Here is a 922,746-nt window from a genome sequence, read left to right as displayed (position 1 = left end):
CGAAAAGTTTTCGATTTCTGATTGCGGACTTTTGATTCCACCGTCACGGATAAGTTCCCGCATTCGGGCGCCATCAAAAGTACAAAATCAAATATCAAACTCTCTTCACCATTCGCACTATCGTCCCCCCCTCGGGCCGGCTCACCCACTCGACTTCATCCATGAAGCTGCGCATCAGGAAGTTACCGCGGCCCGAAGTCTTCATCAGATTTTCGGCGGCCGTGGGGTCGGGCACTGCGACCGGATCGAACCCGGCGCCCTGATCGCTGACTTCGATTTCAACTGCCTGCGACGAGCAGTTGAGGGTCATTTCCACCTGTTTCGTATCGTCTTCCTTGTTGCCGTGAACGATCGCGTTGGTGATGGCTTCGCGCACAGCCATGTCGATGCCAAAAGCTGCTTCGTCCGCGAGCCCACAATTGCGCGCGAAGTCAGCCGCCGCGGCAGCAGCGTCAGCAACAGCCTCAATGTGGCTGGGCAAAACGAGTCGAGTCGTTTGATCGGTCACAAAAGGCACAGGCCTCCAGCCATGGGAATCGCGTTCTGGCTGCTGACGATTCAAAAGCAAACGGAAGACGGACGTGTAACATGCGGGCTGGGCGCGTGTCAATGTCCGCGCAAGTTTGGCGTGGTACGCACGCCTCCGGCATGCACTTGATTCAAAAGCAGCACGCCAGCGGCGTGCGTACCTTGAGCCTGTTTCGGGGTCGCGATACGACGCGCTAAGATTCCTTCGTGATCATTCATCCCGCCAAAAGAATCGTTGGCAAGCTTGAGATGCCGGGCGATAAATCGATTTCCCATCGCGCGGCGATGATTGCCGCTTTAGCCAACGGCACTTCGCTCATCCGGAACTTTTCGACGAGTGAAGATTGCGCGGCGACATTGCGCTGTCTTGAGCAACTGGGCGTTTCAATTGCTCGCAAAAGCGACGGGTTGGTTATTAAGGGCGTTGGGGCGCGGGGATTACGTGCGCCGAAAGAGCCCCTGGATTGCGGGAACAGCGGCACGACGATGCGCCTGCTGGCTGGCGTTCTCGCGGGACAGGATTTCGAGACGACTTTGACCGGAGATGAATCGCTGCGCTCGCGGCCGATGCAGCGAATCATTGAGCCGCTGGGGATGATGGGCGCAGAGATTCATTCGAACGATGGCCGCCCGCCGCTTACCATCCGCGGCCGCAATCCTTTGCGACCGATCGATTACGAACTACTAGTTTCGAGCGCGCAGGTTAAGTCGGCGATTCTGCTGGCGGGTCTTAACGCCAGGGGTCAAACGAAAGTCACCGAGCAGACGCCGACCCGTGATCACACCGAACGAATGCTGCGCTGGTTTGGTGTTACTGTCGAAGAGGGAGATGCGTTTAAAGAAGGCCAGACATTCGCCGCGGTAACGGGTCCTGCGAGTCTGACGGCGCGCGAAGTGCTTGTTCCGGGCGACATTTCCTCGGCGGCGTATTTCATTGCCGCCGCGGCGTTGCTCGAGGGTTCGTTGCTCGAGACTGCAAACGTCGGACTTAATCCCAGTCGCGTCGCATTTCTTAGCGTCGTTAAGTTATCAGGCTTGACGGTCAACTTTCAGGATATGCGCGAACAATGCAACGAGCCGGTTGGAATCGTTCGCGTCGAAGGCCCGCTTACGACCAAAGAATCGACGGACACGCCATTGATGATTAATGGCGAGCGCATTGCTGGATTGATTGATGAGTTGCCGCTGCTCGCCGTCATCGGTTCCCAACTCGTTGGCGGTATCGAGATACGCGATGCCCGCGAGTTGCGCGTGAAGGAATCAGATCGCATCGCCGCGACAGTGGCGGGACTGCGAGCTATGAACGCGGAGGTGGAAGAATTCGAGGACGGACTGCGTGTCGCTGGGCGAACGCGCTTGCGCGGGGCGCGCATTGACTCGCGCGGCGATCACCGAATCGCGATGTCGTTCGCGGTTGCTGGACTGCTCGCTGAGGGCGAGACAGAAATCGAAGATGCTGAGTGCGTCAGCGTCTCTTTTCCCGAATTCTTTGAGTTACTCGAGTCTGTAGTTGAGTGAATTGTCTTGCGCGGTACGCACGCCTCTGGCGTGCTTTAATCGGAACACGCGAGACGCGTGCGTACCTGAACAAGTATGAACACACGGCGCATCGTTATACTCGGGTTCATGGCCTCCGGCAAGACGACCGTCGGCGAGGAACTCGCGCGGCAACTAAACTGCGGGTTTGTCGATCTCGATTCATTTATTGGCAGCCGCGAAGGCCGCTCGCCCGCCGAAATCATCACGCAAGACGGTCAGGCAGCATTCCGAGAGTTGGAGACCCTCGCGCTTCGAGACGTCCTTCAGGATCGGGAGGCGCATGTGATTGCTTTAGGCGGCGGCACGTGGTTGAAGGCTGCCAACCGCACTATGGTGGCGCTGTTTGATTGCATTACCGTTTGGCTGGATACGCCGTTTGAGACTTGTTGGGAACGGATCTCGAACTCGGCGACGGTTCGGCCGCTGGCGCCGAATCTCGAAACGGCGCGCAAACGTTTTGATGAGCGGCGCGCCTTTTATGCGCTGGCCGCGCGGCGGATCGCAGTGGAGTCCGCGGACAACGCAGAACGCGTCGTTGAAAAACTCTTTAGAGAAACGTAACAGCTTTGGCCGCCGGCTGTGTAAAGAAGTATTTAGCATCGCGGCAGTGCCGAAAAACTCTTGCGAGGCAAAGCAGCAGTAGTGAGCAAATCCATTTCACCGCCTGATCAGAAGACGCTGGCCGACGCGCATCGTTGGAAACAGCAAGCGCGCTGGCACGTTGACGGGTACTACGCTTTCCAGACCGCAGACACTGGGGATGTGCCGGTGCGTCTGTTTCTTACCAGCGAACTCCTCACACTCGCGGAAGACAATCTCTATCGGCAAATCGTTAACGCGACGCGCTTCCCGGGCGTGAAGATGGTCGTGATCACGCCCGATGTGCATTACGGCTACGGCGTCCCGGTCGGCTGCGTGCTGATTACCGACTACGACAGCGGCGCGATTGCGATGGGGCCGGTCGGTTACGACATTGGCTGCGGGATGATGAGCGCTAAATCCAACGTGACTGACGACGCAGCGACGCCGGAAAAGCGTCTGCAATTTAATCGAGCAGTGATGTCGCGCGTGGCGATGGGCGCCGGCGGCAAGAGCCGTCGCTTCCCAAATCTTTCCGAGCTTGAATTCGCGGACCTCGTGCGCGGCGGCGCCGAACACTACGTCGAGAAGCATGGCGCGACTTTCGATCGCAGCCGCGCTGAACGCCACCGCATTCCGGTCGATGACGATTGGCAGATTCCCTGGGGCGGCAAAGGCCGGCCTGAACGAGGTCTGCATCAGCTCGGCAGTCTCGGCGGCGGCAACCACTTCATCGAGCTTCAGCGCGAAGTGAACTCAAATGAACTGTTCGTGCAGGTGCACACCGGCAGCCGCGGCTTCGGTCACGGCCTGGCCACAAACTATTTCGAGTTGGCGAAGACAGAAAAGCCTCATGAAATTCGCGACATCGATCTCGGCTACTTCACTCCTGATTCAAGACACTATCGGGATTATCTGAATGCGGTGGCGGCCGGCGGGAACTATGCGATTCTCAATCGGCTGATCATCTTCGAGCAGGTTGCCGAAGCTTTCCGCGAAACCTTCAATTCCGATCTCGAATTGATTTACGAGATCAGTCACAACCTCGTGCAGAAGGAATGGCATCCGGAATTCGACGACGTCTGGGTGCATCGCAAAGGCGCGACGCGCGCGTTCCCTGCCGGCTATCCGCTGTTGAAGGGAACACTGTGGGAAGACTCCGGTCATCCGGTTTTGATCCCCGGCAGCAACAAAGATTTCAGTTACATCCTGCGGCCGCTGCCGGGCGCCGTTAAGAGCGGCTACTCAGTCAATCATGGCGCAGGCCGGCGGTTGTCGCGTTCGCAAGCCGCAAAGACTCTGTCGCAGCGAGCGATTGACGATGAATATGCTGAAGCAGGCATCCTCGTAAACGTTGACGGCCGCGTGCCGATCGACGAATCGTCGGAGTGCTACAAATCATCCGAAGAAGTAATCAAGGCGGTCGTCGATGCCGGTCTCGCGGAAATTCAATATCAGTTGTGGCCGGTCGCGTCGCTGAAAGGTGTCGAGGAAGGATCGCGTTGGCGGAAGAAGAAGCGCGGCCGTTCGCCGCAATCGTCGAGCGCACATTTCTAGTTCTGGGAGCGCGGGCATCTTGCCCGCATTGGCGGGCGGTAGCCCGCCTCAAAACATCTCTGGTGGTTCTTGTCACCCAAAAGAAGACGCTTTCACCGCAACACCTTTTCAGCTAATCTTCCGTCGTGGAAAAGTTTCGCATTCGCGGTGGCAATCCTTTGAAAGGTCGCGTCTCGATCAGTGGCGCGAAAAACTCGGCGCTGCCTTGCATGGCGGCGGCGATTCTCACCGCCGACACGATCACGCTGCACAACATTCCCTATGTGCGCGACATCATCACCATGCGGCGTTTGTTGGAAGACATCGGCGGACAGGTGCTCACGCCCGAACTGCGCACGCACAAGATTTCCGCCGCGAATGTTGAAGTGATGACCGCGCCGTACGAATTGGTAAAGACAATGCGCGCATCGGTGCTCGCACTGGGGCCTTTGCTGGCGCGTTTCGGGAAAGCGCGGGTGTCGCTGCCGGGCGGATGCGCGATCGGCGCGCGGCCGATAGATTTGCATCTCGCCGCCTTTACGAAGATGGGCGCGGAAGTTTTTCTCGAGGCGGGCGACGTCGTGGCGCGTGCGCCCGAGGGCGGTTTGACTGGGGGAGCAATTGAATTCGAAAAAATTTCGGTCACCGCCACGGAAAACGTGATGATGGCGGCGGCCCTCGCCCGCGGCAAGACGGTGCTTCACAACGCGGCGCGCGAACCGGAGGTGCGCGATCTCGCCGAGTTACTAAATAAGATGGGCGGTCGCGTGCGCGGCGCGGGTACGCCAAAAATCGAAATTGAAGGCGTCGAACGTTTAAGTGGCGCGCAACACACGATCATTCCCGATCGAATTGAAACCGGCACCTTCATTGTTGCCGGCGCGATCACGAAAGGCGATTTGGAAATCAGGGATTGCAATCCGGAGCATTGCAATCGAATCATCGGCAAGCTGCGTGACGTGGGCGTAGAGATTGAAGAGATCAATCAAAGCACCCTGCGCGTCACCGCCGGGAAAACAATCCGCGCCGGCGATCTCAAAACTGAGGAGTACCCCGGGTTCGCCACCGATATGCAGGCCCAGTACATGACGCTGATGACGCAGGCGAACGGCCGTTCGGAAATCACCGAAACGATCTTCGAAAATCGTTTTATGCACGCTTCCGAGTTGCAGCGCATGGGTGCGCGCATTCAGGTCAGCCACGACAAGGCGGTCGTTGAAGGGCCGGCAAAACTAATCGGCGCGCGCGTGCAAGCTTCAGATTTGCGCGCGTCAGCCTCGCTCGTACTGGCGGGATTGATCGCGGACGGCGAAACCACCATCGATCGCGTCTATCACATCGATCGCGGCTACGAAAAGATCGAAACTAAATTGAAAGCGCTCGGCGCGGACATTGAGCGCGTGCGTGAATCGGTCACCTCACCTTTGACGCCCGAGGAAGGTGTTGTGGCCGCCTGAGCCGCGCCGGCTGTGGTACCATTGCGCCCTGAATGGAACTGAAATCAGCCCAACTGGAAAAGTAACCCCGACGATAACATGAGTGAACAAGATTGCCTTTTCTGCAAAATCATAAACGGAACCGCCGCCGCGGACGTGGTGTTTCAGGACGCCCGTTGCGTGGTCATTCGCGACCTTAGTCCTCAGGCTCCGACGCACGTGCTGGTCATGCCGCGCGAGCACCTCGAGTCGCTAGACGATGCTTCACAAAAGGATGAGCTGCTACTTGGTCATCTGCTGCGCGTCGCCGCGAAAGTAGCATACGAGCACGGCTTGAGTGACAGCGGCGGATATCGCACTGTTATCAACACGGGAAGCGGCGCCGGCCAATCAGTCTTCCACCTTCATATTCACGTGCTGGGCGGGCGCGAGATGACCTGGCCGCCGGGCTGAGTAACGAGTTACGAGAAATGAAAAGCGCGCGCCTTGTCTGGCGCGCGCTTTTTTGTCGGACGGCACGCAGGCCGCCGGCCTGCTTGCACGCCAGAGGCGTGCGTACCCTACTCGCGCATGTTGCGACGCGTCGATGGCGGAACACCAGTTAATCTCACCGGCAGAGTCATGCGTCGGGCGCCGCGGTAAATCTCGACGTTGACCGTCTCACCAATCTTATGTTTGTTTAAGACTTTGTAGAGGTCGTCGTTATTACCAACGCGCTCGCCGCCAATACCGACAATGATATCGCCCAGTTCGAGATCGCCTTCCTCGGTCTGAACCATACCTCTCAAGCCCGCGTTCGCCGCCGGACCGCCCGGCTGTACATTCCAAATTAGGACTCCGTGGTTAACCGGCAACTGCACCTGCGCGCTGAGCGCCTCAACATCACGCGGCTGGATGCCAAGTTTTGGCCGCTGAATTGATCCGGTGCGAATCAACTCAGGCACAATGCGTTTCGCAATATTGACCGGAATCGCAAAGCCCACGCCCGCTGACGAGCCGGACGTTGACTGAATTTGCGAGTTAATGCCGATCATGCGACCACGCGAATCCAGCAATGGTCCGCCTGAATTGCCGGGATTGATCGACGCATCCGTCTGGATCGCGCCTTCGATGGGGCGATTGTTTGCGCGAATTGGTCGCTGCAAACCGCTGATGACTCCCGTGGTCAACGTTCGATCCAAGCCAAACGGATTTCCGATCGCCAGGACCTTCTGCCCAACGATCAATCTGTCCGAATCACCGAAGGGCACAATCGTGATCGCTTCTTTCGGTTTTTCGTCCAGCTTAATTACCGCCAAGTCCGTATCCGGATCGCGGCCCACGACGGAGGCGGGATAGTTTCGGCCGCCACCAAAATGGACTGATAACCGCTCCGCGTTTTCAATCACGTGAAAGTTGGTCAGGATATGACCCTGCTCATCGATCACTGAACCCGAGCCGGCGCCCTCTCGCTCCTCACTGAAGCCGAAGAAGTCGCGCACCATTGTGGTTGATTGAATGTAGACGACGCCGGGCGCGACGGCTTTATAAACTTCAATATTGTTCTGTTCGTCGGTAACCGTCGCCGGATCAGAGATGTTTTCGGGATTGGCCAGCGAAAGCTCGGCACTGGCCGGGGAAAACCGTTGCGCCAGCTTCTGGAATCCGAGCACCGCGACTGAAGCGAAAAGCGCCGAACCCAAAGCAATCACCAGGATCTGGCGGGCCGTTATTCTGTACATACTTGAATCTCCTCCACTTCAAAAACGCATTGATGAGATGCTTTTTCGGAAGTTTACGTTTGCGCAATTGGTAATAGCAAAACGCGCGAACGGGTTCAAGAGTTCCGTTAACCGCCGGAATTCACTTCGCTTAACAGATTGTGAAGATTACGAAAAGATTGAAAGGACGGTGAAAGGCAGTTCGCTTACCAGCGAGACCATGGCCAGCGGCTCAGCCCAGCCCATCGCCGAGAGGCCGGTTGCGGCATGCACGAGCATGAGGGCGCCGTAAACGGTGAGCGCCAGCTTCATTCCGCGTCGCGCGATCGTCAGGTGTGCACAGCGATACAACACATAGGCTGAGAATGCGCCGATGGCGAGCTTCGTCAGCAGGAAAGGCGCATCGCCGATGTTGAGCAGTTGCGCCATTAAATTGTTTGCTTCGGTTGCGATCTCAGAGCGGACCCAGATCAAGGTGAGTTGCGCGTCGAGCCAGTTCAGAAGAAAGAGCGTGATGCTTTTGGCCAAGGCTCCCATGATGTCGTGCCACCTGCGCGTCGAAAATTGTTAAAGCTCAACCTTTCGGATAGCGAAATCCCGATCCAAGATCGGGATTCCGCCGTCCGTACGGGAAGAAACGAGACTCGCTTCGTGCTACCGGAAGTAAAGTTACAATCTCGCCCGAGTTCCGATACCAAGATCACACTGCAAGAATCTCTCCACGCCCGGCGGCCGTTAAATTTGGGCCAGATTAATATACGATTGTCCTGGTCTGCAACATGACTGAACGAAAACACGACCTGGTTTCGATCTCGATCATTCAGGCGCAGGCGACCGGCGCCGAGTCGTTACGGGCAGCCGGCGTAATAGATCCGAGGCTGGAAGCCGGATCGCTGTTGGCGCATGCGCTGCGCCACAACCGCACGTACGTCATCACGCATGGTAACGACCTGTTGACCGGCGAGCAGTTTGAACGATTTCGGGTATTGATCGCGCGACGAGCCGCCGGTGAGCCGTTGCAATACATCGTCGGCTTTCAGGAGTTCTTCAAGCTGAGCTTTGAAGTGACGCCTGACGTTTTGATTCCGAGACCCGAGACAGAACTGGTCGTTGAAGCCGCGCTCGAACTTGCGGACCGTGAAAGATCTCTTTCAATCCTCGACGTCGGCACCGGTTCGGGTTGCATCGCGATCTCGTTGTTGCATGAATTGAACCAGGCGAGCGCGGTGGCTACGGAAATCTCGCCGAACGCACTGGAAGTTGCGCGCAGAAACGCGGAACGACACAACGTCGGTGATCGAGTGACGTTTATTAAGGCTGATTCCCTTGCGCTGTTGGATCAGCGCGCGGCTTTTTCACTTGTCGTGTCGAATCCGCCGTACATCCCCGCGGGCGACATCGCGACTTTGCAGCGCGAAGTTCGCGAGCACGAACCTCTAACGGCGTTAGTGTCTGGCGCCGATGGACTTGATCACATCCGCGTGCTGTTGCGCGAGACGCCGCCGGTGCTGCATCACTCTGGCTATTTTATTTTTGAGATTGGGTTCGGCCAGAGTGACGCCGTCGAACAACTAGTCGATCACGAAATCTGGCATTTAATTGAAGTGAAGAAAGACCTGCAGGGCATTCCGCGCACCGTAGTGCTGCAAAAACGATGACGCGGTGCGATAGTGACTGGGAGCGTAAGCGTCTCGCTTGCTAACGTCGCCGCGTGGGAACTTAAAGCAAGCAAGCGGGACGCTTGCGCTCCAGTCGGGGCCCGTACGTCAGCTTTCAGTTATGGGAACCCCGGCAGGCACCTGCGTTGAGCGTTCCACTGGTCGCTTGCCAAAGAGCCCTTCACGACCCAGGGAATAGATCAGCCCCCGATTTGCGAACAACAGTTTCACCCACGCGCGTTTGCCCATTTGCGGGAAATAGATGCCGCGAAAAATCAATCGCGTGACCAGGTGCATGATTCGATAGCCAATCGGCCTGTCTTTGATCGATTCAACTGCACTCGCATTTCTCTCAGGGCTATAGGACTTGACCCAGGCTTTATTTAATTCCGAGTGCACTTCCTCAATGCTCATCTTTAACGGCGTGTGCGCCATGTGAAAGGGCGCGAAATCGAGCCAATGTTTCGGCCGCGTGAGCCGGTCGCCCTTTAACAGCCGCTGATAGAGTGGCGTTGAAGGAAACGGTGTGAGCTGGCCAAAGATCGGCAAGCCCGGCGGCCATGATTCGATCGCTTGCAACGTTCGATCGGCGACGCCCAGCGTGTCGTTATCCAGACCAAAGATGAAAGAGGTGATGGCATAGATGCCGCGATCGGCGAGCCGGTTCAGCACCGCTTCGTATTCGGCCGGCTTGTTGAAGCTCTTGTTCACATCGGCCAGATTAGCGGAATCGATTGATTCCATGCCGATGAAGATCCACTTGCCGTCCGAGGCCGCAATCAGATCAACCAATTCTTCGTCACGCAAAAGGTTCGCGCTGATCTGCGCGATCCACGGTAGTTGCGCGTTGGCCGCAATGATGTCACGTAACAGCGATTTCGTGCGCTTGATACTGATCGCAAAATTGTCGTCAATAAAAAACACCATGGCCTGCTGGCGGTTTTCTCGCGCGTGCCGCTTTAACCGCAGCAGTTCGTTGACAACGCTTTCGTTACTTCGAAATCGAATCGAATCCCCGAAGAACCCCGTCACCGTGCAGAACTCGCAGCCGTAGGGACAGCCGCGGCCGGACTCGATCGGAATCATATGTACCGATCCCCAGCCCGACCCCTGGCGTTTGAGTAGCGCTCGGAGGGGTTTCGGGATCAGATCGAACTGATCCAAATCCATCTTGTCCCACGGAATCTCCGGATAGGGCTGCAAACTTGGTTTTCGTTCCTTACCCGTCTCGTCGAGTGGCGCGTATATGTCTTTCAATTGTCCACGCTCAGCGTCCATGACGATCTGCGGCCAGGTTTCATCCGCTTCACCCAACGCAACCGCGTCAGCATGCCGCGGACCGCCGTCACGACCGAGGGCCTCATCCGGCACCTCAGTAACATGCGGACCGCCCATGACCACCGGCACCCCCGCCGCGCGAATCGCATCAGCCATCTTGTAGGCGCGGGCGATCATCCGCGTCATCGCGCCAATTCCGACGAGGCCAATATTTTCCGTGCGGATGAACTCGACGAGTTGATTCTCGTCCATGGGGCGGGCGTTGCCATCAATCAGGAGGACCTCGTGTTCCGCCGGAGTCAATGTCTTCAGCAGAAACATCCACAGGTGTGGCATGAAATTGTGAGTGACCCCGTTATCGGGGTTGTACAGTAATATTCGCATTCAGTCTCCGACCGCGCTCGGCTTAACAACCAAGCCAGCATCGGCAGGGGTCCGTGAAAGCTGGCAGGACAGCAGAAGGCGTTAATTTCTTAAAACGCCGGAAGGCCTTCTATTGAACCCTTCTCCGCAGCGTATGGCGCGGACTATAGCACAAGCCTCGGAATCGCGCACGGATTCCGGCCGGACGGCGGTTTCTCCGCGAAAAAACGCATCTTGGCAGGCTGTGGCGCAGGTGCTAGAATCCGCGCCGTCAGCGTAATTAACAACACGTGCACGAACAAACAAGCGTGCGACTGTCGGATAATAACCCTCAGGGTTCAAGGGCGTTCGAGAGCATGGGATTGAATAGATGGAGGTCAGTCAGCTTGAACTCACCGTGAGAGCAGAGGCCACGTCATCAACGGGTCCATAGCTCGTCAGGTTAAACCCGAAGCGCGAAGCGTTTGCCGGACGGCGCGATCCAACGACTCGAGCACCTCATAACAACTGTAGTTCAGCTTTGCCGCCTCATCGGTTGAGCGACCGTTTGGCGCCGGGAGAGTCTCACCGTCGGCCGGCGTCTCAGCAGACTTAAACATTCATCAAGCCAGGAGAAGAACTAAAAGATGGGGTCTGAAACTCTGTTGAAGCCGGACGGCAGCGTGGCGAATTCGGAAAGGAGCGTTGAGGTCGCATGTCGAGCCGCGAAGGAGTTGCAAAACATCGGCGAGTACGAGGCGGCCTTTGATGCGATTGCCGCGTTCTGGCCCGGCATCGGTGAACGGCCGCACACAGCGGGCCTGCCGAAAGCAGAAGGGGCGGAACTGGTGCTGCGCGCCGGCGCGCTGGCGGGTTGGCTCGGTAGTTCGCGTCAAGTTCCCGGCGCGCAACAATTCGCGAAGGACTTAATCAGCGAGAGCATAAAAAGTTTCGAAGAACTTGAACTGAGTGAAAAGGTCGCGGAGGCACAGACGAACCTGGCGGTTTGCTGTTGGCGCGAGGGCGCGATGGACGAAGCCCGCGTTTTGTTTCAGGCGGCGCTGTCGAAAGCGGAGAATCCAGTCAATACCCTTCGCATTCTGGTCAACAGCACGATCGTCGAGGTCTCGACAAATCATCTGAATGACGCGCTGACGTTGCTCGATCGCGCCGCCGCTATTTTGGATAACGTAAAAGACGACGCAGCGCTCGGGTGTTACTACATGCAGCGTGGCATCGTGATGAGACGGAGGGGCGGAATCGAAAACCTCGACCGCGCCTTGCTTGATCATGCAGCCGCGCGCGTACATTTTGAGAAGGCAAACCATCGTCGCTACTTCGCGCGCGCGCAAAACAACCTCGGCGTCATCATGCTTGAGTTAGGCCGGTACGATGAAGCGCTTGAGACTCTTGAAGATGCACGGCGCACTTTTGCCGATCTCGACGACGTGGGCACCGCCGCGCAAGTGGATGAAACGCGCGCCCGGGTCTACGTGGCCCAGCAGCGATACGCGGAAGCGGAGAAACTCGCGCGGGCATCTGTGTCGGTGCTTGAACGCGGCGGAGAGCAATCACTGCTGGTCGAAAGCTTGCAGACGCTGGGAGTAGCGCAAGCCCGGCAACAAAGGCATCAAGCGGCGATGGCGACTCTTCGCCGCGCCGTCGAGGTGGCCGAGACCGCCGGTGATCCGGAATCGGCGGGACGCGCGCTCTTAACGTTGGTCGAAGAACTCCACGAGTATCTTCCCGCCGACGAAATCAGCCGCGCATATTCTGAAGCCGATCGGAAGCTGGGTGAAGACATCGGGCGCGAAACTCTAACTCGCTTGCGGGCGTGTGCTCGATTTATCGGGTCCGAACCGTCTCTCCTCGCGCAACCAGCCCGGACCCTCGCTACCTTTGAAGAAGAAGTGCGTCAGTTTGAGAGCACGCTGATTCGCCAGGCGTTGGAAGAAGCCAACGGCAGCGTCACGCGCGCGGCTCGCACCCTCGGGTTAACGCACCAGGGCCTGTGCTACATCATCAATCATCGGCACCGGAGTCTGCTCAGCGCGAGGGCGCCCATTCGCGTGCGGCGCAAGACGGTAATCAAGAAGCACAAATGAAAGACGAGCACGCGGTCAGTGGCGGCCGCATTGTCTCCTGCTAAATCGTGCATCTTCTTGTGCTACGCGGGATTTCCCTATTGACAGCGAAGCTTGCATAGCTTAAAGTCCGCCGCGTTAGTCCTCACCCTTCGAACCGGGGAGCCGGCGGCACAAGCCGCCAAACAGCAGTCGCTGATGTCTCCGTAGGCACCCACACGGCGGCGGGCTCAAAAGTCCCGCCGCATTTTTTTGTCCAATTGACTTCAACGGATCTGCCAAGGCAACATTCTCCGCAAGTGAACTACCGAATTAACTATCGTGAAAGTTCGAGCCCGCTGCGTTTTCTCACGACACTCTTGGCTGTGTTGATTTCGTTAGCTGCGATGGCGTGTAGTACAAGTCTTTATAAAGTTAAGCCCCCGGCGGCCCTCGCGCGCATGCCTGCGACCGCGGCTACGGCAGACGTCGGTTCGGTTACTTTCCGCGCGGCTCCGCTGCTTACCGACGAAGAAACCCAGGAGCTGTTCGAAGCGAATCTGCAACTGGCGGGATTGCTGCCGGTGCGTCTGGAGGCCAGGCACAATGGGGGCGAGGATTTGGTCCTGAAGAAACTGAAGTTCAAGTTGCACGACGCGTCAGGTAACGAATGGAAGTTGATTTCGGGAAAACAAGCCGTCTCGCACATCCTGAAAGCGAATGCAGTTTTCGCTTACAATCCGAATTCACGAAAGACATTCGAAAAAGAGTTTCGCGCCTATGATTTCGATTTGAAAGCTCCGCTCACCCATTCAGAGCGCCAGCGACAGGGATTAATAATCTTTCGCTCTCCGCAGAAAGAACCAGTCGCGTCCCCACAGGGCGTAACGCTTTCGATCGAGGGACTTGGCCAACCGGTTTCGCTGAAACTGAATTAATCCACAGTCCAACGTCCAAGGTCCAACCTCCAAAGTCCAAAGTCCAAAGTCCAAGGTCCAAGGTCCAACGTCTGAGTTCTGATTCCAGCCGGGGACTTTGGACGTTGGACATTGGACTTTGGACTTAGTAGGCTTTCGCCCTTCATTTCCATCGAAAGGGTAAATCAATGGCCCCAGAAGCACAGGCAGGAAAGCAACCAACACCGGCATTACTATTCGACACGCTTAACGCGTACCAGCGAACACAGGCGCTGAAAGCCGGCATCGATCTCGAAGTCTTCACCGCTATCGCTGAAGGCAAAACCACCGCGAAGGAAATTGCCGATCGCTGCGCCGCATCCGAAAAGGGCACGCGTGTCCTGTGCGACTATCTGACGATCATGGGATTCCTGACGAAGGAGGATGGGCGCTATGGATTGACGCTTGACTCCGCGGTTTTTCTCGACCAGCGCTCGCCCGCGTACATGGGCACGGTCAGTGATTTCATGCTGTCGCCTCACATCAAAGGCAATTTCGACAACCTAACTGAATCAGTGCGGAAAGGCGGCTCGACCGGCTCAGCAGAATCGCTCGAGCCTGAGCATCCGGTGTGGGTTGAATTTGCGCGCGCGATGGCGCCGATGATGGCCATGCCCGCAGAGTTGTTGGCGCAACTTGTCGATCCAGCGAAAGACCAGAACTTGCGCGTGCTGGATATTGCCGCGGGCCATGGTTTGTACGGCATCGCTTTCGCAAAACAAAATCCGCAGATTGAAGTCACCGCGGTTGATTGGCCGAACGTGCTGGAACTTGCGAAACAGAATGCGGAAGCTGCCGGTGTGGCTGAACGTTTCCAGACGAACCCGGGCAGCGCGTTCGATGTTGATTATGGAACTGATTACGACGTCGTACTGCTGACGAATTTTCTGCATCACTTCGACGCGGCGACCTGCGAGATACTGCTCCGGAAGGTAAACGGGGCGCTGAAAGACGGTGGACGCGCAGTGACACTGGAATTCATACCCAACGCCGACCGGGTTACTCCGCCGCAAGCCGCGGCCTTTGCCATGCAAATGCTTGGCGGCACGCCTTCAGGTGATGCTTACACTTTCGCAGAACTTGATCAGATGTTTCGCAACACCGGCTTCGCGCGCAGCGAAATGCACGAACTGCCGCCGTCGATTCAGCGAGTCGTGATTAGTTGGAAGTGATCTGTGGAGCGCTAGCCCGTCGAGCCAAACCCACCGCTGCCGCGTATCGTGTTTGGAAGATCGTCAACCAAAACTGGGGTTGGCGTGATTATCTTTTCAATTATTAGCTGGCAGATTCTTGTCTGGGCCGGCAGCTCTACCAGGTCGTCACCAGTGTTATAGAGCAAACATTTGATCTCGCCGCGGTAGTCAGCGTCGATGACGCCGGATAGAACGTCCAATCCCATTTTTGTCGCTAACCCGGAACGTGGCGCAATTCTGCCGTAGCATCCTTCAGGAATCGCCACGGCCAGACCGGTTCTCACCAATGAACGTTGCTTCGGGTGCAAACAGACTGCTTCGATCGAATAGAGGTCCAAGCCGGCCGCGGCCGAACTACCACGGGTTGGCAGGATCGCATTCGCATCGAGTTTCTTGAATCTTAGTGACTGTCCAACATCCATACTAGTTTAAGCGTGGCATCGAGTGTCTTTCGGACGCCTGTGACAAGAGCACGATCGAGTGATGTCCAGATTCTGGTTTCCTCTGTGCATTCTCCATGGTTCTCAGTGTCTCGGTGGTGGTTTTGGCTTAAGACAATTTCACCACGGAGACACGGAGGTCCACAGAGTTTCACAGACAGGCTTAAATTAGGATCCTGCCGGGACCTCGCGCCGATCATCGCCGAATCATAACCTTGGCGGCGTAACGCCGTGCTGCCCTTGATACTTTCCGCCGCGATCCTTGTATGACACTTCACATACTTCATCGGCTTCGAAAAAGATCACCTGGGCGACTCCTTCGTTGGCGTAGATCTTGGCGGGCATGGGAGTTGTGTTTGAGAATTCCAGCGTCACATAACCCTCCCACTCAGGTTCGAACGGAGTGACATTTACAATTATTCCGCACCGCGCGTACGTGCTTTTTCCCAGGCAGACGGTCATCACATTTCGAGGGATGCGAAAGTATTCCACTGTGCGAGCGAGGGCAAAACTATTCGGTGGAATAATCACGTGATCGGCCTGCATATCGACGAAACTCTTAGCGTCGAACTTCTTGGGATCGACAATCGCGCTATACACATTCGTAAAAAGTTTGAACTCATCTGCGCAGCGCACGTCATAGCCATAGCTGGAAGTGCCATAAGAAACAACCTTACGACCATCGACCTCTTTGACCTGACCGGGCTCGAAGGGCTCAATCATTTTGTACTCTTCCGCCATGCGACGGATCCAGCGATCGGATTTAACTGACATAAGAATTAAAGTCTGGAGTCTTTACGTCTGGGTTCTGAAGTATTAAGAGTGCGCCAGAATACATCACGATTAGCGCCGTTGGCGAGGATGAGTTTGATTATCGCGCCGTTAGGCGAGGAATGTTTATAGTCGCGCGTTCGTTATCCATTCATTAGCTCCTTTAGGAGCGGAACAACATCTCGGTCCTACGGAGCTCCGACGACACTGACGACCGCCGTCTATAAACATTTCGCTCCTACGGAGCGAAGATATCCGTCGCTCTTAGCTCTTAGCTCTTTGCTCTTTGCAATTTTTAGTTTTCAACTCTAGGTTTTAGTAATGCTCCTCGTGGTTCTCGGTTCCGGCACCTCCGTTCCCCATTCGCAGCGAGCGTCGGCCGCATTCTGGTTGGAGAGCGACGGCGGCTCGATGCTGCTCGATTGCAGTGCGGACGCAATGCATCGCGTGGCGCAGGAAAATCTCGACTGGCCGAACCTTGACGCGATTTGGATCAGCCATCTGCACCTCGATCATTGTGGCGGATTGGCGTCTTTGCTGTTTGCCATGAAGCACTCGCCGCAAACGCAATCGCGCCGGAAGCCGCTCGGGATCTTTTCGTGTAGCGGCGTCCAGCGTCTGCTGAAGGCCATCGACGAGTCGAACGATTACGGGCTTTTTAAGCAGCCTTTTCCCCTCAAGCTCCACGAGTTCACCGATTCCGGTGAGGATTTCAACCCGTACGAGGGGATCCGGTGCGAAACGTTCAAGACGCCACACACGCGTGAGAGTCTTGCGATACGGCTGACGAATTCTGAGAAGCAAACTGTGGTTTACTCTGCGGATACCGGTGTCTCGGAAGAGTTGGCGACGTTTGCACGCGGCGCGGATCTGTTCGTCCTGGAATGTTCGTTCTTTGAGGACAAGCCTGTGCAGACGCACCTGAACCTCGCTGAGGCGATGCGGATCGCGCAACTGGCTGAGCCCCGCAGGCTCTTGCTGACGCATCTGTATCCGGAATGGGACGCAGTCGACTTGCCGGCGAAGGCGCGTGAACTTTGGCCGGGTGAAACTATCGCCGCGCATGACGGCCTGCGAATTGAAATCTAAATTTACCAATGACAATCCTTTCAACTTTCTTGCTAACTCTGGCCGTGATGGTGCTGACCTCAACCTTGGCGGCCGCGCAAACCAACGGCGCAAATGGCACGAATGGCGCAGCCGGAGCTCACCTGCTTGAATCAGGGAAGGCACCAAGGTTAGCTGAACCGCCGCGCGCAAACGACCTCAAGATTGTTTCGTACAACATCCGCTGGCGCAGCGGCAAAGAGCTTCAGGAGATCGTTCGCTGGTTGAAAGAGGCGGGATCTGTGCGACCTTCGATCATTGGCTTGCAGGAGGTTGATCGCGCACGGAAGCGCAGCGGCAAGGCGAACCACGCGAAAGGACTCGCGGATGAACTGGGGATGTACTACGCCTGGACGGCGCCGCATGAGACTAAGTCGGAAGGGCAGGAAGAAGAGACTGGCGTTGCGATTCTCAGTCCGTATCCACTCACTGATGTGACGCGAATAGTTTTGCCGAACCCCGGGCCGGGCGGGCGCTTGCGCGTCGCGATCGGCGCGACGGTGCAAATGGGAAAGACCTCCGTTCGGGTGTACTCAGTGCACGGCGAAACGCGATTGGCGGAACGCAAGAAGGTGGAACAGCAGCAGGCCGTACTAGCTGACTTGCAGAAATTTCCAAAAGGGATGCCGGTAATCATCCTTGGCGATTTCAACACCTGGGAGGCGCCGGCGATCAAAAACACTCGCAAGCTGTTCACGGCCGAAGGCTTCGAGACGCCTTTCCCGGACGATGAATCAACGTTCCGCCAGAAGATCGTGTTGTTCGATTTGAAACTAAAACTGGACTGGATTTGGGTGCGCGGTCTGACGCCGACAAGCTACGGCATCGACCGTAACTTGAAGGTTTCAGATCACTTTCCTTTGTGGACGATCGTTAAGCTTCCTAACTCAGTGGAGCCTTAGGCGGAGGTACACAACGTGGCGGCGTTTCTCTTGATGCCACCGCCGCTTCCCGAGGCGGGATCCAGCCCGACAGTTTGGGACGTGGGACTTTAGACGTAAGACTTTGAACCGTGGTGCGGTCGGCTCCTCGCATAAATCCTTTCACCTTCTGAGGCATCAGAAAGCGCGATAAATAACGCGGTCAGAACCGTGTTTTTAGGCAATCGGTCGAGACGCTGCGGGCTAATTTCTCAGGAATCCCGAGGTGATCAGCTATTAGTCGCGTGCCTGGCGGGGTTGTATGACGCGCGAGTTTGAAATAGGTTGGCGGCTTCCCCTCCCCGCGCGCGGGGAGGGGCTAAGGGGAGTAAGATTCTGCTACTTCAAATTCACATTGTTCGCCGTCAATGAATTCCCGGTAGCACGCTGGAGCTCAGCGATGGCTTTGTTCAAGTCAGTCTGCGCCCGCAGTTCGTTGCCGCGAGCAATCGTCAGAGCGGTTTGCCGTTCGAGCACGAGGAAGACGGTTGATTGACCAACGTCGAGCTTGCGCTTCTCGCTGGCGTATTGCTGTTCGGCGTTCTCACGCGCGACCGCGGCGGAACGCAGCCGAGCTTCCGCCGTGGTGACGGACTGCAAGGCGTTGCGAACTTCTACTTGAATCAGTTGCTCGAGCTGCTGGCGTTGCGTCGCGATGCGCTTGCCTTCGATCATTGAGTGCGCGAGTTGGCCTTCCGCCGTGCGGTTGCGCAGAGGAAAGCTGAACGTCACGCCCACGCGGAAGTTGTTGAAGTCGTTTGTCCCGAGATTGCCGATCGAGCGTGGATAGCCTCCAATCAAATCAGGCGGGATAGTCGCCGTCGGCGGTGGCGGCAAAGGCTGCAAACCGTTAATCGTGGAGAGCTCATTCACCCGCGCACGCAACGCGTCGTTGCTTGAAGTGAACGGATTCGAGGCCGAGGTCAGTGCGCCCGCATTGCCAACCATTCCGTAGCTGCTGACGAAATCGATCTGCGGCTTCGTCAAATCGCGATGCAGCTTTTGATCAAGTTGATTAATCTCTCTCGCAAGGTCTGACTGTCTCAGCTCAGGCCGGTTCTCAATCGCAGCTTTCAGCGCATCAGTCAGCACGACACGCGGCACGGTGAGGTCAACGTCGTCAGTCGGCACGAGCGAAGCATTCCAAATCGGCGCCGACTGGTTCTCGGCAATTAGATTCTTCAGATTGTTCTCGGCGCGATTGACGTCTTCCAGCGCCGAGAATTCCGCTTGCTCAAGATTGGCGACCTGCGTCTGCGTGGCGATGATATCGATCGGCGCGAGGGTCCCTTCACCGACCATGCGCCGGTTGTGATCCAACTGCGTGCGCGCGTCGTTCAAAGATTCGCGCTGGATTTGCAGGTTCCGCAAAGTGAATACCAGGTCCCAGTACGAGCGCTGCACCAGCGTGATCACTTCGATAGAACGCTGGCGAAACTGCGCGTCGGTGAGCGAAAGGTTTTTCTTCGCAACTGCGATATTTCGGCGCGGCAAATCAAAGCTGCGGCCCCGCAACAGCGGCTGCGTGAAACTAAACGTCAGCGCGGTCGGATAACTTGGGTTAAGCACGGTGAACTGGTTATTTGTCGTTTGGCGAATCGCCGCAAAATCGACGCGATAGTTACCACCGAATTTCGAGGCCAGGCCTTCGAAGCGCGCGGTGTTCGCAAACGCAGAACTTTCGACGGTCTCACTGGTGCCGCTTAAAAAACTTACGGCCGGAGTCTTGATGCTTTCGTAGTAACTCTGCGCCGTGAACCTTGGATCGTAGGCGCCCCGTACTGTCAGCAAGTCAGCTTCCGCGAGTTGCACGTTGTCGCGCGCAAGCTCGATGTCTTTGTTATTGCTGAGCGCCATGACGATTGCTTCACGCAGCGTGATCGGCTTCTGCTGATCGACGTCCACACCTATGCGGGTGAGCGCCGGCAGCGGCTTCGTCGCATCAGCGCGATAGTCGATGGCAATGATGGGCAGCTTCAGTGTTTGTTGCGCCGAGATCTTCGGCGAAGGCGCGGGCGATGCAACGGGTTCCTGGGCAAGTCCCTGAGGCGCGGCCAGGAGCATGAGAGCAGATGTGATAATGAGTGTCTTAAACATTGGACCTACCAAAGAAGCTGCCGCGGTCGCAGCACGTTTGCGCACGCGGCCGAACACCCCGCCTACGCCTGCACCGATCCGCCCCCAGACGCGACTGCGCGCGAGATCGTCGAACAGTGAGTAAAACACCGGCACGGCGAGCAGCGTGAGCAACAAACACAGGGACTGACCGCCGACTACCAGCACGCCAATCGATCTGTTTGTGCCTGAGCCGGGGCCGCTGGAGATCGTCAGCGGCAACATGCCTGCGACCAACGCAATCGTGGTCATCAGAATTGGACGCAAGCGATCGCGATTCGCCTGGATGATCGCTTCGTGACGCTCCATGCCCTGGCGTCGCAAACCATTTGTGTGATCAATCTGTAAGATCGCGTTCTTTTTCACCACACCAAAAAGCAGCAGCAGTCCTAAACCGGAAAAGATGTTTACGGTTTGCCCCGTTACCAACAGTGAGAGAATGCCGAATGGAATTGCGAGCGGCAGCGTCAAAAGGATCGTGATGGGGTGAATAAACGATTCGAACTGCGCAGCCAAAACCATGTACATGAAGATGAACGAAAGCACGATAGCCAAAAGGAAGTAGTAGCCCGTGCGGGTCAGTTCTTTCGAGCGCCCCGCCAGCGACGTTTGATACGTGCTCTCCATCCTTTCTTCCTCGGCAAACTGTTCGAGCTTTGCAATGACTGCTGTCTGCGAGCCGCCCGGTTTCGTATTGGCGGTGAGCATCACCTGCCGCTGCCGGTTGTAACGTTCGATTGACGATGGACCCGTGCCTTCCTCGACACGCACGAGATTATCGAGACTGACCCAACCGAGCTTTTGCGAAGCGACGATCATCCGCTGCAAGCCTTCGGCATTCGCGCGATACTGTCCCATCGCACGCACCCGAATATCGTACTGATCAACGCCCGCATTGAATGTCGAAACCTTCTGGCCGGCGACCAGCGTATTCAGCGACTGGGCAATATCGCCGATGCGCACGCCGAGATCACCGGCGCGCGCGCGATCGATCACGACGCGCAGCTCCGGCTTGCCGGCAATCAAGCTCGAATCGGCATCGACCACATCAGGCACTGTCTTCAGCTTGGCCAGCATGCCTTCGGAATATTTTGTCAGCTTGTCTAAATCCGGACCGCCGATGACGTACTGAATGTCGGCATTGCGGAATCCGCCGCCGGAGATCGCTGCCACCGAATTGATGCTGGTGCGCAATTGATCGGGAAACTCCTTCGCATACTTCGCGACGATTTCATCGCGCGCGCGCGCCATCAGATCGTTCTGGGTGACGCTGCGCTCTTCGATCGGCGTCAGTTTTACGTAGATGTTCGCGATGTTCACGATTTGCTGTTGGCCGCTACCGATGGTTACCAGGGTGTCGGTCACGCCCGGCAGCTTGCGAAGATCGGCAGCCATGCGTTCCGCCAGGCCAGACGTGGACGATAGCGTCGAGCCTTCCGACACGCGCACGTTAACTTCGAATTGCGACTGATCGTCAACCGGCAGGAAGTTCTTACCGACGAACATGAACAGCGGGATCGTGCTGATGATTACGAAGACGGAGAGTCCGACAATCGCCCAGCGATGCGCCATCGACCATTCGAGCATTCTTGTGTAGGCGCGATCGATCGGCCGGTAGAAGCGCCCCTCTTTCGAATGCGCCTGACCGTACTTCTCTTTGAATTCCGCGAGTGAATAGTCGCGTTTCGTGTTTTCGGGTAAATCGCCGACCCGGTCGCTGCCGCTCTCGGTACCGACATGAACCCGTTCGCTCTCCCGATTCGTCGGCGTACTGACACGCTGCTTCCGCTTGATCATGCGGGCCGCCAGCATCGGCGTGAGCGTAAACGAGACCAAAAGCGACACGGCGATCGCAAACGAAGCCGTGAAGCCGAAGGACGACATGAAGCGTCCGACCATGCCCGCCATGAAGCCGACCGGCAAAAATACAGCGAGCAGCGAAAGCGTCGTGGCCGTAACGGCGAGACCAATTTCTTTCGTCCCTTCGATGGCCGCTTGGAACGGCGGCGCGCCTTTCTCTTCCACATAGCGAAAGATGTTTTCGAGGACCACGACCGCGTCGTCGATCACAATGCCGACCATCAGCGTCAGCGCCAGCATCGTGATTTGGTTCATGGTGAACCCCATCGCAGCCATCAATCCAAACGTCGCGATGATCGACGTCGGAATCGCAATCGCCGCAATTAAGGTCGAGCGGAAGCTCCAGAGAAAAACGAAAACAACGATGGCCGCGAGAATGCTGCCTTCGATCAAGTGCAACTGAATCGCGTCCAGCGACGCTTTAATGAAGATCGTCTGGTCACCGACGAGTTGTACCTTCGCGTCGGACGGCAAGGTCTTCTTCAGCTCTTCCAGCCGTTCTTTGACTGCATCCGCGACCGCAACCGTGTTCTGACCAGATTGTTTCGAGATAACCAGCGTCACCGCCGGCTGGCCATTCAGGCGAGCTTCGGTGCGCTGCTCTTCGGCGCCGTCTTCGACATAGCCAATGTCGCTGAGCTTCACCGCGTACGGGCCGCGGCTCCCGATGACGATATTGTTTAATTCCGCGGCGTCGGTTACGCGCCCCATAGTCCGCACGGTCATCTCGCGCTTGCCTTCTTCCACGCGGCCGCCGGGCAGTTCCATGTTCTGCATGCGCACCGCGTTGGCGACATCCGCCGCCGAAACGTTGTACGCGCGCATCTTGTCGGTATCGAGCCAAACCTGAATCTCGCGTTGCCGGCCGCCGACGATCTGAACGTTGCCGACGCCGCTGATCGGCTCGATCTGACGTTTGATTTGCTTGTCGGCAATGTCAGTGACTTCACGCAAAGAGCGCGGCGCCGACAGAGCGATGCGCAACACGGGGGTCGCGTCGGTGTCGAGTTTCTGGACGATCGGAGTCTCAGCCGTTTCCGGCAGATCGTTTTGAATCAGCTCAATCTTGTTGCGCACTTCCTGCGCCGCCACGTCCGCGTTCTTCTCGAGCACAAAGCTGATGAAGACCTGCGAGACGCCTTCGACTGAAGTCGAGCGCAGCTCATCGATACCGCTGATCGTGTTGACGGCGCCTTCGACCTTGTCCGTGATTTCGGTTTCAATTTCCTGCGGCGAGGCGCCGGGATTAATCACACTGACGGTGATCGTCGGAAGATCGATCTTCGGAAACAGATCGACGCCCAGCGACTTGTAAGAAAACGCGCCCACGACCGTGAGGCTCAGGATGAGCATCGTCGCGAACACCGGACGGCGAACACAGATTTCAGCTAACTTTTGCATCGCTAAGAAAGTTTCGAGTTTCGAGTTTCGAGTTTCGAGTTCGCTTCAACACTGGTCTCATTGTCTCGAGCCGAGTTCGAGGCCGAGGGCTCAACTCGAAACTCGAAACTGGTCATTGCTTCACGCTCGCGCCATCACTCAACTGCTCGACATTAGTCGTCGCCACGATCTCGTCCGCGGCAACACCGCTATTAATCTCAACCAGATCACCTTCGACCTGTCCGGTTTGTACCAGACGTTGTTCGGCGCGTCCGTTCTTGATCACGAACAGGTAAGTCGCGCCTGAAACCTGGCGCAAAGCACGCTGCGGCACGAGCACGGCCGGTTCGCTTTGCGGCTGAAGAATGCGCACGGTCGCAAATTGTCCGGGCTTCAATTCGCCGCTGGGATTTTGGACTTCAGCCTCGACGGTCAGGGTGCGCGAGGTCGCACTGACGTTCGGAGAAACGCGCGCGATGTGTCCCGCAAAGTTTCGATCGGGATACGCCGAGACGCGCACCGAAACGCTTTCGCCGACACGCACACGAGGTATCGCCTGCTCGGGAATGTCGATGCGCACGCGCACGGGATTCATGTTGACGACCGTCGCGACCTTCTGCGAGGGCGAAACGTATTCACCGAGATTCACGGTGCGTTCCGAAACAACACCGGAGATCGGCGAGATCACAATCGCGTAATCCAAACTTCGCTTGGCGAGGCCGACCTGGGATTGCGCAGCATCAACCGCGGCTTTCGCGTTGGCTACTGCCGCGTAGTTCTGCTGCGCCTGATGGATTGCGACCTGGTACTGTTCACGCAATTGATCGCGTTGCGAACGCTGCTGATCGTACTGGGCGCGCGAAACATCGCCTGACTCAATCAACTTTTCGTAACGTTGGAGGTTCTTCTCGGCGAGATTCAGCGCTGCGCGCGCCGAGGCGACTTCCGGCACATTCTCGGGAGTGAACTTCTGTCCCGGCCGCAAACCAATCTTCGCTTCGTTCTGCCGCTGCGTGGCCTTCGCCTGATCGAGTTGCGCCTGCGCCTGCTCAAGCCGAAGCCGCAGGTCGTTTGAGTCCAGCCGAACCACCATCTGCCCGCGCCGGACATAGCTGCCCATGTCCACACCCAGCGCGACGACTTTACCGGTCGTCGAAGGCATCACGTCGCTTTCCTCGTTCGCCGCAAGACTGCCGGTTGCTTCAAAAAAGCGCGGCAACTGGCGCAGCACGGCCGCCGATGTCGAAACTTCGATTATCACCGGCCCAGTCGCGGCCGCGTTTGTGTTTGGCGCTCCCTTAGAACGATTGCACGCGGTGCTAATCGCCCCCGCGGCGACTAGCAAAACGATTCCGATGAAGCTGAGAGATTTCCGAAAACTCATTTCTCTTTTCTCTTGTTCTTTTGGCTGGGGCCCAAATCTTTTTCGATCCCGTTAAGCAGAATGTTGGTGAACTCCCGCGCGGCCTTCTGGTTAGAGATGTGCAGCAGGCGATGTTGCCGATCCCAGAGGTTGTTGACCAGCGAGTGGTGCACGATCATGCCGATGAAAGCGCGCACGACGACTCTTGGGTCTATTTCAATAAAGGCCCCATCGCGTTGACGCTCGCGGATATACCCCCCGAGAAACTTGTAAACGCGCAGCACAAACTTTTCCCAGAACATTTGCGCCAGTTGGTGTTCTTCGAGCGCTGAATGCAGCAGCAGACGTTGAAACTCGGGATCGCATTCGTGCTGTTCCAAAGCATGCAACGCGAGGCCCTCGAAGACTGCGCGGTCGTCTTTTCGAGCGACGGCTTCGGCGGCGATCTGGCTGGGATCCATTTCGTCGTGCAGACAGGCCTTGTGATCGAGAATCGCGCTGTAGAGCTCCTGCTTGGTCGCGAAGTGTTTAAAGAGCATCGCCTCTGAGACGCCTGCCGCAGACGCGATTTCCTTCGTGGTTGTGCCTTGAAAGCCGCGCTGCGAAAACAGGCTCATCGCCTCGCGCAGAATTTGCAGCTTCCGGTTTACGCCGGTCATCCGGCCCCCATTCGCAGCGGCGTCAGAGGTCGGGGTTTTGGTTGCGATTGATTTCAGGGGATTACCTCAAGCGACAAGTGAGTGCTTACTTACCACCAGTCAGAAGGTGAAGTCAAGCGGCGGCTGGTCAACCCTCTGTGTCTCAGTGGTCCTCGGTGCCTCCGTGGTGAAAGTCTTCGGCGAGATCTCACCACAGAGGCACAAAGATCCACTGAGGCACAGACGAAAATCGGTCAGTAACGCGGCAGGAGGCTGAAAATGTTCAGCGCAATGGCGAGTTGAGCTTGAATCTCGTGAGGCTGAAAGCGGTAACCGGCGCGAAACACGAAGAGCTGATTGTTGCCGCCATCGACGCAGGTGCCGGCATAGCTCTCGAAAAATGACAACAACCTGTCGTTGAACGCCTGGCGAATCGCGGGCTCGTCCTGGCCGCGTAGCAGGTATTGTTTTGAAAATTCAGGCCGCTGGCCAAAGTCGATGTCCTGGTAGCCGAACGCCTGCATGATCTTCGTGAAGAACCCTTCCGGCCGCAGCGAGAAGTACGGGACACGCAGATTGGCAGGCTCAAGGTATGTAACGCTTTGATTGTGAATGTGCCGGTGCTTCCCTGACCCGGTGACGAACGTGTAATCAAAGACGGCTGCCTTAACGCCGTTAGCTTCGCCGTACATGAAGTTTTTGATTTGCTTGCTGTGCCCCTGGTTGAACAGCGCGAACTGTTCCAATCCCTGGATCATGGTAAGCGGGGATTCTTCAGCGAATTTCCAGGCGAGCTGTGCGGCGACGGCGCGAAACTGCTCAGTTCTCTCTCGTTCTTTCTTTCGGTTGTAGAAGTAGAGGAGAACGCCGAGCGCGATGATGGCGCCAACGAAAACGATCGGCGCAAGGACGGGGAGAAATTCCATCTTCTTAGACCGTCACCGCTTCCCGATATTCGCCCCAGACGCCACGCAGGCGATGGCTGATTTCACCGACGGTCGCAAATGACTCGACGCCTTCAAGGATTCGGGGTAGGACGTTTTCGGTTCCGCGCGCCGCTTCTTCCAGTCTCGCGAGCGCATTCTCGGTGGCGGGCGCATCGCGTCGGTCCCGCAAAGCCTTCAGACGTTCGATCTGATCGTGTTCGATGGACGGATCAATCCGCATAGTTTTGATGGGCTTATCGGCTTCGCTTTGATAGCGATTCACGCCGACGACGATTGCGTCGCGCGTCTCGACCGCGCGCTGATACTCGTAAGCGGAGTTCTGAATCTCACGCTGAATGTAGCCCGATTCGATCGCGTGCAGCGTCCCGCCGAGCGCGTCAATCTTGTCGAGATAATCAACGACACGCCCTTCGATTTCCGTGGTCAGCTCTTCAATCGCGTACGACCCGGCCACCGGATCGACCGTGTCCGCGACGCCTGATTCGTAAGCGATCACCTGCTGTGTTCGCAAAGCCAATCTCGCGGCATCCTCGGTCGGCAATGCCAGCGCTTCATCCATCGCGTTTGTGTGCAACGACTGTGTGCCGCCGAGAACTGCGGCCAGTGCCTGTATCGCCGTCCGCACGATGTTTATTTCGGGTTGCTGCGCGGTGAGCGTCGAACCCGCCGTCTGCGTGTGAAAGCGCATCATCAGACTACGTTCGTCGCGCGCGTGAAAGCGCTCGCGCATGAGGCGCGCCCAAAGCCTGCGCGCCGCGCGGAACTTCGCAATCTCTTCCAAAAGGTTGTTGTGGGAATTGAAGAAGAACGAGATGCGGGGCGCGAACTCGTCTATGTCTAACCCGGCCTTCAGCGCGGCTTCGACATAGGCAATGGCGTCAGCGAAGGTGAAGGCGACTTCCTGTACCGCCGTCGCGCCGGCTTCGCGAATGTGATAGCCGCTGATCGAAATGGTGTTCCAATTCGGCACTTCGCGCGCGCAAAACGCGAACGTGTCGGTAATCAGCCGCAGCGAAGGCTCGGGCGGAAAGATGTACGTGCCACGCGCAATGTACTCTTTCAAAATATCGTTCTGAATCGTGCCTTCGACTTTGTTGAATGCGACGCCTTGCTTCCGCGCCACGGCAAGATAAAGGGAAAGGAGAATCGCTGCCGTCGCGTTGATAGTCATCGACGTGGAAACATCGCTGAGCGGGATGCCGTCAAACAGCGTGAGCATGTCCTCGAGCGAGTCGATCGCGACGCCGACTTTTCCAACTTCTCCCGCCGCGAGCGGATCGTCGGAATCCAATCCGATTTGCGTCGGCAGATCGAAGGCGACTGACAAGCCCGTCGTGCCCTGGCTCAGCAGATATTTGTAACGCGCGTTTGATTCCGCCGCGTTCGCATAGCCCGCGTATTGACGCATCGTCCACAACCGGCCGCGATACATGTTCGGCCGGATGCCACGCGTGTATGGGAACTCGCCGGGATCGGCGAGGTCTCGATCATATTGGACGGGTTCAGTGTTCGACGGATTGAAATCGACGGGCAGTTCGATGCCGGAAGAAGTCTCGAAGTGCTCGCGTCGTTCGGTTTTTTCCTTGGCGACCATCGGTGTGCAGCGGTAATCGCAGGCTAGCACAGCAAAAGGTGAATAGTGAATCGCGAATGGTAAATAAAGAGAAGGGTCAATCGTAAATCGTAAATCGTGAATGGATTTTTCCGACCGAAACGTTCGGGTACATGTCGGCTGAGCGTCGAATCGAAGTTCTATTCACGATTTACCATTTACGATTTACGGTCTTGCGTCTATTTACGATTTACCATTTACCATTTACCTTCTTTCAATGCGCGCGCTTCGCGACATTCGTGTCGGTCCCGCCGGCTGGTCGTATGCAGACTGGCGCGGACGCGTCTATCCCGAAGGCGCCGGTACGACGTTCGACACGCTCTCACTGGTGGCGAAGTATTTCGACACCGCCGAAATCAACAGCAGCTTTTATCATCCGCCTGCGCCTGAGACGGCCCGTTCATGGCTACGCCGCATCGAGCACAATCCGGATTTCGTTTTCACGGCCAAGCTCTTTCGCGCGTTCACGCACGATCGCGGCAAAGGGACTGTGGAAGACGAAAGGCTTTTCCGCGAAGGAATGGATCCGCTGATGGAAGCGGGCAAGCTCGGCGCGGTGCTGGTTCAGTTTCCATGGTCGTTCAAAAACGAAATGGATGAGCGCAATTACCTGAACGAACTTGTCACTAAATTCAATGACTATCCGCTGGTCGTTGAGTTGCGGCACGAATCATGGAACAACGCGCGCGTGCTGCAAACGCTTGAAGACCTCGGCGTCGGATTGTGTGATATCGATCAGCCTTTGTTTCACAACTCGATCAAGCCTTCCGCGGAAGTAACGTCAGACATCGGTTACGTGCGTCTGCACGGCCGCAATTATCAAAACTGGTTTCGTGAAGAAGCAAATGTGCTTGAGCGTTACGACTATCTGTATGGACCGGAGGAACTCGAGCCCTGGGTGAATCGCATAAAAGAGGTGGCGCAGAAAGCCAAACAAACCTTTGTCATTACGAACAATCACGCGCGCGGGCAAAGTTTGGTGAATGCCTTCGAAATTCTCGCGGAGCTGGAAGAAGAAAAAGTCCCCGGTCCGGCGAAGTTGATCGAGACATATCCGCGGCTGGCGGAATCGGTTGAGCCGGATGATGAGGACCCGCAGGGATCGTTGTTCTGATTTTGGAGTGCGCCGGCTTGACGGCGCTTTCACACTCCGGCGCAAAGAAAAGCGGCGTCAAGCCGCCGCACTCCAAATCACCGCGCCAGCGGATAGATCGGCTCGATGTCGACCGGCACGTTCTTCAGCTTGTCGAGTGCGCCCTTCATCGGCGGACGAATGTTGGCGTACTTGTCGATAATCGCCGTGGCCTTTCCGTAGGAGCCGAGGGCTTCGATCATCAGCAGCTCGTTGGCCAGCTTATTCACGGCGCCGCGGATTTTTGATTCATCGATGCTGAACCTGCCCGTGCGCTCGTTGAATTTGATCGCGCCTTCGTCGGTGAAGTAGTTGAATTGCAGCGCCACCCCACGGCCGTGCGATTCGGTGATGCCGAAGCGAACTGAGCGAAACATGCTCGCCAGATACGTCGTGTAAAGCGTTCGCTGCATCCGGGGATCGATCACGCCTTTATCGATCAGATACTGCAGAGCCCACAAACCAGCAACGTCCGCCTTCGCTTCTTCGATGGTTGAGTATTTGTCCTTGAGCTGCAGACGCACCGTGGTAACCCCATCGATCGGAAGCCCATCGGCCACCGAAATATTGTGTGGGCCGAGACCGTGAACGACTTCGTGCATCAGAATGTGCGTGAAGAATGAATCGAATGCGACGTTGCGTTGCTGCGCCGGCTCGAGCACCACGCGTGAAATCGGCAGCAGCACCTTGTTGAATTTCGCGTCCTGAGTGTTCTTCAACATCACGCGTTTCGAGCCTTTTGCTTTCACCACGCGTTCGTCGTTTGGCAGATTGAACGCCGCCGTCTGCACGCCACTGTTACCTTCGCCGGAACTGTAGACCACATTGACGACGCGAAGCGGTGATGACGCGCCCACCTTCGGATTGCGGTATTTCGGCTCGATCGGCAGATTGTTCTCCAGCTCCTGCATGTAGGCGCTGAATTTCTTCAGCTTCTCGGTTTCCGCGTCGTCGCGCAGCGTCACATAAGCTTCAAACGCGGCTTTATACCCGAACAATTCATCTTCGTAAGTCTCGTACGGCCCGATCGTCACATCGATCGGCGAATCCAGATCCATCCACGCGACGTCGCTGTCGTAATAGTCGTTGGAAGCGAACGCGGCCGCCCGCTTGTTCAAATAGTCGCGCAGGGTCGCATTCGTCGTGAGGGCGGCTGCTTCCCGCAGAAGCTTCGCCGCCGGGTCGAGAAACTCGCGGTACTCTTCGCTGTAGGGCACGACTTTGAGTTGGCCGCTCGCATCGCGGCGAATCGCATAGAAGTAACCGGTCGCCTTCTCTTTCTCAGCCGGCGCCAGAGTATTTAACCAAGCGTTGAACTGGTCCTTCGACATGTCCTCGGGATAGTGATTGGCGCCGGCGAGTTTCGACGGAATGTCATCGATGAACGGCTGCTTTTCATCGAGGCGCGACCAGGGACCGTCGTTGATCAAGAAATAATGAAGCAGCATGCGACCCATCGGCGTGCGGTCGGCTTCCAGCTTTCGCTTCAAAGCCTCGTTTCCCGACCACACCTGCCGCAGGAACAACGGATCGAAAAGCTTCGCGGCCGCAATAATCTTCCGCAGCGCCAGACGATCTTTCGGTGTCAATCGCGCGGTGCTGGCGGTCAGCACGGTGGGCGAAAAGCGACGAATCTTTGCCGGCAGCTCAACCGGATCTGAAGCGCGCGGACGTTCCGGAACCTGAGACTGCGCCAGCGCCAGTGCTGATACCAACGTCGATAGGACAACCAGCGAGATGATGCGTTTGAATGACGACATGTTCTTTACTTCCTTGAACTGAAAGCTTCCTATTAGTTAGTGTGTCTACTATGCTGCGACATCGGAGCAGTAGCCCGACCGTCAGGGAGGGCGTAATCGTCGCATCCGAAACGCCCTCCCTGACGGTCGGGCACTGCCCCGCTTTGATTACAATGCCGAGCGGTTCTTCAGAATTTTCACAAACGATCCAGAACGTAGCTCGTCGTCGGTGAGGCTCGACAACTTCAAAGCTTCTTCTTCGGTGATGGCGCCGGAATTCACTGCGCGGAGGAAGTAATTCAGCAGGCCCTGCCCCGTGGCCGCATCGTCGAAAACGTCGCCAACCAAAGTTGCTTTGGCAGCCTTATCGACAAAATTGCGCAGCCGTTCTGAAGCGGCGTCCAGGCTTTGCAGGAAAAACGCGTACACCGCCGCGTACCGCGTCGGCAGTTGCGCGGGATGCAGGTCCCAACCCTGATAAAACCCGCCCACCAGTGAATGCTGAATGTGATCGTAGTGCAGTTTCCACGCGCGATGAATGACCGCGCGATTCTCTTCAATTTGTTCTGGGGTGAGCGGCATACCCTCGGTTGCGCGATGCGGGCCGACCGGCATGATGTTCGTTGCGCCATCCGAGAGCCAGATGCCTGTACCGGCAAACGAAACCTGCATCATGTGCTTCGCAAAGTCACACGAGGGATGCATCATGTGCTGATGCGCGGCAGTAATACTGCAACTGGCGGTGTAGTCGTAAGTCCCGAAGTGCGCCGCGACGCAACGGCCGCGCGCGGCCTGCAAAAGCAACGGCAGGTTGATCCGGCCTTCAGAGTTGATGATCGATTGCGTCGTCTCAATCATCATCTCCATCTTCAGAGAACCGGCTGCTAGTCCGGTCTTCTTTTCGAGCAAGTCGAAAATGTCCGCCAGCGCCGTGACTTGTTCCGGGGCGGTAATTTTCGGCAGCGTGACCACGAAATTCTGCGGCAGCTTCCCACCGGCCTTTTCCAGCAGAGTCGAAACAAAGATGTCGAGCGTGCGCATGCTTCTCGCACGCAACTCTTCATTGAAAGGCTTAATGCGAATGCCGATGAAGGGCGGGAGCGTGCCGGCTTCTATTCCTTTCGCGACTTCGGCGGCGGCCGTTTCGGCGTGACCGTCCTCCTCCTCGTCGGGGCGGTTACCATAGCCGTCTTCGAAATCGATGCGAAAGTCTTCAACCGGTTCGCGCTTCAGCTTCTCCTGCACACGCGTGAAAATCGTGTACGCCAGCCAGGCGGGCTTGTTCCCCTCCCTGACCGCTCCGGAATCAGCTTCGAGACGGTTCTTCAAACCAGTTGCGTAGTCCAGAACGTCGGGCAAGCCGCCGGACAACGGCAGTCCCAGCGCGCGCGCAAACACGACGAAGTCCCCCGCATTTTCGGCGAGCGCGCGTTCCGCCACCTGGCCCAACCGCCTGGCCGTGTCGGCGCGAAACAGATGCGCGCCACCGTAAACCGTGTGCACCGGCTGCCGATGACCGGTTTCGCCGGGATACGAAACGGCCGCTGCCTGATTGGCCTTACTCAGGCTCTCAACTATGGGTTTGAGAAGATCGTCAGAGAGAGATGCTGCCATCTAAAGTTAGTCTCCACCCTGGGGCTCGTGAAAATAGTTGCGCCAGGTCATTTCATTATTAAAGCAAGATTAGCCGCGGCGACTTGCGTGCGAATCTCGACTTCATTTGTGCGTGCATTGATGGTTAGATTCGCCACCGCGCTCTGCGCCAACGCGCGTCTGTCCGCATTCATGCTCATGACGAGAAGACCCGCGAGTTGCTTCAGGCCCGTCAGAGTGTCACCCAGGTTTTTTGCAGACGCCGGCGTATCCGTACGCGCCACGACAGTCAACGCCACGTCTGTGGCCGTCGTTCCGATTGAGCCATAAGCTTGCCGGATAGAACCAACGTCCTTTGCAATCGCGTCGGTTCCGAGATTCAGGTTCGACCATAGCGCTGGCGTTACGTTTGCGCCAAAGCCGATCACGGCCTGCGGATCGCGCGTCGCCATTGATACCAGTTCGACACTGTCGCGACGCGGAGTTCTACCCGCGTCGATAACTGCGCGCACGGTGGCGGGCGTGCCCAGGGCAACGGTGTTAGCGTTCAGCGCCGTGATCGCCAGATCGCGGACGCGCATGTCCCACAGGCCGAACAACTTCATCTGATCGTTTACGGTGAGCACCACAATAGTGGCGCCTCGATACTTTTCTTCACGAACCTTTCCTTTGCCGGACAATCGAGCGGCGAGGGTAACGGCCCGCGCGTCGAATTTACCCTGCGCGATCGCCACCGGATCGAGCTTCGTCACAGTCGGTGAAGGGTGCACGTAACGAGCGCTGACGACGACTCGCTCAAACGCACGGGCGTCGATCCCCGTGTCTGTTTTGAACTTGTCCAGTTCGGAATTGATGTGCGCGAGCTTCGCAGCATCGCCGGCAAAAACGCGCGGCAGCGTCTCGGTCAGCAAACGTTTAGCGTCAACTACGACGACACCATCCGAAGCCGGAACGAACGAGAAAATGTCCGCCGTTTTCGCGCGCGTTGTCGGCTGAGCATTCGCGACTGACTGCCCAAGCATGACGCTGAAAGCAAAAATGACGAGCGCGCTGATGCGAATAAATGAGTTTTGTTTCACAGTTTGTCTCCTGCGGTCGGTTTCGGAAGAGTTGTTAATCCGATGCCTGCCGTGGTCTAAAGCGTTGCAGCGAAAGACAGCCACAAAAATGCACCAAAAGCACAGAGGCAGATCCAATCGTTTTCAATTTGTGCTTTTCTGCGCCTTTCGTGGCAATAGTTAATCGCCATTACTCTCGCTCCAGCAGCAGCGAAATTCCCATTCCGCCGCTAATGCAAAGGGTCGCCAGGCCGCGCTTTGCGTTTCGTTTCTTCATTTCGTGCAAAAGCGTAGTCGTGATTCGCACGCCGGTGCAGCCTATCGGGTGCCCCAAAGCAATCGCGCCACCATTTACGTTCAGCTTCTCCGAATCGAATTGTAAGTCGCGATCGCAGGCGATAACTTGCGCGGCAAATGCTTCGTTTAATTCGACCAGATCAATGTCGTTGAGCGTGAGCTTCTGTCTTTCGAGCAATGCGCGCGTCGCCGGTACCGGGCCAATGCCCATGATCTCGGGGGCCACACCACTAATTTCGTAATCAACGATCCGCGCCAGGGGTTCGGCGTCTGATTCTTTCAAAGCTTCTTCACTCATCACCACGACTGCCGCCGCGCCGTCCGTGATGCCTGACGAATTCCCCGCCGTGATGGTTCCTTGTTTCGAAAACACTGGAGCAAGTTTGCCCAGGCTTTCGATCGAAGTGTCGGCGCGCGCATGTTCGTCGCGAGCGAAAGGAGTAACGTTCCCTTTTCGATCTTTAAGTTCCAGCGGAACGATTTCGGTGTCGAATCTTCCGGCGTCGGTCGCCGCCGCCGCGCGCTGCTGTGAACGGAGAGCGTATTCATCCTGCTCGTCACGCGCGATCTCGTAACGCTTCGCCAACTCTTCCGCAGTTTCACCCATCACCATTTTCGAAAGCGGATCGTTGAAGCCGTCGCGATACATCCCGTCAACTAGATCAACGTGCCCCATACGCATACCCCAACGCGCGCCCTCGGCGAAGTAAGGCACACGAGACATGCTTTCAGTTCCACCGGCCAGCACGATGCCGGCCCGACCCAGCATTATCTTTTCCGCCGCGAGAATGATTGCGCGCAAGCCTGAACCGCAAGCTTGATTCACGGTAAAAGCAGGCACTTGCTCAGGCACGCCCGCACGAAAAGTAATTTGCCGCGCCACGTTCGGTCCGCCGCCGGCCTGTCGCGCACAACCCCAGATCGAATCGTTAATCTGATCTGGCTGAATACTGGCGCGGCGCAAGCTTTCTTTCGCCACTGCCACACCCATATCAGCGGCGGTCAAGTCCTTCAGCGAGCCTCCAAAGCGGCCGATCGGAGTGCGCACTGCGGCTGTCAGAAAAACTGGTTTCATCGAAAAACTTTTGGAAATGTTAAGCTCTGCCGCGATGTTAGCATAGCGGCCGATGCCTCCCGCAATTGCCACCAAAGGCGTGAACTCCCGCGACGCTGAAGGCGACGAAAGATCGATCCGTCAAATCATCAAAGCGCATCACGATTGGTTCATGTCGATCGATGGCCGATCGCCGATTAATCTCACTACTGACGAGTTTGAATTCTCGGCTTCACCTGGCCGGCTAATCTTTTCATGCTGGACCCAAACCGGCTCGCGGGTCTGGCGGGTTAAGAGTTGGCAGTGGAGCGGCAACAAGCTGGTCTTGCAGGCATCACGACGCATGGGCGCCGAGGCAGTAACTATCGAGTTGATTCCTCGAGCGTCAGCTAAAGCCATCGTCGCGCGCATCGCGGCCGCGCGCCAGGAGCGATGTGAGAAGTTAGCTGCACTAGTGGCACAGACTTTAGTCTGTGAATCGGTGGCAGAGACTTCAGTCTGTGATTCGGACGCCGGTAATCACAGACTGAAGTCTGTGCCACTGCCAAAGATTGAGCGCGCACAGCTCAGTCCCGGCATGCGACGAGATCAGCCCGGCCGTTACGCGCGCATCATTCTGCGGCTACCGCACGAACGCATAGCCGTGACAGGTACAGTCGCGGAAAGCGACGTACGTAATGTTGATGCTCTCTTTTCATCAACACTGCTGTGGTTTCAGCGCATCCTGCAAACACCCAAGCGTCCTCCCCTGCAAAGGCTTCTGCTGGTCGTCGAACGCGACATACTCGAGGCTGCACGACAGCGCCATGTTTTGCTTACCCCTTCGTTACGTGAACGGATTGAACTGCTTGAAATCAACGACGGTTGGACTGAAATCACGCCCGTTAGAAGTTTTGAGCGCAAGCATCTCTGGCGAAAACGACTGGCACGCTTTCCGCCCGTAAACGAACCCGAGCCAATGAAGCAGACAAACGAAATTCTCGCGCAGTTGCCACTCGCCATCGACATCGTGGCGTCGCGGCACGGGCAGACGCTTCGGTATCACGGGCTGCCGTTCGCGCGTTTGCGGCGGGTGATGGAACAAGAGCGAATTTGGTTTGGGATTGAAGGTTCGCGCCGGCGACAACTCGACGTTTTTCATCAGCGGGACTGGGCAAAGTTGCTTGACGATCTCGAGATGTATCGCAATGAAAGCTGCCGCGATCGCCGTCATTGGTTATACCGCGCGTCGGGCGAGGCCTGGCTTGAGTCGATGTTGCGTCGCGATATCACGAAGCTTGATCCCGGACTGATCATCGCGCCGCTGCATGCGCAGTTTCGCACGTCACACGGCGGTGCTTTTGGATACGGGGGCGGGGCACGGCCGATCGACTTGCTCGCGCTGCGGCACGACGGCCGGTTGGTAGTTATCGAACTGAAGGTCACGGAAGATCGCGAACACGTCTTTCAGGGAGTCGATTACTGGCGACGCGTCGAAGCTCATCGCCGGCGCGGGCACATCAGCTCGGCAAGGCTTTTTGGCGACCGCGAAATCGGTGATGAGTCACCGCTGGTTTATCTGGTCGCGCCGGCGCTTCACTTTCACCCATCGTTTCGCACCCTGGCAAAGACCATCGCTCCGGACATCGAGATCTATCGGTTCGACATTAACGAAGACTGGCGAAGTGGCGTGCGCGTGGTGCGGCGTGAACGAGTCAACTGACTAGCTCGCGTTTGCTCGCCGCGTGCTTTTTTGCCAAGATGCACGTTCATCCTTAATCCGAAAATAGGCAGTAATAGTTGGGCGTTCAGAGAAGCGCCTCATCTGGAGGAATTGTGAAGTTAATTATTTTGGCCGCCGGTTACGCGACGCGGCTCTACCCGCTGACACTCAACGCGCCGAAGCCTCTGCTGCCGGTGGCCGGCAAACCGATGATCGAGCATGTGCTTGATTGTCTGACACCGGTAAAAGAGATCGATCACGTCTACGTCGTCACCAACGAGAAGTTTTCAGGCCATTTTGAAAAGTGGGCAAGTCAGTACGAAGTGAGCAGTGCGGGGCCGCCCATCTCCGTGGTCAATGATCACTCAACCGACGACACGAACAAGCTTGGCGCGATCGGCGACATGCATCTGGTGATCACGCAAGCAGGCATTGATGATGACATCGTCGTCGTGGCCGGCGACAATCTTTTCAGCCACGCCTTGGAAGGGTTCAGTGAGTTTTGCCGGGCGCATAACGCTCCGGTCCTGGGCGTGTACGATGTCGGCAATCTGGAAGAGATTAAGAAGTACAACGCGATCGACACCAATGCTGAAGGTCAAATCACTTTCTTCGAGGAAAAACCGAAGGAGCCAAAGAGCACGATCACGGGCATCGCTTTGTACTATTATCCGCAGTGGTCCCTGGAGCTGGTCAAGCAATACATCGCGGATGGAAACAATCCGGATCAGCCCGGGCGGCTGATTCAATGGCTTTACCCGCGCACGCCGGTTTACGTGTGGCGCGTGCCGGGAATCTGGTTCGATATCGGCTCGAAGGAAACTTTGGAAGAAGCGAACGAAATCTTCTCGCGCGCGGACGTTCGCGAACTGACAAGAGAACAATTGAATGCTTGATCTGAATTATGTAAGAGAGAACCTCGACGCGGTGCGCGCGGCGTTGGCGAAGCGCGAGATGGCGACGGCCGCGCTCGACGATTTCGCCGCGGCTGATGCGGGTCGCCGTCGTGTGATTTCTGAGTCAGACCAGTTGAACGCTGAGCGCAACACGGCCAGCCGCGAGATCGGCGCGATGATGAAGGACGGCAAGCGGGACGAAGCGCATGCGCGCCGCAAACAGGTCAATGAACTGAAAGAGCGGATCGCGAAACTTGATGACGCCCGCGATCAAGCCGAAGCGCGAATGCGCGAGCTGCTCTCGACGCTGCCGAACATCCCGCACGAATCCGTGCCGGTCGGTAAAGATGAATCAGCAAATGTCGAGATTCGCCGCTGGGGCACTAAACCTGAATTCGATTTTGAGCCGAAGGACCACGTCGATTTGGGGACGGCGCTCGGCATCCTCGACCTGGAGCGCGCGACTAAGATTGCCGGCGCGCGGTTCGCGATCCTGAACGGCGCCGGCGCGCGCCTGGAACGCGCGCTGATCGATTTCATGCTCGACCTGCACACGACTGAGCATGGCTATAGGGAAACCCTGCCGCCGTTCATCGTCAACCGCGACGCGCTGTTCGGCACCGGTCAGCTGCCGAAGTTCGAACAGGACCTTTTCAAGCTGGAAGACGAACGCGGTTTCTATCTGGTGCCGACGGCGGAAGTGCCGGTCACGAATTATCACCGAGAAGAGATTCTCGACGCGTCAGATTTGCCGAAGAAGTGGGCCGCATACACGCCCTGCTTTCGATCGGAGGCCGGCAGCTATGGCAAAGATACACGCGGAATCATCCGCCAGCATCAATTCGAGAAAGTTGAGCTAGTGAAGTATTCGCTGCCTGAGAATTCCTACGATGAGCTCGAATCGCTGACGCATGACGCTGAGGTCATTTTGCAGAAGCTTGGCATTCACTATCGTGTCGTGGCGCTCGCGTCCGGCGACCTCGGCTTTGGCAGCGCGAAGACGTACGACATCGAGGTGTGGCTGCCTTCACAGAATGCCTTCCGTGAAATCTCTTCCTGTTCGAATTACGAAGCGTTTCAGGCACGGCGCGCGAACATACGGTTTCGGCGCGCAGGTGGGGCCAAACCGGAATTTGTGCACACGCTCAACGGCTCGGGATTGGCAGTGGGACGAACGTGGATTGCGATATTGGAGAATTATCAGCACAAAGATGGCTCAATCCTGATCCCTGAAGCTCTGCGCAAGTATTTTGCTACCGACCGGATAGCCTCATCCTAAGTAGACTTTTCGATTGACACGTGGCCACAAAGGGCATAAAGTGCGCGCGTCCAAACAGCCCAACCCAAAACTATTCAGGGCTAAACCTTACTTGGAGGTGTAACTCCTGTGGTAACGAAAGCTTCAACAATTAAGATCGGTGACTTGGCGAAAGCCATCGACCGGGCCATCGAGGCCGCGGATTTCCGCAAGGTTCCCGGCGGCATCATCATGGGTCGCCTGGTTCCGCCCGGAAAAGATTTTGACGCCAACGCCGCGGCGCGCCGCATTACAAAGGAAGTGCAAACTCGCTTCCCAACTCTAAAGCTGACGCCGAAAGTCTACGACGGAACGATGGGTTTCATTATCAGAAATCCGCCGATCGAGTTCTAGAGTAGCCATGAGCCAAGCGGAAGATCATTCCGCTGATCCTCCCCGGTTGATGTGTCCGAGTGCGCAGCCGGAAATGGAGGACAGTCTTGTGCTGGGCGTGTTAGAAAACACGCCCGAAGGACAGAGGCTTGCCTGGATCGAGAAACCTCAACCGGTCACGCCTGAGTTGCTGTCTTTAACGCGAGAGACTGATCCGCGACTCGTTTTTCGTTTCGCGGCGCGATGCGAAGAGAACCGGTGTGCTCACTTCGACGGTAAGGACTGCAACCTCGCGACGCGCATCGTGCAGATTCTGCCGCGCGCCGTCGAAAGTTTGCCGCCTTGTAGTATTCGGCCAGAGTGTCGTTGGTACCAGCAGGAAGGTAAGGCGGCGTGCCTGCGTTGCCCGGAAGTCGTGACTCAGCTCGACAATCCTTCGCCTGACATGCTGCGGGCGGCGATGCCCCCGCAGTGAAGAGCGCTCCTTCATGAGATTACTTGCTGACGCAGTAACAGGAATGCTAAGCCAGCCGGTGTGAACTTCGAACTATCGAATCCGCAAACTGTACGGCAGAAGATAAGCCGAATGCCCACCCTTCACGCGGTCCATCATTTGAATGTAGCGAAACGTACGGCGGACATCTTCCGGCATTGCGGCGAGTAGCGACGCCTGCTGTTGCATTTCAGTTGTCACGCGCGTATCGGCCTCACCCGAATCGGTGAACAATTCTTGCAGCCAGTTCGGCGGAACCGGTCGAATTACTCGCTGAATACTTTTGTCGGCGGGAATATTGGCGAGCTGCTTCGCGATCTCAATTGCCTTATCGAGACCGCCATACTCATCGACCAGCCCGTTTTCTTTGCCCTGCCGGCCGGTCCAGACACGGCCCTGACCGATCGAGTCGATGTAGGTCTGGTCCTTGCTGCGACCCTTCGCCACTTTATCCGTGAAGTCGTCGTAGGTCGTTTTCAGAAACTCCTGGAACTTTGCGCGCTCGCTGTCGGTGAATTTTTCAGACTCGCGAAAGATGCCCGCATTTGTGCCGCGCAGCACGTACTCGTTGCTGACGCCGATCCAGTCGTAAAAGCCTTTGATGACCGGCTTGCCGCCGACCACACCGATCGAGCCGGTAATCGTCGAAGGTTGCGCAACGATCTTGTTTGCGTTGCAGGCGATGTAATAACCGCCGGACGCCGCTACGTCACCCATTGACACCACGACGGGCTTCTTCGCTTTGAGCGATTCGATCCCGCGCCAAATAATGTCTGAAGCGAGACCTTCGCCGCCCGGACTGTCGATGCGCAGCACGACTGCTTTGATCGTTTTATCGTCGCGCACTTCATTTAAGAGTTTGACCAGTGACTCTGAACCGATCACTTCCTGTCCGTCAGAGCCGAACTGCGAACTGCCGGACATGATGTCGCCCGCGGCGTAAACGATGGCAATCTTTTCGCCCTTGTTCAGGCCCAGCGACTCTTGCGAAATCTTTCGGTAGTCCGAAGCTTTGACCAGGCGCAGTTCATCCTTCTCTGCATATCCGAGCCGCTGCTTGAGTTCTTTTTCAATTTCCTCGCGATACAGGGCGCCATCAATCAGGCCGGCGTCCTTCGCTTGTCGCGCATTGTAAGGAGCGTTGTCGATCAGCTTCTTCACATCATCTGCAGACTTGCCGCGCGCCTTGGCAATAGAGTCGACCAGGCGTCCGTACATATCATCGAGCAGCGAGTTGACGACATCGCGATGATCTTTCGTCATCTCTTTCTGCGTGAACATGTCGCCGGCGCTTTTGTATTTGCCAATCTGGTAGATGTCGGGATAGATGCCCAGCTTGTCGAGCGACCCGCGGAAAAACATCACGTCGGCGGCGAGGCCGGTGACGAAGAGTTCGCCGGGCGGCGGCATGTAAATCTTGTCGCACGCCGACGCGACGTAATAGTCCTTGTTGAAACCCATCTCCATGTAGGCATAGACAGGTTTGCCGGACGAGCGAAAGTCCTCGATGGCGGCGCGTAACTCTTCAGCCTTGCCCCATCCCGTTTCCGACGCGTCGACGTCGAGGATGATTGCGCGGATTCGTTTGTCGGTTTTCGCTTTGCGAAACTGCGTGAGCAGGCTGCTGAGCGACTGCGGCGGCGTCGCGAAGATGCGATTGAGCGGATTGTCCGGGACGTAATCCGGCAGCGGCCCTGAGACTCTCAGCGTCAGCACGCTGTTTTCACGGACGGATGGCTGCTCGCCGCGTATTGCCGCCACCAGAATCGCGACGACGACGAAGCCGATGAGAACCACGCCCAGCACGATCCCGGTGATCGCGAGCACGACTTTACGAGTTGTTGACATTGCCATAGTGATAGTTCCAGAGTTTGTCGAGGTTTAGTCGATGATACGTGTGAGGGCTGGAAAAGGTTTACCGCCGCTCAGTAAGCAGTAAGCAGTGAAGATTAGCCCCCGGCGCCCTTTTCTGCTCACGGCTCACTGCTCACTGTGCTTAACGATCCACCCGCCGCCCAGCACTTCATCGCCGCGATAGAACACGGTCGCCTGACCCGGCGTGATGGCGCGTTGTGACTCGTCAAACTTAACCGAAGCCCGATTGTCTGTGAGCGGAGTGATCGTCGCGGGCGCGGCCGTGTGCCGGTAACGCACGCGCACTTCTGAGCGCACTCGCTCAGTTGGATTATCAAAAGCGATCCAGTTAACGCCCGCGGCGGTGAACTCGTCGCCCAACAATTCATCATCATAGCCGACGGTCACGCGGTTCGTCTGCGAATCGACATTCAGCACGTACAGGGGCCGCGCGTCAGAGATGCCAATTCCACGCCGCTGGCCAATCGTGTACCGATGAATACCCGCATGAGTACCCAGCACCTCGCCGCCCGCAGTCACAATTTCACCCGCGCCGGGAAGCCGATCGGTTTGCTGTTCCGCTTCCAGATATCGATCGATGAAGCCGGCGTAATTGCCATCAGGCACAAAACAAATCTCCTGCGACTCTTTCTTTTCCGCGACGGCGAGATCGCTATCACGCGCGGCCTGGCGCGCCTCACTCTTTGAAAGCTCGCCGAGGGGAAACAACGAGCGCGAAAGCTGATCCTGGGTCAGCTCCCAAAGAAAGTAGGACTGGTCCTTCAGCGGATCGCGTCCCCGCAAAAGCCGATAACGATTCGTTCCCTCATCAAACTCAACGCGCGCATAATGCCCGGTGGCCACCTTCTCGCAACCGAGGCTCGCCGCCAGCTTATCGAGCGACGCAAACTTCAAACGGCTATTGCAGGCCACGCACGGAATTGGCGTCTCGCCGTTCAGGTAACTGTTGACGAACGGCTGCACGACGTCGCGCTCGAATTCCTTCTCCAGATTCAGCACGTAAAACGGGAAGCCTAGTTCTTCCGCTACCCGGCGCGCATCGTAGACATCGTCAAGCGAGCAGCAACGCGAAGGCAGCGGCTCGCCGTTTTCATCGACGCTGATGCCGCGGCGCTGGTTCCACAACTGCATCGTAAAGCCGACCAGCTCATGGCCCTGCTCCTTCAAAATAGCGGCGGCCGCGGAAGAATCCACGCCACCTGACATTGCTACTGCAATCTTCATTGGTAAATCGTCAATCGTAAATAGTGAATAGACTCACGCTTCGCGCGATCCAACATGGTAGCACTCGCAGAGAAGGTCAACCAAAAGCACGGTGCTCGACTATTCACCATTTACGATTTACGATTTACACGCCCATGCCTGAACGCGCCATAGAAGAATATCGCATCGCTGACGAGCCTTATTACCTGCCCGTCGACAACGAAGTTGGTTTGTTTGAAGCCGCACACGCGGCAAAGCTGCCGGTGATTCTGAAAGGGCCGACGGGCTGTGGCAAGACCCGCTTTGTCGAGCACATGGCGTGGCGTCTGGAGCGCCCGCTGATCACCGTCGCCTGCCACGAAGATCTTTCCTCAACTGATCTCGTCGGCCGTTTCTTGATCGAAGGGGAAGAGACAGTCTGGCACGACGGGCCACTGACGTCGGCTGTTCGTCATGGAGCGATCTGTTACCTCGACGAAGTTGTTGAAGCGCGCAAAGACACGGTCGTAATCATCCATCCGCTCACCGATCATCGACGGCGTCTGCCGATTGAAAAGCGCGGCACGGTCCTCGACGCGCCGACGGATTTCATGCTCGTCGTTTCTTACAATCCGGGATATCAATCGATTCTTAAAGACCTGAAGCAATCAACCCGGCAACGCTTCATCGCGATCGATTTCGATTACCCTTCACCGGAACTGGAAGCGGCGATCGTCGCCCATGAAGGGGGCATCGACGAAGGTACGGCGCGCGATCTCGTTTTGATCGGTCAGAAGGTGCGCAACCTGCGCGGCCATGGATTGGAAGAAGGCGTCTCGACCCGTCTGTTGATTTATGCGGGGCAATTGATCGCCAACGGCATCGCGCCGACCCGCGCTGCCGAAGTCGCGATGTGCTCACCGATTACTGACGATCGCGATCTGCAGCGCAGCATTCGAGAGATCGTGACGACGGTGATCTAAGGCGAACCGATTTCCGTCTTGGAAAAATCTTCCATGTACTCGCGGACATTTCGCGGAAGGTCTGATTCGCTGCCCTTTGAACTAAACCACTTCGCGTTCTCATCGATGGCCATCCGCACATAGACGACTCCCGTGGTGAGATTGATCGCGAATGCTGCCTGCTCGGGACACAGGTGCGGCCGGCAAACTTTGACGGTGAGATAATCTCCCGCCCTCATGATTGGCGTCTCGACGGAATACTCTTTAGTTAGTAACGCGAAGTCGCCGCGACTCAAAAGCTTGCTGAGCGAGCTCCGTAACGTCGCGTCGTTGAAGAAGCGCCGCGTCACTTTCCCTTTCTTCTCAGTTGGGTACTTCCCTTCCCAGGCTTTTAAATGCGCAAGATTCGTTTGCGCAATCGCCGAAGTAAAACAAAACACCAAAGTAAACCAAAGGGATAGACCCGCTGCTAGTCCGATGTGTATTCGTCGCTTCATTCTTACGGCTCCTTCTTAAGGTCAGCGACGTGATGCTAACACGAGTCGCAATTGGATTGGGTCACGGCTGGTTCTATACTTGGCTCACGACGTAACGCGTTTCTTTTTGAATCTTCCAAGTGTCTGAACACACCACAACCGGCGAAGAGCCGAACCTTGCAGGCCAGATCGAGGAGCACCTGCGTTCAGTCAAGAACCCGCAGGAGCGGCGCACGGTGGCCGAACTGCTTCGCGCAGCGAGTCACCTGCCGCTGGAACATATGCGCGCTGCGATTGAAACCAGCGCTTCGGTAGCAGGAGTTTCTCTGCGCGCCAGCATTGAGTTTCTCCGCGCGACGCCGGACGCGGCGCGTGTTTTGGAGCCGGCGGAACTAAGAGCGTGGGGCGAGTTGGGACGGCGGCTGACCACAAACGACGTCGAGAGCGGCATAAGTTTCTTTTCCGCCGGCACCACCGATTTCGCGCGCGTACCGGCGCCGGTGCGGCCTTTTGTGTTCCAGGTTTGTTCGCGGCAGATGATTCTGTCGGCAGCGATTGCGGCGGAGACATTTCGCGACGCGCCCGCCCTGGCTGACCGAGTATCTGATGCAGACCTGCTTCGCTCGATCTATGAAATCGCGGCCAGCATCTCGCGTCGTTCAGCGAAACACAGCGCGGAGTTTTTGAGCGCGACACCGGCGGTTGTTGAGGGTGTTGGGGGACCCGACACCCGACACCCTGATTTCCGACACCCGACACCCGACACCCAACACCCTGTTCTTTTTGCGGCCGTCGATCTCGCGAAATCCTTTGCCGAACACGCCGGCGGGATCGCGGCTGATGCTTGGGTTTCGCTCCCGGCGGCAACCGCGCGACTCGATCCGGACCACGCGCTCAAATTAATTCGGCGCACGCGCAGTTTTCTCGAACGCGGCGGGGGCGCGGCGCTGCAAGTCTTGATTGCCGGCGGCGACATCCTGCGAACAGTTCCGGAATGCTTCGATGAGTGGATCGAACTTCTCTGGGCGGTGGCGGCGCACGGCAATGCGGGACTGGTGGCGTTCACGCGAACTTGTCCGGGCGTCTTTCAATCGATTGCGACTGAAACTCGGCACGACCGCGGGATCGATCTCGTACGCCGGGTAATCAGCCTTACGCGCGATGTGGCGCGGACGGACGGCGAGAGCGCGTTGGCCTGTTTGCGTTCCAGCGCAAAGGCGCTCCGCACCGTTTCGATCGATCAATTCGAAGCGTGGGCGCGCGCCGGGCTGATTACCAGCGACACGCGCACGCGTCGAAGTTATTACGCGCTTGAGACGCGCACCAGCAACGACGCGCTCCGCGCCAGTGATCACGGCGGCGTGACACTCGAATCGATCCAGCACTTGCTGCGGCTGTACGTCGAAGGGTTAACCGGACGCGCGGTTGAGATTGCTTCGGTTGCCGCCGTGCCGGTTGAAGCACGCATCGGCGATGGCAGCACGATTTACCTGCCCGCGGCAGTCTCTGATTTCGGCGACGATGAACTCGACTTTCGGCTTTACAAAGTGCTGGCGGCGCATGCTGCGGGACAAATTGAATTCGGCACATACGACCAAGCGACGGATGATTTGCGCGCCGCTTATGTTTCGCTCGCGGCTCGTTTCGATCCGGCCAATCAGGACGAGCGCGCCGCGTTCGCGGACGATGGATACGTGCCCGACATAGCTGCCGCCGAACACGGGCAACGCCCCTCTCCGCAGGCGGAGAGGAGTGGGGGAGAGGTTGGCACGCGCGCTAACCCCACCCTATCCCTCCCCGCACGCGGTGAGGGCGCAAGAGCCCGTTACTCCGACGTCCTCCAATTATTTCCAATTCCCGCTCTGGCGCGACGCATTTTCGGCACGCTCGAGAATGGCCGCATCGATCGCCGGCTGCGAAACCAGTATCGAGGGCTCAATCGCGACCTTGATCTGATTCGGGCACACCTAAGAAGCCGCCGGCCGAAGATAATCGATCTACCGGCAACGCTGGTTCCCTTCGAGTTGTTGTTTCAGATCACGATGCTCGGCGGCGCACTGGACGACGCGCGCGATTTCTACGGGCAGATCGTATCCGAGTTAGAGACAGTGGTCGCGGATTACCTCAGCGACTCAAACACGAGCGTGGCCGACACGCTGATGGCGACAAGTCGCGTGTACGACCTCTTCCAATCGATCTCGATGGAAGACGCCGAGAAGCAGATCGAAGTTCCCGATGAACAGGATCAGGAGGACGCGAGCAAACTTGCCGAAGAGATGATGTCGCAGCGCGAGCGCGATCGGCAGCCGCAGCGGCGCGACGCGCGCGAACTTTTCAACGCGTGGAACACCGAGGCGGAAGGCGAATTTGACGAACTGGAAGGCAGCGAAGCGTGGAGTGAAGGCGAGACGCCTGAGCACGGACTGGAAGAAGGCGAGGTCGCGTTCAATTACGACGAATGGGACCGCGAGCTGACTGACCACCGCGTCGGCTGGTGCCGCGTCGTGGAAAAGAAAGTGAAGCGCGGCAGTCGCGCGTTCGTCGATGACACTCGCGAGCGCTACAAAGGCGTCATGTCATCAATCCGTCATCAGTTTCAGCTGCTGAAGCCTGAGAACCTGACGCGCATCATGAACGAGTTGGACGGCGAAGACTACGATCTGAACGCTGTCGTCGATTACTTCATCGATCGGCGCGCCGACGGTCAACAGTCTGAGCGCATCTACACGAAACGGTTGCGCCGGCGTCGCGATGTCGCAGTTTCTTTCCTGCTCGATCAGTCTTCATCGACCGCGCGCACCATTGGCCGCCATCCGCTTCAGCCTTACACCCACCCGGGCCGCCGCATTATCGAGATTGAAAAAGAAGGCCTGGTGCTGATGAGTGAGGCGCTCGAAGCCGTCGGAGATGTGTATTCGATCAACGGCTTCACCTCCGAAGGCCGGCGCAATGTGAAGTTTTATGTGCTGAAAGACTTTGACGAGCATTACTCGGACGAGGTGATGCGCCGCATCGGCGGCATCACTTATCAGAACAACACCCGCCTGGGCGCGGCGATTCGGCACGCCACTGCAAAACTCGAACAGCAGGAAGCGCGCACGCGTCTGCTGATCGTTCTGTCGGACGGCCGGCCTTACGATCACGATTACGGCGACGCGCGTTACGCGCGGGAAGACACGCGCGAAGCGCTCGTGAATGCGAAGGTGCGCGGCATCACGCCGTTCTGCATCACAATCGACCGCGAATCTGAAGCCGAGCTGCGCGATCTCTACGGAGAAGTCGGCTATACGATCATTGACGATGTGCTGTCACTGCCTGAGCGGCTGCCGGGAATTTATCGAAGATTGACGACGTGAAGTACAATCTGCCCTCTGTGTTTCTCCGTGTGATCTCCGTGTCTCTGTGGTGAGGTGCCTTAGCAGAATTCCACCACAGGCCACCGAGATCGCACAGAGTGACACGGAGAGTTCTGCAAGTATCCGCACATAATACCCGTCGAGGTGAAAACTTGAGCGACAAACAATTTTCCGGCAAATCAGCCATCGTCACCGGCGCCACGCGGGGCATCGGCCGTGCGATCGCGCTTGAACTCGCGCGGCGCGGCACGGATATCGCGTTCAATTATGCAAAGAGCGCCGAAGCTGCCGAGACTTTGAAATCTGAAATTGAGGCGCTCGGCGTGCGCGCGCTCGCGACTCAGAGCGACGTCGCGAACACCGATGAAGCCGCTGAGATGGTGAAGCAAACGAAAGACACTTTCGGCCGGATCGATTTTCTCGTGAACAATGCCGGCATCGTGCGTGACACCCTGATTCTGCGCATGAAAGAAGAAGATTGGGACGCGGTGATCGACACGAACTTAAAAGGCGCATGGAATTTTTCCAAAGCCGCCGTGCGCGTAATGCTGCGTCAGGATGGCGGCGGCTCGATCCTCAACATCACTTCAATCAGCGGCGTTGTCGGTATGGCCGGGCAATCAAACTATTCGGCTTCGAAAGCCGGAATGATCGGATTGACGAAAGCGCTGGCTCGCGAAGTTGCCAGCCGCAAAGTTACCGTCAACGCCCTCGCGCTCGGCATGGTGGCGACGGACATGGCCAGCGGTCTCGACGAAAGTTATCAAGCGAAAATTATTGAGCAGATACCGCTCGGACGTTTCGCCGAAGCCGACGAAGTCGCCCGCATCGCCTGCTTCCTTCTTTCAGACGACGCGAAGTACATCACCGGACAGGTGGTGCAGGTTGATGGAGGCCTGGCGATGTGAGGAGGTAGTCCGCAGATTACGCGGATGAAGCAGTACCATCCGCGTAGGTGGATGGGTGAAGGCTCAACGAAATTGACGCGGGACCCACCCGCTCACGCAGGTGGTACTGACCTCGTCTGCGTAATCCGCGGAGTATTCAGTTCTGTCCCAAAAACTCATCCGGCTCAACAATTTTTCCCGCAATCGCCGAAGCCGCCACTACATAAGGCGAAGCGAGGTAGAGTTTTCCGGGACCGCTGCGGCCGGGGAAGTTTCGGTTCTGCGCGCTGACGGTGACTGTTTCCGCCGAAGGTGAAGCGCCGGGTCCGGCGTTGATGCAAGCCCCACAAGAGGGATCGATCATCTCAGCACCGGCCTTTTCAAAGATTTCTATATATCCCTTGCTTCGCGCGTACTGCTTGATCTTCTGCGATCCGAATTGCAGGTAGAGGTGAACACCCGGCGCGACTTGTTTGCCCTGCTCAAGCGCGTGCTGCAAAACGGTCGCGTACATGTCCATGTCAGCCATCTTGCCGCCGGTGCAGCTCCCACCGTACGCGGCGTCGATGCGCACTTCTTCCGACAGTTCGTCAATCGGAATTCCGTTGCGCGGATCGCCGGGCAAAGCCACCATCGGCCTGATCTCGTCTAAATCGATCTCAAACACGGCCGCATATTCAGCATCAGCGTCGCTATAAACAAAGCCTTCGCGCACGGTTTCAGCATCCAGGCCGCGCGTGGTGACGATGTAAGCGAGCGTCGCTTCGTCGGGTTCAATGATGCCGGTAAAGCCGCCGGCTTCGACTGACATATTCGTCAGCGTCGCGCGTTCATCCATCGGCCAGTTCATCAAATCATCGCCGGCGAATTCCAGCACCTTGCCGATGCCCTGACTGGTCTTCATGTAGTCGGTCGCGAGAATGTAAAGCATCACGTCTTTCGCGGTGACGTCAGCGCGCTTCTTCCCCGTCAAAACGTACTTGACGGTTTCGGGGACGCGGATGCGAATGTCTTTCGTGTACCAGGCGTTCGCCATGTCCGTTGAGCCGACGCCGAACGCGAAGCAGCCAAGCACGCCCGCCATGCACGTGTGCGAGTCAGTGCCAATCACGATCTGTCCCGGCAAAGCGAGATCCTCAACCACCGCGTTGTGACAGATTGCTTCCGATCCGCCGTCGGGGTTCTCGCCGTAAAGTTTAATTCCCTGCTTCTCAGCGAAACTCTCTTGCGTCGTCGCCAGGCCGTCGGCCTTTTCGAGCAAGCCCATCTCGCGATGCTTCGGCGACATGACTTTGTTGAGGAACGTCAGGTGATCGCGAAACGCGAAGACTGATTCAGGTTCGGTCACACGCGCATCCGGTCCCAGCGCCTGGGTCAAAAGCGACGCGGCCATCGGCGTCACGTATTCATGCGAGAAGCGCACGTCGGCCACCGCGAACAAAGCATCGCCGGGTTTGACTGACTCAACCCCAACGGTTCCGGCTTTAACGAACGCGTGACGTGCGATGATCTTTTCGACGATGTTCATCGGCCGTCGCTTTAACCCACCCGCTGACGCAGGTGGTACTGACTCCATGGCATCGGACGCGCCTGTTACCGCACCCTGCACGACGTTCTGGAACAGTTCTCGTTCATGTTCAGCGATCTGACCGACGTCAACCAGTTGCTGCATGAGCTGCTGACTCTCAACGGGCGGCGGTGAAACTTCGCCCGCCAAACGCGCCTTGTTGTAATTAAAGAGCCCGCCATACTCGACGATGTTTTTTGAAATTGGATCGAGTCCTTTGGTGAATTCCGCCAGCTGGATCTTTTCGCCGCGACGAACGCGATCAATCAGTCCGAAGTCAGTCGAAGTCAGCAAACCGATATTTTGCGAGTTCTGGCCGTAGATCTTCTCAATGCTCTGGGCGATGACGAGCTGAATGCCGGCCCATTTCTCAGCGTACGGCGCGGTTTCGCGTGAAGAGCCGCAGCCTTTCGACAGACCCGAAACGACCACAGCGAATCCGCCGTTCTTCACTTCATCCTTCCGGACTGCGGCGTCGCGCATCCCGACGTATACGTATTCGCCCAGAGTCTCGTCGTAATGAAAACAAACCCAACCCGGCGTGATCTCGTCGGTCGAAATATTGTTCATCAGCGGCAGATTGTCGTTTGCGAGTCGCGCCGCTAACTCGTCTTCAATGCTCCGGGCTTCATCACCGGTGGCTTCAAGTTGCTTTCGAATCAGCGCCGTATCTTCCGTCAAAAACAGAATGCGGCCGTTGAACGTGATTTGGTCAGAGCGTTTTTCGGATCGATTAGCTGACATTCTTACTCCGCGAGAAATTTACGAAAGAATTGCAAACCGGAATTATAAACCGCGGCAGCGGATTTGTCGGAATGGCCGGTGTTTATGGCGCGGGAGTCGTCAACATGTACACCGCAAACGAGGCGAGCCAATGTTCGCCTTCATAGCTGCCGCTGGCGACGTGCGGCAGGGCGGCTTGCGCGTGGGCGGACGCCGAACGGGCGAGGACGGCGCGCGACGGATCGGTACGCGGCAAAGCAGTTGCGATGCTGCGCATGCACCAGGCGCGACTGAGATTCAAGCCGTCGAGATGCACAAGCTTCGGATCAGTGCGGTCGGTGACAATCGCCGGTACGAGCAAGGCTCTCGGTTGATTCCGTGCGACGCCGGGAAGAAAGCGATGAAACCACACGGCGAATTCTCTGCCCTTCATTACGCGTCGCATTAAGTCAGCTTCCATCAGCGCCGCGGAAAAGAAGTCTTCACCGCCCGGCTCCCAGGCGCCGGGATAATTTACGTCGCGTCCAAAGTATGTGCGGCTGCGCTCAACGATCAGCGTTTCCAACTTTTGATTTCCCACCGCGCGCGCATAGTCGAGCGCGAACGCCAGACCGAACGCCGTGTTCGGATGCACGCCGGTGCGAATTGGATAATTTTGTTTCGGCAGAAACGCGACGTATCTATCGGCAAAGGCATCGGCCAACGGCTGAAGATTGCGTGACCACTTGCGCCCGTCTTCATCGTTCCAGCCGTGCAACTCCTCCGCCAGCTTTAGCAGCCAGGCCCACCCGTAAGTGCGTTCGAACGACGCGCGGCTCTTTTGATTTAGATAAGCAACTTCGCCGGCGATGTTCTTCGCACTCAGATTGTCGTCCAGAGCCTCGCGAATCTGGGGCCCTTCCGGAAGGGCCGGAAACGTCTTCAGCAAATGTACGAGCATCCAGTGGCCGTGCACCGTTGAATGCCAGTCAAAGCAACCATAGAACGCCGGGTGCAGTTGCTTTGGACTACGAACCTCTGACGCGTCGTTCATGGTGTGATCGAGCTTTTGCGGAAATTCTTTCCGGACACATTTCAAAGCGAGGCGGGCGAAATGCGAAGCCTGTGTCTGGTTTAGGGAAAGGTCAGCCGGCCCCGTTGGTTGTGCGGAGACATTTGCGGCAAGCAGCAGGCCGAGGAAAGCAATCCACTGAATGGCTCGAAACGTGATGGTCATCAGAGATTAACGGTCAGTGCATGATCGCCAACACATCGACCAAACGACCGACTACACCAAGCAAACTTTTCCCGGCCTGATCGTAGCGGCCGGCGGCCGCCTGCTCTTCACCTGCCGCGGCACCTGCTGCCGCACCTGCGAGTTTCACATAATAACCCTGCAGTCCTGGAGTGGTGCGAAAGTAAATCTCGAGTTGATCCAAACCCACACGGAAGTCTTCGAAGCTTGTTTTGAGTTGCGCTTTGTTGCGGTCGGTGGTTGGCGATGCTTGGCCGGACGTTGTCATGACTTCCAGATCTTTGGAGATCCTTCCATATAAATAAAGGAAGGCGGTTAAGTTCTTTATCTGAATCGCAATTCTGCTAGCGCCTTCAGTCTTCGCTTGTGCGGCAGTATCTAAAGTCGTTGATGCGGTGGCCGGAGCCCGACGACGTTGCGGTGTGGACCTGCGTGTGCGCGTTTGCGCGACCGCGGCGGTCGCCAGCAAGACAATGCAGAGAACGATTCCTAACTTTCTCATTTTTTGACTCCTTCAAACTGTTTGGAAGAATCCAAGAGTCCATCAAGCCTGCGGCAATCGGTTAATTCGAGTCAAGTCGCGGTGGCGCCAGCGGCGAACAGATCGACTTGAAGTGAAATCAGTCTCATGAAGCGTTGCGCCGTCCCCCGCAAATCCACGCTACGCCGCTTCGCGGTGGCTCTCCAAGTTTACAGAAGCCGATGCACGCAACTAAAGTTAGTATTCCAAACTCGGATGAAACAAAGAAATCTGAAAGTTGAACGCCTCGGTCGCGTCGAATACGGCGCGGCGCTGGATATTCAGAAGCAAACCGAAGCGTTAGTGTTGGCCGGCGAACAGCCTGACACGCTGCTTTTACTCGAGCATCCGCATGTGCTGACGATGGGACGACGTTCGGCGCCGGGTGCCATCATCGCTGCCGATGAAGTGCTGCAAGCGCGCGGCGTGACCGTCTTTGAAACAAACCGCGGCGGTAAAGCGACTTATCACGGGTTGGGCCAGGTGGTGGGATATCCGATTATCAACCTGAGTCCGGATCGCAAAGACGTGCATCGCTTTGTGCGCGATTTGGAAGAGGTGCTGATTCGCGCGATGGGCGACTTCGGCATCGAAACGTTTCGGATTGCGGGTTTGACGGGAGTGCATACCCCGCGCGGGAAAGTCGCGGCCATCGGCGTGCACATCGCCCGTTGGGTGACGACGCACGGCTTCGCCCTGAATGTGAACACTGATTTGAGTTACTTCGATCTGATCGTCGCCTGCGAAGGCGAACCGGTGACCTCAATGAAAGAGTTGCTGGGACGGGAATTTGATTTGAGCGAAGTCGAAGATCGAATCGTCGAGCGGTTTGCTGATGTCTTTGAGATGAATGACGTCAGTATTCCGACAAATCGGGATAGCGATCGGGTCTTGGCTTTATCCACATGACTGTACTCCGGTCGCTACCGCTCCCGGTACTGACCTCATATCGCCCATGTTGACACTCGACACCATCAACCAAGCCGCCGAACGAATCGCCGGCCGTGTGCATCGCACGCCGGTCGCAACTTCGCGCGCTTTTAACGAAGTCGCCGGTTGCGAAGTTTTCTTCAAATGCGAAAACCTGCAACGCGCGGGCGCATTCAAAGCGCGCGGCGCCGCCAATAGAATTCTTTCGCTCACTGATGAAGAGAAAAAGCGGGGCGTGCTCGCCGTGTCTTCCGGAAATCACGCGCAGGCGGTGGCGCTCGCGGCGCGCGAAGCCGGAGTGCGGGCGGTCGTCTGCATTCCCGATGACGCGCCAAAGATGAAGGTTGCCGGCATGCGAACATACGGCGCCGACATTCGCGTCTTCGATCGGCACAAAGACGACCGCGACGCCTTTGGCCGCGAGATCGCTGAACGCGAAGGCTTAGTCCAGGTTCCGGCGTACGACGACTATTTGATCATGGCTGGCCAGGGAACTTGCGGGCTGGAGCTGGTGGAAGAAGTTCCGGATCTGGATTGCATCCTAACGCCTTGCAGTGGCGGTGGATTGTTCGCCGGAGTCAGCACGGCAGCAAAGGGATTAAATCCTTCCATCAGATGCTTTGCGGTTGAGCCCGACACGGCGAACGACACGCAGCAATCAATCGCCAGGGGTGAGCGCGTCAAGATCTCTCCGCCGACGACCATCGCTGATGGGATGCGAGCACAAACACCGGGTGAACTGACTTTCCCAATCACGCGCCAAAATGCCGAGTCAGTTTTGAGCGTCACCGATGAACAAATCTCCGCCACGATGAAATTTATTTTGTTCCGGATGAAGCTAGTGGTTGAGCCCTCCGGTGCGGCCGCAGCCGCAGCCGTGTTGGTCAAGAGACTTCCGCACGGCTGTGACCGGGTGGGCGTCGTCCTATCCGGCGGCAACGTCGATCCCGACATCTTGAGAGGGGTTTGTCTTGCCTCATGAACCCGCTTGACCGTGGGGACTTGAAGTTGTATAGGATAGCCAGAAATCGAACTTAAATTGATTCTCCCGATGACCAACGACAAAGAGAATGGCATTTTTGATCAGCTTAGCGATTTGCTAAAGTCGAAGGGCATTGATTTTCGCGTTTTAACTCACGCTCCGGCTTATACAAGTGCACAATCGGCCGCTGCACGCGGTGTGAGTCTCCATGCAGGTGCCAAAGCGCTCGTCGTTAAAGCTAACGACAACTTTCTAATGATCGTTGTTCCGGCTGATTTCTCATTAGATAACAAGGCCACAAAACGCGAGCTACACGCAAAAAGCTTCCGCTTCGCTAACGAACCTGAGGTGTTCTCCTTAACGTCGCTCAAACCTGGCGCGATCCCGCCCTTTGGCAGTCTGTTCAATTTACAAACTTTCTGTGATCGCAGGCTAGAGGACAATGAAACCATATACTTCAATGCTGGTTCGCATTCCCGCTCAATCGCTATGGGATTCGCTGATTATTTGACGGTGGAGCACCCAAGCTTGGGTTTTTTCGGAAAGGCTCAACCGATACAGGAGGGATAGACATGAGTAGTACTGCTGTCGCGGCTACCGCAAGATTTGAATATACGCTGAACGAGTTAGAGCGCAGTGTCCTCGCCGATGCCTGCTCTGCATTCACCCGCGCTAAGACACAGGACGCGCTCGTAACAGCTACTCAAGGCGCCGCTCCTAACCTAGCAAAAGATCTGCCGAGCCTTGTCCAGAGACTGCAGGGTTGTGTCGACGAGAGCTCATCGCCAGGTCTGGTTTTGCTACAGAATGTCCCCGAAGTAGCTGATCCTCGATCACTCGGTTTGCTAATAGGCTGGTTGCTTGGCGACGTCACGAAATATGCTGGCGAGGGTGATTACGTGATTGAGATCAGGGACCAAGGGACAAAGGCGGGCGAACGGCCGTCCTTCAAGAACGCACGCGACTTCTTCCTGCATACAGATCTCTCTTACGTACCGGAACCGCCAAGATTCTTTTTGCTGCACAGCATTGCGAATGATACGGCCAGCGGTGGTATTTCTGAATTCTGCAGAATCTCAGAGGCGCTTGATGAAATGGACAACTTGGCGATCAAGCAACTTGAGAAATCCGATTATGAGTTTCCTGCCCCGCCTCATTACAAGGACGGCGCGCGTGTTGTTAGGTTTCCGATCTTAACAAGAGAGACGGACGCCACGCCGCTGCGTATACGATTTCGACGCGACAACCTCAGGACTGTTTATCGTGATGGTATCGACGCTGTGATGAGTCTCGTTAGCGCGTTGCGAACGAGCGTGTTTGAAGTAGGGCTACCCCCAAATTCAGTGGCAGTGATCGACAATTGGTTTCTCCTCCACGGTCGCACGGCTTTTGCTCCACAAACTACGCCGCGCCATATTAATAGGATCTACGTAAACCCTCGTAAGGAGCCTCACAATGGGCGAGTTTATTGATCTGTCGCATCCTATTCTTGATCAACCACCATGTACTTTCAGCATCAACAATCCTTTGCCAGAAGTGCGTTTTACTGAAGGCGAATCGCATGGTGTTTTCTTTGTCACGTCGGTAGTTAATAATCTTTACTCGAATACCTGCACACACATCGACTTCCCGGGCCACATTTCAGAGTATGCAAGTCGGTTTTACGAAACGGTGGGGAAATATCCGATCGAGCGATTTATAGGATCGGTAGCGATATTGGACTTTTCATCTAAGTTGTTGCAACTAAGCGAAGACTTCAATGAGCGCGGCGAGTTTATTGTCAATATCGACGACAAGGACAAGGTTTTAGAGTTTCTCCAATCGCTCGACAAACTCTCGATAACAGCCTCCGACCTGACAGGGTCTTTAGACCACATGAACGTCAGAATTGAAGATCTAAGAGGGATACTAATTTACACAGGCCTATCGCGATTCTGGAAGTATGAGATTGTAGAATCGTGGAATTATGCGTATTTTTTTAACCCTTTTCTGGCCGAAGATGCATGTGACCTAATCGTTAACAAAAAGCTTTCGTTTGTAGGCATTGACTGTTTACAGGTGGAGCATCCCATTATAGACTACAGTGGGGATGAGCTTCCGCTGGTTCGACATCCCGAGTGCCGACAATATGTTAAGGAAAAACTGAAGGTATTGAAAGGACCGATGAACCACAGAAAGCTTCTCGGTCACGACGTTTTGATTTACGAGAACATGCGGATACCAAAAGGTCTCGTAGGTCAGAAAATGTGGTTCAGCGGCGTCCCGCTTAACCTGCAAATCCCCGAACTCGACGACAACGCACTCGCGCGTCCGTACGTCGTATCTGCCCGCCAAGAGACAGGCAGTTCATGATAGGAGGAGGCCGTCATGGTGGAAATACCGGTGGAGACCGATGTCCAAACAGACGCAGTACAAAACGGAATAAATGGCAACGGCTCGTCGCAGATTGCTTTTCTTACAACCGGGGGATCGATTGACAAGACGTATTCGCCATTCACGAGTTCGTTCGAAATTGAAGATCCACGCCCACTCATTAGAGGCATCCTGCGTGATGGACTAGTGCGATTCAAATACTTCATCAAACCCATTCTCAAGAAAGATAGTCTTGAGATGACGGATGTTGATCGGAAAGCGATTCGTGACGAGGTCGAGGCGTGTACTCAGAAAAGGATCATTATTACGCACGGCACAGACACGATAGTGGAGACCGGCCAATTCCTTTCCGGCATTCCGAAGAAAACCATCGTCCTCACTGGTGCGTTTAGACCAGCGAGATCTAAAGGCACTGATGCCATCTTGAATCTCGGAATGGCGATAGCTGCCGTCCAAATACTGCCGGCGGGCACATACGTAGCAATTAATGGAAAGATCTCACCTGTGTGTGCTGTTAGAAAAGACCGCGAGAGACAAGTGTTTCGGTTTTCGAATGGAAACGGTCACGCTAAGGCGCACGCCGCAGTTCCTAGTCGTCATAAATAGGGTCTCCCATTGTTGCCGTTTCGAGCGCATAGGGCGCGTCTAGCGGCAGTTGTATTCCCTCCAAAGTGTCGGCCGATTACGGCTATTTACTAGGACGGCAATCCAAACCAGCTGCAAGCTCGCCAAGGGCGAGCGCGTAAAGATCTCTCCACCACCGACAATCGCGGACGGGTTGCGCGTGCAAAAGCCCGGCGAACTCACTTTTCCAATCACGCGTCAAAACGTCGAAGCAGTTCTGACCGTGACGGACGATGAGATCATCGCCACGATGAAATTCATCTTGTTTAGAATGAAGATGGTCGTCGAGCCGTCAGGAGCCGCCGCGGCGGCCGCGATTTTTGCGAAGAAGCTTCCGCAAAATTGCCGGCGCGTGGGCGTCGTACTATCCGGCGGTAACGTTGACAGCGATGTGCTCGCCGGAGTTCTGAGGGATTAGCGAATGATGAGTCATATCTTATTGCTCGATGCAGCGCCCGAGCCGGTCTCTGTCGGCATCGGTATCGCCGGTTTGATCCTGGTTGCCGTCGTTGTGCTGATGCTGACGGCGGCCGTGTTGGTCGGATTCGTTTTCCTTTTTAAGCGATTAAGACGAAATGCCGGCGGAGGTACGCGCGTGGTCGTGGGCGACGTCTGTTTGAATCTGGGTAACGCGGCTTCTCAATCTGGTGCTCAGCCTCAGAGCAGTCCAAACCAGCCGTAAGCATTCAAAACTTCACCGGCCCCAAACGACGCGAGATTCGCGACGACGATGGCGGCGAAGTCTCGCCACATCGAACTCTTTCCTAGTTCCGTCGCCGTGCCGTAAGCCAGCCAAAACAAAATGCATTCCGCGACCGGCGCGAATGTTTCGGCGACGACGAGGTACGCCGCGCGCGATCTACTTTCAAACAATAGCGGCAGAACGAGCACGACGACGGGGTAAGTACACGCCGTCAGCCACAGTCCCGCCAACAGTCTTCGCTTAATCGGATGCCGCTTTGAGAGAGCGACGAGCAGAATCGGCGTCTCGATCAGAATTGTGAGGAGATAACCAAGCGGCAGGAAGCGCCAAAGAGCGGAAGAAGACATCACAGCATTCTTAAAAGGAACGGCGCTTCGGCGAGCACGTGGGCAATCGCCACCGTGAAGTAAATGTCTCGGGTGGCGTTGTAGTCCATCGAAAACCCCACCCACAGTACGGCGACGATAAACAGGCTGAAGATGAGTAACCCCGCGATCAGTTTCGGAAAACCACGCGAGTGACCTGCGACTGGAATAGTCTTCACTTTCCAAATCGCGCCGGTTGCGCCAATCAACGGCAAGGCCACAATCCAGACACCGTAGTGCAGTATCTCGAGAAACACGTGCGTGGAAACAAGCATGTGACTCGAGACATTCGGCAGAAGCTCTGCACCGGCGTGTTGCGTGATACGCCAGAACAAGCCGTTGTCTTCAGCCAGCGACGGAGTGCGTGAAAGCTGCCAGAGCATGCCGGCCAATAATACCGGCAGCAGCATCAGACAGCGGCGATACGTCTTCAGCCATTCCGGCTTTGTGCGGCGCAGGTGCCGATCAAGAAACCAGAGCGCGACGAGTGGATGTAGATAGACGATCCCAAGACTGAACAAATCAGGTACCAGCCAGTTGACCGCGCACAGGCCAAAAGCGACCGGGAATGCCCATGACCAATCTCGTCGCGACGTTTGTTTCCCACGCATCGCGACCAGCACTGCTATCCATAACAAGAGCGCCGTATTCCACGCGGCAATCGCAGTGGGCCAGTTCTGACCCGACCAGAGGTTTGCGTAATAAAGCGCCGGGAGCGAGACGTAGGCTAGAGTGAGCGCGAAAATTCCGCTGAATGCGACGATGAAGAAGTTTCGTGAGCGGCCAAACCGCACCGGCAAACGCGTGAGGAAGTAACGCAGCTCAAACCAGTTGTGCGGACCCGCAAAAAGGAACACGGTCGCAATTGACGCCGTCAACGGCACCCAACTGGCAAACGCCGCCGATAAAAGCGCGCTGCCAATTAGAATCGCCGCGAACGTTTTTGCAGACACGCGCGCTCGCTCGTGCGCTGTTGCGCGCGACCATGTCGCAACCGAAATGTTTTCAGCTCGTTCCATTTTGAGCTTTGTACTTTGTTCTTTGTACTCTGTACTTTGATTTCTCAGTCAGGACGACTCACTTCGAACAGACATCAAAGCTCAAAGTACTAAGTCCGAAGCACAGTCACCGAGCGCGCCTGCTCTGAGCTTATTCCCCAGGTCTATTCGTGTTGCGCAACGGAATGATCAGTCTAATCTGACCATCGCCGGGAACGATCTCGATATCAACACCGGCGGTCGTTGCTTTGCCGTCCTTCAAAGCTTGCGGCAGATTCTGCCAGCGAATGTATCCCGGCGGTCCCGCGTTTGCGCGCACAATGACCGTCGCCACCCCGAAAACGAACGCAATCACCACGACCGCGGCGATGGCTTTCACGTTCCGCCGCTGATTTGAACGCGCGAGCCAAACACCCGCGAACGAAACGGCGAGAAACATGAACAGCCCGGCCATCATCGTCCGCGTCGAGCTGTGCTTGATGTTTTGCATCAGCGAGGCCGAGCCGTCTTTACGCTCCAAAGACTCGTTAATCGCCTTCAAAGTTTCTGCCGAGATTTGCAGTCGCGCATCGTAAGTTTTGCTGTCCGACGTAATGGTCAGCCCGCTGTGCAGGACTATTTGTCCGTGCGGTTCAGTCGGCGTCGTCGGCCTCGGCCGAGCAATATCACCGAAGGCAAACACAAAGGTCGTGAGCAAAGCTCCAATCGCCGCTGTCGAAATGTGAATTCGTTTCATAATGTCCTCCTAAATTCGGCGCAGTATAACCGAGGAGAAGTGGAGCGCAATGCATCCTTGCGTGCGGACCACCGGCACCTTGCCGGTTCTGCTCTCGCGAGTTCAACCCACCCGCTATGCTTCGCACCCTCCCCCAACCTCTCCCAAAGGGAGAGGAGCAGCAGGTGGTACTGACATTAATTCCGCACCGGGAGGATCACTTTAATGTCTCCATCGCCCGGAACGATCTCGATACCAACATCGGCGCTGGTCTCTTTGCCGTCCTTTAAATTCTGCGGTAGGTTGCGCCACCGAACGTATCCCGGCGGGCCTGCATTCGCGCGCACAATCACCGTCGCCAATCCAAAGACAAATGCGATCACCATCACGGCAGCGACAGCTTTCACATTCCTTCGCTGATTCGAACGCGCCAGCCAAACACCGGCGAACGAGACGGCGAGAAACATGAACAGGCCGGCCATCATCGTGCGTGTCGAGCTGTGCTTAATGCTTTGCACCAGCAAAGCTGAATCGTCTCCTCTTTGCACCGCCTCATTGAGCTCTTTCAGCGTCTCTGCCGGGATTTGTATTGTCGCGTCGTAGGCTTTTCTGTCAGACGTGATCGTCAGTGAGCTGTTTACCGTTATCGGTCTCACCGGTTCGGTTGGTTTCGTTGGTTTTGGCCGGGGAACATCGCCAAACGCAAAAACGAAAGTCGCAAGCAGAGCCACGAGTGCTGTTATCGAAATCAAGATTCGTTTCATGGATCCTCCCAAATTTCGCATCTTTGGTCTGCGCCTCGGGTCTTTGGTCTTAGGACTTAGGACTTAGGACTTTGGTTTAGATCGGACCTGCGTGGCGTGGTTCAATCAGGCCGTGACGACGACCCAAGACCCAAACCTAAGACCTAAGGCCTGGGACCTAAGACCCAAAGCCCTTGGATGCTGATTCCGAGACGCGGATGCTAGAATGTTTTTGCTAAAACCATAGGAACAAAACTTGGCCCGCGAACTTCGAGTCCTAAACACCAAACCTCGTCAGCCTAAACCTGATTGGCTGCGGATCCGTCTGGGTGATCCGACGAATCAGAACCATGTGCTGAAGCTGATCGAAGGGTTGAACCTGCATACGGTCTGTCAGGAGGCGAAGTGTCCAAACATCTTTGAATGCTGGACTAACAGGACCGCCACATTCATGTTAGGAGGCGATGTCTGCACGCGGCATTGCGGTTTCTGCGCGGTCGGCAAAGGCGCGCCCAACGCTTTAGACACCGAAGAGCCACGTCACGTAGCCGAAGCCGTGCGCCACTTGAATCTTGCGCACACAGTGATCACTTCGGTGAATCGCGACGATTTGCCCGATGGCGGCGCCGCGCACTGGGCTGAGACGATTCGCGAAGTGCGCGCGCTCAATCCTGAGTGCAAAGTCGAAGTCCTGATTCCCGATTTCAACGGCGATGAAGATGCGCTGAACACTGTACTCGACGCCGAACCCGACGTGTTGAATCACAACACTGAGACGATTGCGCGGCTCTACCGTCGTGTTCGCCCGGATGCGGTTTACGAACAGTCGATGACGTTACTGCAACGCGCGGGCGCGCGCCGCGATCGTGAACAGCATTCCATGTTGACGAAGAGCGGCATCATGGTCGGTCTCGGCGAGGAATTCGATGAAGTGGTCGAGCTGATGAAAGACTTGCGCGCCGCGTCATGCGACATCATGACCATCGGCCAATACCTGCAACCGCACGCGCGCCGCTTGCCGGTCGAACGTTACGTCACTCCCGAAGAATTCGATCGCTGGCGCGACATCGGGATGTCGATGGGATTCAAACACGTCCAGTCCAGCCCGCTAACGCGATCCTCTTATCACGCGCGTGAGCAAGCGAATGGTAATGGGAGATAGGCTTTTTTTGTAGCCCAGGCGCTTACGCCTTGGTTCAGAGATGCGAATCACGGTTAAAGCCCCATTAATGGGGCTTCGAAAATGAATCAATCCTCCCAGGCGTTAACGCCTGGCTACAGAAACGAATCATTACCGCTTTTTCCCCACCGCAAACAAACTCTGCGCGGACCGCACGTACATTACGCCTTCGGACAATGCCGGAGTGGCCATGAGAAGTTCGCCCATCGAATTGGTGGCGATGTGAGTGAACTTATCTCCCGCGCCAACGATTACAATTTCACCGTCTTCATTCGTCAGATAAATCTTGCCATCTGCCGCCACGGGTGACGCGCTGTAGCCACTGCCGATTGACGGCAGGCGCTGGCGATAAATCTCTTCACCGGTCTTCAAATTATAGGCGTCGAAGGTGCCGTTATTCGCCAGCACGTATAGCCGCCCCTGATAGATGAGCGGCGTCGGCATGTAAGATCCACGGCCCGTGCGGCTCCAGGCGATCGTCTCGCTGGCGGTCTTGCCTTCGGCCAGCGTGATGTCCCCGCGAGCGTTTGGTCGCACGACGAAAATCGGCCGTTCCGGACCACGTCCGCTGGCGACTACGATCAGGTCATCGCCGACGAGGGGTGTGGGCGCGGTGATCTTTGAGCTGCGCCCAAGCCGCCACAACTCTTTTCCGCTGCGCGGGTCGTAAGCGCGAATGAAGTTTGAAGCGTTCGTTAGCAGCTGGCTTCCCGCTGAAGTGTCGGCAACCGTCGGCGTGCCCCACGAAGGCAGTTCCTCACGGTCAGTTTTCCAGATGGTCTTTCCCGTGGCCACATCAAGTGCGATCAGAAAGGAATCGGTCTGCGTGTCGCACTGGATGATGACCAGATCATTCCAGATAATCGGTGAACTGGCCGGGCCCCATTCGTAGGTGGGGATGTCATAAGCGCCCATGTCCACGCGGCCCAGATCGACTTTCCAAAGAGACTTGCCGTTGACGTCGTAGGCATGAACACCCTGCGATCCGAACCACGCCACCACGATGCGGCCATCGGTGGCGGGCGTCGCATTAGCATAAGTCGCCTTGATGTGTCGTTTTTCGAGGGGCGGGCCCTGGTGGGCCACACGTTCCCAGACGATCTTTCCGCTGCGTTTGTCGATCGCATAGATCATCCATTTGTGAACTGAGCGATCCTTTGACGCGTCACCATCACCGTACAAGCCGGGACGAAACGTCGCTTTTGGATCAGTGCTAATCGCTGTGGTGACAAACACCCTGTCCCCCCAAACGATCGGGCTTGAGTGCGAGAGCCCGGGGATCGGCGTCCGCCACAAAATATTCTCGCCGGTCCTGGCATTCCATTGATCGGGTAGGCTTTGACCTTCAGCGACGCCCAATGCGCGATGTCCTCGAAACGACGGCCAGCTTCCCGCGGCTGAGCGTGGACGGGGGAGTGAGGCCCGGCCCGCATTTGTCACTGTGATTTTGCGTGAAAGGATGACTTTCGCTTCGTCGGCAGGACCCCAGTCACTGCCGTCGAGAATCATTCGACGTACGCGACAGTCGTCTGAGAGGACGGTGAACTTAACGTGCTTTCCCTCCATCCGGAATTGATAACGCCCGGGCCCATCGCAACCGCCGGGTCCACCAGACATCATCAACTCAACCTCCGCGGAGCCGCCGCTCTTCCAATTGCCATTCAAAGCCGGCCAGCCCTGGCCTTGCAGAGTGAAAGTGCCGCCGGGATCGAACCGCGCGGTGAAGGCGCCAAATTTAAGTTGGTAAGAAGGCAGCGAGGTAGCTTGCGACGCTGAGGTTTGAGCCACCACGTCAGTGAATCTAAACAACAAGCTCACCGTAAGCGCGGCCAGGGAAATCTTGACGGCGTCAACAACTCTCATCGGGCCCACTCCATTCGAACCTTTATTAACTTCCCGCGCACGCATTCTAGCACCGCGTCGTATTCGTCCTGTGAGGTTTTTCCGCGGTCGTCACTGAGGATTACGCGCTTCTTATCGTAAAGCTTCTGGCACATTATCGTCGCGGTCGTTACCATGCAATCCGATGTTACTCAGAAGTAAGCGGTGCATAGTCGGCGGGTTAACGCTCGTGATGCTGGCCACTTGCACACCGAGAGATCAAAACAGGAACCGCCTGGATGAGAGTTACTTTCCGCGCGTAGTTCTGTGGGCGTGGGAACGGCCGGAAAATTTGAAGACAGTAGATCCGCACCATTTTTCGGTCGCGTACCTGGCGCAAACACTTGCGCTGAAGAATGATGACGTCCTTTTGAAGCCGCGTCATCAGCCACTCGATGTCTCGCCTGAGATGAAGTTAATTGCCGTCACGCGCATCGAATCGCAGAAAACAACGGGAGAATACGCTTCATTGAGCGACGCGCAACGACACAAAGCCGTCGAACTCATTCTGCGAACGATGCGACTCCGCAATGTCTCAGCGATCCAGATCGATTTCGATGCGACTAGTTCGGAACGCGACTTCTATCGCGCGCTGCTCCACGACGTGCGCGCGAAGTTGCCGGACAACCTGGCGCTATCGATGACGGCGCTCGCTTCGTTTTGTGTTGGGGATCGGTGGCTCAGCGATTTGCCCGTGGACGAAGCCGTGCCAATGATCTTTCGCATGGGAGCCGACGACCGATCGATCAAGAACCTCTTGTCCTCTGGCGAAGACTTTCGCGAACCGCTTTGCCAAAAGAGCTATGGCATCGCGGTGGACGAGCCCCTCGACATTAAGTTCAAACCTAATCGTCGCGTGTATGTCTTCAATCATCGTTCATGGAAAGCCAGCGACCTCACTGCCCTCAACGAAAGACTGGCGAAGTGAACTAATGAGGGGCACCCAGACCGGCGCCTCGCGCATCTCATGGGCAACCCTGGACCTCAACACACGAATTGAGGTTTCGCATGAAAAAACTCTCCTTAGCCACTCTGGCGATTGCAGTCGGGGCAGCGTTTGCCGCCGCCGCGCTCGCCGGTAACGACAACGAGACGCAGGTTCTCGATCAAATTTCCGGATATCGACAGTGGACGAAAGTAAATGCCGATCCGGTGAAGGTCGAAGTCCCAATCACCCCAACAGATTCTGCCATTCCAGTCGGCGCAGCATTGGTTTGAAGCGTTAGCTTCAGCGCCGTGCGCGCTGCTCGCCCCGCATCGACCCTCAACTTTCCGCAGCGTACTGTGATGGACGGGCTGCCGAATGTCATCACCACCGGAAACTCGACCAGAGTTGGGTTTCCGCGCTCTGAACCGCCGCCTGATCGTTCGACGAAAGACGACGGCAGGCATGAAACGAGCTTTGGTTTCGGTTATGTGAACGAGGTCGGACGCCGTGGATTCGAACGTGAGCCGTTTAGTTTTCCGGTCGGCACGGTCATCGTGCGCGAGCGACGCTGGTCGCCATCATCAGATCCCGATCGGCTGGTCGTGATGATCAAACGAGAGAAGAGCTTTAATCGTAAAGCAAACGGTTGGGAATTTCTGACGCTAAGCGGAACCGGAACAAAGATTCTGAACCGCGAGAAGAACGGCAAATGCCTGAAGTGTCACGCGTCGGCAGCGCAGAACGATTTTGTTTTTCCAATGGATAAGCGCTGAAGAATGGTGGCACAGACTTTAGTCTGTGGTTTGTACTCAGCCGCGTTCAATGTCAGTTGAATTCACAGACTGAAGTCTGTGCCACGGGGTTTCAGGTGAGTGTGGTCACCGCGAAATCGATCAGCCGGTTCTGCCAATTCAACCAACGAAGGTCGAACGCACTGGCCTGACAATCGACCGCGACGCTGTTCGCCACGTCGGGCAGCATCACCCGTTGACGAAAGTCGGAAATCAACGCCTGGTCGGTGAAGACGCCCAGGATTTCCTGATACAGCCGGTAACTCAAGTAATCAAAATTTGAAGAGCCGGCAATCAGAACTTCTTCATCGATCAGCATCGCTTTTAAGTGACTCATTCCCCGTTGGGACAATCTCAGATCGATTTTTGATCGTGCCGATTCACACCGCGCGTAGTTCGCGAAGTAACTCCAGTTGTTTTGTCCGGGCGTCACAACTTTCACATTAACGCCGCGATCCGCCGCCACGCGCAAACGCTCGTAAAACGGAAACGTGATGTAAGGACTCTCGACGAAGACGCTGCGGCGAGCGCCATCAATCAGATTAAGTACGCGCTGGAACGCGCGCCGGTTGTCGCGACCGTCAAGCGTGAACAGTTCGAGATCGGGAAAGTCACCGTGCGCGAAGTGATCCCCGCCGTCCCAGGTCGAAAGAAAATCTTTTCGCAGGAACGCCACCGCAGCCCGATCGTCAATCCGCAGCATCATGTCGTGCCACGCTGCGTTGTGCTCACTGAAATTGATGCCGCCGATGTACGCCGTCGATGCGTCGATCACGATCAGCTTCTTGTGATTGCGGCTCAGCAAAGTCCGCGGCGTGGGGCGGTACGCGTTCGTAAACCTGATCCTGGTTCCCGCCGCCTCTAACTTTTTTCGCATCGCCACGGTTTCTCGCGCTTCGTGCTGCAGTCCGCGGTCAAGCAGGTTGGCCGGCGAATAACGAAAACGATCGCTCAAAACAATCCGCGTAAACGAATCAGCCAGTACTCGCTTGTCAGACGCGGGCGAGAGCAGCAGGGTTTCAGCCAATTGTTTGCCGACTGAATCACCTTCAAACGCAAAGGTCTGAACAAACACCGACTCATGCGCGCGCTCAATGTCTCCGCGCAAGCGCGACCAGAATTCGTGGAAATTGACGAGAAGTTCTATCGACATTCGGTTCAGAACCGCCTGCGCTAGCGGGTGGTTAAGAGTAGCAAGATGCCTGCGCTCCCAGGATGCGCTCCCAGAGGCGCCATGATTGTATTCGATTCGCCGCCAGAACCCGAACGATTTCGGCTTCATGCGCCGGCATTGGTCACCGTGCTGAGTACTTGTGCTTTGTTCTTTGTGCTTTGTACTTGGACCTCTCCATCAAGGTGACTAGCTCTGAATAGGCATCAAAGCCCGAAGTACAAAGTACTAAGCACAAGCCCCAAGTACAGAGCACGAAGCACAGTAGCCTCAGAATGGGTTTGCCTAATTCCAAGACTCGCCGCTATGATGCTGTCCGCAAAACCGAAAGCCTGGTCCGAAACGCTCTGTGAGGTGAACTATGAAACGGATTCTCATCGCATTGACCCTGATTACTGCTGTGTTCGCGTCGGCGACCTGCACGCGCCGCGGCGGTAACTGCGCCGACCCCGGCGGCACGATCAAGATTGGTGTATATGGCGATCTGACTGGACAAACGTCCAGCTTCGGCCAATCAACCAAGAACGGCTCGCAGATGGCGGCCGATGAGATCAATGCGTCGGGCGGCATCAACGGTCGTCAGGTGCAACTCATTCATGAAGACGATCAGGGCGAACCGGGCAAAGCCGCCACCGTCGTGACCAAACTGATCAATCAGGATCAGGTCCGGGCGTTAATCGGCGAAGTGGCATCTTCTAATAGCCTCGCGGCTGCGCCGCATGCTCAGGAAGGCAAGGTGCCGATGATTTCGCCGTCTTCGACGAATCCGAAAGTCACGCAGGTTGGTGATTACATCTTCCGTGTATGTTTCATCGATCCGTTTCAGGGTGAAGTCATGGCCAAGTTCGCGGCGAACAGTTTGAAAGCGAAGAAGGCCGCGATTCTTTTCGATTCAAACTCTGACTACAGCAAGGGCCTGGTTCAGTTCTTCAAAGCGGCCTTCACTAAACTCGGCGGCGAGATCGTCACTGAGAAAGCCTACGCGCAACGCGACCGCGATTTCACCGGCCAGTTGACGGCCATTCGCGATCTGAAACCAGATGTGATTTATGTTCCCGGCTACTATCAGGAAGTCGGCGTCATCGCCAAGCAGACGAAACAATTGGGAATCACCGCGCCGCTGCTCGGCGGTGATGGTTGGGACTCGCCACAGCTTTGGGACCTCGGCGGCGACTCTTTGAACGGTAGTTTCATCTCGAACCATTACTCGGTTGACGATCCTAAACCGGAGATTCAGGACTTCGTCAGACGCTTCAAGGCGAAATACAACGGCACGGCGCCCGATGCGCTGGCCGCACTCGGCTACGACGCCATGATGGTCCTGGCTGATGCGATCAAGCGCGCCAATGGCACTGAGTGCGCGGCGTTGCGCAATGCGATCGCCACGACCAAAGACTACAAGGGCATCACCGGAATCATCAGTCTCAACGAAGAGCGTAACGCCGTGAAATCGGCCGTCGTGCTCGAATTGAAGAACAAACAGTTCGTTTACAAAGAAACGATCGCACCGTAAGAACGTCAGAGGATCTCTTCTTAGATTAAGAGTCTTAAGATGGACACTTTCGTTCAGCAGCTCATCAACGGCCTAAACATCGGAGCCATCTATGCGCTGATTGCGCTCGGCTACACGATGGTTTACGGCATCCTTCGTCTGATCAATTTCGCGCACGGCGACATTTACATGGTCGGCGCGTTTGCCGGTTACTTCATTGCGCTGAAACTAGGATTGGGGCCGTCGTGGGGCGGCCTTCTTTTTGTGCTGATCGGGTCGATGGTGGTTGCAGCAATCTTCGGGATGGTGATCGAGCGCTTCGCTTACCGGCCGGTCAGAAAGTACGCGCGGATGACGACGCTGATTACTGCGATCGGAGTTTCGCTCTTATTAGAAAACCTGTTCGTCGCGCTGTTCGGCGGACAAGGACGCGGCTTTCCGCAACTGATCAATGACACTACGTTCCCTTTGTTCGGGAACGCCGCCATCTCAAAATCGCAGATTCTGATTTTCGCCGTTTCGATCGCGCTGATGGTGATCCTGCAATGGATTATTTTTAAGACGAAAGTCGGCACCGCGATGCGCGCCGTTTCGTTCAACCTGAATTCAGCCAAGCTGATGGGCATCAATACCGATGCGATCATCATGTTTACGTTCGCGCTGGGTTCGGCGCTGGCAGCGGCGGGCGGCGTCCTGACCGCGCAATACAGCCCGACGATCGATCCGTTGATGGGCATCACGACCGGATTGAAAGCCTTCGTGGCGGCGGTGCTCGGCGGCATTGGCAATATTCCGGGCGCGGTACTCGGCGGGCTGCTCATCGGCGTGGCTGAGACGATGGTCGTCGGCTACGGCAGCAACATCGGGATTCAATCAACTTATCGCGATGCAGTCGCTTTCGCCATTCTGATTCTGGTTCTGTTAATTCGTCCGTCAGGCATTCTGGGCACGACCGTGCAGGAGAAAGTTTAGTGGATCGCTGAACAACTCCGAATCTTTTTGTTTACCTGAAAACATGATTTCGTTCGTCAAACGCTTCCTCATCGCGCTGATCATCATCGCCGTGCTCTACGCGCTGAACCTGGCGATGAGCAAGGAAGGTCTGTTTGGTTTCGGCGTTCCGCTCTACCAGGTCGATCTCTGGAAGATGGCGGGTATCAACATCATCCTCGCCGTCTCTCTCAATCTCATTAACGGCTTCACCGGTCAATTCTCGATCGGACATATCGGCTTCATGGCCGTCGGCGCGTATTCGTCGACGTTCATGACTGTCTATTACACGCAGGGACTTGAGCAGTGGCTGGCCGGAATTCTGGGCGCCTCAGTCGCGGCCGCGATCGTCTTCGCGTTAGTAATCATCATTGGCGCGCTGGCCGCCGCCGTAGCGGGATTGATTGTCGGCATTCCGACTCTGCGCTTGCGCGGAGATTACCTGGCGATTGCGACCCTCGGTTTTGCGGAGATTATCCGCATCGTGATCACCAACATGAACAAAATCGGCGGCGCCACCGGTTTCCGGGGCTGCGTCGATCCGATCACGAATATCACGTGTTCCGATCCCTCACTGGGGCGGCTAACGATTCCGGCATACACCAATTTCTTTTGGATAGGCTTCCTCGCGGTGATCACGATTGTCGTCATCTACAACATCGTGAATTCGGACATGGGCCGCGCGTTGATTTCGATTCGCGAAGACGAGCTGGCGGCGCAGGCCATGGGCGTTAACACGACGCGATACAAGGTAACGTCGTTTGTGATCAGCTCAGCGTTCGCCGGCGTGGCGGGCGCGCTCTACGGCCACTGGCGGCTGCCGCATCCAAACGACTTCACGTTTGTCCGCTCGTTCGAAATCATCATCATGATTGTGCTCGGGGGGATGGGCTCGATCACCGGCGCCGTGCTGGGCGCGCTGGTGATCACATTTGTGCCCGAGGTCCTGCGCATGCTGCCCGGCGGCGTTTACAACTATCGTCTCGTCATTTATGCGTTGCTGCTGATCATCATCATGATTACGCGTCCCCAGGGCATCCTGGGCAACTATGAAATCGCGTCATGGCTCAAGCGCGCGCGCAAACGTCCGGAAGGTGGCGGTGCCATAGGCGGATCCACCGGCGCGCCAATCGCAGAGCAGAGCGATTCAACTAAGAAGAGTGAGAAGGAATTAGAGAACCGATGAGTGCGGCTAATCCAAAAGCCAGCGGCGAACATCCGCTGCGCGCGGCGAAATGCACAATTCGCTTCGGCGGACTGGTGGCCGTCAACGAACTGGACATGCAGGTCAAGCGCGGCGAGATCTACGGCCTCATCGGACCGAACGGCGCGGGCAAGACAACGATCTTCAATCTGCTGACCGGCGTTTATGAACCAACTTCCGGCGAGATTCATTTCGAGGGCGAGCGCATCGACGGCCTGCGTCCCTATCAGATTTCGCGACGCGGTGTCTCGCGGACTTTTCAAAATATTCGCTTGTTCCCCGGCATGTCCGTGTTGGAAAACGTCATGACCGCATGCCACATTCACGCGCGGCAGAGCCTGATGGACGCGGTGCTGCGGCTGCCACGGTACTATCGCGACGAAGAGGAACATCGGAAGTTCGCGATGGAACTGCTCGAAATTTTCGATCTGGCCGACGTAAAGGATGAAGGCGGTACGAGCTTGCCCTACGGCAAGCAGCGCCGTTTAGAGATCGTGCGCGCGCTCGCCACGCGACCGAAACTTCTGCTGCTGGATGAGCCGGCCGCCGGTTTGAATCCTTCGGAGCAGGGGGATTTGATGAATCTGATTCAGCAGATTCGCGATCGATTCGGGCTGACAATCCTTCTGGTCGAGCACAACATGAAAGTGGTCATGGGTGTTTGCGAGCGCATTCAGGTAGTCGATTATGGAAAATCAATCGCGCTTGGCTTGCCGGAAGAAATTCGCAACGATCCGAAAGTGATTGAAGCGTATCTCGGGGATTAGTCCGTTGTCAGTAGTCCGTGGTCAGTTGTTCGCTTTTACGACTGACTACTGACGACTGACCACTGACAGTTTTTATGCTGACTTTAGAAAATGTCTCAGTGAATTACGGCGCCATCGAAGCGCTGCGCGGCATCTCGATGCATGTCGAGAAAGGCGAGGTCGTAACGCTCATTGGCGCGAACGGCGCCGGCAAGACCACCACGCTGCGCACGATCACCGGCTTGCTGTCGCCGCGTGCCGGCAAGGTCACTTTCGAGGGCGAGGACATCGGCGGCACGGCGACTCACAAACTCGTAGCCCGCGGAATTTCGATGTCGCCCGAGGGGCGCGGCGTGTTCGCGAATTTGTCCGTACGCGAAAACCTGAATATGGGTGCGTATCTGCAAAAGAACCGCGCCCAGATAAACGGCGACCTGGCGAAAGTTTTCGAGATGTTTTCGCGTCTGAAAGAGCGCGAAAATCAGAAGGCCGGCACCTTGTCCGGCGGCGAGCAGCAAATGCTGGCCATGGGACGAGCACTGATGTCTCGTCCGCGTTTGCTTCTGCTTGATGAGCCTTCGTTGGGTCTGGCGCCCCTGGTGGTGCACACAATCTTCGAAGCGATCGATTCAATTCGCAGCGAAGGCACTACGATTCTGCTCGTCGAACAGAACGCCCACGCTGCCCTGCACCATTCCGATCGCGCTTACGTTTTGGAAACCGGCGAGATCACGATGGAAGGTAATTCCAAAGACCTCGCCAACGATCCGCGAATTAAAGAAGCCTACCTCGGGGAATAAACTCCCTGTCGCAAGGTTTCGGCCGAAACCCCCTAACCCTTAGCCCGAATCATTATGATAGGCGCTTGTTGCGTCCATGCAACAGCCTCTGTACTATCAGCTGCGAATCGCGTTACGAACTTTGAATCAAATGTCGGCAGTTGCACGCTCATTCTTACCAACCTTGTTTGAAGCGGAACCTCCTGCTGCAAGAGCTCGTCCACCACTCAAGTGGGCTGGCGGCAAACGATGGCAGATTCCTTACCTCGTTCCTTACTGGCAGCCTAAGCAATATAGGAGGCTAGTGGAACCCTTTTGCGGCGGTCTTGCAGTAGCACTCGGACTTCTGCCTGAGAACGCGTTGCTAAATGACATCAATCCCCATCTGATCAATTTTTATAGACAGCTAAAGCGAGGGTTTGTGTCGGACTTAGTCGCAAAGAATAACGAATCGTTTTTCTATGCGCGGCGTCGTGACTTCAACAGACTATTAAAAGAGGGAAAAAGCGATACGCGAGAAGCTGCAGGCCTCTTCTACTATCTCAATAGAACCGGCTTCAACGGGCTTTGCCGATTCAATCGGAGTGGCGAATTTAATGTGCCGTTTGGTCGTTACGAAAAGATCAGCTACAAAGTGGATTTTCGGGAATATCGGGCGCTGTTTGCCAATTGGGAATTCACCAATCTGCACTTCAAAGAGCTTGACCTACACGAACACGACTTCATTTATGCGGATCCTCCGTACGACGTGGAGTTTCGCCAGTATTCACAAGGGGGATTTGGCTGGCATGAGCAAGAAACAACCGCAGTGTGGTTATCTAAGCATCCGGGACCGGTTATTCTAGTTAATCAGGCGACGAAACGAATAATCGATCTCTACCGAAGACTAGGCTTTGACCTCAAGTTTATGAAGGCTCCCCGCCGAATAAGCTGCAATGGCGATAGAACCCCAGCCCCAGAAGTCATGGCGATCCGAAATTTGCCGTAGTATGATTCGCGCAGCTGAAATCTGACGAAGCCGGCCGCCAGGATCCCGAAGACCAACCAACCCGCGCGGCTCGTGAAGGCACAGGAAAAAAGAAATGGGGAAAGACAACACCCAGCGCGCTGCCCACACCTTCCTATTAGAGCATCTTCAGACTCAGGAACCTTTTACACTCGCCGAATTCGTCGACGCGGTTGGGTGGGATAAAAAGAAGCCTAGAACTTACGAAACATATCTCAGTAAGCTGTATAAGGGCTTAATAGAAAATGTAGGTGGTGGGTTCAAAATATCCCCGAGCGAAAGGTTTCACGTAACTGAATCATTCCGGAAACTCGTCGACTGGCGACGGTTCAAACAACATGTCACTCAAGTACGTAGAGTCGTCACTGACTATGAGCCGATCAAGCGAGAGGTTTTGATTTATGACTTCTTGATGCCATTGACGAACGAGGCTTACCTTCGCACAACCCTTGACGCATTGTTTTACAAAGACACCTTACTCGCAAAGCTGCGAACCATTTCCTCGTCGGATTTAAGTGGCCTCTTTCCGCGTTTAGCAGGTATCTCTGATGACCTGTACCTTTTAGAAATCTTAAACTTCATCGAAGATCACTTCGTAGGTTATTCGATCAGCCATGTAGACGGCCGATTCCGCTCCGGTAAGGTGCTTACGCAAGACGAAGTTGCTGCCTTCCAAAAGATTGGCCGAAGATATTTAGTAGATGAGACTACGGCTGTCACGCGCTTTATTTTTCCCTACCAAGATGATGACGAACTTGCCAAAATTCGCTTACTGTTTAAGAAGCTCTTTGTTAGAAGCATCATTCAGCTCGTGAATGGTGAAGAACAAATCTGGATGATTGAGAGCGGTCCCGAAAGCAAAGTGCATATCTGGCAATCGGCAGACGAGAGCGACGCATGAACTGGCGACAGTGGCTGAATCAGAATAACTATGATGACGTGGTCAGTCAGATCGACGAAGCTATGGAGAAGATAGCGGCACGCGGTAGCAAGCAAAGAAGAGACTGGTGGAAAACTCTCGCGGGGGGGGCTAACGGAAAACCATTGCTTGTTGAAGGCATCGAGTTTCCTGTACTTCAGGCTGCTCAAGAACGTGAGGGGAAACCGATCACCCCAAATGCAATACGCCGCAACCCGAATGAGCGAGCGCCGGCTGTGGTTCAAAGCGGACGGTGGCCACAGAAAAAGAAGGGTGGGCGAAAACGCAAGACGTAACTAGCGGTTCAAAAATCCACAAAAGAAAACTTCAAATTAGATAGCGAAAAGTTTTGTTTGCCTCTCTTCGGTTTATCAGCAGAAGTTATTACAGTAATAACTTCTTTTTCGGTTGCAAAGAGGGTGTTTCGGGCATACCCTAATACCCAGTTTCAGACACAACGCAAAGAAAATGGAGTAATGCGTATGTCTGAACAACTTGCACCTAAACCCGCCAAATCGAGTCCAACAATTCTTCCTGTAAGCAGGTCCCAACATCCGTCAATCGACTACTACTTCGATGTGGCCATACATACTGTGCGGAGAGGTAAGGAATTAGCCTGGGAATCTAAGGAGCTGATCGTAACAATCCTTATTCTGATTCTGCTGATTCAGCACTCTTGGCTTGTCTTAACGAAGTAGATGGTTGTCACTGGGAACTTGGTAGAAGATGTTCGGAGAGTCGAGGTCGAGTTTGTCGTTTATGGCGGTCGGAGACATGAAGTCGATGGATCGTCGCGAAAATCTAGCGGAGGTTTTTGAGGAGTTTGCAGTTCTTGGATAAGAATTCTGACTGCATACTTGAAGGCTTACGCGGGTCTAGATATTTGAATTCGGGAAAGCGATTTAGCTGTATTTTTTGGTGCCGGAGGAGAGACTCGAACTCTCATGAGGAGTGAACCTCGCCAGATTTTGAGTCTGGTGCGTATACCAATTTCGCCACTCCGGCTCTTGCGGGACCGCCTTTCGACGGCGTCAGGCCATATTAGAGAGACCGGCGCTTAGCGTCAACTTGAACCGGCCGCAAACGGCTGCTCACCCCGGATCCTACTGAATCGGCCAATTTTAGGCCTTTTAGTAATGAAAAAACTTGTTGGCCACGCGGCAGGCGGTATTGTACAATCGTTCGGCCAGTCATTCGACTGGAGATATTCCGCTAACGAGCTTCGGAGTCCATCCCGAGCCGGCAGGCCCCCAAATCAGAAGTTTGCCCCACATAGCGTAGTCGCCCGTCACTTCAACCGAATTCATGTCGCAGGAACAGACTAAGCCCCGCCTATTAATCGTGGATGACGAACCCGTCGTTCGCGGCGTCTTGCACGATTTGCTTGAAGGCTCATACGACTGCGCCGAAGCCTCTTCAGCCGAAGAAGCTTTGGACCAACTCCTGCTTGGCACCTTTGACCTGGTGATCAGCGACATCACGATGAGCGGCATGAGTGGCCTGGAAATGATTCCGCACATCAAAGACATTTCGCCGGACACCGTCATCGTGATGATTAGCGGCATGCAGACGATGGAGAGCGCGATCAACGCGCTGCGTCTGGGCGCGTTCGATTATTTGATGAAGCCGTTCGACCTGCGGCAGGTTGAAGCCGCCATCCAGCGCGCGCAGGAGCATCATGAATTAATCGTCGGCAAGCAGCGCTACGAGAATCACCTCGAAGAACTGGTCGTCCAGCGCACCGCGGAATTAGACGACGCACTGGCCTCAGTCGAAAGCGCTTACCGATCAACTTTGCAGGCCCTGACCGCGGCGCTGGAAGCCCGCGACGCAGAAACGCATGGCCATTCGGAGCGCGTAGTTACCTTCAGTCTGCGGCTCGGCCGCGAATATGGTTTGAACGCGGCTGAGATGAAAGCGCTCGAGTTCGGCTCGCTGCTTCACGACATTGGAAAGATCGGCGTGCCCGATGCAATCCTCCGCAAGCCGGCGAAACTCACTGATGAAGAGTGGGTGCGGATGCGCGAACATCCGACGCACGGCCAACAGATTTTGCGTGGTATCAAATTTTTGGAAGGCGCCGCCCGCGTGGTCGCGCAGCATCACGAGCAGTGGGACGGCTCCGGTTATCCGTTGGGATTAAAAGGTGAAGACATAGATATCTGCGCGCGCATCTTTTCCGTCGCCGACGCATTCGACGCGATTACCAGCGACCGGGTGTACCGCAAGGGCCGGCCTTACGAAGCTGCGCTCGCTGAATTGGATGAATGGGCCGATCGCCAATTCGATCCAAAAGTAGTCGCCGCTTTTCATCGCGTGCCGCCGGAAGATTGGGAAGAACTGCGCCGCCGCTCGCTCATGCGAAAACCGAACGACGCTGAATGGAAGCCGGTTGGCACTTCCATCGAATCACGACTTACCGCTTAAGTCTCTCTCAAAACTTTCTGACTAATACGCATCTTCACCGCGCCACATCACGGGCAGCGTCTGCAGAATAATTTTCACATCCAATAACAACGACCAGTTTTCGATGTAGTAAAGATCCATGCGCACCATCTCGTCGAATGGCAGACGGTTGCGTCCCGAGACCTGCCAAAGGCCCGTAATCCCCGGTTTCATGTCGAGACGCTTGCGATGCCACAGTTCGTAGCTTTCCACTTCGTAAGGAATCGGCGGACGCGGGCCGACGATGCTCATGTCGCCGCGCAGTACGTTGAAAAGCTGAGGCAGCTCGTCGAGACTGGTCTTCCGCAAAACATGTCCCAGTCGGGTGACGCGCTCGTCACCGAGAAGCTTGTAAGCCGGCCGCTCGTCGTCGCCGAGATTTGATTCGGCTTCGCCCTTGATGTACTTGCGCTGGAACTCGCGATGGCGCTCGTCGTCAGATCCCTTCTGCATCGAACGAAACTTGTAAAAGAGAAAAACGCGGCCATCCATGCCGACACGTTCCTGCTTGTAGAACACCGGTCCGCGCGAATCTAGCTTGATCAGCAGGGCTACGAGTAACCAGAGCGGCGCCAGCAGCACCGCCGCGGTGATCGCGATTACCAAATCGGAAGCGCGCTTCAGAAACCGCGCTGCGTTCGATAGAGGAGAGCGGAACAGCGTCACCATCGGGAGCGAGCCCACTTGATCGATTTCCGTTTTGCTCGGCAGGCAATTCAGCAGCGTGGGCGCGATGCGAAACTCAACGCCCCGACGCCGGCCGGTCTTGATCATCACGTCAAACAGATCTTCGCCGGGCACGTTTGGATCGGAAATGATTACTTCGTTTGCGTGCGAGTCCCGAATCGCCTGTGGCAATGACTTCAGATCACCGACGATGGGCACACCTTCAAACGTCGCGCCGGGCGCGCCGACGTGTCCGTTTTCGACGATTCCGATGACGCGATAGCCAAGCTCCGGGCGGGCGCGCATCTCGCGAATGCACAGCGCGGCTTCGGGCCCGCGACCCACAATCAGCGTTGGAATCAGATTCACGCCGCGGCGGCGAATTGCGATTTGCGCAGCGCGCACGATCACGCGCAGCAGACCAATACTCGCGAACGCCAACAGAAAGTCGAGCGCAAAGATTGCGCGCGAATACGAGAACGTGCGGTAGGCCACTCCGCCGCGATACATGAACGCGGCGGCCACGATCAGCAGTGAGCCGATGGCAGTGGCTTTGAAGACGCGCGCGGCATCATCAACAAACGAGAATTCGCCGCGCAGCCGATACAAATCGTAGTAACGCAACAGGAGCAGACGGATCGGAATGACCAGCGGCAAAAGGACTGCGTACGGCGCGAATTGGCTTGACCATGCAAGCGCGCCTTCCGCAGTGCGGATCAAAACCGGTTCGCTGTGGCGCAAAGAAAATGCGGCGGCAAACGAGAGCGTGGTGAGAATGATGTCGCTAACAACCAGAAGCGCCTTGACGAGGGGCACGACCCAGCGCGGCGCGCGCGCCGGAGCGCGAATGGCTTGTGCGGTGGTTCCAGTCTTGGCGAGTTCAGGCTTCATCAAGGATGAGTTTGGCGACTTCAGCACGCGTTGTTTTGTTGGCTCGCGGCGCCGTGCTCGTTTTCTTCTGCACGACTAATGAATCGATGTCCTCGCGTGAGGCGATCTTGTTCAGGCGTCCTTCCGCGACCAATTGCTCATCAATCGCCGCCCACTTGCCGGCGTAAATACTTGCGGCCGGGACACCCAACGCCGCCGCTTCGCGATTCATCGTGCCCCCGGCGCTGACAATCAGGTCAGCGGCGGCCACAAGGTTAGCACCGTCCAACGCTTCACGGGGCATGATTGTGTTCGGCAGTTTTCGCGCTTCGTAGTCAGCGCGTTGGGTTTCCGTTCGCGGCAACAAAACGGTTCTGACACTCGGCTGCAAACTCAAATGGGCCAGCAGCTCGTCAAATAACTCGTTTTCGAATCGATGATACAAGGCTTCATGCGCCGGGGGGCGCGCAACGATGAGCACATCTTCGCCGGCGACGCCGAGTTCGTGCAGCACCTCCGCGAACTTTGGATCAGGAGTGAACTCGGCGAGATAGACATCTTCCTTCAGCCCGTCGTAACGCGCGACTTTGCGCAGCGACGCGCCATATTTCTTCAGTTCAGCGGAGGGAAACGCGCGCGGCACGATCACTTTCGACGCCAGCCGAAAAGCGAGATGATTTGCGGGCTGATGCTCGTAATCCATCAACGTCACGCTTCGTATGCCCAACGACGCAGCTGCGGAGATTTGGGCGTACGAATTGTGACTGACGGCGAGATCGAATCCCCGATCACGAGCCCACTTGCGCAGCGCCGCCGCGCGGCCAACCAGGTTCCCGGCTTTGCGCGTGAGCTTGCCGCCGCCATGACCGCCGATCACGTGCGGCAGCATCCCGGCCTTCGTCGCGAGCTCGACCGTTTGCGCGAAGTCACGCGCGCTAATTTCGACTTGATGACCGCGCGCAACAAACTCCGGAATCAACGCGCGAAAAAACGGCACGTGCGGAGAGTTGGCGAGATCAATCCAGAGTCGCATAACGCAACAGTGTAATGAGGTCAGTACCGGGGGCGGTAGCGACCGGTGAGCAAACGTTGATCGAGACCCGGTCGCTACCGCTCCCGGTACTGACTTCCTTCCAGCAGTCGCGAGATCGCGTACGCCATCCACGCTTGCGACCAGCGCATGTAAGGAATTCGGTTTGTGTGAAATCGATGGCGCTGATAGTAAAAGTATCCATTCGGGCTGCGCATGTTCTCGATCGACCAACTGGCGATCCGTTCGGCCAGTTCCAACGTCCCAGGAAAGCGGCCGCGCAGCTCGACCAGTGTCACGATGGCGGCGGCGGTTGAATGTACATCCGCCGGATAAAGCCGCGTGGGGTAATACTTGGGCCAACCGTTGCTGAGAAAGAAGCGTTCTTTCCACAGCTCATATCCATGTACCAAAGCCGGCTCGAGCTCATCGCCCGCTTCGCATCCCCTTATGATTCGCGACAGGCTCGTAAGAATGAAACCCGTATGAAAATTATCGCTCCACGTTTGATATCCATCAGCGCCGTACGCCCACGACCCATCCGCAAGCTGGCGACGAACAACGTAACGCGTCGCACGCATCGCCGCATCGCACAGGCTTTGTTCGGCCAGCATCCCACCGACCGTCGCGAGCACTTCCGCCGCCATTAGACTGGCATTGAAAACACGCGTCTGGTCGAGCGGCGAATAGCTGAAACAAACCTCCTCGCTTGTCTCGTCCGACTGATTCAGATCGTTGAGAATGAAATCGCAGATGGTGCGCGCAAACGGCAGGTACTCATCGCGGTCGATCACTTCGGCCGCTTCACACAGCGCGCGCGCGGCAAAAGCCGTGGGGATGATCGTCGGCGTACCCCGCGGCGCGAAGAACGAACGCGACTGCCAATCAAAGTTGTAGCCCCAACACGCGCCCCGGAAGCCTTTCAAGCTCATGCCGATTAGATCGTCAAGCAACTCGCGCGCGGTGACTTCAGCTTCTTTTGTTTGCAGCCGCCGGTAATCGGCAAGCGCCGCCAATGCAAACAGCGCAATTCCCTTCGCGTTCCGCTCTGCGGGAACGCCGGCGATTTTACGAAGGTTAAATGGTGAGCGTTTAAGAAACTGCGTCCAGGCCAGACGCGCGGCGCGTGAATGCCGAAGCGGTGTGGCTTGAAATAACGAGCTGTTCAGACCGTCGAAAGGATCATAGCCGGCCAAGCCCTGACTGCGGCACCACTTCCATAAATCTCGATGAGCGGTATTGAGATCAACTGCCATTTAACGGTGCGGCGACAGACACGCAAGTCATTTTTCGTTGTCGTCGACGTTCGGCGGCCTCACCAGCTTCCATGAGAGCACGCAATTGTCCCACGATTGAAGACTCTCAACCCTGAACATCGCGTAGATAACTTTCTTTCCGTGGAGGAGCCGCATCAGGTACATGTGGCCCGGCTTGACCACGATGACCTGGCGATAAGGCGATACTTCTTTGGATCCGGCAGAAACGTCAATCACGATCGGGCGTTTTGCAAGTGATAACGGCGGAAGTGGCTTTTTGGGCTGAGGGAACGGCGGCGTCTGCTTGATGTCCTCCCACTTTTTCGCCCCCAACTCGACAATCATTGATCGGGAATCGGCAACGCTTAACCAGTCGGGAAAGACCTTGCCATCCTTTTCAATGCGCAGGCCGCCATACTTCAAATCAAATTCGTCGGGCAGCTCACCGCGCAAGGGGCCTCGCTTACCCGTCTCAAAGTTCACGTGAGATCTGGTGGTCTCGTGTCGCGGATAAGAAAAGTAATGGAGCGTGACCTGCTGGAGTTCGGTGCTCGTCTGGGCGGCAATTGACCCGCAAACTGAAATCACCATTACGAGCGAAAACAGTATTGTTTTCATTTGCCCGGGACCTTCCTTACGAGAACGCTGCTAAACGGCAGAAACCGATGTTTCGATCCGGCGCGGCGTCTCAACAAAACTCTCGCGCCACAACTCGAACGACAAAAGCGTCCAAAGCAGCTTGCGGTGATTGGCTACGCCACGTTCGTGCTCGTCCTGAAGCCGCGCGACATATTCCGGGTTGAATAAACCACCGCGGCGCAAACGGTCAGGCGAAAGAAGGTCGCGCGCCAGTGGACGCAACTCGCCTTTCAACCATTTGGCGAACGGCACGCCGAAACCTTTCTTGCCGCGGCGGCCAACAAAGGAAGGCACCAAGCCTTTCGCCGCGCGCTTCAGAATATACTTCGACGTGTAGCCGTGCAGTTTGTAATGCGACGGCAGCGAGGCGGCGAATTCAGCCACGCGCGGATCGAGATACGGCGCGCGCACTTCCAAACTCACTGCCATGCTCGCCCGATCGACTTTCGTCAGAATGTCCTCGGCGAGATAGAACTGCGTGTCGAGGCTTTGCATGCACTCGGTCAAATCGTTTGAGTCGCACTCAGCAAACATACGACGCGCGTCCCGATAAATGTCGCCGTCACTGGCCGCCCGCACTTCTTCACTGAGCAGCAAATCCTGATCGCGCGGCGTGAACGAGCCGAACCAAACGTGATGGCGCGCGACTTCGTCGTAATGCGCGGCGGCCACGAACCGGCGCGCGCGGTAATCGAACGACAGGTTCTTCGTTTTCACGGGCAGCCCGTTCACGATGCGTTCAATGAGTCCCACTCGGAGCGGTCGGGGAATCATTTGGTACGCGTGGGCCATCCGGTGACCAAAATACATCGGGTAGCCGGCGAACAATTCATCACCCCCGTCACCGCCGAGCGCCACCGTCACGTGTTTACGCGTGAACCGCGAAAGCAGAAACGTCGGCATGAGCGAAGGATCGCTCATCGGCTCGTCCATCCACGCGCCAATTTCACTGACGAGATTTGCCGCAAGGCTCGCACTGAATCGCTCTTCGTGATGATCTGTGCCGAGATAGGCCGCGACGCGACGCGCGTATTCGGACTCGTCGAACGAGCTTTCAGCGAACGAGATCGAGAAGGTCTTGACCGTTTCTGAAGACGCCCGCACCGCGAGCGCCGTCACCAGCGACGAATCGATGCCGCCCGAAAGCAACACGCCGAGCGGCACGTCCGAGACAAGGCGCATGCGCACTGAATCCTGCAACAAATCCTGGAGCTGCGAAGCAGCTTCGGCCACGGTGGGCGCCGGTTCTTTCGTTTTGTAACTCAGTTGCCAGTAGCGGCGGACTTCGACTCGGCCGTCTTCGAGCGTCAGATGGTGCGCCGCCGGCAGCTTGCTGATGCCGTCATAAATCGAAAGCGGCGCCGGAACATAGTCGAACGAAAGATACTGTCGCAGCGCATTGAGATTAAGATCCGGGCGCACTGACGGATGCGCGAGCAGCACTTTCGGTTCGGACGCGAACAACAGAGTGCCCGCAAACACGCCCCAGTAAAGCGGCTTCTCGCCGAATCGATCACGCGCGAGGAACAAACGGCGGCGGCGATCGTCCCACAACGCGAACGCGAACATGCCGTTAATGTGCTCGACCATGTCGCGGCCGTATTCTTCGTAAAGGTGAGGCAGGACTTCAGTGTCAGATGCGCTGCGAAAGGTATGTCCGCGCGCTTCCAGATCCGCGCGCAGCTCGCGATAGTTGTAAATCTCACCGTTGAGGATCACCGCGACGCTGTGGTCCTCGCTGAAGGTGGGCTGCTCGCCAGTGATCAGATCGATAATCGCGAGCCGGCGCATGCCCAGGGCGACACCGTCATCGATTACATAGCCTTCTGAATCGGGCCCGCGATGCACCATGCGGTCGCACATCGAGCGCAATAATTCTTCCGCGCCGTTAGGTGGCGGCGTGCGTGGATTGAGATTGGCCCAGCCGGCAATTCCGCACATAACTTCAGTGAGCAGTGAGCAGTGGGCAGTGAGCAGTTGAAGACATCATTGAGTTAGTCGCCGTCGAAACCAATCCTCTCCCGGACGGCATAAATCCTTTTAGCCTGGGACTCGTGATAAGTCCGTACCAGCATCTCGGCGAGTAGTCCCATTAAGAAAAACTGCACGCCGAGCACCAGCAGCACCATGGTCAGCACCGGCAAAGGCGTCTCGACAAAATCCGCGTGATGCGGCCAGTTTAGGAATTTCATCACGAACGCGAGCACGGCGCATATCACCGAAACGGCGAAGGTCAACAACCCGGCCCAGCCGAAAACGTAAAGCGGCTTTGTCTGATACGACGCCATGAACTTGATCGTCATCAGATCGAACACGACTTTTATTGTGCGGGACAGACCGTACTTGGATTTACCCATCGTGCGCGGATGATGCTCGACGGGGATTTCCGCGACGCGCGCGCCGGACCACGACGCGTAGATCGGAATGAAGCGATGCATCTCGCCATAAAGCTGTACGTCCTGGAGCGATTCGCGCCGATAAGCTTTTAAAGAACAGCCGTAATCGTGCAGCGGCACGCCGCCAATCTTTGAGATCAACCAGTTCGCCATTTGGGAAGGAATCTTCCGCGTGATCAGCGGATCTTTGCGGTTCTTTCGCCAACCTGAGACAACATCAAAACCCTCGTCTAATTTTTCCAGCAGCCGAATGATGTCCGCCGGATCGTTTTGCAGATCAGCATCCATCGGAATCAGGACTTCGCCGCGCGCCGCATCGATGCCGGCGGCCATGGCGGGCGTCTGGCCATAGTTTCGTCGCAGCGCAATCACGCGCACGCGGCTGTCGCGCGCCGCGATCTCGCGAAGCACCGACAGACTGCCGTCTGAGGATCCATCGTCCACGTAGATAATCTCAGCGCTGCGTCCAAGTTGCGCGAGCGACTGATCCAGCTTCTCGTGAAGCGGTCTCAAGTTCGGCTCTTCGTTAAATACCGGCAGAAAAACAGAAATTTCCGGCGCGTCGCCATCCCGCGAGGATTCGGCCAAACGTGGCGGCGCTTTGAATTCAGTCGTGATCAAATGCAACTCCTTCTGAACCGTCGCATTTTAAACTGAATGGCGCGGGATTGCAGTATCAGGCAGACTCCAACGCGAGAATTGCCGTTTTCTCTGTGTCTCAGTGGAACTCGGTGTCTCTGTGGTGAGAAATCCTTACCAAATGCTTACCACAGAGACACCGAGCCTTCACAGAGGCACAGAGAGATGAGGATTGGAAGCAACGAGCCGAAATTCACGGCGTGTTAACGTGCGACTGCGGCTGACGCGTGTTTCGCCGGAACCATTGAACAAACCTTTGAATACCATCTTCGATTTGCGTCTGCGGGTCGTACCGGAGCAGCTGGCGCGCCTTGGAAATGTCCGCGAATGTTTGCGGTACGTCGCCGGGCTGCGGTGGTTGCCAATCAATCTGCGCGCGTGTGCCAAGCTCCGTCTCGATCAACGAAATCAGTTCGCGCAATTCCACCGTGCGCGATTCGCCGAGATTAATGACTTCGTAATTCGTCTGGTCGTAATCAATCGCCGCGCGAACGCCGGCAATGATGTCATCAACGTATGTGTAATCGCGGCGTGTGGTGCCGTCGCCGAAAACGGGAATTGGTTTCCCTTCGCTAATCAGCTTCGCGAATTTGTGAATCGCCAGATCAGGGCGCTGGCGCGCACCATACACGGTGAAGAATCGCAGGCAGACGATTCGCATGTCGTAAAGATGCGAATACGAGTGGCAGATTAACTCGCCCGCGGCTTTCGTCGCGGCGTACGGCGAGATGGGATTGAATATCGGATCGTCTTCGCTGAACGGAACTTTCGGGTTCACGCCGTAAACGGAGGACGACGACCCGAACACAAACTGCTTCACCCCGTGAGCGCGCGCTAACTCCAGAAGGTTCACGGTGCCATTAACATTTGTCTCGACGTACAAACGTGGTTCTTTCAAAGACGGCCTGACGCCGGCACGCGCGGCCAGATGCACAAGGCAATCGAACTTTGTGTCGTCGAAGGCCGACGCAAGCGCTTCCGCATCGCGAATGTCGGCTTCAATCAACCTGAAGTTCGGACTCGAAAGATGCGGCCCAACGTTCTCGCGTTTGATTGCCGGCGAGTAGAAGTCGTTGAAGTCGTCGACGACTGTGATGCGCCAATCGCCCTCGCCGAGCAAACGCTCAACCAGGTGCGATCCAATGAAGCCCGCGCCGCCAGTGATTAAGATGCTTCGCATTTGGAGTGCGGCGGCTTGACGCCGCTTTGTTTTAGTTTCGTAAGCCTAATGTTTTGCAGGAGCTAAAGCGCCGTCAAGCCGGCGCACTCCAAATCATTTCTTCGCATAGATCCAAAGATGCCAACCCCAGCGCGACGCCAGCGCTGACTCAAACGAACGCGGCAGCAAGTTGCCGATAATCGGAATGAATCTCTTGTTCAGAAAATAGGCACGCAACTCGACCGCTGAGAAGTCTTTGAACAATTCGCGGGCTTCGCGTCGCGAATAGACCCGGGCGAGCGGGTTGCCGGCGCCATCGGTGCTCTGGCTGAGAAAATCATCTGCTGAAGAGTTGCCGTTCTTTGCCAGTTGCGCGTGCTCTCTGAGCGAGTCGATTGGTTCGCGCGTGAGCAGGTTGATCAGTTTGATTCCGGCTTCGCTGGTCAGCAGCCCCGCTCCGGCGCGCCGCAAAACCCGAATGCCAACGCGATAGTTGTAGCTACCGCGATGATACAACATCACCATCGCCCGGCCGCCCGGCTTCAACACCCGATGAATTTCGCGCACGGCCGCCTCGATGTCGGGCGTGTGATGCAGAACGCCGTGCGAGTAAACCAAATCAAACGACGCATCGGGAAAGTCGAGACGCTCGGCATCAGCGACCCGAAATTCACCTTTCAAGCCTGACACCTGGAAACGTTTGCGCGCCAACTCGACGGCGGCGTCAGTCAGATCAATGCCCGTATAATTCGCACCCGCCTTCGCGAACTGCGCGCCGTCGGTGCCCATGCCGCAGCCAATCTCCAGCACGCGCAGACCGCGCGCATTCGTGAAGTCCGCGGCCGCCGGAATGTGCCACTCTTTGTCGTAACGATGCGCTTCGACGCGTTCGAAGAATTCCGGCGTGCCGATCTCTGCGTCGCTGAACTTTGTGCCGCACGGGTGCGCCTGCCAGAAAACGCGGACGCGCTCTTTCAATTCTTCCCCGCCCGGTTTTTGACTCGGAGTGGACATTCAAGGTAGAAGGTGCGGTGTCAGTATAGACTGAACCACGGAGCGCAGGCATCTTGCCTTCCGCGAGCATCTTGCTCGGGCACCGCGATAGATGATCACTTTTCAGATCACAGGCCATCTGACCGACTTCACTGGCGGCAACGCCGAAATAAAGGTCGATGCGCAGCCGGCGACGGTACGCGAAGCTTTGCACGAGCTTTGGAACCGGCACGGCGGATTGCGCGATCGGGTTCTGACTGAGCAAGGCGAGGTTCGCCAGCACGTGAATATTTTTGTGAACAGCAGCGTCGTCCGGCGCGACGAAGTGCTGGATGCGTCGCTCGACGGCACGGCCGATATTTGCATCATGCCCGCGGTCAGCGGCGGCTAAACCCGGCGCTTTTAGTTGAACGTTCGCAAATCGCGGCCGTATAACTCTTCAACATGTTCTGTCCAACTTGCGGATCCGAGGAACGTCAGGCTAGCCAATACTGCCGCGCCTGCGGCGTCGACCTGCGCGCCGTCCGTGTCAGTATTGAGTGGCCCGACTCAATCACCGCCTCGGCCGTATCAGCGCGCGAAGAAATTGGCCGCGCTATCGGCGACCGGATACGTTCCGTAAAAGACGCCGCCGAATTGAAGATCGTGACCGACAGCGTCCTGCCGCAGGTGGAAAAGTTTCTCGAGTCGCCGGAGGAAAAACGGCTGCGTCGAATTCGCGCGGGGACGATCATCGCCGCATGCGGTTTAGGCGCCGGCATCCTCGGATTGATAATGTCAGAAGCGCTAAATGGTCCGGACTATGAAGCGGCCCTTTGGGTTGGCGGCCTGGGTCTAACCGCTTTCACGCTTGGACTTGGTTTTATCTTAAATGGATTGCTCTTCACCAAAACGCGTAGCGCCTTGGATGATCGTTTGCCGGACGCAAAGCTCCAGAATTTGCTCGATTCAGCCTACACGCCACCGCCAGTTCGATCCGGTGAATCACCGATGCTACGGTCGCCCACGACTTCCAATCTCGCTTCGGAAAAAGGCGCCTCGGTTACCGAACACACCACGCTAAACTTGAAACAGGATTAAGTCAGAACTGCCGACGGATCGGGTAAGCAACCCGGAGGGTTGCAAGAAAGTAGCCGGGGGTCGCAGCGAAGCGTAGACCCCCGGAAAGCGGAGGCGTCGAATTCGCACCCTGAAAGGGTGCAAGACTAGTTCTGTGACCCTTTCAGGGTCAGAAACTATGGACACTCGATCCGGGGGTATCGCGCTTCGCGCCCAACCCCCGGCTACTCTCTTTCAGCCCTTCGGGCTGACTGATATTCCTAAACAACGTTTAATTAGGCGAATCGGGTGTGTAAAACTCCACAAGAATTCGTTCTGAACGCTATCGCATACGCAGCCATTCGCGCCCGGCCGAACAAAAGCTCAAAAAATTACATATCCGGCAGTGCGAATTGGCAATCGGCGGGAAATGCTCCATCTCCAACGTGCCGTCAAGCGAAGCGATCTCTGACATCGCATCGTCGATGGCGCGCGCGCACGTTTCGTATTCGAGGAGTTCGTTGGGCACGATCGCTTCAACATTCGGATGGATGAAATGCAGCGTCGCCCGGAGCGAGTTGATGGGCGCGTCTTCCGGCAGCAGCTCTCGCAACGCGAGCGCGTAGCCTTGCATCTGCAAACGGTAATCGCGCGCCGCGTTGTCGATTTGATCTTCGAATGATGACGCAGGTTGTGCGGCGGAGACTTCGACCGCGACGGCTTGCGCGGCGGCTTCGAAATCGAAGGCCGCCTGGCCGGGCTGGGCGATTCGCGTGGACCCATCAGGTTGCGCGGTTCGCGTCGAATCTCCCCTCCCCGCGCGCGGGGAGGGGATGGGGGTGGGGTTAAGCGGCGCCGCAACCTCTCCCCCTAACCCCCTCTCCGCGTGCGGAGAGGGGGAAAAATCTCTTTCTCTAAAACGGTTCGTCTTGAAATCGATTATCTCCACGTCCAAACCGTTGGCGGCGGGCGTGATCAGCAGCTTGTCGATTGTGCCAGTCAGAATTCCCAGGCGACGGCGCAGACGAAAACGCAATTCGCTCCAAAGGCCCGCAGACGATTTCGGAATGCGGATTTCGGATTTCGGATTGTCAGAAAACTGCAATCGCGATGCGTCCCCGACGCGGCGGAAGACATCGCTCGCCAGATAGTTTTGGGCCAGCGGCAGCAAATCAGCCACCGCCGTCGCGTCGTCGATGCCCAGTTCCCTGCCGGCCAATTGGGCGCGCCGCATCAACCTCACGTGCTCGAAACTTTCGCGCAAGCGAACCTCAGCGTTGTCACCTTCGCAAAACGTTTCGCAGAAACGGTGGATGACGGCGCCTTTCAGAGTCGCCGTTAAGTTCGCCGGCGGTTCAGGCGCTTCGGCATCGTTCCACACCGCGAGTTCTTCAGCGCCCGGTGTCCGCAAAAGCCGCTCGAAGTAATACTGCCGCGGGCAACGCTGAAAATTGATGAGTTGAGTTACGGTGAAGCGTCGCAACGTGGTTCCGCGTTCGGCCTCGACGGGTCTCAACAGCGGGAATATTTTAGCAAGCGGCTGAGATGAATCGATCGTGGATGAAACCGTCGATGTTGCGGGCAGTATGCCCGCGCTCCCAGCCGGTTCGCGACTCACGCGCAAATCGATCTGGACGCCATCTTCAAACTTCAGCACTCCGGTTTGCGGATGCTCATCGAGTTCCAAAGCTTGCCATACCCAGGCGAGCCACTGCTCGCGTTTCGTCTCTTTTAAGTTCTTCAACTCTTTCTCAGTGGCCGCACCGGAGAAAATCAGACGATCTTCCGCGCGCGTCGCGGCGACATACAAAAGCCGCATGCTCTCAAATTCTTCGCGCCAACCCGCGCGCTGTCGCAGTTCTTTGAAAGTCGCGCCGCGCACGACACCGCCGCGGCCGTCAGGCACGGCCACACTGAATCCTCGGTGCCGGTCCAGGACAAACAATGAATTGTCGCGCTGCGAAGCTGCGTAACGCTGGAGATCAGGGAGGATGACCACGGGAAACTCGAGACCCTTTGCCTGATGAATGGTCATCAACCGCACCACGTTCGCCGTTTTGTCGATCTGCCCTTCAGTCTCACGCCCACCGATCTCTTCAAACTTCTCGACGTAGTGCACAAAGTCGCGGATCAGCTCGCCTGATTTTTCAAACGCTTCCGCGAGGCGAAAAAGCTTTTCGACGTTCGCGATGCGATGCGCGCCGTCGAAGTTTGCGGCGATTACGGCCATGAAATCAGCCGCCGCGACCGCATGACGCAGTAAGTCGGCGATCGAGTATCGGCTGCGTCGCTCAATTATGTCGCCGAGGAAGGCTGTGACGCGATCGAGTTCCGCATGTTCTTCTTCATCGATGAACTGAATCTCCCGATGCTGTCGCACTGCGCGCCATAGGTTTCTGCGCGGCAACTTTTTGCCGTCGGTGGTCTCGCCCACCAGGGGCGCCGAACGCAGCGCGAACAGCGCGTTGTCGGAAATGCCGCCAAGGGGCGAGCGCAACACGGCCGCCAAAGCGATTTCATCCGTCGTGTTATCGAGAAACCGCAGCAGCTGAATCAGATCGGTGATCTCTTCGCGTTGATAAAAACCCTTGCCCTGTACAGTCAGGTACGGAATGCCGCCGCGACGCAGGGCACTTTCGTAAATGCCCACGCCGGTGAGCGCGCGAAACAGCACGGCAATGTCGCCGTAATTGATGGGTACGCACGCGTCCCGCGTGCTCTCGGAAGCGGACGAGACGTCCGCGAACCGAACTAATTCCTGAATTCTCGCGACCAGTTGGGCGGCGTCACGTTCGCGAGCATCGCGGCTTTCGTAGCGACTCTGCACTTCATCTTCGGAATAATCTGCTGATTGCCGGTCGGGCAAGATGTTGAAGAGAAACTCAACCAAAGGCGGCGCGTCGCGCGCTTCGCGTTCGGCAATGCTGGCTTCGTGTTCCACGTAACCGAGCTCCGGCAGCTGTTCGGGCGGGACGTCGGCGCGCGGCTGGAAAGTCTTCGCGAAAACGAAGTTGAGACAATCGATCAGCGGGCGCTGACTGCGAAAGTTCAAATGTAACGGCTGTTTGAGGCCCCCTGCGGCTTTGATCGCATCGGTCATTTCGCCGAACACGTCAACATCGGCGCCGCGGAATCCATAAATTGACTGCTTCCGATCGCCCACGATGAAAAGGTTCGCGCCGCGACGCAGTCCGAGCTTCATCATCAAATCGCGCTGCAGGCCGTTCGTGTCCTGGAATTCATCGACGAGGAAAAAGCGGTAACGTTCCGAAATCCGATTCATCAACTGCGGATGCTCGTTCAGCAACTTCAGCGTCCGGAGCTGCAAGTCATCGAAATCGACCACGGAGAGTTTTTGCTTCTCGTCATTAAGACGGCTTTCGATTTCCTGCATCAGGTTCAGTACGGCCAGGGCGTGATCCTTCGCCAGCAGATCGAACCCGATACAGGGAACTCTCCCGTCGAAACACTCCTCAGGCGTTGATTTTTCTCCCCACAACAATGGATCGACAAAGTCGATTTTCTTGATGACACTTTTGTAGGGACGAACGTCGCGCAGGTCTTCGATTGCCTGGCAGTACTTAGCGATGGTTTGTTGGGACGGCGGTTGCGACAACAGCGCGCGCACCCGTGGCCACTCGTTGGCAAGTTTCGCCTGCTTATCGCGCGCGGCCGGTGTCTTGACGCGATCACTAAGCAACTCTGACATGCGCAGGTCGAGGGCGCGAAAGGCTGCTGCGTAGTCTTCGGAGGTTAAGTGATTAGCCATCGCGCGCCGTCTTATCTCGCCGAGTGCGAGTCCTTCGCCACGATAATTCTTGTAGAGATCTGCCAGCACTGCGGACAAAACGCCGCGACCGCCGACGCCCTGCGCGAGCTTCACGATCTTTTCATTACCGTGATGGATGGCATTGCTCAAAGCCTCGTCGACGACGGCTTCGAGCATCATCGTCGCTTGTTGTTCATCGAGCAGCACGAACTGCGGGTCGATGTTCGCTTCGACGGGAAACTCATGCAGGATGCGCGAGCAGAAACCGTGGATGGTCGTGATGACGGCGCCTTCAAGCGTCCGCTTATGTCGGAGCCAGCCCTGGCGCTCAGCCGGTGCCGCGCGGCGCAGCAAAGCATCAATCGCGCCCCGGACACGCTCGCGCATTTCATTCGCGGCACGATTGGTGAAAGTGATAGCCACGATGTTATCGACCGAGGCGTTTTGGGTGCGCAGAATTTCCAGGTAGCGTTCGACCAGAACTCTGGTCTTTCCCGCGCCCGGACCGGCAGTCACGGAAAGGTGACGATCGAGTGTGTACGCGGCGACGGCTTGTTCAGGTTTGAGTTCGGGTGACGTTCCGGGTGATGTGTGAGCCATCGAACATTATGGAGTGCGCAAAAAAGCGACACCGTTTTGGATGGGCAATGCTATCAAACATCCAAACCGGTGTCGCCCCTGCGGCTTGCTGCCGCGCTCTCAATCACTCGCTCCCAGGCGCGGCTTGGACTGTTTCCGCGGGAGTCTTCGGATCGAACGGAGTTTCAATGAATTTCTTGGCAGCGGCTTGGGCGTTATCGTAGTTGCTGCCGGTTTGCAGGGCCTTGTTGTATTCGAACACTGCCTTGTTGCGATCGCCCTTCGCATCGTACGCATTGCCGCGCCTGATGTGCGCCCACGCGTCGATCCAGGTCGGCTTGCTGCTGGTCGAATCGATGGCCGCCTGAAAATTGTCCAGCGCCAGTTGCCAGTTTTTCTGTTCGAAGTAAATTAACGCGAGGTTGTAATAAACCCAGGCGTTGTTTCGATCCAGCTTCAGCGCTGATTCCATTTGCTGCTGCGCTTCGGCGTACTGGCCTTCCTTGAACAACTCGATGCCGCGACGCGCGACGATGGACACTTTCAAATCGTCCGACATGCGCAGAATTTTGTTGTTTGGATCGACTTCGGCCGCGATCGGCTGGCCGCCTGATTCAAAGTCGAAGTCTTCACTGCGACCCGCGAAAACCAATTTCTTAGTCTGCGCGTCGCCGCCTTCGGAACGCAGCGTCAGTTCAACCGGCATGTTGAGATTTTCAAAGTTCTGCCGGACCGTGCCGCGCGTGCGGAACTTGCCGCTGCGCGTGCGGATAATTTGATAATCCACACTGAACTCAGGAACGCCGGTGCCTTCCAGCCACTGCGCGAAAAAGTAGCGCATGTTGCGCCCCGCGACCTGAGACGTGAGCCGCTCAAAATCGTCGACCGAAGCGTTCTTGTTGCGGAACTGTTCCACAAATCGCGCCAGCAGCTCTTCAAACTTGGCGGGGCCCAGGGTCTCACGCAACATGCTGAAGACCATTGCGCCTTTGTAAAAGACGATCGACTGGTAAGCCGCCGACTGATCGTCGAGCGAAGCCGGCGCGCGCGCGATCGATGACGTCTGTTCAAAAGTCAGCGCGCGTTCCTGTTCTTCCCGCTGCGCCGCGTCCAGTTGCGCCCCGGTCAATATTGATTGGCGGAACGCGAACGCGCTCCACTCGGCGAGGCCCTGCGAAACCCAGGCGTCGTCAAACGATTTCAATCCGACGGTCTGTCCCCACCATTGATAGGCTATCTCTCGTTGTAAACGATCTTCGGGAGTCGTGCGGCCTTCGAAAAACTTCGACGCGAGGAACAGCAAGCCGAGTCCCGAATACGCTTCGAACGCTTCATCGTCGGTCTGCGCGACGATCATGCGCGTCCCGAACGCGGGCGTGCCGTACTGCTTTGTGTAGAAGTCGAGCGCGCGCCCCATCAACTCGCCGAACGGCGTGATGCGATTTTCACTGCCGGGCTTAACAAAGAATTGCACCTCGTACCGCCCGAAACGGAGACTCTTGGTGATGAATTGTCCGGCGACAAAGTTACCAACTAACTGCGGCGTCTTCTGCACGAAACGAAACCTGGTTGTGCCGCTCTTATCAACTTGCGGATTCACCGGCTCGTCGCTGATACCGCCCACCTGCACTCCGGTCGGGACGATTACGGTGATGTCTGAGGTCGCGCGGTCAGCCATGTAGTCGTGAAACGGGAACCAACGGGCCGCGTACATCAGATACGAGCCTTCCGTGCCGACATACGCGAGCCGCTTGCTCGCCAGCGGGCCACCTTCCGGCGAAATTAACGCGCCACTCCAGCGAATTCGCAGGGTCACCGGTTGTCCCGCGGGAACCACTTCCCCTAAATCGATTCGGACGTTAGGTCCGAGAGCGCCCGCCCCTACCGGATCCTGGACGACGCCCGGCAGAACCCGGCCATCCTTCTCCACCGCGTTCACTTTTAATGAGCCGTTCAGCTCAAAAACAACGGAACGCGTGGCCTCGAGCGGCGTTAAAGTAACGTCAGCCCCGGCGCGAAGTGTGTGGTCATCCGGCTGAAGCTGCACTTCAATCCGGTAATTCGTGATGTCAAAGCGGGTGCCGGCAACGGCTGGTTGTTGAGCATTTGCAGCACTCGCAAAAGCGACGACGGCGAGCGCGGAGCCAATCAGGGAAAGTAGTTTTGTTCTAAACATAGCTGACGAGTCAGGTCTTGCGTGCATTATTGCACGGTTTAATGAGCCGTTAAATTAGAGGCACCTTGGGCCCCGATTTGATGGCTGGGACGGTGCGGCGGTTGCCGAACTACCTCGACAAACTGTCAGCATCGCGTCTCTTGGCGTGCGTCCTTGACACTGCAGTGGGGCGCGATTAGATTCTCATATCGTTTTCGGTTTTGAAAAACGGCGTCGGCTCACGGGCGCCACAACGTCCACCAATTGAACAATTCAGGAGTTTTTCAGTCATGAAGCTGCATAGGAGATTTCTCAGTTTCGCCGTTTTGTCGGCGCTTGTTTGCGCGGCGTTGCCAATCGCCGCTCTCGCCCAGGGCGGAAAATCAGCGCCCGCCACCAAGTCGAGCCGAATTCCGGTCCGCGAATTCAAACTCAAGAATGGCCTGCGAGTAATCATGTCCGAAGATCACTCGGCGCCGACTTACGCGATCGCGATCACGTATAACGTGGGGTCGCGCGATGAGCGCCAGGGTCGCACCGGCTTTGCCCACCTCTTCGAGCACATGATGTTTCAGGGTTCAGAGAATGTCGGCAAAGGCGAGCACTTCATTCTGGTTGACATGAATGGCGGCCAAATGAACGGCACGACCAACCAGGACCGCACGAATTATTTCCAGGCGCTACCGGCGAACCAGCTCGACCTCGGCCTGTGGCTCGAAGCCGATCGCATGAAGAGTCTGGTAATTAACCAGGCCAACCTGGACAACCAGCGCAATGCGGTCCAGGAAGAGCGACGCCTCGGCGTCGACAATGTGCCCTACGGCAAGACTTTCGAAACGATTATCGGCACGGCGTACGACAACTTCGCTTACAAGCATTCGACGATCGGATCGATGGAAGATTTGAATGCCGCGGACGTGAAGGACGTGGCTGATTTCTTTCGCATCTATTACGCGCCCAACAACGCGGTGCTGACTTTGGTTGGCGACTTCAAAACCGACGAAGCGCTCGCCAAGGTGAAGAAGTATTTCGAAGCGATCCCATCGCAGCCGCAACCGCCGGCCCCGGACATGACTGAACCGGAGCAAAAGGCCGAGCGCCGGGTGGCGCTTGACGACGGTTTCGCGCGTACGCCGCGCATTGATGTGGCGTACAAGATTCCGCAAGGCAACACCGCGGACTACTACGCGCTGAGCTTGCTCGGACAGATTTTATCCAGCGGTCAGTCTTCACGGCTGTACCAGAAGCTGGTCAAGGAGCGCGAACTGGTGGCGCAAGTCGGCGCCGGCGCGCAAGAACGTCGCGGACCCTCGCTCTTCACCGTGACCGCGATCCTGCCTCCCGGCAAGCAACTCGCGGACGTCGAGAAAGCGATTTACGAAGAAATCGAGCGCGTAAAGAACGAACCGGTCGCAGATTGGGAAATCGAGAAGGTCCGCATGGGTATTCGCCGGCAACGGGCGCAGCAGTTACAAGGCACTTTGAGCCGCGCCGTAAGCCTGGGAATTACCGCGGTGTATTACGGCGATCCCAATCTCATCAACGAGATCGAAGCCAAATACAATAGCGTCACCAAGGAAGACATTCAGCGCGTGGCGCGCACTTACTTTAAAGAAACGAACCGCACGGTGATCACCACGACGCCGAAACCGCGCGCGACCGCGCCGGCCGCCGGTTCTAACTAACGAAATCATACCCCGCCCGATTCGTCGGCGGCGTTAACCTGATTAGGTAGATTTGTCAGGAGGAGAAATGAAGTACCTGAATCCATTGAAGCTTAAAACAATTACCGCGACCCTCCTCGGGTTCGCTTTTATCGCCTCAGTTGTCGCGCCTTTGCGTGCACAACAACCGGGACAAGACAAAGGGAGTTCGCGCAAAGCGGTCGAACGAAAGAACCGCGCGCCGGTGTCGAAGGAAGTGCTGCGCGTTAAGTTACCGAAGGCCGTCGAAGCGACACTCGACAACGGCTTAACGGTAATGATTCTGGAAGACCACCGCTTTCCAGTCGTCAACGTGAATTTGCAAATGAGCGGCGCCGGTCCAATTTTCGATCCGGCCGACAAGCCCGGTCTCGCCAATCTGACGGCGCAAATGCTGCGCGAAGGAACGAAGACGCGCAACAGTCGCCAGATTTCTGAAGAAGTAGACAAGCTCGGAGCCACGCTTACCGCCAATTCGGGTTTCGGCTCGACCGCCGCGTCGATCAGCGCTTCAGGTTTGTCCGACAACTTCGATCAGTGGTTCGGGCTGATGGCTGACATGCTGATGAATCCAACTTTTCCGGCAGACGAGTTCGGAAAGCTGAAGGCGCGTCAAAAGACGGGTCTGATGCAACAGCGCACGCAGCCTGGTTTTCTTTCCGAGGAAAGGTTTCGCCGCGTGGTCTACGGGAATCACCCGGCGGCCGTTTATTCGACGACTCCGGCCGTGCTCGATGCGTTGACGCCGGAGCTGCTCGCGGCGTGGCATCGCGATCGTTATGTTCCGCAGAACGCGATTCTCGGCATCGCGGGCGACGTGAAGGCTTCTGAAGTTATTGCGAAGCTGAAAACTGCGCTCGCCGGCTGGAAGCGCACGGACTACAAAGAGAGCTTGCCGGCAAACCCGAAACCGGTAGCCGATGCGAAGATTTACCTGATTGACCGGCCAAATTCAGTGCAGTCGACGATCACAATGGGCAATATCGCCATCGATCGCCGTCACCCTGACTACATTCCTGTTGTCGTCATGAACAGCATTGTCGGCGGCGGTGCCTCGGCGCGGCTGTTTCTCAATCTGCGCGAAGAGAAGGGCTACACGTACGGGGTCTACAGCAACTTCACCGCGGTGAAATATTCCGGCCCATGGTCAGCCGGCGGCGACGTGCGTACCGAAGTTACCGAAGGCGCGATGACTGAGTTCATGAAAGAGCTAAATCGCATTCGGGATGAAAAGGTTCCCGCCGAGGAACTCGAAGAGCAAAAGCGCTCGATCGTTGCCGGCTTCGCGCTTTCGCTCGAGAGCCCGCAGCAGCTGTTGAACTATTCGATCACTCGCAAGATTTACGGTTTGCCGGATGATTATTGGGAGACCTACCCCTCGAAAGTCATGGCCGTTTCGGCGGATGAAGTGCAGCGCGTCGCGCGCCAGTACGTAAATCCGCAGACACAGCAAATCGTCGTTGTCGGCGACGCGAAAAAGATCAAAACGATCCTGGAGAAGTTTGGAACGGTGGTGGTCTTCGACGCTGACGGCAAGCCGCAAGGCACCGGCAAGTAAACAGTCCGGCACTTTCTTAAATCGGAGCAGCTCGGTTCAACCCGGGCTGCTCTTTTTCTTTTTACTTTTTATTTTTACCAGGGACTCGGAGAAGGCGTGGGCGTGGGTCCGGCTGAAGAAGACCGCCCGCCGATCTTGTCATCCAGCCCGTCAAGCGTGCCGTTTATCTTCTTATAAAGATTCTCGATCACCGAACGGCGCGCGATGTCCGGGCCGGCCACATAACTCTTGATGTAGAAGAGCAGCGCTTGATCGCCCTTCCCGTCGGCTTCGAGGGCCGCGCCCAGGTGCCACAGCGACGAGCGCCACAGCGGCGTTCCTTCCGGCGCAGTGCTGACGGCGCGCCGGAAACGTAGAACGGCCTCGTCGGGTTTGTTGAGATTGAAAAGCGCCAGCCCGGCATTGTCTTCCATTTTTCCTCGAAGCAACCCGGACAACGCTGTGCGCGGAGCATCCGGGACAGACGGCGTGCCGCCTTGCGACAGCGCGCGGGCGCGCATATCGGCAAGCTCTTCAGCCTGCACGGCGACCGTCGCGCCCGGCACATTGAGCGCTGCTTCAACACCGGTGGTTGCGCTCTCCATCAAATCCAATACCGTCGAAAGGGCCACGCCCTTCTTCAGAAATTTAGACGCCACGTAAACCTGACGGTAGGTGCGCATCGGATCTTCACCTGAGATGAATTCCTGCGCGAGTGTTGCCAGCTCATCTTCCGGCGGCGAACGACGTTCCGCGTTGAGCGCGCTGGTAAACGTCAGCAGGGCCTTCAGCATCTTCGCGTTCGCGTCAGAATCGGCCGTCTTGTTCTGAAAGATTGCCGCGCGCCGTTCGGGCGCCAACAATTCGGAAAAGTTTGCGGCCTTGACCGGCAATCGACCGGCAAGCTTCGTTTCGATCTGACCGTCTTTCAGCGAAAAAGACTTAGCCAATTGCGCGGCGGCTTCGTCATACAACCCGACCGACGCGAGCACGTTTGCCAGCTCGTAATCGAGTGTGGGAAAGCGGCTATAATTTTGCGCGAACCGCAGCACGCGTTCCGCATCCAGCGGTCGCTTGTCCGCCACCAGCGCGCGCGCGTACGCAATCTGCGCCCAGGAATATCGCGGCTCAAGCGCGACTGCCCGTTGGGCTAGATCGAGCGCCCGGCCCGGGTTGCCGCGCGCCATGAACCAGTAAGCTGCGCCCACCAGCAGCGGCAAGTTTCTTGCTTTTTCCGGATCCTGAAGCGTGGCGTTTAACTCCAGCACCGCTTCTTCCTGCTTCCCGGACTCCAACAAAGACACGACGGCGCCGGCCCGCGCCGGATTATTTTTCGGATCAGCCTCCAGCACTTCGCGATAAAGCACCAGTGCTTCTTCGCTTTTTGCCGAGGCACGCTTCAAATCCGCCAGCGACAGCTTGGCCGATGCCAGCTTCGGATTCAGCGCCAGCGCTTTCGCGTATTCAGCTTCCGCGTCTTCAAGCCGCAGCGCGATGTGACGCGCCGCGCCCAGCGCCTGATGCGCCGACGCCACTTCAGGAGCGTTCTGAACGGTTAGCTCCGCAAGCCGATTGGCCTCCTTCACGTCCTCAATGCCCAAATAGAACTGTGTTACCGCGAGCAATCGCGTGGGATTAAGTTTCGCCAGGGCTTCGACGCGCCGCGCGGCTTCGTAGGCAGCTTCACGCTGGCCACGAAGAAACAGGTTCATCGGAATGCGTGCGATAACTTCCGTAAAGAGGCGATCGCTCATGTCCGTCGGAGCTTCCGACATTGCGAGCTGAAACTGCTGAAGGCCTCCCCGAACGTCACCGGCCTGAAGCTTTTGATCGCCAAGTGACGCCCGCGCAGAAACGATCAGTTCATTAGCGCGACGGACAGCAACGGACTTGGGGTGCGTTGCTATAAACGTTTTCAAAAGCTCGATGCGTTCGGCCAAAGGCTTCGTCAACGTCAGTTCTACTTCTTCTAATTCGTCTTCAGGATCCGCAGGAGGGACGGGCGAACGCGTCGGCCGCGCGGGTCGGGTGGGTGTGTTCTTTGCGACGGAGCTCGGCGACGGCGATTCAGATGGCGGAGGCGAAGCCGCTGGTGTTTCCGCCGGCGATTCAATTGGCGACGCAGCCGGCATCGCGCTGGGTTCAGCCACCGGTGTCTCAGTCATCGCTGGGGATGGCGTCGGACTCTCCGCCGGGGTCGCGGTGGCTTGAGGTGTCGGCGTAGCCTCGGGCACTGGAGTGCCGGAAGGCGTTTCAGTTGGCGTTGCGGTCGGCGTCGGACTGGGGACGTTTTCCGGCGACGGCAATCCGCTGGGCTGCGGCGCCGGTGTGTCAGCCGGCGGCGGACTCTCGACAGTTCGCGGCCGCGTCTGCGCGACGGCCACATCGTCGGCCGGTACATCTAACTGTGCAAAAGTGAAGTTGTGCTGCTCGCCAAGGCCGTTAACAAACGCTTGCACGCCGGTGACCAGCCCGCCGCTGAAATCGCGCGCTTCGAATTTAGGACGCATCCGCCGTCCCATCTCGCCCACCAGACCGTCTGGAAGAGTTGTCTGCGCCGCGCGGCTGAATTGCGTGAAGAACTGGCCGGTGTCCGCCGCGATAACCATTAGCAGCGTCTTGCGCGTTGAAGCTCGCGTGCCCACCTGCCAGTCGTTCGCAATTCGCAGTGAGTAGTCGTACATGTCCGCCGACCCGGCTGTCTTAACCACGGCAACTATAAGGTCCACGTCAGTTCGGGTCTTTAAGCTTTGTAGCACCGTGTCGAGACGTTGCTTAGTTGCCGGATCGAGCACTTCGGCAAAGTCGTTGATGTTTCCGGACGGCGCCGGCAGTTTGTCCTGGGCGGACGCACTGACAAAGACATGCGCCACGCAAACCAAAGCCAGCAGGGCTGAGAGGATCAATGCCCGGTAATTCTTTTTGGAAACTCTGTTTGAAAGATTAGTCATTAGGACGGCAAAGAAGTCGGGAAAGATTGAAACGGTGGGGCATGATAACATCACGCCGAAGGCAAAAGGAAAAAGGCAGTCAGAACCGCCTGTAGTAGCGGGGTCCCCACGCGGGCATCCCGCGTGGAGTGTAGGATGCGGGCGGTTGAATGTTGTTGGCTAACGTTACTCGATCATAAGGTTCAACCGACCGCTATCCCGCGGTCGGGATTCTGACAAGATGTCCGATGAGCGAACTCGAAGACGCCTGGGAACTTGCTTTGGCTGAAGCCCAATCGCGTGCACACGCGACCGGGCAAGCAGACGTTGCCGAATTTCTGACCGTGCGCCGGCGCAATGACCTGCTGCGGCGTACCGCGATCGATTGGCTGCTCAACGAAGTCATTCTACTTGCCGGTCAGGCCAATCGCGGCGGCGCGGGAATTCAGATCGAGCAGAAAGAGCCGCACAGATTTTCGCGTCGCAACGCCACCATGGTCGGCCGGCAAGTGACGCTTCGCCGCGGCGTTCGCGAACTCACCATTGAGTGTGGCTGGCCGCGCACCCCACGCGACGGCATTGTGCGCGGGGGAGGCTTGGCCTGCGCGAACATCAAACACTTTGGACGGCGCGGCGCGAACTCCGAGCTATTGCTGACGCCGTTGTCGAAAGACAAGCCGCATTGGTTGGTCGCCGACGATGATACCGATCGCACAGTGTTCGCTGAAGAGACACTGCGTTCGCACTTCGTTACTTTCCTGCGCGACGATTAGCCAGGTACGCACGCCTCTGGCGTGCAGCATGCCCGAGGCCTGCGTACCCACCAAGCCTCTCTTAACGATTTCCGCCCTCGTTTGCACGGTATGCCGCGCATTGCGCGTTCGGGACGCCCTTTCCTCGGGTCTGCCCAGCCTTCGCGCTGGATCCATCGGAACGGCACGGTCATTGCCAACCATAAATGCAGTTCGGGCGCGGAGCGTCACATGAACACTTGGTAAGGAGAATTGAAATGAAAACGCAACTGATTAGATTGAGTTTGGTGGTCGGTTTATTGGCGCTGTTAATTCCCACTGTGGCTTCGGCGCAAAGCTGGCCGGATTATCGGCGTGACCGCGATAACGGTCGTTACGACAATCGCTATTTGCGCGACAGCGTTCATCGGCTGGATCGGCTCGCAAAAGATTTCGAGAGAGACCTCGATCGTAATTTGGATCGCAGCCGGGCCGATGGCACGCGCCGCGAAGACAGGTTGAACGGCGAGGCGCGTCAGTTTCGCAATGCAGCCGGCAATCTCAAGTCCAGTTTTGGAAACGGGCGTGACCTCAGCCGCAGCCGCGACGAAGCGCAGCGGGTGCTGAGCGAAGCCAGCCGGCTGGATCGCGTCATGGGCCGGATGAACACGCAGGCGAGCTATCGCTGGTCTGAAATCCGCCGCGAGCTGAACATAATCTCGAATGCCTACGGCATCGGATACAACGGCTCAAACGACGATTGGCGTCGTGGCCGGCAGGACAACCGCAACAACGTTCCGTGGTGGGAGCGAATCATCCGACCATAACTGACTGACGGAACAAGTCGTCACCGTTCGAGAGCCTTGCGCGATTCGTCGAGCAGGGCTTTCGCCTTTTCAGCGCGCGATGACAGAATAGCCCGCGTGCCCGGAGAACTGTTCATCGTCGCGACGCCCATCGGCAACCTCGAAGACATTACCCAACGCGCCCTCCGCCTGCTCCGCGAAGTTGATCTCATCGCTTGCGAAGACACACGCCACACGCTAAAGCTCCTGAGCCATTTCGGCATCGCCAGGAAAACGATTAGTTATCACGAGCACAACGAGCGTGAACGCGCTGCAGAACTTTGTGCACTGCTGGAATCGGGAAAGAACATCGCGCTGGTTTCGGACGCCGGCACGCCTTTAATTAACGACCCGGGCTATCGAATTGTGGCCGCGGCGATCGAACGCGGTATTCGCGTGATACCGGTGCCCGGCGCCGTCGCGTTAATCGCGGCGTTGGCGGCTTCCGGACTGCCCACCGATGAGTTTTTCTTCGGCGGTTTTTTACCGGCTCGGGCGAATCCGCGACGGGCCAGGTTGGAAGAATTGCGCGCGGTGCGCGCGACGCTGGCTTTTTACGAAGCCCCACATCGAATCGCGGCGGCGCTGAAAGATGCGGCCGAAGCTCTCGGTAATCGCCGTGCCGTCGTCGCGCGCGAACTAACGAAGCTTCACGAAGAATTCGTCCGCGGAACTTTGAATGAATTGGTCGAACAGTTTTCGAAAGTGGGTACGGCGCGCGGCGAGATGGTGCTGCTCATTTCCGGCGAAGCTGTCGAGAGTTCACCGGCGAATACCGAACAGACAACCACTGAACGAGTGATCGAGCGCGTGCAGGAACTCGAGCGCGAAGGTTTAAATTCGAAGGAGGCTTTGAAAAGCGCCGCGCGTGAGCTGGGCATCAAACGCGCTGAAGCTTATCGGATAATGACGGCTCAGAAGAACCGCCGCCCGAAATAGAACAACAGATAATCTCTAGTTGGTCGTTTAGAGGCGGGCTACCTCTAAACTAAAAACTTCGGTCTTAAAACTGACCTACCCCGCCAGATTTCCAATGGGCCCATCAGGCTTCACGATCGGCTTCACCGCCGAATACGGAACTAAGACGTGCTGCGGGCCGGCCGCGTATGCCGCAACCTGATACGGATCGAACGTAATCCAAAGACCCTTCCGCGTGATCGTCCACGCTCGGTAATTGTCCGCGCGCGCGGCGGCTCCATCTTGTATCTGGTCGTCCATGAGCATGTCGTTGCTCTTACGCTGCTCCTTCAGATCTTTAATCGCATACACCGAGATCACGCTGAGATAGTTCGATTTCGGATTGAATAGATCCGCCAGCTCGATTCGTTTGCCGTTTTTCACGTCGAAGTTCAGCACGGCCGTGATGCTGTTGCCATGCGCCGCGCCGCGCGAGTATTGCCCTTCGGTAAACTCGACACTGATCAAATCGTCAGTTGCCAGTCGCACCTGGTATCCAATGTCGAGGGAAGAGGTCTGTGTTTCTTCCGGAAGATCTCCCTCTTCTTCGAGCGCCGCGGTCTCAGCAGTTTTAAAAGCCGCCACGTCTTTGGTGATCATCGCGCGCGATTCGCGATTGAACTTATCGAACCGCGCATCGCCTTCTATCTGAGGATACTCAGCGTCCACCGAATACTTTGCTTCTTTGTTGTTTTCGCGAATCACTTTCGGCACGATTCGGACCGCGGCGGTGAATTCAATTGGTTGCTGAGAGATAAAAAAGTCAGTCTCTTTCGAGCCGTCAGGTCGTGACCATTTGCCTTCAATGTCGGCCAAACCGGTTGCATTGGATTTCCATTTGCCTTTGAAGACGCCGGTTTCCTTTCCCGTTTCATCGGACTCGCGGAGAGTGACGTTGCCGTCCTTGTCGATCTCGCCTTTCAAATCAATGTTCTTGGCGATTCGAGGATAAAAATAGGTGCCAGTTAGAAGCTCGCCTTCGCGCACCAGATTCATTTCGATCGACAAACTCGCGATCGAGCCGCGGAAATTGACTTTCTCGCCGGCCGGCGCTGCGCCGCCGCCCAAAGTGTCCTGCGCTGAAGACGTCGTGTTGGTATTCGCGATTTGCTTCGTCGTTGATTTGCGGCACGCGCCGAAAAGCATGACCGCGGTCGCGATGAAAAGGATTAGTTGGGTTTTGCTTCGCATGTCTTATAAGCCCTCCCTTACGGTCGGACTACTGCCTCGTTGGAGTTGGCGGATTGCGTCTTCACCCATCCGCGTTTTTGCGCTTCCTTTCGAATATCTTCAAACGTGAGCTCGCACAATTTGCCGCCGGAAAAAATCTCGCTGTTCGTAACGTCAGCGATGGCAAACGGCGGCAATGCAAACGCAGCCATCTCTTCATCTGTTGCGAAACCCGTTTCCGCCAGCGTCAGCCCCAACAAATCGCCGAGAAACATATCGACCGAAAATCGCCGGCCCTCAAAGTCGAAATAGTACCGGTTCTTCCGAATCTCGTTCGCTGCGAATACCGACAGGGTCTCAGCTTCGAGGGCGTTCAAGTAAATGTTTGTGATGATGGTGCGCGAAAGATTTTCAGGTTCCGGGGCAAACTTCTGCGTGAATTTCACAATCCATTTATTCGTCTTCGGATCGCGCACTTTTCGAATCCGCAGCCGTGTGCCGGTGATGTAGCTATCGGTGATTTGCAGGTGGTGATCGGTCCGGATCAAGCCCTCCGGCAGGTCGTTCAACAGAAAACGCCGCTCGCGCTCGACGCGCGCGTATTTGCTTTCGGGAACGACAGTATTTTGATCGGTTAACTTGGCAACGCCCATGGTGGAGTCAGGGCTTTACTTTAGCCGCAGCCAATGCGAACGGCCAAGCGAAGTTTAGTAGGACGCTGGCGATACTGGTTACTCAGGCCAAACCGCAAAGAAAAACCGAAGTAAGGAAACCACTGCGGATTACAATTAGTTTTTTTGGAAGCGGGAGGGCGCTAATTGGCGGTATGATGCGCCGTTAATGAGGAACCGTTTAATTCTCAACTTCGCGCTGACGCCGTTCTTTGTTTTGGTGCTTTGCTTGGGCTTTGCCCAACCGGCTCTTGCTCAAGGTGGAAAAGCCGAGCCACTCCGCGTGCAATTTCCCCGCGGGACAAACAGTGCAACTTTGAAGGGTACGATACGCGGCGATCAACAATTCGAGTACGCGGTGGAAGCCCGGGCGGGCCAATGGATGCTGATAGAGGTCACATCCGCCCCGCAGGACTCAGCAATATTCCTCGTTAAAGACCCTGACGGTAAGGACGAGTCGTATCACTACTACTGGTCCGGCACGCTAAAACAGACCGGGGACTATGTGGTCTTCGTGACGAAGCCGGCAGATTACCGGGTCGCACGTTTTTCGCTCACCATTACAATTGATAATGCGCCCAGCAACCGCACCTCGGCCCCGCCAGCCGCACTTGCGGCGGCGATGAGAAAACTTATCCGCGCAATGCGCACTCGTAACACGTCTTTATTTCTTTCTCTGTTTTCGCGCACGCGCCCGTTTTTTCACTTGAATCCGATGAACGTGGGATCAAAGAAATATTTTCGCAACTCGATTAGCTACGCGCAATTAACCAGGGATGTGAAGAAGAAAGGCGATCTTTATTGGCTATTGATCGAGCGCGCCGATAACGGGGACTTCGATGCCTTTGTGGATAACTTTCCCGACAACAAAATGTGGACTAGCTTTAGGGGAAATAAGTTTGTGCCTCGCGGCGAGCACCTTACCAGCCACACCTATGTTCGTTGGCGCCGCGAAGGCGACCGCTGGGTCATCGCTGAAATAAGTTACGCGACGGCGTGATGAGCGACCTGCGCCCGGCCGATCGGGCAAATTGGTTATGGCAGCCGGCTGTTGCGGCGCGTATAATCGGCCTCGGCCCCTCAGAATTCGAAAGGACAACCTAAACCCCAGACTCGTCTCCCGGGTTGTCTTAATCAACTTCAGCTGCCCTTCGTCAAAGATGCAGCAGTGCGCCCGGATGGCCGCGTGCGCGCCAGGAATAACACGAAGGAATGAGCGAACAGTCTTTTGGAAACAGATTGATGATGCAAAGCAGCATCGCCCGTCGATGGGCGATCCATTTGTCGGCGCTGCTTTTTTGCCTGAGTGCGTTCACATCTGCGGGCGCGGCAACGCTGCCTGCCGGTTTCACGGAAACTCAAATCAGCGGACTCTCTAATCCGACCGCAATGGCCATCGCTCCCGACGGCCGCATCTTTGTTTGTCTGCAGACGGGGCAACTGCGAGTAATTAAGAACGGCGCCTTGCTGCCGACGCCGTTTGTCACGCTAACGGTGGATCCCCAGGGCGAGCGTGGACTACTGGGCGTTGCTTTCGACCCGGACTACGCAACCAATCGCTTTGTTTACGTCTACTACACCGCCACTACGCCCGCAACGCACAATCGCGTAAGCCGTTTCACTGCCGACATCGCCAATCAAGACGTCGCCGCAGCGGGCAGCGAAGTGGTCCTTCTCGACCTGGAAACGCTCAGTGCAACTAACCATAACGGCGGCGCCATCCATTTTGGGCCGGACGGGAAGCTCTATATTGCGACTGGGGAGAATGCGGTTCCTTCATTTTCGCAGTCGCTGGCCAACCGGCTGGGAAAGATTCTGCGAATCAACTCTGATGGAACGATTCCGGCAGATAACCCAACCTCATTTCCAAACATTGCCGGATCTCCCTCAGGCGTCAATCGCGCGATCTGGGCCGTTGGCTTGCGCAATCCATTCACGTTTGCGTTCCAGCCCGGCACAAGCCGCATGTTCATCAACGACGTCGGCCAAAGCTCCACGGAAGAGATTAACGACGGGATTGCCGGGTCGAATTACGGTTGGCCGACTTGCGAAGGCGGCTGTTCAATTTTGCACCCTAACTTTCGTGACCCCCTGTTCCAATACGGTCACGGATTCGGCCCAACGACCGGCTGCGCGATTGCCGGCGGCGCGTTCTACAACCCTGGCACGCTCCAATTCCCAGCCAAATACGTGGGCAGATACTTTTTTGCGGATCTTTGCAGCGGCTGGATTCGCTTGATGGATCCATCGAACAACACGGCCGAGGGCTTTGCCTCAGGAATCTCGCAACCAGTCGATCTGGCAGTCGGATCAGACGGGAGTCTGTATTATCTGGCCCGCGGATCCAGCGCCGTGTTTCGCGTGCAGTATTCCGGTGGATCCACCCTCGCGATTAACAATCTCACGATTACCGAGGGCAACAGCGGGACGTCCGTAGCGACCTTCAACGTACTTCTGTCGCCGGCGAGCGCGCAGACAGTGACGGTGAATTACACCACTGCCAACAACACGGCATCGGCCAGCACTGACTATGTCGCCACTGGTGGCACCTTAACTTTCCCTTCCGGGCAACAGTCACAACCGATCAGCGTCACCATTAACGGCGATACGACTTTCGAACCTAACGAGACTTTCAACGTCAATCTTTCGAGCCCGGTTAACGCGACGATAGATGACAATCAAGGCGTCGGCACGATCACAGACGACGATGGTCCGCCCGTGATTTCGATAAACGATGTCAGCGTGACAGAGGGAGCGAGCGGAACGACCACCGCGACATTCACAGTTTCGCTCTCACATACGAGCGGTCAAACGGTGACAGCAAACTACGCTACGGCCGGCAATACCGCGACTTCCGGCACCGACTTTGTGGCTGCCAGTGGAACGGCATCTATAGCTTCGGGTCAGCTTTCTACTACCATCAACGTCACCGTCAACTCAGACATAACGTTTGAACCGGCCGAGACTTTCTTCGTCAATCTCACCAATCCGAATAACGGCACGCTCGGCGACAGTCAGGCAATCGGCACCATCAACAACGACGATGCGGAACCAACGATCTCTATCAACAACGTGTCCGTAGCTGAGGGAAACACCGGTACGTGTAACGCCGGCTTTACTGTGTCGTTGTCGAATCCAAGCTTCCAAACCATCACCGTGAATTATGCGACGGCGAACGACACGGCGATAGCCGGCACTCACTATGTGAGCACGAGCGGCACTCTGACGTTCACTCCGGGAACGACTACACAGCCCGTCAATGTTCAGGTAAACGGCGATCTCTTCAACGAAGCGGCAACGCTTACTTTTAATCTCAATCTATCAGCAGCGACGAACGCAACCATTTCCGACAGTCAGGGCGTGGGCACGATTCTGGACGATGATAATCCGGTGCTTGCGACTGAAGAGAACTCGCAACGCGCGATTGCCCTCAACTCATTCTTGTTCTTGCGCGATCCGTTCTCGATAACTAATCCCGGGTTCCTGAACACGGACCCACGAACGCGCGTTGCGCTCTTCGCGACAAACCTTACCGTAACTCAGGGGCTCGTGGTGACTGCCCAGGCAGTAGACTCACAACAAACAGTCCATCAACTTTCGGTCGAGTTCGTGGGCAGCTTATCTACTTTCGCGGGCTTTACGCAGGTGAATGTGAAGCTTCCCGACGGAATAACTGTCGCAGGCGATCTGCAGGTGAGCATTACCGTTAATGGTAGGACGAGTAACGTGGTGCTCGTGGGAGTCACGCCGTAAGCGACAATAGTGCGATCCGGTTTTCCAAAGTCCCTTTCGCTCAACTCAAATCTCAACTAGAATGCCGCCCGCTAGTGGCTAGTCCGTTTACGTCAACCTAAAAACAGATACGCGAGGAGTTCACTGTGAAGAGCTTCAGAGCATTTCTCATCCTAATGATGGTGGCAAGCCTCGGGATTTCCGCGCGGCCGCAGAATCAGCCGCGCCCCGGAATCACGACGCAGCCAACCGAAGGCCAGGGCGTGGTCGTTCTAAAGGCCGCTCGATTGATTGATGGCACGGGCGCGCCCGCCATCAACAACGCGATCGTCATCGTCACCGATAACAAGATTACGGCGGTCGGCGACGCGCGATCCCTGCGTGTACCGTCCGGCGCAAAGGTAATCGATCTCGGTAACGCGACTTTGTTGCCGGGATTTATCGATGCGCACACCCATCTGATTGGCCGAGTGCTCGGCGATCCGGATGGCGAAAACGCCGCGGTGAGAGACTACTCCGCGTTTGGAGCAATCCTTGGCGTCAATCACGCGCGCGAAACGTTGATGGCCGGTTTCACTTCGGTTCGGAATGTCGGAGCTTCGGGACCTTTTAACGACATCGCTCTGCGTAAAGCGATCGAGGAGGGCTGGGTTCCCGGTCCACGCATGCAGACCGCGGGTCACTCGCTCGGAATCACGGGCGGCCATTGCGATACCAATGGCTACCGACCGGGCATTTTTGACAAGGGAATCGAAGATGGAATCGCAAACGGCCCGGACGAAATTCGCGCCGCTGTGCGTTATCAAATCAAGTATGGCGCTGGGGTGATCAAGACTTGTGCGACTGGCGGCGTCTTGTCTGAAGTCGCGGCTGTCGGCACGACGCAATATAGCTTTGAAGAAATGAAAGCCCTCGTCGATGAAGCTGCGCAGCACGAACGCAAGGTGGCCGCGCATGCGCACGGGACTGAAGGAATCAAGGTCGCCACCCGCGCGGGCGTCGCTTCAATCGAACACGGATCGTTTATCGACGAAGAAGGCGCGCGGCTAATGAAAGAGCGTGGGACTTATCTCGTGCCGACCTTGATGGCTGCCGAAGCAGTTGAACGCGCCGCGAAGAACGGAGTCTTGAAAGGCTTGCGTGCGCAGAAAGCCCTGGCGGCAGCGGCCGCAATGCGTCGTGGCATCAAGATGGCTGTCGCCACCGGGGTGCCGATAGCTTTCGGCACAGACTCGGGCGTCATTCCGCATGGCACCAACGCGCGCGAATTCTTCCTGCTGATGGATTGGGGCGGCATGTCGAACATGGACGCGATTTCTACGACGCTGAACTCTGCGAAGCTGCTCGGCTGGGACAAAAACCTCGGCTCGCTGACGGTGGGTAAATGGGCCGACATCGTCGCCGTCTCAGGCGATCCGTTGAAAGATATTCACGCGATGGGAAAGGTTACGTTCGTGATGAAGAATGGCGTGGTTTATCGGAAAGATTGATCCCGAAGGCAATGAGATGCGCCATGAAGTCAGTACGGGAGCGGACCGGGGTTCCCGAGCGGGCAGCCCGCGTGGGGTGGTGGATGCGACCGGATCTACAGGTACCTTACTCCGTCGCTACCGCTCCGGGTACTGACCTCACCGCCTCCGGGTTCTCACTTCAGGCTTCAGATTCGTCCTAAACAACTTCAGAATCCTCTTGTACTCGTCCGCCCAACTCTCTTCCCTTTCAAACCCGTGGTCTTCGACCGGGTAAGGTGCGACTTCCCAATTCTCTTTGCGCAGTTCGATCAATTTCTCGACCAGCCGCACTGTATCCTGAAAATTCACGTTGACGTCAACGACGCCGTGGCAGATCAGCAGCGGGCCTTTCAACCCGTTCGCGAAATAAATCGGTGAGCTGCGTTTGTAAGCCTCCGGATCGGTCTGCGGCAGATTCAAAATGTTGCTGGTGTAAGGATGATTGTAGTGCGCCCAGTCCGTCACGGGTCGCAAGGCCGCACCCGCGGCAAACACATCGGCTTCCGTGAACATCGCCATCAACGTGATGAAGCCCCCGTAGCTGCCACCATACAGTCCGATCCGTTTCGGATCGACACCGTGTTCCTTCACCAGGTAATTCACCGCATCGACATGATCGATCAGATCCTTGCCGCCCATGTGCCGATAAATCCCGGTACGCCAGTCGCGGCCGTATCCCGCGCTGCCGCGATAGTCGATGTCGAGCACCACGAAACCCATTTCCATCAGCAAGTGATGAAACATGTACTCGCGATAGTAGGAACTCCACCACCGATGCACGTTTTGCAGATAGCCGGCGCCATGCACAAACAGTACCGCCGGCCCGCCACCTTTGTAATTCGAAGGCATATACATGCGGCCCCAAACCGTTGCGCCGTCGCGCGCTTTGAAGCTCACCAGCCGCGGATCGATCCAATCATGGGTAAAGAACTCCAGAATCGGCGAAGTGGTCAGCGGCTTCAGTCGGGCGCTGGCGTACTCATCCATCGGTATATTCGGAATGAGATAGAGTTCCGGCGGCAGGTTGCTGTAAGACCGCACGTCCGCCAGCATCGTTTCGTCGGGCGAGACCGTCGCCTGATTGTGTCCCGGCATGCCGGTGATCTGAGTTCGCGGACCTCCCGTAAGCGCCATCGAAAACAAGTGTCGTTGAAAGACACTGCCTTCGCTCGACGTGAAATAGAATTTGGTCTTGTCTGCCGACAGGCGCACATCTGAAACTTCAAACGGCCCGGAAGTCAGTTGTACGGCCGCGCCACCATCCTTCGAAACGGAATAAAGGTGTGCCCAGCCATCACGCTCTGATTCAAAATAGACAGTCGTGTTGTCGGGCAGCCAGCCGAGTGTGTTAGCGCCCGGCCCATCTACCCACGCATCGTCATGGACGGACGCGAGAACTTTAGTTTTGCCCGTAGCCGGATCGAGGAGCAGCACCCAACGATCTTTGTTGTCGGCCGCGCGCGCCAGCAGCGCCGCGCTCTTTCCATCTTCGGACCATTGGACCGGCGCTAGTTGTACGTCGCGATCTTTCGGTGGAGTCGGTTTTGCTTGCGAATCGACCCGGTCGCTACCGCTCCCGGTACTGACCTCACCGCGATCACGTTGCGCTTGCTCGGTCGTGTTCATTTCAGTCCGCTGAACGGCGGGAGTCGCCGGCTGCTTCTGCCCATGATCGACGTTCTTCGTCTCGCCTGATTCGACATCGATGATCAAAAGGCGCGTACGGCCCTGCATGTCGCCAACTTTGCTGCGGCCCGGAATATCTTCGGTGTAGGCCGATTCGGTCACGTAGTTCGGCACGATGATGTTCTTCGCGCCCGATGCCGGTTCGCTGATGGTGGCAATCACATACTTGCCGTCGGGTGACAGGTTCAGATTGAGAACATTCTGACCAATAGGAATGCTGAACGGTTTGCGCTTCTCGCGTTCTTTGCGTTTCTTCTCCTGCTCTTCGCGCTGTTCGGCGCGCTCGCGGACGGCATCGATTAGCGCGCGCTCTTCCTTCTTCAAGTATTCCTGACTGTCGGTTCCTCTCGGCGTCGAGCTCGGCGATGCCAGTGCGCCAATGCGAATGTCGGTGAGCTGCTCGAGCAGCCCGCTTTCCAAAGACATCACGTACAGGTTGTTCGTTCGCGTGAAGTAGATGCGTTTCTGATCGAACGTGAAGCGCGCGTTCGTTTCGGACTCGACGGTGCGAGTGATTTGGCGGCGCGCCTGTTTGGCGTGGTCGTAGATGAAGATGTCGCCCTCGTCCGTGAAGACGGTCATCGTCTTGTCTTTCGATAAGTCGCCGGACGCGGGCGGCGCCTGCTTCGCTTCTTCATCCGTCAGACGACGCAGGCCCGTGCCGTCACGATTGATGACGTAGAGACTCATCTCTTTCAGGCGCGGCTCGTTCGCCTGCTTCCAACGAAAGTAAACGCGCTGGCTGTCCTGCGACCAGTAGACGCCGCTGGGCTGATGGCCCACCAAACGCGGCCCGCGCATGATGCTGTCAACGGTGAGCTCGAATGGTTTCACCGGCGGCTTGGCGGGTGTTTGCGCGAGCGCGAATTGCGCGAGAAGACAAATCGCGGAAAGGGAGGCAGTCAGTTTTTGCAGAAGTCTGGTTTTCATGGTTATCCTGCGAGTCCTAACAACAGGTCGCCCAGTTTATATCAATGCTCAGTATTGAAAAACCGACACGTTTGCGGTTAACCTTGGGCTCCATGAGTTTCAACGAAGTCATAGCCGAACTTCCACGTCTTACGTTTGAAGAGCGCCAGATTCTGATTCGACGGGTGGTGGAGTTAGATGACCCGCCTTTGTCAGCAAGCGATGAGGCATTCGTGGAAGAACGACTGGCAGCGCATCATGCAGATCCCGCGTCTTCTATGTCCCTGGATGAGCTGAAGAACCGCTTGCGCTCACGGTAGAACCACATGAAATGGACAGTCGTTGCGCGACCTCAGGCGGAGAACGACGTTCTTGAAGCGGCCGATTGGTATGACCGGCAACAACCGGGCCTCGGCGATGAATTCATCGAAGAAGTCGTGACCGTAGTCGATGCGATCGCCGAAAATCCTCTTCAAAATTGCCGCCGTCATCCAATTAAGAACATTCGCTGGCGCTATCCAAAACGATTTCCGTATCGCGTCATTTTCGAGGTGATAGAGGAAGAGCGGCTTGTCGTAATTGCAGCAGTAATTCACGCAGCGCGACATGATCGCGTCTGGCGGCAACGTTTTTGAGGTTCGGAAGAATATGAAACGTACGACTCTTGCGACGACTCTCGTCATAGTTTTGGTCGGTTATGGCTCAATTCTCCGAGTCAATTCTCCGACATCCTTCGCATCGGCTCAGTCTGTCGGGACGCTGCACCAATCGAAACCCACATCCGTTCCCGCACGCTGGCGCGGACTGATCGGTGAGTATGGTCCCGACAAACTTGTACCACTACCCGACGATGACATTCTGATCATTTTTGAAGAGGGCGGCCTAAGAGCTCTGTTCAAGCGAGGCGGCGACTACTATCCGCTTAACGAGGAGTCAGGGAACGTCTTCGAGCTCACTGACAGCGGACCACGCGTTGGTCAAACACTCATCTTTACTCGTGACCGCCGAGGACGCGCAACCCAGGTCGCCCTCGATGCGATCGTTCTCAAACGCCGCAACATCGAACCGGAATCCGGGAATCAACTCCGCATCAAACCCGTCCGGCCGATCGCGGAGTTGATGAAAGAAGCGCTCGCTTCGCAACCACCGCTGGAGAACGGCGACTTTCTGAACACCGACCTGGTGGAATTGCGAAAACTTGATCCGACAATTCGTCTCGAGGTTCGTTACGCGACGACAAACAACTTTCTCGGCACGAAGTTCTACACGCAAGCACGGGCGTTCATGCAAAGACCCGCGGCTGAGGCCCTCGTGCGCGTCCATCGCAACTTAAAACGTCAGGGTTACGGCTTGCTGATTCACGATGCGTACCGGCCGTGGTATGTGACAAAAGTTTTCTGGGATGCCGTGCCTGAGGACAAGAAGCTTTTTGTCGCGGATCCCGCACGCGGCTCGCGTCACAATCGCGGCTGCGCGGTTGACCTAACGCTCTATCATTTGAAAACCGGCAAACCGGTCGAGATGGTCGCGACCTATGACGAGACGACCGAGCGGGCCCATTCGGATTATCCCGGCGGCACTTCTTTGCAACGCTGGCATCGCGAGCTGCTGCGCAAAGCGATGGAGGCCGAAGATTTCGCCATCTTCGCGCCTGAGTGGTGGCACTTCGACTACAAGGACTGGCAGAAGTATCGGATCGGAAACCAAAGGTTTGAGGAGATTGGCAGACGATCGCGGCGATAAGGGAAGTTCCGCGCGCGCCTTTAGCGCAGGATCATTTCTCGTCGTTTGTGGTCTTGCTGATGATTTGCGGCACAAACCGTTCTGAGAAACCGGCGATGAATGACCAGAAGATCAATTTCGCCAGGTCAGGACCCGTGGTCGGATAGGTCGATGTGAACAGGTTTTTCATGTCCTGGCTCGAAGGGGGAACGGCGAACTCAGGCACCGAGAATCGAGGGAACATCGCGCCTTCGATAATGCCACCGAGAAACGCGAGATAAAGAACAATGGCAAACACGCCGCCATAAACAGGAATCAGCAGAATCTGAAACCACGACCGCGAGAGCAGTTCCAGCTCCTCATCGGGAATTTGTTTCAATCGCTGCTGGATGCTGACAAAGCCGCCCACTAAACCACAGCCAAAACACGCCCACGAAACCATGAACCTCTTGCCGAAAATCAGAGTCACGCCGAACACGAGCCCGATCACGAGCAGGCCGCAAAGCGTCATCAGAATCAGACGTTTGGTTACTTTGAGTAGTCGTAAGTAACGAGAGTTTCGGACCGGCTCGCGTCTTTCTGGATCTTTCGATGAGGGCATAAGGTGACCTTCCCAAAGCTGAGAGCTTCTTTCGGACGTGCGGCGCTAAGGTCTCGAAATGCGCGGCAATCTTAGCTGAACAGCGAGGTCGTTACCAGCAATTTCAGGAGGCATTACTCGTCGGCAGGGAGTTAGGTTTTGTGAGGTGCCGCTAGGGAAGGTAATCCACCAACCACCCGCCAAAGTCATACTTCGTCTCCAGTGCAAACGGGTGCACACTGATCACCGGCACAGTCGATTCGGCCGGATCGACCGCACCGGGACGAGTGTATCCATGCCGCTCAAACTGCGGGCTGCGGATGGCGCTCAGGTACCGAAACGAAACTCGATCGCCCGGCTGTAAAATAATCAAACTTGTCATGTAGCTATTGCCGCTGGTCGACGAAACGTACTCCTGCCCGTTGTGCCCCATCGTATAACCTCGGACCTCTTCGCGTCCGGCAATCAACGTGAGCGGGGTACTGCGATCCACCACGATGATCGGAATGCTGCCGGGAGGAGTCTGGTCTGCCGGTCCCCGATAAACCGACGAACCGACAAGCAGGTTAAACTTTCCCGGTTTCACCGCTTCAAAGTCAGCGAATAACTGAAGCGTATAACCCGGTTTTCGGTGCAGCATTTTGTGCACGCGGCGACCGACGTATCGCAAACTCTCCGATGGATTTGTTACCGGCGTTTTGTTCAAATTGCCATCGCCAAAGTCCGGATACTTTTCTGCAAATGTCTTCCAGTCTTCGTCCGCTGCCGGGGCTTGTTTCGTTAACTTGAACTCATGACCGCTCACTCCCGAGACTAATACCGGCACGATGATCGTGTCGCCCATGCAGAATCTGGGATAGACGCCTGACGACGGTGGCCCGCGGCGACACCCTTTCGGCGCGACTGCGATACGTATTTCACGCTCCTCGTGCGAATAGTGCTTGTCGTCACGTTTAAAGCTGTACTGCAGAGTGAAATAGCCCGGTTGCCGGGCGTGGACATAAGCCAGCCAGTACATCCCGCCGCCTTGTTCGTTTGTGCGCGGAGTGATCCCGTCCTTCACGAGCTCAAAATCATTCCCGAAAGTGGCCAGGAAACTCGCCCGCAGCAAAGCTGAGTCCGGTACTGCCGAACGCTTTTGCGCACTGGTTGAAGCGAAGCAGATCAACAAAGAAGCTGTAACCAGAATAATTCGAAGTCTCATTTTAAGGTTGAACGGAGGACCGAGCCCTCTCTTGCAGGTATGGGCTGACCTCACTTCCTGCTTCGTTGCAGTTCCTTTCGGATATTCATGAGGATCTCAAAGTAGCGCCAGGCCGCCGGTGCGTTGGGCTCTTGATGATGATCAGGCCTGAGGACTAACTCGCCGGTTGTGAGCAGCACCTTCTTCACCTCAGGATTCTGCAAAACCTTGGCCCGCGTGGCGGCAACGATAAGCCGATAATGTCGTCCGGCTTGTTTGGGCCGGTAAGCGAAACGTCTTCCCTCAAAACTGACCCAACCGATTTTCATTATCCGCATGTTCTCTTCCGCCAGATCGCCGGCACGCTTGGCTTCGAACGCCGTCATCTGCGCCACCTGATCGCGCGTGTATTTCCACTCGAAGCCTGGAGACTGCGCGCGCGGATCCGTTGGGCCCTCTGGATACAACATGGCCTGCCAGAAGCCTTCTAAGCTCGCGTAGCGTTTGCCGTGAAAGAGAAACGGAGTCGGTGCGAAATTAGACAGCAACCCGAGTTCGTGGCGCTTTGAGAGAATGACTTCGCCGGGTTTAGCTTCCTGCGGCAGAATTTCCCAAATGGGTTTCCTGGGATCTTCGACCGGCGTCCACCAATGCGCCGGATAACGCGCGTCGCGAGTGATCCCCTGGCCCACAGCCTCGGACCGCACAGCGAAACCGCCGGCAAGCAAAACCCCAAAGACTGCCAAGATGAAGAGATGTCGAGTCATTCTAATCGTGCTGGTCAGAGCAAAGGTGTGCGAAGGCGATCAAACCCGCAGCAATAAGGCTCCACTTGATTCCTTTTTTTCGTACTCACGATCTTTCTGAATCTTCTCAGCGGCAAAGACTGTCGTAATTCCATCAACGAACTAACGGCACAAGCGTTGCTCAACCAGGTTCAGCTTTGAAACACGACGCGAAGAGGCGTCATTCTAAACTGAAGGGGTGCGAAGATGAACAAGAGAATCTTGAGAATGGTTTTCGCGTTGAGCTTGCTGCCGGCCGCGATAGGAGTCGCCGCGGCCCAAACCACAACTCAGAATATTAACGTTACCGTCCAGCCGGCGGGCACCGTCGAAGAGCGCGTGGCGAACGAAATGAAGGAAAAGGAACTGCGGAAAGCGGCTGAAGAAAAGCTTGCCGCCGCGGAATCCGCAAGAATCGCGGCGACAAATCCCAAAACAGTACTGGCCCGCGCGCGCACGCTCTTCATCTCTTCGGACACCAAATTCTTTGAAGAGGTGCAGTTGCAGAATGCGCTGCGTAGTCACGCCGACATGGAGACGTTGCAACTGGCGATTGTCGACGGTTGGGCCAAGCGGGACGTCGCCGACATCTTCATTGAAATCGATCGCCCGCTCTTTACCTACACCTTTACCTACGAGATGCTCGATCGGAGCACGGGGATCATTTTGGCGACGGGAAAAGTGACTGCCTTTGACAGCAACGAAGCGGCGCCGATGCTCGCCGAAAAGATCCTCGAGGTGATTAAAAAAGCAAAAGGCCGAAGCTAATGCGAAGAGATAGCTACTCGAACCGGAGCGCCTCGATCGGGTTCAGCCGCGCGGCTTTCCACGCGGGCCACAATCCGAATCCGACGCCGAGACCGACGGAAACAACAAAGCCGACGATCGGCGCCCAGACCGGAATATAAGTCGGCATGATCGTCTTGATTAGCAGCGCGATGCCCGAGCCGAACAGAATTCCGATCAAGCCACCGAGGCCGGTCAGAGTCGCTGCCTCGATCAAAAATTGAACGATGATGTCGCGGCGGCGCGCGCCGATCGCTTTGCGCACACCGATTTCCCGGGTGCGCTCAGTCACGCTTACCAGCATGATGTTCATCACCCCGATGCCGCCAATGAGCAAGCCCACGCTGGAAATCGCGACCATCAACGCGAACACTCCGCCGGTGATCGCCTTGAATTGCGTGATGATCTGTTCGGAAGTCGAGATACCAAAGTTGTCCGGCGCCCCGAAGGCGACCTTTCGGCGCCGGCGCAACAGATCGCGGACCTCTTCCACAGCTTCTTTCATCATGCCCGGGCGCGCCTGCGCCATCACAAAGTTGTCGTTAACGTCGGGATAGAGTTTTCGCAACGTTAGGTAAGGCATGTAAACGGCTTTGTTTTCGTTGTTCGGATCTTCACCGCCGGTGAGAAACACGTCGCGCGCCGTCAGCACGCCGATCACACGATACAACCGGCCGTTGATGGTGACGCTTTGATCAACCGCATTGGAAAAAGGAAACAGAGTATTCGCGACGTCAGGACCGATCACGACGACGCTCGCGTGCCGCGCATTGTCTTCCTCCGTGAAGTAGCGGCCTTCGGCGATGTTGGTGACGCCCATATTGAAATATGCCGGCGACGCGCCCTGGACGGACGCATTCGTCATTTCGATGTCGCGGTAGCGCACATGCACACGCGGAGTAAAGCTTCCGCCAAAGAAATCAACCGGTGACATGAACGCAGCGGCGTAGGTGACTGAAGGACACTCGGCCTGAATTGCCATGGTGTCTTCGTACGATATCGGCTTGCGCTGCCGCTCTTCCTGCGTCGGATTAAAGTTGAAGCCGGGATCGAATCGATAGATGTAAATCGAATTGGTGCCGAACCCTTCGATCTCTTTGGACACGCGCGTATCGATGCCCGAGACGAATGCCGCGATCACAATTACGGTCATCGTGCCGATGACCACGCCAAGAATCGTCAGCAGCGAGCGCAGCTTGTGCTGACGCAGCGTGTCGAGCGCCATCCAAAGATTTTCCCAGATGTCGGAATTGAACAGCTTCACGTCAGTGGTCAGTGGTCAGTGGTCAGTCAGTCAGTTAGTCAGTTAGTTAGTCAGTCAGTTTGTCGATTAGTAGCAACTAACAACGGACTACTGACAACTGACCGTTTTACGTTTCTGCGCGGAGCGCTTCAATCGGATCAAGCCGCGCCGCGCGCCACGCCGGATAAACTCCCGACGCCAATCCGACGCTTGCGGAAACGAACAATGCGGCGGTCACTGCCGGCAGCGGTAAAGACGTCGGCACCGGCGTGACCACCGCTACCAGTTTCGCCAGGGCATACGCGATGCTGATGCCGATCGCGCCGCCGAACAGCGAGAGCATCGTCGATTCGGCCAGGAACTGCTTCAAAATGTCGCCGCGGCGCGCGCCAATGCTCTTCCGCAAACCGATTTCTTTGGTGCGTTCGGTGACGCTCACCAGCATGATGTTCATGATGACGATGCCGCCCACGACCAGCGAAATGGACGTGACCCCGATAGCTGCGACTTGAATCGTCCCGAAGATTTTGTCGCGCAGCTCATTGATCGCCGAAGGTGTGATGATGCCGAAGTTGTCCTTTTCGTTTGGTCCCAAGCGCCGGCGAATGCGCATCACCGTGCGCGCTTCGTCGATCGCGTGCTGATACGTCTCTTCACTGGTGGCCGTCGCGATGATGCCCAGCGAGCGGCGCGAACCGTAGAGCGAAAGAAAAGTCGAGAGCGGAACGGCCACATACATGTCGCGCGGCTGGCCAAAAACTGAGCCGAGAGCTTTGCCCACGCCGATTACCTGGAAGGCGTGCCCATCCATGCGAATGGTTTGGCCCAGCGGCTCAGATCGCGGAAATAATTTCTCGGCCACATCGGCGCCGATAAAGCACACTCTCTTGCGCGTATCGTCTTCACCTTTGTTGAAGTAGCGGCCGGTGCCGGCGTCGATTCGTTCGATGTCGGCAATGTTCGCGGTGGTGGCGCTGATCCGCACGCGTGACAGCGTGGTCGAGGCGTATTTGATGTCTCCGAGCACCTCGGCTTTCGCACCCACATCGCCAATCGCCCCACCGCGAGCGCGCAGTGCTTCAACATCTTCCAGGCGGATGTCTTTGTTGCGACGGCGGGCGGCGTTTAGCGCGGCCACACTTGAGAAGTCATCAATCGAAAACTTTCGCACGGCGAAGGCGTTCGTCCCGATATCGGCGATCTTCTCATCGACATAGTGATTGAAGCCTTCGACCAGCGACACGACCACAATCACCGTCGCCACGCCGAAAATCACCCCGAGCAGCGTGAGAAACGACCGCATTTTGTGGCCCAGAATCGCGGCGAGCGCCAGTCTAAGTGCTTCAAGAAAAGGCATAAAAAATCGCCCAAAGAATACCGTTTTTTACGGATGGAGTGAGATTGAAGTTTCAGGCGTTCAACTAAATCTTGCTAAACACAGGGACGCTGCCTGACTAATTCTTGAGTGGCAAGTCTTCAACGCCAGGTCGAACTTTTTTGCGACGGGCAATCCATTGTTTCAGCTCGAGGCACGCGCCCTGCAACGTTGGCTGCTCCCACACTGAATCGTCAGTGAACAGCAGGCAGCGTATTCTCGCGCGGTGAATGAAGGGTGAGCGCTTGTCCTTTTCCAACCCAACGACGGTTACGATACTGGGCGGCGCAGCTTGCGTAGTGAACCGGAGTATCTTCTTTTCCTCTGTGCCTATCTTTTGAACGTTTGCCATCGATTGCTGCTTCAACTCGGTGTGGTTTGCAGCATCGGCAAAGATGAAGTCCCAGGCCAGCGCTTTGATTGGTTTAGGTCCGTTGTTAGTCAACTCCATCGAATACACGTACAACTGAGTCCTGACGACCATCTTGCCAGTGCTTTGGGTTGGCAAAGGTAATCGATTCACATTCGTGTCGGGCGAGGCTCCCAAAGGAGCACTTGCGGCGGTGCCGACATGAGTGTAAGTCTCCCATTTGACTTTGAGAATAGTAATACCCGGCGGACCCGTCGATTGCGAAACCTCTTGAGAAACAACGGGGTTGCTGATTAGCAAGCAAGCGCTCCCGATCAGCAGCCCCGTGAGAATCTTCATAAAAATTGAGTGTGCGAGCCGGGCGGTTGACTTACAACTTGCCGGCCTTCATATCAGCGACGCGCTTTTCAAAGGCGGTGGTGTTTGCCTTGTCAGCTTTGCCTTTGGCGATCGCAGCGTCGGCAACCTTAATCGCTTCGTCCTTTCTACCGGCGGCCCAAAGAATGTTGGCTTTGGAAGAGAGGTTTTGAAAGGTCTCTTTGACTTTGATCGACTGATCGATGAACTTCAGCGCCTCGTCGTAATTCTTGTCACCCAGGTAGGTCAATGCCACCTGTCGCGTCAATAGCTCATTAGTCGGGTTCGCTGCGATCACCGCGTCGGCCTTCGCGCGCCAGAGCGCCTTCGCGTCCTTCACCGCCACGGTGAAAGGCACGGTCAGCTTTTCCCAGCGGATGTTGACGCGCGCAGAACTAGCGTCAACCGGATCGATTGTGTACTGCAACCATTCCTGGTTGTCGGCTGCTGCCTCCGGCTTGGTCTTGACGCGCAGCGTATCTTTCTTACTGTCGTAATTGAAGCTGCCCCATTGCCCGGGATCACTATTGAAAATGATCGTCCATTCGTCCTTACCGGGAATCGTATGCAGACTGTACGAGCCGGCCTTCAACGGTTGGCCGTTGATCAAGACATCGTCAGTGACCTGAAACAGCGTCGCTTCGTTCGCGCCGGCGCGCCAGACGTGGTTATACGGAACGATTGGTTCGCCGGGCTTGCGCTCGTTCTGATTGTCCAGTGTCGCCTCACCCGGAGCGCGGGCCTCCATTCCGGCGGGCGGGTCGCCCCAAATCTTCCGCCCTTTGACGCCCGGGCGACTGTAAGTGATCGTCACGTCCGTCGTCCCAAACGTCTGCATGACGCTGGCCTTTTGGCTCGGCCGAATCGGCTTAACCGTCACCGGTGGCTGTTGCGCGAGGGCGCACACGGCGGAGGTTAGCGTGAACGCAGCCGTGGCCAGAAGAAGAGAGAATCGTTTACGAGAAATCATCGCGGGCACTCCTTAGAAGGTGAAATTTGTGCGCGCATTATCCACCGCGGCGCACGACTCGGCAAGACTGGCAACGAATTTGGCCCTGCAATTCACAACTTTTTACAAACCATGGCGGGGGCGCGGGCTAGTGACTAGTAAACTTCTCACCTGCGTCGATCCTAACGGGCAGAATATTCTGCTGTGGCGGTAGTGGGCAGGTCGCAAAGTTAGTGAATGCACAGGGCGGACTGTAAGCCTTGTTGAAATCGATCACGATCCGATTGTTTGCATCGGGCGGATCGATGTAGAGATACCGGCCGGCGCCATACGTCTCTTTGCCGCGCGTGTGATCTGCGAAGATCATGAAGAACTGCGGATTGCCTTTTTCGGTAATTGCGTCCAGTCGATAGGTCTTCCCGTTGACCTCGAACGCAACGGCGCCGGGCGACGGCTCATCCGTCTCCATGTTAAGTACGTTTAGAATCGGAACCGCCTTGGGTGGGTTGTAAGGTTCGAACCGCGCTTCGATGCGCCACTTGGGCTCAGTGGGAAAGTACTCGAGTCCGCGAAAGTTCACCCGATCGGGATTGTGTGGATCTTTAACTCGCAACGCTAACTTATCGTTGCGTTTAATGATCTGAAAACTGATAGGCCCGATCCGCAGGATCGTTGGGTTGCTATCGGCATCGGACTTTAGCTCCATGTTGGTAACCGGTTGTCCGTCGACCGTGAAGCCGGCCGATGCCGGTGCTTGCAAGCGCACGACGCCGCTCTTAACCACGAACGCGCCTCCGGAGCCCCCGGGAATTATGCGAGGCCAAACGATCGCATTTCCCGGATCGTTTCCGAACCGGTTCTCGCCTTCATCAAGCCAATACAATCCAATCAACGTCAGCCAACCGCTGTCTCCCGTCAGACTAGCAAGTCGTTTCTCCCGCCATTGTTCAATCTCTTTCGCGTAAGCCTGTCGATCGATTTGCCTGGGCGCCCGTGCACACGAGGACACAAAGCACAGGGCTACGGTCGCGGCGATCGCGAGTTTCCGACTGCCTATAGTTTTCACGTTTCGAATCTTGCCTGAAGTTTAAGACGGGCAGCAAACAGAAAAGCGCCCCGCCAATCTTGCGAACTGGCAGGGCGCCGACTTCCGGGTAGGTTCGGGTATATAAAGGGGTGACAAAGCAAAAGACTTGAGAATCGTCACTCACGTCCGATCCTGTACTACGAGGTGCATTGACGGGCGAGATAAGTCCACGGCGCGGTAAGAATAAGAAACCGCCGCTCTTCGCTTTGCCTCAGCACACGATCGCGCTTCGTTGCGTTATCACACTGTCAAATACCTGAACTTGACTCGGCTTAAAGCGCAATCTATACCCATTCCGAACCGCAGTCAAGCTAAATCCACAAAAATGTGACAGGTCTGTGACAGGCTGTCACGGCCGCTTACTTCCCCGCCCGGGTTTGAACCAGGCGATAAGCCTGCCGGCGAACGCCTTCGGAAATATTCCGATTCTCCGAAAGCGCCTTAAGATCCTTCATCTGAATGCGCGGCAGAATTTGGATAGCCGTGGCCATCGGCGTTCGCGGATTGCGTGCCAGGTTATGAATGATGGGATACGAGCGCGTCCACGCGCGGTTCATGCCAATCAGACGCAGCACCTCATCGGAAACAGTTCGCATGCTGGCAATGTTCTCGATCTCTTTGTCGCTGATGCGCGGGTTGTGAATGACCGCCGTCGCGACGACCCGGTTGGAGTCACGAATGAGAATGCCGCGCGCTTCGCGATCACCCTTTAACGCAAACTTCACGCGGTCCTTCACGGTCATGAACATGAGCCGTCGAATCAGCGAGATGCGTTCCGGCGCGATTTCGCCGGTTTCAAGACGCTCCGCATTCAGCACTGCCTGGGCGTTTGCAGTTGTCTGTTCGGCAGCTTCGACCAGTAACTCTTCGAGCCGTTCGCGCGCGAGCCAACTATCGTCGATGTCGTCGTCCGAAACCTCAAGGTGCTGCGCCAGAAGCCACGCGTCATCGGCTGACAACTCACCATCCAACGGAGCCAGCTCTGCCGACTCGAAGAATTCCGCGGCGGCGTTATTTCCCCGGGCCCGCAGCTCTTCGGCGATTTGGCGAGCACCGCGTTCTTTCTCAAAGAATTCACGTTGCGTTTCTCGCGCGCGCCGTTCCGCCTCCGGAGTGCGGGCAGCATTCTGAAGGACCGCATCAATGATTTCCGGGGCGCGAATGAGACGCTGTTGATTGATGGTAATCAGTTCGATTACGGACGCGTGCGTGGTGGAGCCCGCGAGCAACGCGATGGCGGCGTCAGGGGTGTTCGCATGCGTCGCGATAGATTCGTGCAATTCGCGATCGGCATTGGTTTTTCCCGCCAGGTAACCGAGGACCGACGCGGGCGCGTCAGAGGATTTCGCGACGGCCAAAATGTCTGCGGCGGATTGTTCGTCCAGCGTTCTTTCCGCGGCCTGGGCCACCGCGGCGTCGGAATCATTACGCAGGTGTACCAGGGCCTCGAGCAAATCCGTCTGCGTCAGGGGCAGCAGACCGCGGGCGGCGGCCATCCGCGCCGCCGGCGGCGCCGAATCGGAAATGATCGATTGCACTATGGGATTGTCTGAGGTTTGGTCTGCGGACACTCAAAACAGTGTAGCGTAACTGCGATTCGTTGCGGCAAGTTTTATCTACTCGGGAGAAGCCGCGGGCGGTTAAGCCGGCGACTCAATTCCGAGATTACTGCCGCTGACGTTATACTCGACCCACAATCAAAATATCGGAGTGAACTATGTTTACCAGAGTAGCCGCGCTTCTCATCGTTACCAGCCTGTTTGTGATTACGCCATCTCAACCGCGACCGGGAAGAAAAACGCAGACGCCGTGGCCGGCCGGATACTGGCCGCTTGAAAAAAGCCAACCGATCATTGAAAAGACGCAGACGATTCGGCTGGCGCCGGACCTTTCGCGCTTGTCCGCGGGTGAAAAACTGGCGGTCCGGAAGTTACTCGCAGTGGGCGAAATTTTTCAGAAGCTTTACGAGGATCAGCGCCACGCGCAGGCGTTAAGCGCGTATGAAAAGCTTTTCGAACTGCACATGCGCGTCGGCAATCCTGCGCCCACGGAAAATCTCTTGACGCTCTATCGATTGGCTCAGGGGCCAATCGCCACCACGCTCGAAAACAAGCGTGAGCCGTTCCTGCCGGTCGAACCAACCACCCCTGGAAAGAACGTGTATCCCTGGGGCGTGAAGAAAGAGGAAATTGAAAGCTCGTTTTCCCGAGGCACGTCGAATCGTGATGAGATCATGGATCTGCGATCGGTCGTGCGCCGAGCGACGGCCGAGAATCTGCGAAGCGATCTCGCGAAGCTGGCGAAGTATCCGGTCCTCGATACCCTGCACCCGGGTTTGAAGAGCCGGCTAACGGAGATGTCCACAACGCGAAACCAACTTCGCAAAGCGGAATTCTACGCGGTCCCCTATTCCGTGGCGTATGCGGACCAGTTAATGAAAGCCCACGGCCTGCTCAACGAGGCGGCAGAACTTCTTGAAAAAGAGGACGAAGAGTTTGCCAGGTTCCTGCGGAATCGCGCGCGCGATCTTCTCTCCGACGATTATGAATCAGGCGACGCGGCGTGGGTCACCGGTCGTTTCAAGAACATCAACGCGCAAATCGGATCATACGAGACATACGACGACGAACTGTACGGGGTGAAGACTTTTTTTGGCCTCAGTTTGCTGGCGACCCGGCCGCCGGAGACGACGGCGCTCCGGCAGGCAATGAAAGGTTTGCAGGCGCTCGAAGATTCGTTGCCGTACGAACATCACAAGAAGGTTCGTGAAGACATTCCGGTCGGCGTTTACGACGTGATAGCGGATTTCGGCCAGACGCGGGGCGGCAACACGGCAACGATTCTGCCGAACGAAAGTTATCTCGCGCGGCGCTACGGCCGCACGATCCTTCTGCGCGCCAACATCATGCGCGACCCGAATATCTTCGAGAGCACGAACCGAACTCTCGCGGCGGCGATCGGTGAAGAACAAGCCAAGGCGCTGACTAACGACGGTAATTTCTATCGCACTCTGTGGCACGAAGTCGGCCATTATCTCGGCGTCGATCGCACCAAAGACAATCGCGATCTCGACGAAGCTTTGCAGGACAACGGCAACACGATGGAAGAGATGAAGGCGGATCTGGTTTCGCTGTTCGTCGCCGAAGCTTTGCGCAAGCAGGGTTACTACACCGAGGCGCAACTGCGCAGCGTTTACGCCGGCGGCATCCTGCGGGTGCTACAAAACAACAAACCGCGGCGTGACCAGCCTTACCAGACGATGCAGTTGATGCAATGGAATTTCTTTCTCGAGAACGGGCTGCTGAGTTTTGATGCGCGCACGGGACTGATGCGGATCCACTACGACAAGTACCATGACGTGGTGGGCAAGCTGCTGCAGAAAGTTCTGGACGTGCAGTATCAGGGCGACAAAGCGGGCAGTGATCGATTCATCGATCAATACGCTGTCTGGAGAGACGATCTGCACGGCGTGGTGGCCAAGAACATTCGTGACACGCAGACGTATCGGTTCAGACTGTTCAAGTACGCCGCGCTGGGCGAGTAAGATCCCAGGGTTTAGGAGCGGGCTACCGCCCGCTCAGTCGGGCAGTAGCCCGACTCTAAACCGATTGATTTTGATGAAACGTAACGCCCACACCATCCTCACAACACTATCGCGTTGTCTCAAACTGCAATGCCCGGTGTGCGGCCGTGCCTCGCTCGTGCAGCGGCCTTTCCACGTAAAACATCGATGCGACGTATGCGGCGCGCTCTTCAAACGCGAGGAGGGTTTTTTTGTCGGCGCGATCATGGCCAATGTGGTCGCCACCGAGGTGTTTATTCTCGTGACGTATTTCGTCCTACTGCTGGCCAGGGTTGGTGATCAAATAATGCTGACGATTCTATTTGTGATGGCCGTCGGCTTTCCCCTCGCGTTTTACCATCACGCTTGGGCCCTTTGGCTGGGGATGGATCATCTGATCGAGGGGCTTCCGATGCCGGAGAGTGATCGGTCCCACCCACGGTAGCGGGTAGGTTTGAGTGACGCGCGCTTACGCACGCGGTTCTGACGTGTAGGGCTCGAGCGCGCGACGCAGCTCGTCCGGAACGGGGAGGGGTTTCAGGTTCTCGCGATCGGTTGAGACAAGCACAAAATGCGCGGTAGCCATCAGCTTCTCTTCGATTGCGCCGGCTTCATTCCTCTTCCGCACTTCGAAATTCAAACGCAGCGAACTCTTGCCTATCCGGGCCACGTAAACGCTGACTTCGAGCAGGTCATCCATCTGCGCCGCGCGATGAAAGTCGCACTCTAAATGCACGCGCGGCAGCCAAATGTTTAGTTCTTCGAAAACTTTGCCGTAGGGAAGGCCGACGGCGCGAAATAATTCCGTCTCGGCTATTTCAAAGAAACGAATGTACGAGCCGTAGAAAATAATTCCCGCGGCATCAACGTCACCCCACCGGACGCGTTCCTCGATCGTGAATTTCGTAAATTGATTCATTGAGTCCATGACATGAGGTCAGTACCGGAAGCGGACCGGGGTCCCCGCGCGGGCAGCCCGCGGGAGGTGGTGGTTGCGACCGGGGTACAGTTGCGGCCAGCTCGATCTCGACTTAGTTGAGACCTGGTCGCTACCGCTCCCGGTACTGACTTCATTACGTCAATTCCTTCAAAAACGTCAGTAACGCCTCATCGAAAACCTCCGGTTGTTCCATGTTCGTCATGTGTGCTGCGTCTTCGATGATTTCGAGACGCGAGTTGCGAATGCCCCGATGCATTAATTCCGCGTCCGCGATTGGCCGGATCGAGTCTTCACGGCCGACGATGATTAGCGTCGGCACATTAATCTTCCCCAGGTCGTCCGTGTAATCGCGTCGCGCAGCCATCCCTCTTTGGGCCGCGGCGGCGCCTTTTGGATCAGATGTCGTGATCATTGCGCGAACACGCTTAACGACGTCCGGCTTCTCGGCGAGTGTCCGCGGCGCGAGCAGTTTCGGTAATGTAGCAATACTAATCGGCACCATCCCCGAGCGCAGCATCGTCTGCACCTGCTGCTCGCGTCCCGCTTTCTCCTGATCGTTGTCGGCTGGGGCGCGTGTTCCGGCGAGGACTAAGCCAAGGACGCGCGCCGGAAACAGTTGCATGAATTCGAACGCAACGTAGCCGCCCATCGAAAGTCCGCAGATGACGGCTTGCTCCACCTCCAGCTGATTGAGCAACGCCGCAACATCGCGCGCCATGTCATCCATCGAAGCGACTTCACCGGATGATTTGTTCTCCCCTAGTCCTCGTAGATCAGGTGCAATCGCGCGAAAGCCTGCGTCTGCGATCGCGTGAAGCTGCGCGCTCCACATCGATTTGTCGAACGGATAGCCATGCAGCAAAACTACCGCGATGCCTTTGCCGCTCTCTGTGAATGGGATCTCTGTTTCGGGCACGCGTCGATTATGCCTCAGACTCTCCTGTTTTCCTTTGCGTGGCTTTGGGGAGGCGGGCGGTAGCCCGCCTCTAAACAGCGGGTAATTTTCCAGTCTTTAGCATCGATGACGGACAAAGCCTTTCCACGACACACTCTTCACACAGCGGCCGCCGTGCCTTGCAAACTCTGCGTCCGTGAAAAATCAGCAGGTGCGAAAAGATAATCCAATCCTTCTTCGGCACCAGCTCCATCAGGTCCTTTTCGATCTTGACCGGATCGTTTTGACGAGTGAGTTTTAGCCGTTGCGATAGCCGGCTCACGTGCGTATCAACTACGACTCCTTCCGCGATCCCGTAAGCGACGCCCAGGACTACGTTCGAGGTTTTACGCGCCGCCCCCGGAACGCGTAACAACTCTTCCATAGTTCGCGGCACTTCGCCGCCGAACTCTTCGATCAGCACTTTGCACGCGCCCTGAATGGACTTGGTCTTGTTCCGAAAGAACCCCGTGGTCCTGATGTCCTGTTGCAGCTCAGTGTCGCGGACTTTCAGATAGTCTTCCGGCTTTCGGTACTTGCGAAACAGGTCGGCGGTAACAATGTTGACGCGTTCGTCGGTGCACTGGGCGGAAAGAATCGTCGCGATCAAAAGTTCGAATGCGTTCGAGTGATTGAGCGCGCACTTCGCGTCAGGATGCGCGCGTTTTAAAAGTTTGATGATTTCCTGCGTGCGAGCCTGGCGTTGGGATTTGGATTCTCGCATACGTCCCATTCGTCCCATGTGTCCTATTTGTCCTATGTGACCCTATAGGACGAATGCGACCCATCAACTTATTTCAATCTCCCGGTGAGCATCAACGCCAGCATTTTCCAATCACCCATGAACGACCAAAGCGGATACGTGAAGGTCGCGGGCCGGTTCTTTTCAACAAAGAAGTGTCCGATCCAGGCGAAACCATAGCCCGGTACGAACGCCAACGGAAACAGCCACCACTTGCCAATCACAATGAACAGAATCAGCAGGGCGATGCCGGCGAACGACCCAACGGCATGCAGCACGCGCGTCACCGGTTTGCTGTGCTCGTTGAGGTAGTATGGCCAGAATTCCGAGAACGATTGAAATCTTTTCACGACCATCAGATGGGTCGCAATTCTAGCAGAAACTTCAAGCTGCCTGAGTAAGACGTTTCCATCCTGGGCAACACCCATTCCCAAAGCGAGGTGTGAATAAGCCCGCGCCACGCACTTGACCGTTCGTACATCCAAAGGCAAGATCAGGCGCTATGTTTTTCCACCCGGTGTTTTCTCCCGGCTTTTTGCGAAAGCTTTTCCACTGCATCTTTGTAGTCGTTATCGCCTCGACGCTGCTGTTTCCTGCGGTTCAGCCGGCCCACGCCCAGACCTACGAGAAGGAACTCAACATTGGCGCCAAATCGACGCTGACAATCACGAACCGCAACGGCCGCGTTTCCGTCATCGCTTCAGACGACGAAGACCTGAAGCCTCTGCTGCAAGCAACCTCGCCTGGCGCCCCAATCGAGCCTCGCGACGTCAGTGTCTCAGGCGGCGAAATTACAGTGCGCGAACGGCCGGCGAAGGATCGCATCGACCTGACGGTGCGCGTCCCGGCGCGCACTCGCGTGAAAATCGAAAGCGAAAGCGGAATGGTGGACGTCATCGGCAATCTTGCCCTGGCCGAAGTGATCACGAACACCGGCACAATTCACGCTGACGTGCCGCTCGATGACGTGAGGTTTAAGTTCCTGTGGCAGGCAAGCCGGCCGCGTTTTCTGAGCGACGTCGAACTACCGAAAGTTAAAGAAGGTCGGGCGGGATCGTATTCGATCTCCGGCAAACTCGGAGCGGGTGCGAAGAAAAGCAAAGACAAAAAGAAAGAACTCCCCACGGCGGAAGCTGACGGCGATAGCACGCAACCCCCGGACGATTCGGAGGACGGGAACGGAAAAAAACCGGACGACGAAAAGAAGGCTGCGAAGGAAAAGCTCGTGCAGCTAAACCTGACGACGCAGCGCGGCGTGATCCTGCTCAACGTCGATCCGAGCATGGCACCCAACGATCTGCGCGAGCGTCCCTTAACCGAAGCCGCGCGAGCCATCGTGCGCAGCGGTGACGGCCCTTTGATCGACGCCATTCGCAAAGTCAGCCCGCGCCTGTTCGGCGATTACGCCAGCACGTTACCGCCGCCGCGCGAAGAACCAGCGCTGGTCACCATGCGTCCGCCCGGCGACGTCGCGACCCGCGTAGCGCCGCAACTCGTGCGGGTAACTGCAAGCGTCACGGATCGGAACGGACGCGCGATCGCCGGCCTGCGCACAAGTGACTTTACGATTACGGAAGGCGGTGCGGAACGAAAAGTCGTCGACGTCACGCCGGCGACTGAGCCCTTCAACCTGATCCTTCTGCTGGATGTTTCCGGCAGCGTCGAAGAACGGATCGATTTCATTCGCAAAGCCGCGCGCGACTTTCTGCACACCGCCAGTCCCCAGGATCGGATCGCGATCATCGGCTTCCGCGACGATATCCAGATAATTTCGGATTTCACGACGGACCGGAGCCTGCTGTCGAAGAAGCTCGACGATTTCGATGCCGGCGGGGCAACCTCGCTTTACGACGCGCTTGGGTATTCGCTGGTTCACACGCTGAAACCTCTGCGCGGCGAGCGTACCGCGATCGTCATTCTCTCCGACGGCGATGACAACAGATCTTTCGTGCCCTTCCCTGCGATCCTCGAAGCGACGATTGAATCGGGCGCGCTGATCTATCCGCTCTACGTGCCGTCGGGTCTGATCCCGGAAGGGAGCGTGCCGAAACCGACCATCACCGTCGATCCGATGCGAACGCGTTATTTAACGATTACCACGCGCGCCGCGGAGGAAGGACAGAAGCTCGCGGACGTTTCGGGCGGTGTGTTCTACTCGATCAAGCGTCTCGAAGAATTGCAGAAAGCGTATGACGACGTGGTTGCCCAGCTGCGCACAGCCTACACGATCACATATTCGTCGGAAGCGAGCGCGACTAACCGGCGTTTACGTGTGCGGACGAACCGCGAAGGCGCATCGGTGAGATTGAGTCCGGCTATTTCAGCGCCAAAGCAATAAGACCGGGGTCCCAGTCCTTGCACGCCCAGCCATCAGAGATTTCCGACAACGAACTGCTCGGCGCAATCTCACGCGGCGATGAACAAGCGTTGGCGGTGATTTATGATCGTTACAGGCTAATCCTCTTTGGCCTAATCCTACGTATAGTACATGACCGCCAAGAGGCGGAGGACGTGCTTCAAGAGACGTTTTTGCAGGTTTGGCGGCGGGCTGCGGACTTTGACGCCGGGCGCGGACGGGTCTTTACCTGGCTGGTGACCATCGCGCGCAGTCGCGCCCTGGATCGTCTGCGTGCTCTGAGTAGCCGGGCCCGAACAGCTGAAGAAGTCATAGCGCATTCGGCACATGACCAGGCTGGTGACGCTGCCGAAGAAGCAGTCAAATCAGAGCAAGGGAAGATTGTGCGGCAAGCTCTGTCGGAATTACCTGAAGAGCAAAAACGAACGCTTTTTCTGGCTTACTTTGAGGGTCTCACTCAAAGTGAAATTGCCGCCCGGCTCGGCGATCCTTTGGGCACCGTAAAGACCCGGATGCGGGCCGGACTAATGAAATTACGGGAAGTTCTGCGGCAGGATTCGCGCGGACTTTAAGAGATGGCACATCAGGAATACGAAGAGTTGCTGACCGTGTATGCGCTGGATGCGTTGGACGCTCCGGACCGGCGCCAGCTCGAAGAACACCTCGAGGCTTGTTCCGAATGTCGCGCCGAGTTGGCGGAGATGCGCGACGCGGCGGGTTTGCTGGCGCACGCGACGACGGGCGCCGAGCCGCGGGCTCAAGTTCGTGAGCGTATTCTGAACCAAGTGCGCAGCGAGGGCCGCAGTCGCCAGTCTTCCAATGAACCTTCCGCATCGGTAGTAGAGTTTAGACCACGCGTACCGTCGAGTCCCTGGCCAAATCTTTTAAGGCTGGCGGCGGTGATTGCTTTCGTGGCTTTGCTGATCGGCGTTGGCGTGCTCTGGCGGCGCGATACTCAATCGCGGCAGGAAGTCGCGCGGCTTGCGCAGCAACTCAATCAGCAGAACAGTGACCTTAGTCGTGAACGCGAAGCACTTGCGCGTCAGCGGGAAGCGCTCGAGTTCCTTCGTTCCCCCGGCATGAAGACGATGGATTTGGCGGGAACGCCAACCGCACAAGCCGCGCGCGCAACTTTTATTTACGATCAGAAAACTGGCCGCGGCATGCTTCTGACTGAGGGACTGCCGATGGCCCCGGCGGGGATGGCCTATGAAGTTTGGTTCATTCCCAAAGGTCAGTCACCAATGCCCGGCAAGACTTTCACCGTCGATGCCGCGGGCAAGGCGATGATGATGGATCAAATGCCCGCAGAAGCAATGGAGAATGCGGTCGTAGCAATCACCCTCGAGCCCGAGAAGGGATCAGCCAGTCCCACCGGCCCAATTTATCTCGCCAGCCCCGCTTCATAAACGTTATGAGGTCGGTACCGGGAGAGGACCGGGGTCCCCGCGCGGGCAGCCCGCGGGAGGTGGTGGTTGCGACCGGGTGCGCGAGTAGCCTCAGCCCACGTTGATCAGATCTGCTACCCGGTCGCTACCGCTCCCGGTACTGACCTCATCCCTAGAATTGATGCGGCCTCTAAATCCGATCCGTCCCGCACTCCCGTATAGCCTTCAGAAGTTTCAAATTCGAAGTCAAAAATGAGGAGACCAAAAAAATGAAAAGGCTTTACGCCATTCTGTTTGCAGTTGCGGGAATTGCGCTGGTGAGCGCAAACGCTTCCGCGCAGATGATGAAAGAGAACCCAATGGTGGGCGGTGCGGCAATGTATCCGAGCAAGACAATCGTTGCCAACGCCGTAAATTCCGCAGATCATACCACCCTGGTCGCCGCCGTGAAGGCCGCGGGACTGGTCGATACGCTTAATAGCGCGGGACCATTCACGGTCTTTGCGCCAACCAACGCAGCTTTTGATCAGCTACCCGCCGGAACAGTGGACACGCTGCTCAAGCCTGAGAACAAGTCGATGCTGACCAAAGTTCTGACGTACCACGTGCTGGCCGGCAAGTACGATTCGAAAGCTTTGGCAAAGCTCATCAAGAAGGGTGGCGGCAAGGCGTCGTTAAAAACTGTGAGCGGTGGCACTCTCTGGGCGATGATGGATGGTGATAACATCGTCCTGCGTGATGCAAAAGGCGGCACATCGACCGTCACCACCGCGAACGTCTATCAGTCCAACGGGGTGATACACGTGGTCAACGCAGTGCTGCTGACGAATTAACGTTCCGAACATCCGGTTTGAAAACTATCAAGGCGGCAAGGCCAAACGGTCTGGCCGCCTTCTTATTTTCCTGGCACAGACTTTAGTCTGTTAATCCTGACACGGTAATCGCATCACCGACTGAAGTCTGTGCCACAACTCAGAAAACACGAGGTGAGAATCATGACGAAGAGAATTGCCCTAACGTTATGTTTGTTAGTTGCCCTGGCGACAGTCGCCGGCGCGCAGGCGCTCCAAACATCGACCCCTGCGTCAGTGGCTGCTACCCATGGTGCACAGGAAAAGAAGTCTTTGTACGCGCGAGTTGGTGGCTATGACGCGCTGGCGCTGGTAGTCGACGATTTCATTAAGCGTTTGGCCACCGATCCTAAATTTGCGAAGTTCTTTTCCGGTTTCAGCGTCGATTCGCAAAAGCGTCTGCGTCAGCACATCCTGGATCAGTTTTGTAAGGCAGCCGGTGGCCCATGCGAGTACATTGGCCGCGACATGAAGACCACCCATACTGGCTTGGGAATTACGGAAGCCGAGTGGGACGCGGCTGCTAAACACCTGGTCGCCGCGATGGACAAGTACAAAGTTCCGCAGGCGGAAAAGGACGAGTTGATGGCGTTTGTGGGGACGCAGAAGAAGGACATTGTCGAGAAGCCGTAGCCGAACGCCACTTTCAAAAGTCAGTTTCGCTTCTCGGTTTCCCCTCCCCGTACGCGGGGAGGGGTTAGGGGTGGGGTTTGACGCGGCCAACTCTCCCCCGGCCCCTCTCCGCAAGCGGAGAGGGGAGAACGAAAACATGCCACCGCCTAAATGTCGATCCGCGTTAATCCGCGGGACTTGCCCTACATCCGGCCACTGCTTCCAATCGAGTAGACACCGGTGAGAAACGGATTGGTCCGTCGTTCTGCTCCGATCGTCGTCACCGGCCCGTGACCCGAATGAACTTCGACGTCGTCGCCGAGCGGCAGGATTTTGTTGAAGAGCGAATCCATCAGTTGCTCGCTCGAGCCGCCGGGCAAATCTGTTCTGCCGATTGAGCCCGCAAACAAACAGTCGCCGACAAAGACCTTTTGCTCGTTCGCCTCAAATAGAACAACGTGCCCCGGGGTATGGCCGGGACAATGAATGATCTGGAAACTCAGCTCGCCAACTTCATAAATCTGGCCATCGCTAAAGTATTCATCAACGTGCGGCGGTTGTTCGAAATCAAATCCGTACGCAGCGTACTGTGATTCCGGAATGCCGATCCAGGCCGGTTGCTGCGGCAGTGCATCGTAGATGAACTCATCCGCCGCGTGAATGATTACCTTCGCGTTTGGCTTTCTTTTCTTCAGCCCGGCCACGCCGCCGATGTGATCAAGATGGGCGTGCGTGCAGGCGATCGCCTGCAGCTCAAAGCCGTGTCTGTCGATCGCTTCGACAATCGCGTCTGAGTCGTCACCCGGATCGATGCAGATTGCGCGCCTGGTTTTCTCGCAACCGAGAACGCGCGTGTGTTGTTGGAAAGCGGTGACGGTAATTTGTTCGATAATCATTATCAGTTTTCAAGTTGTATGAACTCACCCGGTGACACTATTTGGACAGCCTCTTCGATACGCGGCACCAACTCAATCACTGATGGCAGGTCGTTGGATGGAAGGATAATTACTGACACTTGCCGCTTCTTTAGGTTCTGTTGGAACGGGAGATTCTTGTCGGTGGTGATCAGAATTGAGAACTGCTGAGCCATCAAATCAAGCACAGCACCATTCTTAACACCGCGCCAATTCATTTGGCTGACGGTGGAAATTGGGAAATTTGTGAGGCGGGTCTGGATAATGTCCGGAACGCTTTCATCCAGCAGAATTCTCACGAGGAGAGTCCCAGCTTACGCAGAGTGTCGTGCGAAAATCGAAGTACTGCCACAGCTTGTTCACGGGTTACCGTTGGGAAGTTCTTCAGGAATTCGTCGAGCGAGACGCCTGCCTCGAGATTGTTCAGCAGAGCATCGACGGGTACACGAGTTCCTTCAAAAACGGGAGTTCCGCTCATGATCTCCGGGTCCACGTTGATCGGCAAATGATCTACTTCTTTTTCTTCAATTACCAGGCTCATCGATTTACCCCTCGCGGGCAAAGTTTACAGCAAATCGCAGCGTGCCGGAATGTTGACCATCAAAAGAGTATAATTTCAAAGAACTTCCCGGAAACAGAGTAGTTTCAAGCAATGCCACTCACACCTGCACAAGCTTCGCTTGCCGAAGTTTTAGATGAGCTAACCGGCGAAGGCGCGCCTGAGTTGACGGAGCATCTCGATCGGGATGCGCTGAAGTGCTACGCGTGCGGCCATCGCTGTTTGATCAAGGAAGGTAAGCGCGGCATCTGTAAAGTTCGCTTCAACGAAGCCGGTCAGCTGCGGGTGCCGATGAATTATGTTGCTGCCCTCGCCTGCGATCCGACAGAAAAGAAGCCTTTCTTTCATTGCTTGCCTGGCTCTGACACGCTCACCTTCGGAATGCTGGGGTGCGATCTGCACTGCGCCTATTGTCAGAACTGGCTGACGTCGCAGGCGCTTCGTGATGATTCAGCCGTGTCGATGCCGAATGCGGTTACCGCGGATCGGTTGGTGACAATGGCAAAAGCCTATGGCGCGTCAATGGTCGGATCGAGTTACAACGAGCCGCTAATCACGGCCGAATGGGCGGTCGAGGTTTTCAAGAAAGCCCGGCCCGAAGGGTTCCGCACCGCATTCATTTCAAACGGCAATGCGACCCCGCAGGCGCTTGATTACCTCCGGCCCTGGACTGACTGTTACAAGATTGATCTTAAGTCGATGAGCGATCGGAGCTACCGTAGTCTCGGTGGCGTCGTGGACAACATTCTCGATACCGTGAAAATGGTGCACGACCGGGGATTCTGGGAAGAGATCGTGACGCTGGTCATTCCCGGATTCAATGATTCCGAAGATGAGCTGCGGCGCGCGGCGGATTTCATCGCGTCGGTTTCGCCGGATATTCCATGGCATGTGACGGCCTTTCATCAGGACTATCACATGCAAGAGAATGCGAACACGACGGCGGAACAATTGGTGCGCGCGTGTGAGGTTGGCCGTGAGGCCGGCCTGCGTTACATCTACGCCGGCAATCTGCCCGGCAGAGTCGGACGGTGGGAAAATACCTACTGCCCCGATTGCGACAAGCTTTTAGTAGAACGGTACGGCTACTTGATTCGCCAGATGAACGTCACGCCAAACGGGCAATGCCCTTCCTGTGCAGCAATAATTCCTGGCATCTGGGCTTGAGCTCCGACAAAAAAAAAGAGGGCGCCGGTAGAACGCCCTCCGAAAAACTCGTACGTTTCTCACTTACATATTCTTTTTTACATCTTCTTTCGACGGTGAAGGCGAAGGCGAAGCGCCAGACGCCGGGGCGGCCGGTGTTCCCTGATGATGGAACCCGAGCCACTTACCATCACGCTTGGCCCAGATGGTCGCATGATAGTCTTTCTGCGGCTTCGCACCTTTCATCGTCAGGGTGTAGGTCACCAGCGCCGAGTCCGCGCCCAACTTAACGGCTTTCCAATCACTCTGCTCAAATTGCGTCGCGTCCATCTCCGATATGGCTTTGACGCTACCGGCCCTGTCGTAAACACCAGTCGGTTCAATTTCCAAAAACTCGGGCGCCAGCAGCGTCTGGAATGCGTCAAAGTTTTTGGTCCTGAATAACTCCCAAACGAGTTTCTCATTGGCGATGACATCGTCGCTGGTCTCAACTTTAACCGGAGAAGCTGCCGGTGATGCTGTAGCTGCTGTCGGCTTGGAAGCTGGTGGAGGTGGAGGCGGAACCTTGGGAACCGGCGTCTCCTGGAAGTAGATCGCTAACCATTCACCGTTGCGATTGATCCACGCGGCGCCGTGACGATTTGTCCCATCAAAAGCCTGGCCCTTGTAGAGGCCCTTCTGAGTGGTCGTGTACGTCAAGAGCACCAGATCTTTGTCGATCTGCGTCATCTTCCAATCGGCAAAAGTCAGGTCCGAGATTTCCACGTCTTTCATTGCCGCGAGCGTCGCGGCTGTATCACCTGCTCCGTTTGGAGTGATCTCGACATATTCCGGCGCCAGCGCCTTCTTAAAGGCGTCCGCGTCTTTCCGCTTGAATGCGTCCCAGGCCGCTTTCTCCTTCGCAATCATGTCGGCTTCAGACGGCGGGGCAACGTCCTTTGTCTCGGGTGTCTTGTTGACGTTCGCCGTGTTCTCGTTCGCCACGGGTTGGCAAGCGGCAAACAGCGCGAGAAAGCACACGCCCGCGAGCAGTTTCTTCATAAGCTTTACCTCCGGAATGGGTTAAGAGCGTGAAGCTTCTATAACAAAACTGAGGGCGCGTCAACGCAAACGGGCCGTGTCCAAATGAACACGACCCGCGAACGCGACTTTGGTAAATCTTACGGAGTACTGACAGGTGGCGGTGGCGGTCTCCGCGTCGGTGAAACTCTCGGCGCGGGTGAAGCTTTCGTTGCCCGCGAGGCGGTAGCCCCCGGTGACGCTTGAGGTGAAGCTGACGCGGCGGCGGCGGCCGCTGCGGCAGGACTCAAAGGAGTTATGCCCGAGGCCACAAGTTGCCACTGGCCGTTGCGCCGGACGAACGTGTCAATGACGCGATACTTGCCGCTGATATTTTGCGTTGCTTTGCCGTCCGGTGACTTGATCTTTCCATTAGCGACGGTGATTAGAAAAGTTGCGACTGCAGTGTCGCTGTCGATTACGTTAACTTTCATATTCGACAGATCCCACGAATCGAAAGTCATCAGGCCAGCCTCGATGTCTTTGACGTCCTGTTCCTTGTTTCCTGCGTTACCGTCTGGATAGACGCTCATCAAGTCGTCAGCTTCCAAACGCCGCAGGGCTGCCCCGTCCTTTTCGCGAATTATGCGGGGAAAGTCGTTCTCAAGCTTCGTTATTTCCGCGACAATCGCATTAGTGTCGGGCGTGGGTGAGGGCGTGGCGGTGACCGTGGTGGTCGTTGTCGTGTTCGTATTCTCGCTCGGCGTACAGCTTACAGCCCCCATGGCGACCAGCGCCGAAACCAGCGCCATTTGCGTCAAATTAAGTTTTTTCATCGACCGAAACTCCTTCAACTAGGTACTGCGAAACCAGCTTGAATTCGAGAATACCTTATTGCCTGCTGAGCCCAAAACCTGCGGTAGTAATTGGCCGAAGTGCCAGGCGGCGCGGTGTCGAAAACCAGTTGACTTAGCGTTCGACGGTGGCAATAATGGCAGGCACAAACGCACGGTCGGTCAGCCCACCGAACCCTGAAGGCTACGACCGTTGATTACTTTCCGCCGCGTTTTCCAGCACGGCAACCAGCGTAAGGAGGAGCAAAGATGTTTCGCGTATCCCTCGGGCTCTTTTCAAGTCAGTTTAAGAGTGTGGTTCTCTTCAGTTGTGGGGTAATCGTCTTGCTGATGACGGCGTCAACTGCCGCGGCGCAAGGTTCGAAAGGCACTGTCGCCACGCCGGACGAAAATGGTTTTCAGTTTCGCGGCGTCAAGATCGGTATGGCGACCGAGGAGGCGCGCAAGAAGCTTGGCTCGCCAAAGGAGAAAAGCGCAGATCAGGACTTCTACCTGTTCAATGATAACGAAGCCGTGCAGATCTATTACGAGAAGGGCACCGTCAGCGCCATCGCGATTGACTACATGACCGGCGCTAATGGGATTCCGACAGCGAAGGCTGTGCTCGGCGCTGAGGCTGACGCAAAAGCTGACGGTTCAATTCACAAAGTTGTGAGATATCCGAAAGCGGGTTATTGGGTTTCGTACAGCCGCACTGCCGGCGCCGAACCAACCATCACCATCACCATGCAAAAAATTCAATAACCTTTTCGCGACTGTCCAAGAAAACCGCGGCGAGATTTTCTCGGCCGCGGTTTTTGTTTTGGATACTTCACCGGGCAGACTGATTTTAGTTTGATCGTATAGTATTGTTAATCAAGATTATGCTTCGTGCGGGAATGGTCGGACTGCCCAACGTGGGTAAGACAACGCTCTTCAATGCGGTGACGGCCCAGTCGTCTGCCTTGATTGCCAATTATGCTTTTTCCACCAGTAAACCCAACGTCGGCGTAGTCGCCGTGCCCGACGAACGCCTCGCGCCTCTGGCCAAACTGGTGAAGACCGAAGTGATCGTGCCGGCCAGTGTTGAGTTCGTTGATATTGCCGGGCTGGTGCGCGGCTCATCACAGGGCGAAGGCATGGGCAATCAATTCCTTCACGCGATCCGTGAAACGGACACCATGATCCATGTCGTGCGCTGTTTTGAAGACGAAACGGTGGTACACGTTGAGGACTCGATCAATGCCAGGCGCGACATTGAGACAATCCAAATCGAGCTTGCCCTGGCCGATCTCTCCACCGTTGAGCGTCGCCGAGAGCGCGTACAGAAAACGGTTAAGGGCGGTGACAAGACCGCCAAAGCCGAACTTGAGGTCCTCGATAAACTGCAGCCGGTGCTGGAAGAATTTAAGCCGGCCCGAAGCGTCTCTCTCAGCGAGGAAGAACGCGTCATCGCTCGAAATTTTTTCCTGCTGACGATGAAGCCGACGATCTACGCGGCGAATGTGGCCGAGGCAACCCTGCACGCGCCCGACGAGAACGAACATGTAAAGGCCATGCGCAAGATAGCTCTCGATGAAGGATCCGAGTGCGTTGTCATTTGCGCGCAACTCGAAGCTGACCTCGTCGATCTATCGCCTTCAGAACGAGTCGAGTATCTCGAATCGCTTGGCGTCAAAAGCAGCGGGGTCGATCAGCTGATCAAGAGCGCGTATCGCGTGCTGGGTTTGATGTCTTTCCTGACGGCCGGAGAAAAAGAGGCGCGCGCGTGGACGATTGCGCAGGGCTCGCGCGCTCAGGATGCTGCCGGAGCGATTCATTCCGACATCGCGCGCGGCTTTATCCGCGCCGAGATCGTCGGCTACGAGGATCTGATGCGTGCCGGATCTTACCCAGCGGCCAAGGAAAAGGGATTAACCAGGTTGGAAGGGAAAGACTACATCATGCAGGAGGGGGATGTAGTGAATTTCAGGTTCAACGTCTAGCAGCTCACTTCAAGACCGCGCGAATGCCCACGATGATCAGATAGATAATCGCCACTACGACAGCGATCTTAATCAGCGCCACTGCGAGGCCAACCAGGAATCCGAGAACGCCAAGGGCCACACCGGCAGCCGCTAGAACGAGGGGCACACCCACGGCCAGCACAAACAGCGCCAGCAAAATCATTCCCACAATCTTTAATACGTCCGTCGCTTCTTTCATCTCAACACTTTTGAGACCTTTCTACTTTAAGCCTTTTTTCGCCGTCTTTTTGGCTTGCGTCACTTATACGAAGCGCCAGCGGCGAGTGTTCCGTCGATGTAGCCGGGGTTGTTGACGCGGCTTCCCACAGCGCAAGCTAACCACCTATGCGTTACAAAAAAAAGGCCGCCATGCGGCGGCCGAAAGGTCTGCAAATGTGGTTTGGTTAAGGAATGATCTCAATGAAACCAACCCGGCTACCGGCTGGCTTGATGATCGTCTTGAGGTCCGCGGCGACGGGTTCGGTTGTTATGAACAGGCCGAAATCCGCATAGGCCACCGCTGAATTAATTTCTGCTTCGTGTTTGTCTTTCAGGTTCACGATCGACCCGAGATTCTGGAATTGTCCGTCAGGAGAAACAGCCCAAAGAATGTAAGCCTGTCCCGCCGGCGCTTCTTTCAGATCGTGAAAACGAACCTTGATCTGGGTCGTGTCGTTCTTCCTCGGTTCGATGAAGATGTTTGCCCGCGCACCCGCCATCGTGTCGGTAAAGTTCACCTTCAGTTTAGTGTCATCGCCTTTCTTGAACGTCGGAATGCCGAGCATCGGCACCGCGTAGTCAGTAGTCGGCGCGACGGTCGCGGCAACTTTCTCGCCCACCGGCGCACTCAGCGGGATCACCGACAGGCCTGTGGGTACGCTGCTGCGGAAAAGGACTTGAGTGTTCGCGTCATAAGCGGCCAGCGCTGCTTCAGACGAACTAATTAACATGAAGCGCGACAGCGGAGTCGTAGTTGTAAACGTGCCGGCACCGCTTGCTACTTCAATCGGTCCGAGTAGGGTGACCGCGCCGGTTGGCTCGACCGCGTAAAGATTAAGCGCGGCTACCTCAGTCGGCAGGCCGGTCAGATTAACTTTGATTGTGGTTCCATCCGCGGCGCGCAAAATGGTCGCCGTTCCGGTTGCGCCTTTTACGCTCACCGGTGTCAGCGTGACTACCGTTTCTTTGCCCACCGGATATTCGACGATGGTGAATGTTCCATCGGGATTCTGAACTGTTTCGACTTTATTGGTTGTGGTGGTTGTGGTTGTCGTTGGGACCTGGCCGAAGCTTGTGACGGCCAGCGAGAGTAAGAGCAGAGCTCCCCCGAGCACTGCAATCAGACGTTTGCTCATAAATACTCCTCCTTAAAAAACCATGGTTTACGTTGTGTCGGGATAGAGGTCCGTGTGTTTGCACGCTAAACCGTCGCAATCAACGTGCCGACACAATCTCGCTTTCAGACCCGAAAAAGCAGCGATTTTTGGAAGTGCGAGGGAGTGAAGCGTACAGATTTACTGTTCGCTTCTGTTCGGAAGGGGTTCAGCGCTGAACGCGGTATGAAAGCATTATGCAGCTGTTCTTCAGTCGTTTCACTTTAAACAGTTCGAGGTTGATTTGGCGCTCGATTTTGGAAAATAGCGGGACGCCTGAGCCGAGAATTACCGGATGCACGTTCAGCACAACTTCGTCGATCAGATCCGCATTGAACAAAATACTCGCGAGCTCGCCGCCACCGAAGACGACTATATCCTTGCCCGATGTGCTTTTCAGTTGCCCGATGAACGCGGCCGCGTCGTCTGACACTATCTTCAGATTCGTTTTCTTGCCGGCTCGCTTTCGCAACGCCGCAGCTTTTTTCGCGGAGCGCGTAAAAACGTAATTGGTCGCGCCGGGGTAAGACGTTTCACCAGCGGCCAGCATCACCTCATAAGTCTTCCGGCCCATCACGAGCACATCGACAGTCTTCATGAACGCGGCGCTAATCTCAGCGACTTCGCTACTCCAGTGAAGCCAGTCTGAACCCCCGTCCTGGCGGGCGATGAAATTGTCGAGACTATTGGCCAGGCCAAGGGTGACTTTACGCATGTGTCATAGCATCCTTTTTCCCTGGGCCGAGATTTCAATCAGCTTTGCGAGTCGCTTCAGTCGTGTCTCTTCCTGCTTCGCGCTGACGATCCACCACGTGAGAGTCTTTCGATAATAGGGAGGCTGGGCTTCAAAGAATTTCCACGCGGCTTTGTTCCGACGGAATTGTGTGGCGTATGGCTCGACAAGTTCTGCCGGCCGTTGTTCGTACGCGTAGATGCCCGAACGGTTCTCCTTGCGAGCCGCGAACGCTTTCAATCCGGCAGGCTGCATTCGCTTTTCTGCTGTGAGCCGCTCGACGTTGCGAATGTTGACGGCGCTCCAGATGCTTTCCGGTTTCCGCGGCGAGAATCTAATCATGTAACTATCGTCATCGATTCTCTTGCGCACGCCGTCAATCCATCCGAAGCACAGGGCTTCATCGACAGATTCAGGCCAGGTGATGCTCGGTTTGCCGGAACCTTTCTTGTAGAACCCCACGATGAGTTCTTTGGCTTTGTCGTGATTGGCCGCCAGCCACTTGCGGAAGGCGGAAGGAGTTTTGAAAAAGCGAGGTGTCATTGCGTCGGTGGTTGCTTCGTTAGGAGCGGCGAGATGTTTATAGTACCAGGCTATCTAGGGCAAGTCTTCGCTCCGTTAGGAGCGTAATGTCTATAGCACTGGACCATCTAAAAACAACCTCTCGCTCCGATAGGAGCGAAATATTCTCAGCTGCCGCTCCTAAAGGAGATTTGAAGATTGAGGTCGGCTCGGTGCTATAAACATTTCACCCCTAGCGGGGTGAAAGCAAGCGGCGTACTCTCAGGGTCGTTCTCTGAGGTTTTCGTGAAAGACTAATAGCCGTGCACGTCCGTAATCGCCTTCAGCACGTCCGCCGCCTGCGGCAGGATCGCGTCTTCCAATTGCGGTGCGTAGGCGACGAACGTGTCGAGCGCGCCCACGCGGTGGGCAGGAGCGTCGAGGTATTCGAAGAGCTCTTTGGAAATTCGCGCTGCGATCTCTGCGCCGTAACCCCACGAAATAGAATCTTCATGCGCGACGATCACACGCGAAGTCTTCTTCACGGATTCGGCAATCGCGTTCCAGTCGTACGGACTCAAACTGCGCAGGTCGATTATCTCGACGCTGATTCCCTGCTTCTCGGCTTCCTTGGCGGCCACCACCGAACGCTGCACGAGGGCTCCGTAGGTGATAATCGAAACATCGGATCCCTCGCGCACGGTCTTCGCCTTCCCGAACGGGACCATAAAGTCTTCGCCGGGATAAGGCGACTTGTTGTAGGCCTGCCGATAAAGATGCTTGTGCTCGAGAAAGATGACCGGGTCGTCGCAACGGATCGACGTGCGCAACAATCCGTTCGCGTCCAGCGCGTTCGAAGGATAAACGACGCGCAAGCCCGGGATTTGCGTGAACAAAGACACGCCCGACTGCGAGTGATAAATCGCGCCGCCTTTTAAATAACCACCGACAGGAACGCGAATGACCATCGGCGACGAGAAATCGTTGGCCGAACGCCAGCGCATCACGGCCAATTCGTTGCGAATCTGGTGAAACGCCGGCCAGATGTAATCGAAGAACTGGATCTCGACAACCGGCTTCAAACCACGAGTCGCCATCCCGATCGCGCGCCCGACGATGTTGGCTTCGGCAAGCGGCGAATTGAAGACGCGCGCACTGCCAAACTCGCGCTGCAAGTTCGCCGTGACTTTGAAGACGCCGCCTTTACCTTTCACCTTGTCCAGGGACTGTTCGCGCGAGCAGTCGGCCACGTCTTCGCCGAACACGACGATGCGCGGGTCGCGCTTCATCTCAGTGTGCAGGCAACGGTTGATGAGATCGACCATGGTGCCGGGATTGCCGCTGAGTTCGACTTTGTCTTCGGTGTCGAACCGCGCAGAAGTCGGATCGACATCGGGCGAGTAAACGTAAAGGGTCGCGGTCTCAGGCGCAGGCTGCGGACTGGCAAGCGCTGCGTCGGCGGCCTCAGTCACCTCGCGATCGATTTCATCCTTGATCGTTTGCAGGCTGTCCTGATCGATGATGCCTTCGTCGACGATCCGCGCGCCGAACTTCTTGATCGGATCGCGCTCGGCGTCTGAGGTGCGCTCTTCATCGGCGCGATAGAGTTTTTCGTCATCGGACAGCGAATGCGAATACGGCCGAATGACCTTCGCATGAACAAAGGAAGGGCCGCGGTTCTTCCGGCAATTATCCACGGCGCGCCACATGGCGGCGTAGGACTCGACCGGATCAGTGCCATCGACTTTCTGCCGGTAAAGATTCGGAAAACCTGAAACCAATTTCGAAATATCGCCACCCGCGGTTTGCACTTCCACGGGAACGCTGATCGCATAGCCGTTGTCTTCGAGCAGGAACACAACCGGCAGCTTCAAGTTGCACGCCGTGTTGAGCGCTTCCCAGAACTCGCCTTCGCTCGAAGTGCCGTCGCCCAGCGAGACATAGGCAACTTCATCGTTGCGGAAATTCTTAACCGCCTTTTTCAGGTCCTTGATCAGCCTGACCCGGTAAGCAGCTTCCGCACAGCCAACTGCCTGCAAGAGTTGCGTGCCCGTGGGCGAGGACTGTGACACGATGTTGAGTTTCTTGTGTCCCCAGTGCGAAGGCATCTGGCGCCCGTGCGAATTAGGATCGGCTTCGGCGCCGACGCCCTCCAGAAGCATTTCCACAGGCGTCATCCCCAAACCCAAACACAGGGCGCGATCGCGATAGTAGGGATAGAACCAGTCGTAGCTGGGCTTTAGACACATCGCCGCTGCCGTCAGGATCGCTTCATGACCCGCGCCGCTGATTTGAAAGAAGATCTTGTTCTGCCCTTTCAACTGGATTTCTTTGTCATCCAGCTTCCGCGACAAGTACATCGTGCGAAAGATCTCAACCATCTGCTCGGAGTTAAGCTGTGGCACTTCGCGCGGCCGCTCGCGATCACGATCACGCCGGTGGCGTCGCCGTCCGCGAGCGGGTTTCGGCTCAGGCGCGGGAACGGGGCGCGGCTCGGGACGGGCCACAGCCTTCGCGGTGAAAACGCCTTCGGGCAATTTGCCGTCGGATTTTTTTACTAGTCTTAGAACTTTCGTGTCGCTCATGATTTTTGTGGCACAGACTTCAGTCTGTGGTATCTCGTAATGAAGTCACAGACTGAAGTCTTTGCCACTAAAACTCGCTTTCTAACAACTCGCGGTATTCTTCGGCCATACCTGGGTGACCGTGGCGCGTCGCGGCGTCGACTCCACGTTGATAGGACTCGCGTGCTTTATCCGTCTGTTTGCTGCGTTCGTACGCGCGGGCCAGCATACCGTACGCGTTCCCCTCGTCATCGGCCGCAGTGAGATACCGCTCGAGCGTTTCGATCACCTTCGGGTCATCGCCGCCTTTTTCGTATTCCTTCGCCAGGCCAAACAACACCATCGTGTTGTTCGGATCGCTCGAAAGCATCTGTTCGAAGACTTCGATTCGTGATTGCATGGTCGTTGGTGTCAGAACCGCGAGCGGTCCGACCGGATCATTACGCAAGTTGAGTGTTCGATCCCGTCGCATCCACAACCCCACGCGGGCTGCCCGCGCGGGGACCCCGGTCCGCTCCGGGTTCTGACACGGCCTACTTCCCTATCATCAATTTCGCGATCGTTTGCAATTGCATATTCGAGGTGCCCTCGTAAATCGCGCCGATCTTTGAATCGCGCCAGTACTTCTCAACGGGATAGTCCTTCACATAGCCGTAGCCACCATACAGCTCGATCGCTTTCGACGTGATTTGTTCCGCGGCGCGCGAGGAAAACAGCTTGGCCATTGCCGCCTCTTTGACGAAATTCTGGCCGGCGTCTTTCATGCGCGCGGCGTTGTAAACCATCAAGCGCGCCGCTTCCAGTTCCGTGGCCATGTCGGCCAGTTGAAACTGGACACCCTGAAATTCGCTGATGCTCTTCCCGAATTGCTGCCGCTCTTTCGTGTAAGCCAGCGCCGCCTCGAGCGCGCCGCGCGCCAACCCAATCATCTGCGCGCCAATGCCAATGCGCCCTTCGTTGAGGGTCTCGATTGAAACTTTGTAGCCCTTGCCGATTTCGCCGAGCACGTTTTCCTTCGGCACCTTGCAGTCTTCCAGAATCAGTTCGGTGGTGGAGGAAGCGCGAATGCCGAGTTTGTTTTCTTTCTTGCCGACTGAGAATCCTTCGGTGGTCTTCTCAACGATGAAAGCGGTGATGCCGCGGTAACCAGCCTCAGGATTCACGTTAGCGAACAGCACGAAAATCCCGGCCTCTTTGCCGTTGGTAATCCAAAGCTTGCGGCCGTTCACGACGAAGTGATCGCCGGCATCGACTGCGCGCGTCTGCATCGCGAAGGCGTCGGACCCGGATCCGGCCTCGCTCAACGCGTAGGCGCCAACTTTTTCCGCCGCCAACTGCGATAGATATTTTTTCTTCTGCTCCCCGTTCCCCCAGCGAACGAAGGCGTTATTCACGAGGGTGTTCTGCACGTCGACCAGCACGCCGACCGAGGCATCGACCCGTGACAACTCCTCGACCGCGAGAATCGCCTGAAAGAAAGTTCCGCCCGCGCCGCCAAACTCCTCAGGGGTCTCAATGCCCATCAAGCCGAGGTCGAAACATTGCTGGATCAGGTCGGCATCCATCTGGCCCGCCTCGTCCATTCTTTCGACCCGCTTGCGGATTTCGCCTTCCGCGAACTCGCGCACGCTGTCGCGGAACATCTGTTCGTCTTCCGACAACGTGGTCAGCGGACGCGCAAAGGACTCTTCGATTGCAGTTTGGGTTTTAGTCATAACGATCGGGTCGCGGAAAAGGAATGACGATCTTGAATCGACATGATAATCAACGGCTCACTCAAAACGCAAAATCGCAAGTGGCATAGACTTGCCTCAAACTTCCGAAAAGGCAGCTTTCATTCACACCGGGCTTTAGCCCGGTGACAAGCAGAGCAAGGAACTAGCGAACCGTTTGAACGGTTTACGGTCTTCTCAAGCCACTCACGCGATGGCTACAAGGGACTCGCCCAGCAAAGGACACTGATAAACCGTTGAAACGGTTTCTCGAATATCCCGGTCTTTCATCACCGGGCTAAAGCCCGGTGTGAATGAGATTAAGGCTCTCAGACTTTCGCGGCAAAGCTATGAGACACCTTTCAATTGTCTGATTTTTCCGACGATCCGCGGCGCGCGACGCTCACTTATTCGTTTTACAAGGCTTCCTATTGGCGGAATGCCGTTTGTTTGGACATACCTTTCGCAATCATCTATTTTGTGATTAGGCAGCTCAAATCAATGACGAAAGATTCGGTCAAAAGACCCGGCAAGAAAGGGCTCACTCCGTTTGGCATCATCGCCTTCTTAGCCGGAATTGCCCTGTTTGCTTATTTCGTGCGCAAGGCGGGCGTGGGTCAGATACTCGAGGGAATCTCGAGACTCGGCGCCGGTTTCGTGCTGGTGATCGCCATCTCTTCGATTCGCCAAATCGTGCGCTCAATCGCGTGGACGCTTTGCATGGAACCACCATATCGTCTGCGGTTTCGCGATGCCATCCGCGCGCGCATCATGGGCGACGCAATGGGCAACGTCATTCCCTTCGCGGGATTTTTAGTTTCTGAGCCCGCCAAGCCCGCCTTGATTCGCGATCGCGTGCCTTTGACCGCCGGCATCTCAGCGCTGGCAATCGAAAATACTTTTTACGCACTGTCGGTGGCGCTATTCATCTTCTCAGGCATGACGGCGCTGCTTTTGAGTTTCAACGTGACGAAGGGCTTGCGAATTATCAGCATCGTCACGCTGGTCGTAATTGTAATTGTCATTGGCCTGGGAGCCTCACTCATTTTTAAACGCCTGAAGTTCATTAGCGGAACCGCTGGGTTCCTGCACCGGCGTGGCCTGGATGCCAAATGGATTGAGAAGACCCGGTCGATCGAAGAACGCATCTACGGATTCTATAGTCGAAACCAATCGCGATTTCTGCCGATCGTTTTGCTCGAAGCGTGTTTCCACCTGGCCGGCGCCACCGAAATTTATGTAGTACTTAGCTTCATTAGTCCTGATCAGCCCCCAACTTTTTTGACGGCGTTCATTCTCGAATCGGTAAATCGCGTGATCACCGTCGCGTTCAAATTCATCCCCCTGCGCATGGGTGTCGACGAAGCGGGCACTGGCCGAGTTTCAAAGGTGCTGCAATTTGCCGAGGTAACCGGCGTCACGCTCGCGATCGTGCGCAAAGCGCGTGATGTATTTTGGGCGGCAACGGGTATGATACTCCTGCTGCAACGCGGTTTGTCGCTGCGCGCCATCGCTCGGGATGCTGAACAGGCGCTGGCCAAGGAAGCCAAACTTGCGGTTTCCGCAAACCCTGCAAGCCAATCCAGCTAACTCAATGTCAGTTGCCGGTGTAAATTCAGCCAAAGGTGACGCGCTGTCTTCGTCGCGGGCGATCGGTTCAGTGCACAGCGGTGGCTTTGCCGTGTCGTGGCAAAAAACGGCGGTCATCGCGTTAGCCCTGATGATTCTCATCGGCGCGGGACTGCGTTTGAAAGGGCTGGGTGCGGTCGGGTTTGCCGAGGATGAAATAAACAAAGTCGAGGCCGCGCGCGCGTACGATCGCGGCGACTTTTCCGCCAATGCCGAGCATCCGATGCTGATGAAGCTGCTGATCTATGTGGCGCTTCGCGGCGCTCGCGCGTGGAATTCGCTGACCAGCCAGGCCGTTTCGGACGAAGCCGCGTTGCGATTGCCGAACGCCCTGTTCGGCGCGCTTACTGCGATTCCTTTATTGCTTTTGACGGCGGCCCTGTTCGATCTCAGCACGGGATTATGGGCGGCGGCTTTGTGGTCATTCGGCGTTACCGCCATCACCTACAACCGGATCGGCAAAGAAGACACGCTGATGGTCTTCTTCATGCTGTTCGCGTTCTATCTTTTCATCCAGGCGAAAAAAGTTGATCGGACTAACAACAAACTGGTGGCGCGCTTGCTGAACCTGAGCGCAGTCAGCTTCGGCCTGATGATGGCGTCAAAATATTTCCCGCATTATCTCGGGCTGAACATGCTGTATCACCATAATTACAGTGTGCGGCAGCCAAGACCGGAAGAGCCGCGCTGGAAAACGCCGCTCAGCTTTTTCATCATCATGGGCGTCGCGTTTGTGATCGCGAACCCGGCGATCCTTTTGCCAAAGGTGTGGAACTATTTGAACGCGTACTCCGGAGAACGGCTGCTGACGCACACCGGCTACCTGATGGGCGATAGCCTGTACAGGAACAACATTTCGCGATCGCCGTTCTGGGCCACTCCGGTTTACTTCTATCTTTTGTTTCTCGCGCTCAAGGTTCCGTTGGCGGTGTTGGCGACATCGATAATTGGGTTCTTCGTGAGCCTCCGACATTGGCGCAAGGCGAACTACGGTTTTGTCTTGTTCATGATCCTGTTTTGGATCGTTCCCTACTCGTTGATGGGCGCAAAGTGGCCGCGCTATTTGCTCTCGCTGGCGCCTTTCCTTTACATGGCTGCCGCCGTGGGGATTGTGTTTCTGATTCGCTGGGCGTCGTCCGCGTTCCGCAAATGGAATGCGAAAGGCGGAGTGACCGTAGCGGCGACCGGCTTGCTGTTGCTCCTGGTGGTGGTGGTGCCGGCCATTACGGCATACGCCAGCGCGCCGCACTACGCGCTTTACTCAAATGTGATTGGCGATCGCTACACGGCTTACTTCTTTCCGCACGATGAGTTTTACGACGACGGCTTGAGAGAGGCGATTCAGTTCACATGCGCGAGCGCGCCCACCGGCGCCGCGATCGTTACTGAAACGCCTGGTGTCGTCCGTTACTACTCGGAAAAATTCGGCCGGAGCGATTTACAGTCGCGTGTCATTTCGGATCCTGAGTTCACTGTTCCCGATCAAGCGCCCGCATATTTCATTCTGCAACGCGGCCGCACCTACTTTGAGAATCAGGAAAAGTTGAAGCAGGTGCGCGAGCGCTTTCCCCTCGTTTATGCGAGCTGCGTGCGCGGCTACACGGCGGCGGAAGTCTATTCGGCGCAAACGGGGGCCAGCGCCATTACGCATCCGTGCACTGACGCGAAACGATGAGAAAAGGTTCCCCGTTCACACCTCGCAACCGAGTCTGTCAGACTAATTGCAGTTGGGAAGGGTGGCTTGCCCCCGCTGTTGCGATTCGCTCAGTTAAGGATGCAGAAGCTTCTTGTAACCAGTAGTCAGTCATCCAACTTGCGGGGGCAAGCCACCCTTCCCAACTGCAGCTATTCCACCACGATACCTCGCTGAGGCGAGGTGTGAATGAAAGGGATTCGTGAAATGAAGAGATTTTTTGCGCTGGCGGTCTTGTTTCTCTTACCGGCTGTCGGGTGGATTGCTGATGGGCAACAGGCCCCACCGCGCGCGCACGTCGTCATCCTCAGTACCACAGACATGCACGGACGCATTTTTCCGATCGACTACTACACGAATAAGTACGACAACGTCGGGATCGCGAAGGTGGGGACGCTGGTCAAGGACGCGCGCAAGAGTAACCCGGATCTTTTGTTGATTGATTCGGGCGACACGATTCAGGGAACGCCCCTCGCTTACCTTCATAACCGGCGCAACAACAAGCCGCCCGATCCGATGATGCTCACCATGAGCGCGCTGAAATATGACGCCATGGCCGTTGGCAATCACGAGTACAACTTCGGATTGAGAGTCCAGGAGAAGGCCCGTAGTGAAGCAAGTTTTCCGTGGCTGTCGGCCAACACCTATGACACCCGTGTCAAAGGAGATCCGTCGAATTACCACAAGCCTTACATCATCAAAGAAGTCCAGGGCGTGCGCGTTGCGATTCTCGGTCTGACGACGCCGGGGATTCCGAATTGGGAGAACGTGCCTAATTACGAAGGCCTCGAGTTTCGCGAAACTGTCAGTGAAGCGAAGAAGTGGGTGCCGCTCCTGCGCAATGAAGGAAAGGCCGATGTCGTCGTGGTCGCAATGCACATGGGTGTTGAAGAAGACTTGCGCACGGGCACGCGCAGCCCTTCGCAGATGCCTAACGAAAATGCCGCACTCGCGATTGCGCGTGAGGTGCCCGGCGTTGATGTAATCCTGATGGGTCACACGCATCGCGACGTGCCGTCGCTCCTGGTGAACAACAACGTCATCAAAACTTACATGGACATTCCGAATCAGCGCACCTCGGGCTACTTCAACGAGGGCGTCTTACTGACGCAAGCCAATCGTTGGGCGAGTCACCTGGCGCGCGTCGATTTGTATCTGGAAAAAGGCGGCGACAATCGCTGGCACGTGATGGCTAAGTCATCGCGAACGATTCCGGTTACGGAAAAGACCGAGGTCGATCCGGAGATGGCGAAACTCGGTCAGCCTTATCACGACGAAACCCAGGCGTGGCTCGGTAAGACGATTGGCGAATCAGACAAGGAACTGACGGCCCAGGGCTGCCGGGCCAGGGACACAGCCATCATCGACTTGATTCATAAAGTGCAGCTTGACGCCGGCAAAGCTGACGTTTCAATGGCCGCCTGTTTCAATACGGAAGCGCGCATCTCGAGCGGCGCCGTGACGGTCCGTGAGATTGCGAGCCTCTACGAATACGAGAACACGCTGGTGACTTTAGAGCTGACGGGGCAACAGTTGAAAGACGCGCTGGAACATTCGGCGCGGTATTTTAAAGAGTATCAGGCGGGCAAGAGCCTGACTGAACTGGTTGATACGCGCATCCCGGGATACAACTTTGACATGGCTGAGGGAGTGACCTATGACCTCGATCTTACGAAGCCGTTCGGCCAGCGCATTCAGAATCTGAAGTTCAAAGGACAACCGTTGTCGCTGACACAGAAACTGCGCGTGGTCACGAACAACTATCGCGTGAACGGCGGCGGTGGCTTCACGATGTTCAAGAACGCGCCCGTGGTTTATCGCTCGAGCGAAGAAGTGCGCGAGCTCATCATCGATTGGGTCGAACGTAACAAGCGAATTCCCACCGAACCATCAAACAACTGGCGCATTGTAGGAGCGCAATAAGAACGCCCAATTCAAGCGTGAGCCTGCGCCCGCACAGCAGCCGATGTCAACAACGGTGAAACTCTGTCGCGTCTAAGAAAAAGCGGCGGCCCTCGCTATCTTGAGGGCCGCCGGCGATCGACTTATTCCGCAGACTAAGGCTGGCCGAACCGGCTGCGGTATTCCGTCGCGAGGAGGAAGGACCGGACCATCTCGGCGCGTTGCGCACGGCGGCGCGCCACCTCTTCAATCCTCACATCCTCGCCCGGAAAGCTGAAGCTGTTCATCTTGGTGAGCCAGAAGTCGAAGCCTACATAATTGGTGTCCGGGTGATCATTTGGATTGCGCCGGAGATAGCCAATGTACTGCATCAGGACGAAGGCGGGGTTGTATTGTTTGTTGTAGACCGAGCCAGAGTCGGCCACGCTCCGGAGGGCCGCTGCGCGTCCTTCGACCCCGCCGGCGCCGAACGCCGCTATCGCTCCGTTGCGCTCGGCAGTCGTGGGTGCAACTTCAGACTGCAGGAACAGCTTGTCGACGAAAGCTTGCGCAGTCATATCGGAAGGGAAGGCCGCAAGAAACTCTGCACGCTGCACCCACGCACGGGCGAAGTTTTGCTGGTTCTCAAGGAGCTTCTGTTCCCAGTTTCCCTGGCCCACTATCACACCCTCGCCCACGGTGCGTGTATCAGCCAGGAACTCGGTCATTCGCGGCATTCCGCGCGGGCGCGCAATCGAATCAAGGAAGCTAGATTTGTAGAAACGAAAGACCAGATAACCGGTTTGCTGAAATTCTATGGAAAAGAAGAATGCCTGCGAAACGTTGGTGCGCTTATTATCAATACAGCCAGCGTTTCCGCCACACGAAGTGATCTCTGACGTCCAGAATGCCAGCCCCGGCGCGTCGGCCTCGCGGTTGAGGAAGTCAAAGTAGTGGACGAAGGTGAAGGTCTGCGCGTCGTCAATTGGGTTTTGGGCACCTGTAGTTGTGTTCTGCGACACGGCGGCGCGCAGGATGCCCAGACCGGCGTGCGCATTGCTGTAGCCGATTAAATTCATTCTGCCGTTCGGACGTACGAGGATTTGCCCGGCCACGATCGGGTTCACAGCTCCGTTGTAATTTGTCACTGAAACGCTCAGCCTGCCGCGCCCGCCGCCCGCGCCGTCCATCCCCAGGTTGCCGAAAGATTGATCGGGTGTACCGTCCGGGTTGAAGCGAACGATATTTCCGCCTGTAAGGTTGTCGACGCCGAGTATCTTGCCGTCCGGCTGAATCGCTCTGATGCTCAGGCGTCCGCCGGAATTGAAGCCGCAAGTACCTCCCACGCACCCATTGTTCTGACGGATGCCGCCCGTGCCGAAAGTCGTGTCAAGCGATAAATCGTTCAACTTAAAGCGGGCCATTGTCGGTTGGTGTTGGGAACCAGCGGCTAGATTTTTATAAGCGCCGGACACAAGAATTTTGCTCGCGTCTCTGGTGAGAAGAACCGCGCTTGCGCCCTGGTCCTGAAAGTTGAAAGTCGTCTCGCTGTCGAGATGGCGCACCGTTTCAAGCTGGCCTGCAGCAGTCCAGCGCGTTACGACGAACCGATTTCCCGGCGCTTGTGAGCCGCTGCAAGTGGACACGCTATTAAATCCGACGGCGACAATTCGCCCGTCCGGCTGTAGCAGCACACCGTGGAAACTTCTCGGCGGAAAACAATTCGCGGGACCTTCGGGCGCAGTCCATCTGGCGATCCCGTTGGTTCCGAACGTTGAGTCGAGCGAACCGTTTGGATTTAAACGAACAACGATCGCGCCGTAACCTTGTGCGACATTGAAGCTGGCCCAATTGCGCGTCTCACCAACGAGGATGATTTTGCCGTCGGGCTGAATCGCCATATCGTAATAAATACCGCTGGTGCCAAACGTCTGCCCGTTACTTACGACTCCGGTTTGGAAAATCACTTTACCCGGGTCGAGTTGCGCATTTTGGGTGGAGCCGGGCCAATTGTAAGTAAGTGTTCCGCCGCCGAACGTCGAGTCGAGTGTGCCGTTCGGGTTGTAGCGCATTACGCAGGCGTCAACTCCAAACGCCTGAGAAGTCGAAGTGGGCTCGACCATGGTGCATTGCCCGGCAAAGACGATTTTGCCGTCCGGCTGAACTTTCAAAACAGACGGGGTATCGCTTCCGGTTGCGCTGTTGAATCCGGTGTGAAAATTGGTGCGGACATATCCGCCCGTTCCGAAAGAAGTGTCCACCGCGCCCGACGCGGTAAATTTTCTCAAATAAAAATCTCCTTTCGGAGCGTTGTCAACGTGTCGCCCGCCAGCGATGATTGAGCCATCCAGCAGCAATTCGCCCGTGTGGAAATACGTTTGAAATGTGTCCGTTGCCGGAGGAACCGGAGTTTCGGGGTCAACGTAATAGCCCCGCGGAGTGGCAAAGCTGGTGTCGTAGTCACCGACCAAAGGCGATTGCGCCCAAACGGCCGGTCCGCGCGCGCTCGATGCGTAGAGCACACAGCCCGTGACCAACAGCGCAGCGATGCCGATTAGGCGGAGACGAAGACTAGTTCTTTGCCTGGTAAATTTTGCCGATTTAAGTGCTTTCATGTTTCCGGATCTCCTTATGAGGTTTGGATTCACATACACACGCGGCGCGCGGCGGAGGAAACTGACACGAGTAAAGAAATAATTTTTGAGGCAAAGACTTTCGCGTTAATATCCCGAATATCTCGGCGAACCCGGGGAGGGTTGAAGATCGGATGAGCGGCGATGCGCAACACGACGTCACGCAAATTCTGAACGACTGGAGCGGTGGCGACCAAAAAGCACAGGAGCGCCTGATGCCCTTCGTCTATGACGAGTTGCGGCGCCTGGCGCGCTCGTTCCTGGTAAAAGAGCGCGGCGATCACACCCTGCAGCCGACGGCCCTGGTCCACGAGGCTTATGTCCGTCTGGTTGACCAAACCCGCGTCAACTGGCAGAACCGCGCGCACTTCTACGGCATTGCAGCGAGAATGATGCGCCGCGTGCTTGTTGACCATGCGCGCGCCCACGCTGCCGAGAAACGCGGCGGCGGCGCGATTCGGCTTTCAATCGACGACGTGCAAGTCCCGCTCGAACAGCGCGCGGCTGATTTCGTCGCGCTCGACGAAGCGTTGGAGAAGCTGTCGCAATTCGACAAACGCAAAGGCAAGGTTGTCGAGATGCGTTTTTTCGGCGGGCTGAACGATGAGGAGATCGCCGAAGTCCTCGGCGTCACCACCCGCACCGTGCTGCGAGACTGGAAGAAAGCACGACTCTGGCTCTACCGCGAACTCTCAACGTCAGAACCGCCTGCGTCAGCGGGCGGGTAAGGGTTTAAGTCAGAAGCGGGCGGGTAATAGTCAGGTTAGGGCAAAACAATTGATAATACCGACCCGCTTCTGAAGATACCCGCCCCTGACGCAGGCGGTTCTGACCTGTGTCACTTTTCACTCACGAATCACGCGTTTGTGTGCAGTAATGCGAAGCGAGGAATGGAGCAAGATCGAAGAACTGCTGGACGCCGCGTTGGAGCTTGAATCCGACGAGCGTCAAGAGTTTCTCGACGGGTTAGACTCGCCGGATTTACGGCGCGAGGTCGAATCCCTGCTCGCCTGCGAGAAGAACACAAACGGCTTTCTCGATGCCCCGGCCCTGGCCCTTTCGGCGGATTTTTTCGACCAGGACCGGGACGAGCGGGTGGGGCAGACGGTTGGTAACTATCGCATCATTCACGAGATCGGTCGCGGCGGCATGGGCACGGTTTTCCTGGCCGAGCGTGCTGACGGCGAGTTCGAGCACAAGGTGGCGCTCAAGGTCGTTCGCCGCAGCTTCGCTGACACTGAACTCAAGCGACGCTTCCGCCGCGAGCGCCAAATACTTGCTTCGCTCAATCATCCGAACATCGCGCGCTTGATGGACGGCGGCGTTTCCGATGACGGCGAGCCCTATCTGGTGATGGAATATGTCGAAGGCGCACGCATTGACAACTACTGTCAAGAAGGCAAACTCTCAACCCGCGAAGAGCTGAGATTATTTCTCGAAGTCTGCCGCGGCGTCTCATACGCGCACCAGCACCTCGTCGTCCATCGTGACATCAAGCCTTCTAACATTCTGGTCACAAAGGACAGCGTACCGAAGCTTTTAGACTTCGGTATCGCCAAGCTGATTGACGAGGAGCAAACGGGCGAGCACACGCGCACCGAAATGCGCGCCTTCACTCTTGAATATGCCTCACCGGAACAGGTCAGTGGCGCGCCAGTCACTACGGCCTCGGATGTGTACTCCCTGGGCGTTCTGCTCCGCGACCTCTTGCACGGAACAAAGCGCTCGCCGGACAAAAAAATCGCAAGCGTCGAGTTGGAAAATATCGTCGCGATGGCGCGGCGTGAAGATCCTGCACGCCGCTACGCTTCAGCGGTCCAGTTGGCCGAAGACGTGCAGCGGTATCTGGATGGTTTGCCGGTTCGCGCTCAGAAAGACTCGTTCTCTTACCGCGCGGGAAAGTTCATAAAGCGAAATAAGATTGGCGTGGCGGCGGCGGCCATCGTATTGGCTACGCTCATCGGCGGGATCATCGCCACTGTCTGGCAGGCGAGGCGAGCCACTCATCAGGCGCGAATCGCCGCCGAGCAACGCGACCGTGCGCGCCTCGAAGCGGCCAAAGCCGCGCGCATCAACCAATTTCTGCAGTCTATTTTCGCGTCGGCCAATCCGCATTGGTATTCGTCGGGCTTCGGACAGCGCGGCGAGATCAAAGTAGTTGACGTGCTCGAGCAGGCGGGCCGAAGGATTGATGCCGAGTTGAAAAACGAGCCGGAGATTCGCGCCGAGCTGCATCACACCGTCGGGACGACTTACCTCTCACTCGGCCGGCATGAGCCGGCCCAGACGCACTTTCGCGCCGCGTTGGACGCTTATCGCGGACTCTACGGCGAGCAACACCCGGAAGTCGCGGAGGCTCTGTATTACCTGGCTGCGTCAGTGCACGCCAGCAGCGATTTCCCCGCCGCCATCGCGCTTTTTCGTCAAGCGCTCGAAATGTTCCGCGCGGTTGATCCGAACAATACCAACGTCCCTTATCTTCTGGCAGACTTTTCAAGTTCTTTGAATCGCGTGGGCGAGAGGGTGGCGGCGGAACAGGCGGCGCGTGAGGGCTTGGATTTGGCGCGGCAGAGATACGGCGACGAGCACGTACTGACCAATGGCCTGGTCGCCACGCTGGGTTTCCTTTACATGGCGCGGGGGGATCTCAGTCAGGCCGAAACTTACTTCCAGACTGCGCTCGCTAACTTGAATCGGACGCCGAACGGGAAAATGTCATCACCACAGACACTGGAGGGTCTCGGAAACCTCGCGATGTACAAGGGCGAGTTCGGGCGAGCCGAAAAGTACTTGGGCGAAGCGCTCGACATTTCCCGCCAGACCCACAATGAAACGCACCCGACGCACATTAATATCCTGCTCTGGCTCGCGGAGATTCATTACGTTCAGGGCGCATACGCGGACGCCGAACGAGAGGCCGCGTCGGCGCTCGACCTGCTGCGTCGCAGCGCCTTCCGCAAATCCCAGTACCAGTTAAGAGGGCTGATCCTGTTGAGCCTGACTCACGCCAGAACCAACCGCCCCGCACGCGCCGCCGCCTATCTGCGAGACGCGCTCGCGCTGCTTGATGACGTCCCCTACGGAGAGAAATTCGCGAGCGGGATTCTGTTAGCCGAAGCTCTCGTGTTGATGAAACGCGAGGACGAAGCCAAGACGCGGCTTACGCAAAACTATGAGTATCTCGCTCGCACCCACAGTGAACAGCACCCGGAAGCCGTCCGCGCGCGTAAATTGCTCGAGAAACTTGGCGCACCTGGAGCTTCTGCTTTTACACAGGAGAGGTAAGATGGGCCGTCAACCGCTGAAGGGTGAGCTGATCCATCGAACAACGGCCCTACGAACTTATTTTATGCGGCCGTTACGGGCCGAAGCGCTGCCGGTATTCGGTGGAGAGAAGAAAGCGTTCACCATCTCCGCCTGTATGAAGTTGCCGTTGTGGCTGTTCAGGCTCGTGAGAAAGAAAAACGAACTGAGCGATCAACACTGGCGAAATTGTAGGCGCGCAGTAACACGCGCGGACAGTTCGTCAGCTTACTGCGTAAAACGATTCCGGTATTCGGTCGAGGTGATGAAAGCCTTCACCATCTCTGCCTCGACGAAATTCCCGTTGAATGAATTCAGCTTGTTCAACCAGAACTCGTATCCCGAATAGTCGCTGTCGCGACCTTCGTTCGGATTGCGACGAAAGTATCCAAAGTACTGCATGAGCACAAAGGCCCGGTTCAACTCGGCCTGGTAGAGGTCGCGATCTTCAGCCACCTGCCGGAGCGCCTCAGCCCGGGCAGTCGTGTTGGCGGTATTGTTCGCGCCGCCGAACAACGCGACCGCAGTGGCGATTTCCGCGGGCGACAGAACGCGTCCGCCATTCTGATCTAGTTTGTCCACGAATTCCGCAGGCGTCATCGAGGTGGGAAAGGCGGCGGCGAACCGCGCACGCTGCACGAATTGCTTCACAAAGTTCTGCTTGTTGTTTTCGAGGACCGCGGGCCAGCCCGTTTCGCGCACGATAACGCCTTCAGCAATCTGCTGCGCGTCAACCGACAGCTCGTGCCAGCGCACGATGGGGACTGTCAACTGATGCGGACCACCATTCGTTGAAGATCCAGTGGCATCTCCGTAAGCAGCTTTATAAAGCCGCTCAACCAGGAAAGCGGTCTCCTGATGTTCAATGGACAGATAGAATGCCGCGGAAACGTTGACGCGCTTTACCTCTATGCACGGCTGGTTGCCGGCGCAGCCGGCGATTTCGTTGCTCCAAAAATTGAAGCCATCCGCGTCCGGCTCGCGCGCCAGGAAATCCACATATTGTTGGTGCACAAAGTAACTGGTGTCGTCGAGATTGCCGGGCGTCACGTTCACCAGCGCCACGGTTAGCTGGCTGTTCACGTTGGCGGCCAGATCGACGCGGGTGTCGCCATTAAGGTCCGCGACCACCACGGAAATGCTGCTGCTGCCCTGGACCTGATCGCCGGCGTCCTGGAAGGTACCGTCACCAACTCCCAGCATGATTTGCAGCGCCTGAGCGCTGAAGACGCCGGAGGCCACGAGATCGAGCTTTCCGTCCCCGTTCAGGTCTCCGATTTTTACATCAGGAGCCGTGTTGCGAAAGCGAAAACTGAAACTGGGTGCGCCGAACGTTCCGTCCCCGTTTCCCTTCATGATCTTCAGCAGCTCATCAACTAAAGCCAGATCAAGTTTTCCGTCTCGATCAAAATCCCCAGTGATGATTGAATACGGGCCGGTGCCGGGATCACTCGACGCACTGCTGGAACTTAAAGGCGGGTGAAAAGTGCCATCTCCTTTCCCGCGCAGCACCATGACCTTTTTCTCGCTGCGGAGTTGCGGAATCAGATCAGCGTTGCCATCGCCGTTCACATCGGCCACGGTGAGGGTGCCGGTAAGATGTACCAGCGCATAGCTCACCGGGTTCTGAAACGTACCGTTCTTGTTATTGATTAAGACGGCTACGTTATTGTTGCCGTCCAGCAGCGCCAAGTCCGGCCAACCGTCCCGATTGAAGTCGGCTGCGCGAACATTAGTCGGGTACCTGCCGATGGAATAATTCACCGCGTCCACAAACGAACCATCACCCTTGCCGGCAAACATACTGATGGTAGCGGCGTTTGGATTTGTAGTTACCAGATCAAGCTTGCCATCGCGATTAAAATCCCCCGTCGCCAGATAATACGGAGCGGCTGTTTGGTGGTACTTCATCGGTGCGCTAAAGGCGCCGGCGCCATCTCCCAACAGCATCACCACGTCGTTGTTCTGAACGTCGCCCGCAACTAAATCCATCTTGCCGTCGCCGTTGAAATCACCCGAAGTGATTACGTAAGGAGCACCCGCGGGGTAAGTGGCCGGCGAAGTGAACTTCACGGGTTGAGCCGATGCCGTTGACGCCGAAGTCGCTGTCAGACAGATCAGCAACACCAACTTAAATCTATTCATGAGTATTTCTCCTGAGGTTGCTTTGGGCTGCAACCGGTAGCGTTGCCCGGGGGCCCTAATTTACACCAAGTTGGGTTTGGATGAGGAGCGAAATCCCGCCGGATCCACGAATTTTCCTGCCCTAGTTCAAAAAGTTCAGGCCGTCGCTTTAGCGCGGTGATCGATCCGTGAAACGTTTTAACCGTTTCTGGTTGTTGATGCGAAGCGTGATACCGGGCTAAAGCCTCGGTGTGAATGAGAACGGTTAGTGCCTGGCGTCAGAAGACTTTTGAGGTAAAGCCTGTGAACAACGTAAGAAAGTTTCGCGGCGGCGCATAGATTAACCACCCGCTACCGCAGATGGCTCTGACAGCGCCGTGAGCAGCTTCTCGTGAATTCCACCGAACCCGCCATTCGACATGACCGCGATCACATCGCCTGAGCGAGCCTCTTTACGCAACTGCGCGACGATGTCATCGACTTCAGTGATGGCGTGGGATGGTTTGCCCGTCGCCGCGATGTCTTCAATCAGTCTTTCAATGTCGAGCACTCCACCCATTTCAGCCGCGCGCTGCGCATCGTAAACGCGCGAGACAATCACGTAATCAGCCGGCGCGAAGGCATCAACATAAAGGTCCTGAAAGGTGGCGTGACAGGACGTGCGCGAACGCGGTTCGAACACGGCCACCAGCCGGCGGCCGGCGTACTTCGTGCGCAGCGCCGCAAGAGTCTCGCGCACCGCCGTGGGATGGTGGGCAAAATCGTCGATGATAGTTACGCCGCTTACTTCCCCGCGCACTTCACAGCGGCGACGGACGCTTTGGAAGCTCGCGAGGGCGTCAGAGATCGATTTGCGGTCTGCGCCCCAGGCGTCAGCGGCGATGATCACCGCCAGACAATTTCTTACGTTGAACTCACCGATTATCGGCGTCTGAAACTCGGCCCACGGCGCTCCTTCACGGAGAACCCTAAAGTGTGTCATGCCGCCGGCGTAACGAATGTCGCGCGCCTGCCACTTCGCATCTTCGCAGGTGCCAAACGTTTCCAGTTGGGTGAAAAGCTTCTCACCAAAAGACCCGACGACGTCACGCACGTGCGGACTGTCCCAGCCGGCAATCAACTTTCCGTTGCCGGGGACCAGATTCATTAACCGCCGGAATGCCAGTTTCACCGCATCGAGATCTTTGTAAATGTCCGCGTGATCGAATTCGATATTGTTGACCACGGCGATTTCGGGCAGGTAGTGCATGAACTTCGGACCTTTGTCGAAGTAGGCCGTGTCGTATTCATCGCCTTCGATGATGAAGTAGTCGCTTTCGCGCACGCGAAAGCTGACGCCGAAATTCTGCACCACGCCCCCGACCAGAAACGACGGATTCAGGCCGCACTGATCGATTACCCAGGCGGCCAGACTTGTCGTAGTTGTCTTGCCATGCGTGCCGGCGATTACCAGAGACCGGCGGCCGCGAATGAACTCTTCTTTGACGACTTCAGCTTGAGATCGATAAACAAGCCGCCGGTTCAATGTCTCTTCAACTTCGGGATTGCCACGCGGGATCGCATTCCCTACGATGACGCAATCAGGTATTCCCCTCACCGCAAGCGGGGAGGGGTTAGGGGTGGGGTTAACGGAGTTGTCGACCTCTCCCCCAACCCCTCTCCGCTCGCGGAGAGGGGAGAAATACAGATGCGCCGGTTTGTAGCCACGCATGATCGGAATGCCCAGACTCTCGAGCATCGTGGACATCGGCGGATAGACGTGCTCATCGGAGCCAGTCACGTGATGGCCGCGCGCTTGCAGCATTCCCGCAAGCGAAGCCATCGCAGTTCCGCAGATGCCGATTAAGTGGTAGTGCATGCTTTAGGTAGTTAATGCTCGGCGAGATGTGACGAATTACGCCGTGACAGCAGCTGCTGAATTGGAAACCGTAGCGATGTCGTGACTAACCATGTCTTTCACAAGTGCCTCGAAATCATGTTCCGGCGCCCAGCCCAAAACGGTGCGCGCCTTCGTTGCGTCGCCAATCAACGATTCGACTTCCGCGGGGCGATAGAAGCGATCGTCCTGCACCACATAGTCGCGGTAATCAAGGCCCGCCTGCCCGAACGCTAATTCACAAAACTGCCGTACGGTGTGCGATGCGCCACTGGCAACCACAAAATCGTCAGGCGTGTCCTGCTGCAACATCAGGTACATTGCGCGCACGTAATCCTTTGCGTGTCCCCAGTCGCGCCGCGCTTCAAGGTTACCAAGACTGAGATCCTTCTGCTGGCCGGCTTTGATGCGCGCCACCGCCGCGGTGATTTTCCGGGTTACAAATTCGAATCCGCGACGCGGGCTTTCGTGATTGAACGATATGCCGCTGACGCAGAACATGTCGTAGGCTTCGCGGTAATTACGCGTGAGATCGAAACCGGCAACTTTGCTGATGCCGTACGGCGAGCGCGGATGAAACGGCGTGGTTTCTTTCTGGGGTACTTCGCGCACCTTGCCGAACATTTCTGACGAACCGGCGAAATAAAAGCGGCAGCGTGGTTGAAGCTCACGCAGCGCTGCCAGAATGTAGTGCGTGCCGTTGATGTTTGTGTTCATTGTCGAAAAACCGTCGGCAAAGCTTTCGGCAACGAACGATTGCGCGGCCAGATGGTAACACTCGTCGAATTGGTTGCGGCTGACGACGTTGAATATGCTTGGATAACTTTCCAGGCTCGCGGGGTGCAACATCACTTTGTCGAGCAAGTGTGAGATTCGCGTGAAGCGGCGCTGGGGATCTTCCATCGCCACGCGCCGAACCAAGCCGTGCACCTCGTAACCGAGGTCGAGCAGGTGCTCAGCGAGATAACTTCCGTCCTGGCCCGTTATCCCAGTAATCAAGGCTTTCATTTTAGTTTTATTAAGGAATCAGGTTCCGCTCCGCGTTTGCCGGAGGCCGGCGAGATATATGTCCAGCAATAGCTGAATCTCCTCACGAGGCCGGCTGCGACTGGTCCGCCAGATCTTATGAAAAAACATCACCAGACTGCCAGCGGCAAGGTTCCCGATGGCGTGAATTCGCGATAAGCATCGTCGTTGAAAATCCAGGCTGGATTCAGTTTGTGCGCGCAGCTTGCCAAGAGTTCCCCAGCGTTGCAGAGAAAATGGACTGCCTTGATGGACGATTTCGGCGTCAGGCTCGAACACTACCCGCCAACCGCCGCGTCTCATGCGCAGGCACCACTCATTATCCTCAGCGTACATGTGGAAACGTTCATCAAGCGAGCCCACATCGTCAATCATTTCGCGTCGCGCCAGCAGCGCCGCGCCAAAGAGCATCGGGACATCCCGCCGCCGCGCGTGATCCCAATGTCCGCCCAGCAGCAGTTCACCACGTAACCTCTTTGGCAGCAACCGCCAAAGACCCAGACCCGCAGTCAGAATCTCCCATGGCGTGGGCGGATTACGCCACACGCTGTGCTGCAAACTGCCATCCGGATTCAACAAACGCGGTCCGCAGGCGCCGATGCGCTCGTCGAGATGCAAAGTGTTTATGAGAGTGTCGATGGCGCCTTCGGTCACCTGAGTGTCCGGATTGAGCAGGAACAACATGTCGGACTTGCTCTCGGCAATGGCCTGATTGTTCGCCCGGCTGAACCCGACGTTTTCAGAATTCTCGATTAGGTGCAGTTTAGCTGGGACGTGCGCAGCCAGCCCCTCAGATTTCAGCCACTTCACGCTGTCGTCAGACGAGGCGTTATCGACAACGAAAATATCGAAAGGTACGCTGGGCGGAAACCGGGCCACGCTTTCGATACATTGGCGCAGCAATTCGCCGCCATTCCAATTAACGATAATGAAAGATAATTGGGTTGTCATTGGCCCAAAACGCTGAGGGATGTTTACGCTCCGGATGACGTGGCATCCTGATGGTCTGATTGAATCATTCCCGAGTCATGATTGTTGCAGAAAGAGCTTTTGAAGTAAATTAACCGTTCTTCGCAGCCGGCTCTCTGATTTCAATTGGCATTCAAGAGGTAAGTCGCCGTTCGTACCTGTAGCCCATGAGCTCAAAACCCGTCGAAATCCTGAAGGCAATGGCCCGAAGAATTGTTCCCGAGCCGCTCAAGCGGGGCCTTTTCAGAAGCGGCTACGCCCTGATGTCGGATCGTCAGCGCGATGAAACCCGAAGGGCCTTCCAAATCGCGTCGATTGAATCAAGCTTGCGAAACATGCGGGCGCTCGGATTCTGTCCCGCGCAAATCGTTGACGTGGGCGCATACGTTGGCGGCTGGACGAAGATGGTGAAATCAATCTTTCCCGAAGCGAAGGTGTTGATGATCGAGGCGCAAACTCTCAGGGAAAATGATCTGCGGCAAGTTTGCGCGCAATTTCAGGGCGACGTGGCGTACCGAATAAGCTTGCTGGGAGCTGAGTCCCGCGACCGCGTTCAGTTTTATGAACTTGAAACCGGCTCGTCTGTCATGTTCGAACAAAGCAGCATTCCGCGATCGACCGCCGAATATCCTATGCGGCCTTTGGATAGCGTTTCCCGGGAAGCCGGCTTTGAAAAAGTGGATTTTCTGAAGCTTGACGTCCAGGGTTATGAGCTCGAAGTTCTGAAGGGCGCACACTCCACGCTGCAAAATGCGCAAGCGGTTTTGATGGAAGTCTCGCTGATGGGAGTAAACAAGGGGGCGCCGCTGGTGAATGAGGTGCTCCAGTTCATGGCGGAGCGCAACTTTCGTGTCTATGACATCTGTTCGTTTATCAGAAGGCCTCTTGATAATGCATTGTGGCAGTCGGACCTGATTTTTTTGCGCGCTGATTCTACGCTTTTGAGCAACGAATCTTTCAACTAGAGATGGGACGAGATGGGTCGCGTTCCAGTCAGAAACCGACGCGACTGGAAAACCAAATTCCCTTGTCAGCTTGTGACGAGACTTCGAACTCGCGTGCGGCCGCCGGTCTCATCTAATTCCAGCTTGCCAAGTTCAATGTGACGGTCGTATTGGTGAAGGACGTTCGCCACGCTGCCGTCGTTATTAAGGACGCGGCCTTCATCGTCGATAGGTGTGGGGAGATCGACTGTCTTGCCCATGGTCAACACCGGAGCAGCGCCGTTGGGAAACACGTGAGCGCCGTTTAGCTTGCCCATATAGAGCAGATAGTTGTGCACGCCCTGATCCATTCCGGCCGGATGAGATTTGAGCTGCACCATCTCGTCGACCATCAGCTCAAGATAGCGCATGATCGCGTCATAACTTCCGACGGTGACTCCGGAACAGGAAACCAGTTTACCGCCAAAGGCCCGCAAGGTCTCTTCACCAAAACCGCTTCGCAACCAGTTTGAGTTGTAAGGACAGTCGGCAATCACCTGACGATCATCTTCAAGAAAACAATTGAGCTCGGCCGGTGAGTCAAAATCAAATGGGTCGCGCTGGAAGATGACGTCTCGCACATCGGCGAGCATTACCTTGTCGTACTTGCCGCGATTCTGTGAGAGAAAAAGGTAATAGAGCGGATAGCGCACGCAATAAACGTTGAAGGTTGCGGCAGCCAGCCGGCATTTGGCGAGCGCGGGATCGGGTTTTCGATCAGACAGCCAGCCGACCATGCGGGCATAAAGTCGATAAATCGGATAAACGCGATTCAAAGGGCTCTGGGAAATCTTACTGAGCAGAGTACAAAAATGTACCCGCCTGAAACCCAGATTTATGCGGCCCATCGTAAACGGAGTTAGGATCACGTCATATTGGCGCAGAGCATCCAGACTGTCTTGATCGATGTCCGAATGCATCAGGCAGATGTCGCCGTCGTATCCCGTCGAGCGGAGAGAGGCCACAAAGGGGCGGATCTGCTCGAAGCTATAATTCTTTACCAATCCCAGCACTAAATTCTTCACGGTCGTTCACTCCTTGAACTGCGTTCGTTCTCGGACAGATTGCAATGTTGGCGAGGAAGCGTGGCATGCCTGACCAATATTGCTCCAAATTCTATCGCAGGCTGGCGGCGATGTAGAGCAACGATAAGCACCCGACGCCAGGCATGTTAAAGTGATGCCACTCAAGCTGGTTGTGAAACCCGCAGGATCCCGAGCAAAAGTCATGGGAATGCGACAGTTGAACGCCTCTGATCCAATCCTGAAGCCGCAAATGGTCTCGCGCCGGCTTCCGCTGAATTTCGACGAAAACGATCGGCAACTGTTCGCACACGAACTGGAAAAAGTTATCCCAGAGACGTCTCTTCTGGAATTGCACGACGTCCGAATCAGCTCTGACGGGTTGTTGTTCAAAGACGGAAAGATTCTTAAAGAATCCTTTGCTTTCCCTTTTCTGCTTGACGAGTGGAAGAAACGCAGCAGAGTTAAGTTTATCGCCAGCAACTATCTTTTAAGAAAAACTCGAAAGCTCGATAAGACGGCCTTCTGGATCGTTGATCAGTGGAGCAGTGGTTATTTCCATTGGCTTTCGGACGCGCTCAGCCGGCTCACGCTGATTCGCGCGAATTTGCAGGATGAGATCTTACTTTTGCCTCATCACTATGCCCAATTTGATTACGTGCAAGCTTCTTTAAAGAGTTTTGACGTGCAAAACGTAGAGTTCATTGCACCTCATGAAGTAGTCAGATGCAAACGGCTCCTGCTCCCGACGCCCATCGCTCCTTCAGGACATTTTCGCGAAGAGATAATTCGCGGCGTTCGCAAGCAATTACTCGATTACTTTACTGAACCCTCCGCACTTGCCAGGAGAGTTTATATTAGTCGCGCGCACGCGCCGAAAAGACGGATCGTGAATGAAGCTGAAGTCAGCGCAGCTTTGCGCAAATTTGATTTTGAGATAATTCACGCCGAAGACTTAGGCTTCGCTGAGCAAGTAAGATTGTTTTCACAAACCCGCTATCTAGTCTCAAATCACGGGGCGGGTTTGACTAACATGCTCTTCCTGCAATCGGGAGGTAGCGTGCTGGAGCTTCGTCACAAGACCGACCGGGTTAATAATTGTTATTTCACTCTGGCTTCCGCCCTCAACCTGAAATATTTTTACCAGACGTGCGATCCCTTGCCAGATGGTGAAGACGCACACACGGCAGATCTGTTTGTTAACGTCGAACAGCTTGCGCGCAACCTTGATCAAATAATCGGTAAGTAGTCCGGCCGCCTACGCTTTCAGCTTTAGGCTTTGATTAGCGCCGCGGTCGCCTCTAACCAGATCTTTAGAGGCGCTGGCAAAGCCATTTGAGTAACGATGGTAGCGCCCCGAAGTTAGCTCTTTCAACACCACCGCGAATCTGCCCGTAAGCGTGGCCGGGAGCTCACTGCGCGCACGTAAATGCCTGCGCCGGCTTTCGAGATCGGCCAGCGTCTCTCTCGGGACCATTAAATTATCTGCCCGACCCAGTCTTTGGCTCACCACGTCGATAATTGCCGTTAGTTCGGAATAGGAATTCTGTTGGTTTGCGGCACGTTGGATAACCTCAACCAGAGGCACTCCCGTTTTTTCGTTGACGCGTCCGACCGGGGCGCCGATTTGCTGCTCGCTATGCTGGCGGTAGAGGATCAGCGGTTCATCGATGAACTCCACTTCGGCAACCGCGGCCACCATCAACGCAATCCATCCATCGTGAATCATGGGAAGACTCGTCGGGATGGGAAGGATAAGATCGCGGAACTTCGAGCGGAAAGCCATGGTTGCGCCGGTCACGCTCCACCCGGGCAACAACACATCAAGCGCGCGACCTTCCCTGATTAATTGTCTTTGCTTTTCGCTAAAGCCCACCTGGTTCCACATTCGCTGGCCGACTGGGTGCAATTTCTCGTCAACGATTTCGGCATCGCTAAAAACCAGTCCAACGTCCGGACGCTTTGCGAATTCGACTTCGAGCAAACGAAGTTTCTCAGGCTTCCACACGTCATCCTGATCGGCGAACACGATCAGTTCGCCGCTACAGAGCCCGGTGGCCTTTTCAAAATTTCTGGTCGAACCGAGATTCCGATCATTAAGGTGCAGATGGACGGGGAATGAAGAGTGACGGGCGAAGTTCTCGATGATCGTTATCGTCTCGTCGGACGAGCAATCATCGCAGATCACCAGCTCGTCAGGCGGCCGTGTTTGTGAAGCAATGCTGTCCAGTTGCGCCTGGAGGTAGCGGGCACCATTAAAAGTGCACATGGCCACCGACAACCTGTTCACAACTTGGTTCAAGAAACTTTCCCTGCTTTGTTAAGGTGATGGCCGGCCCAAATCCGGGTGAGCAACATCTCATTCCTCGAAAAAATTTATTTTCGCGCCCCTGACTAATATCCTGAGCCAGTCATCTCCCGCTTTGCGCGGAATAATCCCGCGCCGATTTTACGATGGGTTTAAAGAGCGTGTTTGCTAATCGCCCCGGTGAGATAAAAGGCGCGATCAGGGCCCCGGCAAACAACTTTGCTTTCCACCTTAGCCTCGGCGCAAACCAGGTGGCTCTCATCAGGTGTACTGTGGCGCTCAACGAATTTGGCGGATGTGGCTGGCTGACTGCAAACTCGGCTTCTTCCTGCGCGCGAAGCTCCTGATTAAGCCCGCGGATCTCCTTGCTTTCGATGGAGCCGGCGAGTTTCTTTCGGATCCGCTGTCCAGCCTTATGCATTCGCCGGCGATTCTGGCTGGAACTGGTCGAGTGAATTCGGATCAGCACACCAGTGTCTTTCAATTCAGCAAATTGAAAACGAGCGCCGGCAAGCGCACACCGCAGCCAATAATCCCAATCCTCCGCCGGTGGCAGTCCTTCGTCGAACAGGCCAACTTTTTCGCTCAGGCTGCGCCTCATCAGCGGCGCGCTGATGACCATGGTATTTTTGCGCACCAGCGATTCCAATAAAGCGCTGCCACTGCCGGAAATCTGGGGCCACGAATGATTGTCGGGCATTGTCCAGCTTAGGTGTTCATTTTTTTGCGTCGTGAAATAGTTTGCGCTTCCGTAAACGAGGTCAACGTCGGGATGGCTGTCCAGATAGCTCACCTGTCGTTCCAATTTATGCGATTCCAGTAGATCGTCAGCATCGAGGAACTGAATGTGCCGGCCTGCACTCTTTTGCAGGCCAACATTCTTTGCGGCAGCTTGAAGCCGGGTTTGCTGCTGAGGAAAATATTTGATTCGTGAATCACGTTCGCAATAAGCTTTTACAACCTCGGCCGTGTTGTCAGTTGAGCCGTCATCGACAATGATGCACTCCCAATCGGTGAGCGTTTGCGCCCGCAGGCTGTCCAGTGTTTCACCAATTAGCCCGCCGTAGTTGTGCGTCGGAATGATGACGCTGACGAGCGGACGTCTACCTTCTTCGGACTCGGCAGCGTTCACTGTGGATTTGAGCGGCATGCGCGCAATTCGGACTAAACTGGTTTTTGGTTATTCACTGGCCAGCCGATCGTAAAACGCAGTCACTCGCGTGCGCACTTCATCACGATTGGCAATGCGATTGACCAGTTCCAGATTACGTTGCGCGGCAGCGTCAACCAGTGTGTCATCCGTCATCGCCCTTACGAGTGCGCCGGCAATTTCTTCAGGATACAGGTTGCGCGCGAAAAGTACGTTCTGTTCTTCCTCAACCACCCCCAGGATCGTCTCCAAAGGCGAGACAATAGGCAGGGCGCCTGCGGCCATCGCCTCGAACATGGAATTTGGCGTTCCGTCCACGAGCGACGGAGCAAGCATTACGCGGGCACGGGTCATCGCCCGAAGCGCCTCAACCCTCGGAACCCGGTCGCGAAGGCGACACGACCGGCGCATGTGTTCGGGGAGCGTCCAGTAATACATTTTTGTATCGGGCGTCGTCGCCAGCATTTCCACCTCGCACGGTTGTATTCGATCCCAGCATAGCTTGAGGGCCTCGAAGATCGGCATCGCCTTGGACCACGGCCACTCGTAAACCTTAGGCCAGAGGATCACGCGACGCGTCGAAGGCGGACCCTCCCACCTGCTCGATAAGTCTTTGATGTCGATGCCGCCCGTGCCGGGGACCGTCCCGATGCTCGAAAGTTGATCCTCGCGGACTCCCAGTTCGCGCGCGATCCGAAAGTTCTGAGTGTTGTCGCTCAACAGCTGGTCGCACGCACGCAGGACTTCGCCAATCTTTCCGCGCAGCGCGGGGTCGAAATGAGTCCAGGCGAGATCGGCCCCACCCCGGGCCTGCAACACCCACTTGGACTCGCGCCCGACTGGATAAGTGCGTCGGACTGCGAAATAAAACTCAGCCGCTTCGAGCGAGAAAGTGTGGACGATGTTAGGTTGCCAACTACGAATTATCCGGGCCAGCCATTCTTCGGCATACCGGATGCTGTTCCACGTCCGCCGCCTGGCGCGCGCCCAGCTCCTGTCAATCAGGCGCTTAACCTTTCCTTCATCTACCAGACGAATCCGCGTCGCATGGTTGAGAGGTCCGTTCTCGTAGGCGGTGATGTAGGTTCTTACATGCCAGGAATCCGGCGGGGACATCATGCGGGGCGGGACAAAAAGCCGGACGTTGAAAGGCGCGTTCTCTAAGAGGTCGACCCAAGCGTGTGTGTGTGTGCTGTCACCAGGCCCGATAAAAAGAATTCTCGGCCGGCCGGGGTATGTGTCTGTTTCAAAAGAGGAGGTCATCTTCGCCGGTTTGTCTGGAGCTAGCCCCCTCAATCAGAACCAGTTGTCTAGCTAAAACTGACGTGTGGGTTCTGTCCAAGCCAAATGCCGAGCACGAGCAGGAGCCAGAGGGCATTTGAGTTGTCACGTTCCTCGCTGTGTATGCCCAATTGCGCGCGCACCTCGTTCGGGTTGAAGAATTCGTGGAGCCGACTGCCGCGGTCGAGTAACACCGACTCAAGCATTTCGCGGGCAGGCTGTCCGGGCTGGAACCAGAGGTCTCGTGGAATCGCAAAGCCCTGTTTCTTGCGGTTTACGAAGTCAGAAGGAAAAGTCCGGCCCAGGATCTTCTTCAGAAGGTACTTAGGTATGCGCTCTGACGAGCCGTTGCGTCCCAGCCGCTGGTCGAGCGGCAAACGCGCGGCCAATCCCATCACGCGCACGTCTATGAGCGGTGTTCTCACTTCCAGACCGTGATACATACTAGCCACGTCAACCTTGGTCAAGATGTCACACGGAAGATAGGTATGGTGGTCGAGATACTGTGCGTAGGCCACGCGATCGTGGCGACGTGCGCGCCGATCAGCTTCTTCAAAGGCTTCGCAACCACGAGCGATCAGGCCGTGGTGGTCGTCGCGCCACAGTGCGCGGCGGCTCGCTTCGTTCACGTAAAGGAGTATGTCCTCCCACGCGGCCAAGTCATGCCACGAACCGGTGGTCAGTCGTGTCCGCACCGCCTGTCGCGCCCAATAGAACGAGGCCCGCAGTCCGCGCCGCGAAAAATCCTCACGCGCGAGGCGCAGTGGGTCGGTTTTCATCCAATGGTCGTACGTGCCGTAGCCCGCGAAGCCTTCGTCTCCGCCGTCGCCTGAAAGAACCATCGGGACGTGCTCGCGCGCGAGTTTCGAGACGTGCCAGGTAGGAATTGCCGAGCTATCGCCGAAGGGCTCGCCGTAGTGCGCGATCAGTTCAGGCAGGAAGTCTAACGAATCGTCTTCAACCACTTTCGTGTGAAGCTCGATTCCGCAACGCTCGGCGACCTGTCGCGCGTAAGCGAGTTCCGAATACTCCTTTTCTCTGAAACCGATAGCGAAGGCCTGAACGGGGCGGTCAAGGATCCGGCTCATCTTCATCGCCACGAGCGAAGAATCTATTCCGCCTGAAAGAAACACTCCGAAAGGAACGTCGGCGACGAGGTGGGCTTTCACCGAATCGGTGATGACCGCATCAGCCTCTTCTTCCCACTCCTGGTCCGACCTTCCGGCTTCGGCACGGAAGTTTATGTCCCAATATTTGATCGGTGCGCCGCAGGGGCCGTCAAAGTCCAGCAGCAGATAGCTGGCCGTTGGCAGTTTGTAAACGTCCTGGTAAACGGTGTGCGGCGTCGGTATGTACTGATAACGAAGGTAGAGTTCCAACGCCCAGAGGTTTCCGCCAGGGACCTGATCGTCCACTTCGCGCAAGGCGGCGAGTTCCGAAGCGAACGCCAAATAGCCTGCGCCAACCCGATAGTAAAGAGGCTTGATGCCGAAGTGATCGCGCGCGAGAAACAGTTTGCGGTTGCGGAAGTCGGCGAGGGCGAAGGCGAACATGCCGCGGAACTTCTTCAGACAGTCAGCGCCCCATTCCTGATAAGCATGGATGACTACCTCAGTGTCGGAATTCGTGGTGAAGCGATGACCTCTGCTCACGAGCTCTTGCTTCAGCTCGCGATAGTTGTACATCTCGCCGTTGTAGGTGAGCCAAAGCGTCTCGTCCTGGTTGGACATGGGCTGATGGCCCAATTCAGGATCAATGATGGCCAGCCGGCGATGACCCAACGCGACATTGTCGCGCCGCAGTATTCCCACCCCATCGGGTCCGCGGTGTGCGATGGCCGCAGTCATCCGATCGATCTCGGACTGGTCTGGACTTGTTCCATTCCAGCGCACGATGCCAGCGATTCCACACATAGTTCTAAAGTCCGGATCCGGCCACAGCGGAGGCGGGCATCTTAGCCCGAGCCTCGACCCCGTTACCCCCGTAACTAACTTCCAGTTCAACCAGCCCACATGATCGCAAACAAGCTTCGATCTGTTCACGAGTGCGAAGGTGTTTATAGTAATCAGTCAACGCGTCGTGTGTGTCAAGCACCGACCATTCGCCCATCAGTTGATCGCCGAGTTCCGGGAAAAGCTCGAGATAATCAAGGAAGGGTGAATGTTTCAGGAGCGCAGCCCGCAAGCGCCACAGGCCACGCTTTGGTACCCATTTCAAAGACAGACGGTGAAGGGGAAGCAGCGCACGGGCCAATCCCAACGTCAACGGTTTAGCCAGCGGTGCGGGTAACCGGATGAGAATACGCCGCAGATTTCTCTGCAGGAAGTTCTGAACGTAATAGGGCGAGTAATGGTCGATGACCAGCGTTCCGCCCGGCTTAATGTAGCCCGCGAGGGCCGCGATGGTCTCTTCGGGCGATGGTGTGTGCTGGATGACTCCGATGCAGAGGACGAAATCGAACGACCGCGGCAACACCGGGACGCGAAGCGCGTTGGCCTGGCAAACGAAGTAGTCAGGCCATTGATGACAGTTTTCGTAGTTGGCTTCGACCGCGCGCGACAGGTCGCAGGCAAACACGTTCGCGCCGGCGTCGAGCAGCAACTCGGTGAAACGACCGGCGCCGCAACCAACTTCGAGCACGCTCTTGCCGCGCACTACCTCGAGCGAACCGCCGAAGCAACGCGTGAGTCGGTCTTTGGAAATAGTGGTGCCGGTGTAGGAGTCGAGTTGCGTCTTTTTGAATTTTTTCCACTGCAGCCCGAACGCCGAGGCATAGTTTGTAGAGTCAACGAAACGCGGAATGCCGTTCACCACCGGCACGCGGCAACCGCTCGCGCAGGTGAGGACGGATGCGTCTTCGATTTGGCCGCCGCCAGTGGTTAGCGGCTGCGCATGATCAAGACAGCGCAATTCATCAGGCACATGCATGTTGCGTTCAGACAAACTCCGGAGAATTCAGGCCAGGCGTCGCCGTGATATTAAGCTCGGGATGCACGTGCCACCAACCGACCCTCAGCGCGCTTCATTACTTCCCGCCAGCAAGGTTGCGTCGGGAGAGACGCGCGGTGCCGGCAACTTCTTCGTCAGTCCCTTGCTAATCAGAGACAATATCTTCTGATACATCAGGCTTGGGCCAAACTCTGCGTCGATGCGCAAGCGGTTGGCGGCCCCTATTGCGCCTCGCGCTTCGGGATCTAAAGCCATCGCTACAATTCGTTCCGCGAGTGCTTCAGCGTCGGCCGGAGGCGCGAGCAGCTCATAGTTTTGCGGGCCCACCGCTTCACGTATTCCCGGATAATCCGTACCGACTACTGCCAATCCGGCGAACATGCACTCCAGCACGCCATTGGGACAGCCTTCGTAAACGGAGCTGTGCACGCCGAGGTCAGTCGCGGCCAGCAATCCGGCCAGGTCCTTCACCGGTCCCAAAAACCGGACCTCTCGACCCAGTTCCAGGTCATAAGCCAGCGCCTTCAAACTGAGATGTGTTTCGTCAAAGCGTCCTGCCAAAAGCAGCACGGCCTCTCGATTCATCGCGCGCAACCGGTCGACAACGATTCGCCAGGCTTTCAAGAGCGTTACGTGGTCCTTGAATTGCTGCAGGTTCGCCACCATGCAAGCCACAAAACATTCGTCGCTCACGTCGAGTTGCTTGCGCCACGTAGCGCGGTCCTGGGTTGCCGGCGGAAGCTGCACACCGTTGTGCACCACGTCCAGGAGTTCCCGATTAACACCGAGGTGCTGCACAAGGAAGTCTGCGCCGTGCTCTGAGTTGGCGATGAAGTGTGGTGTTAAGCGCACGGCCAACTTTTCCGTCCACGACCCCAAACGATCGCGCCCCTCGCAGCGTTGATTCCAAAGACAAACGCGCGCGCCGGTCCATCGCCATACCAAACCGCACGCCACGCTTTGAAAGAACATGAAGGGCAGAATGACGTCGGGCCGGGCGCGTCGCAGCGCGTACGCGAACGCGGCGAGCCGTCTGGCCTGCTGGCGCCGGCTCGGCGACCAGGGCAAAGGCACCGGCATACTGCGCCAGGTCACGCCGTACTCCTCGCAAAGTTCCGCCGCCCGTCCCGGCTCTCCATATCCCCACACTTCAACCTCGGCTCCTTGTTCGTGGGCAAGGTGGCGGGCCAGAAGGAGCGCCTGCCGCTCGGCCCCGCCGAGTTCAAGCGGACCGATGACGATGATTACGCGAGTACCGCGCGGAAGTGCGGCGTCGACGCTTTGGTCTTTCTTGGGCATTGATACCGGCGCGCAACAAATCTTCAGGCGGGCAGCGAGAACAGGTAAATGTTATTGCCACCTTCGGGATTCTCTTTGACCCTTTCGAGGACGAAGCCCCGCGTGCCACAGAAGTCCACGACTTCTTCTTTACTGGCGACCTCGTAGGGCAGACCGCCCAGCCAGTCGATGATGTCGTGATAAACGTCCATGCCGCGGCCGTCTTTCTCGTTCCATTTAAGCGGATTGAGGCCCGCTCTCCGTCGATCGCGCATCACGCCGGCGATGTACTTCCACACCATGATCTTCTTTTCGAGCCTTGATGCGCGGTTGTACTTTTGCTTGAGCGCGAGGTGCTCCGCGTACTTCGGCCCCTTAACGTAAAGGGCAATCCAGAACAGGCCGCCTCTTGCAACTCGCGACGAGGCGTTTGCTATGGCTTCCCACATCGCTCCCGTGTGATGAAGCACGCCCCACGAATAGACAATGTCGTGCTGGCCGAGACCGCCGATAAAGTCAGGATCCAAAACCGAGCCATGCGTGATTCTCCAATTCTCGGGCCGCCCCGCCCTCTCCCACATGACGCGGGTAGCTTCGACGCTTTTCGGGTCGACATCCATTGAAACAATGTTCTTTGCGCCCAGCTGATAATAGCAGAGCGAGTGGATGCCGGAACCGCATCCGATGTCGAGAATATTCTTACCGGCCACGGTGCTTGCCCCAAGCCACTCTTCGATGTCAGATCGGGCGCTTCGGATCGCATCCTCAGAGACATTCGCGACGTAATCACTCCAATTCTCACCGAACGAGAAGGTAATCTCGTCGCTGATGGCAGAGTCTATGGCTGGCTTAACTGACGACATATCAATTGTATTGGGATTCACCTTCGAGATAACGGTATAGGAGATCCAGGGACTGCGCCGGTGGGCCTACCCCACGGTCAACAACGCTACCAAGTGCCTGAATCGATGTGAAAAACTATCACAACGCGCGATTTAATCCCAAGCGGTAACGAATCGAACTCTGAATACGTCGTAGCAGTTTCCGCGGAAAGGCGCCGAGGGACGCGGGCAGTATTCGCCATCCCCAAATACCGGACGCTACCAGGGACATCGAATGCCGCAGGGCCTGATCATACATATGCTCGTCGCCGAGTCTCTCAAACAGCAACGTGTATTGCAAAAGCAGGTGCTGGTCGAACTGGCGCCGCCGCTGGCGGTCGTTTGCATGGCGGGGGCGCGTCTTTCGCAGGGCATAAATTGCCTTTTCGTGCATCCGGATTTCATTACGCGAAAAATTAGCATCGTGGACCAGATATTCGACCAGAGGCTCGTTTATGAAACCGAGTTTGATTTCCGGCAGACAGCGAATCCACATTTCGTAGTCGTCGACCGGCGCCGCCTCGCTATCGAATAGACCAAACCTCTCGAACAGTGACCTGCGAATCATAACCGAACAAGTGCACATGAAATTCAGTTTGAGCATCAAGCCAAAAACGTCGATGCTTGGATCAGTGACGCTGCGCGCCGCTTGTTCCACGATTTCCGGGAAGTCAGCGCTGTGCGGAAAGCGTTGCTCGTTGTGAACGATGAATCCGTTGGTGCCCACCAGATCGCAACGGTGCTCAAGCGCGAACCGGATTTGCTTCTCGAGTTTCTCTGGCAGCCAGCGGTCGTCGTGATCGAGCAGGCATATCCATTCTCCGGTTGCCGCCAGAATCCCGGTGTTTCGCGCGCCGGCAATTCCCTGATTCTTCTGTGAAACGTACCGGAACCGCGGATCCGTCAAATAAGGCTCGACTACGCGCGCGGTGTCGTCCGAGGAGCCATCGTCAACCAGGATTGATTCCCAATTCTGATAGGTTTGACCGATGATACTCTCGAGTGTCGGTCTCACAATAAGGGCAGAGTTATAGAGCGGCGTAATGATCGAAACCTTTGGTTGTGGCAAAAGCTCACTCATGCGGATTTGTCTCGCCTTAGGTTACCGACTTACGGCGCGCGCGGGAAAGGTGCGGGCAGCTTGCGTAGTTTCTAACCGGGTCAGTCGTGGCCCAGTAACTTCCTGGCCGGCCAGGTCAAGGCGCGGCCAATCCGGTAGGCCCGCGATTGGATCACGGCGTTTTCACCGTTCTGCCGGGCGCTGTCGAGGGCCGCTTCGAAGACTTGCCAGCCGGCATAGAGACTAACCGGCAGGGCCGGCAACGGAGCATCCGACGCCACACACAAGTTGTAAATTGGTCGCTGCAACTCTGCGAAAGCAGTTAAATCTTCGAAGCCGCCTTCGTAATGCGTGAAACCGCGCGCATCATCCTCGGGGGCGATCAGCGAGCCGTAAAAGATCTTCTGCGAAAGACCCTCGACATTGGCGAAATATTTCCTGACCAGCACATGAAATTCTTCCCGGTAAAGTTCTTTCACGTGGAAAGGATTATTGATTTGCGGATCTTCTGAGTAGTTCAGCTTGTCAGGTGAGGAAATGATGAGCATCCCGTCCGAAGAGAGAACGCGCTTGATTTCACCCATCATCTCGTCATGGCGATCGTGATGTTCAATTGTTTCAAAGCTGACAACAACGTCGCAGGACGCCTCCGGCAATGGAATTGAATCAGCCGCCCCCTGCAGAAACTTGAGATTGGGGCGACGGTACTTCTCACGTGCGTGCGCCACGGTCTCGTCAGAAATGTCCACGCCGGTAACACTTTCGGCGACGTGCGCGAGCAGGCCCGAGCCGTACCCCTCTCCGGAGGCAATGTCGAGGACCCGTTTGCCGGAGCAGAACTGCAGAGCCAGGCCGTATCGGTGCAGATGTTCGAGACTGTTGTCGCCGTAGCCGGTTGTTAGCAACCGTTCGCCGGTCGCCGACAGATCTGATCCAGTGGGTACTTTATCTGACATGCGCGCACCTTTAACCGTCAACGCGCCGGGTGGTCCAGTCGAAAATCGGTCTTACGGCGCCCGGCATTACGCCGGCAAAATCACCGCGGGCGGAATCACCCTCGAGGCTGTCGGCGACGCGGAAGCTAACGGCATCGCGCTCGAACGCGTGGACCACCATTGGATAATATGTGCTGATGGCGGCCGTGATGACTTGCCGGCCTTCGGCCAGAAAGTTTCCCGGGATCCAGATCGTGCTCCTGTAGCAACCACGTTCGCGCGGAGTCTCGCGCGCTTCCTTGCTCAAATCCTGAACCACAAACAGACAGACGCCTTCGTCGTTATAAAAATGATAGTTCGGCACGAGCACCGAACCCGGTTCGAGAACTTCATATGTCATTTCGACGCCTACCGGCCGGCGAATGTCCACGGTGCTGGACGTGCTTTCATTCTCATCGACGACTCTCACCCGCAATAAGCGAACAACCTCGTCGCCCGGGGCCTTCACGCCGTTAGTCCAGGCGCGTTCGGCGCCGGTGCCGCGACGCGAACCCAGGTAGTCTTCGATCACCGGGTGCGAAGGACCGTCATTGACGACGCTGCCATCTGAGAGAAGAATGACGCGTTGGCAGAGCCGTGATACTGCGGCCATGTTGTGTGACACGAAGAGCACCGTTCGTCCTTGCGCGCCAACGTCCTGCATCTTGTTCAAGCACTTCTGCTGGAACCCCATGTCGCCCACCGCCAGCACTTCATCTACCACCAGAATTTCAGGTTCGAGGTGAGCGGCAACTGCAAATGCCAGCCGCACGTACATGCCGCTGGAATAGAACTTGACTGGTGTGTCGATGAATCTGCTGATCTCGGCAAAGGCAACGATCTCGTCAAATTTTCGCTTCATCTCAGCCCTTTTCATGCCGAGGATGGCGCCGTTGAGATAAATGTTTTCGCGCCCGGACAACTCCGGATGAAAACCTGTGCCGACTTCCAGCAAACTGGAGACGCGACCATACAAATCGATGCGGCCAGTGGTGGGTTCGGTAATCCGTGAAAGGATTTTGAGCAGAGTGCTCTTGCCGGCGCCGTTGCGGCCAATGATGCCGACAACTTCTCCGGGGGCAATATCGAACTCGACATCTTTGAGGGCCCAGAAAGTTTCCTGGGCCTGACTGCGGCCATTCCGCGCCCAGCGCAAGGGGGCTTGCAGGGCACCTGCGAGGGCCTCGCGCAAGGTTGGGTAATTCGTCGTGGGCCCCCCGATGCGGTATTGCTTACTGACGCCGCGGGCCTTGATGATCGGTTTCATGAGAGTATTCCCTGCGCCACTAGATCACGTCCGCAAACTGCCGCTCCATCCGGCGGAAAACAAAAATCGCACAGGCGAGCAGCAGCAGAGCGACGGCCGCTGAGATACCGAGCGATTGCCAGTCGAACGTGTTTCGGTACAAGGCCGAGCGAAAACCTTCGGCGATGCCGGTGATCGGATTCAGCGCCATCGCCCAGCGCCACTTGGCCGGAATCATCTGGAGGGGATAAATGATTGGCGAGAGGAAAAACCAGATCTGTAACGCGAAGGGAAGCACAATCCGGATGTCGCGGTATTTCACGTTGAGTGCCGACATCAGCGTGCCCAACCCCAGCGCTAGGATGGTTATCAGTCCAATCAGCGCCGGCAGCATGATCAGGCCCGTTTGAAGTCCGATTCGCCAGTACACCATCAACCCGGCAAGCACTATCAGGGAAATTGCCAGATCAATCAGGACCGCGCCCACCGCGGCGATCGGAACGATCAGCCTCGGGAAGTAAATCTTGGTAACTAATCCCGAACTATTGACGAGGCTGTTAGCGCCGAGGCCGACCGCGGTCGAAAAAAAAGTCCAGGGCAACAGGCCGGCATAAGCGAAAAGAGCGTACGGAATCCCTTCGTCCGAACCGATGCCCGCGAGCCTCCCAAAAAACAAACTGAAAATCATCATCATCAGGAGCGGCTGTAATATCACCCATAGAACGCCGACCGCCGTTTGCTTGTACCGCACCTTTACGTCCCGCCACATCAGGAAATAAAGGAGCTCCCGGTATTGCCAGATCTCGCGTAGGTTGATCCACCGAAACTGGCTTTTGGGCTCGATCACCACATGCGGTAGCTCGGCATCCTCGGCTGGATGTGGGCCAGGCAGTGGCGCGGGGGATGGTGGCCGTTCAGATTTTTCCGGCAGAAATGATTTCAAGATTTCACTGCTATCGTTGGTTGACATTCGTGGTTGGCGCGAAGGATGGCAGTCTAGTCAGACAACCGGAATAAGGTCAAGCGGCCCGCCCGAAGCCATGCGCGTCGAGACAGGAAAAAACCCCTGCCCGCCAGTGCGGCAGGCAGGGGTGAAAAAACGACGAGATGTACTCGTTGTTATATCTTAATCGGAGCAGGAACATTGGTCACGGCGCCGCCATTCTGGTCGGTACCGTTACCCTTGACCTTGTTGTCACCGAACGATTGTACGGCGCCACCGGTAAAGCTGATCCCGTTGCCGTTGCCAGTAATGCGGCAGTTGGCAATGCGGGCCGTCGAGGCTGCGGACACAATCCCGCTGGTGTTCGACGCAAGGACGCAGTTATCAATATCCACCTCTAACGAGCCCGTGGCGATTTCGATGCCGGACGTGGTGTTCAGAGTGGCGGACGAGTTGGTGATAGTCGCGCGGCAGTTGGTCGAGGAAAGGAATCCCCTCGCGTTGCCGTCGAAGCTCGAGTTATCGACCGTCACGAGTACGCCGCCGCCCACGGCGGTGTTCGACGCCCGGATGCCATTGCCCGTGTTGCGGGTGATGGTTGTGTTCGTCACCCTCACGTTCTGGTTGCCTGTAGCCAAGCCCGTCAAGGCGATGTCGATGCCGTCGCTGTTGGTGCCGTTGCCACGGAAGCCTGAGATGACGCAGCCCTCCACGTGCAGCGCCTTACCGGCGACGAAGCGGATGCCGTCAAAGCCCGTGCCCGCTCCCTGAATCGACAGATTGCGCAGATTGACGATGATTGTGTTCGGGGTAGCGGTCGCGCCATCATTGACGTTAACGCCGTTGGTTCCGGCAGCGAGAATTGAGCCGAAGCCGGCCCCGTGTGTGCCGTCAATGGTAATGCTCTTGGTGATGGTCACCGCACCGAAACCACCTGGATCGAGCGCGTCAATCTCGCCGTTATTGGCGGTCTTGGAAATAGCACCTGCGAACGTCTTACAGGGCGCAGTGCGGCTGCAGGGATTGACGTCGTCGCCGACGCCTGATACCCAGGTGCGGGTTGCCTGCGCCTGGGCCATGGACGCAAACGCGCACAAAAATGTCGCGATTACGAATAACCTAAAAGTGAACCGAAACTTGTTCATTTGGAGTCTCCTTTTTCTGTTGAAGTTTGGGGATGGCCGCCAGTAGAACACGGACCTGTTCCGGCCACTGTTGCGCCGCGTTTACCGAGATGTCGACCAAATTTCTCTTTCATGATGAAAGCCTGTTAATAAGCCGAGCTGGAGCGCCGCACTTGGCGGCGCCCAGCCATGTTTCTACTTGAATTTGAAGAGCGCCGTGTGAGTACTGCCGTCATTCAGCTTGACTACCAACACACGACACGTTCCTGCCCACGAACTTTCAGTCTTCCAGCTGTAGTGATACTGGTCTGGGCTGTAAGTCAGCGTGCTGCCGCCAGAGGTTACCGTTCCCTCAACGTCAGAGAGCGGAGCCGAAGTATCACAGGCAATCTGCTGCGATAACGGATATCCGGAAGCAAATATACTCAGGCCCTTGTTGCCACTCAGGCTGAACTTGAGCGGTATGGCCCGTCCCGCGTTGACGCTGTTTAGCGTCGGCGGATTGTTCACCGGACTGAAGAAACCGGTGAAGTTGTAGAGCACCGTGATCGTAAACGTGCACGATGCCGTATTGCTGTGCGTATCCGTGGCGGTGGCGGTTACCGTCGTCTCGCCTACCGAGAAGGTAGAGCCGGACGCGATGCTGTAACCGATTGTCGTCCCGCCGCAGTTGTCACTGGCTGTCGCGGCTGGATAGGTCACCGGCATGCTGGTCGCTGTCGAGTTAAGCGGCAGGTAGACGGTGATATTAGCCGGGCAACTAATTGCCGGTGGCGTCTTGTCGTTGACGGTAATCACCTGGGTATCAGTCGCCGTTTGGCCAGTGCGATCCGTCGCCGTGTAAGTAACGGTTGTGGGTCCGACCGGGAAAATATTTCCGGCGGGCACACCCGAACGCGTTACGGTGACGCCTGGGCAATTGTCCGCGGCGACCGCGGAACCCAGGGTTGCGTCACCAATGTACGTGCCACATGAGGCATCCGTAGCCAACGTGTCCATGGTCACATCGTTGGGCGCCGTTATGGTCGGCGGCGTCGCCGGACTCTCAGCGATAGTGACATGCTGAACCAGCGTGGTTGAGTTACCCGCAGCGTCCGTCGCCGTGTAGGTAATGTTCGTAGTGCCGGTCGGGAAGTAGAAACTGTCGCAGGTCCGACCCGGATTGCCCGGGATAGGACAAGCAATCTGCGGCAGACCTGTACGCGAGATCGTTACCGCGTTCGTACAGTCGTCGTCAGCAGTTGCGACTCCCAATTCATCGTCCAGCAGAACGGCGCATTCAGATGTCGAGAGACTGATGTCCGCCGGGATGTTCAAGGTGGGGGCAGTCACGTCCGTCCCACCAGTGGTGTTGATGGTGATGATTTGGACGCAGGACGCATTGCCCAGCGAGTTCGTGGCCGTCCAGGTAATCGCTGTCTGGCCGGCTGGGAATGGATCCGTGAGCGCCAAATGATCACTGCGCACGCCCTCATAGGTCGTGCCCACGCCACCCACGGTCGGCGTGCCAATCTCGGCCGAACTGAGCGTTCGCTCACAACCCGCGGTAGCTGTGTAAGTCTTGTTGGCGGGACAAGAGATCGTCGCCGCGTCTGCTGAGGTAACAATGACGCGCTGTGTGCAGGTCGCCATCGTCCCGTATTGATCGGTTGCGGTCCATGTGATTTCTGTGGTGCCCACCGGATATGGATCGCCGATGGCTCCCTGGTCGCTGCGCGAACTACTCAGGATGGCCCCGCTGCCGGTGAACGACGGCGGAGTTACGGAAACCGAAGCGCTTGACTGGCCGCTTGCCGCTGCCGCTGTTTGATCCGCCGCACACGAAATTGTTGGCTGCGGCGTATTCACAACCGTCACGTTAAAGTTGCAGCTTGCGCCCGATCCCGTGGTAGTTGTTACTGGAGTTGTGCCGACTGGGAAGAAAGTGCCGGACGCCGGGGCAGAGGTCATGCCACTGCCGCAGGTGCCGAACGCCTCAGGCGCGAAACTTACAGTCGCGCCTGGATTGTTTCCACCATCAACCGCATTCGTCCCAACCGTAATGTTGTCCGGGCAGGTGAGCGTGCACGCCGGCGGATTCGGATTCGACGTTACCACTGTCGTCGCACTTTCCGCGGGATGGGTGTTGCTTGACGGGAACTGATCGCCCGTGTCGCTTCCGACGTTGACGCTGTCCTGGTCGCTAAGCTCAAATCCGTTGGGAACGTTTGTATTGATACGGTAGACGACCGTGAAGGTCGCCGTCTCGCCCGGCGCCAACTCACCGCTCGCTGAGCAGTTGGTGGTGCCCGCTGCTCCTTCTGACGGAGAAACGCAATTAAACGTCAGCGGAGTGTCCTCAAAGGCTATCGGCGAGTAGGATCGGTCGAACGCTCCCTCGATCGTGTCCAGGTTTCTCATGGACTTATTGAATCCTGAACTCATGAACGAATTGTATCCGCCAAACAAGAACTCCTGATTGGGCAACTCGTTGGACGCAAGCACCGTGTTTCTGGTGAAAGATCTAAAAGTGGTATTGGCCAGCGTTAAGTCCGCCAGCGTCGGATTCGTTGCCGGGTTCGGCCCTGCGTTGAAAATAATGACTTGGAAGGTTATGTCACTTCCGGCGGTTGGCGGATTAATTTCCGGTAAGAAGGATTTCACCACCTGAAGATCTGCGAACCGGTCTGCCAGCAAGTTGCTCTTACTAACGGAAATCGCCAATCGCTTAACTATGTTGGCGTCCGGGTCGATCAGCGAGACCGCCCAGGTCCCGATATTATTGACCGTTACCCCACCAATCGATTGGGTTAGACCCGCCGGCAGCGTATAGCTGAGCTGCACCGAGTTATCAGTAACGTCCAAACGCTCGACGGCAAAGCCATCCGGTGTTGACAGTTGAACGCGTCGCAGCGGAAATTCGTCGCCCGAAAGGCCCGACACTTTAATACAAACTCCTTCGCCCAGATTGAAGGAACTCTTCGCGGTCGTACAGTTCGAAGCGTAGGTCGCAAGAGTAACCCCGGCATCAATGACTTCGAATTCGGTCGGGATTATCGAGCTATCCGAGGGATCGGCGATCGTAGCTTTCCAGCCACCGGTAACCGTAGGCGTGTACAAATAATTATGGGTCTGATTGTCGGGAATAGTCGGGCTGCTAAACGCCACGGTAGAGCCCGGGGGCTGAAGCCAATTAACAAAACGGTTGTTCTCCGTCACAAAGCTAACCTTGGCACACACTACTTCGCCCAACACGAAAGTAGTTTTGGGATTTGCGCACTCCGCGTCGTAAGTCTGAATTATTTCCGGCGACGTCGTCGGAGCCGGTAAGGGCAAATTAGCCCTTCGTCCCGCAACTACAGATGCTTCGGTGCCGGTTACTTTCCTGAGTCCTTCCGTCGCTCGACTTACTGAGGCTGACCCGACGGAATACAGGGGTAGAGCGAAAGCCGTAACGGCGAGAAGGAAAGTGCCGATCAAAAGCGCAAAATTAGGGCGCGGGGCAGGCTGGCGGCCAGCTTCGATTTTCATGCGTGGGTCTCCTTACAGCTACGTTTGTTGAAAATTCAGCTCCCTGCGGGGAAATGCGCGAGGTTAAATCAACGTCGAGCGATCTGTGGCAAAGGCTGAAATCACAGGAGTCCTTGCTGGACTAGAACTGAGGCCGCGTACTGTAGCCGCAGTTGCATTTGTCCGTCAAGAGTTTTTTTAGCGTTTAGTGCGTCAACTTGACGAGTTACATTCTCCTGCTAAATCTTTTAATAGCGGCGCAGTTCTGGGACGAGAGTGAGAAGTTTTTTTGCGAACGAAGGGCTCTGAACTAACGCTTCGACTTCTGCAGTACTGCACGAAACTCAGCATCAAGCCGATCGATGCATTGATTGCGCTCGAGGTTCACGATGGCTAATTGTTTGACCACTTCGTCTTTTTGATCCATCGGAACTTGCTCGAATTCGTAAACCTTTTCCTGTACGTGCCATAGCCGGCAGTTGACCGCCGCGAGCTGCGCGAACAGCTCCCCGATCGTCCCCTGAAATTCCGGAACCGGATTGCCATCCTTTTTGTAAACCTTATTCGCAGCGAAGGTCAGCTTATTGATGGGAATCTCGCCCGCCAGTGCGGCGGCGACAAATTCATTCATCTCGTCCTGAAGTTGCTTCTGCTGTTCTTCAAGACTACGCGTGCGCTCAGGATCGTCGGTGTGCCACAACTTCAGTTTGACTGTGGTCAGCTTGTCCGCGAGTGTTCCGAGGGTCTCTGCCATTTTTAGTTTTTTTTACGATTAGGTGGTCGGCGAGTGGATTAGGCGCCTTCCGCGCGCAACATCTGAGGCGCATCCAGCTTCCCTATCAGCGATTCGCGAAAGTACGAGACGGTGCGCTTCAACCCTTCCGCCAACTGCACATTCGGCGACCACTCGAGCAACTCTTTGGCGCGCGTCAGGTCCGGACGCCGTTGCTGTGGATCGTCAGCCGGCAGCGGGCAGTAACGCACCCGTGCTGCTACTCCGGTAGCGCGCCCCACCTCGTCCGCAAGTTCACGCATGGTGAATTCGTTGGCGTTGCCGATATTTACCGGATCGTGAACGTCGATAGATGAGTGCGAACCTTGTTCGACATTCATTAGCCGGACGATGCCTTCGATTAGGTCATCGACGTAGCAGAAAGAGCGCGTCTGCGTGCCATCGCCATAAATGGTCAGTTCTTCGCCACGCATCGCCTGCACAATAAAATTCGAGACGACGCGACCGTCGTTCTCCAACATACGTGGTCCATAGGTGTTGAAGATTCGCACGATGCGGGTGTCGACGTGGTTCTGGCGGTGATAGTCCATCATCAACGTTTCCGCCAGACGCTTTCCTTCGTCGTAACAACTGCGAATCCCGATCGGGTTCACGTTCCCCCAGTAGCTTTCGGGTTGCGGATGGACTTCCGGATCTCCGTAAACCTCCGACGTTGAGGCTTGCAGGATTCGAGCGCGCACTCGCTTAGCCAAACCCAGCATGTTTATGGTGCCCATCACATTCGTCTTCACGGTCTTCACCGGATTGTATTGATAATGGACCGGGGAAGCCGGGCAAGCGAGGTTATAAATCTGATCCACTTCCAGGAGGATTGGCTCAGTCACATCATGCCTCACCAGTTCGAAGCTATGATGATCGAGCAAGTGCATAATATTTTCACGACGCCCGGTGAAAAAATTATCCAGACACAGAACTTCGCGACCGTCTCGAATAAGGCGATCGCACAAATGCGAGCCGAGAAAACCTGCACCGCCCGTGACCAGGACCCTCATGGCACGTCAAATTACCGTGCTGTTGCTGAAATTGCAAAGCACTTAGATCGGGCAAAGACTCAAGTGTTGGCGGACGAACCGGGAAAAAGCAGGCGGGTCGATTCCCCGCCGGCAAGCGCCGGCAGTGCTGTCAATGTTACTATCGCGCACGACCTCAATCCTTCGATGCTCTGGGAGGTATTCGAAAATAACTACCCAAAACGGTTTGAAGAAGCTTTTTGTTACCGGAGGCGCCGGCTTCATTGGTTCGGCATTCGTGCGGCTGGTGCTTGCAGAGCTGCCGTCGTGCCAAATCATCAATTTCGACGCGCTAACCTACGCCGGAAATCTCGAGAACCTGGACGGCCTGGACGACTCAAGACAGAAGTTCGTTAAGGGAGACATCTGCGATCGCGCGGTCGTGCTCACGGCTCTCAAAGAGGACGTTGACGCGATCGTAAATTTCGCCGCAGAGTCGCACGTCGATCGCAGTATTCATTCAGCGCATGAGTTTATTAAGACCAATGTCGCCGGGACTCAGGTTTTGCTCGATGCTGCGCGCGAACGCGGAGTTAGACGCTTTGTGCAGGTGTCCACTGACGAAGTCATGGGCAGCTTGCCCGAAGACGAGAGCGCTTTTTTCACCGAAGCCTCGCCGTTTGAGCCGAACAGTCCCTACGCAGCTTCGAAAGCGGCCGCCGAACATCTGGTGCGCGCGGCGAATCACACATTTGGCCTGGACACCGTCATCACGCGATGCGGGAACAACTATGGCCCGCGGCAGTTTCCGGAGAAGTTCCTGCCGCTGATGCTGGCGAACGCTTTCAATGATGAACCGATTCCCGTTTACGGTGACGGTCTCAATGTGCGCGATTGGATTTACGTTGACGATCACTGCCGCGCAATTCTTCAGTTGCTACAGCGAGGTCGTTCCGGGGCGATCTACAACATTGGCGCGCGCAACGAAAGACGCAACCTCGACGTCGTGAACAGCGTTTTGGACTTGCTCGGCAAACCGCGTTCGCTGATTCAATTTGTGAAGGATCGTCCGGGGCATGATCGCCGCTACGCCATCGATCCTTCCTTGATCGAAAGTGAAGTGGGCTGGCGTCCGCGTGAGACATGGGATAGCGGCCTGCGCAAAACGATCAAGTGGTATCGCGATAACACGGCCTGGATTGAACGAGTGCGGAGCGGCGCGTACCGCGAGTATTACGAACGCCAGTATGGACTGGAGGCAGCCGCACGTTGAAGGTCGCGATTACGGGTGCTGGAGGACTTTTGGGCCGCGCGGTCAAGACTCATTGCGCCGCACAAGCCGACGACGCGCACGCCTTCGATCACAAAGCGCTGGACATCGCCGACGCCTCGGCGGTGAAAAGCCGGCTGGGAGACCTCAAGCCTGACGTTGTCTTCAACTGCGCCGCCTGGACCGACGTGGATGGATGCGAGTCCGATCCCGACCGGGCTGTGAGCGCGAACGCGCTCGGGCCTGAACTCCTCGCTGCGACCTGCCGCGAGATTGACGCGCTGCTGATCACCATTTCAACTGACTACGTTTTTGATGGCAGCAAGGACGGCTTTTACACGCAACGCGATCAAGCCAATCCGATCAGCGTGTACGGGCGCTCCAAGCTCGAAGGTGAACGTCGCGCGCAAACTGCTTACGCGCGAACGATCGTCGTGCGCAGCGGATATATTTTCGGTGCTGGCGGAACTAACTTTCTCAGCACGGTTTTAGATCGCGCTCGCCGGAAAGAACCTTTGAAAGCGATTTCGGACATGACCGGCACCCCGACTTACGCACCTGACCTCGCCGTCAGGCTTCGCGAACTCGCCGCACTCGACTTGCCCGGCACTTATCACGTCGTGAACGCGGGTGACGGGACCAGCTTTGCCACGTTCGCGCGCACGGCACTCGAACTGGGCGGGATCGATCCTGCTCTGTTGCAATCCAGCACGCTGGCGGAACTAAAAAGGCCGGCCCCAAGGCCCCGTAACTCACGACTGAGATGCTTGCTCTCGGAAGCCATTGGGCTGAAGCCGCTGCGGGGCTGGGAAGCAGCCTTGGAAGACTTTGTTACATCTCAACCGGTTACCGACGAACCACCGACGGCCGCCGCCACACCGGCAAGTTAAGGCCTTTAAGAGCGAAGTGTCCCAGGCTGGCGCCCGCCGCCCTTTTCGGCTTGCCTCGGTGAAACGGTCTGTTATTATGATCGTTCGGTTTTCGAGGCCAAAAGCTTAAAGAAGTAGGATTTAGCACTATGACCCAAGACGAACGCCTGCTCCCGGTACGGCCGGGGCGTGACGCAGACACCTCACTCGCGGAGATTGCCCACGGCCGCGGGTATGGAAAATATAGCCGCTACGGCAATCAGATTGCTGAGACAAACGTCCGCGAATATCTTCACATCGTCCTCAAGCGGAAATGGCTGATCTTGAGTTTGGTGCTGGTAATCACTTCGCTGGTGACCATCCAGGCGTATCGCGAACCCTCAATCTATCAGGGAAGCAGTACGATTCGGATTGAGGCAAAGCAGGGGAGTATTCTGCAAACTGGTGGCGGACTCGTCATTAACCCAACCGATCCCAACTTCTGGGGCACACAACTGAGGCTGTTGCAGAGTCCCGTGCTCGCACGCCAGGTAGTACTGACGCTTGACCTGCCAAACAACCCGGATTTTCTGGGTGGCCAGGCGAACGGCGGAGTGTTCTCTTCCCTCAACCGGCTGCTCGGACGCGAACGAACCAAGCCCGGAAAGGCCCAGGGTCAAAACACGGACGCTGATCCCGTGGGCGAGAACGAAATGCAGCTACGGCAACTGACCGCAGAGCAACTCGCGGCGCTGGAACCGTACGAAGACGCAATCGTCGCCGGCCAGGTAATCACGCCGATCGAGAAGACTAATCTCGTCGTCATTAATTACACGCATACGAATCCTCAGCTGGCCAAACAAATCGCCGACACGCTCGCCGAGGTGTTTGTACACAACAATCTTGAGCGCCAGGAACTCGGCATGAGCAAAGCTGAGCTCGCGCTCGCCCAGCAGATCGCAACTTTTCAAGAGAAGGTGAAGACCGAGCGCGACCAACGTTTCAACTTCGCGAAGAGCAACAATCTTCCGCTCGGGCCGACGTCAATAGATTTGGAGAAGGAGCGCGAGCGAGGTTACAGCCAGCAATTGCTGGATGCAGAAAACCGGCGCCGTAATCTGGAGGCAGCCTACAACGCAGCGAAGACCGCCGACGATCCCTTCACGAATCCAGCTGTCCAGCAGGACGAATACATCCGAAAGCTTCGCGATAAATTGAGCGACCTGAAAGAAAAGCGCGAAGCGCTCCTTCAGATCTATACGCCTGAATGGCCGGAAGTGAGAAAGATTGACGCGCAGATCAAATCCACTGAAGCCGATCTGAAAAAAGCGCCGGTGCAGGTCCTGGCCTCGATGAAAAGGAATTTTGAAGCCGCGCAGGCCCAGGAAAGGAGCTTAATCAGAGCTTATGAGGGCCAGCACGGCAAAACAACCACGCGAACCAAGGCCGAGATCGACCTGGCGGCGATGACGCAACAGTTGGCCACTGACGAGCAGTATCTGAATACACTGCTGCAAAAGCAGCGTGAGCTGAATGCGACATCGGGCGACGGCGGCACGAACGTCTCGATCGCACAGATGAGTCGCGTGCCCCAGGCGCCAGTCGGCCCGGCGCGCCTGCGCACCATCATTATCGCTTTTCTACTTTCGCTGATGGCCGGCGTGGGCCTGGCATTCCTCCTCGACTTCCTCGATGACACGGTGAAGTCGTTGGACGACATCGACCGTTACGTTCACTTGCCTGCGCTGGCGCTCATCCCGGCGGCGCGCAGTGAAAAAGGACGATTGACTGCGGCTGAAGCAGCCGCGCAGTCTCCAAATGCTTCGACCGCTTTGGCGATGGTTAATGATGTCCGCTCGCCGATGGCCGAAGCGTACCGGCACTTGCGCACGTCGCTGTTGCTGTCCTCCGCCGGCACTCCGCCCAAGACAATTCTCGTAACGTCGAGTCAGCCGTCGGAAGGTAAGACGACGACCGCGGTGAATACTGCGTTCATGCTGGCCCAGACGGGCGCCCAGGTTTTGATTATCGACTGTGATTTGCGCCGGCCACGGCTGCACGCGAATTTCAACCTGTCGAATGCCCGCGGGCTCACTAATTTTCTTTCCGGCGAATGTCCAATTGATGACGTTCTGCAAAGCTATGAGGGCATTGCGAACTTAAAGCTGTTAACTTCCGGCCCAGTCCCGCCGAATCCGGCTGAACTTCTGGGCTCGGAAGAAATGCGCAAGTTGCTGAGCAGCCTGACGGAAAGATTCGCGCACGTCATCGTCGATTCGCCGCCGGCGATTTCATTTACCGATGCGTCAATTCTTTCGACTTTTGTTGATGGCGTGATTCTGGTCGTGCATGGCGGACGCAGTTCGCGTGCGGTCGTGCGGCGCGCCAAGCAACAGTTGCTGGACGTGGGCGCGAATATCTTCGGTGTCGTGCTGAACAACGTGAAGGCAGACTCGCATGAGTACTACGGCGCGGGGTATTCGGCCTATTATCAAAGCGAGTACTACACCTCTGAAGACGAGGGTGACGAGAGCGCGGCTGCTTCCGCCCGCTGATACTCTAGTTTCATGCCGGGACAGTTCTGCGTAATCGCGCCTGACGTAAAGTTCGGCCGCGACGTCAAAATCCATCACTTCGTTAATCTCTATGGCTGCGAGATCGGCGATGGCTCGAGCATCGGCTCGTTCGTCGAGATTCAGAAGGGTGCGCGCGTAGGCCGCAACTGCAAGGTTTCCTCGCACAGCTTTATCTGTGAAGGCGTCACGGTCGAGGACGAAGTCTTCATCGGCCATGGCGTCGTTTTCATCAACGACAGATACCCGCGCGCGACCACTGAAAGCGGCGCCCTGCAAACTGACCGTGATTGGAAAGTAGTTCCGACGATCGTGCGCGCCAAAGCCAGCGTCGGCAGCCACGCCACCATCTTGTGCGGAGTCACAATTGGCCAGGGCGCGATCGTCGGCGCCGGGGCTGTCGTTACCAAAGACGTTCCCGCGGGCGCAACCGTGGCCGGGAATCCCGCAAGAGTAATTGCGAATTGAAAATTGGGGATTGAAACTCTTTTATCACTTATCAGCTTATGTCCAAACCATTCGCGCCTGACACAAATCAAATCTCGGTTCCTTATCTCGATCTCAAAGCTCAGTACCAAACGATCAAACCGGAAATCGACGCGGCCATCGCCAGCGTCATTGAAAACACGAATTTCATCCTGGGCCCACAGGTCGACACGTTCGAGAAAACGTTCGCTGAGTATGTCGGCAGCGCGATCTGCGTGGGAGTGAACAGCGGTACTGCCGCGCTGCAACTGGCGCTCATGGCGTGCGGTATCGGCCCGGGGGATGAAGTAATCGTTCCTTCGTTTACATTTTTCGCGACGGCCGAAACGGTTTCCGTCCTCGGCGCGGTCCCAGTCTTTGTTGACGTCGATCCGGCTTCCTACACGATCACCGCCGCCGAGATTGAAAAAGCAATCACGCCACGTACGCGCGCCATCATCCCCGTGCATCTTTACGGGCAGGCCGTCGATCTCGATCCAATCCGCGCGCTTGCGGATAAACATAACTTGCATGTCATCGAAGACGCGGCCCAGGCACATGGGGCGGAATACAAAGGCCGCCGTGTCGGCGGACTCGGCACCGCTGGCTGCTTCAGTTTTTATCCGAGCAAGAACCTCGGCTCGTACGGCGAAGCCGGAGCCGTCGTTACTAATGATGAAGATCTGGCGCGCCAACTGCGGCTGTTGCGCCAACACGGTCAGACCAGCAAATACGCGCATGCGATCGTTGGCTACAACTTTCGTCTGGAAGAGCTACAGGCCGCGGTCTTGAACGTGAAGCTGGCCCACCTGGACAAATGGAACAACGGGCGACGCGCGCGTGCCGCCCGGTATAACGAGCTTCTCAGCGACACCGAATTAGTATTGCCGCGCGAAATGGAATACTCGCGCCACGTCTATCATGTTTACGCTGTTCAGTGTGACAACCGCGACGAATTGCAGAATCGTCTGGCCGCCAAAGGCATTCAGAGCGGAGTCCATTACCCCATTCCAATCCACTTGCAACCGGCTTACGCATCCCTCGGCTACAAAACGGGCGACCTGCCTGTGACCGAGCGCCTGTGTGAACGCGTGCTATCACTACCGCTGTTCGCTGAGTTGACTGACGCACAGCAACAAGCGGTGGTGGACGCGATCCGATAAATCGACGGCGCGAGCGATGGACGCAGACCTACAATCCCTGAAGTCGCCGCTCACCTTTCTCGACCACCTAATCGATCCCGACCATACGCGCGTCTTGAAAGACTACGAATCGTGGTGGCTGGCCGAAGGCGTCGCGATCTCTGAAGCCGTCGATCGCGCGGGCACGCCGTGGCTGCGCCTGTTCGACCAGTTTGGCCAACGGACGGACGAAATCCTGTTTGCACCCGACTACTGGAAGATGCTCAGGCGCGGCTACGAGGCGGGCGCAATTTGGCGTGCGTTTGAGGGCGACTCGCTCAGGATGCATTACTTGATCGATTACGTGACCTGCTTTTTCGACGCAGGCCTTGGCTGCCCTTACATCGTTTCGTTGTCGACAACCGTTCCCCTCAGAAAGTATGGGACGCCGCAGTTGCAGCAAAAGTTTCTCGCCCCATTGCTGCGTCGCGAAGGCAACAACTGGCAGGGCGCGACGTGGATGACGGAAGTAAAGGGCGGCTCGGACCTCGGCGCCAACGTCGAGACAGTGGCGCGCAGAAGCCCGACCGACAGCGAAGGTGCAAACTCATGGCTACTCACGGGCGATAAATATTTCGCAAGCAACGTCGGTGCGGAGCTCGCGATTGTTGCCGCGCGTCCGGAAGGTGCGCCAAAGACCGTGCAGGGAGTGGCGCTGTTTCTGGTGCCGAGGTATTGCGACGACGGCCGGCTCAACTATTTCATCCGCAGATTGAAACCAAAGATTGGCACGCGCTCAGTTCCGACGGGCGAAGTCGAACTTCGTGACAGCGAAGCGTATCTGCTGGGCCAGCAGGAATCGGGCATCTACCTGATTCTCGAATCGCTAAACCTGTCCCGAGTCGGGAACATCGTGGGCAGTGTCGCGCTGGCGCAGCGAGCGCTGGCCGACGCCGTCACGTTCGCCGAACGGCGCACCGCCTTCGGCAAACCGATCATTCATCATCCCCTTCTGCGCCGTCAGATCGAAGAGCGCGTCGCGCAGCTACTTCACGCGCGCGCGTTAATGTGGGAAACGATGCGACTGCTCGACGAAGTGTGGCAAGAGACGCCGCGTTACTCGGATCGCTATCACCTGTTTCGCCTCGTGACGCACCTCGCGAAATACTGGACGGCTGAACTGGCGGTGCAGTTTGCAAAGTGGAACATGGAAGTGCACGGCGGCATGGGCGTGCTGTCTGAGTATTCAGCCGAGCGCTGGCTGCGCGAAGCGATGATCCTGCCGATTTGGGAAGGCACGCCGCACCGGCAGATGCTCGACGGTCTGGAAGTGATGGAACGCAAGCGCGCACACGAAATGCTGTTCGCGCATCTCGCTCCTTACGCCGACGAGGCTGAGCTACAAGAGATTTCTGCGCGGGTCGATCTGCACTTGCGTCTGCCTGCAGAAGAAAAAGAAGCGGGCATCGAACCGATCTTTCACGAGCTCGCGGAGTTCACCGCGAGGACACTGGCTACTAAGGAGTGAACCAACCTTCAAGCCAGCGGCTGTTACTTTTTTTTCCAGGCGTGGTTTGAAAACCAATTTGCTTGCGCGTGGCGGGGGCAGGTGTCATGAGTTCGCGGATGGCGTCGAACACAATCCTGAACTGGCGGTCGTAATTACTTTCGAGTTCGTCCAGCCGGCGCGAGAGTTCGGAATTCGACGCCAGCATCTGACGCAGTCTGACAAACGCGCGCATGATTTCAATGTTGACTTGGACGGCGCGGGCGCTGCTTAGAACGCTCGATAACATCAAGATCCCATGTTCCGTGAACGCCATCGGTGGATAACGAAGTCCCATTTGGTCTGATTTGGAGGTCACAAATTGTGACCTCCAATCATCGAGTTCCAACGCCGTGAGAACAAACATGAAATCCCCAGGGAAACGGTCGGTATTACGCCTCACTGCTTGCTTAAGTGCTTTTGTAGGGACTCCGTAAAGCCTCGCCAGATCGCGATCCAGCATCACTTTCTCGCCGCGAATCGATAAATCGTGCGTTCAATTCTTTCGGCGGGGATCAGGGACTTTCCTGTCATGTGAGTTTCCGCGACCATGATAGTGGACGCGGTTGATGAGAAGCCATGCAATGATCTTTTACTAGGTTAATCTGACTCCGATTTTGGGACATCACAAAGTGTGATTTCCTCGCGTGGCACGTCGGCGTTTGGGAATAAGAATTGGCGGGCCAATTTGCCACCTCCAGGAAGCACGCCAATTCCCTTTTAGATCAATGACCGTTATCCTCTCTACTCGTGACTGCCACCACCATCGGCGTTATCGGCTGCGGCTATTGGGGGCCGAATCTGCTGCGCAATTTTGCCGAGAACGAGGCGGCGCACTTGCGATGGATTTGTGACCCCGACGAGGCGCGCCTCAACGCCATGGGCCGCCGTTACCCGGCCGCGCGCACCACTACCGACTATCAAAAACTGCTGGCCGATCGGGAGCTTGATGCGGTTGCTGTGGTCACGCCAGTCGGCACTCACTATCCAATAACGAAAGCAGCGTTGCTGGCCGGCAAGCACGTGCTGGTGGAAAAGCCGTTAACTTCGACTGCTCGCGAAGCGGAGGAGTTGATCGCACTCGCTGAGCAAAATCGCCTCACGCTGATGGTCGATCACACTTTTGTTTACACGGGCGCCGTGCGCAAGATGAAGGAGATCCTAAAGAGCGGCGAACTCGGCGACTTGCTGTATTTCGATTCGGTGCGCATCAACCTCGGTTTGTTTCAGCGCGACATCAACGTGCTTTGGGATCTGGCGCCACACGACCTTTCGATCATGGATTATTTGATCGAGCGGCAACCGATCGGCGTCAGCGCGCTGGGCAGTTGCCACATCGAGCCGGGCATCGAAAATATCGCGTATCTCGTGATGAAGTTTGCAGACGACTTCATCGCGCACTTTCATTTTAACTGGCTGGCGCCGGTGAAGATTCGCCGCACCCTGATCGCCGGCGCGCGCAAAATGATTCTTTATGACGACATCGAACCGACTGAGAAGGTGCGCGTTTACGACAAAGGCGTGACGGCGAATCGTGTCGGCGATCGCGAAGCTGATTATCAAACGCTGGTGAGTTATCGCACCGGCGATGTGTGGGCGCCGAAGCTCGACGCCACCGAAGCTCTGCATCACGTCGTCGCTGAGTTCCTCGATTCAATTCACAGCGCGCGCAGGCCTCTAACTGATGGCGAAGCCGGCTTACGCGTCGTCAGAATTCTCGAAGCGGCACAGGAATCAATTAAGCAGGACGGGCATTTTCAGTTTCTGAGCGCCGCCGCCTCAGTTCCCGCGTAGCTCTTCAAAGAATGAACGACGGCAAACCGGTAGGTGTCCCGAAAATCAGCGTGATCGTGCCCGTTCGCAACGAGGCGACTTCCGTCTCCACTCTTATCGAAGGCTTACTCAACCAAACGCTGCGGCCCAGCGAAATTGTCATTACGGACGGCGGATCGACCGACAAAACGCCTGACATCATCGAGCAGTTCGTGTCTAACGGCGCCCCGGTGCGGCTGTTGCGCGAAGAGTTTTCTTTGCCCGGCCGGGCGCGCAATATCGGCGCGGCAAATGCGCGCGAAGAATGGCTCGCGTTCACCGATGCGGGCACCCGTCCGGAACCCGACTGGCTGGAGCGGCTGGCCGCGGCCGCCGTCTTTGATTCGCAGATCGATGTCATTTATGGTTCCTTTGAGCCGAAGGTCGATAGCTTCTTCGAAGAGTGCGCGGCGATCGCCTATGTGCCGGCGCGGGACGAACAAGGCGCCCGGCCGTGGTCCATCGTTTCGGCATTGATGCGACGAAAAGTTTGGGAGAGCGTGGGCGGATTCCCGGAAGACCTGCGTTCGGCCGAAGACTTGCTGTTCATCCGTAAAGTCGAGACTGCCGGTTTTCGCGTCGCTTCCGCGCCGGATGCAATCGTCCACTGGAACCTGCAACCAAATCTGTGGCGCACATTCAGGCGATTTACCACGTATGCGCGCCACAACATTCGCGCGGGGCTGTGGCGAGAGTGGCAATTGGCGATCTTCAAGCGCTACGCTTTCCTGCTTCTCTTTGCAGCGCCGGCGATCTTCGCAGGCTGGTGGTGGCTGGTGGTTCCGGCAGGTTTATGGCTCGGGATGATGATGGCCCGGGCCGCGAAATCTATCCTGCGCAACCGCACAACCTATCCGGCGAACCCGGCGCGCAACCTGGCACGATTGGTGATGCTAATGCCGATCCTGACTGTCATCGATTTATCGGTCGCGATTGGATCGATCGCGTGGTTAGTGCATGACGCGCGGCGCGATTGGGCACCAAGTAAACAAATCCAATGAGGATCAACGGTCCAGGGAAAGAAAGTAACCGTCACATAAGCACTTTGTACGTGTGTTACTTCGGTCTCCGCGAGCCGCTGGTCCAGACTCAGGTGCTCCCGTACCTGCGGGCTTTGGTCGCCGGCGGCATCCGCGTAAGTCTGCTGACTTTCGAACCTCAATTAGAAAAGCGCTGGAGCGCTGAAGAGTTACATCAACAGACGCAGACTTTGGCGGCACAAGGGATCAGTTGGCATTGGTTGAAGTATCACAAGCGGCCGACATTGCCCGCGACCCTCTTTGACATCGCGGCGGGCACATTGCGGATAGCGCGACTGATGAAAAGTGAGCGGATCAATGTCCTGCATGCACGGAATCATGTGCCGGCGTTGATGTGCGCGATGGCCAGACGAATTCGCCGCGGGCGATTGATTTTTGACATTCGCGGGTTCATGCCCGAAGAGTACACGGATGCTGGTGTCTGGCCGGCCAATGGGTACTTGTATCGAGGCTTGAAACGGGTCGAACGTCATTTGTTCAAGACTGCCGACGCTTTCGTCGTGCTGACCAGTAAAGCGCGTGAGATTCTGTTCCCCGGCCGGACCGACACGGATGAAAGCGGCCGCCCCATTGAATTGATTCCCTGCTGTGTGGACTTCGCCAGGTTCGAAGCCGCCGGCCGCGACGCACGGAGCGCAATCCGTGAGGAGCTTAATCTGCACGGGCGGCGGGTCATTGCTTACGTCGGCTCGTTCGGAGGCTGGTACCTCACTGACGAAATGGCGGCGTTCCTCGGCGCAGCTCATCGCCGCGACGCCAGAACCTTTTCGCTGATTCTGACGCAGAGTCCGCGCGAACAGGTGACTGAACAATTGCGCGCGCGCGGAATTGCTGAGGCGGATTTTTTTGTCGGCACCGTCGCGCCCGCCGATGTCCCGCGACATCTTTCAGCGGCCGACGCCGCCATTTCGTTTATCAAGGCGTGTTATTCCAAGCAGTCCTCGTCGCCGACCAAGATCGCGGAATACCTGGCCGCGGGCCTGCCCGTGATTGCCAATACCGGCGTCGGCGACGTTGACGAGTTGCTTACAAAGCATGGCGTTGGCATATTGATCAGCGAATTCAACGAGGCAAGTTATGGCCGCGCTTTGGCCCAGTTGGATGCGCTGCTCGCCAATGAAACAATCCGCGCGCGTTGCCGCGCCACGGCCCACAGTGAATTTGATTTAGAAACTGTTGGCAGCGTGCGCTATCGGCGTTTGTACGAGCGATTGTTCCACGACCGCGCCGCAGCGCGGGCTGGATCCGCCCCAATTTGACGCATGGAAGTTCTAACGTTAGTCCCTAATCGCGCCGGTTTTGCTCCTGGTCAGCGAGGCAGCATTGAGCTTTGGGAGGATGTTCTCAAGCCCGCGGGGATAAATCTGCATTGGGCGCCGTTTGAGACTGAGCGTCTGCACGAGATTCTGTACACACCCGGGCATCAGTTTGAAAAAGCCGCCGAGATGGTCAAGGCCTATCGCGATCGAATGGATTTGATCGATCACCTCGACGACTATGACGCGGTTTTTGTCTATCGCGAAGCAGCCTTGCTGGGCCCCGCATTCTTCGAAAAGAAAATCGCGCGGCGCGGTCTTCCAATAATTTATCAGTTGGATGACCCGCTGTTTGTGCCTTATCGCAGTCCCTCAAACGGATTGTGGTCCTACCTGAAATTCTTTGGAAAGATTGCCGACATCTGCCGCCTGGCAAAGGTCGTGATGGTCAACTCTACGCAGATTCGCAACTACGTTTCGCAATTCAATAAGAACATTTGGCAGGTGCCCAGCGTGGTCGACACGCGACAATATGTCTATCGGCCCGAGTCGGTTGAGCAAACAAACAGCGATGTTTGCATCGGCTGGAGTGGAAGTCCGACGACCATGAAGAACATTCAGGTTATCTCGGGAGCGCTGCGCCGCCTGGCTGATCAAGTAACGCATCGCGTGCATCTAATCGGCGGCACCGAATTCAATCTGCCGGGAGTAAACTACACGGCGCAACCGTGGAGTGCCGAAACTGAAGTTGAGGACCTGCGAAAGATGCACGTGGGGATGGTGCCTTTACCCCTCAATGAATGGAACAAGTGGAAGTTCTACATGAAGACGGCGCAATACCTGGCGTTGGGAATTCCCACCGTCGCCACACCTCTCGGTTCAAACCCCGAAGTGATTCAGCACGGCGTGACCGGATTTCTTGCCGGTTCCGAAGATGAATGGGTCGAATACCTGAGAATGCTGATTGAAGATTCCCAGTTGCGCCGTCGCATGTCGCGGGCGGCGGCTGAATCTGCTTACCAATACACCCTTGCCGGGAATACCGAAAAAATTATTGCGGCTTTCAAAGCGGCAGTAGCCTAACGTGAGACAAACGCCTCAGTTCGAGCTTCGCGAAATGCCGTGCGGTGCCTGCGGCGGCACTACGCACACACATTTGGGCTGGCGCGGCGGCGCGGCGCACCGCAACCGGCTCGGCGTTCGGATTGAGATAGTGCGTTGCGACTCATGCACGCACCTCTATCCGCATCCGATGCCGTTTCCCAAAGAGGGCGTGGAGGAAATCTACGCCGATACCGAATCCTATTTCAGCGCTCACGATCTCGAACAAAAGAAAGAGAGCAGCCGGCAATTGATAAGCGAGATCGAATCCCGGCTGGGGCGGCGCGGAAATATTCTGGATATCGGCTGCGGTCGCGGCGAGTTGCTGTGGGCGGCGCGCGAAGCCGGTTGGGAATGCGTCGGACTTGATCCTTCGCCCGAGTACGTCGAATGGGCGCGCAAGAATTTCGGCGTCGAGGCCCGACTTGGCACCTTAGAGCAGATGAAGTTCGCCGACGCTTCATTCGATGCGGTGATCATGAACGGTGTGATCGAACATTTGTACGAGCCGTTCAATACGTTGACTGAAGTATTGCGCGTGCTCAAGCCCAACGGCGTCTTCTATTTTGATGCGCCTAACGAGGATGGTCTCTACATGCAAGCGGGCAATGTATACATGCGAGCGCGCGGCCGCGACTGGGTGCTGAATCTGGCGCCGACTTTCCCCCCATACCACGTCCAGGGCTTTAACCCGAAATCTTTGAGGCATTTGTTAACCCGGGTCGGATTTGATTTAATCGAGCTTTCAATGGGTGGCTCGGTGACCGTGCCGGCCGAGGACATGAGCCTGGCGAAGCGACTTGAATTCAACGCTGGACGGGCCATTAACTGGCTCGGCAAACATCGCGGCGCCGGCGTGTATATGGCAATTTGGGCCAAAAAGCCTGCTCTGACTCGTACTGCTACCGAGGTTTGATCCAAATCTTTCCGCGAGATAAGCATTGGAAAAGTTGAACATCCTGGTTACCGGGGGCGCCGGCTTTATCGGGTCGCATCTTACCGACGCACTCATCGAGCGGGGCCACCGGGTGCGCGTCCTTGATTTGCTGGTTCCGCAGGTCCACGGCAACGGCTTGCCGCAACACGTGAATCCGGAAGCCGAGTTTATTCACGGCGATGTGTGCGATCAGCAAACCGTCGATCGCGCCCTGAAAGGCGTGGATGCGGTCTTTCATCAGGCGGCCGAAGTCGGTGTCGGTCAGTCGATGTATGAAATTGATCGATACGTGCGCGCGAACGACCTGGGCACCGGAGTCCTTTTACAGCGTCTCCTCGGCTACAAGGATCGAATTAGGAAACTGGTCGTAGCTTCTTCGATGTCAATCTACGGCGAGGGTGCTTACACCTGTGCCAAGTGCGGCACTGTCTATCCTCAAGTGCGCCCGCTAACGCAGTTGTTGGAACGCCGCTGGGAGATGGAATGTGACAATTGCAGCTCGCAGCTTATGCCGGCGCCGACTCGCGAGGACAAGCCGTTAAATCCGACTTCGATATATGCAATCACTAAACAGGATCAAGAGCAGTTTTGCCTCGTCGTAGGACGGGCATACCGAATTCCCACGGTGGCACTTCGTTATTTTAATGTGTACGGCCCGCGGCAGGCCTTGTCGAATCCTTACACGGGTGTCTGCGCGATTTTCTCAGCGCGACTGCTGAACGATCAGCCGCCGGTGATCTTTGAGGATGGCGAACAGACGCGGGACTTTGTGCACATCAGCGATATCGTGCAGGCCAACCTGCTCGCCCTTGAAGCTGACGGCGCGGATTACCAGATCGTGAACATCGGTACCGGCGTACCGACTTCGGTGCGGCAGATTGCCGGCCTTCTGGCGGAAGGACTAGGCAAAAACATCTCGCCCGAAATTGTGTCGCGCTATCGCGAGGGTGACATTCGCCATTGCGTGGCGGACATCTCGCGGGCTCGGCAGCAGATCGGCTATGCGCCGCGAGTCACACTCGAAATGGGAATTCCGGAGTTGCTAAAGTGGGTGCGCGAGCAAACACCTGAGGATCAGGTGAGTAAGGCCACCGCCGAACTGGAAACGCGTCAACTTGTTCGATAAACAGTTTTCCGATTAGGAACCTCTAAGCCGACATGCACCGTCCAGGAAAATTCCGTTTGTTCGTCCTCGGACTACTCGCCGTGCTTCCGTCGTTTTTAAAGCGGCCGTGCTACCGGCTTTTCTTTGGCTACCGGATCGGCAAGCGAGTGCGCATCGGGTTAAGCATTGTCGAAGCGGGTGAGTGCGAAATTGGTGACGACACAATAATCGGGCATCTCAACCTGATAATAGGCGTGCAGAAACTAACGATGGGCGACCACGTGCGCATCGGGCACCTGAATATCATTCGCGGTGGAGAAGAAGTAACCCTCGGAAGGTATGCCGAACTACTGCGGCTGAATGAAATAAACTCGATCCCTGAGCCTGAGGTGGTGAACGCAATTGACCCGCGGTTTTCGCTCGGGCCCGGGAGCATTATTACCACCGGCCACAAGATTGACTTTACCGATCGGGTTACGATTGGACGGCGTACGATCATCGGCGGGCGCAACTCTTCACTCTGGACCCATAACCGCCAGCGCACACTGCCGATCAGCGTCGGCGATTTTGCTTACGTCGGCTCAGAGATTCGCATGGCCCCCGGCAGTGGCATTCCTTCACGATGCATTGTCGGGATAGGCGCGGTAGTAACCACGACGGTGAATGGTGAAGGCTGGTTAATCGCAGGCGTGCCGGCCAAGCTCATAAAAGAGCTCAATGCTGATGACAAGTTCCTGATCGAAAGGAAGACCAGGCCGGATTTGCCCGATGATATCTAGGCGTCTTATCCTAATCACATGAATGGCGTTATCGCATTCCTCGCTTTCGTGCTTTCGGTGGCGATCCTGCTGTTTGTGCCGACTTTGGCCGCTCCCTATTCGTCTCAGTATGGACCAGTGACAGTGTTTTACTGCGGCGCCGCTCTGCTGGTGTGTGGCCTCTTTGCCGCAATTGTCGGGGCAATTATCCGGCGCGAGCCGTCCCACGGTGCCTATCTCTTAAAGTTGTTTCTGCTGGCGCTCCTGATCCGAGTCTTGATCGGGTCCGCGATATTTGCCTTAAACGCGCAGGACTTTTTCGGTGGTGATGCCTGGACTTACGATTTTAACGGCCAGCAGCAATTGCTCGCCTGGGGGGGCGATAAGTTTGCTCAACTGGAAGTTGATCGCTTCGTGGGCAAGAGTTACCGCTCAGGGTGGGGAATGGTGTCCATGGTTGCGGTTATCTATGCCATGCTGGGACGAAACATGCTCGCGGTTCAGTTCGTGAATGCAGTGCTGGGCGCGGCCACGGCCCCCGTGATCTTTTTGACCGCCAAACAGGTCTTTAACAATCGCCGAGTCGCCGAGGTGGCAGGTTTTGCAGTCGGCTTTTATCCCTCGCTCGTTTTATGGTCTTCGCAGGGACTAAAGGACGGACCGATCGTGCTGTTTTTGGCGCTCACCATCCTGGCGACAATTAAGCTCGGACATAAACTTAGCGTGCCCTGGGGAGCGGTACTCGTTGGCTCGCTGCTTGGTGTGCTGGCTTTTCGCTTTTATGTTTTCTACATGCTATTGCTGGCCGTTGTGGCCGCATTCGTAATTGGCATGCGCGAAGTGACCATGCAAAGCATGGCGCGTCAATTGGTAGTGGTGGTTCTGCTCGCTTTGTCGCTGACATATTTGGGAGTTACCAGATACGCCAACATTCAAGTCGAATCGTACGCCGACTTTGAACAGCTTCAGCGCACCCGTCATGATGCGGCGAGATCGGCCCAATCGGGTTTTGGCAGAGACGTGGACGTTTCGACCGCCTCCGGGGCCCTGACTACAATTCCGGTGGGAATGGTCTATCTGCTGTTCGCGCCGTTTCCGTGGCAATTGGGTTCGTTGCGCCAAAGCTTGACGCTGCCGGAAATGGTGATTTGGTGGGCCGCGTTTCCACTTTTAATCCTGGGGATCTGGTTTTCGATAAAACATCGTCTGCGACAGATGTCCCCCATTTTGATTTTCACTGCAATGCTGACTCTGGCTTACTCAGTTTTCCAGGGAAACGTCGGTACGGCGTATCGGCAGCGCGCGCAAGTTCTGGTTTTCTATTTCATCTTTGTGGCGGTCGGCGCTGTGCTGATGAAAGAAAAACGTGAAGAGAGACGGAAGCGCAACGCAGAAGAGTTGCGGGCCGCTTCTGTCCGTATTCCGCGGCGCCTGATAAAAGAGCCATCCGGCAGTGGATGAGACAAATCGCGCAAGTACTCCCGTCTAAGGTTGAAAGCAAGTAAGGCAAGTGAGCAAATAACGTGTGTGGCATAGCAGGAATGGTTCGCGGGGACGGGCAGCCGGTCGACCGGCAGTTGCTCGAGCGCATGAATGATGCAATCCGCCATCGCGGGCCGGACGAGGATGGCTTTTACGTACACAACCATGTCGGAATGGCGATGCGTCGCCTTTCGATTATCGATCTGAAATCCGGCCAGCAACCGATCCCCAATCAGGAACGCACCGCCTGGATCGTATTTAACGGCGAAATCTACAACTATAAAGAAGTCCGCGCGCAGCTCGAGAACCTCGGCCACCACTTCCAAACGAATTCAGATACCGAAGTTGTCGTTCATGCCTACTCAAGGTACGGCGACGATTGCGCGAAGCATTTGCGCGGCATGTTTGCGTTCGCGATCTGGGATGAAGCAAAGCAGGAATTGTTTCTGGCGCGCGATCGAGTGGGGAAGAAGCCGCTGCTCTACGCGCAGACCGCCAACGGCGGCCTGGTGTTTGCTTCCGAGTTCATGACCCTGCTGCTGCATCCGGAAGTAAGTCGCGATATCGATCGCGAAGCGCTGCATTATTACCTCACGTTCATGTGCGTGCCCGCGCCGCTCACCGCCTATCGCCAAATCAGAAAACTTGAACCGGGCCACACCCTGCGTTGGCGTAAGGGCGAGATCGAACTTAAGCGTTACTGGCTGCCGGACTTCAGCAAAAAGCTGGACATCACGGAAGAAGAAGCCGGCGAACGGCTCATCGAGATTTTGCGCGACGCCGTGCGTGTCCGGCTGATGTCGGAAGTGCCGCTCGGAGCGTTTCTCTCCGGCGGCATTGATTCGAGCACCGTCGTGGCATTGATGAGCGAAGTCAGCTCGACGCCGGTAAAGACCTTCTCAATTGGATTTGAAGAACAGGATTTCAGCGAGCTGCATCACGCGCGTCGCGTGGCAGAACACGTCGGCGCCGATCACCACGAATTCATCGTCCGGCCTGATGCACTCGAAGTCCTGCCGACACTGGTCGAACACTACGGCGAGCCTTACGCCGATTCTTCGGCCATTCCGACGTACTACGTCGCGCGCGAGACTCGCCGTCACGTAACTGTGGCTTTGAATGGCGACGGTGGTGACGAATCGTTCGCCGGCTATGATCGCTACTCTGCGATGCTGCTTGCGCAGCGATATCACCGCCTGCCGAATGTGCTACGCGGCGGTCTTATCGAACGCGCGGTCCAGCTTCTGCCAGGCTCGGACGAGCGGCGCACGCTCGCCGCCCGCACTAAGCGTTTTATGCGCGCGGTTTCGTTGCCGAACGTCGAACGGTACATGCACTGGATCAGCGTTTTCGACAGTCCGCGGCAGCACGATCTGTATTCAGAAGAGTTTGCCCGGGAAACCAAAGCTGAACGTGCGGCGAGGTTCATCGAGCCATGGTTCGTCAACGCGAACGGCGCGGGTCTGCTGGATGCGGCGCTGCTGGCGGACACCATGACTTACCTGCCCAACGATCTGCTGGTGAAAGTCGATATTGCGACGATGGCGGTGTCGTTGGAAGCGCGTTCGCCGTTTCTCGATCATCACGTCATCGAGTTCGCCGCGAGTCTGCCCGAGCATTTCAAGCTGCGCGGCCTCACGAAAAAATATCTTTTGAAGCGTGTACTGCGTCAATTGCTGCCCGCTGAGAATCTCGATCGGCGCAAGATGGGGTTCGGCGTACCGATCGGACATTGGTTCCGCGGTTCACTCCAGGGCTTTTTGCGTGAAGCCTTGTTGTCTGAAAAAGCCCTCAATCGTGGATTGTTCAAACCCGAAGCGGTTCGGCGTCTGGTTGAACAACACGTCAGCGGCGCGCAGAATCACGAGCACCGCCTGTGGACCCTGTTGATGCTCGAACTTTGGTTCCAACGGTTTATTGATTAGATTTTGGAGGTGATGGTACTTGAAAGGTATCGTTCTGGCAGGAGGATTAGGTAGCCGGTTGCGGCCGCTGACGTCGGTCACAAACAAGCACCTGCTACCGGTCTATGACCAACCGATGATCTATTTTCCGATCCAAACGTTGGTCAACGCAGGTATTACGGACATTATGATTGTCACCGGCGGTAATTCCGCCGGCGATTTTTTGAAGTTGCTCGGCAACGGCAAGGCGTTCGGATTGAAGCACCTGAACTACACTTATCAGGAGGGCGAAGGCGGCATTGCCGCGGCCCTCTCGCTGGTCGAGCACTTCGCCGCCGGAGATTCGATCTGCGTGGTTCTCGGCGACAACATTATCCAGGGAAATATTCGCGAGGCTGCCGACGCGTATCGCGAACAGGGCGGCGGTGCGAAGATTCTCCTGAAACAGGTTAGCGATCCGGAACGCTTCGGGGTACCTGAGCTTGACGGGCAGCGGGTCCTGCGAATTGACGAAAAACCGAAGCAGCCAAAATCAGAGTACGCAGTAATTGGGATTTACATGTACGACAGCGCAGTCTTTAACATCATTCGGACACTTAAGCCCTCCGGCCGCGGCGAGTTGGAAATAACCGACGTTAACAACGCCTACATCTCGCGCGGAGAAATGACCTGGGATAAATTAGACGGCTGGTGGACTGACGCTGGAACCTTTGAAAGTCTTTTACACGCCTCGAATCTGGTCGCCGAAACCGGCGCCAACAACATGGAACTTACACATGCAGCAGAAGCCGGCACTAACTCCTAAACCTTTCCACTCGGGCGATATTAACGACGTCATCGTTCGCCCGCTGCGAAAGTTCGACGATCGTCGCGGTTGGCTGACCGAACTCTTCCGGCACGACGAATTGCCGGCTGAGTTCTTTCCCGTGATGTCTTACATTTCTTCCACCAAGCCGGGCGTGGCGCGCGGACCTCATGAGCATATCGACCAGGCAGATTTGTTTTGCTTTATCGGACCGTCCAATTTCAAGATGCGCATGTGGGACAATCGTCCGGATTCTTCTACGTATCAGGCCGTGATGACTCTGGTGGTGGGCCAGGACAATCCTCAAGCCGTCGTCGTTCCGAAAGGAGTCGTCCATGCGTATCAAAACGTCGGCGAGACGGACGGCATAGTCATCAATTGCCCGAACCGTCTGTACATGGGCGACCGCCGTCAGGAAGCGATTGACGAGATCAGACATGAGGATGATCCGGATACAATCTTCCGCATGGATGATTAGCAGTGAGCGGTACCGACGTAACGCGAGGCCGGGCTTGCAACTCGCAGCTCGGCCTCTTACGTTGTTATCGATCGCCAGACACTATCACCGCAGAATACTCGTCATGCCGATTGCCACTCATTGCTCACTGCTCACTGCCTTCTGCACACTGCTTTGAAGATCCTCCGAATCATTGCCCGTTTGAACGTGGGTGGGCCGGCGCGGCACGTTGTGTGGTTGACTGACGGCCTGCGCGCAAACGGCTACGACACGGTTCTCGTGACCGGGGTGGTCCCGCCCGGTGAAGACGACATGACCTACTTCGCGCAGTCCGCCGGCGTGACTCCGCAGGTAATTCCGCAAATGAGTCGCGAGATTTCTCTGCGCGACGCGCTCGCGAGCTGGAAAATTTTCCGACTGATGCTGCGCGAGCGACCCGACCTTGTTCACACGCACACCGCCAAAGCCGGAACTGTCGGCCGCGTCGCGGGACTGCTTTATCGTTGGCTCACACCCGCAACGCTGATTGGCAAGCCGCGGGCTTGCCGCTTTGTCCACACGTATCACGGGCACGTTTTTCATAGCTACTATGGGCCGAAGAAGACAAAACTTTTCTTAACGATTGAGCGCGCGCTGGCGCGGCTGGTCACTGATCGAATCATCGTCGTGAGCGAGCAGCAGCGACGCGAAATAAACGAAGACTTCAGGGTCGGAACGCCCGAGCAGTACGCCGTAGTTCCGTTGGGCCTCGACCTAGGTCAATTCTCAGACTGGCAGGCGAAGCGCAGCCGTTTGCGGCAAGAACTAAACGCGGATGACGAACTACTCGTCGGAATCGTAGGCCGGCTGACCGAAATCAAGAACCACGCGATGTTCTTGCGCGCGGCGGCGCGGGCAAAGGAACTCAATCGATCTGCAAAAGATCAGCGGCCGATGCGCTTCGTCATTGTCGGAGATGGCAGCCTGCGCGGAACTCTCGAAGATCAAGCGCGCGAACTCGGGCTGGCGGACGATGTCGTCTTCGTGGGCACGCGTGAAGATCCGGAGTTTTTCTATCCGGCGCTGGACGTTGTTGCGCTCACCAGCCACAACGAAGGAACACCTCTCACACTGATTGAAGCGATGGCTAACGAACGCCCCGTGGTTTCGACGGCGGTGGGCGGCGTGGTCGATTTGCTTGGCGCCAGACTCGCTGACGAAACCGGCTACTCTGTGTGTGAACGCGGAATTTCCGTGAAAAGTGGCGACGTGGAGGGCTTCGCCGCAGGCCTCACCAGATTGGTCCAGGATGAGGGTTTACGAAAGGAGCTCGGCCGGCGGGGCGGCGAATTTGTGGCTCGTAATTATGCGAAAGAGCGCCTCATTAACGATATATCAAACTTGTACGATCAGCTTCTGAAAGCAAAAGCGGCATAGCCGGCGCATTCAGGAGACCGGCAGCGGCCAGCGGCCATGTTAGACTGGCACGAATTGAAGGGAGCAATTATTTGCGAATTCTGATCACAGGCGGGGCCGGTTTCATCGGCTCACATTTGTCCGACGCATATCTGGAACGTGGCGATGAAGTCTATGTTATTGACGACCTCTCGACCGGCAGTATTGAAAACATCCGCCATCTTAAAGACCATCCGCGTTTTCACTACACGATCGACAACGTGGCCAACCAGCCGGTCACCGCTGAGCTGGTCGATCAATGTGATGTGATCTTTCATCTCGCCGCCGCTGTAGGCGTGAAACTCATTGTCGAAAGTCCCGTGCGCACCATCGAGACCAACGTGCACGGCACTGAAGTCGTGCTCTCGCTGGCAAATAAGAAAAAGAAGAAAGTCCTGATCGCTTCCACGTCAGAAGTTTACGGTTTAAGCGCAGAGATTCCTTTTCGCGAAGACGGCAATCTGGTGATGGGCGCGACCACGAAAGGCCGCTGGAGCTACGCGTGCTCGAAAGCGATCGACGAGTTTCTGGCGCTGGCTTATTGGCGCGAAAAGAAATTGCCGACCACCGTCGTACGTCTATTCAATACAGTCGGCCCGCGACAGACTGGTCAGTACGGCATGGTGATTCCCACCTTCGTAAAGCAGGCGCTGGCCAGCCGCCCGATCACGGTTTACGGCAGCGGCAAGCAATCGCGCTGCTTCTGCCACGTGGGTGACGTGGTCGGCGGCCTCATGAAGCTCATGGACACTGACGCCGCGGTAGGCGAAGTTTTCAACGTCGGTTCGAACCAGGAGATTTCGATTGTCGACCTCGCCAAGCGCGTAAAAGCATTGGCCAAGTCGGAATCTGAGATTGTGTTCGTCCCATACGATGAGGCTTACGAAGAGGGCTTCGAAGACATGCCGCGGCGCATCCCGGACATCTCAAAGGTGAACAAGCTGGTCGGCTTCAAGCCGGCGATGGATCTCGACGGCATTCTAAAGTCGGTGATCGATTTTCATAGCGGGAAACAGCCACCCAGGCAAACCTCTGCGATCGCCTGAACGTGGACGTTTTACAACCTCCCCCGCCACCGGAAACCCGAATCGTTTCCGGGATCGGCATAAACACCCTCGAAGTTATCTGCAAACACATCGCTACGGAGTTTGTTGATAGCGCGGCCAGATTTCAGCGATATTAGGACCACTATTATCAACGACAATCGCCCCGAGCCGTAATACAGACTTGTGGTAGTGCTTACCGACTTGTGACTTGCCTTTGCTGGCCCAATCGAATAGCTTCTAATATCGACGAGTCCAAATCCGGAATAACCGCCTTTTTTCTCTGATTTGAAGTGAATTCGCTGAAAGTCTCAACCCTCGTTCCGTCCGTGATTTCCTTTGCGCTCGCCCTGGCGCTGACGCCGGTCGTGCGCCTGGCGGCGCGTCGTTTCGGGCTGGTGGCCAAACCCAAAACTGACCGGTGGCACAAGCAGCCCACTGCGATGATGGGCGGAGTAGCGATCTGGCTGAGCGTGCTGATCACCTACATCTTCTTTCTGCCGCACATACCGCACACGTGGGTAATTATCACCACCAGCAGCTTTCTGTTTTTTGTCGGCCTGGTCGATGATCTGATCCATACAAAGCCTTATCAAAAGTTGATCGGCCAGATTGTCGGCGCGGCTGCGGTCGTGAATTACGGTCTGACCCTCCCGTGGACGCGATCCGCATCCGTGAACATCGCGATCACGATTTTCTGGCTCATCGGCATCACCAACGCCATCAACCTGCTCGACAACATGGACGGGTTGGCCACGGGAATTGCCGCGATTGCTTCGGGCTTTCTCACGTTGAACTTCATCGCCAGCGCGCAGCCGGTGGAAGCGAGCATGATGGCGGTATTCACCGCGGCGCTGCTCGGGTTTCTGGTTTTCAACTCGACGCCCGCGTCGATCTTCATGGGCGACTGCGGCTCGATGTTCATTGGTTTCTTCCTCGCCAGTACCGCACTGATAAATCTTTCCGGCGGACGGTCGCGAAGTTTTCTGCCCGTGCTCGCGGTTCCGATCCTGGTTCTGTTCATTCCGATTTTTGATACGACGTTCGTCACCATCTTGCGCAAGCTTTCGGGACGCGCGGCTTCGCAGGGTGGGCGCGATCACACTTCACATCGGCTGGTCGCTTTGGGCATGTCCGAGCGGCGCGCGGTGTGGATGCTTTACGGATTGGCGGCGGTTTCGGGGCTGCTCGCGGTGGCCGTGCGCGCCCTGAGGCCGGACGTCAGCATTGCGCTTTTGTTCGGCTTCACGATTGTGCTGACGCTGCTGGGCGTGTATCTCGCCGGCGTCAAAGCTTATGACGAAGAAGAGCAAGTCGCGGCCGCGCGTGAAAAACCACGGTTCAGTTTTCTGGTCGACTTTTCTTATAAGCGGCGCATCTTTGAAGTGCTGATGGATGTCGGTCTAATCATTCTGGCGTACTGGTCCGCCTACGCTTTGACGATTCAGGGATTCTCAGACAGCCCCGCCCGCACGCTTTTCCTGCGCACGCTGCCGATAGTTGTAGTGGTGCGGCTGGCGGCATTTTTGTTCTTTGGCGTTTATCGCGGCATCTGGCGGTACACCGGGATCGATGACCTGGTGGTGTTCGCGAAGGCCGTCGCGGCCGGCTCAGTCATCAGCATGATCATCATCCTCTTCAAGTTTCGTTTTGAAGGATTCTCGCGCGCCGTCTTTCTCGTCGAAGCGATGATGATGTTGATGTTGCTGGCGGGCAGCCGCATGGCCTTTCGTTTGTTCCGACAACTGCTGCCGGCCGGCGCCGCAATCCAGGGCCGCCGCGCCCTGATCTACGGTGCCGGCGACGCTGGCGAATTGCTTTTGCGCGAGTTACTTAATAATCGCGAACTGCAATGCAAGCCGGTGGGATTCATGGACGACGATCCGAAAAAGCGTGGCAAGGTGATTCATGGCTTGCCAGTGTTTGGCGGCAATGGCCTGCTCCACCGGATTGTCACCCACCAAAGAATCGAGCAGATCGTAATTTCGAGTCCCAGCATCACGGAGGAACGTATCAACGAAATTCTGCGCGAGTGCGAAGCCCAAAACATCGAACTAAAACGCATGGCGATTCGCATTGAAAGCATTGGCGAGCAAGGCCTGCCCACCACCCCGTTTGCGACGCGAAACGGCGATGCACGCGACTGAAAGACCGCATGTCCCTCTCAAGTTCCCCGGCCAGCATTGAAGTCCGCTTACCTGGATCCGCCAGACTGCTGATGCTTATTCCGGCACTGCTGGCAATTCTCGTCGGCGGGTTTTGTCTGCGTTGGCAGGTCGGCGCCACGGTTTCTGAAGTCGCAACCACCGGCGAAACTCCGAACCTGGAACTCGCCCGCGTGGCCGCGCGCTGGGCGCCGGACGACCCCTTCGTTCATTGGCGGTTGGGCTCAGTGACGCGCCGCGAGTTTAGCGCGAGCAGCATTCAAGAGACGGTGCGCGAGTTCGAAGTCGCGGTGCGCCTTTCCCCAAATGATTTTCGCTACTGGGAAGAGCTGGGACGCGCACTGGAAATGGCCGGCGATCGCGCGGCGGCTGAGAAGGCGTTGCGGCGCGCAACTTTTCTGGCTCCGAACTACTATCACCCGCACTGGCGACTAGGCAATTTGCTGCTGCGGTTGAACCGATACGAAGAGGCTTTCCAGCATCTCTTTCGCGCGGCCGATGCACGCGGCGAACTTTGGCCGCAGGTTATCAACCTGGCCTGGCAGGCTTTCGATGGCGACGTGGATCGCATCGCCAACGAAGCGGGCAAGAACCCGACCGTGCGCGTGCTCTTTGCGTGGTATCTCGTGGGCATGAAGCATTACGACGATGCTTTGCGATTGTGGGAGACTCTGACTCCCGACGTTCAATCGAAACTCCAAGGCCAGGGTCGAAACCTGCGCAAGGCGCTGCTCGATGCGAAACAGTTCCGCGCGGCGCTCGAAGTACACCGCGACATCGAACCACGCGACGCTGTTCCGGATCCGGAAGTCTTCTTGAACGGGGGCTTTGAAGAGTTGATCACGGTGCCGGTAACCAAACCTTTCGGCTGGACCATTGCCTCAAACGTTCAGGCGCAAGTTTCAATTAATAATGAAGGCCACGGCGGCCGGCGCAGCGTGCAAATTGTTCTCAGTGCGGCGAACGGGCTCGAGCGCATCAACGCAACCCAAACCATCGTCGTCCAGCCTCACGCGAAATACCGCTTGGAATTTTATGCGCGTACCGACAAGCTTAATAGCGCAAGCACGCCGGTGGTCAACATCTTCGACCCCAAATACGACAAGGGGATTGCGAGTTCGGCGTCGCTGCCGACCGGCACGAACGGCTGGCAAAAATACTCAATTGATTTCACGATGAGCGATGGGGACGGCATCGTTATCACGATCGGCTGCCCTCCCTGTCCGGTCGGCAATGTCTGTCCAATTTTTGGAACTATCTGGTATGACGACTTCATTCTCCAACGCACCAGTGGCGGTCCGGGAAGAGCCGCGGCAAGTGCAAATCAGGAAGCCCGCGCCCCCGCCCGTTAGGCGCCGGCACACGCTCGCCAGCCGGTTGGCATTCGTGACCATCTGCACGGCGATCGTGGTGGCGACCCTGGCTTACGGCACGGTCCACAACTGGGCGCTCGCCCTCTTTACGTTAAGTGCGCTCGTAATGGTCCTGCTTTGGGCAGTGGACGCGGTGGTTTTGCGCTCAGTCTTGTTGCCAGTTAATCCGCTGCAGTGGCCGCTGGTTGGGATGGTGCTGCTTGGATTGTTTCAGCTCTTGCCGTTGCGGACACACGACCCGGCAGGGCTGCCACTCTCGCCCGTGCGATCGCTCTCACTGGATCCGTACTCCACACGTTTGGTTGTTGTCCAGGTCGCCGCGTTGCTGATTTATTTTGGCGCCACTTCTCTGTTTGTGGACGGTCCGCGCCGATTGAGGGCGCTCGTCAGGACCATCACTATCTTCGGATTTGTTCTGGCCATCTTTGGACTGACGCAGTCGTTCACCAGCGACGGCACGCGCGTTTATTGGTACCGTCAAATTGGGCAGAGCACCGCTTTCGGACCGTTCATCAATCGCCATCATTTCGCCGGGTTTATGTTGATGGCCGTTTCCATCCCCTTTGCGCTGCTGCTTTCGGGCGCGATTGAAAATTACAAGCGCCCGCTGTATGCGTTCGCGGCGGTGGTGATGGCCATGTCACTGATCGCGACGAATTCGCGCGGCGCCACAATCGCTCTCGGCGCTCAGATCTTCGTTTTGGTCGTGACGGCGAGCTTTGGCTGGGGCAAGAAAAAGGAACAGTCGCGCACCAGGAGACTTCGCGCCGCGGCGCTGCGCGGTGGAATTGCAGTGGCTGTCGTGGTGCTGCTAATCGGCGGCGCCCTGTTGTTGAGCGGTCCGGAAGTTTTCACGCGTTTCCTCGGCACGCCGATCGCCGACGATCCGACGACGGGCCGCGCGCATTTTTGGCGAGTCACGCTCGACGTTATCAAAGCATACCCGCTGATCGGCTCAGGCCTGGGTTCGTTCGGCGCGATCTACACGCGCTATGACACGCGCAACGGTCTCTACCGCCTTGAGCAGGCGCACAACGATTATTTGCAGACGATTTCCGACGCCGGAATCATCGGCGCTATCCTCGGGCTCGCGTTCATCTTTATCCTGTTTCGCCGCGGGTTCGCGCGCCGCGAGACGCACGACCGGTTCCGGCGCGCAGTGACCACCGGCGCGCTGGCGGGCTGTTTTGCGGCGCTGGTACACAGCTTTTTCGATTTTCCGCTGCACACGACGGCGAACGCTCTCCTGTTTTTAATCCTCGCCGCGATCGCGACCCAGGACACGCGCATCAACACGACCTACCAGCCGGCCCGCAAACGAAGGCGGCGCTCGTCACGTCGCGCCGAGTCTGAATCACCACCCGGCGACGGCCGGGCGAGCGAGCCGGCTACGGCGGAATTGTAACTTCGACGATAGACGTTGTAGTCTTTTGTCGCTCTTTCCCTCCACAAACCAGAGGTCAGAAGTTAGAGGTCAGAGATCAGACGTCAGATGTCAGCGGCGACACTCCGGAAAACAGAGGTCGGTGGGCAAACGTCGGAACCCAAAGTGGACACGTTGCCGAGTCTCTGTCTTGAAGCCATCACGCGCCATAACAAGCCGAATACCGTCAGCGAGAAACGGGGCGGCGGTTGGATGCGCGTATCTTCGGACGAGTTTGTGCGGCGCGTGCAACATATCGCGCTCGGGCTCGCTGATTTAGGGATTCAGCCCGGCGATCGTGTGGGCCTGATTTCTGAGAATCGGCCTGAGTGGTCGATCGCGGATCTGGCAGTGCTCAGCGCCGGCGCCGTCGTCGTACCGATCTATACCACGCAAGCTCCCGATCAAATTCGCTTCATCCTCGAAGACTCAGGCGCCCGCGCGCTTTTAATTTCAGGCGGGCGAATTCTGAAACATGCGCGCGAGGGATTCGAGGGCGTGGATACTCTGAAAGACATCGTGATCTTTGATCCGAAGTCAGTCGCCGGCGTCAGTGGCGGTGTCGCCCTCGAGTCAGTCGAAGGCCGCGGGGCTAAAATTGATCGCCAGGACCCCGACGCTTTCGACAAACTGATCGGGCGTGGACGGCCCGACGATCTCGCGACCATCATTTACACCTCCGGCACTACCGGCGAGCCGAAAGGCGTGATGCTGACGCACGACAACTTCATCGCCAACGTGCGTTCGATCACGACGGGTCTGCCGATCTCTGCCAGCGACGTCTCGCTCTCAGTCCTGCCGCTTTCGCACATTTTCGAGCGCACGGTTTTTTACGTTTTCGCGTACATGGGCGTCGCGGTGCATTACGCTGCTTCTTTCGATCAAGTCGGCGAATTTCTGCGCGAAGTTCGCCCCACGATCATGACCGCGGTGCCGCGCCTGTTTGAGAAGGTCTACCACCGCATCATCAAGAAAGGCACGTCGGCGGGCGGGACGAAAGCAAAAATCTTCGAATGGTCGCTCGCCGTGGGCCAGCGCGTCGCCGAACTCGAAGACAAGCGGCAGCGCGTGCCGCTCTCTCTGCGCGCGAAACACGCACTGGCCGATCGTTTGGTGTTCACCAAGTGGCGTGAAGGCATTGGCGGACGTCTGCGCTACTTCGTTTCAGGCGGCGCGCCTTTGTCGCCGACGCTTTCGTATTCCTTTCTCGGCGCCGGCATCAAGATTCTTCAGGGCTATGGCATGACCGAAACCTGCATCGTTTGCGCTAATCGCCCCGAAGACAACCGCGTCGGCTCGATCGGCAAACCTTTCAAAGGGATCGAGGTCGAGCTGGCCGAAGACGGCGAAATTCTGGTGCGCGGACCGAACGTGATGCGCGGCTACTATGGCCGGCCCGAAGCCACGCTGGCGGTGATGCAGGACGAATGGTTCGCGACCGGCGACGTGGGTCACATCGATGACGCCGGGCACATCTTCATCACCGATCGCAAAAAAGATCTATTCAAGCTTTCCAACGGCAAGTACATCGCACCGCAACAGCTCGAAAGTCTTCTGAAGCAGAGCGAGTTTGTGAATCAGGTTGTGGTCGTCGGCTCGAGCCGCAAGTTTCCGGCGGCTTTGATCGTGCCGGATTGGGAAGACTTGAAAGGTGCCTTGCGTGACGCGGGCGTGACGCTCGCGGCCACCAACGAAGAGATCGCGAAGCAACCGGAAGCCGTAAAGATGGTGCAGCAAGACGTGACAAAGATCACCGCGCACCTGGCGGATTACGAACGCGTGCGTCGCGTCGCGCTTCTGCCTCACGAGTTTTCCATCGACAACGGCGAAATGACGCCCACGCTCAAAGTGAAGCGCAACGTAATCGACGACCGCTACGCGGATTTGATCGAGGGACTCTACGGCGGCGCGTAAACGCCGTGATGAGTGATGAGTGATGAGATAACCCCTACATCAACCCCTTAATCCCAAAAGGAGGAAACATGTCTAGGAAAATCGAAAAGTTCGAGGACTTCATCGCCTGGCAGAAAGCACGACAACTGAGCCGCAAGATTTATCAAGCAACCAATCTTCCAGGTTTCTCACGAGATTTTGGACTAAAGGACCAAATACGACGGTCTGCTGTCTCAATAATGTCGAACATCGCGGAAGGTTTTGAACGCGGGCGTGCCGCTGAATTTCATCAGTTCCTCTCGATCGCCAAAGCTTCCTGCGCCGAGTTGCGTTCTCAACTTTACGTTGCCTTCGATGCTAGTTATCTTTCGGAGTCTCAATTCTCGGAATTGATGTCTACTGCGACGGAAGTTGGTCAAGTCATCGGTGGCTTACGAGTGGCTGTCGAAAAGAGAAAGGCTTCGGCCTAATCGCATTCCACTCATTACTCATTACTCATTACTCATTACTCATTACTCATCACTGATTTGAAATGGAAACTCTCTGGCAAGAACTCACCCACGGCCTTCAGGACCGGCAGCATCTTCTGCGTGTCGCGATTCGTCTGCTCGCGGCGATGATCCTGGGCGGGATCATCGGAATTCAGCGGGAACGCTCCGGCAAGGCAGCCGGCTTCCGCACACACATGATGGTTTGCCTGGGCACGGCGGTCTTCGTGATTACCTGTTCCAGTGTGGGAATGCAATTCGACGCCGTCTCGCGCGTGATCCAGGGCCTCGTAACGGGCATAGGTTTCATCGGCGCCGGCACGATTCTGAAGCTTGAAGGCGAAGAGGAAATTAAAGGACTGACGACCGCCGCCGGCATCTGGATGACTGCCGCGATCGGGATAACGGTGGGCCTCGGCGCGGTCGGCGTCGGTTTGATTAGCACCGTCCTCGCTCTGGTCATTCTCGCTCTCGCGCAACCACTCGAAGACTTCATCCAGAAGCGACGCGGCGGCAAGAAGAAAAAGAAAAGTTAGCTGCGTATCAGGGTGAAGGCGTAATAGGATATCTGGCTTAATTCCAAGGGAGATGAATATGGGGAATGACAAGGACGTCGAAAAAACCTACTCGAACAAAGAGATAGTCGCCAAATTGCGGCGCCTGGCCGACGCCCTCGAAGAGGGGACGACTTTTGAGATACAGATCGCTGGGCAGCGCATCTCGGTTCCGCCTGATGCAACTATCGAATTCGAGTATGAGCGCCGCGGCGAAGAGGAAGAGATTGAGATCGAATTAAGTTGGAAGCGTGAGTGAGTGTCAGAGGAATGGGGGACAATCTCTGTGTATCTCTGTGAATCCTCTGTGCCTCTGTGGGTAAGTGACCTTTCGGAAGTTAACCACAGAGACACGGAGCTCCACGGAGACGCACAGAGCAAGTGAGCGACGTTCGCACGCTTCGTCAGATCAACCGCTCGAAGACGACCGTCGTCCGCGAAGCATGATGAATGCCGTGAGCGAGCTTGCCAGCGCCAGGCCGACGCCGATCAGCATCACACGTCGAAATCCGTAAACAAAACAATCGTTCACGGTTTGCTTGAAGGCGGTCCGGGTTTCCTCGCTCACGCTCGCCGGTAACTCCAGCGCCGCCAGCTTGATTCTTTCCGTGTCGATCATCCGCCGCACTTCCGAAGAAATCGGCATCTTCGCGAGATGTTCATCCAAACAAGCATTGAAACTTAGAAACATCACCACGCCCAGCACGGCGATCGACAGCAGGCCGGCAGTTCGTGAGACCGCATTGTTAATTCCTGAGGCGATGCCTGCGCGACTTTCGCTCACCGAATTCATGACCGTAGTAGTGAGCGGCGCGACGCTCACCGCCATGCCGAGTCCGAGTACAACCACGGCCGGGAAGAAAGTCGTCCAGTAACTTCCGCCCACACCGGGTCTGAGGAAGAGGGCGAATCCGATCGCCACGATCAGCGGGCCCGTCACTAGCGGCAGACGCGACCCATAACGCTTAATCAATCCGCCCGACCAGCGCGACAGCAGAAACATGAGCAGAATGAACGGCAGTATTGCCGCCCCCGCCGCGGTGGCGCTGTAGCCCTGGACCTGAATCAGATTTAACGGCAGAAAGAAAAGCGTCCCCGAGAGGGCTGCATAAAGAAATAACGTCAGCAGGTTTGCGCCGGCAAACTCTCGCGCACGGAAGAGCGAGAGCGGCATCATCGGATAACGGCGACGCGCCTCGACAACGACGAAGGCGACCAGAACAACTGCGCCGCCGATTAAGGCGATGAGCACGAAAGGATTGCCAAAACCCAGACCGGCGGACTCAATCAACCCAAAGACGAGCGCGCCAAGACCAATCGTCGCGAGCGCGGCTCCCAGCAAATCCAACTTGCCTGCGTTCTCTTCGTCGCGGCTCTCGGGAACAAAACGGAAGACCAACAACAGCACAACCAGCGCCAGCGGCAGGTTCAAAAAGAAAATTGCGCGCCACGAAACCTGTTCGATCAGCCAGCCGCCCAGGACGGGACCGAGTGCGGTCGTGATCGCCGTCGCGCCGGACCAGGTGCCGATCGCTTGTCCGCGATCCTTTTCCGGAAACGACGCGCTGATAATTGCGAGACTTCCGGGAACCAGCAGCGCGCCGCCGACGCCCTGAATCGCCCGCGCGATTATCAATTGCTGAACGTTCGGCGCCACGCCGCACCAAATCGACGCGAGCGCGAAAACCGCAACTCCGATCGCATAAATCAGACGGCGACCGAAGAGATCTCCGAGAGAACCTCCCAGCAATAACAACGCAGCCAGAAAAAGCGCGTAGGCTTCTACAACCCACTGCACGTCAGTCGCCGACGCATTGAGTTCTCGCTGCAAGGCCGGCAAAGCCACATTCACGACTGTGCCGTCGATGAAGCTCATGCTTGAGCCGAGGATCGTCGCCGCCAGAATCCACCGGCGACGGTTTTTTTGACACTCAGAGACGGCTTTACCAGAGGCAATGACGCCTTCGTCACAGGGTGGCTTAAGAATGTTCATTCACGTTTAGGACAGTTCAGTGACACTAGTCTATGGTTTCGGCGAAGCATAACAGCTTCGGCACGCGCTTCGAATCCAAAACAAAATTTGTTGCCAAACCATGGGGTTGATGATACAAGCCGCCGCAAATCCCAAGGGAAGGTCTCAACTATGCCTCACGTCCCAATGAAATCGCAGCAGTCCGTGCGCATAAGAAACGTTGGACGTGAGCAGCGGAAGAAGCTGTGAGCTGATAGCTAGCAGATTTCATAGTCGCGGCCAGCCCGCTCAACTCAAAGGAGATCGAATGCGGGAAAGAATTTTTCGTCAGAGACGCGTAAGGGAAGGCCCTGGTAGAAAAGGGATCCTCGAGCGAGTTGCTATCTATCAACAAACGGCTTTCCTTGTTGCCGGGTTGATGTATGCATTGGGGTACCTGCCGAGGGCCATAAACGCGTGGGACAACAACTTGGGCGCGCTTCCCGGGGTTCGGTTCGACTACCTGGTTGCAGGAGCACTTCTCCTCATCCCGCCAGTTGCACTTTGCCTTGCCATCTGGGGAGTCTGGTTATCAGCGAAGCGCCTCGCTGCGTCGGCGGCAGACGATCCCCAGCGGAAAACCCGCATTCAAAACTTGCTAACTGGGGGAATGTTGCTCGGGATGGGGATGGTCATCTTCTTTCCTGACCGCGTCAAAACTGTCGGGAGTTTTTTAATGGTGGTTAGCTTTCTCTATTTGTTGATCTACTTGTACGCAGCCGACAAATTCAGCTCAACGTCGGAGACACCAACAGAATCCGGCAAACTACCCTCAACGTCGGAGACACCAACAGAATCCGGCAAACTAACCCCAACGTCAAAAACACCAAAGAGTTCGAGCGTAGGACGGTGGCAAAAAGTGTTGAATGGGGTGGGAAAAGCTGCCGCTTGGGCCTGGACTGGTCTCACCGCGGCCTGGGTTGGCCTTCTGCTCATCCTGGTCTTCGCCTTTGTTGTCTTATTTGGTGTCTTCGCTATCAAATACGTCCCGCAGGAATTAGGAGGAATAAGTCCAAAGTGCGGACTGCTGGACCTGTCACCAGAACAACTCTCCTCTGAAGTTCGGAGCCTAATCGTTGACCCGGGTGACCCTATCGACCCGTCCGCAAAGGTGATTCGCTCTAAACCGCTCGAAGTATTCAGCACGAGTGATCCCTGGCTTATTCGTGTGCCCAACCCTAAGGGCGTTGGACCCGCCCGCTCGCTACGCCTCGATGGGAAAGCTGTGCTGTCAGTTGAATGGTGCCGTTAGCGACACTCATTATTTCGGCGAAGCATATGAGCTTCGGCGCAACACGAAAGATTTGAGAGAAATACCACGGCTTACTGAATGGCTTAGATACGCCGGCATATTTTTGCATGAAAAGACTCTTAACGTCCTCTATTAAGTGATGTGCGTTGCGCGAATTGCTAGCGGCATGAGTGTCGATTAAGCTGCGAAGCTTAAAACATGACCCCGTTGACTGTCGCCATTCTCGCCGTCCTCATTTTCGCCGGTGCGCTTTTATATTCCTCTGTCGGTCACGCCGGCGCATCCGGTTATCTTGCGGCGATGGCGCTTCTCGGCGTGTCGGCCGTCGTGATGAAGCCAACGGCCCTGACGCTCAATATTCTGGTTGCCAGCATTGCTACGGTGAAGTTTTACCGAGCCGGCTGCTTCAAGTTTCGGTTGCTTTGGCCTTTCGCTCTAACCTCTATTCCCTTCGCATTTTTAGGTGGTTACATAACTCTTCCCGGCCACTGGTATAAAGCCCTCGTTGGATTGATTTTGCTCTTCGCTGCCTACAAGTTGTTTCGCATTGCGAGGAAGGCGGCAGATCAGAAAGAAGTTAGGCAGGTTCCCCTTTGGGCCGCGCTGCTTTGCGGGGCCGTCATCGGACTGTTAGCAGGCCTGACCGGCACCGGAGGCGGTATCTTTCTTTCTCCCTTACTGCTCTTAATGGGATGGGCTGAAACCAGACAAACGTCTGGGGTGTCCGCAGCCTTTATTCTCGCCAACTCCATTGCTGGCTTGCTTGGTAACGTCTCAAGTATCGGATCACTTCCCAGTTTTATCTTTGTGCTTGCTCCGGCGGCTGTCCTCGGTGGATTTATCGGGGCTGAGTTTGGGAGTAAACGTCTCGCCAGCGCGAACGTTCGCAGACTGCTTGCCTTGGTTCTCATCGTTGCCGGCCTCAAGTTGATTCTGACTTAAGATCATTTGGTTAGGTTGAATGGCCCGAAGGAAGTCGTCCAAAATTACGAATCCAAACCGGTCCGAGGAGCGTTAACTAGACATCCGGTCTTTTAAGGAGCCCATATGTATCGTCCGAGCAACTCTTTCAAGCTGACATTACTAACGCTGGCTTTCACGTTCGCTTCTGCGTCCATAGGTTTGCACGCAGCGCGAGCCCAGAAACTGCCGACGCAAACTTTCGCGGAAACTCTCGCGCTGGCGGAATCGAAGATGCAGGCGCAACAGTGGGCCGAAGCCGCCGCCTTGTGGGAGCAAGTCGTTAAAGCCAATCCCGTTCAGGGTCGTTTTTGGGAACGGATGGGCACGGCTTATTACAACGCCAAAGACTACCGCAAATCCATTTCGGCTTACGAAAAGCAAATCGAACTCGGGGCGGGCCAACCTGCGAATGCTGCTTACAACATTGCCTGTAATTACGCGCTGCTCGGCGAAAAGGAGTTGGCGATCAAATGGCTCGAAAAAGCACTGGCGATGAAATTCCCGAGCCTTCAGCATGCGCAGACCGACACCGACTTGCAGTCTTTGCACGGCGACCTGCGTTTCCAAAAGCTCGTCGGACTGATTGATACCAAGGGAATGACGCGCGACGAAGGCTGGCGAACGGACCTGCAGTTTCTCGTCCGCGAAATAAAACGGCGAGGTTGGAATCTGTTTCCGCGGATCGGCACGGAACCTGAATTCGACGCGCAGGTAAAGAAAATTCATGACGGAATCCCCAAACTCACCGACGCGCAGGTTGCCATCGAAATGATGCGCCTGATGCGAAAGGTCGGCGACGGCCATTCGGGCTTGCTCGGTCCGACGACCGCGCGTGCGGAATGGGCCGAAACCGTTCCGGTGCTCTTTTATCTTTTCGAAGAGGGTTTGTTTATCGTCGCCGCTGATCCGAAACATAAAGACCTACTCGGTGCGCAGGTTATGAAATTCGGCGGCCGGACGGTGAACGAGATTGTCGAAACACTGCACGCTGCTTCGAGTGAGGACAACAAAATCTGGATCAAGCAAATTGCGCCTTACCGGATGCGGCATCTGCCTTTGCTGCACGCCGCCGGCGCGATTCCCCATCCCGATAAAGTCGAGCTCGTGTTGCGCGGACTGGACGGCAAAGACCGCACCGTCGTCCTCACCACCGACATGACTCAGCCGAACATCTGGAACGTGAAACCGAATCCGCCCTCGTGGGTGAACTTGTCGCAGAGCCTGGCGACGCCGGTCCCGCTCTATCTAAAAAATGCGGCCACGCCTTACTGGTTTGAGTACCTTCCCGAAAACAAGACAGTCTATTTTCAATTCAACAGCGTCCGAAACGATCCCAAGGAATCGCTCGCCGCATTCTCGGAGAGGCTTTTCAAATTCATCAACGAAAAGGAAGTGGAAAAGCTGGTGGTCGACATGCGTTGGAATAACGGCGGCAACACCGGGCTTCTGCCGCCGCTCTTACAAGGCGTGATTAAGAACGAAAAGATTAATAAACGCGGAAAATTGTTCGTCATCATCGGACGACGTACCTATTCAGCCGCGCAAAACGCCGCCACTTACTTTGACCGCGACACGAACGCGATCTTCGTCGGCGAACCAACCGGCTCAAGTCCCAACTTCGTCGGTGAAGAAGATCCGTTCGTGTTGCCTTACAGCAAGATCCTGGCGAACGTCTCGCACTTGTACTGGCAAAGCTCGTATCCGCAGGATCAACGCACCTGGATTGCGCCACAGCTTTATGTGCCGCCGACGTTCGCCGCGTATCGGAGAAACGGCGACGCCGCGTTGGAAGCGATCTTGAGCTACCGGTAATCCGCGATGTCTGTGAATTTCCGGGTTCGTAAGGCTGCCTCGACAACTTTCGTTTCATGGTGCGCGCCTTAGGAGACAAACGGATGACTCTCAGTCGATTACTGCTAATTGCTCTTGTCTTGGTGGCGCTGTCCGTCTTGATCAGCGGCCAGACAAAACCGCGGCCGGACGTTTGGGGGCCCGTTAGGGTTTTGATCGGCAAGTGGGAAGGAACGGGCAACGGCAAGCCGGGTATTTCAAGTATGCAACGCGAGTACCGGTTGGTGATGAACGACAAGTTCATCCACGTGCAGAACCGGTCAGTTTACGAGCCGCAGCCCAAGAACCCGAAAGGCGAGATTCATGAGGACTGGGGAATGATCAGCTTCGACAAGAGCCGGAAGCAACTAGTGCTGCGGCAATTCCACGTCGAAAGCTTTGTGGTTCAGTATGTTCACACCAGCACCAGCGCTGACGGTAAGACGCTCGTCTTCACTTCGGAAAGCATAGAGAACATACCGGCGGGATACAGAGCGCGCGAAACATACAAGATTAACGGGCCGGATGCTTTCTCAGAGGTTTTTGAAATCGCCGAACCGGGCAAGGATTTTGAGGTCTACAGTGAAGCCCACTTTAAGCGCAAGAAGTAATGTCACCGGTTCTGATGAAACAAATGTTTAGATAAAGTTGCTCTCTTTACTTCTCATCGCAGTCTCCCAGTCCGCTTCGGCCTGCGAAGTGGTTCGCGGCTGTACCCGTCTGCGGTTGTCGCGTGCACGACGCAGAGAGAGTCGCCACAAAGATCAGTCCCGGCAGAAGGACGCCCCAGAGACTGCCGATGGTTCCAACGTGATCGAGACGGTTAAGTTTGAAGTGTAAGTAAGGAGGAGGCATGAGTTCTGCGTTTCGCCTCTCGGAAGTTCACGACGTGGGAAACGTCGCAATCATCACATTAAAGCAGAAGGGCTATCGCGTCTGGTGGGAGGCCTCCGAACGGCCCAGCGCAGATGACTGGTGGGCCGAGAAGGAAGGGCGCAAGTTTGTCGCGAGAAGCCCACTGTCGCTGCTTGGCCTGGTAGCGTTGTGGGAAAGCCGCGGGGACGAGTGGCAAAAGAAACCGAGCGAGCCAGACTTGCTGACGCAGCTAAAGCGGGAAGCATTGGCCGGCTTCACGCCAGCCACAGAGTGAACAAAGCAGTGAACGGTAAACGTGATAGGTTTAGAGTTTGAACAAAGAACTTTCCGCCTTCACCGATGGTCCCACCAACGCAGGCGGTTCTTACAGTGTGCTTTAAGCCCCGCCGGTCAACTCTGACGTGGGGCGGCCTGTTGTTGTCGCGATAGTGGAGGTGCGATGCGAACAGTGTTGAGTCGAACGCCAAGTGTGCCTATCCTCCTGGGCCTTGTGCTGATGGGCCTCGTGGCGGGCGTCCAGCCGCAGAAGGGACGAGACGTCAACTCCTTGTCGTCCGCCCCGGCGCGACACGTGGCCCGCGCCGGCTATGTGCTCGCGGCCAGTGACGGCGAGGTGATCAGACGGAAGGGGAACACAGTAACCGTTAAGGTGGACCCAAAGACCGGCTCGCCGGGGATGGCGATGGGCACGCAGGCGTTGGAACCTGGAGTCGGCATTCCCGTCCACATGCACGAGCATGAGGATGAGGTGCTGTTCATACACGGCGGGCGCGGCGTAGCCGTCCTCGGCGAGAAGAAGAAGGAAGTTGGGCAGGGAGATACCGTCTTCATCCCGCACGGGGTCTGGCACGGCGTCGAATCCCGTGGCGAAGCCATAGACCTACTTTGGATCGTCACGCCTCCCGGCCTCGAAGGGTTTTTCCGCGAGACGGGCGTGCCCCCGGGCGCGCCGCCGAAAGTTCTCACCCCGGCCCAACTCGAGGACATAGGGCGAAAGCACGGTGTGCGCTTCAAGCATTGATTCCTTGCGCATGAAGAGTTCCTCATTAGATAGGTGCACATGCTAATTCGAGCTGAAGAACAAAGGGATCGCGCTGCTGTTCATGCTCTGAACGTAGCAGCCTTCGAAACATCAGCCGAGGCTAATCTTGTTGACGCTTTGCGCGACCGGGCGCAGCCGCTCGTCTCACTTGTCGCCGATTCCCACGGTGAAATCGTGGGGCACATTATGTTTTCGCCGGTTTCGCTCTCGGGCCATCCCGCATTAAGGATCATGGGCCTCGCCCCGATGGCCGTTGCTCCGGAGCATCAGCGTCAGGGTGTCGGTTCTGCCCTTGTTCGCGCCGGCCTCGACCAGTGCAAGCTACTCGGCTTCGGTGGAGTAGTTGTCCTGGGTCACTCCACCTACTACCCTCGTTTTGGCTTCGCGCCGGCTGCGCGCTTTGGCATCGGCTGCGAATATGACGTGCCGGAAGAAGTATTCATGATTGTCGAGCTCAAAGCGGGTTATTTGAATGGTGCTTCCGGCCAGATCAAATACCACGCGGCGTTCAGCGACCTTTAACAACCCCGGAATGAGTTCAAAAGGGCGGGACACTCGCATCTACATCGATGCAACCGATAAACTAAAAACCGCCTTGCAACGGACGCGGCCGAAGTCGCTCATAACTTATGGTTGATAGTCTAAAAAGTGGACTCGGCGCACAGGAGCAGAATCTTCATCACCGCTTCGGCGTGGACCTGGCGCATGATTTCGGCGGCGCGATTCTCTTCTCCTTCCCGCTGCTGATGACGATGGAAATGTGGTGGCTGGGGTTCTACATGGATCGCTTCCGACTGGCGCTCTTCCTTACGCTGGTTTTCGTGATGGTGTTGGGACTCTCGTACTTCGAAGGCGGCGAAGAAACTTTTCAGATCGAGGTGCTTGACGCGCTCGTCGCCTGCGCCGTCGGGTATACGGTTGCCACCGTGATGCTTCTTCTGTTCGGGATCATCAAGCCGGGAATGTCCGCTGATGAAATTGTCGGCAAGATTTCTTTACATGCAGTCCCGCCGACCATCGGCGCAATATTGGCGCGCAGGCAGCTTGATATAAAACAGACCCGTAAGGAGCGGAGGCGGCGAAGCGGATACGGGGCCAAACTATTTCTCATGGGCGTGGGAGCTATCTTCCTCGCCTTCCAGCTTGCCCCCACGGAAGAAATGGTGCGGATCGGGCACATGATGACCGGATGGCACGCAGCGGCTCTGGCGATAGTCTCTCTGTGCATCATGCAGGCCTTCATCTGTTCAATCGAGCGCGGACGGCGTGCGTCAATCTTCTCCGCCGCCTTCTTTTGGAGCGTGTTCGTACGCTTCACGATCGTCGGCTACGCCCTCGCGCTTCTCATTAGCCTTTATGTACTTTGGACGTTCGGGCGGTTGGACGGTGCGCCGGCCACAGAAATCATCATGGCGACGCTCGTACTTGGATTTCCTGCCGCCATTGGCACGTCTGCGGCCAGATTAATTTTGTAATTGTCGAATTCGAAGTAGCCCGAGAAACAAGACCAGGGAAGGACGTTGGCACCACAAGACGCCGGAAAGGATCAGGGAAAACTCAGCGCGGCTCCACTCTGGATGTGGGGCATCGCCGTGCTGGGTTTGGTGCTGGTGCTGGGATCAATTGGTTTCATGCTTTATGAGGCGGCGGCGGGTGATTCATCGCCGCCCGATGTGACGGTGCGTGTGGATTCGATCCGTCCCACGCAGAACGGTTTTCTGATCGAGTTTCGCGCCATCAACCTGGGCGGCACGACCGCCCAGGGACTAACGGTGGAAGGAGAGTTGAGAAACGGAACTGACAGCGTAGAAACCAGTAACACCACCATCGAATATGTTCCGTCACACTCTGAAAGGGCGGGCGGGCTTTTCTTCAAGTCCGACCCACGGCAATACGAGTTGCTGCTTCGCGCCAAAGGATACGAGAAGCCTTAGAAGCAACGCCTTCGTCTGCGCTGGTGCAGGCCCAGGCTAGGATAAACAGCAAGTGTCTAGGATGAATCACCCACATGCGGGACCCCTACGGTTTGCTAATGCGCAACTCACGACCGGTGTGAGCCTCAATTATGCGGAGCAAGGTGACTCGGCAGGCCATCCGATGATCTTACTTCACGGTTATACGGATTCGTGGTTCTCGTACAGCCGCGTGCTGCCATTCATACCTCCGACCTACCATACCTACGCCCTCAGCCAGCGGGGTCATGGAGACTCTGAGCGGCCGGCTCGTGGCTATGCCATGACAGACTTCGCCGCCGATGTGATCGCGTTCATGGATGCGCTGGGGCTGCCGCAGGTAATCCTGGTCGGACATTCGATGGGAAGTCTCGTGGCGCAGGAGGCTGCTCTCAACGCGCCCGAGCGCGTGACGCGGCTCATCCTCATCGGTTCAGCCACCAACATGCGCTCTGCGGATGTGCTCCAGCTACAGCATGAAGTCAATGCCCTCGACGATCCGGTGCCCGCTGAGTTTGCGCGGGAGTTCCAGGTCAGTACGATTTACCACCCTGTACCTGAGGACTTTCTCGACCGGGCGGTTGCGGAGAGCCTGAAACTGCCGGCGCGCGTGTGGCGAGACGCTCTCGCAGGGCAGCTGGCCGTAGACTATACCGCTCGAATCAGTCGCATCTGTATGCCGACACTTGTTCTTCGGGGCGATCACGACACCATCTTCTCAAGGCCCGCACAAAACGCCCTGGCCGCGGGTATTGTGAATGCTAGCTTGAAGGTGTATCCCGAAACGGGTCACGCGCTCCACTGGGAACGCCCGAGTGAATTCGTTAGCGACCTGGAAGAATTCATCCGCAAAGTTGCAGTCGGAGAATAGAAGAACAACGAACAATTTCTAATTCAGTGAGTAATCTCTTCACGATGCTATTAGTATACGCAGTCGTTACTTATCCCGTTCAACTCTCCAACCGACAATGGGATTTAGTATGAAAAGAATCTTAACCTTGGCTCTGCTTTTGATCTCGTTAGCTTTGCCTACCGCGTCGTCACAACAGAAGCCCCAGCAAAGTGTCCTCGCGCTATCAGAGGTGACAGTGATTGATGCTACCGGTGCGCCAGCGCGGCCCGACATGACCGTGATCATCACCGGGGATCGCATCACGAACATTGCCAAAACCGGAGAAGTTGCCATACCGAGGAAGGCGCGGGTCATCGATGGCAAGGGCAAGTTTGTGATTCCCGGCTTATGGGACATGCACGTCCACACGGCAGTGAAAAGCCTGCCTGAAAGATTCTTCCCAATGTTCATTGCCAATGGCGTCACTGGTGTTCGTGACATGGCTGCGGACCTTGGGTTTTTAAAGCAGCTGCAAAAAGATATTAACGATGGCAAGCTGATCGGCCCGCGGGTTATTGGAGGTCCAATCGTAGATGGACCGATGCCAGTTTGGCCCGAGCGTTCCATGTCGATTTCTGATGAGGCTGGTGCCAGACAAACAGTGGCGTCCGTCAAAGATGCAGGCGCGGATTTTATTAAGGTCTACTCATTAGTTCCACGCCCCGCCTATTTTGCCCTCGCGGATGAAGCAAAGAAACGTGGGATTCCATTTGCCGGACACGTACCCATCTCAGTAACCGCATCAGAGGCTTCGGATGCGGGCCAGAAAAGCATTGAACACATGGAAGGGATCTTGCTCGGCTGTTCAGCGGAGGAATTAGAGCTGAAGAAGATCATTGAAGCATCGATAAAAGATGCAAAAGACACCGACCAGATGAGAGCTTCTCTGGTGCGTGCACTTACCGAAACATACTCGAGGGCCCTGGAAACCTACAGCCAGGAAAAGGCCGCGGCGCTGTTTGCGCGCTTTGCTAAGAATGGCACATGGCAAGCGCCAACTCTGGTTGTGGCTCGGGTGGGAGCATTTTTAGATGACAGCAACTTCACTAATGACCCCCGCCTCAAGTATGTGCGTCGCGAACTAAGAGACTCCTGGAAGAACAACGATGATTTTCGGTTGAAGAATAGACCAGCTAACGCTGCGGCGCTCGGCAAGATGCTGTTTCAAAAGCGGCTGGAGTTAATAGGGGCGATGCACCGAGCCGGGGTGAAGATGTTGGCCGCGTCAGATGCATTGGTCATGTATGTGGTTCCCGGCTTCAGCCTTCATGATGAGTTGGAGCTTTTTGTGCAGGCCGGTCTCAGCCCGATGGAGGCGCTGCAAACTGCCACCCGCAATCCGGCAACATACCTTGGTTTGATCGACACGGTTGGCACAGTAGAGCAAGGGAAGAAGGCCGATCTGGTGCTACTGGAAGCAAACCCTTTGGAAAACATCAGCCACACCAAGAGAATTAATGCGGTCATCGTAAACGGCCGGCTTCTCCCCAGAGTCTCTCTCGATAAAATGCTGAAGGATGCGGAAGCGGCCGCGAACAAGGGCTAGTTTTTCCATTTGCGAGAGTCGGCAACGCGCGCAACAATGGATGAAAAGCAAGGACGAAGGGGCTTCTCATCGCATTCTCTCAGCCCTCTTCAGTTCGATGATCACTTCGCTGCCGTTGTCGTCCTGGAGCTTGAAGTCAACCTTGTCACCGACGCTCACAGACTTCAGCATCGAGCCGCGCTTGACCCGCCACTGCATACGCATCGCCGCCATGTAGCCCGCGATCTCCTCATGGTCAATCTCGAACCAAGCCTCTTTGAGATTGATGAGGCGGATGACTCCGGTGCCGTGGAAGGTTCTGATTGGCAAACGCTTCGCCTGCGCGTTTGACGTGCCGGTCGGCGCCTGTGTGGGCGGCTGTATCGTCGCCCACGGAATGGGTGATGCGGCGGCCTGCGGGGTCTGGTTCGCGGCTGCACCCGTCTGCGGTTGTCGCGTGCACGACGCAGAAAGGGTAGCCACCAAGACGAGTCCCGGCAGAAGGACGCCCAGGAGACCGCCGACGGTGCCAAAGTGATCGAGAAGTTTCAGGTTCGCCATACCCTGAGGCGTCAGCCGAAAATTTTTTGAAAGCGCTGGTGGGCGGGCATTATACTCTCGCGGAGTGAGAGAGGGCGAAGCATCAAGCCGAGTCGCGGCGCCCGGATGAATTTATGAAGACCGGATTGAATTGATGAATAAACGAGCGATCAATTTTTGGCTTCTAAGCCCGTTATCAACCTGCTTCGTCCTGGTGTGCTTTTTCTGCCCGCCGGTTTTTTGTAATGATGCTCACTTCAGTTCCGGAAAAACCGCCGTCGCCGTTCCTTTTGAGCTCGACGATAACCTTATCTATGTTCGGGTGAGCGTAAACGGCTCTCGTCCGCTCTCGCTTATCCTGGATACGGGCGCTCACTCAATCATCCATGCCAGACACGCGCGGACAATAGGGTTGAAACTCAAGATGATTGGGAAGGCGGGAGGAGCCGGCGCTAACCAGCCAGATGTTTATCTGGTGACGGACAAAGTATCTTTCAGCTTGCCAGGTGTTGCGCTTTCCCCGCCCCTGCTTTTGGCCATGTCGCTCGACGCAGCGGAGTCTTGCGTCAATGAGTTCAACATCGATGAAGAGGGTCGAGATATCGCTTCTGACAAGAGCAAGCAAAGCGGAGCTAAACGAGACGTAGATGGCATACTCGGCAAACAGTTCTTTGATCAATTTGTGGTCGAAATAGATTATGCCCGGCGACTGCTCAACGTGTATGACCGATCAAGCTACAAGTATGCAGGGAGCGGCAAAGACATCCCCCTTGAGATAGGCGAGCAACACATTTTCGCGCGCGCTCAGATCAAAGCGCGAGGGCGGGCATTGCTGACGGGGCGTTTTCTGCTCGATACGGGAAGCGTGCAGGCCGTAAGCCTAATGAAGCCGTTTATGAATGAGCATCGACTCTTACCCTCGACCGAAGGGATGACGTCATTTCCGGCATGCGGACTTGGCGGTCATGAGAAGGAGAGATCCTGGATTGGCACGTTAGAAGCGTTGCAGCTTGGTGAGTTTAAGATTGACGCTCCAGTGACAGAGTTTCGTTTGGCGGATCCCAACACTGATGCTGATGGGATTATTGGCGGGGCGGCGTTCCGCCGCTTCAAGGTGATCTTCGACTACTCGCGGCGCCGGATGATTTTAGAGCCGAGAAGTGATCTGACTAAGTGATACCTTCGCCTTGAAAGCAGTGGTGCTACTGGAAGCAAACCGGAAAACATCAGCAACACCCAGGCGCCGGGTGCGTCGCATAAATGACTGTTGAAAGGAGCAAGACGATGCGAAGGAAGTTGTGGATTCTGGGCGCAACGTTGAGCCTGCTGGCAGCAACTCCCGCGGGCGCGATCAAAGTGTACAAGACAACCAGCCAAGGGCTGGCGGACGTTAAGGTCTACGTGACCAAAAGTGAAGGACTGGCCGATTGCATCATCTACGTGGAAAGCAGCAGGGGCCTGGCCGACGGTAACGCGAAGTGGTACTTCGAGAATAGTGCGGGGTTGGCTGACGTGAAAGTGTATTTCACAGAGAGCGAGGGACTGGCCGACAAGAAAATCTACTTCACAAACAGTCGCGGACTGGCCAAATGTGACGTGGATTGGAAGAGCTACAAGAAATAATGCCCGAAACAATTATGCCGCCCGGTCACTTCTGAACGCTGCTCAGCTAACGCGTAGCGGTTACAGATGATAGCCCGGGTTATCCCGACGCTTTAGGGGGCTCTCACAAGCACCCCACGCGAGATGCTCGCTTGGGGACCCTGCTCGGGGCTACACTCCAATCGTCGCTTCGCGACTCTTTTACGCCAACAACCACGTTGGCTTATCCGGATCAAGGCGGGGTCGGAATAGAAAGGAGTCAACATGGCAAGTCCTGCAAGCATTGGTGGACATCCTGTTCATCCGATGATCATTCCATTTCCAATCGCTCTCTGGGTCTTCTCATTGGTTGCGGACGTGATCTATCTATGGCGCGGCAATCTGGTGTGGAAAGACTACATCGCCTTCTACACTTTGTTGGCCGGCATCATTGGAGGCGCCGCGGCAGCAGTACCAGGACTTATTGACTGGCTGTCGCTCACAGATAAGACAGTGGTGAAGCTCGCCAACTGGCACGCGCGGCTGAATGTAATTGCGCTGCTTGTCTTCGCGGGCAGCTTCTATCTGCGCACGTCGAGCGGCTCAAGCATGGTCAGCGGCAGCCATACAATTCCGTTCGCGCTCTCAGTTCTGGGCGTAATCCTGATCAGCATCTCCGGATGGCTGGGCGGTGAGATGGTTTTCAAACACGGCGTCGCTGTTGAGGCACCGTCTGCGGATCGAACAGCCGGCGAGTAAAAAACACGTTCGAGCAGGCGTGATAGGTTGGGCACCGATGGGTGATGAGTACAAGAAGTTTCGGCCTCATCCTCATCGTTCATCCTTGCTGTAGAGCCGCCGGGCGCTTCTGACCTTCGGTTGCTTATGACTGCAAAGGATCCAATTCCCGGCATAATTGTTGGACTAGGCAGTGGTGTCGGTGTCGGTGCGGTGACCTTAGTCATAACCTTCTTCCTGACGTTCTCGATTTGTTCTGATTCCAGTATTGCGGAAAAGGTGTTTCCCTTTGCACTCATCGCCGATCCCTCGCTCTTTGAGCGACCTTTCATCGCCCTCGTCCTCGCAGCTCTACAGTTTCCCTTTTATGGGATCGTTCTTGGATTCATTTGGGCAAAGGCCGGGGAGACGAAAGTGATGTTTGGGATGTCCATTATTCTTCTACTCGTTGCTCATCTAGCGGTAGGCACTATTGCGTCACGTCGAGTTGAAAAAATGTGGCAACAGAAATTTGCTGAGCAGCGCAATTAATCAGTTGGCCGCAATCGAACAACTCGTCAGTTCTCGTTAGACGCTTTCCGTTTTCCTCGCATCATACGCACTACATAACCTGACCCGTAAGGGGAAAAACCGGTGAGACGTCTGTTCATCACAATGCTGTTAATCTTTGCCGCGGGCGGCGGTGGTGTCGCTCAGTCCAGGTCCATTAGCGAATTACGCCAGATGTTCGCTTACGACCGAGCTCTTTCACTTGAGGTGAAAGAAATTCACGTGGAAGAGAAAGACGGCGTTCGCATTCACGATATTTCTTATCAGAGTCCCAAAGGCGGCCGAATAACGGCTTACCTGGTCGTGCCGGGTGGCCCGCGACGAAAATTCGCCGCGGTTATTTTCATGCATGCACGTCCGGGAAGCCGGAACAATTTTCTCGACGAAGCGGTGGCACTAGCTAAAGCAGGCGCCGTGTCGTTGTTGATAGACGCTCCGTTCTCGCGCGGCGGAGACTCGAAACGAGATTTTGATTCTACGGTGACTAAACCTGAAGTTGACCGCGACATTTACATTCAGACGGTAATTGATTTGCGGCGCGGCGTGGATTTGCTTCGGTCACGCCCGGACGTTGATCCGAAGCGTATCGGTTTTGTCGGACACAGTTACGGCGCGCACACGGGCGCGATCCTGGCTGGGGTTGAGAACCGCATCAAAGCCTACGTGATTATGGCCGGCGCACCGAGTCTGACTGAGTTTTTACGGACCAGCACTGTTCCGGCAATTGTTGAAACACGAAAATCGTTGACTAAGGAACAACAGGAAAACTATTTCAAGACTATGGTGGTTGTTGACCCGATAAACTACATTAGTCACGTCGCACCTGCGGCGCTATTCCTTCAGTTCGGCAAGACGGACCACTATCCGACAGAAGAAAATGCCAGGCTCTATTCGGAGCAGGCAAGCAAACCGAAACTCATCACCTTTTATGAAGCGGGTCACGCTTTGAACGATGAAGCAAAGCGTGACCGCGCGTCATGGCTACGCCGGCAACTAGGTCTTCGGTAAGAGCAAGCTGTACGTGGTTTGAGGCTAGATTAAATACAAAGAAGCAGCGGCTCCGCGCCGGCAGCTAATGACGTAGCTGTCTCTCCGGCCAACACTGTCGCGCCAAATAAGGAATGCATTGATGTCGCTTGCTCTTTTTCTGTTTTAGGCGGGGGAGTTAGCCTGATACGGGCGATGCGCCGCTTCTCAACTCGTTCGATTTCAAAAATGGCGCCCTCATGTTCCACCCTATCGCCGCTCTGCAAAACGCGCCCGGCGCGCTCCATCAGGAAACCTGCGATCGTCGTGTAACCGGAGCCTTCAGGCAAATTCAGTTTCAAGTGCTGATTGGCGTCGCGTACGGCTAACATTCCATCCAGAACGTACGCATCACCATCTTTTCTGATCTGCTCACGTACCTCTTCATCGTACTCGTCGTTAATTTCTCCGACTATTTCCTCCAGCAGATCTTCGAGCGTGAGTATCCCCTCAACGCCGCCGTGTTCGTCGACCACAAACATGAAATGAACACGCGCAGTTTGCATCTGCTTAAGCGCTTCGCCGAGGGAAGCGGTCACCGGTATGTAAGCCGGATGCCGAACCAGTGATCTCACGTCGAAACTCTCATGAGGAATTCTCCCCATGTCCACGTCCTTTCGGAACAACAAGCCTACGATGTCATCAAGCTGCTCGCCATAAACAGGAAGCCGCGAATAGCCGGTGGACACGAACGCTGTTCTTACTTCTTCCAGAGTAGCCTTCACCGGGACCGCCTCAAGCTGATTGCGCGGGACCATCGCTTCACGCACCTCGGCGTCCGAGAACTCAAAAACTCCCTGAATCAGCTGCTGCTCCTGAAGTTCGAGATGACCGCTCTTGCGGGAGATGTCTATCAGTTGGCGCAACTCTGCTTCAGTGTAAACAGATGCGTGCTCCTGGGTCGGATGCAGACCAAATAGCCGCACCGTACGCGTTCCGGCCCAGTCAAGCAGCCGAATGGGCCATTGAAAGATTTTGTAGAACGCTCGCATGGGCCATGAAATAGCCAAGGCGACTTTTTCCGCTCTTTCCAACGCGAGGGTCTTGGGCGCAAGTTCACCGAGTACGATGTGCAGAAAGGTGATAATGGCGAAGGCGATCGCGAAAGAAATGGTGTGTAACGTCAGGTCCGAAACTCTGCCCTTGAGCGGAGCCTCGAGTAAGTGAGCGAAAACCGGCTCTCCAATCCAACCGAGAGCCAACGACGCCATCGTAATTCCCAGTTGGGTAGCAGAAATGTAGGCGTTTAAGTTATCAAGCAGCCCGAGCAACCGGCGCGCTTTCAGACTTCCGCCGGCGGCCAGCGTCTCAATCCGCGAACGCCGCACGCCCACCAGAGCAAATTCTGAGGCTACAAAAAAGCCGTTCGCGAAAACCAGGAAGAACACGACGATGATGTAAACAGCGCTAATCACGAATCTCATTCTATGGCTTCGCTAGCGTGATGTGAACTTTCGGTGGAATGGCTAACGCTAAAACTCAAGACCGGTGAACACCCCATGGTTGAAATCACCATCAGTCAGATGTAAACTCTTCGCATTCGAAAAGGGGAGTAGGTCACCTGCCCTAATGGTCCGATGAGGCCGTCAACACGGCGCCCGACAGTAGGCGCCCGGCACATCGGGTAGAGCAAACGCAGCTCAACGACCAAGACCTTTTGCGGCTTTACGGCGCGCAGAAGGTTTTTTCTTTTGGCGCACCGGGAATCGTTTGGATTGGCGCGCGAAAGGACGGGCGATGGGCGAGCTTCTATATATTCCAACCACCCAAGCCAGGTCTCTAGCCGCCGCCAGGAGGTGAGAGATTGAAAAAGATTTCCAGGCTGCTAATCGCATACGACGGGTCGGAGTGTTCCGACGCGATGTTGCAGGACTTGCGGCGCGCCGGCTTGCCGGCGGCCGTGGAAGCAGTCGTCGCTACGATCGCGTATGTCTTCATTCCCGATAATGAGGTCAACGAGACAATTTCCGGCCCCGCTGCCGCGATGGTCCGGCCTTCGCAGTTGCGCGCGACCGAAGCTGTCAAAAGCGCATTGGCGATGGCGCAGGAGGCCGCGGTTCGCATCAGTCAGGATTTTCCCGGGTGGTCTGTCAGAGCTGAGGCCGAGGGCGGCACGCCGGCGTGGGAACTGCTCCAGATGGCCAACCGCCTTGATGTTGATCTGATCACGATCGGATCACACGGCCACTCAACCGTAGGCGGAAGACTAATCCTTGGCAGCGTTTCGCAAGCAGTGCTTTACGACGCCTCGTGCCCCGTGCGGGTAGCGCGATGTGGTGAGCGGCGCAGCGACGGACCAATTCGGATCCTGGTTGGGTTTGACGGCTCGGCCCACGCGGAGCCCGCACTAAACGCCGTCACTTTACGCACATGGCCGCCGGGCACTGAGGTGCGTTCAATCAGCGTCGGAAAAATGGCCGGTCAAAGCATCGGGGTTGCCGAAGAGAGGTTAAGGGCCGCCGGCCTGGTCGCCAGTGAAGTAAACCTTGACGGAGACGCCGCAACGGTCCTTGTGCAAGAGGCGGAAAAATGGCGCGCCGACACTATTTTTGTCGGGGCCAGACACGTGCACGGCTTCCAGCACCTCCTGCATGGCAGTGTCTCTGCCGCTGTGGCGGCGCGGGCGCATTGTTCGGTTGAAGTGGTGCGATTCGGCGGGGGCGCGACGGGCAAGTGACCCATCGCGCCGCTTGATCAGGGGTCGGCGCCGCCGATCTCCAAGGCGACGACGCGCGTCGAAGCACCTTTAAGAATAGAGATTGTATGGATCAAATTTGGCTTTGGGTGGGGTTCAACGTTTTCGTGCTGGTGATGCTGGCGGTCGACCTCGGTATCTTTCACCGCAAGGCGCACGAGGTTTCGCTCCGGGAGGCCGCCGGCTGGAGCGCCGTCTGGGTGACGCTCGCGCTGTTGTTCAATTACGGCGTCTATCACTTTCTCGGCGCGCAGGCTGGGAAGGAGTTTCTGACGGGCTACCTCATTGAGAAGGCGCTCTCGGTAGACAACATCTTCGTCTTCGTCCTGATCTTTGCCTACTTCAAAGTCCCATCAAAGCATCAGCACCGGGTCCTTTTCTGGGGCGTGATCGGAGCCCTGCTGATGAGGGGTGCGATGATCGGCGCGGGCGCCTACCTCATCAAGCAGTTCCACTGGATCATTTACGTCTTCGGCGCGTTCCTCGTTGTCACCGGGATCAGGATGGCGACGCATGACGAGCAAGATATCGAGCCGGCCGCGAACCCCGTCCTAAGGCTCTTGCACCGCTTCATTCCGGTCACGAAAACTTACCGCGGCCAGAGCTTCTTTGTGCGCGAGCCGGCCAGCGTGGGCGGAGCGATGCAGCGCATGGCCACACCGCTTTTCGTCGTGCTCGTGCTGGTGGAGACAACGGACCTGATCTTCGCGTTGGATTCGATTCCGGCCATCTTCGCCATCACGCAGGACGCATACCTGGTCTACACGTCGAACGTCTTCGCGATCCTGGGTCTGCGCGCGCTCTACTTTCTGCTGGCGGGAGTGATCCACAAGTTCCACTTCCTAAAGCTGGGACTGTCGGTGGTGCTGGCCTTCGTCGGAGTGAAGATGTTGCTGAGCGACGTTTACAAAATTCCCGTCGAGGCGTCGCTGGGGGTGGTAGCGCTGGTCTTAGGCGTGGCCGTGGCCGCATCGTTGCTGTTCCCGAAGGAATCGGAGGACCACTCGCCTCTTGAGCACGACCAGGTACGCCCGAAGGGGTTTTCCAAGAAAGAAGGCGGCAAGCGCGGTACTTCTTGAGGAGCCAATGGGCACACCAGCACATTGATTGCTCAACGGTCCTCACTCACTTAATTGGTTATCGAGTAGGAGCCGCGGGCGACTTCAGCAATCGATATCCCACGTTAATAACCGTGTCGATTTGGAGTCGGTAGGGAGCGAGCTTCGAGCGGAGACGATGAATGTAAACGTGCAGGCTGGCGGAATTCAAAGGTTTGCTGTTTTCCCATACTGCGCGCCAGAGTTCTTCAGACCGCACGACGCGGTTTATAGAACGAGACAGGCGCGACATCAGCAGAAATTCCACACGCGGCAAATACAGCGGCTCTCCGCCGCAGGCGAGGTAAAAGTTTTCGTGCTCAACGCGGAGATAGCCATCGTCATAAACCTCGTCTTCAGCTGAGGGTTCGACGACGTGAAGCGGAAATACTCGGCCTGAGTTCGATTTACTCATTCTGAGTTCATTCGAAATCTAAACGCGCGACGGAGGAGTCCCATTTTAATCGGTACGCATGCCTCTGCATGCTGCACGCCGGAGGCGTGCGTACCATTGGGACTCCCCGGTCACGGGTTGTACGCGGCGACCACGTTCGGTCACGACGCTGGCAATTAAGGAGTCTCCTTAAAACTTCAATTTCGCGCGAAACTGCATCACACGCGGACCGCCCACGCTGTTGGTGATGCGGCCGAAGTCGGGACTGCCCAATTCCGAATCCGGCGCGGCGAAGTTCACCCGGTTGAAGACGTTGAAAATGTCCCAGCCAAATTCGGCGACCACGCGCTCGCTTATCCTGGTGCGCTTGACGATCCCAAGATCCAGACGCGATTGCGATGGCGCGCGCAAAGCGTTTCGCGATAAGTTCCCGTTCTGCCCAAAGGCCGTGCACAACGCGCCGCGGTTGAAAGCAGCTTCAGTAATGTCGGCGCCCTGCTGGGTCACATCACCACAAAGATTGGGCCGCCCAAAGCCGAGCCGGTACAGGCCGCCTGAGCCGCGCACAAGATCCGCGTACTGTGGAGCCGTTTGCAGTTCCGGCTCGGGCGCGAAGATGCTGTACGGCGTGCCGGTCTGTGCCTGGAAGAATCCTGACAACTGCCAGCCCGAGAGAAACCTGCTCTTTGAGCCGAACGGCAAATCATAAACAAAGTTCAGGCTGAACCGATGCGTGCGATCAAAATCTGAAACCGCGCGGTTCGCTTCCAGGTTGCGCTGATCGCCCTGCACGACGAATCCGGTGTTCGGCACGTCGGGCTTGCCCGATCCGGCAGTGCTGCCCGGATCGGTTGAGCTGGTGTCTTCCGATCTCGAAAACGTGTAGGCCGCGTTGAAGTGCAAACCTTTCGAGAGCCGGTGCGTCACGGTGAATTGCGCGCCGTGATAATCCGACTCGCCGTTCGAACGCAGTTGGAGCGCTTCCGGCACGTTGAAGCCTAGCACCGGCACGCGCGCTTCGAAGTTAATGATTTGACCGCCACCGAGCGTGCTGCCTGAGCACGTGATCGGATTAGCCAGATTCAGATCTATCGAAGCGCCGGCTACGCCACCAAGGACACCGCCTGCGCAGGTCGCCGTTCCACCGCCCAGGTACGGATTCGCAAACCCGAACGCGCGGCCAAGTCCTCTCGCCCGCGCAGTCGCGCCTCCATTTAGCGGCCCGTTCGGAGCTCCGGCGGCGACGTAGGCCTGATTGAACCGTTCATAAATATGATCGGGCGTCGTCGAATCATTCAGGTCGAAGCCCTGATTGAACGCGACCGCTTGCAGCAAATTACGGCCGCGCGTGCCGACGTAACGCGCTTCGACAACCAGGTTCTTCGTCAGTTCGAATTGCGCACCCAAATTCCATTGCTGGACCAAAGGCGTCTTCAAGTTGCGATCGACCGCACGAAACTCAAACGTCTCAGCGATGTTGCCGAGATTTGCTCCCACGGTCGCGTTGCCGCGCGCGTCCGCAGTGACGCCAGTGTTGTCGCGGATCACATATGTGCCGGCACTTCCCGATCCGCGCACAATACGGAACGGCAACCAGTTATTCAGACCAAGCGTAGTCGGCTGCGCCGCGAACGCATTGGCGATAGGCACATTGCCCGAGGGCACCGTGATTTCAATTTCCCGCAGGAATGGATAGTTGCTGAAGACAGTGTTGATGAATGCTGCCGACGGCCGGTCATAGAAGACTCCGAAACCGCCGCGAATAACCATGCGATTTGAATCAAGCGGCGAATAGGCAAACCCGACACGCGGCGCGAAGTTGTTCGTGTCCTGCCCGTTGAGCGTGTGATTGTTGGCGGCTTTCGCAGTGGCGTTGATTGCGGCATCGACGTTGGCTAAACCGGTGGTCTGCACATTCGACGGCACCAGGAACCCTGACGATGGATTGTCACAAAGCGCGTTGGTCGCTCCCGCGGCCGTGAAGCACGGTTCGAATGCAGTAAAGTCAAAGTTACCAATTCGTCCTTGTTTCTCAGTGGGCCACATAAACAGTTCGTATCGCATGCCGGCGTTGAGCGTTAGCTTTCTCGACAGCCGCCAATCGTCAGTGATGAATACGCTGTAGTCCCGGAATCGGAAACTCTTTTCGGTAGTACCGAATTGCGTGTCAGCTTCCGTCGCGTTACCGGTCAGCAGTTGCGTGAAGCTGTCGAACTTTTCGAATTCAGTCGCCTGCTCTTCCGGCAGATTCGAATCGTACCGATGACTCTTGAAGTCGCCGCCGAACCGCAGCGTGTGTTTGCCCGAAATCCAGGTAATGGTGTCGGAGAAGCTGAAGGTTTGCTGCTTGCGCCGGTTGAACGAATCGTTTGGCCCGCCGAATGAAAACTGCGACATGTTCGTGCCGGGCCGGCCAATGAAGTGGCCCAGGCGTCGCGTGCCGGGGCTGTCATCGAATAAGAGCGCCGGATTTGCGATGCCCAGCGCCGCGCTGGTAAAGCCCTGGGCCAGGAACGGTTCATCGAGACTCCGAGTGTTGTTGAGATAGAAATAGCCGAAGCGCGCTTCATTGATTAGCGTTGGGCCGAATACGTGCTGGTCTGAGATTGCGAGGGTGCGATTCTGATCAGCCCGCTGAAGGGTGAAAGGCGAAGCCAGGCTCGACGGGTCGGGGAATGAGTCGAGGCCCGGAAACTTGCTGTAGAAAAACGTGCCGCTCAAAGTGTTCGCCCTGGTTAGACGGCCGTCCAGCCTCGTGCTGAACTGATGTTGCGTGAACTGTGAAGGAAACACGTTGAGTTGTTGCACCAAGCGATTATTTTCCTGACGCGTGCGCGACACGATGCCGGGCGCCAACCCAAACTGAAAGGCTCGCGCTCCTGCGCGATCGACGCCAATCAGGCGTGCGCCGGCACGCGGCGACGGAATCACAAAATCGCCAGTCACCGGGTTGATCAAATTGAACAAGGTCACCGCGACCGGAGAAATGTCCGCGGCGGTGAGGCAGTTCACGCCTACCGTGCATCCATTTTCCAGATTGAAAGCGGCCGCGAGATTGTCAGCCGTACGCGCTCCGGTAATGTGTCTCAGCGCCGCCGGCAACACCGTTACGCTTCGTGCGGTAGGGACGAAACCGGTAGCGGCGTCTGTGTATTGATAGCTGCCAAAGAAGAAGAACCGATCCTTGACGACGGGTCCACCGAGCGTGAACCCGGCTTCATTGCGTCGCGCTTTGGGCCGCGCGATGCCTTCCTTGTTGAAGAAAAAATCGTTCGCATTGAACTTTTCGTTTTGGAGATAGTAGTAAGCGCTGCCGTTGAAAGTGTTTCCGCCCTGCTTGGTAATGAGCTGGAAGTTGCCGCCGCCGGATCGTCCCGTCGATGCATCGTAAAGCGAAGTTTGCAGCTTTACCTCCTGCAAAGTCTCAGGCGCGGGCGCGATGTTATCGTTCAGCGAGCCTTCATTCGTCGTGATGTTCGTCGCGTCAATGCCGTTGAAGAAGAGACTGGTGCTGGTAGTGCGCGTGCCGTTCACGGAGGGTGATTGGTTTCCGTTGCCATTAGTCAGCACTGGCGACAGGTCGGTGCTGACGCCCGCTTCAGCCGACAACAACTGTGTGAAGCTGCGCGTGGATGTTGGCACCTGCACCAACTGCTCCGAAGAGAGCTGTCGAGCCACCGTAGAAGTTTCGGCGGAAATCAGCGACGCACCCTCCATCACGTTGATGACCGCGCCGATTTCGCCAATCTCGAGTTTGTCTTCCAAAGTTCTAGGCACGCTGGCTTCTACTTCGACGCCGGCGCGCACCAATTTTTTGAAACCCGTCATTTCGTAAGTTACTTCGTATGCGCCCACTGTGAGTCCGGGCAAACTCCATCGGCCGTCATCCGAAGTGGTCGTGGTGCGCGTTGCGCCGGTCGCGATGTTTTTTGCGGTGACAGTCACGCCGCTGATGTGAGCGCCGTTGGGATCCTGTACCACGCCCGTGAGCGTGCCGTTCGAACCTGACTGGGCAAAGGCAAAGACTGTGGTTAGAAGAAGTATCGTGATGATGACGAGACCTGACTTCATTGATCTAAATACACGTTGAGTGCGCGGCATTGAAATCTCCTTGTTCATTCTGAGGGCAGTTGGCTCAGCAGGCCGGTGTAGAACGACTGAAGCTGGTCGAGTCCTTGTAAAGCAACGGCCACTAAGTAAACGAACTCCTGAAGTAAGGGGAGACGTTAGACCGTCGCGGTTACACTGGCGTAAACGGCGGGTTAAATCAGGCTGAATTTTTCGAAGATGGAGAGGGAGGCAGGTTATGAACTAGCCGAAGATTACTTAGCCGGCGAAATTTTTCCAGTCGCCCCGGATTGCCAGAGTCACGCCTGCTTGTTGGATGTTGACGAACAAAGTCTGTCCATCCGGACTGAAAGTCACGCCCGCGAATTCGGCGGCTTCAAAGCCGGGCGCGATGTTCTTGGCGAAGTCGGCGATCTTGCCACTGGGCGTGAGGATGCGAACATGGTTATCCGCCGGGCCGAGTTGCCCGTAGTTCCCGTCCTCGCAGATAAACAACAGATTGTTTTTGGGATGCAGGGAAATATTGTCCGGCATGTCGAGCAATTCCCGACTGGGCGATTCAAACAGCAGCGTCAGACGGCCTTCATCACGCGTCGTTGCTTCGTAAACCCAAATCTGCCCGCCTTCGGCATCGCCGCCGTTTGACGAAACAATATAGATTCGGCCATTCGCCGCAAAGACGCCTTCCAGTTTCGAAAAATGGGCTGCTCCTTTTGCCGCGCCTTGTTTGAACACTGCTTGTTCGTCCGTATCGGCCAATTCCGTATCGGGGTTGTCGATCGTCACCCAATTGGCGGCGAAGGTCGCACCGGTTCTTTGTCCAAATCGCGTGTTGTAGTTTGGCTTGTCTTTGATCGCCAGCATTTCGAGTTTGCCGCCGTCGGCCAGATGAGCGCGCCGGTTCGGCAGGAAGCGATAGAAACCGCTGAACGGGCTGGAGTCCTCGACCTGATAGACGATACCGCTACGCTGATCGACGGCCACGGCCTCATGCGAGAATCTGCCCATCGCTTTCAGAGGCACGGGCGGCAAGTTCGTGTTCGCCGCCGCGGAAACTTCAAAACAATAACCATGCGGTTGGCTGAAGCCGCCGGCTCGGGCCCCGACTTTGTCGATGTGGAGAGTCTTTCCGCGCGTCGTCTCCTCGCACGAAATCCAACTGCCCCAGGGCGTCGCGCCACCGGCACAGTTGGTTAAGGTCCCGCTCAAACTAACGAAATCGGTGATGAGTTCGTTCGTCTTCGGATCGATGACCAAAGTCGTTGTGCCGCCCGCCGCCTGAGGGTCGTAATGATTACTGCTCCCGATCCCCGCATTGTCGAGCGGTGTCCGGTTGTTGACTTCGTGATTGCGCACCAGGCGAAGCTCGTCGCCCACGCGAAATGCTGCCATGCCGTCGTGCAGCCTGGGCGTTTTGCGGCCGTCTTTCATCATTTCTCCCGCCCGCCCGAGCACCGTGTACTCAAAACCTTTAGGCAAGAGCAGAAGTTTTTCCCCAGTATTTTTTGCCGCTACCTCGACGAGGTCGCCATAGCCTGCGGCTTTCCATTTAGCGAAGCTGCCTTCCGACAGCAACGCTTCGCCACGGCGCAGAAATCCGCCGAATGCAAGCGCTACCCCGCCGGCCGCTGCGCTGATTAAGAAGTTTCGTCTGTGCATTTCTTGAAGGCTATTCCGAAGTCATATAGATCATATGGATTAACCAATCAAGTTATGAATTGCGCGCACTATCCAGAAAGATAACGCGGCGATGAAGGCGGCGGCCGGAATCGTCAGGATCCAGGCCCACACGATGCGGCCGGCGACGCCCCACTTCACAGCAGACAGGCGTCGCGTCGCGCCGACTCCGACGATGGCACCGGTGATGGTGTGCGTCGTCGAAACGGGAACGCCGGTCAAGGTCACGTAAGCGAGCGTCATGGCGGCGCCCGTTTCCGCGCAAAAGCCGCCGACCGGTTTCAGCTTAGTTATCTTCGAACCCATCGTATGCACGATGCGCCAGCCGCCGGAAAGCGTGCCCAGTCCGATGGCGGCATGCGCTGAGAGCACCACCCACAAGGGAATCTCCGGCAACGCTCCGGTCGGGCCATACGCCAGCCCGCCGACTCCGCCCGCGGTAAGAACGGCCGTGATGATGCCCATCGTCTTCTGCGCATCGTTGCCGCCGTGGCCCAACGAAAACGCGGCCGCTGAAAACAATTGTCCCTTACGGAAGATGCCATCGACACGTGATGGACTGAAGCGCCTGAAGATCCAATGAACGATGACCATCATCGTAAAGCCGAGCAGCATTCCAATCAGCGGCGACAAGACAATGAACGTCAGTACGCGCACCCAGACTTCGGTTTTCAACAAGCCGATCACACCGCCATAAGCCGCAATCCCCGCGCCCGCGTAGCCGCCAAGCAACGCGTGCGAACTGGAGGTGGGCAGCCCGAGGTACCAGGTGATCAAGTTCCAGGCGATTGCCCCGATCAGCGCCGCCAGCAGCACATATAGCCGCCACTCAGCGGTAATCAAATCGAGACGTACGCCGTCGCCGATCGCTTTTGCGACGCGCGTTCCGAACACCGCAAAGGCAATGAAATTAAAGAACGCCGCCCACATGACCGCCATGCCGGGCGACAGCACCCGCGTCGAAACAATCGTCGCAATTGAGTTCGCCGCATCGTGGAAGCCGTTGATGTAATCAAAGATCAACGCAAAGATGACCAGGATTACAACGAAAGCAAGAGTGGCTGTCATAGGCTAAGTGATGAGTAATGAGTGATGAGTAATGAGTTGGCTGAATGAATATGAGCGTTCGCTCATCACCCATCACTCATTACTCATCACTGTTTTCTTTACGTATGCTTGATAATTACGCTTTCGATGATGTTGGCGACGTTCTCACAACGATCGATGGCGGCTTCCATCTTTTCGTAGATCTCTTTCCACTTTAAAACCGTTAGCGGATCTTTTTCCTCGTGAAACAGCTCAGCGATGGCGGCGTGATAAATATCGTCGCCGTCATTCTCAAGCCGGTGGACCTCTACCAAACGTTGCGTAATGTTCTTGGGCTTTTCCAGCGTCGCAACGATCTCGCGAAGCTGTTCGGTCATTTTTTCCAGCACGCCGGCAAAGTCGTGTGCGTAGTCGCGAATTTCCGTGACATCGAAAATGATGATCGCGCGCGCGGCATCGTCGATCAGGTCAACGATGTCGTCCAGCGCGCTGGACATCAGATAAATGTCTTCACGATCGAATGGGGTAATGAAAGACTTGTTCAGCTTGGTTGAGATGGTGTGCGTCAGCTCGTCGCAGGCATGCTCGAGCCGCTTGATGCGCTGTGAATATTCGTTGAAGCTGGGCTGCTTGTCCGCAAGCATCTGCTTGAGCTCGCGCGCCGCATCCACGATGTACAGCGTCATCTGCTTGAAAAGGTCGAAATACTGCTCTTCTCTCGGAAGGAGATTTAGGAGTCCCATCCAGTTTTGACCCTCGTCTGTGGAATTGAAATTCGGACTATAGCTGAGGCTTTCCGCATTGTCCAAGCCTGATTGTTCACCTCGAATTCACGTCCAGTTAAGTCGGATGTAACACCAACTCTCCAAAATCGAGCCTTCCGTAACTGATTCGCAGGAGGTCTCAATGTTTCTCTCTGGCCAATTACTGCGCGGTCTGGTGTTCGTACTAGTCGCGGCGATTGCTTTGACTGGTGTCGCTTGCAACGGCGGGGGCGGCGGGGGCGACCTTAAGCTGCAAGGCGCGGGCGCAACTTTTCCGAATCCGCTCTACCAAAAATGGATTAGCGAATACGGCAAGCTGCATACGAACGTGAAGATCGATTACCAATCGATCGGATCCGGCGGCGGCATCAAACAGCTTCAGGCGCAGACGGTGGATTTTGGGGCCTCGGACGCGCCGATGGTCGAAGAAGAAATAAAGGGCGCGCCCGGGCCCGTCGTCCACATTCCCACCGTGCTGGGCGCCGTGGTGTTGACCTACAACCTGGCGGAAGCGACAAAGCCGCTGCGGTTCTCGCCCGACGTCATCGCCGACATCTTCCTTGGCAAGATCACCAAATGGAACGACGCGCGGATCAAGGCCGACAACGCTGATCTAAATTTGCCGGCGGCTGACATTTCCACCGTGCACCGGTCAGACGGCAGCGGCACTTCGTTCGTCTTCACGGATTATCTTTCGAAAGTCAGCGCCGAGTGGAAAGGCAAAGTCGGCGCTAACAAATCTCCAAAATGGATCGGCGGCATCGGCGCGAAGGGCAACGAAGGCGTGACGGGCCAGGTTAAGCAAACGCCGAACACAATCGGCTACGTGGAGTTGGCCTATGCGGTGCAGAACAAGCTGCCGGTGGCGCTAATCAAGAACAAGTCCGGCAACTTTGTCGAACCCAGCATCGACGCAGTGACGTCGGCCGCCGCCGGCACAGTCGCGCAAACGCCGGACGACTTACGGGTTTCGATCACCGACGCTGAAGGGGCGACCGCCTATCCGATTTCCAGCTACACGTACATCCTCGTGTATCAGGAGCAGAAGGACGCGACCAAAGGAAAAGTTCTGGTCGATTTTCTGTGGTGGGGAGTTCACGACGGCGAGAACTTTGCGAAGGAACTTCTCTACGCACCTTTGCCCGCCGAAATTGTGAAACGTGTCGAGGTGAAGATTAATTCGATTACCGCGGGCGGAAAGCCGCTGCGGTAGATCAGACTCTGAATCGTTTATGGGGCGTATGGATCTCATAGGTCGTATGGGACCTATATGTCCTATTTAGAGGCGGGCATCGCCCGCCGTCACACGATATGGAACAGGTCAGCGGGCGACGCCCGCCTTTAAGCAAGCTGGTGCGCAAAGCGCTGTCGCCGACCGGCAACGTCGGCGACAGTATCTTTCGGCTGCTCATGTTGGCGGTGGCGGCGTTGGTGTTGGTAATCGTCGTTGGGATGATCCTGGCGCTCGCGTCGCATTCCACGCTTTCCATGCGGCAATTCGGGCTTGGCTTCTTAACCGGCCGCGATTGGAATCCTCCGCAGCAAATATTCGGCGCGCTGCCTTTCATCTACGGAACGCTGGCCTCTTCGCTGATAGCGCTCGTGATTAGCGTGCCCTTGTCACTGGGCGTGGCGATCTTTCTGGTCGAGCAAGCCCCACCGATACTCGCCCGGCCGGTGACATTTCTGGTTGAACTGCTGGCGGCCATCCCTTCAGTTGTTTACGGGCTTTGGGGGATCTTCGTGCTCGCGCCGTTTCTGCGCGTATATGTCGAGCCGCCACTCGAGCGGTGGTTTGGATCGGTGCCGCTGTTTCGCGGGCCGATTACCGGAATCGGATTGCTGACCGGCGGAGTCATTCTCGCGATCATGATCACGCCAATCATTTCGGCGGTGGTGCGCGATGTGCTTGCCGCAGTTCCCAATACGCAGCGCGAAGCGGCCCTGGCGCTGGGCGCGACGAAATGGGAAACGACGCAGGTGGTTTTGGTTAACGGCGCGCCGGGAATCGCGGGCGCGATCATCCTCGGCCTGGGCCGCGCCATTGGCGAGACGATGGCCGTCACGATGGTCATCGGCAATCGGCCAGAGATAAGTTTCTCGCTATTTCATCCTTCGTACACGTTGGCGTCAGTCATCGCCAACGAGTTCACGGAAGCAACAGCGGATATTTACTTGAGTTCTTTAATTGAGCTCGGATTAATTCTGTTTCTCGTAACGTTTGTGGTTAACGCGGTCGCACGTGTGCTGGTGTGGCGCGTAACGAGAGCGAACGCGGGAGCGGGGTTGGCGGCATAGGTTTGAAACGGGCGGGCGGTAGCCCGCCCGATGTGACACGATGAGACTTTCGCGATCCGATAGAACACGTCGCACGGCCAGCGCGATAATGACCGGACTGACGTCGTTGTGCACGATTCTCGCTGTGGGCGTGCTCGCGATCATTCTTTGGTACATCGCGCGGCGCGGAGTCAGTTCTCTGACGCTTGCGTTTCTTGTCGAATCACCGAAACCCGTCGGCGAAGGCGGCGGCATCGGCAACGCGATTGTAGGTTCGGCTGTTTTGTTATCGCTGGCGTGCCTGGCCGGTATCCCACTCGGGATTGCGACGGGTGTTTACCTGTCTGAAGTTGGCCGCGGCTGGTTTTCGTCAGTGGTGCGATTTTTCGTTGATACGCTCACTGGTATTCCGTCGATTGTTACCGGCGTTTTCGTCTATGCCGTCATCGTCCTGCGCGCCAAACACTTTTCAGCGTATGCGGGCGGCATCGCGCTCGCCATGATCATGATTCCGATCGTCGCGCGCACCACGGAAGAAATGATTAGATTAGTCCCGCACAGTTTGCGCGAGGGCGCTCTGGCGCTGGGCGCGCCACAATGGCGCGTCACCATGGGCATCGTGATTCCAGCCGCGGCGTCTGGAATCGCCACCGGCGCAATGCTGGCGATCGCGCGCATCTCAGGAGAGACAGCGCCGCTTTTGTTCACCGCGTTTGGCAGCCGATTCTTCCCCAGCGGGCTTGATGAACCAATCGCGTCTTTGACCGTCCAGATTTACAACTACGCCATTTCACCATACGACGAATGGCACGCGCAGGCATGGGCGGCGACGCTCGTTCTGATGACCCTGATTCTGGTCATCAACATCACCGTGAGGTTTTTCACGCGCAAGAAGTTTTAGGACAGGCATTTTGGCAGCAACACTCATGACCACGCCTCAATTCGACATTCGGAACCCCGCCGCTTCTGCGCCTTCCGCGCCGAAAATCGTCGTCAAGGATCTGAATTTCCATTACGGCCGCAACCAGGCGCTCCATAACATTTCGATGGATTTGCCGGAACGAATGGTAACCGCGTTCATCGGTCCCTCAGGCTGTGGCAAGACAACTTTCCTGCGCACATTGAATCGCATGAACGATGTCATTCCGGGCACGCGCGTCGACGGTGAGGTCCTGATCGATGGCGAGAATATCTATGCGCCCGGCGCCGACGTGGTTGACCTGCGCCGCAAGGTCGGCATGGTGTTTCAGAAATCAAATCCGTTTCCGAAGTCGATTTTCGACAATGTCGCCTATGGCTTACGCATTAACCGTTTGACGCCGAGCCGCAGACAATTGGAAGAACGCGTCGAACAAGCATTGACGGACGCGGCGCTTTGGTCGGAAGTGAAGGATCGTCTAAAGTCGTCGGCACTCGGTCTTTCCGGAGGCCAGCAGCAGCGGCTTTGTATCGCGCGGGCGCTGGCGATTCGGCCGGAAGTGATCCTGATGGACGAGCCGGCCTCAGCCCTTGATCCGATCGCCACTTCAAAGATCGAAGAGCTGATTTTCGTTTTGAAGAAGCAATACACAATCGCCATCGTCACGCACAACATGCAGCAGGCGGCGCGCGTATCGGATTTCACCGCCTTCTTCCTGCTCGGCAAGCTGATTGAGTTGAATACGACAGAAAAGATGTTCACCAACCCCGATGAAAAAACTACCGAGGATTACATCACCGGACGCTTTGGTTAAAGAATGAAAGTTCACAGACATCTCGACGAGGAACTGGAAAGACTGCGCGACACGATGCTGCGGCTGGGCGGCGAATCTGAGGCCGCTCTACGGCGCGCGATGCACGCGCTTTCTGAACGTAATCCAGCCGCGGCCCGCGAAGTGTTGGCGCATGACGATGTCGTCGATGAGCTGGAAGTCGAAGTCGATCGGCAGTGCATCGACATTTTCGTGCTGCGCCAACCCGCCGCGCGCGACCTCAGGTTCGTGATGTCGGTGACGAAGATCGCGCCGTTGCTCGAGCGTATCGCCGACCACGCCTGTAACATTGCCCGCACGGCAATCGATTTAGCCGATGAGCCGGAAATTAAGAACGCTGAGCGCCTCACGCGGATGGGCGAGATTGCTTCATCAATGTTGGCCGCGGCCCTCGACGCGTTCACGAAATCCGACGCCGCGGCTGCGCGCGAGATCATTCTGCGAGATGCCGAGATCAACAATCTCTACAACGAGATCTTTAGCGAACTCATCGGGATGATGGTGACCTCGCCCAATACCGCCACGCGCAGCGCGCGACTGTTGCTGGTGGCAAAGCACCTGGAACGAATCGGCGATTATGTAACCGACATCAGCGAGCTGACGGTTTACATGGCCGAGGCCGCCATCATCAAACACCAACGCGACAAGCTGGAAACCGCTTGAACCAATGTCAAAACGGGCTCTAATTATTGAAGACGACCCGGACATCGCCGAGACTGTTCGTTACAACCTTGCCTCCGAAGGTTTTGCCACGCGAATAGCAGTGACGGGCGAAGAAGGCCTTTCACTCGCGCTTGATCCGCACAGCGCACCTTCCGTGATCATCCTCGATCTGATGCTGCCCGGAATGAACGGCATGGATCTATGCCGTCGTCTGCGCCGCGAGGATCAGACGCGCCGTACGCCGATTATCATGCTGACGGCGAAGGCGTCTGAGACTGATCGCATCGCCGGTCTCGATCTCGGCGCCGATGACTACATCGCCAAGCCATTTTCCGTCCGGGAGCTTTTAGCGCGCGTGCGGGCCGTGCTGCGACGCGCGGATGAGGGCCCGGCAGAGATTTACGATGACGGAAGGCTGATGATCGATTTTGACGACGTGCGGGCCTCGTGCGATCAGGTCGTGATCAAGCTTACGAACAAAGAGTTCTCGTTGCTATGCGCACTCGCCAAGAAGCGCAGCCGCGTAGTTACCCGCCAGCAACTGCTTGATCAGGTTTGGGGTTACAGTTACTACGGCGATGCGCGCACTCTGGACGTCCACATCCGACGCCTCAGACAAAAACTCGGTGGCTGCGGTGATTGTATCGAGACGGTCGTCGGTGTCGGCTACCGGTTTGTCGGTTGTGCCCAGAGTTCACCAATGCCTCCAGGATAATTCGATGACGCGATGGCCGGTTCTGATTTTGGCGGCGATCGCCGCGGCGTTGTTACTCGGCGCGGTCGTTTTTGCTTTGCCTCTCTGGGTCACGGTTGCGGGCCTGACGCTTGTCATCGCCGCTTTGATCGGCCTCGCCACGCGGGGCGATTCGCACTCACATAACTTAAGACGTGAATCGAGTGAAAGCGCCGCGGAGCTCGCGCCCAAACTGCTTGATGTCGCGCTCGACGAAATGCGCGAAGGGCTGCTGGTGATCGACACGGACATGCGCGTGGTGGCTTCAAACAAAGCCGCGCGTGACGTGCTTTCTGAGACGGAGCCAATCGAAGCCCGGCGGCTCACGGAACTGACCCGCAACCCGGCCATCTACGATGCCTTCCTCGATGCGCTCAAAGGCCAGCATCGCGAAGGAGTCAAAGTCGAAACCTATGACAGCGGCCGCCGCGTGTTTGATCTGCGCGTGGTTCCTTTTCACACGAGCGGCAACGGCAGCATCGCCGGTGCTGTCGGCGTGCTTTTCGATGTCACACGGCTGGATCGCCTGGAAATTGTGCGGCAGGAGTTTCTTACCAATGTCTCGCACGAATTGCGCACGCCCCTCACTTCGATTTTGGCCTCGGCGGAAACGCTGGAAGCCGGCGCGGTCGAGAATGCCGAGAACAGCCGGCGCTTTCTCTCGATCATTCAAAAGAACGCCACGCGAATGGAGCGCCTGATTCACGATCTGTTGGAACTAGGCGCGATCGAGGGCGGCAGCGTGAGCGTCAACCTGGAGACCGTGCAGCTCAAATCACTGGTCGATGACGTAATGAGCACGCTCGCGATGGCTGCCGCCGAGCGATCTGTCGCGCTGCGTAATCTTGTGCCGACGAATGCACAGGTCACTGCCGATCCTCATCGTCTGGTGCAGATGCTTACGAACCTCATCGATAACGCGATCAAATTCAATCGCGAAGGCGGCACTGTCACCATCGAGCATGAGCGAAATGGCAGTGATCGAATTTCCGTGACGGATACGGGCGAAGGAATCTCGCCGCAACACCTGGATCGGTTATTCGAACGTTTCTATCGCGTTGACCGTGCGCGTTCACGGGATTTAGGCGGCACCGGACTCGGCCTGGCAATCGTGAAGCATTTAGCGAAAGCACACGGCGGCGAAGTCAGCGTCACTTCAAACATTGGTGAAGGAACCCAGTTCACTATCGAGCTGCCCCGACCACCCGTGACTCCCTAGCGGCCGAGTAAGCTCCCTCGCGCACTGCTGAATCGTCGAGGAAAAGCGTACTCAGTCCAATAGACAAGGTATAATCCGCTCCGACATGCTTATGCCCAACGTTGGGCATAATACTTGGTTCGCGCGCATCGCTGTGTCAGAACGGCGAGCGGTAGCGACCCGATCAAGACTCAGCTTGCGTGATGATCCCATCGCTAGCGCTCCGGGTTCTGACACGCCGCGTTCCCGCGTCTCCCTTAACGACAAACGGTAGCGCGTTACAATCAGGGGCGCTCAAACAACTCGTTGGACCTGAACGGCGGAAAGAAAGGATGAAGGCGGAAGGATGACGGATGAAATGAAGTAGGACGAGCCTTGATCAGTTTCGCTTTCCGCCTCCATCCTTCATCCTTTAAGATCGCCGCGTTTGGTGTTTTTATCCTGGGAGGTTTAGACATTGAAAAAATGGTTTGTATCTACACTCTTTCTGTTTGTTTTTCTGTGGCAAGCATCCAGTAACTGTCTGGCGCAAAAGTCGCCGGACGAAGGTTTCATCACCACACCGGACGGCGTCCGTTTGTTTTACAAAGTCGTCGGAAGCGGGGCTGAAACTTTGGTCGCCGTCCACGGCGGACCCGGCAATTCTTTAACTTCCATTCTGCCCGACCTTGAGCCGCTGGCGAAAAATCGCCGCGTGATCTATTACGACCAACGTGGCAACGGACGTTCCGATTTAATGGACGAAGACGACAAGAAGCTCTCAATTACCAAACACGTTCAAGATTTGGAAGCGGTGAGAGTGCACTTCAAACTGGACAAAATGACGCTTCTCGGAAATTCGTGGGGCGGGATCCTGATCGGTTACTACGCCGCCGCGCATCCCGATCGCGTGGAGCGATTGGTTTTTCACAGTCCGGGTTCGCCGACAAAAGCCTTATTGTCTGAAATGGATGCTGAAGTTCAGCGGCGACTGAAACGACATTACACTGACGAGCAGTTGAAGCGTCTCGCCGTGATAGCCCGTTGGGACTATTGGCTGAAAGCATCGGACCCGCGAGCCGTCTGCAATGAAATGTATCGAATGATTTTATCCGTGTATGGTTTCAACCTCGAAAGTATAAAGGTAATCAAAGGCGATGTGTGTTCGGGCCCGATAGAGTCTGTCAGAAGGCAGCGATTTGTCACGGCTCAAATCTGGCAAGAGCTCGGTAATTACAACTTGTTACCATCACTTGGTGTGGTGAAGGCTCCGGCTTTAGTAATTCACGGCACGGCGGACGTGATTCCGGTCAAGTCATCGGAAGCGTGGGCGCGTGCGCTCCCCAACGCACGATTGTTCCTGATCGAAAGATCGGGACATATGCCCCAATTCGAACAGCCGGAGATATTTTTCAAAGCAGTCGAAACTTTTTTGAAAGGCGATTTTCCGACTGAAGCAAAGAAATTTCAAACTTCTAAGGGATGAGTGCTGTCATCCTTCCGCCTTCATCCTTCATCCTTTAAGATCGCGCCGCCCGGTCAACTCTGACCTTGTGCGGCGCTACCGTTTCACAATGACGAACATCACGGGAAAAGGAGCGAGGTGGTGCATAACCTGGAACATCTCTTTCTGGTCGGCGAGTTCCCCGAGCGAGCCCACCTGCTGTCCGAGCTAACGCTCGAGCAAGTCACGCTATGCCCAGACGGCGCGTCGCACTCGATCTACGAGGAGCTGTGGCACGTTGTAGGGTACCAGCAGAGTGTCATCGCGCCGGGCCACCCGGTCGGCGACTTTTACCCGAGCGCGGCGCCGGAACACGAGCACGAATGGGACGACCTGGTGCGAGTGTTCCTGGAGGGCGCTCGCGCTGCGGCAGCCCTGGGGCAGACGCCTGAGCGGTTGGCGATCGAGGTCGAGCCGGGCGTGACACTGGCCGACGAGTTGAACAGTGTGGCGGTACATAACGCATATCATCTTGGCAAAATCGTTGCGTTGCGGCAGCGGATCGGCGCGTGGCCGCCCCCGGGAGCGTCGCCCGAGTCGTAATCGCAGGCGCTGTGCGACGCCGCCGATCAACTCGTTGGACGCGCGCGGCGGAAAGAAAGGATGAAGGCGGAAGGATGAGAGATGAAACGAAGTAAGACGAGTCTTGAAGACGTTTCGCTTTCATCCTTCCGGCTTCATCCTTCATCCTTTAAGATCGGCGCCCGGGGGTGCCATATGTCTCGAACCAACCATGCAGTCCTTCCGCCGGCAGCACGCAGACCAGGTTTGCTGCTTTGCATCTTTCTGCTTTGCCTGACTCAGCTCACGGCCCAACCAGTGAGGGAACGACTCCCGATCCGTGAACTCAGCTACGTCGTCGAACCGATCATCCAGGGGGAGAGTTCGCGGCTCCGCATTAGTTTGGCTTTTCGGGGCGATTCGTCCGGGACGACCCGGCTCTTGTTGCCTTTAGAGTGGGCGAAAGGAGTTGAGCTTTACAAAGGAATCAGAGACATAAAACCGTTGTCCGCAGATACCAGGGTTGAGGACACTAAGGAACCACACATCAAAACTGTGCACCACCGCCCCAACCAGCGCGTTTCGCTGACTTATGAGGTCGTAAGCCAGCCGCCCGGCACACCGCTGACGAGAGCTGTATACCATCATCCGGTCTTGCGTCCCCGCTACTTCTACGTAATGGGCCAGGCGTTGTGGGTCTACCCGGACATGCCTGAGAGTACTCCATTACGACTAAGCCTTCACTGGAAGAATATCCCTGAAGGCTGGGCGCTCATCAACAGTTTCGGAGCAGGCCAGCCGCGACAAAAGGTTAACGTCACTCTGAATGACTTCCGCCGTGGTACGTTCCTGGCCGGCGAGTACCGGATCAAACGGTTTATGGTGAACAGGCAACCTGTCTACGCAGTCACCCGCGGCAGCTTTGGTTTTTCTGACGAGGAGTTCAACGATACCGTCGAGCAGCTTATGCAATTCACACGAGACTTGTGGAGCTCCCATGATTTTCCTCATTACTATGTGGTTTTGTTGCCGACAGATGAGTCGGTACGTATCCACGCGGGGGAAGGCAGAACCAACAGTTTCTCTCTCTATCTGTCTAAGGATTTGACTACCCTGTCCGAACACCGGCGCACGCTTGCGCACGAGCTATTCCACGCCTGGAATCCTCAGCGACTCGGCGACTTCGAGGTAATCGGCGGCGTCGAAGACGAGCGTTTGTATTGGTTCAGCGAAGGCTTCACTGACTACTACGCTTCCGTGATCTTGCTACGTGCCGGTTTAATCTCGCTCGAGGATTATTTAGCCGGATACAACACTCTGACAAAAGAGTATTACACCTCTCCCATCCGTTTGCTCACCGCGGCAGAAATGGTTCGAAAGCGACAGACCAGCTATGAAGTGGACCGCCTCTTCTACAAGCGGGGCGCACTGCTGGCGCATTACTGGGATAACGCCATTCGCTCGAGAACAAATAACAAGCGTTCATTGGACGACGTGATGCGCAGTCTGCTGAAGTCGGCCAAAGCAAGAGACGTCAGCCTCTCTCATAAAAGGATTGCCGATGCCTTGCGCCCTTACCTGGGCGAAAAAGGAGCCAGTGACATAGAAAAGTATATAGACCGCGGCGAACTCCTGCCCGCAGAAAATTTCTTTGGCACGTGCGCCATTGCGGAAGTCATTAATTATCATCCATGGGATATGGGATTCGACGTCGAGACATTCGCTAAGAGTCGTGTCATATCGGGGGTTGTACCAAACAGCAATGCTTACCGAGCTGGGTTGCGTGATGGACAGAAATGGGTGAGCGGTGGCTTTGTCTGGGGCGATCCGACCAGACTAACAAAGCTTACCGTGATCGAAGGTGACACGCAGAAGGTCGTGCAATTCTATCCCGCGGCCATCGAAGCCATCCGCCTGCCGCAGTACAAGCTGAAGCAGGGTCTTTCGGCTGAAGAGCGCGCGCAATGTCTCTCGCAACTTGGTGTGCCATCAGTTCCTCGGAGATCCGCCAAGACGCCATAATGTCGCGTGTTTGGAGTTCGAAACCTTCGTGGCACGGCGAAAGGAGAACAAGATGCCAGACGTGGTTCCGTTTTTGACCTACGAGGACGGCATTAGAGCCCTGGAATGGCTGGCGGAAGTGTTTGGATTCACGGAGACAGCTCGCTTCACGTCTTCCGATGGAAGGCTTTCTCACGGAGAAATGTCGATCGGGGATGGACTAATCTTGTTGGCCAGTCCGTCGGCGGACTATGAAGGCCCCAAGCGACATCGCGGCAACTGCGAGATTGCCGCCTCTTGGTCGGCTCTGCCATGGATCATTGATGGTGTTCTCGTCCATGTTGAGGACGTCGATGAGCACTATGCTCGGGCTAAGGCCGCGGGAGCCGTTATTTTGTCTGAACCCGAGGATGGGCCGCCCGCGCGACGATATCGAGTTGAGGATCTAGAAGGACATCGATGGATGTTCATGGCGCGAGACTAGCCAGCACTAGCTGAAGACTGCATCAAACCAAAGCTATCGCAAGAGAACAAGTAGCTTCGACTAACAAATCCTTGGACCGGAGCGGCGGATCAGAGCTGACAGCTGGCAGCTGATAGCTCTCAGCCAGGGGTGATAATGCGTGGCAAGAAAATATCGGTGATCATCATCGCGCTGATGTTGCTGCTTGCCTGTATCGTCGCGCTGAGACTGCAAAGGGACAAGCCCGTCGGCCCGCACGTGTCAGAAACATCGCGATTAACTGGAGCCCCGGCCTTCGAGGTTCAGGTCGAGATGCCTGCATTGAATTCCGGCCGCGCACCCTGGGAGATCCCCGGCGTCATCCTGGGTTACGATCGTGGACCTCGGTTCGATCAGGCAAGTCCTGGCGCGCAAGTCGGCAAGATCGCACCGGATCATATCGAACTTAGCGCCGAAGGCGGCTGGGACCTCTTGATCGAGACCGACAGCGCTGGACGGCTCGCGGAAACAACACACGTAGCATTCCCGGTAAAACTCGGGGGCAGACCGTTGAAATTCGACTGTCGACCGGCAGACCCGACCGTTGGCTATCTTCACATCACCACACGTCCGGGCTCGGAGCAACTCGAAGGTAGCTTCCAACTGGAAGTCGCCACCTGCAAGAACGCTGTCTCAGGAAAAACTGCCGCGTGGCCCTACCAACCGCTCAGGGTTCGTGGGAACTTTGCCGGGTTGAAAAAGCAAGGATGATGAATTAAGGCGCCGTGACCCGCGCGATGGTGCCGGTTACCTGATCGAAATCGAAAGGCTTGCCGATGATGCCGGCGACGAGATCCAATTCGCCGCCCGGCGGTTGCGCCGTCGCTCCATAGCCGGTGACCAAGACGACGGGCAGTTCAGGCTTGTGTTTGTGAATCGCGCGCGCGGTCTCCCAGCCATCCATTTCCGGCATCGCCAGATCCGTAAACACTAAATCGAAATCGTCGTGAGTCATCTTTTCCAAAGCATCGCGGCCGCAATCGGCGGTGACAACCTTGTGATCAAGCTCCGTCAGCATCTCAGCCAGTGTCTCGCGCACGACTTGTTCGTCGTCAATGACCAGCACGGACAACGAAGTCTGGGTGACGGCGTTTACTTTTTCGGAAAGCGCCTTCGGTTCGGAAGTTTCATCAAAGGGCAGATCGATGTGGAACGTCGTTCCCTCGCCTAATTTTGAAGACACGCTGATCGTGCCGTAGTGACGTTCGATAATTCCGTAGCTCACCGCCAGCCCGAGACCCGTTCCGTGCACACCCTTCGTCGTGTAAAAGGGTTCAAAGACTCGCTCGCGCACTTCTTCTTCCATGCCGAGGCCGGTGTCCGCGAATCGAAGTTTTAAGCGCTCGCCATCTCGCTTGCAGCAGAGCGTCAGGGTGCCGCCGTTCGGCATGGCATCGACTGCATTCACAATTAGATTTACGAACACTTCACGCAGCTCAGACGCGTTACCCCGCGTGAAAAACCGTTCGTCGGCATTCATTACGACCTCGATAATGCGGCCCGCGGCTCGTGCTTCGTTCTGCCAACGCGTGCGCGTGATTTCAACCGCATCACGCAGCAGGCTGCTGATATCCAGCAGTGCCATTTCAGCGTCCGAGGACTTTCGCGCAAAAGTCTGAATACGGCGGACCGTGGCGGCGGCATCTTCGGCGGCCGTCATGATCACGCCGAGACTGCGAATCAATTCCTCGTCGTGCGCGCGCCGCAGAATCAATTGCGCGCGTCCCAGGATCGCGGCGAGCGAATTGTTGAAGTCGTGCGCGACCCCTGAGGCAAGCTGGCCCAGGGCCCGCAATTTGTCCGCGCGGCCGGCCCGCTCGCGTTCCTGCTTCTGCTCAGTAATGTCGTGCGCGATGCCCAACACTCCGGTGGTCTCTCCGTCAACGACGATCGGCGCGGTGTTAACCAGCGCATGTCGAACCGTGCCGTCTTTGGTAACGTAGCGCGATTCGAAACTCTGCGGCTCGCCATTCCACACGGCTGCGAATCGGGCGCGCCGCATGTCGCGATCTGCTTCGTGAATGTTTTCGAGGAAATAAGAGCCAATCAGCTCACGCATCTCGCACCCGGTCAGATCGAGCATGGCCGTATTACACCACTGGTAATTCCCGTTGCGGTCGAGCGCGTAGATGGCTTCGCGCGCGCTCTCCAGAATGTTCTTCAACAGCGACTGGCGTTCGCGGGCGACGGCCTCGACATTTCGCAGTTCCGAAAGGTCGCGCGCGGTACAAACAGCGGCCAGGACTTCCTGGTCGGAATCGAAAACGGGTTCGACGGTGACCAGCACGGGACGCTTTAATTTGTGGGGCACAATCTCCAGGTTGACGCTTTGCGCCTCACGTAATGAACGTTCGACGATGCATTCCAGCTCGTCGGAATCTGCGCGCAGAATCTCACAACACTTTCGTCCCAGGATTGCCTGGGGCGCTTCCGCGTCCATCGCAGCGCCCGCCTTGTTAACGCGAATCAATCTACCGGCGGGATCAAAAATGAACACGCCGTCAGACATCGCGTCGAATGTGGTTTCCCATTCGTTCTTAGCACGCGCAATGGCCTGGAACAGCTCGCCCTGCGCGATGACGGTCGCAAGTTCATCGCCCACAGATTGAACGAGCAGCACTTCGTCTTCGCTCCAATAACGGACCTTGTCTGTTTGTTCGATGCAGATGACGCCGCGAAACTTGTTGTTCACCGTCAGCGGCGAGACCAGCATTGATTGCAGGCCTTGCTCGCGCGCGTGAAAAGCAATGCCATCGGCAAGCTTGGCGTTGTCACTGCTAAATTCCTGGAGATTCGGGATGACGAGGGATTGGGTCGAGTCGCGGAAGTAATCCCGCAGCAACTCGTCGTAGTAGCCGTCGAACTTGCCTTCGCTTTGGCGGCCATCCGCCGTGTATTCCGTCTTTACGAATAGTTCGTGATTCGCTCCGTCACACAGCCGCACTTGAACACGCGAAGCCGACAAGGCTTTGCCCAGTTCGCGCGCGGTTGTCTCACGCACGTCCGGCAGACTCAGCGATGAACGAATCGCCCCACCCAGTTTGTTGACCAGCGCTTCCCGTGCGGAAGTGGCTTCCGCTTTCTCATACAGCCACGCCTGTCGAATCGCGATGCCGGTCTGGTCGGCCACGGACCTGGCGATTTCAATGTCGGTTTCACTCCACGGCCGCGTCTGGCGGGTGGTTGAGAGCGCAAAGGCGCCGAGTAAGTCGTTGCCGATCGTCACGCCCACATACATGATCGATTTGACGTTGAACTGCTTCAGCATGCGCTCGTACAAATCCCGAATGCGCTCGTCTTCGGCGACGTTGTCAAAAGCCAACACGCCGAACTTCTCCATGGCTGCAGTCAATCCATTCACCTGCGACAGATCGAAATCGTGCGCTGCCGGGCCGACCTCCGGGAGATGAAATTCGGCGACATTTGTCCCGCGGCCGGCGCGGGCGTCCTTCATGAACAACGAGCAGCGATCCACACTCAAGTGGCTGCCCAACTCGCGCACCGCCGTGGCAAAAACTTCCGAAACGTCGAGCGTGCAACGCACCGCTTGTGAAATCCTGTTTGTCAGCGCGACGCGATCGGCGTGGTGCTTCATCTCCGCATACAGTCGCGCATTTTCCACCACGATGGCCCCGTGCGAAGCGATCGTACGCAGCAGATCGAGGTGCTCCTGGTCGTAGGCCTCGGGCCGTTCGTAATCCTGGATGGTGATTACGCCGACGACTTTCTCACCCACAAGCATCGGCACAGCCAGCCAGCATTGGGCGCTGCGACCACTCAACTGCAAACCAAGTTTCCGCAGCGTCCCTTCAAGGTCCCGCGAAATGTGCAATGGCTCTTTCGTGTTAATCACGTACTCAGTCAGGCCCAGGCCGAGCTTGCGCGTGGGCGCGTGATAAGGCTGACCGTCGATCGTATAAGCCGGGAACGAGACTTCGCCTTTTTGTGAGTCGTACAACGCGACGTACAGATTGCGATTGTCGAGCACCTTGCCGATCAGCGCGTGAATCTTCTGCGCAATTTCAGTGGGCTCGCCCAGCTTGCTGAGTTCGTGCGAGATCTCGTTGAGTGTTGCCAGTTCCTGGTTGCGCCGCATCAGTTCCGCCTGGGCGCGTTTTCGCTCAGTGACGTCACGTCCGATTCCCTGCACGCCCACGGCCTTACCGTCGCGATATATCAACCGCGTGCTTAATTCGAGGGTCATGCGCCGGCCGTCTTTGGAGGTGATGTCGAGTTCATAAACGGTCGCCGCGTCATGGCTGCGCAGCTTCTGTCCCAACATCTGGCGCGCAAGATCAACCTGTTCAGCCACCACGACCTGCGCGAAGTTCATGCTCAAGGCTTCGGCTGTCGAGTAACCGGTGAGTTGTTCGCCCGTCTCGTTAAGTGAAGTGAAGTTACCTTGCAGATCGTGCGTGTAAATCAGGTCGTTCGCGTTGTCGAAAATTTCGCGATAGCGCTCCTCGCTTTCGCGCAGAGCTGTCTCGGACTTTTTCTTTTCCGTGATGTCGTTTACGAGCACGAGAAACGAAGGATGGCCGCTGAATTCGACCCGGTGCCAGGTGACATCGACATCGATGAGCGTGCCGTCTTTCTTGCGGTGCTGCCAAACTCCGGCGCTTTGGTGCAGTGCCTGGCTGGTCGTTACGTGCTCAATCAAAGCCGGCACGTCCGCAGACGGGCGAATGTCTTTAGCCGTCATCGACAGAAACTCTGCGCGGCTGTAGCCATAGTGCGCAATGGCCGCATCGTTGACGGCCAGGAACTGCAGCGTCTTCTGATCGCACAACCACATCGGACAAGGATTGCCCTTGAACAAAAGACGATATTCTTCTTCCGATTTCTTTAGCGCCTGTTGCGCGCGCTGTCGTTCGATCAGCCGCGCCACTTTGATTAACAGCTCTTCATTGCGAAATGGAATCTCGACGTAGTCGTCCGCGCCCGCCGTGTAACCCTCCAGGCGTGCTGCTTCCTCCTTGCGGACAGCGCTAACCATCATCACCGGTATCGATGACGTCTGCGGATCGGACTTCAGCCGGTGGCACAGTTCCAGGCCATTCATCTCAGGCATGACCACATCGCACAGAATCAGGTCCGCGCGCACACTGGCCGTCACCTCGAGCGCACGTTTCGCCGTGGTCGCGGAAAGAACTTGATAGCCCTCCGCCTCGAGCAGCTCCACGAGCAGATCAAGCACCGGCTGATCGTCTTTGACGACAAGAATGGTCGGGCAATTTTCCAGGGGTGTTGGCATGACTGCGAGGCCAGGTTGACTGACGAGATTGCGCGAAATGAATCGGGACTGTGAGGCGAGGCCAGGACGGAAAGGCCAAGGCCAAACTAGTATAGCAAGGCTAAAACAAGTTTGTCACTAGCGACATTTGGGGGACTTTAAGGCCTTTGTGAGCTTTTTGGCGAAGCAGTCGTGGGTGATTTGGCGAAATATCCCGGGCGGTAGGTGAGTTTCAGTGCCTGTCTTTGCAGTTCCGGGTTGGTAATTTCGATGGTTACACGGCGATAAGCCCCGTCGCGACCCTTGTTCGAAGAAGAGTATGCAATCAAATACTGTTCGCGCAGATCCCGCTGAATCTGGGCGAAAGCATCGCGAAGTTCGCGTTCGTTACGCGGAAAATACGCGCGCCCCCCAGTGGCCTCAGTGATCTTCTTTAACGAGCCTTCGTCGATCCCGTAAGAATAACGGTCGCCGATTCCAATCGCATAGACCAACGCGTCAACTTTGACGGCGCTGTCGATCGCGTCGCGCAAATGCACCTGACTGGTAGTGTCCTGGCCGTCGGTCAGCAAAATGATCGCACGCCGGGTATGTTCGGCTGAATCGCGGAGAATTTCATTCGAAGTGGTCCACACCGCGTCCCAAATAGCCGTTGAGCCCGCCAGCATTTGCTGTGTATCGGAAATCGGCGGCGTGCCTCCAACGACGACTCCGCCGCCAATCAAACCTGATGGTGGCACATATTCGACACGATCAATGGCGCGTCTCAACCGGGAGACGTTGCCGGTCAACCCTTGTTCGAGGGTCGGTTCGCCGGTAAAGGACACCACCGCGGCTTCGTCCTTATTGGCGCGCATCACGGCTTCGAGAAACAACTGTGCTGCCGACTTCAATTCCGGCAACACGCGCTCTTCCGAGCGGCTGGTGTCGATCAGGATCGCCAGCGACAAAGGCAACTCAAGACTCTGCTGGAAGGTGAAGATCTCCTGCGCGACGCCGTCTTCCAGCACGCGCACGTCCTCGCGTTTGAGATTTGAGATAAAACGTTTGTGCTTGTCGGCGGCGGTGAAGAAGACGTTCGTCAAATTGGTTTCGACGCGCAGCACGTCGTCTGAAGTAATCGTTTCCTCTTCCTTAGGTGGCGTCGGACTTGGCAGAGCAGATGGAATAGCCGGCGGTGGTTGGCGAGGAACGTCGTTCGCGCTTTCTGCGGTCAACCCGCTCGTGCACAAGGCGATCGCGAAAATCGCCGCTGCGATCAGAAATAATAAGCGGTTAAGACGATACAACTTCATTTAGCCACCTGTTCTGACTGCATCAGCAACTGCTTTGTAGCCCTTCTTCGTACGCAGCTTTAGTCCGTCGCGGTTCGTCAGCTTTACCTCGACGCGGCGATAGGTGCCGTCGTACTTGTCGTTCGTCGAACGGTAAGTGATTAGGTACTGGGCGCGGAGCTCTTTGGCGACCGCGGTCAGTGATCGCTCGAGCGAGAGCATGTCCCCGGTGAAAAACGCGGTGCCGCCCGTCTCTTCAGCCAACCGATCCAGATCCTTATCAGACTTGCCCTTTACGGTTCCTGCTTCGACGCCCACGACCGTACTGAGCATGCCGGCCTTGGTTGAGATGGCGAAGATCGTCGTCTCGGTGCGTTGCGCGATATCGATCGCATCATTGAGATCCGCGCGGCTGTAAGTATCTGTGCCGTCGGTGATGACGACAATCACGCGCCGGCCCGGCACTGAGCGCATTTTCTGATCAGAGAACTGCCAAATGGCGTCCCACAGTGAGGTCTTCTCGCCGGTCTTCTTTACCGCGTAAACGGCTTTGTCCAGCAATTCCAACCGGTCGGTGAAATCCTGTCGCAGCGTCACTTCATGATCGAAAGTCGCAAACAGCACGCGATCACGACGCGGCCTGACGACGGTTTGGATAAAGTTCATCGCCGCTTCCTGTTGAAACTTCATCTTCGCGGCGGTCGAAGGGGACGTATCCATCAGCACCGCGACGTAAAGCGGCAAATTATTGTTCTCTTCACTGGTGAACGAATCGATTGTCTGGGGAATCTTGTCTTCCAAAATCACAAAGTCGCTCTGCGTCAGGCCGGAAACAAACTGTTTCTTCTTGTCCTGGACAGTAATGGGCAGCCGTACGCGCCGGACATTTACGACCTCGGGCCGGTCGTCAGGCGTCGGCGTGGGCGCGGGGCGGTTTTGCGGGGTTTGGGGGTTCTGGGCTGACGAGACAAAAGCCAGGGACAGGCCCAACAAAACTATCGAAAGACTCGCAAACAATCTGTGCATGATTATTTCAGAACCAGGTTTGGGGTGATCGCAACCGGGATTTCGATGCCCGTGCGACGTTCGCCAGTTGCCCTCCGCGCAAGTGCCACAGACTTCAGTCTGTGTTTTCCACTACAAATCGCAGGACTGAGCTAAGAAAATCACAGACTAGAGTCTGCGCTACTTAAGTTATCAATCTTCGCGGCCAGAATGAAGTCGCTTTCAGTCAGGCCATCGATTTTGTGCGTCCAGATCGTGATCTCAGCCTTGCCCCAGCCAAAGCAGATGTCCGGATGATGTCCCTGCTCTTCCGCCAGTTCGCCCACCCGATTCACAAAGTCGAGCGTCTCGCGAAAGTTCTTGAACCTGTATTCTTTGCGCAGGTGATGCTCGCCAACGACATCCCACCCTGACAGCTCCCCAAGCAGCTTGCGAATCTCCTCGCCTTGCATTGGCGGAACGCCGCCGCGGCACGGCACACAGTCGCGCGCTGATAGTCCACTCATGCCTGCCGTTTTCTCCTCAAAGTAGGTTCACAGTATCACAGTTGGCGCATCGCTTTCGAAGGCCTGCAATCCGTGCTGACTTCCGTCATTCCGTCTGCGATAATGATTTCCTGTTGTCATTAATCTAACCTGTCGAAAGCTCATATGAGTGAGGCCCTGGACAAAGTGCGCGGTGTGCGCGAGCTGCCGCTGTTTCCGCTGCCGGTCGTGCTGTTTCCCGGCATGCCGATGCCGCTCCACATTTTCGAGCCGCGCTATCGCAGGATGCTCACGGACATTCGTGCCGGCGACAATCTGTTCGGTCTTTCGTATTTCGACGCCGCATCATCTTCCAGCCGGGACATTCCGCCGGCCGGCCACATCGGTTGCGTGGCCGAAGTGACCGAAACGCAAAACCTGCCTGACGGCCGATCGAATGTACTGACCGTCGGAGTGATCCGTTATCAGGTTGAGGATTACGTTGAACGCGACGATCCGTATCTCGTCGTGCGCGTGAATTTTTTTGAAGATGAAGAAGAAGCCAGTCAGAAGGTGCTCGCCAGTTCGCGTGACGTGGCGGCCATGTTCATGCGGGTGGCGAATTCCATCCGCGTCATCAACGATGAACGGGGCAACCTGCCGGACATCACAGACACAGAACCGCAGCGACTCTCTTTTCTCGTGGCGGCGGCGATGGAACTTGAAGCCGAGACGAAGCAGGAGTTGCTTGAGCTGCGCTCAACCTCTGAGCGGCTCGATCGGCTGCGGGATTTTCTGGCGCGCGTCGTGAAGAATTACGAAGAACGCGCGCGGCTGCATTCGGTCGCCAAAGGAAACGGGCACGGCGGCAAGCATGTCGATCTTGAAGAGTAGCCGTGGCACAGACTTCAGTCTGTGATTAGTGGCACAGACTTCAGTCTGTGATTTTTCTGCTCGAATTGGATTCACAGACTGAAGTCTGTGCCACCTGAAAAATGATTAAGGTTCGGGTACTTTTCTTTGGCGCTGCTCGCGATGCCGTCGGAAAGGAGCAGATCGAGGTCGAGCTTGAATCGCCGAGCAACGCCGGCGAAGCGCGCGCGCAACTGCTTTCCCTGCATCCCTCGCTGCAACGTTTTGGACAGTCGCTCTTGTTGGCGGTAAATCAGCAATACGCACAAAGCGATCGTGAGATTTCTGAGGGAGATGAACTCGCCGTCTTTCCGCCAGTCAGCGGCGGGAGCTCTGGGAGCGAGAGCATCCTGCCCGCCTCTTCTTCCGCGCCCCCGGACTTCTTCGAATTAACCACGGATCCGATCGATGTGGGCGCGGTCGCGCGTCGAGTTGTGCTTCCGCAGTGCGGCGCCACGGTCACACTCGACGGCTATGCACGCGAGTGGACGAAAGGCCGCCGCACGCTTCACCTCGTGTACGAAGCTTATGAACCGATGGCTTTAAGCGAGATGGAACGTCTGGGCAAGCAAGTGCACGAGAAATTCGACATCGCGCACATCGGCATCGTGCATCGCACCGGCCGGCTGGAAATCGGCGAGACCAGTGTCGTCATCAGCGTCAGCGCGCCTCATCGCCGCGCCGCGTTCGAAGCCTGCGATTGGGCGATTCGCGAACTCAAACGCACCGTCCCCATCTGGAAGAAGGAAGTTTTTGCAGATGGTGAAGTTTGGGTGGAAGGCGAAGGCGCCCCTTGTGGATAAATTTGGTGATTCAGCAGAGCAACTCCGCATCTTGAACTCAGTTCAATTTCTACCTTTCCCTAAAGCTTCCTGGCAGTGTGCTCCTTGAAATGCTTCCGCGCCCGTGGACATACCTGATAGGAGGCACACATGAACACAAGACCCACTTCTATTGTTCTCAACCTTGTACGCAGTTTCGCAGCTTTCACCGTTTTAGGCTTTTTCGCAGGGATAGCTCCCGCGCAGACCAAACTGGTCACGGCAGTGCGCGACGGCAGCGGCGACTTAAAACTTATCAGTTGGACCGAAGCGGGCGTCCGCCTCAACGGCCCGGGCGCTTCAGCCGGCTCTGTAAGCCAGGTCTCGGCCGTTCGCGTTGGCCTTTCCAACCGGATGGTCACGGCGGTGCGCGATGGCGGCGGTAATCTCAAGGTGATCGCGTGGCGCGTTCCCTTCAACGGCCAGATCGCCCGTCTTCAGGACGGCCAGGCTGGCGCAGTCAGTAGCATCTCAGCAGTCTCTGTGCCCACCGGCGACCGGATCGTTACAGCCGTACGGGATGGCGGCGGCGATCTCAAGGTGATCGTTTGGAACGTGTCGCCAGCGGGTGTAGTTAACCGAATGCCGGGTGAAGGCCAAGCGGGCGCCGTGAGCGTCATCTCCAGCGCCTTCATTGGAACCTCGGGGACGATCCTGGCGACGGCGGTGCGCGACGGCAGCGGCAACCTCAAAATCATTACCTGGAGACTCGGTGTAACCGGTGTCATAGCTCGGCTGCAAGAGGCGTCGGCTGGAGCCGTTAGTGAAATCTCGGCGATCGCGCAAGGCTTTAATGTCCTGGTCACTGCGGTGCGCGATGGCGGCGGCAACCTCAAACTAATCGGCTGGACTGTTGCCGCAAACGGCGCCATCACTCGCACAGGAGAGACGCAGGCCGGCGACGCGACCCGCATTTCCGCATTCCATTTGGTGGACGCCCGCCTGGCTACGGCAGTGCGCGATGGCGGCGGCAATCTCAAAGTAATAACTTGGAACCGGACACCGACTCAGTTCACCCGAACCGGTGAAGCAGTCGCGGGTGCGGTTAGCGCGATCTCCGGCTGCACGACGAGTACCCTGGTTGGCGCACCTTTTATCGCCAATTTCCAAACGTCGGTGCGCGACGGCAGCGGCGACCTCAAGATCATCCCGTGGAGAAGCTCAACGCAGGGCCTCACGCGCCTTTCGCCCGGGGCGTCCGCCGGCGCAGTGAGCGTGATATCGACGGCCTGCTTTAGGTAAGCGCATCGCGTGTTCTCAGGCTCTCTCTCATGATCCAAAGGGCGGCGCGCACGGCGTTGCCCCTGAGTGCGAGCTGCTGCGCTTTCAGGAAGGCTTGGCGAACTCCTGATGCCTTAGCTTATTCCTCTTCTTCTTCAGCGGCCGCCTCAACCAGTGAAGCGCTGGTCACCTTATCGCCTTCGTCGGTCTTAATCAGGCGCACGCCTTGCGCGCTGCGGCCGGTCTTGCGAATCGCGCCCGCTTCCAGGCGAATGAGTTTCGCCTGCTGCGTGATGATCATGATTTCTGAATCAGCGTCGACCGGAAACACGGCAACCACCTTGCCGGTCTTGTCGGTCGTTTTCATGTTGATGACGCCTTTACCGCCACGCGACTGCAAACGATAGGTCGAAATCGGAGTTTGCTTGCCATAGCCCTGCTCAGAAACGGAAAGCATTTTTTCCGAATCATCCGACGAGACGGCGCACAGCGAAACCACGAAATCATCTTTCCGCAAATCGATGCCGCGGGTGCCGCGAGTGGCGCGTCCCATGGGCCGCGCGTTCTTTTCGTCGAAGCGAATCGCGAAGCCGTTGTTCGTCGCGATAAAGATGCGCTTAGTGCCGTCAGTCAGCACCACGTCGAGCAGCTCATCGTTATCGTCAATGTTGATGGCGATGATGCCGTTCGAGCGGATGTTCTGAAAATCCGACAGGGCCGTCTTCTTGATCACGCCCTTGCGCGTAACCATCAGGACATAGCGGCCTTCTGAGAATTCCCGGACGGGCACGACGCCCGCGAGTTTCCGATCCGACGGAATCTGAATCAGGTTCACGATCGCCTTGCCGCGTGAGGCGGCCGCCGCATCCGGAACTTCGTGCACTTTCATTTTGTAAACCAGACCGTCGTCGGTGAAGACCATCAGGTAAGCATGCGTCGATGCGGTGAATAGATGCTCGACGTAGTCTTCGTTCTTGGCCATCGCTCCGAAGCGGCCTTTGCCGCCACGGCCCTGACGTTGATACGTCGTGATCGGAGTGCGCTTAACGTAGCCGTTCTTCGTGACTGTGATCGCGACTTCTTCGTCGGCAATCAGATCCTCGATCGAGTAGTCGGTGCCGGCTTCAGTGATCTCCGTGCGGCGCGCATCGCCAAATTCTTTCTTAACGTCTTCCAGCTCGTTAACGATGACCCGGCGCAGGGACTTTTCGTTGCCCAGAATCTCTTCAAGTTCGGCGATCAGCTTGATGATCGATTCGTACTCTTCAACGATCTTGTGACGTTCGAGCCCCGACAGCCGCCGCAGCTGCAAATCCAAAATCGCCTGCGCCTGAATCTCTGAAAACGAGAGGCGCTCCATTGCCTTCTTAAGCTTCGGCAGGTATTTCGCCGGCGGCTCATTTGACGGGATGCCTTTCCACGTCTTCACTTCCCCGGTCGTTTTCAGGTTTCCGGTCAGCCACTGCTTGGCTTCATCAACCGACCGCGAGTTGCGAATCAACGTCACGATGTAATCGAGTGCGTCAATCGCTTTGGTCAAACCTTCCAGCACGTGGGCGCGTGCGCGGGCTTTGCGCAGCTCGTATTCAGTGCGACGGCGCACCACTTCGCGACGAAAGTCGATGAAGTGCTCCAGAATCGCTTTTAGATTGAGCACCCGCGGCTGGCCGTTAACGATGGCCAGATAGATGACGCCGAACGATGATTGCATCGGCGTGAGCTTGAACAGTTTGTTTTGTACGACTTGTGGCACCGCGTCGCGTTTCAGCTCGACAACGATGCGCATGCCGTGGCGATCGGATTCGTCGCGGACTTCGGCAATGCCTTCCAGCTTCTTTTCATTTGCCAGTTCCGCGATACGCTCGATCAATTTGGCTTTATTAACCTGAAATGGAAGCTCAGTGATGATCACAGCGTCTCGCTCCTGCGAGCCGCGACCGATGCGATCGATTGCCGCCCGGGCGCGCATCTGCAGGATGCCGCGACCGGTGCGATATGATTCTTTGATTTCTTCGCGCCCACAGATAAAGCCGCTTGTGGGAAAGTCCGGGCCTTTCACGATCTTGAGCAGGTCTTCAATGTCGATCTCCGGATCTTTCAGGACCGCGATCGTGGCGTCCACAACTTCGTTGAGATTATGAGGCGGAATCTTGGTGGCCATGCCGACGGCGATCCCTTCTGATCCGTTGAGCAACAGATTGGGAAGCCGCGTCGGCAGCACGGTGGGCTCGCTTAAACTCTCGTCATAGTTCGGCTGAAAATTAACTGTCTCTTTTTCGATATCGGCCAACACTTCGTTGGTCAACTTGGCCATGCGTACTTCCGTGTAACGCATCGCCGCCGGCGCGTCGCCATCGACTGAGCCAAAGTTTCCCTGGCCGTCGATGAGCGGATAGCGCATCGAAAAATCCTGCGCCATGCGCACGATCGTGTCGTAAACCGCGGTGTCGCCGTGCGGATGATATTTACCAATGACGTCACCAACCACACGAGCGCTTTTCTTGTATGGCTTGTTGTAAACGTTGCCGAGCTCGTGCATGGCCCACAGCACGCGACGATGGACGGGCTTCATTCCGTCCCGCACATCCGGCAGGGCGCGGCCAATGATCACCGACATCGCATAGTCCAGATAGGACCGGCGCATCTCGTCTTCGATCGTTATGTGGTGGCGTTCAAGCGTTTCCATTCATCAGACCTTTCCGTTAGAATCCGCGGGCGCGGCGCGTGACCCAGCCGTCGCCACCGCAGTAGCTCTCTTTTTTTCCGGCACTAACGTGTGAGTTTTTGAAGACGTCAGGGTTTCGCGGAAGCAGCAATTCATGCGGTTAATTGCGAGCGTTATTTTACCCTAAGCCGAGGGCTTTTCAAAGCACTGAAAGGCCGGTAATTATTGAAGAATTCGACTTTCCTGTCGGCTGGTTAAGGGGCGCGAAACGCGCTCAGCATTTTGGCGAAAGAAGTCACCAAATTCGACCAAGAATCGCGGCGCCTGCGCGAGCGAGTTCGGCTCGGGTTGCCGGCTCGTATCTATGGACGCGAAAGTGGAAATCGCGAGTGGACCGAGATGACGCACCTTGTCGACGTCACTCCATTCGGCGCGCGGTTCAGACTGATGCGGCCGTTTGATATTGGCAGGCTGCTGCAACTGACATTAGCCATGCCGCGCACGTTGCGCGTGTTCGATCACGCCGAAGATCAGTATCGCGTCTGGGCAATTGTACGAAACGCGCGCCTGCTTGAGCAGAAGACACCAAAAGACAGTTTGCTGGAGGTCGGGGTGGCCTTCCTCGGGAAACGTCCGCCGAAAAGTTACGAGGAGAATCCGGGGCGGCGGTACGAGATTGCCCAGACCAAGCTGGAGAGCCGGTTGTGGGCCGCTCAGGAGGATTCGGTTGAGCAACTCACCGAAATCGTGATCGACGACAACCGCAGGGAGAGCCGGCAACTGATTCCGGTCGACGTGCTGATCGAAGCTTATGACGCCGACAAAATCGTCAATACCGAACAGTCCGTTACTGAGAATATTAGTCGCGGAGGTGCGACTGTTTTCACAGAGCTCGATCTCCAACCCGGGGCTTTCGTAAGGATGAGCAACGAACGATACAACGCCGTCGTGTTGGGAGTCGTGCGCGGGCGGCATGCAGGGGCCGATGGCATCACGCGCCTTCACCTCGAATTTATCGGCAGCGAATGGCCGCTGTGATTAACTTTTCCTCGTTCAGAGTCGGCCTACCGGCCGACCGGCGGGCGGTACCCGCCTCTAAACGTTGAGGGAAAGAGACAGAAGCGTAACAGCCTATGCCACTTAATTTTCCTCGCGAAGTCCTGCTCGTTGAAATCGAGCGGTATTGTTCTTTCCGCGACTGTGCGGCGCGAAATCTGATTGGTTTGACGAAGGCGGAAGCGATTGAGTACCGTGGCTTCGACTGCAGCAAATGCCATCGCTGGAATGATGACACAATCGGCATCGATGCTGTCCCCGACTCCTGGACTGACGCGATCCCGCTGAAAGACAGCGAGCGCGCAAACTAACTTGAACGAAACAACCACGCTTGGACGTTCGCGGACAGCGAACGGAGTGCGTCCGTATCCGCCCATGCTCCCGCAATGGGCGCTCGAAATCATCCGACCAATTACCCTACTCCTTAGCCGGGCATTTTGGCGCGTCCGCTGGCAACACAGGGAATACATTCCGGCGAGTGGCGGAGTGATCATCGCTGCCAATCACCAGACCTACCTCGACCCTTTTTGGATTGCGTCGCCAATCAAAAGGCCGGTGCGTTTTCTCGCATGGGATGCCGCTTTCAACTGGCCGGTGGTGGGATATTTTCTGCGACTCGTCGGCGCCTGGCCCTTACAACTGGAGGGCAGCGATCCCGCGCCTATTCGCCGATCGATTCAGTGGCTGAGCGAAGGCGGCGCCGTCGTTATCTTTCCCGAAGGCGGTCGCGGAAAGGAGGACGGCACAATGCGCAAGTTCAAACCCGGGGCCGTGCGCATGGCGATGGAAGCCGGCGTGCCAATTCTGCCGGTGACGATTCGCGGCGGCGAGCGAGTGTGGCCCTCAAGCCGCCGCTTCCCCCGACTCGGTCGCGTCGAGGTCATTTACCATCCGTTGTTTGTCGTCGATCAGAATGAAAGTGAAGGTCAGCGGGGCCACGCCCGGCGCGCCACCGAGATGCTGCAGGAGATCATTGGATCAGCGCTTAATGAAAAGCAGATGACGGCGGATTAGTTACATCGCCAGCACACGCATCATCTGTTCGTGGATCAAACCGTTGGTGGCAAGAATCGGCGGCGTGAAAATGTCCAGGGGCCGGTTGTGATAGTCCGAAACTCGTCCCCCCGCTTCCTCGATCAACAAAATGCCGGCCGCAACATCCCAGGGCTTTAAACCTTCTTCCCAGAATCCATCAAATCGTCCCGCGGCAACGTAAGCGAGGTCGAGCGCGGCTGCGCCATCGCGTCGTACGCCCTGCGCGTTCATGATGAAGTTGGAGAAGTGACGCGCGAACTGGCCACGCTCGCGCACATCGTACGGAAAGCCCGTGCACAAAAGTGCGCTCGCCAGGTTTGGCGTCGCCGAAACGTTAATGCGCTTTCCGTTGAGCGCCGCACCCTGGCCGCGTTCGGCGGCAAATACTTCATCACGCAGCGGATCGTAGATGACCCCGAGTTCCAAAGTGCCGTTGCGTTCCAGGCCCATCGAAACACAGAAACAAGGATAACCGTGCGCGTAGTTTGTCGTGCCGTCGAGCGGATCGATGATCCAGCGCCAATCGCTTTGCGCGTCCGCCGCCGCCGGTGGATTTACGCCGGATTCTTCCGCGAGAATCGTATGGCGAGGGTAGTGAGTCTTGATGCGATCGATGATCAGGCGTTCCGAGGCCAGATCTGATTCAGTAACCAGATCGAGCTCGCTCTTGTTGCTGATGCGCAGGCTCCTTCCGAACCGTTCGGCCAGCACGCGGCCCGCGTCACGCGCGGTTTGAATGGCAAAGTTGAGCAATGATCCCTCTGTTGTCGAAGTGGTTCATAACTTTTACCACAGAGAAGACAGAGGCACACAGACCGCGTTACTTCGCTGAAAGGCTTGTCAAATCAGACTCGATGATGGAGGATGCGTCTCTCAACTCACGAGCGCGCACCCAAGGAGTTCTCCATGCATCACCAAAGGTCTCTGATCCGGACAAGAAGCTTACTGCTCGGACTTGTTCTGTCGTGTGTTTCCGTCGCGTCCGCGCAAACAGGCTCGGCGTCGCAACCTCGCGCTGGGGCCGAACAACGAACAGCGCGTCACTTCGAATCGATTCGTAAATCGCCACGGCGACAATGGAAGTTTCTCCGTCAGATGCCAAAGGGCGGTGACCTGCACAATCATCTTTCCGGCGCGGTTTATGCCGAGTCGTATATTCAGTGGGCGGCAGAAAAGGGTTTATGCGTCAATACACAAACAATGACATTGTCGCAGCCAACGCAACCTAACCAATGCGATCCAACCGCAGGCCAAGCGCAGGCGCGCTCAGCCTTAACTAACAGAGCGCTCTACGAACAAATGATTGACGCGTGGTCGATGCGGAACTGGAGCCCCTCAGCTACTGAAAGCGGTCACGATCATTTCTTCAACACGTTCAGTAAGTTTGGCCCGGCGACATGGGGCCAAACCGGAAAGATGTTAGCTGAGGCGGTCTCACGCGCGGCCCGCGGGAAAGTGCTTTATCTGGAGTTGATGTTAACTCCTGACGGCGGTGTCTCCAGTCAGATCGGGGACAAAGTCGGCTGGGACGGAGATCTCAAAAGCACCCTTAACAAACTGAAGGCCAACGATATTGATAACGCCGTCGCCGCCGCAATGAAGAACTTGGGCGATGCGGAAAAAGAGAAGAATCAGTTGTTGAAGTGCGGAACGAGGCGCGCCGATCCCGGGTGCTCGGTGACGGTTCGTTACATCGCGCAAGTCGGCCGGACAGCAGAATTGGGACCTGTGTATGCGCAAATGGTGACGGGATTCATGCTGGGTAACGATCCAAACTCGAAAGTCGTCGGATTGAATCTGGTCCAACCTGAAGATGCGCCGAACGCTTTGAACAACTTTTCCGAACACATGCGGATGTTGAAATTCCTTCAGGAAGGGTCACGCGGGCACCTGACTTTGCACGCCGGCGAGTTGGTGCCGGGATTGGTAACGGACCAGAAAAATCTCACTTTTCACATTCGCGATTCGGTGAAGATTGCCGGCGCTGAGCGCATCGGCCATGGCGTGGACATCATGCACGAGAATGATTGGGACGGGTTGCTAAAAGAAATGGCGACCCGCGGTGTGTTGGTTGAGATCTGCCTGTCGAGCAACGATCTGATACTTGGCGTCAAAGGCAAAGCTCATCCCCTGTCGACTTACCTGAAATATGAAGTACCGGTGGCCCTGGCAACCGATGATGCAGGCGTCGCGCGTTCGGAGATTTCGAATGAGTATTTGAAAGCCGCTGAGGAACAGGGTTTGGGCTATCTGCAATTGAAAACCATGGCCCGCAACAGCCTTCAATACTCGTTTGTTTCAGGTGACAGCCTGTGGAGCGACGGCCGAAAGTTCACTTCCGTCGGCGAATGCCGTCGGGACCTCATCCTGATGAAACTTACTTCAAGCGGATGCAGGCAGTTTCTCGAGAGCAGCGAGAAGGCGAAGTTGCAGTGGCGGCTGGAGGAGCAGTTCAGGGAGTTTGAGCGAAGGTGGTAGTAGTACGAAAGGTCTTCAACAACGCTCCCCACAGCGAACGCGAAAGAGACAAAAATCGCAACGGCAACATTGCCTCTTTCTTCGAACCCAGGCTTGCCGTGGAAGAAGCCGCTTAGTTGTTTGTTGAGAAGCAGGGAAGGATTGCTTCAGCGCCCAGAGACGCCATAAGTTCCGGGCGACATGAGCACGATGTCGCATTTATCGGCACTGGTTGACGCTCGCCGATCTCAATGTACAATCGATCTTTTTCTCCGGCTCATCATATGACAATTCAGGTGGCGTTAGTCTTCCTCCTAGCATTTATTCACCTGGACGATTAGACATGAAGCATCCTCGCATCAGTGTGGTAATGCCGGTGCATAACGGCCTCCCATTTCTTGACCAGAGCATCACCAGCATCCTTGAACAAACATTCACGGACTTCGAGCTGGTAATTTTGAATGACGCTTCCACGGATGGCTCAGACGAGGTTTTACGGGCATGGCAAGCGCGTGACGATCGCATCCGCCTGCACCAAAGCGATCGGAAACTGGGGCTGGTGGGCAGCTCGAATGTGGTGGTGGCGAAAGCATGTGGGGCGGTGATTGCGCGCATGGACGCCGACGACGTTTCTCACCGCGATCGTCTGCGACGACAATGGGACGTCCTGCAAACTCATAGCGACGTGGTTGCGGTAGGCACACTTTGCGACGGCATCGACGCCACCGGTCGCGTCGTGCGACCGCGCGACCGTTGGCGGATTGTTCGTGCGTCGCGTTACATTCCGTTTCCTCACGGATCCGCAATGTTTCGCCGCGCAGCGTTTGAACTGCTGCAGGGTTACGACGAACGATTTTACGCGGGCGAGGATCAGGATTTCTTCTATCGCATGCGGTCGCAGGGTCGTGTCGTCACGCTGCCCGATGTGCTGTACCACTACCGCTATCATGCTTCAAATGCGACTTTGCTTACGGGCGCGAAAGGCGTGAGCGCGGCCAGGAATGGTCACAATCCAAATAGCGATGGGCTGGCGGCACTCTACATGTGGGGCTCTATGCGGCTTTGGGCTGGTGAGGAGCCGGCTATCCTGCCGCAACTGATCAGTAGCCGTGTCCTGCGATCGAACTGGAAATCCCTGCTTGCTCTTGCTTCAGCGTCGGTCGGCAGCGTGAGTCCACGCGCATTACGCTTTGCCTTGCGGTCGTTCATTCGCGCGCGCGATTTGATCGCCACGATAACCGTTCGGGAAGGGAGACCTTACGAATGGCGTTTAAAGTAATTATCGCCGGGCTGGGTCCGCGTGGCCGCGATTGGGTGCGCGAGGTTCGATCCTCTCACGGCTTTGAATTTGCCGGATGCGTCGAGATTGACGAACAAGTCAGGTTCAGCGCAGCCGATAGCCTGGGGATAGCCCGCGACTCATGCTTTGACGATTTAGCCGAGGCGATTAGCAGGACGCAATGTCAGGCAGTGATCGTGGCCACGTCTCCCAAAGATCACGAACGATCCTGCGAAACGGCAATCGCGAACGACCTCGCGGTGCTGGTTGAGAAACCTTTCACCCTTCGCTTGCCCGAGGCGGTCCGGCTCGTGGAACTCGCCGAACAAAAACAGAGGCCACTCCTGGTCGCTCAAAATTATCGCTACCTGCGGTCGTTTCGCACCGTTCGCCGCATTATCGAGGAAGGCAAGCTCGGGCGGATCAATTCCATTACCTGCCAATACTTTCGGCCGCCTCATCAGATGGCGGCGTCACTGCTTCGGCTGGAACACAGCATTCTGTATGGCATGAGCGTGCACCATCTCGATGCGTTGCGCGCAGTACTCGGGAAAGAAATCCACGGTGTAATGGCTGAGAGTTTTGCGGCTTCTGACGAGTCTCCGGCCGGGGCATCGTTCCGCGCGATGCTGGCTTTCGCCGATGGTCCGCGCGCATCCTATTTCGCGACTTACGAATCCAGCGGGTTTGAATTCTTCGAGCGGGGCCAGCAGTTCTATGCCAGGTTCGTCGGCGAACGGGGAACGCTGCACGTGTTCCAGCGCTGGCTCTTCTTTTGCGAACGCGGAAAATTTCCACGCATGGTGTCGCGCGGCAAGCGCCACACAACTGAGGAGCAGATACTCCTGCAACAACTGGAACGGGCGATGCTCCACGGTGAATCGGCCGAAGTAAGCGGACGTGACAATCTCCAGACGATGGCCCTGCTTGAAGCATGCATGCAATCAAGCGATGAACGAAAATGGATCAATCCACAGGATTTATTGAATGACGCAAAGTGCAAATACGCGGTTGCTAGCAATCGCGATTGACGCGGCAGAACCGTCTTACGTTCGACATTTGATCGATCAAGGCGAAATGCCCACGCTGGCATCGCTGTTGCGCGAGGGGACATGGCTGCGGGTTAAGTCTCCGGCCTACGTCGGTAGCGGCGCCGTCTGGCCCACGTTTATCTCGGCGCTGGGCCCGCGAGTGCATGGCGTTTACGGCGAATGGTTGTGGGACACCGGCACCATGAGTCTCAGCCGGTATCAGGGTAATGACGTCACGCCATTCTGGAAGGCATTTTCGGATGAGAATATTTCTGTGGGGATTCTCGACGTTCCGTTCATGCCGCTGATTGGATTGACCAAAGGATTCGAGATCTCAGAATGGGGACCTCACGACATTCTGGAAGGACGAGTGCGGTGGGCGCCCGAGTCAGTGGCTCCCACGGTAGCGCAACACTCGCCTCATCCGTTGCAGAGCCGGATTCAATTGTCCGGGCCCGAAGACTACCGCAACCTGGAAGCGCTCGGTAACGTGTGTCTGCAAGGAATTCAGAAGCGCGGAAATCTTGCCCGGGATCTCTTAACGAATGAGCAGCCGCAGTTCGCGATAATCACGTTCACCGAAGTTCACCATTCATCACATTACCTTTGGCACAAAGCACAACCCGAGAACCCCGTCTATGCAAACAACGGTGTCGCACAACTTAAGGCCACCCGGCCTTCTGTCCGCGAAATCTTTCGCGAGCTCGATTGCCAAATCAACCAATTGATCACCGCCGCAGGTCCGAATGCGAGGGTTGTTATCTTCTCGCTGCACGGAATGCGGTCCGCGCGCGGGGTGCCCGCGTTTCTCACTGAGTGGCTGTGCGAAAAAGGGTTCGCGACGATGCCGGAATGGCGTGAGCAGAAATGGCGGGAACGAGCCACCGCGGTCTTCGGCGCTACAAAGCGTGCCATGCCGCAGTGGCTGAAAAAGATCTACTACAAGACGCTACCATCGACCGTCACCCATCAGCTCGCGCGACCAACGATGCTTCCGCTCTACGACTGGTCGCGAACGCGGGCGTTCTCGTTGCCAACCGATCAGCACGGCTGGATTCGAATCAACCTCAGCGGGCGGGAAGCAGGCGGCATAGTTCCCCAGGAGGAGTATCAAAAGACTTGCGATCAGTTGGAAGACTTGCTGCGAAACCTGCGGTCAGAGAACGGAGAATTGGTGGTCAGCGACGTGATTCGCACGAGTAACGACGTTACCAGTGCCATGCATCAGCGATTGCCCGACCTCGTTGTCCACTGGTCTGACAGCGTGTTTACTTCGGACTTGCGATTGGCCGGAAGCAACATCGAACCTGAATTTGACGGCCGGAAATACGTCGGCCAGCACGCAATAGAAGGTTTTTGCATCGCGCCTGCGTTCGCTTCCGGCGACGCGCATGAAATTCGCGCCGAGGAAATGCCCTTGCTCTTTTCGCGACTCTTGCACCGCAACCCCTCATCGCCGTCGTAACAAATGAAACATCGTGTACTCGCAATTGGACTGGACGCCGCAGACAGTAAGTTGATTCGCCGCCTGATCGACGAGGGCAAGATGCCTGTTCTGCAGTCTCTGCTCGGGCACGGAAGATGGATTCCCCTTGAATCAACCACGCCCATCGGCAGTAGTTCCGTTTGGCCGTCGTTTATGACCGGTGAGGATCCCGAAACTCATGGAATTTACAGCGAGTGGTGTTGGGAACCGGAGATCATGAGCTTGCGTCCTTTGACGGGCCATCAACTGAATCCCTTCTGGCAAAAGCTGGAAGCGAAGGGTTTTACGATCGGAGTATTGGGCATACCATTCATGCCGCTAAGCCGACTGGAGAGAGGATTCGAGATCAGCGAGCGCCCGCCCTTTGTTTTATCCAAGGGTTCCGGCAGTTCGAACCGCCCGGCGGCCGCATCACGAAAGCTGGCAAAAGCCGCCTTGCTTCACGGATACGGGCAGATCAATGTCGCTGGGCCCAATGACCTTAAGAATTTGCGACGGCTGGCAGTAGATTCGTTGATTGGCATTAAGGCTCGGGGCGAACTGGCGACACGTCTGCTGCGCGAAACGCAGCCAGAAATCTCGATCATCGCTTTTACCGAAGCTCACGAAATAAGTCATTGTCTCTGGCAAACCGTTCAACCTGAGCATCCGCTCCTTCAGGAGCCTTACTTGAATCGTCTGGCCGAAATTCAACCGAGCCTCGAAGAGATTTTCGGCGAGGTCGATCGGCAAATCGGAAGCATCATCGCCGCATTCGCAGTTCACCCAACAGTTTTGGTTTTCTCGCTGCACGGCATGGAGCCGGGCCGTGGCGCGCCGACTTTTCTGACGCCACTTATGTGTGAAGCCGGCTTTTCCGTACTCGCTGAGGCGCGACGCCAAACGTGGGCTGATCGTGTCGTTCATGCGATGCGGGACCTAAAGAAACGCACGCCCGCGTCACTAAAAAAACTCTACTATCGCGCCCTGCCGCCAGCCACCGTGCGCCGGCTGGCCGCGCCCACGTTGCTGCCGCAATATGACTGGGCGCGCACCAGGGCCTTTGTGATCGTTGAAGAGCATCTCAGTTCGATTCGGATTAATTTGAAAGACCGCGAAGCGCAGGGCTGTGTAGACGTTGATGATTACGAAAGGGTCTGCCGGGAAGTTGAAGACTGGTTATGGAGTTTGCGTTCCGCAACCGGTTTGCCGCTGGCAAAAAAAGTAATCCGAACGGCAACGCACGGGACCGAAGCCCTGAAGCGCCGGCTGCCGGATATAGTCGTTCATTGGCACGACTGCGCTTTTGCATCGCCATTGAGAATTAGCGGACACGATCGTGAATATCCCCGCGATGGTGAACGGCACTTAAGCCAACACAACGATCAGGGATTCTGCATTTTGCGTTCGCCCAAGCGCGTGGAAGTTGATTCAGTTTTGCCGTTAAAGTCGCTGGGAAAACTAATCGAAACCTTGGTCGCCTCTTAGGATTAGTTTTCGTACCCAGGGGTCCTACATTGGCGACCGGGTTTTGACGACATGCGTCGCGCCGCCGGTTTCGTGGATCGTCGCGGTGGTGTTTTCGGGATCTGAGGTTGAAAGCAGGCCCCAGAAGTAAGTGCTGGCGCCTTTCGCGGCCGTCGTGCCGCTGCACACGGGCGACTTAAACCTGAATCTGATCGTGTCGCGTGTTTGCAACGCAGACTCAAGTCCGATGCTACCCGTGCCGCCGCTCGTGATGACGAACACCTGGTCTCGTCGCGCCGGTCCGCCAAAATCCAAAGTGCTCACTACGGGGCCAAAGCTCACGGAAATCCAATCGATACACGACGGCTTGGCGCCGACCGCGTCAGTCAAATCCAAACGATACTGGTAAGCGAACAGCCCCTCAGCCGGCGATCCGCTCGCGCCTTTGAACGTACGCGTCCGGAGAACACCTTCGCCGCCGTTGCTCAAATCAAAATCATCTTTCGAATCTTTAACCCGCACCGAGCACGACGTACTGAATACGCAATTGATAGCCGGCGCAGCCACGTTCACGATTCTCAGCGGCGCAGCTTCTGCGACCAGCGGCATCAGGAAAATGAGCAACGTGAGCAGGGTTGTTTTCCGCATGAGTTCGGACTGTCGATTAGCGCTATTTGTAAGCCGCGCAAAGCGGGATGTCAAAGACTTACTCCCCCAATACAACGAGCCGGAGCGCATTCAAGCGTCCGGCTCGCGATTACTTTCGTTTAGCTAACTTCAGACTATATGGCGTCGGCTTCAGCCTTTGCCGCCGCGATAGCTTTCCGTTTGCGTCGAACCGCTCCCGCAATTCCCGCCAGCCCGGTGCCCAGCAGCGCCATTGTTGCCGGTTCCGGCGTCGGGGTTGGCTCACCGCAAACTCTCGCCACATCACTGCCACCGCCTGCGTTTACATCCTGAAAGCGCAGGAACATCCCTTGCGCGATCTGCTGTTGACTGAATCCTGTGAAATCACCTGAGATGGTAAAAGTCGCGCTGGCGCCTTCGACAATTCCCCGATTGGGGTTTCCGCCGCCGTTGAAGTTTGGTCCGGTCAGGAGCGCCAGTTCAAAAGTTCGGCCAATCCCGGTCGCACTCCCAGCCACTTGCTCCACCAACTTGTAGTTGGTATTGGTGGCATTGACGAGAGTAAAACCGCTTGCGCCGCTTCCGGGCAGATCAAATCCTATGCTCGTGATTTTGCCGAGCGTGCTGCCTACGGAGGTGTTCGTGATCGTAACGGTCAGCAGGCCATCGCTCAATTGATCGATACTTACGGTACCTGTGACGCCCGTGTTTATTCCCATGTAAGTGAAAGCGTCAGCCCGCGCAGTTGTGCTGGCTAAGGACACTGTCATTAGCACTCCCAGGATCAAAATACCCTTTGTTAAGAATCTATTCACGTCTTTCATCCCTCCTCAACAGTCACTTGGGTCGCCTTGTTTGTACCTATAAGGCGGGCAACCTCAAGTCTAGAGAAAGGCAGAAGATAAGCTTCATTCCAGAAGCAAATCGGGTGCATATTCCAGACAAATCGCGATAAAAGCATAGAGAGGTCCTACCGAACGTTTTGTCGACTGAAGCACTTTGATGGCTGAAGAATCCCGAACCTGTGGAGTGATGATGCGGCGGCCTTGGGAGCATGCCGAAACTCGCCGTGATCACGACGCCGGTTTGATGCGGAAGCACAGGCCGGGCTGATTGTAATGCGCGGATTGTTTTTTGAAGCATGTGCGCGCGCCAACATTAGACTGCTGTCGGTGGTCGGTGGTAACGCGCCGCTGGAGTCCAGAACAGCACAGGACTAAGTTCTCGCTGTTAAAAATATTGCTTAACTCCTGACGCGATGATATAAGCGCCGCGTTTATCCAACGCTACGGAGCCGCCCAACTATGCAAACCAACAGAATTTTCAGAGCGCTGTCTGCTGCTCTGGCCGTCAGTTTTTTCCTTGTCGTTTTTCCTGGGTACTCACCAGTTGCCGAACCAACACCGCAGCAGAGCGCGCCGGTGCCGCTGCTGGCTAAGGGTCAACCCGTCGATTGGTGGTTCGTATTCAAACTCAATTCCGCCGGGTTCCCCGAATGCGGAACCAGCGCGAGGAAGGGGTGCCCTTTTGGCGGCACCGTACAAAATTATAAAGACGGCCAGCAGTATGTTTTCGCCAGCAGCGCGTCGGCCACGCTCAAACAAGGAAGTGGGTGCGTGGGCACTACCGGCGCTGATCCACTCGGCGCGACATTTGAGCAAGTCTATAACGGGTCGTTTAACTATTTGATTTGGAATGATCAGTTTTACAACGATCCTAAGATTAAGGGATGCACCACGTCATGCGGCGCGCCCTGGGGCCACTCAAAGGGGATGGTCGCCTGGAATGACGCAGGCGAAGGATTTGTTATGCAGGTGACAACGCCATCCTGGCCGGCCGCGGGAAACAAGACTCATCCGCGCAAGACCGACGGGAACACGTTGGGCTGTGTCGATGACGACGACGTTATGGTCAGTCAACATTTTTTCGCCCTCAAACTAAATAAGGACGATCTGGTTAACGTGCTCAAGGCTCTGCAGAATGCGAGTGTCGTCACAGATCCGACGAACCCGCAGATTGTTAACAACGGTGGGCCGTCGGACGTGCAGGCGCTGGTAAGCGCATTGGGAACCAGATCCAGCAACACCACCTTCATCACCACCACACTTTCCAGTGGCGTTCAGCTAATCTCGAAGCCGTCCAACCTGAATGTACCGCCGTGGCAAATGGTCTCGGCAATCTTAGGCGGAGCTGACCTGCGCGCCGCAACCTGGTGGGCCAGTCCGTTTATTCCTACAACCACCGCGTCCACCAGGATAAAATGCTGGGACAAGTCACTTTCTAAACCTGGGGCAGTTCAGATCGCCACGACTGGGAATTGGGACGGGACGGCCATTGGATTAACGGGAGGCGCCAGTCCGGATCACAACCACGCAAAGATCGGAGTGTCGATTTCCGGTGGTGACAAGAACTACGCGATCTTTGGTGACATGAACCAACAAGGTTCCCTGTCCGGTCCTAACTGCAAGAGCAGTCAGAATGGGCGCGGTGGCTTGTTCTATGTGGTTGAGAACAAGGAACTGAACGACACCATCTCGGCTTTGATTAAGGGAAAGACGGCCCCCACCACTTTACCGAAGAAGTAGGGTGGGCGCGGGGCATTGCCTCAAAAGTCCGAAAAAGCAGCTCTCATTCACACCGGGCTTTAGCCCGGTGATAAGCGGAGTACGAGACTAGTGAACCGTTTTAACGGTGGTCTTCTCAAGACACTCAGGCGATTGGCTGCGAAGGACTTGCCCTGCAAACGACACGGAGAAACCGTTGGAAACGGTTCCTATGATTCTCACGGTCTTTCATCACCGGGCTGAAGCCCGGTGTGAATGAGAGTAAGACTCTCAGACTTTTGAGGCAAAGTAACCAGCGCGCTGATTAGCACAGCTGCATCCGTTCTAAACCAAATTCATCGGCGTCGGGTTCTTTGGATCTTTCGTGTAGTCATAAAATCCCCGGCCCGATTTTCTCCCGTAGAGTCCCGCCATCACCATTCGTTTCAAAAGCGGCGGCGAGGCGAAACGTTTTTCGCGAAATTCGTTGAACATGATTTCCGAGATGTAGTAGGTCGTGTCGAGCCCGACGAAATCGCCCAGCGTCAAAGGCCCCATCGGATAACCGCAGCCCAGCTTCATCGCGTTGTCGATGTCCACAATCGAAGCGACGCCTTCTTCCAGCGCGCGAATCGCATCCAGCATGTAAGGCACCAGCAGACGGTTCACGATGAATCCCGTGCGATCGTCGGTGCGCACCGGCACTTTGCCGAGGCTGGATGCGAAGGTCACGGCATCTTCGTACACCGCCTGGTCGGTCAGGATCGTGCGGATGACTTCGACCAACTTCATAAGCGGCACGGGATTGAAAAAGTGCATGCCGATAAAACGCTGCTGCCGCTCTGCCGAAGTCACGGTCATCATTTGCGTGATCGAAAGTGAGGAAGTGTTCGACGCAAAAATCGTTTCGGGTTTGCAGAGCTCATCAAGACGCAGATAAGTTTCGCGTTTGGTTTCGAGGTTCTCGATGATGGCTTCGATGATGATGTCGCAGTCCGCCAGGTCTTCGAACGACGTCGTGCCTTTCAAGCGATCGCGCATCTCCTTTTGCTGATCGGCGGTGATGGTGCCTTTCTCAGCAAACTTTGATAGAGACTTGTCGATACCGGCGAACCCCTTCGCCAAAAAATCGTCCGACACTTCACGCACGATCGTTTCATAGCCGGCCATCGCCGCAGTCTGCGCAATGCCGGCGCCCATTAAACCGCAACCGAGTACTCCAACTTTTTTGAATTCCATTATTTATCTCCTATGAGGTCAGAACCATCCGCGTGAGTGGATGGGTCATTGTTCACCGCTGAGTTGAGCAGTTAACCCACCCGCCGACGCAGGTGGTTCTGACTTCCTTATCTGAAACTCTTTATTACAAAAACAAACGAGGCTAAGACCAACAGCAGCGCCGCGATTTGCGCGACGCGCCAGGCGATTGTGACCCGCGTTGATTGGCCCGGACGTTTATAGTCCACCACGGCCGCCAGCGCCATGCCCGCGACGAGCCCACCCATGTGCGCGGCATTATCGATGATGCCTCGCAGAACAAAACCAATCGCCACGTTGAGTAGGATCACCGGCAACAAGCCGGTGCCGAACGCGCGTTTGAAACCTTCCGGTAGTTCTCGCCGGTACTTGATCCCAAACACAAAGAGGACGCCAATTAGGCCAAAGAGCGCGCCCGATGCTCCCACTGAAGGTTCGTCCGCAGACTTGATCAAAAAACTGCCCAACAAACCGGGTCGCGCTCCGGGAATCACGGTCACGTAACTTGCGACGACACCGGCGATTCCCGTCACCACCCAAAACACGACGAACCTCGCGGAGCCGTAAAGTTTCTCGACCCACGGCCCCAGTACCCAGAGCCCATACATGTTCATCAGCAGGTGCGGCAGATTTCCGTGAATGAAAACGGGCGTCACGAACCGCCAGTATTCGTGCTCGAGTTTGATGTTGTAATTCGTCTTCGCCCCGAATTGCAGCAACACACCGGGATTGAAAGCGCCCCACAGCGCGGTCGATGACATCTCGTCCTCGCGCCACATCAGCATAAAGATGAAGAAGTTGACGACGAGAAAAACGATGGTGAAGAGGTAAGGCCGTTCCAGAATCGCGCGCGCGTAGTTGATCGCATAGCGCTCGCGCAGCGGGAGCTGGGGCGCAGCCGCCGGTTGCAGCGGCGCTCCGCACATGTGACAAACGTTTTCGCCTGCTCCGATCAGCGCGCCGCAACTGCGGCAGACACTGGGACGTCCTGTTTGGGTTAATGGATTGTCAGCCAAAGATTTGGAGTGCGGCGGCTTGACGCCGCTTTGGATATTCGTTACGAAGATTCAGACGGAGCAGAAAAGCGCCCTCAAGCCGGCGCACTCCAACTAACTAGCCCAGTTCTCCGAGGAGGCTCACCAAATCGTCGGCGTGTTCTTCTTCAACCGCGAGAATGCCTTCCAGCATTCGTCGCGTCGTCGGATCGTCGTTGCCGAGGTACTGGATCATGTCGCGATAGCTATCGATAGCGATTCGTTCAGCGACGAGATCTTCCTTGATCATTTCGGTCAGACTGCCACCTTCGACGTATTCGGCGTGACTGCGCATCAGCAAACCTTCGGGATTGAAGTTCGGCTCGCCGCCCAGTTGCACGATGCGCGCCGCAATTAAATCGGCGTGGCCCTGCTCGTCGGTGGCGTGCTCGAGAAATTCAGCCGCGACACCCTCGGCGTGAATGCCGGTCGCCATGAAGTAGTGCCGCTTGTAACGCAGCACGCAGACGATCTCCGTCGCCAGCGCTTCGTTCAAAATCTTATTTACCGTTTCGCGATCCGCGGAATAGCCCTCGGTCACCGCGCCTTGTTCGATATGTTTTCGCGCCCGCTCGCGCAGAGTTTTGATGTCGGTCAGAAATGGTTTATCAGCCACGGTAGCGACTCCTTATCTTCAGTTGTACAAAAGGAAAGCAGGATATTACTAACTAGCGGAAAGCCTGAGCAAGCGACGGGGTTGCCTGAAGTGATCCAACTCACGTTTGAGACAAAAACGTGAGTTGTTGGCTTGTTAGTCGGCCGCAACCCTGGCAGTGAGGCTTATTTCCGCGGGCGCATTCGCTTCTGAAGTGATCTCCACGGGCACTTTCCATTCCAGCGTCTTGATGCGACAGACCCCGGTGTTGTCTTCGCGGCAGTAAACGAAAGTAAAGGAAGCGACGACTCCGGTCTTGCCGTTTACAGCCGCGCGCGCGGGAATGCGAATTGGTAACGTCGGATTCTTTAGAGTGCGGACAGCATTCTGAGAATCGATGTTGAGCAGCGAGTTACCGCCATCGATTGAAATCTTGTAGCGATGCGGCGCCATCGGATTCAGGTGATAGCCGGCAGGAAGTTGAACGTTCACCAAAATCGAGACGTCGCCCGTGCGGAGCTTCTGCACCGCTAGCTTGATCTCTTCCTGGTTCGGCGTCGCTTCAGCTGTTTCCGTCCCCGCACTTTGTGGCGGCTGGAGACCTTTCATGCTGAGAGTTTTCGTCTGCTTCGTTTTCAGATCCACGACGCGGATCGCGTGGTTGTTCGTGTCCGCGACGAAAAGCTTGTCACCGGCGACCGCCAATCCGCCTGGTTCGTAGAACGAAGAGGCAGCGCCGTCAGCTTGTCCCGGCTTGCCCGTGCCCGCGAATGAACTAACAGTGCGCGCGATTGGATCGAGGATTTTGATCTTGTGATTGTACGTGTCGGCGATCAGCAGCTTGCCGTTCCAGCGCGCAAGCCCGAGCGGATGCTGCAGTCGCACATCGTTGCCGCGCCCGTCCTTGTCACCGAAATCGAACAGGTCGCCGCCTACCAGGGTTTTCACTACGCCGTTTGTCCCAAGATCGATGGCGCGAATGATGTTCGACTCGGCGTCGGAAACAAACAGCGTCTTACCGTCGGATTCCAGCGCCGATGGCTGGGCGAAACCAGCTTCATCGCGCGGCCCATCGAGACGGGCTTCGCGTCCTGAACCGGCGAACGTCGACACTTCCTGCTTGTCCAGGTCGACTTGCCAGATCTGATGTGGCCCGGCCATGGCGATGTAGAGGGTGCGGCCGACAAGGTACAAATCCCAGGGTGAATTCAAGGCGATTTGCCGCGCGGGACCGCGCGCGCCGTACTCCTGTGACTGCTGTCCGGTGCCGGCAATTGTCTTCACGGTCTTAGCCTTAAGATCAACTTCACGAATCAAATGGTTCTCAGTGTCGGCCACGTACAGACGATCACCGTCAAGCGCCATGCCCTGCGGCCGAAAGAGAGTTGCTTGATGAAACGCGCCATCGCCGGAGCCGGCAACACCACTGCCAATCACCTCAAGCAACGTTCCATCGGACTTCGCCACGACGATTCGATTGTGATTTGAATCAGCGATGAACAGCCGATCGTTTTTTGCATCGGCCAGAACCTTGCCGGGAAACGCGAGGGGCAGGTCTCCGATTTTCGCTTTTTCCAGGGCCAGCTTCAGAGGGGTTTCGTTTAGTTCGCCACGTTTTCTGAATTCAGCAATCGTGTCGCCGATCGTCTGGTCCAGAACGTCGTAACTGCCCTCGCCGGACAGCCGGCCGATGATGTAGCCCGCCGGGTCGATCAGATACCGCGTGGGCCATGCGTTGACGGCGTACGATCGCCAAATGTTGAAATCCGCGTCGTTGACGATCGGGTGCTCGATCTCATACCGCAAAACGATGCGGCGAATATTCTCGGTATCTTTTTCGTTATCGAATTTGGCGGAATGAACGCCGATGACAACCAACTCGTTGGGATATTTCTTTTCCAGCCGCTTCAGATCAGGAATGATGTGGATGCAGTTGATGCAGCCGTAGGTCCAGAAGTCGAGCAGGACAACTTTGCCTTTCAAGCCCGCGAGCGAAAGTGGCTTGTCGGTATTCAGCCATCCGCGATGGCCGCTAAGTTCCGGCGCGCGAATTCGTGGGCGTTCCTGTATCGGCATGTCGAGCCCTTTCGTGTTTACGGTTTGGACACCGAAGCCAAGTATTAACCACAAGGGAGCCAGAGAAAGACATAAACCGATTAAGGTTCTTAGACTCTTCCTCTGCGTTCCTCTGTCCCCTCGGTGGTTAATTTCCATTCTCCAGAACCTGATCCAATCTATCAACGGCCCTTCTTAGATGCGGGATCGTGATTGAACCACCAACGACCAGCGCCACATTGAACGCGTCCAGGAATTCTGCGCGTGTCACTCCGCACCCAGCACACTGTTTGATGTGATAAGTAACGCAATCGTCGCAGCGCAAAACAATGGAAGCCGTCAATCCCATCAGCTCTTTCGTCTTCTTGTCGAGCGCGCCATCTTCATAAGCCTGTGTGTCCAGCGCGAAGAACCGCTTGATTCCCAGATGACCGCTACCGAGCAATTTCTCGTTCATTTCAGCGCGATACTGATCAAAGTCGTCCATGGCAGGATCCTTTCCTTTGCGGCGTGAATTTATCACATGGAGAAATGGCAGCCGAATCGCTCGCGCAAAACTGTTGACGGTCACTCGATGCCCGTGCTTTCATCGGCTCGCCATTTACCCGCTCACCCATGGCTGAACCTGAGAACATTTCCGACAGCGATAAAGCGGCTGCGGCCCAGCTGCACGACCTGCTTCCGTTCGCGATCGCGGATCGGCTGTTCGCCGTTTTCACTGACCAGGTTGACGCCACCGCCGAGGGCAAACCCTTTGCGCGGCTGCCCCGATCGCCCGGCGCCGTTGTGGGCGTCGTCTGCGTTCGCGGCCGCATGCTGACCGTGCTCGATCCTGCCGCTGCTTTGCACGAACCGACGAAGGATTGGGAGCAAACGCTGCCTTACGTTCTCGTCCTGCGGGGTGACGATCAGCTGGGCCTGGCGGCTGAGAGCTGCCGCGACACGATCACCATCTCCACAGACGATATCGAACCGCCCAACGTGAATTCGGAAGACGCGGCCCTCGGAGTGGTGCGGTACGCGGGCGAAGAAATCCTTATTCTGGACGCAAAGCGATTGTTTGAACGCGCCGTCCAGCGCAAAGAGCGCCGGCGGCGGCGCTTCTGAAAGTGCTGTTTTTCTGTGGCTTTTAGCGAAAATGGTTGACCGTGGCCCCCTCCGGCGTTAGACTCCTGACCATCTCAAAAGCAATACAGACTACGACTTAGGCTATTTAGTACGCAGCAACACTGAGGAGGGAAACGAAAGAACATGACCAGATTTTCAAAGGTCTTCCAACTTTTAACTGTGGTCCTCGTGATCGCCATCGCCAACGTCTATGTTCTGGGCGCGCCGGTGAGATCCACGGATCCGAAGAAAGCTGACGCGCCAGAGACGACCGCAACCGCGGAAGTCCCGAGCGCCGAGATTGCGACGACGGCAGCTCCGGTCGCGGTGGCCGCGGAGAAGCTCCCGTTGGCGCCGAACGCGAAGATTGATTTCAACCGCATCTTTGCCAAGAGCGAAATCAAGGCACGCGCTTCTGCCACCCAGACGTTTTTCAAAGCGAACGTCAGCGGCCGCAATACATTCAAAGCGCCGGCCCGGACTGGCACCGCTCCTCAGGACGATCCCGACACCGACAGCGGTGGTGGCGGTAGCAAGGGCACCTGGATCGCTGTTGGAGTTATTGCGGCAGTCTTGACCATTGCCGTAATCGGTCTGCGGAAAGACAGAAATCGCGAAGGCGTTTCCCCGTCCCAGTAATTTAGGCCGGTATCATTGCGACTTGGTTTTGCCCACAATCCCTGGTTAGCCTTGCGCTCACCAGGGATTGTGCCCATACTTTCCGCGTTTAGATCCTGCTCTCGCGCCTCGACGGCGAGGTGCCTGCCCGGTCTGCGAAGCGACGTATTCGGCCGCAAGAGAGTTAGGTTAGTTGACAACTGTTAGGAGCGGCTCTCGCTTTTTAGTTAGAGCATCGGGACATCGCGCTTCGCCGAAAGAAAGTCAGAGATTCCTGCCTTTGTTCAGTGATTGGTTCCGCGCTTCCTTTAACATTTAAGGACAGAGATAGAAATGGCTACAAAACTTTACGTGGGAAATCTCCCATTCAACACGACCAGCGAGGAGTTGCGTGAGTACTTCGCCCAGGCTGGTAACGTTGAGTCAGCTCAAGTCGTGGAAGATCGCATGACGGGTCGCTCGCGGGGTTTCGGCTTTGTCGAGATGACGACTGCGGAAGAAGCGGCTGCGGCCATCGAGCAGTTCAACGGCAAGGACTTCAACGGCCGCAATTTGACGGTTAACGAAGCTCGTCCTCGAACTGAAGGCGGCGGCGGTGGCTACGGCGGTGGCGGTGGCGGAAACCGCGGCGGCTACGGTGGTGGCGGCGGCGGTGGTGGCTACGGCGGCGGAGGTAGCGGCGGTGGTTACGGCGGCGGAGGCGGTGGCCGTCGGGACAAAGGTGATCGCGATCGCCGGCCCAGCCGCAATGACCGCGAACCGAGGTGGTAAAGGTCGGAACGGCCTGCGATAGCAGGCGGGCCTGAGAAAGTCAGAACCTCCTGCGATAGTTGGTGTCGTCAAAAGCAAAGGCACTAGTCTGGTAGCGAATAGTCGCTTCGACTAGTGCCTTTCTGTTTGCGAGATCAACCGCCCGCTACCCCGATGAGTCGGGATTCTGACTGCTATCTTTTCTCCGGCGTTAGCTTCAGCGTCATCCGCTGCCCCGCCCGCACAATCTCGACTTCGTATTCCTCTCCGCCTTTCATCTCACTGAGCGCCTGGGTGTAATCGTAAACGTTCTTAACGTCGCGACCCGCCATCTTGACGATCTTGTCACCGGCATTGAGACCGGCTTTCGCCGCGGGCGAGCCATCGCGGACGCCGTCGAGCAACATGCCATCACTCGAGTCAGCGTAGTTTGGAATGGTTCCGAGATAGACACGGAACCCGGTCGAGCGTGCGGTCGATTGCACTTGCGCGGCTTTGTAAGTCGGTCGTTGGTCGCTCTTGTCGATATCACGCACGATGTTCGCGACGAATGAAGTAATGAGCGCCAGGCCGTCGTAGTTGATCTTCTCAGCCGTATCCGAAGGTTTGTGATAATCGGTATGCGTGCCCGTCCAAAAGAACAACACGGGAATCTGTTTCGCGTAGAACGAGGAATGATCACTGGGACCGAAGCCGTCTTCATTGAGGGTGAGAGAAAAACGCTTACTCGGGTCGAGCGTAATGACTGGCCGGCCATTCGCGCCGACAATGAACGGCTGGTTCGAAGCTACCTTGCCAGGACTAATCGGCGGAGCGTTGAGCGAAACAGTAGCGCTTTGAACCAGATTGTGCATGTCGATCATCGACCGCCACTCCGCGGCAGTGCCTACGCCTCCGATTACCAACCTTTGGTTGCTCAGCCGCCCAACCATGTCGAGATTGATCATCGCCACGGTGTTCTGGAGCGGCACAACCGGATGATTGACGTAATAGTTTGAGCCGATCAGGCCTTCCTCTTCGCCGCTGAAAGCGATGAACACAATTGTGCGCCGCGGCTTGGGCTTCTGCGTTGACAATACTCTCGCCAGCTCCAGCAGCCCGGAAGTGCCCGACGCGTTGTCGTCAGCGCCGTGATGAATCTCGCCTTCGCTTTGAGCCAGACTGCCCTGTCCGCCGCGCCCGAGATGATCGTAGTGCGCGCCGATCACGATCGCTTCATCTTTCAACTTGGGATCGCTTCCCGGCAGAATGCCGATGACGTTGTGGGAAGGCGCTTCGACTCGATTTACATTCACCGTCAGGTTGAGTGAAAGCCCCTTGAGTGGCTGACGAAGTGGGCTTTCAGCCGCAGTTCGAGCATCGGCAGCTTTCTGAAGCTCCGGCAGTTCAGCATTTATGATTTGTTTGGCTAACGCGCGCGAAATCACGGTGATCGGAATTCCGGCTTCACCGGCGTTGTCATAAGAAAGCCGCGCCAGCCGATCGTCTTTCAGGTTTTCTTCGTTCGCGATTATCAGGAGGGCGCGCGCGCCGGCGGCACGTGCAGCGGCCGCCTTAAAACGAATCTGTCCAGGCTGCAAAAATTGACCATGCGGATTGTCACCATCCGGCGTCCCGGCAAAAACTACTGCTACGCGAGCCTTCACGTTCGAGACGGCGTAATCGTCGTACTTCAATCCTGCTGACGAGATGCCGTAGCCGGCGAAGACTACTTCAGCGGTCTTGATGTCGGCATTTGACGAAAATCCCAGCGGCAGCCAGTCTTCGCCTAAACGTGTAGCGATGCCATCAACCGGATGTCCGTTCAGCGCCAGGAGGTTCCCCTTCCCTAGTTCAACTTTCGAAACATACGGAAACGGTTGCAGGTAACGCGTGAGCACTGCGCGGCGCGAATGTGCGACGCGCGTCATCGGCATTCCCGGTCGCAAACCCAACGAACTGAATTCACTCGTGATGTACTGCGCGGCGTCGGTCGCACCCTGCGTTCCCGTGCGCCGGCCGTCCAGCGCGTCGGAAGCGAGATACGTCACGTCTTTACGTAGCCGATCTACGCTGGGGGCGGTGCTGGGTTGTTGAGCGAATGCGCTCGCGATCAGCGCGAACACGAGCAGACAACTTTGCAGGGGTCTTACTTTGGTAATCATGACTACTTCCTAAATTTCACAGCGAAAGTCACGCGCGCGTGCCGTGCCTTTGCGGAATTTAATCTTGTTCGCGGGAATGGTTGGATGAGCCATATATTCCGTGGAAGATCCTTGCGGCAGCACCCAGAGGTCCACTCTCCAGTTTTCAGCATAGCCGCCGTTAATAACAACGACTCGGGACGCGGAGAGGCCGCGTCTTTCAACTAGATAGGGTTTCATCCGAGCTGCACGCGCAACGGCATCACCGCGCCGAGGTAATTTCCCTCTGAATACCTTGCCGCCGTAAAAAACAATTATTCCCCTGGCGTTCGGCATTTCTTGAAGTGCGACCGCGAAGTTATCCAACCGCGCATACTCATCCTCACAATTGATGTCGCCAAACTCATCGAACTTCCGAGGATCCTGCACCACCGAACCCAACATCCCGGGCGAAATCAAAATAAGAACTAGCGCAGCGTTAGCGATCCGATGCATAACTCACTCAACCCAATCCGCAATAAAAATATTCGTGTCGCCCTGCTTCGCCGCGTTGCGATTCGAAGCAAACACCAGCTTCTTACCATCAGGCGAGAACATTGGAAAACCGTCGAACGTGTTGTTGAAGGTGACGCGCTCAATCCCGGAGCCGTCCGTCTTGATCATGTAGAGATCGAAATCGCGGCCGCGCTGATCGTGCGCGTTCGACGAGAATATGATGCGCTTCCCATCGGGAAAGAAGTACGGCGCAAAGCTGGCTTTATTAAGATTCGTCACGCGGCGCTTGTTCGATCCGTCGGCGTTCATCACCCAAATATCCAGCACGGTCGGCCGAATGAGGTTTTGGGCGAGCAGCGCGCGGTAGTCGGCTTTCTCTTTTTCAGTCTGCGGATGATAAGCGCGATAGACGATCTGTTTGCCGTCGCGTGACCAGAACGGGCCGCCGTCATAACCGAGTTCATTTGTCAGTCGCCGCACATTCCGGCCGTCCGCATCCATAGTGTAAATGTCCAAATCGCCACTGCGCGTTGAAGTGAAAACCAGTTTGCCCTGACGGCTAACTGTGGTCTCGGCATCGTAACCGCGGGTGTCGGTCAGCTGCTTCAAATCAGATCCGTCAGGCTTAGCCGTGAAGATGTCGTACGACGGATACAAAGCCCAAACGTATCCTTTCGAGAAGTCAGGCCGCGGCGGACAGGCTTTCGATTCAAGATGCGTTGACGAATAGAGAACGCGTTTTCCGTTTGGGAAGAAATACGCGCACGTGGTCCGGCCTCGTTCATTTGAAATCAGCCGCACGTCCGACCCGTCAATGTTCATCGTGTAGATCAAATCGCAGCCGTGGCCTTCGCGCGTCGCCTGGAAGATCAACCGCTTGCCGTCCTTGGAAAAATAGGCTTCAGCGTTCTCGCCACCGAAGGTGAGTTGCCGGATATTGCGCAGATGTTTCTCGCCCGGCTCCGGATTAATGCTGTGCGAGAGCGGCGTTTTGTTTTGCGCTCCGGTATTTGAACCACAGAGCACACAGAGAAACGCAACGGCTAAGGGCCAAGCGCGAAGAGCTAAGCGGATATTGTATTTTGGCATTCCCTCGCTGTTAGCTCCTGGCTCTTTCCGCTTAGCTCTTAGCAGCTCTCCGTACTTAAGGTTACCCATTCGTTTTCTCAAACTCCTTCATAAATTCAACCAGCGCTTCGCATCCTTCTCGCGGAAACGCGTTGTAGATGGACGCGCGAATGCCGCCGACGCTGCGATGGCCTTTCAAGCCGTCGAGACCCCGCGCCGTTGCTTCGTTCGCGAACTTCTTTTCCAAATCTTCCGAAGGCAGACGGAAAGTCACGTTCATCGCCGAACGTGAATCCGGATCGGCGTGGCCACGATAAAACTCGGTCGCATCGATCGCGTCGTAAATTAGCCCGGCCTTCGCTTCATTCTCCTGCTGCATGCCCTCCAGCCCGCCTTTGCCCTTCAGCCACTTGCAGACGAGATTCAGAATGTAAATGCCCCAGGTGTTCGGCGTGTTGTAGAGCGACTTGTTCTTCACGTGCGTGTTGTAGTCGAGCATCGTCGCCAGGCCTTCGCGCACGCGGGGCAGAAGATCCTCGCGAATGACGACGAGCGTGACGCCGCTGGGCCCCATGTTCTTCTGCGCGCCGGCGTAAATGAGGCCGTATTTCTCGACTGGAATCGGTTTAGAAAGAATGTTCGAAGACATGTCGGCGACCAGGGGCACTTCGCCGACTTCAGGTTCGGTCCTGAATTCCACGCCTTCGATCGTTTCGTTGGAAGTGAAGTGGACGTAGGCGGCGCTCGGATTTAGCTCCAACTCATCCTGGGTCGGCACGCGCGTAAAGCCCCCGTCGGCCATGTTCGCGGCGGTGTCGACGCTGCCGAAAAGCTGCGCTTCCTTAACCGCTTTCTGGCCCCAACTCCCGGTGACGATGTAATCCGCGCCGCCGTCGAGCGAAAGAAAATTCATCGGCACCATCGTGAACTGCAAACTCGCGCCGCCCTGCAGGAAGAGCACCGCGTAATCTTTCGGAATGTTCAGCAGCTCGCGCAGGCCGTTCTCGGCCCCGTCGATGATCTCGTCGAATGTCTTCGAGCGATGGCTAATCTCCATCACCGACATGCCGACACCCGGCAGCGATAACATGTCCCGTTGCGCTTCTTCCAAAACCGGGACCGGAATAATGGCCGGCCCGGCGCTAAAGTTAAAGATTCTTTCAGTCATGATTTCTCTTCTACGATCATCGACATCGTGCCGTTTTTCACTCGGCCGGCAAAACTACGGCCGGTCGGTTCGAAAGACACCGGGAAACATGGACTGGTCCATTCACCTCGCACATCCAAACGATATAGCCAGACCTCACCGCCTTCGACCAGCATCTTCTTATCGGGCTCGCGCAGTAACTGTTCAACTTCCTCTTTAGTTTTGTTCGTCAGCGTGCCCTTCTCAAATAAATCGGCGTACATCGTTCCGCGAACTGTCTTGTTCCCGCTTCTCCACGTAGCCGAATCAAATTCCCGGGGCGTGTAATCCTTTACGAGACTGCTACACGCGACCACGGCAAACGCCATGAGCAGCAGAGCCAGAAACGATTTCAGCAGTCGCGCTTGTGAATTCAGCCGTCTCCTCATGATTGTCCGTCGATGCTGAATTCCGCCCGGTAGTCGCGAGCTAGAGTTCCACCGCGATGCGGGCGGCCAATTCGTCACGCGAATGCATCGTCTCGGCTTCGCGCGTGATGCGGGTTGGGTATTTTTCGTTCCAGCAAGCGACGCAGGATTCATCCGGATTGAGCCCGGTCGAACTCAACATTCCTTCCAACGACAGGTAGCCGAGCGAATCAGCTTCGATAAAGTCGCGAATGCCCTCGATGGAATAGTTGGCCGCAATCAGTTCCGATTTGTTGGGTGTATCGACGCCGTAGTAACACGGGCTGATTGTCGGCGGACAGGAAATGCGCACGTGAATTTCCTTCGCGCCTGCTTCGCGCACCATGCGCACGATCTTTTTCGAAGTCGTACCCCTGACGATCGAGTCGTCAATCAGCACAATGCGTTTGTTCTCGATCAAATGACGGACCGGATTCAGCTTGATGCGCACGCCAAAGCTGCGAATCGATTGCTTCGGTTCGATGAACGTGCGGCCGACGTAGTGATTACGGACCAAACCCAGACGAAACGGCAAACCACTCTCGGCCGAGTATCCAATCGCGGCGGCCACGCCTGAGTCGGGTACCGGGACAACGATATCGGCATCCGCGGGCTGTTCGATCGCCAGTCGCTGGCCCATCTTGTGACGCGAGCGATTTACCGATTGGCCGAAGATGATCGAATCCGGACGCGCAAAATAAACGTGCTCAAAGACGCACATCGAATGTTGTTCCGGCTTGAGCGGGTGCGATGAGCGCAAACCTTCTTCGTTGATGACGATCATCTCGCCTGGTTCGACATCGCGCACGTACTTCGCATCGATTAGATCAAAAGCGCAGGTTTCAGACGCGACTACCCAGGCATCGTCAAGACGCCCGAGCGCCAGTGGCCGAAAGCCGCGCGGATCGCGAATCGCGATCAGCTCTTTCGGCGTTAGAAACAACATCGAGAAAGCGCCTTCGGTTTCGCGCAGCACTTCCGGGATCGCTTCACCGAAGTTCGCGGCGCGCGAGCGCGCTACCTGATGCAGAACAACCTCAGTGTCCGAGGTCGAGGAAAAAATCGCGCCTTCTTTTTCCAGTTTCTTTCTGTCTTCTCCGGCAAACGGCAGGTTGCCGTTGTGGCAGATGGCGATTGGCCCGTGCTGGCAAACAACCGAAAACGGCTGGCACTCGCGAATCGAAACTTCTCCGGCCGTCGAATATCGCACGTGACCGATCGCGTTGTGCCCCCTCAGTCGATCGAGCCGCTGTTCATCAAAACTGTCGCGCACGTGACCCATAGCACGCTCGGTAATGAGTTGCGCGCCGTCAGACGTGACGATGCCGCACGATTCCTGACCGCGATGCTGAAGCGCGTACAAACCAAGATACGTCAGGCGCGCCGCGTCCGCATGCCCGTAGATGCCAAAGACGCCGCACTCTTCGCGCAGCTTGTCGTCGAAAAGATTTTTCACGAAGGATGAAGATTATCGCGCCTGCGCGTGGCTTTCAACCCAGACCTGCCGGAGCGCAGCACGCGACAAACGAAATGAATTGGAGTTATAACTATTCGCGCTCAAAGCGTGATCCGATTGATTCTTCCGGAGGCCGAATGAACAGAGCACCTCGACGCTTTCTGCTTATCATTTTTACCGTTGCCGCCGCTGCCGGTCTTTCACTTTTCACCGTCTTAGGCGCCGGAAAGACAAATGGAGCTGCGGCTGCTGAGGCCGCAACGATCTACAACCGGCAATGCGTGTCGTGCCACGGGCGCGATGGCCGCGGCCGCACACCCAAGGGGCGCCAAACCCGCGCGCGTGACATGACCGAAGCGTCATGGCAGGACGACGTCAGCGACGAGAGGCTGTTCAATTCCATCAACAACGGCCGCGGCAAGATGCCGGCGTTTAGCAAAAAAATCTCTGAGAATGACATCGACGCGCTGGTCGCTTACATCCGACGCATGAGAAGGTGATGATTAAGACCACCGAACCGGGGTCAGGCTTTCTGATGTTGGTCTTGCGTGTGTCGCTGGCCGTCGCGCTGATTGGCGCGCTGCTGTTCGCCGGCTGGAGAATTTACCGTCGCCTGCCGGCGGAAAGCCCGAACCAGACAGTTTTCGCGGACGGCCGCGCGCGCCAGGCTTTGCGGCTGGTTGTGCGCAACAAGATCGCGGGGGCCACTCTACGTTCGCCGCTCGAGTTCTTTCATTTCAATCTGGCCGCCGCGCGCCGTGAATACGAAGCGTCGCCCCGCCTGGCGAGACAGTTCGATGACTTTCTCATGCGCCGCATGCACGATGTAACGCCGGTGAAGGCGGATGTGAGCGGTGACGGCTACGTGGTGGCGCAGCTTTGGTCAGGCGATTGGTGGCTGCGCGCGCACGCGACTTTGAGTAGCGGCGAAGAGATTGAGTGGCGTTTACCAGTCGCCCTCAAGGATCGCGATCAGTCCGTAGATTTGTTGTTCGAGAACGCGTACGAGCGAACAAAGAAATTCTGAAGCCAGACATCAGACGTCAGCAATCAGACATCAGTGGAAAATTCTGACGTCTGACCTCTGATGTCTGACTTCTGACTATGAAGGCTCTGAGATTCAAGGAAGGAACGCTAGCCATCAGCGACATCGCCGAGCCGGTCGCGGACGGCGAAGCCCTGGTGCGCGTGACCCTATCAGGAATCTGCAACACCGATTTGGAGATCGCACGCGGCTATGCGGGCTTTGAAGGAACGCTCGGCCACGAGTTCGTCGGCGTGATTGAAGAAGTGTCAGACGACGGGGCAGTAGCCCTACGAACCGGGTCCCCCGCGCGGGCAGCCCGCGTGGGATCGATAGGGAGCGCTCAAAGCGAGGTCATCCTGCGCGTTGGAGACCGCGTCGTCGGCGAGATCAACGCCGGCTGTGGCGTGTGCGATCTCTGCCGCGCAGGCGATCCCCGTCATTGTCCGAGGCGAACGGTCCTCGGGATTGTCGGTCGCGATGGCGCGCACGCTGAGTTCTTGAAACTGCCGCTGGTTAATTTGTTGCCGGTGCCTGATGAGATCCCGGACGAGCGCGCGGTCTTTACCGAACCGCTTGCGGCCGCTTGCGGCATTCTCGAACGTGTTTCGATTACTGAAGACATACGCGTCGCTGTGATTGGCGACGGGAAACTTGGATTGCTTTGCGCACAGGTAGTCGCGACAACCGGAGCCAAAGTCACACTAATCGGAAAGCACAGAGCGAAACTCGCCATTGCCGCGCGTCGCGGAATCGAAACGAATACGATCGCGGAAGCACATCAGCGGAAAGGAGAATTCGGAGTCACCGTCGAAGCCTCCGGATCGCCCACCGGCTTCGCACTGGCTGTTGAGCTTTTGCATCCGCGCGGCGTGGTCGTGCTGAAGTCTACATTTCACGGTGCGACGGAGATTGAGGCGGCTCCATTAGTCGTCAACGAAATCACTGTCGTCGGATCTCGCTGTGGCCGTTTCGCGCCGGCGCTCGACCTCCTCAAGCAAAATGCCATCGATGTGGACAGCCTCGTCAGCGACGAGTTCGCTTTATCCGATGGCTTGTCCGCGATGCGTCGAGCCGCCGAACGCGACGTGATGAAAGTCCTGCTCCGGCCTTAGTAAAACGCGTTCAACGCCCAGGGAACGCTAAAAATGAGTGGCACCTAGGTAATCACTGGTTACTTCGTTACCACTTTCGCTCAGTTCTTCAGGCCCAACCATCAGCCGCGCAAAACACTCTTTTCTCTAAGACATTTGAGCAAAAATTTCGACGTCACGACCCAAGGGCAAAGGAACGTGCGCGGTGACCATTTAATTGCATAGGCGGTATCCACTTCGCCTTGGTTCTCATCACACACCTAATCGCACATCGGTTACTCGCTAAATCGACTTATCATTGAGCTTAGGCCGTCATGGGGTGATCCGTTGCGGGGTTGGCACACGGCTTGTTAAGTAATAGGCCATTCAAAGCACTCTCGAGCAGGGTTCACCGAGGAGCAAACACAATGATTAGCCTGGTTCAAGCAAGCACCGCCACCCCCGAACACAAGTTCTCCACGACCGAATTGGTCGCGTCGATGATGCACAAATTGTCGCCTGAGCTGATTAACTCAATCTGCTCGTTGGGCGTCGACAACCGTTATTCGACGATGGATAACTACGCTGATTTTCTGAACGGCGCTCCGATGAACCAGACAAGTTCGACGACCCAACTCGGCGTGAACGCGACGCGCCGTTGCATCGAGGAATGGGGCGGAGATCCTTCGCAGATCGGTTTGCTGATTGCCGCGACCAATACCCCCGACCAGATGCTGCCGTGTTTGGCTTCTGAAGTGATGGGGCGCACCCACGGTTTGCTGCCGCGCTCGCTGGCGACGGTTAGCATGCAGTCACAAGGTTGCTCAGTGATGTTGAAGTCGGTGGAAGTCGCGCAATGGTACCTCGCCGCGAACCCCGGCAAGATGGCCATCGTGCTGATGTCCGAAGCGCACACGCCGTATGTCGCCCCGCTGCTGCGCGACGAATATTTCGGTTTCCGCGACGTGGCGCGCATGCGCAAGAACGGCACTCTGACGGACGCTCAGTTTGAGAATGAACGCACTGAAACAACCTTGGCGATTCAATCGATGCTCTTCGGTGATGGTGCTGTAGCGCTGCTGCTCGGTACGGATCAAGCCGGCAAGCCGACTTTCGGTCCCATCGCTCACCTGACAAACGACAATCCGGACGACGTGAATCTGCTGTCGATGACGGCGCACAGCTTGCACCCGGCCCTGAACGGCAGGCCGCAGTACTTCATGCGTCCGGCGGTGCCGCAGCGCGGTGCGCATTACGCGGTCGCCACCGTCAACGACGTGTTGGACAATCCGCTGTCAGTGGTGAACAACATCAACGAAGTCGACGACTGCCTGATTCACACCGGCAGCAAAAAGATTCTCGATGGCGTTTGCTCTCAACTTCGCATTGATACGGAATCGACGAGAGTGAACAAGTCTTATGACGTGCTTGAGAACTATGGAAATCTTTCCAGCGCTTCGACCGGCTTTATGTTGGCGAGCAAGAAGGAATGGGCCGGCCCGGCGATGGTCGTCGGATTCGGCGTCGGCTTCACCGCGAGCGCAGGTTTGATGAGCGTCAACTAGGTACCCAGGCACTTGCGTGCCATATCACTTACGAGGACTACACCCATGACAAACGCACCGACAGTTTCGACCAGGAACATGACCCGAGGCATCGCGCGTATGACGAAGATTTCAGATCAGTCGCCCATGGTGATTACCCGCCTCTCGGGCTGGATCAATATGGGTGATAGCACGGCGGCGGCACCTGCGTGGATAGTACCGACGCGCGTGCGGGGACGCCGATAGAAAGTTTTCTCCCCACAGTAGTGCCGGTCTGCAGCCGGCCGAAGTTAGTTTTCGCGAGAACCAGAGGTCCTCATGGAGTTTGATAGTGTCGGGGAGATCATTGCCTCCCGCATGCTCTACCTCATCGACGAGCAGGGACATAAACGTCCTGTAAGTGTCTTTGTTGGCAAACCTCAACCCAGCCACAGCGACCCCGGCTATGAGTGTCCGTTTCAAATCATCGGGCTTGGCAACCAGAATGCGCACGCGGGTCATGGCCACGATTCGATCCAGGCCCTGAATTCCGCGCTGACACTCCTCGGCGCCCAGTTGCATCACCTAAACGATGAGGTCGGCGGCCGACTGGCCTGGGAAGGCGGCGCGCCGGGCGAACTCGGTTTTCCCTAGCCAAAGCGTGCGCCCGATGGCGTCGTGTTTGGTTCACGATCACGACTGGCTTATGATTGCTGCGCATGGCCTCCATCCTCAAGGATTCATACAACCGCGCTATTCGCGACCTGCGCGTGTCGCTCACCGACCGCTGTAATTTCCGTTGCTTCTACTGTTTGCCGCACGGCGAACCGCCCATTGCGCCGAAAGAGCAGATGCTCTCGTACGAAGAGATCGAATACGTCTGCGACATCTTTGTGGAGTTGGGAATTGAGAAGATCCGTTTGACTGGCGGCGAGCCGATGATGCGGCGCGATATTGAGCAGATCATCTTCAAGCTCGCGCAACTGAAGGATCGCGGCCTGCTGGATTTAGCGCTCACAACCAACGGCTACTTCCTGCCGCATCGCGCGCAGAGTTTGAAAGAAGCCGGTCTCGATCGCATCACGATAAGTCTCGACAGTCTGAAGCCAGACACTTTCAAACAGATGACTGGGGTCGATGTTTTGGAAAGAGTGCTGGAAGGAATTCAAGCTGCGAAAGATGCGGGCCTCGACCCGATCAAGATCAACGCCGTCATCGTGCGCGGTCACAATGACGATGAAGTGGCGGATTTCGCCGCGTTCGCGCGCGAGCATGACGTGAAGATGCGTTTCATTGAGTTCATGCCCCTGGATTCCGGTCACGACTGGGCGCGTGAAGATGTTTTCTCGGGAAGAGAGATTCGGAAACGGATTGAAGAAAGATTTCCCCTCGAAGCTGTCGACGTCGCTCGCGGTTCGGAAACCTCAACGCGCTATCGCTTCGCTGATGGCGCGCCGGGTGAGATTGGAATCATCGCGCCGGTGACTGAGCCGTTCTGCGGGGCCTGTTCGCGTATTCGCCTGACGGCCGACGGTCAAATCCGCACCTGCCTGTTCTCAACCGTTGAGCATTCTTTGCGCGATATAATTCGCGACGGCGCGTCGCGGCAGGAGACGATCGACTTCATCGAATCAGTCGTGATGAAGAAAGAACCGCGTCACTTCATCAACGAATCCAGCTTCGTCACGCCGTCAAGGTCGATGAGTTTTATTGGCGGGTAAAACTACCTGGAGTCCCTCAAGGCTCAAACCTCAACTTGGAGAACCTCAAGGTTAGGAAAGGGTGGGCTTCCACCCCAGCGTGACTGCCCCGCTGGGGACCCCGGGCTTGCTCCCGCTCTTTGGAGCTGTGCCGCGCGCCAGTCTTTTAGCTGTCGGCTTGCATCGCTTTGATATAGTCGAGCAAGACCCGCTCGTGGCCTTCAGGATTTACCTTCTCGTAAACCTTCCGCAACACCCCGTTCGGATCGATCACGAATGAGGTGCGGTTCCAGTACATCGTACCTTTGTACTCGCTCTGCCCGACTCCCGCTGCCGTCAGCAATTCCTGATTCGGATCAGCGAGCAAATCAATCGTGAACGAAAACTTGTTGCAGAAGTTCTTGTGCGACTCAACATCATCCGCACTCACACCGACGACTGAAATGTTCGCGTCATCGAATTCCTGTTTGGTCGCGGTAAATGATTTTCCCTGGATCGTGCAACCGGGCGTATCGTCTTTTGGATAGACGTAAAGCACGAGCCACTTGCCGGCGAAATCATCGAGTGTAACGGTGTTACCGTCCTGATTCTGCAAACTAAAGTTCGAAAAACGCTGTCCTATTGCTGCTGCCATTATTGCTCCCTTTCATATTGAACAGGTGTCACCTATCGCGTCCCGTCCGCCACATTCTTCAACGGGCTTTTCGGATTCTTCACATACTTCTCGTACCAACCCAAGTATCTCTCATAACGATCGCGGACGTAACTCGGCCGCTGAATGCCGTGAAACTCGTTCGGATAAATCACGAGTTGAGTTTCGACGCCTAAGCTGCGCAGCGCTTGATACATCTGCTGACTGCCTTCGATGGGGACGTTGAAGTCACGTTCACCACCGAGAAACAATGTGGGCGTCTTAATGCGATAAGCGTGCAGGAACGGATAAGAAATCCTGACGTAGGTCTCCCAGGCTTTCGGATTCCAGGGCGGGCCGATCTCGTTGTCGTATTGAACGATGTACTGGTCGGTCCCATAGAAAGCGACCGTGAATGCGACGCCTGCGCCGCTGGTTGCGCCTTTAAAGCGCGTGTCAGTCGCGATCAGATAGTTGGTCAGAATTCCGCCGTAACTCCAGCCACCAACGCCCAGTCGATCTGGATCGGCGACACCCATTGCGACAACGTGATCGACGCCGGCGAGCAGATCCTGAACTTCATAGTTGCCCCAATCGGCAAAGATCGCGCGCGAAAACTTCTGTCCGCGGCCTGAGCTGCCGCGATAGTTCACCGCCAGCACGGCATAGCCGTTCGCGGCGAACACCTGACGTTCAACCGCGAACGAATGCTGATCCTGCGCGTTTGGTCCTCCGTGAATCCGAAGTAACAGCGGCACCTTACTGCCTTTTGTGTAACCGACCGGATAAGTCAGCAACCCGTGCACTTCAGTTCCGTCCTTGCTCTTGAAACTGACGGCTTCGGTTGCGCCGATTTGCAGTTCGTTCATCAGCGCGTCGTTCTGATGAGTGAGCCGCCGCAGCGTTTTACCTTCCCAAGCGCAGATTTCCGTTGGCCGTTTGTCGTCAGCGCAAAGTAAAACCGTGCGACCGCCGCCCAGCGATAGATTGGACACCACCAGCGGCGGATCGAGCAGGCGCTTCACGGCATTGCGCGTAACACTGATCGGATAAACCGATCGGTTGTCAGTGACCAGTGAGATCACAGACTGACCATCGCTTGAATTTCGAATCCCCGAAACACCGCGATCCAGATCCTCAACTGCTTTCACGCGCGTAGGCGCCGCGGTGCCGTCCGACGGCACAAACGCGAGATGCTCCATGTTGTACGCGCCGTACTTTCTCTCGTCGGCTTCCAGAAAAACAATCCACTTGCCGTCGCGACTCCACTCCGGCCGGGCGCGGTTCGCGCGATTCGCCTCCGTCGTCAGCAATGTCTCAATTGAACCAGGCTTAGCGTCGACGACATACAACTGGGCGGCGGGATCGCGATCCGGATCATCTGCATGATTGCTCATGAAAGCGATGCGCGTTCCGTCGGGCGACCATGAAGGTGAAGACTCGTCCCACTTACTCTTCGTCAAACGCTCGAGTTTCTTTGTCGCAATCTCAAACAGGTAGATGTAGGTGTGGCGGCCGGTCAGCAGATACCCCTGCACATCCTGTTTGTAACGGTAACGATCGATGACGATTGGCTTCGGCGGTTTCGGAGGCGTGCCGGGCGCCGGCGTGGCGCTCGGATCAGGTGCGTCTGGATCAGGATCGCCGATAATCAGTGCCAGGCGCTTCGAGTCGGGCGACCATTCGTAACCCTGCAAACGACCTTTCAACTCCGTTAGTTGAAAAGCCTCGCCGCCGTTCCGATCGAGCAGCCAAACCTGACTGCCTCTCACGCCTTGCTTGCCGGGACGGGACGAAGTGAACGCGAGGTACTTTCCGTCCGGACTCCAGCGCGGCGCATTTTCGCTGTCATTGCTGAAAGTGATCTGCCGATCATTCGAACCGTCGTAAGCGACCAGCCAGATGTGCGTGTTGCTCTTGTCTTCTTTCGCGTCGATGGTTGACACCGTGTAAGCGATCGACTGGCCGTCAGGCGAAATCTGTGGATCGCCCACATTGCGGAAACGTGCGAGATCGTCGAGCTTCAGCGGCCGGCGCGCGCTTTGGGCAAAGCCTGCCAGGGCCGTAACAATGATTAGCGGAACGACAAAAAGAAGATTCTTACGCACGATTCATTTACCTCCGGGTTCGACTCGCATGAACGGTCAGTTAGCTAACGCCACCACGTCACTTGTCCTGGTGTTGTCTCGGGCGAGCGAGATTCTACTGCGAATCAGCCTGCCTGCCTAGATACTTGAAGCGTCGCAGCTTTGCGGTTAATGTACCGGCCCAACATGAAAAGCATGCGTCTCGTCTTCGTCATCATTGCAGTAATTGGCCTCGCCGTTTCCAGTTGTCAGCGCAGCGGAACGCAGGACACGCGCACGCTGACGCTCGCGATCAATTCCGGCGTCGAGGGCGATGCGCTCAAACAAGCCGCGAAGGACTATGAGCAGCAGACTGGAATTCGCATAAACATCGCTGAATTCCCGTACGCGAACCTCTTCGAGAAGGAGTTGATCGATCTGAACGCGCGCACGGGCGCCTATGATCTGATCATGCTCGACGATCCGTGGTTTCCGAAGTTTGCTTCACTCAACGTTCTCACTGATTTGACGCCGCTGTTGCAAAAGCGCGGTAAGAGCGGACCTGACGACGACTTTGTTGCGACTTCGATTGCGCTCGGTCGCGAGCCTTATCAAACCGGCGCGTTGTATGCGTTGCCGTACGTCGGTAACTCGCAATTGTTTTTCTACCGTAAAGACCTGTTTCAGAAACACAATTTGAAAGAGCCGTTGACGTGGGACGATGTCCTGGCGGCGGCGAAAACGATCAGCGAAAACGAAGCGAGTGGCGCGCCGGGCGGCGGCAAGGTGTACGGCTACGTGATGCGGGCCGCGCAGGGCAACGCGGCAGTCGCGGATTTCATGCCGATTTTCTGGGCCTTCGGCGGCGAAATGTTCGACGCGTCCGGCCAACCCACCGTGAACACTCCGGAAGGAATCGCCGCGCTTAAGTTCATGATTGAGCTCGGCAAGTACTCGCCGCCGGGCTACGCAAGTTTCAATGCTGACGAAGTGGGCGCGCACCTGCTGCAAGGTACTGCCGCGATGTCGATCAACTGGCCGGCGTGGATTAGCTCGTTCAGCGATCCGTCGAAGTCGAAAGTTACGGGCCGGATGGAGTTCGGTCAGTTGCCGGCCGCGAAAAGTCCGGGTCGCGCTGAAATCGGCAACTGGTTGATTGCGATTCCGCGGGATGCGAAGAACATCGAAGCCGCGATGGATTTTCTGTTGTGGGCGACCGACGGCGCACAGATGAAGCTGTCGGCGCAGCGCGGTAATCCGCCGACGCGCAAGTCTCTTTTTACTGATCCTGAGCTGGTTGCAAAGTTTCCCTCCTACCCGGCGCAACTCCGTTCGCTCGAGAGCTCGCGCCCACGTCCGCGCACGCCGCTCTGGAATGAGGTCGAGAATGCGTTTGGCATTTACCTGTCGAAAGCAAACAGCGGCGAGCTGACCGCCGAAGATGCCATGAACCAGGCGAATGCGGAGATCAAGAGAATCATTGATCGCAGCAAGTGAGAGCTTTTCTCCTTCTCCGTTTGGGGAGAATCGGGGTTGAGGGGCGCAGTTCCCAAGTCGCACCGGCGAAATATTTATAGATAAGTTCACCAAAAAATGACCTAAGCTCCGTAGGAGCGGCAAAGCCGAACGGGCGCTGAGGTGATTGGATCACAGGTCGCTCCTAACGGAGCTAAAGCGAAATCTTTTTTGCGGCTGTTTCTATAAACATCTCACCCCTACGGGGCTCGCAGGAAACCGCTCACATGGCGAGACTGGGTTCTGAACGACTTCAAGGGCACGTCACGCCAGATCGGCTGCTTGCCTACCTGCTGATTGCGCCGACGATTGCGGTGCTCCTCGCGCTCACGATTTATCCGCTCATCTACTCAATCAAAGTCAGTTTCCAATCCAACTCCGGCACGGCGACCCTCCAAAATTTCACGCGGCTGCTCACGGATCAGTTCTTCCTGAGCGCTTTATCACACACGTTCGTCTACGCCGCGATTGCCCTGACTGTCGAATTTCTGCTGGGCCTGGGACTCGCTCTGCTGCTCGATTCACAGATTCGCGCGCGGAATGTTTGGCGGACCTTGCTGCTCGTGCCGATGATGCTGCCGCCGGTTGTGGTCGGTGTTGTGTGGCGCCTGATGCTCAATTCGAATTTCGGGGCCGTCAACGGTACGTTGAAATCGTTTGGAGTAAACACTGATGCGCTGACGTGGACGGCCTCACCCAAGCTGGCGATGGCCTCGGTGATTATTGCCGACGTCTGGCAATGGACGCCGTTCATGTTTTTGATCCTGTTGGCTGGATTGCAAGCCATTCCGCGGGAGCCGTACGAAGCTGCGCTGACCGACGGCTCGAGTGCCTGGCAGACATTTCAACACGTAACGCTGCCGCTGCTGAAGCCGGCGATTCTGATCGCGTTGTTATTGAGGACGATGGACCTGCTGCGCGTCTTCGATCACATCTTTATCCTGACCGAAGGCGGGCCCGGGCTCGCGACTGAAACTCTAGGGCTCTACATTTATCGCACGGCATTTCGCTTTTCGAATTTCGGTTATGCGGCCGCCATGTCATTCGTGCTGCTGATTATCACAAACATCATTAGCGCCGGATACATTCGGTTGCTGCAAACGCGGGAAACATGAAACCACGAGGCGATCAACCGGAGTCAGCTCCGTTAGGAGCCGCATGTTTATTGAGAACGTTCTTTCAGAGATAGTCCCAGCTCCGGAGGAGCGAAATTGAGATCCTGGCCATCTCGCTCCTGCGGAGCTATGAAGAAGAAGGTTACGGTTTCTATAAACATCACGCTCCTAACGGAGCGTTTGAGATTAGGACAATGAACCGACGCATTTCACGGACGGTTAAGTACGCTGTGTTAGTCATGGCGCTCCTGGCGACGCTCGCGCCCGTGTATTGGATGACCACCATTTCATTCAAGCGTGAAGTCGATCAGTTTGCGCTGCCGCCGAAATGGTTTGTGTTCCCGCCGACACTCGAGCATTACGCCGACGCATTTGTTAACCGATCATTCGGGCAATATCTCTTCAACAGCTTGTTCATCGCGGTCGCGTCCACGATTTGCGCCCTCGTGATCGGCACTCTGGCGGCCTATGCACTCGCCAGATTTCGACTGCCCTGGAACCTCGATCGCAAGCTGGCGCTCTGGATTCTCTCGACGCGAATGTTTCCCGCGATTGTGACGGCCGTGCCGCTGTTTCTGATCATGCGGGCGCTTTGGCTGGTGAATACACGCTTGTCACTGATCATTGTTTACACCTCCTTAAACCTGCCGTTCGTTGTGTGGATGATGCGCGGATTTTTCGCTGAAGTGCCGCGCGATTTGGAAGAAGCGGCGATGGTCGATGGCGACTCGCGCATGGGAGCGCTTTGGCGGGTCGTTCTGCCGCTGGTCGCGCCGGGCCTGGCCGCAACCGCGGTGTTTTGTCTAATTGTTTCGTGGAACGAGTTTCTGTTCGCGCTGGTGCTGACGCAGACCGACGACGCGATGACTTTACCCGTCGGCATCGCGGGACGCGTGACGCAATACGGAATTAAGTGGGGCGCGATGAGCGCCGCGGCGGTCGTCGCCATGATCCCCATCCTCGTGTTCGCGTTGAGCGTGCAAAGATATCTGGTCAGAGGCCTGTCGCTGGGAGCCGTGAAAGGTTAGTGATTGTTCTTTGCGAATCTTTGCGTCTTCGCGCCTTTGCGTGAGGTCGAGGTTACGCGAAGACGCAAAGGCGCCAGGGAACGCAAAGTCGCCTCATGGGAATAGACCTCGAAAACATAAGTAAGCAATACGGCAATTTAAGCGTCGTAGACGGGCTCACTCTGAAGATCGCCGATGGCGAGTTCGTGGTGCTGCTCGGTCCGTCGGGTTGCGGTAAGACAACCACCCTGCGCATGATTGCCGGGCTGGAACAAATGACCTCGGGCGACATTTTGATCGCTGGCCGCCGGGTCAACGACCTGCCGCCGCAGAAACGCGACGTGGCCATGGTTTTTCAGAGCTACGCCCTCTATCCGCACATGACTGTCGCGGGGAACATCGCCTACCCGTTGCGCGTGCGCAAGTTGCCGGCCGGGGAAATCGCGGCGCAAGTAAAACAAACGGCGGCGTTGCTGGAGATCGAATCACTGCTGGCGCGCCGGCCGCGTGAACTCTCCGGCGGCGAACGCCAACGTGTCGCGCTGGCGCGCGCAATCGTCCGGCATCCGAAAGCTTTTCTGATGGACGAGCCGCTCTCGAATCTGGACGCGAAGCTGCGGCTGCAAATGCGCGGTGAACTTAAGCGGCTGCAACACGAGTTGGCGACGACGACCGTTTACGTAACGCACGATCAAGCGGAGGCAATGACGCTCGGGCATCGCGTCGCGGTGATGAACAAGGGTAAGCTGCAACAGTTCGACACGCCGCTCGAGATTTATAATCGTCCGGCAAATCGTTTCGTCGCCGAGTTCGTCGGCAGTCCGAGCATGAATCTGGTTGCCGGCGAGATTGATGGCGCATCAAGAACCTTCCGGGCGAGTGATGGCGCACTGCATCTCGTTAACATTCCCGTGGTGGGCGCTAATGGTCCGGTAACTTTCGGCATGCGGCCGGAAAACATTGAAGTCAGCAGCACGCCGCGGGACGGCTGGTCGGCCGCGACCGTTTACGTTACTGAGTTAATGGGGAGCGAGACTTTTGTGATTGTCGAAATTGGGAAGCAGAAAATTATCGCGCGCGCGGCCAGCGATTTTCGCGCGGAAACGGGCAGCAACGTCTGGATCAATTTTGATTTTCGGAAGGCGCACTGGTTCAATTCTCAAACGGGGCTGAGGCTATGAGGTCTGTACTCACGCGTGAGCGTACGAGTTGCGAATAGAATCCTTGTATTAGTAAAGCTTCCTATTCGCAGTGTTCGTAGTGCCCATCCGCGTAAGCGGGTGGGACGAGGCGTTACCCAGGATTGTCATTAACCCACCCGCTTACGCAGGTGGTACTGACTGCATGACGCAATGAAACTATCACTCAACGGCGCGACGACGATGAAAGCCGACCTGGCGACCGACATTCGCGCGGCGGCCGCGGCGGGATTCGAGTTCCACGAAATTTGGGCGGCGAAGCTGCGCAAGTTTCTCGAGCACAAATCAACAAAAGACTTGAAGGCGCTGTTCGACGAGAGTGGGATAAAACCGCTCAGTATCAATTCAATCGAACACATCACGTTTCGCGACGCCGCCGCTTATGCGCGCATCAGAGCCGAATGCGAAGAGCTGTGCGCAATCGCCGAGGCGATCAAGTGCCCCTACGTCGTGGTCGTGCCAGGCAAAATTCCGGCGGCCGGATTGAGCAGCTATGAAGTGATCGAAGGATCCGTGCAGGTCCTTAGAGAGCTGGCTTCGATCGGAGAAAGACACGGTGTGGCGCTCGCGTTTGAGTTTCTCGGGCAGGAAGATTGCAGCGTTAAGACGCTCGATATCGCTAACGAAATAGTCGAAAAAACAAATCGGCGCAACATCGGTCTGGTCATCGATAGTTTTCATTTCTACACCGGCGGCTCGACCATTCGCATGATCGATGCGCTGGACGCAAAACGCTTGTTCATCTTTCACATTGACGACGCTGAAGATCTGCCGCTGGAGCAGCTTACCGACGCGCATCGTTTATTGCCGGGCCTGGGGATCTTGCCTTTGAAGGAAATCATCGCCGCCTTCAAACGCATTGGCTACGATCGAAACGCGAGTGTCGAAATCTTTCGGCCGGAATACTGGGAGCGCGATCCGTTTGAGCTGGCGCGCGAGGCGAAAGCGGCGGTTGAGAAAGTGCTGGCAGTATGAGGTCAGAACCACCTGCGTAAGCGGGTGGGTCGCGATTCTGAAGGTCCAAGTGACGAGGACGACCCACCCGCTCACGCAGGTGGTTCTGACTTCATGACGTGAGTCGGCCAATCATGTCGAAACTTAAAATCGGTTTTCTCGGCGCCGGTTACATCGCGGGTGTACACGCGTCGATTCTCGCGCGCGATGAGCGCGTGCAGATTGCCGCGGTCCACGACGTCGTTAAGAGTCGCGCCAAGCAACTCGCGTCGGGAGCCGGAGCGAAGGTCGCGCACAGCGTCGCTGAAGTGCTGGCGCTATGCGACACGATCTACATCACCACTCCCAACACCCAGCACACCGAACTTGCGGTGCTCGCGGTCGAAGAACGCAAGCATGTCTTTTGCGAAAAGCCGATGGCCACGAGCATCGCGGATGCGCAACGCGTCCTGGAGGCCGCGCAAAACGGCAAGACAGTTTTTCAGGTCGGGCACAATCGCCGTTTCGCACCGGTGTACGCTGAACTAAAACGAATGCTGACGGAAACGCATCAGCCCCATTCGGCGCACATCAAGATGAATCGCGGCGAACTGCAAACACCCGAGTGGGTGGGCGATCCGAAAATCACTGGCGGCTTTCTTTACGAGACGACGATTCACATGTTCGACATGATGCGGTTCCTGTTTGGCGAAGTGAAGACATTGCAGGCTGTCGGCTCAAAACACAAGTACGAAGAGACGGACGAGTTCTCTGTGCTGCTTACCTTTGCAAACGGCATGCATGCGACGCTGGCCTCTTCGGCCGACGCGAGCTGGCTGTTTCCCTTTGAGCGCGTTGAAGTTTTCTGTCATCACGCGACCCTCGTGACGCGGGAAATGGAAAGTTTGGTTTGGAGCGAAGGATTGGAAGGAAAGCACTCTGAGTATTCAACGCATCAGCTTTCGAAAGAGGAAAAATGGGGCTATGCGCAGGAGAACCGGGCGTTTATCGATTCGATCATGAACGACCAGCCGCCGGCGGTGACGGCAAGCGATGGATTTAAGTCGGTAGAGTTAGTGGATGGGGTTTACCAGTCCGTGAAAACCGGCAATTCGATCGTGTTCGACGCCGCGAAGTAGCGAGGCGTGTGCCGTTTGGTGATGCGCCCTCCCTCACGGTCGGGCTACTGCCCCGTTCTATTTGAGGGGAAAACGCCCGATCGCGCTCTCGCCAATGCTGCCGAAATACAGATTGCCCTTGTGTTCGAGCACGTTCGCGATTTGCGCGAAACCTTCGGGCGCAGGGTCCTGAAGATTGCGAATAACCTTGCCGTTCAGGTCGAGCCCGAGCACGAATCCGTAACGTTTGATGTTAGGCTGCAGAAAATTGGGCAGACGCATGACGACCTTGCGCATAAACGGACGCCCGAGCAGCGAGTCCAACTTCTGATCGCGCCGGTTCACGATCGCCACCCAGAACATGTCGCGGCCATTCGACATGATGCCATCAGGAAAGCCCGGCAGATTGTCGATGAAGGTTTCCGCCTGGCCCTGCTTCTCGCCCTTCAACCAGACTCGTTTGATTGCGTACTCTCCGGTTTCATTCACCAACACGAATGATTGATCAGGACTAATCGCTACGCCGTTGGCGAAGTGCAAATCGCGGAGCACCGTGCGCGTCTGTCCCGTTTTCGGATCGAAAGCGAGCAAGCGGCCGTTCGGCCGATGCTCGAACAAGTCAGCTCTTAGTTCTGTCAGCGGGAACTTGTAAGACGCGTCGGTGAAATAAATTGTCCCGTCAGCGGCGATGTCCAGATCGTTGGTGCAACGAAATGGCACGCCGTCGGACTGGTTGCTCAGCGGAGTGATCTTTCCGTCGGGCGCAACCGATAACAATCCTTTGACGGAATCGGCCACGATTAAATTCCCATTTTGATCGAATGCCAGGCCGAGCGGCCGGCCGTAGGTCCGGGTGAAAACCTCTGGCCCGGAGCCGTCAGGTTGCAGCCGGTAGATGTATCCGTCGTCGGCGCCGGTATAGATGCGATCCTGCTTGTCGAAAGCAACGTCTTCGGGCGCGTGATGATTGACCGGCAACCGAACTGTTTTCGCGAGTTCGTTATTCTGCGCGTAAACGCCGGTTAGTTCCGGCGCGGGCGGCGGGACCCAGGCCACCGGGTCGATCGGCACCGGCCACAACATGAGATAACCAATGATCCCGATTGTGGCGGTGATCAGTAGACGAAGAATGACACGTTTCATTAGGGGGGTGTTTTTAGTTTGTTTAGAGGCGGGTTACTGCCCGCCGGTTCTTTTCCAAACAAAGGCGGGCAAGCCCGCCTTTAAACGCTGAGTAGCTTTAACAAAGTCGAAATCACAGACTGAAGTCTGTGCCACTCATCTCTCGCCGCGTGCGACTTCCACTTTCGTTTCAAGCTCAACCGCGAGTTTGCGAATGCCGGGTTGACCCATCGGCTCGAACCAACGCAGGGCCTCGTCGAGTACGCGTCGCTGGTGTTCCGGCCAGTTTGGTTCCCCCGCGACACTGCCATAGCGACCTTCGTAATAACCGGCGCGGGGCGGACGAACGCTGTCGAGGGCTTCGCGATCAACGGACAGGCACATTGTCGGTACGCCAGTCTGTTCAATCGCGCGCGCGGCCAGCGCAACCGATTGATGGCAGAGGCGCGACGCGGGAACCAGCAGCGCGGCCTGCACGTCGTAACGGTTAAGCCGATCGAGCAACTGCGGGATCGTCTGCTCAGCGAACTGCGCTGCGTTGGGAATGAACCCGGAGAAACTCCAGAACGCGGGGGCCATCTGGCCGATGACGCGATTGAGTTGGAATTCGTTCAGGCGCTCGAGCGGCACTTGCACATTCGCGTCCTGCTGAACAAAGGCCGGATCGTAGCCGCGCGCGGCGAAGCGCAAGTCGCTTAATTGGATGTTGGTAGGAATTTCGCGCACGTTGAAATCCCCGTCAGGCGCACTCGTGTCAAACGGATCCGTGCCGTCGAGGTACGCGCCCGCGGAAACGATCAGCGCGAGGTTTGTCATGGTAATCGCGCGACGCGCAGGCGTGAACGGCGCGCGCGTATTTTCGACAAACGGATAGCCCTTCAGATCTTCCGAGCGCTTCGATTTCCAGCCGTCGTATTTGCGGCCCCACTGATCGACTTGTTCGATGATTTCCACGATTAAACCTACAAAGCGCGACTTTGCTATGAAGTCAGTACCATCCGCGTGAGCGGATGGGGTCAAAAGTTCAGCCTTAATCCTGCGTTCTTAACCCACCTGCTGACGCAGGTGGTACTGACTTGCGACTCGCCATCAGCACGAACGCAATTAAAGCGGCGACGATCGCAACGCCCAGCATCGCGACGGAATAACGGTGCAGGGTATCAAACTCAATCCGTCGCGGATCGGCCGTAGCAATCTGATCTATTGGTAACTGCATCGCAGCTCGCAACGTCGCCAGCCGCGCCGCGACCACCCAATGTCCGACGGCTGTCATGATAGCCATAATCGCGAGCGAAAGCATCTCGGCAATTCGCCGCATCGGCTTTTGCCCGCGGGTCGTGAAGAAACTGATTACCAGCAGGAGCAGGGCGATTTCGAATCCGCCCTTATTGATGATCGCGAGCAGGCGCGTGACGATTGAACCCGCGAGCGTAGCGGCGTTCGCCAGCTCTGCGCCGCGCAGCACGGCGAAAACATTCGGCGCTACTGCGGCGCTGAAGAAAATTGCCGCCCCGAGCCACACGCCCAACAACAACAGGCTGACAGTTCGCAGGAGAATTCTCACGGTCATACAAATTCGGCATCCACCGCCGCGATCAGTCTGATCACCGGGGGTTCGATCGGAGGTTGTTCGATCTCGCGCGGGTCAGGAACGCTCGTCAGCCAGGACAAGGCGCGGTCAAGCTGCGCTTGATAGTCTTCAAGATCGAGCGACATGAAAACCTGACAACCGAGCCGCCCGAACTTTTCTTTCGCCGCCAGGTACATCTGTCGTGCCGCGCCGGGCCGGCCGATTTGCAGATGGTGAAAAGCAACCGCCGATTGAATCATCGCCTGAAGGAAAAGTTTTTCATCCGGCGCTACCGGCCCCATCCAACGTTCTTCCCACGCATCGTGTGCGGCGTGGAACTCGCCGGCGTTGTACAGGTCGATGCCCGCCAGATACTCGACCGGGTACGCAAGTATGTGCGGCTCAGTGTATGAAGGTGTAGTCATCGGCTCGCACAATTGTAGCTGACTGGAGCGCAAGCGTCCCACTTGCCCGCTCTGTCCCGGAGCAACCGAGACGGTTGCGCCCCAGTCTTATAATCCCTCCGCAAGAAATCTGTGAAAGACGCGCGATGCGTACGCCAATCTGTTAGTGCTACATTGTCCACATGCCTCGTGATGTTCCTTATGAAGTGAAACGAACCAAGACCGGACTGGGGTTATTCGCCACCCGTCCGATACCCAAGGGTAAGCGAATCATCGAATACTTCGGACCGTTCCTGCCCAACGAAGAAGTTGAGAAGAGCAACGGCAAATATTTCTTCGGCGTTAATACGAAGTGGTCGATTGATGGCAGCCGGCGCGAAAACCTCGCGCGCTATATCAATCACTCGTGCCGGCCAAATGCTGAGGCCTATGTCTCGCAACGGCGGCGCGTGTGGATTTGGTCAAGGAAGAAGATCAAGCCGGGCGAGGAAATTGCCTACGATTACGGCAAAGAGTATTTCGAAGGAATCATCGAGCCGATAGGGTGTAAATGTGAGAAGTGCGGCGCTCCGAAGTCCAAAGTCCGAAGTCCAAAGTCCAAGAATAGGTCCAAAGTCCAACGTCCAAAGTCCAATGTCCGCTAAGCCCAGTGGATGTTGGACCTTGGACTCGGGACGTTGGACGCTTACTGCCCTTTCGGAAAATATCCTTCGCGCGCGCGCAAACGCAGCTCAGGCCGTGCCGGTGCGGTCACCTTGATCCGCCGAAACGCTGCGCCGCTTGCCTTGTTGTCAGAGTAGTACTGAAGCAGATATTGACTCCGTATCTCTGACGCGATGCGCTGAAAAATCGCGGGCAGCTGACCGTCGTTTGACGGCAAGAAGGCTGCGCCACCGGTCGCGCCGGCAATCCGCTCCATGCCTTGTTGCGATCGCGCGCTGCGCGGGTTCAGATGCATCGTATTGCCGCTGGGATTGATCGAGTAAAACGTGATCTCGGCGCGCTGCACTTCTTGTTGTGCCTCCAGCTGTGCCCTTTGCATCAAGGCGATCTGCGCATTAACACCGATCAGGTTCATGTCCCCTTTGCGACTTGGGGCTGTCGAGGCGGTCAGGATGCGCGCCGTGTCATCGCCGTCTGAAAGTACGACCATGACGCGCCGCCGGCCCTGGGATGAATTCTGATCGAGATATTTCTCCGCCGCCAAAATCGTATCGAAAAACGCCGTGAAGCCCCTGGTCGGTTTGATCGTCAATAGTTGACGAGTGGCAACGTCGGTAGCAGCAAGTGGTTGGACGAACCGAGGTGTTTCACCGATGGCAAACACCGCCGCCCGATCGCCTGGTTTCATAACCTGCCGCAAAAAATCCGCCGCTGCTTTCTGTTCAAAGGCGAAACGCGCTTCGACGCTTGCCGACACATCAATCAACAAAGCGATGTCCAGTGGCACTTGCTCCGGATCGCCCAGCTGCGCAATTTGCTGTGACCGCCCGTCCTCATCAATGCGAAATTGGTCCGCCGTCAATCCCAGCACGGGCTGACCGTTCGCATCCGTCACGGAAACCGGCACAGCGATCAAGTTCGAGGTAACGCGGACTACATCGAGTTCCTCAGGCGCGGGCGTCGGGGTCGGCTTGGGCCGGTAGATGGGAACCGGTGGCGGCGGCGGCAGTTGCTTTGTCTTCTGCGCCATCACGGGAGCGACTGTGAAGATCGCGCCGAACAAAAATAGAGCCAGCGCTGAAATCAACGCTGGCAAATATATTCGAGTGTTTCTGCTTGAATTCATCAACCAACCTCATGCCGCCAGTTCGGGCCTTGGGGCTGCTGGCCAACCTTAGACGCCGGCTGGCGGCACGATCGTTGGCAAAGTAGGCTCTACTGACCGCCGTCACTTGGCCGGTTCATGGTCGGCGCCGGCTGGGTGAGACCCTTGTTGACCAGGATCTTCACTTCCACGCGACGGTTCTCAGCGCGGCCGGTGCGGGTCTTATTGTCCGCCACCGGATCCAATTCGCCGAAGCCGTACGGTGTAACGATCCGACGAAGCGGAATCTTGTGGTTTTCAACCAGGTAAGTGATTACGGCATCGGCGCGACGTTGGCTCAACGCACGATTGCGCGCGGTGCTGCCCGTCGAATCTGCGAAACCAGTAACTTCAAGCACGTACGCTTTGGCATTCAAAGCCTTGGTAGCAATCGCATCCAGCTTCCCCTTGGCGTCAGTGTTAAGCACTGCACTGCCGACGCGGAAATTGACCGCGGCGGTTTCCTGCGGCACGTAATCATCCAGCGCCGAGATACGTTCGTTCGTCGCATTCACGCCGGAAATGGCTGCATCTGCTGTGTCCTGCGCTGCTTTGGCGCCACCGCGAGCCGCATTCGAAATCGCAGCGAGCTCATCCAACTGTCCTGAGAGCTTCTGCGCGTTCTGCTCAACTTCGCTCAAACGGCCTTCGGCCGCGCTCGCGCGTTCTTCAAGCGGATTTGCTCGTGCTTCCACGGACATTGCCGTCCGCAGATCGGTGTTGCTGAATCTTACTTTCTCGGCAACCAGTTCGCCGTTCGATCCGCCGCGGCCTTCAACTTCAAGATTCAGACCACGCAGAATCTGAGCGGAAGCATAACGGGTACCGCTGCTGAACACTCCACCTTTTGTCTTCACGGAAGTCTGGTCAGTCATGCGCACAGTAGTGTCGTTGCCCGTGATGTCACGCACCGTGAACGTGTCGACATCGCGACGGACGACCACACCCTTGATCTTCATCTTTTCGCCACTGGCGACTGAGCGGGCTCTGGTTGATTGATTGTCGGTTTGGGCAATGGCCAATGGGGAAAGGGTGAGCGCGAGCGTGAACGCAAGCGCGATTGACCGAAACGTTCTGAAGCTATTCATAGTCAAAACTCCTTAAGTTGTAGTTAGGACGTCGCACAGGCGCGTCGGGTTTACGCGAATGTGATTTCCAGTTCGCGCTTTGCGTTGTCCGCGGAAAATGCAGACAGGGTTGTCAAGAACCGTACCTTGATGGCTTGATCAAAAGTAACTGTCGCATCCTACGTCACAATCAACTGAAGTCAATACCCCCTGGGCCATAAAGCGCACTTTGGGCGCAGTTAAAAAACAGAAATCATTTGTTCGTTACGCGATTGCAATAGAGAGGCCGAGTGTTGTGAAAAGGAAGAGGGTCTTTGAGCGTGGTTTTTCTCCCTCTCCCTCTGGGAGGGGGTTGTGAGGGAGCGAAGCTTGAGCGAGACTTTATTTTTTTGAAGTCCTGCGCAGCTGCGCCGCGCCAGATAATCGCGATCTCATTTAAGATCCGCTCAGTCTCATTCAACACCTCTTTATTCGTGGACCGTCGTTGAAGTCTGACGCAATTCCCGCGTCAGCGTTAGCGAACCGGAACACTCAAACCACCGCGGTGCTTCGCCTTGTTCATTGATAGATGTTGCGAGGCGAAGCCTCGCGTGGGAAAGTGGAAGTTGTGCCGCTAAAGCTTCGCTCCCTCACCCCAGCCCTCTCCCAGAGGGAGAGGGAGAACGGACGTCGGCTTCTGACACTAGATCGCGAACTGAGCGCTCTCGAGGTGCTCTTTAAGGTAAGCGAGGAAGCGTTCCGCATCGGCGCCGTCGATGATTCGATGATCGAAACTCAACGCGAAGAAAGCCATGTGACGAATCGCGATGTAGTCTTCGCCTTCGGGTGTGGTCAGCACCCGGGGGCGCTTTTCGATCTTGCCGACGCCAAGAATTGCCACCTGGGGCTGATTGATAATGGGCGTGCCAAACAACCCGCCGAAAACACCGGGATTAGTGATTGTGAAAGTGCCCCCGGCAACTTCGTCCGGCTTGAGTTGCTTCGTGCGCGCGCGATCGGCCAGATCGTTGGCCGCGCGTGCCAGACCTGAAATCGAAAGATCGTCAGCGCGTTTGATCACCGGCACGATCAAACCCCAATCAAGCGCCACCGCCATTCCCAGATTGATGTCGCGCTTATAGATAATCTGATCGCCGCTGACTTGCGTGTTGAAGATCGGGAACTTGCGAATCGCGTCCGTGATCGCCTTGAAGATGAACGGCATGTACGTCAACTTCGTGCCGGTGCGTTCCTCAAACCCTTTCCGGTGTTCGTCGCGCAACCGGGCGACCTTGGTCATGTCGATTTCGTAAACCGTCGTCACGTGCGCAGACGTGCGCCGCGAGGCAATCATGTGTTCGGCGATCTTCTTGCGCATCACGCTCATCTGCTCGACGCGATCGCCTTCGCCGGGTTTCAAGACCGACACTGGCTGAGAGCTGGGCGCTGAGGGTTGCGCCGCAGCCTGCGGAGCGGCAGGTCGTGGCGCGGACGCCGGCGCGCCTGACTCGATAAAGCTGAGGATGTCATTCTTGGTGACACGGCCGGACATGCCGGTGCCTTCGAGTTGCGCAATGTCGATGCCGTGCTCTTCGGCAATCTTGCGCACGAGCGGACTGGATTTCGTTCGGCGTAAATCTTCGGCGGACGTCGCGCCGCCCTGATCGCCTGTTTGCGGAGCCGCAGCTGATGCTTTGGGGGCCGCTTCATCACGACGATGCAGGGGCTTAACCGCGGTCTTTCCGCTTGGAGCTGGCGGCGCGCTGGGCGCGGCGGTCGGGGCCGTTGGTTTCGGCGGTTCGATATGCGGTTGTGCGGGCGGCGCCGCAGCCTCAGGAGCAAGTTGTTCGGCCGCCTCCGGCGTCTCTTGACCTGCCGCATCAGCGGTTTCGGTGGTGGCTTGAGCTTGTTCAGGACTAGCTTCGGGTTGTTCAGGACTCGCTTCCGGTGCTGGTTCAGCACTCGCCTCAGGTGCAGCCGGCTCAGACTTCGCGCCATCGCCGTCCAACACCGCGACGACAGTGTTCACTTCAACTGTCTCGCCCTCTTTGTGCTTGATGTCCGTGAGCGTGCCCGCCGCGGGCGAAGGAATCTCAGCATCAACCTTGTCGGTCGAGATTTCGAAGAGAGGCTCATCACGCTCGACATGGTCGCCGACGTTCTTCAGCCATTTTGTGATTGTACCTTCCGCGATGGACTCGCCCATCTGCGGCATTACTACTTCTGTCGCCATTTTATTTTTGTCCGTTGTCAGTGGTCAGTAGTCAGTTGTGCGAAGACCGATTCGCCAGTGCCGCATTGCAACTGACGACTAACAACTGACAACTGACGTGCTTACGCAGCAGCCGCGTTCTCTTTTGTTTCCGCCGTCGTCGGATCAATCGTAGTTTTGATTTCGGAAATCCGATTCGCCGGGAAGCCGCCCTGCTGAGCGTGCGCGCGAATCATGTCTTCGCTCGGCGCGATGTACACGCAGTAAACCTTGTCGGCCGTGACGTAACTTTCAACCCAATTAATCTGTGGGCCGAGGTTCTGGAGCACGTTACAGGATTTCTGCGAGATGGCCTGTAACTCTTCCGGCGACAAATCGCCTGCGCCTGGAATCTCTCGTTCGATAACGTATTTCGGCATGATCGTTCCTCCTAAGAATTCTGCAGACAGGATTTACAAGATGAACAAGATGAAGACAAAAGACATGAAAACGTTTAAGTCCACAGGGCTTTATCTTGTTAATCCTGTAAAATCCTGTCTATTTAAGCTCCACACGCTTAATAAGCCGCCAGTTTCCGCGCGGCATCCAGCACATCGTTCACTTGCGGCAAGTAATAGTCTTCCATCGGCGGTGAATACGGCACCGGCGTGTCGATCGAAGCGACGCGCACGACCGGCGCATCGAGCCATTCAAAAGCTTCCTGCGAAATGATCGCGGAAATCTCGCCGCCAATGCCGCCGGTCAACGACGCCTCGTGCAGGATCAGCGCGCGACTCGTCTTCTTCACGCTCGCCAGAATCGCTTCCTTGTCCATCGGCGCGAGTGTGCGCAGATCGATCACTTCGACGTCGAGGCCTTCCTTCTCCAACTCTTCGGCCGCATCGAGCGCCGTCAACACCTGCGCTCCGAAGGTGATGATCGAGACGTCGCGGCCTTCGCGCGCCACCCGCGCTTTTCCGATTTCGACAATGTAATCGTCTTCCGGAAGCTCTTCACGCAAACGCGGCAGACGGTAGAGCTTCTTGTGCTCGAAGTAGAGCACCGGATCCGGGTCGCGAATCGCGGCCTTGATCAACCCTTTCGCGTCGTATGCCGTCGCCGGTTCGACAATCTTTAGTCCCGCCGTGTTGAGGAAAAACGATTCAGCGTTGAGCGAATGAAACGGCCCGGAGCGCACGCCCGTGCCACACGGCCCGCGAAACACCGCCGGAACACTGCCGCCCCACCGATAACGCGACTTGGCTGCGTAATTCGTCAGCAGGTCAAAGCCGCACGAAATGAAGTCGATGAACTGGAACTCCGCGACCGGCTTCAAGCCCATCAAAGCCGCGCCACAGGCCGCGCCGACAATCGCCGCTTCAGAAATCGGCGTATCGATCACACGCTCTTTGCCGAAGTGATCGATCAGGCCATCGGTGAGTTTGAACGCGCCGCCGTAAGCGCCGACGTCTTCGCCGATCAGGAACACGGTCGGGTCGCGCTCCATCTCTTCCCAAAGACCCTGGCGAATCGCTTCGATCAAAGTGGCCTGACCGCCACGCGGCGGCCGTTCAGTTTTCTTCAATGACTTGGCTGCAGTTGCCATTAATCTTCCGGTTCTTCTACTGCAACGCCGCGCTCCTGCGCGATGCCCCGTGCCTTCATCAGCACGTCATCATCGACGGTAGCGGCGCCGCCAGTCCATCCTTCGACTTCTTCCACGGGACGTCCCAATGCTAACGCCAGCTGTTCGTTGCTTCCGTCAAACGCGTTGTCCCGCAGGCGTTTGATAATTGCGCGACCTTCAGTTTGATTAGTCCCCTGATCGTCCAACGCTTCGCTGCCGATGTTTTGTTCTTCTGTTGCTGTGCTCATCCCTTAACCTCTTCCGCTTGAATGTTTCTGTTTCTAGTCTTCTATTCTTAGGGGCCAGGGGGAATTCCAATCAGTTCTCCAACATGAAGTCAGTACCGGGAGCGGTAGCGACCGGGTTCGTTAATACGGTAGTTGTGACTGACGCCTGGACCCAGTCGCTACCGCTCCTGGTACTGACTAGGTGCGTCAAGAGCTGCTAATTCTCCAATACCTTTGGCCGAAAGGCCGGGGGAACAATCGAGTTATCAAACACACCGTAAGCGGCGCCTTCGGCTTCCGGCATGGGCGAGCTTTCCGCCCACTCGGAATCCTCGTCAATCTCGCGCTGAACGTCTGCAGTGATCTCGTCCAGCTTTTCTTTCGTCGCCACTTTCTGATCGATCAGGAATCGTTCAAAGCGATCGACCGGGTCGTTGTGCTTCTCCCACCATTCGACTTCGCCTTCCGGAACGTAGCGCTGATCGTCGTGTTCAGCGTGACCTTTGCGCCGATAGGTTTTCGCTTCGATCAAAACTGCGCCGCGACCGGCGCGTGCATGATCGACTGCCTGCTTAGTCACTTCGTAGCACGCAATCACGTCGTTGCCATCGACGATGGCTCCGGGAATACCGAACGCGGCGGCTTTCTCCGCCAGATTTCGCACCGCCGTTTGCATGCTGGTCGGGGTTGAGTACGCATACTGGTTGTGTTCGGCAATCACGACGAGCGGCAGTTTCTGCACCGCGGCGAAGTTCATGCCTTCATAAAACGCTCCGGTGCTGGCGCCACCATCGCCGATGTAAGCCAGGCCGACGATTTCTTTCTTTTGCAGGCGCGCGCCGACCAGAATCCCGGTCATCACCGGAATCATGTCGCCGAGATGTGAAATCGGCCCGATGAAACCTTTGTCCATGTAGCCGAAGTGCACATTCAGATCTTTTCCGCCCGACGGTCCCCAGGCTTTGGCCATGTACTGCGCAAAGATTTCGCGCGGCCGAATGCCTTTCACAAAACATGCGCCGAGGTCACGAATGATCGGTGTGATGAAGTCTTCAGGCCGAAGTGCGTAAGCCGAACCGACTGCGGTCGCTTCCTGTCCAAGCGATCGATAAACGCCACCGACGACTTTCGTCTGGCGATAAAGATTGACGATGCGCTCTTCGACGAGCCGCGTGAGCTTCAGGTAGCGATAAAGCTCGAGCATCTGCTCGGGCTTAAGCGACGTTTCTTTCGTGCATGAAAGCTGCTGGCCTTCGCCAATCTTCCGCGGCGCATACTTGGTGCTGATGCGCATTTCGAAAGGCGCTCGACGGCGGCGCTTTGTTTTTTCGTTGTTGCCCATTTTCGTCAGTCGTCAGTAGTCCGTTGTCAGTTGCAAATACAACTGACTACTGACAACGATCCACTGACCGCTAAATATGAATCGTCAATCCGTGCACGCCTTCGGCCGCTTCCATCACGGCTTCGGAAACGGTCGGGTGCGCGTGCATCGTGCGGCCTAACTCTTCGGCAGTTGTCTCCAGCTGCATCGCCACGCACGCTTCAGCGATTATTTCCGTCGCATGCGGACCGATGATATGTACGCCCAGCACTTCGTCATACTTCTTCTCGCTAATAACCTTTACAAAGCCTTCTTCTTCGCCGAGGATGCGCGCTTTGCCTGAAGCCGAGAATGGAAACTTGCCGACGACGACTTCATAACCGGCTTCTTTGGCTTTCGCTTCAGTCAAGCCAACCGACGCGACTTCGGGATCGCAATACGTGCAGTTCGGGACCAGGCGCAGATTGATCGGCTGCGGATTCTTTCCCGCCAGGTGTTCGACCGCGACGATGCCCTCTTTCGACGCCAGGTGCGCGAGCAAAGGCGTCGGCACTACGTCGCCGATCGCGTAGACGCCTTTCTCAGCTGTCTGCTGAAATTCGTCCACCTGAATGAAGCCCTTCTCGATCTTGATCTTCGTCTTTTCCAGTCCCAGCCCTTCGGTGAAAGGCGCGCGGCCGACGGCGACCAGCAGCATCTCCGCTTCCAGCTTCACGTCTTCACCTTTTGAAGTTTTGCCGGTGACGACGACGCCTTTATCCGATCTTTCGAGCTTCTCGAGTTTGGTATCGACCTGCGATTTGATTCCGCGTTTGCGAAACGACTTTGCGAGTTCGGCCGACACTTCTTCGTCTTCCAAAGGAACCAGTCGCGGCATCAGTTCGACCAGAGTCGTCTCTGCCCCGAATCGCGAATAGACAGAAGCGAACTCGACGCCGACGGCGCCCGCGCCCATGACGATCAGTGATTTCGGAATTTCTGTAAGTTCGAGGATGTGATCGCTGTTGACGACTTGTTTGCCGTCAGTTTCGAACCCGGGAATCGGCCGCACCACTGAGCCCGTCGCGATGATGATGTTCTTGGTGTTGATTGTCTGTTTGCTTCCGTCCTCGCCGGTGACTTCAACTTTGCCGGGCAACATGACCTTGCCGGTGCCCTTGAAAACGGTGCACTTGTTTTTCTTCATCAGGAACTCGATGCCTTTCGAGTTCTTCATCACGACTTTATCTTTACGTTTCTGCACGTCGGCGAATGCCAATTGAATCCCGCTCGCCTGCACGCCGAAATCGGCCGCGTGCTGCATCTGTTCGTAAACGTGCGCCGACATCAGAAGCTGCTTTGTCGGGATGCAGCCGCGCAGAGTACACGTGCCGCCAAGCCGTTTGTCTTTCTCGACGATCGCGACTTTCAGACCTAATTGTCCGGCGCGAATTGCGGCCACATAACCGCCCGGCCCGCTGCCGATCACTGTTACATCGAATTGTTCGTTAGCCAATTTAGAATCCTCGAAAGATAGTTATGAGCGATGAGTATGAGTGAGAGCGACCCTTCACCCAGCCTCGCACACGTCGGAAAACTTTCGTGTGTTGGAAAGTTGGCATTATAATCGCTCGCGCTTGATTGAGCCAATTCGATGCCGTGGCTCCGTAGGAGCCGAATGTTTATAGCTCGGGGCATTTTCCTTTTGTGCTGAGCTCCGAAGGAGCGACATGACGCTCCTTCGAAGCTTGAGAGTTAAGAACAGATCCGGTTTCTATAAACATCTCGCCCCTCTGGGGCGAAGTCGATTACCATGAAACATTCAGAAGGTTTCTTAAAAGTCGTTAACGATGCGAAGACCCGCATCAAGGAAGTCACCGTGGCCGAAACGCGGGAACGACTCGCGGCCAACCGAAAGGGTTTGCTAATCGACGTGCGCGAAGACCACGAGTGGGACGCGGCGCACGCAGCCGGCGCAATTCACCTCGGCAAAGGGATCATCGAACGCGACATCGAAGCGGCCGCGCCCGACAAATCGACTGAGTTGGTTTTGTATTGTGGCGGAGGTTATCGCTCGGCTTTAGCAGCCGACGTTTTGCAGCAGATGGGCTACACCAACGTCTGGTCGATGGCGGGCGGGTGGAAGGCCTGGCAAGAATCCGGCGCGCCGGTCGAGAGTTAGTTCGGATTCAATTTAAAGTCTTTCGGCACCATTTCCATCGCGATTACGTCACCGTTGATTTTCGCGCGCACGTCCTTTGCATCAGTGGAGGGACGAAAGGTGATGACCACGTTCTCCTGATTTTTCCGCACTCCGCAACTGACCTCGCTGGCGCCGGGTACATACGAAATCAAATGCACCTGATCAAGCGCGGTGGCGCGAATCTTATAAAGCCGGTCACCCACCTGGATGATGAAGTAGGCAACGGCGCGGTTGTCGCACTCTAACTTTACAAACAGCCCTTGGATTCGTTCTTCGCCCACCTCGACGGGACGCAGCGTCTCGCGCATATAGTCATTTTCTGACGGCGGCTTTGAGGGCGGCTCTTCGCTGGTCTCCGGGGCGTTGGTTTGCGGCCTCAGTTGCGAATCGCCGGGCGCCGTCTCAGCCTTAAAACGGGTCACGGCATTTTCGTAGTCCTGAACCGTCTTGAGCAGCGCTTCAGCCTGCGACTTCAACCTGCGGTCTTTCGCGTTCTGCAGCGGCGCGAGCACCTGCTTCGCCAAGTCGAACTTCTGTTGGCGCATGTGGATTTGCGCGACCAGCAGCGACAGATCCTGCCGTCCCGGTGATAGCTTGAGCGCGCGCTGCAACAGTTCGACGGATTTGTCCAGGTCTTCGCCTGTTACCGTGTTGACGAACGCCAGCAGCGAATAGGATTCCGGAAAATTTGGGTTCAGCTCGATGGCTTTGGTGAGCTCGGCGCGCATCAATGAAGCCGTCTCGGCAGAGTAGTGACGCACAAAGTTGTCTGTGTTCATACCCTCGCGGCTTACGGCGAATGCGTAGTAATAGTGCGCGAGATAATTGGTAGAATTGCCGGCGACGGCTGCTTGCAGCGTCTTTCGCGCTTCATCGAAACGGCCCTGACGAGCACGCAGAATTCCCAGCGAAGCCAAAGCCATTGGCTGCTTGGCATCCAGCGCCAGCGCCTGCTGCAATCGTGTGTCGGCATCGCTCAGCCGGTTTAGATGAAGAAGCAAATCGCCCAGGTACGCCTGCGCGTCGGCCTCGGTCAACGGCGCCACGGTGAAGTCTTTGTCCACCTCGAGCTTCCTTTCGAAGGTGGCTAACTGCATTTTGAAAGTGTGGCCGGCGACGTACTTTTTCAGCTCCTTTTCCATCGTCTCGATGTCGGTTTGGAAGGCCCGCTTGAAAGCGTCATCGATCGTGGCCCCGGCGCCGATATAGTTGATGAACTTCCCGAGTTGCGACCTGCGCTCGGTATTGTTCGCAAACATCAGGTAATGAACCAGGGCCCACGACTGCGCATAGAAAATGCCCTTTTTGTCTTTCTCGTTGTATTCCGGAGAGTAGTGATCAACGGCGAACAGTTTGCGCAGGGGCAGAAGCTTCTCTTCGCGCAACGTCATCAGATGATAGGGAATCAGTTCGCCCAGATGAACTTTGCGATCCTCTTCAATGGCAAAGGTGCTGTAGTACTCAGCCAGCCCTTCATTGAACCACGCGGGCACGTTGCCGACAGTGTTATCAACCATCAAGTGCACGTACTCGTGATAGATGATGCTGAAGGGATTGTCAGCAAATGTCTCGGTGCTCAACGTGATGTAGTTCACGTCCTGGCCTTTCTGAAAGTAACCGGCCGCATTGGGGAGCGCGAATGGTTTGTACGAACTCTTGCTCTTGAACACGAGCACCGTGGTGGGAACGGGCGAGGTAAATTTTGCCTGGCTGAACAAGCGCGTGAAGACGTCGCGAAATTGCTCGAGCTTTGTGGCCACCTGCCGCATGTCTTTCTCGCTAGCATTGCCCACGAGCGTGAAATTCCTGGTGTGCACACGTAGCCAGTTGTCCTTCGCCTGCACCGTAAACGGCGCAATCAGGACGAACAGCAGCAGCGCGAGGCCATGGCCAGACCTTCGAAGCGAAAGGGGATGTCGCATATCGTGAGAACCTCTAAAAGCAAATATCCGAGCGGAAATCTTCAGCGGTGAGCAGCGAAACCGCGCGGTGACCGGACTATATGGTGCGGGCCGTGAGGCGTCAATCAAATAGCCGTGGAAACTGTGAACGCACTCAGATGCTGACCTTGACAGGAAAGTTGACCGGCATTCTAATATCCCCACGATTTGCGGTTTGTTGGGTGTAACCGAAGCGAAACCCGTGGCGTCTTATCGATCTTAACCGGTCCGTTCTCTTTCAAAAACTAAGGTCAGGATGCGATGAACCACTGGTTCGTCGTATTCGACCATCCGGCTAAACGCTTACCGCGCCATGCGGTGGAGCGTTCAGCGCCATACCGCGGCCTAAAATCCGCAAAAGCCGGCGGCGTTTGCTCCGGTCATCCACGTCATTGCTGCAGCACAGGAGAAGCACCATGAAAAGACTCTACCCGCTTGCCATAACTCTTTTTGTTTTTAGCTTCACGTCCGTTGTTTTCGCCCGCGAGGCAAAGCTGGTTCGCTATCCCAGCTATCACAACGGCCGCGTGGCGTTCACTTATCTCGCCGACATTTGGGTCGCCGATGAGAACGGGGGGAACGTGCAGCGGCTCACGGTGAATCGCGCTCGCGACGCCTATCCAAAGTTTTCCACCGATGGAAAATGGATCGCCTTTTCCAGCGACCGGAACGGCAATCTTGATGTGTATCTCATTCCGTCTACCGGCGGCACGGTGAAGCAACTGACGTTTCACTCAGCCGACGACACGGTACTCGGGTGGACGCCCGATGGGCGCGGTGTCCTGTTCAGCAGCAGCCGCGGCGAAGACTTCATGGCGCAGATTTATATCGTCAGTGTGGACGGCGGGCTGCCGCGCCGTGCGGGAACTGACATGGGCAACGCCGCGAGTTTCTCTGCGAACGGCCAGCGCATCGCTTATACGCCGAAAGGTCAATCTTATTGGCGCAAGTTCTACCGCGGTTCATTTCAGACCGATGTTTGGGTCGCCGATATCGCGGCAAAGAAATTCACGCAGGTCACCGATTTCGAAGGCATGGATTCGTGGCCAATGTTTAGCGGCAGCGACATCTATTTTGTGAGCGACCGCGACGGCAATGGTCAGACGAACATCTGGCGCGTCGCGGACAGTGGCGGCAAAGCCGAAAAAGTGACCAGCTTCCGAAACGGCGACGTGCGCTTTCCGTCGATCAGCGCGGACGGTCGCACGATCGTTTTCGAACATGACTTTGGAATTTGGAAGCTCGACGTCGCCAGCAAGCGCACGACGCCGATCAAACTCGACATCGATGCCGAAACCCAGGAGAACGACGTCGAGATGCGGGCGTTCGCTTCGGAAGCGAATGACTTCGACCTCGCGCCGAATTCGCGGCGGCTGGTCGTCTCGGTGCACGGCGAGCTGTTCACGGTGCCGGTGGAAGAAGGCGACATCCGCCAGTTAACCGACAGTCCGGCGCGCGATCGTTTCGTGGATTACTCGCCCGACGGCAAGTCGGTGGCGTTCGTTTCGGATAGCAGTGGCCGGGAAGAATTGTACGTAGCGGCGATCGACGGAGCCGCCGAAGCGGTGAAACTGACGGACATCGACGCGCTAAAGTCCGGCTATAACTGGTCGCCCGATTCTAAAGAGATTGCGTTCACTTCATCCGACAGCAAGCTGCGCAAGGTGAACGTCGCGACTAAACAGATTACGGAAATTGACACTTCGCGCTTCGGCAACATCTCGACGCCTGAGTGGTCACCGGACGGCAAGTGGCTCGCGTACTCGAAATCCGACGCAAGTCGCAGCACGGACATTTACGTGATCGCTTCTTCGGGTGCGGAGAAGGAAGCGCGCAAGGTAACGTTCGATTCCTACGACGAGCGCACGCCGCGGTTCAGTCCTGATGGCCGCAAACTTTTCTTCATTCGTTCCGACGCGATCGGCGGCGCACAAGGGGCCACGAACCCTTCGGTGCAGATTTATTCGGTGGGTCTGGAAAAACTCGATCGCGATCCTGACGATCCGGAAGAGCGCGCCGAAACCGAAAGCGTGCAGCCCGGCGCCGGTGAAGGCGGCGAGGGCCCCGGCCCGCAGCGGCGTCCGATGGGTCCGCGTCCACCGCATGAAACCAAGATGGATTGGGCCGGCATGAAGCGGCGCACGCGGCAAATCACGCGCATGCCCTTTGCAATTTCACAGTTCACGGTCACGCCTGACAGCCGCACCCTGATCTTTGTGACGTCTGAACCGTCGGCTACTGCTTCGCTGCCGGTCGTCTATTCAATTCAGGACGACGGGCGGCGTTTGACGCGCGTCGCTGCCGGCGCCCCGCCGCAAGGCGACGGTGACGGCCCGCCGGGAGGTGGGGGTGGCTTCGGCGGCGGCATCTCGAATTTGAATGTGTCGCGCGACGGACGCACGCTTTTCTTCAGCGAGCGTGACGGAATCTATTCCGTGCCGCTGGCGGGCGCCGCGTCGGCCGCAACTGCCGGCCGCGGACCGTCCACGGGCGGTGGTGATGCGGCACGACGTCGCATTAGCTTTAACGTGCGCGTGAAGATCAATCGTCCCGCCGAATGGGCCGAGATGTTTGGCGACGCGTGGCGCACCATGAAGTACCGCTTCTACGACTCGGCCATGCATGGCACGGATTGGAACGCCATGAAAGCGAAGTACGAGCCGCTCGTTCAGTACGTCGGCGACCGGCAGGAACTTTTGAACATCATCAACGAGATGATCGGAGAGCTGAATGCTTCGCACACCGGCGCAGCGGCGCCACCGCGTGGTCCCGGAGCCGGCGGAGTCTCAACCGGCAACCTCGGGATTGAACTCGAGCCCGACGCATCGGCCGGCCGGTACCGCGTCAACTACATTTATGAAAACGGTCCGGCGGACAAGGATTGGGTGAAAGTGAAAGTCGGCGATTACCTGATCGCCATCGGCGGCAAGCCGGTCAAAGCCGGAGACAACTACTGGGAACTCCTGAACAACCGCTTGAATCGCAAAGTCGAAGTCACCTTCAACAGCAAGGGTTCGGAAGAAGGCGCCTGGAAGACGCGCATCGAAACGACTTCGACGCAGGGATTCGGCCAACTTCGTTACGACCGTTGGGTAAAAGAGCGGCGGGAGAAAGTTGATGAGTTGTCTAATGGCCGCATCGGCTACATTCACATTCAGGCAATGAACCAGCCGTCCTTGCGGAAGTTCGAGAAGGAGATTCGCGAATTCCGCAACAAGGAAGCGCTGATCATCGATCAGCGTTGGAATGGCGGCGGCAACATCGAACAGGAGCTGCTCGCCATCCTGGTCCAGCGGCAGTATCAGGTCTGGCAACCGCGTGGCGTTGAAGCGGCCGGCCGTCCCTTCGCCGGATACTTCGGGCCGAAGGTCGTTTTGCAAAACTGGCGCTCGGCTTCTAATGCCGAGATGTTTCCGGCAGGTTTCCGCGCGCTAGGCTTAGGCAAAGTGATCGGCACGCCCACGATGGGCGCAGTGATCGGCACGGGCAGCTACAGCTTGATTGACGGTTCGACCGTGCGCACGCCGGGCGTCGGTGTCTACCTGGCGGATGCGAAACGCACGAACATGGAAAACTACGGCGTGCAGCCCGACATCCTGGTGGATAACCCGCCGGCAGACAACCTTGCGGGGCGCGATCGCCAACTGGAAGTTGCGGTTGAGGATCTGTTGAAGCAGCTCGGCGGTACGCGGCGAAATATCGCAAACAAGGAACAGCAGTAGGCCTGGTTTTTCGGATGGATTTGGGTCAGCCCGAAGGGCAAAGAGAGTAGCCGGGGGTTGAGCGCACGGCGCGATACCCCCGGGATCGAGTGCCCATGATTTCTGACCCTGAAGGGGTCACAGAACTGGTCTGGCACCCTTTCAGGGTGCGATTCTAACCGACGATTCCCAGGGGGTCTACGCTTCGCTGCGACCCCCGGCTACTTTCTTGCAACCCTTCGGGTTGCGAATCTAATAGTGGCCCAGGCATGTAACCCTCTCCCTGAGGGAGAGGGAATAATTCGCTCTCTGGTACTAAACTTCCCCGTCAGCCAGCACTTTGAATGCGCCTTCACCCGGCTTGAATTCCTCGCGGTTAATCTCGTATTCCACTACGTCAATCTCGTAGTAACGCGCGTGCTTCACGAAGCGCAGACCCAATTTGTCCATTACATGAATCGACCCCGCATTCAGCGGTTTGGTAATCGCCACGATTCGATCGAAACCACGCTCCTGGAATCCGAACCGTAACGCCGCGCGGGCCAGCTCAGTCGCGTAGCCTTTTCCCCAATGCGCCTTGGCGAGGTGGTAAACGACTTCCGGAGTGCCAAAGAGCGAACGCAATCCGCCAAAGCCGATGAACTGGCCGGTGCTTTTATCAACCACGGCCCAACGTCCGAAGCCGTGCGTCTCCCAATGTTTGATGATGCTTTCGAGGGCGCGTGCGGCCTCTTCTCGACCGGCAGGTTTTCCGTCGCCGACGTACTTGACTACGTCAGGATCGCTGAGCAGGGACGCGAGATGGTCCAGATCGTCTACCCGGATAATGCGCAGCAGCAATCGGTCGGTTTCGATCGTTGACATGTAGCTGCTTACAGCATGTTCTCGCGGGACGACGAGGATGCCTATGAACCCTCCTAAGCTCGCGGACGCTCCGGACAATACTGAATTTGCGAATGTTGAGTCAAACGCAGGCGCGCGTTTACTGCGGGGGCCGGCGGGGCGTCGGTTGCCGAATGCTGTTCGCGGGAGTTGGCGGCCGCGCGGCGGTGCCGGGAGGAATGGCGGTTCTGCCTGAGCGCGTCAGCGCGATGCGCTTATCGGCTCCACCGGGTTGATTCACCACCACCTTGATCGCGCGATATGTCCCGTCGTGAGTCTTGTTCGACGGATCATAGCTAATCACGTACTGAGTTCGTAGATCGCGCACGATTTCATTCGCGATCTGCGGCAACTCAGAAATTGATTGTGGGAAGAAGGCCCGCCCGCCGGTTTCGGTCGCGAGCTTGTTAATCAAATCCGTCGCTTTGCCGCGCGGGCTCTTGCGAATCAGGCCGCGTTCAGCTTCAAGGTCATTCACAAATCCAATCACGTAGATTTGCACATCCTGCTCGCGCAATTGCCTGAACAACTGTTCCTGGGCGTAGTAGCTGGCGCGGTCTTCACCATCAGTCACCACGATCAGCGCGCGACGACGGCGATCGTCGTCTCTGGTTTTCTTGTAGTTCGCTACATGCTCGGCTGCCAGATACACGCCGTCGATGACGGCCGTTTGCCCGCCCTCGATGTACAAAGTGTCGAGGCCATCCATCAGCGCGTCTTTGCTCGAGGTGAAATCCTGGATCGTTTCAATCTTGTCGCTGCTGATGAAGCGCTCGATGAAAGTTTCGTCGCCCGGCTTGTTGCTGTCGATGATCGTCTTGGCGGCGGCAATCACCTGATCGAACACGCCGCGCAGCGATCCGGACGTGTCCACGGCCATGCCGTAAATGACCGGCACTTCTTCCTGGGTGAACGAGAAGATCGATTGCTGTACGCCGTCTTCAAAGACTTTGAATTCATCCTGACGAATGCCGTTGATGGGCCGGTTGTTGCGATCGATGACGCGCACGTTCAGCGTCACCAGATCGGCGTTAATCCTGAGCGTGCTGCCTTCGTCGATTTCCGCGGTTGAAGCGTCCGGTGTGGGCGTCGGTTTCGGTCTCAGGATTGGCGGCGGGGGCGGCGCGCCGAGTTGCGGCGCGATCCGGGTGCCCGGCCCGGTCTGCACGGGAGTCGGCGCCGGTGATGTCGGTGTCGGAGTGGGCGCCGCCGTGGTTGTCCGCGGACGCTCCTGCGCACTCGTCATGCCGGCCACAATTACAGACAGGGTCGCGAGCGCGCTTAACCAAACAACCAGTGTGCCCCGATGAGAGCGAAAATTCTTAAGAAACCAAAAACCCATCAATGAATACCTTGTTTGAATAAAAGACCAATGTCAAACCAATTTCGGGCGTGGGGAAGAGAATGTAAGGATGCGGAAATGGCGAGTCTGCGTTGGCTGAACGGATTTGGAATGAGCCGGCATCGACGGCGCTTTGGATGAATCTGGAACAGGCTCAAGCAGAATCCAAAGCGGCGTCGACGTCCCGACAAAGTCGGGCCTCTGCCGCCGCACTCCAAATTACTTCGGGTTCGCGATCGCGTAGTACCCTTCCCGACTGCGGACGAACAAGCGTGGCAGGCCACGCGGCGCATTCACCTTGACCTTAATCCGGTGCCATTTGCCGTCGTTGACGAAGTTCTTCGGGCGGTAGCCGATCGAGTATTGATGACGCAATTCGAGCGCGATCTGCTCAAAGATGTCATCCATCTCGGCCGGGCTGCGCGGATAAAAGGCCTTGCCGCCTGAGACGCCGGCCAATTCGTCGAGAATGCCCTGGCCCTCCATCCCCAGCGAACTGCCCACGTCGCTGCCACCCAAAATGCCCACTGAGTACAGCACGACGTCCGATTCCTTCAGCACGCGACGCAATTCGTTGAAGGTGTAGCGCGAGTTGTTGTCCTGGCCGTCGCTAATCAGCAGCAGCGCGCGCTTGCCGTGCGTTCCGCGCTGCACACGCTCTACCCCCAGATAACACGCGTCGTACAGCGCAGTGTTGTTCTTCGTCTGGACGAAGGTCAACTTGTCGAGCACGGCGTTCCCGTCACGCGTTCGATCTATTAAGAGCTGCGCGCGGGAGTTGAAGCCAATCAGAAAGTATTCGTCGCGGTCGTGACTGGTTTGAATGAAGTGGGCCAGGGCGTCGCGCGCGCGCCGCACCTTGTCGCCGCTCATCGATCCCGACACGTCGAAGATCACGCCGACGGAAACCGGCGAATCGTCGTCGCTGAAATACGCAATCTCCTGCGCTTCTTTGTTGTCAAAAATCGTGAATGCGTTCTTCGAAAGTCCGGAAACAAACCGGCCGTAAAGGTCTGTGACCGTAACGGTGAAAGTGATCAGGTCGGTGTTGGTGATGACGGGAACCTTGTCGTCAACTTCAGTTCCGGGCTTCTGCTGGGCATCACCGGTTTGCTCTTTTGGGGTTTCTTTGGCCGGCGGGGTCTCTTTCGCGGGCGCGGGCGGCAGCACCGGCTCGACCGTCAACAGCTCTTTGGCCGGTGTCGGAGACGGCTTGGCATCCGGTTTTTTCTGAGCTTTTCCGTTGTGTGATGCGATGAAAGCAGAGAGACAGAAGAGAGCGGTTAGAGAGACGACGGCGAGTGCTGACTGGCGACGCGGCTTCATTAAGAACCCCCGACCTCGGATAAACTTTCCGGCATTCGCTTCGATGAGCGCCAGGACGCGATCAGTTGCGTGTGGGGAAACCAATCTGCCGCTGCCACCGAAACGGAACTCGGTTTGAGCTATTCCACTTTAAAGAGTCTGCGCTGACTTGAAAAAGTTAGGCGCAGGTTCACCCAAAGAACGCTGCGGGGAGACGCTGCGCGATTGCCAGGACAGTCGGCCGATGCGAGGCATTGTAGGACGAGCACCCGCCAACGCGCAAGATGGGACTTGGGACCGGACCAGAAGATGGCCTGTTCTTTGTCAGCGGATCCGTTCCAGGTTCTGCCGGATTCGTTCCGCGGTCTTCGGCCCGATGCCGTCTACCATTTCCAAGCCACCGCCATCGATGAACTTTCGCAGGTCCTCGAGCGAAGCAATCTTGAACTTCTGATGGAACGTGGCCGCGGTTTTGGGGCCGACGCCCGGCAACTCCAAAAGATCGAGCACGGTTTCCGGCGTCTCTGCCGTCAATCGGTCCCACGCGTCGAACGTGCCTTTTTCCAGCAGCTCGACAGTCTTGCCGGCAATCGCTTTGCCCACGCCCGGAATTTCCTGCAAACCCGTGACGCCGCCCTCGGCCGCGATTTCTTTCATCGGCGTTGGCCACGTCTCGATCGCTTCGGCGGCCATCCGGTACGAACGAATGCGAAACGAATCTTCGCCGCGCACCTCCATTAGTGACGCCATGCGATTGAAACGACGGGCAATTTGTTCGTTGGTCATTGGCTGGTGAATCGTAAATCGTGAATGATAAATAGTAAATCGCGTTCCGGCGGGGGGTTGGGGGTTAATACGCGGCACTTATCGGGGCACTAGCCCGACCGTTAGGGAGGGCTCATTGAGTCCCCTTGGAGCCCTCCCTGACGGTCGGGCTAATGCCCCCGGTCGAGACGCGCGCCACTTTCCAAACTTTTCTATTCACGATTTACCATTTACTATTCACCTGCTCCCCCAAACACCGCTCTAAATAAGAGGTCATGATGAGAATCAAGAAGTTCCTGTGTGCGCTGTTTCTGGCGTTGTTCAGCTTACAAGGTTTTGCCCCGCTCGCGATCGCGGATGAGGGCATGTGGACGTTCAACAACGTCCCGCGCGCCGAGATCAAAAAACGATACGGTTTCGATGTCACTGACGAGTGGCTGCGGAAGGTGCAGCTTGCTTCGGTGCGCTTCAACAACGGCGGCTCAGGTTCGTTTGTTTCAGCGGACGGGCTGGTTCTGACGAACTATCACATCGTCGAAGGCATCGTCGGCGAAGTCAGCACGGCAGAGAAAGACTATGCGAAGGAAGGGTTCGTCGCGCGCACTCGCGCCGATGAGATCAAGGCGCCGAGCCTGGAGCTCAACGTGCTGATGTCGATTGAAGATATGACAGCGCGCGTCAATGGGGCGGTGAAGGCCGGCGTCTCAGATGCCGATGCCTTCGCGGCGCGGCGCGCAGAGATTTCGAAGATCGAAGCTGAATCCACGCAGGCGACCGGACTGCGTTCCGACGTCGTCACGCTTTACCAGGGCGCGCAATACAATCTTTATCGCTACAAGAAGTACACGGACGTGCGTCTGGTGTTTGTGCCGGAGTTTCAAGCAGCGTTCTTTGGCGGCGACCCCGACAACTTCAATTTCCCGCGCTTCAATGTCGATATGGCGCTGGTGCGCGTTTACGAAAACGACAAGCCGATCAATCCGCCCAGCTATTTGAAGTGGTCAAAGACCGGCGCGAAGGAAGGCGAACTGGTTTTCGTAACCGGTCATCCCGGTTCGACCTCGCGCTTAAATACAGTTGCCCACCTGCGGCAACTGGGCGAGACCAGCGTTCCCATCATTCTCCGCCTGCTTGAACGCCGCGAGGCGATGCTCAAGAAGTACATGGCGCTGGGCGAGGAACAGACGCGGCGTGCGCAGAACGAACTTAACAGTATTCAGAACAGTTTGAAGGTTTATCGAGGTCAGCTCGCCGGCTTGAAGGGGCGCACGTTGATGGCGCGCAAGGAGGCCGATGAGAAAACGCTGCGTGACTGGGTCGCCGCCAATCCGGAGCGGAAGCAGAACTACGGCGAAGCGTGGGATGCAATTGCGAAAGCTCATCAGACGCTGCCGACATACATTCGCGAGCGGAGGATCTTCGATCAGGCGGGTGGCTTCAATACCACCACGTTCGGTTTCGCCCGCAATCTGGTAAGGCTGGCTGAAGAAAACCAAAAACCGAACGCTGAGCGCCTGCCCGAGTTTACCGACGCGCGACGCGCCTCGCTCGAGCTGGGACTCTATTCTCCGGCGCCGATTTACGATGAGTTTGAAAAGCTGAAGCTGGCGGACTCGCTCGGTTTCATGATCGAGTTGCTCGGCGCCGATCATGCGCTGGTCAAACAGATCATGAACGGCAAGACGCCGGAAGCTCGTGCGGCTGAGTTAATCGACGGCACGAAACTGAAGGACGTTGATTACCGCAAGGAGCTTGCCAAGGGCGGCAAGCAGGCGATCGATTCGTCAACCGATCCGATGATCGTCCTGGCGCGCCTAATCGATGCGAAAGCGCGCGAGATGCGCAAGCGCTTCGAAAGCGAAGTGACCGGAGTTGAACGCACGAACTACGCAAAGATTGCCCGCGCGCGATTTGAGAGTGAAGGCAACAAGGTCTATCCCGACGCGACCTTTACGCTGCGTCTGTCGTACGGCGCCGTGAAGGGCTACATGGAGAATGGCAAACGTATCGAGCCGTTTACGACGCTCGGTGGTTTGTACGATCGCTCTGCGAAGTTCAACGCCAAGTTTCCCTATAACCTGCCGCCGCGCTGGACGGAGAAGAAGTCCTCGGTGAATCTGGCGACGCCGTTTAATTTCGTCTCGACCGATGACATCATCGGCGGCAATTCAGGTTCGCCGACAATCAATAAGAATGGTGAAATCGTGGGCCTGATTTTCGACGGCAACATCCAATCGCTGATTGGCGATTTCCACTACGACGAAACAGATAACCGGGCAATCTCGGTCGATGTGCGCGCGATGCAGGAAATTCTCAGGAAGCTTTTCGACGCAAACCACATCGCGGACGAATTGTTGAAGGGGTAGGAATTCAGGCCGCGGTCAGCCCGAAGGGCTGAAAGAGAGTAGCCGGGGGTTGAGCGCGCAGCGCGAATACCCCCGGGATCGAGTGTCTATTGATTTTGACCCTGAAGGGGTCACAGAACTCGTCTAGCACCCTTTCAGGGTGCCGAATTTGCGCCGACGTGTCCGGGGGTCTACGCTTCGCTACGACCCCCGGCTACTCTCTAGCAACCCTTCGGGTTGCGAACCTGATGAATTAAAGTAAACCCTCTCCCAAAGGGAGAGAGTCAATCACACGTTTGGTCAACAGTTCACCGTCTCTACCCCGACGCGTCGGTGTGCTGCGCCTCGCTCCGAATGACCGCCATACTCCTGTCGGCGATCTCTTGCAGGCAACCGTCAGCGAATTCTCGCGCCGGATAATTCTTCAATCACAAATCCGCTGAAAACATGAATGCTTTGTGATCGGCATTGCGGTTGCTGAACGCTGCGGCGAGATGTTGCCGCAGTTAAGACTCTCGGAATCTTCGACTCCCTACTCAGCCGGGCGTGTAGCTACTCGTCCAGGAACCGTTTTTGATTTTGCCGTCGCACCGTTAGCAACTGCCGGTAATGGCGCAAAGCGCCGTTGGCTGCGCGAACGGCGGCGACGAAAGGTCGGCCGCGCATACGATATGGCTTTGGAGATCGCGCGGGTGATTCCACGTGGATCGGTAGTGCTGGACGTCGGTTGCGGCAACGGCTACATCGCGCATCATCTGTCGGCGCTGCTGGGCAAAGCCGTGACGGGAATCGACGTCGCCGACTCGACGGAAGCGCCGATTTATTATCGGCCATACGACGGCCGTGAATTCCCGGTCCCTGACTCTTCCTTTGACGCCGTCGTGTCCGCATACGTGCTGCATCACGCGCAAGACGTCCACACGATGTTGATGGAAATGAAGCGTGTGCTGCGGCCGGGTGGCGTGGCAATTATCTACGAAGACATTCCAGCGACGGCCTGGGACCGCTTCATCTGCTGGACGCACGATCTGAAATGGCGAAAACGCACCGGCGCTTGCACCTTCCGAAGTGAATTGGATTGGGTAAACGTGTTTGGGTCCGCCGGCTTTCAGCTTATTCGCGAGCGGCAGCTGGCGCGACTGCGGAACCTGACGCATCCGGTTTGTCGGCGCTTTTTTCTGCTGCAAAACCAGCCGTTTTCAGCAGCGGTCGCAAAGATCAGTCGTGATCAAACAGCACGGCCTGCAAATCCGTGTAGTCAGTCTTTGGTTTTGTGCGGCAGGTGTAGCGGACTTCTTTCTTGCTCGTGCCCGGCCAGTTGATGGTGATGCCTTCAATGCTCCGGGCCGGTTTCTCTTCCGCGTTGTAATCGTCCACGACGGAATAGTCAACGCCGTCAACACTGAAATTAATTTCATTCAGGTCAACCAACGCGCGCATGTAGTGGGTGTATTCAAACTTGTGCTGGGTGCCGGTGCGGTCTTTGGGATACTCGAGTTCGATCTTCGCGGGCGAGCCAAATCTGTACTGCACATACCCCGTGTCTCGGGTCAGGTCTTTTGAAGCGCACACCGAAACGATCTTCGCGGGCCGGCGCAGCACACAAGCAAAAATCACGCGTTCGGTTTTCGCGCAAAGCGTGTTGACCTGAAGCGCGCGTAGCGTTGATGTGTTCGGAGACTGCGCCGACGCAGGATTAAGAGCGCCGCGGCCATACAACGCGATCGCTCCGGCACACGCGACCAGCAAACTGAGCACGATCGCCAATCTTGATCCTTGCCTCATCATTGATCTTTGTCAGACACCCAGCCAAAAGATCAGCAGGTTCAAAGCAAAGCAAGCGAGTCCCAAAAGGAAGCATGCATACTGCACGCCCACGATGAGCCAAACGATTTTTATGTCGCGGTCGCCTGATTCGTCCACGCGCCGCACGAACAGCGAGATGCACAACAGCAGGATTGCGGCGATGATGATTGAGGCCCAAAACATCATCCAGCCCGCATACATCAGACCCGATGGCGCGGGTGTGCTGGTTAGTTTCGGCCAGAGGCTGATGCAGACTACCGTCTCAAGACTGATGAGCCACTTGCTCCAGTCCTGAAGCAATCTCATTGACTCGACAGTCCGTTCGGGTCTCGGCATGAGGGAAATTTATTCCGGCTTGAACCGGTGGATCTCGCCCGGCTTGCGCAGCATCTTGTTGACTTCGCCCATGTGCATTTCTTCTTCCGCGATCATTCTGCGCGCATACTCTTCGATGAAGACGGAACGGTCGCGCACGACATCGAGCAAGCGTTTGTAAAGGGCCAGGCCGGTCTTCTCTGCTTCCAAAGACTCGAGCAGAATGTCCTGCACCGAATGCTGTTCGCTCTCGAGCAAGGCGCCAATCTTAAGTGACGGATGCTCGCCGAGATGCGTAACCAGCTCGCCGGCTTCGTTCGCATGCGCCAGGCAGACGTTGGCTTCGCCGCGCAGCCAGCTTACGATCGGAATGCGATTGTGGCCGAAAATCATCAGCGAATAGTGCGTGTAACGCACGACGCCGGCGAGTTCGGTTTCCAAGATTTCATTGAGAAGCGCGACAACGGCTTTCTTGTCGAAGTCCTGCTCTGCCATGATGTCCTCCGCGATGGGTTATGAAGCTGGTTTGTCGGCAACAAGTTAGCACAAGTGCGCGACATTTGCGGATTCGCACACTCCAATTCCGGCGATTTAGAATGACGACGACAATGCGAAGACCGGCAGTACTGATGATCTTGGTCGGCGCGTTCTTGTCCGTGGCGCCGGTTCACGGTTCGACCACGCCCGCGCAATCCACGCAAACGATCATCAAGCTCAGCCAAGCTGAGCGCGCGCTCGTCGCCGGCTCGCGCGATGCGATCGTGCGCAGCGGCATGTCTTCAGCCTATTTCGATCGCCACTTCACGCTGGTCCAGGTTGTAAACCGATCCGGCGATCGACGGGTGGTGTGGAGTTTTTCAGTCAACGAATATGCAACGACTGTTACAGACGTGTTGGGTTACTACACCGCAAACGGCAAGCGCAGTGATACTCACAGCGTCACGGCAACTCTGGGCGTGACTTCCGAGATCAAGCGAACTATTTCGAGAAAGACCGCCGACCGACTTATTCAAAAGTGCATCGGCAGCTTTGCGAATCCTTCCGTGGAGTACCGCGCCTCAGCTAACGGCCCCGCCAGGCTTTTGCTTACCGCCGAAGCCATTCCAAAATTGAGCCCACCGCAAAACGAGGAGCCGCCGAAGAACTCGCCGAAGGCGCAGGTGCAAACCGACATGGACGTGATTAGAGATAAACGCAGAAACCCGCCTCCTATCATCGTCGCGTCCATCGACCTCGAATCCGGCAAGTGCACCAAGGGCGAATTGCTGGCAGGCCCGAAAGTTCCCGCCAGCCCATTTTAAGGAATCTGTTTTCGGGAGATAGTTACCGAAGAGTGGCACAGACTCTTGTCTGTGGTTCTTCCTAATATCACTGACTGAAGTCTGTGCCAGTCGTCTTCATAAGACGCTCTTCGTGTCAGTTAAGAGCTGGCGAGTACTGCCAGGTCGCCTTCAAACTGTTGATCCGATGGGAACGAGTAGGTAACCGTGTAGGTGGGCGGCGAGCTTTCCAGGATTGGCTTCCCATTCAATTCCAGCCACGCATGTCCTTTCAATTCGCGGTCGGCATCTTTTCTTACGCCGAAACGAATTGTGGTGGCCACGCCGGCCAGCGCTAAGTACCGGTGCAGCACCGTCGCGCGTTTCCAACAACTCGGTTTGAAAACAAAGACGTTGGATTCAAGCAATGCGTCGATCGCCGATGAGAACTGAACTGGATCGACGTTGGTCGATTTCTGCCGGACCTCTGTCGAAACGATCTGGAGCGCGCGGGATAGCGGCAATAGTCTCGCCAGCATCGAGAGGACAACAATCCACCCCGCCATCCGCGCCAGCAGACAGGCTCGCGCCGGATCGCGTGTGGTCAATTGCAGCGCCTGCAGAATCATCGGCGGTATTCTAGGGTACGTGCTCCCTTGGGACTAGTTTCGGTATGGCAGCGGGTGGCCTTTGACTCGTCGAGCTGCGAAGCAGCGGTCTTAGTTAAGCCCAAGGGTGATGCTTTGCGAGCCTTTGGAAACAGGCCCTTTTGATTAGCGGAGCCCGCGAAGCGGGCGACATCTCAGTCTCGGGTTAACGTTTTTATTTTCGAGGCAGAATCAACTCGACTGCCCCGTTGAGGATTGGTCGCCGCTTCGCGGCTCCTACAAAATTCTGTTTGCTGGTAACCCAAGGCTCGCAGAGCCTCGCCTTCGGCTTAGCTACAACCGCTGCTTCGCAGCTTGTAGCTACATCCTACGCTTTCCAATCTCACTGCAAAAACCGTTCAGGCCGTGTTAGGCTCGCGCCGGATGGAACCTGAGAGCGATCGACGACCAGCAAAGCAAGTGACGATCTTCTGCGACGGCTCGAGCCTCGGCAATGGCCGTGATGTGGCGCGCGCGGCGGGGGTGGCTCTGCTCGGCTTTAAAGGTCTTTGGCGCGCGTTTGGAATTTACCTGGGCAAAGCCACTAATCAACAGGCCGAGATCGCCGCGGCTGCGCTGGGCCTGGAAGCTTTGAAAGAACCTTGCCGCGTTCGTCTGCACACGGATTCGAAGTACGTCGTTGAGACGATGAGCGGCCGCTTTCGCCGCAAGACGAATCACGATTGGTGGAAGCGTCTGGATGAAGCCGCCGAGCGTCATCAGGTTGAGTGGCAGTGGTCTCAGGGTCACGTCGGCCACGTGATCCAGGAGGCGGCCGACAAAGCTGCGCGTAAGATCGCGGCGCTCGGCCATGTCGAGCCCGCGGTGTTGCAGGATGCCGTGGACAAGATTGGCGTCATTGAGCCGGAAGAGGCCGATGACGAGCAATTGTTCTAGTTGCCTCCCTTTGAGGCTGACAATCACCCCTGTAGAAATGCCATCCCCTGCGGCTTGGCCGCAGCACAGTGCGGTAAGCCTGCGGCTTACCGGCTAGTAATATACTCACTCTTCCGCCGAGGCTGAGCCTCGGCGTGAAAGAATAAACTCAGGCGAACCGGAAAGGCATAGCCTTTCCGCACTGTGCTGCGCCAGAGGCGCAAATCCCGCAATCCCGTTGAGTCTCGCTTTCCATCGCCTCCGAATCTATAATCGGCGTTAATCCCAGGCGTCACTTAAAGCTCAAAACGTGAACGGATTATCGGCAAAAATCATCACGGGTTGTTTCGTCGCGCTCATCGTCTTTGCGGGGGCAGCAGTGACGAGCGCTCAATCCGCTGATCGTGGATGGGAATGGCAGAACCCTCTGCCGCAGGGCAACGCGATCGCGGCCATCAGATTTGCCAAAGATCAGCGCCACGGATGGGCGGTCGGATCCGACGGAGTAATTCTTTACACAACTGACGGCGGCTTTTCATGGGCTAGCCAGCGCACCCGCATTGTTACGACGCTGAGCGGACTGCACGTTTTCGATCGCCGCCGGGCGATTGCCGTCGGCGCGCGCGGCACGATCTTACGCACCACGAACGGCGGCAAGCGTTGGACGCAAGTCCCGGTGCCGACGAAGGATCATCTGTACTCAGTGACATTCGCGGCTGACGATCCGGCGCGCGGATGGGCCGTCGGAACTTACGGGGCCGTGGTCGCGACGACGGATGGCGGCCAGACCTGGTCACCGCAACTCAGTTCCACGCGCGCGCACCTCTTTTCGGTTTCATTCACCAACAGGACGACAGGGTTAGCAGCGGGTGAACGCGGCACGATCTTACGCACGACCGATGGCGGGAAGAACTGGAAAGAGACCGTGCGGCTTGGCCCGCAGCCTTTGACTGGCGTCACCTTCATTACTCCTGAACGCCCCATCGCCGTCGGTTACGGCGGTCGTGTGTTGTTGAGTGATGACGGCGGCGCCACCTGGGAGCCTCTGGACATTGGCATGAAAAGCGATCTGCTGACGGTCTACTTTTCTGATCAGAAGAACGGCTGGATCGCCGGTGACAACGGCGTCGTGTTGAGCACCGGTAACGGGGGAAGGCTCTGGATTCCGGCAAGCATTCGCACCAACCCGCGCCTCGTCACGATTTATTTCTCAGACGCGAACACGGGATGGGCCGCCGGCGGTGACGGTCTGGTCGTGCGCAGCGATGATGGTGGACTGGGTTGGGAGCGTCTGACCGAAGGCGGACGCGACGACATCGGGGACATTTTCTTTGCCGATGACTCGCGCGGATGGGCCGTCGGCGCGCGCGGAAAAATTCTGGCGACTTCGTCAGGCGGGAAAAGCTGGACAGTAAGACCTTCGGGAACGCGCGAGCGGCTGAACGCGGTGGCTTTCACCGACGCGGCCAACGGTTGGGTCGCCGGTGATCACGGCACAATTCTGCGCACGTCGAATGGCGGCATCGTGTGGCATAAACTCGAAACGGGAATTCCCGAAGACCTCACCGGCCTTTGGTTCGTTTCTCCAAAGCTTGGTTGGGTGGTCGGCGCTCGCGGCACGATCATGCGCACCGAAGACGGCGGCGAAACCTGGCAAGGGCAGCCTTCGAAGACCCGTGCCTGGCTGGAAGACGTGACCTTCTTTGACGCGAAACGCGGTGTAGTCGTCGGCTCAGGCGGCACCATCATGCGCACCGAAGATGGCGGCAACTCCTGGAAGCATATTGATCTCAACTTGAAAGAGTGGCTGTATTCAGTGGCGTTCGCCGACGACAAAACCGGCTATGCGGTCGGTGAAAAAGGAATCATCCTGCGCACTGATGACGGCGGAGTGAAGTGGAAAGATCAGGAGAGCGGCGTCTCGAGCAACTTGTTCGCAGTCTCAACAGCGTCACGCGACGACGCGATGGCTGCCGGCGATCACGGTCTCGTGCTGGCGACCAAAGACGGAGGCGTCGCGTGGGCTTCGCAACCGACGATCACCAGTACCTCTCTGTTTGCGGTGGCGTATCACGGCGGGTCAGACACCTGGATTGCGGGCCGCGGCGGCGCCATCCTGCGACGCACGACTTCATTGGCCACGGTGAGTCTGCCTTCTGCCAAGTTGCCGCCTCTGCTTCGCGGCGGCCGCTCCAAAGTAAAGAATGAAAATACGGAAGGCGATCCCGACGACATCCCTCGCGCCGTCCGGCCGCAGTTAAAACCGCAGAAGCCTTGAATGAATATGTCCCCTGAACCTCACGACTCAGTAGAAGTTTTTTATTCCTATGCTCACGAGGACGAGAAACTTCGCGACGAACTGAAGAAGCACCTCTCCAATCTCAAACGGCAGGGCGTAATCACCGACTGGTATGACCGCGACATCTCCGCCGGCAAAGAATGGAATGAAGAGATTGAGAAGCACCTGAATTCAGCCAAGGTGATTTTGCTTCTCATCAGTCCGGACTTCATGAATTCGGACTACATCAATGCCGTAGAAGTGAAGCGGGCGATGGAAAGACATGAGGCTGGAGAAGCTCGGGTCATTCCCGTGGTTCTTAGACCGGTGGATTGGCAGGGCGCGCCATTCAGAAAACTACACTCGCTTCCAAGCGATATCCGACCGGTGACGCTTTGGCCGAATCAAGACCAAGCCTTTCTTGACGTGACTAAAGGCATTCGGAGAGCGCTTGACGAATTGTTCGCTCCTTCAGTTGGCACACCTGCAAGCTTGGATATCCCCAATCCGCCCAAGGTTGGGTTTATCTCAAGAAGAGATCGAGAGAACCAAGACTTTATCGAGCGCGTGTCTCAAGAACTGAGGCCAGGAAAAAACCACTTGGTCGTGTTGTGGGGCGCGGGTGGAGTTGGCAAAACGGCGATTGCAGCTGAGACAGTGCGCGGACTAATTGAGACCTTTGCGGGACGAATTGCATGGGTCAGCGCTGACGGGCTTGAGAGTTTCAGTTTGTCGACATTGCTCGACGGTATCGCGACTCAGCTGGGCGATTCAGATCTGCGAAAGCTTCCTCTAGAGCTAAAGAACGAACAAGTGCGGGATCTGGTCAAGTCGACTCCAACCCTCGTGGTATTGGACAACTTTGAAACCATCGACCTTTCCGAACAAGCGCATTGCATCGACTGGCTGGGCAAACCAGCTCCGTGTACCGCGCTCATTACCACGCGTGACAAGATTGAAGAAGCCCACGATATTCCTATAGAAGTCATGTCGGCGAAAGAGGCCAGTAACCTCCTCGACCGATTGATGGCCCAGACCCACGAGGTGGGAGCTTTTGCCAACCTCGATCGCGCTCGATTAATTCAAACTGCCGAAGCTAATCCGTTGGTCCTACAATGGATTGTCGGACAGATTGATCTCGCGCAAGATCCTGACGAGGTGTTAGATGACTTACAACAAGGTGAAGGTAAAGCAGTCGAGCGCGTTTTCAATCGCTCTTACAACCTAAAACAGTTAGACAAAGGGGGCCGTGCTGTTCTGCTGGCACTTTCCCTGTTCGCGCCGAGCGCTAGTAGAAAAGCAGTGGCTGAAGTCGCCAACTTTGGAAAAGAAAGCGACAAGAAAAAATTCCGGAACGCCGTAAAGAGCCTTTCAGCTCTCTGGCTCATTCACACAACAGATGAAAGCAAACGGCTGGCTATCGAAGGGTTGACTAGACAGCTCACCAAAGCCCGCCTCGATAGCGACCCCAGGGGTAAGTCTTTTCGCCCACGCTTTGTCAGTCGGTTTTTGCGCTTCGCCGAGTCTCACCGAAAGCCAACGGGTGAAGATTACAATGAGCTGGAAGCGGAAAAAGATAACTTGTTGACGGCTACGGATTTGGCCTTTTTGCTAGGCGACGGCATAAGTGTAATTCAGCTAGCTTATGCCATGGCTTTGCCAAGCACTGGCATGCTATCTGTGCGTGGTTATTGGGATGAGGCGCTGGCAGTCAGTAAACTCGCATTAACTATGGCTCGGCGCTCAGGCTCCGAACATCAAATAGCCTCGTGGCTAAACAATGTCGCAGGCTCGTATTATAGGCGTGGTGACATTCGCGCAGCGCGCGAGCTTGCAGACGAAAGCCTCGCGCTACAAAGAAACCTCGGCAATAAGCTAATACTAGGTCAGATTTTGCACAACCTAGCGATTATCGCTCACAGTCTTGGCCAATTCGATGAAGCACGACGACTATGCCAAGAAAGCAACGCGGAGAGCCGGAACAACCAAGGGGAGACTGCGTCAACTATACATTTGCTAGGCTTCATCGCGTACGATAAAGGTGAATTCAAAGATGCGCGACGGCTATACGAAGAGGGTCTCGAGATCGGGAGACGCTTCGGTGACGAAAACGCCATCTCTAGTTGTCTGTACGGTCTCGCTTTGCTCGCGCGGGACCAGGGTGAACCTGCCGCCGCGTCCCAATTCAGTAAGGATTGCCTTGAAATCAAACAAAGATTGGGAGATCAAATCGGTATCGCTTACTGCCTTCATACTCAAAGCTTGCTCGCATTTGACCAAGGTAATTTCCCCGAGGCACTGCGTCTTTGTAATGACAGCCTAAACATCGCACAAAAACTCGGAGATCAGTCTGTTATCGCCAACGACTTACATCAGTTGGGTGTTCTCCAAATTGCTGGCTCTGATTACCAAAGAGCTGAAAAATCACTTCAAAGAAGTCTTGAGTCGCTAAAGAGGCTTGAAAATCCGGTGGGTTATGCGGAGTGCCTGGAAACGACGGGCCATTTGAAAACGGCCCAGGATCAATTGGCGGCTGCCGAAGCCTTATACACTGAAGCTTTGGAAATTGCCGAGTCTCTAGGCCTTCAGTTCAGGAAAGCAAGCGTTAAGCATTCGTTAGCGAAGCTGGCCGATAGGCAAGGAGACAAAGCAAAAGCAACGGCCTTGCTTCAAGCCTCACTAGCGACCTTCGAGAAGCTTCGTTCGCCAAAAGCAGAGAATGTACGGCGAGACTTGGAAAGACTTTCAGGGCGACCTTCCTAAGTGCCGTAGGCACGGAATGTTTATAGGCCGAAGTCATCCCCTTGATTCTAATGAGCCCATTTATGGGCGGAAGAACATGTCGCTCCTTCGGAGCTAACCCATCCTTTTAATCGACCGGAAACTATAAACATCTCGCTGCTCCGCAGCGAAAATCATCCGCGTTCGAAGGTAAAAGGCGGGCGGTAGCCCGCCTCTAAACGATCCTCGGTTTCGTTCTCGCGCTACGCGGCGACTGGCGGGCGGTAGCCCGCCTCTAAACGATCCTCGGTTTTGTCCTCGCCCGACGCGGCGACTGGCGGGCGGTAGCCCGCCTCTAAACGATCCTCGGTTTCGTTCTCGCGCTACGCGGCGACTGGCGGGCGGTAGCCCGCCTCTAAACGATATTCCGGTTTCGTCCTCGCCGCTACGCATTAACGGGCGGGCAGTAGCCCGCCTCTAAACGATATTCGGTTTCGTTCTCGCTGCTACGCAGAAGAGACGGTCACGCGCGGCGCGACCTGAGAAGAAACCACAGAAGCTTACCGGCACGATACTCCGGCATGCTGCACGCCAGCGGCGTGGCCACCAACCACTCACGCCGCCTTCGTCAGTCTTTGCACTGTCCGTAGAAAACGATTGATGTCGATCGGCTTGGTCAGATGATCGGCGAAGCCTTCGGCCTGGGCGCGCGTGATGTCGTGGGAACGACCGTAACCGGTCAAGGCCAGGGCCGGCAGATTCACACCCTTATCCAGTCCACGGATTTGCTTCAGCAACTGATAACCATCCATCTCCGGCATTGAGATGTCAGAGATGATTAAATCAAAACTGCGCTCACCGGCGATTTGCAGCGCTTCCCTCCCGCTACCAGCTGACTCAACGAGGGCGCCTTCCAGGGTCAGGAGTTTCGTCAGCATGTCGATCGTGTCGCGCGAGTCATCCACAATCAAAATCGACTTGCCCTTAAGGAGTTCCGGTGAGGTCATGGCGTTCGCCATCACGACGCGGTGCTGTGTCTCATACAATGGAACAGTTACGGTAAACGTTGTCCCCTGACCGAGGCCTTTTGAATCGACGCTCACATGGCCGTGATGTAATTCGGCAAGTTGTTTCACCAACGCTAAACCTATCCCCAGACCACCCTGCCGGCGCACACTGCTGGCATCACCCTGCCGAAAAATTTCGAAGACGTGCGGCAGGAAATCACTTCCGATTCCCTGTCCCGAATCAGAGACGGTTAACTCGGCCTCATTGGACACGCGCTTCACTCCGATACTCACCTTGCCGCCGGCTGGAGTGAACTTAACCGCGTTGTTCAGAAGGTTCCAGGCAATCTGGCCCAGGCGAATCGGATCTCCTTCCACCACTACGTCAAGTTCGATCGCCACTTCCAGCGAAATGTCTTTGTCATTTGCTTCCTCGCGCACCGTGTCGATGGCGTCGGTTAAGATCGTCGAAAGCGAGACCGGTTGGAATTCCAGCGACAGCTTACCCATCTGTAGTCGCGAGAGATCCAGCAGATCAGAAACCAGGCGCGTTTGCGCCAGGGCGTTACGCCGGATCGTCTCAGCCGCTTTAATCACCAGCTCGTTATGACGCGTTTCCTTACTGCGCAGCAGGATTTCCGCATAGCCGACGACGGCGTTCAGCGGATTGCGTAACTCATGCGAGAGGGTCGCGAGAAATTCATCTTTCAGCCGGTTGGCTGCTTCAGCTTCAGCGCGTGCTGCGTGCTCGCGTTTGAGAAGTTCATCGCGCTCAGCCTCAGTCTTTTTACGTTCGGTAATGTCCCGGGCAATTTTGGACGCGCCCACGACCACGCCTTCATGGTTCTTGATGGGAGAAATGGTGAGCGACACATCGATTAGACTTCCGTCTTTGCGTTGGCGCACAGTTTCGAAGTGATCCACCCGCTCGCCGCGGCAGATTCTCTCGATAATCAACGTTTCTTCGTTCAGGCGATCTTGCGGCAGCAGCATGGTGATGTGCCGGCCGATAACTTCGTCGGCTGAATAGCCAAACACTCGTGACGCACCTTGATTCCAACTTTGAATAATGCCGTCAAGATTTTTGCTGACGATGGCATCGTCTGAGGATTCGACGATCGAAGCGAGATGCCGCCGCGCGATTTCGGTCGCGTCGCGCAGGCGTTTGGCCTCGGCTGACTCAATTTCAAAAAGGCGCGCGTTCTGTAACGCGATTGCCGCTTGATCTGCGATCGCCGACAACTGCCACTCTTCGTCGGCGTCGAGGGGGCGGCTGCGTACCACGGCAAGCATGCCGTTGACGGCGTTGGTCGCGATGACCGGCACGGAAACCATGGCCTCGTCCGGCGCCACAGCGAGTGCTTCGTGCAACTTCCGCACCGCGTCTTCATCCATCGAAGCGGAAAACTCTTCGGCAAACTTCGGCGCTGTTCCGCGCGCGGCGCGCACGCGAAAAGTCCCATCTTTCTCGACCAGCAGAAGTACGCAGGCCCGCGCCTCGACCAACTGCAAGGCACTTTCGACGATGATGTCGAGCACCTGATCGAATTGAAGCGAGGTGGTGATCGCCCGGTTAATTTCCGCGAGTCGCCCGGAAGGAGTTTTCTTTGCAGGCCCCGGCTTGTCCATAATGCTTGTTACCGAATCCCTTCGATCACCAAACCTTCATTGGTGATGTGAATTTCGTGTTCGTGACCATCGTGTGCGCTGCCGCGAGTCTTGATAATTCGCAGCGTCCGTTTCAGTTCGGCGCCGGGTTGAAATCTCAGCAGCAGGAGGTTGTCACTCATGTTCGAAACCTGTTGGTCGCTGATCCCTTGGACTTCAAAGAGATGAGCGAGCTCGTACGTCATGAAACAGGTTACGTTTTCGACGGCGAACCATTGCGTCAGCGCATAAATCACATTCGAGAATCGCTGCCGATCGACGCTGGTGCGCTCCAGATCGCCCAGCGCATCAATCACCACCCGCTTCACTTGCCCGCTGCGAATGCGCTCAAACAGACGCGCCGCGATGCGATCCAGCTGCATCTCGACGGGTGACTGGTACATAATTTCAAAGCCGTCGTTAATAAGTTCTTCGACCGGCATTTGCATGTTTCGCATTACCCGAGTGAGTTGGGTGGGGTTTTCCTGAAAGCCAAGATAGATTCCCGGCTCGCCTTTGCTCACGCCGGCACGGAGAAACTCCAGCGCCATGATCGTCTTGCCCGATCCCGGCGGCCCGGCCACCAAAGTGGTGGTGCCGCGCCAGAAGCCCTCGGCAATCATTTCGTCCAAACCCTGAATGCCGGTGTTGACGCGCTCAGGCCGCGCCGTGTAATCGGGCACCACCGGCGGGGTGAGTAACCGCGGAAAGAGTTCCAGGCCCTCAGACGTGATGGAAAATGCATGCAAACCTGAAGTTGATTTCGAAGCCCGCAACTTTTCCACGCGCAAAAATCTTTCCTCACGCACGTTCGTCGCCAGCTTGAGCATTTGAATCACGACATCGCCGATCGCGAACTCGGGAAGTTCGGTCATCATTGCTTCTGAGTACTCGCCGATCAAAAAGCTGGTGCACTCATAAGTGGACAGGACCGTGGCCAGATCAAATATGAGGTTGCGACGCTGCGGTTGCTCAATCAACTCGTTGAGGGCCTTGAACGAATCGATAAAGACGAACTTTGCGCGACGCGCGGCGAGCATATCACCGACGATCTCCGGCAACTTCTCGATCCCCTGCTCGCGTAACATCAGGCCCAGATCTTCATAGAGAACCGAAGTGCCGACTTTCTCTTGATCAAAGAATTTATATCGCTGCCCGTGCACGATGAATTTTTCCAGCGGCTCAGACATTGTTGTCAGGTAGAGCGCGGGCGCATCCACCGTGGCGTTGCGAAAGGCAATCTGCTCGGCGAGGATGGTTTTTCCGGTGCCCGGAGATCCCATAATGACGCTGATCGTATTCTTCGGAATGCCGCCGTACAGCACTTCATCCAACCCGGCGCATCCGGTTTTAATCTTGTCCGTCATTAATTTTGCTCTCCGGCCGCCGCCTGGTGGCCCATTTCTTCGATTAGCTTCGCCACCGTTTCGATTAGACGTTCTTCATTTAACGGCTTGATCAAAAACGCGTCCGCGCCAGCTTCGCGCGCCCGCTGTTCAGCGTGCAGGTGGCTGAAGATCAGCACCTTCGTTTCCTGTGTTACCGGATCCGCCTTGAGCTGACGGCAAAGGCTCAAGCCATCGAGCTTCGGCACCAGCACCTCGGTCACCAGAATTTTCGGGCGTAGTTCGCGTGCGCGCTCCAACGCCGTGAGGCCATCGGCGGCAAACTCAACGCCATAACCGGCCTGTTCCAGGAGATATTTTTCGAGTCGCTGAACGAGCGGATTCCGCTCAACTACCAGAATCAGCGCATTCCTGTCCGCAAGTGTATTCATCATCGGGAAGACACAAATGCTCTTATAAGGGGAACCGATATTGGGGAACCGAGAATTGGCTTTCAGGGAAAGTGCTGTAAGTTTTTATAGCAAACCGCGCACCGAGACACAAGGTGGTGGTCAGCAAGGTACGCACGCCTCTGGCGTGCAGGCATGCCGGAGGCATGCGTACCGTATTAGCCGCGCGCCAGTGTACAATTGTGTGGGTTCGCCGCGCAGTGCGCTCAATTTAGCCACGCATATGACACCAAAAACGGAACAAGCGAAATCCGGCCTTCGTACCGAAACCGATTCGATGGGCGCGATCGAAGTGTCCGCGGATAAGTATTGGGGCGCGCAGACGCAGCGTAGCTTGCTCCACTTCGATATCGGCGACGACGTGATGCCACGCGAGATGATTCGTGCCCTGGGCATCTTGAAGAAAGCCTGCGCACTCGTGAATCAGGATCTCGGGAAGCTCTCGGCCGACAAAGCGAAGCTAATCGCGCAGGCGTGTGACGAAGTAATCGAAGGCAAACTCGACGAACATTTTCCTCTGCGTGTCTGGCAAACCGGTAGCGGCACGCAGACCAACATGAACGCCAACGAAGTGATCTCGAACCGCGCGATTGAATTAGCGGGCGCCGAAAAGGGTAGTAAGAAACCGATTCATCCGAACGATGACGTGAACATGTCACAGTCGTCGAACGACACGTTCCCCACGGCAATGCACATCGCGGCCGCCGAGCAGATGAATAAGTTAGTGCCGCGGGTTCGAGAAATAGAAGCGGCCATCGATGCGAAGGCCAAAGAATTTAAGGACGTGGTGAAGATTGGCCGCACGCATCTTCAGGACGCCACTCCTTTGACCGTTGGCCAGGAGATGTCCGGCTGGGCGAGCTTAATCGAGCGCGACATCGATCGAATGAATGCGACCTTACCGGGACTGTACGATCTGGCCATTGGGGGCACGGCGGTCGGCACGGGCTTGAACGCGCATCCGGAATTTGGCGAACGCGCGGCCAGGAAGATCGCGGAGCTAACCGGCCTCCCGTTCAAATCGCATCCGAACAAATTCGCGGCGCTGTCAGCGCACGATGAAATCGTTTTCTGTAGCGGCGCGTTGAAGACTCTGGCGACGTCTCTCATGAAAATAGCCAACGACATTCGTTGGCTGGCATCGGGGCCGCGTTGCGGGCTGGGCGAATTGATCCTGCCTGAGAACGAACCGGGCTCATCAATCATGCCCGGCAAAGTTAATCCTACACAGAGCGAAGCGATGACGATGGTCGCCGTGCAGGTGCTGGGCAATGACACGGCAATCGGCATCGCCGGCTCGCAAGGTCACTTTGAGCTGAACGTATTCAAGCCCGTCATCATTCACAATCTGCTGCATTCGATCCGCTTGATCCACGACGCGGCGCACGGCTTTGTCGAATATTGCATCAACGGCATTGAATTGAACCGTGAACGCATCGATGAAAACCTGCGCGACTCGCTAATGCTCGTCACGGCGCTGAACGAACACATCGGTTACGACAACGCCGCGAAGCTTGCCAAGCACGCGCACAAAAAAGGCATCAGCCTGCGCGAATCTGCGATCGAGCTTGGCCTGCTGACCGGCGAACAGTTTGACGACTGGGTTAAGCCCGAAGAGATGACGCATCCTTAAAATGCCGTCCGTGGTCAGTTGTCAGTTGTCAGTTGTCGCTAGTGTGAAGGCCACTGACAACGGACGACGGACAACTGACGGTTTATCCCAACCTGACTTTCCTCGCGCCAACCCCTATAATCCACCCAACCCCTTTTACGTCTGAGGTTTTGTCGACGCTGATATGTCTGGCGGATCGTTCGATCAATTCTTTCGCGATACTGGCGACTTGCGTCACCGGCGCCCGTCGGGACGGCTGTGGAACCCGGCGGCTGACGTTTATCGCACGCAGGATGGTTGGCTGGTGAAGCTTGATCTGGCCGGCGTCAGGTCCGACGACGTTCAGATTACGCTTGATGGCGATCTGCTGCGCGTGAGCGGCCTGCGCCGTGACGGTTTCTGCGGCGAAGGCATTTCGCATTATCAGCTCGAGATTACTTACAGCCGCTTCGAGAAGCTGATCCAATTCCCCTGTTCGATCGAGAAAGCGACCGTCGAGCGCGATTATCGCGATGGCTTGCTGCTCTTACACCTCTACGAAAACGAAGAATGCCGCGAAGAACTGAAAAGCCGCGCCGCGCGTAGATGATCGTAGTAACCAATGGCTGAAGAAAAAGATAACCCGAAGGAATTGACCGGCGAAGAGAACAAGTCTGCGGCTGAACCGGAGAATAAATCTGGCGCTGACGCTGAGAACAAATCTATCGCTGACCCGGCGCCAAAATCTGAGGCTGACCCGGCGCAGAAGCTGGGCGCGGAGCCTTTCGAAATTCCGGTCCTGCCGCTGCAAAACACCACGCTGTTTCCGGAAACGATGGTACCGCTGGCTGCCGGACGTCCCGCTTCCATGGCTGCGGTCGAATCAGCGCTCGCCAGCGAAGAAAAACTGCTCGCTTGCATCAGCGTGCGGCCGGAGAAAACTTCCGAAGAAGATGCCAAATCTGAAGACCTCTTCGAAGTTGGCACGCTTGTAATGATCAAACGCATGGAGCGAGTCGATGACACGCTCCACATGATCGTTCAGGGAACCGATCGCTTTCGCGTGCTTGAGTGGACCCAGAAAGAACCGTTCTTGCGCGCGCGTGTCCAAATCCTCCCCGATCTGCAAACGATAAATACCGACGAAGTCGAAGCGGCCACCCGCAATGTGAAGGCGCTGATCCAACAAGCTCTCGCTTACTTGCCGCAGGTGCCGCCGGAAGTTCGGCTGGTGGTTTTGGGTGCGGACGATCCGGTGAAGCTCGCTTACTTCCTCGGCTCGATCCTCAGTCTCGGCGTTGATAAAGAGCAGCAGATGCTCGAGGCGAACTCGGTCGACGACTTGATTCACCTCGCGCACGATTTTCTCGCCCGCGAGGTCGAAATCATCCGCTTACGTTCGAAGATTGCCAACGAAGCGCAGACGGAAATGGACAAGGCGCAAAAGGACTACGTTCTGCGCCAGCAGATGAAGGCAATTCAGAAAGAGCTGGGTGACGGCGAGGGTGGCGAAGCCGCCGAAGCCGAGCAGTTGCGCGAGCGCCTGGCGAAGGCCGACTTGCCTGACGACGTGCGCAAGGAAGCCGAACGTGAGTTAAGCCGGATGGAGAAGCTCCCGTCGATGGCGCCCGACTATCACGTCATTCGCACCTACCTGGATTTTATTCTCGAGCTGCCGTGGCGCCTTTCGTCGGAAGACAAACTGGATCTGAACGAAGCGCAGAAGATTCTCGACGAAGACCATTACGACATCGAAGACATCAAAGAGCGCATCCTTGAATTTCTGGCGGTGCGCAAACTCCGTCCCGAAGCCAAGAGTCCAATTCTGTGCTTCGTCGGCCCGCCGGGGGTGGGCAAAACAAGTCTCGGGCGCTCAATCGCGCGGGCCATGGATCGGAAGTTTGAGCGCATCAGTCTGGGCGGTGTGCGCGACGAAGCCGAGTTGCGCGGTCACCGGCGCACTTATGTCGGCGCGATGCCGGGACGGATCATTCAATCAATCCGCCGCGCCGGCGTGAACAATCCGGTGATGATGCTGGACGAGATCGACAAGCTCGGCGCCGACTATCGCGGCGATCCGTCCGCGGCCTTGCTCGAGATTCTCGATCCGGAGCAGAACAACACGTTCACGGATCACTATCTTGATCTGCCGTTCGATCTGACCAAGGTTTTCTTTATCGCCACCGCGAACCAGCTTGGGCCGATTCCGCCACCCCTGCGCGACCGCATGGAAGTGATCCAGCTTGCGGGTTACAGCGATCGCGAAAAACTCGAAATTGCGAAACGCTATCTCCTGCCGCGACAGGTTCGCGAGAACGGCGTGACTCCGGAACAGCTTGAAATCAGGGATGGGGCGATCAACGTAATCGCGACGCGCTACACGCGCGAAGCGGGTGTGCGGCAGCTCGAGCGAAACATCGGTCGTGTTGCGCGCAAGGTCGCATTGAAAATTGCCAAAGGCGAGACCGAGAAGATTGTCGTGGAAGCCGACGACATCAAAGAATTTCTGGGCGGGCCCAAGTTCTATCCGGAAGAAGCGCGCAAAGAACTGCCGGCGGGCGTGGCGACCGGCATGGCCTGGACTGAAATGGGTGGCGAGATTCTGTTCATCGAAGCCAACCTTCTGCCCGGCGGCCGAGGCTTCACCATCACCGGGCAGCTCGGCGACGTGATGCAGGAATCCGCGCGCGCTGCTCAGTCTTATCTCTGGTCGCACGCCGACCAGTTCGGAATTCCTCTGGAGATGTTCAAAGAGTACGGCGTGCACCTGCACGTTCCGGCGGGTGCGATTCGCAAAGACGGCCCCTCAGCGGGCGTGACGATCACAGCGGCCCTCGCGTCACTCTACACCGGCCGCCGCGTTCGTCCCGACACGGCGATGACGGGAGAGATTACGTTGTCAGGTTTGATCTTCCCGGTCGGTGGAGTGAAAGAAAAAGTTCTGGCCGCACATCGGGCTGGCATTCACCGGATTCTTCTCCCCGCGCGCAACGAATCGGATCTGGAAGACATTCCCGAAGACGTACGGCGCGAACTGGAAGTTGTGCCGCTGAGTAGAATCAATGAAGTCATGGACGCAGCGCTCGAAAAATTCGTCGCGAATCCACCTCCGCCACTGCCACCGCCCAGCGATAGTCGCCGTTCACCCGACCCCGAACCTTTGCCACTCATGGCGAAAGACCGTTAACTCGCAAACGCTTGGATTTGAACTCGAGTTAATGGTAGGTTTCGGCAACGAAGGTCCGGAGTGAGCGATCCCGATTAATCTACAGCTCACTTCGTGGCGCACCAAGAAATGTTTTTGCCCCCAACCCGCGTGGCGCTAATTCTTGGCGTGGTAATTTACAGCGCAACTGCGCTTGCCGCGCAGACGGCCACGTTCACAGGTCGCGTCACTGAACAAGCCAACGGCCAGGGAATTTCGGGCGCAGCCGTCGTCGCGGAAGGTAACGTCACCGGAACGCGCGTGGTAGTTACTGACGCCCAGGGCAACTACAACTTAACGATCGGCGCCAACACCAACATCAGAGTTCGTCCCTACAAGACGACTTACGTGTTTAACCCTTTGATGGTGGCTCATGTCTCGTCGGGACCAGCCATTAGCGGGTCCTTCTCGCACGACTTTGCCGGTTCGAGTATCCCCTTTCGGATTATTACTCTGCCACCGGTAATGCTGACCGAAGACAACTCGCTTAGCGCGCTGACGCTCGATGGAGTGGTTCACACACGCGACCCGTTTGCCGTTACGAATGACCACTACTTCGGATCGGACAAACGGACGCGTCTGACATTGCTGTTGGTTGACTTAGACCTTTATCCCAATCAAGGTGAGAGCCTTTCGCTGATTTCCGTGCAGGCGCAGACGCAATCGAGTTCCTTCAACCTGGTGCCTGAGGATCTGCGAAAAGTGCCCGGCTTTCCGTGGATGTCTCAACTCGTCGTGCGTTTGCCCCCAGAGTTGTCGGGATCCGGCGAAGCAAACATTACGGTGACATTCTCGGGTCAGTTTCAGACGAGTAGAAGCGCTAAAGTGCGATTCCAATAATCGAACAACAAGATGCCTGCCCGCACAATTGCATTGATGGCTTCAATCCTGCTCATGGGGATCCTGCTCGGCGGCATCGTCTATTCACACATCGTCTATTTTCCGGTTTATCTTTCGGCGCTGCCCGACTCAGCGGTGTTGGTAAACGGTCCTTACGCGCTGCACGAGGAAAGATTCTGGCTCCTGATCCATCCGCTGGCGATACTCTCACTCATCATCTCGCTGGCGCTGAACTGGAAAATTCGCGCGCGGCGGAAACTGATCGCGATTACGCTGACTGTCTACGCCATCGTGATTGTCATCACGCAGTTGTATTTTCTTCCCGAGCTGCGTGCCTTTCAGAACAGCCCGACTTCGAATGTTTCGCCGGCTGAGTGGTTTGCGCGCGGACAGCGTTGGCAGTATTTGAGTTGGGTACGCGGAACCTTAATGGGTTTGAGTATCGTTCCGCTGTTACTCGCCTTGCGCGTGCGCGAGGATTGAGGCTGACAGGAAGCGGAAACTCAATCTATTCGATGGTTTCCTTCAGGCGGTCGAGCGCATCACTCCAGTGCTTCTTCATCTTGGCTCCCGCCTTCGCGTCTTTTAACTTTCCATGCTGCGCTACGACCTGACACTTGCCGGGACCTTTTGGATAAAAGGCGGCTGCAAGCGACGAGTCATCCTCCCAGGTGATGCGAAGAGTTTTGTTCGCAGTCGCTTTGCGGATCGTAAGGTTCGCCGGCAGCCACTTCTTGCGCGTCTTCTCATCTGTCCAGGCTTTGTAAGCCTTGGCGACCGGCGCTTCAATCGTGCGACTGACGCTGATTTCAAACCCGCCCGGCTTCTCATGCTTTTCGCGCAGCCCGCGCGCCTGCTCGTACGTGACGGCGACCATCTGTGTCCACCACGGGCGCACGTCATGCTTGTCACGCAGATGCGCCACAATTTCCTGATGCGTCATTTTCTTCCCGCCGGCAGCATCGAGATGCTTGAACCAGCGCGACCAGTTCTTGCCCGTTTTTGCTTCGACGGCTTCGTCACTCATTCGAGGTTTTTCAGTTGTTGCCATATTACAAGTCTCCGAGTCTTCGCTCCGTTAGGAGCGAGATGTTTATAGCAGCGCGGTTTCCAAACAGATTTTAAGCTCCGTTAGGAGCGAGATGTTCCAGGGTCACGTTCAATACATCGCGCTCCTAAAGGAGCTCTCGTAACACTTATGATCTGGTGGCTATAAATTCGGCCCCTAACGGGGCTGAAACGATCAGGCGTCTCTCTCGTACGCAACCCTCAGCCACTTTTTCACTTCATCGTCAATATCTTTTAACGAAGTAATTTCAAATCGGTGCGTGATCCGATCTTTTTTAGCGAAGCCGCCGGTGTCAACCAGCCGCTTCGGTGTTTTCTTCGTGTCGCCCAGCGCGAGGCCAAAATCGATGCGCGTCTGTGTCGTCGGTTTGATTTGCGCGAACACGTGATTGCGATAGAGCGGCACAATCGTTTGGCAGGGGCACGCCTTCACGTCTTTGCCCACTGTTAATCCCAGCTTCAAGAGGGCGTTGTAGATCGGCCGGAGGTGCGCCTTCTTTCCACTGAACATTTCCTCGACGTATTTTTCCGCCGCTTTCAAATACTCGTCCGGATCGCCAACCTCTTCGCCTTTGCCGACTGACCGCTCAGCCAGCCACCAGGCGGTGTTGGTCCCCAAACCGAGTTCATTCTTCAGCCAGTCGCGCCGCGCTTGCTCAGTCGGCGGGCCTTCCTTCTTGATGTGCTTCAACCATTCTTCGAGCGTGCGTCCGGTTTTCTCTTTCAGTTGCGCAATCCACTTCTGCGTCATAACAACGCCCGGATGCACGCCGTAGATCGATTTCGTCTTTGTCGCTTGGCCTGCGGTTTTAGGCATTTGTCTTTCCTTCGGTACGCATGCCTCTGGCAGCTCTTAATCGGTACGCCATGCCTCTGGCAGCTCTTGGTCATTCAGCACGCCCGGAGGCGTGCGTACCTGTTACTACGCAGCAGCCGTTCGTCCGCGCGCGAACTTCGCGATGACCAGCCCAGCCAGAATCCAGCCCACCACGATGGCGACGAACTCGATCAGAAGGTAGGTCGTGCTAAAGCTCCACCAGATCCATTCATCGAGTTTGCCGCCTACAAAAATCAGGACTCCGCACAAGATCACGAAGAGGACCCGTTGGCCATAAGACAGTCCCGCAGTGTTCGACAAGAGAAACGTCGCAATCAACGCGCTCACCAAGTACATGACAAAGGCCAGCCCGAGCAGTACCGGGAACGGACGCATCGGTCCTAAACGTATCGACGCAAACATCATCGGCCCGCGCATCATTTTCTCTGCCAGCGCATCGGCCTGTTCCGCTGTTACTCCCGGCCGATGCGGATTGGGCAGGATGTACATTCCTGGTTGGCTCGCGTTGGCGGTAATCGCTGCTTCGACCGCGGCTTCATTTGCGAAACTACGCAACGGTTCGCCCGGCCAGGGGATCGCCGTCCACGCAATTGCGCTCCAAATGAAGAGAACGATCCCGCCGAGCACGGTTGCCAGAATGTTTTGTTTGGACATCTCAGTTCTCCTTTGCGAGGCGAATGATTATGAAGAAGCTGCTTGCGCCTCTTTGTCCTGACCGACGCTAAACCAATTTCCCGAGTTATCTTTCATGACCGTCGCGGTTCCCCATGACTGAGTAGTTGGCGGTCCCTTGAACTCAACGCCCTTGGCTTTAAGTTCCTCGTAGGTTTTTTGGATATCGTCGGTCTCGAAAACTCCGCCGCCAAGCACGCCCTTCTCCATCAGCGCTTTCAATTGCGCCGCTGATTCTTCATCCAAAATGTATCCCGGTTTCGGCTCCATCAGAATGATCTCAAAGCCGGGTTGAGATGGAATTCTCATGGTTAGCCAGCGAAAGTCATCGCCGACCATCGCATCGGTATCGACTTCGAAACCGAGCTTATCGCGATAGAACTCCAGCGCTTCCTGCTGATTTCTAACCCAAACCGTTGCATGCGACATTCTCGTAATCATGTTGTAGTCTCCTTCGCCAGATTCGCGGAGGAGCATACAGATTTCAGCGAAGGCTGGCTTCTCGAAAATTGCTGAAATGCCGGGAGGCGCGGACGTCCTCGTCGGCTGCTTCCCCCTCTCCGCTCGCGGAGAGGCGGGTAGGGGGTGAGGACGCGACGCGCCTTAACCCCACCCCAACCCTCCCCGCATGCGGGGAGGGGCGATCTGCCTAACCCGCCTTGGATTTCAGCTAGTCCTTCACGCCCAGTCCGTACATGTCGAGAAAACAGGTCGGAATTTTGCTTTGGGCCTCGCGCTGTCGCTGGCGATAGTTCACCGGGGCGTCACCGACGCGCTGGCGAAACAGTGTGCTGAACGAGCCGAGGCTCTGAAAGCCTACTTCGAAGCAGACGTCGGTAACGGTCAACCGGCGGTGTCTGAGTAACTCCTTCGCCTTTTCGATCCGCCGGTCAATCAGATACTGGTGTGGGGTGGTGGCAAACTCTTCGCGAAACAGACGGAGAAAGTGATAGCGAGAGAGGCATGCCTCACGGGAAATCTCATCCAGGTTGATCGGCTCATGATAGCGCTCGTTGATGAAAGCGCGCGCGCGACAGAGTCGCTCGTGGACTTCGCTGCCAACTTTGGCTTTAGCCTCAGACATTTGCCAGCGGATTCTACTGCGGGATAGTCCGAAGTCCAATGTCCAATTCAACGCCGGTAGTCGGAATCTGTTTAGGACTTTGGACTGGGACGTCGGACTCGGGACGTTGGACTACCGCTCCGGGTTATACCAGTAACGCTCGGCGAGCTTCTCGTCGTTCCAACTCCAGGTAACAAGACTCTTGAATGCGTGTGCCAGCATCCAGAAATAGTGCCAGTCGCCAAATTGATCGAACTTGCGGGAGGAATGGAGCGCTTTCGCTTTTGGAATCCGCGTTAGCCGCTGACCACGTTTGCGGCCCAGCTTCCTGAGCGCCCACGGAAACAAAACGTCTTCGGCGTAGAGGCGAGTCTCATCGTAGCCACCGACCGCCTGCCAATCTTCGCGCCGGCAGAATGACAGACCGATGTCGAGTCCGGTGAGCCAAACCATCGGCATAAACATGTAATGAGTAATCAGCGGGCCCACTGAGTTTCTTTCCGGTACCGCGCCCGTGACGCCCCAACGTATCGCTGGGTCCCCATCACGCGTTCGATCTCGTTGAAGGTGTTTGGATGAATTGCTGAGTCCGCGTCGATGAAGCAAAGAATCTCTCCCGTAGCAGCACGGGCGCCGCCGTTTCTCGCTGAGGCGATGCAACGCTTCGCCACATGCACTACACGCGCGCCGTGTTGGTTTGCGACTTCCGCCGTTCCGTCGGTCGAATCGTTATCAGCGACAATGACTTCGATCTGAGCGACGGTCTTTTTGAGCCCGCCGGAATAGTTCGACACCGCGACCTTGATCGATTCAAGCAGACGCGGCAAAAACTTCTCCTCGTTGTAGGCGGGGATGATTACGGAAAATCTCATGCTATCGACAGATAACTGAGCAGTGAGGTCAGTGCCACCTGCAGTAGCAGGTGGGTTCTCTTTGCACATAACCCACCCGCTACCGCGGGTGGTACTGACTTCATCATCTGGGTATGTCCTCTTCTACTCAACCGCGCGATCGGTCGTCTCCAATCCTTTATCGATAATCGCGAAGGCCTCGCGCAGCTCGGCTTCTGTAATGCAGAGCGGCGGATTCGTAAAGAAAGTGTTCCAGCGCACGAAAGTGTAGAGACCTGCTTCCCGGAAATACTTCCCGAGCGCCTGCATCTCTGGCGCAGTGCCGTTGAACGGCGCCATGGGCTCGAGCGTTTCCTGGTTCCGCACCAACTCAACGATGCCGAAGAGACCGATGCTGCGCGTCGCGCCTACCGATGGATGACGGGCTTTGAGATCGTCGAGCAGACCGCTCATCACGATGCCCATCTTCCGCGCTTTATCGATCAACTGATCATCTTCATAGACCGCGATTGTTGCCAAAGCCGCCGCGCAGCCAAGTGGATGACTGTTGTAGGTGAGTCCACCGTAGAAAACATTCTTCGCAAAGTGGTCCGCAATTTCTCGCCGCATACCCACCGCACCGAGCTGTACGTAAGCGCTGGTCAGGCCTTTTGCCATTGATAGCAGATCGGGTTTCACTTTCCAGTGATCGACTGCGAACCATTCGCCGGTGCGGCCAAAGCCCGACATTACTTCGTCGGCGATCAGGAGGATGCCGTACTTATCGCACAAGGCGCGCAGGCCCTGCAGGTAACCATCGGGCGGAACGAGAATTCCGTTAGTTCCGGTCACCGGTTCGACGATTATCGCGGCGATCGTGTTTGCGCCTTCGAGCTGGATTGTCTCTTCAGTGCGCGCGAGCACTTCTTCGGCTGTCTCTTCTCTCTTGTTTACGCCGTGATAGAAATCGGGAATGCGAAAGACGCCGGGAATGCCCGGCTCGGCTGCCCAGCGTCGCGGATCGCCGGTCAGCGTCAACGCGCCGGCCGTGCCGCCGTGATACGACCGATAACGCGCGCCAATTTTGTGGCGTCCGGTGAACAGACGCGCGATCCGAATCGCGTTCTCGTTCGCTTCGGCCCCGCCGTTGGTAAAGAAAAAGGTGTCAATGTCGCCGGGCGCTAACTCGGCAAGTTTTGCCGCCAGCCGCCCGCGCACGTCTGTGGCCATGAAAGGATTCGCGTAGGGCAGGACCTCTGCCTGCTCTTTGATGGCGCGAACCACACGCTCGTCGCCGTGGCCGATGTTCACGCACATCAATTGGCTGTTGAAGTCGATGTAGCGCTTGCCTTCCGGCGTCCAGAAATAAATCCCACGGGCCCGGGCCATGGGAATCGGATCAACGGCGGCTTGTGCGGACCATTCGAAGAGTGTGTGGCGGCGACAGAGTTCGACGATCTCCTCGCCGGTCAGGCCTTCAGTTGCAACGGATTCGCTGGTAACAGTCATAGCGTGAGGATGCTATAGAAAAGTTGAGAGCGGCGCAATTTGTGTTTTGATCGTCCAAACCTGCGGAGCAGGTGTCAACATAAAGCCTGGCGTGGAGCGAAGCGAAACCGCAGGTTGATACGCTACAAAGATCGTTGAGCCCGCGAAGCGGGCGACAGACAATAGATTTGATTCTGTCGCCCACTCCGCGGGCTCTGGAACCTTTTACGATTTGTTTCCTGGGGCTTACGCCCCAGGCTTTATGCTGACGTCCGCTTCGCGGACTCTTTCTACTCCAACCGATAGTTCGGGGCTTCTTTGGTAATCACGACGTCATGCACGTGCGATTCGCGCAAGCCGGCGGCGGTCACGCGCAGGAAGCGAGTCTTCTCCTGGAACTCGCGGATGTTGTGACAGCCCGTGTAGCCCATGCCCGATCGCAAACCGCCCACGAGCTGCGTCACCATTTCGGCCAGCGTGCCCCGATAGGGAACGCGGCCTTCGATCCCTTCGGGCACCAGTTTTGATTCAGCCTCAATGCGCTCTTGTGAGTAACGATCACGCGAGCCTTCGCGCATCGCGCCGATCGAGCCCATGCCGCGATACATCTTGAAACTTCGGCCCTGGTAAAGAATCACTTCGCCCGGCGCCTCTTCGGTTCCGGCGAAGAGCGATCCGATCATGACGACGTCCGCACCGGCGGCAATCGCTTTGGCCATGTCACCTGAAAACTTTACGCCACCATCGGAAATGATCGGAACGCCGGTACCGCGCGCCGCTTCCACCGCCGTTTGAATCGCCGTGATCTGCGGCACGCCCGCGCCGGTGACTACGCGCGTCGTGCAAATCGAGCCGGGGCCGATGCCGACTTTCACGGCGTCTACGCCCGCATCGATTAATTCGCGGGTGCCTTCCCCCGTGCCGACATTGCCCGCCACCAACTGCGTATCGGGATGACGACGCTTGATCTCGCGCACCGCTTCGATCACGCGCAAGGAATGCCCATGAGCCGTGTCGATGACTAAACAGTCAACGCGCGCTTCAACCAGCGCCGCCGCGCGGTCCTGATAATCGCCGGTCGCGCCAATCGCAGCCGCGACGCGCAGACGCCCGAGATCATCCTTCGCGGCCGTCGGATACTTAATCGCCTTCTGAATGTCTTTGACGGTGATCAGACCTTTTAAGTGCTTGTCATCATCAATCACCAGAAGTTTCTCAATTCGATGCTCCTGCAAAACCGCTTTGGCTTGATCGAGCGTAGTGCCGACGGGCACGGTCACCAGCGGCTGCGGCGTCATCACTTCTGAAACCGGCAAATCGAATCGCGTCTCGAACCGCAGATCGCGATTGGTGATAATCCCGACCAGGTGTCCGTCTTCATCCACGACGGGCACGCCGCTGATGTGATAACGCTCCATCACGTTGAGCGCTTCGCGCACGGGCCGATCCTGAGGAATCGTTACCGGATCGACGATCATGCCGGATTCCGAACGCTTCACTTTGTCGACTTCTTCGGCCTGGCGCTCGATGGTGAGGTTCTTGTGCATCACCCCGATGCCACCCTGCTGCGCGATCGCGATCGCGAGCGACGCCTCAGTCACCGTGTCCATGGCGGCCGAGCACAGCGGAATGTTCAAACGAATGCCGCGCGTAAATTGAGTTGACGTGTCGGTTTCCGTTGGCAGCACGTCGGAACGCGCCGGCACCAGTAACACGTCATCGAATGTCAGTCCCTCAGCAACATTTTCCGTAATCATCGGTTTCTAGAAATTACTCCCTCGAATTCATTTCTCAAAGTTGTGTCAGTACCGGGAGCGATAGCGACCGGATCAAAAGTCAACGATGAGTGACCATCCACCTCGCTACCGCTCGGGGTACTGACAACGCTGCCAAACAAAAATGCCCGCGGACTCGCGGGCAACTCCCATTCTGGTTTAAACCACACACGCGCGGCACACTGCGCACTCGCGCAGAGTCTTTCCGCATCGCGGCTAAACATTGACGGCGTGCTGTTCCTCCTTCGCCGGCAAATCGGTCGGGGGCGTCGCGCCGCGGTTCTGGCCGCCCACCCTCTTTTGATAGAAATACAATCCGCCCCAAACCGCTAGCGACAGCAGCGCCAGGATAACGATGGCCAACAACAACGTCTTCATCGGGGAACGGCCCTGGTGCCCGCCGTCGTCGGTATAAACCATTGCCCGCTGCTTTGGCGGCTCGTCTTCCGACTGGCCGTGCTCGCGCATCGTGTCCCCGTACTCTTCAATCGCCTTGTCCTCGTCATAGCCGACGAACTTGGCGTAGGCGCGGATGAAGCTGCGATTGAAGATGCCGCCGGGCAAGCGACGATAATCGTCGGTTTCGATGGCTTCGAGATAGCGCATGGAGATCCGCGTGTGTTCCGAGATATCGCGCAGAGCAATGCCCCGCGTCTCGCGTTCGAGTCGCAGCTTTTCTCCGATGCCAGTTGCCATCTTAATCGACCAGAACAGAAGGCGAATTCACCGCGTGGGGGATTGTGAACCCTCGAATCATTCGCGCCCTTGGCTCGTTCACTCGCCCGTTCGCAAGCGAGCGTATTTCTTGGCGCGCACTATATCCCTCGGCCAAAAACGTGTCAAATCTTTGCCGATTTTATGGGAATGCCTCTCTTGATTCTTAACGCGCGGGGTGGTAGCTTGAGATGCAATCGGGTTTCTTTTTAACTTCTAAAATTTCAAAGTGAGGATGCAGAAATGCCCCTTGAAGCACTCGGAATGGTCGAGACCAAAGGCTTCGTCGGCGCGGTTGAAGCGGCCGATGCGATGGTCAAAGCGGCGAACGTGACATTGTTGGGAAAGGAATACATTGGCGCCGGTTATGTCACTGTATTCGTGCGCGGCGATGTTGGCGCAGTTAAAGCAGCCACCGACGCCGGCGCGGCAGCCGCGCGGCGAGTTGGTGAGTTGATTAGTGTGCACGTGATTCCGCGACCCCACGGGGAAGTCGAACGCGTGCTGCCGGTCAACGGCCGGGCCGGGTACAGCCCGGACGAGCAAGCGCAACTCAGTGGTGGCGCACGCGGACAGTTGGGCCAGGGCGACGCCGGCCGCTCGTTGACGTCGCGCGAAGGCGCGCGAGAACGAGCGAAGTAAGCGGTCATTGCCGATTTACGATTGCGGATTGCCGATTTGATCTGAAAATTGCCCATCGGAAATCGGCAATTGGCAATGGAGGTTGATCATGTCGGCCGACAAAGATCTTATTTCCGTCCAACAGGCGCGTGACCTCGTCGAAGCTGCTCACCGCGCGCAAACGGAAATCGCGCGCTTCGATCAAGCGAAAATCGATCGCATCTGTGAAGCCATGTCCCGGGCCGCGCTGCGCGAGTCGGCGCGGGTCGCGGCAATGGCGGTCGAAGAGACCGGTTTTGGCGTCGCCGAGGACAAGCAGGAAAAGAACCGTTTTGCCGCTGAAGACGTCTGGAACTACTTCAAGAACCTGCGCACGGTCGGCGTCGTCAGCGATACGAAAGACGTTGTCGAGATAGCCAGTCCGCGCGGTGTGGTCGCCGGCATCATTCCCTCGACCAATCCCACCTCAACTGCCATCTTCAAAATTCTGATTTCGATCAAGTCGCGAAATGCGATCGTCATGTCGCCGCATCCATCAGCCGCGCGCTGCATCAACGAGACCGCGAAAGCCATGCGCGAGGCCGGTGTTAAGGAAGGCTTGCCGGCCGACGCGATCGGCTGCATGACCACGGCGACCATCGAAGGCACCGAAGGTTTGATGAAGCACAAGCGGACCGCGGTAATTCTCGCGACCGGCGGAATCGGTTTGGTGCGCGCCGCCTATTCTTCAGGCAAGCCCGCATTCGGTGTCGGTCCGGGCAATGTGCCCGTGTTCATCGAACGCTCGGCCGCCGTTCCCAAAGCGGTGCAGGACATCTTCACCGGCAAATGTTTTGATAACGGAACGATTTGCGCATCCGAGCAGGCGATCGTCGTTGACGCGCCGATTGAAATGGCGGTGCGCGAGCAATTCAAATTACAAGGCGGATACTTCGTCAGCCAGTCCGAGGCGGATCAGCTCGGGAAGATTGTGGCCACGCCGCAACGCAGTCTGAACCCGCAGATCGTCGGCAAGTCAGTTGAGTTTATCGCGAAGCTGGCCGGCATCACCGTGCCGCCGGGAACGCGCTGCCTGCTCGCCGATGTCGGCGGCGTCGGCCGCGACTTCCCGCTGTCGATGGAAAAGCTTTCGCCGATTCTCGCGTTCTACGTTGAAGATGGCCTCGAGCGCGGCGCCGCGCGCTGCAATGAAATTCTGCACTACGGCGGCATGGGTCACACGGCCGGTATACACACGGGTTCGCGCGAAGCGGCGGTGCGCTACGGCGCAGAGATGCCCGCCTCGCGCATCACGGTCAACACGCCGACGACGCATGGCGCGATTGGATTTTCCACTGCGCTGCCGCCGTCAATGACGCTCGGCTGCGGTTCGTGGGGCGGCAACGTGACTTCAGACAACGTTTCGCCTTTGCACTTGATGGACATCAAGCGCGTCGCGTTTGAAGTGCGACCGGTTAAGAGCAAGCGGCCGGCAGTCACGACCCAATCAACCGTGGCGATGCCGGCGCCACCGGCCGCGTCACGTCCTGCGGTGAAGGCTTCGCCGTCGGTTCAAGCAGGAGCGCCGAAAGTTAGTCGCGAAGAAATTTCCGCCATTGTCGATCGCTTTCTGGCAAATCGTCAGCCTGAACCAGCCGTCTCGCCTTTGCCGCCCCCGCCATCCCGTCCGCCTGCCGCGGCTCCGGCGCGCCCGGTTCAGGCCAGCAGTCCGTCAGAAGGTGCGAGCAATGGACGAAAGGCGGCTGACTTTGTCAGCGAGGACGACGTCAAGCGCGCGATGCAAAAAGGCGAGAAGATTTACGTCGGACCGAAAACTATCATCACGCCCTCCGCGCGTGACATCGGCGAGCCGGCAGAGGTGTTCGCTAAAGCCTAACCTGTCAGTAGTCAGTTGTCCGTTGTCAGTTACAACGGAAATCTACTGACAACTGACGACTGACAACTGACATGTTCCTCGGCAAAGTCATCGGCACGGTTTGGTCAACCAAGAAGTCGCCTGACCTCGAGGGCGTCCGTTTTTTGATTGTTCATCCTTACGATTTGGATCACGAACCGACGAAGAATGTAGTCGTTGTCGCCGACAGTCTGGGGGCGGGGAGTGGCGAAGTCGTGATATGCGCCTACGGCAAGGCCGCCCGTTCGGCAATCGGCAATCAGGACATGTCGATCGAAGCCGCCGTGGTCGGCATTGTCGATCGAGTCGATCTAACGGATGCTAAATCCGAAGAACTGCGAGAAGCAGCGCGGGAACTCGCCCGCGACAACGGACGACCCTAGAATTTTGAATTTCGGACTGCGAATTGCGAATTTAGGCTACTAACAATCCGAAATCCGCAATTCGAAATCCGCAATCAATTCAATGGCTAACGAAGAGCTGATCTATCGCATCACTCGAGCAATCTACGACCGCCTCGGCGCGGGCGCGGATGAGAATACGGTCGAGCAACTCGTCACCGATATTTACCGCACGGTTGAGCCACAGTTGCGCAACGGGAGCACCCCGGCGCCGTCATTCACACCTACCGGCGTGCCGGGAGGGCCTTCCCACGCGGGAGGGTCCGCCGAGCGAATAATCATTTCCGTGTTCGGCGTCGATCATCCGGGCATCGTGGCCGGGGTATCACAGATTTTGGCTGAGGCCGGCTGCAGCATTGTGGATATCAATCAAACCGTCGTGCAGGGAAAATTCGCGATGGTCATCATCGCGAACACTTCGCGATCAAAGTCGTCTGTCAGCGAACTGAAAGAGCGCTTTCTCGCGCAGGGTGAAAAGTTGGGCGTCCGCATCTACGCGCAACGCGAAGACTTATTCAATGCGATGCACCGGATCTGAGGTGCTTTGATCTTTGTACTTTGTGCTTTTTCTTAGCACTGCACGTTGAATCGGAGCGCGGTGCGTTGGATGGCGAACAAAGTGCTAAGTACCAAGCACCATGTACAAGGCTTTTATGGTCCCTGAAATCTCACATCGTTGTCCCTCGTGCGGCGTGGCGGTTCGCAACCGCGATGCATTGTTCTGCCCGGAATGCGGGAAACCTCTGTCGGCCAAGCCCAAGACCACGGAAATCAACGACTCACCTGATTCTTCAATCCAACCTGAAGCCGGAGAAATCGTTGAAGTCTCTTCGGCGTCGGTGAACGATGCACCGGGTCGGGCACTTACCGAATCGACAGAGGCTGCAACTACCTCGTCAGCGGCGACCGACGACATGAAAGACGACTCGAGCGTTCCACCGGCACACCGGCGCGGCGAAAAGACTCGCGAGCGTTTGCATCGCGCATCTGAAGTCGCGCGCGGCGTCGGGCGCGGTGTGATCGAGGAACCGGTAAAGCGCGTCGAAAAGATTCGCCAGGCTTCAACCGTGGTTATCGAAGAAGCTTCATATGATCCAAGCCTGCGCTTTGTCATCGTCGCGTTGGGACTGTTCGTCGTGTTTGTCGTCCTGCTGGTGTTGAGTAAGGTGATGGGTTGATCCGAAACGGTTTCTAGTTCCAAGTTTCAGGTTTCAAGTTCAGGAACCCAAACTTGAGACTCGAAACCTGAAACTTGAAACTAACCCATGGAATACACGCAAACTGAAATCCTGCAAACGATCGCGATGACCGAGATGGAGCATCTCGATATTCGCACCGTCACGCTCAGCCTCAGTTTGCGGGATTGCGCCACCGATTCGATCGAAACCACGGCGGCGCGCGCGCGCGAAAAGATTGAACGGACCGCGGGGCGACTGGTGAGCACGGTCGATGAAATCGGCGACGAAATCGGTATTCGCATCGCGAATAAACGCATCGCCGTAACGCCCATTTCAATCTTGACGGAAGCCGCGCGTGGCAACCCGATAGATTTGGCGCGCGCGATCGATGAATCGGCGCGGGTCGTCGGGGTCGACTTCATCGGCGGCTACTCAGCGCTCGTGCACAAAGGCTTCACGCGTAACGAAAGTGATTTTCTGGATTCGATTCCGGAAGCTCTTTCGGTAACTGAACGGCTCTGCGGGTCGGTGAATGCGGCCACGACTCGCGCCGGCATCAACATGGATGCAGTCGCGCGGGTCGGCCGATTGATCAAGGACGCCGCCGAACGCACCCGCGATCAGTTCGGTCTGGCCTGCGCAAAGTTCGTCTGCTTCGCGAATGCCGTCGAGGACAATCCGTTCATGGCGGGCGCGTTCCACGGCGTCGGCGAGCCGGAAGCCGCGCTGAATGTTGGCGTGTCGGGTCCTGGAGTCGTCAACTACGCGGTCAGCCGCGCTGAACCGGGGCTGCCTTTGCACGAACTCGCTGACGTTATCAAGAAGCTTTCATTTAAACTCGCGCGCGCGGGCGAACTCGTTGGACGTGAAGCGGCGCGGCGTTTGGATATCCCCTTCGGCATTATCGATTTGTCGTTAGCGCCGACGCCGGTGCCCGGCGACTCAGTCGCAAACATCATCGAAGCGATGGGTTTCGAGCACGCCGGTACGCACGGCACTACTGCCGCGCTTGCGTTGTTAACTGACGCCGTAAAAAAAGGCGGCGCGATGGCCAGCAGTTCAGTCGGCGGCATGAGCGGCGCCTTCATTCCTGTCTCGGAGGATGCGGGAATGATCGAAGCAGCACGCGTTGGGGCATTGAGTTTGGACAAACTCGAGGCCTGGACCAGCGTCTGTTCCGTCGGCATCGACATGGTGGCCGTGCCTGGTTCGACTTCAGCCGAAACGATCGCCGCCATCATCGCGGACGAAATGGCCGTCGGCGTGATGAACAACAAGACGACCGCGGTGCGAATTATTCCGGTGCCCGGCAAAGACGTCGGCGACATGGTTGAGTTCGGCGGACTGCTCGGCACCGCGCCCATCATGCCGGTCAATCGCTTCTCGTCCGAGCAATTCATCCGGCGGGGCGGCAGAATTCCGGCGCCGATACAGTCGCTGAGGAACTGAGTTAAAGATGTTGAGCCGTCTGATCATTAGGTCTGCGATAGTCTGTTTCGCAGTAGTTACATGCGCCTCTCCACTTGTCGCGCAGAATAAAAAGCCAAAGCCGGACTACACCGGTACCTGGCTGCTCGACGCGCAAAAGAGTAACAGTGTCGGTCTCACCCGCCGCCCGGACTTACCAATCAAAATTTCACATCAGGATCCCGAACTGCGCATCACGTTGACCTCCGAGGCAAACGGCCAACTGGTGGAGCGCCAAACGGTCTATTTCACCGATGGAAGGGGAGAAGAAAACCAGGCAACGGCCATGCTGACGACGAATCCGAATGCTCCCCACGATCCGCAAAAAGGAACCAGGTCCACGACTCGCTGGAGCGGCAACAAGATCATCACTCGCACATTGCTCCAGCTACAGGCCGGCGGTCGCGTGATAGAATTCGAGCTCGTCGATGAATGGAAGCTTTCCGCTGACGGAAAGACTTTGACGCAAACGACCAAAACGGTTTATTTGCAATCGTCGGGCGGCGCATTCATACCGGCAATGGCGCCGGACAAGAAGCGGGTTTACAATCGCGTCTGATTTCACGAGGACAATCATGGAACGAGAAGCCCTGGGATTGATTGAATGTCGCGGCCTGGTCGCGATGATTGAAGCCGCAGACGCGGCGGTAAAAGCTGCGAACGTAACCCTGGTCGGTTGGGAAAAGATCGATGCGGGGCTGGTGACCGCGATCGTGCGGGGCGAAGTCGGCGCCGTAAAAGCTGCGGTCGATGCCGGCGCGGCGGCCGGCCGCAGAGTCGGCGAAGTGGTGAGCACGCACATCATTCCGCGTCCGCATTCAAACATTGACGACGCCATCCCGGTACTTCATACCGGCGAAACGACAAAGAAAAAAATCAGCGGCTCAGTTCCACCGAGAAAATGATTGCCAAGTGGCTTTGCCGCAGCACTGCGGAAAGGCTCTGCCTTTCCGAAAACCAAATGAAAGATCCCGAAGCTGCGCCTCGGGAAACGCGCGGAGGCAGAGCCTCTAAAACTTTCTTCCAACCTGACCGGTAAGCCAGAGGCTTACCGCAATGTGCGGCGGCCGAGCCGCGACTGCGATTCTGGCAAGTACTCATTCATCTGCTCGCAAGCTGTGCGTTCCGGTGATTCGGTGCGGGTTCCTTTTATCGTTAGTCCTTGCAGTTAATTCAACCCTCCAAGCCCAACAGCCTTTCACTGTCGACGACGCTGACGTTACCGAGCACAAGAAGTTTCAGCTTCAGATCAGCCACGAATTCGCCATCCTCCCGCGTTCGGCGCATCCCAGTCTCCGTCAGAACACGACCGTCTTTGTCTTGAACTATGGCCTGCTCCCCGACGTCGAGATTGGCGTGGACTATCCGTTGATTGTGATCTCGAATGCAGCGGGAACGTCGAGGTCCATCAGGGGCTTCGGCGATCTTAACTTTCACGTCAAATACAATTTTTTGAAAGAGCGTGAGGGTAAGCGCCGGCCCGGGCTCACGGTTTCATTCGCCATGGAAGTGCCAACCGGCGACGCGCCGAAGGGTCTGGGTTCGGGATTATTGGATTACTCCGTGAACGGCGTCCTGCAAAAGTCTCTCACCACAAAAACGACATTCCGGGCGAACGGGGGCATTGTGTTCGCCGGCAACACCAGTACCGGGCTTTCCGGAATCCGGATACGCGGACGCGTATTTACGGCGGGTGTTTCTCTGGTCCGGCAATTCACACCAAAGTTGAATCTCGGCTTCGAGTTGACCGGCGCCGCTTCGAATAATTTGAATCTGGGAGCGGGCCAACTGCAGACCCAATTCGGCGGAAACTATCAGCTGACTCAGAAGCTGTCGCTCGATTTTGGCGTGCTGGCCGGCAAGTACAACAACCCTCGTGTTGGTGTGTTATTGGGAATGTCGCTGGACTTCTGATCTGTGGTCACAATCACTGCGGCTAACCCTCTTCAAACAACTTTCCGGGAAAGACTCGCTGGTCCGCGAGCGAGACGTAAAAGGCGTAGCCCACCAGGGCTAACACCAGAACCAAATCGATTACGAATCCGGCGGCATACCAGGCGGTTAAGTGCGGCGAGGCGGGAAACTGAACATAGATGTGGATCATGAGAATTGCGGAAACCGCAGCCACCAGCCCGAACCGGTATAGCGCAAAAACCAGAATGGCGGCCGAACCGAATGCGGTGATCCAATTTGGCAACGCCGCGCCCCACAGAAACGAAAGCGCAGACGCAAGGACCAGCCAACCAACCAGAAATCCGATCCAATCGCGGCGCAGCAAGAGCGATAGCAGCAGGACAAGAAAGAGCAGTTGGAACGCGCTGAGTAGCGACGCAGAAAGTTGTCCTGATAGAGCCGGCACGAAATAGCCGAGGCCGAGATGCGTTGCGGCCGGCTCAGCGATAGGTGTCAGACCAGGGTCGCCGACCCATCCACGTACGAAGTAAAAGCCGATTTGCCAAACACCCACGCCGATGCCCACTAGCGCGCCCGCCAGCACATCTCGACCGACCAGCGGATCGCGATAGTCGCCATTGAGCAAACGCGTCCACGAGACAATCCGGTGCGGCCAACGACGACGGACAAATGGCTCAAGCGCCATGTAAACCAGCCACAGAAATGCTCCGGCAAATAAACTATCCTGCAATGCGTTCAGGATTGTTCCGAATTCATCGAACGTGGGAACGTGATGCGCGGAAGAAATTCGTGTCAGTAGCGTCGCGATGAACATGAACACTCCGAGGCGCCAGGCGCCCTTTCGATCCCCTCGACCCTGACGAAGATTCCTGATCGCCAGCAGCGAACTACCCACCAGCATCAGGACAAAGACGGTAAGCAGGATCGTAAACAGCGCTTTAATCCGGGTTGGTAGTGCGGACGGCTGTTGCCGCTCCGGGCCGTCCCACGGCGCCACGACTTCAAAGTGCACCGGTCTGCCACGATAGGCGGCGGCTTCCACGCGGATCGGGATGTCGGGCTGTTCGGGAAAAACTCCCGCCCACGCAGTGCGTTCATCGTGCGTATGCAGTGGCGCCCATTGTGAAGTTGTCGGTTTGAAACTAGCCAGGTCGAAGCCGGCGGCCCGAAACAGCGGCGACCAGTCAACGCGAGTTTCAGGTTTGGAATCTGAAGTTCCGGTTTCTGATGAAGGCGAACCTGACGACTGAGGATTCGGCCTTACGCTCGACACTGGATCAACCTGAGGCGGAACTGTGTAGAACTCAAGCAAACGACCTTGAGTATCAAGCCGTACTCCAGCCATTCCGGAAATGATTGGCGGCGGATTCGTCCAGGTATCGCCAAAGTAATCGAAGGCGCCGAGGTATGTCGGACTTTGACGATAAAGATAATGGATCACCGCCGGTTGGCCGTCCTGCAACTCCTCCAAACGCTGGCCGCGAGTGCCGTCGTGGGGCAGATGTTGCAACGGCCGCGTCGATTCGGTGAACCAATAAGTGTGATCCGTGGCCGGCGCGGTTACTCCGGCCGCGCGGATGACCTCGCGCGCATGTTCCCGCAGCACATCCGGTGATTTCTCCAGCGGAGCGTAACCGAACAGCCCTACTCTGTTGGCGAAGAACGTCACGAAGGCCAGTCCGACCAAAAACGCTCCCAACATCGCGACCGCAACCGCGGGACGTAGCCCGCCTTCCTTCGGCGCGGCGGCAACCATCTCGGGTGAAGGCGTCTCTCCCGCGGCCAGCGCCGCGGCAATCGGATCACCACCGGGAAGCGCCGCCGCAACTTGCAGCGCTGAAGACGGTCGTCGCGCTGGATCTTTCTGGAGGCAACGATCAATTACTCGTTCAATTGCGGGATCGAGATCTTTAACGATCTCTGAAGGCGTAGTTGGCGAGGTGTCGCTGCGGCGCAGCTTTACTAACTCACCCAGCGTCGGTGCTTCAAACGCGCGCTTGCCCGTGAACAACTCATAGAGCACGAGACCCAGCGAATAAATATCGCTGCGGACTGTCTGTTCCTTCCCATCAATTTGCTCAGGCGACATGTAGGCCGGCGTCCCGGCGCGAATCTCTTCAGCGCCGAACTCTCCCGTCAGTCCGCCCAGGCCGAAATCCAGAATGCGTGCGTTCCCGTGTTCATCGATCATCACGTTCGCCGGTTTTAGATCTCGATGAAGGAACCCTACGTCATGCGCCGCGGCGAGTCCGGCGCAAATCTGACGAGCAATCTGCACTGCTTTGTCTTGCGGCACGCGACCAATCCGCCGGATTAGCGACGAAAGCTCTTCGCCTTTAATGAACTCCATCGAAAGGAAATGACGGCCGTCAACTTCGCCAATGTCATAAACCCGACAAACATTCTTGTGAGAGACCTGACGGGCGACGCGCACTTCACGGTGAAAGCGCGCGAGGGCCGCGCCGTCACTTAGAAGGTGCTCGGGCAGGAACTTCAGCGCAACCGGTTGGCCAAGTTTGAGATCGTCGGCCCGATAGACTTCGCCCATGCCGCCTTTGCCGAGCAGCCCGACTATTCGGTAACGATCGGCGAGGATGGTGCCGGGTACGAACCGCGCGTCATCGATGGAATCGAAAGATACTGCCGGCGTTGATAGTTTGCCGGAAGGTTTCTCAGCAGCTTGATTACCGGTTGATGGCCGGTCGATTGGTTGGGTGGCGTCGTCAAACGAAAACCCACACGCGGCGCAGGAAGTTGCAGCGGTGGGAATCTCTTGGCGACAGCGAGGGCAAGTCACGGCGGCGGATTGTACCGCACAAATGGACTTGGAACGGTATTCGATTTAGAAGGGTCGAATATCAGCCCGCCCGATCGGCGTCAGGACTGGCGGGCAGAAACCCGCCTCTCAACACCCGCAAATAAACAAAACGGTTCAGTGCGAGACAGGACGTCGGCCCGCAGTCGCATTCACAGAGGCAAGCGACGATCTGATCTTGCCCAGTAGCAGTTCCAGATCAAGCGGCTTGGCTAACACCTCGTTACACCCGGCCGCCAGCGCATCCTGCTTGACGTCGGAAGTACCGTACGCGGTAATCGCAAAAATAGGCGTGCGCGAAAACACCTGCCGCTCACGAAGCTGTCGCGTGGCCTCAACGCCATCGAGCTCCGGCATCGCCAGATCCATCAGGATTAAGTCCGGATGCGAGCGGTTCGCCTGCAGGACACCCTCTTTGCCGTCTTCAGCTTCGACGACTTTGAAGCCCTTCGCCCGCAACCAGGCGGAAAGCAGCGTGCGATTGTCCTGATAATCATCAACGACCAGAATTGTGGAAGCAGTTTGTGGAGTCATGTTAGCGCCCTTCCAGCATCGGAAGCCTCCGACACCGAGCGATCCAATCAGTTAGGTCTAATCCAACATAGCTTGTCTAAAAGGTCAGCACATGACGGTGATTTGGCGATTACTTTGCAGTTCGCTTGCGGTCGGGGGCGCTGCGTCCTCTCTCGAAACGAGGAAAAGATCGCAGCCGGGGAAACCTCACCCGCGTCGCCGCGCATCAATAAAGCGGATCGCAATCCAGTTTCTTGTACTACCGACGTCTTCCCGTTCTCAGGCGGTCTCCCCGTTTACAAACCGAGCCGGTCTAATTTCAGGAGGCCAAGCCCATGAAACGTTCTCTCCTTTTGGTCGTGGTGTGCGTGTTTTCAATCACCGCATCCGCGCAAACTCGACGGGTCAGTCGCACTGCCGTTTCGCCCGCCGCAAACACAAACTCGAATATCCAAACGCTGCCGATCCGTCGCGTGATCCTATACAGCAACGGCGTCGCGTACATTGAACGACGCGGGACCATCACGGGCCACGCCGAGATCAATCTTTCGTTCAAGCAATCACAGGTTGATGACGTGCTGAAATCGATGGTCGTGCTCGATCTGGGGCAAGGCCGCATCGGCGCGGTGAGTTACAACTCTTCCGCGCCGCCGGCCGCGCGACTGGCGGACATTCCTTTCTCGATCGAGCCAGGCACTAATGGCAATGAGCAAGGCGGGCTCGCGGGCATTTTGCGTCAGCTGCAAGGCGCCCAGGTGATGGTCACCACCGCGACGCGCAGCGCCTCAGGATCGATTCTGACCGTTGAAGAGCGGAAGGCCCAACCTGATCCTAACCATCCAGCCGTAAACCGGCCCGCACTGGTGATCACGTCCGCCAACGGCGAACTGATCAGTTTTGATTTAGCTGAGGTGCGCTCGATCAAAATTATCGACGAAGGCGCGAAACGGGACATCAGCGAGTTCGCGCATGCGAGCGCCTCGGCGCGCCGCCGTGATGCTAAAACCATCGTCGTCACTTCGGACGGCAGTGGTGCGCGCGAGATGCTGGTGAGTTACACAATTGCCGCCCCGATTTGGAAGACGACATATCGCGTCGTGTTGGATGCTAAGAACAAGCCGTTCTTTCAGGGTTGGGCCATTGTGGACAACGTGAGCGACGAAGATTGGAAGAACGTGTCACTGTCGCTAATCTCCGGATCACCAGTCTCTTTCATCCAACCGATCCAAAAACCACTCTATCGCTACCGGCCAGTCGTGCCGATGCCCGATGATCTGAATCTGGACCCGCAGGTGTACGAGGATGGCGAAGGGGAAAACAGCGGTGCTGGCGTGGGCCGGACTATCAGCGGACGCGTAACGGATCCCATGGGAGCAGTGGTCGCCGGTGCCACAGTTACGATTACCAATACCAGTAACAACCAGTCCACGACCGTGACTACCTCCGACCGAGGCACTTATCGTTCGCCGGTCCTGTCGCCGGGGACTTATTCGGTAAGGATCGAATCGCCGGGCTTCAAAATCCTTCTAATTCAGAATTTGGCGGTCGGGGGCTACTTGCCGAGCTATGCGAACGCAGCGCTGGAAGTCGGAGGCGTTTCGGAAACGGTTACCGTGACGGCAAATAACAACTATCTCAGCACGATGCAACAGCAGATTTCGCAGCTGCCGCTGAATAATCGGGCGAACAACTACAGCAACCTGGTAGCTAGCGGTCTTAAAAACAATACCTCGCTCGAAGGCGTGTCACTGAGTGATGCGATTACCAGTTCCGATTCCGGTGTCGAGGCCGCGGCGACGGGCAGCGAGGTCGGTGACCTGTTCGAGTACCGAATCGATCAGCCGATTACAGTACCCCGCGATCGTTCAGCGCTGATTCCTATTTTGCAAACGCGCGTGGACGGCGAGCGTGTCTCTATTTTCAACGAAGGCAGCCGGCCCGATCGTCCCATGAGCGGGATGCTTCTGGTGAACACGTCGCCACTGACGTTGGAATCCGGCGCGCTCACCGTAATCGACGGCGATGCTTACGCGGGCGAGGCGCTGATGGAGCGGCTGAAGCCGGCCGAGAAACGCCTGATTTCGTTCGCCCTAGATCTAGCCACGCTGGTCCACGTCCGCACGAAAGAAGATCGCGCGCCGACTTTTCTGGTGCGGGTGGTCAATGGCGTGTTCCAGGCCCACTACCATCAAACCAACAAGAAGATTTATGTACTGACGAACCAGACTGATAAGCCGCGGGTGGTTTACGTCGAACATCCCTTGCGTGACGGCTGGGCCCTGAGCGATGACACGCAGCAGCCGGAGGGCAAGAGCGCCCGTTACTATCGCTTTCGCGTCGCGTTGGCTCCACATGAAAAGGTTGAGCTGCCGGTTACTGAGCGGCGCGCGTTAATGGACACTTACGCGCTGCACAATTTCAGTCGTCCCGATCTTGAGCTGTTCATCTCGCGTCGCTACATCGACGCCGCGACGCGAACGATTTTGGAAAAGATCATCGATCTGAAGACTCAGATGGCGATGACGAGTTCGCGGATCGAAGCGATCGACCGCGAGGTAGAGGAGATTGGCGAAGACCAGCAACGGCTGCGCGATAACATCAAGGCTCTGACAGCGACGGCCGAAGCCAGACAATTAATTTCGCGTTATGTCGCCAAGGCTGATACACAGGAGACCCGGCTGGAACAAATCAACAAAGAGAAGCAGGAATTGAATGCAAACCTGAATCGGCTCCAGGTAGAGCTGCAAGGCGTCGTGCAAAGCCTGGCGCTCGATCGGAAGCTGACGAATTAGGACCGCGCACGGAAAAACGCCGCTCGCGGCTGGCGCGAACGGCGTTTCGTGTTGTAGTCGTCTACTTCAACTACCGGTTCACGGTGATGTGCACCCTGAAAGCCCCACTGTTGTCGTTGTAGTTGTCGTCATTAACCAGCAAATACAAACGACCGTCGGCGGGCGCCGTCCATGTCAGCGAGTTGCCGATAAAAAACGGCTGGCTGTTTTGTCCGTCAAGCATGCGAAGGTAGCCGATCAGTGCACCGACGCCGGCAGTCGGTACCGGCCGCGTGCCGATGATCGAGCCGAAGCCCGTGCTGCGACCACCCTCGGGTCCAACCGTGCCTGCGCGTTGACCGGCGACAATAGTACCGGTGGCCGTGAAAGTGATTTGATCACCGCTGCGTACATCAATCCCCGCGTCAACGCCGCGCGAGTTGCCCGGCACTTCAATGTCACGCTCGCTCCTGCCGGGCCCACGCCCTGGTCCGCCAGGAAAACGATTTCGCGATCGAATGCCGCCGCTCCGATCAAGATCGTCAGCTTCACGGAAGTTGCCACCTCGTTCGCGTTGAATCTGGACCTCAAAAGCGCCGCGCGCGTCAGCGAACGACCCGCGGTTGGCCGTCAGAAACAGGCGTCCATTGCGATCGGCAGTGAACTCGCGACGGCTGCCAAGCTCGATGATCGGCGAGCTCGCGTCATTGCCAATCGCGCCGATCAGTTTGCCTTCATTTGCGTTCGGCAACGGCGCGCTCGGATCGGTTCTTTGCAGACCATCGGGCGTGAGGCGCATTCGTCCGACAGTGATGACCCCTGTCGCACTTACCTGGACGCGTTGGCCGCTTCGCACAAAGACGCCACTGTCGATCCAGTTTGAATCCAGCGTCACCTGCACATTGCGGGTTACATAGCGCGTGTCCTCCATCGGGCGCCCATCGATCTCGACGCGCTCCACCTCTTCCGGACGAAAGTACTGAATGTCATCTCGTCGACGCGTAGTGGTGGTGGATGGCGAAGTTGAAAGTTGCGTCTCGACGCGCATCACAAATTGGCCGTTGATAAAGCCTAAGAGCGTGCCGCGCACCTGTCTTCCGTCGCGCAGGTAAATCGTGTCGGCGACGGCGAACGTCGCGGTGGCAAAGACAATCAGTAAAGCAAGTAGGAACTTTTTCATGACGACTCCTCTTTTTTCACAAAATTTTCCGATTCGGACGCATGCAGCGCCGAACGGAAGCGGGAGAGCTTTTTTAAGGGGATTTGCCGGATTCAGCTTATACCGGAGAGAAAGAGTGGGCAAGGGAGCTCGCCGATGGTTCCGCTTTCCTTTGTGACTCTGCGGCTTTGCGTGAAAAGTCCTGTCCATCGGCGGGTTCACCCGAAGGCACTTCCACGATGGCCCGCAAACCTCACGTCGTGCCGTGGCATTTCTTGTACTTCTTGCCGGAGCCGCATGGACATGGATCGTTGCGGCCGACTTTCGGCTGATCGCGCACGATGGTTTTCGTTTTGCCCGCTTCTTCACCGGCGGCGGTGGCCCCCTGGTTCGGACCGGTGAACTGCATTCCGCCGCGGCGGCGCGCAGCCAGACGGCGGCGCTGGATTTCTTCGGGAGATTCTTCGGCGACGACTTGCAGGTTAAAGAGCGAACGAATAGTCGTCGTGTCGATGCGATCGAGCATCGCCTGAAACATGTCGAAGCTTTCTTTCTTGTATTCGACGAGGGGATCCTTCTGGCCGTAACCGACCAGACCGATGCCCTGCTTCAGGTGATCCAGCGCCAGCAAGTGGTCTTTCCACTGCGCATCGATGATGTTCAGCATGATGATGCGCTCGTAAGTGCGCATCGCCTCGTCGCCAATCTGCTTTTCCTTCTCGGCGTACTTGCCCTTGAGTTTCTCCCAAAGAAAGTCCGCGATTTCCTGCGGTGACGAATTTTCGAAATCGATTTCTTCGAGCTCGCGATCGAGCGCGTAGATCGTGTGAATCTGAACCTTGTAATTCTCGATGTCCCACGTGTCCGGCGAGGCGTCCAGGTCGAGATACTTAGTTGTGAGATCCGTAAGCAGATCGCGCGCGACGCCGGTTTCGCCGACCAGGTATTCGCGCTGATCGGGTTCTTCCATCAACTGGCGGCGGAGACCATAAATCGTCTCGCGCTGCTTGTTCATGACGTCGTCGTATTCCAGCAGGTGCTTGCGCGTTTCGAAGTTGCGGCCCTCGACCGACTTTTGCGCCGCCGCGATGCGCTTCGAAACCATCTTCGATTCGATTGCGGTGCCTTGCTCCATGCCGAGCCGCTGCATCAACGCTTTCACCTTGTCGCCGGCGAAGATGCGCATCAGATCGTCTTCGAGTGAAAGGAAGAAACGCGACGAGCCCGGATCGCCCTGGCGACCGGCACGACCGCGAAGCTGATTGTCGATGCGCCGCGACTCGTGACGTTCCGTGCCGAGGATGTGCAGGCCGCCGAGCGATACAACTTCCTTGTGCTCGGCTTCGACGATCCGCTTGGCCTTCAGGAATTCCTGCTGCCATTGCGATTCGTTCGCTTCGTCGGGATCGACTTCCTGTTCCTTGAGGAACTCGCGCGTCATGAAGTCGGGATTGCCGCCGAGCAGAATGTCCGTGCCGCGGCCGGCCATGTTCGTCGCGATCGTCACCATGCCCTTGCGGCCGGCTTGCGCCACGATTTCCGCTTCGCGCTCGTGAAACTTGGCGTTCAAAACATTGTGCGGGACGCCGGCGCGCTGCAAACGGCGCGCAATCAATTCGGAGTTTTCCACCGACACCGTGCCCACCAGCACAGGCTGTCCCTTTTGGTTCAGCTCTCTGATCTCTTCGACGACCGCGTCCCATTTCTCAGGCAGCGTGCGATAGATCACGTCCGGATTGTCCTTGCGAACCATCGGCATGTGCGTCGGAACTACCATCACGTCGAGTTTGTACGTCGAATGAAACTCGGCCGCTTCGGTTTCCGCCGTACCAGTCATCCCCGAAAGTTTTTCGTAAAGACGGAAATAATTCTGCAGAGTGATCGTGGCGAGCGTCTGGTTCTCGCGTTCGATCTTCACACCTTCCTTGGCTTCCACGGCCTGGTGCAATCCATCCGACCAGCGGCGACCTTTCATTAAGCGCCCCGTGAAGTCATCGACGATGATCACTTCGCCATCCTGCACGACATACTGGTGGTCGAGCCGGTAAAGCGTGTGCGCCTTCAAAGCCTGCTCGACGCAGTGCAGCAGTTCCATGTTGCCCGGATCGTAGAGATTACCGACGCCCAGCAGCCGCTCAGCCTTATCCACGCCGTCCTCGGTCAAGACTGCCGAGTGGTTCTTCTCATCAACTACGTAGTCGCCGGTCTTCTTCTTTTCTTCCAACTCTTCCCCGCGAATGAGTTGCGGAATGATCGCGTTCGCCTGGTAGTACTTGTCGGTAGATTCTTCGGACGGGCCTGAGATGATTAGCGGCGTGCGCGCTTCGTCGATCAGGATTGAATCAACTTCGTCAACCACGGCAAAGTAATGCCCGCGCTGTACGCACGTCGCGAGATCGAACTTCATGTTGTCGCGCAGGTAATCGAAACCGAATTCGTTGTTCGTGCCGTAGGTGATGTCGGCGGCGTATGCGGTCTGCCGCTCGAAATCATCCATGTCGTTTTGGATCACGCCGACTTCCAGACCCAGGAAGCGATAGATCTGTCCCATCCACTCTGCGTCGCGCGAAGCCAAGTAATCATTCACGGTCACCACGTGAACGCCGCGCCCGGTCAGCGCATTCAGGTAAACCGGCAGGGTGGCCACCAGCGTCTTGCCTTCGCCGGTGCGCATCTCTGCAATCTTCCCCTGGTGCAGCACGAGACCGCCGATCATTTGCACATCGAAGTGCCGCATGCCGGTAGTGCGTTTGCTTGCTTCACGCACGATCGCAAAGGCCTCAGGCAGGATTTCATTCAGAATCTCCTGTTCGGTGGATTTGCGATGGTCTTTGTCACGCGTGTCTTTGACGGCGTCAGCGATTTGCGCTTTGAAAAAGGCGGTCTTCTCGCGGAGTTGCTCGTCGGAAAGCTTCTCGATCCCGGGCTCGAGCGCGGTGATCTCCTCCACAATGGGCCGGATAGACTTCAGGAACCGCTCGTTACTACTGCCGAAAACTTTGGTTAGGACTTTATCGAAATTCATAAAAGATTCTGTTTGTGCTCACTTTTTGCGGGTGTAATTTGAGATTGTAAGGGAGCGCAGAGTTGCCAAGCAAGCCGGTTGCCCGGCTGGGTCCGCTGTGGTTTACTCGCGAACGAGCATGCGGCCAACAGTTATGAAGTTTGGCGGGACGTCGGTGGCCGACGCCGGCGCCTTCCGAAACGTTGCGGCAATCGTCAAAGCCGCGGAAACCGGGCGTCCGATCGTAGTCACGTCGGCCATCGGCGGGTTTACCAATGCTTTGTTGGCCAGCGTTGAAAGCGCCGTAGCCGGCGACGCGCGGGCGGCGCGTCCGCTGGACGAGTGGTTCGCCCGGCATGAAATGATCGCCACCGAACTGCTGGCCGATGACAGCCGCGGGACGTTTGCAACTGCGATCACAGATGCCCGCAAAGAGATTCGCCAGTTATTCAAAATCATTGCTTCATATCCAGTCACCAGTCCGCCGCTTCAGGATCAAATCGTGGCTTACGGCGAGTTACTGGCTTCGCAGTTGCTCGCGTCAGTGTTGCACGCGCACGGTCTGCGCGCTCAGTTCGTCGATGCACGTGATTGCATTAAGACGGATGAGAACTACGGAAATGCCGCGCCACTCACCGACACCTCAGGAGCGATACAGGAGCGGTTCAAGCGTCTGGCGAATGATGAGATTCCTGTTCTGGGCGGATTCATCGGCAGCACCGAACGCGGCGTAACGACGACTTTGGGGCGAGGCGGATCGGATTACACCGCGGCGATTGTTGGCGCCGCGCTCGACGCGCGTGAAATTCAAATTTGGACTGATGTCAGCGGCGTCCTGACGGCCGACCCGCGCGTTGTCCCTGACGCGCAAACAATTCCAATCCTTTCGTACCAGGAAGCGGCTGAGCTCGCTTACTTCGGCGCGAAGGTGCTGCATCCAAAAACGATTCAGCCGGCCATCGATAAGAGCATTCCGGTTCGCGTCTGTAATTCTCATGCGCCGGCGGACGAGGGAACTTTGATCGTCGCCGAATCAGAAGCGGCGCCACTGACGATCAAAGCGATCGCGCATAAGAACGGCGTCACTACTGTGCAAGTCACTTCGGCGCGAATGCTTGGCGCGTACGGTTTCCTGCGCGCGCTGTTCGAGATCTTCGACCGTCATCGAACGGCGGTGGATGTGGTGACTACTTCGGAGGTAAGCGTATCGCTTTCCATAGATGACGCGTGCGCTTTGCCGGAACTGGTTCCCGATCTGGAACGGCTTGGATCGGTTGAGGTTGAAAAAGATCGGACCATCATCTCGGTCGTCGGTGAAGGATTGCGCAATACGCCCGGCATCGCGGGGCGTGTGTTTTCAGTCATCCACGACATCAACGTCTCGATGATTTCCGTCGGCGCTTCCAGCGTGAATCTCACGTTTATGGTGGACGCGGCGCAAGCGACCGAAGCCATTAACCGCCTTCATCGAGTTTGTTTTGAAGGGACCGTCTCCGAACCGAGAGCGGACCGGGGTCCCCACGCGGGCAGCCCTCGTGGGGTGGTGGGCGCGACCGGATCATGAAGCAAGTTTAGTAATTACAGGTTGTTTCTTCGCTTTCTTTGGGGACCGCTAGATCCGGTCGCTACCGCTCGCGGTTCTGACACGGCACTGCAAATCCATGACTGATGTGCTTAGACTCACGCGCGAACTGATCGACATTCCGTCGGTTACGGGTGAGGAGTTTCAGATCGGAACTTCACTAGGCGAATTGCTTATCCGGCTTGGCTATCACGTTGAGTTGCAGAACATCGCGCCTGAACGTTCGAATATCATTGCGCGTACTGAAGCCCGGCCGCGTGTCGTGCTCTCGACGCACATGGACACGGTGCCGCCGTTCATCGCTTCGCGCGAAGACGATGAATTCATTTACGGCCGCGGCGCGTGCGATGCGAAAGGAATAATTGCGGCACAGATTGCCGCGGCGGAAAGGTTGCGCGCCGAAGGCTTCAACGAAATCGGATTGCTCTTTACGGTCGATGAGGAGGTGACCAGCGCGGGCGCAAAGGTTGCGAATGAATATCCCGAAAGCTCAGCGTGTGAATATCTAATCAACGGCGAACCAACTGAGAATAAGCTGGCAGTTGGCACCAAAGGCTCTTTGCAGGCAACGATCAGAACAAAAGGTCGTGCGGCTCATTCCGCTTATCCGGAGCAGGGCGATTCAGCGATCGAACATTTGTTGGACGTGCTTAACGACGTCCGCTCAATTGACTGGCCGTCTGATGAAGTGTTCGGCGAAACCACCTGCAACATCGGCGTCCTCTCAGGCGGCACGCGTGCAAACGTAATCCCGAGCGAGGCTGAGGCCACAATCCTGATTCGGCTGGCGATTGATTCTGCCTCGGCCAGGTCGCTTCTGGAAAATGCAATTGACGGCCGCGCCGCGGTGGACTACAAGTCGGGGCACGATCCAATCCGCTTGCTTTCGCTTGATGGATTTGAGCAAATGATTGCACGCTTCACCACGGACATTCCTTATCTTTCGAATTGGGGAAGGCCTCTGCTGATCGGACCGGGTTCGATTCTCGATGCGCACACCGATGGCGAGAAAGTCCGGAAGAGCGACCTTTTAACCGCGGTGGATCTCTACGTGAACATCGTGAAGCAGTTATGAAAATCGCAATCATCGGTCATGGCGCCATGGGACAACTCGTGGCGAAGCTCGCCAAAGAGCAGGGCCACGAGATTGCCGTGACCCTGAATTCGCGCGATGCCGACCGCTTAAACGAAGACGTGGGCATCGAGGTTGGGGGGTGCGACGTGGCCATCGACTTCTCTGTCGCGGCGGCGGTGCCAAAGAACATTTCGCTCTGCATGAAATCCGGCGTGCCTCTGGTGGAAGGCACCACGGGCTGGCAGGTAAATCGCACTGAGCTCGCGCCCCAGGTTGAAGAAGCCGACGGGGCGCTGGTCTATGGCGCGAACTTTTCTGTTGGCGCGCAGGTTTTCTTTCGCATCGCCGCGGCGGCGGCTGAATTCTTTCAGAACCTCGAATCGTACGATGTGTACATCGAAGAAGCGCACCACAAGCGTAAGCAGGACGCACCCTCGGGCACCGCAATCAAATTGGGCGGAATTGTCGCGGATCATTTGGAGCGCGAGGTGCCGATTTCCTCGACGCGCGCCGGCCACATTCCCGGCACGCACCGGGTGGGTTTCGACTCGCGCGCTGATCACATCACTCTGGAACATGTTGCCCGTTCGCGTGAAGGATTCGCTGAAGGCGCCTTGATGGCGGCCAGGTGGATCGTCGGTCGCAAGGGCGTATATGAATTTACAGAAGTGTTTGATGAGATTTTAGAAGCGCAAGAGGACGTTTAGAGGCGGGCTACTGCCCGCCGGAATTGAATCGTGGCACAGACTTCAGTCTGTGATCACGTCTTGAGGCCGCAATTTACGAAGGAATCACAGACTGAAGTCTGGGCCACGAGGAACTCTATGACTATGAAGATTGATTGGATGCGCGGTTGCGCGACGGCGCTGGTAACACCGTTCAAGTCCGATGGCGCGTTTGATGAAGAGCGCATGCGCGCGCTCATCGATCGACAGATAACGGGGGGCGTTAAGTTATTAGTGCCGTGCGGCACCACTGGCGAGAGCGCCACCATGACCGAAGACGAAGATGCGCGCGTGATTGGGCTGACTATCGAAGTTGCCCGCGGACGCGCGAAAGTGATTGCGGGTGCGGGGAGCAACTCGACCGCTTCGGCGATCGAGTATTCGAAACGCGCGCAGGAACTCGGCGCCGACGCGGTCTTACAGGTCGCGCCCTGGTACAACAAACCGACACAGGAAGGTCTGTACGCTCACTTCCATGCGATTGCGGACGCGATTCCCGATTTGCCGATCATGATTTACAACGTTCCGGGCCGCACTTCGTCAAACATCGCCGCGCAAACGACCCTGCGTCTGGCGAGGGACTGCGAAAACATAGTGGCGGTTAAAGAAGCGTCCGGGAATCTGTCGCAGATGATGGAGATTCTGCGCGAGCGTCCGGATGGTTTCGCGGTGATGTCGGGCGACGACGCAGTGACTTTGCCGTTGATCGCTTTGGGCGCAGAAGGAATCGTCTCGGTCGCTTCGAATGAAATTCCCGATCTGATGTCGCAGATGACGAATTTCGCTCTGGAAGGAAAATGGGATGAAGCGCGCGAGTTGCACTATCGCCTGCTGCCGCTGATGGACGTGAACTTTATTGAATCGAGTCCGGGTCCGGTGAAAGCCGCCATGGCGATGATGGGATTGCTCGAAGAGAATTTCCGTCTGCCTCTCGTGCCGATCACGGAAAAGAGCCGCGCGCGTGTGAGAGAAGTGATTGCGCAGATTGGCTTGTTGGAGAGTGCTCATGTTACTGCGTGAACACATCGAGGCACTCGCTACGCGCGAAGGGGCTAGTTACTCCGAAGCCGATTTCACCGTCTTTAACGATTTCAAATCAGATCTCAATCGCGGCGTCATTCGCGCTGCGGAACGCGATGCGAACGGCAAATGGCAAACAAACGCGTGGGTGAAGCGCGGGATTTTGCTCGGCTTCCGCATGGGCGCGATTATAGAAATGACGCAATCCGGCGCACCGCTACAGTTTCTCGACAAGAACACTTATCCAATCCAAAGATTCACGCCTGAGGATCGCGTGCGCATCGTGCCGGGCGGGTCGAGCATTCGCGACGGAGCGTACATTGCGCCGGGCGTGGTCTGCATGCCGCCGATGTTTGTTAACGCCGGCGCCTATGTCGACGAGGGCACCATGATAGACAGCCACGCGTTGGTCGGTTCGTGCGCGCAGATCGGAAAGCGCGTGCATATTTCAGCCGCGGCGCAAATTGGCGGCGTGCTGGAACCCGCCGGAGCAATGCCTGTAATCATCGAAGACGATGTGATCGTCGGGGGCAACTGTGGTGTTTACGAGGGTGCCATCGTGCGCGCGCGCGCCGTCCTCGCTTCCGGCACGATCATTACCGGCTCGACGCCCGTGTTTGATCTTGTACGCGGCGCAATCTATCGACGCAGTGGCGAAGACCCTGTGGAAATTCCTGTGGGCGCGGTCGTCGTTCCCGGCTCGCGAACAATTCAAAATGACAAAGCGCGCGAATGGGGTCTGTCCCTCTACGCTCCGGTAATTGTGAAGTATCGCGACGAGAAAACAGACGCGTCGACGCAGTTAGAGGAGGCGCTACGGTGACTTTCCAGCCACCTCCATTTCTCCGCGGCATCGAGAAAAGCATGATCCGGAAAATTTCGGATCGCGCGAAGCCCGGCAGTATCAGTCTTGGCCTGGGCGAGCCTGATCTGCCGACACCGGAAGTGATCGTGCGTGAAGCCGTTCGCGTGATTCAGGAAGAGAAAAATGGGTACACGTTGCAGGCAGGCTTGCCGGCCCTGCGCGAAAGAATTGCGGGCGACTATCCACACATGAATCTCAATACTGATCAGGTAGTCGTCACGGCCGGTTCGCAGGAATCGCTTTATTTGATCCTGCGCACGCTTGTCGAAGAAGGCGATGAAGTCCTGATGCCCGATCCAGGGTTCATCGCCTACCCGATGATTACGAAAATGGTTGGCGGCCGCGAGGTTCGTTATCGCTTGCCTGCGGGCAAAGACTTTGGTTTCGATATCGATGATTTCAAAAGCAAACTTACGCCGCGCACGAAAGTGGTCATTTGCATCAGTCCGTCAAATCCGACCGGCCGAGCGCTGACCAGGGATGAGTTACAGGCGATGGCCGACGCGGTTGAAGCGAGCGGCTCGAATGCGTTCATTGTGAGTGACGAAATTTATCGCGAGCTTTATTACACGCCGGAACGCGCGGCATCGATTTCGGAGTTTTATCCGCGCACAATCATCGCGAGCGGCTTGTCAAAGTCGATGCGGATGACGGGCTGGCGCATCGGCTGGTTGGCCGGTGACACGGAAGTGATGAAGGCCACGCTCGTGCTGCACGGTTATGTCGTGACCTGCGCTTCGAGTATTTCGCAGAAGGCGGCGCTGGCCGCGTGGACGCATGAAGCAGAGGCTTCGCGAGCCGAGATGCGATCGATCTTTCTCAAGCGCCGTGACTTTCTTTTACAAAAGTTGCGCGACGAACTGGGGTTGCGCTGCGTGACTCCGGATGGAGCTTTCTACACAATGGTCGAGGTAAGTGAATACGGCGATGAGTTGAAAGTTGCCGAAGCAGGCTTGGAAAAGGGTGTCGTGACGATTCCCGCAGCGGCGTTCGGCGAAGAGAGCCGGGGCTTCTTGCGCATCTCGTTCTGTGCCGATGAAGAACGGTTGAGTGAGGGCGTGAAGCGACTGGGAGACGCGCTGAGCTCGCTAAAGAACTAACCACAGATCGTTTAGAGGCGGGCTACCGCCCGCCATCTCGCCTTAAACCAGGCGGGCAGTGGCCCGCCTCTAAACGTAATTATTAGATTTGATGAGCAATAAACTTCGCATCGGAATTCTCGGAGCGACCGGCGTCGTCGGTCAGCGATTTGTGCAACTGCTGGAGCGTCATCCGCAGTTTGAGATCACCGCGCTGGCCGCATCCGATCGTTCACAAGGGAAGACATACGCTGAAGCATGCACCTGGCGTTTGCCGGGCGAGATGCCTGAGGGCGTAAAGCAGATTGTCGTGCAGCCGCCCGCGCCGCCGCTCGATTGTGACGTCGTCTTTTCCAGCTTGCCCGGCGAGATCGCGACCGATGCCGAACCGGAATTCGCGCGCGCGGGCTTTCCTGTAATCAGCAACTCGTCCTCTCATCGCATGGCGGCGGACGTGCCGCTTTTGATTCCCGAAGTTAATCCTCACCACCTCGAACTGATCGAGGCGCAGCGCACCAACCGTGAATACAACCGCGGATTCATCGTCACCAACCCTAACTGCTCGGCGATTGCGATTGTGATGGCGCTCGCGCCGCTCCATGAAAAGTTTGGGGTGACCGCATGCGTGGTGACGACGATGCAGGCGTTGTCCGGCGCCGGTTATCCGGGAGTCGCTTCGCTGGACGCGACCGACAACGTGATTCCGTTCATCGGCGGCGAGGATGAGAAGGTTGAGATTGAAACGCGGAAGATTCTGGGCGGCGTCAGCCAGGGCACGATCATCGATGCCGACATGAAGGTGAGCGCGCAATGCAATCGCGTGAACGTGACGGACGGACACATGGCTTCGATTCGCGTAAAGCTTGGTCGTTCAGCTTCGCTTAGTGAGGTACGCGACACGCTCGCCACGTTCACAGCCGAACCACAAAGGCTGAAGCTTCACTCAGCCCCGGCGAGACCGGTAATCGTTCGCGACGAGATTGATCGGCCACAGCCGCGGCTCGATCGTGATGCGGGAAACGGAATGAGCGTGACAATCGGGCGACTCGCTGAGGATAGTGTTTTCGACTTTCGCTTCGTCGCGCTCGGCCATAACACGATTCGGGGGGCGGCGGGGGCGGCGATCCTGAATGCGGAATTGTTAGCCGCGAAAGGATATTTCGACTAGTGTCAGACAGGCCTTGCCCAAAAAAGGTCTTAGGGTGTCGTAAGCGCACGCTCATCACGGAAGCAGTGGCCGACAACACGCAACGAGCTGCGGAGCAGCGCAGGTAGTTAAGCCCAAGGCGAGGCTCTGCGAGCCTTGGGAACCGGTGCATACAAAATCGTTTGGAGCCGCGGAGCGGCGACCGATAAGCGCCCTGAGTTATTAGGCTTTGAAGCTGCAATGCCGACCCTCCAGAACCGTGCTCCAATAAAATCTCTGTCTCGCGCTTCGCGGGCTCGGTTGATCTAAAAAACCAGGTTACCCAAGGCTCGCAAAAGCCTCGCCTTGGGCTTAGCTATGACCGCTGCTGTGCAGCTCGACTATTAGTTCGGGTGCGTCGCCGGACTCTTTGGGCAAAAGCCAGTCTAACATCCACTCAGTAATCACTCGCTTCAACTCGTCCAACTGATCGTCAAAGAAATGCCCCGCGCCTTTGATCACGCGCAGTTCCGCCGGCGTATGCGCGGCAATCCGATCAACTAACTCGCGCAAACGACTCACGTCGCCGTATTCATCATGTTCGCCGTGCACGAACAAGATCGACTTGCGGCACTGCTCAAGAAAGCTGAAGTCGTACTTATCGACCGGCGTGCCGATGCTGATTAGGCGCACGACGCGTTCGTCGGCTATGCCAACCTCCAATCCCACTCGTGCGCCGAACGAAAAGCCGCACAGAGTAATTTCCTTCCCGGGATACGTCGCCGCCAGATAGTCGAGCCCCGCGCGCACATCCTCTTGCTCTCCGTGGCCTTCATCGTGTGTTCCTGTGCTTTGGCCAACGCCGCGAAAATTGACGCGCAAGGTGATCAGTCCTGCTTCATTCAATGCCGCGGCCGCGCGAAAGACTACTTTGTTGTGCATCGTGCCGCCGCCGAGCGGATGCGGATGCAGGACCAAAGCCACGCCGCGAACTTCGCCGCGCGGCTCTTTCAGGATCGCCTCGAGCCTTCCGTGCGGCGCGGGAATGAAAAGATTGCCTGCCGGATACATTCGTTGCGATTGTAATCATTACAGAACATTCGCGATAGCTACCGTCTTTTACAATCTCATTGACGGGAGACTCGGCCCGCAACCTACCGAATTGACGCGCACCGAAAAAAAGGATTAGTTTCGCCCAGTAGAACTTCTCGATAATGAGTACCGATGATGCACTCAATAGTCTGACTCAGATCTCGCGCGTCATAGCTGAGACTGCGTCCGATGGCATCATCACCATCGACGAGAACAGCACCATTCTCTTCGCCAACCGCGCCACCGAAAAAATCTTTGGCTACTCGCGCAATGAGCTGGTGGGTCACTCGCTGACGATGCTGATGCCCGAATATCTGAGGCACGTGCATCGCGCAGGTCTCACGCGCTACATGACGACCGGCGAGCGTCACATCAGTTGGGAAGCGGTGGAGCTTCCCGGTCTTCACAAAAACGGATCCGAGCTTCCGCTTGAATTGTCATTCGGCGAACTCGTCGAAGGCGGCAAACGTTTCTTTACCGGCATCGTGCGTGACATCACCGATCGGAAACGGGCTGAAGAGGCTTTGCGGCAAAGTGAAGAGCACTTTCGGGCGTTGATCGAAAATGCCACGGACATCATCACCGTGCTCAATCGCGACGGCACGCGACAGTACGTCAGTCCGTCCGTGGAACGCTCGATCGGATACAAGCCGGAAGAACTAATCGGCAAGAGTCCTTTCGAACTGATTCATTCCGACAATGCTGCCGAGCTGCGTAAATTATTCATCGAGGAAAGTCGCCAACCCGTAACCAGAGAGGTTCGCATCCGGCACAAGAACGGCTCGTGGAGAATTCACGAGGCGACCGCGCATAACCTGCTCGACGATCCGGCAGTCAACGGAATCGTTGTGAATTCGCGCGACATTACAGATCGCAAACGCCTGGAATACCGGTTGATGATGCAGTATCAGACGGCGCGCATTCTCGCCGAGTCGCCTTCTTTGGACGCGGCCGGACCAAAGTTGTTGCAGGCGATTTGTGAAAGCCTGGGATGGGATCTGGGGCAGATTTGGATTGTCGATCCGGAAGCAGCAGTCCTGCGGTGGTTGGCAAGTTGGCACAACCCGGCGGTGGCGGTGGCTGAGTTTGAAGAGGCTAGCCGAGGCCGGCCGTTCGCGCGTGGTGTCGGGCTGCCGGGCAACATCTGGGCGGACGGCGCGGGGCATTGGTTCGGCGATCTGGGCAGCAGCCTGTTCACCCGCAATGAACTCGCTTCCCGCGCCGGTCTGCGTTCAGGGTTCGGTTTTCCGATTAGGTTGGGCGAAGAAGTCTTCGGCGTGATGGAGTTCTTTACGCGCGATTCCGAGACTGAGGACCCGACGTTACTCGAAGTGATGAATTCCATCGGCAATCACATCGGCCAGTTCATCGAACGCAAACACGCCGAAGAGCAGCGCGAGCAAATTTTCGCGCGTGAACAACGCGCGCGCCTCGAACTTGAAACGGCCATGAACCGTATGCGGCAGGTGCAAACGGTGACGGAAGTCGCCCTCTCATATCTGTCGCTGGACAAGTTACTCGCGGAATTGCTCGAGCGCGTCTGTGAATCGATGGACGTGGACACGGTCGTGATTCTGTTGCGCGAGGAAGACGACCACCTGGTCGCGTGGGCCACCAAAGGGTTGGAGATTGATCTGGGGATTCGCGTTCCCATCGGCGCCGGATTCGGAGGCCGTGTCGCCGCCCAGAAGGCGCCGTTGGCGATCGATGATACGGAAACTGCGGAATTGTACACGCCGTTTCTGCGCGAGCACGGTGTGAAGTGTCTGCTCGGCGTTCCTTTGCTGATCGAAGGGCGTGTGCTCGGCGTGATTCACGTCGGCAGGTTCACGCAGCGCCCATTCTCAGAGGATGACACGCGGCTTTTGCAGTTGGTGGCTTTCCGTGTCGCCCTCGCGATCGACAATGCGCGGCTGTTTGAAGAAGAGCGCGCCGCGCGCCGCGAAGCCGAGGCTGCCAACCGCGCGAAAGACGAGTTTCTGACTACGCTTTCTCACGAGCTGCGTACGCCACTGACGCCGGTCATCGGCTGGATTCACATGGTGCGCACCGGCATGCTTCCCACTCAACAACTGGATCACGGATTGAGCGTGATCGAAAAGAACGCGCACGCGCTGAAGCGGCTGATCAACGATTTGCTCGATATGACCGCGATTCTCAGCGGCAAGATGCGCATGGAAGAGCTGCCGGTTCATCTCGGCCAGGTCGTGCACGAAGCGATTGAAACCGTGCGGCCATTTGCCGCCACGCGTCAAATCAATGTGGAAGGAACGTTTCGCAACTGGAACGACGAGATCGTGATTGGCGACACAACGCGGCTTGGCCAGGTGTTCGCAAACCTGCTGCACAACGCCGTGAAGTTTTCACCGGTGGGCGGCACCGTGCGGTTGACGTGCGAGACTGAAGGTCATAATGCGGTCGTCAGCGTTACCGACGAAGGCGAAGGCATCCCACCGGAATTCTTGCCGCACGTGTTCGAGAAATTTGTGCAAGCCGATGGCTCAAAGACGCGCAGCCACGGCGGCCTCGGGCTTGGTCTGGCACTCGTGAAGAGTTTTGTTGAGTCGCACGGCGGCACGGTCTCGGCCGAAAGCGCGGGGCGCGGCCATGGCAGTCGTTTCACCGTGAGACTAACGCGCAAGGAAGCAGGCGAAATTTCGCCCGTCATCGCCAGGCAAACCACCGGTCCATTAGTAAAACCGGCCGGCGCTCACATTCTGATTGTCGAAGACGACGAAGACACGCTCGAGCTGCTGCAATCGACTTTTAAGTCGAAGGGCTTTCGCGTGACGACTTGCCAGTCGGCGCCTGAGGCGCTGGAAATCGCGCCGCAAAATTCCATCGATCTGATTTTGTCTGATATCGGCATGCCCCACATGGACGGCTTCGAGATGATGAAAAAGCTGCGCGAGCTGCCGAACATGCACGATGTTCCGGCCATCGCCCTGAGCGGATATGCGACCTCGAAGGACACCAAGATGGCGCTTGCCGCGGGCTTCAACGCGCACGTCTCAAAACCGATCGAGCCGGCGGAGTTATTAAAGACGACCAGTCGACTTCTCAAGAAGAAGAGCGAAACCGGCCAGCTTAAGAAGTAGTCGCTCCCGCGCCCCGAATCTCCACCGCTTCATTAGTTTACCACCCGTTTTCGTGGCCTATGAGTACAGGCGCGGCAATCCGTGTTTATCGCTTATCAATAATATGCTTGACGGTTGTCAATAAATAGTTTATTGATAGTCGATATGCCGAAGGTGAAATCAATGTCAAAGCAAATATCTTCAACTGCCGCGCTGCCGATCGCTTATGTCCTGCTGCGGATCCTGATGGTCTTGAACTGGCTGATGGTCCCAGTGATCCTGGTTCTGCTGTTCGTAGTACCCAACCGGCAATGGATCATGAGCAGTTTCGACCTCGCTCCATCGCCTGATGCGGACCGGCTGGTCATGGGTCTGCGCGCGATCGCCGTGCTTGGTCTCGCCACGATTCCTCTGAACTATCTTGTCTTAAAAAAGCTGCTCGCGATCGTTGAGACCGTGCGCGGGGGCGACCCGTTCGTCACCGCAAACGCAGCCCGGTTGCAGGCGATCGCCTGGGTGCTGCTGGTGCTGAACCTTTTCAGCATCGTCATCGGCGCGATCGGCACAGCCATTTCCAGTCCGGCGCATCCCGTCGATATCGATGCCGGCTTTTCCATTAATGGCTGGCTCGCCGTGCTCCTCACGTTCCTGCTGGCGCGCGTGTTCGCGGAAGGCGCGCACATGCGCGAAGACCTCGAAGGGACGGTGTGACATGGCGATCGCAATTAAGCTCGACGACTTACTGCACGATCGGCGGATGACGCTCACCGACCTTGCGGATCGTGTCGGCATGACGCTGGCCAATCTTTCGATCCTCAAAACCGGCAAAGCGCGCGCGATTCGTTTCTCGACGCTCGAGGCGATCTGCGAGGCGCTCTCGTGCCAACCTGGCGACCTGCTCCGGTTCGAACCGAAGCAGGCAGAACGCGAGCGACCGGCGGCATAAGCAAAAGGAGCGCCCGATGAGCGCCCTGCTGTACGGGACGTATAAGTGGCGAGAGGCGCAGACAAAATCTGCAAGGAGAATTTCAAATGAACCGCAACGTTACGTTAACGATCACGTCTCTGCTCTCGATCGTCCTCTTCTCATTGCACTGGGCTGATGAGGTCGCCCGTGGGCTCGAGCCGGGAACCACGTCAGCGGCCGGGGGCTTGCTCATTCTGGCGGTCTGGCTTTCCGCCACGCTGGTGTTCGGCGATCGGCGATGGGGACTGGTGCTCATCCTAATCGGGGCGCTGCTTGCATCTGGCATCCCTATCCTACATATGCAGGGGAAAGGTCTTATCCTCGGCAGATATGGCAATACCAACGCAAAGTTCTTCTGGGTCTGGACCAACATCGCGCTTGGCGCGAGCGGGATGCTGTCCGTCGTCCTCGCGGCGCGTGCACTGTGGAACCTGCCATGGCGCCGCGGATCAAGAGCAGTTTGAAGGGCTCTAGGATGCGGCGCCGGTGGCGATCAGTTTAGTCAAAAACGACGCCGAGTCGGTACAATTCCGTTACAATCGGGAAGCAACTGCCCTAAGTCTTTGTGCCCCTGTAGCTCAACGGTTAGAGCAGCAGACTCATAATCTGTTGGTTCGGGGTTCGAATCCCTGCGGGGGCACCAAATAGCAGGCGGCAGTACGCGGTCGGGCAGGAACCGGCCGAGGCTCCACCCCTTCGCACAAGGTAGCCGCGTCTTTTCACCACATCACCTGAAAGTGAAGGCCTCGCTAAAGAACGCGAGGCCTTCATCAATCCAACCGGCGACCAAAAGTTATTTGAACTTGAAGTTCGCGCGATGGATGCTACCGTCGTTTAACTGTACGACTAGTTGCCTGCATGTACCCGCCCAACTTGCTTCGGTTTTCCAGACGTAGATGTACTGGTCAGTTACTGGATTGTAACTAAGACTACTCCCGCCTGCAGTAACCGTCTCTTCCAAATCCACTGCCGGATCGCTGGAATTGCACGCGATTGGTCCCGAAGAAGGTGAGCCGGGAGCAAAAATTCCCAGTCCCTTATCACCACTCAAGCTGAACTTCACCGGAATGGCCCTCCCTGCCTGAACTACGTTCAGCGCCGGAAGATTGTCGACCGGCTGGAAGAAACCAGCGAAATTGTATTGCACGGTAACAGTGAAGCTGCAGTTGGATACATGGCCAGCGCCGTCATCCGCAGACGCGTTGACGGTAGTCGTGCCGACCGGGAACACAGAACCCGAGGCGGGCGTGCTGTTCACGGTGACACTCGCCGAACAACTATCAGTAGCTGTTACCGCTGGGTAGTTGACCGCCATCGACGTCGCATTCGAATTCGGTGGCAGAGTAACGACCACGTCAGCCGGACACGTGATATCCGGCGCTAACGTATCCTGCACAGTAATGACAACATCGTCTGTGTCAGATCCGCCACCAGTGTCTGTGACGGTGAGCGTGATGGTGTGAACACCGACTGGCAGGTTCACAGTCAGCATCGCCCCCGTGCCAAGCGGCGTGGCTCCTTCAGCCCAGGAGTACGAGTTGATAGTTCCACTGCCCGCTGTAGAGGCCGAGCCATTCAGATTCACGTCCGTGGTTGCCCCTTCGCATTCGACAGTTTGATCGGGGCCGGCATTAGCAGTTGGGGCCGAAGCCGTAGTGCTGAATTTCTGAATGCGCGAGTTATTCGTGTCGGCAACGTAGAAGAAGGTGCCGGCTGCGTTTGCAGCTATATCCTCGGGACCTTGAAATTGTCCGTCGCCGTTGCCGGCGCTTCCCACCGCTTCGATAAACGTTCCGGTGTTGGAGAAAAGTTGCACACGATTATTTCCCGTGTCAGCCACATAAACTGTTCCCACGGTGTCGACTGCAACACCGCGAGGTCCATTGAACTCGCTGGTCGCCGTCCCTAGCGTTCCCCACGCCGTAACAAACGTGCCGGCGCTATTGAATTTCTGAATTCGATTGTTCCCGCTGTCGGCTACGTAAAGGTTGTTACCTGAATCGATCGCTATGCCTACGGGATTGGCGAACTGGCCGTTGCTGCTCCCACCGGACCCAATCGTGCCGATGGGCGTACCGGTGGAAGAAAACTTCCTAATGAGATTGGCACCTGAGTCAGCAACATAGATATTGCCTGTCGAGTCGACAGCTATTCCGGCTGCCGCCAGGAACTGTCCGCCCTCGCTTACGTTGTCACCAAATGCAAACTGAAATAGGCCGCTGGAGTTAAACTTTTTAACAACACTCGTACTCCCTTCTCCGGCGCCGTCTGTGGCATAAACATTACCGCTTGAATCGGTGGTGATTTTATGGATGCTAAGAAATCCTTGAGCCGTTCCGTTGTTCTGTCCAAGCCGGGCAATAAAGGTGCCGTTGCCGTCGAATTTTTGAATTTGACCTGGGCTGGCACCTGAGGCGTCCGCGACATAAACGTCACCTGAGGGAGCGACCGCGATTCCTCTTGGGCTAATGAATTCCCCGTCGGACGAACCGACGGTTCCCCATTTTAAAATGAACGTGGATGCCGATGCCGCGACGACAAAAACCAGCATCGCGATGACCAACACCAAAAAGAATGGCAACGAGCGAAATTGGCCGCGCTTGCGAGACGAACGCGACACGACGCGACTAAGGGAAGTAACTTGTTTCATCAGGGTCTCCTTTGGTTTTATTGACAAAGTCAGAACGATATAGCCTGCGCAGTGGTGACTGCGCGATCAGATTTTATTTGCGGTCAAATCAGTCCGAACTTCTCGGGGGGGCGGCGAACGATTGGAGCGAACGCCATCGAAATTCGGGAATGATGTGCGGGAGAAGATATGCCGGGCTGCGAACGTTGTCAATAAAAAGTCGGCAGATCATCCACAAGATTTTACAGATTCGAATAAAGCAGCTGGGAGCAGCAGTTAAGAGCAGAGGAAGCCTCAAACAACTCGCAACTCTTTCGGGGTCACTCGACTGCCCAAGGACGGAACCCAGTCGTCAGAAGAATGAAGGCAACATCTGCGTGGAGTCCGCTCCACGAAAAGGTTATTTCGCGGCCGCGACCAGAGGCTTACCGTCATTAAGATTCATTGCGGCGGGATAACCCTTGCCGGCCAGCGAGGCGATGTCGATCGCGAATTCCTTTTGACTGCGCAGCTTCCGAAGTCGCTCAGCTTCCGCTTTGCGCGCGGCGGCGGCGGCACGCTTCTCCTCAACAGTTTGAGTAGGCGTCACGGAAGGCGCCGGCGTCGGTTGTTTCTTCGGGTTGCGGGAAACGATGTTCAGAACCTCGAGCACCTGCGATTTCTCAGTCTCGCTCATTCCGTCAAGACTGATTCCGTGTGCGTCGAGCACCGCGCGCAGGCTCTCTTCGGTGTTTGTCTTTTGTCCATAAACGTCGCGATAGATGCGCACCTTACCGTCTTCAACGACGATCGTTTCATACCGCAACTCCACCGGAACGATCTGGGCGAGCTTTAGGGCCTGTGTGCGGCTCGGTCGTTTTAACCACGAGTTCATCTTGTCGGTTGATAATTCGGTTCCGGAAGCATCCGCCAAAACTTTCGCGAAGTCCTTCACTTGCTCATTCGTCATGCCAACGCAGCCGTGCGAAGCAAACGTACCAATCTTTGAGAGCGCCTTGCCGCCGTGAATCAATGACGGCGCACCAATGGGAACCTTAATCGGCCCGAGCGGATTCGCTTTGCTGCCTGCGGGAACAACGACGCCCGGATTCGCGACCCAGGGTTCGTTGGGCGGCGTCCAGGTCGGATTGAAAATGATCGTCTCAGCCTTACGCAAACCACGCGGCAGAGGATATTCGGGATAGCCGATGCCGACTTTGTAAGACTTCAACAGCACGCCGTCTTTGAACACATCCATCCGGAAGGCCGGAATGTTAACGACGATGCGCGTGTCTTTCGGGACCGCGTTCGGCCCCGGCAGCATCGTTGGCTCAGCCGGAGATTCGGTGGTCGCGACATCGCCGCTATTGGTTGAAGTGTCGCTTACCAGCGACGCCGGTTGAATCTGAGTAGTCGTTGGCTCGGTGCGCGTTATCGGCTGCGACGCTTCGCTATTACAAGCGGTCGCGGCCAGCGCGCAGAGTGTCAGTAGCAGGGCAATTGTGCGGGGCGATTTCATGTCAGGGTAATTAGAGTACGTTTGAGATAATTAAGTTACCGCTGGTTCCACGTCACCGTCTGTGGCCGTCCACACCGGGTGGCGCTCCGGACTACTCTTCGCTGAATGTCGCTATTGACCAGCGCAGAACCGAGACGGAATGTTACGTGTCTTTTGCGCAGTCGCATAGACTTTGGTCTGTGGCTTCGCGACAGATACAGCGGGCAGGATGCCCGCGCTCCCACAGAGGTCAGTACCACCTGCTATTCCTCCTCGCCCTCTGGGAGAGGATGGAGGTGAGACCACGCGAGTCATGCGTCCTTGGCACACCTAAATCCGGCGATCATCCAGCGTTCGTGCGGATAGAAAAAGTTTCGGTACGTCGAGCGAATGTGAATCCGCGGTGTGGCGAACGAGCCCCCGCGCAGAACCTTCTGACCGACAAACCACTTGTCATTGTATTCGTCGAATTCGGATTTGAAGCCCGGGTACGGCGTGTAATCTGAAGTCGTCCACTCCCAAACATCACCGATCATCTGCTGACAACCGTAAACGCTTTGACCTTCAGGAAAAGATCCGATCGGCGCCGGGTTCCAGAATCCATTTTCGAACAGATTCGCTTTCGAATCATCAGGTGGCGAATCGCCCCACGGAAACTCTTGCTTCGCGCTTGACGATGGAGACTGCGTTGCGGCCTTCTCCCACTCAGCTTCCGTGGGCAGGCGTTTGCCCGCCCACTTCGCATAAGCCGAAGCCTCTAAAAAGCTGACGTGCGAAACGGGTTCGTTCAGTTTCTCCGCGACCGGATGAAGCCCCCCGAAATCTCGAATCATCCATTCGCCGTTCTGCTGCTCCCAGTAAAGCGGCGCCATCCAGTTTTCGGTGTTCACTTTCTCCCAGCCGGCTGAGTGCCACCAGCGAAAGTCTTTGTAGCCGCCGGCGTTCATGAATTCGAGATACTCGCCATTGCTAACCGGCGCGCGATCGATCGAGAAGTCTTGCAGGAAAACTTTGTGCTGCGGCTTCTCGTTGTCCCAGGCAAAGACATCAACGCCCTCCCTCACGGTCGGGCTACTGCCCCGCGCCGCATAACCCAACTCGAACAAGCCACCTTGAATCTCTACCATCCCTGTTACGGTGTCGATTGCGGCCGGCGTAGGTTTCATCGGCGCATCAAATTGATCGACGAGCAGATGCTTGATGTCATAGACGAGCAGCTCCTGATGCTGCATCTCGTGCTCAAGTCCCAGGCGCACGATCGAAAGAATTTCCTGCGCGTCATCGCGATCCGAAACGCTTTCGATGAACCGCGTCATCTGTTCATCGATGTGCGCGCGATACGTTTTCGTTTCAGCAACAGTCGGTCGCGAACGAGTGCCGCGCTTTTGACGTTCGATCCGCTCGCCGAACCCTTCGTAGTACGAATTGAAGAAGAAAAGAAAATCTTCCGAGTAGGGTTTGTATCCCGTTTGGTACTTCCGCAAGACGGTTTCGAAAAACCAGGACGTGTGGCCGATGTGCCAGCGCGGGGGGCTCATGAACTCCGCTGTTTGAATGACGTAGTCTTCAATCTCGAGCGGCGCGACGATCTCCAACGTGCGCGTACGGACGGAGTTGTAGAGTTCCGCGATTGATTGCGGTTTGAATTTCGCGGGCTGTGGAATTGGTGAAGCCATTACTGGTTTCCATCCGCAGATTACACAGATTTAACAGATTATGAAACGGGAGGCGAGGTCAGCGAATTACCAACTAGTTACTATCCAAATTCGAATGTCTTGCGGCGATTTAATCTGTGAAATTCGCGTAATCTGAGGACTCTATTTGATGATAATCGCAATCGGGTTGCGCTCAAGCACTCGCGCAATAATGTTTGCGTACGGGTAATTGCGGCGCAGTTCGGTCAATAAGCCTTCAGCCTTGTCTTCCGAAATCGCCAGCAACAATCCGCCGGCCGTTTGTGGATCATAAAACAACTTCATCAAATTTGGATCGAGACCGTCGACGAACGAAACATCTTCGCCCACATACTCACGGTTTGTTTTATCTGCCCCCGTCAGCATCCCCGCGGCAACCAATTCCAGCGCGCCATTGATTAAAGGCACTCGACTGGAATCAATCTCGATCGTTACGTTGCTGGCGCAAGCCATCTCCCACGCATGACCGAGCAAAGCGAACCCGGTGACATCAGTCGCGCCCTTAACATCGAATTTGGCAATCGCTTCGGCGGCGTGCTTGCCCGGCGTCAACATTGTCGCGACTGATTCTTCGACGATTTCCGGCGAAGCCTTTGCCCGTTTGATGCCGGTCGAGATCACTCCGGTGCCGATCGGTTTGGTCAGAATAATCACATCGCCAGGCCGCGCTCCGGCATTGGTTGCTACATGGTTCGGATCGATCACTCCGGTGACTGAATAGCCGAACATGATCTGTTCGTTATCGACGCTGTGACCGCCGATCAGCGCGACTTTGTTCTCAGTCAAAACCGACAAACCGCCGCGCATAATCTCCTGCAGGATCGAAAAATCGACGCCTTTTTTGGGAAAGCACGTGATCGCCAGCGCCGTTATCGGCGTTCCGCCCATGGCCCACACGTCGTTGATCGAATTCAGCGCGGCGATGCGGCCGTAATCGAACGGGTCGTCAACAATCGGGGTAAAGAAATCGAGCGTCTGCACGAGCGCGAGATCGTCGCGCAGTCGATACACTCCGGCGTCGTCCGCTTTGTCGAAACCGACCAGCAGATTCGGATCGTTAGGTTGTTTCTCAAGCCCGCTCAACACCTGAGCGAGGACGGCAGGCGCCAGCTTCGCCGCTCAACCAGAGCACGAAACCATCTCAGTCAGACGCATCGTTTTCTCCTTTCGCAATTGAATTACGCGGAACAGGGCGTTAGTTTATCATTGAACGCACTACCGATTCCGTATGCATGACGTGATCATCATCGGTGCTGGCGCAGCCGGTCTGTCGGCGGCGCGTTGGTGCGACGAGCTGGGTCTCGACACGCTGGTGCTCGAGCAAGCCGAAGAAGTCGGCGGGCATAATTCTTGTGTGATATCGTTTGCGGAATACTCTTCTTAGCTGACATGAATTAAAGCAGCCGATTCTCTCAACCGAATGAAACGTGTCCATAACCTGGAAGCTGAGTTACGCAATACGGTAAGCGACCGCCGCGCCGTTATCGTCATAGGTAGTGGAGTGTCGATAGCGGCGAGTGTTGATTCGGTTAGCGGCATGCCGCACCCACAAGCTTCATGGACTGGCCTTTTGGTGAATGGATTAGAGTGGCTTCGAGATCACAAACTGATCGACACCGACGTCGCAGAAGCTCAATTAAAACTGCTGTCGAAAAACCCGCCAACCCATCGATACCTCTCGGCTGCTGAAGATGTGATGACTGGTATGGGCGGCGCCAAGTCGCAGCACTTCGCCCGGTGGCTGAAAGAAACCGTTGGCACAATTCGACCTCACGATCGCGGTGTCCTCGATGCTTTGGAATCTCTCCATCAGCGGGGCAACCGGCTGGCGACGACCAACTATGACGGTCTCTTGCTCGGCGACTCAGATCAGCGAACGCCTATTACCTGGAAGGACCGCGAGGCTTTTCTGTCGGCAGCGCGAGGCGACGATCCGCAAGCAGTTCTATTCCTTCACGGTTATTGGCGAAAACCTGAATCGGTGGTTCTAGATTGGAAGTCTTACGACGAAATCGCGCGAGACGAACATTATCGGAACGATTTATCCGCGTTTTGGAAGATGACCACCTGGGTCTATGTCGGGTGCGGGATGAGCGGTCTAAGCGATCCGGATTTCGGTTTGCTTTTGGAACGGCACGGAGCTCGAGCCCGCAACGTCGGCCACTATGACTTTTGCCTTGTTCGTCAGCATGACAGAGCCGAGTTCCAAGCATACTTCGATAATCACAATTACAACATATGTGCGATAGCATTCGGTTACGAGCACCGCGACCTTCCACTATATCTTCACTCATTATTGCCGAGCCCGATTTCAATTGATGCCGATACGGATCCTGAAAGCGCAAGTCTCACTAAACAACGGTCTATTCCTAAGCCTCCGGCGCTTTACGCTGAACCCGATTACATCGGTTCACATAAATTTGTGGGCCGTACGGCCGAACTACAAACGCTTGATGATTGGGCTAGGCCGGCAGATCAAACCAATCTGCTGCTCTTCGAAGCGATAGGCGGCAATGGCAAGAGCATGCTGACGTGGGAGTGGACCACCAATCCTAATTACGCTCCTGCTATGCGCAATTGGGCAGGACGCTTTTGGTATTCGTTCTATGAAAAGGGCGCCGTGATGGCGGATTTTTGTCGCCGCGCACTAGCATACATGACTGGTCGTCCGCTGGGAGAGCTAGAAAAAAAGAGAACGCCAGAGTTGGCGGAAGATCTCCTCGCCCAGTTGCATGGACAACCATGGCTTCTGGTCCTGGATGGGCTCGAACGCGTGCTTGTGGCCTACCATCGTATTGACGCCGCCGAAGTTCCGGATGAGGAGGCGAACGCACCCACTGATAAAGTTCTCACCCGCGACCCCTGCGACACAATTCGCGACGAGGATGGCGACTTGCTACGGTCCTTGGCCGCCGCCTTTCCGTCAAAGGTACTTATTAGTTCTCGGTTGACTCCGCGTGTCCTTTTGAATCCGTCCGGGCAGCCAATCGGTGGCGCCAAGCGGATCACGCTTCCGGGTTTGCGCCCAGCAGATGCAGAACAACTGCTCCGATCATGCGAAATTACCGGAGATTCGGCTCGAATCCGAGAATATCTGACGCAGAACTGCGACAACCACCCGCTCGTGATCGGTGTACTGGCAGGGCTCATTAACTCCCCCGGATCGAATCGCGGAAATTTTGACGGGTGGCTGACCGACCCGACTCAAAAGGGTGGCGCAAGGCTCGATCTCGGAAAGCTTAACCTTATCCAGCGCCGAAACCACATTCTTCGTGTGGCTCTCGATGCTCTACCCGAAGACAGCCGCAAACTTCTCTCAACCTTAGCGCTTCTTTCTGAATCGGTGGAATACGACACTCTCGCGGCGCTAAATCCGCACTTGCCGCCAATGCCCAGCAAACCAGTTCATCCTGATGAAATTGAGTTCTGGCAATACGAATCGCCTGATGAAGAGGAATCTGAATGGCAGCGGAAGGAATACGACACAGTCATCGCACGATGGGAGCAGTACGAAAAAGCGCTGAAGGCGTGGCACGATTCGCCGAGAGTCCGCAATGCGCCACAGAAGCTGCTGGATACGGTAAAGGACCTGGAGGAGCGCGGCCTACTGCAGTACGACCGACGCACGCGCCGACATGATTTGCATCCTGTGGTGCGGGCCGTTGCTGCGACGAGCTTAGCGATGGAAGACAAGCAAAGTTGTGGTCAGCGGGTAATCGACTATTTCTCAAGTCTGCCGCACAGCCCGTACGATCAAGCTTCCACCCTTGAGGACGTCGCTGCGGGCCTCCAGCTCGTTAGGACGCTGGTGAAAGTCGAGCGATTTGAGGCGGCAGCAGACGTGTTTTGTGGCGATTTATCAAACGCTCTAATTTTTAACCTTGAAGCATACGTGGAAGTACTCGCATTGTTGAAGTCCTTCTTCCCAACGGGGTGGAATGAGTTGCCGCGACTGCTTGACGGAAGAGAAGCGTATCTCGCAAATAACGCCGCGCTTGCTCTGTCTTACTGCGGCGAATTCGGCGCGGCTCTCGCTGTCGAGGGCACAGTCCTGAATTGGGAGTTGACAGTCGAAAATTGGAGGGAACTAAACAACGTCTTATACAACATGTCGCGCTCCTTCGCTGGCTTCAATCTTTTGTCGAAAGCGCTGCGCGCTGATGCGATCATGCTCGAATTCGCAGATTCGAGGAATGACAAAGAGAGCTTGTTCTTATGCAGGCTTGCTCTTTACGCCGATCAGTCCCGCGTAGGTTATTGGCAGGACGCGTCAAAAACCTGGCGATTGCTTGACCAAATGGGAAGGAAATGGCGTCGCCCCGCGTATCGACAAGGTCGGGCGGAGTACCGTTTTGCGCAATCGCAGTTCTGGCAGGGCTCTTTGAAGCAGAACCATATTGATGAAGCTACTAGACTCGCCGAGCTGGACAGTGAGCGTATTACGCTTCGCGACCTTCACAGACTGTGCGGAACCTGGCGATTGGAGATGGGTGATTGGGCGCTGGCGGCATCGCGGTTTCATGAAGCGGTGAGTATGGCTCGCGAGAAACGGTTGACAGATGAAGAGTCGGAAGCCGGCCTCGCGTTAGCCAAGTTTCATCTCGGTCAGTTTAGCAAGATCGAGGCCCGGCACGAGGCGGCGCGGTTGGCGAGTCAGCGCAACCCTAATCACCGATTTGTAGCGATGCTGTGGCACCTGATTGAGAACCCTGAAGAGGCAGAAAAGCATGCGCTCGCCGCTTACAAATGGGCGTGGTCGGACGGAGAGCCCTACGTGAACCGCTACGAACTTACCAAAACCGCAGAATTGCTCACGAGCATGAAGGTGCCAATTCCTGTTCTCTCACCGTATGACCCAAGCAAGAACCAACCATTCATTTGGGAACCTGCCGTCCGCGAGGCGATTGATAAGTTGCGCGCAAAGAAAAAGACCCGGCGCCCTCGGAAGCACTAATGCATGACGTGATCATCATCGGTGCTGGCGCAGCCGGTCTGTCGGCGGCGCGTTGGTGCGACGAGCTGGGTCTCGACACGCTGGTGCTCGAGCAAGCCGAAGAAGTCGGCGGGCAGCTTCTTTCGGTTCACAACCCGGTCGAAAACTATCTCGGCGTGCGCGCGCAGAACGGGCGCGAGCTGCGTGATTTGTTTGTCGAGCAGACGAAGGACTGTGACTTCGATCTATGGACGAATGTCGAGATCGAAAGCGTCGATTTGAAAGCCAGACGGGTTGTACTGAGAAGCGGTGAAGAGCTGCAATCGATTGCGATGATCATCGCGACCGGTTTGCGGCGACGCCGGCTCGGACTGCCGGGCGAAGCGGAATTCGCGGGTCGCGGCATCATCGAAACAGCTGCGCGCGATCGTGAACAGTTAACCGGCAAAGATGTCTGCGTCATCGGCGGAGGAGATGCCGCGGCCGAAAACGCTCTGTTGCTGTCGGAAGTTTGCCCGACGGTCACGCTGGTTCATCGCGGCCGGAAAATGCGCGCGCGCCGCGAATTTGCCGAACAGCTTCACACCAATCATTGCGTGACGGTGTTTCCTGAGTCTGTCGTCCGACGCATCATCGGCAACGACCGTGTAGAGGCGGTCGAGATCGAACGGGGCGGCGCCATCAAACCTTTTCAGATGGCGGTGCAGGGCGTGCTGATCAGAATCGGCTGGGAGCCGAACACGGATTTTATGCGCGGACAGTTGGAATTAGACGCCGATGGTTACGTAGTCGTGAAGCATCACCAGGAGACGAGCGTCGCCAATGTATTCGCAGTCGGCGACGTCGCGAATCCTTTGGCACCGACGATTGCCGGCGCGGTTGGCCACGGGGCGACGGCGGCAAAAGTGATTTCGGAGAGATTAAAGCCTCGGGCTGTTTAGAGGTGGGCTCCTGCCCGCCTGCTGGAGTCAGAGACTGGCGGGCGGGAGCCCGCCTCTAAACGGTGCATCTTACTTCCCGCTCAACCACGCCGCACGCAACGCCTTCGCTTCGGCCGATGCGTTCGGGTTCTCTTCAATTCGATAATTGAAGAGCATCGGCTCGCCCAACGCGATCGTAAGCCGGAGTACTTTGCCGCCGCGTTGCAGAACTACCGGCACCCGATCGCCGGGTTTGTAACGGCCGATTGTTTTCAAGAAGTTCGCCGGCATAAGTTTTACTCCGCCGAATGACGTAATCACGTCACCTTCTTCCAAACCGGCGGTCGCCGCTGGAGAGCCTGGTCGCACACTCGCGATCTTGAAATTGGCTTTGTCGCCTTCATCTGGAGCGATGCCCACGGTGACCGGCCCGCGCGGTTCACGAACAAATTTCAAACCAACCTGCGCGAACGCTTCTTCGTACGGAGGCGTTTCCACGGCCCGGACATAACGGCGAAAGAAGTCGCTCATGTCAGTGCCGGCGACATCAGAGACCGTTTTTTCAAAGTCTTCATTGCGGAACCCACGACCGCGCAGGTAATAACTACTGTTCGAACTCTTCAAATAAAAGTCTTCGTACATCCGCCGCATCACATCGTCGAGGGACGCTTTGCCTTTTGTCTTTCCACGAATTAGGAGGTCGAGCACGAGGCCGATGATTTCACCTTTCGGGTAGTAGCTGATTGCCGTGTTCGCGAGATTAGTCTCCTGCGCGTGCGGCGCGTCGTCGATGAACGGCGCTGACAGCGAAGATTCTTCCGCGCTCATTAACTTACTGCCCGGCGCGTTATCCACTTCACTGATCTGATCCGCGAAGGTCTTCAAAACCCTGGTGTCGTTCCACAAACCCGCGCGCCGCATCATCAGGTGACCGTAGTAATTTGTGACGCCTTCGGCGATCCAGAGTCCGCGTGTATGCAACGGCCGCGTGAAATCCCAGGGCCCAAGCTCGATCGGCCGCAAACGCTTTACGTTCCACACATGAAAGAATTCGTGCGCGGCGGTGGCGAGCGCGCCGCCGTATTGCTCCGGATCGCTGAGTTCGCCCGGCTGAATAATCTGCGTTGACGTCAGATGTTCCATGCCGTCACCCGAATGGCCATCGTTCGCGAAGTGAATTAGAAACGTGTACGAATCCAACTCCGGTGGTCCCCACATCGCGATCTCTGCGCGGACAATTTTCTCGATGTCCCGCACCAACGCCGGCCGCTTATTTCCGTGTTTGCCGAATGCGTGAAGCACGACGTGATACTGCTTGCCGTCGACCGTAAAAGTGTCTTGCGTCCAATCCGGCGCGATCTCAGTCGGCGTGTCGATCATTACGTCCCAGTTGGGAAAGTGCCATTGGCGCTGATCTCGTTTCTCGATCCGGCCATTGACGATGCGCCACCCTGATGGCGGGTTAATCGAGAGGCTAACCGGATCCTGTTTGTGATTCACGATGTACATGAAGATCGAGCCGCCGTTGAAATTCGCGTGACGCGAATCAAGTTGTGAGAACGTTCCGGACAAATCGTTCCCGAAGACTTTGTAAGTGATTGTGGCGCTGTGCGTATTGCGCAACGACACTCGCCAGGTTTGGTCATCCACTCGAGTGACCGGGGCGTCAGGCTGCGTGCAATCCGCGGTTTCCGGACAAATGCCGAGGAGGGCGCGGAATTCCTGAACATTCTTGGCGAAATCGAACACCGCGTAACGGCCCGGCGACCACTTCGCCATTTGAAAATCCAATGAATCAGGTTTTGCAGTGTCAGGCAGTCGCACTTCGATTGTGACTTCAAATAAGTGCGAGCTGGGCTGGGACATGCCCAACCGGTAATCAATCTTCAGCGGCTGGTCCTGCGCCGAAGCTGAGAATGCCAGTGCCAGGATTAGAAGCGTCGCGCCCGTAAAGAATGGTTTACGTTTGTTCATAACGATGACTTGATTTGATGAACTCGAATTTATCATTAACCTCCCGCTTCAGCGAGGCGATCGTCGAAGAGTGCCGTAGGCACGAAATGTTTATAGTCAAAAAGTTCTTCTTCTTAGCACTCGCAGATTGAGCGAAATGCTTCGCATTTCGCTCAATGCGAAAGAAACGCGGAATGAAGCCGCGGGGGGCTATAAACATTTCGCCGCGCTGCGGCTTTGCGTGTTCGCACGACGATTAGGGATTTGAAAGCACAAACTGATTGTCCCCATTCCGATTATCTGGCAGAATCTGCCAATTCCAATCGGTTAGTATGGCTCTTCGGAAGATTCCAGTTTGTGGAGTTCTTGAAATGAAAAGACTGTTTCTAATCGCCTGCCTGGTGACCTTCGCGTGCATTAACATCGGCGCACAACCGCGCGATGCAGCGCAAACGACTCTGATAAAGAATGCGACGGTGCTGACGGTGACGCGCGGCACGCTGCAAAACACGGACGTTCTGATCCGTAACGGGAAGATTGCGACCGTGGGGCAAAACTTGAGCGCGCCTACGGGAGCCCGCGTGATCGACGCCACCGGTAAGTTCGTGTTGCCGGGAATCATCGATGCGCACTCGCACGCGATGATGGACGGCTCGGTGAATGAATGCACCAAGTCGGTCACCTCGATGGCGCGCGCGCAGGATATTCTGAATCCGAACGCGATCAACATCTATCGCGGGCTGGCGGGGGGAACGACCTCCGCTTTGCTGCTGCACGGCTCGTGCAACGCGATCGGTGGGCTGAGCCAGACGGTCAAGTTCAAGTGGGGACATCCCGCGGCGGACTTTATCTTTCCCGGCGCGCCGACTGGAATCAAGTTTGCGCTCGGCGAGAATCCGAAGCGCACCAACTTCAACATTCCCGGTTTGCAACCACGCTATCCCGCCACGCGCATGGGTGTTGAAGAAGTGATTCGCGACGCCTTCACGCGCGCCCGTGATTACAAACGCGATTGGGACGACTACCGCGCCGCGGTCTCGCGTCGCGATCAAAACGTGATGCCGCCACGTCGCGACCTGGAACTCGAGCCGCTGGTCGAAATTCTCGAAGGCAAGCGCTATGTGCACGCGCACTGCTATCGGGCCGAAGAGATTCTGATGCTGATTAATCTGGCGGACGAATTCGGTTTCAAGATTCGCACGTTCCAGCACGTCCTCGAAGGCTACAAGGTGGCGACCGAAATCGCGCGCCATGGCGGAATGGCTTCCGCCTTTGCCGATTTCTGGGGCTACAAAATGGAAGCTTACGACGCAATTCCTTATGCCGTGCCGATCATGACCCGGCATGGCGTCGTTTCGTCGGTAAATTCAGATTCGGATGAGCGCGCGCGCCGTTTGAATATTGAAGCCGCAAAGATGATGCGGTACGGCGGGCTGACCGAAGAAGAAGCGTTGAAGCTGGTGACGCTTAATCCGGCTATGCAACTCGGCGTCGACAATCGGGTCGGGTCGATTGAGGTGGGCAAAGACGCCGACCTGGCGATTTGGACCGCGCATCCGTTGAGCGTCTATGCACGCGTCGAGCAGACGTTCGTCGATGGCGAATTGTTATTTGATCGCCAGGCAGACATTGCGCGTCGAGCACAGATGGATGCAGAGCGAAAGACACTTGAAGCAGCAGACCCGAATAAACCTACGCCGGGTGGAGGTCCGCCACGCGCGCCATCTGCGATTCGGCGCGCGTCCCAGCATGACGACGACATTCAGGATCGGGAGGACCACAAGCGATGAAAACGAAGGGTCAATACGACAACGCTTATGTTCCCCTCCCCGCAAGCGGGGAGGGGTTAGGGGTGGGGTTAACGTTCGGCCCAACCTCTCCCCCAGCCCCTCTCCGCGTGCGGAGAGGGGAGCAGACCTTTCGCTTCATCGCGTCGCTCACGTTGCTGTTTGCGTTTCTCATCTCCCCCGGCCTTAGGGGAAGAGTACTCGCGCAAGACACTGATCGCATCGATCCCAAACTAACTAATACACCACTGCTGACCTACGTCATTCGCAACGCGCGAATCGTCACAGTTAGCGGCGCAGACATTGAGAACGGGACGCTGGTTATCAGCAATGGGCGCATCGCCGCAGTCGGCGCAAATGCTACGGTTCCCGCAGGCGCGCAGGAGATCGATGGACGCGGACTAATTGTTTATCCCGGCATGATCGATCTCGCCACGAACATGGGTCTGGCCGAAATTCCTACCGGCGCACCCGGAACGATGGACACAACGGAACTCGGCGACATGAACCCAAACATTGCCGCGATTTGGGCCGTCAATCCGCATAGCGCGCACATTGCGGTGACGCGCGTCGCCGGCGTTACCAATGCTCTGTCCGGACCATCCGGCGGAATCATTTCGGGGCAAGCGGCTTTCGTGAATCTCTTTGGCAGTAGCCCCCGGGAAATGGCTTTGGTTCCGGAAGCGGCGCTGGTGATTCAGTTTCCACGCATCGGTGGCGGCGGTTTCGGTGGGGGTGCGCTAAACATAACGCCCGAAGCGCTCACCCAACGCGATCGACGCATTGAAGAGCTGCGGAAAATCTTTCGCGACGCTGAAGCCTATGGCCGGACGCAGGACGCTTACCGCAGAGATCCAAGATCGGTTCCGCGACCAGCCATCGATCTGAAGCTCGCTGCATTGGTTCCTTATGCGCGCGGCGAACGGCCGATCATTTTCCGCGCGGAACGCGATCGCGAGATGCGCGCGGTGATTCGATTTGCCGAGGAACTTAAGTTGAAGCCGATCATCCTCGGCGCGAGCGAAGGCTGGAAGATCGCGTCGTTCTTAAAACAGAAGGACGTGCCGGTGATTCTTGACGGCGTTTTGAACCTGCCGCTGCGCGAAGATGACGGATACGACTCGATGTACGAGAACGCGTCGAAGTTGCAGGCGGCCGGTGTGCGGTTCTGCATCTCGGCAGGCGACTCCGGTGCTCACACGCGCGACTTGCCTTTCAACGCGGGCATGGCCGCGGCGTATGGTTTGCCAAAAGCGGAAGCACTAAAGTCGGTTACGCTTTATCCTGCTCAGATTTTGGGAGTAGCGGATCGTCTCGGTTCGATCGAAGCCGGCAAGCTCGCGAATCTCGTGATTACTGATGGCGACATGCTGGAAGCGCGGACGAACGTTCGCCATTTGTTTATCGCCGGGCGCCAGTTGCCGCTGGTCAGCCGCCACACGATGCTTAACGATCAATTTAAGGATCGGAAGTGAGCTTGAGATCAGAAATTACCTAGCGCGGAGCAGCCACGGTGAGGTCAGTACCGGGAGCGGTAGCGACCGGATTCGCAACACGGTTCGAGATTTAGACACGATTACCCGGTCGCTACCGGTACTGACCTCACTGCGCCAGACTTGATAGTGGTGGGGTACCGAGTTCGAAGGTTTCGGGATTCTCGCCGATGATGGCGACCGCAAAAAAACCGGGAACGTAGTTGGCGCTCTCTTTACGAAAGTTCTCGTCCAACTTGTCGCGGTTGGCAAACAGCGTCCAAAAATTCCTCTCGTAATTCCGATCAGTCTCTCGCAATTGCCGCAATGCACCGCGCACCGATTCAGCTCCGCGATTGTAACTGAGCAACACCAACGTCATGCTCTGCGAATCGTCGCCTAACTCGGCCATGCGATCGGCGATGTAATGCGCCGCGGCGGGTGCCATCTTGTTGACGTCGCACATGTCCGCGCGCGCCACGCCATACCGCTCTGCCGTTTGCGGCAGGAATTGGAACATCCCTCTAGCGCCCCACTCATTTTCCGGGCACGCTTGATAGGCCGACTCGAACATCGCGAGATAGATCCCGACTACCACCGGAATTCGACGCGCGGCGAAGGCCCTGGAAATCACCGGAATGTAAGGCTTCGCTCTTTCATACCGGGCGGCAAGTACCTCTTCGTTCGCCGGCGTCGTCGCGGCCCGCCGGGCAACGTGATAATCGACGTGCGACTTAATCACTCGCACCGCATCATCATTCAACTTCATCGGGCGCTCACCCATCATTGCCGAGATGCGCTGCTCTTGTTCACTAACGAAAGCGAGTTGTTCGGCCTCGTTCATCTGCGCGTAGGTCTTTGGCGGCGGTGGCGTGTTAGGCGGTCCCGGTCGGAACTGCCGGTAGAGCAAACCCGCCACCATCAGCAGAACGATCGCCACGACTGCCGGAACCAGGTAACGACGCAGCCCGTGATGCGAACTCTCAGAACTAAACGTCCGCAGTTCTTTTACCGTTGTCTCGCCACTGATCACTGGCCGCCTTTCCTGACCAAGTGACCGTTTGATCGTCCTCAGCTCTTCAAGCATTTCCGCAGCGGATCGATGCCTTTCTTCGGCTTCCTTACTGAGCGCCTTGCTCACAATCCGATGCAGTTGCCGAAGCGCTGAAACTTTTGAATTGCTGACGAAGAGTGAGGCCGGCGGACGATCAAGAATTGCCACAATCGTGTCGGCGTTGGTAACGCCGGCGAATGGCCGTTCGCCGGTCAACATTTCGTGCAACACCACGCCGCAACTCCAGATGTCGGTGCGCTCGTCCACCGGCAGCCCGCGCACCTGCTCAGGCGACACGTAGCCAATCGTTCCCATCAGCGCGCCGGTCTGCGTCTGGTTGGGCGCGAATGACGCCGTCATATCGTCCGACGGCGCTTCCATCAACTTGGCGATGCCAAAGTCGAGGATTTTGATCGACCCATCGGCGCGCCGCATGATGTTCTCGGGCTTGATGTCGCGGTGAATAATTCCCGCCGCGTGCGCCGCCGACAAACCAGTAAGCAACTCCGCAGTAATTTCCAGAACTTCTCCGAGCGTGAGCTCGCCGGCGCTAATCAATTCGCGCAGCGTGTGGCCTTCGATGTGTTCCGCGGCGATGAAATGAGTGCCGCCGCTTTCCCCCACTTCGTAGATGGTGAGGATGTTCGGGTGATTCAAAGCCGAGGCCGCCCGGGCCTCAGTTTGAAAGCGACGCAGACGTTCGTCATCGGAAACAAAATAGGAAGGCAGGGTTTTCAGCGCAACCAGACGACCGAGCCGCCGATCTTGCGCCAGAAAAACCTCACCCATGCCACCTTTGCCGAGCCGGTCGATGATCTTATAAGGTCCGATTTCGCGGTCCGGTTCCTCTCGTTCAAGCAGCACGTGGGCATCGGTTTCCAGTGCGGGGGCTTCGAGAAAGTCACCCGCCTCTTGATGCGCCTCAATGAGTGAGAGCGCTTCTTCATGCAGTTCCGGGTCGCCGGTGCGCACTTCGGCCAGCAACGCGGCGCGTTCAGTGGCGGGCAGATCGAGAGCTGCCTGCAAAACCTCATCGACTTTTTGCCAGCGTTCAGGAGTCATAGCACATTGCCGATTTGCAATTGCCAATTGCCGATACTTGAATAGGACTGAACATCATATGAATTGCCAAGTTGCGAACAGTTTCGAAGATTGCTTCCTCCCTCATCATTCATCCTTCATCCTTCATCCTTCGATACAACCAGGCTTTGGCCGCCTGCCAGTCACGTCGCACGGTCATTAAAGAAAGCCCGACGGCTTCGGCGGTCTCTTCCAAACTCAGTCCGCCAAAGTAACGAAGTTCAACCACGCGCGCTTTGCGCGGATCCAGCAGGGCAAACTCCTCGAGCGCTTCATCGAGAGCGATTAACTCTGCGGCGCGCTCGCTCTTCATTAATAGAGCTGTTTCAATGGGAACCTGTTGCGCTCCGCCGCCGTGCTTGACGTAATGGCGTCGCCGCGCGTGGTCGATTAGGATGTGCCGCATCACCTGCGCGGTGACCGCGAAAAAATGTGAGCGGTTCTGCCAATCACGCTTTTCACTCCCGGCCAGTCGCAAGTAAGCCTCGTTAACCAGGGCCGTCGTCTCCAAAGTGTGGCCATTGCGTTCGCGGTGCGCGTAGCGGTGAGCGATGCGGCGCAGTTCGTCATAGATCAGCGGGGTTAGCTTCTGCAGCGCGGTCGGATCGCCCTGCTTCCAATCTTCCAACAACCCGGTTAATTCCACAGATGCGACTGACATAAAACGTCGCAATCTTATCATCTTTAATCAGACGTGAATGCGACGGCGAACCATTCGGCGATCACGAAGATTTTGCGACGATTGATGAACAGTTTCGGCTTTGATTCTCGCTTGCGTGGGTACGCACGCCTCCCGCGTGCATTACCAGCGCCCCGAGGCGCGCCTATCGTCGCATTGAACACTTCGCTGCGGTTATCTCGCTTATGAGAGTGAGGTGTTAAGCTTAAATCTGAATTTAGGGAGATGAACTAATGAAACTTCGAGGACTCACATTTTTTCTAATTGCTATCGCAACCTGTTTCGCGATGTCGCCGGGACGTGTCGCAAATGCGCAATCAAACAAGCTCTATCAGCAGATGACTGCGGCTGAGCGCACCGCCTTTGTGTCGGCCAAAGCGCGCAGCATCGCGCGCGAGATGTCGGGAAACGATTATCAATTCACGCCCGCGTTCGAAGCTACCATCCAAAAGCACGTCGACTTCTACGTGCAACGCATCGAAAGCAACGAGGCGGGAAAAGGCACGCGATCAATGTTTGAACGCGGGCAGTCGTCCGCGCCAACAATCAATGGCATTTTTAAGAAGCATAAAGTGTCGCCCCTGATTGGTCTTTACATCCCCGCGATCGAATCCGCCTACATCAATATTCAGTCTCCGAACGAGGCGGGTTCGTTAGGCATGTTTCAGTTCACCCAGAAGACCGGCGCGCATTTCGGATTGACGCCCCTGGACCTTCTCGACGTTGATAAGTCAGCCGATGCCGCCGCTCGTTACATCATGCGGAGCATGAAGACATTCAAAAATGATCCGATGAAAGAAGCGCTGGCGATTCTTTCCTACAACCGTGGTGGAGGGAACGTCGAACGCGATCTTGCCCTGCTGGTGACGTCTGAAAATGCGGCTTGCAGTATTTGTGCGCTTACCGCTAACAGCCACAAGCTTGATGCCACGTTTCAGAATGAGAATGTCTATTACGTACCGCGATTTTTTGCCGCGGCCATCATTGGCGAGAACCCACAGGCTTTCGGCTTGCAAACACAGCCGCTCTCGTCATTCGAAGCGACGCGCAGCCGGCTCTGGTGAGAGATGCTGAGACTCCCTCTGCCTTTGGGTTTCGGTCAGCCCGAAGGGCTGAAAGAGAGTAGCCGGGGGTTGAGCGCGCAGCGCGATACCCCCGGGATCGAGTGTCTGTGATGTTTGACCCTGAAAGGGTCACAGACCGTCTGGCACCCTTTCAGGGTGCCGAATCTTGCACCAACAATTTCCGGGGGTCTACGCTTCGCTGCGACCCCCGGCTACTCCCTAGCAACCCTTCGGGTTGCGAACCTGATGAGTCAAATAAGTTAATGCCATCCCAAAGGGAGAGGGATTAAGACGTTACGTATCTGAAAAACTTCGTCCTTCTGAGGTAGCCGGCGCGTCAAATATCCGGCGCGGCTAAAAGTTTCATCCCGGAGGGGCTAATCCGGAAAACCTACTGGTTGCGCCAGAAGGACGAGCGATGAGGCACGCTCGTCCTTTTTTGTTGGTGCGCGACCGCCTTTTTGGAGTGCGCCGGCAGAGCGCAGCGGCGACGGCGCTTTGGAGGCGTTCTCTCTCCCTTGAGGAGAGGGTTAGGGCGAGGGTTCTAGCGAACGAAAGGAAAAATATTTCTCTTCCTTTTGTTTGCCGCTAGGCTTCGCTCCCTCACCCCAGCCCTCTCCCAAAGGGAGAGGGAGGTGGAGGCACTCCAAGTTGCCACCGCACTCCAAATCTCTGCTAGAATCCACCTTCGCCCTGGAGGTGTTCGAGCGGTGGCTTTAGTAATCTACACAAAACCCGGCTGTCCTTACTGCCAGCAGGCCCGCGAGTACTACAACTCGAAAGGCCTCACGTTCATCGATCGTGACGCCCAGACCAACAAAGAATTTCGCGCCCAGATGTTGAAATATTCAGGCGGCGATCCGACCGTGCCCTGCATCGTAAAGGACGGTAAGTACGTGCAGTCCGGCTGGGGCGACCCGCTTCGAGGTTGAACGGTGCACGACTGACGAGCGGTCGCTCGTCAAACGTTTAGACGCGGGCTGACTGCCCGCCTATTACATTCGAAGACGCGAGCACTAGCCCAGCTCTAAACAAACAGCCACAACTTAATTTGGAGACTTAAATGAAACGCACTATCCCTCTTCTCTTCTTGCTTCTCTCGATTTCGCTGGTAAATTCGTTGACTGCGCTGGCGCAGGATGGAAACGGAAATTCGTCCGGCAAACTCAATCCGCCCATGACTGAAAAGAAGGCCAAGGTTACTGACATCCACGGCGAAAAGCTGATGGACAACTATTTCTGGCTGCGCGAAAAGAAGAACCCGGCCGTGATCGCGCATCTCGAATCTGAGAACGCCTACACGACGGCGATGATGAAGCATACCGAGGCCCTGCAGGAGAAGCTCTACAACGAGATTCTCAGCCACATCAAACAAACCGACGTCAACGTGCCGTACAAGCGGGGTGAATACTTCTACTACACGCGCACCGTCGAAGGGCAGCAGTACGCGATCTTCTGCCGCAAGCATCGCACCCTCGATGCGCCGGAACAGATCGTGATCGATGTGAATGAGCTCGCGAAGGGCCACAAGTTCATGTCTGTCGGCGCGTTTCTCCCGAGTGACGACGGCAAGCTGCTCGCCTATTCGACTGACAACACCGGCTACCGGCAATACACGCTTCAGATCAAGAACCTGGCGACCGGCGAGTTGTTTCCGGAAAAGATCGAGCGCGTCAACAACTTAGCGTGGGCCAGCGACAATAAGACGATCTTTTATGTGACCGAAGACGCCGTCACCAAGCGCAGTGACAAACTGTTTCGTCACGTACTGGGCAGTGACAAGTACGATTTGATTTTTGAAGAGAAAGACGAATTGTTCGATATCGGAGTCGGCAAAACACGCGACCTGGCGGTGATTGTACTGGGCTCGTATAGCAAGACCTCAACCGAAGGTCGTTATATTCCGGCAAACAATCCGAACGCCGACTGGAAGATCATCATCCCGCGACAGAAGGACCACGAGTATGACGTCGACCATCGCAATGGTCTGTTCTACATTCGCACCAACAAGGGCGCAAAGAATTTCCGGGTGGTGACGGCGCCGGTTTCGGATCCTTCCGAAAAGAACTGGAAAGAATTCGTCGCCCACCGGCCGGCGGTAAAGCTCGAGAACATCGATACGTTTTCCGACCACGCCGTACTTTCCGAGTGGGAAAACGGCTTGCAACACATCGAGATCGTCGAATTCAAATCCGACAAGCGTCATCGCATCGCGTTTCCTGAGCCGGTTTATTCCGCAAGTCCGTCCCAGAATGCCGAATTCAACACGACGGTCCTGCGCTACAACTATCAGTCCCTGACCACGCCGAGTTCCGTGTTCGATTACGACATGAACTCGCGCCAGGCGGTGCTCAAGAAACAGACCGAGGTCCCCGGCGGCTTTGACAAGAACAACTACAAAGCTGAGCGCGTCTTCGCGACGGCGTCAGACGGCACGAAGATTCCGATCTCGCTCGTTTATCGCAAGACCGTGAAACTGGATGGGTCCGCGCCCATGTTGTTGTACGGCTATGGTTCGTACGGCGCTTCAATTCCGCCATCGTTTTCCGCCAGCCGCCTGGCCTTGCTGGATCGCGGCGTCGTGTTTGCCATTGCGCACATCCGCGGCGGCGGCGAGCTGGGCGAGCCCTGGCGCGAAGCCGGCCGCATGATGAACAAGATGAATACGTTCACCGACTTCATCGCGTCGGCTGAACATCTCGTCAATAACAAGTACGCGTCGAAAGATCGTCTGGTGATTCAGGGCGGCAGCGCGGGCGGCTTGTTGGTCGGCGCAGTCAGCAACATGAGACCGGATCTCTTCAAGGCAGTCGTATCGCAAGTGCCCTTCGTCGATGTGCTTAACACGATGCTCGACGCGACGCTGCCTTTGACGACGAGCGAATACATCGAATGGGGCAACCCGAACGAGAAGGCAGCCTTTGACTACATGAAGAAGTATTCGCCGTACGACAACATTCGCAAGGCGGATTATCCGGCCATGCTCGTGAAGGTTTCGCTCAACGACAGCCAGGTGCCGTACTGGGAAGGCGCGAAGTTCGTGGCGAAACTGCGCGAGTACAAAACGGACAAGAACACGCTGATCCTTAAAACCAACATGGGCGCCGGCCACGGCGGTGCGTCAGGCCGTTATGACGCGTTCCGCGAGACGGCGTTCGATTACGCGTTCATGCTTTGGCAGATGGGACTCACGAATTAATTTTGCGTAGGTCCCATGGGTTTTAATTGTCTCATGCGACCTATGAGACGTATGTGACACATGGGACCTATGCACAAGACAAATCTCGCCGACAAATTCTCGCTCATCAAAGACCACTGGAATCCGCGCATCGCCGGCGAACTTAACGGGCAGTTAATCAAGCTCGTTAAGTTCCAGGGTCCCTTCACATGGCACCATCACGAAACTGAAGACGAAATGTTTCTCGTCGTGAAGGGCCGCTTCCGCATGGACTATCGTGAAGACGGACACGAACGCGGGGAATGGATCGAGCCGGGTGAATTCATTATCGTCCCCCACGGCGTCGAACACCGGCCCTTTGCCGAGGAAGAGTGCGAAGTCGTGTTATTCGAACCCGCTTCGACCCTGAACACGGGTAATGTCGAAGACGAATTTACGCGGAAAGAACTACAGATCGTTTAGAGGCGGGCTACCGCCCGCCCTTTTCCATTCCCAAACTGGCGGGCAGTAGCCCGCCTCTAAACAAAACGTCTAACAAGGAGCGGAGGTTGTGCATCTCGGCAGCCGCGGTGTAACTTAATCGCACAAGAATTCTTTTAACGGAGTGTATTGTGGCTGAACCGAATTCAGGTCCGACAGTCGCCGATCTCTTTCGCCGCGCGCAGGCGATGCGCAAAGAGAATGCGCAAACCTCTTATAAGGACCTTTCCAAGCAACTGGTCCGCGAATTCTCCGGCGGGCCGTTTCCGCCCACTTACAATCTGACGATTCCTGAACAGGACGCGCGCGCTCCGGAAGAAGATTGGACGGCCGGTCTGCCGTTGGTGCTGCGCGGCATTCAGCAGAAAGACTGGAACGGCATCGCGCAGGGCATCATTTTGTCGCTCGAACAAACCGAGAATTACGAGAGCCAGCGCGGCGGTGAAGGGACGCGTGACGATTGGCATGATCGGACCCGCGGCATCAAGGGCGCGACGGAAAAAGGTGTCGGCCGCTGGATGCCCGAAGACCTGGTGAAATTGGCCGAGCGCAGCAGTCCAAACAAGCAATGATCAAGCAACACCTGGTGATTTGTAGCGCGCTCTTCATGCTTGCAGCTGCAGGCACAGGTGCATCACAGTCGCCCAGTCCCACTCCCTCTCCGAGTCCAACGGAATGTGAGATTCCCGTAATTCGACCGGTAGACACCAGGGCGAAGATTTCGGCGAAGCCCGACCCACAATTCACTAAGCGTGACCGCGAGCGATATCATCGTCAGGAAATTATTCTGCGCGCGACGCTCTGCGGGTCCGGCAAAGTCACAGACATTAAGGTCAGACAGGGCTTGACCGCAGAAATGGACGCCGCCGCGATTGAAGCCGCGCGCCTGATTCAATTCACGCCCGCAGAGAAAGACGGTAAGAAGGCGTCGAGTGCGGTCATTCTCAGATACATCGTTAAGGATTAACCCATGAGCGATAACTACGCCGAATTGATCACTGAGTTTCCGCTATTCGACGGCTTCACCACCGACGGCGCCAGGCGCTTGTTGCAGTCTGGCGAAGTGAAGGAATACGGCGCGGACGAAGTCTTGATGAAGGAGGGCGACAAGGCGGACTTCGTCGTGCTCCTGCTGACAGGCGGCCTGGAAGTATTCGTCAACCGAAGTGGCACCGACGTGGTTTTGACGGAAACGAAACCGGGAACGATTACCGGCGAACTCGCCGTGCTTTGCGGCATCCCGCGTTCAGCGTCGGTGCGCTCGCAGGCAGCGTCAGTCGTGCTGAAGTGGAGCGAGGAAGCGTTTCGCACCTTGCTCCTGCGTGATCCACATTTGTCGCAGCGAATCTTCAGCCAAATTCTGCGCACGCTGGTGGACAAGGAACGCGCCCTCATCGATTCATTGATCACCGCACAGCGCGTCAGCACTTTTGAAAAGTAATTCACCCAAAGTATCGCTGGCGGTTTTGACTGACTTCTAATATTGGAATCTGATCTCTGCTTTATGAGTTTCCTCGACACCTTAATCAAAGACCCTAAATACCAGGACAACGCGCCGCGCAGGCCGGAAGAAATCAGCGACGCGGACGTGATCATCAGTCCGGATACCCGGCGCGACAATCGAATTCCGCCGGGACAGTCGCGCACTAAGAAGTGGCCGGTGCTGGACGCGCACGGCACGCCGTCTGTCGATCTGGCGACGTGGACGTTTGCAGTCGAGGGCCTGGTCGAGAACCCGCTAAAGTTTTCACTGGATGAATTTCTGCAACTGCCGGCGGTGAAAGTTTACTCAGACTTTCATTGCGTGACACGCTGGTCGCGGCTCGACAACGTCTGGACTGGAGTTTCAACGCGTGAAATCGCTGAACGCGCGGGCGTCAAGCCCGAAGCGAAGTTTGTCCTAGCGCTCGCGTTCGACTACGGATGGACAACGAACGTTCCGATGGAGTACTTCCTGAAAGAAGATTCGCTGTTCGCGTTCATGCATGATGGCGCGCCCATTCCTCCCGATCACGGCGGCCCGGTGCGGTTAATCATTCCGCAACTCTACGCCTGGAAGTCCGCGAAGTGGGTGAAAGGCGTGCGCTTCCTCTCGGAGGATCAAGCCGGCTTTTGGGAAGAAGGCGGCTATCACATGCGCGGCAATCCCTGGACGGCTGGCGACGGCGAAAGATTTCGCTGGTCGTGACCTGGGTGCGCGGGGCGGGGTCCCCAAGCGGGCAGCCCGCTTGGGGTGCTGGACATCCGGTCCGCAAAGCGCGCGCAGCACGCTCAAAATTCTTAACCAGATGAATCAATCTATTCGCGCTGAAGCGCTCAATGCGGGCAAGATGCCCGCGCTCCCAGCAGACGCGGCCGCGGTAATCCTCCTCCGTCACAACACCAATCCAGACAATCCCGAAGTCTTCTGGGTCAAGCGTAGTTTAAAGCTTGTTTTCCTCGGCGGGTTCTATGCGTTTCCCGGTGGAAAAGCGGAAAGGTCTGATGCCGAAACGCCAGTTGCAAGCAGCGCGGACGATCCGGACCGGTCCGCAATGATCAGTTGCGCAGCGCGCGAGATGTTTGAAGAGACGGGCGTGCTGCTCGCGCGCGGGGCGGAAACACTGACGATCGGGCAGCGAGCTTCTGTGTTGGATGATCTCGAATCAGGACGTATGTCGTGGCCGGAACTGCTCAGTCATTACGGTCTAAAGTTGGATGCGAATGATTTCACTTTTGTCGGACGTTGGGTGACGCCACCGTTTGCGCCGAAACGGTTCGACACATGGTTCTTTCTCGTTAACTGCCCGCCAAAGCAGGAGCCGCAGGTGACTGGCGACGGCGAGCTGGAAAGCGGCGAGTGGATCAGCGCGCGCGAAGCCTATGAAAAGTGGCAGCGAAACGACGGTCTGGCGGCGCCGCCCGTCCTCCATGCGTTGAAGACTTTGGCCGGTGGATTGACCGGCGACCTTGTCGAGCGATTTCTGTCGGAACCCGAGGCACATCGTAACCCGACGCGGAAAATAGAATTCCGGCCAGGCTACATTTGTTTTCCCTTGCGCACGCCGACCAAGCCGCCCGCGACGCATACGAACTGTTATTTGATCTACACGTCAACCGACATTTTGGTGATCGATCCGGGCTCGCCTTACGAAGATGAGCAGCAAACTCTGGCAGAAGCGATCGACCGCTTGATTGCCGGCCGGCGGCTGGTACGAGAGATTATGCTGACGCACGCGCATCCTGATCACGTCGCCGGCGTCGACGCTCTGAACAACTTTCTCGAGATAAGACGTGGATACCGCGTTCCGGTCGGGGCACATCAACAAACTGCCGAGGCTCTGAAACCTCGATTGACTGTCGATTGGTTTATCGCTGACAACCAAACGTTCACGTTGAGTGGCAACCCCCCAATCACGATTCGCGCGCTACATACGCCGGGTCACGCACGCGGGCACCTGTGTTTTCACGATGAACGAAGGGGCGTGTTGCTTTCCGGCGACAACGTCGTCGGCTTCGGTTCAGTCCTGATCGACCCGGCCGACGGCAACATGTCGCAGTACCTCGACTCACTGCGCCGCATGCGCGCGCTGCCGAACGTCACAGTTTTACTTCCCGGACACGGGCCTGCGGTTGCGAATCCTTACGAGAAGCTCGACGAGTACATTCGACATCGCCTGGAACGCGAAGCAAACATCCTGAACGCCGTAAGCGAAGGCGCATCAACAGCGGCGGAGATTGTCGCGCGGGTTTACACAGACGTCGCGCCGAAAGCACTTGCGATGGCTGAGCGCGCCGTGCTGGCGCATTTGGCGAAGTTGGTGGCGGATGGATTGGTCAAACAAGCTGACGGCCAGTATTCAGTGGCGCAACCAGTTTAGAGGCGGGCCACTGCCCGCCATTTTTGTATCTTCGGAAGGCGGGCGGTAGCCCGCCTCTAAACTTTAAGGAGTTTTGTTTGTCGCCCCACCAACGAGGGCAACGCCCTCAGCTAAACACTGCTGTTTTTGTTTTGCTAGTCCAGCGACTTACAATTTCCGAACAATGGAACGAGCAAGCACGTTAGGCGAACTCAAGCAAAGCGGTTATCGCAGCGCTTCGGTCAAAGACGAGATGCGCGCGAACCTGATTTGCAAACTAAAGCGGCGCGAGAAACTTTTTCCCGGCATTGTTGGCTATGACGAGACGGTTGTCCCGCAACTCGTGAACGCGATCCTGTCGCGACACAATCTGATTTTGCTCGGCCTGCGCGGGCAGGCGAAAAGCCGCATCATCCGTCAACTCACCAATCTGCTCGACGAGAAGATTCCGGTCATCGCCGGTTCAGAAGTCAACGACGATCCCTTTCAACCGATCAGCGCGTATGGGCGCCAGACTATAGAGCTGCACGGCGACGCGACGCATATCGCCTGGGTCAATCGCGACACGCGCTTTGTTGAGAAGCTGGCGACGCCGGACGTGACGATTGCCGACATCATCGGTGACGTCGATCCGATCAAGGCCGCTAAAGGCGGACACCTGCTGAGCGATGAGCTGACAATTCATTACGGTCTTCTGCCACGCGCGAATCGCGGCATCTTTGCCATCAATGAGTTGCCCGATCTTGCCGGGAAGATCCAAGTTGGTCTCTTCAACATCATGCAGGAGGGCGACGTTCAGATTAAGGGTTATCCAATCCGTCTGCCCCTGGATGTGATGCTGGTGTTTTCGGCAAACCCGGAAGACTACACGGCGCGCGGCAAGATCATTTCGCCTTTGAAGGATCGCATCGGAGCGGAAATTACGACGCACTATCCGAATGAGATTTCGCTCGGCGTTGAAATCACAAAACAGGAAGCCTGGACAGCGCGCGACGGTTTGAAAGAGCGGCTGCTGATTTCCGAATTCATTCGCGAGGTTATTGAACAAATTGCGTTTGAAGCCAGAGATGACCAGCGGGTTGACAAACATTCCGGCGTCTCGCAACGTCTGCCGATTACAGTGATGGAATCTGCCGTCTCCAACGCCGAGCGGCGTTCGCTGATGACCGAAGAACAACGTGTGGTGCCGCGGATTGCCGACATTTACGGCGCGGTCCCTTCGATGACCGGCAAGATGGAGCTCGAATATGAAGGAGAACAGATCGGCGCCAATCGCATCGCCAAAGACTTAATCAAGCGCGCCGCTGGAGAGATTTTTGAAGGTTATTTTGTCGGCATCGACTTTGCGAAAGCCGTCGCGTGGTTCGACCAAGGTAACAATGTGCGGCTGGCGGACACTGCGTCAGCCGAAGAATGCATGCTGCTGCTGGAATCGGTGCCGGAATTGATCGACACGGCAATCATTCCGTTCGACTTCAATCGCAGCGATGTCGAACAAACGATTGCGGCGTGCGAATTCGCGCTCGAAGGTCTGTACGCCGAAAACAAGATCAGCCGTAATGAAGAAGGCGGCTACACGGCGGTGACAAAGGCAAAGAAGGATCGGCGTGGGATGATCTATGACGACCTGACGGAAACGGGACGATACAGTTAAGCAACGAGGTCAGTACCGGGAGGTAGCAACCGGGTCGCAATCTTGCGGTCGACACTGACAGAACGCGGTCACCCGGTCGCTACCGCTCCCGGTACTGACACCGCGCGCATCGGCTACCAATGAAGTTTACTCGCTACTCAAAATTCAGCGGCCTCGATGTCTACGGGATCAATCTCGGCGACCTGATGGAGAGCTTGTCTGATGCGCTGCTATCGTCCGGTTACGACGATGATTATTACTGGACGCGACAAAGAATGCCGCAGGACACGTCGCTCGACACGTTGCGGCGCGCGTTGCTTGAGGCGCTGATAGAGCAACGCCTGCTCAGTCAGCACCAGATTCAGCAGATGCTGGACGAGAACGAAGGCAAGTACGAAGGTTCGCAGCTTCAGAAAATGTTGAATCAGCTGATCGAGCGGCTGGTTGAAGAAGGCTATCTAACGCTCCATGAAGAGCCACTGACCGCGCAGCAGCGCCGCGAGACGATGGGCGGCAACGGCAAAGGACGAGTCGAAGATTCCCTGCCGCGCAACGTCAGGTTTGAAGTCACCGAAAAAGGCTTGGATTTTCTCGGCTACAAGACGCTGCGAAATTTGCTCGGCAGTTTAGGCAAGAGTTCCATGGGCAGGCACGACACCTCGCATCTGGCGACCGGCGTTGAGGCCGAAGCGGCGAGCAAGCCGTACGAATTCGGCGACACGATCAATCTCGACGTGAACACGACGCTGCTGTCAGCGATTCAGCGTGAAGGTTTGAAGGTGCCGCTGAACCTCGAATACAGGGATCTCCACGTGCATCAGTGCGATTACCAATCGTCATGCGCGACGGTGGTGATGCTGGACTGCTCGCATTCGATGATTCTGTACGGCGAGGATCGGTTCACGCCGGCCAAGAAGGTGGCGCTGGCGCTGGGCCATCTGATTCGGAGACAGTATCCGGGAGATTCGTTGAAGATTGTTCTGTTCCACGACACCGCTGAAGAACTTCCGATGGCCAAGCTGGCGAGCACCCAAGTGGGCCCCTTTCATACGAACACCGCCGAAGGCTTGCGGCTGGCGCGGCGTCTTCTGCAAGCGCAGCGCAAGGACATGAAGCAAATTGTGATGGTGACGGATGGAAAACCGACTGCCTGCTTTATCGATGGAACGCCCAGCGGAGCGCCCGCATCGAACCGGGGTCCCCAGCGCGGCAGCCGCGCTGGGGTGGCTGGGCGGGCGGGACGCCGGCATCCTGCCGGCTCCAATCGAAATGCGGGCGAGACGTCCGCGCTCCCAGCACGTCGTCTCTACAAAAACTCAATGGGCGGCGATCCGTGGGTGATGGACGCGACGTTCCGGGAAGTACAAGCCTGTCGCAAAGCCGGGATCATGATCAATACGTTCATGCTCGCCAGTGACTATTACCTGGTTGAGTTCGTCAAAGAAATGACGGCGATGACGAACGGCAAAGCTTACTTCGCCAATCCCTCAAACCTCTCACAGTTTGTCCTGATTGATTTTCTCAAGCGGCGCAAAAGCAGGGTGAAGTAGGCTACTTCACACGAAAGTAGTAAGTCGCGCTACTTTCACCATTCAAGCGTTTCAGTGAAATCTGGAAGGCGCCCGGCTTTAGCCGCTCAATCGGCAAATCAAAATGCAGACGGTCTTTGTCTTGCGCGCTGATTTCCGGCGCTTCATGCACAACCTCGCCGGTGCTGCTCGTCACGACCGCACTAAACGTCGCCGCCTCATTTCTCTCGAGCATCAGTTCCACTCGCACAGCGTTGGACGCGTGATGAGCAAGACTAATGATCGGCGCGTTGTCGGGAGGTGAGTTTGCGAGCAAGATCATCGTCTGCGGTGAAGCTTCGTGTGCCGGCAACTGAGGTATCTCTTCACTGTGCTCCGGCGAGTAGACGGAAACCGGATGATGCGCAGCCACCGGAGTTGCCGCGGGTGCGGTGGCCGGCCGTAGTCGCTTGGGAATGATTCGCTTAACGATTTGGGGTTCCCGGCGAATGACCAGCGCGCTGGCAAAGAGAACCGTCAACACTGCGATCGCAAACCCGATTCTCCACGCCAGAGTGGGCCAGACGAAGAGACTTTGAACGCTTGAGGAACGCGCCGGCCGCGATACGTTCTCCACCGCAAGAGTTTGGCGCAACGCCTTGGACACTTCGAGTTTCCGCCGGCGGGCCGTCGTTACCAGAAACTCTTTTTGAAAGACGTCGCGCTCGTTTGCTTTCAAACGGTTCAGCACACAGTCATCAATCAATGCGATTTCGGCGAGACGCGTGCGTTGCTCGAGTTGAGGATTCATTAAAAGCGCCCGCTCGAATGCCGACTGCTCCCCGCGCGTGAGTTGCGCGAGAAGGAACCGGCGAATCGTGCCGTCGGAAACACTCTGTTGCGGTTGAGCAGAACCAGTCATGACTACTGCCCCGGAACTTCCATGCATTGTTCGATACATGTCTGCAGCTTGGCGCGGATGCGCAGCGCCCGGAGACGGAGATTGCTGCCGCTCACGCCAAATTTTGCGGCGATGCGTTTACGCAAACTAATCTTCGCGCTTTTGTCCGCCGCGTAGTACTGCTGAATGATCTCGCGCGCATGAGGCGACAACTTTTCCAGACACCGATCGAGACAAACGTATGTCTGCTCTTTAACTTCAACCTGATCGTTTCCGGCCACGACCAGCCTGGGTCCCGGCGGGCGTCTTAGATATTCGTGATGCACGTTATTCATCACGCCAAGAAAATAGATTGCTTTGTCACCGGTGTAAGTCGCTTCGATATCTTTCACGCGCCGGGCGACGCGGTCGATGACATCATCGGCCAGCTCTTCGGGAATCTGACATCCGCGCGATGCCAGAATCGCGATGAGACGCCAGCGAATGCTTTCGTAAAGCTGACCAGCTCGATCCGGATCCGGATCGAGCCATGTCAGCAGCCGGTCGAAATCGGCTGGTTCCAGCACCTTGAGTTGCCTCATGGGCGACATTTCAACCACTCATCGTTTAGAGGCGGGCTCCCCGGCGCACTCCAAATCCCTGCTCATTGCTTTACGATGTCCGACAGGTTCACGGTTCGCTCTTTCGTTTCGCCCTGCACCTTGACGGTTGCCTTGAGCGCCTTTTCGTCGATGGAAACGACAGTCGCTTCAACTGCCGCGCCGTTGATCGTGACTTTCACCTTGTCGCCCGCTTTCCACCCGGCGACCGCTGAAGCCGGCGCCGGCGCTTCTACTGAAGGACTTGGCGCAGGTGTCGCGATCGATTGTGTAGCCGGACTCGCCGAGGGTTTCGTAACGTCGGTTGCCGGTTCGCACGCCGCGATCAGAACACACAAAGCCAATACCGCTAGAAGTTTCGTTGTCATGTTAGTAGCTCCCGTTTGCTGAACTATTCAGTTGTCCGGCTGAGTTGGTTAGCGCTGCCGGATTCTGAATTCGCGGGTGAATGACGGTGGAAGGCGAAACGTTTCAGGTGTGAATCGAAATTTTTTTCGAGGCGATCCTGGGCCCGGGGCGTCCCGGATGGCGGTGAACGCGTTAGAACAGTTCCTCGGCCAGCGCGACGATGATGCCCGCAGGGCCTCGCATGTAGCAGAGCCTGTACTTGTCCTCGTACTGGGCGACCTCGCCGATGAGTTCGGCGCCGTTGGCGCGCAGGCGAGCGACAGTGTCGTCCACGCTTTCGACTGTAAACATGAGGCTCCGGAGGCCCAATGTGTTCGGTGGTGCGATCGCCGGTTCGATCTCGACCAGTTTTGGATTGCGAAACTTCGTCAGTTCAAGCCGCCCGTGCCCGTCGGGGGTCCGCATCATGACGATGTCGGCCTGGACGCCTTCGAGCCTGTTGACGCGGTCCACCCAATCGCCCTCGACGGTCGCCTCGCCTTCACGCGTCATACCGAGTGTGGTGAAGAAGGCAATGGCGGCTGGAAGGTCCTCGACGACGACGCTGACATGGTGCATTCCTTTGATCGTCATGTCTTTAATTTAGCCGGGGCGATGCGCGACCCATCATTTTCGAATCGGACGGATGCTCCAGTGTTCTTCTCGGCGCTGAAATCGTAGGTCATCACAATTCGCAGCGATCCCTCCTGGACTTCGGAGCGCACGTCTTTAACGTTAGCTTTGACTGAGCCGCCGGTGGTTTTGATGGGAAGCGACAAAGCGAGCTGCGAGGCACGCAGGACTTCGAACGGGTTCACCTGCGCCGCGATTGTCTGGCGCACGAACGCGGTGACGAACGCGCTGACGAGCGGCGGAACGTTTTCCAGGTTCACTTCTTCCATGATGAGTGCGCCGAACACCGTTTGTTTGGTTTGCTCGAAAGACAGCTCAACCGTGGCCTTGCCGGTGCCTTTGAATTGAATGCATTTTCCCAGCACGTTATAGCTGCCCGTGAATGCCAGCGGCACAACAATCTTTCCACCGGTAAATCGCACGCCGGTTTTCACGTTGCCACTCTCAGCATTCAAGATGACGACGTTGCTGCACGCGTCCTGAAACGCAATCGTTTGAAAGGTTGGTTCGGACGGAAGCTGCCCGAGCTTCAGTTGCGGTGGACCAAGTTGCTGAAAGATCGTGCCAAGCAGCGCGTCAAAGAATTTCTCTTCGAGCGTAACTGACACCGAACCGGCGTTCACCGCGTTCGCGTCGGGCGGACGCAAAGCGGTCCCCGGCAGGCTGGCCTTGCCTGATCTGCCGAAGAAGTACACGGTGGCGAGGACACCGATCAGCAGCCCCGCCACCAGACCGAGAAGTACGCGCTTCATCTAATTGGGCGAGCCGGTCGGGCTCGGCGCTGGGCTGGTTCCCACCTGCATGTTCGACATGATGGCGCGCAAAATCGACGCCACCGCGTTCGTCAACGCATCGATCTGCTGTTTGATCTTTTCGGGCGCCACCTGCGAGTACCCTTCGGGAATTTGAAACTGCGTTGCATCCACGTCGGTCTTGAGGTCACGCATTTCGGCCACGATGCGCGCGGCGTTGACACCCTTCACCTCGCCTGAACTTTCGGCATTAACTTCGGTGCGCAAAGGCAGACGTGTTTCTTTGTCGATGAACACGAAGGCTTCGGCCGTCACTTGGCCGGCCTGGGTTTTTGTGTCCTTAGACGCCGCGTAACGATACTTTTCCGCTGTGCGTCCGTTGATCTGCTCTTCGCCAACTTTCTCGACGCCGCTTTTGTTTTTTAAGTCAGCCACGATCTGGCCGGGCGTCATCAGCTTTTGCAGTTGCGCTCCCGTCGATTCTTTCGATAGCTCGGCGTACTGCTTCTTGCTGGGCACAATCACGTAGTGCCGGTTGTCGTGATCGAGATAAACCAGCGGCGTGCCGTCCGGCAGCTTGAATTCAACGCGCCGATCCGCAGCGTTCCGCGCCACCTGAACGGACAAGGGCGGGATGCCCATCGCCTTGTCGCCACCCGAAGTCTGCAGCGTGAAGACGAGCGTCGCACTGTATTTTTCAGGTTCGGCAGTATCCAGACCTGAAGTCGTCGTACTGCTTGTGTTTGTGTTGGCATTAGCATTCGCCGGTGACGCGTTCACGTTGATGTTCGCGTTCACATTTGTATTTGCGGCCGGCTGACAGCCGCTGAGAAACAGCAAGGACGCCGTGGCGGCCAACAGTCCGATTTTCACAACTATTCGTTCAATGTTCGTAAACATACGTGCCTCTGAAACGCGCATCACGCGCGCCGGTTAAATGATTTTGTTACGGGGGGTTGTGAACCAAGAATACCACGCCGGATAAGAACTTCCGAAATCGTCCCGCATGTATGCGTTGCGGATGTTGACACCGCGCGGGTCTAAGCGTAAAACGCGTGTGATTTTCAATTCCGAAAAAGGTGCAATTCGAATGAAAAAATTCCTGGCGCTCTTTGCGCTGTTAGCTGTGGCCCTGGCGTGCAACCTGATGAACCGGAAGGGCAGTAACTCAAATTCCTCTTCTTCAAGCGGCACATCGACCAGCTCGGACGGCGAACCGGTTGACAAGGCGAATCCGACGGCCGCTCAGCAGGCCGCGATCGCGAACGGTCAAACCATAACCTGGGAGCAGCAGGGCATTACCTGGACGCTGCCCGCAAACTGGAAAAAGATCGATGCGCGGACCGAGTCAGCCAGCTACGGCGGGAATGGTGCGTTTCTGACGGTAGCGGTTTCGATCATGCCGCAGATGGCGAACCTGGTTGATACCAGCAGCAAAGCGATGTATGAAGCCGCGAAGACTCAACAAAAAATCGGTAAGTATGACGAAGCGCGCTGGTTGGAGTTGGACGGCCTACGCGGAATAGCGTTCCGCGAATCCGTGCAGGAGAGGCCCGATGACATTCGGCGGTTGCAATGGCAGGCCTATCGTACCTATGCAGGCAGCACGCAACTAATCAACATGATTCTGTCCACGAACTCGGGTGATTTTTCCAAGCATCAGGATACGCTGTATGGGGTGATGTACTCGACGAAAGTTGTCCACTAGCGGCTAAGGACGAAGAGCTAAGCGCAAAGCGCAAAGAAAAAGCGATGAGACCCCACTTTCGCTTTGAAGATCTGGAAATTTGGCAGCTGGCGAAACAGCTAGCCATCAAGTTTAACAAACTGGCCGACCAATTAGACGGGCGCCGACTCCATAGATATGCGGAGCAACTGCGGGCCGCCGGATTTGTCTTTGACGATTAACATCGCAGAGGGATCGGGCAGTACACACGTCCAGGAATTCAAACAATTCTTGAACATAATCGTCGATCCCTGTTCGAGGATGCGTCGATGCTAATGGTGTCCGAAGCTTTGGGATTATTTGGGCGTTCCGAAATAGATGAATTGCTGATTGATTGTGACGTGCTGAGCCGGAAAGAACTTCTCAAGATCGCTCAAATGCTAGGGGCGAAGAGCTGCTCTTTGCTCTCTTCGCCCTTCGCCCTTAGCTCTTTGCTCTTGGCCGCTTTAGTTCTTCTTAATGTAGTTCCGGTGCACCCACACGTCGCCTTTCGCGCGATCGCGAGTCTCGAAACTTACCTTGCCGGCTGAATCGCGGGTAATTACCTGCACGCGAGACGACACGTCCTTCTGCTTTTCTACTCCCGAATCATCCAGTAGCGAGTGGACCTCTTCGGGTTTCGGCGCGTCGAACTTCTGATTGCCACGCAGTTCGCCCACGGCTTCGATGGCGCTCGCTTTCAAGAGTTTCGGCCACAGCTTCTTGAACAAGGCGCTGGAGGCGTACACGTCAGCACTGTTCACTTTGCCGTTGATCGCGAAGACATAGCCGATGACGTCCGGCTTTCCGTTCACGATCGACGAAAGCGCCTTCAGGTAATCGTCCGTGGTCTTCTGCACACTCTTGTTTTCCAGAGTTAGTTGCAGGCTCGACGGAGATGCTTCGTTGGCCACGACCGCGCCGACGTTCTTGCTGAGCTTGTCCTGGACGACCGAGACTTCGCGCCAGACTTCGCTCTGCGACGATTTCACTTTAGCCGCAAGTTTTACTTCCCTGCTCGCCACGCTGTTGGAAGAGGAACTGAACACGGTCGAGGCTTCGTTGCCGCGTTGGCTCCAACGACCGCTTTCAACGCAGAACGCCTCGATGGGAACTTGCGGTGATTTCGGCGGCAGAATGAGATCGACGACGAGCATGCGATCCTGCGCGCCGCCTTTCACGATGTCGCCCGCCTGAACATAGACGTCTTCGGTCGAGATATTCTGAATCGTTAAGCGACTCACCTCACGCGTCTCGCGCACGATCACTTTCTTTTGGATCAGCGCCTCTTCCAGAGTCAAAAAAGTTTGTCCCTTAAGCCGGTCTTTGCCGTGCACCAGAAACACGGACAAGTTCCCGTGCGTAAACGGACCTTCGAGCCGGTACTCACCTTTAGGCTCGGGCTTATGGCCACCGTGACTTCCCCAGCCCGCGGTAACTCCGAGCGGCGCGGTAACCAGCGCGGCCAACATTACGAGCATTCCAAACACATTCCACTTCATCACCTTTTCTCCCTTCAGTATTCAAGGCGCTCCCCGCTCGCGGCGATTTGCGCTTCCAGATTTTTAACGGGGAGACCTCCCAGGACGGTCTTCACTGGTTGGATCTTTAAGCTTCCGTGAAAGAACGCGCGGTCGCTTTGAGGTTAGAACGTGAATGGAGAGACTTCTTGCGCGGTTGGACTCGCCGGCGGTAGGAAGTGTTGTCCAACGGTGTCCGGCAGCGGTTTCGGTTGGTGAGAAACGTTTGACTGCTGTGACACATATCTAAATAGAACACGGGTTGCGGACGTAGGCCCCGAGTGTCGGGGTTCTTGACCGGACGATCGGTGAAATTGCTTGCTTTTTGGTCTCGATTGAGTAGAATCTGCGGCGTTTCACACTACTCGCAGGAATCGTTCTGCGACCACAACTTCCAGATTAAGCCGGCTTCTCGCCCTAAAGTTCTTTGCCCCACGGCAAGTGTCCCGTTGCTGAACGAGCGGCGGCTGAATCTTCAATTTACTTCCGAAGGAGCGTCACGCCATGTCTGAACCAAAAGAATGGACCATCATGTTTCTCCTCGCCGGCGACAGTGGGATTTCAGCCAGCATGATTTCTCAGCTTAAAGCGATCACCGACGCGGGCTTTCAACGAGACACAAACGTGCTCGTGTATTTCGATCCGAACTGCAACGGCATCAATGCCCAAGTCTTCAACGTCAACAGCATTCGAAGAGAATCTTTCAAAAAGAAGGGTAAAGCTACAGTTATCGGAGACGGCGAGGATCCGTATGTCCGAAACATTTCAGAAGATTGTCACCGTCCCGGTCTTACCGAAAGATCTGCCCCTGAGAGTCTTCATTGGTTCCTGAACTATTCCCGCATGGAGTTTCCGGCGAAGAATTACATGCTATTTCTCTGCGGTCACGGCGGAGTTGTGGCTAACGATAAGTTTCTGCCCGATTCCGACGATGGTTCCGCAATCACACTGCCGGGGCTGGGTAAAATTCTACGAAGCTTCGGTGGCCATGTCCGCGCGGACGACGGCGAATTCCATCTTGTCGGTTTTCACAGTTGCTCGATGAGCTCAGTCGAGCTGGCTTATGAGCTCCAGGGATCGGCACGTTTCATGATCGGAACGCAGGGATACGCGTTTCCCGGCAGTTGGCCGTACCGTCAACTTTTGAAGAAGATCTTCCGAGCAATTTCACGTTACGAGCACCAACCGGTGCCTGATCCGGACGTTTATCCCAACAAGCTGGAGCGCGAAATCCTGGATGGAGTTCAGGATTTGAGTTTCTACAACAGCGTTGACTTTTGGCTCGCCGGATTTTCTTCTGACATCAGCATTTGCAACCTCGACAAAATTGCGGCGCTCGATTCAGCTCTGCAAAACCTGGCGCGGGCTTTGACCGCAGGTGTTGATGAACCCACTACGAAGGGCTACATCCTCAGGGCCCATTTGGAATCGCAAAGCTATTGGGCGGAAAACTACACCGACCTTTACGATCTGTGCGACCGGCTCACGGAGTATTGCAGCTCGCAAGATCGCGCTCCGCGCGAAATCCGGAATGCTTGCACGGCGGTGATGGATCAGCTTAGGAGGGAACCTTTCAAGGAGGGCGAGGAGCCCAAAGGGGCCTATGATCGGCTAATCGTATATTCGGACTTTTTCGGTCCGGCGTACCAATATTCGAACGGCCTATCGATTTATTTCCCTTGGCGTGCACCGTCACAAACGATCCTCAATGGTTACAGTAAGTACAGATTCCACGAAAAGGCCGGCGCTGCATGGCTGAAGTTTTTGAACGAGTATGCTGAGAAAACACAGCGTGAGGTAAGGAGCTGGCCGTCAATTGTCAGTCAGACGAATGGGAAGGCACGCCCGGCTGACGTGATCGCAGCCACGGCGCGCACCGCCGTCGTGATGCATTCCGGCAAGTCCGGCGCGCTCGACCGGAGCGACAAATCGAGCGGCGCGCTCGACCGGAGCGACAAATCGAGCGGCGCGCTCGAACCCAGCGACAAATCAAGCGGCGCACTCGAACCCAGCGACAAATCGAGCGGCGCGCTCGAGCCCAGCGACAAATCAAGCGGCGCGCTCGAGCCCAGCGACAAATCAAGCGGTGCACTAGAGCCCAGCGACAAATCGAGCGGCGCGCTCGAGCCGTCCGATAAGTCGAGCTCAAGCCTGGGCCTTTTTGGAATGACAGTAATTAAGAATTTCAAGAATCCCAGGAATGCTGTCGTCACTTCGAGGCCAAAAGGTCACCCGTGGAGCGGACCCCGGAGCCAGCGGAACGGAACGAACGGTTATCGCCAAACCTGAGCGGATCAAACCGACGTGCTTTGCGCAACGGACCGGAAGAGCGCTGAGCACCAATTAGCATTATGAACGCGCTTCGGTTTCTGCTGATCAGTGTCGCTCTGGCGTTGGGAGTGGGGTTCGTTGCCCGCGCTCAAGGGGACGATGACGCGTCCATTCTTGAATCCGATTACGCATTAACTACCGCCGAGGCTCAGCAGCGTAAGGTCGCGGAGTTGCGAACCCAGGCCGATGCGCTGCGAGTATCCGGCAATCATGTCCAGGCGGCCCGCACGCTAAACCGTGTGGGCCGTTTTCAGATTCGCATGTTTGCGCTCCCCGAGGCGGTCCTCTCCTTCAAAGAAGCGCTGCGACTGCTTGAAGGTCAACCCGACCCAAAGACGCACGTCGATAATCTCAATGGCCTCGCTTCCAGCTACGAGCACCTAAGCAAATGCGACCTGGCCGAACCCATTCTTGAGCAGGCCGTAGAACTCAGCCAACAGAACAATTATGTTGCGGGCCGGGCGGAAGCTCTCTGGGTCCGTAGCGATTGCGAAGATCCCCGAGACCATCTGAAAGCCCTGGAGAGTGCGCAAGAGTCGCTCGAGCTGTGGCGGCAAATAAATAGCAAACGTGGTACGGCCCAAGCCTACATGACGATTGGCAAGTTTCACATGGTGCGAAACAATCTGGTGGAGTCCAGCACCAGTTTGAATGCAGCCTTAGATCTTTATCGCGAGCTGAATTCAGTCGAGCGTCAAACCGTAATTCTCATTTACTCTGGATACATTGAAACGCGGAAAGGCGCCTGGCAAAACGCGCTCGACTACTTCGCGCAGGCGCGGTCGATGGTCGATGAAAAATCTGAACCTTTCAAAATGGGACAGATTGCCTCGGGCGTGGGTGAAGCGTTCCTGGAAAGCGGCCTGCCGGAGATTGCGCTCGGCAAATTTCGCGAAGCGCTGGAACACTACGCATCCTCAAAAAACGGACGTGCAGAGACCGCGACTAAGTGGCACATCGGCAGGGCGCAGTACTTCTCAGGTGACTACCAGTCAGCGCTCGAAAATTTCTTGACGGCTCGCTCCGAAGCTATGGATCGCCGCGACACAGTCGAAGTGGCTTTATGCGATGACTTTCTGGGACGAACGTACGATGCTCTAAACGACCCGGCCGCCCTCAATCATTTTAAGTCCGCCCTGATCGGCTTCACGAGAGCCAGGAATCCAATGGAACTCGCACGAACGCGTGTTCTGATTGGCGGACTCTACGAACGTCAAGGCCAAGTCGATACGGCTCGAGAGCACTACCTAACATCGCTCGAGAGTTTTCGCGCTCTTTTCGATCGAGTCAATGAATCCGCAACGCTTTATGCACTCGGGAATTTGGAGTTGCGGCAAAACAATCTGGAGAAGGCAGAGGCTTACCTGAATCAGTCGATTAGTGTCACCGAAAACGTACGCCGCGTCTCGACGAGCCGCGACCTGACGACCGCACTCTCAGCCAAAGTCCAGAACCGCTACGATGGATACGTTGACTGTCTAATGCGAATGCATCGCGCAGCTCCGGGTCAGGCGCTCGACGTTCGCGCCTTTGAAACTAGTGAGTTAGCGCGCGCGCGTTCACTCACCGAGCTGCTGCGCGCGACCCGTGCGGACCTTATTGGCGGATTAGACCAGGAACTAGGTCAAGAGGAGTTGCTGTTGCGTCAATCGCTGCGCGCCAAGGAGGATGCACGGGTAACGTTGCTCGGCACCTCGTACAAAAAGGAAGAACTCGAAAGGCTGGAGCGAGAGCTGTCGCAATTGGAATCTGATTACAAACAATTGAGGATAAAGATCGGGCAGCGATACCCGGCTTTCGAGCAGATCACGGCGCCAATTGGCTTGAAGCTGTCGCAAATTCAGCAGCAGGTGCTGGCTGACGGCGAAACCCTCTTGCTTGAGTACAGCCTGGGAAAAGATAGAAGCTACCTTTGGGCTGTGACCGGCTCAGAGTTTTTCGCCTATGAACTTCCCCCGCGAGCAGACATCGAGAGCGCCGCGCGTCATTTTTACGAATTGCTGACTGCCCGCCAACCCAAACGCGGAGAGACTTTTACCCAACTTACGGCGCGCGTAAAGCTAGCCGACGCCGAGCTGCCGGCCGTCACTGCAAAGTTGAGCCAGATGTTATTGGGACCAGTGACCGATAAGCTCTCCAAAAAGCGGCTGATGATTGTGGCCGACGGCGCCTTGCAGTACATTCCATTTCAATTCCTCACCCGCTCGCCCACTACGGCCGGGGCTACGGAGGACGCGAGACCGCTGGTGTTGGATCACGAGATTGTGAACCAACCTTCAGCTTCGATTCTGGCATTCGTCTCGAACACTCGAAAACCAAGTTCCGCGCCCGGCAGCGTTGCCATTCTCGCCGATCCGGTGTTTGAACCCGGTGACTCGCGAGTGACGGCTCCGGGATCGAGTGCCGCGCCCCCAACCACGTTAGGGGCCCAGCAATTATCCGCAGTGGTTCGAGACGTTGGCCAACTGGATGAGAAATACGTTCCTCGACTATTGGCTTCTCGCGACGAGGCGAAAGCGATTATGAACATCGTGCCGTGGCACACAGGATTCGAGGCGGTTGACTTTAACGCGAGTCGCGCGACGCTGACAGGCTCGCGACTCGATCAGTTCGGGATTGTGCATTTTGCGACTCACGCTTACGTAGACGATAAACATCCTGAGCGATCCGGCATCGTGCTTTCGCTGGTCGATCAAAAAGGCCGAGCCCAGGAAGGCTATCTGCGCCTGCACGACATTTACAGTCTCAGGTTGCCAGTGCAACTGGTCGTCTTGAGCGGTTGTAATACCGGCTTGGGGAAGGAAGTCGACGGTGAAGGGTTGATTGGGCTGACGCGCGGGTTCATGTACGCGGGCGCAGGTGGGGTGACAGCTTCACTCTGGAAAGTTGACGATGACGCCACCGCAGAACTCATGAGACGTTTTTATGAAGGCATGTTCAAGCAGGGTCTCACGCCTGCGGCTGCTCTGCGCGGAGCCCAGATTGGAATGTGGCACCAAAGCCGTTGGCGGGCACCGTACTATTGGGCCGGCTTCATAATCCAGGGACAATACGATCAAAAAGTGAGTTTCGCATCCGCTAGTCGGTCTTCCTCTGATTGGTCGGTGACCACGGCCGGCCTGCTAAGTGCTCTTTTCCTCGCCTGTTGCCTGGCCCTGAAGTGGAGACGAAAGAGTCTTCTTTAGGTAGAATAGCGCCGCTCAGTTTTACTCAAGCTGCGCTAACCTCATGAAGAAAGATTGGGTTCTAACTCGGGAGTCTTTCGAGGCTTTACTCGCCTGGCTTGATCCAGATCGCGAAGGGGCCGCGCTGAAGTACGAGACTGTTCGCCTCCGACTCATCAAGATCTTCGCTTGTCGCGGCTGTTCTGAAGCCGAAGACCTGGCCGACGAAACGATCAACCGGGTCACGAGTAAACTTCCCGAAATTCAGGCTTCGTACACCGGCGAGCCGGCTCGTTATTTTTATGGCGTTGCAAACAAAATACATCTCGAGTATATGCGGCGAAAGCCGGTTCCGCCGTTGCCCGTCGCGACGACCGATCATGAGCAAGCTGAACTAGAGTATGCGTGTCTCGATCGCTGTGTCGCGAAACTGCCTCCCGAACATCGAGGGCTGGTTTTATCCTACTATCAGGAAGAAAAGCACGCGAAAATCGAACATCGCAAATTATTGGCAGCCCGGCTGGGAATTGCCGCGAACGCCTTGAGAATTCGGGCCCATCGCATCCGCGCGGCGCTCCAGCAGTGCGTAAAAGAATGCGTGCAGGAATCTGCGGCCTGAAATACTAAGCAGGAAAAAATCATTCAGGTTAGAGATTATCGCGGCGGGGTTCAGGAAATTGGAAACAAACGAAACACAACGGCAAACAATTCGTGACTATCTGCTCGGCGATCTGGTGGGTGAGCAGCAGACTCAGTTTGAAGAGCGGCTGCTAGCGAGCGATACCGTCTACGAGGAACTTGTCATGATTGAGGACGAGTTGATTGACGAGTATCTTCATGAGGGACTCTCGGCGCGAGAGCGTGAAAGTTTTGAATCGCACTTCCTGGCTGCTCCCGAACATCAGGAAAAACTACGCTTTGCGCGAACCTTCACGAAATATGTGACCGCTGAAGGTCCGAAATATCAGCTCGCCACAGACGAGCGCGTCGCGGAAGAGCCACCTACGAAAATCAGCCGTCCCTCGTCGCGTTGGTTCGGTTTCCTGCCGATTCGAAATCCAATTTACGGCTATGCCCTGACGGCCGCCCTCGTTCTGGTGGTTGTAGGAGTTACCTGGCTCGGATGGCGCAACTTGAATTCAGGTCTGCGTGATCCGGGTCGCGTGCATTCCGTCGTGCTCACATCGGGCCTCAGCCGTGACGCCGGTGACGAGAGCAAACCTGTTACCGTTCCGGCTGACACTGACACCTTACGTTTACGCCTTCTGCTGGATCAACTACGCCACAACTCGTACGAAGCCACGCTTGACGCTGGGGGCCGGACTCTAACTTCAAGGAGTAATCTCCCGAAAGAAGTAGACAATGGACAGCCTGCAGTTGTGTTGGATGTACCCGCGCGCCTGGTGCCTGCCGGCGACTATCGAGTCAAACTAGGTGGCGTGAATCCGGATGGCAACCGTGAGATCGTCGCCAGCTATTCCTTCAGAATTCAAAATCCCTAAACTTTTCCCTTGCGTCAGACGCGACGTGAAATGTTTTGTCGCCACGATGCATATCCAGTTAGAGCAGCCCAACAGTAACCGAACCCAATACTTCCTCCCACTTGGGCTGCCGCAACTTTCCCTCACCCCTCGTGGACTGTCGGGGCGTCGGCATGTGGTTTGAAACAAGCACGGCAGCGTGCTTCGTACATGTCGGCGCCGCCGACGGCGACTCGCTCTTCAGATTGAACAGTTCTTTGCGTGTAGTTTGCGGGCTGACCGCATCTCATGCAGATCGCGTGCGTCTTAGTGATGTATTCGGCGATTGCCAGCATTTGCGGCATCGGCTCCCAGGGCTTGGCGGTGTAATCGGTATCAAGTCCGGCCACGATTACGCGCATCCCACGTCCCGCCAATTCATTGGCCACCGCAATTAGCTCGTTGTCGAAGAATTGAGCTTCATCGATTCCCACAACTTCAGTTTCCGGCTGCACCAGCGCGCGAATCTCGGCCGCCGTGCGCACGTTCGAAGATTCGTGCCGCATTTCCGAGTGCGAGACGATATGGTTTTCCGAAAAGCGCGAATCGATTTCAGGCTTGAACACCTGCACCTTTTGCCGGGCGATCTTTGCGCGACGCAAGCGACGAATTAGTTCTTCCGACTTGCCGGAAAACATCGAGCCGGCAATCACTTCGACCCATCCGGCGTGCGAAGCAGCGCGATGTTCTCTGCGGGCGGGGACTTCGTTTTCTTCGGGTTCAAGCGTGCGAATCATTTTTGCGGTGGCACTCATTAAAGTCGTATCTCGGATAAACTTGTCTTGAAAACCGACGCAGTCTAGCACAATCCACAGGTTACTTTCCGTATCCGCCACCACCTGGTGTTTCGATGCGCACCCGATCGCCGATTTCAAGATGCCAGCCTCCTTTTGAAGTTAATTCTTCGCGGCGGCCGTCGCGGCGAATGATAAAAGCTCGGCCGCGCTCGCCGTCGCCGCCGTTCTCCAATCCATAAGGCGCAAGCTTGCGCCGATCCGCGAGCAGCGCGACGCTGACGGGCGCAAGCGTTTCAATTTCACGAATGGCGCCGTCGCCGCCTTTGAACTTTCCTTTGCCACCCGAATTTTTGCGAATGCGATATTCACGAATGCGCAGCGGGTAAGCGTACTCAAGCGCTTCAGCCGGTGTGTTGAGGCTGTTCGTCATGTGCGTGTGGGTCGCGTTCATTCCGTCGAGCGTGGGACGCGCGCCCATGCCGCCGGCAACTGTTTCGTAGTAGGAAAACTCTCGGCCGGTGCGCGGATCGATGCCGCCAATCGTCAGATTGTTCATCGTGCCCTGGCTGGCGGCGGGAATCCGATCAGGTAGAGCTTGCGAAAGAGCTTTAAAAACGACATCGACGATCCGTTGCGATGTTTCGACATTGCCGCCGGCAACCGACGAAGGCGGCAGCGCGTTGACGACCGTTCCTTTTGGCGCGATGACATCGATTGGCTCGATTAATCCGGCACTCGCCGGTACGTCGCCCCCAACCAGACAACGAAAACAATATGACACTGCCGAGACGGTAATCGCTTCTACAGCATTGATTGCGCCGGCGACCTGGGGACTGCTGCCGGTGAAATCTACTGTCGCGTGTTCGTCTTTAATCGTAATGCGAACCCGGATCGGAATCTCGTCGTTGCTGATGCCATCATCATCCAAAGCGTCCTCCGCTTCGTAAGTTCCGTTGGGAATTGCGGCAAGCGTCGCTCGCATCATTCGTGCGGAATACGAGATCAAGTGTTGCGCGTAGGCGCGCGCTTCTTTCTCACCGCGCCGCTCAACAATCTCCAGCAGTCGCATTTCGCCGGTTTTCAACGATCCGATTTGAGCTTCGAAGTCTGCGCGCCGTTCATCGCTGCCGCGGACGTTCGTGAGAATTAGCTTCATCACGTCCTCGACGACTTCGCCGGCGCGCATGATTCGAATGGGCGGAATCCGCACGCCTTCCCCGTAGACGTCTGTGGCGATTCCCATCGAGCCGGGTGTCGCCCCGCCGATGTCTGCATGATGTGCGCGATTAGCAACGTAGAAGAGGGTCCGTTTTCCGTCGTCCGTTGTCCGTTTTCTTTTTACAACTGACGACTGACTACTGACCACTGACGCGACCAGGGTAACGTCCGGCAAGTGTGTGCCGCCGGCGAACGGATCGTTGACGGCGACAACATCTCCGGGTCCGATTTCGACTTCGCGCAAAGCCGCGGCCACCGCCATAGGCATTGAGCCGAGATGCACCGGCATGTGATCACCCTGCGCGATGACGCGACCTGCCGAGTCGAACACGGCGCACGAGTAGTCGCGCCGCTCTTTAATGTTCGGAGAGAACGCAGTCCGCCGCAGCGCCGTGCCCATCTCTTCCGCGACGGACGTGTAGAGCGCGCGGTAGATTTCGAGCGTTGTAGGATCGAATTTATTGGTCATCAAGGTTTCGTGCTCGATGCGGTCAGTACCACCTGCGTCGGCGGGTGGGTCCGAGTTTCAACGTAATCTCTTTAACTCACCCGCTTACGCGGGTGGTATTGACCTCACACCTTCACAATCACATTCCCGCCAGCATCAATGCCGGCGCCGCAACCGTCTGGCACCAATGTCGTCGCCGAATACTCGGCCACAATACACGGCACGTGTAAACGCGCACCCGCCGAAAGCTTCTCGCGTTGATACAGTGCGGCCCCAACCTTCTTTCGTCCGAAATAGGTCTCGACCGTATCGTGCGGTGTCGCGACCGCGTTCGCCGCGACTCTTGCGCGTTGTGTCTTCAATTTCTCGACGACGCCGATCGAACGAACCCGCGCACTGACAATTTCCACGACATTCTTTACCTGCGCATAACCATACCGGGCGCGATGCACCCGATGAAAAGCTGCGGCGATACTGCCACTCGTCTGTTTGATCTGAAGTTCAAATGACTGTCCTTTGTACCGCGCGGCCAGCGAGCGTTCGTGGCGTTGTTTGGGTTCAGGATAGCCTTCGCTTTTAAGCACGGAGCGCGCTTCGGCTTCCAGTTCGCGGAACACGCGATCGAGTTTCCGGGTGACGTCCGGGCCGGCTTCCCACATCACTGTGCGGCTTTGCTCTTTCACCACGTCGGCCGCCAGGACCCCTATCGCTGAGAGCGCACCGGGAGCGAACGGCAGCAGCACCCGCGGAATCTGCAACGCTCGCGCCAGCTCGACGGCATGCAATCCGCCCGCGCCGCCAAAGGGAACCAGGGTGAATGCGCGGGGATCATGTCCGCGCTCAACCGAAATGTGTCGCAGCGCGCGTTCCATGTTTGTGTTGACTACATCCAGCACGCCTTGCGCCGCTTCGACGGCGCTTACTTTTCGTTGCGCGGCTGTGCTCAAACCCGCGGCTAAGCTCTCGAGCGCTTGGCGCGCCCGTTTGTTGTCCAGCTGGAACTCACCGCCCAGTAACGAAGCGTTTGGAAAGTGGCCCAGCACGACGTGGGCGTCGGTGACTGTCGGCAAAAACGATCTGCCGTAAGAGGCCGGTCCGGGATCCGCGCCCGCCGATTCCGGACCGACGCGCAAACTTCCGCCTTCGTCCACACGCGCAATCGATCCACCGCCGGCGCCGACGGTGTGAATATCCATCATCGGCACAGCGACCGGCACGCCGGCGACGATCGCTTCGTTCGTGAGCCGCATCCCGTCGCGATCACAGAGCGCGACATCAGTGGAGGTGCCACCCATATCAAACGTGATGATTTTTTCAATCCGCGCAGCTTGCGCCACACGCAACGCGCCCACCACGCCGCCCGCGGGGCCGGACAAGACGGTGCGCACCGGTTCGTGCGCTGCAGCTTCCGCCGAGATGCTGCCACCGGACGATTGCATGACGCGCAAGGAAAGAGACGGTCTTTGTACTTTGGTCTTTGGACTCGGATCCTCTGATTGGACGAGCGCATTTACTGCGGCGGATTCGCTTAAGCGTCGAAGATATTTCCCCATTAATGGTTGCAAGTACGCATTTACGCAAACCGTCGATGTGCGTTCGTATTCACGATACTCAGGCAGAATTTGATGAGAGACCGAGAGCGGGACGTTCAACTCACTCAGCGTTTGCAGAATTCGCCGTTCATGCTCGACGTGGGCGAACGAAAACAGCAAAGAGATTGCGATCGATTCGGGTTTGCCTTTGCGGACGCGCCGCAGCAAGCCCGCCACGTCGCCATCCGTGAGCGGCTCAATTACTTCGCCCGACGCCGCGACGCGTTCGGAAACGCCAAATCGCAAATCGCCGGCGACGAGCGGCGGCGGCTTGATGGCGTTCAAGTTATAAAGTTCAGGTCGAGCCTGGCGGCCGATTTCGATGACATCTTCAAAGCCCGACGTCGTCACCAACGCCACGCGCGCGCCGCGCCGCTGAAGCAGCGCGTTGGTTCCGACGGTAGTCCCGTGAATGACTTCAATTACGGCGACCGGCGCGGAATGCTCTTCGATGATTTTCCGCAACCCTTCAGTAATGGCGCGTGAAGGATCGTCTGGCGTCGATGCAACTTTAAAGACGTGAATTTCGCCGTCCACTGCGTAAACGAAATCCGTAAACGTGCCGCCGGTATCGACGCCGACACGAAAAGATGTTTCCGCTGTTTGGCGATGTTTCCTGACCATCCGTGATGAAGGACAGCCACTATAGCACTGGTGTTTTCATTGACAAGAAACAGATTAACGGTGTAAATAGGCGCGCCTTTGCATCCAGCATCAGGAGTTCCGACATGAAAGTTCGCTCATCGATCTACGCCGGTATTGCGCTCATCTTGCTCGTCGTCTGTGTCATCGCGTGCAAGTCAACCAGCAACTCGACCAGTACTAATCAACCGACGAACTCGAGCACGAATAGCTCGACGGTAACATCTTCTTCCTCTGACACGACGGCGCCGGCGACAACGGCAAACATCGCCGGCAAGTACAACGTCACCGGCACGAATCCGAATAGCGCACCCTATCGCGGCACGCTGGAAATAATTCCGCATGGCGATGTCTATCAGTTTCGCTGGAACGCGGGCTCTCAGTATGACGGCGTCGGCGTCGTCAACGGCGATGTGGTGGCCGTGGCTTTCGCCGCCGGCGCAAACGGCAAAGGTTGCGGGGTCATCGATTACCTGATTCGGAACGATGGTTCGCTCGCGGGACGCTGGGGGTATTGGGGCGTCGATGAAGCGGGCAACGAAGATGCGACGCGCGTCAGCGGTTCCGAGCTGGCCGCCGACTACGACGCCGCCGGCAAGAACCCGAACGGCACAAGCTATAAATCGAAACTCACCGTCGAGCCGGCCGGCAATCTTTATCGCTTCGTCTGGAGCAACAACACGGATGGCGTCGGCATTAAACGTGGCAACCACGTGGCGGTTGGCATCGGCGGCGCGCGCTGCGGATTTGTCGCTTATGAAATCAAGCCGGATGGAACCCTCGACGGCGTGTGGGGCGGTTACGGCAGCGATAAGACGGGAACTGAGACGGCAACGAAGCAGTGAAGTCAGAACCGCCTGCGGCGCGGGGTCCCCACGCGGGCATCCCGCGTGGGGTGCAGGATGCGGGCGGTTGGTCTTTCAACTCCAACAGCGCAGATCAACGGCCCGCTACCGCAGGCCGTTCTGACCTTACCCACCGGCCCTTCTCATTCGATCTGCGCGCGGCATCCAGGACCAGTTGCGTCTGATAGCCGTCTTCAAACGTCGCGGCCCCTTCAACTGTGGTTCGCCCCGCGCGCAGCGCGGCGACAATTTCCTGGGCAAAGGCCGTAAACCCGCGCGCCCAACTCGAGTCAATCATCCCCGCTGCCAACTCACCAGACTCTTTATCGACAATCTGCCAACCACTTCCGCCTGCTCTTGCCTGCCGTATCTCACCGAGTTCGCCGACGCCAAGCGCGCCGCTGCTGCCCAGCAATTCAATTTCGTTTTGCGGCGCGCCGGCTTCGACCAGCGACATGGAAACGTTACCGGTCGCCGATTCCGTCAACTCGCCGTCCTCGAACCGTAGAAGCAAATTAGCTTCATCGTCCGTCGTAACCTCGCGCAATTGCCCCTGCTCGTCTTTCCGCTCACGCACGTGCGTCGCGAGTTTACAAAAAACTTCCGACACTTCAGCGCCGAGCATCCAGCGGCAACTGTCGATCATGTGCGAACCGATCGCCCCCAGCGCGCCGCCGCCCTGCTTAACATCCGACCACCAGTTCCACGGCCGATCAACGTGCGCGCGCGATTCTGACCGAAAGATCACCTGCACGTGTTTCACTCGTCCAATGTCACCGCGGTGCACCAGTTCACGCGTCTTGATTCGCCCGGGCAGAAATCTGAGTTCGTGATCGATCAGTGCGAGTACGTCTTTCTCTTTCGCGCGCTCCATCATGCGGCGCGCTTCGTCCGCATTCATCGCCATTGGTTTCTCGCACAACACTGCTTTGCCGGCATCAAGCGCGGCCAGCGTCATTTCACAGTGCGTCACAACCGGCGTCACGATGCTGACAAGATCGACGTCTGGACGCGCGACCACGCCGCGCCAATCGTCCTCAACGTTCGGGATATCGAATTCGCGCGCGACTGCTTCAGCGTTTTCCCGATGGGCGCTGGCGATCGCGACGATCTGCGCGCCTTCACAGTTTTTGAATCCGGGAATCTGCGTGGTGCGCGCGAAGCCGGCGCCAATGATTCCAATGCGAACAGCGTTTTTCATAAGCGACTATTTGAGACGTCGCAGTATCTCACCAGAATCACGTAGCCGTCTAAGTTTATTGACTTGCCTGGGATGGAAAAATAGAATGCGCGCGTTTTCAAGCCATTGCATTCTTTCGCCGTCTGGACGGCCCGCGTCCTATGAACGAAGATTCGCTGCTCCTGGTCCTCGCCCTCTTTGTTCTGGCATTGCTGGTGGCGATGATCGTTCTTCCCATCATTTCGATAATCGTCTCCGTCCGCACGCGAACAAAACTTAATCAGACACTCTGGCAAAAGGAATCTGTTCCGCCACCGGGCGCCAGTCCGACACCGAAGTTGTTGTCGGATGCCCTTCAACAACTGACGGTTCGCGTCGCGCGTCTGGAAGCTGCGATGAAAATGCCGCGACCGGCTGCGCCGCCCAAGCCCGCGGAAGAACGTCCGCCGGAAACAGCAACTCCTCCAACGCCGCCAGCAGTTGGGCCGCCGACGCCGATCGCCCAGGCGCCGACTCCAGTTGCGCCGCCGCCACCTGCGCACGCCCCGGCATCATCTACCCGCACCATTCACGCCGCAGAGCTTGAATCGATGATCGGCCGGCGCTGGTTGGGTTGGGCGGCAATCGGATTAATTCTTTTCGCAACTGCGTTCTTTCTGAAGTATGCCTTCGACAATCGCTGGATTGGCGAGCTCGGCCGCGTGACCATTGGCGTTGGCGCGGGAATCACTCTGACGGCTCTTGGGTTCCGGTATCACAAACGCGGATGGCGCGTCTTTTCACAAATTCTCACCGGCGGCGGCATCGTGCTGCTCTACCTTTCGGCTTACGCATCGTTCGGACTCTATCACCTTGCGCCGCAGCGGGCCGCGTTCGTTTACATGACGATTCTGATTGCCGAAGCGGCCGTCCTGGCCCTGCTCTACAACGCGCCGGCAATCGCGGTGATGGCTTTGCTCGGAGGCTTCCTGGTTCCGGTGCTGCTGCGTTCGGATCGAGATCAGTACCGCGCCCTCTTCGGCTATATCTTTGCACTCGATGTCGCCGCGCTCGCGTTGTTGAGACACTGGGTGGGATTGAGCTCAATCGCTTTTGGCGGGACGCACCTGCTGTTTTGGCTTTGGTATGTGGAGAGATATCACCCGCGCAAGCTTGGGGTGGTGATCACGTTTCAGACGGCCGTCTTCCTCGCGTTTCTGTTGACTCACGTGGCCAGTCGATGGTTGAAGAAACAAGCGATCGAGTTCGACGACTGGACTGCATTCGTAAGCAATCCTCTGAAGTTCATCACGAGCTTCGAGAGTTTTTCCCTCCTCATCATCAATCCCTTCGTATTTTTCGCGACCGCATATCATCTTCTCAATCCGAACTATCACGATTGGATGGGCACGCTCGCCGTCGGCATGGCGTTGATTTACGCCGCGGTCGCCAAGCTGCTGCTTGATCGAAAAGCCACGACGCGCACTGAACTGCTCCTGATGATTGGCGTGGCGTTAGCTTTCATCACGCTGGCGATTCCACTTCAGTTCAAGACGAACTGGATCACGATTGCCTGGGCAATCGAGGGGCTCGTAATCCTCTGGGCAGGAATCGAAATCAGATCAGCACGGCTGCGGGCAATGGCGCACGGCGTCTTTGCGCTGGCAGTGCTGAAACTCGTCTTCTGGGACACGCCGTACGGTTATCGCGCTCCATTCACGCCTGTGCTGAATAAGTATTTTCTGACGTCGTTATTCGTCACGGCGTGTTTATTTGCGGCCGCGCTGGCGTATCAACGGCTGGGCGAGCGCAAGCAGATCGTCGCCAGGACCTTCCAACTTGTGGGTTTAATCGCGGCCATCGTCACGTTGTGGTTCATCATGACGGTCGAGACGCAGACGTTCTTCTCTGGTCGCGCGGACCGGTTGAAAGCGGCAGAAGACATTCACCATCAACGCTGGCTCGGGCAGATGGCGTTGTCGGTGCTTTGGTCAGTTTATGCCTCGGTCCTTATGGCCATTGGTTTCATCAGGCGCACCGCCGCCGTTCGCTGGGCGGCGCTATCGTTGTTTGCCCTGACGATTGTGAAAGTCATGCTCGTCGATCTCGCAGTGCTCAGACAGCTCTATCGCATTATTGCTTTCTTTGTGCTCGGCCTCTTGCTGCTGATCGTTGCGTGGGGCTATCACAGAGTCTTCCATTCGAAGGAGTCGTCCACATGAAAAGGCGCGCTTTCATTCTTTCGATTGCGATCGTCGCCGCTTTGCCGGGCGTTGCGGTCATCGCCCAATCGGCACTTTCATCCTGGCCTTTCTTTGTTGAAGTCACGCCGGTTGCTGCGGGCCTCAATCAATTCGCCGTGCCGCTTCATGTGCTGGACAAAGCGGGAGCGAACCTGGGCGATTTGCGGCTTTATGACGCGAACAGCCGAGAGATTCCCTACGCCGTACTCATTCGCGCCGGCGAAGACGACGCGGAAGAGGTCAACGGCACCCTGTTCAATCAGGCAAACATCGGTTCGACCGCGCGCGAAGTTTCCGTAGACCTCGGAGAAGATCCGGGCGAGCACAACGAAGTCGAGATTGAAACCGAAGGCATGAATTTCCGCCGCTCCGTCGAAGTCGAAGGCGGCGACACGGCGACAGGCTGGAAGACACTGACAACGAGCGGCGTCATTTTCAGCTTTGGCGCAGCGAACAGCACCGCGCGATCAAACCGCGTCAGTTATCCAGTCAGCCGGTATCGCTATCTGCGCGTGCGGGTTTCGGCGGACAAGCCGAGAGAAGAACAGTCTCCGGTGATCACGAGCGTGAAAGTACTGATGAGTCGCCGGGAAAAAAGCGAAATCACAAACTGGGAAGTATCAGTCCCTCAACCCCAGTTGCTTCGTCACAATAGCGCGCCCGCTTCCTCCTGGACGCTGGATCTGGGCGCGCGCGTTCCCTGCGATCGGCTCTTGCTGACGGTTCACGATGAATCCTTCTCGCGACCTTTCGAAGTCGAGGTGGTGGACGATCCGAACAACATCCGTCTGGTTGCTTCCGGCGAGTTGACCCGGCGGCGCGGCGAACAGAAACCGGCGACAATCACTTTCAACGACGAAGTGTATGCGCGCAAACTTCGTTTGATCGTTACCGACCATAGCAATCGGTCTTTGAGCATTTTCGCAGTTGAAGCCGGCGCCCCGCTGCGGCAATTGTTTTTCGAACTGAAAGAACCGTCCGCCCAGCCGCTGCGCCTGTATTTTGGAAACGCCAACGCCACCGAGCCGCATTACGACTTTGAAGACGAGTTGCAATCCAGATTAACCGCGCCAGTCGCCGCCACCGCGGCCGGCCCGCTCACGAATAATCCCGACTATCGACCTGCTCCGTTGCCTTTTACTGAACGCGTGCCGTGGTTGATTTACATCGTGCTCACCGCCTCCAGCGTTGTTCTGGGGTTAATTCTGTTCAGCCTGGCTCGCAACGCTCGAAATTACGAGCAAGCTAATGCGCAGCCCGACCCTTGATTAATGCTGGAGCCCCCGATTCAAAGACACAGTTCGAAGAGGAGATGAAATGAGGCTATCAGTAATTTTTACGGTCGTACTTTGCAGTTGCTTATCATTGGCGCAGTCCGCCGATCGCCCGCCGCAGCCGACGGCGCCGGCAAAGCAATACTTCATCGCAATCTTCTCACGCGGGACTGCCTGGGAGGACGCTAAGCCGGCCAATGAACAGATTGGTTTCAAAGAACACAGCGAGAATCTGCGACGCTTGCGATCGGAGAAAAGGATCGCAATCGGAGCCAGATACGCTGACAAAGGGATGGTGATCGTTGAAGCCAAAGACGAAAACGACGCACGGTCGCTGTTTGTGTCGGATGTCATGGTTGAGAAAAAGACCTTTACGCTTGAGTTGCACCAGTTTCGACCTTTCTACAAAGGCTCGATTGAGTAAATTCAGTGGCCCTTCGTCACCGGCGTTTCCCGCGCGTCGTGTGGTTCTGCTAGGATCGCGGTGCAATCATTAACGGGCTTGTCCAGGATGAGCCGGCATTTCATTTTAATCGGAGGCAAATATGGCGGATGACGCAATGGCCAAGCGTGGCAAAGGACTCGAGGAAGAATACTTTCATCGCAAAGAACAAGAGTTGATCGAAAAGCTTCGCAAGCGGCGCGAGGCCGAAGCACAGATGAAAGAGCTTGCGGAAGCGAGCGGGATTCCAAACGAAGACATCCTGAAAACGTTACAGGACCTCGGGTACACGCGCGACACCGTTTCGTTGTTGCACCTCATGCCGCTTATTAGCGTCGCGTGGGCGGACAACAAAGTCAGCGGGCCCGAGCGTGAAATGATTCTCGAGGCAGCGCGCCTTCACGGTGTGGCTGAAGACGGCGCGGCTTACCAACAACTTAATGATTGGTTAACGCATCGGCCGAGCGACGAATTCCTCGAGCAAACTTTGCGCGTGATCGCCGATATTAGCGGCACCGAGTCGCCAGAAGACAAAAAGATTGACCGCGAGAAACTGCTCGAACTCTCCATGCGGGTCGCGGCCGCTTCCGGTGGCATTCTGGGATTAGGCAGCAAGATTTCTGCTGAAGAGCAGGCGCTGCTCGATCGGCTGGCTAAGCAACTCGGAAAGTAATCGCGAAAGGAATTACACCGCAACCGTCGCCGCTTCGCAGGAATCGAGCACGGGGGCTTCGATGATTTCGCCGGGGGGACGGCCTTCGCCGTAGTAGGGAAGCCCGTTGTTGATTGCTTCAAAGTATTCCGAGATCCGTCCGAGAATCTCATCGACTGAATGTGAATGATAGAGCGCGGTGCGGAAGAGCGCGCCGCCCTGCAAGCCGCGCGTAAACTGTCCGGCGAGCTGCTTCATCCTTCCAATCGCCGCGATCATCGGCATGTCCTGTTGCAGCATTTCAAAGTATTCGAGCAGCAGCGCGCGCTTGTCTTCCAACGTCGGTTGAAACGGTTCGCGGCCGTGCATCACATCTTCGATCTGCCGGAAGATCCACGGATTGGCCATCGCGCCACGTCCAATTAACACGCCATCACAGCCAGTCTCGCGAAAACGATCGAAGGTCTGCTGAATCGTCGTCACGTCGCCGCTGCCCGAAACCGGCACCTTCACAACTTCCTTAACCGCGCGCACCAAATCCCAATTGGCGAGCCCGCGATAGCCCTGCTCTTTTGTCCGACCGTGCAGCGCGATGTGCTCAACCCCGCAGTCTTCAGCAAGCTTAGCGGTATCGACCGCGTTGATAGTGCTGTCCGAATAGCCGGCGCGAATCTTTATCGTCAGCGGAATTGTGATCGCTTTCTTGATCTCTTTCAGAATCGTTTCCAGCCGCGGCAGATCGCGCAGCAATCCTGAACCGCCGCCATGCTTCACGACTTTCGGGGCGGGGCAGCCGCAGTTGATGTCGAGAATATCTGCGCCGATTTCTTCCGCCATCTCAGCCGCCATGCGCATGCGCTCAGCCTGGCCGCCGAAAATCTGCACCGCAAACGGCCGCTCGTTTTCGTAAAAGCGCATCTGCCGTTTCGATTTCGGGTTGTTGCGCGTCAAGCCTTCGACCGAGATGAATTCAGAGACAGTCAAGCCGATGCCGCCGCGCTGTTTCAGCAGGCGTCGAAAAGAAATGTCGGTCACGCCCGCCATCGGTGAAAGCACCAGCGGTGGACTGATCTCAACATCGCGTATCTTGAAAGGCTTGATCTCGTTCATAAAAAAGCCACACGAGATTTTACCCCATGTGGCTTTGAAACCCGCGTAGCAGGTTCAAGAACTGCTACCAATTTACTGCCAGCTTCTCTGCCTGTTCCCAAACCGGCCCGTCCAGGCGCAGGGTCGCGCGCTGCAAGCGCTCTGCATCTTCCAATAAACGCCCGGCGCCGAGCGCCACTGTCGTCAGCGGATCTTCAGGGACCGTCACTTTCAGATCGAGTTCACTTTGCAGGCGATCGGACATGCCGTGCAGCAGCGCGCCCCCGCCGGTCAGAATCACGCCTGAATAGTAAATATCGGCGGTAACATCCGGGCTGGCGTCTTCAATCACACGTCGCACTGCTGAGATAATTTCCGAGAGCACGGGCTCGAGCGCCGTGCGGACTTCGCGCGAACTAATGGTCACGGGCTTGGCCGCGCCGTTCGCGAGTTGCTTGCCAACGATCTCAACTTCGCGGTCGAGCTGTGAGTTATGGAATGCTGCGGCCGAGCCAAGCTCGCACTTAATGTGTTCGATCGTGCGCTCGCCAAATGCGACGGCATAGCGCAAACGCAGATAGTCGCGAATCGCGTCGTCCATCGCGTTGCCCGCGGCCGGCAGACTCACCGAATTAACTACGCCGCCCGAGGCGAGAATCGCGATGTTCGTGGTGCCGCCGCCAATGTCGACGACCATGTGAGCGTGTTCGTCTTCGAAATCCAATCCGGCGCCGATTGCTGCCGCCAGTCCTTCGTCAATCAAGTCCACGCGGCCAGCTTTCGCGTCACGCGCGGCATCGCGGACCGAGCGACGTTCGAGCGGCGTCGATGATCCGGGCACGCCGACAACCAGGTGACTTCGCTTTGGATGGTCGTGCTTTTGGACCCGGCTGATAACTGCACGCAGGAACACTTGCGAGATTTCGAAGTTGTCGATCGCGCCGCGTCGCAGCGGCCGATAGACTTCAGTGTCGTTCGGTTCGCGACCGAGCAACTTTAAAGCCGGCGACCCCACTGAGATGACTTCGCGGCTGTACTTGTTGACGGCAACCACCGAAGGCTCGTTCAAAACGACGCCCTGGGTTGGCGTGTAAACAATCGTATTGACCGTGCCTAAATCAATCGCCAAATCTTCTGAGAAAAATCCACTGAGAATATTCATGTTTTTAACCCCGGATCCGCACGCTTTTCGATTAGCTGCGAATTCAACGCCAATTTAGCAACCGATATGCCAGTGACTGAGAAACTGTGGCCGGTAAAAGCCATGGAGTCAGAACGACCTGCGGGAGCGGGCCGTTGAACTGGAAAAACCCTGAATCGTTGGCAAATTCGCGCACCCGCTACCGCAGGTGGTTCTGACTTAATGGCGATCTTGAGAGCGCAGACGCTTTCCGTCGGCAAGGAAGGCGCTCGATTATCGAACGGTGAAGAAGCGGTTCGCGCGGGACTAAGGCAGAATTGTGACGGGCGTGCCGACAGTAGCCACATTGAAGAGTTCGAGGATGTCGTGGTCCTCGAGCGCGACACAACCCCAGGTCCAGTCGCTGCTCGCCCCGCGACCATGAATGTAGATGTCGCCACCCAAAGCCGTGTTCTGGGGCGGCGTCTTTTTCAATTTCAGCGCGCGCAGGATCGCGTCGTGTTGCGCCTTTGTGATGAGGCCATCGCGCAGGCCGCGGTCAGCGTGCGGCGCATTCGGATAGCTGACCCCGAGCGAGAGATAAAACGCGCTCTTGTCATTCCTGGTGAAGATATAGAAGTCGCCTTCCGGAGTGCGGCGATCGCCCTGCCGCACTTTGTCGCCCTGGGGACTCAGGCCGAGTCCGACGCGATACGTTTTCACCAACTTGTTTCCATCGTAGAGAAACAAACGGCGTTCAGCTTTCTTCACGACAATTCGGGGCGATGTGAGCTTGAGCGCGGCTTGATGGGAGTCCGCAGTCCTGATTATCGCAGGAGGAGCGAACGCGGCTGAGCAGATGGCCAGCAGTAGCGCTGCGAGAGTTACCGAAGTCTTGATGCTGTTCATTGTTCCGGTCTTATTCACACCTCGCTTCAGCGAGGTGTTCACAGCCGTTGGGAACTGGTAACCGTTTTTAACGGTTTGCAGAAGCCGTTGAAACGGCTGATGGTTGCCCAAGTTCCAAACCACCTCGCTGAAGCGAGGTGTGAATTAGAACGCGCGGCGGGCATCAACTTAGACGCCTTTTTCCGGGTCCAGTTCCGTTCTACTGACGATTTCAATTAGCGAATTTGCGTCCCGGCGAGAGACATTGTGGGAGGTTGGCACTTCCACCACGCGCGCGACGGTTTCTTCGTTCGCCTTGCGGATTATGATTTCGTCACCGGCTTTGACGTCGTGCGCGGATTTCGCCGGGCGGCCGTTGAGCAAAACAATGCCCGCATCGCAAAGCTTCTGAGCAACGGTGCGCCGCGGGCAAAGCCGGCTTAGTTTTAGGAATAAATCAAGACGCACTGCTTAGTAATGAGTGATGAGTCATGAGTGATGAGCGTTCGCGTCTTACTCATCACGCAATACTCATCACTCATCACTTTAGTTACGGTTTGTCCTTCTTGTTGTCCTTCTTGTCGGTCTTAGTCGCGGCGGCAGGCGGCACGATGTTAAGCAACGGCGCTACTGACGCGCGATAAGTTTCCGCGATGCTCACGTAAGCGTCGTTGCGCAAATTCTGCAGATACTGCTCGCGCGCTTTCGGCAGACGCTCGGTGGTGATCGCTTCGCGCACTTTCATCTCGTTGAAAGTCGGCGTCGAAGAACCGGCGGTGCGCGCATCGACCCGGAGAATTTGATACCCCTCGTCAGTCTTCAAAGGCTCACCGACGCCGCCGGCCTGAACGCTCTTAATGGCAGCGGCGATGTCCGGTCGCAAATTTACGACTTCAAACAAACCAACTTTGCCTTTGTTCTGCTGGCTGCGCTCCGAATACGCCGTGGCCAGTGTGCCAAAGTCAGCGCCGCCGCGAATCTGCGTGACGAGTTGATTGGCGCGCGCTTTTACTTCCGCCTCGGGTTTACCCGCAAGGCTCAAAAAGATCTCCGAAAGTTCGACGGTCTCCGGTTTGACGAACTTGCTCTGGTTCGCGTCAAAGTATTTCCGCAGCTCATCGATGCTCAAGCCATAAAACAGCTTGGAATCCACGTCGCTCTCAAGCACCGCCTGCTTCATCATTTCGGTACGCATCGTCTGACGCGTCTCAACCGGATCGACGCCTGACTGGCGCATCGCTTCTTCCAGTTTCTCGATCGAGTTCAGCTTATTTTCGACGGCGACTTCGAGCATGCGTTTGTTCACCTGCGCTTCAACGCGTTCGCTCAGGTCGAGCTCCTTCCCTTTCGCCAGCAGCAGCTGCTCGTTGATGAGCGTGGCGATCAGTTCAGCTTTCCGCTTTTCCACTTCGGCCTGGGCCTGCTCTGGGCTCATGCCGTTCTGCTTCAAGGTTTCCACGCGCTCTTTCATTTCGCGCTTCAACTGTGAGAGGGTGACGACGCCGTCATTGACCTGGGCGATAACTTCGTCAACGACGACCGGTTCGCCTTCCTGAGCTGTGGCCATGGAGGGCAAGAACAATACAGCCGCAGCCAGGAACAGCGCAGCAGTGAGTGATTTGAATTTCATTAGTACTCCTTAAAGATCGCTCCGGAGGAGCGAAATTTTCATAGACTCGTTTTTTCCTTAAACGACCGAAGCTCCTTTAGGAGCGTGATGTCCCCGCTCCTAAAGGAGCCATTACTTGTCGAAGCGAATGGGTCTATAAACATTTCGCGCCTAACGGCGCTGTTGATTCGCCAATTCTAACCGTCGCTACGGATTTGCAGCAACACGCGGCGGGCTACGGCCAGCACTTCGTCCCGCTCTTCCTCGCTCAATTCCAGTCGCAAAACACCGTTGGGGGTGAAGCTTGCCCCGGTGCGAACTCGCACCATTTCCATCAGCTTTTCCGGCGCAACCCGCGCTTTTTCGCTGAGTTTAATGGCGATTCCACCCGGCGCCCGGTCAATGGAAACGACCCCGACATCCTCAGCCGCCTGCCTCAGCCGCGCATAGGCGAAAAGGTGTTCGACGGATTCAGGGATACGGCCGTAGCGGTCTTCCGTTTCGGCACGAATCGCCGTCAAAGCCTCTTCATCGCGCGCTGACGAAACGCGCTTATAAGTCCGCAGGCGCTGTCCCATGTCGCTAACATACGTTTCGGGAATCGCGACATCGACGGCAAGATTGATGGTGACGCTGGTTTCGTCTTCGACCTGTTCGCCGCGGAGCTCCGAAACCGTGCGCTCGAGCATTTGCGTGTAAAGATCGAATCCGAGCGCGTTCATGTGACCGGACTGCTGCCCGCCGAGCAGATTGCCCGCACCTCTCAATTCCAAATCCAAAGCCGCGATCCGAAATCCAGCTCCCAATTCAGAGAACTCACGAATCGCGGCCAAACGCCTTCGCGCAATGGGCGAAAGCTCCTGTTCCGCCGGAATCAAGAGGTAAGCATAAGCTCGACGATTCGAGCGCCCGACGCGCCCGCGCAACTGATAAAGCTGAGAAAGACCGTAATTATCGGCGCGATTTATGATGATTGTGTTCGCTCGGGGGATGTCTATTCCGTTCTCAATAATAGTGGTCGCGACCAGCACATCGTATTTAAAATCAATGAAATCCAGCATCACGCGCTCCATCTCTTTCTCATTCATCTTGCCGTGGCCGACAGCGATGCGGCACGAAGGCACCAGGCGCTTTACGAGGGCCGCAATCGTCTCGATTGACTCGACGCGATTGTGAATGAAAAAGATCTGGCCGCCGCGCGACAGTTCGAGCTCGATGGCCGACTTGATGACCGTGTCCGATGACTGCACGACCTGGGTTTGGATGGCGAGGCGATCGCTGGGCGGGGTCTCGATCAGAGACATGTCACGCAAGCCACTCAGTGACATATTCAGCGTGCGCGGAATTGGCGTGGCTGATAAAGTCAGTACATCGACGCGCTTCTTCAGTTGCTTCAGACGCTCTTTGTGCGCGACACCGAAACGTTGCTCTTCATCGACGACGACCAAACCGAGATCGCGAAAGCTCACGTCTTTCGAAAGCATTCGATGCGTGCCGATCACCACATCGACCTCGCCGCCTTCCACCCGTTTCACCACTTCCTTCTGTTCTTTTGTCGATCGAAAGCGTGAAAGCAATTCAACTTTGATAGGAAAAGGCGCGAACCGCTGGCGAAAAGTTTCGAAGTGCTGGTAAGCGAGCACGGTGGTCGGCGTCAGGATTGCGGTCTGTTTGCCGTCCATCACGGCTTTGAATGCCGCCCGCATGGCGACTTCAGTCTTGCCGTAACCGACGTCGCCGCAGAGCAGGCGGTCCATCGGCGTCGGCGTCTCCATGTCTTTCTTCACGTCCTCGATCGCGGTTTCCTGATCGGGCGTGAGCGTGTATTCGAAACCTTCCTCGAACTCCCGCTGCCAGGGCGCGTCCGGCGGGAACGAATGCCCCTGAACCAGTTTGCGCTCCGCGTACAAACGCAGAAGCTCGTCAGCCATGTCGCGCATCGCGCGTTTGGCTTTGGCCTTGGTCTTCTGCCAACCGATGCCGCCGAGTTTATCCAGCGTCGGCTGGTGGCCCTCGGCACTGGAGTATCGCTGCACCAGATCGAGCCGCTCAACCGGCACATAAAGCTTGGCGTCCTCCGCGTAATAAAGCAGCATGAACTCGCCGCGTTTGGGCGCCGCAATCGCTGCCGGTGAAGGCTGCGCCGGTCCCAGGTCAAGCGTCACCAGTCCTCCGAATCGCGCGATGCCGTGATCGATGTGGACGACGTAGTCGTTTACTTTTAGATCGCGAAAGTCGGAAAGGAACGCAGCCGCGCGCGCGCGACGTTTTTTCTCGCGCTTGATTGCCGTGCTGCGACGCTCAAGCGCGGGTTCAGCGGCTTCATCGAACAAGTCGCCTTCCACATGGACGACCAGGTGTGACGATGGCAATTCGAAACCGCCGGAAAGTTTGCCGAAGGTGACAACTGCTTGCGCGGTTGCCGGGGCATCGGATTGATCTTCGAATGAAGTTAGCCGCGCGTTCACTTCGTATTCGCGCAGAATTTCCGTGACGCGCTCGGCCACGCCGCGGCTGGGCATCACAAACAGAGTTGTGGCATTTGAATTTGCGTGTCGCGCAATGACGTCGCGCGCCAGATCCGGCAAGCGGCCGTGATAGCGCATCACTGACTGCGCTCGCCATTCGATCTCACCGGGAAGCGCGGGGCGGGGTCCCCAAGCGGGCAGCCCGCTTGGGGTGCTGGACATCCTGCCCGCATCTGTTCCCCGCTCCGCTTGCGGAGAGGGGTTAGGGGAGAGGTTGGCGGTCGTCGCAACCCCACCCCCGTCCCCTCCCCGCTGGCGGGGAGGGGTGGCTGACACATGCGGAAACAAAAACAACGGTCGCTTCCGCCCGCGTTCTTTTCCGACCGAAATCTTCGGCTCTTCGGCCTCGAGCGCGAGCGCCTGATCGGTGGCCGCCACGGTGCGACCGAGCGCCCGCAGCTCCACCCTTTGCTTTGAATCGATTCGCGAACGCAGCTCTTCAGCGGTGAGATAAAGTTCCTCCGGCCGCAAACCGAGATCATCGGCCGCTTCAGTTTCCGCGTGGCGCTGCTCGAGAGTTTGGAACGCGCTCGACAGATAGTTCTCGACCGCGACGGGTTCATCGATGACGAGCACCGCGTCTTTCAGATAATCAAATGTGGTTGCATGGCTCTCACGGCCCAGCGAAATCAGCCATTCCCAGCCGGGGAAGCTTTCGCCTTCGTCGGCGTAAACGGTTCGATCTCGAAGCGAGCGCGCGAATCGCTCGTCACGCCAGCGCAGGCGCGCATGTGACGCCCATTCACGAAAGTCTGACGCGTGCACCATCAGTTCGCGCATCGGCGGTATTTCGATTTGCGTTAGCTGAGCTGTGGAGAGTTGCGTTTCCGGATCGAATTCGCGAATTGAATCAACCGTGTCGCCAAAGAATTCAATGCGGGCGGGGGCGTCGCGTCCCGGCGGCCAAACATCGAGAATGCCGCCGCGCATCGAGAACTCACCCACCGCGCCAATCGGATCTTCCCGCACATAACCGCCGGCGATGAGCTTTTCGACGAGCTCTTCCGGCGCGGTGTCTTCATCGCGACGCAGAACCGTTCCGGCCTTCAGAATTTCGACCGGCGGAATTGTGCGCCGCGCCATCGCGCGCGAGGTCAGCAGAACGAAATCAGGTTGAGTCCGCGCCAAACGCCACAGCGCCAACGCGCGTCGTTCAAGCGTCTCTGCGTGCGGCGAGCCGCCGGCATATGGATCGCTCTCAGACGACGGCAGTACGGCCACGGTGGCCTTGCATTCAGATGCGCCCCGCAAAACGCAATACCAGAAACTGATATCGCGCTCCCAATTTTCAAGGTCGCGTTGGGCTGGGACTACGAGCGCGAACTGCTTTCCCGTTTCGCGTTGCAGGGCGGCCAATGCGAGCGCGCGTGCGGGGCCCGCCACCAAGCCACTAATCGAAATGACGCGCGCGCCCCGGCGGATTTGATCGAGCACACTTCGGAATTCCGCGCTTTGGAAACCTGCGTCGAGCGCGTTCTGGAGAACAGAGGGTAACTGGGTCGCCGAAGTCATGGTTCCATCAGGATCGTCAGCATTTGTTGATAGCCGTTAAGAAACTGCCTCGTGACTGAATAATGTTCCGTTTGCTCGTATGCGACCTTCTTGATTCCATCCTCATCGAGTTGGTAGATGCAAGCTCGCGGATACGCGAGCAGGATCGGCGAGTGTGTGGCAATGATGAATTGGGATTCCTGCTCGACCAGCTTATGAATCGCCGATAGCGCGGCCATTTGTCGCGAGGGAGACAGCGCCGCCTCGGGCTCGTCCATAATGTAGAGGCCGCCTCCCGTCAGCTTGTGCAAGAGAGTAGCCATAAACGATTCGCCGTGTGACTGCTGATGCAGTGACTTGCCGCCATATCCTCGCAGGTAACCTGTCTCCTCCATGAAGGTGGCCAGATTGTAAAAGCTTTCAGCCCTGAGAAAATATTCGTCCCCGGGCTTCTTAAAACTGCGCACCATCCGCAGGTAGCGATGCAATTCCGAATGCGTTCGGGTGGTGGTGAATTGTGATTGCTTAGTCCCGCCTTCCGGATTAAATCCAAGGCCGACCGCAATAGCCTCAATCAGAGTGGACTTGCCTGAGCCGTTCTCGCCGACTAAAAACGTGACGTCGGGGTGAAACTTCAGGGTCTTGAGCTTTCTGACTCCTGGAATACAGAACGGGTAAGCATCGAAGTCTTCGATCATCTCCCGCTTCAATGATATTTCTTTCAGATAGGGCTTTGCTTGCATTGCCGGTGGGAATTTTCCGCTGACTGGGGCAATACTGCTACTGCCCCGTCTTCATCCGCTCAATAATTTTGCTGGTCGAAGCACCTTCGACAAACGGCAGAGACACAACGCTGCCGCCCGCCGCTTCAACTTCTTCACGTCCATGAATCTGATCCAGCGTGTAATCGCCGCCTTTCACCAGCACGTCCGGCAGCAACTCAGCGATCAGAGACCGCGGTGACAAGTCATCGAAAATCGTCACGTAATCGACCGGTTCCAAAGCGGCGAGAAGCTCGGCGCGATCATTCTCGTTCACCAACGGGCGACCGGCGCCCTTCAATTCCCGCACTGAAGCATCGCTGTTGACCGCAACCACGAGCGCCTGACCCAGCGTCCGCGCGAGGCGCAAGTAACGCGCGTGGCCAACGTGAAGAAGATCGAACACGCCGTTTGTAAACACGAGTTTCTTGCCCGCATCGCGCAGGTGTTCGCGCTCGATGAGCAGTTCATCGCGCGTCACAATCTTTTTCCGCATTGGGGTCAAACGTGAATTGTACGAGGCCGAAAGATAAACGGCAAAAGTGTCAGGGTGTTTCTCTGTGCCTCAGTGGATCTCCGTGCCTCTGTGGTGAAATCAGGTGACGGATAGATCACCACTGGCGCACAGAGAACTCAAAGAGACGCAGAGAACTACTTTTGTCGAATCAGCGGTTACCATTTACTATTCACAGATTGCCATGACGGTGCCTTTTCTCGAAGAAAACGATCAGACAGTCGCGCGTCGCGCACACCTTGAAGCGCTGCGCGCACTGGTGGGCAACGTCTATCCAAATAAGTTCGAAAGAAGCGATGTCACCGGCACTGCTTCGCATGAAGACACGATTACCTCGATTGTCGAAGTGTTCAAGGAGTATGAGCCTGAGTTAAACGAAGGCGAGAAGCCTTCGGCGGAGGTTCTCGAATCGACCAACAACGAGTTGAACAAAACGCGAGTTCGCATTGCCGGTCGCATTGCGGCGCCGCCTCGCGTGATGGGCAAAGCCGCCTTCCTTCATCTATCCGACGGTGTGTCGCGTTTACAGATGTACATTCGCCGGCAGGATGTCGCGGGCCTGCGTAACGACTCGGAAGGTGGCGAAGTTAATGGTTGGGAGTTGTTTGGGCTGCTGGATCACGGCGACTTCATCGGCGTCGATGGATATTTATTCATCACGAAAACGGGCGAGCTTTCGATCCATGTTGAGAAGCTTCAGTTTCTCGCCAAGGCCATGCTGCCGATGCCGGACAAGATGCATGGCATACACGATCCGGAAATTCGCCAGCGCCAGCGATATGCGGATCTGATCGCCGGCAGCCTGAAACTTGAGCAAGACGAACACGACCTGACGCCGCGCGAAGTTTTCGAGCTGCGTTACAAGACTATTCGTCACATTCGCCGGTTCCTCGATGATCACGGTTATGTCGAAGTCGAGACGCCGATGCTGACATCGAAAGCGACCGGCGCGCTCGCGCGGCCGTTCAAGACACATCACAACGCGCTCGACATCGATCTGTACGCGCGCATCGCTCCCGAACTTTATTTGAAGCGATTGGTGGTGGGTGGCTTTGAGAAGGTTTACGAGATCAATCGCAACTTTCGAAATGAGGGGATCGATCGCGTCCACAATCCCGAGTTCACGATGCTCGAGTTCTACTGGGCCTACGCCGACGTGAGCCAGATGATGGATTTCTGCGAGAGGCTCTTGCGATCAGTTGTCTTTACAGTTCTCGGTCAACACGTTCGCTACGGCGAGCACGAGATCGATTTTTCACAGCCGTTCGCGCGGATTTCCATGCGAGATGCGATCTCGCGATTCGGAAAACAGGAAGTCAGCCGGGATGAGCCCGCAGAACGAATAGTCGAGTTGTTTGAAGAACTCGCGGAACCGCATTTGATTCAACCGACGTTCATCACCGATTTTCCGAAGCCGATCTCGCCCCTCTCGAAAGCTTCACCCGCTGATCCTTCGGTAGCTGAACGCTTTGAATTCTTTGTCGCGGCCCTGGAGACGGCAAATGGCTTCTCTGAACTGAACGATCCCGAAGAGCAGTACCAGCGCTTCAAAGAGCAGGGGCAGCAGCGCGAGCGTGGCGATGAGGAAGCGATGGTGATGGACGAAGATTACATTCGCGCTTTGGCTTACGGGATGCCGCCCGCGGCGGGAATTGGTGTGGGAATCGATCGATTAGTGATGCTGCTCGCGAACAAACACTCAATCCGCGACGTGATCCTGTTTCCGCACATGCGACCGGAGAAAGCAGGCGGCACCAGGCAGGAGGCTGGAGCAAGCGAGTCCAACGTCTGACGTCTAAAGTCCAAAGCCCCGCGTCATTCACAGACGTTGGACTTTGGACTTGCGACTTTGGACTCGGTTGTTATCGCGCCGCGGTTTCCTGGTGGAAAACCGTTACCCACGCATCTTTACGTTTCACCCAGAGGCTGCTCACCCAAACAGTCGCTGGTACCGGCGCACCGGCACAGGTCCCTTCCTGAGTACCTTTGTAAACCAATAAAGCCGTCGTCGTGGTGGGCTTGGTCAGCTTCCAATCGCTCAAGGAAAAGGATTTGATGTCGCACATCTTCATCCCGTCGGGAAGGCTCCCTTTTGCCATCACGCCGCCGCTGTCGACGACAACGACATCCTTGCCGAGATACATGTCAAACGGCTTCATATCCTTGTTCTTGAAGCCATTCCACAGCTCAGTTTCTTTTTCCGCGAGATCCTTTTGCAGCATGGCCTGGGTTACGCGAGGTGCTTTCGGTTTCGGTGTCGGCGAGGGGGTCGCCTCCTGTGCGATCGATAAGCTGGCCAGAGTCAAAACCAGGACGGCGGCCAGAAGTAGATGTCTCTTCATCCGTTAAATCTCCTTAAGATTGGGGTTTGAATGCGCGGAGTTTCTACTACTGTGCTCCGGCTCTGTCAATGGTTGGTCACGTGGCACAGACTTCAGTCTGTGAATTCAACTGAGATTGAGCACGTCTGAGAAGAAACCACAGACTAGAGTCTCTGCCACTTGTCCTAACGGAGCGAGGGCGCAGTTGACTGGCCGAGTTTAAGGATCGTTCCGCCGAAACCAACGGCCCAGCCGTGATTTCGATCGACGAAGTGGATGCGCGTCAGCTCGTGTGAAATTCCTGTGGTTTCAGCGAACCAGTGACGGCCCCCGTTGACGGTACGCAGAAGAGTTCCGTTGGCGCCGGCGGCCCAGCCTTCCGAGGGACTGATGAACTTAACATCGAGCAGATCGACTGCGACGTTTGATCTCTGTGAAAACCAGGTGCGCCCACCGTCGCTGGTCGCGAAGATTCGGCCGGATGAGCCGACCGCCCATCCCAGACGATCGCTGATGAAGCTGGTTGAGTGGAATCGAAACTTCACGTTGTCCCGCACAGTTGCTGTCTGCCAGGTAACGCCGCTGTTGCTGGTGTGAATAATTGTGGAGCTCGCGCCCACCAACCACAGCCGTGAACTGTCGAAGAACGCGCCACCCAAGAGCAGATGCCTGGTCGGAGGAGATTGAGGCGTCCAATGCGCGCCGCCATCGCTGGTCGCCAGCACCACGCCGGTTTCGCCAAACACCCAACCGTGCGCGGCGTCCGCAAATATTACGCGTACGAGACGCGCGTTAAGATCGGTCCCGTCAAGGTAGATTGGTCGCCACGTCAATCCGCCGTCGTCTGTGCGCAGCAGATAGGAACGCGCTTCGTCATTCGTCTTCAGCTTGTAAACATCACGTTCAGCGATGAGCCAGCCCGTATGCTCGTCAACGAAGCAAACGTCGCGGAGGGTGTCTTTGGTGAGAGTCGCTACTCGCTTCCAGGTTGCACCGCCGTCGCCTGTTTCCAGCAACGTGCCGCCGCTGCCGGCGACCCAGCCGTGATTTTGATCGAGAAATTGAACGGCGTGCAGCCACGCCATCGTGCCAGATTTCTGACGACTCCAGGTCGCGGCGGAGGCAGTGGGCAGTGAGCAGTGAGCAGTGAGCAGAAGGAGAAGCGCTACGAGAAGACGGGGAAATGGGGGGACGGGGAGACGCTGAGAACGCCCGCGCGTTTCTCCGTGTCTCCCTCTCTCCGTGTCTCCGTGTCTTATCATCCTGCTCACTGCTCACTGCTCACTGCCCACTGATTTCTCAGAATCCTCCGGTAAAGATACGCGCGAAACTTAGCACTGGCAGGAAACTCGTGATCTTGTCGAATGTCTTCCACTTGTTCCCCGGCACGATGACCTGATCGCCCGGCTGGAGATAGACGGAATCCGGGGCTTGCCCTTTGTAGATGGCGCTCACGTTGACCGGAATCGGCTGCAAGTTCCCATTCGCCTGCTTGCGCAGCACATAAACTTTGCTCTTGTTACCGGTTTGCAGAACGCCACCAGATTCGGCAATAGCTTCGGTCACAGACAATCGTCGCGTCATCAGGCGAATTCCGGGCTGTGCGACGTCGCCAACTACGCTGTAGCGATATGAACCGGCGCGATCGAGCGACACGGTGACCTGCGGGGTAAAAATGTATTCGTCGTAACGCTTCGTGATCAGTTCTGCGACCTGGTCTACGGTCTTGCCGTTGACGAAGATGCCATCCGGAATCAGCGCGAGATAAATTCGACCGCTGGGCGGAATGACGATGCCCTGCTTTGAGTAACGTTCTTGCGCAAAAACGTTGACCGAGATCACATCCTCGGGGCCGAGCCGATAAGTCGTGAAGAAATTGTTGTACTGCTGCACGATCGCCTCTTCATCCGAAGACGCATCCATGCGGTTCGTCTGCCCGTCCGCGGTGACTTCAGGCGTTGGCGAAGGCTGCGCAGTCGCGGTGGATTGAGTTTCCTCCGCTGCCGTGCGGCGTTGCCGCGTGGCGGTTGGCGATTGAGCGAACGTGGCGCCCGCGATTGCCAGCGCGCTCGCGATCACCAATGTTTGCATTAACGTCTTCTTCATGGCTCCAGCTCCAGTCTTGCCAAATTTCAAATGACAAATGGCAAATCTTAAATGTCAGGTTCCCTTTCCAAACAAGATCGTCTTGACCGTTTCGAACATGATGGTCGCATCGAGCGCCACGTTCTGGTTCTTCATGTAGTACAGATCGTATTGCAGCTTCTGTTTGGCGTCTTCGATCGACGCGCCGTACGGATAGTTGATCTGCGCCCAGCCCGTCAGGCCCGGCGCCATCAGGTGGCGCTGTTCGTAGTACGGAATCTCCTGCGCGAGCTGCGCGACAAAGTGTGGCCGCTCCGGACGCGGGCCAACGAAGTTCATGTCGCCGCGCAGAATGTTCCAAAACTGCGGAATCTCGTCGACGCGAATCTTGCGAATGATGCGGCCGACCCGCGTCATGCGTTCGTCATCGGTCTTGGCCCAAACGGGACCGTCTTTCTCAGCATCGGTCCGCATCGAACGAAACTTCATCAGCCGGAACGGCCGGCCGTTCTTGCCCACGCGTTCCTGCTGGTAAAGGATGGGGCCGCGCGACTCGAGCTTGATCACGATGGCGGTAATGATTGCGATTGGCAGCGAAAGGATTGCGCCTATCAGCGCGATGATGCGATGCATGGCGCTCCGCGCGAACTCGTTGATGCGCGCGCGACGACCACGGCTTGAGAAGATCAGCCACGAAGGCCGAATCATGTCGAGCAGCACGCGCCCGGTCAACCGTTCGTAGAATGACGCGCTTTCTTCAATCGTCACATCGCCGGACAAACTCAGTTTCAAAAGCTCCTGCGTGGGAAACTGCCCGCGTCGATCGCCGATGGCGACGACCAGCCGATCGATGTTCTCCCGTTTAACCAGCGAAGCCAATTCTGATGTCAGGCCGATCACTTTCGGATTGATCAAGCTCTTTCCCACCAGCGCCGGATCGTTGTCGACAAAGCCGACGACGCGATAGCCCGCGTCTTTGCGTTGCAATGTTTCCTTAGCGATCTCGACCGCAAACTCGCCGGAACCGACGATCAGAATGCGCTCGCCCAGTTCCGGATGGCCGAGAAACCAATGAATCGAAAGCCGCCAGGCGACCATCAACAGCAGGGCCAGCGGCAAAGAAATCAGGGTCACGCCACGGCCAATCATCACCTGCGGCAGCGCATAGAACATCAACGCCAGCGCTATCCACGCGAGGCCAAGCGCTTGCAGCATGCGCAATACCAACTCGCGCCGGTCACGCATGACCACGAAATCGTAGAGGTCAAAGAAATAGAAAGATGTCAGGCAGAAGAGTGTCGCCAGCGCGGCTTTGTAAAATCCGTAGCGATTAATCAGCGCGTCTTCGGCATCTCCCGCGCCCATCCGCACATACACAGCGATTACCAGGCCGACGAAGAGCAACATTGCTTCGACCAGCAGCAGGAGAATCGTACGGGCTTTAAGGCGCGATGAGTTCATATCTTTGGTTCCCTCTCCCAAAGGGAGAGGGAGAAAATCAGGACACCACGTCCTCCTCGATATAAATCATTTCGAGTTCGCGATCGTCGCTCGATTCGACTTCGCCCTCAGCTTCCGGTCGCGCGGCATAGCGTTGCTGTTGATAGTAGTAAGCAGCTTCATCGCTTGATGCTTCAGCGCGATTCAGCACGACGCCCAGCATTCGTTCGCGTGGCAATTGCTCCAGGAGCCGATCGACTACCGCATAACGCGTCTTGCCTGAGCGCACAACCATCAACGCGCCGTCGGCACGATTGATCAAAAGGTTCGCGTCGGTGAACACGCCCAGCGGCGGGGCGTCGATGATGATGTAATCAAAGTGCTTGCGCGCTTCATCAAGCAGGTGGCCAAAACGCGGTCCCGACAACAGCTCAGCCACGTCTTCACGGGCAGCGCCACCGGGCAGCAAATGCAGGCCGGCAGGCTGAAGCTTCACGATGGCCTGCGCCAGTTTCGTTTCGCCGGTCAGTACTTCCGACAAGCCAACTTCATTTTCAATTCCCAGGTAGTGCGCAGTTGAAGGCCGGCGCAAGTCTGCGTCGATCAGCAAAGCCCTGACGCCGTCTGTCTGCGCCAGCAGCCACGCCAGGTTCAAACTCGTCAGAGTTTTGCCTTCGCCGATGCCGGCGCTGGTGATGACAAAAGCGCGCATGTTTTGCCGCTCGCCGGCTTCCAGCAGTTTCGTGCGCAGCGCGCGAAAGTGCTCACACTCAGGCGAGCGCGGAGAAGTGACGGCGAAAAGATGTGGTTCGACGCGCGCGGTCGAGATTACTCGCGAAGAGAACTCGACGGCGCGCGCCGATCCGACAGCGCCCAAGGTTGCCCCAGCATCACGGGAAGCTGGTCCGCCGGGGAGTGCCGGCCCGCCGGTCGCCTCATCCGTGTGCGCAGTGGACGCTGAATTGGTGCCGACCGGCATCGCAGTGAACGGCGCGACATCCCATGGATGCTCTGCCTGTCTCGGAACGAAATACGAGACGTTATCTGCGTTGCCAGTCTGGCTGACTGAAGAAGTAGAAGTGCGCGGAGCGGATTCGGCCCGCTTCAGCGCGTCATAGACTCTGCCCATTGTTTCCTCTCCCGTTGCCTGAGCGGCTGTAAGCCGAGCCCAGCTCGTCAATGCTGATTGGGTCAGTACGTCGTGAGTATTTGATTTCAGGTTCCGGGGCCGGCGAGACCAGCGAGAAGCTGTCGCCATTCGTGGGCCGCTCTGAAAATCCGGGCGAAGCATCGCGCCGTTCCATCGGTGAGGAATCGCCGTTCCCGGATCTGAGATCCGAGACCTGAGATTTGAGATCCGAGACCTGAGATTTGAGATCACTATCGCCGTTACCGGCGGCCCACAGTTCCGCACGCGCGGCGGAATTAAAGATGCGGCTGTGATCGTTTTGGACCTGGGGCGTCTCACTGGTGCGCCGCGGCAACATGTCGAACGTGGCCGCGACTTCTTCAATCATCGCGCGGCTAATCACCGTGGCGCCGGAGGCGAAGCCGTTGAGCAGCGCGTTGTCGCAAAGATTGTTAATGTTGCGCGGGATGCCTGCGGCACACCGAAAGATGTAGTCGACGGCGCCCGGCGAGAAAAGGTCGGTCTTCGCCGCGCCGGCAACCTTCAAACGAGAAGCGATGTACTGGGCCGTCTCTTCGACGTTCGGCAGCGCGGTAATTTCGCAACGCAGCGCGACACGTTGTTTAAGTTGGCGCAGGTTGGGTTGATTCAAAACCTCGCGCAGCTCCGGCTGTCCGGTCAGCACAATTTGCAGGTGCTTCGCAGTGTCCGATTCGAAGTTGCACAGCAGCCGAATCTCTTCCAGGACTTCCGTGGACAAGCCGTGTCCTTCATCAACGACCAGCACCGTGCGCAGGCCACGGTTGTGACGCGACTCGAGAACCCTGCCGAGTTCGATCAGCAGGTCCGATTTGTTTTCCCACTCGCCAATGTTGAAGAGGGTCGCGAGATATTGATAGAACTCTGCGACGGACAGGCGCGGGTTGAAGATGTAAGCCACCATCACCGTGCGATCCAGGCGCTGCATCATCCAGCGCAGCAAGGTCGTCTTGCCGGTGCCGACTTCGCCAGTCACGACGATGAGGCCGCGGCCGCTCTCGATGCCGTAGTGCAGATTCGCCATCACTTCCGTGTGCGAAGGCGTGAAGTAAAGGAAGCGCGGATCGGGGGTCAGCGCGAATGGCAACTCTTTCAGTCCGTAAAATTCTATGTACATGGCTTTCTCCGTGGGGCTGGTACGCCGGCGTCCTCGCCTGCTGCGTTTCAGCACGCCTGAGGCGTGCGTACCTTACTGGCTGATCTTTTCGAACACGTGCGTCAGAGTTAAAACAAAAGCGAGCATCGGTACTGCGACAACTGCCGCGGCGATGCCGGCGGCCAGTGCGAGACTTTTGCGGCGCGGAATGGCGACCGCTTCGGCCGGTGTCAGCAGTTCAGGAATCGAAGCGAGCACCGGCAGGCTGGTGTAGTGCTTCGCGTCTTCAACCGTCTGAATCGTGAACAAACGGCGCACTTCAAAAATCAGGACGAGCAAGAGGCCCAGCGCGAAGCCAATTCCGAAGCCGCCTGCCGTCAGCATGAGACGCTTCGGCGCGACCGGTTTCTCCGGCAGGTTTGCCGGGTCAACCACCTGGATGCCGCCGCTTTGCTGGACCTTCGCCGCGTCCGCGCCCACAACGATCTTCGACTGTTGCAGAAGCAGGTTGTCGTAATTCGTTTTCTTGGTTTGGTATTCACGGTCGATTGTTTGCAAACCAACTTCTGCTTCCGGGATCGCGTTGATGCGCACGTTGAGCTCGGCGATTTGCCGATTAGTTTCGGCCAGCAAACGGTTCTGCCGATCCATGTCGCCTTCGACCATTGCAATGTTCGTGCGCAGCGTTAACAGGCGCGGGTCGCTGAGCTTCGTCAGTTTCTGTCTCCGCTCTTCGATCCGGTCTTTCCACTCGTTCATCATCTGATCCTGCTGCGACTTGATGTCTTCAATCTGCTTTTTCTTCGCGATGACGTCCGGATGCTTTTCTTTGTACTGCGTATTCAAAATTTGCAGTTCGCCTTCATACTCTGAGCGGCGGCTAACCAATTGGGCCCAGGCGGCGGTGGTCTTCGGATCAGTCGCCCCCTCCGAGGCCAGCACGATTTCCTGCTCGTGACTTTTGGTGATGTCGCCAAGCTGGTTGCGATACGCGGCCCCTAAATCGCGCAGGCGGCCCTGTTCCGCGATCAGCGCCTTCTGCTCTTCATGCAAAGCCGTTAGCCGGCCGACCAGCGCCTGCGACTGCGACGGCAGGTTGTTCATGTTCTGTTGCAGATAAGCGAGCCGCTGCGTGTCGATTGCGTCGACCTCCTCTTTCGCAGCGCGCACTTGTTCTTCCATGAACTGCTTGGCTGACGCGCCCGCGTTGACCGTCCCGATAGTCTGCTCGTCGATGTACTTGCTCGCGAGTTCGCGGGCGACGGCCTGGGTAGTTTTCGGATCGCGTCCGCGGTAGCTGATGTTGAAGGCGTTCGTAATATCGTTGCGGCTGGTGTTGACCTTGACGTTAATCGCCTCGAGCATGTTGTCCATGATCACTTCCATCGCTTCGCCACGCGCCCGCTCTTCTTTGTACAGGTCGTACTTTTCCACCAGCGGTTGCAGCGAACTGCGGCTGGTGACGACTTGAGAAATGCTGGCGAGTTCGCGTGTCAGCGTTTCTTCCGTAACCGTCGGCACCACCGAATTCGGCAGCGTCGAAGACTTTACGACGATTAGCGTGGTCGATTCGTAGATGTCCGGCAGACGAAACGCGACGTAGCCGATGGCCAGGCCAATCGCGAGCGTGGGCAGGATGATCATCCATTTGCGCTTCAGCGCGATGCGGCCGTACTCGCCTAGTTTGCGCGGTCGAAATTCAGTGCTCATCACTTGACTCCTCTTAGGTCCCTTTTGTCCCTTGGGTCCCTAGGTCACAAAGGACAAATGGGACGAACGGGACCTAAGCGACGAATAGGACTGATCAATTACAGCGTTCCCAAAGCTTTCTTAGCTTCGTCGGCTTCGGGGAAATGCGACTTCTCAGCCAGGCGCAGCGCGCTTTCGATTTCGCGACGCGCACCGGCCTTGTCACCGTTTGCCGCCAGCGCGACGCCGAGATGATAGCGATAAGTGGGCGAAGGCGAGACGTTGTTGCGGCGCGCGGCGTTCTCATCGACGGTCGCGGCCTTCTTCAGTTGTTCGGCGGCAGCGGCGTACAGGCCTTTCTTGTAGTAAACCCAGCCCAGCGTATCGACGAAGCTCGGTACTTCCGGGTTCGCCTGCACGGCGGTTTGCGCCAGCCGCACCGCTTCGTCCAGGTTGCCTTTGCCATGCTGCGCGTAGAGCCACGCCAAATTGTTCGCGGCGAAGATCGCGTTCTGATCGATCGCCAGCGCCTTGCGGTAGTTGTCGATCGCCGCGTCAATGTTCTGCAGGTTCATTTCGAGCATGCCGATCAGCGTGTAAATCGCCGCGCTGTCAGGACGGCGCTCGACAATCTTTCGATACTCGTCGATCGCGCGTTGCTGCTGGTTCGTGTTCACGAACAGTGCGCCGAGAGCCGAGTAGGCAGCCAGATAGTTCCCGTCGATCTCCAGGGCGCGGCGGAACGAAGCTTCTGCGCCCTGCGCGTTCATCTCGTAGCCGTAGACCTGGCCCTTCAGGAAGTGCAGCGAAGCATTACTGGGTTGCGAGGCGATGGCTTGATCGATGCGCGCGTGTGCCTGGTCGGGTTTTCTCTGCGCGGTGTAGACGTTCATCAGCCCACGCAGCGAATTGAAGTGGGCGCCGTCAATCGCGAGCGCGCTGTTGTAGAAGCCGATGGCTTCGTCCACCTTGCTCTCGGCAAGTGCGACGGCCGCGAGGTTTACGTGACTGTCAGGGCTGTTCGGGGCGGCATCGCGCGCGGCGGTGAAATCCTGGCGAGCAGTTTTGATATCTCGCAGCTGTAACGCGGCCGAGCCATGCGCGATCAGCGCTTTGACTCTTAACTCGACGAGCATCTGCGGCGACGTATCGCGATCGGGCGCGGCTTTCGCCAGACGCTCCTGCAACTGCTCCGCGAGTTTCAGCGCTGACTTGGCATCGCCGCTCGCGAGATTAATTTGAATCTGCATCAGCTTGGCAGGCAGGTAGTCGGGATAGTTTCGCTCGAGGTCGCCGGCGAACACCCGCGCCTGATCCATCTGGCCCAGACGGAAGTTGGCTTCCGCCATGAAGAACAGCCCGGCACGAGAGTTGGGCTCCTGCCTCAGCACTTCGCGCAGGTCTTCGATCGCTACTTTCAGATCGTTCGCCTGGCCCGCCTGCATCTGGATGCGCGCGCGCAGAATCAATGCCTGGCGATCCGTCGCGTCATTCTTCAGAACCGAGTCGACTTCGTTTTTGGCGCCCGCGACATCGCGGCGGTTCAACATGATCTCGGCCAAACGGTAATGCGCCTGCGTGTAGTCCGGCGATTTCGTCAGCACTTCTCGGTAAATCGCAATCGCTTCGTCCAAACGACCGACTGACGAGTAGAAGTCGCCGAGGATCGAACGGCCCTCAGGCTTGTCTTTGTCCATTTCGGCCAGTGCTTTGTAGGACTCTTCAGCTTTGTCGAGCCGCTTGTTGACCAGGTAGAAGCTGGCAATGATGAAGCGCGCATCGCGATTGCTCGGTTCGACCTGGACCGCTTTTTGAAACGCGGCTTCGGCTTCATCGAGTCGTTGTGCGCCGACCAGAAACTTTCCGTATTCGTAATGCGCCATCGCCGATCCGCCACTGACGGAAATCGCGCGCTGATAAGTCGCCTCGGCGGTCGCGATGTCGCGCGTCAACACATAAAAGCGAGCGAGACTCAGGTACGATTCGACACGCTGCGGATTCAATTCGATCGCGCGATTCAGCTCCGCGAACGCTTCCTGCTTCTTGTCCTGCGCAAACAGGACGCCACCCATCAGGATGTGACCTTCGATGTGATTGGGATCTTTCTCGAGCACTTCTTTCGCGAGCCGCTCAGCTTCGCCGAGCGCTGCGGATGAATGCTTTGCGCCGACCAGGTAGTAGTTACCCAGCTTCACGCGCGAGTCGAGGTGGTTCGGATCGAGTGACGCCGTCGCGCGCATCTCTTCGAAGGCTTCCTGGTAACGCTGCAAACCTTCGTAGGCGTTCGCCAGTCCCCAATGCGCTTCGGCGAGTTTGTCGTCGATTTGCAGGGCGCTGCGAAACTCCAGCACGGCTTCCTGAAACTTCTTCTCTTTCAGAAGCGCCTGGCCACGGGCGACGTGGTTGGCTTTGGCTTTTTCCGGCGTGGTGCACGCGCCAAGAACAAAGATGGCGGCGAGCAGGGAAAGAAACAGAGGAAGGACGTAAGACTTGCGGCGGCACTCTCGATTTTTCATTGCGGTCTCCGTGAATCCCGACAGGTCGGGACTCGGGCAATTCACTCAACGGTTGTCTTTGCGGCAACGGGCAATGTCGCGCGAAGGCCGTTTGAGTTACTGATTGATGGCTGTCAAAAAACGTCACTCACGCGCAGCGGCGGAGTCACAGGTAAGAAAGGGATAATCGGAAGTGAGTTTCAGGAAAAGTTAGCGGCAGGAAGCGAATAGGACGTATGGGTCCATGCGACCCATGGGACCCATACGTCCCATATGCCCACGGTCGAGCCGCGGCGCAGAGCCGTTAGTCAGGAATAAATGCCGGCAGTTCCGGAGCTGCTTGCGAAGCAACTTCAACTGCGGCCTTCTCGGCTTCTTCTTCCGAGCCGGCGATCGGCACCATGATGCGCACCATCGCCCCATCCGAACGCCGGCGGCGGACGCTGTCGATCACAGTGTAGATCTTGCCCCAGTACTCGCTGGCGAGCGGCCGGCCGCGCCCTTCGTACCAATACAGCATCAACGCTCGGTTGTTGCCGTTCTGAATCACGTAACGATTGGCTTCGAATGGCGGACGGCTACCCGACGGAGTAATCATGATTCGCCCGCCATCGCTCATCACCCACCCCGACCCAGGCAGGCAATTGAGCGGGCTGTGATACGTTGCGCCCGTTCGTTGCGATGCGTAGTAGCCGGCATAGAACGACACGACGTGGCCATCGGATTCATAGTTGCGCGAGAGATATTCGTCCGCGCGAAGCACCTTTTCCGTCTCGGCATCGAACCGGATGTCGGCGCCGCTTTGTCGCCATGATCCGAACTGAGAAGGAAATTCTTGCAGCGACTTGCGTGAAATCTTCGCTTCGCCGGCACGCTCCCACACGTTGATGACTCCGCCGCCAATCAGCAGTACGACGAGCAGAATCCAGAACCGTTTTGAATTCGATTTCGACATGATTAGCTTTGCGCCTCGCGGAGGGTGGTCGCGCCCGTAGATTCGTTTGGCGTGGGGCTATTGCCAGACCGGGCGGGCCCGCCTTTAAACCTTTCAAAGAGGGGCGCGGTGCGGTCGAGCGTCCAACCCATCGCGAACAGCAACGCCGCCGCGACCAGATAAATCACCCAGCCTGAGAACGAATGAAAGAACCCGTCTGCCACTTTTGTGCCGTAATAATGGGCCAAAACACCGGTGCCACTGACTCGCCCAGCGTTGGTCAGAATAGCGATCGGGACGGCCGAAACAATCAGAATCACTGAGCGCCAGAACCCGAACGTCCGGTACGCAGGCCGCTGGCCTGCAGCAGGCGGGTCGCCTGCGGACCGATTCGGCCGCGTGAAATACGCATAAACGACTGCCAGAGTGACGAGCGTCATCAGCGACCGGATGCCGCTGCAAGCTTCCACCACTGCGAGTCGCTTCGGCTCAGTCGCGCCGAGCGGCATTAGCTCAATTACGTTGCCCTGCCGCAGCACCGGAATCTCGAAGAACGACATTGCCGCCACTGCGCACTTCGACGCGAAGAGCTGGAGCGGAAAAGCAATCTTGTTGAAGATGATCTGCGGGATGGGAATCGCCAACGCCAATAGCAACATCGGCACGGCGACCACCTGGATGATGCGAACGCCGAAGAAGTAGATCACGATGCCCGCCAGCATCAGCAACAGCGACGCGCGCTGCACAAACAACTCGGCGCCCGCGGTTCCGGCCCACAGGGCGAGCAAAGCGAAGCTGACACAAACAACGCCGATCCAAAGCGCGCTGGTGCGATGCTGTTCGGTGAATCGCTTTCGTTCTTGCCAGACGATGAAGCCGATGATGAACGGCACCAGCAGGCCGTGCGAATAGTTCTCGTCCGCCCACCAGTCACGGCTTAACTTCATCAACACCGCGAAGTAGACAAACGCCAGCGCGGCTGCGATTGCGACAGGTTTGTAGAATTTTTCTTGAATGGCGACACTCATGCGGTTTGTTGGTGCTTTGCTGTTCGAGGGGCAATCTCAATCAGCCAAGCTCTTTCTGTGGTGCGGGCCGGGAAATAAAGGCCGTAAGTTTGAAAGGAAACCCAAGTTCCTTGCGGCCACAATGTCCGGGCCCGCCAGAGAGAAGAAAGAATGAATCCGCCGCCGCTTCCTGAGAAGAGTGTCAGGAGCCCCATCCGTTAGGGAGGGCTACGTGTCCTATTTTGCGAAATTGCGCTGGAAAAGTTGCCCTTCCTTACGGTCGCGCTTCTGACACAGACAACCGCCAGGCGAGGTACCGCCCCGACGAACGAAAAGTCATGTCGTATTCTTTGCCGCCGACGGTCGCCAGATTGCGGAGCGCGTCGGTGGCATCGCCAAAAGATGCACCGAAAATCTCGTCGCCCATTTTCAGAAATTCGCGATCGCCGGTAAGGACATAGGCGTATCCAAACGCATGATGAATGGTTGAGTTCAAGTGTCGCACGCCGCGAATGACGTTGGCATCGCCGTTAGTGACGCGGTCGCCAAAGCCGCGCTCGTAAGCTCGCGGATTCGCGACCGTGCCGCCGCCCCAGTAATACCAAACGCCACGCCAGCGATGCTGGGGCATATCTTTGACGACCTCGCTGCCGCGATAAGTGTCTCGATACAGATGCCGGCACGCCCGCGTGATCTGCTCGCGCAAATCTGCTTTCACATTCGAATTCCTGGTCAATTGATGAAGCAGAATGGCACTTTCCAGATAAAGGCCAACCATAAAGGGCTGCTCGCTGTTAACGACTTGTTCGCTCGTGGTATCCCAGCGCCACGATCCGTCAGATCTTTGCAAACGCCCGAAGAAGTTGACGGCAATATCTTCGGCATCAGCGAGCAACGCCGCGCGCTTACGCGCCCCGTCGGTCGCCACTCCGGTAGCAGATTTCAAAGTCCCATTCGCGTGTAACGGGTAACGATCCGGGAGTACGCGCGCGAGCATCACCGCATACAACTGCGCGTAACCATCCTCGCGAATGTCGTAATAGAGTGTCGGATTGTTTCGGCGCAGCTTGAGCCAGTTGTCGAAAGTCGCGCGCACTTCGCGCTGTAGGTAGTCCCAATACTCGGGCTTACCGTCCAGCGCGCGCAACATCAAGCCTGCGAATGCCTGCGAGCGCGGCGGCAAATGATTCCGTCCCTCGGTCACCGTACCGAAATTCATGTACTGAGAACCCCAGAGAGAATCCGCGATCTTCCGCGCATACTCCCGGAAGGACGCGTCGCCAGTACGGTAAAAATTGATGTACTCAACCAAAGCCGTATCGTAATAACTTGCGCGCAGATAATGGTCATAGTTCCAGGACGCATGATAAGTATCACGGTGATAGGTGTCGGCGTTGGCATTGCGGACGTCCTGGAATTTCCACGGCGCGGTCAGTGTAAGTTGCGTGTCCGATTGCACGGACGCCACTTTAACTTCGCGCTCTACGCCGGCGTCTCGAATCCGCAGCCATCCATTGAAGAAGGGCGCCGGGCCATTGGGATCAACTTCAACTAAAAACCTGGTCCCTTCGCCTGAGACGACGCGCGAATTCGGCCTGATACTCACCACTCCGGTTAGAACTCGTGGGGCGATGCGCGGGGCTTCGCGACCCTGAACGTGTCCCTGCGAATTTTGGGTGCTGTCGAACCAGGCAAAAGGATTCAACGGACTACCGGCTTTGAGTTGCGGCCCGCAAATGAACGCGACTTCGGAGCTTGGATACTGAATCTGCCCGGCCTTGACTGTGGGCGAACTGCCTGCAACTGGCGCGGACTGGACCTCCTGTACGCGTCGCGGCCTGGTCTGATCCTGGGCCCTCAGCCGCGCGTGAAGCGTAGTCAGGATCCCCAGGAGGCACGCGCTCATGATGAGAACTGCAAATTTCCGCCGCATTTAAAAAGAAATAAGGTGAATTGACGATTTATTCTATTCCGGGGAGAGGCTGCTTTGTGCGAATATGGATGTTGTCCGGCGCCTGTTGCGCCGCCTAACCTACCTCGGCAACGGCCCGCCCGTCGAATCTGCAATGAAAATCCTGAGCATTATTGAAGCGACAACCGTCACCGGTCCGGCAAAGAATCTCCTGAACTTCTGCCGCCTGCTGCGTTCACCCGAGTTTTGCCGGGACGGGGTTCCGCGGATCGAAGTGTCGATCGTCACCTTCGATCGAGTGGCTGGAAATTCCGATTCGACTGGGAATGCTTTCGTGGAAGCGGCCCGTGACGCGGGCATCACGGTGGACGTCATTACCGAACGCTTTCGATTTGATCGCGCCGTCATCAAGCAGTTGCGCGACATAGTTGCGCGACGCGCGCCGGACATCATTCAGACTCACATGATCAAATCGCACTTTTTGGTGAAGCTTTCCGGACTTGGAAAGCAATACCCGTGGATCGCTTATCACCATGGCTATACAAGCACCGACTTAAAAATGCAGTTTTATAACCAGCTGAATCGCTGGTCGTTGCCGTCGGCTGATCTCGTGATCGCCGTTTGTGGCGAGTTTGCCAGGCAACTTACGGCGTCGGGCGTTCAGAAAGATCGAATTCGCGTCAGACACAACTCAGTCAAAGCGCCGCGAACAGTTTCCAGTGATGAAAAGCTGTCATTGCGTGAAAGGTTTGGTATCGGCGGAGACGAAAAGGTTTTGCTTGCCGTTGGCCGGCTTTCGCGCGAGAAGGGTCACGCGGATCTCGTTGAGTCAGTTGCTTTGCTCCGCACGGCTGAGCCGGATCTGAAATTCAAACTTCTGATCGTCGGTGAGGGGCCGGAGCAAGCGAATCTCTCGCGCATCGTCACTGAACGTAACCTCGAGTCGCACGTTGTCTTTGTCGGACACGTCAATGATGTCGCGCCCTTCTATGCGATTGCAGAGGTGGTCGCGTTGCCGTCGCACAGCGAAGGTTCGCCTAATGTTCTGCTTGAGGCGATGGCCGCCGGACTGCCAATCGTCGCCACCGCCGTCGGCGGGATTCCTGAGATTGCAACTTCAGAAGTAAACGCCTTGCTTGTTCCGGCACGCGATCCTTCAGCGTTTGCTAAAGCCCTGCAACGAGCGCTTATCGAGTTGGAACTCGCGCGGACGGTGAAGAGCAATGCGATCGCGCGTGCGCGGGAGTTCTCTCCCGAATCACACGCTCATTCACTGATTAAGATCTATGAGGAGCTTCTGTCAGTACCCGGAGCGGTAGCGACGGGATCTATCACTCGAGACGGGTTCCTTGATCCCCTCGCTACCATCACCGCACGCGGGATGCCCGCGCGGGGGCACCGGTCCGCTCCGGGTACTGATCCGATCTAGCAATGCGCGTCTCCGTCATCATTCCGCTCTTCAACAAAGCGCCGTTCATCGAGCGGGCCCTGCGCTCCGTCGCGGCCCAGACGTTTGCCGATTTTGAAATTATCGTTATCGATGACGGTTCGACTGACGGCGGACTGAGGATCGTTGAGAAGTTCACCGATTCGCGCTTACACATCATCAGGCAGGAAAATGCCGGGCCGGGAGCCGCGCGAAACCGCGGTCTCCGTGAAGCCCGTGGCGAGTTCGTCGCGTTCCTTGATGCGGATGACGAATGGCTGCCGCAATTTCTTTCCGAGAGTGTTGAGTTGCTGGATCAGAATTCGCACGCCGGCGCCGTGACCTCCGGCTATTCCGCTTTTCCCGGTGGCGAATCAACGGAAAAGGTTTGGCGCGCGCGCGGGCTACTGAATGGATTGACGCGGGTTAAAGCTGACTCTGCACCGCAATCTGTTACGGCGCTGCTCGCATACATGACTCCATGCACGACAGTTGCGCGGACTGCGGTGCTGCGCAAGTTAGGCGGCTTTTATGAGCGCGAACGTTGCGCCTACGGCGAAGATGCGCACCTGTTTTTAAAAGTTCTATTGAACGAGGCTATCGTGGTGAACCTCAAACCACTGGCGCTAATTCATTTTGAAGCTTCGGGCGCCGCACAGACGCGGCGCAGTGTGCGGCCTGTCGAACCGTTTCTCAATCGTCCGGAAGAAATTGGCGCGTACTGTCCTGCACATCTGCGCGCGCTGCTTTCGCGCGTGTTGGCGATCCGCGCGTTTAAGACTGCTTGTATGCTCGGTTATTGGGGAAATTGGCGCGAAGCTCGCGCGCTGGTCGGACGTTTTCGCGTCGGCGGTTCCTGGCGATTGCCCTATTACACGTCTTCACTCGTCTGCCGCACACCAATCGCGGCGGCTATTGGCAAGGTCTGGCGAACCGCAGTCTCGTCCTGAGGAACACTTGCGAAGCCAGCTTCAACAAAGCTTTTCACGCTGGTTCGCACAATGTCGCCGTACAATCGATCATCGCCTCCTGCCGACGTGGCGTATCTTTGGCCGCGTTTAGCAATCTCGCGACGCTGCGTGTGGTCGTCCCAAAGTAAAGCAATCTGCTGCGCGAGTGCGGCCGCGTCTTCCGGCGGCACAATCACAGCTTCATTAGTGAGTACATCGCCGACCCCTGGACCCTCGCTAATCACTACGCACTTATTCATCGCCATCGCGACCAGGTAAGTAGCAATACCTGCCGGCCCAATATCATTCTTGTATCGCGGAATGACAATCAGGCGTGCCTTCGCGATGAAGTCCAGAAACACTTCATGACTGTACGAGTCGTCAATTACCAACTTTAGATTCGGCGGTAACTCGTCCTGCCAAACATCAGTTCCGTGGGCGGCCATCATGTCTGCGGGTTGCTGATGAAGTATGCCGGGACATTCAACGCCCTTCATGGCGGCCACGAACGTCTTGATGTCACGCATGGTGCGACCCGCGCACATCACGTACTCACCATCGCCTGGCGGTTCGATTGCGAGCCGGCGCTGAATCTCTCTCAATTGATTCACCTTGAAGGGAACGTAGATGGTTCGCTCCGGGCCAATGCCGTAAAGACGCTCGCACCCGCGCAGGTCCTTGAAGTACAAAATAAATCGGTGCACGCGCTTGAAGAGTATCTTCTGCAGAAAAGTCTTGATTCGCCCGCTTAGGGATCTCGGGGTACGGACAATTAGATCTACCGAAACGATCTTGAAGCGAAGTGGAAGAACCCATTTCAGAGCGCAAGCCAGCATGAGTTTGGTTGGATCAGTGTGCACGATGACGAGGTCGGAACGGATACAGTTGGCGAGGAACTGCTTCGCGTCATCGTCTTCGGTGACATAGGAAAAGGTGAGTGGTGTGTCAGGACAATGAGACTGATTCAACGCGCCCAGATTTGTGAGAATGCGAATGCCGGCCTGCCGGCGCAAAGCTTTCCCCGGCGTACCATCAGCCGGAGGTGTGTACTTTGGACTTGAGCTTTGCTTCAACATCAGGTGAACCGTAGTTGCGAGGTTTTGCGGCGGGGCTCGTTTGGCGAGCGGCGAAAATGCCACGAAGATTATACCGCGGGAAGCGCTTTAATCGAAAATTGTTTGCCGTCGAACAGCAAGCCTGGCGGCCCTAAGCTCAATTGTGCCAACGGTAATAACCCTTCCTGGAATCAAGCGTCAATCACAACTTTTTAACTCTAAAGAACTGCAACGATTCGACTCTTGTCCGGCCAGACCAGCTCAAACCACGGGAGGTGGACGTGATAGGTTTTAAATCCCCAGCAAGGCGCAGACGTCTGGATCTTGTGCTTTTACCAATGGCGGTCTTCATCGGCGCGGCTCTGTTCGCCGCTCCTGCACAGGCCGAGACGATTACGCTCACCGGTGGTCAAGTCATACTCAATCTCAGCCCCAGAGGGATAATGTCCACTAACCTGACCGGGCCGAATTTCCAGCTCAGTGCGACTGGCGACCTTGCTTTTGGTCAAACTCTGAACGAGTTCAGAATCTGTAGCACAGCCGGTTGCGGCGGTCTTGACACGCTTGCCATGGCCACCTTCAATGGCCTTGGCCCCACCGGATTAGTTACGGGAGGCGGCAGTTTCGACGAATCGACCATCACTGGATCAATTACGCTGCACAACAGCGATGATACGCGTCTCGACACACCACCCTTTCCGTTTACGATCGATTTTGTCGGTGTAGGTACGCTTGAGAGGACGGAAACAAGGGTGACATTCACAGTTAACTCGCCCGTTCCGGAGCCCGGAACAATGCTGCTACTCGGATCAGGTCTCACGGCTGTGGTGGCGGCTGTCAGGCGCCGGCGCAACACGCGGCCACCCGCGAACTAGTAGCTCAAACGGTAATAAATCATCTTCACGTACTCGGCAGCCACTAATCGCCATCCCGATTTGTGCCACCACCAGGACGCGGGCGGGGGCGTCTGCCAGCCCGGCGCCGGACTCTCCATTCCAATTTGAATTGGCTTGTCTTTACAGGCTCGTTGAATTGACCAGCGAGCCCGGCGCGAATGATACGCAGAGGTCACGATCAATATGCGATTGAGTTTCTCAGCGGCGGCGTAGTCACACAAACGCACGCTCTCCTGATAAGTTCCGGCGCCAATGTCGGAAACGATGCGAAGGTCTTTCGCGGGAACCCCGTGTTGCTGCAAACGACGAGAGGCCAACTCATGGAAGTACAAGTTGCGGTCATCGCTCGCTGACCATCCGCTTAACAATCCTTCGTTGCTTATGAGAACAAGCGGCGCGCGCCGTTCGTGGTAAAGCCTGGCCGCCCAGTCATTGCGTTCAAGGTAGGTGCCTGGGCCACTGAGCACGACGATCGCATCGGCCGACGCGACGTGTTGTTGGACGTGCAGAAATTTAGCGGCCGCCCACGCGACAAACGGCCAGGCGAGTGCGAGGCAGAGCGTCGTGATGAGCACGCGCTTCAATAGGCGGCGACGATGCTTCATGTCAGTACCGGGAGCGGTCCGGGTCCCCGTGCGGCCATCCCGCGTGGGGTGGTGGATGCGACCGGATCAGGTTGCAACATCGGTTCAGAGGAGAGCTACCACCCGGTCGCTACCGCTCCCGGTACTGACACCGAGCTCGACAGGCTCTTTGACAGAAACTTCTCGTAAAGCTCTGCGGTTCGCTGAAGCTGAACCTCGGATGAAAACTTCTGCTGTACGATTCCGCGGCCACGCTCGCCCATCGCTTTCCCCTTTTGCGAATTTTGCAGCAACTCAGTAATGCGCGTTGCCATCGTTTCATGATCGCCGGAGGCGACAAGGTAACCACTTTCACCTTCGACGATTGCCTCGCGCGCGCCTCCTACATCTGTGGCGACGACCGGGCGAGCCGCACCCATGTATTCAAGAATCGCGTTCGAGAATCCTTCGGCCTTTGAACTCAGCACGCATACGTCGGATGCAAACAATAGCTCAGCGACACGATTACATCTGCCGATGAAGAAAACATCACGCTCGATTCGCAGGTCTCGCGCGAGTGCGCGCAGGTCTTCAAGCATCTCGCCCTCGCCGGCCACAACAAAAGCGGCATCCGAAACTTTTGCGCGCACGGAAGCTGCTGCGCGCAGGAACATCGGATAGTCCTTTACCGGATTGTGCAGGTTCGCGACCATCGTGACGAACCTTCGCTCGCGCGGTAAATCGAAAAGTTCCAGGGCGGTGTTGCGAGTTAAATCCGCCGGCGGCATCACGCGCGCAAAATCGAGCCCGTTGTAAACCACGGCGATGTTCCGCGCCGGCACGCCCTGTTCAACCAAAAAATTCTTTACCGCTTCAGAGTTTGCGTGAACCACACTGGCGAAACGGAACGCGGAGCGCTCGACGAGATTCTGTGCGGACGTCCGTCCATCAGTTTGGGTCTCGCCTCGAAATCCGATGCGCGCCGGCACTCCAGCCAACTTCGCCCCGATGACGCCGAAAATATTTGTGTAGAAGCCGTCGGTGTGAACAACGTCAATCTTGCGCTCGCGCAGGAACGTCCGAAACTTACGAAGCTGTCTCGCCATGTTCCCGTCATAAAAACTGTTGAGCGGGAACTCCGCGATCTCTTCGTCAACCAACTTTTCTGCTTCGGCAAGCAAGGGCCCGGTGCGGCTCAAACACGCAAGGTGCACGTGATAACGTCCGCTATCGGTTAGCAAACGCGCGAGCAGCACCAACTGTCCTTCTGCGCCGCCGGTCTCAAAGCTGTTGAGCAGCAGCAGGACATTGGTTTTTGAAGCGGTCTGGGAAGCAAAAACGGCCATCGTCATTCGATCACATCAGTCATTGCCTTTGTAGAATCGCAACAAATCGTTGGTCGCTGTCGCCATCGGCATAATTGCCAATTGCAGCACTGCGAAAATCCGCGAGCTTCCTGAGTCCGTTCAAGTGCTCTTCAAAGTCACTCGCGGTTTCATCCTCATGTCCCTCATAAATCATGAATGACCAGGGAATTCGTCCCAGCGCCTTTAGCCAACCAAGATGGCCGCGAACGGCTAAGTAAGAAATGACGCAGCCATCCAGCAGGTCGCGCGCGAATTCGGGGACCTGCGTCAGGTCGGTTTCCTGATTGATGTCGCCGCCAGTCGTGGAAAAGCGCGTGCAGCCAAGCGCGCGCAAAAGTTTTTCGGTGTGCGGTACAACATAGTCGCGATCCCAACCATGACACCAGCGTGCCCCCAACTTTAGATACTGGCCCATCATGCCGCCGATGTTGCAACCAACATCCAGCACCATTCGCTTCTCAAGACTCAACCCGGCTTTCTTCATGAGCTCGTTCAGCACCACCATCCGGTCATCTATTTTTCGGCGGCTGGGCAGGTGAACTCCCGGGATTGACTGATAAAGGTAAGTGCCACCGCGCAGGACGTTGCGGTCTCCAAAATGAGATTTTTCGGTGGCTTCACGGGCGATTTGCTCAAGGTAATTTTCATAGTTGACGAGCAAAAAGTTTTGGAAATCAACGTAATGGAATTTTCCGTCACCAGACATGACGGCGTTACCATTACAAGTGGGACACTCAAAGTCTTCATCCGCGAAACCGTCAGGCAGGTTCACGCGCAAGACACCTTCGCGCTCAAGCTCTTCAATTCGCTGCCGGCCTGCTTCGCATTCTTCCATTGATGGAACGCGCTCGCCGGCATGCGCAACGATGAAGGCGGTCATCACACACTCCGACGCCTTCAGCTCAATCAAATCGTAAAGGCGCGCGCCGACACCCATCTCAAAAAGGAGGTTTGCCACCAGGGTCAAACGTCGATGGTCGTAAACCACGTTCTTTTGCATCACGCTCTCGCCAATTCCGGCGCCAAAGCCGGCGCGAAGATAGTGGCTTTCGTCCACGCCACCGGGATGCTTAATCAGCTTGATGCCGGCGTCGGCCGGATAGTTTTCAAGAAGTTCCGCGAAGACACTCTGGCGGGCCACCTGCGGCGGGATGTAGATCGCGTGACCTCCCTCAAAGTAACGTTCGTGGGTTGACTTGAGGTTATCGATCACCGACGCCAGATTCTTCACATTCTCTGGCAGGCTGAACCTCTGGGGTGCTTGAATGGGCAGGACGTTCTCCCAGCTACTGCCGTTTTCTGGTTTTCTCAACAACTGCCGCAGACCGACACGTCGCGCCAATCGATATTCGATCAAAACTCGATCAACTAAGCCGGTCGCGCGCCGATAAGCGTCGGGTGAAGTTACGGACAAGCGACCCTTGATTGAACGCGAAGCCGCCTCAGCGATGAACTTGTCTCCGATGTCCTGGAAGACCTCCCTGCCCTCGGCCGTGAGCGAAAGATGGCCGCGGTTGTTTTCCAACCAACCGGCTTTCGCCGCGGCGATCGTGCCAGTCCATAGAGCCTCTTCGAACGCGCTGCGATTCGCCTGCACATGGTGTGGACCGCGTTCCGCCGCTGTCAGGGGAACTGATTCTTCCAGTTGAGCGACGATTCCTTCCATCGCCAGACCAGCGGGATGCTCGTAAAGGAGCTGGAACATCTTTGTAGCTAATTCGGTTCTGCGTTGTCGGTTTATCTTCATGGGAAACCTGCCAATGAGTAGGGTTAAAGTCCGCCTCGTGTCGGAAGTGCGGATGAGATACCAGTGAGCCAACCTTCGAACTCAACGGGGGAGAGCCTGGAAACGTCGAGGAGCCGCGGCAGCAGCAGGGGATGGGAATCGCGTGAAGCCAAACCCGTTTCGCACGTCGTCGCAGAGACGATGCCGGCTTCTTTTAACCAGGGGAGAAACACCGGGTCGTAGTCTCCGCTCGGATAGCAAAAGTGCTCTGCCGTTTTCCCGGTTAACTGGTGCAGACGTTTCCGGTTGTCTTCGATCTCACGGAGAAAAAGTTCGCGATTTCGCGGTGTGCGGTGGCGGTGCGTGTGGAGCTGAACATCTACACCTTGACCAGACAATTCGGAAACCTCGTCGGGACTCAGGATATGTAATTTCCGTTGCCCCAGCAGCGCGTCATAATCGATCTTAAATTGTTCGGCAATTGATCGAGCCAGCGAGTCTTTTTCGTCCGCCGAAAGACCTTTGCTGCGCGCAAAGGCGCGAATCTCACCGGTGACCTCGTCGCGTGCGGGTTTATCAGAGAGCGTGGATTCCGAACGAATGCCGGTAATCCCACTTAGATCTAAGACCTGTTCTCGACCTTTCCAGAGCAGGTAGGAAATCATCAAATCGAAAATTGGTTTTTGGTAATCGGAGTAGAACGTCGTCAAATAGAGCGTCACCGGAAAGCCAAATTCGTTGAGTACCGGAAATGCGCGGTGGTAAAAATCAGTCGTCCCATCGTCGAAAGTTAGCGCCACAGCCCGCGGCGGCAGATCGTTCGCGTAAAGGCGTTGGATTGCCTCATCAAGCGGCAACACCGCGCAACCGGATGTCTTCAGCAACTGTAAGCGTTGGCGAAATACATCCTGCGCAATGAAGTGCCCGTCATCCCATACATGCTCGTCGGAAATCGCGATTCCGTGATAACCGAGAATCAGCAGCCGCTGACGCCGCCACTTCGATCGGTCAACGATCGTGAACACGCCGGAACGCTTCAGCGAACGCAGCACCGCTTGCTTCCCTTGTTTCAGCATCGCTGGTACTCCTTGGCGATCACGAAAGCAGGTGCCTGCGGTGTGCCGTCGGGTCGTTCTGAGCGAACCGTGAATCCGCGCCGGGAGAGCTCACGTTGCAACAGCCAACGCGTTTGAAAAGTCTCTTTGCCAAACAGTCGCGTGTCGGTCTGTTTTCCGGTCGCGTGGTAAACACTACCGACCGTCAGGACACGACCGGCATGCACCAGTGATAGAAACCGCCGCGCGGTCAGGTTCTGCCAGAATTCGCGCAAGTAGTATCGCAGGTGATGAATCCGCAACAGGAAAACACCACCGGGTCGCAGCACGCGCGCCACTTCGTCCAAAACGCGCGAGTTGTCCATATAGGGCAAGGCCAGACCGCAGTTCACGATATCGAAGCTGGACGTGGGAAACGGTAGCCGTTCCGCGCTGCCATGAATAAAGGTGACCCGAGCGGACGGAACATGCTCCGCATAAAACTCGCGCCCGACTTCGCAGGCTCTTGGCTCAGCGTCGAGTCCCACCCCAAAGGCCTGGCGAAACTTGAGGAACGGGTAAAGCATCTGTCCCATCCCACAGCCGACATCCAGGACGCGATCTATTTTGACGTCAGCGATCGCTTCCAGGAGAGGATCAAAACGTTGCGGGTCGGTCACAGCTTCGAGCAAGCGTTCACTCGCGCATCTGAGATACGCCTCGTACTCTGCTGCTTCGATCTGTTTCTGTGCGGAACGAATTGAATTCATGGGATCTAAATGAGACTTACTTGGTGATTGTCTGAGCGCGAAGACTGCTCTTGCCTTTTAGTAACAGGAGCAGCGTTTCTTTAAGGCTTTGAATTGCCAACCTACCTGCCGGCATGACCACCAGCACGGTGGCCGACGTCGCGAGAGTAATCAGTGACGCAAGAAACAGCCGGGCGATGAGAGATCCGAATACTTCAATCCATGGCCGCGCTATCACGAGGACAACGAGCGAACCGGCGGCCGCGAGCAAGCTGGGTGCGACCGTTCGATAAACGTCGCTCATACTGACCGGGCCCCTACGCCCGACATACCAAAACATCAACGGCGTTGTGAGGCACAGGTCGGTGATCGCATAGGAGGCAGCAACTCCGGTGGCGCCCCACCGCAATCCAACCAGTATCGAGACCACCGAGATGCTCGAGCCGATGACTCCCCATTTGAACATCTCGCGCGATCGGCCCTGAGTCATGAAAAGCCAAAGGCCGGTGCGGCTAATCGGTTGAAAAATCGCGGCAATGCCGAGGAACATGAAGACACGCGACGCGTCGTTCCATTGTTGACCCAGCAGCAGCAATATCAACCAATCTGAAGTCGCGATTCCGCAGACCACGGCGGGCATCGTCAGCATCGCGATTTTCTCAACGATTTTCAGATAGGCGGCGCGATAGCGTTCCGGAAAATCAGCCAGGCGGCTCAGCGTGGGAACGGCAACCGTCCAAAGCGGCGTAGTCACCTGGCCGATTGGCGTGAGCAGCATCTGATAAGCCTTCGAGTAAATACCTAGCTGGTGTGCTCCCCAAACCTTTCCGATTAACGCATTGTCCAGGTTCTGGGCAAAGAAAGTCGTGAGGTTGTAGCCGGTGAGATTTCCTCCATAGCTAATCATCGACCGTACGCCGGTATTGCGACTCGGCAACCGCGGCCGCCAACTGCAGGCTACCCATGATCCGACCATCGTTACCGAAGCAAACATGAGTTGATTGAGCACGAGAGCCCAGTAGCCGGCGCCCTTCCAGGCAGCGATGATGGTTACGGCTAAGCCAATCGCGAGCGCGGCAACGTCGATCACCGCCAGCGCGACAAACCGCATCTGCCGTTGCAGAAGCGCGAGATGTTGAATCGATAGGCCCGTCAGAAACACGACCAGCGCATAACCGGCAGCGATGCCGATCAGGTTGGGCTGCTTATAGAACTTTGCGAGCAGAGGTGAGCAGGCGACAACCACTAATGCGATCGCCGAGCTGAGTCCTACATTCACCCAAAAGAGATTGCTGACCTGGACATGCGTCAGTTCTCGCCACTTCACGGTCGCGTTCGGCAGACCGAGGTACTGAAACATTGTGAGAAAGTTGACCAGGACCATCACCATTCCCACAAACCCATAGTCCTGTGGCATGAGCAAGCGGGCCACGACAATCGTTACGGCCGTGCTGAGCGCAAACTTCAACAGCTGAACAGTCAGAGTTAACGCCCCGCCGCGAATCGTGCGCGCCCCGAGATCCTCGTTCAGGTGATCCGTGCGGAAGTGTCTATTCTCGTCGACCGCTACGGATTCGATTTTTGCCGGTTCAGTGGACATCAGAAGGCTACTCACGGATGGGTTCCCAACGCGCGTATCGCTCGCCGCGCACAAGCTTGTAGAGAGCGAGGACTGAAGCAACGTTCGCGAGCACAAAATACTGCGGCAGCGCGAGCAGTCGACTGCGAATGCCCACGCGCTCAAGTGCGGCCGACAGCGCGGCGCAACCATAGCCGATGACTTGAATCGCGAAAGCGAGCCGGTAAAACAGCGAGGTCGTTACCAGCGACGCTGAGGTGGCGAACGTCAACACGAGGAAGAACGGCACCAAATAGCGCATCACTTTGTGCGAGAAGAGCTGCACGGCAAAAAAGCCGCTGCGAAAAGGATTCAGCATCGCGCGGTGACGCCACAGATCGTTGAATGTTTGCGTGATGACGCGCACACGCATGCTCAGCTCGTTGCTAACACGCCGGTTGGTCTCTTCAGTGCAGACGGCGCCGGGCTCAAAGACCGTGCGCAAACCTTGCTGCACCATCTTCGTGGCGATAATAAAATCGCCGTGAGCTTCGGGATAAAGCGGCAGGTACGCTGAACGGCGCACCGCATACATGCAGCCAGACGCGCCTATCAAAGAGCACGCCCGGCTCTCGTGTTTTTTCACGAAAGTTTCGTAATTCCAGTAGGTGACTGCGCCCCGCCCCACACTAGATCCGCTCGGGTCGACGTAAACCAGCCGTCCGGCGACACAGCCAACGCTCGGATCGGCAAAGTTCGGCATCATCGCGCGCAACACATCTGGTTGGTACATCGTAGTCGCGTCAGAGAAGAGGAGGATCTCTCCGCGAGCACGCTCGACCGCGGCGTTCTGCGCCGTCGTTTTGCCCAGGCGTTGCGGCTGCCGATAAAGCTTCACCCCGCGCGACTCGAAGCCACGCACAATCTCATCCGTTCGATCGGACGAGCAATCTGACGCGACAATAATTTCCAGAAGCTCCTTTGGATAATCGAGCGCCAGTGTGTTTTCGAGCTTACCGGCGATATCGCGTTCTTCGTTGTAGGCCGTGATGATTACACTTACCGCGGGTTGATACGGGCCCCGCTTGAGCCGGCGAGGCCGCAGCACGCTAACCAACGTTACCAGCACCGGATACGCGGCATACGTGTAAATGAGCGCGGCCGCGCCAAACCAGAACGCTACTTCGATAATCAGTCCCAGACTCATGCAATCACTCCTGCGGTTGAATTAGTTACCACCGCCGCGCGCTCGCGTTTCTTTCGTATTTTTCGAGATTCCACTACGACAGGCTTGCCGGTTTGCGCTTCATAGATTCGTCGCAGGCAAACTGCATAACCGACCAGGTAGTAGACGTACCAGAGATAAGCTACCGACAAGAAAAAGCTGGACACCATGTAAGCAATCAGCGACGCCTGAAGACCGAGGGTCAGGTAGTAAAGACGTGAGTTGGCACGCTGATCAAAAGTTTCGCGAACTATCTGGCCGAGCTTGCGAAGCGGAGCGACGATGAACATCGTGTAGCAGGCCAGCGCCCCCAATCCCATCTCCGCGGCCACCTCGGTGTAGGCGTTGTGCGTGACGTAGCCTCTCAGGGACACCTGATCCATGTAGTTGCCCATTCCAATGCCGAAGAATGGGTGCCGCAACGCGGTATAGATGGATCTGAACAGTTCGGCGCGGCGAAGATCTGACGACTGCACCGGATCGAGGGAGGGAACGAAGATCGAGAGTAAACGAATGCCGTAATTGCCGGGCACCAGAAACGAGACGCCAACGCTCACCACCAGGATGCCGGCGATTATTGCCAGGCGGTTACGCTGCCGCAGCCTTATCGTAAAGAAAATCAACACGACGATCAGTCCCAGGAACGCGCCTCGCGAATAAGACAGCACGATCGACGCCAGCATCACGGCTGAGAGCGATGCGAAAACGATTTTTCCGGCCTTGCTCCGGGAACCAAAGAAGAATGCCAGCGCAATCGGGAGTATCGTCACCACAAATAAGGCCATGTCGTTCGTGTTACCAAAGATTCCGACACCTCTGCCGCTTACCCGATAGCCTTCGACCATCGCGAGTCCGCGGCGATATTCATCGATGGCCCCCAGGCTCAAAAGAAACGCCGTGCCGATAGCCAGAAACAACAACCCTTTCAGACGCGTTTCCGTCTTTACGACATTGACCAGCACGACAAACATAACGACGCACCGGATGAACGTGCCGGAGAACGTCAGCCACGCATCCTGAGGACTCATCGCCAAAGGGATGTTCACGACTGCCAGCATCGTGAAAAGCACGATGAGCTTTACTTCGGTTAGCGGCGCGCTGAGATTGCCTTCGAGGGCCAGCTGGGTGGGAAGAAAAAAGACGAGGGTGACGATGCCGACGACTAACGCCATCGATGCCGTAACCGGCGAGTCATAGAGTTCGCTGGGCCGTACATAGAGGACGAGCGTGAAGGCAAACAGCGCTGCGTAAGAAAACTTGTGACCGTTGGAAAGCGCCGGTACGCCAAATTTCACCGCGCGCAGAGTCGAACGTTCCGATCTCGCTTCAGCCGGCTGGTTGTTTTCTATGGCTGTGGGTCTCGCTGAAGACGCTTCGCGGCGCGCACGCGAAGGCGTGATCGACGAATAACCCGCATTTGCTCGTACGCCCGGCATTTGGAAATCAGTCCTTGTAAACTAAAGAAGCGCAGTATCCTGCGCTTCTCGATAACCTGGTTGTGCTCAAATTCGGCGCAGTTAAGCTACAGCTTCCTCGCCGTCAACCACCATCACGCGCACACGCTCACGCAGGGCCAATTCAAACATGCGCGCTTCTTCAACCTCCGAGAATGACAGCGCCCGCAGCTCCTGCTCGATGCGCCTCCGATAATCGGAGACCAAAGAATCAGAAACGCCTAATGTGGCGGCCACTTCCAATTGCGTCGCGTGATCGGCACTCAAGTAACAGTGCCAGAGCACGCCAATCATGCGGTTGTACTGCTTCATTTTTCCGCGCACGTTCGAGCGGAGGGCGGTCAAAAACTTGTCCACTGAGCCGGCCGCTTCACGTTGCGATTCATGTCTTAAAAGGCTCTCTTCAGGGTTCTCGCGCAGGTCGGCCGGGTCATAATGCGGGCCGTCGTCGCCTTCGTCGCCGCCCAATGGAACCAGATAAATGTCCATCACCGGCAGTCGCGACATCACCAGACTGCGCAGACTTCTGACGTCAGCCGGCGAGTCAATCGCTTCCAGCACGGAAATGATCAGGTCTTCGAGATCTGAATTGCTGATGACGATTTGCGCGTCGCCTGTGCAGCCCACCATGCGTGTATCACGCTGGCGGACCGGAATCATGTGAACGCGTTGTTCCATCTCGTGCGTGTTGCGGCCGCCTTTACCGTTGGGCCACTCGCTCAAGCCGTAAACGCGATCCGCGAGCCGGCGATGCGCTTCTTCGCCCGTTCCACTGCTGTCAAAGCGGCGGAAGTTCGCACTCGACTGAATCAAAGTCGAAATGCGTCGGGCCAACCGGTAGCTTTCGGGATGACGCTTGCGCAGCTCAGCCGTCAGCAAGTTGGTTAATTCGATCTGGCCGATCTCGCATTCGATCTCGGCGTCCGTCATGCTGGTGTCCAGATAATGTTGAAAGCGAGATTTGGTCAGCAGTTGAACAAACAGTTCCTGGGTGAGATCGGTGTGTGCACTGGTGGCACCTTCTTCGATCAGCAATCCGGCGCTGCGGGATGCGCGCACCAGCGGATGATTGCTGACGATGCGATGCAGCTCAGCCCACAGGCGATTCACATCCGAACTGCGGAGGCTTTCAACCCAATGGCCGGCTCTGGCGCTACGTTCTGCGGCACGGCGGGCGCGGGCAGAATCTGGGGCGACATTAACGGCCGTTTCTGGCGTGGTCTTTTGACTTATTGATTTCACGGTGCTGGTGGTATCCCGGCGGATACGGAGGGTGGCAAGACGAATGACTCTCGTCAGTTTTGGCTGGAGCCTTCTGCTGTCGCGTGAGAAGGGCACGGGGACACGCTTCGGAGAGACAGCGTAAAGGCTCAAGCGATTAAGTTTTTGTATTCAGTCCCGGAAAGAAGGTGCTTGTCCGACTTCTCTGTTGTCGGTCAGCGCGGGAAGCTGGTCGATCGGCACTTCCGAAGCGGGGTGGCGATCAGGAAACCGGCAGCCAACTCGCTGCGCGGTATGGCCAAAAGCATCCTAACAAATCGGTCGGCGATTGAGCAACATGTTTTTACACTCGGCTGAATTCCCGTATTTGCTGAGGAAATTGCCTTGAAACGGCATCGAGAGCACCGACGGCCAGCCTCAACCTCAAAAAAATTTTGGAAAACGGGCTCCTTTTGATCTCGCCCTCAGCAGCAGCACCCTGAAATCACGGCAAAGCTTATTGGGGAGGGTTGATTGGAACTGTAAATCGATAATTCTCGATCTGCTCGCCAAAAGCGATTTCAATCGGCTTTGAACCGAAACCGGAGCGGAGATTAACCTGACCATTGACTATCGGATAGAAGACTAATCGATACGTGCCCGGCGGTATTTGCCAGAGAGTGAACTTGCCGTCCTGCGAGGTAAAGCCCGGCAGTCCGCCGCGCCGACTTGCGGCCTCGGCTTCAATTGGATCGGAGGGTTTGATCGTGATGAAACCCGCGACATTCTTGCCGGCCAGGTCGACTATCGTTCCCGACACGCGCCCGTCGGGACGCGCAAAAACATCGAGCGAACAGCCGCGCGACTCTTCGGTATTTCCAACGTGAACGACGAATGGCTTGCCCGTGTTGTGCTGCCAGGTGCTCAGCCCCTGCGGAAGATCAATTTCGAGGCGATAAGTATCCGCGGGCAGCCAGTCAAACGCATAGACACCCTCCGTATCAGAAGTGGTCGAGTGATCCGGGCCTGCGCTTCCAATAGCACGCACGCGGACACGCGCTAATCCTTTTGATTCGACAAGTTCTTCGTACCCCACGCCTTTCGCGGCGGTACCGATCATTCCAAACAATGTCGGTTGATCGGAACTTTTACGTTTCGCGCGAAGCTGTCGAATCAAAGCAGCAGCCATCCCCACAGGCCGGGTTTGAGTACAGATACTAGTGGTCAGTTGGTCCTGGTAAGTTGAAGCGTAAACCAGATAAGTCTGCCCGACGATGAACGGATATCCACAGTCCCCGCCACCGGCACCCGTGAAAATAACAGTCTCTTTGTCGGAGTTAATCGCACCGCGAAGAGTTTCAGTCACTGAAAAATGAACCGCGACACGCGTCGGGAAACTTTGAGCGCCGTCGGCGTCCCGGATCGGTTCCTTTGTAGTGACCTTTCCAAGAAACACTAACTCGCCCTTCTTCCAGTCGATACTGCATGTGTTCGGTGAGAACATGCACGAGCACGCAATGGCCAACGCAGGCGTGAGCATTATTAGACACGCTGCGATGAGAATGCCCCTCCAGAATTCAATTCGCCTGACCATTTCCAGTATGTTACTCCAACCGCAACAAAAGTTGTCCGAACATGTGCCCTCACGTGTTTCGCCCTAGTTTGAACGCTTATTCGCTGGAATTCTTTATTTTCCGCTTGTTAACGCCGTCCCGCCTTGCCGCGTCTTCAGAGTGGTATGACGCAATTTCTAAAAATAATGAAACACCTGGCAGGCCGTCGTCGTGATACCCATTGTATTTGATACAACGCCGATGTATCGGGGTTATAGAAATTAGCCAGCGGTTTCACGCCTGAGGGCGCATTAAATCACCGCAGTTCAAACCAAGGGGTCAGTCATGTTGAAAGTCTATTCAAGAAATTTAGGCGATGTAGCGGTCTTGTCACTAAAGGGCCGTTTAATAAGTGGAGAAACCGGAAGTCTGCGCGACGCCGTCTGCTCCCAGTCAAAAGTGAGTTCGATCGTTTTGGATCTAGCACGCGTCACGGCAATTGATGCGCGTGGTCTCGGCGTCATGCTCGAGCTGCAACGGCAGACTGCCGTGGAAGGCATTCGCTTCAAGCTGATGAACGTCAACAGATTCACGAGCCGCGTGCTCGAAGTCACGCACCTCGATTCCGTCTTCGAAATTATTCCCAAAACCGAATCCGCAATTTCGCCACGCATTGCGCCTGCGCAAACGCGAATCGCCGCCTGTGCTTAGTTTCAGAACCGCCTTTCCTCCTCTCCCCTTGGGAGAGGCTGGGTGAGGGTGCGAAGCAGGCGGGCGGGCACTTCAACCTCTGATAGCGCACAAAAAAATCGCCCAGGGTCGCGGAAAGCCACCCTGGGCTAATTGCACTGTGAAGTTGGTTAGGGCTTGCCCTTACCTTTTCCGCCGCCGCCACCTTTCGGCTGGCCGGGCGCTTTGTTCTGCTGCTTCGCTTCGCCGCGGCCCGGCTGGTTCTGTTTGACCTGCGGTTGGGGATTCATCCTGACTGGTGGACCCTTAAATTCGGGACGGCCCACAGATTTACCCTTCACCGGATTTCCGATCCGTGCTCCTTCGGCTCGTGGCGAGCTGGGCTGCTCAACCTTCGGTTGTGCGCGTTGCTGCTGCTGCACCTGGCGCACTTGCTGCCGCTGATCGCTTCGCTGCTGCCGTTCCAGCTGACGCACTTCGCGACGCGCTTCCTTGTTCCCACTCTTTGCTTCACGCGCCAGCGCATCTATCTGTTGCTGACGGCCGGGATCCACCTGCGGTGCTCCGGCGTTCCGCTCATCCCGGACCTTGAACTTCTGGTCCCTGGTTTTTTCCGCAATGCGTTCGAAACGCAGAGACTTCTCCAGGTCCTTTTTGAAACGAGGTCTCACTGGGTCATGCGCGATTACGACGGTTCTGTCGTTGAGTTTCTTCGCGATGCCCGGCGGCAGATCGGTCTTGCCGCGACCCCACGCTGAATTGATCACGGCGTTGCGGAGCGGCGTCATCAGCAGCGGCTCAAGCGTCGGTTGTACGTTCGCCAGACTCGCTGCATTAACGTGCCTTACGGAACGCGGATCGATTGCCCGTCCGAACTGATCGACCGGCACGACCGTGATTGCATTCGGCGCAACCAGATTTACCAAATTCGCTGCGATGAGATCGCCGCCTGAAAGGTAATGCGGCTGCCAGTTCTCGTCGTAATACCGCGGCACATAAGCATCGCCCGGGCCCAAGGGGATCCAGCCAATCTCGTTGTTGCCGACCGGAACAAATGCGACTAGCGCCGGCGAGTACTGCGGCGTCGCGCTCGCTGCTTCAGGGACCCAGTACCAGCGATCGCCGGCGTAAGCCCAGCGTCCGTAGTGGTACGGCGTATAGCCCCACGGCTCATTCGAAACCCACGTCAGTCCGTGTGGGTAATCCCTGACCCAGTAACCATCCTGATAAGGTGTCCAACTCGCGTCGACGCGCGGACTCCACGCCTGCCCGTACCCGTCCACATCACGCCAATCGCCGTAGTAACTCAGATCGCTGATGCCCGGCGCGTCATACGTCACGTAGCGATAGCTGACATCGTTTTGATAAGGATCGTAGTAGTTGGGATCAGCGAGATACGCGTCATAGTTTTCATAACGCCCGTCATAAGTGTTTGGGTATTGATAGCCGTAATAGTCGTCAACCAAATAGCCGGCGTCATCCCGGTTCAGTCGCGACAGTGCGACTTCAGCCGCAGTAGTGCCGAGCAGCGTCAGCATTTCGCCTTTGCTGATCTGGCCGCTACCCGCGAGACCGACAACCTGGGCGAGGCCGCTCAGTACCGAAACCATCGTGTTCCCGTCGTTGACATCGACGTAGTAGAGACCCGGCTCGTTGAAATCAACTGCGCCATACGGCGTTCCTACTTCAAACAACTCGCCCGACGGCAGGTAAGCAACATCGAAAATTGCCCCGCCATCACGCAATGCTAACTGCGTGCGATCATCGCTCAGGGCCACCACATCGAGCGATGTGTTCGGATCCAGCCGCGCATGATTTCGTCCGTCAAATGCCACGCCAGCCCACGCGTTATCGCGCGTGTAAAGACGGTCGCCGACTGATATGGGTTCGTTCGGACCAGCCGTTCTCCATTCCGTATCGTTCGCATCGGCCATCGCGACCTGTCCCTCAACACGCTGCAGCCGGGCTGCATTCGGCAACACCGCCGCTTCTGCGTTGTTCGAATTTCTTTGATAGAGCCAGACGCCCGCGCCGGCAGCCACTGCGACCGCGAGGCCAATCACCGCCGCGTGCGGCCAAAGTTTGATATTTCTCATGAAACCATTACCTCCTGGATAACTCACTTGCCGTCTCCTGATTGGGACAGCGTTTCTCCGCGGAAGATTTTCTCTTTCTTCACACGTTCAGTTGATCCCTGTGTTTTGTGCGACGGGAAGAGTCTTGTTAGCAGAAGAATCGTCGCAATCACCGTTCCTTAATGGTTAACGAATCGTTATGTGAGACCGCGATTGTGGCTTTTGAGTTTTCCAGCGCCTCGCGAGTTGATGTTTACGAGGGTAGAGCGAATTTAATGCTTAGTTGAAGGTAAACGACTATTGATTAGTTACAGGATTGCAACGATACAGGTTCAGGCGAAATGCGTTCTGAAACGCTGAATCGAGGGAAGGCTGACCCATATCGTGACTGAGACGTTCGACAGCGGCACAAACCGAGGTTTAGTCCCACTTAGCAGCAGTTAGCGTTCAACTAAAGGATGGCAGGTAGATTTATTAGGATCGACGACTTGTTCTGCCTGGCGCTCGCGAACGAGATTGTCTGACCATCCAATTCACCATCTCTTCGAACAGCCCAGGGACAAAACGCTTGCTCCGAATCCATGAACTCTTCTCAGGCTCGGGTGCTTCCATCAGATTGTGCACGCCGCGCGGATATACCTTCACGACGAAACCATTTTTGCCCGAATCACCAGTGATGCTCGTCTCACGCTTGCCGGCGGCCGTCAGGATCGACTTGATAGCTTCCACACTCGCCGCTACACCTTTGGGCGTGTCGAGCTCACCATGAATCACGAGCAGCGGGCCGCGCAGGGATTTCAATGCCGGCGCAGGATCGTAGAAATAAGAGCGTCGCATATGAGCCCATTGTGGATGGTCCTGTTTGTCCGGGCCACGAATGTCGATACCCTGAACGCGATACCACGGCAGGTCTTTGACGGTGGTACGCATGCTCAGGTACTGCTCCCACTTTTCAAACGAACGAATGATCTCGTTCTTCAAACTTTGAAACGCTAAAGCCTTCTGCACATCTTCAGCGCTGAATCCAGCCTTCTGTAATTCATATTCGGTGTCGAACAATTCCGTGACTGCCGGCGTCAGTGCGCCGCCTGAAATGGCTACCGCAAACGCTGCATCAGGAAATCGCGAAGCCGCCAAAGGCGCGATCCAACCGCCCTGGCTCAGGCCCCAGAAACCGATTCGTTTAGGATCAATTTCAGAATTTGATTGGAGGAACTTTGCCCCGGCAACCGCGTCATCGGCAAGATCTTCAAAGCTCGCTTCGCCCCAGTTGCCTTTCGATTCACCTACGCCGCGCTTGTCGTAAATGAGCACCGCCATGCCGCGCGCCGCCAACTGATAGCCCAGGCCCCAGACAAATTCGCGCCGCGCTGCTCCGCCACCATGCGTGAAGACCACGCCCGCATGTTTTGAACGGCTCGCCTCAGGCAAGAGGAGCGTACCGGCCAGCGTCACATCGCCGTTTTGAAAACGAACCGACTGGTGACGATGAAATATTCGTTTTGCACGACGTACGCGTGAGCCACTTTGCGAGCTTAACCCAACAATGCGTTCGCCGTTCCTTTCGAATGTCAGAACCGTTGTCATCGGCGATGTAATAAACAAAGCCGGGCCTGCAAAGAAGTGCCGGCCGGTGCGCGGAAAAATTCCGCGGACCTCTCCAGTGGCTGAGTCAGTCATCGTGAGGAGGCTTGGCACGCCATACATCACATCGATTAGGACAAACTTACCGTCAGGAAAACGATAAGCGCCCTGGTAAGCCGCCAGCGCTTCAGGCGCAAGTTTCTGCACCCGCGTCACATGAAAAGTGCCGGTAGATCCCGGCGACGATGCTTCGCCCGTAATCTTGTCACCGTCGATCGTTCCCTTCAGCGTTGCCTTGATCTGCCCGAACTCGCAAATCACTTGATTTCCTTCAACCTTGATCGATGTCAGCGGCGTGCTGAAGTTTCCGAGTGGAAGCCCCAGCGTCCCTGTGTTGCCGCTCAGGCTCAACGTAATGAATTGTGTGCCCGATTCCTTGGCTTCGGTATTGCCGACCCATTCGCCGGAAACAGTTTGTTGGGTCTGTGCGCACACGTGCGACCCGCCTGCCAAAAAGACGAAGACAATCAACGCCCAAATTCTTTTTCTCATTGCTTCCCTCGGGACTGGTTCTTATTAAAGGCTGGCATTTGGAGTGCGCCGGCCCTGGAAACGCGGTCATCTTACCCGCAAGTTTGGAGTGCGACGGCGACGGCGCTTGGATATGGAAGCCCCTGCATCCCTGTAGGCGGGCCGCCGCATCCTGCTCACTCAGCACTGCAGCGCACGCGACGCGCGTTACTTCTCACAAGACTCTGATTCCATTGTCGCGAGCTCGGGAGTCTGTGGTGGCTCGTCCTTCACCGGAATGAGCATAAACAATCCCGAGGTGGATAGCTGGGGCTGGTCAGTGTGCAGCGGCGCGCCTGCGGTTGCCAAGCCGCCGCCGTTAACGGCGGTTAGGTAGTGGCCATCGAAGGTTTTGAAAGCGTAGAGCCCCTCTTCTTTCTGTGGTTCCAAAGAGAATGTTTCAAACTGCCCAATTTCGGTGGCATCAGTCGCGACCGGGCTACCCGCGGGCGCGGCCATTCCGCCCCCGTTTACCGCCGTCAGGTAGTAAGGCGCGCTGGTAAGGATGTTACAGAAACCCTCATCGTCAAAGGATATCTCAAACTTTTCCCAATCCTGAGGTATCACCGCATCAGTGTGGATCGGAAGAGCGTTCGCGTCTTCACCTATGCCGCCGCCGTTGACCGCGGTCACATAGTTTCCACTGTAGGTCCTGATTCCAACTTTCATCCGGTCATCTGCCATGAAGGGATCTCCTTGGTCGTTAAGAAATGAGATTGTTGAAGGCGCGCGAACAATACTGAGCCGGAATAATCCTGTCAACGTATTTGGAATGCCCGGCAGAGTCCGATTTGTCGGGACGGCGACGGCGCTTTGGATTGCCGTTGGACCGCGACGACGAAATAACGCTATTTCGCTTCTAGTATTAGACGGCGACGGCTCGCGTCGAAGATGACAATCTTGAAATGCCGAAGAACTTCATTGCTGATTTGACCAGCCGCGTGCGCATCGGCGCCATCGCCTTTGGTCGCCAGCGAAAAATGAACTTCGGGGTTCGGAATTACCGTTCGGCCCAGTCGAATACTCTTAGCGCGCCCAATACGAATCTTGCTGGTGCCGCCAATCCCGAGCATCCCCGCTTCCTTCGTCTCTTGTTTGGACTCAAGCAGCTTGTGCCGCTTCACGAATGGACTATTAAAGAAAATTCCGGTCGCGGCGCCACTATCAATGCCCAATAGAGTTTGCAAGGGCCGGAGACCCGGCAATGTCACGGTCGCGGGAATCGACGGATAATTGTCGATCAATCTGAGAGGCAGGATCTCGCCGCGTCCGCGATACCGATAGGTCCGCGGACTGTGAACGTCGAACGAACTGCCGGCGTAATTGATACTGACTACGAATTGCTCAAAAAAGTCATAACCGAGCATGCCGGCAATCGGCTCATCGGGAATCGGTGACGGAAAATCGAGCGCGAGGACACCGATCTCGGCAAGACGGAAATTCACGCCGGGCAGATCAAATCGCACATTCCGCGCGAAAGAAATGTCGTCTTCGCCTTCACCGACGCCAGTTACTTTCGTGTCGCCGTACGTTTTGAGATTCAGCTTCTTTGCTTGTTTGGAGGTGATGGCTGTCTGTTCGAACCCGCTGTCCAGCCCGAACAACAAAGGCGCGGAGTTGTTGACGCGCACCCGCAAAAACATGTGCCCTTTATCGCTGAAGACCAAGGGGATCGTTTCCGCGCTTGAGCCATTTACGAATCTTCGATCGCGCGCTTTTGCGACGGCAGCTCCGTTTGAGTTTCCAAAACTAAATGAGGCCGCGACGCACAGCGTAAGCAAAGCAGGTAACGTCAGACGTTTCATCAGACCTCCGGCCGGAGAATAAGGATAAGTACTCGACCTTCTGACAACATCCGTAAGGAAGTTGTTCCCTGGAAGCGCGGGCATCCTGCCCGCATTTGGAGTGCGCCGGCAGAGTCCCGTTTAGTCCGGGACGGCGACGGCGCTTGGATTCTTCTCCCTCTCCCTCTGGGTGAGGGCGGTGGTGAGGGTGCGAAGCTTCGCGGTGCTCTCGTGCCCCTGCGCTGCTTTTCCGTAGCTCAGCGCTTCAGCGCTGGGGTCGAGGTGTAGATTAATCTTAGAGCCCGCTTTAGCGGGCGAGTAGAGATTTTTTAGAGCACGGCCCAGGAGGGTCGGCATTGCAGCTTCAAAGCCTGACCCCTCAGCGCATTTATCGGTCGCGGCTCCGCCGCTCCAAACGATTTGTGTGCACCGGGTACCCAAGGCTCGCAGAGCCTCGCCTTGGGCTTAACTACCCGCGCTGCTTCGCAGCTCGTTCGTTGAAAGAACAACGGCTTTCAAAATCACGCTTCACGAACTACGATTAACGGCCATGAAACCGGCCGTATTGTTAATTAGCCTTCTGCTCTCGGCGACGTGCGTTGTGGCCCAACGCCCGGCGGCGCCCGATCCCGACGCGCTGGCGCGAAGCGTGACAATCTATCGTGACCGATACGGTGTGCCTCATGTCTTTGGCCGCACTGACGCGAGCACAGTCTTCGGATTCGCCTATGCTCAGGCCGAAGACAATTTTTTTCGCGTGGAAGAGAACTTTATTTACGCGACCGGCCGCGCAGCGGAAGTTAACGGTGAACGACGGCTCGCGCATTCCCGATTGAACCGGGCGTTGGAAATCCCGCGGCTCGCGCGTGCGGAATACTCACGGCTAGATCCGAAGATGCGCGCGCTGTGCGATGCTTTTGCCGCCGGCTTCAATTACTACATCGCCAAACATCCCGAAACGCCACCTCGACTCCTGAACCGGATCGAGCCGTGGTACACCCTCGCTTACATCCGCTACAACTATTATCAGAACGGCTTCTCACGCGACCCGGGTCTGGCGGGTGATTTGCAGACCGCGCAAATCGAGACGGTAACGGCTGACAACGTCGGTTCCAACGGGTGGGTCATCGCCCCTTCCCGCAGCAAGACGGGTCACGCGATGCTGTTCATTAATCCGCATCTGCCATTCTTCGGCTCGGGTCAGGTTTACGAAGGTCACGTGCACAGTGACGAGGGCTGGAACTTCACCGGCTACACGCGCCTGGGATTTCCTTTTCCGTATGTCGGACATAATGAGGATGTCGGCTGGGTCAGCACGGACAACGCCGCGGATCTGACCGACGTTTATGTCGAAACCTTCGATGATCCGGCGCGGCCTCTGGCCTATCGCTATGGCAATGGACATCGTTTGGCGACTGAGCGAGTTGAGAAGATTCGCGTGAAGACCGATGCGGGCTTTGAAGAGCGTTCCTTCAAGATGATCAAAACCCATCACGGCCCGGTGCTCGGCAAGCGCGACGGAAAGCTTTTGGCGATCCGCATGGCCCATTTTGAGAGTGATGGTTGGCTGCGTGAGTGGTACGACATGACTCGCGCGCGAACGCTGGCCCAGTTCAAACGCGCGCTGCGTCCGCAAAAGATGCTGTTTGGAAACGTGATGTACGCCGACAGCGCCGGTAACATCTTCTATCTCTATAACGGTGCAGTGCCACGTCGGGATCCGCGCTTTGATTGGAGCAAGCCTGTCGATGGCAGCGATCCGGCGACTGAGTGGCTAGGGCTTCACACCATGGACGAGCTGCCGCAGTTGACGAACCCGCGCACCGGCTGGATGCAAAACTGCAACACGACTCCTTTTCTGTTAACCAGCGATGGCAGTAATCCGAGAGCCGAGGATTTTCCTAAGTACATGGTTCAGGAAGGCGACAATCCGCGCGGCCGCATCTCGCGTCGCCTTCTTTCGACCAAGCCATCGTGGACTTTCGAAGAGTGGACACGCGCCGCCGTCGATACTCATGTGATCATGGCGGATGAGTTGTTGCCCGGATGGCTGGCGGAGTTAAAGCAGCACCTCGATCAAGCTCGGGGCAGTAGCCCGACCGTGAGGGAGGGCTCGGGCGACGCGCGCTTGCGTGAAGCCTACGCCATCCTCAACACCTGGGACCACCGCGCCACCATCGATTCAATCGCGATGACGATCTTCAATCGTTGGCGAGATCGGGTTAACCGGGCAACGCAGACGCCGGTGACCGCTCAAGTTCGTGTCGCCGCACTAAGCGAAGCTCTCGACACGCTGGAAAAGGACTTTGGCACCTGGAGAGTGAAATGGGGCGACCTCAATCGCCTGCAACGCTATGACGAAAGCAAGAACGAACCCTTCAGCGATGCGCGCCCCAGCCTTCCCGTGCCCGGCATCAGCGGTTCCGATGGTGGCGTGTTTACTTTCCAGTCTATTCCGATAAACCCACAGAAACGTTTCTACGGAGTCGCGGGCGCAAGCTATGTGAGCGTCGTCGAGTTTGGCCCGCGCGTACGAGCGTTGTCGGTTCACACTTTCGGCGCCAGCGGTAATCCGAAGAGTCCACACTACTTCGATCAAGCCGAGTTATACGCGCGCGGCGAGTTCAAACCGGCTTGGTTCACGTTGAGTGAAATCCGCGCCAACCTCGAATCCGCTTACCGTCCTGGTGAAGAACGAAAGTAATTTGGAGTGCGCGACTTGCGGGAGCGCCTGCATCCCTGATTAGTTCCTCTCCCTCTGGGAGAGGTGAGGTGAGGGTGCGAAGCTTAGCGGGTCGCGCGCATCCTGCGCGCATTTGGAGTGCGCCGGCTCGACGGCGCTTTGGATTGCGTCCGCGAAGCGGACTTTTGACAGTAGCCCAGCGCTTCAGCGCCGGGATCAGCGTCCCCCAACAAATTTCAGAGCCGGATTTAGCCGGCGACAGACCGCTTTGTGGTTGGCTCTCACCTTCTATTTAATAACTCGAAACCGAGTTCTGCCTGCTCGGCTTTATCCCCACTGCTGACCGCACCTACAATCACGAACATGAAAAAATCGGTCCTACTCCTTTTACTGCCTTCGCTGTCGCTCATCCTCAAACACCCAATCGCAAATCCATGGTGCGTATTGCCGGCGCGACTTTCGAAATGGGCACCGATGCGTCAAAGGTTCAGGAAATTGCCGCCGCCTTCAACATAACAAAGCATCCCGATCTTATTCAGGCGGAAACGCCGCGGCATCAGGTCACGATCAGTTCGTTCTATCTCGACAAACATGAAGTGACGAACCTGGATTTTCAGAGGTTCGTGCGCAGACATCCTGAATGGACCGCCGCGCGCATACCCAGACAATTTCACAACGGTAACTACCTGAAAGACTGGGTTGACACCAACTTTCCCAAAGGCAAATCGAATCATCCGGTAGTGAATGTCAGTTGGTACGCGGCCGTGGCGTACTGCCGGTCGCAGGACAAGCGCCTGCCGACTGAAGCCGAATGGGAATACGCCGCGCGTGGCGGTTTGCCGAACAAGAGCTTTCCGTGGGGCGACGAACCCGCAGACAAAACGCGCGCGAACTACGGCGGCAGCGGCTTTAAGACTACCACCGCCGTCGGGAGCTATCCGGCTAACGGTTACGGCCTGTTCGACATGGCCGGCAATGTCTGGGAATTCCTCGCTGATGAGTGGCGTCCTTATTCCGGCGGACCGCAGATGAATCCGCTCGGCGGTCAGGCGCTTTTGACAGGTGGCCAACGCAGCCTTGGTTTGGAGCAGGATCCCGAAGACGTAACCACGCGCCGAGTGATACGCGGCGGCAGCTTCGGCGGCGCTCCCTTGAATCTGCGAGTCACTTACCGCGACTCTCACCCACCCGACGGCGCTCGCGAGTTTGTCGGCTTCAGATGCGCAGCGTCTCTCTGATCGGTCTTGGCGCCGCCTGGGTACGCAGGCGTCCTCGCCTGCATTTGGAGCGCCGGCTCAACGGCGCTTTGAATTCTTCTTCTCCCTCTCCCCCTGGGAGAGGCGGGGTGAGGGTGCGAAGCTTAGCGGATCGCGCGCATCCTGCACTGCTTTTGGAGTGCGCCGGCTCGACGGCGCTTTGTATTCTTCTCCCTCTCCCGCTGGGAGAGGGCCGGGGTGAGGGTTTGCGTCAGCAAATGTGGAGTGCGCCGGCTCGCGGGGTCCCCGCGCGAGCATCTCGCGTGGGGTGCTCTAGACGGCGCTTTGGATTGCGTCCGCGAAGCGGACGTTTGAAAGTAGCCCAGCGCTTCAGCGCTGGGATCGCAGATTAGGATGAATTTCAAAGCCGGCTTTAGCCGGCGACAGAAAACCGCAACCTGAAATGCCTCAAGGTTAGGAAGGGCGGTTTACCCCCGATGTTCACTGGCTTCCTATTTCTGCTTCTGTTTCTTAACTCGAAACTTGAAACTCTGAACTCGAAACTGAGATTCCGCTCACTGTAAAATCCCTTAATGCCAAAATTTCCCGAATGGATCCAACCGATGGCTGCCACGCTCACCCAGGAGCGCTTCACCGGACCGGAATGGATCTTTGAACGAAAGTTCGATGGCATCCGCCTGCTCGCCTACAAGCGTGGTGCGAAGGTCGAGTTGTTCTCACGCAATCGTCTGCCCCAAAACATTCCCGCCCTGGCGCGCGCAATCGCCCAACTTCCGCATCGCGATTTAATCCTCGACGGCGAGATCGATTGGCACGCAGTAACGTATTCCCCTCCCCGCGAGCGGGGAGGGGGAAGGGGTGGGGTTGACGCACATGGCTCGTCGCCCCCCAACCCCCTCTCCGCGTGCGGAGAGGGCGAGAAAATCGCGTCCTCGCGTGCTGCTTATCACGTGTTCGACATCCTTTGGCTCGACGGCCGAGACACGATGAAGCTACCGCTCGAAGAACGCCAGACGCTGTTGAAGAAGCTGCCGCTTAAGCCGCCACTCCATCGAGTCACTGCTTTGAAGGATTCAGCTGACAACGATGAACAGCCTTGGGAACGTGCGCAGCGTGAAGGTTGGGAGGGTGTGATCGCCAAACGCCGCGGTTCGATTTACGAGTCACGCCGCTCGCCCAACTGGTTAAAGATGAAGGTCGAGCTGTCCCAGGAATTTGTCGTCGGCGGCTTCACCGATCCACAAGGAAAACGCGTCGGCCTCGGCGCTCTGTTGGTAGGTTATTACGAATACGCCTCGAAGTCAGAACCGCCTGCGTCAGTGGGCGGATCGGCCTCGATCTCCAATCCCTCTGGTTCCACTCCCTCTCCCCTTGGGAGAGGGCCGGGGAGAGGGAGCGCAGCTTTAGGTCGGGTGAGGGTGCGGAGCTTAGCGACCGGATCCAGCGACAACCTAACACCCAAGTCAGTACCACCTGCGGTAGCGGGTGGGTCTGCGTCCGCGGATGCGCCAGCCGACTTTGTCTTTGCGGGCAAGATCGGCACCGGCTTTAACACTGAACTGCTCCTCAATCTCCGCGCCCAACTCGACAAGCTTGAGATTCCGAAACCCCCGTTCACCAAAGCCGTCGGCCTACCGCGCCTCCGCGCTCACTGGGTCCGTCCAAAAATCGTCGTCCAAGTCGGCTTCATTCAGTGGACTAAATACAACAAACTCCGCCACCCAAGACTGCTCGGCATTCGCCACGACAAGTCATCTCGTGAAGTAGTGCGGGAGCATTCATAGAAGGTAAGAAAACGCACGAGGGAACTCATGTTGTGTTTTATGCCGAACTTGAGCGCGACGACGATTCTCATCACTTGACTGCTCTGCTAAAGTAGTCGCTTCAATGAAAGAAGCCTCTAAAATATTTATCCAGCACTTACACATTTGAAGAACTCGCCTAAAAAGAAGTTTCGTTTCATCGATCTATTCTGCGGCATCGGTGGTTTTCGAATCGCATTCCAGCGTGCCGGTGGCAAGTGCGTTTTCTCCTGCGACTGGGATAAGTTTTCGCAAAGAACTTACGAAGCAAACTTCGGCGAAAAACCCTTTAGCGATATCAGGGAAGTCGATATTGCCGGCATAAAGCCGTTCGACATACTTTGTGCAGGTTTCCCTTGCCAGCCTTTCAGTCTCGCGGGCGTTTCAAAGAAGAACAGTTTAGGTAGAAAACACGGTTTTGAAGATGAAAAGCAGGGGAACCTGTTTTCCTATATCGCGAAGATAATCGATCATCACCGTCCCGCGGCCTTTGTACTGGAGAACGTCAAGCATCTATACCGACATGACCAAGGGAAAACCTACGACGTTATTTACAACACGTTAACCAAAGAATTGGGCTATGACGTACACGCGGCAATCATCGATGCTCAGTCTGTCGTGCCACAACATCGTGAACGGATTTATTTGGTCGGTTTTCGCGAACCCAGGTCCTTCACATTTCCAATCTTTCCAGAGAATGGCCCCAAGTTGAGCACCGTTCTCGCGTCGCACGTTGACCGCAAGTACACACTTAGCGATCACCTTTGGAACTACTTGCAGGAGTATGCAAGAAAACATAAGGCTGCCGGCAACGGGTTTGGGTTCAGCGTATTCACCGCTGATGACGTAGCTCGAACTCTTAGTGCTCGCTATCACAAAGATGGTTCTGAGATTCTAATTTCCCAAGGGCCCGACAGGAACCCTAGAAGACTAACGCCACGCGAGTGCGCACGGCTGATGGGATTCCCCAAAAATTTCAGAATACCGGTTTCCGATACTCAAGCTTACAGGCAGTTCGGAAACTCCGTTGTGGTACCCGTTGTACAAAAGATCGCGAAGCGAGTCGTCACCACACTGCGCCTTGAGCCTTCAGCCGATCCTGAATTCGAACTTACGCCCTTTCAACCCCCGTCCCAAGCCCGCGCGCTCTCAATGATTCTGCCTCTAAGCTTTGCCAAGAACGTGGGAAATCGATCTTAGTTTTGTCCCGCCGACATTTACCCTTGTCCAATCGTCTCCGGTTAAGGACAATGTCCGCGTCGTGAATCTCTCATCCATTTTCAGTAGAGTCGCGCACAAACAACTGGTCACAGTCGACCTGCCGGATCGAGGCTCGAACCAGCATGAACTAAACGGCGACAATGACCTCCGCGAGTTCTTCGGCATTCGCGAATCCACGCGTGGGACTCTTACTTGGCATTACTTTTCCGATGACGAAGCTCCCGTAAGCGAGAGCGGGAACTTTACGTTCTACGACGCTCGAGAGAAGAGCGCATCAAGAACCGGTCGGAGTGAATGGCGCTTCTATTACGAGGGGAAGTTTCTGGAGCGTGCGAACGTCGGCGATTGGTTTTTACTGGTGAGAGCCTCGTCCGGGGATTTGTTCGGCCTTGTATTTCAAAAGAATTCGGGGTGGCTTCGTGCAGCCCGCGTGCTTTTCGGAATCGAAAGAGCATCTCTCTCTTTTGACGCCGTTCCCGAGGAACAACTCCATCAGCAGACGGTCGCTCTGCTTCAACGACAGATCATTGATGAGTTAGGCTTAGAGGTTTCGGTGCCCGCCGAGCCAAACGATCAGCAGTTAATGCTTGACCGCTACGGGCGCATATTCCCAATAACAAAGGAGATGTCAACCTTTGCTCGAACGCAAGTCGAAGTTGATCCGTTTAGTCCAGACGAAGCGCTCATCCGCTGGCTCGATCGAGAGGAACAGCTGTTTCGGGCTCTCGAAAACGTGATTGTTGGCGAACGTTTGGAAAAAGGCTTCGATAGCGTTGACGAATTCGTCGCGTATTCCCTGTCAGTACAGAACCGTCGCAAGTCACGAATGGGATTCGCTTTGCAGAATCATCTCGAAGAACTGTTCACGCGGCATCGGTTGAGATTTAAAGCACAATCGCGAACGGAGGGAAAAACAAAAGCCGACTTTATTTTCCCCGGTGAAAGGGAATACCACAACACCGCATTCGAAGCCGGTCTGCTCATAATGCTAGGGGTAAAGTCAACAAGCAAGGATCGATGGCGACAGGTTTTAGATGAGGCCGATCGCATTCCAGACAAGCACCTGTGCACACTCGAGCCCGCAATTTCTACGAACCAGACCGATGCGATGCGTAGACGGTGTCTAACTCTCGTAATCCCGGATAGACTTCTACTCACATACACGCGAGCTCAACGCAGGGAGATCATGAATGTTCAGACGTTTATCGATCTTGTATTAGCAAAACAAAGGCGAAACTCTCAAAAGTAGAGGAAGAGAGAACTCATGTTAGAAACCGACGTTCATAAAGTTCGTCCCGCGGGCCGTCATATTTTGACGATTGGACGCGACCTTATTCAAGACCGCTATGCTGCCATCGTAGAACTGGTTAAGAACTCCTACGACGCTGATTCGCCCGACGTGAACCTTGAATTCAAGACATCAACAGATCACCAAGTAACATCAATCTGTATTGAAGACCACGGGCATGGTATGTCGCGTGACACGGTTATCAATAAATGGATGGTTCCCTCTACAGACGACAAGCTTCTGCGCCAGAAGAGTCCGGGAGGGAGGATCATGCAAGGGCGGAAGGGTGTTGGCCGCTACGCGGCGTCGATTCTTGGCGCCGATCTACTACTTGAAACGGTGACTGCAGACCGGGCAAAGACGACGGTCTATATTCAGTGGGATCGTTTTGCTGACGCTCAGTATCTGGATGACGTTGATGTGCTCGTAGAAACAAAAACCTCAGAAGACTCTCCCGGCACACGCCTGACAATTAGCGGCGGTCAGGAGTTCGTAGCCGCTTGGGATAAATCAGAATTCGATAAGTTGCGCTTCGAGTTAAAGAAACTGATTTCACCAGTAAGTGTTCGACTCACAGAAAACGATGACATTGATAGGTTTAAGATTCAGTTATCGATCATTGGTTTCTTCGAAACAGACATCTTCACCGAAGTGATCGAACCATATCCAGTATTCGAGCTATTTGATTACCGAATTGCGGGCCGAGTGACCGCTGGTGGGACTGGAAGTTTGCAATATTCAAACCAAAAAGTTCGTAACACAGTTCACGAGGATATTTCTTTCGATTTGGGATCACCCTCGGAATGCGGCGAATTGGTCTTTGACATTCGGGTTTATGATCGAGAACCGCAAGCAATTGAACTGCTCATTCATCGCGGTCTGAAAGATGAAACTGGGACCTATGTTGGAAAGAACCAAGCAAGAAAGCTTCTAAATGACTACAACGGCGTCGGAGTTTACAGAAATGGTTTTAGGATTAGGCCATTGGGTGACGCTGATTTCGACTGGCTAAAGCTCAATGAACAACGAGTGCAAAACCCGTCACTCCGGATCGGGAGTAATCAAGCTATCGGTTACGTGTTGATTCAATCCGAAGAGCAGTCGGGACTTGTCGAGAAGAGTGCTCGAGATGGCCTCCGGGAAGACGCCGCTTTCCAAAAGTTGAAAGCGATAACAAAAAAAGTAATTGGTGAGTTAGAAGTACGACGCTTTGAGTACCGAAGGAACGAAGGATTAAGTCGACCAGTCGTAAAAATTGAACGGGAATTAGAAAGGCTCTTCGGTTTCGAGGAGTTGAAAAGTGACGTACGTGCCAAACTATCTAAAGGCGGTATAGATGACCGGATTACCGATGAAATCATTAGTATTATTAGTAAAGATGAAGAACAGAAAAATAAGATTGCGGAAGATATACGTCGGGCCGTCGCAATTTACCAAGGCCAGGCGACCCTTGGGAAAATCGTTAATGTTGTTCTTCACGAAGGGAGACGTCCTCTAAACTACTTCAAGAACCAGATCCCAAATCTAAGGTTCTGGTATGACCAGTATGTTGAGTATAACGATTCCGTGAGCCTTCAACGCTTACTTTCGATCGCTGATGGAATAGGTCATAACGCCGAAATTTTGGTCAGATTATTCGGACGGCTTGATCCTCTGGCTGCTGGAAGACGTTCAGCTAAGCAAGAATTGCCACTCAAGCGAACAATTGAGGAGGTGTTTGCCGTTTTCCATTCGGATTTTCAGGAACACAAAATCACTGTTGACGTTGTCGGACCCGAAGACTTCCGTTTCGAATGTTGGCGGCAAGACATTTACGCTATTTTCACGAACTTAGCCGATAACAGCCTCTTTTGGATGAAGGAAAAGGCCTCGGGGCCACGCGCGATTACGGTGACGGTATACGCTGAGGAGGGGAGGCTACAGTATGTCGACTATCGAGATACTGGACCCGGCATCGAACCCCATCTTATCGAGACAGAAGTCATCTTCGAGCCAGAGTTTTCGACCAAACCGGACGGAACCGGGCTTGGACTGGCAATTGCGGGAGAGGCTGCTTCACGAAACGGACTCGAACTGGAGGTCCTTGAGTCGACGAATGGTGCTTACTTCCGCTTGCAACCGAAAGGCGAATGATCACGTATGGAGCCTTTTCAATTACTCTTGGTTGAAGACAACGACCAAGACTTGGCCACCTTCCAAGATTCGATCGAGACATATACGCGACAAAACAATCGCGATATTCGCTCAACCGTCTGCAAGACACTTGAAGAGGCATTGCAGATCCTAAATAGCTCTTTCGATGGAGCGATAATTGATCTCCGACTCAAGGAGAATGCGGATGGAAATAAGGTTGCTCAAAAGATAACCGATTTACATTTTCGGATTCCGATCGCTGTCTTTACCGGTACGCCCGAGAACGCAGATCCTCAACTCTCCTATTTTGGCGTCTTCAAGAAGGGCGAAATTGAATACTCTGCGTTGTTCGACATGTTTTGGGACATTCATTGTTCCGGCCTGACAAGAATCATGGGCGGAAGAGGCGTGATTGAAAAAAGCCTCAACGATGTATTTACGAAAAACCTGTTGCCGCAGCGACAAACTTGGGTCGACTACGGCCGTGTTGATTCACCGCGAACTGAGAAGGCGCTGTTGCGATACACCCTCAGTCACTTACTGCAATTGCTCGACGAGGAGGTTGAACATTCATTTCCTGAGGAAGTCTACATCTATCCTCCTTTTTCGCCGGGGCTTCGAACCGGAAACATTGTTAAGCGCGGTGACGACAAGAGGTTCGTTGTACTCAGTCCAGCATGCGACCTCGTGGTAAGGGAAACCGGACAGCCTAAGAGTGACCAAGTACTCTTAGTAGAAGTTGAGAGCTTTCAAACAGTCCTTACCCCCATACTTGAGGGAGCGAACAACAAGACCCGTCAGAATAGAGTTGAGAAGCTGCTTGCGAATAATTACTCAGATAACTATCACTGGCTGCCGCGCACCTCCTTTTTTGACGGAGGTTTCGTGAATTTCAGAAAACTTTACTCGGTAGCGCATGACCGGTTTGGGGAGGAATTTGCGGCTCCCGCCCTTCAGATCTCTCCGTCTTTTATCAAGGACGTTGTTGCGAGGTTTTCATCGTATTACGCACGACAAGGGCAGCCAGATATCGACTGCGCGGGTTTTGTCGATGAGCTCTGCCAAGTGGATCGCAGATAAATGGACGTTCATGATCCAGCAAAGCGCAGTTTCAACATGTCGCGAATCAGGAGTCGCGACACCAAGCCTGAAAAAATAGTCCGTTCGATTGTTCACGGTTTAGGCTACAGGTACCGCCTTCACAAACCTACCCTTCCTGGCAAGCCAGACATTGTTCTCGTGCGACATCGAAAAATCATCGATGTGCATGGTTGCTTCTTTCACATGCACAACTGCAGGTATGGAAGCGTCGTGCCCGCAACTAATGCCCAGTTCTGGCGAACAAAACGACTGTCGAATGTCGAACGTGATCGGAGAAATCTTCGGGCGCTCAGACGTGAAGGATGGAAAGTTCTGATCGTTTGGGAGTGTGAGACGCGAAAGCCGGCATTGCTTCTGCGAAAACTTCACAGATTTCTCGTTACGTAATCAACAGCACAGTATGGACGTAATCCGCTGTCCATAGGCGTGGCCTCGACGTGCTCTGAGACTTAGCCGGTAAGCCGAAGGCTTACCGCACTGTGCGGCGGCAAAGCCGCAGGGCTGGCAACATTCATGTTTGCGGGAAGCGAAGCGGTTTCACCGCGCGTCTAAACGGTCACCCGTCACCATGGCCAATCGGATAAAGCTAGCTTTTCTTTTCTTAGTCGCTGGGGCGTTCGTATCCGGCGTTTACGGCAACGCAAACCCACCCGCTACCGCAGGTGGTACTGACTCGCATTTGCGGTCGCCACCTGATCCGGTCGCATCCACCACTCCACGCGGGATGCCCGCGCGGGGACCCCGGGCCGCTCTCGGTACTGACAACGACCCGCCCGCTGACGCAGGCGGTTCTGACCTCACTCCAACTGGTCAGGCCATACCCGCGGAAGAACCAACTGCTACGGGCTTCACTGACGCGGAGTTTGGAACCCACATCGAGCAGCTCAAGAAAAAGCTTCCTTCCGAAGACTTCACGATTGTGGTGCAGAGGCCGTTTGTCGTAATCGGAGATGAGCCGGCGGACGATGTGAAGCAGCATTCAATCCGCACGGTGAAGTGGGCAGTCGACAAACTGAAGCAGGAATACTTTTCGAAAGATCCGAAAGGGATTATTGATATCTGGCTGTTCAAGGATGCGGCGTCTTACGAACGGAATGCGAAACTGCTGTTCGGGTATAAGCCGGATACGCCGTATGGCTATTACTCGAAGACTCACAAAGCCCTCGTGATGAACATCTCGACCGGCGGCGGCACCCTCGTCCATGAAATCGTCCATCCGTTTGTCGAAGCGAATTTTCCCAACTGTCCGCCCTGGTTGAATGAAGGCCTCGGTTCACTGTACGAGCAGAGCGGCGAAGTCAATGGCCGCATCCACGGTTTCACCAACTGGCGACTACCTGGTTTGCAGGCTGACATCAAAGCCGGCCGCGTCCCAGCGTTCCGAAAACTGATGGGTATGAGTGAGCCGGAGTTCTACAACTTTGAGAGCGGCTCGCACTACGCACAGTCGCGTTACCTGCTCTATTACCTGCAGCAGAAAGGTCTGCTCCAGAAGTTCTATCGAGAGTTTTATGCGCATCAGAAGACCGACCCCAGCGGTTATCAAACGCTCGCCCGCGTGCTGGGCAATCCGGACATGCGAACTTTCAAACCGAAGTGGGAGCTGTATGTGATGGGCCTCACTCAGGGCAATGGGCGTTGACAGTGAGCGGTGGGCAGTGGGCGGTGGGCGAATATCAGTTTCGAGTTCAGAGTTTCGAGTTTCGAGTTAAGAAGTTAGCAGAGCGGGATTGAAGCCGTTCACCTGGTTCTTTCGCCCGCTAAAAGGCTGTGGGATCAATTTACAACCTCGATCCCAGCGCTGAAGCACTGGGCTAAATTCAAACGTCCGCTAAGCTTCGCACCCTCACCCAACCCTCTCCCAGAGGGAGAGGGCTAAACTGCACGCGCACCTCTTACTTGCGCGCAGCCCGTTATAAGAGCCCGAAGCGGGTCGTCTTGTTCATGTCCTTACCGTCGTGGTAGAAAACAATCCCCGGATGTAATCGCGGTAGTCGTCAAACTCCTTCTTCGAGGTTTTTATGAAAGCTTTTTTCTGCAAGCTGCTCACACTCACGCTTATCTTCCCAGTTTTTGCGCTCGGCCAGAGTCAAACCAATCTCGACGCGGAAATAAGACGTGTCGAACAGGGCTTGCTTCCGCCGGTGCTGATCAAAGGCGACCCCGCCTGGACGATCGAAGAACGCATGAAGTTTTACAAAGCCCCCGGGCTGAGTGTGGCCGTCATCAAGGATTTCAAAATCCACTGGGCGCGCAGCTACGGCGTCAAAGATTTGGAAACGAAAGAGCCGGTAACCACCGAGACGCTTTTCCAGGCCGGCTCGATTAGCAAATCAGTCAACGCCATGGTGGCAATGAAGAAGGTTGAGCAGGGAAAGATTTCGCTCGACGCGAATATCAACGACAAACTCACGACGTGGAAGCTGCCGGAAAACGACTTCACCGCGAAAAAGAAAGTCACGCTCAAAAACCTTCTCAGTCACACCGCCGGCACGACCGTGCACGGCTTTCCCGGTTACGCGGTAAATGAAACGGTGCCGACGCTGGTCCAGGTGTTGGACGGCGCGAAGCCCGCTAACACTGCGGCGGTGCGGGTGGATGTCGAGCCCGGCACGCGCTATCGCTACTCAGGTGGCGGCACAACGATCACGCAGCTCGCGCTCATGGATATCGAAAAGAAGCCTTATCCCGAAATCGCGCGCGAGACAGTGCTCAAGCCGCTCAAGATGACGAACAGCACTTACAGCCAACCGCTGCCGGCCAGCTGGCGCCCGAAAGCCGCCACCGGGTATCGCAGAGATGGCAAGGAAGTCGAAGGCAAGATTCACGTTTACCCGGAGATGGCCGCGGCCGGGCTTTGGACCACGCCGACTGATTTGGCGAAGTTCGCGATCGAGATGCAGCTGTCGCTGGCCGGGCGATCAAATAAAGTTCTGTCAAAAGAATCCACCGATTTGATGACGACGGCGTTCATGGACACCGCCGGCCTCGGGTTCTTTATTCAGAAGTTTGGCAGCGCGCTCTATTTTGGTCATGACGGCGCCGACGAAGGCTTCAGGGCCCAGATGGTCGTGAGCCGTGATAAAGGATACGGCGTCGTGGTGATGGTTAACTCAGACAACGGCGCGATTCTTAACGAAGTCGTCCGCGCGGTCGCGCGCGAATATGGCTGGGACGAGTACCTGCCCGCGCCGCACGAAATTATTTCGATGAATGCGGAGAAGCTGGAAGGCTACACCGGTCGCTTTCTGATTAATCCCGATCGCGTGCTTACCGTTAAGACTGAACCGGGCGAAGCCGGCAAACCGGCGAAGCTGTTCGTTTATGCGACGGGGGACGAGAGGTTCGAGCTGCTGCCGATCTCTGACACAACCTTCGTACGTCGCGGCGTTCCTCTCAAATACGAGTTCTCGACGCTCGCGGTCGAGGGCATCAACCTCAATGGCTCGTCGGTGATCGCAACGTCGCTCAAAGTAATTCCTCAAAGCGGCACACCGCTTAAAGTCGATCGTCTTGAGTCGGATAGATCCGTTCCCTTTGAGATGCTCGAAGCGGGGCGCATCGATGAAGCCATTGAAGCTTATCGAAAGATTAAGAAAGAACAACCCGCGAACGTCGCAGTCAGCGTCGGAAGGATTAACTCGCTCGCCTATGTTCTGATGCGAGCAAAGAGGCTGAAGGAAGCGATCGCGATGTTCAAGCTAAACGTCGAGTTCTATCCCGCGCTCGCGGGCGTCTATGACAGCCTGGGCGAGGGTTACATGACAAACGGCGATAAGGAGCTCGCGATCGCGAATTACCGGAAGGCTTTAGAGCTCGACCCGCGGAATAAGAACGCCCAGGAAAAGCTGAAGCAGCTGGAAGGTAGGTGAGACAGTCGTCGCGCTAACGTAATTCTTCGAGGAAGCGTCTCATTCACACCGCCGCTTCTAGCGCGGTGACGCGACCGCTGGCTCACCTCTTTTAGTCCGCGGAGCGGACGTCATTATAGAGCCTGGGGCGTGAGCCCCAGGTCAAGTACCACAAATATCAATTGAACCCGCGAAGCGGGTGATAGCCGTAACGCTTAACATTCGTCCAGATGATTCGGCTGCCGCCCGCTTCGCGGGCTTGCTTGCTTTTGCTTGACGCGATCCTGGGGCTTGCGCCCCAGGCTTTATGCTGGCGTCCGCTCCGCGGACTGGCAGAATTAAAATGTCGCGGTGAGCTGAGATGCATGCGGCACCTCCTGATTACCGTCTACGTCCGAGCGATTTAACTGATCGGACTCTTTCGATTTTGCCGCTGGATGAAAGATCCGCTTCGAGGCCCGGAACTTTACACGCGTATTCACTGACGGTGGCCCAGGCTTCGCACTGCTGTCTATTTCTACACGCAGCCAGGATGGCACGACCGGCTCTCGAGTTGTTGGCAAAACAGTACGCAGCATAGTCGCCACTTTCCGAGCCAAAATACAAGATCAGCGATTGGGTTTTTCCTACCTGCAGCTCACCCCGGATCTGTTGCACCTCGGATTGGCTCGCCGAGGTTTCAGAAGCAGCGCTCGCTCCGGCCAATAGCTCCGCTAATTTGACTCTACTATCGGTGCTTCGATAGTGAACATCGTAAATCTTCCAGACTTTGTCCTTCCCTTGTTTGAACTGGTACGAAACCATTCGTTCTTTGCCTGAGTCTTTGAAGGTAACCTGCACCACCGCCTCATCAGCGGGACCGTACTTACTGTCGCCTCCCCAGCCGGTGTCCATAATGATGAAGTGCGTAATTTGCGGGTCTTGCGAGCCGTACAGCGGATCGAAGTCAATGGCCCCGACCTCGCCTTTGGCAGAGACGGCGTCTTTCCAAATCAGATCCGCCAAATCTTTTCTAAAGTATCTGTCGACGAGGGCGCGGTTCTTCGTTTGAAAAAACGGACTAGCGCCGCTCTTATGCGCCGCATACAAGCCCTTCACAATCACATTGGGAGTGACTTCCTTTTTCCGTGGTTGCGCGAGCCCGATTGCGCTAAACGTTAACAGTGCTGTTAGCACAATGATTTTGATTTTCATCTTTCCCTCTTCCTAATAATATTCTTGGCTTTGCCCAAAAGACGGGTTGAGCGAACAAACTCGTCGAGCTGCGTAGCAGCGGTCTTAGCTAAGCCCAAGGCGAGGTCTTGCGAGCGTTGGGAACCATGCCCGTTATAGATCAGCGGTGCCTGCGAAGCGGGCGACATACCGTTTCGAGTTCAAAGTCATCATTCCAGGTTGAATTGACGCGACTGACCCTTTGAACTGATTGGTCACCGCTCCGCGGCTCCCTCAAAGACTCTTGTCGGTAACCCAAGGCTCGCAAGGCCTCGCCTTGGGCTTAGACATATCCGCTGCTTCGCAGCTTGGTTGAATTGTCAGCCATTTCGTCCCTGTGGGATATGTCGCTCAACGTTCCCTCCAATCCCGCCACGCAACGGCCCACTTATTCACCTTCATGTTTTTCAGCGCGCGGTCCAGCAGCCCCTGGGAAATTTCCGGCCAGCGGGCGCGGGCCGAACCGCCTTCACTTAAGTCGGCCGCAGTCAGACCCGTCCCGGTGAGATCTTCGACGTAAATGATCATGAGCTCGTTGCGCTTTGCCTGGTCAATCAGATGAACCAGACGCTGCGAAAGGAATTCTGTGCCCGCCGGCCGGAAACCCTTTGCGGACAGAAACGCGCGGGCGCGGGCGCCGTCGGAATCAGGGCGTCCCAGATTGCCGGTCAGACTTCGCGCGTTGGCGTCGGCAAAGAAATCAAAGCCGCCGGCGTTAACGACTTTCGGCGATTTGTAATTGTAAGAATGAGTGTTGCTGGGCAGGTAGCCTTCAAATTGCACCCAGTAGAAGCGCTTGATGCGGCCGTCCTTGTCAGCATCGACAAAGAAGTGCTGCTCGGCATTGGCCACATCGTAAAGCACAAAACTCTGACTACCGATGTACCGGAAGGATTTATCAAACTCGATCTTTACCGCCGGCATATCGGAAGAAGTAAGCACCTGACCTTTTACGGTGCGCGTAATTGGTTTGGGTTGTGCTCCGATCAGCACGGTCAGGGCAAGAATTGAGACAAGGGTTAGCGAGAGAAAAAGCAGACGTTTCATACCTAAGAGTCCTCACTTGAAGCGGAAAGAACGACGCGCGGCCATCGAGGCCGCGCGCTTAAATGTCTTGAACCCACCCGCTACCGCAGGTGGTACTGACCTCACTGCTCACTGCTCGCTGCTCACTGCTCAGATGTCCAAGTTCCTTACATCCAGTGCGTTGTCTTCGATGAATTTCCGGCGGGGTTCGACCTGGTCGCCCATGAGCACGGTGAAGATTTCATCGGTCTCGACCGCATCATCAATGCGAACTTGCAGCAGCGTACGCGTATCGGGATTCATCGTCGTTTCCCAAAGCTGCTCGGGATTCATTTCGCCCAAGCCCTTGTAACGCTGAATCGTGAGGTCCTTTTTGGCGGCTGTGAGCACGCGTTCAAGCAAAGCATCGCGCGTAGCGATCTCTTCGCTGGTGCCGTTTTCCCCCGCGACGAACGGCGGCGCGAGCCGATCTTCAAGCTTCATGAACAGCTCGACGGCCTTTTGAAATTCCACGAGGCTGGCAAAGTTCCAGTCGATGCGCACGGGCACGCCGGAAATGGTTGTCGTATCGATCTCCCAAAGGCCGTGCTCTTCGTCGTCCGCGAGCTCAGTCTTGTAACCGGCCTTCGCAATCACGCCTTCGACTTTGGCCATCAGGTCGCCGTCCTGGAACACGCGCTTGAGCGTGGCGCCCTCCTGACGCAGAACACCCTTCTTACCGCCGAACGCAGTCAACAGAACATCCAGCAGATGAGAGTCGCCACGCATGCGACGCGTCGATTTTTCGCAGTAACGTTTGAATTCGACCATCCGTTCGAGCGACTTGATGAGCTGGGCGCCTTCGATCACATCCTTACTCGACGACGACGTCACTTTCATGTCGGCCGTCGCTTGGCGCATCAGGAAATGGACCATGCCGGTCTCATCTTTTATGTATTCTTCCTTCTTACCGCGCTTAACTTTGTAGAGCGGCGGCTGGGCGATATAGACAAAACCCTGTTCGACCAGTTGCGGCATTTGGCGAAAGAAGAAAGTCAGCAGCAGCGTGCGGATGTGCGAGCCGTCAACATCGGCATCAGTCATTAGGATGATCTTGTGATAACGCAGCTTGTTGACGTCGAAGCCGTCGCGATCATCTTTGCCGGTGTCACTCTTGCGGCCAAAGCCGGTCCCGAGCGCCATGATCAGCGCTTTGATTTCTCCGTGCGCGAGCATTTTGTCTTCACGCGCTTTTTCCACGTTCAGAATCTTGCCCTTCAAAGGCAGAATCGCCTGGTTCTTGCGGTCGCGGCCCTGCTTGGCGGAACCGCCGGCCGAATCGCCCTCGACGATGTAGATTTCCGAAAGCGCCGGATCGCGCTCCTGACAATCCGCGAGTTTGCCCGGCAACATGGTCGAGCCCAACGCGCCTTTACGCACAATTTCGCGGGCCTTGCGAGCCGCTTCACGGGCGCGAGCCGCGTCGGTAGACTTGCCGACAATGCGACGTGCGACGGTGGGATTCTGCTGCAGAAAATCCGTCAAACGTTCATTCAGAAAAGACTCGACGGCGCCCTTAACATCTGAATTGAGCTTTCCTTTTGTCTGGCCTTCAAACTGCGGCTGCGGCAGTTTGCACGAGATAACCGCGACCAGACCTTCGCGCACGTCGTCGCCCGTTAAAGAGCCTTTGAAGTTCTTCGCCAGGCCCGATGATTGCGCGTACGCGTTGATCGTGCGGGTGAACGCTGAGCGAAATCCGGAGAGGTGCGTGCCACCGTCGACGGTGTTGATATTGTTCGCGAACGAATAGACCTTTTCGTCGTAGCCGTCGTTGTATTGAATCGCGACTTCGATAGAGAGCGCGTCGGCGACCTTTTCAAAATAGATAGGCTTATCGTGCAGAACGTTGCGGCTCTTATTCAGGTGCTTCACAAATTCGGCGATGCCGCCGCGGTAATAGAACTCGTGCGATTTCTCAGGTTCTTCGCGCTCGTCCTTGATCGTGATGCGAATGCCTTTATTGAGAAACGCTTTCTCACGCAGTCGCTCGGACAATTTGTCGAAACTAAATTCAGTCGTGTCGAAGATTTGCGTGTCCGGCTTGAAGGTGATCTTGGTGCCGCGCTTGCGGGTCTTGCCCGTCGGCTTGTCGGGATCGAGTTTGGTTACCGGAATTCCCCGCTCGTATTCCTGCTCGTAGGTTCGGCCATCGCGCCAGATTTCGAGATGCAGAGTCTCAGAAAGGAAGTTCACGCACGACACGCCCACGCCGTGTAGTCCACCCGACACTTTGTAAGCATTCGAATCGAACTTCCCGCCGGCATGCAGCTTGGTCATGACGACTTCGGCGGCGGACTTCCGCTCTTTCTTCATCATGTCCACCGGAATGCCGCGGCCGTTGTCGATCACCGTGACCGAGTTGTCGAGGTGTATTGCCACGTCGATGGCGTCGCAATAGCCGGCCAACGCTTCATCGATTGAGTTATCAACAACCTCGTAAACCAGGTGATGGAGTCCCAACTCGCCGGTTGATCCGATGTACATTGCGGGCCGTTTGCGCACCGCTTCGCGACCTTCAAGCACCGCGATCGTCGAAGCGTCGTAAGTCTCTTTTTTGTTCTTCAATTTTGATATTGGTGTCGCCAAGTCGTCTTTCCCTTTACCGCTCTTGTCGTTCTTATCAGATGGCATCACGCGCTCACTGATACTGCATTCAATGTCTGTTCCGCAGTCGCAACTCCGGCGCAGACCTCATAAAAGCTTGCCCGGCTTTCGAACCGCTCAAAGTGACTTCTCTTTGATGTAGTGATGAAGGTTTGAGTGCGTCCGTCGAGGTATTCCAGCAAGCGGTTAATGCGGTTTCCGTCGAGTTCAGCGTCCACGTCATCAATGAGGAAAATCGGGTAATTCTGATGCTTCGAATAGTACACGGAAATCGCCGCTAAATCAAGTGTTATCAATGCACTACGCTGTTGTCCGGAGCTGCCAAAACTGCGAATGTCGCGGCCACCAAAAAGCACCAGAAGGTCATCCCGATGAGGACCTATCAAGCAGGCGCCGGCAAAGAGTTCCGCCTCCATCCTGATTTGCAGACGAGCCGTGACCAGCGACCGGTAATCCGCGAGATCGCCTTTGCCTTCGAGCGACGAAACGTAACGGATGGAGATGTCGTCGTGAAAGAGATTGTGATCGAGTGCTTCGTTCAGCAGTTCGACGTAACGGTTTCGCGCGCGATGAATCTGGGTGGCGAGACTGATTAGCTGTTGATTCCACGGTTGCACGAGATTCGCGAGCGCGTCGAGGCTGACCCGATCCTCCGCGGCTTGCTGCAGGAGACGCTTCTTCTGCTTGATGACTTTGTTGTAGTCGGCGATGGTCTGCGCATACGGTGGATGAAGCGAGATCGCTCCGCGATCGAGAAAACTTCGACGGGCTTCCGGACCCCCGCGGATTACTTCCAGTTCGTCCGCGGTGAAACAAACAGCATAAAGATGCGCAGCATAGCGCGCGATAGATTCGCGCTTGCCGTTGATAAGCGTTTGTTTGGTGGTGCCGTTGAGGCTGACCTGAAGTTCACGTTCAAAATCTTTGCCCGTGGTAACGACGCCTTTAACGGCCGCTTCGCGCTCGCCGAACTTCACTGATTCCTTGAGGTGGTGAGTGCGAAACGATTTTGCGTGCGCGAGCATGTAAACCGCTTCAAGCCAGTTCGTTTTGCCTTGAGCGTTGTTTCCGTGAAGGATATTGAGGCCGTTTCCCCAGGTAATTTCGCCAGACAAATTACGGAACTGGATTGCTTCGATTGACCTGAGAAACATCGATGAATTTTAACATAGGCGCGTTGACGAGAACGGGCTTTCAACCACGTGCAAGAGGCCGGAGACTCCAAAGAAAAAGGAGCGCCTTTTAACAGCGCTCCTTTTAGAAATCAGTTGGGATTGTGATCACAGTCGCATTGGCATGACCACGTAGCGGTAGTCGTACTTTTCCTCAGTCACAGGTCTAAGCTGCGCCTGTGAATTCCCGTCTTTGAATTCAAAGTTCACCTGCTCAGAACCGACCACATTTAAAAAGTCCTGCAGATACTGAGCATTGAATCCAATCTCGGTTTCATCTCCGCTGAAGTTCGTGGCCAGGGTTTCCCGGGCTTCGCCTTCTTCGGCGTTTTGCGAACTGATTAGTAACTGCTCTTTCGCCAGATGCATTCGAATCGCGTGCGACCGATCGTCAGCCATCAACGCCACGCGACGTATCGCCTGATTCAAACCCAACGTGTCGAAGGTGGCCGTCCGATCATTGCCCTTTGGCATCACCATCTCGTAATTGGGAAACTGGCCCGACAACAAACGTGAAATCAACAGACGCGAGCCCACCTGGAAATACACATGGTTTTCATCGGCTCCGAGATTGATATCGCCGTCGAAATCCGACGTCAGTTTCGTCAATTCGGCCAATGTTTTCCGCGGAATTAACACATCCAGGGTTTCGCCGCTGCCGTTTGCAGATTCGGTGGAAACATACGCCAATCGATGACCATCAGTGGTCACCATCTTCACACTCTTCTTATCTAATTCGAATTTTGCGCCTGAGAGTGTGTAGCGACCTTCCTCCTGGGTAATCGCGAAAATCGTTCGCTCAATCAACATCCTGATAACGGAAGAAGGCAGCTTCAAAGGTGTGGATTTGAAACCTGGTAGTTCAGGAAAAGTCTCTTTGGAGACACCGGGCAAGCGGAACTTTGATCGATCACATTCGACCGTTACCCATTCGTTTTCTTCCTTGCGAAAACTCACCGGAGCGTCGGGAAGCAAGCGGGCGATGTCGAACAGTTTTCGCGCCGGAACACAGATCGCTCCTTGTGTGGAAATCTCCTGCGCGTCAGCATCACAGCGAATCGTTACATCGAGATCCGTTCCACTGATTCGAATAGCGTCTTCACCGGCCGACTCGATCAAAATGTTTGCGAGCACAGGAATCGTGTTCTTGCGTTCCACAATCCCCTGCACAAAAGCCAATTCTTTTTGTAAAGCATTTCGCGCGATTACGAATTGCATCTGTTGCTCCTCGGTTTTAAAACTTTTGCTGCTTTATATCACAGCGCTGTAGAAGTTCAGAACCGTTCTTCTACTTACATTAAGATCTATTGAGAACGTAAAGATAGTAGTAGTAGTAAGACCATGTGAAACTGTGCAACTCGTCATAGCTTCAGTCGTCCACATCGGTAATTACTGATCCATCATTCGTCTTTTGCTGTCAGCCGCAGTGTGAAGAACGGTGGTGATCCGGCTTAAGCATTCACAGCTTCGATCAGCCGGTTCAAAGTAGCAGCCAGGTCACCATTTGAATTCATCTCTTTCTCGATCTTTTCCACAGAGTGAATCACAGTCGTGTGGTGCTTGCCGCCGAAGTGCTTGGCGATCTCGGGATAACTTTTCTTCGCCAACCGCTTGCACAAATACATGGCAACCTGTCGCGGCAATAAGACGTGACGGACATTCGAACGAGCCTTCAGGTTTTCCACATCGATTTTGTAGTGCTGCGCCACCAGCTGTTGAATTCGAACGATCGATACTTCATGTTCAATCGGTTGATTTGAGACGCCGCGGAACGACTCCTCGGCCAGAGTCTTCGTCAGCGGAACACCACGAAGCGATGACATCGCGAGTAGACGGATCAACGAGCCTTCGAGTTCGCGGATGTTGTGCTTGCTGCGCCGCGCCAGTAGCAGCGCAACGTCGTCCGGCAGATTGACGCGATGCGCTTCTGCTTTGCGTTTGATGATTACAACTTTGGTTTCCAGATCAGGCGGCTCAATGTCAGCGATCAGACCCCACTCAAATCGCGAATGCAGGCGCTCCTCGATTTCCGGAATATCTCGAGGCGGACAATCTGACGTAAGCACAATTTGCTTCTGGCGATCGTACAGCGCATTGAAGGTGTGAAAAAATTCTTCCTGCGTCCGCTCTTTTCCGGCGATGAATTGCACATCGTCGATTAGCAGGACATCAATACTGCGATATCGCTCGCGAAACGCATTCGTCTTGTCGTAGCCGTAACGGATCGCGCTGATCAACTCGTTCATGAACCGCTCAAGCGAAAGATAAGCAATCCTCAGATTGGGATTGGCAGCGCGGATCGCGTGACCGGCCGCCTGGATCAAGTGCGTCTTGCCGAGACCAACGCCGCCGTACACATAAAGCGGGTTGTACGTTTTCCCGGGAGCGTCGGCAATAGCCATCGCGGCAGCATGGGCGAGCCGATTGCACGATGCGACCACGAAATTTGGAAAAGTGTATTTCTCGTTGAGGTTGCCGGCTTCCGGAAAAAAATCCTCGGTTGGCGGGGCGAGCTGCCGACTAATAGTCTGTTGAATCGATCCCGCGGACGCTGACTCTGGGGTGACAGTAGCGGTCGTCTTAGGGTCGCTTGCCCATTCGATGCGCAGCGCTCCCAACTGCGACTCGTTCAGCGACTGTTCGAGAGTGTCAGCATACTTGGCGAGTATCCAGTCGCGCACCACGTCGTTCGGAGCCGCAATTTGGAGGACCCTGTCGTCACCGTTCCGCTGCAGGCGCAAGGGACGGAACCAAGTCTCGAATGCTTGTTCACCTAACCTGCGCTCAACTGCCTGGAAAAATGGTCGCCACTGGGCGTCTTGATGTCCTGTATACATGAAGGGAAATAACAAGCACTACTTAGTACAACAATAGTGACTTGAGGGGCTAAGTCGTGCGGTCAATGTTTCGAAGGGCGAACCTAACACAGCGCGAAAAGTTGAGGCAAGGAAAACAGACAGGAACTTTCACCGCGCTTCTGGGGGCTCAATTCGCCACGATAAATCCGAACCGGAGAAAGGTTCGCGCGGGCGCGATCCTTATTCTTTTTGTGGTTTGGGCCCAAGGGCTCGCGCAGTCCCGATTGGGGCTTTTATCCGTGTAGTGAGCGGGGCAGACTGATTGTACTTTCTAATACAACGCATACTATAAAGCGCTACCCAAAAGCGGTCGTCGCAAGCGATTGTTCGGACGAGACAAGAAGGTCGTAAAGCCGATTCAAATCTTCCGCACTGTAGAACTCGATCTCGATTCGACCGGCGGCCCCGGTCTTGGCGGCGACGATCCTCACCTGCGTTCCCAAGCGCCTTCGTAGCTTTGCCTCGGCGGCGCGCACATTCGGATCGGCAAGTTGCGGTGGAGGTGTCGAAGATGGCTTTTCCTGCCTGGTTAAGTTTCTGATTCGACTTTCCGTCTCTCTCACCGACCAGTTGTTCTTACATATCCTCTGAGCGAAGCGGCGTTGAAGATGAGGATCCGAAACTCCAAGGAGGGCGCGTGCGTGTCCGAATGTCAGTTTTTCCTGCTCGAGAAGCGACTGAATTTCGGTTGGGAGTTTGAGGATGCGAAGGTAATTCGTGATAAAGGTTCGGTCCCTGCCGACACGACTTGCAACTTCCTCTTGTGTTAGTCCGAGCGACTCAATCAGTCTCTTATAAGCATTCGCTTCCTCGATCGCATTCAGTTCCTGGCGCTGGATATTCTCGATTAGAGCCAGTTCCAGGAGGTTCTCATCCGCTATCTCGCGAACAATCGCCGGGACGCGGCTGAGGCCGGCAAGTTGAGCAGCTCTCCATCGTCTTTCGCCAGCCACTAACTCGAACCGGCCGCCGCGCCTTCTTACGAGGAGCGGCTGGATGATGCCGCTGACACGGATTGATTGGGCCAACTCCTGGAGTTTAGCCTCGTCGAAGCTGGTCCGGGGTTGCTGTTCACCCGGCGTGATCAGATCGATCTCAATCTCGCGAAGTTCCTCGTTATCCTGCGGCGACGGCGCTGTGGAAATCAGGGCGCTCAGGCCCCTCCCCAACGGTTTCCTGTTCATGCGTTAGAACCTCCTGTGTCAACTGCAAATAGCTTTCGGCGCCGCGGGAGCGCGGGTCGTAGTGAATCACCGGCATACCATGACTGGGCGCTTCGGCCAAACGAACGTTCCTGGGAATAATGGTCTCCAAAACGAGATTGCCGTAGAAGCTCCTAAGGTCAGCGGCCACGGCCGAGGAAAGTTTGATTCGGTCGTCGTACATCGTGAGGAGGAGCCCCTCGATCTTCAGGGTTGGGTTCACCGCTCGCCGAATTGAGGTCAGCGTGTTGAAAAGGGCGGTGACGCCTTCAAGCGCATAGTATTCACACTGAATCGGAACCAGGAGGGAATCGGCCGCCGCCAGGGCATTGACGGTGAGAAGGTTTAGCGCCGGCGGACAATCAAGCAGGATGTAATCGTAGTCACTCTTGATCGGTTCGAGCGACTTTGCCAAAAGGTACTCGCGCTCTGGGAGTTCAATTATCTCGACTTCGGCGCCCGCGAGGTTGCGGTCCGAAGGAACCAGGTCAACCTCAAAATCAGTTTTAACGATGAGACCCCGGAGTTCGTCGCCAAGGATTAGCGCGTGATAGACATTGCGATGGATAGATTCTCGGGCGATTCCCAGACCGGACGTCGCATTCGCCTGCGGATCGACATCGACCAATAGCGTGCGCTTACCGGCCTTTGCCAGGCCAGCAGCCAGGTTAATAGCGGTGGTCGTTTTTCCGACCCCGCCCTTCTGGTTAGCTATGGCAAGTGTTTTACCCATTCAAACTACCGCTCGCCGACAAATGTAAGGTGACACCTTAACACACGACAAGGTTGCTGAATAGGCTGTTTCACGTGTAACGGTCTGGCTCAGGTCCCAGCTCGTTACACGTGAAACGCAACGTAAATGCTAGTGTGTGATTGCTTTGGCCTGCTGCGCCGCGGTGAGATAGACAAGAAGGTTAGACAGTGCTGCCGGTGTTAGGCCGGGAATTTTTCGCGCGTCGCCAAAGTTGCGGGGCCGCATGCGTTCAAGCCGCTCGATCATCTCGTGCGATAGGCTCCCTACTGCCTGGAAGGAAAGACTCTCCGGAATTGACAGCGCATCATGCTGACGCAGTCGACGCGACGCGTTGTTCTGCGAGTCGAGATAACCGGCGTACAGGTAATCGGCGAGCGCCGTTTCCACATCGCGAGGCCGAACGGCTGCCCGCTCAGACGCAGGGAGCAGCTCGACGATCTGGTCCCGGGTGATGTTGGGCCTGAGCGCGAGCTGTGTGAGTGTGATCGAGTCGCCCAGGTCCTGTCCCGTCAATCTGGACATCTCCAGGTACGCTGGATCTGTGCGACGGAGTTTTGTCGCTGCCAGTAGTTCGCGCGCTTTCGCCAGCCCGTCGCGCCTCTGGTTGAATCGCTCCCACTCGCTATCTCCGACCAAGCCCAACTCGCGACCTTTGGGTTCCAACCGCGCGTCCGCGTTGTCATGGCGCAAAGCGAGCCGGTGCTCAGACCGTGACGTGAACATCCGGTATGGCTCGTCGACACCCTGGGTTATCAAGTCATCAATCAAGACGCCGATGTATGATTCTTCCCGCTGCACGCGGAATAGTGGGCGACCGGTGGCCGCCAACCCCGCGTTTATTCCGGCGATCAGTCCCTGGCAGGCTGCCTCTTCGTATCCAGTCGTACCGTTAATCTGCCCGGCCAAAAAGAGTCCCTTAACCCGAGCGGTCTCCAGGAAAGGGGAAAGCTCTCTCGGGTCAACGAAGTCATATTCGATGGCGTAGCCGGGGCGAATGATCTGCGCCTCGTCCATGCCCGGAATCAGGTTGACCATCTCTTGCTGAAGCTGTGCCGGCAGAGAAGTCGAGAGCCCGTTCAAATAAACCTCGTTCGTATTGAAGCCTTCTGGCTCCACGAACAATTGATGACGCGTCTTCTCGGGAAACTTTACGACCTTATCTTCGATGGACGGACAATACCGCGGACCTACCCCTTGGATGGCGCCCGAGTAGAGAGGGGATTCGTGCAGGTTCGCGCGAATCTTCTCATGCAGATCCTGGTTCGTATAAGCCAGATAGCAATTAAGCTGTACCTGTTCGATTTCGTCAGTCGAAAACGAAAAGGGGACCGGCCGTTCATCGGGCGGTTGGGGTTCAAACGCGTCCCACTCGATGGTGCGGCCATCGATTCGGGGCGGCGTTCCGGTTTTGAGTCTTCCAACCGGAAATCCGAGACGTCGCAGTGCAGCAGGCAATTCGGTCGATGCAGGCTCGCCGGTGCGTCCGCCTGCATAGGTCTTGCGCCCAGTGTGAATCTTGCCGTTCAGGAAGGTGCCGGTCGCGACGATTACTGACTTAGCTCCCAGCCTTCGCGCGTCCTGCAGTTCAACCCCGCAGATTCGATCTGCGACCACGAGTAGATCGGTTACCAGCCCCTGTCTGAGACTAAGGTTGGGGGTCGCCTCGAGCGTGCGTCGCATTTCGACTCGATACAGAGTTCGATCAGCTTGTGCACGGGGCGCCTGGACCGCCGGCCCACGGGAACGATTCAGCAGACGGAATTGAATGCCGGTTCGATCGATGACGCGTGCCATGATTCCGCCGAGGGCATCGATCTCTCGAACTAGATGTCCCTTGCCGATTCCGCCGATCGCGGGATTGCACGACATCTGTCCGATCAGATCGAGGTTCAGCGTCAGGAGCGCAGTGTTCGCGCCCAGCCGCGCCGCGGCGGACGCAGCTTCGCAGCCGGCATGCCCGGCGCCAATCACGATCACATCAAAAGCTTCGTCGAAGATCATTTCCGAAAAATCACACGCGCTTACTTGCCGATACAAAACGTCGAGAAGATCTGGCCGAGCATATCCTCGGTCGTTGTCTCTCCGGTTATCTCACCGATGAATCTTAATGCGTTATGCAAACCAATCAAAACGATCTCTTCACTCGCATCATTACGAATGAGTTCCTGAGATGAGGCAATCGAATTGATCGCTCGCACCAGAAGATCGTGATGCCGAGCGTTAGTGATCATCAAACCCTCGCCGGCACCGTTGCCGTTAGCGAAGGGCTTGAGGATCGCGGCGCGCAGATCCGAGAGACCTGCTTCGGTGGTTGCTGAGACCGAGACGGTGGGGGTGGGCCCGTCATTTGTCTGCAGTCGATCATGGACCCAGCCGCTTGAAAAAGTTGGCAGGTCGCTCTTGTTCAGAGCGATCACGTGAGTCTTGCTCGCCGCCTGTTCGAGCACCGCCTCGTCTTCTTCGTTCGTGCGTTGCGAGCCGTCAATCACCACGATTAGCAAATCAGCATCAGCAGCGGCGCGCCGCGTTCGATCAACTCCGATCGATTCGATCTGTTCAGTCGTCACGCGAATTCCTGCCGTGTCGACAAGGGTGACCGGGACGCCTTCCAAACCGATCGGCTCAGAGATCGTGTCGCGAGTGGTGCCAGGAATCGGCGTGACAATAGCCCGTTCGCGTCCCAGTAACCTATTGAAAAGACTTGACTTACCGGCATTCGGCCGCCCCACCAGAGCGACCGTCAAACCCTCGCGAAGCAGTTGTCCGCGAGCAAACGTATGAGCCAGGGATTGGAGGTCTGCGCGTAAGGATTCGAGTGCATGCTCGATCTCGTGTCTCTCAAGTTTAGGCAGATCATCTTCGACAAACTCGAGTGATGATTCCAGCCGCACGATGATCTTGAGCAGTTGTTCTTTCGCCGGTTGAAGGCGATGTGAGATCTCGCCCGCCAATTGTCGCGTCGCCTGCTGTGCAGCTGAGTCGGTCTGTGCTTCGATCAAATCGCGGATCGCTTCGGCCTGGCTTAGTTGTAAACGGCCGTTCATCACCGCGCGCAACGAAAACTCGCCGGGGTTTGCCAGACGCGCATCGAGCTGGAGGATGCTGTCGATGATTCGACGTAACAAGACAGGCGAGCCGTGGCAATGAAACTCAACAACGTCTTCGCCGGTGAATGAGTGGGGCGCCTTAAAAAAGCAGACGAGCGCGTGGTCCAACGGTTCACGGGAAAACGGATCGACTACGTCTCGCAGCGTGAGGTAATTTGGCTCGGGATCGACCAGCTCGGGATTCGTCATGCGGCGAAGAATGGACAAAGAGGCCGGTCCGCTGACGCGGATGACACCGATCCCACCGCGCCCCGGCGGCGTGGATAAAGCCACGATCGAATCCGCTTCGAAACTCATGGGATATAGCGGAGGGAAAACCTAAGACGAACTCGCGGAAGCCTTGAGACTGACGCGCAGGCGGCGAGCGTTACCTTCGCCGATGGATTCCGTGTAGAGGTCAGACTCTTCGGCTAAGGTGAGATGAATCACGCGACGTTCGTTCGAATCCATGGGGCCGAACACGAATGACGACGATGAGGAGCGCACCTGCCGCGCCGCGTGTTGTGCCATGGCGCGTAACTCGGCCTCGCGTGCCGCCCGGAAATTGTCAGCATCGCAAATGATTCGTTGGCCTTTCGGCAAGTCGCGCCCATAAGCCTGATTCAGAATCTGTTGTAACGCATCCAGCAGTTCGCCGCCTTGATTCAACAATAGACCGTTGTCGGGCCCGTCGATTGAGAGGAGGCAACCTTGTTCGGATTCTGCGGCGGAAGCGCGCAGGTCAAAGCCGGCTCCTTGAAGAATCCCGTTAGCTAACTCTTCGGTCTTGGTACAGATTTCCTGCATTTGGTAAGGCGTGATTGTACCGCAACCGGAGACGAAGTCTCTACCGTGGCGGTTAGTAGTCGGACGGTGAAGAAAGAGAAGGTTACTCTTTCTTGCGCACGTAGATGTCGCCGCGCTTCTTCAAACCAGCTTTGGTCGCGACGGTGTAGAGAACTGAATCGATGAGTTCTTTGTTATCCAACCGAAAGCTCGTGACACCCGCAGCCTTGCTATCGGGATCATCGTATTGGATCGTCAGGTAACGCACCTTGGTTTTAATGAAGCTGGCCGGTAAGCCGTAAAAAGGTATGTGGCTCGCGACAGTGGCTGCGGCGGGTTGCTTGTAATGTGAATCACCGTACGCCCCGGTGATTGAGCCAAAAGGAATGTGAAACATTTCCTTGCCCTTGCCATCGCTAAACACCAGCCGATTATTAGCGCTGTCGATTGTGAGGGTGCCGGTCTTCTTCTTGGTGTAACCAAAGACTCCACCTTCATACTTGGCCCTGACGGTTGGTGGGGCCGGTGGCGGGGTAGCGGCCTTTTGGGGATCATCGTCAGGTGCCAGCGGTCGTTGTGCCGCAACCGGCAGAGCGCTGACTATGAAGAAAAGCGCGAAAACGGCAGCAAAAGCGTGCTTTTTAAGCATGTGTGAAGAATCTCCCGTCGAGTTGTCTGGACGTCTGGTTTTAAAGACGCGTTACACGAGTCTGAAGTTGCCACCGGTCCGCCAGGGACTTTACCTTCCGCGCGCGCGGCCAATCTGATTTTCCGAGAAGGTGTAACGCGTGGTCTTGAGTTTTCCGTTCAGGAATGTGTAGACAATCCCTTCCTTCAGGTTGCGGAAAATCAGCGCATCCTTGGCCTCTTCGCGTGTAAAGTCACGATTCTTGAGCAAACCCATCGAGTCCGGAGTATCAGCGGAACGTTCGTGCTGCAGGATGATTTGCAGAACCGTTCCTTCAAGTGCGGGTTGCAGCTTCTTGGTGCGGACAAAATTCGCATCCACAAAGCTCACGGAAGCCGTACCGCCGAGGATCTGGAACGTCAAGGGACCGCCGAACGGGTCGCTGAGGGGCTTTCCTAAAGCCTGGAGAACGTCGGCGCGGCGCGACTTTAATGGTTCGAGCCCGTGCCACGACGCGGCTCTAACCGCGCTGGCACAGAACCCGAGCGCAATGAGGGTGATTGAAAATCGGAGCGCCAGACTCCGCCACGCGCGATTTGTTTTCATGCGACAGATGCTAATGCAGCCTCAGGTTTTTGCAAAGGGACGGACGCGCTCCGCAGATTCCTTCAAATCGGGATCATTCGGCACCAGTTTGAGCCCGCGCTCGTACGCGACCAGCGCTTTCCCGTATTGCTTGGAAACTTCGTAGTCGTAACCGAGCATGCGATAGATATTCACGTCGTCCGGCGTTTTTTCAGCAGCTCGCTCGAGCGCGAGTATCGCCTTCGGATAATTCTTCGTCTGCGTATGTGACACGCCGAGCAGATACAAAGTAGTGCCTTTGGTGTCCGGCTTCGTGGCGTACGGTTCAAGCACCGTAGCGGCGCGCGGGTATTGCTGGGCGCGAATCAAAGCCTGGGCCAGCAAAGCAGCTGAGTTCTCATCAGGCCGCAGTCGCGCGAGTGTTTCTCCGGCACGAATGGCTGAAAGGAAGTCGCTTTCGGCTGTCGGGCCTGAAGCCGCGGCGCCGCGATTCAAGTATGAGTACGTCAAGAGCGCCCACGCGTCGGCCAATCGAGCGTCGCTCGTCGTGGCGCGGTTGAGCCAGGCGATCGCTGCATCGAAATCTTTCCGTTCATAAGCCATCCGGCCGAGATAAAAAAGCGAGGCAGTGTTGCGCGGGTTGGCCTTAACGGCTGCATTGAAAGACTTTTCAGCGTCAGCCGTCTTCCCGGTCTTGAATTCCGCGAGACCGCGATAATAGAGAAACAACGGATCGGGAGTCTTGCCCGGTCGACTGATGATCGAATTCAGTAACGGTAGTGATTGTTCAAAACGCTCGGCGAGCACGTAACTTTCGGCGAGGGCATCGACGGTGTTCGGATCTTCCTCTTTCGCTGCGCGCTGAAGATCCAGAGCCTTCTGCAAATCGTTGGCGGCTTCGGCGTATTGCTTCAAATAGAATTCTGAAAAGCCGGCGAGCTTCCACGCCTCAGCATTTGTGGGATCGGCGGCGGCAATCTCTTTCGCCTCTTTAGCGGCAGCTGCGTACTGTTTCTGCTGAAACAACTGAAACGCGTGGGTGGTGTCGCTCGAAACCGGAGGGGCGCCGACGGGCTTCGTGGGTTTCACGTCGAGCAGCGGCGCGTTCTTGTTCGTTGCCGGAGCGGGCGTCGGCTCAGGTCCGAGAAGGGTTTCGGGTGGCTTCACCCGCCGCGGCCGACTCGATTGCGCGGCCGTTAAACCGGCGGCAGCCAGGGCGATCATCGCAGCGATTACAAGCAAGAGGGTTCGATACATGGACGTGATTCTTTCAGATTTCGGCGGAAACTAACAAGAGGAGAGAAAAGTCTCGTATTCGGATGCGCGGCCACGCGGAGCGGTTTACCTGGATTGCCTGACGCGCTAAGAAATCACCAACTCCGGTCATGAGGACCCACGGACTGTATTTTGAACTTGTTTCCTTGCCGGGCCAGTAACAATTGCAGGAAGTGAGATTAACGAAGCCTAGTGGGGGTTCTCCCGGCGAAACCTCAATGAGTGTCGCCAAAGCTAATCATCTTCGCCCCATGATGCTCCTGGATAAAGACTACTGTGAATATTGGTTTGATTTTGACTGCATACACGACGCATCCAGCCCGGTTAACCTTGTTAATGCTGAGGCTTGTTTTCATCTCCAAAAGGTTCTGGCTAAGGACAGCATGATTCGTTCGTTGCGCGATGAAGCGATCGATATCGGCATTGATAAGCTCAAGAGTGGTCAACTCGTTCTCTAGTAGCTTGCGGTCCTTGACAGCTTTTCGATCAAGAAGAGTATAGAAGTCCTCCTCACTAAGACCTCGTTTACGTAAGATTCGCTTACGCTCATTATCAACTTCGCTGCCGGCTTGCTCGACGGCCTCCTCAAAGTCAGAAAGTGGTTTCATCCCTAAAGCAAGCACCACGCTCTGATATTCGTAGTCCCATCCCGTAGAAAAAATGCGCGCCACAGTTCCAGCATCCAACGCTGCAACTTCGTCCGAATAATGCAAGCTAGTCGGATCGATCATACGCTTTTGCTCAGAAGACAAATTAGAAAAGAGAAAGTATCGCGCGAAGGCGTCTCTCACTTTTCGCTCTTTAAAGATGAGATCAATAAGCGACTCAAGCGTATCCTTCACTTTGGTGTCCTCGTCGAGGTTGCGCCCTTTGACCGCGGCGGGCTCTTTGATAGAGCTCCGCTTCAAAGCGGCATTATGAGCGACTGAGCGATCGCTGGTAGCCACAGCGGCCGAAGCCAATACTAGTGAAGAAACCAGTAGAGTTCGTAAGATTAGTTTCATATCGCTCTTAAGTCTTACTCTTTCCTTTATAGTAGTCGTTGGACCGAGTCTTTTGCTCCCACCACTGGCGCAAGCCGGGCCATCGATCGACGTGGAGTTGGTAGTTGTTGATGGGCGCACCGCCCTTTTTCTCCGGCCCGACCTGGCGCACGTCAGAGTTGTAATGGTTCGTGTGGCCTGAACCGAGCCCGCGATAATCTATGTCAATGTCCGCCTGGACTCGATCCTTCGCGTACGATATTTGGATGCTTGGTTTCCCTCCGCCTTGACGCACATTGTCTGAAAACTCGGTGATCACTGTGCCATCCTTTCCATATCTCTTGTGATCCGCGGCCAAACCATTGAAAAGCCCTCCACCAAATTCCTTAGCTTTCTCCAGGGTGCCGACGGCGGTGCTTGTCAGGTTGACATAGAGTCTATGGTGGTTCTTCCCGCCAACGTTTTCGCCGACGATCTCATCCACGCTGGCCACTAAACTCAAGGCGTTTCCCATGCTCTTCCCAGTCTTATCGTTCGTTAGCGTTGTTTTTTCAAGCGCCTGGGTAATGGACTCGAACGTCGTCATTTGTGATTCGTCCAGGGTTGCATAAACCTGCGCATCAGTGAGCTTTCCGCCGTCGTTGTGCTTCGCAGCGTAGGTGCTGAACACCCTGCGCTGTTCTTCGCTCAAGTCTTCGTAAGACAGACCCAGAGGATCAACAAATCTAAGAGGATTGTTGAGCACATACGAGTAGCGATTCCAAGTCTGCGGGTCGGTAACTTCGGCACTTGGCATGAACGGATCGGGAGTTGTGAAGCGTCCCATCTGGCCCGCGTAGTACCTGGCCCCAAAGTAATCGAGGCCGGTTTCGGGATCGCGTTCTTTCTGCGTGAACTTTTGCCGCACATTATCGCCGGCGGCGTAACCTTTCCCCGTCGTACGTCCACCCGAGCCGGCAAACAATTCTTCGCCAAAAGGCAAGTAATCATGCCGAGTCACGCCGCTGACGTAGTTGCCATTTTGGTCCGTCACCGTCAGGCTTCCGCTCTGATCAAAAATCATTCGCGGCGTGCCGACCTGATCGGTGACCAGCCAGCGAATTTCAACCCCGCCTGTCCCAGTGTTCCAGGCCGACGCGATCTGATTGCGCAGCTCCTGAAAGTCGATCGCAAAAATCGCGCTCACACCCTCCGTCAGCGTCGGGTGGGCATAACCGCCCGTCGAAAGTCCCAGGGCCAAACGCGCCTGTTCCACGGCCGTGCGCAGTTGTCGAATGTGATCGGCCTTGATCGTGGTTAAGTTACGCTGGGGATTCGGATCGACCGTGAAGTTGAACGGCTGCAATCCTGCATGCTGCCGCAGTTGATTCACCGCCGTGCGTAACTCAGTCAAATTCTCGAGCGTCATTTGATCGCCAGTCGAAAGTGGATTGGGTCCAGTGTAGGTGGGAGGGGGTCCCCATCCGGCGGCATTGATCGTGGCGGTGATCAGCAACTCTCCGTTCCGATAGCCATACTCCTTTTGCGGAGTCGCCGCCGCGGTGTCCGCCGCGTATTCGGCAATCAATTCGCCGCTGAGGCCGTAAACCTGCCACGTCTCAGTCGTGCCTACAATCCTCTTCACTCGATGACCGGCCGCATCGTACGCATAGGTTGCGGGCGAGGTCCCGGCGCTGGTAATCATGCGGTTCTCAGCATCGTAAGTGCGCGCGCCCTGACCGGTGTAAGTATCGGTCTTCAAATTGCCGGCCGGATCGTATTGCATGCGTCTCGAAGTATCCGGCAAACTCAAATCACCGGGCGCCAGCAAGCGGTTCGTGGCCGTTTCAACTTCGAACGGCAGGTTATTGATGCCGGTGCCCGAGCCCGTCAAGGTGCGATTGCCATAGGGATCGTACCCGAAGTTTTGGCTGCCGGTCGGGGTGGTGCCGTTCTGATATTCACCCACCCACTTCAGCCGATTTACTGCATCGTAATCATAATTCTGCTGCATGAAGGTGTGGCTGCTGATCGCATCGTCATTCGGGACCCAATGCTGCTGCACGTACAGATTTGCGTTGTTGTCGGGGCCGCTCGTGCCAAAGCCATAGTTGGACAGCGAGTAATAGTTAACAATCGCCCCGCGGTTCCAATTGAACTCGTCATTGACCGTCGAGACCCGCATGTCGTAAAGCTGTTGCCGCACGTTGAAATGCCGCTTGTTGTAGAGCAGCGTATCCGTACCAAAGGTCTCGCGTGTCCAGCCACCGTTACTAGCATAGGCGATGCCGGTCGCGTAATTGCGCGGGGTGCCACCGAGGTTGCCGGTAAACGCCAGATTCTGGGAGTCCTTATCTGCCAGCCGCCCGGCATTGTCGTAGTTGTATGTCACTCCACGACCTGAGGGATACCCCAAAGTCTTAACGTGTCCCGCCAGGTCATAAGTACTGGTCATGGAATAATCGCGTGAGCCAATCGTCTGGGTGCCCCCGAGGGGCCGGCCCATCGCGTCGTAGCCGCTGTAGCTGTAAGTCGAAACACTGGAAGTCACCAAAGCCAGGCGCCCTTTACCATTTGAGATGCTCGTCGAGTCGTAACTGTAAGTCACGCTTGGAGTGCCATCCGAATAGTTCTTCGTAGTCGGGCGGTTGAGCGCGTCGTAGGGCAGAAAGCTGGTCACGATTCCGCGCGCGTCTGTCTTCTGAATTACGTTGCCGTTGTTGTCGTACTGATAACTGACGGTGCCGCTTTCCGGGTTCCAGGTTGAGGTGGGCCGCATCAACGAGTCATAAGTGAAACTCCGCGGTGTCTGCGTTCCCTGGGTGATGGTCCGAAGATCGTCCAGCGCGCCGTAGGCATAAATCGTCACGTATTGAAAGTTTGGATCATTCGGGGCTTCCACGACTTGCGCCAGTCGTCCCAAGCCGTCGGTAACGCTCTTCCGTTGCTTCCCGGCTTGATCGCTCACCGTAAAGGTGTTGCCCGAATATGAAGTACCCACGATCGCATTGTCCGGCGTGGTGACGGTGATCACGCGTCCGAGCGCGTCAAAGCCGGTTGTGGTCCAGATCGCGCTCTCGCCTTGCCACGGACGAAACGGATTTGAGGTCTTAAAGGCGCGTCCCAACGCGTCGTACTGAGTTTGGACCGCGATGTAGTTCGCGCCGGTTTCATACTGTCGTTGCTCAGTCGTGCGGCCCAGACCATCGTAGGAAATTTCCGTCTTCAGAATGTTGTCTCCATAACTGTCTTGATCGCTCGTCGTCGTGAGGAGACGGTTTACGTCGTCATAGGTGAAAGTTGTCTGGCTTTTTACGTTGACTCCGCCGTTGACTGCGCGAATCATTTGCTTCGGCCGATCGAGCGGATCGTTGTAGATTCCGCTCGAGACGATGCCGTTGGCGTCCTCGCCGTCCACCGGCAGTCCCAGATAGAAATCAAATTGAGTGTAGGCGGTGTGTCCGAGCGCATTGGTCGTCAAAGTGGGAAACGCGTAGCTGTACTGCCCGGCGTTATTGAGTTCCGTGGCGCCACTGTTGTTTCGCGCATCACCGTCAGGTGCGCCGAACCGATCGTCAAAGTGGATGGTGGTCGCGATAAGATTTGCGACCGTGCTCCGTGGGTCGATCAGTTTCACCACGTTTCCGGCCACGTCGTAGTGCGAGTGACTGGCGACCGCGCCAATTACGCTGCCGTTGCCGCTGGGATGTAACAGATAGCGCGTTAGCTTCGTAACATTTCCGCGGGTGTGGTAATCCTGCGACCCAAAATTTGGACCGTTCGGGCAATTCTGAGTTGTGCCGTCGCACTGGCCGCTGATGTTGCCGCGCGGCATCAGAGGCGCATGAAAATTCCCGGGGTCGGAAACGTAGTTGTCATATTCGAAATCTGTGCGCGCGCGCTCCTTGTTCTCGCCATCCCAAATTGAGACCTGTTGGGGCAAACTTAACAGCCTGACACTGGTGCTGGTGTATGTGGGCGACGTAATAAAGGTGGTACGTGTTTCCCGCATGAGCGGCCCCGGTTCGCCGTTGCCGAAATCGTATTCCTTCACACTGTTCTGGTTGTTGAAAGGAACGGAGTCGTCGTAGCCGATGATCCGCTTCGAGACTAAGACGGGAGATGTATCTGTGAGTTCCGTCTGAGTTTCGCTGATCCGGGGGTCGTTGGGGGGCTCTTCGTCAGAATTAGACCCACACATCGGGCAGAAGGAGCTCCACCAGCTTACCGGGGCGCGCTGCTGCCAGGATTGTGTGGTTCGCCGCAAAACCGTGACGCCGTCACTATCGATCGATTCCGTTTTGTGTTCTTTGCCGGTCCGCCATTTTGGATAACCATCCTGACTCCAGTCCTGATAGTCGGCCGCAGCGCCGTAAAAATAGTGGCGCGTGCGCGTAAGGAGATTTTCTGAAGGCCCTAAGTTATCAAGGTCCACGAATCCGCTCGTCTGGACACAATTCGATCCTGAGCATCCAAACATGCTTTCCGGCCGGCTGAAGCGACTTCGGTTTACGAGCACGCTCCCTTCGGTATAGATGCGTTTCTCAACCACGCGACGATACAGCGAGTCTGCCTGAGATGATGAAGCCGCATGACCGGCCAACCAGGCGCCGCTGGCGGGGCCGTTCGTCAGGCCGGCGGCATAGTCATATTCGTGAGCGCCACCGGTCGGTAACAGAACGCGTGCCAGTTCACCGTAGCTGTTGTAATAGAAACGATAAGCGCGGCCATCCGGAAGCCAGACCGCGGAAGTCACCGGCGGGTTAAAGGTGCAGGTGCTGCACGAACCATTGAACTGCGGGAACAATTGCAAGTCGGTTTGCAGGGTCGCGTCCGCGCGCAATGCATTGCCCAGGTTCGTGCGACAGACACGAATTGTCCTGGGTGCTCCGCCGAAGCCGTGCAGGCCGATTTGGTCGCAGAGCCCGTAAGGCTGCTCCTGGACATCGTAGGTTACGGTCACTTGGCGATTGAGTGAGTCCGTGATGCTAATGACGCGATTCGCCGGAACGTACTGCGGGTCTTCATGGTTATCATAAGCAAAAGTCAATTTGTTCCCGTTGCGATCGCGCATCCACTTCACCAGGCCGTTTTCGATTCGATAGCGCGTGCCATTCCTCAAAACCAGGATTCCGGTCGGATAGAACACCGAGTAGGCTTCTCCCTGGGCCCACGCGTTGTCGTAAATCGTCGTGTCCGAAATAAAAGTCGCAGCCGTCCCATCGGCCGAGGTGAAGATCTGGCCGCGCGAAGCACCCCATTGAACGCACGGTGAATTGTGATCTATTGGTTTGCCTCCCGTGGCTTGATCGCGAAGCTCGTATTCAGTGCCGTCAGGCGTAGTGAAGGTCAGCCGAGTTAATATGCGGCCTCCGCTTCCTGAGGTCTGATTAGAAAAGTCACAAAACGGAGCGGGCATGTAGCTAACTCGACCGTGAAGAACTCCGGGGCCGTAGCCCGGCTTCAGGCCGGACCACCAATTCGACTCAGCCCAATAAATAGTGTCCCCAGCGTTGGGCGCAAAAATAGGAGCCACAAAAGATCCGACGCGCCAGCGTTTCTCAATCGGCAAGGTGATCTGCATTCGCGCGTCTCCCCGGCCGTTCACAGAAAGCAGAGGCAAGTGAAAATTCAGGTTGCCGTTGAATAAGTTGATATTGTCGAAGCCGCCGAGCGCATATGAGCCCGCGGGCGACCCTGGTGTGAGCGACATCGGAGTGGCGCCATCGGTATTACTGTTGTTCTGAGCCATCACATTGACGCCGAGAACCGCTATCAGCATCACAACATTGAGCAATGTTACGGGAGACAGAACGAAGGTGTGGATCTTCTGTGCGTCTCGCCTTTGGGGTGTTCGGTTCATTAGAGGCCTCTAATTTCAGCTGAACGGAAAACTACTTCGGCGTTATCGTTATCCGGCATGCCCAGCGCGGGTGATTTGCTTCTTTCAAAACGTAACTGCCGGGCTCGAGATCCTGGATCTCTCGTTTTCGAAGAGATCTTAATGACAGCTTCGACTCGTAAATCCTGGTGAGGCTGGGTCCAGCCTCCCGGTACATTTCCAAGGTCAGGTTGTCCAACCCGCTCTGATTATCAAGGGACAAAAGGAAAGGCTGGCTTGGGTGTTGCAGGTCGCTGGGTTCAAATCCCGTCGGGCGAATTGTTATTTGAATCACCTCGATTCGCGGCGGGGGTGCCGAATTTGTGCCGCGTTTAAGCCAGATGGTGACAACCAGCGTCGAAACGACTGCAATCAGCGAGAACACTGCTGCAAAAATCGCTTTTTGTTTACGCATGGTTGACTCTCAAGTTGCTGTTGCGGCTCTCTGAGCGGCCGGACGCCGGGGCCTCATTGCAAACTCAACAGCACCAGAATCTCGCCCCGGCCTTTGGGAAAAGGCGCGAGCGCTTTGCCGATGATCGTTCCCGGCATGTGCATCTTACGTCCGGCAAATTCGACCGGATCTGATCTCATCGCGACACCCGGAATGTCGCTCGTGACCAGGAGATCACCGATCTGGATTGGCCCGCGCGAGGCGTCAACTTTCACCCGCACACGCCCGGTGGTGGCAACCAGAACTTTGCCTTCGCCACTTTCGCCCAAAGTAATACCCGGCTGTTCAGAGATCACTCCGGCGACGCGCGTGTCGTAGGCGGCGGTTGAGGAAACGACCTGGTTGAGTTTCGTTGTGTCGAGCACTACTACTGTGCCCGGCGGAAGTTGCTCTGCTGTTGGCACCCATTCAGCGATATCCTGGTATTTGGCTTTGATATTCCCGCCCTCGATCGTACCTGCCGCGGTGATGTTTCCGGTGCCCGAAACTTTGAGATTGCCGTAGACTTCCAATTTTTCCGTAGGATTGTTCGTAGCAATGCCGACATTGCCACCGCCTTCTTGAAGTAGAGTTTTCGACGTGTTGAGGTCGCCAATGTGCATGACTCCGGTCGTCAAGTTTCCCGCTCGAAGGAACGAGTCCTTGTTTGCGCCGTAACCGAATCCTGCGTAAAAGTACCCATCGCTGTTTCGGACGTCCAAAAGAGCCGCAGGAGTTGACGTGCCAATGGCGACGTTGCCCGCAGAGTAGTTGATACCGCCGCTGGCATTTGACCAATGGCCGCCGCTGCCTCCACCTGTGGCCGCTGTGGACTGCACCGTGCCATCGGGAAAAACAAAGCCGCCACTCGATGAGCGAATCTGCCCGGCGACATCAAGCTTATAAGAAGGCGAGACGTTACCGATGCCGATGTAGCCGTTACTGCGAACTATCAGGTTAGTCCCCACCGCACTGGAAAAGTGGGCGACCGTGTCGCTCGCCCCTGAACCCGTTCCGACCACCGCAAAGAGATTGTCACTGGCACCGCCAACGTGCAGCCGTGAGGTGGGCGATGTCGTTCCAATCCCGACGTTGCCGGAGCTGTCGATCATCATCCGGAAGGCGTTGGCCGTGTAGTCATAGAGACCAATCTTGTTTGGAGCCTCCCCCTGCGATGCATCGCCCGCAAACCAGCCATAAGTGCGAGTGCTGGTCCTGAAACGCAGTCTCGCCCAACCAGCGGTGTCGGATGACTGAATATCCAGTCCGGCGGTCGGTCCTTGTGAAATGTGGATGTTGGCATATTGATCTGGCGTTGTTGTTCCGACTCCCGCATTACCACTGGCAGGAAACGTATTTGTCTGTGCCGCGGCATTTATGGCAAGGGCGGTTATGGAAATCACCGTCAACCCACACTTCAGGACGGCTACCAGCAACGAGCGCGTTATGTGATTGGTGTTCATGCGGAACCTCTTTCGTTAGACAGAACGCAAAGACAATCCTGCCGAATTAGTTGGGATATCTTCCGATTACGAAAGGTCTATGAAGACTGAATTCGGCGAGGTGCGCTTGTAAGCCCGGGATTCAGCCTTACATTTGGCGCGGACGATAGTGCGGATTATTGCAAAAGTCAATAAACTTTTGGGCTGGTTGATAACAGCTTTTCTTTTGCGTTTCTACGATGGTGGTCTGAGCGGTTTTTCCCACAAATTTGCGCTTCTGACATTGAAGAGCTCTCACAAAAAAAGGCCGGCGCAATTAAGCACCGGCCCCTGTTGCTTGGTTTGCGTTCAGATCAGAAATTGACCTTGATCCCAAACTGAAACTGCCGGGGATCGTAGGCGGCGGTCGGGCGGCTGTAGTACTTGCTGCCGCTGCGTTGCCCGAAAGCGTTCACGACATCGAAGAACGGATTCGCGGCCGCTTCGTTGAAACGGTTGAAGAGGTTGAAACCCTCGCCAATCAGATCAACGCGGACCCGTTCGCCTACCCGTATGGATCTCATCACCCGCAGGTCGAGCGAAGCATAACTATGAGTGGTGCCCATGTTGCGCCCCAGACTTCCATCGGTGAGGAAGGTGGGCAGGACAAGCGTGCCATCGGCAGCCACGCTGGGCCGTTCGTTCGAGCTCTGCAGATCAAGGTTCTGATCGATACCGGTCAGGATGTTGAAAGGCCGTCCCGAGGAGATCTCGAGGATCGGTGCAACGGTGAAGTCAGCGAAGAAACGCCGGACCATGCTGTCGGCACTGCGCCATGAAGTCGGCGAAGTCACCATGCCGCTGAACACAAACCGGTGGCGTTGATCAAACAACGAGTCGGAACGGTCGAGGGCGAAGTTACGATTGTTTAGTGGTTTCAGCAGCGTCTGTAAATCCGATGAGTCGTCGATTGAATGCGACCACGTGTACGACGCCAGGAACTGCATGTTGCGCGAGAAGCGTCGCCTCAGCTCGAGGTTCATCGCATTGTAGTTTGAATTGCCGTCTGACAACTGCGCACTAACATCGCCGAACGGAGTGATCGCTCCCGGTGTGCGGACCGATCCACCGATTTGACTGTCAAACACCGCCTTGCTGACGCCGTTGGCAGCCAGGAAGAAGTAGTTAGGCGCGTTCGGCCGGAAGAAGTTGGCCGCCAGCGGACTGACGATCACCTGGCCATTAGTATTATTCACCGCCACAAGGCCCGGGATGCGGACTGTGTACAGCGCGTTGCTGGCGGTTGGAATCGGGAACAGGACTGCTTCCGCCAAACCCGTCGGCGCTCGTCCCGTCGGACAGCCGGTTGGACAAAGCACCGGGTTGTTGGCGGAGAAGCGACGGAAGTTCTCGCCGATTAAATCTGCCCGCGGTGCATTCACGTCCTGCGGGTGCGGGAGGTGATGGGCGCCGACAAAGATCCAGCTCGCTGACAACGAAAGGTTCGTACCCAACTGCCGTTCGATGGAAAAGTTGGCCTGGTTGGCATACGCATACTGAAAGTCTTTCGCGACGTTCAGCGTGAACGGAAATACGGGGCCGAACCCGACAAACGTCTGATCATTAAAAGTCAGACGGCCGGGCAGGTACTGCGCCGTAGCTGCCGCACCTGGGGTCGTCGCCCCGCCACAGAAAGGATTCGTCGTCGCCGCGGTGCAAACCGTTCCCTGGAAAATATTCAGCAGGTTCAAGGTTGCATTCGGCGCCGGGCTTATCGGCAGCACGTTTGTGTATTGCTGCTGTTGCGACGCGTCGGCGATGTCTGAGTTGAATGCGACCGCCAACAGCGGATGATCATAGAAAAGTCCATAAGCCGCGCGCACAACCGTCTTCCCGTCGCCCTTAACGTCCCAGGCCAGACCGAACCGTGGCGCAATGTTATTGGTATCCCGCGGGAATCCCTGTTGCACATTCAGCCCGTCCTGGAGGGACTGAAACGCGGCGGCCGAAATGCTGATACCCGTAAGCGGATCGGTGAAAGGAATCGGCGCGATGGTATCCGTCAGCTCGACGTCATACCGCACACCGTAATTAAGCGTCAGGTTCTTTCTGATCTTCCATGAATCCTGAGCAAAGAATGCGATGGGACGGTTCTTAATTGAGCTGCGCGGATCGCCGAAACCTTGAATGAAAACGCTCGGGAAGCCGAGACCATACGACTGCACTGGCTCAAGCGGAGGCGCGCTGGCCGGCAACCCGGTAATCACCGGCTGCAAGTTGAAGGTGCTGAAGTTAAAGAGACCGGGGAAGTTCAATTCAAAAGTGGCATCGACGTTGATGAAATTGAAGTCAGCTCCAAACTTCATCGTATGGTTGCCGTGAATCCAGGTGAGATTGTCGGCAATCTGAAAGCGATCCTCGACGCGGTCAACCGGCGAGAATGGATTAGAGCCGATAAAAGCCGAGCCCGAAATCTGAAGCGCCACACTCGGAGTTTGTGAATCAAAGGTCGCTTTACGCCGGGCGAATTGGAAACGAGCCTCGTTCACCATCGTGCTTGATAAAGTCGATGCCAGATTCGTGCTAAACGAAGTGTCGCGCAAGGTCTGAATGCCGGTGCGCGAGAAATCGTTCTGGCCAAGCGTTTGGTTCTGCGACTCGTCCTGAATACCGGTGATGTCGCTTGGGTTGTAACCAAAGCGCATCGTCAATTGATTGCTTGAATTAATCTTGTGATCGCCACGAATTGAGAAAAAAGTCGTCTCCTCTGCGATGGGGAAGACGCGACGCAACTGGTTCAATGGTCTGAATCCGACCGGATCTCCATTAGCGTTCACAGTGATGAAGCCGGGCGCCGCCAAATTATTGGCGAGCGTCGGAACCGGTGTTCCGGATAATAGAAAACGGCCGCCAATCACACCCGGTGCAATCGGACTGAAAGCCGGGCAAACACTTCCATCGTTAGGACTGGTCAGACCGCTTGCGCCATTCAGACCAACGGAGCCGGCCACGGAAGTAAAGAAGGCATACGTCCGTGCCAGACAGATATTCGCACCCACACCCGTGGCGACGAGGTTGTTAATGAATGTTGCCTGAGCGGGCGTGATGTTGGTGAAGGTGCGGGCGACCGGGTTGACGCCGGGAATCACCGGGATGGTCGCTGAGCCGCCGAGCCGGCCGGCCACATCAGAAGTAAAGAAGCCTGACTCCTGGCGGCGACGTTGTTCGAAAGCCGTAAAAAAGAAGGTCCGGTTTTTCACAATCGGACCACCCAACGTGGCGCCGTATTGAGCGCGGGTGAAGGGCGGTTTCTTGTCCGGGTCGTTGTCGATGATTGGCGCCAGAGCGTTGCGCGCCTGGATCGACTTGTGACGAATGAATCCGAAGACGTTGCCACGAAAATCATTGGTGCCGCCCTTTGTGACGACATTGATGATGCCGCCAGTGGCGCGTCCAAACTCAGCCGCGTACGAATTGGTGGCCACCTGGAACTCCTGCACGGCTTCCTGACTGACGGTGGACCGGGCCGCGTTGACCGAATTGTCAGTATTGTCGGCGCCGTCGACCTGGACCAATGTTGACCGGCCGCGCTGGCCACCGATGTTCAACCCTGAAGAGGGCGCCGGACCGATGGGTCGATCGTTGCCACGGTTCACGGTTGAAATCGTAGTTGAGAAACCAAGGTAGTCGCGCTGGTTGATTGGCAGGTTCTCAATTCGCTCGCTCTCGATTGTGTTGGAGACGGTAGTTTTAGTGGTTTCCACGATCGGCTGGTTCTCAGCCGTGACATTTACGATCTCGGTAACCTGGCCGAGCTCAAGCGTCACATCCAAATCCGCCCGGGCGCCAACCGTGAGTTTATAATCCGGCACCACCGATTTCTTGTAGTTCGGAGCTTCCACAGAAACTTCGTAGTCACCCGGCGGGAGGCTCACCAATTGGTAGTAGCCTTCGTCGTTGCTGGTGGTTGAGCGCGAAAAGTTGGTGGCTGGGTTGCGCGCCGTAATGGTAGCGCCCACCACAACCGCGTTGTTCGGGTCACGCACATAACCCTGCAAGTCAGCCGCGTTTGACTGGGATTGCGCCATCGCGAAACTCACACAGGAAATGATTGAAAGACCAACCAACAGAATCCGGATCGACGCCCGGCGCCAGTTACTGGAAGAAAACATTTGCGGTTCTCCTTCTTCGTTTACGAAGTCGTGTCGAAGCTGATTGAATCAAATATGAAAACTTTGAGAGACCTATAGGTTTCAAGCGCGCGGCTTCTGGGGCGATGGTTCCGCGCTTTGGAACACTTTAAAACCAGCAAGCGCCGCCATCGGCAAACTCACTTGCAGCAGGTACATGCGCGCTGTTTGTACCGCAAAACTGCGATTGTGGCAAGGCTTTAGTGCTGAATCGGCCTGCTGCATTCCACGTGGCAAGCGCATCTTGCGCGTGATTTGACGGGCGGGACGCCCGTGCCACTTTATTTAAACTCCCGGGCCGACGAGAAGTTTCGTTTCGGCTGCGAGCGGGTGGCGCGGGCGACTCGCTTTCGCAAGCTGTCACTGGCGCCGAAAAGACGGATCGCGAAATCGGCGACCCCCGGCGCAAAGGCCGCCCGGCGAATCAACGAGCACAGGCGCAGGCGTGAGTTGAACTGTCGCCCATAGGCCGCGCAATACTGGTCAGACAGGGAGCGACGCTGAAGTTCATGGAGTTGCGGCAGACGCGGCATGATGATGTTTGCGACGAGTTCGCCACTTTCGAGTGCCATCAACATCCCGCTGCCGGTAAACGGATCGATGAATGAAGCTGCATCGCCGATGGTGAGTAGCCCATCGACCGGCGCCGGCGAATGGCGACCAAAACCTTCGAGTGAAACAGCCAGCCAAGCAGAGTGGGCCACGGCTTCGCGCAGGGTAAGGGAAGCACGTTGATTGCGACAGACGACGGAACGCACGACGCGATCGGCATTCGATTGGCACCGGCGGACGTCGCGCGCATTGACGATAAAACACAGATTGCTCAAACCGTTTTCGATGGAGCTGAGTCCGCCGTAACCCCCGCGATAAAAGTAGATTTCGCATGCGCCGGGCGCGACGCCCGTGTTTTGAAGATGCGCTTTGAAAGCAACCAGCTCGCGTTGTTGAGAGCGCCCGGAGCCGTTCTTTTCCGCCATGCGCGCCAACACTCGCGCGCGGCCAGTTGCGTCAATCGTAATGGGGGCACGCACTAACTCTTCAGAATTGTGGGCTTTGAGATTTACGCCCGTGACTCGCCCGCTTTCGAAGTTCAAACTTGTAACGGAAGTTTCTTCCCGCACATCGACACCAACTTCGGCAGCGCGTCGCAACAGCCGCTCGTCCATCTCCGCGCGACTCAGCCCCAGGGCGACTCCACCCTTGCTGAACCAGGTGCTGGGAACTGAAACGCGGGCGCCGGCCTGTGAATAAAAAACTGTTTCGGTTAAGGGTGAGGGACTGCTCGCGAGCATCTGATCCGAGACGCCGAGCCGTTCGAACTGCGTAAAGCATTCCGGCGAGATGAACTCGCCGCACAATTTCGGTCGGGGAAATTTCTTCTGTTCGGCGAGCAACACGCGCGCGCCTCGCAGCGCGAGATGAATCGCGGCGCTCGAGCCCGCGGGGCCGCCGCCGGCGATGATTACGTCGTAATCTGAATTCATGCTCATACATATTCCCTCTCCCTTTGGGAGAGGGTTAGGGTGAGGAGTTACGGGCGAACGGAACAGTCTCTCTCTTCTTTTCGTGAGGCTTAGCCTCACGAAAGGCGGAGTCTAATACCGGCGTGCTCGCTATCCGGTGCACCCTCACCCCGGTCCTCTCCCAAAGGGAGAGGGAGATTGAGCCACGCCCCTCAAAACCAACCTCGCCGGAAAATGCTCTTGAACTTTCACGTTCTGCATTCCGGCTTTTCGTCCGAGCGCTTCCAACTCATCAGCCTTCCAACCTTTCAGAATCGACAGCGCGCCGTCTTCCCGTATCAAACGGTTGTGCAGAAACAGTTTACCCAGAGTTGTGTAAAAGAAGTACGCCATCCGAGATCGATGAAGATCGATCACAAACACTCCCCGCGTAGCCACACGTCCCATTTCCCGTAAGAGTTTGACGCCGCTCTCATCGTCAAAGTGGTGCAGCGTCAGCGACTGAATCGTGTAATCAAAAGCGCCGTCGGCGAAAGGGAGCCGCAAGCCATCCCCGCGAACGGAATGAATCTCGGGAAACTCCTGCGACTCTTCGAGAATCGATCTCGCGGAACGCTCGTTCAATTCGAGTCCGACGAAATGCGCTGTGCGATTCGTTTCGCGTGCCCAGTTTGCTGCCACGCGCAATAACTCGCCTGAGCCTGCGCCCACATCCAAAACCGAGAACGATTGCAGGTTTCGTGCTGCAATCTCCGTCAGAAACAAATCCTGCAGGGTCTTCGCATCACCCAACCAACGGTTCACTCGCCGCAGCTCAACCAGACAGCCTTCATACTCTTCAGGCGTGTAGGTGCCCTTGTCGAGGTTTTCAGGTTCGAGACTGCGCTGACGAAACTTTTCGAACATTGATTCCGAGAAAAGCCCCATTCTGACTCAAAATTACGGGCGTGGATTATCAGGATGCCGATCAAGGAAAAATTCTAGTCGAGATCGAGGGCATAAGAGTTCCGGTAATCGGGCGGTTCCACCTGATTCAGAATAAGACTGCAGTCGGAAGACCCCAGGACAAAGCTGACGTCGTCCGCTTGGAACAACTTCGCGCCTAGACTTTTCTAATCACCAACGCGCTGTTCTTCGATCCAAAACCAATGCAGTTGCAAAGCGCGGTGCGCACTTTGGCTTCGCGCGCCGTGAGGGGAACATAGTCTAGATCGCAATCCGGATCTGGCGCATCGAGATTAATTGTGGGAGGGATGATTCCAGTTTCCATTGCACTCAGGGTCGCGCCCAGTCCGGCCGCGCCGCTGGCGCCCTGCGGATGCCCGATCTGTGACTTGGTCGCGGACATGGGAATGCGAGGCGAGTTGGAGTTCAGCGCAAGCTTCAACGCGTTGGTTTCGATGCGATCGTTCAGCATGGTGGAAGTGCCGTGGAGATTTACGTAGTCAATATCCCCGGGCGTCACACCACCGTCCTGCATCGCCAGCGTCATAGCGCGCGCCGGCTCATCGCCGCCTTCCTGCAAACGCACACGATGATAAGCATCGCAGGTCGATCCATAACCGATGATCTCGGCGTAAATTTTCGCGCCACGCTCTTTCGCGGCTTCGTAAGTTTCCAGCACGTACATCCAGGCGCCTTCCCCTAAGACCATTCCTGATCGATTGCGCGTGAATGGACGCGACGCGTGCTCGGGATCATCGTTCCAGTCGGTTGTCAGCACTGTCAGCAGATTGAAGCCGGCAAGAATTCCCGGCGCGAGGGGCGCGTCAACGCCACCTGCCAGCATCACGTCCTGTCGTCCCAGCGCGACGTGTTGCGCGGCATAAGCGATCGCATCGGTCGAGCTGGTGCAACCCGTCGAGACGACATGCGACAGTCCCCGCAAGCCGAACGCCATTGAAAGTTCGCTCGACAGTGTGCCGTGCGTGGCCGCGGGAATGATGTAGATGCTGGCCTTTGAATGCGAGCGGCCGTTGTACCAAATGGCGTAATGCTCTTCGACGAACGGCAGGCCGCCCCCGCCCGTGCCCAACTCCACTCCGACGCGTTGGCGTTCTTCAACCGAGAGGTTCTCAATTTCGAAGCCCGCGTCCTGAAAAGCTTCGCGTGCCGCGGCCAGGCCGAGCGGCACTGTCCGCGGTACGTGCTTGCGATCCTTCGCGGTGAGCTGTGCCTGCCAATCAAAGTCGCGGACTTCGGCCGCAATCTTCACCGGCGAATCAGAAACATCGAACGACTCGATGCGCCGCACGCCGCTGACGCCGGTTTGTAGTGAGTTCCAGAACGCTTTTCGGCCAATGCCGATGGGCGTGACACACCCCATGCCGCTAATGACAACTCGGCGCGGAGCTTTGAAACCGTTGAGCATTGGCCAGGGGGTCAGAGACGGCCAAGGATACACCCCGAGGGGCGGCTGGCCAACAGTTGACTGGCCGGGGGGATCCGCCCGGTGCCCGCAAAATACTCATGAAGTCTTTTGATAGGTGAAGCCCACCTCGCGCTGAAGCGGCCAACGATCTGCGATGAACTCCAGACCCAACCGCGTAATGCCGTCGGTTGCGACTTCACGCGAGCGGATCGCGGCAAAGATCGAAACCGGATCCGTGACGCTGCTGATGCGGAGGACGCGACCGACGCCGACGTCAAGATTGCTCGGAATGCATGCTCCCAAACTGCTGACAGTCTCGAAAACGGTGTGCTCCTGCAACGAAGGGTGACCGTTTTCGTCCAGTGTCTCAACGAGCACTTCCAGAGGAATGATCAGTCTCGCTTCTCTGCGTTCTTTTTGGGCGAACGGGCGTCGCGTCAACTTCCAAAGAGAGCTCTTGCCAGTCTGCATCGGAAGCGGTTCATATCGACGCGTCGGATCTTCTTCATAGCTGGCCGGAGCGTGCTTGCCGATGAACGCAACGCCGATCCGGAACCAGCGCGGCTCCTGGCTGACGACATAAATGTGGCGCACCAATCCCCAGACTGAATACGGCTGCACTTCAAATTGATCGTAACAACGAAGTTGATGCGGAAGCGGAATCGAAAGACGTACCAACCGTCCGACCTCGATCGGCCGCGTCAGAGTGAAACCGGCGCCGAACTGATTCACGTCGACGAGTCGGGATCTTTCAATCCATTGGTACTCGGCGCTCTCTCGACAGGATACGGCGACCGGCAGCTTCAACGGCAGGCGCGCGCGCACCCGCACTAATCCCTTTGTTCGTTCCAAAATGAATGTCCTCCCTGGGTGATGAGGCGGGACAGGTGAGCGGGGGATCTGAGTATAGCGAAGAGATCGCTGGGTTGGTGACGGTCAATTTGCGCGAATCCACGATTTACGGCGATATCGCTCGTTTAGCAATCAATATCGCGAGAAGGAGGACTCCATAAAACGGCGTGATTGAAAGCGAAAAGATGGTTGAGATCATCGCACCAGTGCGATGGATTAGCCCGTAGTTTTCCGGTTTGAGGATATAAAGATCTGATTTGGCTGCCTGGCCGTCATGAAGCTTCTTGACGAAGCCGTTGTAGAGATCGCGAAAGTCCCGCTCAAGCGAAAGGTAGTAAGCGTCAAGAAAGAAAAACACCCCCGCGGGGATGAAGGCAATCAGAATTGCGTTGGGTTTCCCTTTATCAATCGCGAGCACGGTGAGCGCCGAGATCAAAGTAACACACCACGTTTTGCAGCTGGCGCTGTTCCCCGCGAGCCGCGTGATTACCGACTGAATCATCGGCAGGTAAGCTCTGACGGCTTCACTCTCGACAGCCAGCGGTGTCGGATTTGAATTGGCTTGAGCTGACATTTCGAAAAACGAAGTGCGGGTTACTCCACGACCTCAGTATATAGTCGCTGTCAATACAACTGCTTCAAGAAATGGTGACAATAAGCTCCCGGTTGGACTATTGTACTACCTCAAGACGACCAGTTTTTAGCTGTACACGGCGCCTATCCAATTGCGCCGCTCAAACGCAGCCCAGGCATTGATGGTAGCTTCCGCGACCTTAGGACCTGCTAGCCATGAAAGAATACCTGTTCTTCCTCAGCTACGCGCGTGAAGATCGTGAGAACGATCAGGAGAATCTCATCCTGAAGTTTCACGAAAATCTTGAGGCAGCATTGCACCACCGCGGCGCCACTCAAGGTGGTTTTCTCGATACGTGGAGTACCAACACAGCCGACCTTTGGACGGCAGAGGCCGACGCGGCCCTGCGCACCTGCAAGATCCTCGTGCCGATCTATTCCCCAAACTTTTTCACCCGAGAGTACTGTGGCCAGGAATGGGAAGTCTTCCGGCGCCGGGTAAAGTCATACCGCGACACTAAAGCCGGAAAGAATGCGCCGTCGCTGGTAATGCCGGTCATGTTCGTACGAAAGACATACCTCGAAGACAGTTTCGATAGGCTCGGCCCTGACGTAAGCGACATAGTCTTTCACTATAAGCATGACCCGATCGAGTACATCGACGCTGGGCTCGAGGTCTTCAAGCTGAACAAATTTCAGGATGCATACAAAGAGTTCGTTATGGGCTTTGCGGACAGGATGCTCGAACTTACGAGGAAGCACCCGCTCCCGCAGGTCCCGGATCTCGTTTCGGTCTCCGCGGTGCAGAGTGCATTTCACAACAAGAAGCAAACCAGGGCGGCTGCAGTGGGGGCTGACCAAAGCAAGAAGGTCCCGGATTACGTTGAATTCCTGTTTGTGGTGGGGACGCGCGAAGAAATGCTGAAGGTGAGAAGACACGTTCAGGGTTACGGCGAAGGCTGGTTAGACTGGGCTCCTTACGAGCCGGATGAAAGAATCAGCTTGAGGGCGCAAACGATTGCCAGTCGCGAGGGATTTGTCTCGAGCATAGTGGGCTTAGAACAAGACTTGACGAAATGGCTAAGCGACACGAAAAAGAAGAACCGTATCGCCGCCATCATCGTCGATTCTTGGGCCCTGAGCGCCGATACGTATGCGGCACTCGTCAGCGACTACGATTCCTATGACTCGCTCCATTCGGTAATGCTCGTTTGTCTCAATAGCTGCGACAAAGAAACGCAAAGGAAGTTCCAGGAGATAAGTGAGGTCGTCGGGACCGTCTTCGAAACCAAATCACTCCGCGGGGCTCACAGCAACTTTTTGTTTCCGGTTAACAGCTCCGCTGAGTTCGAGGGAAAACTGGTCACGAGTTTAGGCAAGATCCAGATGGAACTGCTGAACCGCGGATTGGATCAACTGAAACACATGCAGGCCAAGAGACCGGTCGCAGTGACGTCAAGCCCCTCCATGCCATCACTGCCTGTTCCCGGATCATAATCACATGGCACTGACTTCTGCCTTAGGCAAGATAATTACGTTCTATTCCTACAAAGGAGGAACGGGCCGGTCGATGTTGCTCGCGAATGTTGCCTGGATTCTCGCGAGTAAGGGGAATCGTGTGCTGGTGTTGGATTGGGATCTGGAAGCTCCCGGCCTGCACCGTTACTTCCTTCCGTTCCTTGTAGATAAGGACTTTACCTCATCGAACGGCGTGATCGATTTTGTGATTGACTACGCGCTCAACGCTGCCGCACGCGCTCACGGGACTGCCTCCGGTGAGGTCGACAAGGAGTGGATGAAACCCCACGCTAACATTCTGCCTTACGCAACGTCGTTGCGCTGGGACTTCGAGTGGAAGTCAAAGAAAGGAACACTAGATTTTGTGCCCGCCGGCCGCCAGGGTGCTTCTTATTCAGAGCGCGTGAATTCCTTCAACTGGCAGAGTTTTTACGACTTATTGGGGGGCGCTCAGTTCCTGGAGGCGATGAAACAGAAGATGCGCTCCGAATACGACTATATCCTGATTGACAGTCGTACGGGCGTCAGTGATACCGCGGGTATTTGCACCGTGCAGATGCCTGACATACTCGTCGTGTGCTTTACGCTCAACAGCCAAAGCATCGAAGGTGCTTCGACCGTAGCACGCGCGATTGGTGCAACCCGCCGCCAGCCCGAGTTGCGAATTTTTCCTGTGCCCACGCGCACAGATAACGCGGAACTTGAAAAGCGATCGCTGAGACTGCAGTACGCTCGCGACATGTTTGATCCGATCTTAACGCATATTCCCGAAGAGAAACGCGAGCAGTATTGGGGATTGGTAGAGGTGCCCTACGTCCCGTTTTATGCTTATGAGGAGGTGCTGGCAACTTTCCGCGATCGACCAGGTCAACAAGTCAGCCTGCTGGCGGCGTTCGAGCGTCTCACGGGCTATTTAACCGAGCACGCCGTTACCGGTTTAGCGCCGCCTAAAGAGGTTCAGAGCGACGCGATCGTTGCTGAATTTAGTAACGAGACTTTGTTTAACTACGATGTCTTTATCGCCGCGAGTCCCGAAGATAGCGATTTCGCGGAGATGCTCGAGCGTCGGCTCGCAAAGGAACGAGTTGGGGGTCGTAAGATGCGACTGTTTCGCACTGCGCCGCCGGCTAAAAAAGGCGAAGTCTTACCTCCGAAGAACCAGAGTGCCCTGGGCCGCAGTCGCCGAGTAGTTCTGATAGTTTCGCCGGCCCTCGTCGAAAGCGACGACGCTTTGATTCTCAAGTCCTGGCTGGCGGTTGGAGAGACGCAAAAACTTATACCGGTTTATTTGCAGGACGCAGAGATTCCCACAATGCTTAAGCCGCTCCGCTTCGTCGACTTTCGCAATCGCTCGGAGTTCTCTGCAAGTGCTGAGAAACTGCTCGATGTGATCAGAGAGACGCCATCCGCGTCCGAGTCGCTTCCAGTTTTCGAAAATGCCATCTCGACCCAATCATTCACCGTTCCGGATATTGGGTTTGTTCCGCGAAGTGATCGTGAAGGGCATAACCTCGCCGATTGGCTCCGACAAGAACTAGTCGGAAGAGACCTGCGTGCGATCGCCCTGTGGGGGCCCGGGGGGGCCGGCAAGACGACTTTAGCAGCGGAAGTCGCCCGCACTTTCGAAAGCGGTTCCTCGCGCAAGGTGATCCTGGTGGGCACGTACGAAAGCGCGTTGCCGACGGCGTCAACTCTAGTCAGCGATATTTTGAGAAGGCTGAATCAGGAGAATACAACGCCGGTATCGTTCGGCGACAAGGTTAGTCAATTGCGTTCACTGGTTAGCGCGTCCACTGCGCTGATTGTGTTGGATGGGCTCGAACGGCTTCCCGATCGCGAATTCACTGAAATCGAAAATGCCTTGATATCGTCGCCGCCCTGCCCGTTGCTCGTCACCAGCCGGCAACGTATAAGCTCGGCGCGCAACGTTTTGCTAACGGGGCTCTCGCCCGTTGAGACCCAGGAGTTTCTCGACCGTTGGACGCGGGTGAGAACAGAGAATACGGAGTTTCTTTCAAGTGAACGCGATCGCATCTACAGCCTTACGGACGGATTTCCGCTGACGCTGCAACTCTTGCTGGGATATCTGAATTCCCAAACCGATCCGATTCGCGCGCTCAACGATTTCGCGGGTGGTCCCGAGCAGGTAAGAGAAAGTGCGTTCAAACTCTCCATCGGTTCGCGCGCGATGAATAAAGACGCTCGCATCACCCTGCTGGCGCTGTCGCTCTTTGTGCCGAGCGCGTCTCTGGATGCGCTTAAGCACGTTGCTGGTATTGGCAGATCTACCGGTAGATATAGCCGCGCGGTCACCAGACTTAAGTCTCTTCGGCTCGTCGAAGAGTCTGGTGACATGAAGCGGCTCAGCCTACACGAGATAATTCGCGTGATGACGCGCACTCTGCTGGACGATTCGTCGGAAGCCGATCAAATAAGACGACGATTCATCGAATACTTTGAGAACTATGTCCAGAGCCATTCTGCATCCACAAATGAAGGCACTGCGGCTTTGGAGTCTGAGCGCACTAATGTCCTGAAGTCGCTGACCCTCGCTTTTGAAATGAAAGATTGGGGCCACGTCATCAGGATCGGGGAAAGCATCGCACTTGCCGGTGGCTGGTTGGCTTCGGCGGGCCATGTGGATGACGCGATCTTTTGCAGCGACCAGAGTATGCGCGCCGCCGGCTTCGCCGCAGCGGGAGAAGAGGTGGTGAAGTTTGCCGCCCGCAGCATCGAGCTTCGCGCGCGCCGCGGAGAGTACTCTGAGGCCGCTCAGATCGGGAATGAAGCTCTCGAGATTACCAGAAAGCTTAACAACGATGAGGGAACCGGCTACCTGCTGCATATTCTGGGGACGGTCGCCTTGCGAGAAGGCAATCTGGAGTCTGCGCAAACGCATTACCTGAAGAGTTTGGCCGCTACCCAGACCCCCACCAGTTGGTCGGCGCGCAACTTCGGCGAACTCGCAGATTTGGCGCGGCTTCAGGGTAATGCCGAGTCCGAAAAGCAATATCTTAATGAAGCACTGAAGCACTCGAAAAACCAGTCCCAAATTGCCTATTACCAAACCAGGCTCGGTTACGTCGCTTTTAGGGCGGGAAAGTTGGACGAGGCGCGCAAGGAATACGAACAGGCCCTCGCTTTGTTTGAAAAACTCAACGACAAGGGCATTGGCAGCACCCTGGGACTTTTGGGCTCTGTCGCGCTTCGCCAGGGCAACTACGAAGAGGCCCGATCACTATTGACCCGCGGATTGGAGAGTGAAAGAAAGAACGAGAACCTCAAGGGAGTTGCCATGATGCTGCGTTTGATGGGCGACGTCGAGGAATCGTCGGGCAATCTGTCAGGCGCCGAGCAGAACTATAACGAGAGCTTGCAGCTCAGCGAAAGGCTGGGAGATCAGAGAGGCGTCGCCTATAACTTGCGCAATTTGGGAGAGCTGGCGGCCGATCGGAAAGATCACGCGGGGGCATGGCAGTATTATTCTGAGAGTCTCGAAATTCTACGTGCGCTGAACGAGTTAGGTGACGTGGGCGAGACGCTGCAGAGTCTCGCCAAGATCAGCGCTGCTGATGGGAGACTGCCTGAGGCACATAAACTCTTAGGTGAAGCGCTTCAAATATTTCAGAAAGTAGCTTCGCCGCGTGCGCAGGAGGTCTTAAAGACTCTCGAATCGCTTACCATTGACGAAGACCCGCCAGAGGCAATCGCCGAACAGTAGTAATCCGCTGACCAGCGTGAGGCTCCGGGAAGGCACACCGCAGCCGCTTACTCGACCTTGGTTCCGCACTCGTCGCAGAACTTAGCGTCGGGCTTTAGATCATTCTGGCATTTGGCGCACTTTGCCGGCGATTGCGACGCGCCGCATTCATTACAGAATTTCGCGCCTGCCGCTATTGCAGCGCCGCACTTAATGCATTTCTGAGTGGCTGCTGACGTCGCGCCGGCGCCTTCCGAAACGGTTGCGCCGCGCTGTTTCATTGCGTCAGTCATCGCACCGGCCATCACGTTACCGACTGCGAATCCCGCGCCGAGGCCTGCGCCCAGGCCCGCGCCACCACCCGGGTTTTGCGCCGCGTCGCGCATGGCCTGCGCCGCTTCGAATTGCGTGTACTTGCCCATGTCCCCGAGGACACCCATCGAGGTGCGCTTGTCCATTGCCGCTTCGACTTCCTGCGGCAGCGAAATATTTTCGACGACGAACTTCGTCAGCTCAAAGCCGAGCGATTTAAATTCGTCCTGGAGTTTCTGTTTCGAGAAGCGGCTCAACTCGTCATAGTTTGAAGCGAGATCGAGCGCTGCGATTTTGGATTCGCCGAGCGCGTCGGAAAAACCGCTCACCAGAGTACGCCGCAACTGGCCTTCGATGTCTTCCGTGACGAAGCGAGCGTTGGTGCCGGCAACCTGTTTGATGAGCTCGCGCGGATCGCCGACGCGAATCGAATAGATGCCGAACGCGCGCAGGCGCACCATCCCGAAATCCGAGTCACGCATCATCACCGGATTCGACGTGCCCCACTTCATGTCGGTGAACTGCTTGGTGCTGACGAAATAAACTTCCGATTTCATCGGCGAGTTGAAGCCATACTTCCAGGCGCCGAGTTTCGAAAGGATCGGAGTGTTGCCGCCGTCGACCGTGTAGCGGCCCGGCCCGAACACATCCGCGACCTGTCCTTCGTGGACAAAGACTGCCGTCTGCGATTCGCGGACGATTAACTGCGCGCCGTTTTTGATTTCCTGGTCGCGCACCGGAAACCGGTAAAGCATCGTGTTGCCCGAATCATCAAGCCATTCGATGACTTCGATGAACTGTGCACTCGGACTAAGTCGGTCAAGAATTCCCATCAGTGTTCTCCTTGAAATGTCTTGGCTAGCATTATACGGCGAAAGCGCGCGGCGGGTTCAAATTTGAGCCGCAAAAAGCGCCTTTGGCGCAGCACACTGCGGTAAACCAGCCTTTGATGGGCGGCGATTTCTTCGCTCCGCCAAGAGCTGGGTCGGAATGCCGCGCAGGAACTATAGACATCCTGCTCTTACGGAGCAGTTGAGAACTAATGAAGCTCCCCCTTTAAATATTGATGCCTTCGTGTGCGCCAAGCGACTATCGTGAGCGCCGCCAGACCACCCGCCGTATCAATCAGGCAATCGTAAATCGAAGGCGTACGCGTCGAGACGAAACTCTGGTGAAACTCGTCGCTCAGGGCGTAGAGGGCGACACAAGTTAGTGTTACCGCGAACCAGTGGTTTCGCAAAAACTCGCGGAGTGACGTGCGAAAGGCCCGCGCCAGAAGCAGCGCGAGGATCGCATACTCCACGAAGTGACTGGTTTTTCGGACCAAGCCATGGACAAATGCCAGCGCGGTGTCAGTGGCGCTCGGATAAACCCAAAGCACGAGTGGTCGAAGAACTGACGAGGTGCGCGAACCGGAAAACAGACCGGAGGAGAAAACGAAGATGAGGGCGGCCCACAGCAGGACTGGGCCGTAACGGGAAAGACGATTTTTGGAGTGCGCCGGCTTCACGCTTCGCAGAGCATCGTGGCCGTCGAGGCCTCGGGACTCTGCGCGAGATTTAAGTGTTTCTTCCTCGACCATTAAAAAGGTGAGATTAACCTAACTCCTGTGTGCCCGCCTAAATGCTTTACGCACACGCGGACGGGTTCGTTCGCAAGCGTTATGTTTCCGGCGCTTTAATCACATTGAGTTGAAATACAAATCGAAAATCGATGGAGGAACCAGACAATGATGCAGCAGAACTCTTCGACAAACTTGCGACGGCCGGGTCGCGTCGGCGGCAAATCGAAACCGCGAGCCACGCTGACCTGTCTTCTTTGCCGCATCCTCTGGCCGATCGTTGTCGAACACCGGCACCTACAGTTTGCTTCTGGGGCTGACGTTCCGCGATCGGGTCTTGCGAAATCTCTGTCACCACACCTCTCCTAAAGCAGCTCGCCAAGCTTCCGTCCTCTTTCCGTCGGGCGGCGTTACGTTCTCCGAAGAAAAGTCACCCACAGATGAACGCACGCAAATCAAAACTGCATGCGAATCTGTTCCCAAGGAGACAAATGATGTATCGCCAAGTCAAAAGATCGACACTATTGCTCGCAACCGCGTCGCTGATCGCGTGCTGCTTAATCTCTCTGTTTGTTGCGTCGCATAGAACCGTGCGCGCACAGACGATTGACTGCCCCGGAAATGTAGTCAGCAACGGTACCTTCACGGGCAGCGTCGGCCCCTGGAGCACAGCCTATGGGACGCCCGACTGGGGTCTTCCGGGCCAGGTAGGCATGTGGGGAAACATGAACCCCGCTATCGGCGAAGGCCTGAAACAAACCATTACCCTCGTGCCGGGGCAGACCTACAACGGCACAATCTCGTTCAGGGTAGTGCCTGGCTCAAACAAACAGCCGGACGGCAGGATCAGGATTCGGCTCTCGCCAGTTGCCCCCACGCAATGGGGAGCGACGGACACGATATTTCTTTCGCCGATGACTTTAGCTTCTGCAACTGTTTGGACGCCTGGCACGTTCAGCTTTGTGGCGCCCGCGATTGCTTCACAAGTCCTGACAATCAACGTCGAGAACCAACTTAACATCAATAATGGGCCGGACACCTCTTACGGTGTAATCGACAACGTCTGCATTCGCGCAGTCCCGGTCCCGATAATCGGCGGGCCGGAAAAGACGTGCGCCGGCAGATCAAATCTTTTCACTGGTCCTGGCGGCGCTTCATCGTGGAATTGGGATTTCGGCGATGGCTCGATCAGTAACCAACAGAATCCCGCTCACACTTACACCACGGCGGGTACGTTTACGGTTAAGCTCTGCACAAACGGCACTACAAATTGTGCCACGCAGTTGATCACCGTCAATCCTGCGCCACCTGTCCCGGTGATCACCGGGCCGCCCAGTTCGTGCGGTAGTCAAACTGCGACTTATTCTGTTGCCGGCGCCGGTGGCCTCGCTTATTCATGGACTGTCAGCGGCGGCACGATCAATGGTTCGTCGACGGGTCAGAGCGTGAGTGTGACCTGGTCTTCTTCAGGTGTCGGCACCATTTCCGTCACCGTGACCAACAAGGCCGGTTGCTCTTCAACGGCACGGAAAGAAGTAGTCGGTTGTTACCTTCCCCAAGGCGAGTGCTGCCATGGCTTTCAGGCAAAGACAGATCTGAAGAGTCTTACTTACGCCGGAGGCGGCATCTACAATTTCACGCCGCAGTTGTCCGTTAATTCGTCAGCCGCTTTCGTTCGCGTGGTAGCTAATGTTCTCAGCACCTCGATTTCTTATTCGTCGACAAGCTGTGGCACTTCAGGCCCCGTGAATGCGTCGATAGTCAGCGCCTCGAACGTGGGCAACTTTACCGCGACGACTCCTATCTCCAACGGACACGAAGCGATTTGGTGGTACCCACCCGGTGCCGCGGTTAACGGCATCGCCTTTCCGATGCAAATCCAGATTCCGCCGCCGCCCAAGGGACACTGTAGCGACGTCGTCACGATCTGCATTAAGTACACCTTCACGACCAAAGACTGTCGCAGCTGTGAAGTCATTCGTTGCTACACCTTTAAACGAAGTGGGTTGATCAAAGACTCCGCCGAATTGATCGATATCAGTGTCAAGAACTGAAAGCATTTCCCTTCCGGTTCTTGCGCTCGACCGGTAGCCCGCTGGTTAAAGACGGACAACCCTATCGATTTAAGCGGTCGAACATTTACGAGCATTCCTCACCCAAGCAGAAGCCCGAGCCTTCACCGGCTCGGGCTTCTGCCCGTTGACCAATCAGATTTGACTCTTCTGCATTCAGCACTACGCCGGCTTCCCCCACCGGTCGAATTTGAGCAACTGGGCTTTCAGCGCCCAACTTCAAGACACAACTGTGGAAAAACTTTCTTAGCGGCGAGTTACGTTTCGGCCAGGACGAGCACTTATTGGCGTAAGCGAATTCGAAGCGAACGCCCGTGCTCCTGTTCCACATGGAGGATAAACGTTACCCAAAGTGAACGGCATCGGTTCCGTCGCCGCAGCGGGTAACTCACTCACAACTCACCAAAAAGGAGAATGACCATGAAGAAACTACTAACTTTCGTTTTTGCTCTAGTCGTCGTGGCCGTGATTGTCGGTCCTGGTGTAGCGCAGCAAGCGCTTCAAGAGCGGCCCACGGGGACACGCCGTGTAAGCCGGATGTTCGCGCAACCGATCGTGCGACTTGCGGGATTTGAAGGCGAATTGAATCCCGCTCCCACGAAGAAGTGTACCTGCGTCGCCTCGAAGGGGGGCTGGAATAGTGGCATCGTTCATAACTACGGCGTCATTGCAACGTACGGACTCTTCGACGTTAATGCGCCGAGCAAGTGTTCAAAAAAATGTTCCGACCTCGTTTCCGGTAAGAGTTCCATTGAAAACGCGACCGCCGTGTGCGCCAGTACGAACTGGTCGGGAGGATGCGTGCGTGGTTACGGGTACATAGGCGCCATTGGAACCAACAACGCGGACGGCACGGCTGGAAAACTAATTTGTAATGCCCCAGTAGCTGCAGTTACTCAGCAGAAGTGTCCGGCAGGCTGGGTATGCAATGGCTGCTCGCCACAAGTGGACGGCGGCGTGACGAGCGATGGCAAGTGTAAAAAATTGGCATGTCAGGCAAATTCCATAGCGCCGTACCCGGCGGATGGGACTCAGATCGGTTCGTGGGGGTTCTCGTGGGGTAACGCTTTTTATGCGTGGGGTACTTCCGCCAACGGCGGCAATCCCATCTTGAATATCATCTCGCCAGCCATTCCCGGCTCCGGGAGTTGGGGAAGTTGCCCGTAGGTCTGGCGTTGGAAACGTTCCATTACGTCCAACTTGAAGTCATACCCTCTGGGAAAAATCCGTTACCTCTTCGTTTTGGCGCTTAAACAGAGCCTGCGCCCTGTCCAGACCATGACGATGTAAGTGTCGAGGTTCTGGACGGGTCGTGCGTTTTCCTCAAAGGCTGTCGTGAACTGAAAACGACAAGCATCCCAATCGCTCAACCAGGAGCCCGAACTCTTCACCGGCTCGGGCTTCTGCCGTTGACCAATCAGATTTGACCCTTTCTGCTTCCACTTCAGGAAAACGCCGCTTCGCTCACCATTCGAACTTGAATCATCCCGACTGAGCCGCCAACTCAAGACAACCGGAACGAAAAGTTTGTCCCGCAGTAGCGTTACGTTTCTGCCAAGAAGATTCACACATGGATGCAGTCAGATTCCATGACAGAAAACGATGTCGGCACGCGGCATCGTGACAAGAAAGGACGAACTCTTATGAAGCAGACACCAACCCTAACAGTTGTACTCATCCTCCTCATCCTCGATGCGTCGGGCGCCGCCGCACAAAGGAGAGGCGCCATCAGCGCTGAGGTGAAAAAGGTGGAGAAGGCCACCGCGATCAAAGTGGCTGACATAGCGGCATCGACCGGCACTCCACCGAGAATAATCTCAACGGCAGGCGGTACTGTTTCGGACATTAACGCGGTCGATGGAACGAACAGTAATCCACATACACCGAAGTATCTGGGCGGGATGACTATGAATTTTGACGGCATCGCGCTCGGCGCGAACGACACGCTGTACGCGCTCACCTCCGCCTCCCTGACCAACGGTTACAAATCGTATATCTTTGTCATCGGGCCCAATTACGGAGTGAATCGCTTCGAGAACCTCCTCTATGGAACGCCGCTCTACATGGCCGGCAACAGGTGGTACTGCTTGGGCGAAGGCGATCTCGCCTATGACAAGGGCGGCTCTTTGTATGCCTCCTGCAAGGACGGCAGCGGATGGAAGTTAGTCACGATAAATCCTGCCTCGGGGGTCGTCGCCATCGTAGGATCTATGCCCAGCGGTGGTTCCTTCTCGGCCCTGGCGTTCAACCCAGCCGGGGAACTCTTCGCATTAGACACTAATAGCCGAAAGCTCTGGAAGCTAGACAAGACTAACCCGAGCAACAACCCGCAAGCGATACCATTGACCGTGGCGGGGGGCCAGCAGATGCCGAACACGTCGACGCAAGGCGGGATGGGTTTTACAGCCAATGGCGGACTTTATGCGGCGTTCGGGGGCCAGTTAGTAATAATCAACCCGGTGAATGGGGCGCTAAGTATCGTCACGAGCAATAGTGGTGGTTATACGTCAGGACTGGCAATCTCTGGCGGGAGTGGCCCTATCAAACATAACTGAGGCGCGCCGCATATAACTGAACCGCTTTCACCTCACTTGGGGGAGCCCGAGCCTTTCACCGGCTCGGGCTTCTGCCATTTCTTCAGCAAGGCCTTTTAACTGTCTAAGCTTTGATAATTGAGCTATGCTGTCGCCGAATTCCCTGACTACTCTGAACCACCCCAGCTCAACTGGCGGAACTCAAAGTGAAAAAGGAAGTAACGCGCGAACGATTCGAAGGGTTTCTCGCGTGGCTAAGTCCAGACCAGGATCGGGCCGGCGACGCGTATGAGCGCCTGCGCTTTCGCCTGTGCACTTTCTTTTCGCAGCGCCGGTGCTGCTTTGCCGACGAGCTGGCGGATGAAACGATCAATCGCGTCATTATCAAAATCGAGGACGAGCCGATCGAAAATAAGATGGCGTACTGCTACGGCGTCGCCCGGAACGTTTATCGCGAGTCTCTGCGCAAAGATCGGCCGCATCTCGACATCGATGAAGTCACCGTCGCAGCCCCAGAGCCTGAGGAGACAAGTTTCTCAAACGAATGCCTGGATCAGTGCCTCGGCAAGCTGGCGCCTGAAAGCCGGGAGTTGTTGCTGGAATATTTTTCCGAAGCCCGGCGTCAAAAAATCGAGCTGCGCCGGCGCCTTTCAGAGCAACTGAAAACGACGCAGACTGCGCTGCGCATGCGAGTCATGCGCATAAAACAGGAACTGAAAGTCTGTGTCCAGCAATGCATGAATTCATGAATTCGGCACGCAGGCCCGCAAGCGCGCAGGAGGCGTGCGTACCGGCGGAGAATACGGCGTTACGTTTCGTCCGAATTCGGCACGCTAAATAGGGCGGAGGGTTCATGGCCCAATCTGTTAACAACCCCGCGATCATCCAGGATTATCTTTTGGGTCGAATTGCGGATGAAAAGACGCTCGAGGAGATCGAAGCGCGACTGTTCGATGACGAGGATTTCTGTGTGCAAATGGAACTCGCGGAAGACCAAATCATTAACGACTATGTGCTTGGCCGCTTGAGTGCCGAAGACGCGGCGAGCTTTGAGAGCACGCTGGTATACGATCCGGAACGCCGTTTCAAAATCGAACTCACGAAACAGTTAAGAAACCGGGCGCGGATTCAAGATGCGCAACTCGCGCCACGTCCTGCTTCTTTCCTCAATTCCGTCACTCAATTCTTCCGGCAGCCTGCTTACGCCGGCGCGTTTGCCGTCCTCCTGATTGCCGCAGTCGTCCTCGGGATCTACTTGACCAGGCCCGGCACGCCCGATGATCTGGCTGAGCTCCGATCGCTTTACCAGCAGTCGCGGCCGACGCAGTCACGCATTTCCGGATTTGGTTATGCGCCTTTGACAGAGTTGCGTGGCGCGCCGGATTCGCACGAATCGCAGCGGCTGCGTCGCATCCAGAACAATCTAATCGCAGCCACCGAAAAATCGCCAAACGCACAGACGCATCACGCGCTCGGAATCTTTTATCTCACCCAGCAGAATCACCCCGAGGCGATCCGGCAATTCGAAACGGCGCTGAAATTCAATCCAAACGACGCGCGCATTCACAACGATTTGGGTTCAGCGCATTTCGAGCTGGCGAAATCCGGCGCGCGGGAAAAGAAACTCGAAGAGCTGGCCCGGAGCCTGGAAGAGTTCACCCGCGCCACACAACTCGATCCAAATCTGCTCGAGGCGCTCTTCAACAGGTCGCTGGTGTTAGAAGAGATGGGGCTCCCGCACCAGGCGAAGGAATCGTGGACGCTTTACTTACAAAAGGACTCTTCGTCGGCGTGGGCCGATGAAGCGCGCAAACGCCTCGCCGCCTTGCCGAATCAACAGGCGCACTTTAAAAAGGATGATCAGGTTCTGTTGGATTTTCTTTCGGCATTTCGGCAGCAGGACTATCAGCGCGCGCAAAACATCCACAACGAGACCAAGGGACTGCTGCGACGGGTCACCGTGCCGCTGCAACTCTCCCGTCGTTACCTCTCTGCAAAGCAGTCACGCGACGATCGAACGGCCAAAGAAGCGCTCGAGGCGCTGACCTTCATCGGCCATTACGAGCAAGCGCAGCACAACGACGCTTTTTTTTTGAGTTCGCGAACTTCTATGCGCACGCCGGTGAGGAAAAACTCGAAGGGCTGATTCAGGCGTATGCAGATCTCGCAAATGCCGAGCAGTTGTTTGCAAAGGACCGGGCGGGCGCGATTGCTTTGTATGAAGCGAGCCGAGATCGTTTCGTCCGGCTCGACGACCGATGTGCCGCGGCCATTGCCGAGCATTGGGCGGCGCAATTCCTGCGCTACGCGGGGCGAATTGATGAGTCGAGCGCGCGGCTGAGCGCAATCGTCAAAGACTCTACTGCCAAAAATTTTCAGGCGCTCCTGCCACCCGCTTACTACTGGCTGGCGATGAATGACTACACTCAAGGCCGGCTTTCGGAATCCGCGCGAAACCTGCGAGCGGCATTGCGCGTGGCTGAGGCTACGCAGAATGCCTTCGAGATCCAGCATGCGGACGACGCGTTGGCGAAGCACTATGCGAAGCTCGGTGAATTGGATCTGGCGCTGCTGTTTTCCGGAAAACGCTTTGCCGATCAGAGCGCCTATTACAACAGCAGCGCCCAGTATTGGCGCGATCGCGGGACGCTCGCAGAGTTGACTCTTAACCTTGGTCTTGCGGCAACGTCCCTCAGCGTCAGCCGCGAGATGCTGAGTTTTGCCGAAGCCAGTCAGTGGAATGACGTTCGTCTAAACGATTCCCTCGATCACGTGATCGAAGCATCGCTGGCGAGCAACGACCTGAATGGTGCACTGCAACATGCAAACCGATCTTTGCAAATCGCGCTGAAGCGCGGCCCTGAATCCGCGGAAAGCCAGGCTGAAATATATCGTTTATTGGGCGACATCAATCGGCAGGGAAGAAACTGCGCGGAAGCTTTGGGCCATTACGATCAGGGGCTGCAACTGTACGGGCGCGCGCGGGAAATATCGCTGAACGCCTATCGGATTCACAAGGGAAGGCTCGAATGTTTTCAGCAGACAGGTGACGAGCAGCGCTTCGCCGATGAACTAGAGATTATAAGAAAGCTGACCGAGGAGTACCGCCAGAATATTCGCGAAGACGACTCGCGCCAGGCGTTTTTTGCGGATCAGCAGGACATCTTTGACGCGGCGACCGAAGCCGCGTTGCGAGCGGGCGACCACCGGCGCGCGTTTGCATTCGCCGAAGCGTCAAAAGCCCGCTCACTTTTGCATTTCGTTACCTCGCCAAAAACGATCGCTGAAGTCGAAAACAGTTTCGCCGCCGTTGCCCAGCCGCTCGACCTCGGCGAAATACAAAAGCGCATTCCCGAAGAAGTGCAGCTGGTGAAATACGCAGTGCTGCCGGCGCGCCTGGCAATCTGGACCGTCTCAAGAACGCAATTTGATTTTCAGGAGCGGCAGATCTCCACGGCCGATCTCGAGCAGAAGGTCGTTGAGTACCAGGCGCTGATCCTGGGCCGGGCGCCGAAGACGGAAATCGAACGTGCCGGTCGCGAACTCTACGAACTTCTGATTCCGCCCGGCCTTGATCGGCAAAAACAGATTTGCCTTGTGGCAGACAAATTCCTGCACCAGCTTTCATTCGCGGCGCTGGTTTCCCGCGAAGGCAAATACCTGTTGGAAGAACACGTTTTGTTCTATGCGCCGAGCGCATCGATTCTTGTCCTCGCTTCTGAGAACGCGCGCCGGAAATCTTCGGTGAGGAACGAACGCTTGCTCAGCGTTGGCAACCCAACCTTTGATCGCGAAGAGAATCCCGGCCTGCCGGATTTGCCCGCGGCAGAAGATGAAGCCAGGACGATTTCCGGAAGCTACCCGCGATCGATTCAACTTCTGGGCCGTGAAGGAACGAAACAGAAGTTCCTCGCAAATATTCTTGACGTCGAAGTAGCGCACTTTGCCGGGCACTTCGTCGCGAATGCACAGGCGCCGGCAAACTCCAAGCTGCTGCTCGCCGATGTTGAGTTGCGATCGAGTGAATTGGGCGCGCTGAAGTTGCCACGCGGCAAACTGGTGGTTTTGTCGGCGTGTGAGACTGCCTACGAACGCCACAACCGAAGTGAAGGTGCGATTGGAATCGCGCGCACTTTTCTCGCCTTGGGAGCGCCCGTAGTTGTGGCGAGCCAGTGGAAGGTCGAGTCCGCAGCCACGCGAGACTTGATGATCGCTTTCCACCGTGGCCGCAAGCATGACGGAATGACGTCGGCGGAAAGTCTGCGGCAGGCGCAACTCGAAGTGTTAAGACGCTCTGAAACAACCGCGCCTTTTTACTGGGCGGCATTTTCACTATTCGGAGGTCATGCGAAGTACTGACATGCGTGTCTGTCCAAAATGTGGAGCCTATTACGCGGACGATTCGTCGGGTTTCTGCCTGGCCGACGGAATGCCACTCGTTGATATTGATCCGAACAGCAATCACTGGAGCGAGGCTGCCCGGAGGCTGAAAGAAAAAGATGATGGGCTGAGAAAACAGCTGCGCAAACTGAAATGGCGGCGTGTTTTGATCAGTGCGCTGTTGGTGGCAACGATCGCGGTTTGCGCGGCGGCCTTCAACCGCTGGACTCGTGTTGAATGGGTGCCCAAACCGACACCATCGCCATCTCCGACCCCGTCGCCATCTCCGTCGCCATCACCAACCCCGACACCGTCGCCGACTCCGTCGCCATCGCCAACTCCGACACCGTCGCCATCTCCGTCGCCATCCCCATCGCCAAGCGTTTACATAATCAGCGGGCGAGTGATGTCGCTGGCGGGGCCTCGGGGCGGCATCACAATTTCGCTCGTAGGCTCAATCGTTAAGTCGGCGACGACGGATAGAAACGGCTATTACACTTTTGTCAATTTACCGGCGGGCGGCAGTTACACCATTGCTCCGAGAGACCAGTCGAGGTTCAACCCGCCCCGCCGCTCCTATGACAGTTTGCGGCGCAATGAACCGACTGCTGACTTCTTCCAATCCGACGCGACACCGCCGCCCAGGCCGACGCCAACTCCGACGCCCAAGTGGACTCCAACGCCGACGCCGAAACCAACGCCGACGCCCAAGCTGACGCCGACGCCGACACCGACGCCGAAACCAACGCCGACTTCAGAATGCTCAGAAGCTGATCGGAGTCACGCCAGGGAGACGATTCTCAGTCAATATCGCGGTACATGGCGGCGGAGAATTGAAGGCGAACGAACCAAGATCATCGCCCAATATTCAGAGCCTCCTTTGGTCGCTGAGGTCGAACTACAGGAGCCTGTGGAGTACGAACGTACCATCCTGAATCAATGTACCGTCGCCTCTGTGAGGGCCAGATATGTATGGCGAGTCTATTTGCACGGTAAACCTATGAAATCCGTGTCCAGAGAAAAAAGTTTTACCTGCGTGAGAATTGGACGTGCCTGGCTTTGCCGATAGTCCGTAGTTTTTGATTCTTATTTAACGGGGTTACGTTTCGAGGCTCAAACGTCACTCTAATCTGAAAGCTTTTTTCAACTCAAAGATAGGAGAACATGATGTCTGTACAAGAAGGTTCCGCTACCGCGTTAGTGCGATTCACCGGCCTGGGGATTATCTGCTTCAACAAGGATCGCCAGAGGGGTGAAATCGGCGTTATTCGCGACGACAAACACACCCTCACCGTCAGTATTCAACAACCCGTTTTTAAGGAAGGGACGGATAGCGACGTCATCACTTATGAGGACATCGCTGTCTACCAGAACCTTCCGAAAGACGACGTGCAGATTGAAATCAAGGCGGCAGGCAATCCGGCGATTGCCGGCTATGAAATTTATCAGCACGGAGATTTCAACCGGCTTGAGTCCGATGACTTTAATGATTTCCGCTGGATCGTAAACATGAATTCCCTGCACGGCGAAACCGATCTCAGCCCGGCAGGCGCACAACGTTATCCGCTGACGAAACTGTATATCAGCAATGGCCTGTTCTACACGCACAAACTCGATCAAAACCTCTTCTTCGATAAGGTGGAAAAGGACCCCAGCGGCGCGGTCACTGAACGCGAGGCCTTTGGCAATATCGCCGAAACGATTGGCGTCAAGATTGAAGGCGACGAGGTTAACTTCACCATTCGCATCGGCGACCAGGAAGAAAGCCATACGCTGAAACGCGTTGCGGGTTTACCGTTTAGGATCGACATCAAGAACATGGACTACAGCGCCAAAGCCGTTTACAGCGACATGCCTGACTATTACCGGTACCTCGCCAGCCCGAGCGGTAAACAATTTGACCTGGCGCCGGTCATCGAAGGTGGCGGCGACCAAAGAGTAAAAGGTGGCGCCATAAATCAGGATGATTTCTGTCACCCAATTGGTTCAGACTGGCCCACCATTGATCTTCTGTGAGCCTAAACATGTTTCTACTTGTGCTGGGTAAACATGAGATGTGGAAGGTTTCCGATGCCAGCGGAACCACCACCTACTACTACACCGATGAGATGATCTGGATCGTAGTCGCATTGGCGGTGGCCTGGCTGACCTGGTTTCTGGTGAGCAGATACATGCGCGCAAGAGGCTTGAGGCGGCGGCCACGACCCACCGACTATGGGCTGAAACAAGTCGCCCGGATCAAACGTGAATTAAGCTCGCAATACCTGCGGCCTGGCTTTTCCCGGACGATCCATGCCGTAGGAATCGGGAGGCTCCCCGATAACAGATACTGCATCCAGGTATTTCTCAATGATGCGAATGAAGAGTTATGGACCGGCGCAGGAGCGGCGCCGCTACCTAATAGTTTTCGCGGTGTTCCGCTTGTTCCGATCGAAATGCCGGCGGCGGTTTTTTTGTCAGAGGCCGGAGCAAGTCCCTCTGCGACGCCGGATCAGTATCCAAACGGTATCCGGGGACGTCAGGAAATAATCGTAGGCGGAATCAGCGGCGCCAATACAAACCTGGCAGGGCAGAGTGGGACCATCGGCTATTTTTGTACACGCAAGAGTAAGTTTCGCCGCCGGAAAGAGATTTACCTCCTGAGCAATTCGCATGTCTTTGCCGACCTGCAGAAAGCGACAGTCGATGAGAGCGACCTGATCATGCAGCCGAGCCCCGGTGAACCAACGGGCAGTCGACCGATCGGGATACTGGTGGACTTTTCCAGGCTGACGTTCGACGACCAGAAGGCGTCGAACCACATTGATGTCGCCATCGCCAGGCTTTGGGGCGCGGAGCGGCACAATCCCGTGATTCCGTTAATTGGCGCGGTCCAGGGTTACGTGGCGACTAACGATATCGAAATTGACGAAGCCGTGCGGAAGTTTGGACGGACCACGGGCTATTCTGAAGGACGCGTCGCTTCAATCTATCTGGACATCTGGATTCAGTACGATCGCACCGGCCGCGCGGCATGCTTCTCTGATCAGATTCTGATCGAACCTGACAAATCCAGATTTACAAAGTTCGTTGCTAAAGGCGACAGCGGTTCATTGTTGGTTGATTCGGGGCAGCATGCCGTCGGTTTGATCTTCGCGGGTGTGTCGGACGCTATATTGGATCAAATCGACAAATCGCCGGCACGGAAAGTCGAACCAGGTGTAGATCAGCCAAAGCGAATCGACGGCTACGGCTTGGCGAATCCGATTAGCGACGTGCTGGATCAGATGAATATTGAATTGGTGTTGGAACGACCGCTAACTGCGACGAGCAACACAGCATGACAAGGGTAATGGGCTGGCGCGCCCGGGCTTGATTGACGCCCGGATTTTGCCGGGTCAATGACCGGCGTCACCTCTACTCATATCGAAGTGCTTCGATCGGATCGAGGGCCGCGGCTTTGCGCGCCGGGTAATAACCGAAGAAGATTCCCACCGCGCCTGAGAAGATGACTGAACCGACGATTGCCATCGTCGAAATCAGCGTGGGCCAGCCCAGCATCGCGGGTATCGCGAGTGACAGGGCGACACCCAGAAGAATCCCAACCAATCCACCGGTCACACTAAGCACGACTGATTCAATCAGAAACTGGCTGCGGACAGCCGACGAGCGCGCGCCAATCGCCATCCGAATGCCGATCTCGCGCGTGCGTTCAGTTACTGAGACCAACATGATGTTCATTATTCCGATGCCGCCGACCAGGAGCGAGACTCCGGCAATACACGCCAGCAGCATCGTCATCGTGCTGTTTGTTTCACTCGCCGCTTCCGCGATATCCGACATGTTGCGGACGGTAAAATCGTCCGGCTCATTCGGCCCAAGCTTATGCCGCTGTCGTAACAGCTCAGTTATTTGCGCTTGCGCCGTGTAAGTCGCATCCGGTGAAACGGCCGACACGTAGGCAATCTGCAAACGCGGGCTGCCAAGAATTTTCTTTTGCACAGTCGTGTACGGCGTGAAAGCGACATCGTCCTGATCGCGCCCCTGCGCGTCCTGGCCCTTGCGCGCCATCACTCCGATAACTCGGAACGGAAGGTTTTGCACGCGAATCGTCTGCCCGATAGGATCCGAGCCGGCGAACAGGTTGTCGGCAATCGTCTGGCCGATGACCAGCACTCGCCCTGCCGTACGCACATCCGAATCTGAAAAGAATTCGCCACTTTGAATCGGCCACTTACGAACGTCTGGGTATTGTTCGCTGACCCCCTGAATCGACGTGTTCCAGTTCATGTTGGCGACGACCAGCTGGCTGCGCGCATTGACTGTGGGAGTCACCATCGAGACGCTCGGGACTTCGCGTTTGATGGCCTCGAGATCTTCGACCGTCAAAGTGTTTGTGCCGCTGTCGCCTGTGCCGCTTCGCACACCGCCGACGTTCTGCGCGCCGGCGCTGACAAACAGCAGGTTCGTTCCGATGCTGTCGATCTGCGCCTGCACGGCGGCCTGCGCTCCCTGACCGATACTGACCATGGCCACCACGGCCGACACGCCGATGATGATGCCCAGCATCGTCAGCGCCGCGCGCATTTTATTGCGCTGCAAAGCACGAAAGGCCACTCGAATGATGTTTAGAAAATCCATGATGAGTTACTCAGTTTCGTCTTCGTCCTCTTCAATGGCCGGCAGATTCTTCAACTCTTCTGCGGCATCGCGCTGATCTTCGACCTGAAAATCTTTGCGAATTTTGCCGTCTTTAAAGACGACCACGCGCTTGGCGTACTGCGCGATGTCGGATTCGTGCGTGACAAGCACCAGCGTGATACCGCGTTCACGGTTCAGCCGTTGAAATATTTCCATCACTTCCACTGACGTGCGCGAATCAAGGTTACCGGTGGGCTCGTCCGCCAGAATCAATGCCGGATCGTTAACCAACGCGCGCGCGACCGCGACGCGTTGTTGCTGACCACCCGATAGTTGATTCGGATGACTCTGTTCACGACCAGCCAGACCGACAGCCGCCAAACTCTCCAGGGCGCGGCGATGACGTTCCGCACTGCTGACACCCGCGTAGAGCATCGGCAGTTCAACGTTTTCCAAAGCCGAGGTGCGCGACAGGAGATTGAAGCCCTGGAACACGAAACCGATCTTGCGCGAGCGGATGTCAGCGCGTTCGTCCTTCGACATTTGTGAAACGTCCTGACCGTCAAGGATGTAACTCCCCTTCGTCGGCCGATCCAGACAGCCCAGGATGTTCATTGTGGTTGACTTACCAGAGCCGGACGCGCCCATGATCGCGACGAACTCGCCTTCCCGAATCGTGAGGGACGCTCCGCGCAACGCGTGCACCTGAACGTCACCCATCGTGTAAGTTTTGTGGATGTGCTCAAGTTGAATTACCGGCCGCGCCTCGGACATCTGGATCGAGCCGATGACCGCCGGATTAACTTTTGTGATTTCCTGAACTGCTTGCATGATCTTTTTCTCGATTCCTCCGTGAACCTTTGTGTTCCTCCGGGTCTCCGTGGTTGATCTAATTTAGGAGCATTCACCACAGAGACACAGAGGTCGCACAGAGAAGCCACGAAGATCTTGGTTACCTACGTCCGCCACGCCCGCCGCCACCGGTTCTCGGCGCGCCGCCGAATCCTGGTGCTGACGTTTGATTCGTGTTCGAGCCGGCGCTCGATTGCGTCTGACCGGTGATAACGATCTCGCCTTCGATCAGATTGCCTTCAACGACTTCTGTCGCCGTGCCGTCGGTCAGACCAACTTTGATTCGACGGCGATCCGGCTTGCCGTCCTGGCCCAGCACCCAGACGATTCGGGTCTGGCCGGCGAGGACGGGATCAGTTGGCCGTGCGAACTGGACATCGCCACGGCCGCCGCCTTGCGAAGCGTCGCCGCGCGTGACGCCTGACTGGCGACGGCCCTGCCCATTGCCGTTACCATTCCGTTGTCCGGTTGCATCCTGCGGCGTAAAGCGCAGTGCTCCATTGGGGACCTTCAGGACGTTGTTGCGCTCATCAATGGTGAACGTCAGGTTCGAGGTCATTCCCGGCTTCAGCTTCTGTTCCGGATTGTCTACGCCGATCACGACGTTATAGGTAACGACGTTCTGAACGTTCTGTGGATTCAGCCGCATCTGTTCGATCTTTCCTTCGAACTCTTTTCCGGGAAACGCATCGACACTGAACTTCACTGACTTCGCATTTTCAACCAGCCCAATGTCGGCCTGATCAATGTTGGCGATTACCTGCATCTTCGTCAGGTCGTTGGCGATCGTGAACAGGGTCGGCGCCGATAAACTCGCGGCTACGGTCTGGCCGACATTCACGTCGCGCGAAACCACGACGCCGTCGATGGGCGAAGTGATCGTCGTATGCGCGAGATTCACCTGTGCGAGTTGTAACGCGGCTGCGGCCTGCTGCACCTGCGCCTCGGCCGCCTGTACTTGCGCCTGTGACTGCTGAACGCCTGCCTGCGACTGCTGCACCTGGGCCTGTGATTGCGCGACGCCTGAGCTAGCCGCCACCTGTTCGCTTAATTTCGCCTGGTTCAATTGCGCGACGCCCTGATCGTATCTGGCGGTCGCCGTTTGATAGGCAGTCTGCGCCACATCTACTTCACGTTGGGCAATCACGCCGCTTCTGTTTAGCGACTGTTGTTGTCGCAGAAAACTGAGCGCGTCGTCCTGTTGTGCTTTCAGCACCGCGAGGTTCGCCTGCGCCGCCGTCACACCCGCCTGATTATTTTGGACAGTGGATCGCGCGCCCTGGGCTCGCGCTTGTGCGTCGCTGACGCCGGCGCGCGAATTCGTTACCGCAGCACGCGCTTGCTGAAGACTGGCCTGCGCCTGTAGCAGATTCGCTCGCGCCTGATCGACCTGAGCCCTGGCTACGGACGGATCGAGCTGCGCGATGACCTGTCCTTTCTTCACCACTGAGTTGTAATCAGCGGTGAGCGACGAGATGGTCCCCGACGCCTGGCTGCCGACCTGCACAGTCGTCACGGCCTGAAGAGTGCCGGTGGCCGTAACAGTGTTGCGCAGGTTGCCGCGATCGACGCGCGCCGACAGATATTGCGCGGCGCTGGATTGATTACCCCAAAAATAGAAGGCTGCCGCCGCGACAAATGCGGCGCCGCCAAGCGCGGCAATCCAATACTTCTTTCTGCTGAGCAGTCTGCGCCAAGCGGAGCTGAGCACGCCCAGGACTCGCGACCCGCCGAAACCGCTTACCAAAGGTTGTTGTCTAACGAATTCAGTCGCCATTTGTTCTTCCTATAACTGCGTTTGAGTAATCGCCGCCGATAGTCACAATGCGGCGCTAATTGGCTAGACACCAACGAAGCGGATGTCGTTACAAAGCCATCTGCCGCCGCTCCGCGGCTCGTTGATGCAGACATTCAAAAGGCACTTGTAACGAACTAGCTTCCTGCGGTGTCTGGCCCTGTTGAGAGGCTATGGGCCTCACAATCAGAACAAGGAGTTAACGAATGAGAAAACTTGGAAAAGTTAAGTTGTTGGCAATAGCCTCTCTCTCTGCTGTTGTCCTGGCTGCTTCAATTGCCGTTGCGCAATCGGTGAAGACCGAAACGCAGGACGGTAAAGGCTCTCGACGTGCCTGGCACGGCCAGGGCGGGAAGGGTGGTCATCGCGGAGGTGGCGCTTTCTTTAATCGGCTGAATCTTACGGACGATCAGAAAGCCAAACTGAAGCAAATTCGCGAGAGCTCCGCCTCGACGAACAAACCGCTGCGCGAACAGCTGCGCGCAAAGCGACAGGAGTTGCGTCAGTTGAATGAAGGCGGTACGTTCAACGAAGCGCTGGCTACTCAGAAACTGACGGAGATGGCGGGCCTCGAGGCCAAGCTGATGGGCGCGAGATTTCAAATCCATCAGGAAATGCTGTCTGTCTTAACCGCTGAGCAGAAGGCGCAGCTCGATCAGTTGAAAGCGCAGTCCAAAGAACGTCGCGGCGGACGCCGCGGGTTCGGTGGATCGCGTGACAACAAATAAGTCCCCCAACCGAAATGACGGATCGATCCCCAGCGGTCCGTCAACTTCGATTGAGGAGCACTGCTGCCGCACGACTACGAACAAGCGTCCGAAGTTGAACTGGCCCGCCTCGCGCGCGATGCCGACGAGTCCGCCTTTGCCGAAATCGTTCGCCGCTTCAGCCCGCGCGTGTTCCACGTTGCGCACCGCTTCTTTCGCGACCGAAGTCAGGCTGAAGAAGCCGCACAGGAGACTTTCCTGAAAGCATTCGCGCATCTGAAAAGCTTCGCCGGCCATGGCTCGATGGAAGGATGGCTGACGCGAATCGCCACGAATACCTGTTTGAACCTGCTGCGTGCCGCGAAACGCCGGCCGGAACTTGTAACTTCCGATCTGAGCGAAGATGAAACCGCGTGGCTGGAAAATGTGTCTAGCCCAGTAGAGGCGCAATCGCCGAACGCGGAACAGAAAGTCGTGGCCGCCGATTTGGCGGAAAAAGTTTTGGAGACGTTGGCGCCTGAGGATCGCCTGGCCCTGACGATGATCGATGGCGAAGGAGCTTCGGTAAATGAAGTAGTGGAAGTAACCGGATGGTCAGAATCGAAAGTTAAAGTGCGGGCCTTTCGCGCACGGAAGAAGGCGCGAGAAGCGCTGGAGAAATTGTTGAAATGAAAATTCTCTGTGGTTCTCTTTGTGGGTCCTCTGTGCCTTTGTAGTGAATCTTGCCTTTGGCCATGGTCACCACAGAGACACGGAGAACCACTGAGAAACACCAAGAGAAGGTGACACGATGAACGACAAACACATCACAAACATTCTCGACAACACGTCGCTGGCGGCGCTGCCGGAAACCGACCTGCAAGCGATACGCGCGCACACCGCGAGCTGTGTTGATTGCGCGCGCGCTTTCGAGGCGGCGCGGATTTCCGCTTTGCTGCTTAATGAGCGTGCGGAGGAAACGAGTGCCAACGCGCTCAATGCGAATCCCTTCTTTGAAACCCGCGTGCTCGCGGCGTGGCGTGAACAGCAGGCGACCGCCGGCGTATGGAATCTGCGTCGCCTTTGGAGCGCGACCGGCGGGTTAGTTAGCTCAATGGCCGCGACGACGGCTGTGTTGGCGGCGCTGACCTTTGTCATTCCGGCGGAAGAATCGACGCCCGTGCAGACGGCGGCGCTAATTCCATCTTCAGCGGAAACTGTTGTGTTCGACGAGTCTGATGAAGAAATGACGAATGAAGAGGTGCTCAGCGCGATCTACGACGAGGAAGAGGCGAGGTAACTATGGCTGAAAAGATTCGCAGTAAATGGCAGGTGCGAGTGGCGGCGGTGGTGATCTTCGTGCTCGGGTTCGTTGCCGGCCTGCTGGCGTTACAAGTCTACCGTGGCTGGACCCACCGTCGAACGTCGCCGGAGAATCGCATCGAACAGCTCGCCACGCGCCTGCAGCTGAACGACGATCAGAAGACGAAAGTCCAACAGATATTCTCTGATACTCGCCAACAATTGCAGAACCTTCGTAAGGAATCGGAACCGCGCGTGAATGAGATCAGGCAGCAAGCCGATCAACGTTTACAGCAAGTCCTCAGCGCCGACCAGTGGCAGCAATTTCAGCAGATAAAAAGTGAGGGGCGCGGGCGGCGTGGCCGTCGCGGTCGTGGCGACAACCGCTAGTTCCCTCGGTGCTAATTCCGCCTGCCGCTACCTCTAGGAATTTCTGCTGCAAATTTAACGCAACGTTTGGCGACGCTCATCTTAAAGAAGACGATGCCGTAGAGGGTCTTAGTCTGAAGAGTTGGAAAGTCCTTTGAGGCGCGACTACATCGAGGACGCGTAGTTAGAGCGCGGAGGCGCCCGAAACGATTTCGATGATCTCGCGCGTGATGGCGGCCTGGCGCACGCGGTTCATGTTGAGCGTCAGCGTCGAAATTAGTTCGCCCGCGTTCTTTGAAGCCGCTTCCATGGCCGTCATGCGCGCGCCCTGTTCTGACGCGATCGATTCGAGTAACGCACGGAAAATCTGCGTTTCGATCAGGCTCGGCAGCAGCCGGCTGAAGATTTCGGCGGGTTCCTGTTCGTAGATGTAATCTTTCTTTTGCGCGGCATCGCCGTCAGTTGTTTCGGTGGTCTTTGAAATTGGGAGAAGCTGCTCAGTGACGATGCGCTGCGTCAGGACCGATTTGAATTCGGCGAAGATTAGAAAGACTTTGTCGATCGATTTGTCTTCAGTGAACCGGTTGATGATGTCCTTGGCGACGTCCAGAGCTTCTTCGAAATCGACGCGGCCTTTGCCGGTCAGGCCGATGTATTCGTTAGCGATGTTCGCGTCGCGCCGGCGGTAAAAATCGCGCCCCTTGCGGCCCACGGTGACCCACTCGATTTGTTTGTCCGGGTTCGCTTTGACGAAAACCTGGGCTGCCTTGATCAGGTTCGTGTTGAAAGCGCCGCACAAACCTTTGTCCGCGGTCACCAGCACCACCAGGTAACGCTCGTCGCCGCGCTGATCGAGCAGCGGATGGTGAAAGTCTTCACTCGTTTGGGCGGCGAGTTCACTCAGCACCTGGTTCATCTTGTCGGCAAACGGACGCGCGTTGATGACGCGATTCTGCGCGCGCTTCAACTTCGCCGCAGACACCATCTTCATGGCCTTGGTGATCTGCTGCGTGTTCTTTACCGACTTAATGCGCCGGCGAATGTCTAGAAGATTTGCCATTAAGAAATGAGTCGTATGGGACTCATAGGTCGTATGGGACCTATGGGTCGCATCGCTTTAAGCCGCCACCGCTTGTGCCCGTTCCGCCCACGTCTGCACGAAATCCTTCAGGCCCTGGTGCAGGTCCTTTTCAACTTCGGCATCGATGTTTTTCTTTTCGCGCAATGTCTGTAACAGCCCCGGTTGCGAGTTCTCTACAAAGCGCTGCAGCTCAGTCTCGAACGCTTTCACGTCCGGAACTGCAACATCGTCGAGGTAACCGTTGTTCGCCGCCCAAATGATCAGCACCTGTTTCTCGACGTCCATCGGCTGATACTGCGGCTGTTTCAAGATTTCCGTCAGCCGTTCACCGAGCGCGAGTTGCGCCTGCGTCGCTTTGTCCAGATCTGATCCGAACTGAGCAAAGGCCGCCAGCGCGCGATACTGCGCCAGCGAGAGGCGTAAACCGCCGGCAACCTGTCTCATCATTTTTACTTGAGCCGACCCGCCCACGCGCGAGACCGAATTACCGACGTCGATGGCCGGACGAATACCGGCGTTGAAGAGATCCGCTTCCAAAAATATCTGACCGTCGGTAATCGAGATAACGTTCGTGGGAATGTAAGCCGAGATGTCACCCGCCTGCGTTTCGATCACCGGCAAACTCGTCATTGAGCCGCCGCCCTTGGCATCGGAAAGTTTGGCCGCGCGCTCGAGCAGACGCGAGTGCAGGTAGAACACGTCTCCCGGATACGCTTCGCGACCCGGCGGGCGGCGCAGCAGCAGCGAAATCTCGCGATAAGCGGCCGCCTGTTTCGAAAGATCGTCGTAAATGGTCAGTGAGTGCTGGCCGCGGTCGCGGAAGTATTCGCCCATCGCCGCACCTGAATACGGCGCCAGGAACTGCATCGCCGCCGGATCCGACGCGGTCGCTTTGACCACGATCGTGTATTCCATTGCGCCGGCATCCTGCAGCGTCTTCACCACCTGCGCCACCGTCGAAGCCTTCTGGCCCACCGCGACGTAGATGCAAATCACGTCTTTGCCACGCTGGTTGATAATCGTGTCAACCGCGATGGCTGTCTTTCCCGTCTGCCGATCACCGATGATCAGCTCGCGCTGTCCCCTACCAATCGGCACCATCGAGTCGATCGCTTTCAAGCCAGTCTGCAAAGCCTCTTTCACCGGCTGTCGATCAACAACGCCGGGAGCGATGGTCTCAACCGGATTGAAGTCCTCCGTCAGAATCGGGCCGCGGTCGTCAACGGGATTTCCCAAAGCATCCACCACGCGGCCAACCAGCGCCTGTCCGACGGGCACCTGCATGATGCGCCCGGTGCGCTTCACCAGATCGCCTTCTTTGATCTTCTGAAAGTCGCCAAACAGCACCACGCCGACTTTGTCTTCTTCAAGGTTCAGCGCCAGGCCGCGCACGTCGTGCGGGAACTCGAGCAGCTCGCTCGCCATGACCTTCTCCAGGCCATGAGCCTCAGCGATGCCGTCGCCGACCTTGATCACCGTGCCGACTTCCATCACCGTCACGCCGGCTTCAAAGTCCTCGATCTGCTTGCGGATGATTTCGTTGATTTCGTTTGCTTTGATTGGTTCCATAAAAACTGTCCGTTGTTTAGTTGTCAGTAGTCAGTGGCTTCGCTTTGTCAGAAGAACAACTGACAACGGACGACTGACAACTGACCGGTTTTTAGCCCGCCATTCTTTCCTTAATCTGCTGCAACTGGCTGCGCACCGAGCCGTCGTAAATAGTCGAGCCGATGCGCGTCACCAGCCCGCCGATCAATTCCGGGTCTTGTTCAAAATTCAGCCGCACTTTTTTCTGTGTCACGGACACCAGTTTCTCACTCAGCCGTGTTTGTATTTCGTCGGGTACGGGTCGCGCGGTGGTGACCGTGGCGGCGACCATGCCTGCGCGTTGGTCGAGAATCTCGGCAAATTTGCTATTGATCTCAGGAAGTTCGGTCAGGCGCTGATTCTGCAGCAGCACCTTCAGGAAATTTGCGGTTGTCTGTTGTGGCTTGGCGCGTTCGATCAATTGCTTCAGCACCGCGCGTTTCTTATCCAAGGGAATCGTGGGATTGCGGAACACTTCCTCAAGATTCGCGTTCGTCAGAATCAGTTCGGCCCACTGCTGCAACTCTTGCTGAATTTCTTTGGCTTCACCGCGCTCGAGAACGACGTCGGCCAGGGCCGCAGCGTAACGACGCGCGATAGTCTGGATGCTCATTGCGGCGCGCCTCCCAATTCGTCAACGTTGCGCGAGATCATGCGCACATCGTCTTCGGGCCGCATTTCACGCCGAATGATGTCTTCCGCCATTCGGACCGAAGTTTCCGCGGCGTAAACTCGCAAATCGTGTTTCGCGGCTTTGCCCGCGCTTTCGATTTCGCGCTTAGCCTGTTCACCAAGTTTGGCGATTTCCTGTTCAGTCGATTTCGCGATCCGCTCGCGCTCTTCGGCCGCTTCGCGTTGTGATTGCGTCCGAATCGTTGTGACTTCGGTGTCGAGCCGCGCCAGCCGCTCTTCGACCTCTTTGAGTTTCGCCAGCGCCGCGTCGCGCTCTGTCTGAGCGCGCTGCAGTTCCTGCTTGATCTGTTCCCGGCGTGTCCGGAAAGCTTCGCCGAGTCTCACTTTGCGCGTCAGGATGTAAACAAGAATCGCGACGAACACGAAGAGGTTGACGAACTTCCACAGCTCGAAACCTGGATAGTCCCACCAGGCGCCGCCCTCAGACGCGAAGATCATTAGCGATGCCAGATTCACAAACATTCGTCAGTTCACTTCGCCCCCGCCCACCGGCCGATCCAAAACCCGTTCACCAATCTCGCGCGCGATGCGACGCGATTCACTGTCTAAGGTCACACGGGCTTCTTCGACCTGGGTTTTGATGGTCTGCTTTTCTTGCGCGATCGATTCTGAAAGCTGCTGTCGCATCTCGTTCAGCTTACCCTGCCGCTCCTGCATCGCCGCCGTACGTTCCTGCTCAGCCAGTGCATATCCTTCGGCGCGCGCCTGTCGCAGTTGCCGTTCGTAATTCGAAACCTTCTCGCTGACATCGGTCAGAATTTCCTGCGCTTCGCTCATGCGACCGTGCGTGCGTTTCTCGCGCGCTTCGAGAATTCGGTTGATTGGCTTGTAAAGGGTTTTGTTCAGGATCCATACCATCACCAGGATTATGATGACGTGCAGGATCAGCGTGCCGTCAGGCACAAGTTGAATTGAGTTTTCGGCAAACCCGAGCGGATAAGTCATCTTCCGTTGTTAGCTGGGAAAAGGTTCGTCAGATGCGAATCCCGATAAGGTCGGGGTTCGATCTCACAGGGGACTGAAAACGTCTGCCCTAGTTAAGTGACCCAACTGCACTTGCGTCTGAAACTCTGAAGGCTAACACGCGATTTTCAAACGCGTCAAGGCGGGTTGCTCCCTTCCTTGACATCACTTCACGGCGTCGCTACGCTAAGTGTTTTCTTAAGCGAAGGGATTTCTGTCTATGCCGAAGCGAACGTTTCAACCGAACAATCGACGCCGCGCCAAGACGCACGGGTTTCGCGCGCGCATGGCCACTAAAAACGGCCGTCTCGTGCTCAAGCGGCGCCGCGCCAAGGGCCGCAAGCGCCTGACACCGTCGCATTATTAGAAAGTTGATCGCAGCCACCGACGACGCGCCGGCGAAATTGAGCTTTGCGCTGCCGAAACAGCGCCGGCTGCGCGCGCGGGCTGAGTTTCAAAAAGTCTATGCCGAAGGGCAGCGCTATGACGGCCGCTTGATGGCCGCTTTTTTACGCGCAAATGACGGGGCCGAGCACCGGCTCGGCGTGACGGCCTCAACCAAGGCCATCGGCAAGTCGGTCGACCGGGTTCGCGCGAAACGTTTGCTGCGCGAGCTGTTTCGCCGCAGCCTAACAGACTTAGGAACACTTCGGCAGCGGTACGATTGGGTCATCAACGCCAAGCGGTCTTTGCTGACCTCGACTGAAGAACTTCGGTTCAAAGAGTTTCGTAGGATCGTGGAGCAGGTGGCGCGGGCAGAGCGCAAAGGATAGTTTCTGTTGATTTTCGTGGATGAAAAGCGGCGTCAAGCCGCCGCACTCCAAAATGCGGTACATACTGGTTTCGTTATTGAAATTTTACAAAGCAGTAATCTCGCCGTGGCTGCCGCCGTCCTGCCGTTTCACTCCAACGTGTTCTGAATATGCGCGCGAAGCAATTGAACGGCATGGCGCACTGCGCGGAAGCGGCATGGCGATATGGCGTTTGCTTCGGTGTAACCCTTTCTGCGCGAGTGGTTACGATCCGGTGAAGTAGGTCTAGTGAAGTCACAACAACGATTCATTTTCGCGTTAGTCGCGTCAGCCGCGGTGCTGATTGGTTGGAACTATTTTTTTCCTCCGGTTCCGCCGCCGCCGCCTAACGCAAACGCGAACGTCAACGCTAATCAACAGGTGGCTCAGGCCTCGCCGCAATCGACGGCGCAGGCGTCTGCGCAAGTTTCGCCGTCAACCACACCGCAACCAGCCGCCACCGCCACTCCTTCATCCGCGCAACCAGCGGCTTCGCCGACACCGACACCCGAGGTGGTTCAGCAGCGTAAGATTCGCGTGGTCACTCCGCTTTACGAAGCGACATTCGACACGCGTGGCGCCGTTGCCACCAGTTGGATCGTAAAGCAGGTTAAGCGCAGTGACGGAACGTTGCGGAAAATTTATGGTGAAGGATCGACGCGTGATAATCCAAAACCGCTGGAACTCGTAACGAAACGGCCGGAGTCAGTGGCGCCGGAAAAGACTTTTCAGCCATACCAGATTGTCACTGGTGACGCTACGCTCGATACCACACTCGCCGGAAACAACTTCAAAGTTGCCGCCCCGGTTTCAGAATCTGGTGACGCGACGGTCGATGTGACATCCGCCGGGCAATCCATCGTTTTCACGTTGAACGATTCGGCGACCGGGACTGATGTCACAAAGGAAATTACATTCTTTCCCGACCGCTACCTCACGGAAGTGAAGGTCAAGGTCGCACGCAACAATCAGGCGCTTCCGGCGAAACTCGCGCTCGGGCCCAGCATCGGCGATCAAGGCATCGCTTATTACGGCTTCTATCTCTATCCCCCGGAAGGCCTCGCCATGATTAACGGCGAGACGCGCCGCATTCCTTCGTTGGAAGTGCACGCTGACCGTCGCAACACCGGCACCATCAACTGGATGTTGGAAGGGATCGGTCTGAAGTCGCCGGTGCCGAAGCCTGTCGATCAAGAAGTGATCGACGGCCAGGTGCAATGGGCCGGCGTCGATGACACTTATTTTGGAATGGTCGGGGTGTTAGCCAAGCCGGCGACGGGTCTCGAATACCGGACCGCCGCTTACGAGCACAAATACGACGGGAATACCGAGCAGCGCTTTCTGGTCACCGGCCTGCTACCCGTGCCGACTGACGGATCGAAAACCGACATCTACGTGGGCCCGAAAGACCACCGCCTACTCGACGAAGCCAGTGCGCAAGTTAAACAGACAGGTGGTCCCCAGGTCGATCTCGGCGAAGTAATCAACTACGGATTTCTCGGCGGCATGCGGCGCGCCCTCGCCATTCCAATTCTTTGGGCGATTGAAAAACTGCAGCGCATGACCGGCAGCTACGGCGTCGCGATCATCCTCTTCACGGTCTTCATTTACTCGCTGTTCATGCCCTTGAAGTGGGTGTCGTCGCGCAAGATGAAGAAGGCGCAGAAATACGCGCCGCGGATGAAGGAGCTGCAAGAGAAGCTCAAGGGGATGAAGCAGACCGATCCGCGTTTGAAAGAGTTGCAGATGGAGCAACTGCGTTTGATGAAAGAAGCGAACCCGCTCGGCGGATGTTTGCCGCTCTTGATTCAGATGCCTTTTCTTTTTGCGCTCTATACGGCCTTGACGATCTCGATAGACTTTCGTCAGGCGTCATTTTTGTGGATTCCTGATCTTTCCGCGCCTGAGCCTTACCTGCTCGGCTTCATCCGCACGCTGCCGGTTCTCTTCACGGCTTCAATGATCGTCCTGCAGTTGCTGACGCCGGCGCCTTCGGCCGATCCGCTCCAACGCAAGATGATGGCGATCGGCATGCCGCTCTTCATGCTCTACATTCTGTGGAGCGCGCCTTCGGGACTGTTGCTTTACTGGCTGGTCGGCAACATTGTCGGCTTCTCACAACAGATGATCATTAATCGCTTAACCAAAGAACCGGAAGAGCCGCCGCCGGACGAGAAAACGGCGAAGAAGAACAAGCCTAAGAAGTTGAAACCGGCGGAAGCGTGACGTGTCAACCTCATGGTCAGGAACAGGCGCTTGCGCGCGCTCTGTTAGAGGCGGGCTACCACCCGCCTTTTTCTCAGCCGCGTAGCGGCGCAATGTTTATAGAACCGGCTGCTTTTAATTTCTTCTGAGCTCCGAAGGAGCGAAATGCTTCTGTCGCCCGTAAACGGGCTCAAAATATTTCTTTAGCCCTGGATCTATAAACTTTTCGTCCCTAACGGGACGAAGAAGACGGGCAGTAGTCCGCCTCCAAACTTTCTTAGTTCTTAGTCGCTCGGGTCTTTCCAAACTAGCGCGCGCGTTTACGTGCCCGACGTGAAGGTCGGACTCTTGACACTGCGTAGTGCAGCCTCAACACGCCATCCGAATACTTCTTCGTTGAAAGCAGCTTTAGCGGCACAGTGCGATGGCGCGGCGCGATGAGCGGAATGCCTTCGCCGATGAAGGTGGGCATCATGTGGATGATGAACTCGTCGATCTCGCCTTCATCCAGAAACGAACCGATGATTCCGCCGCCCCCCATCATCCAAATGTCTTTGCCCTTACGCGCGCGCAGACGCTTCGCGAACTTCTTGATTGGTTCTTTCACGAACTCAAAACCGCGCAATAGTTTCTTCGGTGGCCGACGGCGCGAGAAAACGTAATTTCGACAGTCCCGGCCGTCATCCGGTATCTCGAGTCCTTCCGAGACGAACTTCACTGCAGTGTCGTAGGTCTTTCGCCCATACAAAATGGTGTCGATCGATTTGTAGAACGCGGCCATGCCGTAGTCCTCGCCTTTTGGCACCGGCCGATCGAGCCAATCAACCGCACCATCCTTGCGCGCGATAAAACCGTCCGCGGAGGTGGCGATGTAAACGATGATTTTGCGTTTGGGCATGTCAGCAGGAGTTTTACCACAGAGGACACTACAGAAGAACTTTAGAGATAGTTTAGAGGCGGGCTACCGCCCGCCAATTCCTGCGTTAAACCGGCGGGCAGTAGCCCGCCTCTAAACCGCCCTAAATGATCTGTGGTGAAAGTGACCCGATTAACGGTCGAGAGACCGCATTTCGTTGACCAGCACGCGTCGTCCTGAAGCGTCCGTATCAACGCGAGTTTCACCGGGACTAGTAAGTTTCTCGAGTGGAGGTCTCGCCGGATTCACAAAACGTCGATCGTGCTTCGCCATCATAGGTTCCACGGTCTCGGACGACTCGGCGAAATCGAAGGACGGGTTATGGCGGAGACATTCGGTCGTAGGTTGTTGCGAGAGCAGAATTGCGATGCGCTCGTGTTGCGGGCACGCGCCCATCGTGATCTGATTCGACGCCGGATCGACATCAACAAGCGCGACGTCTTCCGGCTGAGCAAATAATTTACCACCGAGCTCAGGCCGCAGATCGACGGCCGATTTCATGAAATCCATCCAAATCGGCAGCGCTGCTTCGCCGCCCGTCATCCCCAGTTGTTTGTTATCGTCAAAGCCAACCCAAACGGCCACGACCAGGTTCGGCGTATAGCCTACGAACCAACCGTCCCGCGACGTGCCTGTCTTACCGGCGAGCGCAGTGTTCCTGAGCAATGCCCGGGCACGCGTCGCGGTGCCGTGGTCGATAACGCCTTCGAGCATATTGGTGACGATGAACGCGGTGCTCGGCTGAATCACTTGCGCGCCTGGTTGCGCGTCGCCTGAAGATTTCACCACACGGGGCTGGATGCGGCTTCCGCCATTGGCGAACACGGCGTAGGCGGCCGCCATTTGCAACGGCGTCACCTCGGTTGTTCCGAGGGCCAGCGCCGGAAACGGCTCAGGGCGAGGCAAGCCAAAGTCGCTTGCGATGTTTGCTGTGCGCGCCAGTCCCGTCTGCATCGCGACATCCACCGTCACCACATTGAGGGAGTTGATGAGCCCATCCCGCATCGGCACGTCGCGCATCGAAAAGCCGCCGCCGAAATTCGCCGGACGATATTTCGCCGTGCCGGCGTATGTGAACGATCGCGGCGCGTCGGTGAACTTCGCGAGCGGCGAGATACCGCTCTCGAGCGCCGCCGCATAAACAAATGGCTTGAATACCGAACCCGGCTGTCGTTTGGCGTCGGTCGCGCGATTGAGTTGCGATTCCGCATAGTCCCGGCCGCCGACCATCGCCAAAACCTCGCCCGTGTTCGGATCGAGCGCAACCAGCGCCACCTGCGGAGTTGCGCCACGCGCTTTGTAAGTATCGTCCAGCCGTGCGACCTGCTTCCTGGTCGCTTGTTCGGCGGCGGCTTGTAGATCGAGATCAATCGTGGTGACGAGTTGCTTGTCGCCTTCGGGTGCTTCTCGGTTCGCGTAATCGACGAAGTATGGCGCCGACGATTCACGTGCCGGATCGAAATTGGCCAGCGACAATGGTTCCTGCGCGGCGGCCGCTGCCTGCGCAAGAGTGATGTGACCGTCGCGCACCATCGTGGCCAAAACCGTGTTGCGTCGCATGCGTGTTTCGTCGGGAGAACGCACCGGTGAATAACGCGCGGGACTTTGAATCATTCCGGCCAGCGTCGCGGCTTCAACCAGAGTCAGGTCCTGCAAGTCTTTTCCGAAATAGACGCGCGCAGCTTGATCAACGCCACGCACACCGACGACATTCCGCTGTCCCAGGTAAACTTCGTTGCAGTACAGCGCGAAGATGTCCTGCTTTGACAGCCGGCGTTCCAAACTGAATGAGAGCATTGCTTCAGCGTACTTGCGCCGGAAGGTCCGTTCCGGCGTCAGGTAAGTGTTCTTGATGAGCTGTTGCGTGATGCTCGAGCCGCCTTGCCCGATACGTTCTTGGCCGGCGTTCCGAATCAACGCGCGCCCGACGCCGAATATGTCCAGCCCGTGATGATCAAAGAAACGACGGTCTTCAATAGACGTAATCGCGTGGACCAATACCGGCGGAATGTCCTTGAAAGTCAGCTGCCGGCGCGCCGCGCCTTTCGTGAAGGCGTCGTTCGTGAGCGACTCAGGCGCGAGCGTAAAGGAATCCAGCGTCACACCGTCGCCCAATAGATCTCTAATGCGGCCGCGGCCATCGAAAGTCACGCGAACAACCGCAGGCGAGGTTTCGCGACTGCTCGGCTTGATCTCGATGGCGGCATCTTCAACGCGAAAGCTACCGTTCCACACTTCGCTGACCGCATCGCTTTCAATATATCCCGCGCGACGCAGCGCGACAGCCAATCCAGCGCGTGTGATTTTTTGCCCGGCTCGAAGTGTTCTGGGCGCCGCATAGATTCCGGCGCGGCTGGTGAGATAACCGTGCGTCAGGCGCTCATCAACCAAGCGCGCGTACGAGCGGTACGAGCTAATCAAGACAACCGAGAGCGAAACTGTCGCGATGGCGCAAGCGACCGCGGCGATTCGCATTGTGCGGCGAAACACACGCCGGTTGTGCCAGCGTTGGGCTGTGGCTTTCTGCCGCCGCTGAAGCGCGGCGTTTGAAAAAGAAATTTTGGGGCTTTGCTTCTGTCGCGAGAATCTTCCCGTCAACAAACGCAAAGCCCCCGAGGCTAGCGCTGAGCGATCCATCAGTTCAATCCGTTAGCTCTAGGAAACGGTGAATGGGGGCGAAATTGTAGTGAACGAGTCAGTTCAAAATGCTTGCTTAGCTCAAGACGTTTCGACGCCAGTAATCCGAGCAAGTTTAGAGCCACGTAAAGTGAGCGTGTTTAGATGCCGCACTGTGCGGTTAAAGGTGAACAAAGTAACCAGGGTTTCTGGCCCCCCTCTCCGCAGGCGGAGTGGGGACGGGGGAGAGTTTAGATGCGGCTTCTAACCCCTCCTCGCGGGCGGGGAGGGGAAAACCAGACAAGGACGTCATGATTTAGGACAAGTGCGGAATCTAGACCAGCGCCGGGGATATTTGGGCGGGCTTGCGCTCGATGAGCGACTTAATCTTATCGATGGATTCTGCGGCCGCTTCGTACCCCAGCCTAACCAGTTCGTCAGCACGCCGCGTTTGATCCCAGCGGATGTGACCGACTTTAGGAGTGATCAGAACATCAGCGTCACCACGATCTTGATTAGCGACGACTTTTTCGACGGCGACAAAGACGTGCGCCAGCACTCCCATCGCTGTTTTCGGACCGTTAAAGAATCGGGCGCCGTCAAAGTTCACATCGCTCGCGATCACGTAATCCACGTCGAAGGCGCGCACGTGACTGATCGGCAGGCTTGCGACCAGGCCTCCGTCCACCAACCACCGGCCATCCGGATCGCGAACCGGAACGTAAAACGCCGGGATGCACGTGCTGGCGCGAATCGCAAACGGCACGTCGCCTTCATCGCGATGGACAACCGCCGAGCCCTTGTGCAAATCCATCGTCAGCGCGGCGAAAGGAATTTTGAGGTCCTCGAACCGAGTCACCGGCAAGATCGCGCGCAGAAAAGTTTCCATGCGCTGGTTCGATTGAAGTCCCAGCCGGGAAAAAGAAGGCCGCCCCATGTGACGCCAGCGAAACTTCTTCGCCAGTTCTTCGAGCTGCGGAATTGAAAGCCCCGCGGCGTAAGCGCCGCCAATCAATGCGCCCGCCGATGCACCCGCAATCGCGTCGACAGGAATATTGTTTTCCTCGAGCGCGCGCAGGACTCCGACATGAGCGATGCCGCGCGCGGCGCCGCCAGAAAGGGCGAGTCCGATTCGTGGGCGATTGTAGTGCTGTTGGTTGTTTGACATGTTTAGAAGCGGGCTACGGCCCGCCTGTTTTCAATTACGTGGCGGGCGGCAGCCCGCCTCTAAACGATCGACCAGTTTCACACCGGATTCAGAACAACAATCTCTGTTCCCGGCGCCTCGCGCAATTCGTCAATGAATTTGTCGATTTCGGTTTCGATCTTCTCTTCCGTCAAATCGCGAGTAATTGCAGCGCGCACCTGTTCCAGCGTCGGAACAATCTGGCCGCTGTTTCGCAGGCGTCCGTACTTTTGGTTATAGCGGTCCTCGACTTCTCGATCGGTTATCACCGCAAAGGCGCGGAAACGAAAATCGAGGTACTGCTCGACCATGACGCGATCGCGTAGAATCAGATCGAGTTGCTCGCTCGTCAGTCCGACGCGAGTCATCCGCTCCTCGAGTCGCGTTCCGGATCCAAATGCCTGCGCAAGTTCGTTGCGTTTCTTGACCACTTCAGCATCGCGCGCCGCATTCGCTTCCGTCGTATCGGCGCTGGGCAGCTTGCGCGCCTCCTGCAAAATCAGCAGTTGATCTTCAACCAGGCGCAAGGCGCGGTTCAGCTGCACCGAACCTGGCCGTTCAGAGAAGGGCGTGTCAGGTTCGAGCGCGAGTTGCCAGACGAGATCCGAATAAGTGATGAGATCCGGTGTGGCGCGCGCCCCGTTAGTGACGCTGGCGACCATTTTGTCAGGCGTCGTTTGCGCCTCCGCGCGAGTGAGCAGTGAGCAGTGAGCAGTGAGCAGCAGAAATAGCGTGAGCAGCAAACGGTAGGCAGTGGGTAGCCGGCGAGGCGTAGCCTCGCCTCGATAATTTAAGTTGCGAACGGAAAGGCGTAGCCTTTCACTGTGCTGCGGCAAAGCCGCAAATCTTGTTTTCTGCTTACTGCTCACTGCCCACTCGCTCACTTTCTAAAAAGTCTGACTAAACCTGAACTGGAATTGTCCCTTCTGAATCTGGAACACGGTTGTGGTCGGATTCGGCGTATTCAGATTCTGCGGAATCAAGAACCGCGACGGATTCAAAAGAAATCCATAGTCCACCGCGAGCGCGCCGCCCAGCGGAGTCTTGAATCGAAAACCGAGCCCAACCGTATGACTCCAGCGGACGCGCAGGTTTTGCGCGTTCACATCTTCGACGAAATTGCCTGTTGGGGTGATCGGCTTCCGGCTAAAAATGTCGCCGATACTCCGGAACACGTTGCCGCCGTCGTAGAACGGCACAATTTGCACGTCGCGCGTCAACGGGATGCGCGCTTCCAGGTTCGCTACGACCTCAGCGTTGCCGCCGATGGGCACCGTAAAGGGATCAAGTCTAATCACATTATTGTCTCGGTCGCGGAACTCGCCTTCGGGAACAATCACCTGGCGCGGCCCAGCTTCTTCAAACGGATATCCACGCAGGGTCGTCGAACCGCCCGAGAAAAACCGTTCGCTGATGGGCAGCAAGCGATCGAAGTCGTCGATGCGGCCATTGCCATTCTTATCGCGCACGTCAAACAGCTGCGCCAGCCCCACCGTCAGGTTCCCCGCCAGTACGGTGCCGCGCGGTCCGAACTTGTAGTACGTGCGATACGTCGAAAGAAAACGCATGAACGAAGTGTTGCCGCCCAGGGCCTTCGCCGCCCAACTGAAATCCGCCGACAAGAAATGGCCGCGCGTCGCGTCGGTCTGGTTATAGCGGCACACTTCACCGGAACGGATGCGTTCCTCCTCGCCGCTGACCACCACGCCCGGCAAGCGCCGTTCGCATCGCTCGCGCGTATCCATTACAAACGAAGTTCCGAAGCGCGACATGCGCACAACCTGATCGGGCCGCAGGACGTCTTTGAGCAGCAGACTCTCGATATTGCGGAGGCGCACGTCCTCGTACACGTAACGCAGGAACAGGATGCTGTGCCGTTTTTGGCTGAGGACGCGCTGCGTTTCAGCCGTGAAGGTCAGCCGATCGATTTCTGGTTCACCGGCAGGATTGCCAAACTGGTCAATCGGATTGCCATCCTCATCCAGTCGCTGCACGATGCCGAAGGTGCCGCGATCGATTGTTGAGCGGAAAAAACGCGTGATCGTCGAGTCGCGGAAATATTGAAGTGACAGAGCGAGCGGTGCGAATTGGTCTTTTCGATAGCGCGCGAACCGCGGATCGAGAAACTCGAAACGGACGATCTGCTGACGCTGGCTGCCGCGCAGCCGAACGGCCGCCGTGCGCAGCTTGTTCATGAAATTGACGTTCGTCAGTTCCATCAAACCAAGGGCGCCGGTGTCGGTCGAAAACCCGCCGCCGTATTCAATCACCCGCGGCTTCGTTTCTTCCACGTCGATGACGACGTCGTATTTTTTCTCACCTGTCGGCGTTTCGCCCGCTGGCTGTTGGCTGATCAGCACCTGGCGGAAGGCGTCGGTCATATACAGCGCGCGTTCGGCTTCGGTGATGCGATCGGCGCGCAAAGGATCGCCCGGATGCAGCGGAATCGCGCGAATGATCGCGTCGCGCTTCTTGCGCTGGGTGCCGGCGCTCCCGGTCACGCCGTTGACCAGAATCTCATTGACGATTGCCTTGGCGCCTTCCTTGGTCACGTTAAAGACGACGCGCACTTGCTCGTCATCGCCCTGCTTTGGCAATTCGTCCACGGCCACGCGGATGTCGGCTTCGATGTAGCCTTCGCGGGCGTACAGGTTCAGCAAACGGGCCGCATCGCCGCGCACCTGGGAACGCGAGTAAGGCGCCTGCTTCACAATCGAGATCTCTTTTTGCAGACGTTCCTGATCGAAAACCGTCGCGCCCCGGACTTCGGTTTCTGCGACGCGCGTCAGGGGCCCTTCCTCGACATTGAAGGTGATGATTAGATCCTCACCGGCGATCGAAATACCCTGAAGCACCGTCGCGCGTGCTTTCCGGTAACCCATTTCTTTCATGTAGGCTTCGACGGTGCGGCGGTCTTCTTCCAGCAGCGCGTTGCTGGTAAAGCCGCGACCCAACCCGCCGATGAAAGGCAGGAACGAGAGGGCGTTCGCCTTGCGCGACTTCAAGTAATCGAGAATGTCCGCGGGCGCGAGTTTGTCGGTTCCGGTAATGCGAATGTCCGTCAGTTTCAGCTGGCGGTTTAGCGTGACATCGTAAGTGACGGTGACCGTGTGCCCGGTCAGCGCGTCGGGGACAAGGTTGCGGCAGGTTTCATTCGATCCGTTGTCCACGGTGTTCGGCGTCGCCGGAGTCACCGTACATACCGGCGTGATCTCAGCAAAGAAGTAACCGTCTTCCTGCAGACGATTGCGCAGGCGGCGCCCGCCTTCTTCAATCACTGAATAGTCGAGATTGCCTTCGCGCCTCAGCGGCAGCAGTTCACGCTGGGTTTTCGCTTTGAGGTTGTAGTTGTTGAAAGCAATGTGAACCAGGGGCCCGGGATTACCAGTCACTTCAATGGTGATCTCGTTTGTTTCCGGATTACGCTCGACGCGCGGGTCCTTCAGCGTGGGCGACAGAAAATCTTTTGCGAGCAGCGCCTGTCGAATCCGGTTCATATCTTCGCCCAAAACGTCGCGCGTAAACAGCGCGCCTGGTTGAAGTTTCAAAGTCGGACGGACGGATTCCGCCACGCCTTCGACGTTCAACTCCTTCGCGATGTCAAAGGTCGCGACGCGCGCGGGCGCACCGGGCGTTACCGCGTAGATAACGCGCCGCCGCGTGCCGGTTGAGTCGGTCGGATCAGGTTCTTCAGTGTGTTCGACGCTCGCGTTGTAGTAACCACGATCGCGCAGGTAAGCCTGAATCTCGTCGGCGTTTCGTTCGATCGACTGCAACGAGAATCGTCGTCCCGGCTCAAGTAGATTCAGGCGCGCGCGAATCTCATCCGTCGCGATCGGAACACCGGTCGCCTCGCCGACGCGGACGGTGACGCCCGCAATTACCAGTTGTCTCGTGATGATGAAGCGGACGCGAATGGGGCTGTTCGCGGTGCCCGGCTGCACTTCCGTAACTTCGATGCGCCCGTTCGCGACGCGATCGGAAGCGAACAGATCATGAAGCGACTGTCGCGCGGCGACCGCGGTGTATTCACCGCCGCTTTTGATTCGCACGACCGACAGGAACTCAGCTTGAGCGGAAGGATCAGCCGGCGTGCCTTCGAGCACGACCTCGACGGAAGCCACAGGACGGTGTTCGTAGTCACCGACCTGAGCGAAGGCGGCGGAAGGCAGAAGGCAGAAGGCAGTAAGCAAAAGGCAGAAGGACAGTAGGCAGCGGGCAGAACGCAGAAGGCCGCAAGAGACGTCTCGTCCCGCTGCCTTCTGCTTTCTGCCTACTGCCTTTTGCCTATTGCCCGCTGCCTTCTGTCTTTTCAAAATCTCTTCCTGAACCTGATTTCAAAACTGAAATTGTTGTTGCGGTTGCTCAGATTCCGCTGCGAACCTTGTTCGTACTGCGCGATGAACGACAAACGATTCGAGACGCGATACTCGACGGCCAGGACATGGTTCGGATCCGACGCGAGACTGGTCGAATAAGTCACCGTAACGTCCTTACTGATGCGCTGTCCGACCGTAAGTCGCGCCGTCGGTGTCGTTCCGGTGCCACTGATTACCGGATTAATTTCCAGCCGGCTCAAGCCAAACAACTTGTTCGTCGCGCGCGATATCGGCGTGTTGATAATCGCATCCGTTAACAAGCTCGCCGCGGTGCCCAGGCCTGACTGGGCCAACACCGAAGTGTTCTGCTCACTCGAAGACAGCGAGCCGGTAAGAATTAACGAGACGACGTCGGCCTGTGGCAGGGCGGGCTCAGAACCGACGGTAGTGTTCGGATTCGACAGCGGGCCGGTGATGCCAACCCTGACGCGATAGCCGCGAATCACTGATTCGCCCGCGATGTTGAGAATCGGATCGGCGCTGAGTCGTCCCGGAAAATCGACCAGGCCGCGCGTCAGCTCGTAAGGACTGTTGCGGAAGTTGAGCGTGCCACTGGTTGCCGTTACCCGGCCTTGAATGGCCGGCGCACCAATCGGGCCATCGAGACGCAGGTTGATGGACGCGACCACATTGCCGAGGTTGTTGCGCATCACGAGCGCGTTCCGGCCTTCGACCCTAACGCCGCTCAGCACTGCCGTTTCGGCAAACGAGAACTGGCCGCCTTCTTCGATTGTTGTCTCAGGCCGCTGATCGATCAGATCTGCAAGATCGACGTCCTTGGTGTATTCAGTCCGCTTCACGTTCACATAGCCGGTGATGAACTGACTGGTCATGTCTCCGTTCAGCGAAAGATCGGCGGTGACGGTTGAGCGAAAATCTTTCGGATAGTTGAGCGTGACGTTTTCGCCGCGCAGGTTGAGGGCGAATCGGCCGCGCGCCGAGCCGGCCAGCAACGCGCCGCCGGAAGCTGTAACTCTGCCGCCGCCCAACGTGCCTTCCAGCCGCTCGATTTGCGCCTGATTCGAATTGAATCGGATAAGACCGGTCAGGTTGGAAAGAGTGATCGTCTGGTCGCCGGAGAACACTGAGACCGAGGCGCCGTTAACTTCGGCGGTTCCCAGGAAGCGTGGATCTTCGTAACTGCCGGTGATGCGCAGGAAGAGCCTGGCCACCCCTGAAGAGAAAACGTCCGGCGAGATACTGCTGAAGATTCGCAGGTTAACGTCGCCGTTGATAGCCAGGTTTTGCCGGCCGCCCACGCCCGTCGCAACTGTCCCGGCGACTGTCACGTTCGTTCCGGGACCGGTGAAGCGCGTCTCGCGAAACGTCACTTCATTCGGCGCAAAGTCGATGACCAGCGGTCCCGTCGGATTCAAAGTGATCTCATCTTTTCCAGGATCGCGAATGACGCGCAACGTCAGTTCAGTGAACGTGGCTGAGCCGCTGAGACCGCGCCAGGAAAGGACCTCTTCGCCCGCTTCGTTCTCAGTCATCAGGTTGCCGGATAGTTTCAACGTGCCGCTCGCGCGGCCGGTAACAGCCACTTGGGTTTCGGGCAATATGATCTTCAGCAGCTGGGTCAGATCGGCGCCGGTAATGTTCGACTCAACGACGGCGGGAAGTTTTTCATTTGAGAGATCGACACGCGCGGTGACTGTTTGCGGCTGCTCGCCCAGCAATCCGGTCGTGCTGAAAGTTATGTTGAGTTGCTTGTTCTCGGTGACACCGGCAAGTTTCAGCGCGCCCGCGGGGCGGCCATCGACAGTGACGTCGGTGCTGTCGGCGTTGAAGTTGATTTGATACGAAGTGATGTCCGTGAAAATTCCTGAAGCGGTGGCCGTCAGCTTTGCCGTCCCGCCGAACTTGGGCATGCCCGGCCGGCTCGCAAGCGCCGCCAGGCGCTCGATCTGCACGCCATCGCCGCTGAACTTCACGTCGAAAGCTTTCGTTTCCGTGTCGTACTTGCCGCTGCCAACGATGTGCCCGGCATCGAACACCGCATCAATGCTGTCGATGTTCACGGTCGAACCGGCGAACGTCGCGCGCGCCGTCAGGCTTTGAAGCGGCTCGCCGGCCAGACGTCCTTTGCCGAAGCGCAGGTCGGCGACACCGGTCATCTTGTTGGGAATGCCGCTGATCTTTATTGAGCCCGATGCCTCTCCTTCGGTGCTGCCGAATTGGTCGCGTGTGCCACCGGCCATGGGCATGGCGGCAATCAGGTTTGCCGTATTCATCCGGTCGAGCGTCGCTTCGATAGACGTGTTGCTATCGCCCACGCGCGGAATCACCAGCGCGAACTGTGCCCCGCCGCCGTTCGGTTGAATCAGCCGTCCGTTGTTTACGCGCGTTTCAATTGCCGTAGTAGCGATGTCCGCGTTTAACGATCCGAGGTCGCGCCCGTTGACGATCAGCGAGCCGAGTTCGGCGTGACCGGTTACCAGCGGGTCCTTCAACGCGCCGGCCAATGTGCCGTTGAAATTTAGTTTCCCGGCGAGATCGATTCCGTAGGTCTGAAACTGCTGTTCGACCTCGGGCAGGGCGCCTGACGAGATCAGCAAGCGTTGAATCTCAGACGCATCAGTGGAAGCCACATCGACGCGCAGGTTCGAAATCGGTTCTTCGATCGAGAACTGGCCCGCAGCGTTCAGTTTCGTGGCCGTTGTTTGCAGGTTCGCGCGCTCAATCTGAAAGACTCCGCGATTGGCGGTGATGGCAACGTCGCCCGAGAGCGGCGCGAAATCGGCTGCGGAAGGCGCGCCCTGCAACTGCGCGTTCACGTTTCCCGTCGCAGTCGCCAAATCTGTGCCGGTCAGAGTGAGATCCGCACGACCAGTGGCGCGGCTGGAAACGGGCACCGCGCGTCCGGAGAGCATCGCGATGAGCGCGCCGAGATCGAAATTGTTGAAGTCGGTCGAGACTCGCGACGTGCCCGTCTTTGTCAGCGCAATCGTGGCGTTGCCGCTCGCGCGTCCGTCTAATGCTTCAGCCACAAACTCTTTCAGCTCGATCCGATCGCTCGAGGCGACGACCGCGGCACGCGCCGGGCCAAGCTTCATCTCGCCCAGCACGCCGCCACCCAAACTCAGATCCGCGCTGGCGCGATATCTTCCGGAAGGCTCGAGCGTGAACGATGGCCGCGCCAGCTTCACGTTCTCGACCTGACCGTTCTCAAGCTTCACCGTTCCCGCATTGATGTCGTTGGTGGCGCCCTGGACGCGTCCGTTACGAACTGCCAGTCGTACGCCGGCGATGTTGAGGCTGCCCGTTTGCACGCCGGAAGCGTGGATGGCGCCGACTTGCACTTCCTGGACAGTGACGTTGGTGACGTCGCCGCGACTGTTGGCAGAGATGTTCCTGGCGGTCAGCCCATCAATCGTCGCGTCCTTCGACTGAATCTTGCCGGCTTTTGCCGTCGCAACCGTCGCCGTGGTGACGCCGTTTTCGGATCTGACGCGAATGTCGTTGGCCTGGATACCTGCGGCCCGTGCGGTGGCAGTGGTAAGCGTGCTGCCGATTAGTTGGGGCGCTGTGACCGTTAAGACTCCGCCGCGATATTCAGCAACGGCATCGCGCAGAATCAGGCCGGTTATGGTTGTGCCGTAACTCTTTTCCGCCGCCGCGCGCAGGTCGCCGACCCAGCGAAAGTCTGAGCCCGTGCCCATTACGCCGCCGGTTATTTGCACCGAGTTCAACTGAAAGTCGCCGGCGGTCAAAAGCTGCGCGACGGCGCTTCCGTTGAAGTCGTAACTTTCTCCCTGGCCCGATCCTTTGGCCGTCACGTTCAGGCCTTGCAGACGAATGTTGCCGGCGGCCAGCGCATCGGATTTCACACCGCCATTGATCTGATACTTATCGCCTTCACCGGTAATGGTGGCGGTGAAGTTGCCAACGCCGCGCAACGCTGTGCCGGTGGCCAGGACATCGGACATCTGAGTGAGATCGACGGTGGAGGTAACGTTGAAGTTGTATTTCAGCGCGCGCCAATCATCCATCACGCCGTTAAGTTTTGCTTCGGCAACTGGCGAACGGATGTTCAGCTCCTGAATCTCAGCGCGCGTTTGGTTCACGCGGCCACGAGCGTCGATATCGATGTTGTTGATGGGCCGGCCATCGTACGCGAAGGTTGAGTTCGTGGACGTCAACGTAACGGTGTTCATCCAACTCTCCGCCGGCGCGTTTGGATCGTCGGGTTGAATCGTTGCCCGCAGGTTGCGCGCTTCGCCCGACAAACTGTGCAGCGCATCGCCGTAGTGAATCAGACCATTCTTCAGCTCGATACGAGCCGTCGAGTACGCGAACAGAATCCGCTTGTTTGGTTCGGGCGGTGGCATCCGCAAGTTGCGGAAGTTGGATTGACCTTGCGCGTCGAAGTTCACCCACAGCTCGAGCCCTTCGATCTGCAAATCCTCCAGGTTGAGGTTGCGCTGCAGGTTCAGCGCGTAAAGATCCTCGATGCGAACGGTCGCGACCATCCGATCAATTTTGCCGAGCTTCTCGCCGGTTTGGGCGTCGTAAAGTTCGACGCCGAGCATCTCGACGGTTTGCGGACCTACGGATACAGCGGTGCGGAACTCTCGTATCTCGGCGCGCACCCCATAAGTCGCGAGGGTGTTCTTTACCTGGCTGGCGATGTACGCATCAACGTAACCGAACCGGTAGCTCAACAGGGCAATCAAAATCAGCGCCACGATGCCGACCGCGGCGACGATGGCGACAATGATGGTATTGCGGCGGTTTAGGAACCGGCGTCGTCGTCGTAGCGCAGGCGACGGTGACGCGCTGGGTTTAGTTTCGGCAGGCTCTTGATCGTTCACAGGCATTGACCGGCAGTCGCGACCACGGCTGAACAGTAACTGAGATTTTACAGGAGAGCGGGAAAAGTAGAAGTCAGATGTCAGAAATCAGATGTCTACCAACGATAGTCTGAACTCTGATCTCCAACATCTGACGTCTGTCTTTTCAAACTGAAATCGGGGGGATTTCAAGAACGTAGCATAGACTTAGTCTGTGCTCTTCGCCACCAAATCCGCAATTGAACTCAGCGCCGACTCATTTGTCGCGGGAGAGCCGAGCGGCACGTTACCGACCACTTCCAATTCAAAACCTTCGATCGCGGAAATCTTCGGGGGGTGATTTGTCAGGAGAAGAATCCTCCGCAGACCGAGTTCATGCAGAATCTGCGCGCCGATGCCGTAATCGCGATTAAGGCCGTAGCCCGTTTCAGCGCTCGCTTCACGTTTGCTGGCGCCGCGCTCCTGCATCAGCGCATAGGTGCGCAACTGGTGAATCAGATCGAGGCCGTGCTCGCTTTGCCGCAGGTAAAGCACGACACCCTGGCCCGCTTCCGCAATTTTTTCCAACGCGCGACGCAGCTGGTAACCGGTGTCGTCTATCGTCGAGCCGAACATGTCGCAGGTTACGTTTTCAGTGTGCACGCGCACCATCACCGGATCGTCGGTGCGCACGTCGCCCATCACCATCGCCAGATGCACGTCGCCGTTGATTGTGTTCTCGAAAGCGATGGCCCGAAATTTTCCGTAAACCGTCGGCAGATCAGTTTCGACGGCGCGTCGCACAAGCACTTCTTTTTGAATTCGATAACGAACCAGGTCGGCAACGGTGATGATCTTCAGACCGTGTGTGACGGCGAAGTCCTTGAGTTGGGGCAGACGCGCCATCGTGCCGTCTTCGTTCATGATTTCGCAGATGACGCCGGCGGGATAAAGACCGGCAATACGCGCGATGTCCACGGCCGCTTCCGTCTGGCCGGGGCGCACGAGCACGCCGCCTTTCTTCGCGCGGAGCGGAAACACATGGCCCGGTCGCGCCAGGTCCTGCGGCTTCGTACGCGAATCGACGGCCGTCAAAATCGTCGTCGCGCGATCGGCAGCGGAGATACCGGTGGTCACGCCACGGCGAGCTTCGATTGAAACCGTGAACGCAGTCCCGAGAAAAGAAGTGTTGTCGGCAACCTGCGGCGCCAGATGTAATTCGTCACAGCGATCTTCGGTCAGCGGCAGACAGATCAGACCGCGCGCGTGTCGCGCCATAAAGTTGATGACTTCAGGAGTGACTTTCTCAGCCGCACAGACCAGATCGCCTTCATTCTCGCGGTCTTCATCATCCACGATGATGACCATTCGCCCTTCGCGAATGTCGGCAGCGGCGTCGGGAATGGAAGCAAAAGACATTTCTGAACTCGGTAATCGGGAACCTGAGACTCGGGTTGGAATATGTTAACGCGTCACGCTGGTGTTTGGCGACTTACGAGCCTATTTCATTCACACCTCGCTTCAGCGAGGTGATCGGCCTGGCGCCTTTTTGTTAACGGTTTCAACCGTTTCCCCAAAAAGCCGTTGAAACGGTAACTATACGCTCGACTGATCGCCTAGAAGGCTTGATGCGAAGCACGCTCCCGCCGCTCCAGTCCAACGATTTGTTAGGCGACATTGGCCCACTCGACTTCAAGCTCCCTCATGACTCCTTTGGGCAATGACGGCTGCTGTTCCGGGGTTGGACGAAAAACACCACGCGCGCGGTGTCGCGACCCAGAAGCATTTTCAAGGGATCCTTTGATGATTTCCTCTAGTTCAGCGTACCGTGCGTTTTGGCCTGGCAACGCCGGATGTGTTGAGTCCACGATCTCCCCACGCAGGTTCGCGCGCTCCCAACGGAGGAAAATCTCATGCTGCTCGAGTGCAAGCGTAAGCGTCTCATTGGTGATTGGTGTCAGAACGAATGTACTGCCGTAGTTACCTTTTTCATGGTCCCATTCGCACTCATAATGATGTGGACGCCCGCAATAGTTCGCGATTCCTGAATGAGGCCCATCGTAGTAATCGTTGACCGTGAAGACTCGCTCGAATACCATGGTCTATCGCTTTATCCGTTTCATTCGGCTCATTCCGTCGCACCCCTAGTGCCGTCACCTCGCTGAAGCGAGGTGTTACTGAGAATTCGCTCGACATACTTCGCAATCACGTCGGCTTCGAGATTGACCGCGTCGCCTGGCTGCAGATGCGGAAAGTTTGTGAGCTCGAGCGTCTTTGGAATCACGGCGATGTCGAAGTGTTCGTCCGTCAGATTCGCAATCGTGAGACTGATGCCCTCGACTGCGACAGAGCCTTTCAAGACAAGATAACGGGCAATCTCTTTCGGATACGCGAATCGGAACGTCCACGAATCGCCGTGATTCTCTGAAGCTAGAAACTCTCCGCGTGCATCCACATGGCCCTGGACGATATGGCCCCCGAGTCGTGTGGCCGGCGTCACCGCGCGTTCGAGATTGACCGGCGAGCCGGCTTGCAGGTTGCCAAGCGTCGAGCGGAACAGCGTCTCTTTCGAGACGTCAGCGGCAAATGAATCGGGCGCCACCTCGAGCGCCGTCAAACAAACTCCATTCACGGAAATCGAATCGCCATCATGCGAACCTTCGGTAACCGCGCGCGCTTCAATCACGATGCGCGCGTCTTCGCCGCGACGTTCGATTTCACGCACGCGACCGAGCTCTTCAATGATTCCGGTGAACATCCTGAAATTTTAGATTTGCGATTGCCGATTGGTGTTCAGCGCAAGATGCGCACTATCAGAATCACGAGCAACGCCAACGCGAGAGGTGCCAGCGAGAAGGCGATCGTCCAGAGCGCTTCTTTCTTGAACGTGAACGTTGAAATCTTCATCCCGCCGTCCTTTCCCTCACAATCACCAACATCTTCTGAAACACGTCGTCAATCGACATGCCGCTGGAATCCACAATGATGGCGTCTTCAGCCGCTACCAATGGCGAGTCGGCGCGCGTCGTATCGCGGCGGTCGCGTTCGGTAATGTCGGCCAGCGTCTGTTCGTAGGTCGCGGCCGGATTGTGTTCGCGCTCTTCAGCGAGCCGGCGTTGCGCCCTTTCTTCGATGGCCGCATCAAGAAAAAACTTTACGTCGGCGTTGGGAAAAACGACCGTGCCGATGTCGCGGCCATTCATCACCGCACCGCGCTCACCCATCGCGCGCTGCCGTAAGACCATGGCGCGACGTACGGCCGGAATTGTCGAGACGATCGAAGAAGTGTGCGTCACATCTTCGTCGCGAATCCGGTCGGACACATCCCGCCCGTCGAGCGTCACCTTCAGCGAATCAGGTTCACCCGCGAGATCGATATCAACCCGTTCGGCCAACGCGCTGACGGCGACGTCGTCCGCCGCGTTCAATGCTGTTTCAATGACCGCCAGCGCCACCGCTCGATACATTGAGCCGGTATCGATGTAAAGCAGACCGAGCTCGCGCGCGAGCATCCGTCCAAGCGTGGACTTGCCTGAACCTGACGGGCCATCAATGGCGATGATCAGCGGTCGCGACATTTGCCAGCAGAATACTATTCGCAGCTTCTGCGGTCGACAACCTTATCCGGTGATTTCCGATGGATGAGCGGTCGTATGAGAGCTTCCGCTCCCGCTCACCGGTGGTCTGGGATCAGTCACGGTCAATTCATTATGTGGCTTCGCAACATGGTTGGCCCATTGAAACGTTGGTCCGCGGATCCACCAGTCAGTACTACCTGGGCGATATCGATTTGGATCATGATGCGGATTTCCGGCCGGTCTATCTGCGCGACAAACGAGAGCGCTCGATCGAAGTCAATCCGGCCGAGAACGGTGAGGATTTGGTTTAGTCTGCTCACGATCATTCCCAGATTATTCACGCCCGGCATTTCCCATTCGCCGTCTTTCAAATAGCGAAAATCTATTCCGTCCAGAACAGCAGCCGCTGCCAACAACTCATTCAACCGAATGATCAACGGCTGAACAATGGCAAAGGCTTGATCGGGGTCCAGCGCTGCGTAGGCCTGGGCCAGACGCAGTTGGGCCTTCACTTGCTCTGCGGACGACGGCGTCGCCGTGACCAGAATCTTTCCGTCATTCAACAGCTCGAGCGCTTCGGTTTTCTTATTGTTAGCGGCAAGTGAATTCGCGATTTGCGCTATTAATTCTACTTTTCGCGTTACCGTTCGCGCTTTCTCAATCAAAGCGCGCGCGGAGGTCAGCTGGTCGTCGCCCTTCAGATTTCTCGCATTGTGCGCCTCGAGCTGATCAAGCATCTGCCGGCGTTGAAACAGATCCGGGATCATCTCGATGATTTCTTTCGCACGAGTCACGTCGCCGCTGGTCAATGCTTTCCCAGCCGCATGCTGATAGGCCATAGTCTTGAATTCAGATGGTTGCTTTTCAGCCAACGCCAGGATGTCGTCGAGGCTTGCCGTCTGGCTGAGACGACTTAGCTCCTTATACATTTGCATGCCGGGATCGAGTGTGCGTTCCACCGTTCGCATCCAGGTACGGAGGTCTGTGGTGCGAGAAGCGGCATACTTCTCAACCAGCGGCATCAGCCCGTCCAGTTGGTGATAAAAGTTTTGCGCCATGTTGATGCCGCTCTGCGTTTCGCGATTAAGACTGAATAACGAAGAAAGCACCATCGTGAAGAGATCCCGAAACGTCTGTTCATCCGCTTGCGGTGGCTGGAACGAACTTAAAAGGTGTAAAGCATAATTTGCCGGATCTGAATTCTTACCAAGGTCCTCGCTCTTCAAACGGGCGACTATTTCGCCATAGAAACCTTGCGCCGACTTAACGTCCTTCTGCGCAAGTTGCGACAACAACGAAGTGAGGTTCCAGGTCACACCGCGCGACAGACTGGCCCGTGCAATTTTTAGCGCGAGTTCCGGATTCTTCGCGACAATGAAATTCGCAAGCGTAAGCTCAAGGTTGGATTCTTGCTGCGGAAGCCACTGGTGTGTGACGGTCCCGGGCAAGCGAGTTTGTCGAAGTGCAGTCAGCGCCAGTTCCGGATCGTGCGCGGCGATTCGCATCACCAAATTTTGCCTGAGCTCGTGAAACCTCGAAATCTCCTGATAACGCTCAACGTCACCAAAGTCCGTCTCAGCAATATGCGTCGCGAGTTGCGTGATCGCTCCCTTGAACAAAGCGCGCGCGCGGTTTTCATCCCTCCGCCAGAGCAAGTCCGCAATCGCGGCGGACGCGCGTATTCGGTTCGCGGCTGAGTTAAACTTGGCAGACTGGTCCGAGATAGACTCCAGCAAATCGAGTGCTTTCTTCTCAACCGCGGGATCAATTGTCGGCGAGGGCGAAGGGGCGGGCGCACTATTTGAGTGACGTTGGATCTCTTGCCCAGGTGTCGTTTGCGAAATGAGGGGAACCAGAGCGAGCAGCAGGAGCAATGCGAGTCGACGGTACATCGCTACGTCCTTTCTTATAACCGCGGCACTTGGGTTGAGAACGATGAAGCCGGGCCGAACTTGCGAACACCGGTGTTCTCATCAAATGTGAACTGACGAGTGCTTGATTCGTTGCTTTGAAGCGCCTGATAACCTCGACGTTTCCCGACGGCCACGAAAAATTGCGCTAGCTACTGGACGCCCGGCGTTTAGAATTGTTCCGTAAGTTATCAGACGAAAGCCAGGCCGGACCCAAAACAGGCTATTCTGGCTTGATCGCGACGGCCGGGAGCCGGTTGTACTATTGCCTGCCAACTAAATAGACTACAAACGTGACGACCACCGATATTCAACCGATCCTCGATCGCGCGCTCGCCGGCGTACGACTGACTACCGACGATTGCACGGCGCTGCTCGAGTCGCACGACGTCGCGAAAATAGGCGCGGCGGCGGACGAGATTCGCAAGCGCAAGCATCCCGACAACATTGTCACCTACATCATCGATCGAAACGTTAACTATACCAACGTCTGCAATGTCGTCTGCACGTTTTGCGCATTCTATCGACGGCCGGGCGCGCCCGACACCTACGTGCGCACGCTCGATGAGATTTGCGAAAAGATTGACGAGACTATCGCGCTGGGCGGCACGGGCGTTCTGATGCAGGGCGGGCTGCATCCTGATTTCGGAATTGAGTGGTATGAAGATCTGCTGCGCAACCTCAGCGCGAAGTATCCGGGCTTTCAACTGCATTGCTTCTCGCCGCCTGAGATTCACAACATCCACCTGATTACCGGTCTGGATTACGAAACGATTATGCGGCGGCTGAAGGACGCGGGACTCTATAGTCTGCCGGGCGGCGGCGCAGAGATTCTCGACGACGAAGTTCGGAAGCGCGTCGCGACAAAATGCACGACGGATGAATGGCTCGACGTGATGCGAGCTGTCCACCGAGTTGGTTTGAAATCATCGGCGACGATGATGTTCGGCATCGGTGATCGCGTGGAGCATCGCGTGCGACATTTGCAAAGGATCCGCGATGTTCAGGATGAGACGGGCGGCTTCTTCGCGTTTATTCCGTGGACGTTTCAGCGTGAAAACACCGCGCTGGGACGAAAGATTAAGGACGAGCCGACCGGAATTGATTATCTCAAGATGCTCGCCGTCTCAGTGCTGTTTCTCGACAACATTGAAAACTTCCAATCGTCGTGGCTGACGCAGGGCCTGCGTCTCGGCCAGGTCGGGTTACGCTTCGGCGCGAACGACATGGGCTCGATCATGATTGAAGAGAATGTCGTCTCGGCGGCGGGCGCGCACAATCGCGCGTCGGAAGAGATGCTGCGTTACCTGATCACCGAAGCCGGTTTCATTCCCCAGCAGCGCGACATTCTTTATCGTCACGTGTCACGCGAAGAGCGCGAAGCACGCGAGCAGACAATCACACCTCAAACGACAAACTCACGCCAATTGAAAGTAGTGGTTGCCTAGGGCGCTTTATCTCCCTCTCCCAGAGGGAGAGAAATGCCTGACCAACCTTCAGGCGGATTTCACTTCACGGATGCTGCTGCGGCGACGTTTGTGTTCGTCTTCTTCCGTCAACTGACGTTCGGGTTCGGCAACAAACAACGGCTCCATTTTAGAACCCTTAACGAGTAGGCCTGTGCCTTCGGCAGTGGGATTTACTTTGGCCGACAGGACTCGCGACACGCGCTTCGGCATCAGCGCCGGAGCAATCGCCGCGGCTGACTCCGCCAGGGCGACGATGTCACCGCCGCCACGCCAGTGCTCGCGCACGACTTTGTCATCAGTGCGCCCGATCAATCGCAGCAGCGTCAACGCGACCAGGAACAGATCGTCAATCTGCCCAAGAAACGGAATCATGTCCGGCAGAAAATCAAACGGGATAATTGCATAGATGACCGCGGCCGCGAATAACGCGCGCTCAGTGACCGGCACGCGCTTATCAACCATCAGACGTCCCGACAGGGCAATCATGTTTGGGAGGAACATGAGCAGGTTCTTCATGCGGCTTTTAAGTTTAAGTTTGGACATGGTCGTTAGTTGTGATTAGTCGGTAGTTAGTTGTCAGTGGTCAGTTGCAAATACGTCTTCATTCGTTTCGCGGTTCTGTTGCTCACAAAAGTCTAATTGACCGCTCTGCGCCCCGCAACCTTTCAGCCTCTGCGGACTCATGATAGATTTCGAACGCCTTTTGATCACTGACCACTGACAACTGACCACCGACAGTAACCGTGTCCATTCTCGATCAAATCCGCCAACGTGCTGCTTCTGATCCGCAACACATCGTGTTGCCGGAAGGCGAAGATCCACGGACATTAATCGCGGCCGGCGCCGCGGCGCGACAACGTCTGGCGCGCATTACCGTGCTGGGATCGGAAGACAAGCTGCGCGAGGCGGCGCGACAGTCAGGCGCCGACCTGGGCGGCGTCGAGGTGATCGATCACCAGCGCGCGGGCGACCTCGACAAGATGGTGTCGTTACTGTACGACGCGCGCCGCGCGAAGGGCATGACGCTCGACGAAGCCCGCACTGCTTTACGCGATCCGCTCTACTACGGAAACCTGATGGTGCGCGCCGGACGCGCGGACGGTTCAGTCGCGGGCGCGACGAACACCACCTCGCACACTGTGCGCGCCGCGCTGCACTGTATCGGTGTGCGGCCGGGCTACAAGCTGGTGTCGAGTTTTTTCTTGATGGCCCTGCGCGACGATAGCATCGGTCACAACGGCGCCATGATCTACGCCGACTGCGGCGTCGTGATCGAGCCGAGCGCCGCCGAACTCGCCGAAATCGCCATTGCCTCAGCTGATTCCTGCCGCGCCTTAATTGGCGCCGAGCCTCGCGTCGCGATGCTGTCGTTTTCAACTAAAGGCAGCGCGAAACACAAACTGATCGACAAAGTCGTCGAAGCGACGCGGACCGTTCGCGCGCGCGCGCCGCAAATCGAGATTGACGGCGAGCTCCAGGCCGACGCCGCGCTCGTGGCGGCCATTGGTCAATCGAAGGCGCCTGGCTCGCCGGTCGCGGGCCGCGCCAATGTGCTCATCTTTCCTGACCTACAGGCGGGCAACATCGCTTACAAATTGACTGAGCGTCTGGCCGGGGCGACAGCTATTGGCCCGATTTTGCAGGGCTTGGACCGTCCTGCGAACGATCTTTCCCGCGGCTGCAAACCGGAAGATATCGTGGACGCCATCGCCATTACTGCGGTTCAAGCTCAGGCGAGAAAATCAGGCGGTTGAGTTTCGGAAGGCAACGTCCCGGCCGCCGCGCACGCATCAAACCCTCGCACACCTTCACCAGTTAGAGGAGAACAATTTGCGCCGCACTTTATTTATTATTCTTGGTTTGACGCTGCTGATTTCTGCTGCCGCCATCGCACCAGCTCAAACTGCGAAGCCATCGCCAACGCCGACCCCCGAAGATAAAGAAGGCCAGGACCCGGTCAAAGTTTTCACTGAGGAAGTCCGTCTGCCGGTTGTCGCCACCGACAATGCAGGCCATTTGGACGCCGGGCTTGAAATTGATGACGTGCTGGTTTTGGAAGACGGCAAGCCGCAACAGATCCGAAGCGTGCGGCATATTCCCGCGAACGTTTTACTGCTGGTCGATACGGGTGGCGGTGATCTCGGCGGCGTGGGTGGAATGGCCAAGAAGACGAGTCTGACACGCGATGTCGCTTTGCGTGTGTTGTCGCTGATGCGGAAAGGGGATGCTATTGCGCTCCTCCAATCGGGAGATCGCCCCGACGTTTTGCAGACGTGGACAGACGATCGCAATCAAGTCGCGCAGATCCTGAAGTGGAAGTTGTTTTCCGCGAAGCGCTCCAGGATTTTCGAGTCGATGGTCAAAGCAGCAGAACTGCTTTCCGATCGGCCGGAAGGCAGCCGTCACGTCGTCTTAATTACGGATGGGGTGCAAACGCCGGGTGGCAAAATTCAATTTGCCGACGCCGTCAAGCAGCTAACTGCGGCGCGCGCGACAATTCATATCATCAGTTACACGACACTTGTCCGCCAGAAAGACCCAAACCAGAAATCGAATGTGACCATCGGTCAGCGCCCTAACTCGGAGAATCCTGTTGTGGCGCACGATCCCACACTGCCGCCCGGCTCGACGCGCTCGCCATCCTTCGGCGTCGCCATCCGGTTTGATCCCGCGATGAAGCGTCGCCGCAAAGCCTACGAAGCCGAAGCAGTTAACAGTGAGAAGTGGCTGACGGAATTAGCCGCGGAAACTGGCGGCAGTATTTTTCTGCCCATGGCCCCTGAAGAGATGTTAGCGAAGGCGGAAAACGTCGCGCGGGAAATCGGCGCCGAGTTTGTCGTGACGTATCGCCCGACAAAACCGCTCGCCGAAGCCAAACCCGGCGAATACCGGCAGATTGAAGTCGCTTCCCGCCGCGTCGGCCTCTATCTGCGCAGCCGCCGCGGGTACTTTGTGCCGGAGCAGAAGTGAAGGGTCATGACGAACTGATGGGAGCGCATTCCGAAACGAGCGATTATCCAAGCTCCGCTAGGAGGGAAATGTTCTGTCGCCCATAAATGGGTTCTAATTATTTTACGAACTCAATTCTATAAACATTTTGTCCCTACGGGACTTGAAAGCTGTCGCGACGGCTAGTTACTCCCCCCTAGCGCCAACTCCAACAACAAAATCTTTTTAATCCCTTTGTAGAGCGGTTCGATTTCGCAGTTCTCTGTCAGCGCGTGCGTCTCTTCACATGGACCGGCGCCGGTTGAGATCGAAGAGATGCCTGCGATTAGAACCGGACTGGAATTGTTTGAGCCGGCGTTCGTAATGGGCGGGTCGAATCCCATCACGCGATGCACGGCTTCGGACATGCGCACGAGATAAGACTCGCGGTGTCCGGGAATCGAAGCCGCCTGTGATTTCGAGATCACTTCGGTCTTAACGGTCATTCCTTCGCGCGCAGCCTCTTCGTTGAGAATCGTTTGAATCTGCTTCTCGAGATCGGCGAGCACGTCGTTGCTCGTTGAGCGCAGGTCAACGGTAAAGTACGCATCCGCAGCCTTCGCGTTGACGACTTCAGCGCCGCCCAGCATGCCGATATTCAGATTCGACGAAGGGTTCGTCGGGACTTTCAACTGATAAATGCGATCGATCGCGCGGGCCAGCGGCAGCGTCGCTGAATACGGTGGCGTGCGCGATCGCGTGTGCCCGCCCGGGCCAATGAAATGATGCCGGTACCAGTTGATGCCGATGCCGGCGTAGGTGAAACCTTCGTAACCGCCGTCGAGCGCGATGTAGTGATCCACCTTGCCTTTGTTATCTTGAATGAAAGCGTTCACGCCTTTGAAGGTGGTCTCTTCCTCGACCGTGAACACAAAGATGAGATCGCCTCTGGTTTTGATCTTCGCGTCGTTCAACGCGCGAATCGTGGCCAGCAGCGCTTCGATGTTGCGCGTGTCGTCGCCAACTCCGGGCGCATACACCTTGCCGTCGCGTACAGTCGCTTTGATTTGCAGGCCAGGCTGAAAGACTGTGTCGAGGTGCGCGTCGAAGACAATGCGCGGCCCGCCGCCCGTTCCTTTGCGCACCGCGATCAGATTGCCCGCGGAGTCGTATCGCACTTCATCGAGTTGATAACTGCGCAGAAGCTTCTCGATGTACCTGGCGCGTGGTTGTTCGTGTCCTGAAGGCGCATTGATTTCGGTAATCGCGATCCATTCCCGCAGGATGCTTTCCCTGTTGCGATCGATGTAGTCGTTAGCTGCTTTGACATCGGCTCGATTCGACAGGGTGGTCACCTGATCGATGTACTCCTGCACGGTTTTGGTTTGGGAAAACCCCGCGAACGGTAGAAGTAAGATAAAAAGCAGTGAGCGCGTCCAATTATTCATGCAAGTGTTTCTTTCATCGTCGAATATAATCCGAGCTTCGTGATTCTAAACATGAGTGAAAGATTCTGTCGCCCCTTCAGGGCTCAGACCTTTTTTGAGGTATCTCTCACGGGCTCACGCCCAGGGGCTACCTTCTGCCGCCGCTCCGCGGCTCGTTGGGTGATCGATCCTAGCGCATGACCCCGTCTCAACGTCTGAAATCGCGTGAGATTGCGCCTGGTCCGCTCGGTGCCTGGCTGGATCGAGCGATCCTGGCGACGCTTTTTCTGTTCGCGTTCGCCGCGCCGATTTCGATCGCGGCGGCGCAGTTTGCGTGGGCGATGGGAATTCTGTTCTGGCTGTTGCGGCTGGCAGTTTGGCCGCGGCCGAAACTGCATCGAACGCCGCTGGATTATCCGCTGCTCGCGTTCTTCATCCTCACCGGCCTTTCTTCGTTTCTGTCTTACGAGCCGCTGGTTTCAATCGGAAAATTGCGCGCGGCGATGCTGTTTACCATCGCTTACCTGTTTGCGCAGAACGTTCGGTCGCCGCGCCTCCTTCGCGCGTTGGTAATCGTGCTGATTTCCGCGGCCGTGTTAAGCGGACTCTTTACCTTCGAAAACTACGCAGTCGGTCGAGGCGTCAAAGTCAGCGACGTACTTCCGAACAGTCCGTTGAGATCGGCGCGCTTCGTCACTCGCGAGAAAAGTGATCCCTCTCCAATCCAGAGCGGCGACACGATTGAAGAGATTAATGGCGAGCACATCTCGAACCCGGACGAGCTTGTCGCCGCGCTCGACCGGACGCCGGTAGACAAGCCGGCGCAAATCAAAATCTATCGGGTCGAGTGGAATCCGATTCTGCGTCTTCCGCGCGCTGGCCTACTGCCCGGCGCATCCGCCGAGGAACGCCTAGGAATCGGATCGTGGAGCCGCGGCCGCGATCGTCGCGCGACAGGTTTCTTCAATCACTGGACAACATACAGCGAGAGCCTGCAATTGCTCGCATCGATCGGGCTTGGCCTCTTGATCGCTTTGCCGCGCAAGCGAAGCAAATGGACAGTTGTCCTGCTCCTGGCGCTCGCGATTATGTGCGGCGCGCTGCTGTTAACGGTAGTGCGTGCGTCCTGGCTCGCCTTCCTTGCGTCCGCAATTTTGATGGCGTTGCTCGGTTTGCGATGGCGCGCGCTAATTATCGTGGGCGCGTGTGCATTGCCGCTGGTGGTCGCGGGACTTTTCTTGCTGCAACAGAAGCGAAATGTTGGGTTCTTCGATTCAAAGGACGATTCTATTCGCTGGCGACAGACGGTTCAGCGTGAAGGTCTGCAACTTTTGAAAAGCAGTCCGCGGCATCTGTTTGTCGGCGTGGGGATGGATTCGATAAAAGCACACTGGCGCGAGTGGAAGCTGTTCGACAACGGTCGGCTGCCTATGGGCCACATGCATTCCGATTATCTGCAAATCGCGCTCGAACGGGGCGTGCCCGCGTTGATCGCCTGGCTTGTTTTGATGGGGCTTTACGCGCGCATGCTTTGGCGGTTGCAGCGACAGCTAGCTAAAGAAAATTGGATCGAACGCGGCGTGGTGCTGGGCGCGCTGGGCGGACTCGTCGGTTTCATGATCAGTGGCCTCGTCCATTACAACTGGGGCGATTCCGAAGTCGTGATGATCTTCTACCTGATCATGGGTTTGAGTTTGGCAGTGGAAAGAATCACTCGCGCCCCTGACCCGCAATTGGGTTGAGCCAGTCTTTACTGCTCCCAAAATAAGAAGATTGCAATACTCGATTCTGCATCCTGCGAGTAGCATGTCACCACTTTTTCAATGCGGACTCGGCAGCAGCCGAGTCACGTCTTAGCAGTGATGGAGGAGCGCATCATGAATCCAAATCCAGGGAAGCAACACGATTCCCGCCGGTCGCTTTTCGGATCGGTCGCGATGATCGGCGTCGTGCTTGTTCTCGCGAATGCTTTGGCGGGTCAGAGCCAGCAAGCTCCGACTTTAAGAATTGTCAGCGAAGACGGCAATCGCTTGCCGTCCATCGTCATTACGGGCGCCAATATTCGCAGCCTACCGGCCGGCGAAACCCAACTTATCCAGAAATTCGAAGGCGGCGATATAGAGGCCGCGCAGACCCAAGCCGGCGGTGGCGTCTGGAAAACAATTAATGGCGGCAAGACCTGGGACCTCCAGAAAACCGGCGCGGGCACATTGGCTTTCCCAACCGGCGGCACCGCCGCGAAGCAAGGGCAAGGCACTTTGGTTCTTACCGGTGGCAATAACGTGGTTTATGAGTTTCGTGATTTGAGCGCCGCTGAATTTGAGCAAGTTTTTATTACCGTTGACGGCGAGAGATTGAGCCTGAGCGGTTCCGGGTTTATGGCTCGGCATCGACCTGCCGATGCGATGAAAAAGTGGCCGTTCAAGCGCTTGCTGATCGCACCCGTTACCGGGAACGGAAAATCAGAAACTGCAATGGGAAAGGTTAAGACTTACACCAACCCGGTAGGCCGGTACACTTGCGAGGCCGGAAAATTCTGTCAATGCAACGGCGTCAAAGACTGTCAGTCGCTGGCTGATGCCAACCAGTGTGCGTCAATGATCAATTGCGATGGCGAACGCGGTAGCCTGAATTGCTACTGCAAAGCGAAATAGTTGTTCACGCCACTTCGCGCGGGACTTCACTCATCAACGCCAGGATGTTTCCTTCTGAGTCTTTAAAGTCCGCGAGCCAAAGATCGTAGGTCGGCATTGGCGCCACGAGATGAGGCTTCACAATGAACTCGATGCCGCGGGCGTTGAAGACTTCGTAGACCTTCTCGATGTCATCGACTTTGTAGTAGATGATCGATGCCGGATGATCGATCTCCGGCCGATCAGCAATGCCGAGCATGATGCGAATGCCGCCGCAGTCAAAAAATGCCATGCCGGGCGGCGCCGTGAAGAGAAATCTCATTCCCAGCATGTCGCGGTAAAAAGCGATCGCGCGGTCGAGGTCCTTAACGTTGACAAAAATCTGCGCGATTTGCGAAAGCGTCGGGCCAATCGGAATGGGCTCGGTCATGCTGTTCCTCGTCTCATCTGAGTGGTCTGGAGATTACCCACCCCGCTAACGCAGGTGGTTCCGACAAGAGCGGCTTCCGTATAACACGCACGCTGACGTATTATCAACGCTCTTTTAAAGACATCATGAAACGAACAATTCGCGCGGCCGTTTTGCTCTTATCTCTGCTATTCGTGTCTGGCTTCACGGAATGCTACAAGCCGGTGACGAAGTCGCAGCTCCCGCCGCACATCAAAACCGTCGCCGTGCCCGCGTTTCAGAACAACGCGCTGCGGTTCAAGATCGAGCATCGTTTCACCGAAGCCGTGATGAAAGAACTGATTCGCCGCGGTCACGGTTTGCGCGTGCAGAGCGAACGCGAAGGCGCCGATGCGGTGGTCGACGGCGTCGTAAAGAGCTTCAATTTTTCCGGCGTGTTGTTGGACGACAAAGCGCGCGCGCGCATCTTTGAGGTGACGATCGTGGCCGCCGTGACGGTGCGTGACCAGCACCAGAACCGCGTACTTTACGACAACCAGAACTTTGTGTTTCGCGGCGAGTTTGAATTCGCGAACGACCCGCGAAATTTCTTCAATGAAGAGGATCCGGCTGTGATGCGCATGTCGCGCAGCTTTGCCGAATCGATTGTCTCGACCCTGGTTAATGGATTTGGCGTGAAGCAGTAGCCGTCAGAATCTGCCCGTCGAGAGAGCGGGCGGTTGATCGTTGATTGAAACCTTCGAGAGTTCAACCATCCGCTACCGCAGATGGTTCTGACAAGAAATGCCTGTACGCAGCCGCAAGGAACTCCTCCAGTCACTCAAGCAAGGAAAGATCGAGCCCGTCTATTTTCTTTTCGGGCCTGAATCGTATTTGCGCGACCAGGCGGCGCGCGCCATTGCCGACGAAGCGCTGCGCGAAACTCTGTTGCGCGAGTTCAACGACTCCACGTTTAGCCTAAGAACCGGCGACGCACGCAGCGCGATTGCCGCCGCGGAACAATTGCCGATGATGTCGCCCCGGCGCGTCGTGCTGATCAGGGATTTCTCAAAGCTGAACGAAACGACTGAAGAAATTCTGCTGAGTTACATCGATCGGCCGGTCGAAACCTCCGTCGTCATCTTCAATACCGATGATTGCGATAAGCGCAAGAAGTTCGCGAAGAGGTTGATGAGCGGCGCGGCGTTTGAATTCCCGCCGCTGAATAATGCCGAACTTTCGGTTTGGGCGAGAACACACCTGGCGGAATTGAAAGCCGATGCCGCGCCCGCGGTCGTAAGTCGCATCGTCGAACTCGTCGGTTCGAACGTGCGGTCCCTGGCCAACGAACTGAACAAGCTCGCCACGGCGGCGCTGCCTTCCGCAAACATCACTTTAGATCTGGTCGAAGAATTGGTCGGGCGTTCGCGCGAGTTGATGAATTGGGAATTGACTGATCACATGCTGGCGCGCAACCGGGCCCGCGCGGTGAAAACCCTGCAACACCTGCTGGATGACGGCGCGCCGCCGGTGATGCTGATCGGTTTGATTGCCAGTACATACCGGCGCATGGCTCTGGCCCATGCGCTGCTTTCAAAAGGCGCACCGCCTAAAGAGATCTTTCGCCAGGTGCCGATGCCGCCGTTCAAACAGTCGAGCTATCTCCAGATGCTGAACCGCGTCGATGGACGCAGAATCGTGCAGCAGATGGTCCGAATTGCGGAAGCAGATCTGGGAATCAAAACTTCCAAAGCAACACCACGCATGCAAGTCGAGCTACTGGTTAACGAGCTGATGCATTAACGTCCTTGGTCAGCCCAAAGGGCTGAAAGAGAGTAGCCGGGGGTTGAGCGCGTCAGCGCGATATCCCCGGATCGCGTTCTATGAATTTCTGACCCTGAAAAGGTCACAGAACTCATCTTGCACCCCTTCAGGGTGCGAATACCACCTGACGCTTCCGGGGGTCTACGCTTCGCTGCGACCCCCGGCTACTTTCTTGCAACCCTGCGGGTTGCGAACGAGATCAATCTTCGATGTTGAATTCCGTCACGACTGGTCTTCCGCTTCCGGTGGGTTATCACTCTCAGTTTCGGGTCGCTCCTGATCCAAATCACGTTTGATAGCGTCGAGGATGCCGTTGATGAATTGGGTAGCTTCGAAGGTCGAGAAGCGGCGCGCTACTTCGAGCGCCTCATTTATTGTGACGGTGCGCGGGGTGGGTTCGTAAAGAAACTCGTAAACAGCGAGCCGGAGGACGTTCCGATCCACAGTGGCCATGCGATCGATGCGCCAGTGTTCAGCGCGCGAACGGATGCGTGCGTCCACCTCTTCAACGTGCGCGAGTGTCCCGACCGCCAGCGCCGTGGCGAACTCGCGTGCCTGCTCGTCCATCTCGTCGTCAGACAATTCAGACCAGAAGGTGCGCGCCAGTTCATCCGGACGCGTCGCCGCTACATCAGCCGCAAAGAGCATTTGCAAGGCGCTCTCACGCGCCTTACGTCTTGAACCCATAACTCAGTGGTCAGTGGTCAGTAGTCAGTGGTCAGTTGCTTGGTTGTAACCCGGCTCGAATCATCTGAGCTCAAATACAACTGACAACTGACGACGGACAACTGACTGAGAAACTCATCACTTCCTAAAAGTGTCCCGGTAAAGATTCACTAATTCAACCGCCGACATCGCTGCTTCGTAACCCTTGTTGTTCTCGTTGTCGCGCGAGCGTTGGTCAGCCTGTCCGACATTGTCGGCCGTAATCACGCCAAACAGCAAAGGCACGCCGGTGCGCAAACTCGCTTCACTGATGCCGCGCGCCGCTGACGCGGCAATGTATTCAAAGTGCGGCGTGTCGCCACGAATTACGACGCCCAGACAAATTACTGCGTCGAACTTGCGCGACTCGGCCGCCTTCTGTGCGCACAAAGGAATTTCAAACGTTCCCGGCACGCGGAACAACTCCACCGCGTCATCCGCGGCGGACGCCTGCTGCAAAGCCTTCTGCGCGCCGTCGATTAGCCGCGAAACGATCGCGTCGTTCCAGCGGCTGGCGACGATTGCAAAGCGAAAGCCGCTCGCATTGAGCAGTTGATTGCGCGGCTGTGATTTTTCTAAAGACAATCTCGTTTTAGGGCTTGCCCGTCGAGTATAGTGACCGTGACTGTGCTTGCCAAACGGTACTGGCGCAGACGTCAGTCTGTGATGTGCCGTGATTACACCGACTGAAGTCTGTGCCACGTGATCGCAATGGTATGATGTGGCGCGATCTTCTACCTCATTTGTCCGAGGCCATCATCGTGAATCTTTCCGATCAATTACTGCCAGTTCTCAGACACCTTACTGCATCCTGCTTGATCACGACTCTGTTCCTTTTGTTAAGTTTCGCACCCGGCGCGCCGAATTCGCGTTCTGTAAGGGCGCAGCGGCGGCAACCCGTCATTGTTTTTGCCGTGTCAGGTGAATCGGGAGAGGGAAATATGGATGCGGTCGCGCTGGTGAGCGGCCGGCAGCTCAGACCGCCCTACCGCGAAGAAAACAAGCAAGACGAGACCGCTTTCGCGAAAAACTATCTCGCGACCGGTAAAACGTATCGTCTGATCTTCGGCGGCGGTGACGCAGGTACCGTCAAGGTTAAGAAATGGAGCGAAGGCTGCAACAACATTCACTCGGAAGTGACCATCGCGGGTGGGCCACAGCTCGGCGGACAGGTGCGAGCGCTTGCGACAAACTCCGATTCACTGGGGAAGCGTGCTTCGTCGCGACGCGCGCCCGGCGCGGAAGAGCGGGCGGCAGTGTTAAAGCTGGTCAGGACGATTTACCGGCAGCGTCGCACGCCGGCGAATCTGCTGGATTCGATCAAAGTGACGAATCTGACGGCGACAGACATCGACGGCGACCGCAAACCTGAATTCGTCGGCAGCTTCATGGTCACCACCCGCGGCCGCGCCAGCGGTGGCAGCGAAGGGCCGATTAACTTTGAACGCGACTTGTTCCTGATTGCGAAAGGCGATGCCTCGTCTGTGCGCGGAGACTTCGTGAAGTTTCAAGCATATCGACCGCCGCCGGAACAATTTCTCTCGAGCATTGATTACGTAGATCAACTCGATGTTGATGGAGACGGCATCGGCGAAGTCTTTACGATCCAGGGCGGCTTCGACGCGTACGCTTACGTGATCTTCAAGAAAGTTGGCGGGCGCTGGCGCGAAGTTTACCAGGGCATCGGCGACGCGTGTTGATACCACCGACCAGCCGCAGATGCAACGTCGACTTAGGATCTCACGATGGACGAACGAGTTGATCTCTTCTACAACGCTTACGCCAACTTTACTAACCAGGTCCTGGCAGCGGTTCGGAAAGAGGCTTTCGGCCACGATATCGGCCAGAACAGTTGGCTGACTGTCGACGAGTGCGATCAATTCATTTCCTGGCTCAACCTTTCAAATGACAAGCATGTTCTGGAAGTAGCGAGCGGGGCCGGCGGACCGGCCCGCTACCTCGCCGATCGCGTGGGTTGTCGCGTAACCGGCATTGACGCCAACGAAAGCGGCGTGGCGACCGCAACTCAAGCGGCTGAATCGAACGGGGCTCACTTAGTTAGCTTTAGGGTCGCGGATGCGAACGCTCGCTTGCCGTTTGCAGACGAATCTTTCGATGCCCTCATCTGTATCGACTCGATGAATCATTTTCCGGAGCGCGAACGCGTTTTTAGGGAATGGCGCCGAGTGCTTCGATCCGGCGGGCGTGCGCTGTTCACGGATCCGGTGGTGATTACGGGCCCGGTGACTAATGATGAGCTGGCGTTGCGCAGTTCGATCGGCCTGTTCTTGTTCGTGCCGCCCGGTATTAATGAACAATTGATTGAGAAAGTTGGTTTTCAACTCGTGCGGCAAGAGGACGTCACGGAAAATGCCGCCCTGGTTTCAGGCCGATGGCACGAAGCCCGTGTGCGATATCGTGAAGAACTGATCAAGATCGAGGGAGAGCAGCGTTTTGAAGATCTTCAGAAGTTTTTCGACGCCGTCCATCGTTTGTCTTCTGAAAAGCGACTATCTCGGGCAGTTTACCTGGTGGAAAAGAGCGTCGACTAACGCAATGCAAATGTTGAGGTTACTTTTGCGCGCTTAACCCGGCTGAATGACTCTTAACCTTTAAGCTTCACCCGCAATAATTCCTCGAGAAATCACCGCAAACGATAAGGCCGGGGTTGAAAATATCGAATCAGGCGTATTCGATCAGTGTTGTGCTAAGCCGCCGAGGTGGCTCGTCCATTTGCAGCAAGAGTATCCGGCGCGGGAGGTGGCGTGTCCGTCCACCTAGTGCTTTTTATTGCTCACAGAAGTTTCTGAAGCAAATAACCACGCCTTCATTGAACTGATCGTAGCACGGTATGTGGTCGATGCCGTGGACGGCGAGACATTGCTCAAACCGCTGATTGTTTCTGACACTACAATCATCGCATTTTTCTTGCAGCGTTTTGGGCTCGGCTTTAACGGTGCGTTGCGCAGTAGGCATAAACGGAGTGCACATCAGCGCGAAGAACAATACGACGCCGATAGAGTAAGAGAGTAGTTTTCTCATGGTGAGCTCCTTTTGAAAATCATGCTAAAGAGCGAATAAGTGGCTTGAGGAAGCGGTTATTAATACAAGCTCCGCGGAAAGTCAATAATCCTGGAGAGGTCTCCGGGTTATGATAATGGACCGACGAGCAACACGCTTGTGTTCCCCCGGTGGCCCCGACGGATGGCGTCCTTTACCTTTGGGCGTTCGACGTCGCGTACCGGCGTTGGTAGAAGGTAAAGACGTATTTCTTCTGCGCTGAGGGGCCGCCGAATAAACCATTCTCAAAATCGTATTTCTTCATCTCTTCCCACACCTGGTTCGCAGTCCAGCCGTCGTGAGTGATGCGATAAACACCGGTCATCGCGCCGGTGCGGTGACGCCCGCCTTTGCAGTGAACATACACGGGCCAGTTTGCGGGGTCATTCACCAGGCCCAGGAAATAAGCGGTCTGTTCCTCCGTGGCCGCGACGCGGGTCTTCATAGGAATCCGGAAAAAGTTCATGCCTAAATCGCGGACTGAGGCTTCTTCGTCCTTCTTGTAGTCTCCGCGCAGGTCGATCACGGTCTTAATTCCGAATTGTTTCAATTGCGCAAACTGTTCGGCAGTCGGTTGCGAACCGCGATAATAGTGATCGTTTACTTTCGCAAAATTCGGGATCGAGATGCCGGGGACTTCCGACATGCGGGCGGTCGGAAAATTCCAAACGACCGCGACCGCGAAGATGCCGATGGCGAGAAGCGCGTAGCGAAGGGTTAGGACTTTTCTAATCATGGCTTTTTGAGACTGCATATACTTACCACAGAGTTAAAGAAGTTCAGAATTACAGCGCCGCCAACGCCTTGATTCGCTCGCGCAACGCCTTCACGAAACCCTTGCGAGTTGCGTCGTCATAGCCTGCGGCGCGAAAAGCGTCGTCAATCTGATCGTCAGAAAGTTCCGCCAGCATCCGACCAATCCAGCGCGCGTTTTCAACCGGAATGTGGCGCATCGCCTTTTCCTTGTTCGCCTGGCTCTTGCCGTAGCTCGGTTTGAAAAGGGAAGCGAACTTACCGGCGCCTTTTGGCGTGGTGTTGTAATCGAACTCGACGACGCCCTTGTCTACGCCGACGATGAATTTACTCGTTTGAAACTCCGGCAGCGAATTCTTGATGCGCTTGCCGCCGAGGCCGCCTACTTTGCCGAGCGTGGCGCCGATGTCGGTGACGACGTAACGCGCTTCCATTTCGCCGGTGGTGGCATGCTTATCGTAAAGGACGCGATTGTTGTCCAACCTCGTGTCGTAGTTCGCGAGCAGCACCATCAAAACCTTTAACCCGTCCAACTCGCGAGTCCCCACGAATGGGTTCTTCAACCAATCCCAAATCGCGCCACGCCTTACGCCCTTACGTCGCGGTTCGAAGCGCGCGCCCCGGACGACGATGCCGTTAATGAATTCATCACCACGCGAAAGCCGCGGCAAGTTCTGTATCTCGGCGCGCTCCAGGTAGTAAGCCTCTTCCGCGAAGTAGCCCATTGCCCACACCATCCGCGTCGCGACCGTTTCGGATTGTGCTTCGACGCCGAACTTCACGTTCCAATTTACGCCGCGCGCATCCTTCACACTGAACTTTGGTGAGGCGCCGGTCGGGTCTTCTTCGACGAAGGTGAACGGTGCTACCGGCACAAGGTCGGCAGCCCCTGGCCCCCACCGCAGGTCGCGTTTGGAGATGTCCCCGGGGTCGCGCCACAAAACCGGCGTGCCGGTTGGCAGCGGCTTCTTGGTCTTGGGCTTCTTAGCTTCTTGCGCGAGCGCAACGGAAGAAAAGACAGCAATAAATGTGAACAGCAGGAACAGTGGTTTCGAAATCCGTGAAAACTGAGTCATGAGAGCTCCAACCTAATCAATTCTTCAAAATGGCCGCACATTATAACTGAAGAGAACAGGTCGAGACAGGGCAGATTCAACTCGAACAAAACAATTGCTTCGCCGGCGAACTATGCCAAAGTCACGTTGTCACTTGCCCACGCGTTTAGTCGACACGTTATCGGCGAGCACCCAGCGATTGGGATCCAACTCAACCTTGGTTGGCCGCGCCGGCAGAGTAATCTGAAACTTTGTCGCCGGGCCGTGCGCGTTAATCGTCACCTCCGCCTCCTGTTTTCCGGCAAACGAAAGCAAAACCGGCAAAATCATGAACCAACCATCGGGCGCGTTCTCCTGTTTTAGCGTACCGCTTAAGAGCGATTTGCCGTCGGGTTGATCCTGAATCTGATACTCCATTTCGTACGACGGGAATTCAGTGCCATGAACATACTGCTCAAAAAACCAATCAAGATTGTTGAGGCCATAGTCCCGACCGATCGGCGATTTGGCAAAATGTTCGTTGGCTACCCGCCGGAAATCGTCGGTTGAAGCGGCGCGGTTTTGAAAACGCTTTACGAAGTCCGTCATCATGACGAAGAAGGCGCCACTTTCACCTGAGGCCGGATCGCTCAGCAGAAAATGCAACATGCGAAGCACCAGCGCGCCTTTGTTGTAGATCAAATTCTGATACGTGCCTTGTGTCTTCCGCGTATTCAGGCGATGACCCAGGATGATCGGTCCGACATCCACCACGCGCCCCTTCCCCAAGCCGGTTTCCGTTAGCGGCGCCAGTCGAAGAGAATTCCGCAACTGAGCCAGGAGCTGGTGTCCGACAGTAGGATCAGTGCGCGTGCCGGTGTAAAGAATCCCTGAGTATTCTGCGAACCCTTCGCTCAACCATTGGTCGCGGTACGATCGCCACGAGACTATATCGCCCCACCATTGGTGGGCGGTTTCGTGTGCGATGAATGCGTAGTAGGTGTACTTCCGATTAAGTTCGTTGGGAGGAATCATCAGCAGCGAAGGGTACCCGAGACCATAACCGAATGGATGATATGCGGCGCGAAATGCCCCGTATGGATAAGGACCGAACCGCTTGGTGAAATACCTCAACGTGTTATCCAATTCGGCGAGTATTACGTTCTCTTTAATGGTTTTTTGATCATCGGGAAGCGAATAAAACTCAACCGAGATGGGATCGCCTACGCCGCCCTGCTCGGACTTCAGTGTCTGTGCATGGCGCCTAAAGGGGGCAAGTGCAAAGGTAAGGGCCGGGATGGGTTGATCGACCCGATAACGTGTTCGCACCACGTCTTTGTCTTCCGCTTCGGGTTCTTCCGAGACTCTCAGACCGGCGCTTGCCACACTCAGCTTTTTCGGGTGGCGAAACGTCAAATCGAATGTCGCGCGATCAAGATAGCCATGCCGCGGAAACCAGGAGCCATTTGTGCGTGGGTAGTGACAATCGGCGACCCCTGTGGCGTCGAACATAAAGTCGCCCTCGAGGGTGAGCTCTAATTGGATTTCGCCGGAAACTTCTGCCGGCAGGAACAAAGTAAAGCTGCCTTCCCAATCTTCCTGGGCGAACGCCAATTCTTTGCCGCCGAGGCGCGCTTCCTTCAAGCGCATCTGTTTGTTGAGACGCCAATTTTCGAACTCTCCCAGGTCTTCGCCGATATCAAACGATATGACGCGCACTTTTGGAGCCAGAATCTTTGCCTTTGCGGTGGCGAAGAGTTTGAGTGCTTTCTTGTGTTCGCGCAAATCGACATTCAGGTCGTAGTGTCTGACATCGACCAGATCAAAGGCGTCAGGGTATATCGCAGTTCCGCGCCGGTAATCCGCTTCCGCGTGGAATGCCATCCATACTTCGTTGTAGTAATAGGTCGATTTGTAACTGAAGATTAAGCCCTTCTCTCCGCCATTAATACCAAAAGTCGAAACCGGAATACGGCTTTGGTGATCGATGAGCAGACTGAACTGTCCACGCTTCCCACCAGCAAACGTGGCGAAGAAAAAGCCGGGGTCCTCCTGATTCAGAATCGACAGGGCAATGCGCGCCGGAAGGTTGGCGCCCGTTTGCTTGAGAATGCGGACATCGTGTTCCTTCGCGAGCTTCGCCGCTTCAGGGTCCGAAGCGGGGACTTCGGATGAGGGCTTGCCGATACGCTCGGCCGTGTCATCGCTGAATCGGAAGACCGCAGTCTTGAAATCCGATTCGACTATGTCGACGCCGAGCAGTCGCTTCACATTATGTTTTTCGAATTCGCTGGGCGGGACCTCTGCGCTTAACTTGCCTTCGCCGATGAACACGGCGCCGGTGACGCGGCCATTTACTGGAGCGGTGAAGTAGAACGTACCGTCAAAGACCAGCTTCGCGCGATCGCGTTGAAACGTCAGAGACTTTGCGGCAACCGCGCCCCCATCCAGGTTGAACGCCTTCACCTGTTCATAGAGCTGTTTGGCGGGGTCGGTGCTGCCGGGTTGCGCGAACGAAGTGCCTGAACAAAGAAAAACGAAGACCAGGGCTGAAAGCTTCAGGCCTCGGTGCAGGGTTGGCAATTGGGGGTGGTACCTCCTGAAGAAATGCGCGTAGTTTTTAAGTTCGCATTACCAGTCTTCTTTGGCGATGTACTTTAGAACGTGCTTGATGGAAGTCACGGCGAATGTGCCGTCGGTCTTGCGCACGGGAATATGGCGATAGCGGCCGACCGACATTTTGCTCAGCGCGGTCGCGACTGAGTCGGTCTCGCGAAGCGTCTCGGGATCGGGGCTCATCAATTCTTTGACGGGTGTGGTCGGGGCGAGCGCTTTCTTACCCGTTAATTTGTTAAGAACGTCACGCTCAGTGAAGATTCCCAGCAACCGTCCATCGTCAATCACCAGCGCGCAGCCGACGTGAGCAGTTCTCATTTTGTCGATCGCTTCGACGGCCGGCGTGTCTGAGGCTACGCCGACGAACTCCTGTTCGATCTGGTTGAGATCGTCTTCCATCACCGAGCGCGCGAGACCTTCAGCGCGATCCGCCCGCGGCACGTCGAACTGACGCAGTGACGTCACGCACTCTACGCAACGATCAGTGCCTTCGATATTGTCGTAACCGCAAGATGGACAGAGCATATGACTTAGATTTCGAAATTCGAAATTCGAATTTTTATTCGACCGTCCACATGTCGCCGCTATAGATCAGTTTGTCGAGAGTGCCCGGGCCGGACTTCGCGATGGCCGAATCAATTTGTTCGGTCATCATCTGATCGTAACTGGGTCGGGCGACCGCACGGAAGATGCCAACCGGCTGCGGAAAATCGGGTTGCTCCATGCGCGCGAGCATGAAAGCGACGGAAGGATCCTCAAGGTTTATGTCATGCACCAGGATGTCGGCTTCGGTGATTCCGTTCTCGCCGATCGTGACTACTTCGGGATGCGCGCCATTCATCCGAATCCCCTGATTTCGATCTTTGCCGAAAATCATCGGTTTGCCGTGTTCGAGATAGAGCACCTTGTCCTGGCGCACGCTGCGCTCAGCAAAGTAATCGAAGGCGCCGTCGTTAAAGATGTTGCAGTTCTGATAGACCTCGATGAAAGAAACGCCTTTGTGCTTTGCCCCCGCCTCGACCACCGACCCCAGGTGCTTCACGTCGATATCGATCGAGCGCGCCACGAAGGTGGCCTCACTCGCAATCGCCAGCGACAGGGGATTCACCGGATAATCAATAACGCCCATCGGCGTAGATTTTGTGCGCTGGCCAAAGACGGACGTCGGACTGTATTGGCCTTTGGTGAGACCGTAAATCCGGTTGTTGAAAAGAATGTAATTGATGTCCAGGTTGCGCCGCAGCACGTGCATGAAGTGATTGCCGCCAATCGAAAGCGCATCGCCGTCACCGGTTATCACCCACACGCTCAGTTCGGGATTCGCGGCTTTGATTCCGGTGGCAATTGCGGGCGCGCGTCCGTGAATGCTGTGAAACCCGTACGTATTCATGTAGTAGGGAAATCGCGACGAACAGCCGATGCCTGAAACAAAAACCACCTTCTCGCGTGGAATGCCGAGTTCAGGCATAACTTTTTGCACGTTGTTGAGGATGGCGTAGTCACCACAGCCGGGACACCAGCGCACTTCCTGATTTGAGACGAAGTCTTTCTTCGTCATCTGACCCGGCGGAGGCGCGATTTGAAAAAGCGCTACGCCGCCTTCGCTTTCCGCCGAAACCGAAGCATCGACGTTCACGCCGTGCCCGTTGCCGTTTGGACCGTTACCTTGTGTGCTCATGATTGCTCCTGAAAACTAGTGCCTCGTTGAACTGCATCCAGCAGCCCAGCCCCACGAGTTCGCGATGGAAGACTTCCAATCCTTCCGTTGTCAAAAACCAAATCAACGTCCGCGGTAAACCGTGGGTAACCATGCGCCGTCAACGCTACAGCGCCGATTACCATGTACTCAATGCCGTTTCGCTCGAGGTCCGAGCCGAGTTGCGTGACGGTTTTGTTCAGCTCTCCTTCGCCCATGAAGTAACGAAGACCTTCCTCAAACGTGTCAACGAAAGACTGCGACTCAATATTTGAAGCGGCTGTTGTCATCTCAAACTTCCTGGCTGCCGCGCCAGCTCACAAATACTCTTCAACCTTTCGCATGATCTCCCGAATCTGGAATGGCCGGCCTTTGACCTTTGAGAAGGCGACCGCGTCGATTAAGTAGCGGGCGCGAATCATCGTCCACAGCTGCCCGAGGTTCATCTCGGGAATGATCACCGTTTCGAATCCGGAAAGGACCTGGCCGAGGTTCTTGGGAAAAGGATTCAAGTGACGCAGGTGCGCGCTCGAAACTGATTTTCCTTCGTGGCGCATTTTTTCGACCGCGGAAGTGATCGAGCCGTAAGTCGATCCCCAGCCCAGCACCAAAACTTTTCCAGTCTCGTCGCCGAACACTTCGATCGGCGGAATGTCTGCGACGGCACGATCAACTTTTTCCTGGCGCAGCTTCACCATCAAATGGTGATTCTCGGGATCGTAATTGACGTTCCCGGTGATGTGCTGCTTCTCGATGCCGCCGATGCGATGCTCCAAACCCGGCGTGCCGGGCAGGGCCCACGGGCGCGCGAGCGTTGCTTCGTCGCGCGCGTAGGGCATGAAGTTCGACGGGTCGGTGGTGAATTTGACATCGATACGCGCCAGGTTCTCGATGGCGGGCACGGCCCAGGGTTCCGCGCCGTTCGCGAGGTATCCATCAGAGAGATAGAAAACCGGCACCATATATTTGAAAGCCAGGCGCACCGACTCAATTGCCATGTCGAAGCAATCAGCCGGAGTGGCGGGAGCGATCACGATCGCCGGACACTCGCCGTTACGACCCCAGACGGCCTGGAACAGATCGGCTTGCTCGGTTTTTGTCGGCAGGCCGGTAGATGGGCCACCGCGCTGCACATTTACAATCACGAGCGGCAACTCAGTCATCACCGCCAATCCGATCGCTTCCTGCTTCAGAGCTACTCCGGGCCCCGAGGTTCCGGTCAGCCCTATATGGCCGGCAAAGCTCGCGCCGATCGCGGCGCAAACAGCGGCGATTTCGTCTTCAGCTTGAAACGTCTTCACGCCGAAATTCTTGTGACGCGCCAGCTCGTGCAGAATGTCCGAGGCCGGCGTGATGGGATACGAACCGTAGAAGAGCGGCCGTCCTGCCAGTTCGGCAGCGGCTACAAAACCGATGGCGGTCGCTTCGTTGCCCGTAATCTTGCGGTAACGTCCCGGCGCGATGACGGCCTTCTTAACCCGATAATGCGTGGTGAAAACTTCGGTAGTTTCGGCGAAGTTGTAGCCGGTTTTCAGCGCCACTTCGTTTGCCTTAACCAGCTCCGGATTCTTCTTGAACTTCGCGCGCACCCAATCGAGGGTCGGCTCAAGCGGCCGATCGTAAAGCCAGTACAGAACGCCGAGCGCGAAGAAGTTCTTTGAGCGGGCCATCTCTTTACGTGAAAGCTCGACCGCACCTTTCAGCGCGTTCATGTTCAGTGTCGAGATCGGTAATTGATGCACGCGATAACCCGTAAGCGCGCCATCTTCGAGAGGGTTCGAGTGATAGGCGGCCTTCTCGAGATTGTCTTTCGTGAACTCATCAGTGTTGACGATGATGGTGCCGCCTTCTTCCAGGTCCGGCAGATTCACTTTCAGCGCTGCGGGATTCATCGCCACCAGGACGTTCGGTTGATCGCCCGGAGTGCGAATGTCGTGATTGGAAAAATTCAGCTGAAAACCGCTGACCCCCGGTAAGCTGCCGGCGGGCGCGCGAATCTCGGCCGGAAAGTCGGGCAACGTCGAGATGTCGTTGCCCATGATCGCCGACGTGTTCGTGAACTGCGTGCCGGTCAACTGCATGCCGTCGCCTGAATCCCCGGCAAACCGGATCGTAACGGTGTCGAGCTCTTCCAGATGTTTGTCGATGTTATCGACTGGTGGTTCTAAGACTGCGCTCATGAATGCTCCGTGTATGCGATGTTAGATTTCAGATTTGAGATTGCTTCCCGCACGCCGTTGGCTAAAAAAGAAAATCTCAAATCTGAGATCTGAAATGCCCTAGCCTCCCTCCACCGTGTCCATCACCTGCGCCGGCAGCGGCGGCAGATTCATGGTCGCCTTCGGATAACACTCTGCCAGGTAGGTGATAATGTCGAACACGGAGATTAATCCAATCAACTCGCCTTTCTTGACCAGTGGGATGTTCCGAAAGCCCTTTTCGTTCATCATCTTCACCGCCTCGCCCACCGTTGCATCCGGCGAAAGGATCTCGACCTTGGGATGCATCCACTGCGAAATCGGTGAATTCAAATCAACTTGTTGGCCGATGACTTTTGTCAGCAAGTCGCGCTCAGTAAAGATTCCGGCTACGCGCCCATCGTCGGAAACAACTACGCAACCGCCTTCGTCGCTTTTCATGGCTTCGATCGCCTGAGACAGGGGAGTGAAGGGAGAGACCGCGACGTAGTCGGACGTTTGCAGCACGCTCACTCGCTGGTCGCGCGCCTTGGGAAGTTGACGGTCCCGCGACCCGCCTTTACGCAGATCGTGTTCTTCTGTTTTTTGATCTTCCAGCATCCGAAGTTTTAATTCTAACTCACTTCCGCTGATGGGCGGGAAAAGCCGGTCATCTTATCACAGGAAAAGGATGGCTGAATGTGATCTGCGGCAGAACGAGAGCAGGGAAGATTGGGCCCAGACCGCCATCAATGGCCGGTCAGTTCAATAGCCATCAAAGTCAGATCGTCTGTGATGGGCAGCCCTTCCGCGAATTTTCGCGCATCATCAACCACCCGCGTCAGGAGCGAGTCTGTCGGATGTTCGTGAAACTCGTTGAGCATCATTTGCAACCGGTCCTTGCCGTACTCCTCCTCATCATGATTTCGAGTTTCAGAGAGTCCATCGGTGTAGAGCACTAACCGGTCGCCCTTCACCGCATCAATCGTGGTGGCGGAATACGTTTGGTTGCAGAACATGCCGAGCGGCAATCCGGTCGCCGGAATCGGCGTGACCCTACCGTCGTGAAGATGCAGCGGAGCGCAGTGGCCGGCGTTACAAATCTCGATCGTGCCGTCCGCGGATGCTTTGCCGCAAACCAACGTCGCATAGTAGGGCCGCATGGTTGTGTCGGCGAATACTCCATTGGCGCGCTCGACCAGTGCGGTCACCGACAGACCCGTGTTGATTAAGCTGCGAAAGATTGCGTGCAGACGGCTCATCAAAAACGACGCGGCGATTCCTTTGCCGGACACGTCGCCGATCATGAAATAGAGTTCGCCCGCGTCAGTTACGATCAGATCACAGTAGTCGCCGCCGACGAGCCCTGCCGGTTGATAATAATGGGCGACTTCCCAGCCGTTGAACTTCAGGTTCTGCTTTGGCAGGGATTCGCCCTGAATCAGCCACGCGCGATCGAGGTCCCGTTCGAGCTCTTCCAATTGGTGCGGCGTCAGACAGCTCAGACAGAATCGCGCCAATGGGTCCGCCGTCATCGCGGCCTGTCCGATCAAATCGTGACAGACCCGGCAGACGCCGTAAGATTCAGTGCGGTTCAGATTTTCAATCGCCGACTGAACTTCGCGTAGCAGTCCATTCAATTGAAAATCTCCATTTGCGGTTTTGGCGGTCTCTTCCAGGCGCATACGCCAGTCCAGAAGTTCGGTTCGAAGGTCGGGATTGGTGGCTTGAATGGCGGCGCTCATGGTCGTTACCCTTGTCGTTGTTCGTAGCGGTTTTGACGAGAAAAAGAGTCAGGTAATTATACGCTTTTTCCCGCGCTGGAGTTCGTTTTCAGGCGAGCATTTTGCCGCGAAATTTCGTCTAAATCTATCCGGTTTTGGGACTGAATTTGCCGGGCTTAACTGGCTGGGGCGGATCGAGTTTCATTTCGCAGATGTTCAATGATTTCGGGGAGGAATTCGAGGGTTTGATCGATGTCGCCGTCAGTAGTGTAGCGCCCCAGCGAAAAGCGAATTGATCCAAGAGCTCGCAATGTCGGAATCCTCATCGCGCTAAGCACGGCAGACGCGTCAGTGGAGTCTGAATGACAAGCTGAACCGGTTGAAACACAGATGCCCGCGGCGTCCAGCATTGAAACGACGTCCGGGCCGAGAACGCCTTCGAACGAAATATTGGTCGTGTTGGGCAATTTTTTGTCCGGTGCAGTAGCGCCGTTTACGGTCGTGCCCGGAATCGTGTTGAGTATCGTGCTTTCCAACCGATCCCGCAGCGCCCTGATTTGTTCGTGACCCGTAAATTCCTGGGCCAACCTGCTGGCGCGGCCGAGCGCGACAATGTTCGGCACCGCTTCTGTACCAGAACGCCTTCCCGCTTCCTGTCCGCCACCAATGATGAAGGGCGGCAGCTTTAAGCCTTCGCGAATGTAGAGTGCGCCGATGCCTTTTGGCGCATAAAACTTGTGACCTGCAATTGAAAACAGGTCCACTTCCCAATCGCGAAGTGTAATTGGAATCTTGCCGACAGCCTGGACGCCGTCAACGTGGAATACCGCGTCAGAATGCTCGCGAACGATGCGTCCGATCTCTTCAATCGGAAACAGAACGCCCGTCTCGTTGTTCGCCAGCATGATCGAAACGATGCCCGTATCGCGTCGCAAAGCTTTTCGCAGATCTTCAGGATTCAGCGAGCCCTGTTCGTCGACTTCCAGCCAGCTAACTTCGCTACCAATTCCGGTGAGATGCTCGCAAAGCTTACGTACGGCTTCATGCTCAACGCGCGTCGTAATGATGTGACGACGGGTCGGATTCTGCTCGAGAAATCCTCCGATCGCCCAGTTGTTCGATTCAGAGCCGCAGGAGGTGAAGGCAATCTCGTTAGGGTTGCGAGCGCCAATTAAAGCCGCAACTTGCTTCCGCGCCTGTTCCACCGCCGCGCGCGACTCGCGCCCGAGCGCGTGCCCCGAAGACGGATTGCCGTAGTGCGAAGTCAGGAAGGGTTGCATCGCCGCGAACACTTCCGGCGCCACCTGCGTGGTGGCGTTGTTGTCGAGATAAATCATTGATTGAATTGCGGAGTATAACCGATACTCTTCGGCGGCGATGAGAACCCTTTGCGTAACTCATCGCCTTGGTATTAGGAGGTCAGTACCGGGAGCGCTAGCGACCGGGTTTCAGGTAACGTCGCGGCGGAGTTCATCATAGGTCACCCGGTCGCATCCACCACCCCACGCGGGCTGCCCGCGCGGGGATCCCGGTCCGCTCTCGGTACTGACCTCATGCCGCAAAGGGAACGCAAAGCTGCAAACACGATCCTGAATGTTGGCACTCATCTACTTAGCCGCTGCCACTTACTTCGGTGATTGCATTTGCCGTCGATTCTTTCGGTTCATCTCGCTTCAGCATCGTATCGCGACTGCGTTTCTTGTCGGATTGCTGCTCAGCACCTGGATTACATTTCTCGCCGCCATTGCATTCCACAAAATCAGCCAGCCGCTGATCGCGGCGAATCTGGTCTTCCTGCTCTTGTTCATTGGCGTCGTGTTGATTACGCGGCGATGGCCGGCGCAGATGGAAAGCGGAGAATTGACGCGGCCAAACGGGACCATGCGGTGGGATCTGATCTGGCTCGGCGCGTTCCTGATCTTCGCGACGTGGTTGATGTTCGCGACGCTGAGTTTCAAGAATAGTCAGTTTCAGATCGCTTTTAAGGCCTGGACAGATTTCGGCGCGAATGTTTCGGTGACGCAGGGCTTCGCGCTCGGGCGCAACTTCCCGCCTGAGCATCCTTTCTTCCCGGGCGAGTTCATCCGCTATCACTTTCTGTTCTGGTTTCAAACCGGGAATCTCGAGTTTCTCGGCCTTAATCCCGTCTGGAGCATCAACAGTCTCAGCATCCTTTCGCTGCTGGCGTTGCTCATTCTGATCATGACGTTCGGCGAAGTGCTGTTCAATTCGCGCGTCGTCGGCCGGATCGGTGCGCTGCTGTTCTTTTTCTCGAGTTCACTCTCGTATCTGCCTTTCCTCAAATCGCAGTCGAGCATGCGCGGGGCGCTGAGTTCGATTGTCAGAGCCACAGAATTTCTCGCCTCCGGATATCCATTCCGCGGGGAGACCTGGGGCGTCCTCTCTGCCAACGTTTTTGCCTATCAACGCCATTTGATCAGCGGCATCGGGCTCCTGTTTGTCGCGCTTATCTTCGCGGTTGAGCGATACCGTTCACATTGTTTTCGCCGTGAAGAAGAAACTGGAGCGCAAGGGTTTAGTCTACTGGGGTCGACAGAAGCAAGCGGGGTTAATAACTACCAACCTTCTGATCATGAGGTCGTGACTGGAGCGCAACCGTATCCGTTGCAGGACGGGGCAAGCGGGACGCCTGCGCTCCAGTCAAAACGCGAGTTACTCGCGTGGGTGCTGGCCGGTGCAATCCTCGGTCTGCTGCCATATTGGAACAGCCCGACCTATATCGCCGCGCTTGCGATCTTTGGGTGCCCGTTGATCTTCGTCCCGTTCAGATTGGGCACTGTGCTGTTGCTCGCGGCCGCCATTGTAGTCGGGTTGCCGCAGGTGCTCTTGCTGCGCTCAGGAAACACCCTGACGTATCCGCTTTTGAATCCGGGATACACGTTAGAGAACCCGACGTTTTGGCTCATGCTGAAGTATCTGGGCTGGACGTTTGGCGTGAAATGGATCCTTTTGGGCGTCGCCGTGGTTTTCGCAAGCGGCTTTCAACGGCGTCTGTTGTTGGCGCTGTCGAGTCTCGTCGTCATCGTTTTTCTGTTTCAGCTCAGCATGGATATCTTCAACAATCACAAGCTGCTGAACATTTGGGCGACGTGCGTGAACGTCTATGCGGCTTTTGCCCTCTGGCAGATCGCGAAGCAGAAGATTGCCGGAATCGCGTTGGCGATTGTGCTCGCGATTACGACGGTCTTCGGCGGAGTTGTGGATCTGTTTCCGCTACACAACGATCCGATGTTGGCGGTTCCTTACAAAAGTGATCGCCTCAGTCAATGGCTCTTAACGAACACGCACCCCAAAGACGTGTTTCTGAGTCATCAACTGCTGACGCATCAGATTCTTTTTAGCGGGCGAAAGATTTACCTCGGGTACACATTGTTCGCGTGGACCGCCGGGTACAACGTGCCCGAACGCGAGTTGTTATACCGGCAAATGTTAGAGGAAAGCGATCCGGAAGCGCTGAAGCGCTTACTGCGCGAACAAAAGATTGCATACGTGGCGATCGACGACGGCGTACGCAAGAACGAGGCGCTGCCTGATCTTAATGAAGGCGTCTTCGAGCAGCATTTCCCGAAGGTATTCGAGGACACCGAACAGGTTTACGACAATCTTGTGATCTACAAAGTGCATTAGTGGCACAGACTTCAGTCTGTGAATTCCAAAGCGAAGACAATAAAGACTGAAGTCTGTGTCACCGTTCGACAAATCACTCGCCGCTTCGCATAATCGACGCATGTCTCAGTTGAATGAAAACGTGGTGCTTAATGCGCTGCGGCAGATCATAGATCCCGATCTGCACAAAGATATCGTCACACTTGGCTTTATCAAGGATCTGATTATCAACAACGGCGATGTTTCGTTTCGCATCGTGCTGACAACGCCGGCATGCCCCGTAAAAAGCGAAATGGAGAACGCCGCGCGTGAATTGGTTACGGCAATCGAAGGGGTTCGGTCGGTAACCGTAACCATGGACGCCGAAGTGCCGAAAGGCCGCGGCCTCGGCGACAAGGTTTCGGTACCCGGCGTGAAGAACATCGTCGCCGTGTCATCCGGTAAGGGCGGCGTCGGTAAATCGACGGTCGCCGTGAATCTTGCCGTTGCGCTCGCTCTCGACGGCGCGAAAGTCGGCTTGATGGATGCGGATGTGTATGGCCCTAACGTGCCGATCATGCTCGGCGTCGCGAACGCGCGGCCGGAAGTTGAAGTCAACAAACTCATTCCCGTCGAAGCTTACGGCATAAAGCTCATCTCGATGGCGGTGCTGCAGCCGGGCGACAAGCCTCTGATTGTCCGGGGCCCAATTCTGCACGGATTGGTGAAGCAGTTTCTTTCGGATGTGAAGTGGGGCGAACTCGATTACTTAATCGTTGATATGCCGCCCGGCACTGGTGACGTCCAACTAAGTCTCGCTCAACTCGTTCCCGTCCAGGGCGCGGTGCTGGTCACTACGCCGCAGGAAGTCGCACTCATCGATGTGCGGCGCGCGCTGCGGATGTTTGAAACCGTGGCCGTACCCGTGCTCGGTGTGGTTGAGAATATGAGTTACTTCATCGCGCCGGACACGGGTACACGCTACAACATTTTCGGTGAAGGCGGCGGTGGAAAGTTGGCCGCCCAGTACGGCGTGCCATTCCTGGGTTCGGTGCCGATGGGCATTGAAGTCCGCGAAGGCGGGGACAAGGGCGTGCCCGTGGTTGTGGGTCAGCCGGACTCGCCGCAAGCTCAGGCTTTTCGCAAAGTTGCTGAAGAAGTGGCCCGGCAAGTCTCGATCGAGGCGATGAAACCCGAGCTTGTTGTTTTGAAAAAATCTCAGTAGAATCCAAAGCGTACTTTGTGCTTAGTTCTTAGTGCTTCGCCCGGTTTTCAAAGTACAAAGCCCTAAGTCCAAAGATCTTAATAAACGACTTTTAGAAATAGAGAACGGAGTAAGATTTAAATATGTCAGCTAATCCAGCAATAACGACTTCTCCAGCCCCCGCGGCGCCGGGAGCACCGTCGGTGAACTTGAACGTCACCGAACCGGCAGCAGTGGAAATTAAGAAGTTTATGGCGAGTGAAGAAGGCCTACCGGAAACCGCCGGCCTGCGCGTACGTGTCGTGCCGGGTGGCTGCTCGGGATTTCAATACAGTTTGAATATCGAAGAGGCTTCGCGCCAGGGCGACTTTGTGCTCGACGAAAAAGGCGTGCGCCTGTTCGTCGATATGTTCAGCGCGCAATACCTGAACGGCGTCCAGATCGATTACGTCACAAACGTGATGGGTGCAGGCTTCACGTTCACTAATCCGAACGCGACCGGAAGCTGCGGCTGCGGATCTTCGTTCACCGCGTAGTCAACTCGTATCTTTACATGGAAAAGGACTCGGCCTGATACTTCGGTGTCAGGCCGAGTTTTTTTGTGTACCCCTGTCCGCAAGCGGCGAGGGGTAAGGGAGAGGGGTTGGCGCGCTCCGCAACCCCACCCCCAACCCCTCCCCGTTTACGGGGGAGGGGAGGTCGATTACTCTTATGCAGATCATTCAAGCCCACACAACGGAACACACTCAACAGGCGCGCGGACTCTTCCGTGAGTATGAAGCCTGGCTCGGTCTCGATCTGTGCTTTCAGAATTTCGAGAAAGAATTAGCGGAACTGCCGGGAGCCTATGCGCCTCCAAGCGGACGGTTGCTGCTGGCATACGAGAATGATCAGTTGGTCGGCTGTGTCGCGTTGCGCAAACTGAGCGACGGGGTTTGCGAGATGAAGCGCCTTTTTCTACGTCCACAGTTTCACGGCAAAGGCCGCGGCCGAGAACTTGCGGAACGGATCGTTGACGAGGCTCGCGACGCAGGCTATGAACGAATGCGGCTCGACACACTTCCCGAGCAGATGGGGAAAGCGATCGCGCTTTATCGCTCGCTCGGCTTCAAAGAGATCGAGGCGTATTACACCAACCCGGTCTCAGGAGCATTGTTTATGGAATTAGTGTTATGACTAGCGTTTCTTACCCACCAGTTTCCAGCCGGTAGGTAACACTGCTGCGGCGAGCGCGATCTTGATGATGTCGCCCGGAATGAACTTCAGGACGGTGAACTGAAAAGCGACGAGCGGCGAAGTTTTGGTCAAGTACGAAAACCAGAGCCAGCCGCAGAGCATGATCACCAGCGAGCCCACGAACATCGCGGCGACCGAAGTCAAATACTTTCTATCCCAACCTTGCTCAGCGAACGCACCGGTAATGAACGCCGCCGCGGGGAACGACAGCAGATAACCGCCCGTGGGTCCGAACAGATGGGCTAATCCAGCGCCGCCGCCGTAGAAGAACGGCAAACCACTCGCACCTTCAATCAAATAAGCAATCATTGCCATCGCACCCAGACGCGAACCCAACAAGGCACCGGTCAGAAGCACCGCGAAGGTTTGTCCGGTAACTGGCACCGGGCCGATTGGAATGACGATCTGAGCAGACAGCGCCGTCAGCAGACTGAATCCGATTACCAATCCGACCTGACGGACGATATCGAACGGCGCGAGGGCAACTTCTAAAAGAGTCTCACTTTTTGCTATTGATGTGCTCATCTTAATTTCAAGTTTCAGGTTTCAAGTTTCAGGTTCAAATCTGGCGTTCAACAAAGCGAACTTGAGACTTGAAACTTGAAAGTCATGGTCTCACACATAATACCGGACAAGGTGCGTTTCGAATAATGAATTCAGCGGTGCCGGTCAGACGCTCGTCCCCGCCGCAGCACAGCGTAGTGGTGATCGCGATTAGGTCGGCTTTGTGACGGCCGGCATGTTCGACGACGGCTTCGGCAACGCCTCCATGGACACGCCGCACTTTGCCGAACATCTCAGTCGCGCCCGCTTCTTCAAAAAACTGTTCCAGTTTGCCCTTTCCGCCATCCGCCGGTTCTTCATCGCCCTCCGCAAACACGCAGAGCGTTTCCACTTTTGCTTTTGTCTTGCGGGCGATCGCGGTCGTCACGGGCAGAATCACCTTGGATTTCTCGGAAAGGTCAGTCGCGAAAACGATCGTGGCAAAGCGATCGATCGGCCGCGTCGTGCGTCGCGGTCCGTGCAGCCTGGCGATGATCGTTGGCACCTTGGAATCGCGCGCCACCTGTTCCGCCACGCTACGGCCCAGGAAGAATTGCGCCACATCCGAACGGCCATGTGAAGCCATGACGATCAAATCGCCCTCACGTTCGGCGGCGCAGCGCATGATGATCTGGGCCGGGTCATCTTCTTCTTTCGGGATAATCGTCTGGATCACCCGAACGGCCGACGAACCCGTGGGCAGGCCCGGGAACTCATAGCGTGAAGTTTCGGTGATGTGCGGATCGCCACCGTGCGCGATGTGAATTGATTGCACGACCGCATCGAACTGCGCCGCGATAGCCACGGCCAGAGGAAAGGCGCTGTTGGCTACCGATGAGAAATCAGTCGGAAACAGAATCGAGCGAATCATGACAATCGCGTATTAACAACGACAGAATAAGACTTAGGTGCTCACGTTGTCACTTAATTTAGTCCCCATCATCGCGCGCGCGATCCGAAGGAACCGTTGGACTGGCCACGGTCTCGCCGGGCAAAACATGCGTGGCGTTCAAATCGGCGGCGTCGAGACTGTTCACCAGATGGGCGCCGTCTTCCAGGCAGTATTGCAGCGACGGGTCGGAGTAAGACTGCCGGCATTTTGGACAATATCGGACCGGCGAAGCGCTGCCGTAAGCGGTGACCGCCGCCCCTGTAATGTCGTCACTGTGAATGCGCATCTTGTGGAACGAACGCCACACAAAGTAGAGCGAGATCAGAAAGAAGATTGCCGCCAGTACGCGGCTAATGACCAGACCGTTCGCGCCGAACTGGCCGGTGTCGCTGCTGACGCTGACCGCCAACTCAACCGCGAGCAGACCGAACAAAGTGGTGAACTTAATCACCGGGTTCAGCGCCACGGATGAAGTGTCTTTGAACGGATCGCCCACCGTGTCGCCAACCACCGTGGCGTCGTGAAGCGGCGTGCCTTTCATTTTCAGATCGACTTCCACAACCTTCTTGGCGTTGTCCCATGAGCCGCCGGCGTTGGCCATGAAAATCGCCTGGTACAGTCCAAACACCGCGATCGAAATCAGATAACCGATAAAGAAGAAGGGTTCGACGAACGCGTACGCAAGCGTCGCGAAGAACACGCCCATAAAAATATTGAACATGCCTTTCTGCGCGTACTGCGTGCAGATCTGGACGACCTTCTTGCTGTCTTCAACTGAAGCCCTTTCGGCGCCTTCCAGCTTAATGTTCGCTTTGATGAACTCCACCGCCCGGTATGCGCCGGTGGTCACGGCCTGTATCGATGCGCCCGTGAACCAGTAAATGATCGCGCCGCCGGTAATCAGACCCAGCAGAAACGGCGCATGCAGAATCGAAAGACTTTGCAGAGCTTCCTGATCTCTGAGACCGTCAGTCAGAGTCATGATGATCGAGAAGATCATCGTCGTGGCACCGACGACCGCCGTGCCGATGAGCACCGGCTTTGCCGTGGCTTTGAACGTGTTTCCCGCACCGTCGTTTTCTTCGAGCAGGTGTTTGGCGCGTTCAAACACGACCGTAACATTGTGATCGCGCTTCAGTTCCTCAACGATGTTCGGCTGTTGTTCGATCAGCGACAGTTCGTAAACCGACTGTGCGTTGTCCGTCACCGGTCCGTAGGAATCGACGGCGATCGTCACCGGCCCCATGCCAAGGAAACCGAAAGCCACCAGACCGAACGCGAAGACTGCCGGGGCAGCCATCAGCGCCTCCAGCCCCATCGTGCTAAAGATAAATGCGATCGCCATCAGGCCCACGATGCTGATGCCCAGCCAGAACGCGGAAAAATTCCCGGCAACCAGGCCCGACAGAATATTCAGCGACGGCCCGCCTTCGCGCGATGACGTCACAACTTCCTGCACGTGCCGCGAGCTGGTCGAGGTGAAGACCTTGACGAGTTCGGGAATGACCGCGCCGGCCAACGTTCCGCATGAAATGATAGTGGCGAGCTTCCACCAGAGACTGGTATCGCCGCCCAGGTCGGGAACCATCAGGAACGAAACGATGTAGGTCAGGACGATCGAAACGATCGAGGTGAGCCATACCAGCGTCGTCAAAGGCTTTTCGAAGTTCATGTCGCCGGCATTACCGTAGCGAGCCTTGGCAAGCGCTTCGTTGACGAAGTAAGACACCGCGCTCGAGACCAGCATCATGATGCGCATCACGAAAATCCAGACGAGCAACTGAACCTGGGCCGTTGGGCTCGGCACCGCGAGCAGAATGAAGGTAATCAGCGCGACGCCAGTGACGCCGTAAGTTTCAAAACCGTCGGCGCTGGGTCCGACTGAGTCGCCGGCGTTATCGCCAGTGCAGTCGGCAATCACGCCAGGATTACGCGCGTCGTCTTCCTTGATCTTGAAGACGATCTTCATCAGGTCAGAACCGATGTCGGCAATCTTGGTAAAGATGCCGCCGGCAATTCTCAACGCCGCCGCGCCCAGCGACTCGCCGATCGCGAAGCCGATGAAGCACGCGCCCGCATAGTCACCCGGAACGAACAGCAGAATGAAAAGCATGATGAGCAGCTCGACGCTGATCAGCAGCATGCCGATGCTCATGCCGGCTTTTAGTGGGATGGCGTAAATCGGGAAGGGCTTGCCTTCGAGACTGGCGAACGCGGTGCGCGAATTCGCAAACGTATTCACCCGAATGCCGAACCAGGCGACGCCGTAGCTGCCCGCGATACCGATGAGACTGAAAAGCAGAATGATCGGAACCGTCAGAAAAACCGGGTGATCCGGCACGGGCCGCAGGATACCAAAGTAGGCAATGACGATGGCCGCGATGAAAACCCAGAGCAGCATGATGAACTTGCCCTGGGTGATCAGATACGTCTTGCAGGTCTCGTAAATCAGTTCAGAGATTTCGCGCATCGAGCGATGCACGGGCAGGTTCTTCAACTGAATGTAAATCCAGAGACCGAACAGCAAGCCGAGAAAACAGAACACGATGCCAATCAGCAGCAGCTTATGTCCGTCGATCCCGCGGAACGAGACGCTTGAAAGATCCGGCAGCTTGAGGGCCGCTTCGCCGCCGCCATGCGACTGTGCGAAGGCGCTCGGGGCCGCGACGGAAAAAGCAACAATTGCGAATAAAAAGCTAATGATTCGGCGGCGCTGTGCCGCGACAAAGTTCGACATCGATTTCACGATCAAAAAAATCCTTCCTTTTCGTTTGGGCGATAGGCGAGAAAAATGCCTGGCTGATTAAAGGCGTATTATTGCCGATTGGCGCAGAAGTGTCCAACGCGCATCAACGAGCCGCGGAGCAGCGACAGATGGTAGCCCCTGTGAGCGAGCGCAGCCGAGCGTCACCCGGGGATCACGTCCCAAAAGATCCTGAGTCCGCTTTAGCGGGCGACAGAAATCGAATGCCATCCAAATTGAGTCTTTGATCCGGTCGCTACAGCCTCCGGCTCACACGATCCACATAGGGACGCATTGACCTTCTACGCTTCCGCAACCGCCTCCGAGATGCGTTGCGGTGTCCTCCGTCCGCTCACCCATTTTCGAATTGAGTCCGCCAGCACAATCACAGCTGCGGTCATGATGAGCGCCGTCAGCGAAGTGTTGATGTAGCCTTGCGTCGATGTAAGAGGGTTTTGGGCCTGCGGCCAGAAGATATCGCGGATCGATTGATACCCGGCCACCAGCGTCGTGCTGCCCACGAACGACAATGGCACAAGTGTTACCCAGGCGTAGCGCGCTTTGCCCATGTTGATGATTACGGTGGTCGCCACGCACAAAGCGACGGCGGCAAGTAATTGATTGGCGATGCCAAACATGGGCCAAATGGTCGATATCGATCCCGTCCAAATGAATGCCGCCCACGCTGTCACGACGACGGCGCTGGTGAGAATTGATCCCGGTAGCCAGTTCGGCTGTTCAAGCTTCCGATAAAATCGCCCGCCGAACTCGCCGACAAGGAATCGGGCCACCCGTGTGCCTGTATCGATCGTGGTGAGGATGAACAAGGCCTCAAACATGATGGCGAAGTGATACCAGTACTTCATCAGTCCGCCGAGGCCGGGAATGCCGTCGAAAATCTTCGCGATGCCGAGTGCCAGCGTCACCGCGCCGCCCGTCCGGCCGCGAACCTTCTCGCCTGACTCTGCTTCCAGCTTGTCGAGTTCCTGCGGCTGCAGATTGAAACCTTGCTGTGTACGTTCGTCGACCATGCGCACGTAACTGGCACGTTGAGCATCAGTTCGCTGCGCCGTATTGATGGCGAAGTAGTCACCGGGAAACAACGACGCCGCCGCAATCAATGCCACTACGCCGACGGTGCCTTCGATCAGCATGCTGCCGTAGCCGATCATGCGCGCGTCAGTTTCTTTCGCGATCATCTTTGGCGTCGTACCGGATGAAATCAGCGCGTGAAAACCGCTGATGGCGCCGCAGGCAATCGTGATGAAGACAAAGGGGTAGAGCTTTCCGGAAACGATCGGGCCACCGCCGGAAACGAACGGCGTAAGGGGTGGCATCTGCAATGTTGGAGCGACAACTATCACGCCGATAATGAGAAATGCGACTGTGCCGATTTTCAAATACGACGAAAGATAATCGCGCGGGCAGAGCAGCATCCACACCGGCAGCACTGAAGCGATGAAGCCGTACGCTGCCATGATCACAATCACTTTGTTCGGCGAAAGGGTGAAGGTTGCCGCCCACGATGACTCGGCAATCTTGCCGCCCAGCCAGACTGCGAACAACAGTCCGATCACGCCGATGATGGTCGCTTCCGTAATCTTTCCTTTGCGGAACTTGTACATGTAAAGCCCCATGAACAACGCGAGCGGAATCGTGAAGCCGACCGTGAAAGTTCCCCAGGGCGATTCGGCCAGCGCATTCACCACCACCAGACCAAGTCCGGCCAGCGCAATTACCACGATGAAGAGAATTGCGAGCCCCGCAACGAAACCTGACAAGCCGCTGATTTCAGTTCGCGCGATCTCAGCCAGCGACTTGCCATTGCGCCTGATGCTGGCCACGAGAATCATGAAGTCGTGGACCGCGCCGCCGAGACAGACACCGATGACCAGCCACAGCAGTCCGGGCAAATATCCGAATTGCGCGGCCAGCACCGGCCCAATCAGCGGCCCGGCGCCGGAAATCGCGGCAAAGTGATGTCCGAACAGGACCCACTTGTTTGTCGGGTAATAGTTGTGGCCGTCGTACATCGTCTGCGACGGCACCGGGCGTGTGTCATCCAGGGCCAGAACTTTGGCGGCGATGAACGCTGAGTAGTAACGATAAGAAATGGCAATGACGCACAGCGCGCCAATGATGATCGGAAGGGCACTCATTTGGGAGTCTCAATTATCACAGCAGCGTGGTTTAGCTCAATAGCTTTGTGCGGTACCGCGTTGCCAGGCAGTAACCGTGTTATGAACGGATCGCCGTCAAGACGATGGGCAGAACTACCATAGTGAAAAGGACGGCCATCATTAGGAGCCAAAGAAACAACGAAATGATCCAATTGCGCTTTGCTGCGGCGTAGTCCACATCTGCTGTTCTGATTTCACCAAATCGAGCCCACCAATAAATCAACCAGACCGGGGTTAAGAAGAATGTCATCACCATGCCGCCTCCGCCGACGAAGCCGAAAAAAGGAATGAACCGGACGAAAAAGAACACCCACATCACGGCGGTGAAGGCGCGCAACCAACCTGCTTCGTCGCAAGCCTGGTTAATTTTGTTTTGGGCCATGACGGCGCCGCGGGCGTATTCAGGAGGGATAATTAACTCGCAGTATCGACATTGAAGCGAGTTCCCGGCAATGAACTCCGCGCAGTTTGGACACGGAAACGTTTCGCTGCTGCTTTCGCCTGTGAGTATCGGCACGCGCTGCTTATATCACCGATCCCTTGCCGCGTTAACCTAACGTGAGAAGCGCCATTTTGACGCGCGGTTTCAACGCGAGGACACAATTCACCATTTGCCTGGCTGCGCGCTTGACTACAACCGCGGATTCGGAGAAAGTTTTCGTTACGCACCCCGGCCTCTGAAAGGACTGTGGAGGTTCCCCCAAATGAATACTCTCAGGAAGAGAAGTTTTATTGTCGCGGCACTGTGCTTTTGTGTCGCGTTTACTTCAGTTGCTCCCGTCGCCTTTGCTCAGAAAAAGCAGGCACCGGTCGAAGCAACCGCGCCGCCGGTTCGTGAAGAATTCAAGTTCGGCGACGTCGATCTGGAGGTCCTCGAGCAGGTGAATCTGCTCGATCGCCGTTTCGAAAAAGACGGCCTCGTACTCGAAGACGAAGCCACAAATGCTTACCTGTCTCGCATTGGCCGCTCACTCATTCCAGCAGGCCTGTTTCTCGACAATGTAGCCTGGAAGTTCCGCGCATTACGCGATCCTGAACCGAACGCGTTTGCGCTGCCCAACGGATCGATCTATGTCACGACGGGTCTGCTGGCGCTGGTCGACAATGAATCACAACTGGCTGCGATCATGGCGCACGAACTGACGCACGTCATGCGACGCCACACCTACATGCAAAACCGCAGCAACCGGAAGAAGTTTCTGACGATGAATGTCATCGCGATCATCGGCTCGGTTACGCCCGGAATGGTGGGCACCGCCATTAGTCTGGCCGCCGCGATCTCGCCTTTCATCGTCATGTCTATGATTGCCGGTTACAGTCGCGACTCGGAACGCGAAGCCGATCATCGGGCGGTGGACATGATGATCTCAGCCGAGTATCCGCCTGAAGAAGCGATCAATGTGATGAAGCTGCTCAGCCAGGATATTGAAGGCGAGCAGATCAAACTCTTTTACAACGATCATCCGGAATTGCAGGAGCGCGTCAGGTACCTGACCTCGTATCTGGGTACGCGGGCTGACCGGGTAACTCCTCAGATGGAGTTGAATCGCGAGAAGGCAGCGTACTTCCGGAAAATGGAGCCGGTGATGCGGCACAACGTGCAGCTCGCGATTAATGCGGCGCGGTATCGCTCGGCCGTTTACTTTGCGCAGCGGCTGGTAGACTTTCGGCCCGACTCGTCCGAGAACGTTTTTCTGTTGGCCGAAGCGTTTCGCACCCTTGGCCCGCGGTCGCCACAGTTGGCTGGGCGCGAATTGACGAACAGCGGCAAGAAGGACGCGGCCAAAAAGCGGGAGAAGCGAACGGCTGATGAACTCGAGCGTGAACTGCTGGCGACCCCGGCCGGCCAGGAAAATTGGAAGATTCATCAGCAAAAGGCTGAAGAGTTGTATTTGCGTTCGTTGGGTTTGAACGCACCAGTGCCGGCTGCGCATCGCGGACTCGGCATGCTTTACGAGAAGCTGGGTCGAACTGCGGAGGCCCTCACGGCTTATGAAAAATACATCGAGCTGGCGCCGACTGCGTTCGATCGTGAAAGAATTCTAAGACGTATTGAAACCTTAAGGAGAGTTTAGAAATGATTTCCCATCCTCAACATTTGTTGCACAGATTCCGAGGCTTGATTGTTGTCGCAGCCGTTGTGTTTGCTGCGTCGCTGGTGCCCTTGAGTGCGCCCGCCCAGTTTCTGCATCCGAAGATCGTCAAGAAAGAAACCACCATTCGGAACGTGGTTGTATTGCCGGCAAAAGTCGACATCACCAGAGACAGCATGAAAGGCCCCGAAGGCATGGCGGCTGAATCTGAAGCGGTAAGTGAGCGAGTTGCGAAAATGGTTTCCGATGCCCTGGCAAACAAGCAGGTCGCAACTTTAAGCGGCCCGGGCGATGGCGCCGCCGAGCAGAAATACGGCGTCGCGGATATTCAGTCCCGTTATGATGACCTGCTGCCGAAGATCATGAAGAAGCGCAGCGACGTTAAGAAGGCCCGCTTCACGATGGGTGATGAAGTCCTGAACCTAAACCTCGACAAGAACGCCGACGCCATTGTTTTCATCCGTGGCAAGGGTCAAAAGCAGACGTCCGGCAAAACAGCCTTTCGTTTATTGGTTGGAGGTGTGCCGGCGTATCTAATGGTCAATATTGGGATCGTCGATGCCCGAACTGGTGAGGTGTTGCTTTATACGGACGGGGTCATAACCGGCGATCCGACCGCGAACGAAGGATCTTTGCGCCACGCGATTACCAAGGCCCTGAAAAAGCTCCCGGGCGGCGCTTCGTGAAGTCATTTTAAGAGAATTCCGCGTTTCAAATCCGCGTGCAGGAGCCGGTGAAAGAGATGTTCGCCGGCTTCCCGCCGAACCGACAAACGCCCCGCATCATAAGCACGCGACTTTAAGCCGCGCTGTACCGAAGCGCAGATATCCAGGTCTTCCTGCTGAATCCGATCGCCGACGGCGACGCTGGCCAGATTTTGTGCCCGTGCGTCGTCGGAAACATCCGCGAAATAAAAATCGAAAATGACTTCAGTGCGATCAACTGAGATGGGCCTCACCAGGTTGGTATCCATCACGCCGTCGTAGCAGTTGATCATGAAGTTCGGATAAATCCAGTAGTAGAGCGCGCGCTCGCCGGACCGCGTCGCGGCGACATCGGCGTCGTCAGTCGTAACCATGGGACTACTCTGCAGGCAGTGACGTGCGCCGCACTCGATCGTGTAGTTGCTGTAATCGAGCACGCTGTCCAGGCCTTTGTGCAAATGCGGCACGTGATAGCCGCCGTCAAGATAGTTATCGACAAAGACCTTCCAATTGCAGTCGATGATGTATTTCCGGCGTTCGAACCACTGAAGATTGCTGAGTCCCAGCGCGCCGATTTCGTTGACCAGTTGATTGCCGAGCCAATCCTCGATTGGTTGATTTTCGAGTGTTCGGTTGGCAGAAATCGGTACGCAAGCCTCCGGCGTTCTCAGCAGGCCAGCGGCCTGCGTACCGATAGTTTGTCCGCCGTTACTCCGCACCAGGATCCAGTTCTGCCAACCCGCCACCTCAACCGGTATTAATCCGTTGCCTCCGCGATCGAAATCGCAGACACCGCTGAAATCAGGAGTGCCTTTGAGCTCGCCCTCGAGTGAATACGTCCAGCCGTGATAGGGGCAGCGCATCTGCGGTGCGTTGCCGTGCGGCTCAGTCATTACCGCCGCGGCGTGATGCCGGCACACATTGAAGAAGGCCCTTATCTGATTGTCGCTGCCACGAACAACCACGACCGGCTCATCGCCAATATCAGTCGTAACGTAGTCACCCGATTTCTGAAGTTGATCGACGCGGGCCGCTACCTGCCACGATTGGCTGAACACGGTTCGCTGTTCAAGTTCAAAGACGCGTTCGTCTGTGTACCACGGCGCGGGAATAGTGGATGCACGCTCGAGTTGAGCGCTCGGGTCGTAGCTGTCGATGATTTTGTTCAGAGAATCGCTCATTGAGACGGGTTGATTCACGCTTCGGTGACTTTCAAGTGGCTTGCGAAGTTGTCGCTCCGTTAGGAGCGAGATGTTTATAGCTTGCCACCAGTTTGATTGAGGTAAGCTCCTTTTAGGAGCGAAATGGTATTCCGCTCCTAAGGAGCTTACGGAAGTTCCGGAACTCGAACGGTTCTATAAACATTCCGCTCCTACGGAGCGATAAACTCGAAACTCGAAACCCGAAACCCGAAACTCGAAACTCGAAACCCGATACTAGGAACCCGAAACCGTCACAGTATCGGCGTCGCCATCTTATGCTTCGGATTGTAAAACGGCGTCTTGGTGACCGTGGCGGGTACTCGATGCCGTACGGCTTCCACCGTAATTTCGACTTCAACCTTCGAACCGACTTTGGTGAAGTCGCTTTCCAGAGTGGCCAGCGCGATCATTGTTTTCAACGTGGGCGACCAGGTGGTTGAAGTCGCTTTACCCAGTTGCGTTCCGTTGCTGTAAACAGGAACCGCTACGCGCGACGCGATGGGCGAGACAGCCGGCGGCAAACCAACGTGCTCGTAAATCGTCTCAACCTCAGGCCAGTGAATTTCCAGGCCGACGATGTGCCGCGGGGTCCCGCGCTTCTGTTCGGCGACCAAAGCCGCCCGCCCGACAAACTTCTGCTTGTCGAGACTGACCAGGCGGCCGAGTCCCATTTCATACGGTGAGTATCTCTGTGGATCGATCAGCGCTTTCTTGCTGCTGCTGAAGTCGATATCGATGAGCAGTAGCCCGGCTTCGATGCGCGCGACATCCAAGGCGAGCATGCCGGTGGGTTTAATGTCGAACGGCTTGCCCTGATCGATCAGTGTGTCCCAAACCTTCACCGCGTCTGCTGCCGGCAGCCAAATTTCGTAACCGAGATCGCCGGTGTATCCGGTGCGCGAAACTTCCACCGGCACACCCGCGATTGTGCCTCTGGTGACGCGGAAGTACTTCAGGTTCTCGATGTCAGCGTTGGCGACAACGGCTTTCAGGAGGCGACCCGATGTCGGACCTTGCAGAGCGAGCGCGGCGACCGATTCCGAAATGTCTTCGATCTCAACATCGAGCCCGGCCGCGTTCTGCGTGAACCAGCGCAGACTTGGATCGGCCGCTGTCCACCGATAGACGTTCTCTTCGAGCCGGGAGACTGTGCCGTCGTCGATCACCTTGCCGTGCTCGTCACACCAGGGCGTGTAAATCACCTGCCCGACGGAAACCTTGCGCATGTCGCGCGTTATGATTCGATCAACCAGACGCGTCGCATCGTTTCCCGTGACTCGATATTTATACAGCGGCGAGATGTCGATCAGCGCCGCGGCATTTCGAATCGCGTTGTACTCATGATCGTGATGCGTCTCGTACGCGCTGACGGCGTAGTAGCCCGACCACTCGCGATAGTTGAGACTTTCGCACAGGGCAAACGTCCGTTCATGAAATGGAGTACCGATGGGCATGTTAGGTACGCGCGTTTCCAGCGCGCTAGCACGCGGGACGCGTGCGCACCGCGTTGTCAGAGCGAGCGATTATAAGTATGCTCCGAACAAGTGAGCAAACGTCATCATGAGTCCCCCTGTTTCGGTGTGGTTACAGAAAGGGGAGTTATGTATCAGTCAATCAAGGTTTTTCGTCTTACGGTTGTTGTCGTCCTCGCGGTTCTTTGTGTTGGCTTAATTGTGTCTGCGCAAACGCCCCCTAAGAATGCGAGCAAACTCGCGAAAGCGGCGAAAGAGACGCAATCCGCAGCTAATACGTTCACAGAAATCATGAATGTGCCCGATAAGGCAATTCCGCAGAACCTGCTGGACAAAGCGGAAGCTGTGGCCGTGTTTGAAATGGTGAAAGCCGGCTTTATTGTCGGCGGCCGCACCGGACACGGCGTAATCAGCCGGCGAGTACCCGGCGGGTGGAGCGCTCCGGCGTTCTACAACTTGAACGGGGCCAGCTTCGGATTGCAGATAGGGGCCTCCAAAACAGATGTGATTTTGCTTTTCATGAACACCGGCGCAGTTGATAGCTTGATGCAGGACAAGTTCGAGATTGGGGGCGAAGGCAGCATCGCGGCCGGTCCCATCGGCCGATCGGCGGCGGCTTCAACCGATGCGCAATTGAAAGCTCAGATACTTTCTTATTCGCGCAGCAAGGGCCTGTTCGCCGGATTGGAAATCAAAGGCGTGGTGATTTCGCCCGATAACAACGACAACGAACCGGTTTATGGAATGAAAGCCGACGGGGTGCTTTCGCCGGCGCGACAATGGAAGCTGACCGGGATGCCTGCGAGTGTTCGGATCTTTCCGCGCACGTTAGCCAGGTACTCTGCCAGGAAATGAAAGTGGCCGGTCTTTGCGTGAGGGTTAAGAGTCGGGCTAGTGCCCGACAAAAGAGCGGGCGGTAGCTCGCCTTTAACATTGGTATTGATAAGAGGAGAATAGATGCAGCGCTTCGCAAGTCGATTGATAATTCTGCTCGTCCTGCTGATTCCGTTTACCGCCTTCGCGCAGACCAGCCGTGAACGCAGCACAAAGAAAGCTCTCGCTGCGGCCAAGCAGTCAGAACGCGCGACCCGCGTTTTCAATTCCATCATGGCGACGCGCGAGAAATCCATTCCGCGCGACCTGCTGCAGCGCGCTGAAGCCGTCGCCGTGTTTCCCGGTGTCTTGAAGGGCGGCTTTATCGTGGGCGGGCGACGAGGCTCCGGGGTCATTAGCCGCCGCGTCGCGGGCGGCTGGAGCGCGCCGGCGTTTTTCGATCTCACCGGCGGCAGCTTCGGTTTGCAGATTGGCGCCTCGTCAACCGACTACGTTCTCTTGTTTATGAATGAAGAAGCCGTCGGAAGTTTGCTCGGCAACAAGTTAGAGATTGGCGGTGAAGGCAGCGCGGCTGCCGGTCCGGTGGGAAGGGCCGCGAGTGCTTCGACGGACCTGAGGTTGAACGCTCAAATTCTTTCTTACTCGCGCAGCAAGGGTGCCTTCGCGGGACTCGAGCTTAAAGGCGTAGTCATCCAGCCGGACAACGAAGACAACTCGCAGGTTTACGGCATGACCGCGCGCGACATTCTCACAGGTGCAAACAAGATTCCGATGGCGAAGATGCCCGAAGGCGTCCGCATCTTTCCGCAAACGCTGGCGCAATATTCCACCCGGTAGCGGCAACTAGCACTTCGACCGCGATCAGACAGATTTGTCTGATGACTCTAGCCGATAAGAATACCGAGACCGCTGTCAGGCAGGTTTTGCTGATGCGCCGGAGCTTCTGAAACTTTTAGCTGTGATCCCGCAGTCGCTTTTTTGAGAAGCCCGTCGAGTTCGGCATCAATTAACGCGGACGAACCTTCCCCCGCTCCGGCATTGCAGATCTTGTCAACAATATACGAGCCCAACTTTCGGTAGCTTTCGAATTGTGATTCGTCAAACCACTGGTCACCAGTGCTTTGCTGCGGGAAAGTCTCATGCGTCATGGCATAGCGATAGATGTCGCGTGGCTCGTCACCATAAAACGCCGGCTTAAGGTAGATGATTTTTCCGTCAGGCTCACCCTTATCGATACAAGAATAACGGATTGTTCCAATGGCGCAGTAAACTCCCGGTTTCTTCTCGCTGCGCGGAAAGAGATTCATCGGTCCAAAATCGATCGGAATGCCCAGGTCGGTACGCACCTTCTGCACGGCATTCCCTAGATCGTTGTACTGAAAATCGGGATCGCCGGCGGCGTCGCTTATTACAATCAGGCGGCAACGGCGCAGAACCATTTCGTAAAGGCCAAGATTCTCGAAGTGTCCGCCGTCAGTCAGATACACATAGTTATTCTTGTCATCGGTCCAGCCCAAAGCCTCGGCGATGATCGGGTAGACGGCAGACTTGGGATGTGCCAGTTCGAAATAATGCTTGATGCCGCGGGCTCGTAGCTTAAGTGGGACTTCTCCGGCAGGTGCTGGATTTCCCAACCACCAACCCAGCCTGACATTGAACAGCGTCATCAGAAACGTGACCACGGGCGAAGAGTAGTAACCCATGTTGGGGCTGGCGGCGGCCCCCGAGATCGCCATTGCCGTGCCGAGACTAATGCCGCCATCCTTTTGGCCACCGTAATCGAAAGTGCGCCGGTAAGAACCATAGGCCGGTCCCGTGCGCCCGTCTGTATGAATCTGGAAACTGCCGCAATGTAATGGGCTTACAGTAAAAGACTCCGCTTTTCGCTGCTGCCAGGCAAGTCGATCGCCGCCCACCAGGTTAAGGGTGATGTTTACGATGTGTAGCGGACGTCGGTAGGACACTATCGCCGGCCGAATCTCCTCGAGCGCTGCTTCGAAGGCTTGCCTGTGACGCGTCACAAATTCGGCGCTCGTCGGTGAGAGATCTTCCCAATTTATGTCTACGTCCGACACGATCGCCGGTAGAATCTCCTCGAATGCTGCTTCGAAGGCTTCACTGTTACGTTTCACAAATTCGGCGCTCGTCGGGGAGAGATCTTCCAGATCGATATTTTGGTAGGAGTTCGCCGGGCGAATGTCATCTTTGAAAGCTGTCTCGAGAGCTTGTCGATTACGCTTCACAAATTTGACGCTGGTCGGGGCCGGGTCCATTCCTTCGAGGTCTATTCCAAATTCACTTTGAATCGCCGATGGGATAATTGGGAACTGCAGCAGGGCATTGTTGAGATCCCTAATCAACGCGCTTTCCAGCAGTTTCCCTGTCTGGTCGCCCGCGAGCTCCGGGTCATACCGATTCAGCAGTTGCTTTGTCGAATCTGACAAGACGTTCGCCACGATGTGAGCTGAGACCGGACCGGATTTGGTCTGTAACTTCTTGACGAGACTGCTAAACCCGTTCGGTTCCTTGAAGCTTTTCGTATGCAGCATCTCGGGCCGTAACTCACACATGTTCACGTTGTCATCGGAATCAAAACCGGTAAATTTATTAGGTCGTCGCTCAACGCTCTGACGCGACGCGCCGAGGTACGCGCGAATCAGGCGATTGCGATACATCGCATGGTACGAAAACTTGTTTGTATTGATCACGTGAGCCATGAGCAAGCCCAGTCCGCCGGCCACGCCCATGAAAAGCAAGATCTCTCGCGTGCGCGGCACGTCTAGACGAAATGCATCGAACGAGCTGTGGCCCATCGCTTTAGCTGACAGCAAGCCAGTCCAATTCCAAAACGGCGCGAGCCGATCGATTAAGCCATCTGTGGCAATCGATAACGACATCACGAGCACCGCGGCGAACACAATGGCTCCCAGTGGCAATGCGTGTTGCATTACCAGTCCCATCCAACCCTGCGACTTCTCGCCCTTCGCCGGGAGTTTCGCGCTACGTGCCAGGAGCGCGGTGATAACACCAATCACACCGCCCGCGGGTACGACACGTTTTGCCCAAACATCAGTTATCACGCTGGGACCCATCACCACGAGAAAACTCCCGATGATCCAGACAACGAGGGCGATAAGAACCCACGCTCCGTACCTGGCCCACCATTCGCGATCTTCATCCTTAGTCCATCTGCTGGCGATGCCCACGAACAAGCTCAGGGCGAGAAACACCAGCAACAAATAGACCGGGACGGCGAGCGTCGAATAAAGCAAAAGCCGGTTGATTTCTTTCGCTGGCTCAGGGAAGAGAAGCGACACCACAAAGAGCATCAGGCCGCCGACAATTCCATTGAACAGGAGACCGACGAATTCACTGACAATCAGCTTAGGTGACCTGATCATCAAGATCGTGTACACGACCCAAGCCGCGAGGTGCAGCCCGACGCCGAAAGCAATAAATCCAAGAATGCGGGAACGCCCGTCCAGAATGTGTAACGTCAGACTTCTCTCTAAGTCGGTGTTCGCATTATTGAACCAGGCCCAATACAAGGCGAGCAGGGTTGCTGACAAAAGCATGGGCACGAAACACCACTTGAGGAAGCTCTTTTGGTCCCGATCTTTCTTGGCAATGGTGGGCCGGCTAATCGCCACGTAAACGATCATTTGCACGCCCAGGATGATTGCCAGAAGCAGCGCGCCAACTCTCACGTAACCAGGAGGTGACAACTGAGAAAGCGATACGAACAATCTAGGCAGGGCCAGCACGGCGAGCAAAAGTGGGATTAACACCAGCCAGTTGAGAAGCAGATTTCTAATCCATATGGCGACCAACGTCCAGGTGTCAGCCGACAACATGCCCAGTTTAGGCGTCAAGTAGTTGCTGTAAGCGCGCAAATGCGTAATGGGCTCCGCTTCGGGCTTCATCACGTACGGTGGGTGCTCGCCGGGCAACTGTTTCGCCACGCCTGGAAGGCCTTTCTCCTCGCGGTGAATCCAGGCTGACAACCAACTGCCGATGTATCCTCCGCCCGAAACTGTTGAAACGTAATTGAACTTGTCCAGCAGGTTGTTGTGGGCCAAGCCTTGAAGCACTCCTAAACCAAAAGTCGCGCTGCGAATGCCGCCTCCGGACAAACAGATCGCAGCATGATTCTTCTTGTGGTTTTCTTTGATGATGTTCTTTAGCCGCTCTTCGGCCGGCTTTTTCGAATCGACAGACGGCGAAGGCACGCCATGCAATAGATCATATTCCTCTTCAAGAACCTCATACACGCGTAACGGGTGGTCAGACATTTTGAGAGTGCCTCCCTTGATGGATTGATTAAACGTGCGCGACAACGAAAGAGAAGAACGGGACGGTTGTTGTCGCAGAAAACTACTCGCCGTTAACCGGCGCAAACAAAACTTCGATCGAGAAACTGCCCGTGGGCGGACATGTCTTTCTAAAAAACGCCGGCGCGCTATTCAACGCTTAGGTGAAGGAGCAAGTCTGGCGCCGGTCAACCCGCACCCAAATTTATCGGCGCGATGACAGACTGCTTTAGGCGCCTAGCGCCGCTCGGAACTTCTTGAAGTTTTGAATTCTTTCCGCAAGACCGTGTGTCCCGCCATTAACGCGTTTCGTCACGCTGGTAACGACTGCATCGCTCGCGCCTTGATCGCAGATCGCCCAAATGTTGTTTGAGTTAAAGAAGAACGCCGCCGAAGCGAGCGGAAACTTCGTGGCAACCAGATCCGGGTTTGCGACACAGTCTTCACCGACGAAACCTGTAAAGCTCGTGTAGTTGTTCTTGCCCGTTAATTGAATGTAGCCGCGGCCACGATACCTGAATCCGTCTCCCGAAGCCTCGTCGCCATTGCCCATTCGGTTGGCATAGACGCGGCTGCCGATTTTCTGAGGGTTACGAGCATAGGCATTCACGTCTACGTTTTTAAAGTACTTTGGAAATACTTGCAGCAGGCGTTGGGCGCTGTAGTTCAGGTTTTCGACGGTGGCGGTGAAGTTCATAGATTCCAGCGCACACTGCGCGAGAAAGTGCGCCAGCCGTAGATTCGACGTGATATTAAACTCCGACGCGGCTGCGGGAATTTGCGCGAGCACCGCGTCAGGAATCTTTCCCGCCAAACCGGCGAGGTTCAGATTCGGAGTCGTTGCGGGAACCGCGGGAGGATCAGTTGCCTGAGCCGCGTTTCGATTTATGAAGCTAGCGGCTACAAAACCGACATCACTGCCAACGCTCACCTTCAAAAAGTTACCTTGATCTTCCAGAATTTCAACAGTAGTTCCTTGCGGAAGTACTTTCATGATCGTGCCTCCTGGTGTTGCTCGGAGGTTCAAACCCGAAGGGATAACGGTACCTTGAGCCATCGTTTACTCCTTTATTCGAACTGTCTTTTTCTAATCATTTCAGTGGAGGATCTGTCGTCATCACCCCACCGCCGGCGGGGTCGTTGCATTATCCGGCGCTGGCGGTGGAGGCGGAATTGCCGGAACTGGCGGAGGCGTCGGCGCTGCACCAGTACCCGGTAACGATTGTTGTGGTTGCGGGTTCGCCCCAACCTGTGGCTTCGACAATAGCACCTCAGCCACATCCTTGAGCTTGAGCACAGCCTGCGTGCTAAACATGCCAATCAAAGCGGCGAAAGCGGCAAATCCAAAAGGACTAGTCTCCTGGAACGACGATTGGGGAGAGAAAAATCCGCCGCGAATGAGTAAATAGAACACCAATGCCAGGGCAGACCCTGCGAATGGCATCATGAAGTACATTGCGATCCAGCTCTTTACCAGACTGCGATTGCCGATGTACCAATAGATCGAGCGCAGACAGTGCACCAGAGTTCCGAGCGCGCCCCCCAAGAGCACCAGGAACAGAAGCCGTTGCTCGTCCCACAAACTGAGCTGATAGCCCAGGAAGGTGACAGGCGAAGGTTCTGCGCCCGGGGATGGCGATGGCGTCGGCGTCGGCGATGCGGTCGATCTCGCGGCCGGTGCAGTTGAATTCTGAGCTGTGGCGACCGGACTCGATTGACCGGCAGGCGAGGCGGTCGGGGTGGTAGCGCCTGCCGCAGGTGCCGTCGCCTGGTCGGTCGCCGTTGACGACGGACGTTGCTGTGCCGCAGGTGGGTTTTCGCGGGATGGGGTTCTTACTGGCCAAATCTTCACCATGGCATAGCCGACAAACACGGTGAAGAGAACCAGATACGCAATAATCGCGATAATCCACCCGACGCCGGCCTCGGCCGATCCCGGCCCTCTGCCTGCGGCGGTGGTTCGAGGCATGTTCGAAGGATTGGCGGCTGAGTCTTGAGTTTGTTCAGGCATCGGCCTCTCCTGGTTTGAAGTGGAATGACTGAATTCTATTAGTGCTGATATTCAATGCCGTCCTAACGCGCGACGACGAAATCTACTGAGGTTGCGGGTTCAACTGAGACTTCTTGTTGAATCCGTATTTGAATGAGCTCATGAAGAACCCCTTCTTCGGTGCACCTGCATCTCCTGGGCCATTCCCACCCGTGACCACAAGGTAGAAGTTGTCTGTGATCCTCGCCTCCGCGCCGAAGGCAAACCGACCTGAAGTAAAGGTCCGGTTCGACGGAACGCGGTTGCGAATGTATGAACCCTCCAGGTTGAACGCGAAGTCGGGATTGCCTGCCCGAAATCGTCCTCCGAAAAAGCTGGAGTTCTGGGACACGAACTGTCCGGGCCGGTCTGGATCGGCAACTTGTTCATTCGTTCGGTGCCGGGCGTGAAGGATCAGCTGTGCAACCTTGCTTAGACTCGGCAGCCCATCGAAACCGTAAGCGAACGAACTCCAAAACGCGCCGCCGTTCCATTTGAGTGAAGTGTTTTGGCCGTTCTTGGTGATCCAACTGGGAGCATAGGCGATCACCCAGCTGGTGGCATTCCAATTTGCCTTTCTCACTTTGTCGCGACAGGCATCCGCTACCTGGCTGTTGGCGGCGATGGCCTTTGCGTTGATCGCCGCAATCTCTGCGGGTGAAGGTATGGCGGAACTTGGCGCATCGGGCGGCTGAATGTTCGCCTTGAAGCAAGTCAGAACGTCGCCGTCCACGCCGCGCTTCGGATGGTAAACTCGCGCGTCGCCTTTGTCCCACAAGGTCACATTAAGGCCCAGAGCCAGACGTGTGGCCGTGTCGTCCGCGGCAGCGCCCTTGGTCGTTGCCAATGAGAATTGGGTGCGGCTGAGCAAACGTGTCAGGTAATAATCATTGTAATCCTGCAGGGTAATGTTCCTGCCATTGAATAGCATGAATGGCGCAGTGTCGATCGCCAGTCCGGTTTGGAAATTTCCGTTCTTATCCAATCCGTTCAGCAGAGACGTGGCAAATTCTCGCGGCGTCCCGGGTCGCACTATCGTGTTCGGCGTGACGCCTAAGACGGTAGCAGCGGGCGACTCCGGCATCGACAGGTCGATGTTTCCAAAACCAGCCTCGAGGTCTTTACTCGCGCCGGGGATAAGGCCGGCAATTCCCTGAAGAAGGTTACTTAGCGTGGGCGAAGCCTGCGGAACTGGAGGGACAGGCGGCGCGACAACGGGAGCATTTGGCCCGGGAGCAACCGTACTTGTACTTGCAGCCGGCGTGATGATCAGAGAATTATTCTCCGGGGCTGGGCTGCCCGCAGTCGCTGGCGGAGCGAGCGCCGGTTGCGTTTCGTTATTCGAGGCGTCGCTATTAGTGCGCAAAGCCGCGAGTTGTGGGAGCGCGAACACCACTGAAAGGCTATTCGTAGCGTGAACGACGCGAGCACTGCCCCCGGTCCGCAATACGAATGTGATCTCAATATCGTCGCTCCGTTGTTCCAGCTTAACGCTTAGAACCTCGCGACCGCTCAGGTCGTTCTGGAACGATGCGACCGAGGCCTGGGGAACGACAACCACGAACCGATTACCACTCTTATACGAGACTGCATCACGGGTCGCAGCGCCTTCAATCGTCGCCGGTCCCGTCTCAGGAATGTGAACGCGAATCGGCCGCAAGTGCCCTTGCTGAAAACTAACGCTTGAGCCCCTCGCTAAGACTGGTGGGCAGACGATCATTGACAGGACGCCGAGCGCGCACAGAACAAGGCCGAATTTGTGCAACGAGCTAGTTTGGTTTTTCATCCCCTTAATCCACTACCTTGAAACGAGCGTTGGCAAAGGTAGCCGTCACATTTGAGAACGGCCCACTCTGAGTGAACGGCCCGGTTGGACAGTTGGCGCCGTCCTGTAAGAACTTCGCTGTTTGACTAAACTGCTGGCCCGGCCCACCGGTCGGCGATGCAATAGAGGCCTGCCACGTTATGTAACGGCCATCAAGTCCGCTTGCTGAAGTCCCGATGGGAAAGGTATCCGGTTCACCGGGGACATTAGTGGCCTTTGCTACTTCGGTTGGGTTATGTCCGTTAGTGTCCCAAAGGAGGATCCGGAAGCTCGCGAATTGGGCGAACCCAAAGCTGAGTTGTATCTGAGGCACGCTCCCGGTCTTCTTAATCTCCACAATTGGCACTTCGTTATCTGGCATCGCAAATGCTCCTTATCTATGGCAGGTGGACGTCGATGGAATTACGGTTCGGTGGGACCCTGGCCCGACCCGTGTCTCCGAAAATATTTCTTCCTGGTCATCGATATGCCCATCGTTATCGACCCAACACGGCAACCAGGACTTCATCAATCCTTCGACTGTTCCTCCTGACTCTTCTCCTTCGGTTTCACCGTCGAACGAATGACGATGAACTTGTTTAGCAGGTCGAACCAGAACGGAGCACCGAGAGAAATCGCCAGCGCAGTCAGCAACCAACCCCACCCGTGTTCATAAATCTGCGTTCCCCAGGTGCCCAGGACGCCTGGCTTCCAGAGCATAAATCCGGGGAAAGGATCACGAGGTGGTCTCCACCCAATCGGCAGACCCAGTTTTTCAAGTTGGCACTGGTTTTTCTTTAACTTGCACTTGGGAGAGTTTTCATCCGCCTGGCAGTCATGCGCCCAACATGGGTCCGAAGGAGTTGGCGACTGTGTTGGGGTCGGCGACGAGACCGGTGTCGGAGTTGCCGTGCTGTCTGCCGGCGGCTGAGTTGCCGCACCTGTCGCAGAGTTTCCCGGCGGCTGAGTTGTCGAGGGAGACGGTGTGGGAGTTGGCAAAGCATTGGCTTTGGCATAAGCATCTGCGGCGGCCACCATCGAATCACGCAAAGCCTTGTCATTGGCGAGGGCCTTGAAAATGGCGATTGAATCGACATTCAAACCGATCGTAACCAGCAGGCCCAGGATCATAATGATTATGTGCACACGTCGCTTGTACCAACCCGAAACGCGATCCATTGCGCCGTCGTACCAATTCTGAATATTCAACCGCAGTTTGTTGATATCGCCTTGAGCGTCATCGATCAGGGCCAGCAGGGCATCTTTGATTGGGGCGGCTGCGTGATTGGCTGGCAGGTTGGAAACCGTGTCGCGCACCGCTTGCACCGGATTTGATCCGGCGCCCGGCGAAGTGACATCGGGAGCAACGATATTCAGGAGTGCCAAGGCAAATGTGCGTGAAGGAATGTAGGACGGTTTCCCCTTGGCTTTGGTATAGAGACCGCTGACCAGCGTGTGGTTATATACTTGGTTCGCCAGCCCTTCGTCGTTGAGCAGGGAGCGAATTCCTTCCTCCAGTTTCGCGGCGCGGTTTTTCATTACCGTTTCGATTAATTCGTTTGCCGCGGAGCAGACCAAACTCAGGAGCAGGTAAACGAAGACCATGCCGATGGCAACGTCGATGACTTGTGAACCAAACATATCTATTTACCTCGTTTGGGAATCTTTCTTCGGCGCCACTGCCACGATCGAAAGCAGAGTTGCCGGATCGCGAGTAGGCCAGAAACGATGAAACGATCTCGCGTCAGTTTAGTGAGTACGCGCTAGCGCGTCAGAGGCCTTTAGGACACGCGGCTTATACTCTGCGCCTCAGAGCGTGTCAAGAAACTTTTTCGCAAGGGCCGGTAATTTTCACGACTACTTTTAGTTGTACGATCGTTAGCATGAATCCGAACGCAAGCTTGTCGGTCTGGACAATCGGCCATTCGACACGGCCCATCGACGAGTTCGTCGCAGCGCTACAGTCGTTTCGCGTCGGCGCGTTGGTTGATGTCCGTACTTATCCAGGGTCGCGGCGTTATCCGCAATTTAATAAACCGACCCTGGCGGCGGTGCTGGCGGAAGCTGAAATCGAGTACCGTCACGCTCCTGAGCTTGGAGGCCGCCGCCGTGCGAAACCTGATTCAATTAATATGGCCTGGCGGAATGAAATGTTTCGCGGGTACGCGGATCACATGGAGTCGGACGAGTTTCACGAAGGCATTGAGCAGCTGCTCCGGGAGGCGAAAGAAAGTCGGACGGCGATTATGTGCGCCGAAGCCGTCTGGTGGAAATGTCATCGCAGCTTAATCGCGGATTATTTGAAAGCGAAGAGCGTGACGGTGGTCCACATCCTGGGCGCAGGAAAGTCGGAAGAACATCCATTCACGAGTGCTGCGCGCCTCGTCAATGGTGAACTATCGTACCGGGGCGTCTTGGATGTCAGTGAGTGAGTGTTTCATAATCCAGGCAACTGATATGGCTGAACAACCGACAGTAAGACGTTGCGAGCGTTGTGACCGGATAACCAACCACGTGATCGAGTCCATCGGGCCCGATAGCAAACTGCATTTCTTTTGCTGGGAATGCGTTGAGCGACACGAGAAGCGATTCAACACCAAACCTGGCTGGCGTCGCGCTAATCGCACTCAAAGATACATCTCAGTTCCATCTACGTGACGTCGGTACACACGCGTCCCGCGTGCCAGCACGCCAGGGGCGTGCGTACCGTCTTACTTCGCGCGGTGAGGACGTCTAAGATCCGAAGTCCACTCCCACTCACGACCGTCGCGCGTTAACAGCTCTTCAGCTTCCTTCGGTCCCCACGTCCCGGCCTTGTAGTTTGGAAAGTCCGGCGGCGCTTGCTTCCAGGCTTGAACAATCGGTTCAACTACCGCCCATCCTGCTTCGACTTGATCTGCGCGCTGGAAGAGCGTCGCGTCGCCCACCATGCAGTCGTGCAACAAACGTTCGTAACCAGTGCTGGGTGTGTCGCCAAAATAGTCTTCGTAATCAAACTGCATATCGACCGCGCCGATGTTCATGGTTGAGCCGGGAATCTTTGCGCCAAAGCGCACGGAAATTCCTTCGTCGGGTTGAATGTGCAGCACGAGGCGATTGCGATTGAGGCGTTCAATCGGCGTGTTACGAAAGAGGACGAACGGCGCGCGTTTGAAGCGAATGGCGATTTCTGTGTCGCGCGCGAGCAGACGCTTTCCGGTACGCAGGTAAAACGGCACGTCAGCCCAACGCCAGTTATCGATCAAAAGTTTTATCCCGACGTATGTCTCGACATTCGAATCGGGCGCGACGTTTGGTTCCGCGCGATAAGCCGGCGCCGGCTTTTCATCAATCTCGCCCGCATCGTATTGGCCGCGCACCGTTCGTTTTGCTGCTTCTTCGGGTGTAGGGCATTGAATCGCGCGAAGCACTTTCACCTGCTCATCGCGCACCGAATTTGCCTCAAACGAAACCGGAGGCTCCATCGCCGTCAGCGTTACTAACTGAAGCAGGTGATTCGGCACCATGTCGCGTAACGCGCCTGTGCTTTCGTAGTAAGCCCCGCGTTGTTCGACGCCAACCTTCTCCGCCGCGGTAATCTGCACGCTGTCAACGTACTGGCGATTCCAGATTGGTTCGAACAGGCCGTTGCTAAACCGGAACACCATGATGTTCTGCACGGTTTCTTTCCCGAGATAGTGATCGATGCGATAAATCTGATCTTCGTCCAGGACCTGCTTGATCTCCTGGTTCAGTTGCCGTGCTGATTCGAGATCACGCCCAAACGGCTTTTCAATGACCACCCGTCGCCAGTGATCGCCCTGTTCCGTTGTTAATCCGACGCGGCCGAGCTGCTGCGCAATCGGCGCGAAGTACTGAGGCGCGGTGGCGAGATAGAAAACGCAATTTCCTGCGGCCTGATGCTTCTGATCGAGTTCCTCGACCCGGGCCTTCACCCGTGCGTACATCCGATCGTCGTCGAAATCCCCGGTCATGTAATAAAGGCGCTCCGCGAGCCATTGCCATTCGTCGTCACTGATTTCGTCGGTGGCGAACTCGTCCATGTCTGCGCGCAGGCGCCGGCGAAATTCGTCGTCGCTCATTTCCACGCGCGCGAGACCGAGTACGGCGAAATTGTCAGAGAGGCACTGGCTGTGTTTGAGATTGTAGAGAGCGGGAATCAGTTTTCGCTTGGTGAGATCGCCAGAGGCACCGAAGATGACCATGATGCACGGCGGGGCAATCTCAGCTGCGGCTGCAGGTTGTGTTTCGTCAGACGGCATCGTCACTTAGTGCCACTGCGCGGTTCCAGATGCCCGCCAAACTTCTTGCGCATGGCGGACAGAATCTTTTCGGCAAACGTGTGCTCTTGCCGCGAACGAAAACGCGTGTAAAGCGCGGACGTCAGAACTTCGGCGGGCACGGCTTCTTCGATTGCGGCTTGAATAGTCCAGCGGCCTTCACCTGAATCCTGAACAAAGCCGGTGTAGCTTTTCAGTTCGGGATCTTCAAGCAGGGCCATCGCCGTCAGATCAAGCAGCCAGGACGAGATCACGCTGCCGCGGCGCCACACTTCAGCGATGTCGGCGACGTTCAAGTCGTAACGAATATCTTCCGGCAACTGTTCTGAGTTCGCATTGTGAAAAATGTCGAAGCCTTCGGCATACGCCTGCATCAGACCGTACTCGATACCGTTGTGCACCATCTTTACAAAATGGCCGGCGCCTGACGGACCGCAGTAGAGATAGCCGTCTTCAACTGTGCCGGGAACATTCTCGCGTCCCGTAGTACGCGGAATCTCTCCGCGACCGGGAGCGAGCGTTTTGAAGATCGGATCGAGATGCTCAACGACTTCTTTCGGGCCGCCGATCATCATGCAGTAGCCACGCTCCAGTCCCCACACGCCGCCGCTGGTACCGACATCGACGTAGTTAATGCCTTTTTCGCGCAGCGCCTTCGATCGGCGCACGTCGTCTTTGAAATACGAGTTGCCACCGTCAATGACGGTGTCGCCGGAGTGAAGCCGCGCGCCGAGATCGTTAACCGTCTTTTCCGTTGCCTCACCGGCCGGCACCATGATCCAAATTGCGCGCGGTTGTTTGAGTTTGGCGACGAACTCTTCCAGCGAAGAGGCTCCTATCGCGCCTTGGCCGGCAAGTGCCTGGACGCTCGCCGGATTCATGTCCCAGACGACACATTCATGGCCGCCACGCATTAAGCGTCGCACCATGTTGGCGCCCATCCGGCCCAGACCAATCATTCCCAGTTGCATGTGTGTACCAGGCGTGTCAGAACGCGGAGCGGTAGCGATGGGATCTGCCATTCAAGTTCTGTTTTGATCCGGTCGCATCCACCACCCCACGCGGGCTGCCCGCGCGGGGACCCCGGTCCTGACACTAATCGAGCGCTCGCTTGATTTCCGCGTCCAACTTTTGCAATCCCTTCGCCACATGGGCGCCTAAATGAATTCGCAACGCGCGTCGCCCGCGTTCCGCTAGCACTTCAAAGTCGCCGCGCGCCTGCGCCGCTTTCACGACGCCAAAAGTGTACTTCTGATTTGGCACGGGTAAATCATTCGCATCATCGCAGGTTATTTGCAGAAACACTCCCGAGTCTGGCCCACCTTTATACGCCTGTCCGGTTGAATGCAAAAAGCGCGGCCCGAATCCTAAGCACGTCGCGACATGTTTTGTGTCGCGGATGGCGTGACGCGGTGTTTGCAGAAGTTGCTCATGCTCTTCATTCATCTCAACGTAAGCGAGGGTCGCAAAGTAATCATTCGGCTTCAGGCGATCGACATGGGCTTTCAGATATCCGCGCAGAGAAGCCTCCGTCGTTGCGCTCTTCATTGCGGTGGCATTTCTGTCATCGGCGAATAACTTGATGTCGTCGTCTTCGTAAAATGGTGTTTCAGGCGGTAATGATCCGGTGCGCTCGTACTCGTCAGTGAGTTTGCGCGTTTCGATCTTGCTGGCTTCGACGTCTGGCTGATCGAAAGGATTAATGCCGATGATCGAGCCAGCCACCGCAGTGGCGAATTCCCAGCGAAAGAATTCCTTCCCGAGGTCGTAAACATCAGCGACTGAAATAATGATTACCGGATGACCAGCCTGCTCCAGGTCCGCGATTGCCTCGTCCTGGCGCGAATCCGGCCCCGATTCCAATCGCATATATACGAACACGCGATCGTCGCCGTATGCGTCCGCCGTTGCGAGCGCTTCACGATCCAGGGGAATCAATCCGTTGCCGTTCTTACCGGTCGATTCCGCCACTAGCTGTTCCAGCCACGCGCCCAGATCGTGGATTCCAGGCGAGGAAACAATTGTCAGTTTGTCGCGACCCTGTTTGTGCGCAGTTCCCAGCACGGCTCCGAGAATCGCGCCCGGATTATTTTTCACCGCATCCGCGCGGCACGCCTTGACCATCTCACCGGTGCGATTCAGAAACGACGGGACGTCGATTCCCATCGCGGCTGCCGGCGCCATGCCGAAATCGGAAAGCGCCGAGTAACGTCCGCCGATGCTCGGGTCACCCAGAAAGATCTTTCGGAACTGATCGCGTTCAGCTTCCTCACGCAGCTTCGATCCAGGATCGGTTATGGCGATGAAGTGTTTGCCCGCGTTCTCTTTGCCGACGACTTCTTGCGCGCGGCTGAAGAAGTATTGTTTGAAGATGTTCGGTTCGAGAGTGGTGCCCGATTTACTTGAGACGAAGAACAGCGTGGTGCTGATGTGGATCTTATTCTCAACTGCCTTGACCTGCGCCGGATCGGTTGAATCCAGAACGTGAAGCCGCGGAAATCCATCGATGCTTCCGAACGACTTCGCCAGCACTTCGGGGCAGAGACTGGAGCCGCCCATCCCGAGCAACAGGACATGAGAAAAGCCGGCCTCTTTTACTTCAGCAGCAAAGTTCACAAATCGGCGATTGGTTTTTTGCTGCTCATCAACGATGTTCAGCCAGCCGAGCCATTTGTCTTCGCCTGCATCAGTCCAGAGCGTCGCGTCTCGCGCCCAAAGTTGCTCGACCTTGCGATTGGCTTGCCAATCATCGAGCGCAGCTTCAACGGCCTTCGACAAATCGGGCGGCAACGAAAGCTTCATTTGGTTGATGTTTTCGGCGATACGCGCCTCCTCAGGTTTATGGTGCGCTGGCGGAACGCGCGTTAGCCAACGTTTGGAGGCTTTCGGTGTAAGGGGCTCGGGCCACGCCGCGATCAGTGATGATGGCCGCAATCATCTCGTTTGGAGTGACATCAAAGGCGAAGTTGTGCACGTCAACACCATCCGGGGTCAATTGCTGTTCGCGCAAGTGCGTCACTTCTCTTGGATCTCGTTCCTCGATGGGGATGTCTTCGCCGGTGGCGGTGGCGAGATCGACTGTGGAGAACGGGGCCGCCACATAGAATGGAATGTCGTGTTGCTTTGCCAACACGGCTACCATGTATGTTCCGATCTTGTTCGCGGCATCACCGTTTGCGGCAATGCGATCGGCGCCGACGACAACGCAATCGACTTTGCCTTGCTTCATCACGTGACCGGCCATGTTATCCGTGATTACGGTGACCGGAATGTTGTCCTTGCTCAATTCCCACGCGGTCAGTCGCGCACCTTGCAAGAACGGCCGCGTTTCGTCGGCAATTACGGCGACCCGCTTGCCCGCATCAACCGCCCCGCGAATCACGCCGAGCGCAGTGCCGTAATCACCCGCCGTAGCCAGCGCGCCCGCGTTACAGTGCGTCAGCACAGTCGCGCCATCATTGATCAGGTCGGCGCCGTGACGGCCGATGGCGCGGTTTGAATCAATGTCTTCCTGAAAAATCGTTTGCGCCTCTTTGACCAAACGGGCCCTAACTTCGCCGATATCGCTCACGCCCTCAGCTTTCGCTTTCTTGATCACGTCGCGCATCCGTTCAATCGCCCAGAACAGATTAACGGCCGTCGGGCGCGTCGCGCCCATCACGTCACACATGTACTTGAAATCGTATTCGAGGTCGGGCAGGGAAGTGCTGACCGACTGTGACGCACCCAGCGCGAGTCCCATCGCAGCGGCGACCCCAATCGCCGGCGCGCCGCGCACGACCATCTTCTTAATCGCGTCCGCGACTTCCTCGTACGAATAAAGCGTCAGGTATTTCTCTTCGTTCGGCAGCAGACGCTGGTCCAGCATGCGGACGCCTTCATCGGTCCATTCGACAGTTTTGATCATGAGTGATTGATTGAGCGCCAAATGTTACTTGACGCGCGCGGCGCAAGCAAAGTGGGTGGCTTTCAAGTGAGCATTGACAGGTGCCTGAGCCGGTGCTATCGTCCGGCGCGTTAAGCTTTGCGATTTTTGAAATTGCGTTCAGGTGCCCCGCATCGAAGCGGGGAGAATAGGGAAGCGGGTGTGAATCCCGCGCGGTCGCGCCACTGTGAAGTTCATCGCCAGTCTGAAGCGATGACAAAGCCAGGAGACCTGCCCGGACGCTGTAGCAGTTTTGAACGCCCGCGAAAGGTGTTCAGGCCGCCGTGGGAATTTCTCAAAAAAGATCCCGTTGCCACCTGTCCATTTCGCGGCAGAAGGTGACGGGCTTTTTGATTTTTAGGGGAAAACAAACCTCTTTGTGCGACCTTTGTGGTTCTGCGGGTCTTTGTGGTCGATATTCGCCAAACAGATCTCGAGACACAGAGAACCACAGAGAATTCACTGAGAAAAAAGCCTTCTTAGTCGCGTTTCTGCTCGTCGCGACAGTGATCTCAGCAACTGCTTGTTATCGTTCACGCCGGCAAACAGTTTTACCCACAACTCAAACGCGGGAAGTTACCGACGAAGCGGGCCGCCAGGTTCGCCTACCCCAAAAAATCGATCGCATCGTTTCGCTCGCGCCAAATCTGACAGAGATCGTTTACGCCGTCGGCGCCGGGGATCGTCTGGTCGGCCGCACCAGTTACTGCGACTATCCGCCCGCTGCCGAAGCCGTCGCGGAAGTCGGTGACACAATGCAGCCCAGCGTTGAGCGCATCATCGCGCTTAAGCCTCAAATCGTTCTTATCTCCACGGCCTCACAACTTGAGACCTTCGCTAAACAGCTTGATGAACAGCGGATTGCGGTTTACGTGACGAACCCCAATAGCGTCGATCAGATTCTTAGTTCGATCGAGACGCTGGGAGAACTGTTCGGCACCGGTGAGCAAGCCAAACAAGTCGCCGCGGACTTACGTCGTCGGACGCAGGCCGTTGAATCTGCCGTGGTAAACCAGCCACGGATCAAAGTTTTCTACCAGATTTCAGATGAGCCGTTGTACACGATCGGCCGCGAAGCGTTCTTAACGGATCTGATCCGGCGCGCCGGTGGAGTCTCGGTCACCGCTGATGTGCCGACCGCGTTCCCCCGTTACAGCGATGAGGCAGCGCTCGCGTCTCAACCCGACGCGATCATTCTGCCGACGGGCGGCTCGGTGGGGAATGCGAACTCAACCGCGGTGCCGGCGCTGAGAAATTCTCCCGCCGTTCGGAATAATCGAGTTTACAAAATCAACGATGACATTTTAGCGCGACCCGGACCACGGCTGTTTGAAGGACTGGAGCAATTGGCGCGCGCATTACATCCGGAAGCATTTAAGTGAACGTAGCACTGTGCGGCGGGCCGAGCCGCTGAATCGAATCTGTGAACCGAACTCAAATCATCGGAAGAGCAACGCTGAAGCGAACGCTGCTGATTTGCGGTTCGCTGTTGGTTGTACTCGTGCTCGCATTGATCGGCGCCGCGGTGATCGGTAGTCAGCGTCTGCCGTTTGCGGGATCGCTTTGTGCGCTGACCGGAAGCTCGAATTGCGCGTTGTCGGCGGAAGAGCGCGCGATCCTTTTCGATATTCGTCTGCCTCGAATCATTTTGGCGGGCGCGGTCGGGATGTGTTTGGCCGCGGCCGGCGCGGCATATCAGGCGTTGCTACGAAATCCGTTGGCGGAACCGTACCTGCTCGGTGTCTCGAACGGCGCGGCAGTTGGCACGATGGCGGCGCTCGTCTTCTTCACCGGCTATGAGTGGAGCCGTCCGATCATGGCGTTTGCGGGCGCCGGCGCTGCGACATTTGTGGTTTACCGTCTGGCGCGCGGTCGCACCGGCGCCACGCCTGAACGCCTAATTCTTGCGGGCGTGATCGTCACCACGTTTCTTTCATCGGGAATCGTTTTTATCACAACCGTGATGGACGCGACGCGCATTCGTTCGTTCACGTTTTGGTTGCTGGGTGATTTGTCCGGAACCACCGGGAGCTTGCTGACGGTCGCGGTGGTTACCGCAATTGTTGGCGGACTGGTGCTCACGCTGAATGCGCGGTCTCTGAATTTAATGATGCTCGGTGAGCGTGACGCATTCGACCTGGGTGTCGAAGTCGCGCGCGTGCGTCTGATCGTTTTCGCCGCCGCGAGTCTTTTGGTGGGCGCGTCGGTCGCCTCGAGCGGATCAGTCGGCTATGTCGGACTTGTCGTTCCGCATCTGGTGCGGCTGTCGTTCGGCAGCGACAACCGTCTGGTGGTGCCCGCCGCGGCGATCGCGGGCGCGACGTTTGTGATTGTCGCCGACACTTTGGCGCGCACGCTAATCGCGCCGCGTGAATTGCCGGTGGGCGCGATCACCGCGCTGATTGGCGCGCCCTTGTTTGTGTACTTGTTGAAACGCGGAGCTGGGGCTGTTTAGAGGCGGGCTACCGCCCGCCGGCCCTTTCGCAAATTGAAAACGGCGGGCAGTTAGCCCGCCTCTAAACGAACAAAGTTTTCCGGATGCTCGAAGCAAAGAACATCTCAATCAACTACGACGAGCGGACCGCGGTGCGTGACGTTTCGCTGCGGGCTGAACCAGGAAGCGTGATCGCGATTCTCGGCCCGAACGGCGCAGGCAAATCAACCTTGCTGCGCGCGCTCAACGGCAGCATCGCGCCGGCTTCCGGTGAAGTTCTGCTCGATGGCAAGCCTTTGCGGACCTTTGCGCGGCGGGTAGTAGCGCGGCAAATCGGAATGGTCGCCCAGGAAGCAGACCTGCGATTTCCGGTGACCGTTTTCGAATTTGTTCTTGGCGGCCGCTACGCCTGGTCGGGCGCCAAAGCTTGGGGCTGGGAAAACGAACACGACATCGAGGTGGCGCAAAACTCAATTCGCGAAACAGAACTGGCGGGTTTCGAGTCCCGCTTGATGAACGAGTTATCGGGTGGCGAACGCCAGCGTGCAGTACTCGCGCGTGCGCTCGCGACTGAAGCGCGCGTCTTTCTGCTTGATGAACCGACGGCGAATCTTGATCTCGCGCATCAAGCGACGATGCTGCGTTTGATTAAAGCGCGCTGCGCCAATGAAGAGTCTGCGGCGGTGGTGGTGACACACGACGTCAATCTCGCGGCTGAATTCTCGAACCAGGTGATTCTCATGGAAGCCGGGGGCGTCGTCGCGGCGGGCGCGCCGCAGGCGGTCTTGACCGAAGCGTTGCTTCGCGACGTGTTTGGCTTGCGAGTGCTGGTGGACGCGCATCCGATCTCAGGCGCACCGCGAATCACGCCGGTGCACAGTAACGTTTAGAGGCGGGCGTTGCCGCCGATGACAGCCGTAGGGTGAGTTTGGGGAAGTAGCCCGACCGTGAGGGAGGGCGTGAAGCAAGGATGAAGGATGAGAGTGAAGATGAAAAGAATCCTGTTTTTAGTCATCGCAATCGCAATCAGCGCAACAACAGCCTTTCCACAAAGCGGCACTGAACTTCGCGGGCGCGTCACTGACGAACGTAACGCAAACATTGAAGGTGCAAACGTTCGCCTGCGCTCACGCAGCGGCGGTGAGTTATCGACGACCACGGACGGTAACGGCACGTACGCGTTTACGAACCTTGCCGCGGGTGATTACGTTTTGGAAGTTAGAGCAAACGGCTTCGCCGCATCTGCTTCACGCGTGACTATCCAGCGTGGCCAAACAGGGGCGAGTGACGTGCGCCTTTCTGTCGAGGCGATCAATGAAACCGTAAGCGTCACCGGAACCGGCATCGCCCAGACTGTCGATGAGACCTCAAAAGCGATCAGCGTGCTCGAAAACTCGGCAATTGAAACGAAACGTGAAGTTGGATTGAGCGAGAGCCTGCGCGGCGTTCCGGGAGTGCGGGTGCAGCAACAAGGTTCGCCCGGCGCATTAACCAGCGTACGTCTGCGGGGACAGCGCACATCCGACACGGCGCTGTTGCTCGACGGCTTACGCGTGCGCGATGCGGCTGACATTAACGGCGCGGCCGGGCCATTGTTTGCTGATCTCGCGCCCAATGATTTGGATCGCGTTGAAGTGCTGCGCGGTTCGGGCTCGTCAATCTACGGCTCGAATGCGATCGGCGGTGCGATTAATCTCGTTTCGGGGACGACTGGCGGGGACCGTTATTTTGAGTTCGGTTTTGATGGCGGCAGCCTGGCGCAGTTTCGTGAACGCGTGCGTGGATCGGGCGGCTTGGGCAAACGCGCGGGCTTCAGCTTTGGTTTGTCTCGCGTCGATGTGCGAAATGGGGTTGACGGCAACGACGAGTACGGCAATACGGCGGGCTCTGGACGCTTTCAATTGCATCCGACACGATCTTCAACCCTGAGCTTTAACTTTTACGGGACGACTGCAAACGCGCGCATTAATGACAGCCCATTTGCTCTCCCGGCAGCATTCGCCGGCGGTCAATATCCACGCGCAATCGAAGGCACGACGTTCAATGCGGACTTCAACAATCCTGATCTAGGCCGCCGAAACCGGCTGCTGGTTGGCGCTATCCGCTTCAGTGATCACGTCACTGACGCGATCTCATATTCGGTGGCCTATCAACATGTGGGTTCGCGTCGTCAAAACTACAACGGGCCGGGGATAGATCCGCGGTTCTCGTCCCCGACGTTTTATCCGTTCGGCGAATTCGAGTTCGTGGCGGTTAACAACGGCTCAACGGATACGTTTGACGCGCGCGCTAACTTCCGATTAGGACGTCACAACCTGCTGACCGCCGGATTCGAGTACGAGCGCGAATCGTTCTTCCAATCGTCGATTCCATCTTTCAGCGCTTTCAATAACACCACCGATCGGCAGCGCACGATGGCGGTGTTTGCGCAGGATCAGATTTTCCTGTTGGAAGATCGGTTGCAGATTTCAGTCGCCGCCCGGGGCCAGTGGTTTCGGATTAGCGCCGCCGATCGACCCGGATTTCTTAGCTCTATCAACCCGGAGAGTTCAATTACCGGTGACGGTTCGATCGCTTACTTCGTTCGTTCAACGGGCACGAAACTACGCGCCCATGTCGGGAATGGATTCCGCGCACCGGCGTTGTTCGAGCGGTTTGGCGCCGGCACTTTCGCGCAGGCGGGCTTCACGCGCTTCGGCGATCCGACCTTGCGCGCGGAACAATCGATCAGTGTTGATGCCGGGTTCGATCAACGCGTCGCGAACGACCGCGCACGATTCGGCGCGACTTACTTCTACACTCACTTGCAGCGCGTTATCGCATTCAATTCATTTTTCGTAATCGACCCGTTGGGAACAGGCCGGTTTAGCGGCTACGAGAATCGGCCGGGCGGCTTTGCGCGTGGCGTGGAAGCCTATCTCGAAGCCGCGCCGTGGCGAGGCGCCGACTGGCGCGCGTCATACACATTCACGAACAGCGATCGATTTGTGCGTGGCAGCGGCCTGCAGCGTGAATACGTCATTCCCGAACATCTTTTCGGCTTGAACATCAATCAGCGCTATCGCTCATTCGTTGTCAGTCTCGACCTGAATTACACGGGAAGCCATCTCGCTCCGATTTTTGAGAATAATTTTCCTTTCCGTACTTCGGAACTAACGTTTCCCGGATACACGAAGGCCGATCTGTTCGCGAGCTACGAACGACGAGCGTCCGAACGTGTGACGCTCACGTTCTTTGGCGGCGCCGACAATCTATTCGATGTCACTTACTTCGAGAATGGGTTTCGCAGTCCGGGGATTGTGGCGCGTGGCGGCCTGCGCATCGCAGTAAGATGAGGTCCGCGCGATCGTGAATTCGACAGAGGAAAAGATTTGCGCACGCTGCCAGGCTGTGTTCACTTGCGGCGCCGCACAGGCTGACGAGAGCTGTTGGTGCGCGCAGTTGCCCCATGTTCCGCCTATCGCCGACGAACGAACGGACTGCTTTTGCCCTAAATGTCTGGGGGAAGCTATCGCGAAACTCAACCTTCCGGAATCAGAACCTACTGAGGTCGTGAACCAACACTCCCTTCCGCTATTGCAGGAGGGGCAAGATTATTATGTCGAGGGCGGCGCCATGGTTTTTACCGCCGCTTATCATTTAAAGCGCGGATACTGCTGCGACAGTGGCTGCCGCCATTGCCCGTACGAACAAGAGCCAGTCGCCGCGAGAGCGGGAGCAAGCCCGCCTTCCCGACTGTGAGACTTCTAAACTCACTCGATTGCTTCAGGTTGAAGGTCATTAACAGGGGGACCTCAATCTCAACGGTAATCAGCTCGGGGTGAGGAAGGTCGGCTTGCCACCGCTCTTGCCTTTTCGTGCAATGATGAGGTTCAAAGAAAAATGGCGAGCGACCGAGTCGCGGTCACCGACCGCAATCGATCCACTCGCCAAAACTTCGATCCGCAACCGGTGCTAGTCGCGTCGTCCGATTAACCCACCGGCTAAGAACACCACGCCCAGCAGAATGTGCACGATGTGATCCATCTGCCCGAGTTCAAGCGTCCCCGGCAGCAGTTTCCATAGTCTGGGATCCTGATGCGTCATGCCGGCCATCTCAGATGCTCCCGGTGTTCCCATGACAAATCCGACCACGCCCAAGAGCAGATAGACGGCTCCGAATGCCAGGCAGAACGACCTGGCGCCGCTGTATGATCCGGCAAAGCCGAAATACAGAGCAATCGCGCCCGAAATCACGTGAATCAGATTATGCGCGAGGCTCAAATGTGTCCCCAGCATGCCGGGCGCGACAAATCCTGCGACCCCCACGATGAGAAAGACCACGCCGAGGATTTTGCAAACTGTCTTTGCCATGTTGTCGTTTCCTCCTGTGAAACAGTGAACACCGCTGCGGAACCTAATTGTTTCCGCAATTGATGAAGTGCCAGGGGTTTTTCGTGAACCCGCGGATTCTACATCAAACTGACACAGCGATAACAGACTTTTCTTTACGTTAGAACAGGAATCTTTGCGTCGCTTGATCTTTAATCCTAATCGGGGAGTATAATGCGGCCCCAATCTCGAACAATTCGGTCAAGGGGGTAGCGACATGAAGTCATTGGTCGCTTGCTTGCTCGTCCTCGCCACGTTTGCCACGGGACTTGGCCAACGCCAAAACCCGAGGCGGTCCCAGAACAACACAGCTCCGGCAACGCCGACGATCCGGATCTGCCAGGGTGTGCCAATTCCTGACGGTTACGTCATCGTGGGTTACCTGACGTCCGCAGCCTGTCCGCATGGCTCGTACGTTCTGAAAAAAGTGAATTCATACGAGAGCTCGTTAGGGGTGAATCGAAACTCATCGGACGCGAAAACCTCTTCCGTCACCGCGAGCGATCCGGACAACAAACCCCGGCCGGCGAGGCCCTCGACTGACAAGGGCACACGAAGCTCGGTGAAACGATCAACCTCGCCCGCGCCGTCTAACAACTCAACGCAACTTTCAACGAGTTCGCCAGCGCCTGGCGGGAGTGCCGCCTCTGCATCGCGCCCGCGCGTCGTAGGTACGCGCAAGACGGACAATCAAACAGCGAAAGCGCTTGTCAGCACGTCGCAATCACAGGATGAGGAAATTGGACCGCCGACGTTGAGTGGCGCCGACCCGGTGCGACCAACAGGGCCACCGACACTGGCGAAGGCGGGTTCTCAGCCGCAGACCTCGAACACGACGGAGGTTAATGATCCGGCGGCCGAACCCACCGCGGAAGAGCTCAGTGAAGGCGATGTCCTGCGCGTTGACACAACGCTGGTAACGGTTCCGGTAAGTGTTCTCGACCGCCAGGGACGCTTCATCCCGAACCTCAAGCGCGAAGATTTCACGCTGCTCGAGAACGGCAACGAACAATCGATCGCGTTCTTCGAGACAGCCGAAAAGCCTTTCACGGTCGCGCTCGTGCTCGACACTTCGGCATCGACCCAGTTCAAGTTGTCGGAGATCAAAGCGGCAGCACTCGAATTCGCGAAGCAACTGCGGCCGCAGGATCGCGTGCTGCTTGTCACTTTCAACAGTGAAGTGCTTCTGCTCACCGACCCGACAAACGATTTGGAACTCATCGCGCAGACGATCGAAGAATTTGTGCATAGCGGGACGGCGACGCGCTTGTACGACGCGGTGAACCTCACGATCGCCGAACGCTTGAACCGGATCAAAGGTCGCAAAGCGATCGTACTCTTCACCGACGGGGTCGATACGGCGAGTCAGCAGGCTTCGTATCAAAGCACTTTGGAGCAAGTCGAAGAGTTGGACGCGCTCATCTATCCAGTTCAATACGACACCAGCGATTACATGCGTGCGATGCAAGGCAGCGGTCAGGGTACCGTAACTACTACGACGACGCGGCGAGGCATTTTTGGATCGTCCAGCTCGACGCAAACTTACAGCGCGCCCGCGAACAACGGCGCGCCCCTGCCCGGCACAACCAAGGAAGATTACGATCGGGCGAATCTCTATTTGCACGCGCTGGCCGACAAGTCCGGCGGCCGTCTTTACCAGGCGAACGACACGCGGCAGCTAGCTGATTCATTCTCGCGCATCGCTGAAGAGTTGCGCCGGCAATACACGCTTGGCTATTACCCGAAGACTGCGAGCGTGGCCGATGGAGAACGTCGCGCGATTCGTGTGCGCGTGCGCCAACCGAACCTTGCGGTGAAGGCGCGCAACAGTTACGTGAGGTCTTCACCGAGTCAGAACAAGTAATTGCGGATCCACCAACGTCCGGCTGAGTGCGGCGGCCCCAAAATTGGCGGAGTTAGAAAGGCGGTACTTATCATGCTCAGGCATCGTTTGTTGGAAACAGGGGTCCCCGTGCGTTCACTTCTCTTTAAATCAGGAATTGTTTGCGTGCTGATTTGCACGTTCGCAGTTGCGGCCAGCGCTTACACCCTCGTGTTTCGCAACGGCAACCGGATGGAAATACCTGACGAGTTCACCGTCACCAGAACGACTCTAACCTATGAAATCTCGCCCGGTTTTTCAAAAACCATACTGGTAAGTTTGATTGATATTAGCGCCACTGAACGCGCTAACAAGGAACCCTGGGGAAGTTTTTTCAAGCGCAGTCAGATTGCCCAACAGCGGGCCCAGGCTCAGCAAACCCTTGAGCCTTCTGCGCCGGCACCGCAGGCTACCAAGACCGTGACTAACAGCGACCTTGCTGCGATTCGGCAGCGGCGGCTTGAAAGCGAACAAGCGTACGAACAGCGCCGTCTGCAATTGGGGTTGCCGACTGTCGCCGAAACGCGCATGCGCCAGCAAGAAGATGAAAGGCTCTTCCGTTCCGGGCTACGCGATCGGGCGGCGGCCACCTCGCGCGAAGAATCTTACTGGCGGGGGCGCTCCCGCGAACTGCGCACTGAGATTGCCACGGTTGATAATCAACTCGACTACGTTCGGGCGCGCCTAACTGAAATTAATGAATCGTCGCGCGTTGCACCAAGCGTGACGCAGGTCTATCCGAACTGGCCCAATTATGATCCGTGGTCAAGGAATCGTCGTTGGGGCCGCCGCGGTCGCCCTCAGACAACTCCGCCGATCTTCGGACCGCCGCAATATCCTTACGGTTATCCCAACGGGCAATATCCAAATGGGTATCCGGGACAAAACCCTTACGGCTATCCTCAAGGCCAGTATCCTTACGGCTATCCAGGTCAGAATCCGTACGGATACCCGAACCAGAATCCCTATGGCTATCCGGGTCAGGGCCCTTACGGTTATCCGGGTCAGAATCCCTATGGCTATCCGACGGCGCCTTACGATACCGACAAGTCGATGCAACACGCGGATCTCACTCGTCGCATGGATGATTTGCTGATGCGACGGGCGGGATTGATGGCGCAATGGCAAGCGTTGGAAAACGAAGCGCGTGATGCGCGCGTGCCGCAGATTTGGCTTGAACCATGATCGCCAGTTGTCAGTAGTCCGTGGTCAGTTGTAAAAAGGAACGGCAGCGAATACAACTGACAACGGACAACTGACGAATGACTAACGTTTGGGAAACTATCATCGGGCTGGAAGTCCACGCCCAACTCAGCACCGAATCAAAAATTTTCTGCGGATGCTCGACGCGCTTCGGCGATGAGCCGAACGCGAACACGTGTCCGGTGTGCCTCGGTGTGCCGGGTGCGCTCCCCGTTTTGAATCGGCGGGTGATTGAGCTGGGCGCGCGCGCCGCTTTGGCGCTCGGACTTCAAATTCAGGAACGTTCGATCTTCGCGCGCAAGAATTATTTCTATCCCGACCTGCCGAAGGGCTACCAAATCTCGCAATATGATCAACCGTTCTCAATGAACGGCACGCTCGAAATCATGACGGCTGAACGTGACGAAGCCGGCCATGCGCGCGATTGGAAATCGATGACGGTCGGCATCACTCGGCTGCACCTTGAAGAAGACGCGGGCAAGAACGTGCATGAAGGATTGCCGGACGTCGATCGCTATTCCTACATCGATCTGAATCGCGCGGGCACGCCCCTGGCTGAAATTGTCACTGAGCCCGACTTCCGTTCGTCCTGGGAGGCCTACGATTACGTGAATCACGTGCGGCGCGCGTTGCAATGGGTCGGCGCATCCGAAGCGGACATGGAGAAGGGAAACCTCCGCTGCGAAGCGAACGTCTCAATTCGTCGCAAAGGCGACAAAGCGTTCGGCACGAAAGTGGAACTGAAAAACCTGAACTCGGTTCGTTTCATGCAGAAGGCGATCGAATTCGAAGTTGAGCGTCACATCAAGACGCTCGAGTCCGGCGGACAGCTGAGGCAGGAAACGCGTCTGTGGGATGAACGCGCGAACGAAACGCGGCCGATGCGTTCCAAGGAAGAGGCTCACGACTATCGTTATTTTCCTGAGCCTGATCTGCCGCCGCTTATCGTCAGCAGTGAGTTAATCGATCGGGTCCAGGCCTCAATGCCGGAATTACCAGGGCCGCGCGCGAAGCGCTTCACTGAACAGTACAGTTTGTCTTTCGCCGACGCGTCCCAACTCACAAGCGATCGTTCGCTCGCGGATTATTATGAAGCGGCGGTCGAAGCGAGTGGCGGTAATGCGCGCGCGACGACGAACTGGATTCGATCTGAGTTACTGCGCGAACTTGAGAACGCCGGCTTGAGCGCCGAAAAATCCCCGGTTCCGGCCGTCGAGCTCGGTGCGCTCGTCCGCATGATTGACGAAGGAACGATTAGTGGGAAGCAGGGCAAGGATGTTTTGGTTGAGATGTTTGCGACCGGCAAACCTGCTGCCGCCATCGTCGAAGAGCGCGGACTGATTCAAGTCAGCGATTCCGGCGAAATTGACGGCGTGATCGATGAAGTGATCGCGGCCAATCCGAAACAAGTCGAACAGTTTCGCGGTGGCAAAGAAGGTCTGTTTGGGTTCTTCGTCGGGCAGGTGATGAAGGCTTCAAAAGGAAAAGCAAACCCCAAGATTGTGAACGAGCGCCTGCGGGAAAAACTTAAATAACTCTCTGTGTCTCTGTGAGTCCTTTGTGCCTCTGTGGTGAAATCTTGTTATGAATGATTACCACAGAGACACAGAGATCACACCGAGGCACAAAGGCTTGGATGGATCTTAAAAACAAAACGGCAGTCATCACCGGCGGCACTAAAGGCATCGGCCGTGGCATCGCGGAAGCATTGATTCGCGAAGGCGTCTCGGTCTGCATCAGCGCTCGCCATCCAACCGAGCTCAACGACGCCGTCACCGAACTGAATCAGCTTAACAAAGGTCGCGCAGTCGGATTCGTGTGTGACGTTCGCGATTACGACCAGGTGAAAGGGTTGATCGCGCACACTATCGAGGAACTCGGCGGGCTCGACATTCTCATCAACAACGCCGGCATAGGCACTTTCAAGACACCGGTCGAGGAAACTCCGCCGGAAGATTTCCGTGCGGTGCTTGAGACGAATGTTTTCGGCGTCTTCTACTGTTGCCGTGAAGCAATTCCCGAGATGAAGCGGCGCGGTGGTGGCTACATCATCAACATTTCTTCGCTGGCGGGCGTGAACGCGCATCCACGCATGGCCGCCTACAACGCCTCAAAGTTTGGCTTGAACGGTTTTAGTGAAGCGTTGATGCAGGAGGTGCGGCACGACAACATCAAAGTCAGCTATGTCATGCCCGGGTCAGTGAACACTGAGTTCGGCGGCGACTCACCCAGCGCTGAGAAGAGTTGGCAATTACAACCCGAAGACATCGCGCGCGTCGTCCTCGATCTGCTACACCACGACGATCGCTCGCTGGTCAGCCGTGTCGAAATCCGGCCGAGTAAACCGCCGAAGAAATGATGGCATCAGCTCTGTTCGCATTGATGTCAGGTCTTGAGCGAACCAAAATTCACAACGGAACCAATAAAAACGATGGAAGCAAGTGACGCAGCCGAGCAAATAGTCGACGCCAAAGAAAAGGGCGACGAGAAGTTTAAGGGGCGGGCCGCCCTGATCATAGGCTTCATGGCTATGCTGCTGGCGATTACGAGTCTGGGCGGCGGCAATGTCCTTGAAGACATGATCGCCCACAACATTCACGCCAGCGACACCTGGGCCTTTTATCAAGCGAAGACGATTCGCCAGACGACGGTGCGTACTGCGGCGGATGATCTTGAAGTTGAATTGAAGACAAATCCTAATATGCCGGCCGACGCGCGCCAGGTGCTGGAAACGAAGATTAATGAGTACCGCAAGACCGCCGAGCGGTATGACGATGAGCCGGACAAAGCCGATCCTGGTAACCCTTTGAAGGGTGAAGGGCGCAAACAGCTAATGGCCCGCGCGCGTGACTTCGAAGCGCAACGTGAGATCGCGCAGAAGAAAGATCCGAACTTCGATTTTGCCGAGGCCCTGTTCCAAATTGCGATTGTGCTGGCATCCGTTTCCATCCTCGCAACTTCGCGTCGCATCCTGCAGTTTGCGGTAATCGCGGGTTTCGCGGCCACGCTCCTGATGATTAATGGCTACTTCCTGCTTCTGCCAAATCTCCTGTAGAACCCGATGCGAGCCGTGATCCAGCGCGTCACCCGCGCGAAAGTTACAGTCGATGGTGAGGTGGTTGGCGAGATCGGAACTGGTCTCGTCGTGCTGCTCGGGATCGCGCGCGACGACACAAAAGTCGAAGCAGCATACCTGGTTGATAAAATCGCGAACCTGCGCATCTTTGATGATGAAGAGGGCAAGATGAATTTGTCAGTCAAGGATGTGGGTGGCGCGTTGCTGATAATTTCGCAATTCACTCTGTACGGCGATGTGCGTCGTGGTTTGCGGCCGTCGTGGATAGAAGCAGCGTCGCCTGAAATCGCTGAGCCGCTCTACGATTTCTTTGTGCGCCAGGCGCGCGCAACAGTGGACGATGTGGCCACGGGAAAGTTTCAGGCTATGATGCAGGTTGAACTGGTGAACGACGGGCCCGTGACGATTCTGTTGGATAGCAACAAGCTGTTTTAGGAGCGCAGGCATCCCTGCCTGCGGTGCGCGGGCATCCTGCCCGCTTTCCGTGTCGAGGAGAAACCAAATTGTCGAGACGATTTTTTATTTTCGTATGTTGCGCCGCACTTGTCGGCTTGCTCACCGCTTGCCATCAATCAAAGACAAACACTAACGGCGCGAATTCGAACGCTAATTCGGGCGCCGCTTCGAACGTTAAGTCGGCAAAACCCGAACCCGACTCACAAGTCGCCGTGATCGAGACTGCCGACTATGGCCGAATCGTGATCGAGCTCTATCCGAATATCGCACCGCAGCACGTCGAACGATTCAAGAGACTGATCAACGAAAAGTTCTACGACGGGACGGCGATTCATCGCATCGATCAGGAACTGGGAATTATCCAGGGCGGCGATCCGCTGACCAAGACAGGCAGTGCGGCGATGTGGGGTACCGGTAATTCGCCTTATCCAAACGTAAAGGCTGAATTCAGCGACATCCCCTACGAACGCGGCACGCTCGGCGCAGCGCGCACCGGCGACATCGACGGCGCGAATTGTCAGTGGTTTATTACGCTGAAGAAGCAGCCGGCCTTCGACAAGCAGTACACAGTTTTCGGAAGAGTTGTTGACGGGATCAAGAATGCGGAAATCATCATGAGCGCGCCGACCGTGGAAGGAAGTCCGCGGCCCGCAGACAAGATTGTGATTACCAGTGTGACCTTGCAGCCACGGGTACATGCTCCGGCAACTCCATCCCCGACTCCGTAAGGAGCGCCCGCATCTTGCGGGCGGGTCGCGCGCATCCTGCGCGCATTTAAGTATGAAGACGGAACTCTCACTAGACCCCTCGCCAACTTTAGGCTGGCACAGCCGCGGCTACCTTCCACACTTTGACGGCGGGCAACTCGCGCAATTCATTACGTTCAGACTCTACGATTCGCTTCGCGCGACGTGATTGTTGGTTGGAAACAAGATCTGAAGCTCGAACAAAGCGGCGAAGCCGCAGCGATATTCCGACGCAGGATTGAAGTTTATCTCGATCAGGGCTGTGGTAGTTGCTACCTAAAGAGTCCTGACGTCGCAAAAATGGTCGAGAAGGCGCTGTTATTTCACGACGTCAGGAAATACAAATTATCCGCCTGGGTTGTCATGCGGAACCACGTGCACATCTTGGCCACACCAGCGGCTGGGTACGGTCTGGCGAAAATCATGCACTCGATCAAATCATTTACTTCGAATGAGGCGAACAAAATGCTCGACCGGGCCAGGCGCTTTTGGCAGAAGGAATACTTCGATCGGTTTATTCGGAATCCAACCCAGTTCGCGAGCACCGTCGCGTACATCGACAACAATCCATTCAAAGCGAATCTCTGTGACCGTCCGGAGGATTGGCCGTTCAGCAGTGCTAGGTTACGGAAGAAATGAGTGCGCAGGCAGGATGCCTGCGAACCGCCCGCAAGGATGCGGGCGCTCCGATGCGGGCGCTCCTACATCTTCGGAAACAAGACCGGCAATGCAGCTTCTGAGGTAAACACGCAGCGCGCGTTGTGACCGCACAGGGGAACCACGACCACCTGATGCGGGGCGTTGTATTTCGCTTTCACGTAGGCTGCGTACGCCTGGCCGCGAGCAAGTCGCGTCGGGCCCTGCGCCATCGCCGGACATGACGAATCAAACCCGGCGAGCGGCAGAACATCCAATTCACCTAACAAGTAAGTCATCGGCCGCGCGGCCATCTGTTTCTTCAACTGATCGTCGGGAATCTTCGAGGCATAGCCCGTTCGGTTCTTAAACCCATAGGGCCAATTGTCGTACGTCGTGCAGTTGCGCGCTTCGCCGAATGGCCGCTGTTCGTTGTTCGCTCCGGCAGGCCGTTCCGGATCCAGGTACGAATAGCTCGATGGGTTCGAAACAACGTAAGTGATGGGAACGCCGGCGGAATCGTGAATCTGATTGGCCATCCCGTAGCGCGTGGCGAACTGACCACCGGCAGAGTGGCCGGAGATAACGATCGATTTTAAGTTCGGAAAGTTCTCTTTGCGCGTCAGCGCCCGCACGATCGCGTCCATAAAGTCATACGACGTGAGTTGTCCGTTGTTGGTCGCCACGCCGCCCGAACGCCAACTGTCCCCGCCGCACGGCCAATTGACTTCATTCGCCGCCAGCGTGTCCGGGCACCCGCCGTTGTTCGAAGCGAAGCGCGGCGAGATCGCGATCGTGTTCTCAAGGGCGTTCGCGAGGAAGGTGGCCGCCAGCGTCGTCCGAAAATAATTATCGGCGTCACGTCCTGCGCCATGAACGACAATCAGCGCCCGCGTAATTTTTTCGTTTTTCTTATCCAGCGGATAATTGCTGTAAACGAGTGAGCGAGATTCGCCGCCGAGCTTCACCCAACGCGTGCATTCCGGCGTCGCGGACGTGCAGGGTTGCGCGGCCACCGTCGATGCAAAGCCAAAAATGATGAAGGAAAGAACAAACAGGTTGCGCATGGTGAAGGAGCATAAACATCGCAGAAGGTTTGATCAAGAGAGTCTTGCCCAGAAAGCCGGGGGTGAGCGAAAACTCTTCGAGCTGCGTAGCAGCGGTCTTAGCTAAGCCAAGGCGATGCTTTGCGAGCCTTGGGAAACCATGCCCGTTATAGACCAGCGGAGCCCGCGAAGCGGGCGACATCTCAGTCCCGAGTTTGAGTCTCGAGTCAGAGCCAACGCGAAGCCTCGTTGAGGGACCCATTCTGAAGAGAAATCTTGCTAGCGCTCTTCCGATAACCTAACTCAAGGTCGCCGCTCCGAGGCTCCTTCAATTTTACTAACGCTCGCAACCCAAGGCTCGCAAGGCCTCGCCTTGGGCTTAAATACATCCGCTGCTCCTTGGGCTTAAATACATCCGCTGCTTTCGCAGCTTCGTTGAATATTGTCAGACAGATCTTGCGGCGTGAAATTACACTTCGTCGCGTATGGTGCGCACGCCTCTGGCGTGCAGCATGCCGGAGGCATGGGTACGATTTAGATCATATCGTCGCGTGTCTTGGATTGCTCTTCCAGTTCGTATCGATCGCGATCCCGCTTTTCAATCTTCTCGAGAAAGTCGAGTTCTTCGTTGTCTTCAAAACTAACGCCGATCGCCTTGGCATTTTCTTCGACGAGGGATTGATCCGGAGTCGGACTGTCGCCGGCAAAGGTTTCTGAGCCGGCGTTGTTTACATCTTCCCAGTCCGCGTCCAGGTCGCCACCTGTGTCCGCGGGCGATGCCGCGGTGTTGTTGTGCAGGCGTTGCGCCAACAATTCCGGATCTTTCGGCGCGTGCGCAATCTCTTCTTCCATGAATTCTTCGATTTCCGGATCCGGTACGAAGTTTGGATCGTTGCTCAAGTATTCGAAAGCTTCCGGCGTTTTCTTCGGCATGATGAACTCTCCGTTCAATAGAACATTGCGGACGATTCTCTGTTCAGAATCGGTCACATGATTAAAGTGTTAAGGGGGATTGAAACTCATCGGACTATAACAAATGGTCACACGGGACGGCAAAGAGGGTTAAAGATCTCTTGGGGAAAACTAATTTTCATTCACACCTCGCTTCAGCGAGGTGGTTGGGGAGCCTGTTTATTCTCAGCCGTTTCAACGGCTTCAATGAAACCGTTAAAACGGTTCAGCACCATGTGGTCAGCCGATCACACCTCGCTGAACCGAGGTGTGAATGAGAAAGCGCGTGCTTGACGATTGCTGATCGCGCTCCTAAAATTGAATTTGAATTACCCAAACAAAACGTTTCGCGCGAGAAGCTTTGACGCTTTTCTTCGTCCTTGTGCGTGCACATTGCGCACGAATCGTCCGCCACAAGCGGGCGCTCTGCAAACTCTGAGAACCTATGCCGCATAATCTCTTCAACACGCTTCAATCATTCGCACCAACTTCGGGAACCAAAGGCCAGTTCTATTCATTGCCGCAACTGGAAAAGGAAGGCGTCGGTCCGGTTTCCAAGCTGCCGGTAAGCATTCGCATCGTCCTGGAATCCGTGCTGCGCAACTTCGATGGCAACAAGATCACCGAAGAAGACGTGCGCGCCATCGCTAATTGGAAACCGAATGACGAACGGACGGAAGAAGTGCCGTTCGTGGTCGCGCGCGTGTTGCTTCAGGATTTTACCGGCGTCCCTTTGCTGGTCGATCTCGCGGCGATGCGTTCGGCGGTGACGCGGCTTAACAAGAATCCCGCGATTATTGAGCCGCTCGTGCCGGTCGATCTCGTCATCGATCATTCGGTGCAGGTGGACTACTCGAGCACCGGCGACGCGTTCCGCAAAAACATGGAGGTGGAGTTCAAGCGGAACAACTCGCGCTATCAGTTTCTGAAGTGGGGCATGCAGGCGTTTGACGGTTTTCGCGTGATTCCGCCGGGCATCGGCATCTGTCACCAGGTGAATCTCGAATATCTCGCCCAATGCGTTTGGGAAAAGTTCGGCGTTTACTATCCCGACAGCGTCGTCGGAACTGATTCGCACACCACGATGATCAATGGTCTCGCCGTTGTCGGCTGGGGGGTCGGCGGCATTGAAGCCGAAGCGGCCATGCTGGGCCAGCCGGTCTACTTTCTGACGCCGGACGTCGTGGGCGTGCACATGAGCGGCCAGTTGCGCGAAGGCGTGACGGCAACTGATCTGGTGCTCGCGGTGACTGAGATGTTGCGCAAAGCAAAGGTTGTCGGCAAGTTCGTTGAGTTTCACGGCGATGGCGCCGCGTCGCTATCGGTAGTCGATCGGGCCACGATTGCGAACATGTCGCCGGAGTACGGCGCGACGATGGGCTACTTTCCGCCTGACGAACAGACCTGTGCGTATCTGAAAGCGACCGGTCGAGAAGATGCGCAGGTGGACGCGGTGTGCAATTACTTCAAAGCCCAGGGCATGTTCGGCATGCCGCGCAAAGGTGAAATTGCTTACAGCACTTTGCTCGAGCTCGACCTCGACACGATCGTGCCAAGCGTGGCCGGTCCGAAGCGGCCGCAGGATCGAATTCCACTGCCGGACTTGAAGAACAGCTTCATCAATCTGTTGCAGCAGGATGCGAAGTCAGGCGGTTACGGCAAGCCTTACGGCGAAATCAACGTGCGCTACGCGGCGGACATCGGCGCGTCAGCGCACTCCACAGTGGTTGCCGGCGGTGGCGAACAGCGGGCGGTGACGCCTCTGCCGGTCGCGGGGGTAACGAGCGCGAAAGACACCAGCACCAAAGACACGAGCGTCTGGACGGAAACGGAAATGGTCAACAACCGTCCGACGCCCGACCGCGTTCACGAAGTCTTGCCGGAAGAGTTTCCCAAGGCGCACGTCGATCTCGGCCACGGCGACGTCTTGATCGCGGCGATCACTTCGTGCACGAACACTTCGAATCCGAGCGTAATGCTGGCGGCGGGACTACTCGCGAAGAAGGCGGTCGAGAAGGGCCTGAAAGTTCGGCCCACGGTGAAGACTTCACTCGCACCGGGCTCACGGGTGGTGACCGATTACCTTGAGAAGACCGGTTTGCAGCCTTACCTCAATCAGCTTGGCTTCAATCTGGTCGGCTACGGCTGCACGACCTGCATCGGCAATTCGGGCCCGCTCGATCCGGTGATTGAAGACATCGTCACCGATCACGATCTGATCGCGGCCAGCGTGCTTTCCGGCAATCGCAATTTCGAAGCGCGTGTGCACCAGAGCTTAAAAGCGAATTTTCTGATGAGCCCGCCCCTCGTCGTCGCGTTCGCGCTGGCGGGCACGGTGGAAAAGGATTTGTCGAAAGATTCGCTGGGGCAGGGAAACGATGGCGAAGATGTTTTTCTGAGCGACATCTGGCCGACAACCGAAGAAATCGGCGCACTGTTGCGCGAAGCGATGGATCCCGAAACCTATCGGCGTCTGTACAGCAGCTTCGCCGATCAGAATCCGATGTGGAACTCGATTCCGACGACGAGTGGGCTCACCTATCAGTGGGATACGCACTCGACTTACATTCAGGAACCGCCTTTCTTCGCTGGTTTCGGCGCCGATGTGGGCGAGATGGAAGACATTCATGGCGCGCGGCCCCTCGCGATCTTTGGCGATTCAGTTACCACGGATCACATCAGTCCCGCGGGCGCGATCAAAGCGACTTCGCCCGCCGGCGTTTATCTGCAACAGAAGCGCGTTGATGTGCAGGACTTCAATAGCTACGGCGCGCGACGCGGCAATCACGAAGTGATGATGCGCGGCACATTCGCGAACGTACGCATCAAGAACCTGATGGTGCCGGGGACGGAAGGCGGCGTTACCCTTTATTGGCAGAACCCCGAAGCCGAGCCTGAGCGCATGAGCATCTATGACGCGGCCATGAAGTATCAGAGCGAAGGCAAGCCGCTTATCGTGATCGCCGGACAGGAGTACGGCACCGGCTCTTCACGTGATTGGGCCGCGAAAGGCACACTTCTGTTGGGAGTGAAGGCCGTCATCGCACAAAGCTTCGAACGCATTCATCGCAGCAACCTGGTCGGCATGGGCGTCCTGCCTTGCCAGTTCAAAGAGGGCGTCAGCGCCCAGACATTGAATCTCGATGGGACTGAGACGTTTGATATCTCGGGCCTGGAAGCCTCTGATTCTGGATCGCAAAACGTTGAAGTCCGACCGCGTCAGGACGTGCTGCTGACGATCCATCGCGCCGATGGATCACAAGAACAGGTTCCAGTCATCCTGCGCATCGATACCCCAATTGAGATCGATTACTACCTGCACGGCGGAATTTTGCCGTACGTTCTGAGGCAATTGTTGGCGGGCACGACGGGGTTCTGAGAACGTAGCGTCCGCCTGAGACCGTGCCGCGCTTGTTTCGGAAGTCAAGAGTTAGGGTATAGTTTGAACAGCTGGTGCATGGTACGTGAACTCTCCTCGAGAAAAGTCTTCCACCTACGTGTCGGTCATTGAAAGGATCGCGAGTGCGATCGGTGCTCGAGTCGGAGCGCGCTCCCATCTACATCTTCGTCGCGTGCAACTATACGCGACTGAACTAGCCGTTCTTAGTGGTCTCTCGCAGAAAGACATCGCTACGCTCTCGATGGCAGCCTTATTGCATGACATCGGAGAACTAGCAATTCCAGATCACATACTTAATAAGCCTGGCGCCCTTACGGTGGCAGAGTTCGAACGAGTAAAGACGCGAACAACAATTGCGCACCAAATTTTAGCGGGAGTTGACTTCTACGGACCGGTCTTACCGACGATTCTATATCATCATGAGCAATGGGACGGGCTCGGGTACCCCGAAGGATTAAAAGCTGAAGCCATTCCGGTGCTAGCTCGGATTTTGAGCGTTGCCGATATGTTTGACGCAGTCCAGCAAGACGCGCCGTTCCGAGCTAGAATGACGGCTAAAGAAGCCAGTGAACTTCTAGTGAGAATGTCTGGAAATGCGTTCGAGCCACGTCTTGTAGATCTGTTTCTCGACAATCTTTCAGGCTTACAGAGTAAATTGTATGTGCTCGGTCTCGCGTCACAGGACGAAAACTCCTCGACGTTGAACCCTTCTTGTTTTACGGCTATTAGCGAGGCGAACCGAGAAGCCTACACGCTATACGAAATTGCACGTGCCTTTGGATCGTCTTTGCAGGTCGATGACATAACGTCGAGGCTCATCTCAAAAATTGGCTCAATTCTACCCTTCGACACTTGTGTTGTTTATCTCTACGATGAATTCATGGCGCGTGCAGATGTTGCTAAGGTAGTTGGCCAAAATCGAACATTATTCGAAGGCAGATCCACCGCCATAGGGGAGGGTGTTACCGGTTTTGTACTTGAAAAGGGCCGAACAATTTGTCGGATTGATCCACAACTCGATTTCCGTGCCGAGGAAGCTGCTTATGCCTCAGGTTATCGGTCGATGCTTGCAACGCCGCTGTTTAAGAACGACCGACTTCTCGGAGCTGTTACGCTGTATTCAACTAGTACGCAACAGTATTCCGAGGACCAGATGCGAATCATAGAGGTAATCGCGCAGTTGGCCTCGAATGCGCTTGCGAATGCACGCGGTTGGTTTGAAGTAAACGCCGACCCGTTGGCCATGCCGATGCAAGATCGTAGACATTTTCAATCGTGTTTTATTAGTTACTCAAGTAAGGATGACGATTTTGCAGTAAAGCTACACTCGGCGCTGCGCAAACAAGGTGTCCGATGCTGGTTCGCGCCGGAAGACCTTAGGATTGGCGACCGCATTCGGACTCGTATTGATGAGTCGATTGGACATTACGACAAACTTCTGCTGGTCTTGTCTAAGAATTCGGTGTCCAGTCACTGGGTTGAAAAAGAAGTTGAAACAGCGATGCAGAACGAAAGAGAGCTAGATAAGACGATATTGTTTCCAGTACGGTTGGATGATGCGGTCTTCGCAATCAAAACGGGATGGCCAGCTGACGTGCAGCGGTCTCGCCATATTGGTGACTTTACGCATTGGGAAGAACGTGACCACTTCTCTAGAGCCTTTGTCCGGTTGATGCGCGACCTGCAAGCCAAAGGCATGGTAGAAACTCATGAAGGGTGAATGCAATGTAAAGGAAGACGCACGTGGCTTTGAACTGGGCAGTTGTTTCCTGCACTATCTCTCCAACGCTTTTCGATCCCACTTCGCCAAATCCGCCGCCGCTTCGTACGTGCTCTGACAAAAGTCCATCAAATCTTTTTCCGGTGAAGGGGATTGGCGAACAGCGTCGTAGGGCAGGAAGAATTCGTTCATCTCTTTCGAATAGAACGCCGCCGCGGGTTTCACTTTCACTTCGCCGAGGCCTGCGGGTTCGGGAGCACAGTAAGCATAGAACGCGGCCTGGTTGCCGTTGCCTCCGGGCCAGAAACCGTGGCTGATATTTTCGTGTGAGTAGCCTTCAGCGGTGATCTTGTCGGCGCCTTCGCGCGGCGGCGCGGGACGGCCGGAGAAGCGCGTGACGGCGTGATCGAAGCTGCCCCACCAGAAATGCACGGGACTGACTTTGCCGAGAAAGCGCGTGCGAAAATCCTTAAAGACCTCGTCCACGGAAACCAGCGCGTGCCAGAATCGATTCACGTACTCGGCGTCGTAAGACTTGTGAGTTTGATCCTGCTCGAACGGAATGGCTTCGCGAACGGCGGTTGAAGGTCCCGGAACTTCGACGGGCGTCGTCCAAATCTTAACGTCGATTCCGACTCCGCTTAACGCCGCCATCAATTCCTTATAAAAGTCAGCGACTGATTGAGGACGCAAATCCAAAGTTGCCGTGGCGCCGTCGTTACACTCAATCCACAACTTGTGATCGATGAAGTCGAACTCAATTTCGAAGATGCGATCACCGAGAGGCATCGGCGAAGTCGTCAGGCCTCGCGCGGACACGTACATCGGCACATTCCACCAGTGATTGACGAGGGGCGTGGTCTCCAGGCGAATCTTGCCGACAATTTGGGTCCACATGTGGACGGTGGCAAGGGTGTCTTGCCATTCTTCGAGAATGAGTTCGGGCCAGGTGTTATTGTTCATGAAGTGCAAAGATACGCCCGATGAAGCCGTCAGACAATGAGGTCAGTACCGTCCGCGGTAGCGGATGGGTTAGCGATTACCCACCTGCTACCGCAGGTGGTACTGATTTCACGACAATGCTAAATTCTATTCATGTCAACACCACAACCAGCGCAGAATGAACCACGGCGTCAACAGCTTTTCATTGACGGTCAATTTGTCGATTCCGAATCAGGGAAGACTTTCACGTCTCCGAATCCGGCGACGGGCGAGACGTTCGCCGAGGTTGCCGAAGCCGACAAAGCCGATGTCGATAAAGCCGTCGCCGCCGCGCGCAAGGCTTACGAAGGCAAATGGTCAAAGATGAGCGCGCGCGATCGCGGGCGGCTGCTTTATAAACTTTCGCAGTTGATCGAACGCGACACGGCGCAGCTCGCGGAACTGGAAACGCGCGACAACGGGAAGCCCATCAAGGAATCGACCTACATTGATTTGCCGGGCGTAGTCGAAAACTTTGAATACTTCGCTGGCTGGGCCACGAAGATTGAAGGCGAGACGATCCCTGTGCCCGGGCAGATGTTTAATTACACGCTGCGCGAGCCTCTCGGCGTGTGCGGCCAAATCATTCCGTGGAATTTTCCTCTGTTGATGGCGGCGTGGAAACTCGCGCCGGCATTAGCGGCGGGCAACACGGTGGTGTTGAAGCCGGCGGAGCAGACACCGGTGACCGCGCTCGAACTTGCGAAGCTGATTCAGGAAGCAGGCTTTCCCGAAGGCGTCGTCAACATCGTGACCGGTTACGGAGAGACGGCCGGCGCGGCGCTGGCTTCGCATCCGGGGATCGACAAAATCGCTTTCACCGGCTCGACGGAAGTCGGGAAAATAATTGCGCGAGCGGCAGCGGAAAACCTCACGAAGGTCTCGCTCGAACTCGGCGGCAAGGCGCCAAACGTCATTTTTGCTGACGCCGATCTCGACCAGGCGGTGAACGGCGCGATGATGGGAATCTTTTTCAATCAGGGCCAGGTGTGTTGCGCCGGCTCGCGCATCTTCGTCGAAGAAAAAGCGAAAGATGAATTTCTCAGCCGCTTCAAAGAGAAAGCCGAGAGAGTGAAAGTCGGCGATCCGATGGACAAAGCGACGGGGATGGGGCCGCAGGTTTCGGCAGATCAGTTAAGTCGGATCAAAGGTTACGTGGACATCGCGCGCGAGGAAGGCGCGACAGTGTTTAGCGGGGGCGGATCGCCGGAACTGGCCGAAGAGTTTAAGAACGGCTACTTCTTTCAACCCACAATCTTCAGCGAAGTCGATAATAAGATGCGCGTCGCGCAGGAAGAAATTTTCGGTCCGGTCTCAAGCGTCATCACTTTCAAAGATGACGACGAGCTGATTCAGAAAGCGAACGACACGATCTACGGGTTGTCGGCCGGAATCTGGACGCAGAACATTACGCGCGCGCATCGCTTCGCCAAAGCGATTAAGGCCGGTGTCGTCTGGATCAATACCTACAACATGATGAACGCTGCGTCACCGTTTGGCGGCTACAAGCAATCAGGCTATGGGCGCGAGATGGGCAAGGGCGCGCTGGATCTCTACACGCAGGTGAAGAGTGTCTGGGTTGATCTGTCAGGTAAGCCGATTGGTTGGTTTGGGAAGTAGAAGGGAGTGGCACAGACTTTAGTCTGTGATTTCATTCTTTGGATCACAGACTGAAGTCTGTGCCACTCCAAATCAAAACTTATAACGATACCGCACGGTCACTCCACGGCCGCCGCCGTCGATTCCCCAACTGATGCCGCGATAAGACTTGTCGAAGATGTTCTCGAAATCAACGAAGATCTCTGAGTGGTCCCCGAAGCGATACGCTCCTCGCAGTCCAAACAGCGCATAAGACTTAACTTCGGTGAAAAGCGGCACGAGCGTGTCATTGTTCACCACGGTCACGCCGTTGATGGTTGCGCCAATTGGCAGTACGCGATTCTGCACCTGGGCTTGTGTCTCGCCGGTGGAGATCAGAATGCCGCCCGCCGAACCGCAGCCGGTCGCTCCCGGTGTGGTGATGCCGCGCACACAGGCGCCGCGGCGGAAGAAGTTCTGAATCTGTGCGCGCGAACGCGCCGCACCGGTGCGCCGATCAGGAATATCCAAACTCGAAAGTCTGTCCTGCGTTCCCGCGATCGTTGAGTAACCTTCCACATAGAACCCGTTGTTACGTTGATATCGCAGACTCAGAAAACCCGTGGGCGCGGGCGTGCCGCCTTCGACATTCGGTGGCAGATTGTTGACGAGGCTCTTGGAGTGAATCGCCGTGAAGTTGCCATTGAGGCTGAATCGCCGGCTCAGCAGCGCTTGTCCGTTGACTTCGACGCCAGTGAATCGTGCATCGTCAAAATTGACCCTAACCACGACGGGGCCGGTCGCCGCGGCCACAAATACAAGTCCGTTCGCATTTTGCGCAACGATCTGTTCACTGCCGAGGAACGTTCCCACGGCGCCGGGAGGAAGCACGAGGGCTTGATCGAAATAGACGTTCTTTAGCTTGCTGGTGAACGCCGTGACTTCAAAGGCGCCCCGCTTGTGGCTGTAACGTAGACCGAAATCAAAACTATCGGTTGTCTCCGGACCTAAGCCCGTGACTGGAATTCCGGTTGACACGGCATCACCGCCCGCGGTCGTACCGATGAATCCACCGAGAGATGCCGCTGTGCCGGCATCCACTTCAAAACCAGTGCCCACCAGGCCGAGGATGCCGAGATCCGTTGTGTTCGGGGCGCGAAAACCGCGCGCGTATTTCAAGGCGAGATCGAAGCCACCGCCGAGTGTGACCACCGCGCCGATCCGGCCTGAGAAGGCGCTGAACCGCGCACTGTCATCAGGGAACAATGGTCGTCCCCCGACGACTGCGGCATTAGCAGCGCGAGATCTGTAGGATGCAACGTTGTAGCGGATCGCGCCGCTGAGGCGAAGCCGCTCAGGAATCGCCGTGAAAACATCCTGCGCAAACACGCCGTACGAAAGATATCTGGCGCCGTCCGGAATGCGTGGCCGCGAAGGAGTGAAGATCCGGGTGACCGGATCCAAAGTTACGCCCTTGGCGTTAATGTGATCTCGATAGACGTCGGCGCCGAAAAGAACTGTGTTGCGATCGCCAATTTGTTTGTCAACGAAGAAGTTGAATCCGAGCACCGTGGTGCGCTCAGGCTGAAAAGTGATCGCTCCGACCGGGTTGCCCTGCCCACCCTGATTGACACGTTCCTCGCGCTGGCTGTTGTAAGAGACGGTGAATGACGCGTTGTCGAAGAATCCTAAATCCTGCCGGACGAGACGGCCGTAGAAAAAGTCCGTCATCAGGTTCCGCAGGTCGGCGATCAGATTCCCATCGCCGCCGAGAAGTTGATCGTAGCGCTTGCCGGCGTCCTGTTGATTCCGCGCATAACTGAAAAGCAATTGCGTCTTATCACTGAGATTGAAGTTTGTACGCAGCAAGCTGCCGTATTGCGTGAAGCCCGTATCGGGCAAACGGCTTCCTAACAAACTCGAAGAGATGCCAAGAAAGCGAGTGAGGGCTGAATGTGAATCGATGCCATCACCCGGTCGCAGGCGATTCACCCGACGCGCGTTCACATTGAACAAAATCCCGAAATTGCGCGTGCCGTAGGTTAACAATTGATTGCCGCCGAAGCTGTTCGTGACGGACGAATAGAAGACGTTGGTGTTGCCGTGCCATTCGCTTTCGTTCGCGCCGTACCGTGGCGTGTGAGACAGGAAGTTGACGACGCCGCCGAGCACGTCCGAGCCATATTGCGAACTACTGGGGCCGCGCAATACTTCGACCGTGCCCAGGCTGGAAGGTTCGATTAAGCTAAAAAAAGTTCCGACGCCGCCCCGTTGCGCGCTGGTCGTGTAGCGCACGCCATCGACGTAAACGCCGACGTTGCGGCCGGTGAGTCCGCGGACAAACACCGCGCTGAGTGACGGCGCGGTGCGCTGCAGGTTCACGCCCGGCTCTTCATCAACGACCTGCGCGACAACTTCGGTGGCCCGTTGCAGAATCTCCTCCTCGTTCATGACGTTTACCGGTTGCGCGACGCTGCGCGCTTCAGCGACCAGTCCTGCTTCGGAAGTAACGGTGACTTGTTCACTGATCTGATTGACTTGCAGAAGGATGTCTATCGAAACGTTTTGTCCCGAAGTCAGTTCCACCGCGCGGCGGTGCGTGTTGAAGTCAGGTCGAGACACGACGATCACGTACACGCCGGACGGAATGCCATCGAATGTGAAACGGCCCTGCGCGTCAGTCTTTGCATCTTTCAAAACGACTTGCTGCGAGTTCGTCAGCGACACGTCGGCGTTTGGTACGGCGGCATCGAACGCATCCTTGACCGTGCCGGACATAGTTGCGGTGTTCTGCGCCCAAACCGTGTTCGACAACGCCAGGACAATCACGCCCGCCATTAATAACCAAGCGAGGCGCGACATCGTTGCCAGCCGTCGAACTTTGATCCAATCCATAGTTGCTCCGAAGCTGTTATCGAATGCTCGTAATGTTTCTATTGTCCCTTGATCAGTCTTGAGGAATACTTGAGACTGCTCAACGCTAGTTTTGACTGAGAGATAAGTGAATCCTTCAGCTTGGCAAGCGTACGCTCGACCGATAACTACTACTAGGGCTCGTGGACGACTGAGAGATCGAATGGATGAGGTTCGGTGACGTGAGAACCGTTTCACGGCACTGAGCGGGTCTGTGAAAAAACAAAACCGATGGCGGCGACCTCCAATCGTAAACACGCAATTAGGTTCATTGTCGCAATGGGCATTGTGAGCTTGTTCGCGGACATGACCTATGAAGGCGCGCACAGCATCATTGGGCCTTACCTGAAAGACCTCGGCGCGTCGGCGACACAAGTGGGACTTATCGCCGGGTTCGGGGAGTTGATCGCGGCGACGCTGCGTCTGGTTTCAGGCAAGCTTGCGGACAAAACGCGCGCGTACTGGACGATCACTTTCCTTGGTTACGCTATGAACCTGACGGTTGTGCCTGGGCTGGCGTTCGCGCAGAACTGGCAAGGCGCGGCATTGTTCGTGGTCGCCGAGCGCACGGGCAAAGGTCTGCGGGGGCCTTCGAAAGATGTGCTGTTGTCCGGGGCGACGAAAACCGTTGGCCACGGTTGGGGATTCGGCTTGCACGCGGCGATGGATCAAACGGGCGCAGTCCTGGGCCCGCTTTTCATGGCCGCGATCGTCGCGCGCGAAAATTCATTTGGACCGGCGTTTCTGTGGTTAGCCCTGCCGGGAGTAGTAGCGTTCACAACGTTGTTCGTCGCGCGCACCATGCGGCCGGAAGAGCCGGAGCCCCCGCCGGAGTTAACTCAAAAACGGCTGCCCGGTTTTTTCTGGGTCTACGTGGTTGCCGCGGGACTGCTGGCATGCGGCTTCGTTGATTTTGCGCTGCTGGCTTATCACTTTCAGAATGCGCAACTGGCAAGGCCGGCGGCGATTCCTTTGTACTACGCCGTGGCGATGGGTGTGGCCGGGTTGAGCGCGCTCGTCTTTGGGCGACTGTTCGATCGCTACGGCCTTCGCATACTCGCGGTGGCGATTGCGGTGGCCTTGTTCGCTCTGCCACTCGGTTTTCTGGGAGGACCGGTTGCCGTAGTGCTGAGCGCAGCCTGCTGGGCCACCGGTCTCGGGGCGCAGAATTCAATTCTTCGTTCGGGCATCGCGCAAGTCATTTCGATGAACAAACGCGGCACTGCTTACGGAGCTTTCAATGCCGTGTATGGGTTGCTGTGGTTTGCCGGCAGCGTCGTGATGGGAATTCTCTACGATTACTCGATCACCGCGCTGGTCGTGTTTGGAATTGCGGCGCAGTTAATTGCGGGCGTTATGTTCCTGATGCTACACGGGAAGATAACCGCCGCAGCCAAAGCTCAGTGAACTCAGCTTGGTTAGCTGATTAGAGATGAACGACGCGTTCGATCAGCTGATGCAGAGACGCGAGAACTTCAGAGTTAGTGTGATGAACCACGGCGATCGCCAAGGGCATCAAGAGCAACGCGAGGGGCAGTAAGCGCCGGTGACGCACAAAGGTTCGGGCACCCATTTCGTGGTTTGACGCGATCTCCAGAAGCCGCCTGACACGCGCTTTTATTCCCCGGTCTTCTTCGTTGCCGACCAGAAACGCTGCGACCGGGACGACCGCGCGCGATCCGTGCGGAACCATGCGCGCGACTTTCACCAGGGCCGCGGCCATATTAACGGCCGCCGACGAACTCGTCCGGGCCGCGTATTCGTCAGCCGCAGACTCAGCGGTCTCGGCCCATGCGCGGTCAAGCGATCGGCCGCAGGGAATCATCAGCAGCGCATCGCCACACGCGCGGAGCAACGAGCGTTTCAGGTTGTCGCGCGCACTGAGATGGGCGACCTCGTGCGCGATGGCTGAGTGAAGCTCATCCGCAGTGAGCGTGGTCAGGACTTGTTCGGTGACGAACAAACGAGGACGAAAGCTGCCGACGACGGCGAGCACAGGAAACGCGTGCGTGAGTTTGAAGGTTGGAATCGCAACCCCCGCGAGCGTGATCGGAGTGGCCGCGTTGAGCCACGCCTTCAATAGTCGCCGGGTCGCCAGCCACGAACGCACGCCGCGCGAAACCGCCAGCAGTACGCCAGTCGCCGAAAGAACGGCGAGCGTCGCCAATTTTCCAGAGACGACTTCATTTGTGCCGTACGGCTCGTGCAGCAGATACGCAGGAATTAGGAATCCCGCCACGAACATCATCGAAAGCAACAGCGGCGCGACGCGGAAAGCGAAAAGCAACTCGGCGCGCGTGCGGGCAGAGCAGCGCTGCAGTGGCGCTCTGAGCAGACGCCAGAGACCGGTGCCCGCAAACGAAGTCACTGCGTTCACGGTTAGTAACGCGGCCAATCCCAGGCTGATTCCCAGCAGTTCGTACATTACTCAGTTGTCAGCTGCCGTTTCTTTTCCTGCACCAATCTCTCCAACTCATCCAAAAGTTCGCGATCGCGTTCGCTGACGGCGTCGACGATGCAGGCGAGCACCGGCTGAATGCCTTCCGTGCCGTCGAACAGTCCTTCGATGACGTCCTCGCGAATTCCGGTTTCGAGTTGTTCGCGGCTCACGGCCGGCGAATAAAGAAACGCGCGCCCCAATTTTCGCCGCGCAAGCAGATGCTTTTTATAAAGACGATCGAGGGTCGTCATGATCGTCGTGTAGGCGACCTGGTCGCCGAAAGCGACACAGATGTCGCGCACGCTGACCTCGCCCCGCTGCCACGTCTCGTCGAGTACCTGACGCTCGAGCGGTCCGAGCGCGGCCAGGGCCATTTCGCTTGGCCGGCGAAATCCGCGCAAAAGAAATCGTGGAGCCTTCATGTGAGCGCGATTCTCCGAGGAGTTGGGCGCGATGTCAACCTGGGTACGCACGCGAGACGCGTGCGTACGGACGCGGTCTTTAGTCAGCGAACTGCACGTTCACTTCGTGTGGAATGATCCCGCGTTCATAGCCTTCGGTAAGCAGGCGGCGGACAGCTTCACGGCCGCGTTCGCCGTAGTCCAGCGTCAGGTCGTTTACCCACATCGCGACAAACCGATCGGCCAGCGCCGGATCCATGTCGCGGGCAAACTGCATCGCGTACTCCAGCGCGTCTTCGCGATGGTCGAGCGAGTACTGAATGCTTTCCTTGAGGAGGCTCGAAACTTCCCGAATGGTGTCCTGGCCCAGTTCTTTGCGAATTGCGTTGCCGCCCATCGGCAGCGGCAAACCGTCCGTGTATTCGTGCCACCATTCGCCCAGGTCGAGCACTTTGTGCAGACCGAGATTGTGATAGAAGAGCTGGCCTTCATGAATCAGCAACCCCGCGTCGCACTGGCCTTCAGTAACGGCGTCGATGATCTTATCGAAGGGCACTACTTCGTAATTGAAGTTCGGCGTGTGAATGCTGAGCGCGAGAAATGCGCTGGTCAGTTTGCCGGGCACGGCAATCGTCACGTTCGATAACTCTGAAACATCGAGTTCCGCGTTCGCGACCACGATCGGCCCATAGTTGTCGCCAATCGAAGCGCCATGCGGCAGCAGCGCATACTTGTCCGCGACATACGCGTAGGCATGAAAGCTAATCGCGGTGACATCGTAAGTTTCCGTGTGGGCCGCTTCATTCAGGGTCTGAATGTCTTTGAGCACGTGCTCGAATTCGAGATCGCCGGTTTCAATCTTATGGGTCGCGAGCCCGTAGAACATGAAGGCATCGTCCGAATCGGGCGAGTGCGCGAGGGTGATGGTTCGGGTTTCGGTTGCTGGTACTGTCATAAACTAAGCGATAACTGCGTGTTGAATTGGATTGTAAATAGTGTCGCGTTCGACCGCTTGAAAGCCGGCTTCTTCAATCAGTTGAACCAGTTCGGGCTTCGACATCTTCACTTCATTGTTAGCCTCGATGGAGTAGCTCTCCGTCAGCTCGCCGCCTTCAGTGATGGTGCCGTCGATGTCGTTTGCGCCAAAGTGTAAAGCGACTTGCGCGAGCCGCTTGCCGAGCATCACCCAGTACGCTTTGATATGCGCGAAGTTGTCGAGCATCAGTCGCGAGACGGCCATTGTCTTCAGCGAATCGATTCCCGAGGGGCCGGGTAGATGAGCAAGTTGTGTGTTCTCGGGATAGAACGCGAGTGGAATGAAACACTGAAAACCGCCCGATTTGTCCTGCTGCTCGCGCAGGCGAACCATGTGATCGACACGATCTTCAACGGATTCGATGTGACCATAAAGCATCGTCGCGTTGGTCTTCAGTCCGGCGCTGTGCACCGTGCCCGCCAGATCCAGCCAACGCTGCGCGTCGCACTTGTGCGAACAAATCATCGAGCGGGTTGGCTCGCGAAAAATCTCAGCGCCGCCGCCCGGACATGAATCAAGACCGGCATCCATCAACTGTTGAATCACGTCCCCGTCGCTCATCTTATAAAAGCGCGCGAAGTGATCCAGCTCAACCATCGTGAAAGCTTTCAGGTGCAGCTGCGGGTACTGCCTTTTCAACGCTGAAAGCAAATCGGTGAAGTAGCTGAACGGCAGCTTTGTGTTCAGGCCGCCGGTGATGTGCAGTTCTGTTGCGCCTTCGTTGACCGCCTGTCCCGCGACCTTTAGCGAATCGTCGATGTTGTGCGTGTAGGCGTCGGGCTGTCGTGGGGTGCGATAGAAGCCGCAGAACTTACAGTCCACGTAACAAATATTGGTCGGATTGAGGTGCCGGTTGACGTTGAAGTAGGTTGTCCGCCCATGCCTCTCCCGGCGCACGGTGTCGGCAGCTTTGCCCAGCGCGTTCAGATCGTCCGTGTTGAAGAGCGCCACGCCATCTTCGAACGTCAAGCGTTCTCCGGTTCGGACTTTCGCGCTGATCTCGTTTAGTTTGGGGTCGTGTGAAAAACTCATGGTCTAAATTCGAAGTAATAACGAACCGGCAAATGTGAGAAACAGGATCACACTTACAAAGGCATTCGTCGTAAAAAACGCGGCGTTGAGTTTGCTCAAATCGTCCGCCTGAACCAGCGTGTGCTGGTAAACCAGCAACATGCCCGTCACGGCCACGCCAATTATTGCGAGTACCCCCGGCAGGTTCGTTAGCAAGTATAGCGCAACGAGCGCCGCGAATGCTCCCACGTGCAGCGTTCGCGAAATCCACAGCGAACGAGCAATGCCAAAGCGAGCCGGAATCGAGTAAAGACCTTCACGCCGATCGAATTCAAAGTCCTGGCACGCGTACAGCACGTCGAAGCCCGCCGTCCAAAGCATCACGACCAGAGACAACAGGAGCGGAATGGGACTGTCGATCGCACCCCGCACGGCGATCCAGGCGCCGGTCGGGGCAATCGCCAGGCACCAGCCGAGGACGAGGTGAGAAAGCACCGTCCAACGCTTGGTGTATGAATAAAGCACGATGCTGGCGAGGGCGACCGGCGATAGCAACAACGTAAGTCGATTGAGCATCGCTGCGGCCAGGAAGAAGACCGCAGCACTGATGATGATGAATCCCCAAACGAATCCGGTTGAAAGGATTCCCGCGGGAATCGCGCGCGTCTTCGTGCGCGGGTTGCGCGCATCGTAATCTTTGTCGGCAATTCGATTGAAGGCCATCGCCGTCGAGCGCGCTCCGACCATGGCGACGATAATCCAAACAATTTGCCTGACTGAGGGAATCCCAACTGCGGCGAGCACCGCGCCCAGAAAAGCAAACGGCAGGGCAAACAGCGTGTGCTCGATCTTAATCATCTCGAGCGTGGTGCGGATGTTTTGCGTTAACGCCGGCATCAAACGCTACTGACGACTTTCCAGTAGTTGTACTTTGGCGCGCAGTTCGTTGTTTTCTTTAACCAGGCTCGCAACCGTGATCCAGATACAAATCACGCTGACAAACTCCATCAGTTTTACGTCCTTTACCGAATTCCAAAACGCCCAGAGCGCATTCTCGCCGTCAAGGACGCGCAGGAATGTGGCGAAGGTGAACCAGCCAATCGTGAGAGCAGCAAACAGTAAGTGAACTCTATACGGTGCGAGTTGTTTGAGGTTGAGCATGACTATTCTCCTTTCCAACGGGTGGTGGTTGAGTGTGGAACGTTGAACTGATCGAGAATGCGGAAGCATAAGTGATCGACCAGCGCTTCGATCGTTTGTGGCCGATGATAAAACCCCGGGCTCGCTGCCAGTATTCTAGCTCCGGCGCGCGAAAGTTTCAGCATGTTCTCGAGATGAATCGCATTGTAAGGCGTTTCGCGCGGGACAATGACCAGTTTGCGCCCTTCTTTCAAGGTCACGTCGGCGGCGCGATGAATCAGATTTGTTCCGGCTCCCGAAGCAATCGCTCCCAGTGTACCCATCGAGCACGGCACAATGATCATTCCGGCCTGCGGATGTGATCCTGAAGATGGCGTCGCGGCCATGTTATCCAGGCGATGCAAGCGAACCATCTTCGAATCGGACGGCAAGCCGATCCACTCGTTGATCTTTTTCTCGTCAGCCGAACGCAGGTCGAATCCGAGTTCGACCATCGCGACGGTCTTAGCTGAATCGGAAAGAATAAGGTTGATGCGGTCGACGGCGCCGCTCGCGGCGAGGTGCACGAGAGTTCTGTGCGCGTAGATCGCTCCGGAGGCGCCGGTGATGCCAACGGTAAGTTCCATCGGGGAATCGATCTTACGTTTGCTCGGAAGCGTTAGCAAGGAAGCGGTACGCACGCGTCTGGCGTGCTTGCATTCGGTCGGCATACGGAGGCATGCGTGCCGCGAACCGCGGGCTAATGGCTCTATTTTCGATGTTAGAATCGCCGCGGATGAAGAGTCACAGAAAACAGGCTGGTCGAGCAGTCGCCCGTAATGCGCATCGCCAGCAGCCAATCAGCAAGTTCGCTCGCGCTCTTTTGCGAGAGTGGCGAACTCTAACGCTGCCGCTCTCAGACGCGGTCGTTGTTGTCGGGGTTTCAGGGGGCGCTGATTCGGTCGGATTGTTTCTGGCGCTCGATGAACTAATCAAGGCAAACAAGCTGAACATCCGCATCGTAGTTGCGCATCTCGATCATCGCCTGCGCAAGAAAAGCGGTGACGACGCTCGCTGGGTAAGAGAGCTGGCGACAAGGCTCGGCCACGAAGCAACAATTAAACGAGCGCCGATAAAGAGTCTTGCGCGACGCAGCGGCGACAATCTCGAACAGGCCGCTCGGCTCACTCGGTACAAGTGGTTTGCTGAAGTGGCGCAAAAGCGGGGCGCAGAGCTCGTCTTGACGGCACACACGATGGACGATCAGGCGGAAACGGTGCTGTTGAATCTGCTGCGCGGAAGCGGAACCGATGGTATGGGCGGAATGGAACCGGTGCGACTGCTGAACGGAGCGGGGAAACGCATGCTGGCGCGACCGCTGCTCGCATGGGCCGGTCGTCGCGATACGGAAGGATTGTGCCGCGCTCGCGGCATCGACTTTCGCCAGGACGAAATGAACGTAGATGAGGCATTCGCCCGGGTCCGTGTGCGGCGGCAGCTTCTGCCAATAATGCGGAGTTTCAACCCTCGAATCACCGAAGCGTTGGCCCGTACAGCCGAACTGCTGCGCGACGACAGCCGCGCTCTGGATAGCGCAGCCCAACGATTGTTAGACCTTTCGACTGACACCAGTGCGAAACTGCATCAACTCCGGACGGACTTGCTGGCGGACGTTCCTCCCGCGCTGCGGCGGCGCGCTTTGCGACTTTGGTTAGAGCAGCGGCGCGGAGATTTGCGCCGGCTGGAGCTGGTTCATGTTCGCGCCGTCGAGAATCTCGTGACTCAGAACCGCGGCGGACGCACGATCGAGCTGCCCGGCGGCTCAACAGTTTCCTGCAAAAGTGGGCTGTTGACCTTTAATCGTCGAACATCTAAGTCGAGGAAAGCGTTACCACCGCGGCTAAATGGGACACCGAATCGGAACAAAACGGCATCTTAAAACTCTTATATAGGACGGATCTCTTAGGAAGGGACTTTAAAGGGAAATTACGGTATCATGGGCGACGGAGGCAGGAAAGTTTTGAGTTCCACTGCGAGACAAATCATTTTTTGGCTGCTAATTGTGGCGGGCGCGCTGCTCATCTATAAGCTCGTCAATCCGGGCACAAAAAACACAACGGCTATTGACCTTACTCAGCTGGAACAGAAGATTCAGCGGGGTGAACTGGCGCAATTGACGGTTAAGCAGTCTGAGACGACTGCGGTTGAGAAGACTTCCGGCAAGACTTTTGTGGCGCAGCTTACCAACGAGCATACGAAAGCAGAGATTCTGAAAGAGGCGCGCGGCCTGGACGCGAACGGCAACCCGAAGGTTGTCAACGTTCAGGAGGAGGGAAGTTCCAGCCTTTGGTGGCCGGCGCTTTATTACCTGCTGCCGTTTCTTCTCATCTTCGGTTTCTGGATTTTCATGCTGCGGCAGATGCAATCGGGCGGCAACAAGGCCCTTTCGTTCGGCAAGTCGCGCGCGAAGCTGCTCAGCAATCAACAGAAACGCGTGACGTTTAAGGACGTTGCCGGCGTTGAAGAGGCGAAGGAAGAGCTTCAGGAAATTATCGAATTCCTGAAAGAACCGCAGAAATTTCAGAAGCTCGGCGGCCGCATTCCCAAAGGCGTTCTGATGATGGGCCCGCCGGGAACCGGAAAGACTTTGCTGGCGCGGGCGATTGCCGGCGAAGCAAACGTGCCGTTCTTCTCGATCTCAGGTTCGGATTTCGTCGAGATGTTCGTCGGCGTGGGCGCTTCGCGCGTCCGCGACTTGTTCGAACAGGGCAAGAAAAACGCGCCATGCATCATCTTCATTGACGAAATCGATGCCGTCGGTCGTCATCGTGGCGCGGGCCTCGGCGGCGGTCACGACGAGCGCGAGCAGACTTTGAATCAGTTGCTGGTTGAGATGGACGGATTCGAATCGAACGATGGGGTGATCCTGATCGCTTCGACCAACCGGCCCGACGTACTCGATCCGGCGCTGCTTCGACCGGGTCGTTTCGATCGGCGTGTCGTCGTATCAAGACCTGACGTGCGCGGCCGCGAAGGCATCCTGAAAGTTCACACCCGCAAGATTCCGCTGGGTGAAGACGTCGATATCACGATCATTGCGCGCGGCACGCCGGGATTCACCGGCGCCGACCTCGCGAACCTCGTGAATGAAGCGGCGTTGAACGCAGCACGCTACAACAAGAAAGTTGTCGCGATGTACGATTTCGAGCTGGCCAAGGACAAAGTCCTGATGGGGGCTGAGCGCAAGTCGATGGTCATCTCGAACGAAGAGAAACGCGTGACGGCGTATCACGAAGCCGGGCACACGCTGGTGGGCATGAAAGTTCCGAATGCGGATCCGGTGCACAAGGTCACCATCATTCCGCGCGGCATGGCGCTGGGTGTGACGCAACAACTGCCGGAAGGCGATCGTCACAACTACACGAAGGAATACTTGCTTGGCCAGATTTCGATTCTGATGGGCGGCCGGATTGCCGAAGAAACTTTCCTCGGCAACATTACGACCGGCGCGTCGAACGATATCGAAAAGGCGACGGAACTCGCGCGCGCGATGGTTTGCGAGTACGGCATGTCTGAGCTGGGGCCGCTGACATTCGGCAAGAAGGAAGAGCAAATCTTCCTCGGCCGCGAGATTGCGCAACACCGCGATTTTTCGGAAGAGACGGCCATACGCATCGATTCCGAAGTGCGCAAGATCGTCACCGAGCAGTACGAGCGTGCGACGCGGATCATTAACGAGAATCGCGACACGATGGTGCGGCTGGCGGAAGTGCTGCTCGAGTATGAATCGTTGGACGGCGTGCAGATTCGTCGCATTGTCGCCGGCTTGCCGATCGACGACACGGGTTCGTCAGCCGAATCGGGAACTCAGCAGGAGTTGCCGGCGCCGAAAGAGCCGACATCAAAACCGCTGACGCCCATCCTGCCGCCGATTACCGGTGGGACTCCGGCTCCGGCGTAAGAGTGGCACAGACTTCAGTCTGTGGTTCCGTTCCACCGACTCTTCTTTTCAAGGCGAGGGCTATCTGCTCTCGCCTTTTTTGCATCTATGGTACAAGTCAGTGCGGGAGCGGTAGCGACCGGGTGCTCAATTCAAGCAACCGTCGAGTTTGATAGCCCTGACCCGGTCGCTCGCGCTCCCGGTACTGACCTCATCTGGTCTCCAATACAATAACTGTCGTGAAAAGAACCATCGCTTCGATCTTGACTGCTTTCGCGATTCTAATTGGGCTCGCGCCGCGAAATGCTCAGGCGTGTACAACCTTCTGCCTCAAGAACAAGGGTGAGATTTTGTTCGGCAAGAACTATGACTGGATGGTCGGTGACGGTCTGGTTTTCGTAAACAAGCGCGATGTTTCAAAGTCCGCCAGCCTCGAAGGTACGAATCCCGCACGGTGGGTTTCCCGGTACGGCAGCGTCACTTTCAATCAATATGGCCGGGAAAACCCTTCAGGTGGATTGAACGAGGCGGGTCTGGTTATCGAGCTGATGTGGCTAGACGAAACGCAGTATCCGGCAGAAGACTCGCGCCCGGCGCTAGATGTGCTTGAATGGATTCAATATCAGCTCGATACCTCGGCCACCGTCGCAGAGGTCATCGAAAATTCGGAGAAGGTAAGAATCAGTTCGTTGGTACGACTGCACTACCTGGTAAATGACAAGGCCGGCAACTCTGCCACGATTGAATTTCTCAACGGCAAGATGGTGGCGCATCACGGGGAAGCGCTTCCGTTTTCGACGTTGACCAATGACACTTACGAAAGGTCTCTCAATTATTCAAAGGCGACCGCAGTTGAGCGGGCGCGCGGTAACGGCTCGCTCGAGCGTTTCACCAGGGCCGCCCGGAAGGCCGACGAATTCGGAAAAACTGAGCGGGCCGAAGCGCAAGCGATAAATTACGCGTTTGAAATTCTGGATAACGTCGCGCAGGGCAATTACACGCAGTGGCGCATCGTCTACGACCAGAAGCGTCACAAAATCCACTTCCGCACGCTGCAAGCTCCGCAGATCAAAACGATTGATGCGAAGGCTTTCGATTACTCCTGCGGCTCGATCGTGAAGATTCTCGACATGAACGCGAAGGCGGCCGGCGACGTGACCGCAAAGTTCACCGATTACACGCGCAAGGCAAACCGTGAGCTGATTGAACGATCATTTAACGGGACGGACTTTCTACGTTACCTGCCGGCTGTGGTTAGGGAGCAGCTTGCGTCATATCCCGAGGAGTTTGTTTGCGCCGCAAAAGAAAGTACGCCGACAACACCAACCAAGCCGAAAACTTCCGCGGCGGCGTCTGCGTGGTGGCCGGCTGGTCTTCCAGTCGCACAGATAATCTTAATGTTCCTCGTCTGATTGCGGCGGGACGCGGTCGCCCGGTCCGCAACGCGCGTGAATCTTACCGATTACTTTCACGTGACTCTTTACTTTCAAGCTAATCATCTCTAATTTGGCCTCCGCATGGAAACGGCGGACGTCGTCATCATCGGAAGCGGCATTGTCGGATCGAGTGTCGCTTATCACCTCGCGCAGGCCGGCTGCACAAATGTGCTGGTGATCGAGCGCGAAGCCCATCAGGGCAAGGGCTCGACCGGCAAAAGCATGGGCGGTGTGCGCGCGCAGTTCTCAACTCCCGTAAACATTCAGATGTCGAAGTATTCGATCGACTTCTTTGCGAAGTTTGATGAGGTCGTGGGTCATCCGGCAGATTATCGCGCGCACGGCTATCTGTTCTGCGCGACCAACGAAAAGCATCTCGCTTACCTGAAAGCGAATCGCGAGCGGCAGAACGCTTTGGGCGTCACGAATGTTGAATGGGTCACACCTGAGGACATCGCGAAGATGGTGCCGCAACTCCGCGTTGATGACATTCTCGGCGGCACGTTTTGTCCCACGGACGGCTTTGTCGATCCGCACAGCGTGATGATGGGATTCATGCTGAGCGCGAGAGAGAAAGGTGTGCGCCTGTGGCTGGATACGGCGGTGACCGGAATAAGTTTAGAGGCGGGCGTTACCCGCCGAATCTCCGGCGTGCAAACGTCCCGCGGATTCGTTTCAACTCACATCGTTGTGAATGCGGCGGGAGCTTGGGCCGCACAGGTCGCAAATATGGCCGGTGCAGAACTACCCGTTGAGCCGCTCCGGCGCCAACTTGTTCCCACCGAACCCTTCGATCACCTGCCGAAACGTTTTCCGATGGTGATAGACATGTCCACCGGCTTTCACTTTCGTCGTGAAGGGAAGGGAGTTCTCCTTGCGTGGAACGACCCTGAAGAGACGCCTGGTTTCAAAACAGATTTCGATGGCGCCTTCGTGGAAAAGATTCTGACGCACGCCGCTTCACGGGTCCCAGTCCTTTCGGAAGCCGAGGTGAATCCGCGGCGCGCCTGGGCCGGGCTCTACGAAATGACGCCCGATCATCACGCGATTATTGGCCCTGCGCCGAACGTGGAGGGACTTTACTTCGTGAACGGCTTTAGCGGTCACGGCGTCATGCATTCACCGGCTTCGGGACGCATCACCGCTGATCTAATTCTCCACGGGCGTTCGGATTTGATCGATGCCAGGCAATTAGGCGTCGAGCGATTCGCATCAGGCAAACTGTTGGAAGAAACTGCGGTGCTGTAACGCTCGATGCGGAACTCTTCACAGTGGAGAATGGTGGGGAGTTGTTCTCAGTAACGGCGCCACTTTCGGAAAGCTCAATCTGGTACCTCGCCATGAGTATTCACGCAGGCCGTCTATCGCTGTCCAGGTTGGATGATAGCGATTATAGACATCATCGGCTTCCATATCGCCCCAGCTACCGTCAGCATTCTGCGTCGCAAGCAGGTATTTCATCCCCTTTACGATGAGGCGATTGCTGTCGCCCAAACCAAACGATTTTAAAGTGTCCAGAAACTCACCCATCGTTTCTGGATCCTCCCAGGCGATCGCCTGCGTTAGGTTCTGTTTCAGAAATGCATATTCAGCGGCCAGCCATCGTGGTGAAAGCTTATAGCAACTGTAACTGTTCAGCGTGTAGACCACATGGGTGACGGCGTACGTGGCGTCATAGACATTCCAGGGATCCTCGCCAACTAACTTGGGGTAGGGTCGCATGATGTTCAGCCACTTGATTACGTCCGCATAGGACGTTCCCAATCTGACGCCATGCTGTTCACCCATGTAGCTGCCGATTAAGGCGTCCTGCCAGACCGCGTATCGCGTGGTCATCGTCAGACGCTTCCGGCACTTAACGCATCTCTTGCGGCCGCGTTCGTTCATGGTTTCGCAGGCGCATTCCTCCGGCACATCGCCGGGAGGCGGCTCGGTGGCGGGATCAAAGCCAAAATAGTCGCGCGCCGTAAATTTGGCGGCGGCCTGGCGAAGTTGTTCTTTGAAGCGCTTGTTGCGGACTCCCAGGCTGTCCGCTGCGTAGCTGCCGTAGACGAGCTGCAACACTTCGTTGGCATCCGCATCCGGCGTTAGTTTTGAGTTTTGCCGGCGCCAATGTCTGGCGCGCTCACGGCCCATCTCAGTTGCGGTCCGGCGAAGCTTTGGGTCTTTCGAGGTCGAGGCGACGCAATGAAAACACCCGAGGTAATCAAATCCATAATCCGCGAAGTTCTCAGCATCGCATGCGGATTCGTAGATGAAGGCCAAGCCGCGGTCAATGGCGCGCCGTCGCTGGATGAGCTGTTCGTCGCGTAGTTTTGGCAAGGTCGTAACGCGCCAGGATTGAGACTGAATTGCCGAACTGCCTGTGGCCTGGGACTGGCGCTTTGGGTTCAGACAAAAGGAAGCTACTTCTTCGAATCACCATACAACAGCATCTGCGGCAAATCGTCCAGACTGGCTTTGCCTTTCGCAAAAGTGATCTGCCAGACCCGATCAAAAATCTTGCCGTCCCACTTGGGTGGCTTCGCGACACCCAGGGCCTTGGCAATTTCGGGGATCTTGCCATGGTGCCAGCAGATCAAAACCACCTCTCCGGCGAATGAATGATCGTTGAGAATGGCCTTAATCATCTTTTGGATCTCGGCATCCTTGTCCGCGAAACGATCATAGATGTGCAAGTTCAGCGCGATCGCCAGTGGCGTGACCGTCTCGATCGGGCGTTGGCTGTGTTTCGAAGGCGCCGTGGCCATGATTGTTTGGGGAGTGGGAAACCGCGGGCGCGTTCCTTTGATAGGTATCGTCTCGTATTTACCGGTAAACATTAACGGATTAAGATCAAGCACAAGATCGCAAGCTAGCTGCGATTGCCCCGGTACGAATAGAGACGGCAAAGCGGTCGCGCGGGCCGCACCACGTATCGACAGGTTGTTTCCGCCGTCGTCGTCCTTCTTGGGGTCGCCTACCTTTTCACCGTGCCGAATAATCAAAACTTGTTTAGGGCCTTTGCTCATTGCTCCTTCTTTCTCGCTTGGTGGAATCAGCGTGATCGAGTGGTGTCACTAATCTTGTGTCGCCCCACTCATCCAATATGCCGCGCTCGACTGCACACGATTTGAGCCTTTACGGCTTGGAACGTTTAGCTAGTCTTCTCCGGGAACTTGAACCCGATATAGGTCCCGGAACTGAGGCCCATCAGACCCAACAAAGTGGTGCTGAAATCGGGCATCGTCAAATTGTTGTAAACGGACGAAACGAAAATTATTCCCAGGACAATCGTCCACGCGAAAATCTGGAATCGATGGAAGCTGTAGCCGCTCGCGTCCCGGAGGATGTCTTGAATAAAGTTCTTGCTGACCGCCGCGTCGGCTGATGCGGCCAGCTGTTCCAGTTGTGGGTTGATGAGCGCCAATCGCCCGCGGCGGTCCTGCAGCTGTTTGTTCAAACTGTCTCGATTGCTGGTGTCTTCCGGCGACAAGGTAGTCTTGGCGTTGAGTGCATCCAGCTGGGCCTGGAGCTCCGGAATTGTTTGTTCCAACGATTGCTTTTCGGCAGTGAGACTCCGCAACTGAACGGCGTTAGCGCTCAACTTACCTGAATCGATCATCGCTTCGCTCAAAGCGGTTCCCGCGCTAATACCCATTAGCGCGAGCAGCGACGCGGTAATCGTGTCGAGGGCGCCGGTGATCAGCCAAATCGTCATGTAGGACGCGTAGATCAGGAAAAACCAAAATGCCATTTGAGTGCGGCCGAGGTTATATGGCCTCAGCTTTCCCGGAACCGGGCACTCGCTGCCGTCGCGAATAAGATTAGTTTTGCGCGCCAGCCAAATCAGCAGAATCAACGTGAGGAGAACGACCACGAGGGCAATCAACCCATTGGCCGGTGAAATCACGGTCAACAAGACGGGACGGGTCTGATCGATAGCGGAATCAAAAGGTGATTTGTCTTCGAGACCGACACTGAACGCTACGTTTTTTGTTGCCGTGTGGGGCTCGCCCAGCAAATCGATCCACATTTGCTTGTTGTCCGGAGTGATTTCCAGATGAAACTGCAAATGATTTTTGCTGGCATGGATCTCTTGAGGATAATTGCCGCGTATTGCCAGGCCATTAATGTAGGGAACTAACTTAGTCGGATCGTTTTGCTCTGCCCATTCATTCAACCCTTCCAACTGAACCTTAATGAGATCGTCCAATTGGAGTTTTCCTTCGACCGCAACAACTTTGGGCTCAGGAACCGGAGTCGGGGAAACGGACGGTAGGGGAGAAGGTAGCGGACTAGCTGCAGGTGTCTGGGCGGTAAGTAGCGTGCGCCCTCCCAGAACCACAAGCACTAGAATCAGAAACACGAGTCGGGAATGCCGGTTAGCCATACGGTAACTCCAGGTTGCTTCCTTAGTCTTTACCAGAACCTTCCGACTGGCGTGAATTGAATGTGCAAAAACGCCCGCTGCTTCACCAGTCGCAGACGCGAAGTCTGCGCAGACTATCCAAACCGGTCTTTTGTGTCAACGATTTCCGCTTGTTTGATAAGAACTTTAGCAATAACACAGTCCAAACCGTTCGGCGCTCTTAACTTGCAGCACGAAACAACGGTATGGTAAGCGTCATCTGACCGTGCAGTTTGGAGGAGCGATGAAACAGAACCTCTTTCGATGGATACTCGCCGTTGCCGTATTGGCGGTGGCGTCACCCGTTTGGCTCAATGATGCGCACGCCAAGGTGCGCTCATCAATGATCGTAACGACCGATTGGGTGGCGAAGCATCTAAACGACAAATCCCTGGTGCTGCTTCAGGTTGGTGATCGGAAGGAATACGACGCCGCGCACATTCCGGGCGCGCAGTTCATTCAAACGTCCGATATCTCCACGCCGCGCGGACAAGGGCTCGCGCTTGAATTGCCGCCCGTCGAACAATTGAAAGCTACCTTTGAGAAGCTTGGGATAAGCGACAACTCGCGCATCGTCGTTTACTTCAGTAAGGATTGGGTGACACCCACGTCTCGTGTGTACTTCACGCTGGATTACCTCGGTCTTGGTGATCGCACTTCGATCCTTGATGGTGGATTGCCGGCGTGGGTGGCGGAAAAACGGCCCGTGACCGCAGAGGTGATCGCGCCAAAACCCGGCAAGTTGACGCCGCGTCCGAATCCAAAGTTGGTGGTTGATTCGACCTGGGTCAGCGCCAATCTCGACAAGCCCAATGTCGCGATTCTGGATGCCCGAAACTCCGAGTTCTACACGGGCGCGCAAGCCGGCAATATGCCGCGTGCGGGACGTATACCTCGAGCGAAGAGCATTCCGTTCGGAAGCGTGACTCAGGATGCGAACCTGAAATTCGAGAGTCCGGATTTTCTGCGCAAACTTTTCGCGGACGCGGGAGTTAAGCAAAGCGACAGCGTCGCGACCTATTGTCATATCGGACAACAGGCGACCCTTCTCTACTTCGTGGCGCGTTACCTTGGTTACGACGCGCACTTGTACGACGGCTCGTTTCAGGACTGGAGTAATCGGAAGGAATTGCCAGTCGAGAAATCCGCGGACCACTTAACACTGTAGTCTTCTAACTACCAACTCTCAGCGCTTGCGCGTCAACACGAACTAAGACAATATCTCTGCTTCGCTTTCACAAACTAAGCCTATCGAGGTGGTAATGGAACGTCATATTACCAGTTGGTTCAGCCCTAATTTGCAGATGGAAATGCCGCTCGTGCGTTACGGCACCGGCGGTCAAACTTTGCTCATGCTGCCGACTGCAGCGGCGGATTATCTCGAGTACGAACGCTTCTATTTGGTGGATGCCATTAAGCCGTTCATCGAGCACGGCAAGATTCGCGCGTACTCAATCAACAGCGTGAACAAGTGGAGTCTGCTGAACAAAGAGATGCCGCCGAAGCTGAAAGCTGAGTTGCTGACTCGTTACGATCGATACATCACGGAAGAAGTCCTGCCGCTGATCCGCAACGATAACGAAGAGCAGTTTGCGCGGCCGATCACCACCGGCGCGAGCCTCGGCGCGTACCTGGCCGCGAACGAATACTTCAAGCACCCGGATCTTTTCAAGGGCACGATTCCGATGAGCGGCAGCTACGACATTCGGAACTTTTTAGATGGCTTTTACGATGACAACGTCTATTTCAACAATCCCGTCGATTACCTCTCGAAATTGGAAGACGATCACTACCTGCCCATCCTGCGTCAGGCCGATTCAATCTACGTCATGACGGGTCAGGGCTCTTACGAAGATCCCGATCGGAGCAAGCAGCTTTCCGCCATCCTCAAGTCGAAAGGCATTCCGCATACTTTGGATTTGTGGGGAGCGGACGTCGATCACGACTGGCCTTGGTGGCGGAAGATGCTGCCGCATGTTTTAGGCAAAATGCTGGCATGACAGATTCGAGATTTTCCGTTCTCTATTATCCGACCTATGAACCGCCGGCAGACTGGCTGCGGAGCTACCTCCTCTTCTTTGATGAGGTCAAAACAATTGTTCCCAATGGCGTAGAGTTTAGCCCCTCAGAAGATATAGCGAAGGTCATTGATTTAATGCCTGACGCCTTCGACACGGTAGCGCCAGAAAATCAAGACCTCTTCGTCGATGACATTAATCTGAGCCGGCTTGAAAAGGCCTTTAAGCAAATTGCAGAACAGGACCCTAACGCGAACGAGAAAGAGATAATAATTGAGATAAGCCCTGAAGGAGAGGTTCAGATTATGAATCACGTCTTTCAGCATTACTCAAAGACGGTACCGAAAATTCAGGAGCTTCTTGTCGAATATGACCTTGTAATACCCGGACTGGCCGATGCGTACCAGAAACCTGGAGAATACCTCGTCGTGAGGGAAGCAGCGAGTAACCTCATTCTCTCCCATATCGCCGACAGGGTTGGCCGGCGGTCCGGCGTGACGACGGTTACCGATCAGCAAATTGATTTCACGGTAAATACGCTCAACGCATTCGACGTGACCAGTACCGAGGATGCGACGAGTAAACTTGCAACGGCAATAATAAGAACCGAAATCCCACGCGAGATATTAGATGTAACGCCCCAACGCTATAAGGAAATCAGGGAGTTTTATCGCGACCTGCGAGAGCCCTTCCATAACACGGTAGCTCAACTCAGTCTATTGCACCGACTTGATCACATAGACGACCCAAGAGCATTGGATGTACAAGTATTAAAACTGGCCACGGAATTTAACTCACAAGTAGTTAAACTCAGAGGAACACAATTCGGGCGACAGTTGAAGCATTGGGCGCCGATCGGGGTCGGGTGTGTTCTGTCGCTCGTTGGAGCTGCCTTTCATCAACCACTGGTCTCGGCATCAACGACCGCAGTCTCGATTGGATTGCAGATTTATCGTGGCATGGCGAGTCCTCCACCCTCGGAGCGAGAGCGAGTGCAAAGATTAATTGGCAGAATGCAAGAGAACATCTTCGCAGCATCGCCCTTCACGGCCTTTGCGTGAGGTTGCGAAGCTCGACAGATTGAAGGGAACCTTGTCTTAGGGTCCGTCCGGTTCACCCTTCTTCCCCTTCTTCTTTGCCGGTTCGGCTTCGCGCGGACGAGTCTGTGCCGGTGGTGGTGGTTCCGGTCCAGGCTCAGCCTTTTTCGGTTCGGGGATTCGTGGCTCGGCCGGTTGATCCTGCTTCGGCGCCGGCGGCAGCGTGGTGTCTTCTAATTTTGGAGTCGTTATCGCGCTCGGCTGAGTGGTAGTGCCTTCTTCCGTTTCTTCGGTTTCCTCGGTAACGGACATCTGCGCGCGTTCGAGCTGAAGTTCGCGTTGCCGCTGCCGATACATCTCGCGCATGTCTTCCGGCATCGAAGGCGCCTTCGGAAATTCTTCCTTTGGCTTGTCCTTCAGAAAGTCGCGCATGAAATCGATGAAGTAGGGAAGCGCGCCGACTCCGCCGGTCATGTTGTTGCCGAGGTTTTTCTTGCGACCGGGATAGCCCATCCACACGCCGGTTACGTAGGTCGGCGAGTAGCCAATGAACCACACGTCGGTGTGATCGTTCACGGTGCCCGTCTTGCCGGCAATCGGATGCGGCAGGGAACTCGCTGCGGTGGCCGTACCCCCGGTGACCACACCGCGCATCATCTGCGCCATCGTCAGCGCAACGTACTCGTTAACGACCTTGTACGTCGTCTTCTCCCACTCTTCCAAAACTGCGCCGTCACGATCTAAAACTTTTCGCACCATGTGCGGATCGACGCGAATGCCTTTGTTCGGAAAGACGGAGTACGCCGAAACCATCTGATCGAGTGGCACTTCGGTGGCGCCCAAAGCTGACGGCAGGTAAGGCGCCATCGGCACCTTGATTCCAAAGCGACGCACCATCTGCGCGCCCGTCTGAATACCGACGGTTTGCAGCAGGTGCACGGCCGGAATGTTCATCGACTGCGCCAGTGCGGTCTTCAAAGGCATGTCGCCGTTGCTGGTCGAGCCGTTGTAGTTATGCGGAGTCCAGCCGCCGATGCTGATGGGCGCGCCGCTGACCGTTGTCTCCGGCGTCATGCCCCATTCAATCGCGGCCGTGTAAATGAAAGGCTTGAAGGCTGAGCCGGTCTGTCGATACGCCTGCACCGCGTTGTTGAATTTGTTAGTGAGAAAATCGTAGCCGCCCTGCATCGCGACAATCTCGCCCGTCTTCGCGTTCAGCGTCATCAGAGCGCCTTCGACGGCGGGAACTTGAGTGAGCTCAACTTTCAAACGTCGTGCTTTTTTGTCCACGCTCCGGATGATGAACTCGGCGAGATAACCCGGTTTGAATTCGCCGCTGGGCGAGCGGCCGCTCCAGCCCATGTCGGCGGTGGTGACGGTGGCCGTATAATTCCCGAAGCGCACGGTGGCGTCAGCGCCGACTTTCATTACCAGGCCTTTGATGTAGCGCCCTTCGACATAGTCGTTGCGGTACCAATCCGGATATTTATAGCTGTTCAGTTCCTGTTGCGTAGGGATTCCATTGCTCGACGAGGTGGCAATCGCTTCATAAGACGAGCGCCAGCCGCGGCCTTTGTCGTACCGCCGCAAACCCGCGCGCACAACTTCGTAAGCCTTTTTCTGCGCGTCTACGTTGATGGTCGAATAGACGTACAGACCGGTCTGCGCGACGCGCGTCGTAAACTTGTCTTCCAGGTCCTGGCGAATGTATTCGACGACGTAATCGAAAGCGGGATGCGTCGCCTGGGGCGGCTGGTAATAGGCCGAATCGGAAAGCTGAATCGGTTTCGCTTTGGCGGCGGCCACTTCGGCTTCCGTTGCGTAGCCATGGCGAGCCATCAGATCCAAAACCAGATCGCGGCGCTCTTTTGCCTTTACCGGATTTGAGGTTGGCGAATACTCACCCGGGGCCTTTGGAATCGCAGCCAGCAATGCCGCTTCATCAAGGGACAGGTCCTTCGCCTGCTTGTTGAAATAAACCTGGGCGCCGGCCTCTACGCCATACGCGTTCGCGCCCACGAAAATGTGGTTCGCGTAGAGCTCCATGATTTGCTGCTTCGTGTAGTAACGCTCAATCTGAAGTGCCAGCAGCCATTCGTTCATTTTGCGGCGATAGGTCTGCTCCCTGGTCAGAAACAGGTTCTTCGCCAATTGCTGGGTCAGCGTCGATCCGCCTTCCACTTTCTCAGTCGTCAGGTTCTTCCACGCGGCGCCCATGATGCGCACCGGATCGATGCCGATGTGATCGTAGAAGCGTGCATCCTCGACGGCGAGAATTGCATTCTTCATGTTCGGGGGGATTTCTTCGTACTTAAGAGGGATACGCTTTTCGAGAGCGAACTCTCCGATGATCGTCTTGCCATCGTCCGCGTAGATGCGGGTCACGACGCTCGGTCGGTACGTCGCCAGCGCGGCAACTTCACTGGCCGCCTGCGAATAGTTCAGCTGATAAGCCGCAATGATGCCCGTCAGACCGCCCGCCGCGAGGGCGAGCAGCAGCACCGCGGGAAACCAGAAGCGGCGGAGCAGATGCTTCCGCTCGTGCGGCGGAGCATTTACGATTGCCATTGGTTTATAGGCTTTAAGACGATCGAAGGGCGGTTTTGCGGCCATAATAGTTAGTTCTCCGGCCTAAGAATGCTATTAGATGCGCGGTTCCGCCAACGTGGCTTCCCACAGTCGACCGAAATGGCGCAATCCGGAGGGATTATGCCTGTCGGAGCTGATGTTAGACACGCTTATTAACGCCCGCTTCGGCTACCAACGAGCGCGGTACGGTCACGGCTTCCGGTGACTATACAAGGTTGCTAACGAGCTAATCGTACCCGCGAAGCCGGCAACAGCCATCCAGGCCGCAGTCGTTTTTCCGACCTGAATCGCCAATCCGTTCAACGCCAACGCGCCCAGCACCAGCACGATGAGCGATGCGAAGCCGCCTAAAATGCAGAGGAGCAGCTTCTTTCGGTCATCAGTAGTGGCATTCATCGCCGACTTGTTTCTAATCTCCATATCCCAGTTGCGGCGACCATCTTCCCGCGCCGCTCCAGTCGGTGTTAACCCTTTGACTAGTCCAAACGCGCCTCCGCATAGGCACGGCCCTTCTCAGGCGTGTCGATCGTTTGCACCCACGCGCTATCTTTGAATGCCCAGTTGATCATTCCCTTGGTGAAGCTTTGATAGGTCGAAGTGGGCATGCCGCCCGAGTCAACGATGCCAACTTTTTTTGCCGCGCGCTGCTGCAAACTTGTATCGCCGCTCTTCGCCGCCGCGTAGAACAGACGGTACTTGTCAGTCTCGGACATGTCGGTCGCATCGTCAGTTTCCTCAGTTGAGGATGAGGAACTCGAGTTGGAATTTGAGTTAGAAGCCGAGTTGGAGTTGTACGAACGATTTGAGTTCTCGTTGGAGTTGTCGTTCGAATTGCCGGCGATGTCTATGTCGTACCGGGTGGGGCCCTGCATACGACGAAACGCGAACGCGCCGATCACCGCTACCATTAAAAGAATGCTCAGGACCGGGCCAAGCGCTGCCAAAGCCTTGCCGCCGTATCGCGTTGGCTGTCGCAGCGAAAGAATCAGCGCAACCGCCCCCACAATCAGGGAAAGGATCATCAGGACAGTTCCGAACAGCGTCACGATACCCCACAGGCTGACAACCAGCAGCCCTAAACGTGCGTTGCGGAAGCCGTACTCCCAGAGAATCGGCTGGCTCACGCTATAGAGGAGAAACGGCAAAGCCAACAGGCCGAGCGCCAGCGCGATCAGAGCCAGCCACTTTTTCTTCTTCGGCGTTGGTTGATAACTCGAGGCTGGAGGAGGAGGCGGTGGCGGCGTGTACGGCGCTGACGCGGCGATTGTCGGCAGCGAGGCTGGCGCTGCGTTAAGTGGTTCTGCAGGCGCGGCTTCGCTGACGAGCTGCGTTCCATCATCTGCGCAGAACAGCAAAGACTCGTCCGTAAAAGTCCGATTACAAGTAGTGCAACGTTTCATTTGGTTTTTTCCTGAGAGTTCCTTGTCGTGTTTCAGGGGCGCTTTCAATAAGCGTTCTGTGCGGATGCAAAAAGATACGGGAAAGGCCCTAAGAAACGCAACCGGCTACCAAAACGTCCGCCACCAATGTCTGATATCTTGTCGTCCTTTTAAAAAAGGAGAGGGAGAATGACTGTGGTTACCTGCTTCATTCGTTACACAATTGATCAGGAAAGATGGGCTGAGTTTGAGCATTACGCGCGCGTCTGGATGAGACTGATCGAGAAATACGGCGGCAAGCATCAGGGCTACTTCGTGCCGGGCGATGAGCCACGTTCCGCATCGTTCAGTTTTCCTGGCATCGGGGAAGCCGGCGCAGACAATATCGCCATCGCCTTGTTCAGCTTCCCGAGTGTCGATTCATATGAAAGCTACCGGCGGGACGTGCGGAATGATCCGGACTGCGTCGAAGTCACGAAGCATTTTGAAAGCACGAAACACTTCACGAAGTATGAAAGGACGTTCATGCGACCTGTGGAGCGCGACTGACGCTAAGCCTGCTCTGAGCAATTATGCCGCTAGGGCCCACTTCCCGGCGTCGGGATCGCATGAGTATCGTCGGCTGGGCCGCCGCCGATGTGGCCGATTCCCACGCGCACTCGGTTACTTGAGATGTTGCGATATTTGATTCTTAACAGCACATCGCCGACGTCCGTCAGATCGTCGCTAAGTCTTACTATCAGATAGTTCAGCCATGGCTGGCCCGGAACTTTGGTAATCGATTCGACTGTCAGCGTGTAGACCCGTCCTGAAGCGTCCTGAGCATCGGCCGTAACATTCGCGGCTGTCTCACCCGTTGCGAGTTCAAAATTGGTGGCAAAGATCGCGAGTCGGGTCCGACGATCGACAGACCAGGGATGATCGTACGTTAGATTGAATGGCTCGATTATTCCCAGCATCGGATCGAATGCGATGGCACGCGTCGAGTCCGGATGACTTACCAGCATCGGAACTCCCGGATTCAGGGTAGCGGTGAACTCGGCAACGTGATGCGTGCTCAAGTTGGTGAAGGTTCGGCTGGCCGGACTGAACGTGTAATTTTCACGTGAGGGCGTAACTGTATAAGTTTGTTCAGCGGGCATACTGAAAAAGGATTCGCCGTCTGCATCCGTGGTGTAGGTAATGGTCTGGGGGCCGGTGATGGTTATGGAAACGCCGGGCAGGGCGATGCCTTTTACGGTAGTCTGACCAGTGATCTGATAATTCAAGAGTGTGGCGGTAAAGTTAGCCTGCTTATCTGAATCCAGATCGATAACGCTCGCGGCGGGTGTAAGCGCGTAATTGACACGGGACACGGTCACAAGATAGTTCGGTGCGGCGGGTAGGTTGTTAAAGGAATAAATGCCGTTCGCATCTGAGGAAGTGACTGCTCCCCGCGGACCTGCGAGCGTAACGGTTGCTCCCGGCATCGGGCTGCCATCCGACTTTTTTATTTCTCCTGAAATCGAGTAGTAGGCTGGATCCAGGACGAAATGGGCATACATTTCTGAGCTCAAATCAGCAAACGTCCGACTTTGGGGGTTGAATACGTAATATTTCAGACTCGGCGTTATGGTGTACGACTGCCCTTCAGCCAGATTTGGGAAAGAGAAGTCTCCTGAAGTGTCAGTGGTGGTAGTGGCGTTCGCAAAACCTGTCAGCGCCACCGAGACCCCGCTTATTGGCTGATTGTTGACGTTGGTCACTCTCCCGTGAATCCGATGTCGGTTCAAGGTGCCAATGAAATCAACAGTCTCATCCTGGGTGATGGTAGGCAGGGTTATGTTTGCCGGACCAAAGGTGTAATGAGTAAGCGCCGGCGTCAGCGTGTATGTTCCTTCGGCTGAGACCATAAAGCTATACAGGCCGTCTGGCCCGGTAACTGCGACCCCATTCTCTGAACCCGAAAGAGTCAATGTCACACCCGCGAGGGGCACGTTGTCCGAAGTTAATTGCCCGCTCACCGTGAACTTGACCGGGCTGCCGGTGAAGTTCGCAGTTTGGTTCTGATCGAGCGGGCCGAAGCTAACGACAGGTTGTGCAAACGTGTAATTGATGCGCGAAACGGTGACGGTATAGGCAACGGCCGCCGGCAAGTAGGAAAACCCGTAATCTCCGTTTGCATCCGTCGTCGTAGATTTGTTCGCTCCACCTGAGAGAGTGACCAGCGCGGACACGATCGGGGAGCCGTCCGATTTGGTAATACGCCCGCCAACGCTGTAGGTCACCAGCGTAAAATTTGCAATCTGGTTAACGCTTAAATCCGTAATGGTCTGAGCTTGCGGATTGAAGAGATAGCTGGATTTCGATGCTGTGATTGTGTAGTTCCCTCCGCCCGGCAAATTCGGGAAAGAATAGCTTCCATTGTCATCTGTTAATGCAGCCGCCTCGTGATCGCCGGTCACAGTCACGACGGCGTTAGGAAGGCCTTCTCCGGATGCGTCAGCGACTTGCCCTGAAATCGTGTAGCGATCCCGTAGCCCGAGAAAACTTACCGTTTGATTACCGGCGGGCGTGCTAATGCTTACGGTTGGATTGTCGAACGTGTGATGTGTTTTCGAAACTGAAAGGCTGTAAACCCCACTCGTCGGGAGACCAGAGAAGCTGTAACGACCCTGAACATCTGTCCGCGTTGTCACTGATTGCGAGCCACTCAACGTAATAAGAGCGTCAGCCAAAGGAGCGCCACCATCGATCGTCACCTCGCCTTCGATTCCAAAAGTCGGATTTGGCGAACTGCTGAGATAAGAGTTCAGGAGGCTGCGCCGATTTGTCAGGCAACTGGGGTCGTCTCCACATCGTAGGATCGCGTCAGACCAATAAAAATGAGCGGCGGCGTCAGGTGCGCGTCCAAGCATCGAGCTGAATTGTTCGCGCACGTATTGAACCGGATCCTCGCCGGGATTCTCAGTATTGATTACGTTCGTGACTTGAGCTTGTGAGGCAAGATTTTCGTAGATCGAGTCGATGATTGTCAGCTCACCTGTGGCCGCGTCTGCGCGAATCGTGTGTGCATTATCCACGCATTCCGCGCGATCGATAATTGCAGTTCGGACTCCGAGCAAAGAGATCGCAGCATCGGCGTTGTGACTCCACTGGTAGCGCGAGTTTTCGATTAATACTGCTTGAACTTGCGTAAGATAGTTGCCGGAGGTGTGCAGGTTTGACACATTCATGCGTAATCCGCTGATGTAAATTAGATCGATTGGAGCTGACGCCGGCAGGTAGCGCCCAGGCATGGCACTTAGACCGCTTAGCCCCCCTTCGTCCAGGAAAACGCGGTTAACTATTACTTCTCTACGGGTTGAGGTGTTGATAACGACCGCAGCATTCCCCACGTTAATCCAGGAAAGCGGCGCACCATATCCGGTTTTGCCATAAAGCTCAGGCCGTTGTCCGTAATCGAGGAAAACTGTGTCGGCAACCTCCACGTGCTTCCACTCAAGATTCTCCACGACTGGCATATAGACTCCGCTATTTCCCGTTGAGCCGAGGAACTTGGTCTGACTGATTTTCAAGCCACTGCGAACGGATTCGACGATCGCACCGCCGGCGATCATGCTGCTCAGACCATAGAACTCGCAATGGTGAATGGTCGCATTCTCAACGTCCTGAAGATACAGCGTGACGAAGGCATCAGTTGCTACGTCGGGAGTCCCCATGAAACTTATGTCGTGAATGAGAAAACTGTTTAGGCCCGATAGAGCTATTGCCGTCGCTGCGGCGCCGGTCTTGGGTAGAAACTCAGACACGAGATCGAGGCCGAGGCTTAACTCGTGGCCGGCTACTGTCACATCGACCAATGTTGATGACTCAACGCCGGCGATCTCAATCGAACCGGCCAGTCCGGTGAAGTCTTTTGAAACCGGAGTCAGAATCGCATAGCGGCCGGCCGGAACGAACAACGTCCCTCCTCCGGCTTGCGCCAATGTATCAAGCGCCTGCTGCAGCGCGGGGCCGTCATCGGTAATGCCATCACCGATGGCGCCGAAATCTCTAAGATTGAGTGTGGCAGTTTGCGCCGAGACATTTTGGAGTGATCCCACAAGCGCCAGGAGGATCACAGCGACAATGACGCAATGGGCCGTTAACGTTTGGCTTGCGGTTGGGGGATTTTTGAAATTCATGACCCTCACGGGGTTAGACGAGGGCAAGAGGATAAAAGTCTACGCAACCCCAAGGTTTAGGACAATAGTTTTTTTGCTGGGGCGGTTTGCACTATTAGTTGCGAGTCGGAGCAACCGCTTCAGGCTTAGTATGCGTCAGTTTTTAGCGAAATTCTTTGTCATCCGCCGACGGGCCGTAGATGGCCGGCACCTTTGCGCCCATCAGACGCAAATAAACCGTCATCTGTCCCCGATGGTGCGCGAGGTGAAGTAGCGAGTCCTGAATCATCTCGTGACGCGTCGCTTCGGCGACGACATTACCCCCGGCTTTCAATCGCCAATTGGTGTTCAGGTGTTCATCTGAAGTTTTCTCGAAGGCTTCGCGCGCGCCGGCCGCGGCCTTGTCGAGCGCTTCCACATACTCCGCACTCGTGTTGAGCGGCTTCATCTCAAACTTGCTGCCGTCCTTGGGCGCGATGTCGAGTTCGTCCTGCGTGAGCTGCAGCGTGACCCACATGGGAATCGTCGCGACCATGTTGGCGAGATAGCCAAACGCCATCGACTTCTCGTGTGGCTTCCAATCCGACTTTCCTTCCGGGACTTGTTCGAGGGCGCGCCGCGAACGCTCCACTTCACGATCGAGTTCAGCGAGTAAGAAATCTTTTATGTTCACGTCAGTCTCCTTTTGCTTATCCAGAAAACAAGTCTTGATTTTAGGCTCTAATTATGTTGAAAGTGAATTGTGACAACCCCACAAGACCGGCAACTCCTCATTAAGCGACTCGAAGAGCTCTCGCGGAAAGATCCCGCGGCGTACCGATTTAGGGTCATCCTGGTGGCCGCGCTTGGCTATGCATACCTTTTTGCGGTGGTGCTGGCGCTGCTCGCTTTGGTAGCGGGCGTGATTTGGGCAATGTTTGTTACTGGCCGCATTGACTGGATGCTGCTGCAGGTCATTTGGATACCGTTGGTGGTGGCGGGGCTCGTGTTGCGATCCATGTGGATCACCATTCCGCCGCCGGACGGAAAGGAGGTGCAACGCGAGCAAGCGCCATCGCTGTTTGAATTGGTTGATGAAGTGCGGCGCGCGCTCGCCGGTCCAGAGGTACATCATGTGCTGCTGTCAGATGAATTCAACGCCGGCATTGTTCAGGTTCCCAGATTTGGAATGTTTGGTTGGACCAGCAACTACATGGTTATCGGCTTGCCGTTATTGAAGGGCATGGGGCCGGATGAGTTTCGCGCCGTGATCGCGCATGAGTTCGGGCATCTCTCAGGTAAGCACGGCAGGTTCACTGGTTGGATTTATCGTATCAGAGAAAGTTGGACTCAGATTCTCACCCGGATTGAGCAAGAACGTAACTACGCCTCGTTCATTTTCGATCGGTTCATAAAATGGTACGCGCCTTACTTCGACGCGTATTCCTTTGTGCTCGCGCGCGCGCAGGAGTATGAAGCCGATCGTTATGCGGTTGAGACGTCCGGTAAAACCGTCACAGCGCGCATGCTCATGCAGTTGGCGGTGAAAACACGCGCCTTGCGAGGAGATCTCTGGGAGAAGTTTTATCGGCGGGCCGGTGACCAGCCGCAAGCCCCAAAGAATCCATTCGCGCTAATGCTCACGGAGCTGGAGCAGCCGCTCGCGCCGATGAAAGTTGATAAGTGGCTGCGTCAGTCGCTTAGCGTCGAAACGGGATACGAAGACACGCATCCAGCTCTGGCTGAACGGCTGGAGGGGATCGGCTTCACCCGCGACGCGCAGACGCGCGACCTGATGGCGCAAGCAATAGATTTGAAGAATGGCCTAGTTCTGGAAACTGCCGCGCAGCGTTATTTGAGAGAAATTCCTAAAGACGTGACGGACAGCTATGACCGTTTGTGGCGAGAGCAAGTCGTCGATGCGTGGAAGCAGACACACGACTATTTGCAGCAGGCGAGACAGCGACTCGCGGAACTGGACGAAGCGAGCACGTCGCGACCGTTGACGATCAATGAACAATGGGAACGGGCGAAGTGCACGGCCAATCTAAGTGACACCGCCACCGCGTTACCTATTGCTCAAGAAGTATTTCGCCAGGATCCAAATCATGCGGGCGCGAATATGGCGATCGGCGGCACTCTTCTTGAGCAGGAAGACCCGGCGGGGGTCGAGTACCTTGAAAAGGCAATGCAGCTCGATGCTTCACTGACGGGTGACGCTTGCGAGCTACTCTTTAACTTTTATCAAGCTCAGGGAAGGCCAATAGAAGCCGAGACGTGCCGCGCCCGCGCGGAAGAGTTCTACTTGCGGATGCAACAGCTGCAGGACCAAGCCGGCTACCTGACTGTCCACGATCGCTTTGAACCGCATGATCTGGATGACGACGCTATAAAGAAGTTGCAAGAGCAACTTGCCAGCGTGCGTGGTCTGATTGCGGCGTACCTTGTGCGCAAGATTCCTGAGGGATTCGACCCTTTTTACGTGCTGGGCGTTTTTGCGTCGTGGAAGGCCGGCGAGAGTCACAACCATGTAGACGATCTGATTGACGAGGTTGGGGCCAAAGTACATTTCTCCGGGCCGACTATGGTTATATCGCTCGACGTGAAACGTTTCCTCGCGGACACTATCGCGCGCGTTCCCAACTCGCTTGTCTACCGGCGCGACTGACTAGCGGGCACTTACAACAGGCCGTCGTATCGATTAACTCCCTGACATTTCGGACAAAAATACACTATGCGCGTTCGTTCATCGTCCTCTTCAGTCGCGTTGGGATGGAAAGTCTTTTGCCGGAGTTGTCGAACTGGTTCGCCGCAGCGCAAACATGGCAGATTGGTGCGCCGGAAAACCATATGCCGCGTGCCAATTTCGCGGCCGGGCTGGTAAACCAGCGACTCATCGGCCGACATGCGTTCGCGATCTCGGTCCGATGCAGTTGAGGAAAAGTCATACGCCCGTCGCGCTACTTTAGGAATCGCCCGCTTCAAGCAGTTCAGATCGCGATCGCTCAAGTCTTTAATTGCGCGCCACGGATTCAGGCGGCACGCGAAGAGAATTTCCGCCCGCAGGTAATTTCCCAGGCCGGCCACGATTTGTTGATTGAGGAGCGCTGCGCCGATGGGTACGTCGCGGTGGGCGGGAAGAAGCAACCGGCGCGTAAATTCACCTGCCGCAAAGCGGCGATTGTAGGGAAGGGCATCGGGCCCGAGTGTTCGAAGTATCTCGATCTGCTGATAGGGATCACCCGCGCCCACGTTGAAGATGGGTGCTGACAGCAAAATTGCTGCTCCGCCAGGCACAACAATCCGCGCTCGCTCACGTCGATCTCTTTCCAATACAAACTTGCCGCGTTGGAAAGCGACAGTGTTTGGAGGGCTCTCCGGGACTCTTGAGGTTGACTTGGATTTCGCTCTATTTGAATTGCGATGGGCTGAAAACGTCTGCCAGCGTCCCCACATCATCAAGTGCGAGTGGAAGTAGAAGCCCCCTTCGACATAGCCGAGCAGATGCTTTCCATGCGAGACAACTCGTTCGACTCGACGCCCAACCAGGCGGCCGGCGTGTTCCTCGAGCCACGCCCGCGCCGTCTTCGTGCGAGCTTCGATTGAAGTAATACGCTGGTTGGTGAGGACAGAATCGAGCGCGGCGGCGTACCTTCGAACCTCAGGACCTTCGGGCATTCACGTAAGCTCAATCACGGCCAAGGCGACCGAACTACTTAAACTTCAGCTGCTTGTGCTCTCCACTATCAGGCTCTTCACCGGTCACTACCGCAGAGACAAAGTTCAGGACGAAACTGATGGCGCTCGAAGGGCTGTCCCAGTACTCTGCTTTTTCGATCTTGATTCGCAGTAAAGCCACATTGGGATCGTCCTTGCCTTTGGGAAACCACATCTTGAACGTCTCTCGCCAAAGTTCGTCAATCTTCTGGCGATCGCGCACCAGTCGGGCCCGGCCCGTGACTGAAACGTAATTTTGATTCTGTGGATCGGCGAAACTGACATTCACGCGCGGCGTGTCGTTGATTTCGCTGACCTTGTGTGAAGACGCCCCGGTAAAAAACCATAAGTCGCCGTTTGCATCGATATCGCCATTCGATGACATCGGCCGGCTGTGCAGATCGCCACGCTCATCGATGGTCGTGAGCATGCAGAAGTCGATGTCTTTAATTAGTGCGCGAAGCTTTTCCAGATCTTCAGTCGGAACAAGTGCAGTTGCGCTCATTGAAACTCCTCTTTAAATCGTTCGTTCGACGGAGTTTGGACGACCAAAATCACAGATGCGTGTCGAGGCTGATACAAAGCTGCGAAGAGTCAGGCGTGCAGTAGCTCGTGACAATGGCGGACTCGATAATCTCCGCACCTGCGAGCATAATGGTCGCGTATTCATGAAGGACAAGGATCACGCCACCCAGCAAACTGCGACAAAGAAACCGGCGAAGGCTGCGGTCTCAGATGCCGAGTTTCGTCGCCGGTTAAAGAACATTTCGGAATGGAGAAAGAAGCGCCTTGCCCAGCTTCGTGCCAAGGATTCGCGTTGAGGTTTACCTCCCGCTACGCGACGATCCCGCCTATCAAGACACGCTAACCTGGCTCATCGACGAATTCACTGAGCTGTGTGGTGGCTGCACCGTTCACGAAGGCGCGGGCGGTTACTATTTTTCGGACAGCGGCCAAGTTACCGAGGACCGCGTCAACATTATTTACAGTGACTTTCCGATGAACTGGAACGAACCGGTGGATCAGGAAGCCGCGCTCGACTACTGCGCCACCTTGCAGAGCTTCCTGCTGGAGAATCTTTGGGAAGAAGAGATTTTGATTGCGGCTCATCCAACTTCGAACGTGGTGCGAACTTAGAATCGAATGTCAGTACCGGGAGCGGTAGCGACCGGGTCGTGCCCACAAGTCGGATGGTGATCCGCCTCGCTACCGCTCGGGGTACTGACACGCGACGTCAATCCGATTTCTTCCGCAGATGCTTCTGTTGTCCCACTGCGTAGGCCTCGCGAATCCAATTAGCAAATTCTTCATCGAGATCGGAAAGAGTGTTGATCCGAAATGCGTGCAAATGATTTCGCGGAGAGAACGTCTGGATTCGCACGAACCGCGGATTCTCGATCCGTCGCCCGAAAACAAAGTGACCGATAAGGTAGTCTCTGCGCACCTGCACCGCGATGAATGACATTCGCACTTGAAAAGCGATGCGCGTTTTCTCAGGAAGCACCTTCACAGGGCCGCATTTCTCGATCAATCCGGCGAGCTTGTCGAACAACTCGCGGACGCTTTTGCTCTTGCCGGTAAAGTGCGACTCCAAACTGACGTTACTGCAGGAGTGTGTCTGGTTGCGATTCGCGAAGCTCCGGCCGCATTCGGGGCAACGCCAGAGGCCTGAGCGCTTTTTCGAGGAACTCGGCATGCGCGTCAGTATAGAATCTGTCGAATCGGTAGACTATTGTCATCCGTCCGCTAGCGCACTAGACTGTGTTCATGACTTCGAACGACCTCATCACGGTTGATCCGGAGATTCTTGGAGGCACGCCGGTGTTCCGCGGTACGCGGGTGCCCGTGAACACGCTTTTCGAATACCTCGAGAATGATTATTCGTTAGAAGAATTCCTGGAGTGCTTTCCTTCAGTAACACGCGATTTAGCTCGTCAGGTTTTAGAACGCTCTGAACAAGCCTTGCTCTCTCCCGCTGCATGAAAGTTCTGTTAGACGAATGTGTTCCGTGGCCAATGCGTCGGCTGCTTTCTCAACATTCCGTCACAAGCGCACAAGCGCAAGGCTGGAGCGGCATCCGAAACAGCGAATTGCTGCGACGCGCCGAAACAGAATTCGATCTCTTCATCACTTCCGATCAGAGCATGCGATATCAACAAAATCTGACGGGTCAAAGAATTGCGATTCTGGAACTTTCTACCAACGACCTTCGCAGGATTCTGGCGGCTGCCGCATTGATCGAAGAGGCGGTGGCTAAGATTCAGCCTGCGGAGCTTCAAAGGTTGGAAATCCCGTAAGAGCCAACTTCCATTTCACGATTTGCGATTCACGATTGTGGGGGTTGTTCGTGGCAACAGGCTATTGCGGATCTTGTCCTAACGGAGGTCAGCGGAACACCGCGTAGATATCAAGTGATAGGATATGGTGAGTTTGAATCGATGTTTCTAAAGTCATCGGAGGCGCCGGACGGAGCTAGACGGTGGATTACAAGACTCGAGGCAGTTTTCGCAGGACTTGAGCCGGATAAGCTTGATATTTTTGATGCTGGCGAGAGCAACTTAAGCGGGTTCAAGAATCGTGTGAGGAACTTCAAAAGGTTCTTGAAGAAAAAATTAAGAAGTATTCGTCCATTACTTGAAAGCAGTTCGGAAGCGGACTGTCATTCCTTAGGCAAACCTGACATCTCCACGCGCATCTCTTATACTCATACTGCTCGTTTAAGACGGGGGCGACAGGCTTCGACAGGGGCCGTAACGTCCGTCGCGATGCATGCCGGGCCCTATTCCTGTGGGGACCGTTATCAAATTGCAGGGAAAATCAATTGCCAACTCTAACGAGTTAGCTCTCGCGGCCTAATAAGCTAGCGAGCGTCTCCGCCGCAAGTTGCTCATGCGCGCGGATGGAGATGTCACCTTAGTTGAGCTGGCCCATCGCTTCGGTCCGTGGCGATGGGCGAGACCAAAGTCGGACTAGCCCGTTCCAACGTCTGGCTGCTTCACTTAGTTGGGAATGGGCGAAGATCGCGCGGGCCGCAAGGCTCACGCGAAAAGAGAGGCAGCTAAGCATGTAGATTCCTTCGGCGTTGACCTTTGGATCCGGGTTCGATTCCCGGCGCCTCCACCATAACAGTGAGCAGTGGGCGGTGAGCAGTGGGTAGGAAACACCCTCCAAGTAGTCAGCAGATCCAGCAGATTCCACAGATAAAAACGGTAGGCAGGCGGCAGGTAGCAGTAAGCGGGAAACACGCCTGACAATCTGAAGGCTCAGGTAATCTTGTGCCCTTTGTGCCTTTTCGTGGCTAGTCTATCTGTGTAATCTGTGTAATCTGCGGATGAATTCCCGCGCTGTTCCGACGGGTCGGGATCCTAACATGACCAATCTTCCGATCGGCATCTTTGACTCTGGCGTCGGCGGACTCACAGTGTACCGCGCGCTGCATGAGCATCTGCCGAATGAGCGCTTCGTCTATCTGGGCGACACGGCGCGGGTGCCCTACGGCACAAAATCTCTGGCGACGGTTGAGCGGTACGCAGTTGAGAATGCGCGTTTCCTCGCGGCGCACGGAATCAAGATGCTGGTCGTCGCTTGCAACACGGCTTCGGCGCTCGCGCTGCCGGCGATTCGCAGCGCTTTGCAGATCGATGTCGTGGGGGTAATTGGGCCGGGGGCGAGGGCGGCGGTGCTGAGCGAGTCGGTTAGAGAAATGCAAAGTGGCGGGCCTCGGCACCAGCGCGCTATCGGAGTAATTGCCACTGAATCAACAGTGCAGAGCGCCGCTTATACAAAAGCGATTTCAAGAATTGATTCGACAATCAACGTGCTCGAACGCGCTTGTCCATTGTTCGTCCCCTTAGCCGAAGAAGGTTGGGGCGACGATGACGTCGCGCGCAGCGTCGCGCAGACTTATTTGGCAGACATTCGCGGGCGGGTCGATACACTCGTCCTGGGCTGCACCCATTACCCCATTCTCCGCGATGTAATTCAGGAGACGGTCGGCGAATACGTAAAGCTGGTTGATTCAGGCGAAGCGACGGCGGTGGAAGTTAAGGCGCTATTGAAGGGTAAGAGCCTTGCTCGAGTAACACCGCCGACCGGTGCGCTGGAACGGCAGTTGTGCGATGATTTGGACCACTTTTACGTGACTGACGCCGCGCAGCGGTTCGCGCGAGTCGCCGAGAGGTTTTTGGGATCGATGCCGTCGCGGCTAGAAGCGGTTGAGTTGTGGGGCCATGACAAACTGCTTCATTAATTCATTTGTTCATTGATTCAAAGATCAATGGGCCAATGGGTAAATAAACTAATGACTGACGAAGAACGACGACTTTTGCGTCACTTCCTGGCGGCGCTGGCGTATCGAACGCAGAAGGCTTTGCGGGATGCCCCGGCGGAATTTTCCGAGTTCAATCCCGGCAACGATGTGCGCACGCCGAAGGAATTAGTTCGTCACATGACAAGCGTACTCGGTTACGCGCGCACGTTCTTTGTCGGCGGCCAATACAGGCCCGCACCGCTCCCGTCGATGAGCGATGAAGTCATCCGATTTCACGAGATGGTCGAGTCGCTCGCCGGACACATTGCCACGAACGACCCGATTGCGGACCAAATTACGGCGGAAGGGTTGTTGCAGGGACCTTTGTCAGATGCGATGACACACGCTGGTCAGCTCGCGATGTTGCGGCGACTTGCGAGAAACCCGGTTGCGCCGGAGAATTTTATCGTCGCCAACATCGATTCACAGCGTCTCGGAATTGATCAGGCGGTGCCGGTCAGTCCTGATAAAGAATGGCCGGAGGCTCCGGCTGATTGGAAGGCAAGCTAGAGAAGGAAGAAGCAGGCCGGAGCCCGCGTACCCGAGATGACTTTTAAACGCACAGACAATCGCGCGCCGGATGAGTTGCGCGCCATAAAAATCACCCCAGGCTTTCTGCCGAACGCCGAGGGCTCTGCATTAATCGAGATTGGCAACACGCGAGTCATCTGCGCGGCGTCGGTGGAAGACAAGTTGCCGCCGCACCTGCGCAGCCAGCGAACTGAAGGCTGGGTCACAGCAGAGTACGGCATGCTGCCGCGCTCAACGCATACGCGCACCGCGCGTGAAGTCGGCCGTGGTCCTTCCGGACGCACTCATGAAATTCAACGTTTGATCGGCCGCAGCCTGCGCGCGATTTCGGATCGCACGCTGCTCGGCGAGCGCACGGTCACGCTTGATTGCGACGTGCTGCAAGCGGACGGTGGTACGCGCACCGCGGCGATCACAGGCGCTTACGTTGCTTACACGATCGCTTGCCGTCGTCTGCTGGCGGCCAAGAAGATCAAGCGCTCGCCAATTACGAGCGAAGTCGCGGCGGTGAGCGTCGGCATCGTTGACGGGACGCCGCTTCTCGATCTGAAATATGACGAAGACTCGCGTGCTGAAGTTGATATGAACGTCGTTTGCACCGGCGACGGACGCTTTATCGAAGTTCAGGGCACCGCTGAGGGCTTACCGTTTACCCGCGAGCAGATGGATGAATTACTGGAATTGGCCAAGAAGGGAATCGCGCAACTGGTTCAGCTTCAACGCCAGGCGCTTCAGGACGGGGGTAGGGTTTAGGGTGTAGGGTGAAGGGTAGAAGTTAATCTTTGCTAAAGCTAAGCCTGACGATCCAATAACAGCGGGCGTCGCGGCTTACTAAAAGTTAACCTTTGCAAGAGCTAAGCTGACGATTTATTAAAGGCGCGCGTGATTTGCTACACCCTACACCCAACCCCCAACACCCTAATCCGGGACAACATCGACACCGGATGCGGCATCTTAAACACCGCATTAACTTGAAAAGGAGTATCCCCTTGCGCTCAGCCTTAACGTTTCTTTCTTTGTTTGCAGTACTTGGCCTCTCAGCCATTGGAACTTCGGTTGCGGCCCAAAGCCACAGCTACACCAGTGCGAAGGTTGAATACATTGTCGACTTCCCGTCGCCGATGTGGCGGCTGGTGGACGAGCCCGATGAAATGCACCAGCATGCCGAGTTCGTTTACAACGATCGGAACGACGGCTACATGCGAATTCGCAAGGAGAAGCTGGATGAAGGCCTGACCGTACGCGAATTCGCGCGGCGGGATCAGGAGCAGAAAGTCCGCTTCCTGCCGGGCTACGTCGATGGCAAGGAAGACAATTTCACTGGTCGCATGACGGGCGTCACCGTCTCGTACGAGTTCACCCAGGCCGGCAAGCCGATGGCGGGCCGCACTTATTACCTGCAAGCCGATGACCGCACTGTTTATGCGCTTAGGTTTACCGGCATGCGCGATAAGCTCTCGCGGATCCGCAATCAGACGGATCAAATCGCACGGACCTTCAAGCTGAAGTAATCCGTCTCTGAGCAGTGAGCAGTGAGCAGTGAGCAGTGAGCAGTGAGCAGACGGCAGGAGGCAAAGGAACTAAGACCAAAGACCAAAGACCGAGTTTCCTATCTATGAAATCTGCGAATCTGCGGATAACATTTTTTTCTTCGTAACCTTTCACTAGTCTCCCGTAATACCTATTAGGTCTCCCCGGATCGTCACGTTGATCCGCGCACGTGTTGTAGCGGGCCAAGTTGAACTGTGTCCCAAGTTCTCCCCTCCAACGTTCACGTCCGCCTAAGAACAAGGAGCTTGCGATGAATGTTAATTCGCGCGTCGATCGGCCTGGTACCTCTCGTTCAACCCAATTTGCGCTGACACTGCTTTCCGATGTGCCACTCTCGCACAGATTGCTGGCCGAACTCGGTTTCTTAATCAGCCGATTCAAAAAGCGCTGGCCGGACTTCAAAGAAGATCCGGTCGGAGTGATCAAAGCCGAAGCCAGCCATCTCGGCCAGATCTTGAAGCACGCCTTCAGCCGGCCGCAGGTCGCCGCCGGATTAGCTACATCGATCATGGTTGTCCTGTCGGCGATTCTGATCGTCGCCCTGCTGGACCAGCGTCCGGCCAATCGAGCTCAGGAAGACGAGCCTGATGATCTTCAGGTCGTTACCACCATTAATTTCCCAGAGACTCTAGACAACAAGTCTGACCCGGGGATCGGCGCCGGCGAAAAAGGCCGCGTCGGATTTGAACGCGGACGTGGCGAAGGTTCCCGTCCTGAGGCTGCCCGTTCACGCGGCGGCGGAGGCGGGGGAGACGGTTCGCGGTTGCCTTCGTCGCAGGGCCGCATCCCAACTCCGTCAGAGATTCCCGCGCCGATTCCAACGGCGGCGGTGCGATTTCCGCAGGCGCTGCCGGTTGCCGGCATCGATCTCGATCCGGCGTTATGGCGGAAACTCGATTACTCGTCGTATGGCGATCCACGGTCGAAATCTAAGACGCCGTCGAACGGGTCGGGTGATGACGGAGGTGTGGGCACGGGCAAAGGCACCGGCATTGGTGAAGGCGAGGGCGACGGCTTCGGTCCCGGACGTGACGGAAACATTGGCGGCGGGAGCAAAGAGACAGGCGGCGGAGACAGGGGCGGATCGCGCGGAAACAATCCAAACGACGATAAGGATCGCGTTTACAGGTCGCCCGAGGTGAGCACCCGTCCGCGTGTGATCGCCAAGCCCGAGCCGCAGTACACGGAGCAGGCACGACGGGATCAAGTTACCGGTACGGTCGTGTTGCGCGTCGTCTTCTCGAGCAGCGGACAGGTCACCAACATCAATGCGGTGCAAAAACTCGGTGGCGGCCTGACGGAGAAAGCAATTGCCGCCGCGCGTCAGATACGGTTTTTGCCGGCGATGCGTAACGGCCAACCCGTCTCGATGTACATGCAGCTGGAATACAACTTCAATTTGTATTGAGTTTCTGGCACGGCAAAATGGTAGCCATCGCGGAGAGAAGATTCAGCATCTACGCATCAGATTCCACTGCAAGTCTCCCCTCCGTTATGCGTTCTAGGCCCAGTACGACTGGGAACCAGAGACTGAAAGTTAGTCTCTAGTCAGCAGTACCACAGATCGACGTTCACTGACCTGACCGGCCTTGCCCGAGTCACGCGGAGGAGACTATGCGCGCAAAGTACTTTCCCAAATCGCTTTTACTAACCTGTCTCTCGTTGCTCACGTTCGCTGCTTCCGACTCGCTGACGACGTCAGGATCAATCGCGTCCGCCCAGGATGCGAACAAGATCACGCAAGGCACTCTTCAGGTCCTGGATCCGGGAGGCGCGCCAAAGGCCGTTTGTCCGCTCAAACACACTGAGGTGAAAGCCCAAATCAGTGGCTTTCTGTCACGCGTGACGGTAACGCAGCAATTCGAAAATCCTTTCACCGAAAAGATCGAAGCGGTTTACACGTTCCCCTTGCCACAGAACGCCGCCGTCGATGACATGACGATGGTGATCGGCGACAAGACGGTGCGCGGAAAGGTCCTCAAGCGTGAAGAAGCGCAGGCAGTTTACGAAGCCGCCAAAGCCGGTGGCCAGCGCGCAAGCCTGCTCTCGCAGGAGCGGCCGAACATCTTCACCCAATCGGTCGCGAACATTCTTCCCGGTGAAAAGATCAAAATCACGATCAGTTATGTCGAGACGCTGAAGTACGAAGACGGTTCCTACGAGTTTGTGTTTCCGATGGTCGTGGGCCCGCGTTACATTCCGGGCAACGCGACCGGCGCGCAGAGCACGGGTCTGGCGCCGGACACGGACAAAGTGCCGGACGCCTCGCGCATCACGCCGCCACCGCCGCCCGCCGGCATGCGCGCGGGTCACGATATTTCGGTGGAAGTTTCCCTCGACGCCGGTGTGCCGATTGACGCGCTCAATTCAAAGACGCACCAGGTGATTGTTGAGCGGCCTAACGATCGGCGCGCGCGCGTGACCCTGCAAGAGTTGGTGACGATTCCCAACAAGGATTTCATCCTGCGCTACGACGTGGCGGGCAAGAAAATCAACGACGCGCTGCTAACGCACTACACGGGCGCGAGCGGCTTCTTCACATTGATTGTCCAGCCACCTGAGCGAGTAACCGCCGAAGACGTGACGCCGAAAGAGCTTGTGTTCGTACTCGACACGTCAGGATCGATGTATGGCTTTCCGATCGAAAAGGCGAAAGAGACGATGAAGATGGCGCTCGACAATCTTTATCCGCACGACACTTTCAATCTGATTACTTTCGCCGGTGACACCCACATCCTGTTTCCCGAACCCGTGTCCGCGACGAAAGAGAACCTGGCGAAGGCGCAGGCTTTTCTGGAATCGCGTCAGGGCGGCGGCGGTACCGAGATGATGAAGGCCATCAAGGCGTCGCTTGATCCGTCAGACGCGCAGGGACATGTGCGGATCGTTTGCTTTATGACCGACGGCTATGTCGGCAACGACATGGAGATTATCGGCGAAGTGCAGAAGCATCCGAACGCGCGCGTTTTCGCGTTTGGCATTGGTAGCAGCGTGAATCGTTATCTGCTCGACAACATGGCGAAGCACGGTCGCGGTGAAGTCGAATATGTCGCGCTGACTGATGACGGCTCAGCCGCCGCCCGCCGTTTTCACGAGCGCGTGCGCAATCCTTTGTTGACCGACATTTCGGTCGATTGGAACGGCATGCCGGTCAGCGATGTTTATCCAAAAGTCATTCCCGATTTGTTCGGTGCTAAACCGGTGATTTTGACGGGCAAGTACGGCGGTAACGGTCGTGGTGTGATTCGCCTGAAAGGCAAGATGTCGGGCCGCGATTTCGTGCGCGAGATACCCGTCGATTTTTCGGCGACGGACAAACGGGACGTGCTGGCGACGCTTTGGGCGCGCACGCGTGTCGATGAGTTGATGGCGCAGGACCTAAACGGGGCGCAAGCCGGAACCATGAAGGAAGACCTGAAACAGACGATTACCCAACTCGGTTTGGATTATCGTCTGATGACGCAGTTCACTTCGTTCGTCGCGGTTGAAGAGATGGTGGTGACCGACGGCGGACAACCGCGGCGCATCGATGTTCCGGTGGAAGTACCGGAGGGGGTTGATCGCGACGCCGTGTTCGGCCGAGAGACCCTGCGGGTTAATAGTCGGCAAGTCCACGGCCTAACCAGCCTTTCCGCAGGGAGCATGAACCAGACGGTAACTGTTGCGGCTTCAGCTCCATCTCCAGTAATCAACACGACTGATGGGCAGCTGAGGGCTGTGGTCGACCAGAAAGCCCTGGATCCTGGAGCGGTCGTGACGAAGAATCGTGCGCCCCGTCCGAAACCTAAATCTCAACGCAGCGGCAGCGGTGGCGGCAGCGGCGGTGGGATTGGCTACGGTGTCGGTGGCGCCGGAGCCGGAAGCGGGCCTTCGCCGGCACCCAGACCAGAAGGGGACGGCGGGCGGAAATTCACGGCGGCCGAACAGAAAAGGGCGAAACTTCATCCATCGGTGCTCGCCATCGTGGATCGTCTCAAAGATCCGAAGCTCGCCGCTTCGGCCGACGAAGCGAAATTTGTTCGCGAGGGCAAGGCCGAGGTGCAAATCTGGTTGACGGAAAAATCAGAGGCCACACTGGCGAAGCTGAAGGCGCTCGGATTCGAAGTGGTTCTGGATCCGAAGAGTGCAAAGCTCGTCATCGGACGGCTGACCATCGAAAAGCTGGAGGCGCTCGCGGAGATTGCGGAAGTGCGCTACGTCGCACCGCAAACGATGAAGTGAGTAGTAGGCCTCTGTGTCGCTCTGTGGTTCTTTGTGTCTCTGTGGTGCAGGCCCTCAAACGAGGAGTTCACCACAGAGGCACGGAGGCCGCACGGAGTACCACAGAGATCATGTCGTACAATGCCAGCTGATGAAACTTGCGCACGGCTTGGCAATCCGCAAATCCCCGATTAACGGCAAGGGCTGCTTTGCCACCACGCATTTCCAACGCCGGCGAAAGATAGCCGAGTACACGGGCGAGCGGATCTCAGACCTTGAAGCTCGCCAGCGCGCACGCAATCGTCAGGTCCTGCGCATCTGCGATATCGATGGGCGCTTCAGTCTGGACGGCGCGCGCGGCGGTAACGGCACGCACTACATCAATCACTCCTGCCAACCAAATGCGTTCATGAGAACTTTGTACGGCCATGTCCTGTTCTTTGCTTTGCGCGACATCCGGCCCGGTGAAGAAATCACGATCGACTACGAGCAGACACTGCATCCCGATTCGAAGCGTTGCGCCTGCGGAGCGCCAACCTGCCGCGGGAAAATCAACAAGCAGTAACTGGTAAGTGGGGACTGAAGCGGAAGCGTCCCGCTTGCGGAACAACCTGGATATCGTTTAGAGGCGGGCTAACTGCCCGCCTTCTAGAATTGCAAACGAGCGGGCGGGCGGTAGCCCGCCTCTAAACTGATCGACAGATCGAACGCAGGCGCGACCCTGTGTTCCAGAGATGAGATTTCCGTTGACTTCGCCTATCCGATTGGAGTACTAGCCACCGCACAATGGCGAAAACTGAAGCGAACAAACTCGTCCGCGGCCTCGGCCTGCTCGACGCGACGATGATCGTTATCGGATCGATGATTGGCTCGGGAATTTTTATCGTCTCGGCCAAATCAATGACCCTGGTCGGCTCGCCCGGATGGTTGCTGGCGGCCTGGGCGATTGCCGGCGTGCTGACGATCACCGGCGCGCTGTGTTGCGCGGAATTAGCGGCGATGATGCCGCGCGCAGGAGGCCAGTATGTGTTTCTCCGTGAGGCTTATGGTTCCGCGACGGGCTTCCTCTTTGGCTGGACACTCTTCTTCGTGGTCCAGACGGGAACAATCGCTGCGGTGGCAGTGGCCTTCGCGATTTTCATGGGCGTGCTGACCCCGACGATTTCCGAAAGTGTCTACCTTATTCCGCCAATCCATTTGGGAAGCTACGCCATCACGTTATCGACGCAACAGCTCGTCGCGATTCTGCTAATCAGCTTCCTGACTTTCACAAACACACGAGGGCTTAATACCGGCAAGCTGATTCAAAACACGTTCACGTTCACCAAGACCGCCGCCCTGATTGGTTTGATCGTGATTGGTCTGTTGCTCGGACGGAATGCGACCAGTGCGGCCTATGCAAGTGATTGGTGGAATCCATGGGCGAACGCCGGTTGGAATCCCAGCCTGGCGCAACCGGGAATGCAAACCACGAGCGGCCTGTGGCTGATGATGCTGGTTGGGCTGGCGATGGTTGGGCCGTTGTTCGCGCAGTCAGCTTGGAACAACGTGACTTTCACGGGCAGCGAGATTCGAGATCCGGGACGAAATCTCCCCCGCGCGCTTTTCATCGGTTGCGGCGTAGTTGTCCTGCTGTATTTGCTCGCCAACCTGACTTACGTGTTCACCTTGCCGCTGGGTGCATTTCCCGGACTCCGCACGCCTCCGAACACGATCGCCACGGAAACAATGAAGATGGCCCTGGGTCGTCCCGGACTGACGTTGATGGCGATTGCGATCATGATCTCGACGTTCGGATGCAACAACGGATTAATTTTGGCGGGGGCGCGGATTTACTACGCGATGGCGCGTGATGGCCTTTTCTTCAAACGCGCCGGCAACCTCAGCGATCGCAACGTTCCGGTAGTGGCGTTGATCGCGCAATGCATCTGGACATGTCTGCTTACATTGCCGCGCACCGTGACCACCGATCCCGTAACCAAACAATTCAAGTACGGAAACGTCTACGGCCAGTTGCTCGACTATGTGATTTCGGCTGACCTGGTTTTTTATGCGCTGATGGTCGGAGCGGTTTTCGTGATGCGTCGGAAAGCGCCTGCCATGGAGAGGCCTTATCGCACAATCGGTTATCCCGTCGTGCCAATCATTTATATTCTGCTCGCTGTGCTCTTGATAATTGATTTGGCTTACCTAACGCCGGCCACTTCCGGAATTGGATACATACTCGTGCTCATGGGCATTCCCGCGTACCTGATATGGAAAAGGCAGTCCAAAGCTTCATGACTGGCATGCCGTGGCTCCTCGGACGTTCCAATAGATGACTAGCGATCTGCCGGCGCTTAGGCGCAAAGAAACGGAAAGAACGCTAACCAACAAGACTCTTTCCACGGTCAAAATGAAACCCAACTACTTTCGTTGCGCAAACGTCTTAATCCTTGTTCGTCTTAAAAGCGGAGGTAGTGACGATGAAGCACTTACTTTGGACGGTGGTTGCGATTCTTTGCGTGATACCTGCGGCCCTCGCGCAGAAGCCTGTCATTCCTAATCCCGCAATCGATATGGATGGCTACCTGCGGACGGCAAAGGAGGCTGCCGCACACAGAGAGTCACATCGTCTGACGGAAGACGAATTCATTCGGATGAGTCGCGAACGCGGCACGATCATTTTGGATGCCCGCAGTCGCGAGAAGTTCGACGAGCTTCACATCAGCGGGGCGATCAACTTGAGTTTTCCCGATATCACGGTAGAAAGCTTGAATCGCGTGCTGCCAGACAAGAATGCCCGGATTCTGATTTACTGCAACAACAACTTCACGGGCTCGGAGCAAGCGTTTCCCACCAAGAGGGTCACCGCTTCGCTGAACCTGTCGACTTACATCGCGCTCTACACGTACGGCTACCGGAACGTGTACGAGTTAGGTCCGCTGCTCGATATCAAGAAGACGAAACTGGACTTTGCCGGATCCTTGAGCGGGCAGCTCGCGGACGCAGCAGAAACCCGACGGGATTGAAAACTTGAGGAATTATTCGCCGAGAGCGGAACTGGAGAATCCATTCATAAACTTTAGCTCGCTGATCTCCCAGCGCCCGCCGCGCTTTTGCATTATTACTTCGCCTTGATAATCGGTCTGACTCTTGATTCCCAATGAAGCCGCAGCCTGCTGGGCTGAATCTGATAACACGTTAAAAGCCGCGCTCATCGAATCAAAGTATTCACCGATCTGATTCGGGCGCCACCGCCAGCGGAATTTTATTTGTACGGTTTCAAATTCGGCGCTCCAGGGAAGCGGTTTGACGGAATCGATTCCGACCATTTCCCGCTCACCGATCGGAATGCGCCAGGTGGGCAGAGTTTGACTGGCCGCCTTGCCGTTCCAATACGACCCAGCTGCATAAGATTCTTCTGTTTCTTTCCAATTGACTGCCTCTTGTTTTCCTTTTTCAGTGAGCGCGATTTCGAGTCGGGCAGATTCGACTTCGGCCAGACGGTCTTCAGTGTGAGCTCCTCTCGCGCCTCCGTACTGATCGACCGTGGTGACATAGACCGTGCCGGTCTTTTGGATCAGTTTTGTCTTATCGATGGATGTCGTTAAATAACCGGCGGCTTCAAGGACTTGCGCAGGCTTGACCATCCTTCCCGCCTTTTTTGCCAGGGAAAGGTTGCCTGGATTAGGCGCTGAGGTTAATTCTTCGCGGTTTACCCTGATGGTAATGGGCTCTTTGAACTTTTCCGAATTCGTTATCGCCGCGAGATACGCTTTGGTCGGGTCAAAGTAATCCGACACCTTTGCGCGCACGATGAAGAAGCCAACCACCAAACCGACAAGCAGAAAGAAGGCGAGTACCGCTTTGGTCACAAGCGCCGAACTACCACCTTTCGAGCCGGCGGATTCGATTGGCGCCCAATCTAATGACTGGCCGCATCTCTTACACAGGTTGCCTTCGGCGAATCCTACAAATTTGCATTTAGGACACTTGGTAGCTCTCATCTTCTCCTCACGATGTTGAACCAGGATGGTTATGCAAACTACAAACGTGGTAACGCAAAGCTGAACTTCGATCCGCGGCCGACTTCTGATTCGACGGCGACTGTTCCTTCGTGCTGTTCGATAACTTCTTTCACGAAAGACAACCCGAGACCGGTGGACTCTTCGTCCTTTTCCTGCCCATCGCGCGCAACGCGATAGAACTTTTCCCAAATCCGATCCATTGAATCCTGCGGGACGCCATAGCCTCGATCTTCGACGACAACGCGCACGGCTTCCGCTTCGAGCACGGTTGAAACGGTGACCGTCGTGCGTTCCGGACTGTACCTGATGGCGTTGTCGAGAAGTTTGGTCAGCGCCTGCGTAATCAGGCTCTTGTCGGCGGACACGGGAGGAATCGAGCCGTTGCTTTGTTCAACCAGTCGAATGCGTTTCTTCTTCGCAGTGGGCTGCATCACGTTAACCGTGTCGTTGACGACTTCGTCGAGGCGCAAAGCAATCTTGGTCACTTCCTGTTTGTCCGCGCGCTCAAGCTGGGTCAGGGTCAGAAACGTATCGATCATGCGCGCCATGCGTTGCGACTCGTTCGAGATAATTTGCAGGAACTCGCGCGACTCTTCGGGAATGTTGGCGTCGATGACGAGCAGCTCGGCAAAGCCGTTGATGCTGGTGAGGGGCGTGCGCAGCTCGTGCGACATCAAAGAAATCATGTCGCTCTTCAGCTTCTCGAACTCTTTCATGCGGGTGACGTCGCGTACGCGAATAGCAAAGCAGAGCGGCTTCGAACCGGCACCGTTCCCGTTCAGGCCATTCCCGTTGCCGTTACCGTTTCGCTCTTTGGCGAGTCCGATCCGGAGCTCGAGCGTCTGGTTGCGGTCGGGAAACTTTAGCTCTCGCTCATAAGGTTCGCCTGACTGCAAAACGCGACGGACGGCGATGGCCGGCTCATCAAAAACGCCTGATTTGAATCTGTCCAGCAGGCCGAACAGATCGGTCTTCGACGCATCGTGGTTGTTCATGTGCGCCGCCCAAAGCATCGCCGGGTTCACGTATGCGATGGTGCCGTCGAGGTAGGCGATCGCGTAACCGTCCGACGCCTCGGCCAGCACCTGTGCGCCAAATCGATGTTCGGTCAGCACGCCGCTGATCAGATCGAACGCATGCAAGCGGTGACCGGAAGTACGCGCCGAGATAAACGCCGGCAGGTTGCTGTCGAGCTTTTTGCGCTGCGCATCTTCCCGCTGAAGATCGCGGGCAAGTTGTCCGCCCACAGCGGCGAGCAATCGGCGATCGCTTTGATCAAAACTTTCGCGCAGGCGCAGCAGCAAGGTGCCGACGGTGCGACCGCCATGCTGAAGCGGCATGGCAACGTTCTCAAGTGTGTCGATCTCGCCAATCGGCGCGAGCGCGATTTCATGTTTCGTTGCGGCCTTGTCGCAAAGCTGCACCAGTTTCCGCCAAACAGAATTACGACCCCCCTGCAGCGAACCGCTCGCCTGTGAACGCAGCCTCGCGCACGGCACCAGCGCGCCATCTTCATTTGGTTGAAAGACAAAGGCTTCTTCCAAAGGCAGAATCGTCTGGAGGAGCTTGAGTCCGCTGGTCAAGCGATTCTCCGCGATACTTACGTCGTGCGCATCGGTCCGCGAAATCGTTTCGTCAACGCGGCGGGTCAGCAGAGTATCAATCAGCCAGAGCCGGTGCAGTTGCACGAGGAAGACCGCAGCCGTTGAACCCAGCGCCATCGGCGCAAACAGAATGTCAATCTTGAGGTAGCGCGAGACCAGCAAGCTGGCGGTGCACGTGGCCAGGAAACCGAAGCCCAAAAACAAGAACGATCGCCGGGCGCCGACGCGGCCCACAAAAAATCCCGCACTTGTGCTGATGGTGGCGATCAGCAAAAGGCCGAGCCAGGTCTGTGGCGCCAGAAGTGGTTCTTCGCCACGCGCGACATTAACGACGAAGGCTGCCTGGAGTGAATCGATTAAACCTGCGCGCCAGATGGCACACGCAGCCGCGCCGGCCAATAAAGCCAGACCCAGCGATACCAGCAGAGATTTCCAGGAGAACGTCTTTAACACTTGATCGGTAGATTGGAGTGCAAGCGTCCGGCTTGCTTTGGTTAATTCAGGAGTCGCGCTTTGGATTAAAGTGAGGCTGGACGGCCACATTCCGTGGCCAATCGATTATACACATCCGAACACGGTTTGGGGCGTGCAAATTTTAGCCACTTTTCCTAGGAAAATATTCAGATTTTGGAGTGCGGCGGCAGAGCGAAGCGCCGACGCCGCTTTGGATCTTCAACAAGGCAGGGGACGCGAGTTTCATCCAAAGCGCCGTCGAGGCCGGCGCACTCCAAATCTTATGAGGCATGCGTCCCTATTGTTCGAGAGACATGATGGCCGATGCCAGCGTAGCTTCGTCCTCAGTCGTGACGGTTCTCAGATCGAGAAGCACGCGATCATCTTCGATCCGGGCAATGATCGGCGGGTCGGATTTGCGAAGTTGCTCTTCGATTTGATTAGCCGAGAGCTTCGCGTGAGTGAGCGCAACCAGCGGGGTCAGCAAGCGCGAAGTTGGCGCCGCGCCGCCGCCGATTGCCGATTCGCCTTCGACGATTTCGAAGTGGAGGGCTGACGCTTTCGAGCGATGAAGCGGTGCGATAAAACTGGTTACCCGCGCTTTCAAGTCATCGAAGGTCATCAAGATCATTTGGTGCGTGGGCAGTTCGGTTGGGGTCGCGCTTCGCGCGTACGCATCGAGCGTCGCTTCCAGCGCCGCGATGCGAAGTTTGTCCGCGCGCAAAGCGCGATAGAGCGAGTGCTTACGCATCCGCTCAATGACCTCATCGCGACCAACGAGCAAACCAGCCTGCGGGCCGCCCAGCAATTTGTCGCCGCTGAACGAGATGACATCCACACCGGCGGCAAAAGATTCGCGAATGATGGGTTCGCCGGTAATTCCAAATTGGGTGAAGTCGATTAGTGCGCCGGAGCCGGCGTCTTCGTAGAGCAACAAACCGCTCTCGTGAGCCAGCGTCGCGAGTTCTTTAAGCGTCGGAGTTTTCGTAAAGCCGACAATCCGATAGTTCGAGGTGTGGACGCGCATGATCAAGCGCGTGTCGGCGGTGATCGCTTTCTGATAATCCGCCAGCTTCGTTCGATTTGTGGCGCCGACTTCGACCATGCGTGTACCGGATTGCCCCATCACTTCCGGTACGCGAAAGTCTCCGCCGATTTCAACCAGTTCGCCCCGCGAGACGATCGTCTCGCCGCCGCGCGCCAGCACTGTTAAGACGAGCAGGGCTGCCGCCGCGCAATTGTTCACGACCAGCGCGGCTTCGGTTCCGGTCAACGTCGCGAGTAGATCTTCCGCGCGCGCGCCGCGGCGGCCGCGATTGCCTGAGTTCAAATCGAATTCGAGATTACAGTAACCGCCGGCTTCGGCGACGGCCTGGCGCGCTGCATCCGACAAAGGAGCCCGACCAAGGTTCGTATGAAGAATTACGCCCGTCGCGTTGATGACCCGGCGCACACCGCGCGCCGTTTGCTGCTTATTCAATATCGCTAGTCGTTGTTCCGCTTCGGCCACCAGCGCCGCGGATGGGTCGCCATCGTTTACCGCGAAGGTGCCCGCCAGAACCTCCGCCCGCAACTTCTCGATGACTTCACGCGCCAGAGTGGTTTGTTGTTCAATGCCCGCAGTAGTCCTCACCGACTGGCCGATTTCCGTCCGCAGCAGCGCATCGACGGACGGCAGCCCGCGCAACAATGCGTTCTTATTGGAAGGTTTGGCAGCGCTTTTTGGCATCTCGGGGTTTAGCGACAACGAGAATATGCCGTCTGCGGCGTATGAGGCAATCTGCGACGAAACAAATCATTGACAGTGTTTCTCCCGAACTCCTACACTCGAACTTATGTCGGCGACCCCGCTTTTGCGCCGCTCATCAAGGGAGATCTCAGTTGGCAATCAATAACAACAGGCTGGCCAGGCTCGAGGCCGAACGCCGTCAGAGAAGCAAGAATGTCCTGGTGGAACATGTTTCGGTCGAAGATCGTCTGGCGCGATTGGAAGAAGACATTCGCCGGCTGAAGGTTGAGTACGACATCTATTTCAGCGGCGGCTCAAAGCGTCCGCCGTACGACACGAAGCTGCGTGTCGAAACACAGCTCAAGCGTTTAGCCGACGACCGGTCTTTGAGTTTTGCGCAACGCTTTCACTACAACTCGCTGGCGACACGCTACAACGCTTTCCGCGAAGTCTGGCGGCGCACGATGAAGGGCCGCGAAGAAGGCCGCGACGCTTTCACGGTCCAGCGCGCTGAAAGGGAAGCGAAAGAGAAAGAGACGCCGTTCAAGGCCTCGACTTTCGCGTGTACCGACGTGCGACACGACGTTCAGACAATCAAAGGTGTGTACGATGCGTTGATGCTTGCGAAGCGGGCGTGCGGAGAAGCGTCGCAGGATTTGTCGTTCGCGAAATTTCACCGGCTGGTTGTCGAACGTACCGAAGCGATGAAAGAAAAGATTGGCACAGATCGAGTCGTGTTCTCAGTTGATGTTGAAGCCGGGCACGTGAGTTTCAAGGCGAAGGCTGAATAGTGGCACAGACTTCAGTCTGTGTTCCTTACGCAAACACACAGACTAAAGTCTGTGCTACAAACTAAAAGGCGACCTCGGAATTCCGAGATCGCCTTTTTTCTTGCGCGTTCCGGGACTACCGGAAGCGGCCAGTGGCTGCTTGATAAGCAAGCCGGGGAGATTTACGCCTTTGTGACTTTTTCAGCCTGTGGTCCTTTGGGGCCCTGCGTCACTTCGAACTCGACTTCCTGACCTTCTTCGAGGGTCTTGAAGCCATCGCCCTGAATGGCGCTGTAGTGCACAAAGATGTCCGAAGAGCCTGGCTGCTCAATGAAGCCATAACCCTTCGAGTTGTTAAACCACTTGACCTTACCGGTTATTCTAGACATACAAACGAATCCTCCTAACGATTCGGCAAAGTTGGCGCGGCGGCGAGACTGAAGGTTGCGCCACCGTCCAACAGGTTAATGCTGTGAGCCGGACGCGCTATTGTCTGGGGCGCTACACGGAAACACACTAGCTAAAAAGCGCCCAGGTAATCGCACACGATGGTGCGATAGATGGGCGCAACTTCCAAAACAAGAACTCATTTCACTTATAGCGCTTGCAAATCGAAATGCCTTGGCAGGTGTAAATCCCGGGGCCTGGCACTGATTGAAACGTCGGCGCATCCTAACGGAAGGCGTTTTGGGCTGTCAAGAACAAATTCGCTTGAATCAGCTGTTGACACAATTTTGGCAAGCGATAAAAACCAGCCATTTTCGCCTTTTCGTCATCTTCATCCGGCCAAAACTTCATTCATTAGAAAACTCTTTTTCCACCACACAGAGGTTTTGAGAACTCATTAATAACTCATTAATAGAGGCCCAAAGACTTCCTTCGATCGCCTGAATATAGTTTCCCCGTCCGAGCATTTCTTGGTTGCCTTAAGAACATCTGCGGGCCTTTGTGACCGCTTTAGATTAACGGCATCTGTTCGATGGAGAATCCAAAATGTTGTCTCCTAAACTTAGATTAGCTTCAGCCGTGATGTTGGCGGCGGCATCGCTCACCTTATTAGCTGTAACTCTCAACTCTGCGAAAACGACTGGGGGTGTTGCGACCGGCGCTTCACAGTTAAGGGCAAGGATCCTGCGTCACAAGGACAAGGTGAAGAATAAGCCTGATGCTGCGGAAATTGCGGCACTGAAAAAGCAGGCAAAGGCCCAGGAACCCGAAGAGCGGCAGCTGGAAGACACAACCCCCAACCATCTGCCGGTCAAAGTCAAAATTAGAAAAGAGAAGGAGGGGAAGTTTAAGGATTTAAAGAATGACCGTTGGGTTCGTGATCTGGAAATAGAAGTCAGGAATTCAGGCACAAAGCCGATTTACTTTCTTCATTTGCAACTCCACCTCGATCTTCAGGGCCCGGACGGCCAGGGAGTGGGTTTTGTGCTTTTGTACGGGCGCACGGAATTGGTTGACGTAAAGACTGCGATCAAAGCCGAAGACGTTCCCATCAAACCCGGAGAGACTCACATCTTCACGATCGCTGACCGGTACGTTAAGGGCTATGAAGGGATGATCACCGAAAACCAGCTCAAACATCCCAAGAAGGTGAAAGTGATCTTCCAGCAGATTACTTTTGGGGACGGCACCGGTTGGTGGAACGCTGCGGGCGAGCCGCTGCCAAATCCCAAGCGGGCTGCGAATGGTGTTTGCGATCCCAAGGATGGTGCTTCGCAGAAGCAGACGAGATGGCCGTTGATTGCGTTCAATGCGAATCCAAAATCCCGATGGGTTGAGATGTTGCCGGAGTACGTGCCGGCAAGTTTTTTGCCCAACGCAGACCCAGGCCGACTTACGCTCGACGCTGGTTCTGCGCCGGATGTATGTTGTCCCGGCACATCGTGCACCTGGGCCAAGCCGTCTTTTACGCGTTGCTACTGCTCTAGTATAACCGACCTGGCCGATGACTCACCCTCAGTTGAATTCCCAGGCTGCAGCGATTCCAGTGGTGGATGCTCTACTATCGTTTCATTAACACGATGGTGCCCGTATCCGAACACCGACGGATCCACGTTCACGTTAGGATGTCCGTTCAGCGTCGTTTATCCGTGCTTCGATCTCGCACCGACGCCTCCGCCTTTTCCATCACCAACCGAGTCACCAACGCCACCGCCATCACCGACGCCTACACCCACTCCGACGCCAGAACCCACCTGCAACCCGGCAACGAAACCGAACAACTCGAATTGCTACTGTAATACGAGTGTCGTCGGTGCTGATCCGTTTTGGGATTGTGGGATCGGGTGCGGCGGCGCGACCGGCGCCGATTACCAGCGCTATCAAGGCGGAGGGACATCGGGTTCGGGCGCCGGAGGTTGTCCGCCCGACAAGTACAACGACGGCCGAGACTGCTGTCGATGTGTAGTGCCAACCTGTCTTGACGGACAAAGTGCTAACGTCTCAACGTGCGAATGTCCGTCACCGACGCCGACACCCATTCCGCCATCATCAGGCGGCGGCGGAGACGCGATTTACACCTACCATTGCACGCCCTATTTTTGGGTCTGGTATGTTTCTTGGGACGGCGGGCAGACGTGGCAACAGACCGGTCAGGTCGAATACGCCGGTTGTTGGTAGCGCCTAACTGATTCCCGCCGGCTTGTCAGAAAGAGGCCGCTCGCGATTTTGATCGTGAGCGGCCTTTTTTAATAGCAAAGCTGACGTACGTGACGAACCGGTCGCTGTCAGTGCAACCGCCCGGGCAGCGCCGCTGCCGCATGAAAAAAAGCCGCTCGCGATCGCCAGCGGCTTCGTCGAAGACATTAAAGGCTTCCGCTATATCTTCTTAATGCTGACCAGCAGTTGTTCATAAGCCGACGAGTGCTTTTCAAAAAGACTCGGTGCTGCAAACGTCAGAATTATCAGGGGCTTCTTCGCGCCGAGCACATCCACGGACCAGACGATCGTGGTGCCATCGACCTCACCGGTACCGGTTTCGCCGTAATGCGGCATGTCGTTCAGGACGTCTTCTGAAGGCTTGCCCACGGTCTTAATGTTCTTAATCGTCTTGCCTAGTTCCGTGCCCAGTTCCTTCACTGCGGCCTCAAAATTTGCCTCATCCGGAATCCAAAACACCACCTGGAGCGCGTCATCAGCAGACGAAGCCGTAATCACTTCACCATCCGGTTTTGCCTTCCAACCCTTTGGCAGTTGGAAGCGAACGCCGGCCTCTTGATGGGTAAACACGCTCGGGTCCTGCGCAGCCACGCGTTCCGAGCGACCGCTGGTTCCGGCTGACATGACCGGGGCCAGAGTCGTGGCCCACAGGGCAAGACACAAAATGACAGTTAATTTTTTCACTGGGTTCTCCTCTGCAATTCTAGTGGAACAGTTTCAGTCTGTGAATGGGAAACACAGACTAAAGTCTGTGCCAACCTCTGCTGACCTTACGCCGCTTTCTTCAAAGCCGCCGGCGCGTTCTTGATGTCCATCTCTTTCAACAGATATCCAGCGCCGCCGAACTTTTCGGTTAGAAACAGCACGTAACGAATGTCCACGGAGATCGTGCGGTTCTTTGGTGGATCGTAGAAAAAGTCGTTGCCGAGGCCTTCGTAATTTCCGTCGAAGACGATGCCGATCTGTTCACCACGGCCGTTCAGAATCGGCGAGCCTGAATTGCCGCCGATGATGTCGGTCGTCGAGATGAAGTTCACCGGGACGTCCTGGCCTTCGGCGTAAACACCGAAGTCGCGTGCGCGAAAAAGTTGCTTCAGTTTGGCGGGCACATCGAAAGGTTCGCTGCCGGTGTCTTTTTCAACGACACCCGACAAGTGCGTAAATGGCGTATAGATCGCCGCGTCTTTCGGGACGTAGCCTTTGACGTCGCCATAAGTGAATCGCAGCGTCGCGTTCGCGTCTGGATAAGGCTTGGCGCCGCGCATCTCCGTCATGCCGTGAATCAACAGCGGCCGCCAACGGGCAACGATCGCATTGAAGTTGCGGGTGCGCGGCTGTGTTTCGGCGAAGAGCGCAGCGATTTCGGCAGAGAAATCGAGGAGCGGCTCGTTCAGCTCTTTTAACTGGGCCGAGGTCTTGTCGAACAAAGCCGCGAAGCCTTCCGGGGTAGAAAGATTCTTGCTGTCAACGATCGCCCGTGCGAAGTCTTCTTCCGCGCGAATGCGCGCCTCGTCCTTTAGACTGCCGAATCGTTTTTCGATTGCTTCGATCTTTTGCGAAGCGGGAAGCTCCGCAGCTTTACGAAGGAAGAAACTGAGCATCTCACGCTCGAGCGTCGGATTGCGCCCGGCGAGAATTTCAGGCAACGCCGCCCGCGCGCGGGCCGCGATTAGGGCGAGATTAGGATTCCGTTCAGCCTCAGGTTTCTCTTTGCTGGCCGCAAAGGTGCTGATAAAGCCGGCGATCTCAAAAACATCACTGAGCGAAGCGATCTCCTGAACGATCCGGTCGCGTGGCTGACTCTTCTGCAACTCTTCGTAGGCCTTCGCGAGCGACGGCAACACTTCGCCGTACTTGTTTTGCCGCTCAGGATTCTCGCTGATCCATTTCGTGAACGCAGCTTCCTGGGCGCGCTTTTGATCGACGATCCCGGCGCGGCGCATCGCGAGGACTGAGCCGTCGTTGTTTTTCAACTCGTTCGAAATGCCAAAGATCACCGACTGAAGCTTAACGCGCATCGATGGGTTCGCTCGGCCCATGATGGTCAGCACTTCGATCTGCTTCTGCTGCATTTCGACCGAAAAGGGAATGAACAGGTCCTGGTTGTAAGCGACTGAATAGCTTTCGCGGTAACGGCGGGTCGAGCCGGGATAGCCCATCACCATCACGAATTCATTGTCTTTGACGCCACCCATCGAAAGCGACAGAAACTTCTTTGGCTTGTAAGGCACGTTGCTCGATGCGTAGTCCGAAGGTTTGCCGTCGGGGGCCGCGTAAGCGCGCAGAAAAGTGAAGTCGCCGACGTGACGCGGCCATTCAAAGTTGTCCGGGTCGCCCCCAAAGAAGCCAATATTTTTGGGCGGCGCGTAGACGACGCGCACGTCGCGCAAAACCTGCGTGACGAACAAGTAGTACGTCAGGCCTTCATTCATCGCCATCACGCGTGCGGTAATTCCATCAGCCGCTTTGGTGTTCGCGGTTTCGAGCGCGTTCGACTTTGACTGAATCGACGCGGCGCGCTCGGCCGGCGGCGTCGCGTCGCTCACGCCGGCCAGCACATCCGCCGTCACATCTTTCAAGTCCTGCGTCATCGTGATCGTATAACCGGTCAGCGGCAGTTCTTCGCTGCGATTCTTCGCCACGTATCCCATCGTGCCGTAATCTTTTCCGGTGTCTGAAGCCCCCACCAAGCCGTCGAAAGCCACGTGGTGGTTGGTCAGCACCAGGCCTTCGCCCGACACGAACTCGCCGGTGCCGTAGCCGGAGCCGAAGCCCACTCTGACGACGGCATCTTTAATGCTCGGTCCCTCCGGGTTGTAGATATCGGTGATCGGAATCTTGAGTCCGCGCTGTTTGAGTTTCGCCAGCGGAAGCTGACTCAAAGTGTCCGGCAGGAACATTCCTTCGTCGCCCAAAACAGAGACGGGAATAAAGCTGACCAGCAGTAACGAAGAGAGCACAAGCGCGAGCGCGCGCGGGTATTTAGAGGTCATTTACGATTTTCCTTCGTGATTGATGACGGTCCGGGTGTGGAGGGATATTAGCAGAATCTGAATTGAAAGGCAGTAGCCCGACCGTAAGGGAGGGCGCGATGAGATCTCAAATTGTGAGATCCGAGATCTTAAGTTTGAGATCTAAAATCTGAAATCTGAGATCGGAGATCCTGAGATCTGAGATCTGAGATCCTGAGATCTGAGATCCTGAGATCTCAACGAGCCCTCCCTCACGTTCGGGCTACTGCCCCGACTCTAGTGCGCAGCGCCGGGCAGATACCGTTTCGGATCCACGGGCTGATTGTTGACTCTGACTTCGTAATGGAGGTGCGGTCCGGTTGAGCGGCCTGTTGATCCAACCAAGCCAATCTTCTGACCACGCGTCACGGTTTGGCCGACGGCAACGTGGATTTGCGACAAGTGGCCGTAGCGCGTCGATAGGCCTGCGCCATGGTCGACGTAAATAACGTTGCCATAGCCGCGCTGCCGTCCCGCGATAGTTACGCGACCGCTGCCGGCCGCCAGCACCGGGTCGCCGTGTTCCGCGTCGATGTCCTGGCCTTCGTGATACTCGAAGCCTCGTCCCCCAAACGGATTGCGCCGGCCGCCAAAGCCGCCTTCCAACGTCCCGTCAACGGGCCAAAGTGATGGAATCATTCCACCGGCGCGAACCATCTCCTGATAAACCCACATGCGACGCTCAAGGCGCGCCGTCTTCGATTCAAGTTCGGCGAGTGCCGCTTCGCTGTCGATGGGCCGTGCCGGACCGCCCTGGCCGCGCGGCGCCGTTTGCTCGGCCGTAGAAATTCCCGACAACTCCTCGAGCTTGCGCGAAGTGTCCTCAACTGCGTTGACTCGATTGTTGAGCCTGAGAAGTTCTTGCTTCTGCTTCTCGTTCTGGGCACGCAGACGCGCGTTGTCGTGTTCAATCCGCAGATGCTCAGCCTGCTGAATCAGGCCGTAAAAGCCGTACATCAACGCGGCGCCGACAACGGCGAGCCCCAGCACTGAGACTTTTAACCAGCGTTTATGAACGCTTATGCGACGGATATGAGCGCGAGATCTGGAGGTACGGGCAATAATAAAAGCGTAAAAACGGTCGTCTCTAGTCATTCATTCTGCTCCTAGCGGGCGTCAAGCGCGTTTGTAAAACGGGGCCGCTTGCCGACCGGTGAAGTAACAGACGCCGAGGGCGACTGAAAACCTAAATTGTGCGAGGCCTTAAAATTAAGAACCCTGCCGAAGATCGAACCCTGCTTGAGAAGGCAGCCGATTTGCGCGCCTGAGTCGCCGGGTAAACGTGGCTTTTAGACTCGGGCTGACGGATCCTGGATGCTGCCAGAGCGTCAGACCCTAACACACGAGGGTGGACAGGTCAAACTGAGCGAAGGGCCTGCTCAGGACGTCATGTCCCTGACAAAGCCGTGGATGCCAAGATAACTAAGAATCAATTGAGCGTTCGACTCAACATCTGTGGCGGTGGTCTTTAATCTGAAGAAAGCGCCCAAGCCTTCCGTGATTGTGAATGGCTAAATCTCAAAGTGTTGTTTATGAAAGTCTTCCCTGGAGACATGAAAATCGTGCCAGGTTTCCATTTCATTCACGGTTTGGTAAAACTCGTTGCTCAGGCTTTCTGAACGCGGAAATCCAGCGATGATCGGCACCGGTTCGTACGAGTTTGCCAGGGCAGCCATTCGGTTCAAGTTCGGTCTCTCAAACTACATCCGCAGATGGAATCTGGCGACATCGCAATCCTGGCTGACGGCCCTGATAGCTCCAACCCGTCTTTAACGAAAAGATATCGTACCGCCGTAGGCTGGAACGCTTCCTCTTCGCTGCTCGGGCAGGGAATCACGTTTCTCCGGTCAATAATTATCGCGCGCCTGCTGGTTCCGGATGATTTCGGACTGTTCGCAATGGCCTTGACCGTGATGGTCGGCTTGAACGCGCTGACCACGATCGGGCTGGACCGGATGATCGTGGCGCGCCAGTTTAAGAGCCCGGAGGAATTCAAAGACCATTTGAATACGGTTTGGTCAGCCGAGCTGGTGCGCAGTCTCTTTCTCACCCTCTTGCTACTGCTGTCAGCCTATCCGATGGCGAAATTCTTCGGCCAGCCCAGGCTCGCCGGTTTGATTGGAATCCTCTGCCTGACACCGTTGATTGAAGGATTTCAAAACATCGGACTGACGATCCTGCGCAAGCAGATCAGTTTTGCGCGGATTTTTTGGTGCGAATTGACGGTAAATGTGGTGGCCGTGGCACTCACAGTTTGCGTGGCCATCGCCTTACGCAATGTGTGGGCTTTGATTTTCGGTCATTTAATAACGGCATTATTGGGCACTGCACTTTCATATTTCTTTCATCCTTATCGTCCGCGACTGGCTTTCGAGACGGCCGCACTTCGCCAGGCCATAGGCTTCGGAAAGTTTGCACTGATAATCGCGGTCGCGTCTTATGTGACCACGATGGCCGATAATATTGTCGTGGGCCGCGTATTAGGGGCGGCGGCCCTTGGTTACTATTCACTGGCTTACAACCTGGCGAGCTTTCCCATCGCGGTATGCGTTAACGCAGTCAGCAAGGTCACGCTGCCGGCTTTTGCCGAATTAGCTTTGCCGGATTCTGAGCGGTTACAGAGCGCATTCACAAAAGTATTCACCATCAGCGCGCTCATGCTGGTGACGATCACGGCGCCTCTCTGTCTGCTGGCGAGTGACATTGTCCAAGTCCTGTATGGCGCGAAGTGGCAGACAACCGGAGAAGTGTTATGGGTAATATCTCTCATGGTGCCATTCCGCGGTCTTCTGATAGTCATCACCCTCGTCTTCTTCTCCTTGAACAAGCCGAAACCTGTCGCGACTGGCAAGACCGTCGAAGCCCTCATGTTTCTTTTGCTCCTTTATCCGCTGACTAAGACGATGGGACTAAAGGGCGCTGCGCTTGCCGCGGTGTTAAGTTATGTATTCGCTCTTGGAAATCGTTTATTTTTTCTGCGCCGCGTAATTCCAAAGCTTTGGGGCAAACTTGTGCGGATCATTCTGGCCGTTTTCGCAGCCTGCGGGGCCGGACTCTTAATCGGTTGGCTGGTCTTGAGTTTTATTGATTCGACGATGTTAAGGATTTTACTCGGAGGGTTTCTTGCCTCTGCCACTCCCCCGCTATTGCTGTTATCGACGCAAGCCGACCTCAGGAAATGGATTATAGACGCCGTGCATTGGGCAAGCAGGGCTCGCTCCGTTCCGGTCGGCTTGTCGTGTCTATTCGGTTGGAAACGGATTAGCGGTCAGGATGCGCGGCGTTCGGCCTTTTCTCGTTTACGCGACCGCCACATTGCGACGGCAATCATAACCATTATCGCTACGAAGACAATGATGATAGCGAATTTTACAAGGCCGAGCAGGATGCCGACCATGGCAATCAATTGCTGGAGTAGGGCTGTAACAAGCAGGATGGCGCCGATGATGGCGCCGCCGCGGGACAATGCTGCAAAAATTCCGGTGATCATTTCGGGCGAACCTTACTGGCGCGGCTGAAGTCGCGCAGAACCAATTTGCCGCGGCGCCTGGACGCGAGTTGGAAAGTCGCCGCCATCGTAAGCAGCGCGTGCGAATTGGCTGTTGACCACGACTGACGGCGGCGGGTTGTTCGTATCGAACAGCCGCATTTCCTCTCGACGCCGGTGTCGTTTCATGTAGTCGTACAGAATGTAAGCGCCCAGCACGACTAAAGCGACGGGCAGCGCTCGCCGCATCGGAAACTGAAATCCAAGGACCGTGTGCGCGAGAAAGATTCCACCAAGCACCAACAACGTGATGCCCCAGGCTAAAGGATTGCCGTACAACTGGCGCGTGATGGCGTCTTCTTCGGCGTCAGGCGCCAACCCCGCGCGCATTAACTGCGCCGTCCGGCAAGCATCAACTGCGGCGAAGAGCCAGGTACCGAACACGCCGAGCGCAAAGAAAGCGACGCCGTCGGTTACCACGGCCATCTGGAAAAAGCTGGCGAAGATCGCGAAATGAACGATGGCCTTGGAAGTTTGACCGTTATAAGCCGCGCCCAGGCCGGGCACGAAAAGCGAAAGAAACGTGGCGATGAACGGAGAGGTCTTGCGACGGATCACCTGTTGATTTGTCGGCTGTGATTGGCGATGACGCAGTGCGTCAACGCCGGCGACGATGCAGTCCTGACAAACAGCGAACCCGCGAATGCGATGGTCGCACGCCGGGCACAAGGGCCGCGAACAGCTGCTGCACTGCGCCATGGCGGGATTCTTCGGGTGGTAATTACAATTCATCAGTTACTTCACACTGTCGCGGTCTCAGATGTACGTTGAATCGCGCGCGAACGTTCAGCGCTTTTTCGAGTCGCCGTTGCCGGTTTTTCCTTCCGGGCTTTGCGGGCGCGGCGTCGCGCTGTTTTGATTTGAGCTATTCTGATTCTGGTTCGCCTCATTGCTCTTCTCGTTGTCCTTCTGGTTCTCTTCGCCACCGACTAATTTGTTGACGCTGCCGGCGAATTGCTTGACACCTTTTTCGGATCCTCTGGTCGCACTGTCCGCCGTGCGTTCAGCCAATTGCAGGCTGGCGCGATAAAGTCCGCGCACCGAACCATCGGTTGAAACCGTGTTCGTCAGTACAAAGACGGACACCAACAGCATTGTTGCGACTGACGCGAGCTGCGGCGAAACGAGCGGATCGAGCGCGCCACGCAGCCATTCGACCATCCGCGATAAGAAAGGAGCGCGTACTTGCCGAGGCAGAACGTTGCCGATGGTTGCTTGCAGAATGCGGGCTTCGAGGCCGGCGGGCACCGGCAGTTCATCCTGCGCGTAGGTGTAAACCGCGCCGATCGACCGCACGACCTGGCCCGGGAGTTCGCTACAGGCTGAACACAAAGCTGCGTGCCGTTCCCAGCGGTGATACAAAGGCGCCATCAACACGCCATCCAGATAATCCGTCAGATGGTCTTCGAATTCTTCGCAGGTAATTGCCGTTTGCGGAGCCGTCGTCATCAGGATTCGTGCTTCCAGCCCGACACCTGCCGGCGGAGCTTCGGAAGACAGGCACGCGACGATCGTTTGCTTCACATCGGCCAGCAATTCGTGGCACAACGGGCAGCGCAGCGCGTGTTCGGAAAACGCGCGGTGCTCCTCGACCGGCAACTCGCCGTCGAGGTAATTCGTCAATCTTTCTTCAAATTCATTGCACAGCATCATTTCGTTTCCATTCCGAACCCTTTTTACGCCCCGTTACCTGGTGCCGTCTGCCACTTTCGACTGCGTTCTGGCTCTATGCCTCCACTACTCGCATACGACGAAGAATCTTCGCTAGTTCGATTCGGCCGCGGTTTATTCGTGATTTCACGGTGCCCTCTGGGATTTTCAACAAATCCACGATCTCCTGGTAGCTCAACTCCTCGATGTCCCGGAGGATGACGCATGTCCGCAAATCCGCCGAAAGCTTGTCAATTCCGGCCTGTACCTGGGCGCCGAGCTCGCGCCGCTCCATCTCACGCTGGACCGAATTCCCGGCTGAGCGCAGGTGATACTTGTGATCCTCAAGGTCGTCCGCAATCTCATCCTGCGGAGCGCGTTGACGTTTGCGATAGTCATCAATGATCAGATTCCGCGCCAGCCGCATCAGCCAGTTCTGCAAGTCGCCCTGCTTCGGATTGTATTGCTCGAGTGAGCGATAGACGCGGACGAAGACGTCTTGCGTCAAGTCTTCGGCCGTGTCGGCCCGGGAGGTGAATCGGTAGGCGAGATTGTAAACGCGGCGCGAGTAGGTTTGGACAATCTCTTCCCAAGCCGCGCCGTCGCCCGCGCGACATCGTCTGACTAGTTCAGCGCCTTCGTTGGTAGCCAAGCTTCTGACGGCTCCCACTTGGTGAATTCTCCGGATTCAGTTTATCGCAGCCGATTGAGACTCATAGAGTCCGACACGAGCTTCTTACGTGCCGGTGCTTTGCAAAGTTCCCCCGGTCTCAGCCGGCCGCGAGGCTGACTTCTTGAACGATAACATTAAACTGTTGTAGGCTGGCGACGCCGCACAATATATTGTGGCTCGCTCATTCTTTGCTCACTGCGTTCAGATCGTTGGTTTTCGGTCAATGGCGGCAAAATATCGTAAGTTTCTTGAGTTCATCGCGCTCCTCCTGCTGGCCATTGCCATCGTCTGGTGGTTTGGCCGGGGGCTCGATTGGGCCCAGGTTAAGAGTGCGCTGCTTGCCTCCGATTGGCGACTGATCCTGCTGGGGGCGTTGGGCGTGCTCGCAGGGTATTTGTGGCGCGCCTTCCGATGGCGGGCCTTTCTTGCACCACTGACAAAGGCCAGCCTCCGCGAAATCTGGATTGCCGTCTGTGTCGGATATGCTGCCGTACTTACGCTGGGCCGGGCCGGTGAAGTGGTGAGGCCTTTGGTCCTGCCGATGCGAGACCGGCGTGTCAGACCGGCTGCTTCATTCGTCACGGTCATGATCGAGCGCGTTTACGACTCGATCACGGTACTGCTGTTGTTCGCCGTCAACCTTGTTCTTTTCACCCCGGCTTCGGGTGCGTCAGAGTTCGCCCGCGCGCGCCAAATCGGTTTTGCGTTGGTCGGAGCGCTGTTTGTATTTGTCGCCTTACTAATCGCTTTCCGGTGGCGGTCACCACAGGTAATCGGATGGTTGGACAGAAAGATTCATCCTGATTGGCGAATCCTGGGCCGGTTGAAGCACGCGATCCTCAACCTCCTTCAGCAACTGGCTACGGCGCTGGGAGTGCTCACGCGCGGCCGCGAGCTGGCCATTACCATCGGGTGGTCACTCGCATTGTGGGGATCAGTTGCCATAGGCAATCTGCTGGTCTTCCGCGCATTCGGTCTGCCGTTCGGCGTTTCCGAGGCGCTCTTTGTGCTTGGTTGGTCGATGATCGGATCGGCGATTCCCACGCCGGGAGGCGCTGCGGGTGCGTTCCACGCAGTCACCGGCGGCGCGCTAATCCTTCTCGGGGTGGCGGCTGAAAAGGCGGCTGCGGTCGCCATCGTCATCCATCTCGTCGATTTCCTGCCAGCGGCATTGTTTGGGTTGTTCTACTTTTTGCGTGGTGATGTAACTCTCGCGCGACTACGTCTATTGATGTCAGCGACTGAACGTGCAGGTGATCCTGAGCCCCTGCCGAGCGTGACTGGAGTCAAAGCGGCTTGAAGTGCTTCAAATTATGTGAGGAACAATCGATATGAAATGTCCCTTCTGTGGTTTTGTCGAAGATAAGGTCGTCGATTCGCGCGAGTCGCGTGAAGGTGAATCGATTCGCCGGCGTCGCGAATGCCTAAAATGTGAACGCCGCTTTACGTCCTACGAGCGCATCGATGAGATTCCATACATGGTGATTAAGAAGGACGGCCGGCGCGAAACCTTTGATCGCAACAAAGTCATGGCGGGCCTGCTGCGCGCTTGCGAAAAGCGACCGATTCCGCCGCAAAAGCTGGACTCGATCGTCAATGCGGTCGAAAAGTATGTGCAGGAGTCGCCTGAGCGCGAACGGCCCACCAGCAAGATCGGCGAGCAAATCATGCGACGGCTTAAAGAACTGGACAAAGTTGCTTACGTGCGATTTGCCTCGGTCTATCTGGAATTTGAAGACGTGTCCGAATTCATGGAAGAGTTGAAGACGCTGGTGCGCGCGCGCGCCGGTCGTTAATCGAGCAATGGCCGTTAAGCGAGTCAAGGCTAAGAGTGTCGGGCCCGCGGGGCTCGAACGCCTCGAGCTAAAGCGGCTGACAGAGCGCATCGGCTGGCTGTTCTCTTTGTTGCAGGAAGCTGCGGCCGCGCAAACGCCGACCATTGCCGGCGCCTGGGCGCCCACGATCGATGTTTGCGAGACCACGAAAGCGATCGACGTACGCATCGAACTACCGGGCGTGACCGCGTCGGAAGTAAGGGTGGGTTTGAATGGAAATAAACTGCGCATCTATGGCGACAAGAAGAAGCGAGCCACGCGACAACGCATCATGTCGCACCATTGTTCGGAACGAACCTACGGCCATTTTGAGCGTGTCGTTCCCGTCCGGTGGCCGGTTGACGTGAAAGGCGCCACGGCAGAACTAGCCAAGGGAGTGTTGGTGGTCCGACTACCGAAGCTAAAGGATCGCAGAGGCTCGGAAATAGCAATTCCAATTACTGAGAAGGATTCATAGAACATCCATGTCAACCGAACTGGACAACGAAGCAGTGGAAGTTTTAGTAGCGGCTGAACCCGCGATAGATCAGCAATTGCAGATTCCGGAAGAACTGCCGCTGCTGCCGCTCCGCGACATTGTGATCTATCCGTTCATGATCGTGCCGTTGTTCGTGTCGCGCGAGAAATCCATCCGCGCCGTGGACGAAGCGCTCGGCGAGCACCGGATGATCCTGCTCGATTGCCAGAAGGATCTAGATAAGGAAGACCCGGCGCAGGAAGATCTCTACAGCGTCGGCACGGTCGCTGTGATCATGCGCATGCTGAAGCTGCCCGACGGCCGCATTCGCATTCTCGTCCAGGGCGTTTCGCGGGCAAAGGTTGAATCGGTTGATTGCAGTGGCGATTTTCTGCGCGCGCGTTTGAGTGTCCTCTCCGAAGTGTTGGCGCCCGAACGCTCGCTCGAAGTTGAAGCACTTATCCGCAACGTGCGCGCGTTGATGGAAAAGGCCGCGGCCCTGGGGAAGAACATTTCGCCGGAAGTCATGGCCATCATTGCGAACCTCGATGATCCTGGCCGCCTCGCTGACCTGTCTGCTTCTAATCTTGAACTCAAAGTCGAAGATGCGCAGTCGGTGCTGGAAATCCCCGACACGACCGTACGCCTGCGCCGCGTGAACGAGCTGCTGAACAAGGAAATCGAAGTTCTGACCGTTCAGCAGGAAATCAACACGCAGGCCCGCGCCGATATTGATCGTTCGCAGCGCGAGTTCTACCTGCGTCAGCAGATGAAGGCAATTCAGGGTGAGCTGGGGGAAGGGAACGAGCTGGCCGAAGAAATTCAGCAGTTCCGTGAAAAGATTGAAGCCGCCAAGATGCCGAAGCCGGCGGAAGAAGAAGCGTTGCGCCAGTTGAAAAAGCTTGAGCGCATGCATCCGGACGCAGCTGAAACTGCGACGTTGCGAAGCTGGATGGAGATCATCACGGATCTGCCCTGGTCGAAATCATCGAAAGACAATCTGGATTTGCTGAAGGCGCAGCGCATTCTTGATGAAGATCACTACGGCCTCGACAAGGTGAAAGAGCGCATCATCGAAGCCCTCGCCGTGCGCCGGCTGAAGCCGAAACCAAAAGGGCCGATCCTCTGTCTGGTTGGACCGCCGGGCGTCGGCAAAACGAGTTTGGGTCGTTCAATCGCGCGCGCGCTCGGCCGCAAGTTCATGCGCTTGAGCCTCGGCGGGGTACACGACGAAGCTGAAATCCGCGGCCATCGACGGACCTACGTGGGCGCCATGCCCGGCCGCATCATGCAGGCAATTCAGCAGGCCGGCACCAACAATCCGCTGATCATGCTCGACGAGATCGACAAAGTCGGCGCCGATTTTCGCGGCGATCCGTCTTCAGCTTTGCTCGAAGTTTTGGATCCGGAACAGAACAATAGTTTTCGCGACAACTATCTGAACGTCACGTTCGATCTTTCCAACGTGATTTTTATGACCACCGCCAACGTGCTCGACACGATTCAGTCGGCGCTGCGCGACCGCATGGAAGTAATTCGGCTGGCGGGTTACACGGAAGAAGAGAAACTGGAAATCGCGCGCCGTCACCTGCTGCCGAAGCAAATGGAAGAGACGGGCATCACGCCCAAGGACGTGCACATTTCGCGCACAGCGCTCGCCGCGATCATTCAACGATACACTCATGAAGCTGGCCTGCGGCAACTAGAGCGGGAAATTGGATCGATTTGCCGGAAAGTCGCGCGCCGAATCGGCGAAGGCCGCAAAGAACCTGTCCGCGTGTCGCTCCGCAACCTGCACGAATTTCTCGGCGTGCCGAAGGTAACTCCCGATGAAGTTCTAAAGAAAGATCAGATCGGGGTGGCGACCGGCTTGGCGTGGACTGCCGTAGGCGGCGACGTCCTGTTTATCGAAGCACTCAGAATTAAAGGCAAAGGCAGCCTCGTGCTGACCGGACAGATTGGCGAAATCATGCGCGAGTCAGCTCAGGCAGCTTACTCGTACGCGAAGTCACGCGCGAAAGAACTCGACATCGCACCGGAAGACATCAACAACTACGACATTCACATTCACATTCCGGAAGGCGCCATCCCGAAAGACGGCCCGTCTGCCGGCATCACTCTCGCGACCGCGTTGGTTTCCGTGTTGTCTCGCCGGCCCATCAAAAAAGACGTCGCCATGACGGGTGAGATCACCTTGCGCGGCAACGTCCTTCCGGTCGGGGGAATAAAGGAGAAGGTGTTGGCGGCGCGGCGGGCTCGCGTCACGAAAATCCTGCTGCCGGTGCAAAATCGACGCGACCTGGAAGAAGTGCCAAAAGAGCCTTTGAAAGACATTCAGTTCATATTTGTCGATAATGTGCGGCAAGTTTTTCGGGAAGCGCTCGGACCGAAGGCTGCGCCAATCGCGACCCCGTCGCCGCGTCCGATTCGGCTGCCACAAGCCGCGCGGCCCCGAGACATCTAATTTGCATGAGCGAACCAGCTAATGACGGCCAAACTTTGAAGCGGCTGCTTCTATGGCTGGTTCTGCTCCTGCTCATCCTCGCGCCACCGCTTATAATCGTTTTCTTCCTCGGCGCACTGTAATCGTGCGCGCAGGTTGTACTTTTTTTGCATATAAGCAACCTCAGTTATCTTATGAGAATCAAAGGAGTTCGCCAGATTTTGTTGGGCGAAAGTGGTTTGACTCCCATTAGGGCGTATGATAACCTCACGCGGTCGAGTGGCCGGGCTTTTAGCCACTAAACGGAACTTTTAAGGCCTCTCGACTGTTTACTTATTGAATACCGCAGGCGCGCGACTCGGGTGAGTCGCAGTCGTGGATTCCCCCGAAAGCAAGGCTCAGGAGAATAACGATTGATGACCCGTAAAGCTGTTCCCGTATTTACAAGCGTCCTGTTTGCGGTCGCACTTATTACCCCAGCAGTAATCCAGGCTCAAGGTCCCGCTGGTTCGTCCGCTCGCGACATTCAGACGGAGGTTCAAAAGAATGAGCCTCGCGTCGATCAAATCATCGAGCGCGCGAACGATCATTTCCGCAAGGGCAAACTTAATCTCGAAGATAGCAAGCGCGAACAAGCGCGTGACGAGTTCGACAAAGCAGTCGACACTATTCTGATGTCCGGCTTGGACGTTCGGTCAAGTCAGCGGCTTCAGACCTACTACCTTGAACTCGTCGAGCGAATTTATCGCGAAGAAGTTCCGCTGACGCAGATCGCGCCGAACGCGACGCCTGTCGTCGCGCAAGCGCCCGCCGACGCAAAAACGGAAAGCGTTGAAATCGCGCAGGCGCAGCCAAAACAACAACAGATTGGTTTCGTGCAGCAGGGGTTTGTGCCATCTCCGCTGGATGCTCTGAGCAAAATCATTCTCACCGAGGAAGAGAAGACAGTAACTGCCGAACAGTTGGCGAATTCAGAGCAAGTTAAGAACTCGCTGGATTTCAAATTCACGATGAATCCGCTGGTTCAGCAGTACATCAACTTCTATCAGGGGCGCGTGGGTCGTAATACCATGGAATCGGGCCTGCGCCGCTCTGGGCGTTACATGAAGATTGCTCGCGACGCGTTCCGTCGGGCCGGCGTTCCTGAAGACATTGTTTGGTTGGGACAAGTCGAGAGTGCCTGGCAACCGCGCGCAAAGTCGTGGGCTGCGGCTTCCGGTTTGTGGCAGTTCATCGGCAGCACTGGCGCTGCCTACGGCCTGCGGCAGACTGCCTGGGTGGATGAACGGAACGGCATCGAAAAGCCGACCTCAGCGTCAGCGCGCCACCTGAAAGACCTGGCGAATCGTTACAACGGCGACTGGTTGCTGGCGATGGCCGCTTACAACACAGGCGCCGGCAACGTCGATCGCGCGATTTCACGTGCGGGCGAAGCAAACTTCTGGAAGATCTACCCGTACATTGCGCAAGAGACCCGCAACTACGTTCCGAACATCCTCGCAGTGATTTTGATCGCCAAGAATCCGGAGAAGTACGGGTTCAACAACATTCGTCCCGAAGCGCCCATGAGCTTTGATCCGGTGCCGGTTCCTTCGGCCACCAGTCTCAGGCTCATCGCAGAAGCAACGGACACGAGTCTGGATCATATTCAGAGTCTTAATCCCGAGCTGAAGCGAGACACCACTCCGCGCGGCGAAGCTTTCACCGTGCGTGTTCCTGCCGGTCGCGGCAAACAACTGGCTTCGCTGCTGAAGCGAGTGCCGGGTGACCGTCGCGAAACCGCGCGCGTCATCTCAGTGGCGCCGGGTGAAGAGTGGCAGTCGATCGCGAATCGTACTGGCGTCAGCGTTGCGACACTCCAATCCATGAACACTGGCGTCGATCTCAATAACGCAACCAAACTGTTTGTGCCGAACAGCACGATTCGGCTAACGAACTGGAAGCGTTCGGCAGATACGCCGGGTGCGACCCTGACCCGGGTTAAGGCCCGGAAGGGTGACACGATTGCGAAGATCGCCGCCGCACACAAATTGTCGGCAGACGAAGTCGCCCGGTTGAATGGCATTGCGCCGAATACCTCGTTGCAGGCGGGCCAGGAGATCAAACTGCCGTCGGCAGGCAGCACATCTGCGCCGACCAGCCGTCGTCGATAACAAAACATAGCAGACGCTCGTTTTTCGTTAGAGCGCTTAAACTTACAAAGAGCGCGCCTTGTCACAGGCGCGCTCTTAGTCTTTCTGTAGCATACTTCCTTCGCTCTCAAGAAACAGAAACCCAGTTAGCTTAAGGCGCGCCCAGCGAAACTTACGCAGCTCCCGTGCTATTCCGCGCTCTCTCAGCCGCCGTCTACGGAATCGACGCGAACCTGGTCGATGTTGAGGTAGATCTGACTCCGGTTCGTAATGAAGTCGATCAGCCACCGGCAGTGATCGTTGTGGGCCTCCCCGACGCGGCTGTGCGCGAGTCGCGCGAACGCATTCGTGCGGCAATCAACAACAGCGGGTTTTTCTTTCCGTTTCACAAGACGACGATCAACCTGGCGCCCGCGGATGTGCGGAAAGAAGGCGCCAGTTTCGACTTGCCCATCGCGCTCGGAATTCTCGGCGCGAACGGCGACCTCGGAAATACCGAGCACTTGACGGACATTCTTTCCGTCGGCGAGCTGTCGTTAGACGGTCGAGTCCGCGCCATTCGCGGCGCGCTCCCGATAGCTTTGCGAGCGCGACAGTCACACGCGAAACACCTGCTATTGCCGGATGAAAATGCGAAGGAGGCCGCCGTCGTTTCGGACGTGAACGTTTATCCCGTAACGGATTTGCGTAACGCAGTGGAAACGATCGCTGGGCTGCGTTCTGAAAATCCACCCAGCCCGATTCGAGTTGACTCGTCCCAGCTTCTCTCGCCGGCTGATCATTACAGCGTTGATTTTCGCGAGGTGCGCGGCCAGCAGGCGGCGAAGCGTGCTCTCGAGGTCGCGACTGCCGGTGGTCACAACATCCTTCTCATCGGCCCGCCCGGGTCGGGAAAGACAATGTTGACGAAACGTCTTCCGACGATCCTGCCGCCGTTGGAATTCGAAGCCGCGCTTGAACTGACAAAGATTCATTCGGTCGCCGGGCTCACCGGCCGCGCCGGATTGATTAGCGAGCGGCCCTTTCGTTCGCCGCACCACACCATCAGCGATGCAGGATTGATTGGCGGCGGCGCCGTGCCGCGACCGGGTGAAGTATCCCTCGCGCATCAAGGCGTCCTGTTCCTCGACGAATTGCCCGAGTTCGATCGCAGCGTGCTCGAAGTTCTGCGGCAACCGCTGGAAGATCAGCAAGTCACCATCAGCCGCGCCGCGATGTCACTTACGTTTCCCTCTTCATTCATGCTGGCGGCGGCGATGAACGCCTGTCCGTGAGTGTTCGCGGAAGACTGCAACTCATCCCTTCCACTTCGTAGTTTGCAACGACGATTCGCGGCGTTATCGTATTGAGAATCCTGCGCTTTTGATCGCGTGTCAGCCTCTCGAATCCGCGAAACACTGCAAACCGTTTTGTGAGCAGTTCTGTGTTTATCGCTGAGGGTTTCTCCCTGCCTAACAAACCCTCAAATACCTGTCGCTCACGGTCAATCTCTTTTAGCTTCTGGTCGCGCTCCTCTCGCGTAATCGCGCCTTCGTAGTAGGTATCTAAAACTCTCTCTCGTTTCGCTGTCAGAGCCTCTAACTGTCTCGCTACGTTGTCCGTGTTTACCGTGGGCTGCGATCCGGCTCGGGCAATCCGTCGAATGAACGCCTCGCTTTGGAATGTCCGCGCAAACATCTGGTCGAGCTGCGGGTCAACTATCTCCCGTCTCATTTGCCTCACGCCACAACGGTTCTTGCACACGTAATAGTCTTTTCGCATGTGCTTGGAATACACGCGGGACTGGCAGGTACATTCCAAGTATCCGTTGTACGTGTAACGCTGCTCATATCCTGGACTCGTTCGCCAGTGGAAAGACTTCTTCATCCCGAGAATCTTTTGCACTAATGCGAAGTCAGATTCGGAAACTAAAGGCTCGTCAATAACCTTCACACGAATGATTTCTTCTGGCGCGCGTTTGATTGTTCTGCGCCCTGCCTGCCTACCATCGGGACCGTGATACTTACCCGCCGCGCTCATATCTCGCTTCTTGTCGATCACTCTCCAACCTGAATAGATTGGATTCTTGAGCATGTAAGCTAATCCACGAGGCTCAATTCCAACCTTCTTTCCGATGGCGAAGTAGCTTGTCTCACCTTCAAGAACCATGCGAAACGCTTCTCTGATTTTCTCTGCTTCAGGCGTGTACCACCATCGCGTCTTTTCGTTATCAACTCCGAAAGGCAAACAGATCTTAGGTTGGGCCAGTTCGCCTCTACGTCGTTTTGTCTCTCTCGACTCCCACGCAGCCTTTAACATTTCACGTCTAACATTCCCTGCAATCGTGGCCTTCAGAGTTCCCATTAACCGTCCGTCGTTAGATGAAAAATCTATCGGGCCGTCAGGTAGATACAGTTTGCAGTTTGATTCAGCGAAGGCTTGCAGTAGCGCAAAGTCAGCAAGGTTTTCGGGTCTCATTAAACGAGAAAACTCTCTGGCAACAACGCCGTGGATTTCAGGATCGGCCATCATGCGCAGCATGTCTTGGATCTCGGGAGTTAACAGAACTGCCGTTCCCGAGACGCCGATCAGTTCGATTGTCTTAACGATGGTGAGTCCGTACTGCTCGCATGTGCGTTGGTTTATCGTGCGCTGAGAGGGAATCGAGGCATGGCTATCGTCGGCCTGCCCGACCGTCGAAACTCTTAATAGTTCGATCACTCTCTTGGTCATGCCGTAAGCGCCTTGCTTCCTTCCGATGAAACGCAATAGCCAAATGAACCTCTTTGCGGCGACCGATACACCAACCCTTTGCGGCACAGCTTACCGAGATAGCCGCCACCCGCCAGATTCATCCCGCCACCGCGCGTCACTCCGCGCCCGCAATTCGTAAGATTGCTGTGTCCGTCGCTGTCGGGCCACATAAACTCTGCAAACTCGCGCGGAGCGATGCCTGGATGATCACGAACGATCTCTAACGCGCGGCGCTGGCTGTTAGTCAGGGTCATCGTTTCACCGTTCGCGGTTCTTTAATCTGAAAATGCTTCACAACTAACTTCCATGCTTCATCACGAAAACCTGATTCAGCAAGTCTCTTAATCTCACGCTCAACCTTGTCTCTTTCAACGGCGATAGAATCAGCCACTTGCGCCACAGCGTCAAGAACTGAATCCGATTTTAGTAATTTGAACTTACCGCTCACTTCTCTCCCCAGTAATTGAGTGAATGGCTTTCATTGCGCCGCAGAAACATCGGGACCAGCAAATCAGTTCGCCGCATTCGCAGAACACTCCGTAAGTTATCGGCCTCGCTCCGTCGTGTGTTTTCCAAATCTGCACTCGGATTATGATCATGCGTAAGCAACCTTCACCTGTCCGAAGCCTTGAAACTCCGTCGCGAACCGATCTACGTCATTGCCGTAATAAGTGACCACGCTTCCCTTGGAAACACCTTTCAAAATCGAACCGTCAGGCAGTCGGTAGTTTGTGCGCGGAGACAGGAAGCATTGCGGGTGCTTTAGAAGTGGCTGGAACCATTGCTCAGACGTGCTTGCGAACGTGATGCAGCACGCGGCAACCATGCGGCCCGACCTGTACTCTCGTTCTATTTTGTAGACCCAATCGGCGTTACCAGGAATGTCGCGGTAGACGTGCCCGCGCTTCTCACAGGTCTTTCGCTTACACGCATCGTCGCAAGCGTTCCAGCCAGCGTGAAACGGATGATTCATCCAGATCCGCCCATGCCACACTTGATTAAGGCTGTTATCCGCCTCTGTAAAGAACCGCATTGCCCTGACGATCTCGTTCGCCTTCGCGCTGCTCGCAGGGTCAAGATCGATCACGCCGCCCAAGACGCGCCGCGCGGCCTCGATGATTTCAACGGGCGTGTAGTATTCAACCTCCCCACTGGTTTGATTGATTAGTTGATGTGCTGCTGCAACCATCTACGCTGCCAACTTTCTAGCCATCTCTCGACTCTCAGTATTTAGAAGACCCATTGCTACCGCTTCATCATGGTTCGCATCTGTCCAATCGTGATGTGTTCTACATAAACAGCGGCCATTCGAGACTTCGTACTTGAGATCCTTACGCTGACTTCGCTTCGCCAAATGGTGCGGATCGACTCGTTGATCGCCCGTCTGACATCCTCCCGGCCACTGACAAATATTTCCATCTCGTTCACGAACCTTCTTAGACCATGCTGCTAACTTTCTGTCAGGACGTGCGCGTAATCTGGATCGCTTCAACGTAGATCCGGCTCCCCACGAATAGCCCCGAGGCTTCCTCTTGATGTAGCTGCGGCGTAGTTGTGAGTTGCGGTTCATGCTGCCTCTAAGATTCGCTTTCCGATCCACTCCGCGACTTGTGGCACTACGGCGTTTCCGATTGATCCAATTCTGTCCACCCAATCGGGAATCCCATCACCACTTCCGCGAAAGAGGGGTTCAGGTATATCGGATCGTCCTCGCAAGTCCGCAACCCTTCGGACATCTTTGCACCATGAAAATTCACTGAACCGCGATATCGGTCCTTGGAAGATCCTTTGAACTCGTTCTTGCCTATGGTCGGGAGCATGAACATTAGTGTTCGTGCTAGTCCTAAGTTGGATTGTTGTCCCGCCTTGCTCACATGCCTGGCCGTTCCGTTCTTTGTGATAACCGTGTTCTGCGCCTTCGGCGTTCCGTGCTTTGAACTGTCCCATTTGACAGAGGTAGGCAACAACAAAGATGCGTTCCCGTAAATGCGGCGCACCAACGTCTTTCGCTGATATGCAATCCCATTCCGCGTCATACCCGACCTCGGCCAAGTCTCCGAGAACTCTGCCCATTCCGTTAGAAAGCAGCGCTGAGACGTTCTCCACAAGCACAAGTCGCGGTCGTAACTCGCTAATGATTCGCGCAAACTCTCGCCACAACCCCGAACGCTCGCCGTCGATCCCTTCGCGTCTGCCCGCAATGCTGATGTCCTGACACGGAAATCCGCCGGCGACGAGATCGACTCGCTCAAGGTTGTGTTTTCCGACTTCTCTGACATCTTCAAACTTCGGAACGCTAGGCCAATGCTTCGTTAAAACCTTCCGACAAAAAGGATCGATCTCCACCTGCCACGCGCATTCCATTCCCGCTCTTTCAAGCCCAAGGTCGAGACCTCCGATCCCGCTAAACAAACTCCCGAATCTCATTTATTCCGCCCACCACCGCGACTCAAAATTCACAACTCGCACTCTCTTTCGACCATCCAGTACAGCCAGAGGCCATTACCGACAAACTCTTTCTCAATGTCATGGCCTGTCTCCCTGACCCTGACGCCGCGCTCATGGTTGCCGCCCCAGCGAACGTCTTTCAGGTTGCGAAGTCGCGCTGAGATAGACGCTTCACCTCCGCCACAAGCTTCTTTCAGTTGAGACAGGCTCCACTTGCGGCCATCTTTTAATGCTCCGTGAACTCTATCCATCAGCCCTACTAGCCGCTCACGATCTCTTGCCGGAACGTAGGTAGATCCGTGGAACTCAGGCGACGGACGATGCTCTAGCCGACTCGAATGAGCATCTATCTGGAGACGATCAAGCGGATCTATCACGCGCGCCGTGTCGATAAGAGCGATCAAAGATTGCTGAGAAGATGCCATTACGCTGCTACACCGCCAGCGGCAAACCCATCGTTGTCTGAGTGCGCCGCTTAATCATTTCGACATACTCTGCCTTTGGTTCAATCAGGATCGCCTTGCGTCCAAGTTCGATTGCTACTTTTCCGGTTGTGCCGCTACCCGCAAAAGGATCGAGAATTACGTCACCATGTTTACTTCCCGCGAGAACACAACGCCGCGGAATGTCAGTCGGGAATACAGCGAAATGTGCGCCGGGAAATGGTTGTGTGGTGATAGTCCAAACCGAGCGAATGTTCCGACCTTCGACAACTGTGTAGCTCTCTGCTTTACCGTTGCCGCTCGGTTCTACGTTCATTCCGGCCGCTTGTCCGCGCGACATAGACTTCGCACCTAAACTGATTACTTGTCCGGCATGGCTTGCCTTTTCCCGCACCGCTTCGGCATTAAAGAAATACCGCTCAGACTTGGAAAGTAGAAAGATGTATTCGTGTGACTTGGTAGGCCGATCCGTGACGCTTTCAGGCATCGGATTTGGCTTATTCCAGATGATGTCCGAGCGCAAATACCAACCATCGCCACGGAGAGCGAAGGCCAGCATCCACGGAATACCGATTAGGTCTTTTGGCTTGCAAGTGGCCACAACGGGTCGCGAGACGAAGACATCTGGGCGGTCTTGGTAGGCGTGATTTTTCCGTGGATTCTTTCGCGGTGAACACTTATCTGAAAGCGCTTTAAGTCCCGACTGCGGACGGCCATTCGACGCGCTGCTATAGCTATCGCCGATATTCAGCCACAGAGTTCCGTCGCTACGCATCGCACGTCTTGCTTCGCGCAAGATTTGAACAAGGTGGTCAACGTACAAATCCGGTGTTGGCTCAAGCCCTAGACAGCCGTGCCACGCGCCACAGACGCACGCTCCATGCGTTCGCCAGCGTTGCGCCTTAGTCGTCTCGGCATCGTGGAAGCCGACCCCTTCAGCGCCCGATCGGACAGGCGAATCCTGGTACTGACGCGACTCAACAAACTCGTGCTGACACTCAACCGTTTCATCCCACACACGCGGCTCAACGCCGTAATCTCGCAAGCCAAAATAGGGCGGCGAAGTCACGACGCACTGAACCGACTCGTCCGGCAATTCTCGCAACGCCGAAAGCGCATCGTTGTGAATAATTTGAAGTACGTCGCCCATCTAAACTCTTGCCCGTCGTTCCGTTCTTACGCTGCCTGTAAAATCTTCCGCTCTGTTGATTGCCTGATTCGCTGACCGCCTCGTTTTATTCTGTGAAGTGTCCACTCGCTTACGCCTGATTCTTTTGCCAGCCCTGACAACACCGCGCCCTTGATCACCGGATAAACAAACTCTGTGTCTTGCAACTCCCTGCCGTGCTTCTTGCGCCAGCGGCGGCGTTCGTAACTCGCATGAGCCGCGCGGCAGATTTCACAGCGACACCCTGACCAGTAAGACCGTGCTGAACCATGACTAGGCATCGTCTTCAGGTATTAAGCAGCCGTGAATACACTTCATCGGGTTGATCCTATGGTCCCAAAGCTGGGGTTGTAGCACTTGCGGCCCATGCGTCCCGTGAACCTGCCGCGCTGATCTCCAGCCTCGTTACCTTGCGGTTGCGGCCAGAGCTTGTTGACGCAGCTTGCGCACATGAGTCTTCGACCTTCGATCTCCACGGCATCGTCTAATTCGGACTCTTTAATCACACAGCCGTTGATGCATCTCATCTGATTACCTCAATATCAATTCGACACTTGCACTGCTTACAACGTGGAAACCCTTCAGCGAACCACGTCGCCAACTCTGAAGTAGAGGCGTTCCGCTTCACTCGACACTTTGGGCAGATAGCAACCGCTCCCTTGGGGTATCCCCTCTCCGCTGCGTGTTGATAGAGAATTGGCCGCGTTGTTTGCGGAAACCTCTTGAAGTTGTTGATTGCACTTCTGTCGCTCATATTCGTTAAGAAGGTTTTTAATCCCAGGATGCTTCGTTTTCTTCTTTCCGTGTTCTACGTAGAACCAACCGTCCAAAATCTCTTTCCACAGGTCTAAATCCGTTACTGTTTTCTCTACGTCAGCCTTCCAGCTTGCGCTCAAGTTGAGCTTGAATCGTTCGCGCCACAATCGGACAGGTTCGCAGTCAGGCATTTGGTTGTGGTTGCTTCTTGCGATCATTGATTCTCTTCAAGCGCTTATTCCAGCAACGCGCACACGAAGTCCACCCTCTTTGCGCGACGCGCCCGCACCCGAAAATGCAAAGAAATTTCACTTTGGTCTTCATTTCAGATCACACCCCGACCTTTACCCCGTTGATCTTGTATTTACGGTGCTGTGCATTGCATATTAACCAAGCGATAGAAGCACTGTGTTATGGTTTGAGGCCGCGTGCTTAGTCTTCAGCGGTATCCCACTGGATCAACATTGCCAAGTTGTCAGGTCGTCCGACATTGCTTGGATCGCACTCAGCCAGCTAAGTCCCTCTTAGCCTTCAAACCTGCCCCGCCGTGGACGTGCATTCGGATGATTTTTCTAGGTTCTACTCATCCGCTCTTAAGAAACCTTGTGCTGGCCACGTTTCAGCGATAGAATCTCTGTGGATGTAGACCAGCCGCCTTTCACTTGGTTGGCGGTAATAGAGAGAGCGACTTGAGCAATCAGGCCGCTCTCTTTGTTTGTGCGCAGGTGGCGAGGAGTCGAACCTCGGAAGCACGTCGAAGCCTGAGGGGCTTGCGTGGCGCTTTACCACTAAGCTACCGCCTGCAGAAAAACAAAAAGCGACTCGAATAAGCCGCGCTCGCGAGTTGGCCCTTTCCGATTCCCCGTAGAACAAAGAAACCGAAAGTTGCGACAACGCGACTTATTCAAATCGCTCGTTCTACGTTTATTGATGCCAGGGCCAACCAGCATTTCAAAGAACCTGCCAACCATTAAAAACTGATTCATAAAACTTACGTTTTGGCGAGCGCTCGCCGCTTCATCCTCCACCCACAACCAGAAAAGATTTGTCTTTCAGAGGATGAGTAGCCGCCGAACTTTTACTCGCTCATCGCGCACCAGTCTTGGTGAGCATCGGGTTGACCATCACACGTACACGCGACGCCTTTCAGCAAAGTCTTGAGCCGCGCACGCTCCATATCCACGCCGTGAAGCACTACCGCGCGGAGGTTGGAATTAACCTTCTCTGCCTGCCCTAACTGGCGATACATCACACACGCCGCGTAAGGGTGATATTCCTGCGCGTCCACCAGCATTCCGCACTCGCCACAACCGTTCATTTCTGCTTCTCCCTATACCGTTCAACCTGAGAATTTGGTCTTGCTCAACTGCCTTCTCACCCACGCCAAGACTTGCTCGTAACGCGCCTCCGGTGTGATAGGAACCCACTCTTTAGGCCTCTCTGCGGGCCAGCGATACGGCCCTTCATTCGTGACCAGAGTGGAACCCTCCAGATGAATGTCGTTTAGCTCAACCACCTTCCATGCGACGAGGCGCGGCATTCCCAACTCGATACCAATCTCTTCTATCTCCCCGTCGCCCTCGATTTCCTCGACATCTCTCTCTATGCCGATCTCGGCAAGTTGCTGACGGGTTTCATTGATCAGATCGCGGCCTTTGTACTTTGCTAAGGCTCCAATGGCGCAAACTTCGCCCTCTGCGTCGATCAGCTTCCCCGCGATCAACCTTTTGTCGGGCAAGGCGATCAGCGCAGCCTCAAGTTCGCGTAACGCGGTCTGCCCAGCCTTCCCTTGAAGGGATCGCCGACAGTTCGCCTGCCAGAGTTCAAATTGGCCGCCGTAATCCTCGTCTTCTGAATAACCGATTCGCATAGATCCCCTTTCCTCAATGCGATCAAGCAAGGTTGTTTTGGCCGCGAGCTCCTCCTAAAAAGAGAAGGGAACGTGTCCCTTAGCGCGTTGCGCAGTTCGCGACCAAAGATTGAATCGGGGAAAGCGCTTCACTTCTGGGAAACCGAGGCTTCACCGCCGTTCCTCGCATCATTCCCCCGATCTTTTTGGGAGACCCGCCGCCGTCCCCCTGTAACATCAAAAGAACCTTAAATTCGATCACCCATACCAAAGGATTTGATTCCCATGAGTAGCCGCGCCTTGCGTTGAGCGCGTCCCATCCTTTTGCGAATGCGCGAATGTATCGCTCATCTGCCGTGCCGCCGCGCTGGATAATGTCCGTGCCGGGAACGAACGCCGCAGATTGATCGGACGGCACGGTCTTTACACCTTCGGCATAGCAATCCCCTGCGCTGATTTCCTGCAATCGCTCAACTCTGACGTTGGTTATTTCGAGGGTGATGCGAGACGCGGAACGCTTCATGTGAATTGAAGATTTCCACGCGACATGGTTGTGCTCCGCGACAAACTCTTCGTTGATTGTCATCGGGAAATTTTGGTCTGCCGCGTATACGACACACGGCTCGAGGGTTTCTACATCAACCAAAAAGTCCGGCGCGGATAAGCCGTGCTCATCGTGGAAGCGTTGATTGAAATGAGTTGCCCACGTCTCGCGCACCCAAAGACGATCACCTGGGCCACCGTAGGGACAGCCACAGATCGCCCATCTGGCGCTGCCGCCATTGGGAAAGGCGCGGTAAGTTGCCACGGGTTCGTTGTTGGCATGCGGGTACTCAACGGCAATCTCTGTCCAGTCGGGGTTCGGCTGGAACTTCAGCACCCGCCGCGTCTGCGTCTTTCGACCTTCCAGAATCGCGCGCACCATTGGTCCACTAAAAAGAATTGGCCGCTCTTTGTGTCCGTTCGTATTCATCTCAATATCCAGTGGGGAAGCAGACCCCAAAACGCCCGCTCCCCCTTCGTGCCCCACGACACGAACTCACTCTCCGTCAACGATGAGTTCCTTAGCGTCAGGCCACTCGATCGCGGTGATGTTTACGCCTTGGGTGCGAGCCGCCGGCCAAATCTGCGTAGCCCAGAATTGCACTCTGGCGTCATTCGCATCCTTGGCCGATTCGATCACTGTCTTGAACTTGATCGGCTTGCCCTCAAGTGGTGTTTCTTTGTATTCAATGACCGCTCGTTGCGGCTGTGTTTGTTCTGGCATTTGCTTCTCCGTTTTGTTTTCGGGCCGACACTCGGCTTATTCGCTTTAATACTCCGACTCGCTCTTAGGGCGAGGCGTGTCAGCCCGAATCCTTATGCAGCCTTCCGCTGTTCAAATCCGTATTGACGCAGGAATGCGGCGAACTCTGCGACTTCACGTTTAACGTCCTGCTCCATCCCTGGATACCGATATACAGGCATCTCGTGGTATTCGCGGATTAACCATTCCGCGAACGGCTTACCATCGAACCCTGTACCGCTGGAGTCTTCCGCTCCGACAAACACCTTGTAAACAAACCGATTCATTCCAAACATCATCAGGTAACAACGCCACTGATAACTGTCAGCGAATCGCTCTGCTTCAAATCGGCCTGTCAGTTTGTAGTCGGTAACGTCATCACCGATCGCGTCCACAACCCCAACCAGAGTCACCGGACCTGAAGGCGTATCGATAGGCATCTCGCCCTTCAGTTCTCGCACGGCAGAAACAGTCAGAGCGGCATCACAGATGAAGTGAAAGCGGAAGCCGTCTCTGTCTATCCAAAGTTGCTCGTCCTCCCACTGAGCGTCCTCTAATGCGCAATGCAGGGCGCGTCCTGCGAGCATTGAAGGGCTTGGTGGTTCCTCTCTGCGAAGCCGCGAAAGAATGTCCTGAAGGGTCATCTCCTCGTTGGCTTTGTAGTAACGATACGAGTCCAAATCTGAGACAGAAATTCGCAGCATTAGAAGTTCGCTCCCGCGTTGTCTGCTCGGACGGTTAGATCCGCAATGAGACGACTGGCCGCTTCTTTCGACAGGTCATCAACCTTGACTGGAATCTTGAACAGTTTTGAGGCCGCTTCGTCCGCGTCAGGAAGGTCAAGCTCGTTCGTCAATGCGAGAATGTCCTTGGCCTGCTTTGACGTGATGCCGTCTTTGGTGGTCTGCGCGAGCGGGTTAAATCCGTTGCCGTTCGTCTTGAACTGTTTCGCGTCCGCGTCCCACTCGAACCCTTTGTCTTTACCTGCCTTCACCAAGAGGCGTTTGACGTTATCCCTGACACTCTCAGGCGCGTCCGCTGCTTGTGGAATAAGACCATTCAGGGCGTCCGCTGTCTCGACCGCGGCAAACTTGCCTTGCCACTCCGTGAGGGCTTTCGCGGCCTCTTGCTGGTCGGCTGTCAGCCGATTCAACGCGGTTTTAATGTCAGCAATTACGCCCCCAAGGAAATGCGGATCGTCAGTAAGCGAAGGAACGGCCAACTCTGCGAGGCCGGCGGGATTCTTTCCGAACGCAGTGTCGGTCGGGCTAAAGTTCAACACGCGCCGGCCGTTGGTAATTCGCAGTCTGCCCATTACATCAGCGGCTTTGTAGATTTCGTTTTTTGAACCACCCTGAACGTCAATTCGCTCGATTAGATCGTCGCCGTTTCCGCGCTGCTCGTCAGAGTGCGCGAGCATCACGATGTCGAGGCCGAATGAACGGACAAGTTTCGTGAAGGCGATAAAGCGCGACTTCAACTCGCCGTAGCCTTGCAGGGTTAGGGCGCCACCGCTTCGCCCGAGCTTCGGATTGCCCTGAATAATGTCCGCTGTCAGCGAGTCCAACGCTCTGCCAGCCGTGTCGATAATCAGGGTCTTGTAGCCGGACAGGTCGTTAGCGACGATGCCGCCTGCGTCGTTCCATGAGTTTACGGATACAATGTCGCCGCGATTTCCCGCCCGATATGCGCCGCCGTCGAAGTCGAGTAACAGAGGCTTGTCAGCCGTGAACGCCAGCGAGGTTTTGCCGATTCCTGGCGGGCTGTAAATGCAGAGAACTAATTGTTCTATCGTTAGAGGCTCGGTTGCCTTTATAATCCTTAGTGCCATCTTCTTTTTCCTTTCAGTTTGTAAGGTGGCAGGGCCACGGCGCTCATACGCTTAGTGGCCTTTTTCTTTCCCACCCAGATTCCTATTCATGGCTTCCTTCGCTTCGCTCTTGCAGTAAGGGGAGTCAGTTCAAAAGGTTCTCGCTGATCCAATTTATGGCGCAGGCCGCGCCGCATAGATGAACATCCGCGTGCTCGGGGCTGGGGCCGTGAACTTCGCCTGTAACTGGATTGCTACCCCAGCGGTGAATCTGTACGCCTGCGGGTTTATCTTCCCCGCTCAGCAAATAACCCTCGAACCAGTGGTTCGCGTCTTTCTTCTGCACGCGGCAGATATCGCATTGATAGGTGTCAACTTTCACTTAGTTCCTCGCGGCCTCGAACCGCCGAATCTGACCCTGTGAAAACTTGGTGACGTGGCGCATAAATAACTCTTCTTCGTGAGCGGCAATCGCGGCCATCGTCGCGTAAAAACCGCGGCAACCGCTCGCATCTCACGTCGCGGATCTCGCTCACAATCCGTTGCTAACAATTGCAACTTCGCTTTTAGTTGATCGCGATCCATAAATTCCTCATTGGGTTCATCTGCGTAAATCAAACTTCAGGCTTCTCGAACCAACTTCCGCGCGGTCTTAAGCACTTCCAAGACTTTCTTCCAACTGGTTTTCTTGTCGTCATTGAAGTCCGTGATCGTGCCTTCGTAGGCGAGGTTGTCTTCCACTTCGTCTTCGGTTAAATCGAATTTCTTTGGGAACATCTGCGCGACGGCAAGAGAAATTGCGGCGCGCGCTGCGTTCTCATACTGCCCATTGGTCTCTTTGGCGGCTCCGACAAGGCAGAATTTGTTTATGCCATCCTTCTCGATCTTCTCGTCGCCTTTGATCCAATACTTGCCGCCCTTACCGAACAGGTTTTGAATCGCGTCAATACAGGCCAGCGTTCCTTTCTTCTCGTTTGCTGGAATGTAAAGCCGAATCGACGGACGCGGCGGCACAACAAAATAACTTTCGACTGCTTTCTTCATCCGTCACTCTCCTTTTTCCTCTTCATTAACCTGCATGGCTTGTCGCCTGCCTCTCTGCGATTACTGGAGGGCCAGTCGTGTTACCGAAAACAATCTCTTCTAGGGTTAGAAAGCGAATCTCGTGCGGCAGCGACCTGCGGTTAAGATTCTCCGCAACCTGTCGCCACACACCGCGCTGCGGCACTCGTTCGGCATTCCACTTTGGTTTGAAATAGAGGATTGCGGCCTTCTCAACGACCCTGAGTTGTTCGCGTCGAATCTCTATCCACGCGATCCGTCCGCCGTAAAGTTTCAAGCGGTCTAGTTGCGGGTGATGCTGCCACCGGCGATCCAGGTCAATCGTCATACCGACGTAGCAGACGGTCTCGCAATGAATCGCGAAGTAAACAGCAGCCACTCGCGGCAATTCGGCATGTCGCTCAACAGGCAATGACTGCAAAGCATCCAGGTCGAGACCCCGAACAAAAGCGTTCGCGTCATCCACAACCGGAATGCGCGCAATCTCGTGTTTGCAGCGTTCGCAAATCATTTGCCCAACTCTTGCCTATTGCCCTAAAGCTCGCGCCGTGGTATACATTTAAAAAAGTTCAGGGGCGGAACCAACCCGCCCCCGCTCACCGAACGGACCGGCCACCATTCACAGCGCCAGCCGCCATGAGATCGATTTCTAGTTCTTGAAGTTTTCGTTGGCGGCGTTTTAACTCCAGACCGTAAAAGGTAAACAGCTTCGTGAGAACGCTTTCGCTCGGATCGTATTGTTGGCTTTCACATCCGCTAATGGTCTGTTTTGCCAGCCCGGTCCCTCGAAACACATCGCCCAACGTCAGCCGGAGGCCGTCAACTCGAATAGACTTGAATACTTCTGGTCGTGTTTTTGCTCGTTTCGCCATGTCTTTTAAGGTGTCGCGTACGCTCTACAGCGCGTAGCGTTAAGACTATATGACAATAGAAGCCGTGTCAACCACTTTCTACACAGAATCGCGTCCACGCGACAAAGAACGCGATATAGTGTCCGCCGTGTCTCCGAAAGTCGATCCGGTTCCGAACCCGATTATTGATGAGTTAATTGAGGCCAGGAAGAAGGCTTTAGGTCTCAATTCCACTCGGGAATTAGGGGATCGGTTTAACTATCACCACGCCAAGATCGGTAAGTATCGGAACGGGAATGAGACCAATCCGCGGATGGACAACATCACAGGGATGGCAAAAGTCCTCGGTATTAGCCGCGAAGATTTTATTAGAGCACTGGAAGGGAAACGGCCAGACAAAGCGCGACTGCGAACAGCGTGGCTAGCTGAGGCATTAGAAGCCTATGAGGATCTGACTCCAAGTAAGAAGGGCGAGATCGCTATCCTAGTCGAAAATCTTATCGAGGCTATTGCGAAGCGTTCAAAACCTTAGGCGCTGCGCCGGGCTTCAAAACCATCTCGATAGTGTTTAGTAAGCGGGTAAATTCTCTCCTGCGCAGCTTCCGCACAATCCTCGCGATCTCTGTCTTCTATCTCGCAAAAAAACCGAATCAAATCAAATAGCGCATCCGGCTGACTATCTTCCGGTCCCTTGAGGACAGCTTCGGCAAGGTCGGCAGCGCGGAGCAGTTGAGCGTTCACAGGGCAATGCTCCTTGGGGGTCTCGGTCTACTCAGGGTTCCGCTCACTATAACGCCACCATTAGCAAGAAGTCAGACTAAAACACTGCCATGATTTTATCACTATTGAGGTGCGGGCGGGATTAAATGAAGAGCGGCAAAGCCTTGAGTTCGGTTGGCGAAAATCGGTCAACTTAAAAGTTTTTTCCGGCGCCTGCGGGGCTTCAGGAGAGAAGACAATTCTGGGTGGTGGGTTGAGATGTTGTATGCAAGGGTCTGGCGCGGCAGCCCAACAAGCGTAGCGGCCTTTGTGATCGAGCCTTTGGCGTCGAGGATAGCGCGACGGAAAATCTCAGCCTCTTGCTGGTGTTCTGTCTTGGCTAGTTCGGGAAGGGACGTAGCAAAGATTTCGCTTACGCGATCCATAACGCGCATTGCAGCCTTGGTGTTGCCATCAGGGGTTAATCGGTTGGCATGGCGATACATTGCGATGAGATCGCCGACCGGGACTAGCTCAACCAGGGATTCAATCGCCGCAAGATACGCACGCGCAGCCGCCGGCAGATCCCCCGCCGCCTCCGCTATATCGGCCGCTTCCGCAAAGTCTTTCTTTGATAATTGAACCAGTTTCGCCTGGCTATAGATTCGACCGCGCGTAATCAGAAGATTGGGAAGCCAGAGACGATGATCGTTTACGCGCATAGTCGCGATCGCTTTGTCGATGGAGCGCTTTGCTTTTTTTAGTTGCCCTTCGCGAAGGAAAATAAGCGCCTCTGTATCGTGCGCTTGTGCCAGTTCTATAAAGTCATTCACACTCTTTTGAAGAGATATGGCACGATCGATGTGAATGTGCGCGAGTCGCGGGTTGCTTTCAATGTAGAGGTACGCGAGATTGTTTAAGACCTTCCCTTCAAACCCTCGATTGCCTGCTTGCTCAAAATAGTTGCTCGCGGTTTCGTAATCCTCAATCGCCAACCTCAGGAACCCTTGCTCTCCATCAGCGTGTCCTTGTCGGTACGCCATTGCCCGGTGTTGATAAAACCGCCCAATCAGAGACAGGCACTCTTGCGCCTCAACCAATCCGGCGAGACGCTCAAGATTATCGAGCGCAGATCGCCAACGCCCTTGTGTGCAATTTACAACCGCGAGACTCAACAAACCGATGTACTGAGTAGAGTAATCTGCCGATTCGCGAACAGCGTGTCCGATCCAGATTAGAGCTTCGGTCGGCTGGCCCTGCCACATATAGCAAAGCCCTACATACACATTAGCGAACGCCTCTCTGTCACGGTCTCCCTCTGCGGAAAACAACCGGGCTGCGCGACTGAGGATGTCTTTTGCTGTCTGAATCTCACCCCGCCCCGAACTCGCTTCCCAATACGCAACGATGCCGCTTGCAAGCCGGATTTCCGGATCATCGGACGCGTCTTCAGCGAGAAGAGACCGGGCCTCAACAAACCGACCGTCCTGACACAGATAGAACACTCTATCAGCCACCTCGCGGCTTGCTGAACATTCGCCTAACTGATAAGAACCTATTGCGTTTTTAGTCACTTACACTCTCGGAGATCCACTATGAAAAAGCTAATCACTTGCGCCTTGCTCGTGTGTGTTCTGTCCGTCGTCTCCTTCGCCGGTGAGACCGTTGGACCGCCCGCGCCAGAACCGTCGCCCAGTCCGTCCAATTCGTCACAGCAAAGCTCGACACAAAGCGCCACCACCACAACGATCTTAGTTACGATACTGCTGGCCCTTCTTCCGAAGTAGAGCAGGCGAAAGGCGAGTTCTTAAGGCGTTCGCCCCTCGCAGGGCGAAGCGGGGAGAACTGCGCCCAAAATACTCCTCTAGCCCCGCCTAATCAATCTAAATAATTTCAGTTGACACTGTACGCCGTGTAGCGTATGCTCTACGAACTGACGCGTACGCAAGACAGCATAGACGAAAGATTTTAAGGCGTCAAGACAAACTTAGGAGGCCAAACATGCAGCACCCAGTACTTTCCAAAACAGCACGGACCCGAACATACCAGGAGCCAGTTAAGCGGCTGCCAAGACCTGAGAAGAAAGAGGAACAGACCAAGGGCTTGGTGATGCGAATTGAAGTGAGGCGCTGAGTCCCCCAGTAGAGAAGAAGGAGAAGGATATGAACGACGTTCAAGTTGATGAAGGCAAGCTTTCCGCGCAGGAGCATTTCATGATCTCGATAGACGATCCGTATGCGCGAATTCTCGGCTTCACGTCTGACAAGTTTCACGGCGACAGCTATCTATTCCGCGATGGCGAGCGCGTAATGATTAGCTTCATTCATTGTAAAGAACACGGCAAAGGCTATCTATCAGGATTGTTTGCGGCTATCGAGTCTCAGGGGCTGCGCGTTGCGGTTCCAACTCCGCTGGGGCGCATGGAAGCAATCTTGAGGCATAAGGGATTTGAGCGTCACTTTGAACCGTTTAGTGGCGGCGCCTGCGAAGTGTGGGAGAAGCCCGTTATCGACAAACAAGATAGCCGAAGTAAGTAGAGAGGGGCGAGTGGGAGAGGATATGGGAGATAAAACAACACCGACAAAAAAGGCCGTGGCGCGTAAGCAAGTTTGACGGGCGATACAGCATTGTCGCGGAAGGGGCAGTGACGATTGCGCCAAGCCTCGCGGAGACAGACACCGATGCGGGAGCCAACGCCGCGCATATCGTTCGAGCCGTAAATAGTTTCGAGTTGTTAGTTGACGCCGTAAGAGAGGCGCTAGAGGACGTAACGGGACCGATAACGCATTCAGGAATCAAGATTCGGTACTCCACGCGGGACAAGTTAACCGCCGCATTGAAGGCCGCTGAAGAGGAGCTATGACGATGGCAAAACAACTACACGCCGGAACTGTTCACGGCAGCAAGTCATCCGATGGCACTTCGTTGTGGCACACAGGAAGGCGCGAAGGTAAGGACGGCTACTGGTGCGGCAACTGGCACTATCGGACACCAGCAGAGTTGTTGGCCGAGTGTGAAAGCACTATCAAAGACTTATTGCGCAATCATCCCGAACTCCACAAAACAGACCGGAGTGAGGAGCTATGACGAACGAAGAGATTCAACAAAACGCAGACGAGATTGCAAGCGCCATTTACGAACCGTTGTTTCCAAATCCAACAGATCAAGCCGACCGCGCAAAGGCGCAGTGTGTTCGCACTCTTGTTCAGTTTGGCGTGAACGTGCGCGCGGCGCAGAAGGAAGCGGACGCGCAGAAGGTAGCGGCAGTTCCGACAACGCGAGCGATTACCGACGTGATGCGAGTTGGCGGTCAGGAGCCGCGCCCGATTGCTCAGTACCGTGATGATGTGCTCGCCGCTATCCGCACCGAGGCCCAGCCATGACGCGAGAATGCTTGTTCCTACGAAACCCTTACGGTGGAGGCGTGGGCCACAACATACGAAGCATTGCGCTCGAGTCCAGGATCACACAGACGGCGAGATTCGCGTCAACGGTCATGCGACTCATCACGCTCTGTACGGAGTATCGAAAGAGCATCCACACGGCTCCGTCTGTCTCAATGTTTGTGGATCGTGTGCCAGTAAAGCAGAGAAGAGAAATGCAATCGTGACGGAGGGAATTATTCAATGAGCGACACGACTAAGAAGTCTGCCGTCGATTTTGACGCCACCGCAGACGCGATCTTCTCTCGGCTGGCGGATGAGTTTGAAGCGATTGATCGCAAGTATGGACTGAAGCCTTACGACTACTCGGGGCTGCGAACACCAATCGCAGAACGGCGGAAAGCGCGAGACCTGAAAGAGTCCGCCGACATATCAGCACAAAGAGAGGCATAGATGGCAAACGCATACGTCTATATCAAGTCCGAATCGAATCTTTGGACGGTTGGATTCTATCGCCCTGACGGAACGTGGGAGCCGGAAAGCGATCACGATTCGGCAGAGGAAGCCGCCAAACGAGTCCACTACTTGAACGGCGGCGCGGAGGCGGCGTGATGTCCGTCCTCCTCAGTGACGGCGACACAGTAGAGGTGAAATGAATGAGTGAACCTATGAATGACTGGCTAGCGAATCTCAAAGCAGGAGATGAAGTGGTAGTGCGAAGTGGTAGCTATGGCGCATCACTGCATGTTGTTGAGCGCGTGACGGCAACGCAGATTATTCTGCCGCGTGATTCTCGATACCGTCGCAATGATGGCCGACCCGTTGGGGCGTCCAACAATCCTTGGAACATTCTGCGCCTTGTCGAACCGACGCCTGAATTGCGAGAGAAGATTCGCAAGGATGGCTTAGTGGAACAACTGCGACGCATTGTGTGGGAGAAGATCAACGTTGACGTGCTTCAGGAAATCTTCGACAAGGCGAAGAACGGACAGCATCTATGAGCGACACAGTAGAGAAGCCTTGCCCGGACTGCGAAGGCTCAGGTGTCCGCCTCTACGAACTCCGCACCTACGGAGGGCGCAGGACGGGGGAAGAGGAGTTGCGTGACTGCGAAACCTGCTCCGGCGAGGGGCGCGTTGAAGTCGAGGCAGTTGAATCAGCAGAGGAGGCGAAAGCAGCATGATTATCTCGGCTGAGTTAGTAAGACGACCGCGCAAGTTGCGACGCTGTGAAACGTGCAATGAAGCGATGCCAGCGGAATCAGTAAGGCTCTATGGCGCAGCACATCGCGGCGATCCGCCCTACCGCATTTACATCTGCCTTACATGCGCCGAGCGAAGCAACGACAAGAAAACACTGGCGGCAATTTCAGAAGTTGAATCAGTGGAGCGCGGAACGGCGCAGAGAGCAGCGATAGGGAGGAATCCGTGATTCGTCGTGTCACTGAGTACGTCATTGTCTGCGACGGCGACCGCGTTCTGCCGCCACGCTCTGACAATCGCGCTGATAAATTTTCGCCAAAGGATCATGCAGCGTCCAGAAGCTTTTGGGCTAAGTGTGAAGGGCAATGAAACTCCTCCGCCAACTTCTCAGTGCCGCGCTGTTCTGGCTGTGCATCGTGGTGTGGATCTTCGCCAGTGGAGGAGGGAATTGAGATGAGTCGAGAACTGAAATTATTCAACGGTCGATTGTTGGACTTCCAACATGGCTACATCGCGGCATACTCGCGTGCTGATGCTGTTCGACTCTATGACGAGTTCATCGGCGGACGCGGGACGCTGCCGGAAATCCGTGACTATTGGAATAAGGGATCGTGGGGCAACTCAATGATCGGCGTCACTCCGCGTCGTGGAATGTTCGCACAAACCAAAGACGGCGCATTGGTCGAGTTCACCGCATTCGGCAAGCACAAGCCTTTAGAGCGCGATGATCCTGAAGCATGGGAAGCATACCAAGCAAAACAACAAAGCGAGCGCGATGCAACCCAAGCCGATGCGCAGCGAGCGCGGGAAGAGAGGCGGGAGCGGCTACGCATACTAGCCGATGGCTTGTGTCTCGACGATGCGACTTTTGACGGAGATGTAATCACTTTCTCGGCTGGATTCGAGCAGCGCAGTTACCGCTACGAGATTCGAGAGATCGACTAGAGGAGCATCTATGGCAGAACAACCGCAATCAGTAATGGACGATCCGCGCCCGATTCGCTCGCTTACGGTCGAAGGATATACGTGGAGCGTCGGACTGCACGACATTACGCGCATCATGGCCTATCCAGAGGCAGGCGAAATGTCCAATGTGCCGTGGTTTGCGATTTATAGCGGCGACGTTATCACCGAACGAGTCAACGGCAAGATGGTCGTAGGAGTTCAATATGAGAAGTGAGGCAGAACAACCAGCAGATAAAGTAACTCCGCTGAAACTTCCCGTGCGTTTGGATTTGGATGCTTATAGCGACGCCGTGATTCACGACGCGAACTGGCGCCGGATTGCGGCGTTTCCAAAAACAGAACTCGGCACAGCGATGGCGCAACAAGTCACGGACGCGCTCAATACATCTGCGGCGGTAGAGGCGGCGTTGCAGCGAATCTATTTGGCTTACGAAGCGGACTGTGGTTGCGAGTGCAACAACGAAAACTGTTGCGCGGTAGTCAACGAACGCTGCGCTAAATGTTTCGCTCGCGCTGCACTAGCTCAGGTAGAGGCGATGAAAGGACAAACATCGTGAGTGAACACGACAAGATTTCCGCCAACAACGCGGCCTTCATCCGCAGGCTGAAAGAGATCAACCGAAGTCCTCAAGGCAGAGATGCGCTGAAGTCCATCACGACCGCGAAGGACTACCTCAGAGAGCAGTACAGGCTCGCGGCGCTGGCTCATTGGAAAGAGCGCGGCAACGATGCCTCAACGGGCTACGGCTGTGTTCCCGAAGGGCGTTATCAGAAAAAGCTAAATCCGTCCGACTGCGCAAAGGAGTTAGCCGACAAGATGGTTGACTACGCCGCGGCAGACCCAAGCGACCCATGTTAGGAGACCTATGAGCATGAACCCTACCAAACAGCATGAGTTTGTGGACACACCTGCCGAGTCCTCGAACTTCGTCCCGAATAAGTGTGACCACTGCGGCCAACCCCGCTCCGCTCCAATACACCGAGCAGCACCCCTATGCCCTGAGTGCCGCAAGGCTACACACGACTTTGGCTGCGCGGTAGCTTTGCGGGAAGCGCAAGCGCGACGAGCACCCACACCCGCCGACGATGAGCCGCCAACGTGCTTGCACGGAGTCGAGGCAGGCGTGGTGTGCGACGCTTGCTGGCGCGAATCATGCGAAGCCGAACTCAACGAAGACGTGTTTACCGTGCAAAAACCAGAGGCCACAGAAGGGGAGACGCCAGAGAGCGTTATGGCTGAACTTCGCAAGTTATGGCCGGGTTGCTCGTTTGAAATACAAAATTCGCGGAATGCAGGTTTCCACCAAGACGCCACTCAGCATTTTGAGATTGGAGTTATCTCAACGCAGTACGAAGTCCACGAACGATTCAAAGGTCGTACGCTCGCAGAAGCTATGCAGAAGGTCAGAGAGTTCCACGCCGCCTGCGCGACCGCGAGAGAGGCGATGAAGGATGAGTGAGCAACGGGCAATTCAAATTCAGGCAATTCTTGGCGGCGCTATGGAAGTGTGGATGAAATACGGGCTCGTAAAACTCTACCTGCTAAACGCTCTGGCGTTCTTAGGAATCCTGTGAAGGAGCAATTAGATGATCCTGTTACTGCTATTTACTCTGACGTTCAACGGGGATCGGGTCTGCAAGACGGTCGGGAAGATCCTCCGCTGCCGGACTGTTGAAAGACCTGCACCGAAGAAGCCTTGTCGTAAGAGGAAACTAAGGAAGGTACGAAGCCGATGAGTGACGAACAACAGAAGCCGATGGCCGATATAAGTTGCGTTTGCGGTGAGACTTTTCAGTGGCCCGCTAACGTCGCCGCCGATGAACACGTTCACTGTCCCGTGTGCGGTTCGCACTATGACGCAACACAACACTTCCTAATTTCTAAACGACAAGTGAAGGCACTGCAATCAACTTTGCCTGTCTGGTCTAACAAGCGGAACTAGAACCTAAAGGAACGAAGCTATGACCGATATAAACCAAGAGCAACTGCCGCCGCTGCGTATTATTGTGCATTACGATCCTGCCAAAGGATTTGCGGTTACTCCATCAAAAGATCTGGCGCAGGCAGCACCGTTTGAGAACGTTGAATACACCCGCGCATCCCTACCCGCTGGGGAAGGTGAAGCGGCGCTCAACGCTGATGGATCGCTCGACGTTCTGGCGGCTGAAGTATCGCACTACTACAACGACGCCAACTTTGAAGCCGCGAGAGAGGTCTTGCACCGATTCATGGTCGCCCGCGCTGCTACTCCCTCAACTCCTGTGCCGGACGCGGTTAGTGCCGAGCGGAAACCGCATAGAGAAATCTGCTCCGTTTGCGGCGAAGTCAGCCGCGTCATGTTTGGTGTCCCGAATGAGGTTTGGGAATTGGTCGTTCATCATTCTCAGTTGCGGAACATTATCTGCCTGCGATGCTTTACCCGACTGGCTGACGAACGTGGCGTCGAGTGGGATAAAGACATTACATTCCAGCCCGTTAGTCGCATAACTGTAGACTGCATAGTCACGGAGACGGGGCATCCCGAAGACTCCTGTAAGAAATGTGGCCGCCCTAACGTCGTATGGTTTGCGCCCAACGATCTCTGGAACAGGTACGTCCGTGATACCAACGAGCCGGGCATTCTCTGTCCAGTGTGCTTTATTCAGATTGTTGAACGGGGTGGTGTGTCAGTGAGGTGGAGTGTTGCGCCTGCGCCGGACAAAGGAGCACCAGACTTTGTTATCACCGCTGAGTGGTTGGCAGAATTCGAGAAGCGGGTCACGCCGGATATAAACCTCGAATCTGAGGGCAGGCTTATGAAAGGCGGCAACGGAAACTGGATTGGAATACTCGCGACTGAACGCGATGCTATTTGTAAAGCCTTGAAGCTCGCCCCTGACGCCATCCACCGCGCCGCAGAGAAGATCGTAGACCCCAGGAGCTAGGCTACCGCTTCTAGTCTTGCCTCTTCAGGTTTGGAATTAAGCTGCCTCATAGAAAAACTCAGCATGTATCTCGTCTCCTGTGGTCCAGGTAAAGGGAACTGTTGAGCTTGTGCCGACTGTCTGAAGATACGTGCCGTCTGTTTTGGCAACTCCCAACAACGCTGTAGTAGTCGAAGTTAATACTACGTTGCCGGCGGAGTTTTGCCCGGCCGAAGTATCGTAGAACTGAGACACGCCCAAAGGAGTTGCATTGGCAGCTCCGACTAACGCGACAGAGGTTACAGGCAAAGAGAATATTCCGGCGCCTGACACCGCTGTGGTAGAGCCAAAAACCAGATGAACAACTACGAATACGGTTTTGCCGATCTGCTGAAACTTTGCGGTGACCGTTCCGTTCCCAACCGTGATGTTTGTCCAGGTAGGGACGTAGGAAGCCCACGCAGCCCCAAGAGAAGCGGTGCTGATAACTCCGGTGGCGTGGTTTACCTCAAGGATCTTTACGAAGTCGGTTCCGTTATGTAAGAGGATCGCGGTGGTGCCTTGAGTAACCGTTACCCCTGTTTGCCCGGAGACTTTTACCGTTAGGGTGAACGCTCCCGCGGTCCCGTTTTTCACGTAGATTGTTCGAGGATTTCCGGTAGCTGGATCGTCATCGTTGACAGGGAAAATGAGCGAGCGATTCCCCGTGAGCGTTCCCGAGATATTGAAGTATTTGTTTTGCGCTTGAGGGGCGGCGGGTGTGCCTGTAAGGGTTACGTCAGCGGTGGTGATGGCAATGTCGATCTTCCCAGCTTCGAGGCTGTCGAGGATCTGAAGCGAGCCGTTATAGGTCGCAACCTTCTGCGCATCAATCTCCGAGACCGGAGTTGTCGCCCGACTATTCGTAAGAGTCCCCATCTGTGAAACCTCAGAATAGGCGGGAAAGAATATTTACGTTTTAGATCGTCTTTTCTGTGTAATCCCCAAGGCCAACTACTGCGCTTCTAGAATAGATACGCACCTTGATAGCAGATTGAGTGCTGCCAAAATCGAGCGTTTGCTGTGCCGCACTGTAGATCGTTCCTGGCGTTGGATCGGTAGTCATCATGGCGTTTCTAAAATTGCTTGTGCCGACAGAGCCAACGCTCACTCTAGCGAAGAGACGAAGCGGGTAAGTCGGCGCGATAGGGCTCACAGCTAACGCAGGAGCGCCGGGCGTCCAGTCCTTCACGAACCGCACCTCAGAACCGGAAAGAATCAGCCGTATTCGCACTCCGGTTGCGGCATAGGCGCTGGCATCTTCAGAGTGAAGTAGCGTTGTCCCGCCATACAGCTCTAGCAAGTCGCCCGCGCCTGCGCTGCTTAGCTCTACGCGATAGTCAGGCGTTGCACTCGACGCTCGCCAATCCCTTGTTGTTGGAATAAGGCCAAAAATGATCGTTGAATCCGCGAGCGTTGATTCTAAGGTCGCCTCAATGAAGTTCCCGGCTTGGGTGATGGTTTGCAATGAAACAACGTTGAGAGCCTGAGCACTACCCGACACTGCCGCGGAGTTGCCATCGATGCCAGCAAACTTGGATGCACCGTTCCCTTCAAGTACCGCGGCCATCGCCATTCCCGTACTGACATTCATGCTGCGCTTGAGAGTCGAACCGCTATACCATTCAACAAGAAACTCCTCCTTCTCTTCTGCGAGCGGTACATCAGTGCTAGGACGCAACCCCCCCGCAATCCGCGAGCGCCGCGTCCATCGCGTATAGAGATCCCCCGCGCTATTGCGCTCACCAAGAATGTTAGACGGGCCGGGAGGCTTCAATGATTGACCGCGAAGCGTCTGCGAAACCACTAAAGCGTCGTCTACGTTCTGGCCGCTTGAAACGAATTTGTACTTCATCGCCGCTACTCACAAACTATATGCTTCACGCCATTGATGACCACGTAGTAGCAACCAAACGGAGGCGGATCGCCGGGATCAAAAGGCGTCGGTTGTGGTGTGGGGGTAGCATCCGGCAGGGGACAACCTTCGCACGCCACTTGAGCCGATGGTTGCTGCGTAAACGCAAGCACCGCTGCCAAAAGAAAAATTACAAGTAAGAACTTCATAACTATCTCCCTATATCTACAACGTTCATTCGAATGGGTTTCAATGCTGAATTAACCACGCACACCTTGTCTGCCGAGGTGTGAGCGCCGACGTTGTTATCTGTCCCAATCCGGCCGCGCAAGAAAGTCGAAAGCGTGTAGCGCGATTTGTAAGGTGCCGTAGCCGCCGAGGACGACACGGTAGCCGCCTGAACGTACTCCACGGCAAACGTCGAGGGATTCATCACGGCAAAAAGATTAAGAGTTGGGTTGTTGAGCAGATCCGCTTCTGTCTGACTGGTTAGCGCCACGTCTGTATAAAAGTTCACCGTGACACTAGAAACGCGATCCCACACGGACGGATCGACCACAGAAGCTAGCGTCCCTGTCGTCACTCCAATGTCTGCTTGTTTGTCGAAATTGCCGCCGGTGACTAGCTCATAGTTCCCTGAGTTGATCGGGTATTCCATGTAGAAGAAAAACCCGTCAAACGTCCCTGCGCCCCGATGACAACCACCAACATAGACAACAGGCTGAGTCCCGTCCCCAGCATCTTCCGGCCTCAGTAGCGGCCCGTCTAAAATGATTCCTTCGGTATTCCCAACAATCGAAACTATCGGAGGCTCGTACCCGGCACTTATCGATCCAATTGCTGTCGGTGAATAAACAGAAGCCGCATGTCTCACCGCTTCGACTTCGATCACGCCGGCGGGTAATTGGGCTTTCCACTGAGTAAACCTGACCGTATGAGTTGCGTTAGGTAATTGAAGGGTCGCAATCGTCCCCGGCATCGTGTGAAGGTATTTCGGCCCAAGTCTGAACTTGAACGATCGCGACTCCATGTGAGACTTATTCAGAAGGGTCGTGGATAGCTTTTTTGCGTTGTCCGCAGAATCAACCACACTCAGAGAAATATTCATTATCTCTGTCTGCGGACCACTCGCGAGCATGTCGGATTGGACGTTCGTGTGATAGTCCAACTGTGGATCTAAGTAAACTACATCCACTCTGTGAGGCAGAAGAATTGGATCAATGTCGAGGATTTCGCAGTCCCAGGCAGGCATCTCCTCGCCCGAGAGATGAGCACGAAGATCCGCATAGGGAATAACGATGTCTACTGAACTCGCATTCCTTAAAACTGCCTTCTCTTTGCCATCGACATTCACCATGTCGAACTGAAAACGAGTCATTAAGTCATTAAGAATCTCGCTTGCTGGTCTGCGAGTAGCGACAACTAAAGCCCCGGCATTAACAATCGTTGGCCTGGATCCAATGTTCGACCCTGATGCTTGGCTTGCGGCTGTAACCCCTCCACCATCAGGATCGCCAACGGGCTTGTAACCCATGACGACAACCTTCAAGGGATATGAAGGAACAGGAGTGACGAACCCTGTTAACAACGCCCCGTTCTGATAGGCGTAAAACGATCCGTCTCGGACTTCTATTTGGAGTTGATCGCCAGGGGACCACGTACCTATGTCGCTTGTATTATTCGATCCTCCTAAAGACATCTGGAGGGCATTCTTAGCCTCTTGTGACGGGACCGAATCAACATTCCAAAGCACCGCAAAAGGCATCTGGTCGTAAGGATGAGGAAGGGAATTACCTGGAGTGTTAGTTGTGGCGAACCCGATCATCCCTACTCCGGTGCCGATAGTGGCCCGAATTGCATAGTCTGTGCCGGCGGCGATCGATGCTCCTGAATTCGCGTAAGAAGTCCAGCCATCACCACCGCCACTCTTAGCAAACGATCCTCCTGCTCCGGTCGTCGCATTACTGACTCCTGCCCAAGTGATGTCTGAATAAGTTCCTTCGCTGAATCCTTCCGTATCACCAAGGATCAATCCGTTGAGTTGAGATAGTTCGAGGTTGGTAGAATCCACACCGCAAAGCCTGTAAAGGTCTTCTACGATCGTGCGAACGTCTCTTGTCCCTTGGTCTATTTCGACCGTGACGTTAGGTAAACGTCCATTCTGTAACTGAAGGGACTCGAGAACGAGATAAGCGAAATCGTGATAACCCGGCACGTTCCCCGCGCCTTTATCGGTGACTATTGCTGAATCAGGGTCTTGGGTTGTGGTCCCCTGGTAAAAACGTATCGTGGGCGAACCCCACTTAGTTAGGTTTGCCGAACTACCAACTCTTGAGGCTCCGTTAGAAGTTCCATAGCCATCAATCGGAATAGGTTGCTCGTTTTGAAATCCCCACGGGGAATCTCTTTCGGTTGGGAAGACTCGGGATGGATCTTGAATCCCTGTCCAGCTTCGCGGGTCAAAGCCTTCTGGTAAAACTAGCGTAGGGGCGATTTGAATCCGATCAAGATCGGGACATGCTGCGGCAGCATTCGCAAACTCCAGAGTGTTCGCACCTGAAGTCAGCGTAACGTTAAAAACTTTATAAGCAACCGCAGAGCCGCCCGATGAAGTACAGAGAACATCCTGAGCGGCCCCGCCGTTCACTGACACCTTAAACGTCAGGTCAGACGATGAAATGTAAGCAATGCTGACTTCGTAACTTCCCGCAGATGTATTAACCGCAAAAGTAGCTTTCCCGCCATTGCCTAATCCGGTGACTTTTCTTCCATTTGAACAGACCGCTGATGTGGCGATCGTTGCTCCACCCGCGAGAGTTGCAAATTCTGCTTCTCGATAAAGAGCGGAGTTCTCAAGGAGGTTTCCGTTGAAAACGAGGTCGAGATCAAACCACATCCGGGTTATGTCGTTATAGATAATTCCATCGTGACACACCCCGGCTAGTGATTTTGTGTAGATGTGATCCACCGTGTCAGGAGTAGGAGGTTTTGGCGGACCTTTGCCTCCTGACTGACCCGGAGTTGTAACTGTCGTGTGAACTATTCGAGAGTCCCAAATCCAAATCGGAGCGCCGCGAGCCTTCCCCCAGAGTTTAAGAATGTGCTCGTTGTATCCCGCGATCGAGATACGGATATCGTCTAATCTTCCGCGGTCAATCGGTGGGACTTTCTGTTTTGAAGCTAAGGCGTATTGGAGTCCAACCTGTGCGCCTGTAATAGCGAACGAGATCGCCATAGATACGGCTATGGAAACTGGATCGGCGCGGCAGACGCCTTGTGGCGCAAAGTACAGATCAAGAATTGCGAAGAGAGTAAAGAAACCAGAGACAAACACAGGACGGAGACTGAGCGGACGGGTCAATAAGCGCTCGCGATAAGCACCCCAGATCAAGACGACACTGAGAACGATCTTCACGCTATTAACTCACTCGGAATTCTGAACGTCGCTACGATGTGTCTTGCTCTTACAAATCGAAGCTGACTAACGATCGCCTTCTGCCTTATCGAACTTCTGTAGGCTTCATAAATCATCGGCGGGTCGTCATCGGTTAATCTAATTGCTATATGTCGCGTGTCTTGCTTGCCTCGGAAAAGATAAAGATCCCCTGCCTTAGCCTTCTCTGTTGGGACTTCGATCAGATACTTCTTTAGGAGCTGAAACATTCGTTTCCCGTCTGAAGTTGGGTTGTAGGCTTTGAACGCTGCCTCCATTTCAGCAGGGAGTTCTAGCCCCTGAAGTTTGACTAAGTATTTGGGCAAGTTGACACAATCCATGCCCGTTTTCGGATCGTCGCCCTGGTCGCGAAACTTAACTTCTTGCTCGGATAGAGCAAGGGCATCAGCAATAAATCTGTTTACGTCGAAGGCCATACAAGTGTTAAAATACAAAACGGCCCACAAGAGAATTGGAGTTCTCAAGCGGGCCTGACCACACACCTTCACTGGTAGTGAGTGAACGGCAATGGCTAAACGAACTGTAACAAAACTCTGCGAACGCTGTCACAGACCTTTTGAAGTTCCATGTGCCCGAAAAGACACCGCGCGTTATTGCAGCAAGAAGTGTCCTGCTGCGGTAAATCACAGAGCCGCTTCGCCCGACACTATTTTCAAATGCACGGAATGCGGCGTGCCAGTCAGGGCCGCTAACTTCCCTCGTTCTCGCACCGGGCGACGTGCTCGCAGGTGCGGTGCGTGTGCTGGGCGCGAACCTGACGCATATAAAGCCGCGATGCGCCGACATTACGAGGCAAACAAGGAAACCGTTAAGGAGCGAAGCCGCGCGTGGGCCAAGGCGAACGAGGCTAAGAACAAAGCGAGACAACAGCAATGGAGAACGGCCAACCCGGAAAGAGTCCGCGCGAGTAGAGTCGCTGCCCAAGAGCGCGATCCTGAGTGGGCCGCCAAAGAACGTGCGCGCGGCAAAATCTATCGCCAAACACACAAGGAACAGTTGAGGGCGACGGGACACAGAGCGCGGGCGCGGCGAATGCAAGCGGAAGGCTCTTGGACTAAAACCGAATGGGATGCGCTCTGCGCGTTTTACGGGAACCGCTGCCTTGGCTGCCTTAAGACCGGGGTGCGCTTGCACGTTGATCACGTTGTCCCGCTTCGCAAAGGCGGGACAAACTACATTTGGAATCTTCAGCCGTTGTGTCATTCGTGTAATAGTCGCAAGCACGTCTCAACCATCGACTTCCGCGATCCGTCAACTCGTGGGAAGGCGGAGCAAATTTTCAGGCGTAGAAACATGAGGAAAACCCTTGAACCGATCAGCATTTGAAAAACGAGTAATGCAATCCGCTTGGAATCTTTTTTGACACCCGATCACGGCGCTATAGGCATCCCCCACTTGAGGCGTATAGGGGAATGGTTGTCTTAGTGTGAACGTGTCGCTTGCGTAACTGTCTATCTGCCTGAATGGAAGCCCAGCATTCGATCCACTCGTAAAAACAAACTCTCCGTTATTGAATTCACCATCTGCTTCAGTTCTCGCGGAGTCAGTAAATACCGTGGCACTGGTCACCCCGGTTAACGTTCCCGTCTCAGTGAAATCCAGAACATTTAATCCGCACGCGGCATCACAGAAACGGTTAGCACATTCGGGTCTGGTGATCGCGCCGATCATCTTTGAGAGGGCAGAACTCCACGATTGAATCTCAGTCGTAGCCATCGGGACTTTCTGAACGATAGAACCCAACGGGCCTTTAATGACTATCAGTTGGCCCATATCCACGGCTTCATAATTCGTGATGAAGATTGTCCCGGTAGCGTGAACCCACACCCCAGCGAGAATGTCGGCCTCGGTAATTCCAGCAGAGACGAGAAACAGATCCGCCTCCATGTTGGCGGGTCTAGCACCTTCGGAGTGTTCTGCTTTTGAGGCGGTAATGCCTGCCGTAGATTTGAACGTGACGCCGGGATAACCAGGGACGCTCGTTAAGTCCTGAGACCATGAAGTAATCGCTACGACGTCTCCATTGACTTCAGAGACAACGTGAGCACAGACGCACACTGTTAGCGTCGCGCCTGCAAGGTGAGTGATTAGACTGGTCGCGCTGTACGCGCCTTGGTAGTTCTGTGGGATTCTGAGGTTAGGCATTAGAACTCCGAGGCATAGCGGACTTCGATCAACGGGATGCTTGGCCCTTTGACAAGGCCGGTGGTTCCCGTGGTCCAAATGAACAATGTCGCGTCTGGAAAATTGTCCAAATCGAACCGGACGGGAATGTAGTAGTCAAAAGTCGCAGTCAGAACATGGGCGGCAATGGGCGCAGTCCCAAACGTGACAAGTCCTGCTGTTGCCCCGGTGAGAGCTAACTGAAACTTTCCGGCGCCAACTCCCTCAACTACAGGAGTCCCGTTGTCGTAGATCGTATAAGTGCCTGTCTCTGGTAGATAAATTTCCCGCTGATAGGCGTTAGAGGCGTCCCCTCCGGCAACCTTAAGTTGGAATGTGGTCGTTGATCCGTCGCCCGTGCCAAGAGCCTCAGCAGTAGCCCGAAAGGATGAGCGGTCGCGCAATGGAAACGATCGCCCTCTTCCTCGTCTTGCATTAAAGAATTTCTCTACAGCAATGAAGTCGGTTAGGGCGAAGTTTTCGGCCAGTTTAGCGTCGTATTGGCGGCGAGCATCCGACCAGTTGACGTTGCGCTGCTCTGTGCCTCCTCCAAGCTCTACAACCGTCGTGCTCCAGCCAGAACGGGGTGTAAGCGCGGACAGACTAAGAGGAAATACTTGATTATCGAACGCCAAGCCGCTGCTCCTTCACAAGTTGAAAGAACAGAGTAGTTTGTGTTTACGGTTTACGTTTCAGGGAGTAAAATAGGCAGGTGCTTGAGACGCTCTTACCTAACCCCGACGCCGAAGTACATATTGAGATTCGTGAACGTAGCGGATTTCTCGATCACAGTGAGGTGAAGCCAATAGCACTCTACGAACTCGAACGCGCTGTTATCGACGCAGCGATTGCTCTCCGGCGGGCACAGATGCTAGGTGAGAATGCGATTTGCGATGTAGCCATCGACGAAGAAGCAATCCACGGCCGCTTCAAAGAATCCGTTGACGCTCTTATAGCCGCAAGGGAGAAGCAGTGAACCAAACACGATACGATGAAGTAATGCGCCGCCACGCATGGGCGCGATTCAACTTGTACGTTGCGATTCTTGAATCGACTTACACGCTTCAAAAAGCCTGCGAGACGTGGCGGGAGTTGGGCAAGACGCTGGAGCGATCATTCAAGGATATTCGATTACCGAAAGCAGCCGCACGGGAGGAAAGATGAGCGAGACCGAAGAAGTCCTGAGTCCCGGCTCTGTAGTTTGCTTCACATGCAACAACCGGATATCCATACCCACGAATGTTATTCCTGCTGCTGTCGTTTCTAAACACGTAGGGCACACAATGCAGGTGATGTTCGATGAAGAACAACCAAGACGGTTTGAACTGCGTATCCGATCTCCTCACGAACTTCACTTCCAGGAAATGAGAAAGTGATCCTCGCCCTCTTCATCCTCGGGTGTCTCTTTGTCTTCGCAACCCTTTGCGGCCTCTTAGTCATCGGCTACCGCGCTCGCGCACACTCCGCTGAAGCAAGAGCTAATAGAGCAGAAGGGGCGTTGGGTGAAGCGCAGGAACGTGCTGATGGAATGACAGAGATCGCGCGTGAAGCGATCAAGATAAGTGCAAAGGCTGCGAAGTTGAATCCAGATGAAGTGTTGCCGCGTAAGCAGAGCGACTATCCGCCAAACTACTTTGGAAACATCAACGCGACAATGCCCGCGTACACGTCACAACTAGTCGCTAACTGCCCAACATGCTCCGTAAGCGTTCGGCACCCGCCTGAAATGTATCCTGTGAAGTGTCCAAGAGTAGGATGTGGGACTTTGATAGATCCTGTCTTTGATGATCCTGATTTGAGAATTAACTAACTCGGGCGTATGATCGTCCCGGTTTTCACCCTTCCCTCACAAAGGGGATCGTGATTGCCGAGGAGGGGCTGTTTCTTACAGGGATCAGGCCCCTTCTTTTTTGATTCGTCAACAATCCATAGACGACAAGGAGCGAGGCTTGAGGTTCGAGCACGCCATCAACCGTTGACGCCTTGAGGGTTTCGTTATAGCCTCTCAGGCACCATGAAACCTCTAACCGCTTGCCTCTCAATTCTCCTGATTTGCTCTGTCTGCTTTGCCCAAGGAAACGCCTTCAAAGTCCGATATAACGGCGGCACAGTCACAACCAAAGTTAAGCCTGACTCCTGGGACAACCAATTAACCGTCTCATCTACTGAAATCCTCCTACTCCTGAAGGACAAACAGACCGTCAAAATAGATCCGAAACGGGTAGCAGGATTGTCTTACGGCAAGAATGCTTCTCGGAATATTAAGGGCTACGCTGCTGCTGCGATTCTGATTAACCCTCTATTTGCCCTCGGGATGTTCAAAAAGAACAAGCAGCACTTTGTCGGCATAACCTACGAAACCGAATCAGGCGAAAAGGGCGCGGTCTTACTTCAGGCGAAGAATGATAAGTATCGCGGACTACTTGAAGCCCTGAAGGGTGTTACAGGGAAACCCGTTGACACAGACGAGAAGGAAAAACCGTGACGCGGTGGTCCTTTTCATTTGCAAACCTACTGAATAACGGAATAGGATTGCGGGGCTATGACTCCCCACCCTTGCCCTCAGTGCCAGGGAAGTCTTGTTTACACGCACTCTAACCCGAATATGACGGCGGGTATTGTGTTGCTAATCTTGGGCGTTTTACTTGCCCCGGTTTGCATAGGAATTCCGATGATCATTATTGGCGCGGTGATGATGAGCCAGCAGAAAATAGCATGGCATTGCTCTAACTGTGGCCGCATCTTTCCAACCGTAAGGAGTCAACCATGAAAGCCCTACTTGTTACCCTCTCACTGCTAATTCTGTTCGCCGTACCGGCTCACGCCCAAATCAAGAATGACGCCACGGTAACTATCAATTCTGAACTTCGGGAAGCACCCTCCAAGAGTGCGAAGGTTCAAAAAGAAATTGAAATCGGAACCGAAGTTAAAGTCTTGGATTTCAAGGATGATTGGTTTGTTGTTCGCATAGATGACGCTGTAGGCTGGATGCATCGCGATGCGTTTAGCCTCCCGAAAGAGACCGCGCCGCCTGTTACTGTTTACTCAACCTCACGCCCGTTGCGAACAGAACCAACAAAGCCCGCCACAGTCCCTGAGAGTTCTTCCCCGGGTCTAAATCGCGGGCCGCGTGGCGGCTGCTATTACATCAACAAATCTGGGAAGAAGGTCTACGTAGACCGGAGCCGTTGCTAATGAAAGTTCTCATCCTTGCCCTGCTGATAGTAGCGCCTGCCTTCGGCCAGTCTGACGGCAAGAAAATCGAGAAGTGGACGCCGATTGCTTGGGGTAAGGACGATCTGAGAGTAATGCACTTTGCGCCTGAAACGATCCGCCGCAATGAAGACAAAGTGAGCGGGTGGACGCGGTTTGATTTTCCAAATGGATCAGCCGTCGCACTTCCAGGAACTGACTTCGGGTCGATTCGACTCTTTCTCGTATTCGATTGCGCGCACAACCGAGCCTATAGCTATGAGGCATTGCTATATGATCGTAACGGCAAGTTTCTTAAAAAACACAATGACAATAGCTCTATCGAGGAAAAACCCGGGACTCTAAGCTGGGCCGCTTTTGAATATCTATGCGAACGTCGCACATCATTTCCAACTGGTCCGCCAGTGCTCAAACCAAAAACCTAGCTAACTCTCACCGCAGCCGCTTGCATTACGCGCTGCATTTGACGAGTTATCTGTTGCTGCGTGTCCCTTCCCGAAAATGACTGCGCATCTTTCGCGTACACCGTAATATTGACACTCGGCGCTAGCGCGTGATTCGGAACCACAGATGCGCCTTGGTTCCCCGCGCGGATTAACTCCGGCCCGCGTTCACCTACCATTGCCCACTGATTTGGCGGCATGAATCCTCCCTCTGCAAACCCGACCGGAACTTTTGGAAACCCAATCGAGCCGCCAACCTTGCCCCAGCCACCTCCTCCGCCTCCACCAAAGATTCCGCCTAACCCTCCTAGTAAGATGCCAATCGCAGAACCGAGACCGGCGTTCTTCCCACCGCCGCCCCCACCAATCTTGATGTTAGAAAGCAGTTCGGTTAGACCTTGTTCGACCTGCTTCAGCAAAATATTTTGGATCATTGAAAGCAGTGATTGAAGCATGGAGGCCACCCCGGCCTTAACACCACGGTCGAAGCCAGCGCGGATTGCGCTGTCAATGGACGAGGTAAGATCACGCGCTAAACCTTCAACTCGACGGCGCCGCTCTTCCTCTACTCTGTTCCATTCCTCGGTAGAGGGAAACCCGATCGCCTCGCCTGCTTTCTTCCACGTCTCGGATGACTTCTTGTCAGCCGACGCTTTATCAAGTGCGCTTGCTGCTTCAAAGAGACGGGCGATTAGTGCCTTTAGCTCTTTCGACGCTCCGCCGGCGGCTTCGGCAATTATCATCAGCTTTCGAGCAAACTTAATGGCTGAATCGAGATTCGATTCGTGTCCGCCGTTCAGCGCTTCTAACTGTCTCCGATATTCGTCAATCTGATCCGTAACAGATGATTGAACGTCCGCCTGTTGTCGCAGGACTTCGTTATACTCCGCTGCGGCGTCGTTGAGAGCATCTTGCTGCTTCTCGGCAGCCTCACGCCACGTTTTTGACGCCTTGGCTTCTTGTTCGTCAATGGCGATCCACGTGGCAAGAGTCTCGATCTGCTCTCGGAGACTGGCACTAATGTTTTGATACTTCTTGTCGAGTAGTTCCTTCTGAACGATCTCAACTTTCGTCAGCTCAAGAGTCTTTTCCTGAAGGCGATTGTATTCCTCGGTAAGCCTGTTGAGTAATTGCTGGCCGGCTGACACCTTTGCAGCGCGGCCTCCACCACCCCCGCCGCCAGTTCTGCCAATATCGTCAAAGTCTGCATTGCGAGCCTTTGAACCTAATTTAACGCTCGCGCCGATACCCACCTCAGGAGGCCGACTACCCGCACCCAGCCAATTCGCGGCCTTGAGAAGTAGCCCGGTTAGCGATAGATACTCAACTCCAAACTGCGCAAGCCTACCGATCATTCGTCCAATTTCGCTGTCGGCCGCAATTGCCACGCCGCGCAACGTGTCTGAAATGGTTTGACCCCAGGACGCCCACTGATCCTTGTTCTCTTGAAGATTCCGCGAAATGCGCTGTAGCGCATCGGTCGCAATCGGCAATAGTTGGGTTCCAATCTCGCGCGCAACAGCACTCAACTGAAGAGTGGTTTCTTCGAGGGTGTCATTAAACCGATTACTTGCTTCCGCTGCTCCGGTAGAAACGATTAGCCCCATGCGTTGGAAGCGATCGATAGCCTCATCAAGATTTCCGTTAGTTTCCTTGATGATCGCGAGTACGTCTTTTCCTGCTCGTCCGAAGATTTGTTTAGCGACCGCAGCTTGGGTTTCGGTTGCTCCCATCTTCGCCAGTTGAGTAACCGCTTGGCGCAAAGCCTTCTCTTGATCTTCGGTGGAAATTTTTAATCGCTGGAAAACGGAGTGAAGCTCCGACCCTTCATCCCTCGCCTTGACCATGTTCGACTGAAAAATCACTAACGAGTTGGAAAGTGACGCGATAGACGATCCGGTTTTCTTGGCGAGGATGTCTAAACCCGAGAGGGTTTCGACGCTGAAATTTGTCTTGGTCGAGAGATCGTAAAGATTATCACCCGCGTCTGCGGCGTGCTTTATGAGCGCGAAGAGGCCAGCGGCCAGCCCACCAACAGCAGAAGCCGCGACAGTCAAACTCCCAGCAATGGCGGGTAACGTAGAACCCAGCGATGTTAGAGAACCACCAAAGCCCTTTGTGCCGGCGTCAACCTGGCGGAATTCCGTGGCGAGACTTTTAACCTTCCGCTGCGTAGACGTGAGAGTGCTATCGACGCCCTTAGCGTCCACGGTGATTTTGGCCGCGAGGTCAAAAAGATCCATTACGAATTACGCTCACTCGCCAATTCCATTGCGGCGATTTCCGCGCGCTTGTTTGCCAATGCGTAGGCATAGGCCCGCTCAATCAGATCCGTGTCCCCGTGTTCGTTTAGCTCGAACACAGAGCAATTCAGATACTTCGCCGCAAAAGCAAGCTTGTTTAGTGCTAGGTATTCAGGGGGAAGTTCTATTGAACTGCCATCGGGGTTTCTAACGTCGCCGTTTGACCCGAGGAACTGAGCGATTCCTCGGGTGTTGTAGGGTCGGCCAGATCCTCTATGATTGCCCTGTTTACCTGCACAACGAAATCATCAGGAATGGGATATTTTCGCTGGCCCGCTTCATCGAGTTCGTTTATCACCTCAATAGGAAGCGGTTCACCTTTCCACGTAACATCCCAACTCTTAATCAGCAAGGGTAGGGTAAGCCGCGCTACCTCGATTTGTTGCGCGTAACGCGCGCCCCGCGCGATGTCTTCGCTGTCATTGAGCGCAAGCTCCGCGACGGGTTGACGTTGCTCTGCCGTCAGTCGCGCGCTCCCGAGGGTGTAGACCTCAAGGGCTGTTACTTCGCCCGCAAACATAACTTCAATTCTCTTGGTGGCGTTTACCAGGTTTCCGAGATCCATAATCCTCCGTTAGTTCGTGCCGCGCGTGACCGCGCCAGTCTTTTGAAGCGTGATGCTGATGCCGATCGGAGCGTTGACGCTCGAATCAATGTTGTAGTTCGCCAGAAACGTTTCCACGGAATACTTCGGCTTGCCTGTCGCTGTGCCTTCAGGATGAATCTCAAACGACTGGGACGCGCCGGTAGTAAGAGCGTTGATTGCTGCCAGTATCGTTTCGAGCGCGTTGTCATAGATGCACTCAATCGAAATCTGATCGCCGTCTTTCAGTCCGAGCATGAAGTTCTTGGACGTGTTGCCCAGCGTCGTAACGTCGTGAGTCTCCTGCGGCCGACCGAAGGGGCCAACCTTGACGATGTAATCAGTGATGGCAGTTAGCGACCCTGCGGCGTTGTCGAGTTTTACTACTGTGTTCGTTCCGTGGACAGGTGTAGGCATGGCCTTATCTCCTTGCTAGTGAACATTGAAACGTGATCGATGTCGTCGTCCCCCCGAAAGTGGCAACACACCGCAGATAGCGATTGATCGTGACCCCGGAAGCAATCTCAAGACGCTGCTTGGTTGCAATCGTTGCAGCCGTAAACGCACCCCCGGTTACATCCCCCCAGGCGGCCGCGTCAGTGCTCGACTGGAGCTTTATAACGACGCTAGGCGCCGCGCCCGCGATCGCCGTGACGTGTAAGACCCCAAGCGCACCACCTGTTGAAGCCGCAAGGCCGTCAACCGTCGCGCCGTTCGCTGTGCCAACCTCTGCGCTTAACGGATGAAGCGACAGTCCCCGCTCTAGACCATCATCCAAGGATGAAAATTTCGCAGCGTTGCGAATGAGATCACCAACGGACGTGTCCAGACTAAATTCGGATTGGTTGGCGTAAAGGATGTAAGCGGGCTTACCGACTGCGTGACCCTCGGGAAAAGCGCTCACGATCCGCGGCGTCCCTGGCTCACCAAACAGACTGTCCAAGGTCGGCGTTTCAGTGAAAATCGTAAACAGCCCCTCGGCATTAATCTCGCCCTGTTTGAAGCCTAAGTGAAACGACTTAGAAGACTCGCCGAGAACCGTCTTATCGTAAACGTCCCGCGAGTTCGAGGGCGCGATCTTTGTAAACAGGGAGGTGAGATCGTATTCATCGACCAAAACCGCCGTGCTTTTGCTGTGAACAGGAGTCGCCATTACGCTTCCTTAATCAACCCACCCTCGATGTATTCCTTGATCTGTTTATCTGTCAGGCCCCTGGGAATTGGATCGCCAGCCTCGCAATGGATCGGAGGCTTGAAGCCTTCAAAGTCACACGCAACAGCACAAACGTATTTCTTCTTTGCTACTTCCGAAGATGTTTGATCGTCTTTAGGCATTTGTTAGCCACAGCGCGTAGATCGCGCCCTTGCCATAAATCCAACGCTTAAGCGTCTCGTCCCATTCGGGCCTTAGTGGAATTTCACGGTCGAAACGGCAACATAGCACTGATTTTCCGGTTACGTTTAGAGAGGGGTTTGTGAGCAACACGATCGTTCGATCAAGCATCTTGCCCGTCACCTCTTGCGGACTCAGCGTGGAATTATTTGCACCCTTCACTGAGTAGTGTCGGATCTGATAAGGCGTGTAATTGAATGCTGTGACGTTTCCAAACGTGTACGAAGGGAGATCGGTTAGGCGCTCAAAGATTGTGTAATTGAAAGGCGTGTTTTCATCTGCCGCCTGCTGATGAAACCCCCCATTAGAAAGCGTGGCAAGCCCTCCCGCGCCACCATCAGCGGTCATCTTAGCCTTCAGTGATCTGTCTAGCTCGTTCATTGAAAGCGAAGCATCCAGCCAAAGACGATGTACAGAACAGCAAGAATGATCACGAGGATCTGAATTACTCGCGCAGCGGGCTCACCGACTCCGAACTTCACAAGCACCTGGTCAACGAGCCACACAGCGAGACATCCAGTTAGCAAGCGAACTAGATAATCAGGCATTAGAATCCTCCGCCTTTTCTTCCCATTGGACCGTGAAAGTCCATCAACGCTGACTTGATAACTCCCGCACCTGCCGACACTCCTCTGCCGATCTTTACAAACCCAGACTTCAGTAGATAGGTGAACTTCTGACGAGTAAGAAGCCCTGAAACGGTCCAGAATGGTTGCGCTGATTGCTTCGCCGTTCCGTAGTTCACCGGGCCGCTGTAGGGAGCGAGCGATCTAATTTCCCCTGATAAATCATTCGCGTTCGCCGCCTTAGTTTGTCCGATATGCGCCTTTAGAAAGCCCGTGTCTTCTGGTGCAAGATCAATCGCCTCATCTACCCAAAACTGGCAGGCGTTATTTATTCCAACCGCCACTTGTTCGCGTAGCGCGTGCTTAATCTTCTCCGTGTTATCGACTAATCGGACGCTCACTGAACTCCTAACGTCGCCGCCACGGTCAGAAACGGCTCAAGCGAGCTCGGCAAAACAACCGGATCGTTAAACGTCAACGCCGGGGTGCTGCCTCGCGCATTCACAACGATCTTATGCTTTGGCAGTATTGCTTCTGTGTTTGCGTTAGAGGGCAGGGTAATAGTGTGAGTGCGTCCTACGACAGACTTCCCGGCTATTTCTAGTTGTTCAGGCCGGATGGCGATGTAATCACAAGGAACGTCTGAAGCTACTGTTGATTCGGTATCAGTTGAGCCGCCAAACTCGTCCAGTGAATTGGAAACGAGTTTAATTGTGCAGGTGTCAGCCATGAACTCGCTTGCAACGCTGGCGAGTTCGGATCTAACTTCATTGATAGCGTCCCCGACTTCACTCAACCAAAGTTCACTCCAGTTTCAAGTTCCAGCATTTCGAGGTTTGCGCCGGGATCTACCGTGAAGGCTATTTCGTCAAACCCCAGCATATCCCGAACGCGATAGAAGATACGGGCGAGTAAATCCACCGCATCGTAGTTAACTTTGCCTTTAAGATTCGCGATGGAGTTTCGTTTTAGGTTCCAGCTAACGATATCAGCGGCGAGGATTGTTTCCTGTGCGGACGTGATAGCGGACACAGCGGACTCTACATCCTCAAGATCCTCGCGGGTAATTTCTACGAGATTGGCTATCTGTGTCGGATTGAGAGCCATTAAGCACCTTGTATCGCCTCGATAATCTCAGCCTTCGTCTTAGACCTTGCCACCTCAATTCCTTCACTCTCCGCATGCTCCAGAAGTTCGGCTTTCGTCATGCCGCTCAAGTCGGGCCTTGTATCCGGCGTATTCGGGGCTTCCGTTTCCAGTTCGGCGTCAGGGACTTCAACGTCGCTGGCCTTCAAGACCTTTTCCAAGAGTTCATTGATGCCTTCGATTCGCTGAATCTCTGCTAGTTGAGAATCCCGATTGCTAACCGCGCTGTCAGGCATCTCTACACCAAGATTCTCAGAGAGGAGTTCAGACAGAGAACTTAAGCGATTTAGTGCCTGAGCGCGACGAAGAACCCTTGCTGCGTTGCTTGCCATTATCGAATCACTCCAAAGATGTAAGACTGAGCCGCGGTTGGTGTAATTGGTGCGCCGGTGTTGTTGCAGAAGTTAATCCCCACCTGGTTTGCTCCGCTTGCTCTAACGCCACCTATTCCAAGTCCTGCCTGAGCTGTGGGCTTATTCACGAACACCGCGTCGCCGGCGGTTATTCCGGTAACAGTAAACAACTCTTCTGCGCAGGTATTCGCCGCCACTTCAGCCGGAGTCAGCGAGGCCGTGTAATACCCGATTCGCGTTACTGCTGTGCCTGATCCAACTGTTAGGCTTGTAGTGATTGTGAGCGTTCCTGGCGCTGTAATCGCCGCGGGAAGAGAAAGGACAGGCGTCGTTGTTCCCGTCGCCACGCTTATCTGATTCGCAGTGCCGGACACACTGGTAACAGTTCCACCCGCGTCCACGGCGCCAGAATCCGACAGCATTTGCATGTTCGTGCCGTCGTAGATAAGAGCAACCCATTGGCCTGCCCGAATGTCTCCAGTGGCGAGGTCGGTAGTGATTCCACCAGCAACCTTCTTAATCGTCTTAGCACCAAGTGAATTGAAGTTGACCGTCGCCGCCGTGGTGTTAGCTGTGGCAGCTTTGAACCAAAAAACCTGGCCCGTCGCATAAGCCAATGGAGCGGGAGACAGAGAGCACGTATAAGTGTCGTTCGCGCCGGCGTCAACGCAACTATTCAGCGCCCCTACAACGGTGAGATCCGCCACAGGACTGCTAACGGTGATTGACTTATCCGAACGAGACTTAATGAGCGTCTGCCCGGTTCGACTAATCGAAACCTCACCACCCCCGGACCTCATGGACTGCTGGGCAAATGCCGGAACCGCGAATAAGAGAAGCGCGAAACACAGAGATAACTTTTTCATGTTGAATCCTCCGAAGAGCAGGGGGGTGAACCGAAGCCCACGCCCCGCTTTCAGGTTGGGTTTACTGCATCGGAGACTCGTATCCAGTCGGCACGTCATAAGACGCATCGCCGATTTCAAGCACATCCGCCGCGACTCTGTTCCATGCTCCGAAACCCGCATCGCGTTTGAATTGGGTTTCAAAGTACGGGTAGTCATTGCGTTGACCTGCCCGCCGGAAGCCCTTCAGCGCGGCCACTGGATACTCACGCATTGCCAGCGGACGCTCACCCCCGGTCACGGTGGACAGGACGTAGCTGTCAGGGAGGCGGTCCCACTGAACAACCCACACCTTATCCACCTTGCCCAGCACCATTCCAGGCATCGTATCGGGCAGCCTACCGATCAGCTCTTCGGTGTTTGCGGGTTGGCGAACATCGGGATCGGAATACTCAATGAAGTTTCCGAGTCCCTCGATACTCGTCACGAGATTTTCGGCCACGAATGAGACCACCTCGCCTGAGTTTGCAGCGGGTCTTGTCAGCCGCGAGTAAATTCCAGGGAAAGGGTTAGTGGCATCCGCAATGGCGGCGGCTTGTCCGTTAACGTGATCTGCGGTCGCAGCGGCGCCGTTCTTCTTGAGGTAGGTCACAGTATCGCCGTTGGCAATCGGCTGAACCACGAGATCGCCGTAACGGTCATCGGGAAACGTCCAGGTTGTAGCGTTGAACAACGCGGCGAGAACGTGATCCAGCATCCAGTTCTTGTCAGCCAGAGTCATCGTTGCCGTGATGTCCATCACATCTTGAACGGTTTCGAGTAGACGAGTGGTGTCCGTCGCGCCCTCCGCAAGTCCTGCGGCTTGAATCGGAAGGCCGATCTCGTACTCCGCGCCCGGTCGAATCTTACGCGCACGACCGTGTTCGTCCAGACCCATCAGCCGAGCGGACGTAGGTGTTCTGTATTTAACCTTGTAATCAGTAGTGCGCTTGACGAAGAAATCCATCACGCGATCCATCTCTTCGTTGTGAAACTCCACGGTGTCCACGATCGCTTTGTCGATTCGCGGAACCAGCGCCTCAGTAACAGCGGTGTCGGCAAGATCCCGCATGTCGCGGAATCCATAAGGGATGATGTTAGCCATTAGACTGATACCTCCCCTGAGTAGTTAACCCGCAAAAGCTTGTCGGGCGTGCCGCCCATTAGGTGAGTGTGAACAGACGTAACATCACCCACAACTTTGGACACCGTTCCAGCGGCGTCCGCGATTGCGCCGGCTGTGTCCGAAAGGAAAATCTGTTCGCCGTAATCCTGATCCGTCAGATCAAAACCTTCAATAACGCCACGCCGGATTGCGGTCACTGGAAGGCCAGCCGGGACGGTCTTAACGGCCATGCCATAGGCATCCGCGGTTCCCGCTACGGAAGCGTCGGCTAATGCCCACTTTCCGGTTGTGGCGTCTTGTCGCACGCTTTGTCCTGCCGCAATAGCCACGCCTGCGGGTTTGGTGTCTTGCTCAAGACTCTCCTCCACCCGCAACTGGCCTGCGGTTACTAAAACCACGTCTGCCATGTTGTATTCTCCTTAATCTCGGTAGGCTCGCCGCGCTTGTGCTCTGGCTTGCCGGTCGGCCGCTTCATTTCCCGGAGCGCCGATCTCTTTCGGATCGATCTTCGCTCCTGGTTTTGCGGACTGGCCGTTCAGCTTCTCAGCGAGTTTTTTTCCATTGGGCAACCACGCAGCAACATCAAGAGGGTTTGTTAGTGTTTTCGAGTCATCGAATTTGGCCGGGCCAGCTTCAACAACATCTTCTGGCAGGGTTTTGAGTTCCGCGTCAATCAGGGCAGCAAATGCGGGTTTAAGTTCTTTAAGTTCCGCTTCGGCTGCTTCCAATTTCGGCGTAATCTCATCAAGTTCCTTTTGTCTGGCTTCTGCTAGCTGCTGGAACTTACCCTGCTCTTTGGCCTCCGCTTCCGCTCGGGCCGCGTCCTCTTTTTCCTTGGCCTTGCGCGCCTTTTCCTTTTCCTCTTCACGAGTCTTGGCGGCTACGCGATCAAGGTCTGCTTGCGTGAACTTCAGTGCGTCCTCAGATTTGGGCTGAGTACCCGCCTTATCTTTGCCTTCCGGTGTTTTGTCCGTCTCCTCAGACGTGGTTTCAGGTTTAGGATCTGGCATGAGTTAGTGAAATATCCTCCGAACAAAGAAAAACACAGTCCAGAGGTTTACGTTTTGGGAGGGGAATCAACATCCCACCACTTCACTTTCTTAAGTCGGAACGATGCTGATAGCAGATATGAATAGTCGCAGCAGACAAACCGACTACCGATCCATCCAAAGTTAGTACGTTTCGTGTCGGTAAATAGGGCGGGAATTCGTTCTGGGTAATGATCAAGTGAATGTGAATACACTCGACGTTGAATGAGAATTTGTCCGCTTTCTGTAATGGCATGGCAGGGCGCTAACCATCGGGAGAACTCTTTCCATTCTTCATTGTCGATCCAGTTGCGCCATTCGGTTACGTTTGCAAACTGGCCCGTGGACATATCGCGCTCGACCTTAACAACGTATCGGCGATCTTGTTTGAACACGTAGACATCGCGATAGAGACCGTAATCCAGATCCTCTGCGCATAGGTACTTAATCTGCGTGCGTAGTTTTTTGCCGCTGACCGCCAACAGGGCGATGTCAATCTTGGAATACCTTCCCACGGTTTAGCCAATCGTAACGTTGTTCCACTTAGCCATGCGGCGCAATGCGCCCTTGTGATGAATTTCGGGACTTAAAGGAGACTTCATGTTGGCTGAATTCGCACACGCATCGCTGATGACTGTTACACGAACAAAGCGCCGCAATCCGTCTACAGTTTTCATTACACACGCTGAAGTATTCACACCCGCAACTCGCAAGTGTCGAACGCGGCCAACGTGCTTAACACCTAATGCGCTCTTCTTCCGCCAGTGATACGCGAATAATCTTTCAAATATCACGGCACTTCCGTCGTCATAATCCTTATTGACTTTGACCACCTTTTGATAGCCCCGTAACTGACTCGCGATTCGCGTGACAGTGCGCCCACCGTAAGTAACAACCATAATCCACTCTGAACGCTTTTTGGCTCGGCCTATCTCCCTCGATACTGGCGCAATCACGCGCTCGACGGCTGGAAACTGCTTTTGACAGTCAATAATTACAAGCATCGTTAGCCCGTCAGCCTTCGATCAATCGTTAAAGGCTCAACGCCTTCATAAGAGAACTCAAACGTGCAGCGATCCCGCGAGCCGCATTGCCCTGAGCCAATGTCCTGAATTTCACTCAGCGGGACGTATTCATCACTTGCCCACGCCTCGCAGTCCTCGCAGACATTCCCGTCATTCTCTGACACGCGCCGCACTCCGACCGCCCCTGCATCCGATTCACGATCCCTGACGCTGTTTTCAAATGTGCCGTACGTGGAATCAACGTACATCCCTGCCCGACTAGGAATAGTTGCCCCAATTAAAGGCTCTGCGCCTGCCACTTCGACGGATTGAGCAATCACACTCGCCTCTGCGACAGAATCAGCCAACGTCTCAGCAACTACCGATCGGGCTACAACGGCAGCCTCAGACGGGGCCGCTTTTAGTAATGCCTGGGCTACGCGCTCCTCAACAAGACTTTCTAATCCAGCAGGGATCTTGTTTCCGAGTGAAGTAACAACCTGAGAAGCTATGGTTTCCGCGGCGAAAAACGACGCTTGGGCTTCGGCTTCAAACCGGTTTAGAAAGTCCAATTCGGAGAGGATCTTCTGATTGATTCGAGACCATTGCTTGTTATCTGGCTCACCATAAGCAGCCAATCCCGCAACAGAATGCCATGAAGTTATTTTGTGTCTGAGGAGTTCAAAGAAGGCGGAGAGTGAAAGAGCACCGATAAAAAGCTTATTGGCCTGCCGATCTACTTCCCGCTGTCCGTGCTCAATATATTCTTCAATCCGCTTCCGAACCTCAGATTGTGTTAGCGGGTGGCCGTTCTCGTCTTCGTACCGGCGATCTTTTGGGTCCCATTTCACGGAGCAAGTAACCCTCTAACCCCTGCCGGACCGCCTAGCGCAGCCCTGCGAGCCAAATCACCTAGCGCATTATTGTTTTGATTCTGAGAAGCCTGTTCACGATCTGCGATGATCTGCTTTCGCTCCTCCTCGTCAGCAATCCCAGCGACTTCTAGAACCTTGTCTTGAGAGAAAATATCTTTTGCCTTTCCAGCGTTATCCAGCCTCTTGCCTTCGATGTCCACCATATCGGCTTCGGTCATTGGGATTAACGGACGCGGCATGATCGCCATGTCCAATTCACCTTTAGCGTAGGAATCCAGGCTGAACGGCGCGAACTTCTTCCGCTGGTCTGTCTTCTCACGCCACCCTTCTTTGCCTTCTCGAAACCGGAACCCCCCAATAGCACAAGCCATTTGGAAGAGTTTTATTGACTGCTGATCGTAGTTACTGGAAACGCGCAATACTCGCTTCCCAACATCGCCCATTAACCTTGCCGCACCGGGACCTGTAACTTCGCTCATCTCTCTCAGTTTTTGATACATCGAGAGTTCAGGAAAGTCGTGTTCAATTTCAGTGAGAAGCCGATCAATTAAAGGAACCACCTTGTCAGGGTCTAGGTTGCCGGTTAGCGGAACCCACTGCGTCCCCTCCGGCCCCTTAAGTAACAGCCTCTTTGTTGGTTTTTCTTTTGCCGCAGACAGGGCACTGTATTCATCTGCACGAGAGGTTTTAAGGTTGGCTGAGTCGGAAGCAATATTCCCGATGTTTCCACTCGTGGTAATAATTCCGGGTGAATCGATCAAGATGTCCACGTTGTCATGGTCGTGGGAAACCAAGCCGTTCAGCTCGTCAATCTTGCCCAGACTTCCAGCGATCGCGGGACTGCCAAAGTCATCCCCTTCGTCCAAATGCTTACACCACACCGCCGGGACAAAGCCGTAAAAGTTCTCTACCTCTTCATCCAGTGTGTCGTCTTTGTAGTAGCGAAACGATTCCTGGCTAACCTCTTTGCGATACTTAACCGTCTTCCCAGTAGCGTCCAAGGCGTCGTATTCCAACGCATAAAACTTGACGTTGCCCGATGAGTCTAAGACGAGGCTCGGGGACTCGTCTTTAGCTTTGTCAGCCAACCGTCCTGGCCACCGCACCACTGCGGAGACTTTTCCTTTTTCCACATTGTCCACAACTTCGACTAGACATGAGCCTGTTGAGCCTCCAAACAAAACCATTTTCTTGTTTTCCGATTGCCAGTTCGACCATTGCCAGAATTGGGCAATCGCTATCTTCAAGTTCTCGTCTGTGTCGTCGGACAACGGAATGGCTAGTTGAACACCATCAGGCAGTTGCGAGGCGTCCTCGCTTAACGCTCCAGGGTAAACATGGTCAACGTAGAAATTAACAAGTCGGCGGGTTGGGTTGTAGATAGGGCGGATGTTTCGATATAACTGAAACTTCTCACGGTAGCTCTGCCAAACTGTCAGATCGTCAAATTGAGTGTTCTGGTAGCAGTGCCAAAGCATCTGAAGCCGGGCGCGATCAACCGTCGAGCGGCTAATGTCACCTGGAAAGCCTTGAGGGTCCCGGAATGCTGCTACTGCCGCCATGAGTCTATTCCAAATACTCGCCACACTCTAACGTCCTCGGTAATCTGAAATGGCATAAGCCAGGCTTTCGTCAAGTTCTTCAACCACGCCCGCAGCGTCGGGCGCAAACGCTAAGTTAAGCCCGTCAGCCAAATCAGGGGAGTAGCCCAATCGTTTTTTCATCAACGCCTTGTCCTCAACAATTTTTTGCCCTGGTGATTTATACTTAGGGGCAGCTAACTCTTTTTCTAACCTTCCGCGGATCTCTTTCTTTAACCTCGACAGGTCGAGACGTTTTTCCTTTGCTCTGTCGCGCGAGTCAAACCACAACTCCGAACGTTTATTCCGGTAGAGTTCTTGGTTGTTTGCCTTGGTGGAACTGTTAATTGCGACAACTGAGTAACCTTCTGCGAGTAAGTGATCGTATGGTCCTGTGCCCAAACCACCCGTAACGTCGATTTTGATTCTAATCCGCTTTGGCTCAATAGAACTTTGGGTGAGGACGGGGGCTTGTCGTGCCGCATCTCGCAACGCGGACTCAACTTCTAGATTGTCCATCTTGCGCAACTCTCTGGCGGCATAGACGCACGGACCGCGCCGCGTAAATATCGTGGTTCGATCATCACCGAATCTGGCTATGTCGCACCCGATCTCAGGCTCGTCCTGGTTGATCGGTTCAAGTAAAGGCTGAAACTTTAGCCAAGCCTTCGGAATCACTTGTTGATCTGCCTGAGTTGGAAACTCACCTAACACCCGCCCCTGAAAGTAGGCAGTCGGCATGTAAACCATCTTCTGACTGAGATCCGCCGGCTGCCCTGAGAGTGCTTTCTTAATCTCAGGTAGCGAAACAAACTCAAAGGCATCCTCGACTATTTTCTCGGTCTGTTCGCATTCCTTCTCAAGCATTTCATAAAGCCAGAGAAGTCTTACAGCATCAGGGAATGGAGGCGATTCACAGCTCAATTCAGCTTTGATATTCGGATGGTTCAGAGCTGAAATACTCATTGTGTGATACAGGCTGGACTCGCACGCGATACCAAATTCGGTAGCCTCATCAGTGGGATTCCCGATCGCAAAAACTCGGCACAGCGGATTTGTCATCAGTCCGCCAATGGCATCCCAGATGTACTTTGGAACCCCAACACCCTCCTCGATAACAATTAGGATCGGCGCGGAGTGTTCACCCTGAAAACCCTCGCCCTTTTCCGCATTCAGTGCTCGAACATAATGATCGCCTTCACGGTTCTTATCTGCGTCTCGGATGATTCGTTCGAGGATTAGCCCTGGCAAGCTCTTGCTGCGCCGTAGAGACTTTAATTGCTTGAAAGTAAGGCCGAATGACTGCTCCCATGTTGGAGCAGTGATGTAGCCAATATGCTTTGACCAGCAATCAAACCACCACGATTCGGCAACGGCCGCCGTGAACGTCTTACCGACCGCGTGGGAAGCCTTAACAACCGTATAGCGATTATCGAGGATGCTTTGCAACATCTCGTCTTGGTCAGGCGTGAGACGAACTCCCAAGATTTCACGCGCATAGGCTTGGGGCTTCTGTTGGTAGTCAGATAGAACCGACTCGGTGGGGCGCTGCTGTCTTAGCCGTTGGAAATACCGATCTCTTATTGGTTCAGGCCATTGATTAGGATCGGGGCCGAGTTGGATTTGCGGAATCATTCATTTTGCTAATGAAAGTGCCATATGCTCACGGGCGGGATACTCACATTTCCGACTTCGCCAGAGGTTCACCGCCAAACGTCTCAGGCAAGGGAAGTCCATAACGTTTTGCGGCTTCATCAGCAAGTCGATCGGCGTCTTCCGGGGTGATAACGATCTTTGTGGGGAATAGCCCGTGATACTTGCCGAGATCAACATGAGCACCATGAGCGTTATGCAGTTCAATCTTGGTCATTCGGCCAGTGTCTTTATCGAAACTGATGCTCTTGATGAGCCGCGAAACATTACGAGCCTTCGCTTTCTGAAGATCAAAACTGCCGTCAGGCTCAAACACTTCCGCAATATCGGCAAGCGCAATCCTGGTTAGGCCAACAAGCGTTTCCGTCGCACTAAGGATCTTTCCGCTGGCCTTCTTTTCAGCGTCGCGCCTCAATTCACCAATCGCGGCCTCAATATTAGCTTTTCTTAGCATCCGAAACCCGGTGACGCTAAGGGTCGCATCATCGCCTTTGTAGCCCGCTATCCGCGCCGCTTCAGTCGCGTTCCCGTTCGCCTCGCCGGCATAAGCCAGGCAAAACGCTCGCTGCTTAAGTGTCAACTTCGACTTCACCGCGTTCCTTTTCTTCCTTCTCTTCAACACACTCAGAATGAGCAAACTCACACGATGCTGTCTCTTCAAAGTCGTCCTTGGTTGGATCGATCTTTCGTGGACAAAGCGAACACCTCATTGATACTTCTTCTCAAGCCTTGGAAATTATTCGTGGTCTTCCCACTGAATACCCTTCATCTTAAAGATCCCTTTGGCCCATTGAATCTGCCGCTCGTACGCGTCGTTTTCGTTCTGCAGCCGCTCAATCTCTTCGTGGAGTTTCTCGCTCGCAATCTGCGCGAACTCCATCCGTTGAATCCATCTCACTACGGCATCGCCAGCCGAAATGTTTGACTGTAATTCTGTCCTCTTTGCATCTGCTAAATCACGCGCTGCTCGAGCTTGCGATTCGTGAATCTCGGCCGCGACTACTTGCGGCTTCTTCCGATTCAGAACTCCTTTGATAACCGCTAAAACAATTAACCCCACCGACCCGCTTGTAACGATATTTGCTATGACAAACCAAGCTAGGCCCGTCCAACTCTGAGGGATCGTGGGTAGGGATTGCATCTCTCATCGCGCGTGCGCAGTGCGACATACCCCCTCCACTGCGCCTCCTAATGCTTCAAATTGATCTCTTGTCAGCGTCACTAAATCAGGGGAGTGCTTTGCGTAGAGATCGTTAACTTTTGCATCTCCCCAAATCACCGTACCTGGCCCTTGCCCTTCTTTCCCCAGCGGGACGCCAAGGTAAACAGGCTTCGCAAAGTAGTTCTTATCCAGTAGCCACGATCGCGCCTCTTCCTCGCTGTCGGCTACCCCAATGTCGTGCGCCGTAACTTGGTAGCCCGTCACGAAATACACGAACCTGATGAGCCATCTAGCCCACAGACGGTAGGTCTGCAATCCAGGCGAATGCATCCCCACCCGCCACACAATGCGAGCCTTGGGCTTCACTGCTGCTAACGGTGCCATGATCTACTTCGGGCCGCCGGGTCCCTCGGTGGACCCTCCCCCTGGCGGCGGTGGGGGCGGAGGCGGCTCGCCATCCAACGGCTGAACATCGGGCTTATCTTTATCTTTGTCTTTGTCCTTCGGATCTTTTTCGTCTCTGTCGGTTCTCATAATTTGCTCTCCCGAATGCGGGTTTGTTAATGTCTCGCCGCGCGCGCCAGCTTGGGCTCATCACTTGGGCTGGTGCGTTGCAGTTGGGGCGGGCTTGCGGGCTCGCCCCGGCTCGTCTTAGGAATAAAGAATTCGTCGTTGAGCAGATAGCGACCTTCAACCGCGCATTTCCACAGCCTCAGCCGACCTTCGCTATCAACCGTCAATACAAAACCTTTCATCTTCCCTTTACCGGAGGCGTCGCGCCTCTACCGAATCAAAACTTAATCATTCAACAGATCGGGCTTAACTGTGTCGCGAATCGCTTTTCGAAACTCTTCCCGCCAGAAGTCGGGATGCTGTTCTCCGCTGCGATCCGCAGTGTCTTCTGGGGTATGCTTCGGGCCGCGAATAATGTAAAGAATCAACGGCATTCGTACTATGTCCCGCGCAAGCGCAAAAGCAAAAAACCCCAACGAAAACTTCCATGTAAACCTGACGTTAGTCGCCAGAAAAATCAGTACAACCCCTCCGATGGCATCAACAATGGCAGCATGCAAATGCACCATCGTGAGCTTGACGAAGGCGTTCTCTCTGTTCGGCCACAACCTCCATGCGGCGTAGCCAGCTCCGGCCCCAACAAGTAAATGCACAAACCAGATGGCTACAAACGTCCACGCGGCAACCTGCCGAGTAGAAACCCCAGCCAATACGATCAGGGCGAAAAAGAACGCCGCCAGCGAGAGCGATACGATCGATATTGAAATCAGGTATCGCCAGAAGCTTGACGGTCGGGTAATCTTCATCTTTTACGCCTCGTACTCTCACGTTCAAATGCCGCCACAACATCTTTTAGGGAGTCTCTGAACTGCTGATTTTCTTCTTTGATATGCGCCACGAACTCAGCCGCTTGTTCCTTGATTAACAACCGGGTTACATCCCGCTCGCTTCGAGCGTCAATAATCGCATCCGCTACTAGCTTCGCCGCGTCTGCGTCTTTCCGCTCCAGGTACGTCTTTAGAAACCGCGCAATGCCGAATAGCAAAATCAGGGCAGCGACAAAGATTATCCCCAACGGCCCCCACGTCTTCCCCACTGCGGACCAATCGACAGGTTGGAATAAAACCAACATTCATCTCACGTCCTACCTCAACCACTTCCCAGATAACAAATCTCCCAGAGCGTCAATACTCTGGCCTGCGGTCCCGTAAGCCCCGCGTATCTCTAGGAAAAACAATCTAATGCGCTGAATACAGGTCATCGCGGTGATGCGCGCTTGCTTGTCCCTCCGCCGTAAAACTCCGGCGGATACTCTGAAATAATATGGACACCGGATCCATGACACGCGCCACAAATGAACCATCGGCCTCCATTACGAAAGCCTCGTCTACCGCTACAACGATGGCATGGCTGCGTTGTCATGGACGCTTCACTTATCCATCTTCATTAGCTGTTTCAGCTTGTCCGCGTCGGGTTTTACCCGAGCTTCAATCTGATCGTCAGTGAGCGGTGGGCCTGCGTCCATTGCGACCATCACTGTTGCATTAGGTGACGTGCCGCCGTAGAAGATCACCAGTGACGAGAGAATTCCCGATGCAATGTCGGCAATTTGCTGCACACGCGGATTTGCGGCGAAGTGCTGCCGGTTGATAATGGCGCGGAAGCCCGTCTCCGCCTTTTGTGCCGCTCGCAGCTTGCAAGGCCGATCTTTCGCGCAAGCCTTGAAGTCCGTTTGGAGTGTTAGAGCGACGTTAGACCCGTCTGTAAAGTCAGTAATGATGGGGCCAGCCTGCTCCTGCTTCAGCACGCCGGCGGCAACCAGGGAATTAACCAGAGGCCCAGAGGACGCCAAAGCAAGGCGTACAGTTGTGAGAACATTCCCTCCGCAGGCCGTTTGAACGATGAGCACCGACGCTAATGCGAGTGCTGCGATTTTCCGTTTGATTCGATTCATGCTCTCTCCTTTGGGGTAATCTCAGTCCCCACCTGAATATCTTCAGCGTCGTACCACTTGGCCGTAAGGAACACGCGTCCGCTTAGGTCGGTGTACTCGTCGTCTTTCTTGTAGACTGCGTTGAGAAATTTCATAGTTACTCCTTTGCGGCCACGCTTTCAGACATTGCAGCGACGGCCTTATCTGCCTTCGGCGTGCTCGGCTCGCTTAATGATGCTGCCGACACCGCGGCAATCCTTGCGGCGTCTTTGTTGAAACCCTGAAGCCCTTGCCCGAGGATGTAGGCAACGAACAAGGCGAGAATTCCGTTAACCATTGCTGGGTCCAGGTCGAGGCCGTACTTCGCCCCGGCGGCAACGATCACACCGACAATCATCGCCATAAACTTCTTGGACGTTGCTAACTCGCCCAGCATTTGTTTGAAAGCTTCCATTATTCGTGCTCCCTAAAGTTCATCCACGTCTCTGCATCCTCAGAAGCAGAAAAGAGAAGCGCATTAGTCTCTTCGTTCGCTTCGCCAGTTACGTTTAATCCGTGATGTGCTTGGAATTCGCGGAGAGCGTGGATCGTGTCGGCGTCGAATACTCCCGTGATGCGAATACTCAGCTTCTCTTGAAGTAGCCGGATCCGTCGCTCGTCGGGTTGGTTTGCAGGCAGACCCATGCCTTTGATACTAGGCTTAGGGCTGGGTTTATTTTGCGGGGGCAAAGCAAAAGCCGCCTGAGTTTTCCCAAGCGGCCTTTGTTATCGCGTGTTTAGCGGCTAGCTCTTGCCTTGTCGAAGGACTGTAACGAAATTCCGCCGAGCACTTCGTTCTGACTGCACGAAGCCTCACGCTTTGCTCCGCCCTCGCGGGCGTTTCGTGTCTCCGGCTTTCACGGAGTAGCGCCCAGCTTACATCCGCATCGAGCGGCCCGCGTTATCGCGCAAGGCACGAGCACCATGCTCCACGATGGAATTAGGGCCAAGCAGGAATCGAACCTGCGACATCCGGTTTAGAAAACTGGCGCTCTATCCGTCTGAGCTATTGGCCCGTAAAGTAAGGGGCGACCGACTCGGTTTCCCGATGGCCCTGCTTATGGAGCAAAGCACTGTCAGCCGCCAAGCAAGTCAAGTTTGCTGCCACTAAAGACAGGCCCAACGAGCAAGAGAATTATACACCCAAACGAGACGCGCTGCCGATCCGTTTTACCGCTGAACGCAGTACTTGCGCCAGTCTTTCGGATCCACGCCGGGGAAACATTCTCCACAGGGAAGATAGCCCACGCGAATAAGAAACTCGCCGGGCGGCGTCGGATCCCAGAGCGCTATTGGCTTATCGCATTCATTACAACGAGTGCCTACACTAATAACTTGTTCGTCTTTCATCTCTTTCACCTCATAAACAACCCCAACAGCCTTATCAAAGTCGTTAAGGCTGGCTAGTTCTGAAATCCCACAATTAAAAAGGGGCGGCTCGGTCCCGACCCGATAAACCGCCCCGTGCTTCGATCTTTTAAGTTGTTGACTGTTCGATCCTGCCCTTCCTCTCCTCTTTTTGAAAAGTTGAAAGTTCATCTTAGACCTTTGGTTGCTTTACGCTGCCTTGGCTTTGTCGTCTTTCTTAGGCAGTAATTCCGGAGCGTAACGCTCAAGTCTTTCCAGCCAATCGACATGAATCGCCGCGTTTCTCTCTGCCAACGTCTTTAAGATCGAAACTCCGTCCAGCATTTCCATGTAGTGATTCTGTCCGCCGTATACGGAAGTGATCACACCTCTCTGCGTCGGGCCTCTGCTTTCCTCTCGCGTCTCAACCGTCAGCATCTTTAACCTGACCATTAGCCCCAATCGTCCGCTCGGCTCAATGTGCTTATCTTCATCGTGCTTGATTGTGCATCTCGGAGCGCAGCCACCTTGCCCGATCTCATCTTCGGACATGACAAATCCGTGGCTGTGCAACCACACCGAAATGTAATCATCACTGGCTCGATCTGGCGCCTCAGTCCCTTCATCTCCCGCAAAGATTTTCATTATCGCGGCGCAGTCTTTTTCAATATCGCGATCTCGCTGCCACTCGAACATTTCGATAGCCCTGCGATAGACGGTAGCCAAGAGAGGGTCAACCGTAGACATGGGCCACTCACGTACCAGCGCAATCTTGGCGTCTAACTCTTCACGCACGGCTTTATCGTGAATCTTTTGCAGCGCGGGGCCTCGTTGTACTCGAGGCGCGCACGGCTTCTTTGTTGCGTTGACATATCGCCAAGCGTCCGCCGGCCGATAAAAAGGGTTTTCACTCCGCTGCTTGGTGAAGTGTTCAATGGCGGCGCGCGGATCTTTTGCGGCCAACGCGGCTTGGTAAAAGCCCTTGTCCTCTAAAGTATTCTGAGTGGTCAGAGTGGTTTTGAAGGTCTTAAATATTCGCGCATTGGCATAGATCGTGCTCGCGCCGCAACCCAATTCATGCGCTTGTTTATCAACGGCCTTCATTATCCCTTTTTCGTCAACGTCCTTCGCGCCGCGCCCGCCAACTAGCCGCTCGGTGCGCTTCCAGATTTCCGCGTCGAAAATAACGACAATCTTCCAAGCGGTCTTGCCAAGTTGGGTAGCGTAAACTCGGCCGTCGATCAACTGTTTGTCTGTGGCGTCAGGCGCGAGTTCAGCCGCGACAGATTCCAGGTTTTCCAGTTTATCTATTGCCCCGAAGATCTGAGAAAACCCGTCCTCAACACGAACGGGCAACGGGGATGGATCGGGCACTATCGCAAGTTTGGCACTGCTCATTTTTAAGTCTCCTATCTGTGATTGAATGACCTTGGCACTCTCAGATAGGGTCTAACCTTCTTAGCTCGGGGGCGTTTGGTGATCGGCAAATCCCAGCGCCCTTTTCGTTTCTCAACTCACCACCGGATCATATGTAGCCGCGAATATCTGCGGTTTGCATGGATAAAACTCACCTGCGACGCCGCGTATAATCCAATCGCCGGGGCTACACTTCATCTCGCCTTCAAGGGTGCAAATTGTGATTGAGCCGTCTTCGTTCGGCCACATTGACGGGTCTTCGTCTTCTTGGTAGCCCATCCCGTCCAGCCACGTATCGATCTGGTCGAACACACCGACAAACTGGATCGCATCAATGACAACTGGCTTCTTTCTAAACTTAGCCATCAGTTCTCCTTCTCTTAACTCCCTGAATCCTTAGTAGCGGATAAAGCAGCGGCGGGCGCGAGTTTGATTCGTCGGTAGTCGTAAGTATCCGCGAGTTTATCTTGATCGTTCCATCCCGTTCCGTTTAAGCATTTTGTGCAGAGGTAGCCCTGTTGCTCCTCGCGAGGCTTGCTGCAATAAACGCACAACTGTTCCGCGTCGTGCTTCCAGTCGCAGAAGCGCACCAACCAATAAGGATCGCCCTCTTCGTCGTCCCATTCTGGCTCTCGAATGCGAGACAATATTTCTTCAGCGATGGCCTTGTAATCATCCATCAAGTTCTCCATGCGGCCCGCTGTGATACGAAGGACACCCCACCGATGCCACTTGTCGCTAACGCCGCCACTCGACTTGTGGCATGACATGTCAATAATGAAACCGTAATTGCTGAAATGGCAGCAACGGCAGCCGTCAGAACCACCTAGACCGTAAGGCCCATGCTCACGCAGAAGCGCAAGCAGCCCGCGAGCCTCGTAACTCAAACCGCGATCCCGATCATCTTTAGCTGAGTCTCTAGTCATGGGGTTACGCTCCGCTGCTGTGTTTGCGATACGCCGCGAGACACTTTTTGCAAGTCGCCTTCTCTGGCGTCCAAGTGTGAAGAGTCTTGTTCGAACTTCGGGTGCGACACCAGTAGCCGCCCGTGTCTGCGCGACCGAGATGCAATGCGACGCCTTTAATCTTTGCTGTAACTTCCGCTAGGCTCACCTTTTCGTCTCTCCCCCTCTCTTACGTAGTCGGACGTGACTGCTTGTGTCTCTCTTGAACTTCGCCGTGTTGCTAATTGACGATTTCAGGCTGCCCTCGCGGACATCTCGTGGCTCATTCCAAGCCCGACATTGAGCGTGTTGATAGCGGCGTTAACGTCCCTATCGTGTTCGGTTCCACAGTGAACACACGTCCATTGTCTTACCTTCAAGCCTGCCCATCCGGTCGGCCCTGAAAGAGCACCGCACGTTGAGCAGGTCTTGGTGGAATTTCTACTCGGCACTTCGACGTACTCGCTACCGCCTGCACGGCACTTGTAAGCGAGCATTGATCGAAGCTGACCGTGGCTCGATGAAGTCACAGACTTACCAAACTTCCGCGCTATCGCTCGATGGCGATCCGCGCTAAATGCAATAAATTCATTTTCTGAAACAAGCCGACGAGACAGTTTGTGGTTGCGATCCTTCCGCTGATTTCCGATTCGTTCTTGAGTCCGCGCTGCCAATCGACCATTGCCGCCACGCTGCGCCTGTGCGAGCCTCCACGCGGCAGCCTCTAACTCTCGCGGGTGAGTAACCTTCTCACCGTTTGAAAGAGTGAGAAGCGAAGTGAAGCCCGAATCAACGCCAACCTGCGCATGCCCCGTTGCGGGGATCGCTTGCGGCTCTGCGTCAATGAATAAGCAGAGATACCAGCCCGACGCTCGCTTAACGATCCGACCACATTTAATCTTGCCTTCAGGGATGTCTTGCTTGTGGTAACGAACGCGCCCGACACCCAACAGGCCCACGCGACGCCGATCCCAAAGCCTCATCGGGTCTGACAATGGAATGCTGTTTAATTTATTGCGTCGCCCTTTTAGACGGGGCTTGCGTGAGAGTCCTTTGAGATGCCGCTTCCGCGCTTCGTGCGCACCCATTACAACAGCCGCTAACACATGCGCAGGAATGCCGATTCGCGCCCCGTGTCCTGAAACTATATTTCTCAGACCGTATGACGAATGGTAAATCCCGCCGCGTGCATCGTTCTCTAGCTTCTTGATAGCCCAATTCCAAACAGCAGGCAGATGCCACAGCCAGTGATCCAACTGCCGCTCTTGGCGTGGCGTGAGCTTTAATTTAAGTTGGCACTGAATCACTTGTTTCTCTTTAGTTTACAACACTTTACGCGGCTTGGGTTGAGCTATTTTCGCGCTTGTCTCTCCTCTGAAGGGGCAGCGGCATCGCTTACCGCCGGAATTACTGCAACTAGAATCAGCCGTTCACACCTCGCGCAATAAATATCTTCAAGGCAACGCATCTCCTGAATCTCGTCAGCGTAAACAGGAAACTCTCTGTCGTAAGGAGTCTGCGCGCAGCGCGAGTGAATAACGTCCGATGATTCGTCGTTGTCCCACACTTGAAAGTAAGGCGGCTCAACGCCTTCTCGAAACACGTAGGCAGGTATCGTTACTGTTTCAGCCATCTTTACCCCTGCTTCTCCTGTGGTAGAGGGTCAACGCGCTGTAGCTTGCGCCGTAGTTTATTGTTTTCATGCTTCACAGCCGCGAACTTCCCTTGCCAGAACGTGATCCGTTCGTTCCATTTCAGGGCGGCTTGAGTGTGGCGACTTGCGTCCTTACGGACGGTTTGCTCAATCTCGTAATATCGGGCCTTCCACCACTCCATACGCTCACTGTCAGTTAGAGTTGGACATGTGACCTGATGGCGAGGCCCGTGCGTCGTGTGGTAAGGGCGGCATTCCTTGCAGCCAAAAACCGACTCTAGCTTGGGGCCGAGGCCAAGCGACTTTGCTCTCACGATCTTTTCGTTCGTTTCAGCCATTGCTCACCTCACCCTTGAATCTCTATTCCGTGCGCCGCTAACGCTTCAAAAACGTTCTCAAAGTCACAGCTCTCTTTAAGCAACCGATATAAAAGCCAAGGTGAAGTCCACAGCGATATAGTTTTCAACTGTAATTTCGATGTCGGGTTTACCCAGTAAAGTACGAGCGGTTTCCAAGTGGCTTTTAAGACGCTCTACCTCAATTTCATAATTCGGTATAGATGCACCAGCGTGTTGAAGTTGCAAAGCATAAATAGCTTCTGTGAATTCCCAACAACGCCGCGTCAGGTAATTAATTTGACCTTCACCGCGAAACGGCTTGCCTTCTTTAATCATCCGAATTCGAGCATCAAGGCGTTCTGTGCTTTCAGGCGTTGCTCTCCAGCTATTTTTTTCTATCTCCAGTTGAGCAATGGCTTTCAAAGCGGATTCATGCAGGATTGATGTGTTTGCTAATTTCATGGGTTCCTTTTTGCCCTCTTTGAAACGTTCGTTTCAGCCATTCCCTCTCACCTCAATGAAATTCTGCGAGCGTTTCAACTGCCTGAATCGGACTCGTTAGAATCAGATACGGGACTCCCCGCGCCTCGCACTTTGCTTTGGTCTTTTCTTCGTTGTCGGTCAACTTCCGTTGCGATGGTGGTTTGTTGCCGTCTTTACACTCTGCGATTAGAGAACGACCGCGCCACAGTATGACCCCATCGAAGCCGCAATCCGTCGCTTCAGACGTGTGAATCCACTCTGCGCCGACTTGCCGCAGAGCTTTCACAATTTCAACCTGGTTGGCGTCAACTCGCTTCATTCACCCTCGCCAAAACAAGAACCAAGCCCCCGTCGCCGCCCCAATAATTAAAAATAATCCGACGATGCCGGATCTTCGCTTGCGAGGCGTTGAGTTGTAGCTGTATTCGCTCTCGTCCATGCGGACTCCTTTATTCCACGGCTACAGTGGATTGTGTGTTTGCGCATTGGCATCCTGAAATCTCGACGTACTCCGCATCCACCGTCTCGATTGAGTAACCGTTCCGCGCCATCTCGGCTACGTCATCCGGGTCAATCGTTGCCGCCACTGCGCATCCGCAGGACAGCCGCCCGACATAGATTCGCTTGATCGCCATCTCGTTTCCCCCCTTCGCCCCCTTCAGGAGTCAGCCATGCGGCCCTCTCAGATCTTGCCTATCTGTCTCTCTAGTTCTGCGCTCCGTGACGGATGACGCAGTTGCATCAATGCCTTGCTTTCCATCTGCCTTACACGCCCAGTTGAAACGCCCAACTCGTCCGCGACTTCAGCAAGCGTGTGCTCTCTGTAGGGCGGCAAGCCAAAGCGCATCTTGATCAGTTTTTCGTAGCGCGGCTTGTTCAGCGATGAAACAACGCGATCGATTAGCTGGCTCCGCTCATGCTGAAACACGGCCTCATCGGGCATTGGCGGAAGTTGCGGACACGCCCCCGCCTCGATTAAGACGTGCGTGGGCATTTCAACGATTGCGTCGATTTTCTTCTGCCGTTTTAAAAACGCAGGAGTGCGAATTTCGGGCGGGAAGATTTCTTCAAGCGTGTGGCCTGTCAGCGTGAATAGTTTGTTTTCAACGTCCTGCCAAAACTCTTCTGAACGTCTGGACTTCAAACTTAGCGGCGATCGATCAAAATTGATCCAAGCAACTACCTCGGAAGGACTCAAGCCGAGGTATCGCGCCAGAGCCGTGGCCGAACCCAGCTTTTTAGCCGCTTCCCAAAGGATGCCGTTCTTCAGTCGTGCTTGAATTCCAACCTTCATCTCACCTCACAAAAGAGAACCTAGCGGGCTACTCGTTCACCGCTGCTTGAAAGTCTCCCTCGACTACGTTGTCAGATGCCGCGTTGAGTTGTTTAATGTGAACCTCTTTGAATGCGTCGTATGCTGTCCGTCCTTGCGCGTCGATTGCGTAAGGCATAAGCACCTGGCCCAGCTCCGCTTGACCGACTTCATAGAGCGCCAGTTGCGCTTCAATCCAGTCCTTCAGAATGCGCCACGCCACGCGACGGGCTTGCAGCTTTGTATGCGAGCGGCGCGGTACGCCTTTCGCTCGAATCAACGTTCTGTAAACACCCTCAACATCGCAGGGCAGGCGAATAGCAAGCGGCAACCCGTCAATCAGGATGATGAAGTCAATCCCGCTGACGTTCCCGTTGTCGTCAAAGTCTGTTGAGATTTTCCGCGCTCCGTGCTTTGCGAGAATCCCTTGAATCTCAGCAATGGACTTCGCGGCCTCAACCGTCGTTGTGTAATTCAATATCGGCATTCAATTTCCTTTCGCTTCTCCTGCCTATGCAGCAATCAACATCGCCGCCGCTGCGACTTCGCGGTTCGCCCAGACAACGCCATCCGCGCAAGAGCGGCAATAAGTGACACCGCCAACCGAGTGGCCGGGATCAAACATATCGAATCCGTCCTTGCAGCACGGGCACTGCCAAATGCCGCCGGACACCATGCGCGAGACCCCGCTCTGCGCACAGCCACGGCACCCTGCATCGTGAGCCGTCACTTTCAATCGGTGATAAATCGTCATTCGTTTTCTCCCCCACACAGCCCCAAGCCGTTTCAGGCCAGATGTAGCCCTTTCTCATGCCGCTTTCAGCCTTATTCCGAGTTTGAAATACGTAGTGGGTAGGAAAGACTCAGCCGTGCGGCTTTTGGAATGATCCGACGCGCGAATGTAACTGCTCGCCGTTGCAGATTCAGCGTTATGTCGGACGCATATCCGGACCGCTGCTTGATCGGATCGATATTCACATTGACGTACCCGCTGTGAAGTTTCGTGAACTTACCGGCGACACGCCGCCGGATGCCGAAGACTCAAAAGCAATTCGACACCGCGTCATTCGTGCCCGCGCGCACCAGAGCGAGCGCCTGGCGGCAGAAGGAATCTTCTCGAACGCAGCCATGTCACCAAGGCTAATTCGCAAATATTGCCGCATCGATTCGGAAAGCGAGACGATGCTGGAACGCGCAATGGCCCGTCTCGGCTTGTCGGCGCGCGCCTATGATCGCATCCTTAAGGTGAGCCGAACCATCGCTGATCTCGATGACTCAGCCGCCATCAGTTCCGCTCACGTGTCCGAAGCTGTACATTACCGCTCGCTCGATCGCACCTATTGGACTTAATTTCTGAATGCGAACTGAAGACTACCAGGACCTGTTCGAGCTCGAAGAGGAGCTCTGGTGGTTTGTCGGGATGCGACAAATCACCGCAGCCGTGCTGGACCCTCTTCTGCGAGAGAATGTCTCGCGCATAGTTCTCGACGCCGGATGCGGCACCGGGGGCAACGTCGCGTGGCTGCGGCGCTACGCCGGTGCAAGCGAAGTCGTCGGGATGGATCTCGCATCTGACGCGCTCAAATTCGCTCGCCAGCGGGTTCAGCAATTGCCTGTTCAGGCCTCGGTCACTGAACTGCCGTTCCCGGATGCGACGTTCGATTTGGTCACCAGCTTTGATGTCATAGTGCAGTTGCCTGAGGAAGGCGCAGACGAACGCGCCATCCGTGAGATGTATCGCGTGCTCACGCCCGGTGGGATTGCGTTCGTGCGCGCTGCTGCGTACCAATGGATGCGCAGCGGGCATGATGTCGCATTGGATACCCGGCGGCGTTACAGCTTGAATGAATTGCGTGCTCTGTTGGAAGGCACCGGGTTTCGAGTGATACGGGCGACCTACGCGAACAGCCTTCTGCTTCCGATCGCCGCTCTGCACCGGCTTGCTTTGAAGCCGATTGGCCTGGCCCCATCGGGTTCAGATGTATCGCCTTTGCCGTCAGGTTTGAGGTGGATTAATCCGATCTTTCAGACGCTCTTGCGTTGCGAGGCAGTATGGTTAAAGTTATTCCCCTTGCCGGCAGGACTGTCCGTCATCTGCGTGGTTCAAAAGCCGAATACTTAGGAGTGGCGCTCGCTTTAGCACCCATGCAACCGATTTGCGTCGCAAGTCCGCACTAAGCTACCGAAGAGGCAGCGCTTGCGCCCCAATAATGGGCCCGATTCTGACCGTAGAATTCCAACGTGCGCGTCAACCCCGCGCGAAGCCGCGTCCGGGGTTTCCACCCGACCGCTGACTGGATCTTGTCGTAGCTCGAGTGGAAGTTCCCGATGTCGATTAGCTGCCGCTCCTGCGGAAACGCGACGGCCCGGACACTGCCTTTGCCGGTCAACGCAATAAGTTCCGACGCCACTTCCGCGAGGCTCAAAGATTCATCGCTACCCAGATTGAAAATCTCGCCTTCAGTGGCCTCACTCGCGCCCGCCATGAGCAGCGCCTCAACCACATCCTCTACGTAGTTAAGATCACGTCGCTGCCTGCCATCGCCATAAAGGTCAATTGCTCCCCCATCCATCGCCTGACGGATAAACCAGGCAATGAAGCCCTGACGATCATGATGCATTAGCTGGCCCGGCCCATACGTGTTGGTCAGCCGCAGAGACACCGTGCGCGTTCCGTAAACGCGATGATAGAGCAGGTGATAGTGCTCGGCTGCCAGTTTGTTTATCCCGTTAACGTCGAGCGGCGCGACCCGGTGCTCTTCATCAACCGGCAGGTAAAGCGGCTTGCCGTAAACCTGCCGCGTGCTCGCAAATACTATCTTCACATGCGGATTGTAGTGACGGCATGCTTCGAGCAATGTGAGTTGCGCGGTACAGTTGAGTTCGAGATCCCGGAGAGGATAGAGCATGGACTCGAGGTGCGAGACGTTGCCGGCGAGATTGAAAATGAAATCCATGCCCCCGACGAGGTGATTGACGACAAAGTCGTCTCGCATGTCGGCCTCGTGGACAGTGACGTCGCTTTCAAACTCGCGGATGTTGAAACGATTTCCGCCTTGATCAGGCAGAAGTGCATCGAGAATGAAAACTTTTACTCCTCCGAGTTCGACCAGGCGGCGAGCCAGGTTGCTGCCGATGAATCCAAGCCCTCCCGTGATAAGCACCGAACGGTCTCTGTAAACCGTGTAATGGTCAGTCATCTTTATGAACCCATGTCCGGGGCCAGATCGTGGCCCGGAATTCTGTTAGAAGTTTTGGCTGAAGGCGCCCATCGTCCGCCGCTACTTAATCAACCGCGAACGCGTGACCAACAGGCCGTTTTGGCCCTCGATTCAGCACTACAAGACGAACCCAGAGCAGCCAGAAATCCAGAGCGGTGCGCATCACTCGCCGCAAGGTGAAGAATTGCGAGCGACCGTGAGTACGCGGATAGTGAGGCACTTCAGCTTCGACGAAAACGCAACCTGCCCTATGAAGTTTGAAAACCAGTTCGATACAAATTGCGCCGCTTGACGAGCTTAATTGCACTCGCTGCAGCGCGGCCCTGCGCAGTAACCTGAAATCACAGTCAACGTCCCGAATGGGCAGATTGAATAGCACCCGCGCGAAACGACTGTAAAAACCTCCGAGCAACTTCCGCGAAACGTCGTCTGCGCGCTGTTTCTTGAAACCATTTATCACATCAACGCCATCCGTGAGAAGTGGATACAGACTGGCGAGCTCGCGAACGTCGTATTGGCCATCGCCGTCAGTATAGAAAACTAAATCCTTGCTGGCCTGGCTGAAGCCCGTGCGGAGCGCCGCTCCATAACCCATATTCCGCTCGTGATGAACTACTTTCACGCGCGGCTCACTCCGTGCCAGTTCTTCGAGAACGGAAGCCGTGTCATCTTCGCTGCCGTCGTTGATAACGATCACTTCATAGTCGCTGGCAAGGGCGGGAAGTACGGCCAGCGCGTTCCTAACCAGCGGTGCAATGGACTGCGCGTCATTGAACGCCGGAAAGAAAATTGTGATGCTGTTCTCCCTCAAAATGTCCGTCATCTTCGTAATTCGAGGGAGTCAGCGTTTTCAATCATGTGCTCGCCTATGAGCCTATAAGCCTTTAAGGTCTCCGCGTCAAATCCCCACGCGGTGATTCGCAGCCGGCCAGCAGGAAGTTTTCGTTCGTCAAACCCTCCGCGCCAGCTCAGGTCGACGCCTTTACCGAGGAGCCCGCTTCTCAATGGCACGCGAGTTTTCGGAAATGCGACGGCAAAGATTGTATCCTCACCCTTGCCGTCGTCATAGGCCAGCAACACGGCGTCGGGTGGCAGCCCTGTTCCCGGAACCACTGCTCGGCCTGAGGCTAGATACTGATGGTCGGCGGTCTGGGAAACTTCTACAAACGAATTGTCTGTGTGGGAAACCGCAAAATCCCAAGGGGCAAGCGCGCGGGCGTTGCGCTGCGTGATCAGAGGCGGACGCAGAAGTCCCAGATTCTCAGCCTGATTTGCCAGTTGCCGAAACACATCGGGCGTGGGGTATCCCTGGTCCGTCAGACAGCGATCGTCAATGACATTAGTCAGGAGCACGCAGGTTTTTACCTGAAGCTGTATTCTCCGAGCTTCGCTCGCCGAGCGCAGGGCAAGAATGTAAAGCGGCACCTGCGTCAGAATTATTGCGATTGCCACAATCGGCACGCGTCGCGAAACGGTGTTCCAGATGAACCCGCGTTCGCCGGTCCGCTTCCGGATTTCCAGGGTGAACAGGTAAACCAGCGCGACTGGTAGGTAGATTGTGAAAGTCGTATAGCGCGAACTTAGTGACTGGACTACGCCGAAACTGGATCGGCCAAGAGTTATTAAAACGGCAGTCAGAAGTGCATAAGCACCTATAACCAGCCACACGAGGCGCCTTTGAGAATCGATCGAACTATTCAACGACCGCCAGAATTGGCGGCAGGCCCAGATAAACATCACGAGGATGCCGAGACCGATCACGGGTGTGACTACGAATCGACCTAAAGTGAGCGGTCTGCCGACGAGGCTGAAGAAGTAGAAGGCTGCCTGGGTTGGAGCAAACCCGTAAGCAGGACTCGCAGGATGCACCGGCTGCACGTACCCATACATATAAAGGATAGCGCTGAGTCCGACTGCCACGAGCCATCCGACTGCGAAAGCGCGCTTCGATCTCGGTTTAGCCGAGGACCAGGTCAACAACACCGGCAAGACCAGGAGCCAACACAAAATACCGTTGACCGAAGAGAAAGTGCTGATGATCGACAGGGCCGCGCATGCAATGCATTTCGTAGCGAACCGGAGTCGCGGCGCGGTCGCGATCACCAGACACGTCGAGAGGCACGCGATGGGAAAGAAATAGATCAACTGCTGCCCCTGCAACCAATTCTCGTGTTGGACGGGAGAAAAGATAAGGACGTTAGCGGCCAGATACGCCCACAGCCGGTCGCTCTCTCGGTCAAGCGTTAACTTTCCCAGGCGGTAAACATTGAACGAGACGAGGCAGGCGAGCAGCAGACTCGCACCCATGTGGTATCGAACATCGAATTTCGTCAGTCGCCCCAGAAAGACGAAAACCAGGTTGGGAAAAAATTGTCGATATTCATTTTGCTGACGGAAGAGATCGGAGAAAGAAAGGGTCCCCTCGTTCAGCTTGTACAAGAATGTCACGCCCGCCCACTCGTCCCATTGAGGCAAGTTCACGCTGTACTTCAGTATTAGAAACCCCACAAACGCCGCCGGAATTACTAACGCTGCCACAGTGACAGCGCCTTGCAAGCTTTGCAGTTGGCGTTTAATGTTCGACATTTACATGAGACGGCGATCCGACAGCGGTATAGAGCCAAACAAGCCGCGGGGCCTCAAAGCTCTCATAGTGTTGGTTGTTACTGCCTTTTTTGTTTTCGCTCCGCCCGGGACCTTGATCGTAGCCGGGTTGGTTCTGATCGGCTTCTTCGGCAAGCGCGGGATGTTCGTGGTGGGACTAGCTGGCGCTGCAGTCGGGATCCTCTGGCTGCTGAACCGGGCACGTCATCGCACTCGACTTCGCAAATGATTATCAACGGTCCGCGTGGAGTCAAGGGACCCGACCTGATCGTCACGTGCGTTTCCCCCTCTGCAAGTCGCATTTCGTCGGCATGTCTACCTCGTTCGAACAAGAGCGGCTCACAATACTGCCGCCCGAAACCCACCGCCGCTTGCCTGCATCCGCGCTTCATCGGATACTGAATCGAGCCCTCTGAAAGTAATTCGAATAGGGAAAAGGCATGAGCCGGGCGACGCTTCAGACTGATCGAAGTGCGCTCACGAAGGAACTAGTGGCTGCCATCGATACCGAGACACCGCGAACTCCGGACTACGAGCTGACGAAAAAAGCTGCCGAAGGCGACATGAAAGCCTTCGAGGAGCTTTACCAGCGGCACAATCGCCGCGTTTATTCGCTGTGCCTGCGCATGACCGGAAATGTCGTTGAGGCTGAGGACCTGGCGCAGGAAGTCTTTATTCAGCTCTTCCGAAAGATCGGCAGCTTCCGTGGCGAGTCGGCTTTCACGACCTGGCTGCACCGGCTGACGGTTAATCAGGTCCTGATGCACTTCCGCAAGCGGGGGGTGCGGCTCGAGCAGACTACCGAAGAGGGCGAAGTTCCGGTGCAGATCGTGAAAGGCACCGAAAATCCGAACGCGATGCCCGTAGTTGACCGCATCGCGCTGGACAAGGCCATTGCGCAGCTGCCACCGGGTTACCGGACGGTTTTCACGCTGCATGACATTGAAGGACACGAGCACGAGGAGATTGCGAGGATGCTGGGTTGCTCAGTTGGGACATCAAAGTCGCAACTGCATAAGGCGCGCATGAAATTGCGTGGATTACTCAGGCAACAGAAAAAGCCGCACTAGCAACCAAGAAGTTGGCCCGATTTTTTCGGGAAACTGGCGAAATCGGCCAAATTGACATAGCAAGAGCCCCCGCGTGTCCCGGCGACTGGGCGCTCCAGACCTTACGCAGTCTCCCCTTTATTGCTTTAGACACCGCGATAGTCGTGTCGTCCGAGGCTTTATTCCGAGATGCGACCCATCAGAGGTTAAGACAATGAACTGCGAGAAGCACCAAAATCTACTCAGCGACCTGATTGACGGGTCGCTCACTCCCACCGACTGCGACGAACTTGAAGCGCATTTGCAAGCGTGCCCCAGTTGCGCCGACACGCGCACTGACCTGCACGCGATTGTCCAGTTTTGCCGCGAGCACCGTGGGGAATACGACGCCGTGCCGAGCGAACGCGCTATGTGGCTGCGCATCAGCAACACGATTGAGGCTGAATTGGCAGCCGGCAAATCGAAGGCTTTACCAGTCGACGCGGGTTGGTGGTTCCGTTTGACGAACCGCAACTGGCAACTTTCGTTTCCGCAGTTCGCCACCGCGATCGCAGCCACCGTGGTCGTGGCCGTGCTGGCCACCGTTATCGGGATGCGAGCTTTTAACAGCAGCGGCTTTCGATCGAGCGGCCTGGCAGTAACGTCCGACGCCGTCACGGTTAAAGATCGCTATCGGCAGCAACAGCAGACCATCGACTACTGGAATAAGCGGGTTGAACTGAACAAGGCGCGCTGGAATCCGGAAATGCGCGAAACATTCGACCGCAACCTGAACGTGATCGACGCCGCCGTCACCGATTCGATGGGAAGATTGCAGCAGAATCCTCACGATGAAGTTTCGGAAGATATTCTGAACGCAGCCTTGAGCGACAAGATCGCCTTGTTGAAAGAGTTCGCTGAGCTATAATCCCCCGGCACCAGAGTTTGAAAGCAGACCCGATTGTGATGAACCATCGCCCACTTGCCCGCACCGCCAAACGCATTACGCCAGTCGTTTTCGTCGTCCTGATTTTGACGGCGGCGGCGTTTGCGCAGAAAAGCGTGTCGCGGAAATTTCCAGCCGGCAAGAACGTCAGGCTTGAACTGAAGAATCTTTCGGGCACGATTACCGTCGAATCGTGGAACCGGGATGAGATCAAGATCACCGCGTCGATGGATGCGCCAACAGTGCATTTCAATCCGCGGCTTACCGAGGGTGGGCTGGTGATCGACATTGTGGGCGACAACCGTGGCCGCAGCGATGTGGGCGACGTAAACTTTAAAGTTCAGGTGCCCGCGCGATCGTCCGTGGATCTGGAAACACGCCGCGGGCAAATCAATGTCAGCAACCTGCAAGGTGACCTGGTACGCGCGCACGTCTGGACTTCCGGTGATATTCAGCTTTACGGCATCAACGCAGGGCGTGTGTTTGCGTCGAACTCCACCGGCGACGTCTTCTTTGACGGCGAGTTTGCTTCAGGCGGAACCTACGAGTTTAAGTCGGGTCAGGGCACGATCACCCTGCAACTGCCGGTCAACTGCGGTTTCCGTTTGGTCGCGACTGCGCCCGCGCAAAAAATCTCAATGGGTAAGTTCTGGAATCCAAACATGAGAACGGTTGGCGAGGGCCGTCGCATCATTGGCGATGTCGGCGATGGCCGCGCATCGGTTACCGCCACCACCTATCAAGGCAACATCAACTTCCGCGTTCGCTAGACAAACTCTTTCCCTCTCCCGCACAATCCGCTTCAGTGAACAGACCGAGAGCACTGCTAATCGCGTCGTTGAGCTCAGCTTTAGTAACGGCTGCTCTTTTTCTGACGCCGGCTCAGGCACAGAAAGAAAAGAAACCGCCCGCACCGGCGGCCGCTAACCTCAAACGGACAATCAACCGGCGCGCAACACATCGTTTGCCGTACGGCGGCAGTGTCAGTCTGGTAGCGCCTCCGGTAAGCTCGATCACGATCGAAGGCTGGTCTCGAAGTGAAATCGAGATCGAGGCGGACATCGAGCTGCAAGCGCCGACCGAAGCGGACTTGGATCTGCTCGCCGCAATTAACAACCTGGCGATCGATGTTGATACCAATCACGTGCGCATTCTGACTTCAGGCACGCACGACAAGAAATATCTGCAACGAGTGGCAAAGAAGTTTCCCAAGACGCTTATCGGCTTGCCCTGGAAGATCGACTTTCGTCTGAAGATTCCCGCGCTCACTGATGTCGATATTGACTCCGGCGTCGGGCCGATAAAGCTAAGCGGTGTTGAAGGTTCGATCCGGCTCGAGGCGTTGCAAAGCGACGCCGACCTGACGCTGACGGGCGGTTATTTTTCCGGCTTGATTCAACGCGGCGCGGTGAAAGTCACGATTCCCTCGCGCAATTGGCGCGGTCTGGGCGCGACTTTGCAATTAGCGGGCGGCACGCTGGAAGTCCTTCTCGCCCCCGGTTTCAGTGGCGACGTTGACGCGAACGTTCTCCGCCTGGGCGAGATAAAGAATTCCTACGCTGGGCTCACCCCGCGCGAAGGCGGTGCGAACAATCCCCGATTGCTGTTGGGCCGCGCCGGCGCCGGCGGGGCAAAGCTGTCGTTCACAGTGGGAGACGGCACACTTGAGATCAAGCCATTGAATTAGGTCTTTGGGTTTTGGTCTTAGGTCTTTGAAAGACCGTGCTTGACCGAAGACCGAAGACCGAAGACAAAGACCAAAGACCAAAGACAGACCAAAGACCAAAGACCAAAGTCCAAACGGTGACTGATCAGACCCAACTCGACGTGCTCGCCGTCTTCTCGCATCCTGACGATGCCGAGTTAACGATGGCCGGCACATTACTCAAGCTGAAGTCGCTCGGCTACCGCACCGGCATCGCTGATATGACACGCGGCGAAATGGGAACGCGCGGGACACCCGAGATTCGGGCGAAAGAAGCACTGGATGCGGCTCGCGTGATGAACCTGGATGCGCGGGTAAATATCGGTTTGCCAGACGGCCATCTCGCCCTCAACGAAGAGAGTAAGTTGGCGGTCGTACGTGTTTTAAGAAAGTACCGGCCCCAGGTCGTCTTCTCCGCGCACTGGGACGATCCGCATCCCGACCATGCAGCGACCGCGCATATCGTACGTGAAGCCGCGCGCCTTGCGACCATGCGCCGATATGACAAAGACGTAAGCCTCGAACCGATTAAAATGCCGGCCATCGCGCACGCAGTTTATTCGCGCCTGGTGGTGCCCTCGTTCATCGTCGATGTATCTGAATTTGCCGAGAAGAAGATGGAAGCGATTCGCGCGTACGCCTCGCAGTTCTACCTGGCCGACTCAAGCGAGCCAGAGACGCGAATTGCGCAGAAGGGCTTCTTGCGGCAGATCGCTGATCGCGCACGTTACTATGGATCTTTGATCGGAGTTGAGGACGGCGAACCGTTTTATGTTCGTGAGGCGCTCAACGTGGAAGATCCGTTCGCCCTATTGACCCGCCCGATGAATATCTATTCCTGACGTCAGCCGCCAGTTGTCCGTTGTCAATTGCAAAAACAACTCTCCGAGTTCCAACTGACAACTGACCACGGACAACTGACAGTCTTTTATTTCTTCTTTTCTTTCAAAACCGCCGTGGCGATGGCGATGGTAGCGTTGGCTCCAGGCGTCTCGTGCTGAATTGCACGCGCCAGTTCTACAGTTTTGTCGTAGTCCTCATTCGCCAGTTTTTTGAAGATAGCGGCAATGTCGAAATCCGAGAACCCGTGCTGGTGACTGGAGTTAATTCCGTTTCGGTTCAAACGAAATGCGATTTTTCCATCTTCCCCGGTAAACTTCTCGGCGGAATTCGCGGCTTTGACCGCATCGCCCATCGCTTCCCAAATGGCTGCCCGGTTAAAATTAAATACGACGTTGGCGATCGCAATAAATGCCCGCGGGCGGTCAGGATCTGATGTTTCAATCCGTCGAGCTTCAGTCGTCGCTGTCTCGATCAGACTTATGAACTTTTCGCGATCGCCGTTACCTAGCGCCCTGGCGGTGCTCGAGAGTAACCACGCCTTTTGAAAATGAGTCAGCTGTCCCGTCCGTACCAGCTCGATCGCCCGATCGACATCTTTCTTCTGCACTAGTTTCCACGCAATCGACGCATCGATGTAGCCGCGTGCTTCGTTGCGCAAATCCATGTCATCGATCTTCTCTACATATGCACGCGCGCGCGAGTCATCGCTCTCAACCATTGCTAGCGCAAGCTGAAGATTGAGTTGATCGCGCTCGTCAGCGGTGTTTGCGCGTTCGCGTCGTTCCAGAAGTGATTGTTCGTCGGAAGAAGGGTTGCGGGCATCAGGTCCCGGCCGGGTCGCCTGATCGTTACGATTTGGCGGACGATCGTTGCCATCGATTGGGGCGCGAGTGAACTGATCGTCACGATTACGGGCCTTGTCGCTCGCGGCCGCGGTCAAACCTTCGAGGTGGGTCCTAATCGCGCGATTGATTTCCGCAGGCGCATATTGGTCAAACAAAGGCATTATTCGCCTAAGGGCGAGATACTGACTGTCACTGTCGGTGCTCAAAGAATCGCCGAGCGGACGCAAAAGAATCGCAGCCGCAGCCTGAAAGAAAGCTGACCGTAAACTGGCCGGCGCGTTAATTGGCGGCGCCGGCCGGCCAGATTGCGCGGTCGTTGAGCGAGGCAGGAACACGACATAAACGTGAGGTGTGAAAAGGTACGAGGCGAGTAAGGACACGGTATTGGCCTCGGATTGAGGATTGTTCGGGGCGCTGGTCAGCATGGCAGCGTAACGACCGTCGGCGGCGGCAGCGTTTCTTTCGCGCAGGCGCACGAGGAAACCTATTGACTGAATGTTTATCGAACTCATGGCGGGATCAGCCAAATGAAGCGCGCGCTCAATTTCGCCATCTCTTAGCAGGTCGGTTGCCAGTGCAAAGCGTTGCCGCGTGGCTTCATCCGCAACTAAGGTGTTTTGGCTTCGACCTGGCTCGGCCGCAGTTTCACGAGCCTTCTGGTCTCGGTATTTGTCCAGAAATTCTTCGGTCAGAGTTCGGTCGCGTCGGGCTGCCAGATCCAGCACTTCCCGGCGCAGGTCTCCCGGGTCGAGCCGCGAGTAACCACCTCCTGGGTTCGCAGCTCTCTGTTGACGGAGATCCTCGAGCGCTCGTTCGCGACCCTTCGCATCACCGTTTTCGGCGGCGTCCCATGCTGAGCGAAACAGGGAACGGCTCCTATCCTGGTCATTCTCCCAGAGCATGTCTGCAATGCGCGCGAGTGCCCGCGCACGCGTTGTATCGTCCTTAAAGTGACGCGCGTCGACAGCCAGATTAATCAGAAGCGATTGGGCATTGGCCTGCCGCTGTAATAGCAGTCGTTCCGCGGCGAGTTCGGCTTCCGTTTTTTCCGCCATCACCGGCGGCGGAGGTGTTGGCTGTCTTGATTGAGCACCGGCAGGCAAATACACGGCGAGAGAAAAAACGACAACGAAGAATAATTGCAGACGCATGGAGGTTACCTGAAACAGAGAATTCGGACCCACTGACAACTGACCACTGACAACTGACCACTGACAACTGACAGTCTCTTACTTCTTCTTCTCTTCCAAGACCGCTTTGGCAATTGCAATCGTAGCGCTGGCACGCGGCGCTTGCTTTTCAAACAGACGCGCCAGCTCGATGGCCCGCGCGTAGTCTTCGTTCGCAAGGTCACTGAAGACCGGGGCGACGTCGAACTCGCGCGCGCTGGAGGTGCGAATCGAAGACATGCCTTTCGTAAGCAGACTCACGCGCAGCACGCCGTCCTCACCCGAAAAAGTCGGCGCCGAGTTCGCGGCTTTGGTTACATCCGAAACCTGGTCCCAGGCCTTGCGACGATCGACCAGTAAGTAAGTGCTCGCGATAGCCATGAATGCGCGCGGCCGATCCGCATCAGCGGTTTCGATACGCCGCGCTTCCAGGTCTGCCTGTTCCAACAGGGCCACGGCCTTTTCGAGATCGTTCTTGTAGACGAACTTCGCCGCCTGCGTCAGTGCCCAAACCTTCTGAATGTGAGGCAGATCGCCGATGCGCACCATTTCCTGGATCCGATCCGGCTCTTTCTTCTCGATGGCGCGAAGCAGCAGCATGGCATCCATAAACGGACGCGCCTGGTTGCGAACCTCGATGTCTGAGACTTTTTCGACGTACTCGCGCGCCCGCAGGTCGCCGTTGTCCGTGTAGAGCCGCGCCAACTGAAGATAGAGTTGGTCGCGTTCCTCGGCGGTCTTCGCGCGTTCGAGTTGATCAAGCAAAGACTTCTCACGATCGTCGCCTGTCTCTTTCGGCCTGATTCCTTCACGCAAAGAGTCGTCATCGCGATTGCGATAGTCCTCAGGCACGCCGCTGCCGAGAGCCTGCATTTGCGCGCGCACGGCCTCAGTCGTTTCACGCGCCGCATACCTTTCAAAGAGCGGCATCAATCGCTTGAGCATCAAGTACTTTCCAATCGGACCTGCCGAGGTCTGATCCTGTCCCGTGGGTGGCAATGGCCGTAGTAGAACATCAGCCGCAACCCGAAAGAACGCGGCGCGCAGATCGGGCGAGACTTCCGGTGGTCCGCTGCTTCTCGATGTTTGCGTGTTCGAGGATCCGCCGCCGCTGAAAGTGACAAAGACGTGCGGAGTAAACAGATACGACGAAAGCAAAGAGATCGTATTCGCGTCAGCCTGCAAGTCGCCGGCGGCCCGCCCGAGCAGCGCGGCGTAGCGGCGATCGGCAGCGACCGCGTCCTTTTCGCGCAGGTAGGAAAGAAAGTCGATCGCATCGCGCGTCAGCGTCATCAGTGCCGGATCCGCAAACTGAATCGAGCGCTCGACGTCGCTTTCGAGTAATTGCCGAGCGAGATTCAATCTCTGCGTAATTGCTTCGGGCGTATTTAAAAGATTGGCTCGATTGCGATCTGCCGCCTCCTTTGCTTCCTCCTGCTTGTCGCTGGTCAGCTTCGCGAGTAATTCCTCTCCAAGTTTGCGATCGCGACGCGCAGCGAGGCGAAGCACTTCGTTGCGAATGCTGCCGCGACTGGCAACCGCGGAGCTGCCCCGTCGTGCTTGCTGCTCCTTGATTTCCTCTAAGGTGATACGCCGGCTCTCTTCGTCTACAACTTCCGCTGCATCCCAGGCCTTGCGAAACATTGCGCGGGCACGTTCAGAATCATTTTCCCAGAGCGCGTCGCCAATCCGCGCCAGCGTGCGGGCGCGCAGTCGTTGGTCGGTGTACGTCGCCGCGTCGGCCGCCAGCGAGATGAGGACCGACTGGGCATTTGCGCGGCGCTCGCGCAGAAGCCGCTCGGCTTCGGCATCGTTCTCATCTTTAGCCTTGGCGACGTCCGACGGTGACGGTTTGGCCGGTTCGGCAGACTGGCCAGCCGCGACAGGCGAAATAGCAAGAAGCAAAAGCAGGGAAAGCAGGCAGAGTCGGCGCATTTCTTGAATCTCCGGAAAAGTCAGTCGGACGAACGTGTGGTGATAATAAAAACGCGTCGGGGAGAATGGTAGTTCCGATAGTTTGGAGCGCAGGCATGTTGCCTGCGGTACGCCGTCATCCTGACGGCTCATGTTTTTTGGTTTGCGCGCAGGATGCGCGCGAACCGCACGCAAGGATGCGTGCGCTCCTACACGGGCACGACTTCCAATTCAGGATCAACTTCCGTCTTGAGCATGTTTTCTATGGCCATGAGCGTACCTGTCAGAGAGCTGGGACAGCTGCCGCAGGCCCCTTGATAACGAATTGTCAGTGTGTGGTCTTTCAGGTCGATGATTTCCAAATACCCACCGTCGCCCATCAGATAGGGGCGCACTCGCTCATCGAGGATTTCATTAATTTTCAAAAGGCGCGGGTCGTCGCTCGTGACGGCAGCGATGGCGCCTCCCACTGCGGCGGTCGCGCCATTGCCGGGAGCCGGAGTCGCGGATTCCGCGGCCCGGATCGGTACGGCGAGCGCCGGCAAGAGTTCATCCCAATCCGCCACGTCTTCCTTCTCAACGGTGACCATGTTGTCCATGTAAAAGACCGAGACAACGTTACCTATCTCGAACAGGGACTTCGCCAGCGAATCGCCCTGGCCCTGATCGGCTGAGGCAAACTGGCGCGCGACGCCGCTGGTGATCGGCTCGCGCAGAATGAATTTCACGGCGTTGGGGTTCGGTGTTTCCTGAATGTCGCTGATTTTGGGCATTAGTTTAATTACCTGTGCTGTGATTATAAACGCGGACAATCGCAGACTGCTAATGCGGTCCTGGAGCGCCGATTCTCAAACCGTTTTGTTGAAATTTTCCGAAGGGCTGATTTAACTAATTGCCGGACTCGAACGGGAAGTGCTGAGTTTGTGCGAATAGCTTGGTAATGCTCTTTATTAACTCGTAGCGCTCGGTCGCAAGCGTGTCCATTTTCTTGATCATTTCCGCGTACAAAGCTGCGAAATGTTCCTGGCTAGCTTTGTCCAGCCGATAGTCCGCGGAGGAAAGAAATTCCCAACTCGGCGAAATCGCACCCACACTCTGAGACATATTGTTCCCGTACTTTAATAAAAGGTCGTGGAAAACCTTCAGTTCTTCCGGCGAAAGCAAATCGAAGACCTGGGCTTCGCGCTCTAAGTCCCAATACCACCACCACGCGTTTTTATCGAGGTCCAAATAATCAGACGTATGCTGTTGTTGGAAAAGTCTTTGGGTCTCTCGAACCTGTGCAATGGAAAAACGTCCACGGACGTTCTGCGCGTTAAAGGTATGCATTCGCGTTTTCATCGCATTCAGGCGGCTGTTCATTTCTTTGTTTCGTTCGCCGAAAACAAAGGCCTTCTTGAGCCGTTCAGTCCTCGATAATTCTCTTCGGTTGGACTTTTCAACGATTCTCGGAATGCAGTAACTACTGACCAGCGCCAGTAGCAGGGGAATCAGTAGGGCCGTCAAGCCGGTTTGGACCCATGAAGTTGCTTTCTGTTCCATCGGGAGGTCTTCCATTTCGCGGCCCTTACCCAACTGCCGCTCGGGTCGCTACAAATCCGAAGGTTAGGACTACCAAACATTATGATTCGCGGCCGGAGATCATTTCATCGCCTGTCAGAGACGCCAATCACAAGCTGAATCTTGACCCGAAAGGTGAAGGAAACCTCTTGCGAGCCCGGGGTCATGGGTATATAGTCCCCAGCCTCACTTGGCCCCCCTTTTTCTCAAAAGGTGAGACAAGTTGAGACGAGGTGGGCGATTGCGAGGGTCGCCCGCCTCTCTTTTTTGTGGTCAGTTGTCAGTCGTCAGTCGTCAGTGGTACGTTGCCGAGCATCAACTGACAACTGACCACGGACAACTGACCACGAATGAACATCGGCATCACAGTCTATCCAACCTACGGCGGCAGCGGCATTGTCGGTTCTGAATTGGGAAAGGAACTAGCCGCGCGCGGTCACAACGTTCACTTCATTTCGTCCGCCCTTCCGACGCGGCTGACCGAATTGAACGAGCAGGTGCACTTTCACGAAGTCGAAATGATGTCGTATCCGTTGTTCGAGCATCAGCCCTACACGCTGGCTTTAGCGACGAAGATGGCCACGGTGGCAGACAACGAAAACCTCGATTTACTGCACGTCCATTACGCGATTCCGCATTCGATCAGCGCGATTCTGGCGCGCGAGTCGATCAAGAGCCATCGGCGATTGCCGGTCATCACCACGCTGCACGGTACCGATATCACTTTGGTCGGCGCCGATCGTTCGTATCTGCCGATTACGAAATATGGGTTGGAGCAATCGGACGGGGTGACGGCGATTTCTAACTATCTGAAGCAATCAACAATCGAGCACTTCGGATTCGATCGCATCGAAGTCATTCCGAATTTTGTTTGTCCGGAAGATTACAAGCCGAAAATCGATTGCGAGTTGCGCGAATCAATGTCGCCCGACGGCACGCCGGTGATGGTTCACGTTTCCAACTTTCGCCCCGTCAAGCGGCCGGTGGACTGTGTTGAGATTCTGGCGCGCGTATTGAAGAAGACGAAAGCAAGGCTGGTCATGGTTGGCGATGGCAGCGAGCGCACAAACTGTATCCATCGGGCGAAATGTCTCGGCGTGTCCGACTTCTGTCGATTCGTCGGTAAGCAACCGAACATCGTCGATTACCTCTGTGCATCGGATGTGTTGCTGCTGCCGTCAGAACAGGAATCCTTCGGATTGGCGGCATTGGAAGCGATGGCGGTGCAGGTGCCTGTGATCGCGTCGCACGTCGGCGGGCTACCGGAAGTCGTTGAGGATGGCGAGACCGGATTCCTCAGTCACGTCGGTGACGTGGACAAAATGGCGGACGACGCGGCGCGACTTCTGATCGACCCAAAGCTGCGCCGCGAGATGGGAAAGCGCGCCCGCGCGTTGGCCATCGAGCGCTACAGCACGCACAAAATCATCCCCCAGTACATCGAGTTCTACGAGCGAATCCTGGCCGCGAAGTGATCATCAAAGAAGTGGCGCCGGATGATTCAGTTTTCTCAGGCATCGAAGTATTATCCACGCATGAAGACGCGACTCCCGCTCGCAATCCTGCTCATCACGCAGCTGCTAAACGGCGGTCTTGCACAGCAGCCGGCGCCTACGCCGACCCCCTCGCCCACTAATCAGGAACGGCCGCAGCAACCCGAAGCTGAGGACGTTGTTCGTATTACCACGAACCTGGTGCAGGTTGACGCGGTGATTACCGATAAAGATGGGAAGCTGGTCACGGATCTGAAGCCGGAAGAGGTGGAGATTTACGAGAACGGCCGGGAGCAGAAGATCACGAACTTCTCTTTCAATCTCAGTGAGAGCACATCTCCTGCACGAGATGCGAAACGAACCGCGGCCGCCAGGAACGCGCCCCCGGTTCCTCCCTCGCGATTGAGGACGGAAGACATCCGCCGCACGATCGCGCTGGTGGTCGACGATCTTGGATTGTCTTTCGAAAGCGCTCACTTCGTACGGCTCGCGTTGAAGAAATTTGTGGATGAACAGATGCAGCCCGGCGATCTCGTGGCGATCATTCGCACCCGCGGCGGCGTGGGCGCGCTGCAACAGTTCACGACTGACAAGCGTCAGCTTTACGCGGCCATCGAACGCGTGCGCTTTTACCCGAGCGGCCGCGCCGGCATCGGCGCGTTTGCGCCGATCCAGCCGCCCACGCCCGGCGAGCGCGGCCCCGAGATTGACGAAGCCAATGAAGAACTCAACCAGTTTCGCGAGGACGTGTTTTCCGTCGGCACACTCGGCGCGGTGAATTACGTTGTGCGAGGTTTACGGGAGTTGCCGGGGCGCAAATCCGTTCTGCTAATCTCAGATGGGTTCAGGATTTCCAGCCGCGACGATCCGACGCGTAACTATCGGACTGCGCAAAGACTCCAACGTCTGGTTGACGAAGCCGGCCGCGCTTCTGTGGTCATTTATACGATGAACGCCACCGGCTTGCAGACGCTCGGCCTGACCGCTGCCGACGATGTGTCGGGTCGTGACGGGGAGCAGATCCAGAACGCCTTGAACAGCCGCCGCAACGTCGCGTTTGAGACGCAGGAAGGGCTGGACCAGCTCGCGCGGCAGACCGGCGGCATCGCCATTAAAAACAATAACGATCTCAGCGGCGGGATACGGCGCGTCCTGGAAGACCAGAAGGGCTATTACCTCATCGGTTATCGACCGGACCAGTCAACTTTTAATCCTCGGACCGGCCGCCGACAATTTCATCGTCTCTCGTTGAAGATAAAACGACCCGGCAAGTTCAACGTGCGCATGCGTCAGGGATTCCTTGGTATCAACGATGACGAGCGCACCGAGGCGCCCCGGACCATGGCGCAGCAGCTTCTTCACGCGCTCATGTCCCCGTTCGGCGCCACGGGCGTGCATTTGCGGCTGACTTCATTATTTGGAAACGATAACAAGACGGGTTCGTTTATGCGTTCGCTATTGCATATCGACGCAAACGATCTGACCTTTACGAAAGAGGCCGACGGCTTTTACAAGACAATGATCGACGTCGTCGCGATCACGTTTGGCGACAACGGCGTTCCCATCGATCAGCTGGGAAAGACATATCAAATGAGAGTGAGCGACACCGAGCACAAGCGCCTGCTGCGCGAGGGATTGGTCTATTACGTCACGGTGCCCCTTAAGAAGCCCGGCGCATATCAGTTGCGGATGTCGCTGCGCGATTCGGCCAGCGAACGCGTTGGCTCGGCTAGTCAATTCGTCGACGCCCCGGATATCAAGAAAAAGCGGCTTGCGCTTTCCGGGATTATCCTGCGGGCGCAAAGCCCCGCCCAGGCGGGCGGCGCGCTCGCTTCGGCTGCCGGCGAAGGACGTGAAGAGGGTAGCGCTCGGACCAGCGCCGCGGTGCGGCAATTCAAACCCGGAACGATCATCGAGTACGCGTTCTTCATCTACAATCCGAAGCTGGATAAAGCATCATCTCGCCCCCAGCTCATCACGCAGGTCAAATTGTTCCACGACGGCAAAGAGATCTTCTCGGGTAGAAAACTTCCCTATGACAGCAGCGGCCAAGTCGATCTGCAACGATTGCCAACCGGGGGCGCGATTCAACTTGCCAATAACATGGCACCCGGCGACTACGTACTCCAGGTGATCGTGACCGACCCGCTCGCTGACAACAAGCATCGAATCGCGACGCAATGGATGGATTTCCAGATCGTGAATTGAAGCGCGCTCGATGCGGATTCTTCAATTATCTTCAGCACGCCATTTCGGAGGAGGCGAGCGTCACTTTGTCGATTTGACGAAGGGCCTTTTGCGTCAGGGCCATGAAGTGTTTGTGGTTACGACGCCGGCTTCTCCGCTCCTTTCAGAGCTACCAGAACTTCCCGGCGGCAACGTTCTACAGCGGCCCTTCCGGAGACCCTTTGACCTGGCCTCGGCGTGGAAACTCCGCCTGTTCGCGCGCGAACACGAGATAGAAATCATTCACGCGCACATGGCGCGCGATTATCCACTCGCCGCTTTGGCTGTAGGAAAGTGGGGGCCTCGACTTGTCCTGACTCGACACGTTCTGTTTCCGATGGCTAAGGTTCACAAGCTCACGCGCCGCCGGGTTGCGCGCGTGATTGCGGTATCCGAAGCGGTCGCTGCCAGCTTGCGCGAGCAGAAAATCTTCGATGAAGCTCAAATCGCAGTGGTTCGACACGGCATTGATCTCGAGCGGTTTCAGTCCGTCGTCGGAAGAAACGAAGCAAAGACGCTGCGGGTGGGAATGTTAGGTGAACTCTCTCCCGTTAAGGGCCAGAAAGAATTTGTGCGCGCCGCCGGGATAGTCGCAGGTCAACGGGCGGACGTGGAGTTCATCATCGCGGGGCGAGATAACTCTGCCGAAGGTGAATACAGAAGGGAACTGATGCAGTTGATTGAAGCTGCCGGCCTGACTGACCGTGTTAGCGTCATCGAATCGAAAATCGACGTCGCTGAGTTTCTGTCGCAGCTCGACGTGTTCGTCTCAGCCTCACGTTCGGAAGCTTTCGGGCTCGCAATTGCCGAAGCGATGGCCGCGGGAGTTCCGGTGGTTGCGACTGCCAGTGACGGCGCCCGCGAAATCATCACTGACTCAGAGACAGGACGCCTGACGCCTATTGGCGACGTAGAGGGGTTGGCCAGACAGATCGCCGAATTGTTGGGTGACTCTGCAGAACGAAAACGCCTGGGCGATAATGCCCGCCTCAAGGCCGCCGAAGACTTTTCTTTACCTCGAATGATTGCGGAAACCGAAGCCGTCTACTCCCAGGTTCTGAACACCGGCAGTGGCCCAGGCTTAGTCTGTGATCTTTCCGAGTGAATTCACAGACTAAAGTCTGTGCCACTAATCTCGCCGGCTTCTAAGGCACGCTTCAGCGCTCGCGCGACAACTCCACCAGAAATACCTGCTCGCCTTGCGCCACTGACGACAGAACATTTCCTGTTTGGTAACCGAGAGTCTTCAGGTGACTCATTGGTGGCCGGGTTTCGTCCCAACGCCGGGCCCTGAAAGCAACCCAGATATGCTGACCGTTAATTTCTGATGCAGGCACGGTTTCAACTTCACTGAAGCGGCGTGGCAGAAAAAATGCCGGGTCGTCAGGTACACCCGGCAAGCCTCTCACTACTTTGACTCTGAAGGACGGCGTCACGGTCCGCTCCGGGGCGAACCAAACGTGGTAGGCGACCAGGTCCTCGAAAGTGTAAACGACGGGCGTTGGTTCGCCCGGTGTGGGCGCCGGGATCTGCTTCGCAAGATTGTTCCATTCGCACCACGAAAGCTGTGGCGCCGGCTTCAACGAGTAAACAACACCGGCAAGGACAATTACCGAGGCGAGGCCGATTAGCACGGTCAACTTAGTCCAGTACGGTTTCAGGTTCGCGACCGCGATGCCCGCGAGGACGAAAAAGGGAACTGCGGAAATTATTAAGTGCCGCGTGCCCCAAATTGAATAAGGCAATAGCCAGCTTAGCCCCGCGCCAAAAATTAGCGGAACAAACGTAAGCGCAAGCATCACTCGTTCAGGTTCGGTGAACGCGCGATCTCGCCACCGTCGGAAAAATAGAATTGCCACAGCCACGCCGACGAGCAACAAAGCCAGCCACCCGATCAGAAAACTGTCAGCTCGGTCGAGGGTGCTTTGGCTGAACAGAAACGGTTTATTCAGCAGAACGAAATATTCGACAAGGTCTCGCGCGTTTGGACGCTTGATCCACCCAATGTTTTGGGCCAGCCCCCGCGCCGGTTCGCGGAACGTGGCCACGGCATAGATCCACGGAACGTACGCGAAGATAAGCACTGCCGCCGAGAGCAGAAATCGGCTGAGGTTCTTCCGATACCAGGTGAGTACGAGACAAGCCTGAGCAAGTAGGAGCAGCCATCCGTAGTAATGCGTGTAGACGAGTAAGAGGTTGCAAACGGTTAAGGCTGCGAGAGTCCGAGGGCGTGAGTTCCGAACGAATCTAACAAACAACCAAATCGAAGTGACGCTGAGAAACAGCAAAAGGCTGTACATGCGAACTTCCTGCGTGTACTTGACGAGAAAACCGCTGACCGCGATCAGCATGAAAGCGAGGTTTCGCTCTTTCGGTTTCAAATTCAGTTCGCGACAGAGAAGGTAAAAGGGCGCGATGGTGGCGACGGCCAAAAGCACGGAGAGGAGTCGAAGCCAGCCGAGCGACTCGCCGCCGATGCCGATCCAAATTTTCAGCACCGCATAGAACAGTGGTGGGTGGATGATGTCGGCGGCGACGAACTTAAACATCTCGGCCCAACCGTGGCGCGCGGCATGAACTGAAAAAGCTTCGTCGAACCAAAGGCAGGTGGCTGTCAGATGCCACAACCGCGCCGCCATGAAAATCAGGAAGGCGATGACCAAGACAATTCCTCCCGCCGAGAAACGAGAGGTGTCTGCCGAAGAGATCTGAGATTTGAGATCTGAGATCTCAGATCTGAGATCTGAGATTTGAGATTGTTGATTGTCGGGTGTGGTTGCCATAACTCAGGCCGCGCGACATCTTACACGCTACCTATCTCTGGCGTGCAAATTGTGGCACAGACTTTCAGTCTGTGGTTTTTCCGCAAAAGGCGTCACACACGGAAGTCTGTGCCATTTGCGCGTTGGAGGCGCACCCGCCGTAGTTTCTCGTCGCTGGAACTGTGCGATAAAATGCGGGTCTAACAAACCATGGCCGCTAACAGCATTCCGGAAGACAAGCCCCGGCGAACTCTAATCATTGTCGTCGCGGTGATCGCCGCCGTCGTCATCGGCGGTTTTTTCTATCTGCTCATGCGCGAGACGGCTGCGCCGGGCGCACCCGCGACCCTGGCAGACGCCGTCCGCGCCGGCTCACCTGAGTTCGAACAGTACCGGGAGAAAATTGCGCTGGATAAACCGGAAGCGCTGCAATCGACGAACGTGCTGGGTGGATTTCAAATGGATTTAGAGACGACCGTGCGGAACTTTACGGGCCGCACAATCGTCGGGCTGGAGATTCGCGCCGCGATACTGAACAGCCAGGGAGGCGTTCTCAGAGACCGCACAATCGTGGTCATCCCCGCGAAACGCGCGGAACTGGAACCGAACAAGACCATGTTTGTGACGGTTCCGATAAGCCAGCTAAAAGAAACGGATGACCGGGCAAGTCTCTGGATGGAAGTGACCGCGTTCAAGTTGAGGTGACTGGGGCGCAAGCGTCTCGCTTGCACGTCATCGATAGACTTAGTCACGGCAAGCGAGACGCCTGCGCTCCAAGCCTACAAGAATAATTCTTCCAGCGACTGCCGCACCGGCTGAACTGAAACCAGTTTTCCATTCGCCTTTCGCACTGCGGCTATCACGGCATCGATTTCCTTTTCGTCCTGAATGTGAATTCTTAATCCGCTGGCGTCGATCAGCACCTGCACATCGCTTCCTAAACTCTCTCTCAACACTGTCTCATTTGCGCCAGTCGCGACAATCTCAATTTGGTTTGAGCCCTGCGCGCGTAACTCATCGAGCGATCCGGCATGTGCCAACCGGCCCTGCTTCAGAATCGCGACGTTGTCGCACAGGACTTCGATATCGGACAGAATGTGCGAGCACATGAAAACCGTTTTGCCTTCGGTGCGGAGCGAGGCAATCAGATCGCGCACTTCGCGACGGCCGACGGGATCGAGACCGCTCATTGGCTCGTCCAGGAACACGATTTCGGGATCGTTGACCAGTGCTTGAGCGAGTCCCACCCGCTGCAACATTCCTTTTGAAAGCTTGCGTAGTTGCCGGTCCCAGCTTTTTTGATCGAGATTCACGCGCTGCAACAGTTCTTCCGCGCGTCGCTTGCGCGTCGTTGAATCCAGGTCGAACAGCTGTCCGGAGTAGTCGAGGAACTCGCGCGGCGTCAGGTAATCATAGAAATAAGGGTTTTCAGGTAGATAGCCAATTCGTTGGTGCATCGAGATGTCGTTGATGTCCTGGCCAAGAATGCTTGCCCGGCCGGCGGTGGGAAAGATCAGTCGCATCAGCAACTTTAGCGTCGTGGTTTTGCCGGCGCCGTTCGCCCCGAGGAAGCCAAAAATTTGACCCGGCTCGACTGTAAGAGACAAGCCGTCCAGCGCGCGGACTTTGCGTTTGCGCCAGAAACCAACCTCGTAATCTTTCGTCAGATTGTCGATTTCAACGATCGGCATAGTTTTCTAGCCCGCCACCTTCGAGCCTACACCAAGACCGACATTGCATCCGCCGTCGGTCAGCCGATAAGGAACTCCGCTGGGATCTAAAGGAGTTCCATTAGCCATATCGATTTGCAAACGTGCGCCTCGGAAGAAGGGAAGAAGTTCGCGCCACGACGTTGGACAACGACCGGCTCGCTTTCGGAATTCATCCTGTGCGCGCGTGATTACCTCGCGATCATCTTCCGAATCCAGCCTCATCAGATGCGCGACAACCATCTCTTTCACATTCTTGTTGTCGGAAGATTCGTACAGATGCCGGTACATGTCTCGTGCGGCCTGGCGCGAACCAGCGTCAGCTTTCAAGCGCGCGCTCATCGCGGTCATCCAGGGCGGAGCGCCGGGAAGCCGGGCGCCGGCAGCGTAAATCTCGGAGGCAGTGGAATACTCGCGGCGCTGCCAATAGATGTATCCGAGGTGTTGATGCAAGCGCCACGACGAGGGATTGGCCGCGATGCCTTTGTTCAGCAGCGCGATCGCTTGATCGGGATTCACCTCGGGCAGAATCACGGCGCCATACTCGTAGACCGGAATGAATTGCGGATCGAGCGTCGTAGCAACGTCGAGCAAACTCGCCAGCAAACGCAAATCAAGACTGGACAGGTCACTCAACACAAATTGATCCTTACTGGTGTCTTGATGACTAACGATTTTGCGCCCGACGTATTGCAGCGAACGCATCCAGTACCAGTCCGCGGCCAATCCGTTGAATGCCAGAGTCAGCCGCTTTGCTGCCGGTCCGTTTAGATAGAGTTGTGATTCAGCAAACTGCTTTGCGTGATCGGTTCGATGCGCGTCGAGCCATCGACTCAGGGCCGCTGAGGCTCCCAGGCCGGCAACCAACACAACAATTAACGCTGCCTCGCGTTTCATTTTCATTTGAAGTTTCGCCGTCCGAAAATGAGGCTGGCCACTGACAGCAGTACGGCCACGTAAACGACGGCATAAATCCCCGCGACCAGCACCGCGGCCGGTTCGGGTGTTAGCCCATGCGCCGTCGGTGTGATTGCGCTGTAATTGGAAAAATTGGGCAACAGATAATAGAGCCCGCGAAAGAGCCAACGCGTCGGAGCGCTGCCGCTCGCGTTTGCCAGAACTTTCAGGTCAGCGCTGAAGTGCCCAATGATGAAAACGAAAAAAGTCAGCAGGGCGGACAACGCCGGGCTGGAAAACGACGAAAACACCAAAGCGACGGCGGTGATAATCAACAGTTCAAAGTAGATCAGGAGAATCGCCGGCCAAATCCTTCCCGCCAGCGGATGCCATCCTCGCTGCACATAAACCAACGCGAGCGTTACGCCCACGCCCATCACTGCGACGTTGACGAGCAGCGTCAAACTAAGGCCAAGATACTTGCCAACCAGAAACTGGCCCCGGCCGATCGGCTTTGAAAGAATTGCGTAAAGCGTGCGCCGCTCGATCTCTTTGAATACCAGGCCAACGCCGACAAAGATTGCGATGAATGCTCCGAACAGCAGCATCGCGCTCAAACCCAGATCGACGATTATTTTCGCTTCCTGGCCGGCGGAGAGCTCTCCCAAAAAAATAGCGCTGCCAATCAAGAGCAGCGCAAAGAGAATTAAATTGTAGAGGACGCGATCGCGAACCGCTTCGCGGAAAGCATTACGGGCAATCGCAATTGTCCGACCTGCCATGAAGGTGAATATACACGCCCCGAAAGATTTTGTGCACTAACTTTGTGTGACGACCGTGGAAGATTGCTTTTACGCAGAACCTGCGCTTACTGATTTCCCGTGGCCGGGGCAGCTCTGACCGCTGTGCCATCCGGGTAGGCAGCCAGGCCACCGCCTGAGTCGCCGTGGATCACGCCATCTTCGGTGACGCCGAAACGGCGCGTTCCCGTCTGGCCTATGCCGGCGGTAATCATCGGCACCGCGGTGGCGTAAAAAAGTGCCGGTCTAATGCCCGGCGCGCTGGGCGTAGCAGCGAAGTTGTATCCGCTCTTGGAACCACTGCCCAGAACCGCGTCGGTCAAAACGTCTGCGCGTACCTGAGCCAGTGTGCCATAGTCGCCACGGCCCGTAGTTGCCTGGTACGTCAGCTCGCAACTCTGAATCGTTCTTAGCGATGATTGAGCCGAGGCCTCGTTTGCCGAACGGCGCGAAGCCAATAGGCTCGGTATCGCTATGGATGCCACGATCCCGATGATAGCGACAACGATCAAAAGCTCGATGAGCGAAAATCCCTTAGCTTGACGGCTCATAATATTACCCCTCTCAGGTCAGGGTGGGGTGGGGCACTGGTTGAAAAAAAGCGGGGTGGAAGATGCTCCCACCCCGCGTACCAAGTTTTGACCTAAGTCAAAGGTTAGTTGCCGAGGTCAGGCGCAGCCATTACCGCGGCTTCGCTCGCATAGGCTGCGAGACCGCCGCCCGAGTCACCGTGCATCGTGCCATCGGTGGCAACACCAAAACGACGCGTGCCGGTGCCCATGATTGGTCCGGTAACCTGCGGAACCGCAGTCGCGTAAAACACGGCCGGGCTAGTGGCCACAACCAAGTCGGTCGGGTTGATTTCGAAGTTGTAACCACTCTTGCCTCCAGCTTCCAACTGGTTGTCGATTAAGTTCTCGGCACCCAACTCAGCGCGAGATCCATAGTTGCCAGCGCCGACAGTTGCCTGGTAAGTACCCTCGGCACTGTGAATGGTTCGCAGCGACGACTGGGCAGAGCCTTCGTTCGCGGCGCGCCGGGAAGCGAGAAGGTTCGGGATCGCGATGGCGGCGATGATGCCGATGATCGCGACGACTATAAGCAGCTCGATGAGCGAGAAGCCTGCTTGACGGTTGTTCTTCATATCTTTTCTTTGCTCCTTAATGAGATAAGCTGGTTTTGTTTTGCTTCGCGCCACCGGCTTTATCTCGTCGATGAACCGCAGCGCGCGATTTGTCGCGGAAGTACTCTTCAAGGCCCGTGCCACGTTGCTAAAAGATTCGAAGTGGAAAAAAAGCTGAGGAAATTGGCGAAGTTCAGCGGTGCTCAGAAAAATAATCCTGAGACGATAAGGCGTTCCTGACAATTACTGTCATTGAGGCAGTGACGCTTTTGGTCAACGGGCGGGGAATGGGCGAGGAGAATTGATCCGGTCACTTCTCGCCGGAGCCTGAGACGGTTTAGCTTCCAAAATAACTAGCCGACACTATCCCTACGTGCGCCAACATATGCGCAATGATCGCGGCTTCCAATCCCTTGCGCCAAAACAGATAGCCGGCGATTAATCCGAACACCCCGTTCACGGTGACTACGAATGCAACGACGGGCAGGGTAAGCGGGCCGCCGATGGCCACCGCTACCGGTAAATGTCCCACTCCGAAAACGATCGACGAGATTAAGATGGCGCCCACGAAACAAACTGTTCCCGGCTGAGGGCGCCGTCTTTGAAAGACTCTCCATGCCACCCACACCAGCAGCGTTAGCAGTCCCCATCTCAGAAGTAATTCTTCGGTGATGCCGCCGTAAAGCAGGCGCGTCGGCAGCGGCAGCAAACGGTTGAAGGCTTCGGCTCGCGTCACAAAATCCCCAGGCATGAACGGTCTCAGGAAGGCCCAGCTAAGCACGAGGACGGCTGCCGCGATCAGTCCGGCAATCACACCGGGAATGATTTGCGGCTTGAGCGCTGCCGTGAAGCTCTTGCCACGCGCCAATGCCTCAAACGCGGGCGCGGCGAGATTCACCTTTGGCGACAAAAAGACTCCGCCGAACACCGCCAGGGCCAGCAACGCCGTGGGCTGAATCAGGCTCAGCAATTTCAGCAGCCACGGTGAGGGAAGTTTAGTCCCATCTTGTACCGGCATCATCGCCAGGAGTGCTGAAAGATCGACCAGCAGGAACGAGAGAATGCCAACGAAGCCAGCCAGGAAAAGGTACGCCGAAAGTTTGGTTTTGTAGGTCATTCGGGAGTTCGGCCGCGTCAATGGGCCTGCCAGGCGGTGCCGTCATCGTAGAGGATGCGCACGATCATAACTTGCTCGCGAAGCCCCTCCCGCTCATTTTTGCCGAGCGTGTAAGCGCTGATTCTCCGGGTCGGCGGCTTTGAGATCGTGACCGAAAGTTCTTTGCGTTTGCCGGCGCCAATGTTTTCCACGCTGGTGAACTCGCGCCGTCCAAACTCCTCGCCGGTCGCCGCGTCCGCGAAGACATAGTCCCACTCAATTTCCTTGATTGCCTTTGATCCGGCATTGATGACGGTGAGTTTGTAATCAAAAACGTAACGAGGAGGTGCGGCTGTTTTCTCCCGGCGGCTCTTTTGCTCGCGGGCCTCCCGCTCTTCCAGGATTGATCCTCGACGACTGCGCACATCCGAGATTTCGGTCGGCTTGCCGAAAGGAGTTTTGTCCCAGTCGATACGGACCTTGCTCCAGCTGTGCTTCACGACCTGGAGGTCTGATGGTTGGGACGTCGCAGGCGTTTGCGCGCGGACGAATGTGGCGGCGAACACGATCGCTATCAATGTGACAACGACTCTCATTTTGATCAGTATCCCTTACTTAAAAAGTGTCGAACAAGCTCCCCGGTCCAAAGAGTTACTCGCCAGCGTTTCAGTCTAGTGCCGGCTTTGAAGAGCGCGAGCGACAAAGAACACCGCTACCGCGACAGCCGTGAAAAAACCCACCGCCGCTATAGTGAATGAGCGCGCGCTGATCCCGGATGCGAACATAACATTGGTGGGGATGAACAGCGTGGCAGCAGCGAGAAGTAATAACATGGTGAAAACAAACACCAGCAAACTAAGAGCGCCAAGGTAAACGAGGTTTGGAATGAACTGTTTTCCCATCACTACCGGCCTAATAAAACTGTCTTAGGAGTTGTTATTATCCGGCGCGCCGCAGGACAACGATCCAAGTGTCGACTCTGGTTCGATATCGCAAGCGCCCTCCAAGTGCTGACGGCACGACGCCCGAGTTAAGCCTTTCGCCAAGATAATACGCAAGCGAACTGAACGCGACAATCCGGATGCGTGGCTGGACGTGGGCTTGACAGACGACGTGCGTGGCGTCGAACATGCGCGGGCTAGAGCAACCACGCCGCTGGAGTGTATCGGCGGCCTCAATTCGTCAATTGCCATCCGTAAAAAACGAGGTGAAAAGAATGTCACGCAAATTATTCGCGTTGGGCCTGTGCCTGTCCTTCCTTATGTCTGGCTTTCTGCCGGGTCTGCATGCGCAGCAACCTACGCCGTCGCCCACGCCCGCATCTGAGCCGGCAAAGACGCAGGAGGAGCGCAAGCAAGCCGAGCAGAATGCCAAAAAGGAAGAGAAGTGGGACGTCGAAGCCGATCACGGGCCGAGCACGACGGTTGAGTTCGACACTGACGAGGGCACCTGGATGAGCTGCGATGTTTCGCCCGACGGGCAACGCGTCGTCTTTGATCTACTCGGTGACATTTATCAAATGCCTATTAGCGGTGGCCCGGCGCAGTTGCTCGCCGGCGGTCGCGCTTGGGAAGTGCAACCGCGCTACAGTCCCGACGGCAAGTGGATCGCCTTCACCTCCGATCGGGATGGTGGCGATAACATCTGGCTGATGGATACGGCGGGAAAAAATCGCCGCCAGATTACGAAAGAAACTCAACGGCTCACCAACACGCCCGCCTGGACACCTGACGGCCAGTATGTGGTCGCGCGCAAGCACTTCGTCGATCAACGTTCGCTCGGGGCGGGTGAAATCTGGATGTACAGCATCAACGGCGGGTCGGGGGTACAGCTGACTGAAAAGTCGAGTTGGACGGCGAACGTCGGCGAGCCGGCGGTTGATCCGAAAGGTCGCTTCGTCTATTTCGTTAATAGCGGAGATTTCGACTACAACAAGAACGTCTATGGCGGAATCTACTGGATTGAACGTTACGACACGCAGTTGGGCCGCCGCGGCGTCTTCATCCGTGGCGCCGGTGGCGCGATTCGCCCCCAGCCCTCGCCCGACGGTAAGTATCTCGCCTTCATTCGGCGCGATCGCTTGAAATCCGTGCTTTATCTGCGCGAGATCGAGTCGGGACGCGAGTGGCCGATCTACGACAAGCTTACCCGCGATCAGCAGGAGACCTGGTCGGTCTTCGGCACGTACCCGGGATACGCCTGGACGCCCGACAATCAGTCGATCGTCATTACGGCGGGTGGCAAGTTTGTCCGAGTAAACATCGCCACAAAGCAGGCGACGCCGCTTCCATTCACCGCACACGTCAACCAAAAAGTGACTGACGCGGTGCGCTTCCCGCAGAAAGTCGCGCCCGCGCGCGACAACACGCGGCTCTTGCGCTGGGCGCGCAAGAACGGCGACCGCATCATCTACAACGCGCTCGGCAAGCTATACATGAAGGAAGGCGCGAGTGCGCCTCGTCCACTGCTGAGGACCACCGACCTCGAATTCGCACCGAAGTTCAGTGCGGACGGCCGTCGCATCACGTTCGTCACCTGGACGGACGCGGGGAAGGGCGCGGTTTGGATCGCGGATGTTGATGGCTCGAACGCACGCAAGATCACGAGCGTCGGCGACCAGTACGCAAATCCGGTTTTCTCACCCGACGGCGCGAAGGTCGCTTACCTGAAAGGGCGCGGCAGCATAAACCGCGGAGAAGACTTATCGAGCGAGTCCGCATTCGAGATTCATTACTGGGACGGCTCGACCAGCCGCTATGTGATGGACGTGCAGAGCCGCGGCTCCAACGCGCGCATGCCCGTGCTCACTTTTGATCCAAAGGGCGAGCGCATCTACTTCATGGAGTCACCGCCGGTGCCTGCGCCGCCGGGTGCGCCCGCCAACATCCTGACTTACTTGAGCAGCGTCAAGCTGTCGGGTGACGACTATAAGCGTCACGTCGAGGCAAGGTTCGCCGCGGAGATCGTGCCCTCGCCAGACATGGCGTGGGTCTTCTTCAAAGAGCTGCACAAGCTCTATCTCGCGCCGTTTCCGCAAACAGGGAAACTCCTGAAGCTCAACTCCGGCGAATCAATTCTGCCGGTCAAGACCGTGTCGCAGGACTCAGGCGACTGGCTCGCATGGTCGGCCGACAGCAAGACCGTGCAGTGGACGCTTGGGGAAAACTTCTACGAACAGGGGATAGCAAATGTAGTGAAAGAGGCGGCCAAGGATGAGAAACCCGCTGCGCCAATCGCGACAAAGATAGGCTTCGAGTTTGAGACCGCACGCCCGCGCGGCCTCGTGGCGCTCACCAACGCGCGCATTATTACCATGAAGGGTGATGAGGTGATTGAGCGCGGGTCGATCCTCATCGAAGACAACCGCATCAAGGCCATCGGCTCGAGAATCGCGATTCCCGCCAGCGCGCGCCGAATTGATATGGCGGGTAAGACCATCATGCCCGGCCTGATCGACGTGCACGCGCACATGGGCTACAACACGCTCGACATCACTCCTGAAAAGCAGGCGCCCTACTACGCCAATCTCGCCTATGGCGTCACGACCACGCATGACCCTTCGGCCTCGACGCAGTCAGTTTTTGCGCAGTCAGAGATGGTCAAGGCCGGCGTCATGGTCGGCCCGCGTATCTACTCGACCGGCTTCATACTTTACGGCGCTGAGAACGCCGAGAAGGCGACCGTTAAGAACCTGGAAGATGCCAAGCGCCACCTCGCGCGCTTGCAGGCCGACGGCGCGTTCTCAGTCAAGAGTTACAACCAACTGCGGCGTGACGTGCGGCAGATGGTGATCAAGGCCGCGCGCGATCACAAGATGATGGTCGTGCCCGAGGGCGGCTCCACCTTCTTCTACAACATGAACATGATTCTTGACGGGCACACAGGCATCGAGCACGCAGTGCCCGTCGCGCCTTTCTACAAAGACGTGGTCACGCTTTTCGCCCGTAGCCGCACGGCGTACACGCCCACCCTCATCGTGGGCTATGGCGGGATCTGGGGCGAGAACTACTGGTATCAGAAAACGAATGTCTGGGAGAACGAAAAGCTGCTGCGCTTCGTCCCGCGCGACGATGTAGACGCGCGCTCGCGCCGCCGGCTAATGGTTCCTGAAGACGACTTCTTTCACTTTGATCTGGCGCGCTCTGTTCGCGACGTAGTACGCGCGGGTGGCAAGGCGCAGCTCGGAGCACACGGCCAACTGCAGGGTCTCGGAGCGCAGTGGGAGCTCTGGATGCTGCAACAGGGCGGCTTGACGCCGATGGAGGCGCTGCGTTGCGCCACGCTCTACGGCGCGCAGTACCTTGGCCTGGACGGCGACATCGGTTCGCTCGAACCAGGCAAACTGGCGGACCTGATCGTGTTGGAGAAGAACCCGTTGCAAAACATTCGCAACAGCGAGTCTATCCGGAACGTGATGATTAACGGTGTGCTCTATGAAACGGACAATATGAACGAGGTCTATCCCGAGGCGAAACCGCGCGGGAAGTTTTACTGGGAACGTTAAAGCTTCAACGAGAACACAAGGACGTCAGGCGCGCAGCGATGATTCAACGGCAGCCTGCATTGCCGCGACATGGATGAAGGCGTTCCAGTCGTGAACAAACATCCAGAATGTGAACGCACCTTCGGGCGTTTCAGGTAATTTGGTAGATCCTTCGGTTGCTGGCGACTCACCGCCGGCGTCAATCCACAATGGTTTGGCCTCGTGGAAGGTATACTTCGGATCAGGCGCTTCGACGACAAAATAACAGAGACCCGAGAGTTTTAGCAGCACCTGACGGCGAGCTTCGCGGGCTTCTTCATCAAGGGACATGTCGCCGATCCAAATGTCCAACTGCAACTCAGCGGTCCGCTCGGCGTAATCAATGTTAATGCTCCGCAAATACGCGTCGTGCAATCCGTTCGGCAATGATTCAAGTACTTCTTCAATCGTCATCACGGACAGTCACCTGCGTTTTGATGTTCCAATGGGCTTTACCGCTGGGAAGCGATGTCAAACGAGTAGTTCGTAAGGAAAGACCGGATCGAAATCAGTAGGATCCACCCTCAACTGTCGAATACTGCGCATTTCCCTTCGCCGCCCACTTTGTCCGTGGCGTCAGCGGGCAGCGAGTAACGCCAGTCGTGTCTCCTCCAAACTGATCCGTTCACATACTCAATCCGGTTTATTATTACTTCACCATCTTTCAGCCCGTCCGGACGGATCGCGCTGATCACCTTCACCGGCGCATACGGAGTCCACATATCGAGAATTTTCTTCTCCTTTGGCTTCATGCGCAGCACGCAAAGATATTGTTTTGGCGAATAGTCGGCGGGCGTGGCGGTGGGTCTAAATTCCCAGATTAAGCTCCGGACGACATTCGTCCCGGTATTCTTGAACTCCAGGAAGAGATGATAGGTGTTCCCCTGCTCATCGGCAGAGGTGATGGCCTGCTTATCCACGTTCCGCAGTTCAGTTTTTCTCGATCCGAGATCTCGATTCTCCGCCACCATGGGCGGGGTGATTGGTCCAGCGCCGCGAATGACTCTCGTGCTTTGCTTGATCCAGCGAAATTTTATCGCGGTGACGTCAGGCTGTTCGCGTGGGGGTGTTGGTTGCTGCTGAGCAGCAGAGAAAGCGGCGCCAACGAGAAGGAAGAAACTCAGTACGAATAGTTTCCAACGAACCATTGGGACCTCACCTTATACGTCGCTGAACGCCGCGTGTTATTTAACTCTGCCGGAAACTCTATTTCTTCAGGCCCGCTTGATACTCTTAAGGGTTTTGGGATGGATGTCGTCCGATGGGTGCCCGGACACGGTGACGCGTCCAGGCGTTGTCGAATTGATTTGACGATGACTCCCCACGGTTGCAACGAGTGACCAACCATCTCTTCTGAGAAGCTTTAGGACCTCACGAACCTTCACATTCGCGACATGATAGGCGAGTCGATTGAGAATCAGAAGCCATATTTGTAAGAGTTGACCAGGTGGCCGCGAATCAAAGGAGCCTGCGCGCACTGAGCAAGTTGCGGAACAACTTTCACCGCTCGCGATTTTGTTTGCGAAGTCCGCAAAGAACCTTGGTGCGCCATCATTCAAATGACTATGACGGGATAGGCGAACTTGAGGTACATGAAATAGAACAAGAGACTCACAAAGAGAATCAAAACGCCAAAGGTGGAACTCTTCAATGCAAGACTTTCGAACTTTACCTCAAAATCTATCGACGATTCTTTGCTGCCTTTCGTGCGCAACTTCCGTGCGTTACGAAACTCCATCGCCGCAGCTATCAAGCCAAATAACAACAGGACATGGGCAATCCCGAAAGTGAGATTTGCGGAAAAGTTCGACCAATACACCACGCGTTTGGCATTCTCAGCTTTTGCCGCCTCCTCATTCATTCTAGTTAGGATGAAAGCTTTAGTCGCAGCCTTCAGGGCATCAATCTCCGCTCTCTTTTCCTGGGCTTGTACATCTGTCAGCTTTTGCCCGAAGTCCTGCGCTTGAATTACCTTTACGTAGGCTTCCAGCAATGCTCCTATCTCAGAGGTTTGCGCCTTCTCCGCGACTCCCTGGTTAGCGCTTACTAAACTCGGAAAGACTAATGAGCTTGCCAGTAGGAACAAAAGTGTAGTACCGAATCGTTTCATTTTTTAAGCCCACCAAAGATTTATGTTCTTAGAGCCGCGTATGTTTCAAATCCGAGCATAGTCCGCAGAGGTCTATATAAGACCTCAGCTATTCCGAAACCGCAACTAATCGATTAAGTCAGCGACGCGGCTCGCCGGTGGCCCCCGCCGCTTGTTCAGCGCTGCGTTCAGGCTCGGGGTCGTCATACTCGCGGCGGCGTGGATAGGGATCGTTTGCGCGCCGGCGGGGAATTGAATCGCCGCGCCGTTCGTCACGCATCTGCGCGGTCAGCCCGCGCACGCCATGCTTATCGAGCAGGTGACGCAGCGAGCGCACAGACATCTGAAGAAGCTGCGCGGCATTCGTCTGATTGCCTTCCGTGCGGCGCAGCGCTTCCATCACGTAAGTCTTTTCCAATTGATCGAGATGCGCCGTGAGATTGATTCCGTCGTCCGGCAGTTCGAACGCCGAAGCCACGCGCGTCTGGCTGTACTTCGTAATCTGATCAGGGAGGCGCTCGGGTTCAATCACTTCACTTGTTTCGAGCGCGACAGCGCGTTCGATCGTGTGCTCCAGTTCCCGAACATTACCGGGCCATGAATAATTCTCGAGCAGACGCATCGTCGATGGGCTGATCACCATCGAACGGCCGGTTTGGGTGCAGTGCTTGTTGATGAAGTAGCCGGCCAGCTCGACAATGTCGCCGGCACGTTCTCTCAAGGGCGGCAGCTCCATCGGAATGACGGAGATGCGATAGAAAAGATCCTCGCGGAACGATCCATCCTTCACCATGGCTCCCAGGTCGCGGTTCGTTGCGGCAATGACGCGCGTGTTTACTTCCAGCTCTTCGTGCGCGCCGACCGGACGTACTTTGCGTTCCTGCAGGACGCGCAGAAGTTTCACCTGCATCGCCGGCGACATCTCGCCGATTTCGTCGAGAAAGATTGTGCCCTGATTGGCAGCTTCGAAAAGTCCTTTGCGGTTTGCCGTGGCGCCGGTGAACGAGCCTTTCACATAGCCGAACAACTCCGACTCAAGCAACGTTTCCGTGAAAGCGCCGCAATTGACTGAGACGAAAGGCTTCTGTGCACGCGGACTGAGATCATGAATCGCGCGCGCAACCAGTTCTTTCCCGGTGCCTGACTCGCCGGTGAGCAAAACCGTCGAAGGCACTTGCGCGACCGTCTCGATCATTTGAAAGACGGCCTGCATGCGATCTGATTGGCCGATGATGTTACTCAGCCGGCCGCGCGCTCGCTGTCCCTTAATCAGGGCTTCGTTTTCGACTTTAAGGGTTTGGGCTTCGGCTTCCCGGGTAATCTTCGCGAGCGCGCGCAGGACCTTTTCTTTCAGCAGCTCATTGTCGAAAGGCTTGTGCACAAAATCGAATGCGCCCAGCAGAAACGCCTCATGCGCGGTCGATTCGTTGGCGAACGCGGTCATCATGATCACTTCAACGTTCGGGTGAAGTTCGCGCGCCGCGCGCAGCAGTTCGATGCCGCCCATGTCCGGCATCTTCACATCTGACAGGATTACATCGGAGGGCTGGGTGCGCAGCAACTCCATCGCCTTGCGCCCATTCTCAGCCACGCGGACGGTGTGACCCTCGCGCTGGAAAAGATGCGTCAGGAACTGGCGCATGCTGAGCTCGTCGTCGACGATTAGAAGATTGGCCATAGGATCGTCAGTTCACCCCAGGCAACTCAACCGTAATAGTTGTCCCGGACCCCTCTCGGCTGCGAACGTTAATTGTACCAGAATGGTCACGGATAATTTGATAAACAATCGATAGCCCGAGCCCGGTGCCGCCGGTCGTCGAAGTGAAGGGTTCGAATAAGCGTTCCACCTGCTCAGGCGTCATGCCGCACCCCGTGTCCCTGAAACTAATATGGACGCGATCGGCATCGGTCCGTTGGGCCGTGACATGAAATTCGCCGCCGTCAGGCATCGACCGCAAAGCGTTACGCGTGACATTCCAACAGACTTGCTTCAACTGTTCCGCGTCGCCTTTCACCAACAACGGTTGCGCGGGTAACTGCTCTTGTAGACTGTGGCCGTCAGTGATCTCAGGACTATTGCGCAGGAGTTGAAGGGTCTCGCCGATCAATTCGCGCACATCCACTTCTTGCATTTCCGCGGCGCGGGGCCGGGCGTAGTTGAGATAATCAGTGACGATTTTGTTCAAGCGGTCAGACTCGCGCAGGATGATCTCCATCAGTTGGGAATGATCGGAATCGCTGTCCATCTCAGACCTGAGCATCTGAATTGAGCCGCGCATGGCCGCGAGGGGATTGCGAATCTCATGCGCGATCGAGGCAGCCATCCGCCCGACCGCCGCCAGACGATCCTGACGTCGCGCAGTCTCTTCCATCACGCGCACGTCGGTAAGATCCTGAAAAGTGATCACGAGTCCGCTGGTCTCGCCCGATTCCGCGAACAAAGGCGCGATGCTGTAGCCAAGATGCAGCATGAAACCACTCTGCGTTAAGGAATCAATCTCATATCGCGGGCTGACTTTGCCTTCCGCCGCCGCCGCCATCGAATCGGCCATCTGTCGCGTCATCTCGCCAAAAAACATTGAAGCGTTCTTGCCGCGAACGTCGGCAGCTTCGTAACCGGTGATTTCTTCCGCCGCGGCGTTGAAAGTAAAGATGCGGCCCCCAAGATCCGTAGTGATCAAACCCGATCGGATCGATTCGACGATGCGTTCGTGCAACAAGCGCAGATCGGCTAAGGTTCGGGTCGCTTCTGCCAATTGCACATCTGAAGTTCGTTGCCTTTCGGCGAGCTTCGCCGCTAACAGACCGACCACGAGGAACGAAACATCCGCCAAACCCATTGCCTGGACCACGCTGGGCAGTGTTTCTTCGGTCGCGAGGCCACCGCGCGGCACCACTCCATTCAGCAGGAGCAACGAAACTGCATTGAAAGCTGCGGCGCTGCCAATCGCGGTAATCAGCGCGCCGCGCGGGCCGATGAACCAACTCGCGGCCGAAATCACAACGATATAAAGAGCGGTGTAAGGCGAGCGGACGGCGCCGGTAATCCAAACCAGCCACGTGACTAAAAGCACGTCCGCAAAGAATTGAAAGCGCGCCTGGACGAGATAATTTTTCCAGAGGAGGTGCGCAACCGAGTAGATTGCGGTGAGTAACGCGACTACCAGGAGCAGCGGCTTGATTGATTGCAGCGAGTCATCGACGTTCGGTCCAAATGTGCCGCGAGCCCAGATTGCGCCGGCCAACATCACGAGCACCGCCACCGCCGCCCGCCCGCCAATCAACCACCACAAACGAGTGCCGAATGCTGCTTGCGTCGTCCGGCTGCCCTCACTCGCCATGCCGAAAGCGTACCATGGAATCAACACAACGTGAGCGAAAGAACTGGGTTATGGCAAGCTCGCCCAACCGCCCGCCAAGTCAATTGACAAGCAACTTTCGCCGGAATAGAGTGTCCGCGTTTAATCCTCGCTTACCTGCTGGCAAGAGTTTCTCTGGTTAGTTTTATACAGGGGCCTGTTCGTAGATCTTTTCGGTACTCACGAAGGAATTACCGACTATGACGCTGTCTCCAACATTCAAGATCTTCCGGCCCTTCTAGTGTGCGTTGTGAAATCGCCAGGGCAGTCGGCCGCCCTAACGCGGCCCGGCTAGGCTTCCCGGAGCAGGAAACGTTTCGCGCGGCAGCGTCATTTACAGTGTAGTCATCTTGCGCCCGGCACGTGACGAGAAGCAGACCGGGCCTGCCATCGAGGGTCCGAAGAATGGGCTGCGGAAGCGCCCTCACGCGAAAGGAAACTCCTTCATGCCGGATTTTTTCTCCGAACCGTTCGTGCACCTCGCCGGACTGACTCACAAGTCCGCGCTCGTCGCTTGGGGCGCCTTCTACTTCCGGGTCAAGAATTCTGGCAAAGAGTTCAAGCTGTTGGAGGACGACGATCTCGACAAGATTCACCCTCCGCGACGCGAGACTATCGGCGCGAGGTCTGAGCCTTACGGCAACGCGCGCGTGATCGTGTCGGACTTGGCGGGCAACGAGATCGCGTCCGCCTTCACTTCCAACACGAACCATTGCTGGGTGGCGGGGCTTGAGCCGGACACGGAGTACACCTACAAAGTCATCGTTAACGGCGAGGAGTGGGCGCGCGGCGAGCGGCGCGATTGGGTGAGCGGCGGCGATGGCAAGGGGCTCACCCTGAAGGGGAGGAGTTACAGCAACCGCTTCCGCACCCATCCCGATCCGACCCGCGCGTCGCCGTCGCCTTTTACCTTCGCCGTCCTCGGCGACTTCGGTGTCGGCATCCGCAAGGACAAGGAGGACCGCCATCAACGGCAAATCGCCGAGGCCCTTGAACGAGCGGTCACCGAGCACAACATCCGACTGATTCTGACGACCGGCGACAACATCTACCGCAGCGGCGGCTTTCTCGGATCGGGCGGCCAAACCGGCGACGAGGACGACGATTGGTACTTTACGTACTATCAGCCGTACCGCTACGTCATCAATCGCGTCCCCGTATATCCCAGCATAGGCAATCACGACGCCGACGAGACTGAGAGCCGCGACGACCGGACGCAGCTCGAAGACAACTTCTACGTGCGCGAGCGCGTCGCGGGCGAGGAGGCCGCGGGCCGCGCCTCCTTCGAGCCGGGGCAGGGTCTTTTCTACCGCTTCCGCTACAGCTCAGAGGTTGAGTTCGTGTGCGTCGATACGTCGAAGGAGCCGAGCACCGGGTTCAAGGACAGACTCTTCAAGCACCCGAAGCACAGCGAGTTCCTTAAGTCGGCCCTGCCGGACGCGGGCGGCGCGGCGGCCAGCTGGCGTATCCCCTTCTGCCACCACCCGCCGTTCAGCGCCGGCCCGAAGCACAGCAACACTAAAGGGATGGAAGCGCTCGTAGAGCAGTTCCGCAGGGCCGGCGTGCGGGCGGTCTTCAGCGGCCACGAGCACAACTTCCAGCATTGTCGCTCCAACGGCGTCGACTATTTCGTGACGGGCGGGGCCGGGAAAGTCAGGACGGACAAGCCGAAGAAGTCCGCGTTCGAAAAAGCGCACACGCTCTCGTGGGCGGCTCAGCCTCACTTTCTCCTCGTCACCGTCGAGGGCAAGCGCATGACCGTGCAGCCCATCGCACAACTCGGGCCGGGTGGTGCGCTCTCAGAAATCGGGCGGCTGGCCCCGGATAACAGTCAGGTAAGCGAGCCGATTGTCATCAGCCTTAGTTGAGGGAGTGAGTATGAACGAACGAATCATCTTCCGGCTGAGTGGAAGACGGCCGGTAGTGTCCGATCTCGTGAGGAGGTGAATGATGGCAGGGAAAATTGTCGAAGGCCGGAACCTTCTTCCGCCGCAGGACTGGACGTTGATGCCTGACTTCTGCGTCATCGGATCGGGCGCAGCGGGCGGCGTTTGCGCGCTGAAGCTGGCCGAGGCCGGCTTCGTCGTGACCGTGCTGGAAGAGGGACCGAACATCCCGAAGGAGCCGGGGCATGGCGGCCCGTCGCACGTGCGGAAAATGCTTAACGAGCGCGAAGTCGAGATGTACAAGCTGCTCTATCAGGAGGGCGCGACGCGTCTCACCAAGAATGGGGGCGTCAAGGTCTTGCAGGGGCGCTGTCTCGGCGGCGGAACCGCGGTCAACTGGTCAGCCTGTCTGCCACCGCGTTTAGAAACGCTCGACGAGTGGCAGAAGCGCGGCTTGCCTTTCACGCGGCAGAACCTCGAACCGTACCTGCGCGAGGTCGTCAACTATCTACCCATCGTCCGCAACGATAAGTACAACACCTCGGCGAAAAAATTCATGGAGGGGTGCGATCACCTCGGCATTCCCCACGACAACCTGCCGAACAACACGCACCAATGCCGCGAGTGCGGGAGTTGCGGCGTAGGCTGTCCATACGACCGCAAGATGAGCGGCTTCGTAAAGTGGCTCCCCGACGCTGTCGCGAAAGGTGCATCCGTCTACACCGACACGAAGGTTGATAAGCTCGTCGGAACCAATGACCGTATCACCGAAGTCCACTGCCATTTCATTGACGGCAAGAACCGCCCGACCGGAGGCACACTCATCGTCAAGCCGACGAAAGGCGTCGTGCTCGCCGCGGGGGCGATTGGCACACCGGCCATCCTCTTGCGCTCGAAGCTCAACCTTCCCAACAAGCAGGTCGGCAAGAACACGCACATCCACCCTGTCACCATCACCATTGGCAGGTATCCGGAAAATACGCACCCCGCGTACGGCGTACCTGACAACATGTGGACGCCAAAGTTTGCGCCGGGCCCGACGGGCTACCTCATTGAAACAGGCTCGTTCTACCCCGTTTTCTCGGCCTCCGCGACACTCCAGCACGGGGATGAGTTGCATCGCATCCTGCGCGATTACTACCCCAGGGGCGCGATCTCCTACGCGCACCACACGACCGGCTTCGGTGACGAGGATTACGGCACCGTTACGCTCGACAAAGGCGACCCCGTGCTCGACTACGTCATCCCCGAAGCCAACGTCGGGCCGATGCGGGAGAGCCTCGTCGAGATGTGCCGCATCCACCTCGCCGCCGGCGCGTCCTCGGTCTACGTCATGCGCAATCCGCCGCTCGAGGTCCGAAGTGAGGCCGACTTCGCCGAGATCAGGAAGATCCAGTTCGCCGAGCCGCAGCGCTCTACCATCTTTACCGTCCACGTCATGGGCGGGTGCCAGATGCACAAGGATGAGAAGCGCCGCTGCGTCAACAACGACTTCACGTTCACGGGAAAGAAAAACCTTTGGGTGTTGGACGCCTCGATCTTTCCGACGGCGCTCGGCGCGAATCCCCAGGTGACTATCTACGCACTCGCGCTGTGGGGCGCGAAAGAGATTTGCCGGCAGACCGACAACGCGCCTTTTACGCTCAACCACCAGCAAGGAGGTACATGGCCATGGCCGGGTTACTAAACACGTTAAGCGCGCTGGCCGACCCGAAGAAGCGAGCCGGGGTCAAGACGACCGGCCTCGAAAACCTCGACGCGAAGACGGCGCTCATCCTCTTCGCCGTCGCTGAGGCCGTACTCGGCGAGAACTTCCTCGTCAAAGCGCCGAAGTTTATTGAGACGGTGGACGACTTTCTCAACTACCAACGCTCCGGCCAGCGCGAGGCGTTCCTGACGGCGCTGCTCCTCGCCGAGACAAGGCTCTTTAACCTCATCGCCGGCGGGAATGTGACGCCCTTTTCGCACCAGACGCTCGCCAATCGCCGGAAGACGCTCGAACAGCTCCGTTCGAGCAACAGGCAGCAGGGGCGCAACATCTACGCGGCTTTCGTTAATGTTTCGGCCTCGACATACTACGCCAGCGATCTAACCTGGCCTGACTTGGGTTACGCCGGTGTAAGCGTGGATCATCCCGAGATCTTGACAGCGCCACCTCCCCCGCTTTGGCGGCAGCATGACGACCGACCGGTCGAACCTTAATCCGAAGGAGAATCTCAAGATGGCTCAAACAGGCAAACTAAAACTGGATCTCGTCGACGTTTTTGGAAAGCGGCTCAAGGAGAATGTTGACATTTTTATGAGTAACCTTCACTTGGACCATAAGCCTGTTTTTAGAAGCATTGATGCTTCTAAGATCATCAACATCTCTAAGCTCCACACGGGGTCGCAGGGTATTTATCAGATTTCGATAGACCCTCCGTCGTATCACCCTGTCGGTCGGATTGTCACCGTGGACACTGGTGGCGTGACTGAGATGTCTTTCCCATTTCCGGTGGACATCTCAAAGATCGTCAGCGTTAAGTTCCCGACCTTTCCGAACCTGGTGAAGGAACTACGCACGCTTTTGACCAACAGTCCCCTTGTGCTGGGTTTCGAAAACAAAACGGGCGACACGCTATACAGTGCGCTGGACGACATCCGCCGCGGCGGCGTGATGAATATCGCCCGGAAATCTTTGGCGACAAGGTTCAGCAATAACAAATCAGTCCTCTCGCTGATTAAAGAGATCAGAGAGTTACGCGGAGATCGATTTTTCGCATTCGTTGACAGGGAACTTAGGGAAGAAGTGATAAACAGCATCAACACCGGGCTGTTCCACAAGGTTGACGGAAGGTTGCACAAACTCCCCCCAGGTTTCGAAGGATTCGAGGATGTCGACAGTTTCAAAACCGACGATCATTTTGGAAACCTGCAGGTGACCTTCTTTAGGAAGGGCGATGAGTTCGTCGCCGACATCGATATTGATGACGCCGGCGGCCTCGGCCACATCTTTCAAGTTCTCAGAAACCATTTCACGGGTAACCCCACGCATCCGTTTAATATTCATCAGATCTTGCTGAGGCACCAACACCTGAATCCTGGATACAGCTTCAATTTAAGTTGAGCAATTTTTGCTGAAACAGAAATCTGACTGCCGACCGTTCTGAATTTGAAGAAAAAGGACGTCGGCGATGCTCCGGCAAGCCCCGCAAGCAGATGCATGGAAAAAGGCTCTTTCATCGGCTACCACTACACTGACGATGTTCACGATGCCGTGGTAAAGCGTGTTCATCAAGAGAATGAACGGCTACAAGTTGATATCGAAACAATCGAGGGTCACGCCGTCGCTTTTAGTTTCACCGGAGTGCAAACAGTTGACGCGCATCAGGCGGAAGGCATGTTGCTCTATTCCTTGAGTGAGATGGAGTCTCCTCCTCCCTACCGTCGGTTTGTGTTCACAAACTCAGATGATGACGACCCCGCCCGACTCGAAATTGTGGCTCGGGGAGTACACCGTGAGTGATGAAATGGTTTTCGGAGTTGCAATCAGCTGAGTGCATTGCAGGTAGGGTTCGCCGGCGTAACGACCGCTCTTTGGGCTTCATCGCTAATGCCCGCATTGACTTTGGCCTGCCACGAGCATATCTTCGCGGCGTTGCCGCAAGCGTAAGAGTGCCCACTACAAACCCTCGGTCTCGATCATGCGTCGTCAGGCTCGGTTTCTCTTGCCCGTTCTGTGTCTGGTCGTGTTGTGTGAAGCCGTTGGCTCGCAACAACAACCTCCAACAGTAAATCTGCGTCCGGGCTCGGTTGCGTCGTCGCCAGGGACTCCGCAAGTTCGTGTCAGGGCTGACAAACCGCGCGTGCCGCTGGGCACCAAAGTGACCTTCACGCTCTCGCCCGCCAGCGTGCTGTCTGATTACGTGGTTACGCTTTACTTCGGTGACCGTCGGCAACAAGTGATGACTGGCCCTCAGGCCACTCACGTTTATCAAGCCGTCGGAAATTACACTTACTCAGTAGACGTCAAATCCCGCCGGCGGTGTCAGCCAACTGTCACCTTGAGCGCCTCCGCGAGTTCGGTTCGCGAACGAGAGGCGGTCACGTTCTCAGCCCAGCTTTCTGAAAGCTGTCCCAACATTCAGTATCAGTTTGTGTTTGGCGACGGGTCGTCGAGTAATTGGCAAAGCAGCCGGAGTGCGCAACACCGCTACGCGCCGGCCGGGAAGTATCTCGCGTACGTAGATATCAGTGACGGCAACAGTCGCGTCGGCGGCAGTGCGCGTATCCCGCTTGAGGTGACGCCGGGATCGGTTGTTGACCCGCGCCGTGTTGACCCGCGCCGCAATGTATCCGTTACGCTGACCACTGAACCGATGCCGGCGCGACAGGGAACGCCGGTTACTTTCACCGCGAAGGCATCGCCCGCACGCGACGATGCGCGTTACCTGTTCAATTTTGGCGACGGGGGGCGAACGTCCTGGCAAACTGATCCGCAGTCAAAGCACACGTACAAGACCCGAGGCGTCTATCGACCTTATGTGCAGGTCAGACAAATCGCGAACAATCAAACCGTGAGCGCGACAAGTGCACCGGCGGTGTTGAGAGTAGGACGTCCTAACCAGACCACAGATCCGGATCCCAGTCCCACACCGACGCCGGCGCCATCGCCTGGTACAAGTCCATCGCCGACGCCCATTACTTCACCGACAGCGAGTAACTCGCCGGCGCCTTCCCCGGGCAACGGATCACCTTCTCCAGGTGATGGATCGTCTTCGCCCGGTTCGTCACCGTCCGGCTCAAACGGAACAACGGTGACGGGAAGCGAAACACCTTCGTCGTCACCTTTCGGCACTCCAAATCCTAATGACGCGACTTCAGGTAATAAGTGGTGGTACCTGCTGATTGCGGCGGTAGTTCTATTTCTGCTTTACCAGGCATCGGGACTTCTATTTGCGACCCAGCCAACATTCGCGCCCTTTGCAGACCACGGAGTGGCGGCGGTTGCGACCGAGAAAGGCGCACTGCCGATTAATTTTGAGATGGTATTGGATAGAAATGTCTCAGGCGGCGACTATTCCGTCACCACGGACCAGCCGCGCCTGGTGACGAATTCGCCTGAACCTGAAGACCGGCAGATAATCGAAATCTAAGGAGAAGAAATGGCTGAACCCACGACCACGATTGAAGCTACGACCACCGCCGAACCCACGGCGGCCCTTCAGCCCACGACAACGATCGGCGATGTTTTCGAACTCCCCAAACCCGGCGAGCCCGATCCGAAAACAGATCGGTGGGACGCTGTTCAGAAGCGGATCAAAGAAGAAGTAAAAGACGTAAAGTTTCCGGCGGCGCTCAGTGACCTTGGGCCGAAGATCTGCGAGCTGTTCAACGTGCCGCTCCCGAACGTGCTCGTCACATCGTGGAAGAAAGTCGATGACCTGCGCGCGCGTCTCGAAAAATCCCGCAACGCCCCCGACAAAGTGGAATACCTCGAGCTGGCGCAACACACGATCAACTGCGACCAAAAGCCTTACCTGGAAATGCGGCTTAAGAACGTACCGCTGAAGAAAATTCAGTTCGCGGTCAAGCTCGTCTTCACCTTGAAGGGCTTTGTGCTGAAAATCCAAAGCGGAGCGATTCAGGAAATTCAAACCGGGGCTTGCGAGGTGAAAGGCACTATCTCGTACGCGGGTCACGTGATCGTCGAAAAGAAACTCTCACCCATCAAACTTCCGGGCACCTTGCCCGTGCCTGCGGCCCTCAGTCTCTCTCAATCACCGCCTGAGCAGGCCAAGGCTGCGGCAACTTAATCCAAAGGACGAACGTCGAAGTAGCGCGCGTATCTGGCGCGTGATTTCATGGGGCGAGACGCCCGGGCCACCCCTCGAGAACAAATGCGAGTCAACGGCAAACTCTTTGTCTGCGTGGTCGTTCTGCTGCTCTTGGCACAGGGACTGGTCGCCCAGCAGGACCGCAAGCCGGAAAGCGATGACGTTTTGCGCATCAGCACAGAGCTTGTGCAGACCGGTGTCAGTGTCTTTGATAAGCAAGGTCGCTTCGTGGAAGGACTGACGAAGGAAGACTTCGAGTTGCAGGTGGATCGTCGCCCGGTTCCAATCTCGTTCTTCGAAAGCATTGTCGCGGGCAGCGCGCGTGATCGGTCAGCCCGGCGCCTAACTCAAAATAATCCGCTGCCTGAAGATCGTACGGCCACAACTTCTGTTCGGCGGCGCACGATCGTCTTTTTCATTGACGACCGTCATCTTTCGCTCGACGGCCTCGGCCGCACGCGAAGAACTCTTCTTAGTTTCATCGATAAACAAATGGGTCAGAACGATCTGGTAGCGATCGCTTCTGCCAGTGGCCACATCGGATTTCTGCAACAGTTCACCGACAACAAAGAGGTTCTGCGCGCGGCCGTCGCGCGCATTAGCCACGTGCCAAACTCAGTCACCGACTATGGAAAGAATCCCGGGAGTCCGATGACGGAATACATGGCGCTTACCATCGAGCAGAAAGACGATCGGAACGTCTTCGAATTTTATGTTCAGGATTGTCTGAAGTGGGCGCTCAAGCCGCCGGGCGCGAGGCGAAATGCCCGCGCGCAATGCGAAATCGAAGTCACTAATCGCGCGCGACAGATTTTGCTACAGGCCGGCGCGGTCACTTCCAGCAGCTACTACTCGCTCGAGACGCTTCTTCAATCCGTCGAAAAGATGCCGGGGAGCAAGCTCGCCTTCTTCATTTCCGATGGGTTCCTGGCTGACACAGGCCCGCGCAGTCAGGTGGGCCGGGACCGCCTCGGACGAATTACCGACAAGGCGCGGCGCGCCGGCATGGTGATCTATACGATCGATGCGCGCGGTCTGATCTCCGGCGCGCTGGATGCGACGGGTAACGTGCCCTTCGACAGCGGCGGCATGCTTGAGAATGCAAACCTCCGCGAGATAGCCGCGACGCAGGACGCGTTGCATTCGCTGGCGGTGGACACTGGCGGTCGCGCTTTACGAAATCAGAACGAGTTCGATCAGTTTATCAATGTCGCCTTGGACGAGACGTCGCGCTATTACCTTATCGCCTGGCGTCCCGAAGCCGGCGACGAAAAGGACGACAAGCTCAGAAAGATCACGGTGAGCGTGATCGGGCGTCCGGACTTAACCGTGCGTTCCGCGCGCGGGTTCACGAACAGACGCACAGTCGCCTCGGCGACGGACGAACGGAAGTCGGAAGCAGAAAGCGGAAAGAACACGCGGGCGAAACAGCCCGACGCGGATATTCAGGAGGCGCTCAAGGACTTTTATCCGAAGCAGGCATTTCCTCTGCAACTTGCTTTGATCTATCTGGACACGCCTGCCAGCGGCAGCGTGTTGACCACGTCCGTTCAAGCATCGGCGGAATCACTCTCGTACGGCGAGGAAGGGAAGGATCCCGCACGAGTGACAATCGCGGGCGTGGTTCTCAACGATCAGGGCAAACCGGCTGCGAGTTTCCGGACGGGCCTTAAAGTTAACCGGGCTTCCGCGGCCACTTCACAGGGAACTGCTTCGAACGTTATCTACAACTATCCTGCTCCGCTAAAGTCGGGAATCTATCAGGTTCGCGTCGCGGCGCGGGACGATGCCAGCGGGCTGGTGGGCAGTGCGATGCAGTGGATAGTTATTCCTGATCTCGCGTCGCGCCAGCTTTCCATGAGCAGTCTGCTGGTCGGGCTTGAGAGCGTGGCGGCGAACAGCGCGAGCGCCGAACGAATTCAGTGGAGCGTGGATCGGAAGTTCGGGCGCGGTTCTCATCTGAGATTCATCACCTTCGTCTACAACGCCGCGCAGGCGAGCCCGCGCGTGACCAATCTCGCCGCCCGCGTGCAGGTTTACCGGGACAGCCGCCCCGTGCTCTCGCTCCCAACTGCGAAGCTCTCAGTGCCAACGGATACAGATCCCGCGCGTGTTCCTTTCGCTTCAGAAATCGATCTCACGCGCCTGCCGCCGGGTGCTTACGTACTCGAAGTGACGATTGAAGATCTGGTCGCGCACAAGTCTGTGTCCCAGCAGACGACGTTTTACGTTGAGTGAGGTTGGCTCTGCAGCGCTGCGTAGCAGCGGTCTTAGCTAAGCCCAAGGCGGGGCTTTAAGAGCCTTGGGAAACCATGTCCGCCATAGATCAGCGGAGCCCGCGAAGCGAGCGACATCTTTGGAGTGCGGCGACTAGTCGCCGCTTTCTTTCGGGGTCCCCGCGCGGGTAGCCCGCATGGGGTGCCGATAGCGCTGACAAGTCAGCGCACTCCAAAATTGGTCGCCGCTCCGCGGCTCCTACAAATTTATTAACCATCCTAACCCAAGGCTTGCAAGGCGTGGCCTTGGGCTTAAATACATCCGCTGCTGCGCAGCTCGTTGAATATTGTGAGCCAGATCTAAAGTGATCAGCGATCAATCAAGCGCGTTTACATCCCTTAAGACTTTTGGCTCCACCTGGTATTCCAACCCGAAGGGTTGACAGAAAGTAGCCGGAGGTCAAAGCGAAGCAGAGACCTCCGGATCGGGTGCGGTGTTAGTTGCACCCTGTTAGGGGTGCCAGATAATCCGCGAATTCTTGCATCCCTTCAGGATGCTCAAATCACTGTCGCCGGTTCCCGGTGGTCGGCGACCACCGGCTACTTTCTATCAGCCCTCCGGGCTGAAGCAGCACCTTTCCTTCTCATCGCGGCGCTTAAGCGCCACCGTGTTATATACTTCGACAGCTTTCGTTCGAGAATCAACACCATAGATTAGAAGCTTGAAACGCATTCTCCATGTCGTGGGCGCGCGCCCGAACTACATGAAAATCGCGCCGATCGTGCGCGAGATGGCGAAGCACGCAGACGAGTTCGCGCAGACGTTGGTGCACACGGGCCAGCATTACGACGACAACATGTCGAAGGTTTTTTTCGACGAACTCGACATGCCGCGGCCGGATATCAATCTCGAAGTTGGATCGGGTTCTCACGCCGAACAGACAGCCCACGTGATGATGCGTTTTGAACCGGTGGTCGTGCAGTTCAAGCCTGACTGGGTCGTTGTCCCGGGCGATGTGAACTCGACTCTGGCGTGCGCTCTAGTGGCCGCGAAGCTGGGAGTCAGAGTGGCGCACGTCGAAGGTGGCCTACGCTCGTTCGATCGCACGATGCCGGAAGAGATTAATCGGCTGCTGACCGATCAGATTTCAGATTTGCTGCTGACACATTCGCCCGAAGCCTGCGAAAACCTGGTGCGCGAAGGCGTCGCGGAAGAAAAAATTCATCTGGTCGGCAATACGATGATCGACACGCTCGTGCGGCTGATGCCTTTGGCTGAAGAGCGTTGGCCGGCGTTGCACTCTCGTTTCAGTTTCGATCGTTTCATTTTGGTGACCCTCCATCGGCCGAACAACGTCGATGACCGCGCGGGCTTGAGCGAAATCATCTCAGCGCTCAACGAAGTCAGCAGCGACGTGCCGGTGCTATTTCCGGTTCATCCGCGCACGCGGCAGCAGATTGCTGAATATGAAATTAACGTGAGTGAAACCTTGCGACTGACTGAGCCGATCGGCTATATCGAGTTCCTCGCGCTCCAGGCGCACGCGTCCGTGGTCGTTACGGACTCAGGCGGCGTGCAGGAGGAAACGACTTTCCTTGGCGTCCCGTGCCTGACCGTGAGGCCGAACACCGAACGGCCAATCACAATCACGACCGGAACGAATCAGCTCGTTAAGAGAAGCAGTGCGGCGATCGTTTCCGCGATTCGCTCAGCCCTTGATCGACCGCGCCGTGCGGCGGCTTCGCGTCCTGAATTTTGGGATGGAAAAGCAGCCGAAAGAATCGTGAGCCTGTTTCGCGAGCTGGACTGACCTGAAAAAGAAAAAGCGGCAACAGACGCCGCTTCGATTTGGGAAAGTGGTGAGGCGTGTAGGGATCGAACCTACGACCCGCAGATTAAGAGTCTGCTGCTCTACCAACTGAGCTAACGCCCCACGAGAAGTGAAAATTATACGGCGCGAAAAAAAGTAGTCAAGCACGCCGTAACAATTCTAAGTTCTTCTCAGTGTTGCGGTACGACTCTGTGTCTCTGTGCGTTCTCAGTGACTCTGTGGTGAGTCTTCCTCGCAACACCAATACCGAGGCACAAAGGATTCACGGAGGCACAGGGAAAGACAAAGAACCCCGTTCCGGTTTGTCAAAACGCAGGCACTTCGCACAGAATGTCCTCTCCGTTCTCTTACTGCGTAAATCGACATGAAATACCATGACAGCGTGTTGAGCCTGATTGGCAACACGCCTTTAATTAAACTTAACCGGCTGAACCGCGGATTGAAGCCGCTGATCCTCGCCAAGATGGAGAATCTGAATCCCGGCTTCTCCGTCAAAGATCGCATCGGCATTTCGATGATCGATGCGGCCGAACGCGAAGGTAAGCTCAAACCGGGCGGCACCATCGTCGAGGCCACTTCCGGCAACACGGGCATCGGTTTGGCCATCGCTGCGTCCGTCAAAGGTTACAAATGCATCTTCGTGATGACGGACAAAGCGTCCGTTGAAAAGTCGCGTTACCTGAAAGCCCTCGGGGCTGACGTGGTGATTACCCCCGTCTCAGCCAAGCCCGGCACGCCGGATCACTACGTTTCGACCGCGCGCCGGATCGCCGCGGAAACACCGAACTCCTTCTATCCCGATCAGTATTCGCATCCGGCCAATCCGGAAGCGCACTATCGCACGACCGGTCCGGAACTTTGGGCGCAGACAGAAGGCAGGATTTCTCACTTCGTTTCCGGCATCGGAACCGGCGGAACAATTTCCGGCACCGGCCGATTCCTGAAAGAGATGAATTCGAACATCAGGATCATCGGCGCCGATCCGTTTGGATCGATCTACAAGACATACAAAGACACCGGCAAAGTTCCCGAGACGACACCTTACCTCGTCGAAGGCATCGGCCAGGAGGTCCTGCCGCCGAACGCGCACATGCAGTTCGTCGACGAGGTGATGAACATCAGCGATCACGACTCGTTCGAGACGGCGCGCCAGTTGAGTCGCATCGAAGGCATTTTCTGCGGCGGCTCGACCGGAACGAATTGCGCGGCCGCACTACGGGTGGCGAGAGACCTCGACGAGAATGCAGTCGTGGTGTTTGTGGTTTGCGACACGGGTGAGCATTACCTTTCGAAGTTCCATTCAGACGAATGGATGAAAGAGAAGCGACTGCTCGAGCCGCAGAAGATCACCGCGGGCTTGATCAATGAAACAAAAGGGAAGCAGGCGCCGCGTGAGTTGGTGAGCGTCGCACCGACCGATCTGGTCGCGGCGGCTTTGGCCAAGATGAACGAGATGGGTTTGACGCAGATTCCGGTGATGGAAGATGGAAAGTCTGTCGGGTCGCTGCGTGAAAATCACTTGCTGTCGAAAGTGTTCACTGACCGCGATCTGCTTGAGGCCCCGGTCAGCAAAATCATGGACAAGGGTTTTCCTACCGTTGACGTCGATGCTGATGTGAACGTAGTTTCCCGCAAGCTGCGCACGAACCCTGCGGTGTTAATTGAAGAGTATGGCCGGATAACCGGCATCATCACGCGCCATGACGTTTTGGAGATGAGCGAAAACGGGGAGTGAGGTGGCGCAGACTGAAGTCTGTGCCACGCTACCGTTCATAAAACTTCACTTTCAAACCTTCATCCAGCTGCCTCAGCTCGTACATTTCGAAACCTTCCAAAAAGTTCGGCGGCATGAAAGTGTCGGCGCCTTCAACTGACAAAGGAACTTCGGTGACGATCCAGCGGTCGATGTGCGGCAGGAACGCTTCATAAACTTTCGCGCCTCCCATCACAAATAAATGCTCGTCGCGACCACGCGCGAACTCCATCACGGAATCGACGTCACGCATTACCAGAACGGGATTTCCTGGGTTGAAGTTAGTCTCGCGACTCAGAACGATATTCGTTCGTTCCTTCAGCGGCCTCTTCAAGGTCTCCCAGGTCCGCCGTCCCATCACGACGGTGTTGCCAATCGTCGTGGCTTTGAAAAACTTCATGTCGGCAGAATAGTGCCAAGGCAGTTTTCCGCCTTTACCGATGGCGAGATTTCGATCTACTGCAACGATTCCGATTACGGACATGCTGGTTCCCGTCCCGCATCAGCGGGCGTCGATGATCTCCTGAATCGTGAGATTAATGTCTCGGGCGATCTGCCGAAGCAAGATTGGCGAGATATCTCGGCCTGCGTGAAAGGGGACTGTGGTACTGCACCATCGGGGTGGCGAAACTGTTTGTGCGAACCCTTCTGCCGCACTTCGACAAGTCCTAACTTCTGAAGCAGCGAAACGACTTTCCTCGGTTTCAGAACGGGTGGGCGGCTCATGTTACGCCACCTTTACAGTTTCAGTCCCTACGAATTCGGCTTCCAACTTCGGTTCTCCGTCAATGAGTAGGAGTTGAATGACTTCCTTCATGTTGTCGCGCAATTCTTCTAGCGTATCCGCCTGGCTATGAGCTCCTGGAACTCCGGGACGTAACCGACGTACAAACCGGTGTCAGCGCACTTCTCAACGATGTAATTAAAGCTCTTCATACCCGTTCACGATACCACTTACCAAAACGGCAGTCGATATTCAGACCGCCACCGGCGCGGCGATCTTCGCATGCGATTCGTACCCAACGAGGCTCAAATGTTCGTAGCGAAAATTAAGCAGACCTTCGAGGCTGCGCAGTTTCCCGGGCTCGTCATTTATGTCGAGCCGCGGTAGTGGTTTCGGTGTGCGTGAAAGCAATTCGTTAACTTGTTCGAGATGATTCTTGTAAATGTGATAGTCGCCCAGCGTGTAAATGAATTCGCCCACCTGCAGGTCGCAGACGTGCGCGACAAGATGAGTCAGCAACGCGTACGAGCTGATGTTGAATGGCACTCCGAGAAATGCATCGGCTGAACGTTGATAAAGTTGGCAGTGAAGAACAGGCCGATTTTCAGAAGCAGAGGCGGGCAGGATGCCCGCGCTCCCAGGCGCGTTCCCAGCCTCAATCTTGAATTGGAACAAAGTATGACAAGGGGGCAGGTCGACGTTGTCGCACTCGCGCGGGTCCCAACCGCTAACGATCAGGCGCCGCGAGTTCGGATTCGTTTCGATTTCATTTATCAAACGCTCAATCTGATCGACGCCGTCATGTTTCGGATAGTTTCCGCCAAAGGATCGCCAAAGATATCCATAGACCGGGCCGAGATCGCCGGCTTCACGGCCAAAGCGCCGCGTGTGTTCTTCATCCGCCCACTCTTTCCAAATGTCGACGCCGCGCGCGCGCAGGTTCGCTTCGTTCGTATCGCCCGACAAAAACCAAAACAATTCTTCCGCAACCCAGCGAAAGGGAACTCGCTTGGTGGTGACGATGGGAAAGCCTTCGCGCAAATCGAAGCGGGTTTGAAATCCGAAGTGCGAGATCGTGCCGACCCTAGTCCGATCCTGATGTTCGACGCCGCGGTCAAGAATAGAGCGGAGAATGTCGTGGTATTGCTTCATAAATGAGCGAAGAGCTAAGAGCCGCAACGTCAAGAACTGCGCCGATGGCTGTTCAATTTTTCATCGCTCGGTTAGCACGCCGGAGACGTGCATACCGACTTTTCTAGATCGGCAACAGCACGACCGAGCGTGTGTGCCCGCCGGGCTACTTAACCGTGGCCATGCACTCAATCTCCACACGCGCACCCAACGCTAAACCGGTAGTGCCAAACGTGCTGCGCGCGGGCATGCGCTCTTTGGGAAAGTAACTGACGTAGACCTCGCTCATGGCCGGCCGTTCGGCAATGTCCAGCAGCATGACGGTGCACTTCACCACGTGGTCCATCCCGGAACCGTTCCGCTCAAGGATGCCGCGGATGTTATCCATCACCTGTTTTGTTTCTGCTTTAACGCCTCCCGTGACCAATGCGCCGGAGGCATTCACGCCGAGCTGTCCTGAGAGATAGAGCATATTCCCAACGCGCACGACTTCAGAGAACGGTGATCCGGGCCGACCTTTGTATTCCGGTTTCGATTGCGCCCGGGTTTCGAAAGCGACCGCGCCGCAAAAACAAAGCGCGAGTAAGGCGATGCAGATTGGTTTCATGGTTCCTCCTTGGAACAGGCGTATGGGGTACAACTTTCAGATTGCTTTTAAGGTCGCGATGTCGCGAACTGCTTCGATCAGCCGCTCGATCTCTGCTTCGCTCGTGTAGCATGCGCAACCGACACGCACCAGACCTTCCGGCGCGAGACCTAATCGCTCAATCACCGTCTGCGCATAGAAGTCACCGTGCGAGGCGAACAGACCACGTTCGGAAAGGCGGCGCGCGACTTCCGTGGAAGCGACGTCCTTAACCGTGAACGAAACAGTTGGCGTGCGTTCGACGTGTGGCGGTGGGCCGTACATGCGAATTCCGTTTATGCTGGATAACCCTTCCCACAGTTTTAGAACTAGAGGTGTGCTGTGGGCGCGGAGACCGGCGAAGGATTGTTTTAAGGCTTCGCGTCGACTCCGGGCTGAATGATCGATCCGGTCGCTACCGCTCTCGGTACTGACACGAGATACCCGGTGGCTAGCGCTCCCGGTACTGACCTCATCGCTCCTGGGGCCGAGACTCAGCGACGCATAGAAATCGACAGCAGCGGCCGCGCCGGCGATTCCCTCGTGGCTCTGCGTTCCCATCTCCGCACGTTCGGGTGCGGTCTCCGGCGCAGGCTGCAACTTCGGGAAGTCGATCGACTCAAGCAGATCCTTTCTCCCGTAGAAGACGCTGACGTGCGGACCATAGAACTTGTAGGCCGAGCCTGTCAGGAAGTCGCAGTCCATTTCCTTAACGTCGCATAGAAAGTAAGGTGCGTAATGGACGGCATCAACCAATGCGAGCGCGCCGACTGAATGCGCCAGCTCAACCGCGCCGCGAAAATTGTTGACTGTGCCCAGCGCATTACAACCCGCGCCGAAGGCGACCATCTTCGTCTTTTTCGTGACCAGCCGCTCGAAATCATTCCAATCTAACTGGCCCGTTTCCGGATCCATTTGTGCGACCCTCAACGTGATGCCACGTTCAACCTCGAGCGCCTGCCATGGAGCAACGTTCGCGTGATGCTCCAGTTCAGTGATCACGATTTCGTCGCCCGGTCCCAGCGTTCGCCCCAGCGCGCGCGACAGGTGATAAATCATCGTCGTCGTGTTCGGGCCGAAGACAATCTCTTCGTTTGAAGCATTCAAGAAATCCGCGAACGTGTCTCGTGCTGACTGAATAATCGCGTCGGTCTCGTGACTCGTGGGATATTCCCAGTGCGTGTTCGCGTTGTGGTTCAGCAGGTAATCAGCGACCGCATCGACGACAACTTTCGGCGTCTGGGTTCCTCCCGGAGCGTCGAAGTACGCGACCGGGTATCCGTTGTGGGCGCGTTCGGTTGCGGGGAACAGTTTGCGAATTTCTTCGGTTGCCAGGATCGAAGCGGCAGGCGTCGCTACAGGTGTGCTCATCTTCTTTCGTTTACGAACGCCGGAGATGCTATCAGAAAGCTCCGGGAATTTCCCAACGTGCTTGGTAACTGGTACTGGTTCATATTCACCTTCCTATTCACACCGCGTCTTAGCCCGGTGTCGGCCAGCGGCCAAGCAAGGGAAACCGTTTAAATGGTTTCCCTACGCCACCCCAACGTGATCGCCGCGCTAAAGCGACGGCGAGAATGAAGAGGCTTTCTCAAACTGAACTAGTAGTTTCTCCTCCCGTGTGCCTCTACTTTGCGTGTCTTTGCGTCTTAGCACATGGGCGAACCGACCACTCTCGTACGTAAGGTCCTTTCACGCAAAGTCGCAAAGTCGCAAGATCGCAAAGGCGAAATTGGATACTGCTAACTACTTCTTAACTGTTAAGCCGTCGGCACTGCGTTTGCACAATGAACCCTCACAGCGAACGGTTTCAGCAAAACGCTCGATCCATGAGCCGTAAACCGAACGCGGGCGAGTGTAGAAGTGTACGCGAAACCAACAGAAGGACCGGCAGCCGGTCAAAATGCAAACAACGGAATCATGAACCAAAGGAGCATACAAAATGACATGCAGTGAAGTGATGACGAAGAACCCAAAGACCTGTGCACCGACCGACTTCGTAGAGAAGGCGGCGCAATTGATGAAGAGTGAAGACGTCGGTCCGATCCCGATTGTCGGCAGTGATGGCAAGCTCGAAGGGATCATTACCGACCGCGACATCGTTCTCAACGTGGTGGCTGAAGGTCAGGATCCAAAGACAACGAAGATCGCCGACGTGATGTCGACTGATTTGATCACGTGTACCGCTGAGGGCGACATCGAAGAGACGCTGGAATTGATGGAAGACAATCAGGTCAGACGCATTCCGGTCGTCGATGCGAGCGGTCGGCTGGTCGGAATTATCTCGCAGGCCGACATCGCCACGCGACTTGATGACTCCGAGAAGACAGCCGAGCTTGTTGAAGACATCTCGAAGGCGGCGGCTTCAAGCTAGCGAGCGAGAGGGCGCGAGCGGATTGGCCCCCTCCCCCTCTGGGAGAGGGCTGGGATGAGGGAGCAAAGCTTTAGCCCGGGAACGCGTAATGGTTAATAGTTTCCGCGCTGCGCGGCGGAGCCTCGCGGCGGGCAAAAGTATTGACGCGAAGGCTGTCAGCCCTTCACCCTAACCCTCTCCCAAAGGAAGAGGGGATAACAAATGCGCCGGATCAACCTCAGCGCGACCGCAATCGTTCTCGTCTGCTTTTTTCTGCCCTGGGTGCAAATGAGCTGTGGCGAGACCAGCGATACTCTGAGTGGATTTGATCTGGCGCGGAAGGATTCGACGCTCCTGTGGCTGATCCCGCTGCTGACCGCGGCGGTATTGGTCATAGGATTACTGCGGCGCGCCGGCGAGAGACAACAGCCATTCGCAATTGTGAGCGCGGTGACCGGCGCTATTACTCTGTTCCTGATGAATGATCAGCGCGCGAAGATTAGCGATGCCGCAGCTTTGATTCCGGCGCAATTGACAGGCTGGTTCTGGCTGGGAATCATCTCGGCCGGCGCGATGGTCGTCACCGGAATCGGAGTCCTTTTTCGAAGGCAGAGAACTGCTGACGACCGAACGTAGTCAAAAATGGCCTTAACACTTTCACTTAAACCGGAACATTTGAAGCGCTACAAAGATGTGGTCGCTCTCTTCATTAAGTACGGCCGGTCTGACCTGGTCAACCAGGCCAACATTCAGCCCGGAGCCGACGGCCAGCAAGACGCTTTAGCTGCCGGCGTCGCAAAAGCCGAAGAACTCGCCGACGATCTGGAAAAGCTTGGACCGACGTTCATCAAACTTGGCCAACTGATTTCCACGCGTGCCGACCTCTTGCCTGAGCAATATCTCGAAGCGCTGGCGCGATTGCAGGACAAGGTCGAACCATTTCCTTTCGAGCAGGTCCAGGAGATTGTTGAGAGGGAACTCGGGGGGCGCCTGTCAAAACTGTTTGCGAAGTTTGAGCCTGAGCCGCTGGCGGCGGCTTCGCTGGGACAAGTTCATCGTGCGTGGATGCGCGATGGACGCGAGGTAGTGGTCAAAGTTCAACGGCCGAACATTCGCGGAACGATCATTGAAGACCTGCAAGCGCTTCAAGAAGCGGCCGAGTTCATAGACAACCACTCTGACGTCGGCAAGCGTTACGAATTCAGCCTGATACTGTCAGAGTTTCGCCGCAGCCTGATGCGCGAACTGGATTTCAAACGCGAGGCTGACAACCTTCTAAAACTCCGGGAAAGCCTCAGCGAATATGAAAATATCGTAATTCCGGCGCCCGTCGAAGATTACACATCATCGCTCGTCCTGACGATGGATTTCATCCCGGGAAAGAAGATTACCGACGTCAGTCCGGTGCGCCTGGTTGAAATCGACGGCATGAAGTTGGCCGAGGACTTGTTCCGCGCGTACCTGAAACAGCTTCTGGTCGATGGTTTCTTTCACGCCGATCCACATCCGGGCAATGTGTTTCTCACCGATGACAACCGCATTGCGCTAATCGATTTAGGAATGGTGTCGCATCTGAGTGACGGGATGCGCGAGCAACTACTGCGGATGTTACTGGCCATCGCCGAAGGCCGCGGCGAGGAAGTCGCCGAAATCACCGTCAGACTTGGAGAAGCCAGGGAAAATTTTGACGAGACTGAATTCAAGCGACGGGTCTCTAGTTTGGTTATTCGCCATGCGAACGCGTCGCTCGACAAGATCGACGCCGGCCGAATCATCATGAAGATTATGCGAATCGGCGCCGATACGTGGTTCCGCTTCCCGCAGGAATACACGATGATCGCGAAGGCGATCCTGAATCTGGACCGCAGCGTCTACACCCTCGCGCCGGATTTCAATCCGAACGACGTCATCCGCGAAGAATCGGCGAACATCATGACGCGCCAGATGTACAGGAGTCTGGAGCCGGGCGTGCTGATGACGCGCATGGTTGAGCTGAAAGAGTTCGTCGAGCGTCTGCCGACACGGGTCAATAAAATCCTCGACGCGGTGGGCAACAACGAATTGAAGATCGGCGTCGATGCGATCGATGAGAAACTTTTAATTGAAGGACTGCAAAAGGTTGCGAATCGCATCACCTTGGGACTCATCCTGGCAGCCCTGATAGTTGGGGCCGCGTTGATGATGCGAGTTGAGTCTACCTTCAAAATTCTTGGTTATCCCGGCCTCCCGATGATCTTCTTCCTCGTCGCCGCCATGGGCGCACTCTTTCTGGCCGTCAATATTCTGTTCTACGACGTTAAGGCGAAGCCGCCACCGGATGATGAATGATTAACGGACCGGACCGAATCTTTCCGATTAAGGTGACGCTACCTTAAGTTCGTCCTGCAGTTTCGTGAACCTCTCAGCCGAGTACGAGTACCGCGTAGTATCCAACCGGCTCTCGAGAAACGTGTGGTAAATGCCGTCCTTGGGATTGGAGTAAATCTCTTTTGGGCCGCTAACCTGTCGTTCGAAATCCTGGTTTGCCGGAAGCCTCATCGATCCGGGCGTCGTTCTAGACGATGTATGCTGAACGAGTATTAGCAGAACCGTTCCTTCCACACGGGGTGGCAATTTCCGGGCAGCTATAAACTTCGGAGTAACAAAAAAGACAGTTACCGCACCTTCCGGAGACTCAAATTGCAGAGTGCCGTCTTTGGCGAGCCGATCCGCCGTAGGCGGTCCGAGGACCCGCTCAACGTCAGCGCGCTTTGATACTAAGGGCTCAAGACCTTTCCAAGTGGCCCCCTGCGCCTCTGACCCGAACATGAGCCCCGCAAAGGCTGCGGCCAAAACCAAAAGTACGCTTTGAACGCTTAAGACTTTTGTGTACTTCATGCCCACGATGCTAGCGCAAAAAAGCGTTTCCCGTAAATATGAAAGTCCGCGAAGCGGACGGGCAGCTGCGAAGCAGCGGATGTATTTAAGCCCAAGGTGAGGCTCTGCGAGCCTTGGGTTACGACGGTTACTAATTTGTAGGAGCCACGGAGCGGCGAAGTTGTCGTGGCGCCCGGCATTCGATCCTGTGGTGACTTTGAGTTAGGCGATCGGAAGGAGCGCCAGCAAGATTTCTCCTAAGAATGAACCTCTCAACGAGGCACTCGCGTTGGTTCCGACGCTGAACTCAAATCTCTTAACTCGGGAGATGTCGCCGCTTCGCGGGCTCCACTGATCTGTAACGGCAGTTTCCCAAGGTTCGCAAAAGCCTCGCCTTGGGCTTAGCTAAGACCGCTGCTACGCAGCTCGACGAGCTTCGCAGTTCTCTTTCATTTCGTCTTCAAAAGTTTGAGCAGCGCCTTTTCCGCCGGATGCAAACGCGGCGAGCGAAATGACCCGAGGTGCTCATGGCCCTTGAAGTAGTCGCTGATCGTCTTATCTTTTTCGAACGCTTCAATCACTGCCGGACAAATGTACGAGCTGCGACAGACGGCGGGCGTGTTGCCGAGGGCGCGCGCCGTTTCTTTGATCGCCGAAATGATCATTCGCTTCACCGAACGCTCATGCTCGGGATCCGCATTACGCCGGCGCGCCAAAGAGCACGCGCAGAGAAGCGTTCCCGACCAGGTGCGAAAATCTTTCGCGCTGAAGCTGTCGGTCATGATTTCACGGATGTAGGCGTTAAGGGTCTGGGCCCGCACATCCACCAACTGGCCCTCGCCATTTTGGTATTTGAAGACCCGACGGTTGGTCTGTTTCAGGAGTTGGCGCATTAGCCGCGCGACGTGGCGATCTTCGAATTGTGATTCGTGCATCACGCCGGATTTACCGCGAAAGCGGAACGTGATGATCGAACCCTTGACGCTGACATGGCGCGGTCGCAGCGTCGCTACGCCATAGCTGCCGTTCTCGCTTGCGTAGACTTCGCTACCGGGCCGAAGAAAGGCGGCGGAAAGAATGCGAACGATCCCGGCCAGCACACGCTCGCGCGGCAATCCCGGTTTGCGCAAATCGCGATTCACGGCCCGCCGCATCGCCGGCAGGTTTTCGCCAAACTTGATTAGTCGAATGAACTTTTTTTGTTCGCGCTGGCGGACGTGACTGTCGTGATAGAGATATTGCCAGCGGCCCGCCGCGTCTTTGCCTACGACTTGCACGCGTCCCGACGCGGCAGCATTGATGGCCACCTCGGTCCACGCCGGCGGAATTCGCAGCGCGCGAATGCGCGCCAGATCCTGCGATGTGACTTTCGCTCCGGCGCGCTGGTACCGAAACCCACGTGCGGGCGTTCCCATTCGATGTATTCCGGTCGCATGAATCCGCTCGATTGTGGTCATGAATTACGCGCAAGGTGCGGTTAAAGGCCACCGCGCAGACTGGAGCGCAACCGTCCCGGTTGCACTTCTGACTGAGGCGCAAGCGCGATGCTTGCGCTCCGGTCATTGATTCTCGCTAGCGAGCCGGAGTGGTCACGTTGATTTGCGTTCCCCCACGGTTGAAGAGTTTGCCGCCAAAGAAAAACAGCACGACGGCAACCAGGATTACGAAGATGACGAGCACGGCAACCACGCCGGCACTTGATCCACCACGTTCTGATGACATGAGCATTCCTCCTAGTTGAAGTTCCAGGGCCTAAAGCGTCTTTGCAGCTTCTTCCCGTTCTCGTTTGACGCGCTGTTCGTCCATCGCTAGCGCGATGTCTTTGTCCGAATCCTTGTGCGGCTTCGGGTTTCCGTGAGCGCCCGCAACCTGGCTGCTCGCCGGCATTTCCTCATATTGATTTCGCGTGCTGTCTTCCTTTTGTGCTGAAGACCTGACGCCACGTTTCTTCGAAAGTTGTTCACCCATTGTTTGTTCCTCACTCACGAATTGTTAAGTTAGTTCTACCGCGTAAGCTGATGCGCTTAAGTTGTGTTACTTACTCCTCACTGCTTCGCCGGGTCTTCATAATCGTTGCGCTCGCCGCGCCGCCGCTCGGGATGTTCCGCACGCTTCTGCTCGCCGAAGCGGATCGAGGCTTGTTCGCGTCGCGGGCTGCTGTTTGCGCGCATCGCCTGCGCCTTCTTGTCTTTACGTTGACCGTCTTTTTTTCGCCTTTCCTTTTCCGACATACTTGTCCTCCATTTTTGATTATCGGGACGAGCATTCCTTGCGCGTTCTTAACTGCTGTTTCTGCGGCGCACGCCAAACAGGCGTGCTGGATAAATTCCAAAGTTTTCGACCTCGACCTGATTACCTCCGGCGAACCGTACCCGCGCGGCGGGGATGAATGTCCCCTCGCCGCGACCATTGCGACCGATGATCAATTCGACGTAGCTGAATGGGTAGTCGGTCGAGCGGGCGCCGTAGCGCACCTCGTAAAGATTCACCCAGCGTTCGAACAGAATCATTAACTTGCGATCGCCGTTGGCGAGCGTTGTCTCAGTCACAAAGTTCAGTCGACGGCCAAGTTGTCCTCCTAACGAGAAGTAGCCGAGATCGCGGTCGTCGATTGCTTCAAGCAGAGCATCCTGCCGACCTTCAGCAAGAATAGCGACGTCGCGCGCGACTTCCGCATCCGGCGTGCGCCCTTTGAGCGTCAACGAGAATGTTCGCGTCGCGCTTCGGGAACGGCCGATGCCCACCATCGTGCCGGTGTAGGTTTCACTCGCCGCGCGCTGCGCGACGGCGTTCGCCATGAAGGTAAAAACCAGAGCACTGGCAAAAATTAAAGATCTTAATCGCATTTAACCCAGCCCTTTAGGCGTACCAGTTCGGTATCGTTAACTGTTGGTTAACCGAACGCAGGACGGCACGCGTCAGAAGATTTCTTGAACGCTTGAACGTTCAGGCTGTGAATAGCAAAGCTGATGCCGTGAAGGCTTTGTCTTGCGGTATGATGGCGGGCGAAGTGGCACCTTCGCAGATCCGGGAGCGCTGAATGGCGGAATCAGGATTAGACACGTCACCGAAATTCGATCGTCGTCCGTGGGGCACTTTTACCGTCCTTGACGAGGGCGAAAACTTCAAAGTAAAGCGCATCGAAGTTCTGCCGGGCAAGCGCCTCAGTTATCAGAAGCATGCGCAGCGCGCCGAGCATTGGTTTGTGGTGCAGGGAACTGCGAGAGTGACGCTCGACGATCGCGAGATCAATGTCTCGGCCGGCGAAGCGATCGACATCGCCGTCGGTTCAGCTCATCGGGTGGAGAATCCCGGCGCGGAGTTGCTAGTCTTTATTGAAGTCCAGCGGGGTTTCTATCTGGGCGAAGACGACATCGTCCGCTTGCAGGATGATTTTGGCCGTACGTCGTAGTCGTAAAGCCTAGGCACTCGCGGCCAGAGCGGTAGGGCTACTCACCTGCTGCTCGAACGAGTGGTAGTAGTGTCGCGCGAGGTACCCTGCTTTGTGATCGCAATGCGGGCACGTCACTATGTAGTTGGCGTCCAGGACGCCCTTGCCTTTCGTTAAATCTGAGAATAAAAAGATCGTCGACTTGCACTGCTCGCACGTGACGACGACATACCACGTCATCGGTTCGGGCGTAAACATGGGGGCACCACCTTTAGTCGGGCAACTAACGTTGGCTGGCCATACTCGGATTGGCGTCTGAGTCCTTGGGCTAAAACGGAATTTCTGAGTTTTTGCAGCCTAGGCGACCATTGTATGGGTGCTGTCTGTACGGGGACGGACGTAGTTCAAAGCGGGTCGGAATTTCCAGAAGCGTAGAGCAGATCGTCCAGCGCCTGAAAGTCAGGAAGGACTCTAATGTGGCCATCCACCCTTGGATGGTTAAGGTCGATGATGGCCACGACCGTGTCATTCAAGTCAGCGTGACCGCGGAGCAGGTTCAACAACTTGTCGAATGTGGGTAACTCCAGGTCGGTCAGGATTAACGCCGGCCGATTAACTTCGGCGAGTTGGATGGCCTGTTCGGCATCCGAGGCGTGCACGACGCGATGTCCGCGTTTGTCGAGCGCTGCGCTCATACTCGTGCTGATTTCAGCAACGTCCTCGACCACTAAAATGGTGTGTTTATGATTATTTTGATTGGTGATGAAGGGCCTCCTTGCTTCCGCTTGCTCGCAACGCAGCTGACGGCACAAGGAGGGGCTCTTTAAAGCAAGAGAGTCACCCGATGTCGAAAGTTGGTTCTAAAGATCAATTACTGCTACGAAACTCACCTTACGCTGATCTCCACAACTTGTAAACGTGACTCAACCGAGGCTGCCGGTTTCGCGGACGCCTAAAAGACGATCGTATTCGTCTTTCAAAGACTGATAGCATTCGCAGGCGAGCTTTTGCAGCGCGCCCACGTCAGAAATCCTGAGGTCGCCCCGCGCGTATTCAATGGCTCCCAATTCCTTCAAGGCCAACGCCGCCACCGTAACTCCCGCACGGCGCACGCCGAGCATCTGCGCCATGAATTCCTGTGTGAGAGTGAACCTATCCGACTGGGTCCGCTCGCGTACTTCCAGCAGCCAGCGAGCAAATCTTTGCTCCAGGGTGTGTAGACTAATGCACGCCACATTCTGCGAAATCTCAGCCATGTGGACTTGAGTGTATTTCAGTAACACCGCGCGCATTTCGGTGTTGCGGTTGAACTCTTCTTTCAGCGGCTCGGCGGCGATGGTGAGCGTGTCGCCGGATACCTGACAGATGTATTCGGTCTGCGTGGTTTCATGGCCTCCCATGAAGGCATTGAGGCCGGCGACGCCGCGATTCCCAATGGCGCCGGTCTCAATGGTGCGACCGTCGGCTGTCATGAGCGTGATGGAAACCATGCAGGTCAGCGGAAAGTGCAGCAAGCGGATTTCTTCGCCGGCGCGATGAAGGATTTCGCCGTGCGTCAAAGACACACGCGTCAAATCAGACTTAATACGCTCGTATACATCGCGGGGAAGCCGATCCAGCAGAAGGTTTCGCGGAGACATGGAATACTTGCGGCAGCGGTCTAAATTCGGGGTGAATTATAACGCCGTGATACCTATGGTCAAGAGAATTGCGGCGTTGCGCGATTAATAATCAGGAGGAAAAGATTCGTTTACACTTCCAGTTAATCTGAGATCCGCTTTCGCCGCCGCGTAGTGCCCTTGTCAAAGAGGTTTGACCGCGGGTTTTGAGCACATCGCTTAATCTCAGTGACTTCTTCATTGGCTGCGGGTTTAAGGAGGTATCCCTGAGCGCCCGATTCCAGGGCGGCTTGTCTTTCCGATTCTTGCGTAACGCCGGAAAAGAAAACAATCCGCGTTGCAGGTCAATTTGTCTGAGTCTTCGACAGAGTTCCAGCCCGCCCGAACCTTACCCTGCGCCATCAGATCTTTGATCGCTCCGGCGACGTCTTCGATAGGCACTTGCGGATCGACGCGATGTTGATAGAGAAGGTCTATGCAATCGGTCCGCAGCCGCTTGAGTGATCCATCAACGACCTGCTTTATGTGATCCGGTCGGTGAAGACTTGGCATCCGTCCGAGGCTGCTGTGCGTTGGAGCAGCCGAAAAAGCAGTTCGCTATCACTATCAGCACTAAGGCCCGCGATATCTTCATTCTGATCATCGACGCCGTCGCAGCAGTAGAAAGACTACAATTACGACAACCAGGAGGCTGATAATGCTGCCCGGCCAGATCCACCAGCCGCCGTTACTGCTGTAGCCTCCCACCATTACGCATGCCGTTTGAGTGGCCGCGAGGGCCAAAGCAATTATTGAAGTTAATCTCATTACCATCCTTGTCAGCGCGTGCCGGTTCGCTCGCGCAGGTCTAATTGGATTTTTCTGCACTCGAGACTTGGCAATGTGAATGCCAAGGGCCAACAGAGACTCCTGCGAGGGTGCGGCACCGTACATTCAGCCGCCGCTACGGTGAGAATTACCCCAGAAGATGACTTGCTGCGTTTGCGATCCGGGAGAGCGACAACTAGTTGGGGGGGGGCGGGGGCTCAATTGGCTCGTACGCGACTTTTAGGGGCGATGTGCATGGTAAGGATTAGCGCCGATTCGATTCAATACGGGGAATCCTCAATCGCATCCACTGCCGCAGGTAAAAGATCGTAACGACTGGATTTGACTCAAAAGTCAGAGAGTTAAGTCCTCTCATTCACACCGGGCTTCAGCCCGGTGATCTTTGGCAGGAGAGATACGTGAAACCGTTTTAACGGTTTCCACTTCTCAAGGAGCCGAGATCTTGATTAGGATCCAGTTTGCGTCTCCACCCGGAGAAACCGTTGAAACGGTTCGTTTATCTTAGCGGCTGTGGATCTCCGGGCTGAAGCCCGGTGTGAATGACAGGCCAAACCTTCAGACCGTAAACTTTCAGAGGTTTGAGGGAAAGCGGCTACGATTAATGACCCCCCTCCCCCCCTCCATTACTTTTTTGAAAGATTTTCGGGATGAGGCCGGTTGTGTTCGCCGACGTACAGACGACCGCCGGTGAAGGTTCGATAATTCGCGCGTCGATCCCGACAAAAAGGGGAAGAAGTGGGGCGGGTCCCAGATAGTCAGGGGATTTGGGGCTCGCTTCCACTTCGAACCTTACTAATACATTCGATCCTTACTCCCGATTTTTTTCGCCTTGTTTCTGTGAGGTCCTCTCAGTGTCACAAGTTACCCCCCAGCGTTCTTCTGACGCCGGCACCGCTCGCGCCCCCGTGCCGCTTACGCCAACCATTCTAATCGCTGAAGACAGCCACGATGGGCGAGAGATGATGCGGGTGCTTCTCGGTTTGAAAGGCTACAAAGTTCTTTCAGCTGAAAACGGCGTGCGCGCGCTTGAAGTTGCGTTGACCCATCGTCCGGATTTGATCCTGTTGGATCTGGAGTTGCCCAAACTCGACGGTTTTGGAGTTGTGAGAATTCTTCGCTCTCACCGCGAGTTTCGCGACACGCCGATTATTGTCGTGTCAGGCCATGACCCTGACGGGTTTCGACAGCCGGCAATCGATGCAGGTTGCAGCGACTATCTGCCGAAGCCGATTGATTTCGAACGCCTCGATACCATCCTGCAATCCACCGTGCCGCTTAACTAGCGCGGCAAATCTTGCGCGCGATGACGGCGATATGGCCGCGCGATGTAGGATCGTCAACTTCCCACAACTCAATTTCAAAACCAGATGCTGCGATTAGTTTGCGCGCGACTTCCGGAGCAAAGCCGCTATAGTAAAAAGTCTGATCGTACATCTCGGAAGTGAAGCCTTCGACTGAATCGTCTTCCGCCGGGGCCGACCCACCAACCGATAACAAGAGCCGGGCGCCGGTGCGCAGAGCATTCGCAAGCTTGCGATAGATCGCGGCGTGATGTTTTCGCCCGACATGAAACATTGAATCCCAGGCGACCGCTGCGTCGAACGTGTCAGTCAACTCGACGGTGACCATGTCGGCGTGGATCAATTCGGCTTCAGGAACCGTCTGCCGCGCGAACTTCAACATTTCGGAAGATTCATCGATGCCGGTGACAGTAAAGCCGCGCTCGATGATGTACTTCGCAACAGGGTCGCCGGTGCCGCAACCTAAATCGAGGATCTTCGCGCCCGTGGGCAAGTCTTCCAGTATCCGATCGACGTAGCTTAAGACGTGCTGGACGTAGCCGTGGGCGCGTTTGTTTGCGTGCCACTGATTGGCAATGAGGTCGTAAGGTTTAGGCGTCTGCATGCGGTCGTTGTAACTTAGACGTTCGCGATGAAGAGTAATAATAAAGGAAATCCAAGCGGAGATGACTATGAGTAAAGAAGGTAGACAGTGTCCTGAGTGTCAAACGGTTCTGAGCCTGGTCCTGCTTTCGGACCTCGTGGGTGGACGCAAGGCGGGTGGGCTTGAAGTAAACCTGCCCGCGGCGGGTGCGATTTTTGATTTCTTTGATTTCTGGGTCTGTCCGAAGTGCGGACGAACTTTGCTTTACGCTGACGATCGCGCCAGAGCTAAGGCTGGCGGAACAGAAAGCAAAAGGGGCGGCAGTCTGCTGGGACTTTCATAATCGACATCTGAGCGGGGAGATAATCAGTCATGATTGAAAACGCAATCGCGAGTCTCGCGGTAAAAGACCTGGCTTCGGCTGTGGCCTGGTATGAGGCACTCATCGGCCGGGTCGCGGATTCCAACCCGATGCCGGAAGTAGCGGAATGGAAGTTTCCGCGCGGCGGTTGGCTTCAGATTTATCAATTGCCCGAGCGAGCCGGATCCGGCTCCTGCACACTTGCGGTGAACGACATTGAAGAAATCGTAGCGCGCGTCCAGGACCTCGGCGTCGACGCATCTGAAAGAAGTTCAGGGACGCAGGTGAAAACTTTGATGATTGTCGATCCAGACGGAAATCATATCGCCTTCGCTGAGGCGCTGGACAGGAGTATGGCGCGGTAAGTCGAAGGATGAAGAATGAAAGATGAAGGATGAAGGGATTTCTGTCGCCGTTCAGCGGCTCGGTTTTGGCGCAAAAGACTTTACGGTCTGAAGTTTTCGTCTGTCAGTCACACCGGGCTTCAGCCCGGTCCAAGCCCGTTTCAACCTTTCTCCAGGTGCAGACGCAATTAGGATCTCCGGTCGTTGAGAAGTGGAAACCGTTAAAACGGTTTCACCGACCTTTCCCCTGTCAAAGATCACCGGGCTGAAGCCCGGTGTGAATGAGAGACTTGGATCTATTCTGCCACCGCCTCTTTAAACTGCGCGGTGTCGGTGTATTGCTGAAACTTCACGATCTTTCCCTCGCGAAACGTGAAGAAGTGTGCGAACTGCGCGCGCACCGTTTTGCCGGTCGGCTTGTACGTGCCGCTATAGTAGCCATGGCCGATTGCCATGTCGCCCGCATCGAGGACACCTGCTGGAGCAACTCCGAAGCCGTCCCATTCCATGGCGAGACGCATGAACACTCCCTGCAACACTGATTGAGGGCCGACGTAAGGATTGCCTTCGGCATAAATAAAGTTTTCCGCTTCCCACCATTCCACTTTCGGATCCAAACCCGCGAGCACCGTTGGAATATCGCCTGTGGCGAAAGCCGCATACATTGATTCGACAGTCTTCACGTTTTCTGCTGACACAATTTTTCTCCTTGTGATGTGTGGGCGCGAAACAGTCACGCGGGCGGAGCAAGTTGCCGCACCGTGCGCTGCCACGCGCTCTTGAATGGATAGCAGTAAAGCAAAACGATAACGGAAACGCCGGCGGCGCGCGCCATGTTCGACCAATCACCGGTGATGATAGTGATGATGAAACCCAGCAAACCGATTGCACCGCCAATCGACGCTACCTGGATGGTGGTGTTTTGCAGCGTCCGCAGCATTGCTGATACGCCTCGCACCGCGGCAATGTCCTGCAGACGCATGGCCGAGAAGCGAGTGCGCCTGAGGACAAATACGCCGAGGCCGCAAACGAGAATTACCAGCCATAAACCAAACGCGAGTTGCGGATTCGCCGGGCGATAGATGCGTTCGCCGGCGAGGTAGGCAATGGCCACCAGCACGATGTCCAACGCAAAAAAGAACAGGACGACGAGGGTCGCTGAGCGGTGCCGGCGCTCGAGTTCGCTTTGAATGTCCTCCGCCATTGGAGCGGAATGCTAACACAAGTAATGAGTGATGAGTGATGGGTGATGGACGGTACGCACGCGTCACGCGTGCTCCGCGCCGGAGACCGCGTACCGGTTGCAAACGCGCCCTAGGCGCCGAAGGTTTATAGAACGGCGCTCAACTGTTCCAACGCGAATCGAGGGAGACCGGAGTTCCGGTTTCCCTCGATTCAACAACTTAGTTTGCTTAACGCTGCTATAAACATTGGGCCGCTACGCGGCCATGCTTTACGGCTTCGGGCTGGGCGCAGGTGTTTGCGTCGTGCGCGGCCGTTCAGAAACGGTCGGGGCCGGAGTGGTCCTTTGAATGACCGGCTGCACGTTCTCAGGCAGCTCGCCGTTGTTGCTGATGGCTTTGTCGATTAAGTCCGTGCCTTCTCCGTCACGGGTGATCAGAATGCCATCACGACTGGTGGTGACGCCGGCGCTGCCGCTGATCTGCTGGATCAGATTCGCCATAAAGCCCGGCTTCTCGCACGGCGGCAGATCCTTCTTAATGGGATCCGGATCGGGAATCGGCGCGCCGATGATCTCCAATTGCTCCTTCGCTTTTTCCACGTACTCGCTGTTCGGATAATCCCGGACGATCTGCTGGTAAAGCTTCGCGGCTTCGTCCGGCTCTTCTTCTTCCAGGAACGTGGTGCCATAGCGGAACAACACCTCGTCCATCAGACAGAAGTTCGGAAACTTCTCGACGATCTCTTTTAAGCGATCCTGCGCGCCCTTCAGACCGCCTTTTTTGTGGCTGTAACGCGAGTCGTAGTAGAACCGCGCCACCTGCAAATTGTGCATCGCGAGATTGTCCTGCACCTGACGCAGACGTAATTCCGCCTGCTGCCGAAGATCGGTCTGCGGATATCTTTGGAGCAGCGCTTTCAGACGTTGTTCGGCTTTGCGTGCGTGGCTGATGTCGCGATCCGACAAGCCCATCTGACGCATCTCTGTCTCGGCAACCTTCAGCAGGGCGTCGTCGGCCAGTTGGTCGGTGGGGAAATAGGTGCGCCAGTCTTCGTAAGCCTGTCCGGCCTGAATCAAAGCGGACGTGGTGCCCTCGATATAGAAAGAATCGGCAATGGCCAGTTTAGCCAGCGCCAGATATCGCGAGTCCGGATAGGTATTGATGATGGTGGTGAACAGCAACCGGCCGGTTTCATGGCGACCGCCGCGGACTTCTTTGGCGGCTTCGATGAACAGCACGCGATCACGTCCGGGCGCGACCGTGCCGGTCAGCTCGTCATACTTGTCGTTCTTTTTTCCCGGGAGCAGCCCAAAGAGGCGCCGGTTGCTCTTCTGTTTCGGACGGTAGTTCGCGGTCTCGCCAGTGCGCGCGCTCGCCGTTGATTGCAATCCCGACTCGACGCGCGTGTTCAATTCCGTGGTGGAAGTTTCCAGGCTACCGATTTGCGTCGAGTCGTACTTCTCGGCCTTCTCCTCTTTCCCAATGAGATCGTTGACTTCACTTAGGATGGAACCGACTTCCTTATCCAAACCCCGTAGTCGCTCGCGCGGGTCGTCGGCGTTCTTTTCTTTGTCGGCCTTGTCGCCAGAGTTCATGGCGGCGATTGCCGACGAAAGGGAACGGCGCATGGCCTCGAGCTTCGACTTCATCACCGTGAGCCGCTGATAGTTGGAAGCGCTGTTTTGGCCCTGGGCGTAGGCCGCGACCGGGTGCAACACGGGGACTACAGACAAGGCGGCGATGAGCAGGAGTGACGAAAAGACTTTCATCGAACTCCGGCCGCGATTAAAAACAAAAGACATTGGGAAACCTCCAAAACAAAACGGGTCATTTTAGACTGACTTGCGGGCGTTGGCTAATCGCTGACGACTCGCTAAACCCAGAGCACCGTCGCCTCACGCAATTCCCGAAGGGCGACGCCGGGATCCTCTGCGGAGAAAATTGCCGATCCTGAGACGATGATTTCAGCTCCGGCAGCGGCCACTTCCGCGATGTTATCGCGGTCAATGCCGCCGTCGATTTCGATCCGCGTGTGCAAGCCTCGCTCGTCGATCATACCGCGCAAACGCCGCAATTTATCCAGCGATTCCGGAATAAACTTTTGTCCGCCAAACCCCGGGTTAACTGACATCAACAGCACGTAATCCGCGAATTTGAGGACTTCTTCCACCGCCGCAAGCGATGTTGCCGGGTTGATTGCGATGCCGGCCTGTCCGCCCGCAGCCCGAATGGCCGAAAGTGTCCGGTGCGCGTGCGGGTCGGCTTCAATATGGACTGACACCATTTGCGCGCCGGCGGCAACGAACTGTTCGGCGTACTGACCCGGCTCGACAATCATCAGATGCGCGTCCAGGGGCAGCCGGGTTGCACGGGAAATGGCTTTTACCACCGGTAAACCGATGGTGATGTTGGGCACAAACCGGCCGTCCATCACGTCCACGTGCAGCAGCGAGGCGCCGGCGCGCTCGACTGCCTGGATTTCTTCCGCCAGCCGGGCAAAATCCGCCGACAGGATTGAAGGAGCGATTTCGACCATCGATGTGTGACGCGAAGTCATAAGTTACGCGTGCGCGAAGTTGAGTTACTGACCCGGCGTTGGCGCCGCGACGGGACGGCGGTTTGCGTTTGAGTTGCGCGGCGGCCGGGGCGTGTTTCCGCTATTCGTGTTGCTCCCCGTGTTTGCCGGGGTCGCCGTGCGGATCGCGTTTGCGTTCGGCGTCACGCGATTCGCGTTGCCGTTACGGTTCCGGTTCGCGCCGGCGTTCGCATTGACGTTGTCGTTCGCGTTCTTATTTGCCGGTTTCCGCCGTGGCGTTGGTGTCGCCGTGGCTGATGAGTTCGTGTTCTTGTTCTCGTTCGTATTCTCGGTTGATGTGTTTGCGTTCGCATTAGCCGGCGTGGCTGACTCGCCGTTTGCCGTCGGGCGACTTATGTCCACCGCGACCGTCTGACCAACTTTCACGACTTCGCCCGCGTAGGGCAGCTGGACAAGAACGGTGTCAGGTTTTGCTTCGGAGGTGGCGCGCCGGGCCCGCACGCGAAAGTTCAAGCCGGCATCGCTGATGGTGGCTTCCGCTGATTTTTCGTCTTTACCAATTACATTCGGGACGCGCGTCTCAGAACTGCGCAGAGACAGATAGATCGCACCCGCCAAGCCGAACGAGAATGCGACGGCGATGCCGATCACTATCACGATTCGCTTTAGGATTAAGAGGATTTGCCGAACGGTTGGAGCCATCAATGTTGCCAAAGCCCGAAGCCGGATGAAGCGCGAAGTCTAACATGTACCGCAGCAGCAAGGATAGCGTTAGAGTACCGACTTTAGTCGGCTCCTTTTCATCACGCGAAATGCCCGACTAAAGTCGGTCCTTCTGACCAAGTTCAACCGACCCTTTCATAAGCTGTAATAAAGAACCCGTCACAGCCTTGCCGATGCGGCCATAACCGCAACGGAAAGGATGAAGGATGAGGGATGAAGGATGAAAATGCCGCGCTCAAATCGATTCGCCTGAAGTCCGGATTTGCTGATGCAAAGTGATCGACGACTTGCTCATTCTCTTCAGGTTCAACGGAACAGGTTGAGTACACCAAGCGGCCACCCGGGCGGACGACAGCGGTCGCACACGCGAGCATCTGTTTCTGTTGGTCCGCAAGCTCGCTAATGTGGTCAGGCTTGAGCCGGTATCGAATCTCGGGATTCCGCCGCAGCGTCCCGGTGCCGGCACATGGCGCATCGAGCAGAACGCGATCAAACGATTCGTCGGGAAGGGAAAGCGGCTTCGTCGCATCGTGAACCAACATGTGAATGCGCGCTTCCTGTTTGGCGGCGAGCCGCCGCATCGTTTCGACGCGGTGCGGATGAATTTCGCCGGCGACGATCGTTGCAGACGGCGCGAGAGCCGCAATGTGCGTTGCTTTGCTTCCGGGTGCAGCCGTCAAATCGAGCACGCGCTGATTCCGGCCGACATCAAGCAGATGTGCGAGTAACTGCGAGGCTTCATCCTGCAAATAGATGAGCCCCTCGTTGGCCAATTCCCGGACGACATGCGAGGCGCCCATGACACGCCACGCATCAGGGGCAATTTGGGATGCGATGACCTCGGCGCCAGCGTCTCGTAAGGTTTGCCGGACTCGCTCGGCTGCGCCTTCGTCCCGCGCGGCTTTTGCGGTGAAGCGAACCGCCGTTGGCGCGGCTTGATTATTCGCGCGCGCGAACGCTGCTGCTTCATCAAACCCGAACGCCTGGACCCAGCGCTCAATCAGCCACGACGGATGCGAAGTCGCGATCGATAGCTTCTCGAGAGGATCGGAAAGCGCGGTGACCGGATCGTAGTCAGGCTCGCGCGTGGCGCGGCGTAATACGGCGTTAACGAATCCCGCGGCTGATTTCACGCGCGACGCCCGCACGAAATTCACTGATTCGTTCACGGCCGCAGAGGCGGGCACGCGCGTCAGAAATCGAAGCTGATACAGACCGATCTCAAGCGCCAGACGCACAGCCGGATCCAACTTCTGGATCTTGCGCTCGCCAAAGTGTTCGATGGTTTTGTCCAGCCACAGCTTTCGCCGCAGGACCCCCAGGACCAATTCATGACACAGCGCGCGATCGTCTTCGCGCATGCTCGAATCCAGCGCCGCCAGCAGCACTGACGCGTACGCGAATTCCGTTTCGACTCTGCGCAGAATTTCAAGCGCCGAGCGGCGTGCGGGTGCAACGGTCATCACTTAGATTAAGGATTGATTGGGCAGGCCTGCAGGGCGCACAGCTTCCATTCGCCGTCGCGTTTTGAATAGACGTTGAGAATTTTGTATTGGCCCGACAACTCGCGCCCATGATAAATCCAGTTCGTGGTATCACGCGCCGTCAGTGTCGCAGTCGGGCCGAACACCCGCACGCTGATTTGATCGCGATGAATGTGTTTGACGGTCAGATTACCCCCCACGCAGTCCGCGATGAACTGAGCTTTGTCATCCCCTTCGAGCGGGTAACTGAACACAAAATCATCAGCCATAAGCCGATCGAGAGTGGCGCCGTCGCGGTTCGATAAAGCCTTTATCCACTCTTCGTTCATGTGCCGCAAAAGCTGCTCAGTCTCGAAAGTCTTTTCTGGTGGTGTGTTCACAGATGCTGCTTCTACGACAGATCGGGCAGCGAGTCAACTGCATTCGAATACCGTATTCTTTTTGCGCTTGGTGTCGTCTAAACCGACACGATATGGGATGAAAACAAGGCTGTTATAGCTCCAAGGGCTCTGGCATGTTCATTGCGGTGCATACCCGGTGGAGGGTCAACGATGATGAAGACAAATTATTTCAAACGTACTTTAGGTGGCTTAATCCTGGGACTGTTTTTCGCGGGCATGTTTGTAATGTCGAGTGGGACCGCTCAGGCACAGCAGAACGATGACTGGTGGAATCGCAATCGCCGCGATAATCGGGTCGAACAGAATCGTGATCGACGCGATGATCGGCGGGGTCGTCGATGGGATCGCAACCGGCGCGACGGCAGATTCAGCGATGGCTATCCGGATCTGGGCGGGTCATTTGATCTGCGGCAGACGGCTTTGAACGCGGGCTTCGCGGACGGCGCGAAGGAAGGCCGCAAGGATCGCAACAATCGCGAACGCTTCGACTTCCGTGACGAAAGCAATTTTCAGAAGGCGACGCGTGACTACAGCTCAAGGCTCGGCGATCGTGGTCTGTACCAACGATATTACCGTGAGGCATTTGAGAACGGGTATGATGACGGCTATGCCGGCTACTAATTAACCATTAGATCCTAACCCCAGCAGGAAAGCGTGAGTGAGGCTAAGCTTCGCTCACGCTTTTTTTATGCCCTGCCTCCGTTGCGAAAACCGCGGAAGCGCGACCCAAATCGCACTTTACTAGACGTACAAGAGAGAAGGATGGAGCCAGGTTTCAGGCGTTACTATGTCCAGGATCTTAGTAATTGAAGATGATGATGTCGCGCGCGAGTTGATGCGGATGGCGCTGGAAGCGCGCGGCCACGAGGTTTCGGTGGCTGATAATGGCGTTGCTGGTTACGACGCCGCCCTCTTCACGCGCCCCGAGCTGATAGTCACCGACATCCAGATGCCAGGCGCAGACGGCGTTCACGTTGTGCGCCGCGTGCGCGACACTCCCACGCTTGAGCAGACGCCAATCCTGGTGACGACCGCGTTCGGGACCGGCACCGCCACCTTCGCACTTCAGCTGGGCGCGAACGCCTACGAGCCAAAGCCACTCAATCCCCAAAGCTTCCTTGCCACGGTCGAACGGCTGCTCAAGTCTCAGAACACAAAGAAGGCGGCTTAGCCCCAAGCGGCATTTCGCCCCAACTTTACAACTCTTTACAAACAATCAAGCCAACCCGGGCGTAAACTCGCTCATCAATGCAACCGGTTCATCACGGCGGCGGGAATCGTTTTCATACACCGAACTTCCACTTCATTTTCGGGGAACCTTTGGCGCACTCATTTCGTGTAATAGCCGAAGCGCCGCGGAGCCAGCACCTAATGACCTTCAATATTTTCCCCTCTCTCGGATTGCCATTTGTCCGCCCAGCGACAGTGGCCGGGTTGCTTTTCATCTTTTTTGCTTTAGTGGTTTGCGGTTCAGGGGCCTATGCGCAGACTGCTACTGCAAGCCCGTCTGCAAGTCCTTCTGCCAGCCCGGCGAGCACCAATCCGGCATCCGCGCCGACACCGGCAACTGCGGGCGTTGATGCGAAGGCAGCCAGCAGCGGCCGCACCGTCGTCCTTCCGCCTGAAAAGGCCCAACCGGTCCGTGTCCCGAAGCTGAGTAAGCCGCCCGTCATCGATGGAAAGCTTGATGATGAAGTTTGGAAAGAGGCCGCAGTCCTGAAGGACTTCTATCAGATCGATCCGGGTGACAACATCGCGCCGTCAAAGCCGACTGAGGTCCTGCTCGGCTATGACGAAAAATTCTTCTACGTCGCGTTTCGTGCTTTCGATGAGCAGGACAAGATTCGCTCGACCGTGGCTAAACGCGACAACATTTTTCAGGACGACTATGTCGGGATGTTCCTCGACACGTTTAATGATCAGCGCCGCGCCTTTGAATTCTTTTTTAATCCGTTAGGCATTCAAGGCGACGGAATTTTGACTGAAGGCCGGGGCGAAGATTTCAGCGTCGATGTCGTGTTTGACTCAAAGGGAACGATCACTGAAACCGGCTACTACGTCGAGATCGCCATTCCCTTTAAATCGATTCGGTATGTAGCCGGCAAAGACAAACAGTGGGGCGTCCACTTTTTCCGGCGCATCCAGCGCTTCAACCGTGAGCTCGACTCGTGGATGCCATTCTCGCGCAGCATCAGCGGCAACATGAATCAGGCCGGTCATATCACGGGACTCGAGGGAATCTCCACAGAGCGCACACTCGAGCTGGTTCCAAGTATCACGCTTTCCCAGGACGGCCGGTTCGTTCGTTCGTACGGTATCTTCCCGAACACCCCGGCGGCGCTGACTGACCCCGGCCGGATCGTGAACGACCGCCTTCGTTTCGACCCGGGTCTCACGCTCAAGTTCGTTCCCAGTCCGGCTATAACTCTCGATCTGGCGATCAATCCCGACTTCGCGCAGGTCGAAGCTGATCAGCTTGTCGTCACCGCCAACCAAAGGTTCCCGATCTTCTTCCCGGAAAAACGGCCGTTCTTTCTGGAAGGCATCGACATTTTTCAGACGCGCGTTACCGCCGTGCACACGCGTGCGATCGTCGATCCGGACATCGCGGTGAAGACTACCGGCAAGATCGGTCGCAACAGTTTTGGCCTGATCCTGGCGAGCGATAATGGGCCGGGAAATCTCAGCGCCGATCAGCGCGGAGCGCTCAGCTCGTGTCTCGAACGCCGCTCGCTGGATCCGCGCGTGGTCTGTAACGATGAACGGTTTGTCGATAAGAACGCCTACATCGGCGTGTTGCGGCTGAAGCGTGACATCGGCAAGGAAAACACGCTGGGCATGCTCGCGACCACTTACAACTTCATCGAGAAGCACAATCAACTGCTCGCGATCGACGGCCGTTTCAAGCTGAACAAGCAGACAGTCTTTGCTTTTCAGACGCTGGGCACAACGTCGCGGAATTTCTTCTTCGATCCTGACGACGGCATCACCCGGTATCGCACGGGAAATGGTTTTGGCTACTCCACGGTTTACAGTGTTTCCGGCCGGAACTGGGGATATGAGCTCGGCGGCGACGGCTTCACCCAGGACTATCGCGCGGACGTCGGATTCTTCCAGCGACCGAACTCGAATTTCAATTTTGCGTTCCTGCGCTACAACTCAGATCGCAATCCAAAGAAGACGTTAGTTTCATATCACATTCACAACTTCACCCACGTCGATTACGACTGGCAGGGTCGAATGTATATTTGGGAGTCCGAGAACCTGGCTGAGTTGAGCCTCCCGCGCAGCAGTTGGGTCGGTGTTTGGTATGAGCCGGCCTGGGAACGTTTATTCGATCACGAATTCGGCGCCACGCGCGAGGCGCGACCGTGTAATCCGTTTGGGGGCAATAGCGCCACGCGTTGTACGTTCTGGGGGCCGGACAACGAACGTTCTTCGATGAAGCACCACCTGTCAGGTTACTTCGGCTCAAATTTCAACAAGAAGGTCCAATTCAACGGTCAGGTTACGCACCGCTGGGGACACTTCGATTTGGATTTTGGAAACCTGCCAAAGTATCCACGCGTGAGTCCACCCGCAATTGCAGCACGTCAACTAGTCGCCACGGGTCAGTGCGATCCGCCGGCGGCCAATCAGCCGGATCTTCGATCGCCTCTTTGTTTTGGTGTGCCGTTGGATCCGGGCCGCGGAAACCTTTTGCAAATAAACGGCGGCATCACCTTTCAACCGACCAACGAGTTTCGCACTTCGCTGAGCCTCAATAAACAAAGACTGGTCCGGGATGACACCGGTCAAGTTGCGTTTGACGTCAACATCTGGAATTGGCGCGGGACCTATCAATTCACCAAGGCCTGGTTCGCGCGCGCCATCATCGATTACAACACGCTGAATTCGCGCGCGCGCTCGCAGTTCCTGTTGGGCTGGACGCCGAGTCCGGGCAAATCGTTCTACGCCGGTTACAACGACGATTTGAACTACAACACTGTGCATCCATTCAGCAGCCAGATAGTGCCGGGCTTCCGGCGCAATAGCCGCACGTACTTCGTCAAGATGTCCTGGCTGTTCCGCAAGAGCTTCTAGCCGGCGGCGCAGTGAGATCAGTACCACCTGCACCCGGTCTTTGGCGCGGCAGCCGCGCTGGAGTGGTCGATAGCGGGTGGGTTAAAAAACGCAACGAGAGTAGTGTTCGACCCATCCATTCAGGCGGATGGTTCTGACCTAATTTTCAGCATGAGTGGCACACAAACTTTTCTCCGGGTTGCCCGATCCGCCCTGGCGTCCGCATTTGTTGTTTGCGCGGCTTTCACCGCTCAAGCGAAATCGACCCCGACTGCCACGCCGGCCCCGTCTCCTGCTGCCTCACCCACTAGTTCGCCGACAGATTCAACGGCCGCGACATCACCCGCACCGGTAAAAGGACGCGTTGTGCTTCCGCCTGAGAAAAGCCAACCGGTTACCATCGGCAGGTTTGAAAAGGCCCCGGTGATCGACGGCCGGCTTGACGATGCCGTGTGGCAAAGCGCTGCCACCTTCAAGAACTTCTATCAAACCAGTCCGGGTGACAATACAGCGCCTTCGAAGCCCACCGAAGTGATGATGGGCTACGATTCAAAGACTCTCTATATCGCGTTTCATTGTTTCGACGACCCTGACAAGGTCAGCGCCTCGATCGCCAAACGCGACGACGTTCTCAACGGGGTCGAGGACAGCATTCGCGTGCTGCTCGACACCTTCAACGACCAGCGGAAGGCGTATGTGCTCGCGTTCAATCCGCTCGGCGTACAGATGGACGGCATTCGCACCGAAGGTGTAAACGTCGATTTCAGCGTCGACATCGTGATGGAGTCGAAAGGGTCGATCACCAGCGATGGCTATGTCGTTGAAGTGGCGATTCCGTTCAAGTCGCTGCGGTACGAAGCCGGCAAGGGGAAACTTTGGGGCATTCAGATCTTTCGCATCATCCAGCGTTTGAACGGCGAGCAGGATTCGTGGATGCCTATCTCGCGCGACACTAACGGGTTGTTGAATCAAGCTGGAAAGATTACCGGGTTCGAAGGCATCTCAACTGAACGCACACTTGAACTGATTCCCAGTCTGACCGTTTCAGAGACCGGCAAGATGCTGCCGCATTACCTTCCGATTCCGAACGATCCGGGCCGGATGGTCAACGAGCCGATCAAATTCGATCTCGGATTGACGGCGAAGTACACGCTGAACCCGACCTCGACAATTAACCTTGCCATCAATCCTGACTTTGCGCAGGTCGAAGCCGACGCGACGGTGGTCACGACCAACCAACGCTTTCCGATTTTCTTTCAGGAGAAACGACCGTTCTTTCTTGAAGGCATCGAACTTTTTCAGTTGCCGCTGAACGTCGTGCACACGCGCACGATCATCAATCCACTCGTGGCCGCAAAGTGGGTGGGCAAGCAAGGGCGCACATCTTACGGTTTGATGGTGGCGGCAGATCGAGGTCCGGGAACATTCACCGGCGACGAGCGACTCGATTCATTCAACTTCCCACTGTTGGACAAGAAGGCCTACATCGGCGTGTTACGCCTGACCCGAGATGTCGGCAAGGAAAGCCGCGTCGGCCTGGTGGCAACCTCATACAACTTTATTGAAAAGCACAACCAGATCCTCGGCATCGACGGCCGGTTCAAGCTCGACAAGCAGACGACCCTCACGCTTCACACGGTGGGCACGACTTCGAATCGTTACTTTCGCGATCCCGAACTCGACCGGACGACCGCCTGCGCCAGCCTGACCGGGCGTGAGCGAAGCTTCTGTCAAAGCCGTCTGGTTTACCGCAAGGGAAACGGTTTCGGTTATCTCGCGCAACTCGACAAGGCGGGTCGCAACCTGTTCATCCAGGCGTTCGCGTTCGGCCGCACGCGCGATTTCCGTTCGGATGTCGGCTTTGTCCGTCGCACCAACACAAACGAGAACGATTTCTACATCTCCTGGAATTCGACTCCGAAACAGAAAGCGCGACTGGTATCGTGGAACGTCGAAAGCTTCAATCAGCTTCTCTACGATTGGGACGGACGAATTCAGGGCGGGCAGTCCGGCGCCCATTTGTTCTTCAATTTCCAAAAGCAATCATTCTTTGGTGGCGGGTTTGACGATCGTTACGAGAAGGCTTACGAGGAAGAATTTGGCGCCAAGCGGACGGCGGCGCAGGCGGGTGCGTTCTTTGGCGAGCCGACCCGATCTTCGCATAACAAGGTTTGGTTCTTCGGCGGCGGCGCCACGCCGAGCAAGAAATTTTCAATGCGCTTCTTCGCCAACTTTGGCCATGGCGCGTTGGATTACGACTTTGGCGGCGGGCCAAAGTATCCGCGCGTGAGTCCGGCGGCGCTTCAATTTGGACAGGGAGTCGCGCTCGATCCGGGACCGGGGTTCGCAGTGGATTTGAACGGCTCCTTCACTTACAAGCCGACCGAGAAATTGCAGCTTTCGTTGAATTACAACAAGTCGCGTCTCCGTCGTTACGACACGAACCTCGTCGCGTTTGACGACAACATTTACGCCTTCCGCGGGACATATCAGTTCACCCGGTTCTGGTTTGCGCGCGCGCGCGTTGACTACGACACGCTGGCATCGAACGTTCGTGGCCAATTCCTGCTGGGCTGGACGCCGAATCCGGGCACTGCTTTCTACGCTGGCTACAACGACGATCTCAATCGCAACGGCTTCAATCCATTTACCGGCGATCTGGAACCGGGGTTTCGTCGCAACGGCCGCACGTTCTTCATCAAGATGTCTTACCTGATTCGGAAGAGCTTCGGCGGATAAGTCGGTACGCTCGCCCCGGCGTGCTGGATCGTTCCTCACCACTGGCAGATGATCCAGTCTGCACGTAAACTCTCGCTGCGCGTCATCGGTAACGACTAAGGAGTTTTTCTATGCGTCTCTTCAATTTGTTCCGTCTGGTTATTTGTCTTCTCGCCGTCGCGGCGATGCCCACGATCGCGGCTGCCGATTCGGGCACGCTGCTGGTGCTGAACAAATCCGACAACACCGTCTCGCTGATTAACGTCGCGACTAACACCGCCGTGGCCACCATCCCCACCGGCGCCGGTCCGCACGAAGTGGCCGTCTCGCCCAACGGCAAGATCGCGGTCGTCGCAAACTACGGCACTCAGCAGGCTCCGGGAAGTTCTCTGACTGTCATTGATGTTGCCGGCAAGAAGACACTCAAAACGATCGATCTCGGCGAATATCGCCGCCCACATGGCATCGAGTGGTTGCGCGGAAATGAGATCGTCGTCACGGCTGAGGGGAACAAGGCTCTGCTGGTGGTGGACATTGAGAGCGGAAAAGTCGCAGCCGCAGTGACAACCGATCAGAACGTCTCGCACATGGTCGTGCTCGCCCGGCGCAGCAATAAGGCTTTCGTCGCGAACATTGGATCCGGCTCGGTCACGGTCATTGACCTGAAGACGCGTAAGAAGATTTCGGATCTCGCCACGGGTGCCGGCGCCGAAGGCATCGACATCTCACCCGATGAAAAGGAAGTGTGGGTGACAAACCGTGCGGCTAATACCGTCTCAGTGATCGACGTGAAAACGTTGCAGATACTAGCGACGGTCGAGTCAAAAGATTTTCCCATTCGCGTGAAATTCGCGCCCGGAGGCCGTTTCGTTCTGGTCTCAAACGCGCGTTCTGGTGACGTGGCAGTCTTCGACGCCGTGACCAGGAAAGAAGTGCGGCGAATTCCCATGCAATTGAAGGCAGCTGAGGGAGCAACTTCAGGCCAGCGCATTTTTGGGAATCAGTTTGGCCAGGGTCCAGTGCCCGTGGGAATCCTGGTCGCGTCCAAACTCTCGCACGCGTTCGTCGCGAATACCAACGCTGACATCGTGACTATGATCGACCTGAAGACCTGGCAAGTCGCCGGTCGACTGACCGCAGGAAAAGAACCCGATGGGCTGGGCTATTCACCGGTAACGCTCAAGCCGTAACCCAACTCAACCTCCCGTCGTCTAACGTGCTAGACTTCACGCATCCTACTGAAAAGACGATGGGTTTGCTTTCAAATATTTGGATCTATTCTCAACGTGCAGCTATCGCGTTGCTCGCAGTTGCGGCCCTCGGTTCGGCTGCCTGCAAAAGTGATTATCCGGCGTCCGGTCGGGCGGCCCCCGGCGATGGCAAAGGCCAGGCGCGCCAGGTAAAAACCGTACCGGTTGTGGAGACGCCGATCGGCGACACAGTGACCGTTAACGGAACGCTGGCCGCTTACGACCAAACGACTGTCGGGATGAAAGTCGCGGGACGCCTGCAATCGATAACCGTGGATTTGGGAAGTGTCGTGCGGAAGGGGCAAGCGATTGCGCGGCTCGAGCAGCAGGACTATCAACTCCGCGTCCAGCAGGCAGAAGCCGCGTTGGCCCAAACCCGCGCGCGCGTCGGATTGTCGCCCGCAGGTGGCGATGATCGCGTAGCGCTCGAGCAAACCGGACCGGTGCGAGAAGCGAAGGCAGTGCTCGACGAAGCGAAAGCGAAACGCGATCGCGCCGCGCGTTTGATCAATCAGGGAATTATTCCGCGCGCTGAGTACGACACCGCCGACGCCGAGTACAAAGTTGCCGCCAGCCGTTATCAGGATGCCATCGAAGAAATTCGGAACCGGCAAGGCCTTCTGGCGCAAAGACGTTCAGAGTTGAATCTCGCTCGACAGCAACTTGCCGACACGGTGCTTTACGCACCGATCAGTGGGGTCGTACAGCAGAAGAGCGCGAGCGTGGGCGAGTATCTTGCCGCGGGCGCCCCGGTTGCCGACATCGTGCAGATCGATCCATTGCGACTGCGGGTCGATGTGCCTGAGCGTGAATCAAACAATATTCGCAACGGACAAAGCGTGCGCGTCACCGTCGAAGGCGATCCGGAAGCCTATCTCGGCGTCGTCAAGCGTTTGAGTCCGTCGATCAGTCAGCAGAATCGGGTGCTCGCCGTCGAAGCCGACGTGCGCAATAGCGGCCGCCTGCGACCGGGCGCATTTGTGCGCGCCGAGATTGTGACGGATCAGACCAGCAGCGCGGCGACCGTTCCGCCGAGCGCGATCGTTACATTCGCCGGCATCGAAAAAGTGATTACCGTTGAAGGTGGCAAGGCCGTGGAAAAAGTTGTGATGACCGGCCGGCGCGGCGCCGATTGGGTCGAGATAAGATCCGGCGTCAATGTTGGTCAGCCGGTCGTGGTGAATCCGGGCAACTTACAGTCCGGGCAGGCGGTGACGGTTACGGAATAACGATCATTTTCCATTTGTCATTTGGCATTTATCATTTCTCATTACAACTGCACGAGTTCCGATTTATGACTGAGGAATGGACAAAGCCAATGTCAGATGAAAAATGGAAAATGAGTCCTAGCGCTTTGTAATGCAGAAACTAGCCGAAATTTGTATTCGCCGTCCGGTCTTCGCCGCGATGATCATTCTTTCTTTGGTCGTCGTCGGCGCGGCGAGCTATTTCCGCCTGGGAGTTGATCGTTTCCCCTCAGTTGACGTGCCCACCGTCAGCATTCGCACCGGACTTCCCGGCGCGTCGCCTGAAGAAGTCGAATCGCTGGTTTCCCAACCGATTGAAGACGCAGTGAACACCGTCGATGGCATCGACGAGTTGCGTTCAATTTCAAGTCAGGGCCAATCGTTTGTCATCGCCACGTTCAAACTCGATAAAGATATAGAATCAGCCGCCCAGGACATTCGCGATCGCGTTACCGCTCTTGGCCGCCGCTTACCTGAAGACGCCACCCCGCCCGTCGTCTCAAAATTCGACAACGACAGTACGCCGGTTTTGACCATCGCTCTCTCGGCTGATCGTTCGATTCGCGAGCTGACCGAACTCGGGGACAAAATCGCCCGGCCTCAACTTGAGCGCGTGGGCGGCGTCGGCGAAGTTCGCGTCGTCGGCGGGCTTCAGCGCGCCATCAATCTGTGGGTCGATGCGGAACGGCTTGAGGCATATCAAATTCCGATCACGCAGGTTCGGCAGGCGCTGCAGCGACAGAACGCGGACGTGCCGGGCGGCAACGTGAACACCGGAAAAGAAGAGTTAGTGCTGCGCACGCTCGGTCGTTTCACCGATCCGCGCCAATTTGAAGAGTTAGTTATTGCCAACATTAATGGCTCGCCGATTCGCGTGCGCGACATTGGACGCGTCGAAGACGGCACCAAAGAGCAGCGGTCGCTGGCGCGGCTCAACGGCGTGCCGACGGTGACGCTGGACATTCGTCGCCAGTCAGGCGCGAACACAATCGAAGTTATCAACGGCATCAAGCGGGAATTGCCGCGCTTGACCGGGCAGCTTCCGTCGGACGTAAAGCTTGAAATCATTCGCGATCAGTCCCGCTACATTGAGTCGGCTTTGCACGAGATTCAGACGCACCTGGTCCTCGGCGGCATTCTCGCCAGCCTGGTCGTGCTTCTGTTCATGCGCTCGTGGCGCTCGACAATTATTGCCGCAGTGGCGATTCCGGCCTCGCTGATTTCGACGTTCGCAATGATGCGCGCGTTGGACTTCACTCTTAACAGCGTGACGATGCTGGCGCTGGTGTTGATGGTCGGCGTCGTGATCGACGACGCGATCGTCGTGCTGGAAAACATTTTCCGGTTTATTGAAGAGAAACGTATGCCGCCGCGTGAGGCAGCCAAAGAAGCCACGAAAGACATCGGTCTCGCGGTTTTGGCGACCACGCTTTCATTGGTCGTGATCTTTCTGCCGGTGTCGTTCATGTCTTCGATCTCGGGTCGCTTCCTTTACCAGTTCGGCATTACCGCCGCGGTCGCGATCATGGTTAGCCTTCTGGTTTCCTTCACGCTGACGCCGGTCATGAGTTCGCGTCTGATCCGCGTGAAAGACACGGGCGGGCACGGCCAGGCGTCGTCGCGCAAGGGGTTCTATCGTTGGATCGATTGGGGCTACACGTGGATGCTGAGCTTTGCGATGCGCCATCGTATCGCCGTTTCAGTGGTCTCGCTGGCCGTGATCTTTTCCACGGTCCCGCTTTATCGCGCGGTGAAGCAGGAGTTTATTCCCAGCAACGTTGACGAGGCCGAATTCGAAGTCAACATCAACGGTCCCGAAGGCACCAACATGCAGGTGATGAACGCCGCCATGCTGGAAATCGAGAAGCAGATCATGGCGACCCATGGCGTGCGGCTGGTGCTGTCGAGCGCGGGCGGATCGTTCATTGGCGGACTGAATTCCGGCGGCGCTTACGTGCGCATTGCGCCGCATGAAGAGCGGACTCTGTCGTTAACTCGCATCTGGACGGAGCTGAAAAAAGGGAAGCCCTGGCAGGCTTTCCGCGGTAACTACACGCAGCAGGATGTGATGACGGAAGTTCGCAAGCGTCTGCAACGCTTTGCGCCGATGCGCGCGGGTGTCCGCAATTCGAATTCGTTCAACTTTGGGACTGGCGGCCGCTTTGACATCGATTTTGTTTTGCGTGGTCCGGAGATCGAGAAGCTTTCGGAATACGCGGAAGAGTTAGGCAAGCGCGCTTCGAAACTTGGCGGCATCGTTGATATCGATACGTCTTTAAAATTGAATAAGCCGGAGCTGCGCGTCAAGATCGACCGGCAACGCGCCGCGGACTTGGGCGTTGACACGTCTGACATCTCGACGAATCTCCGTTTGATGGTCGGCGGCGAGGATCAGGCTTCGCGTTACCGCGACGAGTCACTGAATGAAGATTACGACGTGCAGATTCGTCTGAGCGAACGCGATCGTTCCGACCAGGAGACGATTGGGCGTCTCTATGTGCCGTCATCGCGCGGCGGTCTGGTCAGGCTGGACAATCTCGTGAATATTACGCGCGAGATAAGTCCGTCACGCATCGATCACCTCGATCGCGAGCGCCAGGTGTCGCTGCGTGCCTCGGTGGCGCCGGGTCATGCGCTCGCCGATCGCATCCAGGCACTACGCGGCGCCGTCGCCGAGATGGGTTTGCCGGTCGCATACACCACGACGGTTGCCGGTCGCGCGCGCGAACTGGAACGAACTTTCGTTGAGTTCGTGTGGGCGTTCATCCTCTCGGTCATTTTCATGTACATGATCCTCGCCTCGCAGTTCGAGAGCACCGTTCACCCGATAACGATTCTGCTCAGCCTGCCGTTGTCGATGCCTTTCGGATTGTTATCGCTGTGGCTGACCAACGACACGTTGAATCTTTATTCCGCGCTCGGTCTGCTGGTGCTGTTCGGTGTGGTCAAGAAGAATTCGATTCTCCAGATCGATCACATGAACAAGCTGCGCGAGATGGGTATGGAACGCGCGCAAGCCATCATGCAGGGCAATCGCGATCGTCTGCGACCGATTCTGATGACGACGCTGGCGCTGGTCGCGGGGATGTTGCCGCTGGCACTCGGTACCGGGCCCGGCGCCGAAGAGCGCCGTTCGATCGCGGTGGTAGTCATTGGCGGACAAACCCTTTCGCTGCTGCTGACGCTAATCGCCACGCCGGTCGCTTACTCACTGCTCGATGATCTTGGATCGACGGCGCGCTGGAAGCGATGGGCTCGCGCCGCCCACACGTTTACCGAACCAATCCGGGCGCGCATTCCAAGCTTCCGACGTGCGCCTGCCACCGAAGCGCATTCCACCGACCATGCGCCGGAACGCGAGCGCATTCATACGACTGACGGCCTAAAACCTGTAGGCGGCGGCAAATAGACTCTAGCGGCTTGGGCGCCCCGCGGGCGGTGAGACTTGCCAGCGTTGAGGGCGCAACCAGCGGCTTTGCCGCCCCGCAGTGCGGTGAGGCTTGCCTCACCGACCGAGCCTTCTTACCTAAGAGGCTGCGCCTCTGCCCTTCCTCCAGCGAAGTTTATCTAAGTCTACGGTTAGAGGTTCATCTTCAAGCGGCATTCCATTCCAAATCCGCACACTTGAGTAAAGGTAGTCTTCCGCTCTGTTCACCAGGCCTGCTCTAACGGGATTCTGATGGGTGTAGTGAACGCGCTCCATTAACATATTCTCGCTTGTCAAGAGACGAACATTTGGATGGTGATCCCAAAGTGAGTATTTGTGTCCCCGACGATATTCTTGATGTTGAAGTTTCTGCAGCGAGGAGTCGTGTCCGTGCTGCTTAAGAAAATCAATGACTCTGCGGCTGACGATGCCGTTAACGAACTGAAGCACCTTTGCCGGCTTTTTCTCGCTGTCGGAGATGAGATGAAAGTGGTCGGGCATAATGACGTAGGCGAAGATGAGAAATCCGCCCGAGGTTCGAGCTTCGGCAAGCGCGTCGCACGCTACTGACTTCAGCTTATCAAGCCGAAATGCTGGTAGACGATCCTTTGTAACCGACGTCAAATAATAAGCAGGAGAGTTGGGAGTAATCAGATTCATGCTGTCTGTTTGCGAAGCGTAGCCTCGCAGATTTGTTTAGCCCTCAGCGGTGAGGCAGCCTCACCGCACTGCGGCACGGCAGAGCCGTCGCGCTTGGTCAGCCCTTAACGGTGAGGCAAGCCTCACCGCACTGCGGCACGGCAGAGCCTTCAGCGCTTGGTCAGCCCTCAACGGTGAGGCAAGCCTCACCGCACTGCGGCGCGGTAGAGCCGTGGCGCTTGGTCAGCCCTCAACGGTGCGGCAAGCCTCACCACACTGAGGCAAGCCTCACCGCACTGCGGCGCGGTAGAGCCGTCGCGGCCTTCGGCGCTTCATTAGTTTAATCCGATTGACACGCGTGTCCCGTTGCCAAAAGTTTTACATCGCTGTTGACTGGACAGGAGTCGCCGGGCGCAGGCAGAAACAAAGTGGATTAATTGAGAGTTCGGCCGAAAGACTGAAGCGTTACGGCGTGGTTGCGGGTTTGACCGGTGGCGCCCACTGCTTCAGGAAGTTATTCATCTTTTCCAGGTCGTAAGAATTTCCACTTTCGAGCACGCCCGTACCCTGAGAATGCAGAAACTTTCCGTCTGACTCGAGCACGAAAATGTGCGGATAACCTTCGGCCGGTGGATAGCGTGACAGGACTGCCTCGTTTGGGTTCTCGTCACTGAAATTAATCTTCACAGTCACAAAGTTCTTATCACGCAGCGCCTTCACATCGGGCTGAACGCCAAAGTATTTATCCAGGATGTGACACCAGCTGCACCACTCGCCACCCACGATTAGCAAAATTCTTCGATTCGAGCGTTTTGCTTCCGCGACCGCGTCATCAATGTCGCGCGCGGCGTCGCGTTTCGGATCGTATTTCGTGACGGGTGTGTAAGGCGATTGTGCGGCGGCTGACTGTGGCGCGACGGCCGCTAGAGCGCAAACGGCTGCAAGCGCCAATACAAAGTGGATTATTTTAAGATTCATCGGCTTCGTTGTGTCAGCACCCGGAGCGGTAGCGACGGGATCGGACATTCAATGTTTATATGACCCGGTCGCAACCACCACCCCGCGCGGGATGCCCGCGCGCGGACCCCGGTCCGCTCCCGGTACTGACAAACCGCTCACTGCTCACCGCCCACAGCTCACTGCCCACAGCTCACTGCTTTAGCTCACTGAAACACTCGATCCACCGGCACAATCGTAACGTTTTCCGGCTTCACGGCGATCTGGTAACGCTCGATCACTTTGTCTTCGTCGGTGATCTCTTTCGGCTTCGGCGCGTTGTAGGTAATCGGCGAAGGTTTGTTGCTGAGGATCGCCTGGCTCAAGCCTTCCGCGTCCTTCGTGATAATCGCGACGCGCATCGCGTCAGATTTCAGATGCGTTCTCAGCGCGCGGTTGACGTCGGCCAGGGTCAACTTCGCGAGCTGCTCGCGCATGTACGCCGGAAAGTCCTTAATCTTGTAGTAGCGGCTGTCTAGCGCGTAACCGAGCTGCGCGTCCTGCGTGGCCGTCAGGATATTGACGAACTTCATCAGAAACTGTCGCGTCGATTCGAAATCGTCCGGCGTCATTCCGTTCCGCATTAGCTTGTCATATTCGTAAAGCGCCGCACGCAGGGTGAAGTGACCGTTCTGCGGCTCGACCGGGCGAATCCAGATTTGGAAAATTTGCTGCTGGCGGCCCAGGTTCGGATCGGGCTGGAACTGAAACATGCCGCGCGGAAAATATTCTATGTAAGCGTAATCGCCGTAATTCAATCCCCGCAATTCACGCAAACGCTGATAGAGATACGCGCTGCTCGAACGATGCTGGCCCAGATATGAAGTGATGAGCGCCAGCGCCGGCCAGTCCTTATGACTGCGATTTACCGAGATGGGGAAACCCAGCGAGATGGCCGTCGAAATTGTTTCGCGCTTGACGATCTCAATGCGCATCCCGGGCGCGACCGTGGGCGCTCGAAACTTCGCAGTGCTGGGCTTACCCGCCGGCAGTTTGTTGAAATCCGCGCGCACTTTCCCGACAAAGGTTCGCGGATAACCACCCGCCAGCCCCAAAACCAGATTCGCGCGCGTGAAGTTTTGGCTGTAAAAGGCGCGCACGTCATCAAGCGTCAATCGCTCGAGTGACGATAGCCGGCCAATGTTGTGATGACCATAGGCGTGGCCGGCGTAGATGATGTTGTAAAGCTGTTCTTTGCCCAGCTCCTCATCGTTGGCTTCGCGTAACGAGACCTTTAGGAAGTTGATCGCGTCCGCTTTCAAGCGCGTGAAGTCTTCCTGCCGAAAACCCGGATCGAGCAACATCTGACTGATGATCGAATAGTACCGATCCAGATTGTCCCGATGTGTGGTCCCGGTAAAGACCGTCATCTCTTTATCAATCTGCCAATCGAAGTCGCTGGCCATCGGATAGAACGCGTCCTGAATCTGTTCGTAAGACATCTGCCGCGAACCGGCTTCCGCCAGCATCGCAGCCGTCAAAGCCGCCAGCCCTTCTTTATCTTGCGGGTCGAAAGCCGAACCCGTCATAAAAAGGATACGGAAGCTGATTAGCGGCGAGCGATTGGGTTGAAGGACCGCGTTCGGCACTGCCGGAATTGGTTTTCTTCTTTGTTGAGCCATCAGAGGTGCGATTGAAGCGGAGGTGACAATTAAAGCGCCGGCAAGAACGGCCAGCAGGGGGTGGCGGATCGGGCGAAACAGCTCGATGCGATCCATTATTTGCCCGCCTCCTTTTTCTTGTCCGTCGCTAAAGTCACGATGGTGCGATTTCGGTCAACGAAATACTTTGCCGCAGTACTGCGGACATCTTCCGGAGTGATCTGCGTGTAAACATCGAACAATTTGTTCAGCGTCTCAGGCGTGCGCTTAAGCGCGATGTAGGGCGCCAAGATGCCCGCGATGGCTTCTGAACTGTTCATTACCATTGCCAGGCCGTAACGCGTGCGCGAGCGAGTGTCATCAAGTTCCTTCTGCGGGACCATCTCAGTTGAATAGCGTTTGAAGGTCTGGAGAATTTCATCACGCACGTGATCGACATCTTTCTGATCCTTAACGCGCGCAAAAACCGAGAATAACTCGCCGTCAATCGAGTCATCGAACGAAGCGCTGATGAAATCCACCTTCTGTTCTTTCAGCACCAGCTTTTGATAAAGGTCTGAGTTCTCTCCGAAGGCGATTGAAGCGAGGAGATCAAGGGCGGCTTTGTCTTTGCTCTCATCCGAAAAGGCCGGGCCGCGAAAAGCTACGACCAGATACGGCAGGGTTGGGGAGGCCCAATCAACATGGGCCGTGCGCGGCTCTTTCTGTTCCGGCTCGGATGGAATCTGCGGCACGTAGTTGCCGCGCTTCCAGTCGCCGAAATATTTTCTGGTCATCGCCAGGGCGTTTGCGCGCGTTACGTCGCCGACTACCACGATGGTGGTGTACTCGGGGCGATAGTACCGATTGTAGAATTGCCAGCTGTAGTCGTACTGGTTTGGCATGTCCTGGATGTCGGCGATATAGCCCAGAGTTGTGTGCGCGTAAGTGTGCTTCTTGAAAGCGGTCTCGCGCAGCTTCTCGTAGAGAATTGTGACCGGGTTGGAAGCGCTCTTGTCATACTCGCCGCGGACGGCGCCGGCTTCGGTCTTGTACTGCTCCTGTGTGTATTTCAGCCGCTGGAAGCGATCCGCTTCCATCTCCATGATTTTGTCCAGGTCCTCTTTCGAGAAAGTGGCGTGATAAACCGTGCGGTCGTCGGACGTATAGGCATTTGTTTCGGCGCCCGCCGCTTTGAAAATCTTTTCGCGCTGCTCGGCCGTGTACTTCTCGCTGCCGCGAAACATCAAGTGCTCAAAGAAATGCGCATAGCCGCTCTTGCCCTTTTCGACCTCGTTGCGCGAACCGGTTCGCACAACGATGTAAAGCGCGACCAGATTTGGATAATCAGTCGGCACCGTGATCAATCGCAAGCCATTCGGCAAGTCGTCAATCGTATATTCGTAGGCGAAAAACTTGCTCGCTTTTTGGGCCATAACAACCATCGGTATGCAGAGAATTAGCGATGCGATAACAAGAAATTTCATGATACGCGAGTTAACTCCTCTAAGTGTTTCCGGGAGATTGTGAGTATACACGAGGCTAAGCAGCAGTCAGTACCGCGAGCGGAAGCGACCGGGTCGTGGTTGATTTTTTGCCCGGTCGCTAGCGCCCCTGGTGCGGACCCACACTGCTTGACCTGTCGCACAGTAGGCCCGTATCATGGCTTGTTTGAATGAAGCGAAGAAATGCTGACAGTGTAGGTAGAGAGAAATGAAAGCTGGAATTCATCCCGAATATAACGAAATTGAAGTGACTTGCGCGTGTGGTGAAGTCTTTAAGACGCGCTCGACGAAAAAAGGCGATCTGCACATCGAAATCTGTTCGGCCTGCCATCCGTTCTTTACGGGTAAGCAGAAGCTGATCGACACCGCTGGACGCGTGGATCGATTTAACCGTCGCTATGCTGCCAAGGCGCCCGCGGCGCCCGCGAGTAAGTAAGTTGCGACTGATGCGAATTCGTCATTAGCGATTGGAATCAAGATGCCGGCGTAGTTCGACGCCGGCTGGTCGGATTGCATCCAATCCGAGCAGCCGGAAAAGAAACGCCGGCATAGTTGTAATTAGCAGTGGCACAGACTTTAGTCTGTGTTTCATGTTTAGCCAGTAGAATCACAGACTGAAGTCTGTGCCACCACGAATATGAGCACTAACGAACGAGATCTAATTGTCGGCGGCCAGGCCGTGATTGAAGGCGTGATGATGCGGACGCCAGGCGCGTACGCGATTGCTGTGCGCAAAGCCGACGGCACCATCGTCAACACCGCGGCGACCCTCCCGAAATGGAGTGACAAGTACCCGATTCTCAAGCTGCCGATTCTGCGCGGCGGCGCGGTTCTGATGCAGTCAATGGGCCTTGGCATTAAGGCGCTGAACTATTCAGCCGCGGAAGCTTTCGAGGAAGTAGAAGAAGCCGAAGCTGAAGAAGTGAAAATCGCTTTGACGCCGGCAGTGATTGAAGGGGAAGGCGACTTTGCCGGGATCACGGGCGGGCTGCCCGGTGTCATTCCGATTCCGAAGAAGAAGAGCAGCGCGAAAGAAGTTAAGAAAAGCGGCGCGGCTGCGGCGGCCGGCTCGATCATCTTCGCGATGCTTTTTAACATCCTGCTGTTCGTTGCCGCACCTTTGCTGCTGACGAACGCGTTGTTTATCGCGGCCGGTTGGGCGCCCGGACCGGCGGCGGTCTCGTCCACCAGCACGCCACAGCCAACAGCCGTCCCGAATACTGGCGCACCGCAAACAGCGCCGCCGGCGCTCGAGGGGCAACCCTGGTACAGCCGCGCGTGGGGTTCGGTGAGTGGGTATCTGCATCCGGTGCGGCCTTCGGTCAGCTTCAATCTGATCGACGGTGCGATTCGCATGACGTTCTTCCTGATCATGATCACCAGCTTTTCACTGCTGAAGGACATCCGGCGCGTCTTTGAATATCACGGCGCCGAACACAAGACGGTGTTCACCTGGGAGAAGGGACTTGATCTGACCGTCCCGAATGCGCGGATTCAACCACGCCAGCACCCGCGTTGCGGCACGAGCTTTCTGATGGTCGTAATGCTGGTTTCGATCCTTTTGTTCTCAGTCATCAAGTTTGATTCGCTGCTATTCAATTTTCTGGTACGTCTGGCGCTGATTCCGGTCGTCGCCGGCATTTCGTACGAAATCATTCGCCTTTCGGCGAAGAAGGAGACTGGATTCTTCTTCAAGATGATCACGCGTCCCGGCCTTTGGCTGCAGAACGTGACTACCAAGGAACCCGACGACAACCAATTGGAAGTCGCCATCACGGCGCTGAAGGAAAGTTTGAAAATGGAGCCAAAGCCGAACGAACCGCAATTGGCGCCGTTGTCGTAAGAGGAGTGGCACAGACTTTAGTCTGTGAATGAAAGATAAATCACAGACTGAAGTCTGTTTCACAAGTTCCATGCTCGATAAACTTGCTCAAATTGAAACGCGTTACCAGGAGTTGACGGACGAACTCTCTTCGCCGGAGCTCTTGTCGAACCCGTCGGCCTACGGTAAAGCCGCGAAGCAGCATCGCAGCCTCAGCGAGATTGTCGAGAAGTATCGCGCCCTGAAATCGCTTCAAGAAGAACTCGCGGGCGCCCGTGACTTGACGGAAAACGCAGCCGACGAAGAGATGCGCGAGTTGGCCCGCCTCGAGATCGAATCCCTGCAGGCAAGTATTGAGCAGGCTGAAGCGGATTTGAAATTTCTGCTCATTCCACAGGATCCCAACGACGAAAAGAACGTAATTCTTGAAATCCGCGCCGGGACCGGCGGCGATGAAGCTTCGTTGTTTGCTTCCGACATGTTGCGCATGTACGCGCGCTATGCTGAGCGGCAGCGTTGGAAGATGGAAATTCTGGACGCGTCCGAAACCGGTGTCGGCGGCGTCAAAGAAGCGGTTGCCTTGATTGAAGGCGACAAGGTTTATTCAAAGCTGAAGCACGAATCCGGAGTGCATCGCGTGCAGCGCGTGCCGCAAACCGAAGCCAGCGGTCGCATTCATACTTCAGCGATCACGGTCGCGGTTTTGCCGGAAGCCGAAGAAGTTGACGTGAAGATCGAGGCCAAGGATTTGCGCATCGACACGTTCTGTTCGTCAGGTCCGGGCGGCCAGTCCGTGAACACGACGTACTCGGCGGTGCGCATCACGCACTTGCCCACGAACGTTGTCGTCTCAATGCAGGACGAGAAGTCGCAGATTAAGAACCGCGAAAAGGCGATGCGTGTGCTGCGCGCGCGTCTGCAGGAGATCGAAGAACAGAAGCAGCATGACGCGATTGCCAGCGACCGGCGCTCGATGGTCGGCTCGGGCGATCGCTCAGAAAAGATTCGTACCTACAACTTCAAAGATAACCGCGTTACCGATCATCGTATCGGCCTCACTATTCATCAGCTCAATCTCGTCATGGAAGGCGCTCTCGATCAAATCATCGAGGGATTGACCACCCACTATCAGGCTGAGAAGTTGAAAGAAGAAACGGTCGCCGTCTAACCAAGCTGTTGGCTATGCCCAAAAGAGTATTGGGTGGTGTAATGGCCTGCTCATCACGGAGCCTATGGCCCACCATACGCAACAAGCTGCGGAGCGGCGGACGTAGTTAAGCCCAGGGCGAGGCTTGGGGAGCCTTGGGTGAGAGTGCGCACAAATTGTTTGAAGCCGCGGAGCGGCGACCGATAATCGCTCTATCAGGCTTTGAAGCTGCAATGCCGACTGCAAGACGGTGATCCAAAATCTTTGTGGCCGCTTCGCGGGCTCGGTTGATCTAGAAAAACTATAGTCACCCAAGACTCGCAAAGCCTCGCCTTGCTTAGCTATGACCGCTGCTTCGCAGCTCGGCTATTAGCCCTTCATTACAGTTCCGTCGGACTAAGCAGCTAGTCCGAAAGTCTTGCAATTTGATTTTGTTAGGAGTACAAAAGCCACATCCCCGTAGTCCGATCTGTTTCTCAAGTTTTTCTCAACCCGGTTCCCCTAAGCTGAGCCTGTTTTTCTCCACGATGTTCGCGTAAACCCTCGGGTGCCGTGTCATCCGAGATTCTGCTGTTTTGACTGGGGGTTACTCATGAACCGGCAAAGAATCGTTCTGTCGTTGGCCTTGGGCATTGTCGCGGTTTGCCTGCTGGCGTCCGCGCTCTTTACTTCAACAGCTCAGAAAATGGGCCGCGGCCTCGAGGGCCTGCCACCCGAACTTGATGTCCGCGTCAGAGATGGCGTTCTAAGTGGCCGTCTGCCGGACGGGAAAACGCAGGCCGAAGGCTTGACGGCGAATTTGTCGCTCCGGCCGAACGCGGCACAAAACAAATCTGTCCAGGCCCTACAGTCTGAAGCGCGCTCGCCGGTAAGCGTCGAATACAACCGTTTGACGGGAACGCCCCGCCACATATTTGCCACGAGCGGTTACTTGAGCGCGCCGAGCCAGGACGTTCCTGAGAAAATCGCTCGTGATTTCATCGAGCGCTGGCAGGGCATCTTTCGTTTCAGTGACAGCGATTTGCAGAGCCTGAGGTTGAAGAGCCGCACGACTTTGCCCGATTTGGGCTCGACGATCCTTCTATTCGAACAGACCGTCGAGGGCGTACCGGTTTACAAAGGCGAGGTGATGGTAAACGTCAACCGTGACGGAAACATTATCAATGTCGGAGGTGACAGTTATCCACAATTGCGAGTCACCAACGGCGTATCGCTTTCGCCGGCGGGAGCCATCTCCCGGGCGGCAGCTTCACTCGGCATCGATGGCTTTACGCCGCGACAGACGGGCACGAAAAAAATTCCGCGCAGCTTCGGCAACGTGAGTCCCGAGTTCATTGATGCTCCGCGTTTCGACAAAGGCGGCGTCTTTGGCGACGACATCATCGTCACGCATGTGCTTTTTCCAATGGGTAACGAAGCGCGGCATGCCTATCAATTTGTCCTGACCACGCCGCAGTACCGCGGCATCATGTGGAACAACATTGTGGACGCACAGACCGGGGAGGTGCTGAGGCGCACCAGTCTGACGTCGTTCCTCGGCCCGGCCGGCGGCGGTCCGATTAACAGCCGGCGCGCGACTTTTCGTCCGGACATTCAGGACCTGGTCGAATCTCACAACAACGCGGGAACCGCGAGTGGAAACGTTTTCGATGGTATGCCCGTGGCCTTGTCAGGCCGCCGGACATGCTCAGGCAACATTCCACCGTCAGCTTGTAACGGCAATCCAGTAGTGGGTGGCACTCTGGGTCCCGGCTATGGCCGCTCGCCCGCACCCGGCACTCCGCCGACCTATCAGACCGACAACAACGAATTCAACCGAAACAATGGACGCGGCTTTAAGAAAGGCCTGGTAAGCGGACGCACTGAGAATCCATTTGCGGACACGGGCGGAGCTCTGTTTCCTTCGCTCTTTAATACGCCGTTCGGACAACTCCTGCGGGGATTTCCCGATGCTTCGAATCCAACGCCCAACTCGATCTTCGGTTGGTTCTACCTGCCCACCGGTACCGGCGGGACTGAGATAACGGATGGTGACAACAATCGCGCCGCGACTCGGGCATACAAATACGACATGCCCGCTGAAGCAGTCGCCCGCAACCTGGCGGCAAACTCACCGGTGCCCGACAAGAGCCAGCCATTCTCAGCCGATTTGACGCCGCTGCCGACAACTCTGACGCTCCGCGATGGACGTGCCCTGGCGTCAGTCTTCCAATCCCGCTATACCGAAGGAAACAACGTCCTGGTAGCAGATGACCGGGCCGACGATAACGAGACCACCAGCGGCATCAAGGGTTACAGCGCCAATCGTCAATTCACCGCCGGCCATTACACGTTTACCAATGGCTACGAATACGGCGGCGTGGATGCTCGAGATTTTATTCCAGATCCCATTCTGGGAACCGACACCGGCGTGCCCTGTCAGGCTGCCGGGCCTTGCAACGTGGCATATCCGGCGAGCTCGAATGCGGACGTTTATCCCGGGGCCGTAACGCTCTTTTTCTACACGAATCTTTTACACGACTACATGTACAGCATCGGCTTTACCGAAGCGACCTGGAACTTTCAACAGGATAATTTTGGTCTTGGTGGCGCGGGCCAGGACGCTCTCAGCGCCAACCTGCAGGACGGCTCAGGAACAGACAACGCAAACATGGGCACACCCGCTGATGGCTCGGCGCCGCGCATGCAAATGTATCTCTTTACCGAGAGCACTTTTCGTCGATCCGACGGTGATTTTGATTTCGATGTGGTCGCTCACGAGTTCTACCACGGCGTCTCAAATCGATCGGCGGGCAAGGGGCCGACCGACTGTCTCGGCACGCCACTGGTCGGAGAGTCAGGCGGCCAGGGAGAAGGCTGGTCAGACTTTATTGCAAACTCGATGATGGATGACGATACGACCGGGGAGTACGTGACCGGTGAATTCGATATCGGCATTCGGCGTCTTCCCCACACAAACTATCGTTGGTCCTATGCCGCGATTAACGGTGGGGCGTTGAATCGAAGGGATCAGGGGACGCCCGATCCGGCCCCGGTGCCGGCGACGCCATTTCAGGTCCACAACGTAGGTGAGGTTTTCGCTGCCACGCTCTGGGATATGCGCGAGCTGTTGATTATGAAAGATCCGAACGGGGTCTTCTTTGACGGCAACCGGCGACTGAACGGGATTGCCGGCGCGCTTTTCTACATTGGCCCGCGACAAGTTCAATCCATTGACTTGAACCACCCGATTAATTACCGCGCTTCTTTCAACACGACCACGACCGGCACCACCGTCTCCGGGGTGCCCAGCCCGGCCCCGGGAATCGGGCCGCCCGAGCAGTTGACCACTCAGGTTCCGACGATTAATCCCGTCGAGCATTTCGTTCGGCCGGGTCTCTTGACCACGGAAATCCAGTCCCGCGGCGATCGCGTCGGTCCGCTGGCGACGGCCGTCAGCCGAGGCGCTCGGCTGGCTGACACGCTCGTGTTGCGAGGCTTGCAGCTCGGACCGTGCAATCCCACGATGGTTGACACACGAAACGCGATTCTGCTCGCAGACAAAGAAATGAATGGCGGCGAGAATCGCTCGCTCATCTGGCGCGCGTTTGCGAGTCATGGAATCGGTGTGAATGCCCAGTCGACCAACGCCGGCGGCAGCACCAATCCGGTAGTCGAAGATTTTGCGGTGCCCGCCACAGTGACAACGTGCGAGAGCCTGGGACCGCTCGCGACTCCGACCTTCGCCCTGGCGAATTCCGGACCAAACAAGGTCACGGTAACTATCAATGGCGGGGTACCCATCGCTGGCGCGTCCTTGTATTTGATTACGCGGTCGTTCAAAGCCGCCGGTCCGTTCACGAAAGTGGGTGAGATACCTGGGACGCAAACGACCTTTGACGACACTAATCTTTCCGGTGGTCAAACCTATTTTTATCAGGTTCGCGCGAGTCGCGACGCATCCGCCGACTGCGTTTCTCTGGCCAGCACCCAAAGCGTCGTCGTCACGAACGGTGTGGTCATCACACCCGCGCCAACCTTCTTTGGAATCGATCAAGTAGATGATCCACAGACGGGCAACAGTTTGACGCTCAAATGGAACAGTCCGATTACGCCGAATCCAAGCGGCGACGTATTCACGGCCTGCTCAGATTGCGTATTCGATATTTATCGCAGCGAGCGCGCCGACCCCAGCGATGGGACAGTCGAGCCTACCTTTACTCCTTCGGAGTCGAACCGCATCGCCCAGGGCGTGACGGGTCTCCAGTACACCGATACCAACCTCCAACTTGGACAGGTTTATTACTACATCGTGCAGGCGCGGAACGCCGCTGGAGTTAAAGACACGAATAACACCGGCAATGCTCTGGTTCGCTATAACATGCCGTCGATTACTTCCTTCAAGCCCATCGAGCCTTTCTCGAGAGAAGATTACGAATCGTCGTCGGCCAACGCGCGTTTCCAACCGCCGTTGCAGGATTCCGGCAACAACCCGCAAGAGGGCCAGCCGCTTTGGCAACGCGTAACCGGCATCGTCCAGCCGGGTGGCTCAACCAGCTCAATGATGTATGCGCCCGACTTTGATCCCGGCTCAGACGGAGCCAACAGCGACATCAGCACAGTGATTGGACCGCTGATGCTTTCAGAGACTTCCGTTCTGGATTTTGATCACTTCTTTTCATCCGAGGCCCGCTTTGACGGCGGTTTGCTGGAAGTTGCGAAGGGTAGCGCGAATTTCAATTCGACGCCGTTCCCCGACAACACAACGACCTTCGATCTGGGAAACTTCATAGTCGAGGGCCAGTACAATTCCAAGCTGGATGGCAATCAACTGGGTGTGCCGCTTAGTCCGCTGCTGGGACGCCGCGCGTACACTGGCATCAAGGGATATCATCACGTGCGAGTGGCGCTGGCCGAGTTTGCTCCAGGTGGCGACCACAATCAGGAAGGCGTGCCTATTTATCTGCGCTTCCGCATGTCTTCCGATGTGGGAACGAACAATGGAGCGGATTCAGGCTGGTACGTCGACAACCTGATTATTCATGACATGGGAACCGATGGCACGCCGACACCGACGCCCACGCCGACACCGACGCCTTCACCGTCTCCGTCGCCTTCGCCGACGCCTTCTGCGTCACCGACGCCCTCCGCGTCACCAACGCCGTTCACGATTTTCCAATTCAGCTCTGCGACTTACCCGGTTCAGGAAGCCTGCACAGCGATAAACGTGACGGTTATCCGCAGCGGTGTAGTCAGCACGACTTCAACGGTCGATGTCGGAAGCGCTGATGGCACGGCTAAACAGAAAGGCGACTACACGTTTGTGATTGCGCGTCTGGTCTTCGCGCCTAATGAGTCGCAAAAGAGTTTCCCGGTGCTGATCTGCGACGATGGTTACACGGAAGGGACTGAGTCGGCGACGTTGATTTTGCAGAATCCGACTAACGGCACGCTGGGCGCAACCAGCACCGCGAGTCTGCTAATCGTCGACAACTCGCCCGAGACATCGAGCAACCCGATCGACGTCTCGAGCACTTATGTCTGCCAGCATTACCACGATTTCCTGTACCGCGAGGGCGACGCGTCCGGGCTGGCCTTCTGGACGAATAACATCGAAAGCTGTGGTAGCAACGAGCAGTGCCGGCAGGTAAAACGGATCAACGTTTCCCAGGCTTTCTTCCTGTCAATCGAATTCAGGGAGACGGGTTACCTGGTAATCCGCGCGCACAAAGCGGCCTTTGGTAGCAGCAAGAGCACGCCTCGATACCCGACCTTCTTGCGCGATCAACGCCAGATCGGCGAAGGGGTTATCGTCGGAGAGGGTGATTGGCAAACCAAGCTCGCCACAAACAGGCAGAGTTATCTGGCCGATTTTGTGTCGCGTGCCGAGTTCACTTCGATACCGTCCTTTGCACCAGGGGCGCCGGCCGCCACGTACGTTGACGCGCTCTTCGCGAACAGCGGGGCGACGCCGACCTCGGCTGAGAGAGATGCGGCGCTGGCTGCTTATGGCAGTGGCGACACGGCGGGACGCGCCGCCGCGCTGAACAGTGTCATCGACAGCGGCGCGGTCTTTAATGCGCAGTACAACTCGGCATTTGTGTTGATGCAGTATTACGGTTACCTGCGCCGTAATCCTGATGACCCGCCAAATAACAACTTCAGCGGTTACGACTTCTGGCTGGCAAAGTTAGATTCATTTAGCCAGCCGGGTGAGGACATGCGAGATGACCAGCAGGCCCAGCGGCGCGTGCAGCGGGCTGAAATGGTCCGGGCGTTCATCGAATCGTTTGAATATCGCCAACGGTTCTTTGGTGAACCCGGCGGAAACCAAATCGGCTCGGAAACCGGAACCATGGCGCGTGTAAAAGGCTGGGTGAATTCGCTGCTGCGGTCTGCGATTGTTGATATCGCTTCAGGATAGATGGGCGTTGCAGACCAGGAGCGGTAGCGAGCCTCGATCCCGTCGTCGATCTGTTGACGACGCACTATCAGGCGGGGAAGTTGAGAAAAAGAAACTGGTGGCCGGTAAGCGAAGAACTTACCGCACTGTGCAGCGCCAGAGCCGAGGCTTGTTCATCGACTGCGCTCACCGTGCTTCGGCTTTGCCCGAAAAGTCCCAGGTGTCGTAAGCGCACGCTAATCACTGAACGTGTGAAGGTCAGTACGCAACGAGCTGCGGAGCAGCGCAGGTAGTTTAGCCCAAGGCGAGGCTCTGCGAGGGTAATTATGTAGTTGGCTCACCCCAGCCCAACCCGAAGGGTTGTCAGAAAGTAGCCGGTGGTCGGAGTCCGCGGAGACCACCGGAAAGTCGTTAATCATGACCGCACCCCGAAGGGGTGCCAGACGTCACAACAAGTACTTCTCATCAAATTCGATACCGGCCGCGTTAAGAAGCTCTCTCAATTCATCAACAAATGAATGTTTACGATGATGCGCCTCCTGCGTGGCAATGTAGCGACGAACTGAGTTGGTCGCCGTGGGGCTTACGGTGAACGCCGCATAACCCTCTTGCCA

At 56.2% G+C, this 922,746-nt stretch carries 815 protein-coding genes, 5 tRNA genes, 1 other RNA gene, 2 pseudogenes and 1 riboswitch; of the genes and pseudogenes, 378 read left to right on the top strand and 445 right to left on the bottom strand.

Features of this window, described 5'->3' with window-relative positions; translation table 11 throughout:
* Window positions 1-94 precede the first annotated feature (94 nt).
* The gene (locus VFX97_20330; protein ID HEX5705560.1) at window positions 95-481 is read right to left on the bottom strand and encodes an ATP-binding protein; all 387 of its coding nucleotides are present in this window, start codon (window positions 479-481) and stop codon (window positions 95-97) included.
* A 254-nt stretch (window positions 482-735) separates the two neighbouring features.
* Here VFX97_20330 and aroA point away from each other — a divergent pair, with 254 nt between their 5' ends.
* The 5 genes from aroA to VFX97_20305 all read left to right on the top strand — a co-directional run bounded on the left by aroA (window position 736) and on the right by VFX97_20305 (window position 6,071).
* Entirely contained in the window at window positions 736-2,046 is a 1,311-nt protein-coding gene (aroA, locus tag VFX97_20325; GenBank protein ID HEX5705559.1) for a 3-phosphoshikimate 1-carboxyvinyltransferase, read from the top strand.
* Window positions 2,047-2,121: 75 nt separating this feature from the next.
* The gene (locus tag VFX97_20320) at window positions 2,122-2,628 is read left to right on the top strand and encodes a shikimate kinase (GenBank protein HEX5705558.1); all 507 of its coding nucleotides are present in this window, start codon (window positions 2,122-2,124) and stop codon (window positions 2,626-2,628) included.
* 81 nt (window positions 2,629-2,709) lie between these two features.
* Window positions 2,710-4,203 (top strand): RtcB family protein, encoded by a 1,494-nt coding sequence (locus VFX97_20315; protein ID HEX5705557.1) that lies wholly within the window; start codon window positions 2,710-2,712, stop codon window positions 4,201-4,203.
* A gap of 125 nt (window positions 4,204-4,328) precedes the next feature.
* Window positions 4,329-5,639 (top strand): UDP-N-acetylglucosamine 1-carboxyvinyltransferase, encoded by a 1,311-nt coding sequence (gene murA, locus VFX97_20310; GenBank protein ID HEX5705556.1) that lies wholly within the window; start codon window positions 4,329-4,331, stop codon window positions 5,637-5,639.
* Between the two features lie 78 nt (window positions 5,640-5,717).
* Window positions 5,718-6,071 (top strand): histidine triad nucleotide-binding protein, encoded by a 354-nt coding sequence (locus tag VFX97_20305; GenBank protein HEX5705555.1) that lies wholly within the window; start codon window positions 5,718-5,720, stop codon window positions 6,069-6,071.
* 107 nt (window positions 6,072-6,178) lie between these two features.
* Here the strand turns inward: VFX97_20305 and VFX97_20300 are convergent, their stop codons facing one another.
* Together VFX97_20300 and VFX97_20295 are read right to left on the bottom strand one after the other, a co-directional pair.
* Window positions 6,179-7,339 carry a trypsin-like peptidase domain-containing protein gene (locus VFX97_20300; GenBank protein HEX5705554.1) on the bottom strand — a complete coding sequence of 387 codons (1,161 nt, stop codon included), beginning with the start codon at window positions 7,337-7,339 and terminating at the stop codon, window positions 6,179-6,181.
* Window positions 7,340-7,486: 147 nt separating this feature from the next.
* Window positions 7,487-7,855, bottom strand: coding sequence for a DUF5658 family protein (locus VFX97_20295; protein HEX5705553.1), 369 nt, complete (start codon window positions 7,853-7,855; stop codon window positions 7,487-7,489).
* A 242-nt stretch (window positions 7,856-8,097) separates the two neighbouring features.
* Here VFX97_20295 and prmC point away from each other — a divergent pair, with 242 nt between their 5' ends.
* The gene (gene prmC, locus VFX97_20290; GenBank protein ID HEX5705552.1) at window positions 8,098-8,976 is read left to right on the top strand and encodes a peptide chain release factor N(5)-glutamine methyltransferase; all 879 of its coding nucleotides are present in this window, start codon (window positions 8,098-8,100) and stop codon (window positions 8,974-8,976) included.
* A gap of 108 nt (window positions 8,977-9,084) precedes the next feature.
* Here prmC and VFX97_20285 read toward each other — a convergent pair whose 3' ends face one another.
* Both VFX97_20285 and VFX97_20280 read right to left on the bottom strand, forming a co-directional pair.
* Window positions 9,085-10,638 (bottom strand): radical SAM protein, encoded by a 1,554-nt coding sequence (locus VFX97_20285; protein HEX5705551.1) that lies wholly within the window; start codon window positions 10,636-10,638, stop codon window positions 9,085-9,087.
* Between the two features lie 416 nt (window positions 10,639-11,054).
* Window positions 11,055-11,216, bottom strand: a complete 162-nt coding sequence (locus VFX97_20280) for a hypothetical protein (GenBank protein HEX5705550.1) — start codon at window positions 11,214-11,216, stop codon at window positions 11,055-11,057.
* A 27-nt stretch (window positions 11,217-11,243) separates the two neighbouring features.
* On the opposite strand from VFX97_20280, the gene VFX97_20275 reads away from it, so the two are divergent.
* The 3 genes from VFX97_20275 to VFX97_20265 all read left to right on the top strand — a co-directional run bounded on the left by VFX97_20275 (window position 11,244) and on the right by VFX97_20265 (window position 14,787).
* Entirely contained in the window at window positions 11,244-12,701 is a 1,458-nt protein-coding gene (locus tag VFX97_20275) for a tetratricopeptide repeat protein (GenBank protein HEX5705549.1), read from the top strand.
* 278 nt (window positions 12,702-12,979) lie between these two features.
* A complete protein-coding gene (locus VFX97_20270; GenBank protein HEX5705548.1) occupies window positions 12,980-13,597 on the top strand; it encodes a hypothetical protein in 618 nt (205 codons plus the stop codon).
* Window positions 13,598-13,764: 167 nt separating this feature from the next.
* Window positions 13,765-14,787 (top strand): class I SAM-dependent methyltransferase, encoded by a 1,023-nt coding sequence (locus tag VFX97_20265; protein HEX5705547.1) that lies wholly within the window; start codon window positions 13,765-13,767, stop codon window positions 14,785-14,787.
* 11 nt (window positions 14,788-14,798) lie between these two features.
* On the opposite strand, the gene dut is transcribed toward VFX97_20265, so the two are convergent.
* Together dut and dcd are read right to left on the bottom strand one after the other, a co-directional pair.
* Window positions 14,799-15,230: a dUTP diphosphatase gene (gene dut / locus VFX97_20260; GenBank protein HEX5705546.1), complete on the bottom strand. Its 432-nt coding sequence runs from the start codon at window positions 15,228-15,230 to the stop codon at window positions 14,799-14,801.
* A 225-nt stretch (window positions 15,231-15,455) separates the two neighbouring features.
* A complete protein-coding gene (dcd, locus tag VFX97_20255) occupies window positions 15,456-16,022 on the bottom strand; it encodes a dCTP deaminase (GenBank protein ID HEX5705545.1) in 567 nt (188 codons plus the stop codon).
* Between the two features lie 318 nt (window positions 16,023-16,340).
* On the opposite strand from dcd, the gene VFX97_20250 reads away from it, so the two are divergent.
* Complete coding sequence (locus VFX97_20250; protein ID HEX5705544.1) at window positions 16,341-17,108, top strand: MBL fold metallo-hydrolase; 768 nt, start codon at window positions 16,341-16,343, stop codon at window positions 17,106-17,108.
* 8 nt (window positions 17,109-17,116) lie between these two features.
* Window positions 17,117-18,028 (top strand): endonuclease/exonuclease/phosphatase family protein, encoded by a 912-nt coding sequence (locus VFX97_20245; GenBank protein HEX5705543.1) that lies wholly within the window; start codon window positions 17,117-17,119, stop codon window positions 18,026-18,028.
* Between the two features lie 357 nt (window positions 18,029-18,385).
* On the opposite strand, the gene VFX97_20240 is transcribed toward VFX97_20245, so the two are convergent.
* From VFX97_20240 to VFX97_20220, 5 genes are all read right to left on the bottom strand, one after another.
* The gene (locus VFX97_20240) at window positions 18,386-23,422 is read right to left on the bottom strand and encodes an efflux RND transporter permease subunit (protein HEX5705542.1); all 5,037 of its coding nucleotides are present in this window, start codon (window positions 23,420-23,422) and stop codon (window positions 18,386-18,388) included.
* A gap of 112 nt (window positions 23,423-23,534) precedes the next feature.
* On the bottom strand, window positions 23,535-24,785 hold the full coding sequence (locus VFX97_20235) for an efflux RND transporter periplasmic adaptor subunit (protein ID HEX5705541.1): 1,251 nt from the start codon (window positions 24,783-24,785) through the stop codon (window positions 23,535-23,537).
* On the bottom strand, window positions 24,782-25,423 hold the full coding sequence (locus tag VFX97_20230) for a helix-turn-helix domain-containing protein (GenBank protein HEX5705540.1): 642 nt from the start codon (window positions 25,421-25,423) through the stop codon (window positions 24,782-24,784). The genes VFX97_20235 and VFX97_20230 overlap by 4 nt, the downstream gene beginning before the upstream one ends.
* A gap of 233 nt (window positions 25,424-25,656) precedes the next feature.
* Window positions 25,657-26,328, bottom strand: a complete 672-nt coding sequence (locus tag VFX97_20225; GenBank protein ID HEX5705539.1) for a hypothetical protein — start codon at window positions 26,326-26,328, stop codon at window positions 25,657-25,659.
* A gap of 4 nt (window positions 26,329-26,332) precedes the next feature.
* On the bottom strand, window positions 26,333-27,943 hold the full coding sequence (locus tag VFX97_20220) for a methylmalonyl-CoA mutase family protein (protein HEX5705538.1): 1,611 nt from the start codon (window positions 27,941-27,943) through the stop codon (window positions 26,333-26,335).
* Between the two features lie 235 nt (window positions 27,944-28,178).
* Between VFX97_20220 and VFX97_20215 the strand changes: the two genes are divergently transcribed.
* Window positions 28,179-29,075: a DUF72 domain-containing protein gene (locus VFX97_20215; protein ID HEX5705537.1), complete on the top strand. Its 897-nt coding sequence runs from the start codon at window positions 28,179-28,181 to the stop codon at window positions 29,073-29,075.
* Between the two features lie 77 nt (window positions 29,076-29,152).
* Here VFX97_20215 and VFX97_20210 read toward each other — a convergent pair whose 3' ends face one another.
* The 4 genes from VFX97_20210 to VFX97_20195 form a co-directional block, all read right to left on the bottom strand.
* Complete coding sequence (locus tag VFX97_20210; protein HEX5705536.1) at window positions 29,153-30,853, bottom strand: hypothetical protein; 1,701 nt, start codon at window positions 30,851-30,853, stop codon at window positions 29,153-29,155.
* A gap of 147 nt (window positions 30,854-31,000) precedes the next feature.
* Window positions 31,001-32,446 carry a hypothetical protein gene (locus VFX97_20205; protein ID HEX5705535.1) on the bottom strand — a complete coding sequence of 482 codons (1,446 nt, stop codon included), beginning with the start codon at window positions 32,444-32,446 and terminating at the stop codon, window positions 31,001-31,003.
* A gap of 47 nt (window positions 32,447-32,493) precedes the next feature.
* A complete protein-coding gene (locus VFX97_20200) occupies window positions 32,494-33,504 on the bottom strand; it encodes a hypothetical protein (GenBank protein HEX5705534.1) in 1,011 nt (336 codons plus the stop codon).
* A gap of 169 nt (window positions 33,505-33,673) precedes the next feature.
* A complete protein-coding gene (locus VFX97_20195; protein ID HEX5705533.1) occupies window positions 33,674-34,855 on the bottom strand; it encodes a thiolase family protein in 1,182 nt (393 codons plus the stop codon).
* Between the two features lie 52 nt (window positions 34,856-34,907).
* On the opposite strand from VFX97_20195, the gene VFX97_20190 reads away from it, so the two are divergent.
* The 5 genes from VFX97_20190 to VFX97_20170 all read left to right on the top strand — a co-directional run bounded on the left by VFX97_20190 (window position 34,908) and on the right by VFX97_20170 (window position 39,537).
* Window positions 34,908-36,536 (top strand): hypothetical protein, encoded by a 1,629-nt coding sequence (locus VFX97_20190; GenBank protein ID HEX5705532.1) that lies wholly within the window; start codon window positions 34,908-34,910, stop codon window positions 36,534-36,536.
* Between the two features lie 113 nt (window positions 36,537-36,649).
* Window positions 36,650-37,432: a nucleotidyltransferase family protein gene (locus VFX97_20185; protein ID HEX5705531.1), complete on the top strand. Its 783-nt coding sequence runs from the start codon at window positions 36,650-36,652 to the stop codon at window positions 37,430-37,432.
* Window positions 37,425-38,711 carry a serine--tRNA ligase gene (gene serS, locus VFX97_20180; GenBank protein ID HEX5705530.1) on the top strand — a complete coding sequence of 429 codons (1,287 nt, stop codon included), beginning with the start codon at window positions 37,425-37,427 and terminating at the stop codon, window positions 38,709-38,711. The genes VFX97_20185 and serS overlap by 8 nt, the downstream gene beginning before the upstream one ends.
* A gap of 108 nt (window positions 38,712-38,819) precedes the next feature.
* Window positions 38,820-39,083: a hypothetical protein gene (locus VFX97_20175; GenBank protein ID HEX5705529.1), complete on the top strand. Its 264-nt coding sequence runs from the start codon at window positions 38,820-38,822 to the stop codon at window positions 39,081-39,083.
* A 7-nt stretch (window positions 39,084-39,090) separates the two neighbouring features.
* Complete coding sequence (locus VFX97_20170; protein ID HEX5705528.1) at window positions 39,091-39,537, top strand: hypothetical protein; 447 nt, start codon at window positions 39,091-39,093, stop codon at window positions 39,535-39,537.
* Between the two features lie 72 nt (window positions 39,538-39,609).
* Here VFX97_20170 and sppA read toward each other — a convergent pair whose 3' ends face one another.
* Together sppA and mnmA are read right to left on the bottom strand one after the other, a co-directional pair.
* On the bottom strand, window positions 39,610-41,403 hold the full coding sequence (sppA, locus tag VFX97_20165; GenBank protein ID HEX5705527.1) for a signal peptide peptidase SppA: 1,794 nt from the start codon (window positions 41,401-41,403) through the stop codon (window positions 39,610-39,612).
* 132 nt (window positions 41,404-41,535) lie between these two features.
* On the bottom strand, window positions 41,536-42,654 hold the full coding sequence (mnmA, locus tag VFX97_20160) for a tRNA 2-thiouridine(34) synthase MnmA (GenBank protein HEX5705526.1): 1,119 nt from the start codon (window positions 42,652-42,654) through the stop codon (window positions 41,536-41,538).
* Between the two features lie 134 nt (window positions 42,655-42,788).
* Here mnmA and VFX97_20155 point away from each other — a divergent pair, with 134 nt between their 5' ends.
* Window positions 42,789-43,595: a CbbQ/NirQ/NorQ/GpvN family protein gene (locus tag VFX97_20155; protein ID HEX5705525.1), complete on the top strand. Its 807-nt coding sequence runs from the start codon at window positions 42,789-42,791 to the stop codon at window positions 43,593-43,595.
* On the opposite strand, the gene VFX97_20150 is transcribed toward VFX97_20155, so the two are convergent.
* A complete protein-coding gene (locus tag VFX97_20150) occupies window positions 43,592-44,071 on the bottom strand; it encodes a hypothetical protein (GenBank protein ID HEX5705524.1) in 480 nt (159 codons plus the stop codon). The genes VFX97_20155 and VFX97_20150 overlap by 4 nt on opposite strands.
* 119 nt (window positions 44,072-44,190) lie before the next feature.
* Between VFX97_20150 and VFX97_20145 the strand changes: the two genes are divergently transcribed.
* Window positions 44,191-47,406: a VWA domain-containing protein gene (locus tag VFX97_20145; GenBank protein ID HEX5705523.1), complete on the top strand. Its 3,216-nt coding sequence runs from the start codon at window positions 44,191-44,193 to the stop codon at window positions 47,404-47,406.
* 152 nt (window positions 47,407-47,558) lie between these two features.
* On the top strand, window positions 47,559-48,314 hold the full coding sequence (fabG, locus tag VFX97_20140; protein ID HEX5705522.1) for a 3-oxoacyl-[acyl-carrier-protein] reductase: 756 nt from the start codon (window positions 47,559-47,561) through the stop codon (window positions 48,312-48,314).
* Window positions 48,315-48,450: 136 nt separating this feature from the next.
* On the opposite strand, the gene VFX97_20135 is transcribed toward fabG, so the two are convergent.
* From VFX97_20135 to VFX97_20125, 3 genes are all read right to left on the bottom strand, one after another.
* Window positions 48,451-50,604: an aconitase family protein gene (locus tag VFX97_20135; GenBank protein ID HEX5705521.1), complete on the bottom strand. Its 2,154-nt coding sequence runs from the start codon at window positions 50,602-50,604 to the stop codon at window positions 48,451-48,453.
* 82 nt (window positions 50,605-50,686) lie between these two features.
* Window positions 50,687-51,799, bottom strand: coding sequence for a DUF2891 domain-containing protein (locus VFX97_20130; protein ID HEX5705520.1), 1,113 nt, complete (start codon window positions 51,797-51,799; stop codon window positions 50,687-50,689).
* Window positions 51,800-51,812: 13 nt separating this feature from the next.
* A complete protein-coding gene (locus tag VFX97_20125; GenBank protein HEX5705519.1) occupies window positions 51,813-52,319 on the bottom strand; it encodes a hypothetical protein in 507 nt (168 codons plus the stop codon).
* Between the two features lie 234 nt (window positions 52,320-52,553).
* On the opposite strand from VFX97_20125, the gene lipB reads away from it, so the two are divergent.
* From lipB to VFX97_20085, 8 genes are all read left to right on the top strand, one after another.
* Window positions 52,554-53,246 carry a lipoyl(octanoyl) transferase LipB gene (gene lipB / locus VFX97_20120; GenBank protein HEX5705518.1) on the top strand — a complete coding sequence of 231 codons (693 nt, stop codon included), beginning with the start codon at window positions 52,554-52,556 and terminating at the stop codon, window positions 53,244-53,246.
* Between the two features lie 46 nt (window positions 53,247-53,292).
* Window positions 53,293-54,249 (top strand): threonine/serine dehydratase, encoded by a 957-nt coding sequence (locus VFX97_20115; GenBank protein ID HEX5705517.1) that lies wholly within the window; start codon window positions 53,293-53,295, stop codon window positions 54,247-54,249.
* Between the two features lie 69 nt (window positions 54,250-54,318).
* Entirely contained in the window at window positions 54,319-54,819 is a 501-nt protein-coding gene (locus VFX97_20110; protein ID HEX5705516.1) for a YbaK/EbsC family protein, read from the top strand.
* Window positions 54,820-54,821: 2 nt separating this feature from the next.
* The gene (locus VFX97_20105; GenBank protein ID HEX5705515.1) at window positions 54,822-55,721 is read left to right on the top strand and encodes a TauD/TfdA family dioxygenase; all 900 of its coding nucleotides are present in this window, start codon (window positions 54,822-54,824) and stop codon (window positions 55,719-55,721) included.
* Complete coding sequence (locus VFX97_20100; protein ID HEX5705514.1) at window positions 55,705-56,601, top strand: cyclase family protein; 897 nt, start codon at window positions 55,705-55,707, stop codon at window positions 56,599-56,601. The genes VFX97_20105 and VFX97_20100 overlap by 17 nt, the downstream gene beginning before the upstream one ends.
* Window positions 56,602-56,616: 15 nt before the next feature.
* On the top strand, window positions 56,617-57,228 hold the full coding sequence (locus tag VFX97_20095) for an asparaginase domain-containing protein (protein HEX5705513.1): 612 nt from the start codon (window positions 56,617-56,619) through the stop codon (window positions 57,226-57,228).
* A 49-nt stretch (window positions 57,229-57,277) separates the two neighbouring features.
* Window positions 57,278-57,664: a pyridoxal-phosphate dependent enzyme gene (locus VFX97_20090; protein ID HEX5705512.1), complete on the top strand. Its 387-nt coding sequence runs from the start codon at window positions 57,278-57,280 to the stop codon at window positions 57,662-57,664.
* A gap of 6 nt (window positions 57,665-57,670) precedes the next feature.
* The gene (locus VFX97_20085) at window positions 57,671-57,928 is read left to right on the top strand and encodes a hypothetical protein (GenBank protein HEX5705511.1); all 258 of its coding nucleotides are present in this window, start codon (window positions 57,671-57,673) and stop codon (window positions 57,926-57,928) included.
* Here VFX97_20085 and VFX97_20080 read toward each other — a convergent pair.
* The 4 genes from VFX97_20080 to VFX97_20065 form a co-directional block, all read right to left on the bottom strand.
* Window positions 57,904-58,296 carry a hypothetical protein gene (locus VFX97_20080; protein HEX5705510.1) on the bottom strand — a complete coding sequence of 131 codons (393 nt, stop codon included), beginning with the start codon at window positions 58,294-58,296 and terminating at the stop codon, window positions 57,904-57,906. The genes VFX97_20085 and VFX97_20080 overlap by 25 nt on opposite strands.
* Window positions 58,296-59,333, bottom strand: coding sequence for a hypothetical protein (locus VFX97_20075; GenBank protein ID HEX5705509.1), 1,038 nt, complete (start codon window positions 59,331-59,333; stop codon window positions 58,296-58,298). Before VFX97_20075 ends, VFX97_20080 begins: the two co-directional genes overlap by 1 nt.
* Window positions 59,334-59,463: 130 nt before the next feature.
* Window positions 59,464-60,048 carry a hypothetical protein gene (locus tag VFX97_20070; GenBank protein ID HEX5705508.1) on the bottom strand — a complete coding sequence of 195 codons (585 nt, stop codon included), beginning with the start codon at window positions 60,046-60,048 and terminating at the stop codon, window positions 59,464-59,466.
* Between the two features lie 176 nt (window positions 60,049-60,224).
* Window positions 60,225-60,791, bottom strand: coding sequence for a hypothetical protein (locus tag VFX97_20065; GenBank protein HEX5705507.1), 567 nt, complete (start codon window positions 60,789-60,791; stop codon window positions 60,225-60,227).
* A gap of 235 nt (window positions 60,792-61,026) precedes the next feature.
* Between VFX97_20065 and lipA the strand changes: the two genes are divergently transcribed.
* Window positions 61,027-61,932, top strand: coding sequence for a lipoyl synthase (lipA, locus tag VFX97_20060; GenBank protein HEX5705506.1), 906 nt, complete (start codon window positions 61,027-61,029; stop codon window positions 61,930-61,932).
* Window positions 61,933-62,061: 129 nt separating this feature from the next.
* Here lipA and VFX97_20055 read toward each other — a convergent pair whose 3' ends face one another.
* A complete protein-coding gene (locus tag VFX97_20055) occupies window positions 62,062-63,813 on the bottom strand; it encodes a PQQ-binding-like beta-propeller repeat protein (GenBank protein ID HEX5705505.1) in 1,752 nt (583 codons plus the stop codon).
* A gap of 163 nt (window positions 63,814-63,976) precedes the next feature.
* Here VFX97_20055 and VFX97_20050 point away from each other — a divergent pair, with 163 nt between their 5' ends.
* The 3 genes from VFX97_20050 (at window position 63,977) to VFX97_20040 (ending at window position 65,532) form a co-directional block, all read left to right on the top strand.
* Entirely contained in the window at window positions 63,977-64,759 is a 783-nt protein-coding gene (locus tag VFX97_20050; protein ID HEX5705504.1) for a DUF3142 domain-containing protein, read from the top strand.
* Between the two features lie 80 nt (window positions 64,760-64,839).
* A complete protein-coding gene (locus VFX97_20045; protein ID HEX5705503.1) occupies window positions 64,840-65,049 on the top strand; it encodes a hypothetical protein in 210 nt (69 codons plus the stop codon).
* Window positions 65,050-65,067: 18 nt separating this feature from the next.
* Window positions 65,068-65,532, top strand: a complete 465-nt coding sequence (locus VFX97_20040) for a cytochrome P460 family protein (protein ID HEX5705502.1) — start codon at window positions 65,068-65,070, stop codon at window positions 65,530-65,532.
* Window positions 65,533-65,623: 91 nt separating this feature from the next.
* On the opposite strand, the gene VFX97_20035 is transcribed toward VFX97_20040, so the two are convergent.
* Window positions 65,624-66,703, bottom strand: a complete 1,080-nt coding sequence (locus VFX97_20035) for a phosphatidylserine/phosphatidylglycerophosphate/cardiolipin synthase family protein (GenBank protein HEX5705501.1) — start codon at window positions 66,701-66,703, stop codon at window positions 65,624-65,626.
* A gap of 379 nt (window positions 66,704-67,082) precedes the next feature.
* On the opposite strand from VFX97_20035, the gene VFX97_20030 reads away from it, so the two are divergent.
* From VFX97_20030 to VFX97_19995, 8 genes are all read left to right on the top strand, one after another.
* The gene (locus tag VFX97_20030) at window positions 67,083-68,234 is read left to right on the top strand and encodes an ABC transporter substrate-binding protein (protein ID HEX5705500.1); all 1,152 of its coding nucleotides are present in this window, start codon (window positions 67,083-67,085) and stop codon (window positions 68,232-68,234) included.
* A 39-nt stretch (window positions 68,235-68,273) separates the two neighbouring features.
* Window positions 68,274-69,185 (top strand): branched-chain amino acid ABC transporter permease, encoded by a 912-nt coding sequence (locus tag VFX97_20025; protein ID HEX5705499.1) that lies wholly within the window; start codon window positions 68,274-68,276, stop codon window positions 69,183-69,185.
* 43 nt (window positions 69,186-69,228) lie between these two features.
* Window positions 69,229-70,389 (top strand): branched-chain amino acid ABC transporter permease, encoded by a 1,161-nt coding sequence (locus VFX97_20020; protein HEX5705498.1) that lies wholly within the window; start codon window positions 69,229-69,231, stop codon window positions 70,387-70,389.
* Window positions 70,386-71,174: an ABC transporter ATP-binding protein gene (locus VFX97_20015; protein ID HEX5705497.1), complete on the top strand. Its 789-nt coding sequence runs from the start codon at window positions 70,386-70,388 to the stop codon at window positions 71,172-71,174. Before VFX97_20020 ends, VFX97_20015 begins: the two co-directional genes overlap by 4 nt.
* A gap of 74 nt (window positions 71,175-71,248) precedes the next feature.
* On the top strand, window positions 71,249-71,953 hold the full coding sequence (locus tag VFX97_20010) for an ABC transporter ATP-binding protein (protein HEX5705496.1): 705 nt from the start codon (window positions 71,249-71,251) through the stop codon (window positions 71,951-71,953).
* Window positions 71,954-72,083: 130 nt separating this feature from the next.
* On the top strand, window positions 72,084-72,920 hold the full coding sequence (locus tag VFX97_20005; GenBank protein ID HEX5705495.1) for a Dam family site-specific DNA-(adenine-N6)-methyltransferase: 837 nt from the start codon (window positions 72,084-72,086) through the stop codon (window positions 72,918-72,920).
* A gap of 94 nt (window positions 72,921-73,014) precedes the next feature.
* Window positions 73,015-73,839 (top strand): hypothetical protein, encoded by an 825-nt coding sequence (locus VFX97_20000; protein HEX5705494.1) that lies wholly within the window; start codon window positions 73,015-73,017, stop codon window positions 73,837-73,839.
* Window positions 73,836-74,153 (top strand): hypothetical protein, encoded by a 318-nt coding sequence (locus tag VFX97_19995; GenBank protein HEX5705493.1) that lies wholly within the window; start codon window positions 73,836-73,838, stop codon window positions 74,151-74,153. Before VFX97_20000 ends, VFX97_19995 begins: the two co-directional genes overlap by 4 nt.
* A 620-nt stretch (window positions 74,154-74,773) precedes the next feature.
* Here VFX97_19995 and VFX97_19990 read toward each other — a convergent pair.
* A tRNA-Leu gene (locus VFX97_19990) sits at window positions 74,774-74,862 on the bottom strand.
* Between the two features lie 336 nt (window positions 74,863-75,198).
* On the opposite strand from VFX97_19990, the gene VFX97_19985 reads away from it, so the two are divergent.
* On the top strand, window positions 75,199-76,284 hold the full coding sequence (locus tag VFX97_19985; protein HEX5705492.1) for an HD domain-containing phosphohydrolase: 1,086 nt from the start codon (window positions 75,199-75,201) through the stop codon (window positions 76,282-76,284).
* Window positions 76,285-76,305: 21 nt separating this feature from the next.
* Here the strand turns inward: VFX97_19985 and VFX97_19980 are convergent, their stop codons facing one another.
* The 8 genes from VFX97_19980 to VFX97_19945 form a co-directional block, all read right to left on the bottom strand.
* Window positions 76,306-77,859 carry a sugar transferase gene (locus VFX97_19980; GenBank protein HEX5705491.1) on the bottom strand — a complete coding sequence of 518 codons (1,554 nt, stop codon included), beginning with the start codon at window positions 77,857-77,859 and terminating at the stop codon, window positions 76,306-76,308.
* A complete protein-coding gene (locus VFX97_19975) occupies window positions 77,849-78,871 on the bottom strand; it encodes a DUF354 domain-containing protein (protein HEX5705490.1) in 1,023 nt (340 codons plus the stop codon). The genes VFX97_19980 and VFX97_19975 overlap by 11 nt, the downstream gene beginning before the upstream one ends.
* 74 nt (window positions 78,872-78,945) lie before the next feature.
* Window positions 78,946-80,124 (bottom strand): hypothetical protein, encoded by a 1,179-nt coding sequence (locus VFX97_19970; protein HEX5705489.1) that lies wholly within the window; start codon window positions 80,122-80,124, stop codon window positions 78,946-78,948.
* 27 nt (window positions 80,125-80,151) lie between these two features.
* Window positions 80,152-80,742, bottom strand: a complete 591-nt coding sequence (locus VFX97_19965; GenBank protein ID HEX5705488.1) for a hypothetical protein — start codon at window positions 80,740-80,742, stop codon at window positions 80,152-80,154.
* Between the two features lie 30 nt (window positions 80,743-80,772).
* Entirely contained in the window at window positions 80,773-82,704 is a 1,932-nt protein-coding gene (gene asnB / locus VFX97_19960) for an asparagine synthase (glutamine-hydrolyzing) (protein ID HEX5705487.1), read from the bottom strand.
* A gap of 53 nt (window positions 82,705-82,757) precedes the next feature.
* Window positions 82,758-83,780 carry a glycosyltransferase family 2 protein gene (locus tag VFX97_19955; GenBank protein HEX5705486.1) on the bottom strand — a complete coding sequence of 341 codons (1,023 nt, stop codon included), beginning with the start codon at window positions 83,778-83,780 and terminating at the stop codon, window positions 82,758-82,760.
* 211 nt (window positions 83,781-83,991) lie between these two features.
* A complete protein-coding gene (locus tag VFX97_19950) occupies window positions 83,992-84,978 on the bottom strand; it encodes a GDP-mannose 4,6-dehydratase (protein HEX5705485.1) in 987 nt (328 codons plus the stop codon).
* 93 nt (window positions 84,979-85,071) lie between these two features.
* A complete protein-coding gene (locus VFX97_19945; protein ID HEX5705484.1) occupies window positions 85,072-85,971 on the bottom strand; it encodes a class I SAM-dependent methyltransferase in 900 nt (299 codons plus the stop codon).
* A gap of 91 nt (window positions 85,972-86,062) precedes the next feature.
* Here VFX97_19945 and VFX97_19940 point away from each other — a divergent pair, with 91 nt between their 5' ends.
* Entirely contained in the window at window positions 86,063-86,341 is a 279-nt protein-coding gene (locus VFX97_19940; protein ID HEX5705483.1) for a MoaD/ThiS family protein, read from the top strand.
* A gap of 53 nt (window positions 86,342-86,394) precedes the next feature.
* Window positions 86,395-87,030: a zinc ribbon domain-containing protein gene (locus tag VFX97_19935; protein HEX5705482.1), complete on the top strand. Its 636-nt coding sequence runs from the start codon at window positions 86,395-86,397 to the stop codon at window positions 87,028-87,030.
* Window positions 87,031-87,331: 301 nt separating this feature from the next.
* Here the strand turns inward: VFX97_19935 and VFX97_19930 are convergent, their stop codons facing one another.
* The gene (locus tag VFX97_19930) at window positions 87,332-91,357 is read right to left on the bottom strand and encodes a UvrD-helicase domain-containing protein (protein ID HEX5705481.1); all 4,026 of its coding nucleotides are present in this window, start codon (window positions 91,355-91,357) and stop codon (window positions 87,332-87,334) included.
* 103 nt (window positions 91,358-91,460) lie between these two features.
* Window positions 91,461-93,512, bottom strand: coding sequence for a M1 family aminopeptidase (locus VFX97_19925; protein HEX5705480.1), 2,052 nt, complete (start codon window positions 93,510-93,512; stop codon window positions 91,461-91,463).
* 269 nt (window positions 93,513-93,781) lie between these two features.
* Here VFX97_19925 and VFX97_19920 point away from each other — a divergent pair, with 269 nt between their 5' ends.
* Together VFX97_19920 and VFX97_19915 are read left to right on the top strand one after the other, a co-directional pair.
* Window positions 93,782-95,176, top strand: coding sequence for a pitrilysin family protein (locus VFX97_19920; protein ID HEX5705479.1), 1,395 nt, complete (start codon window positions 93,782-93,784; stop codon window positions 95,174-95,176).
* A 67-nt stretch (window positions 95,177-95,243) separates the two neighbouring features.
* A complete protein-coding gene (locus VFX97_19915) occupies window positions 95,244-96,752 on the top strand; it encodes a pitrilysin family protein (GenBank protein HEX5705478.1) in 1,509 nt (502 codons plus the stop codon).
* A gap of 74 nt (window positions 96,753-96,826) precedes the next feature.
* Here VFX97_19915 and VFX97_19910 read toward each other — a convergent pair whose 3' ends face one another.
* The gene (locus tag VFX97_19910; GenBank protein ID HEX5705477.1) at window positions 96,827-99,682 is read right to left on the bottom strand and encodes a TPM domain-containing protein; all 2,856 of its coding nucleotides are present in this window, start codon (window positions 99,680-99,682) and stop codon (window positions 96,827-96,829) included.
* A gap of 227 nt (window positions 99,683-99,909) precedes the next feature.
* On the opposite strand from VFX97_19910, the gene VFX97_19905 reads away from it, so the two are divergent.
* The 3 genes from VFX97_19905 to rsmI all read left to right on the top strand — a co-directional run bounded on the left by VFX97_19905 (window position 99,910) and on the right by rsmI (window position 102,176).
* Window positions 99,910-100,434, top strand: coding sequence for a hypothetical protein (locus VFX97_19905; protein ID HEX5705476.1), 525 nt, complete (start codon window positions 99,910-99,912; stop codon window positions 100,432-100,434).
* A 236-nt stretch (window positions 100,435-100,670) separates the two neighbouring features.
* Window positions 100,671-101,219 (top strand): hypothetical protein, encoded by a 549-nt coding sequence (locus VFX97_19900; GenBank protein HEX5705475.1) that lies wholly within the window; start codon window positions 100,671-100,673, stop codon window positions 101,217-101,219.
* 96 nt (window positions 101,220-101,315) lie between these two features.
* Window positions 101,316-102,176, top strand: a complete 861-nt coding sequence (gene rsmI / locus VFX97_19895; protein HEX5705474.1) for a 16S rRNA (cytidine(1402)-2'-O)-methyltransferase — start codon at window positions 101,316-101,318, stop codon at window positions 102,174-102,176.
* A 75-nt stretch (window positions 102,177-102,251) separates the two neighbouring features.
* On the opposite strand, the gene VFX97_19890 is transcribed toward rsmI, so the two are convergent.
* Both VFX97_19890 and VFX97_19885 read right to left on the bottom strand, forming a co-directional pair.
* Entirely contained in the window at window positions 102,252-103,385 is a 1,134-nt protein-coding gene (locus tag VFX97_19890; GenBank protein ID HEX5705473.1) for a DUF3298 and DUF4163 domain-containing protein, read from the bottom strand.
* A 17-nt stretch (window positions 103,386-103,402) separates the two neighbouring features.
* A complete protein-coding gene (locus VFX97_19885; protein ID HEX5705472.1) occupies window positions 103,403-104,017 on the bottom strand; it encodes a hypothetical protein in 615 nt (204 codons plus the stop codon).
* A 187-nt stretch (window positions 104,018-104,204) separates the two neighbouring features.
* On the opposite strand from VFX97_19885, the gene VFX97_19880 reads away from it, so the two are divergent.
* The 3 genes from VFX97_19880 to VFX97_19870 all read left to right on the top strand — a co-directional run bounded on the left by VFX97_19880 (window position 104,205) and on the right by VFX97_19870 (window position 109,257).
* Entirely contained in the window at window positions 104,205-105,035 is an 831-nt protein-coding gene (locus tag VFX97_19880; protein ID HEX5705471.1) for a hypothetical protein, read from the top strand.
* A gap of 212 nt (window positions 105,036-105,247) precedes the next feature.
* Complete coding sequence (locus tag VFX97_19875; protein HEX5705470.1) at window positions 105,248-107,788, top strand: PQQ-dependent sugar dehydrogenase; 2,541 nt, start codon at window positions 105,248-105,250, stop codon at window positions 107,786-107,788.
* 125 nt (window positions 107,789-107,913) lie between these two features.
* Window positions 107,914-109,257 (top strand): amidohydrolase family protein, encoded by a 1,344-nt coding sequence (locus tag VFX97_19870; protein ID HEX5705469.1) that lies wholly within the window; start codon window positions 107,914-107,916, stop codon window positions 109,255-109,257.
* 138 nt (window positions 109,258-109,395) lie between these two features.
* Here VFX97_19870 and VFX97_19865 read toward each other — a convergent pair whose 3' ends face one another.
* Window positions 109,396-111,894, bottom strand: a complete 2,499-nt coding sequence (locus VFX97_19865) for an alpha/beta fold hydrolase (protein HEX5705468.1) — start codon at window positions 111,892-111,894, stop codon at window positions 109,396-109,398.
* Window positions 111,895-111,938: 44 nt separating this feature from the next.
* On the opposite strand from VFX97_19865, the gene VFX97_19860 reads away from it, so the two are divergent.
* Genes VFX97_19860 through VFX97_19850 form a run of 3 tightly spaced genes read left to right on the top strand, consistent with a single transcriptional unit; the run spans window position 111,939 to window position 113,616 of the window.
* Window positions 111,939-112,193, top strand: a complete 255-nt coding sequence (locus tag VFX97_19860; GenBank protein ID HEX5705467.1) for a hypothetical protein — start codon at window positions 111,939-111,941, stop codon at window positions 112,191-112,193.
* Between the two features lie 6 nt (window positions 112,194-112,199).
* Window positions 112,200-112,508 (top strand): type II toxin-antitoxin system RelE/ParE family toxin, encoded by a 309-nt coding sequence (locus VFX97_19855; GenBank protein HEX5705466.1) that lies wholly within the window; start codon window positions 112,200-112,202, stop codon window positions 112,506-112,508.
* Between the two features lie 13 nt (window positions 112,509-112,521).
* Window positions 112,522-113,616, top strand: a complete 1,095-nt coding sequence (locus VFX97_19850) for a M15 family metallopeptidase (GenBank protein HEX5705465.1) — start codon at window positions 112,522-112,524, stop codon at window positions 113,614-113,616.
* A 31-nt stretch (window positions 113,617-113,647) separates the two neighbouring features.
* Here VFX97_19850 and VFX97_19845 read toward each other — a convergent pair whose 3' ends face one another.
* From VFX97_19845 to VFX97_19835, 3 genes are all read right to left on the bottom strand, one after another.
* Entirely contained in the window at window positions 113,648-114,196 is a 549-nt protein-coding gene (locus VFX97_19845) for a hypothetical protein (protein HEX5705464.1), read from the bottom strand.
* A gap of 151 nt (window positions 114,197-114,347) precedes the next feature.
* Window positions 114,348-115,379, bottom strand: coding sequence for a hypothetical protein (locus VFX97_19840; protein HEX5705463.1), 1,032 nt, complete (start codon window positions 115,377-115,379; stop codon window positions 114,348-114,350).
* A 50-nt stretch (window positions 115,380-115,429) separates the two neighbouring features.
* Window positions 115,430-116,125, bottom strand: coding sequence for an NADAR family protein (locus VFX97_19835; GenBank protein ID HEX5705462.1), 696 nt, complete (start codon window positions 116,123-116,125; stop codon window positions 115,430-115,432).
* 225 nt (window positions 116,126-116,350) lie between these two features.
* Here VFX97_19835 and VFX97_19830 point away from each other — a divergent pair, with 225 nt between their 5' ends.
* A complete protein-coding gene (locus VFX97_19830; GenBank protein HEX5705461.1) occupies window positions 116,351-116,911 on the top strand; it encodes a hypothetical protein in 561 nt (186 codons plus the stop codon).
* Between the two features lie 13 nt (window positions 116,912-116,924).
* Here VFX97_19830 and VFX97_19825 read toward each other — a convergent pair whose 3' ends face one another.
* The 6 genes from VFX97_19825 to VFX97_19800 all read right to left on the bottom strand — a co-directional run bounded on the left by VFX97_19825 (window position 116,925) and on the right by VFX97_19800 (window position 123,881).
* On the bottom strand, window positions 116,925-118,193 hold the full coding sequence (locus VFX97_19825) for an ABC transporter permease (GenBank protein ID HEX5705460.1): 1,269 nt from the start codon (window positions 118,191-118,193) through the stop codon (window positions 116,925-116,927).
* Window positions 118,194-118,299: 106 nt separating this feature from the next.
* Complete coding sequence (locus VFX97_19820) at window positions 118,300-119,529, bottom strand: ABC transporter permease (protein ID HEX5705459.1); 1,230 nt, start codon at window positions 119,527-119,529, stop codon at window positions 118,300-118,302.
* Window positions 119,530-119,626: 97 nt separating this feature from the next.
* Entirely contained in the window at window positions 119,627-120,256 is a 630-nt protein-coding gene (locus VFX97_19815; GenBank protein ID HEX5705458.1) for a hypothetical protein, read from the bottom strand.
* Between the two features lie 31 nt (window positions 120,257-120,287).
* A complete protein-coding gene (locus VFX97_19810) occupies window positions 120,288-121,244 on the bottom strand; it encodes a DUF2911 domain-containing protein (protein HEX5705457.1) in 957 nt (318 codons plus the stop codon).
* Window positions 121,245-121,371: 127 nt separating this feature from the next.
* On the bottom strand, window positions 121,372-122,289 hold the full coding sequence (locus tag VFX97_19805; protein ID HEX5705456.1) for a DUF1684 domain-containing protein: 918 nt from the start codon (window positions 122,287-122,289) through the stop codon (window positions 121,372-121,374).
* Window positions 122,290-122,669: 380 nt separating this feature from the next.
* Window positions 122,670-123,881: a hypothetical protein gene (locus VFX97_19800; protein HEX5705455.1), complete on the bottom strand. Its 1,212-nt coding sequence runs from the start codon at window positions 123,879-123,881 to the stop codon at window positions 122,670-122,672.
* Window positions 123,882-124,027: 146 nt separating this feature from the next.
* On the opposite strand from VFX97_19800, the gene VFX97_19795 reads away from it, so the two are divergent.
* Together VFX97_19795 and VFX97_19790 are read left to right on the top strand one after the other, a co-directional pair.
* Window positions 124,028-125,854 (top strand): zincin-like metallopeptidase domain-containing protein, encoded by a 1,827-nt coding sequence (locus VFX97_19795; GenBank protein ID HEX5705454.1) that lies wholly within the window; start codon window positions 124,028-124,030, stop codon window positions 125,852-125,854.
* A gap of 73 nt (window positions 125,855-125,927) precedes the next feature.
* The gene (locus VFX97_19790) at window positions 125,928-126,317 is read left to right on the top strand and encodes a DUF983 domain-containing protein (protein HEX5705453.1); all 390 of its coding nucleotides are present in this window, start codon (window positions 125,928-125,930) and stop codon (window positions 126,315-126,317) included.
* A 24-nt stretch (window positions 126,318-126,341) separates the two neighbouring features.
* Here VFX97_19790 and VFX97_19785 read toward each other — a convergent pair whose 3' ends face one another.
* The 4 genes from VFX97_19785 to VFX97_19770 form a co-directional block, all read right to left on the bottom strand.
* Window positions 126,342-126,791, bottom strand: a complete 450-nt coding sequence (locus tag VFX97_19785; GenBank protein ID HEX5705452.1) for a thioesterase family protein — start codon at window positions 126,789-126,791, stop codon at window positions 126,342-126,344.
* A gap of 154 nt (window positions 126,792-126,945) precedes the next feature.
* The gene (locus VFX97_19780) at window positions 126,946-127,728 is read right to left on the bottom strand and encodes an alpha/beta hydrolase (protein ID HEX5705451.1); all 783 of its coding nucleotides are present in this window, start codon (window positions 127,726-127,728) and stop codon (window positions 126,946-126,948) included.
* Window positions 127,729-127,798: 70 nt separating this feature from the next.
* Window positions 127,799-128,470: an endonuclease III gene (gene nth / locus VFX97_19775; protein ID HEX5705450.1), complete on the bottom strand. Its 672-nt coding sequence runs from the start codon at window positions 128,468-128,470 to the stop codon at window positions 127,799-127,801.
* A gap of 68 nt (window positions 128,471-128,538) precedes the next feature.
* Window positions 128,539-128,838: a DUF962 domain-containing protein gene (locus VFX97_19770; protein HEX5705449.1), complete on the bottom strand. Its 300-nt coding sequence runs from the start codon at window positions 128,836-128,838 to the stop codon at window positions 128,539-128,541.
* 185 nt (window positions 128,839-129,023) lie between these two features.
* Between VFX97_19770 and VFX97_19765 the strand changes: the two genes are divergently transcribed.
* The 5 genes from VFX97_19765 (at window position 129,024) to VFX97_19745 (ending at window position 133,716) form a co-directional block, all read left to right on the top strand.
* A complete protein-coding gene (locus tag VFX97_19765) occupies window positions 129,024-130,826 on the top strand; it encodes a VWA domain-containing protein (GenBank protein HEX5705448.1) in 1,803 nt (600 codons plus the stop codon).
* Window positions 130,827-130,843: 17 nt separating this feature from the next.
* Window positions 130,844-131,416, top strand: coding sequence for a sigma-70 family RNA polymerase sigma factor (locus tag VFX97_19760; GenBank protein HEX5705447.1), 573 nt, complete (start codon window positions 130,844-130,846; stop codon window positions 131,414-131,416).
* 3 nt (window positions 131,417-131,419) lie between these two features.
* Window positions 131,420-132,253, top strand: a complete 834-nt coding sequence (locus tag VFX97_19755; GenBank protein HEX5705446.1) for an anti-sigma factor — start codon at window positions 131,420-131,422, stop codon at window positions 132,251-132,253.
* A 248-nt stretch (window positions 132,254-132,501) separates the two neighbouring features.
* A complete protein-coding gene (locus VFX97_19750) occupies window positions 132,502-133,065 on the top strand; it encodes a fasciclin domain-containing protein (GenBank protein HEX5705445.1) in 564 nt (187 codons plus the stop codon).
* 162 nt (window positions 133,066-133,227) lie between these two features.
* A complete protein-coding gene (locus VFX97_19745; protein ID HEX5705444.1) occupies window positions 133,228-133,716 on the top strand; it encodes a group 1 truncated hemoglobin in 489 nt (162 codons plus the stop codon).
* A 182-nt stretch (window positions 133,717-133,898) separates the two neighbouring features.
* Here the strand turns inward: VFX97_19745 and VFX97_19740 are convergent, their stop codons facing one another.
* From VFX97_19740 to VFX97_19730, 3 genes are read right to left on the bottom strand one after another with little or no spacing between them, the layout of a single operon-like run.
* A complete protein-coding gene (locus tag VFX97_19740) occupies window positions 133,899-134,591 on the bottom strand; it encodes an MBL fold metallo-hydrolase (protein HEX5705443.1) in 693 nt (230 codons plus the stop codon).
* A 2-nt stretch (window positions 134,592-134,593) separates the two neighbouring features.
* Window positions 134,594-134,908 carry a DUF5615 family PIN-like protein gene (locus VFX97_19735; protein ID HEX5705442.1) on the bottom strand — a complete coding sequence of 105 codons (315 nt, stop codon included), beginning with the start codon at window positions 134,906-134,908 and terminating at the stop codon, window positions 134,594-134,596.
* Window positions 134,905-135,150: a DUF433 domain-containing protein gene (locus VFX97_19730; protein HEX5705441.1), complete on the bottom strand. Its 246-nt coding sequence runs from the start codon at window positions 135,148-135,150 to the stop codon at window positions 134,905-134,907. Before VFX97_19730 ends, VFX97_19735 begins: the two co-directional genes overlap by 4 nt.
* 111 nt (window positions 135,151-135,261) lie before the next feature.
* On the opposite strand from VFX97_19730, the gene amrS reads away from it, so the two are divergent.
* Complete coding sequence (gene amrS / locus VFX97_19725) at window positions 135,262-136,335, top strand: AmmeMemoRadiSam system radical SAM enzyme (GenBank protein HEX5705440.1); 1,074 nt, start codon at window positions 135,262-135,264, stop codon at window positions 136,333-136,335.
* A gap of 63 nt (window positions 136,336-136,398) precedes the next feature.
* On the opposite strand, the gene VFX97_19720 is transcribed toward amrS, so the two are convergent.
* Together VFX97_19720 and VFX97_19715 are read right to left on the bottom strand one after the other, a co-directional pair.
* Window positions 136,399-137,355, bottom strand: coding sequence for a nuclear transport factor 2 family protein (locus VFX97_19720; GenBank protein HEX5705439.1), 957 nt, complete (start codon window positions 137,353-137,355; stop codon window positions 136,399-136,401).
* A 119-nt stretch (window positions 137,356-137,474) separates the two neighbouring features.
* Entirely contained in the window at window positions 137,475-138,149 is a 675-nt protein-coding gene (locus tag VFX97_19715) for a nuclear transport factor 2 family protein (protein HEX5705438.1), read from the bottom strand.
* A gap of 267 nt (window positions 138,150-138,416) precedes the next feature.
* On the opposite strand from VFX97_19715, the gene VFX97_19710 reads away from it, so the two are divergent.
* Together VFX97_19710 and ychF are read left to right on the top strand one after the other, a co-directional pair.
* Window positions 138,417-138,911 (top strand): hypothetical protein, encoded by a 495-nt coding sequence (locus VFX97_19710; protein ID HEX5705437.1) that lies wholly within the window; start codon window positions 138,417-138,419, stop codon window positions 138,909-138,911.
* A gap of 104 nt (window positions 138,912-139,015) precedes the next feature.
* Complete coding sequence (gene ychF / locus VFX97_19705; protein ID HEX5705436.1) at window positions 139,016-140,131, top strand: redox-regulated ATPase YchF; 1,116 nt, start codon at window positions 139,016-139,018, stop codon at window positions 140,129-140,131.
* A 4-nt stretch (window positions 140,132-140,135) separates the two neighbouring features.
* On the opposite strand, the gene VFX97_19700 is transcribed toward ychF, so the two are convergent.
* The 7 genes from VFX97_19700 to VFX97_19670 all read right to left on the bottom strand — a co-directional run bounded on the left by VFX97_19700 (window position 140,136) and on the right by VFX97_19670 (window position 147,038).
* Window positions 140,136-140,351, bottom strand: coding sequence for a hypothetical protein (locus VFX97_19700; protein HEX5705435.1), 216 nt, complete (start codon window positions 140,349-140,351; stop codon window positions 140,136-140,138).
* A 205-nt stretch (window positions 140,352-140,556) separates the two neighbouring features.
* Window positions 140,557-141,507, bottom strand: coding sequence for a hypothetical protein (locus VFX97_19695; GenBank protein HEX5705434.1), 951 nt, complete (start codon window positions 141,505-141,507; stop codon window positions 140,557-140,559).
* Window positions 141,508-141,694: 187 nt separating this feature from the next.
* On the bottom strand, window positions 141,695-142,240 hold the full coding sequence (locus tag VFX97_19690) for a dihydrofolate reductase family protein (GenBank protein ID HEX5705433.1): 546 nt from the start codon (window positions 142,238-142,240) through the stop codon (window positions 141,695-141,697).
* A 3-nt stretch (window positions 142,241-142,243) separates the two neighbouring features.
* On the bottom strand, window positions 142,244-142,801 hold the full coding sequence (locus VFX97_19685; protein HEX5705432.1) for a YdeI/OmpD-associated family protein: 558 nt from the start codon (window positions 142,799-142,801) through the stop codon (window positions 142,244-142,246).
* 272 nt (window positions 142,802-143,073) lie between these two features.
* Window positions 143,074-145,344, bottom strand: a complete 2,271-nt coding sequence (locus VFX97_19680) for a dehydrogenase E1 component subunit alpha/beta (protein ID HEX5705431.1) — start codon at window positions 145,342-145,344, stop codon at window positions 143,074-143,076.
* A gap of 67 nt (window positions 145,345-145,411) precedes the next feature.
* Window positions 145,412-145,723, bottom strand: coding sequence for a hypothetical protein (locus tag VFX97_19675; GenBank protein HEX5705430.1), 312 nt, complete (start codon window positions 145,721-145,723; stop codon window positions 145,412-145,414).
* A 133-nt stretch (window positions 145,724-145,856) separates the two neighbouring features.
* Window positions 145,857-147,038, bottom strand: coding sequence for an acyl-CoA dehydrogenase (locus VFX97_19670; protein ID HEX5705429.1), 1,182 nt, complete (start codon window positions 147,036-147,038; stop codon window positions 145,857-145,859).
* A gap of 363 nt (window positions 147,039-147,401) precedes the next feature.
* On the opposite strand from VFX97_19670, the gene VFX97_19665 reads away from it, so the two are divergent.
* From VFX97_19665 to VFX97_19655, 3 genes are all read left to right on the top strand, one after another.
* On the top strand, window positions 147,402-148,625 hold the full coding sequence (locus tag VFX97_19665) for a lysylphosphatidylglycerol synthase transmembrane domain-containing protein (GenBank protein ID HEX5705428.1): 1,224 nt from the start codon (window positions 147,402-147,404) through the stop codon (window positions 148,623-148,625).
* 4 nt (window positions 148,626-148,629) lie between these two features.
* A complete protein-coding gene (locus tag VFX97_19660; GenBank protein ID HEX5705427.1) occupies window positions 148,630-150,339 on the top strand; it encodes a glycosyltransferase family 39 protein in 1,710 nt (569 codons plus the stop codon).
* Window positions 150,340-150,564: 225 nt separating this feature from the next.
* Window positions 150,565-152,280, top strand: coding sequence for a 5'-nucleotidase C-terminal domain-containing protein (locus tag VFX97_19655; GenBank protein ID HEX5705426.1), 1,716 nt, complete (start codon window positions 150,565-150,567; stop codon window positions 152,278-152,280).
* Between the two features lie 134 nt (window positions 152,281-152,414).
* Here the strand turns inward: VFX97_19655 and VFX97_19650 are convergent, their stop codons facing one another.
* Window positions 152,415-154,853 carry a hypothetical protein gene (locus tag VFX97_19650; GenBank protein HEX5705425.1) on the bottom strand — a complete coding sequence of 813 codons (2,439 nt, stop codon included), beginning with the start codon at window positions 154,851-154,853 and terminating at the stop codon, window positions 152,415-152,417.
* Window positions 154,854-155,005: 152 nt separating this feature from the next.
* Here VFX97_19650 and VFX97_19645 point away from each other — a divergent pair, with 152 nt between their 5' ends.
* Together VFX97_19645 and VFX97_19640 are read left to right on the top strand one after the other, a co-directional pair.
* Entirely contained in the window at window positions 155,006-155,599 is a 594-nt protein-coding gene (locus VFX97_19645) for a sigma-70 family RNA polymerase sigma factor (protein HEX5705424.1), read from the top strand.
* A gap of 148 nt (window positions 155,600-155,747) precedes the next feature.
* Complete coding sequence (locus VFX97_19640; GenBank protein HEX5705423.1) at window positions 155,748-158,156, top strand: protein kinase; 2,409 nt, start codon at window positions 155,748-155,750, stop codon at window positions 158,154-158,156.
* A 246-nt stretch (window positions 158,157-158,402) separates the two neighbouring features.
* On the opposite strand, the gene VFX97_19635 is transcribed toward VFX97_19640, so the two are convergent.
* The 4 genes from VFX97_19635 to VFX97_19620 form a co-directional block, all read right to left on the bottom strand.
* Window positions 158,403-160,319 (bottom strand): FG-GAP-like repeat-containing protein, encoded by a 1,917-nt coding sequence (locus VFX97_19635; protein HEX5705422.1) that lies wholly within the window; start codon window positions 160,317-160,319, stop codon window positions 158,403-158,405.
* A gap of 319 nt (window positions 160,320-160,638) precedes the next feature.
* On the bottom strand, window positions 160,639-162,156 hold the full coding sequence (murC, locus tag VFX97_19630; protein HEX5705421.1) for a UDP-N-acetylmuramate--L-alanine ligase: 1,518 nt from the start codon (window positions 162,154-162,156) through the stop codon (window positions 160,639-160,641).
* A 36-nt stretch (window positions 162,157-162,192) separates the two neighbouring features.
* Entirely contained in the window at window positions 162,193-163,182 is a 990-nt protein-coding gene (locus tag VFX97_19625) for a GDP-mannose 4,6-dehydratase (GenBank protein HEX5705420.1), read from the bottom strand.
* Window positions 163,183-163,200: 18 nt separating this feature from the next.
* Window positions 163,201-164,151 (bottom strand): glycosyltransferase family 2 protein, encoded by a 951-nt coding sequence (locus tag VFX97_19620; GenBank protein HEX5705419.1) that lies wholly within the window; start codon window positions 164,149-164,151, stop codon window positions 163,201-163,203.
* A 185-nt stretch (window positions 164,152-164,336) separates the two neighbouring features.
* Between VFX97_19620 and VFX97_19615 the strand changes: the two genes are divergently transcribed.
* Window positions 164,337-165,134 carry an FkbM family methyltransferase gene (locus VFX97_19615; GenBank protein HEX5705418.1) on the top strand — a complete coding sequence of 266 codons (798 nt, stop codon included), beginning with the start codon at window positions 164,337-164,339 and terminating at the stop codon, window positions 165,132-165,134.
* 65 nt (window positions 165,135-165,199) lie between these two features.
* Here the strand turns inward: VFX97_19615 and VFX97_19610 are convergent, their stop codons facing one another.
* Entirely contained in the window at window positions 165,200-166,177 is a 978-nt protein-coding gene (locus VFX97_19610; GenBank protein HEX5705417.1) for a hypothetical protein, read from the bottom strand.
* A gap of 208 nt (window positions 166,178-166,385) precedes the next feature.
* Between VFX97_19610 and VFX97_19605 the strand changes: the two genes are divergently transcribed.
* Complete coding sequence (locus VFX97_19605; GenBank protein ID HEX5705416.1) at window positions 166,386-167,423, top strand: glycosyltransferase family 61 protein; 1,038 nt, start codon at window positions 166,386-166,388, stop codon at window positions 167,421-167,423.
* A gap of 9 nt (window positions 167,424-167,432) precedes the next feature.
* On the opposite strand, the gene VFX97_19600 is transcribed toward VFX97_19605, so the two are convergent.
* From VFX97_19600 to VFX97_19530, 15 genes are all read right to left on the bottom strand, one after another.
* The gene (locus VFX97_19600; protein HEX5705415.1) at window positions 167,433-168,476 is read right to left on the bottom strand and encodes a glycosyltransferase family 2 protein; all 1,044 of its coding nucleotides are present in this window, start codon (window positions 168,474-168,476) and stop codon (window positions 167,433-167,435) included.
* Window positions 168,477-168,585: 109 nt separating this feature from the next.
* A complete protein-coding gene (locus VFX97_19595; GenBank protein ID HEX5705414.1) occupies window positions 168,586-169,632 on the bottom strand; it encodes a glycosyltransferase family A protein in 1,047 nt (348 codons plus the stop codon).
* A 30-nt stretch (window positions 169,633-169,662) separates the two neighbouring features.
* Window positions 169,663-170,751, bottom strand: a complete 1,089-nt coding sequence (locus VFX97_19590; GenBank protein ID HEX5705413.1) for a glycosyltransferase — start codon at window positions 170,749-170,751, stop codon at window positions 169,663-169,665.
* Between the two features lie 191 nt (window positions 170,752-170,942).
* Entirely contained in the window at window positions 170,943-172,826 is a 1,884-nt protein-coding gene (asnB, locus tag VFX97_19585; GenBank protein HEX5705412.1) for an asparagine synthase (glutamine-hydrolyzing), read from the bottom strand.
* Between the two features lie 4 nt (window positions 172,827-172,830).
* The gene (locus tag VFX97_19580) at window positions 172,831-173,856 is read right to left on the bottom strand and encodes a class I SAM-dependent methyltransferase (GenBank protein ID HEX5705411.1); all 1,026 of its coding nucleotides are present in this window, start codon (window positions 173,854-173,856) and stop codon (window positions 172,831-172,833) included.
* A gap of 69 nt (window positions 173,857-173,925) precedes the next feature.
* Entirely contained in the window at window positions 173,926-175,161 is a 1,236-nt protein-coding gene (locus tag VFX97_19575; GenBank protein ID HEX5705410.1) for a glycosyltransferase, read from the bottom strand.
* A 23-nt stretch (window positions 175,162-175,184) separates the two neighbouring features.
* Window positions 175,185-176,003: a class I SAM-dependent methyltransferase gene (locus VFX97_19570; protein HEX5705409.1), complete on the bottom strand. Its 819-nt coding sequence runs from the start codon at window positions 176,001-176,003 to the stop codon at window positions 175,185-175,187.
* A 118-nt stretch (window positions 176,004-176,121) separates the two neighbouring features.
* On the bottom strand, window positions 176,122-177,102 hold the full coding sequence (locus VFX97_19565; GenBank protein HEX5705408.1) for a glycosyltransferase: 981 nt from the start codon (window positions 177,100-177,102) through the stop codon (window positions 176,122-176,124).
* Between the two features lie 80 nt (window positions 177,103-177,182).
* Window positions 177,183-178,037: a class I SAM-dependent methyltransferase gene (locus tag VFX97_19560; protein HEX5705407.1), complete on the bottom strand. Its 855-nt coding sequence runs from the start codon at window positions 178,035-178,037 to the stop codon at window positions 177,183-177,185.
* Between the two features lie 10 nt (window positions 178,038-178,047).
* Window positions 178,048-179,322: an ABC transporter ATP-binding protein gene (locus VFX97_19555; GenBank protein HEX5705406.1), complete on the bottom strand. Its 1,275-nt coding sequence runs from the start codon at window positions 179,320-179,322 to the stop codon at window positions 178,048-178,050.
* 19 nt (window positions 179,323-179,341) lie between these two features.
* Entirely contained in the window at window positions 179,342-180,271 is a 930-nt protein-coding gene (locus VFX97_19550; GenBank protein HEX5705405.1) for an ABC transporter permease, read from the bottom strand.
* A 149-nt stretch (window positions 180,272-180,420) separates the two neighbouring features.
* On the bottom strand, window positions 180,421-181,389 hold the full coding sequence (locus VFX97_19545; GenBank protein HEX5705404.1) for a right-handed parallel beta-helix repeat-containing protein: 969 nt from the start codon (window positions 181,387-181,389) through the stop codon (window positions 180,421-180,423).
* A 174-nt stretch (window positions 181,390-181,563) separates the two neighbouring features.
* Complete coding sequence (locus tag VFX97_19540; GenBank protein ID HEX5705403.1) at window positions 181,564-184,878, bottom strand: PxKF domain-containing protein; 3,315 nt, start codon at window positions 184,876-184,878, stop codon at window positions 181,564-181,566.
* Between the two features lie 289 nt (window positions 184,879-185,167).
* Window positions 185,168-185,611 (bottom strand): hypothetical protein, encoded by a 444-nt coding sequence (locus tag VFX97_19535; GenBank protein HEX5705402.1) that lies wholly within the window; start codon window positions 185,609-185,611, stop codon window positions 185,168-185,170.
* Window positions 185,612-185,649: 38 nt separating this feature from the next.
* The gene (locus tag VFX97_19530; GenBank protein ID HEX5705401.1) at window positions 185,650-186,642 is read right to left on the bottom strand and encodes a UDP-glucuronic acid decarboxylase family protein; all 993 of its coding nucleotides are present in this window, start codon (window positions 186,640-186,642) and stop codon (window positions 185,650-185,652) included.
* Between the two features lie 205 nt (window positions 186,643-186,847).
* On the opposite strand from VFX97_19530, the gene rfbB reads away from it, so the two are divergent.
* From rfbB to VFX97_19500, 6 genes are all read left to right on the top strand, one after another.
* Window positions 186,848-187,873, top strand: a complete 1,026-nt coding sequence (gene rfbB, locus VFX97_19525; GenBank protein HEX5705400.1) for a dTDP-glucose 4,6-dehydratase — start codon at window positions 186,848-186,850, stop codon at window positions 187,871-187,873.
* Window positions 187,870-188,760: a dTDP-4-dehydrorhamnose reductase gene (gene rfbD / locus VFX97_19520; GenBank protein HEX5705399.1), complete on the top strand. Its 891-nt coding sequence runs from the start codon at window positions 187,870-187,872 to the stop codon at window positions 188,758-188,760. The genes rfbB and rfbD overlap by 4 nt, the downstream gene beginning before the upstream one ends.
* 128 nt (window positions 188,761-188,888) lie before the next feature.
* Entirely contained in the window at window positions 188,889-191,273 is a 2,385-nt protein-coding gene (locus VFX97_19515) for a polysaccharide biosynthesis tyrosine autokinase (GenBank protein ID HEX5705398.1), read from the top strand.
* A 12-nt stretch (window positions 191,274-191,285) separates the two neighbouring features.
* A complete protein-coding gene (locus tag VFX97_19510) occupies window positions 191,286-191,759 on the top strand; it encodes an acyltransferase (protein HEX5705397.1) in 474 nt (157 codons plus the stop codon).
* 38 nt (window positions 191,760-191,797) lie between these two features.
* Window positions 191,798-192,919, top strand: a complete 1,122-nt coding sequence (locus VFX97_19505) for a DegT/DnrJ/EryC1/StrS family aminotransferase (GenBank protein HEX5705396.1) — start codon at window positions 191,798-191,800, stop codon at window positions 192,917-192,919.
* A gap of 16 nt (window positions 192,920-192,935) precedes the next feature.
* Window positions 192,936-194,405, top strand: coding sequence for an acyl-CoA dehydrogenase family protein (locus tag VFX97_19500; GenBank protein HEX5705395.1), 1,470 nt, complete (start codon window positions 192,936-192,938; stop codon window positions 194,403-194,405).
* Here VFX97_19500 and VFX97_19495 read toward each other — a convergent pair.
* Window positions 194,395-194,904 carry an ORF6N domain-containing protein gene (locus tag VFX97_19495; GenBank protein ID HEX5705394.1) on the bottom strand — a complete coding sequence of 170 codons (510 nt, stop codon included), beginning with the start codon at window positions 194,902-194,904 and terminating at the stop codon, window positions 194,395-194,397. The two genes, VFX97_19500 and VFX97_19495, sit on opposite strands and share 11 nt — an antisense overlap.
* A 269-nt stretch (window positions 194,905-195,173) precedes the next feature.
* Here VFX97_19495 and VFX97_19490 point away from each other — a divergent pair, with 269 nt between their 5' ends.
* The 20 genes from VFX97_19490 to VFX97_19395 all read left to right on the top strand — a co-directional run bounded on the left by VFX97_19490 (window position 195,174) and on the right by VFX97_19395 (window position 217,712).
* Window positions 195,174-196,217: a Gfo/Idh/MocA family oxidoreductase gene (locus VFX97_19490; GenBank protein ID HEX5705393.1), complete on the top strand. Its 1,044-nt coding sequence runs from the start codon at window positions 195,174-195,176 to the stop codon at window positions 196,215-196,217.
* A gap of 11 nt (window positions 196,218-196,228) precedes the next feature.
* Window positions 196,229-197,236, top strand: a complete 1,008-nt coding sequence (locus VFX97_19485; GenBank protein HEX5705392.1) for a glycosyltransferase — start codon at window positions 196,229-196,231, stop codon at window positions 197,234-197,236.
* Window positions 197,233-198,534 carry a glycosyltransferase gene (locus tag VFX97_19480; GenBank protein HEX5705391.1) on the top strand — a complete coding sequence of 434 codons (1,302 nt, stop codon included), beginning with the start codon at window positions 197,233-197,235 and terminating at the stop codon, window positions 198,532-198,534. The genes VFX97_19485 and VFX97_19480 overlap by 4 nt, the downstream gene beginning before the upstream one ends.
* 3 nt (window positions 198,535-198,537) lie before the next feature.
* Window positions 198,538-199,614, top strand: a complete 1,077-nt coding sequence (locus VFX97_19475; GenBank protein HEX5705390.1) for a glycosyltransferase — start codon at window positions 198,538-198,540, stop codon at window positions 199,612-199,614.
* Window positions 199,615-199,648: 34 nt separating this feature from the next.
* On the top strand, window positions 199,649-200,548 hold the full coding sequence (locus tag VFX97_19470; protein ID HEX5705389.1) for a methyltransferase domain-containing protein: 900 nt from the start codon (window positions 199,649-199,651) through the stop codon (window positions 200,546-200,548).
* A 25-nt stretch (window positions 200,549-200,573) separates the two neighbouring features.
* Entirely contained in the window at window positions 200,574-201,695 is a 1,122-nt protein-coding gene (locus VFX97_19465) for an NAD-dependent epimerase/dehydratase family protein (protein ID HEX5705388.1), read from the top strand.
* A 32-nt stretch (window positions 201,696-201,727) separates the two neighbouring features.
* Window positions 201,728-202,453: a hypothetical protein gene (locus VFX97_19460; GenBank protein HEX5705387.1), complete on the top strand. Its 726-nt coding sequence runs from the start codon at window positions 201,728-201,730 to the stop codon at window positions 202,451-202,453.
* An 18-nt stretch (window positions 202,454-202,471) separates the two neighbouring features.
* A complete protein-coding gene (locus tag VFX97_19455; protein HEX5705386.1) occupies window positions 202,472-203,893 on the top strand; it encodes a glycosyltransferase family 39 protein in 1,422 nt (473 codons plus the stop codon).
* A gap of 62 nt (window positions 203,894-203,955) precedes the next feature.
* Window positions 203,956-205,839: an asparagine synthase (glutamine-hydrolyzing) gene (gene asnB / locus VFX97_19450; protein HEX5705385.1), complete on the top strand. Its 1,884-nt coding sequence runs from the start codon at window positions 203,956-203,958 to the stop codon at window positions 205,837-205,839.
* Between the two features lie 19 nt (window positions 205,840-205,858).
* Window positions 205,859-206,623, top strand: a complete 765-nt coding sequence (locus VFX97_19445; protein ID HEX5705384.1) for a sugar phosphate nucleotidyltransferase — start codon at window positions 205,859-205,861, stop codon at window positions 206,621-206,623.
* A complete protein-coding gene (locus tag VFX97_19440) occupies window positions 206,595-207,101 on the top strand; it encodes a dTDP-4-dehydrorhamnose 3,5-epimerase family protein (GenBank protein HEX5705383.1) in 507 nt (168 codons plus the stop codon). Before VFX97_19445 ends, VFX97_19440 begins: the two co-directional genes overlap by 29 nt.
* Before the next feature lie 153 nt (window positions 207,102-207,254).
* Window positions 207,255-208,496: a glycosyltransferase gene (locus VFX97_19435; protein HEX5705382.1), complete on the top strand. Its 1,242-nt coding sequence runs from the start codon at window positions 207,255-207,257 to the stop codon at window positions 208,494-208,496.
* Window positions 208,497-208,567: 71 nt separating this feature from the next.
* Entirely contained in the window at window positions 208,568-209,560 is a 993-nt protein-coding gene (locus tag VFX97_19430) for a GDP-mannose 4,6-dehydratase (GenBank protein ID HEX5705381.1), read from the top strand.
* Window positions 209,561-209,850: 290 nt separating this feature from the next.
* The gene (locus VFX97_19425; protein HEX5705380.1) at window positions 209,851-211,704 is read left to right on the top strand and encodes a hypothetical protein; all 1,854 of its coding nucleotides are present in this window, start codon (window positions 209,851-209,853) and stop codon (window positions 211,702-211,704) included.
* 8 nt (window positions 211,705-211,712) lie between these two features.
* Window positions 211,713-213,074 carry a carbohydrate binding domain-containing protein gene (locus tag VFX97_19420; protein ID HEX5705379.1) on the top strand — a complete coding sequence of 454 codons (1,362 nt, stop codon included), beginning with the start codon at window positions 211,713-211,715 and terminating at the stop codon, window positions 213,072-213,074.
* The gene (locus tag VFX97_19415) at window positions 212,986-214,500 is read left to right on the top strand and encodes an O-antigen ligase family protein (protein HEX5705378.1); all 1,515 of its coding nucleotides are present in this window, start codon (window positions 212,986-212,988) and stop codon (window positions 214,498-214,500) included. Before VFX97_19420 ends, VFX97_19415 begins: the two co-directional genes overlap by 89 nt.
* Window positions 214,501-214,644: 144 nt before the next feature.
* Window positions 214,645-216,432, top strand: a complete 1,788-nt coding sequence (locus VFX97_19410) for a long-chain fatty acid--CoA ligase (GenBank protein ID HEX5705377.1) — start codon at window positions 214,645-214,647, stop codon at window positions 216,430-216,432.
* A 68-nt stretch (window positions 216,433-216,500) separates the two neighbouring features.
* Complete coding sequence (locus tag VFX97_19405) at window positions 216,501-216,881, top strand: four helix bundle protein (protein ID HEX5705376.1); 381 nt, start codon at window positions 216,501-216,503, stop codon at window positions 216,879-216,881.
* Window positions 216,882-216,943: 62 nt separating this feature from the next.
* Complete coding sequence (locus VFX97_19400) at window positions 216,944-217,435, top strand: MgtC/SapB family protein (GenBank protein HEX5705375.1); 492 nt, start codon at window positions 216,944-216,946, stop codon at window positions 217,433-217,435.
* Window positions 217,436-217,493: 58 nt separating this feature from the next.
* Window positions 217,494-217,712, top strand: coding sequence for an amphi-Trp domain-containing protein (locus tag VFX97_19395; protein ID HEX5705374.1), 219 nt, complete (start codon window positions 217,494-217,496; stop codon window positions 217,710-217,712).
* Window positions 217,713-217,862: 150 nt separating this feature from the next.
* Here VFX97_19395 and VFX97_19390 read toward each other — a convergent pair whose 3' ends face one another.
* Window positions 217,863-219,446 (bottom strand): MFS transporter, encoded by a 1,584-nt coding sequence (locus VFX97_19390; protein ID HEX5705373.1) that lies wholly within the window; start codon window positions 219,444-219,446, stop codon window positions 217,863-217,865.
* A 286-nt stretch (window positions 219,447-219,732) separates the two neighbouring features.
* On the opposite strand from VFX97_19390, the gene VFX97_19385 reads away from it, so the two are divergent.
* The 4 genes from VFX97_19385 to VFX97_19370 all read left to right on the top strand — a co-directional run bounded on the left by VFX97_19385 (window position 219,733) and on the right by VFX97_19370 (window position 224,120).
* Window positions 219,733-220,716 carry a hypothetical protein gene (locus VFX97_19385; GenBank protein ID HEX5705372.1) on the top strand — a complete coding sequence of 328 codons (984 nt, stop codon included), beginning with the start codon at window positions 219,733-219,735 and terminating at the stop codon, window positions 220,714-220,716.
* A gap of 198 nt (window positions 220,717-220,914) precedes the next feature.
* A complete protein-coding gene (locus tag VFX97_19380) occupies window positions 220,915-221,658 on the top strand; it encodes a sulfite exporter TauE/SafE family protein (protein HEX5705371.1) in 744 nt (247 codons plus the stop codon).
* A 105-nt stretch (window positions 221,659-221,763) separates the two neighbouring features.
* Window positions 221,764-223,491: a hypothetical protein gene (locus tag VFX97_19375; GenBank protein HEX5705370.1), complete on the top strand. Its 1,728-nt coding sequence runs from the start codon at window positions 221,764-221,766 to the stop codon at window positions 223,489-223,491.
* Between the two features lie 83 nt (window positions 223,492-223,574).
* Window positions 223,575-224,120: a hypothetical protein gene (locus VFX97_19370; GenBank protein HEX5705369.1), complete on the top strand. Its 546-nt coding sequence runs from the start codon at window positions 223,575-223,577 to the stop codon at window positions 224,118-224,120.
* Between the two features lie 46 nt (window positions 224,121-224,166).
* On the opposite strand, the gene VFX97_19365 is transcribed toward VFX97_19370, so the two are convergent.
* On the bottom strand, window positions 224,167-224,364 hold the full coding sequence (locus VFX97_19365) for a hypothetical protein (protein HEX5705368.1): 198 nt from the start codon (window positions 224,362-224,364) through the stop codon (window positions 224,167-224,169).
* On the opposite strand from VFX97_19365, the gene VFX97_19360 reads away from it, so the two are divergent.
* The 7 genes from VFX97_19360 (at window position 224,363) to VFX97_19330 (ending at window position 229,817) form a co-directional block, all read left to right on the top strand.
* Window positions 224,363-224,659 (top strand): hypothetical protein, encoded by a 297-nt coding sequence (locus tag VFX97_19360; GenBank protein HEX5705367.1) that lies wholly within the window; start codon window positions 224,363-224,365, stop codon window positions 224,657-224,659. The two genes, VFX97_19365 and VFX97_19360, sit on opposite strands and share 2 nt — an antisense overlap.
* A 174-nt stretch (window positions 224,660-224,833) precedes the next feature.
* A complete protein-coding gene (locus tag VFX97_19355; protein HEX5705366.1) occupies window positions 224,834-225,406 on the top strand; it encodes a cupin domain-containing protein in 573 nt (190 codons plus the stop codon).
* Between the two features lie 39 nt (window positions 225,407-225,445).
* The gene (locus VFX97_19350) at window positions 225,446-225,949 is read left to right on the top strand and encodes an N-acetyltransferase (protein ID HEX5705365.1); all 504 of its coding nucleotides are present in this window, start codon (window positions 225,446-225,448) and stop codon (window positions 225,947-225,949) included.
* Between the two features lie 107 nt (window positions 225,950-226,056).
* Entirely contained in the window at window positions 226,057-226,902 is an 846-nt protein-coding gene (locus tag VFX97_19345; protein HEX5705364.1) for a TIGR02587 family membrane protein, read from the top strand.
* Window positions 226,903-226,947: 45 nt separating this feature from the next.
* The gene (locus VFX97_19340) at window positions 226,948-227,361 is read left to right on the top strand and encodes a TIGR02588 family protein (protein ID HEX5705363.1); all 414 of its coding nucleotides are present in this window, start codon (window positions 226,948-226,950) and stop codon (window positions 227,359-227,361) included.
* Window positions 227,362-227,524: 163 nt separating this feature from the next.
* Window positions 227,525-228,250 (top strand): alpha/beta hydrolase, encoded by a 726-nt coding sequence (locus VFX97_19335; protein HEX5705362.1) that lies wholly within the window; start codon window positions 227,525-227,527, stop codon window positions 228,248-228,250.
* A 109-nt stretch (window positions 228,251-228,359) separates the two neighbouring features.
* The gene (locus VFX97_19330) at window positions 228,360-229,817 is read left to right on the top strand and encodes an amidohydrolase family protein (protein HEX5705361.1); all 1,458 of its coding nucleotides are present in this window, start codon (window positions 228,360-228,362) and stop codon (window positions 229,815-229,817) included.
* A gap of 66 nt (window positions 229,818-229,883) precedes the next feature.
* Here the strand turns inward: VFX97_19330 and VFX97_19325 are convergent, their stop codons facing one another.
* Window positions 229,884-230,357 (bottom strand): copper-binding protein, encoded by a 474-nt coding sequence (locus tag VFX97_19325; protein ID HEX5705360.1) that lies wholly within the window; start codon window positions 230,355-230,357, stop codon window positions 229,884-229,886.
* A gap of 133 nt (window positions 230,358-230,490) precedes the next feature.
* On the opposite strand from VFX97_19325, the gene VFX97_19320 reads away from it, so the two are divergent.
* From VFX97_19320 to VFX97_19300, 5 genes are all read left to right on the top strand, one after another.
* On the top strand, window positions 230,491-231,513 hold the full coding sequence (locus VFX97_19320) for an aspartyl protease family protein (protein ID HEX5705359.1): 1,023 nt from the start codon (window positions 230,491-230,493) through the stop codon (window positions 231,511-231,513).
* Between the two features lie 107 nt (window positions 231,514-231,620).
* Window positions 231,621-231,959: a DUF6150 family protein gene (locus tag VFX97_19315; GenBank protein ID HEX5705358.1), complete on the top strand. Its 339-nt coding sequence runs from the start codon at window positions 231,621-231,623 to the stop codon at window positions 231,957-231,959.
* A 243-nt stretch (window positions 231,960-232,202) separates the two neighbouring features.
* Window positions 232,203-232,676 (top strand): DUF2231 domain-containing protein, encoded by a 474-nt coding sequence (locus VFX97_19310; GenBank protein HEX5705357.1) that lies wholly within the window; start codon window positions 232,203-232,205, stop codon window positions 232,674-232,676.
* A gap of 126 nt (window positions 232,677-232,802) precedes the next feature.
* On the top strand, window positions 232,803-233,186 hold the full coding sequence (locus VFX97_19305) for a hypothetical protein (GenBank protein HEX5705356.1): 384 nt from the start codon (window positions 232,803-232,805) through the stop codon (window positions 233,184-233,186).
* A gap of 102 nt (window positions 233,187-233,288) precedes the next feature.
* Window positions 233,289-234,212, top strand: a complete 924-nt coding sequence (locus tag VFX97_19300) for an alpha/beta fold hydrolase (protein HEX5705355.1) — start codon at window positions 233,289-233,291, stop codon at window positions 234,210-234,212.
* A gap of 29 nt (window positions 234,213-234,241) precedes the next feature.
* Here VFX97_19300 and VFX97_19295 read toward each other — a convergent pair whose 3' ends face one another.
* Complete coding sequence (locus tag VFX97_19295) at window positions 234,242-235,654, bottom strand: hemolysin family protein (protein HEX5705354.1); 1,413 nt, start codon at window positions 235,652-235,654, stop codon at window positions 234,242-234,244.
* A gap of 380 nt (window positions 235,655-236,034) precedes the next feature.
* Between VFX97_19295 and VFX97_19290 the strand changes: the two genes are divergently transcribed.
* Both VFX97_19290 and VFX97_19285 read left to right on the top strand, forming a co-directional pair.
* Complete coding sequence (locus VFX97_19290; GenBank protein ID HEX5705353.1) at window positions 236,035-236,907, top strand: universal stress protein; 873 nt, start codon at window positions 236,035-236,037, stop codon at window positions 236,905-236,907.
* A gap of 86 nt (window positions 236,908-236,993) precedes the next feature.
* The gene (locus VFX97_19285; GenBank protein ID HEX5705352.1) at window positions 236,994-238,004 is read left to right on the top strand and encodes a TerC family protein; all 1,011 of its coding nucleotides are present in this window, start codon (window positions 236,994-236,996) and stop codon (window positions 238,002-238,004) included.
* A 58-nt stretch (window positions 238,005-238,062) separates the two neighbouring features.
* Here the strand turns inward: VFX97_19285 and VFX97_19280 are convergent, their stop codons facing one another.
* The 5 genes from VFX97_19280 to VFX97_19260 form a co-directional block, all read right to left on the bottom strand.
* A complete protein-coding gene (locus VFX97_19280; GenBank protein HEX5705351.1) occupies window positions 238,063-238,437 on the bottom strand; it encodes a helix-turn-helix domain-containing protein in 375 nt (124 codons plus the stop codon).
* 168 nt (window positions 238,438-238,605) lie between these two features.
* Window positions 238,606-242,517 (bottom strand): carboxypeptidase-like regulatory domain-containing protein, encoded by a 3,912-nt coding sequence (locus tag VFX97_19275; protein HEX5705350.1) that lies wholly within the window; start codon window positions 242,515-242,517, stop codon window positions 238,606-238,608.
* 225 nt (window positions 242,518-242,742) lie between these two features.
* The gene (locus VFX97_19270) at window positions 242,743-244,143 is read right to left on the bottom strand and encodes an alkaline phosphatase PhoX (protein HEX5705349.1); all 1,401 of its coding nucleotides are present in this window, start codon (window positions 244,141-244,143) and stop codon (window positions 242,743-242,745) included.
* Between the two features lie 39 nt (window positions 244,144-244,182).
* Window positions 244,183-245,229 (bottom strand): inorganic phosphate transporter, encoded by a 1,047-nt coding sequence (locus VFX97_19265; protein ID HEX5705348.1) that lies wholly within the window; start codon window positions 245,227-245,229, stop codon window positions 244,183-244,185.
* 98 nt (window positions 245,230-245,327) lie between these two features.
* Window positions 245,328-245,951, bottom strand: a complete 624-nt coding sequence (locus VFX97_19260) for a DUF47 family protein (protein ID HEX5705347.1) — start codon at window positions 245,949-245,951, stop codon at window positions 245,328-245,330.
* A gap of 163 nt (window positions 245,952-246,114) precedes the next feature.
* On the opposite strand from VFX97_19260, the gene pstS reads away from it, so the two are divergent.
* The 12 genes from pstS to VFX97_19200 all read left to right on the top strand — a co-directional run bounded on the left by pstS (window position 246,115) and on the right by VFX97_19200 (window position 257,792).
* A complete protein-coding gene (pstS, locus tag VFX97_19255) occupies window positions 246,115-247,185 on the top strand; it encodes a phosphate ABC transporter substrate-binding protein PstS (protein HEX5705346.1) in 1,071 nt (356 codons plus the stop codon).
* A gap of 98 nt (window positions 247,186-247,283) precedes the next feature.
* The gene (pstC, locus tag VFX97_19250) at window positions 247,284-248,270 is read left to right on the top strand and encodes a phosphate ABC transporter permease subunit PstC (GenBank protein ID HEX5705345.1); all 987 of its coding nucleotides are present in this window, start codon (window positions 247,284-247,286) and stop codon (window positions 248,268-248,270) included.
* 40 nt (window positions 248,271-248,310) lie between these two features.
* Complete coding sequence (gene pstA, locus VFX97_19245; protein ID HEX5705344.1) at window positions 248,311-249,150, top strand: phosphate ABC transporter permease PstA; 840 nt, start codon at window positions 248,311-248,313, stop codon at window positions 249,148-249,150.
* Window positions 249,151-249,160: 10 nt separating this feature from the next.
* On the top strand, window positions 249,161-249,982 hold the full coding sequence (gene pstB, locus VFX97_19240; protein HEX5705343.1) for a phosphate ABC transporter ATP-binding protein PstB: 822 nt from the start codon (window positions 249,161-249,163) through the stop codon (window positions 249,980-249,982).
* A gap of 3 nt (window positions 249,983-249,985) precedes the next feature.
* Complete coding sequence (phoU, locus tag VFX97_19235) at window positions 249,986-250,663, top strand: phosphate signaling complex protein PhoU (GenBank protein ID HEX5705342.1); 678 nt, start codon at window positions 249,986-249,988, stop codon at window positions 250,661-250,663.
* Window positions 250,664-250,667: 4 nt separating this feature from the next.
* Window positions 250,668-251,378 carry a response regulator transcription factor gene (locus VFX97_19230; GenBank protein HEX5705341.1) on the top strand — a complete coding sequence of 237 codons (711 nt, stop codon included), beginning with the start codon at window positions 250,668-250,670 and terminating at the stop codon, window positions 251,376-251,378.
* 4 nt (window positions 251,379-251,382) lie between these two features.
* The gene (locus tag VFX97_19225) at window positions 251,383-252,615 is read left to right on the top strand and encodes an ATP-binding protein (protein ID HEX5705340.1); all 1,233 of its coding nucleotides are present in this window, start codon (window positions 251,383-251,385) and stop codon (window positions 252,613-252,615) included.
* A 436-nt stretch (window positions 252,616-253,051) separates the two neighbouring features.
* On the top strand, window positions 253,052-254,059 hold the full coding sequence (locus VFX97_19220; protein ID HEX5705339.1) for an alpha/beta hydrolase: 1,008 nt from the start codon (window positions 253,052-253,054) through the stop codon (window positions 254,057-254,059).
* Between the two features lie 120 nt (window positions 254,060-254,179).
* Window positions 254,180-254,620 (top strand): hypothetical protein, encoded by a 441-nt coding sequence (locus VFX97_19215; GenBank protein HEX5705338.1) that lies wholly within the window; start codon window positions 254,180-254,182, stop codon window positions 254,618-254,620.
* Window positions 254,621-255,019: 399 nt separating this feature from the next.
* Window positions 255,020-256,600 carry a hypothetical protein gene (locus VFX97_19210; protein HEX5705337.1) on the top strand — a complete coding sequence of 527 codons (1,581 nt, stop codon included), beginning with the start codon at window positions 255,020-255,022 and terminating at the stop codon, window positions 256,598-256,600.
* Window positions 256,601-256,652: 52 nt separating this feature from the next.
* Window positions 256,653-257,063, top strand: a complete 411-nt coding sequence (locus VFX97_19205; GenBank protein HEX5705336.1) for a VOC family protein — start codon at window positions 256,653-256,655, stop codon at window positions 257,061-257,063.
* A 135-nt stretch (window positions 257,064-257,198) separates the two neighbouring features.
* Window positions 257,199-257,792: a hypothetical protein gene (locus VFX97_19200; GenBank protein ID HEX5705335.1), complete on the top strand. Its 594-nt coding sequence runs from the start codon at window positions 257,199-257,201 to the stop codon at window positions 257,790-257,792.
* A 4-nt stretch (window positions 257,793-257,796) separates the two neighbouring features.
* Here the strand turns inward: VFX97_19200 and VFX97_19195 are convergent, their stop codons facing one another.
* From VFX97_19195 to VFX97_19180, 4 genes are all read right to left on the bottom strand, one after another.
* Window positions 257,797-262,335, bottom strand: coding sequence for a PAS domain S-box protein (locus VFX97_19195; protein ID HEX5705334.1), 4,539 nt, complete (start codon window positions 262,333-262,335; stop codon window positions 257,797-257,799).
* A 137-nt stretch (window positions 262,336-262,472) separates the two neighbouring features.
* Complete coding sequence (locus VFX97_19190) at window positions 262,473-263,609, bottom strand: VWA domain-containing protein (GenBank protein HEX5705333.1); 1,137 nt, start codon at window positions 263,607-263,609, stop codon at window positions 262,473-262,475.
* Window positions 263,610-264,614, bottom strand: coding sequence for a VWA domain-containing protein (locus VFX97_19185; protein ID HEX5705332.1), 1,005 nt, complete (start codon window positions 264,612-264,614; stop codon window positions 263,610-263,612).
* Window positions 264,615-264,754: 140 nt separating this feature from the next.
* A complete protein-coding gene (locus VFX97_19180) occupies window positions 264,755-265,099 on the bottom strand; it encodes a 4a-hydroxytetrahydrobiopterin dehydratase (GenBank protein HEX5705331.1) in 345 nt (114 codons plus the stop codon).
* 144 nt (window positions 265,100-265,243) lie between these two features.
* Here VFX97_19180 and VFX97_19175 point away from each other — a divergent pair, with 144 nt between their 5' ends.
* The 3 genes from VFX97_19175 to VFX97_19165 all read left to right on the top strand — a co-directional run bounded on the left by VFX97_19175 (window position 265,244) and on the right by VFX97_19165 (window position 268,032).
* On the top strand, window positions 265,244-265,951 hold the full coding sequence (locus VFX97_19175; protein ID HEX5705330.1) for an LON peptidase substrate-binding domain-containing protein: 708 nt from the start codon (window positions 265,244-265,246) through the stop codon (window positions 265,949-265,951).
* A gap of 101 nt (window positions 265,952-266,052) precedes the next feature.
* Window positions 266,053-266,772: a molybdenum cofactor biosynthesis protein MoaE gene (locus VFX97_19170; GenBank protein ID HEX5705329.1), complete on the top strand. Its 720-nt coding sequence runs from the start codon at window positions 266,053-266,055 to the stop codon at window positions 266,770-266,772.
* 129 nt (window positions 266,773-266,901) lie between these two features.
* On the top strand, window positions 266,902-268,032 hold the full coding sequence (locus tag VFX97_19165; GenBank protein HEX5705328.1) for a hypothetical protein: 1,131 nt from the start codon (window positions 266,902-266,904) through the stop codon (window positions 268,030-268,032).
* 118 nt (window positions 268,033-268,150) lie between these two features.
* Here the strand turns inward: VFX97_19165 and gyrA are convergent, their stop codons facing one another.
* On the bottom strand, window positions 268,151-270,697 hold the full coding sequence (gene gyrA, locus VFX97_19160; GenBank protein HEX5705327.1) for a DNA gyrase subunit A: 2,547 nt from the start codon (window positions 270,695-270,697) through the stop codon (window positions 268,151-268,153).
* A 378-nt stretch (window positions 270,698-271,075) separates the two neighbouring features.
* Between gyrA and VFX97_19155 the strand changes: the two genes are divergently transcribed.
* The 3 genes from VFX97_19155 to VFX97_19145 all read left to right on the top strand — a co-directional run bounded on the left by VFX97_19155 (window position 271,076) and on the right by VFX97_19145 (window position 272,746).
* Window positions 271,076-271,714, top strand: a complete 639-nt coding sequence (locus VFX97_19155) for a PilZ domain-containing protein (GenBank protein ID HEX5705326.1) — start codon at window positions 271,076-271,078, stop codon at window positions 271,712-271,714.
* A 95-nt stretch (window positions 271,715-271,809) separates the two neighbouring features.
* Window positions 271,810-272,043 (top strand): hypothetical protein, encoded by a 234-nt coding sequence (locus tag VFX97_19150; GenBank protein HEX5705325.1) that lies wholly within the window; start codon window positions 271,810-271,812, stop codon window positions 272,041-272,043.
* A gap of 1 nt (window position 272,044) precedes the next feature.
* Complete coding sequence (locus tag VFX97_19145; protein ID HEX5705324.1) at window positions 272,045-272,746, top strand: lysophospholipid acyltransferase family protein; 702 nt, start codon at window positions 272,045-272,047, stop codon at window positions 272,744-272,746.
* On the opposite strand, the gene VFX97_19140 is transcribed toward VFX97_19145, so the two are convergent.
* Window positions 272,747-273,520, bottom strand: a complete 774-nt coding sequence (locus VFX97_19140; GenBank protein ID HEX5705323.1) for an inositol monophosphatase family protein — start codon at window positions 273,518-273,520, stop codon at window positions 272,747-272,749.
* A gap of 342 nt (window positions 273,521-273,862) precedes the next feature.
* On the opposite strand from VFX97_19140, the gene VFX97_19135 reads away from it, so the two are divergent.
* The 5 genes from VFX97_19135 to VFX97_19115 all read left to right on the top strand — a co-directional run bounded on the left by VFX97_19135 (window position 273,863) and on the right by VFX97_19115 (window position 280,487).
* Complete coding sequence (locus VFX97_19135) at window positions 273,863-275,245, top strand: hypothetical protein (protein HEX5705322.1); 1,383 nt, start codon at window positions 273,863-273,865, stop codon at window positions 275,243-275,245.
* Window positions 275,246-275,567: 322 nt separating this feature from the next.
* Complete coding sequence (locus VFX97_19130; protein ID HEX5705321.1) at window positions 275,568-276,503, top strand: glycosyltransferase family A protein; 936 nt, start codon at window positions 275,568-275,570, stop codon at window positions 276,501-276,503.
* On the top strand, window positions 276,488-277,534 hold the full coding sequence (locus VFX97_19125; protein HEX5705320.1) for a Gfo/Idh/MocA family oxidoreductase: 1,047 nt from the start codon (window positions 276,488-276,490) through the stop codon (window positions 277,532-277,534). The genes VFX97_19130 and VFX97_19125 overlap by 16 nt, the downstream gene beginning before the upstream one ends.
* Window positions 277,491-278,999: an alkaline phosphatase family protein gene (locus VFX97_19120; GenBank protein HEX5705319.1), complete on the top strand. Its 1,509-nt coding sequence runs from the start codon at window positions 277,491-277,493 to the stop codon at window positions 278,997-278,999. The genes VFX97_19125 and VFX97_19120 overlap by 44 nt, the downstream gene beginning before the upstream one ends.
* A 3-nt stretch (window positions 279,000-279,002) precedes the next feature.
* Window positions 279,003-280,487, top strand: a complete 1,485-nt coding sequence (locus tag VFX97_19115; GenBank protein ID HEX5705318.1) for an alkaline phosphatase family protein — start codon at window positions 279,003-279,005, stop codon at window positions 280,485-280,487.
* Window positions 280,488-280,511: 24 nt separating this feature from the next.
* Here the strand turns inward: VFX97_19115 and VFX97_19110 are convergent, their stop codons facing one another.
* Window positions 280,512-281,114: a hypothetical protein gene (locus VFX97_19110; protein HEX5705317.1), complete on the bottom strand. Its 603-nt coding sequence runs from the start codon at window positions 281,112-281,114 to the stop codon at window positions 280,512-280,514.
* Window positions 281,115-281,248: 134 nt separating this feature from the next.
* Window positions 281,249-281,863: a PEP-CTERM sorting domain-containing protein gene (locus VFX97_19105; protein ID HEX5705316.1), complete on the bottom strand. Its 615-nt coding sequence runs from the start codon at window positions 281,861-281,863 to the stop codon at window positions 281,249-281,251.
* A 534-nt stretch (window positions 281,864-282,397) separates the two neighbouring features.
* Here VFX97_19105 and VFX97_19100 point away from each other — a divergent pair.
* The gene (locus VFX97_19100) at window positions 282,398-283,678 is read left to right on the top strand and encodes a deoxyribonuclease II family protein (protein HEX5705315.1); all 1,281 of its coding nucleotides are present in this window, start codon (window positions 282,398-282,400) and stop codon (window positions 283,676-283,678) included.
* A gap of 303 nt (window positions 283,679-283,981) precedes the next feature.
* Here the strand turns inward: VFX97_19100 and VFX97_19095 are convergent, their stop codons facing one another.
* From VFX97_19095 to VFX97_19075, 5 genes are all read right to left on the bottom strand, one after another.
* A complete protein-coding gene (locus tag VFX97_19095; GenBank protein HEX5705314.1) occupies window positions 283,982-284,875 on the bottom strand; it encodes a 3-hydroxybutyryl-CoA dehydrogenase in 894 nt (297 codons plus the stop codon).
* A gap of 107 nt (window positions 284,876-284,982) precedes the next feature.
* Window positions 284,983-285,909 carry a rhomboid family intramembrane serine protease gene (locus VFX97_19090; protein ID HEX5705313.1) on the bottom strand — a complete coding sequence of 309 codons (927 nt, stop codon included), beginning with the start codon at window positions 285,907-285,909 and terminating at the stop codon, window positions 284,983-284,985.
* Between the two features lie 97 nt (window positions 285,910-286,006).
* The gene (locus VFX97_19085) at window positions 286,007-286,543 is read right to left on the bottom strand and encodes a ferritin-like domain-containing protein (protein ID HEX5705312.1); all 537 of its coding nucleotides are present in this window, start codon (window positions 286,541-286,543) and stop codon (window positions 286,007-286,009) included.
* Between the two features lie 135 nt (window positions 286,544-286,678).
* Complete coding sequence (locus tag VFX97_19080) at window positions 286,679-288,598, bottom strand: thioredoxin-like domain-containing protein (protein HEX5705311.1); 1,920 nt, start codon at window positions 288,596-288,598, stop codon at window positions 286,679-286,681.
* 127 nt (window positions 288,599-288,725) lie between these two features.
* On the bottom strand, window positions 288,726-289,064 hold the full coding sequence (locus VFX97_19075) for a carboxymuconolactone decarboxylase family protein (GenBank protein ID HEX5705310.1): 339 nt from the start codon (window positions 289,062-289,064) through the stop codon (window positions 288,726-288,728).
* A 128-nt stretch (window positions 289,065-289,192) separates the two neighbouring features.
* Between VFX97_19075 and VFX97_19070 the strand changes: the two genes are divergently transcribed.
* The 3 genes from VFX97_19070 (at window position 289,193) to VFX97_19060 (ending at window position 291,073) form a co-directional block, all read left to right on the top strand.
* Complete coding sequence (locus tag VFX97_19070; protein HEX5705309.1) at window positions 289,193-289,684, top strand: chemotaxis protein CheW; 492 nt, start codon at window positions 289,193-289,195, stop codon at window positions 289,682-289,684.
* A 144-nt stretch (window positions 289,685-289,828) separates the two neighbouring features.
* Window positions 289,829-290,323: a hypothetical protein gene (locus VFX97_19065; GenBank protein ID HEX5705308.1), complete on the top strand. Its 495-nt coding sequence runs from the start codon at window positions 289,829-289,831 to the stop codon at window positions 290,321-290,323.
* A gap of 312 nt (window positions 290,324-290,635) precedes the next feature.
* On the top strand, window positions 290,636-291,073 hold the full coding sequence (locus VFX97_19060; GenBank protein HEX5705307.1) for an RNA-binding protein: 438 nt from the start codon (window positions 290,636-290,638) through the stop codon (window positions 291,071-291,073).
* Between the two features lie 173 nt (window positions 291,074-291,246).
* On the opposite strand, the gene VFX97_19055 is transcribed toward VFX97_19060, so the two are convergent.
* The 6 genes from VFX97_19055 to purF all read right to left on the bottom strand — a co-directional run bounded on the left by VFX97_19055 (window position 291,247) and on the right by purF (window position 297,787).
* Window positions 291,247-293,196 (bottom strand): M20/M25/M40 family metallo-hydrolase, encoded by a 1,950-nt coding sequence (locus tag VFX97_19055; protein ID HEX5705306.1) that lies wholly within the window; start codon window positions 293,194-293,196, stop codon window positions 291,247-291,249.
* A gap of 9 nt (window positions 293,197-293,205) precedes the next feature.
* Window positions 293,206-293,619 (bottom strand): hypothetical protein, encoded by a 414-nt coding sequence (locus VFX97_19050; GenBank protein ID HEX5705305.1) that lies wholly within the window; start codon window positions 293,617-293,619, stop codon window positions 293,206-293,208.
* 54 nt (window positions 293,620-293,673) lie between these two features.
* Entirely contained in the window at window positions 293,674-294,759 is a 1,086-nt protein-coding gene (locus VFX97_19045) for a hypothetical protein (protein ID HEX5705304.1), read from the bottom strand.
* A 61-nt stretch (window positions 294,760-294,820) separates the two neighbouring features.
* Window positions 294,821-295,906 carry a 3-phosphoserine/phosphohydroxythreonine transaminase gene (serC, locus tag VFX97_19040; GenBank protein ID HEX5705303.1) on the bottom strand — a complete coding sequence of 362 codons (1,086 nt, stop codon included), beginning with the start codon at window positions 295,904-295,906 and terminating at the stop codon, window positions 294,821-294,823.
* Window positions 295,903-296,313 carry a hypothetical protein gene (locus VFX97_19035; GenBank protein HEX5705302.1) on the bottom strand — a complete coding sequence of 137 codons (411 nt, stop codon included), beginning with the start codon at window positions 296,311-296,313 and terminating at the stop codon, window positions 295,903-295,905. The genes serC and VFX97_19035 overlap by 4 nt, the downstream gene beginning before the upstream one ends.
* 40 nt (window positions 296,314-296,353) lie before the next feature.
* Window positions 296,354-297,787 carry an amidophosphoribosyltransferase gene (gene purF / locus VFX97_19030; protein HEX5705301.1) on the bottom strand — a complete coding sequence of 478 codons (1,434 nt, stop codon included), beginning with the start codon at window positions 297,785-297,787 and terminating at the stop codon, window positions 296,354-296,356.
* 137 nt (window positions 297,788-297,924) lie between these two features.
* On the opposite strand from purF, the gene VFX97_19025 reads away from it, so the two are divergent.
* The 7 genes from VFX97_19025 to moaA all read left to right on the top strand — a co-directional run bounded on the left by VFX97_19025 (window position 297,925) and on the right by moaA (window position 303,128).
* A complete protein-coding gene (locus VFX97_19025) occupies window positions 297,925-298,287 on the top strand; it encodes a cytochrome c (protein ID HEX5705300.1) in 363 nt (120 codons plus the stop codon).
* A complete protein-coding gene (locus tag VFX97_19020) occupies window positions 298,287-298,814 on the top strand; it encodes a hypothetical protein (protein ID HEX5705299.1) in 528 nt (175 codons plus the stop codon). The genes VFX97_19025 and VFX97_19020 overlap by 1 nt, the downstream gene beginning before the upstream one ends.
* Before the next feature lie 77 nt (window positions 298,815-298,891).
* A complete protein-coding gene (locus VFX97_19015; GenBank protein HEX5705298.1) occupies window positions 298,892-299,926 on the top strand; it encodes an alcohol dehydrogenase catalytic domain-containing protein in 1,035 nt (344 codons plus the stop codon).
* A 386-nt stretch (window positions 299,927-300,312) separates the two neighbouring features.
* Window positions 300,313-301,449 (top strand): 3-oxoacyl-[acyl-carrier-protein] synthase III C-terminal domain-containing protein, encoded by a 1,137-nt coding sequence (locus VFX97_19010; GenBank protein ID HEX5705297.1) that lies wholly within the window; start codon window positions 300,313-300,315, stop codon window positions 301,447-301,449.
* Window positions 301,450-301,494: 45 nt separating this feature from the next.
* Window positions 301,495-301,674 (top strand): hypothetical protein, encoded by a 180-nt coding sequence (locus VFX97_19005; protein ID HEX5705296.1) that lies wholly within the window; start codon window positions 301,495-301,497, stop codon window positions 301,672-301,674.
* Window positions 301,675-301,746: 72 nt separating this feature from the next.
* Complete coding sequence (locus VFX97_19000) at window positions 301,747-302,061, top strand: hypothetical protein (GenBank protein ID HEX5705295.1); 315 nt, start codon at window positions 301,747-301,749, stop codon at window positions 302,059-302,061.
* 65 nt (window positions 302,062-302,126) lie between these two features.
* Window positions 302,127-303,128: a GTP 3',8-cyclase MoaA gene (gene moaA, locus VFX97_18995; protein HEX5705294.1), complete on the top strand. Its 1,002-nt coding sequence runs from the start codon at window positions 302,127-302,129 to the stop codon at window positions 303,126-303,128.
* A 145-nt stretch (window positions 303,129-303,273) separates the two neighbouring features.
* Here the strand turns inward: moaA and VFX97_18990 are convergent, their stop codons facing one another.
* Together VFX97_18990 and VFX97_18985 are read right to left on the bottom strand one after the other, a co-directional pair.
* A complete protein-coding gene (locus VFX97_18990; GenBank protein HEX5705293.1) occupies window positions 303,274-303,741 on the bottom strand; it encodes a peroxiredoxin in 468 nt (155 codons plus the stop codon).
* A 32-nt stretch (window positions 303,742-303,773) separates the two neighbouring features.
* Window positions 303,774-305,846 (bottom strand): S9 family peptidase, encoded by a 2,073-nt coding sequence (locus tag VFX97_18985; GenBank protein ID HEX5705292.1) that lies wholly within the window; start codon window positions 305,844-305,846, stop codon window positions 303,774-303,776.
* Between the two features lie 174 nt (window positions 305,847-306,020).
* Between VFX97_18985 and VFX97_18980 the strand changes: the two genes are divergently transcribed.
* The 6 genes from VFX97_18980 (at window position 306,021) to VFX97_18955 (ending at window position 312,712) form a co-directional block, all read left to right on the top strand.
* Window positions 306,021-307,301: an ABC transporter substrate-binding protein gene (locus VFX97_18980; GenBank protein ID HEX5705291.1), complete on the top strand. Its 1,281-nt coding sequence runs from the start codon at window positions 306,021-306,023 to the stop codon at window positions 307,299-307,301.
* A gap of 245 nt (window positions 307,302-307,546) precedes the next feature.
* Window positions 307,547-308,434 (top strand): sugar ABC transporter permease, encoded by an 888-nt coding sequence (locus VFX97_18975; protein ID HEX5705290.1) that lies wholly within the window; start codon window positions 307,547-307,549, stop codon window positions 308,432-308,434.
* Between the two features lie 194 nt (window positions 308,435-308,628).
* Complete coding sequence (locus VFX97_18970; GenBank protein HEX5705289.1) at window positions 308,629-309,462, top strand: carbohydrate ABC transporter permease; 834 nt, start codon at window positions 308,629-308,631, stop codon at window positions 309,460-309,462.
* Window positions 309,463-309,557: 95 nt separating this feature from the next.
* Window positions 309,558-310,622 (top strand): sn-glycerol-3-phosphate ABC transporter ATP-binding protein UgpC, encoded by a 1,065-nt coding sequence (gene ugpC, locus VFX97_18965; protein ID HEX5705288.1) that lies wholly within the window; start codon window positions 309,558-309,560, stop codon window positions 310,620-310,622.
* A 171-nt stretch (window positions 310,623-310,793) separates the two neighbouring features.
* Window positions 310,794-311,615: a sugar phosphate isomerase/epimerase gene (locus tag VFX97_18960; protein HEX5705287.1), complete on the top strand. Its 822-nt coding sequence runs from the start codon at window positions 310,794-310,796 to the stop codon at window positions 311,613-311,615.
* 113 nt (window positions 311,616-311,728) lie between these two features.
* Complete coding sequence (locus tag VFX97_18955) at window positions 311,729-312,712, top strand: Gfo/Idh/MocA family oxidoreductase (GenBank protein ID HEX5705286.1); 984 nt, start codon at window positions 311,729-311,731, stop codon at window positions 312,710-312,712.
* A gap of 57 nt (window positions 312,713-312,769) precedes the next feature.
* Here VFX97_18955 and VFX97_18950 read toward each other — a convergent pair whose 3' ends face one another.
* From VFX97_18950 to VFX97_18935, 4 genes are all read right to left on the bottom strand, one after another.
* Entirely contained in the window at window positions 312,770-313,834 is a 1,065-nt protein-coding gene (locus tag VFX97_18950) for an SMP-30/gluconolactonase/LRE family protein (protein HEX5705285.1), read from the bottom strand.
* A 135-nt stretch (window positions 313,835-313,969) separates the two neighbouring features.
* Window positions 313,970-314,833, bottom strand: coding sequence for a glycine/sarcosine/betaine reductase selenoprotein B family protein (locus VFX97_18945; protein HEX5705284.1), 864 nt, complete (start codon window positions 314,831-314,833; stop codon window positions 313,970-313,972).
* Between the two features lie 10 nt (window positions 314,834-314,843).
* Window positions 314,844-315,383, bottom strand: a complete 540-nt coding sequence (locus tag VFX97_18940) for a DUF4149 domain-containing protein (protein HEX5705283.1) — start codon at window positions 315,381-315,383, stop codon at window positions 314,844-314,846.
* A complete protein-coding gene (locus tag VFX97_18935) occupies window positions 315,380-315,808 on the bottom strand; it encodes a DUF309 domain-containing protein (GenBank protein HEX5705282.1) in 429 nt (142 codons plus the stop codon). The genes VFX97_18940 and VFX97_18935 overlap by 4 nt, the downstream gene beginning before the upstream one ends.
* 185 nt (window positions 315,809-315,993) lie before the next feature.
* Here VFX97_18935 and VFX97_18930 point away from each other — a divergent pair, with 185 nt between their 5' ends.
* Window positions 315,994-316,431: an SET domain-containing protein gene (locus VFX97_18930; GenBank protein ID HEX5705281.1), complete on the top strand. Its 438-nt coding sequence runs from the start codon at window positions 315,994-315,996 to the stop codon at window positions 316,429-316,431.
* Between the two features lie 41 nt (window positions 316,432-316,472).
* On the opposite strand, the gene VFX97_18925 is transcribed toward VFX97_18930, so the two are convergent.
* From VFX97_18925 to lpdA, 8 genes are all read right to left on the bottom strand, one after another.
* The gene (locus tag VFX97_18925; protein ID HEX5705280.1) at window positions 316,473-317,576 is read right to left on the bottom strand and encodes a VWA domain-containing protein; all 1,104 of its coding nucleotides are present in this window, start codon (window positions 317,574-317,576) and stop codon (window positions 316,473-316,475) included.
* 89 nt (window positions 317,577-317,665) lie between these two features.
* Window positions 317,666-318,682, bottom strand: a complete 1,017-nt coding sequence (locus VFX97_18920; GenBank protein HEX5705279.1) for an OmpA family protein — start codon at window positions 318,680-318,682, stop codon at window positions 317,666-317,668.
* 661 nt (window positions 318,683-319,343) lie between these two features.
* Entirely contained in the window at window positions 319,344-320,873 is a 1,530-nt protein-coding gene (locus tag VFX97_18915; GenBank protein HEX5705278.1) for a dihydrolipoamide acetyltransferase family protein, read from the bottom strand.
* A gap of 101 nt (window positions 320,874-320,974) precedes the next feature.
* Window positions 320,975-321,271, bottom strand: a complete 297-nt coding sequence (locus VFX97_18910; GenBank protein HEX5705277.1) for a DUF4242 domain-containing protein — start codon at window positions 321,269-321,271, stop codon at window positions 320,975-320,977.
* A 137-nt stretch (window positions 321,272-321,408) separates the two neighbouring features.
* On the bottom strand, window positions 321,409-322,437 hold the full coding sequence (locus VFX97_18905; protein HEX5705276.1) for an alpha-ketoacid dehydrogenase subunit beta: 1,029 nt from the start codon (window positions 322,435-322,437) through the stop codon (window positions 321,409-321,411).
* Window positions 322,437-322,706 (bottom strand): hypothetical protein, encoded by a 270-nt coding sequence (locus VFX97_18900; protein ID HEX5705275.1) that lies wholly within the window; start codon window positions 322,704-322,706, stop codon window positions 322,437-322,439. Before VFX97_18900 ends, VFX97_18905 begins: the two co-directional genes overlap by 1 nt.
* A gap of 196 nt (window positions 322,707-322,902) precedes the next feature.
* Window positions 322,903-324,027: a thiamine pyrophosphate-dependent dehydrogenase E1 component subunit alpha gene (locus VFX97_18895; GenBank protein HEX5705274.1), complete on the bottom strand. Its 1,125-nt coding sequence runs from the start codon at window positions 324,025-324,027 to the stop codon at window positions 322,903-322,905.
* A 70-nt stretch (window positions 324,028-324,097) separates the two neighbouring features.
* On the bottom strand, window positions 324,098-325,501 hold the full coding sequence (lpdA, locus tag VFX97_18890) for a dihydrolipoyl dehydrogenase (protein HEX5705273.1): 1,404 nt from the start codon (window positions 325,499-325,501) through the stop codon (window positions 324,098-324,100).
* Window positions 325,502-325,798: 297 nt separating this feature from the next.
* On the opposite strand from lpdA, the gene VFX97_18885 reads away from it, so the two are divergent.
* The gene (locus VFX97_18885; protein ID HEX5705272.1) at window positions 325,799-326,167 is read left to right on the top strand and encodes a rhodanese-like domain-containing protein; all 369 of its coding nucleotides are present in this window, start codon (window positions 325,799-325,801) and stop codon (window positions 326,165-326,167) included.
* Here VFX97_18885 and VFX97_18880 read toward each other — a convergent pair.
* A complete protein-coding gene (locus VFX97_18880) occupies window positions 326,164-328,110 on the bottom strand; it encodes a tetratricopeptide repeat protein (protein HEX5705271.1) in 1,947 nt (648 codons plus the stop codon). The genes VFX97_18885 and VFX97_18880 overlap by 4 nt on opposite strands.
* Before the next feature lie 434 nt (window positions 328,111-328,544).
* On the opposite strand from VFX97_18880, the gene VFX97_18875 reads away from it, so the two are divergent.
* A complete protein-coding gene (locus VFX97_18875; GenBank protein HEX5705270.1) occupies window positions 328,545-331,850 on the top strand; it encodes a S41 family peptidase in 3,306 nt (1,101 codons plus the stop codon).
* 294 nt (window positions 331,851-332,144) lie between these two features.
* Here VFX97_18875 and VFX97_18870 read toward each other — a convergent pair whose 3' ends face one another.
* The 4 genes from VFX97_18870 to VFX97_18855 form a co-directional block, all read right to left on the bottom strand.
* Entirely contained in the window at window positions 332,145-332,693 is a 549-nt protein-coding gene (locus VFX97_18870; GenBank protein ID HEX5705269.1) for a GNAT family protein, read from the bottom strand.
* A 118-nt stretch (window positions 332,694-332,811) separates the two neighbouring features.
* On the bottom strand, window positions 332,812-334,053 hold the full coding sequence (locus VFX97_18865) for a VWA domain-containing protein (GenBank protein HEX5705268.1): 1,242 nt from the start codon (window positions 334,051-334,053) through the stop codon (window positions 332,812-332,814).
* Between the two features lie 219 nt (window positions 334,054-334,272).
* A complete protein-coding gene (locus tag VFX97_18860; protein HEX5705267.1) occupies window positions 334,273-335,379 on the bottom strand; it encodes a VWA domain-containing protein in 1,107 nt (368 codons plus the stop codon).
* A 303-nt stretch (window positions 335,380-335,682) separates the two neighbouring features.
* Window positions 335,683-336,144, bottom strand: a complete 462-nt coding sequence (locus VFX97_18855; GenBank protein HEX5705266.1) for a helix-hairpin-helix domain-containing protein — start codon at window positions 336,142-336,144, stop codon at window positions 335,683-335,685.
* Between the two features lie 257 nt (window positions 336,145-336,401).
* Here VFX97_18855 and VFX97_18850 point away from each other — a divergent pair, with 257 nt between their 5' ends.
* Window positions 336,402-338,489, top strand: coding sequence for a S46 family peptidase (locus VFX97_18850; protein HEX5705265.1), 2,088 nt, complete (start codon window positions 336,402-336,404; stop codon window positions 338,487-338,489).
* A gap of 437 nt (window positions 338,490-338,926) precedes the next feature.
* Window positions 338,927-339,790, top strand: a complete 864-nt coding sequence (locus VFX97_18845) for a class I SAM-dependent methyltransferase (protein HEX5705264.1) — start codon at window positions 338,927-338,929, stop codon at window positions 339,788-339,790.
* Here the strand turns inward: VFX97_18845 and VFX97_18840 are convergent.
* From VFX97_18840 to VFX97_18830, 3 genes are read right to left on the bottom strand one after another with little or no spacing between them, the layout of a single operon-like run.
* Complete coding sequence (locus VFX97_18840) at window positions 339,687-340,256, bottom strand: hypothetical protein (GenBank protein ID HEX5705263.1); 570 nt, start codon at window positions 340,254-340,256, stop codon at window positions 339,687-339,689. The genes VFX97_18845 and VFX97_18840 overlap by 104 nt on opposite strands.
* 9 nt (window positions 340,257-340,265) lie before the next feature.
* Window positions 340,266-340,610, bottom strand: coding sequence for a hypothetical protein (locus VFX97_18835; protein HEX5705262.1), 345 nt, complete (start codon window positions 340,608-340,610; stop codon window positions 340,266-340,268).
* A 9-nt stretch (window positions 340,611-340,619) separates the two neighbouring features.
* Window positions 340,620-341,084 carry a ferritin-like domain-containing protein gene (locus VFX97_18830; protein HEX5705261.1) on the bottom strand — a complete coding sequence of 155 codons (465 nt, stop codon included), beginning with the start codon at window positions 341,082-341,084 and terminating at the stop codon, window positions 340,620-340,622.
* Between the two features lie 101 nt (window positions 341,085-341,185).
* Between VFX97_18830 and VFX97_18825 the strand changes: the two genes are divergently transcribed.
* Window positions 341,186-341,890, top strand: coding sequence for a hypothetical protein (locus tag VFX97_18825; GenBank protein HEX5705260.1), 705 nt, complete (start codon window positions 341,186-341,188; stop codon window positions 341,888-341,890).
* 119 nt (window positions 341,891-342,009) lie between these two features.
* Here VFX97_18825 and VFX97_18820 read toward each other — a convergent pair whose 3' ends face one another.
* Window positions 342,010-342,477, bottom strand: coding sequence for a lasso peptide biosynthesis B2 protein (locus VFX97_18820; GenBank protein HEX5705259.1), 468 nt, complete (start codon window positions 342,475-342,477; stop codon window positions 342,010-342,012).
* A 402-nt stretch (window positions 342,478-342,879) separates the two neighbouring features.
* On the opposite strand from VFX97_18820, the gene VFX97_18815 reads away from it, so the two are divergent.
* The 3 genes from VFX97_18815 (at window position 342,880) to VFX97_18805 (ending at window position 348,412) form a co-directional block, all read left to right on the top strand.
* On the top strand, window positions 342,880-343,392 hold the full coding sequence (locus VFX97_18815; GenBank protein ID HEX5705258.1) for an RNase H family protein: 513 nt from the start codon (window positions 342,880-342,882) through the stop codon (window positions 343,390-343,392).
* Between the two features lie 289 nt (window positions 343,393-343,681).
* The gene (locus tag VFX97_18810) at window positions 343,682-345,649 is read left to right on the top strand and encodes a YCF48-related protein (GenBank protein HEX5705257.1); all 1,968 of its coding nucleotides are present in this window, start codon (window positions 343,682-343,684) and stop codon (window positions 345,647-345,649) included.
* Complete coding sequence (locus VFX97_18805; GenBank protein ID HEX5705256.1) at window positions 345,650-348,412, top strand: tetratricopeptide repeat protein; 2,763 nt, start codon at window positions 345,650-345,652, stop codon at window positions 348,410-348,412.
* Between the two features lie 572 nt (window positions 348,413-348,984).
* Here the strand turns inward: VFX97_18805 and VFX97_18800 are convergent.
* Genes VFX97_18800 through VFX97_18790 form a run of 3 tightly spaced genes read right to left on the bottom strand, consistent with a single transcriptional unit; the run spans window position 348,985 to window position 352,801 of the window.
* Complete coding sequence (locus VFX97_18800; GenBank protein HEX5705255.1) at window positions 348,985-351,006, bottom strand: PAS domain S-box protein; 2,022 nt, start codon at window positions 351,004-351,006, stop codon at window positions 348,985-348,987.
* An 8-nt stretch (window positions 351,007-351,014) separates the two neighbouring features.
* The gene (locus VFX97_18795; protein HEX5705254.1) at window positions 351,015-352,391 is read right to left on the bottom strand and encodes an ATPase domain-containing protein; all 1,377 of its coding nucleotides are present in this window, start codon (window positions 352,389-352,391) and stop codon (window positions 351,015-351,017) included.
* Entirely contained in the window at window positions 352,391-352,801 is a 411-nt protein-coding gene (locus tag VFX97_18790; protein HEX5705253.1) for a response regulator, read from the bottom strand. Before VFX97_18790 ends, VFX97_18795 begins: the two co-directional genes overlap by 1 nt.
* A gap of 241 nt (window positions 352,802-353,042) precedes the next feature.
* Here VFX97_18790 and fumC point away from each other — a divergent pair, with 241 nt between their 5' ends.
* The 5 genes from fumC (at window position 353,043) to VFX97_18765 (ending at window position 358,938) form a co-directional block, all read left to right on the top strand.
* Window positions 353,043-354,452: a class II fumarate hydratase gene (gene fumC / locus VFX97_18785; protein HEX5705252.1), complete on the top strand. Its 1,410-nt coding sequence runs from the start codon at window positions 353,043-353,045 to the stop codon at window positions 354,450-354,452.
* Window positions 354,453-354,615: 163 nt separating this feature from the next.
* Window positions 354,616-355,020: an Hsp20/alpha crystallin family protein gene (locus VFX97_18780; GenBank protein HEX5705251.1), complete on the top strand. Its 405-nt coding sequence runs from the start codon at window positions 354,616-354,618 to the stop codon at window positions 355,018-355,020.
* Between the two features lie 12 nt (window positions 355,021-355,032).
* A complete protein-coding gene (gene lon, locus VFX97_18775; protein HEX5705250.1) occupies window positions 355,033-357,597 on the top strand; it encodes an endopeptidase La in 2,565 nt (854 codons plus the stop codon).
* Between the two features lie 108 nt (window positions 357,598-357,705).
* The gene (locus tag VFX97_18770; GenBank protein ID HEX5705249.1) at window positions 357,706-358,455 is read left to right on the top strand and encodes a hypothetical protein; all 750 of its coding nucleotides are present in this window, start codon (window positions 357,706-357,708) and stop codon (window positions 358,453-358,455) included.
* 12 nt (window positions 358,456-358,467) lie between these two features.
* Window positions 358,468-358,938: a hypothetical protein gene (locus VFX97_18765; GenBank protein ID HEX5705248.1), complete on the top strand. Its 471-nt coding sequence runs from the start codon at window positions 358,468-358,470 to the stop codon at window positions 358,936-358,938.
* 25 nt (window positions 358,939-358,963) lie between these two features.
* Here VFX97_18765 and VFX97_18760 read toward each other — a convergent pair whose 3' ends face one another.
* The 10 genes from VFX97_18760 to VFX97_18715 form a co-directional block, all read right to left on the bottom strand.
* On the bottom strand, window positions 358,964-359,506 hold the full coding sequence (locus VFX97_18760; protein ID HEX5705247.1) for a DUF4287 domain-containing protein: 543 nt from the start codon (window positions 359,504-359,506) through the stop codon (window positions 358,964-358,966).
* 192 nt (window positions 359,507-359,698) lie between these two features.
* The gene (locus tag VFX97_18755) at window positions 359,699-360,340 is read right to left on the bottom strand and encodes a DUF5655 domain-containing protein (protein HEX5705246.1); all 642 of its coding nucleotides are present in this window, start codon (window positions 360,338-360,340) and stop codon (window positions 359,699-359,701) included.
* A 105-nt stretch (window positions 360,341-360,445) separates the two neighbouring features.
* Window positions 360,446-361,015 carry a hypothetical protein gene (locus VFX97_18750; GenBank protein ID HEX5705245.1) on the bottom strand — a complete coding sequence of 190 codons (570 nt, stop codon included), beginning with the start codon at window positions 361,013-361,015 and terminating at the stop codon, window positions 360,446-360,448.
* A gap of 27 nt (window positions 361,016-361,042) precedes the next feature.
* Window positions 361,043-361,474 carry a VOC family protein gene (locus VFX97_18745; protein HEX5705244.1) on the bottom strand — a complete coding sequence of 144 codons (432 nt, stop codon included), beginning with the start codon at window positions 361,472-361,474 and terminating at the stop codon, window positions 361,043-361,045.
* A gap of 229 nt (window positions 361,475-361,703) precedes the next feature.
* The gene (locus VFX97_18740) at window positions 361,704-362,117 is read right to left on the bottom strand and encodes an AraC family transcriptional regulator (GenBank protein HEX5705243.1); all 414 of its coding nucleotides are present in this window, start codon (window positions 362,115-362,117) and stop codon (window positions 361,704-361,706) included.
* 111 nt (window positions 362,118-362,228) lie between these two features.
* The gene (locus VFX97_18735; GenBank protein ID HEX5705242.1) at window positions 362,229-362,585 is read right to left on the bottom strand and encodes a hypothetical protein; all 357 of its coding nucleotides are present in this window, start codon (window positions 362,583-362,585) and stop codon (window positions 362,229-362,231) included.
* Window positions 362,573-362,968: a glycosyltransferase gene (locus VFX97_18730; GenBank protein HEX5705241.1), complete on the bottom strand. Its 396-nt coding sequence runs from the start codon at window positions 362,966-362,968 to the stop codon at window positions 362,573-362,575. Before VFX97_18730 ends, VFX97_18735 begins: the two co-directional genes overlap by 13 nt.
* Before the next feature lie 123 nt (window positions 362,969-363,091).
* Window positions 363,092-364,435 (bottom strand): aminotransferase class III-fold pyridoxal phosphate-dependent enzyme, encoded by a 1,344-nt coding sequence (locus tag VFX97_18725; GenBank protein ID HEX5705240.1) that lies wholly within the window; start codon window positions 364,433-364,435, stop codon window positions 363,092-363,094.
* 269 nt (window positions 364,436-364,704) lie between these two features.
* Window positions 364,705-366,171, bottom strand: coding sequence for an IMP dehydrogenase (gene guaB / locus VFX97_18720; protein HEX5705239.1), 1,467 nt, complete (start codon window positions 366,169-366,171; stop codon window positions 364,705-364,707).
* A 234-nt stretch (window positions 366,172-366,405) separates the two neighbouring features.
* On the bottom strand, window positions 366,406-366,885 hold the full coding sequence (locus VFX97_18715) for a helix-turn-helix domain-containing protein (protein ID HEX5705238.1): 480 nt from the start codon (window positions 366,883-366,885) through the stop codon (window positions 366,406-366,408).
* A 261-nt stretch (window positions 366,886-367,146) separates the two neighbouring features.
* Between VFX97_18715 and VFX97_18710 the strand changes: the two are divergent.
* From VFX97_18710 to VFX97_18670, 9 genes and pseudogenes are all read left to right on the top strand, one after another.
* Window positions 367,147-367,413 (top strand): annotated as a pseudogene (locus tag VFX97_18710) (BMC domain-containing protein).
* A gap of 220 nt (window positions 367,414-367,633) precedes the next feature.
* Window positions 367,634-369,400, top strand: coding sequence for an aldehyde dehydrogenase family protein (locus VFX97_18705; protein HEX5705237.1), 1,767 nt, complete (start codon window positions 367,634-367,636; stop codon window positions 369,398-369,400).
* A gap of 71 nt (window positions 369,401-369,471) precedes the next feature.
* Window positions 369,472-369,801, top strand: a complete 330-nt coding sequence (locus VFX97_18700) for a EutN/CcmL family microcompartment protein (GenBank protein HEX5705236.1) — start codon at window positions 369,472-369,474, stop codon at window positions 369,799-369,801.
* A gap of 82 nt (window positions 369,802-369,883) precedes the next feature.
* Complete coding sequence (locus tag VFX97_18695; GenBank protein ID HEX5705235.1) at window positions 369,884-370,357, top strand: ACT domain-containing protein; 474 nt, start codon at window positions 369,884-369,886, stop codon at window positions 370,355-370,357.
* Between the two features lie 100 nt (window positions 370,358-370,457).
* Window positions 370,458-370,997: a zinc ribbon domain-containing protein gene (locus tag VFX97_18690; GenBank protein ID HEX5705234.1), complete on the top strand. Its 540-nt coding sequence runs from the start codon at window positions 370,458-370,460 to the stop codon at window positions 370,995-370,997.
* Between the two features lie 87 nt (window positions 370,998-371,084).
* Window positions 371,085-372,446: a PFL family protein gene (locus tag VFX97_18685; protein HEX5705233.1), complete on the top strand. Its 1,362-nt coding sequence runs from the start codon at window positions 371,085-371,087 to the stop codon at window positions 372,444-372,446.
* 7 nt (window positions 372,447-372,453) lie between these two features.
* On the top strand, window positions 372,454-373,023 hold the full coding sequence (locus VFX97_18680) for a hypothetical protein (protein HEX5705232.1): 570 nt from the start codon (window positions 372,454-372,456) through the stop codon (window positions 373,021-373,023).
* A gap of 16 nt (window positions 373,024-373,039) precedes the next feature.
* Window positions 373,040-373,369: a BMC domain-containing protein gene (locus tag VFX97_18675; protein HEX5705231.1), complete on the top strand. Its 330-nt coding sequence runs from the start codon at window positions 373,040-373,042 to the stop codon at window positions 373,367-373,369.
* Window positions 373,370-373,520: 151 nt separating this feature from the next.
* A complete protein-coding gene (locus tag VFX97_18670; GenBank protein ID HEX5705230.1) occupies window positions 373,521-374,378 on the top strand; it encodes a hypothetical protein in 858 nt (285 codons plus the stop codon).
* Between the two features lie 22 nt (window positions 374,379-374,400).
* Here the strand turns inward: VFX97_18670 and VFX97_18665 are convergent, their stop codons facing one another.
* Complete coding sequence (locus VFX97_18665; GenBank protein HEX5705229.1) at window positions 374,401-377,175, bottom strand: protein kinase; 2,775 nt, start codon at window positions 377,173-377,175, stop codon at window positions 374,401-374,403.
* 135 nt (window positions 377,176-377,310) lie between these two features.
* Complete coding sequence (locus tag VFX97_18660) at window positions 377,311-377,727, bottom strand: response regulator (protein HEX5705228.1); 417 nt, start codon at window positions 377,725-377,727, stop codon at window positions 377,311-377,313.
* A 314-nt stretch (window positions 377,728-378,041) separates the two neighbouring features.
* Between VFX97_18660 and VFX97_18655 the strand changes: the two genes are divergently transcribed.
* Window positions 378,042-380,498, top strand: coding sequence for a carboxypeptidase regulatory-like domain-containing protein (locus VFX97_18655; protein ID HEX5705227.1), 2,457 nt, complete (start codon window positions 378,042-378,044; stop codon window positions 380,496-380,498).
* Window positions 380,499-380,568: 70 nt separating this feature from the next.
* Here the strand turns inward: VFX97_18655 and VFX97_18650 are convergent, their stop codons facing one another.
* Window positions 380,569-381,657 carry a hypothetical protein gene (locus VFX97_18650; GenBank protein ID HEX5705226.1) on the bottom strand — a complete coding sequence of 363 codons (1,089 nt, stop codon included), beginning with the start codon at window positions 381,655-381,657 and terminating at the stop codon, window positions 380,569-380,571.
* A gap of 232 nt (window positions 381,658-381,889) precedes the next feature.
* Window positions 381,890-384,661 (bottom strand): preprotein translocase subunit SecA, encoded by a 2,772-nt coding sequence (gene secA / locus VFX97_18645; protein HEX5705225.1) that lies wholly within the window; start codon window positions 384,659-384,661, stop codon window positions 381,890-381,892.
* 118 nt (window positions 384,662-384,779) lie between these two features.
* Here secA and lysC point away from each other — a divergent pair, with 118 nt between their 5' ends.
* The 7 genes from lysC to asd all read left to right on the top strand — a co-directional run bounded on the left by lysC (window position 384,780) and on the right by asd (window position 392,154).
* Entirely contained in the window at window positions 384,780-386,204 is a 1,425-nt protein-coding gene (lysC, locus tag VFX97_18640) for a lysine-sensitive aspartokinase 3 (GenBank protein HEX5705224.1), read from the top strand.
* A gap of 97 nt (window positions 386,205-386,301) precedes the next feature.
* Window positions 386,302-387,297 (top strand): M20/M25/M40 family metallo-hydrolase, encoded by a 996-nt coding sequence (locus tag VFX97_18635; GenBank protein HEX5705223.1) that lies wholly within the window; start codon window positions 386,302-386,304, stop codon window positions 387,295-387,297.
* Entirely contained in the window at window positions 387,294-388,004 is a 711-nt protein-coding gene (gene dapB / locus VFX97_18630; GenBank protein ID HEX5705222.1) for a 4-hydroxy-tetrahydrodipicolinate reductase, read from the top strand. The genes VFX97_18635 and dapB overlap by 4 nt, the downstream gene beginning before the upstream one ends.
* 117 nt (window positions 388,005-388,121) lie before the next feature.
* Window positions 388,122-389,042, top strand: a complete 921-nt coding sequence (dapA, locus tag VFX97_18625; protein HEX5705221.1) for a 4-hydroxy-tetrahydrodipicolinate synthase — start codon at window positions 388,122-388,124, stop codon at window positions 389,040-389,042.
* Window positions 389,029-389,865, top strand: coding sequence for a 2,3,4,5-tetrahydropyridine-2,6-dicarboxylate N-succinyltransferase (locus tag VFX97_18620; GenBank protein ID HEX5705220.1), 837 nt, complete (start codon window positions 389,029-389,031; stop codon window positions 389,863-389,865). The genes dapA and VFX97_18620 overlap by 14 nt, the downstream gene beginning before the upstream one ends.
* A 41-nt stretch (window positions 389,866-389,906) precedes the next feature.
* Window positions 389,907-391,007 carry an aminotransferase class I/II-fold pyridoxal phosphate-dependent enzyme gene (locus VFX97_18615; GenBank protein HEX5705219.1) on the top strand — a complete coding sequence of 367 codons (1,101 nt, stop codon included), beginning with the start codon at window positions 389,907-389,909 and terminating at the stop codon, window positions 391,005-391,007.
* Window positions 391,008-391,098: 91 nt separating this feature from the next.
* On the top strand, window positions 391,099-392,154 hold the full coding sequence (gene asd / locus VFX97_18610; GenBank protein ID HEX5705218.1) for an aspartate-semialdehyde dehydrogenase: 1,056 nt from the start codon (window positions 391,099-391,101) through the stop codon (window positions 392,152-392,154).
* A gap of 330 nt (window positions 392,155-392,484) precedes the next feature.
* Here the strand turns inward: asd and VFX97_18605 are convergent, their stop codons facing one another.
* Complete coding sequence (locus VFX97_18605; protein HEX5705217.1) at window positions 392,485-393,183, bottom strand: alpha/beta fold hydrolase; 699 nt, start codon at window positions 393,181-393,183, stop codon at window positions 392,485-392,487.
* A 143-nt stretch (window positions 393,184-393,326) separates the two neighbouring features.
* On the opposite strand from VFX97_18605, the gene VFX97_18600 reads away from it, so the two are divergent.
* From VFX97_18600 to VFX97_18580, 5 genes are all read left to right on the top strand, one after another.
* Window positions 393,327-396,302: a PAS domain S-box protein gene (locus tag VFX97_18600; protein HEX5705216.1), complete on the top strand. Its 2,976-nt coding sequence runs from the start codon at window positions 393,327-393,329 to the stop codon at window positions 396,300-396,302.
* A 162-nt stretch (window positions 396,303-396,464) separates the two neighbouring features.
* A complete protein-coding gene (locus VFX97_18595; protein ID HEX5705215.1) occupies window positions 396,465-396,992 on the top strand; it encodes a DUF2975 domain-containing protein in 528 nt (175 codons plus the stop codon).
* A gap of 1 nt (window position 396,993) precedes the next feature.
* Window positions 396,994-397,227 (top strand): helix-turn-helix transcriptional regulator, encoded by a 234-nt coding sequence (locus VFX97_18590; protein ID HEX5705214.1) that lies wholly within the window; start codon window positions 396,994-396,996, stop codon window positions 397,225-397,227.
* Between the two features lie 86 nt (window positions 397,228-397,313).
* Window positions 397,314-397,712 carry a hypothetical protein gene (locus tag VFX97_18585; protein ID HEX5705213.1) on the top strand — a complete coding sequence of 133 codons (399 nt, stop codon included), beginning with the start codon at window positions 397,314-397,316 and terminating at the stop codon, window positions 397,710-397,712.
* A gap of 103 nt (window positions 397,713-397,815) precedes the next feature.
* A tRNA-Ile gene (locus VFX97_18580) sits at window positions 397,816-397,891 on the top strand.
* Window positions 397,892-398,041: 150 nt separating this feature from the next.
* Here the strand turns inward: VFX97_18580 and VFX97_18575 are convergent.
* The 4 genes from VFX97_18575 to selD all read right to left on the bottom strand — a co-directional run bounded on the left by VFX97_18575 (window position 398,042) and on the right by selD (window position 404,158).
* Window positions 398,042-399,898 carry a PxKF domain-containing protein gene (locus VFX97_18575; GenBank protein HEX5705212.1) on the bottom strand — a complete coding sequence of 619 codons (1,857 nt, stop codon included), beginning with the start codon at window positions 399,896-399,898 and terminating at the stop codon, window positions 398,042-398,044.
* A gap of 379 nt (window positions 399,899-400,277) precedes the next feature.
* Entirely contained in the window at window positions 400,278-401,375 is a 1,098-nt protein-coding gene (locus VFX97_18570; protein HEX5705211.1) for a L,D-transpeptidase, read from the bottom strand.
* A gap of 290 nt (window positions 401,376-401,665) precedes the next feature.
* The gene (gene egtB / locus VFX97_18565) at window positions 401,666-403,030 is read right to left on the bottom strand and encodes an ergothioneine biosynthesis protein EgtB (GenBank protein HEX5705210.1); all 1,365 of its coding nucleotides are present in this window, start codon (window positions 403,028-403,030) and stop codon (window positions 401,666-401,668) included.
* 141 nt (window positions 403,031-403,171) lie between these two features.
* A complete protein-coding gene (gene selD, locus VFX97_18560) occupies window positions 403,172-404,158 on the bottom strand; it encodes a selenide, water dikinase SelD (GenBank protein ID HEX5705209.1) in 987 nt (328 codons plus the stop codon).
* 118 nt (window positions 404,159-404,276) lie between these two features.
* On the opposite strand from selD, the gene VFX97_18555 reads away from it, so the two are divergent.
* The 3 genes from VFX97_18555 to VFX97_18545 are packed head-to-tail and all read left to right on the top strand — an operon-like array spanning window position 404,277 to window position 408,922.
* Window positions 404,277-404,432, top strand: a complete 156-nt coding sequence (locus tag VFX97_18555) for an FAD-dependent oxidoreductase (protein ID HEX5705208.1) — start codon at window positions 404,277-404,279, stop codon at window positions 404,430-404,432.
* A 36-nt stretch (window positions 404,433-404,468) separates the two neighbouring features.
* On the top strand, window positions 404,469-408,002 hold the full coding sequence (locus VFX97_18550) for an SIR2 family protein (protein HEX5705207.1): 3,534 nt from the start codon (window positions 404,469-404,471) through the stop codon (window positions 408,000-408,002).
* Window positions 408,002-408,922, top strand: a complete 921-nt coding sequence (locus tag VFX97_18545; protein ID HEX5705206.1) for an FAD-dependent oxidoreductase — start codon at window positions 408,002-408,004, stop codon at window positions 408,920-408,922. The genes VFX97_18550 and VFX97_18545 overlap by 1 nt, the downstream gene beginning before the upstream one ends.
* Window positions 408,923-408,991: 69 nt before the next feature.
* Here VFX97_18545 and VFX97_18540 read toward each other — a convergent pair whose 3' ends face one another.
* Window positions 408,992-410,875, bottom strand: coding sequence for a PDZ domain-containing protein (locus VFX97_18540; GenBank protein ID HEX5705205.1), 1,884 nt, complete (start codon window positions 410,873-410,875; stop codon window positions 408,992-408,994).
* 350 nt (window positions 410,876-411,225) lie between these two features.
* Here VFX97_18540 and VFX97_18535 point away from each other — a divergent pair, with 350 nt between their 5' ends.
* Together VFX97_18535 and VFX97_18530 are read left to right on the top strand one after the other, a co-directional pair.
* A complete protein-coding gene (locus VFX97_18535; GenBank protein HEX5705204.1) occupies window positions 411,226-412,644 on the top strand; it encodes an amidohydrolase family protein in 1,419 nt (472 codons plus the stop codon).
* Window positions 412,641-414,116 carry an amidohydrolase family protein gene (locus VFX97_18530; protein ID HEX5705203.1) on the top strand — a complete coding sequence of 492 codons (1,476 nt, stop codon included), beginning with the start codon at window positions 412,641-412,643 and terminating at the stop codon, window positions 414,114-414,116. Before VFX97_18535 ends, VFX97_18530 begins: the two co-directional genes overlap by 4 nt.
* Before the next feature lie 127 nt (window positions 414,117-414,243).
* Here VFX97_18530 and VFX97_18525 read toward each other — a convergent pair whose 3' ends face one another.
* Together VFX97_18525 and VFX97_18520 are read right to left on the bottom strand one after the other, a co-directional pair.
* Window positions 414,244-416,229 carry a serine/threonine-protein kinase gene (locus tag VFX97_18525; protein ID HEX5705202.1) on the bottom strand — a complete coding sequence of 662 codons (1,986 nt, stop codon included), beginning with the start codon at window positions 416,227-416,229 and terminating at the stop codon, window positions 414,244-414,246.
* A 109-nt stretch (window positions 416,230-416,338) separates the two neighbouring features.
* Window positions 416,339-416,908: a sigma-70 family RNA polymerase sigma factor gene (locus tag VFX97_18520; GenBank protein ID HEX5705201.1), complete on the bottom strand. Its 570-nt coding sequence runs from the start codon at window positions 416,906-416,908 to the stop codon at window positions 416,339-416,341.
* A 251-nt stretch (window positions 416,909-417,159) separates the two neighbouring features.
* Here VFX97_18520 and VFX97_18515 point away from each other — a divergent pair, with 251 nt between their 5' ends.
* The 11 genes from VFX97_18515 (at window position 417,160) to VFX97_18465 (ending at window position 428,670) form a co-directional block, all read left to right on the top strand.
* Window positions 417,160-417,990 (top strand): transglycosylase SLT domain-containing protein, encoded by an 831-nt coding sequence (locus tag VFX97_18515; GenBank protein ID HEX5705200.1) that lies wholly within the window; start codon window positions 417,160-417,162, stop codon window positions 417,988-417,990.
* Window positions 417,991-418,700: 710 nt separating this feature from the next.
* Entirely contained in the window at window positions 418,701-418,922 is a 222-nt protein-coding gene (locus VFX97_18510) for a glutaredoxin (protein HEX5705199.1), read from the top strand.
* A gap of 131 nt (window positions 418,923-419,053) precedes the next feature.
* Window positions 419,054-421,189: a S9 family peptidase gene (locus VFX97_18505; GenBank protein ID HEX5705198.1), complete on the top strand. Its 2,136-nt coding sequence runs from the start codon at window positions 419,054-419,056 to the stop codon at window positions 421,187-421,189.
* Window positions 421,190-421,258: 69 nt separating this feature from the next.
* Window positions 421,259-421,630, top strand: coding sequence for a cupin domain-containing protein (locus VFX97_18500; GenBank protein HEX5705197.1), 372 nt, complete (start codon window positions 421,259-421,261; stop codon window positions 421,628-421,630).
* A 149-nt stretch (window positions 421,631-421,779) separates the two neighbouring features.
* Window positions 421,780-422,220, top strand: a complete 441-nt coding sequence (locus tag VFX97_18495; protein HEX5705196.1) for a hypothetical protein — start codon at window positions 421,780-421,782, stop codon at window positions 422,218-422,220.
* The gene (locus VFX97_18490) at window positions 422,217-422,615 is read left to right on the top strand and encodes a TonB family protein (GenBank protein ID HEX5705195.1); all 399 of its coding nucleotides are present in this window, start codon (window positions 422,217-422,219) and stop codon (window positions 422,613-422,615) included. The genes VFX97_18495 and VFX97_18490 overlap by 4 nt, the downstream gene beginning before the upstream one ends.
* 3 nt (window positions 422,616-422,618) lie before the next feature.
* Complete coding sequence (locus VFX97_18485) at window positions 422,619-423,089, top strand: cyclic nucleotide-binding domain-containing protein (GenBank protein ID HEX5705194.1); 471 nt, start codon at window positions 422,619-422,621, stop codon at window positions 423,087-423,089.
* A 63-nt stretch (window positions 423,090-423,152) separates the two neighbouring features.
* The gene (locus VFX97_18480; protein ID HEX5705193.1) at window positions 423,153-423,836 is read left to right on the top strand and encodes a sulfite oxidase-like oxidoreductase; all 684 of its coding nucleotides are present in this window, start codon (window positions 423,153-423,155) and stop codon (window positions 423,834-423,836) included.
* Window positions 423,837-423,936: 100 nt separating this feature from the next.
* A complete protein-coding gene (locus VFX97_18475; GenBank protein ID HEX5705192.1) occupies window positions 423,937-425,508 on the top strand; it encodes an MBL fold metallo-hydrolase in 1,572 nt (523 codons plus the stop codon).
* A gap of 163 nt (window positions 425,509-425,671) precedes the next feature.
* Window positions 425,672-427,141: a hypothetical protein gene (locus tag VFX97_18470; protein ID HEX5705191.1), complete on the top strand. Its 1,470-nt coding sequence runs from the start codon at window positions 425,672-425,674 to the stop codon at window positions 427,139-427,141.
* A gap of 119 nt (window positions 427,142-427,260) precedes the next feature.
* Window positions 427,261-428,670 (top strand): VWA domain-containing protein, encoded by a 1,410-nt coding sequence (locus VFX97_18465; GenBank protein ID HEX5705190.1) that lies wholly within the window; start codon window positions 427,261-427,263, stop codon window positions 428,668-428,670.
* Between the two features lies 1 nt (window position 428,671).
* Here the strand turns inward: VFX97_18465 and VFX97_18460 are convergent, their stop codons facing one another.
* From VFX97_18460 to VFX97_18435, 6 genes are all read right to left on the bottom strand, one after another.
* Complete coding sequence (locus VFX97_18460) at window positions 428,672-429,550, bottom strand: hypothetical protein (GenBank protein ID HEX5705189.1); 879 nt, start codon at window positions 429,548-429,550, stop codon at window positions 428,672-428,674.
* A gap of 2 nt (window positions 429,551-429,552) precedes the next feature.
* Window positions 429,553-430,110: a hypothetical protein gene (locus tag VFX97_18455; protein ID HEX5705188.1), complete on the bottom strand. Its 558-nt coding sequence runs from the start codon at window positions 430,108-430,110 to the stop codon at window positions 429,553-429,555.
* A 62-nt stretch (window positions 430,111-430,172) separates the two neighbouring features.
* Window positions 430,173-430,496 carry a hypothetical protein gene (locus VFX97_18450; protein HEX5705187.1) on the bottom strand — a complete coding sequence of 108 codons (324 nt, stop codon included), beginning with the start codon at window positions 430,494-430,496 and terminating at the stop codon, window positions 430,173-430,175.
* 172 nt (window positions 430,497-430,668) lie between these two features.
* A complete protein-coding gene (locus VFX97_18445; protein HEX5705186.1) occupies window positions 430,669-431,109 on the bottom strand; it encodes a VOC family protein in 441 nt (146 codons plus the stop codon).
* Complete coding sequence (locus tag VFX97_18440; protein ID HEX5705185.1) at window positions 431,106-431,900, bottom strand: hypothetical protein; 795 nt, start codon at window positions 431,898-431,900, stop codon at window positions 431,106-431,108. Before VFX97_18440 ends, VFX97_18445 begins: the two co-directional genes overlap by 4 nt.
* Window positions 431,901-432,800 carry a hypothetical protein gene (locus VFX97_18435; protein ID HEX5705184.1) on the bottom strand — a complete coding sequence of 300 codons (900 nt, stop codon included), beginning with the start codon at window positions 432,798-432,800 and terminating at the stop codon, window positions 431,901-431,903.
* A gap of 190 nt (window positions 432,801-432,990) precedes the next feature.
* On the opposite strand from VFX97_18435, the gene VFX97_18430 reads away from it, so the two are divergent.
* On the top strand, window positions 432,991-433,608 hold the full coding sequence (locus tag VFX97_18430) for a hypothetical protein (protein HEX5705183.1): 618 nt from the start codon (window positions 432,991-432,993) through the stop codon (window positions 433,606-433,608).
* 464 nt (window positions 433,609-434,072) lie between these two features.
* On the opposite strand, the gene VFX97_18425 is transcribed toward VFX97_18430, so the two are convergent.
* Window positions 434,073-435,107 carry a DUF6569 family protein gene (locus VFX97_18425; protein ID HEX5705182.1) on the bottom strand — a complete coding sequence of 345 codons (1,035 nt, stop codon included), beginning with the start codon at window positions 435,105-435,107 and terminating at the stop codon, window positions 434,073-434,075.
* A gap of 522 nt (window positions 435,108-435,629) precedes the next feature.
* Between VFX97_18425 and VFX97_18420 the strand changes: the two genes are divergently transcribed.
* From VFX97_18420 to VFX97_18405, 4 genes are all read left to right on the top strand, one after another.
* Entirely contained in the window at window positions 435,630-437,414 is a 1,785-nt protein-coding gene (locus VFX97_18420; GenBank protein HEX5705181.1) for a clostripain-related cysteine peptidase, read from the top strand.
* A gap of 62 nt (window positions 437,415-437,476) precedes the next feature.
* Window positions 437,477-440,641 carry a CHAT domain-containing tetratricopeptide repeat protein gene (locus VFX97_18415; protein HEX5705180.1) on the top strand — a complete coding sequence of 1,055 codons (3,165 nt, stop codon included), beginning with the start codon at window positions 437,477-437,479 and terminating at the stop codon, window positions 440,639-440,641.
* A gap of 43 nt (window positions 440,642-440,684) precedes the next feature.
* Window positions 440,685-441,239, top strand: a complete 555-nt coding sequence (locus VFX97_18410; GenBank protein ID HEX5705179.1) for a hypothetical protein — start codon at window positions 440,685-440,687, stop codon at window positions 441,237-441,239.
* A gap of 58 nt (window positions 441,240-441,297) precedes the next feature.
* The gene (locus VFX97_18405) at window positions 441,298-442,122 is read left to right on the top strand and encodes a hypothetical protein (GenBank protein ID HEX5705178.1); all 825 of its coding nucleotides are present in this window, start codon (window positions 441,298-441,300) and stop codon (window positions 442,120-442,122) included.
* A gap of 122 nt (window positions 442,123-442,244) precedes the next feature.
* On the opposite strand, the gene VFX97_18400 is transcribed toward VFX97_18405, so the two are convergent.
* The 3 genes from VFX97_18400 to VFX97_18390 all read right to left on the bottom strand — a co-directional run bounded on the left by VFX97_18400 (window position 442,245) and on the right by VFX97_18390 (window position 446,759).
* Window positions 442,245-442,877, bottom strand: a complete 633-nt coding sequence (locus VFX97_18400) for a thymidine kinase (protein ID HEX5705177.1) — start codon at window positions 442,875-442,877, stop codon at window positions 442,245-442,247.
* A gap of 79 nt (window positions 442,878-442,956) precedes the next feature.
* Window positions 442,957-444,564: a hydantoinase B/oxoprolinase family protein gene (locus VFX97_18395; protein HEX5705176.1), complete on the bottom strand. Its 1,608-nt coding sequence runs from the start codon at window positions 444,562-444,564 to the stop codon at window positions 442,957-442,959.
* A gap of 104 nt (window positions 444,565-444,668) precedes the next feature.
* Window positions 444,669-446,759, bottom strand: a complete 2,091-nt coding sequence (locus VFX97_18390) for a hydantoinase/oxoprolinase family protein (GenBank protein ID HEX5705175.1) — start codon at window positions 446,757-446,759, stop codon at window positions 444,669-444,671.
* Window positions 446,760-446,863: 104 nt separating this feature from the next.
* Here VFX97_18390 and VFX97_18385 point away from each other — a divergent pair, with 104 nt between their 5' ends.
* Window positions 446,864-447,622 carry a hypothetical protein gene (locus tag VFX97_18385; protein ID HEX5705174.1) on the top strand — a complete coding sequence of 253 codons (759 nt, stop codon included), beginning with the start codon at window positions 446,864-446,866 and terminating at the stop codon, window positions 447,620-447,622.
* Window positions 447,623-447,716: 94 nt separating this feature from the next.
* On the opposite strand, the gene VFX97_18380 is transcribed toward VFX97_18385, so the two are convergent.
* Window positions 447,717-448,823, bottom strand: a complete 1,107-nt coding sequence (locus VFX97_18380) for a Gfo/Idh/MocA family oxidoreductase (protein HEX5705173.1) — start codon at window positions 448,821-448,823, stop codon at window positions 447,717-447,719.
* 140 nt (window positions 448,824-448,963) lie between these two features.
* On the opposite strand from VFX97_18380, the gene VFX97_18375 reads away from it, so the two are divergent.
* From VFX97_18375 to VFX97_18360, 4 genes are all read left to right on the top strand, one after another.
* Complete coding sequence (locus VFX97_18375; GenBank protein ID HEX5705172.1) at window positions 448,964-451,003, top strand: DUF2339 domain-containing protein; 2,040 nt, start codon at window positions 448,964-448,966, stop codon at window positions 451,001-451,003.
* Complete coding sequence (locus VFX97_18370; GenBank protein HEX5705171.1) at window positions 451,000-452,292, top strand: DUF3999 family protein; 1,293 nt, start codon at window positions 451,000-451,002, stop codon at window positions 452,290-452,292. The genes VFX97_18375 and VFX97_18370 overlap by 4 nt, the downstream gene beginning before the upstream one ends.
* 49 nt (window positions 452,293-452,341) lie before the next feature.
* A complete protein-coding gene (locus tag VFX97_18365) occupies window positions 452,342-452,722 on the top strand; it encodes a hypothetical protein (protein ID HEX5705170.1) in 381 nt (126 codons plus the stop codon).
* Between the two features lie 121 nt (window positions 452,723-452,843).
* Window positions 452,844-453,413 (top strand): hypothetical protein, encoded by a 570-nt coding sequence (locus tag VFX97_18360; GenBank protein HEX5705169.1) that lies wholly within the window; start codon window positions 452,844-452,846, stop codon window positions 453,411-453,413.
* Window positions 453,414-453,425: 12 nt separating this feature from the next.
* On the opposite strand, the gene dusB is transcribed toward VFX97_18360, so the two are convergent.
* The 8 genes from dusB to rfaE2 all read right to left on the bottom strand — a co-directional run bounded on the left by dusB (window position 453,426) and on the right by rfaE2 (window position 463,374).
* A complete protein-coding gene (gene dusB / locus VFX97_18355; GenBank protein HEX5705168.1) occupies window positions 453,426-454,502 on the bottom strand; it encodes a tRNA dihydrouridine synthase DusB in 1,077 nt (358 codons plus the stop codon).
* Between the two features lie 64 nt (window positions 454,503-454,566).
* The gene (locus VFX97_18350) at window positions 454,567-455,643 is read right to left on the bottom strand and encodes a rod shape-determining protein (protein HEX5705167.1); all 1,077 of its coding nucleotides are present in this window, start codon (window positions 455,641-455,643) and stop codon (window positions 454,567-454,569) included.
* Between the two features lie 285 nt (window positions 455,644-455,928).
* Window positions 455,929-456,510 carry a L,D-transpeptidase gene (locus VFX97_18345; protein HEX5705166.1) on the bottom strand — a complete coding sequence of 194 codons (582 nt, stop codon included), beginning with the start codon at window positions 456,508-456,510 and terminating at the stop codon, window positions 455,929-455,931.
* A gap of 168 nt (window positions 456,511-456,678) precedes the next feature.
* Complete coding sequence (locus tag VFX97_18340; GenBank protein ID HEX5705165.1) at window positions 456,679-456,957, bottom strand: S4 domain-containing protein; 279 nt, start codon at window positions 456,955-456,957, stop codon at window positions 456,679-456,681.
* Window positions 456,958-457,039: 82 nt separating this feature from the next.
* Window positions 457,040-458,119: a peptidyl-prolyl cis-trans isomerase gene (locus VFX97_18335; protein ID HEX5705164.1), complete on the bottom strand. Its 1,080-nt coding sequence runs from the start codon at window positions 458,117-458,119 to the stop codon at window positions 457,040-457,042.
* A gap of 176 nt (window positions 458,120-458,295) precedes the next feature.
* Window positions 458,296-462,138, bottom strand: coding sequence for a transcription-repair coupling factor (mfd, locus tag VFX97_18330; GenBank protein HEX5705163.1), 3,843 nt, complete (start codon window positions 462,136-462,138; stop codon window positions 458,296-458,298).
* On the bottom strand, window positions 462,135-462,860 hold the full coding sequence (locus tag VFX97_18325; GenBank protein ID HEX5705162.1) for an AAA family ATPase: 726 nt from the start codon (window positions 462,858-462,860) through the stop codon (window positions 462,135-462,137). Before VFX97_18325 ends, mfd begins: the two co-directional genes overlap by 4 nt.
* A 37-nt stretch (window positions 462,861-462,897) precedes the next feature.
* On the bottom strand, window positions 462,898-463,374 hold the full coding sequence (gene rfaE2 / locus VFX97_18320) for a D-glycero-beta-D-manno-heptose 1-phosphate adenylyltransferase (GenBank protein HEX5705161.1): 477 nt from the start codon (window positions 463,372-463,374) through the stop codon (window positions 462,898-462,900).
* Between the two features lie 103 nt (window positions 463,375-463,477).
* Here rfaE2 and VFX97_18315 point away from each other — a divergent pair, with 103 nt between their 5' ends.
* A complete protein-coding gene (locus VFX97_18315; GenBank protein ID HEX5705160.1) occupies window positions 463,478-465,184 on the top strand; it encodes a lysine--tRNA ligase in 1,707 nt (568 codons plus the stop codon).
* Between the two features lie 70 nt (window positions 465,185-465,254).
* Here VFX97_18315 and VFX97_18310 read toward each other — a convergent pair whose 3' ends face one another.
* From VFX97_18310 to VFX97_18260, 11 genes are all read right to left on the bottom strand, one after another.
* On the bottom strand, window positions 465,255-465,734 hold the full coding sequence (locus tag VFX97_18310) for a DUF4440 domain-containing protein (protein ID HEX5705159.1): 480 nt from the start codon (window positions 465,732-465,734) through the stop codon (window positions 465,255-465,257).
* 164 nt (window positions 465,735-465,898) lie between these two features.
* Complete coding sequence (locus VFX97_18305) at window positions 465,899-466,975, bottom strand: YCF48-related protein (protein HEX5705158.1); 1,077 nt, start codon at window positions 466,973-466,975, stop codon at window positions 465,899-465,901.
* Between the two features lie 37 nt (window positions 466,976-467,012).
* Window positions 467,013-467,819 (bottom strand): polysaccharide biosynthesis/export family protein, encoded by an 807-nt coding sequence (locus VFX97_18300; GenBank protein HEX5705157.1) that lies wholly within the window; start codon window positions 467,817-467,819, stop codon window positions 467,013-467,015.
* A 54-nt stretch (window positions 467,820-467,873) separates the two neighbouring features.
* Window positions 467,874-469,259, bottom strand: a complete 1,386-nt coding sequence (locus VFX97_18295) for a TIGR03013 family XrtA/PEP-CTERM system glycosyltransferase (GenBank protein ID HEX5705156.1) — start codon at window positions 469,257-469,259, stop codon at window positions 467,874-467,876.
* Window positions 469,260-469,296: 37 nt separating this feature from the next.
* Entirely contained in the window at window positions 469,297-470,367 is a 1,071-nt protein-coding gene (locus tag VFX97_18290; GenBank protein HEX5705155.1) for a CpsD/CapB family tyrosine-protein kinase, read from the bottom strand.
* Window positions 470,351-471,523 carry an AAA family ATPase gene (locus VFX97_18285; protein HEX5705154.1) on the bottom strand — a complete coding sequence of 391 codons (1,173 nt, stop codon included), beginning with the start codon at window positions 471,521-471,523 and terminating at the stop codon, window positions 470,351-470,353. The genes VFX97_18290 and VFX97_18285 overlap by 17 nt, the downstream gene beginning before the upstream one ends.
* Window positions 471,524-471,595: 72 nt before the next feature.
* Window positions 471,596-473,212 carry a GNVR domain-containing protein gene (locus VFX97_18280; protein ID HEX5705153.1) on the bottom strand — a complete coding sequence of 539 codons (1,617 nt, stop codon included), beginning with the start codon at window positions 473,210-473,212 and terminating at the stop codon, window positions 471,596-471,598.
* Between the two features lie 98 nt (window positions 473,213-473,310).
* Window positions 473,311-475,707, bottom strand: a complete 2,397-nt coding sequence (locus tag VFX97_18275) for a tetratricopeptide repeat protein (GenBank protein HEX5705152.1) — start codon at window positions 475,705-475,707, stop codon at window positions 473,311-473,313.
* A gap of 283 nt (window positions 475,708-475,990) precedes the next feature.
* Complete coding sequence (locus VFX97_18270) at window positions 475,991-476,641, bottom strand: EpsI family protein (GenBank protein HEX5705151.1); 651 nt, start codon at window positions 476,639-476,641, stop codon at window positions 475,991-475,993.
* Window positions 476,642-476,643: 2 nt separating this feature from the next.
* Window positions 476,644-477,648: an exosortase gene (xrt, locus tag VFX97_18265; GenBank protein ID HEX5705150.1), complete on the bottom strand. Its 1,005-nt coding sequence runs from the start codon at window positions 477,646-477,648 to the stop codon at window positions 476,644-476,646.
* 253 nt (window positions 477,649-477,901) lie between these two features.
* Window positions 477,902-479,533, bottom strand: coding sequence for a hypothetical protein (locus VFX97_18260; protein HEX5705149.1), 1,632 nt, complete (start codon window positions 479,531-479,533; stop codon window positions 477,902-477,904).
* 160 nt (window positions 479,534-479,693) lie between these two features.
* On the opposite strand from VFX97_18260, the gene VFX97_18255 reads away from it, so the two are divergent.
* Window positions 479,694-480,968, top strand: a complete 1,275-nt coding sequence (locus VFX97_18255; protein HEX5705148.1) for a glycosyltransferase — start codon at window positions 479,694-479,696, stop codon at window positions 480,966-480,968.
* Window positions 480,969-480,970: 2 nt separating this feature from the next.
* Window positions 480,971-481,915 carry a glycosyltransferase family A protein gene (locus VFX97_18250; protein HEX5705147.1) on the top strand — a complete coding sequence of 315 codons (945 nt, stop codon included), beginning with the start codon at window positions 480,971-480,973 and terminating at the stop codon, window positions 481,913-481,915.
* Here the strand turns inward: VFX97_18250 and VFX97_18245 are convergent.
* Entirely contained in the window at window positions 481,837-482,991 is a 1,155-nt protein-coding gene (locus VFX97_18245; GenBank protein HEX5705146.1) for a glycosyltransferase, read from the bottom strand. The genes VFX97_18250 and VFX97_18245 overlap by 79 nt on opposite strands.
* A gap of 317 nt (window positions 482,992-483,308) precedes the next feature.
* On the opposite strand from VFX97_18245, the gene VFX97_18240 reads away from it, so the two are divergent.
* The gene (locus VFX97_18240; protein HEX5705145.1) at window positions 483,309-483,845 is read left to right on the top strand and encodes a PEP-CTERM sorting domain-containing protein; all 537 of its coding nucleotides are present in this window, start codon (window positions 483,309-483,311) and stop codon (window positions 483,843-483,845) included.
* Here the strand turns inward: VFX97_18240 and VFX97_18235 are convergent.
* The 9 genes from VFX97_18235 to VFX97_18195 all read right to left on the bottom strand — a co-directional run bounded on the left by VFX97_18235 (window position 483,842) and on the right by VFX97_18195 (window position 494,472).
* Window positions 483,842-484,471 carry a YdcF family protein gene (locus tag VFX97_18235; GenBank protein ID HEX5705144.1) on the bottom strand — a complete coding sequence of 210 codons (630 nt, stop codon included), beginning with the start codon at window positions 484,469-484,471 and terminating at the stop codon, window positions 483,842-483,844. The two genes, VFX97_18240 and VFX97_18235, sit on opposite strands and share 4 nt — an antisense overlap.
* A gap of 95 nt (window positions 484,472-484,566) precedes the next feature.
* A complete protein-coding gene (locus VFX97_18230; GenBank protein HEX5705143.1) occupies window positions 484,567-485,781 on the bottom strand; it encodes a glycosyltransferase in 1,215 nt (404 codons plus the stop codon).
* Window positions 485,782-485,794: 13 nt separating this feature from the next.
* Entirely contained in the window at window positions 485,795-487,543 is a 1,749-nt protein-coding gene (locus VFX97_18225; GenBank protein HEX5705142.1) for a hypothetical protein, read from the bottom strand.
* Window positions 487,544-487,566: 23 nt separating this feature from the next.
* The gene (locus VFX97_18220) at window positions 487,567-488,598 is read right to left on the bottom strand and encodes a polysaccharide deacetylase family protein (GenBank protein ID HEX5705141.1); all 1,032 of its coding nucleotides are present in this window, start codon (window positions 488,596-488,598) and stop codon (window positions 487,567-487,569) included.
* Window positions 488,592-489,326, bottom strand: a complete 735-nt coding sequence (locus tag VFX97_18215; protein ID HEX5705140.1) for a class I SAM-dependent methyltransferase — start codon at window positions 489,324-489,326, stop codon at window positions 488,592-488,594. Before VFX97_18215 ends, VFX97_18220 begins: the two co-directional genes overlap by 7 nt.
* A gap of 16 nt (window positions 489,327-489,342) precedes the next feature.
* Entirely contained in the window at window positions 489,343-490,905 is a 1,563-nt protein-coding gene (locus VFX97_18210; protein HEX5705139.1) for a lipopolysaccharide biosynthesis protein, read from the bottom strand.
* 7 nt (window positions 490,906-490,912) lie between these two features.
* Window positions 490,913-492,070, bottom strand: a complete 1,158-nt coding sequence (locus VFX97_18205) for a glycosyltransferase family 2 protein (protein HEX5705138.1) — start codon at window positions 492,068-492,070, stop codon at window positions 490,913-490,915.
* On the bottom strand, window positions 492,067-493,524 hold the full coding sequence (locus tag VFX97_18200; protein HEX5705137.1) for an O-antigen ligase family protein: 1,458 nt from the start codon (window positions 493,522-493,524) through the stop codon (window positions 492,067-492,069). The genes VFX97_18205 and VFX97_18200 overlap by 4 nt, the downstream gene beginning before the upstream one ends.
* An 81-nt stretch (window positions 493,525-493,605) precedes the next feature.
* The gene (locus VFX97_18195; GenBank protein HEX5705136.1) at window positions 493,606-494,472 is read right to left on the bottom strand and encodes a hypothetical protein; all 867 of its coding nucleotides are present in this window, start codon (window positions 494,470-494,472) and stop codon (window positions 493,606-493,608) included.
* Between the two features lie 15 nt (window positions 494,473-494,487).
* On the opposite strand from VFX97_18195, the gene VFX97_18190 reads away from it, so the two are divergent.
* Complete coding sequence (locus VFX97_18190; GenBank protein ID HEX5705135.1) at window positions 494,488-494,778, top strand: hypothetical protein; 291 nt, start codon at window positions 494,488-494,490, stop codon at window positions 494,776-494,778.
* Between the two features lie 481 nt (window positions 494,779-495,259).
* On the opposite strand, the gene VFX97_18185 is transcribed toward VFX97_18190, so the two are convergent.
* Window positions 495,260-496,336 (bottom strand): hypothetical protein, encoded by a 1,077-nt coding sequence (locus VFX97_18185; protein ID HEX5705134.1) that lies wholly within the window; start codon window positions 496,334-496,336, stop codon window positions 495,260-495,262.
* Between the two features lie 304 nt (window positions 496,337-496,640).
* Between VFX97_18185 and VFX97_18180 the strand changes: the two genes are divergently transcribed.
* Window positions 496,641-497,006 carry an STAS domain-containing protein gene (locus tag VFX97_18180; protein HEX5705133.1) on the top strand — a complete coding sequence of 122 codons (366 nt, stop codon included), beginning with the start codon at window positions 496,641-496,643 and terminating at the stop codon, window positions 497,004-497,006.
* A 149-nt stretch (window positions 497,007-497,155) separates the two neighbouring features.
* On the opposite strand, the gene VFX97_18175 is transcribed toward VFX97_18180, so the two are convergent.
* The 4 genes from VFX97_18175 to VFX97_18160 form a co-directional block, all read right to left on the bottom strand.
* The gene (locus VFX97_18175) at window positions 497,156-499,081 is read right to left on the bottom strand and encodes a FecR family protein (GenBank protein HEX5705132.1); all 1,926 of its coding nucleotides are present in this window, start codon (window positions 499,079-499,081) and stop codon (window positions 497,156-497,158) included.
* Between the two features lie 453 nt (window positions 499,082-499,534).
* Window positions 499,535-501,196 (bottom strand): alpha/beta fold hydrolase, encoded by a 1,662-nt coding sequence (locus tag VFX97_18170; GenBank protein HEX5705131.1) that lies wholly within the window; start codon window positions 501,194-501,196, stop codon window positions 499,535-499,537.
* A gap of 186 nt (window positions 501,197-501,382) precedes the next feature.
* Entirely contained in the window at window positions 501,383-501,898 is a 516-nt protein-coding gene (locus tag VFX97_18165; GenBank protein ID HEX5705130.1) for a hypothetical protein, read from the bottom strand.
* A gap of 164 nt (window positions 501,899-502,062) precedes the next feature.
* A complete protein-coding gene (locus VFX97_18160) occupies window positions 502,063-503,019 on the bottom strand; it encodes an aspartyl protease family protein (GenBank protein ID HEX5705129.1) in 957 nt (318 codons plus the stop codon).
* 529 nt (window positions 503,020-503,548) lie between these two features.
* On the opposite strand from VFX97_18160, the gene VFX97_18155 reads away from it, so the two are divergent.
* The 9 genes from VFX97_18155 (at window position 503,549) to VFX97_18115 (ending at window position 518,315) form a co-directional block, all read left to right on the top strand.
* Window positions 503,549-505,702 carry a penicillin acylase family protein gene (locus VFX97_18155; GenBank protein HEX5705128.1) on the top strand — a complete coding sequence of 718 codons (2,154 nt, stop codon included), beginning with the start codon at window positions 503,549-503,551 and terminating at the stop codon, window positions 505,700-505,702.
* Window positions 505,703-506,115: 413 nt separating this feature from the next.
* Window positions 506,116-506,919: a formylglycine-generating enzyme family protein gene (locus tag VFX97_18150; protein ID HEX5705127.1), complete on the top strand. Its 804-nt coding sequence runs from the start codon at window positions 506,116-506,118 to the stop codon at window positions 506,917-506,919.
* Between the two features lie 551 nt (window positions 506,920-507,470).
* Window positions 507,471-508,682: a hypothetical protein gene (locus VFX97_18145; GenBank protein HEX5705126.1), complete on the top strand. Its 1,212-nt coding sequence runs from the start codon at window positions 507,471-507,473 to the stop codon at window positions 508,680-508,682.
* 144 nt (window positions 508,683-508,826) lie between these two features.
* Window positions 508,827-509,900 (top strand): DNA (cytosine-5-)-methyltransferase, encoded by a 1,074-nt coding sequence (gene dcm / locus VFX97_18140; protein HEX5705125.1) that lies wholly within the window; start codon window positions 508,827-508,829, stop codon window positions 509,898-509,900.
* Between the two features lie 61 nt (window positions 509,901-509,961).
* A complete protein-coding gene (locus tag VFX97_18135; GenBank protein HEX5705124.1) occupies window positions 509,962-511,170 on the top strand; it encodes a type II restriction endonuclease in 1,209 nt (402 codons plus the stop codon).
* Window positions 511,171-511,185: 15 nt separating this feature from the next.
* A complete protein-coding gene (locus tag VFX97_18130) occupies window positions 511,186-513,342 on the top strand; it encodes a sensor histidine kinase (protein ID HEX5705123.1) in 2,157 nt (718 codons plus the stop codon).
* A 6-nt stretch (window positions 513,343-513,348) separates the two neighbouring features.
* Window positions 513,349-514,422, top strand: coding sequence for a hypothetical protein (locus VFX97_18125; GenBank protein HEX5705122.1), 1,074 nt, complete (start codon window positions 513,349-513,351; stop codon window positions 514,420-514,422).
* A 589-nt stretch (window positions 514,423-515,011) separates the two neighbouring features.
* Window positions 515,012-516,085, top strand: coding sequence for a hypothetical protein (locus tag VFX97_18120; protein HEX5705121.1), 1,074 nt, complete (start codon window positions 515,012-515,014; stop codon window positions 516,083-516,085).
* A 379-nt stretch (window positions 516,086-516,464) separates the two neighbouring features.
* Complete coding sequence (locus VFX97_18115) at window positions 516,465-518,315, top strand: serine hydrolase (GenBank protein HEX5705120.1); 1,851 nt, start codon at window positions 516,465-516,467, stop codon at window positions 518,313-518,315.
* A 360-nt stretch (window positions 518,316-518,675) separates the two neighbouring features.
* On the opposite strand, the gene VFX97_18110 is transcribed toward VFX97_18115, so the two are convergent.
* The 24 genes from VFX97_18110 to VFX97_17995 all read right to left on the bottom strand — a co-directional run bounded on the left by VFX97_18110 (window position 518,676) and on the right by VFX97_17995 (window position 553,671).
* Complete coding sequence (locus VFX97_18110) at window positions 518,676-519,488, bottom strand: hypothetical protein (GenBank protein HEX5705119.1); 813 nt, start codon at window positions 519,486-519,488, stop codon at window positions 518,676-518,678.
* Between the two features lie 369 nt (window positions 519,489-519,857).
* The gene (locus tag VFX97_18105; protein HEX5705118.1) at window positions 519,858-520,553 is read right to left on the bottom strand and encodes a hypothetical protein; all 696 of its coding nucleotides are present in this window, start codon (window positions 520,551-520,553) and stop codon (window positions 519,858-519,860) included.
* A 129-nt stretch (window positions 520,554-520,682) separates the two neighbouring features.
* Complete coding sequence (gyrB, locus tag VFX97_18100; GenBank protein HEX5705117.1) at window positions 520,683-523,139, bottom strand: DNA topoisomerase (ATP-hydrolyzing) subunit B; 2,457 nt, start codon at window positions 523,137-523,139, stop codon at window positions 520,683-520,685.
* Window positions 523,140-523,204: 65 nt separating this feature from the next.
* On the bottom strand, window positions 523,205-524,332 hold the full coding sequence (gene recF / locus VFX97_18095; protein HEX5705116.1) for a DNA replication and repair protein RecF: 1,128 nt from the start codon (window positions 524,330-524,332) through the stop codon (window positions 523,205-523,207).
* A 126-nt stretch (window positions 524,333-524,458) separates the two neighbouring features.
* A complete protein-coding gene (dnaN, locus tag VFX97_18090; protein HEX5705115.1) occupies window positions 524,459-525,568 on the bottom strand; it encodes a DNA polymerase III subunit beta in 1,110 nt (369 codons plus the stop codon).
* Between the two features lie 233 nt (window positions 525,569-525,801).
* The gene (gene dnaA / locus VFX97_18085) at window positions 525,802-527,187 is read right to left on the bottom strand and encodes a chromosomal replication initiator protein DnaA (protein HEX5705114.1); all 1,386 of its coding nucleotides are present in this window, start codon (window positions 527,185-527,187) and stop codon (window positions 525,802-525,804) included.
* Window positions 527,188-527,504: 317 nt separating this feature from the next.
* Complete coding sequence (locus VFX97_18080; GenBank protein HEX5705113.1) at window positions 527,505-528,392, bottom strand: ParB/RepB/Spo0J family partition protein; 888 nt, start codon at window positions 528,390-528,392, stop codon at window positions 527,505-527,507.
* Window positions 528,325-529,143: an AAA family ATPase gene (locus VFX97_18075; GenBank protein HEX5705112.1), complete on the bottom strand. Its 819-nt coding sequence runs from the start codon at window positions 529,141-529,143 to the stop codon at window positions 528,325-528,327. The genes VFX97_18080 and VFX97_18075 overlap by 68 nt, the downstream gene beginning before the upstream one ends.
* A gap of 129 nt (window positions 529,144-529,272) precedes the next feature.
* Window positions 529,273-531,165: a tRNA uridine-5-carboxymethylaminomethyl(34) synthesis enzyme MnmG gene (gene mnmG, locus VFX97_18070; GenBank protein HEX5705111.1), complete on the bottom strand. Its 1,893-nt coding sequence runs from the start codon at window positions 531,163-531,165 to the stop codon at window positions 529,273-529,275.
* Window positions 531,166-531,185: 20 nt separating this feature from the next.
* Window positions 531,186-532,568, bottom strand: a complete 1,383-nt coding sequence (mnmE, locus tag VFX97_18065; protein ID HEX5705110.1) for a tRNA uridine-5-carboxymethylaminomethyl(34) synthesis GTPase MnmE — start codon at window positions 532,566-532,568, stop codon at window positions 531,186-531,188.
* A gap of 21 nt (window positions 532,569-532,589) precedes the next feature.
* Entirely contained in the window at window positions 532,590-533,057 is a 468-nt protein-coding gene (locus VFX97_18060) for a R3H domain-containing nucleic acid-binding protein (GenBank protein HEX5705109.1), read from the bottom strand.
* Between the two features lie 82 nt (window positions 533,058-533,139).
* A complete protein-coding gene (locus tag VFX97_18055; protein ID HEX5705108.1) occupies window positions 533,140-533,685 on the bottom strand; it encodes a hypothetical protein in 546 nt (181 codons plus the stop codon).
* 90 nt (window positions 533,686-533,775) lie between these two features.
* Window positions 533,776-534,270 carry a hypothetical protein gene (locus VFX97_18050; GenBank protein HEX5705107.1) on the bottom strand — a complete coding sequence of 165 codons (495 nt, stop codon included), beginning with the start codon at window positions 534,268-534,270 and terminating at the stop codon, window positions 533,776-533,778.
* 21 nt (window positions 534,271-534,291) lie between these two features.
* Entirely contained in the window at window positions 534,292-535,506 is a 1,215-nt protein-coding gene (locus VFX97_18045) for a tetratricopeptide repeat protein (protein ID HEX5705106.1), read from the bottom strand.
* Between the two features lie 233 nt (window positions 535,507-535,739).
* Window positions 535,740-536,528 carry a hypothetical protein gene (locus VFX97_18040; GenBank protein HEX5705105.1) on the bottom strand — a complete coding sequence of 263 codons (789 nt, stop codon included), beginning with the start codon at window positions 536,526-536,528 and terminating at the stop codon, window positions 535,740-535,742.
* 7 nt (window positions 536,529-536,535) lie between these two features.
* Window positions 536,536-542,349: an RHS repeat-associated core domain-containing protein gene (locus VFX97_18035; GenBank protein HEX5705104.1), complete on the bottom strand. Its 5,814-nt coding sequence runs from the start codon at window positions 542,347-542,349 to the stop codon at window positions 536,536-536,538.
* A gap of 31 nt (window positions 542,350-542,380) precedes the next feature.
* Window positions 542,381-542,782, bottom strand: coding sequence for a hypothetical protein (locus VFX97_18030; protein ID HEX5705103.1), 402 nt, complete (start codon window positions 542,780-542,782; stop codon window positions 542,381-542,383).
* 53 nt (window positions 542,783-542,835) lie between these two features.
* Complete coding sequence (locus VFX97_18025; GenBank protein HEX5705102.1) at window positions 542,836-544,263, bottom strand: peptidase G2 autoproteolytic cleavage domain-containing protein; 1,428 nt, start codon at window positions 544,261-544,263, stop codon at window positions 542,836-542,838.
* A gap of 332 nt (window positions 544,264-544,595) precedes the next feature.
* Entirely contained in the window at window positions 544,596-548,393 is a 3,798-nt protein-coding gene (locus VFX97_18020; protein HEX5705101.1) for a TonB-dependent receptor, read from the bottom strand.
* Window positions 548,394-548,692: 299 nt separating this feature from the next.
* Window positions 548,693-549,901, bottom strand: coding sequence for an NAD(P)/FAD-dependent oxidoreductase (locus VFX97_18015; protein HEX5705100.1), 1,209 nt, complete (start codon window positions 549,899-549,901; stop codon window positions 548,693-548,695).
* A 138-nt stretch (window positions 549,902-550,039) separates the two neighbouring features.
* Window positions 550,040-550,780, bottom strand: coding sequence for a methyltransferase domain-containing protein (locus VFX97_18010; protein ID HEX5705099.1), 741 nt, complete (start codon window positions 550,778-550,780; stop codon window positions 550,040-550,042).
* A 196-nt stretch (window positions 550,781-550,976) separates the two neighbouring features.
* Window positions 550,977-552,245 carry a beta-ketoacyl-[acyl-carrier-protein] synthase family protein gene (locus VFX97_18005; protein ID HEX5705098.1) on the bottom strand — a complete coding sequence of 423 codons (1,269 nt, stop codon included), beginning with the start codon at window positions 552,243-552,245 and terminating at the stop codon, window positions 550,977-550,979.
* Window positions 552,246-552,341: 96 nt separating this feature from the next.
* Window positions 552,342-553,097 carry a hypothetical protein gene (locus tag VFX97_18000; protein HEX5705097.1) on the bottom strand — a complete coding sequence of 252 codons (756 nt, stop codon included), beginning with the start codon at window positions 553,095-553,097 and terminating at the stop codon, window positions 552,342-552,344.
* 106 nt (window positions 553,098-553,203) lie between these two features.
* A complete protein-coding gene (locus VFX97_17995) occupies window positions 553,204-553,671 on the bottom strand; it encodes a hypothetical protein (protein ID HEX5705096.1) in 468 nt (155 codons plus the stop codon).
* Between the two features lie 215 nt (window positions 553,672-553,886).
* On the opposite strand from VFX97_17995, the gene fsxC reads away from it, so the two are divergent.
* Window positions 553,887-555,167 carry an FxsC protein gene (gene fsxC / locus VFX97_17990; protein ID HEX5705095.1) on the top strand — a complete coding sequence of 427 codons (1,281 nt, stop codon included), beginning with the start codon at window positions 553,887-553,889 and terminating at the stop codon, window positions 555,165-555,167.
* A 4-nt stretch (window positions 555,168-555,171) separates the two neighbouring features.
* Window positions 555,172-558,909 (top strand): tetratricopeptide repeat protein, encoded by a 3,738-nt coding sequence (locus VFX97_17985; protein ID HEX5705094.1) that lies wholly within the window; start codon window positions 555,172-555,174, stop codon window positions 558,907-558,909.
* Between the two features lie 47 nt (window positions 558,910-558,956).
* Here VFX97_17985 and VFX97_17980 read toward each other — a convergent pair whose 3' ends face one another.
* On the bottom strand, window positions 558,957-560,033 hold the full coding sequence (locus VFX97_17980; protein ID HEX5705093.1) for an SPFH domain-containing protein: 1,077 nt from the start codon (window positions 560,031-560,033) through the stop codon (window positions 558,957-558,959).
* A 206-nt stretch (window positions 560,034-560,239) separates the two neighbouring features.
* Entirely contained in the window at window positions 560,240-560,782 is a 543-nt protein-coding gene (locus VFX97_17975; GenBank protein ID HEX5705092.1) for a VanZ family protein, read from the bottom strand.
* A gap of 419 nt (window positions 560,783-561,201) precedes the next feature.
* Between VFX97_17975 and VFX97_17970 the strand changes: the two genes are divergently transcribed.
* The 9 genes from VFX97_17970 (at window position 561,202) to VFX97_17930 (ending at window position 573,070) form a co-directional block, all read left to right on the top strand.
* Entirely contained in the window at window positions 561,202-562,815 is a 1,614-nt protein-coding gene (locus tag VFX97_17970) for a PKD domain-containing protein (GenBank protein ID HEX5705091.1), read from the top strand.
* Between the two features lie 438 nt (window positions 562,816-563,253).
* Window positions 563,254-564,000, top strand: a complete 747-nt coding sequence (locus tag VFX97_17965) for a hypothetical protein (GenBank protein ID HEX5705090.1) — start codon at window positions 563,254-563,256, stop codon at window positions 563,998-564,000.
* 476 nt (window positions 564,001-564,476) lie between these two features.
* Window positions 564,477-565,388 (top strand): hypothetical protein, encoded by a 912-nt coding sequence (locus VFX97_17960; GenBank protein ID HEX5705089.1) that lies wholly within the window; start codon window positions 564,477-564,479, stop codon window positions 565,386-565,388.
* 185 nt (window positions 565,389-565,573) lie between these two features.
* Complete coding sequence (locus tag VFX97_17955) at window positions 565,574-566,116, top strand: hypothetical protein (protein HEX5705088.1); 543 nt, start codon at window positions 565,574-565,576, stop codon at window positions 566,114-566,116.
* 104 nt (window positions 566,117-566,220) lie between these two features.
* On the top strand, window positions 566,221-567,513 hold the full coding sequence (locus VFX97_17950) for a tetratricopeptide repeat protein (GenBank protein HEX5705087.1): 1,293 nt from the start codon (window positions 566,221-566,223) through the stop codon (window positions 567,511-567,513).
* 35 nt (window positions 567,514-567,548) lie between these two features.
* Entirely contained in the window at window positions 567,549-569,726 is a 2,178-nt protein-coding gene (locus tag VFX97_17945; GenBank protein ID HEX5705086.1) for a CHAT domain-containing protein, read from the top strand.
* 258 nt (window positions 569,727-569,984) lie between these two features.
* A complete protein-coding gene (locus VFX97_17940) occupies window positions 569,985-570,212 on the top strand; it encodes a hypothetical protein (protein ID HEX5705085.1) in 228 nt (75 codons plus the stop codon).
* Between the two features lie 702 nt (window positions 570,213-570,914).
* Complete coding sequence (locus tag VFX97_17935; GenBank protein HEX5705084.1) at window positions 570,915-571,763, top strand: hypothetical protein; 849 nt, start codon at window positions 570,915-570,917, stop codon at window positions 571,761-571,763.
* 8 nt (window positions 571,764-571,771) lie between these two features.
* Entirely contained in the window at window positions 571,772-573,070 is a 1,299-nt protein-coding gene (locus VFX97_17930) for a hypothetical protein (GenBank protein HEX5705083.1), read from the top strand.
* Between the two features lie 73 nt (window positions 573,071-573,143).
* On the opposite strand, the gene VFX97_17925 is transcribed toward VFX97_17930, so the two are convergent.
* The 3 genes from VFX97_17925 to VFX97_17915 form a co-directional block, all read right to left on the bottom strand.
* Window positions 573,144-574,367 (bottom strand): ABC transporter permease, encoded by a 1,224-nt coding sequence (locus VFX97_17925; protein HEX5705082.1) that lies wholly within the window; start codon window positions 574,365-574,367, stop codon window positions 573,144-573,146.
* A gap of 6 nt (window positions 574,368-574,373) precedes the next feature.
* On the bottom strand, window positions 574,374-575,198 hold the full coding sequence (locus VFX97_17920) for an ABC transporter ATP-binding protein (GenBank protein HEX5705081.1): 825 nt from the start codon (window positions 575,196-575,198) through the stop codon (window positions 574,374-574,376).
* Between the two features lie 121 nt (window positions 575,199-575,319).
* Window positions 575,320-576,996, bottom strand: a complete 1,677-nt coding sequence (locus VFX97_17915) for an efflux RND transporter periplasmic adaptor subunit (protein ID HEX5705080.1) — start codon at window positions 576,994-576,996, stop codon at window positions 575,320-575,322.
* Window positions 576,997-577,220: 224 nt separating this feature from the next.
* On the opposite strand from VFX97_17915, the gene VFX97_17910 reads away from it, so the two are divergent.
* The 4 genes from VFX97_17910 to VFX97_17895 all read left to right on the top strand — a co-directional run bounded on the left by VFX97_17910 (window position 577,221) and on the right by VFX97_17895 (window position 579,392).
* Window positions 577,221-577,742, top strand: a complete 522-nt coding sequence (locus VFX97_17910) for a Spy/CpxP family protein refolding chaperone (protein ID HEX5705079.1) — start codon at window positions 577,221-577,223, stop codon at window positions 577,740-577,742.
* A 60-nt stretch (window positions 577,743-577,802) separates the two neighbouring features.
* Window positions 577,803-578,393 carry a sigma-70 family RNA polymerase sigma factor gene (locus tag VFX97_17905; protein HEX5705078.1) on the top strand — a complete coding sequence of 197 codons (591 nt, stop codon included), beginning with the start codon at window positions 577,803-577,805 and terminating at the stop codon, window positions 578,391-578,393.
* Window positions 578,394-578,511: 118 nt separating this feature from the next.
* Window positions 578,512-579,000 carry a hypothetical protein gene (locus VFX97_17900; protein HEX5705077.1) on the top strand — a complete coding sequence of 163 codons (489 nt, stop codon included), beginning with the start codon at window positions 578,512-578,514 and terminating at the stop codon, window positions 578,998-579,000.
* Between the two features lie 2 nt (window positions 579,001-579,002).
* Window positions 579,003-579,392 (top strand): periplasmic heavy metal sensor, encoded by a 390-nt coding sequence (locus tag VFX97_17895; protein ID HEX5705076.1) that lies wholly within the window; start codon window positions 579,003-579,005, stop codon window positions 579,390-579,392.
* Between the two features lie 163 nt (window positions 579,393-579,555).
* Here VFX97_17895 and atpG read toward each other — a convergent pair whose 3' ends face one another.
* The 5 genes from atpG to VFX97_17870 all read right to left on the bottom strand — a co-directional run bounded on the left by atpG (window position 579,556) and on the right by VFX97_17870 (window position 583,677).
* Complete coding sequence (gene atpG / locus VFX97_17890; protein HEX5705075.1) at window positions 579,556-580,431, bottom strand: ATP synthase F1 subunit gamma; 876 nt, start codon at window positions 580,429-580,431, stop codon at window positions 579,556-579,558.
* 57 nt (window positions 580,432-580,488) lie between these two features.
* Window positions 580,489-582,021: a F0F1 ATP synthase subunit alpha gene (atpA, locus tag VFX97_17885; GenBank protein ID HEX5705074.1), complete on the bottom strand. Its 1,533-nt coding sequence runs from the start codon at window positions 582,019-582,021 to the stop codon at window positions 580,489-580,491.
* 91 nt (window positions 582,022-582,112) lie between these two features.
* On the bottom strand, window positions 582,113-582,652 hold the full coding sequence (gene atpH / locus VFX97_17880; GenBank protein HEX5705073.1) for an ATP synthase F1 subunit delta: 540 nt from the start codon (window positions 582,650-582,652) through the stop codon (window positions 582,113-582,115).
* Complete coding sequence (locus tag VFX97_17875; protein HEX5705072.1) at window positions 582,649-583,194, bottom strand: ATP synthase F0 subunit B; 546 nt, start codon at window positions 583,192-583,194, stop codon at window positions 582,649-582,651. Before VFX97_17875 ends, atpH begins: the two co-directional genes overlap by 4 nt.
* 3 nt (window positions 583,195-583,197) lie before the next feature.
* Entirely contained in the window at window positions 583,198-583,677 is a 480-nt protein-coding gene (locus VFX97_17870; protein HEX5705071.1) for an ATP synthase F0 subunit B, read from the bottom strand.
* A gap of 238 nt (window positions 583,678-583,915) precedes the next feature.
* Between VFX97_17870 and rpmH the strand changes: the two genes are divergently transcribed.
* Genes rpmH through VFX97_17850 form a run of 4 tightly spaced genes read left to right on the top strand, consistent with a single transcriptional unit; the run spans window position 583,916 to window position 586,712 of the window.
* Complete coding sequence (gene rpmH, locus VFX97_17865; GenBank protein ID HEX5705070.1) at window positions 583,916-584,062, top strand: 50S ribosomal protein L34; 147 nt, start codon at window positions 583,916-583,918, stop codon at window positions 584,060-584,062.
* 4 nt (window positions 584,063-584,066) lie between these two features.
* A complete protein-coding gene (rnpA, locus tag VFX97_17860) occupies window positions 584,067-584,468 on the top strand; it encodes a ribonuclease P protein component (protein HEX5705069.1) in 402 nt (133 codons plus the stop codon).
* Window positions 584,469-584,487: 19 nt separating this feature from the next.
* Window positions 584,488-584,730 (top strand): membrane protein insertion efficiency factor YidD, encoded by a 243-nt coding sequence (gene yidD / locus VFX97_17855; protein ID HEX5705068.1) that lies wholly within the window; start codon window positions 584,488-584,490, stop codon window positions 584,728-584,730.
* A 5-nt stretch (window positions 584,731-584,735) separates the two neighbouring features.
* Window positions 584,736-586,712, top strand: a complete 1,977-nt coding sequence (locus VFX97_17850; protein HEX5705067.1) for a YidC/Oxa1 family insertase periplasmic-domain containing protein — start codon at window positions 584,736-584,738, stop codon at window positions 586,710-586,712.
* Window positions 586,713-586,998: 286 nt separating this feature from the next.
* Here VFX97_17850 and VFX97_17845 read toward each other — a convergent pair whose 3' ends face one another.
* The 11 genes from VFX97_17845 to VFX97_17795 form a co-directional block, all read right to left on the bottom strand.
* Window positions 586,999-587,589, bottom strand: coding sequence for a dihydrofolate reductase family protein (locus VFX97_17845; GenBank protein HEX5705066.1), 591 nt, complete (start codon window positions 587,587-587,589; stop codon window positions 586,999-587,001).
* 150 nt (window positions 587,590-587,739) lie between these two features.
* Window positions 587,740-590,244 carry a PBP1A family penicillin-binding protein gene (locus VFX97_17840; GenBank protein HEX5705065.1) on the bottom strand — a complete coding sequence of 835 codons (2,505 nt, stop codon included), beginning with the start codon at window positions 590,242-590,244 and terminating at the stop codon, window positions 587,740-587,742.
* A 313-nt stretch (window positions 590,245-590,557) separates the two neighbouring features.
* Complete coding sequence (locus VFX97_17835; protein HEX5705064.1) at window positions 590,558-591,391, bottom strand: patatin-like phospholipase family protein; 834 nt, start codon at window positions 591,389-591,391, stop codon at window positions 590,558-590,560.
* A 77-nt stretch (window positions 591,392-591,468) separates the two neighbouring features.
* Window positions 591,469-592,152 carry a hypothetical protein gene (locus VFX97_17830; GenBank protein ID HEX5705063.1) on the bottom strand — a complete coding sequence of 228 codons (684 nt, stop codon included), beginning with the start codon at window positions 592,150-592,152 and terminating at the stop codon, window positions 591,469-591,471.
* Between the two features lie 144 nt (window positions 592,153-592,296).
* Entirely contained in the window at window positions 592,297-595,533 is a 3,237-nt protein-coding gene (locus VFX97_17825) for a POTRA domain-containing protein (protein ID HEX5705062.1), read from the bottom strand.
* Window positions 595,534-595,721: 188 nt separating this feature from the next.
* On the bottom strand, window positions 595,722-600,608 hold the full coding sequence (locus VFX97_17820; protein ID HEX5705061.1) for a translocation/assembly module TamB domain-containing protein: 4,887 nt from the start codon (window positions 600,606-600,608) through the stop codon (window positions 595,722-595,724).
* Window positions 600,609-600,788: 180 nt separating this feature from the next.
* Window positions 600,789-601,979 carry a 3,4-dihydroxy-2-butanone-4-phosphate synthase gene (ribB, locus tag VFX97_17815; GenBank protein HEX5705060.1) on the bottom strand — a complete coding sequence of 397 codons (1,191 nt, stop codon included), beginning with the start codon at window positions 601,977-601,979 and terminating at the stop codon, window positions 600,789-600,791.
* A 248-nt stretch (window positions 601,980-602,227) separates the two neighbouring features.
* On the bottom strand, window positions 602,228-602,659 hold the full coding sequence (locus VFX97_17810) for a hypothetical protein (GenBank protein HEX5705059.1): 432 nt from the start codon (window positions 602,657-602,659) through the stop codon (window positions 602,228-602,230).
* A gap of 29 nt (window positions 602,660-602,688) precedes the next feature.
* Window positions 602,689-603,318 carry a riboflavin synthase gene (locus tag VFX97_17805; protein HEX5705058.1) on the bottom strand — a complete coding sequence of 210 codons (630 nt, stop codon included), beginning with the start codon at window positions 603,316-603,318 and terminating at the stop codon, window positions 602,689-602,691.
* A gap of 145 nt (window positions 603,319-603,463) precedes the next feature.
* Window positions 603,464-604,138, bottom strand: a complete 675-nt coding sequence (gene cmk, locus VFX97_17800) for a (d)CMP kinase (protein HEX5705057.1) — start codon at window positions 604,136-604,138, stop codon at window positions 603,464-603,466.
* 122 nt (window positions 604,139-604,260) lie between these two features.
* Entirely contained in the window at window positions 604,261-606,030 is a 1,770-nt protein-coding gene (locus VFX97_17795) for a hypothetical protein (GenBank protein HEX5705056.1), read from the bottom strand.
* A 311-nt stretch (window positions 606,031-606,341) separates the two neighbouring features.
* Between VFX97_17795 and mqnC the strand changes: the two genes are divergently transcribed.
* Entirely contained in the window at window positions 606,342-607,496 is a 1,155-nt protein-coding gene (gene mqnC, locus VFX97_17790; GenBank protein ID HEX5705055.1) for a cyclic dehypoxanthinyl futalosine synthase, read from the top strand.
* A 48-nt stretch (window positions 607,497-607,544) separates the two neighbouring features.
* On the opposite strand, the gene VFX97_17785 is transcribed toward mqnC, so the two are convergent.
* On the bottom strand, window positions 607,545-608,060 hold the full coding sequence (locus VFX97_17785) for a YkvA family protein (protein HEX5705054.1): 516 nt from the start codon (window positions 608,058-608,060) through the stop codon (window positions 607,545-607,547).
* Window positions 608,061-608,260: 200 nt separating this feature from the next.
* On the opposite strand from VFX97_17785, the gene pta reads away from it, so the two are divergent.
* Window positions 608,261-609,271 (top strand): phosphate acetyltransferase, encoded by a 1,011-nt coding sequence (pta, locus tag VFX97_17780; GenBank protein HEX5705053.1) that lies wholly within the window; start codon window positions 608,261-608,263, stop codon window positions 609,269-609,271.
* A 76-nt stretch (window positions 609,272-609,347) separates the two neighbouring features.
* Complete coding sequence (locus VFX97_17775; GenBank protein HEX5705052.1) at window positions 609,348-610,487, top strand: VWA domain-containing protein; 1,140 nt, start codon at window positions 609,348-609,350, stop codon at window positions 610,485-610,487.
* A gap of 161 nt (window positions 610,488-610,648) precedes the next feature.
* Here VFX97_17775 and VFX97_17770 read toward each other — a convergent pair whose 3' ends face one another.
* A complete protein-coding gene (locus VFX97_17770) occupies window positions 610,649-611,893 on the bottom strand; it encodes a M20/M25/M40 family metallo-hydrolase (protein HEX5705051.1) in 1,245 nt (414 codons plus the stop codon).
* Between the two features lie 176 nt (window positions 611,894-612,069).
* Between VFX97_17770 and VFX97_17765 the strand changes: the two genes are divergently transcribed.
* Both VFX97_17765 and VFX97_17760 read left to right on the top strand, forming a co-directional pair.
* Window positions 612,070-613,614 (top strand): O-antigen ligase family protein, encoded by a 1,545-nt coding sequence (locus VFX97_17765; protein HEX5705050.1) that lies wholly within the window; start codon window positions 612,070-612,072, stop codon window positions 613,612-613,614.
* Window positions 613,615-613,749: 135 nt separating this feature from the next.
* Window positions 613,750-614,526, top strand: coding sequence for a hypothetical protein (locus VFX97_17760; GenBank protein ID HEX5705049.1), 777 nt, complete (start codon window positions 613,750-613,752; stop codon window positions 614,524-614,526).
* A 4-nt stretch (window positions 614,527-614,530) separates the two neighbouring features.
* Here the strand turns inward: VFX97_17760 and VFX97_17755 are convergent, their stop codons facing one another.
* Entirely contained in the window at window positions 614,531-614,935 is a 405-nt protein-coding gene (locus VFX97_17755) for a VOC family protein (protein ID HEX5705048.1), read from the bottom strand.
* 125 nt (window positions 614,936-615,060) lie between these two features.
* On the opposite strand from VFX97_17755, the gene VFX97_17750 reads away from it, so the two are divergent.
* Window positions 615,061-615,600: an LptE family protein gene (locus VFX97_17750; protein ID HEX5705047.1), complete on the top strand. Its 540-nt coding sequence runs from the start codon at window positions 615,061-615,063 to the stop codon at window positions 615,598-615,600.
* A 97-nt stretch (window positions 615,601-615,697) separates the two neighbouring features.
* The gene (gene holA, locus VFX97_17745; protein HEX5705046.1) at window positions 615,698-616,696 is read left to right on the top strand and encodes a DNA polymerase III subunit delta; all 999 of its coding nucleotides are present in this window, start codon (window positions 615,698-615,700) and stop codon (window positions 616,694-616,696) included.
* Between the two features lie 243 nt (window positions 616,697-616,939).
* Here the strand turns inward: holA and nusB are convergent, their stop codons facing one another.
* Together nusB and ribH are read right to left on the bottom strand one after the other, a co-directional pair.
* Window positions 616,940-617,404: a transcription antitermination factor NusB gene (gene nusB, locus VFX97_17740; protein HEX5705045.1), complete on the bottom strand. Its 465-nt coding sequence runs from the start codon at window positions 617,402-617,404 to the stop codon at window positions 616,940-616,942.
* 117 nt (window positions 617,405-617,521) lie between these two features.
* On the bottom strand, window positions 617,522-618,007 hold the full coding sequence (gene ribH, locus VFX97_17735; protein ID HEX5705044.1) for a 6,7-dimethyl-8-ribityllumazine synthase: 486 nt from the start codon (window positions 618,005-618,007) through the stop codon (window positions 617,522-617,524).
* Window positions 618,008-618,237: 230 nt separating this feature from the next.
* On the opposite strand from ribH, the gene VFX97_17730 reads away from it, so the two are divergent.
* The 3 genes from VFX97_17730 to VFX97_17720 all read left to right on the top strand — a co-directional run bounded on the left by VFX97_17730 (window position 618,238) and on the right by VFX97_17720 (window position 620,455).
* Window positions 618,238-619,122: a hypothetical protein gene (locus VFX97_17730; GenBank protein ID HEX5705043.1), complete on the top strand. Its 885-nt coding sequence runs from the start codon at window positions 618,238-618,240 to the stop codon at window positions 619,120-619,122.
* A gap of 45 nt (window positions 619,123-619,167) precedes the next feature.
* Complete coding sequence (locus tag VFX97_17725) at window positions 619,168-619,974, top strand: methyltransferase domain-containing protein (protein ID HEX5705042.1); 807 nt, start codon at window positions 619,168-619,170, stop codon at window positions 619,972-619,974.
* A gap of 238 nt (window positions 619,975-620,212) precedes the next feature.
* On the top strand, window positions 620,213-620,455 hold the full coding sequence (locus tag VFX97_17720; GenBank protein HEX5705041.1) for a hypothetical protein: 243 nt from the start codon (window positions 620,213-620,215) through the stop codon (window positions 620,453-620,455).
* A 181-nt stretch (window positions 620,456-620,636) separates the two neighbouring features.
* Here VFX97_17720 and VFX97_17715 read toward each other — a convergent pair whose 3' ends face one another.
* The 10 genes from VFX97_17715 to VFX97_17670 all read right to left on the bottom strand — a co-directional run bounded on the left by VFX97_17715 (window position 620,637) and on the right by VFX97_17670 (window position 631,819).
* Window positions 620,637-621,218, bottom strand: a complete 582-nt coding sequence (locus VFX97_17715; GenBank protein ID HEX5705040.1) for a dual specificity protein phosphatase family protein — start codon at window positions 621,216-621,218, stop codon at window positions 620,637-620,639.
* Between the two features lie 49 nt (window positions 621,219-621,267).
* The gene (locus tag VFX97_17710; GenBank protein HEX5705039.1) at window positions 621,268-622,311 is read right to left on the bottom strand and encodes a hypothetical protein; all 1,044 of its coding nucleotides are present in this window, start codon (window positions 622,309-622,311) and stop codon (window positions 621,268-621,270) included.
* A gap of 129 nt (window positions 622,312-622,440) precedes the next feature.
* Window positions 622,441-624,852, bottom strand: a complete 2,412-nt coding sequence (locus tag VFX97_17705; protein ID HEX5705038.1) for a M1 family aminopeptidase — start codon at window positions 624,850-624,852, stop codon at window positions 622,441-622,443.
* 48 nt (window positions 624,853-624,900) lie between these two features.
* Window positions 624,901-625,410, bottom strand: coding sequence for a CBS domain-containing protein (locus tag VFX97_17700; GenBank protein ID HEX5705037.1), 510 nt, complete (start codon window positions 625,408-625,410; stop codon window positions 624,901-624,903).
* Between the two features lie 34 nt (window positions 625,411-625,444).
* Entirely contained in the window at window positions 625,445-626,563 is a 1,119-nt protein-coding gene (locus VFX97_17695; GenBank protein ID HEX5705036.1) for a 2-oxoacid:ferredoxin oxidoreductase subunit beta, read from the bottom strand.
* Window positions 626,560-626,871, bottom strand: a complete 312-nt coding sequence (locus tag VFX97_17690; GenBank protein ID HEX5705035.1) for a hypothetical protein — start codon at window positions 626,869-626,871, stop codon at window positions 626,560-626,562. The genes VFX97_17695 and VFX97_17690 overlap by 4 nt, the downstream gene beginning before the upstream one ends.
* A gap of 27 nt (window positions 626,872-626,898) precedes the next feature.
* On the bottom strand, window positions 626,899-628,761 hold the full coding sequence (locus VFX97_17685; GenBank protein HEX5705034.1) for a 2-oxoacid:acceptor oxidoreductase subunit alpha: 1,863 nt from the start codon (window positions 628,759-628,761) through the stop codon (window positions 626,899-626,901).
* A gap of 99 nt (window positions 628,762-628,860) precedes the next feature.
* Window positions 628,861-629,379, bottom strand: coding sequence for a CBS domain-containing protein (locus VFX97_17680; GenBank protein HEX5705033.1), 519 nt, complete (start codon window positions 629,377-629,379; stop codon window positions 628,861-628,863).
* Window positions 629,380-629,507: 128 nt separating this feature from the next.
* A complete protein-coding gene (locus VFX97_17675) occupies window positions 629,508-630,503 on the bottom strand; it encodes a SpoIIE family protein phosphatase (GenBank protein HEX5705032.1) in 996 nt (331 codons plus the stop codon).
* Between the two features lie 155 nt (window positions 630,504-630,658).
* The gene (locus VFX97_17670) at window positions 630,659-631,819 is read right to left on the bottom strand and encodes an aminotransferase class V-fold PLP-dependent enzyme (protein HEX5705031.1); all 1,161 of its coding nucleotides are present in this window, start codon (window positions 631,817-631,819) and stop codon (window positions 630,659-630,661) included.
* A gap of 256 nt (window positions 631,820-632,075) precedes the next feature.
* Here VFX97_17670 and VFX97_17665 point away from each other — a divergent pair, with 256 nt between their 5' ends.
* The 4 genes from VFX97_17665 (at window position 632,076) to VFX97_17650 (ending at window position 636,468) form a co-directional block, all read left to right on the top strand.
* A complete protein-coding gene (locus VFX97_17665) occupies window positions 632,076-634,130 on the top strand; it encodes a hypothetical protein (GenBank protein HEX5705030.1) in 2,055 nt (684 codons plus the stop codon).
* 55 nt (window positions 634,131-634,185) lie between these two features.
* Window positions 634,186-635,313, top strand: coding sequence for an Mrp/NBP35 family ATP-binding protein (locus VFX97_17660; GenBank protein ID HEX5705029.1), 1,128 nt, complete (start codon window positions 634,186-634,188; stop codon window positions 635,311-635,313).
* A gap of 122 nt (window positions 635,314-635,435) precedes the next feature.
* Complete coding sequence (locus tag VFX97_17655) at window positions 635,436-635,828, top strand: iron-sulfur cluster assembly accessory protein (GenBank protein ID HEX5705028.1); 393 nt, start codon at window positions 635,436-635,438, stop codon at window positions 635,826-635,828.
* Window positions 635,829-636,003: 175 nt separating this feature from the next.
* Window positions 636,004-636,468: a GNAT family N-acetyltransferase gene (locus VFX97_17650; protein ID HEX5705027.1), complete on the top strand. Its 465-nt coding sequence runs from the start codon at window positions 636,004-636,006 to the stop codon at window positions 636,466-636,468.
* Here VFX97_17650 and VFX97_17645 read toward each other — a convergent pair whose 3' ends face one another.
* The 5 genes from VFX97_17645 to VFX97_17625 all read right to left on the bottom strand — a co-directional run bounded on the left by VFX97_17645 (window position 636,469) and on the right by VFX97_17625 (window position 643,268).
* Window positions 636,469-637,053, bottom strand: coding sequence for a biotin transporter BioY (locus VFX97_17645; protein ID HEX5705026.1), 585 nt, complete (start codon window positions 637,051-637,053; stop codon window positions 636,469-636,471).
* An 82-nt stretch (window positions 637,054-637,135) separates the two neighbouring features.
* A complete protein-coding gene (locus VFX97_17640; GenBank protein HEX5705025.1) occupies window positions 637,136-637,942 on the bottom strand; it encodes a universal stress protein in 807 nt (268 codons plus the stop codon).
* A gap of 58 nt (window positions 637,943-638,000) precedes the next feature.
* Window positions 638,001-640,709: a sodium-translocating pyrophosphatase gene (locus VFX97_17635; GenBank protein HEX5705024.1), complete on the bottom strand. Its 2,709-nt coding sequence runs from the start codon at window positions 640,707-640,709 to the stop codon at window positions 638,001-638,003.
* 299 nt (window positions 640,710-641,008) lie between these two features.
* Entirely contained in the window at window positions 641,009-642,865 is a 1,857-nt protein-coding gene (locus VFX97_17630) for a carbon starvation CstA family protein (GenBank protein HEX5705023.1), read from the bottom strand.
* Window positions 642,866-642,944: 79 nt separating this feature from the next.
* Window positions 642,945-643,268, bottom strand: a complete 324-nt coding sequence (locus VFX97_17625; protein HEX5705022.1) for a hypothetical protein — start codon at window positions 643,266-643,268, stop codon at window positions 642,945-642,947.
* A 322-nt stretch (window positions 643,269-643,590) separates the two neighbouring features.
* On the opposite strand from VFX97_17625, the gene VFX97_17620 reads away from it, so the two are divergent.
* Both VFX97_17620 and VFX97_17615 read left to right on the top strand, forming a co-directional pair.
* Window positions 643,591-644,961, top strand: a complete 1,371-nt coding sequence (locus VFX97_17620) for a M48 family metalloprotease (protein HEX5705021.1) — start codon at window positions 643,591-643,593, stop codon at window positions 644,959-644,961.
* A gap of 2 nt (window positions 644,962-644,963) precedes the next feature.
* Window positions 644,964-645,665: a hypothetical protein gene (locus tag VFX97_17615; GenBank protein ID HEX5705020.1), complete on the top strand. Its 702-nt coding sequence runs from the start codon at window positions 644,964-644,966 to the stop codon at window positions 645,663-645,665.
* A 2-nt stretch (window positions 645,666-645,667) separates the two neighbouring features.
* Here VFX97_17615 and VFX97_17610 read toward each other — a convergent pair whose 3' ends face one another.
* Window positions 645,668-646,864 (bottom strand): SRPBCC family protein, encoded by a 1,197-nt coding sequence (locus VFX97_17610; protein ID HEX5705019.1) that lies wholly within the window; start codon window positions 646,862-646,864, stop codon window positions 645,668-645,670.
* A 272-nt stretch (window positions 646,865-647,136) separates the two neighbouring features.
* Window positions 647,137-648,339, bottom strand: a complete 1,203-nt coding sequence (locus VFX97_17605) for an aminomethyltransferase family protein (GenBank protein ID HEX5705018.1) — start codon at window positions 648,337-648,339, stop codon at window positions 647,137-647,139.
* A 147-nt stretch (window positions 648,340-648,486) separates the two neighbouring features.
* Between VFX97_17605 and VFX97_17600 the strand changes: the two genes are divergently transcribed.
* Both VFX97_17600 and VFX97_17595 read left to right on the top strand, forming a co-directional pair.
* On the top strand, window positions 648,487-649,212 hold the full coding sequence (locus tag VFX97_17600; protein HEX5705017.1) for a lipid-binding SYLF domain-containing protein: 726 nt from the start codon (window positions 648,487-648,489) through the stop codon (window positions 649,210-649,212).
* Window positions 649,213-649,314: 102 nt separating this feature from the next.
* Entirely contained in the window at window positions 649,315-650,028 is a 714-nt protein-coding gene (locus VFX97_17595) for a lipid-binding SYLF domain-containing protein (GenBank protein HEX5705016.1), read from the top strand.
* Between the two features lie 47 nt (window positions 650,029-650,075).
* Here the strand turns inward: VFX97_17595 and VFX97_17590 are convergent, their stop codons facing one another.
* The 6 genes from VFX97_17590 to VFX97_17565 form a co-directional block, all read right to left on the bottom strand.
* Window positions 650,076-653,483, bottom strand: coding sequence for a patatin-like phospholipase family protein (locus VFX97_17590; GenBank protein ID HEX5705015.1), 3,408 nt, complete (start codon window positions 653,481-653,483; stop codon window positions 650,076-650,078).
* Window positions 653,484-653,730: 247 nt separating this feature from the next.
* Window positions 653,731-654,558, bottom strand: coding sequence for an SH3 domain-containing protein (locus VFX97_17585; GenBank protein HEX5705014.1), 828 nt, complete (start codon window positions 654,556-654,558; stop codon window positions 653,731-653,733).
* 60 nt (window positions 654,559-654,618) lie between these two features.
* The gene (locus tag VFX97_17580) at window positions 654,619-655,512 is read right to left on the bottom strand and encodes a hypothetical protein (GenBank protein HEX5705013.1); all 894 of its coding nucleotides are present in this window, start codon (window positions 655,510-655,512) and stop codon (window positions 654,619-654,621) included.
* An 82-nt stretch (window positions 655,513-655,594) separates the two neighbouring features.
* Complete coding sequence (locus VFX97_17575) at window positions 655,595-657,316, bottom strand: hypothetical protein (GenBank protein ID HEX5705012.1); 1,722 nt, start codon at window positions 657,314-657,316, stop codon at window positions 655,595-655,597.
* Window positions 657,317-657,320: 4 nt separating this feature from the next.
* Complete coding sequence (locus VFX97_17570; protein HEX5705011.1) at window positions 657,321-657,716, bottom strand: hypothetical protein; 396 nt, start codon at window positions 657,714-657,716, stop codon at window positions 657,321-657,323.
* 146 nt (window positions 657,717-657,862) lie between these two features.
* Window positions 657,863-658,975: a hypothetical protein gene (locus VFX97_17565; protein ID HEX5705010.1), complete on the bottom strand. Its 1,113-nt coding sequence runs from the start codon at window positions 658,973-658,975 to the stop codon at window positions 657,863-657,865.
* 242 nt (window positions 658,976-659,217) lie between these two features.
* Between VFX97_17565 and VFX97_17560 the strand changes: the two genes are divergently transcribed.
* Window positions 659,218-659,766 carry a DUF488 domain-containing protein gene (locus VFX97_17560; protein ID HEX5705009.1) on the top strand — a complete coding sequence of 183 codons (549 nt, stop codon included), beginning with the start codon at window positions 659,218-659,220 and terminating at the stop codon, window positions 659,764-659,766.
* Between the two features lie 279 nt (window positions 659,767-660,045).
* Here the strand turns inward: VFX97_17560 and zwf are convergent, their stop codons facing one another.
* The 4 genes from zwf to mtnA all read right to left on the bottom strand — a co-directional run bounded on the left by zwf (window position 660,046) and on the right by mtnA (window position 665,521).
* Window positions 660,046-661,596, bottom strand: coding sequence for a glucose-6-phosphate dehydrogenase (gene zwf / locus VFX97_17555; protein HEX5705008.1), 1,551 nt, complete (start codon window positions 661,594-661,596; stop codon window positions 660,046-660,048).
* A gap of 2 nt (window positions 661,597-661,598) precedes the next feature.
* Window positions 661,599-662,636: a decarboxylating 6-phosphogluconate dehydrogenase gene (gnd, locus tag VFX97_17550; protein ID HEX5705007.1), complete on the bottom strand. Its 1,038-nt coding sequence runs from the start codon at window positions 662,634-662,636 to the stop codon at window positions 661,599-661,601.
* Between the two features lie 73 nt (window positions 662,637-662,709).
* Window positions 662,710-664,548: a bifunctional transaldolase/phosoglucose isomerase gene (locus VFX97_17545; protein ID HEX5705006.1), complete on the bottom strand. Its 1,839-nt coding sequence runs from the start codon at window positions 664,546-664,548 to the stop codon at window positions 662,710-662,712.
* Complete coding sequence (mtnA, locus tag VFX97_17540) at window positions 664,454-665,521, bottom strand: S-methyl-5-thioribose-1-phosphate isomerase (GenBank protein ID HEX5705005.1); 1,068 nt, start codon at window positions 665,519-665,521, stop codon at window positions 664,454-664,456. The genes VFX97_17545 and mtnA overlap by 95 nt, the downstream gene beginning before the upstream one ends.
* Window positions 665,522-665,644: 123 nt before the next feature.
* Window positions 665,645-665,793, top strand: a riboswitch (cobalamin riboswitch).
* 252 nt (window positions 665,794-666,045) lie between these two features.
* On the opposite strand from mtnA, the gene VFX97_17535 reads away from it, so the two are divergent.
* The 4 genes from VFX97_17535 to VFX97_17520 all read left to right on the top strand — a co-directional run bounded on the left by VFX97_17535 (window position 666,046) and on the right by VFX97_17520 (window position 671,308).
* On the top strand, window positions 666,046-666,921 hold the full coding sequence (locus VFX97_17535; GenBank protein ID HEX5705004.1) for a cobalamin-binding protein: 876 nt from the start codon (window positions 666,046-666,048) through the stop codon (window positions 666,919-666,921).
* 41 nt (window positions 666,922-666,962) lie between these two features.
* Window positions 666,963-667,994, top strand: a complete 1,032-nt coding sequence (locus VFX97_17530) for an iron ABC transporter permease (GenBank protein ID HEX5705003.1) — start codon at window positions 666,963-666,965, stop codon at window positions 667,992-667,994.
* 83 nt (window positions 667,995-668,077) lie between these two features.
* Window positions 668,078-668,863 (top strand): ABC transporter ATP-binding protein, encoded by a 786-nt coding sequence (locus tag VFX97_17525; GenBank protein HEX5705002.1) that lies wholly within the window; start codon window positions 668,078-668,080, stop codon window positions 668,861-668,863.
* A gap of 99 nt (window positions 668,864-668,962) precedes the next feature.
* Window positions 668,963-671,308: a TonB-dependent receptor gene (locus VFX97_17520; protein ID HEX5705001.1), complete on the top strand. Its 2,346-nt coding sequence runs from the start codon at window positions 668,963-668,965 to the stop codon at window positions 671,306-671,308.
* A gap of 619 nt (window positions 671,309-671,927) precedes the next feature.
* On the opposite strand, the gene VFX97_17515 is transcribed toward VFX97_17520, so the two are convergent.
* Complete coding sequence (locus VFX97_17515) at window positions 671,928-672,326, bottom strand: DUF4383 domain-containing protein (protein HEX5705000.1); 399 nt, start codon at window positions 672,324-672,326, stop codon at window positions 671,928-671,930.
* Between the two features lie 235 nt (window positions 672,327-672,561).
* Between VFX97_17515 and VFX97_17510 the strand changes: the two genes are divergently transcribed.
* From VFX97_17510 to VFX97_17475, 8 genes are all read left to right on the top strand, one after another.
* On the top strand, window positions 672,562-674,208 hold the full coding sequence (locus tag VFX97_17510; GenBank protein ID HEX5704999.1) for a VWA domain-containing protein: 1,647 nt from the start codon (window positions 672,562-672,564) through the stop codon (window positions 674,206-674,208).
* A 108-nt stretch (window positions 674,209-674,316) separates the two neighbouring features.
* Window positions 674,317-675,411: a hypothetical protein gene (locus VFX97_17505; GenBank protein ID HEX5704998.1), complete on the top strand. Its 1,095-nt coding sequence runs from the start codon at window positions 674,317-674,319 to the stop codon at window positions 675,409-675,411.
* Window positions 675,412-675,488: 77 nt separating this feature from the next.
* Window positions 675,489-676,964 (top strand): Asp-tRNA(Asn)/Glu-tRNA(Gln) amidotransferase subunit GatB, encoded by a 1,476-nt coding sequence (gene gatB, locus VFX97_17500; protein ID HEX5704997.1) that lies wholly within the window; start codon window positions 675,489-675,491, stop codon window positions 676,962-676,964.
* A gap of 101 nt (window positions 676,965-677,065) precedes the next feature.
* A complete protein-coding gene (locus VFX97_17495; protein HEX5704996.1) occupies window positions 677,066-677,788 on the top strand; it encodes an SDR family oxidoreductase in 723 nt (240 codons plus the stop codon).
* 72 nt (window positions 677,789-677,860) lie between these two features.
* A complete protein-coding gene (locus VFX97_17490) occupies window positions 677,861-678,484 on the top strand; it encodes a DUF4337 domain-containing protein (protein ID HEX5704995.1) in 624 nt (207 codons plus the stop codon).
* 6 nt (window positions 678,485-678,490) lie between these two features.
* Complete coding sequence (gene dtd, locus VFX97_17485; GenBank protein HEX5704994.1) at window positions 678,491-678,940, top strand: D-aminoacyl-tRNA deacylase; 450 nt, start codon at window positions 678,491-678,493, stop codon at window positions 678,938-678,940.
* 68 nt (window positions 678,941-679,008) lie between these two features.
* Window positions 679,009-679,689: a peptidylprolyl isomerase gene (locus VFX97_17480; protein ID HEX5704993.1), complete on the top strand. Its 681-nt coding sequence runs from the start codon at window positions 679,009-679,011 to the stop codon at window positions 679,687-679,689.
* A 183-nt stretch (window positions 679,690-679,872) separates the two neighbouring features.
* Window positions 679,873-680,346 carry a transposase gene (locus VFX97_17475; GenBank protein HEX5704992.1) on the top strand — a complete coding sequence of 158 codons (474 nt, stop codon included), beginning with the start codon at window positions 679,873-679,875 and terminating at the stop codon, window positions 680,344-680,346.
* Between the two features lie 62 nt (window positions 680,347-680,408).
* Here the strand turns inward: VFX97_17475 and VFX97_17470 are convergent, their stop codons facing one another.
* The gene (locus VFX97_17470) at window positions 680,409-681,410 is read right to left on the bottom strand and encodes an alpha/beta fold hydrolase (protein ID HEX5704991.1); all 1,002 of its coding nucleotides are present in this window, start codon (window positions 681,408-681,410) and stop codon (window positions 680,409-680,411) included.
* A 513-nt stretch (window positions 681,411-681,923) separates the two neighbouring features.
* A complete protein-coding gene (locus VFX97_17465; GenBank protein ID HEX5704990.1) occupies window positions 681,924-682,322 on the bottom strand; it encodes a DUF6335 family protein in 399 nt (132 codons plus the stop codon).
* A gap of 463 nt (window positions 682,323-682,785) precedes the next feature.
* Here VFX97_17465 and VFX97_17460 point away from each other — a divergent pair, with 463 nt between their 5' ends.
* Window positions 682,786-685,719 carry an aconitate hydratase gene (locus VFX97_17460; protein HEX5704989.1) on the top strand — a complete coding sequence of 978 codons (2,934 nt, stop codon included), beginning with the start codon at window positions 682,786-682,788 and terminating at the stop codon, window positions 685,717-685,719.
* An 85-nt stretch (window positions 685,720-685,804) separates the two neighbouring features.
* Entirely contained in the window at window positions 685,805-687,460 is a 1,656-nt protein-coding gene (locus VFX97_17455; GenBank protein ID HEX5704988.1) for an HD domain-containing phosphohydrolase, read from the top strand.
* Window positions 687,461-687,514: 54 nt separating this feature from the next.
* Here VFX97_17455 and VFX97_17450 read toward each other — a convergent pair whose 3' ends face one another.
* Window positions 687,515-688,423: a DUF5996 family protein gene (locus tag VFX97_17450; protein ID HEX5704987.1), complete on the bottom strand. Its 909-nt coding sequence runs from the start codon at window positions 688,421-688,423 to the stop codon at window positions 687,515-687,517.
* 132 nt (window positions 688,424-688,555) lie between these two features.
* Between VFX97_17450 and betB the strand changes: the two genes are divergently transcribed.
* Entirely contained in the window at window positions 688,556-690,061 is a 1,506-nt protein-coding gene (gene betB, locus VFX97_17445) for a betaine-aldehyde dehydrogenase (GenBank protein HEX5704986.1), read from the top strand.
* A gap of 72 nt (window positions 690,062-690,133) precedes the next feature.
* On the opposite strand, the gene VFX97_17440 is transcribed toward betB, so the two are convergent.
* The gene (locus VFX97_17440; GenBank protein HEX5704985.1) at window positions 690,134-692,914 is read right to left on the bottom strand and encodes a TonB-dependent receptor; all 2,781 of its coding nucleotides are present in this window, start codon (window positions 692,912-692,914) and stop codon (window positions 690,134-690,136) included.
* Window positions 692,915-693,163: 249 nt separating this feature from the next.
* Here VFX97_17440 and VFX97_17435 point away from each other — a divergent pair, with 249 nt between their 5' ends.
* Window positions 693,164-694,339: an MFS transporter gene (locus VFX97_17435; GenBank protein ID HEX5704984.1), complete on the top strand. Its 1,176-nt coding sequence runs from the start codon at window positions 693,164-693,166 to the stop codon at window positions 694,337-694,339.
* A gap of 19 nt (window positions 694,340-694,358) precedes the next feature.
* Here the strand turns inward: VFX97_17435 and VFX97_17430 are convergent, their stop codons facing one another.
* From VFX97_17430 to VFX97_17400, 7 genes are all read right to left on the bottom strand, one after another.
* The gene (locus tag VFX97_17430; protein HEX5704983.1) at window positions 694,359-695,357 is read right to left on the bottom strand and encodes a M56 family metallopeptidase; all 999 of its coding nucleotides are present in this window, start codon (window positions 695,355-695,357) and stop codon (window positions 694,359-694,361) included.
* Window positions 695,357-695,794, bottom strand: a complete 438-nt coding sequence (locus VFX97_17425; protein HEX5704982.1) for a BlaI/MecI/CopY family transcriptional regulator — start codon at window positions 695,792-695,794, stop codon at window positions 695,357-695,359. Before VFX97_17425 ends, VFX97_17430 begins: the two co-directional genes overlap by 1 nt.
* A 79-nt stretch (window positions 695,795-695,873) precedes the next feature.
* Window positions 695,874-696,728, bottom strand: coding sequence for an MqnA/MqnD/SBP family protein (locus tag VFX97_17420; GenBank protein ID HEX5704981.1), 855 nt, complete (start codon window positions 696,726-696,728; stop codon window positions 695,874-695,876).
* Window positions 696,729-696,731: 3 nt separating this feature from the next.
* A complete protein-coding gene (gene mqnE / locus VFX97_17415) occupies window positions 696,732-697,841 on the bottom strand; it encodes an aminofutalosine synthase MqnE (GenBank protein HEX5704980.1) in 1,110 nt (369 codons plus the stop codon).
* A gap of 3 nt (window positions 697,842-697,844) precedes the next feature.
* The gene (locus VFX97_17410; GenBank protein ID HEX5704979.1) at window positions 697,845-698,717 is read right to left on the bottom strand and encodes a UbiA-like polyprenyltransferase; all 873 of its coding nucleotides are present in this window, start codon (window positions 698,715-698,717) and stop codon (window positions 697,845-697,847) included.
* Between the two features lie 6 nt (window positions 698,718-698,723).
* Window positions 698,724-698,981: a hypothetical protein gene (locus VFX97_17405; protein HEX5704978.1), complete on the bottom strand. Its 258-nt coding sequence runs from the start codon at window positions 698,979-698,981 to the stop codon at window positions 698,724-698,726.
* Window positions 698,982-698,983: 2 nt separating this feature from the next.
* The gene (locus tag VFX97_17400; GenBank protein HEX5704977.1) at window positions 698,984-699,586 is read right to left on the bottom strand and encodes a flavin prenyltransferase UbiX; all 603 of its coding nucleotides are present in this window, start codon (window positions 699,584-699,586) and stop codon (window positions 698,984-698,986) included.
* 149 nt (window positions 699,587-699,735) lie between these two features.
* Between VFX97_17400 and tilS the strand changes: the two genes are divergently transcribed.
* The 4 genes from tilS (at window position 699,736) to VFX97_17380 (ending at window position 705,563) form a co-directional block, all read left to right on the top strand.
* Complete coding sequence (gene tilS, locus VFX97_17395) at window positions 699,736-700,878, top strand: tRNA lysidine(34) synthetase TilS (protein ID HEX5704976.1); 1,143 nt, start codon at window positions 699,736-699,738, stop codon at window positions 700,876-700,878.
* An 81-nt stretch (window positions 700,879-700,959) separates the two neighbouring features.
* Window positions 700,960-702,900, top strand: a complete 1,941-nt coding sequence (ftsH, locus tag VFX97_17390; GenBank protein ID HEX5704975.1) for an ATP-dependent zinc metalloprotease FtsH — start codon at window positions 700,960-700,962, stop codon at window positions 702,898-702,900.
* Between the two features lie 218 nt (window positions 702,901-703,118).
* Window positions 703,119-704,291 (top strand): linear amide C-N hydrolase, encoded by a 1,173-nt coding sequence (locus VFX97_17385; protein ID HEX5704974.1) that lies wholly within the window; start codon window positions 703,119-703,121, stop codon window positions 704,289-704,291.
* Window positions 704,292-704,396: 105 nt separating this feature from the next.
* Window positions 704,397-705,563, top strand: coding sequence for an FAD-binding oxidoreductase (locus VFX97_17380; GenBank protein HEX5704973.1), 1,167 nt, complete (start codon window positions 704,397-704,399; stop codon window positions 705,561-705,563).
* An 18-nt stretch (window positions 705,564-705,581) separates the two neighbouring features.
* Here VFX97_17380 and VFX97_17375 read toward each other — a convergent pair whose 3' ends face one another.
* The 3 genes from VFX97_17375 to VFX97_17365 form a co-directional block, all read right to left on the bottom strand.
* On the bottom strand, window positions 705,582-706,637 hold the full coding sequence (locus VFX97_17375; protein HEX5704972.1) for a hypothetical protein: 1,056 nt from the start codon (window positions 706,635-706,637) through the stop codon (window positions 705,582-705,584).
* Between the two features lie 83 nt (window positions 706,638-706,720).
* A complete protein-coding gene (locus VFX97_17370) occupies window positions 706,721-707,326 on the bottom strand; it encodes a hypothetical protein (GenBank protein ID HEX5704971.1) in 606 nt (201 codons plus the stop codon).
* A 125-nt stretch (window positions 707,327-707,451) separates the two neighbouring features.
* Window positions 707,452-708,510 carry a hypothetical protein gene (locus VFX97_17365; protein HEX5704970.1) on the bottom strand — a complete coding sequence of 353 codons (1,059 nt, stop codon included), beginning with the start codon at window positions 708,508-708,510 and terminating at the stop codon, window positions 707,452-707,454.
* A 439-nt stretch (window positions 708,511-708,949) separates the two neighbouring features.
* On the opposite strand from VFX97_17365, the gene VFX97_17360 reads away from it, so the two are divergent.
* From VFX97_17360 to VFX97_17350, 3 genes are all read left to right on the top strand, one after another.
* Window positions 708,950-709,873: a sulfurtransferase gene (locus VFX97_17360; GenBank protein HEX5704969.1), complete on the top strand. Its 924-nt coding sequence runs from the start codon at window positions 708,950-708,952 to the stop codon at window positions 709,871-709,873.
* Between the two features lie 94 nt (window positions 709,874-709,967).
* Complete coding sequence (locus VFX97_17355) at window positions 709,968-710,705, top strand: alpha/beta hydrolase-fold protein (GenBank protein HEX5704968.1); 738 nt, start codon at window positions 709,968-709,970, stop codon at window positions 710,703-710,705.
* Window positions 710,702-711,784, top strand: a complete 1,083-nt coding sequence (locus VFX97_17350) for a hypothetical protein (protein HEX5704967.1) — start codon at window positions 710,702-710,704, stop codon at window positions 711,782-711,784. The genes VFX97_17355 and VFX97_17350 overlap by 4 nt, the downstream gene beginning before the upstream one ends.
* A gap of 36 nt (window positions 711,785-711,820) precedes the next feature.
* Here VFX97_17350 and VFX97_17345 read toward each other — a convergent pair whose 3' ends face one another.
* From VFX97_17345 to VFX97_17335, 3 genes are all read right to left on the bottom strand, one after another.
* Complete coding sequence (locus VFX97_17345) at window positions 711,821-714,373, bottom strand: PBP1A family penicillin-binding protein (GenBank protein ID HEX5704966.1); 2,553 nt, start codon at window positions 714,371-714,373, stop codon at window positions 711,821-711,823.
* A gap of 165 nt (window positions 714,374-714,538) precedes the next feature.
* Window positions 714,539-714,769 carry a hypothetical protein gene (locus VFX97_17340; GenBank protein HEX5704965.1) on the bottom strand — a complete coding sequence of 77 codons (231 nt, stop codon included), beginning with the start codon at window positions 714,767-714,769 and terminating at the stop codon, window positions 714,539-714,541.
* 56 nt (window positions 714,770-714,825) lie between these two features.
* Window positions 714,826-715,749 carry a hypothetical protein gene (locus VFX97_17335; protein ID HEX5704964.1) on the bottom strand — a complete coding sequence of 308 codons (924 nt, stop codon included), beginning with the start codon at window positions 715,747-715,749 and terminating at the stop codon, window positions 714,826-714,828.
* Window positions 715,750-715,917: 168 nt separating this feature from the next.
* On the opposite strand from VFX97_17335, the gene VFX97_17330 reads away from it, so the two are divergent.
* Window positions 715,918-716,277 (top strand): NIPSNAP family protein, encoded by a 360-nt coding sequence (locus VFX97_17330; protein ID HEX5704963.1) that lies wholly within the window; start codon window positions 715,918-715,920, stop codon window positions 716,275-716,277.
* 29 nt (window positions 716,278-716,306) lie between these two features.
* On the opposite strand, the gene VFX97_17325 is transcribed toward VFX97_17330, so the two are convergent.
* Both VFX97_17325 and VFX97_17320 read right to left on the bottom strand, forming a co-directional pair.
* Window positions 716,307-719,813, bottom strand: a complete 3,507-nt coding sequence (locus VFX97_17325; protein HEX5704962.1) for a carboxypeptidase regulatory-like domain-containing protein — start codon at window positions 719,811-719,813, stop codon at window positions 716,307-716,309.
* A 223-nt stretch (window positions 719,814-720,036) separates the two neighbouring features.
* Window positions 720,037-720,546, bottom strand: coding sequence for a DinB family protein (locus tag VFX97_17320; GenBank protein ID HEX5704961.1), 510 nt, complete (start codon window positions 720,544-720,546; stop codon window positions 720,037-720,039).
* Window positions 720,547-720,615: 69 nt separating this feature from the next.
* Here VFX97_17320 and VFX97_17315 point away from each other — a divergent pair, with 69 nt between their 5' ends.
* Window positions 720,616-722,520: a M48 family metalloprotease gene (locus tag VFX97_17315; protein ID HEX5704960.1), complete on the top strand. Its 1,905-nt coding sequence runs from the start codon at window positions 720,616-720,618 to the stop codon at window positions 722,518-722,520.
* A gap of 11 nt (window positions 722,521-722,531) precedes the next feature.
* Here the strand turns inward: VFX97_17315 and VFX97_17310 are convergent, their stop codons facing one another.
* Together VFX97_17310 and VFX97_17305 are read right to left on the bottom strand one after the other, a co-directional pair.
* Window positions 722,532-723,530 carry a DNA-formamidopyrimidine glycosylase family protein gene (locus tag VFX97_17310; GenBank protein ID HEX5704959.1) on the bottom strand — a complete coding sequence of 333 codons (999 nt, stop codon included), beginning with the start codon at window positions 723,528-723,530 and terminating at the stop codon, window positions 722,532-722,534.
* A 34-nt stretch (window positions 723,531-723,564) separates the two neighbouring features.
* Window positions 723,565-724,074, bottom strand: a complete 510-nt coding sequence (locus VFX97_17305; protein HEX5704958.1) for a pyridoxamine 5'-phosphate oxidase family protein — start codon at window positions 724,072-724,074, stop codon at window positions 723,565-723,567.
* A gap of 55 nt (window positions 724,075-724,129) precedes the next feature.
* On the opposite strand from VFX97_17305, the gene VFX97_17300 reads away from it, so the two are divergent.
* Window positions 724,130-724,390 carry a hypothetical protein gene (locus VFX97_17300; GenBank protein HEX5704957.1) on the top strand — a complete coding sequence of 87 codons (261 nt, stop codon included), beginning with the start codon at window positions 724,130-724,132 and terminating at the stop codon, window positions 724,388-724,390.
* Window positions 724,359-724,706 (top strand): hypothetical protein, encoded by a 348-nt coding sequence (locus VFX97_17295; protein HEX5704956.1) that lies wholly within the window; start codon window positions 724,359-724,361, stop codon window positions 724,704-724,706. The genes VFX97_17300 and VFX97_17295 overlap by 32 nt, the downstream gene beginning before the upstream one ends.
* A 97-nt stretch (window positions 724,707-724,803) precedes the next feature.
* Here the strand turns inward: VFX97_17295 and VFX97_17290 are convergent, their stop codons facing one another.
* Entirely contained in the window at window positions 724,804-725,265 is a 462-nt protein-coding gene (locus tag VFX97_17290; protein ID HEX5704955.1) for a DUF5655 domain-containing protein, read from the bottom strand.
* 71 nt (window positions 725,266-725,336) lie between these two features.
* Between VFX97_17290 and VFX97_17285 the strand changes: the two genes are divergently transcribed.
* The 12 genes from VFX97_17285 to VFX97_17230 all read left to right on the top strand — a co-directional run bounded on the left by VFX97_17285 (window position 725,337) and on the right by VFX97_17230 (window position 737,171).
* Window positions 725,337-725,552 carry a DUF433 domain-containing protein gene (locus VFX97_17285; GenBank protein HEX5704954.1) on the top strand — a complete coding sequence of 72 codons (216 nt, stop codon included), beginning with the start codon at window positions 725,337-725,339 and terminating at the stop codon, window positions 725,550-725,552.
* A gap of 32 nt (window positions 725,553-725,584) precedes the next feature.
* Complete coding sequence (locus tag VFX97_17280; GenBank protein ID HEX5704953.1) at window positions 725,585-725,866, top strand: hypothetical protein; 282 nt, start codon at window positions 725,585-725,587, stop codon at window positions 725,864-725,866.
* A 427-nt stretch (window positions 725,867-726,293) separates the two neighbouring features.
* Window positions 726,294-726,692, top strand: a transfer-messenger RNA (tmRNA) gene (gene ssrA / locus VFX97_17275).
* Between the two features lie 247 nt (window positions 726,693-726,939).
* Window positions 726,940-727,818 carry a glutamate racemase gene (gene murI, locus VFX97_17270; protein HEX5704952.1) on the top strand — a complete coding sequence of 293 codons (879 nt, stop codon included), beginning with the start codon at window positions 726,940-726,942 and terminating at the stop codon, window positions 727,816-727,818.
* 51 nt (window positions 727,819-727,869) lie between these two features.
* Window positions 727,870-728,388, top strand: a complete 519-nt coding sequence (locus tag VFX97_17265) for a hypothetical protein (protein ID HEX5704951.1) — start codon at window positions 727,870-727,872, stop codon at window positions 728,386-728,388.
* 36 nt (window positions 728,389-728,424) lie between these two features.
* A complete protein-coding gene (gene rph, locus VFX97_17260; protein ID HEX5704950.1) occupies window positions 728,425-729,162 on the top strand; it encodes a ribonuclease PH in 738 nt (245 codons plus the stop codon).
* Window positions 729,163-729,398: 236 nt separating this feature from the next.
* A complete protein-coding gene (locus tag VFX97_17255) occupies window positions 729,399-729,920 on the top strand; it encodes a hypothetical protein (GenBank protein HEX5704949.1) in 522 nt (173 codons plus the stop codon).
* A 290-nt stretch (window positions 729,921-730,210) separates the two neighbouring features.
* The gene (locus VFX97_17250; GenBank protein HEX5704948.1) at window positions 730,211-731,368 is read left to right on the top strand and encodes an energy transducer TonB; all 1,158 of its coding nucleotides are present in this window, start codon (window positions 730,211-730,213) and stop codon (window positions 731,366-731,368) included.
* 206 nt (window positions 731,369-731,574) lie between these two features.
* Entirely contained in the window at window positions 731,575-734,181 is a 2,607-nt protein-coding gene (locus VFX97_17245) for a VIT and VWA domain-containing protein (protein ID HEX5704947.1), read from the top strand.
* Window positions 734,182-734,311: 130 nt separating this feature from the next.
* Window positions 734,312-734,725, top strand: a complete 414-nt coding sequence (locus tag VFX97_17240; GenBank protein ID HEX5704946.1) for an SET domain-containing protein — start codon at window positions 734,312-734,314, stop codon at window positions 734,723-734,725.
* Between the two features lie 221 nt (window positions 734,726-734,946).
* Window positions 734,947-736,443: an amino acid permease gene (locus VFX97_17235; GenBank protein ID HEX5704945.1), complete on the top strand. Its 1,497-nt coding sequence runs from the start codon at window positions 734,947-734,949 to the stop codon at window positions 736,441-736,443.
* 182 nt (window positions 736,444-736,625) lie between these two features.
* Window positions 736,626-737,171, top strand: coding sequence for a rhodanese-like domain-containing protein (locus tag VFX97_17230; protein HEX5704944.1), 546 nt, complete (start codon window positions 736,626-736,628; stop codon window positions 737,169-737,171).
* Between the two features lie 12 nt (window positions 737,172-737,183).
* On the opposite strand, the gene VFX97_17225 is transcribed toward VFX97_17230, so the two are convergent.
* From VFX97_17225 to selA, 3 genes are all read right to left on the bottom strand, one after another.
* On the bottom strand, window positions 737,184-738,149 hold the full coding sequence (locus tag VFX97_17225; protein ID HEX5704943.1) for a hypothetical protein: 966 nt from the start codon (window positions 738,147-738,149) through the stop codon (window positions 737,184-737,186).
* 38 nt (window positions 738,150-738,187) lie between these two features.
* Window positions 738,188-740,227 (bottom strand): ATP-binding protein, encoded by a 2,040-nt coding sequence (locus VFX97_17220; protein ID HEX5704942.1) that lies wholly within the window; start codon window positions 740,225-740,227, stop codon window positions 738,188-738,190.
* Between the two features lie 298 nt (window positions 740,228-740,525).
* A complete protein-coding gene (gene selA / locus VFX97_17215) occupies window positions 740,526-741,956 on the bottom strand; it encodes an L-seryl-tRNA(Sec) selenium transferase (GenBank protein HEX5704941.1) in 1,431 nt (476 codons plus the stop codon).
* Window positions 741,957-742,108: 152 nt separating this feature from the next.
* Between selA and VFX97_17210 the strand changes: the two genes are divergently transcribed.
* Window positions 742,109-742,747 carry an MXAN_5187 C-terminal domain-containing protein gene (locus tag VFX97_17210; GenBank protein ID HEX5704940.1) on the top strand — a complete coding sequence of 213 codons (639 nt, stop codon included), beginning with the start codon at window positions 742,109-742,111 and terminating at the stop codon, window positions 742,745-742,747.
* A gap of 161 nt (window positions 742,748-742,908) precedes the next feature.
* Here VFX97_17210 and VFX97_17205 read toward each other — a convergent pair whose 3' ends face one another.
* A complete protein-coding gene (locus tag VFX97_17205; GenBank protein HEX5704939.1) occupies window positions 742,909-743,115 on the bottom strand; it encodes a cold shock domain-containing protein in 207 nt (68 codons plus the stop codon).
* Between the two features lie 604 nt (window positions 743,116-743,719).
* Here VFX97_17205 and VFX97_17200 point away from each other — a divergent pair.
* The gene (locus VFX97_17200; protein ID HEX5704938.1) at window positions 743,720-745,351 is read left to right on the top strand and encodes a hypothetical protein; all 1,632 of its coding nucleotides are present in this window, start codon (window positions 743,720-743,722) and stop codon (window positions 745,349-745,351) included.
* Window positions 745,352-745,549: 198 nt separating this feature from the next.
* On the opposite strand, the gene VFX97_17195 is transcribed toward VFX97_17200, so the two are convergent.
* The 4 genes from VFX97_17195 to VFX97_17180 form a co-directional block, all read right to left on the bottom strand.
* Window positions 745,550-746,074, bottom strand: a complete 525-nt coding sequence (locus tag VFX97_17195; GenBank protein HEX5704937.1) for a hypothetical protein — start codon at window positions 746,072-746,074, stop codon at window positions 745,550-745,552.
* An 86-nt stretch (window positions 746,075-746,160) separates the two neighbouring features.
* Entirely contained in the window at window positions 746,161-748,383 is a 2,223-nt protein-coding gene (locus VFX97_17190; GenBank protein HEX5704936.1) for a S46 family peptidase, read from the bottom strand.
* Window positions 748,384-748,638: 255 nt separating this feature from the next.
* On the bottom strand, window positions 748,639-749,496 hold the full coding sequence (locus VFX97_17185; GenBank protein HEX5704935.1) for a M23 family metallopeptidase: 858 nt from the start codon (window positions 749,494-749,496) through the stop codon (window positions 748,639-748,641).
* A gap of 416 nt (window positions 749,497-749,912) precedes the next feature.
* Window positions 749,913-750,077 (bottom strand): hypothetical protein, encoded by a 165-nt coding sequence (locus tag VFX97_17180; GenBank protein ID HEX5704934.1) that lies wholly within the window; start codon window positions 750,075-750,077, stop codon window positions 749,913-749,915.
* A gap of 36 nt (window positions 750,078-750,113) precedes the next feature.
* Here VFX97_17180 and VFX97_17175 point away from each other — a divergent pair, with 36 nt between their 5' ends.
* Window positions 750,114-751,919: an oligosaccharide flippase family protein gene (locus VFX97_17175; protein HEX5704933.1), complete on the top strand. Its 1,806-nt coding sequence runs from the start codon at window positions 750,114-750,116 to the stop codon at window positions 751,917-751,919.
* Here the strand turns inward: VFX97_17175 and VFX97_17170 are convergent.
* From VFX97_17170 to VFX97_17160, 3 genes are all read right to left on the bottom strand, one after another.
* On the bottom strand, window positions 751,904-752,680 hold the full coding sequence (locus VFX97_17170; protein HEX5704932.1) for a hypothetical protein: 777 nt from the start codon (window positions 752,678-752,680) through the stop codon (window positions 751,904-751,906). The two genes, VFX97_17175 and VFX97_17170, sit on opposite strands and share 16 nt — an antisense overlap.
* A 54-nt stretch (window positions 752,681-752,734) precedes the next feature.
* Window positions 752,735-753,601, bottom strand: a complete 867-nt coding sequence (locus VFX97_17165; protein ID HEX5704931.1) for a zf-HC2 domain-containing protein — start codon at window positions 753,599-753,601, stop codon at window positions 752,735-752,737.
* Window positions 753,602-753,674: 73 nt separating this feature from the next.
* The gene (locus VFX97_17160) at window positions 753,675-754,250 is read right to left on the bottom strand and encodes a sigma-70 family RNA polymerase sigma factor (GenBank protein HEX5704930.1); all 576 of its coding nucleotides are present in this window, start codon (window positions 754,248-754,250) and stop codon (window positions 753,675-753,677) included.
* A gap of 244 nt (window positions 754,251-754,494) precedes the next feature.
* Between VFX97_17160 and VFX97_17155 the strand changes: the two genes are divergently transcribed.
* The 6 genes from VFX97_17155 (at window position 754,495) to VFX97_17130 (ending at window position 762,412) form a co-directional block, all read left to right on the top strand.
* Window positions 754,495-755,571: a lysylphosphatidylglycerol synthase transmembrane domain-containing protein gene (locus tag VFX97_17155; protein HEX5704929.1), complete on the top strand. Its 1,077-nt coding sequence runs from the start codon at window positions 754,495-754,497 to the stop codon at window positions 755,569-755,571.
* 31 nt (window positions 755,572-755,602) lie between these two features.
* Window positions 755,603-756,067, top strand: coding sequence for a transcriptional regulator NrdR (nrdR, locus tag VFX97_17150; protein ID HEX5704928.1), 465 nt, complete (start codon window positions 755,603-755,605; stop codon window positions 756,065-756,067).
* Window positions 756,068-756,074: 7 nt separating this feature from the next.
* A complete protein-coding gene (locus VFX97_17145; GenBank protein ID HEX5704927.1) occupies window positions 756,075-756,563 on the top strand; it encodes an Hsp20/alpha crystallin family protein in 489 nt (162 codons plus the stop codon).
* 7 nt (window positions 756,564-756,570) lie between these two features.
* Complete coding sequence (gene lon, locus VFX97_17140) at window positions 756,571-759,027, top strand: endopeptidase La (protein ID HEX5704926.1); 2,457 nt, start codon at window positions 756,571-756,573, stop codon at window positions 759,025-759,027.
* A gap of 395 nt (window positions 759,028-759,422) precedes the next feature.
* Complete coding sequence (locus VFX97_17135) at window positions 759,423-761,159, top strand: transglycosylase SLT domain-containing protein (protein HEX5704925.1); 1,737 nt, start codon at window positions 759,423-759,425, stop codon at window positions 761,157-761,159.
* Window positions 761,160-761,323: 164 nt separating this feature from the next.
* The gene (locus tag VFX97_17130; protein ID HEX5704924.1) at window positions 761,324-762,412 is read left to right on the top strand and encodes a YifB family Mg chelatase-like AAA ATPase; all 1,089 of its coding nucleotides are present in this window, start codon (window positions 761,324-761,326) and stop codon (window positions 762,410-762,412) included.
* On the opposite strand, the gene VFX97_17125 is transcribed toward VFX97_17130, so the two are convergent.
* The 20 genes from VFX97_17125 to VFX97_17030 form a co-directional block, all read right to left on the bottom strand.
* On the bottom strand, window positions 762,378-763,850 hold the full coding sequence (locus VFX97_17125) for a recombinase family protein (protein ID HEX5704923.1): 1,473 nt from the start codon (window positions 763,848-763,850) through the stop codon (window positions 762,378-762,380). The two genes, VFX97_17130 and VFX97_17125, sit on opposite strands and share 35 nt — an antisense overlap.
* Window positions 763,847-764,125 carry a hypothetical protein gene (locus VFX97_17120; GenBank protein ID HEX5704922.1) on the bottom strand — a complete coding sequence of 93 codons (279 nt, stop codon included), beginning with the start codon at window positions 764,123-764,125 and terminating at the stop codon, window positions 763,847-763,849. Before VFX97_17120 ends, VFX97_17125 begins: the two co-directional genes overlap by 4 nt.
* Window positions 764,122-764,319, bottom strand: coding sequence for a hypothetical protein (locus tag VFX97_17115; GenBank protein HEX5704921.1), 198 nt, complete (start codon window positions 764,317-764,319; stop codon window positions 764,122-764,124). The genes VFX97_17120 and VFX97_17115 overlap by 4 nt, the downstream gene beginning before the upstream one ends.
* Window positions 764,320-764,466: 147 nt before the next feature.
* Window positions 764,467-765,060, bottom strand: a complete 594-nt coding sequence (locus VFX97_17110) for a hypothetical protein (protein ID HEX5704920.1) — start codon at window positions 765,058-765,060, stop codon at window positions 764,467-764,469.
* 427 nt (window positions 765,061-765,487) lie between these two features.
* Window positions 765,488-765,691, bottom strand: a complete 204-nt coding sequence (locus tag VFX97_17105; GenBank protein HEX5704919.1) for a hypothetical protein — start codon at window positions 765,689-765,691, stop codon at window positions 765,488-765,490.
* A gap of 636 nt (window positions 765,692-766,327) precedes the next feature.
* Window positions 766,328-766,570, bottom strand: coding sequence for a hypothetical protein (locus tag VFX97_17100; protein ID HEX5704918.1), 243 nt, complete (start codon window positions 766,568-766,570; stop codon window positions 766,328-766,330).
* A gap of 181 nt (window positions 766,571-766,751) precedes the next feature.
* Entirely contained in the window at window positions 766,752-767,912 is a 1,161-nt protein-coding gene (locus VFX97_17095) for a site-specific DNA-methyltransferase (protein HEX5704917.1), read from the bottom strand.
* A 332-nt stretch (window positions 767,913-768,244) separates the two neighbouring features.
* The gene (locus VFX97_17090) at window positions 768,245-768,457 is read right to left on the bottom strand and encodes a hypothetical protein (protein ID HEX5704916.1); all 213 of its coding nucleotides are present in this window, start codon (window positions 768,455-768,457) and stop codon (window positions 768,245-768,247) included.
* Window positions 768,458-768,511: 54 nt separating this feature from the next.
* The gene (locus VFX97_17085; protein ID HEX5704915.1) at window positions 768,512-768,904 is read right to left on the bottom strand and encodes a hypothetical protein; all 393 of its coding nucleotides are present in this window, start codon (window positions 768,902-768,904) and stop codon (window positions 768,512-768,514) included.
* 502 nt (window positions 768,905-769,406) lie between these two features.
* Window positions 769,407-769,490 (bottom strand) — tRNA-OTHER (locus VFX97_17080).
* 274 nt (window positions 769,491-769,764) lie between these two features.
* A complete protein-coding gene (locus tag VFX97_17075) occupies window positions 769,765-770,004 on the bottom strand; it encodes a hypothetical protein (protein HEX5704914.1) in 240 nt (79 codons plus the stop codon).
* A gap of 21 nt (window positions 770,005-770,025) precedes the next feature.
* A complete protein-coding gene (locus VFX97_17070; protein ID HEX5704913.1) occupies window positions 770,026-770,556 on the bottom strand; it encodes a hypothetical protein in 531 nt (176 codons plus the stop codon).
* 79 nt (window positions 770,557-770,635) lie between these two features.
* On the bottom strand, window positions 770,636-771,508 hold the full coding sequence (locus VFX97_17065) for a hypothetical protein (protein HEX5704912.1): 873 nt from the start codon (window positions 771,506-771,508) through the stop codon (window positions 770,636-770,638).
* A gap of 66 nt (window positions 771,509-771,574) precedes the next feature.
* On the bottom strand, window positions 771,575-771,802 hold the full coding sequence (locus tag VFX97_17060) for a hypothetical protein (protein HEX5704911.1): 228 nt from the start codon (window positions 771,800-771,802) through the stop codon (window positions 771,575-771,577).
* A 92-nt stretch (window positions 771,803-771,894) separates the two neighbouring features.
* Window positions 771,895-772,524: a hypothetical protein gene (locus VFX97_17055; protein HEX5704910.1), complete on the bottom strand. Its 630-nt coding sequence runs from the start codon at window positions 772,522-772,524 to the stop codon at window positions 771,895-771,897.
* Complete coding sequence (locus VFX97_17050) at window positions 772,524-773,651, bottom strand: ATP-binding protein (GenBank protein HEX5704909.1); 1,128 nt, start codon at window positions 773,649-773,651, stop codon at window positions 772,524-772,526. The genes VFX97_17055 and VFX97_17050 overlap by 1 nt, the downstream gene beginning before the upstream one ends.
* 124 nt (window positions 773,652-773,775) lie before the next feature.
* On the bottom strand, window positions 773,776-774,012 hold the full coding sequence (locus VFX97_17045; protein ID HEX5704908.1) for a hypothetical protein: 237 nt from the start codon (window positions 774,010-774,012) through the stop codon (window positions 773,776-773,778).
* Window positions 774,013-774,251: 239 nt separating this feature from the next.
* A complete protein-coding gene (locus VFX97_17040) occupies window positions 774,252-774,674 on the bottom strand; it encodes a hypothetical protein (protein HEX5704907.1) in 423 nt (140 codons plus the stop codon).
* A gap of 25 nt (window positions 774,675-774,699) precedes the next feature.
* The gene (locus tag VFX97_17035; GenBank protein HEX5704906.1) at window positions 774,700-775,203 is read right to left on the bottom strand and encodes a GIY-YIG nuclease family protein; all 504 of its coding nucleotides are present in this window, start codon (window positions 775,201-775,203) and stop codon (window positions 774,700-774,702) included.
* Between the two features lie 85 nt (window positions 775,204-775,288).
* Window positions 775,289-775,564: a hypothetical protein gene (locus VFX97_17030; protein ID HEX5704905.1), complete on the bottom strand. Its 276-nt coding sequence runs from the start codon at window positions 775,562-775,564 to the stop codon at window positions 775,289-775,291.
* A 49-nt stretch (window positions 775,565-775,613) separates the two neighbouring features.
* Here VFX97_17030 and VFX97_17025 point away from each other — a divergent pair, with 49 nt between their 5' ends.
* Window positions 775,614-776,075: a helix-turn-helix transcriptional regulator gene (locus tag VFX97_17025; protein ID HEX5704904.1), complete on the top strand. Its 462-nt coding sequence runs from the start codon at window positions 775,614-775,616 to the stop codon at window positions 776,073-776,075.
* Here the strand turns inward: VFX97_17025 and VFX97_17020 are convergent.
* Window positions 776,072-776,284, bottom strand: coding sequence for a hypothetical protein (locus VFX97_17020; protein HEX5704903.1), 213 nt, complete (start codon window positions 776,282-776,284; stop codon window positions 776,072-776,074). The genes VFX97_17025 and VFX97_17020 overlap by 4 nt on opposite strands.
* Window positions 776,285-776,451: 167 nt before the next feature.
* Window positions 776,452-777,816: a hypothetical protein gene (locus tag VFX97_17015; GenBank protein HEX5704902.1), complete on the bottom strand. Its 1,365-nt coding sequence runs from the start codon at window positions 777,814-777,816 to the stop codon at window positions 776,452-776,454.
* A 588-nt stretch (window positions 777,817-778,404) separates the two neighbouring features.
* Here VFX97_17015 and VFX97_17010 point away from each other — a divergent pair.
* The 13 genes from VFX97_17010 (at window position 778,405) to VFX97_16950 (ending at window position 784,718) form a co-directional block, all read left to right on the top strand.
* Complete coding sequence (locus VFX97_17010; protein ID HEX5704901.1) at window positions 778,405-778,779, top strand: hypothetical protein; 375 nt, start codon at window positions 778,405-778,407, stop codon at window positions 778,777-778,779.
* A gap of 328 nt (window positions 778,780-779,107) precedes the next feature.
* The gene (locus tag VFX97_17005; protein ID HEX5704900.1) at window positions 779,108-779,329 is read left to right on the top strand and encodes a hypothetical protein; all 222 of its coding nucleotides are present in this window, start codon (window positions 779,108-779,110) and stop codon (window positions 779,327-779,329) included.
* Window positions 779,326-779,625, top strand: coding sequence for a hypothetical protein (locus tag VFX97_17000; protein HEX5704899.1), 300 nt, complete (start codon window positions 779,326-779,328; stop codon window positions 779,623-779,625). Before VFX97_17005 ends, VFX97_17000 begins: the two co-directional genes overlap by 4 nt.
* Window positions 779,626-779,868: 243 nt before the next feature.
* Complete coding sequence (locus VFX97_16995; GenBank protein ID HEX5704898.1) at window positions 779,869-780,078, top strand: hypothetical protein; 210 nt, start codon at window positions 779,869-779,871, stop codon at window positions 780,076-780,078.
* The gene (locus VFX97_16990) at window positions 780,079-780,237 is read left to right on the top strand and encodes a hypothetical protein (protein HEX5704897.1); all 159 of its coding nucleotides are present in this window, start codon (window positions 780,079-780,081) and stop codon (window positions 780,235-780,237) included.
* 44 nt (window positions 780,238-780,281) lie between these two features.
* Window positions 780,282-780,626, top strand: a complete 345-nt coding sequence (locus tag VFX97_16985) for a hypothetical protein (protein HEX5704896.1) — start codon at window positions 780,282-780,284, stop codon at window positions 780,624-780,626.
* Window positions 780,623-780,808 carry a hypothetical protein gene (locus VFX97_16980; GenBank protein ID HEX5704895.1) on the top strand — a complete coding sequence of 62 codons (186 nt, stop codon included), beginning with the start codon at window positions 780,623-780,625 and terminating at the stop codon, window positions 780,806-780,808. Before VFX97_16985 ends, VFX97_16980 begins: the two co-directional genes overlap by 4 nt.
* A 472-nt stretch (window positions 780,809-781,280) precedes the next feature.
* Window positions 781,281-781,772, top strand: coding sequence for a hypothetical protein (locus tag VFX97_16975; protein ID HEX5704894.1), 492 nt, complete (start codon window positions 781,281-781,283; stop codon window positions 781,770-781,772).
* 10 nt (window positions 781,773-781,782) lie between these two features.
* Window positions 781,783-782,007 carry a hypothetical protein gene (locus tag VFX97_16970; protein HEX5704893.1) on the top strand — a complete coding sequence of 75 codons (225 nt, stop codon included), beginning with the start codon at window positions 781,783-781,785 and terminating at the stop codon, window positions 782,005-782,007.
* Window positions 781,997-782,350: a hypothetical protein gene (locus VFX97_16965; GenBank protein ID HEX5704892.1), complete on the top strand. Its 354-nt coding sequence runs from the start codon at window positions 781,997-781,999 to the stop codon at window positions 782,348-782,350. The genes VFX97_16970 and VFX97_16965 overlap by 11 nt, the downstream gene beginning before the upstream one ends.
* Complete coding sequence (locus VFX97_16960) at window positions 782,347-782,652, top strand: hypothetical protein (protein HEX5704891.1); 306 nt, start codon at window positions 782,347-782,349, stop codon at window positions 782,650-782,652. The genes VFX97_16965 and VFX97_16960 overlap by 4 nt, the downstream gene beginning before the upstream one ends.
* Window positions 782,653-783,025: 373 nt before the next feature.
* Complete coding sequence (locus tag VFX97_16955; GenBank protein ID HEX5704890.1) at window positions 783,026-783,253, top strand: hypothetical protein; 228 nt, start codon at window positions 783,026-783,028, stop codon at window positions 783,251-783,253.
* Window positions 783,254-783,755: 502 nt separating this feature from the next.
* On the top strand, window positions 783,756-784,718 hold the full coding sequence (locus tag VFX97_16950; protein HEX5704889.1) for a hypothetical protein: 963 nt from the start codon (window positions 783,756-783,758) through the stop codon (window positions 784,716-784,718).
* Between the two features lie 36 nt (window positions 784,719-784,754).
* Here the strand turns inward: VFX97_16950 and VFX97_16945 are convergent, their stop codons facing one another.
* From VFX97_16945 to VFX97_16915, 7 genes are all read right to left on the bottom strand, one after another.
* On the bottom strand, window positions 784,755-785,615 hold the full coding sequence (locus VFX97_16945) for a hypothetical protein (GenBank protein ID HEX5704888.1): 861 nt from the start codon (window positions 785,613-785,615) through the stop codon (window positions 784,755-784,757).
* 40 nt (window positions 785,616-785,655) lie between these two features.
* Entirely contained in the window at window positions 785,656-786,591 is a 936-nt protein-coding gene (locus VFX97_16940; protein ID HEX5704887.1) for a hypothetical protein, read from the bottom strand.
* A 5-nt stretch (window positions 786,592-786,596) separates the two neighbouring features.
* Window positions 786,597-786,800 carry a hypothetical protein gene (locus VFX97_16935; GenBank protein HEX5704886.1) on the bottom strand — a complete coding sequence of 68 codons (204 nt, stop codon included), beginning with the start codon at window positions 786,798-786,800 and terminating at the stop codon, window positions 786,597-786,599.
* A gap of 2 nt (window positions 786,801-786,802) precedes the next feature.
* Window positions 786,803-790,006 carry a phage tail protein gene (locus tag VFX97_16930; GenBank protein ID HEX5704885.1) on the bottom strand — a complete coding sequence of 1,068 codons (3,204 nt, stop codon included), beginning with the start codon at window positions 790,004-790,006 and terminating at the stop codon, window positions 786,803-786,805.
* Entirely contained in the window at window positions 790,003-790,461 is a 459-nt protein-coding gene (locus VFX97_16925) for an NlpC/P60 family protein (GenBank protein ID HEX5704884.1), read from the bottom strand. The genes VFX97_16930 and VFX97_16925 overlap by 4 nt, the downstream gene beginning before the upstream one ends.
* 835 nt (window positions 790,462-791,296) lie before the next feature.
* Window positions 791,297-792,190 carry a DUF2163 domain-containing protein gene (locus VFX97_16920; protein ID HEX5704883.1) on the bottom strand — a complete coding sequence of 298 codons (894 nt, stop codon included), beginning with the start codon at window positions 792,188-792,190 and terminating at the stop codon, window positions 791,297-791,299.
* On the bottom strand, window positions 792,190-792,843 hold the full coding sequence (locus VFX97_16915; GenBank protein ID HEX5704882.1) for a DUF2460 domain-containing protein: 654 nt from the start codon (window positions 792,841-792,843) through the stop codon (window positions 792,190-792,192). Before VFX97_16915 ends, VFX97_16920 begins: the two co-directional genes overlap by 1 nt.
* Window positions 792,844-792,920: 77 nt before the next feature.
* Here VFX97_16915 and VFX97_16910 point away from each other — a divergent pair, with 77 nt between their 5' ends.
* The 4 genes from VFX97_16910 (at window position 792,921) to VFX97_16895 (ending at window position 795,846) form a co-directional block, all read left to right on the top strand.
* Window positions 792,921-793,184: a hypothetical protein gene (locus tag VFX97_16910; protein HEX5704881.1), complete on the top strand. Its 264-nt coding sequence runs from the start codon at window positions 792,921-792,923 to the stop codon at window positions 793,182-793,184.
* A 1,038-nt stretch (window positions 793,185-794,222) separates the two neighbouring features.
* Window positions 794,223-794,693, top strand: coding sequence for a hypothetical protein (locus VFX97_16905; protein ID HEX5704880.1), 471 nt, complete (start codon window positions 794,223-794,225; stop codon window positions 794,691-794,693).
* A gap of 281 nt (window positions 794,694-794,974) precedes the next feature.
* Window positions 794,975-795,403: an SH3 domain-containing protein gene (locus tag VFX97_16900; protein HEX5704879.1), complete on the top strand. Its 429-nt coding sequence runs from the start codon at window positions 794,975-794,977 to the stop codon at window positions 795,401-795,403.
* A complete protein-coding gene (locus VFX97_16895) occupies window positions 795,403-795,846 on the top strand; it encodes a surface-adhesin E family protein (GenBank protein ID HEX5704878.1) in 444 nt (147 codons plus the stop codon). Before VFX97_16900 ends, VFX97_16895 begins: the two co-directional genes overlap by 1 nt.
* Here VFX97_16895 and VFX97_16890 read toward each other — a convergent pair.
* The 44 genes from VFX97_16890 to VFX97_16675 form a co-directional block, all read right to left on the bottom strand.
* Window positions 795,843-798,107 carry a hypothetical protein gene (locus VFX97_16890; protein HEX5704877.1) on the bottom strand — a complete coding sequence of 755 codons (2,265 nt, stop codon included), beginning with the start codon at window positions 798,105-798,107 and terminating at the stop codon, window positions 795,843-795,845. The two genes, VFX97_16895 and VFX97_16890, sit on opposite strands and share 4 nt — an antisense overlap.
* A gap of 184 nt (window positions 798,108-798,291) precedes the next feature.
* Entirely contained in the window at window positions 798,292-798,687 is a 396-nt protein-coding gene (locus tag VFX97_16885) for a hypothetical protein (protein HEX5704876.1), read from the bottom strand.
* A 54-nt stretch (window positions 798,688-798,741) separates the two neighbouring features.
* Complete coding sequence (locus VFX97_16880; GenBank protein HEX5704875.1) at window positions 798,742-799,167, bottom strand: hypothetical protein; 426 nt, start codon at window positions 799,165-799,167, stop codon at window positions 798,742-798,744.
* A gap of 4 nt (window positions 799,168-799,171) precedes the next feature.
* Window positions 799,172-799,903, bottom strand: a complete 732-nt coding sequence (locus VFX97_16875) for a hypothetical protein (GenBank protein ID HEX5704874.1) — start codon at window positions 799,901-799,903, stop codon at window positions 799,172-799,174.
* Entirely contained in the window at window positions 799,903-800,085 is a 183-nt protein-coding gene (locus tag VFX97_16870; GenBank protein HEX5704873.1) for a hypothetical protein, read from the bottom strand. The genes VFX97_16875 and VFX97_16870 overlap by 1 nt, the downstream gene beginning before the upstream one ends.
* Window positions 800,078-800,524, bottom strand: coding sequence for a hypothetical protein (locus VFX97_16865; protein HEX5704872.1), 447 nt, complete (start codon window positions 800,522-800,524; stop codon window positions 800,078-800,080). The genes VFX97_16870 and VFX97_16865 overlap by 8 nt, the downstream gene beginning before the upstream one ends.
* Complete coding sequence (locus VFX97_16860) at window positions 800,521-800,691, bottom strand: hypothetical protein (GenBank protein ID HEX5704871.1); 171 nt, start codon at window positions 800,689-800,691, stop codon at window positions 800,521-800,523. Before VFX97_16860 ends, VFX97_16865 begins: the two co-directional genes overlap by 4 nt.
* Window positions 800,691-801,053, bottom strand: coding sequence for a hypothetical protein (locus tag VFX97_16855; GenBank protein HEX5704870.1), 363 nt, complete (start codon window positions 801,051-801,053; stop codon window positions 800,691-800,693). Before VFX97_16855 ends, VFX97_16860 begins: the two co-directional genes overlap by 1 nt.
* Window positions 801,054-801,106: 53 nt before the next feature.
* On the bottom strand, window positions 801,107-801,439 hold the full coding sequence (locus tag VFX97_16850; GenBank protein ID HEX5704869.1) for a hypothetical protein: 333 nt from the start codon (window positions 801,437-801,439) through the stop codon (window positions 801,107-801,109).
* 62 nt (window positions 801,440-801,501) lie between these two features.
* The gene (locus VFX97_16845; protein HEX5704868.1) at window positions 801,502-801,816 is read right to left on the bottom strand and encodes a hypothetical protein; all 315 of its coding nucleotides are present in this window, start codon (window positions 801,814-801,816) and stop codon (window positions 801,502-801,504) included.
* Window positions 801,816-802,091 carry a Rho termination factor N-terminal domain-containing protein gene (locus VFX97_16840; protein HEX5704867.1) on the bottom strand — a complete coding sequence of 92 codons (276 nt, stop codon included), beginning with the start codon at window positions 802,089-802,091 and terminating at the stop codon, window positions 801,816-801,818. Before VFX97_16840 ends, VFX97_16845 begins: the two co-directional genes overlap by 1 nt.
* Before the next feature lie 95 nt (window positions 802,092-802,186).
* On the bottom strand, window positions 802,187-803,074 hold the full coding sequence (locus tag VFX97_16835; protein HEX5704866.1) for a hypothetical protein: 888 nt from the start codon (window positions 803,072-803,074) through the stop codon (window positions 802,187-802,189).
* Between the two features lie 61 nt (window positions 803,075-803,135).
* Window positions 803,136-804,197 (bottom strand): hypothetical protein, encoded by a 1,062-nt coding sequence (locus VFX97_16830; protein ID HEX5704865.1) that lies wholly within the window; start codon window positions 804,195-804,197, stop codon window positions 803,136-803,138.
* On the bottom strand, window positions 804,197-804,625 hold the full coding sequence (locus tag VFX97_16825; GenBank protein ID HEX5704864.1) for a hypothetical protein: 429 nt from the start codon (window positions 804,623-804,625) through the stop codon (window positions 804,197-804,199). Before VFX97_16825 ends, VFX97_16830 begins: the two co-directional genes overlap by 1 nt.
* A gap of 12 nt (window positions 804,626-804,637) precedes the next feature.
* Window positions 804,638-805,228 (bottom strand): hypothetical protein, encoded by a 591-nt coding sequence (locus VFX97_16820; protein HEX5704863.1) that lies wholly within the window; start codon window positions 805,226-805,228, stop codon window positions 804,638-804,640.
* A 47-nt stretch (window positions 805,229-805,275) separates the two neighbouring features.
* Window positions 805,276-805,761, bottom strand: a complete 486-nt coding sequence (locus VFX97_16815) for a hypothetical protein (protein HEX5704862.1) — start codon at window positions 805,759-805,761, stop codon at window positions 805,276-805,278.
* Between the two features lie 3 nt (window positions 805,762-805,764).
* The gene (locus tag VFX97_16810) at window positions 805,765-806,250 is read right to left on the bottom strand and encodes an isochorismatase family protein (GenBank protein HEX5704861.1); all 486 of its coding nucleotides are present in this window, start codon (window positions 806,248-806,250) and stop codon (window positions 805,765-805,767) included.
* Between the two features lie 2 nt (window positions 806,251-806,252).
* Window positions 806,253-807,101, bottom strand: a complete 849-nt coding sequence (locus VFX97_16805) for a hypothetical protein (protein ID HEX5704860.1) — start codon at window positions 807,099-807,101, stop codon at window positions 806,253-806,255.
* Window positions 807,098-808,687 carry a hypothetical protein gene (locus VFX97_16800; GenBank protein ID HEX5704859.1) on the bottom strand — a complete coding sequence of 530 codons (1,590 nt, stop codon included), beginning with the start codon at window positions 808,685-808,687 and terminating at the stop codon, window positions 807,098-807,100. Before VFX97_16800 ends, VFX97_16805 begins: the two co-directional genes overlap by 4 nt.
* 27 nt (window positions 808,688-808,714) lie before the next feature.
* Entirely contained in the window at window positions 808,715-810,340 is a 1,626-nt protein-coding gene (locus VFX97_16795; protein ID HEX5704858.1) for a hypothetical protein, read from the bottom strand.
* Window positions 810,341-810,383: 43 nt separating this feature from the next.
* Window positions 810,384-810,950 carry a terminase small subunit gene (locus VFX97_16790; protein ID HEX5704857.1) on the bottom strand — a complete coding sequence of 189 codons (567 nt, stop codon included), beginning with the start codon at window positions 810,948-810,950 and terminating at the stop codon, window positions 810,384-810,386.
* The gene (locus tag VFX97_16785) at window positions 810,928-811,068 is read right to left on the bottom strand and encodes a hypothetical protein (GenBank protein HEX5704856.1); all 141 of its coding nucleotides are present in this window, start codon (window positions 811,066-811,068) and stop codon (window positions 810,928-810,930) included. Before VFX97_16785 ends, VFX97_16790 begins: the two co-directional genes overlap by 23 nt.
* A 26-nt stretch (window positions 811,069-811,094) precedes the next feature.
* A complete protein-coding gene (locus VFX97_16780; protein HEX5704855.1) occupies window positions 811,095-811,256 on the bottom strand; it encodes a hypothetical protein in 162 nt (53 codons plus the stop codon).
* 246 nt (window positions 811,257-811,502) lie between these two features.
* Window positions 811,503-811,904, bottom strand: a complete 402-nt coding sequence (locus VFX97_16775) for a hypothetical protein (GenBank protein ID HEX5704854.1) — start codon at window positions 811,902-811,904, stop codon at window positions 811,503-811,505.
* Between the two features lie 3 nt (window positions 811,905-811,907).
* Window positions 811,908-812,054: a hypothetical protein gene (locus VFX97_16770; protein HEX5704853.1), complete on the bottom strand. Its 147-nt coding sequence runs from the start codon at window positions 812,052-812,054 to the stop codon at window positions 811,908-811,910.
* A 26-nt stretch (window positions 812,055-812,080) separates the two neighbouring features.
* Window positions 812,081-812,275 carry a hypothetical protein gene (locus tag VFX97_16765; GenBank protein HEX5704852.1) on the bottom strand — a complete coding sequence of 65 codons (195 nt, stop codon included), beginning with the start codon at window positions 812,273-812,275 and terminating at the stop codon, window positions 812,081-812,083.
* Window positions 812,276-812,317: 42 nt separating this feature from the next.
* A complete protein-coding gene (locus VFX97_16760) occupies window positions 812,318-812,839 on the bottom strand; it encodes a hypothetical protein (protein ID HEX5704851.1) in 522 nt (173 codons plus the stop codon).
* Window positions 812,836-813,165, bottom strand: a complete 330-nt coding sequence (locus tag VFX97_16755) for a hypothetical protein (protein ID HEX5704850.1) — start codon at window positions 813,163-813,165, stop codon at window positions 812,836-812,838. Before VFX97_16755 ends, VFX97_16760 begins: the two co-directional genes overlap by 4 nt.
* 297 nt (window positions 813,166-813,462) lie before the next feature.
* Window positions 813,463-813,987 (bottom strand): hypothetical protein, encoded by a 525-nt coding sequence (locus tag VFX97_16750; protein ID HEX5704849.1) that lies wholly within the window; start codon window positions 813,985-813,987, stop codon window positions 813,463-813,465.
* Window positions 813,984-814,121, bottom strand: a complete 138-nt coding sequence (locus tag VFX97_16745; protein HEX5704848.1) for a hypothetical protein — start codon at window positions 814,119-814,121, stop codon at window positions 813,984-813,986. Before VFX97_16745 ends, VFX97_16750 begins: the two co-directional genes overlap by 4 nt.
* A gap of 2 nt (window positions 814,122-814,123) precedes the next feature.
* Window positions 814,124-814,420 (bottom strand): hypothetical protein, encoded by a 297-nt coding sequence (locus VFX97_16740; protein HEX5704847.1) that lies wholly within the window; start codon window positions 814,418-814,420, stop codon window positions 814,124-814,126.
* A gap of 527 nt (window positions 814,421-814,947) precedes the next feature.
* Window positions 814,948-815,021 (bottom strand) — tRNA-Arg (locus tag VFX97_16735).
* Window positions 815,022-815,175: 154 nt separating this feature from the next.
* Entirely contained in the window at window positions 815,176-815,355 is a 180-nt protein-coding gene (locus tag VFX97_16730; GenBank protein HEX5704846.1) for a hypothetical protein, read from the bottom strand.
* Between the two features lie 207 nt (window positions 815,356-815,562).
* On the bottom strand, window positions 815,563-816,750 hold the full coding sequence (locus VFX97_16725) for a hypothetical protein (GenBank protein ID HEX5704845.1): 1,188 nt from the start codon (window positions 816,748-816,750) through the stop codon (window positions 815,563-815,565).
* 111 nt (window positions 816,751-816,861) lie between these two features.
* Entirely contained in the window at window positions 816,862-817,134 is a 273-nt protein-coding gene (locus tag VFX97_16720; GenBank protein ID HEX5704844.1) for a hypothetical protein, read from the bottom strand.
* Between the two features lie 14 nt (window positions 817,135-817,148).
* Entirely contained in the window at window positions 817,149-817,448 is a 300-nt protein-coding gene (locus tag VFX97_16715; GenBank protein HEX5704843.1) for a hypothetical protein, read from the bottom strand.
* Between the two features lie 1,615 nt (window positions 817,449-819,063).
* On the bottom strand, window positions 819,064-819,345 hold the full coding sequence (locus tag VFX97_16710) for a hypothetical protein (protein HEX5704842.1): 282 nt from the start codon (window positions 819,343-819,345) through the stop codon (window positions 819,064-819,066).
* A gap of 2 nt (window positions 819,346-819,347) precedes the next feature.
* Window positions 819,348-819,704: a hypothetical protein gene (locus VFX97_16705; GenBank protein ID HEX5704841.1), complete on the bottom strand. Its 357-nt coding sequence runs from the start codon at window positions 819,702-819,704 to the stop codon at window positions 819,348-819,350.
* Between the two features lie 75 nt (window positions 819,705-819,779).
* Entirely contained in the window at window positions 819,780-820,166 is a 387-nt protein-coding gene (locus VFX97_16700; protein HEX5704840.1) for a hypothetical protein, read from the bottom strand.
* Between the two features lie 52 nt (window positions 820,167-820,218).
* Window positions 820,219-820,506 (bottom strand): hypothetical protein, encoded by a 288-nt coding sequence (locus VFX97_16695; protein ID HEX5704839.1) that lies wholly within the window; start codon window positions 820,504-820,506, stop codon window positions 820,219-820,221.
* A 130-nt stretch (window positions 820,507-820,636) separates the two neighbouring features.
* The gene (locus VFX97_16690) at window positions 820,637-820,822 is read right to left on the bottom strand and encodes a hypothetical protein (protein HEX5704838.1); all 186 of its coding nucleotides are present in this window, start codon (window positions 820,820-820,822) and stop codon (window positions 820,637-820,639) included.
* Between the two features lie 47 nt (window positions 820,823-820,869).
* Window positions 820,870-821,481: a sigma factor-like helix-turn-helix DNA-binding protein gene (locus VFX97_16685; GenBank protein ID HEX5704837.1), complete on the bottom strand. Its 612-nt coding sequence runs from the start codon at window positions 821,479-821,481 to the stop codon at window positions 820,870-820,872.
* A 28-nt stretch (window positions 821,482-821,509) separates the two neighbouring features.
* Window positions 821,510-821,986: a hypothetical protein gene (locus tag VFX97_16680; GenBank protein ID HEX5704836.1), complete on the bottom strand. Its 477-nt coding sequence runs from the start codon at window positions 821,984-821,986 to the stop codon at window positions 821,510-821,512.
* A gap of 24 nt (window positions 821,987-822,010) precedes the next feature.
* A complete protein-coding gene (locus VFX97_16675; protein ID HEX5704835.1) occupies window positions 822,011-822,253 on the bottom strand; it encodes a hypothetical protein in 243 nt (80 codons plus the stop codon).
* Between the two features lie 125 nt (window positions 822,254-822,378).
* On the opposite strand from VFX97_16675, the pseudogene VFX97_16670 reads away from it, so the two are divergent.
* The 3 genes and pseudogenes from VFX97_16670 (at window position 822,379) to VFX97_16660 (ending at window position 823,621) form a co-directional block, all read left to right on the top strand.
* A pseudogene (locus tag VFX97_16670) lies at window positions 822,379-822,495 on the top strand (ATP-binding protein).
* The gene (locus tag VFX97_16665; protein ID HEX5704834.1) at window positions 822,493-822,849 is read left to right on the top strand and encodes a hypothetical protein; all 357 of its coding nucleotides are present in this window, start codon (window positions 822,493-822,495) and stop codon (window positions 822,847-822,849) included. The pseudogene VFX97_16670 and the gene VFX97_16665 overlap by 3 nt, the downstream one beginning before the upstream one ends.
* A 7-nt stretch (window positions 822,850-822,856) precedes the next feature.
* Entirely contained in the window at window positions 822,857-823,621 is a 765-nt protein-coding gene (locus VFX97_16660) for a class I SAM-dependent methyltransferase (GenBank protein HEX5704833.1), read from the top strand.
* Between the two features lie 52 nt (window positions 823,622-823,673).
* On the opposite strand, the gene VFX97_16655 is transcribed toward VFX97_16660, so the two are convergent.
* From VFX97_16655 to VFX97_16645, 3 genes are all read right to left on the bottom strand, one after another.
* The gene (locus tag VFX97_16655) at window positions 823,674-824,699 is read right to left on the bottom strand and encodes an NAD-dependent epimerase/dehydratase family protein (protein HEX5704832.1); all 1,026 of its coding nucleotides are present in this window, start codon (window positions 824,697-824,699) and stop codon (window positions 823,674-823,676) included.
* Between the two features lie 85 nt (window positions 824,700-824,784).
* Window positions 824,785-825,543, bottom strand: coding sequence for a glycosyltransferase family 2 protein (locus tag VFX97_16650; protein ID HEX5704831.1), 759 nt, complete (start codon window positions 825,541-825,543; stop codon window positions 824,785-824,787).
* Complete coding sequence (locus VFX97_16645; GenBank protein ID HEX5704830.1) at window positions 825,540-827,306, bottom strand: hypothetical protein; 1,767 nt, start codon at window positions 827,304-827,306, stop codon at window positions 825,540-825,542. Before VFX97_16645 ends, VFX97_16650 begins: the two co-directional genes overlap by 4 nt.
* A 458-nt stretch (window positions 827,307-827,764) precedes the next feature.
* Between VFX97_16645 and VFX97_16640 the strand changes: the two genes are divergently transcribed.
* The 5 genes from VFX97_16640 to bshB1 all read left to right on the top strand — a co-directional run bounded on the left by VFX97_16640 (window position 827,765) and on the right by bshB1 (window position 831,845).
* A complete protein-coding gene (locus VFX97_16640; GenBank protein HEX5704829.1) occupies window positions 827,765-828,394 on the top strand; it encodes an RNA polymerase sigma factor in 630 nt (209 codons plus the stop codon).
* 193 nt (window positions 828,395-828,587) lie between these two features.
* Window positions 828,588-829,280: a zf-HC2 domain-containing protein gene (locus VFX97_16635; GenBank protein ID HEX5704828.1), complete on the top strand. Its 693-nt coding sequence runs from the start codon at window positions 828,588-828,590 to the stop codon at window positions 829,278-829,280.
* A gap of 38 nt (window positions 829,281-829,318) precedes the next feature.
* Complete coding sequence (locus tag VFX97_16630) at window positions 829,319-830,068, top strand: DUF4097 family beta strand repeat-containing protein (GenBank protein HEX5704827.1); 750 nt, start codon at window positions 829,319-829,321, stop codon at window positions 830,066-830,068.
* 35 nt (window positions 830,069-830,103) lie between these two features.
* The gene (locus VFX97_16625; GenBank protein HEX5704826.1) at window positions 830,104-830,985 is read left to right on the top strand and encodes a hypothetical protein; all 882 of its coding nucleotides are present in this window, start codon (window positions 830,104-830,106) and stop codon (window positions 830,983-830,985) included.
* A gap of 116 nt (window positions 830,986-831,101) precedes the next feature.
* Window positions 831,102-831,845: a bacillithiol biosynthesis deacetylase BshB1 gene (gene bshB1 / locus VFX97_16620; protein ID HEX5704825.1), complete on the top strand. Its 744-nt coding sequence runs from the start codon at window positions 831,102-831,104 to the stop codon at window positions 831,843-831,845.
* A gap of 86 nt (window positions 831,846-831,931) precedes the next feature.
* On the opposite strand, the gene VFX97_16615 is transcribed toward bshB1, so the two are convergent.
* The 4 genes from VFX97_16615 to VFX97_16600 all read right to left on the bottom strand — a co-directional run bounded on the left by VFX97_16615 (window position 831,932) and on the right by VFX97_16600 (window position 837,316).
* Window positions 831,932-833,842, bottom strand: a complete 1,911-nt coding sequence (locus VFX97_16615) for a hypothetical protein (GenBank protein HEX5704824.1) — start codon at window positions 833,840-833,842, stop codon at window positions 831,932-831,934.
* 78 nt (window positions 833,843-833,920) lie between these two features.
* On the bottom strand, window positions 833,921-835,795 hold the full coding sequence (locus VFX97_16610; GenBank protein ID HEX5704823.1) for a hypothetical protein: 1,875 nt from the start codon (window positions 835,793-835,795) through the stop codon (window positions 833,921-833,923).
* A gap of 188 nt (window positions 835,796-835,983) precedes the next feature.
* Window positions 835,984-836,547, bottom strand: a complete 564-nt coding sequence (locus VFX97_16605) for a NifU family protein (protein ID HEX5704822.1) — start codon at window positions 836,545-836,547, stop codon at window positions 835,984-835,986.
* A gap of 115 nt (window positions 836,548-836,662) precedes the next feature.
* Window positions 836,663-837,316, bottom strand: a complete 654-nt coding sequence (locus VFX97_16600; protein HEX5704821.1) for a hypothetical protein — start codon at window positions 837,314-837,316, stop codon at window positions 836,663-836,665.
* Between the two features lie 368 nt (window positions 837,317-837,684).
* Between VFX97_16600 and bshA the strand changes: the two genes are divergently transcribed.
* From bshA to VFX97_16585, 3 genes are read left to right on the top strand one after another with little or no spacing between them, the layout of a single operon-like run.
* Window positions 837,685-838,809, top strand: a complete 1,125-nt coding sequence (bshA, locus tag VFX97_16595) for an N-acetyl-alpha-D-glucosaminyl L-malate synthase BshA (GenBank protein ID HEX5704820.1) — start codon at window positions 837,685-837,687, stop codon at window positions 838,807-838,809.
* A 60-nt stretch (window positions 838,810-838,869) separates the two neighbouring features.
* Complete coding sequence (locus tag VFX97_16590; GenBank protein HEX5704819.1) at window positions 838,870-841,035, top strand: VWA domain-containing protein; 2,166 nt, start codon at window positions 838,870-838,872, stop codon at window positions 841,033-841,035.
* Window positions 841,036-841,045: 10 nt separating this feature from the next.
* A complete protein-coding gene (locus VFX97_16585; GenBank protein HEX5704818.1) occupies window positions 841,046-842,158 on the top strand; it encodes a glycosyltransferase family 4 protein in 1,113 nt (370 codons plus the stop codon).
* 52 nt (window positions 842,159-842,210) lie between these two features.
* Here the strand turns inward: VFX97_16585 and VFX97_16580 are convergent, their stop codons facing one another.
* Entirely contained in the window at window positions 842,211-843,716 is a 1,506-nt protein-coding gene (locus VFX97_16580; GenBank protein ID HEX5704817.1) for a glycosyltransferase family 39 protein, read from the bottom strand.
* Between the two features lie 309 nt (window positions 843,717-844,025).
* On the opposite strand from VFX97_16580, the gene VFX97_16575 reads away from it, so the two are divergent.
* On the top strand, window positions 844,026-844,520 hold the full coding sequence (locus tag VFX97_16575; protein ID HEX5704816.1) for a hypothetical protein: 495 nt from the start codon (window positions 844,026-844,028) through the stop codon (window positions 844,518-844,520).
* Between the two features lie 74 nt (window positions 844,521-844,594).
* Here VFX97_16575 and VFX97_16570 read toward each other — a convergent pair whose 3' ends face one another.
* From VFX97_16570 to VFX97_16535, 8 genes are all read right to left on the bottom strand, one after another.
* A complete protein-coding gene (locus VFX97_16570) occupies window positions 844,595-845,506 on the bottom strand; it encodes an ABC transporter ATP-binding protein (protein ID HEX5704815.1) in 912 nt (303 codons plus the stop codon).
* Window positions 845,507-845,512: 6 nt separating this feature from the next.
* On the bottom strand, window positions 845,513-846,427 hold the full coding sequence (locus tag VFX97_16565; GenBank protein HEX5704814.1) for a hypothetical protein: 915 nt from the start codon (window positions 846,425-846,427) through the stop codon (window positions 845,513-845,515).
* Window positions 846,424-847,203 carry an ABC transporter permease gene (locus tag VFX97_16560; protein HEX5704813.1) on the bottom strand — a complete coding sequence of 260 codons (780 nt, stop codon included), beginning with the start codon at window positions 847,201-847,203 and terminating at the stop codon, window positions 846,424-846,426. The genes VFX97_16565 and VFX97_16560 overlap by 4 nt, the downstream gene beginning before the upstream one ends.
* 86 nt (window positions 847,204-847,289) lie before the next feature.
* Window positions 847,290-847,772, bottom strand: coding sequence for a type II secretion system protein (locus VFX97_16555; GenBank protein HEX5704812.1), 483 nt, complete (start codon window positions 847,770-847,772; stop codon window positions 847,290-847,292).
* A gap of 104 nt (window positions 847,773-847,876) precedes the next feature.
* The gene (locus tag VFX97_16550; protein ID HEX5704811.1) at window positions 847,877-848,365 is read right to left on the bottom strand and encodes a prepilin-type N-terminal cleavage/methylation domain-containing protein; all 489 of its coding nucleotides are present in this window, start codon (window positions 848,363-848,365) and stop codon (window positions 847,877-847,879) included.
* 316 nt (window positions 848,366-848,681) lie between these two features.
* The gene (locus VFX97_16545) at window positions 848,682-849,461 is read right to left on the bottom strand and encodes a CPBP family glutamic-type intramembrane protease (GenBank protein HEX5704810.1); all 780 of its coding nucleotides are present in this window, start codon (window positions 849,459-849,461) and stop codon (window positions 848,682-848,684) included.
* Between the two features lie 17 nt (window positions 849,462-849,478).
* A complete protein-coding gene (locus VFX97_16540; GenBank protein ID HEX5704809.1) occupies window positions 849,479-850,036 on the bottom strand; it encodes a hypothetical protein in 558 nt (185 codons plus the stop codon).
* Between the two features lie 75 nt (window positions 850,037-850,111).
* On the bottom strand, window positions 850,112-850,342 hold the full coding sequence (locus VFX97_16535) for a hypothetical protein (GenBank protein HEX5704808.1): 231 nt from the start codon (window positions 850,340-850,342) through the stop codon (window positions 850,112-850,114).
* Between the two features lie 314 nt (window positions 850,343-850,656).
* Between VFX97_16535 and VFX97_16530 the strand changes: the two genes are divergently transcribed.
* A complete protein-coding gene (locus tag VFX97_16530) occupies window positions 850,657-853,944 on the top strand; it encodes an amidohydrolase family protein (GenBank protein HEX5704807.1) in 3,288 nt (1,095 codons plus the stop codon).
* 24 nt (window positions 853,945-853,968) lie between these two features.
* On the opposite strand, the gene VFX97_16525 is transcribed toward VFX97_16530, so the two are convergent.
* The 5 genes from VFX97_16525 to VFX97_16505 form a co-directional block, all read right to left on the bottom strand.
* Window positions 853,969-854,376 carry a hypothetical protein gene (locus tag VFX97_16525; protein ID HEX5704806.1) on the bottom strand — a complete coding sequence of 136 codons (408 nt, stop codon included), beginning with the start codon at window positions 854,374-854,376 and terminating at the stop codon, window positions 853,969-853,971.
* Window positions 854,377-854,486: 110 nt separating this feature from the next.
* The gene (locus VFX97_16520) at window positions 854,487-855,110 is read right to left on the bottom strand and encodes a hypothetical protein (GenBank protein HEX5704805.1); all 624 of its coding nucleotides are present in this window, start codon (window positions 855,108-855,110) and stop codon (window positions 854,487-854,489) included.
* Between the two features lie 407 nt (window positions 855,111-855,517).
* A complete protein-coding gene (locus VFX97_16515; GenBank protein ID HEX5704804.1) occupies window positions 855,518-856,072 on the bottom strand; it encodes a hypothetical protein in 555 nt (184 codons plus the stop codon).
* 118 nt (window positions 856,073-856,190) lie between these two features.
* Window positions 856,191-857,729, bottom strand: a complete 1,539-nt coding sequence (locus VFX97_16510; protein ID HEX5704803.1) for a sigma-54 dependent transcriptional regulator — start codon at window positions 857,727-857,729, stop codon at window positions 856,191-856,193.
* 7 nt (window positions 857,730-857,736) lie between these two features.
* Window positions 857,737-859,419, bottom strand: a complete 1,683-nt coding sequence (locus tag VFX97_16505; GenBank protein ID HEX5704802.1) for an ATP-binding protein — start codon at window positions 859,417-859,419, stop codon at window positions 857,737-857,739.
* 437 nt (window positions 859,420-859,856) lie between these two features.
* Between VFX97_16505 and VFX97_16500 the strand changes: the two genes are divergently transcribed.
* The 9 genes from VFX97_16500 to wecB all read left to right on the top strand — a co-directional run bounded on the left by VFX97_16500 (window position 859,857) and on the right by wecB (window position 871,139).
* On the top strand, window positions 859,857-861,278 hold the full coding sequence (locus tag VFX97_16500) for a metallophosphoesterase (protein ID HEX5704801.1): 1,422 nt from the start codon (window positions 859,857-859,859) through the stop codon (window positions 861,276-861,278).
* A gap of 82 nt (window positions 861,279-861,360) precedes the next feature.
* Window positions 861,361-862,983 carry a GMC family oxidoreductase gene (locus tag VFX97_16495; GenBank protein ID HEX5704800.1) on the top strand — a complete coding sequence of 541 codons (1,623 nt, stop codon included), beginning with the start codon at window positions 861,361-861,363 and terminating at the stop codon, window positions 862,981-862,983.
* Window positions 862,968-863,498, top strand: a complete 531-nt coding sequence (locus VFX97_16490; GenBank protein ID HEX5704799.1) for a hypothetical protein — start codon at window positions 862,968-862,970, stop codon at window positions 863,496-863,498. Before VFX97_16495 ends, VFX97_16490 begins: the two co-directional genes overlap by 16 nt.
* Before the next feature lie 19 nt (window positions 863,499-863,517).
* Window positions 863,518-864,402 carry a hypothetical protein gene (locus VFX97_16485; GenBank protein ID HEX5704798.1) on the top strand — a complete coding sequence of 295 codons (885 nt, stop codon included), beginning with the start codon at window positions 863,518-863,520 and terminating at the stop codon, window positions 864,400-864,402.
* 96 nt (window positions 864,403-864,498) lie between these two features.
* The gene (locus VFX97_16480) at window positions 864,499-864,801 is read left to right on the top strand and encodes a hypothetical protein (protein ID HEX5704797.1); all 303 of its coding nucleotides are present in this window, start codon (window positions 864,499-864,501) and stop codon (window positions 864,799-864,801) included.
* Window positions 864,802-864,979: 178 nt separating this feature from the next.
* On the top strand, window positions 864,980-866,431 hold the full coding sequence (locus tag VFX97_16475) for a PKD domain-containing protein (protein HEX5704796.1): 1,452 nt from the start codon (window positions 864,980-864,982) through the stop codon (window positions 866,429-866,431).
* Between the two features lie 9 nt (window positions 866,432-866,440).
* Window positions 866,441-867,091 carry a hypothetical protein gene (locus VFX97_16470; protein HEX5704795.1) on the top strand — a complete coding sequence of 217 codons (651 nt, stop codon included), beginning with the start codon at window positions 866,441-866,443 and terminating at the stop codon, window positions 867,089-867,091.
* 84 nt (window positions 867,092-867,175) lie between these two features.
* Entirely contained in the window at window positions 867,176-869,350 is a 2,175-nt protein-coding gene (locus VFX97_16465) for a VWA domain-containing protein (GenBank protein HEX5704794.1), read from the top strand.
* A 700-nt stretch (window positions 869,351-870,050) separates the two neighbouring features.
* Window positions 870,051-871,139 carry a UDP-N-acetylglucosamine 2-epimerase (non-hydrolyzing) gene (gene wecB / locus VFX97_16460; protein ID HEX5704793.1) on the top strand — a complete coding sequence of 363 codons (1,089 nt, stop codon included), beginning with the start codon at window positions 870,051-870,053 and terminating at the stop codon, window positions 871,137-871,139.
* Window positions 871,140-871,186: 47 nt separating this feature from the next.
* On the opposite strand, the gene VFX97_16455 is transcribed toward wecB, so the two are convergent.
* Window positions 871,187-871,262 (bottom strand) — tRNA-Lys (locus VFX97_16455).
* Window positions 871,263-871,524: 262 nt separating this feature from the next.
* On the opposite strand from VFX97_16455, the gene VFX97_16450 reads away from it, so the two are divergent.
* On the top strand, window positions 871,525-872,895 hold the full coding sequence (locus VFX97_16450; GenBank protein HEX5704792.1) for a pyridoxal-phosphate dependent enzyme: 1,371 nt from the start codon (window positions 871,525-871,527) through the stop codon (window positions 872,893-872,895).
* Window positions 872,896-872,923: 28 nt separating this feature from the next.
* Here VFX97_16450 and VFX97_16445 read toward each other — a convergent pair whose 3' ends face one another.
* From VFX97_16445 to VFX97_16430, 4 genes are all read right to left on the bottom strand, one after another.
* Window positions 872,924-873,397, bottom strand: a complete 474-nt coding sequence (locus VFX97_16445) for a dihydrofolate reductase (protein ID HEX5704791.1) — start codon at window positions 873,395-873,397, stop codon at window positions 872,924-872,926.
* A gap of 492 nt (window positions 873,398-873,889) precedes the next feature.
* Complete coding sequence (locus tag VFX97_16440; GenBank protein ID HEX5704790.1) at window positions 873,890-874,789, bottom strand: thymidylate synthase; 900 nt, start codon at window positions 874,787-874,789, stop codon at window positions 873,890-873,892.
* Window positions 874,790-874,934: 145 nt separating this feature from the next.
* The gene (locus tag VFX97_16435) at window positions 874,935-875,375 is read right to left on the bottom strand and encodes a RidA family protein (protein HEX5704789.1); all 441 of its coding nucleotides are present in this window, start codon (window positions 875,373-875,375) and stop codon (window positions 874,935-874,937) included.
* A gap of 36 nt (window positions 875,376-875,411) precedes the next feature.
* Window positions 875,412-876,764: a cysteine desulfurase-like protein gene (locus VFX97_16430; protein HEX5704788.1), complete on the bottom strand. Its 1,353-nt coding sequence runs from the start codon at window positions 876,762-876,764 to the stop codon at window positions 875,412-875,414.
* Window positions 876,765-877,335: 571 nt separating this feature from the next.
* On the opposite strand from VFX97_16430, the gene VFX97_16425 reads away from it, so the two are divergent.
* From VFX97_16425 to VFX97_16415, 3 genes are all read left to right on the top strand, one after another.
* Window positions 877,336-877,767, top strand: coding sequence for a CBS domain-containing protein (locus VFX97_16425; protein HEX5704787.1), 432 nt, complete (start codon window positions 877,336-877,338; stop codon window positions 877,765-877,767).
* A gap of 201 nt (window positions 877,768-877,968) precedes the next feature.
* On the top strand, window positions 877,969-878,382 hold the full coding sequence (locus tag VFX97_16420) for a hypothetical protein (protein ID HEX5704786.1): 414 nt from the start codon (window positions 877,969-877,971) through the stop codon (window positions 878,380-878,382).
* Between the two features lie 6 nt (window positions 878,383-878,388).
* The gene (locus tag VFX97_16415; GenBank protein HEX5704785.1) at window positions 878,389-880,074 is read left to right on the top strand and encodes an AarF/UbiB family protein; all 1,686 of its coding nucleotides are present in this window, start codon (window positions 878,389-878,391) and stop codon (window positions 880,072-880,074) included.
* Between the two features lie 27 nt (window positions 880,075-880,101).
* Here VFX97_16415 and VFX97_16410 read toward each other — a convergent pair whose 3' ends face one another.
* The 6 genes from VFX97_16410 to VFX97_16385 all read right to left on the bottom strand — a co-directional run bounded on the left by VFX97_16410 (window position 880,102) and on the right by VFX97_16385 (window position 883,448).
* Entirely contained in the window at window positions 880,102-880,284 is a 183-nt protein-coding gene (locus VFX97_16410) for a hypothetical protein (GenBank protein ID HEX5704784.1), read from the bottom strand.
* A gap of 767 nt (window positions 880,285-881,051) precedes the next feature.
* The gene (locus VFX97_16405) at window positions 881,052-882,059 is read right to left on the bottom strand and encodes a hypothetical protein (GenBank protein HEX5704783.1); all 1,008 of its coding nucleotides are present in this window, start codon (window positions 882,057-882,059) and stop codon (window positions 881,052-881,054) included.
* A 115-nt stretch (window positions 882,060-882,174) separates the two neighbouring features.
* On the bottom strand, window positions 882,175-882,324 hold the full coding sequence (locus VFX97_16400) for a hypothetical protein (protein HEX5704782.1): 150 nt from the start codon (window positions 882,322-882,324) through the stop codon (window positions 882,175-882,177).
* Window positions 882,325-882,354: 30 nt separating this feature from the next.
* Window positions 882,355-882,570, bottom strand: a complete 216-nt coding sequence (locus VFX97_16395) for a hypothetical protein (GenBank protein ID HEX5704781.1) — start codon at window positions 882,568-882,570, stop codon at window positions 882,355-882,357.
* Window positions 882,571-882,647: 77 nt separating this feature from the next.
* Window positions 882,648-882,833, bottom strand: coding sequence for a hypothetical protein (locus VFX97_16390; GenBank protein ID HEX5704780.1), 186 nt, complete (start codon window positions 882,831-882,833; stop codon window positions 882,648-882,650).
* 48 nt (window positions 882,834-882,881) lie between these two features.
* Entirely contained in the window at window positions 882,882-883,448 is a 567-nt protein-coding gene (locus VFX97_16385) for a hypothetical protein (protein ID HEX5704779.1), read from the bottom strand.
* A 194-nt stretch (window positions 883,449-883,642) separates the two neighbouring features.
* Between VFX97_16385 and VFX97_16380 the strand changes: the two genes are divergently transcribed.
* Window positions 883,643-884,014 carry a phosphomannose isomerase type II C-terminal cupin domain gene (locus VFX97_16380; GenBank protein ID HEX5704778.1) on the top strand — a complete coding sequence of 124 codons (372 nt, stop codon included), beginning with the start codon at window positions 883,643-883,645 and terminating at the stop codon, window positions 884,012-884,014.
* Window positions 884,015-884,023: 9 nt separating this feature from the next.
* On the opposite strand, the gene VFX97_16375 is transcribed toward VFX97_16380, so the two are convergent.
* From VFX97_16375 to VFX97_16355, 5 genes are all read right to left on the bottom strand, one after another.
* The gene (locus VFX97_16375; protein HEX5704777.1) at window positions 884,024-884,251 is read right to left on the bottom strand and encodes a hypothetical protein; all 228 of its coding nucleotides are present in this window, start codon (window positions 884,249-884,251) and stop codon (window positions 884,024-884,026) included.
* Between the two features lie 146 nt (window positions 884,252-884,397).
* Window positions 884,398-884,721, bottom strand: a complete 324-nt coding sequence (locus VFX97_16370) for a hypothetical protein (protein HEX5704776.1) — start codon at window positions 884,719-884,721, stop codon at window positions 884,398-884,400.
* Between the two features lie 195 nt (window positions 884,722-884,916).
* Window positions 884,917-885,633 (bottom strand): Crp/Fnr family transcriptional regulator, encoded by a 717-nt coding sequence (locus VFX97_16365; protein HEX5704775.1) that lies wholly within the window; start codon window positions 885,631-885,633, stop codon window positions 884,917-884,919.
* A 231-nt stretch (window positions 885,634-885,864) separates the two neighbouring features.
* A complete protein-coding gene (locus VFX97_16360) occupies window positions 885,865-886,164 on the bottom strand; it encodes an aldo/keto reductase (protein HEX5704774.1) in 300 nt (99 codons plus the stop codon).
* A gap of 87 nt (window positions 886,165-886,251) precedes the next feature.
* Window positions 886,252-886,419 carry a hypothetical protein gene (locus tag VFX97_16355; GenBank protein HEX5704773.1) on the bottom strand — a complete coding sequence of 56 codons (168 nt, stop codon included), beginning with the start codon at window positions 886,417-886,419 and terminating at the stop codon, window positions 886,252-886,254.
* An 872-nt stretch (window positions 886,420-887,291) separates the two neighbouring features.
* On the opposite strand from VFX97_16355, the gene VFX97_16350 reads away from it, so the two are divergent.
* Window positions 887,292-887,723, top strand: a complete 432-nt coding sequence (locus VFX97_16350; GenBank protein ID HEX5704772.1) for a response regulator — start codon at window positions 887,292-887,294, stop codon at window positions 887,721-887,723.
* Here VFX97_16350 and VFX97_16345 read toward each other — a convergent pair.
* Window positions 887,716-888,384: a class I SAM-dependent methyltransferase gene (locus tag VFX97_16345; protein ID HEX5704771.1), complete on the bottom strand. Its 669-nt coding sequence runs from the start codon at window positions 888,382-888,384 to the stop codon at window positions 887,716-887,718. The two genes, VFX97_16350 and VFX97_16345, sit on opposite strands and share 8 nt — an antisense overlap.
* 28 nt (window positions 888,385-888,412) lie before the next feature.
* Here VFX97_16345 and VFX97_16340 point away from each other — a divergent pair, with 28 nt between their 5' ends.
* A complete protein-coding gene (locus VFX97_16340) occupies window positions 888,413-888,667 on the top strand; it encodes a hypothetical protein (GenBank protein ID HEX5704770.1) in 255 nt (84 codons plus the stop codon).
* Window positions 888,668-888,696: 29 nt separating this feature from the next.
* Window positions 888,697-889,050, top strand: a complete 354-nt coding sequence (locus tag VFX97_16335; GenBank protein HEX5704769.1) for a VOC family protein — start codon at window positions 888,697-888,699, stop codon at window positions 889,048-889,050.
* 275 nt (window positions 889,051-889,325) lie between these two features.
* Here VFX97_16335 and VFX97_16330 read toward each other — a convergent pair whose 3' ends face one another.
* The 7 genes from VFX97_16330 to VFX97_16300 form a co-directional block, all read right to left on the bottom strand.
* The gene (locus VFX97_16330) at window positions 889,326-889,727 is read right to left on the bottom strand and encodes a nuclear transport factor 2 family protein (GenBank protein HEX5704768.1); all 402 of its coding nucleotides are present in this window, start codon (window positions 889,725-889,727) and stop codon (window positions 889,326-889,328) included.
* A gap of 35 nt (window positions 889,728-889,762) precedes the next feature.
* Entirely contained in the window at window positions 889,763-890,233 is a 471-nt protein-coding gene (locus tag VFX97_16325; protein HEX5704767.1) for a hypothetical protein, read from the bottom strand.
* 249 nt (window positions 890,234-890,482) lie between these two features.
* Window positions 890,483-892,015: an outer membrane protein assembly factor BamD gene (bamD, locus tag VFX97_16320; protein ID HEX5704766.1), complete on the bottom strand. Its 1,533-nt coding sequence runs from the start codon at window positions 892,013-892,015 to the stop codon at window positions 890,483-890,485.
* A 71-nt stretch (window positions 892,016-892,086) separates the two neighbouring features.
* On the bottom strand, window positions 892,087-892,770 hold the full coding sequence (gene rpe / locus VFX97_16315; GenBank protein HEX5704765.1) for a ribulose-phosphate 3-epimerase: 684 nt from the start codon (window positions 892,768-892,770) through the stop codon (window positions 892,087-892,089).
* 24 nt (window positions 892,771-892,794) lie between these two features.
* Entirely contained in the window at window positions 892,795-893,451 is a 657-nt protein-coding gene (locus VFX97_16310) for a PASTA domain-containing protein (protein ID HEX5704764.1), read from the bottom strand.
* A gap of 143 nt (window positions 893,452-893,594) precedes the next feature.
* Window positions 893,595-894,935 (bottom strand): 16S rRNA (cytosine(967)-C(5))-methyltransferase RsmB, encoded by a 1,341-nt coding sequence (rsmB, locus tag VFX97_16305; GenBank protein ID HEX5704763.1) that lies wholly within the window; start codon window positions 894,933-894,935, stop codon window positions 893,595-893,597.
* Window positions 894,936-894,943: 8 nt separating this feature from the next.
* The gene (locus tag VFX97_16300) at window positions 894,944-895,336 is read right to left on the bottom strand and encodes a nuclear transport factor 2 family protein (GenBank protein ID HEX5704762.1); all 393 of its coding nucleotides are present in this window, start codon (window positions 895,334-895,336) and stop codon (window positions 894,944-894,946) included.
* A 171-nt stretch (window positions 895,337-895,507) separates the two neighbouring features.
* On the opposite strand from VFX97_16300, the gene VFX97_16295 reads away from it, so the two are divergent.
* The 7 genes from VFX97_16295 (at window position 895,508) to VFX97_16265 (ending at window position 908,043) form a co-directional block, all read left to right on the top strand.
* Window positions 895,508-895,978: a hypothetical protein gene (locus VFX97_16295; protein ID HEX5704761.1), complete on the top strand. Its 471-nt coding sequence runs from the start codon at window positions 895,508-895,510 to the stop codon at window positions 895,976-895,978.
* 166 nt (window positions 895,979-896,144) lie between these two features.
* The gene (locus VFX97_16290) at window positions 896,145-896,528 is read left to right on the top strand and encodes a response regulator (protein ID HEX5704760.1); all 384 of its coding nucleotides are present in this window, start codon (window positions 896,145-896,147) and stop codon (window positions 896,526-896,528) included.
* Window positions 896,529-896,728: 200 nt separating this feature from the next.
* Entirely contained in the window at window positions 896,729-899,440 is a 2,712-nt protein-coding gene (locus tag VFX97_16285) for a DUF5916 domain-containing protein (protein HEX5704759.1), read from the top strand.
* 150 nt (window positions 899,441-899,590) lie between these two features.
* On the top strand, window positions 899,591-902,158 hold the full coding sequence (locus VFX97_16280; GenBank protein HEX5704758.1) for a DUF5916 domain-containing protein: 2,568 nt from the start codon (window positions 899,591-899,593) through the stop codon (window positions 902,156-902,158).
* A 110-nt stretch (window positions 902,159-902,268) separates the two neighbouring features.
* A complete protein-coding gene (locus VFX97_16275) occupies window positions 902,269-903,327 on the top strand; it encodes a cytochrome D1 domain-containing protein (GenBank protein HEX5704757.1) in 1,059 nt (352 codons plus the stop codon).
* Between the two features lie 59 nt (window positions 903,328-903,386).
* Entirely contained in the window at window positions 903,387-904,616 is a 1,230-nt protein-coding gene (locus VFX97_16270) for an efflux RND transporter periplasmic adaptor subunit (protein HEX5704756.1), read from the top strand.
* A gap of 130 nt (window positions 904,617-904,746) precedes the next feature.
* Window positions 904,747-908,043: an efflux RND transporter permease subunit gene (locus tag VFX97_16265; GenBank protein ID HEX5704755.1), complete on the top strand. Its 3,297-nt coding sequence runs from the start codon at window positions 904,747-904,749 to the stop codon at window positions 908,041-908,043.
* Between the two features lie 117 nt (window positions 908,044-908,160).
* On the opposite strand, the gene VFX97_16260 is transcribed toward VFX97_16265, so the two are convergent.
* From VFX97_16260 to VFX97_16245, 4 genes are all read right to left on the bottom strand, one after another.
* Complete coding sequence (locus VFX97_16260; GenBank protein ID HEX5704754.1) at window positions 908,161-908,721, bottom strand: transposase; 561 nt, start codon at window positions 908,719-908,721, stop codon at window positions 908,161-908,163.
* A 444-nt stretch (window positions 908,722-909,165) separates the two neighbouring features.
* Window positions 909,166-909,678 carry a thioredoxin family protein gene (locus tag VFX97_16255; protein ID HEX5704753.1) on the bottom strand — a complete coding sequence of 171 codons (513 nt, stop codon included), beginning with the start codon at window positions 909,676-909,678 and terminating at the stop codon, window positions 909,166-909,168.
* A 185-nt stretch (window positions 909,679-909,863) separates the two neighbouring features.
* Window positions 909,864-911,414, bottom strand: coding sequence for a pitrilysin family protein (locus tag VFX97_16250; GenBank protein HEX5704752.1), 1,551 nt, complete (start codon window positions 911,412-911,414; stop codon window positions 909,864-909,866).
* Window positions 911,414-912,763 carry a pitrilysin family protein gene (locus VFX97_16245; GenBank protein HEX5704751.1) on the bottom strand — a complete coding sequence of 450 codons (1,350 nt, stop codon included), beginning with the start codon at window positions 912,761-912,763 and terminating at the stop codon, window positions 911,414-911,416. The genes VFX97_16250 and VFX97_16245 overlap by 1 nt, the downstream gene beginning before the upstream one ends.
* Before the next feature lie 226 nt (window positions 912,764-912,989).
* On the opposite strand from VFX97_16245, the gene rpmE reads away from it, so the two are divergent.
* On the top strand, window positions 912,990-913,217 hold the full coding sequence (gene rpmE / locus VFX97_16240) for a 50S ribosomal protein L31 (protein HEX5704750.1): 228 nt from the start codon (window positions 912,990-912,992) through the stop codon (window positions 913,215-913,217).
* 24 nt (window positions 913,218-913,241) lie between these two features.
* On the opposite strand, the gene VFX97_16235 is transcribed toward rpmE, so the two are convergent.
* Window positions 913,242-913,373, bottom strand: a complete 132-nt coding sequence (locus VFX97_16235) for a hypothetical protein (GenBank protein HEX5704749.1) — start codon at window positions 913,371-913,373, stop codon at window positions 913,242-913,244.
* A 45-nt stretch (window positions 913,374-913,418) separates the two neighbouring features.
* On the opposite strand from VFX97_16235, the gene VFX97_16230 reads away from it, so the two are divergent.
* From VFX97_16230 to VFX97_16220, 3 genes are all read left to right on the top strand, one after another.
* Entirely contained in the window at window positions 913,419-914,624 is a 1,206-nt protein-coding gene (locus tag VFX97_16230) for a DUF1385 domain-containing protein (protein ID HEX5704748.1), read from the top strand.
* 70 nt (window positions 914,625-914,694) lie between these two features.
* Window positions 914,695-915,771 (top strand): peptide chain release factor 1, encoded by a 1,077-nt coding sequence (gene prfA, locus VFX97_16225; GenBank protein ID HEX5704747.1) that lies wholly within the window; start codon window positions 914,695-914,697, stop codon window positions 915,769-915,771.
* Between the two features lie 571 nt (window positions 915,772-916,342).
* A complete protein-coding gene (locus VFX97_16220) occupies window positions 916,343-922,153 on the top strand; it encodes a M36 family metallopeptidase (GenBank protein HEX5704746.1) in 5,811 nt (1,936 codons plus the stop codon).
* Window positions 922,154-922,746 lie beyond the last annotated feature (593 nt).

Source organism: Pyrinomonadaceae bacterium (genome assembly GCA_036277115.1).
Classification (GTDB): Bacteria; Acidobacteriota; Blastocatellia; order Pyrinomonadales; family Pyrinomonadaceae; genus UBA11740.
The sequence above is the reverse complement of the archived record's forward strand: the minus strand, read 5'-3'. Positions and strand labels throughout refer to the sequence as shown.

What these genes read in the sequence shown, in the direction of transcription:
- VFX97_20320 (HEX5705558.1), top strand. Translation starts at nt 2,122, where the DNA reads ATGAACACACGGCGCATCGTTATACTCGGGTTCATGGCCTCCGGCAAG.
- VFX97_20305 (HEX5705555.1), top strand. Translation starts at nt 5,718, where the DNA reads ATGAGTGAACAAGATTGCCTTTTCTGCAAAATCATAAACGGAACCGCC.
- VFX97_20300 (HEX5705554.1), bottom strand. Translation starts at nt 7,339, where the DNA reads ATGTACAGAATAACGGCCCGCCAGATCCTGGTGATTGCTTTGGGTTCG.
- VFX97_20295 (HEX5705553.1), bottom strand. Translation starts at nt 7,855, where the DNA reads ATGGGAGCCTTGGCCAAAAGCATCACGCTCTTTCTTCTGAACTGGCTC.
- prmC (HEX5705552.1), top strand. Translation starts at nt 8,098, where the DNA reads ATGACTGAACGAAAACACGACCTGGTTTCGATCTCGATCATTCAGGCG.
- VFX97_20285 (HEX5705551.1), bottom strand. Translation starts at nt 10,638, where the DNA reads ATGCGAATATTACTGTACAACCCCGATAACGGGGTCACTCACAATTTC.
- VFX97_20280 (HEX5705550.1), bottom strand. Translation starts at nt 11,216, where the DNA reads ATGTTTAAGTCTGCTGAGACGCCGGCCGACGGTGAGACTCTCCCGGCG.
- VFX97_20275 (HEX5705549.1), top strand. Translation starts at nt 11,244, where the DNA reads ATGGGGTCTGAAACTCTGTTGAAGCCGGACGGCAGCGTGGCGAATTCG.
- VFX97_20265 (HEX5705547.1), top strand. Translation starts at nt 13,765, where the DNA reads ATGGCCCCAGAAGCACAGGCAGGAAAGCAACCAACACCGGCATTACTA.
- dut (HEX5705546.1), bottom strand. Translation starts at nt 15,230, where the DNA reads ATGGATGTTGGACAGTCACTAAGATTCAAGAAACTCGATGCGAATGCG.
- dcd (HEX5705545.1), bottom strand. Translation starts at nt 16,022, where the DNA reads ATGTCAGTTAAATCCGATCGCTGGATCCGTCGCATGGCGGAAGAGTAC.
- VFX97_20250 (HEX5705544.1), top strand. Translation starts at nt 16,341, where the DNA reads ATGCTCCTCGTGGTTCTCGGTTCCGGCACCTCCGTTCCCCATTCGCAG.
- VFX97_20245 (HEX5705543.1), top strand. Translation starts at nt 17,117, where the DNA reads ATGACAATCCTTTCAACTTTCTTGCTAACTCTGGCCGTGATGGTGCTG.
- VFX97_20240 (HEX5705542.1), bottom strand. Translation starts at nt 23,422, where the DNA reads ATGCAAAAGTTAGCTGAAATCTGTGTTCGCCGTCCGGTGTTCGCGACG.
- VFX97_20235 (HEX5705541.1), bottom strand. Translation starts at nt 24,785, where the DNA reads ATGAGTTTTCGGAAATCTCTCAGCTTCATCGGAATCGTTTTGCTAGTC.
- VFX97_20230 (HEX5705540.1), bottom strand. Translation starts at nt 25,423, where the DNA reads ATGACCGGCGTAAACCGGAAGCTGCAAATTCTGCGCGAGGCGATGAGC.
- VFX97_20225 (HEX5705539.1), bottom strand. Translation starts at nt 26,328, where the DNA reads ATGGAATTTCTCCCCGTCCTTGCGCCGATCGTTTTCGTTGGCGCCATC.
- VFX97_20220 (HEX5705538.1), bottom strand. Translation starts at nt 27,943, where the DNA reads ATGGTCGCCAAGGAAAAAACCGAACGACGCGAGCACTTCGAGACTTCT.
- VFX97_20215 (HEX5705537.1), top strand. Translation starts at nt 28,179, where the DNA reads ATGCGCGCGCTTCGCGACATTCGTGTCGGTCCCGCCGGCTGGTCGTAT.
- VFX97_20210 (HEX5705536.1), bottom strand. Translation starts at nt 30,853, where the DNA reads ATGTCGTCATTCAAACGCATCATCTCGCTGGTTGTCCTATCGACGTTG.
- VFX97_20205 (HEX5705535.1), bottom strand. Translation starts at nt 32,446, where the DNA reads ATGGCAGCATCTCTCTCTGACGATCTTCTCAAACCCATAGTTGAGAGC.
- VFX97_20195 (HEX5705533.1), bottom strand. Translation starts at nt 34,855, where the DNA reads ATGAAACCAGTTTTTCTGACAGCCGCAGTGCGCACTCCGATCGGCCGC.
- VFX97_20190 (HEX5705532.1), top strand. Translation starts at nt 34,908, where the DNA reads ATGCCTCCCGCAATTGCCACCAAAGGCGTGAACTCCCGCGACGCTGAA.
- serS (HEX5705530.1), top strand. Translation starts at nt 37,425, where the DNA reads ATGCTTGATCTGAATTATGTAAGAGAGAACCTCGACGCGGTGCGCGCG.
- VFX97_20170 (HEX5705528.1), top strand. Translation starts at nt 39,091, where the DNA reads ATGAGCCAAGCGGAAGATCATTCCGCTGATCCTCCCCGGTTGATGTGT.
- sppA (HEX5705527.1), bottom strand. Translation starts at nt 41,403, where the DNA reads ATGTCAACAACTCGTAAAGTCGTGCTCGCGATCACCGGGATCGTGCTG.
- mnmA (HEX5705526.1), bottom strand. Translation starts at nt 42,654, where the DNA reads ATGAAGATTGCAGTAGCAATGTCAGGTGGCGTGGATTCTTCCGCGGCC.
- VFX97_20155 (HEX5705525.1), top strand. Translation starts at nt 42,789, where the DNA reads ATGCCTGAACGCGCCATAGAAGAATATCGCATCGCTGACGAGCCTTAT.
- VFX97_20150 (HEX5705524.1), bottom strand. Translation starts at nt 44,071, where the DNA reads ATGAAGCGACGAATACACATCGGACTAGCAGCGGGTCTATCCCTTTGG.
- VFX97_20135 (HEX5705521.1), bottom strand. Translation starts at nt 50,604, where the DNA reads ATGTCAGCTAATCGATCCGAAAAACGCTCTGACCAAATCACGTTCAAC.
- VFX97_20130 (HEX5705520.1), bottom strand. Translation starts at nt 51,799, where the DNA reads ATGACCATCACGTTTCGAGCCATTCAGTGGATTGCTTTCCTCGGCCTG.
- VFX97_20125 (HEX5705519.1), bottom strand. Translation starts at nt 52,319, where the DNA reads ATGAGAAAGTTAGGAATCGTTCTCTGCATTGTCTTGCTGGCGACCGCC.
- lipB (HEX5705518.1), top strand. Translation starts at nt 52,554, where the DNA reads ATGAAACAAAGAAATCTGAAAGTTGAACGCCTCGGTCGCGTCGAATAC.
- VFX97_20115 (HEX5705517.1), top strand. Translation starts at nt 53,293, where the DNA reads ATGTTGACACTCGACACCATCAACCAAGCCGCCGAACGAATCGCCGGC.
- VFX97_20110 (HEX5705516.1), top strand. Translation starts at nt 54,319, where the DNA reads ATGACCAACGACAAAGAGAATGGCATTTTTGATCAGCTTAGCGATTTG.
- VFX97_20105 (HEX5705515.1), top strand. Translation starts at nt 54,822, where the DNA reads ATGAGTAGTACTGCTGTCGCGGCTACCGCAAGATTTGAATATACGCTG.
- VFX97_20100 (HEX5705514.1), top strand. Translation starts at nt 55,705, where the DNA reads ATGGGCGAGTTTATTGATCTGTCGCATCCTATTCTTGATCAACCACCA.
- VFX97_20095 (HEX5705513.1), top strand. Translation starts at nt 56,617, where the DNA reads ATGGTGGAAATACCGGTGGAGACCGATGTCCAAACAGACGCAGTACAA.
- VFX97_20085 (HEX5705511.1), top strand. Translation starts at nt 57,671, where the DNA reads ATGAGTCATATCTTATTGCTCGATGCAGCGCCCGAGCCGGTCTCTGTC.
- VFX97_20080 (HEX5705510.1), bottom strand. Translation starts at nt 58,296, where the DNA reads ATGTCTTCTTCCGCTCTTTGGCGCTTCCTGCCGCTTGGTTATCTCCTC.
- VFX97_20075 (HEX5705509.1), bottom strand. Translation starts at nt 59,333, where the DNA reads ATGGAACGAGCTGAAAACATTTCGGTTGCGACATGGTCGCGCGCAACA.
- VFX97_20070 (HEX5705508.1), bottom strand. Translation starts at nt 60,048, where the DNA reads ATGAAACGAATTCACATTTCGACAGCGGCGATTGGAGCTTTGCTCACG.
- VFX97_20065 (HEX5705507.1), bottom strand. Translation starts at nt 60,791, where the DNA reads ATGAAACGAATCTTGATTTCGATAACAGCACTCGTGGCTCTGCTTGCG.
- VFX97_20055 (HEX5705505.1), bottom strand. Translation starts at nt 63,813, where the DNA reads ATGAGAGTTGTTGACGCCGTCAAGATTTCCCTGGCCGCGCTTACGGTG.
- VFX97_20050 (HEX5705504.1), top strand. Translation starts at nt 63,977, where the DNA reads ATGTTACTCAGAAGTAAGCGGTGCATAGTCGGCGGGTTAACGCTCGTG.
- VFX97_20045 (HEX5705503.1), top strand. Translation starts at nt 64,840, where the DNA reads ATGAAAAAACTCTCCTTAGCCACTCTGGCGATTGCAGTCGGGGCAGCG.
- VFX97_20035 (HEX5705501.1), bottom strand. Translation starts at nt 66,703, where the DNA reads ATGTCGATAGAACTTCTCGTCAATTTCCACGAATTCTGGTCGCGCTTG.
- VFX97_20030 (HEX5705500.1), top strand. Translation starts at nt 67,083, where the DNA reads ATGAAACGGATTCTCATCGCATTGACCCTGATTACTGCTGTGTTCGCG.
- VFX97_20025 (HEX5705499.1), top strand. Translation starts at nt 68,274, where the DNA reads ATGGACACTTTCGTTCAGCAGCTCATCAACGGCCTAAACATCGGAGCC.
- VFX97_20020 (HEX5705498.1), top strand. Translation starts at nt 69,229, where the DNA reads ATGATTTCGTTCGTCAAACGCTTCCTCATCGCGCTGATCATCATCGCC.
- VFX97_20015 (HEX5705497.1), top strand. Translation starts at nt 70,386, where the DNA reads ATGAGTGCGGCTAATCCAAAAGCCAGCGGCGAACATCCGCTGCGCGCG.
- VFX97_20010 (HEX5705496.1), top strand. Translation starts at nt 71,249, where the DNA reads ATGCTGACTTTAGAAAATGTCTCAGTGAATTACGGCGCCATCGAAGCG.
- VFX97_20005 (HEX5705495.1), top strand. Translation starts at nt 72,084, where the DNA reads ATGTCGGCAGTTGCACGCTCATTCTTACCAACCTTGTTTGAAGCGGAA.
- VFX97_20000 (HEX5705494.1), top strand. Translation starts at nt 73,015, where the DNA reads ATGGGGAAAGACAACACCCAGCGCGCTGCCCACACCTTCCTATTAGAG.
- VFX97_19995 (HEX5705493.1), top strand. Translation starts at nt 73,836, where the DNA reads ATGAACTGGCGACAGTGGCTGAATCAGAATAACTATGATGACGTGGTC.
- VFX97_19980 (HEX5705491.1), bottom strand. Translation starts at nt 77,859, where the DNA reads ATGAAGCCTGAACTCGCCAAGACTGGAACCACCGCACAAGCCATTCGC.
- VFX97_19975 (HEX5705490.1), bottom strand. Translation starts at nt 78,871, where the DNA reads ATGCGACTCTGGATTGATCTCGCCAACTCTCCGCACGTGCCGTTTTTT.
- VFX97_19970 (HEX5705489.1), bottom strand. Translation starts at nt 80,124, where the DNA reads ATGGCAGTTGATCTCAATACCGCTCATCGAGATTTATGGAAGTGGTGC.
- VFX97_19965 (HEX5705488.1), bottom strand. Translation starts at nt 80,742, where the DNA reads ATGAAAACAATACTGTTTTCGCTCGTAATGGTGATTTCAGTTTGCGGG.
- asnB (HEX5705487.1), bottom strand. Translation starts at nt 82,704, where the DNA reads ATGTGCGGAATTGCCGGCTGGGCCAATCTCAATCCACGCACGCCGCCA.
- VFX97_19950 (HEX5705485.1), bottom strand. Translation starts at nt 84,978, where the DNA reads ATGCGAAGCATCTTAATCACTGGCGGCGCGGGCTTCATTGGATCGCAC.
- VFX97_19945 (HEX5705484.1), bottom strand. Translation starts at nt 85,971, where the DNA reads ATGTCCACTCCGAGTCAAAAACCGGGCGGGGAAGAATTGAAAGAGCGC.
- VFX97_19940 (HEX5705483.1), top strand. Translation starts at nt 86,063, where the DNA reads ATGATCACTTTTCAGATCACAGGCCATCTGACCGACTTCACTGGCGGC.
- VFX97_19935 (HEX5705482.1), top strand. Translation starts at nt 86,395, where the DNA reads ATGTTCTGTCCAACTTGCGGATCCGAGGAACGTCAGGCTAGCCAATAC.
- VFX97_19930 (HEX5705481.1), bottom strand. Translation starts at nt 91,357, where the DNA reads ATGGCTCACACATCACCCGGAACGTCACCCGAACTCAAACCTGAACAA.
- VFX97_19925 (HEX5705480.1), bottom strand. Translation starts at nt 93,512, where the DNA reads ATGTTTAGAACAAAACTACTTTCCCTGATTGGCTCCGCGCTCGCCGTC.
- VFX97_19920 (HEX5705479.1), top strand. Translation starts at nt 93,782, where the DNA reads ATGAAGCTGCATAGGAGATTTCTCAGTTTCGCCGTTTTGTCGGCGCTT.
- VFX97_19915 (HEX5705478.1), top strand. Translation starts at nt 95,244, where the DNA reads ATGAAGTACCTGAATCCATTGAAGCTTAAAACAATTACCGCGACCCTC.
- VFX97_19910 (HEX5705477.1), bottom strand. Translation starts at nt 99,682, where the DNA reads ATGACTAATCTTTCAAACAGAGTTTCCAAAAAGAATTACCGGGCATTG.
- VFX97_19905 (HEX5705476.1), top strand. Translation starts at nt 99,910, where the DNA reads ATGAGCGAACTCGAAGACGCCTGGGAACTTGCTTTGGCTGAAGCCCAA.
- VFX97_19900 (HEX5705475.1), top strand. Translation starts at nt 100,671, where the DNA reads ATGAAAACGCAACTGATTAGATTGAGTTTGGTGGTCGGTTTATTGGCG.
- VFX97_19890 (HEX5705473.1), bottom strand. Translation starts at nt 103,385, where the DNA reads ATGCGAAGCAAAACCCAACTAATCCTTTTCATCGCGACCGCGGTCATG.
- VFX97_19885 (HEX5705472.1), bottom strand. Translation starts at nt 104,017, where the DNA reads ATGGGCGTTGCCAAGTTAACCGATCAAAATACTGTCGTTCCCGAAAGC.
- VFX97_19880 (HEX5705471.1), top strand. Translation starts at nt 104,205, where the DNA reads ATGAGGAACCGTTTAATTCTCAACTTCGCGCTGACGCCGTTCTTTGTT.
- VFX97_19875 (HEX5705470.1), top strand. Translation starts at nt 105,248, where the DNA reads ATGAGCGAACAGTCTTTTGGAAACAGATTGATGATGCAAAGCAGCATC.
- VFX97_19865 (HEX5705468.1), bottom strand. Translation starts at nt 111,894, where the DNA reads ATGAAAACCAGACTTCTGCAAAAACTGACTGCCTCCCTTTCCGCGATT.
- VFX97_19860 (HEX5705467.1), top strand. Translation starts at nt 111,939, where the DNA reads ATGCTCAGTATTGAAAAACCGACACGTTTGCGGTTAACCTTGGGCTCC.
- VFX97_19855 (HEX5705466.1), top strand. Translation starts at nt 112,200, where the DNA reads ATGAAATGGACAGTCGTTGCGCGACCTCAGGCGGAGAACGACGTTCTT.
- VFX97_19850 (HEX5705465.1), top strand. Translation starts at nt 112,522, where the DNA reads ATGAAACGTACGACTCTTGCGACGACTCTCGTCATAGTTTTGGTCGGT.
- VFX97_19845 (HEX5705464.1), bottom strand. Translation starts at nt 114,196, where the DNA reads ATGCCCTCATCGAAAGATCCAGAAAGACGCGAGCCGGTCCGAAACTCT.
- VFX97_19840 (HEX5705463.1), bottom strand. Translation starts at nt 115,379, where the DNA reads ATGAGACTTCGAATTATTCTGGTTACAGCTTCTTTGTTGATCTGCTTC.
- VFX97_19835 (HEX5705462.1), bottom strand. Translation starts at nt 116,125, where the DNA reads ATGACTCGACATCTCTTCATCTTGGCAGTCTTTGGGGTTTTGCTTGCC.
- VFX97_19830 (HEX5705461.1), top strand. Translation starts at nt 116,351, where the DNA reads ATGAACAAGAGAATCTTGAGAATGGTTTTCGCGTTGAGCTTGCTGCCG.
- VFX97_19820 (HEX5705459.1), bottom strand. Translation starts at nt 119,529, where the DNA reads ATGCCTTTTCTTGAAGCACTTAGACTGGCGCTCGCCGCGATTCTGGGC.
- VFX97_19815 (HEX5705458.1), bottom strand. Translation starts at nt 120,256, where the DNA reads ATGAAGATTCTCACGGGGCTGCTGATCGGGAGCGCTTGCTTGCTAATC.
- VFX97_19810 (HEX5705457.1), bottom strand. Translation starts at nt 121,244, where the DNA reads ATGATTTCTCGTAAACGATTCTCTCTTCTTCTGGCCACGGCTGCGTTC.
- VFX97_19795 (HEX5705454.1), top strand. Translation starts at nt 124,028, where the DNA reads ATGTTTACCAGAGTAGCCGCGCTTCTCATCGTTACCAGCCTGTTTGTG.
- VFX97_19790 (HEX5705453.1), top strand. Translation starts at nt 125,928, where the DNA reads ATGAAACGTAACGCCCACACCATCCTCACAACACTATCGCGTTGTCTC.
- VFX97_19785 (HEX5705452.1), bottom strand. Translation starts at nt 126,791, where the DNA reads ATGAATCAATTTACGAAATTCACGATCGAGGAACGCGTCCGGTGGGGT.
- nth (HEX5705450.1), bottom strand. Translation starts at nt 128,470, where the DNA reads ATGCGAGAATCCAAATCCCAACGCCAGGCTCGCACGCAGGAAATCATC.
- VFX97_19755 (HEX5705446.1), top strand. Translation starts at nt 131,420, where the DNA reads ATGGCACATCAGGAATACGAAGAGTTGCTGACCGTGTATGCGCTGGAT.
- VFX97_19750 (HEX5705445.1), top strand. Translation starts at nt 132,502, where the DNA reads ATGAAAAGGCTTTACGCCATTCTGTTTGCAGTTGCGGGAATTGCGCTG.
- VFX97_19745 (HEX5705444.1), top strand. Translation starts at nt 133,228, where the DNA reads ATGACGAAGAGAATTGCCCTAACGTTATGTTTGTTAGTTGCCCTGGCG.
- VFX97_19740 (HEX5705443.1), bottom strand. Translation starts at nt 134,591, where the DNA reads ATGATTATCGAACAAATTACCGTCACCGCTTTCCAACAACACACGCGC.
- VFX97_19730 (HEX5705441.1), bottom strand. Translation starts at nt 135,150, where the DNA reads ATGAGCCTGGTAATTGAAGAAAAAGAAGTAGATCATTTGCCGATCAAC.
- amrS (HEX5705440.1), top strand. Translation starts at nt 135,262, where the DNA reads ATGCCACTCACACCTGCACAAGCTTCGCTTGCCGAAGTTTTAGATGAG.
- VFX97_19720 (HEX5705439.1), bottom strand. Translation starts at nt 137,355, where the DNA reads ATGAAGAAACTGCTCGCGGGCGTGTGCTTTCTCGCGCTGTTTGCCGCT.
- VFX97_19715 (HEX5705438.1), bottom strand. Translation starts at nt 138,149, where the DNA reads ATGAAAAAACTTAATTTGACGCAAATGGCGCTGGTTTCGGCGCTGGTC.
- VFX97_19710 (HEX5705437.1), top strand. Translation starts at nt 138,417, where the DNA reads ATGTTTCGCGTATCCCTCGGGCTCTTTTCAAGTCAGTTTAAGAGTGTG.
- VFX97_19700 (HEX5705435.1), bottom strand. Translation starts at nt 140,351, where the DNA reads ATGAAAGAAGCGACGGACGTATTAAAGATTGTGGGAATGATTTTGCTG.
- VFX97_19695 (HEX5705434.1), bottom strand. Translation starts at nt 141,507, where the DNA reads ATGAGCAAACGTCTGATTGCAGTGCTCGGGGGAGCTCTGCTCTTACTC.
- VFX97_19690 (HEX5705433.1), bottom strand. Translation starts at nt 142,240, where the DNA reads ATGCGTAAAGTCACCCTTGGCCTGGCCAATAGTCTCGACAATTTCATC.
- VFX97_19685 (HEX5705432.1), bottom strand. Translation starts at nt 142,801, where the DNA reads ATGACACCTCGCTTTTTCAAAACTCCTTCCGCCTTCCGCAAGTGGCTG.
- VFX97_19680 (HEX5705431.1), bottom strand. Translation starts at nt 145,344, where the DNA reads ATGAGCGACACGAAAGTTCTAAGACTAGTAAAAAAATCCGACGGCAAA.
- VFX97_19675 (HEX5705430.1), bottom strand. Translation starts at nt 145,723, where the DNA reads ATGCAATCACGAATCGAAGTCTTCGAACAGATGCTTTCGAGCGATCCG.
- VFX97_19670 (HEX5705429.1), bottom strand. Translation starts at nt 147,038, where the DNA reads ATGACTAAAACCCAAACTGCAATCGAAGAGTCCTTTGCGCGTCCGCTG.
- VFX97_19660 (HEX5705427.1), top strand. Translation starts at nt 148,630, where the DNA reads ATGTCAGTTGCCGGTGTAAATTCAGCCAAAGGTGACGCGCTGTCTTCG.
- VFX97_19655 (HEX5705426.1), top strand. Translation starts at nt 150,565, where the DNA reads ATGAAGAGATTTTTTGCGCTGGCGGTCTTGTTTCTCTTACCGGCTGTC.
- VFX97_19650 (HEX5705425.1), bottom strand. Translation starts at nt 154,853, where the DNA reads ATGAAAGCACTTAAATCGGCAAAATTTACCAGGCAAAGAACTAGTCTT.
- VFX97_19645 (HEX5705424.1), top strand. Translation starts at nt 155,006, where the DNA reads ATGAGCGGCGATGCGCAACACGACGTCACGCAAATTCTGAACGACTGG.
- VFX97_19640 (HEX5705423.1), top strand. Translation starts at nt 155,748, where the DNA reads ATGCGAAGCGAGGAATGGAGCAAGATCGAAGAACTGCTGGACGCCGCG.
- VFX97_19635 (HEX5705422.1), bottom strand. Translation starts at nt 160,319, where the DNA reads ATGAATAGATTTAAGTTGGTGTTGCTGATCTGTCTGACAGCGACTTCG.
- murC (HEX5705421.1), bottom strand. Translation starts at nt 162,156, where the DNA reads ATGCACTACCACTTAATCGGCATCTGCGGAACTGCGATGGCTTCGCTT.
- VFX97_19625 (HEX5705420.1), bottom strand. Translation starts at nt 163,182, where the DNA reads ATGAAAGCCTTGATTACTGGGATAACGGGCCAGGACGGAAGTTATCTC.
- VFX97_19620 (HEX5705419.1), bottom strand. Translation starts at nt 164,151, where the DNA reads ATGACAACCCAATTATCTTTCATTATCGTTAATTGGAATGGCGGCGAA.
- VFX97_19615 (HEX5705418.1), top strand. Translation starts at nt 164,337, where the DNA reads ATGAGCTCAAAACCCGTCGAAATCCTGAAGGCAATGGCCCGAAGAATT.
- VFX97_19605 (HEX5705416.1), top strand. Translation starts at nt 166,386, where the DNA reads ATGCGACAGTTGAACGCCTCTGATCCAATCCTGAAGCCGCAAATGGTC.
- VFX97_19595 (HEX5705414.1), bottom strand. Translation starts at nt 169,632, where the DNA reads ATGCCGCTCAAATCCACAGTGAACGCTGCCGAGTCCGAAGAAGGTAGA.
- VFX97_19590 (HEX5705413.1), bottom strand. Translation starts at nt 170,751, where the DNA reads ATGATGTCCCCGCCGGATTCCTGGCATGTAAGAACCTACATCACCGCC.
- asnB (HEX5705412.1), bottom strand. Translation starts at nt 172,826, where the DNA reads ATGTGTGGAATCGCTGGCATCGTGCGCTGGAATGGAACAAGTCCAGAC.
- VFX97_19575 (HEX5705410.1), bottom strand. Translation starts at nt 175,161, where the DNA reads ATGCCCAAGAAAGACCAAAGCGTCGACGCCGCACTTCCGCGCGGTACT.
- VFX97_19570 (HEX5705409.1), bottom strand. Translation starts at nt 176,003, where the DNA reads ATGTCGTCAGTTAAGCCAGCCATAGACTCTGCCATCAGCGACGAGATT.
- VFX97_19565 (HEX5705408.1), bottom strand. Translation starts at nt 177,102, where the DNA reads ATGAGTGAGCTTTTGCCACAACCAAAGGTTTCGATCATTACGCCGCTC.
- VFX97_19560 (HEX5705407.1), bottom strand. Translation starts at nt 178,037, where the DNA reads ATGTCAGATAAAGTACCCACTGGATCAGATCTGTCGGCGACCGGCGAA.
- VFX97_19555 (HEX5705406.1), bottom strand. Translation starts at nt 179,322, where the DNA reads ATGAAACCGATCATCAAGGCCCGCGGCGTCAGTAAGCAATACCGCATC.
- VFX97_19550 (HEX5705405.1), bottom strand. Translation starts at nt 180,271, where the DNA reads ATGTCAACCAACGATAGCAGTGAAATCTTGAAATCATTTCTGCCGGAA.
- VFX97_19545 (HEX5705404.1), bottom strand. Translation starts at nt 181,389, where the DNA reads ATGAACAAGTTTCGGTTCACTTTTAGGTTATTCGTAATCGCGACATTT.
- VFX97_19540 (HEX5705403.1), bottom strand. Translation starts at nt 184,878, where the DNA reads ATGAAAATCGAAGCTGGCCGCCAGCCTGCCCCGCGCCCTAATTTTGCG.
- VFX97_19535 (HEX5705402.1), bottom strand. Translation starts at nt 185,611, where the DNA reads ATGGCAGAGACCCTCGGAACACTCGCGGACAAGCTGACCACAGTCAAA.
- VFX97_19530 (HEX5705401.1), bottom strand. Translation starts at nt 186,642, where the DNA reads ATGAGGGTCCTGGTCACGGGCGGTGCAGGTTTTCTCGGCTCGCATTTG.
- VFX97_19515 (HEX5705398.1), top strand. Translation starts at nt 188,889, where the DNA reads ATGACCCAAGACGAACGCCTGCTCCCGGTACGGCCGGGGCGTGACGCA.
- VFX97_19510 (HEX5705397.1), top strand. Translation starts at nt 191,286, where the DNA reads ATGCCGGGACAGTTCTGCGTAATCGCGCCTGACGTAAAGTTCGGCCGC.
- VFX97_19505 (HEX5705396.1), top strand. Translation starts at nt 191,798, where the DNA reads ATGTCCAAACCATTCGCGCCTGACACAAATCAAATCTCGGTTCCTTAT.
- VFX97_19500 (HEX5705395.1), top strand. Translation starts at nt 192,936, where the DNA reads ATGGACGCAGACCTACAATCCCTGAAGTCGCCGCTCACCTTTCTCGAC.
- VFX97_19485 (HEX5705392.1), top strand. Translation starts at nt 196,229, where the DNA reads ATGAACGACGGCAAACCGGTAGGTGTCCCGAAAATCAGCGTGATCGTG.
- VFX97_19480 (HEX5705391.1), top strand. Translation starts at nt 197,233, where the DNA reads ATGAGGATCAACGGTCCAGGGAAAGAAAGTAACCGTCACATAAGCACT.
- VFX97_19475 (HEX5705390.1), top strand. Translation starts at nt 198,538, where the DNA reads ATGGAAGTTCTAACGTTAGTCCCTAATCGCGCCGGTTTTGCTCCTGGT.
- VFX97_19470 (HEX5705389.1), top strand. Translation starts at nt 199,649, where the DNA reads ATGCCGTGCGGTGCCTGCGGCGGCACTACGCACACACATTTGGGCTGG.
- VFX97_19460 (HEX5705387.1), top strand. Translation starts at nt 201,728, where the DNA reads ATGCACCGTCCAGGAAAATTCCGTTTGTTCGTCCTCGGACTACTCGCC.
- VFX97_19455 (HEX5705386.1), top strand. Translation starts at nt 202,472, where the DNA reads ATGAATGGCGTTATCGCATTCCTCGCTTTCGTGCTTTCGGTGGCGATC.
- VFX97_19440 (HEX5705383.1), top strand. Translation starts at nt 206,595, where the DNA reads ATGCAGCAGAAGCCGGCACTAACTCCTAAACCTTTCCACTCGGGCGAT.
- VFX97_19420 (HEX5705379.1), top strand. Translation starts at nt 211,713, where the DNA reads ATGTCCCTCTCAAGTTCCCCGGCCAGCATTGAAGTCCGCTTACCTGGA.
- VFX97_19415 (HEX5705378.1), top strand. Translation starts at nt 212,986, where the DNA reads ATGACGACTTCATTCTCCAACGCACCAGTGGCGGTCCGGGAAGAGCCG.
- VFX97_19405 (HEX5705376.1), top strand. Translation starts at nt 216,501, where the DNA reads ATGTCTAGGAAAATCGAAAAGTTCGAGGACTTCATCGCCTGGCAGAAA.
- VFX97_19400 (HEX5705375.1), top strand. Translation starts at nt 216,944, where the DNA reads ATGGAAACTCTCTGGCAAGAACTCACCCACGGCCTTCAGGACCGGCAG.
- VFX97_19395 (HEX5705374.1), top strand. Translation starts at nt 217,494, where the DNA reads ATGGGGAATGACAAGGACGTCGAAAAAACCTACTCGAACAAAGAGATA.
- VFX97_19390 (HEX5705373.1), bottom strand. Translation starts at nt 219,446, where the DNA reads ATGAACATTCTTAAGCCACCCTGTGACGAAGGCGTCATTGCCTCTGGT.
- VFX97_19385 (HEX5705372.1), top strand. Translation starts at nt 219,733, where the DNA reads ATGCGGGAAAGAATTTTTCGTCAGAGACGCGTAAGGGAAGGCCCTGGT.
- VFX97_19380 (HEX5705371.1), top strand. Translation starts at nt 220,915, where the DNA reads ATGACCCCGTTGACTGTCGCCATTCTCGCCGTCCTCATTTTCGCCGGT.
- VFX97_19375 (HEX5705370.1), top strand. Translation starts at nt 221,764, where the DNA reads ATGTATCGTCCGAGCAACTCTTTCAAGCTGACATTACTAACGCTGGCT.
- VFX97_19370 (HEX5705369.1), top strand. Translation starts at nt 223,575, where the DNA reads ATGACTCTCAGTCGATTACTGCTAATTGCTCTTGTCTTGGTGGCGCTG.
- VFX97_19360 (HEX5705367.1), top strand. Translation starts at nt 224,363, where the DNA reads ATGAGTTCTGCGTTTCGCCTCTCGGAAGTTCACGACGTGGGAAACGTC.
- VFX97_19365 (HEX5705368.1), bottom strand. Translation starts at nt 224,364, where the DNA reads ATGCCTCCTCCTTACTTACACTTCAAACTTAACCGTCTCGATCACGTT.
- VFX97_19350 (HEX5705365.1), top strand. Translation starts at nt 225,446, where the DNA reads ATGCTAATTCGAGCTGAAGAACAAAGGGATCGCGCTGCTGTTCATGCT.
- VFX97_19345 (HEX5705364.1), top strand. Translation starts at nt 226,057, where the DNA reads ATGGTTGATAGTCTAAAAAGTGGACTCGGCGCACAGGAGCAGAATCTT.
- VFX97_19335 (HEX5705362.1), top strand. Translation starts at nt 227,525, where the DNA reads ATGATCTTACTTCACGGTTATACGGATTCGTGGTTCTCGTACAGCCGC.
- VFX97_19330 (HEX5705361.1), top strand. Translation starts at nt 228,360, where the DNA reads ATGAAAAGAATCTTAACCTTGGCTCTGCTTTTGATCTCGTTAGCTTTG.
- VFX97_19325 (HEX5705360.1), bottom strand. Translation starts at nt 230,357, where the DNA reads ATGGCGAACCTGAAACTTCTCGATCACTTTGGCACCGTCGGCGGTCTC.
- VFX97_19320 (HEX5705359.1), top strand. Translation starts at nt 230,491, where the DNA reads ATGAATAAACGAGCGATCAATTTTTGGCTTCTAAGCCCGTTATCAACC.
- VFX97_19315 (HEX5705358.1), top strand. Translation starts at nt 231,621, where the DNA reads ATGCGAAGGAAGTTGTGGATTCTGGGCGCAACGTTGAGCCTGCTGGCA.
- VFX97_19310 (HEX5705357.1), top strand. Translation starts at nt 232,203, where the DNA reads ATGGCAAGTCCTGCAAGCATTGGTGGACATCCTGTTCATCCGATGATC.
- VFX97_19305 (HEX5705356.1), top strand. Translation starts at nt 232,803, where the DNA reads ATGACTGCAAAGGATCCAATTCCCGGCATAATTGTTGGACTAGGCAGT.
- VFX97_19295 (HEX5705354.1), bottom strand. Translation starts at nt 235,654, where the DNA reads ATGAGATTCGTGATTAGCGCTGTTTACATCATCGTCGTGTTCTTCCTG.
- VFX97_19285 (HEX5705352.1), top strand. Translation starts at nt 236,994, where the DNA reads ATGGATCAAATTTGGCTTTGGGTGGGGTTCAACGTTTTCGTGCTGGTG.
- VFX97_19280 (HEX5705351.1), bottom strand. Translation starts at nt 238,437, where the DNA reads ATGAGTAAATCGAACTCAGGCCGAGTATTTCCGCTTCACGTCGTCGAA.
- VFX97_19275 (HEX5705350.1), bottom strand. Translation starts at nt 242,517, where the DNA reads ATGCCGCGCACTCAACGTGTATTTAGATCAATGAAGTCAGGTCTCGTC.
- VFX97_19270 (HEX5705349.1), bottom strand. Translation starts at nt 244,143, where the DNA reads ATGCACAGACGAAACTTCTTAATCAGCGCAGCGGCCGGCGGGGTAGCG.
- VFX97_19265 (HEX5705348.1), bottom strand. Translation starts at nt 245,229, where the DNA reads ATGACAGCCACTCTTGCTTTCGTTGTAATCCTGGTCATCTTTGCGTTG.
- VFX97_19260 (HEX5705347.1), bottom strand. Translation starts at nt 245,951, where the DNA reads ATGGGACTCCTAAATCTCCTTCCGAGAGAAGAGCAGTATTTCGACCTT.
- pstS (HEX5705346.1), top strand. Translation starts at nt 246,115, where the DNA reads ATGTTTCTCTCTGGCCAATTACTGCGCGGTCTGGTGTTCGTACTAGTC.
- pstC (HEX5705345.1), top strand. Translation starts at nt 247,284, where the DNA reads ATGGAACAGGTCAGCGGGCGACGCCCGCCTTTAAGCAAGCTGGTGCGC.
- pstA (HEX5705344.1), top strand. Translation starts at nt 248,311, where the DNA reads ATGAGACTTTCGCGATCCGATAGAACACGTCGCACGGCCAGCGCGATA.
- phoU (HEX5705342.1), top strand. Translation starts at nt 249,986, where the DNA reads ATGAAAGTTCACAGACATCTCGACGAGGAACTGGAAAGACTGCGCGAC.
- VFX97_19230 (HEX5705341.1), top strand. Translation starts at nt 250,668, where the DNA reads ATGTCAAAACGGGCTCTAATTATTGAAGACGACCCGGACATCGCCGAG.
- VFX97_19225 (HEX5705340.1), top strand. Translation starts at nt 251,383, where the DNA reads ATGACGCGATGGCCGGTTCTGATTTTGGCGGCGATCGCCGCGGCGTTG.
- VFX97_19205 (HEX5705336.1), top strand. Translation starts at nt 256,653, where the DNA reads ATGCCAGACGTGGTTCCGTTTTTGACCTACGAGGACGGCATTAGAGCC.
- VFX97_19200 (HEX5705335.1), top strand. Translation starts at nt 257,199, where the DNA reads ATGCGTGGCAAGAAAATATCGGTGATCATCATCGCGCTGATGTTGCTG.
- VFX97_19195 (HEX5705334.1), bottom strand. Translation starts at nt 262,335, where the DNA reads ATGCCAACACCCCTGGAAAATTGCCCGACCATTCTTGTCGTCAAAGAC.
- VFX97_19190 (HEX5705333.1), bottom strand. Translation starts at nt 263,609, where the DNA reads ATGAAGTTGTATCGTCTTAACCGCTTATTATTTCTGATCGCAGCGGCG.
- VFX97_19185 (HEX5705332.1), bottom strand. Translation starts at nt 264,614, where the DNA reads ATGCACAGATTGTTTGCGAGTCTTTCGATAGTTTTGTTGGGCCTGTCC.
- VFX97_19180 (HEX5705331.1), bottom strand. Translation starts at nt 265,099, where the DNA reads ATGAGTGGACTATCAGCGCGCGACTGTGTGCCGTGCCGCGGCGGCGTT.
- VFX97_19175 (HEX5705330.1), top strand. Translation starts at nt 265,244, where the DNA reads ATGAGTGAGGCCCTGGACAAAGTGCGCGGTGTGCGCGAGCTGCCGCTG.
- VFX97_19170 (HEX5705329.1), top strand. Translation starts at nt 266,053, where the DNA reads ATGATTAAGGTTCGGGTACTTTTCTTTGGCGCTGCTCGCGATGCCGTC.
- VFX97_19165 (HEX5705328.1), top strand. Translation starts at nt 266,902, where the DNA reads ATGAACACAAGACCCACTTCTATTGTTCTCAACCTTGTACGCAGTTTC.
- gyrA (HEX5705327.1), bottom strand. Translation starts at nt 270,697, where the DNA reads ATGGAAACGCTTGAACGCCACCACATAACGATCGAAGACGAGATGCGC.
- VFX97_19155 (HEX5705326.1), top strand. Translation starts at nt 271,076, where the DNA reads ATGACGCACCTTGTCGACGTCACTCCATTCGGCGCGCGGTTCAGACTG.
- VFX97_19150 (HEX5705325.1), top strand. Translation starts at nt 271,810, where the DNA reads ATGCCACTTAATTTTCCTCGCGAAGTCCTGCTCGTTGAAATCGAGCGG.
- VFX97_19135 (HEX5705322.1), top strand. Translation starts at nt 273,863, where the DNA reads ATGCCAAAGGGCGGTGACCTGCACAATCATCTTTCCGGCGCGGTTTAT.
- VFX97_19130 (HEX5705321.1), top strand. Translation starts at nt 275,568, where the DNA reads ATGAAGCATCCTCGCATCAGTGTGGTAATGCCGGTGCATAACGGCCTC.
- VFX97_19125 (HEX5705320.1), top strand. Translation starts at nt 276,488, where the DNA reads ATGGCGTTTAAAGTAATTATCGCCGGGCTGGGTCCGCGTGGCCGCGAT.
- VFX97_19120 (HEX5705319.1), top strand. Translation starts at nt 277,491, where the DNA reads ATGACGCAAAGTGCAAATACGCGGTTGCTAGCAATCGCGATTGACGCG.
- VFX97_19115 (HEX5705318.1), top strand. Translation starts at nt 279,003, where the DNA reads ATGAAACATCGTGTACTCGCAATTGGACTGGACGCCGCAGACAGTAAG.
- VFX97_19110 (HEX5705317.1), bottom strand. Translation starts at nt 281,114, where the DNA reads ATGCGGAAAACAACCCTGCTCACGTTGCTCATTTTCCTGATGCCGCTG.
- VFX97_19105 (HEX5705316.1), bottom strand. Translation starts at nt 281,863, where the DNA reads ATGACAGTGTCCTTAGCCAGCACAACTGCGCGGGCTGACGCTTTCACT.
- VFX97_19100 (HEX5705315.1), top strand. Translation starts at nt 282,398, where the DNA reads ATGCAAACCAACAGAATTTTCAGAGCGCTGTCTGCTGCTCTGGCCGTC.
- VFX97_19095 (HEX5705314.1), bottom strand. Translation starts at nt 284,875, where the DNA reads ATGGAATTCAAAAAAGTTGGAGTACTCGGTTGCGGTTTAATGGGCGCC.
- VFX97_19080 (HEX5705311.1), bottom strand. Translation starts at nt 288,598, where the DNA reads ATGCCGATACAGGAACGCCCACGAATTCGCGCGCCGGAACTTAGCGGC.
- VFX97_19075 (HEX5705310.1), bottom strand. Translation starts at nt 289,064, where the DNA reads ATGGACGACTTTGATCAGTATCGCGCTGAAATGAACGAGAAATTGCTC.
- VFX97_19070 (HEX5705309.1), top strand. Translation starts at nt 289,193, where the DNA reads ATGGCTGAACCTGAGAACATTTCCGACAGCGATAAAGCGGCTGCGGCC.
- VFX97_19065 (HEX5705308.1), top strand. Translation starts at nt 289,829, where the DNA reads ATGACCAGATTTTCAAAGGTCTTCCAACTTTTAACTGTGGTCCTCGTG.
- VFX97_19060 (HEX5705307.1), top strand. Translation starts at nt 290,636, where the DNA reads ATGGCTACAAAACTTTACGTGGGAAATCTCCCATTCAACACGACCAGC.
- VFX97_19055 (HEX5705306.1), bottom strand. Translation starts at nt 293,196, where the DNA reads ATGATTACCAAAGTAAGACCCCTGCAAAGTTGTCTGCTCGTGTTCGCG.
- VFX97_19050 (HEX5705305.1), bottom strand. Translation starts at nt 293,619, where the DNA reads ATGTTGGGTTCGGTGGTGCAGGATCCTCGGAAGTTCGATGAGTTTGGC.
- VFX97_19045 (HEX5705304.1), bottom strand. Translation starts at nt 294,759, where the DNA reads ATGCCAAAATACAATATCCGCTTAGCTCTTCGCGCTTGGCCCTTAGCC.
- serC (HEX5705303.1), bottom strand. Translation starts at nt 295,906, where the DNA reads ATGACTGAAAGAATCTTTAACTTTAGCGCCGGGCCGGCCATTATTCCG.
- VFX97_19035 (HEX5705302.1), bottom strand. Translation starts at nt 296,313, where the DNA reads ATGAGGAGACGGCTGAATTCACAAGCGCGACTGCTGAAATCGTTTCTG.
- VFX97_19025 (HEX5705300.1), top strand. Translation starts at nt 297,925, where the DNA reads ATGAACAGAGCACCTCGACGCTTTCTGCTTATCATTTTTACCGTTGCC.
- VFX97_19020 (HEX5705299.1), top strand. Translation starts at nt 298,287, where the DNA reads ATGATTAAGACCACCGAACCGGGGTCAGGCTTTCTGATGTTGGTCTTG.
- VFX97_19015 (HEX5705298.1), top strand. Translation starts at nt 298,892, where the DNA reads ATGAAGGCTCTGAGATTCAAGGAAGGAACGCTAGCCATCAGCGACATC.
- VFX97_19010 (HEX5705297.1), top strand. Translation starts at nt 300,313, where the DNA reads ATGATTAGCCTGGTTCAAGCAAGCACCGCCACCCCCGAACACAAGTTC.
- VFX97_19005 (HEX5705296.1), top strand. Translation starts at nt 301,495, where the DNA reads ATGACAAACGCACCGACAGTTTCGACCAGGAACATGACCCGAGGCATC.
- VFX97_19000 (HEX5705295.1), top strand. Translation starts at nt 301,747, where the DNA reads ATGGAGTTTGATAGTGTCGGGGAGATCATTGCCTCCCGCATGCTCTAC.
- moaA (HEX5705294.1), top strand. Translation starts at nt 302,127, where the DNA reads ATGGCCTCCATCCTCAAGGATTCATACAACCGCGCTATTCGCGACCTG.
- VFX97_18990 (HEX5705293.1), bottom strand. Translation starts at nt 303,741, where the DNA reads ATGGCAGCAGCAATAGGACAGCGTTTTTCGAACTTTAGTTTGCAGAAT.
- VFX97_18980 (HEX5705291.1), top strand. Translation starts at nt 306,021, where the DNA reads ATGCGTCTCGTCTTCGTCATCATTGCAGTAATTGGCCTCGCCGTTTCC.
- VFX97_18975 (HEX5705290.1), top strand. Translation starts at nt 307,547, where the DNA reads ATGGCGAGACTGGGTTCTGAACGACTTCAAGGGCACGTCACGCCAGAT.
- VFX97_18970 (HEX5705289.1), top strand. Translation starts at nt 308,629, where the DNA reads ATGAACCGACGCATTTCACGGACGGTTAAGTACGCTGTGTTAGTCATG.
- ugpC (HEX5705288.1), top strand. Translation starts at nt 309,558, where the DNA reads ATGGGAATAGACCTCGAAAACATAAGTAAGCAATACGGCAATTTAAGC.
- VFX97_18960 (HEX5705287.1), top strand. Translation starts at nt 310,794, where the DNA reads ATGAAACTATCACTCAACGGCGCGACGACGATGAAAGCCGACCTGGCG.
- VFX97_18955 (HEX5705286.1), top strand. Translation starts at nt 311,729, where the DNA reads ATGTCGAAACTTAAAATCGGTTTTCTCGGCGCCGGTTACATCGCGGGT.
- VFX97_18950 (HEX5705285.1), bottom strand. Translation starts at nt 313,834, where the DNA reads ATGAAACGTGTCATTCTTCGTCTACTGATCACCGCCACAATCGGGATC.
- VFX97_18940 (HEX5705283.1), bottom strand. Translation starts at nt 315,383, where the DNA reads ATGACCGTGAGAATTCTCCTGCGAACTGTCAGCCTGTTGTTGTTGGGC.
- VFX97_18935 (HEX5705282.1), bottom strand. Translation starts at nt 315,808, where the DNA reads ATGACTACACCTTCATACACTGAGCCGCACATACTTGCGTACCCGGTC.
- VFX97_18925 (HEX5705280.1), bottom strand. Translation starts at nt 317,576, where the DNA reads ATGAATTCAAGCAGAAACACTCGAATATATTTGCCAGCGTTGATTTCA.
- VFX97_18920 (HEX5705279.1), bottom strand. Translation starts at nt 318,682, where the DNA reads ATGAATAGCTTCAGAACGTTTCGGTCAATCGCGCTTGCGTTCACGCTC.
- VFX97_18915 (HEX5705278.1), bottom strand. Translation starts at nt 320,873, where the DNA reads ATGGCGACAGAAGTAGTAATGCCGCAGATGGGCGAGTCCATCGCGGAA.
- VFX97_18910 (HEX5705277.1), bottom strand. Translation starts at nt 321,271, where the DNA reads ATGCCGAAATACGTTATCGAACGAGAGATTCCAGGCGCAGGCGATTTG.
- VFX97_18905 (HEX5705276.1), bottom strand. Translation starts at nt 322,437, where the DNA reads ATGGCAACTGCAGCCAAGTCATTGAAGAAAACTGAACGGCCGCCGCGT.
- VFX97_18900 (HEX5705275.1), bottom strand. Translation starts at nt 322,706, where the DNA reads ATGAGCACAGCAACAGAAGAACAAAACATCGGCAGCGAAGCGTTGGAC.
- VFX97_18895 (HEX5705274.1), bottom strand. Translation starts at nt 324,027, where the DNA reads ATGGGCAACAACGAAAAAACAAAGCGCCGCCGTCGAGCGCCTTTCGAA.
- VFX97_18885 (HEX5705272.1), top strand. Translation starts at nt 325,799, where the DNA reads ATGAAACATTCAGAAGGTTTCTTAAAAGTCGTTAACGATGCGAAGACC.
- VFX97_18880 (HEX5705271.1), bottom strand. Translation starts at nt 328,110, where the DNA reads ATGCGACATCCCCTTTCGCTTCGAAGGTCTGGCCATGGCCTCGCGCTG.
- VFX97_18875 (HEX5705270.1), top strand. Translation starts at nt 328,545, where the DNA reads ATGAAAAGACTCTACCCGCTTGCCATAACTCTTTTTGTTTTTAGCTTC.
- VFX97_18870 (HEX5705269.1), bottom strand. Translation starts at nt 332,693, where the DNA reads ATGTCAACGATCGAAACCGACCGATTGCTGCTGCGCATTATCCGGGTA.
- VFX97_18865 (HEX5705268.1), bottom strand. Translation starts at nt 334,053, where the DNA reads ATGGGTTTTTGGTTTCTTAAGAATTTTCGCTCTCATCGGGGCACACTG.
- VFX97_18860 (HEX5705267.1), bottom strand. Translation starts at nt 335,379, where the DNA reads ATGAAGCCGCGTCGCCAGTCAGCACTCGCCGTCGTCTCTCTAACCGCT.
- VFX97_18855 (HEX5705266.1), bottom strand. Translation starts at nt 336,144, where the DNA reads ATGACCAACGAACAAATTGCCCGTCGTTTCAATCGCATGGCGTCACTA.
- VFX97_18850 (HEX5705265.1), top strand. Translation starts at nt 336,402, where the DNA reads ATGAGAATCAAGAAGTTCCTGTGTGCGCTGTTTCTGGCGTTGTTCAGC.
- VFX97_18840 (HEX5705263.1), bottom strand. Translation starts at nt 340,256, where the DNA reads ATGATGAGGCAAGGATCAAGATTGGCGATCGTGCTCAGTTTGCTGGTC.
- VFX97_18835 (HEX5705262.1), bottom strand. Translation starts at nt 340,610, where the DNA reads ATGCCGAGACCCGAACGGACTGTCGAGTCAATGAGATTGCTTCAGGAC.
- VFX97_18830 (HEX5705261.1), bottom strand. Translation starts at nt 341,084, where the DNA reads ATGGCAGAGCAGGACTTCGACAAGAAAGCCGTTGTCGCGCTTCTCAAT.
- VFX97_18825 (HEX5705260.1), top strand. Translation starts at nt 341,186, where the DNA reads ATGACGACGACAATGCGAAGACCGGCAGTACTGATGATCTTGGTCGGC.
- VFX97_18820 (HEX5705259.1), bottom strand. Translation starts at nt 342,477, where the DNA reads ATGATTCTGCAGGCGCTGCAATTGACCACACGCGATCCGGCGCGAGCC.
- VFX97_18815 (HEX5705258.1), top strand. Translation starts at nt 342,880, where the DNA reads ATGGAACCTGAGAGCGATCGACGACCAGCAAAGCAAGTGACGATCTTC.
- VFX97_18805 (HEX5705256.1), top strand. Translation starts at nt 345,650, where the DNA reads ATGAATATGTCCCCTGAACCTCACGACTCAGTAGAAGTTTTTTATTCC.
- VFX97_18800 (HEX5705255.1), bottom strand. Translation starts at nt 351,006, where the DNA reads ATGGACAAGCCGGGGCCTGCAAAGAAAACTCCTTCCGGGCGACTCGCG.
- VFX97_18795 (HEX5705254.1), bottom strand. Translation starts at nt 352,391, where the DNA reads ATGACGGACAAGATTAAAACCGGATGCGCCGGGTTGGATGAAGTGCTG.
- VFX97_18790 (HEX5705253.1), bottom strand. Translation starts at nt 352,801, where the DNA reads ATGAATACACTTGCGGACAGGAATGCGCTGATTCTGGTAGTTGAGCGG.
- fumC (HEX5705252.1), top strand. Translation starts at nt 353,043, where the DNA reads ATGACACCAAAAACGGAACAAGCGAAATCCGGCCTTCGTACCGAAACC.
- VFX97_18780 (HEX5705251.1), top strand. Translation starts at nt 354,616, where the DNA reads ATGTCTGGCGGATCGTTCGATCAATTCTTTCGCGATACTGGCGACTTG.
- lon (HEX5705250.1), top strand. Translation starts at nt 355,033, where the DNA reads ATGGCTGAAGAAAAAGATAACCCGAAGGAATTGACCGGCGAAGAGAAC.
- VFX97_18770 (HEX5705249.1), top strand. Translation starts at nt 357,706, where the DNA reads ATGTTTTTGCCCCCAACCCGCGTGGCGCTAATTCTTGGCGTGGTAATT.
- VFX97_18765 (HEX5705248.1), top strand. Translation starts at nt 358,468, where the DNA reads ATGCCTGCCCGCACAATTGCATTGATGGCTTCAATCCTGCTCATGGGG.
- VFX97_18760 (HEX5705247.1), bottom strand. Translation starts at nt 359,506, where the DNA reads ATGGCAACAACTGAAAAACCTCGAATGAGTGACGAAGCCGTCGAAGCA.
- VFX97_18755 (HEX5705246.1), bottom strand. Translation starts at nt 360,340, where the DNA reads ATGCCTAAAACCGCAGGCCAAGCGACAAAGACGAAATCGATCTACGGC.
- VFX97_18750 (HEX5705245.1), bottom strand. Translation starts at nt 361,015, where the DNA reads ATGTCCAAACAAAACATTCTGGCAACCGTGCTCGGCGGGATCGTTCTC.
- VFX97_18745 (HEX5705244.1), bottom strand. Translation starts at nt 361,474, where the DNA reads ATGATTACGAGAATGTCGCATGCAACGGTTTGGGTTAGAAATCAGCAG.
- VFX97_18740 (HEX5705243.1), bottom strand. Translation starts at nt 362,117, where the DNA reads ATGTCTGAGGCTAAAGCCAAAGTTGGCAGCGAAGTCCACGAGCGACTC.
- VFX97_18730 (HEX5705241.1), bottom strand. Translation starts at nt 362,968, where the DNA reads ATGAGATTTTCCGTAATCATCCCCGCCTACAACGAGGAGAAGTTTTTG.
- VFX97_18725 (HEX5705240.1), bottom strand. Translation starts at nt 364,435, where the DNA reads ATGACTGTTACCAGCGAATCCGTTGCAACTGAAGGCCTGACCGGCGAG.
- guaB (HEX5705239.1), bottom strand. Translation starts at nt 366,171, where the DNA reads ATGATTACGGAAAATGTTGCTGAGGGACTGACATTCGATGACGTGTTA.
- VFX97_18715 (HEX5705238.1), bottom strand. Translation starts at nt 366,885, where the DNA reads ATGGCAACTGGCATCGGAGAAAAGCTGCGACTCGAACGCGAGACGCGG.
- VFX97_18705 (HEX5705237.1), top strand. Translation starts at nt 367,634, where the DNA reads ATGTCGGCCGACAAAGATCTTATTTCCGTCCAACAGGCGCGTGACCTC.
- VFX97_18700 (HEX5705236.1), top strand. Translation starts at nt 369,472, where the DNA reads ATGTTCCTCGGCAAAGTCATCGGCACGGTTTGGTCAACCAAGAAGTCG.
- VFX97_18695 (HEX5705235.1), top strand. Translation starts at nt 369,884, where the DNA reads ATGGCTAACGAAGAGCTGATCTATCGCATCACTCGAGCAATCTACGAC.
- VFX97_18690 (HEX5705234.1), top strand. Translation starts at nt 370,458, where the DNA reads ATGTACAAGGCTTTTATGGTCCCTGAAATCTCACATCGTTGTCCCTCG.
- VFX97_18685 (HEX5705233.1), top strand. Translation starts at nt 371,085, where the DNA reads ATGGAATACACGCAAACTGAAATCCTGCAAACGATCGCGATGACCGAG.
- VFX97_18680 (HEX5705232.1), top strand. Translation starts at nt 372,454, where the DNA reads ATGTTGAGCCGTCTGATCATTAGGTCTGCGATAGTCTGTTTCGCAGTA.
- VFX97_18675 (HEX5705231.1), top strand. Translation starts at nt 373,040, where the DNA reads ATGGAACGAGAAGCCCTGGGATTGATTGAATGTCGCGGCCTGGTCGCG.
- VFX97_18670 (HEX5705230.1), top strand. Translation starts at nt 373,521, where the DNA reads ATGTGCGGCGGCCGAGCCGCGACTGCGATTCTGGCAAGTACTCATTCA.
- VFX97_18660 (HEX5705228.1), bottom strand. Translation starts at nt 377,727, where the DNA reads ATGACTCCACAAACTGCTTCCACAATTCTGGTCGTTGATGATTATCAG.
- VFX97_18655 (HEX5705227.1), top strand. Translation starts at nt 378,042, where the DNA reads ATGAAACGTTCTCTCCTTTTGGTCGTGGTGTGCGTGTTTTCAATCACC.
- VFX97_18650 (HEX5705226.1), bottom strand. Translation starts at nt 381,657, where the DNA reads ATGAAAAAGTTCCTACTTGCTTTACTGATTGTCTTTGCCACCGCGACG.
- secA (HEX5705225.1), bottom strand. Translation starts at nt 384,661, where the DNA reads ATGAATTTCGATAAAGTCCTAACCAAAGTTTTCGGCAGTAGTAACGAG.
- lysC (HEX5705224.1), top strand. Translation starts at nt 384,780, where the DNA reads ATGCGGCCAACAGTTATGAAGTTTGGCGGGACGTCGGTGGCCGACGCC.
- VFX97_18635 (HEX5705223.1), top strand. Translation starts at nt 386,302, where the DNA reads ATGACTGATGTGCTTAGACTCACGCGCGAACTGATCGACATTCCGTCG.
- dapB (HEX5705222.1), top strand. Translation starts at nt 387,294, where the DNA reads ATGAAAATCGCAATCATCGGTCATGGCGCCATGGGACAACTCGTGGCG.
- dapA (HEX5705221.1), top strand. Translation starts at nt 388,122, where the DNA reads ATGACTATGAAGATTGATTGGATGCGCGGTTGCGCGACGGCGCTGGTA.
- VFX97_18620 (HEX5705220.1), top strand. Translation starts at nt 389,029, where the DNA reads ATGTTACTGCGTGAACACATCGAGGCACTCGCTACGCGCGAAGGGGCT.
- VFX97_18615 (HEX5705219.1), top strand. Translation starts at nt 389,907, where the DNA reads ATGATCCGGAAAATTTCGGATCGCGCGAAGCCCGGCAGTATCAGTCTT.
- asd (HEX5705218.1), top strand. Translation starts at nt 391,099, where the DNA reads ATGAGCAATAAACTTCGCATCGGAATTCTCGGAGCGACCGGCGTCGTC.
- VFX97_18605 (HEX5705217.1), bottom strand. Translation starts at nt 393,183, where the DNA reads ATGTATCCGGCAGGCAATCTTTTCATTCCCGCGCCGCACGGAAGGCTC.
- VFX97_18600 (HEX5705216.1), top strand. Translation starts at nt 393,327, where the DNA reads ATGAGTACCGATGATGCACTCAATAGTCTGACTCAGATCTCGCGCGTC.
- VFX97_18595 (HEX5705215.1), top strand. Translation starts at nt 396,465, where the DNA reads ATGTCAAAGCAAATATCTTCAACTGCCGCGCTGCCGATCGCTTATGTC.
- VFX97_18590 (HEX5705214.1), top strand. Translation starts at nt 396,994, where the DNA reads ATGGCGATCGCAATTAAGCTCGACGACTTACTGCACGATCGGCGGATG.
- VFX97_18585 (HEX5705213.1), top strand. Translation starts at nt 397,314, where the DNA reads ATGAACCGCAACGTTACGTTAACGATCACGTCTCTGCTCTCGATCGTC.
- VFX97_18575 (HEX5705212.1), bottom strand. Translation starts at nt 399,898, where the DNA reads ATGAAACAAGTTACTTCCCTTAGTCGCGTCGTGTCGCGTTCGTCTCGC.
- VFX97_18570 (HEX5705211.1), bottom strand. Translation starts at nt 401,375, where the DNA reads ATGAAATCGCCCCGCACAATTGCCCTGCTACTGACACTCTGCGCGCTG.
- egtB (HEX5705210.1), bottom strand. Translation starts at nt 403,030, where the DNA reads ATGGCTTCACCAATTCCACAGCCCGCGAAATTCAAACCGCAATCAATC.
- VFX97_18555 (HEX5705208.1), top strand. Translation starts at nt 404,277, where the DNA reads ATGCATGACGTGATCATCATCGGTGCTGGCGCAGCCGGTCTGTCGGCG.
- VFX97_18550 (HEX5705207.1), top strand. Translation starts at nt 404,469, where the DNA reads ATGAAACGTGTCCATAACCTGGAAGCTGAGTTACGCAATACGGTAAGC.
- VFX97_18545 (HEX5705206.1), top strand. Translation starts at nt 408,002, where the DNA reads ATGCATGACGTGATCATCATCGGTGCTGGCGCAGCCGGTCTGTCGGCG.
- VFX97_18540 (HEX5705205.1), bottom strand. Translation starts at nt 410,875, where the DNA reads ATGAACAAACGTAAACCATTCTTTACGGGCGCGACGCTTCTAATCCTG.
- VFX97_18535 (HEX5705204.1), top strand. Translation starts at nt 411,226, where the DNA reads ATGAAAAGACTGTTTCTAATCGCCTGCCTGGTGACCTTCGCGTGCATT.
- VFX97_18530 (HEX5705203.1), top strand. Translation starts at nt 412,641, where the DNA reads ATGAAAACGAAGGGTCAATACGACAACGCTTATGTTCCCCTCCCCGCA.
- VFX97_18525 (HEX5705202.1), bottom strand. Translation starts at nt 416,229, where the DNA reads ATGACTCCTGAACGCTGGCAAAAAGTCGATGAGGTTTTGCAGGCAGCT.
- VFX97_18520 (HEX5705201.1), bottom strand. Translation starts at nt 416,908, where the DNA reads ATGTCAGTCGCATCTGTGGAATTAACCGGGTTGTTGGAAGATTGGAAG.
- VFX97_18515 (HEX5705200.1), top strand. Translation starts at nt 417,160, where the DNA reads ATGAAACTTCGAGGACTCACATTTTTTCTAATTGCTATCGCAACCTGT.
- VFX97_18505 (HEX5705198.1), top strand. Translation starts at nt 419,054, where the DNA reads ATGAAACGCACTATCCCTCTTCTCTTCTTGCTTCTCTCGATTTCGCTG.
- VFX97_18500 (HEX5705197.1), top strand. Translation starts at nt 421,259, where the DNA reads ATGCACAAGACAAATCTCGCCGACAAATTCTCGCTCATCAAAGACCAC.
- VFX97_18490 (HEX5705195.1), top strand. Translation starts at nt 422,217, where the DNA reads ATGATCAAGCAACACCTGGTGATTTGTAGCGCGCTCTTCATGCTTGCA.
- VFX97_18485 (HEX5705194.1), top strand. Translation starts at nt 422,619, where the DNA reads ATGAGCGATAACTACGCCGAATTGATCACTGAGTTTCCGCTATTCGAC.
- VFX97_18480 (HEX5705193.1), top strand. Translation starts at nt 423,153, where the DNA reads ATGAGTTTCCTCGACACCTTAATCAAAGACCCTAAATACCAGGACAAC.
- VFX97_18475 (HEX5705192.1), top strand. Translation starts at nt 423,937, where the DNA reads ATGAATCAATCTATTCGCGCTGAAGCGCTCAATGCGGGCAAGATGCCC.
- VFX97_18470 (HEX5705191.1), top strand. Translation starts at nt 425,672, where the DNA reads ATGGAACGAGCAAGCACGTTAGGCGAACTCAAGCAAAGCGGTTATCGC.
- VFX97_18465 (HEX5705190.1), top strand. Translation starts at nt 427,261, where the DNA reads ATGAAGTTTACTCGCTACTCAAAATTCAGCGGCCTCGATGTCTACGGG.
- VFX97_18460 (HEX5705189.1), bottom strand. Translation starts at nt 429,550, where the DNA reads ATGACTGGTTCTGCTCAACCGCAACAGAGTGTTTCCGACGGCACGATT.
- VFX97_18455 (HEX5705188.1), bottom strand. Translation starts at nt 430,110, where the DNA reads ATGAGGCAACTCAAGGTGCTGGAACCAGCCGATTTCGACCGGCTGCTG.
- VFX97_18450 (HEX5705187.1), bottom strand. Translation starts at nt 430,496, where the DNA reads ATGACAACGAAACTTCTAGCGGTATTGGCTTTGTGTGTTCTGATCGCG.
- VFX97_18445 (HEX5705186.1), bottom strand. Translation starts at nt 431,109, where the DNA reads ATGACGATCAAAGGAATGCACCATGTCAGCGTCGTCGTCGAGGACCTT.
- VFX97_18440 (HEX5705185.1), bottom strand. Translation starts at nt 431,900, where the DNA reads ATGAAGCGCGTACTTCTCGGTCTGGTGGCGGGGCTGCTGATCGGTGTC.
- VFX97_18435 (HEX5705184.1), bottom strand. Translation starts at nt 432,800, where the DNA reads ATGTTTACGAACATTGAACGAATAGTTGTGAAAATCGGACTGTTGGCC.
- VFX97_18430 (HEX5705183.1), top strand. Translation starts at nt 432,991, where the DNA reads ATGAAAAAATTCCTGGCGCTCTTTGCGCTGTTAGCTGTGGCCCTGGCG.
- VFX97_18425 (HEX5705182.1), bottom strand. Translation starts at nt 435,107, where the DNA reads ATGAAGTGGAATGTGTTTGGAATGCTCGTAATGTTGGCCGCGCTGGTT.
- VFX97_18420 (HEX5705181.1), top strand. Translation starts at nt 435,630, where the DNA reads ATGTCTGAACCAAAAGAATGGACCATCATGTTTCTCCTCGCCGGCGAC.
- VFX97_18415 (HEX5705180.1), top strand. Translation starts at nt 437,477, where the DNA reads ATGAACGCGCTTCGGTTTCTGCTGATCAGTGTCGCTCTGGCGTTGGGA.
- VFX97_18410 (HEX5705179.1), top strand. Translation starts at nt 440,685, where the DNA reads ATGAAGAAAGATTGGGTTCTAACTCGGGAGTCTTTCGAGGCTTTACTC.
- VFX97_18400 (HEX5705177.1), bottom strand. Translation starts at nt 442,877, where the DNA reads ATGATTCGCACGCTTGAACCCGAAGAAAACGAAGTCCCCGCCCGCAGA.
- VFX97_18395 (HEX5705176.1), bottom strand. Translation starts at nt 444,564, where the DNA reads ATGACCAATAAATTCGATCCTACAACGCTCGAAATCTACCGCGCGCTC.
- VFX97_18390 (HEX5705175.1), bottom strand. Translation starts at nt 446,759, where the DNA reads ATGGTCAGGAAACATCGCCAAACAGCGGAAACATCTTTTCGTGTCGGC.
- VFX97_18385 (HEX5705174.1), top strand. Translation starts at nt 446,864, where the DNA reads ATGAAAGTTCGCTCATCGATCTACGCCGGTATTGCGCTCATCTTGCTC.
- VFX97_18380 (HEX5705173.1), bottom strand. Translation starts at nt 448,823, where the DNA reads ATGAAAAACGCTGTTCGCATTGGAATCATTGGCGCCGGCTTCGCGCGC.
- VFX97_18375 (HEX5705172.1), top strand. Translation starts at nt 448,964, where the DNA reads ATGAACGAAGATTCGCTGCTCCTGGTCCTCGCCCTCTTTGTTCTGGCA.
- VFX97_18370 (HEX5705171.1), top strand. Translation starts at nt 451,000, where the DNA reads ATGAAAAGGCGCGCTTTCATTCTTTCGATTGCGATCGTCGCCGCTTTG.
- VFX97_18365 (HEX5705170.1), top strand. Translation starts at nt 452,342, where the DNA reads ATGAGGCTATCAGTAATTTTTACGGTCGTACTTTGCAGTTGCTTATCA.
- VFX97_18360 (HEX5705169.1), top strand. Translation starts at nt 452,844, where the DNA reads ATGGCGGATGACGCAATGGCCAAGCGTGGCAAAGGACTCGAGGAAGAA.
- dusB (HEX5705168.1), bottom strand. Translation starts at nt 454,502, where the DNA reads ATGAACGAGATCAAGCCTTTCAAGATACGCGATGTTGAGATCAGTCCA.
- VFX97_18350 (HEX5705167.1), bottom strand. Translation starts at nt 455,643, where the DNA reads ATGAATATTCTCAGTGGATTTTTCTCAGAAGATTTGGCGATTGATTTA.
- VFX97_18345 (HEX5705166.1), bottom strand. Translation starts at nt 456,510, where the DNA reads ATGAACAGCATCAAGACTTCGGTAACTCTCGCAGCGCTACTGCTGGCC.
- VFX97_18335 (HEX5705164.1), bottom strand. Translation starts at nt 458,119, where the DNA reads ATGAAATTCAAATCACTCACTGCTGCGCTGTTCCTGGCTGCGGCTGTA.
- mfd (HEX5705163.1), bottom strand. Translation starts at nt 462,138, where the DNA reads ATGACTTCGGCGACCCAGTTACCCTCTGTTCTCCAGAACGCGCTCGAC.
- VFX97_18325 (HEX5705162.1), bottom strand. Translation starts at nt 462,860, where the DNA reads ATGCAAGCAAAGCCCTATCTGAAAGAAATATCATTGAAGCGGGAGATG.
- rfaE2 (HEX5705161.1), bottom strand. Translation starts at nt 463,374, where the DNA reads ATGCGGAAAAAGATTGTGACGCGCGATGAACTGCTCATCGAGCGCGAA.
- VFX97_18310 (HEX5705159.1), bottom strand. Translation starts at nt 465,734, where the DNA reads ATGAAGAGACATCTACTTCTGGCCGCCGTCCTGGTTTTGACTCTGGCC.
- VFX97_18305 (HEX5705158.1), bottom strand. Translation starts at nt 466,975, where the DNA reads ATGATAAGACACGGAGACACGGAGAGAGGGAGACACGGAGAAACGCGC.
- VFX97_18300 (HEX5705157.1), bottom strand. Translation starts at nt 467,819, where the DNA reads ATGAAGAAGACGTTAATGCAAACATTGGTGATCGCGAGCGCGCTGGCA.
- VFX97_18295 (HEX5705156.1), bottom strand. Translation starts at nt 469,259, where the DNA reads ATGAACTCATCGCGCCTTAAAGCCCGTACGATTCTCCTGCTGCTGGTC.
- VFX97_18290 (HEX5705155.1), bottom strand. Translation starts at nt 470,367, where the DNA reads ATGGGCAGAGTCTATGACGCGCTGAAGCGGGCCGAATCCGCTCCGCGC.
- VFX97_18285 (HEX5705154.1), bottom strand. Translation starts at nt 471,523, where the DNA reads ATGTACATAGAATTTTACGGACTGAAAGAGTTGCCATTCGCGCTGACC.
- VFX97_18280 (HEX5705153.1), bottom strand. Translation starts at nt 473,212, where the DNA reads ATGAGCACTGAATTTCGACCGCGCAAACTAGGCGAGTACGGCCGCATC.
- VFX97_18275 (HEX5705152.1), bottom strand. Translation starts at nt 475,707, where the DNA reads ATGAAAAATCGAGAGTGCCGCCGCAAGTCTTACGTCCTTCCTCTGTTT.
- VFX97_18270 (HEX5705151.1), bottom strand. Translation starts at nt 476,641, where the DNA reads ATGTCGAAATCGAATTCAAAACGGTTCTGGATTCTGCTCGTCGTACTG.
- xrt (HEX5705150.1), bottom strand. Translation starts at nt 477,648, where the DNA reads ATGAGTGTCGCCATTCAAGAAAAATTCTACAAACCTGTCGCAATCGCA.
- VFX97_18260 (HEX5705149.1), bottom strand. Translation starts at nt 479,533, where the DNA reads ATGAGCGCGTGCCTCCTGGGGATCCTGACTACGCTTCACGCGCGGCTG.
- VFX97_18255 (HEX5705148.1), top strand. Translation starts at nt 479,694, where the DNA reads ATGAAAATCCTGAGCATTATTGAAGCGACAACCGTCACCGGTCCGGCA.
- VFX97_18250 (HEX5705147.1), top strand. Translation starts at nt 480,971, where the DNA reads ATGCGCGTCTCCGTCATCATTCCGCTCTTCAACAAAGCGCCGTTCATC.
- VFX97_18245 (HEX5705146.1), bottom strand. Translation starts at nt 482,991, where the DNA reads ATGTTGAAGCAAAGCTCAAGTCCAAAGTACACACCTCCGGCTGATGGT.
- VFX97_18240 (HEX5705145.1), top strand. Translation starts at nt 483,309, where the DNA reads ATGGCGGTCTTCATCGGCGCGGCTCTGTTCGCCGCTCCTGCACAGGCC.
- VFX97_18235 (HEX5705144.1), bottom strand. Translation starts at nt 484,471, where the DNA reads ATGAAGCATCGTCGCCGCCTATTGAAGCGCGTGCTCATCACGACGCTC.
- VFX97_18230 (HEX5705143.1), bottom strand. Translation starts at nt 485,781, where the DNA reads ATGACGATGGCCGTTTTTGCTTCCCAGACCGCTTCAAAAACCAATGTC.
- VFX97_18225 (HEX5705142.1), bottom strand. Translation starts at nt 487,543, where the DNA reads ATGAAGATAAACCGACAACGCAGAACCGAATTAGCTACAAAGATGTTC.
- VFX97_18220 (HEX5705141.1), bottom strand. Translation starts at nt 488,598, where the DNA reads ATGCTGAAACAAGGGAAGCAAGCGGTGCTGCGTTCGCTGAAGCGTTCC.
- VFX97_18215 (HEX5705140.1), bottom strand. Translation starts at nt 489,326, where the DNA reads ATGAATTCAATTCGTTCCGCACAGAAACAGATCGAAGCAGCAGAGTAC.
- VFX97_18210 (HEX5705139.1), bottom strand. Translation starts at nt 490,905, where the DNA reads ATGTCCACTGAACCGGCAAAAATCGAATCCGTAGCGGTCGACGAGAAT.
- VFX97_18205 (HEX5705138.1), bottom strand. Translation starts at nt 492,070, where the DNA reads ATGAGTCTGGGACTGATTATCGAAGTAGCGTTCTGGTTTGGCGCGGCC.
- VFX97_18200 (HEX5705137.1), bottom strand. Translation starts at nt 493,524, where the DNA reads ATGCCGGGCGTACGAGCAAATGCGGGTTATTCGTCGATCACGCCTTCG.
- VFX97_18195 (HEX5705136.1), bottom strand. Translation starts at nt 494,472, where the DNA reads ATGACGGACGCCGAGATCGAATGCGAGATCGGCCAGATCGAATTAACC.
- VFX97_18190 (HEX5705135.1), top strand. Translation starts at nt 494,488, where the DNA reads ATGTTGAAAGCGAGATTTGGTCAGCAGTTGAACAAACAGTTCCTGGGT.
- VFX97_18185 (HEX5705134.1), bottom strand. Translation starts at nt 496,336, where the DNA reads ATGGTCAGGCGAATTGAATTCTGGAGGGGCATTCTCATCGCAGCGTGT.
- VFX97_18180 (HEX5705133.1), top strand. Translation starts at nt 496,641, where the DNA reads ATGTTGAAAGTCTATTCAAGAAATTTAGGCGATGTAGCGGTCTTGTCA.
- VFX97_18175 (HEX5705132.1), bottom strand. Translation starts at nt 499,081, where the DNA reads ATGAGAAATATCAAACTTTGGCCGCACGCGGCGGTGATTGGCCTCGCG.
- VFX97_18170 (HEX5705131.1), bottom strand. Translation starts at nt 501,196, where the DNA reads ATGAGAAAAAGAATTTGGGCGTTGATTGTCTTCGTCTTTTTGGCAGGC.
- VFX97_18165 (HEX5705130.1), bottom strand. Translation starts at nt 501,898, where the DNA reads ATGGCAGATGACCGGATGAAAGTTGGAATCAGGACCTACAGTGGAAAC.
- VFX97_18160 (HEX5705129.1), bottom strand. Translation starts at nt 503,019, where the DNA reads ATGAAACGTCTGACGTTACCTGCTTTGCTTACGCTGTGCGTCGCGGCC.
- VFX97_18155 (HEX5705128.1), top strand. Translation starts at nt 503,549, where the DNA reads ATGAAACCGGCCGTATTGTTAATTAGCCTTCTGCTCTCGGCGACGTGC.
- VFX97_18150 (HEX5705127.1), top strand. Translation starts at nt 506,116, where the DNA reads ATGGTGCGTATTGCCGGCGCGACTTTCGAAATGGGCACCGATGCGTCA.
- VFX97_18145 (HEX5705126.1), top strand. Translation starts at nt 507,471, where the DNA reads ATGCCAAAATTTCCCGAATGGATCCAACCGATGGCTGCCACGCTCACC.
- VFX97_18130 (HEX5705123.1), top strand. Translation starts at nt 511,186, where the DNA reads ATGTTAGAAACCGACGTTCATAAAGTTCGTCCCGCGGGCCGTCATATT.
- VFX97_18125 (HEX5705122.1), top strand. Translation starts at nt 513,349, where the DNA reads ATGGAGCCTTTTCAATTACTCTTGGTTGAAGACAACGACCAAGACTTG.
- VFX97_18120 (HEX5705121.1), top strand. Translation starts at nt 515,012, where the DNA reads ATGGCCAATCGGATAAAGCTAGCTTTTCTTTTCTTAGTCGCTGGGGCG.
- VFX97_18115 (HEX5705120.1), top strand. Translation starts at nt 516,465, where the DNA reads ATGAAAGCTTTTTTCTGCAAGCTGCTCACACTCACGCTTATCTTCCCA.
- VFX97_18110 (HEX5705119.1), bottom strand. Translation starts at nt 519,488, where the DNA reads ATGAAAATCAAAATCATTGTGCTAACAGCACTGTTAACGTTTAGCGCA.
- VFX97_18105 (HEX5705118.1), bottom strand. Translation starts at nt 520,553, where the DNA reads ATGAAACGTCTGCTTTTTCTCTCGCTAACCCTTGTCTCAATTCTTGCC.
- recF (HEX5705116.1), bottom strand. Translation starts at nt 524,332, where the DNA reads ATGTTTCTCAGGTCAATCGAAGCAATCCAGTTCCGTAATTTGTCTGGC.
- dnaN (HEX5705115.1), bottom strand. Translation starts at nt 525,568, where the DNA reads ATGCAATTCGTAATCGCGCGAAATGCTTTACAAAAAGAATTGGCTTTT.
- dnaA (HEX5705114.1), bottom strand. Translation starts at nt 527,187, where the DNA reads ATGTATACAGGACATCAAGACGCCCAGTGGCGACCATTTTTCCAGGCA.
- VFX97_18080 (HEX5705113.1), bottom strand. Translation starts at nt 528,392, where the DNA reads ATGAACAGGAAACCGTTGGGGAGGGGCCTGAGCGCCCTGATTTCCACA.
- VFX97_18075 (HEX5705112.1), bottom strand. Translation starts at nt 529,143, where the DNA reads ATGGGTAAAACACTTGCCATAGCTAACCAGAAGGGCGGGGTCGGAAAA.
- mnmG (HEX5705111.1), bottom strand. Translation starts at nt 531,165, where the DNA reads ATGATCTTCGACGAAGCTTTTGATGTGATCGTGATTGGCGCCGGGCAT.
- mnmE (HEX5705110.1), bottom strand. Translation starts at nt 532,568, where the DNA reads ATGAGTTTCGAAGCGGATTCGATCGTGGCTTTATCCACGCCGCCGGGG.
- VFX97_18060 (HEX5705109.1), bottom strand. Translation starts at nt 533,057, where the DNA reads ATGCAGGAAATCTGTACCAAGACCGAAGAGTTAGCTAACGGGATTCTT.
- VFX97_18055 (HEX5705108.1), bottom strand. Translation starts at nt 533,685, where the DNA reads ATGCTTAAAAAGCACGCTTTTGCTGCCGTTTTCGCGCTTTTCTTCATA.
- VFX97_18050 (HEX5705107.1), bottom strand. Translation starts at nt 534,270, where the DNA reads ATGAAAACAAATCGCGCGTGGCGGAGTCTGGCGCTCCGATTTTCAATC.
- VFX97_18045 (HEX5705106.1), bottom strand. Translation starts at nt 535,506, where the DNA reads ATGTATCGAACCCTCTTGCTTGTAATCGCTGCGATGATCGCCCTGGCT.
- VFX97_18040 (HEX5705105.1), bottom strand. Translation starts at nt 536,528, where the DNA reads ATGAAACTAATCTTACGAACTCTACTGGTTTCTTCACTAGTATTGGCT.
- VFX97_18035 (HEX5705104.1), bottom strand. Translation starts at nt 542,349, where the DNA reads ATGAACCGAACACCCCAAAGGCGAGACGCACAGAAGATCCACACCTTC.
- VFX97_18030 (HEX5705103.1), bottom strand. Translation starts at nt 542,782, where the DNA reads ATGCGTAAACAAAAAGCGATTTTTGCAGCAGTGTTCTCGCTGATTGCA.
- VFX97_18025 (HEX5705102.1), bottom strand. Translation starts at nt 544,263, where the DNA reads ATGAACACCAATCACATAACGCGCTCGTTGCTGGTAGCCGTCCTGAAG.
- VFX97_18020 (HEX5705101.1), bottom strand. Translation starts at nt 548,393, where the DNA reads ATGTTTTCTTCCAGTAACTGGCGCCGGGCGTCGATCCGGATTCTGTTG.
- VFX97_18015 (HEX5705100.1), bottom strand. Translation starts at nt 549,901, where the DNA reads ATGAGCATGAATTCAGATTACGACGTAATCATCGCCGGCGGCGGCCCC.
- VFX97_18010 (HEX5705099.1), bottom strand. Translation starts at nt 550,780, where the DNA reads ATGTTCGAAAAGTTTCGTCAGCGCAGTCTCGAACCTGAAAACCTCGAC.
- VFX97_18005 (HEX5705098.1), bottom strand. Translation starts at nt 552,245, where the DNA reads ATGCTCAACGGTTTCAAAGCTCCGCGCCGAGTTGTCATTAGCGGCATG.
- VFX97_17995 (HEX5705096.1), bottom strand. Translation starts at nt 553,671, where the DNA reads ATGTCAGCTCAAGCCAATTCAAATCCGACACCGCTGGCTGTCGAGAGT.
- fsxC (HEX5705095.1), top strand. Translation starts at nt 553,887, where the DNA reads ATGAAAGAATACCTGTTCTTCCTCAGCTACGCGCGTGAAGATCGTGAG.
- VFX97_17985 (HEX5705094.1), top strand. Translation starts at nt 555,172, where the DNA reads ATGGCACTGACTTCTGCCTTAGGCAAGATAATTACGTTCTATTCCTAC.
- VFX97_17980 (HEX5705093.1), bottom strand. Translation starts at nt 560,033, where the DNA reads ATGGGAATTCTTGACCGACTTAGTCCGAGTGCACAGTTCATCGAAGTC.
- VFX97_17975 (HEX5705092.1), bottom strand. Translation starts at nt 560,782, where the DNA reads ATGGTCGAGGAAGAAACACTTAAATCTCGCGCAGAGTCCCGAGGCCTC.
- VFX97_17970 (HEX5705091.1), top strand. Translation starts at nt 561,202, where the DNA reads ATGAACGCACGCAAATCAAAACTGCATGCGAATCTGTTCCCAAGGAGA.
- VFX97_17965 (HEX5705090.1), top strand. Translation starts at nt 563,254, where the DNA reads ATGAAGAAACTACTAACTTTCGTTTTTGCTCTAGTCGTCGTGGCCGTG.
- VFX97_17960 (HEX5705089.1), top strand. Translation starts at nt 564,477, where the DNA reads ATGAAGCAGACACCAACCCTAACAGTTGTACTCATCCTCCTCATCCTC.
- VFX97_17950 (HEX5705087.1), top strand. Translation starts at nt 566,221, where the DNA reads ATGGCCCAATCTGTTAACAACCCCGCGATCATCCAGGATTATCTTTTG.
- VFX97_17940 (HEX5705085.1), top strand. Translation starts at nt 569,985, where the DNA reads ATGGGTGCCCAAACCGACACCATCGCCATCTCCGACCCCGTCGCCATC.
- VFX97_17935 (HEX5705084.1), top strand. Translation starts at nt 570,915, where the DNA reads ATGTCTGTACAAGAAGGTTCCGCTACCGCGTTAGTGCGATTCACCGGC.
- VFX97_17930 (HEX5705083.1), top strand. Translation starts at nt 571,772, where the DNA reads ATGTTTCTACTTGTGCTGGGTAAACATGAGATGTGGAAGGTTTCCGAT.
- VFX97_17925 (HEX5705082.1), bottom strand. Translation starts at nt 574,367, where the DNA reads ATGGATTTTCTAAACATCATTCGAGTGGCCTTTCGTGCTTTGCAGCGC.
- VFX97_17920 (HEX5705081.1), bottom strand. Translation starts at nt 575,198, where the DNA reads ATGCAAGCAGTTCAGGAAATCACAAAAGTTAATCCGGCGGTCATCGGC.
- VFX97_17915 (HEX5705080.1), bottom strand. Translation starts at nt 576,996, where the DNA reads ATGGCGACTGAATTCGTTAGACAACAACCTTTGGTAAGCGGTTTCGGC.
- VFX97_17910 (HEX5705079.1), top strand. Translation starts at nt 577,221, where the DNA reads ATGAGAAAACTTGGAAAAGTTAAGTTGTTGGCAATAGCCTCTCTCTCT.
- VFX97_17900 (HEX5705077.1), top strand. Translation starts at nt 578,512, where the DNA reads ATGAACGACAAACACATCACAAACATTCTCGACAACACGTCGCTGGCG.
- VFX97_17895 (HEX5705076.1), top strand. Translation starts at nt 579,003, where the DNA reads ATGGCTGAAAAGATTCGCAGTAAATGGCAGGTGCGAGTGGCGGCGGTG.
- atpG (HEX5705075.1), bottom strand. Translation starts at nt 580,431, where the DNA reads ATGGCAAATCTTCTAGACATTCGCCGGCGCATTAAGTCGGTAAAGAAC.
- atpA (HEX5705074.1), bottom strand. Translation starts at nt 582,021, where the DNA reads ATGGAACCAATCAAAGCAAACGAAATCAACGAAATCATCCGCAAGCAG.
- atpH (HEX5705073.1), bottom strand. Translation starts at nt 582,652, where the DNA reads ATGAGCATCCAGACTATCGCGCGTCGTTACGCTGCGGCCCTGGCCGAC.
- VFX97_17875 (HEX5705072.1), bottom strand. Translation starts at nt 583,194, where the DNA reads ATGTTTGTGAATCTGGCATCGCTAATGATCTTCGCGTCTGAGGGCGGC.
- VFX97_17870 (HEX5705071.1), bottom strand. Translation starts at nt 583,677, where the DNA reads ATGACTTATCCGCTCGGGTTTGCCGAAAACTCAATTCAACTTGTGCCT.
- rpmH (HEX5705070.1), top strand. Translation starts at nt 583,916, where the DNA reads ATGCCGAAGCGAACGTTTCAACCGAACAATCGACGCCGCGCCAAGACG.
- yidD (HEX5705068.1), top strand. Translation starts at nt 584,488, where the DNA reads ATGAAAAGCGGCGTCAAGCCGCCGCACTCCAAAATGCGGTACATACTG.
- VFX97_17845 (HEX5705066.1), bottom strand. Translation starts at nt 587,589, where the DNA reads ATGCCCAAACGCAAAATCATCGTTTACATCGCCACCTCCGCGGACGGT.
- VFX97_17840 (HEX5705065.1), bottom strand. Translation starts at nt 590,244, where the DNA reads ATGGATCGCTCAGCGCTAGCCTCGGGGGCTTTGCGTTTGTTGACGGGA.
- VFX97_17835 (HEX5705064.1), bottom strand. Translation starts at nt 591,391, where the DNA reads ATGTCAAACAACCAACAGCACTACAATCGCCCACGAATCGGACTCGCC.
- VFX97_17820 (HEX5705061.1), bottom strand. Translation starts at nt 600,608, where the DNA reads ATGCCTGTGAACGATCAAGAGCCTGCCGAAACTAAACCCAGCGCGTCA.
- ribB (HEX5705060.1), bottom strand. Translation starts at nt 601,979, where the DNA reads ATGTCTTTTGCTTCCATTCCCGACGCCGCTGCCGACATTCGCGAAGGG.
- VFX97_17810 (HEX5705059.1), bottom strand. Translation starts at nt 602,659, where the DNA reads ATGGTATTCGAGCGAGTCTTCACGGTCAACGATTACTACGATGGGCCT.
- VFX97_17805 (HEX5705058.1), bottom strand. Translation starts at nt 603,318, where the DNA reads ATGTTCACCGGAATCATTGAAGAGCTCGGTCGCGTGCGTGAAATCGAA.
- cmk (HEX5705057.1), bottom strand. Translation starts at nt 604,138, where the DNA reads ATGTCGCGACCGCTGATCATCGCCATTGATGGCCCGTCAGGTTCAGGC.
- VFX97_17795 (HEX5705056.1), bottom strand. Translation starts at nt 606,030, where the DNA reads ATGTACCGTCGACTCGCATTGCTCCTGCTGCTCGCTCTGGTTCCCCTC.
- VFX97_17785 (HEX5705054.1), bottom strand. Translation starts at nt 608,060, where the DNA reads ATGTCCAAACTTAAACTTAAAAGCCGCATGAAGAACCTGCTCATGTTC.
- VFX97_17770 (HEX5705051.1), bottom strand. Translation starts at nt 611,893, where the DNA reads ATGAATAATTGGACGCGCTCACTGCTTTTTATCTTACTTCTACCGTTC.
- VFX97_17765 (HEX5705050.1), top strand. Translation starts at nt 612,070, where the DNA reads ATGACCCCGTCTCAACGTCTGAAATCGCGTGAGATTGCGCCTGGTCCG.
- VFX97_17760 (HEX5705049.1), top strand. Translation starts at nt 613,750, where the DNA reads ATGAATCCAAATCCAGGGAAGCAACACGATTCCCGCCGGTCGCTTTTC.
- VFX97_17755 (HEX5705048.1), bottom strand. Translation starts at nt 614,935, where the DNA reads ATGACCGAGCCCATTCCGATTGGCCCGACGCTTTCGCAAATCGCGCAG.
- VFX97_17750 (HEX5705047.1), top strand. Translation starts at nt 615,061, where the DNA reads ATGAAACGAACAATTCGCGCGGCCGTTTTGCTCTTATCTCTGCTATTC.
- holA (HEX5705046.1), top strand. Translation starts at nt 615,698, where the DNA reads ATGCCTGTACGCAGCCGCAAGGAACTCCTCCAGTCACTCAAGCAAGGA.
- nusB (HEX5705045.1), bottom strand. Translation starts at nt 617,404, where the DNA reads ATGGGTTCAAGACGTAAGGCGCGTGAGAGCGCCTTGCAAATGCTCTTT.
- VFX97_17725 (HEX5705042.1), top strand. Translation starts at nt 619,168, where the DNA reads ATGGACGAACGAGTTGATCTCTTCTACAACGCTTACGCCAACTTTACT.
- VFX97_17715 (HEX5705040.1), bottom strand. Translation starts at nt 621,218, where the DNA reads ATGATTAGAAAAGTCCTAACCCTTCGCTACGCGCTTCTCGCCATCGGC.
- VFX97_17710 (HEX5705039.1), bottom strand. Translation starts at nt 622,311, where the DNA reads ATGACTCAGTTTTCACGGATTTCGAAACCACTGTTCCTGCTGTTCACA.
- VFX97_17700 (HEX5705037.1), bottom strand. Translation starts at nt 625,410, where the DNA reads ATGCTCTGTCCATCTTGCGGTTACGACAATATCGAAGGCACTGATCGT.
- VFX97_17695 (HEX5705036.1), bottom strand. Translation starts at nt 626,563, where the DNA reads ATGAGCACACAAGGTAACGGTCCAAACGGCAACGGGCACGGCGTGAAC.
- VFX97_17690 (HEX5705035.1), bottom strand. Translation starts at nt 626,871, where the DNA reads ATGACAACAGCCGCTTCAAATATTGAGTCGCAGTCTTTCGTTGACACG.
- VFX97_17685 (HEX5705034.1), bottom strand. Translation starts at nt 628,761, where the DNA reads ATGAGCGCAGTCTTAGAACCACCAGTCGATAACATCGACAAACATCTG.
- VFX97_17680 (HEX5705033.1), bottom strand. Translation starts at nt 629,379, where the DNA reads ATGCTGGAAGATCAAAAAACAGAAGAACACGATCTGCGTAAAGGCGGG.
- VFX97_17675 (HEX5705032.1), bottom strand. Translation starts at nt 630,503, where the DNA reads ATGAGCGCCGCCATTCAAGCCACCAATCCCGACCTTCGAACCGAACTT.
- VFX97_17670 (HEX5705031.1), bottom strand. Translation starts at nt 631,819, where the DNA reads ATGATTTATCTCGACAACAACGCCACCACGCAGGTGGCGCCGGAAGTG.
- VFX97_17665 (HEX5705030.1), top strand. Translation starts at nt 632,076, where the DNA reads ATGTTGGCACTCATCTACTTAGCCGCTGCCACTTACTTCGGTGATTGC.
- VFX97_17655 (HEX5705028.1), top strand. Translation starts at nt 635,436, where the DNA reads ATGTCAGCTAATCCAGCAATAACGACTTCTCCAGCCCCCGCGGCGCCG.
- VFX97_17650 (HEX5705027.1), top strand. Translation starts at nt 636,004, where the DNA reads ATGCAGATCATTCAAGCCCACACAACGGAACACACTCAACAGGCGCGC.
- VFX97_17645 (HEX5705026.1), bottom strand. Translation starts at nt 637,053, where the DNA reads ATGAGCACATCAATAGCAAAAAGTGAGACTCTTTTAGAAGTTGCCCTC.
- VFX97_17640 (HEX5705025.1), bottom strand. Translation starts at nt 637,942, where the DNA reads ATGATTCGCTCGATTCTGTTTCCGACTGATTTCTCATCGGTAGCCAAC.
- VFX97_17630 (HEX5705023.1), bottom strand. Translation starts at nt 642,865, where the DNA reads ATGAGTGCCCTTCCGATCATCATTGGCGCGCTGTGCGTCATTGCCATT.
- VFX97_17625 (HEX5705022.1), bottom strand. Translation starts at nt 643,268, where the DNA reads ATGGCCCAAAACAAAATTAACCAGGCTTGCGACGAAGCAGGTTGGTTG.
- VFX97_17620 (HEX5705021.1), top strand. Translation starts at nt 643,591, where the DNA reads ATGAATACTCTCAGGAAGAGAAGTTTTATTGTCGCGGCACTGTGCTTT.
- VFX97_17615 (HEX5705020.1), top strand. Translation starts at nt 644,964, where the DNA reads ATGATTTCCCATCCTCAACATTTGTTGCACAGATTCCGAGGCTTGATT.
- VFX97_17610 (HEX5705019.1), bottom strand. Translation starts at nt 646,864, where the DNA reads ATGAGCGATTCTCTGAACAAAATCATCGACAGCTACGACCCGAGCGCT.
- VFX97_17605 (HEX5705018.1), bottom strand. Translation starts at nt 648,339, where the DNA reads ATGCCCATCGGTACTCCATTTCATGAACGGACGTTTGCCCTGTGCGAA.
- VFX97_17600 (HEX5705017.1), top strand. Translation starts at nt 648,487, where the DNA reads ATGTATCAGTCAATCAAGGTTTTTCGTCTTACGGTTGTTGTCGTCCTC.
- VFX97_17595 (HEX5705016.1), top strand. Translation starts at nt 649,315, where the DNA reads ATGCAGCGCTTCGCAAGTCGATTGATAATTCTGCTCGTCCTGCTGATT.
- VFX97_17590 (HEX5705015.1), bottom strand. Translation starts at nt 653,483, where the DNA reads ATGTCTGACCACCCGTTACGCGTGTATGAGGTTCTTGAAGAGGAATAT.
- VFX97_17585 (HEX5705014.1), bottom strand. Translation starts at nt 654,558, where the DNA reads ATGGCTCAAGGTACCGTTATCCCTTCGGGTTTGAACCTCCGAGCAACA.
- VFX97_17580 (HEX5705013.1), bottom strand. Translation starts at nt 655,512, where the DNA reads ATGCCTGAACAAACTCAAGACTCAGCCGCCAATCCTTCGAACATGCCT.
- VFX97_17575 (HEX5705012.1), bottom strand. Translation starts at nt 657,316, where the DNA reads ATGAAAAACCAAACTAGCTCGTTGCACAAATTCGGCCTTGTTCTGTGC.
- VFX97_17570 (HEX5705011.1), bottom strand. Translation starts at nt 657,716, where the DNA reads ATGCCAGATAACGAAGTGCCAATTGTGGAGATTAAGAAGACCGGGAGC.
- VFX97_17565 (HEX5705010.1), bottom strand. Translation starts at nt 658,975, where the DNA reads ATGTTTGGTTCACAAGTCATCGACGTTGCCATCGGCATGGTCTTCGTT.
- VFX97_17560 (HEX5705009.1), top strand. Translation starts at nt 659,218, where the DNA reads ATGAATCCGAACGCAAGCTTGTCGGTCTGGACAATCGGCCATTCGACA.
- zwf (HEX5705008.1), bottom strand. Translation starts at nt 661,596, where the DNA reads ATGCCGTCTGACGAAACACAACCTGCAGCCGCAGCTGAGATTGCCCCG.
- gnd (HEX5705007.1), bottom strand. Translation starts at nt 662,636, where the DNA reads ATGGCAGATCCCATCGCTACCGCTCCGCGTTCTGACACGCCTGGTACA.
- mtnA (HEX5705005.1), bottom strand. Translation starts at nt 665,521, where the DNA reads ATGATCAAAACTGTCGAATGGACCGATGAAGGCGTCCGCATGCTGGAC.
- VFX97_17525 (HEX5705002.1), top strand. Translation starts at nt 668,078, where the DNA reads ATGCTCGAAGCAAAGAACATCTCAATCAACTACGACGAGCGGACCGCG.
- VFX97_17520 (HEX5705001.1), top strand. Translation starts at nt 668,963, where the DNA reads ATGAAAAGAATCCTGTTTTTAGTCATCGCAATCGCAATCAGCGCAACA.
- VFX97_17515 (HEX5705000.1), bottom strand. Translation starts at nt 672,326, where the DNA reads ATGGCAAAGACAGTTTGCAAAATCCTCGGCGTGGTCTTTCTCATCGTG.
- VFX97_17510 (HEX5704999.1), top strand. Translation starts at nt 672,562, where the DNA reads ATGAAGTCATTGGTCGCTTGCTTGCTCGTCCTCGCCACGTTTGCCACG.
- gatB (HEX5704997.1), top strand. Translation starts at nt 675,489, where the DNA reads ATGACTAACGTTTGGGAAACTATCATCGGGCTGGAAGTCCACGCCCAA.
- VFX97_17495 (HEX5704996.1), top strand. Translation starts at nt 677,066, where the DNA reads ATGGATCTTAAAAACAAAACGGCAGTCATCACCGGCGGCACTAAAGGC.
- VFX97_17490 (HEX5704995.1), top strand. Translation starts at nt 677,861, where the DNA reads ATGGAAGCAAGTGACGCAGCCGAGCAAATAGTCGACGCCAAAGAAAAG.
- dtd (HEX5704994.1), top strand. Translation starts at nt 678,491, where the DNA reads ATGCGAGCCGTGATCCAGCGCGTCACCCGCGCGAAAGTTACAGTCGAT.
- VFX97_17470 (HEX5704991.1), bottom strand. Translation starts at nt 681,410, where the DNA reads ATGCGCAACCTGTTTGTTCTTTCCTTCATCATTTTTGGCTTTGCATCG.
- VFX97_17465 (HEX5704990.1), bottom strand. Translation starts at nt 682,322, where the DNA reads ATGCCGAAGAAAACGCCGGAAGCTTTCGAATACTTGAGCAACGATCCA.
- VFX97_17460 (HEX5704989.1), top strand. Translation starts at nt 682,786, where the DNA reads ATGCCGCATAATCTCTTCAACACGCTTCAATCATTCGCACCAACTTCG.
- VFX97_17450 (HEX5704987.1), bottom strand. Translation starts at nt 688,423, where the DNA reads ATGAACAATAACACCTGGCCCGAACTCATTCTCGAAGAATGGCAAGAC.
- betB (HEX5704986.1), top strand. Translation starts at nt 688,556, where the DNA reads ATGTCAACACCACAACCAGCGCAGAATGAACCACGGCGTCAACAGCTT.
- VFX97_17440 (HEX5704985.1), bottom strand. Translation starts at nt 692,914, where the DNA reads ATGGATTGGATCAAAGTTCGACGGCTGGCAACGATGTCGCGCCTCGCT.
- VFX97_17435 (HEX5704984.1), top strand. Translation starts at nt 693,164, where the DNA reads ATGGCGGCGACCTCCAATCGTAAACACGCAATTAGGTTCATTGTCGCA.
- VFX97_17430 (HEX5704983.1), bottom strand. Translation starts at nt 695,357, where the DNA reads ATGTACGAACTGCTGGGAATCAGCCTGGGATTGGCCGCGTTACTAACC.
- VFX97_17425 (HEX5704982.1), bottom strand. Translation starts at nt 695,794, where the DNA reads ATGAAGGCTCCACGATTTCTTTTGCGCGGATTTCGCCGGCCAAGCGAA.
- VFX97_17420 (HEX5704981.1), bottom strand. Translation starts at nt 696,728, where the DNA reads ATGACAGTACCAGCAACCGAAACCCGAACCATCACCCTCGCGCACTCG.
- mqnE (HEX5704980.1), bottom strand. Translation starts at nt 697,841, where the DNA reads ATGAGTTTTTCACACGACCCCAAACTAAACGAGATCAGCGCGAAAGTC.
- VFX97_17410 (HEX5704979.1), bottom strand. Translation starts at nt 698,717, where the DNA reads ATGCCGGCGTTAACGCAAAACATCCGCACCACGCTCGAGATGATTAAG.
- VFX97_17405 (HEX5704978.1), bottom strand. Translation starts at nt 698,981, where the DNA reads ATGCTCAACCTCAAACAACTCGCACCGTATAGAGTTCACTTACTGTTT.
- VFX97_17400 (HEX5704977.1), bottom strand. Translation starts at nt 699,586, where the DNA reads ATGGAACTTACCGTTGGCATCACCGGCGCCTCCGGAGCGATCTACGCG.
- tilS (HEX5704976.1), top strand. Translation starts at nt 699,736, where the DNA reads ATGAAGAGTCACAGAAAACAGGCTGGTCGAGCAGTCGCCCGTAATGCG.
- VFX97_17380 (HEX5704973.1), top strand. Translation starts at nt 704,397, where the DNA reads ATGGAAACGGCGGACGTCGTCATCATCGGAAGCGGCATTGTCGGATCG.
- VFX97_17370 (HEX5704971.1), bottom strand. Translation starts at nt 707,326, where the DNA reads ATGAGCAAAGGCCCTAAACAAGTTTTGATTATTCGGCACGGTGAAAAG.
- VFX97_17360 (HEX5704969.1), top strand. Translation starts at nt 708,950, where the DNA reads ATGAAACAGAACCTCTTTCGATGGATACTCGCCGTTGCCGTATTGGCG.
- VFX97_17355 (HEX5704968.1), top strand. Translation starts at nt 709,968, where the DNA reads ATGGAACGTCATATTACCAGTTGGTTCAGCCCTAATTTGCAGATGGAA.
- VFX97_17350 (HEX5704967.1), top strand. Translation starts at nt 710,702, where the DNA reads ATGACAGATTCGAGATTTTCCGTTCTCTATTATCCGACCTATGAACCG.
- VFX97_17345 (HEX5704966.1), bottom strand. Translation starts at nt 714,373, where the DNA reads ATGGCCGCAAAACCGCCCTTCGATCGTCTTAAAGCCTATAAACCAATG.
- VFX97_17340 (HEX5704965.1), bottom strand. Translation starts at nt 714,769, where the DNA reads ATGGAGATTAGAAACAAGTCGGCGATGAATGCCACTACTGATGACCGA.
- VFX97_17335 (HEX5704964.1), bottom strand. Translation starts at nt 715,749, where the DNA reads ATGAAACGTTGCACTACTTGTAATCGGACTTTTACGGACGAGTCTTTG.
- VFX97_17330 (HEX5704963.1), top strand. Translation starts at nt 715,918, where the DNA reads ATGACTGTGGTTACCTGCTTCATTCGTTACACAATTGATCAGGAAAGA.
- VFX97_17310 (HEX5704959.1), bottom strand. Translation starts at nt 723,530, where the DNA reads ATGCCCGAAGGTCCTGAGGTTCGAAGGTACGCCGCCGCGCTCGATTCT.
- VFX97_17305 (HEX5704958.1), bottom strand. Translation starts at nt 724,074, where the DNA reads ATGAGCGCAACTGCACTTGTTCCGACTGAAGATCTGGAAAAGCTTCGC.
- VFX97_17300 (HEX5704957.1), top strand. Translation starts at nt 724,130, where the DNA reads ATGCGTGTCGAGGCTGATACAAAGCTGCGAAGAGTCAGGCGTGCAGTA.
- VFX97_17290 (HEX5704955.1), bottom strand. Translation starts at nt 725,265, where the DNA reads ATGCCGAGTTCCTCGAAAAAGCGCTCAGGCCTCTGGCGTTGCCCCGAA.
- VFX97_17285 (HEX5704954.1), top strand. Translation starts at nt 725,337, where the DNA reads ATGACTTCGAACGACCTCATCACGGTTGATCCGGAGATTCTTGGAGGC.
- VFX97_17280 (HEX5704953.1), top strand. Translation starts at nt 725,585, where the DNA reads ATGCGTCGGCTGCTTTCTCAACATTCCGTCACAAGCGCACAAGCGCAA.
- murI (HEX5704952.1), top strand. Translation starts at nt 726,940, where the DNA reads ATGACCAATCTTCCGATCGGCATCTTTGACTCTGGCGTCGGCGGACTC.
- VFX97_17265 (HEX5704951.1), top strand. Translation starts at nt 727,870, where the DNA reads ATGACTGACGAAGAACGACGACTTTTGCGTCACTTCCTGGCGGCGCTG.
- rph (HEX5704950.1), top strand. Translation starts at nt 728,425, where the DNA reads ATGACTTTTAAACGCACAGACAATCGCGCGCCGGATGAGTTGCGCGCC.
- VFX97_17250 (HEX5704948.1), top strand. Translation starts at nt 730,211, where the DNA reads ATGAATGTTAATTCGCGCGTCGATCGGCCTGGTACCTCTCGTTCAACC.
- VFX97_17245 (HEX5704947.1), top strand. Translation starts at nt 731,575, where the DNA reads ATGCGCGCAAAGTACTTTCCCAAATCGCTTTTACTAACCTGTCTCTCG.
- VFX97_17240 (HEX5704946.1), top strand. Translation starts at nt 734,312, where the DNA reads ATGAAACTTGCGCACGGCTTGGCAATCCGCAAATCCCCGATTAACGGC.
- VFX97_17235 (HEX5704945.1), top strand. Translation starts at nt 734,947, where the DNA reads ATGGCGAAAACTGAAGCGAACAAACTCGTCCGCGGCCTCGGCCTGCTC.
- VFX97_17230 (HEX5704944.1), top strand. Translation starts at nt 736,626, where the DNA reads ATGAAGCACTTACTTTGGACGGTGGTTGCGATTCTTTGCGTGATACCT.
- VFX97_17225 (HEX5704943.1), bottom strand. Translation starts at nt 738,149, where the DNA reads ATGAGAGCTACCAAGTGTCCTAAATGCAAATTTGTAGGATTCGCCGAA.
- selA (HEX5704941.1), bottom strand. Translation starts at nt 741,956, where the DNA reads ATGCCAAAAAGCGCTGCCAAACCTTCCAATAAGAACGCATTGTTGCGC.
- VFX97_17205 (HEX5704939.1), bottom strand. Translation starts at nt 743,115, where the DNA reads ATGTCTAGAATAACCGGTAAGGTCAAGTGGTTTAACAACTCGAAGGGT.
- VFX97_17200 (HEX5704938.1), top strand. Translation starts at nt 743,720, where the DNA reads ATGTTGTCTCCTAAACTTAGATTAGCTTCAGCCGTGATGTTGGCGGCG.
- VFX97_17190 (HEX5704936.1), bottom strand. Translation starts at nt 748,383, where the DNA reads ATGACCTCTAAATACCCGCGCGCGCTCGCGCTTGTGCTCTCTTCGTTA.
- VFX97_17185 (HEX5704935.1), bottom strand. Translation starts at nt 749,496, where the DNA reads ATGACTAGAGACGACCGTTTTTACGCTTTTATTATTGCCCGTACCTCC.
- VFX97_17180 (HEX5704934.1), bottom strand. Translation starts at nt 750,077, where the DNA reads ATGGCTGCCCTGGCAAACTCGTACGAACCGGTGCCGATCATCGCTGGA.
- VFX97_17175 (HEX5704933.1), top strand. Translation starts at nt 750,114, where the DNA reads ATGGAATCTGGCGACATCGCAATCCTGGCTGACGGCCCTGATAGCTCC.
- VFX97_17170 (HEX5704932.1), bottom strand. Translation starts at nt 752,680, where the DNA reads ATGAATTGTAATTACCACCCGAAGAATCCCGCCATGGCGCAGTGCAGC.
- VFX97_17165 (HEX5704931.1), bottom strand. Translation starts at nt 753,601, where the DNA reads ATGATGCTGTGCAATGAATTTGAAGAAAGATTGACGAATTACCTCGAC.
- VFX97_17155 (HEX5704929.1), top strand. Translation starts at nt 754,495, where the DNA reads ATGGCGGCAAAATATCGTAAGTTTCTTGAGTTCATCGCGCTCCTCCTG.
- nrdR (HEX5704928.1), top strand. Translation starts at nt 755,603, where the DNA reads ATGAAATGTCCCTTCTGTGGTTTTGTCGAAGATAAGGTCGTCGATTCG.
- VFX97_17145 (HEX5704927.1), top strand. Translation starts at nt 756,075, where the DNA reads ATGGCCGTTAAGCGAGTCAAGGCTAAGAGTGTCGGGCCCGCGGGGCTC.
- lon (HEX5704926.1), top strand. Translation starts at nt 756,571, where the DNA reads ATGTCAACCGAACTGGACAACGAAGCAGTGGAAGTTTTAGTAGCGGCT.
- VFX97_17135 (HEX5704925.1), top strand. Translation starts at nt 759,423, where the DNA reads ATGACCCGTAAAGCTGTTCCCGTATTTACAAGCGTCCTGTTTGCGGTC.
- VFX97_17125 (HEX5704923.1), bottom strand. Translation starts at nt 763,850, where the DNA reads ATGACCAAGAGAGTGATCGAACTATTAAGAGTTTCGACGGTCGGGCAG.
- VFX97_17120 (HEX5704922.1), bottom strand. Translation starts at nt 764,125, where the DNA reads ATGACCCTGACTAACAGCCAGCGCCGCGCGTTAGAGATCGTTCGTGAT.
- VFX97_17110 (HEX5704920.1), bottom strand. Translation starts at nt 765,060, where the DNA reads ATGGTTGCAGCAGCACATCAACTAATCAATCAAACCAGTGGGGAGGTT.
- VFX97_17105 (HEX5704919.1), bottom strand. Translation starts at nt 765,691, where the DNA reads ATGCTCCCGACCATAGGCAAGAACGAGTTCAAAGGATCTTCCAAGGAC.
- VFX97_17100 (HEX5704918.1), bottom strand. Translation starts at nt 766,570, where the DNA reads ATGGATAGAGTTCACGGAGCATTAAAAGATGGCCGCAAGTGGAGCCTG.
- VFX97_17095 (HEX5704917.1), bottom strand. Translation starts at nt 767,912, where the DNA reads ATGGGCGACGTACTTCAAATTATTCACAACGATGCGCTTTCGGCGTTG.
- VFX97_17090 (HEX5704916.1), bottom strand. Translation starts at nt 768,457, where the DNA reads ATGAGATGCATCAACGGCTGTGTGATTAAAGAGTCCGAATTAGACGAT.
- VFX97_17085 (HEX5704915.1), bottom strand. Translation starts at nt 768,904, where the DNA reads ATGATCGCAAGAAGCAACCACAACCAAATGCCTGACTGCGAACCTGTC.
- VFX97_17075 (HEX5704914.1), bottom strand. Translation starts at nt 770,004, where the DNA reads ATGAACGGTTGTGGCGAGTGCGGAATGCTGGTGGACGCGCAGGAATAT.
- VFX97_17070 (HEX5704913.1), bottom strand. Translation starts at nt 770,556, where the DNA reads ATGCGAATCGGTTATTCAGAAGACGAGGATTACGGCGGCCAATTTGAA.
- VFX97_17065 (HEX5704912.1), bottom strand. Translation starts at nt 771,508, where the DNA reads ATGAATACGAACGGACACAAAGAGCGGCCAATTCTTTTTAGTGGACCA.
- VFX97_17060 (HEX5704911.1), bottom strand. Translation starts at nt 771,802, where the DNA reads ATGCCAGAACAAACACAGCCGCAACGAGCGGTCATTGAATACAAAGAA.
- VFX97_17055 (HEX5704910.1), bottom strand. Translation starts at nt 772,524, where the DNA reads ATGCTGCGAATTTCTGTCTCAGATTTGGACTCGTATCGTTACTACAAA.
- VFX97_17050 (HEX5704909.1), bottom strand. Translation starts at nt 773,651, where the DNA reads ATGGCACTAAGGATTATAAAGGCAACCGAGCCTCTAACGATAGAACAA.
- VFX97_17040 (HEX5704907.1), bottom strand. Translation starts at nt 774,674, where the DNA reads ATGAAGAAAGCAGTCGAAAGTTATTTTGTTGTGCCGCCGCGTCCGTCG.
- VFX97_17035 (HEX5704906.1), bottom strand. Translation starts at nt 775,203, where the DNA reads ATGATTTGCGAACGCTGCAAACACGAGATTGCGCGCATTCCGGTTGTG.
- VFX97_17030 (HEX5704905.1), bottom strand. Translation starts at nt 775,564, where the DNA reads ATGGCGAAACGAGCAAAAACACGACCAGAAGTATTCAAGTCTATTCGA.
- VFX97_17025 (HEX5704904.1), top strand. Translation starts at nt 775,614, where the DNA reads ATGACAATAGAAGCCGTGTCAACCACTTTCTACACAGAATCGCGTCCA.
- VFX97_17010 (HEX5704901.1), top strand. Translation starts at nt 778,405, where the DNA reads ATGAACGACGTTCAAGTTGATGAAGGCAAGCTTTCCGCGCAGGAGCAT.
- VFX97_17005 (HEX5704900.1), top strand. Translation starts at nt 779,108, where the DNA reads ATGGCAAAACAACTACACGCCGGAACTGTTCACGGCAGCAAGTCATCC.
- VFX97_17000 (HEX5704899.1), top strand. Translation starts at nt 779,326, where the DNA reads ATGACGAACGAAGAGATTCAACAAAACGCAGACGAGATTGCAAGCGCC.
- VFX97_16995 (HEX5704898.1), top strand. Translation starts at nt 779,869, where the DNA reads ATGAGCGACACGACTAAGAAGTCTGCCGTCGATTTTGACGCCACCGCA.
- VFX97_16990 (HEX5704897.1), top strand. Translation starts at nt 780,079, where the DNA reads ATGGCAAACGCATACGTCTATATCAAGTCCGAATCGAATCTTTGGACG.
- VFX97_16985 (HEX5704896.1), top strand. Translation starts at nt 780,282, where the DNA reads ATGAGTGAACCTATGAATGACTGGCTAGCGAATCTCAAAGCAGGAGAT.
- VFX97_16980 (HEX5704895.1), top strand. Translation starts at nt 780,623, where the DNA reads ATGAGCGACACAGTAGAGAAGCCTTGCCCGGACTGCGAAGGCTCAGGT.
- VFX97_16975 (HEX5704894.1), top strand. Translation starts at nt 781,281, where the DNA reads ATGAGTCGAGAACTGAAATTATTCAACGGTCGATTGTTGGACTTCCAA.
- VFX97_16970 (HEX5704893.1), top strand. Translation starts at nt 781,783, where the DNA reads ATGGCAGAACAACCGCAATCAGTAATGGACGATCCGCGCCCGATTCGC.
- VFX97_16965 (HEX5704892.1), top strand. Translation starts at nt 781,997, where the DNA reads ATGAGAAGTGAGGCAGAACAACCAGCAGATAAAGTAACTCCGCTGAAA.
- VFX97_16955 (HEX5704890.1), top strand. Translation starts at nt 783,026, where the DNA reads ATGGCTGAACTTCGCAAGTTATGGCCGGGTTGCTCGTTTGAAATACAA.
- VFX97_16950 (HEX5704889.1), top strand. Translation starts at nt 783,756, where the DNA reads ATGACCGATATAAACCAAGAGCAACTGCCGCCGCTGCGTATTATTGTG.
- VFX97_16945 (HEX5704888.1), bottom strand. Translation starts at nt 785,615, where the DNA reads ATGGGGACTCTTACGAATAGTCGGGCGACAACTCCGGTCTCGGAGATT.
- VFX97_16940 (HEX5704887.1), bottom strand. Translation starts at nt 786,591, where the DNA reads ATGAAGTACAAATTCGTTTCAAGCGGCCAGAACGTAGACGACGCTTTA.
- VFX97_16935 (HEX5704886.1), bottom strand. Translation starts at nt 786,800, where the DNA reads ATGAAGTTCTTACTTGTAATTTTTCTTTTGGCAGCGGTGCTTGCGTTT.
- VFX97_16925 (HEX5704884.1), bottom strand. Translation starts at nt 790,461, where the DNA reads ATGGCCTTCGACGTAAACAGATTTATTGCTGATGCCCTTGCTCTATCC.
- VFX97_16920 (HEX5704883.1), bottom strand. Translation starts at nt 792,190, where the DNA reads ATGCCTAACCTCAGAATCCCACAGAACTACCAAGGCGCGTACAGCGCG.
- VFX97_16905 (HEX5704880.1), top strand. Translation starts at nt 794,223, where the DNA reads ATGAAACCTCTAACCGCTTGCCTCTCAATTCTCCTGATTTGCTCTGTC.
- VFX97_16900 (HEX5704879.1), top strand. Translation starts at nt 794,975, where the DNA reads ATGAAAGCCCTACTTGTTACCCTCTCACTGCTAATTCTGTTCGCCGTA.
- VFX97_16895 (HEX5704878.1), top strand. Translation starts at nt 795,403, where the DNA reads ATGAAAGTTCTCATCCTTGCCCTGCTGATAGTAGCGCCTGCCTTCGGC.
- VFX97_16890 (HEX5704877.1), bottom strand. Translation starts at nt 798,107, where the DNA reads ATGGATCTTTTTGACCTCGCGGCCAAAATCACCGTGGACGCTAAGGGC.
- VFX97_16885 (HEX5704876.1), bottom strand. Translation starts at nt 798,687, where the DNA reads ATGTTTGCGGGCGAAGTAACAGCCCTTGAGGTCTACACCCTCGGGAGC.
- VFX97_16880 (HEX5704875.1), bottom strand. Translation starts at nt 799,167, where the DNA reads ATGCCTACACCTGTCCACGGAACGAACACAGTAGTAAAACTCGACAAC.
- VFX97_16875 (HEX5704874.1), bottom strand. Translation starts at nt 799,903, where the DNA reads ATGGCGACTCCTGTTCACAGCAAAAGCACGGCGGTTTTGGTCGATGAA.
- VFX97_16870 (HEX5704873.1), bottom strand. Translation starts at nt 800,085, where the DNA reads ATGCCTAAAGACGATCAAACATCTTCGGAAGTAGCAAAGAAGAAATAC.
- VFX97_16865 (HEX5704872.1), bottom strand. Translation starts at nt 800,524, where the DNA reads ATGAACGAGCTAGACAGATCACTGAAGGCTAAGATGACCGCTGATGGT.
- VFX97_16860 (HEX5704871.1), bottom strand. Translation starts at nt 800,691, where the DNA reads ATGCCTGATTATCTAGTTCGCTTGCTAACTGGATGTCTCGCTGTGTGG.
- VFX97_16850 (HEX5704869.1), bottom strand. Translation starts at nt 801,439, where the DNA reads ATGGCTGACACCTGCACAATTAAACTCGTTTCCAATTCACTGGACGAG.
- VFX97_16845 (HEX5704868.1), bottom strand. Translation starts at nt 801,816, where the DNA reads ATGGCTCTCAATCCGACACAGATAGCCAATCTCGTAGAAATTACCCGC.
- VFX97_16840 (HEX5704867.1), bottom strand. Translation starts at nt 802,091, where the DNA reads ATGCCTGACAGCGCGGTTAGCAATCGGGATTCTCAACTAGCAGAGATT.
- VFX97_16835 (HEX5704866.1), bottom strand. Translation starts at nt 803,074, where the DNA reads ATGAAAAAGTTATCTCTGTGTTTCGCGCTTCTCTTATTCGCGGTTCCG.
- VFX97_16830 (HEX5704865.1), bottom strand. Translation starts at nt 804,197, where the DNA reads ATGGCTAACATCATCCCTTATGGATTCCGCGACATGCGGGATCTTGCC.
- VFX97_16825 (HEX5704864.1), bottom strand. Translation starts at nt 804,625, where the DNA reads ATGGCAGACGTGGTTTTAGTAACCGCAGGCCAGTTGCGGGTGGAGGAG.
- VFX97_16820 (HEX5704863.1), bottom strand. Translation starts at nt 805,228, where the DNA reads ATGCCAGATCCTAAACCTGAAACCACGTCTGAGGAGACGGACAAAACA.
- VFX97_16810 (HEX5704861.1), bottom strand. Translation starts at nt 806,250, where the DNA reads ATGCTTGTAATTATTGACTGTCAAAAGCAGTTTCCAGCCGTCGAGCGC.
- VFX97_16800 (HEX5704859.1), bottom strand. Translation starts at nt 808,687, where the DNA reads ATGGCGGCAGTAGCAGCATTCCGGGACCCTCAAGGCTTTCCAGGTGAC.
- VFX97_16795 (HEX5704858.1), bottom strand. Translation starts at nt 810,340, where the DNA reads ATGATTCCGCAAATCCAACTCGGCCCCGATCCTAATCAATGGCCTGAA.
- VFX97_16785 (HEX5704856.1), bottom strand. Translation starts at nt 811,068, where the DNA reads ATGAGGTGTTCGCTTTGTCCACGAAAGATCGATCCAACCAAGGACGAC.
- VFX97_16775 (HEX5704854.1), bottom strand. Translation starts at nt 811,904, where the DNA reads ATGGCACCGTTAGCAGCAGTGAAGCCCAAGGCTCGCATTGTGTGGCGG.
- VFX97_16770 (HEX5704853.1), bottom strand. Translation starts at nt 812,054, where the DNA reads ATGAGAACCGACAGAGACGAAAAAGATCCGAAGGACAAAGACAAAGAT.
- VFX97_16765 (HEX5704852.1), bottom strand. Translation starts at nt 812,275, where the DNA reads ATGAAAGGTTTTGTATTGACGGTTGATAGCGAAGGTCGGCTGAGGCTG.
- VFX97_16760 (HEX5704851.1), bottom strand. Translation starts at nt 812,839, where the DNA reads ATGAAGATTACCCGACCGTCAAGCTTCTGGCGATACCTGATTTCAATA.
- VFX97_16755 (HEX5704850.1), bottom strand. Translation starts at nt 813,165, where the DNA reads ATGTTGGTTTTATTCCAACCTGTCGATTGGTCCGCAGTGGGGAAGACG.
- VFX97_16750 (HEX5704849.1), bottom strand. Translation starts at nt 813,987, where the DNA reads ATGAATCGAATCAAACGGAAAATCGCAGCACTCGCATTAGCGTCGGTG.
- VFX97_16745 (HEX5704848.1), bottom strand. Translation starts at nt 814,121, where the DNA reads ATGAAATTTCTCAACGCAGTCTACAAGAAAGACGACGAGTACACCGAC.
- VFX97_16740 (HEX5704847.1), bottom strand. Translation starts at nt 814,420, where the DNA reads ATGGAAGCTTTCAAACAAATGCTGGGCGAGTTAGCAACGTCCAAGAAG.
- VFX97_16730 (HEX5704846.1), bottom strand. Translation starts at nt 815,355, where the DNA reads ATGAAAGACGAACAAGTTATTAGTGTAGGCACTCGTTGTAATGAATGC.
- VFX97_16725 (HEX5704845.1), bottom strand. Translation starts at nt 816,750, where the DNA reads ATGAGCAGTGCCAAACTTGCGATAGTGCCCGATCCATCCCCGTTGCCC.
- VFX97_16720 (HEX5704844.1), bottom strand. Translation starts at nt 817,134, where the DNA reads ATGGCTAAGTTTAGAAAGAAGCCAGTTGTCATTGATGCGATCCAGTTT.
- VFX97_16715 (HEX5704843.1), bottom strand. Translation starts at nt 817,448, where the DNA reads ATGGATGATTACAAGGCCATCGCTGAAGAAATATTGTCTCGCATTCGA.
- VFX97_16710 (HEX5704842.1), bottom strand. Translation starts at nt 819,345, where the DNA reads ATGGCTGAAACAGTAACGATACCTGCCTACGTGTTTCGAGAAGGCGTT.
- VFX97_16705 (HEX5704841.1), bottom strand. Translation starts at nt 819,704, where the DNA reads ATGGCTGAAACGAACGAAAAGATCGTGAGAGCAAAGTCGCTTGGCCTC.
- VFX97_16700 (HEX5704840.1), bottom strand. Translation starts at nt 820,166, where the DNA reads ATGAAATTAGCAAACACATCAATCCTGCATGAATCCGCTTTGAAAGCC.
- VFX97_16695 (HEX5704839.1), bottom strand. Translation starts at nt 820,506, where the DNA reads ATGAAGCGAGTTGACGCCAACCAGGTTGAAATTGTGAAAGCTCTGCGG.
- VFX97_16690 (HEX5704838.1), bottom strand. Translation starts at nt 820,822, where the DNA reads ATGGCGATCAAGCGAATCTATGTCGGGCGGCTGTCCTGCGGATGCGCA.
- VFX97_16685 (HEX5704837.1), bottom strand. Translation starts at nt 821,481, where the DNA reads ATGAAGGTTGGAATTCAAGCACGACTGAAGAACGGCATCCTTTGGGAA.
- VFX97_16680 (HEX5704836.1), bottom strand. Translation starts at nt 821,986, where the DNA reads ATGCCGATATTGAATTACACAACGACGGTTGAGGCCGCGAAGTCCATT.
- VFX97_16675 (HEX5704835.1), bottom strand. Translation starts at nt 822,253, where the DNA reads ATGACGATTTATCACCGATTGAAAGTGACGGCTCACGATGCAGGGTGC.
- VFX97_16660 (HEX5704833.1), top strand. Translation starts at nt 822,857, where the DNA reads ATGCGAACTGAAGACTACCAGGACCTGTTCGAGCTCGAAGAGGAGCTC.
- VFX97_16655 (HEX5704832.1), bottom strand. Translation starts at nt 824,699, where the DNA reads ATGACTGACCATTACACGGTTTACAGAGACCGTTCGGTGCTTATCACG.
- VFX97_16650 (HEX5704831.1), bottom strand. Translation starts at nt 825,543, where the DNA reads ATGACGGACATTTTGAGGGAGAACAGCATCACAATTTTCTTTCCGGCG.
- VFX97_16645 (HEX5704830.1), bottom strand. Translation starts at nt 827,306, where the DNA reads ATGTCGAACATTAAACGCCAACTGCAAAGCTTGCAAGGCGCTGTCACT.
- VFX97_16640 (HEX5704829.1), top strand. Translation starts at nt 827,765, where the DNA reads ATGAGCCGGGCGACGCTTCAGACTGATCGAAGTGCGCTCACGAAGGAA.
- VFX97_16635 (HEX5704828.1), top strand. Translation starts at nt 828,588, where the DNA reads ATGAACTGCGAGAAGCACCAAAATCTACTCAGCGACCTGATTGACGGG.
- VFX97_16630 (HEX5704827.1), top strand. Translation starts at nt 829,319, where the DNA reads ATGAACCATCGCCCACTTGCCCGCACCGCCAAACGCATTACGCCAGTC.
- VFX97_16615 (HEX5704824.1), bottom strand. Translation starts at nt 833,842, where the DNA reads ATGCGTCTGCAATTATTCTTCGTTGTCGTTTTTTCTCTCGCCGTGTAT.
- VFX97_16610 (HEX5704823.1), bottom strand. Translation starts at nt 835,795, where the DNA reads ATGCGCCGACTCTGCCTGCTTTCCCTGCTTTTGCTTCTTGCTATTTCG.
- VFX97_16605 (HEX5704822.1), bottom strand. Translation starts at nt 836,547, where the DNA reads ATGCCCAAAATCAGCGACATTCAGGAAACACCGAACCCCAACGCCGTG.
- VFX97_16600 (HEX5704821.1), bottom strand. Translation starts at nt 837,316, where the DNA reads ATGGAACAGAAAGCAACTTCATGGGTCCAAACCGGCTTGACGGCCCTA.
- bshA (HEX5704820.1), top strand. Translation starts at nt 837,685, where the DNA reads ATGAACATCGGCATCACAGTCTATCCAACCTACGGCGGCAGCGGCATT.
- VFX97_16590 (HEX5704819.1), top strand. Translation starts at nt 838,870, where the DNA reads ATGAAGACGCGACTCCCGCTCGCAATCCTGCTCATCACGCAGCTGCTA.
- VFX97_16585 (HEX5704818.1), top strand. Translation starts at nt 841,046, where the DNA reads ATGCGGATTCTTCAATTATCTTCAGCACGCCATTTCGGAGGAGGCGAG.
- VFX97_16575 (HEX5704816.1), top strand. Translation starts at nt 844,026, where the DNA reads ATGGCCGCTAACAGCATTCCGGAAGACAAGCCCCGGCGAACTCTAATC.
- VFX97_16570 (HEX5704815.1), bottom strand. Translation starts at nt 845,506, where the DNA reads ATGCCGATCGTTGAAATCGACAATCTGACGAAAGATTACGAGGTTGGT.
- VFX97_16565 (HEX5704814.1), bottom strand. Translation starts at nt 846,427, where the DNA reads ATGAAAATGAAACGCGAGGCAGCGTTAATTGTTGTGTTGGTTGCCGGC.
- VFX97_16560 (HEX5704813.1), bottom strand. Translation starts at nt 847,203, where the DNA reads ATGGCAGGTCGGACAATTGCGATTGCCCGTAATGCTTTCCGCGAAGCG.
- VFX97_16555 (HEX5704812.1), bottom strand. Translation starts at nt 847,772, where the DNA reads ATGAGCCGTCAAGCTAAGGGATTTTCGCTCATCGAGCTTTTGATCGTT.
- VFX97_16550 (HEX5704811.1), bottom strand. Translation starts at nt 848,365, where the DNA reads ATGAAGAACAACCGTCAAGCAGGCTTCTCGCTCATCGAGCTGCTTATA.
- VFX97_16545 (HEX5704810.1), bottom strand. Translation starts at nt 849,461, where the DNA reads ATGACCTACAAAACCAAACTTTCGGCGTACCTTTTCCTGGCTGGCTTC.
- VFX97_16540 (HEX5704809.1), bottom strand. Translation starts at nt 850,036, where the DNA reads ATGAGAGTCGTTGTCACATTGATAGCGATCGTGTTCGCCGCCACATTC.
- VFX97_16535 (HEX5704808.1), bottom strand. Translation starts at nt 850,342, where the DNA reads ATGGGAAAACAGTTCATTCCAAACCTCGTTTACCTTGGCGCTCTTAGT.
- VFX97_16530 (HEX5704807.1), top strand. Translation starts at nt 850,657, where the DNA reads ATGTCACGCAAATTATTCGCGTTGGGCCTGTGCCTGTCCTTCCTTATG.
- VFX97_16525 (HEX5704806.1), bottom strand. Translation starts at nt 854,376, where the DNA reads ATGACGATTGAAGAAGTACTTGAATCATTGCCGAACGGATTGCACGAC.
- VFX97_16520 (HEX5704805.1), bottom strand. Translation starts at nt 855,110, where the DNA reads ATGGTTCGTTGGAAACTATTCGTACTGAGTTTCTTCCTTCTCGTTGGC.
- VFX97_16515 (HEX5704804.1), bottom strand. Translation starts at nt 856,072, where the DNA reads ATGAAACGATTCGGTACTACACTTTTGTTCCTACTGGCAAGCTCATTA.
- VFX97_16510 (HEX5704803.1), bottom strand. Translation starts at nt 857,729, where the DNA reads ATGGCCAATCTTCTAATCGTCGACGACGAGCTCAGCATGCGCCAGTTC.
- VFX97_16500 (HEX5704801.1), top strand. Translation starts at nt 859,857, where the DNA reads ATGCCGGATTTTTTCTCCGAACCGTTCGTGCACCTCGCCGGACTGACT.
- VFX97_16495 (HEX5704800.1), top strand. Translation starts at nt 861,361, where the DNA reads ATGGCAGGGAAAATTGTCGAAGGCCGGAACCTTCTTCCGCCGCAGGAC.
- VFX97_16490 (HEX5704799.1), top strand. Translation starts at nt 862,968, where the DNA reads ATGGCCGGGTTACTAAACACGTTAAGCGCGCTGGCCGACCCGAAGAAG.
- VFX97_16485 (HEX5704798.1), top strand. Translation starts at nt 863,518, where the DNA reads ATGGCTCAAACAGGCAAACTAAAACTGGATCTCGTCGACGTTTTTGGA.
- VFX97_16480 (HEX5704797.1), top strand. Translation starts at nt 864,499, where the DNA reads ATGGAAAAAGGCTCTTTCATCGGCTACCACTACACTGACGATGTTCAC.
- VFX97_16475 (HEX5704796.1), top strand. Translation starts at nt 864,980, where the DNA reads ATGCGTCGTCAGGCTCGGTTTCTCTTGCCCGTTCTGTGTCTGGTCGTG.
- VFX97_16470 (HEX5704795.1), top strand. Translation starts at nt 866,441, where the DNA reads ATGGCTGAACCCACGACCACGATTGAAGCTACGACCACCGCCGAACCC.
- VFX97_16465 (HEX5704794.1), top strand. Translation starts at nt 867,176, where the DNA reads ATGCGAGTCAACGGCAAACTCTTTGTCTGCGTGGTCGTTCTGCTGCTC.
- VFX97_16450 (HEX5704792.1), top strand. Translation starts at nt 871,525, where the DNA reads ATGAAATACCATGACAGCGTGTTGAGCCTGATTGGCAACACGCCTTTA.
- VFX97_16445 (HEX5704791.1), bottom strand. Translation starts at nt 873,397, where the DNA reads ATGTCCGTAATCGGAATCGTTGCAGTAGATCGAAATCTCGCCATCGGT.
- VFX97_16440 (HEX5704790.1), bottom strand. Translation starts at nt 874,789, where the DNA reads ATGAAGCAATACCACGACATTCTCCGCTCTATTCTTGACCGCGGCGTC.
- VFX97_16435 (HEX5704789.1), bottom strand. Translation starts at nt 875,375, where the DNA reads ATGAAACCAATCTGCATCGCCTTACTCGCGCTTTGTTTTTGCGGCGCG.
- VFX97_16430 (HEX5704788.1), bottom strand. Translation starts at nt 876,764, where the DNA reads ATGAGCACACCTGTAGCGACGCCTGCCGCTTCGATCCTGGCAACCGAA.
- VFX97_16425 (HEX5704787.1), top strand. Translation starts at nt 877,336, where the DNA reads ATGACATGCAGTGAAGTGATGACGAAGAACCCAAAGACCTGTGCACCG.
- VFX97_16420 (HEX5704786.1), top strand. Translation starts at nt 877,969, where the DNA reads ATGCGCCGGATCAACCTCAGCGCGACCGCAATCGTTCTCGTCTGCTTT.
- VFX97_16415 (HEX5704785.1), top strand. Translation starts at nt 878,389, where the DNA reads ATGGCCTTAACACTTTCACTTAAACCGGAACATTTGAAGCGCTACAAA.
- VFX97_16410 (HEX5704784.1), bottom strand. Translation starts at nt 880,284, where the DNA reads ATGAGGCTTCCGGCAAACCAGGATTTCGAACGACAGGTTAGCGGCCCA.
- VFX97_16405 (HEX5704783.1), bottom strand. Translation starts at nt 882,059, where the DNA reads ATGACCACAATCGAGCGGATTCATGCGACCGGAATACATCGAATGGGA.
- VFX97_16400 (HEX5704782.1), bottom strand. Translation starts at nt 882,324, where the DNA reads ATGTCATCAGAACGTGGTGGATCAAGTGCCGGCGTGGTTGCCGTGCTC.
- VFX97_16395 (HEX5704781.1), bottom strand. Translation starts at nt 882,570, where the DNA reads ATGGGTGAACAACTTTCGAAGAAACGTGGCGTCAGGTCTTCAGCACAA.
- VFX97_16390 (HEX5704780.1), bottom strand. Translation starts at nt 882,833, where the DNA reads ATGTCGGAAAAGGAAAGGCGAAAAAAAGACGGTCAACGTAAAGACAAG.
- VFX97_16385 (HEX5704779.1), bottom strand. Translation starts at nt 883,448, where the DNA reads ATGCGATTAAGATCTTTAATTTTTGCCAGTGCTCTGGTTTTTACCTTC.
- VFX97_16380 (HEX5704778.1), top strand. Translation starts at nt 883,643, where the DNA reads ATGGCGGAATCAGGATTAGACACGTCACCGAAATTCGATCGTCGTCCG.
- VFX97_16375 (HEX5704777.1), bottom strand. Translation starts at nt 884,251, where the DNA reads ATGTTTACGCCCGAACCGATGACGTGGTATGTCGTCGTCACGTGCGAG.
- VFX97_16365 (HEX5704775.1), bottom strand. Translation starts at nt 885,633, where the DNA reads ATGTCTCCGCGAAACCTTCTGCTGGATCGGCTTCCCCGCGATGTATAC.
- VFX97_16360 (HEX5704774.1), bottom strand. Translation starts at nt 886,164, where the DNA reads ATGCCAAGTCTTCACCGACCGGATCACATAAAGCAGGTCGTTGATGGA.
- VFX97_16355 (HEX5704773.1), bottom strand. Translation starts at nt 886,419, where the DNA reads ATGAGATTAACTTCAATAATTGCTTTGGCCCTCGCGGCCACTCAAACG.
- VFX97_16340 (HEX5704770.1), top strand. Translation starts at nt 888,413, where the DNA reads ATGAGTAAAGAAGGTAGACAGTGTCCTGAGTGTCAAACGGTTCTGAGC.
- VFX97_16335 (HEX5704769.1), top strand. Translation starts at nt 888,697, where the DNA reads ATGATTGAAAACGCAATCGCGAGTCTCGCGGTAAAAGACCTGGCTTCG.
- VFX97_16325 (HEX5704767.1), bottom strand. Translation starts at nt 890,233, where the DNA reads ATGGCGGAGGACATTCAAAGCGAACTCGAGCGCCGGCACCGCTCAGCG.
- bamD (HEX5704766.1), bottom strand. Translation starts at nt 892,015, where the DNA reads ATGTCTTTTGTTTTTAATCGCGGCCGGAGTTCGATGAAAGTCTTTTCG.
- rpe (HEX5704765.1), bottom strand. Translation starts at nt 892,770, where the DNA reads ATGACTTCGCGTCACACATCGATGGTCGAAATCGCTCCTTCAATCCTG.
- VFX97_16310 (HEX5704764.1), bottom strand. Translation starts at nt 893,451, where the DNA reads ATGGCTCCAACCGTTCGGCAAATCCTCTTAATCCTAAAGCGAATCGTG.
- rsmB (HEX5704763.1), bottom strand. Translation starts at nt 894,935, where the DNA reads ATGACCGTTGCACCCGCACGCCGCTCGGCGCTTGAAATTCTGCGCAGA.
- VFX97_16295 (HEX5704761.1), top strand. Translation starts at nt 895,508, where the DNA reads ATGATGAAGACAAATTATTTCAAACGTACTTTAGGTGGCTTAATCCTG.
- VFX97_16290 (HEX5704760.1), top strand. Translation starts at nt 896,145, where the DNA reads ATGTCCAGGATCTTAGTAATTGAAGATGATGATGTCGCGCGCGAGTTG.
- VFX97_16285 (HEX5704759.1), top strand. Translation starts at nt 896,729, where the DNA reads ATGACCTTCAATATTTTCCCCTCTCTCGGATTGCCATTTGTCCGCCCA.
- VFX97_16280 (HEX5704758.1), top strand. Translation starts at nt 899,591, where the DNA reads ATGAGTGGCACACAAACTTTTCTCCGGGTTGCCCGATCCGCCCTGGCG.
- VFX97_16275 (HEX5704757.1), top strand. Translation starts at nt 902,269, where the DNA reads ATGCGTCTCTTCAATTTGTTCCGTCTGGTTATTTGTCTTCTCGCCGTC.
- VFX97_16270 (HEX5704756.1), top strand. Translation starts at nt 903,387, where the DNA reads ATGGGTTTGCTTTCAAATATTTGGATCTATTCTCAACGTGCAGCTATC.
- VFX97_16265 (HEX5704755.1), top strand. Translation starts at nt 904,747, where the DNA reads ATGCAGAAACTAGCCGAAATTTGTATTCGCCGTCCGGTCTTCGCCGCG.
- VFX97_16260 (HEX5704754.1), bottom strand. Translation starts at nt 908,721, where the DNA reads ATGAATCTGATTACTCCCAACTCTCCTGCTTATTATTTGACGTCGGTT.
- VFX97_16255 (HEX5704753.1), bottom strand. Translation starts at nt 909,678, where the DNA reads ATGAATCTTAAAATAATCCACTTTGTATTGGCGCTTGCAGCCGTTTGC.
- VFX97_16250 (HEX5704752.1), bottom strand. Translation starts at nt 911,414, where the DNA reads ATGGATCGCATCGAGCTGTTTCGCCCGATCCGCCACCCCCTGCTGGCC.
- VFX97_16245 (HEX5704751.1), bottom strand. Translation starts at nt 912,763, where the DNA reads ATGAAATTTCTTGTTATCGCATCGCTAATTCTCTGCATACCGATGGTT.
- rpmE (HEX5704750.1), top strand. Translation starts at nt 912,990, where the DNA reads ATGAAAGCTGGAATTCATCCCGAATATAACGAAATTGAAGTGACTTGC.
- VFX97_16235 (HEX5704749.1), bottom strand. Translation starts at nt 913,373, where the DNA reads ATGAAACACAGACTAAAGTCTGTGCCACTGCTAATTACAACTATGCCG.
- VFX97_16230 (HEX5704748.1), top strand. Translation starts at nt 913,419, where the DNA reads ATGAGCACTAACGAACGAGATCTAATTGTCGGCGGCCAGGCCGTGATT.
- prfA (HEX5704747.1), top strand. Translation starts at nt 914,695, where the DNA reads ATGCTCGATAAACTTGCTCAAATTGAAACGCGTTACCAGGAGTTGACG.
- VFX97_16220 (HEX5704746.1), top strand. Translation starts at nt 916,343, where the DNA reads ATGAACCGGCAAAGAATCGTTCTGTCGTTGGCCTTGGGCATTGTCGCG.